The sequence below is a fragment of the Peptostreptococcus faecalis genome, assembly GCF_900240845.1.
In the GTDB taxonomy this organism is placed as follows: domain Bacteria; phylum Bacillota; class Clostridia; order Peptostreptococcales; family Peptostreptococcaceae; genus Peptostreptococcus; species Peptostreptococcus faecalis.
The window spans coordinates 229,233-1,151,978 of the sequence record NZ_OERU01000001.1 but is presented as its reverse complement, the minus strand read 5'-3'; the positions used below and the strand labels follow the sequence as shown (position 1 = coordinate 1,151,978).

820 protein-coding genes, 4 tRNA genes, 6 rRNA genes, 2 other RNA genes, 1 pseudogene, 5 riboswitches and 11 other annotated features are annotated in these 922,746 nt (G+C 30.2%); of the genes and pseudogenes, 435 read left to right on the top strand and 398 right to left on the bottom strand.

All coding sequences use genetic code 11. From position 1 onward, the window contains the following. Positions 1 to 121 precede the first annotated feature (121 nt). The 13 genes from C0982_RS05255 to C0982_RS05195 all read left to right on the top strand — a co-directional run bounded on the left by C0982_RS05255 (position 122) and on the right by C0982_RS05195 (position 15,181). Complete coding sequence (locus C0982_RS05255) at positions 122 to 508, top strand: ArsR/SmtB family transcription factor (RefSeq protein ID WP_101773163.1); 387 nt, start codon at positions 122 to 124, stop codon at positions 506 to 508. Positions 509 to 541: 33 nt separating this feature from the next. After that, positions 542 to 2,746 carry a heavy metal translocating P-type ATPase gene (locus C0982_RS05250; RefSeq protein ID WP_101773162.1) on the top strand — a complete coding sequence of 735 codons (2,205 nt, stop codon included), beginning with the start codon at positions 542 to 544 and terminating at the stop codon, positions 2,744 to 2,746. A 231-nt stretch (positions 2,747 to 2,977) separates the two neighbouring features. Continuing rightward, a complete protein-coding gene (locus tag C0982_RS05245; RefSeq protein WP_101773161.1) occupies positions 2,978 to 3,850 on the top strand; it encodes a sigma-70 family RNA polymerase sigma factor in 873 nt (290 codons plus the stop codon). A 178-nt stretch (positions 3,851 to 4,028) separates the two neighbouring features. Next, positions 4,029 to 4,955 (top strand): AEC family transporter, encoded by a 927-nt coding sequence (locus C0982_RS05240; RefSeq protein WP_101773160.1) that lies wholly within the window; start codon positions 4,029 to 4,031, stop codon positions 4,953 to 4,955. Between the two features lie 96 nt (positions 4,956 to 5,051). Next, positions 5,052 to 5,157: riboswitch (TPP riboswitch) on the top strand. Between the two features lie 67 nt (positions 5,158 to 5,224). After that, positions 5,225 to 6,055, top strand: coding sequence for a bifunctional hydroxymethylpyrimidine kinase/phosphomethylpyrimidine kinase (gene thiD / locus C0982_RS05235; protein ID WP_101773159.1), 831 nt, complete (start codon positions 5,225 to 5,227; stop codon positions 6,053 to 6,055). Beyond that, entirely contained in the window at positions 6,056 to 7,516 is a 1,461-nt protein-coding gene (thiM, locus tag C0982_RS05230; RefSeq protein ID WP_101773158.1) for a hydroxyethylthiazole kinase, read from the top strand. A 26-nt stretch (positions 7,517 to 7,542) separates the two neighbouring features. Next, on the top strand, positions 7,543 to 8,850 hold the full coding sequence (gene thiC, locus C0982_RS05225) for a phosphomethylpyrimidine synthase ThiC (protein ID WP_101773157.1): 1,308 nt from the start codon (positions 7,543 to 7,545) through the stop codon (positions 8,848 to 8,850). A 307-nt stretch (positions 8,851 to 9,157) separates the two neighbouring features. Next, positions 9,158 to 11,146: a C39 family peptidase gene (locus tag C0982_RS05220; protein WP_101773156.1), complete on the top strand. Its 1,989-nt coding sequence runs from the start codon at positions 9,158 to 9,160 to the stop codon at positions 11,144 to 11,146. Positions 11,147 to 11,626: 480 nt separating this feature from the next. Further along, complete coding sequence (gene brnQ, locus C0982_RS05215; RefSeq protein ID WP_101773155.1) at positions 11,627 to 12,925, top strand: branched-chain amino acid transport system II carrier protein; 1,299 nt, start codon at positions 11,627 to 11,629, stop codon at positions 12,923 to 12,925. A 97-nt stretch (positions 12,926 to 13,022) separates the two neighbouring features. Next, positions 13,023 to 13,433, top strand: a complete 411-nt coding sequence (locus tag C0982_RS05210; RefSeq protein ID WP_101773154.1) for a universal stress protein — start codon at positions 13,023 to 13,025, stop codon at positions 13,431 to 13,433. Positions 13,434 to 13,823: 390 nt separating this feature from the next. Further along, the gene (gene rbr / locus C0982_RS05205; RefSeq protein WP_101773153.1) at positions 13,824 to 14,372 is read left to right on the top strand and encodes a rubrerythrin; all 549 of its coding nucleotides are present in this window, start codon (positions 13,824 to 13,826) and stop codon (positions 14,370 to 14,372) included. 32 nt (positions 14,373 to 14,404) lie between these two features. Beyond that, the gene (locus C0982_RS05200) at positions 14,405 to 14,782 is read left to right on the top strand and encodes a Fur family transcriptional regulator (RefSeq protein ID WP_101773152.1); all 378 of its coding nucleotides are present in this window, start codon (positions 14,405 to 14,407) and stop codon (positions 14,780 to 14,782) included. Between the two features lie 18 nt (positions 14,783 to 14,800). Beyond that, entirely contained in the window at positions 14,801 to 15,181 is a 381-nt protein-coding gene (locus tag C0982_RS05195; protein ID WP_101773151.1) for a desulfoferrodoxin family protein, read from the top strand. A gap of 103 nt (positions 15,182 to 15,284) precedes the next feature. Here the strand turns inward: C0982_RS05195 and C0982_RS05190 are convergent, their stop codons facing one another. Continuing rightward, positions 15,285 to 16,376 carry a DEAD/DEAH box helicase gene (locus tag C0982_RS05190; RefSeq protein WP_101773150.1) on the bottom strand — a complete coding sequence of 364 codons (1,092 nt, stop codon included), beginning with the start codon at positions 16,374 to 16,376 and terminating at the stop codon, positions 15,285 to 15,287. Positions 16,377 to 16,832: 456 nt separating this feature from the next. Between C0982_RS05190 and nifV the strand changes: the two genes are divergently transcribed. From nifV to thrS, 6 genes are all read left to right on the top strand, one after another. Continuing rightward, positions 16,833 to 18,008, top strand: a complete 1,176-nt coding sequence (gene nifV, locus C0982_RS05185; protein WP_101773149.1) for a homocitrate synthase — start codon at positions 16,833 to 16,835, stop codon at positions 18,006 to 18,008. A 23-nt stretch (positions 18,009 to 18,031) separates the two neighbouring features. Beyond that, complete coding sequence (locus C0982_RS05180) at positions 18,032 to 20,005, top strand: aconitate hydratase (RefSeq protein WP_101773148.1); 1,974 nt, start codon at positions 18,032 to 18,034, stop codon at positions 20,003 to 20,005. Continuing rightward, on the top strand, positions 19,998 to 21,032 hold the full coding sequence (locus C0982_RS05175) for an isocitrate/isopropylmalate dehydrogenase family protein (RefSeq protein ID WP_101773147.1): 1,035 nt from the start codon (positions 19,998 to 20,000) through the stop codon (positions 21,030 to 21,032). The genes C0982_RS05180 and C0982_RS05175 overlap by 8 nt, the downstream gene beginning before the upstream one ends. A 157-nt stretch (positions 21,033 to 21,189) precedes the next feature. Beyond that, entirely contained in the window at positions 21,190 to 22,410 is a 1,221-nt protein-coding gene (locus tag C0982_RS05170; RefSeq protein ID WP_101773146.1) for a glycosyltransferase family 4 protein, read from the top strand. A 16-nt stretch (positions 22,411 to 22,426) separates the two neighbouring features. Beyond that, a complete protein-coding gene (locus tag C0982_RS05165) occupies positions 22,427 to 23,146 on the top strand; it encodes a DUF6873 family GME fold protein (protein ID WP_330399788.1) in 720 nt (239 codons plus the stop codon). A 101-nt stretch (positions 23,147 to 23,247) separates the two neighbouring features. Beyond that, positions 23,248 to 23,463 (top strand) — a binding site (T-box leader). A gap of 97 nt (positions 23,464 to 23,560) precedes the next feature. Further along, on the top strand, positions 23,561 to 25,486 hold the full coding sequence (gene thrS / locus C0982_RS05160; RefSeq protein WP_101773144.1) for a threonine--tRNA ligase: 1,926 nt from the start codon (positions 23,561 to 23,563) through the stop codon (positions 25,484 to 25,486). Positions 25,487 to 25,589: 103 nt separating this feature from the next. On the opposite strand, the gene C0982_RS05155 is transcribed toward thrS, so the two are convergent. After that, positions 25,590 to 26,210, bottom strand: a complete 621-nt coding sequence (locus C0982_RS05155) for an ECF transporter S component (protein WP_101773143.1) — start codon at positions 26,208 to 26,210, stop codon at positions 25,590 to 25,592. Positions 26,211 to 26,438: 228 nt separating this feature from the next. On the opposite strand from C0982_RS05155, the gene C0982_RS05150 reads away from it, so the two are divergent. From C0982_RS05150 to rplT, 4 genes are all read left to right on the top strand, one after another. Then, positions 26,439 to 27,305, top strand: a complete 867-nt coding sequence (locus C0982_RS05150; protein WP_101773142.1) for a methionyl aminopeptidase — start codon at positions 26,439 to 26,441, stop codon at positions 27,303 to 27,305. Between the two features lie 203 nt (positions 27,306 to 27,508). Continuing rightward, complete coding sequence (infC, locus tag C0982_RS05145; RefSeq protein ID WP_242961497.1) at positions 27,509 to 28,027, top strand: translation initiation factor IF-3; 519 nt, start codon at positions 27,509 to 27,511, stop codon at positions 28,025 to 28,027. A gap of 25 nt (positions 28,028 to 28,052) precedes the next feature. Then, on the top strand, positions 28,053 to 28,250 hold the full coding sequence (rpmI, locus tag C0982_RS05140; RefSeq protein ID WP_101773141.1) for a 50S ribosomal protein L35: 198 nt from the start codon (positions 28,053 to 28,055) through the stop codon (positions 28,248 to 28,250). A 24-nt stretch (positions 28,251 to 28,274) separates the two neighbouring features. Next, on the top strand, positions 28,275 to 28,631 hold the full coding sequence (gene rplT, locus C0982_RS05135; protein ID WP_101773140.1) for a 50S ribosomal protein L20: 357 nt from the start codon (positions 28,275 to 28,277) through the stop codon (positions 28,629 to 28,631). 66 nt (positions 28,632 to 28,697) lie between these two features. Here the strand turns inward: rplT and C0982_RS05130 are convergent, their stop codons facing one another. Then, positions 28,698 to 29,036: a hypothetical protein gene (locus C0982_RS05130; protein ID WP_101773139.1), complete on the bottom strand. Its 339-nt coding sequence runs from the start codon at positions 29,034 to 29,036 to the stop codon at positions 28,698 to 28,700. Positions 29,037 to 29,048: 12 nt separating this feature from the next. Continuing rightward, complete coding sequence (locus C0982_RS05125; RefSeq protein WP_180946862.1) at positions 29,049 to 29,465, bottom strand: YtxH domain-containing protein; 417 nt, start codon at positions 29,463 to 29,465, stop codon at positions 29,049 to 29,051. 431 nt (positions 29,466 to 29,896) lie between these two features. Here C0982_RS05125 and C0982_RS05120 point away from each other — a divergent pair, with 431 nt between their 5' ends. The 30 genes and pseudogenes from C0982_RS05120 (at position 29,897) to nagB (ending at position 62,079) form a co-directional block, all read left to right on the top strand. Beyond that, positions 29,897 to 30,571, top strand: a complete 675-nt coding sequence (locus C0982_RS05120; protein ID WP_242961496.1) for a 3D domain-containing protein — start codon at positions 29,897 to 29,899, stop codon at positions 30,569 to 30,571. Between the two features lie 297 nt (positions 30,572 to 30,868). Further along, positions 30,869 to 31,366 (top strand): crossover junction endodeoxyribonuclease RuvC, encoded by a 498-nt coding sequence (gene ruvC, locus C0982_RS05115; RefSeq protein WP_101773137.1) that lies wholly within the window; start codon positions 30,869 to 30,871, stop codon positions 31,364 to 31,366. Positions 31,367 to 31,398: 32 nt separating this feature from the next. Next, positions 31,399 to 32,019, top strand: a complete 621-nt coding sequence (gene ruvA, locus C0982_RS05110) for a Holliday junction branch migration protein RuvA (RefSeq protein WP_101773136.1) — start codon at positions 31,399 to 31,401, stop codon at positions 32,017 to 32,019. Between the two features lie 14 nt (positions 32,020 to 32,033). Further along, a complete protein-coding gene (gene ruvB / locus C0982_RS05105) occupies positions 32,034 to 33,038 on the top strand; it encodes a Holliday junction branch migration DNA helicase RuvB (protein ID WP_101773135.1) in 1,005 nt (334 codons plus the stop codon). A 12-nt stretch (positions 33,039 to 33,050) separates the two neighbouring features. Beyond that, on the top strand, positions 33,051 to 34,073 hold the full coding sequence (queA, locus tag C0982_RS05100) for a tRNA preQ1(34) S-adenosylmethionine ribosyltransferase-isomerase QueA (protein WP_101773134.1): 1,023 nt from the start codon (positions 33,051 to 33,053) through the stop codon (positions 34,071 to 34,073). A gap of 67 nt (positions 34,074 to 34,140) precedes the next feature. Further along, positions 34,141 to 35,259 (top strand): tRNA guanosine(34) transglycosylase Tgt, encoded by a 1,119-nt coding sequence (gene tgt / locus C0982_RS05095; RefSeq protein WP_101773133.1) that lies wholly within the window; start codon positions 34,141 to 34,143, stop codon positions 35,257 to 35,259. A gap of 63 nt (positions 35,260 to 35,322) precedes the next feature. Beyond that, the gene (gene yajC / locus C0982_RS05090; RefSeq protein WP_101773132.1) at positions 35,323 to 35,643 is read left to right on the top strand and encodes a preprotein translocase subunit YajC; all 321 of its coding nucleotides are present in this window, start codon (positions 35,323 to 35,325) and stop codon (positions 35,641 to 35,643) included. Between the two features lie 89 nt (positions 35,644 to 35,732). Then, entirely contained in the window at positions 35,733 to 35,876 is a 144-nt protein-coding gene (gene scfA, locus C0982_RS05085) for a six-cysteine ranthipeptide SCIFF (protein ID WP_007789995.1), read from the top strand. Positions 35,877 to 35,937: 61 nt separating this feature from the next. After that, positions 35,938 to 36,894 (top strand): cell wall-binding repeat-containing protein, encoded by a 957-nt coding sequence (locus C0982_RS05080; protein WP_101773131.1) that lies wholly within the window; start codon positions 35,938 to 35,940, stop codon positions 36,892 to 36,894. A gap of 6 nt (positions 36,895 to 36,900) precedes the next feature. Continuing rightward, complete coding sequence (locus C0982_RS05075; protein ID WP_101773130.1) at positions 36,901 to 39,021, top strand: LTA synthase family protein; 2,121 nt, start codon at positions 36,901 to 36,903, stop codon at positions 39,019 to 39,021. A 180-nt stretch (positions 39,022 to 39,201) separates the two neighbouring features. Next, on the top strand, positions 39,202 to 40,575 hold the full coding sequence (locus C0982_RS05070; RefSeq protein WP_101773129.1) for a TrkH family potassium uptake protein: 1,374 nt from the start codon (positions 39,202 to 39,204) through the stop codon (positions 40,573 to 40,575). A gap of 22 nt (positions 40,576 to 40,597) precedes the next feature. Beyond that, on the top strand, positions 40,598 to 41,272 hold the full coding sequence (locus tag C0982_RS05065) for a potassium channel family protein (protein WP_101773128.1): 675 nt from the start codon (positions 40,598 to 40,600) through the stop codon (positions 41,270 to 41,272). 19 nt (positions 41,273 to 41,291) lie between these two features. Beyond that, complete coding sequence (locus C0982_RS05060; RefSeq protein WP_101773127.1) at positions 41,292 to 42,074, top strand: TrmH family RNA methyltransferase; 783 nt, start codon at positions 41,292 to 41,294, stop codon at positions 42,072 to 42,074. Between the two features lie 85 nt (positions 42,075 to 42,159). Continuing rightward, positions 42,160 to 42,379, top strand: a binding site (T-box leader). An 86-nt stretch (positions 42,380 to 42,465) separates the two neighbouring features. Continuing rightward, positions 42,466 to 43,497, top strand: a complete 1,032-nt coding sequence (gene pheS, locus C0982_RS05055) for a phenylalanine--tRNA ligase subunit alpha (protein ID WP_101773229.1) — start codon at positions 42,466 to 42,468, stop codon at positions 43,495 to 43,497. Between the two features lie 17 nt (positions 43,498 to 43,514). Further along, positions 43,515 to 45,911, top strand: coding sequence for a phenylalanine--tRNA ligase subunit beta (pheT, locus tag C0982_RS05050; RefSeq protein ID WP_101773126.1), 2,397 nt, complete (start codon positions 43,515 to 43,517; stop codon positions 45,909 to 45,911). Between the two features lie 172 nt (positions 45,912 to 46,083). After that, positions 46,084 to 46,647, top strand: coding sequence for a cell division protein ZapA (gene zapA / locus C0982_RS05045; RefSeq protein WP_101773125.1), 564 nt, complete (start codon positions 46,084 to 46,086; stop codon positions 46,645 to 46,647). Positions 46,648 to 46,726: 79 nt separating this feature from the next. Beyond that, the gene (locus C0982_RS05040) at positions 46,727 to 49,153 is read left to right on the top strand and encodes a DUF3656 domain-containing U32 family peptidase (protein WP_101773124.1); all 2,427 of its coding nucleotides are present in this window, start codon (positions 46,727 to 46,729) and stop codon (positions 49,151 to 49,153) included. A 25-nt stretch (positions 49,154 to 49,178) separates the two neighbouring features. Further along, complete coding sequence (locus C0982_RS05035; RefSeq protein WP_101773123.1) at positions 49,179 to 50,717, top strand: NAD(P)H-hydrate dehydratase; 1,539 nt, start codon at positions 49,179 to 49,181, stop codon at positions 50,715 to 50,717. Between the two features lie 17 nt (positions 50,718 to 50,734). Next, positions 50,735 to 51,193 (top strand): NfeD family protein, encoded by a 459-nt coding sequence (locus C0982_RS05030; RefSeq protein WP_101773122.1) that lies wholly within the window; start codon positions 50,735 to 50,737, stop codon positions 51,191 to 51,193. A 14-nt stretch (positions 51,194 to 51,207) separates the two neighbouring features. Then, complete coding sequence (locus C0982_RS05025; protein WP_101773121.1) at positions 51,208 to 52,200, top strand: SPFH domain-containing protein; 993 nt, start codon at positions 51,208 to 51,210, stop codon at positions 52,198 to 52,200. A 67-nt stretch (positions 52,201 to 52,267) separates the two neighbouring features. Continuing rightward, the gene (locus tag C0982_RS05020) at positions 52,268 to 52,624 is read left to right on the top strand and encodes a DUF6483 family protein (protein WP_101773120.1); all 357 of its coding nucleotides are present in this window, start codon (positions 52,268 to 52,270) and stop codon (positions 52,622 to 52,624) included. Between the two features lie 213 nt (positions 52,625 to 52,837). Beyond that, the gene (locus tag C0982_RS05015) at positions 52,838 to 54,340 is read left to right on the top strand and encodes a DUF1846 domain-containing protein (RefSeq protein ID WP_101773119.1); all 1,503 of its coding nucleotides are present in this window, start codon (positions 52,838 to 52,840) and stop codon (positions 54,338 to 54,340) included. 191 nt (positions 54,341 to 54,531) lie between these two features. Then, positions 54,532 to 55,791 (top strand): annotated as a pseudogene (locus C0982_RS10940) (30S ribosomal protein S1). A gap of 91 nt (positions 55,792 to 55,882) precedes the next feature. After that, positions 55,883 to 57,259: a DUF3329 domain-containing protein gene (locus C0982_RS05005; protein ID WP_101773118.1), complete on the top strand. Its 1,377-nt coding sequence runs from the start codon at positions 55,883 to 55,885 to the stop codon at positions 57,257 to 57,259. A gap of 70 nt (positions 57,260 to 57,329) precedes the next feature. After that, positions 57,330 to 57,827: a Cys-tRNA(Pro) deacylase gene (gene ybaK / locus C0982_RS05000; protein ID WP_101773117.1), complete on the top strand. Its 498-nt coding sequence runs from the start codon at positions 57,330 to 57,332 to the stop codon at positions 57,825 to 57,827. Next, positions 57,828 to 58,667, top strand: coding sequence for a fumarate hydratase (locus C0982_RS04995; RefSeq protein ID WP_101773116.1), 840 nt, complete (start codon positions 57,828 to 57,830; stop codon positions 58,665 to 58,667). Positions 58,668 to 58,676: 9 nt separating this feature from the next. After that, on the top strand, positions 58,677 to 59,213 hold the full coding sequence (locus C0982_RS04990; RefSeq protein WP_101773115.1) for a Fe-S-containing hydro-lyase: 537 nt from the start codon (positions 58,677 to 58,679) through the stop codon (positions 59,211 to 59,213). A gap of 36 nt (positions 59,214 to 59,249) precedes the next feature. Further along, positions 59,250 to 60,434 carry an NAD(P)-dependent malic enzyme gene (locus tag C0982_RS04985; protein WP_101773114.1) on the top strand — a complete coding sequence of 395 codons (1,185 nt, stop codon included), beginning with the start codon at positions 59,250 to 59,252 and terminating at the stop codon, positions 60,432 to 60,434. Positions 60,435 to 60,436: 2 nt separating this feature from the next. Further along, positions 60,437 to 61,282, top strand: coding sequence for a CvfB family protein (locus C0982_RS04980; protein WP_101773113.1), 846 nt, complete (start codon positions 60,437 to 60,439; stop codon positions 61,280 to 61,282). A gap of 47 nt (positions 61,283 to 61,329) precedes the next feature. After that, the gene (nagB, locus tag C0982_RS04975; protein ID WP_101773112.1) at positions 61,330 to 62,079 is read left to right on the top strand and encodes a glucosamine-6-phosphate deaminase; all 750 of its coding nucleotides are present in this window, start codon (positions 61,330 to 61,332) and stop codon (positions 62,077 to 62,079) included. 53 nt (positions 62,080 to 62,132) lie between these two features. Here the strand turns inward: nagB and cdd are convergent, their stop codons facing one another. From cdd to C0982_RS04960, 3 genes are read right to left on the bottom strand one after another with little or no spacing between them, the layout of a single operon-like run. Beyond that, positions 62,133 to 62,537 (bottom strand): cytidine deaminase, encoded by a 405-nt coding sequence (gene cdd / locus C0982_RS04970; RefSeq protein WP_180946861.1) that lies wholly within the window; start codon positions 62,535 to 62,537, stop codon positions 62,133 to 62,135. Position 62,538: 1 nt separating this feature from the next. Continuing rightward, the gene (locus C0982_RS04965) at positions 62,539 to 63,291 is read right to left on the bottom strand and encodes a HEPN domain-containing protein (RefSeq protein WP_101773111.1); all 753 of its coding nucleotides are present in this window, start codon (positions 63,289 to 63,291) and stop codon (positions 62,539 to 62,541) included. Beyond that, positions 63,284 to 64,600, bottom strand: coding sequence for an AAA family ATPase (locus C0982_RS04960; protein ID WP_101773110.1), 1,317 nt, complete (start codon positions 64,598 to 64,600; stop codon positions 63,284 to 63,286). The genes C0982_RS04965 and C0982_RS04960 overlap by 8 nt, the downstream gene beginning before the upstream one ends. Before the next feature lie 371 nt (positions 64,601 to 64,971). On the opposite strand from C0982_RS04960, the gene secA reads away from it, so the two are divergent. The 17 genes from secA (at position 64,972) to C0982_RS04875 (ending at position 88,605) form a co-directional block, all read left to right on the top strand. Next, entirely contained in the window at positions 64,972 to 67,332 is a 2,361-nt protein-coding gene (gene secA, locus C0982_RS04955; protein WP_101773109.1) for a preprotein translocase subunit SecA, read from the top strand. Between the two features lie 119 nt (positions 67,333 to 67,451). Continuing rightward, positions 67,452 to 68,798, top strand: coding sequence for a hypothetical protein (locus C0982_RS04950; protein ID WP_101773108.1), 1,347 nt, complete (start codon positions 67,452 to 67,454; stop codon positions 68,796 to 68,798). Positions 68,799 to 68,840: 42 nt separating this feature from the next. Further along, positions 68,841 to 70,220, top strand: coding sequence for a stalk domain-containing protein (locus tag C0982_RS04945; protein ID WP_101773107.1), 1,380 nt, complete (start codon positions 68,841 to 68,843; stop codon positions 70,218 to 70,220). Positions 70,221 to 70,389: 169 nt separating this feature from the next. Next, a complete protein-coding gene (locus C0982_RS04940) occupies positions 70,390 to 72,240 on the top strand; it encodes an N-acetylmuramoyl-L-alanine amidase (protein ID WP_101773106.1) in 1,851 nt (616 codons plus the stop codon). A 158-nt stretch (positions 72,241 to 72,398) separates the two neighbouring features. After that, entirely contained in the window at positions 72,399 to 73,493 is a 1,095-nt protein-coding gene (locus C0982_RS04935) for a cell wall-binding repeat-containing protein (protein WP_101773105.1), read from the top strand. A 92-nt stretch (positions 73,494 to 73,585) separates the two neighbouring features. Next, positions 73,586 to 74,248: a sugar transferase gene (locus C0982_RS04930; RefSeq protein ID WP_101773104.1), complete on the top strand. Its 663-nt coding sequence runs from the start codon at positions 73,586 to 73,588 to the stop codon at positions 74,246 to 74,248. A 15-nt stretch (positions 74,249 to 74,263) separates the two neighbouring features. Then, positions 74,264 to 75,034, top strand: a complete 771-nt coding sequence (locus C0982_RS04925; protein ID WP_101773103.1) for a glycosyltransferase family 2 protein — start codon at positions 74,264 to 74,266, stop codon at positions 75,032 to 75,034. 12 nt (positions 75,035 to 75,046) lie between these two features. Continuing rightward, entirely contained in the window at positions 75,047 to 75,859 is an 813-nt protein-coding gene (locus C0982_RS04920; protein WP_101773102.1) for a glycosyltransferase family 2 protein, read from the top strand. A gap of 18 nt (positions 75,860 to 75,877) precedes the next feature. Beyond that, positions 75,878 to 77,065 (top strand): CDP-glycerol glycerophosphotransferase family protein, encoded by a 1,188-nt coding sequence (locus C0982_RS04915; protein ID WP_101773101.1) that lies wholly within the window; start codon positions 75,878 to 75,880, stop codon positions 77,063 to 77,065. A gap of 59 nt (positions 77,066 to 77,124) precedes the next feature. After that, complete coding sequence (locus tag C0982_RS04910) at positions 77,125 to 78,219, top strand: hypothetical protein (RefSeq protein WP_101773100.1); 1,095 nt, start codon at positions 77,125 to 77,127, stop codon at positions 78,217 to 78,219. A gap of 14 nt (positions 78,220 to 78,233) precedes the next feature. Beyond that, positions 78,234 to 79,001, top strand: coding sequence for a glycosyltransferase family 2 protein (locus C0982_RS04905; RefSeq protein ID WP_101773099.1), 768 nt, complete (start codon positions 78,234 to 78,236; stop codon positions 78,999 to 79,001). 20 nt (positions 79,002 to 79,021) lie between these two features. Further along, a complete protein-coding gene (locus tag C0982_RS04900; RefSeq protein WP_101773098.1) occupies positions 79,022 to 80,320 on the top strand; it encodes a UDP-glucose dehydrogenase family protein in 1,299 nt (432 codons plus the stop codon). An 8-nt stretch (positions 80,321 to 80,328) separates the two neighbouring features. Further along, the gene (locus C0982_RS04895) at positions 80,329 to 81,441 is read left to right on the top strand and encodes a glycosyltransferase (protein WP_101773097.1); all 1,113 of its coding nucleotides are present in this window, start codon (positions 80,329 to 80,331) and stop codon (positions 81,439 to 81,441) included. A gap of 184 nt (positions 81,442 to 81,625) precedes the next feature. Next, positions 81,626 to 83,077 carry a polysaccharide biosynthesis protein gene (locus C0982_RS04890; RefSeq protein WP_101773096.1) on the top strand — a complete coding sequence of 484 codons (1,452 nt, stop codon included), beginning with the start codon at positions 81,626 to 81,628 and terminating at the stop codon, positions 83,075 to 83,077. 103 nt (positions 83,078 to 83,180) lie between these two features. Further along, positions 83,181 to 84,740, top strand: a complete 1,560-nt coding sequence (gene murJ / locus C0982_RS04885) for a murein biosynthesis integral membrane protein MurJ (protein ID WP_101773095.1) — start codon at positions 83,181 to 83,183, stop codon at positions 84,738 to 84,740. A gap of 120 nt (positions 84,741 to 84,860) precedes the next feature. Next, complete coding sequence (locus C0982_RS04880; RefSeq protein WP_101773094.1) at positions 84,861 to 86,327, top strand: C40 family peptidase; 1,467 nt, start codon at positions 84,861 to 84,863, stop codon at positions 86,325 to 86,327. 145 nt (positions 86,328 to 86,472) lie between these two features. Then, a complete protein-coding gene (locus C0982_RS04875) occupies positions 86,473 to 88,605 on the top strand; it encodes a family 10 glycosylhydrolase (protein WP_101773093.1) in 2,133 nt (710 codons plus the stop codon). A 92-nt stretch (positions 88,606 to 88,697) separates the two neighbouring features. Here the strand turns inward: C0982_RS04875 and C0982_RS04870 are convergent, their stop codons facing one another. Together C0982_RS04870 and C0982_RS04865 are read right to left on the bottom strand one after the other, a co-directional pair. Further along, on the bottom strand, positions 88,698 to 89,270 hold the full coding sequence (locus tag C0982_RS04870) for a YdcF family protein (protein WP_101773092.1): 573 nt from the start codon (positions 89,268 to 89,270) through the stop codon (positions 88,698 to 88,700). Positions 89,271 to 89,272: 2 nt separating this feature from the next. Then, positions 89,273 to 90,244 carry an LCP family protein gene (locus C0982_RS04865; RefSeq protein ID WP_101773091.1) on the bottom strand — a complete coding sequence of 324 codons (972 nt, stop codon included), beginning with the start codon at positions 90,242 to 90,244 and terminating at the stop codon, positions 89,273 to 89,275. Positions 90,245 to 90,541: 297 nt separating this feature from the next. Here C0982_RS04865 and C0982_RS04860 point away from each other — a divergent pair, with 297 nt between their 5' ends. After that, entirely contained in the window at positions 90,542 to 91,309 is a 768-nt protein-coding gene (locus C0982_RS04860; protein WP_330399781.1) for an SDR family NAD(P)-dependent oxidoreductase, read from the top strand. 57 nt (positions 91,310 to 91,366) lie between these two features. Here the strand turns inward: C0982_RS04860 and C0982_RS04855 are convergent, their stop codons facing one another. Then, positions 91,367 to 92,401: an LCP family protein gene (locus C0982_RS04855; RefSeq protein WP_101773089.1), complete on the bottom strand. Its 1,035-nt coding sequence runs from the start codon at positions 92,399 to 92,401 to the stop codon at positions 91,367 to 91,369. A 208-nt stretch (positions 92,402 to 92,609) separates the two neighbouring features. Here C0982_RS04855 and C0982_RS04850 point away from each other — a divergent pair, with 208 nt between their 5' ends. The 5 genes from C0982_RS04850 (at position 92,610) to C0982_RS04830 (ending at position 97,524) form a co-directional block, all read left to right on the top strand. Then, positions 92,610 to 93,398: a Cof-type HAD-IIB family hydrolase gene (locus C0982_RS04850; RefSeq protein WP_101773088.1), complete on the top strand. Its 789-nt coding sequence runs from the start codon at positions 92,610 to 92,612 to the stop codon at positions 93,396 to 93,398. A 15-nt stretch (positions 93,399 to 93,413) separates the two neighbouring features. Then, on the top strand, positions 93,414 to 94,382 hold the full coding sequence (locus C0982_RS04845) for an N-acetylmuramoyl-L-alanine amidase (RefSeq protein ID WP_101773087.1): 969 nt from the start codon (positions 93,414 to 93,416) through the stop codon (positions 94,380 to 94,382). A 270-nt stretch (positions 94,383 to 94,652) separates the two neighbouring features. Next, entirely contained in the window at positions 94,653 to 94,916 is a 264-nt protein-coding gene (locus C0982_RS04840) for an HPr family phosphocarrier protein (protein WP_101773086.1), read from the top strand. 67 nt (positions 94,917 to 94,983) lie between these two features. Continuing rightward, entirely contained in the window at positions 94,984 to 96,702 is a 1,719-nt protein-coding gene (gene ptsP / locus C0982_RS04835; RefSeq protein WP_101773085.1) for a phosphoenolpyruvate--protein phosphotransferase, read from the top strand. Positions 96,703 to 96,867: 165 nt separating this feature from the next. Next, positions 96,868 to 97,524: a hypothetical protein gene (locus C0982_RS04830; RefSeq protein WP_101773084.1), complete on the top strand. Its 657-nt coding sequence runs from the start codon at positions 96,868 to 96,870 to the stop codon at positions 97,522 to 97,524. An 80-nt stretch (positions 97,525 to 97,604) separates the two neighbouring features. Here C0982_RS04830 and C0982_RS04825 read toward each other — a convergent pair whose 3' ends face one another. Then, positions 97,605 to 98,603 (bottom strand): hypothetical protein, encoded by a 999-nt coding sequence (locus C0982_RS04825; RefSeq protein ID WP_408633992.1) that lies wholly within the window; start codon positions 98,601 to 98,603, stop codon positions 97,605 to 97,607. A gap of 175 nt (positions 98,604 to 98,778) precedes the next feature. Between C0982_RS04825 and scfB the strand changes: the two genes are divergently transcribed. The 12 genes from scfB (at position 98,779) to pta (ending at position 114,486) form a co-directional block, all read left to right on the top strand. Then, the gene (gene scfB, locus C0982_RS04820) at positions 98,779 to 100,152 is read left to right on the top strand and encodes a thioether cross-link-forming SCIFF peptide maturase (RefSeq protein ID WP_101773082.1); all 1,374 of its coding nucleotides are present in this window, start codon (positions 98,779 to 98,781) and stop codon (positions 100,150 to 100,152) included. Positions 100,153 to 100,157: 5 nt separating this feature from the next. Beyond that, entirely contained in the window at positions 100,158 to 101,825 is a 1,668-nt protein-coding gene (locus tag C0982_RS04815; RefSeq protein WP_101773081.1) for an ABC1 kinase family protein, read from the top strand. Between the two features lie 13 nt (positions 101,826 to 101,838). Continuing rightward, on the top strand, positions 101,839 to 104,298 hold the full coding sequence (recJ, locus tag C0982_RS04810) for a single-stranded-DNA-specific exonuclease RecJ (protein ID WP_101773080.1): 2,460 nt from the start codon (positions 101,839 to 101,841) through the stop codon (positions 104,296 to 104,298). A gap of 17 nt (positions 104,299 to 104,315) precedes the next feature. Beyond that, the gene (locus C0982_RS04805; protein ID WP_101773079.1) at positions 104,316 to 104,837 is read left to right on the top strand and encodes an adenine phosphoribosyltransferase; all 522 of its coding nucleotides are present in this window, start codon (positions 104,316 to 104,318) and stop codon (positions 104,835 to 104,837) included. A 95-nt stretch (positions 104,838 to 104,932) separates the two neighbouring features. Then, complete coding sequence (locus tag C0982_RS04800; RefSeq protein ID WP_101773078.1) at positions 104,933 to 107,158, top strand: RelA/SpoT family protein; 2,226 nt, start codon at positions 104,933 to 104,935, stop codon at positions 107,156 to 107,158. Between the two features lie 12 nt (positions 107,159 to 107,170). Beyond that, the gene (gene dtd / locus C0982_RS04795) at positions 107,171 to 107,620 is read left to right on the top strand and encodes a D-aminoacyl-tRNA deacylase (protein ID WP_101773077.1); all 450 of its coding nucleotides are present in this window, start codon (positions 107,171 to 107,173) and stop codon (positions 107,618 to 107,620) included. Positions 107,621 to 107,629: 9 nt separating this feature from the next. After that, complete coding sequence (locus C0982_RS04790; RefSeq protein WP_101773076.1) at positions 107,630 to 108,259, top strand: MBL fold metallo-hydrolase; 630 nt, start codon at positions 107,630 to 107,632, stop codon at positions 108,257 to 108,259. 2 nt (positions 108,260 to 108,261) lie between these two features. Then, positions 108,262 to 109,902, top strand: coding sequence for a coproporphyrinogen dehydrogenase HemZ (gene hemZ, locus C0982_RS04785; protein WP_101773075.1), 1,641 nt, complete (start codon positions 108,262 to 108,264; stop codon positions 109,900 to 109,902). Then, positions 109,874 to 111,136 (top strand): histidine--tRNA ligase, encoded by a 1,263-nt coding sequence (gene hisS / locus C0982_RS04780; protein ID WP_101773074.1) that lies wholly within the window; start codon positions 109,874 to 109,876, stop codon positions 111,134 to 111,136. The genes hemZ and hisS overlap by 29 nt, the downstream gene beginning before the upstream one ends. Positions 111,137 to 111,159: 23 nt before the next feature. Further along, a complete protein-coding gene (gene aspS / locus C0982_RS04775) occupies positions 111,160 to 112,956 on the top strand; it encodes an aspartate--tRNA ligase (RefSeq protein ID WP_101773073.1) in 1,797 nt (598 codons plus the stop codon). A gap of 58 nt (positions 112,957 to 113,014) precedes the next feature. Further along, the gene (locus C0982_RS04770) at positions 113,015 to 113,473 is read left to right on the top strand and encodes a SoxR reducing system RseC family protein (RefSeq protein ID WP_101773072.1); all 459 of its coding nucleotides are present in this window, start codon (positions 113,015 to 113,017) and stop codon (positions 113,471 to 113,473) included. Between the two features lie 41 nt (positions 113,474 to 113,514). Next, positions 113,515 to 114,486 (top strand): phosphate acetyltransferase, encoded by a 972-nt coding sequence (gene pta, locus C0982_RS04765; protein ID WP_101773071.1) that lies wholly within the window; start codon positions 113,515 to 113,517, stop codon positions 114,484 to 114,486. A 67-nt stretch (positions 114,487 to 114,553) separates the two neighbouring features. On the opposite strand, the gene C0982_RS04760 is transcribed toward pta, so the two are convergent. Then, positions 114,554 to 115,408 carry a threonine/serine exporter family protein gene (locus C0982_RS04760; protein ID WP_101773070.1) on the bottom strand — a complete coding sequence of 285 codons (855 nt, stop codon included), beginning with the start codon at positions 115,406 to 115,408 and terminating at the stop codon, positions 114,554 to 114,556. A 1-nt stretch (position 115,409) separates the two neighbouring features. Then, on the bottom strand, positions 115,410 to 116,186 hold the full coding sequence (locus C0982_RS04755; RefSeq protein WP_101773069.1) for a threonine/serine exporter family protein: 777 nt from the start codon (positions 116,184 to 116,186) through the stop codon (positions 115,410 to 115,412). Positions 116,187 to 116,435: 249 nt separating this feature from the next. On the opposite strand from C0982_RS04755, the gene C0982_RS04750 reads away from it, so the two are divergent. From C0982_RS04750 to C0982_RS04670, 18 genes are all read left to right on the top strand, one after another. Next, entirely contained in the window at positions 116,436 to 118,067 is a 1,632-nt protein-coding gene (locus tag C0982_RS04750) for a cell wall-binding repeat-containing protein (protein WP_101773068.1), read from the top strand. Positions 118,068 to 118,386: 319 nt separating this feature from the next. Then, the gene (locus tag C0982_RS04745; RefSeq protein WP_101773067.1) at positions 118,387 to 118,926 is read left to right on the top strand and encodes a helix-turn-helix domain-containing protein; all 540 of its coding nucleotides are present in this window, start codon (positions 118,387 to 118,389) and stop codon (positions 118,924 to 118,926) included. Between the two features lie 66 nt (positions 118,927 to 118,992). Beyond that, a complete protein-coding gene (potA, locus tag C0982_RS04740; protein ID WP_101773066.1) occupies positions 118,993 to 120,036 on the top strand; it encodes a spermidine/putrescine ABC transporter ATP-binding protein in 1,044 nt (347 codons plus the stop codon). A gap of 1 nt (position 120,037) precedes the next feature. Then, the gene (locus C0982_RS04735) at positions 120,038 to 120,913 is read left to right on the top strand and encodes an ABC transporter permease (protein ID WP_101773065.1); all 876 of its coding nucleotides are present in this window, start codon (positions 120,038 to 120,040) and stop codon (positions 120,911 to 120,913) included. Between the two features lie 106 nt (positions 120,914 to 121,019). Next, complete coding sequence (locus C0982_RS04730; protein WP_334293464.1) at positions 121,020 to 121,700, top strand: ABC transporter permease; 681 nt, start codon at positions 121,020 to 121,022, stop codon at positions 121,698 to 121,700. A gap of 25 nt (positions 121,701 to 121,725) precedes the next feature. After that, positions 121,726 to 122,793: an ABC transporter substrate-binding protein gene (locus C0982_RS04725; RefSeq protein WP_101773063.1), complete on the top strand. Its 1,068-nt coding sequence runs from the start codon at positions 121,726 to 121,728 to the stop codon at positions 122,791 to 122,793. A 115-nt stretch (positions 122,794 to 122,908) separates the two neighbouring features. Further along, positions 122,909 to 123,595, top strand: coding sequence for a glycoside hydrolase family 73 protein (locus tag C0982_RS04720; protein WP_101773062.1), 687 nt, complete (start codon positions 122,909 to 122,911; stop codon positions 123,593 to 123,595). A 43-nt stretch (positions 123,596 to 123,638) separates the two neighbouring features. Beyond that, positions 123,639 to 123,977: RNase P RNA component class A (rnpB, locus tag C0982_RS04715), an RNA gene on the top strand. Between the two features lie 161 nt (positions 123,978 to 124,138). Beyond that, on the top strand, positions 124,139 to 127,459 hold the full coding sequence (locus tag C0982_RS04710; protein ID WP_101773061.1) for an SPOR domain-containing protein: 3,321 nt from the start codon (positions 124,139 to 124,141) through the stop codon (positions 127,457 to 127,459). 14 nt (positions 127,460 to 127,473) lie between these two features. Then, on the top strand, positions 127,474 to 129,465 hold the full coding sequence (locus C0982_RS04705; protein WP_101773060.1) for a hypothetical protein: 1,992 nt from the start codon (positions 127,474 to 127,476) through the stop codon (positions 129,463 to 129,465). Positions 129,466 to 129,491: 26 nt separating this feature from the next. Further along, positions 129,492 to 129,668 (top strand): hypothetical protein, encoded by a 177-nt coding sequence (locus C0982_RS10510; RefSeq protein ID WP_180946858.1) that lies wholly within the window; start codon positions 129,492 to 129,494, stop codon positions 129,666 to 129,668. Between the two features lie 16 nt (positions 129,669 to 129,684). Continuing rightward, on the top strand, positions 129,685 to 130,707 hold the full coding sequence (gene galE / locus C0982_RS04700; RefSeq protein WP_101773059.1) for a UDP-glucose 4-epimerase GalE: 1,023 nt from the start codon (positions 129,685 to 129,687) through the stop codon (positions 130,705 to 130,707). Between the two features lie 36 nt (positions 130,708 to 130,743). Next, the gene (locus tag C0982_RS04695; RefSeq protein WP_101773058.1) at positions 130,744 to 131,856 is read left to right on the top strand and encodes a DUF3798 domain-containing protein; all 1,113 of its coding nucleotides are present in this window, start codon (positions 130,744 to 130,746) and stop codon (positions 131,854 to 131,856) included. A 13-nt stretch (positions 131,857 to 131,869) separates the two neighbouring features. Next, positions 131,870 to 133,057 (top strand): DUF3798 domain-containing protein, encoded by a 1,188-nt coding sequence (locus C0982_RS04690; protein WP_101773057.1) that lies wholly within the window; start codon positions 131,870 to 131,872, stop codon positions 133,055 to 133,057. 77 nt (positions 133,058 to 133,134) lie between these two features. Next, positions 133,135 to 134,139 (top strand): aspartate--ammonia ligase, encoded by a 1,005-nt coding sequence (gene asnA, locus C0982_RS04685; protein ID WP_101773056.1) that lies wholly within the window; start codon positions 133,135 to 133,137, stop codon positions 134,137 to 134,139. A gap of 34 nt (positions 134,140 to 134,173) precedes the next feature. Continuing rightward, the gene (gene hpt / locus C0982_RS04680; protein WP_101773055.1) at positions 134,174 to 134,698 is read left to right on the top strand and encodes a hypoxanthine phosphoribosyltransferase; all 525 of its coding nucleotides are present in this window, start codon (positions 134,174 to 134,176) and stop codon (positions 134,696 to 134,698) included. A gap of 133 nt (positions 134,699 to 134,831) precedes the next feature. Continuing rightward, positions 134,832 to 135,644 (top strand): HAD-IIB family hydrolase, encoded by an 813-nt coding sequence (locus tag C0982_RS04675; protein WP_242961495.1) that lies wholly within the window; start codon positions 134,832 to 134,834, stop codon positions 135,642 to 135,644. Between the two features lie 21 nt (positions 135,645 to 135,665). After that, positions 135,666 to 136,907, top strand: a complete 1,242-nt coding sequence (locus tag C0982_RS04670) for a BaiN/RdsA family NAD(P)/FAD-dependent oxidoreductase (RefSeq protein WP_101773054.1) — start codon at positions 135,666 to 135,668, stop codon at positions 136,905 to 136,907. Positions 136,908 to 136,950: 43 nt separating this feature from the next. Here C0982_RS04670 and C0982_RS04665 read toward each other — a convergent pair whose 3' ends face one another. After that, a complete protein-coding gene (locus C0982_RS04665; RefSeq protein ID WP_101773053.1) occupies positions 136,951 to 137,418 on the bottom strand; it encodes a hypothetical protein in 468 nt (155 codons plus the stop codon). Between the two features lie 238 nt (positions 137,419 to 137,656). Here C0982_RS04665 and C0982_RS04660 point away from each other — a divergent pair, with 238 nt between their 5' ends. The 3 genes from C0982_RS04660 (at position 137,657) to C0982_RS04645 (ending at position 146,060) form a co-directional block, all read left to right on the top strand. After that, entirely contained in the window at positions 137,657 to 139,417 is a 1,761-nt protein-coding gene (locus tag C0982_RS04660; RefSeq protein ID WP_101773052.1) for a GAF domain-containing SpoIIE family protein phosphatase, read from the top strand. A 468-nt stretch (positions 139,418 to 139,885) separates the two neighbouring features. After that, complete coding sequence (gene nifJ / locus C0982_RS04650; RefSeq protein ID WP_101773050.1) at positions 139,886 to 143,416, top strand: pyruvate:ferredoxin (flavodoxin) oxidoreductase; 3,531 nt, start codon at positions 139,886 to 139,888, stop codon at positions 143,414 to 143,416. A 445-nt stretch (positions 143,417 to 143,861) separates the two neighbouring features. Further along, positions 143,862 to 146,060 carry a PTS transporter subunit IIABC gene (locus tag C0982_RS04645; protein ID WP_101773049.1) on the top strand — a complete coding sequence of 733 codons (2,199 nt, stop codon included), beginning with the start codon at positions 143,862 to 143,864 and terminating at the stop codon, positions 146,058 to 146,060. 50 nt (positions 146,061 to 146,110) lie between these two features. Here C0982_RS04645 and C0982_RS04640 read toward each other — a convergent pair whose 3' ends face one another. Then, the gene (locus tag C0982_RS04640) at positions 146,111 to 146,710 is read right to left on the bottom strand and encodes a Maf family protein (RefSeq protein WP_101773048.1); all 600 of its coding nucleotides are present in this window, start codon (positions 146,708 to 146,710) and stop codon (positions 146,111 to 146,113) included. 218 nt (positions 146,711 to 146,928) lie between these two features. Here C0982_RS04640 and C0982_RS04635 point away from each other — a divergent pair, with 218 nt between their 5' ends. The 4 genes from C0982_RS04635 to C0982_RS04620 all read left to right on the top strand — a co-directional run bounded on the left by C0982_RS04635 (position 146,929) and on the right by C0982_RS04620 (position 151,493). After that, positions 146,929 to 147,909 carry a putative ABC transporter permease gene (locus C0982_RS04635; RefSeq protein WP_101773047.1) on the top strand — a complete coding sequence of 327 codons (981 nt, stop codon included), beginning with the start codon at positions 146,929 to 146,931 and terminating at the stop codon, positions 147,907 to 147,909. Between the two features lie 128 nt (positions 147,910 to 148,037). Further along, positions 148,038 to 149,249: a carboxylate--amine ligase gene (locus tag C0982_RS04630; RefSeq protein WP_101773046.1), complete on the top strand. Its 1,212-nt coding sequence runs from the start codon at positions 148,038 to 148,040 to the stop codon at positions 149,247 to 149,249. A 15-nt stretch (positions 149,250 to 149,264) separates the two neighbouring features. Then, entirely contained in the window at positions 149,265 to 149,975 is a 711-nt protein-coding gene (gene cuyB, locus C0982_RS04625; RefSeq protein WP_101773045.1) for a cysteate racemase, read from the top strand. 30 nt (positions 149,976 to 150,005) lie between these two features. Beyond that, positions 150,006 to 151,493 carry a UDP-N-acetylmuramoyl-L-alanyl-D-glutamate--2,6-diaminopimelate ligase gene (locus tag C0982_RS04620; protein ID WP_101773044.1) on the top strand — a complete coding sequence of 496 codons (1,488 nt, stop codon included), beginning with the start codon at positions 150,006 to 150,008 and terminating at the stop codon, positions 151,491 to 151,493. A gap of 44 nt (positions 151,494 to 151,537) precedes the next feature. Here the strand turns inward: C0982_RS04620 and C0982_RS04615 are convergent, their stop codons facing one another. Further along, on the bottom strand, positions 151,538 to 152,101 hold the full coding sequence (locus C0982_RS04615; protein WP_101773043.1) for an HdeD family acid-resistance protein: 564 nt from the start codon (positions 152,099 to 152,101) through the stop codon (positions 151,538 to 151,540). A 242-nt stretch (positions 152,102 to 152,343) separates the two neighbouring features. Between C0982_RS04615 and C0982_RS04610 the strand changes: the two genes are divergently transcribed. From C0982_RS04610 to C0982_RS04295, 65 genes are all read left to right on the top strand, one after another. Further along, on the top strand, positions 152,344 to 153,744 hold the full coding sequence (locus C0982_RS04610; RefSeq protein WP_101773042.1) for a rhodanese-like domain-containing protein: 1,401 nt from the start codon (positions 152,344 to 152,346) through the stop codon (positions 153,742 to 153,744). A 15-nt stretch (positions 153,745 to 153,759) separates the two neighbouring features. Beyond that, positions 153,760 to 154,170, top strand: coding sequence for a hypothetical protein (locus C0982_RS10410; protein ID WP_145994495.1), 411 nt, complete (start codon positions 153,760 to 153,762; stop codon positions 154,168 to 154,170). A gap of 301 nt (positions 154,171 to 154,471) precedes the next feature. Continuing rightward, positions 154,472 to 155,569 carry a redox-regulated ATPase YchF gene (gene ychF, locus C0982_RS04605; protein ID WP_101773041.1) on the top strand — a complete coding sequence of 366 codons (1,098 nt, stop codon included), beginning with the start codon at positions 154,472 to 154,474 and terminating at the stop codon, positions 155,567 to 155,569. A gap of 168 nt (positions 155,570 to 155,737) precedes the next feature. Continuing rightward, a complete protein-coding gene (locus C0982_RS04600; protein WP_101773040.1) occupies positions 155,738 to 156,193 on the top strand; it encodes a leucine-rich repeat domain-containing protein in 456 nt (151 codons plus the stop codon). A 17-nt stretch (positions 156,194 to 156,210) separates the two neighbouring features. After that, the gene (yfmF, locus tag C0982_RS04595; protein ID WP_101773039.1) at positions 156,211 to 157,473 is read left to right on the top strand and encodes an EF-P 5-aminopentanol modification-associated protein YfmF; all 1,263 of its coding nucleotides are present in this window, start codon (positions 156,211 to 156,213) and stop codon (positions 157,471 to 157,473) included. Between the two features lie 41 nt (positions 157,474 to 157,514). Further along, positions 157,515 to 158,810 carry an EF-P 5-aminopentanol modification-associated protein YfmH gene (yfmH, locus tag C0982_RS04590; protein ID WP_101773038.1) on the top strand — a complete coding sequence of 432 codons (1,296 nt, stop codon included), beginning with the start codon at positions 157,515 to 157,517 and terminating at the stop codon, positions 158,808 to 158,810. 9 nt (positions 158,811 to 158,819) lie between these two features. Then, positions 158,820 to 159,557, top strand: coding sequence for a prolipoprotein diacylglyceryl transferase (gene lgt, locus C0982_RS04585; RefSeq protein ID WP_101773037.1), 738 nt, complete (start codon positions 158,820 to 158,822; stop codon positions 159,555 to 159,557). Continuing rightward, the gene (rsmH, locus tag C0982_RS04580; RefSeq protein ID WP_101773036.1) at positions 159,547 to 160,482 is read left to right on the top strand and encodes a 16S rRNA (cytosine(1402)-N(4))-methyltransferase RsmH; all 936 of its coding nucleotides are present in this window, start codon (positions 159,547 to 159,549) and stop codon (positions 160,480 to 160,482) included. The genes lgt and rsmH overlap by 11 nt, the downstream gene beginning before the upstream one ends. Positions 160,483 to 160,558: 76 nt before the next feature. Further along, positions 160,559 to 161,968, top strand: coding sequence for a UDP-N-acetylmuramoyl-tripeptide--D-alanyl-D-alanine ligase (locus C0982_RS04575; RefSeq protein ID WP_101773035.1), 1,410 nt, complete (start codon positions 160,559 to 160,561; stop codon positions 161,966 to 161,968). Then, positions 161,962 to 162,927: a phospho-N-acetylmuramoyl-pentapeptide-transferase gene (gene mraY / locus C0982_RS04570; RefSeq protein WP_101773034.1), complete on the top strand. Its 966-nt coding sequence runs from the start codon at positions 161,962 to 161,964 to the stop codon at positions 162,925 to 162,927. Before C0982_RS04575 ends, mraY begins: the two co-directional genes overlap by 7 nt. Before the next feature lie 197 nt (positions 162,928 to 163,124). After that, on the top strand, positions 163,125 to 164,504 hold the full coding sequence (gene murD, locus C0982_RS04565; protein WP_306456936.1) for a UDP-N-acetylmuramoyl-L-alanine--D-glutamate ligase: 1,380 nt from the start codon (positions 163,125 to 163,127) through the stop codon (positions 164,502 to 164,504). Positions 164,505 to 164,532: 28 nt separating this feature from the next. Continuing rightward, positions 164,533 to 165,633 carry an undecaprenyldiphospho-muramoylpentapeptide beta-N-acetylglucosaminyltransferase gene (gene murG, locus C0982_RS04560; RefSeq protein WP_101773032.1) on the top strand — a complete coding sequence of 367 codons (1,101 nt, stop codon included), beginning with the start codon at positions 164,533 to 164,535 and terminating at the stop codon, positions 165,631 to 165,633. Between the two features lie 159 nt (positions 165,634 to 165,792). Next, positions 165,793 to 166,956, top strand: coding sequence for a cell division protein FtsZ (gene ftsZ / locus C0982_RS04555; RefSeq protein WP_101773031.1), 1,164 nt, complete (start codon positions 165,793 to 165,795; stop codon positions 166,954 to 166,956). 154 nt (positions 166,957 to 167,110) lie between these two features. Continuing rightward, on the top strand, positions 167,111 to 167,584 hold the full coding sequence (nrdR, locus tag C0982_RS04550; protein WP_101773030.1) for a transcriptional regulator NrdR: 474 nt from the start codon (positions 167,111 to 167,113) through the stop codon (positions 167,582 to 167,584). Then, on the top strand, positions 167,574 to 168,341 hold the full coding sequence (gene pgeF / locus C0982_RS04545; RefSeq protein ID WP_101773029.1) for a peptidoglycan editing factor PgeF: 768 nt from the start codon (positions 167,574 to 167,576) through the stop codon (positions 168,339 to 168,341). Before nrdR ends, pgeF begins: the two co-directional genes overlap by 11 nt. 18 nt (positions 168,342 to 168,359) lie before the next feature. After that, positions 168,360 to 169,043, top strand: coding sequence for a winged helix-turn-helix domain-containing protein (locus C0982_RS04540; RefSeq protein ID WP_101773028.1), 684 nt, complete (start codon positions 168,360 to 168,362; stop codon positions 169,041 to 169,043). 59 nt (positions 169,044 to 169,102) lie between these two features. Continuing rightward, complete coding sequence (locus C0982_RS04535; RefSeq protein ID WP_242961494.1) at positions 169,103 to 170,422, top strand: sensor histidine kinase; 1,320 nt, start codon at positions 169,103 to 169,105, stop codon at positions 170,420 to 170,422. Between the two features lie 59 nt (positions 170,423 to 170,481). Beyond that, positions 170,482 to 171,807 (top strand): ribosome biogenesis GTPase Der, encoded by a 1,326-nt coding sequence (der, locus tag C0982_RS04530; RefSeq protein ID WP_101773027.1) that lies wholly within the window; start codon positions 170,482 to 170,484, stop codon positions 171,805 to 171,807. A gap of 16 nt (positions 171,808 to 171,823) precedes the next feature. Beyond that, complete coding sequence (gene plsY / locus C0982_RS04525; protein WP_101773026.1) at positions 171,824 to 172,441, top strand: glycerol-3-phosphate 1-O-acyltransferase PlsY; 618 nt, start codon at positions 171,824 to 171,826, stop codon at positions 172,439 to 172,441. Positions 172,442 to 172,452: 11 nt separating this feature from the next. Next, a complete protein-coding gene (locus tag C0982_RS04520; RefSeq protein ID WP_101773025.1) occupies positions 172,453 to 173,463 on the top strand; it encodes an NAD(P)H-dependent glycerol-3-phosphate dehydrogenase in 1,011 nt (336 codons plus the stop codon). 147 nt (positions 173,464 to 173,610) lie between these two features. Beyond that, on the top strand, positions 173,611 to 174,318 hold the full coding sequence (locus C0982_RS04515; RefSeq protein ID WP_101773024.1) for a YggS family pyridoxal phosphate-dependent enzyme: 708 nt from the start codon (positions 173,611 to 173,613) through the stop codon (positions 174,316 to 174,318). 23 nt (positions 174,319 to 174,341) lie between these two features. Next, positions 174,342 to 174,839: a cell division protein SepF gene (locus C0982_RS04510; protein ID WP_101773023.1), complete on the top strand. Its 498-nt coding sequence runs from the start codon at positions 174,342 to 174,344 to the stop codon at positions 174,837 to 174,839. 11 nt (positions 174,840 to 174,850) lie between these two features. Next, entirely contained in the window at positions 174,851 to 175,108 is a 258-nt protein-coding gene (locus tag C0982_RS04505) for a YggT family protein (protein ID WP_101773022.1), read from the top strand. Positions 175,109 to 175,114: 6 nt separating this feature from the next. After that, complete coding sequence (locus C0982_RS04500; RefSeq protein ID WP_101773021.1) at positions 175,115 to 175,906, top strand: YlmH family RNA-binding protein; 792 nt, start codon at positions 175,115 to 175,117, stop codon at positions 175,904 to 175,906. A gap of 11 nt (positions 175,907 to 175,917) precedes the next feature. Then, entirely contained in the window at positions 175,918 to 176,565 is a 648-nt protein-coding gene (locus C0982_RS04495) for a DivIVA domain-containing protein (RefSeq protein WP_101773020.1), read from the top strand. 95 nt (positions 176,566 to 176,660) lie between these two features. Next, positions 176,661 to 176,883: a binding site (T-box leader), on the top strand. Between the two features lie 98 nt (positions 176,884 to 176,981). Continuing rightward, positions 176,982 to 180,104, top strand: a complete 3,123-nt coding sequence (ileS, locus tag C0982_RS04490) for an isoleucine--tRNA ligase (protein WP_101773019.1) — start codon at positions 176,982 to 176,984, stop codon at positions 180,102 to 180,104. A gap of 175 nt (positions 180,105 to 180,279) precedes the next feature. Then, positions 180,280 to 181,539 carry an exodeoxyribonuclease VII large subunit gene (gene xseA / locus C0982_RS04485; RefSeq protein ID WP_101773018.1) on the top strand — a complete coding sequence of 420 codons (1,260 nt, stop codon included), beginning with the start codon at positions 180,280 to 180,282 and terminating at the stop codon, positions 181,537 to 181,539. Positions 181,540 to 181,567: 28 nt separating this feature from the next. Then, positions 181,568 to 181,798, top strand: a complete 231-nt coding sequence (gene xseB / locus C0982_RS04480) for an exodeoxyribonuclease VII small subunit (protein WP_101773225.1) — start codon at positions 181,568 to 181,570, stop codon at positions 181,796 to 181,798. Then, a complete protein-coding gene (locus C0982_RS04475; protein ID WP_101773017.1) occupies positions 181,788 to 182,675 on the top strand; it encodes a polyprenyl synthetase family protein in 888 nt (295 codons plus the stop codon). The genes xseB and C0982_RS04475 overlap by 11 nt, the downstream gene beginning before the upstream one ends. Before the next feature lie 29 nt (positions 182,676 to 182,704). After that, the gene (locus tag C0982_RS04470; protein ID WP_101773016.1) at positions 182,705 to 183,136 is read left to right on the top strand and encodes a divergent PAP2 family protein; all 432 of its coding nucleotides are present in this window, start codon (positions 182,705 to 182,707) and stop codon (positions 183,134 to 183,136) included. 20 nt (positions 183,137 to 183,156) lie between these two features. Beyond that, positions 183,157 to 185,082 (top strand): 1-deoxy-D-xylulose-5-phosphate synthase, encoded by a 1,926-nt coding sequence (dxs, locus tag C0982_RS04465; RefSeq protein WP_101773015.1) that lies wholly within the window; start codon positions 183,157 to 183,159, stop codon positions 185,080 to 185,082. Between the two features lie 40 nt (positions 185,083 to 185,122). Beyond that, a complete protein-coding gene (locus C0982_RS04460) occupies positions 185,123 to 186,007 on the top strand; it encodes a TlyA family RNA methyltransferase (protein WP_101773014.1) in 885 nt (294 codons plus the stop codon). An 11-nt stretch (positions 186,008 to 186,018) separates the two neighbouring features. Then, positions 186,019 to 187,704, top strand: coding sequence for a DNA repair protein RecN (gene recN, locus C0982_RS04455; protein WP_101773013.1), 1,686 nt, complete (start codon positions 186,019 to 186,021; stop codon positions 187,702 to 187,704). Between the two features lie 31 nt (positions 187,705 to 187,735). Continuing rightward, on the top strand, positions 187,736 to 188,857 hold the full coding sequence (steA, locus tag C0982_RS04450; protein WP_101773012.1) for a putative cytokinetic ring protein SteA: 1,122 nt from the start codon (positions 187,736 to 187,738) through the stop codon (positions 188,855 to 188,857). A gap of 65 nt (positions 188,858 to 188,922) precedes the next feature. Continuing rightward, a complete protein-coding gene (locus C0982_RS04445) occupies positions 188,923 to 189,786 on the top strand; it encodes a copper transporter (RefSeq protein WP_101773011.1) in 864 nt (287 codons plus the stop codon). Positions 189,787 to 189,797: 11 nt separating this feature from the next. Beyond that, positions 189,798 to 190,484 (top strand): glycosyltransferase family 2 protein, encoded by a 687-nt coding sequence (locus tag C0982_RS04440; protein WP_101773010.1) that lies wholly within the window; start codon positions 189,798 to 189,800, stop codon positions 190,482 to 190,484. Positions 190,485 to 190,488: 4 nt separating this feature from the next. Then, positions 190,489 to 191,316 carry a glycosyl transferase gene (locus C0982_RS04435; protein ID WP_101773009.1) on the top strand — a complete coding sequence of 276 codons (828 nt, stop codon included), beginning with the start codon at positions 190,489 to 190,491 and terminating at the stop codon, positions 191,314 to 191,316. Between the two features lies 1 nt (position 191,317). Continuing rightward, entirely contained in the window at positions 191,318 to 192,388 is a 1,071-nt protein-coding gene (locus C0982_RS04430) for a DUF3866 family protein (protein ID WP_101773008.1), read from the top strand. Positions 192,389 to 192,401: 13 nt separating this feature from the next. Then, positions 192,402 to 193,214 (top strand): purine-nucleoside phosphorylase, encoded by an 813-nt coding sequence (locus C0982_RS04425; protein WP_180946857.1) that lies wholly within the window; start codon positions 192,402 to 192,404, stop codon positions 193,212 to 193,214. Positions 193,215 to 193,256: 42 nt separating this feature from the next. Next, positions 193,257 to 194,426, top strand: coding sequence for an endolytic transglycosylase MltG (gene mltG / locus C0982_RS04420; protein ID WP_242961493.1), 1,170 nt, complete (start codon positions 193,257 to 193,259; stop codon positions 194,424 to 194,426). Between the two features lie 86 nt (positions 194,427 to 194,512). Continuing rightward, complete coding sequence (locus C0982_RS04415; protein WP_101773005.1) at positions 194,513 to 195,166, top strand: O-methyltransferase; 654 nt, start codon at positions 194,513 to 194,515, stop codon at positions 195,164 to 195,166. A 61-nt stretch (positions 195,167 to 195,227) separates the two neighbouring features. After that, complete coding sequence (locus tag C0982_RS04410; protein ID WP_101773004.1) at positions 195,228 to 196,469, top strand: peptidase U32 family protein; 1,242 nt, start codon at positions 195,228 to 195,230, stop codon at positions 196,467 to 196,469. A 185-nt stretch (positions 196,470 to 196,654) separates the two neighbouring features. Next, on the top strand, positions 196,655 to 197,011 hold the full coding sequence (locus C0982_RS04405) for a hypothetical protein (protein WP_101773003.1): 357 nt from the start codon (positions 196,655 to 196,657) through the stop codon (positions 197,009 to 197,011). A gap of 22 nt (positions 197,012 to 197,033) precedes the next feature. Further along, positions 197,034 to 197,576: a hypothetical protein gene (locus C0982_RS04400; protein ID WP_101773002.1), complete on the top strand. Its 543-nt coding sequence runs from the start codon at positions 197,034 to 197,036 to the stop codon at positions 197,574 to 197,576. A gap of 19 nt (positions 197,577 to 197,595) precedes the next feature. Next, positions 197,596 to 198,090, top strand: a complete 495-nt coding sequence (locus C0982_RS04395; RefSeq protein ID WP_101773001.1) for a hypothetical protein — start codon at positions 197,596 to 197,598, stop codon at positions 198,088 to 198,090. Continuing rightward, on the top strand, positions 198,087 to 198,581 hold the full coding sequence (locus C0982_RS04390; protein ID WP_101773000.1) for a hypothetical protein: 495 nt from the start codon (positions 198,087 to 198,089) through the stop codon (positions 198,579 to 198,581). The genes C0982_RS04395 and C0982_RS04390 overlap by 4 nt, the downstream gene beginning before the upstream one ends. 176 nt (positions 198,582 to 198,757) lie before the next feature. Continuing rightward, positions 198,758 to 199,225, top strand: coding sequence for a ribosome maturation factor RimP (locus C0982_RS04385; RefSeq protein WP_101772999.1), 468 nt, complete (start codon positions 198,758 to 198,760; stop codon positions 199,223 to 199,225). A gap of 17 nt (positions 199,226 to 199,242) precedes the next feature. Continuing rightward, positions 199,243 to 200,502 carry a transcription termination factor NusA gene (nusA, locus tag C0982_RS04380; protein WP_101772998.1) on the top strand — a complete coding sequence of 420 codons (1,260 nt, stop codon included), beginning with the start codon at positions 199,243 to 199,245 and terminating at the stop codon, positions 200,500 to 200,502. Positions 200,503 to 200,545: 43 nt separating this feature from the next. Further along, positions 200,546 to 200,836: an RNase P modulator RnpM gene (gene rnpM / locus C0982_RS04375; protein WP_180946856.1), complete on the top strand. Its 291-nt coding sequence runs from the start codon at positions 200,546 to 200,548 to the stop codon at positions 200,834 to 200,836. After that, positions 200,817 to 201,164: a L7Ae/L30e/S12e/Gadd45 family ribosomal protein gene (locus C0982_RS04370; RefSeq protein ID WP_330399778.1), complete on the top strand. Its 348-nt coding sequence runs from the start codon at positions 200,817 to 200,819 to the stop codon at positions 201,162 to 201,164. Before rnpM ends, C0982_RS04370 begins: the two co-directional genes overlap by 20 nt. A 24-nt stretch (positions 201,165 to 201,188) precedes the next feature. Beyond that, complete coding sequence (gene infB / locus C0982_RS04365) at positions 201,189 to 203,129, top strand: translation initiation factor IF-2 (RefSeq protein ID WP_101772997.1); 1,941 nt, start codon at positions 201,189 to 201,191, stop codon at positions 203,127 to 203,129. 38 nt (positions 203,130 to 203,167) lie between these two features. Next, positions 203,168 to 203,512, top strand: a complete 345-nt coding sequence (gene rbfA, locus C0982_RS04360) for a 30S ribosome-binding factor RbfA (RefSeq protein WP_101772996.1) — start codon at positions 203,168 to 203,170, stop codon at positions 203,510 to 203,512. A gap of 292 nt (positions 203,513 to 203,804) precedes the next feature. Continuing rightward, the gene (locus C0982_RS04355; protein WP_101772995.1) at positions 203,805 to 204,788 is read left to right on the top strand and encodes a DHH family phosphoesterase; all 984 of its coding nucleotides are present in this window, start codon (positions 203,805 to 203,807) and stop codon (positions 204,786 to 204,788) included. A gap of 13 nt (positions 204,789 to 204,801) precedes the next feature. Then, positions 204,802 to 205,713: a tRNA pseudouridine(55) synthase TruB gene (gene truB, locus C0982_RS04350; protein ID WP_101772994.1), complete on the top strand. Its 912-nt coding sequence runs from the start codon at positions 204,802 to 204,804 to the stop codon at positions 205,711 to 205,713. Between the two features lie 9 nt (positions 205,714 to 205,722). Beyond that, a complete protein-coding gene (locus C0982_RS04345) occupies positions 205,723 to 206,751 on the top strand; it encodes a bifunctional riboflavin kinase/FAD synthetase (protein WP_101772993.1) in 1,029 nt (342 codons plus the stop codon). Between the two features lie 178 nt (positions 206,752 to 206,929). After that, complete coding sequence (rpsO, locus tag C0982_RS04340; protein ID WP_101772992.1) at positions 206,930 to 207,187, top strand: 30S ribosomal protein S15; 258 nt, start codon at positions 206,930 to 206,932, stop codon at positions 207,185 to 207,187. A gap of 152 nt (positions 207,188 to 207,339) precedes the next feature. Next, a complete protein-coding gene (locus C0982_RS04335) occupies positions 207,340 to 208,185 on the top strand; it encodes a DegV family protein (protein WP_101772991.1) in 846 nt (281 codons plus the stop codon). 27 nt (positions 208,186 to 208,212) lie between these two features. Next, positions 208,213 to 210,309 (top strand): polyribonucleotide nucleotidyltransferase, encoded by a 2,097-nt coding sequence (pnp, locus tag C0982_RS04330; RefSeq protein WP_101772990.1) that lies wholly within the window; start codon positions 208,213 to 208,215, stop codon positions 210,307 to 210,309. Positions 210,310 to 210,416: 107 nt separating this feature from the next. Next, complete coding sequence (locus C0982_RS04325) at positions 210,417 to 212,447, top strand: cell wall-binding repeat-containing protein (protein ID WP_101772989.1); 2,031 nt, start codon at positions 210,417 to 210,419, stop codon at positions 212,445 to 212,447. Between the two features lie 241 nt (positions 212,448 to 212,688). Further along, on the top strand, positions 212,689 to 213,933 hold the full coding sequence (locus C0982_RS04320; RefSeq protein WP_101772988.1) for a M16 family metallopeptidase: 1,245 nt from the start codon (positions 212,689 to 212,691) through the stop codon (positions 213,931 to 213,933). A gap of 4 nt (positions 213,934 to 213,937) precedes the next feature. Further along, positions 213,938 to 216,475 carry a DNA translocase FtsK gene (locus C0982_RS04315; RefSeq protein ID WP_101772987.1) on the top strand — a complete coding sequence of 846 codons (2,538 nt, stop codon included), beginning with the start codon at positions 213,938 to 213,940 and terminating at the stop codon, positions 216,473 to 216,475. 263 nt (positions 216,476 to 216,738) lie between these two features. Then, positions 216,739 to 217,278: a CDP-diacylglycerol--glycerol-3-phosphate 3-phosphatidyltransferase gene (gene pgsA / locus C0982_RS04310; RefSeq protein WP_101772986.1), complete on the top strand. Its 540-nt coding sequence runs from the start codon at positions 216,739 to 216,741 to the stop codon at positions 217,276 to 217,278. Between the two features lie 140 nt (positions 217,279 to 217,418). Then, positions 217,419 to 218,459, top strand: a complete 1,041-nt coding sequence (recA, locus tag C0982_RS04305; protein ID WP_101772985.1) for a recombinase RecA — start codon at positions 217,419 to 217,421, stop codon at positions 218,457 to 218,459. 383 nt (positions 218,460 to 218,842) lie between these two features. Continuing rightward, positions 218,843 to 220,384 carry a ribonuclease Y gene (gene rny, locus C0982_RS04300; protein WP_180946874.1) on the top strand — a complete coding sequence of 514 codons (1,542 nt, stop codon included), beginning with the start codon at positions 218,843 to 218,845 and terminating at the stop codon, positions 220,382 to 220,384. Positions 220,385 to 220,638: 254 nt separating this feature from the next. Further along, positions 220,639 to 222,435, top strand: coding sequence for a UvrD-helicase domain-containing protein (locus tag C0982_RS04295; RefSeq protein ID WP_242961492.1), 1,797 nt, complete (start codon positions 220,639 to 220,641; stop codon positions 222,433 to 222,435). Between the two features lie 135 nt (positions 222,436 to 222,570). Here C0982_RS04295 and C0982_RS04290 read toward each other — a convergent pair whose 3' ends face one another. Together C0982_RS04290 and C0982_RS04285 are read right to left on the bottom strand one after the other, a co-directional pair. Next, positions 222,571 to 223,377, bottom strand: coding sequence for an undecaprenyl-diphosphate phosphatase (locus C0982_RS04290; protein ID WP_408633994.1), 807 nt, complete (start codon positions 223,375 to 223,377; stop codon positions 222,571 to 222,573). 173 nt (positions 223,378 to 223,550) lie between these two features. After that, the gene (locus tag C0982_RS04285; RefSeq protein WP_101772981.1) at positions 223,551 to 224,750 is read right to left on the bottom strand and encodes a pyridoxal phosphate-dependent aminotransferase; all 1,200 of its coding nucleotides are present in this window, start codon (positions 224,748 to 224,750) and stop codon (positions 223,551 to 223,553) included. Between the two features lie 307 nt (positions 224,751 to 225,057). On the opposite strand from C0982_RS04285, the gene C0982_RS04280 reads away from it, so the two are divergent. The 3 genes from C0982_RS04280 to C0982_RS04270 all read left to right on the top strand — a co-directional run bounded on the left by C0982_RS04280 (position 225,058) and on the right by C0982_RS04270 (position 228,934). Then, positions 225,058 to 226,014, top strand: coding sequence for a galactose-1-phosphate uridylyltransferase (locus C0982_RS04280; protein ID WP_101772980.1), 957 nt, complete (start codon positions 225,058 to 225,060; stop codon positions 226,012 to 226,014). 107 nt (positions 226,015 to 226,121) lie between these two features. Then, positions 226,122 to 226,874: an exodeoxyribonuclease III gene (locus C0982_RS04275; protein WP_101772979.1), complete on the top strand. Its 753-nt coding sequence runs from the start codon at positions 226,122 to 226,124 to the stop codon at positions 226,872 to 226,874. 158 nt (positions 226,875 to 227,032) lie between these two features. After that, positions 227,033 to 228,934, top strand: coding sequence for a type I glutamate--ammonia ligase (locus tag C0982_RS04270; RefSeq protein ID WP_101772978.1), 1,902 nt, complete (start codon positions 227,033 to 227,035; stop codon positions 228,932 to 228,934). A 73-nt stretch (positions 228,935 to 229,007) separates the two neighbouring features. Here the strand turns inward: C0982_RS04270 and C0982_RS04265 are convergent, their stop codons facing one another. Next, positions 229,008 to 229,832, bottom strand: coding sequence for a pyridoxamine kinase (locus C0982_RS04265; protein ID WP_101772977.1), 825 nt, complete (start codon positions 229,830 to 229,832; stop codon positions 229,008 to 229,010). Between the two features lie 205 nt (positions 229,833 to 230,037). Between C0982_RS04265 and C0982_RS04260 the strand changes: the two genes are divergently transcribed. Further along, complete coding sequence (locus tag C0982_RS04260) at positions 230,038 to 230,238, top strand: cold-shock protein (RefSeq protein ID WP_101772976.1); 201 nt, start codon at positions 230,038 to 230,040, stop codon at positions 230,236 to 230,238. Between the two features lie 223 nt (positions 230,239 to 230,461). Then, on the top strand, positions 230,462 to 230,905 hold the full coding sequence (locus C0982_RS04255) for a CBS domain-containing protein (protein ID WP_101772975.1): 444 nt from the start codon (positions 230,462 to 230,464) through the stop codon (positions 230,903 to 230,905). Between the two features lie 104 nt (positions 230,906 to 231,009). Here the strand turns inward: C0982_RS04255 and C0982_RS04250 are convergent, their stop codons facing one another. Continuing rightward, complete coding sequence (locus C0982_RS04250; protein ID WP_101772974.1) at positions 231,010 to 231,474, bottom strand: hypothetical protein; 465 nt, start codon at positions 231,472 to 231,474, stop codon at positions 231,010 to 231,012. Positions 231,475 to 231,612: 138 nt separating this feature from the next. Here C0982_RS04250 and C0982_RS04245 point away from each other — a divergent pair, with 138 nt between their 5' ends. From C0982_RS04245 to C0982_RS04230, 4 genes are all read left to right on the top strand, one after another. Then, positions 231,613 to 232,050 carry a hypothetical protein gene (locus C0982_RS04245; RefSeq protein ID WP_242961491.1) on the top strand — a complete coding sequence of 146 codons (438 nt, stop codon included), beginning with the start codon at positions 231,613 to 231,615 and terminating at the stop codon, positions 232,048 to 232,050. A gap of 70 nt (positions 232,051 to 232,120) precedes the next feature. Then, positions 232,121 to 232,882: a peptidylprolyl isomerase gene (locus C0982_RS04240; protein ID WP_101772973.1), complete on the top strand. Its 762-nt coding sequence runs from the start codon at positions 232,121 to 232,123 to the stop codon at positions 232,880 to 232,882. A 187-nt stretch (positions 232,883 to 233,069) separates the two neighbouring features. Next, a complete protein-coding gene (locus tag C0982_RS04235; RefSeq protein ID WP_101772972.1) occupies positions 233,070 to 235,238 on the top strand; it encodes an ABC transporter ATP-binding protein in 2,169 nt (722 codons plus the stop codon). Next, complete coding sequence (locus C0982_RS04230) at positions 235,222 to 237,030, top strand: ABC transporter ATP-binding protein (RefSeq protein ID WP_101772971.1); 1,809 nt, start codon at positions 235,222 to 235,224, stop codon at positions 237,028 to 237,030. The genes C0982_RS04235 and C0982_RS04230 overlap by 17 nt, the downstream gene beginning before the upstream one ends. Before the next feature lie 99 nt (positions 237,031 to 237,129). On the opposite strand, the gene C0982_RS04225 is transcribed toward C0982_RS04230, so the two are convergent. After that, positions 237,130 to 237,834, bottom strand: a complete 705-nt coding sequence (locus tag C0982_RS04225; protein ID WP_242961490.1) for a Crp/Fnr family transcriptional regulator — start codon at positions 237,832 to 237,834, stop codon at positions 237,130 to 237,132. Positions 237,835 to 238,035: 201 nt separating this feature from the next. Between C0982_RS04225 and msrB the strand changes: the two genes are divergently transcribed. From msrB to C0982_RS04210, 3 genes are read left to right on the top strand one after another with little or no spacing between them, the layout of a single operon-like run. Further along, the gene (gene msrB, locus C0982_RS04220; RefSeq protein WP_101772970.1) at positions 238,036 to 238,989 is read left to right on the top strand and encodes a peptide-methionine (R)-S-oxide reductase MsrB; all 954 of its coding nucleotides are present in this window, start codon (positions 238,036 to 238,038) and stop codon (positions 238,987 to 238,989) included. A gap of 11 nt (positions 238,990 to 239,000) precedes the next feature. Further along, positions 239,001 to 240,248: an alanine--tRNA ligase-related protein gene (locus C0982_RS04215; RefSeq protein ID WP_101772969.1), complete on the top strand. Its 1,248-nt coding sequence runs from the start codon at positions 239,001 to 239,003 to the stop codon at positions 240,246 to 240,248. A 21-nt stretch (positions 240,249 to 240,269) separates the two neighbouring features. Further along, positions 240,270 to 240,587 (top strand): hypothetical protein, encoded by a 318-nt coding sequence (locus tag C0982_RS04210; RefSeq protein ID WP_101772968.1) that lies wholly within the window; start codon positions 240,270 to 240,272, stop codon positions 240,585 to 240,587. A 38-nt stretch (positions 240,588 to 240,625) separates the two neighbouring features. Here the strand turns inward: C0982_RS04210 and C0982_RS04205 are convergent, their stop codons facing one another. Next, positions 240,626 to 241,216 carry a hypothetical protein gene (locus C0982_RS04205; protein WP_101772967.1) on the bottom strand — a complete coding sequence of 197 codons (591 nt, stop codon included), beginning with the start codon at positions 241,214 to 241,216 and terminating at the stop codon, positions 240,626 to 240,628. Positions 241,217 to 241,398: 182 nt separating this feature from the next. Here C0982_RS04205 and C0982_RS04200 point away from each other — a divergent pair, with 182 nt between their 5' ends. The 9 genes from C0982_RS04200 to C0982_RS04160 all read left to right on the top strand — a co-directional run bounded on the left by C0982_RS04200 (position 241,399) and on the right by C0982_RS04160 (position 252,827). Then, positions 241,399 to 242,481: a protein kinase domain-containing protein gene (locus tag C0982_RS04200; RefSeq protein WP_101772966.1), complete on the top strand. Its 1,083-nt coding sequence runs from the start codon at positions 241,399 to 241,401 to the stop codon at positions 242,479 to 242,481. A 180-nt stretch (positions 242,482 to 242,661) separates the two neighbouring features. Next, positions 242,662 to 243,411: a 30S ribosomal protein S2 gene (gene rpsB, locus C0982_RS04195; RefSeq protein ID WP_101772965.1), complete on the top strand. Its 750-nt coding sequence runs from the start codon at positions 242,662 to 242,664 to the stop codon at positions 243,409 to 243,411. Between the two features lie 97 nt (positions 243,412 to 243,508). Next, positions 243,509 to 244,423 carry a translation elongation factor Ts gene (gene tsf, locus C0982_RS04190; protein ID WP_101772964.1) on the top strand — a complete coding sequence of 305 codons (915 nt, stop codon included), beginning with the start codon at positions 243,509 to 243,511 and terminating at the stop codon, positions 244,421 to 244,423. A gap of 153 nt (positions 244,424 to 244,576) precedes the next feature. Beyond that, on the top strand, positions 244,577 to 245,281 hold the full coding sequence (pyrH, locus tag C0982_RS04185) for a UMP kinase (RefSeq protein ID WP_101772963.1): 705 nt from the start codon (positions 244,577 to 244,579) through the stop codon (positions 245,279 to 245,281). 39 nt (positions 245,282 to 245,320) lie between these two features. Continuing rightward, entirely contained in the window at positions 245,321 to 245,878 is a 558-nt protein-coding gene (gene frr / locus C0982_RS04180; protein ID WP_101772962.1) for a ribosome recycling factor, read from the top strand. A 197-nt stretch (positions 245,879 to 246,075) separates the two neighbouring features. Then, positions 246,076 to 246,807, top strand: a complete 732-nt coding sequence (locus C0982_RS04175) for an isoprenyl transferase (RefSeq protein WP_101772961.1) — start codon at positions 246,076 to 246,078, stop codon at positions 246,805 to 246,807. Positions 246,808 to 246,823: 16 nt separating this feature from the next. Further along, positions 246,824 to 247,603, top strand: a complete 780-nt coding sequence (locus C0982_RS04170) for a phosphatidate cytidylyltransferase (RefSeq protein ID WP_101772960.1) — start codon at positions 246,824 to 246,826, stop codon at positions 247,601 to 247,603. Between the two features lie 16 nt (positions 247,604 to 247,619). Next, positions 247,620 to 248,504 (top strand): DUF4846 domain-containing protein, encoded by an 885-nt coding sequence (locus C0982_RS04165; protein ID WP_101772959.1) that lies wholly within the window; start codon positions 247,620 to 247,622, stop codon positions 248,502 to 248,504. A 255-nt stretch (positions 248,505 to 248,759) separates the two neighbouring features. Beyond that, positions 248,760 to 252,827 (top strand): leucine-rich repeat protein, encoded by a 4,068-nt coding sequence (locus C0982_RS04160; RefSeq protein WP_101772958.1) that lies wholly within the window; start codon positions 248,760 to 248,762, stop codon positions 252,825 to 252,827. 93 nt (positions 252,828 to 252,920) lie between these two features. Here C0982_RS04160 and ispG read toward each other — a convergent pair whose 3' ends face one another. From ispG to C0982_RS04145, 3 genes are all read right to left on the bottom strand, one after another. Next, the gene (gene ispG, locus C0982_RS04155; protein ID WP_101772957.1) at positions 252,921 to 253,988 is read right to left on the bottom strand and encodes a flavodoxin-dependent (E)-4-hydroxy-3-methylbut-2-enyl-diphosphate synthase; all 1,068 of its coding nucleotides are present in this window, start codon (positions 253,986 to 253,988) and stop codon (positions 252,921 to 252,923) included. A gap of 37 nt (positions 253,989 to 254,025) precedes the next feature. Beyond that, complete coding sequence (rseP, locus tag C0982_RS04150; RefSeq protein ID WP_101772956.1) at positions 254,026 to 255,036, bottom strand: RIP metalloprotease RseP; 1,011 nt, start codon at positions 255,034 to 255,036, stop codon at positions 254,026 to 254,028. Between the two features lie 131 nt (positions 255,037 to 255,167). Continuing rightward, positions 255,168 to 256,358: a 1-deoxy-D-xylulose-5-phosphate reductoisomerase gene (locus tag C0982_RS04145; RefSeq protein ID WP_242961506.1), complete on the bottom strand. Its 1,191-nt coding sequence runs from the start codon at positions 256,356 to 256,358 to the stop codon at positions 255,168 to 255,170. A 291-nt stretch (positions 256,359 to 256,649) separates the two neighbouring features. Here C0982_RS04145 and C0982_RS04140 point away from each other — a divergent pair, with 291 nt between their 5' ends. From C0982_RS04140 to C0982_RS04105, 8 genes are all read left to right on the top strand, one after another. After that, complete coding sequence (locus C0982_RS04140; RefSeq protein ID WP_101772954.1) at positions 256,650 to 257,075, top strand: replication/maintenance protein RepL; 426 nt, start codon at positions 256,650 to 256,652, stop codon at positions 257,073 to 257,075. Continuing rightward, complete coding sequence (locus tag C0982_RS04135; RefSeq protein ID WP_101772953.1) at positions 257,065 to 257,655, top strand: hypothetical protein; 591 nt, start codon at positions 257,065 to 257,067, stop codon at positions 257,653 to 257,655. The genes C0982_RS04140 and C0982_RS04135 overlap by 11 nt, the downstream gene beginning before the upstream one ends. Positions 257,656 to 257,717: 62 nt before the next feature. Beyond that, positions 257,718 to 260,303 carry an ATP-dependent chaperone ClpB gene (clpB, locus tag C0982_RS04130; RefSeq protein WP_101772952.1) on the top strand — a complete coding sequence of 862 codons (2,586 nt, stop codon included), beginning with the start codon at positions 257,718 to 257,720 and terminating at the stop codon, positions 260,301 to 260,303. A gap of 499 nt (positions 260,304 to 260,802) precedes the next feature. Further along, positions 260,803 to 262,110 carry a branched-chain amino acid transport system II carrier protein gene (brnQ, locus tag C0982_RS04125; RefSeq protein ID WP_101772951.1) on the top strand — a complete coding sequence of 436 codons (1,308 nt, stop codon included), beginning with the start codon at positions 260,803 to 260,805 and terminating at the stop codon, positions 262,108 to 262,110. Between the two features lie 123 nt (positions 262,111 to 262,233). After that, positions 262,234 to 262,575, top strand: coding sequence for a hypothetical protein (locus tag C0982_RS04120; RefSeq protein WP_101772950.1), 342 nt, complete (start codon positions 262,234 to 262,236; stop codon positions 262,573 to 262,575). A 78-nt stretch (positions 262,576 to 262,653) separates the two neighbouring features. Beyond that, positions 262,654 to 262,752: riboswitch (SAM riboswitch) on the top strand. An 82-nt stretch (positions 262,753 to 262,834) separates the two neighbouring features. After that, on the top strand, positions 262,835 to 263,803 hold the full coding sequence (locus tag C0982_RS04115) for a methionine ABC transporter ATP-binding protein (RefSeq protein ID WP_101772949.1): 969 nt from the start codon (positions 262,835 to 262,837) through the stop codon (positions 263,801 to 263,803). After that, entirely contained in the window at positions 263,793 to 264,446 is a 654-nt protein-coding gene (locus tag C0982_RS04110) for a methionine ABC transporter permease (protein ID WP_180946855.1), read from the top strand. The genes C0982_RS04115 and C0982_RS04110 overlap by 11 nt, the downstream gene beginning before the upstream one ends. Before the next feature lie 48 nt (positions 264,447 to 264,494). Then, on the top strand, positions 264,495 to 265,319 hold the full coding sequence (locus tag C0982_RS04105; RefSeq protein WP_101772947.1) for a MetQ/NlpA family ABC transporter substrate-binding protein: 825 nt from the start codon (positions 264,495 to 264,497) through the stop codon (positions 265,317 to 265,319). 134 nt (positions 265,320 to 265,453) lie between these two features. Here the strand turns inward: C0982_RS04105 and C0982_RS04100 are convergent, their stop codons facing one another. Further along, on the bottom strand, positions 265,454 to 266,488 hold the full coding sequence (locus tag C0982_RS04100; RefSeq protein WP_101772946.1) for a DUF1002 domain-containing protein: 1,035 nt from the start codon (positions 266,486 to 266,488) through the stop codon (positions 265,454 to 265,456). 168 nt (positions 266,489 to 266,656) lie between these two features. On the opposite strand from C0982_RS04100, the gene C0982_RS04095 reads away from it, so the two are divergent. Next, positions 266,657 to 267,118, top strand: a complete 462-nt coding sequence (locus C0982_RS04095) for a type I restriction enzyme HsdR N-terminal domain-containing protein (protein WP_101772945.1) — start codon at positions 266,657 to 266,659, stop codon at positions 267,116 to 267,118. Positions 267,119 to 267,203: 85 nt separating this feature from the next. Next, positions 267,204 to 267,851 carry an SDR family oxidoreductase gene (locus C0982_RS04090; RefSeq protein WP_101772944.1) on the top strand — a complete coding sequence of 216 codons (648 nt, stop codon included), beginning with the start codon at positions 267,204 to 267,206 and terminating at the stop codon, positions 267,849 to 267,851. Between the two features lie 57 nt (positions 267,852 to 267,908). Here C0982_RS04090 and C0982_RS04085 read toward each other — a convergent pair whose 3' ends face one another. Together C0982_RS04085 and C0982_RS04080 are read right to left on the bottom strand one after the other, a co-directional pair. After that, entirely contained in the window at positions 267,909 to 268,781 is an 873-nt protein-coding gene (locus C0982_RS04085; protein WP_101772943.1) for an NAD(P)-dependent oxidoreductase, read from the bottom strand. 269 nt (positions 268,782 to 269,050) lie between these two features. Next, positions 269,051 to 269,950, bottom strand: coding sequence for a polysaccharide deacetylase family protein (locus C0982_RS04080; RefSeq protein ID WP_101772942.1), 900 nt, complete (start codon positions 269,948 to 269,950; stop codon positions 269,051 to 269,053). Positions 269,951 to 270,257: 307 nt separating this feature from the next. Here C0982_RS04080 and C0982_RS04075 point away from each other — a divergent pair, with 307 nt between their 5' ends. Continuing rightward, entirely contained in the window at positions 270,258 to 270,773 is a 516-nt protein-coding gene (locus tag C0982_RS04075) for a rubredoxin-like domain-containing protein (protein ID WP_101772941.1), read from the top strand. A 101-nt stretch (positions 270,774 to 270,874) separates the two neighbouring features. On the opposite strand, the gene C0982_RS04070 is transcribed toward C0982_RS04075, so the two are convergent. From C0982_RS04070 to C0982_RS04050, 5 genes are all read right to left on the bottom strand, one after another. Continuing rightward, positions 270,875 to 272,149, bottom strand: coding sequence for a dihydroorotase (locus C0982_RS04070; protein ID WP_101772940.1), 1,275 nt, complete (start codon positions 272,147 to 272,149; stop codon positions 270,875 to 270,877). Positions 272,150 to 272,281: 132 nt separating this feature from the next. After that, complete coding sequence (locus C0982_RS04065) at positions 272,282 to 273,532, bottom strand: ABC transporter permease (protein WP_101772939.1); 1,251 nt, start codon at positions 273,530 to 273,532, stop codon at positions 272,282 to 272,284. 3 nt (positions 273,533 to 273,535) lie between these two features. Further along, positions 273,536 to 274,210, bottom strand: a complete 675-nt coding sequence (locus C0982_RS04060; protein WP_101772938.1) for an ABC transporter ATP-binding protein — start codon at positions 274,208 to 274,210, stop codon at positions 273,536 to 273,538. A gap of 27 nt (positions 274,211 to 274,237) precedes the next feature. Then, a complete protein-coding gene (locus tag C0982_RS04055; RefSeq protein WP_101772937.1) occupies positions 274,238 to 275,362 on the bottom strand; it encodes an efflux RND transporter periplasmic adaptor subunit in 1,125 nt (374 codons plus the stop codon). 223 nt (positions 275,363 to 275,585) lie between these two features. Then, complete coding sequence (locus tag C0982_RS04050; RefSeq protein ID WP_101772936.1) at positions 275,586 to 276,440, bottom strand: sulfurtransferase; 855 nt, start codon at positions 276,438 to 276,440, stop codon at positions 275,586 to 275,588. Between the two features lie 388 nt (positions 276,441 to 276,828). On the opposite strand from C0982_RS04050, the gene C0982_RS04045 reads away from it, so the two are divergent. From C0982_RS04045 to C0982_RS03980, 14 genes are all read left to right on the top strand, one after another. After that, on the top strand, positions 276,829 to 277,722 hold the full coding sequence (locus tag C0982_RS04045; protein ID WP_101772935.1) for a sulfide/dihydroorotate dehydrogenase-like FAD/NAD-binding protein: 894 nt from the start codon (positions 276,829 to 276,831) through the stop codon (positions 277,720 to 277,722). Beyond that, entirely contained in the window at positions 277,722 to 279,110 is a 1,389-nt protein-coding gene (gene gltA / locus C0982_RS04040; RefSeq protein ID WP_101772934.1) for an NADPH-dependent glutamate synthase, read from the top strand. Before C0982_RS04045 ends, gltA begins: the two co-directional genes overlap by 1 nt. 202 nt (positions 279,111 to 279,312) lie before the next feature. Further along, positions 279,313 to 280,011 (top strand): tetratricopeptide repeat protein, encoded by a 699-nt coding sequence (locus C0982_RS04035; protein WP_101772933.1) that lies wholly within the window; start codon positions 279,313 to 279,315, stop codon positions 280,009 to 280,011. Between the two features lie 53 nt (positions 280,012 to 280,064). Continuing rightward, a complete protein-coding gene (locus tag C0982_RS04030; RefSeq protein ID WP_101772932.1) occupies positions 280,065 to 280,802 on the top strand; it encodes a pseudouridine synthase in 738 nt (245 codons plus the stop codon). A 1-nt stretch (position 280,803) separates the two neighbouring features. Next, entirely contained in the window at positions 280,804 to 281,391 is a 588-nt protein-coding gene (locus C0982_RS04025) for a tRNA (mnm(5)s(2)U34)-methyltransferase (RefSeq protein WP_101772931.1), read from the top strand. A gap of 130 nt (positions 281,392 to 281,521) precedes the next feature. After that, positions 281,522 to 282,409, top strand: a complete 888-nt coding sequence (locus C0982_RS04020; protein ID WP_101772930.1) for a MurR/RpiR family transcriptional regulator — start codon at positions 281,522 to 281,524, stop codon at positions 282,407 to 282,409. 56 nt (positions 282,410 to 282,465) lie between these two features. Then, the gene (locus tag C0982_RS04015; RefSeq protein ID WP_101772929.1) at positions 282,466 to 283,116 is read left to right on the top strand and encodes a histidine phosphatase family protein; all 651 of its coding nucleotides are present in this window, start codon (positions 282,466 to 282,468) and stop codon (positions 283,114 to 283,116) included. An 8-nt stretch (positions 283,117 to 283,124) separates the two neighbouring features. Beyond that, the gene (locus C0982_RS04010; RefSeq protein ID WP_101772928.1) at positions 283,125 to 284,447 is read left to right on the top strand and encodes a BaiN/RdsA family NAD(P)/FAD-dependent oxidoreductase; all 1,323 of its coding nucleotides are present in this window, start codon (positions 283,125 to 283,127) and stop codon (positions 284,445 to 284,447) included. A 116-nt stretch (positions 284,448 to 284,563) separates the two neighbouring features. Further along, positions 284,564 to 285,232: a (d)CMP kinase gene (gene cmk / locus C0982_RS04005; protein ID WP_101772927.1), complete on the top strand. Its 669-nt coding sequence runs from the start codon at positions 284,564 to 284,566 to the stop codon at positions 285,230 to 285,232. Beyond that, positions 285,233 to 285,844 carry a lysophospholipid acyltransferase family protein gene (locus tag C0982_RS04000; RefSeq protein WP_101772926.1) on the top strand — a complete coding sequence of 204 codons (612 nt, stop codon included), beginning with the start codon at positions 285,233 to 285,235 and terminating at the stop codon, positions 285,842 to 285,844. It abuts the gene before it with no gap. A gap of 6 nt (positions 285,845 to 285,850) precedes the next feature. Beyond that, entirely contained in the window at positions 285,851 to 286,696 is an 846-nt protein-coding gene (ispH, locus tag C0982_RS03995; protein ID WP_101772925.1) for a 4-hydroxy-3-methylbut-2-enyl diphosphate reductase, read from the top strand. Positions 286,697 to 286,708: 12 nt separating this feature from the next. Beyond that, positions 286,709 to 288,613, top strand: coding sequence for an ATP-dependent zinc metalloprotease FtsH (gene ftsH, locus C0982_RS03990; protein WP_101772924.1), 1,905 nt, complete (start codon positions 286,709 to 286,711; stop codon positions 288,611 to 288,613). Then, the gene (locus C0982_RS03985; RefSeq protein WP_101772923.1) at positions 288,591 to 289,070 is read left to right on the top strand and encodes a DUF2628 domain-containing protein; all 480 of its coding nucleotides are present in this window, start codon (positions 288,591 to 288,593) and stop codon (positions 289,068 to 289,070) included. Before ftsH ends, C0982_RS03985 begins: the two co-directional genes overlap by 23 nt. Positions 289,071 to 289,087: 17 nt before the next feature. Beyond that, on the top strand, positions 289,088 to 289,657 hold the full coding sequence (locus C0982_RS03980) for a thymidine kinase (RefSeq protein ID WP_101772922.1): 570 nt from the start codon (positions 289,088 to 289,090) through the stop codon (positions 289,655 to 289,657). Between the two features lie 53 nt (positions 289,658 to 289,710). On the opposite strand, the gene lexA is transcribed toward C0982_RS03980, so the two are convergent. Together lexA and C0982_RS03970 are read right to left on the bottom strand one after the other, a co-directional pair. Further along, positions 289,711 to 290,349 carry a transcriptional repressor LexA gene (gene lexA / locus C0982_RS03975; protein WP_101772921.1) on the bottom strand — a complete coding sequence of 213 codons (639 nt, stop codon included), beginning with the start codon at positions 290,347 to 290,349 and terminating at the stop codon, positions 289,711 to 289,713. A 72-nt stretch (positions 290,350 to 290,421) separates the two neighbouring features. Further along, the gene (locus C0982_RS03970; RefSeq protein ID WP_101772920.1) at positions 290,422 to 291,561 is read right to left on the bottom strand and encodes a tyrosine-type recombinase/integrase; all 1,140 of its coding nucleotides are present in this window, start codon (positions 291,559 to 291,561) and stop codon (positions 290,422 to 290,424) included. Positions 291,562 to 291,729: 168 nt separating this feature from the next. Here C0982_RS03970 and C0982_RS03965 point away from each other — a divergent pair, with 168 nt between their 5' ends. From C0982_RS03965 to C0982_RS03945, 5 genes are all read left to right on the top strand, one after another. Further along, positions 291,730 to 292,782: a threonine aldolase family protein gene (locus tag C0982_RS03965; RefSeq protein ID WP_101772919.1), complete on the top strand. Its 1,053-nt coding sequence runs from the start codon at positions 291,730 to 291,732 to the stop codon at positions 292,780 to 292,782. A gap of 188 nt (positions 292,783 to 292,970) precedes the next feature. After that, positions 292,971 to 295,646, top strand: coding sequence for a DNA mismatch repair protein MutS (mutS, locus tag C0982_RS03960; RefSeq protein ID WP_101772918.1), 2,676 nt, complete (start codon positions 292,971 to 292,973; stop codon positions 295,644 to 295,646). 9 nt (positions 295,647 to 295,655) lie between these two features. Continuing rightward, complete coding sequence (gene mutL / locus C0982_RS03955) at positions 295,656 to 297,668, top strand: DNA mismatch repair endonuclease MutL (RefSeq protein WP_101772917.1); 2,013 nt, start codon at positions 295,656 to 295,658, stop codon at positions 297,666 to 297,668. 18 nt (positions 297,669 to 297,686) lie between these two features. Next, positions 297,687 to 298,622 carry a tRNA (adenosine(37)-N6)-dimethylallyltransferase MiaA gene (gene miaA, locus C0982_RS03950; protein WP_101772916.1) on the top strand — a complete coding sequence of 312 codons (936 nt, stop codon included), beginning with the start codon at positions 297,687 to 297,689 and terminating at the stop codon, positions 298,620 to 298,622. 42 nt (positions 298,623 to 298,664) lie between these two features. Then, positions 298,665 to 299,939, top strand: coding sequence for a methionine gamma-lyase family protein (locus tag C0982_RS03945; protein ID WP_101772915.1), 1,275 nt, complete (start codon positions 298,665 to 298,667; stop codon positions 299,937 to 299,939). Positions 299,940 to 300,013: 74 nt separating this feature from the next. On the opposite strand, the gene C0982_RS03940 is transcribed toward C0982_RS03945, so the two are convergent. Further along, positions 300,014 to 300,511, bottom strand: a complete 498-nt coding sequence (locus C0982_RS03940; RefSeq protein WP_101773220.1) for a prolyl-tRNA synthetase associated domain-containing protein — start codon at positions 300,509 to 300,511, stop codon at positions 300,014 to 300,016. Between the two features lie 657 nt (positions 300,512 to 301,168). Here C0982_RS03940 and nrdD point away from each other — a divergent pair. The 7 genes from nrdD to C0982_RS03905 all read left to right on the top strand — a co-directional run bounded on the left by nrdD (position 301,169) and on the right by C0982_RS03905 (position 308,607). Next, a complete protein-coding gene (gene nrdD, locus C0982_RS03935) occupies positions 301,169 to 303,289 on the top strand; it encodes an anaerobic ribonucleoside-triphosphate reductase (RefSeq protein WP_101772914.1) in 2,121 nt (706 codons plus the stop codon). Positions 303,290 to 303,352: 63 nt separating this feature from the next. Beyond that, positions 303,353 to 303,856 carry an anaerobic ribonucleoside-triphosphate reductase activating protein gene (nrdG, locus tag C0982_RS03930; protein ID WP_101772913.1) on the top strand — a complete coding sequence of 168 codons (504 nt, stop codon included), beginning with the start codon at positions 303,353 to 303,355 and terminating at the stop codon, positions 303,854 to 303,856. Between the two features lie 155 nt (positions 303,857 to 304,011). Beyond that, a complete protein-coding gene (locus C0982_RS03925) occupies positions 304,012 to 304,329 on the top strand; it encodes a Fe-S cluster assembly protein HesB (protein ID WP_101772912.1) in 318 nt (105 codons plus the stop codon). Between the two features lie 128 nt (positions 304,330 to 304,457). Beyond that, on the top strand, positions 304,458 to 305,195 hold the full coding sequence (trmB, locus tag C0982_RS03920) for a tRNA (guanosine(46)-N7)-methyltransferase TrmB (RefSeq protein ID WP_101772911.1): 738 nt from the start codon (positions 304,458 to 304,460) through the stop codon (positions 305,193 to 305,195). Between the two features lie 28 nt (positions 305,196 to 305,223). Then, entirely contained in the window at positions 305,224 to 306,051 is an 828-nt protein-coding gene (locus C0982_RS03915; protein ID WP_101772910.1) for a hypothetical protein, read from the top strand. 238 nt (positions 306,052 to 306,289) lie between these two features. Further along, positions 306,290 to 307,045 carry a MerR family transcriptional regulator gene (locus tag C0982_RS03910; RefSeq protein ID WP_101772909.1) on the top strand — a complete coding sequence of 252 codons (756 nt, stop codon included), beginning with the start codon at positions 306,290 to 306,292 and terminating at the stop codon, positions 307,043 to 307,045. Positions 307,046 to 307,260: 215 nt separating this feature from the next. After that, positions 307,261 to 308,607, top strand: a complete 1,347-nt coding sequence (locus tag C0982_RS03905; RefSeq protein ID WP_101772908.1) for a C1 family peptidase — start codon at positions 307,261 to 307,263, stop codon at positions 308,605 to 308,607. Positions 308,608 to 309,156: 549 nt separating this feature from the next. On the opposite strand, the gene C0982_RS03900 is transcribed toward C0982_RS03905, so the two are convergent. Continuing rightward, a complete protein-coding gene (locus tag C0982_RS03900) occupies positions 309,157 to 309,912 on the bottom strand; it encodes an AAA family ATPase (protein WP_101772907.1) in 756 nt (251 codons plus the stop codon). Positions 309,913 to 310,241: 329 nt separating this feature from the next. Between C0982_RS03900 and C0982_RS03895 the strand changes: the two genes are divergently transcribed. Then, positions 310,242 to 311,645: a cell wall-binding repeat-containing protein gene (locus tag C0982_RS03895; RefSeq protein ID WP_101772906.1), complete on the top strand. Its 1,404-nt coding sequence runs from the start codon at positions 310,242 to 310,244 to the stop codon at positions 311,643 to 311,645. Between the two features lie 150 nt (positions 311,646 to 311,795). On the opposite strand, the gene bioB is transcribed toward C0982_RS03895, so the two are convergent. Then, complete coding sequence (gene bioB, locus C0982_RS03890) at positions 311,796 to 312,743, bottom strand: biotin synthase BioB (RefSeq protein ID WP_330399773.1); 948 nt, start codon at positions 312,741 to 312,743, stop codon at positions 311,796 to 311,798. A gap of 216 nt (positions 312,744 to 312,959) precedes the next feature. Between bioB and C0982_RS03885 the strand changes: the two genes are divergently transcribed. Further along, positions 312,960 to 313,805: a DegV family protein gene (locus tag C0982_RS03885; protein WP_101772904.1), complete on the top strand. Its 846-nt coding sequence runs from the start codon at positions 312,960 to 312,962 to the stop codon at positions 313,803 to 313,805. A 149-nt stretch (positions 313,806 to 313,954) separates the two neighbouring features. Here the strand turns inward: C0982_RS03885 and C0982_RS03880 are convergent, their stop codons facing one another. The 8 genes from C0982_RS03880 to C0982_RS03845 form a co-directional block, all read right to left on the bottom strand. Further along, a complete protein-coding gene (locus tag C0982_RS03880) occupies positions 313,955 to 314,671 on the bottom strand; it encodes an ABC transporter ATP-binding protein (protein WP_101772903.1) in 717 nt (238 codons plus the stop codon). Continuing rightward, positions 314,646 to 315,662, bottom strand: coding sequence for an ABC transporter substrate-binding protein (locus C0982_RS03875; RefSeq protein ID WP_101772902.1), 1,017 nt, complete (start codon positions 315,660 to 315,662; stop codon positions 314,646 to 314,648). Before C0982_RS03875 ends, C0982_RS03880 begins: the two co-directional genes overlap by 26 nt. Before the next feature lie 3 nt (positions 315,663 to 315,665). Beyond that, positions 315,666 to 316,442 (bottom strand): ABC transporter permease, encoded by a 777-nt coding sequence (locus C0982_RS03870; RefSeq protein WP_101772901.1) that lies wholly within the window; start codon positions 316,440 to 316,442, stop codon positions 315,666 to 315,668. Further along, positions 316,417 to 316,707 carry an MTH1187 family thiamine-binding protein gene (locus tag C0982_RS03865; RefSeq protein ID WP_101772900.1) on the bottom strand — a complete coding sequence of 97 codons (291 nt, stop codon included), beginning with the start codon at positions 316,705 to 316,707 and terminating at the stop codon, positions 316,417 to 316,419. Before C0982_RS03865 ends, C0982_RS03870 begins: the two co-directional genes overlap by 26 nt. A 176-nt stretch (positions 316,708 to 316,883) precedes the next feature. Next, a complete protein-coding gene (locus C0982_RS03860; protein ID WP_101772899.1) occupies positions 316,884 to 317,498 on the bottom strand; it encodes an NUDIX hydrolase in 615 nt (204 codons plus the stop codon). A 54-nt stretch (positions 317,499 to 317,552) separates the two neighbouring features. Next, the gene (locus C0982_RS03855) at positions 317,553 to 318,128 is read right to left on the bottom strand and encodes a recombinase family protein (protein ID WP_242961489.1); all 576 of its coding nucleotides are present in this window, start codon (positions 318,126 to 318,128) and stop codon (positions 317,553 to 317,555) included. 265 nt (positions 318,129 to 318,393) lie between these two features. After that, on the bottom strand, positions 318,394 to 320,013 hold the full coding sequence (locus C0982_RS03850; RefSeq protein WP_101772897.1) for an ABC-F family ATP-binding cassette domain-containing protein: 1,620 nt from the start codon (positions 320,011 to 320,013) through the stop codon (positions 318,394 to 318,396). Positions 320,014 to 320,181: 168 nt separating this feature from the next. Beyond that, positions 320,182 to 321,555, bottom strand: a complete 1,374-nt coding sequence (locus C0982_RS03845; RefSeq protein ID WP_101772896.1) for an NCS2 family permease — start codon at positions 321,553 to 321,555, stop codon at positions 320,182 to 320,184. Positions 321,556 to 321,915: 360 nt separating this feature from the next. Here C0982_RS03845 and C0982_RS03840 point away from each other — a divergent pair, with 360 nt between their 5' ends. Next, positions 321,916 to 322,203, top strand: coding sequence for a Dabb family protein (locus C0982_RS03840; protein ID WP_101772895.1), 288 nt, complete (start codon positions 321,916 to 321,918; stop codon positions 322,201 to 322,203). A gap of 71 nt (positions 322,204 to 322,274) precedes the next feature. Here the strand turns inward: C0982_RS03840 and C0982_RS03835 are convergent, their stop codons facing one another. Then, on the bottom strand, positions 322,275 to 324,539 hold the full coding sequence (locus tag C0982_RS03835; RefSeq protein ID WP_101772894.1) for a heavy metal translocating P-type ATPase: 2,265 nt from the start codon (positions 324,537 to 324,539) through the stop codon (positions 322,275 to 322,277). A gap of 186 nt (positions 324,540 to 324,725) precedes the next feature. On the opposite strand from C0982_RS03835, the gene C0982_RS03830 reads away from it, so the two are divergent. Next, positions 324,726 to 324,932 carry a hypothetical protein gene (locus tag C0982_RS03830; RefSeq protein ID WP_101772893.1) on the top strand — a complete coding sequence of 69 codons (207 nt, stop codon included), beginning with the start codon at positions 324,726 to 324,728 and terminating at the stop codon, positions 324,930 to 324,932. 164 nt (positions 324,933 to 325,096) lie between these two features. Further along, entirely contained in the window at positions 325,097 to 326,932 is a 1,836-nt protein-coding gene (gene typA / locus C0982_RS03825; RefSeq protein ID WP_101772892.1) for a translational GTPase TypA, read from the top strand. 28 nt (positions 326,933 to 326,960) lie between these two features. Here the strand turns inward: typA and C0982_RS03820 are convergent, their stop codons facing one another. The 3 genes from C0982_RS03820 to C0982_RS03810 are packed head-to-tail and all read right to left on the bottom strand — an operon-like array spanning position 326,961 to position 330,504. Further along, positions 326,961 to 327,653, bottom strand: a complete 693-nt coding sequence (locus tag C0982_RS03820) for a methyltransferase (protein ID WP_101772891.1) — start codon at positions 327,651 to 327,653, stop codon at positions 326,961 to 326,963. A 42-nt stretch (positions 327,654 to 327,695) separates the two neighbouring features. Then, entirely contained in the window at positions 327,696 to 328,631 is a 936-nt protein-coding gene (locus C0982_RS03815) for a magnesium transporter CorA family protein (protein ID WP_101772890.1), read from the bottom strand. A 22-nt stretch (positions 328,632 to 328,653) separates the two neighbouring features. Beyond that, positions 328,654 to 330,504: a tetratricopeptide repeat protein gene (locus C0982_RS03810; protein ID WP_101772889.1), complete on the bottom strand. Its 1,851-nt coding sequence runs from the start codon at positions 330,502 to 330,504 to the stop codon at positions 328,654 to 328,656. Between the two features lie 247 nt (positions 330,505 to 330,751). Between C0982_RS03810 and C0982_RS03805 the strand changes: the two genes are divergently transcribed. Both C0982_RS03805 and C0982_RS03800 read left to right on the top strand, forming a co-directional pair. Further along, the gene (locus C0982_RS03805) at positions 330,752 to 331,315 is read left to right on the top strand and encodes a chromate transporter (protein WP_101772888.1); all 564 of its coding nucleotides are present in this window, start codon (positions 330,752 to 330,754) and stop codon (positions 331,313 to 331,315) included. Between the two features lie 3 nt (positions 331,316 to 331,318). Beyond that, positions 331,319 to 331,870 (top strand): chromate transporter, encoded by a 552-nt coding sequence (locus C0982_RS03800; protein ID WP_101772887.1) that lies wholly within the window; start codon positions 331,319 to 331,321, stop codon positions 331,868 to 331,870. A 36-nt stretch (positions 331,871 to 331,906) separates the two neighbouring features. Here the strand turns inward: C0982_RS03800 and C0982_RS03795 are convergent, their stop codons facing one another. The 12 genes from C0982_RS03795 to C0982_RS03740 all read right to left on the bottom strand — a co-directional run bounded on the left by C0982_RS03795 (position 331,907) and on the right by C0982_RS03740 (position 342,858). Further along, positions 331,907 to 333,010, bottom strand: a complete 1,104-nt coding sequence (locus C0982_RS03795; RefSeq protein WP_101772886.1) for a DUF3810 family protein — start codon at positions 333,008 to 333,010, stop codon at positions 331,907 to 331,909. A 160-nt stretch (positions 333,011 to 333,170) separates the two neighbouring features. Further along, positions 333,171 to 334,445 (bottom strand): hypothetical protein, encoded by a 1,275-nt coding sequence (locus tag C0982_RS03790; RefSeq protein WP_101772885.1) that lies wholly within the window; start codon positions 334,443 to 334,445, stop codon positions 333,171 to 333,173. A gap of 1 nt (position 334,446) precedes the next feature. After that, a complete protein-coding gene (locus tag C0982_RS03785) occupies positions 334,447 to 335,313 on the bottom strand; it encodes a hypothetical protein (protein WP_101772884.1) in 867 nt (288 codons plus the stop codon). A gap of 24 nt (positions 335,314 to 335,337) precedes the next feature. Next, entirely contained in the window at positions 335,338 to 336,669 is a 1,332-nt protein-coding gene (locus C0982_RS03780) for a hypothetical protein (protein ID WP_101772883.1), read from the bottom strand. Position 336,670: 1 nt separating this feature from the next. Next, complete coding sequence (locus C0982_RS03775; RefSeq protein ID WP_101772882.1) at positions 336,671 to 337,540, bottom strand: hypothetical protein; 870 nt, start codon at positions 337,538 to 337,540, stop codon at positions 336,671 to 336,673. A 26-nt stretch (positions 337,541 to 337,566) separates the two neighbouring features. Continuing rightward, entirely contained in the window at positions 337,567 to 338,877 is a 1,311-nt protein-coding gene (locus C0982_RS03770) for a hypothetical protein (RefSeq protein ID WP_101772881.1), read from the bottom strand. Between the two features lies 1 nt (position 338,878). Then, positions 338,879 to 339,748: a hypothetical protein gene (locus tag C0982_RS03765; protein WP_101772880.1), complete on the bottom strand. Its 870-nt coding sequence runs from the start codon at positions 339,746 to 339,748 to the stop codon at positions 338,879 to 338,881. Positions 339,749 to 339,759: 11 nt separating this feature from the next. Next, entirely contained in the window at positions 339,760 to 340,581 is an 822-nt protein-coding gene (locus C0982_RS03760) for a hypothetical protein (protein ID WP_101772879.1), read from the bottom strand. Beyond that, entirely contained in the window at positions 340,565 to 341,293 is a 729-nt protein-coding gene (locus tag C0982_RS03755; protein ID WP_101772878.1) for an ABC transporter ATP-binding protein, read from the bottom strand. The genes C0982_RS03760 and C0982_RS03755 overlap by 17 nt, the downstream gene beginning before the upstream one ends. Then, positions 341,280 to 341,681 carry a GntR family transcriptional regulator gene (locus C0982_RS03750; protein WP_242961488.1) on the bottom strand — a complete coding sequence of 134 codons (402 nt, stop codon included), beginning with the start codon at positions 341,679 to 341,681 and terminating at the stop codon, positions 341,280 to 341,282. Before C0982_RS03750 ends, C0982_RS03755 begins: the two co-directional genes overlap by 14 nt. Positions 341,682 to 341,939: 258 nt before the next feature. After that, positions 341,940 to 342,236 carry a GIY-YIG nuclease family protein gene (locus tag C0982_RS03745; RefSeq protein ID WP_242961487.1) on the bottom strand — a complete coding sequence of 99 codons (297 nt, stop codon included), beginning with the start codon at positions 342,234 to 342,236 and terminating at the stop codon, positions 341,940 to 341,942. A 16-nt stretch (positions 342,237 to 342,252) separates the two neighbouring features. After that, positions 342,253 to 342,858 (bottom strand): NUDIX hydrolase, encoded by a 606-nt coding sequence (locus C0982_RS03740; protein ID WP_101772876.1) that lies wholly within the window; start codon positions 342,856 to 342,858, stop codon positions 342,253 to 342,255. 150 nt (positions 342,859 to 343,008) lie between these two features. Here C0982_RS03740 and C0982_RS03735 point away from each other — a divergent pair, with 150 nt between their 5' ends. Then, entirely contained in the window at positions 343,009 to 343,245 is a 237-nt protein-coding gene (locus C0982_RS03735; RefSeq protein WP_101772875.1) for a hypothetical protein, read from the top strand. 48 nt (positions 343,246 to 343,293) lie between these two features. On the opposite strand, the gene C0982_RS03730 is transcribed toward C0982_RS03735, so the two are convergent. The 28 genes from C0982_RS03730 to C0982_RS03595 form a co-directional block, all read right to left on the bottom strand. Continuing rightward, complete coding sequence (locus C0982_RS03730) at positions 343,294 to 344,133, bottom strand: Mrp/NBP35 family ATP-binding protein (protein ID WP_101772874.1); 840 nt, start codon at positions 344,131 to 344,133, stop codon at positions 343,294 to 343,296. 32 nt (positions 344,134 to 344,165) lie between these two features. Continuing rightward, complete coding sequence (gene add, locus C0982_RS03725) at positions 344,166 to 345,218, bottom strand: adenosine deaminase (RefSeq protein WP_242961486.1); 1,053 nt, start codon at positions 345,216 to 345,218, stop codon at positions 344,166 to 344,168. 29 nt (positions 345,219 to 345,247) lie between these two features. Further along, positions 345,248 to 346,861, bottom strand: a complete 1,614-nt coding sequence (locus tag C0982_RS03720) for a Na/Pi cotransporter family protein (RefSeq protein WP_101772872.1) — start codon at positions 346,859 to 346,861, stop codon at positions 345,248 to 345,250. A gap of 118 nt (positions 346,862 to 346,979) precedes the next feature. Beyond that, complete coding sequence (locus C0982_RS03715; protein WP_101772871.1) at positions 346,980 to 347,855, bottom strand: radical SAM protein; 876 nt, start codon at positions 347,853 to 347,855, stop codon at positions 346,980 to 346,982. A 14-nt stretch (positions 347,856 to 347,869) separates the two neighbouring features. Then, a complete protein-coding gene (locus C0982_RS03710; protein ID WP_101772870.1) occupies positions 347,870 to 349,231 on the bottom strand; it encodes a GTP pyrophosphokinase in 1,362 nt (453 codons plus the stop codon). A 257-nt stretch (positions 349,232 to 349,488) separates the two neighbouring features. Beyond that, positions 349,489 to 351,153, bottom strand: coding sequence for a glutamine--tRNA ligase/YqeY domain fusion protein (locus C0982_RS03705; RefSeq protein WP_101772869.1), 1,665 nt, complete (start codon positions 351,151 to 351,153; stop codon positions 349,489 to 349,491). 76 nt (positions 351,154 to 351,229) lie between these two features. Continuing rightward, the gene (locus C0982_RS03700; protein WP_101772868.1) at positions 351,230 to 351,790 is read right to left on the bottom strand and encodes a hypothetical protein; all 561 of its coding nucleotides are present in this window, start codon (positions 351,788 to 351,790) and stop codon (positions 351,230 to 351,232) included. A 26-nt stretch (positions 351,791 to 351,816) separates the two neighbouring features. After that, positions 351,817 to 353,265 (bottom strand): tRNA (N6-isopentenyl adenosine(37)-C2)-methylthiotransferase MiaB, encoded by a 1,449-nt coding sequence (gene miaB, locus C0982_RS03695; protein WP_101772867.1) that lies wholly within the window; start codon positions 353,263 to 353,265, stop codon positions 351,817 to 351,819. Between the two features lie 307 nt (positions 353,266 to 353,572). Further along, positions 353,573 to 354,097, bottom strand: a complete 525-nt coding sequence (locus C0982_RS03690; RefSeq protein ID WP_101772866.1) for a phosphatase PAP2 family protein — start codon at positions 354,095 to 354,097, stop codon at positions 353,573 to 353,575. Between the two features lie 7 nt (positions 354,098 to 354,104). Beyond that, positions 354,105 to 355,466, bottom strand: coding sequence for an MATE family efflux transporter (locus C0982_RS03685; protein WP_101772865.1), 1,362 nt, complete (start codon positions 355,464 to 355,466; stop codon positions 354,105 to 354,107). A 45-nt stretch (positions 355,467 to 355,511) separates the two neighbouring features. Beyond that, entirely contained in the window at positions 355,512 to 356,945 is a 1,434-nt protein-coding gene (locus C0982_RS03680) for an ATP-binding protein (protein WP_101772864.1), read from the bottom strand. Next, complete coding sequence (locus C0982_RS03675) at positions 356,945 to 357,640, bottom strand: response regulator transcription factor (protein WP_101772863.1); 696 nt, start codon at positions 357,638 to 357,640, stop codon at positions 356,945 to 356,947. The genes C0982_RS03680 and C0982_RS03675 overlap by 1 nt, the downstream gene beginning before the upstream one ends. 8 nt (positions 357,641 to 357,648) lie before the next feature. Continuing rightward, positions 357,649 to 358,989, bottom strand: coding sequence for an FG-GAP repeat domain-containing protein (locus C0982_RS03670; protein ID WP_101772862.1), 1,341 nt, complete (start codon positions 358,987 to 358,989; stop codon positions 357,649 to 357,651). A gap of 9 nt (positions 358,990 to 358,998) precedes the next feature. Next, positions 358,999 to 360,156, bottom strand: coding sequence for a THUMP domain-containing class I SAM-dependent RNA methyltransferase (locus C0982_RS03665; RefSeq protein WP_101772861.1), 1,158 nt, complete (start codon positions 360,154 to 360,156; stop codon positions 358,999 to 359,001). Positions 360,157 to 360,169: 13 nt separating this feature from the next. Further along, on the bottom strand, positions 360,170 to 361,297 hold the full coding sequence (locus C0982_RS03660) for a toxic anion resistance protein (protein ID WP_101772860.1): 1,128 nt from the start codon (positions 361,295 to 361,297) through the stop codon (positions 360,170 to 360,172). Positions 361,298 to 361,363: 66 nt separating this feature from the next. Continuing rightward, a complete protein-coding gene (locus C0982_RS03655) occupies positions 361,364 to 362,569 on the bottom strand; it encodes a 5-bromo-4-chloroindolyl phosphate hydrolysis family protein (protein ID WP_145994494.1) in 1,206 nt (401 codons plus the stop codon). Positions 362,570 to 362,758: 189 nt separating this feature from the next. Further along, positions 362,759 to 363,427: an amino acid ABC transporter ATP-binding protein gene (locus tag C0982_RS03650; RefSeq protein ID WP_101772858.1), complete on the bottom strand. Its 669-nt coding sequence runs from the start codon at positions 363,425 to 363,427 to the stop codon at positions 362,759 to 362,761. A 9-nt stretch (positions 363,428 to 363,436) separates the two neighbouring features. Then, positions 363,437 to 364,054 carry an amino acid ABC transporter permease gene (locus C0982_RS03645; protein WP_101772857.1) on the bottom strand — a complete coding sequence of 206 codons (618 nt, stop codon included), beginning with the start codon at positions 364,052 to 364,054 and terminating at the stop codon, positions 363,437 to 363,439. Positions 364,055 to 364,073: 19 nt separating this feature from the next. Next, on the bottom strand, positions 364,074 to 364,868 hold the full coding sequence (locus C0982_RS03640) for an amino acid ABC transporter substrate-binding protein (protein WP_101772856.1): 795 nt from the start codon (positions 364,866 to 364,868) through the stop codon (positions 364,074 to 364,076). A gap of 57 nt (positions 364,869 to 364,925) precedes the next feature. Further along, positions 364,926 to 365,168: a binding site (T-box leader), on the bottom strand. Positions 365,169 to 365,211: 43 nt separating this feature from the next. Continuing rightward, the gene (locus C0982_RS03635) at positions 365,212 to 366,546 is read right to left on the bottom strand and encodes a hypothetical protein (RefSeq protein ID WP_101772855.1); all 1,335 of its coding nucleotides are present in this window, start codon (positions 366,544 to 366,546) and stop codon (positions 365,212 to 365,214) included. A 77-nt stretch (positions 366,547 to 366,623) separates the two neighbouring features. Next, on the bottom strand, positions 366,624 to 370,922 hold the full coding sequence (locus tag C0982_RS03630; protein WP_101772854.1) for a 2-hydroxyacyl-CoA dehydratase: 4,299 nt from the start codon (positions 370,920 to 370,922) through the stop codon (positions 366,624 to 366,626). Positions 370,923 to 371,162: 240 nt separating this feature from the next. Further along, positions 371,163 to 372,185, bottom strand: a complete 1,023-nt coding sequence (gene gap, locus C0982_RS03625; RefSeq protein ID WP_101772853.1) for a type I glyceraldehyde-3-phosphate dehydrogenase — start codon at positions 372,183 to 372,185, stop codon at positions 371,163 to 371,165. A gap of 218 nt (positions 372,186 to 372,403) precedes the next feature. Further along, positions 372,404 to 372,874 carry a YbaK/EbsC family protein gene (locus tag C0982_RS03620; RefSeq protein ID WP_101772852.1) on the bottom strand — a complete coding sequence of 157 codons (471 nt, stop codon included), beginning with the start codon at positions 372,872 to 372,874 and terminating at the stop codon, positions 372,404 to 372,406. Between the two features lie 250 nt (positions 372,875 to 373,124). Beyond that, entirely contained in the window at positions 373,125 to 373,847 is a 723-nt protein-coding gene (locus C0982_RS03615; protein WP_101772851.1) for a TIGR04283 family arsenosugar biosynthesis glycosyltransferase, read from the bottom strand. An 11-nt stretch (positions 373,848 to 373,858) separates the two neighbouring features. Then, entirely contained in the window at positions 373,859 to 374,944 is a 1,086-nt protein-coding gene (locus C0982_RS03610) for a phosphotransferase (RefSeq protein ID WP_101772850.1), read from the bottom strand. 11 nt (positions 374,945 to 374,955) lie between these two features. Next, a complete protein-coding gene (locus C0982_RS03605; RefSeq protein WP_180946854.1) occupies positions 374,956 to 375,606 on the bottom strand; it encodes a TIGR04282 family arsenosugar biosynthesis glycosyltransferase in 651 nt (216 codons plus the stop codon). After that, the gene (locus C0982_RS03600) at positions 375,606 to 375,962 is read right to left on the bottom strand and encodes a hypothetical protein (protein WP_101772848.1); all 357 of its coding nucleotides are present in this window, start codon (positions 375,960 to 375,962) and stop codon (positions 375,606 to 375,608) included. The genes C0982_RS03605 and C0982_RS03600 overlap by 1 nt, the downstream gene beginning before the upstream one ends. Positions 375,963 to 375,981: 19 nt before the next feature. Then, positions 375,982 to 376,722 carry an alpha/beta fold hydrolase gene (locus tag C0982_RS03595; protein ID WP_101772847.1) on the bottom strand — a complete coding sequence of 247 codons (741 nt, stop codon included), beginning with the start codon at positions 376,720 to 376,722 and terminating at the stop codon, positions 375,982 to 375,984. Positions 376,723 to 376,931: 209 nt separating this feature from the next. Here C0982_RS03595 and C0982_RS03590 point away from each other — a divergent pair, with 209 nt between their 5' ends. Beyond that, positions 376,932 to 377,780 (top strand): YihY/virulence factor BrkB family protein, encoded by an 849-nt coding sequence (locus tag C0982_RS03590; protein ID WP_180946853.1) that lies wholly within the window; start codon positions 376,932 to 376,934, stop codon positions 377,778 to 377,780. 48 nt (positions 377,781 to 377,828) lie between these two features. Here C0982_RS03590 and C0982_RS03585 read toward each other — a convergent pair whose 3' ends face one another. The 20 genes from C0982_RS03585 to C0982_RS03490 form a co-directional block, all read right to left on the bottom strand. Further along, a complete protein-coding gene (locus C0982_RS03585; protein WP_101772845.1) occupies positions 377,829 to 379,523 on the bottom strand; it encodes a phospho-sugar mutase in 1,695 nt (564 codons plus the stop codon). A gap of 158 nt (positions 379,524 to 379,681) precedes the next feature. Beyond that, a complete protein-coding gene (locus C0982_RS03580; protein WP_101773218.1) occupies positions 379,682 to 381,136 on the bottom strand; it encodes an alanine/glycine:cation symporter family protein in 1,455 nt (484 codons plus the stop codon). Between the two features lie 310 nt (positions 381,137 to 381,446). Further along, on the bottom strand, positions 381,447 to 381,764 hold the full coding sequence (trxA, locus tag C0982_RS03575; protein ID WP_101772844.1) for a thioredoxin: 318 nt from the start codon (positions 381,762 to 381,764) through the stop codon (positions 381,447 to 381,449). Between the two features lie 111 nt (positions 381,765 to 381,875). After that, positions 381,876 to 383,120 (bottom strand): sensor histidine kinase, encoded by a 1,245-nt coding sequence (locus C0982_RS03570; RefSeq protein ID WP_101772843.1) that lies wholly within the window; start codon positions 383,118 to 383,120, stop codon positions 381,876 to 381,878. After that, a complete protein-coding gene (locus C0982_RS03565; RefSeq protein ID WP_101772842.1) occupies positions 383,107 to 383,781 on the bottom strand; it encodes a response regulator transcription factor in 675 nt (224 codons plus the stop codon). The genes C0982_RS03570 and C0982_RS03565 overlap by 14 nt, the downstream gene beginning before the upstream one ends. Before the next feature lie 233 nt (positions 383,782 to 384,014). After that, positions 384,015 to 385,775, bottom strand: a complete 1,761-nt coding sequence (locus C0982_RS03560) for a Na+/H+ antiporter NhaC family protein (protein ID WP_101772841.1) — start codon at positions 385,773 to 385,775, stop codon at positions 384,015 to 384,017. 139 nt (positions 385,776 to 385,914) lie between these two features. Then, positions 385,915 to 386,085, bottom strand: a riboswitch (Lysine riboswitch). 74 nt (positions 386,086 to 386,159) lie between these two features. Continuing rightward, the gene (locus C0982_RS03555; protein ID WP_101772840.1) at positions 386,160 to 386,936 is read right to left on the bottom strand and encodes a hypothetical protein; all 777 of its coding nucleotides are present in this window, start codon (positions 386,934 to 386,936) and stop codon (positions 386,160 to 386,162) included. After that, complete coding sequence (locus tag C0982_RS03550; protein WP_101772839.1) at positions 386,930 to 387,658, bottom strand: ABC transporter ATP-binding protein; 729 nt, start codon at positions 387,656 to 387,658, stop codon at positions 386,930 to 386,932. The genes C0982_RS03555 and C0982_RS03550 overlap by 7 nt, the downstream gene beginning before the upstream one ends. Position 387,659: 1 nt before the next feature. After that, a complete protein-coding gene (locus C0982_RS03545) occupies positions 387,660 to 388,028 on the bottom strand; it encodes a GntR family transcriptional regulator (protein ID WP_101772838.1) in 369 nt (122 codons plus the stop codon). Between the two features lie 148 nt (positions 388,029 to 388,176). Continuing rightward, a complete protein-coding gene (locus C0982_RS03540) occupies positions 388,177 to 389,343 on the bottom strand; it encodes an iron-containing alcohol dehydrogenase (protein WP_101772837.1) in 1,167 nt (388 codons plus the stop codon). Positions 389,344 to 389,449: 106 nt separating this feature from the next. Further along, a complete protein-coding gene (locus C0982_RS03535; RefSeq protein ID WP_101772836.1) occupies positions 389,450 to 391,429 on the bottom strand; it encodes an ABC transporter permease subunit/CPBP intramembrane protease in 1,980 nt (659 codons plus the stop codon). Then, the gene (locus tag C0982_RS03530) at positions 391,419 to 392,222 is read right to left on the bottom strand and encodes an ABC transporter ATP-binding protein (RefSeq protein ID WP_101772835.1); all 804 of its coding nucleotides are present in this window, start codon (positions 392,220 to 392,222) and stop codon (positions 391,419 to 391,421) included. The genes C0982_RS03535 and C0982_RS03530 overlap by 11 nt, the downstream gene beginning before the upstream one ends. A 227-nt stretch (positions 392,223 to 392,449) precedes the next feature. Further along, on the bottom strand, positions 392,450 to 393,001 hold the full coding sequence (locus tag C0982_RS03525; protein ID WP_101772834.1) for a tryptophan transporter: 552 nt from the start codon (positions 392,999 to 393,001) through the stop codon (positions 392,450 to 392,452). A 137-nt stretch (positions 393,002 to 393,138) separates the two neighbouring features. Next, positions 393,139 to 393,382, bottom strand: a binding site (T-box leader). A gap of 56 nt (positions 393,383 to 393,438) precedes the next feature. Then, the gene (locus C0982_RS03520) at positions 393,439 to 394,242 is read right to left on the bottom strand and encodes a Nif3-like dinuclear metal center hexameric protein (protein WP_101772833.1); all 804 of its coding nucleotides are present in this window, start codon (positions 394,240 to 394,242) and stop codon (positions 393,439 to 393,441) included. Between the two features lies 1 nt (position 394,243). Then, a complete protein-coding gene (locus tag C0982_RS03515; protein ID WP_101772832.1) occupies positions 394,244 to 394,951 on the bottom strand; it encodes a tRNA (adenine(22)-N(1))-methyltransferase in 708 nt (235 codons plus the stop codon). Positions 394,952 to 395,012: 61 nt separating this feature from the next. Then, the gene (gene rpoD, locus C0982_RS03510; protein WP_101772831.1) at positions 395,013 to 396,170 is read right to left on the bottom strand and encodes an RNA polymerase sigma factor RpoD; all 1,158 of its coding nucleotides are present in this window, start codon (positions 396,168 to 396,170) and stop codon (positions 395,013 to 395,015) included. Between the two features lie 14 nt (positions 396,171 to 396,184). Continuing rightward, complete coding sequence (gene dnaG, locus C0982_RS03505) at positions 396,185 to 398,011, bottom strand: DNA primase (protein WP_101772830.1); 1,827 nt, start codon at positions 398,009 to 398,011, stop codon at positions 396,185 to 396,187. 136 nt (positions 398,012 to 398,147) lie between these two features. Further along, complete coding sequence (locus tag C0982_RS03500; protein ID WP_101772829.1) at positions 398,148 to 399,107, bottom strand: MORN repeat-containing protein; 960 nt, start codon at positions 399,105 to 399,107, stop codon at positions 398,148 to 398,150. Positions 399,108 to 399,252: 145 nt separating this feature from the next. Next, the gene (locus C0982_RS03495) at positions 399,253 to 400,122 is read right to left on the bottom strand and encodes a YitT family protein (RefSeq protein WP_101772828.1); all 870 of its coding nucleotides are present in this window, start codon (positions 400,120 to 400,122) and stop codon (positions 399,253 to 399,255) included. Positions 400,123 to 400,307: 185 nt separating this feature from the next. Continuing rightward, positions 400,308 to 401,759, bottom strand: a complete 1,452-nt coding sequence (locus C0982_RS03490; protein WP_101772827.1) for a VanW family protein — start codon at positions 401,757 to 401,759, stop codon at positions 400,308 to 400,310. A gap of 294 nt (positions 401,760 to 402,053) precedes the next feature. Here C0982_RS03490 and C0982_RS03485 point away from each other — a divergent pair, with 294 nt between their 5' ends. Beyond that, the gene (locus C0982_RS03485; protein ID WP_101772826.1) at positions 402,054 to 402,728 is read left to right on the top strand and encodes a LexA family transcriptional regulator; all 675 of its coding nucleotides are present in this window, start codon (positions 402,054 to 402,056) and stop codon (positions 402,726 to 402,728) included. Positions 402,729 to 402,805: 77 nt separating this feature from the next. On the opposite strand, the gene C0982_RS03480 is transcribed toward C0982_RS03485, so the two are convergent. The 8 genes from C0982_RS03480 to C0982_RS03445 all read right to left on the bottom strand — a co-directional run bounded on the left by C0982_RS03480 (position 402,806) and on the right by C0982_RS03445 (position 409,345). Further along, positions 402,806 to 403,120: a CobD/CbiB family protein gene (locus tag C0982_RS03480; RefSeq protein ID WP_101772825.1), complete on the bottom strand. Its 315-nt coding sequence runs from the start codon at positions 403,118 to 403,120 to the stop codon at positions 402,806 to 402,808. Positions 403,121 to 403,269: 149 nt separating this feature from the next. Further along, the gene (locus C0982_RS03475) at positions 403,270 to 404,016 is read right to left on the bottom strand and encodes a ribonuclease H1 domain-containing protein (protein ID WP_101772824.1); all 747 of its coding nucleotides are present in this window, start codon (positions 404,014 to 404,016) and stop codon (positions 403,270 to 403,272) included. A 23-nt stretch (positions 404,017 to 404,039) separates the two neighbouring features. Further along, complete coding sequence (locus tag C0982_RS03470) at positions 404,040 to 404,822, bottom strand: TVP38/TMEM64 family protein (protein WP_242961485.1); 783 nt, start codon at positions 404,820 to 404,822, stop codon at positions 404,040 to 404,042. 129 nt (positions 404,823 to 404,951) lie between these two features. Beyond that, positions 404,952 to 405,527 carry a zinc dependent phospholipase C family protein gene (locus C0982_RS03465; protein ID WP_101772823.1) on the bottom strand — a complete coding sequence of 192 codons (576 nt, stop codon included), beginning with the start codon at positions 405,525 to 405,527 and terminating at the stop codon, positions 404,952 to 404,954. Between the two features lie 188 nt (positions 405,528 to 405,715). After that, a complete protein-coding gene (locus tag C0982_RS03460; RefSeq protein WP_101773216.1) occupies positions 405,716 to 406,675 on the bottom strand; it encodes a TIGR01212 family radical SAM protein in 960 nt (319 codons plus the stop codon). Positions 406,676 to 406,677: 2 nt separating this feature from the next. Further along, a complete protein-coding gene (locus tag C0982_RS03455; RefSeq protein WP_101772822.1) occupies positions 406,678 to 407,226 on the bottom strand; it encodes a DUF308 domain-containing protein in 549 nt (182 codons plus the stop codon). A gap of 16 nt (positions 407,227 to 407,242) precedes the next feature. Beyond that, positions 407,243 to 408,055, bottom strand: a complete 813-nt coding sequence (locus tag C0982_RS03450) for an HAD family hydrolase (RefSeq protein ID WP_101772821.1) — start codon at positions 408,053 to 408,055, stop codon at positions 407,243 to 407,245. 21 nt (positions 408,056 to 408,076) lie between these two features. Further along, a complete protein-coding gene (locus C0982_RS03445) occupies positions 408,077 to 409,345 on the bottom strand; it encodes a competence/damage-inducible protein A (RefSeq protein WP_101772820.1) in 1,269 nt (422 codons plus the stop codon). Positions 409,346 to 409,656: 311 nt separating this feature from the next. Between C0982_RS03445 and C0982_RS03440 the strand changes: the two genes are divergently transcribed. After that, positions 409,657 to 410,553 (top strand): D-alanine--D-alanine ligase, encoded by an 897-nt coding sequence (locus C0982_RS03440; protein ID WP_101772819.1) that lies wholly within the window; start codon positions 409,657 to 409,659, stop codon positions 410,551 to 410,553. A 130-nt stretch (positions 410,554 to 410,683) separates the two neighbouring features. Here the strand turns inward: C0982_RS03440 and C0982_RS03435 are convergent, their stop codons facing one another. The 11 genes from C0982_RS03435 to fsa all read right to left on the bottom strand — a co-directional run bounded on the left by C0982_RS03435 (position 410,684) and on the right by fsa (position 425,091). Next, positions 410,684 to 412,894 (bottom strand): amino acid adenylation domain-containing protein, encoded by a 2,211-nt coding sequence (locus tag C0982_RS03435; protein ID WP_101772818.1) that lies wholly within the window; start codon positions 412,892 to 412,894, stop codon positions 410,684 to 410,686. Positions 412,895 to 412,921: 27 nt separating this feature from the next. Further along, positions 412,922 to 414,424, bottom strand: coding sequence for a glycerol kinase GlpK (gene glpK, locus C0982_RS03430; RefSeq protein WP_101772817.1), 1,503 nt, complete (start codon positions 414,422 to 414,424; stop codon positions 412,922 to 412,924). 11 nt (positions 414,425 to 414,435) lie between these two features. Then, on the bottom strand, positions 414,436 to 415,344 hold the full coding sequence (locus C0982_RS03425; RefSeq protein WP_101772816.1) for an alpha/beta hydrolase: 909 nt from the start codon (positions 415,342 to 415,344) through the stop codon (positions 414,436 to 414,438). Between the two features lie 179 nt (positions 415,345 to 415,523). Continuing rightward, a complete protein-coding gene (asnS, locus tag C0982_RS03420; RefSeq protein ID WP_101772815.1) occupies positions 415,524 to 416,924 on the bottom strand; it encodes an asparagine--tRNA ligase in 1,401 nt (466 codons plus the stop codon). 56 nt (positions 416,925 to 416,980) lie between these two features. Next, positions 416,981 to 417,208, bottom strand: a binding site (T-box leader). Between the two features lie 52 nt (positions 417,209 to 417,260). Continuing rightward, positions 417,261 to 418,112, bottom strand: coding sequence for a MurR/RpiR family transcriptional regulator (locus C0982_RS03415; RefSeq protein WP_101772814.1), 852 nt, complete (start codon positions 418,110 to 418,112; stop codon positions 417,261 to 417,263). 15 nt (positions 418,113 to 418,127) lie between these two features. After that, positions 418,128 to 419,699, bottom strand: coding sequence for a fibronectin type III domain-containing protein (locus tag C0982_RS03410; RefSeq protein WP_101772813.1), 1,572 nt, complete (start codon positions 419,697 to 419,699; stop codon positions 418,128 to 418,130). A gap of 104 nt (positions 419,700 to 419,803) precedes the next feature. Then, entirely contained in the window at positions 419,804 to 421,657 is a 1,854-nt protein-coding gene (gene asnB / locus C0982_RS03405; protein WP_101772812.1) for an asparagine synthase (glutamine-hydrolyzing), read from the bottom strand. Between the two features lie 131 nt (positions 421,658 to 421,788). Continuing rightward, on the bottom strand, positions 421,789 to 422,001 hold the full coding sequence (locus C0982_RS03400) for a hypothetical protein (protein WP_101772811.1): 213 nt from the start codon (positions 421,999 to 422,001) through the stop codon (positions 421,789 to 421,791). Between the two features lie 134 nt (positions 422,002 to 422,135). Further along, positions 422,136 to 422,711 carry a hypothetical protein gene (locus C0982_RS03395; protein WP_101772810.1) on the bottom strand — a complete coding sequence of 192 codons (576 nt, stop codon included), beginning with the start codon at positions 422,709 to 422,711 and terminating at the stop codon, positions 422,136 to 422,138. A gap of 211 nt (positions 422,712 to 422,922) precedes the next feature. Continuing rightward, positions 422,923 to 424,422 (bottom strand): phosphohexomutase domain-containing protein, encoded by a 1,500-nt coding sequence (locus C0982_RS03390; RefSeq protein WP_101772809.1) that lies wholly within the window; start codon positions 424,420 to 424,422, stop codon positions 422,923 to 422,925. 18 nt (positions 424,423 to 424,440) lie between these two features. Continuing rightward, on the bottom strand, positions 424,441 to 425,091 hold the full coding sequence (gene fsa, locus C0982_RS03385) for a fructose-6-phosphate aldolase (protein ID WP_101772808.1): 651 nt from the start codon (positions 425,089 to 425,091) through the stop codon (positions 424,441 to 424,443). 373 nt (positions 425,092 to 425,464) lie between these two features. On the opposite strand from fsa, the gene C0982_RS03380 reads away from it, so the two are divergent. Continuing rightward, positions 425,465 to 426,964 carry an IMP dehydrogenase gene (locus tag C0982_RS03380; protein WP_101772807.1) on the top strand — a complete coding sequence of 500 codons (1,500 nt, stop codon included), beginning with the start codon at positions 425,465 to 425,467 and terminating at the stop codon, positions 426,962 to 426,964. A gap of 80 nt (positions 426,965 to 427,044) precedes the next feature. Here C0982_RS03380 and C0982_RS03375 read toward each other — a convergent pair whose 3' ends face one another. Continuing rightward, the gene (locus C0982_RS03375) at positions 427,045 to 428,670 is read right to left on the bottom strand and encodes a M3 family oligoendopeptidase (protein ID WP_101772806.1); all 1,626 of its coding nucleotides are present in this window, start codon (positions 428,668 to 428,670) and stop codon (positions 427,045 to 427,047) included. 43 nt (positions 428,671 to 428,713) lie between these two features. Next, complete coding sequence (locus C0982_RS03370; protein ID WP_180946852.1) at positions 428,714 to 429,487, bottom strand: HAD family hydrolase; 774 nt, start codon at positions 429,485 to 429,487, stop codon at positions 428,714 to 428,716. A gap of 158 nt (positions 429,488 to 429,645) precedes the next feature. Here C0982_RS03370 and C0982_RS03365 point away from each other — a divergent pair, with 158 nt between their 5' ends. Continuing rightward, on the top strand, positions 429,646 to 430,728 hold the full coding sequence (locus C0982_RS03365) for a PTS transporter subunit IIC (protein WP_101772804.1): 1,083 nt from the start codon (positions 429,646 to 429,648) through the stop codon (positions 430,726 to 430,728). 27 nt (positions 430,729 to 430,755) lie between these two features. Here C0982_RS03365 and C0982_RS03360 read toward each other — a convergent pair whose 3' ends face one another. From C0982_RS03360 to C0982_RS03260, 21 genes are all read right to left on the bottom strand, one after another. Then, positions 430,756 to 431,787, bottom strand: a complete 1,032-nt coding sequence (locus C0982_RS03360) for a biosynthetic peptidoglycan transglycosylase (protein ID WP_101772803.1) — start codon at positions 431,785 to 431,787, stop codon at positions 430,756 to 430,758. Between the two features lie 65 nt (positions 431,788 to 431,852). Further along, positions 431,853 to 432,380 (bottom strand): 3'-5' exonuclease, encoded by a 528-nt coding sequence (locus tag C0982_RS03355; protein WP_101772802.1) that lies wholly within the window; start codon positions 432,378 to 432,380, stop codon positions 431,853 to 431,855. Between the two features lie 24 nt (positions 432,381 to 432,404). Further along, entirely contained in the window at positions 432,405 to 433,274 is an 870-nt protein-coding gene (locus C0982_RS03350; RefSeq protein ID WP_101772801.1) for a tRNA 2-thiocytidine biosynthesis TtcA family protein, read from the bottom strand. Between the two features lie 40 nt (positions 433,275 to 433,314). Further along, entirely contained in the window at positions 433,315 to 435,591 is a 2,277-nt protein-coding gene (locus tag C0982_RS03345) for a type IA DNA topoisomerase (RefSeq protein ID WP_101772800.1), read from the bottom strand. Positions 435,592 to 435,832: 241 nt separating this feature from the next. Beyond that, entirely contained in the window at positions 435,833 to 437,278 is a 1,446-nt protein-coding gene (gene purF / locus C0982_RS03340; protein ID WP_101772799.1) for an amidophosphoribosyltransferase, read from the bottom strand. Positions 437,279 to 437,292: 14 nt separating this feature from the next. Further along, positions 437,293 to 437,997: a phosphoribosylaminoimidazolesuccinocarboxamide synthase gene (gene purC, locus C0982_RS03335; protein WP_101772798.1), complete on the bottom strand. Its 705-nt coding sequence runs from the start codon at positions 437,995 to 437,997 to the stop codon at positions 437,293 to 437,295. A gap of 218 nt (positions 437,998 to 438,215) precedes the next feature. Continuing rightward, the gene (gene gltX, locus C0982_RS03330) at positions 438,216 to 439,862 is read right to left on the bottom strand and encodes a glutamate--tRNA ligase (RefSeq protein ID WP_101772797.1); all 1,647 of its coding nucleotides are present in this window, start codon (positions 439,860 to 439,862) and stop codon (positions 438,216 to 438,218) included. Positions 439,863 to 440,039: 177 nt separating this feature from the next. After that, positions 440,040 to 440,471, bottom strand: coding sequence for a 3-hydroxyacyl-ACP dehydratase FabZ (gene fabZ, locus C0982_RS03325; RefSeq protein WP_101772796.1), 432 nt, complete (start codon positions 440,469 to 440,471; stop codon positions 440,040 to 440,042). A 41-nt stretch (positions 440,472 to 440,512) separates the two neighbouring features. Continuing rightward, complete coding sequence (gene fabF, locus C0982_RS03320; RefSeq protein ID WP_101772795.1) at positions 440,513 to 441,745, bottom strand: beta-ketoacyl-ACP synthase II; 1,233 nt, start codon at positions 441,743 to 441,745, stop codon at positions 440,513 to 440,515. 23 nt (positions 441,746 to 441,768) lie between these two features. Beyond that, positions 441,769 to 442,515, bottom strand: coding sequence for a 3-oxoacyl-[acyl-carrier-protein] reductase (fabG, locus tag C0982_RS03315; RefSeq protein ID WP_101772794.1), 747 nt, complete (start codon positions 442,513 to 442,515; stop codon positions 441,769 to 441,771). A 23-nt stretch (positions 442,516 to 442,538) separates the two neighbouring features. Then, positions 442,539 to 443,471: an ACP S-malonyltransferase gene (gene fabD, locus C0982_RS03310; RefSeq protein WP_101772793.1), complete on the bottom strand. Its 933-nt coding sequence runs from the start codon at positions 443,469 to 443,471 to the stop codon at positions 442,539 to 442,541. Then, entirely contained in the window at positions 443,464 to 444,402 is a 939-nt protein-coding gene (fabK, locus tag C0982_RS03305; protein WP_101772792.1) for an enoyl-[acyl-carrier-protein] reductase FabK, read from the bottom strand. Before fabK ends, fabD begins: the two co-directional genes overlap by 8 nt. 41 nt (positions 444,403 to 444,443) lie before the next feature. After that, a complete protein-coding gene (locus C0982_RS03300; protein WP_101772791.1) occupies positions 444,444 to 444,668 on the bottom strand; it encodes an acyl carrier protein in 225 nt (74 codons plus the stop codon). Between the two features lie 65 nt (positions 444,669 to 444,733). Further along, a complete protein-coding gene (locus C0982_RS03295; protein WP_101772790.1) occupies positions 444,734 to 445,735 on the bottom strand; it encodes a beta-ketoacyl-ACP synthase III in 1,002 nt (333 codons plus the stop codon). After that, the gene (locus tag C0982_RS03290) at positions 445,725 to 446,222 is read right to left on the bottom strand and encodes a MarR family winged helix-turn-helix transcriptional regulator (RefSeq protein ID WP_101772789.1); all 498 of its coding nucleotides are present in this window, start codon (positions 446,220 to 446,222) and stop codon (positions 445,725 to 445,727) included. The genes C0982_RS03295 and C0982_RS03290 overlap by 11 nt, the downstream gene beginning before the upstream one ends. 4 nt (positions 446,223 to 446,226) lie before the next feature. Further along, positions 446,227 to 446,958: an acetyl-CoA carboxylase carboxyltransferase subunit alpha gene (locus C0982_RS03285; protein ID WP_101773215.1), complete on the bottom strand. Its 732-nt coding sequence runs from the start codon at positions 446,956 to 446,958 to the stop codon at positions 446,227 to 446,229. A 5-nt stretch (positions 446,959 to 446,963) separates the two neighbouring features. Next, positions 446,964 to 447,818 (bottom strand): acetyl-CoA carboxylase, carboxyltransferase subunit beta, encoded by an 855-nt coding sequence (gene accD / locus C0982_RS03280; RefSeq protein WP_101772788.1) that lies wholly within the window; start codon positions 447,816 to 447,818, stop codon positions 446,964 to 446,966. 11 nt (positions 447,819 to 447,829) lie between these two features. Further along, positions 447,830 to 449,185, bottom strand: coding sequence for an acetyl-CoA carboxylase biotin carboxylase subunit (accC, locus tag C0982_RS03275; RefSeq protein ID WP_101772787.1), 1,356 nt, complete (start codon positions 449,183 to 449,185; stop codon positions 447,830 to 447,832). Between the two features lie 7 nt (positions 449,186 to 449,192). Continuing rightward, the gene (gene accB, locus C0982_RS03270; RefSeq protein WP_101772786.1) at positions 449,193 to 449,681 is read right to left on the bottom strand and encodes an acetyl-CoA carboxylase biotin carboxyl carrier protein; all 489 of its coding nucleotides are present in this window, start codon (positions 449,679 to 449,681) and stop codon (positions 449,193 to 449,195) included. 357 nt (positions 449,682 to 450,038) lie between these two features. Continuing rightward, positions 450,039 to 451,007 carry a sulfurtransferase gene (locus tag C0982_RS03265; protein ID WP_101772785.1) on the bottom strand — a complete coding sequence of 323 codons (969 nt, stop codon included), beginning with the start codon at positions 451,005 to 451,007 and terminating at the stop codon, positions 450,039 to 450,041. Positions 451,008 to 451,535: 528 nt separating this feature from the next. Next, positions 451,536 to 453,029, bottom strand: a complete 1,494-nt coding sequence (locus C0982_RS03260; protein WP_242961505.1) for an SH3 domain-containing protein — start codon at positions 453,027 to 453,029, stop codon at positions 451,536 to 451,538. A 308-nt stretch (positions 453,030 to 453,337) separates the two neighbouring features. On the opposite strand from C0982_RS03260, the gene C0982_RS03255 reads away from it, so the two are divergent. Both C0982_RS03255 and C0982_RS03250 read left to right on the top strand, forming a co-directional pair. Then, entirely contained in the window at positions 453,338 to 453,799 is a 462-nt protein-coding gene (locus tag C0982_RS03255; protein WP_101772783.1) for a QueT transporter family protein, read from the top strand. Positions 453,800 to 453,944: 145 nt separating this feature from the next. Then, positions 453,945 to 454,697 (top strand): NAD-dependent protein deacylase, encoded by a 753-nt coding sequence (locus tag C0982_RS03250; RefSeq protein WP_242961484.1) that lies wholly within the window; start codon positions 453,945 to 453,947, stop codon positions 454,695 to 454,697. A 37-nt stretch (positions 454,698 to 454,734) separates the two neighbouring features. Here the strand turns inward: C0982_RS03250 and C0982_RS03245 are convergent, their stop codons facing one another. The 5 genes from C0982_RS03245 to C0982_RS03225 all read right to left on the bottom strand — a co-directional run bounded on the left by C0982_RS03245 (position 454,735) and on the right by C0982_RS03225 (position 459,139). Then, positions 454,735 to 455,175 carry a MarR family winged helix-turn-helix transcriptional regulator gene (locus tag C0982_RS03245; RefSeq protein ID WP_101772782.1) on the bottom strand — a complete coding sequence of 147 codons (441 nt, stop codon included), beginning with the start codon at positions 455,173 to 455,175 and terminating at the stop codon, positions 454,735 to 454,737. A gap of 238 nt (positions 455,176 to 455,413) precedes the next feature. Next, on the bottom strand, positions 455,414 to 455,926 hold the full coding sequence (gene scpB / locus C0982_RS03240) for an SMC-Scp complex subunit ScpB (protein WP_101772781.1): 513 nt from the start codon (positions 455,924 to 455,926) through the stop codon (positions 455,414 to 455,416). Then, complete coding sequence (locus tag C0982_RS03235) at positions 455,913 to 456,785, bottom strand: segregation and condensation protein A (protein WP_101772780.1); 873 nt, start codon at positions 456,783 to 456,785, stop codon at positions 455,913 to 455,915. The genes scpB and C0982_RS03235 overlap by 14 nt, the downstream gene beginning before the upstream one ends. Before the next feature lie 24 nt (positions 456,786 to 456,809). After that, positions 456,810 to 457,418: a site-2 protease family protein gene (locus tag C0982_RS03230; RefSeq protein ID WP_180946872.1), complete on the bottom strand. Its 609-nt coding sequence runs from the start codon at positions 457,416 to 457,418 to the stop codon at positions 456,810 to 456,812. A 50-nt stretch (positions 457,419 to 457,468) separates the two neighbouring features. Further along, positions 457,469 to 459,139, bottom strand: coding sequence for a ribonuclease J (locus tag C0982_RS03225; protein ID WP_101772778.1), 1,671 nt, complete (start codon positions 459,137 to 459,139; stop codon positions 457,469 to 457,471). A gap of 163 nt (positions 459,140 to 459,302) precedes the next feature. Here C0982_RS03225 and C0982_RS03220 point away from each other — a divergent pair, with 163 nt between their 5' ends. After that, positions 459,303 to 460,058 (top strand): metal-dependent hydrolase, encoded by a 756-nt coding sequence (locus tag C0982_RS03220; RefSeq protein ID WP_101772777.1) that lies wholly within the window; start codon positions 459,303 to 459,305, stop codon positions 460,056 to 460,058. A gap of 63 nt (positions 460,059 to 460,121) precedes the next feature. Here the strand turns inward: C0982_RS03220 and C0982_RS03215 are convergent, their stop codons facing one another. From C0982_RS03215 to rplS, 20 genes are all read right to left on the bottom strand, one after another. Then, positions 460,122 to 460,697 (bottom strand): HDIG domain-containing metalloprotein, encoded by a 576-nt coding sequence (locus tag C0982_RS03215; protein ID WP_101772776.1) that lies wholly within the window; start codon positions 460,695 to 460,697, stop codon positions 460,122 to 460,124. A gap of 290 nt (positions 460,698 to 460,987) precedes the next feature. Then, a complete protein-coding gene (locus C0982_RS03210; RefSeq protein ID WP_101772775.1) occupies positions 460,988 to 461,437 on the bottom strand; it encodes a Fur family transcriptional regulator in 450 nt (149 codons plus the stop codon). A gap of 195 nt (positions 461,438 to 461,632) precedes the next feature. Beyond that, complete coding sequence (ruvX, locus tag C0982_RS03205; protein ID WP_101772774.1) at positions 461,633 to 462,055, bottom strand: Holliday junction resolvase RuvX; 423 nt, start codon at positions 462,053 to 462,055, stop codon at positions 461,633 to 461,635. Then, positions 462,049 to 464,331 (bottom strand): hypothetical protein, encoded by a 2,283-nt coding sequence (locus C0982_RS03200; RefSeq protein ID WP_101772773.1) that lies wholly within the window; start codon positions 464,329 to 464,331, stop codon positions 462,049 to 462,051. The genes ruvX and C0982_RS03200 overlap by 7 nt, the downstream gene beginning before the upstream one ends. Positions 464,332 to 464,337: 6 nt before the next feature. Next, on the bottom strand, positions 464,338 to 464,598 hold the full coding sequence (locus C0982_RS03195) for an IreB family regulatory phosphoprotein (RefSeq protein WP_101772772.1): 261 nt from the start codon (positions 464,596 to 464,598) through the stop codon (positions 464,338 to 464,340). Positions 464,599 to 464,760: 162 nt separating this feature from the next. Then, a complete protein-coding gene (gene alaS, locus C0982_RS03190) occupies positions 464,761 to 467,397 on the bottom strand; it encodes an alanine--tRNA ligase (protein ID WP_101772771.1) in 2,637 nt (878 codons plus the stop codon). A gap of 78 nt (positions 467,398 to 467,475) precedes the next feature. Further along, positions 467,476 to 467,683: a binding site (T-box leader), on the bottom strand. Between the two features lie 84 nt (positions 467,684 to 467,767). Next, entirely contained in the window at positions 467,768 to 468,829 is a 1,062-nt protein-coding gene (mnmA, locus tag C0982_RS03185; protein WP_101773213.1) for a tRNA 2-thiouridine(34) synthase MnmA, read from the bottom strand. Positions 468,830 to 468,973: 144 nt separating this feature from the next. Continuing rightward, positions 468,974 to 469,435 carry an RrF2 family transcriptional regulator gene (locus C0982_RS03180; RefSeq protein ID WP_101772770.1) on the bottom strand — a complete coding sequence of 154 codons (462 nt, stop codon included), beginning with the start codon at positions 469,433 to 469,435 and terminating at the stop codon, positions 468,974 to 468,976. A gap of 114 nt (positions 469,436 to 469,549) precedes the next feature. Beyond that, positions 469,550 to 470,809 carry a replication-associated recombination protein A gene (locus tag C0982_RS03175; RefSeq protein WP_101772769.1) on the bottom strand — a complete coding sequence of 420 codons (1,260 nt, stop codon included), beginning with the start codon at positions 470,807 to 470,809 and terminating at the stop codon, positions 469,550 to 469,552. 87 nt (positions 470,810 to 470,896) lie between these two features. Beyond that, positions 470,897 to 471,670 (bottom strand): GTP-sensing pleiotropic transcriptional regulator CodY, encoded by a 774-nt coding sequence (gene codY / locus C0982_RS03170; protein ID WP_101772768.1) that lies wholly within the window; start codon positions 471,668 to 471,670, stop codon positions 470,897 to 470,899. Positions 471,671 to 471,856: 186 nt separating this feature from the next. Continuing rightward, positions 471,857 to 473,929 (bottom strand): type I DNA topoisomerase, encoded by a 2,073-nt coding sequence (gene topA / locus C0982_RS03165; protein WP_101772767.1) that lies wholly within the window; start codon positions 473,927 to 473,929, stop codon positions 471,857 to 471,859. A 16-nt stretch (positions 473,930 to 473,945) separates the two neighbouring features. Then, positions 473,946 to 475,124: a DNA-processing protein DprA gene (gene dprA / locus C0982_RS03160; protein WP_101772766.1), complete on the bottom strand. Its 1,179-nt coding sequence runs from the start codon at positions 475,122 to 475,124 to the stop codon at positions 473,946 to 473,948. Between the two features lie 4 nt (positions 475,125 to 475,128). After that, a complete protein-coding gene (locus tag C0982_RS03155; protein WP_101772765.1) occupies positions 475,129 to 476,724 on the bottom strand; it encodes a YifB family Mg chelatase-like AAA ATPase in 1,596 nt (531 codons plus the stop codon). Positions 476,725 to 476,740: 16 nt separating this feature from the next. Continuing rightward, positions 476,741 to 477,091 carry a YraN family protein gene (locus tag C0982_RS03150; protein WP_101772764.1) on the bottom strand — a complete coding sequence of 117 codons (351 nt, stop codon included), beginning with the start codon at positions 477,089 to 477,091 and terminating at the stop codon, positions 476,741 to 476,743. A 137-nt stretch (positions 477,092 to 477,228) separates the two neighbouring features. Beyond that, a complete protein-coding gene (locus tag C0982_RS03145) occupies positions 477,229 to 477,597 on the bottom strand; it encodes a VOC family protein (RefSeq protein WP_101772763.1) in 369 nt (122 codons plus the stop codon). A gap of 12 nt (positions 477,598 to 477,609) precedes the next feature. Beyond that, entirely contained in the window at positions 477,610 to 478,629 is a 1,020-nt protein-coding gene (locus C0982_RS03140; RefSeq protein ID WP_101772762.1) for an alpha-hydroxy-acid oxidizing protein, read from the bottom strand. A gap of 19 nt (positions 478,630 to 478,648) precedes the next feature. Further along, positions 478,649 to 479,446, bottom strand: coding sequence for a ribonuclease HII (locus C0982_RS03135; protein WP_242961483.1), 798 nt, complete (start codon positions 479,444 to 479,446; stop codon positions 478,649 to 478,651). A 34-nt stretch (positions 479,447 to 479,480) separates the two neighbouring features. Continuing rightward, positions 479,481 to 480,644 carry an alanine racemase gene (gene alr, locus C0982_RS03130; RefSeq protein ID WP_101772761.1) on the bottom strand — a complete coding sequence of 388 codons (1,164 nt, stop codon included), beginning with the start codon at positions 480,642 to 480,644 and terminating at the stop codon, positions 479,481 to 479,483. A gap of 214 nt (positions 480,645 to 480,858) precedes the next feature. Beyond that, positions 480,859 to 481,797, bottom strand: a complete 939-nt coding sequence (gene ylqF / locus C0982_RS03125; protein ID WP_180946850.1) for a ribosome biogenesis GTPase YlqF — start codon at positions 481,795 to 481,797, stop codon at positions 480,859 to 480,861. A gap of 95 nt (positions 481,798 to 481,892) precedes the next feature. Beyond that, entirely contained in the window at positions 481,893 to 482,246 is a 354-nt protein-coding gene (rplS, locus tag C0982_RS03120; protein ID WP_101772760.1) for a 50S ribosomal protein L19, read from the bottom strand. A 316-nt stretch (positions 482,247 to 482,562) separates the two neighbouring features. On the opposite strand from rplS, the gene tyrS reads away from it, so the two are divergent. Further along, positions 482,563 to 483,786: a tyrosine--tRNA ligase gene (gene tyrS, locus C0982_RS03115; RefSeq protein ID WP_101772759.1), complete on the top strand. Its 1,224-nt coding sequence runs from the start codon at positions 482,563 to 482,565 to the stop codon at positions 483,784 to 483,786. A gap of 54 nt (positions 483,787 to 483,840) precedes the next feature. Here tyrS and trmD read toward each other — a convergent pair whose 3' ends face one another. The 13 genes from trmD to C0982_RS03050 form a co-directional block, all read right to left on the bottom strand. Then, positions 483,841 to 484,539 carry a tRNA (guanosine(37)-N1)-methyltransferase TrmD gene (trmD, locus tag C0982_RS03110; protein WP_101772758.1) on the bottom strand — a complete coding sequence of 233 codons (699 nt, stop codon included), beginning with the start codon at positions 484,537 to 484,539 and terminating at the stop codon, positions 483,841 to 483,843. Continuing rightward, entirely contained in the window at positions 484,539 to 485,057 is a 519-nt protein-coding gene (gene rimM / locus C0982_RS03105; protein ID WP_101773210.1) for a ribosome maturation factor RimM, read from the bottom strand. The genes trmD and rimM overlap by 1 nt, the downstream gene beginning before the upstream one ends. A 114-nt stretch (positions 485,058 to 485,171) precedes the next feature. Beyond that, entirely contained in the window at positions 485,172 to 485,405 is a 234-nt protein-coding gene (locus C0982_RS03100; protein WP_101772757.1) for a KH domain-containing protein, read from the bottom strand. 21 nt (positions 485,406 to 485,426) lie between these two features. Next, a complete protein-coding gene (rpsP, locus tag C0982_RS03095) occupies positions 485,427 to 485,699 on the bottom strand; it encodes a 30S ribosomal protein S16 (RefSeq protein WP_101772756.1) in 273 nt (90 codons plus the stop codon). Positions 485,700 to 485,785: 86 nt separating this feature from the next. Further along, on the bottom strand, positions 485,786 to 487,144 hold the full coding sequence (gene ffh, locus C0982_RS03090) for a signal recognition particle protein (RefSeq protein WP_101772755.1): 1,359 nt from the start codon (positions 487,142 to 487,144) through the stop codon (positions 485,786 to 485,788). After that, complete coding sequence (ylxM, locus tag C0982_RS03085; RefSeq protein ID WP_101772754.1) at positions 487,144 to 487,503, bottom strand: YlxM family DNA-binding protein; 360 nt, start codon at positions 487,501 to 487,503, stop codon at positions 487,144 to 487,146. The genes ffh and ylxM overlap by 1 nt, the downstream gene beginning before the upstream one ends. A gap of 120 nt (positions 487,504 to 487,623) precedes the next feature. Then, positions 487,624 to 488,895 (bottom strand): signal recognition particle-docking protein FtsY, encoded by a 1,272-nt coding sequence (ftsY, locus tag C0982_RS03080; RefSeq protein ID WP_101772753.1) that lies wholly within the window; start codon positions 488,893 to 488,895, stop codon positions 487,624 to 487,626. A 9-nt stretch (positions 488,896 to 488,904) separates the two neighbouring features. Then, positions 488,905 to 492,453: a chromosome segregation protein SMC gene (gene smc / locus C0982_RS03075; RefSeq protein ID WP_101772752.1), complete on the bottom strand. Its 3,549-nt coding sequence runs from the start codon at positions 492,451 to 492,453 to the stop codon at positions 488,905 to 488,907. Positions 492,454 to 492,468: 15 nt separating this feature from the next. After that, positions 492,469 to 493,536: an elongator complex protein 3 gene (locus tag C0982_RS03070; protein ID WP_101772751.1), complete on the bottom strand. Its 1,068-nt coding sequence runs from the start codon at positions 493,534 to 493,536 to the stop codon at positions 492,469 to 492,471. After that, a complete protein-coding gene (rnc, locus tag C0982_RS03065; protein ID WP_101772750.1) occupies positions 493,536 to 494,246 on the bottom strand; it encodes a ribonuclease III in 711 nt (236 codons plus the stop codon). The genes C0982_RS03070 and rnc overlap by 1 nt, the downstream gene beginning before the upstream one ends. A 151-nt stretch (positions 494,247 to 494,397) precedes the next feature. Beyond that, positions 494,398 to 494,961: an elongation factor P gene (gene efp / locus C0982_RS03060; protein ID WP_101772749.1), complete on the bottom strand. Its 564-nt coding sequence runs from the start codon at positions 494,959 to 494,961 to the stop codon at positions 494,398 to 494,400. 123 nt (positions 494,962 to 495,084) lie between these two features. After that, positions 495,085 to 499,383: a PolC-type DNA polymerase III gene (locus C0982_RS03055; RefSeq protein WP_101772748.1), complete on the bottom strand. Its 4,299-nt coding sequence runs from the start codon at positions 499,381 to 499,383 to the stop codon at positions 495,085 to 495,087. A 48-nt stretch (positions 499,384 to 499,431) separates the two neighbouring features. Then, positions 499,432 to 500,127 (bottom strand): MBL fold metallo-hydrolase, encoded by a 696-nt coding sequence (locus C0982_RS03050; protein ID WP_101772747.1) that lies wholly within the window; start codon positions 500,125 to 500,127, stop codon positions 499,432 to 499,434. Positions 500,128 to 500,296: 169 nt separating this feature from the next. On the opposite strand from C0982_RS03050, the gene C0982_RS03045 reads away from it, so the two are divergent. Beyond that, on the top strand, positions 500,297 to 501,517 hold the full coding sequence (locus C0982_RS03045) for a flavodoxin family protein (RefSeq protein ID WP_101772746.1): 1,221 nt from the start codon (positions 500,297 to 500,299) through the stop codon (positions 501,515 to 501,517). A gap of 153 nt (positions 501,518 to 501,670) precedes the next feature. Here C0982_RS03045 and C0982_RS03040 read toward each other — a convergent pair whose 3' ends face one another. The 3 genes from C0982_RS03040 to C0982_RS03030 all read right to left on the bottom strand — a co-directional run bounded on the left by C0982_RS03040 (position 501,671) and on the right by C0982_RS03030 (position 505,812). Continuing rightward, positions 501,671 to 503,047 carry an aldehyde dehydrogenase gene (locus tag C0982_RS03040; RefSeq protein ID WP_330399767.1) on the bottom strand — a complete coding sequence of 459 codons (1,377 nt, stop codon included), beginning with the start codon at positions 503,045 to 503,047 and terminating at the stop codon, positions 501,671 to 501,673. Positions 503,048 to 503,156: 109 nt separating this feature from the next. Further along, a complete protein-coding gene (locus C0982_RS03035) occupies positions 503,157 to 504,119 on the bottom strand; it encodes a hypothetical protein (protein WP_101772744.1) in 963 nt (320 codons plus the stop codon). A gap of 496 nt (positions 504,120 to 504,615) precedes the next feature. Then, positions 504,616 to 505,812, bottom strand: a complete 1,197-nt coding sequence (locus C0982_RS03030; protein WP_101772743.1) for an iron-containing alcohol dehydrogenase — start codon at positions 505,810 to 505,812, stop codon at positions 504,616 to 504,618. Between the two features lie 304 nt (positions 505,813 to 506,116). On the opposite strand from C0982_RS03030, the gene C0982_RS03025 reads away from it, so the two are divergent. Continuing rightward, a complete protein-coding gene (locus tag C0982_RS03025) occupies positions 506,117 to 506,950 on the top strand; it encodes a thymidylate synthase (RefSeq protein ID WP_101772742.1) in 834 nt (277 codons plus the stop codon). A gap of 32 nt (positions 506,951 to 506,982) precedes the next feature. Continuing rightward, positions 506,983 to 507,489, top strand: a complete 507-nt coding sequence (locus C0982_RS03020; protein ID WP_101772741.1) for a dihydrofolate reductase — start codon at positions 506,983 to 506,985, stop codon at positions 507,487 to 507,489. 75 nt (positions 507,490 to 507,564) lie between these two features. Here C0982_RS03020 and ppdK read toward each other — a convergent pair whose 3' ends face one another. From ppdK to lepA, 40 genes are all read right to left on the bottom strand, one after another. Beyond that, positions 507,565 to 510,210 (bottom strand): pyruvate, phosphate dikinase, encoded by a 2,646-nt coding sequence (gene ppdK / locus C0982_RS03015; protein WP_101772740.1) that lies wholly within the window; start codon positions 510,208 to 510,210, stop codon positions 507,565 to 507,567. Positions 510,211 to 510,280: 70 nt separating this feature from the next. Continuing rightward, positions 510,281 to 511,120 (bottom strand): pyruvate, water dikinase regulatory protein, encoded by an 840-nt coding sequence (locus C0982_RS03010; RefSeq protein WP_101772739.1) that lies wholly within the window; start codon positions 511,118 to 511,120, stop codon positions 510,281 to 510,283. Between the two features lie 21 nt (positions 511,121 to 511,141). Then, entirely contained in the window at positions 511,142 to 511,777 is a 636-nt protein-coding gene (locus C0982_RS03005; RefSeq protein WP_101772738.1) for a helix-turn-helix transcriptional regulator, read from the bottom strand. Positions 511,778 to 512,024: 247 nt separating this feature from the next. Beyond that, positions 512,025 to 514,088: a glycine--tRNA ligase subunit beta gene (gene glyS, locus C0982_RS03000; RefSeq protein WP_101772737.1), complete on the bottom strand. Its 2,064-nt coding sequence runs from the start codon at positions 514,086 to 514,088 to the stop codon at positions 512,025 to 512,027. Next, complete coding sequence (gene glyQ, locus C0982_RS02995; RefSeq protein WP_101772736.1) at positions 514,081 to 514,965, bottom strand: glycine--tRNA ligase subunit alpha; 885 nt, start codon at positions 514,963 to 514,965, stop codon at positions 514,081 to 514,083. The genes glyS and glyQ overlap by 8 nt, the downstream gene beginning before the upstream one ends. 54 nt (positions 514,966 to 515,019) lie before the next feature. Continuing rightward, complete coding sequence (locus C0982_RS02990; protein WP_101772735.1) at positions 515,020 to 515,637, bottom strand: DUF4342 domain-containing protein; 618 nt, start codon at positions 515,635 to 515,637, stop codon at positions 515,020 to 515,022. A 17-nt stretch (positions 515,638 to 515,654) separates the two neighbouring features. After that, on the bottom strand, positions 515,655 to 516,401 hold the full coding sequence (gene recO / locus C0982_RS02985; protein WP_101772734.1) for a DNA repair protein RecO: 747 nt from the start codon (positions 516,399 to 516,401) through the stop codon (positions 515,655 to 515,657). Between the two features lie 75 nt (positions 516,402 to 516,476). Then, the gene (mgtE, locus tag C0982_RS02980) at positions 516,477 to 517,856 is read right to left on the bottom strand and encodes a magnesium transporter (RefSeq protein WP_101772733.1); all 1,380 of its coding nucleotides are present in this window, start codon (positions 517,854 to 517,856) and stop codon (positions 516,477 to 516,479) included. A 74-nt stretch (positions 517,857 to 517,930) separates the two neighbouring features. Beyond that, positions 517,931 to 518,833 carry a GTPase Era gene (gene era, locus C0982_RS02975; protein WP_101772732.1) on the bottom strand — a complete coding sequence of 301 codons (903 nt, stop codon included), beginning with the start codon at positions 518,831 to 518,833 and terminating at the stop codon, positions 517,931 to 517,933. Positions 518,834 to 518,898: 65 nt separating this feature from the next. Further along, positions 518,899 to 519,633, bottom strand: a complete 735-nt coding sequence (locus C0982_RS02970; protein ID WP_101772731.1) for a diacylglycerol kinase — start codon at positions 519,631 to 519,633, stop codon at positions 518,899 to 518,901. Positions 519,634 to 519,637: 4 nt separating this feature from the next. Continuing rightward, positions 519,638 to 520,111 carry an rRNA maturation RNase YbeY gene (gene ybeY / locus C0982_RS02965; protein WP_101772730.1) on the bottom strand — a complete coding sequence of 158 codons (474 nt, stop codon included), beginning with the start codon at positions 520,109 to 520,111 and terminating at the stop codon, positions 519,638 to 519,640. 24 nt (positions 520,112 to 520,135) lie between these two features. Then, positions 520,136 to 521,131 (bottom strand): PhoH family protein, encoded by a 996-nt coding sequence (locus C0982_RS02960; RefSeq protein ID WP_101772729.1) that lies wholly within the window; start codon positions 521,129 to 521,131, stop codon positions 520,136 to 520,138. Between the two features lie 238 nt (positions 521,132 to 521,369). Next, the gene (gene hpf, locus C0982_RS02955; RefSeq protein ID WP_101772728.1) at positions 521,370 to 521,927 is read right to left on the bottom strand and encodes a ribosome hibernation-promoting factor, HPF/YfiA family; all 558 of its coding nucleotides are present in this window, start codon (positions 521,925 to 521,927) and stop codon (positions 521,370 to 521,372) included. A gap of 168 nt (positions 521,928 to 522,095) precedes the next feature. After that, positions 522,096 to 523,184, bottom strand: coding sequence for a TDT family transporter (locus tag C0982_RS02950; RefSeq protein WP_101772727.1), 1,089 nt, complete (start codon positions 523,182 to 523,184; stop codon positions 522,096 to 522,098). A 146-nt stretch (positions 523,185 to 523,330) separates the two neighbouring features. Next, positions 523,331 to 523,771, bottom strand: a complete 441-nt coding sequence (locus tag C0982_RS02945; RefSeq protein ID WP_101772726.1) for a GatB/YqeY domain-containing protein — start codon at positions 523,769 to 523,771, stop codon at positions 523,331 to 523,333. A 21-nt stretch (positions 523,772 to 523,792) separates the two neighbouring features. Then, positions 523,793 to 523,972, bottom strand: coding sequence for a 30S ribosomal protein S21 (rpsU, locus tag C0982_RS02940; RefSeq protein ID WP_002844447.1), 180 nt, complete (start codon positions 523,970 to 523,972; stop codon positions 523,793 to 523,795). Between the two features lie 178 nt (positions 523,973 to 524,150). Next, positions 524,151 to 524,495: a histidine triad nucleotide-binding protein gene (locus tag C0982_RS02935; RefSeq protein WP_101772725.1), complete on the bottom strand. Its 345-nt coding sequence runs from the start codon at positions 524,493 to 524,495 to the stop codon at positions 524,151 to 524,153. A gap of 25 nt (positions 524,496 to 524,520) precedes the next feature. Then, on the bottom strand, positions 524,521 to 524,844 hold the full coding sequence (locus tag C0982_RS02930; RefSeq protein WP_101772724.1) for a putative heavy metal-binding protein: 324 nt from the start codon (positions 524,842 to 524,844) through the stop codon (positions 524,521 to 524,523). A 34-nt stretch (positions 524,845 to 524,878) separates the two neighbouring features. Further along, a complete protein-coding gene (gene mtaB, locus C0982_RS02925) occupies positions 524,879 to 526,177 on the bottom strand; it encodes a tRNA (N(6)-L-threonylcarbamoyladenosine(37)-C(2))-methylthiotransferase MtaB (protein ID WP_101772723.1) in 1,299 nt (432 codons plus the stop codon). After that, positions 526,174 to 526,956, bottom strand: a complete 783-nt coding sequence (locus tag C0982_RS02920; RefSeq protein ID WP_101773209.1) for a 16S rRNA (uracil(1498)-N(3))-methyltransferase — start codon at positions 526,954 to 526,956, stop codon at positions 526,174 to 526,176. The genes mtaB and C0982_RS02920 overlap by 4 nt, the downstream gene beginning before the upstream one ends. Before the next feature lie 17 nt (positions 526,957 to 526,973). Then, positions 526,974 to 527,918 carry a 50S ribosomal protein L11 methyltransferase gene (gene prmA, locus C0982_RS02915; RefSeq protein ID WP_101772722.1) on the bottom strand — a complete coding sequence of 315 codons (945 nt, stop codon included), beginning with the start codon at positions 527,916 to 527,918 and terminating at the stop codon, positions 526,974 to 526,976. Between the two features lie 140 nt (positions 527,919 to 528,058). Beyond that, positions 528,059 to 529,225 carry a molecular chaperone DnaJ gene (gene dnaJ, locus C0982_RS02910; protein WP_101772721.1) on the bottom strand — a complete coding sequence of 389 codons (1,167 nt, stop codon included), beginning with the start codon at positions 529,223 to 529,225 and terminating at the stop codon, positions 528,059 to 528,061. A gap of 119 nt (positions 529,226 to 529,344) precedes the next feature. Beyond that, positions 529,345 to 531,189 (bottom strand): molecular chaperone DnaK, encoded by a 1,845-nt coding sequence (gene dnaK / locus C0982_RS02905; protein WP_101772720.1) that lies wholly within the window; start codon positions 531,187 to 531,189, stop codon positions 529,345 to 529,347. 84 nt (positions 531,190 to 531,273) lie between these two features. Continuing rightward, positions 531,274 to 531,894, bottom strand: coding sequence for a nucleotide exchange factor GrpE (gene grpE / locus C0982_RS02900; RefSeq protein WP_101772719.1), 621 nt, complete (start codon positions 531,892 to 531,894; stop codon positions 531,274 to 531,276). Between the two features lie 30 nt (positions 531,895 to 531,924). Further along, positions 531,925 to 532,941 carry a heat-inducible transcriptional repressor HrcA gene (hrcA, locus tag C0982_RS02895; RefSeq protein ID WP_101772718.1) on the bottom strand — a complete coding sequence of 339 codons (1,017 nt, stop codon included), beginning with the start codon at positions 532,939 to 532,941 and terminating at the stop codon, positions 531,925 to 531,927. Between the two features lie 189 nt (positions 532,942 to 533,130). After that, positions 533,131 to 534,468 carry a H2O-forming NADH oxidase gene (gene nox, locus C0982_RS02890; protein ID WP_101772717.1) on the bottom strand — a complete coding sequence of 446 codons (1,338 nt, stop codon included), beginning with the start codon at positions 534,466 to 534,468 and terminating at the stop codon, positions 533,131 to 533,133. Between the two features lie 281 nt (positions 534,469 to 534,749). After that, positions 534,750 to 535,892: a glycine/sarcosine/betaine reductase complex component C subunit alpha gene (grdD, locus tag C0982_RS02885; RefSeq protein WP_101772716.1), complete on the bottom strand. Its 1,143-nt coding sequence runs from the start codon at positions 535,890 to 535,892 to the stop codon at positions 534,750 to 534,752. Between the two features lie 9 nt (positions 535,893 to 535,901). Then, positions 535,902 to 537,431, bottom strand: a complete 1,530-nt coding sequence (gene grdC / locus C0982_RS02880) for a glycine/sarcosine/betaine reductase complex component C subunit beta (RefSeq protein ID WP_101772715.1) — start codon at positions 537,429 to 537,431, stop codon at positions 535,902 to 535,904. A gap of 79 nt (positions 537,432 to 537,510) precedes the next feature. Further along, the gene (gene grdB, locus C0982_RS02875) at positions 537,511 to 538,818 is read right to left on the bottom strand and encodes a glycine reductase complex selenoprotein B (protein ID WP_101772714.1); all 1,308 of its coding nucleotides are present in this window, start codon (positions 538,816 to 538,818) and stop codon (positions 537,511 to 537,513) included. A gap of 25 nt (positions 538,819 to 538,843) precedes the next feature. Then, entirely contained in the window at positions 538,844 to 539,314 is a 471-nt protein-coding gene (gene grdA / locus C0982_RS02870) for a glycine/sarcosine/betaine reductase complex selenoprotein A (RefSeq protein ID WP_101772713.1), read from the bottom strand. A gap of 64 nt (positions 539,315 to 539,378) precedes the next feature. Beyond that, a complete protein-coding gene (locus tag C0982_RS02865) occupies positions 539,379 to 540,665 on the bottom strand; it encodes a glycine/sarcosine/betaine reductase component B subunit (protein ID WP_101772712.1) in 1,287 nt (428 codons plus the stop codon). A gap of 56 nt (positions 540,666 to 540,721) precedes the next feature. After that, a complete protein-coding gene (trxA, locus tag C0982_RS02860) occupies positions 540,722 to 541,042 on the bottom strand; it encodes a thioredoxin TrxA (protein ID WP_101772711.1) in 321 nt (106 codons plus the stop codon). A gap of 85 nt (positions 541,043 to 541,127) precedes the next feature. Next, positions 541,128 to 542,069, bottom strand: coding sequence for a thioredoxin-disulfide reductase (gene trxB / locus C0982_RS02855; RefSeq protein ID WP_101772710.1), 942 nt, complete (start codon positions 542,067 to 542,069; stop codon positions 541,128 to 541,130). An 82-nt stretch (positions 542,070 to 542,151) separates the two neighbouring features. Continuing rightward, positions 542,152 to 542,529 (bottom strand): GrdX family protein, encoded by a 378-nt coding sequence (locus tag C0982_RS02850; RefSeq protein WP_101772709.1) that lies wholly within the window; start codon positions 542,527 to 542,529, stop codon positions 542,152 to 542,154. An 86-nt stretch (positions 542,530 to 542,615) separates the two neighbouring features. Then, positions 542,616 to 542,714, bottom strand: a riboswitch (glycine riboswitch). 291 nt (positions 542,715 to 543,005) lie between these two features. Further along, positions 543,006 to 543,584, bottom strand: coding sequence for a cytidylate kinase-like family protein (locus C0982_RS02845; RefSeq protein WP_101772708.1), 579 nt, complete (start codon positions 543,582 to 543,584; stop codon positions 543,006 to 543,008). Between the two features lie 16 nt (positions 543,585 to 543,600). After that, entirely contained in the window at positions 543,601 to 544,881 is a 1,281-nt protein-coding gene (locus C0982_RS02840; protein WP_242961482.1) for an MATE family efflux transporter, read from the bottom strand. Positions 544,882 to 545,032: 151 nt separating this feature from the next. After that, positions 545,033 to 546,166, bottom strand: coding sequence for a radical SAM family heme chaperone HemW (gene hemW / locus C0982_RS02835; RefSeq protein ID WP_101772706.1), 1,134 nt, complete (start codon positions 546,164 to 546,166; stop codon positions 545,033 to 545,035). A gap of 70 nt (positions 546,167 to 546,236) precedes the next feature. After that, the gene (locus C0982_RS02830; protein WP_101772705.1) at positions 546,237 to 547,097 is read right to left on the bottom strand and encodes a nitroreductase family protein; all 861 of its coding nucleotides are present in this window, start codon (positions 547,095 to 547,097) and stop codon (positions 546,237 to 546,239) included. Between the two features lie 28 nt (positions 547,098 to 547,125). Continuing rightward, a complete protein-coding gene (locus tag C0982_RS02825) occupies positions 547,126 to 548,370 on the bottom strand; it encodes a CCA tRNA nucleotidyltransferase (RefSeq protein ID WP_101772704.1) in 1,245 nt (414 codons plus the stop codon). 89 nt (positions 548,371 to 548,459) lie between these two features. Continuing rightward, the gene (lepA, locus tag C0982_RS02820) at positions 548,460 to 550,265 is read right to left on the bottom strand and encodes a translation elongation factor 4 (protein WP_101772703.1); all 1,806 of its coding nucleotides are present in this window, start codon (positions 550,263 to 550,265) and stop codon (positions 548,460 to 548,462) included. Between the two features lie 201 nt (positions 550,266 to 550,466). On the opposite strand from lepA, the gene rpsT reads away from it, so the two are divergent. Then, positions 550,467 to 550,733 carry a 30S ribosomal protein S20 gene (gene rpsT, locus C0982_RS02815; protein ID WP_101772702.1) on the top strand — a complete coding sequence of 89 codons (267 nt, stop codon included), beginning with the start codon at positions 550,467 to 550,469 and terminating at the stop codon, positions 550,731 to 550,733. A gap of 154 nt (positions 550,734 to 550,887) precedes the next feature. Here the strand turns inward: rpsT and holA are convergent, their stop codons facing one another. From holA to C0982_RS02795, 4 genes are all read right to left on the bottom strand, one after another. Beyond that, a complete protein-coding gene (holA, locus tag C0982_RS02810; RefSeq protein WP_101772701.1) occupies positions 550,888 to 551,919 on the bottom strand; it encodes a DNA polymerase III subunit delta in 1,032 nt (343 codons plus the stop codon). A 52-nt stretch (positions 551,920 to 551,971) separates the two neighbouring features. Beyond that, on the bottom strand, positions 551,972 to 553,222 hold the full coding sequence (locus C0982_RS02805; RefSeq protein WP_180946848.1) for a ComEC/Rec2 family competence protein: 1,251 nt from the start codon (positions 553,220 to 553,222) through the stop codon (positions 551,972 to 551,974). Positions 553,223 to 553,290: 68 nt separating this feature from the next. Further along, on the bottom strand, positions 553,291 to 554,484 hold the full coding sequence (locus C0982_RS02800; protein WP_101772699.1) for a GNAT family N-acetyltransferase: 1,194 nt from the start codon (positions 554,482 to 554,484) through the stop codon (positions 553,291 to 553,293). Positions 554,485 to 554,486: 2 nt separating this feature from the next. Then, positions 554,487 to 555,392, bottom strand: a complete 906-nt coding sequence (locus tag C0982_RS02795) for a DUF2156 domain-containing protein (RefSeq protein ID WP_101772698.1) — start codon at positions 555,390 to 555,392, stop codon at positions 554,487 to 554,489. Positions 555,393 to 555,642: 250 nt separating this feature from the next. On the opposite strand from C0982_RS02795, the gene C0982_RS02790 reads away from it, so the two are divergent. After that, the gene (locus tag C0982_RS02790) at positions 555,643 to 556,488 is read left to right on the top strand and encodes a ComEC/Rec2 family competence protein (protein WP_101772697.1); all 846 of its coding nucleotides are present in this window, start codon (positions 555,643 to 555,645) and stop codon (positions 556,486 to 556,488) included. Between the two features lie 38 nt (positions 556,489 to 556,526). Here C0982_RS02790 and C0982_RS02785 read toward each other — a convergent pair whose 3' ends face one another. Then, positions 556,527 to 557,246 carry a tRNA threonylcarbamoyladenosine dehydratase gene (locus tag C0982_RS02785; protein ID WP_101772696.1) on the bottom strand — a complete coding sequence of 240 codons (720 nt, stop codon included), beginning with the start codon at positions 557,244 to 557,246 and terminating at the stop codon, positions 556,527 to 556,529. A 222-nt stretch (positions 557,247 to 557,468) separates the two neighbouring features. On the opposite strand from C0982_RS02785, the gene C0982_RS02780 reads away from it, so the two are divergent. After that, on the top strand, positions 557,469 to 558,335 hold the full coding sequence (locus C0982_RS02780) for an SH3 domain-containing protein (protein WP_101772695.1): 867 nt from the start codon (positions 557,469 to 557,471) through the stop codon (positions 558,333 to 558,335). A gap of 258 nt (positions 558,336 to 558,593) precedes the next feature. Here C0982_RS02780 and C0982_RS02775 read toward each other — a convergent pair whose 3' ends face one another. From C0982_RS02775 to C0982_RS02750, 7 genes are all read right to left on the bottom strand, one after another. Further along, entirely contained in the window at positions 558,594 to 559,379 is a 786-nt protein-coding gene (locus C0982_RS02775) for an acyl-CoA dehydratase activase (RefSeq protein ID WP_101772694.1), read from the bottom strand. 19 nt (positions 559,380 to 559,398) lie between these two features. After that, positions 559,399 to 559,656, bottom strand: a complete 258-nt coding sequence (locus tag C0982_RS02770) for a DUF3343 domain-containing protein (protein ID WP_101772693.1) — start codon at positions 559,654 to 559,656, stop codon at positions 559,399 to 559,401. Positions 559,657 to 559,668: 12 nt separating this feature from the next. Further along, a complete protein-coding gene (locus C0982_RS02765) occupies positions 559,669 to 560,943 on the bottom strand; it encodes a double-cubane-cluster-containing anaerobic reductase (RefSeq protein ID WP_101772692.1) in 1,275 nt (424 codons plus the stop codon). A gap of 152 nt (positions 560,944 to 561,095) precedes the next feature. Then, complete coding sequence (locus C0982_RS02760) at positions 561,096 to 562,253, bottom strand: aminotransferase class V-fold PLP-dependent enzyme (protein ID WP_101772691.1); 1,158 nt, start codon at positions 562,251 to 562,253, stop codon at positions 561,096 to 561,098. A 76-nt stretch (positions 562,254 to 562,329) separates the two neighbouring features. After that, positions 562,330 to 562,426 (bottom strand) — tRNA-Sec (locus C0982_RS10505). Between the two features lie 102 nt (positions 562,427 to 562,528). Beyond that, positions 562,529 to 563,203, bottom strand: coding sequence for a uracil-DNA glycosylase (locus C0982_RS02755; protein WP_101772690.1), 675 nt, complete (start codon positions 563,201 to 563,203; stop codon positions 562,529 to 562,531). Positions 563,204 to 563,220: 17 nt separating this feature from the next. Next, positions 563,221 to 563,592 (bottom strand): NusG domain II-containing protein, encoded by a 372-nt coding sequence (locus C0982_RS02750; protein WP_101772689.1) that lies wholly within the window; start codon positions 563,590 to 563,592, stop codon positions 563,221 to 563,223. An 88-nt stretch (positions 563,593 to 563,680) separates the two neighbouring features. On the opposite strand from C0982_RS02750, the gene C0982_RS02745 reads away from it, so the two are divergent. Continuing rightward, positions 563,681 to 564,730: an FAD:protein FMN transferase gene (locus C0982_RS02745; protein ID WP_101772688.1), complete on the top strand. Its 1,050-nt coding sequence runs from the start codon at positions 563,681 to 563,683 to the stop codon at positions 564,728 to 564,730. Positions 564,731 to 564,830: 100 nt separating this feature from the next. Here C0982_RS02745 and nusB read toward each other — a convergent pair whose 3' ends face one another. From nusB to C0982_RS02675, 14 genes are all read right to left on the bottom strand, one after another. Further along, positions 564,831 to 565,334: a transcription antitermination factor NusB gene (nusB, locus tag C0982_RS02740; protein ID WP_101772687.1), complete on the bottom strand. Its 504-nt coding sequence runs from the start codon at positions 565,332 to 565,334 to the stop codon at positions 564,831 to 564,833. Beyond that, positions 565,327 to 565,674 carry an Asp23/Gls24 family envelope stress response protein gene (locus tag C0982_RS02735; protein WP_101772686.1) on the bottom strand — a complete coding sequence of 116 codons (348 nt, stop codon included), beginning with the start codon at positions 565,672 to 565,674 and terminating at the stop codon, positions 565,327 to 565,329. Before C0982_RS02735 ends, nusB begins: the two co-directional genes overlap by 8 nt. Before the next feature lie 61 nt (positions 565,675 to 565,735). Further along, the gene (locus tag C0982_RS02730; RefSeq protein ID WP_101772685.1) at positions 565,736 to 567,712 is read right to left on the bottom strand and encodes a fructose-1,6-bisphosphatase; all 1,977 of its coding nucleotides are present in this window, start codon (positions 567,710 to 567,712) and stop codon (positions 565,736 to 565,738) included. A 16-nt stretch (positions 567,713 to 567,728) separates the two neighbouring features. Next, a complete protein-coding gene (gene plsX / locus C0982_RS02725) occupies positions 567,729 to 568,730 on the bottom strand; it encodes a phosphate acyltransferase PlsX (RefSeq protein WP_101772684.1) in 1,002 nt (333 codons plus the stop codon). A gap of 114 nt (positions 568,731 to 568,844) precedes the next feature. Further along, positions 568,845 to 569,024, bottom strand: a complete 180-nt coding sequence (rpmF, locus tag C0982_RS02720) for a 50S ribosomal protein L32 (protein WP_101772683.1) — start codon at positions 569,022 to 569,024, stop codon at positions 568,845 to 568,847. Positions 569,025 to 569,041: 17 nt separating this feature from the next. After that, positions 569,042 to 569,563 carry a YceD family protein gene (locus tag C0982_RS02715; protein ID WP_101772682.1) on the bottom strand — a complete coding sequence of 174 codons (522 nt, stop codon included), beginning with the start codon at positions 569,561 to 569,563 and terminating at the stop codon, positions 569,042 to 569,044. A 122-nt stretch (positions 569,564 to 569,685) separates the two neighbouring features. Further along, positions 569,686 to 570,882 carry an acetate/propionate family kinase gene (locus C0982_RS02710; RefSeq protein WP_101772681.1) on the bottom strand — a complete coding sequence of 399 codons (1,197 nt, stop codon included), beginning with the start codon at positions 570,880 to 570,882 and terminating at the stop codon, positions 569,686 to 569,688. Positions 570,883 to 570,990: 108 nt separating this feature from the next. Continuing rightward, positions 570,991 to 572,307: a nucleotidyltransferase gene (locus C0982_RS02705; RefSeq protein WP_101772680.1), complete on the bottom strand. Its 1,317-nt coding sequence runs from the start codon at positions 572,305 to 572,307 to the stop codon at positions 570,991 to 570,993. 38 nt (positions 572,308 to 572,345) lie between these two features. Next, positions 572,346 to 572,891 (bottom strand): permease, encoded by a 546-nt coding sequence (locus tag C0982_RS02700; protein WP_101772679.1) that lies wholly within the window; start codon positions 572,889 to 572,891, stop codon positions 572,346 to 572,348. 31 nt (positions 572,892 to 572,922) lie between these two features. Beyond that, entirely contained in the window at positions 572,923 to 573,411 is a 489-nt protein-coding gene (coaD, locus tag C0982_RS02695; RefSeq protein ID WP_101772678.1) for a pantetheine-phosphate adenylyltransferase, read from the bottom strand. After that, positions 573,404 to 573,964 (bottom strand): 16S rRNA (guanine(966)-N(2))-methyltransferase RsmD, encoded by a 561-nt coding sequence (rsmD, locus tag C0982_RS02690; RefSeq protein ID WP_101772677.1) that lies wholly within the window; start codon positions 573,962 to 573,964, stop codon positions 573,404 to 573,406. Before rsmD ends, coaD begins: the two co-directional genes overlap by 8 nt. Before the next feature lie 79 nt (positions 573,965 to 574,043). Then, a complete protein-coding gene (recG, locus tag C0982_RS02685) occupies positions 574,044 to 576,101 on the bottom strand; it encodes an ATP-dependent DNA helicase RecG (RefSeq protein ID WP_101773208.1) in 2,058 nt (685 codons plus the stop codon). Between the two features lie 88 nt (positions 576,102 to 576,189). After that, positions 576,190 to 577,854, bottom strand: coding sequence for a DAK2 domain-containing protein (locus tag C0982_RS02680; RefSeq protein WP_101772676.1), 1,665 nt, complete (start codon positions 577,852 to 577,854; stop codon positions 576,190 to 576,192). 14 nt (positions 577,855 to 577,868) lie between these two features. Beyond that, entirely contained in the window at positions 577,869 to 578,219 is a 351-nt protein-coding gene (locus C0982_RS02675) for an Asp23/Gls24 family envelope stress response protein (RefSeq protein ID WP_101772675.1), read from the bottom strand. Positions 578,220 to 578,437: 218 nt separating this feature from the next. Here C0982_RS02675 and rpmB point away from each other — a divergent pair, with 218 nt between their 5' ends. After that, on the top strand, positions 578,438 to 578,626 hold the full coding sequence (gene rpmB, locus C0982_RS02670) for a 50S ribosomal protein L28 (RefSeq protein WP_101772674.1): 189 nt from the start codon (positions 578,438 to 578,440) through the stop codon (positions 578,624 to 578,626). Positions 578,627 to 578,747: 121 nt separating this feature from the next. On the opposite strand, the gene C0982_RS02665 is transcribed toward rpmB, so the two are convergent. The 34 genes from C0982_RS02665 to C0982_RS02500 form a co-directional block, all read right to left on the bottom strand. Continuing rightward, positions 578,748 to 581,126 carry a sensor histidine kinase gene (locus C0982_RS02665; RefSeq protein WP_145994493.1) on the bottom strand — a complete coding sequence of 793 codons (2,379 nt, stop codon included), beginning with the start codon at positions 581,124 to 581,126 and terminating at the stop codon, positions 578,748 to 578,750. Further along, the gene (locus C0982_RS02660) at positions 581,113 to 581,820 is read right to left on the bottom strand and encodes a response regulator transcription factor (protein WP_101772672.1); all 708 of its coding nucleotides are present in this window, start codon (positions 581,818 to 581,820) and stop codon (positions 581,113 to 581,115) included. The genes C0982_RS02665 and C0982_RS02660 overlap by 14 nt, the downstream gene beginning before the upstream one ends. Before the next feature lie 29 nt (positions 581,821 to 581,849). Then, a complete protein-coding gene (locus C0982_RS02655) occupies positions 581,850 to 582,518 on the bottom strand; it encodes a thiamine diphosphokinase (RefSeq protein WP_101772671.1) in 669 nt (222 codons plus the stop codon). Positions 582,519 to 582,528: 10 nt separating this feature from the next. Continuing rightward, positions 582,529 to 583,188 (bottom strand): ribulose-phosphate 3-epimerase, encoded by a 660-nt coding sequence (gene rpe / locus C0982_RS02650; protein ID WP_101772670.1) that lies wholly within the window; start codon positions 583,186 to 583,188, stop codon positions 582,529 to 582,531. Beyond that, positions 583,185 to 584,078, bottom strand: a complete 894-nt coding sequence (gene rsgA, locus C0982_RS02645; RefSeq protein WP_101772669.1) for a ribosome small subunit-dependent GTPase A — start codon at positions 584,076 to 584,078, stop codon at positions 583,185 to 583,187. The genes rpe and rsgA overlap by 4 nt, the downstream gene beginning before the upstream one ends. Positions 584,079 to 584,122: 44 nt before the next feature. Beyond that, entirely contained in the window at positions 584,123 to 584,857 is a 735-nt protein-coding gene (ymfI, locus tag C0982_RS02640; RefSeq protein ID WP_101772668.1) for an elongation factor P 5-aminopentanone reductase, read from the bottom strand. A gap of 82 nt (positions 584,858 to 584,939) precedes the next feature. After that, on the bottom strand, positions 584,940 to 586,823 hold the full coding sequence (gene pknB / locus C0982_RS02635; RefSeq protein ID WP_101772667.1) for a Stk1 family PASTA domain-containing Ser/Thr kinase: 1,884 nt from the start codon (positions 586,821 to 586,823) through the stop codon (positions 584,940 to 584,942). Between the two features lie 12 nt (positions 586,824 to 586,835). Further along, positions 586,836 to 587,588 carry a Stp1/IreP family PP2C-type Ser/Thr phosphatase gene (locus C0982_RS02630; protein WP_101772666.1) on the bottom strand — a complete coding sequence of 251 codons (753 nt, stop codon included), beginning with the start codon at positions 587,586 to 587,588 and terminating at the stop codon, positions 586,836 to 586,838. A gap of 13 nt (positions 587,589 to 587,601) precedes the next feature. After that, positions 587,602 to 588,639 (bottom strand): 23S rRNA (adenine(2503)-C(2))-methyltransferase RlmN, encoded by a 1,038-nt coding sequence (gene rlmN, locus C0982_RS02625; protein ID WP_101772665.1) that lies wholly within the window; start codon positions 588,637 to 588,639, stop codon positions 587,602 to 587,604. Positions 588,640 to 588,661: 22 nt separating this feature from the next. Then, positions 588,662 to 590,005, bottom strand: coding sequence for a 16S rRNA (cytosine(967)-C(5))-methyltransferase RsmB (rsmB, locus tag C0982_RS02620; protein WP_101772664.1), 1,344 nt, complete (start codon positions 590,003 to 590,005; stop codon positions 588,662 to 588,664). A gap of 125 nt (positions 590,006 to 590,130) precedes the next feature. Beyond that, positions 590,131 to 590,805, bottom strand: coding sequence for a zinc metallopeptidase (locus C0982_RS02615; protein ID WP_101772663.1), 675 nt, complete (start codon positions 590,803 to 590,805; stop codon positions 590,131 to 590,133). Between the two features lie 14 nt (positions 590,806 to 590,819). After that, positions 590,820 to 591,749 carry a methionyl-tRNA formyltransferase gene (fmt, locus tag C0982_RS02610; protein ID WP_101772662.1) on the bottom strand — a complete coding sequence of 310 codons (930 nt, stop codon included), beginning with the start codon at positions 591,747 to 591,749 and terminating at the stop codon, positions 590,820 to 590,822. A gap of 1 nt (position 591,750) precedes the next feature. After that, on the bottom strand, positions 591,751 to 592,197 hold the full coding sequence (def, locus tag C0982_RS02605; RefSeq protein ID WP_101772661.1) for a peptide deformylase: 447 nt from the start codon (positions 592,195 to 592,197) through the stop codon (positions 591,751 to 591,753). An 86-nt stretch (positions 592,198 to 592,283) separates the two neighbouring features. After that, positions 592,284 to 594,746 (bottom strand): primosomal protein N', encoded by a 2,463-nt coding sequence (gene priA, locus C0982_RS02600; RefSeq protein ID WP_101772660.1) that lies wholly within the window; start codon positions 594,744 to 594,746, stop codon positions 592,284 to 592,286. 57 nt (positions 594,747 to 594,803) lie between these two features. After that, complete coding sequence (gene coaBC, locus C0982_RS02595; protein WP_101772659.1) at positions 594,804 to 596,024, bottom strand: bifunctional phosphopantothenoylcysteine decarboxylase/phosphopantothenate--cysteine ligase CoaBC; 1,221 nt, start codon at positions 596,022 to 596,024, stop codon at positions 594,804 to 594,806. A 60-nt stretch (positions 596,025 to 596,084) separates the two neighbouring features. Continuing rightward, positions 596,085 to 596,351 carry a DNA-directed RNA polymerase subunit omega gene (rpoZ, locus tag C0982_RS02590; protein WP_101772658.1) on the bottom strand — a complete coding sequence of 89 codons (267 nt, stop codon included), beginning with the start codon at positions 596,349 to 596,351 and terminating at the stop codon, positions 596,085 to 596,087. After that, positions 596,345 to 596,971, bottom strand: a complete 627-nt coding sequence (gene gmk / locus C0982_RS02585) for a guanylate kinase (RefSeq protein ID WP_101772657.1) — start codon at positions 596,969 to 596,971, stop codon at positions 596,345 to 596,347. The genes rpoZ and gmk overlap by 7 nt, the downstream gene beginning before the upstream one ends. 17 nt (positions 596,972 to 596,988) lie before the next feature. Then, a complete protein-coding gene (locus C0982_RS02580) occupies positions 596,989 to 597,870 on the bottom strand; it encodes a YicC/YloC family endoribonuclease (RefSeq protein WP_101772656.1) in 882 nt (293 codons plus the stop codon). Positions 597,871 to 598,004: 134 nt separating this feature from the next. Then, complete coding sequence (locus C0982_RS02575; protein WP_101772655.1) at positions 598,005 to 598,832, bottom strand: alpha/beta fold hydrolase; 828 nt, start codon at positions 598,830 to 598,832, stop codon at positions 598,005 to 598,007. Positions 598,833 to 598,843: 11 nt separating this feature from the next. Continuing rightward, entirely contained in the window at positions 598,844 to 600,607 is a 1,764-nt protein-coding gene (locus tag C0982_RS02570; protein WP_101772654.1) for an Rqc2 family fibronectin-binding protein, read from the bottom strand. Positions 600,608 to 600,642: 35 nt separating this feature from the next. After that, positions 600,643 to 601,170: a bifunctional pyr operon transcriptional regulator/uracil phosphoribosyltransferase PyrR gene (gene pyrR, locus C0982_RS02565; protein ID WP_101772653.1), complete on the bottom strand. Its 528-nt coding sequence runs from the start codon at positions 601,168 to 601,170 to the stop codon at positions 600,643 to 600,645. A 55-nt stretch (positions 601,171 to 601,225) separates the two neighbouring features. Further along, on the bottom strand, positions 601,226 to 602,206 hold the full coding sequence (locus C0982_RS02560) for an RluA family pseudouridine synthase (protein ID WP_101773207.1): 981 nt from the start codon (positions 602,204 to 602,206) through the stop codon (positions 601,226 to 601,228). Positions 602,207 to 602,220: 14 nt separating this feature from the next. Continuing rightward, positions 602,221 to 602,664, bottom strand: a complete 444-nt coding sequence (gene lspA, locus C0982_RS02555; RefSeq protein ID WP_101772652.1) for a signal peptidase II — start codon at positions 602,662 to 602,664, stop codon at positions 602,221 to 602,223. A gap of 98 nt (positions 602,665 to 602,762) precedes the next feature. Continuing rightward, positions 602,763 to 603,770 carry a tryptophan--tRNA ligase gene (trpS, locus tag C0982_RS02550; RefSeq protein WP_101772651.1) on the bottom strand — a complete coding sequence of 336 codons (1,008 nt, stop codon included), beginning with the start codon at positions 603,768 to 603,770 and terminating at the stop codon, positions 602,763 to 602,765. Positions 603,771 to 603,854: 84 nt separating this feature from the next. Continuing rightward, positions 603,855 to 604,553, bottom strand: coding sequence for a 5'-methylthioadenosine/adenosylhomocysteine nucleosidase (locus C0982_RS02545; RefSeq protein ID WP_101773206.1), 699 nt, complete (start codon positions 604,551 to 604,553; stop codon positions 603,855 to 603,857). Positions 604,554 to 604,669: 116 nt separating this feature from the next. Then, entirely contained in the window at positions 604,670 to 605,731 is a 1,062-nt protein-coding gene (locus C0982_RS02540) for a YeiH family protein (RefSeq protein ID WP_101772650.1), read from the bottom strand. Between the two features lie 228 nt (positions 605,732 to 605,959). After that, complete coding sequence (locus tag C0982_RS02535; protein WP_180946846.1) at positions 605,960 to 606,844, bottom strand: TSUP family transporter; 885 nt, start codon at positions 606,842 to 606,844, stop codon at positions 605,960 to 605,962. Between the two features lie 82 nt (positions 606,845 to 606,926). Continuing rightward, positions 606,927 to 607,934, bottom strand: a complete 1,008-nt coding sequence (locus tag C0982_RS02530; protein WP_101772649.1) for a proline racemase — start codon at positions 607,932 to 607,934, stop codon at positions 606,927 to 606,929. A gap of 148 nt (positions 607,935 to 608,082) precedes the next feature. Further along, a complete protein-coding gene (locus C0982_RS02525; protein WP_101772648.1) occupies positions 608,083 to 608,550 on the bottom strand; it encodes a glycine/sarcosine/betaine reductase component B subunit in 468 nt (155 codons plus the stop codon). 12 nt (positions 608,551 to 608,562) lie between these two features. Then, the gene (gene prdD, locus C0982_RS02520) at positions 608,563 to 609,321 is read right to left on the bottom strand and encodes a proline reductase cluster protein PrdD (RefSeq protein WP_101772647.1); all 759 of its coding nucleotides are present in this window, start codon (positions 609,319 to 609,321) and stop codon (positions 608,563 to 608,565) included. Positions 609,322 to 609,448: 127 nt separating this feature from the next. After that, positions 609,449 to 610,180: a D-proline reductase (dithiol) protein PrdB gene (prdB, locus tag C0982_RS02515; RefSeq protein ID WP_101772646.1), complete on the bottom strand. Its 732-nt coding sequence runs from the start codon at positions 610,178 to 610,180 to the stop codon at positions 609,449 to 609,451. A 24-nt stretch (positions 610,181 to 610,204) separates the two neighbouring features. Beyond that, positions 610,205 to 610,570: a CBO2463/CBO2479 domain-containing protein gene (locus C0982_RS02510; RefSeq protein ID WP_101772645.1), complete on the bottom strand. Its 366-nt coding sequence runs from the start codon at positions 610,568 to 610,570 to the stop codon at positions 610,205 to 610,207. A 49-nt stretch (positions 610,571 to 610,619) separates the two neighbouring features. Further along, positions 610,620 to 612,521, bottom strand: a complete 1,902-nt coding sequence (gene prdA / locus C0982_RS02505) for a D-proline reductase (dithiol) proprotein PrdA (protein WP_101772644.1) — start codon at positions 612,519 to 612,521, stop codon at positions 610,620 to 610,622. Between the two features lie 1,032 nt (positions 612,522 to 613,553). Next, positions 613,554 to 615,320, bottom strand: a complete 1,767-nt coding sequence (locus C0982_RS02500) for a sigma 54-interacting transcriptional regulator (RefSeq protein ID WP_101772643.1) — start codon at positions 615,318 to 615,320, stop codon at positions 613,554 to 613,556. A 463-nt stretch (positions 615,321 to 615,783) separates the two neighbouring features. On the opposite strand from C0982_RS02500, the gene prdC reads away from it, so the two are divergent. Next, entirely contained in the window at positions 615,784 to 617,097 is a 1,314-nt protein-coding gene (gene prdC / locus C0982_RS02495) for a proline reductase-associated electron transfer protein PrdC (RefSeq protein ID WP_101772642.1), read from the top strand. A gap of 67 nt (positions 617,098 to 617,164) precedes the next feature. Here the strand turns inward: prdC and selB are convergent, their stop codons facing one another. The 5 genes from selB to C0982_RS02470 all read right to left on the bottom strand — a co-directional run bounded on the left by selB (position 617,165) and on the right by C0982_RS02470 (position 623,415). Next, on the bottom strand, positions 617,165 to 619,054 hold the full coding sequence (selB, locus tag C0982_RS02490) for a selenocysteine-specific translation elongation factor (RefSeq protein ID WP_101772641.1): 1,890 nt from the start codon (positions 619,052 to 619,054) through the stop codon (positions 617,165 to 617,167). 3 nt (positions 619,055 to 619,057) lie between these two features. After that, complete coding sequence (gene selA / locus C0982_RS02485) at positions 619,058 to 620,491, bottom strand: L-seryl-tRNA(Sec) selenium transferase (protein WP_101772640.1); 1,434 nt, start codon at positions 620,489 to 620,491, stop codon at positions 619,058 to 619,060. A 3-nt stretch (positions 620,492 to 620,494) separates the two neighbouring features. Then, positions 620,495 to 621,547, bottom strand: coding sequence for a selenide, water dikinase SelD (gene selD / locus C0982_RS02480; protein WP_101772639.1), 1,053 nt, complete (start codon positions 621,545 to 621,547; stop codon positions 620,495 to 620,497). A gap of 21 nt (positions 621,548 to 621,568) precedes the next feature. Continuing rightward, on the bottom strand, positions 621,569 to 622,549 hold the full coding sequence (locus tag C0982_RS02475; RefSeq protein ID WP_101772638.1) for an ornithine cyclodeaminase family protein: 981 nt from the start codon (positions 622,547 to 622,549) through the stop codon (positions 621,569 to 621,571). 104 nt (positions 622,550 to 622,653) lie between these two features. Next, positions 622,654 to 623,415, bottom strand: coding sequence for a helix-hairpin-helix domain-containing protein (locus C0982_RS02470; RefSeq protein ID WP_101772637.1), 762 nt, complete (start codon positions 623,413 to 623,415; stop codon positions 622,654 to 622,656). 175 nt (positions 623,416 to 623,590) lie between these two features. Between C0982_RS02470 and C0982_RS02465 the strand changes: the two genes are divergently transcribed. Continuing rightward, positions 623,591 to 625,360, top strand: coding sequence for a D-alanyl-D-alanine carboxypeptidase family protein (locus C0982_RS02465; protein WP_101772636.1), 1,770 nt, complete (start codon positions 623,591 to 623,593; stop codon positions 625,358 to 625,360). A 125-nt stretch (positions 625,361 to 625,485) separates the two neighbouring features. Here C0982_RS02465 and C0982_RS02460 read toward each other — a convergent pair whose 3' ends face one another. From C0982_RS02460 to C0982_RS02390, 15 genes are all read right to left on the bottom strand, one after another. Then, positions 625,486 to 625,821 carry a DUF2325 domain-containing protein gene (locus C0982_RS02460; protein ID WP_101772635.1) on the bottom strand — a complete coding sequence of 112 codons (336 nt, stop codon included), beginning with the start codon at positions 625,819 to 625,821 and terminating at the stop codon, positions 625,486 to 625,488. A gap of 168 nt (positions 625,822 to 625,989) precedes the next feature. After that, positions 625,990 to 628,689, bottom strand: a complete 2,700-nt coding sequence (locus tag C0982_RS02455) for a cation-translocating P-type ATPase (RefSeq protein WP_101772634.1) — start codon at positions 628,687 to 628,689, stop codon at positions 625,990 to 625,992. 300 nt (positions 628,690 to 628,989) lie between these two features. Beyond that, the gene (locus C0982_RS02450; protein WP_101772633.1) at positions 628,990 to 629,367 is read right to left on the bottom strand and encodes a RidA family protein; all 378 of its coding nucleotides are present in this window, start codon (positions 629,365 to 629,367) and stop codon (positions 628,990 to 628,992) included. A gap of 162 nt (positions 629,368 to 629,529) precedes the next feature. Continuing rightward, the gene (gene ilvA / locus C0982_RS02445; RefSeq protein ID WP_101772632.1) at positions 629,530 to 630,747 is read right to left on the bottom strand and encodes a threonine ammonia-lyase; all 1,218 of its coding nucleotides are present in this window, start codon (positions 630,745 to 630,747) and stop codon (positions 629,530 to 629,532) included. 186 nt (positions 630,748 to 630,933) lie between these two features. Further along, positions 630,934 to 631,320, bottom strand: coding sequence for a YhbY family RNA-binding protein (locus tag C0982_RS02440; protein ID WP_101772631.1), 387 nt, complete (start codon positions 631,318 to 631,320; stop codon positions 630,934 to 630,936). A 14-nt stretch (positions 631,321 to 631,334) separates the two neighbouring features. After that, positions 631,335 to 632,612 (bottom strand): GTPase ObgE, encoded by a 1,278-nt coding sequence (gene obgE, locus C0982_RS02435; RefSeq protein ID WP_101772630.1) that lies wholly within the window; start codon positions 632,610 to 632,612, stop codon positions 631,335 to 631,337. 137 nt (positions 632,613 to 632,749) lie between these two features. After that, positions 632,750 to 633,040: a 50S ribosomal protein L27 gene (gene rpmA, locus C0982_RS02430; protein WP_101772629.1), complete on the bottom strand. Its 291-nt coding sequence runs from the start codon at positions 633,038 to 633,040 to the stop codon at positions 632,750 to 632,752. A 13-nt stretch (positions 633,041 to 633,053) separates the two neighbouring features. Beyond that, positions 633,054 to 633,371, bottom strand: coding sequence for a ribosomal-processing cysteine protease Prp (locus C0982_RS02425; RefSeq protein ID WP_101772628.1), 318 nt, complete (start codon positions 633,369 to 633,371; stop codon positions 633,054 to 633,056). A gap of 6 nt (positions 633,372 to 633,377) precedes the next feature. Then, on the bottom strand, positions 633,378 to 633,686 hold the full coding sequence (gene rplU / locus C0982_RS02420; protein ID WP_101772627.1) for a 50S ribosomal protein L21: 309 nt from the start codon (positions 633,684 to 633,686) through the stop codon (positions 633,378 to 633,380). A 182-nt stretch (positions 633,687 to 633,868) separates the two neighbouring features. After that, positions 633,869 to 634,801 carry a DMT family transporter gene (locus tag C0982_RS02415; protein WP_101772626.1) on the bottom strand — a complete coding sequence of 311 codons (933 nt, stop codon included), beginning with the start codon at positions 634,799 to 634,801 and terminating at the stop codon, positions 633,869 to 633,871. A 263-nt stretch (positions 634,802 to 635,064) separates the two neighbouring features. Continuing rightward, positions 635,065 to 637,482: a leucine--tRNA ligase gene (leuS, locus tag C0982_RS02410; protein ID WP_101772625.1), complete on the bottom strand. Its 2,418-nt coding sequence runs from the start codon at positions 637,480 to 637,482 to the stop codon at positions 635,065 to 635,067. A gap of 50 nt (positions 637,483 to 637,532) precedes the next feature. After that, positions 637,533 to 637,722: a binding site (T-box leader), on the bottom strand. 79 nt (positions 637,723 to 637,801) lie between these two features. Next, on the bottom strand, positions 637,802 to 638,200 hold the full coding sequence (rsfS, locus tag C0982_RS02405; RefSeq protein ID WP_101773204.1) for a ribosome silencing factor: 399 nt from the start codon (positions 638,198 to 638,200) through the stop codon (positions 637,802 to 637,804). Positions 638,201 to 638,209: 9 nt separating this feature from the next. Then, complete coding sequence (yqeK, locus tag C0982_RS02400) at positions 638,210 to 638,812, bottom strand: bis(5'-nucleosyl)-tetraphosphatase (symmetrical) YqeK (protein WP_101772624.1); 603 nt, start codon at positions 638,810 to 638,812, stop codon at positions 638,210 to 638,212. Next, positions 638,809 to 639,501, bottom strand: coding sequence for a nicotinate-nucleotide adenylyltransferase (gene nadD, locus C0982_RS02395; RefSeq protein WP_101772623.1), 693 nt, complete (start codon positions 639,499 to 639,501; stop codon positions 638,809 to 638,811). Before nadD ends, yqeK begins: the two co-directional genes overlap by 4 nt. Positions 639,502 to 639,675: 174 nt before the next feature. Beyond that, positions 639,676 to 640,302, bottom strand: coding sequence for a regulatory protein RecX (locus C0982_RS02390; protein ID WP_101772622.1), 627 nt, complete (start codon positions 640,300 to 640,302; stop codon positions 639,676 to 639,678). A 367-nt stretch (positions 640,303 to 640,669) separates the two neighbouring features. Between C0982_RS02390 and C0982_RS02385 the strand changes: the two genes are divergently transcribed. After that, a complete protein-coding gene (locus tag C0982_RS02385; protein WP_101772621.1) occupies positions 640,670 to 641,590 on the top strand; it encodes a ribonuclease Z in 921 nt (306 codons plus the stop codon). Positions 641,591 to 641,620: 30 nt separating this feature from the next. Here the strand turns inward: C0982_RS02385 and C0982_RS02380 are convergent, their stop codons facing one another. From C0982_RS02380 to polA, 19 genes are all read right to left on the bottom strand, one after another. Further along, complete coding sequence (locus C0982_RS02380) at positions 641,621 to 643,015, bottom strand: ribonuclease E/G (protein WP_101772620.1); 1,395 nt, start codon at positions 643,013 to 643,015, stop codon at positions 641,621 to 641,623. Between the two features lie 57 nt (positions 643,016 to 643,072). Beyond that, positions 643,073 to 644,194, bottom strand: coding sequence for a rod shape-determining protein RodA (gene rodA / locus C0982_RS02375; RefSeq protein WP_101772619.1), 1,122 nt, complete (start codon positions 644,192 to 644,194; stop codon positions 643,073 to 643,075). Then, positions 644,175 to 645,191 (bottom strand): septum site-determining protein MinC, encoded by a 1,017-nt coding sequence (locus C0982_RS02370; protein ID WP_101772618.1) that lies wholly within the window; start codon positions 645,189 to 645,191, stop codon positions 644,175 to 644,177. Before C0982_RS02370 ends, rodA begins: the two co-directional genes overlap by 20 nt. Positions 645,192 to 645,256: 65 nt before the next feature. After that, a complete protein-coding gene (locus tag C0982_RS02365; protein WP_242961479.1) occupies positions 645,257 to 648,295 on the bottom strand; it encodes a penicillin-binding transpeptidase domain-containing protein in 3,039 nt (1,012 codons plus the stop codon). Between the two features lie 12 nt (positions 648,296 to 648,307). Further along, entirely contained in the window at positions 648,308 to 648,802 is a 495-nt protein-coding gene (gene mreD, locus C0982_RS02360; protein WP_242961478.1) for a rod shape-determining protein MreD, read from the bottom strand. Next, on the bottom strand, positions 648,803 to 649,693 hold the full coding sequence (mreC, locus tag C0982_RS02355) for a rod shape-determining protein MreC (RefSeq protein WP_242961476.1): 891 nt from the start codon (positions 649,691 to 649,693) through the stop codon (positions 648,803 to 648,805). It abuts the gene before it with no gap. Between the two features lie 3 nt (positions 649,694 to 649,696). Then, positions 649,697 to 650,746 carry a rod shape-determining protein gene (mreB, locus tag C0982_RS02350; protein ID WP_101772615.1) on the bottom strand — a complete coding sequence of 350 codons (1,050 nt, stop codon included), beginning with the start codon at positions 650,744 to 650,746 and terminating at the stop codon, positions 649,697 to 649,699. Positions 650,747 to 650,918: 172 nt separating this feature from the next. Further along, the gene (gene radC / locus C0982_RS02345; protein WP_242961474.1) at positions 650,919 to 651,599 is read right to left on the bottom strand and encodes a RadC family protein; all 681 of its coding nucleotides are present in this window, start codon (positions 651,597 to 651,599) and stop codon (positions 650,919 to 650,921) included. 159 nt (positions 651,600 to 651,758) lie between these two features. Beyond that, positions 651,759 to 652,610: an RnfABCDGE type electron transport complex subunit B gene (gene rnfB / locus C0982_RS02340; protein ID WP_101772614.1), complete on the bottom strand. Its 852-nt coding sequence runs from the start codon at positions 652,608 to 652,610 to the stop codon at positions 651,759 to 651,761. Between the two features lie 15 nt (positions 652,611 to 652,625). Beyond that, positions 652,626 to 653,201, bottom strand: a complete 576-nt coding sequence (gene rsxA / locus C0982_RS02335) for an electron transport complex subunit RsxA (RefSeq protein ID WP_101772613.1) — start codon at positions 653,199 to 653,201, stop codon at positions 652,626 to 652,628. A 13-nt stretch (positions 653,202 to 653,214) separates the two neighbouring features. After that, positions 653,215 to 653,808, bottom strand: coding sequence for an electron transport complex subunit RsxE (gene rsxE, locus C0982_RS02330; RefSeq protein WP_101772612.1), 594 nt, complete (start codon positions 653,806 to 653,808; stop codon positions 653,215 to 653,217). An 11-nt stretch (positions 653,809 to 653,819) separates the two neighbouring features. After that, on the bottom strand, positions 653,820 to 654,389 hold the full coding sequence (locus C0982_RS02325; RefSeq protein WP_101772611.1) for an RnfABCDGE type electron transport complex subunit G: 570 nt from the start codon (positions 654,387 to 654,389) through the stop codon (positions 653,820 to 653,822). Further along, entirely contained in the window at positions 654,389 to 655,372 is a 984-nt protein-coding gene (locus tag C0982_RS02320) for an RnfABCDGE type electron transport complex subunit D (protein WP_180946845.1), read from the bottom strand. The genes C0982_RS02325 and C0982_RS02320 overlap by 1 nt, the downstream gene beginning before the upstream one ends. Positions 655,373 to 655,390: 18 nt before the next feature. Further along, on the bottom strand, positions 655,391 to 656,734 hold the full coding sequence (rsxC, locus tag C0982_RS02315) for an electron transport complex subunit RsxC (RefSeq protein WP_101772609.1): 1,344 nt from the start codon (positions 656,732 to 656,734) through the stop codon (positions 655,391 to 655,393). Positions 656,735 to 657,039: 305 nt separating this feature from the next. Next, on the bottom strand, positions 657,040 to 658,581 hold the full coding sequence (locus tag C0982_RS02310; RefSeq protein ID WP_242961472.1) for a C40 family peptidase: 1,542 nt from the start codon (positions 658,579 to 658,581) through the stop codon (positions 657,040 to 657,042). Positions 658,582 to 658,852: 271 nt separating this feature from the next. Then, a complete protein-coding gene (locus C0982_RS02300; protein WP_101772608.1) occupies positions 658,853 to 659,065 on the bottom strand; it encodes a heavy-metal-associated domain-containing protein in 213 nt (70 codons plus the stop codon). A gap of 58 nt (positions 659,066 to 659,123) precedes the next feature. After that, positions 659,124 to 659,675 (bottom strand): lytic transglycosylase domain-containing protein, encoded by a 552-nt coding sequence (locus tag C0982_RS02295; RefSeq protein ID WP_330399758.1) that lies wholly within the window; start codon positions 659,673 to 659,675, stop codon positions 659,124 to 659,126. 1 nt (position 659,676) lies between these two features. Next, the gene (gene coaE, locus C0982_RS02290) at positions 659,677 to 660,294 is read right to left on the bottom strand and encodes a dephospho-CoA kinase (RefSeq protein ID WP_101772606.1); all 618 of its coding nucleotides are present in this window, start codon (positions 660,292 to 660,294) and stop codon (positions 659,677 to 659,679) included. Positions 660,295 to 660,308: 14 nt separating this feature from the next. Beyond that, positions 660,309 to 662,957 carry a DNA polymerase I gene (polA, locus tag C0982_RS02285; protein WP_101772605.1) on the bottom strand — a complete coding sequence of 883 codons (2,649 nt, stop codon included), beginning with the start codon at positions 662,955 to 662,957 and terminating at the stop codon, positions 660,309 to 660,311. Positions 662,958 to 663,336: 379 nt separating this feature from the next. Here polA and C0982_RS02280 point away from each other — a divergent pair. Both C0982_RS02280 and C0982_RS02275 read left to right on the top strand, forming a co-directional pair. Further along, a tRNA-Leu gene (locus tag C0982_RS02280) sits at positions 663,337 to 663,420 on the top strand. A 98-nt stretch (positions 663,421 to 663,518) separates the two neighbouring features. Beyond that, complete coding sequence (locus C0982_RS02275) at positions 663,519 to 664,445, top strand: selenium metabolism-associated LysR family transcriptional regulator (protein WP_101772604.1); 927 nt, start codon at positions 663,519 to 663,521, stop codon at positions 664,443 to 664,445. Between the two features lie 91 nt (positions 664,446 to 664,536). Here the strand turns inward: C0982_RS02275 and C0982_RS02270 are convergent, their stop codons facing one another. From C0982_RS02270 to C0982_RS02255, 4 genes are all read right to left on the bottom strand, one after another. Next, positions 664,537 to 664,740: a DUF896 domain-containing protein gene (locus C0982_RS02270; RefSeq protein ID WP_101772603.1), complete on the bottom strand. Its 204-nt coding sequence runs from the start codon at positions 664,738 to 664,740 to the stop codon at positions 664,537 to 664,539. 107 nt (positions 664,741 to 664,847) lie between these two features. Then, positions 664,848 to 666,245 carry a MocR-like pyridoxine biosynthesis transcription factor PdxR gene (gene pdxR / locus C0982_RS02265; RefSeq protein ID WP_101772602.1) on the bottom strand — a complete coding sequence of 466 codons (1,398 nt, stop codon included), beginning with the start codon at positions 666,243 to 666,245 and terminating at the stop codon, positions 664,848 to 664,850. 71 nt (positions 666,246 to 666,316) lie between these two features. Then, positions 666,317 to 666,505: non-coding RNA, 6S RNA (gene ssrS / locus C0982_RS02260), on the bottom strand. 157 nt (positions 666,506 to 666,662) lie between these two features. Further along, entirely contained in the window at positions 666,663 to 667,685 is a 1,023-nt protein-coding gene (locus C0982_RS02255) for a LacI family DNA-binding transcriptional regulator (RefSeq protein WP_101772601.1), read from the bottom strand. Between the two features lie 267 nt (positions 667,686 to 667,952). Between C0982_RS02255 and acpP the strand changes: the two genes are divergently transcribed. Continuing rightward, positions 667,953 to 668,183: an acyl carrier protein gene (acpP, locus tag C0982_RS02250; RefSeq protein ID WP_101772600.1), complete on the top strand. Its 231-nt coding sequence runs from the start codon at positions 667,953 to 667,955 to the stop codon at positions 668,181 to 668,183. Positions 668,184 to 668,251: 68 nt separating this feature from the next. Here acpP and C0982_RS02245 read toward each other — a convergent pair whose 3' ends face one another. Together C0982_RS02245 and C0982_RS02240 are read right to left on the bottom strand one after the other, a co-directional pair. Continuing rightward, complete coding sequence (locus C0982_RS02245; RefSeq protein WP_101772599.1) at positions 668,252 to 669,262, bottom strand: nucleoid-associated protein; 1,011 nt, start codon at positions 669,260 to 669,262, stop codon at positions 668,252 to 668,254. Next, the gene (locus tag C0982_RS02240; protein ID WP_242961471.1) at positions 669,249 to 670,172 is read right to left on the bottom strand and encodes an RluA family pseudouridine synthase; all 924 of its coding nucleotides are present in this window, start codon (positions 670,170 to 670,172) and stop codon (positions 669,249 to 669,251) included. The genes C0982_RS02245 and C0982_RS02240 overlap by 14 nt, the downstream gene beginning before the upstream one ends. A gap of 188 nt (positions 670,173 to 670,360) precedes the next feature. Between C0982_RS02240 and C0982_RS02235 the strand changes: the two genes are divergently transcribed. Then, on the top strand, positions 670,361 to 671,227 hold the full coding sequence (locus C0982_RS02235; protein WP_101772598.1) for an NAD(+)/NADH kinase: 867 nt from the start codon (positions 670,361 to 670,363) through the stop codon (positions 671,225 to 671,227). 149 nt (positions 671,228 to 671,376) lie between these two features. On the opposite strand, the gene C0982_RS02230 is transcribed toward C0982_RS02235, so the two are convergent. The 19 genes from C0982_RS02230 to pepT (C0982_RS02145) form a co-directional block, all read right to left on the bottom strand. Beyond that, positions 671,377 to 675,030 carry an AAA family ATPase gene (locus tag C0982_RS02230; RefSeq protein ID WP_180946844.1) on the bottom strand — a complete coding sequence of 1,218 codons (3,654 nt, stop codon included), beginning with the start codon at positions 675,028 to 675,030 and terminating at the stop codon, positions 671,377 to 671,379. Further along, positions 675,017 to 676,243: a metallophosphoesterase family protein gene (locus C0982_RS02225; RefSeq protein ID WP_101772596.1), complete on the bottom strand. Its 1,227-nt coding sequence runs from the start codon at positions 676,241 to 676,243 to the stop codon at positions 675,017 to 675,019. The genes C0982_RS02230 and C0982_RS02225 overlap by 14 nt, the downstream gene beginning before the upstream one ends. Before the next feature lie 12 nt (positions 676,244 to 676,255). Beyond that, entirely contained in the window at positions 676,256 to 680,371 is a 4,116-nt protein-coding gene (gene addA / locus C0982_RS02220) for a helicase-exonuclease AddAB subunit AddA (RefSeq protein WP_101772595.1), read from the bottom strand. After that, positions 680,371 to 683,865, bottom strand: a complete 3,495-nt coding sequence (gene addB, locus C0982_RS02215) for a helicase-exonuclease AddAB subunit AddB (protein WP_101772594.1) — start codon at positions 683,863 to 683,865, stop codon at positions 680,371 to 680,373. Before addB ends, addA begins: the two co-directional genes overlap by 1 nt. A gap of 3 nt (positions 683,866 to 683,868) precedes the next feature. After that, a complete protein-coding gene (locus C0982_RS02210) occupies positions 683,869 to 684,648 on the bottom strand; it encodes a PD-(D/E)XK nuclease family protein (protein WP_101772593.1) in 780 nt (259 codons plus the stop codon). Further along, positions 684,638 to 686,926, bottom strand: a complete 2,289-nt coding sequence (locus tag C0982_RS02205) for an ATP-dependent helicase (RefSeq protein ID WP_101772592.1) — start codon at positions 686,924 to 686,926, stop codon at positions 684,638 to 684,640. Before C0982_RS02205 ends, C0982_RS02210 begins: the two co-directional genes overlap by 11 nt. A 1-nt stretch (position 686,927) precedes the next feature. Then, complete coding sequence (locus C0982_RS02200; protein WP_101772591.1) at positions 686,928 to 688,586, bottom strand: hypothetical protein; 1,659 nt, start codon at positions 688,584 to 688,586, stop codon at positions 686,928 to 686,930. A gap of 254 nt (positions 688,587 to 688,840) precedes the next feature. Next, positions 688,841 to 689,734, bottom strand: coding sequence for a 4Fe-4S binding protein (locus C0982_RS02195; protein WP_101773199.1), 894 nt, complete (start codon positions 689,732 to 689,734; stop codon positions 688,841 to 688,843). Between the two features lie 67 nt (positions 689,735 to 689,801). Continuing rightward, positions 689,802 to 689,936 (bottom strand): CD1871A family CXXC motif-containing protein, encoded by a 135-nt coding sequence (locus tag C0982_RS10780; protein WP_278336027.1) that lies wholly within the window; start codon positions 689,934 to 689,936, stop codon positions 689,802 to 689,804. A gap of 20 nt (positions 689,937 to 689,956) precedes the next feature. Further along, complete coding sequence (locus C0982_RS02190) at positions 689,957 to 690,505, bottom strand: TlpA family protein disulfide reductase (RefSeq protein ID WP_101772590.1); 549 nt, start codon at positions 690,503 to 690,505, stop codon at positions 689,957 to 689,959. Positions 690,506 to 690,541: 36 nt separating this feature from the next. Then, the gene (locus tag C0982_RS02185; protein ID WP_180946843.1) at positions 690,542 to 692,452 is read right to left on the bottom strand and encodes an ABC transporter permease; all 1,911 of its coding nucleotides are present in this window, start codon (positions 692,450 to 692,452) and stop codon (positions 690,542 to 690,544) included. Continuing rightward, complete coding sequence (locus C0982_RS02180) at positions 692,439 to 693,203, bottom strand: ABC transporter ATP-binding protein (RefSeq protein ID WP_101772588.1); 765 nt, start codon at positions 693,201 to 693,203, stop codon at positions 692,439 to 692,441. The genes C0982_RS02185 and C0982_RS02180 overlap by 14 nt, the downstream gene beginning before the upstream one ends. 477 nt (positions 693,204 to 693,680) lie before the next feature. Then, positions 693,681 to 695,165, bottom strand: a complete 1,485-nt coding sequence (locus C0982_RS02175) for a hypothetical protein (protein WP_101772587.1) — start codon at positions 695,163 to 695,165, stop codon at positions 693,681 to 693,683. Between the two features lie 50 nt (positions 695,166 to 695,215). Further along, on the bottom strand, positions 695,216 to 695,923 hold the full coding sequence (locus tag C0982_RS02170; protein ID WP_101772586.1) for a DUF1700 domain-containing protein: 708 nt from the start codon (positions 695,921 to 695,923) through the stop codon (positions 695,216 to 695,218). 309 nt (positions 695,924 to 696,232) lie between these two features. Beyond that, entirely contained in the window at positions 696,233 to 696,547 is a 315-nt protein-coding gene (locus tag C0982_RS02165; protein ID WP_456299409.1) for a PadR family transcriptional regulator, read from the bottom strand. Between the two features lie 102 nt (positions 696,548 to 696,649). Continuing rightward, positions 696,650 to 696,766 (bottom strand): 5S ribosomal RNA (rrf, locus tag C0982_RS02160). Positions 696,767 to 696,957: 191 nt separating this feature from the next. Next, positions 696,958 to 699,862, bottom strand: a 23S ribosomal RNA gene (locus C0982_RS02155). 264 nt (positions 699,863 to 700,126) lie between these two features. After that, a 16S ribosomal RNA gene (locus C0982_RS02150) occupies positions 700,127 to 701,639 on the bottom strand. 516 nt (positions 701,640 to 702,155) lie between these two features. Next, on the bottom strand, positions 702,156 to 703,391 hold the full coding sequence (gene pepT / locus C0982_RS02145) for a peptidase T (protein ID WP_101772585.1): 1,236 nt from the start codon (positions 703,389 to 703,391) through the stop codon (positions 702,156 to 702,158). A gap of 170 nt (positions 703,392 to 703,561) precedes the next feature. On the opposite strand from pepT (C0982_RS02145), the gene C0982_RS02140 reads away from it, so the two are divergent. Next, positions 703,562 to 703,634: transfer RNA gene (locus C0982_RS02140), tRNA-Arg, on the top strand. A gap of 24 nt (positions 703,635 to 703,658) precedes the next feature. Continuing rightward, complete coding sequence (locus tag C0982_RS02135) at positions 703,659 to 704,060, top strand: hypothetical protein (RefSeq protein WP_101772565.1); 402 nt, start codon at positions 703,659 to 703,661, stop codon at positions 704,058 to 704,060. Between the two features lie 156 nt (positions 704,061 to 704,216). On the opposite strand, the gene C0982_RS02130 is transcribed toward C0982_RS02135, so the two are convergent. From C0982_RS02130 to C0982_RS02090, 9 genes are all read right to left on the bottom strand, one after another. Beyond that, positions 704,217 to 705,614 (bottom strand): peptide MFS transporter, encoded by a 1,398-nt coding sequence (locus C0982_RS02130; protein ID WP_101772566.1) that lies wholly within the window; start codon positions 705,612 to 705,614, stop codon positions 704,217 to 704,219. Positions 705,615 to 705,944: 330 nt separating this feature from the next. Next, positions 705,945 to 707,069 (bottom strand): ABC transporter ATP-binding protein, encoded by a 1,125-nt coding sequence (locus tag C0982_RS02125; RefSeq protein ID WP_101772567.1) that lies wholly within the window; start codon positions 707,067 to 707,069, stop codon positions 705,945 to 705,947. Between the two features lie 74 nt (positions 707,070 to 707,143). Further along, positions 707,144 to 707,788 (bottom strand): beta-phosphoglucomutase, encoded by a 645-nt coding sequence (gene pgmB / locus C0982_RS02120; protein ID WP_101772568.1) that lies wholly within the window; start codon positions 707,786 to 707,788, stop codon positions 707,144 to 707,146. Between the two features lie 28 nt (positions 707,789 to 707,816). Then, positions 707,817 to 709,481, bottom strand: coding sequence for an alpha-glucosidase (locus tag C0982_RS02115; RefSeq protein ID WP_101772584.1), 1,665 nt, complete (start codon positions 709,479 to 709,481; stop codon positions 707,817 to 707,819). Positions 709,482 to 709,506: 25 nt separating this feature from the next. Beyond that, positions 709,507 to 711,783 carry a glycoside hydrolase family 65 protein gene (locus C0982_RS02110; RefSeq protein ID WP_101772570.1) on the bottom strand — a complete coding sequence of 759 codons (2,277 nt, stop codon included), beginning with the start codon at positions 711,781 to 711,783 and terminating at the stop codon, positions 709,507 to 709,509. Between the two features lie 73 nt (positions 711,784 to 711,856). After that, positions 711,857 to 712,678 carry a carbohydrate ABC transporter permease gene (locus tag C0982_RS02105; protein ID WP_101772571.1) on the bottom strand — a complete coding sequence of 274 codons (822 nt, stop codon included), beginning with the start codon at positions 712,676 to 712,678 and terminating at the stop codon, positions 711,857 to 711,859. Further along, positions 712,678 to 713,550: a carbohydrate ABC transporter permease gene (locus C0982_RS02100; RefSeq protein ID WP_101772572.1), complete on the bottom strand. Its 873-nt coding sequence runs from the start codon at positions 713,548 to 713,550 to the stop codon at positions 712,678 to 712,680. Before C0982_RS02100 ends, C0982_RS02105 begins: the two co-directional genes overlap by 1 nt. 77 nt (positions 713,551 to 713,627) lie before the next feature. Continuing rightward, positions 713,628 to 714,911 (bottom strand): ABC transporter substrate-binding protein, encoded by a 1,284-nt coding sequence (locus C0982_RS02095; RefSeq protein ID WP_101772573.1) that lies wholly within the window; start codon positions 714,909 to 714,911, stop codon positions 713,628 to 713,630. Positions 714,912 to 714,963: 52 nt separating this feature from the next. Next, positions 714,964 to 715,980 (bottom strand): LacI family DNA-binding transcriptional regulator, encoded by a 1,017-nt coding sequence (locus C0982_RS02090; RefSeq protein WP_101772574.1) that lies wholly within the window; start codon positions 715,978 to 715,980, stop codon positions 714,964 to 714,966. A gap of 326 nt (positions 715,981 to 716,306) precedes the next feature. Here C0982_RS02090 and C0982_RS02085 point away from each other — a divergent pair, with 326 nt between their 5' ends. From C0982_RS02085 to C0982_RS10495, 5 genes are all read left to right on the top strand, one after another. Next, positions 716,307 to 717,194, top strand: a complete 888-nt coding sequence (locus C0982_RS02085; RefSeq protein WP_101772583.1) for an ROK family protein — start codon at positions 716,307 to 716,309, stop codon at positions 717,192 to 717,194. A 289-nt stretch (positions 717,195 to 717,483) separates the two neighbouring features. Beyond that, the gene (locus C0982_RS10775) at positions 717,484 to 717,612 is read left to right on the top strand and encodes a hypothetical protein (protein ID WP_278336025.1); all 129 of its coding nucleotides are present in this window, start codon (positions 717,484 to 717,486) and stop codon (positions 717,610 to 717,612) included. A 584-nt stretch (positions 717,613 to 718,196) separates the two neighbouring features. Beyond that, positions 718,197 to 718,325, top strand: a complete 129-nt coding sequence (locus C0982_RS10770) for a hypothetical protein (RefSeq protein WP_278336026.1) — start codon at positions 718,197 to 718,199, stop codon at positions 718,323 to 718,325. A gap of 120 nt (positions 718,326 to 718,445) precedes the next feature. Continuing rightward, positions 718,446 to 718,619 (top strand): hypothetical protein, encoded by a 174-nt coding sequence (locus C0982_RS10500; RefSeq protein ID WP_180946841.1) that lies wholly within the window; start codon positions 718,446 to 718,448, stop codon positions 718,617 to 718,619. Positions 718,620 to 718,748: 129 nt separating this feature from the next. Continuing rightward, the gene (locus tag C0982_RS10495; RefSeq protein ID WP_180946842.1) at positions 718,749 to 718,901 is read left to right on the top strand and encodes a hypothetical protein; all 153 of its coding nucleotides are present in this window, start codon (positions 718,749 to 718,751) and stop codon (positions 718,899 to 718,901) included. Positions 718,902 to 719,251: 350 nt separating this feature from the next. On the opposite strand, the gene C0982_RS02080 is transcribed toward C0982_RS10495, so the two are convergent. The 4 genes from C0982_RS02080 to C0982_RS02065 form a co-directional block, all read right to left on the bottom strand. Beyond that, complete coding sequence (locus C0982_RS02080; protein ID WP_101772576.1) at positions 719,252 to 719,953, bottom strand: IS6 family transposase; 702 nt, start codon at positions 719,951 to 719,953, stop codon at positions 719,252 to 719,254. A gap of 177 nt (positions 719,954 to 720,130) precedes the next feature. Continuing rightward, positions 720,131 to 720,709: a DUF1062 domain-containing protein gene (locus C0982_RS02075; RefSeq protein ID WP_242961469.1), complete on the bottom strand. Its 579-nt coding sequence runs from the start codon at positions 720,707 to 720,709 to the stop codon at positions 720,131 to 720,133. Between the two features lie 92 nt (positions 720,710 to 720,801). Beyond that, positions 720,802 to 721,632, bottom strand: a complete 831-nt coding sequence (locus tag C0982_RS02070) for an AraC family transcriptional regulator (RefSeq protein WP_101772582.1) — start codon at positions 721,630 to 721,632, stop codon at positions 720,802 to 720,804. Positions 721,633 to 721,820: 188 nt separating this feature from the next. Continuing rightward, a complete protein-coding gene (locus C0982_RS02065) occupies positions 721,821 to 722,678 on the bottom strand; it encodes a tyrosine-type recombinase/integrase (protein ID WP_101772581.1) in 858 nt (285 codons plus the stop codon). Positions 722,679 to 723,305: 627 nt separating this feature from the next. On the opposite strand from C0982_RS02065, the gene C0982_RS02060 reads away from it, so the two are divergent. The 3 genes from C0982_RS02060 to C0982_RS02050 all read left to right on the top strand — a co-directional run bounded on the left by C0982_RS02060 (position 723,306) and on the right by C0982_RS02050 (position 726,761). Continuing rightward, complete coding sequence (locus tag C0982_RS02060; RefSeq protein WP_101772580.1) at positions 723,306 to 725,222, top strand: DEAD/DEAH box helicase; 1,917 nt, start codon at positions 723,306 to 723,308, stop codon at positions 725,220 to 725,222. A 73-nt stretch (positions 725,223 to 725,295) separates the two neighbouring features. Next, complete coding sequence (locus C0982_RS02055; RefSeq protein ID WP_101772579.1) at positions 725,296 to 725,925, top strand: hypothetical protein; 630 nt, start codon at positions 725,296 to 725,298, stop codon at positions 725,923 to 725,925. 251 nt (positions 725,926 to 726,176) lie between these two features. After that, positions 726,177 to 726,761: a recombinase family protein gene (locus C0982_RS02050; protein WP_242961467.1), complete on the top strand. Its 585-nt coding sequence runs from the start codon at positions 726,177 to 726,179 to the stop codon at positions 726,759 to 726,761. Positions 726,762 to 727,588: 827 nt separating this feature from the next. Here C0982_RS02050 and C0982_RS02045 read toward each other — a convergent pair. Next, on the bottom strand, positions 727,589 to 728,137 hold the full coding sequence (locus C0982_RS02045; protein WP_101772578.1) for a hypothetical protein: 549 nt from the start codon (positions 728,135 to 728,137) through the stop codon (positions 727,589 to 727,591). A 2-nt stretch (positions 728,138 to 728,139) separates the two neighbouring features. Beyond that, positions 728,140 to 728,790, bottom strand: coding sequence for an ABC transporter ATP-binding protein (locus tag C0982_RS02040; protein WP_242961465.1), 651 nt, complete (start codon positions 728,788 to 728,790; stop codon positions 728,140 to 728,142). A gap of 683 nt (positions 728,791 to 729,473) precedes the next feature. Between C0982_RS02040 and C0982_RS02030 the strand changes: the two genes are divergently transcribed. Continuing rightward, a complete protein-coding gene (locus C0982_RS02030; RefSeq protein ID WP_101772576.1) occupies positions 729,474 to 730,175 on the top strand; it encodes an IS6 family transposase in 702 nt (233 codons plus the stop codon). A 212-nt stretch (positions 730,176 to 730,387) separates the two neighbouring features. On the opposite strand, the gene C0982_RS10490 is transcribed toward C0982_RS02030, so the two are convergent. The 5 genes from C0982_RS10490 to C0982_RS02025 form a co-directional block, all read right to left on the bottom strand. Then, a complete protein-coding gene (locus C0982_RS10490; RefSeq protein ID WP_180946842.1) occupies positions 730,388 to 730,540 on the bottom strand; it encodes a hypothetical protein in 153 nt (50 codons plus the stop codon). Positions 730,541 to 730,669: 129 nt separating this feature from the next. Further along, positions 730,670 to 730,843, bottom strand: a complete 174-nt coding sequence (locus C0982_RS10485) for a hypothetical protein (protein WP_180946841.1) — start codon at positions 730,841 to 730,843, stop codon at positions 730,670 to 730,672. Positions 730,844 to 730,963: 120 nt separating this feature from the next. Next, a complete protein-coding gene (locus tag C0982_RS10765) occupies positions 730,964 to 731,092 on the bottom strand; it encodes a hypothetical protein (RefSeq protein ID WP_278336026.1) in 129 nt (42 codons plus the stop codon). 584 nt (positions 731,093 to 731,676) lie between these two features. Continuing rightward, positions 731,677 to 731,805, bottom strand: a complete 129-nt coding sequence (locus C0982_RS10760) for a hypothetical protein (RefSeq protein ID WP_278336025.1) — start codon at positions 731,803 to 731,805, stop codon at positions 731,677 to 731,679. Between the two features lie 289 nt (positions 731,806 to 732,094). Beyond that, the gene (locus tag C0982_RS02025) at positions 732,095 to 732,982 is read right to left on the bottom strand and encodes an ROK family protein (RefSeq protein ID WP_101772575.1); all 888 of its coding nucleotides are present in this window, start codon (positions 732,980 to 732,982) and stop codon (positions 732,095 to 732,097) included. A gap of 326 nt (positions 732,983 to 733,308) precedes the next feature. On the opposite strand from C0982_RS02025, the gene C0982_RS02020 reads away from it, so the two are divergent. From C0982_RS02020 to C0982_RS01980, 9 genes are all read left to right on the top strand, one after another. Further along, positions 733,309 to 734,325, top strand: a complete 1,017-nt coding sequence (locus C0982_RS02020; protein ID WP_101772574.1) for a LacI family DNA-binding transcriptional regulator — start codon at positions 733,309 to 733,311, stop codon at positions 734,323 to 734,325. A gap of 52 nt (positions 734,326 to 734,377) precedes the next feature. After that, positions 734,378 to 735,661 (top strand): ABC transporter substrate-binding protein, encoded by a 1,284-nt coding sequence (locus tag C0982_RS02015; protein WP_101772573.1) that lies wholly within the window; start codon positions 734,378 to 734,380, stop codon positions 735,659 to 735,661. A gap of 77 nt (positions 735,662 to 735,738) precedes the next feature. Next, positions 735,739 to 736,611 carry a carbohydrate ABC transporter permease gene (locus C0982_RS02010; RefSeq protein WP_101772572.1) on the top strand — a complete coding sequence of 291 codons (873 nt, stop codon included), beginning with the start codon at positions 735,739 to 735,741 and terminating at the stop codon, positions 736,609 to 736,611. Then, positions 736,611 to 737,432, top strand: coding sequence for a carbohydrate ABC transporter permease (locus tag C0982_RS02005; protein WP_101772571.1), 822 nt, complete (start codon positions 736,611 to 736,613; stop codon positions 737,430 to 737,432). Before C0982_RS02010 ends, C0982_RS02005 begins: the two co-directional genes overlap by 1 nt. A 73-nt stretch (positions 737,433 to 737,505) precedes the next feature. Beyond that, positions 737,506 to 739,782 carry a glycoside hydrolase family 65 protein gene (locus tag C0982_RS02000; protein WP_101772570.1) on the top strand — a complete coding sequence of 759 codons (2,277 nt, stop codon included), beginning with the start codon at positions 737,506 to 737,508 and terminating at the stop codon, positions 739,780 to 739,782. Positions 739,783 to 739,807: 25 nt separating this feature from the next. Further along, entirely contained in the window at positions 739,808 to 741,472 is a 1,665-nt protein-coding gene (locus tag C0982_RS01995; protein WP_101772569.1) for an alpha-glucosidase, read from the top strand. Positions 741,473 to 741,500: 28 nt separating this feature from the next. After that, positions 741,501 to 742,145: a beta-phosphoglucomutase gene (gene pgmB / locus C0982_RS01990; protein WP_101772568.1), complete on the top strand. Its 645-nt coding sequence runs from the start codon at positions 741,501 to 741,503 to the stop codon at positions 742,143 to 742,145. A 74-nt stretch (positions 742,146 to 742,219) separates the two neighbouring features. Further along, positions 742,220 to 743,344 (top strand): ABC transporter ATP-binding protein, encoded by a 1,125-nt coding sequence (locus C0982_RS01985; protein WP_101772567.1) that lies wholly within the window; start codon positions 742,220 to 742,222, stop codon positions 743,342 to 743,344. Positions 743,345 to 743,674: 330 nt separating this feature from the next. Further along, a complete protein-coding gene (locus tag C0982_RS01980) occupies positions 743,675 to 745,072 on the top strand; it encodes a peptide MFS transporter (protein WP_101772566.1) in 1,398 nt (465 codons plus the stop codon). A 156-nt stretch (positions 745,073 to 745,228) separates the two neighbouring features. Here the strand turns inward: C0982_RS01980 and C0982_RS01975 are convergent, their stop codons facing one another. Together C0982_RS01975 and C0982_RS01970 are read right to left on the bottom strand one after the other, a co-directional pair. Further along, a complete protein-coding gene (locus C0982_RS01975) occupies positions 745,229 to 745,630 on the bottom strand; it encodes a hypothetical protein (RefSeq protein ID WP_101772565.1) in 402 nt (133 codons plus the stop codon). Positions 745,631 to 745,654: 24 nt separating this feature from the next. Next, positions 745,655 to 745,727 (bottom strand) — tRNA-Arg (locus C0982_RS01970). Positions 745,728 to 745,897: 170 nt separating this feature from the next. Between C0982_RS01970 and pepT (C0982_RS01965) the strand changes: the two genes are divergently transcribed. The 16 genes from pepT (C0982_RS01965) (at position 745,898) to proC (ending at position 765,896) form a co-directional block, all read left to right on the top strand. Beyond that, a complete protein-coding gene (gene pepT, locus C0982_RS01965; protein ID WP_101772564.1) occupies positions 745,898 to 747,133 on the top strand; it encodes a peptidase T in 1,236 nt (411 codons plus the stop codon). A 654-nt stretch (positions 747,134 to 747,787) separates the two neighbouring features. Beyond that, positions 747,788 to 749,300, top strand: a 16S ribosomal RNA gene (locus C0982_RS01960). A gap of 264 nt (positions 749,301 to 749,564) precedes the next feature. After that, positions 749,565 to 752,469: ribosomal RNA gene (locus C0982_RS01955) — 23S ribosomal RNA — on the top strand. A gap of 53 nt (positions 752,470 to 752,522) precedes the next feature. Further along, positions 752,523 to 752,639, top strand: a 5S ribosomal RNA gene (gene rrf, locus C0982_RS01950). Positions 752,640 to 753,030: 391 nt separating this feature from the next. Continuing rightward, a complete protein-coding gene (locus tag C0982_RS01945; RefSeq protein ID WP_101772563.1) occupies positions 753,031 to 754,527 on the top strand; it encodes an aminotransferase class I/II-fold pyridoxal phosphate-dependent enzyme in 1,497 nt (498 codons plus the stop codon). Between the two features lie 271 nt (positions 754,528 to 754,798). After that, on the top strand, positions 754,799 to 755,488 hold the full coding sequence (locus tag C0982_RS01940) for a dTMP kinase (protein WP_101772562.1): 690 nt from the start codon (positions 754,799 to 754,801) through the stop codon (positions 755,486 to 755,488). 7 nt (positions 755,489 to 755,495) lie between these two features. Beyond that, positions 755,496 to 756,437: a DNA polymerase III subunit gene (locus tag C0982_RS01935; protein WP_101772561.1), complete on the top strand. Its 942-nt coding sequence runs from the start codon at positions 755,496 to 755,498 to the stop codon at positions 756,435 to 756,437. Continuing rightward, a complete protein-coding gene (locus tag C0982_RS01930) occupies positions 756,434 to 757,336 on the top strand; it encodes a PSP1 domain-containing protein (protein ID WP_101772560.1) in 903 nt (300 codons plus the stop codon). The genes C0982_RS01935 and C0982_RS01930 overlap by 4 nt, the downstream gene beginning before the upstream one ends. Positions 757,337 to 757,338: 2 nt before the next feature. Beyond that, positions 757,339 to 758,100: a tRNA1(Val) (adenine(37)-N6)-methyltransferase gene (locus C0982_RS01925; RefSeq protein WP_101772559.1), complete on the top strand. Its 762-nt coding sequence runs from the start codon at positions 757,339 to 757,341 to the stop codon at positions 758,098 to 758,100. Then, complete coding sequence (rsmI, locus tag C0982_RS01920; RefSeq protein ID WP_101772558.1) at positions 758,090 to 758,920, top strand: 16S rRNA (cytidine(1402)-2'-O)-methyltransferase; 831 nt, start codon at positions 758,090 to 758,092, stop codon at positions 758,918 to 758,920. Before C0982_RS01925 ends, rsmI begins: the two co-directional genes overlap by 11 nt. Before the next feature lie 370 nt (positions 758,921 to 759,290). Beyond that, a complete protein-coding gene (locus tag C0982_RS01915) occupies positions 759,291 to 760,727 on the top strand; it encodes a nicotinate phosphoribosyltransferase (RefSeq protein ID WP_101772557.1) in 1,437 nt (478 codons plus the stop codon). Positions 760,728 to 760,783: 56 nt separating this feature from the next. Further along, positions 760,784 to 761,212 carry an Lrp/AsnC family transcriptional regulator gene (locus C0982_RS01910; RefSeq protein ID WP_180946870.1) on the top strand — a complete coding sequence of 143 codons (429 nt, stop codon included), beginning with the start codon at positions 760,784 to 760,786 and terminating at the stop codon, positions 761,210 to 761,212. A 56-nt stretch (positions 761,213 to 761,268) separates the two neighbouring features. After that, positions 761,269 to 761,511: a binding site (T-box leader), on the top strand. Between the two features lie 113 nt (positions 761,512 to 761,624). Next, positions 761,625 to 763,595: a methionine--tRNA ligase gene (gene metG, locus C0982_RS01905; protein ID WP_101772555.1), complete on the top strand. Its 1,971-nt coding sequence runs from the start codon at positions 761,625 to 761,627 to the stop codon at positions 763,593 to 763,595. Between the two features lie 2 nt (positions 763,596 to 763,597). After that, positions 763,598 to 764,368: a TatD family hydrolase gene (locus tag C0982_RS01900; protein ID WP_101772554.1), complete on the top strand. Its 771-nt coding sequence runs from the start codon at positions 763,598 to 763,600 to the stop codon at positions 764,366 to 764,368. A 7-nt stretch (positions 764,369 to 764,375) separates the two neighbouring features. Continuing rightward, entirely contained in the window at positions 764,376 to 765,038 is a 663-nt protein-coding gene (locus C0982_RS01895; RefSeq protein WP_101772553.1) for an HAD family hydrolase, read from the top strand. 51 nt (positions 765,039 to 765,089) lie between these two features. Continuing rightward, positions 765,090 to 765,896, top strand: coding sequence for a pyrroline-5-carboxylate reductase (proC, locus tag C0982_RS01890; RefSeq protein WP_101772552.1), 807 nt, complete (start codon positions 765,090 to 765,092; stop codon positions 765,894 to 765,896). 145 nt (positions 765,897 to 766,041) lie between these two features. On the opposite strand, the gene trhA is transcribed toward proC, so the two are convergent. After that, positions 766,042 to 766,686, bottom strand: coding sequence for a PAQR family membrane homeostasis protein TrhA (trhA, locus tag C0982_RS01885; protein ID WP_242961463.1), 645 nt, complete (start codon positions 766,684 to 766,686; stop codon positions 766,042 to 766,044). A gap of 288 nt (positions 766,687 to 766,974) precedes the next feature. Between trhA and C0982_RS01880 the strand changes: the two genes are divergently transcribed. The 4 genes from C0982_RS01880 to C0982_RS01865 are packed head-to-tail and all read left to right on the top strand — an operon-like array spanning position 766,975 to position 769,835. Then, entirely contained in the window at positions 766,975 to 767,520 is a 546-nt protein-coding gene (locus tag C0982_RS01880) for a DUF1836 domain-containing protein (protein WP_207653227.1), read from the top strand. Between the two features lie 2 nt (positions 767,521 to 767,522). Continuing rightward, positions 767,523 to 768,077 carry a ribonuclease M5 gene (gene rnmV, locus C0982_RS01875; RefSeq protein WP_101772549.1) on the top strand — a complete coding sequence of 185 codons (555 nt, stop codon included), beginning with the start codon at positions 767,523 to 767,525 and terminating at the stop codon, positions 768,075 to 768,077. 40 nt (positions 768,078 to 768,117) lie between these two features. Further along, positions 768,118 to 768,990 carry a 16S rRNA (adenine(1518)-N(6)/adenine(1519)-N(6))-dimethyltransferase RsmA gene (gene rsmA / locus C0982_RS01870; RefSeq protein ID WP_101772548.1) on the top strand — a complete coding sequence of 291 codons (873 nt, stop codon included), beginning with the start codon at positions 768,118 to 768,120 and terminating at the stop codon, positions 768,988 to 768,990. Between the two features lie 2 nt (positions 768,991 to 768,992). Beyond that, positions 768,993 to 769,835: a hypothetical protein gene (locus C0982_RS01865; protein ID WP_101772547.1), complete on the top strand. Its 843-nt coding sequence runs from the start codon at positions 768,993 to 768,995 to the stop codon at positions 769,833 to 769,835. Between the two features lie 56 nt (positions 769,836 to 769,891). Here C0982_RS01865 and murC read toward each other — a convergent pair whose 3' ends face one another. Beyond that, a complete protein-coding gene (murC, locus tag C0982_RS01860) occupies positions 769,892 to 771,244 on the bottom strand; it encodes a UDP-N-acetylmuramate--L-alanine ligase (protein WP_101772546.1) in 1,353 nt (450 codons plus the stop codon). A gap of 254 nt (positions 771,245 to 771,498) precedes the next feature. On the opposite strand from murC, the gene purR reads away from it, so the two are divergent. From purR to rpmE, 19 genes are all read left to right on the top strand, one after another. Then, positions 771,499 to 772,326: a pur operon repressor gene (gene purR, locus C0982_RS01855; protein WP_101772545.1), complete on the top strand. Its 828-nt coding sequence runs from the start codon at positions 771,499 to 771,501 to the stop codon at positions 772,324 to 772,326. A 135-nt stretch (positions 772,327 to 772,461) separates the two neighbouring features. Continuing rightward, on the top strand, positions 772,462 to 773,181 hold the full coding sequence (locus tag C0982_RS01850) for a pentapeptide repeat-containing protein (RefSeq protein ID WP_242961462.1): 720 nt from the start codon (positions 772,462 to 772,464) through the stop codon (positions 773,179 to 773,181). A gap of 169 nt (positions 773,182 to 773,350) precedes the next feature. Then, positions 773,351 to 774,001 (top strand): C39 family peptidase, encoded by a 651-nt coding sequence (locus C0982_RS01845; RefSeq protein WP_101772544.1) that lies wholly within the window; start codon positions 773,351 to 773,353, stop codon positions 773,999 to 774,001. Positions 774,002 to 774,104: 103 nt separating this feature from the next. Beyond that, the gene (gene glmU / locus C0982_RS01840; RefSeq protein ID WP_101772543.1) at positions 774,105 to 775,478 is read left to right on the top strand and encodes a bifunctional UDP-N-acetylglucosamine diphosphorylase/glucosamine-1-phosphate N-acetyltransferase GlmU; all 1,374 of its coding nucleotides are present in this window, start codon (positions 774,105 to 774,107) and stop codon (positions 775,476 to 775,478) included. A 70-nt stretch (positions 775,479 to 775,548) separates the two neighbouring features. Next, positions 775,549 to 776,514 (top strand): ribose-phosphate diphosphokinase, encoded by a 966-nt coding sequence (locus C0982_RS01835; RefSeq protein ID WP_101772542.1) that lies wholly within the window; start codon positions 775,549 to 775,551, stop codon positions 776,512 to 776,514. A gap of 147 nt (positions 776,515 to 776,661) precedes the next feature. Further along, complete coding sequence (locus C0982_RS01830; RefSeq protein WP_101772541.1) at positions 776,662 to 777,210, top strand: Mpv17/PMP22 family protein; 549 nt, start codon at positions 776,662 to 776,664, stop codon at positions 777,208 to 777,210. Positions 777,211 to 777,459: 249 nt separating this feature from the next. Continuing rightward, positions 777,460 to 778,536, top strand: coding sequence for a type IV pilus twitching motility protein PilT (locus C0982_RS01825; protein WP_101772540.1), 1,077 nt, complete (start codon positions 777,460 to 777,462; stop codon positions 778,534 to 778,536). Beyond that, positions 778,524 to 779,150, top strand: a complete 627-nt coding sequence (locus C0982_RS01820) for a prepilin peptidase (RefSeq protein WP_101772539.1) — start codon at positions 778,524 to 778,526, stop codon at positions 779,148 to 779,150. The genes C0982_RS01825 and C0982_RS01820 overlap by 13 nt, the downstream gene beginning before the upstream one ends. A gap of 16 nt (positions 779,151 to 779,166) precedes the next feature. After that, complete coding sequence (gene pth, locus C0982_RS01815; protein ID WP_101772538.1) at positions 779,167 to 779,727, top strand: aminoacyl-tRNA hydrolase; 561 nt, start codon at positions 779,167 to 779,169, stop codon at positions 779,725 to 779,727. 15 nt (positions 779,728 to 779,742) lie between these two features. After that, a complete protein-coding gene (gene mfd, locus C0982_RS01810; RefSeq protein ID WP_101772537.1) occupies positions 779,743 to 783,135 on the top strand; it encodes a transcription-repair coupling factor in 3,393 nt (1,130 codons plus the stop codon). Positions 783,136 to 783,148: 13 nt separating this feature from the next. Then, positions 783,149 to 784,267 carry a peptidylprolyl isomerase gene (locus C0982_RS01805; RefSeq protein WP_101772536.1) on the top strand — a complete coding sequence of 373 codons (1,119 nt, stop codon included), beginning with the start codon at positions 783,149 to 783,151 and terminating at the stop codon, positions 784,265 to 784,267. Between the two features lie 190 nt (positions 784,268 to 784,457). After that, positions 784,458 to 786,074, top strand: coding sequence for a putative polysaccharide biosynthesis protein (locus C0982_RS01800; RefSeq protein WP_101772535.1), 1,617 nt, complete (start codon positions 784,458 to 784,460; stop codon positions 786,072 to 786,074). A gap of 282 nt (positions 786,075 to 786,356) precedes the next feature. Next, positions 786,357 to 787,796, top strand: a complete 1,440-nt coding sequence (gene mazG, locus C0982_RS01795; protein WP_101772534.1) for a nucleoside triphosphate pyrophosphohydrolase — start codon at positions 786,357 to 786,359, stop codon at positions 787,794 to 787,796. Between the two features lie 110 nt (positions 787,797 to 787,906). Next, the gene (locus tag C0982_RS01790; RefSeq protein ID WP_101772533.1) at positions 787,907 to 788,185 is read left to right on the top strand and encodes an HU family DNA-binding protein; all 279 of its coding nucleotides are present in this window, start codon (positions 787,907 to 787,909) and stop codon (positions 788,183 to 788,185) included. A gap of 217 nt (positions 788,186 to 788,402) precedes the next feature. Next, on the top strand, positions 788,403 to 788,642 hold the full coding sequence (locus tag C0982_RS01785) for an RNA-binding S4 domain-containing protein (RefSeq protein WP_101772532.1): 240 nt from the start codon (positions 788,403 to 788,405) through the stop codon (positions 788,640 to 788,642). Between the two features lie 8 nt (positions 788,643 to 788,650). Further along, complete coding sequence (locus C0982_RS01780; protein ID WP_101772531.1) at positions 788,651 to 789,574, top strand: Ppx/GppA phosphatase family protein; 924 nt, start codon at positions 788,651 to 788,653, stop codon at positions 789,572 to 789,574. Between the two features lie 63 nt (positions 789,575 to 789,637). Continuing rightward, a complete protein-coding gene (galU, locus tag C0982_RS01775) occupies positions 789,638 to 790,534 on the top strand; it encodes a UTP--glucose-1-phosphate uridylyltransferase GalU (RefSeq protein WP_101772530.1) in 897 nt (298 codons plus the stop codon). 127 nt (positions 790,535 to 790,661) lie between these two features. Next, the gene (gene rho / locus C0982_RS01770) at positions 790,662 to 792,122 is read left to right on the top strand and encodes a transcription termination factor Rho (RefSeq protein ID WP_101772529.1); all 1,461 of its coding nucleotides are present in this window, start codon (positions 790,662 to 790,664) and stop codon (positions 792,120 to 792,122) included. A gap of 108 nt (positions 792,123 to 792,230) precedes the next feature. Beyond that, the gene (gene rpmE / locus C0982_RS01765; RefSeq protein ID WP_101772528.1) at positions 792,231 to 792,431 is read left to right on the top strand and encodes a 50S ribosomal protein L31; all 201 of its coding nucleotides are present in this window, start codon (positions 792,231 to 792,233) and stop codon (positions 792,429 to 792,431) included. Positions 792,432 to 792,611: 180 nt separating this feature from the next. On the opposite strand, the gene C0982_RS01760 is transcribed toward rpmE, so the two are convergent. Then, a complete protein-coding gene (locus C0982_RS01760; protein ID WP_101772527.1) occupies positions 792,612 to 792,935 on the bottom strand; it encodes an AzlD domain-containing protein in 324 nt (107 codons plus the stop codon). Then, a complete protein-coding gene (locus C0982_RS01755) occupies positions 792,928 to 793,641 on the bottom strand; it encodes an AzlC family ABC transporter permease (protein ID WP_101772526.1) in 714 nt (237 codons plus the stop codon). The genes C0982_RS01760 and C0982_RS01755 overlap by 8 nt, the downstream gene beginning before the upstream one ends. 127 nt (positions 793,642 to 793,768) lie before the next feature. Here C0982_RS01755 and prmC point away from each other — a divergent pair, with 127 nt between their 5' ends. The 16 genes from prmC to C0982_RS01675 all read left to right on the top strand — a co-directional run bounded on the left by prmC (position 793,769) and on the right by C0982_RS01675 (position 806,226). Continuing rightward, on the top strand, positions 793,769 to 794,653 hold the full coding sequence (gene prmC, locus C0982_RS01750) for a peptide chain release factor N(5)-glutamine methyltransferase (protein ID WP_101772525.1): 885 nt from the start codon (positions 793,769 to 793,771) through the stop codon (positions 794,651 to 794,653). A 131-nt stretch (positions 794,654 to 794,784) separates the two neighbouring features. Beyond that, positions 794,785 to 795,855 carry a peptide chain release factor 1 gene (prfA, locus tag C0982_RS01745; protein WP_101772524.1) on the top strand — a complete coding sequence of 357 codons (1,071 nt, stop codon included), beginning with the start codon at positions 794,785 to 794,787 and terminating at the stop codon, positions 795,853 to 795,855. 201 nt (positions 795,856 to 796,056) lie between these two features. After that, positions 796,057 to 797,097: an L-threonylcarbamoyladenylate synthase gene (locus C0982_RS01740; protein WP_101772523.1), complete on the top strand. Its 1,041-nt coding sequence runs from the start codon at positions 796,057 to 796,059 to the stop codon at positions 797,095 to 797,097. Positions 797,098 to 797,109: 12 nt separating this feature from the next. Continuing rightward, positions 797,110 to 797,547: a ribose 5-phosphate isomerase B gene (gene rpiB / locus C0982_RS01735; protein ID WP_101772522.1), complete on the top strand. Its 438-nt coding sequence runs from the start codon at positions 797,110 to 797,112 to the stop codon at positions 797,545 to 797,547. Between the two features lie 104 nt (positions 797,548 to 797,651). Beyond that, entirely contained in the window at positions 797,652 to 798,281 is a 630-nt protein-coding gene (gene upp / locus C0982_RS01730; RefSeq protein WP_101772521.1) for a uracil phosphoribosyltransferase, read from the top strand. Between the two features lie 384 nt (positions 798,282 to 798,665). Beyond that, positions 798,666 to 798,896, top strand: a complete 231-nt coding sequence (locus tag C0982_RS01725) for an AtpZ/AtpI family protein (RefSeq protein WP_101772520.1) — start codon at positions 798,666 to 798,668, stop codon at positions 798,894 to 798,896. Positions 798,897 to 798,900: 4 nt separating this feature from the next. Next, positions 798,901 to 799,299, top strand: a complete 399-nt coding sequence (locus tag C0982_RS01720) for an ATP synthase subunit I (RefSeq protein WP_180946840.1) — start codon at positions 798,901 to 798,903, stop codon at positions 799,297 to 799,299. A 3-nt stretch (positions 799,300 to 799,302) separates the two neighbouring features. Then, on the top strand, positions 799,303 to 800,007 hold the full coding sequence (gene atpB, locus C0982_RS01715; protein WP_101772518.1) for a F0F1 ATP synthase subunit A: 705 nt from the start codon (positions 799,303 to 799,305) through the stop codon (positions 800,005 to 800,007). Positions 800,008 to 800,079: 72 nt separating this feature from the next. Beyond that, positions 800,080 to 800,346, top strand: coding sequence for an ATP synthase F0 subunit C (gene atpE / locus C0982_RS01710; protein ID WP_101772517.1), 267 nt, complete (start codon positions 800,080 to 800,082; stop codon positions 800,344 to 800,346). A 50-nt stretch (positions 800,347 to 800,396) separates the two neighbouring features. Then, positions 800,397 to 800,897, top strand: a complete 501-nt coding sequence (gene atpF / locus C0982_RS01705) for a F0F1 ATP synthase subunit B (RefSeq protein ID WP_101772516.1) — start codon at positions 800,397 to 800,399, stop codon at positions 800,895 to 800,897. Continuing rightward, complete coding sequence (locus C0982_RS01700; RefSeq protein WP_101772515.1) at positions 800,897 to 801,439, top strand: F0F1 ATP synthase subunit delta; 543 nt, start codon at positions 800,897 to 800,899, stop codon at positions 801,437 to 801,439. Before atpF ends, C0982_RS01700 begins: the two co-directional genes overlap by 1 nt. Before the next feature lie 16 nt (positions 801,440 to 801,455). Then, a complete protein-coding gene (gene atpA / locus C0982_RS01695) occupies positions 801,456 to 802,958 on the top strand; it encodes a F0F1 ATP synthase subunit alpha (RefSeq protein ID WP_101772514.1) in 1,503 nt (500 codons plus the stop codon). A gap of 19 nt (positions 802,959 to 802,977) precedes the next feature. Next, positions 802,978 to 803,976: an ATP synthase F1 subunit gamma gene (atpG, locus tag C0982_RS01690; RefSeq protein ID WP_101772513.1), complete on the top strand. Its 999-nt coding sequence runs from the start codon at positions 802,978 to 802,980 to the stop codon at positions 803,974 to 803,976. A gap of 10 nt (positions 803,977 to 803,986) precedes the next feature. Further along, complete coding sequence (atpD, locus tag C0982_RS01685; protein ID WP_101772512.1) at positions 803,987 to 805,384, top strand: F0F1 ATP synthase subunit beta; 1,398 nt, start codon at positions 803,987 to 803,989, stop codon at positions 805,382 to 805,384. Beyond that, positions 805,384 to 805,653 carry a FoF1 ATP synthase subunit delta/epsilon gene (locus C0982_RS01680; protein WP_101772511.1) on the top strand — a complete coding sequence of 90 codons (270 nt, stop codon included), beginning with the start codon at positions 805,384 to 805,386 and terminating at the stop codon, positions 805,651 to 805,653. Before atpD ends, C0982_RS01680 begins: the two co-directional genes overlap by 1 nt. After that, positions 805,654 to 806,226: a KH domain-containing protein gene (locus C0982_RS01675; protein WP_101772510.1), complete on the top strand. Its 573-nt coding sequence runs from the start codon at positions 805,654 to 805,656 to the stop codon at positions 806,224 to 806,226. It begins immediately after the preceding gene. A 76-nt stretch (positions 806,227 to 806,302) separates the two neighbouring features. On the opposite strand, the gene acpS is transcribed toward C0982_RS01675, so the two are convergent. Next, a complete protein-coding gene (gene acpS, locus C0982_RS01670) occupies positions 806,303 to 806,692 on the bottom strand; it encodes a holo-ACP synthase (protein ID WP_101772509.1) in 390 nt (129 codons plus the stop codon). Between the two features lie 237 nt (positions 806,693 to 806,929). Here acpS and C0982_RS01665 point away from each other — a divergent pair, with 237 nt between their 5' ends. From C0982_RS01665 to C0982_RS01605, 13 genes are all read left to right on the top strand, one after another. Then, on the top strand, positions 806,930 to 807,742 hold the full coding sequence (locus tag C0982_RS01665; protein WP_101772508.1) for a transketolase: 813 nt from the start codon (positions 806,930 to 806,932) through the stop codon (positions 807,740 to 807,742). A gap of 9 nt (positions 807,743 to 807,751) precedes the next feature. After that, on the top strand, positions 807,752 to 808,693 hold the full coding sequence (locus C0982_RS01660) for a transketolase family protein (RefSeq protein WP_101772507.1): 942 nt from the start codon (positions 807,752 to 807,754) through the stop codon (positions 808,691 to 808,693). A gap of 67 nt (positions 808,694 to 808,760) precedes the next feature. After that, entirely contained in the window at positions 808,761 to 809,912 is a 1,152-nt protein-coding gene (locus C0982_RS01655; RefSeq protein WP_101772506.1) for a S41 family peptidase, read from the top strand. Positions 809,913 to 809,993: 81 nt separating this feature from the next. Further along, complete coding sequence (gene cobT, locus C0982_RS01650; RefSeq protein WP_101772505.1) at positions 809,994 to 811,025, top strand: nicotinate-nucleotide--dimethylbenzimidazole phosphoribosyltransferase; 1,032 nt, start codon at positions 809,994 to 809,996, stop codon at positions 811,023 to 811,025. 61 nt (positions 811,026 to 811,086) lie between these two features. Further along, complete coding sequence (locus C0982_RS01645; RefSeq protein ID WP_101772504.1) at positions 811,087 to 811,725, top strand: histidine phosphatase family protein; 639 nt, start codon at positions 811,087 to 811,089, stop codon at positions 811,723 to 811,725. A gap of 165 nt (positions 811,726 to 811,890) precedes the next feature. After that, positions 811,891 to 812,778 carry a GHMP family kinase ATP-binding protein gene (locus C0982_RS01640; RefSeq protein ID WP_101772503.1) on the top strand — a complete coding sequence of 296 codons (888 nt, stop codon included), beginning with the start codon at positions 811,891 to 811,893 and terminating at the stop codon, positions 812,776 to 812,778. Positions 812,779 to 812,841: 63 nt separating this feature from the next. Next, positions 812,842 to 813,402, top strand: coding sequence for a DJ-1 family glyoxalase III (locus C0982_RS01635; protein ID WP_101772502.1), 561 nt, complete (start codon positions 812,842 to 812,844; stop codon positions 813,400 to 813,402). 102 nt (positions 813,403 to 813,504) lie between these two features. Beyond that, on the top strand, positions 813,505 to 814,269 hold the full coding sequence (gene cobK / locus C0982_RS01630; RefSeq protein WP_101772501.1) for a precorrin-6A reductase: 765 nt from the start codon (positions 813,505 to 813,507) through the stop codon (positions 814,267 to 814,269). A 54-nt stretch (positions 814,270 to 814,323) separates the two neighbouring features. Further along, a complete protein-coding gene (locus C0982_RS01625) occupies positions 814,324 to 814,770 on the top strand; it encodes a flavodoxin domain-containing protein (protein ID WP_101772500.1) in 447 nt (148 codons plus the stop codon). A 240-nt stretch (positions 814,771 to 815,010) separates the two neighbouring features. Then, positions 815,011 to 815,952 (top strand): metal ABC transporter solute-binding protein, Zn/Mn family, encoded by a 942-nt coding sequence (locus tag C0982_RS01620; RefSeq protein WP_101772499.1) that lies wholly within the window; start codon positions 815,011 to 815,013, stop codon positions 815,950 to 815,952. Between the two features lie 77 nt (positions 815,953 to 816,029). Beyond that, positions 816,030 to 816,749: a metal ABC transporter ATP-binding protein gene (locus C0982_RS01615; protein WP_330399752.1), complete on the top strand. Its 720-nt coding sequence runs from the start codon at positions 816,030 to 816,032 to the stop codon at positions 816,747 to 816,749. A 4-nt stretch (positions 816,750 to 816,753) separates the two neighbouring features. Beyond that, positions 816,754 to 817,626, top strand: a complete 873-nt coding sequence (locus C0982_RS01610) for a metal ABC transporter permease (protein WP_101772498.1) — start codon at positions 816,754 to 816,756, stop codon at positions 817,624 to 817,626. After that, positions 817,623 to 818,762, top strand: coding sequence for a metal ABC transporter permease (locus C0982_RS01605; RefSeq protein ID WP_101772497.1), 1,140 nt, complete (start codon positions 817,623 to 817,625; stop codon positions 818,760 to 818,762). Before C0982_RS01610 ends, C0982_RS01605 begins: the two co-directional genes overlap by 4 nt. A gap of 69 nt (positions 818,763 to 818,831) precedes the next feature. Here C0982_RS01605 and C0982_RS01600 read toward each other — a convergent pair whose 3' ends face one another. Both C0982_RS01600 and C0982_RS01595 read right to left on the bottom strand, forming a co-directional pair. Continuing rightward, positions 818,832 to 819,605, bottom strand: coding sequence for a formate/nitrite transporter family protein (locus C0982_RS01600; RefSeq protein ID WP_101772496.1), 774 nt, complete (start codon positions 819,603 to 819,605; stop codon positions 818,832 to 818,834). A gap of 72 nt (positions 819,606 to 819,677) precedes the next feature. Continuing rightward, entirely contained in the window at positions 819,678 to 820,367 is a 690-nt protein-coding gene (locus tag C0982_RS01595) for a TIGR01906 family membrane protein (protein ID WP_242961458.1), read from the bottom strand. Positions 820,368 to 820,662: 295 nt separating this feature from the next. Here C0982_RS01595 and C0982_RS01590 point away from each other — a divergent pair, with 295 nt between their 5' ends. The 3 genes from C0982_RS01590 to C0982_RS01580 all read left to right on the top strand — a co-directional run bounded on the left by C0982_RS01590 (position 820,663) and on the right by C0982_RS01580 (position 824,819). Beyond that, complete coding sequence (locus C0982_RS01590) at positions 820,663 to 823,008, top strand: ATP-dependent helicase (protein WP_101772495.1); 2,346 nt, start codon at positions 820,663 to 820,665, stop codon at positions 823,006 to 823,008. Between the two features lie 43 nt (positions 823,009 to 823,051). Beyond that, positions 823,052 to 824,416, top strand: a complete 1,365-nt coding sequence (locus C0982_RS01585; RefSeq protein ID WP_101772494.1) for a M18 family aminopeptidase — start codon at positions 823,052 to 823,054, stop codon at positions 824,414 to 824,416. Positions 824,417 to 824,531: 115 nt separating this feature from the next. Continuing rightward, positions 824,532 to 824,819: a hypothetical protein gene (locus C0982_RS01580; RefSeq protein WP_101772493.1), complete on the top strand. Its 288-nt coding sequence runs from the start codon at positions 824,532 to 824,534 to the stop codon at positions 824,817 to 824,819. Positions 824,820 to 825,011: 192 nt separating this feature from the next. Here the strand turns inward: C0982_RS01580 and C0982_RS01575 are convergent, their stop codons facing one another. Then, complete coding sequence (locus C0982_RS01575) at positions 825,012 to 825,992, bottom strand: (Fe-S)-binding protein (protein WP_145994492.1); 981 nt, start codon at positions 825,990 to 825,992, stop codon at positions 825,012 to 825,014. A gap of 643 nt (positions 825,993 to 826,635) precedes the next feature. Here C0982_RS01575 and C0982_RS01570 point away from each other — a divergent pair. The 12 genes from C0982_RS01570 to C0982_RS01515 all read left to right on the top strand — a co-directional run bounded on the left by C0982_RS01570 (position 826,636) and on the right by C0982_RS01515 (position 840,960). After that, positions 826,636 to 827,427: a transporter substrate-binding domain-containing protein gene (locus C0982_RS01570; protein ID WP_101772492.1), complete on the top strand. Its 792-nt coding sequence runs from the start codon at positions 826,636 to 826,638 to the stop codon at positions 827,425 to 827,427. A gap of 9 nt (positions 827,428 to 827,436) precedes the next feature. After that, positions 827,437 to 828,123, top strand: a complete 687-nt coding sequence (locus C0982_RS01565) for an amino acid ABC transporter permease (protein WP_101772491.1) — start codon at positions 827,437 to 827,439, stop codon at positions 828,121 to 828,123. Positions 828,124 to 828,559: 436 nt separating this feature from the next. Next, positions 828,560 to 829,366, top strand: coding sequence for an alpha/beta fold hydrolase (locus C0982_RS01560; RefSeq protein WP_101772490.1), 807 nt, complete (start codon positions 828,560 to 828,562; stop codon positions 829,364 to 829,366). A gap of 109 nt (positions 829,367 to 829,475) precedes the next feature. Beyond that, a complete protein-coding gene (locus C0982_RS01555; RefSeq protein WP_101772489.1) occupies positions 829,476 to 830,384 on the top strand; it encodes a methyltransferase domain-containing protein in 909 nt (302 codons plus the stop codon). 639 nt (positions 830,385 to 831,023) lie between these two features. Further along, positions 831,024 to 831,722 (top strand): CPBP family intramembrane glutamic endopeptidase, encoded by a 699-nt coding sequence (locus C0982_RS01550; protein WP_101772488.1) that lies wholly within the window; start codon positions 831,024 to 831,026, stop codon positions 831,720 to 831,722. 315 nt (positions 831,723 to 832,037) lie between these two features. After that, positions 832,038 to 834,809: a type I restriction endonuclease subunit R gene (locus C0982_RS01545; protein WP_101772487.1), complete on the top strand. Its 2,772-nt coding sequence runs from the start codon at positions 832,038 to 832,040 to the stop codon at positions 834,807 to 834,809. 15 nt (positions 834,810 to 834,824) lie between these two features. Continuing rightward, positions 834,825 to 836,372, top strand: coding sequence for a type I restriction-modification system subunit M (locus C0982_RS01540; protein ID WP_101772486.1), 1,548 nt, complete (start codon positions 834,825 to 834,827; stop codon positions 836,370 to 836,372). 116 nt (positions 836,373 to 836,488) lie between these two features. Continuing rightward, the gene (locus tag C0982_RS01535) at positions 836,489 to 837,604 is read left to right on the top strand and encodes a restriction endonuclease subunit S (RefSeq protein ID WP_242961503.1); all 1,116 of its coding nucleotides are present in this window, start codon (positions 836,489 to 836,491) and stop codon (positions 837,602 to 837,604) included. 66 nt (positions 837,605 to 837,670) lie between these two features. Beyond that, complete coding sequence (locus C0982_RS01530) at positions 837,671 to 838,336, top strand: response regulator transcription factor (protein WP_101772485.1); 666 nt, start codon at positions 837,671 to 837,673, stop codon at positions 838,334 to 838,336. Between the two features lie 95 nt (positions 838,337 to 838,431). Further along, positions 838,432 to 839,346, top strand: a complete 915-nt coding sequence (locus C0982_RS01525) for an ATP-binding cassette domain-containing protein (RefSeq protein ID WP_101772484.1) — start codon at positions 838,432 to 838,434, stop codon at positions 839,344 to 839,346. After that, positions 839,339 to 840,067, top strand: a complete 729-nt coding sequence (locus C0982_RS01520; protein ID WP_101772483.1) for an ABC transporter permease subunit — start codon at positions 839,339 to 839,341, stop codon at positions 840,065 to 840,067. Before C0982_RS01525 ends, C0982_RS01520 begins: the two co-directional genes overlap by 8 nt. Positions 840,068 to 840,081: 14 nt before the next feature. Further along, a complete protein-coding gene (locus C0982_RS01515) occupies positions 840,082 to 840,960 on the top strand; it encodes a sensor histidine kinase (protein ID WP_101772482.1) in 879 nt (292 codons plus the stop codon). Positions 840,961 to 841,111: 151 nt separating this feature from the next. On the opposite strand, the gene C0982_RS01510 is transcribed toward C0982_RS01515, so the two are convergent. Then, positions 841,112 to 841,636, bottom strand: coding sequence for a peptidylprolyl isomerase (locus C0982_RS01510; protein ID WP_101772481.1), 525 nt, complete (start codon positions 841,634 to 841,636; stop codon positions 841,112 to 841,114). A gap of 26 nt (positions 841,637 to 841,662) precedes the next feature. Beyond that, positions 841,663 to 842,571 carry a manganese-dependent inorganic pyrophosphatase gene (locus C0982_RS01505; RefSeq protein WP_101772480.1) on the bottom strand — a complete coding sequence of 303 codons (909 nt, stop codon included), beginning with the start codon at positions 842,569 to 842,571 and terminating at the stop codon, positions 841,663 to 841,665. Between the two features lie 295 nt (positions 842,572 to 842,866). Between C0982_RS01505 and C0982_RS10755 the strand changes: the two genes are divergently transcribed. From C0982_RS10755 to C0982_RS01490, 3 genes are read left to right on the top strand one after another with little or no spacing between them, the layout of a single operon-like run. Then, entirely contained in the window at positions 842,867 to 844,042 is a 1,176-nt protein-coding gene (locus C0982_RS10755) for a 5-formyltetrahydrofolate cyclo-ligase (protein WP_101772479.1), read from the top strand. Between the two features lie 12 nt (positions 844,043 to 844,054). Then, on the top strand, positions 844,055 to 844,816 hold the full coding sequence (locus tag C0982_RS01495) for an ABC transporter ATP-binding protein (RefSeq protein WP_101772478.1): 762 nt from the start codon (positions 844,055 to 844,057) through the stop codon (positions 844,814 to 844,816). Between the two features lie 8 nt (positions 844,817 to 844,824). Beyond that, complete coding sequence (locus C0982_RS01490) at positions 844,825 to 846,462, top strand: hypothetical protein (RefSeq protein WP_101772477.1); 1,638 nt, start codon at positions 844,825 to 844,827, stop codon at positions 846,460 to 846,462. Positions 846,463 to 846,613: 151 nt separating this feature from the next. On the opposite strand, the gene tpx is transcribed toward C0982_RS01490, so the two are convergent. Then, entirely contained in the window at positions 846,614 to 847,120 is a 507-nt protein-coding gene (gene tpx, locus C0982_RS01485) for a thiol peroxidase (RefSeq protein WP_101772476.1), read from the bottom strand. A gap of 258 nt (positions 847,121 to 847,378) precedes the next feature. Here tpx and C0982_RS01480 point away from each other — a divergent pair, with 258 nt between their 5' ends. The 10 genes from C0982_RS01480 to ribH all read left to right on the top strand — a co-directional run bounded on the left by C0982_RS01480 (position 847,379) and on the right by ribH (position 856,676). Next, positions 847,379 to 848,203 (top strand): deoxyribonuclease IV, encoded by an 825-nt coding sequence (locus tag C0982_RS01480; protein WP_101772475.1) that lies wholly within the window; start codon positions 847,379 to 847,381, stop codon positions 848,201 to 848,203. 264 nt (positions 848,204 to 848,467) lie between these two features. After that, positions 848,468 to 849,058 (top strand): HMA2 domain-containing protein, encoded by a 591-nt coding sequence (locus C0982_RS01475; RefSeq protein WP_101772474.1) that lies wholly within the window; start codon positions 848,468 to 848,470, stop codon positions 849,056 to 849,058. Positions 849,059 to 849,124: 66 nt separating this feature from the next. Next, positions 849,125 to 849,508, top strand: coding sequence for an HMA2 domain-containing protein (locus C0982_RS01470; RefSeq protein ID WP_101772473.1), 384 nt, complete (start codon positions 849,125 to 849,127; stop codon positions 849,506 to 849,508). Positions 849,509 to 849,538: 30 nt separating this feature from the next. Continuing rightward, positions 849,539 to 851,743: a heavy metal translocating P-type ATPase gene (locus tag C0982_RS01465; protein WP_101772472.1), complete on the top strand. Its 2,205-nt coding sequence runs from the start codon at positions 849,539 to 849,541 to the stop codon at positions 851,741 to 851,743. Next, a complete protein-coding gene (locus tag C0982_RS01460; RefSeq protein ID WP_101772471.1) occupies positions 851,743 to 852,507 on the top strand; it encodes a hypothetical protein in 765 nt (254 codons plus the stop codon). The genes C0982_RS01465 and C0982_RS01460 overlap by 1 nt, the downstream gene beginning before the upstream one ends. A gap of 69 nt (positions 852,508 to 852,576) precedes the next feature. Beyond that, positions 852,577 to 852,843, top strand: a complete 267-nt coding sequence (locus tag C0982_RS01455; RefSeq protein WP_101772470.1) for a hypothetical protein — start codon at positions 852,577 to 852,579, stop codon at positions 852,841 to 852,843. A gap of 68 nt (positions 852,844 to 852,911) precedes the next feature. Then, positions 852,912 to 853,023, top strand: a riboswitch (FMN riboswitch). Positions 853,024 to 853,217: 194 nt separating this feature from the next. Next, entirely contained in the window at positions 853,218 to 854,300 is a 1,083-nt protein-coding gene (ribD, locus tag C0982_RS01450) for a bifunctional diaminohydroxyphosphoribosylaminopyrimidine deaminase/5-amino-6-(5-phosphoribosylamino)uracil reductase RibD (RefSeq protein ID WP_330399751.1), read from the top strand. Further along, on the top strand, positions 854,285 to 854,923 hold the full coding sequence (ribE, locus tag C0982_RS01445) for a riboflavin synthase (protein ID WP_101772468.1): 639 nt from the start codon (positions 854,285 to 854,287) through the stop codon (positions 854,921 to 854,923). The genes ribD and ribE overlap by 16 nt, the downstream gene beginning before the upstream one ends. Before the next feature lie 32 nt (positions 854,924 to 854,955). After that, positions 854,956 to 856,155, top strand: coding sequence for a bifunctional 3,4-dihydroxy-2-butanone-4-phosphate synthase/GTP cyclohydrolase II (locus C0982_RS01440; RefSeq protein ID WP_101772467.1), 1,200 nt, complete (start codon positions 854,956 to 854,958; stop codon positions 856,153 to 856,155). Between the two features lie 59 nt (positions 856,156 to 856,214). After that, positions 856,215 to 856,676, top strand: a complete 462-nt coding sequence (ribH, locus tag C0982_RS01435; RefSeq protein WP_101773190.1) for a 6,7-dimethyl-8-ribityllumazine synthase — start codon at positions 856,215 to 856,217, stop codon at positions 856,674 to 856,676. A 99-nt stretch (positions 856,677 to 856,775) separates the two neighbouring features. Here the strand turns inward: ribH and dcd are convergent, their stop codons facing one another. Then, complete coding sequence (gene dcd, locus C0982_RS01430; protein WP_330399749.1) at positions 856,776 to 857,315, bottom strand: dCTP deaminase; 540 nt, start codon at positions 857,313 to 857,315, stop codon at positions 856,776 to 856,778. Between the two features lie 235 nt (positions 857,316 to 857,550). Here dcd and C0982_RS01425 point away from each other — a divergent pair, with 235 nt between their 5' ends. The 13 genes from C0982_RS01425 to trxB (C0982_RS01365) all read left to right on the top strand — a co-directional run bounded on the left by C0982_RS01425 (position 857,551) and on the right by trxB (C0982_RS01365) (position 871,664). Next, entirely contained in the window at positions 857,551 to 857,949 is a 399-nt protein-coding gene (locus C0982_RS01425; protein ID WP_101772465.1) for a thioesterase family protein, read from the top strand. A gap of 243 nt (positions 857,950 to 858,192) precedes the next feature. After that, positions 858,193 to 859,410: an ABC transporter substrate-binding protein gene (locus tag C0982_RS01420; protein ID WP_101772464.1), complete on the top strand. Its 1,218-nt coding sequence runs from the start codon at positions 858,193 to 858,195 to the stop codon at positions 859,408 to 859,410. Between the two features lie 28 nt (positions 859,411 to 859,438). Next, positions 859,439 to 860,134 carry a GTP-binding protein gene (locus C0982_RS01415; RefSeq protein ID WP_101772463.1) on the top strand — a complete coding sequence of 232 codons (696 nt, stop codon included), beginning with the start codon at positions 859,439 to 859,441 and terminating at the stop codon, positions 860,132 to 860,134. A gap of 2 nt (positions 860,135 to 860,136) precedes the next feature. Next, complete coding sequence (locus C0982_RS01410) at positions 860,137 to 861,132, top strand: ATP-binding cassette domain-containing protein (protein WP_101772462.1); 996 nt, start codon at positions 860,137 to 860,139, stop codon at positions 861,130 to 861,132. A gap of 205 nt (positions 861,133 to 861,337) precedes the next feature. Beyond that, positions 861,338 to 862,540 (top strand): FprA family A-type flavoprotein, encoded by a 1,203-nt coding sequence (locus C0982_RS01405; protein ID WP_101772461.1) that lies wholly within the window; start codon positions 861,338 to 861,340, stop codon positions 862,538 to 862,540. Positions 862,541 to 862,578: 38 nt separating this feature from the next. After that, positions 862,579 to 863,043, top strand: a complete 465-nt coding sequence (locus C0982_RS01400) for a dCTP deaminase/dUTPase family protein (protein ID WP_101772460.1) — start codon at positions 862,579 to 862,581, stop codon at positions 863,041 to 863,043. A 250-nt stretch (positions 863,044 to 863,293) separates the two neighbouring features. After that, positions 863,294 to 864,199 carry a quinolinate synthase NadA gene (nadA, locus tag C0982_RS01395; protein WP_101772459.1) on the top strand — a complete coding sequence of 302 codons (906 nt, stop codon included), beginning with the start codon at positions 863,294 to 863,296 and terminating at the stop codon, positions 864,197 to 864,199. Between the two features lie 2 nt (positions 864,200 to 864,201). Then, positions 864,202 to 865,512 carry an L-aspartate oxidase gene (locus tag C0982_RS01390; RefSeq protein ID WP_101772458.1) on the top strand — a complete coding sequence of 437 codons (1,311 nt, stop codon included), beginning with the start codon at positions 864,202 to 864,204 and terminating at the stop codon, positions 865,510 to 865,512. Further along, positions 865,481 to 866,332, top strand: coding sequence for a carboxylating nicotinate-nucleotide diphosphorylase (nadC, locus tag C0982_RS01385; protein ID WP_101772457.1), 852 nt, complete (start codon positions 865,481 to 865,483; stop codon positions 866,330 to 866,332). Before C0982_RS01390 ends, nadC begins: the two co-directional genes overlap by 32 nt. Before the next feature lie 195 nt (positions 866,333 to 866,527). Continuing rightward, a complete protein-coding gene (locus tag C0982_RS01380; protein ID WP_101773189.1) occupies positions 866,528 to 867,775 on the top strand; it encodes a Y-family DNA polymerase in 1,248 nt (415 codons plus the stop codon). Positions 867,776 to 867,948: 173 nt separating this feature from the next. Further along, positions 867,949 to 869,352, top strand: a complete 1,404-nt coding sequence (gene gndA / locus C0982_RS01375; RefSeq protein WP_101772456.1) for an NADP-dependent phosphogluconate dehydrogenase — start codon at positions 867,949 to 867,951, stop codon at positions 869,350 to 869,352. Further along, positions 869,327 to 870,709 (top strand): glucose-6-phosphate dehydrogenase, encoded by a 1,383-nt coding sequence (gene zwf / locus C0982_RS01370; RefSeq protein WP_330399748.1) that lies wholly within the window; start codon positions 869,327 to 869,329, stop codon positions 870,707 to 870,709. Before gndA ends, zwf begins: the two co-directional genes overlap by 26 nt. Positions 870,710 to 870,737: 28 nt before the next feature. After that, positions 870,738 to 871,664 (top strand): thioredoxin-disulfide reductase, encoded by a 927-nt coding sequence (gene trxB / locus C0982_RS01365; protein ID WP_101772455.1) that lies wholly within the window; start codon positions 870,738 to 870,740, stop codon positions 871,662 to 871,664. A 65-nt stretch (positions 871,665 to 871,729) separates the two neighbouring features. Here the strand turns inward: trxB (C0982_RS01365) and C0982_RS01360 are convergent, their stop codons facing one another. Together C0982_RS01360 and C0982_RS01355 are read right to left on the bottom strand one after the other, a co-directional pair. Further along, positions 871,730 to 872,341, bottom strand: coding sequence for a manganese efflux pump MntP (locus tag C0982_RS01360; RefSeq protein WP_330399747.1), 612 nt, complete (start codon positions 872,339 to 872,341; stop codon positions 871,730 to 871,732). 12 nt (positions 872,342 to 872,353) lie between these two features. Next, positions 872,354 to 873,085: a PepSY domain-containing protein gene (locus C0982_RS01355; protein ID WP_101772454.1), complete on the bottom strand. Its 732-nt coding sequence runs from the start codon at positions 873,083 to 873,085 to the stop codon at positions 872,354 to 872,356. A gap of 331 nt (positions 873,086 to 873,416) precedes the next feature. Here C0982_RS01355 and C0982_RS01350 point away from each other — a divergent pair, with 331 nt between their 5' ends. The 10 genes from C0982_RS01350 to C0982_RS01305 all read left to right on the top strand — a co-directional run bounded on the left by C0982_RS01350 (position 873,417) and on the right by C0982_RS01305 (position 883,757). Beyond that, positions 873,417 to 874,694 (top strand): adenylosuccinate synthase, encoded by a 1,278-nt coding sequence (locus tag C0982_RS01350; protein ID WP_101772453.1) that lies wholly within the window; start codon positions 873,417 to 873,419, stop codon positions 874,692 to 874,694. Positions 874,695 to 874,727: 33 nt separating this feature from the next. Continuing rightward, positions 874,728 to 876,152 carry an adenylosuccinate lyase gene (gene purB, locus C0982_RS01345; protein WP_101772452.1) on the top strand — a complete coding sequence of 475 codons (1,425 nt, stop codon included), beginning with the start codon at positions 874,728 to 874,730 and terminating at the stop codon, positions 876,150 to 876,152. A 118-nt stretch (positions 876,153 to 876,270) separates the two neighbouring features. Continuing rightward, a complete protein-coding gene (locus C0982_RS01340) occupies positions 876,271 to 877,092 on the top strand; it encodes a carbon-nitrogen hydrolase family protein (RefSeq protein WP_101772451.1) in 822 nt (273 codons plus the stop codon). Positions 877,093 to 877,203: 111 nt separating this feature from the next. Beyond that, positions 877,204 to 878,256 (top strand): DUF975 family protein, encoded by a 1,053-nt coding sequence (locus C0982_RS01335; protein WP_180946838.1) that lies wholly within the window; start codon positions 877,204 to 877,206, stop codon positions 878,254 to 878,256. Positions 878,257 to 878,535: 279 nt separating this feature from the next. After that, positions 878,536 to 879,126, top strand: coding sequence for a DUF3867 family protein (locus C0982_RS01330; protein WP_101772449.1), 591 nt, complete (start codon positions 878,536 to 878,538; stop codon positions 879,124 to 879,126). A 118-nt stretch (positions 879,127 to 879,244) separates the two neighbouring features. Then, on the top strand, positions 879,245 to 879,868 hold the full coding sequence (lepB, locus tag C0982_RS01325; RefSeq protein ID WP_278336024.1) for a signal peptidase I: 624 nt from the start codon (positions 879,245 to 879,247) through the stop codon (positions 879,866 to 879,868). Positions 879,869 to 880,050: 182 nt separating this feature from the next. Further along, positions 880,051 to 881,700, top strand: a complete 1,650-nt coding sequence (locus C0982_RS01320; protein ID WP_101772448.1) for a nucleoside kinase — start codon at positions 880,051 to 880,053, stop codon at positions 881,698 to 881,700. A 41-nt stretch (positions 881,701 to 881,741) separates the two neighbouring features. Beyond that, entirely contained in the window at positions 881,742 to 882,398 is a 657-nt protein-coding gene (gene nth / locus C0982_RS01315) for an endonuclease III (protein WP_101772447.1), read from the top strand. A 10-nt stretch (positions 882,399 to 882,408) separates the two neighbouring features. Continuing rightward, positions 882,409 to 882,879 carry a tRNA (uridine(34)/cytosine(34)/5-carboxymethylaminomethyluridine(34)-2'-O)-methyltransferase TrmL gene (gene trmL, locus C0982_RS01310; protein ID WP_101772446.1) on the top strand — a complete coding sequence of 157 codons (471 nt, stop codon included), beginning with the start codon at positions 882,409 to 882,411 and terminating at the stop codon, positions 882,877 to 882,879. Positions 882,880 to 882,908: 29 nt separating this feature from the next. Next, the gene (locus C0982_RS01305) at positions 882,909 to 883,757 is read left to right on the top strand and encodes a DegV family protein (protein ID WP_101772445.1); all 849 of its coding nucleotides are present in this window, start codon (positions 882,909 to 882,911) and stop codon (positions 883,755 to 883,757) included. Between the two features lie 195 nt (positions 883,758 to 883,952). Here C0982_RS01305 and pepD read toward each other — a convergent pair whose 3' ends face one another. Next, entirely contained in the window at positions 883,953 to 885,404 is a 1,452-nt protein-coding gene (pepD, locus tag C0982_RS01300) for a beta-Ala-His dipeptidase (protein ID WP_101772444.1), read from the bottom strand. 162 nt (positions 885,405 to 885,566) lie between these two features. Between pepD and C0982_RS01295 the strand changes: the two genes are divergently transcribed. The 11 genes from C0982_RS01295 (at position 885,567) to C0982_RS01245 (ending at position 899,222) form a co-directional block, all read left to right on the top strand. Then, complete coding sequence (locus C0982_RS01295) at positions 885,567 to 887,990, top strand: endonuclease MutS2 (protein WP_101772443.1); 2,424 nt, start codon at positions 885,567 to 885,569, stop codon at positions 887,988 to 887,990. A gap of 9 nt (positions 887,991 to 887,999) precedes the next feature. After that, positions 888,000 to 888,455 carry a DUF523 domain-containing protein gene (locus C0982_RS01290; protein WP_101772442.1) on the top strand — a complete coding sequence of 152 codons (456 nt, stop codon included), beginning with the start codon at positions 888,000 to 888,002 and terminating at the stop codon, positions 888,453 to 888,455. Positions 888,456 to 888,491: 36 nt separating this feature from the next. Next, positions 888,492 to 889,367 (top strand): diacylglycerol/lipid kinase family protein, encoded by an 876-nt coding sequence (locus tag C0982_RS01285; protein WP_101772441.1) that lies wholly within the window; start codon positions 888,492 to 888,494, stop codon positions 889,365 to 889,367. Positions 889,368 to 889,497: 130 nt separating this feature from the next. Continuing rightward, complete coding sequence (gene argS / locus C0982_RS01280) at positions 889,498 to 891,198, top strand: arginine--tRNA ligase (RefSeq protein ID WP_101772440.1); 1,701 nt, start codon at positions 889,498 to 889,500, stop codon at positions 891,196 to 891,198. Between the two features lie 159 nt (positions 891,199 to 891,357). Continuing rightward, positions 891,358 to 892,323, top strand: a complete 966-nt coding sequence (locus tag C0982_RS01275; RefSeq protein WP_101772439.1) for a hypothetical protein — start codon at positions 891,358 to 891,360, stop codon at positions 892,321 to 892,323. Between the two features lie 140 nt (positions 892,324 to 892,463). After that, the gene (locus C0982_RS01270; protein ID WP_101772438.1) at positions 892,464 to 893,594 is read left to right on the top strand and encodes a tetratricopeptide repeat protein; all 1,131 of its coding nucleotides are present in this window, start codon (positions 892,464 to 892,466) and stop codon (positions 893,592 to 893,594) included. A 72-nt stretch (positions 893,595 to 893,666) separates the two neighbouring features. Beyond that, positions 893,667 to 893,873 (top strand) — a binding site (T-box leader). Positions 893,874 to 894,199: 326 nt separating this feature from the next. After that, positions 894,200 to 895,042 carry a transporter substrate-binding domain-containing protein gene (locus C0982_RS01265; RefSeq protein WP_101772437.1) on the top strand — a complete coding sequence of 281 codons (843 nt, stop codon included), beginning with the start codon at positions 894,200 to 894,202 and terminating at the stop codon, positions 895,040 to 895,042. 117 nt (positions 895,043 to 895,159) lie between these two features. Beyond that, a complete protein-coding gene (locus C0982_RS01260) occupies positions 895,160 to 896,365 on the top strand; it encodes an argininosuccinate synthase (RefSeq protein WP_101772436.1) in 1,206 nt (401 codons plus the stop codon). Between the two features lie 19 nt (positions 896,366 to 896,384). Beyond that, complete coding sequence (gene argH, locus C0982_RS01255) at positions 896,385 to 897,773, top strand: argininosuccinate lyase (protein WP_101772435.1); 1,389 nt, start codon at positions 896,385 to 896,387, stop codon at positions 897,771 to 897,773. 421 nt (positions 897,774 to 898,194) lie between these two features. Continuing rightward, complete coding sequence (locus C0982_RS01250) at positions 898,195 to 898,779, top strand: DUF3793 family protein (protein ID WP_101772434.1); 585 nt, start codon at positions 898,195 to 898,197, stop codon at positions 898,777 to 898,779. A gap of 14 nt (positions 898,780 to 898,793) precedes the next feature. Beyond that, positions 898,794 to 899,222 carry a flavodoxin gene (locus C0982_RS01245; RefSeq protein WP_101772433.1) on the top strand — a complete coding sequence of 143 codons (429 nt, stop codon included), beginning with the start codon at positions 898,794 to 898,796 and terminating at the stop codon, positions 899,220 to 899,222. A gap of 254 nt (positions 899,223 to 899,476) precedes the next feature. On the opposite strand, the gene C0982_RS01240 is transcribed toward C0982_RS01245, so the two are convergent. The 3 genes from C0982_RS01240 to C0982_RS01230 all read right to left on the bottom strand — a co-directional run bounded on the left by C0982_RS01240 (position 899,477) and on the right by C0982_RS01230 (position 900,968). After that, positions 899,477 to 899,704 carry a helix-turn-helix domain-containing protein gene (locus tag C0982_RS01240; protein WP_101772432.1) on the bottom strand — a complete coding sequence of 76 codons (228 nt, stop codon included), beginning with the start codon at positions 899,702 to 899,704 and terminating at the stop codon, positions 899,477 to 899,479. A gap of 10 nt (positions 899,705 to 899,714) precedes the next feature. Continuing rightward, entirely contained in the window at positions 899,715 to 900,251 is a 537-nt protein-coding gene (locus C0982_RS01235) for a hypothetical protein (RefSeq protein ID WP_101772431.1), read from the bottom strand. 201 nt (positions 900,252 to 900,452) lie between these two features. After that, positions 900,453 to 900,968 (bottom strand): DUF2975 domain-containing protein, encoded by a 516-nt coding sequence (locus tag C0982_RS01230; RefSeq protein WP_180946837.1) that lies wholly within the window; start codon positions 900,966 to 900,968, stop codon positions 900,453 to 900,455. A 244-nt stretch (positions 900,969 to 901,212) separates the two neighbouring features. Here C0982_RS01230 and C0982_RS01225 point away from each other — a divergent pair, with 244 nt between their 5' ends. The 12 genes from C0982_RS01225 to C0982_RS01170 all read left to right on the top strand — a co-directional run bounded on the left by C0982_RS01225 (position 901,213) and on the right by C0982_RS01170 (position 915,465). Further along, on the top strand, positions 901,213 to 902,889 hold the full coding sequence (locus C0982_RS01225; RefSeq protein ID WP_101772429.1) for a formate--tetrahydrofolate ligase: 1,677 nt from the start codon (positions 901,213 to 901,215) through the stop codon (positions 902,887 to 902,889). A 266-nt stretch (positions 902,890 to 903,155) separates the two neighbouring features. Beyond that, positions 903,156 to 903,791 carry a cyclodeaminase/cyclohydrolase family protein gene (locus C0982_RS01220; protein ID WP_101772428.1) on the top strand — a complete coding sequence of 212 codons (636 nt, stop codon included), beginning with the start codon at positions 903,156 to 903,158 and terminating at the stop codon, positions 903,789 to 903,791. 62 nt (positions 903,792 to 903,853) lie between these two features. Beyond that, entirely contained in the window at positions 903,854 to 904,717 is an 864-nt protein-coding gene (locus C0982_RS01215; protein WP_101772427.1) for a bifunctional 5,10-methylenetetrahydrofolate dehydrogenase/5,10-methenyltetrahydrofolate cyclohydrolase, read from the top strand. A gap of 145 nt (positions 904,718 to 904,862) precedes the next feature. Further along, a complete protein-coding gene (locus tag C0982_RS01210) occupies positions 904,863 to 906,851 on the top strand; it encodes an ATP-dependent helicase (RefSeq protein WP_101772426.1) in 1,989 nt (662 codons plus the stop codon). Positions 906,852 to 906,908: 57 nt separating this feature from the next. Continuing rightward, positions 906,909 to 907,117, top strand: a binding site (T-box leader). 147 nt (positions 907,118 to 907,264) lie between these two features. Beyond that, complete coding sequence (locus C0982_RS01205) at positions 907,265 to 908,089, top strand: transporter substrate-binding domain-containing protein (protein WP_101772425.1); 825 nt, start codon at positions 907,265 to 907,267, stop codon at positions 908,087 to 908,089. 31 nt (positions 908,090 to 908,120) lie between these two features. Continuing rightward, on the top strand, positions 908,121 to 908,786 hold the full coding sequence (locus C0982_RS01200) for an amino acid ABC transporter permease (RefSeq protein ID WP_101772424.1): 666 nt from the start codon (positions 908,121 to 908,123) through the stop codon (positions 908,784 to 908,786). A 13-nt stretch (positions 908,787 to 908,799) separates the two neighbouring features. Beyond that, the gene (locus C0982_RS01195; protein WP_101772423.1) at positions 908,800 to 909,543 is read left to right on the top strand and encodes an amino acid ABC transporter ATP-binding protein; all 744 of its coding nucleotides are present in this window, start codon (positions 908,800 to 908,802) and stop codon (positions 909,541 to 909,543) included. 818 nt (positions 909,544 to 910,361) lie between these two features. Continuing rightward, positions 910,362 to 911,483, top strand: a complete 1,122-nt coding sequence (locus C0982_RS01190) for an acyl-CoA dehydrogenase family protein (protein WP_101772422.1) — start codon at positions 910,362 to 910,364, stop codon at positions 911,481 to 911,483. Positions 911,484 to 911,571: 88 nt separating this feature from the next. Beyond that, complete coding sequence (locus C0982_RS01185; protein WP_101772421.1) at positions 911,572 to 912,381, top strand: phosphate/phosphite/phosphonate ABC transporter substrate-binding protein; 810 nt, start codon at positions 911,572 to 911,574, stop codon at positions 912,379 to 912,381. An 84-nt stretch (positions 912,382 to 912,465) separates the two neighbouring features. Continuing rightward, positions 912,466 to 913,653 (top strand): cobalamin-independent methionine synthase II family protein, encoded by a 1,188-nt coding sequence (locus tag C0982_RS01180; RefSeq protein ID WP_101772420.1) that lies wholly within the window; start codon positions 912,466 to 912,468, stop codon positions 913,651 to 913,653. Then, a complete protein-coding gene (locus C0982_RS01175) occupies positions 913,653 to 914,114 on the top strand; it encodes a hypothetical protein (protein ID WP_101772419.1) in 462 nt (153 codons plus the stop codon). Before C0982_RS01180 ends, C0982_RS01175 begins: the two co-directional genes overlap by 1 nt. A 7-nt stretch (positions 914,115 to 914,121) precedes the next feature. Continuing rightward, entirely contained in the window at positions 914,122 to 915,465 is a 1,344-nt protein-coding gene (locus C0982_RS01170; RefSeq protein ID WP_101772418.1) for a Na+/H+ antiporter NhaC family protein, read from the top strand. 183 nt (positions 915,466 to 915,648) lie between these two features. On the opposite strand, the gene C0982_RS10750 is transcribed toward C0982_RS01170, so the two are convergent. Further along, positions 915,649 to 915,774: a hypothetical protein gene (locus C0982_RS10750; RefSeq protein ID WP_278336023.1), complete on the bottom strand. Its 126-nt coding sequence runs from the start codon at positions 915,772 to 915,774 to the stop codon at positions 915,649 to 915,651. A 212-nt stretch (positions 915,775 to 915,986) separates the two neighbouring features. On the opposite strand from C0982_RS10750, the gene C0982_RS01165 reads away from it, so the two are divergent. The 5 genes from C0982_RS01165 (at position 915,987) to C0982_RS01145 (ending at position 922,508) form a co-directional block, all read left to right on the top strand. Continuing rightward, a complete protein-coding gene (locus C0982_RS01165; RefSeq protein ID WP_101772417.1) occupies positions 915,987 to 916,742 on the top strand; it encodes an acyl-CoA dehydratase activase in 756 nt (251 codons plus the stop codon). A gap of 51 nt (positions 916,743 to 916,793) precedes the next feature. Beyond that, positions 916,794 to 917,948, top strand: a complete 1,155-nt coding sequence (locus C0982_RS01160) for a double-cubane-cluster-containing anaerobic reductase (protein ID WP_101772416.1) — start codon at positions 916,794 to 916,796, stop codon at positions 917,946 to 917,948. A 20-nt stretch (positions 917,949 to 917,968) separates the two neighbouring features. Then, on the top strand, positions 917,969 to 919,123 hold the full coding sequence (locus C0982_RS01155; RefSeq protein ID WP_101772415.1) for a MalY/PatB family protein: 1,155 nt from the start codon (positions 917,969 to 917,971) through the stop codon (positions 919,121 to 919,123). 359 nt (positions 919,124 to 919,482) lie between these two features. Then, positions 919,483 to 921,867, top strand: a complete 2,385-nt coding sequence (locus C0982_RS01150; protein WP_101772414.1) for a hypothetical protein — start codon at positions 919,483 to 919,485, stop codon at positions 921,865 to 921,867. An 11-nt stretch (positions 921,868 to 921,878) separates the two neighbouring features. Further along, on the top strand, positions 921,879 to 922,508 hold the full coding sequence (locus C0982_RS01145; RefSeq protein WP_101772413.1) for a putative bacteriocin export ABC transporter: 630 nt from the start codon (positions 921,879 to 921,881) through the stop codon (positions 922,506 to 922,508). Positions 922,509 to 922,746 lie beyond the last annotated feature (238 nt).

Here is a 922,746-nt window from a genome sequence, read left to right as displayed (position 1 = left end):
AAAGAGGCTTTTGTATAAAAAGCCTCTTTTTTGTATTTACTTTTATATAATCAAGATGTATAATATGAATATACAAACATATGAGCAAGTATTCATATATATAAAGAATGGAGGTAGTGAAATGCCGATAGAAAAGATGATTATTGATGATGAAATACAGATTTGCCAAGAACATAAAATTAGTATAGATAAAAATAGCTTAGCTAGTGATGAAAATATTTCAGATGAAAAAATAGATGATTTAGCAGAATTTTTCAAAGTGTTTGGAGATGTAACTAGAATAAAAATTATTAAAGTATTGTTTGATAAAGAACTCTGTGTGTGTGAAATAGCAGATTTGATTGGAATGACACAATCTGCAATTTCTCATCAGTTAAGAACTTTAAAAAAAGCTAGGCTAGTAAAATTCAGAAAAGAAGGAAAAACAGTATATTATTCTCTAGATGACTCTCATGTTAGAGATATCTTTGACTGTGGTTTGAGCCATATAAACGAAATGTACTATTAAAGTAAATAAGTCGCTTATACAGGGGAGGTAAACATGAAAAAAGTTGAAATCATTTTGGAAGGCTTGGGATGCGCACATTGCGCTGGAAAAATAGAAGATAAGGTAAAAGAAAAAAAAGAAATTCAAAGTGCTAATTTGAATTTTATAACAAAAAAACTTGCTCTAGGAATTAGAGATGAGTTTGAGAGAGATCAAGTGGTAGAAGAAATTATAAAAATTATTGATGATATAGAACCCGGATTAGATAAAAAAATAAGCTATCAGACTGAAAAAAAATCAATAAAACACACACAATCTTATAATAAGAGTAGTATCAGTGATTGTTGTGACAATAATGATGATATAAAAAATGAAAATTCTCATGAACACAGTCATGAAGTAGATAGTTTGAAAGTACTTATAATATCAATAAGTATTTATATTTTTGGTATAGTTTCAAATTATTTTGGATTACCAAAGTCGGTATATTTAATATCTTTACTAATTGCGTATGTATTGTCTGGATATAAGGTTATAACTAGTGCAGTAAGAAATATTGTAAAAGGAAGGGTAATGGATGAAAATTTCCTTATGACTATTGCTACAATAGGAGCAATAGCAATAGGTGAATATCCAGAGGCCGTAGGTGTAATGCTATTTTACGGTGTAGGAGAATACCTAGAGTCTAAGGCTGTCAATAAATCTAGAAAAAATATAGAGAATTTAATGAATATAAAACCAGAAGTGGCACATTTATTACAAGGAGATGAAATAATTTCTGTATCCCCAGAAAATGTTGATATTGGCGATAAAATAGTTGTTAAAGTTGGAGAAAAGGTTCCTCTAGATGGAATAATAGTAGACGGTGAAAGTAGATTTGATACAGCAGCAATCACTGGAGAATCAGTATTGAGAAGCATATCAAGAGGAGAAGAAGTTATCTCAGGAATAATAAATAAAAACTCAGTTGTAACTATTGAAGTGACAAAGAGATTTGAAGATTCAACCGTATCTAAAATATTAGAAATGGTGGAAAATGCAACAACTAAAAAATCAAAGACAGAAAATTTTATAACAGTATTTGCTAGATACTACACGCCTATTGTTGTGGGATTAGCAGTAATAATATCTGTGCTACCAGCAATATTTTTGAACCAACCTTTTGATAAATGGCTGTACAGAGGATTGATCTTTTTAGTTGTATCTTGTCCATGTGCATTAGTATTGTCAATACCTTTGAGTTATTTCTCTGGTATAGGCGTATCTTCAAAAAATGGAATACTTGTAAAAGGAAGTAATTATCTAGAGGCACTTAAAAATTTAGAAACAGTGGTTTTGGATAAAACAGGGACTTTAACCAAAGGAGTTTTTAAAGTAACAAACATAGTGGTAGAAGATGATATTGATGAGAAAGAGCTGTTAAAATATGCATATATAGCTGAATCAAGATCTACTCATCCAATTGCAACTTCCATTTCTAACTATTTTAAAAACGAACACAATAATTTTGAGATGTCGAATAGTGATATAGAAGAATATGAAGAAATATCTGCTAATGGAGTAAAGGTCATATATTCTGGAAAAGAAATATTAGCTGGTAATGCAAGATTGCTAAATAGATTCAACATTACTTTCAGTGAAATAGAAAATTCTTCAACAAAGGTTTATGTAGCTGTAGACAAAAAGTACTTTGGGTGCTTAGAAATATCTGATGAGATAAAAGAAGATAGTTATAAAGCAATAGATGAATTAAAAAACATTGGTGTGGAAAATATTATAATGCTTACTGGAGATTCAAAGAGTGTTGCATCCGAAATTTCTAATAAACTTGGTATAAAAAAATATTACTCAAATTTATTACCAAATAAAAAAGTTGAAATTTTAGAGGAAATAATTTATGAGAAAGAAGAAAAAACAAAAGTAGCTTTTATAGGAGATGGAATAAACGATGCTCCAGTTATTGCTAGAGCAGATATTGGGATATCTATGGGTGGAGTAGGTTCGGATGCAGCAATAGAGGCATCTGACATAGTAATTATGACTGATGAAGTATCAAAGTTAGCTACTGCTGTAAAAATATCAAGAAAGACAAGTAAGATTGTTTGGCAAAATATTATATTTGCGATAGGAATAAAAGTACTAATTATGATATTAAGTATATTTGGATTAGCTAATATGTGGATTGCAATATTTGCAGATGTTGGAGTTGCAGTTCTTGCCGTTTTAAATTCATTGAGAATTATGAAATTCAGAAGCTAGAAATTCAAAATTATAATACAAAAAAATTAAAAAATTATTAATAATTAAGTAGCTAAATAGAATAGCTGAAAATAGGATAATAAGGGTCTGTCAAACGAATTTATGACAGGCTCTTTTATTAATTTTAAAATTAATGAGTTGAATATTTATTTTATATGACTATATATACAAAATAGATAGTATAATAAAAGATATAAGAGATATATCTTACTAAAAAGAGGGGGGATTTCGATGATTGCTTTTGAGTTAAAAGAAGAAATAACTGAGATAATTAATGCCGTTGAAGTAGATAATCAATATGTACATATTGATAATGTTTCAGAGGATGATAGAATTGATAGACTGTTGATTTGGAAAGCTCAAAAAGGAAGTAAAAGAGCTATGGATTTATTTATATTAAATAGAATTGACTACGTTAAAAAGCTTGTAAGAAGTGATTATGAAATTGCATCATTTAAAAAAAGAGGATTAGATGATGAAGATCTTTTTCAAACTGGAATAATAGGAATGATTGATACAGTTAATAAATTTGATTTTAGGCCTAATATAAAAGTCAAAACATATTTGACTTACAATGTTAAATTTAGCATAAAAAACTCATATAGAAAATATGGGTCTATTTCTGTTTCGAGAGAAGCGGGTTCAATTTATACAAAATGCTCTAAAAAATTAGATATTTTAGAAGATAAAATAGAATTTTCTGTAGTAAAGGAGTTATCAAAAGTAAATCATATAGAAGAAAGAAAAATAGTAGAAAGTTTACTGGCAATTAAAAATAGAAACAATATTTATTCAATAAATAATGATGGAGGAATAGAGGGAGATAGTGTTTTTTTAGATAAATATAAAAACTATAGAGTATTCGAATTTGAAGAGAAGATGGATAGGTTATTTGATTATAGATTGATTTTGGATGCAATGACAAAATTAAATAGCAGAGAAAGATATATTATGCAAAGTATTTATTTAGAAGATCGTACACAAAAAGATTTGTCTCATGAAATGAATTGTTCTATGACTGCAATTGGAAAAATAAAATTTAAGGCAATTAAAAAAATTCGTAATATAATTTGGGACGAGTATAATAATATTAAAAAATACTAATATAATAAATCTAAATGAATGAAATATTTGCAATTTGGTGTATGTAATAAAAATATAAAAGACTGAAAACATTAACATAGCACAGCTAAGAAGTAGTAATAAGTATAAAAATATGTTATCATGTTATGATGGTGAAATTATAAAATATTAAATTTAATTTAGAGGGGAGACATCACAATTGCAGGTAGTATTAGTTAATGTATTTATACTTTTTATGCTATTATTAATAGGTTATTTAATGGGTGTTAGAAAAATAGTGTCACATTCTTCTATTAATGACATTACTAACATACTAATAGATGTTAGTATACCTTGTACAATAGTATTGTCAATGATAAGGCCATACGATGCAAGATTGATGGGAGATGCATTAAAAGTTATAGTGGTAGTTTTGTTATATTATATTGTCATGACTGTGGTATCATTTTTTGTAACCAAACTACTGAAAGTAGATGATAGCAAAAGAGGAAGTTGGATGTTTGCTACCGTTTTTTCAAATAACGGATTTATTGGGTATCCATTGATGTTTGCACTATATGGAAAAGACGGTTTATTTATTATGGCTATAGCTAATATAGTGCAGAATGTTTTGATTTTTTCATTAGGAATAAAATTGATTATAATGAATTATAACATTGATGAAAAAATTAATTTAAAACGTGTAGTATTTACAAAGCAAAACTTAGCTGTATTAATAGGTGGAATTATATTTCTTACAGGATTCCCGGTTGCACAACCAGTGGAAACTCTTCTTACATATGTTGCTAACTTAACGGTTCCTCTATCTATGATGGTAGTAGGATTATCTTTATCTAGATATGATGCTAAGAATATGTTTAAAGATTTTGAAGCGTATAGACTAACTATTTTTAGAATGGTGATAGTACCTGCTTTAATAATAGTATTGTTTAGAGTATTACATATAGATGCTGGAAAATCACTTCCGTATGCTATTTTATTTTATACAGCTGCACTACCTAGTCCAGCATTTACTTCAATTATGGCAGAGCGTTATTCAACAAGCATTGAATTTTCTTCAAAATGTGTATTTCTAACAACAGTTTTGAGCGTTATCACTGTTCCGTTTTTTGCAGGAATTCTTTAATGTATGAAATTCTAAATATAACTTTTTAGTTGTAAAGGATAAGTTCGTATGATACTATTATATTGTAGTATTTACAAAAAATGAATAATAGAGATTTAATAATCTCAAGGGAGCTGATAAATCGGCTGAGAAAAGGATGTGAGCCTTGACCTTCAAACCTGATCTGGATAATGCCAGCGTAGGAAATTTTAATGAGCGCAAGCATATACCTTTTTAGGTATGTGCTTTTTTTGTTTGTACATAATTATATACTATCAAGGGAGGATTTTATGAAAAAAGTAATTACAATAGCTGGATCAGATTCTGGAGGTGGTGCAGGAGTACAAACCGATTTAAAGACTTTTGCAGCTCATGGAGTATATGGAACAAGTGCAATAACCGCCGTCACTGCTCAAAATACAATGGGAGTTATTTCTGTTGAAAATATAATTTCTAAAATGGTAAAAGATCAAATAAAAGCAGTTTTTGATGATATAGGTGTGGATTCTATAAAGATAGGTATGTTATCGGATGTCGATACAATAGATGTTGTCTATGAAATATTAAAAGAATATGATATGAAAAATATTGTTCTTGACCCTGTTATGATATCTACTTCAGGATTTGATTTAATAGGAAATCAAGCAAAAAAAGTATTAATTTCAAAATTACTTCCTCTTGCTGATATTATTACACCAAATTTATTTGAAGCAGAAAGCATTTTAAAAGAAATAAAAGGCGATGTTGATTTAAAAATTGACTCACCTGAGAAGATGTCGGAAGCTGGGAAAATGATTTCTAAATTTTCCAAAAAAAATGTTTTGATAAAGGGGGGGCATTTAGAAAAAAAAGCATGTGATGTATTAGTAATGTCAGATATGAGTGTTTATTATTTTGAAAATGATAGAATAGACACAAAAAATACGCATGGGACTGGATGCACATTATCATCCGCAATAGCTTCAAATTTAGCACTAGGTTATTCAATTGAAGATTCTGTAGAGAAGTCAAAAGAGTTTATATCAAAAGCTATTCAAAGGTCTCTAGATATTGGAAAAGGATGTGGTCCTACTAATCCACTAGGCGAAATGTATGAAAAATTAGGAATGGAGGTAAAATAGATGAATGCAAAAAGAGAGCTTTTAGAAAAAATAATAGATTCGGTAGAAAAAACGAAAAAACGATCTCCTTTAGTTGAGCAAATAACAAACTATGTTACGATAAATGATTGTGCTAATGCTACGCTAGCGGTAGGTGGCTCACCTGTAATGGCTGATGCACCTGTTGATGCAGAACAAATGACAGAAGTGTCGGATTCTTTAGTTTTAAACTTTGGCATAGTTGGGGAAAAATCATTGGAGACTATGATAAATGCTGGTAGAGTAGCTAATAAAAAAAATATTAAAATAGTATTTGACCCTGTTGGAGTTGGAGCTACGGAGTTTAGAAAAGATGCAGTAAAGAAAATATTAGATAAAGTACACATGAGTGTAATAAAAGGAAATGTGTCAGAAATAATTGCATTATCTGGGAAAATATCAAATACTAAGGGTGTTGATTCGAGTGATAACAGCGAAGACGCTATTGAATCTGCTATTTTTATTGCAAATAAATACAGATGTATATGTGCAGTTACTGGAAAAGTGGATATAATTACGGATGGAGACCATGTTGTAAAGGTATACAATGAATCGGAAATGTTATCTTTTATAACAGGAACTGGATGTATGATAGCATCGATTATAGGAAGTTTTTTAGGGGCAACAAAAGATCCTTTAATTAGTTCAGTAACTGGAATTTTGGCGATGAGCGTATCAGGAGAACTTGCAGCTAAAGCTGAGGTAGTAGCTAAAAAAGGAATTGGAAATTATAAGACAGAAATTTTTAATAATTTATATAAATTTAATAAAGATATTATTTTAAAAAATTCTAAAATAGAAATTGAAAAAATAGAATCTCGTTACTCAATGTATTTAGTCACTGATGAAAAAGCCTGCAAAGGTAAAAATTTCTATGATTCAATAGAGAAAAGCATAATAGGTGGAGCGAAAGTAGTGCAGTTAAGAGAAAAAAATATGTCAACTAGGGATTTTTATAATAGAGCTTTGAAGCTTAAAGAAATATGCAAAAAACATAATACTACTTTTTTAATTAACGATAGGATAGATATTGCAATGTCAGTAGATGCGGATGGTGTTCATCTAGGACAGTCAGATATGCCTATAACAATAGCCAAAAAACTAATAGGATACAATAAAATTGTAGGAATTTCTGTAAGCAACTTAGAAGAAGCAATTAGAGCACAAGAAGAAGGTGCGGACTATGTAGGAGTAGGAGCAATTTTTTCAACTGATACAAAAGAGGATTCAGAGGTTGTAGACATACAAGTAGTAAAAAGAATGGTTGAATCTCTGCACATACCTGTTTTAGCTATAGGTGGAATAAAATATGAAAACATTGAATATCTTGAAACAACAGATGTACACGGAATATGTGTAATATCGGATATTTTAAATAGCCAAGAATGCGATAAAAAAACTATGAAGATAATAAAAAAGTTCAGAAAAATAAATAACATATAAAAATATATAATATATAGGAGAATAAAATGTATAAAACACAAATGGAAGCGGCTAAAAAAGGAATAATTACAAAAGAAATGGAAGTTGTGGCAAAAAAAGAATCAATGCGAGTAGAAGAGTTAATGGAAAAAATTGCTAGGGGAGTAGTGGTTATACCAGCAAACATTAATCACAAAAACCTAGTTGCTGAGGGTGTTGGAGAAGGTCTAAGTACCAAAATTAATGTAAACTTAGGTATATCAAGAGATTGTCCAGATATCGATAAAGAACTTGAGAAAGTAAAAAAAGCTATAGATATGAAAGCGGAAGCGATAATGGATTTAAGTTCATTTGGTAAAACAGAAGAATTTAGAAAAAAGCTTATTGATATGTCAACGTCAATGATAGGAACAGTACCAGTATACGATGCGATAGGTTTTTATGATAAAGAGTTGAAAGACATAACTGCAGACGAGTTTTTGGATGTAGTACGCAAGCATGCGAAAGATGGAGTAGATTTTGTAACAATACACGCTGGAATGAATAAAGAAGCGATGGAGCTTTTTAAGAGGAATAAAAGAGTTACTAATATTGTTTCAAGAGGTGGATCTTTGATGTATGCATGGATGGAACTAAATGATGCAGAGAATCCTTTTTTTGAAAAATATGATGAATTATTGGATATTTGCTACGAAAATGATATTACAATAAGTCTAGGTGATGCGCTTAGGCCGGGATGTTTAAGAGATGCAACAGATGCGTGTCAAATTAAAGAACTGATCACATTAGGTGAGTTAACTCTAAGGGCTTGGGAAAAAAATGTTCAAATAATAATAGAAGGGCCAGGTCATATGGCTATAGATGAAATTGAAGCTAATGTTAAGCTTCAAAAAAAGTTGTGTTATGGAGCTCCTTTTTATGTTCTAGGGCCTCTTGTAACAGATATAGCACCAGGGTATGATCATATAACTTCAGCTATAGGAGGAGCAATTGCAGCATCAGCAGGGGTGGATTTTTTATGCTATGTAACTCCAGCGGAACATTTAAGATTGCCCAATATAGATGATATGAAAGAGGGAATAATAGCAACTAAAATTGCAGCTCATGCAGCAGACATAGCTAAAAAAGTTCCAGGAGCAGTTAAATGGGATAACAAAATGGCGAAAGCAAGAGCCGATATTGATTGGGATTGTATGTTTGAATTAGCAATCGATAAAGAAAAACCAATAAAATATAGAGAAGAGTCAAAACCTGAAAACGAAGATACATGCACAATGTGCGGAAAAATGTGTTCAATGAGAACTATGAAAAAAATTATGTCTGGTGAGAATTTGAATATACTTAGGGAAGAGTAAAGGATTAAGTAGTAAAATATATGAAAAAATAGGCAAAGCTAAAATGGTTTACTTGTTAAAACTATTTTGTTTTGCTTATTTTATTTAGACTGTAAGTGGATTTTAGAAATATAGAAAATTACTATATTAGGATTAATTAATTTTTTAATTGAAAAATTGTTATATTTTGTATATTATCTATATAGTGGTTAAAAACATTGATAAGAAAAAGCGATTAAAAAATAAAAAGCTATTTTCATAAATGTACAAAACATAACTTTTATGATATGATGATAATGAAATTACTACTAGAGAAGGGAGGCTGAATATGGATTCAAGTAATAGAAAAAATGGAACTAGGTATACATTTAAAGGTAACAAAAAAAGTGAAAATAAATATGCCGATATCTATGAAGATTTAAATAAAAAAGAAAAAGTTTACAACTCTAATAGTTTAAAGAAAATCCATAAATTGCCTGAAGGTGAGGAAGAACCTCAAAGTGAAATAGGTAAAATAGTAACTAGAGTGTTGTCAGCTGAAGAAGCTGAAGCTAATGCTCAAAAAAGAAGACAGGCAATGAAAAATGAAAAACAAATTGCAACTCAGAAGTCAAGTCCGATAATAACTCAAAAAAGATCAGTTGATTTTGATAGAGAAGAGAGTATTGAAAGATTAAAAAGAGAAAAAAGGGCTTCTAAAACAGGTGATGAAGATCTTTTATATAAAACAAAGAGACTTGATTTGAGGGATATAGATAAAGAAAATGAAGATACATTTTCATTCGAAATAGCTGATAAAACAGCTAGATTTGAATCAGTAGATGAGTCAAATGTTTATGAAAAGAGTCTTAACAACGATCCTTCTTTTATTAGAAAAACAGCAAAAGAAAGAGCTAATATGGACAAGTCAGGAGTTGAAATATACAAGGAATACTCTGATTTTGGGACTAAAAGATTGAATAAGAACAGTACCTTATTGTCATCTAACTCAAACTCTAATGAAGATGAAGAACAAAAATATTCGCTAGAGGATACATTAAGAAATAGCAAAATAAAAAATGAAGAAGATATAAGGCTTCGTGAAAGCGAAATTGAAGAAATAATAAGACGTAGAAGACAAGAATCTCAAGAAAATAGAACTAGTAGAAAAAATAAAAAAACAGGATTTTTTAATTCTAGTGAAAAAAACGAAAATACTTCAAATTCAAGACGAAGTACGAGAGCAGATGTTTACAGAAGAAATAATGAGAAAAAATCCCAAAAGCTTAATGTTAAAAAAGTAGGTACTATGATAGTAATAGTTTTTCTTGTTATTATTTTCGGAGCTACAGCTTTTGATAAGATTTTTTCAAATAAGGGGAAGGATAATACTGCCCCTAAAAAGACGACGACAACTACGACTTCTCAACCTAAACAGGAAGAGAAAAAGGAAAGTGTTGAAGAAAAAATAAAAAAATTAAATGATATTAAATCTAAATTAAACTCTGAAGAATCACAGAAGATGGATTACATAATAGAAAATATTAGTTCATACCCAGAGAAAATGATAGATTTACTTATAAGAAATCATGAAACAATAGACTATGTATATAGTTATAAGGACAAAGATAAATATAATAATAAGGCGCTTGTTAAAAACATAAGCTCTAGTTATTATGTTGATGGTAGCGTACCACTATTCCTTCAATGGGACAGAAGATGGGGATACAGAGATTACGGAAAAGAAATGATAGGGTTATCAGCCTGTGGACCTACATCACTTGCAATGGTTATTAAGCATTTTGATTCAAATGCAGACGTAAATCCATATGATGTGGCAAAATACGCTCAAGATAATGGATATGTATCTGCAGAAAATACAACTAGCTGGAAATTGTTTGAAAAAGGTTTAAATAATTATGGCTTAGAATCAAGAGATATTGTACCAACAGAAGCTAAAATGAAAAGAGCTCTGGATGATGGACAAATTCTAATTGCTAGTTTAAAGCCAGGTATATTTACAGAAGTTGGCCATATTATTGTAATCAAAGGTTATGATAGAAATGGTGACTTTTTAATCAATGATCCTAACAGCATTATTAATACAAATAAATCTTGGTCATATGATGAATTAAAAAATGACTTAAGAAAAATTTGGGGTGTAAGTAGCACAGGATCATCAAACCAAAATAGCTCGTCAAGTAGCACAAGATCTGGAAGCAGCACTACATCAAACGATACAGAAAGCAGCTCAAGTCAAAGTGGTAATTCTCAGAAAAACTATACAAGTTCTTCTGGAGGTTCAGATGATCCAAGTATAATACAAGATATTAATTAAATTGAAGAGGTGTGAATCACCTCTTCTTTTTTATTCATAATGAAATTTAAAAAAAATAGAATAAACGTTAAAATAAAAGCAAAAAAAAAATATAATAAAATTTTTCAGGTGATTAAATTACTTTATATAAAGTTTTGACATTTATTTGAAAGCCTTATAACAAGAGGGAAAGATGAAAAAAAGAAAAAAAGTTTTTAAAAAAAAGTTATATTATTTGAAAATGTTTGCTTCTTTAAAAAAGAAGATATTAGAGAGATAAAAAAGATATCATATATCTGAATAAAAGAAAAAAACAACTAATAATAAAAAAAAAAGAATAAATACTTTAAAAGTAAAAAAATAACAAAGTGCTTGAAAGCTAGATATTTGAATCTTGACAGCTTTATTATATATATCCTATAATTAATACAAGCGAATTTAATTTACAAATTTGCATTAATTATCTTGGATTTCTTTAAGAAATAAGAAGGGAGCAATAATATGAATAAGACAAACAATGTAAAAGATATTTTTACATTTGGATTTGCGCTATTCGCTATGTTTTTCGGCGCGGGGAATCTGATATTCCCACCATATTTAGGTATTTTATCAGGAGAAAAGTGGTTTACAGCATTCGCAGGATTTACGTTCGCTGATGCGGGGTTAGCGTTATTAGCAGTAATAGCAATAGCATTGTGTCATGGACAGATTATGGAATTATTTGGTAGAATAGGTAGAATTCCTGCAATATTATTGAGTTTGGCTGATATTATGTGTGTTGGTCCACTATTAGTAATTCCTAGAACAGGAGCAACTACTTATGAAATGGGAATAGTTCCTTTAGTTGGTGATGTTCCAATTATCATAGTGGTTATTATATTCTTTGCACTGACATTTGCACTTACGGTTAAACCTTCAAAGGTTATAGATATTGTTGGACAATTCTTGACTCCTGTGCTGATCATCGCATTATCAATCATTATTATAAAAGGTGTAGTTTCTCCTATAGGAGATATATCTTCAAACGTACTTATTGATAATGTTTTCCAGAGAGGTATATTAGATGGATATCAGACAATGGACTGTTTTGTTTCAATAGCGGTAGGTGGAGTACTTATGCTTACTCTTATGAACAAGGGTTACAGCGAACCTAAAGAACAGGTAAAAATGCTTGTAAAGGCAGGTGTAATTGCATGTATTGGGCTAGGCTTAATATATGGTGGTCTTACTTACTTAGGTGCTACAGTATCTACTGTATACGGACAGGATGTTCAACAATCAATAGTAATAGTAAAAATTACAGAGGCGCTATTAGGTAATACTGGTAAGATAGTGTTGGCTCTTGCAGTTTCTCTTGCTTGTTTGACTACATCAATAGGTCTTACATCAGCGACTGCAGATTACGTGTCAATGATTACTAAGAATAAGATTAACTACACTTACAGTGTATTATTTACTTGTATATTTGCGGCTGGAGCTGCTACAATGGGAGTAAGTGGATTAGTTAAAATAGCAAACCCTATACTTGCAATAGTTTACCCTCCTACAATAGTATTAATTATATTAGCATTCTTCAAGGAAAAAATTAAAAATGATAATATATATAAGGGAGCAGTGCTTTTCTCAATAATTATAAGTGTTTTAACTTTAGCTTCGACTAAGTATGCAGGATTAGAATTTGTTAATTCTCTACCTCTTGCACCATATGGATTTAACTGGGTTGTCCCAGCTGTTATAGGTGGAATTATAGGTAAATTTATACCAGGAAAGAATTCAAATACTGTAGAAGCTGCTAATTAATGTTGTAAAGTTCTGAATATTATAATTTGACATTAAATTTATATAAGTATATAATATAGTTAAAAGATAAACTTTTTTAGTGAGAGGGGTGTAGATTATGAAGATTAAGAAAATATTAGTGCCAATCGATGGAACTGAAAGAAGCATGCATTCACTTGATTATATAAAAGAAGTGTATGAACCAGAGCAAGTACAAATAAGCATAATTAACGTAAAGGAAGTAGTCTTTGTTGATGGGATTTCAATAAGTGACGAAATAAAGAACTCTGAAAAATTTGGGAGAGAACTACTCGAAAAAGCTAGAAAAGTAATGGATGGCTATGATGTCAATTTATACTTCACATTCGGATATGCGGGTGATGAAATAGTTAGAAGAGCAAAAGACGAAAAGGTTGATATGATAGTTATGACTAAGTCAACTAAAAAAGGTCTAACAAGAATGTTAGGATCTAATACAGCATATGTTTTAAAGCATGCTAATTGTACAGTTACAATAATTCCAGAGTAATTTTAAGTAAATGATTATATTAAGAGATTCCTAGAAATTGTGGAAAACAGTTTTTGGGAATCTTTTTTTCTTGATTTCATTATTTCATATTAAATATTAGTAAAAACAGATGTATTTTCATATTGAAATACCAAATAAAAAGTAAGAATTATTTGAATTTTATTGTTTGAAAATCATATAATAAGTGAATATATATTAGTAGGAGATTAAAATGAAATACATCTATTTGAATAAAATAATTAAATGAAATGCATTATCGATGATAAAAAAACTTAAAAAGAAAAGAAATGAAAAGGCTTGACTTTAATTCTTCAAAGGGATATAATTGAGATAATACAAGTAGTAATAATTACTACTTAAATATAAAAATAAAATGGAGGGATTTATAAAATGACATTAGAATTAAAAGGTACAAAAACAGAAAAGAACTTGAATGAAGGTTTTGCTGGGGAATCTATGGCAAGAAATAAGTATACTTATTATGCTTCTCAGGCAAGAAAGGAAGGATATAATCAAATTTCTGATATATTCTTAGAAACAGCTGAAAATGAAAAAGAACATGCTAAATTATGGTTCAAGGCTCTTCATGGTGGAGAAGTTCCTTCAACTGAAGAAAACTTACTAGATGCTGCAGAAGGCGAAAACTATGAATGGACGGAAATGTATGCTGGATTTGCAAACGATGCTAGAGAAGAAGGATTTACTGAATTAGCTAGATTATTTGAAGGTGTAGCTGCTATTGAAAAGACTCATGAAGAAAGATATAGAACATTACTTCAAAACTTAAAAGATGGTAAAGTATTTGAAAAAGATGAAGTTGTAGTTTGGCACTGTATGAATTGTGGTCATATACACGTATCTAAGAAGGCTCCAAAGCTATGTCCAGTTTGTAAGCATCCACAGGCATTCTTTGAAGTTAAAAACGAAAGCTGGAAATAAAAAATCAGTTTAACAATGAAAGGTGTGCTGGTATGAAGTTTTCAAAACAAAGAGAGTTTATTTTAAACAGAGTTTTGCAGAGTAATGAACACCATACAGCAACTGAAATATACGATAGTTTAAAAAAGGATAATCCTAGTCTAAGTCTAGGAACTGTCTATAGAAATTTGACACAGTTGGCGGATAATGGATATATAAGGAAAATAAATATTCAAGGTGATCCAGCTAGATTTGACGCAAACCTAGAAGAACATAATCACTTTATATGTGAGCAGTGTAATGATATTATTGATGTAGATTTGGATGATGTAAGTTATGTTGATAATACATTGGAAAAAAATGGTATGAAAATTAAATCAGGGTATATACTTTTAAAAGGCCTTTGTAAAAATTGTAATACTAATAAATAATTTTTTAGGAGAAAAAAGATGAATAAAGAATTGATTTTTTTAAAAGATGAAAAAAGCGGAGATATATTCGAAAAAATAGTTAATAATGAAGTGGAAGCTGCTGTATCTGGATTAACAGTACTTAATGCTAACTCTACTGATGCTGCTGGTGAAAAGCATGTTCCTGTAATTGAAGTATCAGGAAATAAGGTTTGTGTTAAGGTAGGAAGTGTTGCACATCCTATGACAGATGCTCACCATATTGCATTTGTAGTATTAGTTACAGAAAAAGGTGTGCAGAGAGTAGATCTTGCTCATGATGCTGAACCTGTTGCTGAATTTGCACTTCAAGATGGAGATAAGGTAGTAGCAGCATATGAATACTGTAACCTACATGGTTTATGGGTAGCAAAAGCTTAATAAAGATTAATAAAAATAGCATATAATAAATAAAAAAGCAAAGTTCAAATTTGAACTTTGCTTTTTTACGTGAATTAATATTTTAAGCTGTATAACGTTGAGATTATAAAAGCTTTTTTTGTATTAGTTCGTAAAGATCCGTATTTTTATCAGTTACAAAAGAACAAGCTTTACCATCTTTTCCGATTCTACCAGTACGTCCTACTCTGTGGATATAATCTTCTAGTCTATCTGGCAAATCATAGTTGTATATATGTGTTATACCCTCTATATCAAGTCCTCTAGAGGACAAATCTGTTGATATTAAAAACTGTGTCTTCAGATTTCTAAAATCTTTTATAATTCTTTCTCGCTTTGATTGACTAATATCGCTGTGGATTTTTGCGCAATTATATTTTTTTTGAGATAGTTTAAGATCTAGATTGTCAACTCTTGCTTTTGTACGACAAAATATAATTGCCATAAAGGGATTATCTCTATCTATAATTTTGCACAAATCATCAAATTTATCTCTATCAGTAGTGAAAATAAATTCTTGTTCGATGAGATCTGCAAGTGTATGATTATCATCAATTCCTATTATCTGTATATTATCTGAATACCTATATGCTAATTTCTTTACTTTAGAATCTACTGTTGCAGAAAAACATAAAAGCTGTGGTGTATTTTTTATATTTTTAATAACTCTATCAATCTCACCCATAAAACCCATTAATAGCATTTGATCAACTTCATCGATTACAAGTATGTCTATTTTTGTCAAATTTATAGTTTTTCTATTTAGATGGTCTAGAAGTCTACCAGGAGTAGCAACTATTATATCAATATCTTTTTTTAGTTTGTTTATTTGTGATTGTATATCACGCCCTCCGTATAGAGCTAGTATATTTATTCCATCGTTTTTTATATCAAGTTTTTGAATGATTCGCTCTGCTTCATTGAATACTTGTATGGCTAGTTCTCTAGTAGGAACTAGGATTAACGATGTTTGTTTATTTTTACTTACCAGATTATTTAAAATTGGAATTAAAAAAGATAAAGTTTTTCCAGTTCCTGTATTAGATTTTGCTATCAAATTTTTTCCGTTTATAATATCAGGGATTGCTTTTTTTTGGATTTCTGTTGGGGAATTTATACCTATATTATTTAGTACACTTACTAATTCGCTATTGATGTTCATATTATTAAAATTCATCGAATTCTCCTTATAACTTAATTATATTCATTATTTGACTATTATAGCATATTAGCACAAATAGATGTGTTAAATTAGCAAACAGTAGCAGTTATATGAAATAATATTAGAAAAGTTTATATAGAAAGAAAATTACAAAAATAAACTGAAAATGAAAAATAATAAAACAAAAATTCAATAAAATAAAAAATAAATACAAATAAATAAAGTTTAAATATAGTGTAATATCAAATAAATGAAATATATATAAAATATATTGCAAAAAAGACTAGAAATAAGCTGGATAAAACGATTGCTAGGGAGATTAATGAATAATATAACAAAAAAAATGCAAAAATGAATAAAATATTCTTGCATTTGTCTTAACAAAGAATTATAATATTTATAAACGATATGAAAGAGATAGAAAAAAACTTGCATAATAAATTAGGTAGAATTAAATAGGAGGTTTTGAGAATGTGTGTTGTTGATAAAAATAGAAATAAAAAAATAAAATTTGTTGATACTACTTTAAGAGATGGAGAGCAAACTGCAGGCATTGTATTTGCTAATGATGAAAAAATCATGATTGCTGAAATGTTATCAGATTTAGGCATTGACCAGCTAGAAGTAGGTATACCTGCGATGGGTGGAGACGAAAAGGAAAGCATTCGAAGAATTGCAAATAAAAATTTGAAAGCAAGTATCATGGGGTGGAATAGAGCTGTAATATCAGATGTAAAGCACAGCATAGATTGTGGTGTTGACGCTGTTGCAATATCAATTTCAGTTTCAGATATACATATAGAACACAAATTACAGACATCAAGAGAATGGGTAATAGAGAAAATGATGGAAACAACTGAATACGCTAAGAAAAATGGATTATACGTTTCAGTAAATGGAGAAGATGCATCAAGAGCTGATGATGATTTCTTAATTGAATTTGTAAAGCGTGCACAAGAAGCCGGAGCTGATAGATTTAGATTTTGTGATACTGTTGGAATAATGGATCCATTCACATTAAAAGAAAAAATTGAAAAAATTTATAATGCAACTAAAATGGATATAGAAATGCATACTCATGATGATTTTGGTATGGCAACTGCTAATGCAGTAGCTGGAGTTTTAGGTGGAGCTAATCATGTTGGTGTAACAGTAAATGGATTAGGAGAAAGGGCTGGTAATGCTGCACTAGAAGAAGTTATTATGACTCTTACTCATGTATTAAAATATGAATCTGATATAGATCCAAGAAAATTTAAGGGAATATCTGAATATGTATCAAGAGCTGCTGGAAGAGAATTGCCAGCATGGAAGTCTATAGTTGGAGACAATATGTTCACGCATGAATCAGGTATACACGCTGATGGTGCTTTGAAAGATCCAAAGAACTACGAAGCATTCGATCCATCTGAAGTTGGAATAGAAAGAAAGATAGTTATTGGAAAACATTCTGGTAAGGCGGCTATTGTAAATAGACTTTCAGATTATGGTATAGAAGTTTCTAATGATGAAGCGTCTTTAATTTTGGAAGAGGTAAGAGCGAAATCAATCAGACTAAAAAGAGCTCTTTTTGACAAAGAAATCGTTTCAATATATGATGATATAAAGAGCGTTGGAAGTGAGTTAGAATCAAAAATAGTAATATAATCTTTATTTAAGAGGTGATTTGGTTGGGAAGAAATATTGTAGAAAAAATACTTTATAACCATGTAGTAGAAGGACAATTAGAAAAGGGAACTACTGTTGGTATAAAAATAGATAGAACATTAACTCAAGATTCTACTGGAACTATGGCATATTTGCAGTTAGAAGCAATGGGGATAGACAAAGTAAAAACTAAGCAGTCTGTTGCATATATTGACCATAATATGTTGCAACAAGGTTTTGAAAATGCAGATGACCATAGATTTATACAAACTGTAGCTAATAAATATGGAATATACTTTTCAAAACCTGGAAATGGTATATGTCATCAGGTTAATTTAGAAAGATTTTCTGTTCCTGGAGAGACTCTATTAGGATCTGATAGCCATACTCCAACTGCAGGAGGCGTGGGAATGTTAGCTATTGGGGCTGGTGGACTGGATGTTGCACTTGCTATGGCTGGCGAACCATATTATATAGAAGTTCCAAAAGTTGTAAAAGTCGAACTGACAGGAAAATTAAATAGCATGGTAAGTTCAAAAGATATAATATTGGAAGTTTTAAAAAGAGAAACCGTAAAGGGTGGAGTAGGAAAAATTTATGAATATGGAGGAGATGGACTAAAAAATCTATCTGTTCCTCAAAGAGCAACAATTACTAATATGGGTGCAGAGTTAGGGGCTACAACTTCAATTTTCCCGAGTGATGAAAAGACAAAAGAATATTTTGAGGCACAGGGCAGATTATCGGATTGGAGTGAACTTATTGCCGATGATGATGCAATATATGATGATATAATAAAAATAGATCTTGGAGAATTGGTTCCAATGGTAGCCGCTCCTCATAGCCCTGATAATATTAAATCATGTTCAGAAGTTGGCGAGATAAAAGTTGACCAGGTCGCGATTGGAAGTTGTACAAATTCATCATATGAAGATTTAATGAAGGTATCAAGAATACTAAAAGGAAGAAAAGTTGCTGATGATGTAAGTTTAGTTATAGCACCTGGGTCAAGACAAGTTATGGAAATGATAGCGAAAAACGGTGCACTGGCAGATATAATTAGTTCAGGTGCAAGAATTTTAGAAAACTCCTGTGGACCTTGCATAGGAATGGGGCAATCACCAGGGACTGATGCGGTAAGTATTAGAACATTTAATAGAAATTTTTATGGAAGAAGTGGAACTAATTCGGCTCAAGTATATTTATCTAGTCCGGAAGTAGCAGCAGTTAGTGCTATATATGGAAAGCTTACTGATCCTAGAAATATTGATTTTGATGTGGATTTTGAAGATATCACTATAGATAAATTTTTGATTGACGACAGCATGATAATATCGCCAAGTGAAAACCCTCAAAATGTAGAGGTGGTAAGGGGTCCGAATATAAAGCCGTTTCCACTAAATACAAAACTTGAAGATGTATTATCTGGGAAAGTTATAATAAAAACAGATGATAACATAACTACAGATCATATTATGCCATCAAATGCTAAATTATTGCCATATAGAAGTAACATACCATATTTATCTAAGTTTAGCTTTAGTACGATAGATGAAAACTTTTCTGATAGAGCTATTGAAAATAATGGAGGTTTTATAGTAGGCGGGGAAAACTACGGACAGGGATCTTCTAGAGAACATGCTGCCTTAGCTCCATTGTACTTAGGGATAAAGGGAGTTATCGCAAAAAGTTTTGCAAGAATTCATAAAGCTAATTTAATTAATAGTGGGATAATTCCTATGGAGTTTGAGAACGATGAAGATTATAATTTAGTTGATCAAGAAGATTATAATTTAGTTGATCAAATGGATGATATCTTAATAGAAAATGTTTTAGAAGGAATCACTAAAGGAAGAATGAAGATAGTAAACAAAACAAAAAATACATCTTTTTATGTGAGCACTAAGTTTAATGATAAAGAGATTGAAATGTTAAAATTTGGTGGAAAGTTAAACAGTATTAAATTAAAAAATACAGCGGAGGGAACAAATGCATAAAATTACGCTTATACCTGGAGATGGAATAGGTACTGAGATTACAGCTGCAATGAAGAAAGTTGTAAAAGAAGCGGGAGTTGATATTATTTGGGAAGAATTTGATGCAGGAGAAAGCGTATTAGAAGAATATGGTACTCCGCTTCCGAAACACATAATAGAAAATATTAGAGAAAATAAACTAGCAATAAAAGGTCCTATTACAACGCCAGTAGGCAAAGGATTTAGAAGTGTTAATGTTGCACTTAGAAAAGAGCTTAATTTGTACGCAAATGTTAGACCGATAAAAACATTTGAAGGTATAAAATCTCGATATGACAATATTGACATTACGATTATTAGAGAAAATACTGAAGATTTGTATTCAGGTGTTGAACATAAGATAGGTGACTACGCTGGTGAAAGTATAAAAATAATTACTAGACCTGCGTGTGAAAAAATAACACAATTTGCCTGTGACTACACAAAAACAAATGGATATAAACGACTTTCTGCAGTTCACAAAGCAAATATTATGAAAATATCAGATGGTCTTTTTCTAGATGTTTTTAATGAAGTATGTGAAAATAATAAAATATACAGAAAAAATGCTAATGAAGATAAAGATATATATTCAGATGATGTGATTGTGGATGCTGCAGCAATGAATTTAGTTTTAAACCCTGAAGATTTTGACGTTTTAGTAATGCCAAATTTATATGGAGATATTCTGTCTGACTTATGCGCAGGTCTAGTGGGTGGACTGGGAATGGTTCCAAGTGCCAATATAGGAGAAGACTGTGCAGTATTCGAAGCTGTGCATGGTAGTGCTCCACAGATAGCTGGTAAGGGTATTGCAAATCCTACTGCGATAATTCAGTCTTCAATTATGATGCTAAGACACATAGGTGAACACGATGCCGCTATGAAAATAGAAAATGCTTTAAGAACAATATTTAAAGAAGGAAAGGTATTGACAGTAGATCTAGGTGGAGACAGTAGTACTGAGGAATTTAGTAATGAGCTTTGCAAGATAATAAGAAACAGTTAAAATAAACAATAATTACCTAAAATAAGAGGATTGTGTAAACTTTGCACAATCCTCTTATTACTATTGCAAAAGATTTAAAATATACTTATAATTATGAAAGATATGTATTGATAAAATTTATAATTAAAAATAATAAAATTAATAGGAGGACTTTTTTATGAATATTCTTCATATAAGCGCCCAAAAACCGGATTCGACAGGAAGTGGGATCTACCTTAGTGGCCTTATAAAAGGATTAGAGCCGATGTGTAGCTCACAAACATTGATTGCAGGTATTGATAAAACAGATAGCATAGAATCTATATACGATAAATTTGGAGAGAATTTCAAACTATTTCCAGTAGTTTATAATGCAGGTGATTTGAACTTTAATGTCCCTGGAATGAGTGATAGTATGCCATATCCAAGCACAAGATATAGAGACATGAACGATGATATGGCTGAAAAAATGAAAAAAAATATAATTTCAGCACTTGAAGAAGCCTTGAAGTACTGTGATCCTGATGTAATCGTATGTCATCATTTATACTATGCGACTTCTATAGTCCGTGAGTTTTTACCAGATAAAAAGATTGTGGCAATATGTCATGGAACATGTATTAGGCAGTTGAAATCACATGATTTTAAGAAAAAATACATTTTAGAAAATATTTCTAAATTAGATATGATTTTTTCGCTGCATCATGATCAAAAGGGTATTATTGAGGATTTATTCAACTTACCAAGCGAAAAAGTAGAAGTGTTGGGAAGTGGATACAATAAGAATGTATTTAACAATAAGTGCTACGAAAAAAATGGACAAATTACTATATCATATGCAGGGAAGATATCATATAGTAAGGGGCTAAAACCATTTATCGAATGTCTTGAAGAGTTGGACTATGGAAAAGACTCAATAAAATTTATTATGGCAGGAGATGGCAGTGACTTGGATGAAGTCGAAGATATCAAGTCATGTGCAAATAACTCTAAGTATGAAATTGAATTTGCAGGTAGAGTCAATCAAGAAAAATTAGCTGAAATCTTAAATAAATCAGATATATTTGTATTGCCATCTTATTATGAAGGGCTTCCACTTGTAATATTAGAAGCTATGGCTTGTGGAAACTATGTTATATCGACAGATGTGCCTGGTGTAAAAAGATGGATGGGAGATAAAATAAATAATTGTGGCATGATTGACTATGTATCTTTACCTAAAATGGAGAAGGTATCAGTCCCTATGGAAGATGAAATTCCAGCTTTTGAAAGTAGGCTAAGAGAGTCTCTAATAAAAGCAATAGAGTATAGAAAAAAAGACAGAACAAGATGTGTTGAAATTGGAGATCTATCTTGGGAAGGTTTATCGAAAAAACTATATAATTTTATCAGTAAATAATAAAAGAAAGGTGTGAATTTATATTAAAAGGGTAATAGTAGATTATAGGATGGAAGATCAGATGAAAAATAACTTAGAAAAACTAGGTTATAAAATATATGATTCATTCAACAATACTAACGTGCATCCCTCTCTATCAGGTCATGTGGATATTTCTCTTTTTTTCGATGGAAAAAACTTTATTTCTTCAAAAGAGTCATATTCATACTATAAAAAAATTATAGAAGATGCTGATTTTAAAAATAAGTATCTCTTAATTGAAGGTGATTCATTTTTAGATAAATCATATCCTTCTGATGTAAAATACAATTTATGCTACACAGGAAAATATGCTATTGGGAATTTTAATTATATAGATGAAAGATTAATTAGCAGATTAAAAGAGATAGATGCTAAATTTATCAATATAAATCAAGGTTATGCTAATTGTTCAATTTGCTGTGTTGATGAAAATTCATTAATTACTTCTGATGAAGGTATATTTAAGACATTAAAAAATACTGATTTAGATATTTTAAAGATTGAAGAGGGAAATATAGAATTGCAAGGCATGAATTACGGATTTATTGGAGGAGCATCAGCTCAACTGGGAAATGACAATATTTGTTTTTTTGGAAATATAAATGAACATCCCAATAGTAACAGTATAAAAAAGTTTATTGATAAAAAAGGCAAAAAAATAATGAATTTAGATTCTAATAAATTAAAAGACTATGGAGGATTAATAGTTTTTTAAATAAGTGGAAGCGAATTATTTAAGATTTAAATTAGTAAATAATAAAAGAATATTGCCAAAATTAAATTTATGTGTTAATATAAGATATCATTAAATATTAATATAATGCTATGAAAAAGGAAGAGTATGGTAAATATCATCTACAGAGAAGTTGAACCTTAGGCTGAAAGTTCACGAGAAAAGAGTTATCAGAAAACTACCTTTGAGCAAGACTCATTAGCTTAGGTGAAAATGTCTGGTTGACTGCCTTAAAGTCATTTCGAGAGGGTGTATTTATACACCAACTTGGGTGGAACCGCGATTTACTCGTCCCAATTTTTAGGGGCGAGTTTTTTTATTTAAAAAATTAATATAATATTATGCATATCATTGCCAAATATTATATTGTGATATTAAAAAATGGAGGTATTAGAAATGATCAATGTTGAATTGAAAGATGGAAATATAATTCAAGTAAAAAAAGGCTCTTCTTTATTAGATGTAGCAAAAGAGATTAGTGATGGATTTGCTAGAAGTGTATTAGTTGCTTCAGTTGATGGAAGAATGGCTAGTTTGAATGAAGAATTAAATGAAGACGTAAAGGTAAGTTTTTACAGATTTGAAGATGAAGAAGGAAAGGATGTTTTTAGACATACTAGTGCACATATATTTGCACAGGCGCTTAAGAGACTTTGGCCTGAAGCGAAGATAGCTATAGGTCCTTCTATAGAAAATGGTTTTTACTATGATTTTGATTTAGATCATAAGTTGGTACCAGAGGATTTAGAAAAAATAGAAAAAGAAATGAAGAAGATTGTCAAAGAAGACTTGAAGATAGAAGGTTTTGAAGTTTCAAGAGATGTGGCAATTGACATGATGAAAAAAATAGGTGAAGATTATAAAGTAGAAATGATAGAAGATCTTCCAGAAGATGAAGTAATATCAATGTATAGACAAGGTGAATTTGTAGACTTATGTAGAGGACCACACCTTCAAAGTACTAAAAAAATTAAGGCATTTAAGCTTCAAAGTATTGCAGGTGCATACTGGAGAGGTGATGAAAAAAATAAAATGCTTCAAAGAGTGTATGGAACTTCTTTTGAAAAGAAAAAAGATCTAGATGAATATTTAAAGATGTTAGAAGAAGCTAAAAAGAGAGACCATAGAAAAATAGGTAAAGAAATGGAATTATTCATGATTCCAGAAGAAGGACCAGGTTTCCCACTATTTTTACCTAGAGGTGTAGAGTTAAAGCATGCTCTTATGAAGTATTGGGAAGAAATACATAGAGAAGATAAGTACGTTGAAATAGAAACTCCTATTATGCTGAATAGAAAATTATGGGAGACTTCAGGTCACTGGTTCCACTATAAGGAAAACATGTATACTTTAGAAATTGATGAAGAAGATTATGCTGTTAAGCCAATGAACTGTCCGGGAGCCATGATTTTCTACAAGTCTAAACTACATTCATATAGAGATTTCCCAATGAGAGTTGCTGAAAGAGGTAGAGTTCATAGACACGAACTTTCTGGAGCACTTCATGGATTGATGAGAGTAAGAGCTTTTACTCAAGATGATGCACATATATTTATGTTACCAGAACAAATAAGAGATGAAATAAAGGGTGTAATTAATCTAATAGATCAAGTTTACACTAAATTTGGATTTACATATCATGTAGAGTTGTCTACTAGACCAGAAGATTCAATGGGAACAGATGAAGAATGGGCAATCGCTGAAGATGGTCTTAAGGGTGCATTAGATGAATTAGGAATGGACTATATAATAAATGAGGGGGATGGAGCTTTTTATGGTCCTAAGATTGACTTCCATCTAAAAGACTGTATAGGAAGAACATGGCAGTGTGGAACTATCCAGTTAGATATGCAGCTTCCTCAAAGATTTGATGCTACATATATTGGTAAAGATGGAGAAAAGCATAGACCAGTTATGATTCACAGAGTTTGCCTTGGATCTATTGAAAGATTTATAGGTATACTTATAGAAAACTATGCTGGTAAATTCCCAGTTTGGCTTGCTCCTTGTCAGGTAAAAGTTATTTCAGTATCAGATAAGTACAATGAATACGCAAATAAAGTAGTTGATAGATTATTCGACGAAGGCTTAAGAGTAGAACTAGATGATAGGGCTGAAAAAGTAGGATTCAAAATAAGAGAAGCACAGCTTGAAAAAATACCATACATGATAGTAGTAGGAGAAAAGGAACAAGAAAACGGAACAATTTCTGTTAGATCAAGAGATGAAGGTGAATTAGATTCTATGGAAATGAATACTTTCTTAGAAAAAATTCAAAAGCAGATTTCTGATAGGGAAAATGTAGATATGGAATTGCTGTAAAACGGAATTGAATAAACGTAAAAGAAATTAATAAAAAATAAAAAAGCGTCCAAGAATTAGTTTTAACTAATTCTTGGACGCTTCTTTATTTTTATTAAAAAAACTATGAGGCACTTATATTGAAATTATTTTTTTTCATATGATAATCTAGTAAAAGATTATTTTTAATAAGAATAGGTCTAAGTGAAGAATAAATTAAAATAGACACGGTAACTGCTGTAATAGCATTGAAAAAAGTTACTCCCGCATTTAATTTTGCAAGTATTGAAGCAACATTAGCAGGCTGACCTAATATGTAAATCTTATAGAAGTAACCAACGAAAGGATCTGCAAACACATTAAAAGCCATTCCGGCTATAGATGCGATTAAAGCCCACTTGAAAATATATTTACTATCTGAACTTTCATTGATTTTTGCATATTTATGTGCTATCAGTCCGACAATTAAACCTATACAAAACTTTAATATAAAAGTTTTAGGAGCAACTAATATGTATACGGGATCCATAATATCGGCAAGTGTCATGCCAATGGCTCCAGCGAGTCCACCGTAGAATCCTCCAAGTAAAAGAGCTGCTAATACTAAAAATACATTACCAAAATGTATCGATGTTGCATCTCCACCAGGTATAGGAATTTTAATTTGTAAAAATGTGAATGTTATAAAGCAAAGGGCAGCTAATATAGCGGTTTGACTAAGCTTCATTAATTTTTGGTTTTTCATTATGACACCCCTTTTAAAAGAATAATTACAATACAATTCTATTATTTAGAGTTAAAAAAGTCAATTGAATATAGGCTAAATGATAATAAAAACAAAAAGTATCGATACAATATAATAATGATAATTTAGAAATAACAAGAATATTTTATTTAAAAGTAATTATAATTATAATATTGTGGTATTATAATATGGTAGGAAGCTTTATTACTATTAATATAGGAGGACGATATGCAAAATAGAAATGATAAGTGCTGGTGTGGAAGTGGCCTTAAATATAAAAAATGCCATATGGAAATGGATGAAAAAATAAGAGAACATGAATTGAAAGGTGAAATTGTGCCTGATAGATTTACAATAAAAACACCGAATGAAATAGAAAAAATAAAAGAAAGCGCTAAGGTAAATACAGGCGTTCTAGACTATATATCAAAATATATAAAAGAAGGTATAACTACTGAAGAAATTGATAAGTTAGTGCATTCATATACAGTAGAACATGGAGCTATACCAGCGCCACTTGATTATGAAGGATTTCCAAAAAGTTGTTGTACATCTATAAACAATGAAGTGTGTCATGGAATACCATCAGATAGCGTAGTGCTAAAAAATGGAGATATAATAAATGTTGATATATCTACGATTAAAGATGGATACTACTCAGATGCATCTAGAATGTTTATGATAGGAGAAGTATCAGAAGAAGCAAGAAAACTAGTGGAAGTTACAAAAGAGTGTCTTGAAATAGGCATTGAGCAAGTAAAACCATGGGGACATATAGGAGATATTGGTGCAGCTATACAGGAATACGCAGAAGAAAGAGGTTATTCTGTTGTGACTATGTTTGGTGGACATGGTATTGGAAATGAATTCCATGAAGAACCGTTTGTTTCTCATGTAGGAAGAAGAGATACTGGCATGTTGATGGTTCCAGGGATGATGTTTACGATTGAACCTATGATAAATATAGGTAAGCCTCAAGTTTATTTAGATAAGAAAAATGGATGGACTTCATATACTAAGGATGGTTCTTTATCGGCTCAGTGGGAGCACCAGTTATTAGTTACAGAAGACGGATATGAAATAATATCTAAATAAATTGTTGACATATTATCGAAAATGGGATATACTAAACAAGTGATAAAAAGAAGTAGAATCCGTTCTCACCTTACGGCACAGCTTAGTAAGGTCGATAAGTCAGCAGAAGTAGGCAAAATTTGCCTTTTTGTATAGAACTTACGACGGATTTTTTAATCCGTCTTTTTATTTTGCAAGTATATTTGTGAAGAAAGAAAGTAGAGGTGTCTGGTATTAGTAAAGAGCTAACAATCAACGAAGAAATTAAAGCAAAAGACGTTAGAGTAATTTCTGAAACTGGGGAACAATTGGGAATCATGAGCTTAAGACAAGCTTTAGATTTAGCAGCTGAAAAGAATTTAGATTTGGCAGCTATTTCTCCAAATGCACAACCGCCTGTTTGTAGGATATTAGACTATGGAAAGTTCAAATATGAACAAGCCAGAAAAGAAAAAGAAGCTAAGAAAAAGCAAAAAATAGTAAGTGTAAAAGAAATAAGACTTAGACCGGGAATTGGGGATAATGATCTTAGAACAAAAGCCAATAATGCTATTAAGTTCCTACAAAAGGGAGACAAGGTAAAAGTTGAACTAAGATTTAGAGGAAGAGAACTTGGACATAAAGATATTGGTAGAGAAGTAATTATGAAGTTTATAGAAATGTTAAGTGAGTTTGGAGAACCAAGTAAACTCCCTAAATTAGAGGGAAATAATATGGTTGCGATTATAGATCCAAAAAAATAGATAATATTGAGAGGAGGATTTTGTTATGCCAAAGATGAAGACACACAGAGGTGCAGCAAAAAGATTAAAAAGAACAGGAAGCGGAAAGCTTAAGAGAGCGAAAGCTTATAAAAGTCATATACTTACAAAGAAATCACCTAAAACTAAGATGAACTTAAGAAAAGGAACATTAGTAAGCGAAGGTGATGCAAAAAGAATAGCACAATTGTTACCATATAAGTAAGATTAGTATTTAGGAGGGGTTATAATGGCAAGAGTAAAAAAGGGTATGAATGCCCATAAGAGACATAAAAAAGTAATTAAACTTTCATCAGGTTACAGAGGGGCTAGAAGTAAATTATTTAAGACTTCAAACCAATTTGTTATGAAAGCTTTAAACAATGCTTACATAGGAAGAAGATTAAAGAAGAGAGATTTCAGAAAGCTTTGGATTCAGAGAATCAATGCAGCTTGTAGAATGAACGATATGTCATACTCAAAATTCATGAATGGATTAAAGAAGGCTGAAATAGAAGTAAACAGAAAGATGCTTGCTGAAATGGCTATAGCTGATCCAGCAGGATTTACAAAGCTAGTAGAAGTTGCTAAGGCACAGTTAGCTTAATAATTATGAGTTTAAAATAAATATCATATAATAAAAAATACCCAGGTTTATAAACCTGGGTATTTTTTATTTTTTGAAACTATTTTTTATAATGCTAGCAATATCTAGAGATGTAGATATTCCAGATTTTATTTTTTCTTTGGCAACTAACACATCTGATGCTACATCAACAGCTACATCAGTGACGTCTTTTGCATTATCTACTACGGCATCTACATTTGTAGCTAATCCAGGTAGTTTTGCAATTGTTAAACTTACATTTGCTGAATTTTGGTTAATTAGAGTTTCTATGCTCAATAGTAAACCGTTTAGCCTCTTTAGGAGTAAAATTAAAAAAATAAGGGCTATACAGCCTAATATGGCCAATATAAACAAAATAGTCTGCGTGTCTATCGTAAATGTCATCTAATATACCTCTTAATTTTCAGCGTTTTCGCTTTTATTTATTTCTTCACTCGAATTTGCTTCATTTGAAACATCAGAATCAGCACTATCTCCAAGTGCAATCACTTCTATTTCTGCTTCTTTTTTATCAAAATAATCTTTTATTTTGTGTTTGGAATCTTTGATTTTACTTTTAGTGTCTTCAATAGACTGGGTAGTCTTATCTGAAATAGATTTTGATGTCTCTGCTATTGCTTTTCCTGTATTTGAAGCGCCTTCTTTTATATCCCCAATAGTCTCTTTTCCTGATTGAGGAGCAATTAAGACACCACTCACTACTCCGACTGTAGCACTAGCAGCAGCAATTTTTGCATATTTTAAAGCTTTTTCTTTTCTTTTCTTTTTTTCAGCTTCTCTTCTTTTTCTCTTAATCACATTGGTTAAACCCATAATTACACCTCCCATATTGTTGAGTACTCTTTAATATAATACTACACTGAACGGAGTTTAAAGTCAATTTATATAGTAGATAAAATATAGTGAAAATTGACTGATGATTAATAAAAATAACTATGCAAATCTGGAGATAGGAAAAATATTTTAAGAATAGGAAAAAGTTTTTTTGTTTCTTTTTACTAAAAGAATGTCATAAAAAAGTTACAAAATGTAATTTATTTATTAGCGGTTTATAACTTGATATTACTGTATTATGGCTATAATGAGGTGTAAAAGATTGAAAAAAAAGTTGCTTTTTTGTAATTTTTATATTAAACTATGTAAGTGAAAGAAATAAAAGTTACAAATTGTTACTTTTTTGAGGCCGAAATTGAGGTCAAATTTAATTACAGGGTGAAATATTCTAAACATAAAGGAGAAATAATATGAAAAAAGCAATATCAACTACATTGGGAGCATTAATTTTAATGTCGACAATAGGAACTAGTTTAATAGGAGTATCTTTTGCAGATACAGTAGAAGCTGCTGAGAATGTATTTACTACAAATATGGGATGGAGTAAATCAGGAAATGATTACATATATTTAAATGCGAATGGAGAAAGAACTTATGGCTGGAATAGAGTCAACGGTTTATGGTATTACTTCAACGGTAATGGAGTAATGGTAACAGGAGTACAGAGTATAGGTGGGAAAAAATATAACTTTAGTGATAGTGGAGTTTTAAGAAATGAAATTAAAGAAGACGCTAACTCTCAAAAGACTTCAACATCTTCTAATACTAATAAAAATGTATTTTATGACAAAAAGGGGAATGTATTAGGAACTGGTAAAAAATATGTTTCAAATGCAAGTGCATATACAGGTCACACAATAACAGCATCAGGTCAAAAGCCTAGATGGGGAACTATAGCAGTAGATCCTAAGGTTATTCCACTAGGATCAAAGGTATACGTACCATACTTTGATAAAGTATTTATCGCCAATGATACAGGTGGTATTATAAAAGGAACAAAGATAGATATATTTATGACTTCATATTCTCAGATGATGAACTTTGGAAGAAGAAACATAGATATAGTAGTTTTAGATAATAAATAATAATTATTAAAATATTAAAAAGATACAAATAAGACTGTCGAATTATTTAATGAATAATTTGCTAATAAATCTATATTTATAAGAAAAATGAAAAAGAGGCTTTTGCCTCTTTTTTTTTGAAAAAAATATTTGTCTAATTTGTTAAAAAAGATCAAGTATGATAAAATGAATGATGGTATAAATTTAAGGAACTGATTAAAATTAAGATTATAATTCGAATATTGTATAAGTATATGATAGAAATATTAGTAATAGTAAAATTATTAGTAACGATAAAACTATTGAAAGTGAGATATTATGATAATATTAGGTATAGATCCAGGGTTGGCAATAATAGGTTATGGAGTAGTAGAATATAAAAATAGTAAGTTTAGGCCTATTGACTATGGAGCTATTACTACGCCTGCAGGCATGGATATTGTAGACAGGTTAGAGCTCATATATAAGGGTATGAATCAATTATTTAAAATGTATAACATAGATGAAGTAGGTATTGAAGAACTTTTCTTCAATAAAAACGTAAAAACAGCTATAACTGTAGCACAAGCAAGGGGAGTAATTCTTCTTTCGTGTACACAAAACAATAAACCTGTATATGAATATACTCCACTTCAGGTAAAACAAGGCGTATGTGGATATGGTAGAGCTCCGAAAGAGCAAGTACAAAAGATGGTTACTTCATTTTTAAATTTGAATGAAATTCCTAAACCAGATGATGTGGCAGATGCGCTAGCAGTGGGAATATGTCATGCACATTCAAATAAATTAGATAAAGAGCTAAGCAAATTTTATTGATATATAAGTAATTAAGAGAAAGGTATCGTATTATGATTGGGTATATAAAAGGTATTGTAGAAGATGTTGGGATAGATTTTATAATAGTAGAAAACAATGGAGTAGGATTTAAACTAAATGTTTCTTCAAATACAATATCACAGCTATCATTAGGAGAAGAAGTAAAGATTTATTCAAAGATGATAGTAAGAGAAGATGATATTAGTCTATGTGGTTTTTATTCGGAACAAGAGCAAGAGATGTTCAATTTATTAACATCAGTGTCAAAGATAGGTACAAAGGTAGGGTTGTCAATATTGTCTTTTGCAACACCAAATCAGCTGTATAAATATATAAGAAATGCAGATACAGCTTCTTTATCGAAAGCTCCTGGTGTAGGTAAAAAAACTGCAGAAAGAATTGTATTAGAACTAAAAGATAAAGTTAATAAAATTGCAATAGATGAAGATGATTTTGAAAATGAACAAAATATTGTGGACTCAAAACAAGTTTCTAATAGCGAAGAAGAAGCGATAGAAGCATTAATGTCTTTAGGATATTCTAAGCAGGAATCACAAGAAGCAGTATACTTTGTAAAACAACCAGGTATGGAGACAGAGGATATAGTAAAAAAATCACTTGAATATATAATGAAAAGCAGTATTAAATTTTAAAGGAGGTAAAATAAATGGATGAAGAACGAATAATTACTTCTACAATGAAAGAAGAAGATTTTGATATAGAAAATACTCTTAGGCCAAAATCTCTTGATGAATATTTAGGTCAAGAAAAATCAAAAGAACAGTTAAGAATATTCATAGAAGCCGCAAAAAATAGAAGTGAAGCTTTGGACCATGTATTATTATACGGACCTCCTGGACTAGGAAAAACGACACTTGCAGGTATTATAGCAAATGAAATGGGAGTTAATTTAAGAATTACATCAGGGCCAGCAATCGAAAGAGCTGGAGACTTAGCTGCTATATTGACAAATTTGCAAGAAAATGATGTATTATTTATCGATGAAATTCATAGAATAAATAGAAATGTAGAAGAAGTTTTGTATCCAGCAATGGAGGATTATTGTCTGGATATTATAATAGGTAAAGGTCCTTCAGCGAGAAGTATAAGGCTAGACTTACCAAAATTCACTCTGATTGGAGCTACGACAAGAGCAGGTATGCTTACAAATCCACTTAGAGATAGATTTGGTGTTATATGTAAACTCGACTACTATAATGAAGAAGAACTAGCCGAAATTGTAAGGAGATCTTCTAATATTCTAGATGCAGGTATACTTGATGAGGGAGCACTACAAATTGCAAAGAGATCAAGGGGTACACCTAGAATTGCAAATAGATTGCTAAAAAGAGTAAGAGATTTTGCTCAAGTGAAGGCAGAAGGGACAATAACGGATGAAGTAGCAAAGAGTGCCTTAGAATTAATAGGAGTTGATCCGTTAGGATTAGATTTTATAGATATAAAATTATTAAATACAATAATAGATAAATTTTCAGGTGGTCCGGTTGGATTGGATACCCTTGCAGCATCTATTGGAGAAGATAGAAATACTATAGAGGATGTGTATGAACCATATCTTCTTCAATTAGGATTTATAAATAGAGCCGCTAGGGGTCGTATAGCTATGCCGAGAGCATACAAACATTTAGGGATACCACTAAAAGAAAAATAGAAAGGCAAAAAAATGAAGACGAGTGACTTTTTTTATGATCTTCCTAACGAACTTATAGCACAAGTTCCAATATCGGATAGATCGAGTTCGAAATTGATGGTAATGGATAAAATTACAGGAGAAATTGAACATAAAGTATTTAGAGATATAATAGAATATTTAGATGAAGGGGATTGTCTTGTAATGAATGATACAAGAGTTATCCCAGCTAGGTTAATTGGTGAAAAATTAGATACTGGTGGAAAAATAGAGTTTTTATTATTAAAAAGAAATGAAGATGATACTTGGGAGACTCTTGTGAAGCCAGGTAAGAAAGCTAAGATTGGATCTAAATTCAGTTTTGGTGAAAATAAATTAGTTGCAGAAGTTGTCGATATTACGGATGAAGGTTCTAGAATAGTAAAATTTAGCTATGAAGGAATATTCGAAGAAGTATTGGATGAATTGGGAAATATGCCTCTTCCTCCATATATAACAGAAGTATTGGAAGATAGAGAAAGATATCAGACAGTATATTCTAAAAATAATGGGTCTGCCGCAGCTCCTACAGCAGGTTTACATTTTACGAATGAGCTATTAGATCAAATTAAAAATAAAGGGATAGATATTGCATTTGTAACGTTACATGTTGGGCTTGGGACTTTTAGACCTGTAAAAGTTGATGATGTGGACAGCCATAAGATGCATTCAGAATATTTTAGAGTAGAAAAAGAAGCTGCAGAAAAAATAAATAAAGCTAAAAAAAATAGAAAGAAAGTTATATGTGTAGGAACAACTAGCTGCAGAACGATAGAATCATCTTGTAAAGATGGCTATGTGATAGAAAAAAGTGGATGGACGGATATATTTATATACCCAGGGTACAAATTTAATGTAGTGGATAACCTTATAACTAATTTTCACTTACCAGAATCTACGTTAATAATGCTAGTAAGTGCACTATCAAGCAAAGTTAACGTGCTAAATGCATATAAAGAAGCAGTAGAAAATAAGTATAGATTTTTTAGTTTTGGAGACGCAATGTATTTAAAATAGATAAATTTAAAAAAGTAATTAAAAAGCAATTAAAAAGCAATTAAAAAGCTATTAGAGAGGAATTTATATGTACGCAGTAAAATATGAACTTATAAAAACATGCAAACAGTCAGGAGCTAGACTGGGGAGATTACATACTCCACATGGAGTTATTGAAACACCTATATTTATGCCGGTAGGAACGCAAGCTACTGTAAAAGCTATGACTCCAGATGAATTAAAAGAAATAGAATCTCAGATTATTCTGAGCAATACATACCATTTATACCTTAGACCAGGTCACGATCTAATTAAAAAGGCTGGTGGACTTCATAAATTTATGAATTGGGACAGACCAATATTGACAGATAGTGGAGGATTTCAGGTATTTAGTTTAGGAGATTTAAGAAAAATAACTGAAGAAGGTGTAGAGTTTAGATCTCATATAGACGGATCAAAACATGTTCTTTCACCTGAAAAGGCAGTAGAAATACAAAATGCACTAGGATCAGATATCATGATGGCATTTGATGAGTGTGCACCTTATCCGGCAGATAGAGAATATGTAAAAAAATCACTAGAAAGAACTACAAGATGGCTTAAAAGATGCAAGGAAGCACATAAAAATTATGAAAATCAAGCACTTTTTGGAATCGTTCAAGGTGGAATGTACAGAGATTTAAGAGAACAGTCAGCTAGAGAAATTACATCAATAGATCTTCCGGGATATGCTATAGGTGGAGTTAGCGTTGGAGAACCTAAAGAATTGATGTATGAAATACTTGATTATACAGTCCCTCTATTACCAGAAGATAAACCAAGATATTTAATGGGGGTTGGATCTCCAGATGATCTTCTTGAAGGTGTAATAAGAGGCGTTGATATGTTTGACTGTGTACTTCCTACAAGAATAGCTAGAAATGGTACTGCAATGACGAGCAACGGAAAAGTTGTCGTTAGAAATGCTGCATATGCTGAAGATTTTACAACATTAGATCCAGAGTGCGACTGTCATACTTGTAAAAATTATACAAAAGCATATATTAGACATCTAATAAAGACTAACGAAATTTTGGGAGCGAGATTGCTGACTATACACAACCTTAGATTTTTATTAAAGATGATGAAAGAGGTAAGAGAGGCAATAATGCAAGATAGATTGCTTGATTATAAAGAAGAGTTTTTTGAAAAATATTATGGCAAATAAACTATATATAGTTTATAATAGATATATACGTAATATTTTAAAAATTACATTAGGAGGAATAATATGCCACAGAATCAAATGATTATGAGCATAGGAGTTTGGATATTAATATTTGCAATATTCTACTTCATACTTATAAGACCGCAGAGAAAAAAAGAACAAAAGCTAAAAGATATGAGAAACTCAATTGAAAAAGGAGATACTGTAATAACTATTGGCGGAATAATTGCAAAAGTTGCTAAGGTTGAAGAAGATAAGATAGTTCTTGATCTTGGACCAAGTAGAACAAAGGTTCCTTTTGAAAAATGGGCTATAGGAAGAGTAGTTGAAAAAGCTTCTAAGGACGAGGAAGTTGAAGAAGTTGAAGATAAGTTAGAAGACTAATTGAAAGAGTAGTATTTTAAAAGTACTACTCTTTTTTTCTATTATATGGTATAATCGATAGAGAAAACTAATTAAATGGGGGGATTACTATGGAAAAGAAGCATGTAAAAACTCTTTCAAAGGCTACTTTAAAGGAAAGCGCAGCAAAGGGTGGATGTGGAGAATGTCAGACTTCATGTCAATCTGCGTGTAAGACATCTTGCACAGTTGCTAACCAAGAGTGCGAAAGATAGTATTCTTAGAAAAACAGCCTTTTGGGCTGTTTTCTTTTTTTAAAAAATAGGAGGGAAATATATGAGTTTAAAAAATAAGATTGTGTCATTTTCTCTGGCTCTTGCTTTACTTTCACAGTTTGGCGTAATGTCAAAGGCCATGACATATGATGAAATAAGACAAATAAAAGGTGCCGATAGATATGCTACAGCAGGATCAATTTCTGGTGATATGGGATCATATGATTCAGTTATACTAGTTAATGCGGATAAAAATTTGGCTGATGGATTGAGTGCGAGTGGTCTATCAGGAGTTATAAAAGCACCTATTTTACTTGTTAAAAAGGATAGCATTCCAAATGAAACACAGTTAAGATTGGATATAGCGAAAAAAATATATATAATCGGTTCAGAAAACTCTATCAGTAAATCCGTAGAGAACCAACTAAAAGATGAAAATATGGGTGGATTTTCAGTAAAGAGAATTGGGGGAAGCGATAGAATTGAAACAAGTAATAACATTGCTAAAGAAATCATTAATATAAAGGGATCTATTGGAAAAGTATTTGTAACAAATGGTAATAAAGGTGAGGCAGATGCTATGAGTATTTCAGCTGTTGCATCTAGAGATGGAGAACCTGTTCTTCTGACAAATGGATCTACTATTAATGATGTAACTGCGTCTATTATTGAAAAAACTAGAAATGTGTATGCAATTGGAGGAAGAAACCTGATGTCAACTGGACTAGTGAGCAGTATTTCTGCTACTAGAATTAGTGGAGACGACAGATATAAAACAAATGCAGCCGTAATAAAGAACTTTTATAAAGATTATCCTACAAAGATCTATTTGAGTGATGGTTATAAGTTGGTTGATGCATTGACAGGTGGTCCTTTGGCTGGTAGAAATGTGAGTCCAATTGCACTTGTGGGTCTTAACAGTGACAAAACAGCACTTAGTGGAGCAAATGAATTAGTGTCACTTGGTGGAATAAGTGAAAGTATATTAAGAAAATGCGCAGCTGCTGTGAATGGATAATACAAGATGAAAAAAGTAAGAAAAAATAAAAAATTGTATTTCAAGGAAAATAATAGTGAAAATAGAGCAAGTAGATTTTCTAATAAAAAAAACAATGGATCTAGTGGTTTAAATATGAGCTCTGGATCTAGGTATACAAGAAAACAATTAAAAAAAGAAAATCCAAATATAGATTTGAGTATACTTTTTATATATTCTTTTCTTGTATATGTATTGATAGAGACAATATCAAGAAGAAGCTTTACTAAAGTATTGGATTTTTTTATTGAATTTCCAATACATTCGGTAGTAAATTATATACTGATTACACTGATTTTTTCTATTACTATATTTGTTAAAAAGAAAAAATTTATGTATTTTATTTTGACTTTTTCTATGATTTTGCTATCAACTACAAGTTCAATTTTACAAGTACTAAGAGGCATGCCTTTATCTCCATATGATATTGCTACTTATAAAGAAGTTATTGAAGTTATGGGACGCTTTTTAAATATAAAGGAGATACTTTTAATAGCAATATCAGTAATTTTTATAATATTTGTTTCTATATACATATTCATTAAGGATAAACGAATAAATAGAATTTCAGGTAAAAGGAATATAATAGTATTTTTTATATTATTAATACCATATATGGTAGTAGTGCCTAGATTAGAAGCAGCAAAAATACTTGATCCTATTGCATGGAATGTTGGATTATCCTATGAAAATAATGGTTTTGTCTATTCATTTGTGGATGCATGTACGTCTGCTATAAGAAAAAAACCAGAAGGATATAACAAAGCAACTATAGAAAAAATAAGAGAAGAAGTTGATGAAAAACAAAAAAATGATAGTAGAAAAATACTTACTGGAAGTCAAAAACCTAATATAGTATTTTTGCAGCTAGAAGCATTTATGGATCCAACTGAACTAGAGGGTGTAAATTTCTCGGAAGATCCTATTCCAAATGTAAGGAAATTGATGAAAACATACACATCTGGAAAAATGAATGTCCCAGTAACAGGTGGTGGTACTGCAAGAACTGAGTACGAAGTATTGAGTGGTAGCAATTTCGACTATTTGAATCAAGGAGAAATACCTTATCAAACTATATTATCAAAAAAAACATCACCATCTATTGCATATTCATTAAATAGCTTAAATTATAGTACAACAGCTATTCATAACTATTATGAGAGATTTTATAATAGAAACGTAGGGCTTAAAAATTTAGGTTTTGATAAATTCATACCTTTAGAAGTTATGACAAAAGTTGACTACACAGAAATGGGATGGCCAAAAGATGATGTATTGTTAAAATATATTATGAATGAATTGAATCAAGAAGATGATAATCAAAAAATGGTATTTACTATCTCTACTCAAGGACATAGCAAGTATCCGACTACATCTTACAAAGGAGATCCTCTAATTGAGCTCCAAAAGACGGATTTACCAAAAGAAGATTTAAATCAAGTTACTTATTATATAAATCAGCTAAAAGAAATGGATAATTTTGTAGGTGAATTGGTCGAAGAAATTAATTCATTAAAAAAACCAACTACTATAGTCTTATATGGAGATCATATGCCTGCATTGGATATATTATCTCAGGATCGAACTAAATTAGATAGATTTTCATCTGTTTTTGCCATAGTAAATAATTATGGTGATGAAAATAAAGAAATTCCAAAAGATTTCCAATCATACCAATTAAGTACTTTGGCAATGGAAGTATCAGGGCAGCCATATGGGCCAATGAACTTAGTGCATGCATACTTAAGTGATGACAAAGATTACCAGAAAAAATTAGAACTTGTCCAATATGATCTTTTATTTGGAGAGAGATATTTTTTAAAGGATGAAGAAAAACCTCAAGCTAAAAGTATGAAGGTCGGAAATGAAGAAATGAAATTGGAATCTGTAGAAGAAAATAAAGACAAGATATATTTAAAAGGTAATGGATTTAATAGGTTTATATATGCTTGTGTAGATGGAGAACAAGTAAAAACAGATTATATTGATGAAAATAATTTATCTATAGATAAAAATAAATATTCTGGTGAGAAAGAAATATCCTTAATCCAACATGACAATGACGAAAATAAGATAGCTGAATCGAAAAAAATTAAACACAAATTTTAGGAACTCATTTTTGAGTTCCTTTTATCTATTTAATTATATAAAAAGAAAAAGTGTCTATAGTTGAATGATAGTAAATAAACAAACAAAAATACTAAAATAGTGTTGAGGTTATGGAACAAATGGAATATAATCATATTTGGACTTAAGTATTAATTATTTTGCTTTTATTGGGGGATAAAAATGAACGATGATAAGAAACGATATCCATCTATTATGCATAGATTTAAACCTGCAGAAATGATGGTAATGGGATTTTTAACTTTAATATTAATAGGGGCTGTTCTTCTTACGTTACCAATCTCTTCCGCGAGTGGACAAGGCACGGATTTTACAGATTGTCTTTTTACGTCTACATCAGCAGTGTGTATAACAGGTCTAGTTGTTGTAGATACTGGTATATATTGGAGTTTTTTTGGTAAGGCGATAATAATAACCTTAGTACAAATTGGTGGGATAGGATTTATGTCTATTGCTACATTAATAGCTATACTTTTAGGAAAAAAAATAAATTTGAGAGAAAGAATACTAATAAAAGAGTCACTGAATCAGAATGATTTATCTGGTGCTGTTAGATTAATAATTTTTGTGGTGAAATACACCTTAGTTGTAGAACTAGTTGGAGCAATATTCCTTTCAACTGTTTTTATACCTAAGTTTGGACTAGAGAAGGGAATATGGTATAGCATATTCCATGCGATTTCAGCATTTTGTAATGCTGGTTTTGACTTAATGGGAAATGTGACTGGAGAATACTCCTCGCTAATTGGGTATTATAATAACTCAACGATTGTCTTCACGGTGTCTTCGCTGATAATACTTGGAGGTATAGGATTTCCAGTAATATTATCAATTAAAAAGAGAAAGAAATTTAAACATTGGAACTTGAATTCCAAATTAGCTGTCATTACTACAGCCATACTTATAGTTACAGGTACTTTGTTTATTTTTTTCGGTGAATTCAGCAATGCAAGTTCAATTGGAGGAATGAGCTTAGGTGAAAAACTTCAAGTTGCATATTTTCAATCAGTAACTATTAGAACTGCTGGGTATGCCACTATAGATTTTACGACGTTTAGAGAGTCTACTTTGTTTATTATGATAATATATATGCTGATAGGAGCATCGCCAGCTTCTACAGGTGGTGGTATTAAAACGACTACTGTTGCAGTTATATTTTTAGCAGTAAAAGCATTTGTGAAAAATGAAAAAGAAATATCTGTTTTTAAGAGGAGAATAGGTAAAATTGCATTTAGAAAAGCATTAGTAGTTCTCACTTTAGGTATAATACTTTCTGTTACTGGAACTTTTTTAATAAGTGCAACCCAGAGTGCTCATTTTAATCTTCTGGAGAGCGCATTTGAAGTTGCGTCTGCAGTTGCTACAGTTGGATCTAGTTTAGGAGGATCTAAGAGCTTAGATGGATTTGGAAAAGTTCTAATAAGCACTTTAATGTTTACAGGTCGTGTTGGTTCAATCACTTTATTAACTTTCTTCATTCATGAAAAGAAAGTTAAAAGTGTGAGATTCCCAGAAGAAAAGATAATAATAGGTTAATTAATAAAATAGGAGTTAAATTATGAAACAATATATCGTTATAGGGGCAGGTAGATTTGGAAGATCTTTAGCAGAATCACTTTTTAATGCAGGAAGAGAAGTAATGTTAGTAGACGCCAATGAAGAAATTATACAACAGATGTCGGAGGTACTGGATAATGTGGCTATCTTAGATGCTGCAGATGAATCAGCATTAAAAAGTATTGGTCTTGGTAATTTTGACGTAGCAATTGTGGCAATAGGTACGGATTTAAGAGCATCTATTATGGCTACCTTGGTAGCAAAAGATTTAGGTGTTCCATATGTAATAAGTAAGGCAAAGGATGAATTACAGGCACATGTTTTGAAAAAAATTGGTGCAGATAAAATAATATTACCAGAGCATGATATGGGTGTAAAACTAGCTAAAGCACTGACATTTGATAATTTAGTGGACTTTATGGAGCTGGATGAAAAACATTCTATCTTTGAAATCAGAGTACCTGCTTCATGGGTAGGAAGCACTTTAAAAGATTTAAGTGTAAGAAATAAGTTTGAATTAAATGTTACGGCTATTAAAAGAGGAGATGCTTTTGAAGTACCTGTAGACCCAGAAACAATCTTCCAAGAGGGTGATGTAATAGTAGTCGCTGGTAATACTAAAATAATAGAAAAAATAGCACTTAAAATAGCTCAGGAAGAGGAAGGTCTTTTCTAAAAATAAGAGGATAATAAATATGAAACATATAAAAAGTAAAGAAAATAATACATATAAATTTACAAAGTCGCTATTAAAATCTAAATGTCGTCAAAAAGAAAAAAAATATCTTGTAGAAGGCATTAGGTCAGCTGAGCTAGCAGTGGAAAATGATATGCAAGTTGATTATATGGTGGTAAGTGAATCACTGAGTAAAGATGAAACAAAAAGAGATATTTTAAATAAACTTGAAGAAAAAAATGATATGTATGTTTTTTCTGATGAATTATTTAAAAATATAGTTGATACAGAAAACTCGCAGGGAATTGTAGCTATTTTAAAGATGAGTGATGTAAGTATTGATGATGCTGATTTTGAAAAATATAAAAGGATAATAATATTAGATAGAGTTCAAGATCCTGGAAATATGGGAACTATAATAAGAACAGCAGATGCAGCGGGATTTGACTTAGTTATTACAACAAAAGGAAGTGTTGATCACTATAATCCTAAAGTAGTAAGATCTGCCATGGGATCTTTATCGCATATTGATATTACTAATGCTCAAGATAGCGAAATATTAGAAGCTTTGAGAAAAAATACATTTAAAATTATTTCAAGTTCATTAAATACAGACAAAGATTATAACTCAATTGATTATGGTGAAAAATGTGCTATTGTTGTTGGTAATGAAGCTAATGGAATAAGTGAATTTTGGGAAAAGAATTCAGAAATACTTGTTAAAATTCCTATGTATGGAAAAGCAGAATCGTTGAATGTTGCTATTTCTGCAGCACTTTTAATGTATAGAGCTAGAAACTAGATATAAAATATATAAATAAAAAAATTACTTTATTGAAAAAAATCAAATTATTTGATACAATATGAGCAATACTAAAAATATAAAAATAAATGCTATGAAAGAGAAAAGTACATTAGATATTGCAATAAAGAGAGTGGCTGGAAGCTGTGAAGCCATTTGCATTCTAGTTGGAAGTTCGCTCTGGAGCAGTTTCGCTGAATTAATAGTAGGTGAAAACGTGATGTGCGTTAAATTTTTGAGTTGGTTTATATAATTAATATAAACTAATAGGGTGGTACCGCGATTTTAGACCTTTCGTCCCTATGGATGGAAGGTCTTTTTATGTACACTAAAATAAGGAAGGGATAATAATATGAGTGGATCAAACAACAAATCAGAAAATTTAGCTAAAATGATTGAATCTCTTAAAAATTTAGGGGTTTTATCCGAAGAAAAAATTAGGCTGGCAAAAACAATCGAAGAACTTGAAAGTATTAGAGTAGAATTTCTTGGTAAAAAGGGAGAGTTGACTAAAATACTAAAGGATATGGGAAAACTTCCTGGAGATGAAAAGCCAGTTATAGGTAAGCTTGGAAATGAAATTAGAGAAAAAATAAATTCGTTTTTAAATGAGAATAGAGAAATAATAAAAAATGAAATAATGCAGAAAAAGCTAGATCTTGAAAAAATAGATGTGACAATTCCTGGTAAAGAAATAGAAATAGGGAAAAAACATATTATATCTAAAATGATAGATGAAGTTTCAGAGATATTTATAGGAATGGGATTCTCTATAATGGAAGGTCCAGAAATAGAAACTGTTAGAAATAACTTTGATTATCTAAACGCACCAAAAGACCATCCATCAAGAGACATGACAGATACTTTTTATATTACAGATGATTTGCTTTTAAGAACACAGACATCTCCAGTTCAAATTAGAACTATGGAAGCTGCAGTAAAAGCAAATAAATTACCTTTGAAAATATTAGCTCCAGGCAGATGTTTTAGAAATGACAGCCCTGATGCTACTCACTCTCCAATGTTCCATCAAATTGAACTTTTGGTTGTAGGAAAAGGAATAACTTTCACAGAATTCAAGGGAACTATGGAAACTTTTGTAAAGAAACTTTTTGGAGAAGATACTAAGACTAAATTTAGACCACATAACTTCCCGTTCACTGAACCTAGTGCAGAAATAGATGTTTCTTGCTTTAAATGCGGTGGAGAAGGTTGTTCAGTATGTAAGGGAGAAGGTTGGATAGAAATACTTGGTGCTGGAATGGTTCATCCTAACGTTCTTAGAAATTGTGGTATAGATCCAGATGAATATACAGGATTTGCTGCCGGAATGGGAGTAGAAAGACTGGGTATGTTAAAATATGGAATAGATGATATAAGACTTATGTTTGAAAATGACGTAAGATTTTTGGATCAATTTTAATTTAGGAGGATAATATTATGTTAGTTTCATTAAAATGGTTAAAAGATTACGTCGATATAGATGTAGATGCAAAAGTGTTTGGCGACATGATGACAATGACAGGCACAAAAATGGAAACTGTAGAATATTTGGGAGAAGAGATATCAAATGTTGTAGTAGGAAAAATACTTAGCATTGAACTTCATCCTGATGCAGATAAATTAGTAGTTACAAAAGTAGAAATTGGAAAAAATAAAGAAGTTCAAATAGTTACAGGCGCAAAAAATATAAATGTAGGAGATTATATACCTCTAGCTTTAGTGGGAGCTAAGTTACCAGGAGGCGTTTCTATAAATGAAGGAGTTCTTAGAGGGGTAGAATCATTTGGAATGATGTGTTCTTCAAGTGAGTTAGGAATTGATGAAAAATTTGTAGAAGACTATAAAAAAGATGGTATTTATATTCTTGACTATAAAGATGAATACGAAACTGGTAGAGATATTAGAGAAGAGTTAGACTTAAAAGATGCAATAATAGATTTTGAATTGACTTCAAATAGACCAGATTGTAGATGTGTACTAGGAATTGCAAGAGAAGCTGCTGTTACATTAGGCAAAAAGATTAAATATCCTGAAATAAACGTAGTTGAAGAATCTGGAAAAAATATAGATGTTGAGGTATCTATTAAAAACAGTGAACTTTGTACAAGATATATGGCAAGAAGAGTAACTGAAGTAAAAATTGAACCTTCTCCATATTGGATGCAAAGAAGATTGATAGAAGCTGGTGTAAGACCTATAAATAATATTGTAGATATAACTAACTATGTAATGCTTGAAATGGGACAGCCAATGCACGCATTTGATATGAGAGAAATTCAAAACAATAAAATTGTAGTAAAAAATGCTGAAGATGAAGACGTATTTGTTACTTTAGATGGAAAAGAAAGAAAGATAAACTCTGATATGTTAATGATAACAAATGGAGAAATTAATCTAGGAATAGCGGGTACTATGGGAGGAAAATCTTCTGGAATTAAAAATGATACTACTGAAATAATGTTTGAATCAGCTGTTTTCAAAAAAGAAAACATAAGAAAAACATCTAAATTATTAGGACTTAGATCAGAATCATCTTCAAGATTCGAAAAAGGAATATCTGAAGAAACTGCAGAAAAGGCTCTTGAAAGAGCGGCACAATTAGTAGAATTACTAAATGCAGGTAAAGTCATGAAGGGTGTGATAGACGAATATCCAAATAAAAAAGAATTAGAAACTTTAACGGTTAATCCAAAGAGAATTAGCTCTAGAATAGGTGTAAATCTTTCACCAAATGAAATAATAGAAATTTTAGAATCTCTTGAGTTTGGTTGTGAATTAATATCTGGAACAGAACTTAAAATAGAAGTTCCTCACTTTAGATTAGATATTGAACAAGAGGCAGATATACTAGAAGAAGTTACAAGAATTTATGGATTTGAAAATATACCTTCAGTACAACTTCAAGGAAATACCACAGCTGGAATAAAGACTGACAAGCAAAAATATGTAGATAAGATTAAAACAACTGCCATGTCTTGTGGACTTTATGAAATACTTACTTATTCTTTTGTAAGCCCTAAAGGTTTAGATAAGATAAGGGTAAAAGAGGGCTCAAAACTAAGAGATGTTGTTAAATTACTTAACCCTCTTGGCGAAGATACTTCTATAATGAGGACAACAATGATTCCAAATATGCTTGATGTTCTTAGCACAAATAACTCAAGAAATATTGAAGAAGCAAAATTGTTTGAACTAGGACATGTATTTACCCCTGAAGAAATGGCAGGAACTGAAGAAACAAGACTTTGTATAGGAATGTATGGAAAACAAGTTGATTTCTTTGAGATTAAAGGAGTTTTAGAAAAAATATTTGAAAGAATTGGATTAAAAGGCCATAATTATATTGTAAACTCTGATAATCCGACTTTCCACTCAGGAAGATGTGCAGATATAAAATCAGGTGAAACACTATTAGCGACAATAGGTGAGATTCATCCATTAGTTAAAGAAAACTATGGATTTTCTAACAGAGTATATGTTGCAGAAATCAACCTGGATGCGATATATGAATTAATTGATACTACAATTGTTTTTACTCAACTTCCAAAATATCCTTCAGTTACTAGAGATATTGCTCTTTTAGTAAAAGATGATATTGAAGTGTATCAGATTGAAAAAATAATTGAAGAAAATGGAGAAGGATTAGTTGAAAAATGCAAGCTATTTGATATCTACAAGGGAAATCAGATAGAAAAAGGATATAAGTCAATTGCATATTCAATTATTTATAGAAATCCAGAAAAAACATTGACAGAAGACGATGTAGTAAAAGTACATGACAATATATTGAATGAATTAGAAAAGCAAATAAACGCAAAACTTAGAGAACAGTAATAAATAGACCCCAGTCAAATTTGATTGGGGTTTCTTATTATAAAAATATTTGATATAATGAAGGGTATAGATATTTATAGGAATTATTAAAAATGAAATTATGCAAGGTTGATAGTAGCTTATAAATTAAGTTAATAGTTAATATAAAAAAGAAAAAAACGAGGTGTGAGTTATGAATAAAGTTAGTGTTACTATTGATGGAATTGAATACCAAATTACAGGTGAAAAAAAAGAGGCGGAAATTGTTAAAGTAGCAAAATATATAGATAGTGAATTAAGAAAAATAAGCAAGGCTGCACCTTCATTGAGCAAGACTAGTGCAGCAATACTTACATCTGTTAATATAGCAGATAAATTATTTGATAATATGTCTGAAAATGAAGAATTAAAAAATAAAATACAAATTTTAGAGGATAGTTACTCTAATAAAAATGATGATATTGAAAAAGAGTTTGATTCTATTTTATTAAAATTGGATGAGTCTGAAACTGAAATAAAAAAACTAAACAATATAATCACTGAACTCGAATCGAATTCAGGAGATTCTGAATCTCAACGTTCAATTGATAAAAGTGAGGTTGAAGAAGAATATAAGAAAAAAATTGAATCTTTGGAAAAGATGGTAGATGAGATGGAAAAGAAAGTTGCTGTTGCAGAAAATATGGCTGATGAATTTCAAAATAAAGCATATAATATACAGCTAAATTACGAAGAATTGAAAAAAAGTATAAAATAGAACTAATAAAGGACTACAGTTTTTATAAAGGTGGTCCTTTTTATGGATATAAAATTTGAGTTATTGTTATGGAGGAAAAATGAAAGAAAATTTAGAATTACTGGCTCCTGTTGGAAGCTTTGAATCTCTTAAAGCAGCTATTCAAAATGGAGCAAATGCAGTATATCTTGGAGGAAAAGATTTCAGCGCTAGAGCGAGTGCTAATAATTTTGATAGAGAAGAATTAAAGGAGGCTGTAATATATAGCCATATTAGAGGGTGTAGAGTATTTGTAACAGCAAATACAGTGATTAAGCAGTCGGAAATACAAGCTTTTTTAGAATATATAGATTACTTATATAATATAGGTGTAGATGCATTAATACTGCAGGATATTGGAATGGCTCAACTGGTGAAAGGGCGAATACCTGATTTCGAATTGCACGCGAGCACTCAAATGTCTGCACACTCGCTTGAGGATACACTGTTTTTAAAAAAAATGGGATTCAAAAGAGTAGTATTAGCAAGAGAACTAAATGTAAAAGAAATTAAAGAAATAGCAGATAAATCTGGGGTAGATATAGAAGTTTTTATACATGGAGCGTTGTGTGTAGGATATTCAGGACAATGTTTAATGAGCTCGACACTAGGAACTAGATCTGGAAATAGAGGTAGATGCGCTCAGCCGTGTAGACAAAAATATAAATTATATGATTCTGTTAAGAATGAATATATGGACTTTGATGGTGAATTTATACTCAGTCCTAAAGATTTAAATACGGTAAGCAATATAGGTTCAGTAATTGATGCAAATGCGGTTTCATTGAAAATAGAAGGAAGAATGAAAAGACCTGAGTATGTTGCAGCAGTTGTAGGGGCATATAGAAAGGCTGTAGATAACTATATTGATACTAAAAAAGAAAATGTAACTGAAGATATGATAGATGATTTGTACACAATATTTAATAGAAAATTCACACAAGGATATATATTAGGAGATAATGCATTTAAACTTATGAATCCAGAAAAGCCAAATAATAGAGGTTTATATATTGGAGAGGTCATTTCATTTAATCCTAAGAGAAAAAGACTTAAGATTAAACTAGAAAAGGATCTAAAAAAAGGAGATGCTCTTAATATAGGCGGAGGAACGATAGGGAGAATAATAAAAGGAAAAGATATTTCTGAATATGCTCTAGCAGGTGAAATTATTGAAATAGATTATGTGGGGAGTCTTAAAAAGGGAACTAAAATTTTTAAGACAAGCGATAAAAACCTAATTGATAGAGTTCAAAAGACATATGAAGAAGGACATGAAAAATTTAAATTACCAATAAAAGCGAATATAACACTTAAAATCGGAGAAAAAGGCGTATTGATGTTTTCTTGCAGAGGGGTAGAAGTTAGTATCAATTCGAATAGCATAGTAGAAAAAGCTATTAAAGTTCCTATGACAGAGCAAAGGGCTGTATCTCAAATTTCAAAATTAGGAAAATCACCTTTTTATATTGCAGATGCTATTAGCGAAATTGATGAAGGAATCAGTATTCCAATTAGCGAACTAAATAATATGAGAAGAGAGGCAATACTTGAATTGTCGGAACAGTTATCAAAAGTAAATGGAAGAAAATATGTAATAAATAAAAATGAATATGAAATAGTTGATGAAAAAAATGATTATGTAGATGACAAGCAATTAAATATATCTTGTAAGAATTTAGAACAATTAAAGGCAATTGTTGATTTTGAAATTGATAATATATACTACAGAGATATAAATACATTGGAAAATGCAATAGAAATAGCATCTAAAAAAGGTAAAAAAATATCATATTATATGCCTAGAATTCTTAGAAATAGCGATAAAAAAGTTTATAAAAAATTGCTAGAAATGGAATCTAAAACAATTGAAAAGCTGGATTCATTTAGAGTTTCAAATTATGGGGAAATTAATTTTATTAAGGAGAATTATCCTCATAAAAACATTAGAATTTCATCATGGATGAATGTATTTAATGACAGTTCTATAGAATTTTACAAAAAACTTGGTGCAGATAAGATATGTTTATCGCAAGAAATGTCAATATATCAAATTGAAAATTTGCAAAGTAGCTTAAATAATGTTGAATATTTGGTGTATGGGCAAACAGATATGATGATAAGTGAGTATTGTCCTGTTAAAGTTAGTGAAAAGGGATGCCGCACAGCATGTAATGACAAAGAATGTAAAAAAGAAGAATATTACTTAGAATCAGGTGATGGTAGCAGATATAGATTATCTAAAGATGGTCAATGTAGAACTATAATACATTCTGAGGAGATTGTAAATCTAGTTGATGAAATTGAAAAACTAGAAAAATCAGGGTTAAACTCTTTTGAAATATCCTTTGAATTTGAAGACTCTACTCAAACATCAAAAGTAGTAGAAATGTTTATAAATAAGATAAATGGAGACTCTACTTTAGATTATGCTTATAATGATAAAGTATCATACTGTACAGGACATTTTTACAAAGAGATAGATTAATATTTTATCAGGAGGTGTTCAAAAAATGTTTATAGGTGGAGGAGATATTACTTCTAAGCTAGATAAAGCTTGCATAGAAAAATATATGATACCAGAAATATTATTGATGGAAAATGCTGCAAATGCAGCAGTTAATAGGATTGATAAAATAAGAAAAAAAATAAAATTGCCAATTTGTACAATTACCATTTTTTGCGCACCTGGTAATAATGGTGGAGATGGATTTGCTATATCTAGAAAATTAGATAATCTTGGATATACAACAAATGTAATCCTGGTAGGTGATGAAAGTAGATTAACTTCATCATCTAATATTAATTTAGATATTGTAAAAAGTATAGGTATTTCCTATAAAAATATAAGTAGCGGCAACTATGAAAACAATAAGGATGATATAAATGGGCATCTGAAAAATAGTGATTTAGTAATTGATTGTTTATTTGGTACAGGACTAAGTAGGAACATAGAGGGTGTATATAAACATATCATAGAAAATATAAACAAAAAAAAAGAAAAGTATAGTTACAGAGTAATATCTATTGATGTTCCCTCAGGATTAGATGCTACAACAGGTGAAGTAAGAGGTGTGGCAATAGAAGCGAATTATACAATTTCTTTTGAGTATTATAAAAAAGGATTTTTGATATACGAAAATAAAAAAAATACTGGTGAAATTTTTGTGGAAAAAATAGGAGTTCCATACAAATTATACAACGAGTTTGGATATCTACCTAAATTTATAGAAGAAAAATTCATACTAGATAATTTAATAATAAGAGATAGTTATGCAAACAAAGGAGATAACGGAAAGGTCTGTGTTTTTGCTGGATCAACTGGTTTTTATGGGGCAGCATATCTTTGTTCAAAATCAGCCGTAAAATCTGGGGCGGGTCTGGTAACTTTAGTTTGTGATAAGGATGTTCAAATAGCTTTGTCATCAAAATTAACAGAAGAGATGACATGCTCATATGAAGAAAGAGAACGGATTGCAACTTTGCTTGAAAAAGCAACTGCAATTTCTTTTGGACCAGGATTAGGAAATACAGAGAAAACAAGAGAGAAGCTTAAATACGTACTAAATAATGTAGATAGCCCTGTTGTAATAGATGCAGATGGAATTAATGTTTTTGATCCAAGTTTTTTAAACGAAAACTCTAGATGTATAATTACCCCACATATGGGAGAGTTTTCAAGAATTACCGGTGTAGAAATAAAGGAATTGCAAAATGATAGAATTGGATACTCTCAGAAATATGCACTGGAAAATAATCTCATAGTGGTCCTAAAAGGTGAAAATACAATTGTAACAGATGGAATTAGAACGGTTGTAAATACTACGGGGAACAGTGCAATGGCAAATGGAGGTATGGGAGATGTTTTGACTGGAATGATTACTTCATTTATTGCACAAGGATATGATTTGTTTATAGCAGCATGTTTAGGTGTCTACTTACACGGACTATGTGGAGATGAAGTTTTTAAAGAAAAACAAGTAGTCAATGCTTCGGATATTATAAAAATAATTCAAAAAACTTTAAAAATGTTATATAATAAGATTAAATAGAAAAGGAGGTAAATTATTTGTTAGGGTTAAGTGTTAAAATAATATGGATTCTTGTTGCAGTCGCTTTTGCAATAGCAGAACTTGCAACGCTGAGCCTAACTCTAATATGGTTTTCAATTGGTGCTGTTTGTGCATTAATAACCTCGTATTTTACTGAGAGTGTATTCATTCAAATACTAGTTTTTGCGATCGTTTCATTTATTTTACTATTCATAGCCACAAAAAAATTAATAAAAATGGATAGAGACAAAAATAATACGCATTGGGCGAGTATAGATACAAACTCAGACGCTTTTATCGGAAAAAAGGGGTATGTAATAAAGCCAATAACTCCTGAAAAAGCTGGTCTCGTAAAAGTGAAAGGTGAGGTTTGGACTGCGATTTCAGTATCTGATGAACAAACTATTGGGGTAGACGAAGAAATTATAGTAAGATCAATCGAAGGTGTAAAACTAGTGGTTGAAAAAAATAAATAAGGAGGAAATAATATATGCTTATAAAAAATATATTATTAGTATTAGTAATACTTATTGTAATTATTATTGCAGTAAGATGTATAAGAATTGTTAAACAAGCGAGAATGGGAGTAATCACAAGATTAGGTAAGTTCCATAAAGAAGCTAAAACAGGTATACACTTCTTACTTCCTTTTGTGGATTCTATGGCTTATATGATAGATTTGAGAGAAATTGTAATTGACTTTCCGCCACAGCCAGTAATTACAAAAGATAACGTAACTATGCAAATAGATACAGTAGTGTATTACAAAGTAACAGATCCTAAGAGCTATGTATTTGAAATAGCAAATCCGATATCTGCTATAGAGAATTTAACAGCTACTACTTTGAGAAACATAATAGGTGATTTAGACTTAGATGAAACTCTTACATCTAGAGATCTTATAAATGCTAAAATGAGAACTATACTTGATGAAGCAACAGATATATGGGGAATCAAAGTAAATAGAGTTGAACTTAAAAATATAATGCCTCCTAGAGATATACAAGCTGCCATGGAAAAGCAGATGAGAGCGGAAAGAGAAAGAAGAGAAGCTATACTTCAGGCAGAAGGAGAAAAGCAATCTGTAATATTAATTGCAGAAGGTGAGAAGCAGTCTGCAATACTAAAGGCCGAAGCTAAGAAAGAAACATTAATCAGAGAGGCTGAAGGGGATAAGCAATCAAAGATTTTACAGGCTGAAGGTGAGGCTGAAGCAATAAGAGATGTATATGCGGCAAAGGCTGAAGGTGAGGCTCAGATAATCAAGCAGACACAAGAAGCTACTGCACTAGGTCTAAAGATGGTATTTGCTGCTATGAAGGAATCTGATATAGATGATAACATGTTGGCACTTAAGTCAATGGAAGCACTAGAAAAATTAGGTGAAAAAGATTCAACTAAACTTGTATTACCATCTGATGCAGTTAATTTCCTAGGTACATTTAAAGGAATAAAAGAAGTACTTACAGATGAAAAGAAATAAAAAGCATTTTTAATGAACAACAAGTCCTCAGGTTAAGTCTGGGGACTTTTTATTTAAGGAGGTATGTATGGGACTCGTTGATAGAATGAAAAATGAAAATAGAGAACTTGTGTTTAAAGAACTTATGGGGAAGAAGTATAGCGATTTAGATGATTTCGATGTGTTATATTCTCCAGAAGAAGAAATTCTCTTGATTACTATTAAGAGATTAGTTTTGGAAGGAAATATAAACGAAGCAGAAGACACACTTTTTTCTAAGTTTGAAAAGGTGAAGAGTATAAATATGATGTTTATAGCAGGGGAGTTTTATTCAATGCTAATGAATTTTAGCGATGAAGAATTAAAGGAAAAAAAATTTTCAAAAGAAGAAATTTATTCAGGAATAAGTGATATTAAAGAAATTTTTGAAAGTGAAGCTAAATAGTATAGCTTTTGATAAAAAAACTAACTTGAAAAAAATATGTATAAATTGTATAATAAATACTTGATTAATTTCAAAAAAAAACACACAGCAAACAGGGCTGTATGTTAATGTAAAAATGAATTTGTAGTGGAATTACATTTTATTACATTATTTAGACTAAGTCAATACATTTTTTGAATTTTTCAAGATAATATAATGAATGGGAGAGAATATATGAAAATTGGTTTTGATCATGAAAAATATTTAGAAGAACAGTCCAAATTTATACTAGAGAGAGTGAATAACTTTGACAAATTGTATATTGAGTTTGGTGGTAAATTAATTTGGGATTTACATGCGAAGAGAGTTTTGCCCGGGTTTGATGAAAATGCTAAAATAAAGGTTTTAAATTGTATAAAAGACCAATTAGAAGTAGTAATATGTGTGTATGCGGGAGATATTGAGAAGAATAAAATAAGAGGTGATTTAGGCATTACTTATGATATTGAAGTCATGAGATTGATTGATGATCTGAGAGGTTATGACCTTGATATTAATTCTGTAGTAATAACAAGATATGAAGATCAACCAGCTGCATCAATTTTTGCAAACAAACTTGAAAGAAGAGGAATTAAAGTATATAAGCACAGAGCGACAAAAGGATACCCAACTGATATAAATACGATAGTCAGTGAAGAAGGTTTTGGTGCAAATGAGTATATAGAAACTACAAAGCCTATAGTGGTAATGACGGCACCGGGACCGAACAGTGGAAAGTTAGGAACTTGCTTAAGTCAGTTGTACCATGAGAGTAAGTCAGGGAAGTCAGTGGGATATTCGAAGTATGAGACATTCCCTGTTTGGAACTTACCTCTTAAACACCCAGTGAATATAGCATATGAAGCTGCTACTGTAGATTTAAAAGATATAAATATGATAGATTCTTTTCATTTAGAACATTATGGAGAAACGACTGTCAACTATAATAGAGATCTAGAGCTATTCCCGGTTTTGAAAAAAATAATAGAGAAAATAACAGGAAAAGCAAGTGTATTTAACTCTCCAACAGATATGGGGGTAAATAGAGTCGGATTTGGAATTATAGATGATGAAGTTGTCAAAGAAGCAGCAACTCAAGAAATTATAAGAAGATATTTCAAGACACTATGTGAATACAAAAAAGGAAATTTAGATAAAGAAGTCGTTTCTAGAATGAGATTAATTATGGAAGAGATGGGTCTTAAAGAAGAAGACAGATCAGTTGTAACTGTTGCTAGAAAATATCTAAAAGATAGTTATGATTTAAATGATAATATATCATCTCATGCAGTGGCATTAAAATTAGAGAATGAAGTAGCAATTACTGGGAAATTTTCAAATTTAATGAATGGTTCGGCAGCAGTTTTATTAAATGCAATAAAATATATGGCAGAGATTCAAGACGATATATTTTTGATTTCGCCTGTTGTATTAGAGCCTATTATTAATTTAAAAAAGAATATATTAAAAAGTAGAAATATAGCGTTAAATGCAGAAGAAGTTTTGATGGCTCTTAGCATAAGTGCAGCAACAAATCCAGTAGCACAATACGCTATGGAAAAACTACCACAGTTATCAGGATGCCAAGCACATTCAACTGTCATATTAAATAAGAGTGATGAACAGGTATTTAGAAACTTAGGGATAGATGTGACTTGCGATTCAGAGTATCAGTCATCAAACCTTTATGAGGGTTAAATATAAATTGTAATAACTAGTAAATAAAAATATGAAATATGCTTTTGATAAATAATTTATATTTTCATAGACAGGAAATGATTTAAAATAAAAAAGAAATTAAAAAATATGCGAATAATACTATTTAATATACCTTTGTATATGCTATAATAGTACATATGGATATTACGCGACGAAAGGATGTTATTATAATGGAAAACAATTTGACTATGCAAGAGCTACTTGAAATGCAAGAGCAAGAGCTAAGCAAGATTAATGTTGGTGAGGAAATTACAGGAAAGGTTGCACAAGTAAACCACGATGGTTTAGTTTTAAAACTAAGCATTGGTTTTGATGGAGTGATTCCTGCTTCTGAACTAAACCTAAAAAAGGGAGAGGACATAGCTGAACTTTATAAGATAGATCAAGATGTAACTGGTATAATTACTAATATTAGCTACAAAGACGCTACTATAAAGATTTCTAGACTGAAACTTGAACAGCAAATTGATTTAAAGGAAATAATTGAAGCTCTAGAAGAGCATAAAATAATAAATGTACATGCATATAAGGCTCTAGAAAGAGGTCTATATGTTAGATATAAGTCTTACACTATGTTCATGCCTATTTCACAAATTGATACAAAATTTGTAAAGGATACTAACGAATATGTAGGTCTTGACTTAGATTGCTATGTTAAGGAAGTTAACCCAAGAAAGAATAGAATAATAGTTTCTCATAGAGAAGTTGCTCAAGAAATACTTGATGAGGAAAGAAAAGAAAAAAGAGAAAAATTCAAAGCTGAAAGAGAAGCTGAAAGAGCAAAAATAAAGGCTGAAAGAGCTAAGATGAAAGCTGAAAAAGAAGCATTATTTGCATCTCTAGAAGCAGGAGAAAAAAGAACAGGAAAAGTTACAAATATTATGCCTTACGGTGCGTTCATCGATTTAGGTGGAATAGAAGGTCTTGCACATATTAACAGCCTTTCATGGACAAGAGTATAATCTGTAGAATCTGTACTAAGTGTTGGTGACGAAGTAGAAGTATTTATACAGAGTGTTGATCCAGAAACAAAAAGAATTGCGTTATCTTTAAAAGACCCAGATAAGGATCCTTGGAAGCTTATAGCAGATGAAGTACGTGTTGGATCTGTAGTTGAAGCAAAGGTATTGAGAATTATTGAAAAAGGAGCTTTTGTTCAGGTTAAAGAAGGTGTGGAAGCTTATTTACCTATTGGTGAATTGAGTGAAAATAGAGTGAACAAAGTTGAAGATGTTGTAAATATAGGCGATGTAGTAAAAGCTGCTATAATTAAATTCAATGCTGAAAATAAGAGAATGATGCTTTCAATAAAAGAACTTACAAGAGAACCAGAAGAAGATATTAGTAAATATATGTCTTTAGGTGATGATACTATTGGTAATATAGGGGATGTATTGAAAGAAAAAATTGAATCTTCAGAAGAAGAGTAATAAATATTTGATAATTTTAGTATAGAAGTTTTATTTAGAGGGTTGCTTATGCAACCCTCTTTTTAACAAAAAATCTAACGAGGGAATTAAAATGAATATAAAAAAAATTAAATTTAATTATCCTTTTATTTTTGTTATGTCAATAATATTTATGTGTATGTTAATTCTAAATGGATATACACCTTATGTAGCCGACGATTTTAGCTATTTGGTAGGTATAAATTTAGAAGAAATTTCAAATTTAATAGATATTATATATAATCAGTGGATACATTATTTTAGTGTGAATGGTAGGTCAGTTTCACATACGATAGGACAAATTCTTCTATTGCTAGATAAGGATTTAGTAAATATATTGAATTCATTTGCTTTTTGTATTTTTATATATTGTATTTATAGCTATACTAGATTTGATGATAAATATAATATTAGTGGACAAATTGTGCCTAAAAAAGGATTATTAGGATCTGATATAAATGGATCTATACTATCAATGCTCATTTTTCTATTGCTATGGTTTTTTACACCCGTTTTTGGGCAAAATTTTTTATGGGTAATAGGTTCGGCAAATTATATGTGGACATCAATAATAGTAATGGCAGTTTTGCTTAATTTTAGAAAAATATCTATATTTGGTGTAAACCCAAATAGAAGAGTATATATTATTATATTACTGGTATTTTCTTTTTTTTCTGGATGGACAAATGAAAATTCTGTACCAGCAATGATTTTTGTTGCAACATATTATATAATAAATATGTACAAGAAAAAAGCAGAAGGATTTATAGTAGCATTAGCTATGTATACTGGAGTAATACTTGGCTTTTTAGTGATGCTATCTGCCCCAGGGAACTTTATAAGATTGCAAATGTACAGCGGAAAATTTCAAGGTATTGAAAAATATATTGAAAGAATATTTGTGGTAGATGATAATTTTTATAGCTCTATAATAGTACTTTTTTTAATAGCTTTAATGATACTATTAGTAACGAGACTTTTATACTTTGACAAAGACTGGGAATCGGAAATATACTTTGCCGCTGGAATTATAGCCTATTTAGTAATGATGGTATCTCCAATTTTTCCTCAAAGAGCAATGATAAGTACAATATATTTATTTATAATATCTATTGTAATTAATTTATCATATATATATCGCTATAATGTTAAATTTGAAATTGTTATATCAATATTGGGAATAATAATACTAGGATATCAGTTTATAAGTACATATCCAGAAGCGATATTAGCTAATAAAGAATATCTTTCGACATATAATGCTAGGGAAATATTGATATTAGATAATAAGATGAGTTCTAATTTAGAGAATATAAAAATTCCAGAATTGCCAGCAAAAAATAAATACATGGCGGCATATGGTCTTGAAGATGCCAAAGACAATAGTGATGACTGGATTAATAAATCTATGTCACGATATTACGGAGTAGAGTCTATATCGTTAAGATAATAAATTTATTGAACTTTAATTTATACTTTATATTGCTTTTATAGGTATTAAAAGAAAGAGGCTGATTATAGTGACAAAATCCAAAATAAAAACTAATGTAATGAGAATTCTAGACAAAGAAAATATAAAATATAATTCGCACTCTTATTCTGTTGAAGGAAATAATGTAGACGGAGTTACAGCTGCGAAAAACATTGGTTTAGATGAAAAGATGGTTTATAAAACCTTAGTTACAAAAGCAAATATAGGTGAATTTTATATATATGTAATACCTGTAGCTCAAAGCTTAGACTTAAAAAAAGGCGCAAGAGCGGCTGGTGTAAAGAGCATTAATATGATTAATTTAAGTGATATAAATAAGGTGACAGGATATATAAGGGGAGGTTGCTCTCCTATAGGGATGAAAAAAAATTATAAAACATATATAGATACTTCCGCGATGAATATGGACTCTATCGTAGTGAGTGCAGGAAAAGTAGGGTTTCAAGTTCAACTTGATCCAAACGATATATTGCGATTATCTAATGGAGAATATGCTGATTTGATATCAGAGACGGTAGGTGATTAAGTGAAAACAATAAATTCAAAATTAATTGAAGATGTAGTGAGAGATATGTGTATTGATGGTTGTATCAACTTAAATGATGATGTGGTAAACAGCTTTAAAAAAAATAGAGATAATGAAGAAAATGAAGTTGCTAAGAATATATTAAATATTCTAATTGACAATGCGCAAATTGCAAAAAATTTAAATAAGCCACTATGTCAAGATACGGGAATGGCTGTATTTTTTGTAAAAATTGGTCAAGATGTTCATGTAAAAGGAGATACCATTACCGAAGCTATAAATAAAGGTGTAAGCAGAGGATACACAGATGGATATCTAAGAAAATCAGTTGTTAGTCCGATTGATAGAATAAACACTAAAGATAATACTCCAGCTGTAATACATTATGAGATGATTAAGGGTGATAATATTGAAATTGAGTATGCAGCGAAGGGATTCGGAAGTGAAAATATGAGTAAAATGAAAATGCTAAAACCTTCTGATGGTCTTGATGGCATCAAAGAATTTATACTGCAAACAGTCAAAGATGCAGGTCCAAATCCATGTCCTCCTATTATTGTAGGAGTAGGTATAGGAGGAACTGTAGACAAGTGTGCTCAAATATCTAAAAAAGCTCTTTTTAGAGAAGTCGGAGAACATAACCATGATGAGTTCATTAAAGAATTAGAGGAAGAGATGCTTACAAAAGTAAATGAATTGGGGATAGGACCACAAGGATTAGGTGGAAAAACAACTGCTCTTGCGGTTAATATCGAAACTTTTCCTACTCATATAGCAGGATTACCAGTAGTGGTAAATATTAACTGCCACTCTTCTAGACATAAAAAAATTATATTATAGGAGGCAAGCATGATTGAAATTAAAATGCCTATAGATGAAAAAACTATAAGAGAGCTTGAAGCTGGAGATATAGTATCTCTAAGTGGTGATTTGTATACGGCTAGAGATGCTGCTCACAAAAGAATTTGTAAAGCGTTAGAAAATGGAGATAAACCTCCATTTGAATTAGATGGACAGGGAATCTATTATGTAGGTCCTTCACCTGCAAAACCAGGGGAAGTAATTGGATCTGCTGGGCCGACAACTAGCTATAGAATGGATGATTTGACAATACCTTTGTTAAAAAAAGGTTTAAAAATAATGATAGGCAAAGGTAAGAGAGATGAAAAGGTAATAAATGCAATGAAAGAGTATGGAGCTGTGTACCTTGTTGCAATTGGTGGTGCAGGAGCATATATTTCAAATTCTATAAAATCAAGTGAAATAGTTGCATATGAAGACTTAGGTGCCGAAGCAGTGAGAAGAATAACTGTTGAGGATATGATACTTACAGTTTGCATTGATTCGAAGGGGAATAATCTATACGAAAAAAGTAATAATATATAAATTGAATTAAATTAAAAAAATTATTGGGAGTGAAATATGAATTACGCAGAAGAAGCATTAAAACTACATGAAGAGAAAAAAGGTAAAATTGAAGTAAATAGTAAGGTTAGTGTAAATAGCAGTGATGATTTAGCTATTGCATACACACCAGGGGTGGCAGAACCTTGTGTCAAAATAAGTGAAAATAAAGAAGATGTATATAAGTACACTTCAAAAGGAAATTTAGTAGCTGTTGTCAGCGACGGATCTGCAGTATTGGGGCTAGGTAATATAGGTGCAGAGGCATCATTACCTGTAATGGAAGGTAAGGCGATACTATTCAAAGAATTTGCAGGAGTGGATTCATTTCCAATATGCGTAGCATCTCAAGATGTTGAAGATATTGTAAATACTGTAAAGATGATTCAACCTGTTTTTGGAGGAATTAACCTAGAGGATATATCAGCTCCAAGATGTTTTGAAATTGAAAACAGATTAAAAAAAGAATTGGATATTCCAGTATTTCATGATGACCAACACGGAACTGCTATTATAGTTGCAGCTGGTATTATAAACGCACTAAAGTTAATTGAAAATAAAAACATTGAAGATTTAGAAATTGTAATAAACGGTGTTGGCTCAGCGGGTATTGCAATTTGTAAAATGTTATTGAATTTGAATGCAAAAAATGTTGTATTGTGTGGAAGAAAGGGAATTCTTCAAGAGGATACACCAAATATTAACTGGGCACAAAAAGAAATGCTAAAATACACAAATAAAAACAATGAAAAAGGATCTCTTGCGGATGCATTAAAGGGCAAGGATGTATTTATAGGTGTATCAGGTCCTAATATGCTTACTGGCGATATGATAAAGAATATGGCAGAAAAACCAGTAGTATTTGCACTAGCAAATCCAACTCCTGAAATAATGCCTTCTGAAGCAAAAGAGGCTGGAGTTTATATAATGGGAACTGGAAGAAGTGATTTTCCTAATCAGGTAAATAATGTTTTGGCGTTTCCAGGGGTATTTAAGGGAGCTCTTGAGTGTAGAGTTAGTGAAATAAATGAAGAAATGAAGGTTGCTGCTGCATATGCAATAGCTGACTTTATTCCAGAAGATAAGTTAAAAGTAGATTACATACTTCCTAGTGCATTTGAAAAAGGAATAGCAGAATCAGTTGCAGAGGCTGTAAAAAAAGCAGCTATAAAAACTGGTGTAAGTAGGATTAATGAGGTATAAAATTGATAGAATTAGGAAAAATAAACAGACTAAAAGTTCTTAGAAAAAAGGACTATGGATATTATTTGGATGGCAAAACATCGGATGCAAAAGATGATATATTGTTACCAAATAAAAATATAATCAATACAGATTTAGTAGAGATTGACAAAGAGATAGAAGTATTTATTTACAGAGATTCACAAAAAAGATTAGTTGCAACACAAAAAAAACCACATGCATACGTAGGCGATGTGGCAGCTTTGAAAGTATGTGATAACACTGAAATAGGAAGTTTCGTAGATATAGGTCTTGAAAGAGATGTATTGATACCTTTTAGAGAAATAAAATATAAATTGTTTGAAGATGAAAAATATCCATTTTATGTATATGTTGATAAAACAGGAAGAATTGCTGCAACTACAGATATTGAACCACATTTGAGTTTAGACAGTGGCTTAAAAGTAGGAGATACTTGCAATGGTTATGTATATGGATTTCAAACTAATGAAACAGCACTAGTTTGTATAGAACCAAACTTCTCTGGGATAATATTAAGAGAAGAAAATTACTCTACTTTAAAAGAAGGCGATTATCTTAAAGATATGAGAGTAATAAGGATATATGAAGATGGAAAAGTAGGTCTTTCCACTAGAGCTGAAAGAAAAGAAGAGTTAGATTCAATTGAAGAACAAATAATAAGTTACATGCAAGGTAATGATGGATATATGAGATTTAATGATAAGTCCGATCCAGAAGATTTAAGAGTAGTATTTAATACCAGTAAGAAAAACTTTAAAAGAGCTCTTGGAGGCTTAATGAAAAAAAATATGGTCACACAAGATGAAAAAGGAACTTGGCTTTTATAAAATATTAAATAATATTTAAAATAAATTTATAAGGAGATGCTGTTCAAATGAAGATATACGTGTGTGAAAATTATGATAGAATGAGTGAAGTTGCAGCAAATTACGTCGCAGCTCAAATAACATTAAAACCAAACTCAATATTAGGATTGGCAACTGGATCTACACCAGAGGGATTATACAGACAACTTGTAGAAAAGTATAATAAAAAAGAAATAGATTTTAACGATATTATAAGTTTTAATCTTGATGAGTATTTAGATTTACCTAAGGAAGATGTGAATAGTTATTACACTTTTATGCATGAAAATTTATTTAATCATGTAAATATAAAAGAAGAAAACATAAATATTCCAGAGGGCAATGTAGATGATATTGAATCATATGCTATGAAATATGATAATAAAATAGACTCTTCGGGTGGTATTGATTTACAAGTACTTGGTATAGGTAACAACGCTCATATTGGGTTTAATGAACCAAGTGATACTTTTTCAAGATATACTGAAGTAGTGAACTTGACACCTGAAACAATTGAAGCTAACGCAAGATTTTTTGATAATGAGGATGACGTTCCTAAAAAAGCGATAAGTATGGGAATAGGAACTATTATGAAGTCAAAAAAAATAGTCTTAATTGCATCTGGAGAAGAAAAAGCACAAGCTGTAAATGACATGATAAATGGAAGAATAGATCCTAAGGTGCCAGCTTCTATTTTACAACTTCATGAAGATGTATTAGTAGTTTTAGATGAAGCAGCAGCTAAAAAAATTGATAAAAAGCTATACAAAAAAATTTAAGTAACAGATGATAATTATTGAAATATATAAAAGCTTGCCTTTAAGGCAAGCTTTTATATATTTTTTGATTTGAAAGAATCGGGTAAAAGTTCATCTATGTATGTTATTTTAGATTCTTTTCCATTTGATAAAATTATAGGTGTATTATGAGGTAAGAGTTCTGATAGAACTTGCCTACAAGCACCACAAGGAGTAGTGATAATATCGTCATTAGTGACTACTGCAATTGCTGAAATATCCTCTTTTTTGTATCCGTTAGAATATGCGGAAAAAATTGCATTTCTTTCGGCACAAACCGTTAAGCCGAAAGAAATATTTTCTATATTTGTACCAAGAAAGTATTTATTGCTTTTTGTTTGTATGCATGCTCCTACTTTAAACTTTGAGTAAGGAGAGTAAGAGTTATTTAGAGCAGTAAAAGCGTTATTAACTAATGGTTTAAATGAAGAAATGTCCATATTAATCTCCTTTCTTAGACTCGGAATCGCCTTTAGGTTCGGTATCTCCTTTATAGTTGAGAAGAGAATCTCTTATTTGATAGTTAATAGATTCAACAAAATATTGAATTACATCAATGACATTCTCAACATATTTATAAGTAATGTCATATTTATCCTGGCTATTTGGCATAAAGTCTAGTTCATGTGCAATAATGTTCCTTCTTTCCACAAGATTATCTATAAACTTTTTGAGCTGTGAGACACTATTCAATTCTTTAAAACGCATCATCATCCTTGGCAATATTGCTTTCCAAATATTGAAATTTATTATATAGTTCATATTTCGCTCTATAGCGTATGATTTTAAAATAGTGAATCCAGATATTATCTCATACAAGCTTTCATTTAGTATTTTTTCTTTTTCTTCAATATCATAGCTAGATTTGTCAAATTTATCAAGTAAGCTAATCGGTATTAAAAACTCATCAAAATTCTTTCCAGGAGAAGTATTTCCTTTAAAAATTTGTAGAATCATGACCTTTACTATATCGTGCATATATTTGTCAAGTGCTCCGCATATTAATACTATAGAGTATCTATAAATATTCTTGTCTTCAGGATTTTGTGATAGCAAAACCCTGATTTTGTGAACGTTGTCATGAAAAGATTTTAAAGGCACATTAAAATTACTGTCTATTAAGTCAAGGCCAGTTTTTTTTGGTTTTATACTTGGAGTAGGCCTTTTAAATGAATTTATATGTTTTTTATTCATTCAGTTCCCTCCTAAAATAGTTTAATCCACCATATTTTCCTGATAAATATGCATTTCTAAAATTTTCATTTCTACTTACGTCGTAAATATCTGAAAGAGAATAAATTTTTGTTTCATTAAATTCTTTATCGGCAACATAGACCTGGTCTTTTCTGAGTGATTTCATTTCTAAAAGATCTGTTGTATGTGTGGAAATTACTAGCTGACCACTTTTATTTTCCTGAGGATTTTGGAATAAATCAAGTATATATCTAGATACTAAAGGATGTATGTATGATGTCATTTCATCTATAATTAGCGTTTTTCCAAAGTATAATGCATCATAAATATAAGCATATAGAGCATATATTTTAATCGTACCCTCAGACTCTTCAAATAGATTGAAAACAACATCTCTCTTATTACCGTAAATATCATAGCCTTGCTTGAAGGTATTTAGAGTGTATTCATCAAATTTTGAATCATCATTGTCATCACCATCACTTACTTGTTTTATATTGGGATTGGTTTGAAGTATTTTTTTTACGCCTTGGTTTATATCTTCATAGTCTAAACAATCTTTAACATTTTCTGCGCGTATTTGATTTATATTTGAATAACTAATGTCATTAAGCATTTTAATTAGCTTTACATGAAAACTAGAGTCTTTATTCAAAAGGTACGAAGTTGTTCTTTTTAGATTTTCTTTTGAATCGAATGCATTTTCTATTATTAAAAAATCCTTTTCCATCCAGTCGACAAACTTTGTAACCCTCTCATCAAAAATGCTTAACGTTCCAATTATAGGCTTGTGTAATAAGCTTTCACCAGCGACTTTTTTTATAATAGAAATATCTATATTATAATCAATATTTATAAGATCGGAAGTCCTTTTAAAAAGTGTAACATAATTATCTTTACGATCAATCATTACTAAACTTTCTGATACAATTTCTTTGTTGTTGTAGCTCAAACAGTATTCAAATATAAGTTCATCTATGAAAATTCTTATTTCTGAAGATGTTGGAACTGAGAGATATGAATCATCTAGTTTGTATGGTTTGTATTCAAAAATATTTTTATCTATTAGTGATAAATCGGACACCTTTGAATAAATAATTTGATTCTTAAGAGAACTCATTGCTTTTATTAAATTGCTTTTACCAGATGCATTAAAACCATATATTGTAACAGCAGGCAGCAATTTAAGGTAGCTTTTTAACTTATGTGTCTTAATCTCATATCCGTTTTCTTCATCTGAGGCAATCATAGAAAAAGTAAGTTTATCTTTTATAGATAAAAAATTTTCTATAGTAAAGTCTATAAGCATTCACATACCCTCCAATCGTTTAGTTTATTATAATTTAATTATACTATACCAGCTACTAATAATAAAAGGATAAAATTGGCTATTTAAGCATAAAAAAGAAGGGTTGAAATATTCAACCCTTCTTTTTTTGTGAGAAATACTTAAAAAAGAAATGTGATTTTTAAGTATTTTTATTATACAACAAGTGGGATAAAAAGTCTAATAAATTTTAATCTAATCTTAATTATTGTGGTATAATATAAAAAGCTTGTCTAAAGTAAATTATCTCAATATGGAAATAGACAAGGTACAAAATAGTAAATAATTTATTAATACAAAAGATAATATAGATTATTAATAAAATTAAATATACAGCAATAAAGGAGAATGTTATGTCAGTATTAGATTCGTTTCTTAATAGACAAGATCATAAAGAAATAAAAAAATTAGATACAATAATTGAAAGTATAGAGAATTTAGAGCCTACTATTTCATCTCTTGCAGATGAAGATTTAGCCAAGAAAACCTTGGAATTTAAGGAAAGATTAAAAAATGGAGAAACACTAGATGACTTGCTTATAGAGGCTTTTGCAGTTGCAAGAGAAGCGAGTAAAAGAGTTCTAGGTATGAGACAATATAAGGTACAGCTTATAGGGGGGATAGTTCTTCACCAAGGTAAAATTGCGGAAATGAAGACAGGAGAAGGTAAGACTTTAGTTGCAGTTGCTCCTTGTTATTTAAATGCACTTTCAGGAGAAGGGGTACACGTAGTAACAGTTAATGATTATTTGGCAGAACGTGATGCTGATATGGTAAGACCTGTTTTTGAATTACTAGGTATGAGTGTTGGAACGATAATTACTGGGCAACCACCTCATATTAGAAGAGAACAGTATTTGTGTGATGTTTCTTATGGTACAAATTCTGAATATGGGTTTGACTACCTTAGAGATAATATGGTAGATAGGTTTGAAGATAAAGTTCAACAAAAGCTAAATTTTTGTATAATTGATGAGGTTGATTCAATTTTAATAGACGAAGCAAGAACTCCGCTTATTATATCTGGAGAAGGTGAAGCAATAAGTGATTTGTATTATAAAGCTGATAACTTTATAAAAACACTTGAAGAAGAAGACTATGATTTAGATGAAAAGGAACATACGGTATCTTTAACGGATTCGGGATTTAGAAAAGCTGAGAAGTACTTTAAAATAAGAACTATTACAAACTTAAATAATATTGCAATATACCATCATATCAACCAAGCATTAACTGCACACAAGCTTATGCACATAGATGACGATTACGTAATAAAAGACGGAGAAGTGTATATAGTTGATGAATTCACTGGAAGAATAATGGATGGAAGAAGATTTTCAGATGGATTACATCAGGCTTTAGAGGCGAAAGAAAATGTAGAAATACAATCTGATAATAAGACTATGGCTACAGTAACTTATCAAAATTTCTTTAGAATGTACGAAAAAATGTCTGGAATGACAGGTACAGCTAAAACAGAAGAAAATGAATTTGAAGAAACTTATCATATGAATGTAGTTCAAATTCCTACAAATAAGCCGGTTATCAGAGCCGATTTAAATGATAAAATATTTGCTACTGAAGATGAAAAATTTAATGCAGTAGTTGAAGAAATTAAAAAGACACACAGTACAGGTCAACCGATTTTAGTAGGTACTTCTACAGTTGAAAAATCAGAGCTGCTTTCCAGTTTGCTTAGTAAAGCGGGTCTAAAACATGATATATTAAATGCTAAAAACAATAAAAAAGAAGCAGAAATTGTCTCAAAATCGGGTATGATTGGTAATATTACAATTGCTACAAATATGGCCGGAAGAGGTACAGACATCAAACTTGGTAATGGAGATCCTAAAATGGAACAAGAGGTGAAAAATCTTGGAGGTCTATACGTAATAGGAACAGAAAGACATGAATCAAGAAGAATAGATAATCAGCTTAAAGGTCGTTCTGGTAGACAGGGAGATCCAGGAACTTCAAGAATGTTTGTCAGTATTGAAGATGAAATTGTGAAATTGTATGGTGGAAAGGAAATAAAGAAGTTATCTTCTAGATTGAAGCCAGATGAAATAGGTGCAATTTCTAGTAAAAGACTTACTAGAGCAGTTGAAAATGCACAAAAGGGTATAGAAGGTAAAAACTTCCAACAGAGAAAAGATGTATTGAAATACGATAATGTAATAGATAAACAGAGAAAAGTTATATATGCTGAAAGAGATAAGGTTATAAAGGGGATTGAACTAAAAAATACGGTAATGCAGATGGCAGAAGATACTGTATCTGAGTTTGTTCATAAATACCTTGAAACAAAGCCAAGAAACTATTACAAATTCTACAAAAGTTTATACAATGCATTTATGCCAGATGGAACTCTTTTGATTCCGAATATTGAACAGATGAGTCCGAAAGAAATAATTGAAGCTACGATGGATATTGTGAAGAGAGTATATGAATTAAAAGTAATGATGATCTCGCGTGCAACATTTGAATATCAACAAAAAGAAATTTTGTTAAAAGTAGTTGATACATATTGGGTTGATCACATTGACTTAATGGATCAAATGAGACAGAGTGTGGGATTGGTGTCAGTAGCACAAAAAGATCCAGTAAAAGAATATACTATAGAAGGGTATAAAATGTTTGAAACGCTAAATAGAAAAATAAGACTTGAAACATTGAAGTTTGTATTTAGTTTTGAAGAAGAAGAGAATGAATAAAATTAAAGTATTGCAAAAACTAAGAAGTTGCCTTCTTAGTTTTTGTGGTATTATTGTGATTATATAATTTTTATAAATTATTGCAATTTAATATAATAGTTTTAATAACGGGTGGTTTTATGGAGACAAATAAAATTAAGTATACTTTAAAAAAATACTTACTTATAGTTAGAAATTTCTATAATAAAAAAAGAGAAAAAGATAAAAAATACGAAAATCTAAGAATTAATTCTATTGATGTTCTCAGAGGAATTGCAGTTATAATGGCATTGTTTCTGATAAATCAGGGTCTTGAAGATTCTATTAATACTAATCATGTGGTATCTACGTGGAATGGTATGAATTTTGCGGACGTAATACTACCTATATTTATCTTAGTCATGGGGATGTCGATACCATTTTATGTGAAGAAAAATTATGAAAATGGAGATAAAGTCCTAGAAATCGTAAAAAAGATTATGATAAGGTCAATACTTATATTTATAATTGGATTAGTATACAGTGCTTTATTCGTAGATGCAAGAGGAATTGTAAGATTAACAGGTGGATATCAGTTAATAGCTGTTGTTTATGTAATATGTGCACTATTATATATTTCATTTTTGAAAATTAGAATAAAAAATAACGCACTAACATACGTATTTCTGGTATTTGGTACAATAATATCTATAATATTTACTGCAATAGCATTTGGTGGTAAGGGGATAGAATCTAATGCATTCGTTGTTTTTGATAATATGGTAATAGGAGACTTTTTGAGTGCTTCCAAAGCCGATCCTGAGGGAATATTAGCAACTCTATCCTCATTATCGCTAGGTATGTATGGATTGTCGCTAGGATGCATAATAAATAAAAAGAAAATAGAAAATAAGAAATACATTAATTATATTCGTATAAGTAAGATTAAGCAAAATGGGTTCAGTAAGGAGAATTTGATTCATGATATAAAAAGTTGGATAAATATCAGATCGATAAAAGCTATACTCAGCAATTACTACAGATTGAATGATGAATTGAAAAAAATTGTAAATATGTTTTTATTAGGAATTTTATTGCATGTATTATCACTGATTATAGGAATATGGATTCCTTTGAATAGAAACGTATTTAGTATCACATTTGTTTTAAGGATATCTTCTTATGTATATTTTATAATGACAGTTTTATACGTTGTATGCGATATTGTAAATATCAAACATGTAGTTAAATTTATTCAAAGAATTGGAGAAAATGCTATATTAATTATTTTTACAGTATCTTTAGTTCATAAGTTAATAGGTCTTATAAAAATAAAGTCGATTTACACAGGTACGTGGCTGAATTTTAATAATTGGTTTACTACTGATTTTATTCTACCTGTTACAGGAATAGATACAGCGTCCGCATTCTATGCGGCAGTTATAACTATTATTTGGATAATTATTTTTAATATTTTAGAAAAATATGATATAAAGATAAATATATAATAGTATAATGCAAGGGTAAATTATAATAGTAGTGGAGGCAAGATGTTTAAAGATATAGGAAAAGAAAGAGTTAAAATAAGAATAAAAAAAATAGCTATACTAATAGTATCTTTATTATTAATAATTGGATTTTTTAATCTTTTTAACTATTATGCAAATCAGAAAAAAATAATTTCTGAATTTAAAAATACTAATATCAAAGAAAATTTAATAACTAATAATAAAAAAGTTAAAATGGATAAGCCTTACAAAATTAGAGATGGTATAGTATATGTTCCAGTACTAGAATTATGTGAAAATTTTAAGACAGAAGCAAGTTATAAATTTTTACCTAAAGGAGAAATAGAGCTGAAATATAGAAAAGCTACATATATATTAAAAAGAAATTCTAATGAAGTTAAGTTTTTGAATAATAATAACGTATTAAAAATGGAAGGTGAAGTAGTCTTTGCAGAAAATACTGTGTATGTACCTTTAGACTTTATATATAAAGTATTGGATGTAAATGTTGTTCAAGCGACTGATGGGACTGTATATATGGACAACTATCCTAAAAAATTTAACTATTCATGGGTGAAAGAAAATAGATATATAGCACATGCTTTAGGTGGTATCGATGGAAATTCATATACCAATTCAAAAGATGCTTTGGAAAAAAATTACGAAAAAGGTATACGTGTATTTGAAGCAGATATATCATTGTCTTCTGATAATAAACTGATACTATTCCATTCTTTTGATAAAAAAAGTCTTTCAAATTTGAATTTGCCTCAATCATGGGCAGAAGAAGTTCCGACTGAAAAAGAATTTTTAAATCAAAAGATATTGAACAAATATGAAACTATGAACTTTGAAGAAATAGTCAAGTATATGCAAAAGCATAAGGATATGTATCTTGTTATTGACTTAAAGAAAAATGATATAAAAGATGTTGAGCAAAATTATAAAGAATTAGTAAAAGTAACTAAAAAAATCGACTCATCAGTACTTCACAGAATTATACCTCAAATATATTACGAAGAAATGTATAAGCCAGTAATGAATATATATGATTTTAAATCAATGATTTTCACTACGTATAGAATTGAAGAGTTTGAAGTAAATAAAATTGTTGATTTTTCATATGAACATGGTATAAAAATTGTTGCAATAAATAGATTTAAATTCTCAAAAGAATTGACAAATAAATTAGTTGATAGAGGAATTGGTCTATATATGTTTACTTACAATGATGAAAAAATGATTAGCTTGTTGAGAAATAGTTACGTTAGTGGTTTTTATACAGATTTTCTTCCTAAAGAAAAAATAGATAGAGATTCTGAAGGAAAAGTTGTGATCAAAAAGAATAATAACCAGGTGGATGCTGATGAATCAAGTACTGGAGAAGACAATCAGACTGAAAATGTAAGCTCTGCTAACTAAAAAATATAAGCGAAATGACTGGATGGAAATATTAATAGTTACAAAAAATATAAAAAAATCCATTTAAATTCTTTAAAATGGTTACAAAATGTAACTTATATGTTATAATAGCCTTGACAATTGAAATGTGGAAAACACAGTATGTATATAATTGAAAGGAAGGTGTATTATGAAAAAAATTGCTAAGAAGTTTTTAGCATTGACTATGGTTTTGGTCATGCTGGCATCTTATTTACCTAATTCGATGGCAGATTATGATTCTACAAATAATGTTGAACAATCTACTGAGGCTGTGGTAAACGATGAAGCGCAAAGTGAAGGTGATTCTGAAAATATAGAGGTAAAACTAGGTGTTGGTAAAATTACAGAGGATGGAAATGTAGTTGAAGATACTAATAAAGACTTATCTGCAGATGAATTAAGTGTAGAAAGCAAGCTTAATGCAAACTATGCAAAATCAGCGGCTAACGTAAGTTCAATTTATGGTGCAGATAGATATCAAACTGCGGTACAGGTAAGCAAGAGTGGTTGGCCTAATGGTTCGGATTCAGTAGTTGTTGTAAATAGCAAAAATGTAATGATAGGTCTAATTGCAACACCATATGCTACTATGCTTAATGCTCCTATTCTGGTAACAAATACTAATTCATTAGATTCAAATGTGTCTAATGAACTTAAAAGATTAAAACCTAAGAAAGTATATATTATTGGGGATAGAGACCTTGTATCAAAAAGTGTAGCAGATAAGATGAAAAGTGTAACTGGAGCTACGATCGAGAGAGTATTTGGTTCACAACCAGGTGAATTATCGGCTTCTGTTGCAGAAAGAATTGCAGCTGCTAGAAATGTTGATACAGCATACGTAGTAAGTGGTTCGAATGGTGCGGCTGATGCTTTGAGTATAGCATCAAAAGCTGGGGAAACAAAAAATCCTGTAATTGTTGTTGATAAAAATTCAATCAACGTAAATGCTTATAGCTTCCTAGGAAGTAAAGTTAACAATGCATATTATATAGGTGGAGCTGATTCAATATCAAATAGCCTAATAAATAAAATATCAGGTGTTGTAAAAAATGGAACTACCTCAAATAGAGTTTCTGGTAACGATAGACATGCCACGAATATTGCGGTAATCAATAAGTTCTATAAAGATACAAACTTATCATCATTAGTAGTTACAAAATCTAGCAACAATGACTTAATAGATACTGTTACTGCAGGACCATTTGCTACAAAGAAAAATGCTCCTATATTAATAACTTCTAAGACATCAGTTGCAAGCGTGACTTCTGAATACTTAAATAAAGTTCAGGCTAATAATGTTTACCAAGTTGGTGGAGGAATAAGTTCAAGTGTTATGAATAAAATCAAATCATTATTAGATTCAAGTTCTAGTACTGTTGATGATACAACAACACCTCCAGTAAGTACAAACCCTAACGTACCTGAAAACTCCAATATAAAGGGGAAGACTATAGTAATAGATCCAGGACATGGAGGAAAAGATAGTGGTTCAGTAGGACTTAATGGAATAAAAGAAAAAGATTGGACTCTAATTACAGCTTTAGCATGTGCAGACTATTTAACAAAAGCCGGTGCCAATGTAATTATGACTAGAAAGACAGACACTTATCCAAGCCTAGAAGACAGAGCAGTGTTGAGTAACAAGAATAAGGCGGTTTTCTTCTGTAGCATTCATTACAACAAAGGCGGAGACGTAGTGAATAGTGCTACAGGAGAACAAAGTGGTACAGGTGTAGAAGTATTTAGAGGAGAGGGTGCTCTTGCCAATAAGGCTTCTAACAATGTTATAAACAGCATATTAGAGAAGTTCAATTTAAGAAACAGAGGGAGCAAAGATGGAACGCATTTATATGTAGTAAGAAATACTGATGCTCCAGCAATTTTAGTAGAGGGTGGATTTATATCTAATTCAAAAGATGTAAATATGCTAAACTCTGAAAGTGCATTAAAAACGATGGGAATTCAGATTGCTAAGGGAATAGTTGCTTCATTTTAATGAAATTAAAAAAATATCTTAAAATATTAAAACAGTAAAAAAGGACACATTATAATGTGTCCTTTTTTACTGTTTTAATATTGATTGGCTTATATTGTTTTAAATTATTACTTTTTATAGTATAATGTAATAATGAAAAAGAGAGTAGGAGACTGGATATGAAGAAATACTTAAAATATATTATTATAGCATTAGCTTTGGTAATAGGATATATAGGTGTAGATAAAGTGTTAGATAAGCTATACCTACAACAATATAAGATTAATAGTTATACTGGAGATAGTAGGTTTACAACGGTTAATAAAGTTGTAAGCAAAAGATTTAAAAAGGCAGATACTGCTATTTTGATAAATACAGAATCAATTGATCAAGTAGTGTCAACTTCTTCTTATGCTTACTCAAAGAATATGCCAGTATTTTATATAGAAAAAGAACGAGTATTAAAAGATGTATATGATCAGATGGAAAAATTAGGAGTTAAGAAAGTTGTATTAGTTGGTGGTCCAAATTCAATTGCTCCGACGGTGGAAAGAAGTTTGAAACGCAATGGGTACAAATTTGAAAAAATAATTGAATCACCAGGAATTAACCTTTCACTTAAGATGGCAGAATTGCAAAATTCAGAGAAAAAAATTGACTCAATTGCTGTGGTTACTGGAAATGAATTCGATTTGCCAAACGCGATATCTTTTTCTCCTTATGCACAGAATAAGAATATACCTATCATTGTCATGAGCAATCGAGAAGAGGATGTAGTAAAGTTAAAAGAGTTTATAAATAAGTATAGAATTAAAAAAACATATTTAATTGGAAATGAAGGATATTTTAATACTAACATAGAAAAAATTCTTCCAGAAATGGAAAAAGTGACTGGAAAAGATAGATATGACGTAAATATAAAAATTATAGATAAGTTTTTCAGTGATGAAAATAATGGGAAAGTATATATATCTAAAGGTGGAGAAATATTACATAAAAGACATATTGCATCAGGTCAGTTGATAAATGCAATGGCAATATCACCTTTGGCCGCAGATAACAATGCTCCACTTATGTTTATAAATAATAATTATTTTAGTTCTGAAGAAAATGAAATGATCAAGTCAAAGAGTTATAAAGAAATAAATGAAGTAGGATTTTTAATTGAGAGAAGGAACTTCTTCAATGTTGAACGATTTAAAGTGGCTACTACCGCGTTTCTAATACTCATTTCAGTTGTTATGGCTACTAGAGTTTTAAGAACACGTCGCTAACAACTTGTAAAATAGCACTTTTTTTAGTATAATATTTCGTGGTGTGTAAAACACCTCTGATTATTAAAGCTAGAAAATGAAGGGAGGAAAGTATGTCTTTTAATGAGTATTTAGGAGATGATAAAATATTAAAAGAATACATTGATAAGATAGATTATAGCATAGTGAATAAAGGTAGAGGATTTGAATTATATCAGAGAATATTTGATATAATATTATCATCAGTAGCCTTGATAATAGGTGTTCCAATAATTTTAATATTTGGACTACTAATAAAAATAGAAGATAATGGGCCAATAACATACAAGCAAGAACGTTTAGGTAGAAATGGAAAAGAATTCTATGTCTATAAATTAAGATCGATGAGGACTGATGCAGAAAAATTTGGAGCTCAATGGGCGGAAAAAGATGATCCTAGAATCACAAAAGTAGGGAAATTTATTAGAAAAACAAGAATTGATGAAATTCCTCAATTATGGAATATATTAAAAGGTGATATGGGCATAATTGGTCCGAGGCCGGAAAGATCTATATTTACAAAAGAGTTCGAAGAAATATATCCATGCTTTGTTAACAGATTAGCTATTAAGCCAGGATTAACTGGTTGGGCTCAAGTAAATGGTGGATATGAAATGGATCCTGGTGAAAAATTAGAATATGATTTATATTATATAAAGAATAGAAGTATTATGTTAGATGTAAAAATAGTATTTATGACTGTGAAGGTAGTCTTTACAGGAGAGGGTGCAAGATAGAAAGGATTTATTTTAATGAGCGAAAAATATATTGATAACTTGGTTTCTGTCATAGTACCTGTATATAATGCGGAAGAGTATCTAGCTGAAACATTAGATAGCATACTAGGTCAAACTTATGAAAATATCGAAATTTTATGTATTGATGATATGTCTACTGATAGATCAAGAGATATGCTTAAAGAGTATGCATCTAAAAGTTCTAAGGTCGTGCCGATTCTTCTTGAAAAAAATGGAGGAGTATCTAACGCAAGAAATATAGGAATTGAGAAATCACGAGGAAGATTTATTGCATTTTTAGATAGTGATGATGTATGGTTACCCGAAAAAATAGAAAAGCAAATTAATTTTATGAGAGAAAATAATTATGAATTTACGTTTACTAGTTATCAATTTATTGACTCTGATAGCAATTTGCTAAATACAGTAGTGAAGGCAAAAAAAGAATTATCTTACAATGACTTACTTAAGCACAATGCAATATCATGTTTAACAGTAGTTATTGATAAAAAATATGTAGACAATATACATATGCCTAATATTCATCATGAAGACTACGCTGCATGGCTTAATATATTGAAAAAAGGCCATAAAGCTTATGGTCTTGATGAAAAGCTTGCTCTTTATAGAAAAAGACAAAATTCGCTTTCAGGTAATAAATTAAAAGCAGCAGGCTGGACTTGGAATATACTTAGACATGAAGAAAAAATTGGATTTTTCAAGTCGGTATTTTGCTTTAGTTATTACGCTGTGATTAATGTTTACAAGCATTTTTTATCTAAATAAATAGGAGGACATATGAAATTTAGTTTACTACTAGGAACATATGGATCTAGACTAAAGGATTTAGATTTTTTATTTGATAGCCTAGATAGACAAACATATAAAAATTTTGAAGTGATTGTAGGATCACAAACAAATTTTGATGAAATAGAGGAAATCTTAAAAAAGCATAGCTTTGAATATAAGCATGTTTTTGCAGGAGGAACGGGGTGTGCCGTTAGTAGAAATGCTACTATGGATTTAGCAAGTGGAGATGTATATACTTTTACCGATGATGATTGTTGGTACAAAGATGATGCATTAGAAATAGTGAAAGGTTACTTTGATGAATGTAATCCTGACGTAGCTATATTTCAGCATTATGATCCTAAGAAAAAGAAATCTACAATAAATTATCCTAAAGAAAAAATAATGGGAATAAAAAGATTTCAAACTTTAAAACAAGCTACATTAGATATGTGGTTTAATTCAAAAAGCATTGACTCGCATACACACAAATTTGATGAAAGATTTGGAATAGGAACAAAATACAATTCCGGAGAAGAAAATATATATATAATGGATGCTTACAATGAAGGAAAAAGAAAAATGTTCTATTTTCCGGAAATTGTTGCATATCACCCATACAAGGAAGTAAATTATATTGATGAAAAATCTATGATTGGGAAAGGTCCATTATTTAAAAGATTATTTGGATCCTTTTTAGGATTTTTTATATTTATAGCATTTGCAATAAAAAAGAAAAAAGAAATAGAAAATAATAATGATGGAAAATTTTGGAGTATATTTTCATCTTCTTTAAAAGAGCAAATAAAATTCAAACTATAAGCAAATAAGAGGTTTAGTATGAGCAAAATTAATAAAGTAGTGCGTTTGTCTAAACAAGCGATTGATATGTTGAAATTCAACGAATTGGCAAAAAAATATAAAGATGATAAAAAATATACTGACATGTGGCTGATATCAGAAAGAGGCGTAGAAGCAAAAGACAATGGATATGTTTTTTTTAAGTATTTAAGAGAATCACATCCAGAGATAAATGCTTGGTATGTAATTGATTCATCGTGTACAAAAGATTACAACAAAGTAAAGGATTTGGGAAATATAATCGAATATAACAGCGATGAACATAAAGTAGCATTTATTAATTGTAAATATGCAATATCTACACATACAGGCTTTTTAGAACCTTGGAGCTATAAGCTATATAAGATGATTTTAGATAGAAAAGACAAGAAATTCTTTGTTTTTTTACAGCATGGAGTAATGATGAATGATGCCAGTAAAGATATTAATCATAAAAATATGTTGGACCTATTTATTACGACTACAAAAAGAGAATGTGAAGATATAAGTGGAGATCATTATGGATTTAAAAAAGGAGTTGTAGTTCAAACCGGACTAGCTCGATATGATAGATTAAATGAGTTTTCAGTAAAAAATCAAATACTTCTTATGCCTACATGGAGAAAAGGTATAATTACACCATCGTATCTTAGAGAAGGTATAGGTGATGAAGAGGTTTTTAGAAACTCTGATTACTTTAAATCTCTAAACAGTCTAATAAATAATAAAAAGTTGATTAATATGTTGGAAGAAAATAAAGCTGACTTGATTTTTTACCCTCACTATGAGATGCAACCTTACAAAAGTGCTTTTGAAATTTCAAGTGATAGAGTAGTTATTGCCGATAAAGGTGAATTTGACGTACAAGAGCTGTTAAAGGAATCTAAGTTAATGATAACAGATTTTTCATCAGTAGCTTTTGATTTTGCATATATGAGAAAACCAATAATATATTATCAAAACATACCAGATGATAGATATTTAGATGGATATTTTAATTATGCTACGGATGGATTTGGAGATATAGTTATTGATGAAGATAAACTGGTTTCCGATTTAGAAAATTATTTTGAAAATAATTTTGTTATGGATGATAAGTATTTAAATAGAGTAAATATGAGTTTTAATATGAGAGATGACAAAAACTCTGAAAGAATTTACAATGAAATTATTAAATTGAAAAAGTAATTTGGATATTAATAATTTCTAGGAATGTTATAGATGGAATAGAAAAGAGGTACATATTGATGAATAAAGATAAATGGAAAAATGGTATAGGGATTTTAATCATTTTTCTAGCAGTATTTAAATATTATGGAACGTATTTTTCACTTCCTAATATGTCAAAGTACATTATGATTGTATCTTTGGTTCTGGCAACATTATTAATTTTTGAAAATAGAAAAAATTACAATATAATCCATTTTGCCTTTCTAGGTTTGGCAGGTATTCAATTTGTTCTCTCTAAAAATATTACAATGGTATATACTTACTATTTATGTTTAGGTCTTTTTGCACTTGAATTTAGAACAGTTATTAAGTGGTTTATAATTATAAGTACCGCTTTATTTTCTATATATTTACTAAGTAATATTCTAGGGATACATCCAACTGAATACCTAGAAGGTAGAAATGACTTTGGATTTGGTAATCCTAATACAGCGTTTATCAGCATGTTTATGATTTGGTCTGCATTTTTCTATTATATATTTTACAGCGAAAAAAAGATTGATTTTATAGTTCTTTTTTTAATGATATTTTTAATGTATACGCAAACAATGACAAGAACAGGGCTTTTGACAGCTATATTGACTGTAGTAGCATTTATTATATTGAAATTAGTTGATGTTAGAAAAAAAATACCAAGTTATTTAATAGCATCATTCCCAGCACTTATGTCACTTTTGAGTGTAGTTATAACTGTTTTTTTGAGCAATAACTACCTTATCAATAAAGTGCTTTCACACAGGCCTATATATTGGAACTCTTATTTAATGCATTCATCAAAAGGTATCAATTTATTCGGATATGCACCTAATATAAGAGATATACTTTTTACACAAAGAATGCCGTTAGATAGTGGATATATTTGGTCTTTATATAGTATGGGTATTGTTGTATTTGTAGCATTGATTGCAATGATGTGTTATACTTTATACCAGCTTTGTTTAGAAAACAAAAAAGATGAAATACTACTGATAGTAAGTATTTTGATATATTGCTTTGCTGAAAGTATAATGGTAGATTTACCTACAAATATTGGATTAATACTGATTGTTTATGGAGTATCAAAAGTTAGAATAAAAAGCATTTTTCCAGTAAAGAAATCGAAAAGAGTTTAACGAGGAGAATTCATATGAAAGAAAGTTTGGTATCAATTATTACACCAGTATATAATGCCGAAGAGTTTATATCTCAAACAATTGAATCAGTTCAGGCACAAACATATGAAAACTGGGAAATGATATTGATAGATGATTGTTCTACTGATTCGTCAGCTGAACTTATTAATAAAAAAGTTGAAGAAGATAGTAGAGTTAAATATATAAAACTAGATAAAAATTCTGGAGCCGCAGTTACCAGAAATACCGGACTTTCTGTCGCAAATGGTAGATATATTGCTTTTTTGGATAGTGATGACATCTGGAAACCAGATAAGCTTAAATTACAGCTTGAGTTACTTAATGATAAAAAAGTTGGATTTTGTTTTACATCATATAGATATGTTTTACAAAATGGAGAACCAATGAATAAAGTTGCTAGAGCTCCAGAAAAAATTGATTACAATGGACTTCTAAAAAATACAATAATAGGATGTTCAACAGTTTTGATTGATAAAAAAATTATTGGTGATTTTAGAATGACTGACGTAAGAAGAGGTCAGGATACTGCAACATGGCTACAGCTTCTTAAAAGAACTAAGTTTGCATATGGTATATATGATGATTTAGTTTGGTATAGAGTTGTAAGTGGATCTCTGTCAGATAATAAGTGGACGGCTATTAAAAGAACATGGAACACTTATAGAAATGTAGAGCATTTGAGTTTACCTAAAGCTATGTATGTATTTGTATTTTATGCGTATAACGCACTTAAAAAGAGAATTAAAAAAGAGAGAGATTAAAATAGATTAAGGAGGAACATATGAAAATAGCAATAGCAGGAGTTGGATACGTAGGGCTAGTCACAGGTGTTTGTCTTGCAGAAAAAGGGCATCATCACATAGTCTGTGTAGACGTAGACAAAGACAAAATCAAAATGTTAAATGATGGAATTCCTCCAATATATGAAAAAGATTTAGAAAAAATGATGAAAGAAGCAAAAAATCGTGGAAATATTGAATATACCACTGATTATGCTTATGCATATAGTGATGCTGATGCAATATTCATTGCAGTTGGCACTCCAGAAAGAAGCGATGGATCTGCAAATTTAGATTATTTAAAAAAAGTAATAAAACAAATTGCTGAATCAGCACAAAAAGATATACTTGTAATAGTAAAATCTACTGTTCCAATAGGTACAAATAATTTTGTAGAAGAATATTTAAAAAAAGAAATAAAAAGAAATATAAGAGCTGAAGTGGCATCAAATCCAGAATTTTTAGCACAAGGAACAGCTGTAAGAGATACATTAGAGGCATCTAGAATTGTTATTGGTGTAGAGAGTGAATGGGCAGAGGAAAGAATGTTAGATATATATAAATCGTTCGATAATCCTTTTGTCATAACAAATAGAAATTCAGCTGAAATGGTTAAATATGCTTCAAATGATTTTTTAGCATTAAAAATTTCTTATATGAATGATATAGCGAACTTGTGTGAAATAGTGGGTGCAGATATTGAAGATGTTGCTTTGGGTATGAGTTATGACGATAGAATAGGGAAAAACTTTTTAAAGCCAGGTATTGGATATGGTGGGTCTTGTTTTCCAAAAGACACCAAAGCTTTACACTGGTTGTCAAATACAAATGGATATGAGTTAAAAACAATAAAAGCGGCAATAGAAGTCAATGAGCTTCAAAAAATGAAATTAGTAAGACAAGCATCAAATATGATTGATTCATTCGAAGGATTAAAAGTTGCAGTCTTAGGTTTGACATATAAACCAGGTACAGATGATTTACGTGAAGCGCCTTCAATTGTAAATATTAAATATTTGTTAGAAAGAGGTGCGAATGTTCATGTCTATGATCCTGTAGGTATGGAAAATGCTAAAGTAATATTTTCAGATAGTATAATATATGAGAATAATATTGACTTGGCAATTGCAGATGCTGACATGTGCTTCATAATGACAGAGTGGGATCAAATAAAAAAATACGATATTAAAAATTATGAGAAATTGATGAAAAGAGCACTAGTCTTTGATGGAAGAAATTGTTATGATTTAGAAGAAATAAAGGAAACTAATATAGAATATTATTCAATAGGAAGGCAGTAATAAATATTATGAAAACAATATGTTATTTAGCAGACGCCTCTAATCCACATGTTAAGAAGTGGTGTAAATTTTTCCTTGAAAAAGGATATGAAATACATGTTATATCATTAAACGGTGGTGAAATTCCAGGGGTTAAGGTTCATAACTTTCAATCAAATGTCAATGAACTGAGAAATAAAAAAATATATAAAAAATTTGGATATTTATTGCATAGAAGAAGTATTTTGAAATTAGTAAATAGCATTAAGCCAGATATTTTTCACGCTCAATATGCGAGTAGTTATGGCTTTTTAGGGAGCTTAGTTGGATATCATCCTTTTGTAGTATCGGTATGGGGAACAGACATTTATGATTTTCCGAGAAATGGAGCTATACAAAAATGGATAATTAAACATAATTTCAAAAAGGCAGACTATATATTTTCAAATAGCGTGGACATGGGAAGAGAGTCTAATCTATATACTGATAAGAAAGTCCATATAACATATTTTGGTGTAGATATGGAAAGATTTAAACCTATGGAAGAATTTAAAGATGATGCATATTTTACTTTTGGGATCGTAAAAAGTCTAGAAAAAAAATATGGTATAAAGTATTTAATTGATGCATATGATAAATTATACGAGAAATATAATGGGGTTTTTAATGGAAAGAAAATGAGGCTTTTAATAGGTGGAGGCGGACAAGAAATGGAAATATTAAAATCTAGAGCAAATGATTGTATTGCACCGGAGACTATTTCCTTTCTAGGTAGAGTTAGTCCAGAAGATGTGGCCAAAACTTATAATATGTGTGATGTGTGTGTATTTCCATCCTTAAGGGAAGGGTTTGGAGTTTCTGCTATTGAATCTCAAGCATGTCAAGTTCCTGTGATAATTACTGAAGTAGGTGGTCACCCTGAATCAGTGGACCCTGAAAAAACAGGAATTATAGTGAAATCTGAATCAGTGGATTCCTTATATATAGCTATGGAAAAACTTATGACAGATGATTATCTAAGAATGAAAATGGGAAAAGATGGTAGAGAATTTGTGAAAAATAATTACAAATTTGAAGATAACTTTGAAGATATATCTAAAATATATGGCGATATACTTGAAAAGTATCCCATAAAAAAGTAAACTATTATAGTAGAGCTTTGTATTGCGTGTTAATTTATTTGAAATTAAGTAGCTTTTACAAAGCTTTTTGTATTATAATAAGTATTTATGAGTTCGTATTTGTTATAATACAAAAATATAATAGACTGATAGTGAAATCTCATGATTCACAGTAAAATTTACTGATCGAGTAAGAGGGGATAATATGGAGAAAAACTACAACGTATCAAATGTTATGATAGTAGGTGCCGGCGAAGCAGGGCAGATGGTTCTTAACGAGATAAATAGAAATAAACAAAAATTAAAACGAGAAGTAATAGTTGTCGTTGATGATAATGAAAAATTACATGGGAGTAAAATCTTTGGTGTAGAAATAATGGGTGGAGTTGATAAAATATCACATCTAGTTGAGAAGTACAGAATTGATGAAATTATATTTTCAATAGCTAATATTTCAAACAGCCGTAAAAGAGAAATACTTGATGTATGTAGGTCAACAGGTTGTTATACTAGAACGATTCCTAGTATGTCACAAATAATAGATGGCAAAGTATCCTTTAAAAAAGTCAGAGATGTAGAAATAGAAGATTTGTTAGGACGAGATCCAGTAAGTCTGGATATTGAAAAAATAAATGGCTATCTAAAGAATAGAGTGATACTAGTGACAGGCGGAGGCGGTACAATTGGTACAGAATTGTGCAGACAAATATCGGAGTATGAACCTAAAAAACTTATAATACTGGATAATTTTGAAAATGGGGCTTATGATATTCAACAAGAGTTAATTATGAAATACTCGGGAAAGCTAAATCTTGATGTTGTTATAGCCAATATTAGAGAAGAGAAAAGGCTAGACTCTATATTTAAAAGATATAATCCAGAGATTGTATTTCATGCAGCTGCACACAAGCATGTGCCTTTGATGGAACATAATAAGACAGAGGCTGTAAAAAATAATATTTTTGGAACATTAAATTTAATTAAAATATCCGATAAATATAACGTAAAAAGATTTGTTTTGATATCTAGTGATAAAGCTGTAAATCCAACTAATATTATGGGAGCGACAAAGAGAATGTCTGAAATGTTGATCCAAACTTATAATAGCCTTAGTTCAACTGAATTTGTAGCAGTTAGATTTGGAAATGTACTAGGTAGCAGTGGGTCGGTAGTACCTTTATTCAAAAAACAAATACTAGAAGGTGGTCCTCTGACAGTTACACATAAGGAAATAATAAGATATTTTATGACTATTCCAGAAGCTGTTAACCTTGTAATGCAAGCAGGCGCAATGGCAAAGGGAGGAGAAATATTTGTTTTAGACATGGGCGAACCTGTAAAAATAGATGACTTAGCCAAAAATATAATTAAATTAAGTGGTTTTATACCAGGTGAAGATATTAAAATTAAATACACTGGATTAAGACCGGGCGAAAAGTTATATGAAGAATTATTGATGTCGGAAGAAGGCTTAAAAAATACTGAGCATGATAAAATATTTATAGGTAAACCTCAATCATTTAATAAAGATGAAATATTTTTCTTGCTCGATAAGTTAAAGGATTCGGCTTTTAATGAAAAAGAAGATGAAATAGATCCACTGATGAGAAAGTTAGTTAAAACGTATATAAAACCAGAGGATGTAAATAACATTTAAATTGATAGAAATAAATAAGTAAGTATATATAAATAAATATAAACGAAATTTAAATACGGGAAATATCTGGAGATTCTCTAGATATTATATAGAGGAGTAAATTATGTCAAAAACAGTTAAGGCTACCTTTTTATTAATGGTAGTAACTATTCTGTCAAAAATATTGGGACTTGCTAGAGATTCTGTTCTAGCATCTGCATATGGAACAGGTACGTATACAGCGGTATATACGACTGCTAATAATATACCAGTAGTTTTATTTGCAGTAATAGGTTCGGCACTAGCTACTAGCTTGATTCCATTATATAATAAATTAGTCAAAGAAGATTCAGAAGAGAGAGCTATGGCATTTCTTAACTCTGTAATTAATACAGTGGTAATAGTATGTCTAGTAATATCTGTAATAGGTATAATAGGAGCAAAACCTTTAGTAAAAGTATTTGCTCCAGGATATACTGGAGAAGTATATGAACTATGCGTGCAATATACAAGGATATTGCTTCCAAGTATAATATTTGTAGGTCTAGCCAATATATTCACTGCTTTTTTACAGATTAAAAAAAGATTTGTAGTGCCAGGGCTGATAGGAATGCCGTATAGCATAATAATAATAGTGTCTATATTGATAAGTTTAAAGACGAGTCCAGTCGTGTTGATAGTAGGTACATTAATTGCTATACTTGCTAAAACTTTATTTCAAGTTCCTTTTGTATACAAAGAAGGATACAAATATTCGAGAAATATTGATCTACATGATCCTATAATGAAGGATATGTTGATATTGATAATTCCAGTAGTAATAGGAGTTGGAGCAAATCAAATTAATGCAGTTGTAGATAAATCTCTGGCATCTTTACTAGGAACTAATGTAGTTGCTTCATTTAATTATGCAATGAGACTGTATGAATTTGTGCAAGCACTTTTTATAACATCAATTTTGTCAGTAGTGTATCCTAAATTTTCGAGTCTAGTTGTTCTTGATAAAATTCAAGTCTTTGTAGATAGTATGGTAAAGACTATGAATGTTATAATTATAGCTCTTGTTCCTGTAATAATAGGATGCATTGTATTAGCAAATCCTATTGTTGAGGTATTATTCCAAAGAAATGCATTTAAGCCAGAAGATACTATTATGACGGCTAATATATTGGTCATTTATATAACAGGAGTGTTACCATTTGCTCTAAGAGATGTAATGTCTAGAGGATTTTACTCAGTAGAAGATAGTAAAACACCTATGACAAATAGTATAATAGCAATAGCTTTAAATATTATTTTGAATTTAGCTTTTATAAAACCCTTTGGATATCAAGGGTTAGCATTAGGAACAGCAATATCTGCCTATATAGGATTATTCTTATTTAATAGAAGTATGAAGAAAAAAATTACAGAATTTAACCCAAAAAGCAATATTATAGTATTCATTAAATGCTTAATATCAGCTTTAATTATGGCGGTTGTAGTAACTTTTGTTTTTGGAGCGGTTACACCTTTATTACAAGGAGGTTTAATTATAAAAGTTATTAAGCTAGGTTTATCAGTGCTTATTGGAGCCTTGGTATATGCTATAGTAATGTATTTTATGAAGGTAGAAGAATACACTCTGTTGCTTAATTTAGCTAAAAATGGAGTTAAAAGTAAGTTTAAAAAAGTTACAAAGTAGAGAAAAAAGAAACAAAATCTGAGTTTAAAAGTTACAAAATGTAATATTTTGCTTGCATATTAGAAAACACTATGCTAAAATAAAACATGTTGGATAACAATTAACTTGGAGGAGGCAGTGATGCAGTTTAAAAAAGGTAAGAATAAAAATGTAATTGCAATAGTTTTGGCAACCTTTATAATTTCGTCTAGCTTCGGTGAGGCAATATCGCTGGCTGATAATGTAGAGCAGACGGAATATATATCAGCCACTCAAACTCAAGACAATAATGAAGTTGTGGATGAAGGTATTGCTAATGACAATATTTCTGATGGTTCTGTGGAAGGAAGCGATTCTAACAATATAAGTGAATCATTGGAATCTAATAATGCACCAAACAATAATGAAGAAAAGAATACTTTTGAAGTATCTGTAGAAGATAAAGCAATAAAAGGTAGTTCTGGAGGCTTTAACGGATTTGTAAAAGAAAATGGAAAATGGTACTTTTACGTTAAAAATGTTCAGACAAAAGGGTGGGTTAATTACAATGGTAACAAGTACTATATAATTAATACATACCAGTTGCCACAGAATATGTGGAGAACAATAAACGGAAAAAGATATTTCTTCAATAAAGATGGAGTAATGGTTAAAGATCAAAAAATAAAGATTGATAATAAAGTATATCAATTCAATAAAGATGGTCATATGATTACCCCAAACAATAGCAAAGAAGTTGGAGTAGTTACAAAGGAACAAGAAAACTTATATAAACTAGGGGAAGAAACTTTATCAAAGGCATCTTCAACTGTTAAAAACGGACTTCTAAAAGAAGGTGGAAAATGGTATAAGTACGAAAATGGTAAAAAGACTAGAGGATGGTTCCAAGAAGGTAAGAATAAATATTACTTCTTAAATACATTCAATAGAGCTGAAAATATGTGGAGAACTATCAATGGAGTTACATACTACTTTGGACAAGGTGGAGTAATGTATGCTAATACTATTAAATATATTGATGGTAAAACATGTAAGTTTAATGCAGATGGATCATTAAATACTTCTGTAAAGACAGATATTGTATTGAATAATGTTGCTGTAAAAAAGAGTGCTGATAATAATTCACAAACAGTTGGTAATATATACAAAGGTAGTGGAGTAGAAATAATTTCTAATAGCGGAAGTTTTGTAAAGGTCAAAAGTGGAGATGGATCTGTCGAAGGATGGGTACCAAATACTACATTTGTAACTCCTGCTCAAGAAAAAATTAATAAAGTAATAGCGGTTGCAAAATCGAAAATAGGAGCTCGTTACGTTTGGGGAGCTACAGGACCAAATACATTTGATTGCTCAGGATTGATGTTGTATTCATTTAAAAATGGAGCTAACGTATCGCTTCCAAGAGTATCAAGAGATCAAGCTACAGTAGGTTCGTATGTAAGTAAAAACGACCTAAAAGCGGGAGACTTAATATTCTGGGGATCGCCAGTACATCATGTAGGTTTATATATAGGTGATGGTAAATATATACATGCACCTCAGCCTGGAACGACTGTTACAATAGCTAAGTTAGGTCAGTATACATCTGCTAGAAGAGTAATAAAATAAATTTTGTAGACGAGGGTTAATCCTCGTCTTTTTTTATAAAAATAAAACAAAAAGGTCTATATATGTTATTATGTATTATGAAAGAAACTAGTCATTAAATAAATATAATGGTAGTTGTATTTAGAATATTTTTTAGGAGGTATGTATGAAGAAAATAATCACTTTAGTCACAGCCACAGTACTAGCTATAGGAACATTGATTTTACCTAACAGTTACAATTCTGTTAAAGCTGATGACAACGAAATGAGGGCGGCTTGGATTTCTACAGTATATAATATTGACTGGCCTTCTAAAGGTTCATATGGAAATCCAGAGGCACAAAAAAGAGAATATGTTGCTCTTTTAGACAAACTTAAAGAAGCTGGTATCAATACAGCAGTTGTGCAAGTAAGACCGGAATCTGATGCAATATATAAATCAGAAATAAATCCATGGTCAAGATTTTTAACTGGAACTCAAGGGAAATCTCCAGGTTATGATCCATTACAGTTCATAATTCAGGAGTCGCATAAAAGAGGAATAAAAGTACACGCATGGTTTAATCCATATAGAGCATCTGTGTATTCTGATAAATCATCAAGCGATAAAAATAACGCATTAAATAAATATTCTGGTTGGGCAAAATTGTACAATAATAAGTGGTATTATGATCCAGGTAATCCAGAGGTTGTAAAATATATTGTAGCAACTGTTTCTGAAGTTGTTAAAAATTATGATATCGATGGTGTACATTTTGATGATTATTTTTATCCAGGTGCAAATTTCCCTGATGATGATACTTTTAAAAAGTATGGTTCTGGGAGCAAGGATAATTGGAGACGTAATAATGTCAACAACATGATTAAGCAAGTAAAAGACAGTATAAAATCAATAAAATCAGATGTGGATTTCGGAGTTAGTCCAGCGGGTATATGGAGAAATGTTTCAAATGATCCTAATGGTTCAAATACTTCTGGTGGAGAGTCTTACGTAAAACAATATGCAGATACAAGATATTGGATAAAAAATAATTTAGTAGACTATGTTGTTCCTCAAGTATATTGGAAAATAGGTCATTCAAAAGCAGATTATGCTACATTAGTAAAATGGTGGGCTGAGCAAGTAAAAGGTACAAATGTAGACTTATATATTGGTCAAGGAATTTACAAACATGGGCAGTCAGAATACAATGGTGAAAATGTAGCAGTAGAGATCAAAAAACAAATTGAACTAAATAGAAAATACCCTGAGATTAAGGGCAGTATGTTCTTCTCAGCAAGGGATATTGTGAATATAAATCAGGTTTTCAATGATTTAAAGAGCTTGTATGAGAATACTGTAAATACTGGGGATAGAATAAAGCCATATCAAAGTGAACTTATGGGACAAGACAGAGCTGAAACGGCTATAAAAATTAGTCAAAGAGGATGGACAAATGGATCGAAAACAGCGATATTAGTAAATGGTAACGAGTTAGTATCTTCAGTTGTTTCTAGCCCTCTTGCAGCAAGTTACGACGCGCCTATTCTATTGAGTTTTGCTGGTAAAGTAAGTGATGCAACAATAAATGAAATGAAAAGACTTGGAGTAGAAAATCTAATAATACTAGGAAATGACAACTCTATTATGAGGTCGGACATCGAGAATATAGAAAAGAAGATACCTAATATATTTATAGATAGAATATATGGAATTAATGCTCAAGAGCAGTCGAAGAAAGTAGCTGATAGGATGGATAGTAAAAATGTTATAGATACTATTTATATAGCCAGTGAAGATGCTATGGTCGATGTTTTATCAATAGCTTCAAAGGCAGGGTATCAAAAGAACCCTATATTAATATCTTCTAAAAATGGTATGAGTGAAGACAATTTAGAATGGTTAAAAAATAAGAATGTAGAAAACATATACTTTATAGGAGGTCCAGATGTACTATCGGATAATGTGATAACACAAGTAGAAAAAGCATTAAATAAAGATTTAAAAAATAAAAGAATTAATGGAAAAGATAGAATTGAAACCAACTCAAAAGTAATTGAAACATTTTATAAGGATACTTTCTCTTGGAAAGCTTTTTTAACTAGGTCCAGTGCACCGATTGATGCAATAACTGTAAGTGCGTTTGCTCAAAGGAGTGACTCTCCTGTGATATTAGCAGGTAACTCAGTCGGAGAGTATCAGTCGAGTGTATTAAATCCTAGAAGTGCAAGTCTTGTATATAAAATAGGTGGAGGTATAAACGAAAATACTTACAAAAAAATATACTCTTTATTAGAGGGCGAAATGAGAGATAATTAAATATATTATACAAATAATATAGAATGATTATTAACTATATTTTTCAATATAAGAAGACTACGGCATATGCCGTAGTCTTTTTATATAAAATCTTATCTATCAAGTAGATAAGATTTTATTAATGCCAGAGATTCGCGCAAATAGGATTGAAGAATCACCGATTTAGGAGTTTTTGCTGGGATAGAGTATGGTTCAAACCCATTCCTACTAGCTAATAATTTAGCTCTAAATAAGTGATATCTATTTGAAACGATATTTACCTTTATATTTCCATTTTGAGAAATTAATTTTCTAGCAAATTTAAGATTTTCAAATGTGTTTGTTGATTTATTTTCCGTTAAAATTCTAGATTTATCAATTCCATTTTTAATAAAATAATCAGATATTGCTTTTGATTCAGGAATTGTTTCATCTGACCCTTGCCCTCCAGTAGCAATTAAAATTGTTTTTGGATGTCTTTTCATGTATTCTAGAGCTGTTTCCATTCTGTACAGTAATGATTTTGAAGGTCTGCTTCCATGTAGCTTAGCACCCAAAACAATTATATATTTTGAATCTTTTGAGTGGTTATCTCTACCTCCAAAAAAAATTACCGATTCTAAAAAAATGAATACTATAAGTGAAAATAGAATAAAAAGTTTTAGTATACGAAAACTATTTAGCATATTTAATTCTCCTTATACTCAATGTCATTAAATATGAAATCTTTTAAGAATTTTACAGAATAAGGATCATATCTAAGAACCCAACCATAGTTACCATAATTTCCTCCAGTTGTATATTTGGTAGAAGATACTATTGGAAATTCCATTTGCTTAATATTGTCAGTTCCAATACTCAATATACTTACACCGTATTTAACCATATCAATTGTTTTCATATTTGTTTTTATGTATGGAGACGCAGATTTTAATATGCTTGGATATTTTAATAAGGATGTATTTTTGACTTCTTTCAATACACTCATTACAATCATTCTCTGTCTATTATCTCTATTAAAGGCACTGTCATTATGTCTTATTCTCGCAAAAGAAAGAGCTTGATAGCCATTGAGCTTTTGTTCGCCAGGAGAGTTGATCAATTGCATTTTACCTTTGTTGTCATTAGTACTCCACTCATAAGTTTCTGGTATAAACTTGTTTAATTCGTTAATCTCGCTTTGCTTAACATCTACTGTAACTCCACCAATAGTATCTATAATAGATATGAAAGATTCGAAGTTGATTAGTACAAAATCATTTATATCTATATCAAAATTTTGCTCTATAGTCTTAATCAATAGATTTTCTTTCCCATATGCATATGCATGTGTCAATTTTGATTTTCCATGACCTGGAATATTTACAAAACTATCCCTAGCAAGTGATGTGATTTTTATGTCATTGTGAACCTTATCTATTGTCAATATCATCATAGAATCAGTTCTAGATGTTTCCTCACCTTTTCTAGCGTCAGAACCCATGATTAATATATTTCGTATTCCATCACTATTTGAATGTGACAAGTCATCAAGGCTTTCAGTATTGATGCTTGAGTCATGCATACCTCCTAAAAAATTTGAAGTAAGAGCGAATGAAGCAATCGGTAAAGATATAACTAGAAATAAAAGAAAAATAATTAACTTTTTTAACTTAGACATACTACACCTGCCTTTCTATATAAAATTTCATTTCACATATCTTCCTATGTAATTCTATAATATAAACATTAAATTATCCATAACTGATATATTAACTGATATAGTGTTGAGAAATAACTTTTTTATTTGAATCATTTAATTATATAATTAACAATACTGACAATTAGAAGACAGATATAAGATATTAAAAAAACAGATTTTACAAAACTGATTTAAGAGGTTATAATTGTATTAAGCAAACGTTTTATATGCTGGCATGTTTAGATAAAAATTTAAGTATTTTTAAAGGAGGACATTATGAATTACTTTGATTTAACAGGAAGAGTGGCAATGGTAACAGGTGCATCTAGTGGACTAGGAGTTCAGTTTGCACACGCATTAGGTAGCCAAGGAGCAAAACTTGCTCTTGTTGCGAGAAGAGAAGGAAAGTTAGAAGAAGTAAAAAAAGACCTTGAATCAAAAGGATATGAGATATTTGTTCAAAAATGCGATGTAACAGATAGTGACAGTATAAAAAATGCAGTGGATAGTATTGAAAAACATTATGGTAAAATTGATATTTTAGTAAATAATGCAGGTCTTGGGATAGGAGAACCTGCTGACACAATGAGTGATGAAGTTTGGGAAAGAATGATGAAGACCAATATAGATGGAGTTTACAAGGTTGTAAGAGAAGTTGGAAAAATAATGAAAAAAAATAAATACGGAAGAGTTATAAACTTAGGTTCTATACACTCTAGAGTAGCAATGGCTCATTCTAATATGATGACTGCCTATGCGACAACAAAAGGAGCTGTATTGATGATGACAAAAGCTCTTGCGAATGAATGGGCAAAAGAAGGTATCACAGTAAACTCTATTGGACCAGCATATTTCGAATCTGAAATGACAGAGGCTGTTATTGAAAACGAAGCTTTTGCAAATGTAGTTGAAGCATATTGCCCAATGGGAAGAATTGGTAAGACAGGGGAGTTAGACACAGCAGTATTGTATTTCGCTTCTGAATATTCTTCTTACACAACTGGACAGTTAATAAATGTTGATGGTGGTTGGACAGCTATTTAGATGACTTGAAAATAATAAAAAAAACGAGATTTTAAAATCTCGTTTTTTTATTATTATTTATCTGTTTGAATACTCAGGATCTGAAATATACTGAGATTTTTGACCAGATTTTTCCCAATCTTTATCAGCGTTTTCTATATCCAACTTAGTAGGTTTCTTGTCATCAAATATGAAATTATGAAGAAGCTTATTTTCATATTTTTCATAAGGTATTACATATCCCGCTTCTTGAAGTCTAACTTCATTCTCAGGATGGAAAGGAAATTGCAATGTTTCCAAACTTAAATCTCCTATTGAAAGTATATCTTTAGCTAGGTAAAGTATATCAGCAGGATCCATGTTGGTTGTCACATATGGAAGAACTGCATTTAAAAGTTTTGAATACTTTGATACAGGCATTGTTTTAGCCTTTTTTAATATTGCTTCTATAACAAGTCTCTGTCTATTATCTCTTTCCATTGTTCCATCATTATGCCTAATTCTTGCAAAAGAAAGAGCTTGATATCCCATGAGAGTTTGTGTTCCCGGTTTTTTAATATATTGAATTGGTTCAGGGTGATTTCTATCAAATTTATAACATTCATAAATAAATTTATTTAATTCTTGTAGTTCGCCACTTAGAATATTTACTTCAATTCCACCAATAGTATCAACAATATCCATAAATGATATAAAGTCGACTTTGGCGTAATTTTGTATATCAAGTTCAAAGTTTTCTTCTATAGTGTCTATAAGAAGTTTTTCTTTACCATAGGAATAAGCATGAGTAAGCTTTTGAAAACCGTGCCCGGGTATATTTACATAAGTATCTCTTCCTAATGAAGTAAGCTTGAGCTTGTTGTTTTTACGATCGACTGTTAAAATCATCATAGCGTCAGATCTTGATTGTTCTTCTCCCGGTCTAGCGTCACTTCCAACAAGTAATATATTTGTTATCTCATCATCAAATTTATACTTATTTGTTTCTAGCATCTCAAATCCATCATCTATTTTCATTTTATGAAGTTTTGTATATACTACTCCTGCGAACGATGCGGGCAGTGCAATTACTAATATAGCTAGAAAAATAACTAACTTTTTAAGCGCTGACAAAAAATCACCTTCCTTATTTCTAAAATTACATTAACTACTCTATTATATAAAAAAATTGCAATTAAGTAAATAGAGTAACAGAAAATAGAATAGGAATTTATTAATTATATATTATAGTATATGATATAATGGTATTGATGTTTTCTTGGATACTTATTATAATACAATAGTGGTTATAATAATATAGAAGCATTATTTGGAGGTGTATATGGTAAAGCTAATAGCAGTAGATATGGACGGAACTTTTTTTGATGATGAAAAAAGAAAAAGTCCAGAATTTGGAAAAGTATTTAATGTTTTAAAAAATAGAGGTATACATTTTTGTGCAGCAAGTGGTAGACAAATGGCAAGTCTAAAAAAAGAATTTGCGGAGTATTCAGATGATATTATTTTTGTTTCTGAAAATGGAACAGTAGTAGAACTAGATGGAAAAATAATATTAGAAGAAAAGCTTGATGAAGATATTACGTCAAGGATACTAGGTAAATTCAATAAGATGAGTGATAAAAAAGCGGTATACTGTACAAAAGATTATTCATATATAAATGATATGGATGATGCATCCAAAAAAAATGCTGAAATCTTTTTGCCAAAACATAAAGTTGTAAAAAGGTTTGAAGATATAGACAGATTACCAGTTAAAATATCTATATACTCTGAAAAAGGATTTGATAGAGATTTCCAGAGTATATTTGATGAATTTTCAGATGTGGCTACAGTTTGTACCTCAGCACATGGATGGCTTGATATAATGTCAAAAAATTCGAGTAAGGGAAATGCAATTAAAAAACTTCAAGGAATCTTAGATATTACAAGCAAGGAAACTATGGCTTTTGGAGATCAAATGAATGATTTTGATATGTTAAATGATGCGTATTATAGCTATGCAATGGAAAATGCAGTAGATGAAATCAAGAAAATTTCTAGATTTATTGCTCCTTCTAATAATGAATATGGAGTAATAAAAGTGTTAAAAGAATTTTTTAATATAAAATAGAAAATAGGTGTAAATATGAAGAAAACAAGAATGAGAAATAGAAAACGAAAAAAAATTGATATAAAAAAATTATTATTTGTTTTATTTGTATTTATTTTAGCTATTTTTTTGGTTATAAAAATAATATCTGGCGTCTTTGGTATTTTTCAAAAAAATATGAATAAAAAATCTACCTCTAATACTCAAGTTCAACAAGAAACCACAGATAAAAAAATTAGAACAATCAATATAGCGATTGATGCAGAGAGAGGTGGTAATGACACTGGACCAAGTACAAAAAATAAAAATATACCTGAAAAAGAAATAAACATGAAAATTGCAGATGAAATTAATGATGTTCTATCAAAACATAAAGATGTTAAAGTAAAAATGATAAGGACTTCTGATGAATATAAAACAGTAAATGATAAAGTGAAAATTATAAAAGATAACAACATAGATATATTCGTGTCAATTAGATTAAATTATCAAAGTAATAGAAGTGATGCAAGTGGTATTGATACATATTACAATATAATAAATACTGAAACAGCAGATGATGAAAAAAGTGTCAAGGATAAAGTTTCAAATTTAGATGAAAATAAATCGAAAAATAGTGAAAATGATGCTACAGATAAAAAAAATGAAAGTGAAGGAAAGAATAATGTTTCTAAAATTGTAAATAAAACGATGTCTGAGACTTCAAGTAAGGCAGGTAGCGAAGAAAAAGATTTATCTGAAACATTAGCTACTTCTATTCAAAATACATCGGTGTCTTTTGTAGAAATGAAAGACAGGGGTATATATCAAAAGGAAATAGGTATTTTAAAAGAAATAGAAATTCCTGCTGCAATAGTACACTGTGGATTTGTTACTAATCAGTCAGATTCTGAGATACTAGAAAGTGATCAGGGAATAAAAAAAATAGCTAATGGAATAGCAGAAGGAATTTTATTATTTATTGACCACAATAAAAATGAATTGATAGGAAATAAAGATTTCTAACTGAAAAAATCATAGTAAGGATAAGGTAAAATAAAAGGTTTATTATATTTTTACGTGGGTATTCAACCACTTAGATAGCAGTACATGATAATAAATTCTAAAATTGGTTAAAAAAAGATTAATTTTTTATAAAAAAAATAAAAATAAGTGGCATTTTTGTTGCAAATAAAGTAAACTATAATATGATATGTCTACACGAGTATGAAACATATTAAATTTTAAAAATTATATATTACAAAAAAATAAAGAAAGTTACTATAGGAGGGTATTATGGAGAAGAAAGTTACAATAATTAATGAAACAGGACTACATGCTAGACCTGCTAGTAAGTTTGTAAAAAAAGCATCTGAATTTAAATCTTCAGTTGAATTAATTTATGATGGAGAAAAAGTAAATGCTAAATCTATAATGGGTGTTATGAAACTAGGTCTGTCTAAGGGAACTGAAGTGACAATTGAAACTCATGGAGAAGATGAAGAATTAGCATTGAATTCAATCGTAGAATTAATAGAAGATGGATTTGGAGAAAACTAAGTTCAAAAAAATGTTAAGAGAAACCTCTTAACATTTTTTGTTTAAAATTTAGTAATAAAGGAGGAATATAATGTTAAAAGGAATTGGAGCTTCCCCTGGGATAGCTATAGGAAAAGCGTTAGTTGTGGAAGCAGATGAAATAGTAATTACAAAAAAAGATGGTATAAATATAGAAAATGAATTAAAGAAACTTAGCGATGCTGTCGAAGTATCTAGAAGTGAAATAACAAAAGTAAAAGAAAAGGTAAGAATTGAACTAGGAGAAGAAGAGTCTGAAATATTTGCTGCACATTTATTAGTTCTTGATGATCCTGAATTTATAGGAGAAGTTGAAAATAAAATAAAGAATGAATCTTTGAATGCTGAATACGCATTAGATGAAGTTACGAATATGTTTGTTTCTATTTTTGAATCTATGGATAATGAGTATATGAAGGAAAGAGCAGCTGATATAAAGGATGTAAGTAGAAGGGTAGTTAGACACGTTCTAGGGATAAAGGTAATAGATCTTTCTGCATTAGAAGATGATGTAATACTTGTGGCTCACGATCTTACTCCATCAGATACTGCCACTATGGATAAGAAAAAGGTATTAGGTTTTTTAACTGATATAGGTGGAAAAACTTCACATACAGCAATAATGTCTAGAACCTTAGAAATTTCTGCAATTGTAGGATTAAGCGATGCGACAAGCAAAATCAAAGATAATGATTTTATAGTATTTGACGGAACAACTGGTGAGGCATTTATAAACCCAGACAATGATAAAATAGAAGAATACAAAATGAAAAAAGAAGCTTATGAAGAAGATAAAAAGTCATTAGAACTTTTAAAAGGAAAGAAATCAATTACTCTAGATGGCAAACAGGTGGAACTTGCTGGGAATATCGGGACTCCAAACGACCTTGAAGGTCTAATAAAGAACGATGCTGAAGGTGTTGGACTATATAGAACTGAATTTCTATATATGAATAGCGATTCATTCCCAGATGAAGATATGCAGTTTGAAGCATACAAGAAGGTTTTAGAGGGAATGAATAATAAACCAGTAGTTATAAGAACGCTTGATATAGGTGGAGATAAAAAATTAGACTACTTTGAATTTGAAGAGGAAATGAATCCATTTTTAGGTTATAGAGCTATAAGAATGTGTTTAGATAGAACTGATATATTTAAAACTCAACTAAGAGCACTATATAGAGCATCTATATATGGAAAGTTAAGAATAATGTTTCCAATGATATCTTCAAATGAAGAACTATTAAGAGCAAAAGAAATTTGTGAAGAAGTGAAGCATGAATTGAAAAATGAGGGAATTTCTTATTCTGATGAAGTGGAAATAGGAATGATGATTGAGGTTCCAGCTGCTGCTATAATTTCAGATATATTGGCTAAAAATGTAGACTTTTTCTCTATTGGAACCAACGACCTTATCCAATATACGTGTGCAGTAGATAGAATGAATCAAAAAATAAGCTATCTTTATAATCAATTTAACCCGTCTGTATTGAGATTGATTAAATTAGTAATAGATAATGCGCATGCAGAAGGTATATGGGTAGGAATGTGTGGAGAATCAGCAGGAGATTTAAATATGATTCCTATACTTCTTGGACTTGGACTTGATGAATTTTCAATGTCTCCAATATCTATTTTAAGAGCAAGAAGACTGATAAATTCAGTAAGAGAATCTGATATGAAGAACTTATCGGAAGAAATATTAAAAATGACTACTGCAAAAGATATTGAAGAATATATGACGAGCTTTACTGAAAACAACAAATAAGTATGTCATAAAAATGAATAGTATACTATAAAAGAGGGTTATATATAATATATCACCTTCTTTTTTGCATAAAAACAATAAAAATACTAGACTATATAGCATTAATATGTTAATATTTAATTGGAAAATGATTTCACAAAATTAGATAAAACGGAGGGATTATATATGTTAGGAAACGTTATAAAATATAATTTTTTTGCTATAACTGATATTATGGAGAGTGCAGAAGTATTAGATTATGCAATAATAGTTGGAGTTGACGAAAAAAGTAACATGGTTGATATAGTGCCAATTACTAGTAAGTACTGTGAAGATTCGATAGAATCCTTTTGCATAGGAACTATCCCAGGTTTTATTGAAGTGAAAAATGAGGGATATGTAACAGAAAAGCAATATGTTGACTTTGATAAGGTGTTAAGCGTTCCTTTAAGTGATATAAAATATATTTCTAGCCAAGACTTATATGGAAATTTATTGAGAACAGAAAGTGGAGAAATTAGTAAGGTGAAAGTAAGTGATGAGCAACTACAAGAATTATTAGAAAAATACAATGTATATGAAAAAGAAGAAGAGTATAGCATTTTTAATCTAATAAAAAAATCACATCCTAAATTTAATCTCAATAAAGAGGAAAACGATATAAAAAATCTATCTAAGGTCCTTGATAACAGAATGGACTCTTATAGAGAGTATAATGTGAGTGATAAAAAAATAATAGTATTCTTTGTAGATGAAAAAAGACATTCTATAATTATGAATGTTTCAGAAGAAGTAGATCTTGATTCTAGAAATACAAATATTAGAAGTATTTTAGCTGTATAATATTAATTAAAATATGATAGAATATAATAAATTTTGAAATATAAAAAAACTCTCAAGATTATCTTGAGAGTTTTTTTATATTAATTTCCGTTAAAAGCGCTTTTAAAAGCACTTATAAATATCTGTCTTGCTTCTGATCTTTGACCGCTTTCTATTGGGTTGTCATTTTCTATATCGCTAAACATTTGAGCTGCAACTTCATCTAGATTTGAGCTGTTTCCACCGCTGTTTTTATAATCTAATCCTGCGCTTGCTCCAGCAGCTTTTATTTCACTTCTTATACTGTTATTAAGACTTGATACCTTAGGAACAGAATTTGAGCTGTATTCATAGTTATCTCCATTTGATGAAGAGTTTGAAGAATTGCTATTGTTTGAGCTGTTATTAGAACTATTGTTGCTTGAGGAATTCTTATTCTTCGATGTAGCTCCATTAGAACTAGAAGAAGAATTTTTACTCTTATTAGAGTCACCTGATTTATTTGAAGTTGTGTTATCTGATCCAGATGAATCTGATTTTTCAGCTACCTTCATTTCATTTTCTTCAGTTGAAGAAGGTGATTTTTCTCTAAGCTTTTCTATATCTTTTCGAATGTCATCCATTTTTGTTTTGAAATCCTTAAAGAGATCTTCATACTCTGTCAAACCGCTTTGGTAAGCAGATGGGCTATTAATTACATTATCAGCTAAATCTAAAGATACATTATACATTTTTAGTAAAGTTTCTTTAGCTTCTGACAAAGGTTTATATTTAATTTTTGTATTTTTTAGAAGAGTAACTCCATTTTTAATAGAATCTCTTGATGTAACAGCATCCCTTTCAAGTTGAGGATTTTTATTAACATCGCTAATAGTTTTTAGATTATTTTTGACATCGTTATAATATGCTAGTATCTCTTTGTATTCTATTACTACCTCTTCTACATTATCTTTTGTAAGTTCAGTTATATACTCGGTTTCTTGTTTAGTATTTTCTGCGCTGCCTTGCTTTTTATCTGTTCCACAACCTACCATGGAAAATGATAATGAAGCAACAGTAAGTGTAACTACCATTTTCTTAAATATACTCAATTTATTCACCTCCGTTTTACACATATCCCATATTATACCACAAATAGTATTTTTGCAACATAAAAATTCGAAAACAATTTTGATATTATAATAGTAAATGATACCTTAAATGTTAAAATAGATGTAATATATGTTATAATAAAATGTGAAATATTTTTAAGAAGTAGAACTAGGAGGGATTGTTTTGAAGATGATACACAAGTATAACATGAATGGATATAATATCGTCATGGATGTAAATGGTGGCGCCGTTCACGTTGTAGATGATGTTACTTATAGAGTGTTAGATTACTATGATGAAAAGGAAATGGATGATATAGTCTGTCTTTTATCAGATGAATTTGATAAAGAAAAGATTATTGAGGCTTACAACGAGATAAAAGAATTGGTAAGTGAAGGTCTTTTATACACAGAAGATGAATACGAATATCATCCAAGTTTTGTGAATAGAGAACCAGTTGTAAAAGCATTATGCTTAAATGTTGCACATGATTGCAACTTGAAATGCAAATATTGTTTTGCAAAACAGGGTGATTTTGGAGGACAGGCAGAGTTAATGCCTTATGAAATAGGAAGAAAAGCAATAGACTTTCTAATAGAAAGAAGTGGTAATAGAAAAAATTTAGAAGTTGACTTTTTCGGAGGAGAACCACTTATGAACTGGGAAGTCGTAAAGAAGTTAGTTAAATATGGTAGATCTGTAGAAAAATTTGCAGGGAAAAATATTCGTTTTACTATTACAACTAATGGAGTTCTTTTAGATGATGAAAAAATAGACTTTATAAATGAACATATGCATAATGTGGTACTTTCTCTTGATGGAAGAAAGGATATAAATGATGGAATGAGACCGACTGTAAACGATAAGGGAAGTTATGATATCATTGTACCAAAATTCCAAAAGTTAATTAGCAAGAGACCAAAGGATAAATATTACTATATCAGAGGTACATTTACACGTGACAATCTTGACTTTTCAAAGGATGTAAATCATTTTTATGACTTAGGTTTTGAACTGACTTCAGTAGAGCCAGTAGTAGATGATGAAACAAACCCTTTTGCCCTAAGAGAAGAAGATCTTCCTAAGATTTTCAGTGAATATGAAAACTATGCAAACGAACTTGCACAAAGACAGCTAAATGGGGAAAAAATTAAATTTTTCCATTTTATGATAGACTTAAATCAAGGACCATGTGTTATAAAGAGAATAACAGGATGTGGAGCTGGTAATGAATATTTATCTGTAGTACCAAATGGAGATATATATCCTTGCCATCAGTTTGTGGGTAAGGATGAGTTTATATTGGGGAATATCAATTCTGAAAAAATAGAGATACCAGAAAATATAAAAAGTACTTTTAGAAATGCACATGTTTATAACAAGGAAAGTTGTAAGTCATGTTGGAATAAATTTTATTGTTCAGGCGGATGTCATGCAAATGCTATAAACTTCAATGGAGACATCAACAAACCATATGATTTAGGTTGTGAAATGCAAAAAAAGAGAACCGAATGTGCAATAATGATTCAAGCTAAATTATTAACTGAAGGTGAGTAATTAACATGAAAATAGGCTATAGGTATATTGGAAGATACACAGAAATTGCTTCTGTGATGATAAAATATGGATTTGGATTTATCATTGAAAAACTAAATAAAGATACAGCTGTAAATAAAGTTCCTAACAGTGTTAATTCTGGTGAATATAAGAATTTAACTACTGGGGAAAGATTGAGACTTGCTTTTGAAGAACTGGGTCCTACATATATAAAAATCGGTCAGATAATAAGTACTAGAAAAGATTTATTTGATGATGACATAATTTTTGAGCTTAGTAAACTTAGAGATCAAGTCGAAGAATTTGATACTGATGAGGCTATGTCTATTTTAGAAAATGAGTTGAACGCCAAAAAAGATACCGTATTTAAAAAAATAAGTGCAACCCCTATAGCCGCTGCATCAATAGGGCAAGTTTATGATGCAGAACTTTTGAACGGAAAAAGAGTAGTTGTTAAAATACAAAGACCTGGAATTGAAAAAATTATAAGAGCAGATATAAGTATATTAAAAAAAGTAGCTGGAAAGTTTACCTTTTTAAAAACAGAATATAATATAGACGCTGTAGAATTTATTTCAGAGTTGGAAGTACAGTTAATAAGAGAATTAGATTATAAATTTGAGGCAGTCAATGGAATAAAGTTGAAAAAGATTTTTAAGTACAATGGTGATGTTTTTATACCTGAAATATATAATGACTATACGACTAAAAAAATTCTTATAATGGAAAAGGTGAATGGAATTGCACTTTCTGACATTGGAAATCATGATTTTACTGAAACTGAAAAGAAAAAAATTGTTGATATAGGGGTAAGGTCATTTTTTAAGCAGGTTATGGAACACGGTTTTTTCCACGCCGATCCTCATCCAGGAAATATATTTATAATGGAAGGCAATAAATTAGCCTATATTGATTTTGGAATGATGGGACTTATTGATGACAAAACACTTGGTTATTTAAACCAGCTTATTATGTTTTCTACAGATAAAAATATTGAAAAAATAATAAGAGTCTTATCTGATATGGAAGCTATTTCAAGTGAAGCGGATAATGCAGGATTGAGAAGAGATTTACTCTATCTAATACACTATTATTATGATATACCATTTGACAAATTGAGTATAGCAGAAGTTCTAAATGAGATATTTAGATTTATGAGGACACATAAAATAAAACTTCCATCACAAATTGTTTTACTAGGGAAAACAGTAATTACACTGGAGGGAACATCTAGAGGTCTTTATCGTGATTTTAATGTTGATATAATAATAAAATCGTACATTAAATTTTATCGAGAAGAGAAATTGAATTTGAAAAAAAATGCAAGAGTTTTGAAATCTAATTTATTTGAAGCGTACTACGACGTATCTACAGTACCTATGCAAATTAAAAATATACTTAAAAAGATGGAAAAAAGCAACCTTAAGATAGATATTGAGAAGTTAAGTGTACCGAGTTTGGAAGAGAGTATTAGAAAATTCAGTGCTCAATTGTCGCTTAGCATTATATTTGCAGCATGTATATTAGGATCATCACTAATGATATCTTCACAAAATGTAAATTCTAATAAAATAATGCAGATTATAAGTCTAGGAGGTTTTGCATTTTCTTTTCTTATAGGAATAATACTGATAATAATGATATTAAAAAATAGTAAATCTAATCGAAAGTAAGGGAGGTGTTCTGATGAAAAAGTGGACAGTTATAAGCAAGCATAAGCCAAAAGGTAATGAATATACTAAAAAGCTTGGAATTTCTGATGAAATTTCCCAAATTATGACAAATAGAAATATATCAGAATGCGATGATATAAATATGTATATAAACCCATCTTTTGAATTGTTGAGAGATCCCTTTCTTTTGAAGGATATGGATAAAGCAGTAGAAAGAATAGAAGCTGCAATTTCAAATAGCGAAAAAATTTGCATTTATGGAGATTATGATGTTGATGGAGTTTCATCAACATCTCTTATGATGATATATTTTGATAGTATAGACTATCCAGTTGAATACTATATACCAAATAGATTAGAAGAAGGGTATGGATTAAATAATGAAGCAATTGATCAAATAAAAAAATTAGATGTGGATTTAATTTTGACAGTAGATTGCGGAATTACATCAGTAAATGAAGTTGAATATGCGAAAGAGTTGGGAATAGATGTAATTATAACAGACCATCACGAATGTCAAAATGAGCTGCCAAATGCGTATGCGGTTGTTGATCACAAACGCCCCGACTGTGAATATCCCTTTAAAGGTTTGTGTGGATGCGGAATTGCATTTAAATTAATACACGCACTTAGCGGAGATAAAGTATTTAAGGAAAACATTGATAACTATTTAGAGATTACTTCGCTAGCGACTATTTGTGATATTATGCCAGTCTTGGATGAAAATAGAATAATTGTCAAAAATGGACTAAAAATTATTGGCAAGGGTAATAATATAGGTATGAAAGCTTTAGTTGAAATTTGTGGTCTAGAAGGAATTACATTAAAAAGTTCGCATTTAGGATTTTCGCTAGGTCCTCGAATTAATGCTTCAGGTAGACTTGGATCTTCAAGTTTGGGAGTGGAGTTATTCACTGCAAAAAGTGCAGAAAAGGCTGAAGAGCTTGCTGCTGAGATGGATATAAAAAATGAGCAGAGACAACTTATTGAAGCGACAATGTACAATGAAGCCGAAAAAATGATAAATGATAATCCGGAATTTGAAAATGATAAAGTGATTGTCTTGGGGAAAGAAGGCTGGCATCATGGTATTATAGGAATTGTTGCCTCAAAAATAACGGAAAAATATTATAAACCTTGTGTACTGCTTTGTATAGAAGATGATTTAGCAGTAGGATCTGGAAGATCGATAAAAGGTTTTAATTTATTTGAGGCTCTTTATGAGTGTAAAGAGTATATGGTTAAATTTGGAGGTCATGAACAGGCAGCTGGGATGACTGTCAAAGCAGAAGATATAGATAAACTAAGGATAGAGATAAATAAAATTGCCCTAGACAAATTACACGAAGAGGATTTAGTTGAAGAAATCAAGATAGAGTATGAAATAGATGAAAGAAGAATAAATCTAGATTTTGTTGATGAACTACATGTGCTAGAGCCGTTTGGAATAAAAAATGCTACACCATATTTCGTGTTGAGAGAATGTTATATAAAAAACACATACCTGCTTGGGAAAGATAAGCGACATCTAAAAATCGTGATTGAAAAAAACGAAGAATTTGAGTGTATAGGATTCGGTATGGGTTATTTATACAATGAGTTTAAAAGTGGTGATATAGTAGACATGGTATTTCAAGTTGGAGAAAATAGATATAATGGAAATGTAAAAGTTCAGCTTTTAATTAAAGATATTCGTATGTTTTCTCCAAGTGATATAACTACTTTTTCAAAAGCTTTAAAAGCAACTGAAAAAATAGTTGATGTAGATTGCAGTTTACATAATGGAATCACGACTGAAAAACTAAAATCACTAGAAAAAGAAGAATATTATGTTGAATACAAAGATATGATAAAAAATAAAAAAAACAAAAGATATCAAGACATCATATCAGAAGCAGACGATGGTGATTTAATAATAGTTAATACATTAAATGGTTTTTTTAGAGCAATGTCGGATATAAACATTGCAAAAAAGGAAAAAATAGATTGCATATTCATATCAAATATTGAAAAAACAGACTTAAAACGCTATAATAAAATTATTATATACGATTATTTAGATAGTTTAACACAATTAGAATTTATTTATAAAAGAAAGAACGAATTTTCAAAAATAATATTTAACTTTAATAATGGAGACTTTCTTTATTTAAAAAATAAGCTTGATGAAATGCAATTTAATAGGGAAAATTTTGTTGTTATATACAAGTATCTCAATTCAATGGATAGTGGTGAAATAAGATATAGTAAACTGATTAAGTTGCTAAAACTGACACCGATTAAATTTTTAATTGGATTGAAAGTGATGGAAAGTGAAAAACTTTTAGAATATAGTATAAATTATAAAGACGATATTTTAGAATTTAATATTTTGCCAAAACCAAGTAAAAAATTAAATTTAGAAAATAATGAAATAGTTAAGAGTATAAAAAGTATTATAAAAGAATTTAAAACGACTTACGGCGTAAGCTAACATTTTTGGAGGATATAATGAATTTAGAACAAAAAATTAGAAATGTACAAGACTTTCCTAAACCAGGGATTGGATTTAAAGATATAACTACATTAATTAGTGATCCAGAAGCATTAAAGTACTCTGTAGATCAGATAGTAGAAGATCTTAAAGATTTAAATGTTGATTTAATAATTGGTCCAGAGGCAAGAGGGTTTATATTAGGAACTCCGGTAGCATATAATCTGGGAATCGGTTTTGTACCAATAAGAAAGCCAGGAAAGCTTCCTTCAGAAGTGGTTTCATATGAATACGAACTGGAGTATGGTACAGATATTTTGGAGATACATAAAGATGCTATAAAGCCTGGGCAAAAAATAGCCATAGTTGATGACTTACTTGCAACAGGTGGAACTGTATCTGCTGCTACTAAACTAATTGAAAAATTAGGAGGAGAAGTTGTTGCTTTAGAATTTTTAGTAGAATTATCTTTCTTAAATGGAAGAGAAAAATTAAATGGTTACAAGGTAAACTCTTTAGTTAAATATGAGAGTGAATAATATATTAAAATAAAAATCTGTAATTCAAATTCAAGTATGTGTAGCTGATGTTACTTTAAGATAGATTAGCTATAAAAAATTTATGAGGTGATATGATGTATGAAGAAAAATTACAAGAACTAATAGATAAAATAAAAACATATGCACCACAAGCTGATTTTGAAAAAGTAGCAAAAGCTTACAATTTATCAAAAGAAGCTCATAAAGATCAATACAGAAAATCTGGTGAACCCTATTTTATACACCCAGTTGCAGTAGCAAATATTCTAGCGGATATGCAACTAGATATAGATACAATATGTGCAGGTCTTCTTCATGACGTTGTAGAAGACACTAACTATAAAGAATCTGAAATAGAAGAAATGTTTGGGAAAGATGTAGCTGTATTAGTTGATGGTGTAACAAAACTTGGTAAAATAAAGTATATGACAAAAGAAGAGTCACAGTCAGAAAATTTAAGAAAAATGTTTTTGGCAATGGCAAAAGATTTAAGAGTTATACTTGTTAAGCTAGCAGATAGATTACATAACATGAGGACTCTTGAGTACATGGATACTGAAAAAGCAAAGTATAAAGCTCAAGAAACTCTTGATATATATGCAGGGGTAGCTCATAGATTAGGTATTTCTAAGATAAAATGGGAACTTGAAGATTTATCACTTAGATATTTGGATGCTGATGGATATTATGCTCTTGTAAAGAAAGTAAATAAAAAAAGAGAGCAAAGAGAAAAATACATTAAAAATATTGTGGATTTACTGATAAAAACTTTTGGTGATATGGATATAAGCTGTGATGTTTACGGAAGACCAAAGCATTTTTATAGTATCTACAAAAAGATGAAAACAAAACATAAAGATTTTGATGAAATTTATGATTTGATAGCAGTTAGAGTATTGGTAGATTCAATAAAAGACTGTTATGCAGTGCTAGGCGTAGTGCATACACTTTGGAAACCAATACCAGGAAGATTCAAAGATTATATAGCAATGCCAAAACCAAATATGTATCAATCACTTCATACTACAGTTGTTGGACCTGATGGAGAACCTGTTGAGATACAGATAAGAACCCATGAAATGCACAACATAGCTGAATACGGTATAGCAGCGCATTGGAAATATAAAGAAGGTATAACAGAAAGTGATACTTCAAAAGTAGATGAAAGACTGCAGTGGTTGAGATTAATGATGGAATGGGAGAAGGATGTTACCGATCCTCATGAATTTTTGGATGCTTTAAAGGATGATGTATTCAATGCACAAGTGTATGTATTTACTCCTCAAGGAGAAGTAATTGAACTTCCTAATGGTTCTACACCAATTGATTTTGCATATAGAATACACTCTAATGTAGGTAATAGATGTGTTGGAGCTAAAATTAACAATAAAATAGTTCCGTTAGAATACCAGTTAGAAAATGGAGAAATAGTGGAAATAATAACTTCTTCTAATTCACCAGGACCTAGTCTGGACTGGTTAGGTATTGTAAAAACACCAAATGCAAGAAATAGAATAAGACAGTTTTTCAAAAAAGAAAGAAGAGAAGAAAATATTGAAAGAGGTCTTGCAATACTTGATAAGGAATTTAAGCGCAATAATCTTAATAAGAATGACCCTATGGTAGCAAAGTGTCTAAAAGAAGTTGGAGAAAAATTTAATCAGCCAGATATGGAAGATCTTCTAGCTACAATTGGATATGGTGGTATTGCAGGTAATCATGTAGCGACTAAAGTAAAAGATTTAGTTTTAAGAGATACAAGAAAGCAAGAAAAAGAACAAAAGGCTGCGATGGAAGAGGATATTGCCACTCATAATATAGGCAAATTCGAAAAAAATAAGACTAAAATAAAAAAATCTGAAAAGAGACATGTCGGCGTTAGGGTTGATGGTCTAGATGGAATCTACGTTAGATTTGCAAAATGTTGTAACCCACTACCAGGAGATGACATAAGTGGATATATAACTCGCGGAAGAGGCGTAACCGTACACAGATCTGACTGTCAAAATCTATTAAGAGACGAATATCAAAATAAGAGCAAAATGGTGAAAGTATCATGGCTAGATGATGTCAATACAAGATTTGAGGCAGAAGTTCAAATAAGTGCCAATGATAGAAGAGGTATTGTAAATGAAATTACACATGTAATTTCAAACGAAAAGGTTGGCTTATCAGGAATTTATGCAAGAAAAGGTCATAGCATAGGGTTGACGATAGATTTGATTTTGGAAGTTAATGGAATTGAACAGCTCAACCAGGTAATTAAGAAAATAAAGAATATACCAGGAGTAGAGGATTCTTACAGAGTTCATGGTAAATAAAAGAGGGTTTATATGAGAGCAGTTATACAAAAAGTAAAATCATCAAGTGTAAGTGTTGACAACAAAATTATAGGAAAAATAAATAAAGGATTTATGATTCTTTTGGGGGTAGAAAATGGAGACTCTGCGAAAGAAGTAGACTATATGCTTGAGAAAATAGTCAATCTAAGAATATTCGAAGATGAAAATGAAAAAATGAATTTATCTTTAAAAGATGTAAGTGGAGAACTTTTGGTAGTTAGTCAGTTTACACTTTTAGGTGATTGTAGAAAAGGAAGAAGACCTAGTTTTACAGATGCAGCAAGACCTGAGATTGCAGAGCAATTATATCTAGATTTTGTGGAAAAATCTAGATTGATGGGAATAACTACAGAAACTGGAAAGTTTGGCGCTCATATGGAAGTTGAGTTGATAAATGATGGTCCAGTTACAATTATGCTAGATTCAAATAAAAAATTCTAGGAGGATTTTATGAAGATAAGAATTTTAAGTGATCGTATGATGCAGGAAAATACATATATATATTATGATGAAAAGACATTGGATGCAATCGTAGTAGACCCTGCTTTAAATATTAAAGAAGAGAAAGACTTTATTTCTCAAAAGAAATTAAATGTGAAATATATAATGCTTACTCATTCTCATGCAGATCATATTGGAGATGTAATAGAACTTAAAGATTTTACAAAAGCTAAAGTTTTGGCTAATATAAATGAAAAAGAGCTTTTAAATGATGCAAATAAGAACCTAAGTAGTCAATTTTTCCCTAGAAAGATTGAATTTGAAGCTGACATTTATGTAAATGAAGGTGATCAGATTGAAATTGGACAGAATATAATTTCATTCATAAACACACCAGGTCATACTAAAGGTGGAATGTGTATACAGTGTGGAAATGATTTGTTCACAGGAGATACTCTTTTTAATGGGTCTATAGGTAGAACAGATTTATATAGTGGTGATTATGAACAAATTCTTAACTCACTAAAAAAATTGAGTAAATTGGATGACAATATAGTTATATATCCTGGACATGGTCCTTCTAGTACAATAGGTGAAGAAAAAAGAAATAATGAATACATGAAGTTGGTGCTAAGATAGCCATGAAAGTAATATTATCGGGACATAACTATAGATATGAAATTTCTGAATTTTTGAGATTATTTTCTTCTGAGTTTTCAATAGTTGAAAGCTCAGAAGATTTTGACGTTATTGACGATGAAAAAATATTAAAAAACTCTTTAATTGTAGAAAAAAATGTAAAAGAAGCAAAAATTTCTACTACAACTAGAGTATATGAAAATGGAGTAAAAGTATACGAAAAAAAAATAGAAGATAGTGTGAGTTTTGAAGGTATAATCGATAAAAATTTTGCAGACAATTTTGCAGACAATAAGAATAATAAAAACTCATCTAGTAAAAGAATAATTTTAACTGATGAAAAAAAATTTGCAAAAAGTAACAAAAAAACAGATAATATTATTAAAGCGATATCTAAGAGAATAATTCAAAGAAGCATGTTTGAATATATGGTCAGTCAATATGATGTAAATATTCCATGGGGTATTCTGACAGGAATAAGACCAGTTAAAATAATTAACTCGCTTTTAGATAGTGGAAAGTCAATAGATGAAATAAGAAAATTTATGAAGGAAGAATATTTAATTAACGATGAAAAGCTCGATTTAATTATAGAAATTGCTAATCGAGAAAGGGTATTTATATACCCTGTATCTGAGAAAAAAATTTCTTTATACATAAGCATACCATTTTGCCCATCTAGATGCGTATATTGCTCGTTTCCATCACATATTCTAGAAAAGTTTGGAGATTTAAGAGGTGAGTATGTACAAGCTTTGCTAAAAGAAGCAAAAGGTGTGTCTAAATTACTAGAAAAGCAAGATAAAAAAATTGAAAGCTTATATATAGGCGGAGGAACGCCTACATCACTTGAAGCAGGTGATATGGATTATTTGATAAGGGAATTATTTAAAATTTTTGATTTAAATGATGTAAAAGAATTTACTGTTGAGGCAGGAAGACCAGATACCATCACAATAGAAAAATTAAAAGTTTTAAAAAAACACAATGTTTCTAGAATAAGTATAAATCCACAGACTATGAATCAAATAACCTTAGATAAGATTGGCAGAAAACATTCAGTTGAGGATATTAAAGATTGTTTTTATATGGCTAGAAATCTAGGTTTTCATAATATAAATATGGATCTTATCTTAGGCCTACCTGGAGAAACAGTAGACATGGTAGAGAATACTATTAAAGAAATAGTAAAGTTGGATCCAGAATGTGTAACAGTGCATACACTTGCGATGAAGAGAACATCAGAGCTTTCTTTAAATAAAAAAGAGTATGAACATGATTTCATAACATATAAAGAGATGGTTGAAATGATTAATATATCAAAAAGGCATCTCACAGAGAATAGCTATAATCCATACTATCTTTATAGACAAAAATACATGATGGGAAATTTAGAGAATATTGGTTATTCAAAAGATGGATATGAATGTATATATAATATGCAGGTAATGGAAGAAAATCAGTCCAATTATGCAATAGGAGCAGGTGCTGTTTCAAAATTTGTATATTTGGATGAAAATAGAATAGAAAGAGTTGATGATGTTAAGAATTTAGAACAATACCTTAGCAGAGTTGATGAAATGATAGAAAAAAAGTGTAGGGAGGTAGAAAAAAATGACAATAAGCGCTCCAAGAGGGACTAAAGATATAACTCCATCGGATTCATATAAATGGAATTATTTAGAGAAGAAATTTAGAAACTTATGTGATCTATATGGATATAAGGAAATTAGAACTCCTATATTTGAGTACACAGAACTTTTTAAAAGAGGTGTTGGTGATACTACAGATATAGTACAAAAAGAAATGTATACTTTTTTTGATAAAGGGAAAAGAGAGCTAACTCTTAAGCCAGAAGGAACTGCAGGTGTAATGAGATCTTTTATTGAAAACAAGATGTATGCAGATGCACAGCCAACTAAGTTATTTTATATAACACCTTGCTTTAGATATGAAAGACCGCAATCAGGTAGACAAAGACAGTTTAATCAGTTTGGTGTCGAGGCAGTTGGAGGCGATTCACCGTCTCTAGATGCAGAAATAATATCATTGGCAGTTCAATACTTAGAGGAAATAGGGTTAAAAGATCTAGTAATAGCAATTAACTCAGTAGGATGCCCAGTATGTAGAGCTGAATACAATAAAAAATTAAGAGAATTTTTAAAGCAAAAAGAAGATGTTCTTTGTGACTTATGCAATGAGCGTAGAGAAAAAAATCCAATGAGAGTTATTGATTGTAAAAATGAAGAGTGTCAGAAAAATTTACAGGATATACCTCTAATGGCAGACAACTTATGTCAAGAATGTAGCGATCATTTTGAAACTTTAAAGGTATATTTAAACGAAATGGATATAAATTATAAAGTTGATAAAAGAATTGTTAGAGGACTAGATTATTATAAAAGAACGGCATTTGAAATAATATCAAATAATTTAGGTGCACAGTCTACTGTATGTGGCGGTGGAAGATATGATGGCTTAGTTGAACAACTTGGAGGACCTGAAGGCAATGCCGGAATTGGTTTTGCTATGGGTGTAGAAAGATTACTTCTAACAATGGAAGCCGAATCTATTGAAATAGAAGATCCACATAAAACAGATATTTTTATAGTTACAATTGGAGATAAGGCAAAGGTAAAGTCATTTAGTATTCTAAAAGAATTGAGAAAAAATCATATATCAGCAGACAAAGATCACATAGATAGAAGTGTAAAGGCTCAATTTAAGTATTCAAATAAAATTAATGCAAAATTTACTATAGTGATTGGCGATGAAGAGTTAGAAAAAGATATTGCAATACTAAAAAATATGGATACTGGAGAACAGATTGAAGTTAGAATTAGCAATCTAGTAGACGAATTTAAAAAATCACTATAAGTATATAATCGGAGGAAAGTATTTTGGACAGTTTAAAAGGTATAAAAAGAACATGTTATGCGGGAGATTTAAGAAAAGAAGATATAGGTAAAGAAGTTGTCTTAATGGGATGGGTTCAAAAAAAGAGAAATCTTGGTGGACTTATTTTTGTAGATTTAAGAGATATTAAAGGAATCGCTCAAGTAGTATTTGATGAAAAAGTAAGCGTAGAAGCATTTAGCAAGGCAGAAGGTTTAGGTAGTGAGTATGTAGTTGCAATTAGAGGGAAGGTTTTTGAGAGAGCTTCAAAGAATGCTAATATGACTACAGGAGATATAGAAATATTCGCAGAAGAGCTAAGAATCTTAAACGAGTCAAGTACACCTCCTATTTATATAAAAGATGATGATGATGTAAGTGAAGCTCTAAGATTAAAATACAGATATTTAGATCTTAGAAAACCTAAAATGCAGAAGAATTTAATGCTAAGACATAAGGTGGCGTCTACAGTAAGAAATTACTTGTCAGAAAATGGATTCCTAGAAATAGAAACTCCATTTCTAGTTAAGCCAACACCTGAAGGTGCTAGAGATTATCTTGTTCCATCAAGAGTAAATGAAGGCAAGTTTTATGCATTGCCTCAATCTCCTCAGCTATATAAGCAGCTTTTAATGGTTAGTGGAATGGATAGATATTTCCAAATAGTAAAATGCTTTAGAGATGAGGACTTAAGAGCCGATAGACAACCAGAATTTACACAGATAGACTGCGAAATGTCTTTTGTCGATGAAGATGATGTAATCAGCATAATGGAAGGTCTAATAAAAAAAGTTTTTAAAGAAACACTTGATAGAGATATAGTGACTCCTTTACCTAGAATGACTTACAAGGAAGCTATGGAAACTTATGGCTCAGATAAACCAGATACAAGATATGGTTTAGAATTTAAAAATATTACAGATGTTGTATCAAATAGCGGATTTAAAGTTTTTTCAGATTGTGCTAAAGAAGGTTATTCTGTAAGAGGGATAAATGTTACTTCCGGTGCAGAAGCTTTCACTAGAAAGGCAATTTCTAAGCTAGAGGACCATGCAAAACTGTATAAAGCAAAAGGTCTTGCTTGGATGAAGTTGACTTCAGAGGGTGTAAGTTCACCAATTGCAAAATTCTTCGATGAAGAAACTTTGAATAAAATAATAGTTGCTATGGATGCAAAAGAAGGAGATCTACTATTATTTGTAGCAGATAAAGACGCTGTTGTGTTTGATGCACTAGGACAAGTAAGAATAGCCGTAGCAGATAAACTGGAATTGGCAGATAGTGACAAATTTAATTTACTTTGGGTTACAGAATTCCCAATATTTGAAGAAGATGAAGACAATGATAGATTTGTGGCAAAACACCATCCATTCACATCTCCTAATGAGGAAGACATAGAAAAACTGGGCGATGAAAATAAGCTTTCACTTAGAGCAAGAGCTTATGACATAGTGTTGAATGGATATGAAATAGGTGGTGGATCGATTAGAATATCAGATGCTAAATTACAAGAAAAAATGTTTGAAGCACTTGGATTTACTGAAGAAGAAGCAAGAAATCAGTTTGGATTTTTAATGGATGCATTTGAATATGGAACACCTCCACATGGTGGAATAGCTTTTGGATTGGATAGATTGGTAATGATTTTAGCTGGAGCTGAAAACATAAGAGAAGTAATCGCTTTTCCAAAGAATCAAAATGCAGTTTGTCCAATGACAAATGCACCTTCAATAACTAGTGAAGAACAATTGAAAGAGTTACATATAAAAGTTTCTATAGAAGATAAGAGTGAATCAAAATAACATATAATAAAATATATGAGTAATAGTTAATTGTTCCAAGTATAAAGGAGGGACAAATATGAATCAAAACGGATATATTGTAGAAGTAACTAGCGAAAACACGGCTATGTTTAAAATGCAAAGACAATCTGCATGCGCTAGTTGTGGTAAATGCTTTGGGTCTAAATCTAGTGAATCTCAAGATATAATAGTAGAAGTAAGTAATGACATCGGAGCACATGTAGGCGATCATGTAGAAGTAAGTATGGATCAAGTAAATGTTATGAAAGCAGTAGGTATTGCATATGGATTTCCTCTTATTGCACTTATTATTGGATCAGTAGGATCATATTATATATTGCAAGCTTTTGGGTTAGAAAAATCATTAGAGGTACTTAGTTTCTTTATAGGGATTATATTTACCGGAGCTGCATACTACGTTATTAAGAGAAAAGATGCTGCTATGAGAGAAAGTAAAAAATATATGCCTACAGTTACAAGGATTTTGATAGATTTAAACTTGGCAAAGGATGTATAATTCTTTGCCATATAAAATAAATATTATAATGGAGGAACAAAATGGAACTAATTGATGGATTAAAAGCGCAAATACAAGGTAAAAATATAAAAATTGTATTGCCAGAAGCAACAGATGTAAGAATTTTAGGAGCTGCTTCAAGATTAAATAAAGAAGGAATATTAATTCCAGTATTAATCGGGAACGAAGAAAAAGTAAATTCTATAGCAGCTGATAATAAAATCGATATAGAAGGTATCGAAATAATTGATTCAAATAACTATGCTGAATTTGATGAAATGGTAGCTTCTTTCGTTGAGAGAAGAAAAGGTAAGGTTACAGAAGAAGATGCTAGAAAAATGCTTCTTGACGAAAACTACTTTGCTACTATGTTGACATATATGGGTAAAGTTGACGGTATGGTGAGTGGAGCAATACATTCTACTGGAGATACTGTTAGACCTGCTCTTCAAATAGTAAAAACTAAGCCAGGGGTATCAAGAACTAGTGGAGCGTTTGTAATGCTTAAAGATGATACTAAATACATATTCTCTGATTGTGCAATAAATATTGAACTTGATGCAGAGGGATTGGCTGGAGTAGCAGTAGAAAGTGCAAAGACTGCAAAAATATTTGGAATTGATCCAAAAGTAGCTATGTTAAGTTTTTCAACTATGGGTTCAGCTAAGCATGATTTAGCCACAAAAGTTGAAGAAGCTACGAAAATGGCAAAGGAATTAGATCCAACACTTCCAATAGATGGAGAACTTCAGTTTGATGCAGCAATAGTTCCTTCAGTAGGAGCACAAAAAGCACCAGAATCAGCTGTAGCAGGTAAAGCTAATGTATTTGTATTCCCTTCACTAGAAGCTGGAAATATTGGATATAAAATAGCTCAAAGATTAGGTGGATTTGAAGCATTAGGACCAATTTTACAGGGATTGAATAAACCAATCACTGACTTATCAAGAGGTTGTAACGAAGAAGATGTATATAAACTAAGCATAATTACAGCTTGTCAAAGCTTAAACTAATATAACAAAAAAAACTTCGTATTATTTAATAATACGAAGTTTTTTTGTTAAAAAGAATGGTGAAAAACTACTCTCCATCTTCCTTTTTTGAGTTATCTAATACACTATCGTCAGATTTTATTTCCTTGGAACTATCCGATTTGGTTTCTATTTCATTATTTAGTATTTCTTCTATTTCATCAGAAGTCTCATCTTTTATTTTTTCTTCTGTATCTAATTCTTCTTCAGATTGAGGGACAAATACGTATTTTTCATCGATATCACTATCAATTTGATCGACGTTATCAACAGCGAAGTCCTCTGTACTGGATCTTTCAAATTTTTCTATAGCATCTCTTTCTCTAAGAGATGTATCAATATTTAGGCTGTTTAGTTGATCGTTCATTTCATTTCTATTTAGAACGAAAATGCTATTTGTCCTATTTTTCCCGAAATTAACCCAATTTTGATATTTTAATGAATCATTTTTCACAAAAGCTTTTCTGAGTTTATACAGGTTGAAGACTCTAGAAAGAGACGATATTACCAAAACACCTAAGGCAATTCCAATACTTACCATAAATGCTCTTGTAGCGGAATTTGCTGCTTCAACGTAATTTTTTTGCATTACAAGATAAATAGCATCATAAAGCCTTAACCCAGGTATCAAAGGTAAAATACCAGGAATAACAATCATAATAGCAGGTTGTTTTAGCTTTCTTGCCATTATTTCAGATACAATTGAAACAAAAGCCGCTGCAATAAAAGAATACAGCGTAGGGTTGTCAATATTATAATATCCGTAGAGATATATTATCCAACCAAGACCTCCAACTATTGAATCTACAAGAAGTAACTTTTTTTGAACGTTAAAAAATATAGCAAATCCGCATGTTGCAACTGCAGCGAATAAAAAATGTTGCCAAAATGGTATATTTTCCATATTATACACCTCCGAATCCGAATACTAATGCCACTCCAGATGCTATTCCAGTTACGATTACAAAAACTTCAAAGAAGCGGGCAGTTCCAGACATTAAGTTTCCTGATATTAAATCTCTCATCGATTTAATAAATGCAACACCCGGAAGTAATGGCATTATGGAACCTACTATTAAAGCAGTTGGCTGCGGTATAATACCAAAATTATGAAGTAAAACTCCAATGGATGTTATGATGAATGAAGAAAGTATAGTAGAAAATACAATAATAGAACTGTATTTTAGAGTTTTATCATATACAAATGTAGCTATTATGGACGTCATTACAGTCAATAAAAAAGTATTAAGTTGGTTACCACCTAATGTAGCAGCAAAACATGCAGAACCTAAACCAGTCCCCAAGAAATAAAAAAATGGAGGATATGTTTTAATTTTGTCTATTTTATGTAGTTCTTGAATTTCTTCATCCATGTCGGGATCAACTTTATTTACAAATTCTCTAGAAAAGGTGTTGAGTAGAGAAATTTTATTTAAGTTCATACCTCTAAAATCTATTGTTTTCATAAAACATAGACCATCAAATTTATCATCGGATATTATTATTACAGTAGGAGTGGTGAAGCAGTTAATATGATTATAACCTCTTGATTTACATATTCTAAGAACACTGTCTTCCACTCTATATGTCTCAGCTCCATTTTTTATTAATAGTTCACCTAAAAATAGAGCGAGTTTGATTGTTTGCATTTTATATTCTTTGTCTTCTAATTTATTAAGCAAAATATCAACCCCCTTTAAGTGCTTACTTGTACATATAGAATACACAATATAAATATACATCATGTAAATCAAAAAGTATATAAGAATTTTAAAAGTTTATTTTTTTGTAAGTAGTATATAGATTTAGCAAAAGGACATGTTATGATAAACAAAGTATTTGACAATATATGTTATAATAGTTTAATGAAATATTTTTAATAATATTTTAAAAAATAGCCGTAATTATAATGTATAAGAAGGAGGTAAAAAATGAATAAAAAATTATCAGTTGTACTTTCCGCAAGTATAGCATTGAATGTATTAGCTTTTTCATCAACAACAAGAGTTAATGCGGAGGATATAGAAAACACGTTAGAAAATCAAAATGCGATAGAAGCAGTGTCTGCGATAGATACTGAAAATGTAAAGAGAGAAGAAAATTCTGAAAGTGTTATAAAACCAAAGGAACCAATAGTAGCACCTATAGATATTCAGACATTTCCAGATGTAAAGGAAATGATAAAGACGGATTTAAATATTAGTGAGGTAGATTTGCCGGTTCTAATAAGCTCTTCACAAACTGCTATTACTGGGAAAATAGCCAAAGGTGTAGGTGTGGCGCTTTATAAGGTAAGTGATGAAGACGTGAAAAATGGAAAGTTTTCACCAAGTGAAGAAACATTACTGACTGATAGCAAGTTCAGCATAGATTCAGAAGACGGAAGCTTTTTATTGCCATTTAAAGATGGAGATATGAAGGCAGGAAGTCACATAGGTTTATGTGTTTCATATCCTACAAAAGATGGAAATAACAATACAAAAACTTTTATATTAGACACAATATATATTGGAGTAAACGTACAAACTATAAAAGTTGGAGATAACGTAGATGTAAAATCTATGCTTGAAGGAGTACCTGAGAGTGCAACTATAGAGATTATTTCTCTTCCAGATACTAGCAGCATAGGAAATAAAGAAGCGAAAGTGAGAATATCATATCTTGGAATAGTAAGAGATTTTGCTATTCCTGTAATGGTGAATACTCCACAAGCTGAAACAAACAGAATAAGTGGTGGAGATAGATTTGAAACTAATATAGCGTCTGTAAAGAGAAGTTTCTCTAATACAAATGCTAAAAATATAGTAATTGCTTCAGGTAATAGTTTTGCAGATCCACTTGCAGCTGGCCCTTTAGCAATGAAATTAAATGCACCAATTATATTTTCTGATAAAGGTGGTTTAAGAGAAGATGCACTAGATTTAATTAAGAAATTAGGTGCACAAAATATTATTATAGTGGGTGGAAAAAGTTCTGTTCCTGATAATGTAGAAAAACAATTAGCTTCATATCAAGTAAAAAGAATCGCAGGTATTGACAGATATGAAACATCTAAAAAACTTGTAAATGAGTTTGGAGCATCTAAGCATATTATATTTACAGACGGAGATGACTTTGCTGACGCGCTTTCTGCAACTCCACTTGCAAAAAAATTAAATTCACCAGTGTTACTTGTCAAAAATTCAAATAACATCCCTAGTAATATAGCATCATATAGCGATGCATATATAGTAGGGGGTAAAAATTCAGTAAGCACAGTTGTAGAAAATAATTTAAAAAACAAATTAAACCCTGAAAAAGTTTATAGAATTTACGGCAAAGATAGAGCAGAAACTTCTACTCAGGTTGCAAGTATATTAAAATATAATGAAAATATTTTAGCTAATGGAAAGAGCTTCCCAGATGCACTTAGCTCAATAAATCTATTGAGTTCAGGAGGAAAGAATCTAATATTAGTTGGTAAGGACAGTGCATCAAGTGATGCCAAGAAATTAATTGATGGAAAAACCAACTATATAATAGGTGGATATAATACAGTATCAAAAAATATTTTAGGATTTTAAAATTTTGTAAAAACGTTGATAAAAAATAATATTATAAGTGCTGAAAATTATATAGCATTTTAAAAAAATAATATTAAATGAAAAAGTGCCAAGTAGATGCTTGGCACTTTTTTTAAATTAATTTTTAGTTTAGAAAAATATATAGATTTAATGTTTTTAATTAATAATAAAATAGCAATAAAAAAAAATAAAATGATGTATTGATTTAATAGAGTCATGGATATATAATAGTACTGTGGTTTAACTATAATAAACAAAATGTTTAGTAATTCAAAACATAAGAAGAGGAGGTAAGTAGCATAAGCTATGTTTTTACAATATGGATATCGGTGATAAAATAAAAAAACTGAGGATTGAAAAACAGTTAACACAAGAAGAGTTAGCAAACAGATGCGAGTTGTCAAAGGGATTTATATCTCAAGTTGAAAATAATCTTACTTCTCCGTCTATTGCGACTTTAATTGATATACTAGAAAATTTAGGTACAGATTTAAAAGAGTTCTTTTCAGAAGCAAAGTATGAAAAGATAGTCTTTGAAAAAGAAGATATGTTTGAAGTAGATGATGATGTATTGGGGTATACCTTTAAATGGTTAGTTCCAAATTCTCAAAAAAACGATATGGAACCTGTGTTGCTTACATTAAAGCCAGGGGGGCGTTATAAGGAAGAAAATCCTTATGAAGGAGAATTTTTTGGATATATTACAAAGGGATCAATTTACCTACACATAGGAGAAAGAAAATTAAAGGTAGAAAAAGGTGAAAGTTTTTATTATAAACCAAGAGAAAAACACTTTATTTCAAATAAAGGAAGAACTTTAGCAGAAATTATATGGGTTAGTTCTCCACCTAGTTTTTAGTGGCATAAGCCTAACGTAGAAATAGTGAGTAGTAAAAAATATTAATGATGTAAAGAGGTGTATATATTGGAAAAAAATTTAATAGAAATGAATAATGTTTCAAAAGCATTTGATGATAATGTAGTGATTGATAAGTTTAATTTGAAGATAAGTGAAAATGAATTTCTTACTTTGCTAGGACCAAGTGGTTGTGGAAAAACGACTTTGCTTAGAATCTTAGCAGGTTTTGAATTTGCAGATGAGGGAGATGTGTATTTTGCTGGTGAAAAGGTAAATAATGTTCCAGCATACAAGAGAAATATAAATACAGTTTTTCAAAAATATGCATTGTTTCCTCATATGAATGTATTTGAAAATATTGCATTCGGATTAAAAATAAAAAAATTAGATGATAAAACTATAAGTGAAAAAGTAAAGTCTATGCTTTCTTTAGTATCTCTATCTGGGTTTGAACAGAGAACAGTAGATTCTTTATCTGGAGGTCAACAGCAGAGAGTTGCGATAGCTAGAGCTCTTGTAAATGAGCCGAAAGTCCTTCTTTTGGACGAACCTTTAGGTGCATTGGATTTAAAGCTTAGACAAGAAATGCAAATAGAACTAAAGAAGATACAAAAAAAATTGGGTATCACTTTTATTTTTGTAACTCATGATCAAGAAGAAGCCTTGGGAATGAGTGATACAATCGTAGTTTTGAATAAGGGGAAAATACAGCAGATAGGAACACCGGTTGATATATACAATGAACCAGAGAATGCTTTTGTAGCAAACTTTATAGGAGAAAGTAATATAATAGATGGAATAATGCATGATGACTTTGACGTTGAATTCTCTGGAAAAAGATTTGTCTGTGTTGATAAAGGTTTTGAAAAAAAAGAAAAAGTAGATGTAGTAGTAAGACCGGAAGATATAGTGATGGCTGATGTAAAAGATGCTATGCTAGTAGGAGTTGTAAAAACATCTACATTTAAAGGTGTGCACTATGAATTAGAAGTGGAAGTTGACGGGAGAATGTGGCTTCTTCAAAACACTAAAAATGCATCTATAGGAAGTGAGTTGGGTATGAATATTAGTCCAGAAGATATTCATATAATGCATAAAGGAGAACAATAATATGAAAAAGTCTATTAGAAAAAGTACAATAGTTGATAAAAAAGAATCTAGACTAGCGTACCCTTATTCAATTTGGGCTATTATAGTAATTGTGATTCCTTTATTATTGATAGTTTTTTATAGTTTTACTAAGACGAATGATAATGGTGAAACAGTTTTTACATTGAGTAATTATGCAGATGTGTTCGATCCTTTATTTTTAAAAATTTTTATTAGGTCTATTTTATTAGCAGGTATTGCAACTATTTTTTGTATAGTGATTGGATATCCAGTGGCATACATTATATCAAAGATGCCGGTAAGTAAAAGAGGAACATTAATATTGCTTTTTATACTGCCAATGTGGATGAATTTCCTACTTAGAACTTATGCGTGGATAGCAATATTAGGAAAAAATGGATTATTAAATAGCTTGTTGGCAGTATTTCATATACATCCGAATTCAATTTTATATACAAATTATGCAATAATACTGGGTATGGTATATAACTTCCTGCCATTTATGGTACTTCCTATTTATACAGCTTTGGAAAAGATGGATTACAATTTAGTAAATGCAGCAAAAGACTTGGGAGCAGATAATGTTACAGTCTTTAAAAAAGTAATACTTCCTTTGAGCATGCCAGGGGTGCTAAGTGGAGTAACTATGGTTTTTATGCCGAGTGTCACTACTTTTGCGATATCTAGGCTTCTTGGTGGAGGTAAGACTATGTTGGTCGGAGATTTAATCGAGCAGCAAATTACAGTAGTAGGAGATTGGAACTTCGGTTCTGCTGTATCAATAGTATTAATGGTTGTAATACTGATTTCCATGGCATTTATGAATAAAGCAGATAAAGGAGACACTGAAGGAGGAGGGTATCACGTAAATGTATAATTCAAAAAAAAGTATATTCTCGAAAATTTATTTAGGAGTTGTTTTTATATTTTTATATGCACCTATAGCTGCATTGATATTATTCTCTTTTAACGATTCAAAATCGATGGGTAAATTAAATGGATTTACCTTAAAATGGTATCAAGCACTTTTTAGCAATGAAGCGATTTTAAACGCTTTGTACTATACTATACTCGTAGCTATAATTGCTTCTATAATTTCTACAATATTTGGAACAATAACAGCTATAGGCATTTACAAGATGAGAGGAAAGTTTAAAAAGGTACTATTGAACATAAATTATCTTCCAGTATTAAATACTGAAATTGTAACAGGTGTTGCAATAATGAGTCTTTTCGTTTTTTTAAGAATGGATTTTGGATTTAATACGATGCTTATATCACATATTATGTTTTGCGTGCCATATGTAATACTTTCTGTGTTACCAAAATTAAGACAACTGCCAGATAATTTAGAAGAGGCAGCTTTGGACTTAGGTTCAACACCAATGTATGCTATTAGGAAAGTAATAATACCACAAATTAAACCAGGAGTAATATCAGGTTTTTTAATGGCATTTACAATGTCTGTTGATGATTTCGTAATTTCATTTTTCAATACTGGAAATGGAGTTACAAATTTATCTATAGAAATATATGGAATGGCAAAGCGCGGTATTAAACCAGAGATAAATGCTTTATCTACAATTATGTTTGGTGTAGTTTTAATAATTCTAATTGTTGCCAATAAGAAGGATTCAATCATAAAGAGCACTGCAAAAAAATAAACAATTAGAAAATGATGGAGGTAAAATGAAAAAAAATAATTTTATTTTAAAAAAACTAATTATCACTTTGTTAGTAGTTGCGAGCATTCCCTTATTTGCTACAGGATGCACAAACAAAGGCGATTCATCATCAAAAGTTCTTAGCGTCTACAATGTTGGTGATTATATAGATGAAAGTTTAATATCTGAATTTGAAGAAAAGACTGGAATAAAAGTACAATATTCTACATATGATACAAACGAAATGATGTATCAGAAAGTTAAAAGTGGAAGCACCAAGTATGATTTGATTTTCCCTTCAGATTATATGGTTCAAAAAATGAAAGAAGAAGGTCTTCTTAAAAAAATAAACTATAAAAATATACCTAATTTTAAATATGTTGATAAACTGTTTTTAAATCCTGAGTATGATAAGGACAATGAATATTCAGTTCCTTACATGTGGGGGACTTTGGGGATTGTGTATAATAAAACACTAGTTGATGATAAAGTTGACAGTTGGGATATAATGTGGGATAAAAAATATAGTAGAGATATTTTAATGTTTGACTCTGTCAGAGATACAATGGGAGTAGCGTTAAAAAAATTAGGATACAGCATGAATACTACAAATCAAAAAGAAATAAATTCTGCCAGAGATATTTTAATAAAGCAAAAGCCATTGGTTTTGGCGTATGTAAATGATGATGGTAAAGATAGAATGATTGGAGATGAAGCTGCTTTAGGTATTTTTTATTCTGGTGATTATCAAGTGATGAAAGATGAAAATGAAAACTTAGAGTATGTAATCCCAAAAGAGGGAAGCAATCTATGGACAGATGCAATATGTATACCTAAATCATCCGATAACCAGGAATGGGCTGAAAAATTTATAGATTTCTTATGCGATCCTGATGTAAATGCTAGAAATACTGAGTATATAGGATATTCAACTCCTATTTCAGAAGGTAGAAAGAAATTACCTGAAGAAATGAGAAATAGCCCAAGTGCCTATCCTAGTGATGAAATATTAAAAAAATGTGAAGCGTTTCTAGATCTTGGAGAAAATATAAAAAAGTATGACAGAGCTTGGATGGAAATGAAAGGAAACTAGGGTAAAGGTTCAGTAAAGGGTATAATACTACAATAATATGCAGTCTAACTATTTACGTAGACTAAAAAGTATGTTTGTAGAAGGTCAGTTGTAAGTACCTTTAAAAGGAGCGCGTATGAAAAATACCCCGAAGAGCGGAACGTCTAATAAAAAAAACAAAATTAGAACAAAATCTTCACCTAAAAAGAAAAAGAAGAATAGACTAAAAAAAATAATAATAGCAGTCGTTATAGTTTTTGTATTAAATTTCCTATACACGGTTAGTAAAGTTTTTTATGAAATAGATAGTAGTTACACTATGAAAAGTAGTTCATCAAAAAGTGATTTTATTGAAAAAATAGAAGAAGTTTCTATAAATGAGTATAGAAGAAGTGGTATATTGCCTTCTATTACCATATCCCAGGCGATACTAGAATCAAACTGGGGAAGATCAAAACTCACTATAGATGCAAATAATCTATTTGGGATAAAAGCAGATGCTAAATGGAGTGGTGAAAAAGTAAAGTTTAAAACAAAAGAAAATTATAACGACTACGAAAAAGCATATTTTAGAAAATATAAATCATGGGAAGAAAGTATACGAGATCACACTGATTTTTTACTGAAAAATAGTAGATACGTAAAGGCTGGAATTTTCAAAAAAGAAGACTATATAAATCAAGCACAGTCGCTTGAGGATGCTGGGTATGCAACTACTATTAATGAAAAAGGTGAAAAAATATATGCAGATAAACTTATCAGCATAATAAAAAGTAATAATCTCCATGAAATTGACAAAAAAGTAAAGGGTACATTAAATTAAACTATTTATTTTATATTTTAAATATGGTAGAATAATATATTGTTAAGTATAGCAGATGATCGCAAGTAATTTATTATTTGAGGAAAGTCGGAGCTCCATAGAGCAGGGTGCTAGGTAACGCCTAGTGAGAGCGATCTTAAGGATAGTGCAACAGAAATATACCGCCGTTTTTTTACGGTAAGGATGGAAAGGTGAGGTAAGAGCTCACCAGCATATAGGTGACTATATGGCTATGTAAACCCCACCTGGTGCAAGGCCAAGTTAGGATTTAGGAATGTTGCTCGCATTCCCCGGTAGGTAGGCCGCTTGAACTTGTTGGTGACAACAAGTCTAGAAAGATGATCATCTAATACAGAACTCCGCTTATAGCTATGCTTAATAAAAAACAATCGCATTGTAATTACAATGCGATTGTTTTTTTTATTAATACAAGACTCTCATAAATTAGGTTATTCGTGGGATAATGCTATAATATGACTAAATTTTATGTTATAATAAAATAGTACATTTATGGAAGAACTTAACTGGTAAGGAGTGAAGGTTTTGAATAATAGCAGAGAATTAATTAAGTTTGCAGTTGAGCAAGTAAATAACAAATATATAGATAATAAACAAAAAATTAATAATGAATTAAATGAGGCTCTTAAGAATAAATATGAAAAAGTAGGTAAGGATGAAGATAAATTTATAGAAATATTAAGATATAACATTATATTTTATAAGTCTATAATTAAAAAACTTGAATCTATAATTGAAATGTGGATACAAAACGACATGATATCAGGAAGTATTTCTATAGATAAAAGTATAGATAATATAACTAATTCATCTAGACAGTACGTAAAAAAAGCTATGAAAAACGGAATTGCGTACCTAAATGAAAAAGACAAAAAAATATTTTATTCATATGATAAAAGCTCAGGAATAAAGAGAATTGAAAAAGTTGAAAACGACTATAGAATACTGAATTTATACAAAGATATTTTAGCTATGGTTATAAATATTATCTCTAGTGATGTTGAGAAATACAGTCCAATACTAGAGATGAGTACAGAGAGTGTTAAAATAGATTTTATGAATGAAATTTTTAAAATAATAAATGAAATTTTGTTCTCTGAAGACAATACAGTAGTCGATTTTAAAGATGAAGCTTTGGTAGATGATGAAGATATTGAAGGATGCGATATAAATGATGAAGAAAAGATACAGAGCTTTAAAAAGTATGTGTCGATGATCAGTACTCCTGAAATATTGGTAAAGATAAATGATATTTTTAGAAAATCAGTGGAGTTAGAAAAAATTGATGAAGAAGATGCATACGGTTTTTCTGGAGATTATAAAGATTACGTATCATGCGTAGTTTTATTAATGGACTATATTTCTCAGGAAAGTAGAATGTGTTTTGCCAATGCATTTAGATTACTTGTAACAGGTAGAGTAAGTCTAGTACAGTTTGAGGAAATAATAGACAAATTAATTAGAGATATGACTTTTATCGATAAGAAAAATTGGTTAACTTGTCAAAAAATAGTTAAATCAGACTTCAATATGGAGAATAATAATTTCTTTGGAATAAAAACACAAACAACAAATAATGATAATTTAGTTTTATCTGAAAGTATAAAACTTTTGGGTCGTGTTGGAGATGATGAAACTATAGTTAGTTATTTGGATGGAACTATTGATCCAGAATTTGACTATGTGGAAGAGGAAGAACATTTTTCTAATAAAATAAAGAGTAAAATTGATTTATTTTTAGGGAAATTCAAAAATGAAAATAGCTTAGACGATGATGAAGAATACTACGATGATGAATATGAAGAAGAGTATGAAGATGAAGAAATATATGAAGAAGATGAAGAATACTACGACTATGAATACTCTGAAGAAGATGAAGATAAAAAAGATTCTTTGAAATCTAGGCTAAAAAATGTATTCTCTAAAAATAAGAATAAAAGTGACAATGAATTTGATGAATACGATAGAGATGATGAATTTGATAACGAGAAAGATACAGAAGTATTTATAGGTGACGAGGAAATTCAAAGCCCAGATGCGCTAGCTATACTTATGATGAGAGAAAAAAGCAAAAGAAAAGAAAATAAGTATATAGAAAAAGAGTTTGATGAGTTAAGGGATGAAAGACATTTAACTGAACAAATAAGCAAGAAGGGGCTTTCAGCATTTAAGTGCGATTCGGATATAGTATTAGATGAAAATGACTCAGATTATGAAAAGAGTAATTATATTAGTAGTAATAAGAATTTATTTGATCAAACTATTGGAGGAGGTTTCTCAATATATGATTCAATGGACGAGTCAAATCCTGATGAAGATGATTCTAGATTAGAAGATAAAGATGAAATTAATAAGTATAATGAGAAAGAAAACAATATATTTAATCCTATATTAGGACATACTCAAAGACTTAATTTAAAAGCTTTACTTGATCAAAATGAGAATGTTTCTGAAGTAAATTATCAAATAGAAGATATAAATAAAGAGGAAAATAAGAATCTATATAAAGAAGTAGATATAGAAGATTCAAAAAAATATATAGAAGAAAAAATTAAAAATAGTAAAAAAAATGATGATCATCATAAGACAGCTGATGAGAAAAAAAATAATATAAATGAAGATATTCATGAAAAAGAAAAGATATCTGAAAAAATAGAAATTGTGAAAGAAGATTTGGATACTAAAAAATCTGAAGCATTGCCTTTTGAAGAATTGGAAACGCTAAAAGCCATGAGAAGGGCAAAAGTAGAAAGCGAAGAAAATTCAAATAAAAGCATAGAAAAGCCAAATAAAAGCATAGAAAAGCCAAATAAAAACGTAGAAAAGCGAGCTAGTTCAAAGCAGATTCCGTCAGAAGATTTATCAAAAAATGATGACACTAAGGTGAACTTAAAAGTAGACTTAGACAAGACAATAATGGTGGATTCAAAAGCAATATCTAATTTAGCAAAAAAACAAAAAGAACAGAAAAAGATAAAAGCTGAATTTAAAAAAGATGAAGATACACCAAAGGTAGAAAAAAAAGAAAGTAGCTTCAAGTTAGGTTTAGAAAAGATAAAAAGCTTAAAAGACTCAAAGAAAATAAAAATTGAGAACACTGATAATGGTCAGTTACATGAGTCTAAAATAGAGGATTTAGTTGTTGATACAGATGAAGCAACTTTATTTCCTAAAAAAGAAGTATTAAGAGATTTGGTAATTGTTGTTGTAGTTGTTGTAACAATTTTTGTATCATATGTATATATAGTAAATAGTTTTAAGGTTCCAACTGTTGAAGAAACTAATAAAAATACAGAAGAAGCACAAGTCGCAACTCAATCTAATAACAACGAAAAAAAGAATAGCACAACTGAAATAACCAAAAAAACTGAAGCTGAAAAAGAAAAAGATGAAATAGAATCAAAAGCTAGTGAAAAAGATAGATTAGCTGAACAATATAAGAGTGGTAAAGGAGAGTATTTTACCATTTATGTAGGGGCTACAAAGAGTAAAAGTGCGGCTGATTCTGTTGCAAATAATTATGCAAATAGAGGCATAACAGCAAAAGTAGTTAGAAATAATGGATATTATATGCTTAGAAAAGGTGAATACACTGATTATAATTCAGCATATAATGAATCTACAAAATTAACTGCTAAGGGTATTCAAAATTATATTTCTTCTCAAAATAAGTACTATGATTTAAAAATTGAGGCATATGAAATGAGGATACCAAATTTATCTAAAGAACAGTTAAAAACTGATTACGATGATTTAAGAAACCAGATTTCTTCGACAGGAAAAAATTCATCATATGTTAAAAATCTTGATGAAATATACGAAGAAGCTATTAAGAACAAGCAATAAAGGGGGAAGGGATTTTGTTGAGGCTTGATGAAAAAGTAATTTTTAAAATGAAATCAGGATATAGCCTAAATGGGTTAAATGATTTTATCCTTGAAGATAAATCCTTACAGTTGACTAACCTTGGAAATATTTATATTTCCAAGGTTGATTGTTTACAGGAAGAAAATACAGATTATTTAGTTTATGATTATTTAGAGCATGGGAGAAACTTATACTCTGAGTTAGATTCTGAAAATATTAATATAGTATCAGAATCAATTCCTTTTACTCGTGTAAAAAATGGAGTAGAAGAAAAAGTATATGCGGATTTAATATTTATTTTGGATTTGGATGAGTTTGCATTTATTAATAATCAAATTAAAAACATGATATTTGATTTTAGAAAGGGAGATATATTATTAACTGCCGATGGTAAGGTTACTATTGGAGGGAAAATAGAAAAAGCTGAAAAGAGATTGATTTTTGACAGTGGGAAAAATAGGTTTGAATATAGATTTGAAGATGTAGAATCCTTTTCAATGTCAGAAAACAGAATTACTCTAAAGGGATATTTCTATATTGATAAAGAATCTATAATAATGCGTGAAGTGTCATTTGTAGGATCGATAGGAAAAAACACACTGCCTGATGACTTTGAGAGTATTGTTAAATCTAATAAAAAAATTGGAAAACTTCCCAAAAAAAATCCAATAGTTTTTTGTAAAGTAAGTGGTAGAGTAAGAGGGAATGATTATTTATTAAAAAACATGTTTTTTATAAAGCATGATGACTTATATGTTTTATACGAAAAAAAGCAAAAAGAAGAAGTGATATGCAGAGAAATCTCTAGTTTTTCAAGTTTTTACTTGGGGAATGAAAATTATGTTGTATATGATGGCATAGATGTTTATAATATGTATATAAATGAATCTAATGCTAAGCTAATTGATTTTGATAAATTAAAAGCTATAGACAACAAGATGGTCGGGTTCACCAAAGAATTAAGACCGTTTTTTTTAGAAATAACAGAAGAAAAAATCAAAATTCACAAATCTAAAGAAAAAGTAGTGCTAGAAATAGACAAATCTCAGATTTCAGATGTATCTATAAATGAGGAAAATAGCATTGACAGTGAATATTTCGTGGAAACAAAAATAAAATTTAAAGATAAATTTGTTATTCTAAATTTGAGAAGAGAAATTATAAACGACTTGTCATCAAATATTTTTTCTGATTATCAGAATTCTCTACTTGAAGAAACTTCAAAAGAAGAAGTTTACTACAATTGGATTAAGTCCGTCTCAGATATGGTAATTTTCAATTTTTTTGGGCAAATATATGAAATAAATTCGAAATTGTTGATCTTAAATGAAGATGAGTTGACGACAGAAGAGTGGGTGAAATTTGTTAATCAAGCATACACTGAACTTCAAGACAAATTAAAAAAACTTGATTTAATTTCGGTATATATGTCTGAAATACTGGAAAATAATGAAATAAGATACTTTAAAAGTATAGGTATTGAATTTGATGATAGAAGAATAGAAAATCTTGAAAGATTATTTTTTGAAATTAGAAATGATCTAAAGTTAGATATTAATGAAATTTTAAGGACTATTGAGTCAGCAAGTTTTATGTTACTACCAGATAATATGCGTAAATATGAAGTTAAGAAATTTAAAGAAACTCAAGTTTATAGGGCAAATTTATTCGGAAAACAAACATATAGTAAAATGAAACATTTGATTTACAATTTACTACCACATTATATTTCTAAAACAGTTAAAGAAGTTTTTGGAGTTTATGTAGGAATGGCTGTTGAATATAATAAAGTCGATGAAAATGAGTTAAAAAAAGAGCTTATGGATAGAATAAGGTCTGCGCACTTATTCAAACAATTTACTATAAGTAAAGAATCTTCTGTTTTAAGGAAGGATATAATCGATGATCTATATTCCTTAACTAAATTTAGTTCGATGAAAATAGATAGTGAATACTATTACACAGGTGGTTACACTCACAGATAAGTGAGTAGAATTAAAAGGAGATTAAGATGCTAATTAGTGAAATATTAAATAAAGAGTATAGACTTTGTGATTTTGAGGAAAGAGAAAAAAGCGTACTCTACAAAGAAATTGATTTAGATGAATTAATATTGGGTGATGCAAAAATTGATAAAGACAATCTAATCGAAATTGTTGATGCCGATATTTCGGGAAAACTCATTTAGAGAGGATGATTATTTTATGTACAATATATTACTAGCAGGTGGAGCAGGTTATATAGGCAGCCACACTGCAGTTGAATTAATAAAAAATGGGTACAACGTAATAATAGTTGACAATTTTTCAAATAGTTACCCAACTTCAATAAAGAGAATTGAACAAATTACTTCAGTTAGTCCAGTGTTTTATGAATTAGATACTAGAGACGATGATTTTGAAAAAGTATTTAAGGAAAATAAAATAGATGCTGTTATTGATTTTGCAGCATATAAATCAGTAGGGGACTCTGTAAAAAAACCTCTTGAATATTATGACAACAACTTGTTCTCATTATTAAACACACTTAAGCTTATGAAAAAATATAATGTGAATAACTTTGTATTTAGTTCAACTGCTTCAGTTTATGGAAATGTAGAAGAAAAAAATCTTCCAGTAAAAGAAGATCATATCAGAAAAACAACAAATCCATATGGAAATACTAAAATAATGGGAGAACATATAATAGAGGATTTATATAATTCCGATAAAAAATTCAATAGTATAATTCTTAGATATTTTAATCCAATCGGAGCCCATAAGTCTGGACTAATTGGAGAAGAAAGTACTGATATACCAGCTAACATTATGCCATATTTGACTAAAGTTGCTATTGGTGAACTACCGTATTTAAACGTTTATGGAAATGATTATGATACTGTAGATGGTACGGGGGTAAGAGACTATATACATGTAGTGGATTTAGCAAAAGGTCATCTTAAAGCAATTGATAGGCTACTAAATAATAAAGTTGGCGTTGAGTATTTTAATTTAGGTACCGGAAGAGGATATAGTGTAATGGAGTTGATAGAATCTTTTTCAAAAGCATGCGGTAAGTCAATTCCTTATAAAATTACAGATAGAAGAGCTGGAGATGCGGCTGTATCTTATGCGGATGTTTCAAAAGCTAATACTATTTTAAATTGGTATGCCGAGCATAGCATTGTTGAAATGTGTTCGGATTCATGGAGATGGCAAGAGATGAATCCGAAAGGGTATGAAAAATAATTGTATGTTAAAAGCAAATAGTGTTAGGAGGATTTTATGATCAAAAAAATAACAGCTACTGCTTTATTATTATCTGTGTTGATGTCGATATCAGCTTGTAGCTCAAGTATGAACAAAAATGCAAACACAGATAATTCAATTCATAAGAAAGCAGAGATAACTGTATATTTACCTGAAGGTCAAAATATTGATAAAAAATATAGGGATGATAAAGATATAGCAATTAATTACTTGGCAAAAAAAGATGGTAAATTTAGTGAAAAGGAAGTAAATGCTATAGCTGATAACATTGATAAAAGTGTAAAAGTGTTGATATTATCATCTGATAGAGAAGGATCAATGCCTGTTTTTTCTAAAGTTAAATCGAAATTACCAGGGATAATAACAATTGCAGGTGACAGTGAAGAATTTGATACTGATTCCATAAACAAAATCATGAAAGATAAATCATTAGATGTTGGATTTATGTCTGAAAAAAAGTATAATGCTTATAATTCAGTAACTATAGCCAAACAGATGAGCGCAAAAACATTTGTATATCTATACACGAATAAAGACAAATCTAATTCTGACTTGTATATGGATATACAAGATGCGAAATTATACTGTGATAAAAAAGGTATAAAATTTGTTGAGGTTGAAGTAGAGGCAGATGATAGTAGTAAAATAAGTGAAGAAGTTAAAAAAATTGCTAGCGTAGAAGGTTCTGAAGGGTTGGCTCTATATCCTTCTGATCAGACTCTTTCAAAGGAAATTTTAAAATTAGCTATAGAAAATAAATATATAATTCCGAATTTAAATTCTGATAATGATGGTGAACTAATCGCAGATGTCATGAACTTAAAAAAAGAATATGAAAAATTGACTAGAGAAGAATTTGATGAACTTGTTTCAAAAAAATTATCTGATAAAGGTATTAGCGATAAAATTGCAGCTATTTCTGAAGGACGAAAAAGTGTGCCAGCAGAGATTTCTATTGAAATAGCTAAGTATATGTATGAAAACAACTATATGATTGAAGAATGTTATAGAGATGTATCTGTTGTTGATAGAGGAAATCAAAAGCTTAATTTGCAAATCAAACCAGAATATATTGATTCTTCATTTGGATACGTACGAAAGCTTAAGCTAAATCCTAGAATATATTAAGGAGGAACTGAATATGAATAAAGTGATTAATAACTTAAAAAAAATCCTTATTTTGTTTTCTTGTATATTACTAGTAGGATGTAGCGGGAGCAATGAAGGCGGAAAAAAAACCGAAATAAATGATGCAAATGAGGATAAAAATACTAAGGTTGCGATTATAACGCAGAGTGAAGATGATAATAAAAAAGCTTATGATTCTGCTAAATCATTAAAGCTATGGAAAGATTATAATAAAGAAAAAAATGATAAATATAAAGCAGAGATCAAACATTTTATATTGCCTTCTAATTATGAAAATAGCAAAAAGGATGTAGAAAAAATATTTAAAGATATTGAAAAAGATAAGAGTATTAATGTAGTCGTAATGTCTTCAAATAAAAAAGGTATACTTCCATACGCAAAGGAATTAAAGGAAAAAAGAAACGATATAATTACTATATCAGCTCAATTAACTGAAGATGATAAAGAGCTAATTAATGAATTTGATCTAAACTTTAAAACAAAAAATAATTCTGACAGAGGTGCAGAAATATCAGAATTGGCAAAATCGCTAGGAGCAGAGAAGTTTTTCTACTTTGTAAGAGAAGATAAGTTAAATGATGAAAAAACAAAAAAAATTATTGAAAACATACAGTCTGAATCAAAAAAATTGGATATGCCAGTAGAAGAAATAAAAATTCCAGAGTCAGATAGCTTGCAGCAAAAAAAGGCTTATGTTTCTAATAAAGTTGATGAATTGGTAGAAAAATACGGAAATAAAATAAATATTTATTCTACTGATAAAGGTACGGATGAAGTATTAATAAATAAATTGGTAGATAAGAAGTTTTATATAGCGGAGCTTTCTGAGCCAAATTCAAGTCAGCTAATTATGAAATTATATGGAATTAACCAAATATCTAGATTAAAAGAAGATTATGATACATTAAACCAACAGGTATCTGCATTTTATAAGTCAAATTATAATATAGAGAGAACAATAGGCTCTGCATCAGCGGATCCAGAGTCATTTCTAATTAAATTTGCAACTGAGTTAGGTATAAACTTAAACGGTAAAAAAATGGAATTGAACACTGCATATAACTCATATTTTCTTGAAAAAGTATCTTTTGTAAGATGCAAAACATATTCTGCATTTGAAAATAAATATGAAGGTGTTGGCAATTTTAAAGTTGTCATGCCAGATCAAATTGTATATTAACTGTATAGAAACAATAAAAATATATTACATTAGTGTATTCAAAAAAGTTCACTAATGATTTACTAGGAGGAAATACCATGGTAATGATAATACCAAAGAACTATAAAAGTGACCTTGATATATTGGAAACTCAAATTGCAATAAAAAATCTTAAAGATTTTTTTCAAACAGAGCTAAGTAAGGAATTAAATTTGCTAAGAGTTTCTTCTCCTTTGTTTGTTTTGCCTGAAACAGGTACAAATGACAATTTAAATGGAATTGAGACACCGGTAACTTTTAATGTTCCGTTTATAAATAAAAAGGCTGAAATAGTACATTCTCTAGCTAAGTGGAAGAGGATGGCTATAAAAAAATATAAAATACCTGTTAATAAAGGTATTTATACCGATATGAATGCGATAAGAAAAGATGAAGAACTAGATAATTTACATTCTCTATATGTAGACCAATGGGATTGGGAATATCATATAGATAAAGAAGATAGAAATTATGAAAAGCTAGAATGGATTGTAAAAAAAATATTTGGTGTTTTTAAAAGAACTGATGAATATATAGTGAATTTATATCCTCAATTTACACCATTGCTTCCAGATGAAATTACCTTTGTATCTTCACAAGAATTGGAAGATGAGTGGCCTCATTTAGAACCAAAGATGAGAGAAAAAGAAATTGTAAAAAGACATAAGGCAGTATTTCTTACTGGAATAGGAAAAACCTTAGAATCTGGAGAAAAGCACGATGGAAGATCTCCTGACTACGATGATTGGAATTTAAATGGAGATTTCCTTTTTTACAACCCTGTGCTAGACGATGTAATTGAATTATCTTCTATGGGAGTGAGAGTTGATGAAGAAACTTTAGATTCGCAATTGAAGATTGCTGGTGCAGAAGATAGAGTTCAGTTTGATTATCATAGGGACTTACTAAATGGAGAATTACCATATACTATTGGAGGAGGAATAGGACAATCTAGAATTTGTTTGTTCTTCTTAAGAAAAGCTCATATAGGTGAGGTTCAAGTAGGTGTTTGGCCTAAGGGTATGATTAAAGAATGTAATGAAGCAGGAATACACCTGTTGTAAAAAATAAAAAACGAAAATATGATTGGAGAAAGAAATGTACAAATTGACAGACGTATTATATAGTGAAAAAGATATAGATGCAAAAGTAGAAGAATTAGCTAAAAAAATTGAGAGTGACTACAAGGGTGAAGAAATACTTCTTGTTGGAATATTAAAGGGAGCTTGTGTATTTGTAGCTGACTTGATGAGAAAGATTGATTTAGATGTAAATATAGATTTCATGAGTGTTTCAAGCTATGGTAGCGGAACAACTTCTTCGGGTACAGTTAAGATTTTGAAGGATTTAGATGTAGATATTGAAGGCAAAAATGTATTAATTGTAGAAGACATAATCGATTCAGGTGCTACTTTGAGAAATCTTTATGATACACTGCTTACAAGAAATCCTAAGAGCTTAAAATTATGTACATTACTTGATAAACCGAGTAGAAGAAAAGTTGAAATAGGAGTAGATTATATAGGATTTGAAATAGAAGACAAATTTATAGTAGGATATGGTGTAGACTACGCTGAAAAATTTAGAAACTTGCCATATATAGGTATAGTTGAAGACGTGTAAAATATTTATTAAATGATAAAAGAGATTGCGAGCAAATACGTATAGTATTTAGTAATAGCAATCTCTTTTTATGATATAATAGAATTATTTAGTAGGGATATTATTAATAATATTAAAATATAAGGAGAAGTAGATGCATTATAGCATTGAAATAATAAATGTGAAGGATAAAAAATATTTTTTCTTTGATATAGATGGTACATTAGCAGTAGGACCGCAAAGACAGATACCGTTATCTACTGAGAGAACTCTCTTTAAATTAAAAGAAAGAGGACATTTCATAAGTATAGCAACAGGTAGAATGCATGTTATGGCAAAAGATTTTTGTGAAAAATTTGGAATATCAAACATGGTTACCGATGGTGGAAATGGGATAGTTATAGACGGTAAAGCTGAAATAAAACCTCTAGATAAGGAAATGATGGTAGATATAATAGATGAATTTAATTATAGAAAAATTCCTTGGAGTGTTAGTCTTGCTGATGAGAGAATTTGGTATACAAAAAATGAAGTTTTTCCAAATGCTATGAGCGGTATAGTGAAAATTAAAAATTATATGCAGACAAAAATAGAACCAAACTTAGATATAAGAAAAATAGAAAAAATATACAAAGGCTTTGCATACTTAAATGTGGATCAAGAAAAGGATATAGAAAAGCTGAAAAATGTTACATATACAAGATATCATAAAAATTATATTATAATAGAACAAGATGATAAATCCATAGGAATAAATAGAATAAAGGAAATAATGGGAATAGAAGACAAGGATATCGTAGTATTTGGCGATAACACAAATGATATAAAAATGTTTAAACCTGAATGGACTTGTATAGCTATGGGAAATGCAGTAAATGAGTTAAAGGATATTGCAGATTTTGTAACTAAAGATGCAGATGATGGTGGAATAGAATATGCATGCAAGCATTTCGGATGGATTGACTAATATTAAAGGGGAACATATAAAATGAAAAAAGTAGTAGTTGTAGGAGCAGGACCGGCAGGTATATTTGCTTCATATTTTGCATCGAAGTCAGGTGCAGATGTAATTTTGATAGAAAAAAATAGCATGATAGGAAAGAAACTAAGAATAACAGGCAAGGGAAGATGTAATATATGCAATGCGTCGGATATAGAAAGTATTATAAAAAATATATACAAAAATGGTAATTTTATGTATAGCTCTATCTATTCTTTTTCCAATGAAGATGTTATGAATGTTCTTAAAGAGCACGGTTTAGAAATTAAAGTTGAAAGAGGGAACAGAGTTTTTCCAAAGTCAGACAAGGCAATTGATGTAGTGAAAACTTTAGATAGAATGTTAAATAAAGAAGGTGTGAAGGTATATCTAAATACGTCCGTTAAGAAGATAGTTTTAGATGAAAATACAAATAGTGCCTGTGGAATTATCACAGAGAATGGGAAACATATTGCGGCAGATTCAGTGATAATAGCAACTGGTGGAGTAAGTTATCCTCTAACAGGCTCTACAGGAGATGGATATAAATTTGCCAAGCAATGTGGTCATACGGTATCAAAACTAAAGGCTTCTCTAGTCGGAATTGAGGTAGATAAAAAAATACCTGGTGAGTTAGTTGGTTTAAATTTGAGAAATATTTCTATTAATTTATATAAAAATAATAAAAAAATATATGAAGATTTTGGTGAATTAGAGTTTAGAAATTATGGTATAGATGGACCTGTTATTAAATCAGCAAGCTGCTATATTGATGATGAAAAAAATGATAAATGTAGTATATCTTTAGACCTTAAACCAGCACTTTCGCATGAAAAGCTAGACATGAGAATCCAGAGGGATTTTGCAAAAAATATGAATAAGACTTTTGAAAAATCATTAGGAGAATTGCTGCCAAAAAAAATAATAGATTTTGTAATAGAAATTTCTGGTATAGATAAAAATAAATTAGTTCATCAAATTACAAAAGTTGAGCGTAAAAATCTAGTAGATTTATTAAAAAATATTAATTTTGATGTAGTGAAATTGAGACCAATAGAAGAAGCTATTGTTACATCTGGAGGAATTGTAGTAAAAGAGATTAATCCAAGCACAATGGAGTCGAAGTTTATAAATGGTCTATATTTTTCAGGTGAAGTTATAGATGTAGATGCTTTTACAGGTGGTTATAATTTGCAGGTAGCATTTTCAACAGGGTATTTAGCAGGAATAAACGCATCTTCAGAAAAGTAATGAAAAATTAATTTTAGCAAAAAAATATAAAGGGTTTCTCCCTTTATATTTTTTTGTTAACATAATTGTAAATTTTTTCATCACCTAAATCAATATTTCCCGTAGTAATGAACTTCACAATAGAATCTATATCAGACTGTGTTAAATACTTAGAAGGAATAGATAAATCATAGCCGTTGTCGTTTAAGAGTTCATTTAGTTTAAAGATACTTGTATAGTCAACTTTTTTTGAGTAGTTTTTTTGAAATTTTCGCTTATTGCTCAATAAATTTTCATTTTGAATAGAAATTAATGTTTCAACATAGTCTCTGTAAGTGTCTTTAAAACTATCAGAAGAAACATTTATACTTTTCAAAATATCTTCAATTAATGTATCTTTTAACATGTTATCGACAAATTTCTCCGGGGTTAACTTTCCAGAAATAATACCTTTTTGATACTTTCTAAGTGTTTTTTTTGTCTGAGTATAGATTTTGTAACGAACGTCTAAATCCAATTGCAAAAATTGCATCTGAATCACCTCTATTTATATTATACAATAAATAATTAAAATAATCCAGTGATTTAAATAAAAATTCTTATTATTCAGACATTTTGGAGAGCAATAACATTAAATAATTAAAATAATTGAGATCTTGGGCTAAATATTAAACCTTAAAAATAAAATGATCTTAAATTGTTTTCTTTGTATGAAAATCTTAAATTACATAGTATAATATTATATAAAGGCTTAAGTTTGGGGGGATATTATGAGTTATGTAGAAAAAATGAAAAACCTAGTTGAGATAACTAAGTTAGTTACTGAATCAGACAATTTTTTTGATATAAAAGATTCAATTATTAACACGATGCTAAATGTTGTAGATCCTACTAAAGCATGTGTTAATTTATTTTATGGAAATGATTATAATTATGCTCATTTGGTGTGTTCTGCAACTTTAGATTACATACCTAAAATATTTCCTAAGAACGAAGAGCATGGATCTAAGATAGACTTTAATGTTTATCCAGAGTATATTCATAAAGCAGTTGATGAAGGTAAAATAATAGTAATAGAAGATGTTTCTAATGACGAAACTGCAAAAGGAGAGTCTCTTCTAGCTATTAATGAAGGTTATAAGGGAAGGGCTGTATTTCCTTTTATTATTAATAATAAAACTGTAGGATTCATGACTTGTTATCTGGATGAAGATGATACATTAGATAATGATGATATAGATTTCATATCACAGGTAGCTTCTTTGATGTCGCTGTCTATTTCGATTACGGAAAAAAATAATGGTATAAAAAATCTGATAAATAAATTAAGAAATTCGTTGACCAATTTAAACAAAGCCTCTAGACGTTTGTATTCAACAGAAGATATGTTTTACTATCTTAAAAAAATGACATCTATTTTAGTTGAAAATACAAATAGTGAGTATGCGCTAATGAATGTGTATAATGTAGGCAAAAAAGGTGAAGTACAGGGGCAAAAAGTTAGTATATCAGAACCATTTCACATGATAAATAATTTAAACTCATTAATGCCAATGGTAATGAATTCTAGTAGAGTATCAGAATTTAATAACGATGCAGATATAGTATTGCCAAATGGAAAAAATGTAAAAAAATATTTATTTTTTAAATATTTAATAGACTCAAAAACTGCCTTAATGATTATGTGTGTTGGCGGAGATGATTTTTCAACAGACGATGAAAGCACAGTATCTGTATTGGCAAGGCAAGTGTCACTTAGCATACAATCGTATGAATATTCAAATGAAGAAAAAAAACAAAAAGATATTGATAATGAACTATCACTATTAAAAGTACAAAGAGAGTTAATAATGAGTGATGATAATATCAAAAAATATCAAAATAGTGAGTTTTTCTTCTATAGGGAATCTGCGAAAGTTGTAGGAGGAGATTTTTATCATGCAATAGATATGGGAGAAAAAATAGTTTTTATTGTGGCAGATGTTATGGGGCATGGGGTTATATCCAATTACATTGTAGCAATAATTAAAGGTGCATTTGATGTTTTGGCTAAATCTTCAAATTCACCGAAGGATATTTTACTAGGAATAAATAATTTTTTATACGACGAATTCGATAAAATGGGAATATACTCAACGGCTATAATAGGTTTTTTATATAAATCAGAAAAAAAGATAGTTCTTTCTAGTGCAGGACATTATTTCCCGATTGTTGTAGATAAAGATAATAACGTGATAAAAATAGACACTAAAAAGAGAGAACTACCAGTAGGCATAATAAAAGACGCTAATTATTCTGATTTAGAATATGATATATCAAATTTCAAACTTATGTGCTTTTTCACAGATGGTATATTAGAAATGAAAAATGCCAATGATGATGAGTATGGAGAAGATAGACTGGAAAACTTTATTGTTGAGAATGTAGATAAAGATAAAATAGATATATTGGATAATCTAAAGCTCTCAATAGAATCTTTTGTATATAAAGAAGAAAAAAAAGATGATATATTAGTCCTATTTATCAAATGATAATTATTTCGATGGAATATAATGAATTTGACGGAAAACATCGAAAAGTTAAGAAAATAACGTACAATGAAATTGTTTTATTAATCATATTCATTTTAATTTTTTTTATAAAAAAATATATGAGTAAAACTTTTTTTATAAAAGAAAAAAATATTATATTTTTATTTAATAAAAAAAACAATGAACTTAATATTTTATAATAAAAAATTGAATGACTATAAATAAACAAAATAAATTCAAGCTTTAAGTTGATTTTTTTATATTTTTTTAGTATAATTTATTTGATGATTAATAGAACGTTTTGTTGTTTAAATATAAAAAGCGTTCTCAATTACAAAAAGTATATTTAAATAAACAATTGTTATCTCGGAAGTAAAGTTAAAAACCAGTTGCATTTGTTTAATATTGTATACAAGAAACACTATAATACTTAACATTTTTATTTCTTAATTAAGGGAGGAATCAAACATGGCTAAATTCATGAAAACAGTTGATGGTAACACAGCTGCTGCGCACGTATCGTATTGCTTTACAGATGTGGCTGCTATTTACCCAATAACACCTTCTTCAACAATGGCTGAAGTTGTTGACGAATGGGCTTCACAAGGAAGAAAAAACATTTTTGGACAGGTTGTTGAAGTCGTAGAAATGCAATCTGAAGGTGGAGCAGCAGGAGCATTCCACGGCTCACTTGCAGGAGGAGCTCTTACTTCTACTTATACAGCATCACAGGGGCTATTATTAATGCTTCCAAATATGTATAAATGTGCTGGTGAATTATTACCAGGAGTTTTCCACGTATCAGCTCGTGCGCTAGCATCACAAGCTCTTTCAATCTTCGGAGACCATCAAGACGTTATGTCAGCTAGAATGACTGGATGTTGTTTACTTGCTTCAGGATCAGTTCAGGAAGTTGCTGATATTGCTCCAGTTGCACACTATGCATCAATAGAAGGTAAATTACCATTTATACATTTCTTTGATGGATTCAGAACATCTCATGAAATTCAGAAAGTTGAATTATTTGAAAATGAAGACTACGCTAAGTTACTTAACTTTGACGCAGTAAAGGAATTTAGAGATAACTCTCTTTCTCCAAATCATCCAGTGACTAGAGGTACTGCTCAGAACCCTGACATTTACTTCCAGACAAGAGAAGCTTCAAACAAGTACTATGACAATATGGTAAACGTAGTTGAAAAATATATGAACAAAATGTCAGAATTGACAGGAAGAAAACATGGACTATTTGATTACTATGGTGCAGAAGATGCTAAATACGTAATGGTAGCTATGGGATCTGTTACAGAAGCAGCTGAAGAATTAATAGACGTTCTAAATGCTAGAGGCGGAAAGTATGGTATCGTTAAAGTTCACCTTTACAGACCTTTCTCTACAAAACATTTCTTAGATACAATGCCAAGCACTGTAGAAAGAATTGTTGTATTAGATAGAACAAAAGAACCAGGTTCAAACGGAGAACCTCTATACCTTGATATTAAGGGTATTTACTACGGAAAAGAAAACGCTCCAATGATTATTGGTGGAAGATACGGATTAGGTTCAAAGGATACTATACCTACTGATCTTAATGCAGCGTTTGAAAACTTAACTTCTGAAAATCCTAAGGATAGATTTGTATTAAGCATCATTGATGATGTAACAAATCACTCTATAGAAGCTAAGGAAGAAATAAAGATTGCACAGCCAGGTACTGTAAGATGTAAATTCTGGGGTCTTGGCTCAGATGGTACTGTTGGTGCTAATAAGCAGGCTATAAAGATCATCGGTGATAACACAGATAAATACGTACAGGCTTACTTTGACTATGATTCAAAGAAATCTGGTGGTATAACAATGTCACACTTAAGATTTGGTGATAGTCCAATTAGATCAACTTATCTTTTAGATGAAGCGGATTACATTGCATGTCATAAGCAGAGCTATGTATATCAGTATGATTTAACAAAGGGTCTTAGAAAGGGTGGTACTTTTGTACTTAACACTATCTGGAATGCAGAAGAACTAGATGCAAATCTTCCAGCTAACCTAAAGAGATACCTTGCTAGAAACGAAATAAACTTCTATACTTTAGATGCTGTAAATATAGCTAAAGAAATAGGATTAGGAAATAGAATAAACATGATCGCTCAGGCTGCTTTCTTTAAGCTAGCTAACATAATACCAGCTGAAGATGCTGTTAAGTATCTTAAGGATTCTATAAAGAAGACTTACGGTAAAAAGGGTGATAAGATCGTAAACATGAACTACGAAGCTGTTGAAAAGGGTATGGATGCTATGGTTAAGATAGATGTTCCAGCTTCTTGGGCAGATGCAGTAGATGAAGCAGTAGAAACTAAGGATGAACCAGCTTTCATCAAGAATATATTAAGACCAATGAATGCAGTAGAAGGAAACTCTCTTCCAGTATCAGCATTCAACGGACATGAAGATGGACATTTCCCTCAGGGAACAGCAGCATACGAAAAGAGAAGTATAGCAGTTGATGTTCCAGAATGGCAAATAGACAACTGTATACAGTGTAACCAGTGTTCTCTAGTATGTCCTCATGCAGCAATAAGACCTTTCTTATTAACTGAAGAAGAAGTAGCAAATGCTCCAGAATCATTTGAAACTAAGAAGGCTGTTGGTAAGGGATTAGAACCATATCAGTACAGAATTCAGGTATCTGCAATGGATTGTACTGGTTGTGGAAACTGTGCTGACATTTGTCCAGCTAAGACAAAAGCTTTAGTTATGAAGCCAATGGAAGAACAAAGAGAAGTTCAGGAAGAAAATTGGTATTTCGCTACTGATTTCAATAAAGTATCAGCTAAGCCAAATGTTATGCCAAAGACTACTGTAAAGGGTTCTCAGTTTGCTCAGCCATTGCTTGAGTTCTCAGGAGCTTGTGCAGGTTGTGGTGAAACAGCTTACATGAAGTTAGTAACTCAGTTATTTGGACCAAGAATGATGGTTGCAAATGCTACAGGTTGTTCTTCAATATGGGGAGCTTCAGCACCAGCAACTCCTTACACAATAAACCACGAAGGTAAGGGTCCATCATGGGCAAACTCATTATTCGAAGATAATGCTGAATACGGATACGGAATGTACTTAGCAGTTAAACAGTTAAGAAATAGAGTTAAGAACTTAGCTACTGAATTAGCTGAAAAAGCTTCAGGAGATGATAAGAACATAGTAAATGAATACATAGAAAATATGCAAAACAGTGACAACACAGTTGCTACAACTGATGCATTCATGTCACTAGTAGATAGATATGTATTAGAAGGAAAAGAATTAGAAATAACTAAGCAACTTGCTGACTTGAAGGATTACTTCGTTAAGAGAAGTAACTGGATACTTGGTGGAGACGGTTGGGCTTATGATATAGGTTACGGTGGATTAGACCACGTACTTGCATCAGGTGAAAATGTAAATGTACTTGTATTTGATACAGAAATTTACTCAAATACTGGTGGACAGTCATCTAAGTCTACTCCAATGGCAGCAATGGCTAAGTTTGCAGCTGCAGGTAAGAGATCTAAGAAGAAAGACTTAGGTATGATGGCAGCTACTTACGGAAATGTTTATGTTGCTCAGGTAGCAATAGGAGCTGACAAGAACCACGTTCTTAAGGTAATGTTAGAAGCTGAAAAGCATGAAGGACCTTCTCTAATAATAGCTTATGCTCCATGTATAAGCCACGGAATTAAGAAGGGAATGGGTAAATCTGTTGAAAACGAAGCTGATGCTGTTAAGGCAGGATACTGGCATCTATACAGATTCAATCCAGAACTTAAGAAAGAAGGAAAGAATCCATTTATCTTAGATTCAAAAGAACCAACTGAATCATTCAGAGAGTTTATAATGGGTCAGAATAGATATGCTTCAATAGCAAAAATGTTCCCAGAAGAAAGCGAAGAGTTATTCGCAATGGCGGAAGAAAATGCTAAGGAAAGATATGAAGGATATAAAAAAAGATCTGAAATGTAATAAGTAAATAAATATTTTAAAATACCCTAGTTTTAAAACTAGGGTATTTTTTTGAATATATATAGAAAATTTGAATATATGCAGAGAATTTGAGTATATATGTAAATATATACATTTAGCACTGTTATTTGAATTTTGAATAACTAAGGTTAAAAAGAATAATTGGTTGGTAATCAATTGATAAAAATAAAAAAACTTGTTTTTTTTTAGATTATCATGTAGAATATAATACGAAAACTTAGATGCAATACAAACGCAAGTTTTATGTAAAAACTACCCAATTTATAATATAAGCACATATAAAACTTAATATTGTCATTTAATGTGAAATACGCATAACAAAATAATTATAGTATAAATTTTGATTGTTGGAAAAATATTTTCCTACTACCATTATATGTACTATGTTTTGAAATGCGATAAAAAAATATTTTAGGAGAGTACTATGAACAAAGACAAAATTTTTGACGTTTTGCAACGTGTTGGTAGATCTTTTATGCTTCCTATAGCAATTCTACCAGTTGCTGGTCTTTTTCTAGGTATTGGTGGGTCATTCACTAATACTACGATGTTAGAGGCCTATAACTTAACAGGTCTTATTGGACCTGGGACATTTGTTAGTTCTATACTAACAGTTATGAAAGGAGCAGGAGATATTGTTTTTGCAAACCTTCCTATCCTTTTCGCAATGGGTGTAGCCATTGGTATGGCGAAGGCTGAAAAAGCGGTAGCAGCTCTTTCAGGAGCGTTAGCGTTTCTTATAATGCATGCATCTATCGGTTCTATGATAACTGTAAATGGCGGCGTAGAAAGCATGATGGAAGGTTCTGTAGCTATGACTGTAGGAATCGAATCACTTCAAATGGGTGTATTTGGTGGTATAATAGTCGGTCTTGGTGTGGCAGCGCTTCATAATAGGTTTTATAAAATTGAGTTACCTCAATCACTTTCGTTCTTTTCTGGAACTAGATTTGTACCTATAATATCTGCTGTAGTTTACCTTTGTGTTGGTATTTTAATGTATTATATTTGGCCTACAGTGCAGCTTGGAATAAATCAAGTAGGATATATAGTTAGAATATCTGGATATTTTGGAACTTGGGTATACGGTTTTATGGAAAGAATATTAATTCCATTTGGACTTCACCATGTATTCTATTTACCTTTCTGGCAGACTTCTGTTGGTGGAACAATGGAAATAGCTGGAAAAATGGTAGAAGGAGCTCAGAATATATTCTTTGCTCAGCTTGCTGACCCAAATACTACTTCATTCAGTGTAGAAGCTACTAGATTTATGTCAGGTAAGTTCCCACTAATGATATTCGGTTTACCAGGTGCGGCTTTAGCTATGATAAGAACTTCTAAATTAAAAAATAGAAAAGTAGTAGAAGGACTTCTTGTTTCCGCTGCTCTTACTTCTATGTTAACTGGTATAACAGAGCCAATTGAATTTACATTCTTATTTGTTGCACCATTTTTATATCTAATCCACTGTGTTCTAGCAGGTTTATCTTACATGTTAATGCATATGTTAGACGTTGGTGTTGGTATGACTTTCTCAGGTGGTCTAATAGATATGACTCTATTTGGTATACTTCAAGGAAATGATAAAACTCACTGGATTAGAATTGTATTTGTAGGAATTGCATATTTTGCAATATATTATTTCTTATTTACATTCTTAATCAAAAAGTTTAACTTAATGACTCCAGGTAGAGAAGATAATGATGCAGAAATAAAACTATATACTAAGTCTGATGTGAATGCTAAGAACAACTCAGAATCTAATTCTGATTCTGCAAAAGATGATATATCTATGGCGATAGTGCATGGACTAGGTGGTAAGTCAAATATTTCAAGCTTAGATGCTTGTGCTACAAGACTTAGAACAACAGTTAAGGACTCTACTATGGTGAAGGATGATATACTTAAGGCAACCGGTGCCGCAGGGGTAGTGAAAAGCGGTGAAGGTGTTCAAGTTATCTACGGACCAAGAGTTTCTGTAATTAAATCAAACCTTGAAGAATATATTGAAAATTCAAAAGTAGACGATGAATACAAAGATTTAATGGAGCTTGAAAAGAGCAGCAATAGTGAAGAATTAAATTCTGAAATAGCTGCTGCTAAAGATGTTACTTCTGAGATTCATGATGAAAACAAAGCGACTGATGTCAAAGAAGATGATGTTAATAATACATTAGAAATAGTATCACCTGTAGAAGGAGAACTTCTTGACTTATCAAAAGTACCAGATCCTGCTTTTGCCGAAAAAATAATGGGTGAAGGTTTTGCTGTTGAATCATCTGATGGTAATATATACTCACCTGTTGATGGTGAGGTAGGAATGATATTCCCTACAAAACACGCTATAATCGTCGTAACAGAAGATGGATTAGAAATTCTTATACATATGGGTATAGATACTGTAAAACTTGATGGTGAAGGTTTTGAAGTATTCTGTGAAGTAGGTAAAAAAGTTAAGGCTGGTGATAAGCTAGCTAAAATGGATAAAGAATTAATCGTTTCAAAGGGATATCCAACAATAACACCAATTATATTTACTAACTTAGAAACAGGTAAAGAAGTTGTAGTTACTGAAGGAAAATCAGTTGTTGGAGAAGAAAAAAGAGTAACAGTAAAATAAGTATTTTAAAAGGGATTCTATATGAATCCCTTTTTTTATTGCAAACAACACTATAAAATTTTTTGTAGCTTTCGATATAAAAGAGAAATAGGAAGTCCCATTACAGTATAATAATCTCCTTTAATTTCTTTTATCAAAAGAGCTCCCATATCTTGAATTCCATATCCACCTGCCTTATCTAAAGGAGAGTTCGTATCTATATAATCCAAAATTATTTTATTTGTTAGATTATCAAAATCATAAAAAGTAACTTCAGTATAACAAGAAAAGGTATCTATATCATTATCAGTAATTATACTAACACCTGTGTAAACTCTATGGGTTTTTCCAGTTAGATTTTTTAACATGATATAAGCCTCATCTTTATCTTTAGGTTTTATGAAAATTTCATTTTCACTCGACACAATAGTATCCGAACCAACGGTTATGTTATTCTTATTTCTTTTATGTGCTGCTATAGCCTTTTCATATGAAAGGGATGAAACTAACTTTTCAGATAGATCATATTTTGAAAGATTAGATGAATCTGATGAAATATAATTAATAATACTGTTTTCATCGATATCTGCGGATTCGCATTCAAAATTAAGCCCACACATACTTAGAAGTTCTTTTCTCCTAGGTGAATTACTTGCCAATATAATATTCAAATTCTTGTCCTCCTAAAAGTACATTTTATATAGTATCTAGATAATACTTTCTTTCATTTAATTTAGTACTTATTAAGAAAATATTATATCATATTTACTTAAATTTTAAAAAGTAAAAGTAAATATGATATAATATTTATGCAATCAATTTCATAAAAAATATGATTGAATTTATTAGAGTATAACAGAGTTTTAGTGTTATCAGATTAGGGGGAGCTATGGAGATACTATTTCAAAGGGAAATCGCAGTATATATAATGTATTTTTTTATATACGCATTTTTAGGATGGGTTTTAGAGGTAGCATATCATGCCCTCAAAAACAAATCATTTGTCAATAGAGGCATGCTTGCAGGTGCTGTATGCCCAATATATGGGTTTGGAGCCGTTGCGCTGATTTATTTGTTAGAACCAATAAGAAATAATACCTTTATTTTATTTTTAGGAGCAACTATACTATGTACCTTACTTGAATTAATTGTAGGCATAGTGTTAGACAAATTATTTTCGAAAAAATGGTGGGACTATTCAGATCAGAACTTTAACTTTAAGGGCTATATATGCTTAGAATTTAGTTTGTACTGGGGTGTTGGAGGAATTATATTAGTAAATAATATTCAGTCTGTAATATATGAATTGGTGAGTTTAGTCAATACTGAAGTTTTAATATTTTTAGATATAGTATTAATTATTCTTATTATAATAGATCTACTTGCGACAGTTCAATCTATAAAGACATTGAATGTAAGATTGGATATATTAAGCGATATACAAAAAGTTATCCATGAAAAAAGTGATTCTATAGGAGAGAATGTAAGTGAAAAAACTATAGAAATAGCTAAACGAACAGAACCTGTTATTGAAGAATTAGCAAATAAAAGAGAAGAAGTAAAAGCAGAGATAAGTGGATTTAAAAATAATAGAGAAATTTTTATTGAAGAAGGATTGGCAAAAAGGATAGACAAGCTTACAAATAGAATTTCAAAAAAATTACGAGAAATAGAGTTTAAAACTATAGACTTAAAAGGTAAATATAGTATAGAGGAATTATCGAAATTGGAAGAGGAGTTGCAAAAGAACTTTATGCCAAGTGAAAGAAGGTTATTAAAAGCCTTTCCAACTTTAAAAGAGAAAAAACAAAAGAAAGAGTTTGAAGAATTGAAAAAAAATTATGAAAATCAAAAAAACAAAGGTAAATAAATTCATTTATTCTAATCTTGCAAATATCTTCATGATAAGATATCATAAATAATGTGTTTAGAATGGATAAGTATTTTTAATTCATTTAAAAATTTAGATAAAATATAAATAAAAAGAGGTGTATTAAAGTGGGAAATATTAAAATTCAACCCATATTATGTGGTGGAGATCTTAACTGCTATAGTGTTGCTAGAGCATTTCATGAGGAATATGGTGTCAAATCTATTGCATTTGGTCGATATCCTTTAGGAGCAACGAAAGATAGTAAGATAATCGACTTTAGAATAGAACCTAACATAACAAACGAAGATATGTTTGTAGACATACTTCTAGATGAAGCTGATAAGCATAATGATGACGAAAAGCTTATTTTAATGGGATGCACTGATGAATATGCAGAGCTGATTATAGACAATAGGGACAAATTAAAAACAAAATTTATAGTTCCTTATATTGACTCAGATCTTAAGAATAAATTAGTAGAAAAAGAATCTTTTTATGAAGTGTGTGAAAAATATGGACTAGATTACCCAAAGACATATATATATAATAATGGAGATGAAACAAGGGACTTTGGATTTAAATATCCTGTGATTGTAAAGGCTTCTGATAGCATATCTTTTTTCCAACATTCGTTCGAAGGTATGAATAAAGCCTATATAGTAAATGATGAAGAAGAATTCAATACTATAATTAAGGAAATATATTCTCATGGATATGAAAAAAGTATGATAATACAAGACTTTATACCTGGAAAAGATGAAAACATGAGAGTATTGACATGTTATTCTGATATAAACGGAAAAGTAAAAATGATGTGTTTAGGTCACGTATTGTTAGAAGAACATACTCCAAAGGGAATAGGAAATCACGCTGCTATTATTACAGAATATGAAGAAGAATTAATGAATAAATATAAAACTTTCTTAGAAGAAATAGGTTTTGTAGGATTTTCAAATTTTGATATAAAGTATGATAGTAGAGATGGTAAGTTTAAGGTATTTGAAATTAACCTAAGACAAGGGAGAAGCAATAATTATGTTACTTCTTCTGGAAATAATATTGCTAGATACGTAGTTGAAGACAGAGTGTATAAAAAAGACTTAGAATTAAAGATACAGAGAGATCCGTTTTATTGGCATGTTATACCAAGTTCAATTGTGTACAAATATGTGGAAAATAAAGATCTTGTGGATCAGTGTAAAAAGCTTGAGAAAGAAGGCAAAAGCGCGAGTGCTTTTTACTATGATTATGATTTAAAGGGAAATTTCAAAAGAAAATTGTATATAGAATTATATAATATAAATCAAAAAAGAAAATTTAAGAAATACTGTAAATAAATAGGAGATAAAAATATGTCAAAAGGAAAAACTGTTGGTGTTTTAGGTGGGTTGGGTCCGATGGCTACTGTATATTTTTATGATTTAGTGGTAGAAATGACTGAGGCCAGTATAGATCAAGAACACGTGGATATGATCATTATAAATAGAGCGACTACTCCAGACAGGACGGCATATATAGTTGGAAAATCTGATGACAGTCCTCTAGATCAAATCGTGGAAGATGCAAAGAGATTAGAAGCAGCAGGTGTTGACTTTATAGTATTGACTTGTAACACGGCTCATTACTTTTATGAAGAAATTTCTAAAAGTGTAAATGTTCCTCTGCTTAATATGGTTGAAGAAACTGTGCAACATGCAATAGATGATGGTCATAAAAAAATTGGTATTTTGGCCACTACAGGCAATATACAGACTAAGCTATATCAAAACATGTGCGAAGCTAAAAAAGTTGATTATTATGTAGTCGACGAGGAGATACAAAATAAGGTTATGAAGATTATATATGAAGATGTAAAAGCTGGTAAAAAGGCTAATATGAATACATTTAACGAAATAATAGATGATTTAAAATCGAATGGTTGTGATTGTGCTATACTAGGTTGCACAGAGCTGTCTATTATTAAAAAAGATAAAAAATTACCGAATGATTTTTACGTAGATTCATCAGAAGTATTGGCAAGACAGGTAATATTGAAATCAGAAAAAAAACTAAAAAATAATTAGATCTTATTTAAAAATTTGAGAGGAGAACAAATGAAACTTAGCAGAATTATTGAAGGGTTAGAATATATTTCCAACGCAAAATTAGATACTCTAGATGAGGTTGAAATCGAGGGAATAGCATATGACTCTAGGCTAGCTAGTGAAAATCAAATTTTTGTTGCTATAGAAGGCGAAACAGTAGATGGGCATGACTATATAGATAAAGCATACGAAAGAGGATGTAGAGTATTCGTAGTCAACAGAAATATTAAGCTTCCTGAAGATAGTGTAAAGCTGTTAGTATCTTGTAGTAGATCTGCTTTATCAAAAATGTCTAACAACTTTTTTGATAGACCATCAGAAAAAATTAAAGTGATTGGGGTTACCGGAACAAAAGGAAAAACAACCATTTCAAATTATCTAAAGTCAGTGTTAGATGAATCCGGAATGAATACTGGAGTTATAGGAACAAATGGTATTTTCTATAATGACTACGAAGGAAAGACTGTAAACACTACACCGGAAAGCTATGAAATTCACAAGACGATCAGAAAAATGGTCGATGCGGGTGTAGAATGCGTAGCAATGGAAGTGTCTTCTGGTGGTTTAATGATGCAAAGGGTAAATGATGTTAATTTTGATATAGGAATATATACAAACTTATCTCCTGACCATATTGGGCCAAAAGAACACCCTACTTTTGAAGATTATAGATACTGTAAGAGTCAGCTATTCAAATTATGCAAATATGGAATAATCAATTTAGATGATGAAAATTCAGATTATATGATAGAAAATGCAGATTGTGAAATAAAAACTTTTTCTATTGAAAAAGAGAGTGACTTAAAAGCGACAAATATTACTCTTACAAGAAGTGAAGATTCATTAGGAGCTGAGTTTGACTACATAGAAAAAGGAGAAACTCCTATCCATACATCTATATCTTCTCCAGGAGAATTTAGTATTTACAATGCTCTAGCTGTGATTTCTACATGCGAGTGTTTGGATTTAGATAAAGAGAAATATCTAGGTGCGCTTTCAAAAGCTAAAGTAGATGGTAGAGTTGAAGTTTTACCTGTTTTACCATATGCAACTGTAGTTGTTGATTATGCACATAATGGAATGAGTTTAGAAAATGTTTTAAAAACATTATTACAATATAAACCAAACAGAATGATCTGTTTATTTGGATCTGTAGGCGGAAGAACAGCTATAAGAAGAAAAGAGTTAGGAGAGGTAGCTGCGGAGCTTTGTGACGTATCAATTTTAACGACAGATAACCCTGATGATGAAGATCCAATGCAGATTATCAATGATATAGCAGAGTGTTTTCATAATTCTAAAAGCGAGGTAATTAAAATAGTTGATAGAGCCGAAGCAATACAAAAGGCCCTTGAAATAGCAACTGATGGAGACATGGTCGTAATAGCAGGCAAGGGACATGAAAAATATCAATATGTGAATGGAGAAAGAGTGTTCTACGACGAAAAAGGCGAAGTTATAAACGCTGCTGCTAGAATACTTAAAAAGAATAATTAATTAATACAACAAAAGCCTTGTAATATACATTACAAGGCTTATTTTTAGTTCAAATTTCTTTTTGTTATTTTATTTGGAATATGTGAGTTTTTTCTTCCTGTAATTGAGAATATAATGTGCTCGACTCCAAGTAATATAAAAGCAATTCCGAATATATTAGACAAAGGAATATATGATATCCAAGGATTTATAAATATTAAAATTGCACACATTACAGTAAGAGCATTTGCAGTTATAAATGTAATAAGTAATTTAAAGTCTATGTCCTTTAAGATAGAAAACGAGAAAAAGTTATTAATCGCATCATATATAAACCAAATGGCTAATACATAAGAAAAAGTCGTGTGCGCAAAAGTCGGTTTTAGTAAGAAGATTATACCTAACACCGAAATTAAAATTCCAACTATCAAAAAGGTAATGTTTTTAGGGTACCATGTGTTTTTTAATCTTAAATATACAAAAATATTATACAAACCTCTTATTAAAAGAATTATAGCAATTAAATAAGACAAATAAGAAAAAGTTTGCTGAGGTGCAATAAAAGAAAGCACAGAAAAAATAATTAGCACAATTCCTATCAATAGATCTATTTTGTTATCCTTATTCATTTTTATCCTCCTGTGTTATTTTATTTAATTATAGCATAATAGAGAAGAAAATAATAAAAATATGTTAAATTAAAACAAATAATAAAAATTATTGTTTTAAGGTATCGATTTTAACTATATCAACAAATTATATATAGAAAAAATCTATATATAATTAAATAAAAATGAAAAAATAAAATAATAATCTTATATATTAATATATATGGTATAATTGACTTGACTAAAAAAAGGAGGGTTAAAATATGAATAAAAAAATTAAATACGGTGTTTTATCTACTTTTTTAGTAGCAGGTCTAGTTCTTACTGGATGCTCTAACAAAAAAGCGGAATCTTCAAATGAAGAGACAAAAAGCAATGTAAAGCTTGAAACAATTTCTACTGCTGATGTAGAGAAAAATGTGGGCAACGATGAGTATATTTTCGTAGACACAAGAAATGATAGTTATTATAATGGATTTAAGCAAAAAGATCAGTCTAGAGGAGGACATATTGAAGGTGCGGTTCAGTATACATCAGACTGGGTAGGAAAGGTAAAAAAAGAAAAACTTTCTAAATTTGTAGAAGACAAAGGTATCAAAAAAGACAAAAAAGTAGTAGTTTATGATACTGATAAGAAAAATGTTGATAAGGTAGGCGGATTACTTAAAGAACTAGGATATAACGTATTAGCATACGATAAATTTGATGAATACGTTAAAAACGATAAAAACAAATTAGTTAAGTTCGAAAGATATTCACAATTAGTAAACTCTGAGTGGTTGAAAGATTTGATGGATGGAAACAAACCAGAATCATATGAATCTAGTGAATATGCTATTTTTGAAGTTTCATGGGGTCCAGTTGACCAAGCTAAAGACTATAATAAATCACATATTAAGGGAGCTTATCACTTTAATACTGATTTAATTGAAAATGGACCGGAGTGGAACCTATCTAAGCCAGAAGTAATACAAAAAAATCTTCAGGATCTAGGAATAACAAAGGACAAAACAATAGTGCTTTATTCAAACGACCAATCTGCAGCATATAGAGTTATGTTTGCTCTTAGATGGGCGGGAGTAGAAGACGTGAAAGTACTTAATGGAGGATTACAGGCATGGGAAAGTGCAAAACTACCTGTAGAAACAAAAGTAAATATTCCTAAAAAGGTAGATTCATTTAAAGCTACTGTTCCAATGAACCCTCAATTCAATATATCCACTGCAAAAGAAGCTGATGCAAAGATGAAATCGGAAGGTTTAAAACTTATAAGTGTTAGATCTTGGGATGAATACATAGGAAAGACTAGTGGATATGATTATATTCCAGAAAAGGGTGAACCTAAGGGTGCTATTTGGGGATTTGCAGGATCTGATGCTGCAAATATGCAAGATTATTATGACCCAGATAATACTTTGAGAAATCCATTGGAATTAGCTCAGTTATGGGAAGCTCAAGGAATAAAGAAAGAAGATAAGGGAGCTTTTTACTGTGGAACAGGATGGAGAGCTGCAATATCTTGGGAAATGACTCAGATGATGGGTTGGGACAATTTTGTAATATATGATGGTGGATGGAACTTATGGCAAATGGATAAGAGTCTTCCAGTTCAAGTAGGTGCGCCTAATAATATGAAAAAGCCTGATTCAAAAAATGATTTTTAATTTAAGGTAATTAATATGAAACCAATAAAAATAATATCTTATATTCTTGAACTACTGGGAATAGTCGCTTTCTTTGTAGTGAATTATTTTGCTAACTCAAGAATGGGTATGATGAGACATGTAACGTATAAAAATGTGTGGTTTTCAGAAGGAATATTCAATAATAATAATATTGTCATTTTGATTGTATTATTATTGATAATGCTTGCGCTGAATATATACTTAAACTACAAAAATAATAGTATAAAAAAATTTGATTTTTTTATTAGTTCGATATTGTTAATAGTATCAATTTTTGTTACGGTTTATTTCAATCAACAAAAGTTATTTACGTACTATTATGCACTAATAAGTATTGTCGTAGTATTAATCTCGGAAACCATAAAGTTGGTAATAAACTTTAAACACTCTAAAATAAAAAAGTAAGTAATAAAATATGTTAGATTAAATATATTTAAGGGCTATAGTATTAAGCTTATTTATACTATGGCCCTTTTGTTTTAGAAAATTAGTTAAATTGAATTAATCAAATGATTGATAATATAGTTTTTTTAGTTTATAATATATTTTGGCTTGTAGTGTATTTTAGAAGATTTTGCAGTTATAAGTTTTTTTGTTTGTGCAATATTTATTTTAAATTTTAAAATAAAATTGCTTCTAATTTAATAAATACGCTAAATATAATAGATTCATAAAATAAATAATTATAAATTGGAGGTTATATACTATGAAATTAGGTATAGTGGGATTGCCAAACGTGGGCAAAAGTACACTTTTTAACGCTATAACACAAGCAGGAGCTGAATCTGCAAATTATCCTTTTTGTACAATAGATTCGAATGTTGGAGTTGTGTCTGTTCCAGATAAAAGATTAGACAAACTTCAGGAACTATATAATTCAAAAAAAATAATTCAAACTGCAATAGAATTTGTAGATATTGCTGGATTGGTAAAAGGAGCATCAAAAGGAGAAGGTTTAGGAAATAAATTCTTATCAAATATAAGAGAAGTTGATGCTATTGTGCATGTAGTAAGATGTTTTGAAGATCCTAATGTAGTTCATGTTGACGGTAAAATAGATTCATTAAGAGATATAGAAACAATTAATCTAGAACTTATATTCTCTGATATAGAAATACTTGATAGAAGAATAGCAAAAACTACAAAGGGTTTAAAAGCTGATAAGAAGTTACAATCTGAGTTAGAAATTTTAAAAAACGTTAAAGAAGTATTAGAGTCTGGTAAAAGTATAAGAACAATGGAAATGAGTGAAGATGACTGGAATTTCGTAAACTCTCTAGACTTGATCAGCTCAAAACCAGTTATATATATGGCAAACGTATCAGAAGATGATCTTGCAAATGATGGTTCTGATAATGAAATGGTAGAAGCAGTAAGAGAATTTGCAGCTACTGAAAATTCAGAAGTAGTAGTTATTTGCGCTCAAATTGAAGCAGAAATATCAGAACTAGAAACTGATGAAGAAAAAATAGAATTCTTGGAAACTCTTGGGCTGAAGGAGTCTGGATTAGATAAACTAATAAAATCATCATATCATTTACTAGGCTTGATTTCTTATTTAACAGCTGGTCCACAGGAAGTAAGGGCTTGGACTATAAAAAATGGAACAAAAGCTCCTCAAGCTGGAGGTAAAATTCACTCAGATATTGAAAGAGGATTTATCAAGGCTGAAACTATAGCATTTGATGATTTAGTTGATCACGGAACTATGTCTGCTGCAAAAGAAAAAGGGCTAGTAAGACTTGAAGGAAAAGAGTACATTGTAAAAGATGGAGATGTTATATTGTTTAAATTTAATGTATAAGGTAAAAAATATTACTCCATAAAACAAAACAATAAATTAAAAAACCCTGAGAATACGATCCTCAGGGTTTTTATAATGCTCAATTTTATCAAAATCTCTTTTTGTGGTATAATACGGTGTATAATATTAAATAAAAATAGACATAAAAATATATTAGGAGGAAAATTTATGCTAGTTAATTTCAAATGTGAGAACTTTAAAAAAGCAATAATAGATAATTACATAGAAAAAATTGATAATGCATTTGCAGGAGAAGAAGTTACGGATGAAATGATGGAGAAATTTCAAATTCTTGATATGAACGGAAAAGGAATAAAAAATATTGAGGGAATTCAAAATGCTAAAAATCTTGTATCTTTATATATCGCAACTAACGAGATAGATGATATATCTCCGCTTAGAGAGTGTTTAAAGTTGGAAAATCTTGATTTCCATGAGAACCAAGTAGAAGATATTTGGCCATTAGAAAAATTAAGAAGGCTTGAATTTTTAAATATATCGCATAATAAAATAACTGATGTAATGGCTTTGAATGATATAGCTAATATAGATAGTATTAATATCAATGGGAATATCATAGAAAATCAACTTCCACTGCGTCATATAAGATTTGTAAAAAAATAAAAACAGGAAGGTATAATATGTCAAATACAAATATAATAACTTTGGATAAAGGAGTTTCTTTGGGGTTAATAGAAAACTCTAAGTTTAAAACTAACTTTATCTCTATCTATTTCGAGAGAAATTTAAAAAGAGATGAAGTCACAGTGCTTTCACTTCTTGCCAGTTTAATGCAGTCAGGGACTACTTTATATCCAAGCATACAAGATGTTTCAAAAAGATTAGATGAACTGTATGGAATGGGGATGGATATAGATATAAGTAAGCACGGGGAAAAATCTATTACTAAGTTCGTTTTTTATAGTATATCGGATAAGTATGTAGATGAGCCCATAATAGAAGATGTACTAGATTTTGTGTGTGAGGTTATATTCAATCCAATTATAGTTGATGGAAATAAGCTAAATCCAGGAATGTTAGATATTGAAAGAGAAAATTTAAGAAGTGAAATAAACTCAAAAATAAATAATAAAATAAGCTATGCTAATTCAAAATGTATACAGAATATGTGTAAGGATGAACTTTTTTCTATTGATACGATTGGATATGTAGAGGACTTAGATAAAATTACAGCTAAGGATGTATACAACATGTATCTAGAGTTTATATCTTCTTCAAATGTATTTATAACAATAGAAGGAGATTTCGATAAGCAGAATGTAAAATCTATTTGTGAGAAAAAATTCAAATTTAGAAGAGGGGATGTAGTAAAAATAGATAGAGAAGACTACAGCATAAAATCTAAAGATGTTGACTATATAACTGAAGATTTGGGAATAAATCAAGGTAAATTAGTAATTGGATATAGATGCGGGATAGATTACATGGATTATCCGAAATATTATAGCCTGTTACTTGGTAATAGTATATTTGGTGGTGGACCTCATTCTAAGTTATTTAATAATGTAAGGGAAAAAGAGAGCCTATGCTATTATGCGTCATCTAGTTTGGATAAAAATAAAAGCATTATGATGGTTAATTCTGGAATAGAAATAGATAATTATGAAAGAGCTCTTGAGCTAATTAGAAAAGAATTACAAGATTTAAAATACGGAGTTATAAGTGATCTTGAAATAGAAAATGCTAAAAAAAGTATGATAAATTCATTTAATGTGTCATATGACTCGGTATCAGGAGAATCTAGCTTTGTGTATAATCAGTTTATAAGTAGGACGAATCTTTCTTTAGAAGAGGTGATAGGTTATATTAATGATGTCGATAAAGCAGGCATAGTTGAAGCTATGAAAAATGTAGTTGAAGACACAGTATATTTTCTAAGATAGAACTATACTTTGCAAAATTAATTAATTTTATCGGAGGAAATATGAAAAAAATATATAATGAAATAATAAATGAAGAACTATACTATGATGTTTTGGACAATGGTTTAAGAGTATATTATATTCCTAAGAAGGGATTTATGAGTAAGTATGCTGTATTAGGTGTTGACTTCGGATCAAACGATCTAGAATTTATACCAATAAATGAAAATAACAAAATAAGAGTTAATGAAGGAATAGCACATTTTTTAGAGCATAAAATGTTTGAACAGCCAGATGGAGGGAATGCATTTGATAAGTTTTCTGAATTAGGTGTTAGTGCAAATGCATATACCGGTTTCAATATGACTTCTTATTTATTTTCTGCTACTGAAAATTTTTATCCAGCACTAGAACATCTAATACAATATGTGCAAACACCTTATTATACTAATGAAAATGTAGATAAGGAAAAAGGTATAATTGCACAGGAAATTAAAATGTATGACGATGATCCAAAGTGGAATGTATATTTTAATTGCCTAAAAGCTATGTATTCGAATCATCACACTAGAATAGATATAGCAGGAAGTGTTGAGAGTATATATAAAATAACACCAGAGGAATTGTATAAATGCTATAACACATTTTATAATCCTTCAAATATGATATTGTTCGTAGTAGGTGATTTAGATGAAAAAGAGCTGATGGAAGTTATTAGAGAAGCTAATGATGACACAATTAGTAGAAATAATGATATAAAAACATTTATGCCTAAAGAACCAGAAGAAGTCTTTAAAAGAAAAATAGTGGAGGAGTATTCAGTTTCAATGCCACTTTTTTATATTGGTTATAAGGACAAAGCAGAAAACCTTGAGGCTAAAGATGCACTAAAAAAAGAAGTGACTACGGATATATTATTTGATATAATTTTTTCTGAAAGCGGGGAATTGTACAAGCAACTATATAATGACTATCTAGTTGTAGGCAGTATATCAGGTGGATATTTACCACAAAAAGATTATGCATATGCAATTGCATCAGGAGCATCAAAAGATCCAGAAAAGCTAAAAGAAATGGTTGATAATTATATAGATGATTTGAGAAAAAAAGGTGTTGATCCAGTTGATTTTGAAACAAATAAGAAAAAGAAAATTGGTGGATTTTTAAAATCATTTGATTCAATCGGATATATAGCTAATAACTTTTTGAGTTATATGTTTAAAGGAATAAACTTTTTGGACTATTTAGAGGTATTAAAAGAAGTGAATATTGATGATGTAAATTCTAGATTGAACACATTTTTCTTAAAGGATAAAAGTGTCATCTCTGTAGTAGTGCCTAAAAAAGAAGAACAATAGGAGGTGATTATGGATAGAGTAGCTTTTAATTTATTTGGAATAGATATTATGTGGTACGGTATATTAATCACTCTAGGAATGATTCTAGCGATAATCATATCTACAAGAGAAGCAAAAAGGGTTGGTTATAGCGAGAATTACATTATAGATTTATCTATGTTTTTGATAACATTTGGAGTAATAGGAGCGAGAGCCTATTATGTATTGTTCAACTGGGATTATTATACTGCTAATATATCTCAGATAATCAATATTCGTGGTGGCGGCTTAGCTATTCACGGAGGTATAATTGCAGGTGCAGTTACTGTCTATATATTTTCAAAAATTAAAAAATTAGATTTTTTTAAACTAACGGATATTGTTTTATTGGGAGTTCCTTTAGCACAATCTATAGGTAGATGGGGTAACTTTATAAACGGAGAAGCTCATGGAGGTCCTACAGATTTACCATGGGGGATTATTGTAGACTCTCAGAAAGTTCATCCTACTTTTTTATATGAATCTATATGGAATCTGTTTATTTTCATAATAATATTTAGAAATAGAAAGAATAAAAAATATGAAGGTGCATTATTGGTGCAGTATTTATTTTTATATTCACTAGGAAGGTTCTTCATAGAGTCAATGAGGACGGATTCGCTTATGATCGGGTCCTTGAGAGCAGCTCAAATAGTGAGCTTAATCGGTATAGTACTGAGTATTATACTTCATATTGTATTACTAAAAAGGAGTAAAGATGGAATTTAATCACGTTTCTGTATTGTTAGAAGAATGTATAGAAAATTTAAATATAAAACCAGATGGTGTATATGTGGATTGTACAATGGGAGGTGCAGGACACAGCAAAGAAATCGCGAAGAATCTTTCGGAAGAAGGAAGATTAATATGCTTTGATCAAGATATTAATGCTATAAACGTGGCAAAAGAAAGATTAAGTAGCTTCGGAGATAGAATAATTTTGATTCACAGCAATTTCAAGAATATAAAAGAAGAGTTAGAATCAAGAGGTATATATAAAGTAGATGGTGTTTTAGCTGACTTGGGAGTATCTTCTCATCAACTTGATGAAGCGTCTAGAGGTTTTTCATACATGAATGATGCACCTCTTGATATGAGAATGGATAATCGAGCGGATAAAACGGCATGGGATATAGTAAACTCATATTCAGAAGATGAGTTAAATAGAATAATAAAAGATTACGGAGAAGAAAATTGGTCTAGAAGAATAGCGAAATTTATCGTTGAAAGTAGACAAGATAAATCAATTGATACGACATACGAATTAGTTGAAATAATAAAAAAGGCTATACCTAAAAAAGCTAGAATAAACGGACCACATCCTGCTAAAAGAACGTTTCAAGCAATAAGAATTGAGGTAAATAATGAGTTGGGCGTTATAAAAGATATGATAGATGATTCTGTTTCAATGTTAAATCCCGGTGGTCGAATATGTATAATAACTTTTCACTCATTGGAAGATAGGATTGTCAAAAATGAATACAAATATTTGAGTTCTAGCTGCATATGTCCTCCTGAACTACCATTTTGTCAATGTGATAAGATTAGTGAAATAAAAATTATCACTAGAAAACCTATTTTACCAACGGATGAAGAAATAGATATTAACCCTAGATCAAGAAGTTCAAAATTAAGGGTAGCAGAAAAAAAGTAAAACTGTTATCATAATATATGTTGAAAATGAAAAAAATATTTCAACTGAATTTAATCAGTTTTTTTAGGGGGCAAATATGAACAGCTTAAAAATTGAAGAGATTATTAAATCAACAGCTGGAAAATTAATGTATGGCAATGTTGATAATGAAATCGATAAAATAGTAATAGACAGTAGAGATGCGGATTCTTCTTCTCTATTTATTTCTATAATAGGTGAGAATCAAGATGGACATAAATTTATAAAGTCAGCATACGATCAAGGGTGTAGAAATTTTATGATTAGTGATGCAAGTTATATATCTAAAGAAATATATGATTCTAATGTAGTTATTGTTGATAATACAGAGATTGCAATGGGTAAAATTGCGAAATATTATATTCAAAGATTTGATATTCCTGTGGTAGCAGTTACAGGGAGTGTCGGAAAAACTACGACTAGAGACATGGTTTACTCCGTTGTTTCAAACAGATTTAATACGCTTAAAAATGAAAAAAATCTAAACAACCAGTTCGGTGTACCGCTGACAGTTTTTAATTTAGATGAACGATACAAATGTGCGATAATTGAAATGGGAATGACAGGTTTAGGAGAGATACAGTATTTAGCTGATATTGTGAGACCTAAAATAGGTGTTATATCTAATATTGGGATGTCGCATATTGAGAGACTTGGAAATCAAGAAAATATATTCAAAGCAAAGATGGAAATAACAACTTTTTTCGATGAAAATTCGACATTAATAGTTAACGGAGATGATGATTTTCTAGGAAAATTAGTTGATAATAAAGATAAATCCTTTGTACAGAAAAAATACAATATAATGTCTTTTGGTTTTTCTGAAAAAAACACATTGTATTGTAGTGAATTTGAAACATATGAAAATAAAAGCACAAAATTTATCGTAACGACTAATGAAGGCGATTTTCAGTTTGAAATACCAACAGTAGGAGTTCACAATATTTATAATGCTATGTCTGCTATACTAGTAGGTTTATCACTAGAAATGGATATTGATGAAATAAGAGCAGGCTTGCTTAATTTCATACCAACAGAAAATAGACAAGATATAATTCAAACAAAAAATATGACGATTATAAACGATGTATATAATGCAAGTCCAGATTCGATGATTGCCAGTTTAAAAGTGCTTTCTTTATACAAAAATAGAAGAAAGGTAGCTATACTGGGAGATTGCTTGGAAATGGGAGAATTTGCAGAAGGATCACATAGACGAATTGGAAAAGAAGCTGCAAAAAAATCAGATGTTATTTTGACTTCTGGAGAAGCGTCAAAGTACATAGGGCTTGAAGCTATCGAGAATGGTTTTGATTCTGAAAATGTATACCACTTTGATAAAAAAGAAGATTTAATAAAAAATATTCAACAAATAATAAAGAATGACGATGTAATATTGGCTAAAGCATCTAGAGGAATGAAATTCGAAGATATAGTTGAGTACTTAGAGGAGGTAAGCCAATGTTAACAATTAGAGACGTAACTTTTACGGCTATAATATCATTTCTATTAGTTATGGTAATGGGGCCTATGCTAATACCAGCTTTACACAAATTCAAATTTGGTCAAACTATAAGAGATGATGGACCTCAGTCGCATCTTAAAAAAAATGGTACACCTACAATGGGTGGCGTTTTAATGATAGTGGCTATATTGGTTGCGACATTATTTAGAACCAAAATTAATAATGACATACTTATAGCTCTGCTTTGTATGTTAGGATTTGGAGCTATTGGTTTTATAGATGATTTTGTAAAAATAAAAATGCAAAGATCTTTAGGATTAACAGCAAAACAAAAATTATTTTTACAAGTTTTATTAGCTCTTATAGTTACACTGTATAAATATAACTCTATAGAAGGCGGCGTGCAATTTATTGTTCCTTTTCTAAATACTGGAATTAACATTGGAATTTTTTATATTCCTGTTATGATTGTTGCTATATTAGGGACTGTAAATGCTGTAAACTTAACAGATGGATTAGATGGACTAGCAAGTGGAATTACAGCAATAGTATCCTTGTTTTTTATGGCATTTGCTCTTTTTGTTGTAAATAACGTTGAAATTTCACAGATGTCAGCAGCAACTTTAGGAGCATGTATAGGATTTTTATGGTTTAATGTAAATCCTGCTAGAGTTTTTATGGGTGATACTGGATCTATGGCGCTTGGCGGTGCTGTAACAGCCTTTGCATTATTTACAAATACTATTTTAATAATTCCTATAGTTGGTGGAATTTATTTTGCTGAGGCTCTATCGGTCATAATACAAGTAATGTATTTCAAAAAAACTAGAAAAAGAATTTTTAAAATGGCACCGCTGCATCATCACTATGAGCAGTGCGGTTGGCCTGAAACAAAGGTTGTTTTTATTTTTTGGTTAGTATCTATTATGCTAGCATGGGTTGGTGTAATAGCAATATTTTAGATAAATTTGTACAAAATAAGCACAAGATATGCCTATATGGGTATGTTCTTGTGCTTATTTAAGTTATATGTGGTTTGCTATAGGAATAAATTGCGTCAAAGTAATGAACAATACTGTCATATATGGTATAATAGGTTTGTGAAATTGACAGATGTTATAAAATTGCAATAAAAACAGTTTACTTAAACTGAATAGAGGTGACAATATTGTTTGAAAAAAACAAAGTATTAGTTATTGGTATGGGGAAGTCTGGACTAGCCTCTGCCAAATACTTATTAAAAAATGGAGCAAGAGTAGTTTTATGTGATTCAAAAAACGTAGATAAAAACTCTGGAATTTTGATAGAATTAAAAAACTTAGGTGATATAGAGTTCATATTAGGGAAAAATCCCACTTCAAGTGAGTTGAAAAACATTGATTTTGCAGTAGTATCTCCAGGAGTACCTCTTGATTTAGACTATATAGTCGAATTAAGGGAAAATAAAAAAGTGATAATGAGTGAAATAGAATTGGCTTATAGAATAGGTCTTGATAAAAATCTGCACTTTATAGGAATTACTGGTACAAATGGTAAAACTACCACTACATCAATTGTTGGTGAAATATTTAAATCTACTGAATGGGAAAGCTATGTGGTAGGAAATATAGGAAATCCTGCCGTTCAAGCAGCAGATGAAGCTAGTGAGAATTCAGTACTAGTAACTGAGTTATCAAGCTTCCAGCTAGAAAGTATAGTAGAATTTAGACCAGAAATATCGGCAGTATTAAATTTAACAGAAGATCATATGAATAGACATCACACAATGCAGAATTATGCTTTGGCAAAGTCTAATATATTTGTAAATCAAAATAAAGATGATAAATGTATACTAAATTACGATGATGACTTGACTCACGATATGGGATTGAACAATCCAGCAGATGTAGTCTATTTTTCACGAAAAGAAAAGTTAGACAGTGGGATATATTTGGATGATGAAGGAAATATAGTTTTTTCAAAAGATGGAAGTATTGAAAAAATAATTAATAAAAAAGAGTTAAGTTTACCGGGTAGTCATAATTTAGAAAACTGTATGGCTGCAATAGGAATTGCTATCTCCTATGGAATAGATAAAGATATTATAGTGAGAGTATTGAAAACATTCAAAGCAGTAGAACACAGATTAGAATATGTAGATACTGTAAACGGGGTGAAATATGTCAATGATTCAAAGGGAACTAACCCTGACTCTACTATTAAGGCAGTTCAATCGTATGAAGAACCAATTGTATTAATAGCAGGAGGATATGATAAGGGAAGTGATTTTTCAGAGTTATTTGACGTCGCTAAGAAAAATGTGAGTTCGGTAATTGCTCTTGGAGAGACAGCGGAGTTAATTGGGAAAACTGCTATTAAATTTGGAATTGTTAACATACATAAGGCGGCTTCTATGAAAGACGCTGTGGAAATTTCAAAAGAAATTTCTAAAGATGGTGATATTGTATTATTATCTCCTGCATGCGCTAGTTGGGGGATGTATAATAATTATGAAGAACGAGGAAATGACTTTAAAAAATGTGTTAGCGAAATAAAATGAGCAAATTCATATAGATAAGGGGAATACGATGAAGGTAATTTTATCAGGCGGAGGAACTGGAGGTCATGTTTACCCCGCAATTGCAATAGCAAATAAGATTAAAGAAAAAAATCCTGATTCAGAGATTTTATTCGTTGGAACAAGGGATGGAATTGAATCCGAAATAGTTCCTAAGTATGGATATGAAATAAAATTTATAGAAGTAAAAGGGTTTAAAAGAAAGATTGATTTTGATAACGTAAAAAGATTAGCTATGTTTTTGAAATCACTTAGACATTCAAAAAAAATAATAAAAGAATTTAATCCAGATCTTGTAATAGGAACTGGTGGATATGTAAGTGGATCTGTTGTTTTAAAAGCTAGTCAAATGGGAATAAAAACGGGAATACATGAACAAAATTCATTCCCTGGGATTACAAATAAGATGTTATCAAAAAATGTTGATTTTGTGATGACGAGTTTTGAGGATTCTCACAAAAGATTTCCGGAAAAGGCTAAAAATAAATTGTCTCTAACGGGCAATCCAGTGAGAGATGATATTCTTAACTCTTCTAGAAATGAGTCGAGAGAGTTTTTAGATATACCTGATGATAAAAAAATGCTTTTAGTTTCTGGCGGAAGCGGTGGCTCAGAAGAGATCAATGATGCACTCGGAATGTCTCTTTTAAAAATGTTAGAAGAAGATATAGCATTTACGATATCAACTGGTAGAGTGTATTATGATGATTTTATAAAAAAACACTCTGACTTAGAGTTTAAAACTTATCAGAAAATAGTTCCGTATTTAGATGATATGGCTAGGAACTTAGCAGCAGCAGACTTGGTACTTGGTAGTGCAGGAGCTATATCTATGGCTGAGACTACAGCCATAGGGGTACCTTCTATAGTAGTTCCTAAGGCGTATACAGCTGAAAATCATCAAGAACATAATGCCATGAGCCTACAAAATTCAGGAGGAGGCATTTGTATAAAAGAAAAAGAACTTACAGAAGAAAAATTATGTGAGACAATTTTTAAATTATTAGATGATGGCGAACAATTAAAGAAAATGTCTGAAGCAAATCTTGAATTTGGTAAAAGAGATTCTATTGATTTGATTTATAACATTATCTCAAAAGAGTTTAAATAAATTACATCTAAGTAGATTTCAAAAAAAATTAAAAAAATGTTGCAATGAAGGTGTTTTTTAAGCTATTATAGAATAGATAGAATATTATTTATTTAAGTGGTAAAATATAGTTATGATAATTAGTCATACATAAAATATGGTGTGAATGGGGGTTTATAAATGTTAAACTTTGTTGAAGAGCAAGCAGGCTCTGCCAATATAAAAGTTATCGGAGTAGGTGGCGGCGGAAACAATGCTATTAACGTCATGATTAGTGCAGGCGTGAAAGGTGTGGAATATGTTGCTCTTAATACTGATAAACAGGCTTTAGAGGCATCTAAAGCAGAACATGTACTACAGATTGGTGAAAAACTTACAAAAGGACTAGGTGCCGGAGCTAACCCTGAAAAAGGAAAAAAAGCTGCCGAAGAGTCTGCAGATGAAATAGCAAAAGTTGTAGAGGGTGCTGATATGGTTTTTGTAACTGCCGGAATGGGTGGTGGAACAGGAACAGGAGCTGCACCTGTAGTAGCGCAGATAGCTAAAAATGCAGGAGCATTGACAGTAGGAGTAGTTACTAAACCTTTCTCTTTTGAAGGAAGAGTAAGAATGAAAAAAGCTGAAGAAGGAATAGTAGAGTTGAGAAAAAATGTTGATACTCTAATTACAATTCCAAATGATAAAATTCTTCAGATCATTGAAAAAAGAACTAGCATAACAGATGCATTATCAAAGGCTGATGATATATTAAAACAAGGTATACAGTCTATATCTGGTCTTATTTCTGAGTCTGCGCTTATAAATCTAGACTTTGCTGACGTTGAAGCAGTTATGAAGGATCAAGGACTAGCACACATGGGAATGGGTACTGCAGCTGGAGAAGACAGAGCAATAATAGCTGCTAAGCAAGCTATAGAATCGCCTTTACTTGAAACAACAATAGATGGAGCTAAGGGTGTATTGATAAATGTAACAGGTGGAAATGATTTAGGATTGCTTGAAGTGAGTGAAGCAACTGAAATAATTAGACAAAAATGTGATCCAGACGCAATGATAATATTTGGAGCTGCAACTAGAGAAGATTTCGGAGATGAAATTGTTATAACAGTAGTTGCTACTGGCTTACAAGATGGGTCTGATGATATTTTTAATACGCCACAGCTGAGAAGACAAACATCTTCACCAGTCACTCCTAAGTACAATGAGATACCTAGAGTAGTGGAACAACAGAAAGTTGAGCAAAATCCAGTTCCTGAAGAAAACTTTGCAAATAGTTTTGATGAAACTGTGACTGCGGGTGACGATGATATGGTTATTCCAACTTTCTTGAGAAGAAAGAAATAAAAATGTCAATATAAAAAAATAAGGCTCAGCTTATGGTTGAGCCTTGTTTCATAAAAAAGATAATATAAATTAACCTTATAATGTATACTATCTTTTGATTAATTTGAAACTGAAAAAATTTTAAATAAGAATAAAAAGAAAAGAGGTGATTAACATGCTTTGTCCATATTGTGAATTTAAAGAGTCTAAAGTACTTGATTCAAGACATATAGATGCTGCTTCGATTAGAAGAAGAAGAGAATGTGAAAGCTGTAAAAAAAGATTTACTACATATGAAAAAATTGAAATGACGCCTGTTATGGTAATAAAAAAAGATGGAAGAAGAGAGTCTTTTGACAGAGATAAAATAAAATACGGATTGATAAGATCATGCGAAAAAAGACCTGTTTCAATATCAAAAATCGATGAAATTGTAGACTCTATTGAATCTGAAGTAAACAAAATGTTTATTGATGAGATAGAAACGACAAGAATTGGTGAGATGGTAATGGATAGACTAAAAGATGTTGATGAAGTCGCATATGTTAGATTTGCCTCTGTATACAGACAGTTTAAAGACTTGAATACTTTTGTTAAGGAATTAGAAAGCATACTTAGTGAAAGAGGCGAGATAAATAATGAAAAATAGTTTAAATAAATCTGTTAATTTTGATAATGCCGAAATCGTGGAAGAAAATGATTATTTTAAAATAGAAAAAAATAATGTTTCGATTCTTTTTACACATAGAAGTGTGGATGCAAAAAATAATGATGATATTGAAAAGATATGTCGAAGAAATGACTATAAAATAGAAAATATAACCTTCAACAAGCAAATTCATTCTTCAAAAGTTAGAGTCATAAATGATATTTCTGTAGGAAAAATTGAAGATGCAGATGCTTTGGTTACAGATCTAAGAGAAGTTCCTTTATTAGCTTTTACAGCTGATTGTGTACCTGTGGTTTTTTTTGACAATGTTAAAAATATTATTGGAATTGCCCATGCAGGATGGAAAGGAACCTACGATAATATAGTTGGAGAAACAATACGTACTATGAAAAAAGAGTATGATGTAAATCCTAAAGATATTGAAGTTTATATTGGACCATCTATTGGAGTTTGTTGTTATAATGTTTCTGAAGATTTAGTTTTGAAATTCAAAAATAAGATGGATGATATTCTGGGAACAAACTGCGATGAAGAATTTTTTTGTAAAAAAAGTAGCGATGAGTATTTTCTTGATTTATGGAAAATTAACGAACTTTTTCTTATAAAATCAGGTGTTGAAAATAAAAACATCAAAAAATTAGAACTATGCACATCTTGCAACAATGATAAGTTCTTCTCATACAGAAAAGATAATAAAACTGAAAAGAGAATAGGAACTATTGTTCAGATCTTTTAAGAACAAGGAGGGTTTGCGATGATAAAGATTTTGCTAATTGATGATGAAGAACATATATTAGAGCTTTTAAAATTTAATTTAGAGTTAGGCGGATATGAAGTTATTACCTCTAGAGATGGTTTTGATGGTTTTATAGCTGCGAAAGAAGAAAATCCAGATCTTATCTTGTTGGATTGGATGCTGCCTAATATTAGCGGCATTGATATATTAAAAAAAATACGTGAAGATAAAAAATTAAGCAGAGTTCCAGTCATTATGTTGACAGCTAAAAATATGGAAGAAGACAAAATTGAAGGGCTAAATGTTGGAGCAGATGACTATATAACAAAACCATTTAGCGTAAAAGAATTAATGGCAAGAATTAAAACAGTTCTTAGGAGATCTGAAACGAGTAGCAAAAAAGAAACTGTGTTGACAGTGGGTAAAATCATGCTTGATTTAGAGAAGCATGAAGTCACACTAAATGGAAGAAAAATTGACCTTACACTAAAAGAGTTTGAATTATTAAAACTACTTATGAAAAACAGAGGAAGAGTTCTTACAAGAGATTTTTTACTGGATAAAGTATGGGGGTATGAATACTATGGAGAAACTAGAACTGTAGATGTACACATAAGATATATCAGAAAAAAATTAGAAGAATATTCCGATGATGAAAAGTATATTGAAACTATAAGAGGTGTTGGCTATAAAATGAAATAACAGTTTTTCCTAGGATAGTGAACGCGTGTTTATTATCCTTATTTTTTTTGGAGGAAAGCATGGATAAAATAACATATATTATAACAGTATTGATGATCCTATCTTGGATAATTTCGATGATGTTGTATAGACATTCAAAAAGTTTAAAACTTTTTTTACAAGAATTAATGGATATGTCTAGCAAAGTGAAAAATATGGATTTGAATGCGAGGATGAAACATTTTCGTCACTCTGAGTTAAATGTTTTTTCGGAAAATTTTAATAATATGGTTGATATGTTAGATACTTCGTTCGATCAAATAGAAAGCAAAAATGTTCAACTAAACTCTATTATAACTTCACTTACCAATGGGATATTAGTTATAGATATTTTCAACAGAGCATTTTTAATCAATAATCCTGCTAAAGAATATATTAATTGTCCAGATGATATAGAAGCAGAAGGACAGTTGATAACAGATATTGTAAAAGAACCAAAAATTTTAAAGTTTATTGAAAACAATATGGATATTAATAGCAGTGTTAGTAAAGAAATAGTATCAACTAAAGGACAAATATTTAAATTGAGGATAGATCCTGTTCGTGAAGAAGGGCAAAAAGAAGTTCAAATTTCTTCAATTGTAAATATAGAGGATATAACAGATAGAAAAAAACTTGAAAATATGAGAACTGAATTTGCAGCCAATGTAAGTCACGAGTTAAAAACTCCTCTTACATCAATACAGGGATTTATAGAAACATTAAAAGTAAATGACAAAAATATAGATCCTGAAAAAAGAAAAAGATTTTTAGATATAATAGAAAATGAGGCAAATAGATTAAGAATACTGATCAATGATATTTTATTGTTATCATCAATAGAGGGAGAAGTAGAACTGATTAGGGATTGGTTTGACATAAGAGAAGTAAATAATCTTGTGTTTAAGCTACTTCAAAGGAAGGCAAAAAAAGTAAATATATCTTTAGAGGTTGATTATGGAAATCTTGAAAACTATATGTTTTTTACTCACCAACAATATTTTAAGGAACTATTGATTAATCTTATAACAAATGGAATAAAGTACAACAGAAGAGGCGGATATGTAAAAGTAATTTATAATGACGACAGTGAAAATTACTATGTGACAGTCGAAGATAATGGAATAGGAATAAGTGAAAATGAAATTGAAAGAATCTTTGAGAGATTTTACAGAGTCAGCAAGTCAAGGAATAAGGATATAGAAGGCACAGGTTTAGGTTTAGCAATAATAAAACATATTGTAATATCTTTAAATGGAAGGATAGATGTTGAATCAACTTTGGGGAAAGGTTCATCTTTTAAAATTATATTACCAAAAAAGGGTGACTTATCTGTATCTTTGCCAAAAAATACTGTATAATAGATTAGATGGTTAGAAAAATGAAACAAACGATATAATTAAGAATAGGATGTGTATATATGAACAATGATAATAGACCGATAGTAGCAGTCGTAGGAAGACCTAATGTAGGTAAATCGACTATTTTCAATAAACTTACAGGTAAAAAAATATCTATTGTCGAAGATACTCCAGGTGTCACTAGAGATAGAATATTTGGAGAAGTCGAATGGCTTAATAATTATTTTACAATAATAGATACAGGAGGAATAGAACCAGCATCAGATGATGTTATTGTCTCACAGATGAGAGATCAAGCGCTGCTTGCAATAGATATGGCTCATGTTATTTTATTTGTTGTAGATGGAAAAGGTGGATTGACTGCAGCGGATAAAGAAGTTGCAGATATTCTAAGAAAAACGAAAAAACCAGTAATATTGGTTGTAAATAAAATAGATTCAAAAAGTCAATACGATTTATTATATGATTTTTATGAATTGGGGCTTGGAACTCCATTTCCTATATCTGGAGCTAATAGCATGGGGCTAGGCGATTTACTGGATGAAGTTTTAGTAAATATCCCAGAAGGATTAAATACTGAATATGATGAAGATATAATTAGAGTAGCTATTACTGGTAAACCAAATGCAGGTAAAAGTTCTATTTTGAATAATATTCTAGGCGAAAACAGAGTTATTGTATCTCCTATTGCAGGTACTACTAGAGATGCGATTGACACGTATTTTGAAAATAACGACAATAAATTTTTATTAATAGATACTGCCGGAATAAGAAGACGTAGTAAAATTTATGAAAGAGTTGAAAAATTCTCTGTACTTAGAGCTATGACTGCTGTAGATAGAGCGAATGTTGTATTGATAGTTATTGATGCAACAGAAGGTGTAACAGAGCAAGATACAAAGATAGCAGGTATTGCACATGATGAAGGAAAGGGATGTATATTTATAGTCAATAAATGGGACTTGATTGAAAAAGATAATAAAACAATGAGTAATTTTAGATTTTCAATACGCGAAAAATTCCCTTTTATGAGTTATGCTCCTATTTTATTTGTATCAGCCGTAACAAATCAAAGAATCAATAAGATATTGGAAACAGTTGTAGAAGTATCAAATGAACAGAATAAACAAATAAGTACGTCAGTTTTAAATGATGTTATCGGTGAAGCGGTGATGATGAATCAACCTCCATCAGATAAAGGTAAAAGGTTGAAGATATATTATGGAACTCAGACGGGGGTAAAGCCGCCTAAATTCACGTTATTTATAAACGATAAGCAATTAACTCACTTCTCTTATACAAGATATTTGGAAAATAAAATAAGAGAAAATTTTGGATTTGAAGGTACTTCTATTAGAGTAGAGTACAGACAAAAGAAAAAATAATAAGGAGGATTGTAAAATGCTTATATATATATGTATAGGAATATTATCTTATTTGATAGGGAATATTTCCAGTTCATTTATAATTAGCAAAATATTTTATGGAGCCGATATAAGAACTAAAGGGTCTAAAAATGCCGGAACAACTAATGTATTAAGAACCTATGGAGTGAAAGCTGGTGCGCTTACTTTGCTTGGAGATTATTTTAAAGGTACCATCGCAGTTTTATTGTCTATTTTTATTGCAAACCAATTTAAAGTAGACTTAGATATAGCAAAATTCATATCAATAGTTTCTGTTGTATGTGGTCACAATTGGCCGGTATTTTTAAACTTCAAAGGTGGGAAAGGTGTTGCAACAACGTATGGAGCTATGTTGGCAATAGCGCCTCTTCCTACTCTAGCTAGTATGTTGTTTTTTATAGTTTTAGTTTTAGTCACTAGATATGTATCGGTAGCATCGATTTGCGGAGTGTGCTTTTTTGTAGTACTGATGTTAATGGAAAAAGATTTTGTTGGAGCTTGGATATGTGTATTGTTATCAATCTCTGTTATTTATAAACATAAAGATAATATTAAGAGATTGTTAAAGGGCGAGGAAAGAAGATTAGAATTAAAAAAAAATAATAGAAATTAGGAGGATACGATATGAGTAAAGTATGTGTTTTAGGAGCTGGTAGCTGGGGAAGTGCCTTGGCGATGGTTCTTGATGATAATGGACATGATGTAATGATGTGGTCAAGAAGAAATGAACAGTGCGAAGAAATAAATTTAAATCATACTAATAACAAATATCTACCTAATATCGATTTAAATAAATCTATTTATGCCACTAATAATATAGAAGAGGCCGTTAGAGAATCTGAAATTATAGTCTTAGCTATTCCTTCACAACAAGTAAGGAATATAAGTATTGAATTATCTAAAATAGTAAAAAAAGAACAGATTTTGGTAAATGTAGCAAAAGGAATAGAAAATGGCAGCGGAAAAAGACTTTCCGTTGTTTGTAAGGAAGAATTGCCAGAAAATAAATACTGTATGCTATCGGGACCTTCTCACGCTGAAGAAGTATCAAAAAATGTACCGACAGCAGTTGTAGCATCTTCTGAGGATATAAATATATCACAAACAGTTCAAGATTTTTTTATGAATCCATCGTTTAGAGTATATACAAATACTGATTTGATAGGAGTTGAACTAGGTGGTGCAACAAAAAATATAATTGCTTTCGGAGCAGGTGTTTTAGACGGACTTGGGTATGGAGATAACTCTAAAGCCGCATTGATGACTAGAGGCTTGACTGAAATTAGTAGATTTGGAGTTGCAATGGGTGCGGAATTATCGACTTTTTCTGGGCTTTCTGGAATAGGAGATCTAATAGTTACTTGCACAAGTGTGCACTCAAGAAACAGAAAAGCAGGTCTTTTAATTGGGCAAGGTTATAGCTTAGAAAATATGCAAAAAGAAGTAAATATGGTAGTAGAAGGAATAACTGCAACAAAAGCAGTCCATAAGATGGCTCAAAATTTGGATATAGAAATGCCAATAACAGAGTACATTTATAAGGTAATTGAAGAAGGTTTAGAACCTGAAAAAGCAGTCGTTGAACTAATGACGAGATCAAAAAAGCATGAAATGGAGCCTATTTTTAAATTATAGTAAATAATTTCAAAATATTACATACAAAATTAAAACTTTTTGGTATAATGATACGTATATATTGTATTTATTCACAATGGATTATTGTGGTTTCATTTAATTTTATTTTAAATTATAATGATAACTTTATATTAATAAGGAGGAATAATGAGTAGTATTTCTGATAATATAAAAAATGTAAGAAAAGAAATAGATGAAATAGCTATTAAAGCTGGGAGAAACCCTGATGACATTACACTCCTTGGAGTCACAAAAACTGTGGATATAGATGTGATTGAAGAAGCTATAGAGCAAGGAATTACTGAAGTTGGAGAAAATAAACCACAAGAGCTAAAACGAAAATATGAAGCAATTGGTGATAAGGTTAAGTGGCATCAAATAGGAACTCTTCAAACTAATAAAGTAAAATATATAATAGATAAAGCATATCTAATACATTCTTTGGATAGAGAATCTTTAGCGGAAGAAATAAACAATAGAGCAGAAAAATTAGATATTTCTGTTAATTGTTTAGTTCAAGTGAACGTGTCAAAAGAAGAATCAAAACATGGGCTAGATTTGAATGAAGTAGAGAACTTTATGAGGACTTGTTCTGAAAAATATGGTAATATAAAGATACTTGGACTTATGACAATGGCACCATTAAATGCAAAAAAAGATGAAATAAGAGATGTATTTAGGAAACTAAAAAAAGTTTCAACAGATATTTCAAATTTAAACATCAAAAATATTGAGATGAGAGAACTATCTATGGGAATGAGTGGCGATTTTGATATAGCCATTGAAGAGGGTGCGACAATAGTCAGAATAGGTACATCTATTTTTGGAAATAGAAATTATGAAAATAAAAAATAATAGACAATGCTAGGAGGTATATTATGGCGAGTATTAAAGATAAGGTAGGGAAATTAAAGAATTGGATGATAATAGATGACGACGATTCTGATGAAGAATACGATACTTATGAAGAGTATGATGATAACTATGAGGATTATGAAGGTGACTTTGTAGATTATGAAGATAAAGAGGCAGAAACTCAATATTCATCTTTTTCATCTGGAAGAGTACCTGAATATCAAAGTCATAATCAAATGAAAGTAGTAATTGTAGAACCAAAAGTATATGACGATGCTGCTACAATAGCAGATCATTTAAGACTTAGAAAAACAGTAATTGTAAATTTAGAAAATATGACACAGCAAAATACTAAAAAATCTGTATTCGATTTTATGAATGGTGCAGTTTATGTGTTAGATGGAAGTATACAAAGAGTTTCAAAATCTATTTTTATTTTAGCACCTAAAAATGTAGACGTAGATGCTAGTATAAAAAAAGAATTAGAAAGCAAGGCTATTTTCCCTTGGCAAAACAGGTAGGGAGATAAAGTATGTATATTTTAAAAATTGCATTAGTATATTTGATAACCATAATAATGTGGGCTATTATAGCTAAATCACTTATGTCTTGGTTTCCTGGAGCTCAGGATAGTAGGGTATACGCTTTTTTAGAGGACTTTACACTGCCAGTAGAAAGGCCTATTAGAAATATTTTTGGTAGGTACATGACGGGACCATTGGATTTTACTCCAATGATATCATTTATTGCTTTGATTATAATAAGAAATTTAATTGAGAGATTTTTGTAATTTATTATGGATAAGATTAAGTTAACGAACCATATAACTGATGAAGATTTGAGACTAAAAATGTACAGAGTAGTAGATATATGCAACTCTGTTTTAAAAAATCATGAAGTTAAAAAAACTGAATTTTTGAATCCATATGAAATTAAAAATGCAGTTGCTATTGTGAATACACAATCAGAATTAAGCTATATAATTGATGGAGGATATGTAGATGCTGAAAGAGCAGTTCTAATAATTTATCCATATTACCTGCAAGAGGAAGAAATAGTTGGTGAAGACTTACTTAGATTTATACAAATTAATGGTAATTTCAAATTTTCTTCTGTGTCACATCGTGACTATTTAGGTTCTATACTTGGTTTGGGTATTAAAAGAGAAAAAATAGGCGATATAATAGTTCATGAAAACTATTGTCAATTTATTCTAGATTCTGAGGTATCTGATTATGTTCTTTATAATTGTGAAAGAGTTGGAAGAAATAAAGTGACGGTTGAATATATTCATAGAAATGAAATTGTAAATATTGAACAAGAATTTGTAGAGAAAAAGGTGACAGTTTCATCTTTAAGAATAGATGCAATTATTAGCAGTGTTTTTAATTTATCAAGGCAAGAATCTTTAAAACTTTGTGAAGGAGAACGTGTTTATATGGATTATGAAAAGATAGCTCAACCATCTAAGCTAGTTCAAGAAAAGGCTTTAATATCAGTTAGAACTAAAGGGAAATTTATATTGAGCGAAATCGGCAATACTACCAAAAAAGGAAAAATTATGGTAATAATAAATAAATATGTATAGGAAGTGATAAAATGATTACACCAGAAATCTTAGAAACAAAAGAGTTTAAAAAAGGATTTAGAGGATACAGTGAAGAAGAAGTCGATGTATTCCTTGACGAAGTGAAGGTATCATATGAGGCACTTTTTAAAGAAAATGAAGCTTTAAAAGAAAAACTTGAAATGTATAAAGATCAAGTTGGAAAGTACTCTAGCATTGAAGAAACCTTAAAAGAAACTTTGATAACTGCACAGAGTGCGGCAGAAGATACTACTAATACTGCAAATAAAAAGGCTAGAATAATAGTTCAAGAATCAGAACTTCAAGCAAAACAAATTATTGATAAAGCAAACAATAAAGTTGTTGATATCAGAAATGAATACGAGTCTCTTTTAAAAGAATTTAAAGTTTTTAGAATAAAATTCAAATCTTTATTGGAAGATGAAATAAAAAATGTAGATGATATTTTTAGTGATATAGAAAGTGACAAGGAAGATTTTAATCAAGTCAACTCTCCTGTAGCTTTTGAAGGAACTGGAACTATGAGAATGGCAGCATTAGAAGATGTACAAGAAGAAGAGGAAAAAACTCTGAATATACAGGCTCTAGAAGATACTGAAATAGAGTCCGATGAAACGATTGATAGTGGATCTCCTGAAGATATATTTAAAATCAAATAGATATTATTATCATAATTTATTTTATTTAAAATAAAAAAGATTACTATTGACTTATCGTGACTTTTCTCATAGAATGTATTTATACAAAAAAAATAATACTAGCTACGATGAAGACAGTAGTGTAAAATAGAACTTTTAGCGAGTCGGGTTTGGTGAGAGCCGATAAGGGAAATTTACATGAAAATCACTTCTGAGCTGAATGCTGAAAGTACTTTAGTGCGATTAAGTTGACCGAGTGGTTTCGATATAAACTGATGAGAGCTTAGATATTTTTATCTAAGAAATAGGGTGGTAACGCGATTTATGCTCGTCCCTTGCATTAGCAAGAGACGGGTTTTTTTTATATAAAAAAAGTTTTTGCAAAAGTTTGACAAATTTCAAGCTTAATATTTTAGTAAAAGAAAGGGAGAATCAGTATGGAAAACAAAGTAGTCTTTCAAAAATTAGTAGATTCGGGAATAGCAGAAGCCGAAGAAAAAACGCTTAAAAGATGGAAAGAAGACAATATTCTCGAAAAAGTTTTAGAAAAAGGAAAAAATGACCCTACGTATATATTTTACGAAGGACCTCCAACAGCTAATGGTAATCCAGGAATACACCATGTTATTTCTCGAACACTAAAGGATTGGGTTTGTAGATATAAAACAATGAGTGGATACAGAGTACCTAGAAAAGCTGGCTGGGATACACACGGATTACCAGTTGAGCTACAAGTTGAAAAAGAGCTTGGCTTGAAGGACAAAAAGGAAATAGAAGAATATGGAATAGAAGAATTTTGCAACAAATGTAGAGAGTCTGTATTCAAATATGAACAGCAGTGGAGACAAATGACAGAAAGAATGGCATATTCTGTTGATTTAGACAATCCATATATAACTTTAGACAATAATTATATAGAATCTGTATGGTGGATTCTTGATAAATTTAATAAAGAAGGGTTAATGTATGAAGGCCACAAAATAATGCCTTATTGCCCTAGATGTGGAACTGGATTAGCATCACATGAAGTTGCACAAGGATACAAGGAAGTTAAGAGCAATACTTTAATTGCAAAATTCAAGAAGAAAGGTACTGAAAATGAATATTTTCTTGCTTGGACTACTACACCTTGGACATTGCCTTCAAATGTGTCTCTTACAGTAAATCCAAATGTAGAATACATAAAAGCTAAAAAAGGTGATGAAATATATTACTTAGCCAAGTCTCTTGGAGACGCTCACTTAGGTGAAGGAGAGTATGAAGTATTAGAAGAAATGAAAGGTAAGGACTTAGAGTACATAGAATACGAACAATTAATGCCTTTTGTTAGTGTAGATGGCAAGGCATTTTTCATAACATGTGCAGACTATGTAACTGTTACTGATGGTACAGGAATAGTTCATTCAGCACCTGCATTTGGTGAAGATGACTATGAAACAGGTAGAAGATATTCTCTTCCTTTTGTTCAGCCGGTAGATGAAGAAGGTAAATTCACTGCGACTCCTTGGGCAAATAGATTTGTTATGGAAGAAGGATTAGATGTAGATATTATAAAATATCTTGCAGGTGAAAATAAATTATTCTCTAAAAAGAAAGTAGAGCATAACTATCCACATTGCTGGAGATGTTCAACACCATTGATATACTATGCTAACCCAGGTTGGTATTTAGAAATGACTAAATTAAAAGATAAGCTAATAGAAAATAACAACGGTGTAAATTGGTATCCAGAATTTGTAGGTGAAGGTAGATTTGGAAATTGGCTTGAGGAATTAAAAGACTGGGCTTTATCTAGAACGAGATATTGGGGAACTCCACTTCCAGTATGGGAATGCGACTGTGGCAATAAATTAAGTGTAGGATCAAGACAAGAATTAGCTGATTTAGCGATTGAAGAAGTAGACCCTAAGACAATAGAACTACACAGACCATATATAGATGAAGTACATCTTAAGTGTCCTGAGTGTTCTGGAAAAATGACAAGAGTTACAGAAGTTATAGATACATGGTTTGATTCAGGTTCTATGCCTTTTGCTCAATGGCATTATCCATTTGAAAACAAAGAAAACTTTGATAATTTATTCCCAGCAAATTATATCTGCGAAGGAATAGATCAAACAAGAGGTTGGTTCTATTCTCTTATAGCGGTTTCAACTTTTGTTACTGGGAAAGCACCTTACAAAAATGTATTGGTTACAGATTTAGTTTTAGATAAAAACGGTAAGAAGATGTCTAAATCGAAAGGAAATACGATAAATCCATTTGAAATGTTTGATAAATATGGAGCAGATGCTCTAAGATGGTATTTGTTATATGTATCTCCACCATGGACACCAATGAGATTTGATGAAGATGGAATAAAAGAAATATTATCTAAGTTTATAGGAACTCTAAAAAACACATATAATTTCTTTACTTTATATGCAAATACTGATGAATTAGATCCAAGAACATTCTTTGTAGAATACGAAAATAGATCTAAGTTAGATAAATGGATTCTTTCTAAGTTTAATAATCTTAAAGCTGAAGTAGAGGAAAATTTAGAAATATTTGAAGTAAATAAAGTTATAAGAAGATTGACAGAGTTCTTAAATGATGATCTTTCAAACTGGTATATAAGAAGATGCAGAAGAAGATTCTGGGGAACTGAATTAACAGAAGATAAAAAGTCTGTATATAATACTACGTATGAAATACTTACAGATTACTGTAAAATGATAGCACCTTTTGCTCCATATCTTTCTGAAGAACTATATAGAAACTTAACAGGAGAATATTCAGTTCATTGTGCATCATACCCAAGAGTCAATGAAAAATTAATAGATACTGACTTAGAAGAAGAAATGGATTTAGCTAGAAACTTAGTAACACTTGGTAGAGCAGCTAGAGAAAACTCTAAAATAAAAGTAAGACAACCTATTGCTGAAGTATTAGTAGATGGTAAATATGAGAACAAGATTTATGATTTGGTTGACTTGATAAAAGAAGAATTAAATGTAAAGCACGTTCAATTTGTAAAAGATTTAAGTGAATTTATGAATTTCTCTATAAAGCCAAATTTCAAAGTTTTAGGGCCAGTACTTGGTAAGAATATAAATGAATTTGCAAAAGTGTTAGCAGGTATGGACGCTAGAGATGTAGTATCTAGGTTAGAAGATGGAGAAAGCATAGAAGTAACAGTATCAGGGGAAAAATTTGAGTTTAACAAAGAGCAAGTTCTTGTAAATATTGAATCAAAACCAGGATTTAAGGTTTCTATGGAAAATAATCTATTTGTAATATTAGATACATCTCTAACTGAAGAATTGATAGACGAAGGAAATGCAAGAGAGTTTATATCAAAGATACAGCAATTTAGAAAAAATGAAGGATTAGAAGTAACAGATAACATAAAAATATATTACAACGGCGATGATGAAATTGAAAAATCACTAAATGCATTTAGTGAATATATTAAATCAGAAACACTAGCTGTTAGTATAGAAAAAACATCTGATACGGAGTTAGAAATATTAAATATAAATGATCATGATACTGGTGTGAAAATTAAAAAAGCTTAGTAGAGTGATTTATTAAAAAAAATATAAATTTAATTTAAAAAGGTACATCTTAGAAGTTAAGACACTATGTTTAGCTAAGAAGATGTACCTTTTTCTATATATATTGTTTGTTTTAATCAAGATATATGTATGATATAATATAAGTTAGGTTATTGTGCGATTTGGTGGTGAATAAATGAAAATTAGAGCACTAGAAATATCTGAACTAAATGAATATATAAAGAGAATCCTTAATGACGATCCAATTCTAAATAATATAAAAGTAAGGGGAGAAATTTCCAATTTCAAAAAGCATTCATCAGGAAATATTTATCTTTCACTTAAAGATGAAAAATCTAAGATTAACTGTATGATATACAAATCACATGTGGATGCAAAATTAGAATTAGAAGATGGAAATACTGTTATTGCTACAGGATATATATCCTCTTATTCAAGAGATGGGATATATCAATTATATATTAAGAATATTGAAAAAGAAGGACTTGGGAATTTATATAAAGAATTTCTTAAAATGAAAAATAAGTTAGCTAGCGAAGGTATTTTTGATGACAGACATAAAAAAAGCATAGTCAAATTTCCTAAAAAAATTGGAGTAATAACTTCAGAGACTGGTTCGGTTATAAAAGATATAATAAATGTTGTTGGAAGAAGATATCCTAAAGTTGAAATAGTATTATATCCTGCTTCTGTTCAGGGAGAAAATTCTACAAAAACTTTAATATCTGGACTAAAATATTTCAATTCAAAGGAAAGTGTAGATACAATAATAATAGGTAGAGGAGGAGGTTCTTTAGAAGAGCTTTGGTCATTTAATGATGAAGAACTAGCAAGAACTATATTTAACTCTAACATACCTGTAATATCAGCTGTTGGACATGAAACAGATTTTACAATATGTGACTTTGTTTCAGACATGAGAGCTCCAACTCCTTCTGCAGCAGCTGAAATAGCAACGCCTAACATTGATGATTTGAAAAATATTCAGAAAGAAATCATTAAAAGAATGAGCAATTCTGTTTCAAAAATATTTGAGATTGAAAAATTTAAGCAGCAGTCATTTATAAAAAGAACAAAAAATTTAGCTGAAAACTCATTGAACTTAGAGAAATATAAGCTAAAGTCTAGTTTTCAAAGATATACTGTATACGTTGAAAAAGATATGCTTAATGACAAATATATAGAAATGGATAGATATTTAGAGAGAATTATGATTTTGATTGATATGCAAATGAAAGATAAAAAAGATCAGTTAAAATCATTTGGCATAAGTATGAATAACCTAAATCCATTCTCTGTTTTGGAGAGAGGGTATTCCGTTGCAGAAAATAATGGAAAAATTATTTCAAAAAAAGAAGATGTTAATATTAATGATGATATAGACCTAAGGGTAATAGATGGAATAATTAAATGTAGGGTCATTGAAAAAAATTGATCATACAAAAAATAAGAGGAGCAATGTAATGAGTGAAAAAAATATAGAACTGTCTTATGAAGAAGCTTTTAATAAAATGGAGAGTATTTTAAAAAAGCTTGAGGAAGGCAATACAAAATTAGATGAGTCATTATCACTTTATGAAGAAGGAATTTCATTATATAGATATTGCAGCAAAATAATAGAAGAATCGGAATTAAAGATAACAAAAATAAATGAAGATTTTGAAAAAGCTGAGGTGAGCAGTAATGATATTTAAATCAGAAATGAAGGATAGACAAAACTTTATAGAAAGCAAGATAGAAGTTTTTAATCCTAAGGAATATGGTTATCAAAAAACAATTTTTGAAGCAATGAATTATAGTATGAAAGCAGGCGGAAAGAGAATACGTCCGATTATTCTGATGGAATCATATAAAATATGTGGAGGAAAGGAAGATATCTATATTCCATTTTCAGCAGCGATTGAAATGATACACACATATTCTTTAATACATGATGATCTTCCAGCTCTTGACAATGATGATCTAAGAAGAGGTATGTTGACTAATCACAAAAAATTTGGAGAAGCAACGGCTATATTGGCTGGTGATGCTTTGCTTACAAATGCATTTGAAGTGATGCTTACAGAAGGATTAAAATATGATTGCCCGGAAAGAGTACTAGCTGCAAGTTGTGAAATAGCTAAGGCGGCAGGTGTGAATGGAATGATAGCAGGTCAAGTTGTAGATGTAGAGAGTGAAGGCCAAAAAATTGATAAAGATAAGTTAGACTTTATACATAAAAATAAAACTGCAGCAATAATTTATGCATGTGCAAAAGTTGGTGCAATACTTTCTGGATGTGATCAAGAAAAAATAGATGCAATGGGAAGATATGGAGAGAAGATAGGTTTGGCATTTCAAATTGTCGATGACATTCTCGATATTGAAGGTGATGAAAAATTATTAGGAAAGCATGTAGGAAGCGATATTGAAAATGATAAGTCTACATATCCTTCGTTAATAGGACTTGATAAATCAAAAGAAGTAGTATCTGATTTAATTAAGGGAGCAAAGAGTGAACTAGAAATATTTAGTGAAGAAAAAGAATTTTTATGTGAATTGGCTGACTATATAATGAATAGAAGTAGCTAATCTGCAAACACGTATATTATGGGGGAAAAATGGAGTATTTAGGTGATTTTTTTACAAATAGAATTTTATGGGTCAGTATTTTAGCCTGTTTTGTAGCACAGTTTTTAAAAATGTTTACTGGCGAAAGAAAAATAGATATAGGAAGGATTCTCATATCTGGAGGTATGCCTAGCTCACACAGTGCATTTGTGACTTGTATGTCTGTGTTAATTGGTAGAAACAATGGATTTGGTTCGGATTTATTTGCGTTATCGGCAGTAATCTCATGCATTATAATGTATGATGCTTCTGGAGTAAGAAGAGCTGTAGGGAAACAGGCTAAAATCGTTAATCAGCTTGTTGAAGATTGGCAAATGAAAAGACCTATAGAGCATGAAAAACTAAAGGAATTAGTTGGACATACACCAAAACAAGTGCTATTTGGTGCATTGTTAGGTGTAGTTATAGGAATGATTTTATAAAAATAAGTAGGGTGATTTATATGTATAAAATATTGGAGAGTATTAGCTCGCCAGAGGATATAAATAAGTTAGAAACAAGTGAATTGCATACTCTGTCAAAAGATATTAGAAAGTTTTTGGTTAAAAAAGTTTCTAATACTGGAGGCCACTTAGCTTCAAACTTAGGTGTTGTTGAGCTTACTTTAGCTCTTCATAGGGTTTTTAATAGTCCAAAAGACAAAATTATTTGGGATGTAGGACACCAATCTTACGTTCACAAAATGATTACTGGAAGAATACAAAATTTTGATACGCTTAGAAAGTATAAAGGATTATCTGGTTTTCCTAAGGAATCTGAGAGCGAACACGATATGTTTGACACTGGCCATAGCTCAACTTCTATATCTGCTGCACTTGGAATGGCATGTGCAAGAGATATAAAAAATGAAGACTATGAAGTGATATCAGTTATTGGAGATGGTGCAATAACTGGTGGAATGGCGTGTGAAGCGTTGAATAATTTAGGATATTTAGGGAAAAATATGATAATAGTATTTAACGACAATGAAATGTCTATTGATAAAAATACAGGGGCATTTTCTTCCTATATGTCAAAAATTATGACTAATAAAGACGCGATTAAGTTAAGGGAAAATATCGATAAAGTGATGAATATTACATATGTCGGAGAAAAATTATCAAAAAGAGTAAATAGGTTGACAGGAGCTATACTTAGCAGTGTATCTCCAGAAAAAAGCGGATTTATGGAAGAGTTGGGGATTAGGTATATAGGACCTATAGATGGACATAATATTGAAGAGTTGATAGCAGTATTTGAGTCAGCTAAAGAAATAAAAGGACCTAAGTTTATTCATGTAAAGACTGTAAAAGGAAAGGGCTATAAATACGCAGAAAAATATCCGGAACTATACCACGGTGTTGGAAGTTTTGACTATAGAGAAGGTGTACAAAAAGGAAATAATAAGAGCATATCTTCTGTAGTAGGGGAAACACTAACTGAAATGGCAGATAATAATGAAAATATTGTAGCTATAACTGCTGCTATGCCAACAGGTACTGGTTTGAATATATATCAAGACAAACATCCAGAGAGGTATTTTGATGTTGGAATAGCAGAACAACATGCTGTTACTTTTGCGGCTGGATTGGCAAAACAAAATATGAAACCATACTTTGCAGTCTACTCAACATTTTTGCAAAGGGGTTATGACCAACTAATACATGACGTATGTATAACTAAAAAGTCAGTTACATTTCTGATAGATAGAGCAGGTTTAGTTGGTAATGATGGAGAAACACACCACGGAACATTCGATTTGTCATATCTAAATCCAATACCTAATATTGTGGTAATGGCGCCTAAGGATACAAAGGAAATGATTTCTATGATTAAGTTTTCAGAACAAATCAATTTACCTGTAGCTATTAGATATCCTAGAGGAAATGAATATTACCTAAGAAAAGAGATGTTTAGTAGCATTGAAAATATTGATTTTGACGGATCTCCTATTGAAAGATGTGAAGTTGGTACACCACAAATAATAAGCAATGGATTTATTGAAGAAACAAAAAAAATAGTAGTTATAGCAATTGGAAATATGCTAGAACCTGCTATGAAAGCTATAAATTCTATTTTGTCTGAAAGAAGTGATTTATCTTTCAGTATAATAAATGCAAGATACTTAAAGCCGATTGATTCAAAAGTCTATGTTGATATTATTAAAGAATCTAATGGTGTAGTTACTATGGAAGATGGTAGTGCTATAGGTGGATTTGGAAGTAATATTGAACGTATTATTGAGTCAAATGATCTATCTGTGCCAGTAGATGTGATAGGTGTACCAGATAGATTTATTGGTCATGGTAACACAGAAAATCTAATGGATGAAATTGGTATGTCACCAGAAAAACTAAAAGAAAGAATTATAAATTTTTCAAAAAAATAAAAAACTGTAAATACTATAAGACGATACTAAGAGGAAAATTATGAAAAAAAGAATTGATGTTTTACTTGTTGAGAAAGGTTTTTTTTCAAGTAGGGAACAAGCTAGAAGAAATCTTATGGCAGGAAATGTATTAGTTGACAATCAAAAAGTTGACAAGGCTGGAACAACTGTTAATGTAGATTCGGAAATAAGAGTTAAAGAAAAATTGATACCATATGTAAGTAGAGGTGGTCTGAAATTAGAAAAGGCACTACAAAACTTTGATCTTAGTGTTGAAGGAAGAGTGTGTATGGATATAGGAGCTTCTACTGGTGGTTTTACTGATTGTATGCTACAAAATGGTGCAAAAAAAGTATATGCAGTGGATGTAGGATATGGGCAATTGGCGTGGAAATTAAGAGAAGATGATAGAGTAGTCTGTATGGAGCGACAAAATATAAGACATTTAGATAAAAATATGTTGGAGGAATTGCCAGAATTTTTATCTATTGATGTTTCTTTTATATCATTGAAACTCGTGCTTCCAAAAGTATGGGAAATTTCAGAAGAAAAATCTAGGGTAGTAGCTCTTATAAAACCACAGTTCGAGGCAGGTAAAGAAAAAGTAGGGAAAAAAGGTGTAGTGAGGGATCCTCAAACACATACTGAAGTAATAGAAAAAGTGACAAAAATTGCAGTTGAATGCGGATTTAAAGTTCTTGATTTAGATTTTTCACCTGTAAGAGGTCCTGAAGGTAATATTGAATATTTAATTTATCTTGAAAAAACATTAAAGAAAGATAATGAAATTAGTATAGATGATGTAGAGTTTGAAAAAACTTTAGGTCATGATGAAATTGAATTACTAGAAAAAGGACAAGATTATGATGTATATCAAGATATAGTTGTAAAACTTGTAGAAAAATCCCATTCTTTGAGTAAATAGCGGAGGCTGTTATGATTTATGAGCTTTGTATAAGAAATTGTGCCTTAATAGAAGAAGCAAAGATTAACTTTGGAGAAAAATTAAATATTTTCACAGGGGAAACAGGTGCTGGGAAATCAATTATAATTGAGGCATTGAATCTGTGTTTAGGCGGAAAATATGATAGGACATTCCTTCGAAAAGGAAGTGAAGTAGGCGAAGTTGAACTAATACTATTTAGTGACAGCAAAAACTTTCTATCAATGCTAAAAGAATATGATTTAGAAATAGAAAACCATGAATCTGTAACGGTATCAAGAAAATTATTCAGTGATGGTAAGAGTATTACTAAAATAAATGGAAAAAGCGTAAGAGTTAGTGACTTAAAAAGAATAATGGCTTCTATAATAGATACACATGGTCAACATCAAAATCAAGCATTGTATGATAAAGAATCTCATATAGAATTTTTAGATTTATATGGTAAATCAGATATTGATAAAGACTTAATGAACTATCGAAAAAGTTTTCAAGAATATAAGGAAATAAAAAATAATATTTTAAAATTGAATGACAATAAATCAGATATAGAAATTCAAAGAGAAATTGATTTGTTGAAATTTCAAATTGAAGAAATATCACTTGCAAACATAAGTGAAAAAGAATATGATGACTTAAAATCAAAAAAAGAAATCTTTGAAAACGGAGAAAAAATATTTAACAGTTTAAATGAAATTTATTACCTAATTCACAAAGGAGAACAAAATGCTGAAGATTTGATAGGAAAATCTACATCACTTTTATCGGCGATTTCAAGTTATGATAGAACTTTGAAAGATATGGAAGATACTTCAGAAAAAATAATGTATGATTTGCAAGATCTTTCTACTAGAATTAGGACTTACATAGAAAGTATAGATTTTGATCCAAATACTTTGATCGAAATACAAGAAAGATTAGATGTTATTAATAATTTAAGAAGAAAGTATGGAGACTCTGTAGAGGATATTTTAAAATATTATGAATCAATAAGCTTAAGGCTTGAAGAAATAGAAAATAGAGAAGAATTAAACAAAAAACTAGAATTAATGCTTGAAAATACAAAAAAAGAACTCAGTGAAAAAGCATCTAAACTATCAGATGCAAGAAAAAAAGTAGCCTTAGATTTTGAATTAGAGTTAATGAAAGAACTAAAGAGCTTGAATATGAAAAATGTTGAATTTAAGGTTAATTTTAATTTATCAGAGTATAATGATATTGGACACGATGATGTAGAATTTTTTATATCATTCAACCTCGGTGAAGAACTAAAACCAATAAACAAGGTTGCCTCAGGAGGTGAAATGTCCAGGTTTATGCTTGCTTTTAAATCCATTATATCAAACATAGATAAGATAGAAACTATGATTTTTGATGAAATAGATACAGGTATAAGTGGAAGAGCAGCTCAAATAGTTGGAGAAAAACTATCTGATATATCTTCGGTAAAACAGGTGCTGTGTATAACTCATTTGCCACAAATAGCAGCATTTGCTGATACGCATTTTTATATTGAAAAAAACACAGACGGAAATAGAACATATACTGTAGTGGAAAAATTAGATAATGATTTGAGAAAAAAAGAAATATCGAGATTAATTTCTGGGAAGAGAATAACAGCAAAAACAATAGAGCATGCAGAAGAGATGCTAGAACTAACAAAAAATATAAAAAGATAGTTTAGTATTGTGATCTAGGGGGAGGTATTTTGTGCGAGTAGAGGCGAAATTAAAAAAAGATAGAAAAACAAAAAAACTCGCAAAGAGAATAGGAAGCGGAGAGATTGCTCTCATAAATCACGTTGATATAGACGAAGTTGCTGCAAAGTCACTTATTGAAGCTAAAATAAGCTTAGTGATTAATGCTGCTGAATCTATAAGCGGGAGGTATCCGAATGTTGGGCCTACGATTTTGTCTAGAAATAAAATAATTATTATAGATAATGTCGGAATGGACGTGTTCGATTCTTTGAACGAGGATGACATAGTTGTTGTAGAAGATGGAAAAATATACAGAAATGAAGTAGAAATAGGCAGTGGAGAAGTTTTAGATGAAGAAGCTGTATCTATAAAAACAAAATTAGCTTATGAAAACATAGAAGCAGAATTGGACAGATTTATAGACAATACGATAGAGTATGCTAAAAAAGAAAAAGGCCTAATATTAGGTGAAACTAAAATACCTGATATGAAGACCAATTATGCGGGCAAACAAGTATTAGTAGTTGTAAGAGGGCATAATTACAAAGCTGACTTAGAGGCAATGCTTCTATATATTGAAGAAATGAAGCCAATTTTAGTTGGTGTAGATGGTGGAGCAGATGCTTTATTAGAATTTGGATATAAACCAGATGTTATTGTGGGGGATATGGATAGTGTTTCTGATGAAGCCCTGCGTTCTGCTAAAGAAATTGTCGTGCATGCATATGTCGATGGAAGAGCACCGGGATTAAAAAGAGTCACTGATTTAGGACTAGAAGCAATTACATTCCCATCATTAGGTACTAGTGAAGATATTGCGATGTTAGCTGCGTATGAACGAGGTGCTAAGCTAATTGTAGCTTTAGGTACGCATTCGAATATGATAGACTTTTTAGAAAAAGGCAGAAAGGGAATGTCATCTACATTTCTTGTTAGACTTAAAATTGGCTCAAAGCTTGTTGATGCTAGAGGTGTAAGTATGCTTTATAATAGTAGATTAAAGTTAAAGTATATAATATCACTGATATTAACAGCCTTGTTCCCTATAATAATTATTGTGGCGCTTTCTCCTAAAGGTCAAACATTTTTGCAGCTGATACAAATAAAATTAAAGCTTTTATTACAGATGTAGGTGTTGGATTTAATCACAGATAAAAAGTTTTTATAAATAATAAGATAAAGGGAAGGTATAAAAAAATGCGCATTAATTTTAAATATTTTATAGTGTCAATTGGGTCCATATTTTTAGCTTTGGGAGTTGGGATATTAATAGGATCTAACATATTCACAAATGAAACAACTGAAAAACAAAATGCTGCTATAGTAAAAGATATTGATAATAAGTTTAAGATTTTAAAAGAAAAAGATGAAAAAATAGTAGCAGAAAATGAACGACTGCAAGAAGATTTAAACTCAACGATAAAATATATTGAATCTAATAAAGAATTGCTTACAGCAGGGAAGTTAAGTGGCAAAACAGTAGGTATTTTATCTTTTAATGAAAAAGAATCAACAGAAGACATTGAATCAATAGTTTCTAATTCAGGTGGAAAAATAGGATTCAATATAGTTGTTAACGAAACTGTTCTTGATAACGACAGTGTTAAAAAAGTAAATGATAAATTACACTTGAAATTAACTAAGAAAAAAGAGTTACTAGATTTAATAACAGATTCGATAAAAAATTCTAATTCAGATGGATATTTGACAACTTTTCAAGATTTAGGTTTGATAAAAATAAATGCTTTTTCAAATAGCTATGAATCAGTTGAAAATGTGATTATTTTTAATAATTCAAATACTAAACTTAGCAAAAAGGTTGATGAATTAGAAATTCCAATTTCTGAATCACTAAAAGAAAATAAAAATATGATAGCAGTACAGACAACTGCATCAGAAGCAGAAAATATCAAAAAATTCTCTAAAATAGCTTCAACACTAAATAATATAGATGAACCTATAGGTCAAGTTTCACTAGTTATGTTGGTTTCAAACAGTGACTTAAAAGGAGATTTTGGAAAAATAGAGGAAGGTGTTAATATTATACCTTTGATTAAATAACGGAGGAATATATGTTTACGAGTGTAATAATACCCGCATTTAATGAATGCGAAAGAATTGAATCAACTCTAGACTCTATTGCGAAAATCGATATAATAAACCAGATAATTGTCGTTGATGATGGGTCTAATGACGATACTGGAAATGTTTTGAAGCAATATAGTTCTGAAAAGTTGACTTATATGTTAAAAAGTAAAAATGAAGGAAAAGGAAAAGCACTAGAAGATGGGCTTAAAATGTTGGATTCACAAGCTGATATCGTTGTTTTTCTAGATGCTGATTTAGGAGAAACTTCATCTGAAGTTGTAAAAATCATAAATCCTGTAATAGAGGATAAATGTGATGTATGCATTGCTAGATTCAGACCCGCAACGAAAAAAGGTGGGATGGGCTTTGTAAAACGACTTGCAAAAAATTCTGTATATGAAATGACAGGAGTAGAATTAAATGCCACAATTTCTGGACAAAGAGCTTTTAAGAGAGAAGTAATTGAAAAATTTGACACAATTCCAGATGGATATGGAGTTGAAGTTGGGATGACGATAGATATTTTAAAATGGGGATATTCAGTCGAAGAAGTGATTGTCGATATGACTCACAATGAAACGGGAAGAGATTTAGCAGGTTTTATGCATAGAGCAAAGCAGTATTTACACATAAAAAAAGTTGTAAATAAAAAGAGGAAAGAATGGAGGTAGCAACATGTATAATTATTTGATGCCAATATTGTTCCTTTGTCTTGGAATAGCAATTACATTACTATCTATGCCTATGATAAATAGCATGCTGGAAAGTAGTGGGCTAGTGAAAGAAAATTATAAAAATCAGTTGATACCAGTTGGTATGGGAATTAGTTTTATACCAGCTGTTGTAGTAAATGCTTTTATTTTTCTATATTTTACGGTTGATCCTTATCAATCAGTAAAAATATATATATTATTATTTGGAATATTTTCTATGTGTTTTGCAGGAATAATAGATGATAGTCTTGGAAACAGAGATATTACAGGTCTAAAAGGTCATTTTACATCTCTATTTAAAGGAAAATTAACTACCGCTGGATTTAAAGCATTGCTAGGTGGATTTATAGGATTGATGATTTCGGCAACTTTAACTAAGTCGATTCCAAATATAATTGTATCAACGCTTGTGATTGCTTTATCAACAAATTTTATGAATTTATTAGATTTAAGACCAGGTAGAGCGTTAAAAGTATACACATTCTTTGCATTTATAATATTTATTTTCGCGTCTGCTTTCGATAAGACAGTAATGATGATAATAATTCCTTCTGTTATTGCATATTTTCACAGAGATATAAAAGCAATGGCAATGATGGGTGATGCAGGATCAAATGTATTAGGTGTAACATTAGGAATATTTATTGTAATGTCATTTAATATTCAAATACAAATAACATGTTTGATGTTGCTTATATTAGTACATATAGTTACTGAAAAATTTTCTTTAACAAAAATAATAGAAAATAATAAAGTGCTAAACTATATCGATGGACTTGGAAGGGATTAATATGATAAGTAAAAAAATTGGAATAGTGGAAAGCATAAAATCTGATAACGGAGAAATACAAGATATAAGAGTAAATATCAATGGAAGCATAGAAAAAGCATATAACTATGTAGCATTGACAGATAAAGTTGAAGTTGGAAATACTGTATCACTAAACACGACAGCTGTAGAGTTGAGTCTAGGAACAGGTGGATTTCATTTTGTGATTTTAAATCTTGATAACCCTAATTCAAAAATTAGCGATGAAGGTCATATAATGAAACTAAGATATACTCCATTTCAAATAAAAGTGAATGCAGCTGAGGAGCAAGAAAATAAATATCATGACGTTTTCAATGAATTCGTGTCACTGGAAAATTTACCAGTCGCAGTAGGCACTTTGCATAGTATGTTATCGCCATTTGCAGCTACTTATAAAAAATTATCACCGAATAAAAGACTAGTCTATATAATGACCGATGGTGCAGCTCTGCCTATAGCTTTTAGTAAGAATGTTGATGATCTAAAGAAAAAAAGGTTAATAGATTCTACAATAACTTATGGTAATGCATTTGGCGGTGATTATGAATGTGTTAATATCTATACAGCACTTATTACTGCAAAAGAAATATGTAAAGCTGATTGCGTGGTTATAGCGATGGGACCAGGTATTGCTGGTACGGGAACAAAATACGGATTTAGTGGTATTGATCAAGGCATGATAATTGATGCAGTAGAGACTTTGGGCGGAGATTCATATATTATTCCAAGAATCAGTTTTTCAGATTTGAGAAAGAGACACAATGGAATATCACATCATACCATTACAATATTAAATGAAATAGTAAATAAAAGAACTAATATTGTGATAAATGATAGTTATGATGATACTAAACTTAAAAGAATCAAAGAACAAATTGATAAATATATGATTGAAGAAAAACATAATCTCTTGTATACTAATTATAGTCAGACAAGAGCTGATTTAGAAAAAAATGGATTAAAAGTAAAGAGTATGGGTAGAAGTTTTGATGATGATCAAGAATTTTTTATTGCTTCTTCTACTGTAGCGAGTTATATTTCGAGTAAATAATAGGAGTATAATAATGTATGACAAAATCAATGAAACTGTAGAATATATACAAAAAATAACTAGATTTAAGCCAAGTATTGCAATGATATTGGGATCAGGAATGGGCAATATTGCAGATGAAATTGAAAATTCTGTGTCTATTTCATATAAAGATTTGCCTCACTTTAGTATTTCTAATGTAGAAGGTCATGCAAATAAATTGATTATAGGAGATCTTTGTGGTAAAAAAGTCATTGTAATGCAAGGTAGATTTCATTATTACGAAGGTTTTTCTCAATCAGAAATCACATATCCAATTAGAGTTTTTAAAAAGCTTGGAGTAGAAGATATATTAATAACCAATGCAGCTGGAGGCTGTAATAAAAGCTTTAAACCAGGTGATTTAATGATTATTAATGATCATATTAATATGAGTGGATCAAATCCATTAATAGGACCAAATGATGAGAGAATAGGGCCTAGATTTCCAGATATGACAAGCGCATATAATAAAGATGGAATTGCATTAATAAAAAAATGTGCTTCTAAATTAGACATAAAAATAAGTGAAGGCATTTATATGTTCTTTTCTGGACCAAGTTATGAAACTCCTGCGGAAATAAAAATGGCATCTATTTTAGGTGCTGATGCTGTTGGAATGTCGAGTGTACCTGAAGTAATAGTAGCAAGGTATTGTGGGATGAGGGTTTATGGAATTTCGTGTATAACAAATATGGCTGCGGGGATTTCAGGTGAAGAACTTAACCACAATGAAGTAATAGAAATTACTAGGTTAACAAATTCTAGATTTTCAAAATTAGTTAAAAAATTAATTGAGGAATTATAAATTATTACATAAAAAATAATACATTAGAAAGGAAAGGTGCAGGTGAATACAAATAATAAAAGAATAAAAAAAGGTAAAGTAAAAAAGAAAAAAAGAATAAGAATTTCAAGGTTGATTCTTGTTTTAGTCGTTTTACTAGTCATCTTTGCAGGCGCTGGGAATCTATATTATAAATCAGCTTCAAAAGCTGTGAATGATAAGTCTACAAAGTCTGTTCTAATAGAGGTTCCTAACGGTTCTAGTGTAAAGAAAGTTGCAAAAATATTAAAAGAGAAAGATTTAATTAAAAATAAATCAGTGTTTATATCTAATGTTAAAGGAAATGAGAAAGCAAAACATTTAAAGGCAGGAAAATATAAACTAGCACAAAATATGGACAATAATGCTATTATTGAAAAACTAATAAAAGGTGAAGTATACCAAGATGGTGTTAAGTTAACTATACCAGAGGGTATGCTTTCTACAGAGATAGTAAATAAATTAGTTTCTCAAAAATTTGGAGATAGAGAAAAATTTGTAAAACTTTATAGAAGCCCTAAAGAGTTTTCTTCAAAGTTTTCGTTTTTAAAAGATAGTAGAATTTCTACTCTAGAAGGATTTTTATTTCCATCAACTTACTATATAAAAAAGGGTGAAACAGAAAAGCAGATATTTGAAAAAATGCTTCTAGAATTCCAAAAGGAATATGATAAAAAAGTCAAATCATTAGTAGAAAAAAATAAATTAAATCTATATGATACTGTTATTATGGCGTCTATCGTTGAAAAAGAAGCTGTTAATGATTCTGATAGAGATATAGTTGCAGGCATATTTTATAATAGATTGGACAAGAAAATGAAGTTACAATCAGATGCTGTTCTACAATATGGGTTACCTGAAAGAAAAAGTAGAGTGTTATATTCTGATTTGAAGGTAGAAACACCTTACAATTTATATCTTCACGAAGGTCTACCACCTACACCTATTGCAAGTCCAGGAATTAAGTCCTTGATTGCAGCTGCAAATCCTAAAAAAACTGATTATTTGTATTTTGTTACTAATGTAGATGGGAAAAACTCCTATAGTACAACATTTGAAGAACATAGTAAAAATGCAAAGAAATATCATCAAGAAAGAAATGATTTACTAAAGGAAAACTCTAGTGAAAAAAATAAAACTGGAAATGATGAAAATGATAATAAAGAAAAGAGCAAAGAAAAGACTACTAATTAGTTATTCAGTAGATTGTCTAATATGTAGTATAAATTAGTTATAATTAAGCGGGGGAAATGATTTCCCTGCTTTTTAGAGGGGAGAATATGGATCATATAGTTAATGAATTAGTTAAAGAATATATAAATAACACTTTGAAGCCTAGCTGCGGAATGTTGAAAGAAATGGAAATATATGCACAAGAAAATGAAGTTCCAATAATACATAAAGAAGTTGCAGAAATGCTTAAAGTTCTATTAAAGCTTAAAAGGCCTAAACGTATATTAGAAGTCGGTTGTGCAATTGGATACTCTTCTATCTTTTTTGCCAGTGTTTTGGATAATGATGTAGAAATTATTACTACTGAAAGAAATGAGAAAATGATAGAAAGAGCCAAAAAAAATATAAAAGAAGCAGGCTTAGAATCTAAAATAAAAATACTTGAGGGTGATGCTGAAGAAACATTAAAAAATGTTAAAGGTGAATTTGATATGATTTTTATTGATGCAGCAAAAGGTCAATACAAGCTTTTCTATGATATGTTAATTGATAAAGTTAGAGTGGGAGGAATCATAATCTCTGATAATGTATTGTACCAAGGTATGATTGCAAGCGATGAGTATGTAATTAGAAGAAAAAAAACAATAGTTAAAAGGATGCGTAATTATTTGAATTACATATGTACAGCTCAATATCTAGACACTTCTATAATACCGATTGGAGATGGAGTTGCGATAAGCTATAAAAACAAAGATAATTAGAATAAAATAAGATTATACTGGGTATAAGATGAAATATTGTTTTATTTGGAAGGAGAATTAAATGAATAAAGTAGAACTTTTGGCTCCAGCTGGAGATCTTGAAAGATTAAAGATTGCAATAGAATACGGAGCTGATGCAGTATATTTGGGTGGAGAAAATTTTGGTATGAGATCTGCTGCCAAAAATTTTTCTATTGAAGATATAAAAGAAGGTGTTGAATATGCACATTCTAGAGGAAAGAAAGTTTTTGTAACAGTGAATATAATTCCACATAATGAAGATTTTGAAGGATTTACAGAATACTTACAAGACTTAAATGGAGCGGGTGTAGATGCGTTAATAGCTTCAGATCCAGGTGTAATTGATGTTATTAAAAATACACTGCCTAATATGGAAATTCATCTGAGTACTCAAGCTAACACTACAAACTATCAGAGTGCAAAATTCTGGTACAATCAAGGTGTTAAGAGAGTTGTAGTAGCTAGAGAATTATCATTTAAAGAAATCAAAGAAATTAGAGAAAGTATTCCTGAAGACATGGACATAGAAGCCTTCATGCATGGGGCAATGTGTATTTCTTATTCAGGAAGATGCTTAATTAGTAATTATATGACAGGAAGAGATGCTAACAGAGGTTCATGTGCACAGTCATGTAGATGGAAATATAGTCTAGTAGAGGAAAAAAGACCAGGAGAGTATTTCCCAATATATGAAGATGACAGAGGAACGTTCTTCTTTAACTCAAAAGATATGTGTATGATTGAATATATACCAGAATTGATTGAATCAGGTATTACAAGTCTAAAAATTGAGGGTAGAATGAAAACTGCATACTATGTTGCTACTGTTGTAAGAGCATATAGAATGGCTATAGATGAGTACTATAAATCACCTGAAAATTGGAAATTTAACCCTATTTGGCTAGATGAATTGAAAAAGGGAAGTCACAGACATTTTACTACAGGTTTTTATACTGACAAGCCAGGAAGTGAAGAACAGAACTACGCATCAGCGTCATATGTTAGAAACTATGACTTTACAGGTATAGTAGTTAGTGAAAAAGATGAAAATGGATTTGTTACAGTTGAGCAAAGAAATAAAATGATTGTAGGTGACTCTATAGAAATAATTGGACCATATACTCATACTATTACAACTGAAATAGTTGAAATGTTTGATGAGGAAGGTAATTCTATACAAGAAGCTCCTCACCCAAGACAACTAATAAAGATGAAATTGCCAGAAGAAATTGGAATGAATTTTATGCTTAGAAAAGAAATTGAAGAAGAAAAGAAAGCATAAATAATATTTGGGTAGAAATATAAATTGAAGATTGAAATATAAATTTAAAAGACACTAGAAATTTAAATGCACCAGTATTTATTTTTTAGTGTCTTTTTAGTGTATTTTAAAAAAATTATGCCTATATATTTATAGATAATAAAAAACAGGAGGGATTTAAAATAAAAAGAAAGGGATATATAGGAATGGATTTTTTGTTTTCAATAATTATATTAGGAATACTTATTTATATTTTTTCTATTTTCATATCGAATGTAAACTTATATAATAAAAATCTTAGAAGAGAAACATTGCTTGTTAATAACATGATTGAAGAGGCAGAAAAGGAAATAAAATATATAAGCAATCAAAAAAAGTGTAGTGATTTTGATTATGCAGATAAGAAAATAAATGTTTATGGTGATACTATAACTATAAATAGAAAATGTCTAGATAAAGAATATGGTCTAATATCATCAGAAATTTTTATCGAGTATGAAAATATTCATGATAGTATAAAGGTATACTCTATTTTAGATTTAGACCTAGATACACAAAAATAATAGTGCCAATATAGGAGGGTTTGTGATAATAAAAAGACGCAAAGGAAATTTATCTATAAATGTTTTTATGTGTATTATATTTTTAACTTCTTCTATTATTTCTTGTACTATGATTATTAAAAAGTTAAATGATTTCAAGACTATAAATATGGAATTGGTTAAAAATGATTATGATGCAGAGTTAGCTGAAAGCGTAGTTAGATTGAACTTCTACTATGCGATAGAAGAAGCTTACAATAATACGAACAGTGAATTAGAGTTTAAAGAAGCTTTTTCTAGGTTTGAGAGTGAATATTTTAATAATATATTCGAAAAAAAATATTTTAATAACGAGAACAGCTTTATATCAAACGTTGAAAAATCAAAAGAGTATAGCAATATCTATATGGAAGAAGATTATATTGATTTTTTTTTGATGATAAAGTATAAAAAAGAAGGTATCACTAGAGATAGCATAAGAAAATGCAGGATAAAAAATCCATACAGAAGTATTGAGGGTTTAAATGAAAATAAAAGAGAATTAGAAGAGGATGAAGTAAAGAATCTTTTTATGATTTTATATTAAAAAATTTGGGAGTGATTTTTTGAAGAATAAAAAAAATGGATACCTTACTATCGAACTAATAGTAGCTATGAGTATAATTGGATTAATTTTTATATTATCTTTTCCTAGATACAATGACAAAGAAATAGTCTTTTCTTCAGAAGTCTACAGATTCAAATCGGATATAAGAAAACTTAATATGTTAGTTTCTGACAGGGAAGATTTTTATGAAGTATTTTTAGAAGATGATAAGTATACTATTTTTAAGAATGATAAAGCAATAACTACAGAGAATCTTCCAGATAATATAAAGATACTTTCTGGAGAAAGTAGTATAGTTTTCAATAATACTGGAAGAAAAGGAGCACCAAATAAAGGCTTGAGTGTGTATTTTTTTCAAAGAGAAACCAAAAGACTTGAAAGAATAACGATTATGTTAGCAAGTGCCAGAGTAGTTTCTTATAGGGAAGACTATGAAAAGAACAAGGCGTTAGTAGACTATTTGTTAAAAGATAAAGGGGAGGAATTGTCTTGAGCAAAAAGAGAGGATATATCACTTTAGAGTTGATTGCATATTTGTCTATTGCTGCTGTAGTATTATTGACGATTGGTTGCTTATTAAAATCTATAACTAGAATAAATAATACCATTCTTGAAAGGTCAGAATTGGAAGAAATTTCAATCGTAGTTGAAGATAGAATTAGAAACGAATTAAAAGAATCTATAGGAATAGTACATATGGAGTATACCGATGAGCCTATAAAAGGAAACTATAAAGAGGTATCATCAATAACATATGATATGTATGATAAGGATCATAAAAAAAAGCTAATTAGAAATGAAATAGTAAAATCTGGTACAAATTTATACATTGTAAATAAAGGAAAGTATCAAATAGGTAACTATGTGCAAAAAATATTTATAGATTTCGATAAAAATAAAAAAATGAAATTTTTAGTCATTTATGAAAAGGGAAAGAATTCTTATAAAAGTCACTTTACAATATACAGAACTAACTCAAAATAAGACTTGCAAATAAATGGCTATAGTGGTACAATATACAGAGATAGATTAGAGAAGTTATTAATTCTTGTGAGGCATTTTTGGCTCACATTTTTTATGCAATTTTTTTAGCTGACTTAATATTTAATGTAGAAATTTAATAGTAGTTTAATTTCTATCTGAATGGAGGTGCAAGTGCTATGAAAAAAAATATAGCTCAAAGAGTAGAAGAAATAGTTGAGCCTATCACAGAAGAACGTGGATTCGAATTAGTTGATGTAGAATATGTAAAAGAAGCGGGAATGTACTATCTAAAAGTTATTATAGATAGCGAAAGAGGCGTAGGTCTTGAAGAGTGTGAGGAAATCAGCAAAGAAATAAGCCCAATACTAGATGAAAAGAACTTTATAGAAGAAAATTATTTCTTAGAAGTAAGTTCGCCAGGTATTGACAGAATTTTAAAAAGAGATAAAGAATTCAAAAAATATTCAGGTAAAGAAGTAGAAGTGAAATTATATAAAAATGATGAAATTTTGAAAACTAAAAAGATAGAAGCAACCTTAATTGGTTTGGATAGTGATGGAAATATTGAACTTATCTATAATGACAATAAAATAAGTATAAATAGAAAAGAAGTAGCACAAATACGTCTATTAGTGCTATTTTAATAAACGGAGGGAATCTAATGAATGCAGAATTTATACAAGCTCTTGATGAACTTGTAAAAGATAGAGGAATTGATAAAGAAGTTTTGCTTGAAACAATAGAGCAAGCACTTACTTCTGCGTATAAGAAGAACTTTGGTTCGGCTCAAAATGTAAGAATAGATTTAAATAGAGACACTGGTGACATTAAGGTATATTCACAGAGAACTGTTGTAGATGAATCTGATCTATACGATAACTTCTTAGAGATAGAGCTTGCAGAAGCCAGAGAAGTAAACAAAAACTATGAATTAGGAGATGTGCTTGAATATGAAGTTACTCCAAGAGACTTTGGAAGAATAGCAGCTCAAACAGCCAAACAAATCGTAGTTCAAAAAATAAGAGAAGCAGAAAGAGAAATGACTTTCAATGAATTTGTAGAAAAACAAGATGAACTTATTACAGGAGAAATTTCTAGAATTTCAATAAAAGATGGAAAACAAATAGTTTTTGTACAGGTAGGAAAAGGCGAAGGTATTCTACTTCAAAGTGAACAAATACCTGGGGAAGAATACAAAATAGGGGAAACTAAAAAGTTTTATGTGGTGGAAGTTAATAAAACTAATAAAAATCCTCAAATATTAGTGTCTAGAAGCAACATGGGATTGGTAAAGAGATTATTTGAAATGGAAGTTCCAGAAATACAGCAAGGGATTGTTCAAATTAAATCTATATCAAGAGAAGCTGGATCAAGAACAAAAATGGCTGTTAAATCAGTTGATCCAAATATTGATCCAATTGGAGCTTGTGTTGGGACTCAGGGATCAAGAGTTAGAAATGTAGTTGCTGAATTAGGAGATGAAAAAATAGATATAGTAAAATACAATGATGATATTGGTATTTTTGTCGAAGCATCTTTAAGTCCTTCAAAGGTAACAAAAGTATTTGTAGATAAAAAAGAAAAATCAGCAGTTGTCATAGTTCCTGATTATCAATTATCTTTGGCAATAGGTAAAGAAGGGCAAAATGCTAGGTTGGCAGCTCGTCTTACAAATTGGAAAATAGATATAAAACCAGAATCTGACTTTTCAGAAGAGGAAGAAAAAGAGTTAATTGAAAAAATTGCTCTTAACGACAAGTCAATTGAAGAAAAAGAAGAAATAATAGATTTAGATCAAGGCAGTGATTTAGAAGAACAGAAACAAGATGATGTAGAAGTTGAAGAAGAATTTGCTGAAATGGATGATCAAGAAAACACTGATGATATAACTGCTGAAGAAGTAGAGACAATAGAGGAATAAAATCAGTAAAGTATATATTTAATAATTTATTGGGGGTGCGTTTATGATAAAAACAAAAAAAATACCTCAAAGGAAATGCATCGCATGTCAGACTAGAGGGGATAAAAAGGGACTGATTAGAATTGTAAAAAATAAAGAAGGTCAAATTTTTCTTGATCCATCTGGCAAGGCAAATGGAAGAGGTGCATACGTATGTGCTACAAAAGAGTGTCTTGAAAAAGCAATAAAAACAAAAGCACTTAATAGAGCATTTAGAGTAGACGTTGAAGATGATGTGTATTCACATTTGATTGAAGAACTAGAGAAGTATGAGAATGAAGATGAAAATGAATAATGAAATGATCGAAAAAAAGGTGTATTCTTGGTTGGGACTTTGTACGAGAGCAGGAAATTTGGTTTCTGGAGATGATACGACACTGAGATCCTTGAAAAAGGGAGCAGTAAAGCTAGTCATAATTGCAGAGGATGCATCTAATAATACAAAAAAACTTTTTTCTGATAAATGCAGCTTTAGAAATATCGTGTTTTTCGAGTTTGGTAATAAAGTCATGCTTGGTAATTCGATAGGAAAAAGCCCAAGAGCTGTAGTTGGTATATTAGATAAAAATATTTCGATTCAATTAATAAATTTATTAGAAGATAAATCTAAAATTGAAAAATAGGGCGAACTTTAGGAGGTGGTATTTATGACTAAAACTAGCATAAAGCATATTGCCGAAGATTATAACATGAGCGAACAAGAAATCGTGAATAAAATTAATGACTTTGGTATTGAACAAACAGACGAAAAATATCTTGAAGGAGAGGATTTAGAACTTTTCATAGAGATGTTAAATCAAGAGATAAAAGAAGAAAGAGGAAATGTTATCGAGGTAGACAACAAGATAACAGTTCAGGACTTAGCCGAAAAAATGGAAAAATCTGCATCAGAAATAATAATGAAGTTGATGAAGATGGGTACTATGGCTACAATAAATCAAGAAATAAGCTTTGATATTGCTTCTTTAGTAAGTAACGAATATGGATTTTCTCTAATAAAAAATGAGTCTTCAGAATTAGAAGAATTAGAAATAGAATCTTTGATGGATATAGAGGAAGATGATGAAAAAGATCTTGTACCAAGACCTCCAGTAGTTACTGTAATGGGACATGTCGACCACGGTAAGACTTCTCTATTAGATGCTATTAGAGATACAGACGTGATATCAGGAGAAGCTGGAGGAATAACACAACACATAGGGGCTTCCGAAGTAAGAATAAAAGATCATAAAATTGTACTATTAGATACACCTGGTCATGAGGCTTTTACTTCAATGAGAGCAAGAGGAGCACAGGTTACTGACATAGCTATATTAGTAGTAGCAGCTGATGACGGCATAATGCCTCAGACTGTTGAAGCAATCAACCATGCAAAGGCGGCTGGAGTTCCTATTATAGTAGCTATAAATAAAATTGATAAACCTGCTGCAAATCCAGACAAAGTAAAGCAAGAGTTAGCTGATCAAGGGCTTCTTGTTGAAGACTGGGGTGGAGATGTAATTTCTGTTGAAGTTTCTGCAAAGCAGAGATTAAATATAGAAAATCTTTTAGAGATGGTTTTATTAGTTGCTGAAGTAGAAGAATTGAAAGCAAATCCTAATAAAAGAGCAGTGGGGACTGTCATAGAAGCTGAGCTTGATAAAGGAAGAGGACCTGTGGCAACTGTACTAGTGCAAGGAGGAACTCTAAGAGTAGGAGATCCTATAGTAGCAGGTGTTGCTAGTGGTAAAGTTAGAGCCATGATTAACTTTAAAGGTAAAAGAGTAAAGCAAGCTGGTCCATCTACTGCAGTTGAAATTTTAGGACTATCTGAAGTTCCTTCAGGTGGAGATCAATTTGTCGAAGTTCCAAATGATAAAACAGCTAGATTGATTGCAGATAAGAGAAAAGCGATTCAGAGAGAAGAATCTCTAAAAGCTTCATCAAAAATATCTCTAGATGCTCTATTTGAACAGATGAGCGAAGGTCAAGTAAAAGATCTTAACATAGTAATTAAAGCCGACGTACAAGGTTCAGTACAGGCAGTAAAGCAGAGTTTAGAAAAATTGTCAACTGATGAAGTTCAAGTTCAAGTTATTCATGGAGGAGTAGGTGCAATTACTGAATCGGATGTAATGTTAGCATCTGCATCTAATGCCATAATAATTGGATTTAATGTAAGACCAGTTTCAGGGTCTGAGCAAGTCGCTGAAAAAGAATCAGTAGATGTTAGAACATATACTGTTATATACAAAGCTATAGAAGATGTAAAAGCAGCTATGAGCGGATTATTAGATCCAGAATACGTAGATGAAGATACAGGAAAAGTAGAAGTAAGAGAAATTTATAAGATTTCAGGAATTGGTACAGTAGCAGGTTGTTATGTACTTTCAGGAAAAATTCTTAGAAATAGTAAGGTCAGAATAGTAAGAGATGGAATCATAATACATGTTGGAGAGCTAGCAGCATTAAAAAGATTTAAGGATGATGTAAAAGAAGTTGCTCACGGATATGAATGTGGATTGAGTTTTGTAAACTATAATGACGTTAAAGAAGGCGATATAGTAGAGGCATATATTGTAAAAGAAGTTGAAAGAACTTTAGACTAACTCTAAATATTGCTAGACAGTTTGGAAAAGAGGTTAATATGGCTTCAAATAGAATTAAAAGAATTAGTGAAGAAGTTAAAAAGGTTGTAGGCACAATGCTTATAAACGGAATAAAAGACCCTAGAATAACATCTATGATAAGTGTTACAGACGTAGAAGTTACAAATGACTTAAGATATGCATTTGTATATGTAAGCACACTTGGAGGAGATGAAAAAGAATCTCTAGAAGGTCTAAATAGCGCAAGAGGATATATAAGAAGAGAAGTTGGGAAATATGTGAAAGTTAGATATGTTCCAGAAATTATGTTCAAAAAAGATGATTCTATCGAAAGAGGAATGCAGATGGATGAACTTATTAAAAGCGTTAATGAAAAAAAATAATAAAAGTATATTGATATAACAAATTTGAGTATTTGTTTAAATCAAATAAATCAATGCCCCTATGAGCTAGTTAAGTTATAGGGGCATATTTATGGGTATATTTTTATAAATAGTTAACAATTTGATGTGATAATCTTCATTTTGTTGTATAATAAATGATGTCAGTACTATTTATTGACATTATTTATCTATTAGTAAAATCATTATATGTGTTTTAAAGTAACTCTTATAGGGATTTTTCTAATAGATAAATGATAATTTTATAAATATAAGTATTTAAGGATGTGAAATAATGATTAATATAAAAGAAATCAATGATATACTAGATTTTATTGAAAAAAATGACAACTATATAGTTACTTCTCATGAAAATCCTGATGGAGATAATATTGGATCTTCGTTAGCTATGTTTCGTTTTCTTGAAAAATTAGGAAAGCGAGTTTCATATGTATTGGATGATGAATATCCTAATAATTTAATGTTTTTGTATGAAAAAGAAATTAAGAAGAAATCATATCAGGTGAATGATAGAAATCAAGTAATAATAGCATTAGATGCAGGAGATTATACGAGATTAAATATAGACATAGATATATTAGAAAAAAGTAGAGGTATTATATGTGTAGATCACCATGTTACAAATGGTGAGTATGGATTTTTAAAATTTATAGACTCTGATATGTCTTCCACTTCAGAGATGGTATATGAAATAATTTCAGAATATGAAAATAGACATGAAGTTAAATTAATCGATGAAAAAATAGCAACTGCTCTATATACAGGATTAATTACTGATACTGGTAATTTTCAATATTCAAATACATGTCCGTCATCATTTTTAATGGCATCAAATTTAATAGAGCGTGGTGCAGATAAAATAACAATTATAGAAAATATTTACCAAAATAATTCTCTAAATTTTTACAAATTGCTAGGAGAAACTCTAGAAAATTTAGAAGTAATCGATGATAAAATATCAATAGCTACAGTGACAAAGGAAATGATTGATAGAAACTCATTAAAATATGATGATATAGATCCAATCACACCATATACTAGAGATATCGAAGGTGTAGAATTAGGTATATTCATTAAAGAAAAGCAAATGGGCGAAATAAAAGTGAGTTTTAGATCAAAGAGATATGTGGATTGTACAAAGCTTGCAAAAGAATTTGGTGGTGGCGGCCACGTTAGAGCTTCTGGTTGTACGATAAAAGATGTAGACACTAAAATAGCTAGAATGATGATTTTAGAAAAAGCTGAAAAATATATATAAGTAAGGTAAGGTTATGGATAGAATATTTAATATAAACAAGCCAAAAGGAATGACATCTCATGATGTTGTATACAAAGTAAGAAAAATTCTTGGTATGAAAAAAGTAGGCCATACAGGAACTTTGGATCCTGATGCAGAAGGAGTATTGCCTATATGTGTGGGAAGAGCTACAAAGGTGAGTGATCTTATACTGAATAAAGACAAGGCATATTCATGTGAAATGACAATAGGAATAGAAACTGATACATATGATTCATCTGGAGAAGTAGTATACAAAAAAGATATAAGTCATATTACAGAAGAAGAAGTTTTAGAAGCAATAAAATCTCAAATGGGATTAATAAATCAACTCCCACCTAAATACTCCGCACTAAAGGTAAACGGAAAAAGAATGTGTGATCTTGTCAGGAGCGGAAGGGAAAGTGAAATTAAAATAAAACCACGACAAATTGAAATAAAGAAAATTGAAGTGAAAAATATTGATTTTCCTACGATTTCTTTCGAAGTTTTATGTAGTAAAGGAACTTATGTAAGGAGTATCTGCCACGATATAGGTGAAATATTGGGTGTGGGTGCACATATGTCTGACTTAAAAAGGATACAAAGTGGAATTTTTAAAATAGATAAAGCGATTACTCTTGAAGAGTTAGAAAACTATAAGAGTAAAGGTTTATTGTGTGAAAATAGTTACTCAATCGAAGAGGTATTAGGAGAATTTCCTTATATAATTTTAAAAAATAATGCTGTGAAGTACTATACTAATGGTGGTATAATACAATCTTATAGATTTGAAGAGTATACTTTTACTGACAGCGATGTTCAAGCAAGAGTATATTCAAATGAAGGTTTTATAGGAATTGGAAAAATTATAAGAAAAGAAAAAGAAATAAGTGTAAAGAGTGAAAAATTATTTAAATTAGAGTAAGGTGGTAAAATGATAGTATTTAATAGTATAGAAGAGATTAATATTCCATTTGATACATGTGTTACAATTGGAAATTTTGATGGAGTACATATAGGACATCAAGTACTAATAAAAAAAGCAGTTGAGTATTCAAAAAAACATAATTTAAAAAGCGTAGTTTTTACATTTTTAAACCACCCAGTTAATTATTTCAAACCAGGATATTTAAAAAATTTAATAACACCGGAAGAAAAGAGAAAAATAATTGAGCAATTAGGTGTAGATGTATATGTATGTATTACGTTTGATGAAAAAATGACAAAAATAAATGCAAAGGAATATGTTGAGAAGATAATTATAGAAAAGCTTAACTCAAAAATGATGATAGTCGGTCATGACTTCAGCTTTGCTAAACAAAAAGAGGGTAATCCGGAATTATTGTGTGAATATGGGGAAAAATTAGGGTTTGGAGTTGAAGTTGTCACACCAGTATTACTAAATGGAGAAAGAATAAGTTCAACAGCTATTAGAAAATATATTTCAGAAGGCGATATGGTGTCTGCTCAACACCTATTAGGAAGGTATCATGCAGTAGAAGGAGTAGTTGTAAAAGCTAGGCAAATAGGACGTACAATTGGATTCCCAACGGCTAATATAGTTCCAGATAAAGATAAAATAATACCGCAAAAAGGCATATATGCGACATTAGCTGTAGTAGATGGAGAAGTTTATTGTGGAGCAACTAGCATTGGAACAAATCCAACAGTAAATGGTAAAAAACTATCTATTGAGACTTACATACTTGATTTTGATAAGACTATATACGGTAAAACATTGAGGATAGAATTTATAGAAAAAATGAGAGATGAAATAAAGTTTGAAAGTAAAGACGAGTTAAAAAAACAGCTTATCAAAGATGAAAATTATGTTAGAACTGAATATGTAAAATATTTAGAAAGTCATATAAAAGTTGATTGCGAATACAATGAAAAGATAAATACAATTAGAGAATTGCATAATGTAAAAATTAAAAATAAATTTGAAAAAGAATCTGTATAAAAGTAGATGAAATATAGTGATATATTCAGCTAAATTAAAAAAGAACTTAATTTTAAAATATATTTGAATAAATAAAAATAATATGATATAATGGTAAAGGTTTTAACCTTAGCGAGGCTTTAGGATTCTCCATTCAAAGCTTGGCTAAAGGCGATTACATAATATTAGGAGGAAGAAAATGATAAACAAAGAACAAATAATGAAAGAATTTGGAAGAAAAGAAGGAGATACTGGTTCTCCAGAAGTACAGATAGCTTTATTAACAGCTAGAATCAATGATTTAAACGGACACTTAAAGATCCACAAGAAAGATCACCACTCAAGAAGAGGTCTATTAAAGATGGTTGGTAGAAGAAGAAATCTATTAGCTTACTTAAAGAAAAATGATCTTGAAGGATACAGAGCTCTAATAGCTAAGTTAGGTTTAAGAAAATAATTCTTTTTTGGCAGATATGAGATTATCATATCTGCCATTTTGTAGTTTTTAAGCAATTTATCTTAAAAACTATTTTTATTCTCCAAATTATGATAAAATAGTAATATTGAGTATATAAAATATTAGTGAAACGCATGCTAGGAGGTATACATTTGGACATAAAAATAATTTGTGATAGCTTATGTGATATTCCTGATGAAATATCAGCCAAGGAGTATCTAGAAGTTATTCCATTGACACTGATTATGGATGGTAAGGAATACAGAGATGGCATAGACATAACTAAAGAAGAATTTTATGATATGGTATCTAAAACCAATGAAATTCCGAAAACATCACAGGCTACTTATATGCAATTTAAAGAAGTATTTGATAAGTATATTAGCGAAGGCAAAAAAATTATATGTATGACAGGATCTTCAACTGCTACAGGTACATTTCAAAGTGCTACTCTAGCAAAGGGAGATACAGAAGGTGAGATATATTTATTTGATACTAAGCAACTATCACTAGGCGCTGGTCAATTAGTTGTAAGAACTAGTCAAATGCTTGAAGAAGGAATGAGTTATGAAGAAATAAAAGAAAATCTTGAAAACATAAAAGATAGTGCACAGATACTATTTGCACCGGCATCTTTTGATTTTCTTAAAAAAAGTGGAAGAGTTCCACTAACAACAGCCGTAATTGGTAACATGTTGAATATTAAGCCTATTTTTAAAATGGCAATGGGTGAAATAAACCTAGATGCAAAGGTAAGAGGGGTAAAAAAGCTAGTTACAAAAATGGTTGATTTAGTAGATGAAAGAATTGGTAGCGATCCAAGTGACGTAACAATTCTAATTGGGCGCGGAAGTAATGAAGAAAACTTCTTGAAGTTAAAAGAAGAAGTTGAAGCAAGGTTAAAAGATAAAGTGAAAAAAATATATTCTGTAAAAGGTGGAGCTTGCGTTTGCTCTCATACGGGTCCAGATATAATTGCAATAAGCTTTTCTAAGTAATATATATAGGTAATTGAGGAGGAAACTATGTTTGAACATAGAATTTTTGAAACAGAGTTAGCTGGAAGAAAGTTAACTGTTGAAATAGGTAAGATATGTGAAATGACAAATGGTAACTGTATAATTAGATACGGGGACACAATGCTAATGGTGAATGCTACAAAGTCATCTAAGCCAAGAGAAGGAATAGACTTTTTCCCATTAAGCGTAGATTTTGAAGAAAAATTATATTCTGTTGGTAAAATACCAGGAGGATTTTTAAAGAGAGAAGGTAAGCCTTCTGAGAAAGCTGTATTAACATCAAGATTAATAGATAGACCAATCAGACCATTATTCCCAGAAGGGTTTAGAAATGATGTACAAGTAGTAGCAACAGTATTATCTGTAGATCAAGACTGTACACCAGATATAGTTGCGATGATAGGTTCTTCTATAGCATTATCTATATCAGATATTCCATTTAATGGACCAACTGGATCTATACTTGTAGGTCTTATAGATGGAGAATTTGTTGTAAACCCTAATCAAGAAGAAAGAGAAAAGAGTGATCTTCATTTAGTTGTTTCTGGTACTAAAGATGCTGTAATGATGGTAGAAGCAGGCGCTGATGAAGTTGAAGATGAAGTAGTGTTAGAAGCTATTTTATTTGCTCACAAAGAAATTGTAAAAATTGTTGAATTTATTGAACATATAGTAGAAGAAGTTGGTCACGAAAAGACTGATGTAAAACTACATCTACCTTCAGAAGAAATAGTTGAGCTTGTTGATGCATTTGCACGAGAAAAAATGAGAGAAGCTGTTAAAACAGTAGAAAAAGTTGAGAGAACAGAAAAAATGGATGCAGTAAGTGAAGAAACACTATCACATTTTGAAGAAACACTAGAAAACTTTGATGAAGTAGCTGGAGATATTGAAGATACTCTTCATGCTATTATAAAAGATGAAGTCAGAAGCTTGATTGTAGATGAAAATGTAAGACCAGATAATAGAGCCCTTGATGAAATTAGACCGATATGGTGTGAAACAGGAATTATACCTAGAACTCATGGATCTGCTATATTCACTAGGGGGCAGACTCAAGTTTTAAATGTAACTACATTGGGTGCTCTAGGTGATGTTCAAAAACTTGACGGATTAGATGAAGAAGAAAACAAGAGATATATGCATCACTACAATTTCCCTTCTTATTCTGTTGGAGAAACTAGACCTTCTAGAGGTCCTGGTAGAAGAGAAATAGGACATGGAGCTCTTGCTGAAAGAGCATTGTTGCCAGTTATTCCATCTCAAGAAGACTTCCCATATGCTATAAGACTAGTATCTGAAGTATTGAGTTCAAATGGTTCTACTTCACAGGCATCAGTTTGTTCTTCAACACTATCTTTATTAGATGCAGGTGTTCCTATTAAAGATATGGTTGCAGGAATAGCGATGGGTCTTATAAAGCACCATGATAAAGTTGCAGTTTTATCTGATATACAGGGAATGGAAGACCATTTGGGCGATATGGACTTTAAGGTTGCAGGTACAGAAAAGGGGATTACAGCAATTCAGATGGATATAAAAATAGCTGGAATTGATGAATCTGTATTGAGACAGGCCCTAAAACAAGCTAAAGAAGGAAGAATACATATTCTTAATGAAATGAAAAAAGAAATAACTGAGCCTAGAGAAGAACTTTCTCCATATGCTCCAAAGATTGTTAAGATGCAAATTAATCCAGACAAGATAAGAGATGTTATTGGACCTGGTGGTAAAATGATAAATAAAATCATTGATGAGACAGGCGTAAAAGTAGATATAGAACAGACAGGAGAAGTATACATAGTTGGAGTAGAATCAGACATGATTAAGAAAGCTATTGATATGGTATCTGAAATAGTAGCAGAAGCAGAAGTTGGCAAAGTATACAATGGAATTGTTACTAGAATAGAAAAATTCGGTGCTTTTGTAGAAATATTACCAGGAAAGCAAGGATTATTACATATATCTCAAATATCAAATTCAAGAATTGATAAGGTAGAAGATGTTTTATCTATTGGTGACAAAGTAGATGTAATGGTTACTGAAATAGATGATAAGGAAAGAATAAACCTTTCAATAAAGGCAATTAAAAATAATAAGTAATTATTAAAAACAATAAATAATTATTAAAAACCAGTGAAAAATTGATTTTCGCTGGTTTTTTTGATATTATAGTCTAATATGTTTTATTGAGTACACAAGGAGGTTGCATGAGTAAATTAAATTTAAATAACAACAAGATATTATCAAAAGTAAGATATATAACTATAATATCTTCTTTTATAGCTGTATTAACTAGCGTAAATGCAGATGCAATAAGCAATAGAGTAGCAGGAGTTGATAGATATGATACCTCAGTCGAAATATCTAAGCAAATTGATATTGAAAATGGGAGCATAGTGATAGCGAATGGAGATTCCTATGTTGATGCTCTTTCAGGAAGTATATTGGCTAATTCAACTGAAGGAAGAATACTACTATCTAAGAAAAATCAACTACCGAAGACAGTTGATAATGAGATAAATAGAGTAAAGCCTAATATAATATACATTCTAGGTGGAGAAAATAGTATATCTCATGATTTAGAAAACGAAATAACTAACAAGGGATACAATGTTGTCAGGATACAGGGTCGAGATAGGTATGAAACATCTGAAAAAATAGCATGGGAAATAATTAGAATCAATCAAGTAGAAAAAATAGCAGTCACAAGCAATGAGGCAGATACTGTCAGTGCATCGCCATATTGCGGAAATGATGTTCCGATAGTATTAGTTGATAAGAAAAATCCGAATTTAGATTTTTTAAATGAAAATTCTGACAAGGATAAAGTAGTATTTGGTGGTGTAAACTCGATTAGTGAAAAAATATATAATTCTTTAGGTGCAAAGCAAAGGATTAGCGGAGAAGATAGATATAAAACCGCTTTGGAAATAGCAAAAACATCTAATAAAAAATCGGTATTTATAGTGAATGGAAGAAATCTTGTAGATGCACTTTCTGCAGGACCTCTTGCATATAAAAAGGATTCTAATATTTTATTAATCGATGAAAAATCGAATAATAATTACATATCTGAATATATAAAAAAACAATATGGTGATTTAGTAACTTTAATAGGTGGTAAAAACAAAGTCCCGGATAATATTGTAGGAAGTGGCAATGAAAATACTTCAGAGGATAAAGTAGAGGTAAAACCAACAGATAGAACTACAATGCAATATTGGGATTTTTATAATAAATATAGTGATGAAATTATTTTAAATGAAAATGAAATAAATGAAATTAATAAATATAATATAAAAGAATCCAATTATCTAAATAATCTTAGAAATATAGGAATTGAAAAGGGTGTAATATCAAAAAGAGTAGTAATGAAAAAATCTCCAGATAAAAATACAAGCAAGGATCCATCAACATTTAACGACTATTCAGCACTCACAGGTCTTTTTCCTTGGGATGAAATATCAATAATAGAATACAACAAGGATAAAACATGGGCTTACGTATATTCAATCGATTATAAGGGGTGGATACCAACCTCTTCAATAATGAAAGTCGAACAGAAAAAAATAGATGAGATCAAAGAAGGAGAGTTTATAACATTTATTGATAAGCAAATTAAATTAGATGATGGATACACCATTGATATGGGAACATACTTGCCTATTATAAAAGAAGAAGGGGAATATTTTATAGCGCAAATACCAGTGTCAGGCTCTAAATATAATACGAAAGAAATAAAAATTCATAAGTCAAAGGCAGTTAGAGGATATATGGAGTTTACCCAGAAAAATATAATTTCTCAAGCTCTTAAATTTCAAGGAGAAAAATATGGATGGGGGCATAGTAATAACACGAGGGATTGTTCTGGATTTATAAGAGATGTATATAGGAGTTTTGGTTTGGTGATGGCCAGGGATACATCTGCCCAGCCTAATGATATAGTAGGAAAGGGAATTGATTTTTCAAAAGCAAGAAGTCAAAAAGAAAAGGAAAATCTTCTTATAAATCAAAGACCGGGTACGGCTTTATATATGGAAGGTCATGTGATGATGTATTTAGGTGTGGATGAAAAAAGTAGACCTATGATGATTCATCAATATGGAACGGCTTATATGGATGGTAAAAAAGTGAATAAATTTAAAACGGAAATAAGTGATGTTAATCTAAAAACAACAAGATATAAGATTTTTTTAGAATGTGTATATTCAGCTAAGGATTTTCAGAAGCTAAAATAATTGATATATTGCTAACTTAAAATATGATAAAATAATTATAATATGATAAAGCTATTATATTTAAACAGTTATGAGTAAAGAGCTAAACATTAACGACTTAGCTCTTTACTTATTTTAAGAAATAGGCATTTTAAATAGAAGGCTTTTTATCAGCTAAAATTAAGATAATTATAGTAAAATATGTTATAATTAGCAAGGTGTGTTAGGAATTAGCACTACATGTGCTAGAGAGGTGAAAATAGTGGTAAAGTATAAAACTTTAAAAAATGGTCTTAGGATAGTTGGAGAGGAACTTCCATATGTGAGGTCAATCTCACTAGGGATTTGGATAGATGTAGGCTCTAGATTTGAATCTGAAGAGCAATCAGGTGTGTCTCATTTTATTGAACATATGTTATTCAAAGGAACAAAAAATAGAAGTGCTATTGAAATAGCAGAATCTATAGAAAATTATGGTGGATGGATAGAAGCGTATACAACGCATGATGACACCTGTTATTATGTGAAAATGCCTTCGAATCATATTGATACAGGTATTGACGTACTGTCTGATATAATGAAGAATTCTTTATTTGATAAAAAAGAAATTGAAAAAGAAAAAACGGTTATTCTTGATGAGTTAAGAATGTATAAAGATTCTTCTGAAGATTACTTATATGAAGAGTTGACAAAAAGAGTATATAATAACAAAGGTGTAGGAAAGAAAATATTAGGGTCAGAAGATAACATTAAGGCAATTACTAGAGAAAAGCTTACCTCTTTCTTTGATACACATTATGTAGCTAATAACGCCGTAATAGTAGTGTGTGGTAATTTTGAATTCGAAGAAATGGTAAAAAAAATAGAAGAAAAATTTTCAAGCTGGAAAAGCAATGATATAAAAACAACGCGTGAAAATCAAGAATTTTTATCCGTTAAATATATTGAAAACAAAAATGATGAACAGTCTAATATAGCTATTTTATTTAAAGCACCTAATGACGAGAATAAGAAAGACTTTTATGCAGTAAAACTTTTGGCAGATATAGTGGGAGGATCTTCAAGCTCTAGATTATTTCAAAATATAAGAGAAAAACAGGGGTTGACATATAATATTTATGCAGATGAAACATATTATTTTGATGATGCAGAATTTGGGATATATTCAACTGTTGCACCGGAAAATTTAAAAGAAGTATATGACTTGATAATGAATGAGATTGATGATTTGAAAAATAACTATGTTTCAAAAGAGGAACTTTCATTTGCAAAAGAAAAATACAAGGGCTCAATATATATGGAGCTTGAAGATACAGAAGATAGATTGCAATTTATAGGCGAAAGTGAAATTAGAAAAGCTAAGTTTATGGAAAATGATGAAATAATAAAAATGATAGATAGTATAGATTTAGACTATATGAAAAACATAATGGATAGTATATTTAAAGGTCCTATGGCAGTAGGGATAACAGGAAAATCTGCTAATGAAATAATGAATACGAGGTGATAAGATGTCTACTAGAAGCCCAAATAGGCAACAGCAAAGCAGACGTCCAGGTGCTAAAAAACCATCTGGAGCAAGAAACAGAAAACCTAAAAATGTAGAAAAAAAGGGAATAAGAATAAATAAAGAGTATCATAACTTAATAATAATATTTTTGGGTATGTTTTTTATATACGGACTTATGTCTAGTTCACCAGCTTTATTACCTAAAATAATAAAAACTATATTTAAAGGAACTCTTGGAGGTTTGGCAATTTTGGCTCCGATTTCAATGATTATAGTTGGATTTTTAGGATTAATTGATGGTAACAAAAAAATAGATAAAATAAGAAAAACTAAATTATTTTACTTTTTAATATTACTTTTGGTTATATATTATGGACTTATTAATTATGCCCAAATACCGACAGAAAGCCCGACAAGTACAATAGTTCTACAAGATACGATAAAAATGGGAGTAACAAGAGAGGGTATGGGATTGATACCTTCAGTAATTACTTATTATTTTACACATGTATTTGGACTTGTAGGAGCATGGTTGATAACAATTTTTGCAACGATAATATCTATGCTTAGCATTTTTGATGTGTCAATTGGAGATTTGATAAATCTGATAAAAAAACCAAAAGAAGGAAAAGCAAATATTCTTTCTAAATTCAAATTTTTTAAGAAGAAAGAAAATGATGATTATACGGATGATACTACAATTATCAATAAAACAGGATTTTTTGAAAAGATAAAAGATAAATTCTCAAAAGATAAAGAAGAAGTTGGATATGAAGAAGATGATGGAGATAAGACCATAAAAATAGTTGGATTCAATAAAGCTGATGATGATTATTTGGAAATATTAGAGGGTACTCAGAGCCTTTCAGATTTAGAAGTACTTCAGAAGCTTCAAAATGAAGAACCGGTTATTAATGGTTTAGTATCAGAAGAAGATGTTAATAATCTAGAAGAAGATATAAATGAAAAACAATCATTTCCAAATTTTGAAGAGTCATATAAGCCAGCAGAAAAATCATTGGATTCTACAAAAGTTAATAAAAAAAATAATATTGGAGTGTCTTCAGAAAATGGGAATTTTATCTCCTTGGATGAGAGTGAGGCATTTAGAGAAAATGAGCATATAAAATTTGCAAATTATAAGAAACCATCTCCAACATTATTAAATAAAATAGTTAATAAAAATGATAAAAGGTCAAAGCAAAAAGTATTAGAAAATGCGAAACAATTAGAGCAAACACTTAGAGATTTTGGAGTAGACGCATCTATAAATCAAGTAACTGTAGGACCTACTATTACACGTTATGAAATTCAACCGAAACCTGGAGTGAAAGTAAGTAAGATAGTAAATCTAACAGATGATATAGCTCTTAGCTTGGCTGCAAAAAGCATAAGAATGGAAGCCCCAATACCTGGGAAAAGTGCAATTGGTATTGAAGTTCCAAACTATGAATCTCAAATGGTAAGTATTAGAGAAATAATAGAAAGCAAAGAGTTTCTTTCGTTTAAATCTCCTTTAGCTATGGGATTAGGAAAAGATGTTTCTGGAAAAATAATTATAGGCGACATATCAAAAATGCCACACTTACTTATTGCAGGTTCTACTGGATCAGGTAAATCAGTTTGTGTTAATACTCTTATAACGAGTATCCTATATAAAGCAAAACCAGATGAAGTTAAATTAATGCTGATAGACCCGAAGGTTGTTGAACTTTCTAATTACAATGGTATACCTCATTTGTTAGTACCAGTTGTAACAGATCCTAAGAAAGCAGCAAATGCACTTGCATGGGCTGTCACTGAAATGAATAGAAGGTACAAACTTTTTGCAGACATGCAAGTAAAAGATGTGACTAGTTATAATGAAAAATCAGATAATCCACTTCCTAAAATTGTAATAATAATTGATGAGTTAGCTGATTTGATGATGGTAAGTGCAAATGAAGTAGAAGACTATATTGGAAGGCTCGCTCAAATGGCTAGAGCAGCTGGTATGCATTTAATAGTAGCTACTCAAAGACCATCTGTAGATGTAATTACCGGTGTAATAAAAGCTAATATACCTTCTAGAATAGCCTTTGCTGTATCATCACAAACAGATTCAAGAACTATTATAGACATGGGTGGAGCTGAAAAACTTCTAGGAAAAGGAGATATGTTATTTTATCCTTTAGGAGCGGCAAAACCAGTAAGATTACAAGGTGCCTTTATTTCTGAAGATGAATCTGAAAAGATCATAGATTACGTAAGAGAAGAAGGTGGTACTAATTTATATGCTAATAATATAGAAGAATCTATAGGTAAAATTAGAACTGAAAAAGATGATGAAACTGATGAAATATTATCGGATGCAATAGAATTTGTAGTTTCTAATGGACAAGCATCTGCTTCAATGCTTCAAAGAAAGTTTAAAATAGGCTTTAATAGAGCCGCTAGACTTATTGACGATATGTATGAAAGAGGTATTGTTGGACCAAGCGAAGGAAGTAAACCAAGAAAAGTTTTGATATCTGAAGAAGAATTAAAAGAACTAGAATAAATATAAAAAGCTCACGGGTAAAACTCGTGAGCTTTTTTATTCATATGTTGAATTGGAATAATTAATTTAATTCTTTTATAAATTATTTATACATATAAAAATGTTAAATTAATCGCTTAAATATATTACAAAAACTCAATATAAAAATAAAAAGATTTGATATTTTAAATTGATTGATATAAAAGAAAACTTATGTAGTATAATATATATATGAAATTATAAAATTAATACTTTTAAATAATGTATTTAGGGAGGAGAAATATATGAATTTACCTAATAAACTTACAGTTTTTAGAATATGTATGGTTCCTTTGCTTGTAATAGCAATGAATTTACCGATAGGAGGTAAGTACTTAATATCTTTGATAATATTTATCTTAGCTTCTGTGACAGATGCTCTAGACGGATATCTAGCTAGAAAATACGATCTTATAACTGATTTTGGGAAATTTATGGATCCATTGGCTGACAAGATATTAGTTATAGCGGCGCTTGTATGCATGGTGCAAGCGAATATAGTAGCTGATTGGGTTGTAATAATAATAGTAGCTAGAGAATTGGGAGTAAGTATTATGAGGGCCATTGCTGCAGCTGATGGGAACGTAATATCAGCCGGGAATAGTGGAAAAATAAAAACTATTGTACAGATGTTTGCGATTATTTTCTTAATGTTAGGATCGCACATAGGAGGAGGCATTGTACTTACAGCAGGTAATGTGCTTATATATATAGCTGTAGTACTGACTATATACTCAGGATATGAATACTTTTCTCAAAATAAAGATTTATTTAAAGATATGTAGTTTAGATATAAGTACTTTAGTCTATAAAATAGAAACATAAGAATTTACAAAAAAAGAACAACTGTTCTTGACGTTTTATACTTTAGGTTGTATAATATCTATATAAAGAACGCATGTTTAATATAGGGAAGGGATAAAAAATGACAATAGATAAGAATAAAATGGCGGCTTTAAATGAAGCCTTAGGAAAAATTGAAAAAGAATACGGAAAAGGTTCTGTAATGAAGCTTGGAGAAAGTACTGCACTAGAGATAGATTCAATATCGACAGGATCTATTGGTCTAGATGTTGCATTAGGTGTAGGTGGATTACCTAGAGGAAGAATAATAGAAGTATATGGTCCGGAATCTTCAGGTAAAACAACTGTTGCTCTTCACTGTATCGCAGAGGCTCAAAAAAGAGATGGAATAGCTGCGTTTATAGATGCGGAACACGCATTGGATCCTGTGTATGCAAGAGCGTTAGGTGTTGATATAGATAACTTAATAATATCTCAGCCAGATACTGGAGAACAAGCTCTAGATATAGCAGAATCACTTATAAGATCAGGTGCAATAGACATATTGGTAGTCGATTCCGTTGCAGCTTTGGTTCCAAAAGCGGAAATTGAAGGTGATATGGGAGATTCACATATAGGTTTACAAGCTAGATTAATGTCGCAAGCTCTTAGAAAACTTACTGGATCAATTAAAAAATCGAATTGCGTAGTTATTTTTATAAATCAGCTGAGAGAAAAAGTAGGAATTGTCTTTGGAAATCCGGAAGTTACTACAGGTGGTAGAGCACTTAAATTCTTCTCTTCTATGAGATTAGAGGTAAGAAAAGTAGATACTATAAAACAAGGTGATAAAATACTAGGTAGTAGAACTAGAGTTAAGGTTGTAAAAAATAAGGTTGCACCTCCTTTTAAACAAATAGAATTTGATATTATGTATGGAACAGGTATTTCGAGAATGGGAGATTTACTTGATACTGCAGCTGGAATTGATGTAGTAAAAAAATCTGGTGCATGGTATAGTTATAATGAAGAAAAGATGGGGCAAGGAAGAGAAAATTCAAAACAATTTTTAGAAGAAAATGAAGATATCTCTAGAGAAATAGAAGCTAAAGTTAGAGAATATTATGGATTAGATTTTGATGAAACTGCAACTGAAAAGGTTGAAACTAAGATAGAAGATTAGATATTTATAAAAAGAGCCTTTGTATATAATAAAAAGGTTCTTTTTTTTATGCTTATAAGTACCGATTAAATTTTAAAAAAATAAATATAAATTAAAACAAAAAATAATAAAAGAAATAGAAATATATTTTCCTGCTATATTTTAAAAATATAAAATAATTTATTTTACTCTAGATATTGATATACAATGCATTTTGTAATATATTGGAAATTAGACAATTGACATAATATATAAAAAATTATAAAATGATAAGTAGGATTACTATCCTAACAAATATTTATGACTTTTTAATAATAGCTTAAATACCATGCTATTTTTTTTTGGAATGGTATTATTAAAAGAGAAATAAGAACTTTGAAAACAAAATAAAAAAGGAGGTGGACATAATTATATTACAAATTATAATTACCGCAGTACTTGCGATATTAATAGGACTACTAATAGGTTATGTTACAAGAAGAAACATCTCTGAGGCAAAGATTGGACAAGCAGAAAACTTGGCTAAGGAAATAGTCGAAAAAGCCAATAGAGACTCAGAAACTGTCAAGAAAGAAAAACTTCTAGAAGCTAAAGAAGAAATTCATAGATTACGTACTGAAGGAGAAAATGAAAACAAGGAAAGAAGAAATGAAGTACTAAAATATGAAAAAAGAGTTCTTCAAAAAGAAGAATCTCTAGATAGAAAAATGCAATCTTTAGAGCAAAAAGAAGTTAACTTACAGAAAAAGACGGAAATAGTAAGCAAAAAAGAAGAAGAGGTTGAAGAGATAAAAACTCAACAACTTCAAAAATTAGAAAATATTTCTGGTTTTACTACTGATGAAGCTAAGGATATAATTTTTTCCAATGCAGAAAGAGACGTAAGAAGAGAAATGTCTTTGATGATTAAGGAAAAGGAACTCCAGGCCAAAGAGGAAGCTGATAAAAGAGCTAGAGAGATTATCGGCTATGCTATTCAGAAGTGTTCAGCTGATCACGTAGCAGAAACTACTGTATCGGTTGTTAGTCTTCCAAACGACGAAATGAAGGGAAGAATAATAGGAAGAGAAGGCCGTAATATTAGGGCTTTAGAAACTCTTACTGGAATTGATTTAATAATTGATGATACTCCAGAAGCTGTAATTTTATCAGGATTTGATCCAATAAGAAGAGAAGTGGCTAGAATAGCTTTAGAGAATCTTATTGTCGATGGAAGAATACATCCAGCTAGAATTGAAGAGATGGTTGAAAAGGCTAAAAAAGAAGTTCAAAACATTATAAAAGAAGCTGGAGAACAAGCTATGTTTGATACTGGTGTTCACGGACTTCATCCAGAATTAGTAAAACTTTTAGGTAGATTAAAGTATAGAACTAGTTATGGCCAAAATGTATTAAATCACTCCGTAGAAGTATCAATATTAGCAGGAATAATGGCTGAAGAAATTGGCGCAGATGTGAAACTTGCTAAGAGAGCTGGTTTAGTTCATGATATAGGTAAAGCAGTAGACCATGAAATTGAGGGTACACATGTAGAAATTGGTATGGATTTACTTAAGAAATACAAAGAATCAAAAGATGTTATTCATGCTATGAGTACTCATCATGGAGACTATGAACCTCAAACAGTTGAAGCTGTACTTGTAACTGCTGCAGATGCAATTTCAGCAGCAAGACCAGGTGCTAGAAGAGAAACTTTAGAAGCTTATATTAAGAGACTTGAAAAGCTAGAAGAAATAACAAATTCATATGACGGTGTAGAAAAGTCATTTGCTATTCAAGCAGGTAGAGAAGTTAGAATAATGGTTAAACCAGAGTCTGTAAATGATGAAGAAATGCATTTATTGGCTAGGGACATGACTAAGAGAATAGAAGATGAACTAGATTATCCAGGTCAGATTAAAGTAAGTATAATCAGAGAAACTAGAGCTACTGACTATGCAAAATAAAAATTTAGGACAAAAAAAGAACCGGAAACGGTTCTTTTTTTATTGAAATAAACGATGTTTTTAATAAAAATAATATAAATTTTAAAAAAATATTGAATTAAAAAAGCTAAAGAAGTGCATAATTAAAAAATATGCAAATAGCAAAAGGATTACAAGTTATAGAATAATTAAACGATGAAATTATAGAATAATTAAAGATTTCAAAATATTGAATGTAATTTAATAAATGTGATATAATTGAGAAGATAGGAGGGGTGATCTTGAAAAAATTTACAGATATTACTTCGAATCTTGATGCTCTAAAATTAAAAAAAATAGAATTTGACATATACAAAGATCTTGATGAAAAAGGGTTTGTATTGCCGAAAGTGATTCCATTTAAAGGTATAAATACAGACATGTTATATATTAAAGATGATTCAATTTTATTTTTAAAGTATATGGATACTACAGAAGAGTTATTTTCTTTTTTAGATGAAGAAATAATTGAAATAATGAAAGAAGAGCATGATGCATTATGCGAAGAAATGAATAAAAGCTTCCCCGAAATAAACTTTAACTATATATTTGTTATGCCATATATAAATCAAATTAGCGAATACTATGAGATGAAAGACTTTATAGAAAATAATATTGTTTGTGGTGAGAATGCTAGAAACTTATTTAAAGATAAAAATATTGTTTTTAAATATCTTAAAGAAAAAAATGATGAGATAAAATTGACCATGTTTTTACTAAAAGCATGTTCAGAATATTTCACGACAACAAAGAGTGTGAATTTGAATGAAAAAATTAGAAAAATTTCATTTCATGATAAGAAAATCTCATATAAACTTGTAATGAAAGACAGGGGACAGATTGTAGATATAGCTTCTGTTAATTATGGAAATCACTTAGTTACAGGTGGATCAGGTACAGGAAAAAGTGCATTATTAGTTGGAAGAGTGGTAAAACTATCAAAGATATATCCTCATCACAAGTTTTTAATACTTACTTTCACAAAACAACAAGCTAATAAAATTAAAGAAAAGATAGATTTATTAAACGTAGATTCAAAAAATATTGAGATACATTCATTTAGCTCGTTTATATTTAAGGTAGCAAAAGCTAATAAATTAGTTATAGATTATAATTTTCTAAAAAAAGATTATGATAAAAGTTTTTTGAATATTATGAAGCAAATAGATAATGCAGTTAAAAATAAAAAAATGTTTAAAGGAATATTTATTGATGAAGGTGAAAACTTCAGTCAAAATGAAATAAAACTTATACATGAATTTTTATATAATACTAAGAATATATTTAATATAAGTATTTGCAAACCTTATAACATAAATAATGACTTAAAAGCAATCAATGAAGAAGACAATATATTAGACTATGAAGATGAATTAATTTTGGAAAAAAATTACAGACAGAGTTCAGAAGTAACCAACTTCATAAATAATTATTGTGAAAATTGCAATAGCTATCTGTATGAAATGAGAAAAGAAATTGGACCTAACTATTTTATGAAAACTAAGCCGATTTGGAGTGCGAACAGAGAAGTTAATTTTATTGATGTAGAAGATTTAGATGAACAAATTAACTCTGTAATATGGGAAGCACAGTACCTTATTAATGATTTGGGATATAACTTGGAAGATATTGCTATAGTTTACCCCTACAATAAAAAGAGGCTAAAAAGTGGTAAGGTAATATATTTCCAATATATGCTGAGAAAATCATTAGAAAGTGCAGGAATAGACTATATTTATGCAGATGAAGACTTAACAAATATTACCCCAAAACAGGGATTAACAATATCGAATATATATTCAATAAAATCCTTATCGTATAAAGCGGTAATAATATGTGAGTTAGAAATGATGTATAATCAAAAAGTTATCGATGAAAAGCAAGATTATCAAGTTAATGATTTTATTGGAGATTTAAACAAAGTTTATACTGCTATGACTAGAGCTGAAGAATACCTAAGCATAATAACATCTTATTCTGAAGAGCATAGTGATATAATTAGAATGATAAAATCTTCAAAAGAAGGTCTATAAAATAACAATTTTTTATAAAAAATATTAAACTGCATAGCTAAGCTATGCAGTTTTTTTAAGTAAGAAAATCCCCAGTATGCAGGGAATTTATTTAAAAAGTATGATAGGCAATTAAATAGTATACATAACGTGCCATTAAGCAATTGCAAAGTATAGAAGTACAATTATACCTAATGCTATTCTATACACACCAAATATTTTAAAGTCATGTTTTTTAATAAAATTCATAAAGAATTTAATTACTATAAATGATACAATAAAGGCGACTAAAGATCCTGCAAAAATTAAAAACCATTCAAATAAGCTAAAGCCGAATCCTGCTTTAAAAAGTTTTAATACACTTGCGCCTAACATTGTAGGGATCGCAAGGAAGAATGAAAACTCAGCTGCAATAAATCTAGATGTCCCTAATATAGTTGCACCTATTATAGTTGAACCTGATCTAGAGGTACCAGGTATTAAGGCAAGTACTTGAAATAAACCTATCATTAGTGCAGTTTTATAAGATAACTGACTAAACTTTTCTATTGAAGGCTTTTTATTCCTGCTTTCTAACCAGATTAAAAGTACACCATATATAATCAAAGTTGAAGCAACAACATACGAATTAAAGAATGTTTCTGTAATTTGCTTTTCAAATAAAATACCAATTATTCCTGAAGGGAATACGGCAATTACAACTTTTAACCATAAATCCCAAGTTGCTTTCTTTGCTTTTGGGCTCTTGTATGTGGAAAAAGGATTTAGTTTACCAAAAAATAGCACTACTACTGCTAATATCGAACCTAGTTGAACGACAACAAGAAATGTATCAATAAATCTATCAGAGCCTGTTAAGTGCAAAAATTCATTGACTAATATCATGTGACCAGTACTACTTACTGGTAGCCATTCAGTTATACCTTGGATTATACCAAGGAATATTACTTTTAATAACTCTATCAAAATGAGACCTCCTAGTTAATTTTATCTTCTTATATTATCACATTATTTTTAATAAATCAATTGAGGCTTTATAATACACCTCATTGAGAAAAAAATAAACTATTGTATATTTAATTAGTACAAAAATAAAAAGCCGGTCATAATTGACCGGCTGAATGTTTATATAAGATTTATTTGTGTCCAGCAGCCTTGTAAGCTTCAAGACCTAACTTCATACACTCTGCAGCAGCCTTAAGGTCTTCAGCGTTTAGAATGTAAGCTAATCTAACTTCATCTCTTCCTAGTCCAGGAGTAGCATAGAAGTTTTCAGCTGGTGTAGCCATTGTTGTAGCACCATTGTGTCTGAATTCGTTTAACATGAAGATTACAAAGTCTTCTGCATTTTCTACAGGAAGCTTAACCATTATGTAGAATGCACCTGTAGGTTTTTCACAAACAACTCCAGGTATCTTCATTATTTCAGAGTAAAGAACATCTCTTCTCTTCTTGTATTCTTCGTTAACATCCTTTAAGTATGAAACAGGAGTCTTGTATAATTCTGTAGCTCCAACCATTTCTAGAGTAGGAACACAAAGTCTTCCTTGGCATAATTTAAGAACTTCAGCGATAAAGTCAGTGTTTTTAGAAGCTAAAGATCCTATTCTAGCTCCACAAGCAGAATATCTCTTAGAAACTGAGTCTACTATTATTACTCTGTCTTCAACATTTTTAAGGTTACCAAAGCTTGTATACTTTAGTCCATCATATACGAATTCTCTGTAAACTTCATCTGATATTATCCATAGATCTTTTTCTATAGCGATCTCAGCTAATACATTCATTTCTTCTTCAGTGTATACAGCACCAGTTGGGTTACCTGGGTTAGAAATAAGTATAGCCTTAGTTTTATCATTTATTTTGCTTAGGATTTCTTCTTTTGATGGAAGGTGGAATCCGTTTTCAGCAAGAGTTGTAATAGGATTAATTTCTACATCTACAGAAGTAGCAAATCCATTGTAGTTTGTGTAGAAAGGTTCTGGAACTAATATGTTGTCACCAGGGTTGCAAAGCGTCATCATAGCGAATAATAATGCTTCTGAACCTCCATTTGTGATAAGGATTTCTCCTGGCTTATATTCAATGTTGTATCCTTTGTAATATTCGATCATTGCATCTACTAATTCTGTAGAACCAACTGAATCTGCATATTCTAAAACATCTTCATTGAAGTTTTTGATTGAGTTTAAGAATCCTTCTGGAGTCTTTATGTCTGGCTGACCTATATTTAAGTGATAAACTTTAACTCCTTCTTTCTTTGCTGCAGTAGCATAAGGAACAAGCTTTCTTACTGGTGAAGCCTGCATTGAACCAACTCTGTTAGAAAATTGCATAGTAAACCTCCTGTATTGTTACTAATATTATATTTATTATTAAAATTAGAAAACATGAAAACATTTTAGTCTATAAAAACGTTTTACATTTTCCTCTTTCAATATTACCATAAATTCAAGAAAAATCAAATATAATAAACAAAAATTATTTATATGTTTATAAAATAACAAGCTTTTCTCATATGAGATTAATTTAATTGCCTAAATAAGAGAAAAACACGTTAAAAAACTTTATTGTTTTACTAATTTCAAACTGTGTAGTAAAATATACTAATATGAAATAATAATAAAAATAGGAGAATATGAAATGAAAGAAGTAAGAAAAGACTTAATGACCGGTGATTTAGTAATATATTCTAGTTTTAGAAATGAAAGACCTCATGATGTAGTTGACATAGATAACATAAATTTGGAAAATACTAATATTAAATACAGTGAAACTTGTCCTTTTTGTAGAGGGAATGAAGTTGGGACTGAGGATTTGATGGACTCAATATATAAAGACGGTAGTTGGATTGCAAAGTCAGTAAAAAATAAATTTCCTATAGTTGATATGTCTACAAAGCATGTTTTTGGAGAACATGAAGTAGTTGTCGAAACACATAGACATGAGGGAAGTTATTTTGACATGAGTATAGATGAGTTTGAAAGTGTGTTTAAGTTATTTAAATCTAGGAGCAAGCAACTTTCAAGTTTAGAAGGAGTAAAATATGTAAATATATTTAAGAACTCAAAGAAAAACGCTGGGGCGTCTCTTTCGCATCCGCATTCTCAAATTATGTCAATAAGCATGATTCCACCAGAAGTAGAGGTAGAAATGAATATTGCTAAAGAGTATAAAAAAGAGAAAGGGAGTAACTTATACGAAGATATAATAAAGGAAGAAATAGATAATGAAAATAGAGTCATTTACAATGGAGAATATTTTTTAGTATTTGTTCCTTACGCTTCTAAATATAATGGAGAGGTTAGAATAATAGCTAAATCAAAAAAACAGATAGATAGTTGGAATAATCCTGAAATCAGCGAAATTTCGTACATATATATAAATTTATTTAAAAAAATAAAAGAAAATCAAGGAGAAATACCTTTTAATACTATTATTCACACTACACCTCTAGTAGATAAAAGTGATGAATTTTATAGAACACATATTCATATAATACCTAGAAAATACAATTTTGGTGGATTTGAATTAAGTACTGATTTTTATGTTAGTGGAACAGACCCACAAAATTTGGCTAGCGAATTAAGATTTAAATAAAGATAAATATATATAAATAATAATTAATAAAAAGAGAAGGGAGTATATCAACGGTGTTTCTTTTAGGCGTATTATAAGTACTATAACGTTGGTATGAAATATTTAGAATGAAGTATATATCATGGAATGTAAATGGAATAAGGGCAGCATTAAAAAAAGGATTTATGGATTTTTTCAATGAAGTTGATGCAGATATCTTTGCAATACAAGAAACAAAGTGTCAAGAAGGTCAAGTAGAGTTAGATCTACCAGGATATCATCAGTATTGGAATTATGCTGAGAAGAAAGGCTATTCTGGAACTGCTATTTTTTCTAAGAAAGAACCTTTAAATGTTACATATGGAATTAATATTGAAGAACATGACAATGAGGGAAGAGTAATTACATGTGAATATGAAGGTTTTTATTTTGTAGTTGTCTACACACCAAATTCTCAGACGGAGTTAAAAAGACTTGAATATAGAATGAAATGGGAGGATGACTTTAGAGAATATCTTCTAGAACTTAATAACAAAAAACCAGTAGTACTATGTGGAGACTTAAATGTGGCACATAAAGAAATAGACTTAAAGAATCCTAAAACAAATAGAAAAAATGCTGGGTTTACAGACGAAGAAAGAGAAAAATTTACCGAACTACTAGAAAGCGGATTCATAGATACATATAGATATTTTTATCCAGATAAAGAGGGGGTATACTCTTGGTGGTCATATAGATTTAATGCAAGAAAGAACAATGCAGGGTGGAGAATTGACTATTTTTGCACAACAAAAGACATGGAAAATATGCTAGAAGGTGCGAAAATACATTCAGATATTATGGGATCAGATCACTGCCCAGTTGAATTGACTACAAATTAAGAGTTATTATTTTAAAAGAAAGTTTATAAAAAATTTGTTTTTTTTATCATAATATATTGAAAATATAAATCATATAGTATATAATTAAAAAACAAAAAAAGACGAATATTTGAAACGGAAAATGATTTATAATTCATGTATTTGAATGAGGAGGAAACATGTCAAACCTATTGTACTATATAAAAAAAGAATTTCATTCAAGAGAAAAGATAACTGAAATACTAAAAGAAAATACAAATATAAAATTTGTATCTCTTATGGGAGTTGATCTAGGAGGAAATGCAACCGATGAAAAAATTCCAGTAAGTTTATTTTTAGAAGATGTAGATTCGTTCTTAGAGTCTTCTATTCAAACTGATGGTTCATCAGTCGAATTACATAATATCGCTACGCTTAATAATGCGAAAGTAGATTTAAAACCTGATGTAGATACAACTTGGTTTGTGGATTATAACTATAATTTTATTTGTGAAGAAACAGGTAAGCCTGTTGGAACTTTAAAAATTCCAGCTTTCTTGTTACACGATGATAAAATGGTATGCTCAAGAGCTACTTTGCTAAGAGCAGATTCATATTTTAAAGAAAAAATAAAAGAAATAATAGAAAAAAATCCACGCGTATTAGAAAACACGAATATTGATAGTGCAGCTGACATTGAAAGTATCGGTCTTACTGTTGCAACTGAATTAGAATTTTGGGTAAATACGCCAGAAGATAAAGCTGACTTAGAAAAGCTATTTGTATCTCAAAGTCTAAAAGAACAGTATTGGAAAAGAACGCATGGTTTGATAAGAACTTGTCTAGAAAAGTGTATGATAGAATTAGAAAAATATGGTGTAGAACCGGAGATGGCGCATAAGGAAGTTGGTGGAATAAGAAGTTCTATTAATATGGAGGGTGATACAAGCCATGTAATGGAACAGCTAGAAATTTCTTGGAAATTCAGTACTCCACTTCAAGCAGCTGACAATGAAATGTTGGTTAGAGACCTTGTTCATGATATATTTGAATCAAATGGTCTAGAGGTAAGTTTTAAAGCAAAGCCTATAAACGGAGTAGCTGGAAGTGGTGCACATACGCATGTCGGTGTAAGTGCAGTATTAAAAAATGGTAAAATAGCTAACTTATTTGCTCCAAAAGATTTAAAGTCTGACTATCTAAGTCCTATAGGATACGCATCTCTTATGGGAATGTTAAAAAATTATGATGTACTTTGCCCAATTGCTGCAAATACTTATGATAGTTTCAACAGACTCGTACCTGGATTTGAAGCTCCTGTGTGTACAGTGACTTCATTAGGGCATACTTACCAAACGCCTTCAAGAAATAGGTCTGTACTAGTTGGTTTAATAAGAGACATAAACAATCCAAAAGCACTTAGATTTGAGTTGAGATCACCAAATCCTAGTACTAATAAATACTTGATTATTGCAGCTTGTTATCAAGCTATGTTAGATGGTATAAAATCTATATCCGAATTAGAAATATATGATACAAAAGTTTTAGAAAAGGAACTTTCAAAAAATCCTGAAGATGAAGGCTTCTATCTTGAAAAAGGAAGAGCTTATAGAGATGAAAATAACATTTTTGATTATTACACATTGGAAGAAAGAAATAATAGATTTGGAGAACCGCCAGAAACAGTTTATGAAGCAATGTTAGGTTTTGAAAAAAATCCTAGCAAGGTGAAGGTATTAACAGAAGGTGGAGTTTTTACAGATGCTATTATAGACTCTTATAGAGAGGGATCTTTAAGCAAGTGGAGAAAAAAACTATCAACTAGAATAATAGATAGAAACATACGACTTTTAAGAACTTTTAAAAAGGCTCATACAAGTGAAAGTATGGATGCAATAGATGAAGTAATGTGGGATTCAATAGAACAGATAAAGTATGAGTTAATGAAAAATACATTAAATGGACTTTCAATATATGGCATGATTAAAAATGCCATAGAGATTGGAAACGATAAAGAAGCTTCCGATTTAGAAAAAGAAGCAAAGAAGAGAATGGAAGAAATACAACAGTTATACATAAATTATAAGAAAAATATATTCTAAATGATTTAATCTGAAAAAAATAGAGACTTTGCCATTTAATGGTAAGGTCTCTATTAATTTTCTTTAAAAACCTTTATAATTTTGTCAATCGATCTAAAAAGTATTCAAAAATAATTCCATCATTTCTATCATAGTCACCTTGATCAACTGTGTACGCTACAGCATCATAAATAAAACTAGTAGCAGTTGTAACACTTTTTTCAATATCAAAGCCTCTAGTCATCATTGCAGTGACTATAGATGTAAAAATATCACCTGTTCCACTAAAACTTACTTTGTTGTAGTCTATTCCTATTTTAGATATACTTTTATCACCCTTTTGATAACATATATTATATATTTTAGAATTGCTTTCAAATCCAGTTACAATAATAGAATTAGGTCCTAAGTCTGTCAAATCTTTGCATAAACTCAATAATTCAGAGTCGGTATAATTTAATTTATTTGGTTGTCTGCCGGTTAGCAGGTTGGCTTCAGTTAAATTTGGTGTAATAAGATCTGCTTTTGAAATTAATTTTATTCTATCAATTATATCATTTTCAGTAAATATTGGGAAAAGAATTCCATGATCAGCCAATACTGGATCTACTACAACAAACGCTGATTTATTTTTATTTATAAGGCTATGAACTAAATTTATTTGCTTTGAAGAACTCAGAAATCCACTATAAATTGTATCGAAAGTTTGTCCAAGCTCTGACCAAGTGTTGATATATTCATCAATGCCATCAGTTAGATCAGTAAAAGTATATTTTGGGTATCCTGTTTGGCTTGACAATACAGATGTAGGTAGTGGACAACATTGACACTTCAATGCTGATATTATAGGTAGAGCCACTGTTAAAGAACATTTTCCTATCCCCGAGATATCATTTATACAAGCTATTTTTTTTTGCATATAATCCTCCAATTATCTATACTAAATATATAACATAATGATAACATAATATTATATATTTAACAATTTTCAAAATTCCTTAATAAAAAAGACTGATTTTTTAAAATGTTTAATATTTTTCTTGACTAATAGATGTGATTATGATATATTAAAGAAGAAGTGAATTGCACTAAAATTAGTAGTTCATAGTTTAGGGAGGATTTTTATGAAAGTCGGAGTAGTAAAGTGGTTTAACAATGAAAAAGGATTTGGATTTATTTCAGTAGAAGGCGAAAATGATATTTTTGTTCATTTTTCAGCAATTCAGACAGATGGATACAAGTCATTAGAAGAAGGTCAGAAGGTAGAATTTGAAATTGTAGATGGTTCAAAGGGTCCTCAGGCTGCTAATGTAACAAGAATATAATTTTAGAATTTAAAGTATTAAATAATAAATTTTTATTAAGATTACAGAGCAAGGAATCAACATATGTTGATTCCTTTTCTTTTTGTGCTTAAAAAAAGAAAAGGATTTAAGAAATTAGCAATGTTAAAGATTTAATGAAATACTTATAATAATATGCTATACTAAAAAGAGATAGTTGTGTACATTAATAATCTATTTTACAAAGATAATAAAGGAGAAAAAAATGAACATAATGTTTTTTATTACGCCTAAAGCGGAAGTTGTAAGCGTATATGATACGGATAGTATGAAGGATGTGCTAGAGATTTTAAAAAAACATAAATACTCTGCAGTTCCTATCATAAATGAAGATGGTAATTATTTGGGTACGATTAAAGAAGGGGATCTGCTTTGGTATCTTTATTCAAAAGGAAGTTTTGAAGAAGAAATGTTAAATAAGATAAATATAATGGATGTTCCTAGAAGAGTCACTAATGAAACTGCTAAAGTAAACTATAATGCTGAAGACTTAATGTCTATATTGATAGGTCAAAATTTTGTTCCAGTTGTTGACGATGCAAATTCATTTATTGGAATTGTAAAAAGAAGAGATGTTATTTCATATGCATATGAATGCATGAAAAATGCTGGAGATTTTCCAGAGGCAGGTTTTAAAAAAATAAAATAAATTATTAAAGAAATACTGAGATAAAGAAAGAAGGCTAAATTTTCATTTACCCTTCTTTCTTTATGCCTATAAATATGTTTTTAAAAGCATATTATAAAGTATTATTATTTCATGTTATTCTTAGTTACTAAAATAGCTATTTTAGCATCTGGATTGTAAGTTATCTGTACCATAGCGTTTTTCTTAATCTTAACAAGATCTTCGCCTCCATGCTTGATTTCAAGTTTCACAGGTTTCTTTCCTTGTTTGATTAACGCAATGTAGTGGTTTTTATCCTTTTTTTCAAGGCTTATCAAATTTCCAACATATGGTACGAAATTTTGATACTTTTTACCTTCCTTTTTCAAATAAAAATAAGTTCCAACGGCTACTAAAATATTTATTAAAAGGACAGCCCACCATGGTATTTTTACAATGATTCCTATTATTATAACCAAAAGCATTGCAACAAGTGGAACAGCAGCTTTTTGCATCATGATCTTTCCGATTATATCATTAGCTTTTTTTTCTGGACCAGTCATAGTTTTCTGTCTAGCAAACTGATCTGCAAATTTATCTCTAATTCCCATCTCTAAACCTCCCTTTCTATTAAAATATACAAAATACCATATCATTTTAACATACATTATAGTAAAATGAAATAGATTGAAGAAAATAAATTAAAGTGCTAATTGAATATGACAATCTAAAAAAGGGGGGTTAAACATTTGAAAAAAAATATTAAATCAATAAATAAACTTTCTTTTATGGAAATTTACTTTAGAATTATTAGCTTATTATTCTGGCCTATATATTGGTACAAATGGATAGTAATTACAATTGAAAATTATAATAACACACTATTTTCAATTTATTTAGCTATTGATGGCGTATTTATTATTCTTCTAGTGGGAAGCTATATAATTAAAAAGCAGACCTCTAAGAGATATTTTTTATTTGCATTATGTACTTCGATTACATATCTTGTATCTCTTTTAAGTTTTATGATATTTCCTATAAATACTCCATTACTTTACTTAAAAATAGGAATGTGTCTATTATTGATGGTAGTATCATGGAAACTAATTAAAGAAGATCTCAATGATATTGGAGTAGTAGGTTTACTCGCTGGTATTTTGTTATTGATACTTACATATTTTTATTGATTCTAGACAACTCATACTAAAAATGATATCATTAGGTTTGTACATAAATGTTTAACAATGGAGGAATAATATGACAGAATTAAGCTTTTTAGCAAAAGTTGGAGACAAAGAAATAACAAGTGCGGATTTAGAATCTGCAATTAATGGACTAGATCAGCGTCAAAGAGCACAGTTTGACAATGAAGAAGGAAGAAAGAGAATATTAGCGGATTTAATAAACCAAGAACTATTTTATTTAGATGCTTTAGACTCTAAGATGGACGAAGATGAAAATTTCGTAAAAGAAATGGAACTAATAAAGGAAAACATGCTAAAGCAGTATGCAATAAATGCATGCCTTTCAAGCGTAAAAGTTGATGAAGATGAAAAAATTAAGTTCTATGAAGAAAATAAGGATCAGTTTATAAATCCTGAAACTGTAACAGCAAAGCACATATTAGTTGATAATGAAGAATTAGCAAACGATATTGAAAAAATGCTTAATAAGAAGGAAATATCTTTTGAAGATGCTGCAGTTAAATATTCAAGCTGTCCTTCAAACATGAGTGGAGGAGATTTAGGAACATTTGGAAGAGGACAAATGGTTCCAGAATTTGAAGATGCTGCATTCGATTTAGCAGTAGGAAAAATATCTTCACCTGTTAAGACTCAGTTTGGTTACCATATAATTACAGTAGAAGATCATTCAGAATCTAAGCAAGCTGAATATGAAGAAGTAAAAAGTGAAGTTGAAAATTCACTAATATACAAGAAACAAAACGAAGCTTTTGTTTCAAAGTTGACAGATTTAACTGAAAAGTATAAAGATATTTTGGTTATAAATAACAAATAATAAATAAGATTATCTATTAAAAATAAGGGATTCAATTATTAATTGAGTCCCTTATTTTATTTAATTATTTAATTTTAATACGATATTTGCTAATCTTTTTTATTTAAAGACTATTTAAGTATACTGATAGATAAATAAAAATAATAGTGATATAATAAGTATAAATATTTTTTAGAAAGGAGCATTTATGAGAGTTATACTTTCTTATTTTAAAAAACATATTCCGGCTGTACTTGCACTGGTGATTGCGCTGTGTCTTCAGGTTAAGTTTGAACTTTTATTACCAGAATATACTTCAAATATAGTAAATATTGGTATACAGCAAGGTGGAATAGAAGATTCAGTTCCTTCGATTGTAGATGAAAATACGTATGCTACACTATTGTCCTTATCGAAAACTGAATATAAAACTAAAATAGCTCAATCATATGAGCTTTGGTCTCCAAGCTCAAACGATAAAAAGAATATAGAAATTCAAAAAAATAACCGTAATTCAGAACTTGTACAAAAGAATAATTATAAAGAAAACTATTACTTATTGAAAGAAGATGCTAATAGAGTTGAGTTAGAGAGATACATGATGGATTCCTTCGTGAGGTTAGCTAGCTATATCAGCAAAAATCCTAAAATAGCCGGTAGTGAAGAGTTCTTAAAATTAAATGTCAGTGAAAATTCTCCTGATTTTATTAAAAAACAAATAGGAATTAAAATGGTGGAAAGCATCTATAAAAAGAATGGAATAGATGTATCTAGCATGCAAAAGGGATATCTATGGAAAACAGGATTTAAAATGCTTGCTATATCCTTAATTGCAGTTTTATTTTCAGTATTTGTAAATTTTATTGCTGCTATTATATCAGCAAGGGTATCTAAAGATGCAAGAGTTGATTCATATAAGAAAGTTCTAAAGTTTTCAAATTTAGAAATGGATAAATTTTCTATTGCATCGCTTATATCTAGAACGACAAATGATATACAGCAAGTGCAACAATCATCAGTTCTAGTTCTAAAGTTTTTATTTTATGGACCAATTATGGCAATAGGCGCGTTTGTAAAAGTTTTAGAGCTAGATATATCTACTGTGTGGATTATAGCTCTTGCAGTAATTATGACAATTATGTCAATTGCAGTAATCATGATGAAAGCACTTCCGAAGTTTAAAATTATTCAGACTGTTGTTGATAAACTAAACTTAGTTACGAGGGAGTTTATATCTGGAATAGAAGTAAACAGAGTGTTTGGAACAAGTGCTTACGAAGAAAAAAGATTTGATAAAGTAAATGATGAGCTAACCTCTATTAACTTATTTATAGGAAGAGTAATGTCTGCATTAGAACCCACAATGATATTCATAATGAATGGTGCAATGCTATTAATTATATGGGTAGGAGCGAAATATATAGAAGCTGGAAGTCTTCAAGTTGGAGATATGATGGCTCTTATGCAATATTCTATGCAGATAATAATGTCATTTTTATTTATTTCGATGATATCAATTTTACTTCCAAGAGCAGTAGTAAGTGCAAATAGAATAGGGGAAGTAATCAAAAGTGATATATCGATTAAGGACGAGGGTAGTGTTTCTAAATTTGAGGAAGAAGGTTCACTTGTTTTTAAAAATGTATATTTTAGATATGATGGAGCTCAAAATAATGTGATAGAAGATATTAACTTCAGTTTAAAAAAGGGTGAAACTTTAGCAATAATAGGATCTACCGGATCTGGAAAAAGTACAATAGTAAATTTGATACCAAGATTTTTGGAAATTAGCAGCGGAAGCATATTATTAGATAACGTAGATATCAGAGAAATTCCAATGAAAATACTTAGGGAAAAAATATCTTTAGTTACTCAAAACGCAGTTATTTTCTCCGGAACTATAGCTTCTAATATAGAATACGGCAAGAGTATTCCTAATATTAATAGAATGAAAAACGCGGCTGATATTTCACAACTTTCTGACTTTATAGAAAGTCAAAAAGACAAATTTGACAGCACTGTTGAACAAGGGGGTGCGAATCTCTCTGGAGGACAAAAGCAAAGAGTATCAATAGCTAGAGCATTATCAAGAAATGCAGAAATAATAATTTTTGACGATAGTTTTTCTGCTCTTGACTCAAAGACAGATAGAAAATTACGATCAGAAATGAAAAAAAAATTACTAGATAAATCCTTAATTATTGTTGCTCAGAGGATAAATACTATTATGGATGCGGATCAAATTATCGTGTTAGATGATGGTAAAATAGTTGGTAAGGGGAGACACAAGGATTTAATAAAAACATGTGATACGTATTATGAAATTGCAAAATCGCAGTTGACAGAGGAGGAACTAGCTAATGAAATCAAAAAATAAAAGAGTAGATTCTTCCAATAAGATATTTATCAGTACGATGATGAGAATACTCAGGTATATGAAAAAAGACTACCTAAATCTTTTGATAGTAGTTATTTTCTCTATAGCATCAACTATTTTTTTAATTGTTGGACCTAAGATTATGGGAAAAGCAACAACAGAAATATTTAATGGTGTAATAAGAAAAATAGGAAATGCACAAGAAGGTATAGATTTTTCGTATATACTCAAGCTTGTGTTGATTCTTTTATTGCTATACACTATTAGTTCAATTTTCTCATTTATACAGTCGTATATAATGACTGGCATTGCTCAGAGAGTATCATACAACTTGAGAAAAGATATTGCGGAAAAACTTAATAATTTGCCTATATCATGTTTTGATAAAAATAGCAAAGGAGATATTATTTCTAGAGTTACAAATGATGTTGATACTCTAGGTCAGACGTTAAATCAGAACTTGATGAGTATGGTAGTTTCTGTAGTTAGAGTAGTCGGAGTTTTTATAATGATGTTATCAATAAACTTTACTATGACATTGTCTGCAATTGTTATTTTACCAATTACCGTAGTTTTACTATCTATAATTATAAAAAAATCGCAGCATTATTTTAGAATGCAACAAGACTATCTTGGTAAAGTGAATGGAAAAGTTGAAGAAAGTTTTTCTGGACAAAATGTTATAAAAGCTTATAACGGTGAAAAATTTGAAGAACTTGAGTTTAAATCAATAAATAACGAATTATATCAATCAGGGTGGAAATCACAATTTTTATCAAGTGTAATGATGCCAATAATGATGTTTGTCGGAAACCTTGGATATGTAATAGTTACTATTTTGGGTGGATATATGGCTATACTTGGAAAAATAACAGTGGGTGATATTCAAGCATTTATACAGTATATGAGATCTTTTACTCAGCCTCTAAATCAGATTGCCCAGATGATAGCATTATTTCAATCTACTGTTGCTGCTGCAGGAAGAGTGTTTGAATTTTTAGATGAACCTGAAATTGATAATACTCAGAATGGATTAATATCAGACGAAGATTTTAAAGGGCATATAGAATTTAAAAATGTTAAATTTGGATATGAAAAAGATAAAATAATAATAAACGATTTTAATTTAGATGTTAAGCCAGGTCAAAAAATTGCAATTGTAGGACCTACAGGAGCTGGTAAAACTACTTTGGTAAAATTGCTGATGAGATTTTATGATACAACTGATGGAACGATATATTTAGACGGTAGAGATATACAAACTCTTGAAGTCACAGAGTATAGAAAAAGATTTGCAATGGTATTGCAGGATACATGGTTGTTTAGTGGCACAATAATGGAAAATTTAAGATATGGTAAGTTAGACGCTACCGATGAAGAAGTTTATCAAGCTGCAAGAATGGCTAGTGCAGATAGATTTATACTTACTCAAAAGGATGGATATGAAACTATATTAACAGAAGATACTAAAAACATATCTCAAGGTCAAAAGCAGCTTCTAACAATAGCAAGAGCGATATTATCAAATCCTAAAATTTTAATTTTAGATGAAGCAACTAGCTCAGTTGATACTCGTACTGAAGAGTTGATACAAAATGCTATGGACAGGCTGATAGAAAATAGGACTAGCTTTATAATAGCTCATAGACTATCAACTATTAGAAATGCGGATTTGATTTTAGTCTTAGAAGATGGAGACATAGTAGAACAAGGTTCACACGATGAATTAATAAAAAAAGATGGTGCTTACAAAAAATTATATAATTCTCAGTATGAGGACGTGGTGGAGTAAGTAAGCAGTTATATAATTTGACTTAATATTAAGAAATAGAAACAAAAATAAAAAAATAGCTGGTATTTATTACCAGCTATTTTTCTATAAATAATACAATTAAAAATTATCACTAAAATAGTCATCACTCAACAGTGTAAACATATTCTTATTGAAGTCTATAATATGTTCTTCTTTTAAATTGCCGAGTTCTCTAGATAACGAGCTTCTATCTACTCCTAGAAAATCAGCCATTTCATTTCTTGAAAATGGAATTTTAAATACTTTTGAATCTGTTTTTAAGGCGAATGTTTTTAAAAAATGTATTATTTTATCACGTGTATTTCTTTTTGAGAGTAAGTTGATTTTAGACAGTAGTATCATATTTTTTTCTGCAAAAATACTAAGCATTCTAGAAATCAAGTTGTATTTTTCTTGAAGTATTTCAATATCAGAATTTTTTCCAATAGAAAGCAGGTTTTTTGTATCAATTGTTAGGATTCTTGTATCGCATGTCACAGTAGCTGTAACGGGGCTAATTTTATTTTCTGTCAAAGAAAAAACTTCAGCAAAAATTTTACCTTTCTGCAAAATATCAATAATATTTCTATTACCAGATTCATCATATTTTGATAAAATGACTTCTCCGTCTAAAATAATACAAATATTATTATAAATATCTCCCTCCATAAAAATTGTCTGCTTTTTTTTAATTAACTGAGTAGTCGCACCGGAGTGCTCCAAAAAACTAGATAAAGATTCTTCAGAAAAATCTTTAAAAATATTAACACTTTTAAGAATTTTTATATATTTACTATCAATCAAATTTACAGCCTCCAGTCATATTTGCTAAATTAAAAATAACACAATTATTTATTTGATATAGTACCATAATATTAGTAAAATATACAGTAGTAATAAAAAAATAGCATTTAAGTTTACACTGAGTAATTTGAGGGAATATACTAACAATAGGAATGATTATGCGAATAATAGAAATAAATATATAGGGAAGGATTGATATTAATGAATAAATTAGCGACTTTTGCAGGTGGATGTTTTTGGTGCATGGTAAAACCATACACAGCGTATAGTGGCGTGAAAAATGTGGTCAGTGGCTACACAGGAGGACAGACAGAAAATCCAACTTATAAAGAGGTCTGTACAGGAAATACTGGTCATTACGAAGCAATTCAAATTGAATATGATGAAAATGAAATAACTTATGAGGAATTATTAGATATTTATTGGAAACAAATTGATCCAACTGATGCATATGGTCAATTTGCTGATAGAGGCGAACAGTATAGAACAGCTATATTTTGTCATGATGAACAGCAAAAGGTACAGGCATTAGAATCTAAAAGAAAAATTGAAAAAGAAAAATTCCAAGGAAAAGAAATAGCAACACAGATACTTGATGCGGGGATATTTTATCCAGCAGAAGAGAATCATCAGAACTACTACAAAAAAATGAGAGACCACTATAATGTGTATTATAAAAATTCAGGCAGATATGGATTTATTAAATCACATTGGGATAGACAAAATGTAAATAGGGAAGAAGTAAAAGAAAAGCTTTCTTCTATACAATTTGAAGTTACTCAAAACGACATGACTGAAGTACCTTTTGAAAATGAATATTATAATAATTTTGAAAAAGGTATATACGTAGATGTTGTTAGTGGAGAACCATTATTTAGTTCGACTGATAAATTTAATTCTGGGTGCGGTTGGCCAGCATTTACAAAGCCAATAAAAGAAACCGCACTTATCTATAGAAGTGACTTTGTATATGGCATGGATAGAACTGAAGTTAGAAGCCATGAGTCAAATAGTCATCTTGGACACGTATTTGATGACGGTCCGGAAGAAACTGGGGGCAATAGATATTGTATAAATTCTGCATCTTTAAAGTTCATCCCATATGATAAAATGGAAGAATGTGGTTATGGACAATATAAAAAATATGTGGAATAGGTGAAATATTTATGGAAGAACTATATTACAGAGAAAGATATAAACAGAGTGCTGAAGTAATAATTGAAAAAATAATCGAAAAAGATGATAAATTGGGTATTGTCCTCAATGAAACCGTTCTCTTTCCTGGAGGTGGGGGTCAAATTTCTGATATAGGTATTATGAAAAGTCTAAAAAATGTCGATTATAAAATTTGCAAAGTAGAGGAAAGCAGTGACGGAGAAATAGTACATTATATAAATGAAAGAGTATGTCCTGTTTCAATTGGAGAATCAGTTTGTATATCATTAGATTGGGATAGACGTAAGGATTCAATGCAGCAACATACAGGTCAACACGTACTATCTGGAGTATTTTTTAAATTATTTGGAAGAAATACTAAATCTATACATATAGGAAAAGACACATCTGAACTAGTGATTGAAGGTGAGTTTACAGAAGATATGGTAAATGAAGTGGAAAGATTTTCGAATGATTCCATTAATAAAGAATTAGTAATTGAAAATTTTGAAATTGATACTAATAACGGTTCTATAACAACAAGACGACCAATTCCCAAGTCTGAAAATCCAATACGAATTCTTAAAATTGGAAATTTAGACACAGCTGCATGTTGTGGAGTACATTTATATAATACAAAAGATTTAGGTCTTATAAAAATAAAAAAATTTTATAAGTTTAAAGGAGATACAAAATTAGAATTTTTAGTTGGAAAAAGAGCGGTAGATTATATTTTATCTAGAGATGTGATATTTTCAAAAGTATTAAATAAGTTTAATTCAGGAGAAAGTAATATTGCGAACTCTATAGAAAACTTAGAAATAAAGAAAGATGAATTTTATTATAAATACAAATACTCACTGGGAAAGGCTTTAAAAGCAGATTCTTATGAACTAGTAGAAAACTGTAATAGAAATATTAAAAATAATTTAGTCATAAAAAAAACATTTTTAAATGAAGAGCAGTGGTATATCGATGAACTAGCAAAGTATATAACAGAAAGATATGACTCAATAGTAATATTTGAGAACAGAGCTAAAGGTGCTGCACACATTAATATACAGGGTTCTAAGGTGGTTGTTGACGAAAACTCATTGAATATAGGAAACGACTTTAAAATCAATAAACATCTTTCTGATTTAAAAGGTGGAGGATCTAGATATATGGCTCAAGGTGTAACTAATAATATAAAAGAAATTGACATTTTTAGCGATTATATTTATTCTATATATTGTGGAAAATTAGATATTATAATATAAAGTGTAATTTGGGGGTTATAAATGTCAATATCAGGAACGATTATTCTAATAGCAATGTCATTATTTGCTATTTATTGTATGGTAGGAAAAAATGGAAGAGGATATAAAAATTATGTGATAAGAAATTCTGTAGGAGTGTATATTCTTATACTAGGATTATTATCTATTTTGAGATCAGGTAATGGACTAATTCAAAGCCTATATTTAGGTTTGTTTTCAGTTTTATTAGCATTCTTATCTTTGATTATTTTTAAAAAAGAGCCGAAAAGATGTCAAATTTTAAATATTATAGGCATAGTAGTATCTACATACGCGACATATCTATCATATATAAATTGATTAAAAAGAGCTACCAAAAGATGGTAGCTCTTATAAGTTTATTTTTTTATTAATTCATGTCCGTTTACAACTAGAGATATTAACTTGTCTGATTCAATTATTGAATCAAAAGCTATCTTTGAAGATTCTTCAGGATATGAAAAATATCCAGACGCATAAATTATTTTTGAATTTTTGTGAATTTCTTCAGTGCTTACACTTAGTTGACCATTATTAGCAACTAGTTCATTTAGTTTTTCATCAATTAGCTGCTCGTATTTTAGTTTAGAATCGGAATCTAAAACAGTACTTTCCTCAACAAACTTTCCAGGAACATCACTAGTACTACTAAAGGTGAAATTATTTGTAAGTTTAGCAGCAATTAATATCACTATTGAACCCACTAGTATAAAATAAATAAGCTTGACCCAAAACTTTTTTTTAAGTTTAGATTCAAAAGCTTTTTTATTTTTGGTTTGTTGATTTATTTGTTCTCTCATTTTATTTATATCGTACTGTATTACAATATTATCATTATAGGTATTTTTTTGAGTATTGTTCTGAGTTTGCTTGTTGTTTATATAAGCTTTTTTCTTTTCTGCAAAATTTATAGTTTTGCCAGAATTAGCTTTTTTATTCTTTTCACCCAATTTTAACACCTCCATGTATCGTAAATAATAATTACATTATTATGATTATATTAAATTTATCTTGATTAGTCAATAATGATACATAATAAGGATAGAAAGTATTTGATTTTTATGATAAAATTGATATTAGAGTACAAAAATGAATTAGTATTAATAACATTCTTTCGTAGGGGGGAATAATTGTGATTTTTATTGGAAATAGATATGAAATAACTGATAGACCAGTTTATATAGAAGAAAATAAATTATACAATGCGTATGATTCTGAAAAAAATATAAATGTAAAGATTAAAATAATTGAAAATAATAGATATATAAGTATTGATTTTATACCGAATATTATAGACGAAAGTATGTTGATAAATGACCTTAAAAATCCTTATATTCTGAGCATCATAGACGTTGGGGTACAAAGGACTGTAGATAATTTATTGTATTATATAGTGTATGAAGATTTTAGAGGAGTATCATTATCAACTCTAATAAAAGGCGCATATTTACATATGGATGCGTTGGTTAGAATTTCTACTCAAATAACCAAAGCTCTTCAGGCATATGAATCTATTGGCAAATACCATGGCTCGTTAAAGCCAGATGATATATTAGTGGACGATAAGCATGCTATAAAAATAGCAGATTTTGGTATAACAGAAGCAAATAGAGGGACTAATATTAGATGCTCTGGAAATCTAAAATATATGTCTCCGTCACAGCTATCAATAGATTTCACTGATATAAAGACAGACTTATATTGTTTAGGTGTAATACTGTATGAAGCAGTATTCAAAAAATTCCCTTTTCACGAGGCTCACACAGAAAAACAATTGATGAAAGAAATTGACAAAGGTGTTATTTGGTCAAAACAAAACTTGAATAATCAAAATAAGGACTTCATTAATATTATAAAAAAATTATTGGAAAGAAACAAAAATTTAGGTTTTAAAGACTATAATGAGCTTCTTCTAAGTTTGAGTCACTTTATGTATAAAACATCGAAAATATATACAGATGACATTGAAGAAGAAGAGACAGACCTAGAAGCAGTATTAGACAAAACAGGGAGAGTAAATCCCGATGATTTTTATAAAACTAATAAAATATCTCTAAAAGAAATTGATGAAGCTTTAGAAAAGGAAAAAGCTTCACGTAAATTGAGCGTCAAAAGAAATAAAGGAAAAAAGCAAAAGAAAAATTTTAAAAAGATTGCAGTAACTTCTCTTATAGCTATTATTGTCGTTGCTATGTTAATATCGTACTTAGCATAAAAACATTTAGTAAATATAGTTTAATATTATTGTTGACATATTTATACTAGGATGATAAACTAATAGAGGTTATTTAATAAAAACAAAAAAATCAAACACAGTACATGATTCTTAAAAGGTGCCGAAAGGTTTTTTAGGAAGAAGATTGTGCTGGAGGTAAAAACCAAGGAGGAAAAATTAATGTCAGTAATTTCAATGAAACAATTACTTGAAGCTGGTGTACATTTCGGACATCAGACAAGAAGATGGAACCCAAAGATGGCTAAGTATATTTTCACAGAAAGAAATGGAATATATATTATAGACCTTCAGAAAACAGTAAAGAAGATAGACGAAGCTTATAAGTTTATGCAGGAAGTAGCAGAAACAGGAAAGCCAATCTTATTCGTAGGAACAAAGAAGCAAGCTCAGGATGCTATTAGAGATGAAGCACAGAGATGTGGAATGTTCTTCGTAAACGAAAGATGGCTAGGTGGAATGCTTACTAACCATAAGACTATAAAGGGAAGAATAGCAAAGCTTAGAGAATTAGAAGCTAAAGAAGAAGATGGAACTTTCGATGCACTACCAAAGAAAGAAGTAATCAAACTAAGAGCTGAAAAAGATAAGCTAGAAAAATTCTTAGGTGGAATTAAAGATATGCCTGAATTACCAGGTGCATTATATGTAGTTGATCCAAAGAAAGAAACTATTGCTATTAAAGAAGCTAAGAGATTAGGAATACCAGTTATTGGTACAGTAGATACTAACTGTGATCCAGATGATGTTGATTTCCCAATCCCAGCTAATGACGATGCAATAAGAGCTATAAAGTTAATAAGTGGAGCTATGGCTAATGCTATTATTGAAGCTAGACAGGGCGCAGATGATATGGCTGAAGAAAATGTTGAAGAAGCTGTTGAAGCTGATGCAACTACAGAAGAAATGTAATCAATTTACATAAATATGTAAAGCTAGTGGTAAGGGCAATGCCCTTACCATTTTATGAATAAAAACAAATTTATATTTATTACAGGAGGAATTTACTATGGCAACAGCTGTAACTGCACAAAGTGTAAAAGAATTAAGAGAAAAAACAGGCGCTGGTATGATGGACTGCAAGAAGGCTCTTATGGAAGCTGATGGAGACATGGAGAGAGCGATTGATATATTAAGAGAAAAGGGACTTTCAAAGGCTGCAAAGAAAGCTGATAGAGTAGCTGCTGAAGGTTTAGTTACAATTAAAACTAACGAGGACAATTCTGTTGCTGCAATAGTTGAAGTTAACTCTGAAACAGACTTTGTTGCAAAGAACCAGGATTTCCAAGTTCTTGTAACTGATGTTGCAGAAATGGCTTTAGACGGAAATCACGGAAGCCTAGAAGAGCTTTTATCTTCAATGCATAAAGAAGGTAAGGCTCTAAAAGATATTTTAAATGATAGAATTGCTACAATCGGTGAAAAACTAGACATAAGAAGATTTGAAAAAATTTCTTCAAATGGAAAAGTTGCAGGATATGTTCACGGTAATGGTAACATAGGTGTAATAGTTGAACTTGACACAGACTCTAACGATGAAAGAGTACTTTCATTAGGTAAAGATGTTGCTATGCAGGTTGCTGCAATGAATCCTAAGTATATATCTAGAGATGATGTAGATCAGGAATACATAGAACATGAAACTGAAATACTTACTCAGCAGGCATTAAATGAAGGAAAGCCAGCTGCAATAGTTGAAAAGATGGTTGTAGGTAGATTAAACAAGGAACTTAAGGAAGTTTCTCTTCTTGATCAGGCGTTTATTAAAGATTCTGACCTATCAGTTGGAGAATTAGTAGCCAAGGTAGCGAAAGAAGTTGGAAGCGACATAAAGATTACTAGAATGGTAAGATTTGAAGTTGGTGAAGGTCTAGAAAAGAGAGAAGAAAATTTCGCAGATGAAGTTGCAAAGCAACTTAAGTAATTTGTAAATTTAAAGAGAACACTATAGTGTTCTCTTTTTTAGAATAAGGTAGAAAAAAATATATTATAATCTATTTATATAACAATATATTTTATGTATTTTAATTTCTAATATAAAAAATTAAAATAATAATTGTAAAAAGGAGAGTAGCTAATGGACAAACCTATATATAAAAGAGTGTTACTTAAAATAAGCGGAGAAGCACTTTCAGGTGAAGCTGGATTTGGAATAAATAACGATATAGTAAATGATATATCATTAGGAATAAAAGAACTTAATGATGTGGGTGTTGAAGTTGCCGTAGTAGTTGGTGGAGGAAATTTTTGGAGAGGTAGAAGCAACCAAGAAATGGACAGAACAACAGCTGATTACGTTGGTATGCTAGCCACTGTCATGAATGCTATGGCTCTCCAAGATTCATTAGAAAATATTGGCGTTCCAACAAGAGTACAGACTGGTATTGAAATGAGACAAATTGCAGAACCTTATATAAGAAGAAGAGCGGTTAGACACCTAGAAAAGGGAAGAGTAGTAATCTTTGGAGCTGGAACTGGAAATCCATACTTTTCTACAGATACTGCTGCTGCATTAAGAGCTGCAGAAATGGAAGCTGAAGTAATATTACTAGCTAAAAATGTAGATGCAGTATATGATAAGGATCCAAAAGTGCATAGTGATGCGAAAAAATTCACTAGACTTTCTTATATGGAAGTTATAAACAAAGAATTAAAAGTAATGGATTCTACTGCTACGTCACTATGTATGGATAATAAAATTACAATAAAAGTATTTGAATTATCTACTGAAAATATAATAAATGTTGTATATGGAAAAAACATTGGAACTATAGTAGAATAATAGTATAATATATAAAAAGGTATTTACAGGAGGTAGTAAATGAAACTTGATATTCATACTGAATTAGAAGAGCAGATGGACAAAACTATAGAAGCTATGAAGTTTGAATTCGGAACTATAAGAGCTGGAAGAGCAAATGCATCTATGCTGGACAAGATAAGGGTAGATTACTATGGAACACCTACACCTATAAATCAGATGGCAGCAGTAGCAGTTTCTGAAGGAAGGATATTAACTATCACTCCTTGGGATAAGTCAAGTGCTCATGATATAGAAAAAGCAATATCTGAATCTGATATAGGTATTTCTCCATCTAATGATGGATCTGTAATTAGAATTGTTGTACCACCATTAACAGAGGAGAGAAGAAAAGAATTGGCTAAAAAAGTTTCTAAAGCATCTGAAACATTTAAGGTGAGAATAAGAAACGAAAGAAGAGATGCCAATGAAAAAATAAAAAAGATGGAAAAATCTGCAGAGCTTACTGAAGATGATGCAAAAAAAGCAACAGAAGAAGTTCAAAACATCACAGATAAATATGTGAAATTGATAGACACTTTGACAGCAGAAAAAGAAAAAGATATTTTAGAAGTTTAAAATATACTGCTATGAAATTATTTATCTTAAAAAATTAATTTGAAAGCAAGGCCACTAACAAAGTTAATTGTTAAAGTGCCTTGCTTTTTTGTATGTTATCGTGCAATACTAATAGATCTTATGGTATAATTATAGTATCTAAATGATGAAAGGAGTATATTGTTTTCAAAAAAAGTCAGAAAACAATATGATAAAAAATGCAAAACTTATATTATGATATAGATACAAAAAAAATACCCAGTCATATTGCTATAATAATGGATGGAAATGGAAGATGGGCAAAATCTAGATTTATGCCGAGAACATTCGGTCACAAGGCCGGAGTTGAAACAATTAGAAAAGTTGTAAAAGAAGCTTCAAGATTGGGAATAAAATATATAACTTTATACGCATTTTCTACTGAAAACTGGAAACGACCAAAAGAAGAAGTAAACACACTTATGGGATTATTAGTTTCTTATTTGAAAAAAGAGTTGCAAGAACTTGATGAAAATAATGTAAGAATTAGGACTATTGGTGATATAGATGGACTTCCAAAAGTATGTATTGATGAACTAGATGAATCAAAGGAAAAAACAAAAAATAATGATGGATTGGTTTTATCATTAGCTTTAAATTATGGTGGACGAGCAGATATTGTTGATGCAGTAAAAAATATATCAAATCAAGTTAAAGATGGAAATATAGAAGTTGAAGATATAGATGAAATTTTGATATCTAAAACACTAAGTACTAAAGATATTGTAGATCCAGATCTAGTTATCAGAACTAGTGGTGAACAGAGATTGAGTAATTTTTTATTATGGGAAGTCGCTTATTCAGAATTTTATTATACTGATGTACATTGGCCAGATTTTGATGAAAAAGAATTACAAAAGGCTATATTTGATTATCAACAAAGAGATAGGCGTTTTGGCGGAGTGAAGTAAAAAGGAGGAACAATATATGAAACAAAGATTAATTTCAGCTTTAACTATGTTACCCCTTTTGATATTAGTTGTTGTTAGGGGAATTCCTCTTTATATTGGTGGAGCTATTCTAATGATAATTGCATTACATGAATTTTATTCGGTTTTTGAAAATATAAAGCGTTATCCAATAAAAGAACTAGGTTATATTTTCTCAATAATAATGTTAGCTGGTAATGTTATAGGTTGGAATATACAAGAATACTCTTTTGTGCTTTTCTTTATATTTGTAATATCAATTGTATACGTACTAATGCAAAAAAGAGACGTGCTGGATTTATGCATTACTTTTTCAGGGATACTATATGTGTGTTTTTGTTTTAATTTTATAATTTGGACTTGTAATAATATATCAAATGGAGCTATCTATGTATGGCTTATATTTATTATATCTTTTGGAACAGATATTTTTGCATATTTAGTTGGTATTAAATTTGGAAAACATAAATTGATACCCAAAGTTAGCCCAAAAAAAACTATAGAAGGTAGTATTGGTGGCATTTTAGGTAGCATAGCATTTAGCGTGATATTTGGAATTATATTTAATTTAAATATTGGTGTAACTTTAATTATAGCTTTTATTGGAAGTATTATTGCGCAAATGGGTGATTTAATAGCATCTTCAGTAAAAAGATATGCGGGAGTGAAAGACTATGGAAAGTTGATTCCAGGTCATGGAGGAATTCTAGATAGATTTGATAGTGTTTTATTAGTATCTCCTTATGTGTATATAGTATTATTCTATCTTGTTGGGTAGAAAATAGGAGAAAAAAATGAAATCATTAAAAAAAATAAGTGTTTTTATACTTGTAGGAGTTATTTCCATTTCTTTATATGGATGTAGCAGTGATAAAAAAGAAAATAAAAATGCGGAAGACTTGATAAAAATAAATAAAAATGCCAGCGATCTAGTGGATAGATATGAAGTTCCGCATGGTTATAAGCGAGTGGATGCGGAAAAGGATAGTTTTGCAGAATATATCAGACATGAAAAGCTTAAAAATTATGGTGAGAAATCTCTATATTATAATGGCAAAGAAAAAGATAGTGAAGGCGTTTATGATTCAGTGTTTGACGTTGATTTGGAAAATAGGGATTTGCTTCATTGTGCCGACATGTGCTTTAAATTTAGAGGAGATTACCTATATTCTACAGGTCAGTATTCAAAAATAAAATTTCATTTTGTATCAAATGGAATTGCAGACTTTAGTAAGTATGCCGAAGGATATAGGGTAAATCCCGATACTGGTGAATATTATATGAGCACGAATCCATCTACTTCAGAGGAAACATATAAAAAATTTATGAATTTAGTATACGCTTACTCTGGGACACTTTCTTTAGAAAAGGATACTCACAAGATAAATGTGGATCAAATGCAGATAGGAGATATGTTTGTCAGGGGCGGAACACCAGGAACAAAAAGAGTGGGGCATGCTATTATGGTTGTTGATATGGCAGTTGATAATAGTGGGCAGAAAGTATTTATGTTAGCCCAATCGTATATGCCAGCTCAACAGCCACAGATTCTAATTAATAAAAACAATAAAAAAATAAGTCCTTGGTACAGTATAGAAGAAGTAAAAAAATATGGAGAGTTAAAGACTCCTCAGTGGACATTTACGCTTGATGAATTTAAGCGATTTAGCGATATATAATAAAGTTTAAAAAACCTGGAGATTAATTTCCCTAGGTTTTTTTATTTTACAAATAAAATAAGTTGTAGAAAATTCATAATATTTAATTATAAAAACATTATAGATAAAAACAATGTATACCATCTTTAGTATTGTTATATTCATTTTCACATGATATTTTGAATAAAAGATGGAGAGACACTGATAAACAATATATAATGTATAAGTGCTGAAAATAAATAATGAGAGCATAAAAATTTATAAGGAGAAGGAATAATGTTTAAAAAAATTTTAACAACATTTTTATCATGTGCTATAGTAACAGCTATAATACCTCTGGAATCGATTGCAATAGTACAAGATAATATAAATGAACAATTGATTGAACAAGAAGTCAAGAGTATTGAATCAGAATTAGAGTTTGATAAGGAAAACGGAGCGATAACAAAATATATTGGGAACTCAAAAAAAGTTATAATACCAGATAAAATTGATAATGTAGAGGTGAAAAAAATTGGACCATCTGCGTTTTCAAAAAATTTAGAAGTTGAGGAAATACATTTAAATGAGGGGTTAGAGATTATTGGAAGACAGGCATTCTCAAGTGCAAAAAATTTAAAAAAAATAGAATTTAGCTCAACAGTAAAATCAATAGAAGAAGGTGCTTTTATATCAACATCTTTAGACGAAGTAATATTAAATGAAGGATTAGAAAGTATAGAAAGGTTGGCATTTTCAAATATTACTACATTGAAATCGATTCGCTTGCCGGATTCACTTAAAAAGATTGAAAACCAGGTTTTTATGAAAGATATTAATTTGAATTCAGAGATGTATTTTGGTAAAAATTTAGAAAAAGTAAATAATAGTTTATTTAAATCTGCAGGGGATATATCTGAATATAAAATTGCTTCTGATGGGGCTGATTTAGTTATTTATGATGAAGTTTTTACTAAAAATATAAACTATCTGAAACTGCCTCAAAATAGACTTTTAAAAATAGCATCTAGAGCTTTTCTAAATACAGATAAAGTAGTGTTAGATGCTGGTGAAATAAAAGTAGAAAATATAAATGAAATTGAAAATGAGTTAAAGAAAAAAGTGAAAGTTTATTCTGGTTTTATAGTTCCAATAAAAGACGACTATTTGAATAAAGAAGATTTATTTGTATCAACAGAAATAGAATGGAATTTAGAAAACCTTGATTTATCAAAAAAATCACTGGAAGTAGAAGGTAAATTTAAAAGTATTCCAGATTCTGAATATGAAAAATATAACCTTTTAGGTAGCAGAGAATCTACTGAAAAAAATTTAGATAGACACACAATAAAAGCGACACTTTTACTAAATAATGAAGCTCACGATAAATGGAATGAAGATGATTTTATCTATGATGAATTTTCATATGGAATTTCTTCTGGCGGAAAATACTTTGGAATAAAAGGATTTTCTGATAAAGGAATGAAAAAAATAAATAACAATAAAAATTTAGTAATTCCAGGTGAAGTTCAAATAGAGGAAGGTGGAGTAGTTAAAACTAAAAAAATAGAAGGAATAGGAAGATCTGCTTTTTCAGATAAGGGAATTGAAACAGTAGCGTTTCCTTCTGCTGAGGGCAGAAAAAAAGAATTCATAATCGATATGTCTGCATTTAATAATAATAAAATAGAAAAAATAAGTATACCTTCCTATGTAAAGGCGATAGACTCTTTTGCATTCAAAAAAAATAGAATAAAAAATATTTACATTCCAGGCTCTGTTTTAAAGATTGGAAATGAAGCTTTTTCTGAAAATGAAATAGATAATCTTGAAATATCTGATGACGTGGATTCGATACAGATTGATAACTATTGCTTTGCAAATAATAAGATAAAAGAAGTGCATCTACCTTATAGTATTTTCAAATTAAAAGAGTATGTATTTATAAATAATCCAGGTGTTGAAAAAATAGAAGGTAAGGATAATGTAGGACAGGTTAACTTATATACTAGAAACCCAAAACACCTTCACACTAGTTCGTATATATATCCTAGTGAATATCAGAAGTTTGTACTAATAGGTGGAGATGTAAATAGAGAAGAACTACATACAGCTATAAAAGAAGCGAATAATTTAGATAGTAGAGAATATAATAAAGAAAGTTGGGATAATTTCAATCTTGAATTAATTGAGATAAAAGAAATATTCAAAAATGAAAATTCATCGCAAGAAGATATTAATAGGGCTAAAATAAGACTTGCCAATTCAATAAATACTCTTGAAGGGATAGCCGTAAATAAAAAAGCTTTACGTGAGAAAATAAATGAGATTGAAAAACTAAATAAAGAATTATACACTGCTTCTTCATGGAAGATTTTAAATAAAGAAATATTGACTGCAAAAGAAATTATTGAAGATCAAAATGCTACTCAAGAAGATGTTAGTATGTCAGTTAAAGGAATTGAAAAAGCAATGAAAAATCTAGAAATTTCCGAAGAAATGAAGTATGATGCAGAAGATTTTTTATTTGAAGGAAGCATAATTTTAGGTTTTTCAGAAAAAGGTGAAAAAAAATCTAAAATAAATAAAGATTTAATATTGCCTGATAGAAATAAAAATGGAGATGAAATTACTGAAATTGGAGCAAAAGCATTCGAAGTTACTGAGGGTGTGATTATGGGAAATGATATAGTTGAGTCTCCTAATGGTCTGAAAAGTGTAAAAATACCAGAAAGTGTAACTAAAATAGGAGACAGTTCATTTAGATATAATTCTTTTGAAACAGTTATTCTACCAGAGAAACTAAAAGAAATTGGAGCGGTTGCCTTTAACGGAAATCAACTTATAGAAGTTTCAATTCCAGATTCAGTAACAGCGATGGGAGATGGTGTTTTTTCATTGAATAAATTGAAAAAAATTAAATTTTCAAAAGGTATGGATAAAATTCCTAATGGTATATGTTCTAGAAATATTTTTCTCGAACATATAGATATTCCTAATGGAATAAAAGTAGTTGGGGAATCAGCATTTGTAGGAGCACCTTTAAAAGAAATAAATATTCCTAAAACAGTTGTTGAAATACAAAAAAAAGCATTTTCAGCACATAGAGCTGAAGAATTAGTAATACCAGGAAATGTCAAAAAAATAGGTAAATTCGCTTTTGAAGAAAATGTAAAATTTAGATACACTACGAGTCTTATACTTGAAGAAGGAATAGAAATTATTGAAAATTCAGCGTTTAAGAGTTTATTACTTAAAGAAGTGAAAATACCTAAAACTTTGAAAGAGTTAGGGAAAGAAGCCTTCAAGAATAATTTAGATGAAAACAAGAATGAAATAGTTGTAAAGCTTATTACCAATAACGATAAACATCTTACTTTATTTGAAGAATCAAAGTATCATAAAATATTTTACGTAGAAGAAAGTATAGATACTACACTTCCTTCATATCCATCAAATCCTTCATATCCATTAGAGAAGGTTATAATGAATGAAAGGATAGCAGGTAAAGATAGATATGAAACAGCAGTAAAAGTTTCTAGTAAATACTTTAAACAGTCAGAAAATGTGATACTAGTTTCAAATGAAAAATTTTCTGATTCCATGGTATCTGCCAACATTTCAAAAAAATTAAACGCTCCAATTTTAATTACTAATAAAAATAGCATTCCAAAGTCAACTGTAGAGGAAATGAGAAGGCTCAAATCTAAGAAAGTTATAATGGTTGGGGGAGTAAATACAATTAGTGAAGATGTAGAAAAAATTATTAAAGAGAACAAATTAGATGTTGAAAGAATATCGGGTAGAGATAGATACGAAACAAGTATCAAAATAGCTCAAAAATATAATAATGATGCAAAAGATATTTATATTGTGAATGGTGAAAATATAGTTGACGGTTTATCTGTATCGAATTTATCAACTAAATTTGGAAGACCAATAATTTTAGCAAAAAACAGTGAGATATCGAAAGAAGTTATAGAGTATATATTTACAAATAAAATACAAAAAGCAGTAATTGCAGGAGGAGAAAATTCAGTAGGAAAAGAAGTAAAAGGATATTTATCAAAATATTGTACTGTAAATAGAATTGCAGGCAAAGACAGATACGAAACTTCATTGAAGGTTGCGATAGAAGCATATGAAAATCCATCTAAGATTTTTGTAGCTAATGGAGACAATATAATTGACTCGCTTGTAATTGGATCAGTAGTATCAAATGAATCAACACCTATGATCTTGGTAAATAGTAAAAATTATAATGATATAAAAACATGGATTGATAAATCCAAAATATCAAAAATTATTTTTATTGGTGGTGAAAATTCAATTTCAAAAGATCTAGAAAAAAAATTATTAAATTAATTTATAGATATAATTTTATATAATATATAAAAAAAGGATGAGCGATACTAATACAGGCTCATCCTTTTTCAAATGAAAGGAGAAATACAATGTCTATATTTCTTCTTTCATTATATTTATTTCACTTAACAAAGTATCAACTATTTCTTCTTGTGGGACTTTTTTATAAATTTCACCTTTTTTAAACAACAATCCCATTTTATCTCCACCTGCTATACCAATATCCGCTTCACGAGCTTCACCAGGACCGTTAACCGCGCATCCCATTATTGCTACAGTCATGTTAGAATCAATAGATTCAACTCTTTTCTCAACTTCTCCGGCTAATTTTATCAAATCTATATTGCATCTTCCACAAGTAGGGCAAGATATAATTTTTATTTTATCGTTAAGAAGACCAATACTTCGCAATATTTCCTTTGCAACGCCTATTTCCTCGATAGGATCTCCTGTTAAAGAAATTCTAATAGTATCGCCAATACCATCAACTAAAAGAGATCCCACACCAATAGAGGATTTTATAGTCCCTTTTTTTATTCCTCCAGATTCTGTTACTCCAAGATGAAGAGGATAGTCAACTTTTTGCGACATAAGTCTGTATGCCTCTACAGTCTTTATAATATCTGTATTTTTTAGAGAAATTACTATATCTTCAAAATCTAAGGATTCTAAAATTTTTATATGGTTAAGTGCTGATTCAACCATTGCCTCAGGAGTAGGAGATCCATATTTAGCAAGCAAGGATTTCTCTAAAGATCCTCCGTTTACACCTATTCTTATAGGTAAATTATTTTTTTTGCAGGCATCAACTACTGATTTAGTTCTTTCTAAATCACCAATATTACCAGGATTTATTCTAATTGCATCAATTCCTTGATTAACTGCTTCAAGAGCCAATCTATAATCAAAATGTATGTCAGCAATCAATGGTATTGAAATATTTCTTTTTATTTCAGATATTTGCTTTGCAGCTTCCATATCTGGCACTGCAATTCTTACAAGATCACAGCCTGAATGTTCAAGCCTATGTATTTGATCTATTGTAGACTTAGAATCTCTCGTGTCGGTGTTTGTCATTGATTGAACTGAAATTGGATTATCTCCTCCAATGAAAACTCCACCTACATTTACTACTTTAGTTTTTTTTCTATTATAACTCATAATTAAAACCTTTCAACATGTTTATATCTTATTATATCTAACCAATTATTCTTAGAATATCTTTATATGTTATGAATATCATAAAGCTAAGTAAAGCAATTAATCCAATTCCATTTATATATCCTTCAACCTTTGCAGGTAATTTTTTACCTCTTCTAAGAGCTTCAATCATTAAGATTAAAATTCGCCAACCATCTAAAGCTGGAATAGGTAATAAATTCATTAGACCAATATTTAGACTTATTATTGCAGTTAGATAGACAAGATTTAATATACCACTAGTTGCAGCGTTTGAAACAATTTGTACTACACCTACAGGTCCAGCCAAAGAGTTGACTATATTTCCAGATAATTGTCCAGTTACTAACTTCCAAATAAATTGCAACATTGATTTAGAAGTATTGTAAGTTGTTGAAAAAGCATAAGGAATAGCTTTTATTGGATTTTTTTCATTTTTTGGTGTAATACCTATTATATATTTTTCATTATTTTTCACAGGTTTAATCGATGTAGTTTCAACGCTAGAGTTTCTATTATATTTTACTTTTAGCTCTTTTCCGTTACTTGAAGAAATTGCAGAACTAAGTTCTTCGAAATTAGAAATAGATTTGTTGTCTACAGATATAATTTTATCTCCTTTTTTTAAACCTGCTTCATATGCTGGAGACGATTCAGCAACTTGTTCTAATATATTAGTAGTTGGAGTTCCTACGATCATGAAAAAGCCTGAAAGTAAAACAAAACACAAGACTATATTTGCAACAGGACCAGCAAATATAGAAGCTAATCTATCTTTTATTGGCTTTTTATCAAAAGAGTTCTCATCATCAGATTCTTCATCTTCACCTGCCATGGCTACATATCCTCCAATAGGAAGAGCCCTTAGGCTATAAAGAGTATTATTTTTTTCTTTTGAAAATATCTTAGGTCCCATACCTATGGAAAATTCATAAATTGTTACACCAGCTTTTTTTGCAAAGTAAAAATGACCCAATTCATGAATAAATATTATAAAACCAAAAATTAATATTGCTACTATTATATTCATTAATTCACCTTCTTATTTTAATATTATTCTTTTCTATAAAGTACATAATTTTACATTTATATCAGTTTATATGATACCCACATAATTATATAACTAGTTAATAATTGTAGTATATAAAGCTTTAAAAACACTTAAACTTTTTGTACATTTAAAACTGTATTGGAAATGAAGTCACGTGTCCATTTATCTATATCTAAAATTTCTTCTAGAGTAGGTTTTTTGATAAAACTATGTTCTTTTATAGCTAGTGAAATATACTTAGGAATATCATAAAATTTAATTTTCTCTTCTAAAAAATATTGAACTAATACCTCATTTGCAGCATTTAATACAGTGCAGTCGGTACCACCATGACTTAAAGCTTCATAGGCAAGTCTCAAACAAGGAAAAACTTCTAAATCAGGTTCCTGAAAAGAAAGATTACTTGCTTCAAATAAATTTAATCTATCGAAATTTGAACTTATTCTTTTTGGATAAGTAAGCGCATACTGTATAGGAACTCTCATATCTGGACACCCTAGTTGAGCCATAACTGTTGAATCTGAAAACTCAACCATAGAGTGAACTATGCTTTGAGGATGTACATGTACCACTATATCTTTTGGATCGACGTCAAAAAGCCATTTTGCTTCTATTACTTCTAGACCTTTATTCATAAGAGTTGAAGAATCTATAGAAATCTTGGCTCCCATAGTCCAGTTAGGATGCTTTAAAGCTTCGTTTTTAGTTACACATTCTAATTCTTCTTTTTTTCTACCCAAAAAAGGTCCGCCTGATGCCGTTAAAAGAATTTTTTCTATTTTATTATTATTTTCACCATTTAAGCATTGGAAAATAGCACTATGCTCACTGTCAACTGGAATAATATTAGAATTGTGTTTCTTAGCCTCAGACATTACTATTTCACCCGCAGTTACAAGAGTTTCTTTGTTAGCAAGAGCAATTGTAGTTGAGTTTTTAATAGCAGCAAGAGTTGGTAATAGGCCGACCATACCTACAACAGCTGTAACTAAAATATCTATATTTTTAGATTTAGATATTTCAACCAGTCCGTCTAGACCTTTTAATATTTCAATACCATTTAGTAGATTTTTGTATTCATTAACTTCTTTTAATTTAAGAAAATTATTAAAAGCAATTTCATCATATATAGCAACTTTCTTTGGATTGAATTCTTTAATTTGATCAATAAGTAATTCGATGTTTTTATTAGTACTTATTCCTTCAATTTTAAAAAGGTCTTTATTTAATCTTACTATATCTAGTGTTTGTGTACCTATAGAACCAGTAGATCCTAGTATAGATATGTTTTTTCTATTTATATTCAAAATAATCACTTCCATTCATTTTTATAATATTACCTATTAGATTATAGCATATATACAATTAAACTGCGTATAAAGAATATAGTTCAATTAAAAATATATAATACAAATAAAAAAATTTGAATTTTTTATAAAAATACTGAAATAGATTGAAAAAATTGAAATTGTTTGAGATATTTTTTATTTAAACGATAAATAAAAGTTTAGCAAAATGATAAACTTTATTTTACGAGCGATTGACATTGATAATTTATAGATGTATATTATGAAGAAAGGATGTGATTTAATATGCTGGAAATAAAAGAAAGTTTGAAAAAAATTGATCAGACTGAGTACACAGAAAGTAGAAATATAAAAGCTAGAAATACCAGAGATCGTTTTTTAAATATATCTCCAAAAAATTACATATCTATAATGAAGGGAACTAGTTCAAAAAAAGCACTAATTCCTATGATTTTAATAAATGAAATGGACAAAGATAATAAAATTTATATGACTTTAGATGAATTGTCAAAACTAATAGATTATCCAAAGACGAGTTTATCAGTAATATTTAGCGAATACAGAAAAAGGGATTTTATGCAAAAAATAAGAAATGGGGTTTATATGATAAATCCTTTAGTTTCTTACAAAGGATCAAAATATGAAAGAGATAAACTGATAAAAGAATATAATAAACTAAAAGAAGAGGGAAGGGATATGAATGAGTTTTAAATTTGATAGAGAAATAATGAAGTGGTTCGACTTATTTTTTGAAGATCAAAAAAATCTTTTTAATATGGAAAATTTTTTATGCTCTATGCAAGAGATAAATAATACTAAAAAAAATGGAAATCTGATAACTCTTGAAAAACAGGATTCAAACTATTGGAAATTGGAATTTTCTCTTCCAGAAAACTATGTAATAAAACTCCAAAAAAATGTACATCCTTTTTTTGGAGAATATATATATGAAGAAATATCGATTTACTGTGATGACAACATGTATGATTTTTTGAATTATTATCTGATGAAAGTACTAGATAATGTGGTTTTATATACTTATGATATAGAAAGTAAGACTCATTATATTAATTATAAAGACTCATTTTTGAGAAAATGTAAATATATGGAAAGTGGTAAAAAGAGGTTTTTAGATGAAGATTTATACATAGTTGCAAATTCTGATAGAAACTTTGATTTTGTTAATTTTTCGGGAACTTTCAAACTTAATCTATGTTTTGATCCAAATAAAGGAGAAAATTTACTAGACAGCATTTTAAATATAAGAAAATCTATAATAATAAGCGAATAAAAAAATACAAAAGGGAAAATAATATTTAAGTATGTTAAACATAATATGAAAGGATGATGATTATGAACGTAGAAAAAATGACATTAAGAGTACAAAATGCTTTAAATGATTCTTTTGCAGAAGCTGTAAAAAATAATAACCAGCAAGTTGACTCAATCCATCTTGTATATTCATTAATAAATCAAGAAGATGGATTGATTCCAAATATATTAGAAAAAATGAATATTAGTATAGACTCGTTAAAAAATTCTTTGGAAAATGAGATGAAAAAATTACCTCAAGTTACAGGATCAGGGGCAAGTTCTCAAGGAGTAACTGCTACAAGAAAAATTAATGAAATACTAGTGAAAGCTGAAAAAATATCTGAGGATTTTAAAGATTCTTATGTGAGTGTAGAACATTTAATGTTAGCAATTTTTGAAGTAGAAAAGAATTCAAATATTTCAAAGATATTTAAACAATACAATTTAAATGAAAATAATTTTTTAGAGGTGCTTCACAGCATAAGAGGCAATCAAAGGGTAGACACACAGGACCCTGAAGGTACATATGATGCTTTAGCAAAGTATGGTGTAAACTTAGTTAAATTAGTTCAGGATAATAAGATAGATCCTGTAATTGGTAGAGATGAAGAAATAAGAAGAACGATAAGAATTCTGTCTAGAAGAACAAAGAATAACCCAATTTTAATAGGTGAGCCAGGCGTTGGTAAAACAGCTATTGTTGAAGGATTGGCACAGCGTATAGTAAAGGGTGATGTTCCAGAAGGACTAAAAGACAAAATAGTATATTCTCTAGACATGGGAGCCTTGATAGCAGGAGCAAAATTTAGAGGTGAATTTGAAGAAAGGCTAAAAGCGGTACTAAAAGAAGTATCTAGTTCAGAAGGAAAAATAATATTATTTATCGACGAAATACATACTATAGTTGGAGCAGGAAAAACTGAAGGTTCAATGGATGCAGGTAATTTAATAAAACCAATGCTTGCCAGAGGTGAATTAAATTGTATAGGTGCTACAACTTTTGATGAATATAGAAAATATATAGAAAAAGATAAAGCACTAGAAAGAAGATTTCAACCTATAATAGTAGATGAACCAACAGTAGATGACACAATATCTATTCTTAGAGGGCTAAAAGAGAGATTTGAAATACATCATGGAGTAAGAATACACGACAATGCAATTGTTGCTGCTGCAAAACTATCTGACAGATATATACAAGATAGATTTTTACCAGACAAGGCCATTGACTTAATTGATGAAGCAGGAGCTATGATTAGGAGTGAAATAGATTCATTGCCAACAGAGCTAGATACTGTGAGAAGAAAGTTATTTACTCTTGAAACAGAAAGAGAAGCTCTATTAAACGAAAAAGACGATAAGTCAAAAATTAGATTGGAAGAAACTGAAAAAGAAATTTCTGAGTTAAAAGAAGAAAATGATAATTTGACTGCAAGATACGAAACTGAAAAAAGTAAAATAATGGACTTGAAATTGCTTAAAGAAAAACTTGACGATGCAAAATCAAGAGCAGAAAAATATGAAAGAGAATATGATTTTAATAAAGCTGCAGAAGTGAAGTTTGGAGAAATTCCGTCATTAGAAGAACAGATAAAAGTTTACGAAGAAAAAATGGAAACTGATTCAACAACGCTTTTAAAAGAAGAAGTTACAGAAGATGAAATATCAGAAATTATTTCAAAATGGACAGGTATTCCGGTTACTAGATTAGTTGAGTCGGAAAAAGAAAGGTTACTAAACTTAGAAGATCATTTACATGAAAGAGTAATAGGTCAAGATGAAGCAGTAACGGCTGTTTCAAATTCTATAATAAGATCTAGAGCAGGGTTAAGTGATCAGAGAAGACCTATTGGATCATTTATTTTCTTAGGACCAACTGGTGTTGGAAAGACAGAACTAGCAAAGACATTGGCTAGGGAATTGTTTGATAGCGAAGATAGTATTATCAGGATTGATATGTCAGAATATATGGAAAAACACAGTGTATCAAGACTGGTAGGACCACCTCCTGGTTATGTTGGATACGAAGAAGGCGGTCAATTAACAGAAGCTGTAAGGAGAAAGCCATACTCTGTAATTTTATTTGATGAAATAGAAAAAGCACATGATGACGTATTTAATATGTTTTTACAAATTCTTGATGAAGGAAGGTTAACTGATAATAAGGGTAAGACTGTAGACTTTAAAAACACGTTAATTATAATGACTTCAAATATTGGAAGTGAATTACTACTAAATTCTGGAGGAGTAATAACAGACGAAGTAAATGAAAGAGTAATGGACGTTATGAGACATAGATTTAAACCAGAGTTTTTAAACAGAGTAGACGATATTATAATGTTTAAACCACTTCAGAAAGAAGAAATTAAAAATATTATAGAAATTTTTATGCAGGAATTAAGGGATAGATTGAATGAAAAGGGAATAGGCTTAAATTTAACAGATGAAGCAAAAGATACTATTTCTGAAACTGCATATGATCCTGTTTACGGAGCGAGACCATTAAAAAGATATATAAACAATACATTAGAAACGCAAATTGCCAAAATGATAATTTCAGGTAATATAAATGAAGGCGATACAGTGAATATATTATCAGAAGATGGTAAAATAACAATAAAATAATAAAATGTTTTATAGTATAAATAGTTAAACAGAGAATGCTACAGATATCACTTATATAAATTATATTATTTAAAGGTGATATATGTAGTATTCTTTTTTTATTTAATTAAAAACATATATTAAATAAAAAAAATGATAAAATTACTGAAAAGGCGTAAAATACAACATTCCTTAACAAATAATTATTAATTTAACAAAAAAATACTAATATTTTTAAAAATAAAATTTACAAGCTAAAAAAAGAAAAATATTTTCAAAAAAAATGAATAATTTTGTATACAATGCTACTTAAAAATAATATATATTTTATTGACTTATTTAAATTAATGTGTAATTATAAAATAGTCAATTAAATGAATTAAATTATGAAAAAAATAAGCAGAAACTTATTGTTATAAAAAAATCGAAAATAAAGAATTGTTTGACAATAAGGGTTACAAATTGTATACTAATGATGAAAGAAATCATATTGTAAAAAATAAATAAAGGAGGGGTTTACATGAGTATTAAATTTAAAGACATACTTGTGGTAGGTTTCGCACTATTTGCCATGTTCTTTGGTGCTGGTAACCTTATTTTTCCACCTTACCTAGGAGTTCTCGCAGGGACTCAATGGTTTAGTGGATTCTTTGCATTCTTATTTGCCGATGGTGGTCTAGCTTTATTGGGGGTTATAGCTATGACTAAAGTCGAGGGCGATATGCCGAAGTTATTTACGCGTGCTGGTAAAAATATAGGAGTAGTAATTGGAACTATAATGGTACTATGTATTGGTCCTTTTGTAGCTATTCCTAGAACATCTGCAACTACATATGAAATTGGTATACTTCCTACAATTGGGGACGGATTTAGTCCTATCATATTCTCAATCATATTCTTTGCAATAGTACTATTTTTATCAATTAAACCATCAAAAGTTGTAGATATAGTTGGAGCTGTTCTTACTCCAGCATTGTTGATTTGTCTTGCAGTACTTATAATTAAGGGATCTGTTTCACCTCTTGGGGAAGTAATGGATAGAACTCTAATTGATAACGTTTTTGTAAGAGGTATATCAGATGGATATCAGACAATGGATGCTATGGCAGCCTGTATATTTGCGGGTATTATAATTACATCTATACAGCAAAAAGGTTATTCAGATAAAAAAGCAATGACAAAAGCTACTATAATGTCAGGGTTAGTTGCTTTTGTAGGATTGGCATTGGTATATGGTGGACTAGCATACTTAGGAGCTACTGTATCAGGTACATATGATGCGTCAGTAAATAGAACTGATCTTATAGTAGATATTACAAGTGGTATTTTAGGAGGACCTGGTAAGGTTATACTTGCAGTAATTGTTGGACTTGCATGTCTTACAACAGCGATAGGCCTAGTGTCTTCTTGTTCAAGTTACTTCAATGAATTGTCAAAAGGTAAATTAAAGTATGAAATAAATGTAGCTATTGTTTGTGTGTTCTCTGCATTTGTATCTAACTTCGGGGTTGAACAAATTATAGCAATAGCTGGTCCGTTACTAGGAATGGTATATCCAGCAGTTGTAGTTTATATTATACTTGGTTTATTTAATAATAAAATTAGCAACAATAATATATTTAGAATATCTATTTGGGTAGCTCTAATATTAGGTATATTATTTTCTCTATCTGGTGTACCAGGACTTACTAATATTGAAGCTCTTCAAAACTTAACTAACTCTATGAATTCTTGGCCAGGCGGTCAGTTTGGATTCTTCTGGATTGTTCCAGTAATAATAGCTGGTATAATTGGTAAATTTATACCTAATAAAGCAAAGGCAATATAATTAAAAATGATAAGTTTATAGTTTAAAAAGATGGGTCATTCGGCTCATCTTTTTTTGTACACCACTAAATGAGTGGTATGTGGTATAATATAGATTATATTAATATATATTATGGAGGATGAGATGTCTACTAAGAAGAAAAAGGAAAAACCATATTACAATAAAAATTTTGACAAGAAAGTTGATAAAAAAGAAAAAGATCTTACAAAAAATACTACTTTCATGCTAGGGATAGGATTCTTATTATTTATATATTCTAATTATATTAAAATGCCGATATATTCTAGAGTTTTAGCAATATTTGGATTATCTGTTATGATGTATGGAATAGTAGTTTCTATAAAGATGAAAATAGAAAAAAATAAGGATGAGGGCACAAAACCAACCCTTGATTATGCAATGGGAGGTTTAGTTGCATGTGTAATAATTTATAATTTAATTTTATTAGTAATGCAATTGGTATAAGAAACATAATTATCAAAATTGTTATTTAATATTGACAAAGATAGAAAAACGTTTTATTATAGTATAATAATATAATATCTCTTATCGAGAGCGGTGGAGGGACTGGCCCAGTGAAACCCGGCAACCTGTAAGTAATCAAGGTGCTAAATCCAGCAGCTAATAGCTGAAAGATGAGTAAAATTTCCTGTGCCTAGGTATTTTTTACTTAGGCGTTTTTTAGTTTAAAAAAACTAATCAAAGTATAAGGAGGCAACAAAAAATGATAGAAATAAAGAATGTCAACAAATTTTTTGGAAAAACCCAAGTGTTGACAAATGTGAACTTGACAATAAATGAAGGTGAAATATTTGGAATAATAGGGCACAGTGGAGCTGGTAAATCCACGTTACTTAGATGCATAAACCAACTTGAAACATTTGACTCAGGAGAACTATATGTGGCTGACAAAAATGTAAAAGAACTCAGTGTTACTGAGCTAAGAGAATTGAGAAAGAATTTAGGTATGATATTTCAGCATTTTTCTCTTCTTGAAAGAAAGACGGTTTTTGAAAATGTAGCTCTTCCAATGGAGTGTTTTGATTATTCAAAAGAGCAGATAAAAAATAGAGTAAATGAATTACTTGAATTAGTAGGCATCGCTGATAAAAAAAACGAGAAGCCTAGAAATTTAAGTGGTGGTCAAAAACAGAGAGTTGCAATAGCACGTGCTCTTACTATGAATCCATCAGTTCTTCTTTGCGATGAAGCAACATCAGCATTGGATCCTAAGACAACAAATTCAATTCTTTCTCTTCTAGAGGATATAAACAAAAAACTAGGTATAACGATTGTAATAGTAACACATCAAATGGAAGTAATAAAGCAAATATGTACTAGAACAGCCCTTATGGATGCAGGTAAAGTATTAGAAGTTGGAGAAACTAAGGAAGTATTTTTAAGCAGCAACAAGACATTAACAAATCTGCTTGGAGAGAGAGATATTGTGTTGCCTAGTGGAAACAATATAAAACTTTTATTTACAAATGATAGATCAAATGATGCAATAATTACGGGAATGGCTAGAGAATTAAATATCGATGTATCAATAATTTATGGAAAATTAGAAAAATTCAAAGATGATATATTAGGATCATTAATAATAAATGTTCCAACTGAATCCGTTAATGACGTTAAATTGTACCTAGATAAGCATGATATGAGATGGGAGGAGATAAATAATGAGCTTTAATGAATATATAACGATTTTATTTCCCGAGGCATTTATACAAACATTATATATGATATTTGTTCCAACGATAATTGCAACTTTTCTTGGTTTTATTATAGCAATTATACTTGTGCTAACAAAGGAAGATGGCTTAAAGCCAAACAAGAATGTAAATAGAATACTAGGTTTGATAGTAAATATTGTAAGAAGTTTCCCTTTTATGATTCTTATTGTTGCAATGATTCCCATAACTAGACTTATAGTGGGAACGAGCATAGGAGATACTGCAGCGATAGTTCCAATAACAATTGGCTCAGCTCCATTTATAGCTAGGCTTATAGAAAGTGCTTTAAATGAGGTTGACAAAGGATTAATTGAAGCTGCTAAATCATTTGGTGCGACAGATAGACAGATAATTTTCAAGGTAATGATAAAAGAAGCTACACCTTCTATAATTACCGGAATAACTTTAGCTATAATTACTATATTAGGTTATACTGCTATGGCGGGAGCTGTAGGGGCAGGTGGACTTGGTAATGTGGCACTGATGTATGGTCACCAGCAATTTGATGCTAATGTAATGATTTTCACAGTAATAGCATTGGTAATACTAGTACAAGTTATACAAGGAATTGGAGACTATCTTTATAAAAAACTTAAATAAAGTTTTTGCTTTATTTAAATATATTTATATTAATTAAGGAGGTACAAAATGAAAGTAAAAAAATTATTAACTCTTACAGCAACAGCTATTTTATCGCTTACTCTTGTAGCGTGTTCAACAGATAACAAATCTGAAGAAGAAAAAACGTCAAGTTCTGACAAAGTAATCACAGTTGGAGCTACAGCAAATCCACATGCTGAAATTTTAAATTCAGCTGTTAAGCCTCTTCTTGAAAAAGAAGGTTACACATTAAATGTAAAGGTATTTAATGACTACGTACTACCTAATAAGGCTCTATCAGAAAAATCACTAGATGCTAACTTTTATCAGCATATACCTTACTTAGAAGAATATAACAAAAAGAATAATGACAATCTAGCATACACAGTTAAGGTTCATTTAGAACCTATGGGCGTTTACTCAGAAAAAGTTAAGAGTATTTCTGAATTAAAAGATGGAGCTATAGTAGCCGTTCCAAATGACCCAACTAACGAATCAAGAGCATTAAAATTACTTGCAAAAGAAGGACTAATAAAAGTTAATGATAAGGAAATTTTAACAGCTAAGGATATAACTGAAAATAAGAAGAACATAGAAGTAAAGGAAATGGGAGCAGAACAACTTCCAACAACTTTGAAAGATGTTGATTTAGCAGTAATAAACTCTAATTACGCTCTTCAAGCAAAATTAAATCCTACTAAAGATTCTATAGCCATCGAGTCAAAGGATTCTCCTTATTCTAATATCATAGCAGTTAGAGAAGATGATAAGGATAGCGAAAAAATAAAAGCTTTAGATAAAGCTATGACATCACCTGAAGTTAAAAAATTTATAGAAGAAAAATATGATGGAGCTATAATACCTTCATTCTAAAACCTATAGCAATAAAATAAAAAACAGACCTTAGTTTTAATAAAACTAAGGTCTGTTTTTCTTAATTCATTATCAGTATTTACTTATTAATAATAAATTAATATATAAGTATGTTGTAGCATTATTGAATAGAACTAATTAAAAAGTGATTTGAAAAAATTAATGATTTTATCAAAAAATCCACTTTGTTCAACTTGTTGACCTACGTCTCCCGCTATTTTTTGAACATTTTCAATTCCAGAAGTTGTTGTACTAACAATAGCATCTTTTGATAACTTTGACTCATCAAATTTATTGAAAAATTCATTTGCATCCTTATTGTTTCTTAAGAAAGAAGATGCTTTTTCAATTATACCGTCAACATTTATGTTTTCTCCAGCATTTTTTAAGCTTGATCTTACATTAGCACTTACATTATTTAAAGTATCTTTCACTTCATTATAGTCATAGTTTTGAGCACTTACATCTTTTAGTAGATTTACTATTATATTTATATTACCTGTGCTCAAATTAACATTATAGTTGTTAGCAATTTCTTCAACCTTTTTTTCTATATCTTTTTCAGAAGTTAGGTTATCCTTAATTACATCTTTTTTTGCATCATTAATTATTCCTGATGCTTTATCATTACCAACTTCTTCAGCGATATTACCTGTTGTTACTAACTCTTGGTTTGCTAATTTTTTCTTTTCTTCAGTTAATTTTTCGCCGGAAGATTTTTCAAAAGCCATTGTAATACCTGTAAGAGCCCCTGTTCCACTTACAGGGAAAGGCGCAGCTGCAACTACATTTGCATTTTCTACACCTGCTGTAGATAAAGTAGAAGCAATCATGGAACTAGTTACCCAAGTAATATTAGATGTTTTAACATTGATTCCACCATCAGTAGTGGGAACTACATAAGATGAAGACATGGTTACATTACCTATTTGTCTATCAGGAGCTATTCCTGATAGATATTTTCTTTCTTGCTGATTATTTACATATATTATATCAGGATTATCTGCACTTACTCCAAAGTAATTCAAAATTTCTTTTTTCTGATTTGCATTTAGATTTGCACCAATTGTAATTACTTCCCCAGTAGAGTCCGCTTTTGCACTACCATACATAGAAAACATAATTAAAAGAGACATCACTGCAGAAAATATTTTATTATATTTTTTCATTTTATATACCTCCAAAAATAATAAATCTTATATTTCCAAGATTACTTATCAGGATATAATATTATGCTTAATTTTACCTTGAATGTTTATTTTTCTATTTTATGGACTTTAAATATATTGGGTGGTATAATAATAATCAAATATATATAAATACGGAAGGGGAATACAATGTCAAAAGAACTAGTTAAAGACAGAGTTATAGAATATTTAGTTGAAGAATTAAAGGTTCCAGAAAATATGATAGAGGTAGATACACCACTATCTGAATACGAAGAAGGTGTTGAAGGTACTATTGATATTACTGTAGTAATTGAAGATGAAACAGAATCAATTTTACCACTTATGGTAGTACAATGCTTGGATGAAGATATTGAGTTGACTGAAAGCGTTGTTGAAGCTCAGATGGACTACTTAGAATTAATAGATGAAACTACTCACGTAGGAAGAATGATATTGACTAATGGAGACCAGATGATGTATGCAGATTGGAATGGTACTGATTTAGATGATGAAGAGCAGCTTCCAACATATGACAGAATGATTGAAGAATATAAATTAGCAGAAAAAGAATACAATGAACACGTTGCAAATCATGGCGATTGTGGAGAAGATTGCGACCACGAACACTAAAAACTTGTTTTTTTAAGTTTTTTATGGGTAATAACATCTCTAAGTAAAAGTTTTTAATTAAAAACAATAATAGGAGGTTTTTATTATGAAGATAGCGGTTATATCTGCCAATGGAAAACAAGGAAGAAAGATTGTCGAGGAAGCGACTAGAAGAAATCTAGACGTTACAGCAGTCGTAAGAGGAGAGAATAAGTCATTAGCAAAGAAATTTATACAGAGAGATCTTTTTGATTTAACTTCTGATGATTTAAAAGACTTTGATGTGGTAATAGATGCCTTCGGAACGTGGGCAGATGATACTCTACATCAACATTCGACTTCACTGATGCACTTATCAGATATATTAAGTGGAACGGATACAAGATTATTAGTAGTTGGTGGAGCAGGTAGCCTTTATATAGATAAAGATCATAAACTGACTCTATCTGATTCTCCAGATTTTATAGAAGCATTCAAACCTTTAGCAAAGGCCATGGGTGACTCACTCGAAAAGCTTAGATCTAGAGATGACGTAAACTGGACTTATATTAGTCCGGCTGCAGATTTTCAGTTTGAAGGAGAAAGAACTGGTGAATATATTTTAGCTGGAGAAGACTTCACAGTTAATTCAAATGGAGAAAGTTTTATCAGTTATGCAGATTATTCTATTGCAATGATTGATGAGGCTGTAAATGGAGAACATATTAAACAAAGAATTTCAGTACTTTCTAAGCAAAATTTTATAAAAATTTGATATAATTAACAAAAGAACTAGGTTTTATTTTAATATAAACCTAGTTCTTTTTATTGTTTAATCTATTTCTTTATCATAGTATTTATAAAGTGCTTGAGTACCTAAATCTCCATATCCTTCATCTAAAATTTTGCGATAAGTGTTTAGAATTTCTTCCAAGATAGGTAAATCTATGTTTATATTTTTTGCCTCTGAATGTACTATATCCATATCCTTTACGAGATGTTTTGCAAAAAAACCAGGTTCGAAATCTTCATCCAAAATTTTGGGTGCTAGTGTATCCATTTGAAAGCTAGATGCGGCACCAGTACTAATTGTAATGAGAACCTTATTAACATCCAGACCTGATTTTTGAGCAAAATACAAAGACTCACAAACTCCTGCAATATTTGCTGCTACAGCAATTTGATTAGCCATTTTAGTTTTTTGACCTGAACCAACTGGGCCTTCATGAATAATTATATTGCCAAGGCATTTAAAAACAGGATAGCATCTTTCAAAATCTACTGATTCAGAACCGACCATAATAGTCAGAGTACCATTTTTTGCAGATTCATCTCCACCGGTAACAGGTGCATCTAGAAAATGTAAATTTCTTTTTTTTGCCTCTTTGCCTATTTCAATTGAAAGGTTTGGATCTGTAGTTGTCATATCAATAAGGTATGCGTGTTCTTTTGCATTTAATATGATTCCACTGTCTCCAAGATATATTTCTTGAACGTCACTAGGGAAACCGACCATGCTTATTATTATGTCATGATTAGTTATACACTCAGCAATCGAGTCGCACCAATTTGCCCCTTCATCTATTATATCTAAAGCATTCTCCTTTGTCCTCGAATAAAAATCTACATGAATTCCTTTTTTCAAAAAATTACGAATCATGTTTTTACCCATTATCCCAGCACCAATAAAAGCTATTCTTTTCATAATAAGAGACCTCCAAATGATTATTTATAGATAATGCAAAAATACTTTCTTGTATTTTTTGACATTTAATATATACTATATAATATTATTTTATCATTTTATCAACTAAATAACCATAATTTAATGAATTTTCAAATATTATTAGTGGGATTTACTAATCAAATAATTAAGCAATATACAGGAATATTTTAAATTAAATAAAATAAAAACTAAAGTAGTGGAATACATATTTACCAAACTTTAGTTTTATTTTTTAAAATATTAAATTGTTATACTAGTGTTTTAAATTCGTATCCTTGCTCTTTGTAATATTTTATAATCTTATCAAGAGAGTTAACTGTATCTTCTTTTCCGTATGTATCATGCATAAGTAGAACGACTAAATTACTGCCAGTAGAAGTTTTTACAGCTTCTTGATATAGTTGCTCAGCATTCTTTTTTGGACCTTCTGCATCGCCATTAAGGCTGTTCCAGTCGATTGAAGCTTTGTTATTTTTAATTAGATAATCACTAAGAGGTTCTGTATTTTTCCATGACAACTGACCTCCTGGGCATCTAATTACTCTAGTAGAGAAGTTATCTACACCGATTGAATCTTTTATTAACTTATCATTTTTATCAAAATCAGATTTAAAGTTATCTATATTTAAAGTTCTTCCAGGATATAAATATTTATAATCATGTGAATAAGAATGGTTGGCTATTGCCATACCTTGATTATAAGTATCTTTCAATACAGCTGCAGCTCCATCCATTTTAAGTGATTTACCCATTACAAAAAAAGTTGCTTTTACATCATTTTCTTTAAGAATTTTTAATATATTTGGCGTATTTGTAAGTGAAGGACCATCATCAAAAGTAAGGAAAACTTCTTTTTTACCACCATTATCATAACTATATGTGTTTAATGCATTCCAGACTTTTTGAGAATCAACTCCATAAAGTTTCTTTTCTTCTGTTCTCTGACCTACAATAGGTTCTTTTTCAATATTTTTACTTTCTGCACTTAAATTATTTGTATTTTTCTTAAGAGATGCTTCTTGTTCTTTTTTATACTCTAAACCTATTACCACACATCCTATTATACTAACTATTATTATTGCAAATAGTATTGCCTTTTTGAAATTATAACTTGATTTTTCTTTGTTTCTTTTATTATTTATACTCATGTCACCCTCCTATCTATTCCATTCTACTATATATTAGTAAATAATTAAATATAAAAACGTAAATATTTATTATAATTTATAAAAAAAGGTATAAATATTTTATAAATTGTTTTTTTCTTATCCTAATGATAGAATAATTATAAAATTAACTTTTTATATAAATAATACTAATCAAATGTATATGAATTCTTGACATTGCATAACTAGAATTGTAAAATGATGTAAATGAAGTATTTCAGCAGAGTAATTTAGGAAGTTACAATGCAGATATGTATTAATATGAAATTTTACAAAAAGGAGTTGTGACATGAAAAAATTCAAATGTAAGGAATGTGGGTATGTGCATATAGGCGAAGACGCTCCTGCAGTATGTCCTGTATGCGGATATGATTCAAGTGTTTTTTTTGAAATGGAAAATGAGGACTCAGATTCAGAAAAAGAGTATTTTGAGATGATATTAGACGCTGATGATAATGACATCAAATTGCTTAGAAATCAATTTGATTTATCTAGCAAACTTGCAGGAATATCATTAGCTATGTCAAAGCAAGCATTGCATGAAGGTAAAGAAGATGAAGGTGAGTATTTTCAGAAAGTAGCTCTTGAATTACTTGATCAGTCTTCAATTTATTCAATGTTGTTGGGAGAATATTTGGAGTTTAATACTGAATCCAATAGCAAAGAACTTGCAAAAAAACTTACAAAGCTCGATGAATATTTAAAGAGCTTAAATGATAGTTTAAATATAGATGACAGAGAAGAGCTGTCAGTTTTAACTAGTAAAAGCAAAGTATTAAATAAATTTATTGATGAATTGAAGTAGATATTTTTAATTGGTATCTCTGAAATTATTGTAATATGTTTACAAATTAATAAAAAGCCCCCCTTGTCTAATTTGATAACAAGGGGACTTTTTATTAAAAATTATTTTTCATCTGAATATACTATTTTTCCTGAACAGATAGTGTATTTAACTTTTCCAAAAAGCTCTCTACCTATAAAAGGTGAGTTAGATGATTTTGAATAGAATTTATCAACAATAAATTTTTCGTCAGGGTTAAATATACAAATATCTGCAATTTTTCCTGAGCTTATATCACCTCTATTTAGATTGTAGTATTTTGAAGGATTGCATGTTAATTTTGACAGCATATGTATCATTTTAAGTTTATCTTTTTTTACTAACTCGGTAATTGAAAGAGGTAGGGCAGTCTCTAGACCAATTATTCCGCTTGGAGCTTTTTTGAACTCTACATTTTTTTCTTCTGAAGTATGTGGGGCATGATCCGTTGCTATAATTTCTATAGTATCATCAATTAGTCCCTTAATTATTTTATCACGATCTTCTTCAGTTCTAAGAGGAGGGTTCATCTTAGCTAAAGTTCCATGTTCTAATACATCTTTTTCAGTTAAAGTAAAATGATGTGGGCTTGCTTCTGCAAAAACATTAGCTCCTAAAGATTTTGCATATCTCACCATATCTACAGCATTTCCAGAACTAATATGTTGAATGTCAATTGTAGCGCCAGTTTCTAATGCCAACATACAATCTCTAGACACCATTACATCTTCAGCAACTCTAGGTGCGCCACCTAATCCCATTTTTTCTGACACAAAACCACTATTTACTCCATGATTTTCAATTAAGGAATTATCCTCTTCGTGTAATGCTATGACAGCACCAATTTCTTTAGCCTTGAACATTGCTTTACGAAGTAGAGAAGTATTCATAACTGGAACACCATCATTTGTAAAACCAACAGCACCGGCATCATAAAGACTTTCCATATCGACTAGATTTTCTTTGAAATCATGAGTTAATGCCGCTTCTTGGTATATATTAATATCTGCTTTTTTTGCCTTTTCTATTACATAGTTTAAATTTTTTATAGAATCAATTTTTGGATTTGTATTGGCCATTAGTATTACAGAAGTAAAACCACCAGCTGCTGCAGACTTAGCTCCTGTAAATAGATCTTCTTTATGAGTGAAACCAGGATCTCTAAAGTGTACATGTATATCAATTAAACCAGGTGAAACAATACAATTTGTTGCATCAATTATATGGTAGCCATCCTTTTCTTCAATATGCTTTTCAATTCTTTTTACTAGTCCATCTTCTATTAAAAGATCAGATACTGAGTCAAATCCATCAATAGGATTAATAATTCGTCCGTTTTTTATAAGTATTTTATTCATATATTCTCCTTTTAAAAAAATAATAATTTTAAATTAGTGATTTATTAAATATATACTATCATAATTAAAAGTAATTTAATAGTGAATATATAAATAAAAAGAGATTAATTCAAAAGAATTAATCTCAAAATATTATTTGTATATTACTTTTATAGGGTCGACCTTAGAAGCTTTATACGCTGGAACTAGACCAAATATAATTCCAGTAAGTACAATGGATAAGAATGCGTAAACAAAACTATTTACACTAGGAATAGGTTTGAAAGGCATGATATTCTTTGAATAAATAGTTACTGCATATCCAACGATTATTCCTAAAATACCTCCACATGAAGTAATGAATACTGATTCTACTAAAAACTGAAAAAGAATAGTATTTGGTTTAGCACCTAAAGCCCTTCTTATTCCAATTTCTTTATTTCTTTCCATTACAGAAACATACATTATATTCATTATTCCGACTCCGCCGATTATCATAGCTGCAACAGTTATAATTCGAACAAATTTATCTATAACATCAGTCATTCCTTCTGTTGATTTTTGCAAAGAGCTTTGGTCTTCAACATCATAATCACCTGGAAGGCCAGGGTGAAGAGTTTTTAATTTAGCTACAACTTTATCTGATACTGAAGAAACGCTAACGCCTTCTTTTGCGGTAACTTTAACTTGGTTTACAGTCTTATTTTCTATATTTTCTCCAGTTAAGTAGTTGTAAGCAAGCTTAGGTACTGCAGAGAAGGGTTGTTCAGCAGTAAATATTCCTCTTTTTTTGAAACCTTTCTCTACGGGATCGTATACAAGATTTTCATCAGATACCCCGACAACTTCATAAGTTAGCCCATTAATTGTAACTGCTTTACCTAATGGGTCGTTTTTCCCAAAAACTTCTTTGCTGACATTACTACTTAACACAATTACTTTTTTTCCCTTATCTGTTTCGTCAATAGCTCTTCCTTTTATCACTTTGTAGTGACTATCTTCAGCTATAGAAATAAAAGAAGAGAAACTCTTGTCATAAAAAGATACTTGTGTATAATACACACCATTTAAATAATTATTAGAGTAAGCCGGCTTTTCATTAGTTGCTTCTATTTTTTCTACACCTTTTATGCTTTCTAGCATTGGAACATCTGATTTACTAAAGGCTTGCAAAAGTTCTTCAGTTTCAGAATCCATAAAAGGATCTTTTGGTATAAATTTAATTATAGAAGTTCTAGGATTTACCGTTTGAAATGATTCTTTAAATACATTGCTCATAGCATTACCAATTGAACTTACAAATACAACTGATGTTATACCTATAATAATCCATATAAAGGCTATCACTAATCTAAGTTTATGACTTTTGAGATTTGCAACTGAGTTTTTTAATAGAGTAATCATATGCTAAACCTCCTTTTCAAAAACACCATCTTTAAGAGTTATAACCCTTGAAGCATATTTAATCATATCTGGATCATGAGTAACCATTATTATCGTTGTTCCAAGATTATTTAGTTCGCTTAGAAGTCTCATGACTTCATTTCCAGTATCTGTATCAAGAGCACCTGTTGGCTCATCCGCAAAAATTATCTTAGGATTATTTACAAGAGCTCTAGCAATAGCAACTCTTTGTTGCTGTCCACCTGAAAGATGGTTAGGGTAGCTAGATGCTTTGTGCAGTAATCCAACGTCATCTAATCGCTTTTCAATTAATTGTTTTCTTAATTTTTTATCTTTAACTCCGGCATATATAAGCGGAATTTCTACATTTTGATAAACGTTCAATGTATCTATTAGGTTAAATTGCTGAAATATAAATCCAACATATGATGCTCTGAATTCAGCTCTTTTGCTTTCGCTTAGATTACTGACATCAGTTCCTTCAAAAAAATATTTACCTTCATCGATTTTATCTAAAAAGCCAAGTGAATTAAGTAGAGTAGTTTTACCGCTTCCAGATTTACCCATTATCATAATGAATTCACCAAAATCTATTTCGAGATCCAAATTTTTTAATATGTGAAGTCTATTTTTTCCTACTTTATAGTACTTCTGTATTTTTTCTAAAACAATTTGCATATTTACACCACCCAAAGAACAATCTTTTTATACATCTTTCGATGAGTTCTTTTCATCTTTAGATTCTTTTGTTGACTTTCCAGGCACTGTGTCCCCGTCTCTCATTGTCTTAGTAGGATTTTTAACGACAATATCTTTTGGATTTAAATCTCCAGAAACTACAGAAATATCTCCACTTTCTGATAATATTTCAACATTTACTTTCTTTAAAACACCATCTACATCTACAAATACGTATATTTCATCTCCACTATTTACAATTGCTTTTGTAGGTACTTTATTTTTATCTGTATTTACATTTATAACAGCTTGAGTATGATATCCGTCTACTATACCTTCTTGAGTATCAAAAAATAATACGACATTATAAAAAGATAATGAAGAATTAGCACTTGTATTTTGAGTAGGAGTAGCTTGAGAAGAAGACACTATAGGTCTTTGAGCAATATAGTTAACTCTAGCTTTTATTGTATCTCCAGTAGGTAAAATAGTAACATCTGCAGTCATATCCGTTTTTATTTTAGATACATCTTGTTCACTAAGCTCTCCGTTCATAACATATTCAGAACTTTGAACAGTCATTAAAGCACTTGATCCACCTGAAGATTGAACATTGCCTTCTTTATCATCATTGATATATACTTTTCCGTCTATCGGCGACTTAACTCTAGTGTAAGCCTTTGAATTTGCTGTAGAAAGAGACGTATTAAGAGTTGCTATCTGATTATTAATAGAAGTTAGAGTAGGGTCGTCTGATTTTAAAGAACGCTTTTCTCTAATAAGATTGCTAATTTGTGTTTTAATAGACGAAGCTTCATTTACAGCCGCTTCATCTTTTATAATGTATAAAACGTCATCTTTTTTTACATTTTGACCGTTGCTCACTCTTATATCAGGCGTTACGCCATTTAAAGGCCCTGCAATATCCTTACTTTGCTTTGGAACTACTGTACCATTTATAAAAACCTTATCATATTCAGGAACAGTATATGTCTGCATAATATACTCAGGTTCATCTTTGGAGTTATTATATATAACAATTCCGCCGACAGCTACAATAGCTATTACAGCTACAACACCGACATAAATTTGTATTTTTCTATTTGATTTGAGCTTTGACAAGCCCTCTTGAAATTTGTTTTTAAAAGACATCATTACCTCCTAATATATGTTTCGGACTGGAAAACATAGTTATGCACCTTAAAACATAATATTATTTTACAATATAATCAGCATTAATGCAATAATTCTTAAACAGTTAGGAGAAAAGTTATTTAACAAAAAAAATAATACTAATTAAATTATATAAAAGAAAAAATTTGAAAAATAAAAAAATACCTCTGGCTTACCTTAATAGTAAGTCAGAGGTAAATAATTATTCTTCGCCAGTTGCTATTTTATTTGAATCATAGCTTATCCAGTCAGAAAAACTACCTGGATAGATTTTATATGGAATCCCTATTTTGTCTAAAGCTAAGGCATTTACCATAAGAGATATTCCAGAGCCACAATATAAAATTATTTCTTTATCAGGATCAAGGGATTTAAAGTGTTCTTTCAAAAAATCATCTGATTTATAAGAGCCTTGTGTCATATCGTCTTGATTTAAAGTATCCATAAAAAAGTATGACTTCGCACTTGGTATATGACCTGCAACCTTATCAACGGGTTCTTCTAATCCCAGATATCTCGGATGTGATCTAGAATCTACTATTATAGTATTTTTATCGTATAATTTAGATTTAACGTATTCCATATCTACCATAAAACTGTTGTCAATTTTTGACGTAAAAACGTTATCTTTGAAGTTGGGAATATTTTCTTTTGTTTCTATTTCACCACCGTGGTGTTTGTAAGAAATTAATCCTCCATCTAATGCAAATGCGTTATAAAAACCTAAATTGTTTAACTGAAAAACTAGTCGTCCAGCACCTTGCATATCTCCATCATCATAAGTTACTACTGTTGTGTCATCAGCAACACCATAATTTTCTAAAATATCTTTTAAAACAGATCTGTCTTTAAATGGATGTCTTCCACCGTGATCACTTACAGGATCAGTCAAATCTTTTTCAATATTTACAAGGTATGCACCTTTTATGTGACCTTCTCTGTATGAATTTATTCCGTATGATTTATCCATTAAATCAAATCTACAGTCCAAAATTACATATTTTTTTCCAGAATTCATTAGATCAAACAACTCTTGCACGCTTATCAATCTCTTCATAAAATCATCTCCCCTTTGGTAAAATAGTAATTACTAATAAGAATTTCAAGCTTAGAAAATGAGAAATATTTCGGCAATAATTCTATATATAGTATAACATAATAAAAAAAATATGTATATAATGCGTTTTTATTGCAGAATTGGATGTAATATAGTATTATTATTTTGTGAATAGCTAAGTTTAGTTAATATAATTTATATTTATTAAATTTATTCATAACAAGTATACCGAATATATATTATAAATAAGCTATAAAATAATAAGGAAATATTGTATAATATTATATATAATAGTAACAATTTTATTAAATTAAAATTTGATTCAAAAAATGTATCATTTATTTTTTTATAATTTAATAAAAAATAAAATAAGAGGGGAGTAGTAAAAATGGGTTATAAAATAGTGGAGAAAAGACGACTTAATGACGTTGTTTATTTGATGAATATTGAGGCTCCTAGAGTAGCGAAATCTGCAAAACCTGGACAGTTTATAATAGTCATCATCGATGAAAAAGGGGAAAGATTACCTCTGACAATTGCGGACTATGATGCAGAAAAGGGAACTGTAACAATTGTATTCCAAGTAGTAGGTTCTTCTAGTAAAAAACTTAGTAAACTTGATGAAGGGGATAGCATAAAAGATTTTGTAGGTCCTTTAGGTCAACCGTGTGAATTTATATATGAAGACGTTGAAGACTTAAAAAAGAGAAATTTCATTTTTATTGCAGGGGGAGTTGGAGCAGCTCCAGTTTATCCTCAAGTTAAATGGATGCATGAAAATGGCGTAGATGTAGATGTAATTATTGGTGCAAGAACAAAAGATATAATAATATTTGAAGAAGAAATGAAAAAAGTTGCTAAGAATGTATACATATGTACTGATGATGGTACTTATGGTTTTCATGGCAATGTAACTATGATGCTTGAAGACCTTGTGAACAACCAAGGAAAACATTATTATGAAGCTAAAGCGGTTGGTCCAATGATAATGATGAAGTTTGCATGTCTTGCTACAAAGAAATTAAATATACCTACAGTAGTAAGTTTAAATACTATAATGGTTGATGGTACTGGTATGTGTGGAGCTTGTAGAGTGAGCATTGGAGATGAAGTTAAATTCGCATGTGTAGATGGACCAGAATTTGACGGATGGAAAGTAAACTTTGACGAAGCTATGAAAAGACAGCAAATGTTTAAGACAGAAGAAGGAAGAAAATCACTTAGAAAATCAGATGGAGATACACATTCAAGCCCAGATTGCAAAATAGGAGGTGGACACTAATGGCATTGAAAACAAGAGTTCCTGTTAGAGAACAGGATCCTAAAATAAGAGCAACAAACTTTGAAGAAGTTTCTTACGGATATAATGCTGAAGAAGCTATGGAAGAGTCTAAAAGATGTTTAAATTGTAAGAAACCTAGATGCGTTGAAGGATGTCCAGTAAGTATTGATATACCTGGATTTATTAAAGAAGTGCAAGAAGGAGACTTTGAAAAGGCTGCAAAAGTTATTGCGGTCAGCAGTTCGTTGCCTGCGGTTTGTGGTAGAGTTTGCCCGCAGGAGTCACAATGTGAAGGAAAGTGTGTTGTTGGAATAAAAGGTGAACCTGTGTCTATAGGTAAGTTGGAGCGTTTTGTTGCGGATTGGTCTAGAGAAAACGATATCGACTTGACAGGTGATATTGAAAAGAATGGAATTAAGGTCGCAGTAATTGGATCAGGACCTGCAGGACTAGCGTGCGCAGGGGATCTTGCAAAAATGGGATACGATGTAACTATATTTGAAGCTTTTCATGAGTCAGGTGGAGTTTTAACTTATGGAATTCCAGAGTTTAGACTTCCAAAGACAAAAGTTGTGAACTATGAAATAAATTCAATTAAAAAATTAGGTGTAAAAATTGAAAATAACGTAGTTGTAGGTAGAACACTGACAATTAACGAAATGTTTGAAGATGAGAATTTTAAAGCGGTATTTGTAGCTTCTGGAGCAGGGTTACCATCTTTTATGGGAATACCAGGAGAAAATGCAAATGGAGTTTTATCTGCAAATGAATTTTTGACTAGAGTAAATTTAATGAAGGCTTATCTAGATGAATACGATACTCCAGTTAGAGTAGGTAAGAGAGTAGCCGTAGTAGGTGGTGGGAATGTTGCTATGGATGCTGCTAGAACTGCACTAAGAATGGGAGCAGACACACATATTGTATACAGAAGAAGTGAAGAAGAATTGCCTGCTAGAGTTGAAGAAGTTCACCATGCAAAAGAAGAAGGTATAATATTTAATTTACTTACTAATCCAAAAGAAATTCTTGTAGATGAAAATGGTAATGTATCAGGAATGACTTGTATAAAAATGGAACTTGGTGAAGCTGATGATTCTGGAAGAAGAAGACCAGTTGAAATTCCAGGATCAGAATTTACAATTGATGTTGATATGGTAATTATGTCACTGGGAACAAGACCGAATCCATTGATAGCATCTACGACTCCAGGTCTTGAAGTAAATAAAAAGAAATGTATAGTTGCAAATGATGAAGGGTTGACTTCACTAGAAGGAATATATGCAGGTGGAGACACAGTTACTGGTGCAGCAACAGTTATCTCTGCTATGGGAGCTGGTAGAAGTGCGGCATCAGCTATAGATGAATACCTTAAGAATAAATATCTGTAAAAAATAGTTATAATTATTCTGATAATAGACAAAATAATAATTTTAAATAAGTAGAGCTAATATAGGCTAAATCTTCTTGAGATGGCACATATTAGCTCTATTATTAGTTTGCGATATTGAAATTGATATGTTATAATATTAATGATTATTAACTGTTTAAAGTTTTTTTGAAACAAATAATACCTTTAATAGGAGGTAACATATGAATAAAAAAATAATTTCAATAGTTGTTCTATCGCTAACTCTCATGCTTACTGGATGTGGATTCACAGAATCAGGAGAGCTAATGAGTGGAGCTAGGAAATTTATAGAAAACGAAGAATATGATAAGGCAATGACTAATTTATCTAAGGTATTAAGCGAAGATGAATCTAACTCAGAGGCCAGAGGTATGTATTATCAGTCAATGAAGCTTCAAAAAGCACAAAAATGTAGAAATAGACAAGATTATGAACAAGAGATAAAAGAGCTTCAAGATTTAATAAACGATAACTCTGGATCTGCAAAAGTTAAGAGTCAAGCTGAAGAATTATTGAAAAAAGCTCAAGATAATTTACAAAGACAAAAAAAGGCTACGATAACTCGTAAGGAAAATGCAAAGAAAACAGCAGAAGAAAATAAAGGTAAATATTCAAGCAGTTCCACATATGGAAGATCTTATAATTATAACAATTATAACAACAAATATAATAATACAAAAGATGATGAAGATGACGAAAAGGAAATTGATAAAAATACTGGTATAAACTCTGGCAATTCAGGAACAAGTACAAACAAAGTTCCAAATGGTACCACAAACCAAAATAACCAGACACAGAATCAAGGTACTTCAAATCAAGGAACAGGAACAGGCACGACTCAAAAGAACGGAGATTCACAAAGTAATCAAAAAAACAACTAAAATATTAAAATAAAAGCTATTTCATTAGGAGATAGCTTTTTGAGGTGGAAAAAATGAGAATAAATAAATACATAGCTACAAGTGGTGTAGCGTCAAGAAGAAAAGCAGAGGAATTAATATTACAAGGAAGAGTATCAGTTAATGGTAAAAAAATCGATTCACTTGGTTATCAGGTTGATGAAAAAAATGATATAGTCTACGTGGATGAAAAACAAATAAAATTGGAAGAAAAAAAAATATATATTGTATTGAATAAACCTGAAGGATACATAACAACATCAAAAGATCAATTCGGAAGAAAGAACGTCATTGATCTAGTTAAAGATATCAAAGAGAGAATATATCCAGTGGGAAGATTAGACTATGAAACAAGTGGTCTACTAATAATGACAAACGATGGAGATATAACATATAAAATAACTCATCCAAAATATGAAGTCAATAAAGTATATATTGCGTCTGTAAAAGGAATACCAACTGACAAAGAAATACATGATTTTGAAAACGGATTAGAGATAGATGATTATATTACTTCAAAAGCGAGTTTGAAAGTAGTAAAAAAAGATACTATAAAAAAATATTCAGTTTGTAGAGTTATTATACACGAAGGTCACAACAGACAGGTAAGAAAAATGTTTGACGCAATTGGTCACCCTGTAATGAATTTAAAAAGAGTTCAAGAAGGAAAAATAAAACTGGGAGATCTAAAACCAGGAGAATACAGGCATCTAACCAAAGAGGAAGAAAATTATTTAAAAAGTTTTTTAAATTTTGAGAAGGACATAATTTAGCATGAATAGAAAAAAAGAAAATTTTAATAATGTAAACAGCATGTTTAAATTTTTAGCGGATTCTAAAATTTTCCCTGGAGCCGTAGTACTAGATGCTACTCTTGGTAAGGGAAATGACTTTATATATATGATGAATATAGCTGGAGACTCAGGATATGGATATGGATTTGATATTCAAGAAAACGCAATAAAAATAACTAAAAGTAATCTAGATAATAATTTAAAAAATAAAAATAAATACAATAATATTGAAATTATAAATGATGGTCACCAAAATTTAGATAAGTATGTAGATAAAAAAATTGATTTTGCATCATTTAATCTAGGATACTTGCCAGGTTCAGATCACAAAATAATAACAAATCCTAATACTACAATTGAGGCAATTTCAAAACTTATACCTCATATAAAACAAAATGGATTAATTTGTATAGCATCATATGTTTCGCATCCAGGTGGTATGGAAGAAAGTATTAAAGTTACAGAATATGTAGAGCAATTAGAACAACAAAAATTTAATGTAATTAAAATCAATTTGATAAATCAAAAGAATAGTCCACCTAATTTAATAATTATAGAAAAAAGATGAATATAGTGTAATAATGATAGGTTCTAAATATTGAAAAGCTATCATTATTACTGTATAATAATTATAATGAAAGCATGTACTTTATTACTTTTGGTTTCATAATATTTAAGAAATTATAGGGGTGTAATAGATGAAGAAAAAAGAAAATGCTGATGAAAAATTGAAAGAAAATAGCAATGCGATGTCTATTATGAGACAGAAGTACAATACTATGAGTAAAGGTCAAAAACTTTTGGCTCAATATACATTTGAGAACTATCCCAAAGTTGCGTTTATGACTGCAGCAAAATTGGGCGAAATTGTAGGAGTAAGTGAGTCTACAGTTGTAAGGTTTGCAACAGCATTAGGATATTCCGGATATCCTAAGTTTCAAGACTCATTACAAGAACTAATTAAAACTAAATTGACAACCGTTGAGAGAGTGGAGCTTTCGAATATAGACTATTCTTCTGATAGTTTGATATTAGAAAATGTTTTAAATAATGATATAGAAAATATAAATGACACCCTTCATTCTTTGGATAGTAAATTATATGAAGAAGCAGTTGATGTGATTATATCCGCTAGAAAACTATATATAATGGGACTTAGAAGTTCAATATATGTTGCAAAATATTTAGGCTATTATTTGAATTACATACTGGATAATGTTGTAATAATAAGAATGGATATGGGTGAACCATTTGAACAAATGATAAAACTTGGAGAGGGAGATGTTTTGATTTCAATTAGTTTTCCTAGATACTCTAAAAAAACTCTTCAGGTAGTGAACTTTGCAAAAGAAAGAGGAGCAAAAGTTATAGCCATTACAGATAGTGTTAATGCCCCTACTGCAAAAACATCAGATATAGTTCTTACTGTAAAGAACAATATGGTTTCATTTGTAGATTCATTAGTACCTGCTTTTAGTGTATCCAATGCAATTGTTATTGGAGTCGCAATGAGGGAAAGAGACGATATTAAACAGTATTTTAATGATTTAGAAAAAATATGGGAAAAATTTGAAGTTTATGAATAAAATTTTCGCAACCTGATATGTTTACATATTAGGTTGTTATTACGAGGGAGAGAAATATGAACACTTTTTATATAGTTAGACATGGACAGACAGAATGGAATACTTTGGGAAAAACCCAAGGGCATGGTGACTCGCCACTAACTGACTTGGGGGAGCTTCAGGCAGAAAATCTTGCTAAGGCTTTAGAAAAGTATCCAATAGATTATATATATTGCAGCGATTTAGGTAGAGCAGTTCAGACTGCGGAAATAGTATCAAAAAAAATGAATAAAGATTTCACGACTACAAATCTATTAAGAGAAATGGGATTCGGTATATGGGAGGGGAGACCCTTAAGTGAAATAGAATACACTTACCCTGAAACATTTAGAACATGGAGAAATGAACCAGAAAAAGTTGAAATACCTGAAGGAGAAAAATTACTTGATATTTACAAAAGACAGAAAAAATTAATAGAAAATATAAACGAGAATTATGATGGAAAACATATTTTACTTATATCTCATTCAGTGACTGTTAGAGTGATGTTGTTAGATTTTTTAGGATCTCCAATTAAAAATCTATATAGAATTAAACAAGATAACACTGCTATTAATATAGTAGAGTGTAGAGAATATGGTCCAGTTGTGATTAAAATTAATGACACTGCTCATTTAAATATAAATGGAAGTTTGAACAAACCTCAAGCAAAAAGCGCTTTAGAGTAGGAGTATTTATGAAACTAAAATATGATATAGCTATTGTTGGTGGTGGTGCAGCAGGCGTAATGGCAGCACTATCTGCAAGATCTGTAAACCCAAAACTAAAGATATGTATATTAGAATCAAAAAAAACTATTGGCAGTAAGATGAGAATTACTGGTGGCGGTAGATTTAACTTTACCAATAACAAAGATATATCAGATTTTTTCTGTAATATAGTAAGAAACGAAAAATTTCTATTTTCATCACTGTACTCATTTACAAATTTAGATTTGATTAACTTTGTAAAGAAAATAGGGCTAGATTATTTAGTAGAAGAAAGCAATGAAGAGAAAATTTATTTAAAAAGCGGAAATGCTATGGAAGCAATTGAAGCATTTAAAAGAAAATTAGATGAAGAGAATATAGAAGTTTTTTTTAATAAAAAGGTAGAAAAAATAGAGATAGATGGTGATTTAAAAAAAATATATAGTAGTGATTTTCTAATTGAATCACATGGAATGATAATATCAACTGGAGGTAGCAGTTATCCTCAAACTGGTTCTGACGGAAAGTTTCAAACTATATTAAAAAATCATTCATATAAAATAATTGATAATAAACCTGCTCTTGTACCAATTCGATTAAGAGAGAGTTGGCCAAAAGAAATTGCAGGAGTATCATTGAAAGATATATCAATAAGTATAAATAAAAATAATGAAAAAATCGATAGCTTAGTAAAGAATGATTTATCAAAAGAATTATATAAATTAGACAAAGTAGTCAGAAGAGGAGGAGTAGTTTTTACCCATCGAGGAATAGGGGGGCCAGCTGCATTAAAAATTTCATCCTATATAAACCGAGTTATAAAATTTGTAACATTGGAAGTTGATTTTATTCCAAATTTCAGCTCAGATGAAATATATAAAATTATAAAAGAAAATCCTAAAAAAAGTGTCTTTGCAAACATTAAAGATCTTTTACCAACAAACTTTGTAAATGTTATATTAAGAGAAGCCAACATGGAAATTGGGAAAGAATATGATTTATTTAAAGATAATTCATCTAATTTATCAAAATCAACTTTTGGAATAGTTATAAAATATTTGAAAAAATGTAAACTGGAGCCAACTTCGCTTGAAGATTTAAGTAAAGCAACTGTAACTTCTGGAGGAGTAGACGTTTCTATGATAAAATCTAGCACATTAGAGTCTAAAATTCACGAAGGTGTATACTTTGCTGGAGAGGTTATAGATATTGATGCTTTAACAGGTGGATATAATCTACAAATTGCATTCTCAACAGGTTTTCTAGCTGGAAAGTCGCTAGCAGAAAAGTTTTCATTTTATAATGATTAACTATTCAAATAAAAGCTAAGTAAAGTAAAAATAAAGGTTATAACGGTATAATTATTGCGATAAGTTATAATATTAAAGGGGGGTTGGTGTGTTTAATCTAAAACACACGCAAAACTATGAGAAATTTAATAATAGCTATAGATGGTCCTGCAGGTGCAGGCAAAAGTACAATTTCTAGATTGATTTCAAAAAAGTTAGGTATTAATTATATAGATACCGGAGCAATGTATCGAGCTTTGACTTTAAAATGTATCAGTGAAGGAGTAGATATATCACAAACTGATAAAGTGATTGAATTGTGTAAAAATGTAGAAATAGATTTTATAGACAATTCGATTTACCTTGATGGTGAAAATGTAGATAACAAAATCAGATCTTCTGAAATCAATTTGAATGTATCAAATGTTGCAAAAATAAAAGAAGTCAGAGAAATGATGGTAAAAAAACAAAGAGAAATTGGAATGAGAAGTGATGTTATCTTGGATGGGAGAGATGTAGGAACACATATTTTCCCAAACACTAAATTTAAATTCTTTCTAAATGCATCACCAGAGGAACGTGGTAGAAGGCGTTATGAAGAAATAAAAGACAAGGAAAAAAATATAACTCTTAAAGAGATAATTTCGGGTATAAAGAGGCGAGATGATATAGATTCTTCTAGAGAAGTTTCACCCCTTGTAAAAGCAGGTGATGCTCATGAAATAGATTCAACAAATATGTCTATAGAAGAAGTTGTAGACTATATTGTCAATGAGGTAAAAATAAATAGTAAGATAGGTGATTAAATGGATAAAGCATATGCAGTAATACGTAAAATTTTATCAATATTTTTTAGCATTATATATAGAATTGAAATATTGGGGAGTGAAAAACTACCAAATGAGGGGAAACAGATAATAATTGCTAACCACAAGCATAACTTTGATCCCTTACTAATGATAATGGCTGTAAAAAATAGAAGAATAATCCCAGTTGCTAAGCAGGAATTATTCAAAATACCAATTATTAAAACAATACTAGTTAAATTCGAGGTCATTCCAATTGACAGAAAAAATCCAGGCTTATCTACAGTTAAAAATATTTTAAAGCAAATTAAAACTGGAAGGGTACTAGGAATTTTTCCAGAAGGTACAAGAAGTGAAATGGATAGTTTTTTACCAGCAAAACCTGGTGTAGCGTTATTCGCTATTAAATCTAAAGCAGATATCGTTCCAATGAGTATTATATCTAGCTACAAACCATTTTCAAAGGTTAAAATTGTAATAGGTGATGTTATCGATATGTCTGAGTATAACACTAGAAAAGTTGATAAAGCAGAGTACGAGAAAATTGCTCAGTCTCTTTTAAATGTAGTTGAGAAAAACTACAATGATAACAAGGAAGGAATTATAAAGTAAAATAACATGAAAAAAATTATTTTAGCTGAGCATGCAGGTTATTGCTTTGGTGTAAAAAGAGCAATGAACATGGCATGGAATGAATTAGAAGAAAAAACACATAATATATATGCCCTAGGCCCATTAATACATAATAAAGAAGCCGTAGAAAAATATGAAAATAATGGACTTATTACAGTAAACAGTATAGATGAAATCGAAGGAGATACTAACGAGATGATTATAAGATCACATGGTGTTTCTAAAGACGTGTATATAGAGGCAGAGAAGAAAAATATTGATATTATAGATGCAACATGTCCTTTTGTCAAAAAAATTCATAATATTGTCAAAAAAAATTATGACACGGGTAAAAAAATTATAATAGTTGGCAATAAAGATCATCCGGAGGTTATCGGTATAAATGGATGGTGTAACAACAGTGCAATTATTGTAAAAAGCAAAAAGGAACTTGAAAGCTATCATTTAAACAATGATGAAAAATATGTTTTAGTTGCACAAACAACAATAAATGAGCAAGATTTTAAAGATATAATGGATCTAATTGAAAAATTACACTTAAATATAGAGATTGAAAACACTATATGCTCTGCTACAAGAGAGAGGCAACTTTCTGCAAGAAGACTATCTAATGAAGTTGAGGCAATGATAGTAGTTGGAGGAAAACATAGTTCAAATACTCAAAAATTAGCAGAAATATGTAGTGAAAAAACTCCAACTTTTGCAGTTGAAACAAGTAAAGAATTAAAAGACATACCATTAAATGAATATGATGTTATCGGAATAGCAGCGGGAGCTTCTACACCAAATTGGATAATTGAAGATGTAATGGAATATTTAAAAAAATTATAGGGAGTGATGTAAATGAATAACGATAAAAAACCAAATTATAATTTTGTTTGGTTTTACGCTGCTTTATTAGGGATAATACTACTCTTTAATGCATTCTTAGTGCCAAATTTCGAAAAGAAAAAAACAACGGAAGTTGGCTATGGAACATTTGTGCAAATGCTTAAAAATAAGGAAGTTAGCAGTGTTGACATAAAAGAAAATAAAATATCTTTTAAAACAAATAAAAAGGATGATAAAAACATGTATATAACTGGTAAAATGGAAGATCCAAATTTAGTTGAAGAACTAGAAAAATCCGGAGCTAAATATGGTAAGGAAATTCCTTCAGAAAATACACCTATCTTTTACTTTATAATGTCTTGGGTTCTGCCATTTTTAATTATATGGATGATTGGAAGATTCCTTATTAAAAATATGAGTAAAAAAATGGGCAGTGGCGGTGGAATGATGTCCTTTGGAAAAAGCAACGCTAAATTGTATGTGAAATCTACAGGTGTGAGTTTTTCTGATGTAGCAGGACAAGATGAAGCAAAGGAAGCTCTTACTGAAATTGTTGACTTTCTACATGCACCAGAAAAATACACATCTATAGGGGCGAAAATGCCTAAGGGAGCGCTATTAGTAGGGCCTCCAGGTACGGGGAAAACTTTACTTGCCCAAGCCGTTGCAGGTGAGGCAAAAGTTCCATTTTTCTCAATATCTGGATCAGAATTTGTTGAAATGTTTGTTGGAATGGGTGCTTCAAGAGTAAGAGATTTATTCAAACAAGCAAAAGAAAAAGCTCCTTGTATAGTGTTTATAGATGAAATAGATGCTATCGGTAAAAAAAGAGATACAAACTTTGGAGGCAACGATGAAAGGGAGCAAACTCTAAACCAATTACTAAGTGAAATGGATGGATTTGAAGACGGTATTGGGATTGTCATTTTAGCCGCTACAAATAGACCAGATTCTCTTGATAATGCACTTTTAAGACCAGGAAGATTTGACAGACGTATACCAGTAGAACTTCCAGACTTAAAGGGTAGAGAATCAATATTAGAAGTTCATAGTAAAAACATAAAAAAATCTGATGATATAGACTTCAATCAGGTTGCAAGAGCTACTTCAGGTGCATCTGGAGCAGAACTAGCCAACATAGTTAATGAGGCAGCACTAAGAGCTGTTAGACTTGGAAGAAGTACGGTAATGCAAGAAGATTTAGAAGAGTCTGTAGAGACTGTAATTGCAGGATATCAGAGAAAAGGCGCTGTCATAAACGAAAAAGAAAAAAGAATAGTAGCCTACCATGAAGTTGGTCATGCATTAGTTGCTGCTGCTGGTAAACATTCTGCACCAGTACATAAAATAACTATTATACCTAGAACTTCAGGTGCTTTAGGATACACACTTCAAGTTGAAAAAGATGAAAAATTCTTGATGACTAAAGACGAAGCACTTGATAATATTACGACATATACAGGTGGTAGAGCAGCAGAAGAATTAATATTCAATACAAAAACGTCTGGTGCATCAAATGATATTGAGATGGCTACTAAGATAGCTAGATCAATGGTAACAAGATTTGGTATGGATGATAATTTTGGAATGGTTGCACTTGAAACAGTAAACAATAGATATCTAGGAGGAGATACTTCTCTAGCTTGTTCCCCAGAAACCTCTTCAATAATAGATAAAACTGTAATAGAAATAGTAAAAAATTGTCATGAAAGAGCAATTAACATATTAAGAGAAAATGAAGAGAAGCTTCATGAAATTTCTGAATATCTGCTTAAAAATGAAACAATAACAGGTGAAGAATTTATGGATATATTAGAAAGTAAATATATAATTACTTCTAATCCAAATTCAGAAACAGAAGCTAAAGAAAATACTGTAGAAGAGGAACAGAATAATGAAGAAGAAAAAAGTATATAATGAATACAAGAATGAAATAGAAATTGATGATTTAGTTGAGACGAATCTAGAATACTATAAACCTCTTTTCGATAAATTCGAAAAGGAGGGAAAAGTAAAATCTTTTAATCTGTATGCACTGCTTTTTGCACCATACTGGTACATATACAGAAAAATGATATTTAAAGGTATTCTTTTAATCGGATTTCAAGCTATATTAGCTACTTTTGCTTATTCTATTAAATCACCTTTATTTATTGGTTTGTTTTTACTATCATTTTTGCTATACGTCAGAGCTGGATATTATGGTAACTATGATTATTACAAAAATGTTCTTAAATTACAGTCAATGGGAAATACAGTAGCAGTAAAATTCAGACATAAATTTATGAATGACAAATCAGGTGTAGATCTATATATGACAACAATATGGATATTCACTTCAATTGCATTATATGCAGCAGTAGTATTTTTATAGTAAGAAAAGGAATTAATATGGCTAAGTTATATTTTTATTATGGAGTGATGGGAAGTTCTAAAACAGCAAATGCTCTAATGGTTCATTACAATTATCATGAACGTGGGAAGAAAGCACTTCTTGTCAAGGCAGATATCGACGTTAGAGATGGAAGTAATATTATAAAATCTAGAATAGGTCTTAATCATGAATGTGAATTACTTTCTAATATACTAAATTATTCAAATTCTCAAATTAAAAAATATGATTGTATTATAGTAGATGAAATTCAATTTGCAACAAAAAAAGAAGTGGATTTTTTATCAGACATAGTAGATGTATGTGAAGTCCCAGTGATGTGTTATGGGCTAAGGGCTGATTTTAAGAATGAACCATTCGAAGGCTCAGAAAGACTTATTATACTAGCTGATGAAATTCATGAAGTAAAGACAGTTTGTTGGTGTGGATCAAAGGCTACATGTAACGCGAGATACAATGAAAATGGAATTGTTAGAGAAGGAGAGCAAATTGAACTTGGAGCAAATGATAAATATATAGCTCTTTGCAGAAAACATTATAAAGAAGGAAATATCGGAAACGAAAAATAAATTAATAAAGACACATAAAAATCAGTGAAAATAAAAATTCACTGATTTTTTTTCTATAAAACTCTAAATACTCCTGTAACTACGCCTATTATTTTGACTTGTTCAGGTGAAAAAATCATAGGATCATAAAGTGAGTTTTCAGGTTTTAATATTATTTGATTATCTGTTTTTTGCAAAGTTTTTACTGTTGATGTGTCTTCATCAATTAATGCCACGACTATTTTTCCGTTAGGAGGGGCGATGTTAGAAGAATCTACAACAATATAGTCACGATGGAATATACCAGCTTCTACCATGCTATCTCCTTCCACTCTCAAAACGAAACAATTATTTCCCTTTACGTGGGATGCTGGAAGTGGAAGATGTTCTTCGATATTCTCTTCAGCAAATATTGGTTGACCTGCGGCTATACGGCCTACCACAGGTATATTAAGTATTTCTGTATCAAATGAATTTGATGGGGAATCTTCAAAATTTTTATCTAGTATTTCTATAGCTCTTGGTTTGGTAGGGTCTTTTCTGATATATTTATTTTTTTCTAAGCTGTTGAGTAGAGAAAATACTGTAGATGTAGATTTGATATCTAAAGCTTTGCATATTTCTCTAACTGAAGGAGGATATCCCTTTTCTCCAGTATGTTCTTTTAAAAATTTTAAAACAGTTATTTCTTTGTTGTTTAAGTCTTCATACATCAAAAATACCTCCACATTTTGATTTTATTATATATTGTGATTATAACATATAATAAACATGTGTTCAAGAAATTATACATCACCTTTTTTTCCAAGAGGATTTTCTTCGTCCAGCCAGTTGAAGTTTTCTATTACATCTCTTTTTAAATTTTTTCTATGAGCTGCATATAGCTGAGTTGTGGTTACATTATCGTGATCCATAAGATTTTGAACATCATATATAGAAAAACCAGTTTCAATCAAAGATGTAGCCGCAGTTGCACGTAGTTTGTGCGGAGAATAGCCCTTTTCTCTAGCGGTATTCATACCGATAGAAGTATATTTTTTTACTAATTCTCTTATAGATCTTGAGGTCATTCTTTTTTTCTGTAGAGATATAAAAAGCGCATCTTGGTCTTCTTCTAGTATTTGATCTTCCTCTGGTCTCTCGAATTCTATGTATTCTTTGATGACGCTTTCGCAAGTTTTGTTGATAGGCATTAAGACTTCTTTCCCTCTTTTTCTATATATCATAAATTCACCTCGGGAAAAATTAAATGAGCTGATATTTAATTCTCTTAGTTCATTTAATCTCAATCCGTATGTTACAAAAAGAACTAGTATAGCCCTATCTCTTAATTTTGTTTTTGTCCAATATTCCTTCTCTTTTTCACTTAGTCCGTTTCCTGTTTCAACAGCATCTAACATTATTGAAACCTCATCTATTTCCATTCTTTTAATAGAGTCTGGTTGGGGCTTTGGCAACTTTATAGGATTAAATCCGCTAGTAATATCGTTAGGAAGTTGTTCATTTCTAAATAAAAATTTAAATAAAGTTGATAGACTAGACTTTTTTCTAGCCAAAGATTTATTATTATTTTCGTAAAGGACTTTATCATTATTCACATTTTTGTAATATCTATTGCAATAATCTCCTAAAAAAAGATTTACATCTCTAGCAGTTATTTCGCTGAATTCATCTAAAGTTATATCTGATATTTTTGAAGCACTCGTAAATAAGTCACTTTCTATTAAGTAATTGCAGAAAAATTTAATATCTATTAAATATGCTCTTCTTGTAGTGACAGCCACAGATCCTCTAAGGTATACGCAATAGTCTTTCATGAATCTCGGTAGTTCTGATTCTAAATTTTTACATTCATCTATAATATCACTCTCTCTAATAACAATGTTATCAGGTTTAGAGGATTTATTGTTTATTTTTTTTGCCAACAGGTACACATCCTCTCTTTATTTTTCTTTATTTTTTTTTAATATACTTATTATTATATCAAAAAAATTGATTGTATGTTAATTTCAGAAAAAAAATAAAATTTAGTCTTTTCTAATCGGATTTATTGTGTTAATCTAATACTAAAAACAATTCGGGGGGATAGGAAAATGTTGAAATTTGAAATTGATTATGCTGAAGGATGTCTTGATGAAATTTTAAATGAGTTGGTAAAGACCAATATGGTTCAAAGTGATGGATATAGACTTGACAACTATTGTAAATCTGCTAGTGAAAAAATTAAAGAGGCTTGCAACTGTGAATATCTAGATGTACATTATTTGGTTGGCGGTACTCAAACTAATAAAGCTGTGTTAGATACAATCTTAAGACCATATGAAGGTGTTGTATCTCCATTGTTAGGACATATAAATGTTCATGAGGCTGGAGCAATTGAAGCAGGGGGGCATAAGGTTCTAGCTTTGTCGAATGAAGATGAAGTTATTGATAGTGAAGGGAAACTATCACCAGTTGTATTAGAAAACTATCTGAGTGCACACAAAGAAAAAGATGACTGGCATATGGTTGAACCAGGTGCTGTATATATATCTCAACCTACTGAAAGAGGAGCGCTTTATACAAAGGACGAGCTGATCCAAATTAGTTCAATTTGTAAAAAATTTAATCTGCCTCTTTTCGTAGATGGAGCAAGATTGTCTTATGCTTTAGCATCTGATAAAAATGACGTAACTTTAGAAGATTTAGCAAAATATTGCGATATATTTTATATAGGTGGTACAAAATGCGGTTCTTTATTTGGAGAAGCAATCTGTTTTACAAACGATAAATACAATAAAGGATTTGACCGTGTTTGTAAACAGAAAGGGTCAATTTTAGCTAAGGGACGTTTATTAGGGCTTCAGTTTGATGTATTATTTACTGATAATTTATATATTGAAGCTAGTAAAAAAGCATGTGAATACGCACTAAGAATAAAAAATGCATTTGAAAAAAAAGGAATTGAATTTATTGCAGACTCATATACCAATCAGCAATTTCCAAAATTATCAAAAAAACAGCAAAAAATATTAAATGACGATGGAATTACATTCTGCACAGAATGCAAGATCGATAATGAAAACGATGTAGTTAGATTTTGTACTAGTTGGGCAACTCAGGAAGAAGCTGTAAAAACATTAGAAAATAGCATAAACAAATTTTAATTTTTTATACTGTATTTTTAAGTCGGAATAATTTATAAATAGTTTATTCATTGATTTTTACATTAACAATTTTATTTATACTTACTTTTCAAACACACCTTATAATATTGATATTTATAAGGTGTGTTTATATTATACATATTTTTATGATATAATAAAGTTTTAGAACGTGAATGTGGAGGTAATGTATGAAAATAGATAAAGATAAACTCTCTCCGATGATGAGAAAATATATAGATACAAAAGAAGAACATTCTGATTGCATACTTTTTTACAGACTAGGTGATTTTTATGAGATGTTTTTTGATGATGCTCTATTGGCCTCTAAGGTTTTGGATATTGCTCTTACAGGAAAGGCATGTGGTCTTGAAGAAAGAGCGCCAATGTGTGGAGTTCCATATCATTCTGCCTCTTCTTATATAAATAAACTAATTGAATCTGGATATAAAGTTGCGATTGCTGAGCAAGTTGAAGACCCAGCTACAACAAAAGGACTGGTAAAAAGAGAAGTCGTAAAAGTAGTAACACCTGGAACGTTGATTGAAGATGATTCATTAGAAAACACTAAAAATAATTATTTAATGTCAATTTTTATTTCTGATGAAGGCTCTGCAGTATCATATGTGGATATAAGCACGGGTGAATTAAGTGTGACTAATATAGATATAAAGAAGATTAAGGATGAAATAGCAAAAATTTCACCATCAGAAATCATAGTTAATAAGACTTCTTTTATTGATGAAATTAAGTCTCTTTCAGAAATGGCAAATATATATATAAATGAAAATATTGATGAAAAGATTTTAGAAAAAGAAGTTCTATATACAGTCTTTAGTAGTGAATATCTATTAGATTTAGGTATTAAAGATGATAAAGCCCTTGAAACATCACTATCTATGGTATTAAACTACATAAAAAGTACACAGATGAAAAACTCTACTAATCTGAGCAGAATTAATGTATATAATTCAAATGATTATATGATTTTGGACCCATTTACTCGGGCTAATCTTGAACTCACAAAAACCCTTAGAAGTTCAAAGAAAAAAGGTTCTTTGTTGCAAGTTTTAGATGCGACTTCAACTCCAATGGGAGCAAGGATGTTGAGAAAATTTATAGAACAACCGCTTACAAATAAAAACAGCATTGAATATAGGTTAAATATTACAAATGATATAAAAGAAAACTTCATTTTACGTGAAGAGTTAAAGGACTCCCTTTCTAAAATATTTGACTTGGAAAGGATATGTGCTAAGATTGCATATGACAGCGTTAGTCCAAAAGATTTAATAAATCTAAAAAATAGCATTAGATCTATTCCTCATATAATTGAAATAATTGATGGCTCCGAATCTATTATCTTGAAAAACTTTATTGAAAACATAGATACTTTGAGTGATATATATTTAAAGATAGAAGAGTCTATTCTCGAAGAACCATCTATGAACATAAAAGAAGGTAATATAATAAAAAGTGAATATTCAGAAGATCTAAAAGATCTAAGAGATATTTCAGAAAATGGATCATCTATAATAAAAGAAATCGAAAAAAAGGAAAGAGAACGAACTGGTGCAAAGACTTTAAAAATCGGATATAATAAAGTCTTTGGATATTATCTAGAAATTACAAAGGCAGCACTTTTACAAGCTAATATATCAGATGAATATATTAGAAAGCAAACTTTAGTTAATGCAGAACGCTTTATTACTCCAGAGTTAAAAGAAATTGAAGATAAAATAATAAATGCTCAAGACAAAATAAAAGAAATAGAGTATGAAATATTTAAAACTATAAGAATCTTTATATATGAGAATTTAGAAAGGATTCAAAGAGTTGCTTCTATTATTGCAGAAATGGATGTATATGTTTCAAATGCTATAATTGCGAATAAATATAATTATGTAAAGCCAAATATAAATACAAATGGAACATTAGATATAAAAGACGGACGACATCCAGTAATTGAGCAAATTATGGGGAATGAAAACTTCATATCAAACGATATATTTATTAATCAAAATAATATTGTAAACATAATTACAGGTCCAAATATGTCAGGAAAATCAACTTACATGAGACAGGTTGCTTTGATATCACTTATGGCTCATATAGGAACTTTTGTTCCTGCAAGCTATGCAGATATACCTGTAATGGATAGAATTTTTACAAGAGTTGGAGCTAGTGACGATTTGTCACAAGGTCAGTCTACATTTATGGTAGAAATGGACGAAGTAAGTCAAATTTTAAGATATGCAACAAAAAATAGCTTAATAATATTAGATGAGATTGGTAGAGGAACAAGCACATATGATGGTATATCACTTGCATGGTCAATTGCAGAATATATTCATGATAGTATAAATGCTAAAACATTATTTGCAACACATTACCATGAACTCACTGAATTGGAAAGTAAGTATGATAATATAAAAAATTATTCCATAGAAGTCAAGGAAGACGGAGATAATATAGTATTTCTAAGAAAAATCATCCCAGTAGCTGCAGATAGAAGTTATGGTATATATGTAGCAAAACTAGCAAAATTGCCTCAAAAGGTTTTAAAACGAGCAGGGGATATACTTTCTGATTTAGAAAAAAATCATATATATAATGCTACTTCTCTATGTAACTTAAATGATGCAAACGAAGTAAAAGAAGATAGTGGAATAGAAGAAGATGTAATCATTAATAATAATGAAGTAATCATTGAAAATAATGAAAAAAATCTCGAAATCAAAGAAAATGAAAAATATAAAACATTGGTAGATGAATTGGTATCAGTTGATATAATGAATTCAACACCTATGGATATGATGAATGCATTGTATAATTTACAAAAAAAGGCAAAAGATATTATTGAATAAGGAGAACAAATGTCTAAGATAAATGTATTGAGTGAAAGCACAATTAACAAAATAGCAGCTGGAGAAGTTATTGAAAGACCTTCTTCAATAATAAAGGAATTAGTAGAAAACTCAATAGATGCTGGCTCTAGCACTATTTCAATCGAGATAGTGAATGGGGGCAAAGACTTAATTAAAATAATTGATAATGGATCAGGAATACATCCAGATGATGTTAACAAGGCTTTTATGAGACACGCTACTAGTAAAATCCAAAGAGTAGAAGATCTTTCTTATTTGAGCTCTCTTGGTTTTAGAGGAGAAGCATTGGCTTCTATTGCTGCTGTTTCAAAATTAGATATGATTACAAAAACTAATGACGAGATGATGGGAACTAAGATAATTATTAACGGTGGTAAAATTGTTTCAAAAGAGCCTGTCGCATGTAATAACGGTACAATCATTAGTGTGAACGAACTTTTTTACAATACACCTGCAAGAAAAAAATTCCTAAAATCTAACCACTCTGAAACTATTGCAATTACAGATTTGCTGAATAAACTATGCCTAGGTAACTCAAATATAAAATTCAAATATATAAACAATGGAAAAACTGTATTTGAGACAATCGGTGACGGAAGCCTTAGCAATGCTATAAGACTTATATACGGTAAGGATGTAAGTGACAACTTAATAAAACTAGACTACGTTTCAGAACATTTTAAAATCGACGGATTTATGGCGAATAATAATATATACAGGTCAAATAGAAATTTGCAACATATTTATATAAATGGAAGATATATAAAGAGTTCTAATATTATGAACATAATAAATGACTCATATAAATCAATTATACCTATTAATAAATTTCCTGTTTACTTTATAAACTTAAGTATTGATCCTTCTACAATAGATGTAAATATACATCCTAACAAGCTAGAGGTTAGATTTGATAAAGAAGAACAAATTTTATCTGACTTGAGTGACTATATAAGAGGATTGTTATTAAAAAATAGTTTAGTTGGTAAATATAAACCATCTTTTACAAAAAAAGATGATTTATATCAAAGTAAAAATGAGTACAAGGTATTTGATAGTTTCTCATATTCAAAAAACGAACAAGAAGCAGACTTAAAAGATAGCAAAGAGTTCGTATCTCATGACAAAGTTAAAGAAGATAATATAAATAGTTATGACTCACATTGTCATGATAGTTCAAAAAATACTCCAAAAGAGTTTAAAGAACTAGAAGTAGTAGAAAAGATAAGAATCAATGAGCAAATAAATAATGAAAATAAAATAAAAAAATTCACTGCAATAGGAGAACTTAAATCCAATAACATTGATAATAGCCTTGAAAATCATTATGATGATAGTAATTTAACCAAAGAAACAATTAATACAAAAAGTACTTATGATGATAAATCTCAAATGACTCTATTTGAAGAGTCTGCTAGGGATAATTCCTTTAAAAATCTTAAGTATGTTGGTATAGTATTTGATACGTATATATTATTTTCAAAAGGTGACAAGATGATAATGATGGATCAACACGCTGCTCATGAGAGAGTTCAATTTGAAATGTATATGAACAAATTCAAATCAGATTCGGTGAGCATCCAAATGTTAATAGACCCTATAGTAATGCAGCTTAATCCAAGTGATATGTTGACTGTTTCTAAGAAAACAGAAGAGTTTAAAAAATTTGGATTTATAATAGAAGAATATGGATATAAGGATATAAGCATAAGAGGCGTACCAAACACATTCGGTTATCCAGAAAGCGAAAGATTTGTGCTAGAATTAATTGATAATTTTAATAAAATAGATAATATATATGAAACTAAATATGATGATATTGCTGAAATTGCTTGTAAGTCGGCAATTAAAGCTAATGATAAGATAAGTTATGAAGAGTCTTTAGAACTTGTAAATCAACTTGAAAAATGTGAAAATCCATATACGTGTCCGCATGGAAGACCAATAATGGTGAGTATGACCAAATATGATATAGAGAAAATGTTTAAAAGAAAAATGTAAAGAGAAGAGGTGATATTAGTGGAGCTAGATCCAGTTATTATACTGACGGGACCCACTGCAGTAGGAAAGACAAAACTATCCATAGAATTAGCAAAAAGATTGAATGCAGAGATAATATCTGCAGATTCTATGCAAATATATAAATATATGGATATTGGTAGTGCAAAAATTACAGAGCAAGAAATGGATGGAGTAAAGCATCACTTAATAGATATAGTAAATCCTGATCAAGAGTTCTCAGTTTCTGACTTTAAAGAAATTGCCGAAAAAAAAATAAAGGATATACAAGATAGAGGTAATGCGGTAATCATAACAGGCGGTACAGGTCTTTACCTAAATTCTATAATTTATGATATGGATTTTGGTGAAACAAAGTCTGATGAAGGCCTTAGAAAAGAGCTGTCTGACATATTAGAAGAAAAGGGGAAGAATCACTTGCACAATATGTTAAAGGATCTCTCTCCAGAGTCGGCTAAAAGAATACACCCAAATAACACAAATAGAGTAATTCGAGCAATTGAAGTTTATAAACTAGGAGGTGAAATGAAAGATTTTTCAAGAGATTTGAAAATGAATAAAAACATTAACTCTAAAATCATTGTTCTTTCAAGGGATAGAGAAGTACTTTATGAAAGAATTAATAAAAGAGTAGAAATTATGTTAGAGCAAGGGCTTATAGATGAAGTTAAATCATTGGTAAATATGGGGTATACTAAAGAACTGACATCTATGAAGGCAATTGGATATAAAGAAATAATAGAGTACATTGAAGGTAATATTTCTTTGGAGGATGCCATAGATAAGGTAAAACAAAATTCTAGGAGATACGCTAAAAGACAAATAACTTGGTTTAAAAAGTACAACACAGCTTTGCAACTTGATTTAGACAATATACAAAGCGTAGAAAAACAAATAGATGAAATTAATGTATTTATCGATCAAAAAAACATATAAAATAATTCAATTATAAATAATTGTTAATATACGGAGGATTTAATGTTAAAAGAAACAGAAGAACTATTATTAAAAAAATATGGCATCAAAAGAGAAATTTTTGAACTGTCAAAAGAGGTCGATAAAGACATAAAAGATCAATTTGAACGACTAATAGAAATAAGGGAATACAATCAATTAAAAGTATTAAATGCCATGCAAGAAGCCAATTTAAGCGACAATCATTTCAACTGGACAACGGGTTATGGTTATAATGATTTAGGTAGAGAAAAAACTGAAGAAATTTATTCTAGAGTATTTAATGCAGATGATGCTTTAGTTAGACCTCAGATAGTAAATGGAACACATGCGCTGTCTCTTACAATACAGGGAATTGTAAGACCGGGAGACGAAATTCTATCAATTACTTCTGCTCCATATGACACTCTTCAAGGAGTAATTGGTATAAGAGAAGAAAAGGGGTCTTTAAAAGAGTTTGGTGTTACATATAAGCAAGTAGAATTTTTAGAAGATGGAAACATAGATATAGAGGGTGCGAAAAAAGCAATAAACGAGAAAACAAAGTTGATAATGATTCAAAGGTCTAAGGGATATGCTTGGAGAAAATCATTAAATATAGATGATATAAAAGAAGCAATAGAGGCGGTAAAATCTGTTAAAGATGATATTATAGTAATGGTAGATAATTGCTATGGAGAATTTTTAGAAACCAAAGAGCCAACAGATGTAGGTGCTGATGTTATGGCTGGTTCTCTTATCAAAAATCCAGGTGGAGGATTAGCTTTAGCAGGAGGATATATTGTCGGTAAAAAAGATATAATAGAAATGATATCTTATAGACTTACTGCACCAGGTATTGGTAAAGAATGTGGTCTAATGTTTGGAACTACTAGAACAATATTGCAAGGACTATTTATTGCTCCATATGTTGTATCACAAGCTGTAATGGGAGCTATATTCTGTTCAAGGTTATATGAGAAGCTAGGATACAAGGTAAATCCTAGATACGATGACGAGAGAAGTGATATAATTCAAATTGTACAGCTTAATAATGCAGAAGAAGTGATAAATTTCTGCGAAGGTGTCCAAAAAGCTGCTCCAGTAGATTCTTTTGTTACTCCAGTTCCTTGGGATATGCCTGGATATAAGGACGATGTAATTATGGCTGCAGGAGCCTTTGTTCAAGGATCTTCTATAGAATTGAGTGCAGATGCACCTATAAGAGAGCCTTTTAATGTTTATTTCCAAGGTGGAATAACATATGATCACTCGAAAATGGGATCGCTAAAAGCATTGGAAAGTATGAATATATTATAATAAATTGTAAAATAAAAATCCAACCTTTGATACGTTAATTTATCTGAGGTTGGATTTTATTATTTAATTAAATTTTATAAGTCTATTGGATTTATAATTACTCCAATGCCGTTTAAGTATTTTTTTATACCATCAAGTGAAATAGTAACTGTTTTAGAATTTGTGTTTGGATGAAAATTCAAGTCGTCACCAGTTAAAACATTTTTGTCAATATAAAAAGTAACTTCTTTTTCTGTATCGTTTAAAAGAGAAAATGGGTTTACAGATCCAGGTGTAAGTCCAAGTACTTTCATAAGTCTTTCTGAAGAAGCAAAAGATAATCTAGTAGAACCTATTTTATCTTTCAATTCTTTGATGTCTATGTCCGCATCATCTTTTGCAGTTACAAGATAATATTTATCTCCCTTAGCATTTCTTAAGAAAAGGTTTTTACAGTGTATACCATGAGCCCTGTCTTTTATTAGTTCTAAATCTGCTGCTGTATATACTGGTTCATGTTCTATGACACTATATTTGATACCTAGTTCATCTAATTTGTCATAAACTTTTTGTTCATTTTCTATTGTGTTCATATTTCCCTCCGCATTCACTATAATATATGTATTTATTATTTCAATATCAAAATTATAACATATATATTTCTTATATTCAATAAAACCAAGATTCATAGAATATATATCCATATATAGTATCCATCTTTTGATTATAATAAGAATAGACTATATATAGTCATAAAATTATATTAAAATACGGAATTTTTTATGTTTAAATTTATTTTGGATTGTATCAATTAGTATTAAAAGGTTTGAGTTAAATGTTATGATTATTATTATTTTTTATAAATAAAGTCAAGACTTTTTTTAATAAAATAGAACTTGTTTTATTTTATAATTTAACGTATACTAAATAGCGTGGACACAATATATTGTGTATACAAGATAAAAAAAGACCACATATTGTATTTTGCTATAATTGAGACTTTTTTGAAAAGATCATCAAAACATCTATAACAAGCATAATTCATGGTTTTATTTTTATAAGTAAGCTCATTAATTTTTAGAATTTATATAGAAAACGTGAGATTTAATAGTTTTATTTTTTTAGAAAATACAAATTTTATCAAAAATATTTAATCCGCATACATAATAAATAGTATTTAAAGATTAAATATTTGTTTTTTTGGTATTTTATAAATATTAGATAATTATAGAAAGAGAGAGTGTATTGTGATGCAAGTAATTAAAAGAGATGGGACGACTGTTCCTTTTGACAGATCAAAAATAAGAATAGCAGTTGAAAAAGCAATGAAAAATGGAAGTGGTCTTTACCATCCAGATATAGCAGAAGCAGTTGCTAGAGATTGTGAGAACAGTTTTTCCAATTCAAACGAAACTCCAACAATTTATAAAATTGAAGGATATGTTTATGACAGATTAATTCATTACAATCACAGTGAAACAGCTAGAGCCTACGAGGGATATAGAGCAGTTCAACAATTTAAGAGACAAGTTAATACTACAGATGACTCTATATTAGAATTGATGAAAAAATCAAACGAAGATGTAATGATGGAAAATTCAAATAAAAATGCTATAATTTGTTCTACTCAAAGAGACTTAATTGCTGGAGAAGTATCTAAAGATATTGCTAGAAGAAAACTTATTCCTCCGCACATAGTGCAAGCTCATGACGAAGGTGCTATTCACTGGCATGATATGGATTATACATTACAGCCGATATTTAACTGTTGTCTAATAAACATAGAAGATATGCTTGACAATGGTACTGTAATTAATGAAAAAATGGTTGAAACTCCAAAGTCATTTTCTACAGCATGTACAGTTACTACTCAAATAATGGCACAGGTTGCTAGTAATCAATATGGTGGTCAGAGTATAACTATCAAGCACCTTGCACCATATTTAAGAAAGACTAAAGAAAAATTCTATAAGATGTACCTAGATAAGTACGGTGATGAAAATCTAGCTGAAGAAATATCAGAAGATATGATGATGAAGGATTTAAAAGATGGTGTTCAAACAGTAAGATATCAGCTTTCTACATTGATGACTACCAATGGTCAGGCACCATTTGCAACAATATACTTAGAAATAGAAGTTGGAAATGAATATGAGAGAGAAATGGCTCTTATATGCGAAGAAATGATTTTACAAAGACTAGAAGGAATGAAAAACTATAAAGGTCAAAATGTTGGTGAAGCATTCCCTAAATTAGTATATTTATTAGATGAACACAATTGTCTAGAAGGTGGAAAGTATGATTATATAACTAAGCTATCAGCAGAATGTACTGCAAAGAGATTAGTTCCTGATTATCAAAGTGCAAAGATTATGAGAAAAAATTATGAAGGATGTACTTTCCCTCCTATGGGATGTAGATCGCATCTTTCACCATGGAAAGATGATTCTGGAGAACATAAATGGTATGGAAGATTTAATCAAGGAGTAGTATCTCTAAATTTACCACAGATTGCGATCCTTTCTAATGGAAAAATGGGTCAATTTTGGAATATACTAGATCAAAGATTAGAACTTTGTAAATATGCCCTTTTATGTAGACACAATATGCTACTTGGAACTCTTTCAGATGTTTCACCTATACACTGGCAACATGGAGCAATAGCTAGACTTGAAAAAGGGGAAAAAATAGATTCTTTATTAAAAGATGGCTATTCAACTCTTTCACTAGGGTATGTTGGAATATATGAAATGGTGTATGCTATGCTAGGAATTAGCCACACAACACCAGAAGGAGAAAGATTTGCCATAGATGTAATGAGACATATGAAGGATGCTTGTGATAGATGGAGAAATGAAACTGGCTTAGGTTTTAGTGTGTATGGGACACCTGCGGAATCTTTAGTATATAGATTCTGTAGAATAGACAAAGCGAGATTTGGAGATATTGAAGGTGTAACTGATAAACTTTACTATACAAACTCATACCATGTAAATGTGTGTGAAGAAATTGATGCATTTAGCAAGCTTTCATTTGAAGCACAGTTCCATGGTATATCTACAGGAGGTTGTATTTCATATATAGAAGTTCCTGATATGTCAAAGAACTTGGAAGCTGTTGAACAGATGATAAACTATATATACCATAATATTCAATATGCAGAAATCAATACAAAGCCGGATGTTTGTTATAAATGCGGATACACAGGTGAAATACAATTAGATGAAAATCTAGAGTGGTATTGTCCATCTTGTGAAAATAGAGATCAAGATGAAATGCAAGTAATGAGACGTACTTGCGGATATATAGGAACAAATTTCTGGAACAAGGGGCGTACACAAGAAATTGGAGACAGAGTTCTTCATTTATAATAGCTTTGCTTTTAAAAATACCAGCTCCAAAGTACATTTTATGTATTTACAAAGGAGATAACAATGAGATATAACAAAATTAGAAAATACGATGTTGCCAATGGTCCAGGAGTAAGAGCTACAATTTTCGTTTCAGGATGTACTCACAAATGTGAAGGATGCTTTAATGAAGAATTACAAGATTTTAATTCGGGAAATGCTTGGACAAAGGAATTGGAAGATGAGTTTATAGATAACTTGAAAAATCCAGTAATTGTTGGTATCAATGTACTAGGTGGAGAACCTCTACAACAAATTTTTGATGATTCGCTGCTAGACTTATTGGCTAGAGTAAAAAAAGAATTTCCTGATAAAACAATTTGGATGTGGACAGGAGATTTATTCGAAGAGGCTATAGAAAACGAAAAGAAGCTAGAGCTTATCAAATTAGTAGATGTTCTAGTAGATGGACTATTTGAACTAGAAAAAAGAAATATAAAACTTAAATACAGAGGTTCAGAAAACCAGAGAATCATTGATATAAAAGAGACCTTTAAGCAAGGAAACCTAGTTACTTTAGAATATTAGGGACTTTCAAAGTTGAGGAAATATCTTTTACATAGATGTTATAGTATGATATAATACTCTTAGTGATTATTATACTCAAAAATGGATATACTATTAATAGGTGTATTAGGTTTGAATATTATATAAAAATTTGTAATAAAAAGGAGATAGATGAAATGAAAGTAGAAGCAGCTCAAACAGCTTTAGATGTTTTAAAAGAAATCGTTGAAGAACAAACAGATCAGCCTTCTTCAATAAGAATGTACTTTGCAGGTGCAGCTTGCTCAGGACCATCTTTTGGATTGGCTTTAGATGAAAAGAAAAATAGTGACTTGTCATATAATTTAGGTGATTTAGAATTCATAATGGATTCTCAGGAATATAAAGAATTCGGAGATATGTTAATAGAAGATATCGGTGGAGGATTCAGAGTTATACCTGAAAAACTTAAAGATATGGAAAGTGGATGCGGAAGCTGTTCTGGTTGTCACTAAAAAATATTAATACTAAAAGGACTGTTTATCAGTCCTTTTTTTGACTAAATATTTATTTTAGGTTATCATTAAGAAAAAATTAAACTTTAATTTATAATATAAGTATAAAAGGTTCGGGAGATTTTGTAATGAGAAGAAGAAAGAGAAAAGGATTTGAAGAAAGACTACTGTCAAACAGCGACTATGTAATAAACGGCATGGTTGAACTATCTATAGAAAACTCTGATAAGGTTGATAATAATTTCAACAAATTTGATTATAGAACACCTATAGAAGATGAAGTATATAATAATATAAAAAAATATAGAGGATCTTGGAATAAAGTCTTTAAAAATGAAAATCCTATATATTTAGAGGTTGGTAGTGGAAGAGGACAATTTATTACCACTTTAGCACAATTAAATCCAGACATCAATTTTATAGCATTAGAGATAAAAGAAGAAGTTCTTCTTAGAGCACTAGAGAAAGCTATAGACAAAAATCTTAATAATATAATATTTTTATGGGGTAGCGTTGAAATGCTAGATCTATATTTTGATGACAGAGAATTATCGAGAATTTATATAAATTTTTGTGATCCATGGCCAAAAAAGAGAAATGCTAAAAAAAGATTAACACATGGTAATTTCTTGGAACTATATAGATTGAAACTTGCAGATGGAGAAATTCATTTCAAGACAGACAGCAAGGAATTATTTGAGTTTAGTTTGAATCAATTCTCAGAAAATGACTGGAAATTAAAAAATATAACGCTAGATTTAGAAAACAGTGATTTTAAAGAAAATGTAGAAACTGAGTACGAAGAAAAGTTCAGAAAGCTAGGTAAGCCTATATATAGACTAGAAGCTAAAGATAATCGCAGGTAAACTTATAAAGGTATAGAAGAGGTTTATTATGAATTTAGAAATTTTATTAAATCAATTTAAGATGTCTTTTATTTATACAACTGAATTTGTATTAATGTTGCTAGTTTTTGGTGTAATATTCAACTATGTAGAAAAGAAAAATTCATCATCAATATACAGGGTTTTTGGATTCAATGGATTGATTATTACTGGTCTTATTGGTACTGTCATTCATGAATTTAGTCATATACTCTTCTGTATTATATTTAGACATAGAATATTAGATTACTCTTTATTTAGACCTTACAAAAGCAGATATGATGGGGTAATGGGATATGTTAATCATAGCTGTAATACTAGGAGTTTGTATCAAATGGTAGGTAACTTTTTTATAGGAATTGCACCCATAATATTTGGAATCACTTTTTTAATATTATCTATGTGGATTCTTCTACCTAATGAATTTCACAATGTATTTCAGACTTTTAATGAAAATATGACTTATATGGCTAATATAAATAGCATCAAAGACTCAATAAATATATATATTACAATTGTATTATCAATAATAAATAATTTGAATCCGTTTAAAAGCCATAATTATCTGTTATATATTATATTTATTTATATAGCTTATTCTGTTACAACTCATATGGATTTAAGTAAAGAAGACATTAATAATAGCAAAGTTGGATTTTTTGTTTTTTTTGCTACAGTTTATTTGGTTAATTTTATTTTTTTACTTTTAGGAATAAAATATCAAATTTTTTTATTAAAAGTAACTGTTAGTATTATATCCTTTTTAACAGTAGGTCTTCTATTCGCGATTATAACAATGCTTATATCAAATATAATAGAAATGTTTTTAACACATTAGCTTTAATATAAATAAAAAACAGTTTTATAATGGTGTAAATAAAACATCCATGGTTATATATAAATATGAATATTTGCTATGTATAAACATGGATACTCTTTAAAATAAAATATATTATAAGGATATAATGAGATTATTTTCTCATTGTATCCTTTTTTTATTAAAATTAATACAAAATATTGACATTAACGTTACGTAATAGTTTATTATTAATAATATGAACAGGAGGTGATAATTTATGGAGTATAGCATAAATGAACTTGCAAAACTATCTGGAATAACGACTCGAACACTAAGATATTACGATGAGATAGGTATTTTATCTCCTAACAGAATCTCAAGTAATGGATACCGTATATACGGACAAATTGAAGTAGACTTATTACAACAAATTCTATTTTACAGAGAACTTGAAATTCCCCTTTCAGATATAAAAAAAATACTTACATCTAAAAATTTCGATAAAAAAGCATCATTGGAAAATCATTTATCTCAACTAGAAAAAAAGAGAGATCAGATTGAACTACTAATAAAAAACTTAGAAAAAACTATATTAACATTAAACGGAGGAATTAAAATGACTGATAAAGAAAAATTTGAAGGCTTTAAGAAAAAAGAAATTGAAAAGAATGAAGAAAAATATGGTAAGGAAATGCGATCACTATACGGGGACGAGACTATAGATAAAAGCAATTCAAAGTTTGAAGGAATGACTCATGATCAATATTTAGACTATGAAAAAACAAAAGAAAAAATGGAAAATTTACTTAAGAGGGCAGTAGAAGAAGGGAATCCTTCAAGTGATGTATCCAAAGAGATGTGTGAGCTGCATAAAAAAAAGATTTGCTTTTTCTGGAGTAAATATTCAAAAGAAGCACACATGGGATTAGCACAGATATATGTAGATGATCCACGCTTTAATGAATATTATGAAAAGATAGTAAAAGGAGGAGCAGTTTTTTTAAGAGATGCAATAAATATATATTGTAAGTAAAGTAGGAAATTATATATATCATAAAAATAATAGATAACATAAAATTATAGTGAAAATATATTAAGTTCTAATGCAGATCACTAACGCATATACATATAAGAGAAGAGTTTTTTGATAGTGATTTAAAATATTAGTTGATAATTGATATGTCATCTCAATTATAGTATAATTATATATGTAAATGTAATACTATAAAATAGTTGTGAGGTGTAAGAATGGAAATAAAAAAATCTTTTTTAGAAAACATGGAATCTGATTTCAAGTCAAATCGTGCTAACAGAGTAGCACAGAGAGCTGCAATGAACAATGGAATAGTAGAAGCATCTGTAAACAGGTTTGAAGGTGATTCGAACAGACATGAATTCAATGTGAATCTTAAAGATACAGAAATAAGAAATCAAAAAAGGTCTGGCAGATGTTGGATGTTTGCAGCACTTAATGTTATGGAGTATAAACTTTGTAATAAGTACAATCTAAAGAATTTCGAACTATCTCAAAACTATACTTTGTTTTATGATAAATTAGAAAGATGTAATTATTTTCTAGAGTCTATATACAAAACAATGGAAGAAGATTTAGATTCCAGATTAGTTTCTCATATTTTAACTGATCCAATGGGAGATGGTGGTCAATGGGATATGCTTAAAAATATCATTAAAAAATATGGCGTAGTACCTAAATACTCAATGCCTGAGACACAAAATTCTTCTGACACGACATCTTTAAATACATATTTGACAAAACTGCTTAGAATGTATGCTAAAAATCTTAGAAAAGCAAATGAAGACAATGCAACTTCAGAAAAAATAGAAGAAATGATCAATTCATATATGAAGGAAATCTATAATGTTTTATCAATAGCACTAGGTACACCTCCTAAATATATTGATTTTGAAGCAAGAGATAAAGATGATAATTTCATATCTTATAAAAATTTAAGCACTACAGAATTTTACAATAAATTCATAGAAATGGATCTTGATGACTATATATCTATAATCAATGCTCCAACAAATGATAAACCTTATTACAAATCATATACAGTTCAATTCTTGGGAAATGTTGTTGAGGGAGACGCTGTGAAATATGTAAATGTTCCAATAGGTGATATGAAAAAATCAATATTAAGACAGCTTCAAGATGATGAACCAGTGTGGTTTGGATGTGATGTAGGCCAATTCTTTAATAAAAAAGGTTCAAGATTAGATCTTGAAACTGTAAGAGTTGACGATTTATTAGGTGTTGAGTTTGATTTTAACAAAGAAGACAGACTAGATTATAAGGAGTCATTAATGACACATGCCATGGTATTTATGGGATGCAATTACGACGAAGAAAACGACAAAATAGATAGATATAGAGTTGAAAATTCATGGGGAAAAGAATCAGGATATAATGGATTTTTAGTTATGAGCGATGAATGGTTTGACGAATATATGTATCAAGCGTTGATAAACAAAAAATTCTTATCGGATAAAATTATAAAAGCATACGAAGAAAAACCAATAGAGCTTAAACCGTGGGATCCTATGGGAGCACTTGCAAAAATTTCCGACTTATAAACATAAAAATATAAATAAAGCGCAAAAAAAGATGACTACATTTATAGCCATCTTTTTTATATTGTAATATTGTAGGTCAAATTACATAGACAATATAAAAGAGGGAAGAAATAAATTCTTTAAAATAAAGATGTAAATAAAAATAAAGATGTAAATATTTTTTTATTATATCTAAAAATTATAGATTTTAGATATAACATCACATGAATGGAGGATATATATATAATGCATAACTATTCCTTAAATGTATATTTTGGGAATAGTTATGTGGCGCTATCATAAAATAGTCAATTATATGGTATTTTAAGCCTATATAGTAAAATATGTATTTTGTACATTTAATAATGCGTATATTTAAATTATGTTTTTATATTTATTATTTTTTTATAAATTTATATCTTCTAAGCATTCTGTTTATCAAGATTATATTCATAACGTATTAAAATAACTTTCGCTATATTAATATTAAATCTAATATGCACCTATGGTTTAATTCATTTTATTTATACAACTAATATTTTGTCACTCTCAATACACGTTTATTAATTGCTATTCACTAAATAAGTTTTTAATCATAACTTCGCTGTTTTCCATAAAAGCCCGTGTTATTATATAATGATCTGTTTCTTTTAGGTTAGTTTTTCTTATTAATCCTTCTTTCAGCTCGTAAATTGTTGAGTTTGGATAACTCATTAATATAGGCGAATGTGTAGATATAATAAATTGAGAATCATTAGTAACAAATTCTTTGATTAAGCATAAAAGTTGCATTAATCCTGTTGGAGATAATGAGGCTTCAGGTTCATCAAGTATATATACTCCATTGCCTAAAAAGCGATTTTTAATTAACTCTAACAGACCTTCACCATGAGATCTATCATGAAGGGATTTACCACCATAATAATCCAAAAGAGGAAATTCATTATCTAAATTATCTATTTCAGTGGAAACATTATAAAAGCTTTCTGCTCTATAAAAAAAGCCATCTTTAGACAGTTTAAAGCTTTTTGACAGCATTAGATGATCAAATAAATTTGAATGCGAATCTTTAGTACTAAAATTAAAATTTTTTGTGCCTCCCTCAGGATTAAAGCCATATGCTATAGCAATCGCTTCCAATAATGTTGATTTTCCTGATCCATTTTCTCCAACAAAAAAGGTTACTTCGTTACTAATTTCTATTTTTTCTTTGTTATTTATCATATTCTTTATTATTGGAATATTTACCTCATATGAATCATATTTGTTTTCGCTTATTTTTTCATTAATTTTATCATCAAAAAATATAGACTTTATAAATATCATCTTATCACCTCTTATCACCTCAATTATACGTACTTAAATAATGATTTATTAATAGTAGATTAAATATATTTTTATAATATATAAATAAAAGTACCGCTCTATAGTTTATTTTATCATACAATTATACTTTTATAGCATAATATTAATACTCTTTTATCAATATAATCATTATTATAATATAAACAATTGGCTATTAAATTTTTTAAAGAACATTAAAATGTTAATGTGAATCAGTTCATTATACTTGACTATTAACTAGATTATGGTATTGTTAATATGTGAAATAAATAAAATAACAAAAAAAATAAGCAATAAATAAGGAGAATTAAATGAATAAAGCAATACCTTTTGGAATAGCTTTTCTTATACTTTTGGCTACTCCACTAAATATTAATGCGACCGATAAAAACAAAGAATTGTATATTAATAAAATAGTTGGATCAGACAGATATGAAACAAACATAAAAACTATTGAAGAATCATTTGAAACTTCAGAATATGTTTCTATAGGAAATAACTTAGATATACAAGAAACTGTAAAAGCCTTAAACTACTCTATTAGTAAAGAGATACCTTTTTTACTGTCTCCAGATGGAAAAATAAATGAATCAATGCAAAGAGAAATTGATCGATTAAATGCTCTACCCATCACTAATGAAGATGATCCTAATATTTCAAAAAATGTGGTAATAATTAATCATACGAGTGATTTAATCAGCTCGATTGGATACGCAGTAAAAAATAAAGCAACAATTATATACAGTGATGGAACTAATCTTCCAAATTTAGCTAATTCAAACGTGCTGATTGTGGGCGGACTTGTAAAAAATGACAGCAATTATAATCAAATTATTGGAAACGATAGATATGAAACAAATAAATTACTAAATGAAAGAGAAACATTTAGCAAAGGCGTACTTGTAAGTGGTGAAAATAGCGCGGACTCGTTAAGTGCAGTAAACTTAGCTATTAAAAAAGGATATGGTATATACTTATCTTCTAAAGATGGATCGAACATCGATATTAATAACTCGAATGTCGATATTATGGTAGGTGGAGATATAAATATAGAAAGAAAGATTTTATACCTGACTCCACACCAAGATGATGAAATTTTGACAATGGGCCTGTCTCTATTAAGAGATATAAAAGATAATCCGAAACATACGTATTTAATGTTACTTACAGATGGTTCAAGCAGTAAAGCTATAAATAAAATAAACAGAGACCTAGTTGATAAAGGTTTACCTTGTATAACTCATAGGGACATGACTATTTCTAGAAATAAGGAAATGTTGGACTGTTTAGGTAGATTAAATATGCTTGAGTCAAATATCATAATAAAGCCATATGGGAATTTATATTTAAGTTCTAAGGATGTGGAATCCGAAATACATAATTTTCATAAAAAATATAAAAATATAGAATTAAAAACTCTATCAGCAAATTCATATGATCTATCAGACGGAATAGATGATCATACTTCTTGTAAAATTGGAGCATCAAAATACGGGTCAAAATACAATATAAATACTTACTTATTATCTGATACGGGAGGTAACTATTTATTAACACCGGATGAAGAAGAGTCGGATTTATTAAAATATGCCGCATTAGCATATGAAGTCTACGATATTGAAGAAAATAGATATGCAGTAGGTTATACAAGCGTTAAGAACTCATTCGATAATTTTAAAAAAGGTTTTTTTAATTTCGGATTAAATATTAATTAATACTTTAAAAGCAATTATAAATTACATAAAAAATAAAAAAGAGCAAATGCTCTTTTTTATTTTTTTTGCTGGTTTTATTTTTAGTTTTAATAATCAATCTTAACAGTAAGTTATTTAGATACGGATATAATCATAAATATATCTAATCAATTATATACAAAAATTCATTTTATTTATCATAGTTATATCTTCTTTAATGTTAATTCCAGAAGTTGTAAGCATATTTCCGGATATCATAGAGTCAATGCCAGCTTCTATTGCAAGTTCTCCTTTATCTCCGTAAATATTCCTTCCTCCTGCCAATCTTATACTAGTTTTAGGCATAATAAATCTAAATATAGCTATTGATCTTAGAACTTCCTCATAAGTCAATTTTGGGTTATTTTCAAAAGGTGTGTTCTTGATAGGATTTAATATATTTATAGGCACGGAATCTACTTCAAGTGATTTAAGCGTAAAGGCTAGATCTATTCTATCGTCCAAACTCTCTCCTAATCCGAATATCCCGCCACTACATACCTCAAGCCCTACTCTCTTTGCATTTTTAATTACCTTAACTTTATCATCAAAGCTATGAGATGTACAAATATTAGAGAAAAAACTACGTGAAGTTTCTAAATTATTATGATATCTTTTTACACCTATCTCCTTTAATTTTTTTAACTGTTCTATCGTTAAGAGTCCATTTGATGAACATAGGTGGATTGGACAGTTTTCTTTTATATAAGAAAATATACGGCATACTTTTTCAAATTCTTTTTTATTTAAGGTTTTACCGGATGTAACTAAAGAAAATCTACTAATTCCACTATTATAGCAGCTAATTGCAGATTTTAATGCAAATTCTCTATCTATAACACCATATTCTTCTATTCCAGTAATATAATAAGATGACTGGGCACAAAATTTACAATTTTCACTGCACTTTCCGCTTTTTGCATTAATTATAGTACAAAAATCAAAATTATTATTGTGATAATAATCTCTAATAATTTTTGCTGCGGAGATTAAATCGCTCAATTTACTTTCTTTCAAAATTTCGATGTCTTCTTTTGTAGCTAAATATCCGTTTAATATAGCCTCTTTTAATTCATTCAATTTACACACCTCTGTCTTTTCCTTTTTTTATATGTTGATAATATCATATATGAATACTATTGTAAACTCATAACATTTAACAGTTTACATCTAGATAGTTAAAATAACTATCTAGAATATACATAGACTATTCATTTGTGTTATAATAATCATATGCGTTGTGTATTTTATAGCAAAAGCTATTGATATATAAGAATAAATTTTAGGGGGATAAGTATGAGTATAAAAATAGTTGTAGATTCTGCTTCTGATATTACTTTTGATGAATCTAAAGAGCTGGGCCTTTCTTTTATGCCATTAACAATTTTTTTTGGAGAAAATGAATATAAAGATAATATAGATATTACAAACAGTCAATTCTATGATTTTTTAGAAGAGTCAGAGATGCTGCCAAAGACAAGCCAAGTTACTCCTTATGCATACGAACAAGAATTTCAAAAAATAGTAGATAACGGTGATATAGCCATAGCCATTACATTATCTTCAGATCTTTCTGGTACGTATTCAAGTGCTAAAATAGCCGCAGAAAGATTTCCTGGAAAAGTGTTCGTAGTAGATAGTAAAAGCGGATGCATTGGTGAAAAAATACTGGTTTTATATGCATTAGAGTTAGTAAAGGCTAATTTAGACCCAGAGGAAATAGTTAAAAAGCTAGAAGAGAAAAAAGAAAAAATCTCTATTTACTTTTTATTAAATACTCTAGAGAATTTATATAAGGGCGGAAGATTATCAAAAATGAGCGCTATTGCAGGCACAATACTTTCTGTAAAGCCAATTATAACAATAGATAATGGATTTGTAGTGTTAGCTGGAAAAGCAAGAGGATTTAAAAAGGGAATTACAATGCTAAATAAGATGGCTGAAAGTTTTGAATTTGATGAAGGTATGCCATATATGTTAGGGTATTCTGGAAATGATACTGCCCTGTTAAATCAGTATATTTCAAAGGATAATACTGTGTTTGGCAAAAAATTGGATGAATTTCCTGTTTCTATGATGGGAAGCACAATAGGAACTCATATTGGTCCTGGATCAATTGGAATTGCTTTTTTCAAAAAATAAATTATATACTTTAAATAGAAAAATAACTTTATTGTTGTTTAATATTCATATAATAAAAATAGTATGCTTAAATTTAAGCATACTATTTTTTTATTATTTTATGTTTTTCAAAAATATATAATTTCAATTTTTTTTGCATGGAATAAAAATTATATGAAGTAATTAATAATTTTTTTCTTTAAATTTGATACTTCTTCAACATTGTTTTTATCAAAAGAACTAAGATTGAATTCCTTTTTTATATTTGCTGGCCTAGATGATATGACATAAATTCTATCAGATAGTTTTATAGCTTCATCTATATCGTGTGTAATCATACAGATAGTGGAATTAAGACTTTTCTTAATATCTATAAACCATTCTTGTATACTCGACTTTGTAATTGAATCAAGAGCTCCAAATGGTTCGTCTAAAAGTATTATATCACTTGAACATATAAACGTCCTAAGAAAGTTTACTCTTTGTCGCATACCACCAGATAAATCACTTGGATAGTTTTTTTCATAGTTTTCAAGACCAAATATTTTGAAATACGGTTTTACAATATCTCTCGCTTCTCTCTTTTTTTGACCTTTGAGTATTAGAGGGAGAGAAACATTATCTAAAATAGTTTTGTATGGCAATAATAAGTCTTTTTGATACATATAACTTATTTCTCCATTTACAAAAATACTTCCAGAATCTTCTTTTGTCAAACCTGTAATTATATTAAAAATTGTACTTTTACCACTTCCACTTGGCCCTACTATTGTGACCAATTCGCCTTCATCAATGTGAATATTTATATCAGATAATATTTTTGAACCTTCATAATATTTATCCATATTAGAAACAGTTATTTTATTTTTTTTCTGGCAAGAATTCATTTGTAAAAGCCTCTTGTTCATTAAGATCTTTAGTTATTAATTTATTTTTTTTCATAAATTCAGCATAATTTTTCCAAACAGATGATTTCATTTCACCCCAAGTACTGGCATCTGATTTATACTCTTTAGATAAAAACTCCTGACTCTTTTCGACTAAATCTTTATTTAGTTCTGGAACTTCTTTTATAAGTATTTTAGCAGAGTCATCTGGGTTTTCAATTGCATAATTATATCCCTTAGAAGTCGCCTTCATAAATTTCTTTACTAATTCTGGATTTTCTTCTATATTCTTATTATTAGAAATCAAAATAGGAGTATAGTAATCTAAAGAAGGATCTATATCTTTAACTGCTATATAATCTAAAGGCTTGTTTTTAATTTTAGCTTCAATACCTGTCCATCCTTCAAAGATCCAAGCAAAATCAATATTCTTTTCTGTGGCTACAAAATAGTCATCTTGACCTATATCGACTCTGTTTAACTTATTGAAGTCTACACCATATTTTTCCATTGCCAATTTTATTATCGCTTCTTCTGAAGGAGAACCCCATCCTCCATATGTTTTTCCAGCAAAATCTTTAGGAGATTTTATTCCTTTTGAAGTAGGTGCTGCGAATCCAGACGTATTATGCTGAACTATTGTAGCAATTGCCTTTACTGGAAGAGGATCTTTTTCTCTAGTAAGAGCATATGTTACATCTTCCTGATAACTAACTCCGAAATCAGCTTTACCTGTTGCCACTAATGTAGTCACATCCCCATCAGATGGCTGAATTATTTCTACATCCAATCCTTCATCTTTGAAGTAGCCTTTAACTTTTGCAACATAAAGACCAGTATGATTAGTATTAGGAGTGTAGTCTAACATTAGCGTAATCTTTTTAAGAGACTTAGCATCACTGTCTTCTTCTTTACTATTAGTACAACCTGCAAGTAAAGTTAAAGATAGAGCTGACGCTAAACTTAAAGATATAATTTTTTTAAAATTCATTTATTATTCTCCTTTATTGTCAAATCTTTTTAATAATATTTTCTTGAGTATTGTTATCGCACCTACAAAAATTAAGCTTAGTATTACAACCAATATAGTGCATGCAAATACTTTGTCAAGAGCATAGGAGCTTTTTGATCTTACCATATAAACTCCTAAACCAGCACTACCACCTAACCATTCTGCAACAGTTGCAGCTACAAAAGCATATGTACTAGATATTTTTAATCCAGTAAAAAATTGATCTAGTGACATTGGAAATTTTAGGTGTAAAAAAGTTTTCCATTTACTTCCTTTCATTACTTTAAATAAGTCAATATACTCCCTATCTATGCTGTCTATCCCATCCATAAAATTAATTAACATTGGGAAAAAACAAGTTAAAATAACGCATAAAATTTTGGATTTTATACCAAACCCAAACCAAATAACTAGCAACGGAGCAATTGTTATTGTTGGTATCATCTGAGTGATATACATAATTGGATAAAAGCATTTCTTTACAAATGGTACAAAATCCATAGTTGTACCTACTGTAAGTGCTACTACAATGGAAATTAAAAACCCTATACTAGTTTCTACCAAAGTAACTTTACTGTGCATGAGTAGAACATGCCAGTCTGATTTAAATTCTCTCACAATATCTAAAGGTGCAGGTAATATATATGACGGTATTTTAGAGTTAGTTGCAAAAAAATGCCACAATAATATTAATACTATAAAGGTTAAAACAGGATAAGCTGAATTTAATACTTTATTTGTGATTTTTGAGTTTTTCATCTATTGTTATTCCACCTTTTTTTTGGTCAACTCTGAATATAGTAATCACTCTTTCACAGTTTAATTCAAAAGGAAGTTGATGCACCGCCTTTGCTAGTTCAAATACTTCATCTAGCTCTCCTTCGACAGTGGTATTATTTGCACTTATTTCATACTTAAGCCCACTATCTTTAATTAAATCAATACAAGCATCTACAATCTTATACATTTCTTCTTCGCTGCCATATGGTCTTAATGGCATTACAGCAATATCTCCAATTACCATGATCTTTTCTCCTTTCAAATAAAAAAAGTCCCAGCTTATGCAGGGACGACAGAAATACTCCTCCACTGGCATTATCCAATGTGTCTTAGGGTCGAAAAAATTCCTCTCAGCCAATAAGCTCCCCTGTAAATTATTTAATTTATATCTACAAAAACTATTATAACACACTTTAGTATTTATAACTTATCTTTTATCTTTTTCGCAAAATTATTTATTATATTTGCAGTAATACCCCATATGATATGGCCGCCATAATTATAAAAAAGTACTGGATAATTTTGTATACCCCAGTTATAAGTTTCCGATATTTTCATTTTTTCATATGGAAAATTTTCATCAGGGAAAACTCTAATACTGTTTGTATACACCTCTGGTTCGGTTTCTATAAAAAATTTTAATGGAACAGTAAAAAGTTCTTCAACTTCACTATTTCTAACATTTAAGTTAATACTTTCATCAACTACACCTAGATAACAAAAAATAAGACCTCTTGATGCTGCAAAATAAATATCTAATTCTGATATAATTTCAATTTTTTCTTGAGCAGCGTCGAGCTCTTCTGAAAATTCTCTTCTAGCTGCATTTAGTGGACTTTCATTTTCATCAACTTTGCCTCCAGGAAAAGATACTTCTCCTGGTTGAGATTTTAGTCTTTTTGACCTAACTTCAAAAATAACATGTTGCTCACCATCAATATTTATGACAGGAACAACTATTGAAGAAAATAAAATTTTTTCTGGTCCAATCACTCCAGGATTATAGTTTTTAAAAATATTTTCTAAATCATACATAACAAACCTCTCCAAATAAATATATCACATCATCAAAATTCAAACTAATCTTTATTATTTTAACGATTCCTTCTTAGCTCTTATCAAAGTACTTTTCGAAATGCCAGTCATTTCTTCTACTTTTTTATAAGAAAGAGAATTAAGCATCTCAAGAGCATCATTTATTTGCTTTTGAGTATATTTTTTAGGTCTACCTTCTTTAAAACCTTCTGTTTTTTTTGCTTTATTTTTACCAGACTGTATTCTTTCTACCAATAGTGCTTTTTCAAACTCATTTACCGCGAATATTGTATTGTAAAGAACTTCCCCTAAAACTGAGAAATCAATTAATCCAATATTGAGTATATGAAATTTAATATTTCTTTTTCTAAGGTCTTCTAAGATATTAAATGCGTCTTCTATTGACGTGGCAAACCTATCTAGCTTAGTAACAACAATAGTATCACCATATGTTGCATTTCTAATTAAATCATTAAATTTAGGTTTAAAGTTCATATCTAGCGAATCTTCTTTTGATATGACACTTTCATAATAACGCTCTCTTATTTGTTCCTCTTGTTCCTCTAGGTATCCATCTTCTATTTGTTTCGATGTAGTAGCTCTACAATATCCGTAAATCAAGTTATGCACCTCCTGACTAAAAATTAATTATTATATAATAGAGATATCATTTCATTATGAAATATTATACCACATATTATAACCAAAAAACAATTTATAATGACCAAAAATAAATTAATATTTTTGGTCATTATAAATGATAAACTATAATTATTAAATTTTAGAAAATCAGTATCATAACTTATGTTTCTTTAAATTGTGTTTTTACTCTAGACTTACATAATATTAATATAATAAAATATGGATTTATAACTAAGTATCAAAACTCATTGCTTTATTCTTGAACGATTTTCTTTAAAAGCTCTTTTATTTCATCGCTTTCTATAAAGTCATCGAAATCCATTTTTCTATCTAATATTTCATTATCACCAATAAATATTATTCTATTTGCAATAGAAGATATAAATTGATGGTCATGAGAAGTAAACAATAAAACTCCAGTAAAATCTTCTAAAGCTTTATTTACAGATGTTATTGATTCTAGGTCCAAGTGGTTTGTAGGATCATCTAAAATTAATACATTTGAATTTGATAACATTAGCTTAGACAACATACATCTAACTTTTTCGCCTCCACTGATAACGCTCGCATTTTTAAGCGCTTCATCTCCTCCAAATAACATTCTTCCTAAAAATCCTCTAATATAACTTTCACTCTTTTCCTCTGAGAATTGTCTCAGCCAATCGACTAATGATAGTTCAGATCCTTCGAAAAATTCATTATTGTTCTTAGGTAGGTAATCTTGAGATGTTGTAACCCCCCATTTGAACTCACCCTCAAAGTCTGTGTCATTTCCAGAAAGTATGTTAAATAATGCAGTAGATGCCATTTCATTCCCCATGAAAACTACTTTATCATCTTTTTCCAGTCTAAAAGAAATATCATTAAGTATCTTTTCTCCGTCTACTATTTTAGTAATATTTTTTACCTCAAGAACTTCATTTCCGATTTCTCTTTCAGGTTTAAATGCAACGTAAGGGTATTTTCTTCTAGAAGGCTGTATTTCTTCTACATTCAGCTTGTCCAATTGTTTTTTTCTAGATGTAGCTTGCTTTGCCTTAGATGCATTTGAACTAAATTTGGCTATAAATTCTTTTAATTGAGCTATTTTTTCTTCTGTTTTCTTATTTTGATCTTTCATTAGCTGTAATGCCAACTGACTTGATTCATACCAGAAATCATAATTACCTGTGTATATCTGAATTTTTCCAAAGTCAACATCTACTATATGTGTACAAATAGTATTTAGGAAGTGTCTATCATGTGATACAACGATTACTATAGTATCGTCTAGACCTATTATAAACTCATTTAACCATTTTATTGAAGCATAATCTAAATGGTTTGTAGGCTCATCTAGGAGCAATATTTCAGGCTTACCAAAAAGCGATTGAGCTAATAACACTTTGACTTTTTCTGCACCTGATAGTTCATTCATTAGAGAATAGTGTCTTTCCTTCTCTATTCCTAGTCCCATTAGTATTTTTTCTGCGTTTGTTTCTGCATCCCATCCATCTAGTTCAGCAAATTCACTTTCTAATTCAGCGGCTTTTATACCGTCTTCATCACTAAAATCTTCTTTCATATAAAGAGCATCTTTTTCTTTTGTTATATTCCAAAGTCTTTCATGCCCCATAATTACAGTATCAATCACTGAGAACTCATCATATTCAAAGTGGTCCTGCTTTAATACTGACATTCTTTCTTTTTCTGTTATGCTTACAGACCCTGTATTAGGTTCTATTTCTCCAGATAATATTTTTAAGAATGTACTTTTTCCAGCTCCATTCGCTCCTATTATTCCGTAGCAATTACCTTTAGTAAATTTTAAGTTTACCTCTTTATAAAGTTCCTTATCTCCAAATCTCAAACCAACATCGGTTACTTGTAACATGATTTACCCCTTTCTATTCTATTTCTATATTATTATATTTCTATATTTACGATAATAAACCTATACTAAATAGTAAGTTTATAAATTTTCATATAATCTCTAAATAATAAAAATTATTATAAAAGACTATTGAATTATATATTAAAACAATAGTCTCTTAATTTATTTTTACAAAAATGCTAATTTTAATATGAATAAAATTGCCAATACTATCATAACTCCAGAAACAGGTTTCTTTTCTTCTTTTTTACATATAAGATTGTAAAAAAGATTAACAAAAACATATGTTAAAATTCCTAGTGTCAACCCATCACCTATACTAAATGTAAGTGCCATAGTAATGATTGTAACAAAAGCAGGTAATCCTTCAGTTATGTTAAACATATCAATTTCTTGTATTGACGTAATCATAAGATAACCAACATATAAAAGCGCTGGTGCAGTTGCACACGCAGGTATAGCGATAAATACAGGAGAGAAAAACATAGCTATTAAAAATAGAACTCCTACTGTTATAGCTGTGAATCCTGTTCTACCTCCAGCTAATACACCTGTTGAAGATTCAACATACGCTGTTACTGTAGACACACCTAAAAGAGATCCTATTGTTGTAGCTATAGCATCTGAAATAAGAGCTCTACCGGCATTTGGGAAATTACCATTTTCATCCAACATATCAGCCTTTGATGCAACTCCTACTAAAGTTCCTATTGTACCGAAGAAATCTACAAATAATATAGTAACTATTACAAGTAAGAAACCTTCAATATGTTCTGGATTAAATAAATAACCAAAATCAATTTTTCCTGCTATAGGTGCAATTGATTCAAATTTAAATAGCCCCTTTGGAAGATGTATTCCAAGATTTGCGGCTGCAGTTGGATCCAATATAGCATATGACCATGCTAGTATAGACGAAGTTGCAATACCTAGTAATATAGATCCTTTTATCTGTTTTTTATCACATGCTGCGATAACTAATAGACCAATAAAAGTAAATACAACAGCTGGTGTGATTTTACCCATACTTATTAGTGTAGCTTCATTAGCTATTATAAGTCCATTTCCTTTAATTCCTGAAAATGCAATAAACACACCTATCCCTGCTGTAACGGCATATTTCATATTCATTGGAATAGAGTTTACTACTAGTTCACGAACTTTAAATAAATTTAATAATATGAAAATAATTCCTTCTACAAATATAGCTGTTAAAGCTACTTCCCAAGGTATTCCGCCCTTAATAACTACTGTGTAAGCAAAGAACGCATTTATTCCCATTCCTGATGCTAAAGCAAATGGTAAATTTGCTATAAATCCCATCAAAAAACATCCTATTGCAGCTGCTAAACAAGTTGCCGTAACTAATGCTCCAGCATCCATTCCTGTTTCAGAAAGAATACTTGGATTTACTGCGATTATGTAGGCCATTGTCAAGAAAGTTGTAAGACCTGCTACAATCTCTTTCTTGAAATCTACATTTTTATTTGCTAATAAAGGAAAAAGTTTTTTAATAGCACTACTTTCCTGATTTGAATTCATTTTAAAACCTCCTCGTTATGAATTACAATAATGAACTCAGCAAAAAAAGCCATATACGTGATGCGAGCTACTTTTAATTTTCTATTTAGTTTTATTTTAAATTGTAGCAAACATCATAATTAATAATAGAATAAAATTTTGACTTCTATTATTAATTACAAACTATTAATTTGCATAGAACATCTCTAAATTATACCATACTTCCAATTCTTCATCAATTATAAAAACATTATTATTTATTATTATTTTGATTTTGGCTCTTACATATTAAATTTATAAATAATAATATTTAATAAAACGCTACCAATTTGTATTTATTTAATATATACTTTAAATAAATACTTGGTGGAGGGATTTGACATGACGCATATTGTTTTATTTAAATTTAAAGAAAAAATTGAAGACTCTATTTTATCAAATACTGTAGTAAAAACCTATGATCTTTTAAAAAATGAACACAAGGTGATAAAAGATTATAAATATAATCTAAACGTTATGGATATTGATGCTAATATGGATTTAATATTATTTGTAGATTTAGGAGATAATTTACCTTTAGAAAATTATATCAATCATCCTGAGCATAAAATCTTCTTAGAAAACATAAAAAAATTAGAGCCTATATCAAAATCAGTTATAGATATATAAAATAGAAAAATAACAGCTGGTACACTCAATGTACGCAGCTGTTGTTTTTAATTATATTAATTTTAATAGTATTAATATGTCTTAAACTTTCTAAGTCTAAGTGAATTTGTAACTACACTTACAGATGAAAAACTCATAGCGGCCGCTGCTATCATTGGATTTAATAATGGACCACCGAAAATATAGATGAGTCCTGCTGCAAATGGTATGCCTATAATATTATATCCAAAAGCCCAACCGAGATTCTGTTTTATATTTTTTATAGTTTCTCTACTTAATTTAATTGAGTTTGGAACATCCATAATATCATTTTTCATTAAAACAATATCTGCAGATTCAATTGCCACATCAGTTCCATTGCCTATTGCTATTCCAACGTCTGCTTGAGCAAGAGCTGGCGCATCATTTATACCATCACCAACCATAGCGACAAACTCACCTTCTGATTGGAACATTTTTATTACGTTAGATTTGTCTGATGGAAGAACGTCAGCTTTAATAATATCAATTCCTACTTGATTTGCTATTGCTTTTGCAGTTCTTTCATTATCTCCTGTTATCATCGCAACTTTTATTCCCATGTTATGAAGTTTCTCTATCGCAGTTTTACTACTTTCTTTAATAGTATCTGCTACACATATTATTCCGACACACTTATTTTCTATTGATATGTACATCGGTGTCTTTCCAAGATTTGCGAGTTCAATAGCTTTTTCATAAAAATCACTATAATTTGATATAGAATGTTTTTCCATTAACTTCTTGTTGCCAATAAGTACTTTTTTTCCAGAAACTGTCGCTTCTAAACCCATTCCCGTAATACTTTCAAAAGAATCTACTTCTAATAGGTTGCTATTTTGATCCTTTGAAAATTCAACTATAGAGTCAGCTAATGGATGTTCTGACTTAGATTCTGCTGAAGCTACAAATGATAATATTTCTATATTAGACAATTCGGTGCTAGACACCTCAAAGTCAGTTACAATTGGTTTTCCATTTGTAATAGTTCCTGTTTTATCAAAAGCTACTGTTGTTATTTTGTGTGCAGATTCAAGAGAGTCTCCACCTTTAATTAAAATACCATTTTCAGCGCCCTTTCCTGTTCCGACCATAATAGCTGTTGGCGTAGCTAATCCCAGAGCACAAGGACAAGCTATTACAAGAACAGAAACAAAAATAGTAAGTGAAAATTCAAACGTAGCGCCTCCTACGAAATACCACAATAATCCAGAAAGAAGGGCAATAGCCATTACTACAGGAACAAAAATACCAGAAACAACATCCGCTAGATTTGCGATCGGCGCTTTCTTGTTTTGTGCATTTTCAACTAAAAGTATTATTTGTGATAAAACAGTATCTCTACCAATTTTTTCTGCTCTAAATTTTAAATATCCATTTTTATTTACACTTGCTCCAGTTACGTTGTCGCCTTCATTTTTTTCTACAGGAATACTTTCTCCAGTAAGCATTGATTCATCCACAGAGCTCAGACCTGAAATGACTATCCCATCAACTGGAATTTTTTGACCTGGCTTTACTACTATTATATCTCCAACGTTTACATCTTCTATAGGAATTTCTTTTTCCTCACCATTGATTTCAATTATTGCGGTTTTAGCTTGCAATTCAATAAGTGATTTAATTGCCTGTGAAGTCTTTGATTTACTTCTAGCTTCAAAATATTTACCTAGCATTATCAATGCAATAATCATTGCAGCACTTTCATAATATAATGGAAGGTGATGATGTGTGCTAGCCAGTTCATTTAAAAAAACAGGATCCATCATCATCCTAAAAGTATTTACAGCACTAAATATAAATGCTGCTGATGTCGATACAGCTACCAATGAATCCATATTAGGACTCAAGTGAAAAAGTGATTTGAATCCATTGACATAAAAATTTGACCCCGCTACCATTACTGGTATTACAAGTATGAATTGTATAAGAGCATAATTAACAGGATTCAATGTAGGAGATATTATGCTTGGCAGTGGTATTCCAACCATTGGCCCCATTGAGATAGTAAATAATATCGCCGCAAAAACAATCGCCACAAGAAATCTCTTAAACATCGATTCATTATTGTCGCTTATTTCTTCGTCCTTTTCAATCATATGAAAACCAACTTTTTCAATAGATGCACGTAAATCATCTACTCCACATACATTAGAATCATATTCTACAATAGCTTTTTCTGTTGCTATATTTACACTTGCAGAAACTACACCTTTAGTTTTCTTCAAAGATCTCTCCGCAGATTTAGCACATGCAGCGCAAGTCATTCCCTCTATTAAGAAATCTTCACTTTGTATCTGTGCTTTTTCTTTAGTCATATTTATTATCTCCTATCTTGATATTATTTGATACAATATATCATTATCATATTATAATTATACCCTTTGCTATATTTAATAATCAAGCCCATCATTTAGATTTAATTGAAATCAATCTGGAATTATCTTATAATATAGATATACTAATTTACAGGGGGATACGTTTTTATAAACGTAATTATTAAAATGGGAAAATCTACTAGAAAAATAATAATGTTTATAGCTTTGTTTTCAATAATATCATCTGCTAGTGCTCTTATTTACAAAGTTATATACAATACAGATTTGTCATGGTTGGCTATTTTAGGAGGTCTGGCATGTGGTTTTATACTTACTTTCCTTATCAAATCATATGATAGTGACGATGATTATATGCCAAAACCTAAAAAATAATAACAAAGGGCTGTGTAGCTAATTGCTATACAGCCCTTTGTTATTTATGTCAGTAGTATAAAAAAATTGTATACAATATTTTTATTTTTTGATATAATAAATAAGTTGGTTAAAAAAAGATAAAGATAATTATAATTTTAAAAGATTTTAAAGGAGCGATTTTAGTGAATATAAAAGACAATATAATTAATATAGCAGTAATTGCCCATGTCGATGCTGGTAAATCTACTCTAGTAGATGCATTACTAAATCAAAGTGGTGTATTTAGAGAAAACGAACATGTAAGAGATCGTGTTATGGATAGCAATGATTTAGAGCAAGAAAGAGGGATAACAATATACTCTAAGAACTGTTCAATCAGACATGGTGATTATAAGATAAATATAGTAGATACTCCAGGACATAGTGACTTTTCTTCTGAAGTTGAACGTGTATTAAAGACAGTTGACACTGTTATACTACTAGTTGATGCTACAGAAGGTCCAATGCCTCAAACTAGATTTGTTCTACAAAAGTCTCTAGAACAAGGCTTGCGTCCTATACTATTTATAAATAAAATAGATAAAAAAGACCAAAGAGCTGAAGAGGTTGTAGATGAGGTTTTCGACTTATTTGTTGAATTAAATGCAACTGATGAACAATGTGATTTCCCTATAGTATACGGAATGGCAAAAGCAGGTATTGCTAAAAAAGAATTAGAAGATGAAAGTGATAGCTTAACTCCTCTATTTGAAACTATAGAAAGCCATGTGGATGCTTACCCTAACTATGATGAAGAACCACTTCAAGTACAGATTTCAGCATTAGCATATGATGACTATATTGGAAGACTTGGAATTGGTAGAGTTTTTAAAGGTAGATTAGATTCTTCTGAACAAATATGTATATGCTCTGAAGGTGAAGAACCTAGAAGAGGTAAAATATCTAAACTATCAGTTTATGAAGGATTAAAACAAGTTGAGGTTGATGAAGCTCTTAGTGGAGACATCGTAGTTGTAGCTGGAATAAATGATATTTCAATAGGTGAAACAATATGTTCTATTGATAATCCTCTTCCAATGGGTGAAATTTTAATAGAAGAGCCTACTCTATCAATGAACTTCATGGTTAATGACTCTCCATTCGTAGGTAAGAGTGGTAAATTTGTTACAACAAGACATATAAGAGATAGATTGGAAAAAGAACTTGAAGTAAATGTAGGTCTTAGAGTTGAACCGTTAGAGACTACAGATGGATTCAAAGTAAGTGGACGTGGTGAGCTTCACCTTTCTATATTAATAGAAAATATGAGACGTGAAGGATATGAATTAGGAGTATCAAAACCTCAAGTATTAATGCATAAAGACGAAAATGACAACGTAATTGAACCTATTGAAAGAGTAACTATTAGTTGTCCTGAAACTTATTCTGGTAGTGTTATAAATGATTTAAATATCAGAAAAGGAATGATGTCTTCTATGGACATAATTGACGGTGGATATGTTAAAATAGAATACCTAGTACCTACAAGAGGTCTATTAGGATATAGAAGTGAATTTATAAATACTACAAGAGGAGAAGGTACTCTTCTATCTTCATTTGAAACTTATGAAGAGTATAAAGGTGAAATACCTTCAAGATTAAATGGTGTTTTAATATCTCAAGAAAATGGAAAAACTATGGGATACGCATTAAATGCTCTTTCTTCAAGAGGAACTCTATTTGTAGATCCTGCTGTAGATGTTTATGAAGGAATGATAATAGGTATGAACTCAAGAAAAGAAGACATGGTAGTTAACCCATGTAAAAATAAGAAGATGAGTAACGTAAGAGCTTCTGGATCAGATGATGCTATCAAGCTTGCTCCTCCAAAAATATTTACACTAGAAGAATCTTTAGAGTTTATCGAAGATGATGAATTGGTTGAAGTTACACCAGATTCAATAAGATTAAGAAAAAAAATATTAAATGAACATGATAGAATCAGATACAATAGATCTATTTCAAATAAAACTGTATAAAACCAAATAAAAAATAGAGGCAATGCCTCTATTTTTTTTGTTTATAAATAATTACTTTTTGATATGTCACGTTAACATTGAAGCTAGCAATATCTTCTTCAGAAAGTACATCAAAGTTTTTGCTAAGCCTATAAATTGAAAATTTCTCTCTAGGATCATCCTCATAGTTTGCAAGAGTAATATCTTTTACATGAGTAAAAAATGTCTTTCTTTCTAAGAAATTGATATAGTCAGAAGATGGATAATATAAAATTATATCTATCGTCCTATTTTTTTCCTCGAAAGACTTAATTATATTATTTACTACTGCTATAAAAATATTTACTGTAAATGGATTAAAAAAATAGAATTTATTTTCAAAAGTACTTACTTCATATTTTTCAGCGTAACCTTTAACAAAAAAAAGTTTTTCTATTGACCTAGGTTTTTTATTTTTATAACTCATCAAATTATGAATAGATTTTTTATAAAAATCGTCTGCTATTTCTACACCTGTACAAGAAGCATTGAAATAAAAGTTTACGAAAAAAGAAAACCTCCCCTTCCCTGAACCAAAATCAACAAAATGATCTTTTGAAGATACTTCGTAATTTTCGAATAGCTTTTCTAATGCGCTATATGGAGTAGGTTCATACCTATTATAATATTTATATTTGTCCATTCGAGTTTCGTGCTTTAAAGTGTCAATATTAAGCAATCTATCATAACAGGACTCTCTCATAGAATCACCTCTTAAATCATAATCTAAAATTCAACCAATATTTTATAACAATTTTTTCTTTATTAAATAAATTGCAGACATCAAACTTATTAGCGCTGTAAGTCCTATTACTACCCAAAAACCTAAAGGAGTTTCTGCAAAAGGAATATCTTTGACATTCATACCAAAAAGTCCTGAAATAATAGTTGGAACAGCCATAACTATAGTAACTATCGTTAAATATGTCATAACATTATTCTGGTTGTTACTTATAATTGCACTAAATGCATCCATGATTCGACTTAATATATCGCCGTAAATTTTAGCCATTTGTTGAGCTTGTTTATTTTCAATTATTACGTCCTCTAGAAGACCTTCATCTTCATCATAGTGTTTAATAGAACTTAGTTTAAGCAATCTATCTAGAGTTGCCTCATTTGCCGTTAAGGATGTTGAAAAATATACTAATGACTTTTCTAATTTCATTAACTGAACGAGTTCTTTATTTTTCATAGACTTATAAATTTCTTTTTCTATCGTATTAGTAGTTCTATCAATTCTTCTAAGATAAAGTAAATAGTATGTCGCATTTCTATAAAGAAGTTGTAATATAAATCTTGTTTTCATAAAAGTGTTAAAACCTTTGACATGCCCTACAATAAAATCATTTAATATCCTGCTCTGTTTTGAGCATATTGTGATAATATGATCCTTTACGAGTATAATACCTAGTGGTAAGGTAATGTAATTGGATGACTTTTGATCTGATGTATCCATAGGTATATCTATTAAAATTAATGTATATCCTTCTCCAGACTCAATTCTAGAGCTCTCTTCATCATCTAAAGCTGCTGCAACTACATCCCTTTCTATATTCATCATTTCACTTACTTCGTCGATTTCATTAGATGTGGGCTCCGTAACATTTATCCAACAACTATCTTCATAATTATTTAGTTTTTCAAGTTTGTTGTTTATAGTTTTGTAGCATCTTATCATATAATCTCCTCACTGTGAAGAATTAAACATCTATATTTTCGACTTCTCCCTGATCTACTGCCATTCCATTTTCTTCGGTTTTTAGCAGCTGAGTGATATCTTCCTCAACATCAAGAATGTATAAAGGTTCTACATCTTCTTTTATTTCTGTATATTTAAGTGGATTTATATTGAAATCTGTCATCAAAAGATGGTCATCTATAAAATCCATATTCTTCATATCATTTACTAACTCAAATGTATTTTCATAATTTAAATTTGCTAATGCTCTAAACATATCCATAGATTTTCTATAATAAAATGCAGCTAAAAAATATTCACATCTCTTATTACCATTATTAGCACCCATCTTTAAATACATTTCTGCTTTATCAAATTCATAATTTCTAAATAGCAATTGTGCTAAGTTGTACATAGCTTCTGTACAATTTAATTCTATTGCTTTTTCATAATATTCTATTGCTTTTTTAGGCTCTTTAAAGAAATTATCGTACATTACTCCCATTGTATTTAGTGCATAAACATTGTTTAGTTGGCTTGGGATTTCTAGATAAATTTTCGCCTCTTCATAATTAGTTTGCATAAAAAACATTTTTCCAGTGTAAAGCTTAGCCAAATCATGACCATTATCTGATGCAATTTGATAATATCGTATTGCTCCTTTTTCGTTGCCTATTTTTTCATATACAGTACCTAATTTAAAACACGATTCAATATCTCCGTTATCGGCAGCTTTTTTATACCAATTAATCATGTTGTCTATATCATTTTTTCTTTCATATATATTTGCAAGCTTTATTTGACATGCAATGCTATCAGGCATTAATTTATAATAATCAATAGCTAAATCATATTCTTTTAATGCTCTACAAAGGTCTCCCATATTTTCCGATGAATTATAACATCCTTCATCAATAGCTTGTTTATAATAAAAACCTGCTTCTTCAAAATTTTTATCTTCAAATAAAATTCCGGCTAAATTATTTTTTGCTTCCTTTATGCCGTCTTCTGCTGCCATTCTATAATATACTCTTGCATTGTCGGTATCGTTATTTCTATTGTATAGGTTGGCAAGCCTATATTTTGCAAGAGTATGATTTTGACTTATTGCCATCTCATAATAATGTATAGCATCAGACTCTCTATTTTTTCTATCAAGCAAATATGCTAATCTATACTGAGCTGAAGAATCTCCCTCATCTGCCGCAACTATATATGCTTTTTCAGCATCAGTTGTATTGTTAGATAGCTCTGATAATACTCCTAAATTTATACACGCATTAACATGTTTCTTTTTTACTAATCTTTTAAACAAATCTATTGCTTTTGTGAAGTTATTTCTATTCATTTCTATAACCGCCATATTATAGATGGCATCTTCATCATTTAATGAAACACCTTTTTCATACATTGCTTCTGATAAAACTTCATTCCCTAATTCGCAATTTAAGAGTCCTAAATTAAAATAGGCTTTTGCAAACCCCTTCTCTGCTGCTTCAGTAAGAACTTTTTCAGACATTTCATAGTCTTCAAGAATATAATATATTACTCCCATATTATTTTTTGCAGATAGAATTCCTTTTTCAGATGCTTTTTCGTACCAGTATAAAGATGTATCGTATATTTCATTATTATAGTACATATTACCTAAATTAAAGGCGGCATAATCAATTCCACTATTAAAGGCTGATTTATACCATATTTCAGCTTTTTCTAACTCGCCTTCACTATCATATAATTGGCCAAGTATAAGTTGGGCTCTGTCATATCCAGCTTCAGCAGCTTCTTTAAATTTTTCAACTGCGAGATCTGATTTTCCAATCTTCTCGTAGAAATTTCCTTTTAAGTAATCCACTTTTGGATTCTGTGACATACAACCACTCCTTTTATACTATCAAGTAAACACAATATCTCACATATAATTATATATTATTTAAAAAATAAAGTAAACACAATAGTTCATATATTTTTTATCAATGAAAAATAACGTAGAGCTATATAATTATATATACTATTTTGTTATTAAACCTAAATTCTTTAAATCATTTTACATCTTACGTTAATTTATGATAGAATTTAAATAAGATGTAAAATTTAAAAAATTTGAAAGGGGTATTTTAATGATCGATATAGATAAGAATATTTCTTGCAAAAGTTTGTTTTTATCATTTTTTAAAATAAATGCAGTAACTTTTGGTGGAGGTTATACTATAGTCCCTGTTATTAGAGATGAATTTGTAAATAAAAGAAAAATAATAAACGACTCAGAAATGCTTGATATAATCGCTGTAGCACAATCAGGACCAGGTCCTATGGCAATTAATACATCAATGTTAGTTGGATATAGAACAAAAGGAATTAAAGGCGCTTTGACATGTATATTTGCCTCTGTTTTGCCATGTATAATTGTAATTTCTATTATGTACTATATATACTCTTCAATTTCAAAAAATCCTTGGATAAAGTCAGCTTTAGAGTGCATGAGCGGAGCAATTTCTGCGATATTATTTATAAATGTTTATCAAATGTCTAAAATTGCATTATCCAAACATAAGCTTTTCGGTTCTATTATTTTTTTATTTTCTTTTCTTGTGGGTTACTTTACTAATATAACTGTTATCTTTATTATAATAGCGAGTGGTCTACTAGGTTTAACTTATTATTCAATATTAAAGGAGGCATAATTCATGATTTTTAATAATCTTTTAACACTGGCTATGACTTTTTTAAAAATAGGAGCTTTCTCTTTTGGTGGTGGATATGCAGTACTTCCACTTATTCAAAAGTATGTAATTAAGGAAAATGCTTGGCTAACTATAAAAGAATTAACTGATTTAGTATCTCTATCTCAAATAACACCCGGGCCGATTGGAGTTAATGCAGCAACTTTTATAGGAATGAAAACTAATGGACTAACTGGAGCTGTAATTGCTAGTTTTGCAGCGGTGATACCAGGATGTATAATAATGTTTATTCTTGCTAAAATTATCTTCAATGGCAAAAAAATAAAAGCAATTGACTATATTTTAAAAGGATTAAAACCTGCTGTTGCGAGTTTGATTTTAATTGCAGCTATAGAGATGTTTAAAACTTCCCTAATTAGTTCAAATTCAATAAAACCTATAGCTTTGATTGGGTTTATAGTAGGATTTTTGCTGTTTTCATATAGAAAATATGGCGTTATAAAAATCATAGGAATCACCTTTGCTATGGGAATTCTAGTCAACATATTTATATAAAAAATACCAAGTTTAGTTAAAAACTTGGTATTTTTTTTATTGATATGTAAATAATGAGTAATATGTAGATACTAAATTGGTTGTTTGAGTTTCCACATCATCTCCTCTTACATCTCCATTAAGTCTTTTGAAGTAATAATCAAAGGAATTTTTAATTTTTCTTCCTTCTCCATACATTTCTTTATATTTTTCAATTTTCATTAAATCATTTTTTACATTTTCATCTAGTGAATTCATAAATACATTGTAATCCATTCGATCATTCGTTCTTAATGATTCAGTTACTACTGCTAGCATTGCAAGATACCCTGAATATTTAAATTGTGGATCGGTATTATTTATGCATGCTAAGTATGCGAAAAACATTGCTTCATCATCTTTTACGATTCCTCTTTGATATGCCATGTATTTTGACACAATAAAAGGCTTATACACTGCCGGTATATTGTCATTTAAAACTGATTCATTAGTAAAAATATGATATTGTCCATCTAATCCAAAATATAGTAAAACTGGACTTAAAAAAGATGTTTTTACAGGTGAAAAATTACCATCTAATTTTGAAAAAGTTTCAGATATAGATCGATATCCCTCTACGGCCTGTGAAGACAGATTTCCGATCTCTAAATTTCGGTTATTATTATTCTGAGCAGCTATTTCTCTAGCTTCTAGAGTTTTCTGCTCTAAGTATTTAAAAACTTCTGTTCTTTTTTCATTATCTACATTAATTTTAACCTGCGTAGAAAACTTTTTATTATATTTATCAATAAAACTAGTTTCCAAAGAAGGAACATGGTAATTCAATCCATATAATAATAAATACACAAAAAGTAAAATTGAGCCAATATTTACAATTCCCCAAAAAAGCCTAGCAATATATTTTAATGTATATCCTTTTTTGAAAATCTTCATAAAAAAATTGACTATAATATATATAAATAACATTAAAAGAATAATATTTAATATCTCACCTACAGGTACATTTGTTTTTGCAAATAAAAAACTTAATTTTTCTCTTAAAAACCTATTTGTTGTATTTGTAAATATAAGTTCAGTTGCCCAGTTATATTTTGAGGATAACCCAATAAAAAACACGGATACAACTAACAATAAAATTGGTCCTACCCTAAACTTAAACATATAATTGCACCTCCATCTACGAAAGAATATTATACCATAAAGAAGGTGTATTTAATACAAAAAAACTTAAGTTAATTTCACTTAAGTTTTTTTGTATATAAAGTCAGTCTCTAAACTATATCAGTATAATTTTGCTTCTGTTTATAGTTATATTAATCTATTAATTTATGGTTAATGCAGTATACATAGTATTTCCAAGTATATTGCTATCTCCATCTATATCTCCTGAAAAGACCAACCTATTCTTTTCAGTATCATAAACATATATTGTTCTAAATCCATTTAAGGATATATGATGTTCATTTTTATGAATAGAGGAATTCGTATTTTGATAAAAAACCATGTAATTTTTTACCTTCATAAAATTTTCAAAGGAATATATATCTATTTCATTTTGTTTGTGATTCAAATCACTATGCTCACTATGTATATTTGAAAATCGTTCCGATTTTTTTTCTGCTATAGTGTATTCTTCACTGACTTTAGATATTCCCATGCTTTTGTAATCTACTAGATTCAGCTTGCCATCTATTAATCTATATTTGAAAATATAGTATTTTTTATCTTTTTCATTTAATCTTATAAATTCATATTTATTTGAATTTGAATCAAAGAATTTATATTCATTTTTGGCTATATTAGCCTTACTTTTAAATCCGTCCTTTTCTTCTTCAGACTTGCTTATTTTTTCCGTAACGATACTTCCAGTATTTACATCAATTGTATTAATAAATGTATTGCTCTGAGAATTACAATAATGCAGTACTTTTTCTGGACCTACTATTGCGCCTTCATTAAATTCTTCTAATGGATAATTCATCTTTATTTTTTTTGTAATACTATAGCTTTTTTCTTTATCGTTTATTTCCACTAAATAGAGAATAGATTCTACTTCTTTATCGGAAATCTGTTTATTTTCGCCTTTTGATTTTATTAGTGTATAAATTTTGCCGTTGTATTTAGCTGCTGCAAGTACTTGGTTATTTTCAATGATTTTATTGCTATATAAAATACTATTCTTAACAATAGGTATTCTTATTTCTGAATTATCTTCTCGAAAGACTATATTTTTTTTATTATTTAATATATCATTTTCTAGCTGAAGCTCCATATCTCTTATATCCGAAATAGGATTGTACTTATTTTCATTGTATTTCAGAGATATTTTTCCATTTTTACTAGATGCTTGCTTTAGTTTTACGAACTCTTTATCTCTAACAAGAAAAGTATTAGTTTCACCACTTTGATTTATACTTCTATCTAGAAAAGCGTCATTAGATATTAATATATTTAAGTTATTTATTACCTTTGCATCTCCTTTAGTATTTACAAATTTTATTTGAGATTCTGAATTCCTAAGCATATAAGATGCTGATATCAATAATGCTATTGTAAGTGTAAAGAAGATGTATCCTATGATGTATTTTTTCTTCATATTATGCAACCTCCCTTAGTCTTTTTTCTGTGAGCTTGCAGTCAACAAGAAATAAAGAGATTGAAACTGATAAAAACACTATGTTAAATACTACTAGTTTAGAATTCATATAGGTTGGATTAATGTCTCCTACCAATAAAAAAAACAGCATAAAAATTATTAAAAAAGCTATCAGTATGAAATAAGTGATTTTTTTAATAATGATATTTTTACCTTTATCTATAAAAATTATACTAGCCAAAGATTGAATAATCATTATACATCCAGATATATATATGGACACAGTTGAAATCGGATACATAAAAGTAAGCTTTACTAAAGAAGGTAAAGTAAATGCATCTAATACATACCTAAGATCCGCTTTATAGACTGTATTAAACATTACACTAAGTACATAATTCACACTCAGTATCATTGTCATTAAAATCAGCGATGCTACAACATATATACTTATACTTACCAATAATCTCGAAAATTTAATTTTATAAATACTAACTGGTAAATTCGTATCAATATAAAAACTGTTGCTTTTTTTCTTATAGTTTCTAGTTACTACATCAAAAGACATAGCTATCGCAGTAATTAAAAATAGTTCCATCAATATTTTCGACTTAAAACCCAAGTAGTTTTCAAATGTCAATTTAGAGGCATCTAAAAATTCATTCAAAAAGGCACTGTTAATGTCTTTAGAATTTTGAGATATTTTAACAATATTTTCAACTTCAGAAAAAATCATATATTTATTTTCCTGTCCGTATGTAAAGACAATAGAGAACAATATAATTGCTAGAGATATACCAACCAATACTATAAACTTGTTTTTATTTTTAATCAACTCATAGTAATATAGCTTAAATAATTCATTCATGTCATACTCCTTTCTAGTAGCACATTATTTTCTAATAGCTACATATATATCTCTTCCTACTCCTCTATTTTCTCCCTCTAATCTACCTGTGTATACAAGTTTGTTTTTTTCTCTATCATATACATATAATTTATGATATCCATTTCTTGTACTCAAAATATCTGATTTCTTGATTTCAGAATATATCCTTTGATAAAATATTACATACTTTCCACTTCTCATTATATTTTCATCAGAATTAAGTAATATAGTCGGATAATTATTCTTTGATGCATAAATATCATTGATTTTCTTATTATGCTCCACTACATTATTTTTCTTACCTATACTATAGGATTCATTTAAAAAAGGAACACCTATCTTTTTATAGTCGGATAAATTTAATTTTCCGTCTTTTAAATCATATTCAAATAGATAGTAGTTATTATCTCCATCGTAGTTCCCTATTAAATTACCATCATTAGGTCTTATTAGCACAAGTTTATTTTCTTTTTTGTCAAAGAATTTGTAAACATTGTACTGAATAAAGCCCTTGCTTTTAAAGCCTTCTTCTCTCGCTTGCGCTCTTCCTATTTTTTCAGCAACCATTTTTCCAGTTTTCAAATCTATTGTATGGATTATTAAATCTTGATTTGTATACCAAAAATATATAAACTTATCAAATCCAATAATCGCATCTTCTCCTGCAACTTCAACATTAGGTACGATTGATTCATTTACAGCAATTTCTTTGCATATTTTATTTTTTTCATCTATTTCTAAAAGAAATAATTTATATATTTTCTCACTAGCTGACTCTTTTTTATTCTCTAAATTTGTTGCATTCTTCTTAGTCTTCATTAAAGCATAAATTTTACCATTGTATCTTTCTGCTCTGATATATTGTGTTTCACTTAAAGATGCCTCTTTATAAAGAGAACTATCTACTCTAATTGGAATCATTACATCTTTTTCTAATTCATCATTTATCACTATATACTTTTCACTCCTATTTTCTTTTTCATAAAGATAAAGGTCTATATGTTTTTTATCAGCAATAGGTATGTATGAATTTTCTTTTGAGCTTAGAGAAATTTTTCCATCTCTAGTTCTTCCTTCTTTTAATTTTTCGAAATTCCCTCTTTTTACTAGCAATGAACGTCCATATTTTTTATAAGCTCTAGTTTTTTTACCAAACTCTCCATAGTATATATTGTCAGAAAGTATCAAATTTAAATCTTCTAATACTTTTTCATCTCCAGATCCTTTGACTAGTTTAACTTTATTACTGGAAATGTTCACGATTCCGTAAAGAGATATTATAAGTACAACACTAATAGCAAAAAACAAAATACCTTTGGTTGAATTTTTTTTCATACTATACACCTTCTCTCAAACTCTTCTTTGTGACTTTACAATCTAGTATAAATAAAGCAATTGCAATTATAACAAAACTTATATTGAATAACCAAGAATTCTCTATATTTCCAAATACATCGGATTCATATCTTTGTATCAAATAAAATATCATTAAACAAGCACTAAAAAACATCATTATAATATATAGGACTTTTCTTATAACAGAATTTTTTTCTGTGCTAACAAATATTAGGCTTGTTACTGATTGTATTCCAACTACAGAAAACATTATATATATTAATATAAATTCAGAAGGATTTATGAAAGTAGCTTTTAAGGGGAAAACATCCGAAAAAGGATCTAATATGTATCTAATTGAAGAGTCATATATTCCTCCATATTTTATAGTTAAAACAAAATTTAATGCAAATAAAGCTAAAAGCATAAGAGATGCAGCAAAAGCATATATACTCATTCCTAACATTATCCTAGATAGTTTCACCTTAAATATATTGACCGGTAAATTAGAATCAATATAAAAACTATTTGTTTTCTTCTTATAATTTCTTGCAACTATATCAATTGACATTAGAACTGATATGACAAGAACTATCCCAATTATGAATTTTGGTACTGAACTTACATAATTTCTTATAGTTACTTTATCTGCATACAAAAGATTTTGCATAAAGTCTTTATCTATTGATTTTGATTCCTTGAATAAATTTAGATATTTTTGCATATCAGAAAATGATATTGTCGAATTTTCTTTGTATTCTGGCAAAGCAACTAATACAATCAATGTTAGAACTGAAAGCGCTGCTAAAATCAAAAACTTAGATTTATTTTTAATTACTTCATAATAGTAAAGTTTAAACAATTCTCTCATATTATACGCCTCCAATCATATACTTACTATTCTTTATTAGACACATATATAGTATCTCCTACCTCTCTGTTTCCACCTTTTAATATACCGGTGTATACTAATTCATTTTTTTCCATATCATAAATATATAATGTGTTATATCCATTTGAATTAAACTCTTGATTGTCACGTTTTACTATAAATGTCTTAATCTGATAGAATATAAGATATTTCTCGCTTCTCATTATATTTTCTGCATTCTGAGAGTCTATTGTATCTCCTGCATTTTTAGTTATATTGGAATCTAAATAACTGTTTTCTTCTTTTTTAACTTCTCCTTTTTTAGAAATATAGAATTTTTCATCCTTTTCAAAAATTCCTGTAGCATTTCTTCTCATGAATTTCAATTTTCCATCTACTAAACCAAACCTATTTAAATAGTATTGATTATCATCAAAGTTGTACTCCACATTAATAAGCTTATTTTCTTTTTCATCGAAAAAACTATATATATCATCTATTGTTGAAATACTTTTATATCCGTCTTTTTTAGCATCTGACTCATTTACCTGTTCTGTTTTAACTTCTCCATTTTTTAAATCTATTATATTTATAAGTGATTTATCTTCAGATTTATAGTAGTGAAGGTATTTTCCAAAGGCAAACATTGCTCTTTCTTGATATATTTTTTTGGGGTAAGTTTGATTTAATTTAGAAATAACTTTATATGATTTATTTTTTTCATTAATTTCAAGTAAATACAAATTATATGTATTTTCAGTTTTAGAAATATTTTTTTTACTATTTAAAAATTTTACTAATGTGTATATTTTATTGTTATCTCTAGTTATATTTAATATTTTTATATTATCTTCTTCAACTTTTTTTTCTGAAGAAGCAGATACTATATCATCATATAAATGAGTATTTTCTTTCACTGAAACGCTCGTATGCTTATTGTCTTCGTATATATTAATTTCTTTTTTATTATTTTTAGGATTTAAACCTATGCTTATTTCAATACTAAAATTTTTTTCATTATCTGGTATGAAAATATTATTACTACGTCTAAAAGAAATTCCATTTGATTCATTTATATTTTCCTTTAATTCCAACAGTTTATCGCTTCTTATTAAGTATGCATTTCTAGTATACTTACTTTCTGTAAAAATATTATTTTCTCCATTATATATATTATTTGTCAAAATTAAATTTAAATTGTTTAATACCTTTGAATCCCCAGATTGTTTAATAAAGTTAATTTTTAAAGCATCTTTATTCATTACAATTGAAAATAAAAAAATGGACGTCAGAATAGTTATAAAAATCGAAAAACCTTTTATAGAGCTTTTTTTCATGTTATATTCCCCTCCCAAATCTTCTTTTAGTAATTGCACAATCAATTGTGATTAATACAATTGAAATAATAATTAACACAGTATTAAGCATCCAAGGAGGAAAAATAACAGTGAATTCCACTGAACCATATCTCAACATTGGATAAAAAACCATTAGAATTCCAGATATAATAATAGTTATAAAATACCCTGCTCTCATTAGTATCATGTTCTTGCTTAAATTCACGAATATGATGCTTGTCAAACTTTGTATACCTACTACACAAGTCATAATATATATAAATATATATTCTAAAGGATTTAAAAAAGTAGCTTTAATTGGAAAATAGTATGGAAACGGATCTAATATATTTCTTAAATTCGAACCATATATATTGCTGAATTTTAGCTTAATAAAAAAATTCATTACAATCAATACCAACATAACTAGTATGGCTGTAAAAGCATACAAGCTGATTCCAAGCATTATTCTTGACAATTTTATTTTTAAAATACCTGAAGGTAATTCTGCATCGATATAGAAAGTATTTGTATTTTTTTTATAGTTTCTTGCAACAATGTCAATAGACAGAATCATTGATATAGATAACACAAAACAAATTAACAGAATTGAATTATAGTCCAAGATATTATAAAATCTTACAAAGTCAAAAAATGAAAAATACTTCATTAATTCTCTTCCTTGCACACTACCGTTCTCAAATTGATTTATTACGCTTTGTAATGTTGTTAAATTCATCGATTCAACGCTATTATATATTGAAAACACACCTATAATCGCTCCAGATAACACTGATATTATAGACATTATTATAAATTTATTCTTATTTTTAATTACTTCGTAATAATATAAACTGAATAATTCTCTCACATAATACCTCCTTAAAAATCTATTTTATTTTTTAATAAATATATATCAAGTAAAAATATAGAAATTAACGCTCCCAATGAAATCAAAATCTCTTTAAAAAACATATCACTTATAAGAATACTTAATATACTTTCAGTAAAAATAAAGCTATTATCAAAAAAATCAATTATTATTATAAATATCATAGCTATAAGAATAGCTTTAAAAATAAAGCTGTCTTTATATTTGTAAATAAGTATAAAAATCAGTGAGCAATAGCTTATTAGAAGCGGCCAAGTAATTAAAAATCTATACAAAATATTTGCATAGGAAAGTTTAAATAATGTGCTTTGATTCATTGAATTATATATAAATTGCATTATGTTAATTTTATTTTCAATAATAGCATTATTCATAAAATTAATTTCGTCTATTGAATGGTTAATGTATTTCAAAAACAGAATAGAAAAAAGAATAAATATAGCATATTGAATGATTATAAATAAATAAGTTTCTATAAAAATAGACACCACGTGAAAATACTTTTGTACAGGAAGTTGTAATATATTGTAAAAGCTTCCATCATCGTTATAAAGCCTTTTATATAGACTCATAAGTAAAAACATTATTGTAACAATAACTATAATATAAATCGGAGGAAGAAGAATGTTATAATCAAAAGTATCGATTCTAATGCCTCCGTTTATAGATCTATATTCCATATCAACTACAGTTCGAAACGATGAGTATAGATAAAATATAAATAGAAAAATAGTATATAAAGCTGTTGCAAAGTAGAATATTTTTCTATTTTCTCTAAAATTATTTTTTACAAGCTTAAGAATCTTTTCCATAACTAGATACCTCTCTCATTTTGTCTGATATAGATTTTCCTTCATTAAATCTCATATCTTCTGCATCAAAATTTGAAATTATTCTTCCATTCCCCATGATATATACATACTCTACCATTGATTCAATTTCATCGATTTCATGAGTAGATAGTATTATAGCTTGGTCTTCATTCATGTATTTTGCCATAACCTTAGAAAATTCTTCTCTTTTGAATATATCAATTCCACTAAAGGGTTCATCAAGTACTATATATTTTGTATTCATAGAAAAAGCGAATACTAATTTTGTCTTTGCTATATTACCTTTGGATAAGTTGTCTATTATTTCATCTTCTTTTAGATTAAAAAATTCTAACATCTCTTTAGCTTTTTCATCGCACCAGTTTTCGTAAAAATCTCTATAAAATTCCATCATTTGTCCTATGCTAAATCCTGCGAAATGTGTTGCCACATCTGGAACAAATATTAAATCTCTATTTACCTTAGAACCTATTTTTTCTCCATCAATAAATATTTCTCCGCTATCCGGATGAACTAATCCTGAAATACTTTTTAGTAGCGTTGTCTTTCCTGACCCATTTATACCGATAATTGCAGTTACACTTCCTGTATGTATTTCTATACTTACATCATCAAGAGCATATTTCACATATTTTTTTCTAGAGATGCTTTTATTTTTATATTTTTTAGTAATATTTTTAACTTTTATCATTTTCTTCTTCCTCCTCAAAGACTTTATCGTAGCTTTCCTCAATTAATTCTATGACTTTTTCTTTTGAAATATTTATGGATTTCATTATTTTTATAAATTCATATAGAGGCTCTTTTAAAAAATCATTTTTTAAAGATTGTATTTTCACCAAATCATCTGTTATAGTGCTTTGTCTATTTTTTTCAGTTTTTATTAAGCCTATATCTTCCATATATACATATGATTTTTGCACAGTATTTAAATTAACGCCCAACTCTGCTCCAAGTTCACGCCGAGATGGTATTTTGTCATCAGGTTTCAATTCTCCTACAAATACTTTTGCTAGAAAATAGTTAGATATCTGTATATATATAGGAGCATTATTATTAAATTTTATTTTTTTACTCAATTTTACAACTCCTCTCATAATCAAAGTGTATTACTCACATAGTACATCTATAAAGTGTATTATACAGGTAATACACTTTATAGTCAACATTTTATTTATATATTCCCTTTTTATAGTATCATTTACTGTTTGCTGTAATAATTTTATAAAATACTCTTGAATAATTACTCTAAATATTTTTATAAAATAATAACCCTAAAAGCTAGTTTTTAACTTTTAGGGTTATTATAAAATTTAAAATATTTATGTAATATTGACTTATAGATTGCTATTATTGTTCACCATTATTATATTTTCGTATTCAATATTGAATTTATTTAGTTCACAAAAGTCACCATTTATAATTTTTTCTTTTTTACTTTTTGTTAATTTTTTTATTGCAAATTCCATTTTCATAGCATCTTTTTTAGTACTTAACTTTATGTATAACTCTAGACTTTTGAAACCTTTCGCCTTAACATACTTGGATCCTATTCCATTTTTATGCTCTGCAATCCTTCTATTTATATCGGTAGTGTAACCACAATAGATACTGTTGTCTTTGCACCTCAACATATATGTATACATATAACTAGTTCTCCGATATGAAATTTTGTAATACTAGCCACAATTTCACATCTATATTTTCATCACTTAGTAGGAGTTTTTTTGATTCTTCCTTACTTAAATACATAGGGTGTATTATTTCACTTGATTCCTGATTTTCTACAGAAAATTCTCCCTTAGCTTTTCCATATATGATAGATATGCTTTCATCTGTCATTCCAACCGATGAAAAAGCTTTTTTACATGATTTTGCTTCATCTATGTCATAGAGAGTTAACCCTGTTTCTTCTTTCATTTCACGTTTAGCCGTTTCATATATGTTTTCTTCTTTATCAACTAGGCCTGCTGGCAGTGAATAAATAAAATCATTAATAGAAATTCTAAATTCTCTGATTACTACGATAGCATTAATATCAGTATTTACGGCAGCTATTAAAACAGCATCTGCAGAGGTTTGTTGTTTTTCAAAAATAAAATTTTCGTATTCAATTTTATTTTTTCTGGAAGCAGAAATCCATTTTTTATTTTTTCCTGTTTTATCTTTGTACTCTGTTTCAAAAATATTTAAATATTTTGAAGAATATACATTTGTTACTTTAATGATTTTGTTTAATTTCCTTAATAATTCCATGTCTTTCTCCTTATGTGTTTACATATTTTAAAAAAGGATATATACTAATTATAAGAAGATGATATTGATGTTACGTATATATCCGAATATATCCGATTGAACTCATTAATTCGCAATTATATTTTTTTATATTAGAAAGGGGTAAGTGTTATGTTAAAGACAAAAAAGAACCTTAGTTTTCAAGAGTTTGTAAAAAATCATTTAAATGATTATGTCGAAATAGAATCATATTTAAGCAGTTCTAAGCTATACGGTACGATATCTGAGTGTGACAATATATCGCTTACTTTAAAGATAACGTATCACGATGAGGAAAATCCAAGATATAATGAAAGAGAAACTTTATATATACCAATGAATTCAATAAAATCTATCAAGAAGCTATAATAAAAAGGTACCTAAGCAGGTACCTTTTTTTAGTAAGAAAATTTTCTTTTACTTTTCACAAAATCCAATTACCTTATTTGTAATATCATCTATAATTGTTTTTAGTTTAGGGCTAATATCACTCGCTGTGTTGTTAGAAAAATTAATAATTTCTGATGACATTGGAAGCTCTCCAAGAAGATCTAGATTATGTTTTGCTAAAAATTCATTAGTATCTTGACCGTTATCATCAGAAAAAATCTTTATTTTTTCATCGCAACATGGACACTCTACATAGCTCATATTTTCTACTACACCTATTATCGGTATATTTAATTTCTGTGACATATTAATAGCTTTTGAAACGATCATAGAAACTAGATTTTGAGGTATAGAAACCATAACTATTCCAGTAAGTGGTATAGATTGCATTACTGTTAATGCTACATCTCCTGTACCTGGTGGCATATCTATCAATAGATAATCCAACTCTTCCCATAAAACATCTGAGTAAAATTGTTTTACCACTCCACCAATCATTGGACCTCGCCATATTACTGGATCGTTTTCATCATCGATCATTAGATTTAGAGAAATTACCTTTATATTATTAGAAGCAGTCACAGGTATAATATTTTCTCCATCAGAAAGGGCCCTTAGGCCATCCATATTCAATAATTTAGGTATACTTGGTCCAGTTATATCTGCATCTAATATTCCAACCTTATATCCTTGAGCAGCAAGCTGATTAGCAAGCAAAACTGTAGAAGTAGATTTGCCTACTCCACCCTTTCCGCTCATAACACCTATTATATTTTTTATTGAATTCCTTTTATTATTAACAACGCCACATTCATCTGCTTTTGTATTGCAGTTATTTTTTGATGGGCATGTACTACAATTGCTCATTAAAGCACCTCCATTTATTCTTATATTACATTTTATATTTTGCGTAAAAGAAATTCTTTTACACTATTATCAGCAAAAGAAGATTTAACAGTATTAGAATACATTTTATTATAATCGTCTTTTCCCATATTTAACAGTTTAGATGCAATCACATACTCTTCCGTTAGAGTAGTATCTGATACAGTTCTATTGTCTGTATTTATGCAAAGATTTAGTTTATCATTATAATAACTCACTACGGGATGAGACTGCAAACTAGATACAGCATTAGTTTGTATATTGCTAGTTGGGCATACTTCAAGCATAATATTTCTATTTTTAATAATTTCGTACGCTTCTATATTATCATATAATCTGACTCCGTGCCCAATTCGATCTGCATCTAACATTTTTATGGAATCTAATATATTTTGACCTGATGCAACTTCACCAGCATGTATAGTTATTTTATAGCCATACTTTTTTGCTAAACTCATTGCGTTTATAAATTTTGTAGAAAATCCTTCTTCTTCTGGACCAGCTAAATCCACTGCAACGACACCGTGATTTAAATAATCCCGCCCCCTTTCAATAGTTTCAATAGCTATTTTTTCCGATAAATTTTTCATACAGCAAAGTATTAAGTTTCCTTCAATATCGTATTTTTTGGTAGCGTTTTTCATACCAGATATAGCTGCTTCTATTACTTCAGATTGATTTAATCCCATCTTTGTATGAAGGGATGGTGCAAATCTAAGTTCAAGGTATTTAACATTTTCTTTGCTAGCATCTTCATACACCTCAAACGTGAATCTTTCAATACTTTTTTTATTTTGCATTACTCTAATAGGTATATCAAAACTTTTTAAGTATGAAACAAGTGATTCGTTTACTTTTGGTGCTTTTAGTAAATTTTCTATATTGTATTTTTCTCTATCAGTTAATTTTACATCATTTGTATGCGACTCTTCTAGTATACTATTAGCCCTTAAAGATCCATCTAAATGACAATGTAACTCTATTTTTGGAAAATCATATATATTTTCTTTACTTAGCATTTTATACCCACATCCTAACTTAAATACAAAGTTATATATTAATTTCATATATTTTTTGTATAGTAATTAAATTTTTTTTACATTCTGTTTAATTCTTGAGCTATACTCTTAGCATTATCCGAAACACTCTTAATGCTATTAACAATGTCTAAAAAATATATACCTTTTTCTACAGAGCAATTACCTTCATACAATCTACTTAAATGTAACTTTTTATACTTTTTTTCCAAAATATCAATTTGTTTTTCTCTTTCTATCACTATATCAGCTAACTCATAATCACTCGTTTTTATTGCAGTTATTGAATCATAGAAATTCTTTGAAGCAAAGCGAAATATTTCATCCAATTCACTCTTGGCTTCTTCAGATAAATCAATTTTTTCTTTTTTTATTTGCATTGATCTCTGTGCTATATCGTTTGCATTTTTTCCGACTCTTTTTATATTAGTAACAATGTGAAATAACACATCTAATTTCAATGTTTCTTGCTCGCTTAACTTTTTTTTCCTAAGCGCAAGCAAAAAATTTATTATGTCTATTTCTAAGATGCTTATTATTGAGTAATATTTAAAGGCTGAATTTATATTCTCATCACTGTCTGATTTTATAGATTCATAGGAAGCATTTAAAGCTCTACTTGCTCTGCTAGCCATTCTAATTACTTCATTTTCTACATTGGACAATGCTATTGACGGAGTTTCAAGTAATCTTTCATCTAAAAACTTTGTCATATATATTTTTTGTTGACTTTGTTCATCATCGGTTATAGGTACTATTTTAGTGGATAATTTTATAAAATAAGCACTTAGTGGTATGAGAATTATAATATTAATCAAATTAAAAATAGTATGTATATTAGCAATTTGCCTAGACAAATTACCTGGATTCAATTTTTCCGATATATATACTATAGGTGAATGTAATACTAGTATAAAGAGAACTGTTCCCATGATGCTAAATATAAGGTTAATAATAGATGCTCTTTTTGCATTTTTAGTCGCTCCAATAGTTGACATAAGCGGAGCTACACATCCTCCTATGTTATCCCCATACATAATAGGAAGAGCTGCATACACTGGTAAAATATTTTGAGATGCAAATGCAATTAATATAGCTAATGTTGCCGTTGAACTTTTAAATATGCTTGTTAATATAAACCCTATTATAATACCTAGCACTGGATAATTAATTAAGTATGATACAAGGTATTTAGCAGTATCAGATTTTGAAATTGGTAAAGCAGCACTTTTCATAAAGTACATTCCAATAAATAAAATTCCTACACCTATAAAAATTTCACACATGTTTTTAATTTTTATTTTTTTTGTAAAAATCCAAACTAACATTGATATACCAATTATTGCGGGAGCAATAGTCTCTATGTTAAATGATATTAGCTGAGCTGTAACAGTGGTACCTATATTAGTACCTAACATTATCCCTACTGCTTGTTGTAAATTTATTATTGCAGTATTTACAAATCCGACAGTCATAATATTTGTGGCTGCAGAACTTTGTGTTATCGTAGTAATTATAGCACCTATTAGTACTCCAATAAATTTATTTGACGATAACTTTTCTATTACAAATTTTAGTTCTTCTCCAGCTATTTTTTGTAATCCATCTCCCATTATGTTTATTCCGTAAAAAAATAAACCTAAACCTGTTATTAAATAAATGGATACTTCCATAATGACACCTCTTAATTTTTTATAATACAATTATATAATAACATGTATAATAATAAAAAATGTTAACTCGATTTTAGATTTAACATCGAGTTAACATTTTTAAATAAAATTATCATGTTTAAATATTTGAAGTAATGTTATAAAATAAGTCCTCTAATTTGTCTTCATTGTCAAGATCGGGCTTTATAAAATATTCATTTTCTTGAAGAGAACCAACATTCATATAACCTCTATTGCTGATATTTATTCTTCTAAGATCTTCTTTATATTCCCTACTATCAGTTGTAATAATACCTACTCTTCCTATTGCGCCATTAATTTTAAAGTATTCTGTTACGCTTAAATTTTCATCTTCTGATCTATAAATGTCTTCAGTATTTTCCATATATTCTTTTAAGTCCATATATCCACGCTCATAAACATGTTTATTTAAGTTATGCGGAAGTAATTCAATCAATCTGACATCCATATTATTATTTATAGTTAATCTCATAAAATCTATTAGTTCATCATCGTTAAAATCTTTAATTGCAACACAATTGATTTTCAAATTAATTCCAGCTGCTTGACACGCATCGATTGATATAAAAACTTCTTTAAGATTAGCACCACCTGTCAACGCTTGATATTTATATTCTTTTAAAGAGTCTAATGAAATATTAACGTGAGTAAGTCCAGCTTTTTTCAAATCTAAAATTCTTGTACCAAGACCTATTCCATTAGTTGTAATTCCTATTTCTTCTATTCCAGATTCTTTTGCGTATAAAACTAATTCATCAAGATGCTTGTATAATAAAGGTTCCCCTCCTACAAATTTTATTTTCTTCAACTCTCTCTTTGAAAAAAAATTAATGATTTTTTTATAGTCTTCTAATTTCATACTTTGTTCTTCTTGTGATAATATTTTCACATCATGTATTGGTTTAGAATACATTACTGGATAATTATTTTCTTCTGTAAGTATAAGACGCAAGTAAGATAAATGTTCGTCCATAAATTCCACTTCCTTTAAAATATTTTTATTAGGCTATCTACAGTAGTTTTTGAAATTAACTTTCTCTGCTCTATGTAGTCATAATATGTGTCAAATTCATAGCACACATAATCCAATCCTTCAGATACAATTTTATTTATTTTAGCAATATTATAGTCGTAGAAAATGTCTATTTTCCCTATTTTTAAAATCATTTTATAAACACAATCATACATGTCATCGATTATTATATTACTATATTCACCAAACCTCTCTACCGCGTTATATAAGCTTTCAATAGAGATTAACGATCCTTTATAAAACTCTACAAAGTTAGAAAAATCATCTGCATTATTTTCAGGTTCTAACTCAAATAATATCTTAAAAAACAGATTCCATGGTACTTCTATATTCATTTTCTCAATAAAAAGTGAGGATATATTATTTAAAAATGAATCTTCAAATTCTACTTTTCTTTCTAATACTAATTCATCATTAAATCCAAAATCTTTATTAATAAAATTAGCAATTTTTTTATATTCTTCAGTCAAAAAGTCACTCAATCCTTCCACTGAATTAGCATACTTATTCATTGAATAGTTTAGTATAATTTCACAAGGTTTCTTAAAGTCAATAACAAATGAGAGTTCCTTTTCCATTTTATATGTAATCGTATCATATAAAAGTTTAGAGAACATCTTCTTTATATCTTCTTTTCCACCTGTAGAATCCCATTTACTAACATGTTTAAAATTGTTATATACATTTAATAGTTGGTCATCTACCATTGTAAGATTATTCTTTATTGAACCCATCATATCTTTTAGAAAATTATCTTGTAATAAGTATGTCGTGTTTTTATAAATTATTTTGTGTTCAATTTCACTCCAAAACACATTTACTAAAGATTTTATTTGCAATTCAAATTTTATTTTTCTATTTAAAAAAGTATACTCACCATCAATTTTATAAATTTCAAAACCATTTTTTTGCCTTAATGGCTGTTTGTCAAACATATACAATCGAATATTCTTATTTAAACTTGAGTAAAAATATTTTCTATCATCTGTTTTATCAAAAAAATTCTTAATTTCCATAAAAATATCTTTTTCTTCTTTGATAAATTTACATTCTATTCTTATTCCAATTAAATCTGGAATATCTGATATTAAGTCTTCTGGGTCTGAATAATGCATAAGGTATCTATTTCTAATAATTTTTTCTTTCAAGCTGCTTTCAGATTTAATTCTTGAACTAACTGCAATTAATTCATTTTCTTTCATTGGCATTGAACCAAAAAACTTAACTAATTCATCTTCAATTGCTTCCAAAGTGGGTCGTTGTTCTTCTAATATATTAGTAGCTTCTTCTATAAATTCAAACTCCTTTAAGCTCATATCATCCTCCATATAACTTTACGTTTACGTAACTATTATACCAAAATAAAACTATATATACAAAACTTTTATGCGTGTGTTAACTATATATTTTTTATATATTTTTCAAATGAATTATATAATTAAATAAAATAAGGTAAAGCACTTTTATATTGTATGTACTTATGAGCTTTATATATTTTTTTATAGCTTAAAGGCGAAGAAAATCAACTGTAATTGTAATAGTTAAATTTCTTCACCTTTTTTATTATTTAGATTTATTTATTAAGTTTAAAAGAACTTTTTAATGGAACTATTCTATTAAACACTAACTTTTCATCATTCGTATATTTAGAATCTACACAATAAAATCCGTTTCTTATAAATTGGAATTTATCTCCTTTTTTTGCATCTTCTATTTGAGCATTTTCAACGAATCCATTTTTGATATCTATTGAATTTTCATTAATTAAATTTAAAAAATGCTGTCCTGAAGATTCTGTTTCTTCATCCAATATTAAAGGTTCGTATAGTCTGAATTCAGCTGGTGTACAATTATTGGCATCTACCCAGTGTATAGTTGCTTTTACTTTACGCCCTGAAAATCCTGATCCACTTTTTGTTTCAGGATCATAAGTACAGTGAATTTCTACTATTTCTCCATCTTCGTTTTTAATAAAATCATTACACTTAACGTAATAACCACCTTTTAATCTAACTTCATTTCCAGGGAATAATCTAAAATATTTTTTAGCTGGAACTTCCATAAAGTCATCTTTTTCTATATACAATTCTCTAGAAAAACTAACTTTTCTACTTCCCATGCTTTCATTTTTTGCATTATTTTCTATTTCTATGTATTCATTTTCACCTTCTGGATAGTTAGTTATAACTAACTTCAAAGGATTAATTACTGCCATAGCAAGTGGAGCTTTTGCCTGCAAGTCTTCTCTTAAGAAGAAATCTAACATTTGACTATCTACTGTAGAATCTGCCTTAGATATTCCAATTTCTGTACAGAAATTTTTTATAGATTCTGGAGTGTATCCTCTTCTTCTAAGTCCTGATATCGTAGGCATTCTAGGATCATCCCACCCATCTGTAACGCCTTCGTCAACTAGCTGCTTTAATTTTCTTTTAGACATTACAGTATTTGTCATATTAAGTCTGGCAAATTCAATCTGTCTAGGAATATATTCCATTTCACATTCTCTAACTACCCAATCATAAAATGGTCTTTGATCTTCAAATTCCAAAGTACAAAGAGAATGAGTAATACCTTCTATTGCATCTTCAAGAGGATGTGCAAATGTATACATAGGGTAAATACACCACTTATCACCAGTATTATGATGAGTTGAATGGGATATTCTATATATTGCTGGATCTCTTAAGTTAATATTAGGAGATGCCATGTCGATTTTTGCTCTTAGAACTTTCTCTCCATCTTTAAAGTCACCTTTTTTCATTTTTTCAAATAGTTCTAAATTTTCTTCAATGGATCTATTTCTGTAAGGGCTGTCCTTTCCTGCTTCTTTTAAAGTACCTCTGTACTCTCTCATTTCTTCTGGCGAAAGATCATCCACATAAGCTAATCCCTTATTAATTAACAATACCGCTCTTTTATACATTTCATCGAAATAATCAGATGCAAAATAAAGTGCGTTCCAGTCAAATCCTAACCACTTAACATCTTCTTTTATTGAATCAACGTATTCAACATCTTCTTTTAGTGGATTCGTGTCATCAAATCTTAAATTCACAGTCCCTTCAAATTCTTCCGCTAATCCAAAGTTAAGGCATATACTTTTTGCATGACCTATATGAAGATATCCATTAGGCTCTGGAGGAAATCTAGTTGCTATGCTTTTATGTTTACCGCTTTCTAAATCTCCTATTACAATATTTCTAATAAAGTTGGAATTTTCTTTTTCAATTGTCATTTTTTACCTCCTGATTTTGAGCTTATTTTTACTAAAGATAATTAATATATTTTTATTCAATTTAATATTATTTATTTTAATGTTCTTTTAATTTTTCATCGTATATCTTTATTATTTGAACTTGCAACTCTTCTAATTTTTTTAAGTCAAATTCATCATATTTGCCATCTTCACCAAGCTTTAAAGCATTCTCTATATCTGATAAAATATTTTTCATAGTATCTATATTATTTTCAATCTTTGATTTTGATTTTTTCATTTCATCTTTATATGTTTTATCTGAACTATCATTTTTAGAAAGATCTTTTTCTGTTTTATCAATTGCTGATTTCACTTTTTGAGGATTTATTTCAGATATTTCTTTGTATTTTCTATTCACTTTTTCAACTTGATCTTCTACAGCAGATTTATCTACAGAATATCCTGAATCTTTAATAGATGATATAAAACTGTTCACATAGTTGCTGTACCAGTTGTATCCACTGTCTATTATACCTTCGTTATAAATATTATATTCTACTTTCATCTCTTTATCTGATGAGCTACTCATTCTTTGATCTTCATATACTTCTTCTTGTTTACATCCTGCAAGTGCTACTGACGACAATAAAACTAACGTAAAAAATATTTTTTTCATACTTATTCTCCTATTTATGGTAGCTTTTATCTAATTATTTCTACTAATTCACCATTTAGCGAAAATGATCTTGTCTCTTTAATCAATATATTTACAATTTTCCCTACTAAATCTTCTCCACCGCCTGTAAAATTAACAGTTTTATTTTGTCTCGTTTTTCCTGTCATAATATCAGAGTATTTTTTACTGCTTCCTTCAACAAGAACTTCGACTATTTTAGAGTCGTACTCTTCATTTTTCTCAGCAGAAATTCTATTTACAACTTCTAATACCCTGTCAAATCTTTGATGTTTTACATCTTCAGGTATTTGATTTTCCATTCTAGCTGCAGGCGTCCCTGTTCTTTTAGAGTAAATAAATGTAAAGGCTGAATCGTATCTAGTTTCTTCGCATACATCTATTGTATCATCTATATCTGCATCTGTTTCACCTGGGAAACCTATCATAATATCTGTAGAAAAAGCTATATTTGGTATTTCTGATTTAGCTTTCTTAATTATATTTAAATAATCTTCTTTTGTATAATGTCTATTCATTTTTTTCAATAAAGCTGTACTTCCTGATTGGAAAGGCAAGTGTAAAAATTCACATACTTTATCACAATCTCTAATTGCATAAATTACTTCATCAGATATATCTTTTGGATGAGATGTCATAAATCTGATTCGCTCTATTCCTTCAATTTCATTTACTTCTCTTAATAGTTGAGCAAATGTTATTTTTTTAGATTCCTCTAGTGTTTTTCCATATGAATTTACATTCTGTCCCAAAAGAGTTACTTCTTTTACTCCATTTGACACTAATTCTTTTATTTCAAATATTATATCTTCTGGGAGTCTGCTTCTTTCTCTACCTCTTGTATAAGGCACGATACAGTATGTACAAAAATTGTTGCAACCATACATAATATTCACAAATGCTTTTACACTAAACTTTCTATCACTTTTTAAGCCTTCTACAACTTCTCCATCAACATCCCATACATCTACAAGCATTTTTTCCCTTCCAAATGTGTCTGACAAAAGTTGAGGGAATTTATATAAGTTATGTGTTCCAAATATTAGGTCTACATGTCTATATTTCTTTTTAATTTCTTCTACAACATGTGGCTGCTGCATCATACATCCGCAAACAGCAATTTTCATATCAGGTCTATTTTTTTTCACACTCTTTAGATGACCTAAATTTCCATATACTTTTAGCTCTGCATTTTCTCTTACTGCACATGTATTATAAATTACTAAATCTGCTTTATCTTCCGAAATTGATCTTGCATATCCCATAGATTCAAGCATAGAAATCAACATTTCAGAATCATGTTCATTCATTTGACATCCATATGTAACAAGCGAGTATGTTTTCCTAGATCCAGATTTATTAAAGTAATCTTCATTTGTTCTATGTAGCAATTCAATGAATTTATCTTGTTCTTCTATCTTTTCTTTTGATATTTCAATTTGTTTTCTTTCTGACACCTTAATTCTCCTAACTTAAATTTATTTCTTATATTTCTACCGTTATAATTTTTATTAAACTAAATAGAAAACGCATAATTTTATATTAAAATATTATATACTTTTTGTGAGAATTTCAATTTTTCATAATAGTTTATTGAAAAAAGCACTGTGTTTATCAGTGCTTTATCTCACATTATTATATAATATCATATTTTACTATAATATTAAATTTCTTTCTATTCTTTTACTAATATTAAATAATTTCTTTTTGCTTTATATTTTTTATACTCACCTATACTTGAAAAGTAACGATAAATATAAAAGATTAAGTCTTTATTTTTTTAGAAATTTCGTTTACCACTTTGTTTGCAATATAGGCTAATAATACACCAAATATTATGCCGAATAAAACATCTGATGGATAATGCACATACAAATATAGTCGTGAAAACGAAATTAAAACTGCCAGTACTAATGTCGGCTTGAATGACTTGCTTTTATTTAAAAATAATACTGTAACCGCTGCAAATGACGAAGCCGTATGACCCGACGGAAAAGAAAAATCAGTAGGTTTTTTAATCAAAAGTTGTATTCCTTCCACATAATAAAAAGGCCTTTCTCTTGCTACCATTGGCTTGACAATAAGAAGACACACTATTCCTACCAACGATAGGGCTACAAACATAGATATACCTAACCTATATTCTTTTTTTAGCAGTATTAAAAACAGTGCTAGTAGTATCCATATAAAACCACCTTCACCTAAATATGTAATAAAAACAAAAAAAGCGTCACCTACATTTGAGTGAAAGTATTCTTTTATAAAATTCAAAATCATTATATCATACATCTTAAGTTTACACCTCACTGCTTTGAATTTTTCTACCGAGCTGTTTTTTTATTTTTCTTATATCTAATATTATTAAAATTAATGCTACAGTTCCTGATATTAGTTCACTTAATGCATTTGATATATACACTCCATTTATACCTGCAAATCTAGGTATGATATATAAAAGAGGTATAAGTATTGCACCATATTTTAATATATACAAGATAGAAGAAATTTTCGGTCTTTTTGTAGTTTGGAAATATGTAGTTCCAACAGAGTGTATCCCAACAAAAGGAATTGCAAATAAAAATATCCGTATATTATTGGATGTAATATTGAGAAGTTGTACATCTTCTGTAAAAAATTTAACTAGAAAATGAGGGAATAACTCGATTAAAAACAAGAAAAACATAGAAAAAACTGTTACGGAAGCGAGAGTTTTCGTTAATGTTTCAAGACATCGTTCTTGCTTTTTTGCTCCATAATTATATCCAATAATAGGTTGCGCTCCTTGGCTAATTCCATAAATTACCATAGTAAAAACCATGCTAACTGACGTAATTATAGTTACTGATGCAAGTTGATAGTCTCCACCATATGCTATTATGAACCTATTTAATATTATATTAAAAACAGTTCCAAATATTTGCATGTAAAAATTAGGTAACCCTATTAAAAAAATTTCTTTAATCGTTTCTAATTTTAATTTTGCTCTATTTAAATTCAATTTAATAGGAACATCTTTATTCCTAATGAAAAAATCTATCACAAATATTGTTACAAATATTTGTGATATAACAGTAGCTATAGCTGCTCCCTTTACTCCCCATCCTAATACAAGAATAAAAAAACCATCTAATATAATATTTAAAATTGAGCTAAAGAGAACAAAAAACATAGAGTGTTTTGAAAATCCCATACTCCTTACTGCGTTGTTAAGACAGTATCCAGTCAGACCAGGAACACCTCCTAAGAGGATTATTATAATATACTGCTTTGCAAGATCATAAACCGACTCTGACACACCTAAAAGAGAAAAAATTGGGTCAATAAAAGCTATGCATATTACCGTTACAATTAATTCAGCAATTACGATTAGTATCAAAGCATTTAATAAGATATCTTCCGCAGATTTTTTTTTATTTTCTCCGTATTTTATTGAAATAAGTGTCGCACTTCCAACTCCTATAAGCAATACAAATGCCATTTGCACTATTTGAAATGGCATAGTAATTCCTATTGCTGTCAATCCTAAAGGGTTTGTGTTTCCAACAAAGATTCTATCAACTATGTTATAAAGTGCTGCTACTAACATACTTAATATTGCTGGAATACTCAGCTCTAATAGTAGTTTAGATATATTATCGTTGCCTAAATCCTTTTTCAAAATTAATCTCCTAATTTATACAATTATTTATAAAAGTCTCGATTATTATCTTCTAATACGACTGTCATTTTTTACTGTAAAAGATATCTCAGTACCTTCATTTTTCTTGCTCTTAATGTCCATTTTTCCGCCATGTAGCTTTATAATTTCATCACTAATCGCTAACCCTAAACCACTTCCAGCCTTATGGAAATCTTCTTGGAAAAACTTTTTAGATACATTGTTAATATTTTTTTCAGATATACCTATACCAGTGTCCCTGACAGTTATTTCAGTATATTGTGAGTGTTGTTCAAGGCTTATAAAAATACTACCTTCTTCCGGTGTAAATTTAATAGCATTTTGTATTAAATTTATTAGAACTTGACGAAGTCTATTTTTATCAGCATATATCAAGTTTATTTCCTTATTTTTAAACTCAAAATTCATCTTAATTTTTTTATTTATAGCCATTGAACTCAGTTGATTTAATACACTAGTTGCTAATGTATTAATATTTACCTTTTCAATATTCAACCTAATTCTATCAGAAGATAACCTTGAGAAATCTAAAAGTTCTTCCACCAATTTAATTAATCTCTGTGTTTCATCTTGAATAATATTAAGCCCTAAACTCAACTCTTCTTTTGAAATTTGATCTAGTTGAAGTGTTTCGCTCCATCCATTAATAGATGTAAGTGGTGTTCTTAATTCATGTGAAATAGAAGATATAAATTCATCTTTAAGTTTTTCACTTTTTTGAATTTCTTGTGCCATGTTTTCAAAAGTTCTGGCCAAGTCCCCAATCTCATCATCTGAAACTCTTTCCTTATTCATTGTAATATTATAGTTACCTTTTGCTAGCATATTTGAAAATATTTTTAACTCGCGTAAAGGTTCTATTATACTATCTGCAAATTTCAAGCTCAATGCAACACTAAAACTTAATATTAAAATACCAATTATCAGCAAATATGTGAAGTTTTTTAATATATCTATATCCATATATTTTAGTGATACGCTATAACGCACCACACCTTGAACAACTCCATCGCTTTTTATAGGAACTGAAACGCTCATTACTTTTTCATTTGTATTTAGCTCGTTATATTTATATGGTTGAATTACCTCCACATTTTGAAGTGCTTTTTTTACATCTATATATTCGCATTTTTCATGAGACTTAAAGCCATATTGATCGATTATTATATTCCCATTTCTATCAATTATATTAATAGCAATTTTTGTATTTTTAGAGTGGCTTTGATTCTCAAAAATATTTTCAGCCTTATTCATAAAACTCAAATTTTCCATACTCGCCGTATTAAACACTGCATTAGTATAACCAACCTGTGACATCAACGTTTGTTTTACTGACGTATGGTAGTAGCTCGTATAAAAAAACATTATTACTACTTCAAAAGACAATACAACTAGCAATATTATAATTATAAAGTTTTTTAAAACTTTTTTTCTTAATCCGCCAAAATGTAATCCCATTATTCTCCTCTCCTAAAGGAATAACCATAACCCCATACAGTTTGTATATATTTAGGTTTTGAAGAATCATCTTCAATTTTATTTCTAATACGTCTGATATTTACATCTACTATTTTGTAATCATATAAAACTACTGATCCCCATACTTCTTCAAGAATTTCATCTCTACTAAGGCTTTGATTATCGTTCATCATAAGATATTTTACTATAGAAAATTCAGTAGGCGTTAAATCGACTTCTTCGCCATTTTTATATAGTTTTCTCTTATTTGGATCTAATAGAAAAGGTGGTGAATCTATCATATTATTTTTCTTAGAATCACTATCTCTATTTACTCTTCTGATAAGAACTGAAACTCTAGCTAACAACTCTTTTATACTAAATGGTTTAATTATGTAGTCATCCGCCCCAGATATAAGCCCCTCTATCTTGTCTTCTTCTTGCGATTTTGCTGTCAACATAATCACACCTACATTATCATTTGTTTGTCTTATATATTTGCAGACTTCTATTCCACTCATATCAGGTAACATAATGTCCAAAAGTGCTAAAGAAATATCTTTTTCTTTTTCAAATAATTCTATAGCTTCTGATCCTGTACCAGCTTCTATTACTTCGTACCCTTCTCTTCTTAAATTGATGCTCACAAAGCTTCTAATACCAATTTCATCTTCTAAAACTAGAATCTTTTCCATGCTGCCTCCTATTTATTTATAAGTTCAAAAGAATCTTTCACCGACATAAAACTAAGGTTGTATTTGTTCATATTTTTTTTGTTCAGACTTTCTAATGCGAAAATATATTCATTATTTTCGTATATTTTATCCGTATTACTAATTCCCTTATTTTTATCATCACTGAATTTTTTTATTACTTTTATTTTAAATAATTTTTCTAACTTTTCATTTTCTCTAGAAAAAAACGTAAAATCGCTATTTTCTTCTGTGAAGTTTTGTTTTATATAAAATTTACTTGTCAGTCTTTTTGGTACTTTAAGTTTAAAGTTATAATTACTGCAATAGAAAATTTGATTAGTTAAAATCAAAGCACTATCTTCTCCAGTAATTCCATTCCACTCATACCATGATATGACACTTGATTTTTTCGATTCCTTATTCAAATATTCATTATCTACCTTAGGAATTTCTAAGATTCCATTTCCATTTATATCTAATGGAACTATCATATTAGAGTTTTTCAAATTGCCATTATCAATAACTCTTTCAAATTTATTATCTTTAAATACTATTATCTGCGGTATTACCCGTCCATCCATTGTATGATATGTCATTATGCTACCATATGTGTTTTTGCTAATTTTGCCATTAGTAACCTCTATTTTATCAATATTGCCAGAAGTTTTAGATGTTCCACTTTCTATAAAATTAATTTTATTATTGATTAATTTCAATTCACACAGTTTTACTTCATAATTTGAAGAATCTTGAACAAGTGCCAAACACCTTATTTTTCCATCTTTGTTGTAATCATAAAAATTCAATCTAACTGGATTTTTCGATACATATTCATCTATTTTTTTCACTGTATCATTAACATATTCATAAATATAGATAGTCTCTAAGCCAGCACTGCTCACTTGAATTACTATTTTCTTCTTACCATCATTGTCCAAATCAACAAAATTTGCATGTATTATGACATCTCCAGGTATTTTGACTATTTTTTCAGATTCTTCGAATAAACGATCATCTTTGTATTTAAAAATATACATAAATACATTACTAAGTCCTGGTGTTTCATTAGATTTCTTTTTAAAAGTAACTATTTCATTTTCACCGTCATTATTTAAGTCCACACGATTAATTCTTCCAACATCCTCTGAATTTAAAGGTAATACAAATTCTGTGTCTAAAGGTGTTAATTTTCTTATTTCATTATAAACATTATAATGGTTTTCAAATGTAATTGGCTTTTCAAGTAATTTCTCAACCGGCTCTATTGTATTTTTCGTACATCCGCTCAAATTTAATATAAGCAAAGGAGCCAATAAAAAGAAAATAATATATTTTTTTAACTTTAACATATTGCCTCCTTATTGTTTAGCATTTATTTTTGGCGGCTTTGGTCCAAGATATTGATAATAATATGTTTTAAGCATACCATTATATAATTTTCTTTTTCTAGTTGACGTTTTTCCAAATTCATATTCAAATTCTTCATAAGAAGTTATAATAAAATATGACCAATTCTTTAATTTATCAAAAGTATATCCCATATCTTTGTATAGTAGCTTTACACTATCTTCGTCTTCTAGTCTCTCACCATATGGCGGATTTGTTATTATAAAACCATATTCTTCATCAGATATGTAATTTTTAACATCTCCAACTTCAAATTTTATATATTCTTCTACACCAGCAATTTCAGCGTTGTTTTTTGCAAGCTCTATTGATTCTGGATCAATATCGTATCCATAAATAGTAAAGTCTTGATTATCTTCCATCAAGTCAAATGCTTCTCTCCTAGTATCCCACCAAATTTTTTTATCGATAGTTCTCCATTTTTCCGATATAAACTCTCTATTTAATCCAGGTGCCATATTCATTCCTATCATAGCCGCTTCGATTAAAATTGTACCTGATCCACACATAGGATCTACTAGAATCTTTCCAGGTCTCCAAGGTGTAAGATATACCATTGCTGCTGCAAGAGTTTCTCTTATAGGAGCTTTGTTAGACTTTTCCCTATAACCCCTTTTATGAAGAGCATCCCCACTTGTATCAATTGATAAGACAACTTTATCTTTGTGTATAAATACATATATTGGATATTTTTCTTTGTCTTCTTTCAACATCCCCTCTTCTAAATATTTGCCCTTCAAGCTATCAACTATAGCTTTTTTCACTATTGACTGAATATCTGGAGTAGAATATAGTTTTGATTTAATTGATGATGCTTTAGACACTGGGAATTGTGCTCCATAAGGTATAAATTTAGACCAGTCAATTCTTTTTGTATTTTCATAAAGCTCGTCAAAAGAAGTCGCTTTAAATTCTGCAATCTTTAAATTCACTCTTTCTGCACATCTTAGCCACATATTTGCTTTTGCAATACCATATTCATCAGTTTTGTATGTAATCCTGCCATCTTCGGTTTTTTCAATTTCAAAGTTTAGTTTCTTTATTTCATTCGCCAACATTTTTTCCATTCCAAAAAAGCATGGCGAAATTAAAGTATATTTATAGTCCATATTGTCTCCTTAATTATTTTGTTGCAATTTCTATCATTTTTTGTTTTAATTCATTTTCTAATTTGCTAATTTCAATTTCAGCTTCTTGTCTTTTTTCTTTTCCTTCATTTTGAATTTTTATGACTTCATCCAAACTAGATATAAGTGTTTGGTTGGTATGTTTCAATGTTTCTATATCAACGATGCCTCTTTGAGACTCTTTTGCTGCTTCAATACTTCCCATTTTTAATGCATCTGCATTTTTCTTTAGTAATTCATTAGTAATATTGCTTACCTCTCTTTGAGTCTGAATTGCAGCATTTGAATTTGCAACTCCTAGAGCTAATACCATTTGGTTTTTCCATAATGGAATAGTATTTACGATTGTAGAGTTTATTTTTTCTACCATTTCTATATTATTATTTTGAACCATTCTAATTTGTGGTGCAGTTTGTATTGATATCATTCTAGAAAGCTCTAAGTCATGCAATTTTTTTTCAAATCTACTTATGTGATTATTTAAATCATTTAGCTCTTGAACATCTTCTTGCTTTCCAGATGTATTTGCTCTATTCGTCAATTCAAGATATTCATTTTCCTTTATAGATTTTATTCTATTCTTTCCAGCAATTATATACATAGAAACTTCTTTGTAGTAGTTCTTGTTCAAATCATACATCTGATCCAACATAGATATGTCTTTCATAAGAGTTATCTGTTGTTTTTCAAGTGATTTAACAATGCTGTCTACATTTGCTTCTGCGCTTTCATAGTTAGTTTTTAATATTTGAGCTTTTTTGGCTCCTCTTTTAAAGAAATTAAATATCCCCTTATCTTCCTTGTCTATTTCAAAATTTTTAAGTTCTACAACTAAATTTGTAATTAAAGATCCTACCTCTCCAATGTCCTTAGATTTAATTGTCTTAAGAGTTTGATCAGAAAAATCAGACATTCTCTTTTGAACTCCAGATCCATATTCTATCACAAGTTTAGAATCATTAATATTAATTCTTTTTGAAAAGTCATCAACCATTTTCATTTCTTCTTCAGTCAATATAGTATCATCTAAACTTGAATTTAATATATTGCTGTTTCCTTTTTTCTCATCTATATGAGAAACCTCATCTATTCCATCTAATTTAAGTGTAATATTATTATCCATATTCTAGAAAATCACAGCTACGGATTTTCTGCACCTCCCTTAATTATTAATGTGGTGTATTCTTTACTATTGACCAAAGTGATCATCTTTTTTTAGTCCATCTTGAGAAAGCATTGTATTTAGTACTGAAATATCAGCATTAATATCCATTGTGTTAATTTTCATTATTTCTTCTAATATTTTTTCATACGCTATTATTATAGTGTCTAAGGCTTTTTCAATTTCAGACTTTGCCTCTATTACTGAATTCGTATCCAAAGAAGTGGATTCTAAGTCTGAATATGTATTTATAAGTTTTATTGTAGTTGGAACATAGTAAGAGGAGAATCTATCCAAAATATTTATTTGGTCTGGCTGTTGTTTAATAGCTTCAACAATCAGATTAATTGAAGATTCTATTCTACTTATTTTGTTCAAAAGAACCTCACTTTTCACACTACTTTTAGCATCTTCTATATCTTTAATCTGTGATTTACATAAATCAAGAAATTCTTCTAATTCTTTGTTTTCCTTACTTTGTATTTCAATCTCTTCTCTTTTTCTTTTTTCTTCAAGTCCCATACAATAGTAATCATACAACTCATCTGTTGCTATAAATATAGTGTCATCTTCAATTAAGTGACCCTGCAAGAAGTTTTCTTTTTTTATCATTGTCTTTAAATCTTTTACTATGTTTTCTTTTTTTCCTCCGGTAGTTCTTGACAGTGTGCTTACATCAACAAAACCATTTCTATCTAGATTTTTTGAATACATATTGAATCTAAGAATGTAACCGAATTTTTTAGAAAACATCACTCCAATAATTAAAGCAGGTATTGCAATTGCAAAAAATATTCCAGATTTAACTAAATTTGTAAATAAAAACACAATTCCAAGTATCCCACATACAAATGTAACGCTATAAGATATTATTTGAAATATTAGACATGGTAAAAAACCTCTTGGTCTATTAATATATTTTTCTTTATCAAACTCATTTTTCTTTTCATAATTACTATAGGAATTAGAAGATTCAAAGAACATTTTTTTTATTTTTGAATTATTTGCTTCCTTTAAAGCAAAGTCTACTGTACTTTGTATATTTTTATTTAAGTTATTAAAATCCATGTTGTTGAACATATCATTAATCGATAACATCATTCCTTCCAAAGAATCTCCCACGTTCTTCCCTATATCATCAAAAGAGAAATCATCTTTATTTTTTTCTTTGTAATTATTATTTTTATATTTCTTATTATTGTTGTGATTGCCTTTATAGTTGTTTTTACTCATTATTTTCACCCAACCTCTCTGAATAATTATATCATATAAAAACTTTTGAGTGTACTAGCGCTACAATAATATTCATAAAATACTAGTATTATTTTTATTATAATAAAATAAAAAATATCCTCACAATATTTCTATTTGTAAGGATATTTTAAAAGTATTAACAATTATTTTGAAAGAGTTTATCTAATACTACTGAGCGTCCGTATCAATTTCTTCAACTAGTAGCCCTTCTTTTATATATATTATTTTGTCTGCTACTTCTTTTGAAAAAGCTCTATCATGAGTTATTATCAACACAGCCATGCCTCTGTTCTTGCATTTTTGTATTACTTCTTCTATTTTTTTTATATTTTCATAATCCAAAGCAGACGTTGGTTCATCAAAACAAAGAACTTTTGGCATAAGAGCGCAACTTCTAGCTATTGCTACTCTTTGCTGTTGTCCTCCTGATAGTTGGAATGGGTACATATCTTTTTTGTCAGATAAATCAACCATATCAAGAAGATCTAATGCTATTTTTGTCGCTTCTTCTTTATTTTTCCCAAATACATTTACAGGTGATTCAATGATATTTTCTAATACAGTTAAGTGTGGGAATAAATTGAAATTTTGAAATACCATTCCAATTTGCCCTCTTAGCTTTTTCATTTCTGATGTATTAGTTATCTCGATATCATCAACTACTATTTTTCCACTGTCAAATGTTTCTAGTCCATTTATACATCTTATTAGAGTTGTTTTACCTGCTCCTGATTTTCCAAGTATTACAGCTGTTTCTCCAGCATCTACTTCAAAAGAAATCCCTTTTAAAACTTCTTCTTTATTAAAACTTTTCTTTAAATCAATTACTTTTAACATTTTACACCTCTAATTATAGTATGAATATTTTTTTTCTACAAAAGCCATTACTTTTGTCAAAACAGCAGTCATAGCTAGATATATTATCGCCACATATAGGAAATGAATCAAACTACCATCTCTGTTTGTAGCTGCAGTCGCCATTCTTAATAAATCATTCATGGCCAAAATACTTACAAGAGAAGTATCCTTTACCAATGTGATCAATTCATTAGAGACTGGAGGAAGCACCCTTTTTATCACTTGAGGAAGTATTATTCTTCTATACATTGTGAATTTATCAAAACCTAATACTTTTGCAGCTTCAAACTGTCCCTTATCAATAGATTGCAAACCTGATCTGAATATCTCTGCGTAGTAAGCTGCATAGTTAATTGTAAACGCTATTATTGCAACTGGCATAGCATCAAATACTAAGTTCTCATTGAATGTAGGAAGCGCGTAATATAAAAACATCATTTGAAGTAAAAGAGGACTCCCTCTCATAATCCATATATAAATTCCTGTAATATTTCTTGCAATTTTATTCTTTGATACCCTAACTAGTGCAACTAATATACCAAGTGGTATAGAAAATAATGTTGTTAAAAAAAACAACTCCAGTAATATTTTTACTCCTTCAACCATCAAATTATCCTCTCTCTATTTATTTGAACCATTTATCCTTAATTTTTTCAAATGTTCCGTCATTTTTTATTTCATCTAGTGCTTTGTCAATCTTATCTTTAAGCTTAGTATCTTCTTTTCTAAATCCAACAGCATATTGCTCTTTTCCTAAATCACCTTCAAGAGTTTTATACTTATCTGCACCTCTTTGTTTCATGTAGTAATTTAATAATACTTCATCTCCTACTACTGCTTTAATTCTACCTATTTCTAAATCTCTTAATACCTTATCAAAAGTATCATATGTAGAAGGTGCGTTCCCTTTTATTAACGCAAGAAATTCTTCGTTATTTTCTATTGTTTCTAAAGAAGATGATGCGGCTTGTGTTCCAACGGGTTGATCCTTCAAGTCATCAATTTTTTTAAATGGTTCTGTAGCCATTGTAACTACTATCTGCTTATTATCTAAATAAGGTTTAGTGAATTCAACCTTTTTCTTTCTTTCTTCAGTTATTGTATATCCATTCCACAAGCAGTCTATATTCTTATTTTTTAGTGATTGTTCTTTCATTGACCAGTCAATATTTTCAAACTGTGGTGTGATTCCAATTCTCTTAAATACTTCATTTGCTAAGTCAATATCAAACCCAACTAACTTATTATTTTCATCGACAAACCCCATTGGCACAAAAGTATTGTCTAATCCTACTATTACAGTTTCATAATCTTTATTTTCGCTAGAGTTAGCGTCTTTTGAAGAACATCCTACCATCGTTGAAACTAGAACTAAGCTTAAACTCGCCATTAATAATTTTTTTATAAATCCTTTTTTCATAACCTAACCTCCATAATCTTAAAATTTAACATAAAAAAACTCGCCCACTGACAACCGTCAGAGGACGAGAGTATAATCAATACTTCGTGTTCCCACCTCTATTCGTCATTACCTCGCAGTAACGACCTCGCTAGGTACTATATAATACCCTGGCACTGTAACGGGCGCACCCGTGATAGCCTACTTAATTCGGTATCAAATTCCAAGATGTGTTCAATATAATTCGTAATGCGCTTCTCACCATACAGCAACTCTCTGATTAACTACCCTATATCTACTATTTCTTTTCGCAATTTTTATTTTATTAATTTTTGATATTGATTTGATTTTAGGATAAAACTAATTAATTGTCAATACTTTTTTGAAAATTATTTTTTTTTGACCATGGAACTATTTCTACATCTCCAAAACTTATTCCTATAAACCTATTAGTATATTCACCTTTATAATTAATTATGTAGAGAATCACAAGTTCAATATAATTAATTCCTAACAAAATTATATTCCACATATCTTCAAAGCTTAAATGCGTTCCTCTTTTAGCCTTGCTTGGATGTACGACCATATTTCTGTAATAAGTAATTAAATCCACTCCATCTTCAAATTTATCCGATATTGCTTCTGATGTTTTCATAGTTCTAGGCATAGTATAATCAATTTCGCATTCATTCAATAGAAGCCTTATATTTTGATTTGCAGGTCGAGTATCAAATTCAGATTTAGTTAGTAAAAAATCCGTCTCTACAAGTAAAACATAAGATAACATCTCTAGTACAGTCTGAATAGATATAATATTATTGCCTAGATTAATTCCATTTAGAGCTTCAATATACCAATCAATTATTCCTATTATAGTCTCATAGTAATATGTATCTTCTAACTTTTTACACATCAAAGAAGCAAATTTTTCTAAATTGTGATAATTAGAAATAGTACTAGTCCAATTAAACACAAATTTGTAATCGGATGAATACATTTTTCGCCATGAGCGATATAAGTTTATTCCTTTTCTATATCCAAATGCATTAGGTATATTAATGTGCCTTCCACAACAAAAACTAAAAGTGGATGATATTCTATATAAAATACTTTCTATATTTTTCGTTTTAAATGGTTCCATAGTATTTTTATATATTCTTCCAGTATGTGTAATTACACTACCTGATTTAGATACCAATTTATTATGTAAGCTTTTATTATATTCATAACTTTTATCTATAATGACTATATAATTATCAATTTTAAATTCTATTCTGCCTGCATACACAACATCATTGTGATTTACAAGTTTTCCAGGGAATTTATCCATATTTATTATATCGAATTGCACATAATCTACGACATTATCCTTAGATTTAATGCTCACATCACTTATATATCCATATATTTCATCATTTTTAATCTGTAAAAGCTCTGCATTCATAAGTTTATATCCTGATATTTCAATTACCATACTACCTAAAGTAGCCTCTTCTATATCATTACATATTTCACTATACTTATATATTCTAGCTTTAAATACTATTGATACAGGGTCAACTATATTGTAATATACACTACCCTCGCATTTGATGTTAATTTGGGAATATATCTGAAATTTACCGTTGTATATTACAAGTTCTTCATTTATTTTATTTTCATTGTAAATAGAAACAATAGATTCATTAGTAATATTCATATATTCTCCCTTCAAATAAAATAGTATGCCCTGCCATTAGGTTAACAGAGCATACTATTACTCTTAAATTCAATATTTTATCTATAAAGATCTAAATCTATGGGTCTAAAAGAGCTTTCTTCAAAAGTTTCTTCTCCATTGATTTCGCTGAAGGCTGTAGACAACATTAGTTTAATTCTGTTTAGTTGGTTTACTGAAGTTGCCGATGCATCATAATCTATTGGTATTATATTTGCTTTTGGATATTTCTTTTTAATTCCTTTTATTGCCCCCTTACCTATTATATGGTTAGGCAAGCATCCAAAAGGTTGCATACATACTATATTATTACATCCACTTTCTATCAGCTCTAACATCTCTCCTGGTAGCAACCATCCTTCTCCAGTTTGATTTCCTAAAGATACAAAATGTTTTGTGTAGTCAGCTAAGTCTGATATCGGCATAGGAGCATCAAATCTTTTACTCTTTTTCAAAGCATAACAGTAGTTTTTCTGGTAGTTTTCTATTAATTTAACTATAGCCTTACCACCAACTTTTGATTTCCAACTTCCTTCCAACTTATCATGCTTATAGTTGTTATTATAGGCTACTGCCAAGAAGAAATTCATCAGTTCTGGAACTACGGCTTCAGCTCCTTCTCTTTCAAGTATTGATATAAGATCATTATTAGCTACTGGGCTAAACTTTACTAATATCTCGCCTACCAATCCAACTTTTGGTTTTACCTCATCAGTTATTTCTATATTGTCAAAGTCTTCAACAATATTTTTAATATTATTTTTAAACTCTCTTATGTTACCTTTAGAAAGTGATTTTTTACAAATATCCGCCCACTTATTGTATAGCTGATTTGCACTTCCTGGAATTCTTTCATAAGGTCTTACCCTAAGAAGCACTTTCATCAATAGATCCCCATATACGACACCCATCATCAACTTGTTTATCAACCCTATACTTGCGTGTTCTTTTATTCCATTATCTTCCACTCCATTAGCACTGATTGAGACTACTGGAACTTTTGGAAAACCGGCAGACTTTAATGCTTTTCTCAAAAATGCAATATAATTAGTAGCTCTGCATCCTCCTCCGGTCTGACTCATTAATACCGAAGTGTTTTCTATGTCGTATTCACCAGACTTTAGCGCGTGTATAATTTGCCCTATTACAATAATCGCAGGATAGCACGCATCATTATTTACGTATCTAAGTCCTTCTTCAATTACTTCAGATGATGAATTGTTCAATACTTTAACATTCAGACCTGAATCTTGTAATGCTTTTTCTATAAAATGGAATTGAATTGGAGCCATTTGAGGGCAAAGTAATGTGTGCTTAGTATTTAATCTAGTATTTTTTTGATATGGAATAACTATATCATCTTGTTCTGATGGTTTTACTCCACTTTTTTCTCTTTCAGTTACCGCAGCTTTTAAAGATCTCAATCTTATTTTTGCTGCACCTAGATTATTTCCCTCATCAATTTTTATCACCGTATGTATCTTAGATTTTTCATTTAATATTTCTTCCACTTGTTCAGTAGTCACCGCATCTAACCCACATCCAAAGGAATTCAATTGAACCATATCTATATTATCATGTTCTTTACAGAAATTAGCTGCTTTATAGAGTCTAGAATGGTATACCCACTGGTCAACTACTCTAAGTTCTCTTTTTTCTGTCATATGACAAACTGAATCTTCAGATAGAACTGTTAGCCCTAACTGATTTATCAATTCTGGAATACCATGATTTATTTCCGGATCCAAATGATATGGACGCCCTGCTAAAACTATACCTCTTCTGTTCTCAGTGTTTAGTTTTTCAACGATTTCTTCTCCCTTTTTCATGATATCCAACTTGAATTTATTATACTCTTCTGTAGCTTTGTCTACTGCTACATTGATCTCTTCTCTTTTTATATCGTTAAAGTGATACTTCATTGCTGAATAAATTCTTTTTTTCAATTTTTCCTTATCATTAAGCGATACAAAAAAGTTAATAAAATCTATTTGATTTTCTTCTAGAGAATCCATATTACTTTTTATAACCTCTGGATACGATGTTACTACCGGGCAGTTGAAATGATTATCTGCGCTTTTATCTTCCATATATTCATGAGTTACAGATGGATAAAATATAGTTTTTATGCCCTTTGAAATCAAATCTTCGATATGACCATGAACTAATTTTGCTGGATAACATACTGTATCTGAAGCTATCGAACTAATTCCTTTTTCAAATATTTGTTTTGAAGATTGGCTAGATATCTTTACAGAAAAACCTAAGCTAGTCAAAAATGTATGCCAAAATGGATAGTTTTCATACATATTTAAAACTCTTGGTATCCCTATTACGCCTCTTCTAGCATCTTTTTCAGATATGGATTTATATGAAAATAGCTTGTCATATTTATACTTATACATATTAAATGTTTCGTTATCCTTTGAAACTTTAGTATTAGTATATATGGCTTCTCCAACTTCACATCTATTTCCTGATACAAAGATTTCGTGTTCTGAAAATTTATTTATAGTCAATAGGCACTTATTAGAGCATCCCTTGCATCTAGTTACACTTGACTCAATACTTATGTCATTTAGCTGTTCAATACTTAATATATTTGACCTTATTCCTTCATACTTTTCCATTGATATTAAAGCACATCCAAATGCACCCATTAGTCCAGCAATATCTGGTCTAATTACTTCTCTATCTGTTGAAATTTCAAAAGCCCTCAAAACTAAGTCATTGTAAAAAGTACCACCTTGAACTACAACATTCTCACCAAGCTCTTCTATATCCCTTAATTTAATTACTTTAAATAGCGCATTTTTAACAACTGAGTACGCTAGTCCCGAAGATATATCTGCTAAAGTTGCTCCTTCCTTTTGAGCTTGTTTGACTCTAGAATTCATAAAAACCGTGCATCTAGAACCTAAGTCAACAGGTTTTTCTGAAAAAAGGCCTTCTTTAGCAAAATCTATTACATCCATATGAAGCGATTTTGCAAATGATTCTAAGAAAGATCCACATCCTGAAGAACAAGCTTCATTTAGGATTATTTGATCAATTACTCCATCTTTTATTTTTAGACACTTCATATCCTGTCCACCAATGTCCAGTATAAAGTTTACATTGGGATTAAAAAACTTTGCCGCCTTATAGTGAGCTATAGTTTCTATTTCTCCTTCGTCCATTCTCAATGCTTTTTTTATCAGTTCCTCTCCATATCCTGTAACAGTTGCTCTTGCAATTGTGCAGTCTTTAGGAAGTATAGAATATATCTCTTTTAAAATTTTAATGCTCATATTTAAAGGGCTACCTTCATTACTACCATAATGGCTGTACAAAATTTTCCCATCATCACTTATTAATACAGCCTTTGTCGTAGTAGATCCCGCATCAATTCCTAAAAAACATTTTCCTTTATAATTATCAATATTTATTTTTTCTACTGAAGCTTTATTATGTCGCTCTTTAAATTCATTGTATTCATTTTCATCATTAAACAAAGGAATTACATCTTCACTTGTTGAGTCTTCCAAAGTTCCAACTTCGTCAATCTTACTTATAAGTTTTTCAATATCTATAGAGTCCTCTTCATTTGATAGAAGTGCTGCTCCTAATGCCACATATAATTGAGCGTCTTCCGGAAAAATAACATCTTCTTCTTGAAGTCTAAGAACATTAATAAATTGACGTCTTAGTTCTGATAAAAAATAGAGTGGACCACCTAGAAAGGCGACTTTTCCTTCAATTTTTCTGCCACAAGACAGTACACTAACAGTTTGAACTACTACTGCATTAAAAATACTCATGGCAATATCTGATTTATTTGCGCCATCATTTATTAATGGTTGTATATCGGTTTTTGCAAATACTCCACATCTAGAAGCAATAGGATAAATCACATTGTAATCTTTTGCCAGTGAATTTAACCCTGCCGCATCCTCCTTTAGTAATGATGCCATTTGATCTATAAATGCCCCTGTTCCTCCGGCGCATATCCCGTTCATTCTCTGGTCAATTCCACCAGATAAGAATGTTACTTTCGCATCTTCCCCCCCAAGTTCAATTACTACATCTGTCTCAGAGTAAAAAAATCGTATTGCTTTCGTACTAGATATTACTTCTTGTTCAAATTTTATATTAATCTTTCTTGATAAGCCAATTCCTCCAGATCCTGTTATCACAGGCTTTACTCTGATATTTCCATACTTTTTATGTATATCTTTTAGCTGAGTACTTACAGCTTTTTTTACATCTGAAAAATGTCGTCTATATTTTTTATATATTATACTATTTTCATCTGAAAGGACAACTGCCTTTACAGTCGTAGAGCCTATATCTATCCCTAATTTATAGATTCCTTCCATACTTATTCCTCCATTCAACAAATTATCTAAAGAATACTATTACTTAATTATATCATAAAATAAGATTAATATTATTGTAATTATTTTATGTTTTTTAAATCACAAATTTATTAATATATTAATTTTATATTAAATTTTTGATAATAGGTACTATAAAGTATTTTTATCAGTTTTTGTTAACTTCTAAAAAAGACAAAAAAGACTATCTATATAATATATAGATAGTCTTTTTTTATTTTATTATTTATTTGTTTTTTTAACTACTAAATTAACTAAATCCGCTGTTCTGTTTGCATATCCCCATTCATTATCATACCATGCAATTACTTTCACAAGACCATCTTCCATTACCATTGTAGATAGTCCATCTACTATTGAAGATCTTTTATCACCTTTGTAATCCACTGATACTAATGGTTTATCTGAATATCCTAATATACCTTTTAAATCCTTTTCACTAGCTTCTTTTAAAACTTCATTTATTTCTTCAGCTGTCACATTTCTTTTCTCTAGATTAACAACTAAGTCAACAACTGAAACTGTTGGAGTTGGAACTCTTAATGAGAATCCATTTAATTTTCCTTTTAACTTAGGAAGAACTAATGAAACAGCTTTTGCGGCACCTGTTGTTGTAGGTATAATTGATTCTCCACAAGCTCTTGCTCTTCTCAAATCTTTGTGAGACTTATCAAGTACATTTTGGTCATTAGTATATGCATGAACTGTTGTCATCATACCGTTTACTATCCCAAATTTTTCATCTAAAACCTTTGCTACAGGAGCTAGACAGTTTGTAGTACAAGATGCATTAGAAATGATGTTATGCAGTTCATTATCATATTTTTCATCATTAACACCAAGAACAAGAGTTATATCTTCACCCTTAGCTGGACTAGTAATTATTACCTTTTTTGCTCCAGCATCTATGTGCCCCATTGCATCTTCTCTTTTATTAAATCTACCAGTATTTTCTACTACTATATCTACACCCAAGTCTTTCCATGGTATGCTTGCTGGGCTACTTTCTCTAGTTATTGCTATATCTCTTCCATTTATAGATATACAATTATCATTTTTAACTTCTACGCTACCATCAAAAATTCCATAACTTGAATCATATTCAAATAGATGAGCTAAAGTTTCTGCACTTGCTCTTGCATTTATAGCAACTATTTCATATTCGAATTCACTTGATGACTCCGCTATTCTTAAAACTGATCTACCTATTCTTCCAAACCCATTTAAACCTACCTTTATTTTCATCATATTCCTCCATGTAGTATATATAATTATTTTTAATAAATTGAAACGATATTTAATAGTATGTCATATATCATTTACTTTCATAAACATTGTACACTATTTAATCGTATAATGCAATCTTTTTTATGTAATAATTCTTATACTTAATATGTTTTAGTATATATAGTGTTTTTTTGTATATTAAGTGTATTATATTAATCAATTTATTTTTCCTTTAATTATATCAATGTACACACATTTACCCACTTAACAAAGTTTTGAGAATACTTTTCTAATTCTTCGCATGTCATTTCTATTGCCGAATTAGAACTTCCTGCTGCTGGAAAAATTGTATTAAATCTCTTCATTGATTCATCTAGGTATACTTTTACATCCTCATTTATTGCAAAGGGACATACTCCTCCTGCTTGATGACCTATTATTAACTCTATTTCATCTCTTGGTATCATTTTGGCTTTTGTGCCAAATTTAGATTTATACTCTCTATTATTTATTTTGGCGTCACCTGATGTAACAATAAGTATTGGACCTTCCTTTGTAATAAAACCCAAAGTCTTTGCTATCCTCGATTCATCTGTTCCTACTGCTTTTGCAGCTAATTCAACAGTAGCGCTACTAGAGTCAAACTCTATTACATTTTCCGCTATATCGAATTTTTTTAAATATTCTTTTACTTTTTCTATACTCATTTCCTACCTCCATTAATATTTTATTTAGCTTACATGCAAACGTATTCTCAAAATATTAAATTTTTCATTAATTTTATATAATATAATCACTGTAAGTTTATTACATGCTTTTCTAAATTTGATACCTTTAAAAACTCAAATGAACTAATTACTCTAAATTATAGCATTCTTATAATTAAATTTACAGATATAAAAATCACCTAACTGCAAAAAAACTTTGTAGTTAGGTGATTTAATCTTTAATATATAATTATTTTTTGTAATATTCTTTAGCAATATTTTGTGGACTGTATCCTTTTCTGAACTGTCTTTGATATTTTTGCATATCTAGCATATTTAATAAAATTCCAATAAAACTCAAACTGCCTTTGTTAAAAATTCCCTTACCTTCATAATATTTCCTAGAAGATGTAATTATTTTTGAACTTATTTGCACGACTGGGTATATTTGTTTAGATCTAATTGATATATCATAATCTTCCATCAGTTGAATTTCTTTGTACATACCTAATTTCTCAAAATATTTTCGTTCAAAAAAAAGTCCTTGATCTCCAAATGCTATTTTTCTAAATATAACTCTTAACCTTGACATAAAACTACATATTTTCATTAGAAGTCTGCCATCATCAAAATACAAAGATAAGCATCCAAATTTAATATTTTTTTTCTTTACTTGAAAAATTATTTCATCAATGCAATCCTCTTCAATAACGCTGTCACTATGAAGAAAAAATACAAGGTCTCCGCTGGATTCTAAAAAACCTCTATTCATTTGCACAGCTCTTCCTTTAGGTGACTTTATATACGTAAATTTATTATATTTAACAATCTCCTCTAAATAGGTATCATTTGATGAGTCCACAAATATTACTTCATACTTATTCTTCACATTCAGTAAATTTTTTAGTATTTTTTCAATGGTTTTCTTTTTTTCTTTATATACGGGAATTATTATAGAAACATTTTCGCACATACAAATCTCCCTTATAGATTCACATAGTTATTGACTACAAATTCGATAAAAGATAAATCTAAGTAATCATTTAATTTGTTATATGTAAATTCATTTACTAAATCTTTTTCTGAATCATTATATTCTACCCAGGCCATTGCACACCAAGTAAGCCCCCTCAAACAGTTACACACTATATACTCATTCACTTTGTTCTCAAAATCAGTGTAACTTTTTTTCATGTATGCAGTTTCACCTGTAGTTGCTAATTCATAATATTTTTTTAAAAAAGCTCTTATTTCTTGCTTATTTAATATTTTATCAGTTTTCCAAAAAGTTGTTGTAGGAGCTAAAAAGTGTCCTATGTCTTGTTCAGATTCACCTATTATTGGTTTTTCCCAATCTATCAAGTAACATTCTTCTAGATTTACAATAAAATTAGAGGAGTTTAATTCAGTATTTATTAATGATAGTTTTTTTTCATTCTTAGCAGTTAAACTATTATCTCTGATTGACTTAACTTTATGAAATAACTGTTGAATATGAATATCTTTTTTTATATCAAAATATTTACTTTCTTCATATTTTTTATACATTGTTCTACATTCTTCAATAATAGAATCAAATGGATTATCTGGCTTTATTAAGCTTAAGTAATTTTCAAACTTTAAACTGTGAATTTTTGACAAACACAAGGCAGCCTTATTCATATCATAGTTGTAAGAAAAAGTCTCCCCTTCTATATAATCCATTACTAAATATTCGCGTGGAAAAAATGTGCAGCTATCATCACAAAATACTGGCTTTGGAGTAACTCCTGTTTTTTCTAGTAACAAAAGAGCATTAAATTCATACTCTATTTGCTTTTGTAAATGCATTTGACTGCCATAATTAATTCTAAATACGCTATATTCTATAATTTTTTCTTTATTATCACAAAATAAGAATTGTATCTCTAACTTGAAATTATAATTATACTCTCCATGCCCTAAATCAAAAACATCTACAAAAAAAGAATCATAATTTTTAAGATTGCTTTTCTTGTAGATATATTTTTTTATAAAGGCTTCGGAGTTTGTGTATTTACGAACATCTTCTAATGTAATTATTCTTGACACGAAACACCTCACTAATATCCAATTTTATTTAAATATTTTATTGTATTCTTAGAATACTTAATATCTTTTGATCTCAATAATTTAAATATATCTTCTTCCTCATCAAGATCTATCATATATTTATTTACATAAACTGTTTTTTGATTATCAACTGCTCTTTGTATTGTCTTCAAATATACAGAATCACCACTCAAAGAGTCAATTTCAAATATTTCTTTTGTAGTTTTACTCATTCCTATAAGACAGTATCCACTATCCTCTGTTGGGGTAATGACTAGATCTGAAGTAGATAAAGCTTCGAAAGATTTATTTATGTGCTCTGAAAACATTTGAGGAATATCACTCCCAATCAAGATAACCTTATCATATCCTTTTTCAATCAAATTATCTATAGATTTGTACATTCTAACCCAGATACTTCCTTCTGATTGTGGAATATAAGAACAGTTTTTACCAAAAATATTTTTTAGTATTTGAACGTTCCCATTACTTGTATGAAAAATATATTTATCAGCATTTACATCTTTAATATTATCAGCCAAGTCTAATAGCATATTATAATGAAGAGTAGCACATTGTTTTTCAGATAATTTTGTTTCTAATCGAGTTTTTGTTTGACCTTCTATTGGCAATCTAGTAAAAACTATTAATCCTTTCTTCACTATTCTTCCTCTTTAATTAAATTTCCATTTGATGATTCAAAATCATTTTCATCGTCATCGTCATGTGACATATTATCTAAGAAAACATAATCTTCATATAGATCATCATTTATATCATCATACATATCATCTTCATAATCTGGTATGTCCATTTCTTTTCTTTCTATAGTTTCATCAATCGAGTTACGCAATTCTTCAAGACCTTCAATATCCATTTCATCTAAATCAAGATTCACATCATCTTGTATGTGTTTGTCTAAAAATTCTTTTACTTCTTCTTCATTATCTTTATACACTTTATAACCTAAAGCTCCAACAGCAGCTCCAATTAAAGTTCCCCAAACAAATTTTTTCATACCTTACCTCCATTATACTTTAATTTAAATTTAAACCACATGCTTTCAAAAAACCATCTGTTTCTTCAAACATATATTGCATATGATCCATACTTTCTATAATTTTTATATCACCTGACTTCAATTTTTTTATCTCTGGAAGATTGTTTTTAGCTCTATCTTTTTCCCCAAATAAGAATATAACCTTTGTATCTTTTCTATAAAGTTGCGAAGGGAGTGTGTAATCATAACACTCAAATGCAATATCTTTTAGGGACTCTTTTTTTATAGATTTGTATACATTTGAACAATATTCTTTATCTTCTTCATTTAAATATTTATATTTTTCATAGTTATCAAACGCTTTTATGCCATTTTTCTTAACATCTTTTATTATTTTCTTTAACTCGAAATACAATAATAGACCTTTAAATTTATTATTCTTGAGCGTAGGAGCATCTAAAGCAGCATTATCAATTTCTAAATGCTGATCCTTCAATATTTCAAATGCTATAGATGTCCCATAAGATGAACCTAATAAAAAACTTATATGTTTTATATTATTCTCTTCTAGCCAATTAATAATTTTCTCTGCTTGACATCTAGTAGATATAAATTTTTCATTTGGGTATGACAACCCATCCAAATTAGGTACTATAACATAGTATTTTTTAGTTAAAATAGGAAGCATGGTTCTATACCCTGTAGCCCCTGGATAAAATATACTGTGTATCAATAGTGCAACTGGATTTTCTTGATCACCATAAGTATCAAACTTCATTTTTTCCTCCAATTTAAGTGTAATCTTTAACTTATTTATTACTATTCTACCCATTAATATACAACTTACAATCTCAAATGTCAACATTGTATACTTTGCATAATTTAAACTATTATATAATTTAATATTATTTTGTAAATAATAAGTATTTTTAAATGTAAAAGCGTTTATAATATGTTAAAATGTGTTTAAGGGAAAGAGGTGAGAAAATGAGTAAACTAAGAAAAATTCTAAAACCTTTAATCAAACAATTTAATGTTCCAGATATGTATTCTAGAACAGCAGAAGTAGCATTTTATCTTATGCTTTCAATTTTCCCATCTTTAATTTTTCTGATATGTGCAATAGCATATATCCCTGATGTCGGACTAATTAAAACACAAGTTTTTGTTCAACAATTTATTCCAGAAGATGCTACAGAAATTATTCATGCAATAATATCTTCTGCAATAGCGAATAGAAGTTTAAGACTTTTAATCATTTCTTTCTTACTAGCAACGTGGACATTTTCCAATGCAGTTAAATCACTAATCAAAGGTCAAAATATGGCATTTGGATTTGAGGAAAAAAGACCTTTTTTAAAATTAAATGCATATTGTCTAATTTACTCAGTAGCATTTTTTATAATGATTCTGCTTTGTGTTATTTTTTTGGTCTATGGAAACAAGTTAGGAGCTTTGTTACTAAGTATTCTGGGCGATAACATAATAATACGTTGGGTCTATAAATTTATACAGTATACTATTCCAATTGTTATTATGACGTATATCTTTTTAAATTTTTTTACTATTGGACCATCTGGAAGTTTAAAATATAGATATACTATACCTGGCGCTGCAGTAACAACGTTTTTATGGCTTTTATTTTCTCTTTTTTATTCTGCTTATACAGAAAATTTTGGTCAATTTAGAGAAATATACGGAAGCATTTCGTCAATAATAATTTTAATGACATGGATATATCTTTGTAGTATGTCAATGATAATAGGATATAAATTAAATGCAATAATCTACCTTCAGGAAAAAGTAGATAAATTTAGATTTAGAAGAGTAAAATAAAAGATACAAGTTTGCTAAGTAGCCTTGTATCTTTTATTTTATTTAATATTATTCAATCGAATTTACAATTTTTAAAAAATATTCATTTATATTATTCAACTTATCAAGTGCTATAGTATCATTTTTATCTTTGGTTCCTATGTATATTTTTAGCTTTGGCTCTGTTCCAGATGGTCTAAGAGCTATCCAAGATCCATCTTCTAATATATATTTCATGACATTTGACTTCGTAAATCCATCTACTCCTCTAAGAAAGTCTTTTGTATCTACTATTTTCAACTCAGCTATTTCTCTTAGATTTAGATTTCTTATCTCCTTCATAATCTTACTAATTTTTTCGCTACCTTTTTTCCCTTCTAGATAAATAGAAGTAGTTTTTTCTCTATAAAAACCATATTTTTTGTACAAATCTATCATTGCTTCATAAAGCGTTTGTCCTATTGATCTATAGTATAGTGCCATTTCAGCAATTAGAAGAGTTGCTGTGACCGCATCTTTATCTCTGCACTGGTTTCCAATCAAGTATCCATAACTTTCTTCATAACCCATTATAAAATTCTTAGTAGAATCTTTTTCATATTGAGTCATCTTTTCTCCCATAAACTTGAAACCTGTAAGAATATCAACTACTTCTACATCTAAATTCTTTGCAATATCTGCTCCAAATTCTGAAGTAACAATAGTCTTTATCATACATGAATTTTCAGGAAGTCTATTTTTTTCTTTTAAGCCATTAATTATATATTCTGTTAATAAGCCTCCAACTTGATTCCCTGTCAAAAGTTCTACTTCACCAGATAGATTCTTTACAGCAATACCCACTCTATCACAATCAGGATCTGTAGCAATCAATATATCCCCATCAATTTTTTTCAAAAGATTAATTCCTCTTGTAAGAGCTATACTTTCTTCCGGATTTGGTTTTTCTATTCCTGCAAAGTTAGGATCTGGCATTTCTTCTTCAGGTACTACATATACTTTTTTGAATCCACTTTCTTCCAAAGTTCTTAGTACCGGAACTCGTCCTGTTCCACATAGTGGTGTGTAAACTATTTTAAAATCATTTGAATATTTTTCTACTATTTCTTTTCGAATCATATTTTTCTCAACAGCATCTATAAATTCATCATCTATTTTATGGTCAAGCAAAATAATATTTTCATTATCTACTCTTTCTAAAGTCGGTATTTTCGATAAATCATCTATATTTTCGATTTCTTGCAACATTTTATCCGCAACATCAGGCATAATTTGTGCACCATTTGATCCATAAACCTTATACCCATTATATTTTGGTGGATTATGACTGGCAGTTATTACAATTCCACCGATACAATTCAGTTTTCTAACTGAATAGGACAACATAGGGGTTGTTCTTAAATCATCAAAATAGTATACTTTTATCCCAGCAGCGGCTATTGTTTTTGATGCTTCTAAACAGAATTCTTTTGACATATGTCTATTATCATGAGCTATTACAATTCCTCTTTCAGATGCATCTGCATAGTTATTTAAAAAGTATTTTGCTAGTCCATAAGAAGTTTTTCTAATAGTGTATATATTCATTCTGTTAGTCCCAGCTTCAACTATTCCGCGCAAGCCTGCTGTTCCAAACTCTAGGTATCTGTAAAATCTATCTTCTATCTCACTGTCGTTACCTTCTAGCGATTTTAATTCTTTTTTAGTTTCTTCATCAAAATATGTTGAGGTCAACCATTCGTTATACAATTCTTTATAAGTCATATCTAATCCTCCCTAAATATATTCTCTTATATACATAATAAGCATATTTTCAATTTTAGTAAATATAAATTTATAATTTACATTTTAGAATTTATATAAAAAAAGACTGTTGAAAGAAATATACCTTACAATGTACATTCCTTTCAACAGTCAGATCATTAATTGTTATCTCTATCAGGCCACATCTCTATTTCATTTTTAATCTCAGGAATAGTGTCATTATAAAAAACTGGATTTTCTACTCCTGCCTTTTTTTGCTTTGTGTAATCGGCTAAAGCAGCATATGCATACTTACCTAACATTAGTATAGTAATTAAGTTAAGTATAGCCATAAGAGCCATGAATAAATCTGCCATATTCCATACACTCTCCATTTGTATAAGAGATCCGTAAAAAACAAACACACATACTAAAACTCTAATTATATTTAAAATTATTTTTTCACTTTTTTCATGTTTTTCACTTATAAACTGGATATTCGATTCTCCATAATAATAGTTTCCTACTATAGAAGAGAACGCAAATAAGAATATACAAACAGATAAAAATATACTTCCAAAAGGTCCAAAATGATATGTCAAAGCTTCTTGTGATAGTATAATTCCATCATTTGCACTGCTTGAATATCCTCCAAATAAAAGTACCATAAATGCTGAACAGCTACATATTATTATAGTATCTGTAAACACACCAAGTGACTGAATTAGCCCTTGTGAAACTGGGTGTGAAACATCTGCAGTAGCAGCTGCGTTAGGAGCAGACCCCATACCAGCTTCATTAGAAAATAGACCTCTCTTTGTTCCAGTTAAAAGAGTAGCCATAATTCCGGCTCCCGTACCACTAACAAACTCTCTTGGATTAAAAGCACCTACAAATATATCTCTTATAACTCCAGGCATATCCTGAATATTAAGTATAATAGCAATAATAGCTGCTAATACATATAAAACTGCAAATATAGGTACGATTATTTCTGATACCTTGGATATTCTGTGAATTCCACCAAATATTACTAAAGCAGTCAATATAGCTATTGTAATTCCCAGCATTTGCCTATCAATACCAAAAGAATTATTAAGTGCAATTGACATCGTATTTGCTTGAACAGCATTAAATACAAATCCATAAGTAACTGTAATTAAAACGGCAAAAATAACTCCTAGCCATCTTGCATTCAACCCTCTTTCCATATAATATGCTGGACCACCCTTTGAAGCAGTCCCATTTTTCACTTTGAAAATCTGGGCTAGCGTTGCTTCAACAAATGCTGATGCTGATCCGATAAGGGCTATTATCCACATCCAAAATACTGCTCCTGGTCCTCCTCCTGCAATTGCTATTGCAATTCCTGCTATATTACCAGTTCCAACTCTTGATGCAGTACTGATACAAAAAGCACCGAAAGATGAAATTCCACCTTTTTCTTTTGCATCTTTAATATTGTTTTTATCAACCAAAAGCCTAAATTGTTCTTTGAAATATCTAAATTGAACAAAACCAGTACGAACAGTAAAAAACACTCCCGTACCAACTAACATAATAATCAATATTTTTGACCATAATAGATCACTTAAATTCATAGCCAATTCATAAACTGTATTAATAATTTCCATAGTTGACTTCATACCTTTCTTCTTTAAAATTAATATAAATGAATAATTTTTTATAAAACTTTCATTGTAGACTATATTATATATTAAAATCATTGTTTTTACAACATATTTTGAATAATGGTATATTATGTGTTTCATTTTTACATAAAATATTTATTTATTATTTCATCATTGATGATTTATTTAAATATTTTCATGAAAATATGAATTAAAAAATGAACCCTTAAAGCTTTTTTACTTAACTTTTAAGAGTTCATTTTTTCTAATTTTTTGCTAATTGTTATTTACACTAATATTTTTATATCAAGAATTACTTAATTGAATTTAAAAGAAAATCTATCTTTTCTTTTGGTATAAAACCAACTTCTCTCTTTACTTCTACTCCGTCTTTAAAGAAAATAACTGTTGGTACAGTGTTTACTGAAAATTCTTGAGCTAACTCCATACTTTGATCAATATCAACCTTTGCAAAATAAGCATCATCTTTCTTTTCTTCTGCAATTTCTGCAAAAACTGGACCTAGCATATTACAAGGGCCACACCATGTTGCGAAAAAGTCTACAACTGCCAATCCCTTTCCTTCTTTAACATTTTTGATAAAATCTTGTCCATTAATTACGTTTGCCATTTTAAAACCTCCATATCATAGTTGTTTAATTATTTATTTATATTAAATTACTACCATAAAAAAAAACTTTTAAACATGTTTATTTTTATAATATAATTTATATAAGCTTTGCTATCTAATATTTTTCACTATTTTCCCCCTTGGAATGTCTATTATAAACTTAGTGCCTTTTCCTAATTTAGAGACCACTCTTATATTACCATTAATAGTGCCTGCAATCATTTTAGCAATTGAAAGCCCTATTCCCGAACCTTCAATTGAAGATGCTCTTGCAGTGTCACTTCTGAAAAATCTTTCAAAAATATGCTTTTGATCGCTTTGTGATATACCTATTCCAGTATCAGATACAGATATTTGAACTCTATTTCTACCTTTTTCTACCGCTTCAATATCTATAGATTCATTTTCCTTTGTATATTTAAATGCATTGTCAACCAATATTCTTATCAAATGTTCTAGCTTACTTTTATCAATATTCACAAATTTATTTTTCATTTTAGTTTTATATGAAAATTTTTTATTTTGGTATTCAGCTATTTCTATATAACTTTCAAATATATCCGAAAACAAGGCTTCTATATCAACATTTTCATTGTTTATTTTTACTATTGATTCCTCTTTGGTTAGAGATAACAGTTCAGATATCATTTTTTTAATTTGTCTGGTTTCTCTCATAGCTACTGCTACTGTTTCTGCCTCGTCTTCTATAGTTGAGTTAGGATTTCTAAGTAGAGACTCTAGCTTTGACTGTATTATTGAAACAGGAGTCCTAAGTTCATGTGAAGCATCTTGTACAAAGTTAACTTGATTATTCCATGATATTTCAATTGGTTTAAGCGCTTTTTTAGAAATATATTTTGCAATTATATAAGCTAATAAAAGAGATAAAAATCCAGTTAATATCAATAGAACTAGCATATGGCTAAGGCTTTCCTTTTCAGAATCAATATTTCTCATTATAGAAACAGTATAATTTCCTTTTTTTATTTTCGCTGTTCGAAAATTGTATCCATTATATATCTCATAATAAAAACCTGTTCTCTTGCTGTTATTTTTTGGCACGTTTTGATCAAAATATCTATTCCTTGTATAATATCTAATCGAATCTCCCTCATAAATATATACAATGTCTTGCGGATTTTGTAGTATTATAGGATTTAAAAAAGAGTCCTTATTAAATTGATTACTGATAAAGTGATATTCTTCATATAATGCTCTGTCCATATTTACTACTATACTAGTTTTAAAGTAACTGTATATAAATACACTCATCAATATCATAAAAAGCTCAACTACTAACGTTATGGTAAAAATAAGTTTTTTTCTTGTCTTTATAAAAACATTATTGTTTATCATCTAAGATATAACCAACCTTTCGTTTTGTTTTTATATATTTGTCATAGCCGTATTTAGACAATTTTTTTCTTAAATTACTTACATATACCTCTACTATTTCTATAGTAGCATCTGAGTCTATTCCCCATATTCTATCATATATCTGTTCTTTTAAAAGTATAGAACCTTTATTTAAAACAAAATATTCTAAAAGCTTAAACTGTTTATTTTGCAACTCTAACTCTTCTCCGTTGATATAAACAGTATTTTTATCTGATTCAATTCTCAAATCTTTAAATTCCAAATATTTATTATCTTTTATTTTTCCCTTTGTTCTAAGTATTGCAAATACTCTTGCGACTAGTTCATCCATGTAAAAGGGTTTTGTTAGATAATCATTTGCTCCTAAAGTAAATGCTTCCACCTTATCATCTAGTGCCTCTTTTGCCGTTAATATTAGTATAGGTGTATCTACACCAGCTTTTCTGGCTTCTTTTAAAATAGTAATTCCATCCATATTAGGCAACATTAAATCCAATATAGTCAAGTCATATATCCCCTGTGATAGCATATATAACCCTTCTTCTCCATCTGTACATGTTTCTATTTCGAAATTTTTCGATAATTCTTTTTTCATATCTTCTTGCAAAGTTTTATTGTCTTCAACTATCAGTATTTTCATAAATTCCCTCCGTATCCAGCCACTCAAAGTTATCTAATCGAGGAATTATCATAACTTCTCATAGTAACAAATCTTTATATATAAATATATCATATTTTTTCATTTATTGCACTTACTTAAATAGTATACTTAAAATGCTAAATTTAAACTTTACTGATATTAGACAAAAAAATATGCCTCAATATAATCCTTATCAATAGATAGAATTTATATTGAGGCATGTTTATATCTATTTAAAAATGAATACCTTCTTTTTCTAATTGTTTTTCAAATTCTAAATCATCTACATCAGTTCTTTTTCCAATAATCCTTATACCTATCGCAATTGACAATAGTGCCAATGGTAGAGCAAAGTAAATTGGCAATCCAAGCCCCACAGGTATATATCCAAACAAAATCGTAATTACTGCGGTAAAAATTGCATAAGGCATCTGTGTCTTAACATGGGCCATCAAGTCACATCCAGACCCCATTGACGAAAGTATTGTTGTATCAGATATAGGTGAACAATGATCGCCAAATACAGCACCTGATAAGACAGCTGAAGTTGAAGCTACAACATATCCAGTATCTGGTGATATTGAGTATGCAAGTGGTATAGCAAGTGGCATTAATATTCCCATAGTTCCATAAGCTGTACCAGTAGAGAAAGAAATTATAGCACCAAGAATAAATATAATACTAGGAAGTAAAAATTTAGGTATTGCACTTGATAAGTACTTAATCAAAAAGCTTGCTGTCCCTACTTCTTTTATTACGGCACTAAGAGACCAAGCTAATATTAGTATTACTCCCGTAATCATTAACGTCTTCATACCATCTATCCAGACTTCAATTGATTCCGATATAGTATATATCTTTCTTATTTTCGCCATTAAAATTGCTACAATAGATGCAAATAATGCTGATTGGAATAAAGCAACTGAGGCATCTGATGCTGAAAAACATTCTCTAATAGCGTCAAAAGAAAATGGCTGAGATTTTAGTAAATTTATAAGTTCTGACTTATCTCCACCCATTATAGTTGAGTATCCACTGTAATAAAATGCAACTAATGCGCTAACTATCAAAACTCCTATAGGAATTATTGCATTCCATACACATAGCTCCACTCCTTCTTTCGGTGCCATATCATCTAATTCTTCAATACCTTGATCTAGCTCACTTGTTATATTTTCTTTCCTTCTTGCTATATATTCAGCTTTTCTCATAGGACCAAACTCTCTCATCATAATTGTACTTATAACAATAAATGCTAATATCAATATATTATAAAATCTAAAAGGAATTGTTTTTAAAAATACCCCAAATGCATCCATTTCAACGCCAATACTATTGAATGCATTATGTATTAAACCAACTTCTAATCCAATCCATGTCGATATAATTGCAAGCCCTGCTATCGGAGCTGCGGTTGCATCTATTACAAACGAAAGCCTCTCTCTAGATATATTCATTTTATCGAATACGGGTCTCATAATAGGACCTACTATAAGAGAGTTAGCATAATCGTCGAAAAATACTATTAATCCCAGCAACCAAGATATTATTTGTGCACCTTTTGATGAACGAGCTCTTTTTGCTAAAGCTTCAGCTATTGCCTTTGCTCCTCCCATTTTACCTACAAGGTTAATTACTCCACCAATGCATAACACTTGTAAAATAATACCAGCGTTCCAAGGATCTGCCAATGAATGCAATGCTCTTGATATAAAATCTAAAAATGAAAGAACGATTCCTGACAAAATATTTTCACCATTTCCTACCTGAAGTATAAAACATCCCGACATAACACCAAAAAACAGTGAAATAACAACATTTTTAGTTATAAATGCCAATAATATTGCCAAAAGTGGTGGAATAATAGTTATAATACCTAATTTCTGAGAATTTACATTTGCAATTTTATCAATATCTTCAGCAAAAACCGAAGCATTGGTAAGTACAAAAAGCATTAAAGTCATTAAAAATAATTTTACTTTTTTTCTGTTCATAACGAACCTCCTTAATTTATATTGTAATAAATAAAATTTGTGTTTTGACAAAATCCGTATATGAAGACAAATTTATTTTATAAATAAAATAAAAATGCCCTGGAAGGGTTCCAGGGCATAAAATATCGTACTCACATTTTATTTTGATAGCCCAACACAAGTAACCCTGTGACAGTGATATGCATATTATACATACCCCCAGCACCACAACCCTAAGGCAAGCGTTGTGTACTTCGGCAAATAATCCTTTCACTGTGAGTGCCTTCTCCATTACTCAGCTACTGATATTATTTGCGCCTCTACCTTTATTTAATTACTTCATTAAGTATAATATAAAATGTGAAATTTCTCAAGCTATTTATAAAAATATTTAATTTTTGTTTGTTAATCTAAGTTTAATTTGTTATTTAATATATATATTGTTCCCCAAATAAATGTACATCCTTGAATAATTTGTAGCGCTGATTGTTTTAATAGTTCTACATTAAATATGTTTATATATTCTGGTATGTTCTTCTCATTAAATTCTGAAGGGAACATATCATATGTACCGATTGTTTTTACCGAAATATATGAGATTATAAATTGAACAGCAAAAAATATAATTATTGCATATAGATTACTGTGTTTTTTTAATCTACCAATTTGTGCAATTGACAATGATAAATATATAGTTGCTATAAATGCAAACAATTCTGTAATTGTAGCAAGTATAGTGTTTAAAATACTAGGGATTAGACTCAAATTATATGTTTCGACCCATGAACTTATCGATACTAGTGTTTTTATTATATTCGATTTATCATCTAAAGTTATGTATATCATTACTGATACAGAAAGTACAAATATAATTATTGTAATTATATAAAATAAAATCATAGTCGTCATTTTTGACATTACTATTTTAAATGAGCTTGCTGGTATAGTAAACATTAAATAACCTTCATCCCCAAGTAGAGATTTTTTAAATCTATTAATAGTCAGTATTAAAAAAGCAATAAATATAGCAATTATAGAAAAAGGAAGAGCTATAGCACCTATTACACTTAAATTATCTATTTTTAATGAAACCAAAAATATTGATAATATCATAATTGCATATATTGGTATAAAAGTTTGTAGTACTGATTTTATTTCATATTTCATCAAATTTTTTAGCATTTGAATTCCTCCCTAAATATAGCATCTATTGACTTTGAATATCTTTGTCTTAATACATCTGTATCTTCATGAATTACAATTTTGCCATCATTAAGAAAAATAACTTCATCGCATATTGTTTCTATATCATTTATCAAATGTGTTACAATCATAAGAGTGCTACTCTCAGGAAGATTCGTTAATATTGACTTCATTATATATGATCTAGCAGCTGGATCAACACCCGCGATTGGTTCATCTAGTATATATAATTCGGCTTCTCTTGACATAACTAACACCAGCTGAACCTTTTCCTTCGTTCCTTTAGATAGAGTCTTTAATTTAGAATTTAAATCGATATTCATATCATAAAACATTTTTATCGCTTTTCCTCTTTTGAAGTCTTCATAAAAATCATCAAAAAAATCTATTATATCTTTTACTTTCATCCAGTCATTCAAGTACGTTCTTTCTGGTAGATAAGATATTATTTTTTTTGAATTTATGCCAATGTCTTCTCCACCTACTATTATTTTTCCATTATCCAGAGTTGTTAGTCCATTTATGATTTTAACTAAAGTTGATTTTCCAGAAGCATTTGGTCCAAAAAAACCAATAATTTTTCCTTTTCTTGCATTGAAATTTACTCCATTTAAAACCTCTTTTGTTCCGTAGCATTTATGTACATTTTCTACACTTAAAACTACATCTTCATCCATATACAGCTTTTCTTTGTCATTCATGTTATTTTTCTCCTCCCATTGCTTCTTCTATTAATGCAGTGATTTCATCACTTGAATACCCTAAATTTTTTAGTGAGTTAATCAAATTTTCTACCTCATTTATTGCTAAATTCTTTTTAATTTTATAAATCAACTCTATATCTTCAGTAACAAACCGCCCTTTTGTTCTCTTGCTATAAACTAAACCTAAGTTTTCCAATTCACTAAGAGCTCTCTGTATAGTATTCGGATTTACTTCAAACTCTTCAGCCAGCGTTCTTACTGGTTTTAACTGCTGACCTGGTTTATATTTATCCGAAATTATATTAATTTTTATTATTTCGATAATTTGAAGATATATTGGTATATTGTTATCAAATATATAATCCATAATTACTCCCTTCTAAAATATTATTATAAAAAACAAACAGTGTATTATTGTATTAATCGATTAATACAATAATACACTGTTTGTTTTTTATTGTCAATACTTTTAACATAAAAAGTGTAGTTGGTAAAAATTACCAACCACACTTTTCTTATATTGCATTTATATATATTTTTTTTACATCATCCTTATCTAACTCTACAAATCCTTTTATTGATTTTCCTCTTACAGCTTTTTCTGCCATTTTATCTATATTTTCTGTTCCTATTCCGAGTTCAGTCAGTGTTTGAGGCATACTTAATTCATCTTTGAAGAAATTTCTAGTCTTTTCTATAGCTGAATTTGCAATTTCGTACTTATCTAATGATGAATCAATATTCCATACATTTATTCCGTATTCAACAAATCTATCAACTGTATCATCATTTAAAACATGTTTCATCCAGTGAGGAGTAAGAACAGCCAAACCTTCTCCATGATAAACATCGTAAAATGCACTCAATTCATGTTCCATTGGATGGACAGACCACTTATTTGCCACACCTAAAGAAATAAGTCCATTAATTGCCCAGCTTGATGCCCACATCAAATTTGACCTTGCATCATAGTTATTTGGATTATTATACGCTATAGGTCCATAATGAAAGCAAGTTTTAAGTATTGATTCTGCCATTCTGGCTTGAAGGTATCCTCCTGAAATATTAGTAAAATAATTTTCAAGAGTATGGCTAATTATATCTGCTGTTCCTGATGCTGTTTGCCTTTTCGAAACAGTGTATGTATATGTAGGATCTAATACAGAAGCTTTTGGTATTAGACACTCGCCATAAGTTCCATATTTTTCATTAGTTACTATATTTGATATAACAGCATTTCCGTTCATTTCAGAACCGGTAGCAGATAGAGTTAGAACAGAAAATACAGGTAAAGATACTTTTATCAAATTCCTATCCAATACTAATTCCCAAGGATCTACATCATATTTAACTCCAGCAGCGATTACTTTAGCACAGTCAATAGAGCTTCCTCCTCCAACAGCTAAGACTCCTCCTAAATTGTTTTCTCTACATATTTTTACACCTTCACGAACTGATTCAATTCTAGGGTTTGGATCTATTCCGCTTAGTTCGAAATATTTTATATTATTTTCTTTTAGCTCATTTACAGTATCATTATAAATTCCGTTTTTCTTTATACTGCCTCCTCCATATACTAAAAGTACTCTATCAGTATATTCTAGTATTTCTTTTCCAATATTTTTAATTTGACCTTCTCCAAATAATACTTTTGTTCCTACATTATATTTAAAATTATGCATATTACCCTCCAAAGTTAATGAATTTTTGTTCTATTTTTATACGATTATTATAACACATAAAAAAACAAAAGTATTAGCTGAATAACTAATACTTTTGTTTTACTAATTATCTAATTATAAGCTGAAAAGCCAACATGGTAGCTAATACAGATACTGCATTGTTAATAAAATGCATAATCATAGAAGAATAAATTGAATCACTCTTTTTCATAACTACAGCGAATGCCATTCCTAAAATAGCTGTCGGTATTATTTTAATTAACGCAATATGCATAATCCCAAATAGTATCCCTGATGCCATTATAGCAATATAATCATTTTTATCTAATTTTATAAATGTTTTAGATTTTTTATTTTCGTTTCGATTTTCTTTTTTCTTACTTTTGCTAAATGCAGATAAGATAAAACCTCTAAACAATATCTCCTCACATATAGCTGGAGTAAGTGCAATGACTAATATATTGACTACCATATTATCGCTCATTGCTATTTCAGTAAATTTTTTGCTATATTCTTGACCTCCTGGAATATACTTCATTGTAGCAACTGATACTATCATTACAACAATAAAAGTAACTACCCACATTCCCAATGCATAAAAAACTTTTTTAGCATTTATTTTCTTGAATTTAAACGCTTTTTTTATGTCAAGTTTTATATACCAAGAATATATTAAAACAACTGAAAGCATTAAAATTTGAGAAAGTACAAGACCAACTTGCTTATATTTCGCTTGTAGATATCCTCCAACAAACAATAACAATATCACCTCTATAATATAAATAAGTACACCATCACTTACTGTTGGTTTATCTTTTTTCTTCATATTAGATCTTCTTTCAAGAATTGAAACATTACTTCCTCCTCCAAATAAAATTTCTTCAGAATTAAATATCTTAGAAAGTAAAAGTAGAGAAATTGCCACAAAAATTGCATTAGATATTAAAACTATGGCCATTAGCCCAATATCTGTCTGCATTGAAAAAACATATTTAATTAAAAGAGTTATATTAACGACAGGAAGAAAGGCTGTCTTAGTTGAAAGTTCTAAGTTAGGTAACATACTAGCATATGAAGGTATCATAGTAGCTAGCATCATAGGCGTAAGGTAATTCTGAGCTTCTTTGTAGCTCTTAGCAAATGAACAAATACACATACTAACAGCTGAAATTACCATTGTAAAAAGTAGTACCGCTATAACTGTAATAATTATAGGTATAGCCATAGCTGAAAAATTAAATTGAATTAAACTGGTTGAACTTACAGCCGTAGCAGATGCAACAAGAAAATATAGAGCAAATCCCATCGATAATATATTCAAAACTGCACTTACTATTGCCGTCATAGAAACTGCAAGATATTTTCCAGCAATCAATTCAATATTAGTAATAGGTATAGTAAACAATGTTTCTAAAGTACCTCTTTCTTTTTCTCCTGCTATCATATCAATCGCCGGATATATTGCTCCTGATAATATCACAGTTATTAAGATAAATGGCATCATTCTCCCTATCAAACTACCTGCTTCTTCATCTTTTTCTGCTACAGATTCAGTAACATATTTAATAGGATTCAATACATTATTTGGATTTAATCCTTTTTCTTGAATTTTATCATGACTTAGCTCTTTCTTATATTCTATAAAAATATTTTCTATTCTATTTTTTACCAAAGTTGCTTTAGTATCCGAAGAGTCATAATAAATTTTATAATCTTTTCCACTATTTGAAGTTTTTATATAAACATCCACATTTTTTTCTTTAATGTTCTTTCTAATATAATCGATATTTTCTTTGTCACCTGTATCAACTTTAACATCTATCTTTCCTTCGCTTTGACTTCCTTTAGAAATTGGAGATTTTTTTATAAATTCGGCTATTTCAGTTGGCTTTTCTCCTATTACTTCTACTTTTATAGAAGATTTGCTCATATCATCCATTGCCATCATCATTACTTTAGACCCACCTATCATCAACGCAGGATATAATATTATAGGAAGTATAACCATCATAAATAATGTTTTTTTATCTCTTATTAGTTCTAATAGCTCTTTTTTAAATATCTGATTGACAATATTAAATCTCATTTGATTCACCACCTATATTTGCAAGCTTTATAAATGCATCTCTCATGTTATTTTTCCCAGTCATATTTCTTAATTCTTCTGGAGATCCTTGAGCAATTATTTTTCCTTTATGTATAAATAGTATTCTATCACATAAAGTTTCCGCTTCTTCCATATAATGAGTAGAATATAGTACAGTTTTTCCTCTTTCTCTCTCTCTTTTCATAAAAGATATAATATCCTTGCTACTAATTACATCTAGTCCTAATGTAGGTTCATCAAAAATATATATTTCAGGAGAGTGAACAAGGCATCTTGCAATAGATGTTCTTTGAGTTTGTCCTGTTGAAAGAGCTCCTATTTTATTGTCGATAAATTCTTCCATTTTTAATATATCTATAATTTCTTCAATCGATTTTGTGATATCTTTTTCTTCCATTTCATATAAACTTGCAAATATCTTTAGAAGTTCTCTAGGAGTTAATCTTGCGTATAATTTTGTATTACCTGATAAGTACCCTATCTTAGATTTTAATTTGTTAATATCCTTCAGCGTATTTTCACCATCTAATAATATTTCACCTGACGTAGGTGTTAGTATCCCTCCTATCATTCTCAGTAAAGAAGTTTTTCCAGCACCATTTGGTCCTAATATACCTAATATTTCACCTTTATCTACTTTAAACGATACGTCATCCACTGCATTAAAATCTATTTTTTTAGTTGAAATCTTATTTTTTTTATTTTTCTTTGTTTCTTTTTCTGATTTAACAGACTTACTAAATGTTTTTTTTAAGTTGCAAACTTCAATCAAAAAGTCACCCTCCTTTTGTATGTTTAATCTATCTATTTAGATTCACTACAATATAATAACATATAAAACAATCTATTTGTATAATATCAATTTTATTAATTTTTTTTTATTATTATGCTAAAAAAATAATCATTACATGCAAAAGACCACTCTATAAGTGGTCTTTTGCATATTCATATAATTACTATTCAGTCTAAGTATATATAATTTAAATATTTTTTCTGATTTTATACTAACTGATAAGAAGTTCTTTTCAAAGATAATGAAATTATATTAAATAGAACTATTGATGCTATTGTATTTATTAACATTGAAGGAATTACTACTGCCATAAATAAAGCAGTCAATTCACCAGGTAACCCTACCATTATTGAAGCTGAAAATAAGAAAGTAAATCCACTTACCATTGTTCCTACAACTGTCATAAGTACAATAGCGATTTGATTAGCTTTATCTCCTAGCTTTTTAACAAAAGGTGCTACATAAATCATTTTCATAAATACAAACATAACATTTACTGTAACTAGTTTATCAATTATGTTTGGTACCTGTCCCATTGGAAACTTAGTGGCCATTGCTGTAAATATACCAGTTATTATTGCTGCAACAAGGCACGTTTTGTAGCTATCTCTATTCATTATCATTATACAGAATAACATTACAAGTGATAAATCCGGTGTTATTCCAGCACCAATCGCTGGAAAAATATAATGTAGTATTAGTCCTACTGCAAGTAATATTGCATTTAAAATCATTTTTTTAGTATTGTTGTTTCTCATTTAATTATCCTCCACTTATGTTTTGTTTTTTAATATTCTCTTTGCTATTATTTTTTATATTTCTATTTTCAATACATTTTTTTTCAGTTCATGTCATTATTATCACCTCTTTTAAAATAAAAAAACTCCGCCCTATATTATAGGGCGAAGTATCAATTCGCGTTGCCACCTAATTTATACAACTAAAAAGTCATATATCTCATTTTCAGGAACCATCATTCCCTATCCGCTATAACGTGCAGCCCACGGTGAAGTCTACTCTTAAAAATTTCGATTCACTCCTCAAGGATCCATTCACTCAATACATCATATCAGATTTCCACCATCACTGACTCTCTATAAATCAACATTTAAGTTACTACTTCCTATCTTCGGATTAAGATTTCATTAACTTGTATTTCATATTACATTATTTTTTTGATTTTGTCAACTAAAAATTATAAACTCTTAAAAGGGTTGTTTAATCTTTCTGTTTTTATAATTTCAACACCATTTAATACCGTAGATATAAAGCTAAATATGGAATCAGAAAAAATCTTTTCAGAGCCAAAATGACCACAATCTATAATTGATATGCCAAGTTCTAGAGCATCCATAGCATTATGGTATTTAACATCTCCAGTAATCAAAAGATCTAAATTTTCATGCTTTGCCTTCTCAAAATATTCTGCTCCTGAACCTGTAACCACAGCAAATTTTTTTATTTTTTGGTCTAAATTGCCAACATATCTTAAATTTTCAATAGATAAGTTATTTTTTATTATTTCAATTATTTCAGTTACTTCAACAAAATCTACTAGTTCTGCAACTCTACCCAATCCATATACTGATCCTCCATGATATTCATCATCGCTTCCTATTTTATCGAACACATTTCCACTTTCAGCACCTATCTTTTCCATAAAGTAATCATTCAATCCATCAAAGGCTATATCGTAATTTGTATGCATGCAATAAACTGATATATTGTTCTTTATTAAATTATATATTAAATTACCTTTTATATCACTTTTTTCTATTCTGTTTATCTTACTAAATAACATAGGGTGATGGGATATAATTAAATCTACTTTTTTCTCTATAGCTTCATTTACTACTTCATTATTTACTTCAAGAGTAACCAATATTTTTTTTATATCTGATTCTTTGTCACCTAGATTTAACCCTGAATTATCCCATTGATATTGTAATTTTTCAGGATATTTTGAATCAATTATTTCTATAATTTCGCTAAGTTTCATCCTATACCTCCAGAGAATCTAAAATTTCTGTAAATCTAGTTTTTTTATTTTTTATATTAATCCTTTTCTCTTCAACGTGTTCTCCTTTTAAATATTCAATTTTTTTTAATATTTTATCACATTCAACTATTTTTCTTTCGATTAATTCAGGCAATAGTTTATCCTTTTTATCTAATAATTTCTTTGGAATTTCATAGTATATTTCATCTATTTGATTATCTTCTTCAGCATCTCTAATATATTGAACTTCTAAAATCTCATATAATCTAAAATCCTCTTTGACTAGATGCTCATCTATAATTTCAAAGTGTGAATCATTGAGATATTCTCTTAATTGTTCGGAACTTTGCATTGGCTGCAAAATCATTTTAGATACAGACTTGCATATATCTATACTATTGTCAATAATCTTAGATATTAAAGCTCCTCCCATACCTGCAATTACTATCTCATCTACCTCACCAACATTTATCACTTCCACGCCATTACCTAATCTAAAATCTACTTTATATTCAAGATTATTTTTTAAAATGACCTTTTTTGCATTTTCAAGAGGACCTTTATTTACATCAGAAATAATAGCCCTCTTAATTATTTCTTTTTCCAATAGGTATACTGGTAAGTAAGCATGATCTGTTCCAATATCTGCAATAATTGCTTCTTTTTCAATAATTGACGCTATTTTTCCTAAACGTTCATCTAATTTCATTTACTATACTCCTATATCTAAAAAGGCATATATTTACTAGTAATAAATATATGCCTTAAAATTAATCTAAATAATCACGTAATTTTTTTGATCTACTAGGATGTCTTAATTTTCTTAAAGCCTTCGCTTCAATCTGTCTTATTCTTTCTCTAGTAACATCAAATTCTTTTCCAACTTCTTCCAAAGTACGAGCTCTTCCGTCTTCAAGTCCAAATCTTAGCTTCAAAACTTTCTGTTCTCTTTCATTTAAAGTTCCAAGTACCTCTTCAATTTGTTCCTTTAATAACGAATAAGCTGCTGCTTCAGCCGGTGCCGGAGCATCTTCATCAGGAATAAAATCTCCTAAATGACTATCCTCTTCCTCTCCAATAGGAGTTTCAAGTGAAACAGGATCCTGTGCTATCTTCATTATTTCTCTTACTTTTTCTTCAGATAGGTTCATTTCTTCGGCAATTTCTTCTGGCTTAGGATCTCTTCCTAGCTGCTGTAATAATTGTCTAGATACTCTAATTAACTTATTTATAGTTTCAACCATATGAACTGGTATTCTTATAGTTCTTGCTTGATCGGCAATAGCTCTAGTGATTGCCTGTCTGATCCACCATGTTGCATACGTAGAAAACTTATAACCCTTTTTATAGTCAAATTTTTCTACTGCCTTTATCAGTCCTAGATTTCCCTCTTGTATCAAATCTAAAAATAACATTCCTCTTCCCACATATCTTTTGGCAATACTTACAACAAGACGCAAATTGGCCTCAACAAGCTTTTGTTTTGAAATCTCGTCGCCCTCATCCATCTTCTTTGCAAGTTCAACTTCCTCATGAGGCTTTAGCAAAGGAATTTTACCAATTTCTTTTAAATACATTTTTACAGGATCATCAATATTTATACCTTTCGGTATTGCAATTTCAGGTGTAGGATTTCCATCAGATGATTCATCTTTTTCTTTTTCCGATTCTTCATCAATTGATTTAATATCTAGGTCATCAGGTTCAGTTAAGTCTATAGTTGCTTTTTTTTCTTTTCCATCAACCACTTCTATTCCAAGATTACCTAAAGTTTCATAAAGGTTTTCTGCTACTTCTTTATTCATTTCACTATCTTGAAAAGCCTCCATGATATCCATAATAGTAACTGTGCCTTCTTTTTTCCCTTTTTCAAACAACTTTTTCTGAGCTAATTTATTCATTGCTGCTTTATCTTGTTTCTCCGCCATAACTAACCTCCTTCCTAGAATAATTTCAATTTTTTGTTTTCTGATACTATTTCTAAAGCTATTTTCATAATCTCCAAATCTACCTCTTCAGCCTCCTGGCTAGCACTTTCAATTGTTTTTCTTCTATCTTCTAATATTTTTTGCCTTTTAGACAATTTATTAATTTTCTCTTTAGTACTTATTTTAGCAAAATGGACTATCATTTTCTCCAACTCTAATATATCATTTAAGTCTATCTCTGATAAATTTATTTTATCTAATTTCTTTAAATAATCAGGTTCAATTGTTACACTACTTTCGCCGTCAATGTTAATAATGCCCTCATTTTGACTATTTGAAACTATCGAGTATATTTTTTTGCTATTTTCATTAATAAATTCTTCAACTCCAATTTTTAATGGAATTATATCTCTTGCTTTCTTGTTAATCAGCATTGCCTTAATTAAATTCATCTCTACAAATACATTCCCATCTTCAATTTCTTTCATTTTTTTTATAGATGGTGTTTTATTCACATGTTGGGTAATATTTTTTTTCTTTTTAAATCCAGTACTACCACTATTACCTCTAAGTTCAGACAATATTATTTCCTTATTTGTTTTTGTTATCCCAGAAAGATAACTAATATAAAATTCAGTTTCAATAGGGCTATTTATACTTTTAAGAATTTTAACTGCTTCTTTAAGAAAAAGCATTTTTTCTTTTCCATCATTTATATTGTATCCCTTTAGCAAAACATCTATTTTAAATTTATTTGAATCCGATGCATTATCTATTGAATTTAAAAAATAACCAACTCCTTTTGAACGTATAAATTCATCTGGATCTTTACTATTTTCTAAATCTATAACCTTAGGTGTTACTAACTGCTTTTCTAATATTCCAATAGCCCTCAAAGTGGCATTTATTCCAGCACTATCAGAATCGTATGATAAAATCACTGTATCGGCAAATTTTTTAATCAATGTTACCTGCGCATCGGTTAAAGCAGTTCCTAAAGTAGCCACTACATTTTTTATCCCAAACTGATAAAGAGATATAAGATCCATATAACCTTCTACCAAAATTAAAGTCTTTTGATTCCCTATATGCTTTCTAGCAAAATTCAAACCATACAGATTATACCTTTTATTAAATAATTCAGTATCCGGAGAATTTAAGTATTTAGGAAGAGAGTCATCTAATACTCTACCTCCAAATCCAATTACATTTCCCTTATAGTTAAATATAGGAAACATAACTCTATTTCTGAATTTATCATAGTAATTAGTCATACTTTTATTTTGACTTATCAAACCACAATCGTACAAATCCTCAATTGAGTAATTTTTAGATATCAAATGACGCTTTAGTAAATCCCAGCTGTCATAAGCATACCCTAATCCAAAAGTTTTTATTGTCTTTTCGTCCAAACCTCTTCTAATTAGATATCTGTAACCATCATTATCTTTTTTCATTAAATTAAAATAAAAAAATCTTGCAGCCTCTACATGTATTTCCAGAAATTTCTTTTCTCTTTCAAGCTTATTTTTTGTATCTTCATCAATGTTATCATTAATTTCTATACCGCTTCTCTTTGCAAGAAATTTGACGGAATCTATAAAGTCAAGATTTTCTATTTTCATTATGAAAGAAATAACATCTCCCCCTTCTCCGCAACCAAAACATTTATATATTTGTTTTGATGCATTTACATGGAAAGAAGGGGTCTTTTCTCTATGAAAAGGGCAGAGTCCTTTGTAGTTTGATCCAGAAGGTTTAAGCTGTATATAATTAGAAATTATATCTTCTATATTATTTCTAATTTTAATTTCTTCTAAAACGTTTTTTAAATCATCCATGGTATCACCTTTAACTATTATTGCTAAAACTACATTATCGCATTATTTTTATATTTTGTCAACAATACACCGTTCTCTAAACTAATTCGACAAAATGTACCAATATCCTTCTTTCATAATAATTTTTATTAAATTTTTAGACTAACTTATCAAAAATATCTTCAAAACTCTTGTTAAAAATAGATGGTTTATCATATTTCCATGTTCCAGTATAAACTGGTTCACCATTTAAATAAAATGTTCCAGTTCCATGTTTTTGACCTTGCTGAAATTCACCTTCATAGCTTTTATTTTTATTCCAAATATACCTTCCATTACCATGGATCTGTCCCTTTTTCCATTCTCCATCGTAAACTAGTTCGCCTTTTGAATTAAAACATGATCCCATTCCGTCCATACGGCTATCTTTAAAGTCTCCTATGTAAATATATCCATCTTCCCAAGTGTACATTCCTATACCTTCTTTTTTACCATCTAACCAGTTACCAAGGTACTCATCACCGTTGTTGTACTTCATTCTTCCTATGCCGTTACTTTTATTGTTTTTAAAATTACCAATATATTCGTTTCCATTTGAAAAAGTAAAGGATCCCTTACCTTCTCTAACTCCATTTACAAAGTTCCCAATATACTCTGTGTTTATTGCACCCTCATCTTCCTCATCTTCAGGCGAAAAAATGTATGACCCAATTCCTATCATTTTACCATCTAGAAGTCTTCCAATATACATGTCACCATTTGTGAATCTATATATTTGAACCATATCATTTTCTCTTGCTTCGTCCACCTTGTCTTCATCGCTATCTTCTAAAAAATTTAGCACATCTGCAAGGTTTTCATTTTTTGAAATTTCTTCTTTTTGTGATTCAATATATTCTTCTTTTTCTTTTGTTATTTCTTTTAGTTTTTCTATTTTCTCAGAAGATTCTCCCTTTAATTGGGTTTCTAATTCTAATACTTCTCTCTCAGATGCAAAAATACCTTTTTTTAGAGCGTTATTTTTTTTTAATTTGAACATTTTCAAGTTTTTCTTTATATCGTCAATTTCATTAAAATAGCTATTGTACAGTTCTACATAGTTTTTTGACAAGCTCAAATTAACTCCCCTCCATTCATTATCAGATTTTATAAATTTATTTTAATTTATAGTTTTAACATAATTATACGCAATACTATTATTATATTATATTTCTCTATTTTTTTAAACCAAAAACTGTATTTAAAATTTTACAGTTTGTTTTTTACAGATCTTTTGACTTAAATCCACGACCTTTTACTTCAGTAATTTCATGAATAGATATAAACGCACCTGGATCTTGATTAAAGGCTATTTCTTTTATTTTTGGAATTTCATTTGAAGAAGCAATGGTGTAAATTATTTTTTTCTCTTCTCCTGTGTATGCTCCTTCAGCATGTATAAAAGTTACTCCTCTTACGAGTTCTTTCATAATATCTTCAGCAATATCTTCTGGTTTATCAGATATTATTATCAAAGATTTTTGATAATTCATTGCATCTTTTATAAATCCAAGAGCTATTGAACCTACATAAAAACCTATTAATGTGTACAGTCCTAAGCTTAAACCAAATAAGGCACTACCCAAAAGAACTACAACTATGTTTGAAGCAAAATTAGTATCTTTAATATCTATATTTTTCTTTATTTTTAATATTGCGGCTATTATATCTGTTCCACCAGTTGAAGCTCTAGCTCTAAATACTATTCCTACTCCTAGTCCATTTAAAAATCCACCTACAATAGTTTGGATAAATATGTCATCTTTTATAGGAATTATCGAACCAACTTCCTGCGTCAAACCTAATATAATAGAATATATTACCATGTTAATCAAACTTACTATACAAAATTCTCTTTTTAAAAACATGAAACCTAGTACAAATATTGGAATATTTAACAAAAATGTCATCAAACCTACGTTCATTCCTGTAATGTAGTTTATTGTTGTTGCAAATCCAGTAATACCACCACTTAAAAGATGTGCCTGTCTTAAAAAACCATTTACACCTATTGCAGATATAACTAGACCTAAAATAATCATACCTATTCTCAAAATTGGATACTCGCCTACTCTATCCTTGACTTGACTCATTGTTACCTCCAAATTAATGTAATTTAAAACTTACTCAATAAATTTTTTTAGTATACTTAATATTATATCAGAATTTCACATTTATTCACTAGATATTAACTCTATAATATAATTTGTTTTATCACAGTAAAATAAAAAACAAAAAAAGCTCAGAAAATCTAAGCTTTTTTAATAATAATTTCAAATTATTGCTTTGCTACAGTCGATGTTCCAGTTTGAACATTTGTTGCTGGAGCTTGTGTTGCAGGTTTTTTTACTCCAGTTGTAGCCGGTTTAGCCACTGGTTTAGCCACTGGTTTTGCCGGAGCGGCCCCCACTCTTACTATTCCTACCTGTGATGGATAACTACTAGTTGCAACTTTTTCAGTTTTAGTAGTTTTTCCTGAACCGTCCTTGTAAATTCTATATGTTATAACACCATATCCCGGTCTAGAATATTTTTCAATAACCTTTTTCCCAGCTGGTAAACTAGCATCTTTTATAACCTTACTTCCACCACCATATGAACTTGTCATTTGAGTCGTTATATCTATATTTTGTTTGTCTTCTTTTGATCCGTATATTTGGGATACTATTTTATTTCCAGTCGAGTAATTCTTTATATATACTGCATTTTTATAAGGATTTTTAAATTTAAAATCCTGTCCAGATTTGCCGTCAGTAATAGTTGCATCTCTTCCCAATTTTACATAATCTGAAGGTATTGAATGATTTCTTCTAGTTGTTATTTCCATTCCTGAAAGCAACGCTGTGTTAAATATTGTAGAAGATGTCTGGCAAACTCCTCCACCTACTCCCATTACAAGCTTTCCACTTTCTATAACAGGCGCATATTTATATCCATTTGCAATTGACTTGTCTCCCGTTAATGCATTGAATGAAAATTCTTCACCTGGCTTTAATATAACACCGCTTGTATCAAGAGCAGATTTCACAATATTATAATCTCTTCCAGGCATTCCACCAAATCCAGTTGAAAAGGAAGCCAACATAGTATCAATTCCTTTTAAATCGTCTTTCTTCAATTTTGCTTCTTTCAAATCAACTACTAAATTAATATTAAATTTGTCTTTTTTTAAATTTTTATCAATATTGTCAAGTGATGATTTTATATTTAGGCTCTTTCCAGCTTCATCTGCTATGATGACTGTTTTTTCGTTTTTGAATTCTAATGTTGCATCTTTAACAGGACTATCAAAATCCTTTTTTATATTCTCTAACTTACTCTTTAATTTTACTTTATCGTAAGTCATAGATAGAGGGACTGTGCTTTTACTACCAAAATCTGCTTTTAATGTAATAATCATATTTGAAAAAAATCCCTTACTTTTGTTGAATTTTAATGCATCCTCAGCAGTTTTATTAAAATCAATATCTAAGTTAATATCATCTCTAGATACATCCCATTTTTTACCTTTATAAGAAAGTATCATATTCTTTAACTTTTCGTTTGATTTCAATTTATTTAAAGCTTCAGATTTTGTCATTTTTCCAACGTCAACACCTGCTACTATAACATTTTTTGCAATTTTATCAGAATTCACCTGATAACCTAAATAAGCAGTACCTACTACTAATACTCCTACAAGTATTCCTACAGAAATAAAAATTTTTTTATTCCCTTTTAACAGTTCCATTCTTTTCTCCTTCTAAAAATAAAAATATCAGAACGGTTCAACAAATTCAAACTCCTTCTGATTACTATAATTATGTAACACAAATACTATAGTTATTAGTCCACTAAACCTTAAAATATTTTTTAAAATCAAATAATAACTCTATTTAACTATTCTTATGTATTATATCACAAGGATGTAATTTTTATCAATATTACGTATAAAAAAATAGAATCAAAATAATTACAAAAATATAGGTTGCGTTTTCTTAACTATATGATATAATAGAATTACAAAGCGAAAAGGAGATCTATTATGAATAAAGATTTATTTATCTCAAGGATGAAGGAATCATTAAAAGACAGTAGTATGAGCCAATATTCTCTATCAATGTTGACTGGTATTAATAAAGGATCAATTAGTTCGTATATGTCCGGTAAATATTTACCAAAACAAGATAAAATAATAAAATTTGCAGAAGTTTTAAACGTGAATCCAGAGTGGCTGATGTGTCATTCTGATAATAAATTTATAGATGTATATGATCCTAACTCCCCAAATCTAAATCAAAATACGTATAGATATATTGATAATTCGGTGTCGGCAGGGGTCCCTGACAATATAGATGGCTATGACTTTGCCGATCAAATAGAAATTCCAAATTTATTTTTGGGTAAATATGCAAACAGAAAAGATATTCTCATAATGAAAGTTAATGGTGATAGTATGAATAAAGTTATTCCTGATAAATCCTTTATAGCTATCATTACAGAAATCAATATGCACTCTATAAGAGATGGAGATATAGTGGTTTTTAGCGATGAATACAATTATAGTGTTAAGAAATTTTTTAATAATAAAAAAGAAAAAAAATACATCTTTGTGCCAGAAAGCTATGATTCTTCTTTCAGAGAAATTACATTCGACTATGATAATACTGATAATCTTAAAATTATAGGAAAAGTTATAATGTTTTGTTCAAAATTTTAATATATCAAAACTTTGAACAAAAATAAAAGAGCACAGTTAACTGTGCTCGAAAATTCAATATATATTTTATTTAAATATTAAGATATTTTTTTATTGTTTTTCCTTCTACTTCTTCTAGCTTTTTCTAGACGCTCTCTTTCTAGCTTCATGATAAGTCTCTTGTTCATTGGAGCAAACAATTTATTACTATTGTATACGCAAATAAGCGTTGTTAAAGCTAAATCGAAGATCGCAAATAACATAAAATAAAAACCTACAGATACCAATACACCTGCAAAAAGGTTTATTATTATCATTGTTAAGCATGCACCAAATGAAAGGATAGAGGAAAATACGAAGTATCTCAATACACGATTCAGAAAACTAATTATTCTTATTTTCAAATCTTTCAATATTTCTCACTCCCCCGTCAAATTTATTTGCAACAACTCATACTCCGACCTCAATTGTCGCTATATGAATATAATAACAAATTATGACACTTTTAGCAAATGTATTTTTGATATTTATGACATTTTTTTAATATTTTTGATACCTTTTTCTATAAAAGAGATTCTTTTGCTAACTTATCTGCAATATCATTATACTTATCACCACTATGAGCTTTGACTTTTACAAAATTAATATTTATTTTTTTCTTAGCTTCATTACAAAACTGATTATATTTTTTTGTTCCATCTTTGTTTCTTTTCCATTCTCCTGTACACCATTTTTCTATACCATTGTAGTCAAAATGAATATTTAAATTTTTATATCCATTTTCAATAGAGTATTTCATAGCCAGCATAGCTGCATCAATTTCTCCAGCTACATTCCTCATAGATACATAATCATCGCTCTCATTAGATCCTTTTTGGGAAATTTCTTTTATGACTTCTCCATTTTTTAGTATCACAACGCCCGAACCATAAGTTTTATTTAAAGAATCAAAACTTCCATCTACATATGCGTCAATAGTGTCAATAGTTGAAGTCTTTTCATCTATATGTTGATTTTTTTCATTATTATCAATTTTCATAAAATCTTTATTGTCCATTTTTTCTAATATTTTTACATCTTCATCTGCTTTTTTTACTATCTTTGTATCTTTATCTATTTTTTCTTCTTCATCTATAAGTTCCTTGGCACTATTTTTACCAATTAAGTAATCAATCGCTAAATATGGATTTTCAAATGATTTGTATTCGGCATTTTTATACCCTATTACCATTTTTTTGCAGTCTTCCCATGTCAAATAAATTCCTTTAACGCTTCCATTTTTAACTGCATAGTACTTTTTTTTGCTCATTATTATCACCTTAATTTTTCTTATTATTTCTTGTTTTTCCAAGTTGTATTATTAAAAAATTCTTTTAAATATTTTTTGAATAACATTATTAAATCTCTGAAAAAATATTGTTTTGCTAAAAAATTTTTATTGTTCACATCTATATGTTTTTTTGTTTCCTTCTCAAATCTTCTAGTGTTTTTTATTCTATTATATTCATATATAGCATCCTCTTCATGAGTTTCAATATCTTTTTTCATTTTATTAGCTATTAAATAAGATGCTAAAGCAATTATAATTACAATTGCAATTTTTATAGGACTTCTTATAAATCCAGATATATCACTTCCCACATAGCTAATTAAAAACATCATAAAAAATTTTCCAAAAATCATAGAAGTTATAAATTCTTTATAATTAACACCACACATAGCAGATGCAATTGTAACTAAAAAACTTGGCATAACAGGTATAGCATAAAAAACAAAAAGAGCTTTAAATTCTGTCTTTTTCATTTTAATCATTACTTCCTCTAGTTTTTCTGTCCTAATTTTTTTAAAAAATCTATGATTCATAAATTTTTTTACAATAAAATAAAGTGAAGCAGTTCCTGCACACGTACCTAGCCAAGAAGCTATAAATCCTACGACAAAACCATTAACAGCAGCGCTAACAGTAGCAATTGCTAGTAAAGGAAGTGCTGGAAAAAAACTTTCTATATATGCGGCAAAAAAACTTAGCACTATCGACAAAATCCAATAGTCTTTTGATAAATATAAAATTTGTTCTATATATTGCATTGCTTGTTGCATTATTTCTTGTACCATCTAATATCATCACCTCATATATGTTGATTCCTTACATAAATATATTAGCATTATACACTTGTTTTCTTATTTTTACCATAACACAACATAAAAAGGCTCTGTTCCCAGAGCCTTTTTATGTTGTGTAATCTACGCCGCACTGTGCGATTTTATTGTATTATTCAATATATTATCCAATATATAATTTGTCACGGTGTTACACATATAAGTAGAATATTTCAAATCATTTTCTTCAAAATTTCCATTTGCCTTGTATTCACCATATAATTTATTAAAAAAATCGTCAACATCATCCAAGTATTGAGTTCTATCATTTATTATTTTAAAGCCTTGAGCAACTTTAGTTAAATCATTTTCATATTTAATATGCTGAACCATACTATGCTTAAATTCCCATCTCTCACTATGAGCTACACAAAAAAAGTCAGCAAGGAAGTGACAAATCACCCCTATTTCTTGAGAAAAAGTCTTTTTTGTATAACACAGTTCAAGTTTATTTAAATCAAATTTTTTCAAGTATTCAATCTTATCTCTTATCATATCATATGATTCATCCATATAATGTTTTTTTAACTTATATTTTGACACAATATCTGGTTTAATATTTCCATATATGAAGTTTTTCTCATCAAGGAAGAAATTCTTGTTGCTTTCTGTAGCATCCAATAACGATTTAGATATAATTATATGTGTTTTCATCATCATATACGCATCACCCACAATTCAAAATAATATTTCATCTATTCTTTTCCTACATACTCTTTAAAACCACTTTAAATATCAAGTAGTTTTTATATAATTCTAGATAAGTTTTTTAATCAAAAATATATCTAGTTATTATAATATTATAACACCATCTTTTAGATATTATACCCTTTTTTTATTATTTCAAATTACTTTATACTGTATTCCTTATCAACTTTATAGTATTTTCCTTGCCAGCTATTCCTTCGTTTTAGTTCATAGTCTATAGCATTTAAAACTTCCCATTTTTTCAAACTCCACATAGGACCTAATAGATCATCTAGCTTTCCATCTCCTGTCAGCCTATGTACTACCATTTCTTGTGGAAGTATTTCTAATTGATCGCATACTATAGTTATGTAATCATCTTTTTCCATTAATTTAAGTTCACCTTTTTTTAATGAATGTGCTAACTGCGTTCCTTCAATAACATGAAGTAGGTGTATTTTTATGCCTTGTACATCCATATCAGAAACTTTCTTTGCCGTTTCCAACATCATATCATGAGTCTCGCCAGGCAATCCATTTATAATGTGAACAACTACATCTATGTCTCTTTTTCTAAGCTCATTAACGCAGTTCTCAAATGAATCAAAACCATGGCCTCTATTAATAATGTCTGAAGTTTTATCATGTATGCTTTGTAGTCCAAGTTCAACCCATAGATTAGTTCGTTCGTTTAATTCAGCCAAATAATCTAATACTTCTTCTTCAATGCAGTCTGGTCTAGTTGAAATAGATAGACCAACTACATCTTCTTGAGATAATATAGTTTCATACTTATCTTTCAAAACTTCAAGTGGTGCATACGTGTTTGTAAATGCCTGAAAATAACCTATGTATTTAGCATTTTGCCATTTTTTTTCCATTGTCGTTTTAATTTCATTAAACTGTTTAACTAAGTCATCACTAGGATTTCCAGCAAAATCTCCAGACCCTTCTTTACTGCAATAACTACATCCTCCATATCCTATAGTTCCATCTATATTAGGACAAGTAAAACCTGCGTTTATTGAAACTTTAAACACCTTACACCCAAATTTTTGTCTTAAATAATAATTCCATGTATGGTATCTCTTATTTTCAATTTTATATTTAAAACCTTCTATCATTAATATCTTCCATTCCTTATATTTATTCCTGTCATCAAGAAAAACATACCAAATATAATAGCTATAACTGATAATATACTTACCAAAAATCTACTTAAAAATAATGGCGATATTATCATTATCACTCCCATAATTAGTTTTATTACAGCCCAAGTATCAAAGTAGCTTCCAAAATAATTTTTCATGGCTAAATACTTTACAGCTTCTTGATATAATATATATATACCCAAGCCTATAGAGAGAATCATATTTACTGTCTTTGGAAAAACAAACAGTAAAATTGCCATAGCAAAAAACATAATTGTATAAGCTCTCGCTCTATTTATTTCTGATTTTGACTCATATCGAGATAATTCATTTAATTGCTTTAAGCTAATCCAACCTCCATATAAAAAGGCTATTGCTATTCCCCAAGAAAATATACTTACTCCTACTGTCTTTTTCGACAAACAATAAACCCCTATTGCCAGAAGAATCACTCCCAAAATAATTAAGTTTCTATACTTTTTTTTGTTATTGATTTCTTGAATAAAAAAATTATAATTCATAAAAATAACCACCCATCTACTTAATCATATTTTCTATTTCATTATTAAAATCTATCACCATATTCACTGCATTTGCAACTGAAGGAGTATTAAATCCTGCAACAGATTTTACACTTTCATCAGAATTAGACATAGAAAAACTCATTTTAATATTTCTTAACATACTTATATCGTTTGGAGAGTCACCTATAGTTACAACTGTATCTAATGAAATATCTTCAATCTTGCAAATATATTTTATTGCCTCAAACTTTGATACTCCCTTTGGCACAATATTAACTGTCGTTTCACTTGATTTATAAACATCAAATTTACTTCCAAAGAGTTCACTATAATCAACAACTAATTTATCTAAAATTTCACTATCAGTTGAAAAGAAACCTATATTTCCAACTAAGTCGTTATATTTTTCTCTCTTAATAATCGTTTCATCAATTGTATATCCTTTAGAAAAATAATCTAAATCACCTATATCTTTTGGTATTACTACATTTCCATCATATTTAAAATATAAAGTATCTCTAGTATTATCTATATATTTTAGTTTATAATAAAAATCAATTATTTTTTTTATTTGTGAATTGTTCATTACTCTTTTGTATATACATTCTCTATCTTGATTATAAATATATGCACCATTCTCGCATATTAGATATCCATCAATTTCTAATTCTTCTATGATTGATATTGTGTGCTCGTAGACCCTCCCAGTCGCAATATTAAATTTTATGCCATTATCTTGTGCAATTTTTATAGACTCAAAATCTTCATTTGAAATATATTCGTTGTATAGAGTCCCGTCCAAATCACAAAATATATGTTTAATCATATTTCCTCCACTATATTTGCTTTATTTTTCGTTGATTAGCAACTTTCTTACTTGATTTAATGCTTCTCTTGTAGATTGATTTCTAATTCTTCTTCTATCTCCTACAAAGTTATTTTTAATTGAAAATACTTTTCCCTTATAATATATCCCTATATACACAAGACCAACTGGCTTTTCCTTTGTTCCTCCATTAGGTCCGGCAATTCCTGTAGTAGATAGACCAATATCTGCACCTAACGTCTTTGCTACCCCTTCTGCCATTTCTTCAGCTGTTTGTGAGCTCACAGCACCATATAAATCTAATGTTTCCTTTTTCACGCCTAGTCTCTTGATTTTTGAATCATTTGTATATGTTACACATCCTTCTAGTAAAACTTCAGAAATCCCCGTATGAGAAATTAAAGATGATGTGACTAAACCACCTGTACATGATTCTGCAATAGAAATTGTTTTTTTCCTATCGATTAATAGCTGTGCAAGAGCTCTATCCATTTCTGTAGCATTTTCTGATACAGACTCATCCCCTGTTAAATAAATATATTTCCCGCACTTTTCTGCAATTTCATCATATTTTCTATTTAACAGTAGCTCACCTTGTTCCTCATTTTCATATTGAACAGTCAACCTTATAAGAACTTCACCCTCTTTTGCATATAACGCAACGGTAGGATTAGTCTGCGAGTTTAGGATGTCAATCAATACAGTCTCCAAAGCAGATTCACCTATGCCATATAAACGTATATATCTAGATTTTATCTTGTAATCATTATCAGATTGTAGATATGGAACTACGCTTTCACGAAACATCTGCTTCATTTCACGAGGAGGCCCTGGCATCACAATAATTCTTTTTTTGCCTTTTTTAAATATTGCTCCTGGAGCTGTTCCGTTGTTATTTGGCAATATTTCGGCTGAACTCGGAAACATCGCTTGCTTCATATTATTAGCTGTAACACTATCCGAGCGTCCAGTTCTCTTTATAATTCTATCCTTTATTAACTCCCATGATTTTTCATCAAGTACCATTTCTTGATCAAAATACTCGGCTGCTGCTTCTTTAGTAATATCGTCAGTAGTTGGGCCTAGTCCACCAGTAGTAATCACAATATCAGATTTTTTAAAGGCGGAATCAAAACTCTCCTTCAATCTTTCCAAATTATCGCCAACAGTCGTTTGATTATAGACATTAACACCTAGTGCTGCCAATTCTCTTGATAGGAATTGTGCATTAGTATTAACTATGTCCCCTAGCAATAATTCCGTACCTACAGATATTATTTCAATATTCATAAAGATTCCCCCTCATCATATGCCAAAGTATAATCTTTCCTATGATAATGATATCAAATAAACAGCAAATAAACAAGCATCTAGTTTTTTTTTATTAAATATAATATTTTAAATTTTTATTTATTTCATCTGTAAACTTTTGTTTTATAATGTGTTTTCTCTTATTTTAATCAAAATAAATAATTATATTAAGTGAGTGTATCTCTAATTTCTTTCTTTTTCTTGCATTGTAATTAATTACAATATATAATAGATGGTGTAATTTTCAAAAGTATTACAACTATATACACACAATTTAAGGAGATGTTTATATGAAAATAGCTGTTGTTTACGGTGGAGTATCTTCCGAAAGAGAAGTTTCATTAAAATCAGGAAAATCGATAATAAAAAATCTAAACAAAGAAAAATATAGCGTTAAGGAATATAAAATAGAGAAAATGACAGATGCTTTCAATATTGATGAGGATGTAGATATTGTTCTAATCGGTCTTCATGGTAAGTTTGGCGAAGATGGAGCTATCCAGTCAATTTTAGAATCTAAGCAAATAAAATATTGTGGATGTGGACCATTAACTAGCGGTATTCTAATGGATAAAAACTTTACAAAAACAATAGCTAGACAAAATTCTGTTCTAACAGCCGATTGGACTACTGTTAAAAAAACCGAAGACATTGACTATAATATGATAGAAAAAATTGGATATCCAGTGTTTATAAAACCAAATTCTGGAGGATCAAGTGTCGCTACATATTTTGTCAAAAATAAAGACGAAGTAGAAAAAGCTGTATCAGAAGGGTTAAAATATGATGATATTGTAATGATTGAAAAATATGTAAAGGGAGTTGAACATACCTCTTTTGTATTAAGTGGAGAAGTATTCCCGACTATAAAAATAACTTCGGACAATGAATTTTTTGATTACGAAGCAAAGTATTCTTCTACTCATGGTGCTAAGGAAGTTGTTACCGATTTACCTAAAGATATTGATGATAAACTAAAAGATATTTCGCTAAAGTGTTGGAATATTTTTAACTGCAAAGGATATGTAAGAATAGATTATATAGTCACAGAATCAAATGACATTTACCTATTGGAATTAAATACACTACCTGGCATGACAGAAACAAGTTTAATTCCTAAGAGTGCTGCTGCAAAAGGTATTGACTACTCTACATTACTTGATAAACTAATTGAATCCAGTCTATAATTTATTTTATAAAAAACAATTAAAATAGCATAGCTTTTAGCTATGCTATTTTAATTGTTTTAAGTAATATTATTCAAGTTTTTAAATATATTTAAAATCAACTTATACTAACTTATATAATTGTTATTAACTAAGATAATATAAGCGCTTTTTTGTCTACTTTTCCAATCGGAGTAACTGGCAATATATCCAGTTTAACTATATTCCTTGGAATCATATGCTCTGGTAGATTTTCTTCTAAAAATTTTCTTACTTTTTCTGGCTCATAAGAATCTTCAAATGCGACATAATATGCATCTATATATTTTTCGCCGTTTTCATATTCTCTTTTAACCGCAACGCTATTTTTTATTTCCGGAATCATATTTATCATATTCTCAATTTCAAAAAGTTCAATTCTTATTCCATTAATTTTTATCTGTGAATCTATCCTACCTAAAATAGAAATTGTACCATCAACATCTATTAATTTAGCAAGATCTCCCGTCCTATACATTTTTTGAGTATATTTATCTCTTGCAAAAGGATTGTCGACGAAAGCCTCTTTATTTTGTTTTTCTCTATTTAAATATCCATTCGATATTTGTATTCCTGACAAACACAACTCTCCAGGAACTCCTACTGCACATATGTTGTTGTTCTTATCTAGTATATAAGCTTCTGTGTTATAAATAGGCTTTCCTACCGGAACTGATTCATAATATTTGTCTACTTCAAATTTAGTGCACAACACCGTAAATTCAGCAGGCCCGTATTCATTATATATAGCATAATCTCGTTGCAAATATCCTTTGAATTTATCGCCGCCTACTTGCAAAACTCTAAGACCCTTACAGTCACAATTTAACATAAACATTTTTCCAAGTATCGCTGGTAATGCCAAAATTGTAATATTTTTTTCTAGGCAATATCTTTCAACTTCAAATTCATCCGTTCTTGCATATTCTGGAATAATGTCAACAGTAGCACCAACGAGTAAATATGGAAATATTTGTTTAATTATTGCATCGAAGCTAAAACTTAAATACACACCGCACCTATCATTTTCATTAGCAGATATATAGTCAATTGAGTAATAACACATATTCATAAAGCTCTCATGCCTTATGCTTATGCACTTTGGCCTGCCTGTAGTACCCGATGTAGATATTCTGTATGCCTCTTGATCTGGACTTATTTTTCCTGTAATTTCGTATTTATTTTTCTTTATAAATTCATCTTCTACATCGATAATTTCTAGTTCTGAAAGAGAATATCTATCACATAACTTATTTATTCTCGGTATAAGAGATTCACATGTTAATACTACTTTTGCTTCGCCATCACTAATCAAATATCTTAATCGCTCATCAGGGTTTACTCTATCGATAGGAAAAAATATTGCACCTGCTTTTAATACAGAAATAGCTGCAATAACAAGGTTTTTATTTCTCATTTGCATTACCGCAACTGTGTCATTATTTCCTATTCCAATGTGATTTAGGTAAGCGGCAATTTTATCGGTGATTCTATCCATTTCTAAATAGGTCATATCTTCCTTATAGTCTGATATAGCAATATTATAAGGTGTTTTTTCCACTTGCTCTTTTAGTTTATCTACGAAGCTAATATTTCTATCAAAATAATATTTGTTATCTTCAAAGCATTTAAAAAATTCTATTTTATGCTCCTCTTTTATATTTAATATTTCATTGAGCCTTATATCAGGATTTTCTATTACTTGCTTTAATACATATTTAAATAGATATATAATACTTCTAGCTGTTCTCTTGTCATAAAAACACGGCTTGTACATAAGCTTAATTTTTATTCCATCAGATAATGTTGCTTTCATATAAAGATCCATTTTTTTTACATTATCTGTTTCTATAAAATCACCTTTTTTCTCATCAAATATAAAAGAAGTATTTATTAATTTATCATTTAATCCATTCTTATATCCTATAGAGTGGACCATAAAATAGTCAAATTTCCTTGACTCTTTTTCTTGCAACATGATATTTTTGCAGAAATCTACAAACTTTTCTTCAGGATCTTTAGTTTGTACTCTTACAGGAAGCAATGCATTATTTTTTCCGAAAACAACATCATCCTCATAGGTAAATCTTTGTAATACAATTCCAAATACAGTATCAAGAACATATTTAACTTTTAATTCATTTTCACTGCAATATTCTACTAGTTTGTTGTACATGGATTTTCTAATAACTTTTTGTATCATGCTAAATTTACCTGTATCATATTTTATATAATCATTAGGAAATCTTGCCAAAGTAATATACCCTCCTAGAAGGTTTGTCCAATACTTCTCGGCAAGTTTAAACTGTTTATTTTCAATCATGTTATCACCTCCTCATCATTTTTTATTTTATGTGTCATTTGACCAGTCTAAAGATCTTTTTACAGCTCTTTTCCATGTTTTATAAAATTTTTCATAATCTAAATTACTTTTACTAGGATTATATATTTTTTCTTTGTCTGTTATTTTTTTTATTTCATTTTTATTTTTATACACTCCACACCCAAGGCCAGCTAAAAATGCTGCTCCTAAAGCAGTGCTTTCAGTAAATCTAGATTTAATGATTCCTATGCCTAGTAAATTAGATTGAAATTGCATTAAAAAGCTGTTATCGCTTGCGGCACCATCAACCTTTAATATATTTATATCTACTCCTGAATCTTCTGACATAGAACTTATTACATCCTTGCTCTGATATGCAATTGCCTCTAAGCAAGCTCTTATAATATGTTCTTTTCTAGAGTTTCTAGTAAGTCCGACTATAGTTCCCCTTGCATACATATCCCAGTATGGTGCACCTAATCCCGTGAATGCAGGTACAATATAAACTCCATTGTTATCTTCTACTTTAGTTGCGTAATATTCACTTTCCTGCGATGAGTCTATCATTCTTAACTCATCTCTTAGCCACTGTATTAGAGATCCACCTATGAATATGCTTCCTTCTAATGCATATTCTACCTTACCATCAACTCCCCAAGCTATAGTAGTAAGAAGTCCGTAATTTGAATTTACAGGCTTATCTCCAGTGTTCATCATTACGAAACATCCTGTTCCATAAGTGTTTTTTACATCACCCTTATTAAAACATAATTGTCCAAACATAGATGCTTGTTGATCTCCTGCGCAACCAGATATTGGAATCTGTGCTCCAGCTAACATTGATTTATCTGTATATCCATAGATGAAGCTTGATGGTTTTACTTCTGGAAGCATATTTTTATTTATGCCAAAAAGCTTGAGAAGCTCAGCATCCCACTTTAAATCTTTTATATTAAAAATCATAGTCCTTGATGCATTTGTATAATCTGTAGCGTGAACACTTCCTCTTGTTAAATTCCATATTAACCAAGTATCTATAGTCCCAAATAATATATCTCCAGCTTCTATGTCTTCTTTTACTCCATCGACGTTATCAATTATCCATTTTATTTTAGAAGCAGAAAAATATGCATCTATTTTTAATCCTGTTTTATCTTTTATTAATTCTGAATATCCATTCTTATCTAATTCATTACAATATTGTGAAGTTCTTCTACATTGCCAAACAATAGCATTATACACAGGTTTTCCTGTTTTTTTATTCCACAACACTGTAGTTTCTCTTTGATTTGTTATTCCAATACAAGATATTTCTTGTGGTAAAATATCAGATATCTCTATAACTTCTCTTACAACGCCCATCATTGTAGCCCAAATTTCAATAGCATCATGTTCTACCCATCCGTCATTTAAATAAATTTGCTTAAATTCCTTTTTCGAAATGTTTATTATACTACCATATTTATCAAAAATTATAGCTCTACAACTTGTCGTTCCAGCATCTAAAGATAATATATATTTTTTATCCATATAACCTCCTACTAGTTATTATTTGCATTTTTCTCTACAAAATTAACTATTTGTTCTGACGATATATTTTTTTGTTCTCCTTGGCTTATAAGAGCTTTATTATCCCCATCTAGCATATTTATATCTGCAAAACCAGTGTTATTACCACCTACAATCTCGTAAAATGATGCAGTTGGTGGCATATTTTTTTTGTATTCATAAAACTTAGTAAAATCTAATATGCCATCTTTCGTTCCCCAAATTGACAAAACAGGCTTATTTATTAACTTCAGATCATCTCCAGAAGGATATGATCCTAAGAATACCACTCCATCTATTTTTTGGTGATTCGCTGCTTCTTTTAGAGCTAGTTCCCCACTCTCAGAATGGGCAATTAAATACCATTTTTTTATATTGCTATTTTCCCCAATTATACTATCCGCTACATTTGATGAAAAAGCAGGAAAATTAAACTTCAATTTTGCAACATAAACATTAAATCCTTTTTTAGATATATCTTGTGCTAAAGTTGCATATGACCTCGGTATTATTTTTTCTCCCGGGTATATTATTAATCCAATTTCTTTATTATTTTTACGCGGTAGAAATGAAATGCTTCCATCATCTTGTGTTTTGACATCTACTAGCGAAGTCGATATCATCGAATGGCTAGAATATTCATTAGTTTTATATGTATCCCTTAGCCAAATAGCAAAAGCTGTAACAGATATTATAATTAATATTATTATAGCTATTCCTATATTGCGAATTGTGCGTTTCTTTTTTTCTTCTTTTAAGCGCTCTTTTTCTTTATCAATCTGCTCACCTATACTTAATGATTTTTCCAATTCTCTTGTAATACTTAAAGTGTCAAAATCTCTTTTTTTATCAGAACTATCTTTTTTCTTAATTCTAATTTTAGAATCCTTTATTTCTTTCATAATCTATCACCGCCTGACATTTACTCTATACATCTATTATATCAACATTAAAGCATATTTGTCTAAAAAATACCTTTACTATTTCTAAATTATATATAAAAAAACTGTTTCTCGATATTTTTTCCAAAAAAAAGAGGCTTACACCTCTTTTTTTAAATTCTATATGTTTTCGTTTTTAATTAAAATTCTGCATTTTTTGGAGTTCTAGGGAATGGGATAACATCTCTTATATTGCTCATTCCAGTTAGATACATTATAATTCTTTCAAATCCAAGACCAAATCCAGAATGTGTAGCCGTACCGTATTTTCTTAGCTCTAGATACCACCAATAGTCCTCTTTGTCTAGTCCCATATTTTCAATCTTATCCAATAAAACATCGTATCTTTCTTCTCTTTGAGAACCACCAATAATTTCTCCCACTCCAGGTACTAGTAAATCCATTGCTCTAACTGTTTTTCCATCTTCATTCATTCTCATATAAAAAGCTTTTATATCCTTTGGATAATCAGTTACAAACACAGGAGCTTTGTATATTTCTTCAGTTAAGTATCTTTCATGTTCTGTCTGTAAGTCACATCCCCATTCAACTGGGTATTCAAATTCATGTCCTGACTCAATTAAAAGCTCTACAGCCTTTGTATAAGTAATTCTTGTGAAGTCTGAGTTTACTAAATTATTTAATCTTTCTAATAAACCTTTGTCAATAATAGAGTTGAAAAATTCCATTTCTTCAGGACAGTTCTCAAGAACATAATTGATAATATATTTTATCATATCTTCAGCTAACTCCATATTGTCTTCTAAGTCAGCAAAAGCAATCTCTGGTTCAATCATCCAAAACTCTGAAGCGTGTCTTCCAGTGTATGAGTTTTCGGCTCTAAATGTTGGTCCGAAAGTATATACATTTCTAAAAGCTAGTGCCATTATTTCAGCATTTAACTGACCTGATACAGTAAGATTTGTTTCTTTTCCAAAAAAGTCTTCAGAGAAATCAATTTTTCCATCATCATCTAATTTTATATCTTTCATATCGAGTGTAGTTATTCTAAACATTTCTCCAGCACCTTCTGCATCACTACCAGTTATAATTGGAGTATGAGAATACACAAAGTTTTTTTCTTGGAAAAATTTATGTATTGCATACGCAACTACAGATCTTACTCTAAATACCGCAGAAAATGTATTGCTTCTTGGTCTTAAATGTGCAATTGTTCTTAGATATTCAAAGCTATGTCTCTTTTTTTGAAGAGGATAAGAAGAATCTGATTCACCTTCTAATTCTATTTTTGTAGCATGAATTTCTATAGGATTTTTTTGATTATCTACTTCTACCAATTTTCCTTCTACTAATATTGCAGATGAAATTGGAAGTTTAGATACTTCTTTAAAGTTTTCTATATTTTTTTCATCAATTACTAACTGTATATTTTTGAAAAAAGAGCCGTCGTTTAATTCAATAAAACCAAAGTTTTTTGATATTCTAGATGTTCTAATCCATCCTGCTACCTTAACTGTTTTTTCTAAATAATCTTCTTTTTTTCTGTAAAGTGTTTTCACTTCTGTAAATTGCTTGTTCATGTTTCCTCCTAAATAAAATGTGTAATAATTTCAAATAAAAAAACACGTCATCCTATAAAAGGGACGACGTGTATACTTATCGCGGTACCACCCTAGTTATCAATATTAAAATTATAATATTGACATCTCGATCGATTTTTAACGGTATCAAACCGTCTGAGCCTACTATTAGTTCGGTCAGAGACTCCGAGGCGTTTTTCACTATTTATATTATATTGGACTCACACCATCACCAACTCGCTTAATAAGTGACAAATAGCTACTCTTCTCATCACAGTCATATTTAATTAATTAAAGCTAGTATAACAATTTGTATCATGTTTGTCAACATAGTTTTTATTTATCAATATTTAATACTTTCTTTGCTTCAATTGTTCTTAAATTATCTCTAGAAGATTCATTCAAACTTTTTTTCAATACTTCAATGTATACTAAATCCACAGTAAAATATTGCGCTAATTTTGAGTTAATACTTCCGGTTTCATAGTAGCTTTCATCAGAGTAATAATTCAAACTCCAATCTGAGTATCTAGAAACTGTTGAACATTCATTGCTGGTTATAGATACTACTTTTACTCCATTTTTTTTTGCAATTTTTATGGTATTTACTATATCTTTTGCTTCTCCTGAATTAGATATAGCTATTAGCATATCTCCTTTTTTCATGATAGGTGCAGCCATCAGCATTGTATGAGGAATAGTATGAGAACATGTATCTAAACCTATTCTCATAAACTTATAACTAGAATCCATAGCTACAGTTCCAGAAAAAGCAATTCCAATAAAATATATTTTGTTAGCACTTAATATTTCCTTTGATACCGCATCTATTTGGTTGCTATCAAAACATTTTAATGTTTCTTCAATAATCATAATATTAGAAGCTGCCAACTTTGCAGCGGTTTCAAATGCTGGCTCATCTTTTTTTATATTCTTACTTAATATGCTATTTTTTTTTCTAACAATTATTTCTTCAGCCAAACGTATTTTAAAGTCTTGAAAATTTTTACTACCTACTTTTTTTACAAATCTAGTAATTGTAGCGTCTCCAATACCAACTTCACATGAAATGTGTGCAATCTGCATATATGGTATTTTCTCAATATTTTCGACTATATATTCAATCAGCATTTTATCTGATTTTGTAACTTTAAAATTAGGATTTTTTAAATTTCCAATTATACTCATAACACACTCCAATATCTATTCCGAAAAATAAGTTTCTATTCTTACAGGTTTACTCATCTTTGAAATTTGACCCTTTTGGTTTACTGCAACTACATAAAAATCATAATTGATATCATGTTCGTCAAACTTTAGAATGGCTCTATTTTTATTTATATTTTTTGCAATTAATCTATAGTTTTCTTCCTTATAATTTCTATTTACGCAGTAGATTCTATATTTATAGTTATCTGAATTTATCGGTTTCCAATTGAATTCGATTGTTGAGTTTTCAATATCTATATTATATTTTAAATCTTTTACTTGCTTATTTTGAAAATCATTCGGTTCTTCGCTATTTAAGTTTATAATATTGCTCTTTAAAGTTTCTCTTTCTCCATTGTAGCCAACGACATATATTTTATAATTATAATTTTTCTTTGAACCAATATCTAGTTTTACAAGTTCTGATATTCTTCTACCAACTGAGATATTTCTTCCCACAGTGCTTACAGAATCGAATAATTTGTAATCATCATCGGTATCTTCATTTTTCACATATATTCTGTAATTATTTACTTCATTATCATAATCCCACCCTAATTCAACATTTAGTACATTATTTTTAATGGATGAATTATATTGTAGGTTTTCTATTACTATATTTTTAAACGATTTTTCTTTTATTATTAAACTAGCTTTTTTTACTTTTTCTCCAGAAGATACTTCCAAAAGATATCTTCCTTCTCTATTTCCTTGCACTATTCCGTTACCGTCTATACTAACTCCGTAACTTGTTTCTAAACCGCTTTCTCCAAAATGAACTAGTTTATTGTTGTCATACTTTCCTGATTTAGAATTCGATAGTATTTTATAATTAACTTTTGACTTTTCATTTTCTGGAAGTGTTTCAATTTTTGGATCAATATGTATTTTTTGTCCTACTTCCAAGTCGTATTCTTTATCAATTTCTAATTTTGTAACCTTAGGATATATTTTTACGCTGGTTTGACTTTCCTCTCTATCATATTTTGATATCAATTTAGCCTCTCCAACCCCGACAGCTTCTACTGTGTTGCCTGTTACCTTTAATACTTTCTTATTATTTGTATAATAATTGAATTTATATCCCTTCTCTAATTTTTTATAATCTTCTATATCTACGGTTCCAAGTATATTAGATTTGTCACCAAAGTATTTTAGCGGTTTTTCTATTTTCACCTGCATATTATTTATTTTTGGATTTACTACCATTATAGTAGCTTTTCTTAAAACTCTATTTTTATTAATAATTCCTATTGAAGAATATCCTTCTTTTTTTGCAATCAGTGTATTTCCTTCTATGCTTATTATGTCATTATTATCTAAAACTGCAAATTTCAATTTTGGTTTTTTTGAAAATTCTGGGACAACTATATAATCTCCAGGTGACACCATCACTCTATCACCCACTTTTATCACATATTTATTTATATTTGTTATAAATGTTCCGCCAATAATATAAATATCTAGCCCTTTAATCATAGGATTTATATATCCAAAACTAAGACCAAAATAAATGAATATTAATATTATAGGAACAGTTATAAACATAACTATTTTTTTCTTCATAATAGCCTCACTTCTCCGTAAATTAACTTATGCTTTAAAACTATATCACTATAATTATAACAAAAAAAGGAGGTGTATACCCCCTTTTTTAATATAATTATTTTTTAAGCAATTTCATCCACAAAGTATCTTTTATACCATACTAAAAATGATAATATAGTATAGATTTTTCTAGCATTATTCGTTGTTCCATTATAATGTTCGTCTAAAAGCTGATTTATTTTTTCTCTATCAAAAAATTCATCCACGAAATCATAGTTGAAATATTCTTTTGTGAAATTATAGAACTGTTCTTCTTTAAACCACATTCTTATAGGTACAGGGAATCCTTTTTTCTTTCTCTTATACCACTCTTCTGGTAGTTTTTTCTCTGCAGTCTTTCTAAGAATATACTTCGTTGTTCCATTAGCAATTTTTTGTTCAGTACCAATTTCTTCTCCAACTTTCATTACTTCTTTGTCTAAGAAAGGAACTCTAAGTTCAAGAGAATGAGCCATACTCATCTTATCTGCTTTTTGAAGTATATCACCTTCCATAAATAACTTTATATCTAAGTATTGTTTCTTTGTAACGTCATCTTTTCCTTTTACCATATCATATACAGGTTGAGTTATTTCTCTCACTGTTCTTGAATTATGATATTTGCTTTTTAATATATCTTTTGCTTCATCTTCTTCAAAAATCAAAGCCTCACCTATAAATGTTTCTTCAACAGGTCTTCCTGCTCGTAACAATGTAGTCTTTCCATGAAAGTTTGGTAGTTTTTTTGCAACAGCTGCCGCTCCCTTAAGAACAAATCCAGGTAGTTTTTTTAGCTTTTTTTGACCTTCATCTACATCATACCATTCGTAACCACCAAATATTTCATCTGCGCCTTCACCTGATAATACAACTGTAACACCATTATCTCTAACTAATTGAGATAAGAAATACAAAGGTATTGTAGAAGGATTAGATTGAGGCTCATCCATGTGGTATTGAATATCAGACATCTTAGCAAAACATTCTTCTCCAGTAATTGTTTTTCTAATATTTTTAATTCCAAGAATATCAGATAGCTCTGCGGCTAAATTTGATTCATCAAATTTTTCTTGAGAAAAACCAACTGAAAAAGTCTTATCTGGCATTAAGCACGCTGTGATATAACTTGAATCAATTCCTCCTGATAAAAATGAACCTAACTCTACTTCAGCATTTTTATGCAATCTAACAGATTCTTCAACGACATCTTCTATCTTCTTTATATTTTCTTCTATTGTGTTGTGTTTATCATTAAAATTGACATCCCAATATTTCTTAATTTCCATTTTGCCATCTTTATATGTGAAAAAATGACCTGCTTTTAATCTCTGAACACCCTTGAAAAATGTTTCATCTGGTTGAGAAGAATATTGGAAAGTAAGGTATGGCTTTAAAGCTTTTTCATTTACTTCTTTTACAAAACTTGGATGCTCTAAGAAACTTTTTATTTCAGATCCTATCATTAAAGAGTTTTTTCCATCCTTTTCGTATTCATAAAAATAATAAGGTTTTATTCCAAAATGGTCTCTAGCTCCAAAGGCTTTTTTCTCAATTTTATCCCATATACAAAAAGCAAACATTCCTCTTAGCTTGTTTACTAATTCTTCACCGTATTCAACATATCCATGAATCAAAACTTCACTATCGGTATTACTTTTGAATTCATATCCTTTTGATATTAAATCTTCTCTTATATCTTTGTAATTATATATTTCACCATTGAATACTAACACTTTACTTCCATCTGAACTATATAGAGGCTGTGCTCCCGCATCAGAAAGATCTAGAATGCTCAATCGTCTAAACCCTAATGCTGCATCATCATCAAAGAATTCTCCAGACATATTAGGACCTCTGTGTATTATTCTTTCTGACATCTTTTTTAGTATTGCTTCTTTATCTTTTGTATTATCAAAAAAACCTACAAATCCGCACATAATTTATCCCTTTCTACTTTAACTTTATTTCAATTCTTTTATTTTACTTATCATATTAAGATTGTCTCTAATCAAAATTGTAGCATTACAATAATAACATAAAAGAAAATTTCATTCAATATAATATGTAACTAGCGTTTTACATTATATTTTTTAATTTTTTCATATACAACATTGCATAATATAAAAAGTACAATAAATAGTAATATATAATAAATCTTTAACTCGTTGTCATTATTCAACATCGGTGATTTCTGTGTACCTTTAATAATATAATCTATTCCACAAACTCCTAGAGAAAATAAAATAGAATTAATGATTTGTTTTTTACCAATTTTTTTCATATACACCTCCCAATAGCACAATTTTAGTGCTTCCCATAAATTATTATATTACTTTTCAAAAATATTCTCAATATTATTAAATCTAAAGAATATAAAAATAAAAGCTCATCATTATTGATGAGCTTTAAAATATCCTATTCATATTTTTCCATATATCCAGATGGATGAAAATAGTATACATCTTTAGTTTCTTTATCAACAAAATATCCCATGTCAGTATTTACATTTGGAAGAAATACTTCACCTTTATAGCCTTTCTTTTTTAGTTCTTCATATGTGCTTTCATCGCCCATATAACTGTATTCCATTTCACTATTCTTACTCTTTAATATCGCTAATGCATTATTTTTGTCTATTTCTTTCTGAGAGTTACTTTCACTATTTTTTTTAAGTTCACTTTTTCTAGTATTATTTATTATAACATCTTTGTTCTTTTTCTTATTTTCGTCTTCGTCAGAATTTAAAGCAGTCCTTGGAGTGTTTGTTTCATCTATAGTATAAGTTGAACTTTTTTTATCTTCATCTTCTTCTGTAGTACTATTATCTTCTTTCTCACTGCTGTCTCTATTTACTTCTATGTCTTCTTCAGACTTATCTATATACATCACATCTTTTTTGTCTTCTTTCATTTCATTAAATGCAAGACTGATCGGCTTTAGTGCAACTAAAGAAGCTATCATTATCGTTGTAATTACCATCCATTTTTTCATTTAAATTCACATCCTTTATATATCATTATCAATTTATCTTAATTTATTTAGTTATCTTATACATCAATGTTACCACATATAGCCATGATATAAAATTACAAGCTCGTTACTTAAATTACAGATTTGTAACCCTTAAAAAAAATTATCTGATATCTCTATTTATATAATAAAAAAGCATATGTAAAAACATATGCTTTTTTATTATATAAGACTATATAGTTATATCGTATTTTTTAATAAAATCTTCAATTTTTGAATAAATTTTTTCGCATCCACCATTTTTATCAGATTCAACATTAAGTACTAAAATAGGTTCATGTAGTGACATTCTTATCAAAAGCCATCCTTGTTCGAAGTTATCTAAACAATCTACTCTTACCCCTTCGTAATTTTTTTGTACTTCCTTCCAATCAACTTGCTCAGATACAAATAATTTAAAATCATTTAGGATTTCTTGACCATAAGATTTAAAATCTTCTCTATTTATTTTAAATCTTTTTTCTTTACTTTCTGCAGCTTCGTCTAAACCTTCTATTATATCTTCAATCTTTTTTCCTTGATTATTTAATACGGCAGCTTTTACAAGTATTTTAGAAATTATATATGCACCATCATCTAAAAAGTAATTTTCCTTCATAGCAGCATGACCAGACGTTTCAATTGCTAGAGGAGAAAATATTCCTTCTTCGTTTAATCTAATTGATTCATTTATTACGTTTTTATATCCTCTTTTAAATCTATGATGCTTTCCACCATTTTTATTTATAAAGTCAGTCAAGCCGTTTGAAGTTACTGAATCTGTTACAATAGTAGCTCCAGGAGTTTCTTCTAAAACAATTTTAGACATTAATGCTATTAATGCATTTTTGTTTATTTCTCTTCCAGAATTTCCAACTACTGCTGCTCTATCTACATCCGTATCAAATATAATTCCTAAATCCGCCTTATTTTTTACAGTTGCTTCTGAAATACTTTTCATAGCCTCTTTGTTTTCAGGATTTGGAATATGATTTGGGAACATTCCGTCTGGATCTAAAAATTGACTTCCGTCAGTATCCGCCCCTAATTCAGCCAGTACTTTTTCAGCAAAAAATCCACCAGCTCCATTACCAGCATCTACAATTATCTTCATATTTTTTAATGGTTTATCAAAGTTAACATCTGAATTAATTTGTGATCTAATAGTTTTAACAAGTGATTTAGAATAATCTTCTATCAGACTTCTACTTGTAATATTTCCTCTAAATTCTGACTCATTTATAAACTTTTTAGATACGGCTATATCCAAAACTTCTTTTAACTCGTTTTTTTCTAAGACACCTTTTTCTGTAAATATTTTAAGCCCATTATATATATAAGGCATGTGACTTGCAGTAAACATTATTGCTCCATCACATTCATATCCTGGCATTACTGTAGACATAAACATAGCTGGGGTTGTAGCTAAAGAGCAATCATAAACATCTACTCCCGCTTTACTTAATGTATCCATAGCTACTTTTTTAAAATGTTCTCCTGTTATTCTGGAGTCCATACCTAGAGCAATTTTTATTTTTTTATCATTTGTTTTATTTAAAATCCAAGTTGCAAACCCAAGAACAATATCGCTAACATCTTGATCTAACAAAGTTTTTTCAAGACCGATATTTTCATCATAATATGCAACCCCTCTTATATCTGTTCCATTTTGGAGAGAATATAGTTTATTCATAATCGACCCTCTTATTTTTTATATATTTAGCTTAGCTTTTTCAGCATCTTTATTGAAAGCTTCAATTCCTTTATCTGTTAAAGGATGAGACAGCATCTGAACTATTACTTTATATGGTACAGTAGCTATGTCTGCTCCCATTTTAGCAGACTCAATAACGTGAAGAGGATTTCTTACGCTCGCTACTATTATCTCTGTTGGAATGTAATGTGCTTCGAATATATCTGTAATTTCTCTAATCAATGCTAACCCATCAAAAGATATATCATCCAATCTTCCTACAAAAGGACTAACATATGTAGCTCCTGCTCTAGCCGCTAAAAGAGCTTGAGAAGCTGAAAAAACAAGTGTAACATTTGTCTTTATTCCTTTTTCAGATAATGCTTTTACAGCCTTTAAACCTTCAGCATTCATCGGAACTTTTATTACTATGTTTTCATGTATAGCTGCAAGCTTTTCACCTTCTGATATCATATCTTCATGGTTCATACTTAATACTTCAGCGCTTATTGGACCATCTACAATTGTAGTTATTTCATTTACTACTTCAGTAAAATCTCTTCCTTCTTTTGCTATTAAAGATGGATTTGTTGTAACCCCACTTATTACCCCTAGTTCACTAGCTTTCTTAATTTCATCAATATTAGCTGTGTCAATAAAAAATCTCATTTTATATTCTACCTCCAAAAATTTATTTTATTTTGTTTCTGTATCTTGTGAAAAGTAGAGAAACTATTAGTATGTTCTAGTTCCCCTCAGAATAACATTATATATCATAGGTCATTATTTTTCCATATAGAGTTCTATTATTTATATTATTAATTTTGATTTATTTAGGGAATATATATTTATACATGAATTAGAATATTTAAATAATGTTTTTTCTTTTTTTCCTAGACTTTTTCCTATTTTAGTGCTAAAATCTTTTTATCTGTATACACAAATTGATACTTAATTGAAAAAAACTAGAATAAACTAGCTTAAAACGTATAAATTGGGTATAATGATTTTAATATATTTTAATAAAAGGAGATGATAGTTAATGGCTTTTTTCTTTGATACTCCATCTAGAACATTTAGTGAGTATTTATTAGTACCAGGATATTCTTCAGCAGATGCAATACCTGCTAACGTTAGTTTAGAAACGCCAATTGTTAAATTTAAAAGAGGTGAAAAACCTTCAATAAAGATGAATATACCTTTGGTGTCAGCAGTTATGCAGTCTGTTTCAGATGATAAAATGGCCGTTGCACTAGCAAAGGAAGGTGGCGTATCTTTCATTTATGGCTCTCAGAGCATAGAAAAACAAGCTGCTATGGTTTTAAGGGTAAAAGAACATAAGGCGGGATTTGTCGTAAGTGATTCAAATCTTACTCCTGATAATACATTGTCAGATATTCTAGATTTAAAGAAAAAGACTGGACATTCTACAGTTGCAATAACGGATGACGGGACTAGTCATGGTAAACTTCTAGGAATAGTGGCTAGCCGTGATTATAGAATTAGTAGAATGGAATTAGATACGAAGGTTCGTGACTTTATGACTCCTTTAGAAAATATTGTATACGCTCCTAAGGATGTAACTCTAAAAGAAGCAAACAATATAATTTGGGATAATAAGCTAAACTCACTTCCAGTTTTAGATGATGATGGTAGACTTATCTATATGGTATTTAGAAAAGATTACGATTCACATAAAGAAAATCCTTTAGAACTTCACGACAGTCTTAAAAGATATGTAGTAGGAGCAGGTATAAATACAAGAGACTATAAAGAAAGAGTCCCAGCTCTAGTTGAAGCCGGAGTTGATATCTTATGTATAGACTCATCTGAAGGACATTCACAGTGGCAAGCAGATACAATTGCTTGGATTAGAGAAGAATACGGCGATACAGTTAAAGTTGGTGCTGGAAATATAGTTGACAGAGAAGGTTTTAGATTCCTAGCTGAAGCTGGTGCGGACTTTATAAAAGTTGGTATCGGTGGAGGATCAATATGTATTACTAGAGAACAAAAGGGTATTGGACGTGGACAAGCTACTTCAGTTATTGATGTTGCAAAAGCTAGAAATGAATACTACAACCAAACAGGAATTTATATTCCAATTTGTTCAGATGGTGGTATAGTTTATGATCATCACATTACTTTAGCTTTAGCAATGGGTGCTGACTTTGTTATGCTAGGTAGATATTTCTCTAGATTCGATGAATCACCTACTAATAAAGTAAACATCAACGGAGTTTACATGAAGGAATACTGGGGAGAAGGATCTGCTAGAGCAAGAAACTGGCAGAGATATGACTTAGGAGGAGATGAAAAACTTTCTTTCGAGGAAGGTGTTGACTCATATGTTCCATATGCTGGTTCATTAAAAGACAACGTGACATTAACCCTTTCTAAAGTTCGTTCAACAATGTGTAACTGTGGTACACTATCTATTCCAGAGCTTCAAAAGAAAGCAAAATTAACGATTGTGTCTTCTACTTCTATAGTTGAAGGTGGAGCTCATGACGTAATGCTAAAAGATAATAGAAATTTATAATTAAAATAAAAAAGACGAGATTATCTCGTCTTTTTTTTATTCAAAAGTATTTTTCCATATATATTTTTTATGAACCCTTTTTATTCAAATGGATTTTCTAATTTCGCTAATTTTACTATTTCTAAAAAGGAGTATTCTCCTCCAACTTTACATATTTCCATATATCTTTTCCATGCACCCTTATAATCATGTTTCATATCTTCATAAAATTCCAGTGCACAAAGTTGAGCTAAAACATAATCTATATAATAAAATGGATCTTTAAAAATATGCCCCTGTCTATACCAGTAACCTCCGCACTCAAGCAAATCTAAATCCTTATAATCTCTGTGAGGTAAGTACTTTCTTTCCAAATCTCTCCAAATTTCTTTTCTTTCATTTGGTGAAAGGTTTGGATGTTCATATATAATATGCTGAAAATGATCGACCAAAGTACCATATGGTAAAAATTTTACTGCCGAGTCGTGATGATATTTTTTATACTTCTCACTCATATCGCCAAAGAATAAATCCATCCAAGGATATGTGAAAAACTCCATGCTCATAGAATGTATTTCACAACTATCTAAAGTAGGAAATATTAATTCTGGCATTTCTATATCTCTAGACATATATACTTGAAAAGCATGGCCAGCTTCATGTGTCAATACATCGATATCGTCAACAGTTCCATTAAAATTACCAAATATAAACGGCTCTTTATACTCAGGTAAAATTGTACAATATCCTCCCATAGCTTTTCCCTCTCTAGGTGAAACATCAAACAATTCATTCGAAATTAGATATTCAAAAAATTCTTTTGTTTCATCTGAAAGTTGTGAATACATTTCTTTCCCTTTTTCGATAATATATTTTTGATCTCCAATTAAAGTCGCATTACCATCTGAAAACTCTATCTTTTCATTATAGTAATCAATTTTATCAACACCTATTCTGGATGCCTGTTCTTTATATAATTTATTAGCTGCAGGTACAAATCTTTCCAATATTTTGGTTCTAAGTTTAGAAACCATTTCTGAGTTATAATCAGTTCTAGACATTCTTTTATACCCTAGTTCTATAAAATTATCATAACCTAGCTTTTTAGCTATATTGTCTCTAAGTTTTACTAATTTATCAAATAATTCATCGAACTTTTCTTCGTTCTTTTTAAAAAATTCTGTATGCTTTACAATAGATTCTTTTCTTATCTTTTCATCTAAGTTCATAGAGTACGCTGATAAATCTGAGAGATTACATACTTTACCATCAAAATCTATTTTCGCTGATGCAAGTAATTCAGTATACTCAGACATCAATTTATTTTCTTCTTGAAGCAGACCTATTACCTCTTTTGAAAATGTATCAATTTTGCATTTTATTAAATTGTAAAATTGATTTCCATATTCTTCTATTATTTCTTCTTTAAATCTACTATTTAAAATACAGTTATAAAACATTATATCTAAATCTAAAATTAAAGGTTCATATTCATTCCAAAACTTGTTTTCATCTATATAAAACTTATCATTTGTATTTATTGAATACCTTATTTCAGCAACTGTTTTCATAGTTTCTACATGATTTCTCACTATATTCAAATCAGATATACTCGTTTTTATATCTTCAAATCTGCTTGCATCATTTATTCTGTCTAAAATACTTCTATATTTTTTCTCAAATTCAAAAAAATCTATTCTATTATAACTAATTTCATTAAAATTCATTAAATCTAATATTCTCCTATTCTAAAATTTATTGATATATTATTTATATCACCTCTAATTTCTTCAATGCTTTATAAATTCCATCTTCATCTATACTATCTGTGACATAATCTGATATTTTTTTCAAATTATCAGAACCATTTCCCATGGATATTCCATAACCTGCCAAATTTAACATATCAATATCATTATCACTATCTCCAAAAGCCATGGTATGTTTCGTATTAATGTTATGGAATTTTAGTGTTTTTAATATTCCTTTTGCCTTTCCTGCATCCTCTGGTAAAATCTCAATATATTTATCATATCTATTTGTAAATGACAGACCAGTAATATTCTTCTTTAAGTCCAACCACGAATCATCATCTATATACATCATTAGTTGATAGATAGCTTCATCGTCGCTTAAAGGATCTATTTCTGGAGGAATATCTATTCCCATTTCTTCTACCGTTTCTATAAGTCTTTCACTAAGCTCATTTACATAATTTCCAGTTTTAGTTATAAATGATGCTTGAATTTTTTTTGTATCTAAAAATTTCTTTAAATTATATGCAGTCTTTTCATCAATTGGTTTATCATAAATTACTGCACCCTCTCTATCTATGCAATATTGTCCATTCAACAAGATATATCCATCAAATTCAAAATAGTCAGTTACATGCTTAAGCATAGAAAAATGTCTTGCAGATGCTACAAAAAGCTTTATACCTTTTTCTCTTAGCTTTTTCAACGAATTTAAAGTGCTCTCAGGCATAATATGCTTACCTAAGGTCAACAAAGTACCGTCTACATCAAAAAAAATTGCTTTTATCAAATAATCACCTCCAATTTATTCATTCATTATATATCAATCTTTAAATAAAATCAATTTGCAATACCTTCTTTAAATATTGATAATAGTGTTAATTGCTTGTATAATATACATATGTCAATATATATAATTTGACACTATTTATAATTTTGGAGGTAAAAATGTCTAATACAAATAAAAGCTTTATATGGAAACTTTTCCATAGATATTTTATAGTAGGACTAAATGGTATGGCACTGGGATTATTTTGCACTCTTATAATTGGTCTTATTATGAAACAAATTGCAGGTTTGTTTACTGGTTCCATATCTTATTTCTTGTTAACATCTGCAACCATAGCTACTTATTTAACAGGACCTGTAATAGGAGTAAGTGTTGCTAATGCACTTGACTCTCCAAAGCTTGTAGTACTAGCATCTGGAGTTACTGGATTTATAGGAGCTTTTGGAGCTGATTTTTTCAATGGAAAACTTTTAAATGAATCTTCACAACTTTTAATCACAGGACCTGGAGATCCACTTGGAACATTCTTTGCAGTAGTAGTAGGATGTGAAATAGGACGCCTAATTTTCGGAAAAACAAAAGTTGATATTATTGTCACACCTTTTGTAACTATTGTAAGTGGTGCACTATTTGCATATTTTATTGGTCCTTATATCGCTATGGCAATGAGCGCACTTGGGGAATTCATATTGGCAACTACTGTTTTGAAGCCTTTTCTTATGGGAATATTTGTTTCTGTCATAATGGGAATAGCTTTGACTCTACCTATTAGTTCCGCAGCCATATCAATGATTCTTGGACTTTCTGGACTTGCTGCAGGTGCAGCTACAATAGGTTGCTGTTCTCAAATGGTTGGATTTGCTGTAATTAGTTTTAAAGCAAATGGATGGAATGGCCTTTTGGCACAAGGAATTGGTACTTCTATGCTACAAGTTTCTAATATAATGAAAAAACCTATTATATGGATTCCACCGATAGTTTCCAGTGCTATTTTAGGACCTATATCCACAATTGTATTCAAAATGGAAAATAACCCTGTAGGAGGAGGAATGGGAACGTCTGGTCTTGTAGGTCAATTGATGACTTGGCAAACAATGTCCCCTTCTATGGATAGTGGTACACTTTTGGTTCAAATTTTATTGTTGCACTTTATTCTACCTGCTGTTATTTCCTTATTTGTTTATAAATTTATGGTAAAAAAAGGTTATATAACTTCATCAGATTACAAATTAGATTTATAAAAAAACAACCCTTACGGGTTGCTTTTTTTATTCTATTTCTGATTTAAAAGGTGTATCTCTAAATAGTTGAGCTTTATAAACATTTTCTTTTATATAACCCAAAGAATACATTTTATATAAAATCACAGCCTGACGCTTCTTTGCCAATTCATAATTCTGATAAAGGTTAGGGTTATTAGTTATTCCAGCTAACATAGTCGATTGTCCAAAATTTAGTTCCCAAACATTTTTTCCAAAATATAGTTCTGCTCCAGCATCGACACCATACGAAGTCTTACCCAAATAAATATTATTTAGATATGCTTCCAATATTTCATCCTTGGTCATAACTTTATTCATCATTATGGCATTATACATATCTTTTATCTTTCTTTTGATACTTTTTTCATTACTTGTCAACAGATTTTTCGATACCTGCATATCAATTGTGCTACCACCTTGCAACTTTCCAGTAGTAATAGTTGCATATACTGCTCTGAATAGTGATCTTATATCTACTCCATCGTGTTCATAAAACCGTTGGTCTTCTATAGCAATTACTGCATTTTGTAAATTTTTAGGTATCTTGGACAACTCAACTGGATCTTTATTTATATAACTTTCTAGTACCATTTTCTTAGTTACTTTAGGCATATCGCTAATAACACTTTTTACGTAAATAAAGCCTATTGAACCAAATACAACTGTAAATATAACGCCTATAATCAATAATTTTTTTAATACTCTTTTTAATAAGCCATGTGACTTTCTTTCAGTGTAGTATTCTTCATCATCGTAATCATCGTATTCTTCATATTCATAACCACCATTTGAATTTAATCTAATAATTTTATTATCTCTATTTTTTTTATCATATGTACGTCTTTTATTTGTATCATAAGTATCATTAAACTCATCAAAATTAGAACCACATCCATCTTGTTTTTTTATTCTAATGCCGTTCTTTTTTGATGCCCTAGTGTTTCTATTTCTATTGTAATTTTCTTTACTTTTATTATCTATTCTATCCGAAGAAACATTTCTCCGCCTTATCTTATTGTTATCTTTTTCTTTGGACATGACATCCACTCCTAATTCTATTATAATTGTATTCAGAGGCTATCTTATTACGAAGCTAACACACATTACCTTCTAATCTCTTCACGTATCTTTAAAAAAAGTTCAGCTGTTGCTAAAGTATCCGAATCAGCTCTATGGGCAGATTTATTATTTATCCCGTAGTACTCACAAGCAGTTGCTAGCTTTTTGTTTTTACCTTTGTATAATTTATTAAGTTTTAACATTTCCAAAGTACAAATATAGTCTGATATTGGCTCTAAACTCATATTTATTAGATAATAATTTAAAAACTTAATATCAAATTTTGCATTATGTGCAATTATTGTTCTATTTCCAATATAATTTCTAAATTTTGGAAGTACAACTTCTATTTCAGGTTCATTTAAAACCATATCTGTAGTTATGTTTGTTATTCTAGTAATTTCATCTGGTATTTCTATTTTTTTAGGTTTTATAAGCCTCGAATAATTCAACTTTATTTCACCAGATTTAATTTCAGTAACACCTATTTCTATTATTTCGCTGCCTTTTTCTGGGCTAAGACCAGTAGTTTCTAAATCTACAACTATGTATTCATCTTTAAAAAAATTCATATTTTAGATGACCTCCTTTAGAAGTTATTCTTCAAATCTTTCCAAAAAATCATGTTTCTCACCATCTATCTGCCATCCTAAAATTGAATCTACATTCACGTTTTCAGCGGACTTAAATATAGACTGCTCGACATTTGTGAAATTTTCCGAAAGATTTTTTATCAGTTCTTTAATCTCATACCTTTTGTTACCTGTCTTTTTTGCTGCTACCATACATGCACAATTAAGAGGCCAAATTCCTGTGTATCTTATCCATTTTATTATATCTTCTTCTCTTATATAATATAAAGGTCTAATCAACTCAATTCCTTCAAAATTTGTTGCTTTTAATTTTGGCAACATAGTTTTAAAATTTCCTGCACACAATAAATTAAGCATAGTAGTCTCAATAACATCATCATAATGATGTCCAAGAGCTAGTTTATTACAGCCTAGTTCTTTCGCTTTACTATAAAGTGCACCTCTTCTCATCCTTGCGCACATATAACACGGATAGTCACTCGCTATTTTATCTGCTACTTCAAAAATATTAGCATCATATATTTCAGCAGGTATCTCTAATTCCTTGCAATTTTCTTCAAGAAGATCACGTATACTATCATGGTATCCCGGATCCATAGCAATAAATTCTAATTCAAAGTTCACCTGTGAATGTCTATGAAGCTCTTGAAACATTTTTGCCATCAATAAACTGTCCTTACCACCAGATATAGCAACAGCTACTTTATCCCCTTCTTGAACCAATTTATAGGTTTTTACAGCCTTTATAAATTTTGACCATAATTTTTTTCTATATCTTTTTGTTATGCTTTTTTCTATTTCTTTTAATGTTTTTTTTTCATCATCTGGTACTATCACTTCACATCCTGTACCAGCTAATTTACTTTCTGACATACTTCCTCCTATTTTACCAAGTAATTATATCATAGTTTACTTATAAGGTCAAAAGCTGTAATTTCAAGCTTTTTCTCCCATCTATTTCATAAGTAATTTCTGAATTAAATTTATTTCCTTTAGAATCCGTAAAGCCCTTCACAAGTACTTTTTTATTTTTAGATAGACCTTTGATTATTGTTTTATTTGGTTTTTTCTTATATTGCATAAGTACTTTGTCATTTTTCCATATTAAAAAACCACAATTTTTATAATTTTTACATGCAAATGCCTTATCTGACTCAAGTATATTATCCCCACATATTGGACATTTCGATATTATTTCTAAATTAGTTTCTTCATCAATTTTTTTTGAACTTCTACTAATTTTTGGTTTTTTATTAGAGTTTTCAATATTTTTATCTTCAATTATATCTTCATTGCTTTCTTTTTTATTTTCATTGCTTTCTTTTTTATTCTTTTTTGACTTTAGCATACTCTCTTTTACAAATTTTTTTGTTTTAGGATTATATATTATTTTTTCGGTATTAATGGGTTTATTAATACCCGTTTTTATAATATTTACATTTTCAAAAACAAATTTACAAATCATATTTAGATATTCTTTTCTACTAAATGTACCTTTTTGAATATCAAATAAATTCTTTTCAAGTTTTCCCGTAAAATCAACATCCATTAAACTTTTAACTGGGAATATTTCAATTAAATTTTTACCTAGCTCTGTTATATAATAACTTTTTGATTTCTTGCTTACATAGCCTACTTGAGATATTTTTTTCAACACATCAGCTCTTGTTGCTGATGTACCAATAGAGTATCCTGTTAGAACTGCAGTATCATCCTCTGATACATTTTTACCACAATTTTTCATAGCCTTAAGCAGTGAGTCTTCGGTATAATGCTTAGGTGGAGTTGTATTTTTCTCGACTTCATTAATACCCAGTACTTCTACTTTTTCACCTTTTTTTACAAATGGTAATAGATTATTTTTAGTATCTTTAGAATATATTTCTAAATAACCCTTTGATTTTAATACCTTTCCTTTTGAAACAAAAATATTATCTTCTACAGAAGTTTTTATCTCCGTATTTTCAAATTCTGCTGGTGGCATAAAATTTGATAAAAATCTATCTCTTATTGCTTCATAAACAATTTTTTCATCATTTGTAAGATTATTTGGTGGAATTATATAAGTAGGTATAATCGCACTGTGGCTTTCTACTTTTGAAGAATCAAAAACTCTTTTAGTTTTTGAAAAATTTATTTTATCCTCTAAAAAATGACCCTTTTTTAATACTTCTAAAGTCTTTTTAGCTTTATCAACGAGACTTTCTTCTAAATACACTGAATCTGTTCTTGGATAAGTAATGTATCCTCCCTTACCTTTCCCTTCATAAAGATTCTGACATATATTTAAAACCTTATCGGATGTGAATGATGCATACTTTGAAGTTATATAACCTTGAAGAGATGTTAGAGAAAAAAGTTTTGGAGCGTATTCTTTCGATCTACTTACCTTTTTTTCTGTTATTATACCTTCTTTGGAATTTATCTTATCTATTACCAGTTTGGCTTCATCTATAGTTTTAAATTTTGTATTGTCATCATCTTGGTATTTACCTACATAATCACCGTCTTCACTTCTAAATTTACCTTCTATTTCATAGTACTTTTCTGACACAAATTTTTCTATCTCCATATCTCTGTCATATACTAATTTTACAGTTGGTAAAATTACTCTTCCTATATTTAAAAGCTTTCCGTTTCCGTATTTCAAAGTTGCTGCACAAGTAAAGTTAATTCCTATTAGCCAATCAGTAATCAATCTAGTATACCCAGCAGCTTGCAAATTACGCATCTCTTCATCATCTTTTAGCTCGTTCATTCCTCTGGTAATATCTTCTGATGTCCATTCATTTACAAGTATTCTTTTAACTGGTTTCTTATTTTTAGCCATCATAAAAATAAGAAAGGATATTAATTCCCCTTCTCTATCATTATCTGTAGCATTTATTATATACTCAACATCGTCTCTATTTATTAAATTTTGAATAATTTTAAATTGTTTTTTCTTACTATTGTCAACTTTAAACTTGAATTTATTCTCAGGAATAAAAGGATAGTTTTCCATTTTCCAAGATCCAGAGTACTTACCTTTATCGTAATCTTTCATATCATAAAGGGAAACTAAGTGACCAACAGCATAAGAAACTACATAGCCACTTCCTTCGTAGTATCCATCCTTCCTAGTATTTGCCTTTAAAAAAGTTGCAATGGTTTTTGCTACAGAAGGTTTCTCGGCTAAAATTAGTACCATCATCATACCTCTTTTCTTTACTTCTCGAACTTATAATAAAATCTTATTATATTAGTATAAACCATACATAATATTGTAGTCAATTTTTAATGACTTTAGCTTAATTTTTTATTATATAATTATAGAATAAAAAAAATATCTATCATCTAAAATACAAGAAATCGGCAAAGCATTAGCTTTGCCGATTTTTATACAAATAATTATTATTTATATATATTTATACTTTTTGATATAATCTTACTTATTTTCTCAGATTTTTAATAGAAGGCTTAGATCCATCCTGACCTTCATCGCTTGGAACTCCACCTTTAAAATTACCAGTAAAGCAAGCATCACAAAAAGTTAATCCTGGACACAGTTCTCCTAAATCTTCAATATCATAATATCCTAAAGAATCTGCTTCGATATCATTTTTTATTTCTTCAACTGAGCGAGTAACTGCTACCAAGTTTTCCCTACTAGGTACATCTGTACCATAATAACATGGGTGTTTAAAAGGAGGCGAACTTACTCTAACATGTACTTCTAATGCTCCTGCATCTTTAAGCATCTTAACTATATTCTTAATCGTAGTTCCTCTAACTATAGAGTCATCTACCATTACTACTCTTTTTCCCTTTACAACTTCTTCTATAACGTTTAATTTAACACGTACGCCTGAAGTTCTTTCATTTTGACTAGGCTTAATAAAAGTTCTTCCAACGTAGCTGTTTTTATAAAAAGCCATTCCATAAGGTATACCTGATTCCTGTGAATATCCCACAGCTGCAGCTAGACCAGATTCTGGAACACCAACTACAATATCAGCCTCTACTGGGTACTTCTTAGCCAAAATTCTTCCTGCTTTTGATCTAGAACCATATACACTTTGACCATCTATATGACTATCTGTTCTAGCAAAATATATATATTCAAATATACATACAGCTTGTTCTTTCTTTTCGGTAATTCTATCTGAATATATTTTTCCATCTTTTATAGTAACTATTTCACCTGGTTCGACATCTCTTATAAATTCTGCACCTACTGTTTCTAAAGCAGCTGACTCCGAACTTAAGAAAAATATATTATCTTTTTTACCAATACATAAAGGTCTGAATCCTAATGGATCTCTAGCTCCTATTAGTTTTGATGGACTTGCAACAACTAGTGAAAAAGCTCCTTGTAACTTCTTTGAAGCACTTTTTACAGCTTCTTCAATAGAAGATGTGTTTAATCTTTCCCTTGCAACTAGATAAGCTATTACCTCAGAATCTGTATTTGTCTGGAATATAGCTCCTGTAGTCCCTAGTTCACGTTTAAGCTCTAAAGTATTCGTAAGGTTCCCATTGTGAGCTAGTGACAATATTCCCTTTAGGTAGTGAATTACAAATGGCTGAGCATTTTCTCTACCGATTCCGCCTGCTGTAGCATATCTTACATGCCCTACTCCAAGGTTACCATTTAAAGCTCCCAAATTTTCTTTATTGAAAACTTCATTTACTAATCCTGTATCTTTGTGATACATAACATTGTTTCCATTTTCCTGTGTTTTTGTTACTGAAATTCCTGAACTTTCCTGTCCTCTATGCTGTAGTGCAAAAAGTCCGTAGTATATGTATGATGATACATCTTCTCCGTCAAAATCATATGCACCAAATACACCACATTCTTCGCCTAAGCCTGTCTTCATTGTTTCATCTATCATAATTATATTTTCTCCTAGAATCCTAAGCGGTTTCTTACTTCAGAATACGCGCCTTCAACATTTCCCATATCTCTTCTAAATCTATCTTTATCCAATTTTTCGTTTGTATCTTTATCCCATAGACGACAAGTATCTGGTGAAATTTCGTCAGCAAGTATTATTTCCCCATGAAAACGTCCAAACTCTAATTTAAAGTCTACCAACTTAATATTTGCTTTTAAGAAATATTCTTTTAAGAAGTCATTAACCTTTAATGCCATTTCCTTTATAGTATCAATTTCTTCTTGAGTCGCAAGATTCAAAGCTAATGCAAATGAATCATTGATTAGCGGATCTCCTAAGTCATCATTCTTGTAAGAAAACTCTACAGTTGGTTGTTCAAAAGGAGTACCTTCTTCAACACCTAATCTCTTTGAAAAGCTACCTGCTGCTATATTTCTAACGATTACTTCAAGTGGAACAATTTCCACAGATTTTACTACAGTTTCCCTTGAGTTTATTGTTTCAACATAGTGAGTCTTTATTCCACTTTCTTCTAATAGTGCAAAGATTTGATTAGACATAAGGTTATTAATTTCACCCTTGCCCACTATTGTACCCTTCTTTTGACCATTAAATGCAGTCGCATCATCTTTGTATGAAACTATAACATAATCATCGTTATCAGTCTTATAAACTTTCTTTGCTTTTCCTTCGTATAGTTGTTCTAATTTTTCCATGTGATCAGCTCCTTATAAAAACTTTATTTACGTAATTGAAATTCGTATATTAATTCTGTATACATATATTTTATTCGTATTTTTGTTTTTTTGCAATAGTAATTACGTATTTTTTTTTCATTTTTATATAAAATTTCTAGAATATAGGATTGTTTGGCGAATTATAACAGGCTTTTTAATGCATGAATGTTCGTGTTCATGAAAAATATTCAGATTTTTTATTCTAATTCCATTATATATTGTTCGACTCTTTTTATTACTCTTTCTCTTCCCATTATTTGCTGTATACTCCATAAATCTGGTGATTGTTGTCTTCCAACTACCGCAACTCTTATAGCAGTAGATACATCTGTTATATTTCCCTTGAAGGCTTCTGGGTTTTGCTTAAATTCTTTATTATTTGATGTAAATCCATTTGAATCTGTAATTTCTTTTACTTTTTCAAACCATGTTTCATTAGTATCCTCTTGATTGTATGTTGAAACATAATCTTTCAATATTTTTAACGCATCCTCTTTTGATACTCTTTCTGGTAATGAATCTATATGTTTAAATCCTTCATCAAAGTAATATCCAATAAAGTCCATTATTTGAGTACAATTAATTAGATCTTTTCTTGGTTTTTTGCCATCTCTTCCTATAGAAAGCAACTGAACTAAATCATCTTTATATTTTAGCAATAATTCATTTGCTTCTTTATCAAATTTTTCAGACCATTTAATCATAAAATCTAAAATATATTCTGAAGACATTTTTACTAATACATCTTTAGATATATCATTTAATTTATTCATATCAAACAATGCACCTGATGAATTCATATTCTTTACCTTAAATGGAAAATCTTTATGAGATGCATCTTTGTTTTTTAATCGCCACTCTTCATAATTAGAGTTCATAAGCGTCATTAAATATTCAGTTACAGACTCTGGGAAATAACCATCCTTCATGTAGTACTCTAGTGATAGTTCTGGATCTTTTCTTTTTGATAGTTTTCTTTTTTTACCGTTATCAACTTTCATAAGATGAGCAGTGTGGTTGTAGTTTGGTCTTCTCCATCCCATTAGGAAAAATAGTTCTAAATGTATAGGTAAAGTCGATAGCCACTCTTCTCCTCTTACTACATCTGTTATTCTCATAAAATGATCATCTACTACATGTGCAAAGTGGTAAGTCGGTATACCATTATTCTTTAAAATAACTACATCTAAATTATTCTGTCTTACAGTAATTTCACCTCTAATACCATCTTTAAATTTCATAGCAACATCTACGTCGCCAGTTGACTTTAATCTTAAAGTCCAAGGCTTACCTTGAGAAATATTTTCTTTAATTTGATCAAGGCTTAAATTTCTATCAGTTGCCCATTTGCCATAATATCCAGTATTTACGCCTTCTTTTTCCTGTTCTTCTCTTAATGTTGCCATTTCTTCTTCAGTTATAAAAGAAGGATATGCATATCCCTTTTCAGTCAAAAATTTAGCTGCTACCTGATATATTTCTTTTCTTTCACTTTGTCTATATGGCCCGTATTCACCTTTTTGACCATCAACAGTTACACCTTCGTCAAATTCAATTCCAAAAAATTTCAAAGAGTTGATTATCAATTCTTCAGAACCTTCAACTTTTCTCTTGTCATCTGTATCTTCTATTCTAAGAAGCATTATACCATCATTTAAATGTGCTATTCTTTCATCAGCTAAAGCGCCATATAAATTCCCCAGATGAATAAATCCAGTAGGGCTAGGACCCAATCTAGTTACTTTCGCCTTCTTATCTAAATTTCTTTCAGGAAATTTTTCTTCATAATATTCTAACGTTTTATCAATTTCTGGAAATAATAATTCCGCTAATTCTTTACTCATATTTTCAACGTGGAAAATCCACTTCCTCCCATCTTATTTTATAATCATTTAACATTATATCATATTTTACTAAACATATTATAAAACAAATTAAAGTTAGTTTTTTATATTAGTTATATCTAAAAAAATATAAATACAAAAGGCCAATACTACTCGTATCAGCCCTTTGTATTTATATTATGCTTCTATAAAAAAACTAATTTCCCCTTCTACGCACAGTTCTCCATCACAGCATATCTTCCCTGATCCTGAACCAAAATTCTTTCTAATCTTAATTATTTCTACGTAAATATCCAGTTTGTCGCCTGGAACAACCTCACGTCTGAATTTAGCATTTTTTATCCCCGAAAAGAAGGCTATTTTACCTTTATTTTCTGGTATTGAAAGTATTGATACCGCTCCAGCTTGTGCCATTGCCTCTATTAGCAAAACGCCCGGCATCACATTATGATCTGGAAAATGGCCCTGAAACCAAGGTTCTGTCGCCGAAATGCACTTTACAGCATGTGTACTTTTTCCAACTTCCATTTCTATAACTTTATCTATAAGTAAGAAGGGATATCTATGCGGTATAATTTCTTTAATTTCTTCTATATTTAACAAATTCATATTTTTTTGCTATACAATCTATAGTTAGCAAATACTCCCTTCTATTTATATTTTTTTAATAATAGAGAAGAGTTGTGCCCCCCAAATCCTAAGGAATTCGACAACGCGTACTCTATTTCTTGAAATCTTGTTCCTTCAACTACATAATCTAAATCACATTTTTCATCCGGAACTTTGTAATTTGCCGTAGCTGGAATAAAACCTTCTTTGAGTGCATATCCACATATTAATGCTTCAACTGCTCCTGCTGCACCTAACATATGACCTGTCATAGATTTTGTTGATGATACAGCTAGCTCATAGCTATGATCACCAAAGACTTTTTTTATAGCTCCAGTTTCAATTTCATCATTCATCTGAGTGCTAGTACCATGAGCATTAATATAGTCGACACTTTTTTTATCTATGCCAGATTCCTCTATCGCACCTAACATTGACATAAATGCACCTTTTCCATCTGGATTTGGAGCAGTAATGTGATAAGCGTCACTTGTCTGACCAAAACCAACCACCTCACATATTATATTTGCATTTCTGCTTAGTGCACTATCTAATGATTCTAGTAAAAGAACTCCTGCACCTTCTCCCATCACAAAGCCATTTCTTTCCTTGTCAAATGGAATAGAAGCTCTATTTATATCATCGCTTGAAGACATCGCAGCCATAGCCTCAAACCCTGATAGACCTAGTTCACAAACTGAGGCTTCACAACCTCCTGCAAATACTGCATCTTGATAACCGTCTTTAATAAGCCTAAATGCATGCCCTATAGAATCAGTACCGGTAGCACATGCACTTACATCTGATATACATACACCTCTTGTGCCTAATTCTATTGAAATATGACCAGCAGCCATGTTGATGATTGCTTTTGGAATGAAGTGGGATGATACTCTTCTAGGACCTTTATCAAGATATTTTGCATAGGCTTCCTGTATAGTCGTAAGTCCTCCTATTCCACTTCCTACAACTATTCCAGTTCTAAATTGATTATCTTCATTAATAACATAACCACTATTTTCACTAGCCTGTTTTGCAGCTGCAATTGCAAACTGAACAAATCTATCTTTTTTCTTATGCCCAGATATTCCAAACTCTACTGGATCAAAATCCTTGACCTCTGCTGCTAATTTAGTTTTATATTCCGAGTTATCAATCGCTTCTATCTCGCTAATTCCGTTAGTACATTTTTTTATGTTATCAACAAATTTTTCAACGGAGTTACCTACTGGGCTTATGACTCCTGCCCCTGTCACAACGACTCTTCTACTCATAAATGTAAACCTCCTATTTTAATTTAAATGGATGATAATCCTCCATCTATGCTTATTACTTGACCAGTTATATATCTTCCATAGTCACCTGCTAAATAAGATACCATATTAGATATGTCTTCTGGTAATCCCACAGATTTCATAGGAACACTTTCTATAATTTTTTCTTGTATTTTATCAGATAATGCGTCTGTCATATCCGTTTTTATAAAACCAGGAGCAATTGCATTGACTGTGATTCCATATGCCCCCAACTCTGCTGCAAGAGTCTTTGTCATACCAACTACACCTGCTTTTGATGCTGAATAATTTACTTGACCAATATTGCCAACTAATCCAGCTAGAGAAGACATATTTATTATTCTGCCATATTTTTGCTTAGTCATTTTTCTAACTACTTGCTTCGTGCAATTGAATACACCTTTTAAATTTATATCAATGACATCATCGAAGTCATTTTCTTTCATCCTAATAAACAGTTTGTCCCTAGTAATTCCAGCATTATTTACTAGCACATCAATATGACCATATTTTTCATATATTTCAGAAAAAGCTTTCTCTGTCTCTTCGTAATTGCTAACATCAAACTTTACAGAAAAAGATTCTATACCTTTAGAAAGTAAATCTTTTTCCAGTTCATTTGCTTGAATATCAGAATTAACATAATTAAAACCTACTATATACCCATCAAGACCTAATTTTTCTACAATAGATTTTCCTATACCTCTCGTACCACCTGTTACAAAAGCTACTTTTTTATTATTTTCCATAAGTTACCTCTTAAAATATTCAACTATAAGCTTAAATTTTTAATATCTTCTAAATTCTGTATATTTATAATTTTTACAGACTTATCTATTTTTTTGACAAAATTAGATAAACTCTTGCCTGGGCCAAGCTCAACAAACACTTCACACCCCGACTCAATCATATTTTCTACGCATTTTTGGAACAATACACCAGTATACATTTGCTTTTGTAATTTACTTACAACATCAGTATCATCGGTGTATTTAAGTGAATCTACATTAGAATAAACGTCTTCGTTAGATTTTTTAAAATTGACCTTCTCTAAATATTTTCCGAATATCTCTGAAGAAGGCTTTAGAATCTCTGTATGGAATGGGCCTTCCACATTGAGCCTTATCACTCTTTTTATTCCTTCTTTTTTACACTCTTGCTCAAATCTTTCTAATGCATCAAATTCTCCACCTACAACAATTTGATCAGGGGAATTGATGTTGCAGATTGAAAGAATGCTTTCACCTCTGCTTTTTTCAATAATGTTTTCTATTGTACTTTTATCTGTTTTTAAAACAGCTGACATAGAGCCTCTATTGGCCGCACCTTCCTGCATTATCTCCCCTCTTTTTTTAATAAGAGATATCGCTTCTTCAAGCTCAATACTGCCTGATGCACAAAGAGCTGAGTATTCTCCTAAACTAAGTCCAGCCATGCAAACAATATCTATATTATCATTATCAAATTCTCTAAATGAATAATACAGGGCTAAACTATTTAAAAAAATAGCCAACTGACTATATTTAGTATGTGACAAATCTTCAATTCTAGCATGTTCTATTATACTATATGTATCACTATCCAGTATTTTTTTTGCTACATCATACACTTCTTTTGATACTGAATTTGAAGATAGTATATCTTTTCCCATACCTTCATACTGTGAACCCTGACCAGGAAATAGTAATCCTACTTTTTTACTCATAAACTTCCCTTATTGTCCTTTCGTATCCTTCTAACAAGTCATTTATAATAGACTCGCAAGATTCTCTTTTTTTGACCATACCAGCAATTTGGCCAGCCATTACAGAGCCATTATCAACATCTCCGTCCACAACGGCAGATCTCAATTTTCCAGCACCTAGTTTTTCTAATTCCTCAGGACTAGTATTTTCATCTTCTAATTTTTTAAATAGCTTTGAAAATTTATTTTTTAATATTCTCACCGGATGACCTGTTGAGCTACCTGTTACAATAGTTGATGTATCTTTTGCTTTAATGACTTTTTCTTTGTATTCTTCGCTAACACTACATTCATCTGCCACAATAAATCTTGTTCCTACTTGGACTGCTTTAGCACCCAAGCAAAATGCAGCTGCTACACCTCTTCCATCAGCTATACCTCCAGCAGCAATCACTGGTACGTCTACAGCATCTACAATTTGAGGTATTAGCGACATAGTATTCGTTACTCCTATATGCCCTCCTGCTTCTGCTCCCTCTGCAACCAATGCTACTACGCCATCATTTCTTACCATTCTAACCGCTTGAGAAACTGTAGGTACTACAGGTATTATTTTTACTCCAGCTTCATTTAATTTTTTAAAATATTTACCTGGATTACCTGCTCCTGTCACTACTATTTTCACTTTTTCCTCAATAACTGCATCAATCACATCATCAATAAATGGACTTAAAAGCATTATATTAAGTGCAAAAGGCTTATTAGTAAGCTCTTTAGTTTTTCTAATTTGATCTACTATCCAATCTTTTGGAGCATTCCCAGCTGCTATAATTCCAAGGCCTCCAGCATTAGAGACTGCAGCAGCTAGGCTCGAGTCAGACACCCAAGCCATACCACCTTGAAATATGGGAACCTCTATATTTAATATCTCACATATTTCGTTATTTTTCATATTATCATCTCTTCTTTATTTAATATTTTATTGCAATTTTATTATTTTATTTTATTTATATAATCGGCAATTTTTTGAGGTGTTCTCAAAGTTTCTATTACTTCATCTTCAACTTCAATATCAAACTCTTCTTCAATTTCAGTCATTATATCCATTACATCTAATGAGTCAGCACCTAAGTTTTCCTGAATATCGCTATCTGCCTTAATATCTGCTAATTCAACATCCAACTGCTCTGCAAGTATTTCTCTAATTTTTTCTATCATTTTTATATTCTCCCTTATTTACCAATTTTATTTTATTATAATTAAACTATCCTTTTAGGTAGTTTTTATTTAACTATTTTTAATAGTACTCCTCCATAGCTTAATCCGCCTCCAAAAGCAAATGTAAGTACATATCTATCTTGATCATTTACATTCTCTTTTTTTTCCAATTCTTCAAGCGCTTCATCTAACGCTAGCGGAACACTTGCTGAAGAAGTATTTCCATATTCATGTAAATTTACAAACCATTTATCTATAGGAATATTGCTTTTGTTAGAAATTGTATCTATTATTCTTTTATTTGCTTGATGAGGAACAATTAATTCAATTTCATCTTTAGTTATTTTAGCTTTATCCAATAGTTCGTCAATTATTTTTACGCCAATATCTGTTGCAAATTTATATATTTGTCTTCCATTCATTTTTATGTAATCAGGCTCATCATCTGTTACTGAATCATTCGACTTTATAGATAGATATTTCTTAGAATCATATTTTCCTCCTAATAATGTATCTACTATATTTAATCTTTTATGAGGCAAAGTTATAGGATTGACTTCATCTGTATTTTCTAAAATTGCACACCCTGCTGCGTCACCGAACAATACGCATGTCGATCTATCTTCCCAATCAACATGTTTCGTTAGTTTTTCAGCTCCTATCACTATTGCATATTTTTTTCTCATTCCTGTCATTACATCTCTTGCTACTGACAAGGAATATATAAATCCACTACATGCCGCATTCAAGTCAAAACAAACTGCATTCTCAATTCCTAGCATTCCTGAAATCGTAAATGAAGAGGACGGAACTGTCGTATCAGATGACACGCTTGCAAATATTATCAGTCCTATATCATTTTTATCGATATCAATTTTATTCAATGCTTTCTTACAGGCCTCATATGCTAATTCTTCTGTCGTCATTTTTTTAGATATGTGTCTTTTTTTTATGCCTGTTCTTTCAACTATCCACTCATCATTCGTATCTACAATTTTTGATAAATCTTCATTTGTAAGAATATCATCTGTTGTGTGACTACCAGTGGAAATTACGTTAATCCTCATCACTACCTCCGTATTCCTTTAAAAAGAAATTATTGATATTTTTCAAGGCATTCATTAAAGTCATATCTTCATGCAAATCTAAATCTATCATAAGATGATCAACCATCTCATCATGGAAGTTCTTGTGGATTTTAAATACAAGCTCGCCTCTCTTAGTCAAGCTCGCGAGTACTACTCTTCCGTCATTTACATGTCTTGTCCTTTTTGTATAGCCCTTTTTCTCAAGTTTTGTCACTGTTGCAGTCAAAGTCCCCATACTTATTCCGAGTTCTTCTGCCACTTGAGACATTTTTTTACCTCCACCTACTCCTATAGCTTCAATCGCATGAATTTCTGTCATAGATAGATTCTTGATACCTCTTTTTTTCAGTGACTTTTCTTCTATTATTAATATATTTTTAAATAATTCTATTATGATATCGTTAATTATTTTTTTCGTTTCTTCGTAGCTATGTTCCTTTAATGTATTTTTATCTGTGTTATCCATATTGCTATCCTCCTAATATTTGTCTATATTTATCATATCTTCTTTTTAGTATTTTTTCTATAGACAATGAATAGCTTTTTTCAAGAAATTTTAGTATTTCATTTTTAAGATTATAGATTTCCCCACCATCTTCTTTAATTATCTTTTCTATAAATTTATCTTCCATTAAATCCTTTGCTGTCATTCTCATTAATTCAGCGGCTTCTTCTTTTCGATTTGTGTTTTTCCATAAAATACTTGAAAAACCTTCTGGTGATAATATTGAATACACACTATTCTCTAGCATCCAAATTTCATCTGTAACACTAAGAGCTAGTGCTCCTCCGCTTCCACCTTCTCCGATTACTACTGATAGAGTAGGAATTTCTAATCCCGAAAAAGTGCTAATACATTCAGCAATTGATGACGCTTGTCCTCTTTCTTCTGCTTCTATACCACACCCAGCACCCGGTGTATCTACAAAGGTAATCACAGGCAATTTGAATTTTTCTGCATGTTTCACCAATCTAAGTACTTTTCTATATCCCTCTGGATTCGGCATTCCAAAGTTTCTATCTTTTTGTTGACCAATTACCATTACAGAGTAATCACCTATACACCCTATTCCTCCTATAATGCTAATATCATCTGAAAAGGCTCTATCTCCATGCATTTCTAAAAAAGGGTCACAAATGTAATTAATGTAATCCATGGCCTTTTTTCTGTGAGGATTTCTGGATTTTCTAACTATGTCCATCGCTCTCAACGCAATATCCCCCTCTTTTTATTTTTTAAATGTATCTTCAAAATATTATCTAATGTATATTTCATATTTTCTCTTGTTACTACCATATCAACTAACCCATGATCCAATAAAAATTCAGCTCTCTGGAATCCTTCTGGCAATACTGTCCCTGTAACCTGTTGTATTACTCTTGGACCTGCAAATCCTATTAAAGCACCTTTTTCTGCTATCATAATATCACCAAGGCTAGCAAAACTTGCACTTACTCCACCAGTTGTCGGATTAGTCATTATCGATATAAACAGCAAATTATTTTTGGATAGCTTACCTATTGCCTGAGATGTCTTTGCCATCTGCATAAGTGAGAACATACCTTCCTGCATTCTCGCTCCTCCAGAAGCCGAAAAAATAATAAGAGGTAATTTTTTCTTAATAGAAAGCTCTATCGTCTTAGTAATCTTCTCTCCAACCGTCGTTCCCATGCTACCCATCATAAAGTTTGTATCCATGGCTGCTATGACGACTTTATTATTATTTATTTTACCTGTTCCACATACTACGGCTTCGTCTTGTTTTAGAGATGTTCTAAGCTTTTCTTGCTTGTCTCTATATTTAGGAAAATTTAGTGGATCTCTAATTTTCTTTTCTTTAAAATATTCAACAAAGCTATCTTTTTCTATAACACTCTCTATTCTTTCTTTTGCACTCATACTGAAATAATTTCCACAGTGAGGGCATACTTTTTTGCTTAAATCTATATCATCTTTAAAAACCATGTTTTCACATTTTGGACACTTTTCTATATAATTAGGTTGTATGTTAATATGTTTAGCTGGTTTATATTTTTTTCTTTTAAAATGCTCTAAAATCATATCCTAGTTGCCTACCTCCTCTCTATCTTAGATTCTAAGTATGAAGTATCATATTGATTTTTTTTGAAATTTTCATCATCAAACAACTCTTTGTTAAAATCAATATTTGTTTCTACTCCTTCTATTATAAATTCGCTTAAAGCTCTTTTCATTATGCTAATAGATTCTTCTCTTGAGTTTCCAAAAGATATCACTTTTGCTAACATAGAATCATAAAAAGGAAGTATCTTATATCCCTGATATATAGAACTATCTACTCTTACTCCATAACCACCTGGCATATTTAAGCCGCTGATTGTACCTATACTAGGTAAAAAAGAATTTTTTGAATCGTAGGCATTTATTCTACATTCTATTGCATGTCCTTTTATATTTACATCTTCTTGCTTAAATGACAATTTTTTTTGAGATGCAATATTTATCTGTTCTCTAACTATGTCTACTCCTGTAATCATCTCAGTGATAGGATGTTCAACCTGTATTCTTGTATTCATTTCCATAAAGTAGACTTCATCGTTTTTTGAAACCAAGTACTCCATTGTTCCTGCATTCGTGTACTTTACGTGCTTTGCTGCATCAATTGAAATTTTATACAAATAATCCAAAAGTTCTTCCTTAATAGCTCTAGGAGGAGCCTCTTCTATAACTTTTTGATGATTCATTTGTATTGAACAGTCTCTTGCACCAAGATGGACTACATTTCCAAATTCATCAGCCATAATCTGTACCTCTATATGCCTAGGTGATTCAATATATTTTTCAACATATACTCCATCATCTCCAAAAGCATTTTCAGCCTCTTTTTTAGCAGAGTTAAAAGCATGTTCTAATTCATTTTCTTTATTTACAATTCTCATGCCTTTGCCTCCGCCGCCGGATCTTGCTTTGATAATTATTGGATAACCTATGTCTTTTGCAATTTTAGATACTTCTGCTAAATTATCTACCACTCCATCAGATCCTGGAACAACAGGTACACCTGCTTCTTTCATAATTTGCTTAGATATATCTTTGTTGCCCATTATGTCAATTACCTTGCTATTTGGACCAATGAATTTAATATTATATATATCGCACATTTTAGCAAAATTGGCATTTTCAGATAAAAAACCGAATCCAGGATGAATTGCATCCGATCCAGTTATTATAGCTGCATTTATTACCTGTATTTTATTCAAATAGCTATCTTTAGAATTTCTTGGTCCTATGCAAATACACTCATCAGCAATCCTAGTATGCAAAGAATCTCTATCAACATCTGAACAGACAGCTACGCTTTTAATTCCCATATCTTTTAAAGTTCTTATTACTCTGACTGCTATTTCTCCTCGATTCGCTACTAACACTTTTTTTATATCTCTAGACATATCACAGTTAAATCTCCTTTACTTCAAACAAAGTTTGACCAAATTCGACTATCTCTTGATCTTGAACTAATATATTTACTACTTCACAGTCGTATGGTGCTTTAATTTCATTCATAAGTTTCATAGATTCTATTATGCACAAAACATCTCCTTTTTTGGCAATATCACCTTTATTTACAAATTTTTGTTCATCTGGAGATGGTTTATCATAGAAAGTTCCTATTATATTTGAATCTATTTTACTTAAATTTTCTTTTTTTTCAGATTCGGAGTCTACGCAAGCCTCCTCATCTATACGAATATCTTCGCCTGTATTTTCTATATTTTCATCGTAATTTATTTCTTTTTTATTTTGACACTTTAAATTATTTCTCTTGAATTTGCTTTTGTTCTTCTTTTTCAACTTTATTTTTCCTGATTCATCATGATAATCTAATTCTTCTAATCCGCTTTCTTCCATTATCAAAGCTAATTGTTTTATAAATTTTATCTCCATTACACTATCCTCAATTCATTTTTTAATTTGGTACTCAAAGTAATATATTAAATATTATATTCCTATACTTTTTTTATGTCAATATTTATTTTGATAGACAAAGTAATTTATTGCTATTTTTTAACGTTTCATTTTATAAAATCCATTCTAATTACTTGTATTTGCTGTAACTATTCATAATTTCATTATGCAGTTAGTATTTTGTGTTAAGAATAATAAGCATCTATAATTTTTAAATTTGCTATTTATTTTTCATAAAAAATAGTGAGATATTTTCTGTATACATGAAAACACCCCACTATTTTTGTTTTATATTTTTTTGTTAAATTTATATTCCCTTATTTTACTTCGATATATCTATTTTACGACTTCGTTTGACTCATCAGCAGCCCATTCATAAAAAGATGAATCGTAATTTCTTACTTTTTCATAACCTGCATTTTTAAGCGCTAAAGCCATATGAGCAGATCTTATTCCACCAGTACAATACGTAACTATATCATCGTCTTTTTTGATTCCAGATTCATCCATTATTTTTATGATTTCATCATTGCTTTTTATTGTTGCATCATCATTGTAGAACTTATTAAATGGTATGTTTATAGATTTTGGTAAATGTCCACCTCTTGCTTCCCCAAATTTAGTCGCACCATCATACTCATCTTTTTCTCTAGTATCAATTATTTTCAAGTTATCGTATTCTTTTTTTAACTCATCTGTAGAAATATTAATATCTGGATCTATCTTATCTATTTTTACTTCTACCTTTTTAATTTCAGGAATATCTTTTGTAACATCCTTTTTTTCTGATGACCAAAGATCTATCCCTCCATTGAGCATTCTAGCATCTATACCAGCTCTTTTTAATGACCATACTACTCTTCCATCTTCTCCCCATGCATCTTTATTTCCATAGACAACTACTTGTTTCTCTTTTGAAATACCTAGATCACCAAGAGTTTTAGATAGCGTTGCAGCATCTTGAAGTGTCCCCCAGTCCTTGTCTCCTGCTTTTCCATCCATTTTAGCGAGCATTTGCCAACTTACATTAATAGCTCCTGGTATATGCCCTTTTCCATACTCTTTGTCGGTTCTTGCATCAATAATTAGCAACTTGTCATTTTCTTTCATATTCTTTTCTAACCAAGAGATACTCGTTAAATAGTCATTATCATCAAACGAATAATCATCTTTTGTAGTTGCCACCTTTTCTTCTTTTGAATTGTTATCTGTTGAAGTATTAGTTTTTGCACATCCTACAACAGATAAGCTAAACAATACCGTAAACAACATTAATAACGTTTTCTTTCCAAACGTAACCTTCATAGTCTCTCCCCCTTTTTATAATTATTACTATTATATCAATTAAAATCATCTATTTTATATTCTCTTCTATTATATTTACCTATTCATACTGTCTGAAATATTGAAAAAAACAATTCTAAGGTATAAACTCATTCAAATAATTTTATTTAAGTAAATTTGAATATACAAATATATATAAACATAAAAAAAGGAGTTCCCAAAGGAACTCCTTTTCAAGATACTCTAGTAAAATACTAATTATCTTGAACGCATTAATCAATTTAATAGGAAATATATTAATTTAATTAAAGGAAATCGATGTAACTAAAAAACATTTAAAAATTACATCCCACATGGTCTGGCACCATTTATATATGATAACATAAATATTATATTTTAACAATATATTTATACATTTTTTTGATAAGGATGTTAAAATCTAACTTTTATAAAAGAATTATACGATTTTTTTACTTATACTAATAGTAAAATTTAGAATAAAAAATCATCACCTTATAATTAAGTGATGATTTTTATTTAAAATATATATTATCTATACTGCGGAACCTTGTAATTCATTGCCCCTAAATTAGAAGAATAACTACCTATTTCGCTTATCTTCTTTCCTATTTTACTTGGCCATGCAACGTCACTAGCATATTGATGCCAAGTGTAGTTTGTAGACCATTTCATGTCATATAATGTATTCTGATTGTATGTTGAATTATGGATATATTTACTTGCTATCCAAGATGCTGCTCCATCAATACCTGCAGCAACACTTGTCCATCCATTTTTATATGCTGTAGCAGACCCTCCAGCCAAAGCATTACCATCTACTGCTCCAATTCCAAAGAAATTGTACACTGTCTTTCCATTGTATACAGTACCTTTAGCAAGAGCTGAGCTTCCGTACCCTGTTTCTATCATAGAATGTGCAACTAAATAAAGTACATTCACATTATTCTTTTTAGCCGCATTAATAAATGCCTGACCTTGATTATAAAAAACATTTCCAGATTTACAATATTTATTTAAATAACTATTAAGCTGAGATGCCGTCAAATCTTCAGTATACTGATTTAATTGTGCAAATTGCATCATACCTTCTGAATCGCTATAGTTGTTTGGATCCATATATTTTGTTAGCACATCTTTAGTTACTTTTTGCCCCCCATTTTGAGTATCCACGTTAAGAGACTTTGCTAATTGCAAGTCAACATGACTAGAAAGTGTCATTCCCATATCAACATAGTTTATTTCTCCACTAGTAGACTGTTTTGGTGGGTTAGATGATTCGTCTGTTCCAGACTCATCAACAGAAGTTTCTTCATCATTAAGTATAGTTTCCCCAGTTTCTTCTACATAATATGAAGAAACATATCCTTCTTTGCCATCAAATTTAATCTTATACCATCCATTGCTAGAAGATATAAATTGAACCTTATCACCTTTTTTTAAGTCAAAAAGTTTTTCACTAGTTGCATTCATACTCTTTCTAACAGTCAGTTTAGTAGATGTTACTTCCATTATTTCTGAAGAATTAGATTCACCGCCACTATTATCATCAGCTAGAAATTTAGTGGAAACATATCCTGTATTTCCATTGAATTCTATCTTTGTCCAGCTTACGCCTTCTTCTAGTATTTTTACTTTATCTCCCTGTTTTAAGACGCTAATAATACCACTACTCGTGCTTGCAGCTTTTCTAAAGTTTAGTACACTGTTGTTTACTATCTTCGTTTTATTAGAAGCAGGGGCTGTCTTTATATTATTTGCCTTTTCAGATTGAGCTTGCATAGATATTGCATCTTCTTTTACCCAACCTACTTTTTTATTGCTTTTTATATTTAACCAACCGTCACTATTAGATAATATTTCAACTTTATCTCCCTTTTTCAGAACAAAACTTACATCTTGATCTGCACCAGGATTTACTCTTATATTCACAAATTCAAACTTTATAGTTCCTGTTTGCCCAGTTGCTGATACAGAAACTCCAAGTAGTGGAAGAACTGCCAGCGTTGATAGAGCTAGTCTCATATTCAAGTTTATCACTCCTTTTCGAACATATAATACGATTATTATAGCAAATAATTACAACTTTGTAAACAAAAAGTATCTTTTGTTTACAAAATAGTTACATATTCACTAGATACTGTAAAAAATCGAAAAACTTCTTTCCTTTTTTTACTTTTAATTATATAATATTCTAGTATTTGTCCTTTTCTTATTGATCAATATAGTATTTTATATATTAAATATTAAACACTATTGCAATAATATTTTTTAGGATATTAAATAATGACAGTTCGAAACCATCCTGTCAATAAATAAAACTAGGAGGTAATATGAAAAAATTAACTTTAAATGAATTGGTTGTAAATGCTCTTATATGTGCATTATATGTAGTACTAACCTTAGTCAACCCTCTAAGCTATGGAGCGGTTCAATTTAGGTTTAGTGAATTTTTATCCGTAATTCCTTTTTTCAACAGAAAATACATTCCTTCAATAACAGTTGGAGTATTTTTAGCGAATATGTATAGCGAATTTGGACTAATTGATGTATTTGTAGGTGTTTTAATTTGTGTAATATCTTATACAATTAGCTACTATCTTAAAAACGTCTATATAAACGCAAGTATTTATGCAATTCTTTGCGGAATATTGGTAGGTGCAGAAATTTCAATACTTTCAAATATACCATTCTTAGCAACTGCTTTAGCTGTTTTTGCTGGCCAAATTGTGGTTAATCTATTTGGAGCTGTTGTATTCAAAAGAATTAAAGAAAAAACAACTTTATTAGACTAATTTTTATTAGATGACACTGCTATATACAAATTTGTAGCAGTGTCTTTTTTTATGATATAATTTAAATTAAGATAATTACTGCTACTATAAAATTATATGAGAAGGAGGATCTAATCTTTTAAGAATTTTATCTTAAAAATTAGTAATGACTATGTGTAGTGAAAAAATAACAAAATTAAAAAATTATATAGAAGAATCAAACAATATTGTTTTTTTTGGAGGAGCTGGTGTATCTACAGAATCGAATATTCCAGATTTCAGAAGTTCAAATGGTATTTTTAATAAAAAGTTGAATAAACACTTTTCTCCGGAACAACTAGTTTCTCACACTTTTTTTAATCACTATCCAGAAGATTTTTTTGCTTTTTATAAAGATAATCTAGTTTATTCTAATGCAAAGCCTAATAAGGCTCATATAGCTTTGAGCAAACTTGAAGAACAAGGAAAATTAAAAGCTATTATTACCCAAAATGTAGACGGGCTTCACCAAGCAGCTGGAAGTAAAAATGTATACGAACTCCATGGTAGTGCTCATGAAAATATTTGTACTGGATGTAATAGAGTTTATTCTCTTGAAGAGTTTATAAAGTTATCTGGACCTATACCAAAATGTGAAAATTGTGGCTCTATTATAAAGCCAAACGTTGTTTTGTATGAAGAGAGTTTGGATGACTACACAATAAATAAATCTATAAATGCTATATCAAATGCTGATATGTTAATTGTAGGAGGGACATCTCTAGTAGTTTATCCTGCAGCTGGATTTCTTAGCTATTTTAAAGGAAAGTATTTAGTATTAATCAATAAGTCATCGACTTCAGTTGATAAAAATGCTGATTTAGTAATAAATGATTCTATTGGATCTGTTCTTTCAAAAGCTATATTGGATGGTAATTAAACAATAAAAAGACCTCTAGTTAGAGGTCTTTTATTTTTTAATTCAATTTTTCTATAGTCTTGTTTAATATGTTCAAACTTTTTTCTAAGTTTTTCTTGAACTTCTCATCAAATCCAGACATATTCTCTACAATTATAGCCGTTATTCTTTCCTCTTCTTCGACCAAGACTGCTCTGCCCTCATCAGTAATTCCATAGAAGGTATTTCTTCTATCTAGAGATCCTTCTTCTCTAAACACGTATTCTAATTCAACCATTTTATTTAATAATATGCATAGACTTGATGTAGAAACATATAGTTCTTTGCTTAAATTTTTCAATTCAATCCTATCATACTTTTTTATCTGTTGTAACGTGAAAAACTGTTTTGGTGTTAACTTCTGTACTTTTTTCATTCCACCGCTGGCAAATCTTTTAATTAGATTGTCATATATGTTGAAATTTTCTAGCAGAAGTAGTGCTAATTCTTTTTCTTCCATTTTTTTCCCTCCAAAAATAAGTATTTCAACCACAATATCATTAATATTCAATGCTTTTAATATCAATGATTTATAATTCAAATTTAAGTTTTACTTATATAATATAACATAGTTTCAAAATAAAAAAAAGTTTTTTTGTTAAAAACACTCTTTTTTTAAAAAAACTTAATAAATTATACTACCTGTATAGTTCATTTCTCCACCTATTTATTTAAAGGAATTTACTCTAATCTCTCTTCTAGACTATGTTTGGAAGATCTTTCAAGGATTCTATTTCTAAGATTTTTAAAAATTCATCCGTAGTCTTATATATTATAGGTTTACCTGTTTTATTAAGCCTACCTGCTTCATAAATCAAACCATTATCCAATAAAGTCTTTAAAACTTTATCACATTTAACACCTCTTAAATCTTCTATATCATTTTTTGTTATCGGCTGTTTATATGCAATTATTACCAAAGTTTCTAGTGTTGCTTGGCTAATAACTCTTTTTTTTGAAGGTTCTATTATTTTTTTTATATAATCAGCATATTTTTCATTTGAACACATCTGAAATTTATCATCTAATTTTATTATTTGAATACCTCTATCATTTTCTTTGTATTCTTTTATTAAAGCCTCTAGCATTATCTCTATTTCTTTTGGTGCCAATTCTTCGTTAATTGCAAGATTTAATTCTTTTATTGTTATCGGTTCCCCATAAGAAAACATTATAGATTCAATAATATTTTTAATATCACTTCTTCTCATTTTCAACACCACTTTCATTATTTACAAGCTTTTTCTTTTTATTTTCTATTTTTCTCAAAGCCTTTTTCTCAAGCTTATCATCACTTTCACTGTCTATATCTATCAATTCGCTTGATTGTTTTTTTATATTTTTATTTTTTTCTATAGTTATATCATCATAAAAAGATTCTTGTTTTATATATATTTCTTTTAATTTTATCATTTCTAGTATGGCTAAAAAAGATGCAACAATATCTTTTTTCTCGCCATTATTCATTATATTCTTGAAATTTATTTTTTCGTTTTCTAAAATTAAGGTTCTTATCATTTCAATCTTAGATTCCACTGTAATAGGCTTATTTCTTACTATTTTTCCGAGCTTTTCATTTTTATTTAATAGATTTTCAGCTTCTTTAATATCTATTTTTTTATCTGAAAATAATTTTTTAATAATTTTTTCTATTTCATCAACTGTTATATCAGAAAGGTCTGCATCTTGATTTATCGATTCTTGAGTATTTCGATAAAATTTATTGTCATATTCTGAAATATTATTTTTCAACTCTTCTGTAATATTTCTAAATATTTTATATTCCTCTATTTTTTGAACTAATTCACTTCTAGGATCTTCTTGCTTTTTATCATCTTGCTTCAGATATAATATATACCTAGATTTAATTTCCGTTAACTTGGCGGCCATAGAAATAAAGTCACTTGCTAATTCTAAATCAATCTTATCCATATTTTCTATATATGCCGTATATTGATCTGTAATATCTATTATAGATATATCGCTTATATCGATTTTATTTTTATTTACCAAGTCAAACAACAAGTCCATTGGGCCTTCATATTTTTTTGTTTGAATACTGTATTGCATTTATAAATCTCCTCTATATATAAGCTACATAAAAAATCCAACTATCTGACTAAAGAAAGCATATATCGGAGTTAAAATATACACATATGCTCTTGTAACAATCAATAATATAAAAAGAATAAATGTATATCTTGAATACTCATACACTTTATAAACTATATTTCTAGGCAAAAAAGTTGAAATAAAACTCCATCCATCAAGTGGAGGGAATGGAAGTATATTAAAACTTGCAAAAGCTATATTATATACTACTAAAGAATATGCAACCGACTTCAGTGAATACATATCTACTCTTGAATATATCATTGCAAAAATTATTGCAGATACCAAGTTAAAAAATATTCCAGCTAGAGAAACAGTTATATTTCCTAGTTTTTGATTTTTATAATTATTTGGGTTTACCGGAACTGGTTTTGCCCATCCAAATCTCACTAAAAACATCATCAACATTCCAAAAGGATCTATATGATGAAATGGGTTAATTGTCATTCTCCCACTATTTTTTGCAGTATCATCTCCATTTAAATGTGCTACATATGCATGTCCAAATTCATGTATTGATATTGCGAATAAGATTGCTAGAAGAGCTGTCAGAAACTCCGATATGCTATTTAAAAAATTTAAATTCAATATTTTTTCCTCCTTTAAATTAAATAAGGCGGGGAGAAATCTCCCCCACCTTTTTATACTTCCATCAATATTGGCAATATCATAGGATTTCTTTTAGTTTTAACATAAAGATATTCCTTCAATTCATCTTTAATTGTATTTTTGATATACGCCCATTCTTTTATTTTTTTATCTTCACAGTTCTTAAAAACATTTAAGACTATTTCTTTTACGCCATCCATAAGTGTCTCAGATTCTCTTACATAAACAAATCCTCTAGATATAACATCTGGACCTGCTAATATACTACCATCTTCTTTTGACAGTGTCATTACTATTGTAATTAGACCATCTTCAGATAGATGCTTTCTGTCTCTAAGAACTATATTTCCTACGTCTCCAACTCCAAGACCATCTACTAAAATTCTTCCTGAAGGTACTCTTCCACATTTTCTTGCTGATTTTCTATCTACCTCCAAAACATCTCCGTTAGATACTATAAATATATCATCTTGATTTGTTCCTAGCTCTTGAGCTAGCTCTGAATGTCTTTTTAGCATTTTATATTCACCATGTACAGGCATAAAGAATTTTGGTTTAGCAAAAGCTTGCATCAACTTTAATTCATCTCTGCTTGCATGACCAGAAACGTGTATTCCTGCACTATCATTAGATACCACATCTGCACCCTTTTCAAGAAGGAAATTGATTACTTTAGATACTGTTTTTTCATTACCTGGTATTGGATGAGCTGAAATTATTACTAAGTCACCTTTTTTGATTTCTACCTTTTTGTGTTCTGAATTAGCCATTCTCGCCAACGCTGACATTGGCTCTCCTTGTGATCCAGTAGTAATTATAACTATCTCATTATCCTTGTATTTGTGTATATCATTTAAATCAATGATATTTTCATCACTGCTTATATAACCTAACTCTTTTGCTACACCTATTATGTTTACCATAGATCTGCCTGATACAGCTACTTTTCTTCCATATTCTCTTGCCACATCACATATTTGTTGTAATCTATGTATATTAGATGCAAAAGTTGCAACGATAATTCTGCTATTATGTGCCTTTTTGAACAAATCGTCCAAACCTTCACCCACTATTCTCTCTGATTTAGAGCTTCCAGGTTTATCAGCATTTGTACTATCTGCTAACATTAACAATATACCTTCTTCATCGCTTATTTCACATATTCTATGAATATCCATTAGTTGACCATCTATTGGAGTTAAGTCAATCTTAAAATCTCCTGTGTGGTATATTACACCTTGATTAGTGTGCACTGCTATTGAATAAGCATCTGGAATACTGTGATTCACTTTGATGAATTCAACACTCATATTATTTAATTTAACTTGCTCTCTAGGTCCAACTATGTTAAGTTTTGCATTATTTATTCTATGCTCTTTCAATTTCACTCTTATTAGCTCTATGCTAAGAGCAGAACCATAAACCGGTACATTTAATTTTTTTAATAAGTAAGGCATCGCTCCTATATGATCCTCATGACCATGAGTGATAAATACCCCCTTTATCTTATCCGCATTCTTTACTAAGTATGTCATGTCAGGTATAACTATATCAATTCCAAGTAATTCGTCCTCTGGAAATGACAGACCTGCATCTATTACTATAATTTCGTCCTTATACTCTATTACAGTCATATTTTTTCCGATTTCATTAAGACCGCCTAGTGGTATAACCTTTATTTTTTCTTTATTATTTTTTGCCAAATTATTTACTCCTTTTTTTTATTTGCTAATCACGAACACAAATCATCATTATTATTATAATACCACAAAATACTAAAAATAAATATATTTTTTTCCTTTAATTGACATGAGGCAATATTATTTGTATGATTAGTCTATCAATAAATTTAAAGTAGGAGGAATCATGAGAGGAAAATCTCATTTAATTATAGGCACACTATCAGCCGTTGAACTGTCAGTGCTAGCAGGTTTTACAATAACCCCACTTGGAATTATTTCTGCTGCTTTTTTCTCAGTTGCTGCCGATATAGATGAAGCAAATTCCAATTCGCTTAACAAGTTAATAAGTAAAAAGTTTACTAATAAAATTCACAAAATTATAATTTACTCGCTGCTTATACTGTCATTTTATCTGTATATCAGCTCATATAAAAATATTTTTCTTGGAGTTTTTTTAGCTATTGCTTTAATTTTCATTATAGAAAAAAAACTGACATCTAATCTAATTAGATCGATATTAATTTCATTTATATTTTTTGTATTTGCATCAATACTTAGCTTATATGAAATAAATACTGGACTAACGATAATGGTTTTAATTTTAGCCTTTTTCCCTCTAATGAAACACAGAAGTCTCACTCATTCATTGCTGATGCTTGCAATCATATATACCGTATTTACAATAGTAGAAAACACTTCAAATATTAGTTCCGTTGCTTTCATTACTACTGCATCATACGCTACACACCTTTTATGCGACATGGTGACAAAAAGAGGCATCCCTCTATTTTATCCATTTTCAAAAAAAAATTATCGTGTATCACAGTTTAAAGTCGGGTCGTTTTTCTGTAATGCTATAGAGTATTCTACAATATTGGTAGTCGCTTTTTTACTTATATGTACTATATCATTTTTGGGTGTAAAAATTAAATTATATTAAAAATGCGGTGCAAAAAGCACCGTATTTTTTTATAATATTTTATTACCTAGTATAATATTATTCTTACAAATTACCTTTCAAGCCTATATCCTCGGCCTTTGCTTTCATACCTTCGATAGTTTCAAAAATAACATCATCTAGATCCATATCAAGCATTACTATTCCATTTTTAATAGTTTCTCTACTTACACCCGCTGCAAAAGATTTATCCTTAAATTTTTTCTTAATAGATTTTACCTCTAAATCCAAAACACTTTTTGATGGTCGCATAAGACATGCAGCATTTATTAGTCCAGTCAATTCATCAATAGTATACAATACTTTTTCCATTTTGCTCTCAGGTTCTACATCAGTACATATACCATATCCATGACTCTTCATTGCTCTAATGTATAATTCATCTATTCCTTGTTCTCTCATAATTTCTTCTGATTTATGACAATGCTCATCTGGAAATTTTTCATAATCTAAATCATGAAGTAAGCCTACAACTCCCCAAACTTCTTCATCTTCACCAAACATTTTAGCAAAATGTTCCATAACTGCTTCAACTGCAAGTGCATGCTTTCTTAAAGCATCTGTTTTTGTATATTCAGTCAGTAAATTCCATGCATCTTCTCTTGTAATTTTATTTTTCATGTTATCCTCCCTCGTAAATCTGTTTATTAATCATTGTAAAATTGTATGAGTAAAAAAATTATTATTTACAATGTACTATTATTTTGTTAATTAGTCAATATTTTTTAAATTTTACAAATATTCTTTTTATTAATATTTATTTCTATTTACTTATATAAGGGATAGTATCTTGATTATAATTGAAAAAATAATAAAAGATACGCTAAAATTAGCGTATCTTTTATTATTTGAATTTTATTAAAAACTAACATATTACTATTACAAATCTAGCTTTTTGCACGTATTGTTGTTTATTTTTCCTTTTCTAAACAATCTACACATGTACCATAAAATTTCAAATCATGATTTTTAATTCTAAAATTATAAGTATTTTCTACTCTCTCTTCGATTGCATCTAACAGGTCTTCCCTTACCTCAATTATGTTTCCACATTCTTTACATATCAAGTGATGATGATGGTGCGAATCATCTCCTTCTACATTTATCTCATATCTTATACAGCCATCATCTAAATTCAACTTAGAAATTCCATTTATCTCATCTAATAACTGCATAGTTCTGTAAACAGTAGCAAGTCCAATTTCAGGGCAACTAACACGCACTTTATCGTATATTTCTTCACTACTCATATGAGAATTTTCATTTTCAAGTAATACTTCTATTATCGCTCTTCTTTGAGGTGTTATCTTAAATCCTGTTGATTTTAACTTTTCCTTAAGAGCCTCCATTGTTTTTTCCATAATATCCACTCCTCTTTTCAATTGAAAATCTATATATATTAATAATAGATTATTTATATGATTATGTCAATATCTTTTATCGATTAAAATTAAGAATTGTCTGAATTTTTGTTCATTAATATATTTCAGCATACTTAATTTCAATTATATATGACTACAGAGTCTTATATACCCAAACAAAGAGCTTTACAAAACTTATATTTTCTTAAAATCAAGATAATTTTGTAAAATTAAAACAGCTGCTAATTTATCTATCACTTTTTTTCTATTTTTTCTTCTTACATCTCCGCTGATTAATATTTTTTCCGCCGATACTGTAGATAACCTTTCATCCCAATATTCAACCTTGATGCCAATTTCACTTTCTATCAACTCACAAAATTTCACTACCTTTTCCGATTGAGGACCTAGAGTTCCATTCATATTTTTAGGTAATCCAGAAACAATAGCATCAACTTTGTGCTCTTTAATTAATTCTTTTAGCGCTTCTATATCCTTTTTTTTACTCTGTCTTTTTATTGTTGTAATACCTTGAGCTGTTAGTCCCATAAGATCACTAACAGCTACTCCTATTGTATTATCTCCAATATCCAGACCCATAATTCTTCCTTTTAGCATATGTTTTTCCCGTCTATTTTATTTTTTTTATTTATCATCATAATAGTTATTGGTATTAAAATATAAATTGAGTCTGTCGCAGCGGCTATTATACCTGAATCATTGACTGCCAAAGTAACTAGACAACCTATAATTGCTGCAATAAAACCACTATATATAATTTTATGATCTTTCTTTAGTTGCAAAAATTCACGAGTTGGTCTAATTATTACAATTGATATCATAAGTATTCCTACCAATAATATGTTGACCCATACAGTCGTTTGAGCTAATTGTATATTCATATCAATTTTTCTAGCAAATACATATATTATCTCCATTGGTCCATTTAGTTGAATCTGTTTAACAAAGTTTCCTAAATGCGATCCAATTCCAAGTAAAATATCTGCCATTGCAAACCCAGCGACCAAAACAGCTGTTGAAAATAGAACTAAAATAATCTTTTTAATATCCAACTTCACGTTATAAATCATAAGTACAAATACAAAGTATGCTATACACTCAGATATTGCCCCACCTACATTTGCCCCCATACCAGGGTATGCTGATGTAAAAAGTATTACTGTTAAGAAAAGAGTTGCAAGCCATTTTGGTATTTTTTTATACTCTAGTAATACAGCCATTCCTAATATAGCACTTCCTACTGTTACTCCTTCATACTCATTTCCTATTCCATAGTATCTTGCTCCCATCATAGGGTCGTAACTCATAATATTTGCTTTCATTAATGGTGTAGATATCACAGAATCAATTACAATTAACAGTATCATTGCAATAGAGAAAAATCCTATCTGCTTAATATCATCACCTTTAAATATTCTTGTTCCTATTAAATAATACGCTATAGAAATAACAACAATGGATAAAGCTAGTTGAACTTCAGAACTTGCTCCTAAAATAGGTGCAGTTAGAAATGCTAATGGCATTATTAATCCAAATTTCATAAGCTCTTTTAAAACATCTAAAGATTTTTTTCTATACTTTGCTGGAATTTTTTCTCGTTTCCATAGCGCTAGTGCTCCAAATATCACTGACAACGAAACAAAAGCTACATATATATTAATTACAGTCATCCTAATAGAAGATATTGCCACTATTTTTTTATATTCTTTTTCTATGAAACTTAAACTTGAAGCCTTATCAACTTCCGTAAGCTTTCTTCCTACCATTTCATCATTTTTAAGTCCAAATCTATTTAATACATCCACTCCTATATCTATATTGGCCATTACACCTTCTCTTCTAGTTGTAGATGATGTAAGAAGACCTTTCCCTTTTTTAGACATATCGAATCTTACTACAGTTCCAAGTCTTCTGTTGTTGCTATAATCTAAGTTACTAGGAAAACTACTCATAACGTAAATAGTATCATTTTCTCCCGCCATTTCAAAGACTTTTTCAATATAGTTGCTTACCTTATTGTATATTGAATATTTCATTGTTTTGTAAGTACTTTCGTTTAACTCCAACTTATATTCATCCAACCTAAATGTATCGCCTAGTTCTACAAAAATAAGATCTGATGTTTTATAAAATTCATTTGTCTCAGATATTAATTTTTCATAGTCTGTAGATATTCCATATGGAAACGATAAGTTTTCTTTATTAATATCATCAACGTTTCCGTTATATAATCTTCCACTTCCATCCATCACTGCTAGTGAAAAATCTCTATTTTTGATGAACTTTCCTTCTGAATTATAGTAGTCACTATTTCCTAAAACTGCTATTTTTTTACCATTTAAATTTAATGTTTCACCTAAATATCCAACATTAGATTTAAATTCACCTTTTGTTTTGTTATAAAGGTCTACTTCATTTATATTATTTAGGTTAATTTTACCAGGATTCTTTCCAGTAGCTGATCTATATAGAGATGCTAATTTTTTATCCGACTCAGTAATATTCAGTTCTATCTCACTTTGAATATTGACTCTACCTGTAGCACCCATGCTTGCAAAGTTTCGTCTATCATCGTATCCTTTATCACCTCTTATATTCATAAGTGCTACATGACCATCATTTTTCATTTTTTCTCTAAGAAATTTTATATTGTTAAAGTTTGATAAACTTGTTCTATTCAAATCAATTAAAATGACTTTACCTTTATTTTTTGATGTATTATTATCAGCACTCAAGTCCTTACTGCCTTTAGTAGAGTCTCTTTGAGTTGCATATTCAAACTCTTGTTTACTGCTCTCAGCTCCAAAAGCGGGCATTACTGCAGTAAATATCAGAAATAGTGCAACCACTAAAGACATACCTTTTTTTAACATTATTTGTTACTCCTCAATATTTAAATATTTTGTAATTACTTCTTCGAGAATTTCATCTCTTTCAAATTGCTTCATCATGGTTCTAGCATTGTTATAACTTGTTATATAGCTTGAATCACCAGATAATAAATAACCAATTATTTGGTTTACAGGATTATATCCCTTTTCCAATAATGAATCATATACATATCTAATAGTTTTCGCTACATCCATTTTATCATCGCTTAAACCTTCAAATTTAACCGTGTAATCATCTTTCTTAACCATTTGCAATACCTCCTAATTTTATATTTGCGAAGTAATTGTGTATCACTTAAGTAAGATTTTACATTAAAAAAGAAATTTTATCAAGTTTTCTGACATATTAGAGACCTTCAATTGGCAATTATACACACTTGAAGGTCTCATAAAAAAATATTTTATTTTAAATTATTTTACTTGTGTTTCTAAAATTTCTTTTGCTGTGGACAATGCTTTATCGACCATATTAATATCACTTGCTCCAGCTTGTGCCATGTTAGGTCTACCTCCACCTTTTCCTCCAGCTATTTTTGCTATTTCTCTAACTAGATTTCCTGCATGAGCTCCCTTTTTGATAGCTTCTGAAGAAACTGTTGCAACAAAATTAATTTTATCATCTGATATGTTTGCAACTACAACTACACTATTTTCCACCTTATCTCTTAAATTATCTGCAACTTCTCTAAGTGAATCCATATCCATTCCTTCATATTTATTTGTAATTAGATTCACGCCATTTACATCCACTTTTTGTTCTATAATATCATCTGCCATTTGCATATTCATTTTAGATTGAATAGAATGAAGTTCTTTTTCCATTTTCTTATTTTCTTCAACAATCTGATTTGCCCTTGCAAATAGGTTATCTTCTTTAGTTTTTAGAGTATCAGTTAAGTCGCTAATTATTTGTTCTTTAGCTAAAAGATGATTGTACACAGCTCTTCCAGTTATCGCTTCAATTCTTCTTACTCCTGCAGCAATACCACTTTCTGAAATTATTTTAAACAATCCAATCTGTGAAGTATTTTCTAAGTGAGTACCTCCACAAAGTTCTGTTGAAAAATCTCCCATCTGAACTACTCTTACTACTTCTCTATATTTTTCACCAAATAAAGCTACAGCTCCCTTTTCTTTTGCTTCTTTTATATTCATTGTTTCTGCATTTATTGTTAGTGATTCAAATATTTTTTCATTTACTAAATTTTCTATAGTCTTTAACTCATCTTTTGTAATTTGTTCAAAATGTGTTATATCAAATCTAAGTCTATATGGGTCAACTAATGATCCTGCCTGATTTACGTGCTCACCTAACACGTCTTTTAAAACCTTATGTAGAATATGTGTAGCAGAGTGGTTTCTAGCTGCATCCATTCTAAGAGATTTATTAACATGAGTTTGTACTATATCTCCTGTATTAAATTTACCTTCTTTCATAAATCCAATGTGCTTTATGCTTCCATTAGTTCCCTTTACAGTATCTTCTACTTCAAATATTCCATTTTCAGAAGTTATTTGCCCCTTGTCACCTACTTGTCCACCACCATTAGCGTAGAAAGTAGTTTCCTCTAAAATTATTTCTCCCTTTTGATTGGATTCAATATTATCGCTTAATTCTGAATCAATTACAATCACCTTTATTGGTGAGTTGATTTCCAGGTTTGAATATCCATCAAATTTAGATTCTACATCATCTAATTCTGAAAGTGGATCTTCTTTCCAAGCTTCTCCTTCTTGATTTCCTCTAGCAGCTCTTGCTCTGTTCTTTTGAGCTTCCATCTCCTTGTCAAATCCTTCAAGATCTACTTTCAATCCTTCTTCCATCAATATTTCTTCAGTTAAATCTATTGGAAATCCATATGTATCATAAAGTTTGAAAGCATGTTCTCCTGATACTATTTTTTCTCCTCTTTCCTGCATTTCTTCAGTATGTTTTTTCAAAATATCTAAACCTTGTTGTAGAGTTTCTGCAAATTTTTCTTCTTCTATTGATATTACTTTCTTTATATATGCTTCTTTTTCAACTAACTCTGGATAAGCTTCTCCAGATGTTTCAATGACAACATCTACCAATTTATTCAAAAAAGCATTTTCTATGCCAAGCAATTTTCCATGTCTTGCAGCTCTTCTTAATAGCCTCCTAAGAACATATCCTCTACCTTCATTTGATGGAAGTATTCCGTCTCCTATCATAAAAGCAACTGATCTAATGTGATCTGTAACAATTCTAATTGATTTGTCACTTACAGGATCTTCTCCATATTTTTTATTTGCATATTCACTTGTCTTTTGTATAATTCTATCTATTGTATCCACTTCAAAGATAGTATCTACTTCTTGCATTATACAACCCATTCTTTCAAGACCCATTCCTGTATCAATATTTTTATTTTTCAATTCAGAATATGATCCATCTTCTTCTTTATTAAATTGAGTAAAAACAAGATTCCAAAACTCAAGATATCTATCACAGTCGCAACCAGGTTTACAATCTTCACATCCACATCCATAAGATTCACCTTTATCAAAGTATATTTCTGAACATGGTCCACAAGGCCCTAGTCCTATTTCCCAGAAGTTATCTTCTTTTCCTAATCTAACTATTCTCTCTTCCGGAAATCCTACTATATTTTTCCAAATATCATATGCTTCATCATCACTTTCATATACAGTCACCCATAATTTTTCTTCCGGCATATTTAAATATTTAGTGATAAATTCCCAAGCATATTGAATTGCTTCTTCTTTAAAATAGTCAGCGAATGAAAAGTTCCCCATCATTTCAAAAAATGTAGCGTGTCTTGCAGTCACACCAACATTTTCTATATCTCCCGTTCTAATACATTTTTGAACCGTTGACATTCTAGCCTTTGGTGGTGTTTCTAGACCAGAAAAATATTTTTTAAGCGGCGCCATACCTGAGTTTATTAATAGAAGAGATTTATCATCACTTGGTATTAAAGAATGCGATTTTGCAATATAGTGATCTTTTTCTCTAAAAAATTCTGTAAACTTACTTCTTATTTCGTTAATTCCCATTTTTTTCATTACCTTTTCCTCCTCAATCATCATATATAATTCATATCTAAAAAATAATTAAATAAAAAACTCGCTCCTGTAAATAATTACAGGGGCGAGTTATATGCGCGGTACCACCCTGATTATCGTAAATTACGACATCTCATTCGCTTAACGCAGCTTCACGTTTCGATATACTTTTATTTTCCACCGAACTACTCCAGGACTGCTTCAAAAACTGTATACGAGATATTTCCACCATCAATCTCTCTCTATAGTACCAACATTTCATACTACTTCCCTTCAAAGTATTTTAATCATTATTTATTTATACATATTATATTACAATAAATAAAACTTTTAATCAATAACTTATTAGTTTTTTACTACAATATATTGATTATTCTATAATTCCTCCGCCTACTAATACATCACCATCATAAAACACTACGCTTTGACCCTTAGTTATGGCTCTCTGAGGAGTTTCAAACTTAACTTCTACTCTATTTTCTCCAATTTTTTTAATTGTAGCAAAAGATACGTTTGATGAATATCTTATTTTTGCTACATATTTCTTTGTTTCATCTAGTTCGTCTATAGAAAACATTAAAAAGTTGACATCTTTAGCAGTTAATGTATCTTTGAATAAATCCTCATTTCCACCTAATGTCACAGAATTGTTTTTTCCATTTATATCAATGACATATGTTGGTTTACCAAAAGTAACTCCTAGCCCTTTTCTTTGCCCTATAGTGTAACTAATAACTCCATTATGTTCTCCCATTTCATTTCCATCTTTGTCAACGAATTTGCCTTTTGGAGCTTTTCTGTCTGCATTTTTTAATAGGAATTCTTCATAATCATGATTTGGTATAAAACAGATATCTTGACTATCAGGTTTATTGTGAACTTCCAATCCTATTTCTTTAGCAATTTCTCTTATTCTGCTCTTGTCAAAATTACCTATAGGAAATAATGTCTTTGAAAGTTTATCTTGATTCATATTATATAATACATAAGTCTGATCTTTTTTGTCATTTGCAGCTCTTTTTAATTCATACTTCCCAGTTTCATCATTGTATTCTATAAGAGCATAGTGACCAGTCGCAACATATTCGCAACCTAGCTCTTCAGCTTTGTTATATAATTCATTAAATTTTATATGTTTATTACAAAAAACACATGGATTTGGTGTGTGCCCTTCAAAGTACTCACTTATAAAATTATTTATTACTTTATTTTTAAAATTTTCTTGGAAATCAAGTACTGTATGTGATATCCCTAGCTTTTCACAAACTTTCTTTGCATCTTTTATAGCTGTATTTTCTACGCCTTCTCCCATATCCCAAAGTTGCATAGTAGCTCCAACTACTTCATAGCCTTGTTCTTTTAGTAGATATGCAGCTACAGAGCTGTCAACTCCTCCACTCATTCCAAGTAAAACTCTTTTTTTATTTGTTATATTCAAAATTATCGCCTTCCTTTATCCACTTATTTTACCTTCAATCCAAAAAAGAGCTTTAAGCTCTTTTTTAGACTCTCTATGTATACCCTTAAAAATCACAAATTCTACACTAAATCAAAATTACCTTAATTTTTTTCTTTATTATTTCATATTTTTCATTATATCTGTAATATCACTGTCTTTATAGTTGAAGTTAGAGTTATAATCATCGACCATATCCTGTAATGATATTGAGTTAGTAACCTCTTCTATACTTTGTTTAATTCTAGCCCAAACATACCTTGTTGAACATGAATCAAAATTCTCACAAGCATCTTCACTAAGAAGACATTCTGTAAATACCATGTTACCTTCCAAAACTTTTAGTATATCAGCGACAGTAATATCGCTTGCATCTTTAGATAAAAAATATCCACCTTGAGCCCCTCTTACACTTTTTACAAGGTTTGCCTTTTTTAAAGCCGAAAAAATTTGCTCTAAATATTGGTCTGATATATTTTGCTGTTTAGCTATATGTTTTAAAGAAACAGGTTTACTACTAGAACAGAGTGCTAGTTCAAACATTGCTTTTAAACCGTACTTCCCCTTTGTAGAAAGCTTCATATTAACTCACCTCTCTTCTAATTAATTCCTAGTAAATAACTATGAATTAATTCTAAAAATATATTATTATATCATACTAAAAAAGTCAAGATTATTTCAAATCTTTCTAGTATTTTATTTTTCTTTTAATTTTTTGAGATATTCATCTAAGCTTTTCTCAAATTTGTTATTTTGCGGGTTATAGTATTTCATATTCGATATATTATCTGGTAAGTATCGCTGTTCAACATAGTGATTTTCATAATTATGCGGATATTTATAAGTGTTGTTTTCACTTTCATCTAATTTTCTGTAGTTCATATCCTTTAGATAGCTTGGGATATCATCTTGAACAACTTTATCAATACTTTCAATCGCAGCATTTATTGCTAAATATGCCGAATTTGATTTTGGTGAAGTTGCTAATAAAATAGTTGCTTGAGCTAAAGGTATCCTTGCCTCGGGAAATCCGAGTTGATTTGCACTATCTACACAAGCCTTAACTATTGTTACTGCATTGGGATATGCTAGCCCTATATCTTCAGATGCAATTACAAGCAATCTTCTGCAAATGCTAATTAAATCTCCTCCTTTTATCAACCTGGCGAGATAATATATTGAAGCATCTGGGTCACTTCCTCTAATTGACTTTTGAAATGCACTCAATAAATTATAGTGAACATCACCATCCATATCAAATAGATATGCTGTAGCTAAATTTAAATTAGATATTACATCTTTATCTACCCTAAGATTTCCATCTCTATCAAATTTAGATTCATTTATAGATAGTTCTAAAATATTTATTGCCGATCTCATATCTCCATTGGAGGCACTTGCTATAGACTCTAGAGACTCCTCTGTTGCCATTAGTTTTGCAAAACTATCTTCATTGTATCGAGTAATTGCATTTTTTAGTCCCTCTATAATTTCTTCCTTGCTAAGTGATTTAAATTCTATCGTTATGCTTCTGCTTAAAATCGCACTGTACACATATCTATATGGATTTTCAGCAGTACTTGCGATTAAAGTGATTTCTCCAGTTTCTATAAATTCAAGTATAGATTGTTGTTGCTTTTTATTAAAACTTTGTATCTCATCTATATATAGTAGTATACCATTTTTTGATTCCAGTTTACCTATTTCTTTTGTAATATTTTTGATATCTTCAAGTGATGAATTTGTAGCATTTATTTTAAATATTTGCTTATCAGCAGCCTTTGAAATTATTTCAGCCACTGATGTTTTTCCCACACCAGGTGGTCCATAAAAAATCATATTAGGAAAATATTTTTTAGAAAGCATATTGTTTATTACTCTGTCTTTTCCAATTATATGACTTTGTCCGACTACATCTTCAATTTTTTTAGGTCTTAATTTATCAGCTAAAGGCATGGCATTCTCCTTTCTATATCAAAATATGGACTGCAATTTAGCAGTCCATATTAAAAAGTTTATAATCGAATTTTATTACGGTAGAATTTACTTTATTTTTAGCTCTTCTAGTAATTTATCATTTAATATCTTTATATGTGTTCCCTTCATTCCTAAAGATCTAGATTCTATTACTCCGGCACTTTCAAACTTTCTTAGAGCATTAACAATTACTGAACGTGTTATACCTACTTTATCAGCTATTTTACTTGCAACTAATAAACCTTCGTCTCCACCAAGTTCATTAAATATATGTTCGATAGCTTCTAGTTCAGAATAAGATAATGTTCCAATAGCCATTTGAATAACAGCTTTCTTTCTCATTTCTTCTTCCATTTCTTCGCTTATCGCTCTCATTATTTCAAGCCCAATTACAGTTGCCGAATATTCTGCCACAACTATATCATCATCAGTGTATGGCTTATCAGGTCTAGTGATTATTAAAGTTCCTAGTCTTTCACCACTACCTAAAATAGGTACAACTGTAGTAAATTTATTAAGTCTTTCCTGTTCGTGAGGGAATATTTTAAGTATTTCTTCACCTGATATGTTTTCTCTTGTTTCATAAATTCTCAATATGTTATCTGTATATTCTTGTGGGAACATAGCTGCATCATTTTCTTCATCCATTAGAAGCGAGCTATCTTCAGGATTTTCTAAGTGATACCCCAATACTTTTCCACGTGTTCTTACAACATAAACATTTGATGCTAGGACACCGCCTAGTACATTTGAAAACTGGGCAAATGAAACAGATGTCCCCGCCGCAGATTGTAGAGTTTTATTTATATGCCTAGTTTTTGATAATAAATTTGAATCCATTTTTTTGCCTCCCTTTTATTAAGTTATTATTCTTTCCTGAAAATTCTGAATTGTAATAAAATATACACTTTTCTAATAATAACATACAAGGAAAGATTACCACAACTATATTTTTTTTTCAAGGTTTTTTTCATAATTTTTTTAATTTTCTAAATTATTTCTATTTCAAAAAAACTATTCTTCTTTTTATTTACCACTTTTTTCATTAGTTACGCAATTTTTTTCAGAACAGACACTTTTTGTTTCTTTTTTTGTGACTTTTTCTACCATATATGAACCACATTCCTTACATGTTTCCCCTGTTGGTTTTTTCCATTCAACAAAATCGCACTCTGGATAATTACTGCATCCATAAAAAATTCTTCCGTTTTTTTGTTTTCTAACTATTACATCCCCATCATGACATTTTGGACATTTTACTCCAATTTTTGTAACTATTGGTTTTGTAGTTTTACATTCTGGATAATTCTTACAAGCCATAAATTTACCAAATCTACCATGCTTTATGACCATATTTTCACCGCAAGTTTCACAGATTTCATCTGTTTCAATATCCATATTAATTTTTTCTATGTTCTCTATAGCCTCTTTTATTGATGACTCCAATGGTTTATATGCTTCTGAAACTGCCTGTTTCCAAGGAAATTTACCTTCTGCTATCAAATCGAGTTTACTTTCCATCAAAGCAGTAAAATCAACATCAGTCAGCATTTCAAAATTCTCTTCTAATATTTCAGTTACAACTTTACCAAGTTCAGTAGGCTTTAAAGATGCACCATCTTTTTCTACATATTCTCTCGCTAAAATTGTTCCAATTGTAGGAGCATAAGTAGACGGTCTACCTATTCCCAATTCTTCAAGAGTCTTTACTAAACTAGCTTCAGTATATCTAGCTGGTGGTTGCGTAAAGTGCTGAACTGGATTTATATTTTCAACTAAGAATGAATCCCCTACTTCTATACTAGGTAGTAGTTTATCTTCTCTATCAGAAAAATTATATACCTTAGTATATCCATCAAATATTCTTTTAGATCCTGTAGCTTTAAAAGTATAATTATCTATGCTAGCTTCTATAGTCAAGTTTTCGTAAATTGCATCTGACATTTGACTTGCTATAAAACGCCTCCAAATCAAGTTATACAATTTATACTGATCTTTTGTAAGTGAATCTTTAATACTATCTGGAGTTCTAGATGATGAAGTGGGTCTAACAGCCTCATGAGCATCTTGTGATCCTTTTGAAGTCTTTTCTTTCTTTTTCACTGAAGATTTTGGATAGTATTCATCACCATACGACTCAAGTATAAAATCTTTTGCTGCAAATTTAGCTTCATCAGATATTCTCTTAGAATCTGTTCTAATATATGAAATCAAACCTTCAGTTCCTTCTCCAGAAATATTGATTCCTTCGTATAATTCTTGTGCTATCTTCATAGTCTTCTTTGTAGTAAATCCCAATCTATTTGCAGCTTCCTGTTGCATATTAGATGTTGTAAAGGGTTTTACCGGGGATCTCTTTCTAGTTTTAACGTCAATTTTATCTGCTTTTATTTTCTTATTTTTTATTTTTTCAACTATTTCATTTACTTGATTTTCATCTTTCAGATCAATCTTCTTACCATTTTCTCCAAAAAAAGAAAAGTCTATATCTCCATCGTTCGTCTTCGAAATTAAATTCAACGTCCAATACTCTTGCGGAACAAATGCTTCAATTTCATCTTCTCTATCACATATTATTTTTGTTGTAACAGATTGAACTCTACCTGCGCTCAGACCTCTTCTTATTTTTTGCCATAATATAGGACTTATTTGATATCCGAGTAATCTATCTAAAACTCGTCTTGCCTGCTGCGCATCTACTAAATCATGATTGATTTTTCTAGGATGTTTAATAGCCTTTTTAATCGTGTCTTTTGTTATTTCATTAAATTCTATTCTACAGTCTGAATCTTCATCTATTCCTAAAATATACGAAAGATGCCAAGAAATTGCCTCTCCTTCTCTGTCGGGGTCAGTTGCTAGGAATACTTTGGTAGCTTTTTTTGCTTCCTTTTTTAAATCCTTTATTACATCGCCCTTACCCCTGATATTGATATATTCAGGTTCAAAGTTATTATCTATATCGACAGCTAGTCTGCTTTTAGGTAAATCTCTTATATGACCTATTGAAGCTTTGACTACGTAGTGACTTTTTCCAAGAAATTTTTCTATTGTTTTAGCTTTTGCTGGAGACTCCACTATTACTAAAGCCTTTGGCACAAAACAACACCTCCAATTACTTTGATGTATTGGGTGCATAGGTATTACTTCCAAGATCTAAAATTAGATCCATCATATTTAACTTACCAATATAGTAGATTACATCTTTAATTTCAAATCCACTTATTAATGATATTTGATCAATATTTAAGGCACCCTTTGACGATAATATCTTTAGAATCATGCCCTCTTCACTTAAAAGATTTATGTCCTTATTATCATCAAGGAATATATTATCACAACTACCTCCACTATTTCCAGTCTTTTTACAAAATTCGTTATTATTATTTTTATATATCTTTTCTTTTTGATAAAAATATTCACTAAATTCTTCTATTATATCATCAATATTTTGTACTGGTTTGGCACCTTGGTTTATTATGTTATTGCATCCTCTACTCATGCTAGAAAAAATACTGCCTGGAACTGAGTACACATTTCTATTCTGCTGTAATGCACAATCCACCGTAATTAGAGCCCCACTTTTTTCTTCTGCTTCAGTTACTATTACTCCCTTGCTAATTCCACTTATTATTCTATTTCTCATTGCAAAATGGTATGGCTGGGTTATCTTATCTATTCCGTGCTCAGATATCACAACGCCACCTTTCTCAACGATTTCATTCACTAACTTTATATTACTTTTTGGATATATCTTATCAATTGCAGTGCCAAGGACGGCAATTGTTGGTGTTCCCTCTTCCATACAGTGTATATGAGCAAGCGAATCTACTCCTTTTGCCATACCACTTATAATTACTACTCCTTTTGAAGCTAAACTCTTTGAAAAAATTCTCGTTGCATGTCTTCCATATTCAGTTACCTTCCTTGAGCCAACTATTGCTATTATCATCTCGCTTTTTAAAGTTTCAATATTGCCTATATAATATAGTATATAAGGAGGATCATATATCATCTTTAACAATTCTGGATACTCTTTATCTTCTATTGTTATGTATTTTATGCATCTATCTTTCATCTCTTTTTTTAAATTATTTATACTTTCTTGGCAAAAAAAATTATTTCTGATTTTGGTAATTGTTCTTTTTTCTAAATCTAAATCTCCCTTTATTTTATTTGCTATATTTACTGATTCTTGTTCTTTATAATTCGAGTATTTATTTCTGATTTTTTTCATTTCAATAGGTGTTATTTCTGCCACTAAGTTTGCCCATATATAAAAATCTTTGTTCATTTTTTTACCTCATAAAATATTTATAATATGCCTTTCTAAAAGAAAAAGCTTCTATTATATTTCTTTCAGAAATTTCTTCATTCCCGTCCATATCAGCTATAGTTCTAGCAACCTTTAATAATCTTGAATAGCTTCTATTGCTGAGCTTATATTTGTCATAAATCAATCTTATTGCTTGCTCTCCTTCTTTAGTCATTTTACAATATTGAAAAATCAAATCTGATTTCATTTGAGAATTTGTATATATATTATTTCCTTTAAATCTAATTTTTTGTATGTTTCTTGCATTTTCGACTTCAGATAAAATATTTTCTGATGCTTCCTCTTCTTTTTTATTTCCTTCAATTTCCGAATATTTGACTTCACCAATCTCACAAAATAAATCTATTCTATCTAATATAGGCCCTGATATTTTCTTTCTATATCTTTCTATATCTGTTTCTCTACACACACATGTTTTGCTGCTGTTATAATACCCACAGGGACATGGATTCATTGTAGCTACCATCATAAATTCAGAAGGATATGTGATATTTCTATTTAATCTTGAAACATTTATAAAACCATCTTCCATAGGTTGCCTTAGACTGTCTAATATATCTTTTTTAAATTCCGCTACTTCATCTAAAAATAAAACTCCTTTATGTGCTAGAGTAATCTCTCCCAATGTAGCCTTTGCTCCTCCTCCAATCATAGATATCTTTGTTGTAGTATGGTGAGGTTGTCTAAATGGTCTTTCTTTTATAAGCCCCTTTTCATAATTCAACTTACCTATAACGCTATATATTTTAGTAATTTGAATGCTTTCTTCATCATTTAACTCTGGTAATATCCCCTTTATTGCCTTTGCTATCATAGTTTTACCCGTTCCTGGAGGCCCTATTAACAGCAAGTTATGACCTCCTGCTGCTGCAATCTTAGCAGATCTTTTAGCATAGTTATTTCCTTTTATATATTTAAAATCATCATCTATAATAGATTTACCTTTTTCAATTCCACTATCATGTTGTTTTTTTATAGATATTTTTAATTTTTTTATATCTTTTAATTTACTTACTCTTTTAAGAATTTCTTCTTTTGCTTTTTCTCGATTTAAATTTAAAATCTTTATACAATCTTTAACAGAAGTTACTGGAATCACTTCTATGTTTTTTATATTAGAGCATTCTAAGTAATTTATTTCAGGAACAAACATCCTCTTAATACCTAGCTCTGATAAAGACATTGCTATAGATAGTATTCCTTTCATATTTTTTATATTACCTTCAAGTGATAATTCTCCTAAAAATGCACTACTAGCTAAATATTCATCGTCTTTTTTTATATGGCTTCTAAGGATCCCTATGCATATGCCTAAATCTAAGTACGATGCATCTTTTTTCAAATCAGCAGGAGATAAATTAACTACTATTCTATTTAGTGGAAATTCAAATCCGCTATTAATAATAGATGAGCGCACTCTTTCTTTTGATTCTCGAACTTCAGCGCCCGCAAGTCCAACTATTGTAAAATATGGCATTCCTTTTGATATGTCTATTTCAATATCTATTAAAATTCCACTTACGCCTTCAATAATCCCAGACATAACTCTACTTACCAAAGCTACACCTCCCTATTTATAATGAATATGCATTTTTAATATGCCTTATCTTTTTTTCATTAAAATATACTTCAAATACATCAAACCTTATTTTTTGACTGCTATAACCTAGAACAGAAAAAAATTGTCTAGCAACGTTTATAATTTTATTCCTTTTTTTTAAATCAACTGATTCACAAGGCATTCCATATGAATTACTTCTTCTCGTTTTTACTTCTCCAAAAACAACTATATCTCCATCTCGAAAAATAACATCTATTTCCCCGTTTCTTGTCCTAAAATTTCTCTTTATTATGCTACAACCAATTTTATCTATATATATAGCAACTGCATCTTCTCCTATTTTTCCTATATCATGAGAATTCATATTTACACCTCCGAATGTTCAACTGATAAAATATAATTATTAACTATATGATAGTAGACATTTATAATTAATAATTAACCAAATAAAAAAGAACCTGTATCAATTTTTGATATAGGTTCTTTTTTATTTGGTTAATTTTATCTCATTTTTTCTGGAAGTATCTCAATCCAATATCCATCTGGATCTGCTATAAAATACACTCCCATTGATTCATTATTGTATACAACTGCATTCATTTCGGTATGTTTCTTAAATGCTTCGTCGTAGTTTTCTGTTGTAAGTGCTAAATGAAACTCACATTCTCCTAGATTGTATGGCTCAGTTCTATCTCTCAACCAAGTCAATTCTAACGTGAAATCACTTTTTCCATCTCCTAAATAAACTAGCTTAAAGCTACCATCATCAGCCAACTTTTCCCTAACAGGGACAAGTCCCAAAGCATCTTTATAAAATTTTAAACTTTTTTCTAAATCCAATACATTAAAATTAAAATGTGCAAATTTCATAGTATATCCTTTCTATTTTTTATATATTATATTTTCTGTTATAGAATCTAAATTTTTACATCCTGTAAGTATCATTGATCCTTCTAATTCAGATTTTAATTTATCTAAATATAATTCTACCCCCTCTATCTCTCCTCCAAACGAAGCAGTTACGAAAGGTCTTCCAATTAAGCAGGCATCTGCACCTAGTGCAAGCATTTTTAAAACATCTACTCCGGTTCTTATTCCACCATCTACAAATACTTTGATTTTTTTATTTACAGCCTTTGCAATATCAGGTAAAACACTCGCTGTTCCTGGAGTATGGTCTTGTACTCTTCCACCATGGTTTGATACTACTATAGCATATACACCTGCTTCTACAGCTAATTTTGCTTCATCAGGTGTCATTATTCCCTTTAGTATGAATGGTAATTTTGTGCTTTTTACCAATTCTTCTATTTCTTTAATACTCTTAGCCTTTACTGGAGTTCCATGTATGTTTAAAGTGATTAGTCCACATGCATCTATATCAACACCTACAGCTTTTGCGCCTGCTTTTTCTGCGAGCTTTATCTTTTCAATTATATTTTTATTTTCCCACGGCTTTATAAATACAATTCCTCTTCCATCGTAATCTTTTATAACTTCTAAATTATCCATTAAAAATTGTGGTATAGCAGTATCTCCAACCATTGCATAAGTATTTTTATTTTTGCAACCTGCAATTACTGGTTGTATGTATTCTTTTTCACTCACCTGTCCGCCCATATTTAACGTAGTTCCTGTAATTGGAGCTGCCATAATTGGAATGTCTAACTTTTCTCCAAATAATTCAACTGAAGTATCTGGAGAATCAACATTATGTATTGTCCTCATATTTATTTTTATTTCATCAAGCGCTTTTACATTTTCAATAAAAGAATTTCCTGTACCTTTTCCACCCATTCCAGGAACTTCTCCACGACAGACATATCCATCACATACCTTGCATACACGGCATGAACCGTTAAATTTTTTTCTAGCAGAAGCTAATACCTCTTCGTAATTCATAGAACTACTCCCCCCTCGGTTATATATTTAAATTTTTCAAAAAACTATCGCGATGTATTGATGTTTTTCCAATCTTATTTAGCCCTTCATAGTGCTCTTTAGTTCCATAGCCTTTATTCGATGAAAACCCATATCCTGGAAATTCTTCTTCGTATTCACACATCATCTTATCTCTAGTTACTTTTGCAATAATACTTGCAGCTGCTATAGATATCGACTTTGAATCCCCTTTTATTATAGGAACCTGATCTATATCAATACCAGGTATTTTTACTGCATCATTTAATAATATTTCTGGCTTTTGTTTAAGATTTTCAATTGCCCTTTTCATAGCAATATATGTTGCATTTAAAATGTTATACTTATCAATTTCTCTATTATCAGCAATTCCTATTCCATAGTCGATTGCATTTTCCAAAATTTCAGAATAAATGCTCTCTCTTTTAGATGCTGACAATTTTTTAGAATCATCAATTCCAATTATTTCGGTACCTCTTTTTAGAATTACTACTGCTGCTACTACAGGACCCGCGAGAGGTCCTCTTCCTACCTCATCAACGCCTCCTATATACATAAATCCATTTTTATAAGCTTCTTCTTCATATAGATTGATTTTTTTCATACGCATTTTTTCGCTTTCTATATAATCCATCTTTTTTTGAAGTCTTTTAACTATATTTAAAATAGATTTTCTTTCATCTTTTTTTAATAATTCAATTAGTTCAGGATATTGACTACTTGGAATCTTTTCTAAAATCTCTTTTATTTTATTAATTTTCATGCTCAATATTTCGCTATCACTATACTTATGTATCATTATCTACTCCATTTTATGCACAGCTAATTTATAACTATCTTAAATAGCTTACTGCATTTATTATCTCACCGTTTTTAATATATATTCTTTCAACTCTTCTACCAATTTTACACATTACCTCATGTGATATTGTATCACATTCTATGGCAACATCATCTACTGATACGTTTTCATCCCCGAATATTGTCACATCATCATCTATATTAACATCTAAATCCATAGGAACTCTAACCATAGTTTGATCCATACATATTCTTCCAACAACAGGGCACTTCACACCTTTAATATAAACATATGGATTTTTTCTTCCTCTCAAGAATCCGTCTGTATATCCAATTGCTATTGTTGCTATTTTTTCTACAACTGTAGTAAAATATGTTCTTCCGTAACTAATAGAAGTCCCAGGCTGAACAATTTTTACATTTGTAACCTTTGCTTTAAATACCATTACTGGTTTTAAATCTATTGTATGCTTTACTTCATCAGAAGGATATACTCCATATTGTATTATTCCAGGTCTTACCATATTATATCGCTCTTCTTCATCCAATATTTCAGCACTATTGGAACAATGTCTATATTTAGGTAAAATATTCAATTTTTCTAGCTCTCCTAAAACATCCGAAAATCTACTCATTTGAAGATTTTCAAATTCCTTATTTTCAGCATCTGCTGTAGCAAAATGTGTATATATACCTTCTACAGTTATATTTTCTAGCTCCCCAATTTTTTTAATTTCTTGAGCTATATCTTCAATATTATCATTTGATACTACATATCCTAGCCTTGACATACCTGTATCTAACTTTATATGAACTTTTGCGTCCATACCTAAAGATTTAGCCTTTTCACTAATTTCTTTTGCGAATTCATAATCAAATATTGTCATTGATACATTTTGTTTTATAGACTCTTCAACTGCTATTGGAGAAGTATATCCTAAATTTAAAATAGGTAATTTTATTCCATTGTTTCTTAATTCCAAAGCCTCTTTGACTCTAGCAACCGCTAAATAATCCGCACCATATTCTTCATATATTCTAGATAATTCTACAGCTCCGTGTCCATAAGCATTAGACTTAACAACCATACATATTTTAGTTCCTTCTGGAAGCCTTTTTTTTATACCCTTGAAATTATATTCAAGATTATCCAAATTTATTTCAATCCAATTTGATGTTTTAATTAATTTTTCCATTTTTTACCTCCAAAAAATTATTTTTTTAAACTAAAATATAGTTCTAATTATAATTATATTTTTTATTATAAATAAAGTCAATTAATTAAATTTTTATTAATTGCTATAAAACACAGTATTCGCTTTATAAATAAAGTCATATTATTAGATTATTCAAAAAAAAAGTCCACTAATTAAAGTGAGCTTTCTTTTAAATATATAATTGATAAACAAATTATTTTTCTAAGTTTTCAGAAATATTGCTTGGTTTTTCCAAAGTTATATTTCCTATTTTGCCTTCTCTAAATTCGTTTAAAACTGTAAGGGCAATTCTTGTATAATCTAATTCATTTTTACCTACTAAAAAACCTCTTTTTTTACCTATTGCTTCCATAGTATCTATTGGCTGAGGTCCTACTTCATCTATTTTATACCTCTTAATTAAATCTTCTGGTGCTAAATCACTTATTCTTTCTATTAATTTTAAACCAAGTGTTTCAATATCCAATATTTCATCTTTTATAGCCCTAGTAAATGCAAGATTTACCGCCACTTCCTGATTATCAAATTTAGGCCACAATATTCCTGGTGTATCTAAAAGTTCCATGTCTCCTTTTATCTTCACCCATTGTTTTCCTTTTGTTATTCCTGGTCTATCTCCAGTTTGAGTGCTTTTTTTACCTGAAAGCTTATTTATTAAAGAAGACTTTCCAACATTAGGAACTCCTACTATCATTATTCTTATTGCTCTAGCCTTTCTTCCCTTTTGTATAAACTTTTCCATAGTTTCTTTACTGACTTCTCTACACTCAGAAATAACTTTATTTATTCCATTTCCATTCATTGCATTTATTGGAATTGCTTTTATACCAAGATTTAGATAATACTGTACCCATTCATCTAAATCTTCTTTTTTACATAAATCTGATTTGTTTAACAATACTATTCTAGGCTTCGAGCCTACTAATTTATCAATATCTGGATTTTTACTACTCAAAGGAATTCGCGCATCTAATAACTCTATTACTACATCAACAAGTTTCAAGTTATTTTGCACTAGTTCTTTTGTTTTTTTCATATGCCCTGGATACCAGTTTATATTTAAATTATCATTACTCAAATAATCGTCATTATAACTCACTTCGTCACTTCCTTTCTTTTTTAATTTATCCATATAAATAACTTCAAAATCAAAAAAATCAATTCTTTTTATAAAAAAGGATGTCCTTGAAGACATCCTTTTTTATAATATGGTGCTTATAGGTATATTTATCTCTTACCCTTAGCTTCTTTAATCTTGGCAGCTTTACCAACTCTATCTCTAAGATAGTTGATCTTAGCTCTTCTAACTTTACCAAATCTCTTAACTTCAATCTTGTCAACTTTTGGTGAATGAACTGGGAAAGTTCTTTCAACACCTACTCCGAAAGATATCTTTCTAACAGTAAATGTTTCTCTTATTCCTCCACCTTGTCTTTTGATTACTACACCTTCGAATACCTGGATTCTTTCTCTCTTACCTTCGATAATCTTAACGTGTACTCTTACTGTGTCCCCTGGTCCAAAATTTGGGACTTCATTCTTTACTTGTTCAGCTTCAATAGCTTTAATTAATTCGTTCATTTCTTCCTCCTAAATCATAGACGTACATAAATACTTGACCTTTGTAAAAGAGGTACGCCCGTACTAAATAACTTCTCTAGTATACACTTATATTGCTGCTATGTCAAGTGTTTTAAATGATTTTAATATGATAATTCTTCTTTAAAAAACCGTTTTTTTTCTTTACAATATAACTCATCTAGTGTATAATAAGGACTAATATAAACATTTGCTTCCGCGCATTAATGTTTTTTTTTTATAATAAATTGTGTTTATTATTTTATATCAATAAGGTAGAAAATGTTTATAATTTTTTTGTATTGAAAGAGGTGTAGAAATGGGAATTTACGAAGAACTTGTCGCACGTGGATTAATCGCACAAGTTACAGACGAAGAAGAAATTAAAGAACTATTAAACGAAGGGAAGGCTACTTTTTATATCGGTTTCGACCCTACTGCTGACTCACTTCATGTAGGTCACTTTATGGCACTTTGCCTTATGAAAAGACTTCAGGAAGCTGGAAATACGCCAGTGGTACTTGTTGGTGGAGGAACTGGTTATGTAGGAGATCCATCAGGTCGTACAGATATGCGTAATATGATGACTCCTGAAACAATACAGCACAACTGTGAAAAGTTTAAAGTTCAAATGTCCAGATTTATCGAATTTGGAGAAGGAAAAGCCATAATGGTAAATAATGCAGATTGGCTACTAGACTTAAATTATGTAGAAATGCTAAGAGAGGTTGGACCTTATTTTTCAGTAAATAATATGCTAAGAGCTGAATGCTACAAACAAAGATATGAAAAAGGCCTATCTTTCCTTGAATTTAACTACATGATAATGCAATCATACGACTTCTATCACCTATACAAAAACTATAATTGTAATATGCAGTTTGGCGGAAATGATCAATGGTCAAATATGTTAGGAGGAACTGAACTAATTAGAAAAAAATTAGGTAAAGATGCCTACGCAATGACTATCACACTACTTCTTAACTCAGAAGGAAATAAAATGGGTAAAACAGCAAATGGTGCAGTTTGGCTAGATCCAAATAAAACTTCTCCTTTTGAATTTTACCAATACTGGAGAAATATAGCAGACGATGATGTTTTAAAGTGTATTAAGATGCTGACTTTTATTCCGTTAGATGAAATAGAAAAAATGAGTACTTGGCAAGGAGCTGAGTTAAATAAAGCTAAAGAAATACTAGCATTAGAGCTGACTACATTAGTTCACGGTTCAGAAAATGCAGAAAAGGCAAGAGAAGCCTCACTAGCATTATTTTCTGACGGAGCAGATGATTCTAATATACCAACAGCTCAGATCGATTCTGATAAATTAGTTGATGGAAAAATTGACGTTATTAGCCTTATGGTTGAATCTGGTTTAACTCCTTCAAGAAGTGAAGCTAGAAGGGTAATACAACAAGGTGGACTATATATTGACAACGAAAACATTAACGACCTTTCACTTGAAATTACTGGCGAATCACTTAAAGATGGAATAGTAATCAGAAAAGGAAAGAAAACATACTTGAAGGTAACTTCAAAATAATAACATTCGAATATAACTTAAAATAAATAGTGCTTGGCTAATATTAGCCAAGCACTATTTATTTTCTTTATATTTTTTCCATAAATCTGGTCTTCTAATTTTCGTAAGTTTTTCTGATTTTTCTATACGCCACTTTTCTACGTTTTTATGATGCCCCGATAAAATAACCTCTGGTACTTCTCTATCTTCAAATACTCTAGGTCTAGTATACTGAGGATATTCCAAAAGATTATTTTCAAAAGTTTCATCTTCAAAGCTTTCTGTTTTATTTAAAACACCGGGAATCAATCTTGATATAGAGTCGATAAGTACAAGTGCAGGCAACTCTCCTCCAGTTAGTACATAGTCACCTATAGATATTTCATCTGTGACTATCATATCAATTATTCTCTCATCTATTCCTTCATAATGGCCACATAACAATATAATATCTTCACTTAAAGACAACTCTTTAGCTTTTGATTGATTAAAAACACTTCCTTTAGGCGATAAATATATAACCCTTGGGTCTTTTATATTATTTTTTTCGATAATATGCTTATATGTTGAGTAGATTGGTTGAGGTGTCATTACCATACCTGCTCCACCTCCATAAGGATAGTCATCTACTTTTTTATGCTTGTTTTCTGTAAAATCTCTTATATTATACACATCTACTTCAAGTATTCCATTTTCAATTGCTCTTTTCATTATACTCTCTCCTAAATATGACTTTATAATATCCGGAAAGAGTGTCATTACACTAACTCTCATTAGTCTAACAACCCTGGAATTGGTTTTACTATTATTAAGTTTTTATCTTTATCAATTACAGGAACAATACTATATGTCGCTGGAATTAAATATTCCTTAGAGCTTTCAGATTTTACAACGTAAACATCATTTGCAGAATACTGCAAAACATCTACCAAAGTTCCTATTTTTTCTCCAGATTCAGTTTCTACACTCATCCCTAACATATCCGATATAAACATTTCATCTTCATCTAATTCATAGCTTTGACCTCTATCAACATATATGAATTTTTGTATAAATCCTTGAACAGACTCTATCGTATCAAATCCTTTCATTTTTATCGTCGCCATATTGCCGCTTATGATATTAGATTTTTCAACATAATACTTTGTATCTCTGTCCTCTCCTATGTAAAAACAATCCAACTCTCTAAATCGATCCATATTATCTGTATGTGAATAGATTTTTAGCTCGCCCTTTAAGCCTCTTGTTTTTACTATTTTTCCAATCCTAAAATATTCCAGTTTTTTTTCCATTTTATTCCTTTCTGTATATGTAAATTCTTTTTTTATATAGATTATAAATTTTTTACTATTATTAATATATTTCTTCACTATAAATTTACCATAAATAAGAGGATTAGGCAAAGCCTAATCCTCAACTATTTCTAAACTTACATTTACTTTATTCTTGTTAGAAACTGATTTTAATACTGTTCTTATAGATTTTGCTATTCTACCTTTTTTACCGATAACTTTTCCCATTTCTGTATCAGCTACTTTGAGTTTAAGCAAAATATCTTTACCATCGACAATCTCTTCTACTTCAACTTTGTCTGGATGGTCAACAAGAGCTTTAGCTATACCCTCTACTAGGTCCTTCATATCATCATCTCCTAAAGAAGATTACTTAGATTCTTTTACAGCTTCAAATTTTTCAATGATTCCGTTTGAAGCGAATAACTTCTTAACTACTTCTGTTGGCTGTGCACCTGTAGCTAACCACTTAAGAGCTTTTTCTTCATCAATCTTTACTTGCTTTGGTTCAGTAAGTGGATTGTAGTATCCGATTTCTTCAATAAATCTACCGTTTCTTGGTGATCTAGCATCTGCTACTATTACTCTGTAAAAAGGTTTCTTGTGTGCACCCATTCTTCTTAATCTTATTTTAACTGCCATTATTTGTTACCTCCAAAAATATTTTTATATTTATTAAATCCCCATTTTATTATTTAGGAAATTGTTAACTAATTTTGATTCAATCGTTAGAAAGGAAGCTTTGGCAATTTTGGAAAACCGCCTTTTTTCATTTTCCCCATCATGTTACCCGATTGAAACATCTTCATCATTTTCTTCATCTCATTAAACTGTTTAATAAGTTTATTTACGTCTTGAACGCTCGTTCCACTTCCTTTTGCGATTCTCTTTTTTCTAGATCCATTTAAAAGTTGCGGATTTCTTCGTTCTTGAAGAGTCATAGATTGTATTATAGCTTTATTACGATTTAACTCTTTTCCACTCTTGTCTATATCTCCTATTTTGGACTTTATATCACCCATACCAGGTACCATATCCATTATTTTATCAAGTGGACCTAAGTTTTGAACTTGCTCTAGCTGAGTTAGAAAATCTTCAAAATCCATTTCATTTTTTCGCATTTTCTTTTCAAGCTCTTTTGCTTTTTCCATATCTATGCTATCTTGAGCTTTTTCTATTAGACTCAATACATCACCCATACCTAAAATTCTAGATGCCATCCTATCTGGATAAAAAGGTTCAATATTATCTAATTTTTCTCCTATACCTATAAATTTTATAGGCTTTTTAGTGACTGCTCTTATAGAAAGTGCTGCTCCGCCTCGTGTATCACCGTCAAGTTTTGTAAGAACTACCCCGTCTATACCTAATGCTTCATTAAAGCTCTCCGATACATTGACAGCATCTTGTCCTGTCATAGAGTCTACAACCAACAAAATTTCTTGAGGTCTAACTTCAGACCTTATATCTTTCAATTCTTGCATCAATATTTCATCTACATGAAGTCTACCAGCTGTATCTATAATCACCAAATCATTAGAATTTTTCTTCGCATGTTCTATAGAAGCTTTCGCTATATTTACTGGAGATTCAGAATCTCCCATTGAAAATACCGGTATATCTAGCTTTTCGCCTACAACTTGCAACTGCTTTATAGCTGCTGGTCTATATACGTCACATGCAACTAATAACGGAGATTTACCTTGTTTTTTTAGATATCCTCCTAATTTACCTGAAGTTGTGGTTTTACCTGCACCTTGAAGCCCTACCATCATTATTACTGTAGGTGGTTGACTAGCATATGTAATATTGCTTTGAACATCACCCATAAGAGATGTAAGCTCTTCATTTACTATTTTTATTACAGTTTGTGCTGGAGTAAGGCTCTTCATTACGTCTTCTCCAACAGAACGTTCTTGAATTTTTTTAACAAAATCTTTTACAACTTTATAGTTAACATCAGCTTCAAGAAGCGCCATTTTTACTTCTCTCATTGCATTTTTAACATCTGCTTCAGTCAATCTGCCCTTAGACTTTAATTTACCAAATGCATCTTGTAATTTATCTGACAATCCTTCAAAAATCATTATATCAACTCCCTGATTTCTTCTATTAATACTTTAAGCTGAGTTGAGTTTTCAGCATCATCTTTATCAAAGTACACAGATAACTCTTCAAGTTTTTCAGCTAGTTTGTCCACAATGTTTTCAATATTTTTAAATTTTTCAACGATTCCAAGCTTTGATTCATATTCTTTTAAAGAGTTTTCAGATCTCTTTAAACTATCATAAACACTCTGTCTTGAAATATTTAATATCTGACTTATTTCACCTAGTGAGTAGTCTTCTTCATAATACATAGACACTATTTCTCTTTGCTTAGGTGTCAGCAATGAGGCATACTGTGAATATAATATTTCTATTTGTACCATCTTTTCTATATCCATAGTTACTCCTCTCTGTAAGGGTGTTTAACTTTACACAAGAATTATATTAACCTATAATATTGAAATTGTCAAGTTTATATAAGAAATTTTAATTAAAATATTATCTTTATATTAACTTTTCTATTCACTAAATATGGCTTCAGTAAATGCTTGTGCATCAAAATCTTGTAAATCCTCGACTCTCTCTCCTACCCCAATTAATTTTACCGGGACATCTACCTCTGATTTAACGGCTAATACTACTCCACCTTTTGCAGTTCCATCTAGCTTTGTAAGCACTATTCCCGTTATATTAGCGACTTCTTTAAATGTCTTTGCTTGACTTACAGCATTTTGACCTGTGGTTGCATCTACTACCAGTAAAACTTCTCTTTTTGCCTCTGGGTATTCTCTATCAATAATTTTAAATATTTTACCTAACTCATTCATTAAATTTGACTTATTATGGAGCCTACCAGCAGTATCACAAATTAATACATCCGCTTTTCTAGCTTTTGAAGCACTGATTGCATCGAAAATAACCGCTCCAGGGTCAGCACCTTCATGATGTTTTATAATATCAACATTTACTCTTTTTGCCCAAATATCTAATTGTTCAGTAGCTGCAGCTCTAAAAGTATCTGCTGCTGCTAGCACGACTTTTTTACCATCATCTTTATATCTCTTTGCAAGCTTTCCTATTGTAGTAGTTTTTCCAACTCCATTTACCCCTACCATCACAATTATAGCTGGACCAGGCTCTATATCAATCTTGCTACTGCTCTCACTCAATATAGATTCTATTACTTCTTTCAAAAGGTTTCTAACTTCTAAAGGATCTTTTATACCTCTTTCCTTTATCAAGTTTTTAAGTTCATCTACAATATACATAGTTGTATTCATTCCTACGTCTGCAGTTATTAATACTTCTTCTAACTCTTCCATTAAATCTTCATCTATTTTTGTATATGATTTAATAATCGAGTCTATTCTTCCTGTTATATTATCTTTTGTTTTTGAAAGCCCCTCTAATAGTCTAGAAAATATATTCTTTTTCTCTATTTCAGGTTTTTCATTTCCGTTGTTCTCAGTGTCAAATTCTTCGGTTTCTTCTAAGTTTTCCATTGAATTTTCATTGCTTAACTCTTCTTCAGTGTCTATATTTTCATTATTTATATCTTCGTCAGCTTTACTTTTTAATTCTAGATCTTCCATTTCTGATTCTAAATCATTCGGAGCAGATTCTCCTGTATCCATTCTAAGATTTGCATCTTCTAAATCAAGATTTTCTTCTTGTTTTATTTTAGAATTTAGCTCTTGTTCTTCTTCAGCCAGTGATTCTTTCTCATCCTCACTAACAAATTCTTCATTTACAGAATCTTCCTTTTCTGTTTTTTTCCAAAACTTAAACATATGCCCTCCTTATTCTTCTGCCATATCCTTGGCTTCATTAAGCTTTAAGCTAATTACTGATGAAATCCCTTTTTCCTGCATAGTTACTCCATATATATAATCCGCAACTTCCATAGTTCCACGTCTATGAGTAACTGCTATAAATTGAGTTTGTGAACTTAATTCTTTTAAAAATTCACCAAATCTATACACATTTACATCATCTAGTGGTGCTTCAATTTCATCAAGTATACAAAACGGAGTTGGTTTAGAAGTCAAAATTGCAAATAATATACATATCGCTGTAAGAGCTTTTTCTCCTCCCGACAATAAAGAAAGATTTTTCATGTTCTTACCAGGTGGCTGAGCTGTTATTACAATATCGCAATTCAATATATTACTTTCGTCTGCTAAACTAAGATTTGCACTTCCTCCTCCAAATAAATTGACATAGATTTTCTTAAAGCTTTCATTGATACTACTGAATTTATGGATAAATTCCTTTTCCATATTTTCTACAAGATCTTCAATAAGATTATTTAATGATATAATCGAATTTTCTAAATCCATTTTTTGGCTTCCATAGTATTCATATCTTTCTTTAATTTCATCATATTCCTTTATTGAATCAAGATTGACATTTCCTATCTCTTTAATTTCCTTTTTTAGAAATTCCATTTTCTTATAGTCAATATTTATTGTTTCATCTCTAAATTCATATGCATCTACTAAAGTTAATTCATATTTGTCAAATAAATTAGACAGAATATTATCTTTAGTGCTTGTATATCTTTCTAACCTAGACTCTAATTTAAAAAGTTCTTCTTTAATTTCAGAATAAGCTCTTTCTCTAAGTCTAAGTTCTTTGCCTTTTTCATCAAGCTTTTCTTTCAATGTATCTTTTTGATTTTTTTTATCAGATACTTCTATAAGATTCTCTTCATGTAGTTTTTCATCATTTTTTATTTCAATTTTTAAATTTTCTATTTCTAAGTCTAAAGAATTTATCTCTGATTCTCGTTGATTTATTTGTGTTTGAATTTCTTTTATCTTAGATTGTAGTTCAGTAATACTTTTTTCTATTCTTTCAATTTCTACTATTGTACTTTCAAAGTTTTGTTTTATTTTTGCTAACTGAATATTTTTTTCGTTATAAATTTTATTAGCTTCATCAAATTGATTTTTAATTTCTTTTTTATTGGATATAAGATTTTCAATAGACTGTGTATTTTCTTGAATTTCAGAATTCAATTCTTCAATATTTTTCTGATTTTGATCTGAATCTGTTTTAAGTCTATTTATTTTTTCGTCTAATTCCTTTTTCTCAAGTTGGTATCTATTTATTTCTTCTTGCTTTCTTATCTTTTCTGTTTTTATTAATTTCTGTTCTGTGCTAATTTCTACAGCTTTCTTTTCAGATTCAGATTTTTCTAAAATAATTTTATCTCTATCATATTTTAAATTCTTTTTCTTATTTTCAATTTCATGAATTTCCAACTCATATCTTTGTATTATATTTATACTATTTCTAAGTTCTAATTCTAATTCGTTTATTATTCTGTTTCTTGAAAGAATATTGGAATTTCCTTTTATACTTCCTCCAGTCATAGAACCTCCTGGATTTAGAACATCTCCTTCTATAGTAACTATTTTATACCTGTGATTTGTTTTGTTTGCAAATTCTACTGCAATATCTATATTTTCTAAAACTATAACCTTACCTAATAAACTTTCAATTAAGTTTTTATATGCATCTTCTATTTGTACAATTTCACTAGCAAATTTTGCATCATATTCTTTTAATATATTTATATTAAAGTCATTTCGTTTTGATTTCATAGATGATAGAGGTAAAAAAGTAACTCTCCCTAGGTTATTCTTTTTTAAGTATGATATTAATTCTTTCGCGATACTTTCATCTTTAACCACCACATTTTGAATAGCCGCCCCTAGCGCTACTTCTACTGCTTTTTCATATTTTTTATCTACTTTTATCAATTCACCTAATGCGCCATACACACCGGCTTTTTTTAATTTTAATACTTCTCTTACACCTCGATTAAATCCATCATGATGATTTTGCATATCTATATATGTAGATTTTTTTGTTTTAATTTCACTTTCTTTATTTGCTAAAGACTGTAATTCATCTTTCTTACTTCTTAAAGTACTATCAATATTTTTAAACTCTTCTGATAAATTATTTAATTTGGATTCATATTCATGAATTTTTTTATTTACATTTAGATATCTTTCTTCATTTTCTCTTATAGTAGCATCCGTATTAACCAGATCTTCATTATAGTTTAGTATAAGCTTATCTAAAGTATTTAATCTCGACTCCATATTCACTATATCAGTTTGAAGAATTGCCAGATTTTTTGAAGTAGAATACTTCTTATCTGCAATTACACCTGATAGACCTTGGCTTTTTTCAATGTCATGTTCTATGTTTTCAAGATTATTTTCTGCTATTTTTTTTTGATTGAATAATTCTCCTAATTCCTTCTCTATGTCTTCTATTTCGTATGAGTTGTCATTAGCTTTGATATTTACTTTTTTAAGCTCTAAATTGTATGATTCGATATTTTGTTCAAAAGATATAATATCATCTTTTTTCATTTCTATTTCTTTTAACTTGCTTTTTACCTTTTCAAGTGATACATCTAAGTTTTTCTTGTTTTCGCTTATATTTTTGTTTATATCAACTATATTTTCAGAAAGATCTTCAATAATTTCTTCTATAGATAACACTTCTTCACTCAATGAAGATAGCTCTTTTTCCAAAATTATTTTTTCATTTTCAGTCAAATTCATTTCTTTTGATATATTTTCAATCTGAGTTTTTATATCTACAATTTTATTTTCACTATCATTATGTTGAATAATAAAATCATTAATCTCTATTTTCTTCAATTCATCTCTTAGTTTAATATATTTTTTAGCCTTTTTCTGCTGTCTTTCCAACGGCTTTATCTGGTTTTCAATTTCAGAATATATATCTATTATTCTATCCAGATTTTCTGAACTTTTTTTAAGATCTTTTTCTGCTTCATTTTTTTTGTATCTAAATTTTGCAATACCACAAGCTACATCAAATATTTTTCTTCTATTGGCAGGATTGCTACTCAAAATATCTTCTACTTTCCCCTGCTCAATAACAGAATATCCATCTCTTCCTATTCCTGTATCCATTAGTATTTCTCTAACATCTTTTAATCTACAACTCTTACCATTTATAAAAAATTCTGATTCGCCTGTTCTATATGCTCTTCTTTTTATCACCAAGGTATTCGAATCACAATCTATTTCGTATAGAGAATTGTCCAGTGTCAGAGATACTTCGCAATAATTCATATGCTTTTTTGTATCGGTACCAGAGAAAATGACATCTTCCATTTTTTCGCCACGCAGACTTTTTACACTCTGCTCTCCTAATACCCATCTTATTGCATCAGATATATTACTCTTTCCACTTCCATTTGGTCCTACTACTGCCGTTACGCCTTCTTCAAATAATATGTCAGTTTTTGTCGGAAAGGATTTAAATCCCTTTAATTCTAACTTTTTTAAATACATCCTATCTCCTTTCAACTAGCATAATTTATATTCATGACCGAGTTTGAAAAATATTTCTGCAAAACTTGACTCACTAATATTTTTTCCATCAACCTCTATTTTTATCTCATCTATCAAAGTGTTATCGGCAACTGTCTTAAATTTTGCCTTATATTTTTCATTTATATATTTTCTATTGCATCTTTTATTCCCAACAATAGAGGATATGTTTTTATTCTCAGAATAAATTATAATATTTTCAAATTTTTTAGGAACTATTATATCAATATAATCTCTAATTATCCTTGATTGTACCAATTCTCTAAATGCAGGGTGGTATGGTCCTGCTACTACATCTATCCCCATTTGGATATCATCAGTTGCTTGTAGACCAACTCTGATAACATCTATATTATTTATATAGAATAGAACCATCAACTTTTTTGCTATATCTACTGCTTTTTCAACACTAAAAGGAATATAACTTCCTTCAATATAATTTTTTTCCAGTAATGTTTCTTTTATTACTAATGTAGGATATATTCTCACAAAGTCTGGTCCAATGTTTACGAAATCTTTCGCAGTTTTAATACATTTTTCTTCACTATCCGATGGCAATCCTATCATCATCTGTAATCCTAGTTTAAAACCTGCTTTTTTTATCAATTCAGAACTGCTCTTAACTACTTCTTTTTTATGCCCTCTAATGCTCTTAATCAAAACGTCTTCATCCATGGACTGGACTCCTAATTCAATTACTGTCACACCATATTCTTTCAGTAAGCTTAGCTCTTCATAATCAATACAATCAGGTCTAGTCGAAAGCCTAATATCATTAACTATCCCTCTATTCTTATATTCTCTAGCAACAGATAAAAGTTCAATTTGCTTGCTTTTCTCTATAGCGGTAAAACTTCCTCCAAAAAAAGCTATTTCAATATTAGTATTATCTTCTATAGTTTCAAGGGCCTCTTCAATAATTTCCCTTGATTTTTCATCTGTCATATCTGTTGATATACCTGTTATTTTTTTTTGATTACAAAATATGCAATCATGAGGACATCCTTGATGTGGAACAAAAATAGGTATAATTTTCTTTTTCATTATATCTTTTCTCCCATATTTATAAGAGCATTTTTTGCTGCCTCTTTTTCTGCTTCCTTTTTGTTTTTTCCTACTCCCGATCCTAGTATTTCCGTGCCTTTTCTTACTTGCATTTCAAATTCCTTATTATGGTCAGGACCTTTCTCGCTTATAAGTTTATAAGTTATTTTACCATTATTTCCCTGTACTATTTCTTGCAAAATAGTCTTATAATCTTTAAAAATATTTCCATCAATCGTTTTTTTCATTGTAGATTCTAAATTATCTAAAATAAATTTTTTAGCTCTTTCGAATCCTCCATCCATATATATAGCTGCTATAACAGCTTCAGTTGCATCTGCCAATATCGAATCTCTATTTCTTCCTCCAGATATTTTTTCTCCTTTTCCAAGAAATAAATATTTCCCAAGATCCATTTTTTTAGCTACTATACTTAACGATTCTTCACATACCAAACTTGCCCTTATTTTTGTCAGTTTTCCCTCTGGCAAATTTTCATTTGTACTAAATAAATAATCACTTACAACCAATCCCAATACTGAATCTCCTAGAAATTCAAGTCTTTCATTGTATTTGAATTCTTTATGCTCATTTGCAAATGAAGAATGTGTAAGTGCAGCTTGTATATATTCTCTATCCTTAAATTTATATTCTATTTTTTTTTCAAAAAGATTTATATTCTGTTCCATTACATCTCTTAGTGATGCCATCTATTTTCACCCCATTATTTTTAATATAAATTGTTTAAATTTCAAATTGTGGTCTTAAAAATTTTTTAATAGCAGAGCATCATAATAATAAAATCCTCTCCTATTAAAAAATAAAAATACCTGTTGTGTTTACAGGTATTTTTAAATATGATTAATTGTTAACTCTTGATAGATATTCGCCCGTTCTAGTGTCTATTTTAACCTTATCTCCAACGTTAATGAATAAAGGTACATGAACTATTGCTCCAGTTTCAACTGTAGCAGATTTTGTAACATTACTTGCAGTATCACCCTTTATTCCCGGCTCAGTTTCTATAATCTCTAACTCAACAAAGTTTGGACCTTCAACTTGGAAAGGTGATCCTTGATAGAATCTTATAGTAGTAACATCATTTTCTTTCAAGAACTTAATTGCATCTTCCACCTGCTCATAATTAAGAGGAATCTGATCAAAAGTTTCCTCATCCATGAAATAATATAATTCTCCATCACTATACAAATACTGCATTTGCTTAGTTTCAATATTTGCCTTAGGGAATTTATCACTTGGATTAAAAGCTTCTTCTCTAATAGCTCCAGTTATTAAATTTTTATACTTTGTTCTTACAAAGGCAGCACCTTTACCTGGTTTAACATGCTGAAAATCTACAACTAAACAAGGCTGTCCATCTTTTTCAAAAGTTACACCTTTTCTAAAATCACTTGCTGTTACCATTTCACATCCTCCAATTTTTCATTAGTTATCTATACTAGATGATTATATCATGTAAAGTATTGATTTGTCTACTTTTCACCATAGTTTATATAGCATTTACTTTACATATTAAATTTATATTTTTTAGAAAAATGATATCTGATTTTTTTCACTCATACCATCTAAACTTCCATGCTCACTCAACTTCTCTACCACAGTTTTAGATATCTTAGTTCTAGAAATCAAATCTTCTTTTGATAAGAACTCTCCATTTTTTCTTTCTTCTATGATATTTATTGCCGCATTTTCGCCCATTCCTTGAAGAGAAACCATCGGAGGAAGAATTTTTCCTTTATCTAATATTTTAAACTCACTTGCATCTGACTTATATAAATCTACATTCATAAATTCTATGCCTCTTGCATACATTTCTACCACTACTTCTAATATTGTCAATTGACTGTTCTCTTTTGTTGTAGCCTGATTTCCAAGTTCTCTTATCTCTTCAATCTTTTTCTTAACTACATCTATCCCTTTTTTTATTAACTCAATATCAAAATCTTCAACTTTTGTTGTAAAATATGTAGCGTAGAAAGCTTCTGGGTAATTCACCTTACAATACGCTATTCTAAACGATGTCATTACATAGGCTACCGCATGTGCTTTGGGGAACATGTATTTGATTTTTTTACAAGAATCTATATACCAGCTCGGTACTTCATTTTCCTTCATAGCTTCTTCAAATTCTGGTTTTAACCCCTTACCTTTTCTTACACTTTCCATAATCGTAAAGGCCATCTTCGGCTTTAGTCCGCTAAAAATTAAATAGTTCATAATATCATCTCTAGTTGATATTACATCCTTCAGACCAACTACATTACCTCTCACCAAATCTTGTGCGTTATTTAGCCAAACGTCAGTACCATGTGATAGTCCTGCGATTCTTACTAGTTCTGCAAATGTAGTTGGTTTTGTATCTACTAGCATTTGCCTAGTAAACTTTGTTCCAAATTCCGGAATGGCTAAACTCCCCACTGGTGACCCAATTTCTTCTTCTGTCACACCAAGTGCTTTTGTCGAAGTAAAAAGAGACATAGTTTCTGGATCATCAAGTGGTATATCCGTTATTTTGATTCCAGTCATATCTTCAAGCATCCTTATAATAGTAGGACCGTCGTGTCCTAGGATATCTAGTTTTAGTATTCTACCACTTATTGAGTGGTAGTCAAAATGTGTTGTGATTACGCCTGATGTTTTGTCGTTTGCAGGATACTGAATTGGAGTAAAGTCATGCACATCCTTATAATCAGGTATTACCATTACACCGCCCGGATGCTGCCCTGATGTTTTTTTAACACCTGTACAACCATGCATCAGCCTATTTTTTTCCGCCATAGTAAAATCTAGGTAATTTTCATCAGAATACTTTTTTACATAACCAAAAGCAGTTTTATCTTTTACAGTACCAATAGTCCCCGCTCTATATGTATATCCCTCTCCGAATAGATCTTCTGTATATTTATGTATTGTAGGCTGATATACTCCTGAGAAGTTCAAATCAATATCTGGTTCTTTGTCTCCTTCAAATCCAAGAAATACTTCAAATGGTATGTCATGGCCATCTTTTATAAGATCAGTACCACACTCTGGACATTTTTTGTTTGGTAAATCTATACCAGAACCCCATTCACCAACTCCAAAAAAGTGACTATATTTACAATTCGGACAAACATAGTGGGCTGGTAATGGATTAACTTCTGTAATATCACTCATAGTTGCTGCAAAAGAAGATCCAACCGAACCTCTCGATCCAACTAAATATCCATCTGACATTGATTTTGCAACCAGCTTGTTAGCTATTATATACATTACTGCATATCCATTACCAATAATTGAATTTAACTCTCTATCCAAACGTGCCTCAACAATCTCTGGGAGAGGATTCCCATATATACTATACGCTTTTTCAAAGCACATTTCTCTCAGTTTTTCATCGGATCCTTCTATAATCGGAGGATAAGTCTCACTTGGAATCGGCTTAATATTTTCAAATTTATCAGCTATTAAATTACTATTTGTAATAACTACTTCATACGCCTTTTCTTCTCCAAGGTAACTAAATTCTTCTAGCATCTCATCAGTCGTTCTAAAATATAATTTTTCAACAGAATTTTTATGCGAAAAACCTTGAGAATAACGAAGCACATCTCTAAAAATACTCTCATATGGTTCTAACATATGAACATCACCAGTAGCTACTACTAACTTTCCAAATTTTTCTCCATACTCGACCAATTTTCTATTTATGTCCCTTAACTCTTCTTCGTCCTTAACCTCTCCATTAGAAACTAAGTACAAATTATTCTCCACAGGCATTATCTCTATAAAATCATAAAATTTCATTATTTCTTCAATTTCTTTTTCACTTTTATTACGTTGGACTGCATTGAATAATTCGCCACTAGAACAAGCCGTTCCAATAAAAAGTCCGTCCCTATTCTCTGATAAAAAGCTCTTTAATATTCTAGGTGATTTATAAAAATGATTTATATGAGAATCAGATATAATTCTATACAAATTTTTCAATCCTACGTTATTAAGAGCATATATTGTCGCATGTGTAGGTCTGATTTTTGTAAAATCAATTTTACCGTATTTTTGATTTACTTCAGATAATTTCTCTAATCCAGCTTTTTTAAATATATCAATAAATTTGATGAAAATTTCTGCAGTAGCAGCAGCATCATTAACAGCTCTATGATGACCTTTTAAACTTATACCTAGCTCTTTTGAAACTTTGTCTAAAGAAAATTTCTTCAAATCAGTTAATAGAATTCTTGCCAACATCAATGTATCTATTTTTTCATGATTGTAATCTATTCCGATTTCTTTACATTTTTGTGATATAAATCCTGTATCAAAATCAGCATTATGAGCTACAAACACAGCTTCTTTTGAAAAATTCATAAAATCAGATAACACTTCTTCAATTGGAGGAGCATCTTCTACCATCTCATTTGTTATTCCTGTAATTTCTTGAACTTTATATGGAATATCCATCTTAGGATTTACAAAACTACTGAATTGATCTTTAATTGAACCATTTTCAATTAAAACTGCTCCAATTTCTGTTATATTATCATTGGTTGGAGAAAATCCAGTAGTTTCTATATCAAAAACAACAAACTTTTGATCAAAATCTAAATTATTAGCATTTTGAATTATATCTTTATCATCATCTACCAAATACGCTTCAACTCCATATATTACTTTTATATCTGATCCTTTTGATGCGTTCATTGCGTCGGGGAAAGCTTGTACAACTCCGTGGTCGGTGATTGCTATAGCCTTGTGTCCCCAACTTTGTGCCTTGTTTATCAATGATTTTACCGACACAATCGAGTCCATAGCTGACATTTGAGTATGCGCATGCAACTCCACTCTTTTTTCTTTTGAGTTGTCCTTTCTTTCTTCTTTCTTTTCTTTTTTTATTGTAGTAATAGTCAACTCAATTTCATCAGTATAATGGTTTTTTATTATATCTCCCATTATTCTAAGGTATGATCCTACTTTAGTTTGAGATGTGACTTTTTCTTTGTTCATGTCATTTAAGTAGACCTTGCAACATATAGCCCCTGTATTATCGGTCAAGTAAATACTGTATATCGTTTTACCGTTTCTTAATTCCTTAATATTAGTTTCAAAAACACTTCCAACTACACATATTGTTCTAGATTTTTCATCTATATCTTTCATCTCTTTTACATATCCAGACATTCTCTCTCCATAAATAATATCTGGATCTATCTCATAGCTCACCGTATATTTTTCTTCAGTATCACTCGTCTCCGGCTTTCCAAATTGAATCTGAGATATTATCTTATTTGTTTCATGTTCTTGCCGTTGTATTATTTTTTCAATATCATCTGATACATTTAGATTTTTCTTCGCTACTTCAATTTTAATATTTATTTCAATACCTAACTCCTCTAGTATCATGTGTTGTATTTTTTTTGCAATTTCTTTTTGTTCAAAACGCTGGTAAATAAATTCATTTGGAACTTTTATCTTCAATGTATTTTCTACAAATAAATGCTCTAAAGTATCACCAAATGCCAATATTGAAGGTGTTTCCCTTTTTATAAGGTAAAATATATTATTCCAATATTTTTTTAAAGTACTCTGAATTGATTTCTTTTTTATACCGTCGACTTTGACTATTAGCCTAACTGAATTCAAAGGAGGACACATTTTCTTTGTTATTTCATTTTTTATTCTTTCTAGCCTATCATTTAGCAATATATTTTTTGACTTTATGTAAATAAAGCACTTACCATCAAATTTATTGTAAACTGTTTTATATATTTCTACATCTTCAAAACCTCTTGTTAAATTTTCATTTTCTATTCCAATTTCTGCTAAAAATGATATAAAATTCTGCAAAATATCACCTCCTACTTTTTATAGCTACTATCAAATTTTTTTAAATTTTTATATATCAATACCGTCATTTACTGTTTCATCTGTCTTTATAATATTGCTTTTTTCAGCTAAATCTTTATGTGCTTTTACAAAATCATCGATAATATTGTATTTATTCCAAAGATGCATAGGCACAATATTTTTAGTGTTTGTCATCTCTAAAAAATAGCTAAGACCCCAGTCATACCTTTCCCCTTGTCTTGGATCAAGAGGTACCATAGCCAAGTCGATATTTTTATTTTTTATTTTCTCAATCTCTCTTTTAAATCTATCTGTCATTATATCAAATTCTTCTTCACTTTCAAATCCTACCCATGTCCACCAGTTAAGGTCTCCAGCATGATATACAACCTTATTTTCTACTTCGATCAGAAAGGCTACTCCTTCATCTGTACTCTCAAAAGTTTCTATATTTATATCTCCAATATTATACTTTTTGTTTGGAGCAACATAATATGCCAATTTAGCATTTTCACTATCAGAAGGTTTAATGTCATCTGAAAGTATAAAAAACACATCATCATAATTTCTGAACATATTAAATATATTCTCATTAAAATGATCTGGATGCGCATGCGAGCAAAAAACATAAAGTCTTTTTTTCTTATCTAATTCCTCTACTTCACCTTTAAAATAATCGAATATTATATTACAGTTATCCATTTTCAATAAAAATCCGCTGTGGTGTATATATTTTAAATTCATAATTTCCTCCTATATTCAAAATACGCTTTTAAATTTATCATTATGTCTAATTATACTACTATACCCAAAAAACTCCAATACTGACACCTTCTAAGTTTTCATGATATAATTCAAATATATAGATTTTATCAAAAAATATGATTTTTTATTTTCTGAAAGGAGAAAATTAATGAAATTAGTTCTAGTTGAAAATACTGATTCAGTTATATTTCCAGAAAATGTAACGGTAGTTGATTCAAAAGATATTAAGCCGTGCATGGGTTGCGTAGGATGTTGGGTAAAAACTCCAGGTACTTGTGTAATACCTGATAAAGCACAAAAATATGGAGCTAAATTGACTGAATTCGACTCTGTTACACTTATCAGCGAAGTCTGTTTTTTAGGTTTTTCGTACCAAATTAAAAGGCTTTTAGACAGAGGTGTACCCTACCTTGATGTGTTTATGATGCAAAGGGGTGATGATATTCGTCATAAAAAAAGATATGAGCACGCCTTTAAAGTAAATTTTGTTTTTTATGGAAATTGTACTCCGAAACAAAAAGAAGAAATCATATCCCTTGCTTCTGATATATGCATAAATTATTTTGTAGAAGATCACACTGTTACCTTTGTTCCAGATCTCGAAACTGCAGTGAAACATTCAGGAGGGGAAATAATTAATTACAATTTCAAAGAAATAAAAATCGATACACAAAATTTCGATCTACTTTCAGATGATGCGTATAAAAATATCGTTGTGATTAATGCTAGCTCAAAAGGTAAAAAAAGCAGTTCGGAATTTTTTTCAAACAAACTAATTGAAATTTTAGAATATCAATCCAATACTGGGCTATATATAGAAAAACAGTACTGGAATGGTTCAAATCAAATAGATGAAGACTCCATTATTGGTTTACTAAAATTTGACCACATAATAATTTCTTTTGGTATTTATGTAGACTCTTCTCCTTCACACATAATAGAAAATTTAAAAATAATTACAGATTACTTAAGTCAATTTAAGCAAAATAATCCTGACTTATGTAATAGATTAAAAAAGATAAAAATTTCCTCACTTTTAAATTGCGGTCTTATACACGGTTCTAATAATAGACATTCAATCAAGGAACTACAAGCATTTTGTAATGAAAATGGTTTATCTTGGTGCCAAGGATTAGGAATAGGTGCTGGACCTTTATATGCTAATCCAAAGATCGATATAAAAAGTGATAAAAATGCTATAGAAGTTTACAATGCTTTAATCGAATTAAGTAAAAATATACTTAATTATGATTATACTGTTGATTATAGAGACATTTTGACAGATGGACATCTACCTGCACCTGAATATAAAAATCTTTTGAATAAAATTTGGTCGAAAGCTCTAGAAAAAAACAATATACACCTATAATTTTATAATAAAAAAGTAGCCGATAATCTATACCTGAAATTTATAATTATCGGCTACTTTATATGAGTTAATTTTTAAAACTTATTATAATCTATATAACTTATAATATTTGCTATTTCGCATCCTTTTAGCGTGTACCTACAGAGATATTTTTTATTTTAAAAACTTTTTTATTAAATCCAACTTCTTTTTATTATATGGATGATATCTCATTTTTAAATCAAGTATATTTGATTTTTTTAGAATACCCTTTTTATGTGTAAATGCATCGAAACTGTTTTCTCCATGATATCTTCCCATTCCTGATTCTCCAACTCCACCGAATCCAATCTTGCTATCAGCAAAATGTACTATAGTGTCATTAACACAACCTCCTCCAAAAGAACAACTTTGAATTATTCTTTTTTCAGTATATTTGTCATTTGTAAATAAATATAGTGCAAGAGGCTTTGATTTAGAGTTTATATAATCAATACATTCTTCTATTTTTTCATAAGTAATAATCGGCAAAATAGGGCCAAATATTTCTTCAGACATGACAGGAGAATTAAGATCATTTTCTTCTACCAAAGTTGGGAAAATACTCATTGTAGAATCTGAATATTCTCCTCCGAAAATCACTTTTTCTTTATCAATCAAACTTTTAATTCTATTAAAATGCTTTTCATTTATTATTTTAGGGAAATCTTTGTAATCATTGTTTGGGAAAAATTCATTAATATTTTTCTTATACTCGTTAATAAATTCTTCTTTCTTATTTTTTTTAACAAAAACATAATCTGGTGCAATACATGTTTGACCAGCATTTACACACTTTCCAAAAGCAACCCTCTTTGCAGATAACGATATATCCGCCGTATCATCAATAATTACAGGACTTTTTCCACCTAATTCCAAAATCAAAGGAGTTAAATTATCCGATGCTTTCTTCATTACTAATTTTCCCACGTTGATAGAACCTGTAAAGAAAATAAAATCAAATTTTTGATTTAAAAGTTCACTGTTTTCTTCTCTGGATCCCAATACTACAGATATATATTCTGGTGGAAATATTTTTTCAATAATATTTTTGATTAATTCACTAGTTTTTCTTGAATAAGCAGAAGGTTTCAGTACAGCGCAATTACCTCCTGAAATAGCACCAATCAGAGGTGCCATAGTCAACTGAAATGGATAGTTCCATGGCGACATAATTAGGCATACTCCAAAGGGCTCGCTATGTATAAAACTTTTTGACGGAAATTGAGAAATTGGTGAGATAACTTTTTTATCTTTCATCCATTTACTCAAATTATTAATATGCGTCCTTATTTCCTCTAAAACTATTCCTATCTCCGTCATATATGATTCAAATTCGCTCTTGTGTAAATCTTGCTCTAGTGCCTCATAAATTTTATATTCATTATTTTTAATAGCTTCATGTAATTTTTTAAGAGAGTTTAATCTAAAAATATAATCTAACGTATTTCCTTCTTTATAAAATTTTCTTTGTTTTTCTACTAAATCTTGAATGTTTACTTTTTCAGTCAATTTCATCATCTCGTTTCAATATTAATTTTTAGATTGTTTCTATTTTTATTAATTTAATCATTTTTCAATACAAATTAATTACATATAATTCAATAAGGTAAATTAAAATTTAATTGTTTCCACATCCACAACCAGATGAAAATTCCTTTAGTTCTTTTTTTTCTTTGTTCTTGTGGCCTTCTCCTCCACAACCGCAGCCGCCTTCACTTTCTTTGTTCTTGTGGCCTTCTCCTCCACAACCGCAGCCGCCTTCACTTTCTTTATTCTTGTGGCCTTCTCCTCCACAACCGCAGCCGCCTTCATTTTCTTTGTTCTTGTGGCCTTCTCCTCCACAACCGCAGCCGCCTTCTTGGTGATGATGATGGTGGTGATGTTCATGAGAGTTCATTATATCTACAATTCTGTCGTATCTTTCAGTCTCAATAGTATATAAATCAGTTTCCTCTATTTCTTTTTCGTCTTCACTAAATACTTCAGATAACATTTCCTCAGATACCTGTAATAATCTATCAAGACCTCTAGCTGTTTGATTTACATAGTCAGAGTCTATTGGATTTTCTTTCTTGTAGTTATATCCAATTATTCCATTTATATTTGATAAAGAGCTTGCAGTTTCTATAGCTCTTCTAAAATTAGCCATTTCTTTAATAGCTTCTTCTCTATCTGTTTTATGAACCTCTGCATCCATTGCAAATGAATCAATCAGTGTGTCTTTCATATATGAAAGGGCTAATGTAAGTACACAACTCACGTCGATTAATGTGTATTTCTTTTCATATTCAATTTCATAAATATTTTGTTTTCCAACATTAAATGTATTTGGCTGATACTGAACAATTTTTAGTTTTATATCTCCTAATGACTCTACTCTATCCACTACTTTTTCTAAATTACCTAGTACCACATCCACTGATTCCATATCATCATTTTCCATTAATATCATATTGTACTCAGTCAACAAAGAAGACACTATGTCTAGTAATAAAATTGGTGACATCTCATGCTTAGGATTTATCTCAAATACATTTTTCCCTACATTTACCTTTAACTCTATTGAATTTGTTTTTTTCATTGAATAACCTCCATTTATTAATATCGAATATATTAATTTTATTATATTTTTAAATTATTAAAGTATAAATTTATTTTTTTATTAATATATAAAAACATTTTATATATTTACCATTCCGACTGTATTATAGCAATAAAATATATTTTATATAATTTCAATAATTTAATGTGTATATATTTACATTTATTAAATATATTCATTTACTTTATACCTAAGTTTCTTGTTTTTAAATATATTTATAGCTTTTATTGATAACTTTTATTGTTTTAAAGTATTTTTCAATAAAACCTCAAATTATTATCAATATTTTAAAATCCTATAGACTTTTTTTATTATTGAAATATATAATTATTTTATCTAATTTGAATTTTCAACTTCTTATTGCTACTAACTCAATATTATACCATATTAGTGCTACTAGTTTTCAAATAAAAAGTAAATAAAAAACACCAAAGAATCTTTTCCTTGGTGTTTTTTCATTTACTTTTTATTTAAATTATAGAGATTCAGCATATATTGTTCTTACATTTTCTCTAGTAGCTTCTATAGGTGCTGCGCCTAATAGACCATCTAATGATGGAGTTGTAAATGCAAGTTCTGTTAATTTGTCTAAATCTGCTTCACTAAATCCTTCGTCCCTTAAAGTCTGAGTAAGCCCTACAGATTTTAACCATTCTCTCATTTTTTCTCCTGCTTCATCTGCTGTCATATTTTCATTGCCTTCTCCATATATAGGAGCAAATATATCTAGTATCGTATCTTTTCTTGCTTCAAATACTTGCTTTATTACAGCTGGCAATAATATCCCTAAACCGTATCCATGAGTCAAATCTGTCTTTACGGCACTTAGTGGATGTTCTAATGCATGAGTAAAATGTAATAGACCATTGTCAAATGAAGTTCCTGCTATCATAGACGCATATGCTAAGTAGTATCTAGCTTCTATATCTTTTGGATCTTTTAACGCCTTTGGTAAGTACTTATGTACTAATCTAACAGTTTCCTTAGCTAGTAAAATACTAAATGGATTGGCAGCAACACTTGTACATGCTTCAAATACGTGATTTACCGCATCTACAGATACTGACATAGTCTGGAATTCTGGTAGAGTAGTCATAAGAGCTGGATCATCAATTGCATATAGCGGATATATACAATCGTAAGCAATTGCAGGTTTGTATTCTTTTTCCGGAATAGATACAACCGCGAATCTATTCACTTCTGTTCCAGTTCCATGAGTTAAGTTAATTGCTATTACAGGTGCCGCCTTTTCTGGTGCAAATTTCAATTCATAAAGTTCGGCTGCTGTCTTGTCACTGTATTCTAATAGTATCGCTACAGATTTAGCAGAGTCAATTGGACTTCCTCCTCCAATACCGATTACAGCCTTCGCACCAAAATTTTTCCCTAATTCTACTGCTTCATCAACATCTTTATGTTCAGGATTTGGAGTTATCTTATCATATAAAACATATTCAATATTATTTTCTTTCAATGCTTTTTCTACAACATCCCAAGCTCCAGTTTTCTTGTATGCAGCTCTTCCTGTTAAAATAACTACTTTATTAAGACCTTTTTGAGAAAGTTCTTTTGAAATATCATAGAATTTCTCAATAGCTCCTGCACCTACATATGCAGTAGTCTTTGTTCTAATTTCCTTTACTTCTTTAACATTGATATCATTTTCCCACATAATAAACTCCCCCACTATTTTGATATAGATAAATAAACTATACTCTTAATATCTATTATACGCTTCTTTTTAAATATTGTAAATAATCTGACAATCTTTTCGTCAAATTATTAATTTATTTAATTTTTTTAAGACTTGTTTTGTTAGTATCTATAATTTTATCGGTAATAATCAATATACTACATTTAATAATTAGCTGTTATATATTATTATTTAATCATACATTTAAAAAAACTTTTTACTATGTGTAATGTGACAATTTATGTGATAAAATATTATGGTATAAGAATTTATGGAGGTAATTATGACAATAGCAGACAATAATTTTAAAGACTTATGTAGTAGTATTCTAAGCAGTGACAATAATACTTTAGGCGAAAAAGTAAGACCTAAATATGCAGATGGAACTGAATCACATACAAAATATTTAAATCAGGTATTTGAAAAATATGATCTTTCAAAAGGAGAACTTCCTATTTTAACACTTAGACAAGTTGCATGGAAGTCAGGAATAAAAGAAATCCTATGGATATACCAAGACCAAAGCAACAACCTTGACTTATTGAAAGAAAAACACAATATAACTTGGTGGGATGAGTGGGATATCGGAGATAGAACAATCGGTCAGAGATATGGTGCCACAGTAAAAAAATATAATCTTATGAATAATCTTTTAGATGGTCTAATAAATCAGCCATACGGAAGAAGACATATAATTAATTTATATCAAGAAGCAGATTTATCATCTTCAAAAGGACTTTATCCTTGCGCCATGGAAACACAATGGAGTGTAAGAAAGGGATATTTAGATATGACCCTTATACAAAGATCTTCTGATGTGCCAGTAGCTAATGCTATAAATAAAATACAATATGTAGCATTACAGATGATGGTTGCTAGACACGTTGGACTTGAGCCAGGTGTATTTTGTCACTATGTAAATAATGCCCATATTTATGACAGACATATTTCTCAAGTTGAGGAACTATTAAAAAGAGAGCCTCAAGGAAAAGATGGAGATATTAAGTTAGTACTAAATCCTGAAAAAACTAATTTTTATGATTTTACAATAGATGATTTTACAATGGAAAATTATAGCCCTGTAAAACCTAACTTAAAATTTGAACTTGCGATTTAATACGAAAAATAAAATTTAGGAGATATATTCTGATGTTTGATAATATTTTTATGATTGTTGCCATGACCGAAAAAACTAACTCAATTGGTCTAAATGGCGACATGTTGTACCATTTAAAAGACGATTTAAAATACTTTAAAGAAACTACTCTTAACGAGACAATCATATGTGGTAGAAAAACTTATTTTAGTTTCCCTAAGAGACCTCTTCCAAATAGAAAAAATATTATTCTAACAAGAGGAAATAACGAATATGAAGGAGCTTATACTCTTCACTCAAAAGAAGATGTATTAGAATATGCAAAAAGCCATCCAGAAGAAAAAATATTTATATGTGGTGGAGACGATGTATATTCTCAATTTATTGATGTTGCTTCAAAATTATATATTACAATTATAGACGAAGAAAAAACAGTCGTAGCAGATAGTTTCTTCCCAGAATTTTCTGACAAAGATTGGGAGTTAACTTCAGAATCTAGATATATAACACCAGAAAGTGCACCAAGATACAAATACTGCGTATTTTCTAGAAAAAAATAGATTTACTATGCTAACAAAAAAACCTATTGTACGTATGTACAATAGGTTTTTTTGTTAGCATTTATTAAAAGATTATTATTTATCTCTGTGAACTGAACCACTTTCTTTTTTGATTCTTGCTTGAGCTGCTGCAAGTCTAGCGATAGGCACTCTAAATGGTGAACAAGAAACATAGTTAAGTCCCTGATTATAACAGAACTCTACTGAAGAAGGCTCCCCACCATGTTCTCCACATATACCAAGCTTCAAACTTTCATTTGTCTGTCTACCAAGCTTTACAGCCATTTCAACAAATTTTCCTATACCCTTCTGATCAAGAACCTGGAATGGATCTTTTTCAAGGATTCCCTTTTCTACATATTCTCCTAGGAATTTACCCGCATCATCTCTTGAGTATCCGAATCCCATCTGTGTAAGGTCATTTGTACCAAAACTAAAGAAATCTGCAACTTCTGCAATTTCATCAGCAGTTATACAAGCTCTAGGAATTTCAATCATTGTACCAACAGTATAAGGTATTTCTACTCCTGCTTTTTCGAATTCTTCATTCATAGTATCTTCTATAATAGGTCTAAGTAATTTTAATTCATTAACAGTTCCAACTAAAGGTACCATTATTTCTGGGATAACTTTTATACCTTCTTTATTCGCTAGTATTGCACCTTGAGCTATCGCTCTCGCCTGCATTACACAAATTTCTGGGTAAGTAACCGCAAGTCTACAACCTCTATGTCCTAACATTGGGTTAAATTCATCTAAATCACTTACTCTCTTTTTCAAATCAGAAGGTCTAATATTCATCTTTTTAGCTAGTTCTTCAATAGCTTCATCTTCATGAGGTAAGAATTCATGTAGTGGAGGATCAAGCAATCTTATATTACAAGGTTTTCCATCCATAGCTTCAAAAATACCATGGAAATCACCTCTCTGGAATGGAAGTAATTTTTCAAGAGCTTTTTCTCTATCTTCTACATTATCTGCAACTATCATTTCTCTTACTGCAGGTATTCTTTCTTCTTCAAAGAACATATGCTCTGTTCTACAAAGTCCGATTCCCTCTGCACCAAATTCAATTGCTTTTTTAGCATCACGAGGATTGTCAGCATTAGTTCTAACTAGCATATCTCTTATTTCATCTACCCAGCCCATAAATACTGAGAAACTTCCGCCTACTTCTGCACTTGTCATTTCTACTGAGCCAAGATACACAGATCCTGTAGATCCATCTATTGATAAGTAGTCACCTTCTTTTATCACAAGGTCTCCTACTCTTATTTCTCTAGCTCTTTCATCTACGTTTAATTCGCCACATCCTGCAACACAGCATTTACCCATACCTCTAGCAACAACTGCTGCGTGAGAAGTCATTCCTCCTCTTGCAGTAAGAATACCTTCAGAACTTACCATACCTTCTATATCTTCTGGAGAAGTTTCTTGTCTAACTAAAAGAGTTTTTTCTCCAGCCTTTGCATGAGCAACTACATCATCTGCATGGAAGTAAACTTTTCCTGTTGCAGCTCCAGGAGATGCCGGTAATCCCTTTGCTAATACTTTTACTTCTTTCAATGCTGCTGGGTTGAATGTTGGATGAAGAAGTTGATCTAGCTGTTCTGGTTCTATTCTCATAATAGCTTCTTCTTTTGTTATCATTCCATTATTTACTAAGTCTACTACAACATTTATAGCAGCTTTTGCTGTTCTTTTTCCACTTCTAGTCTGAAGTATATAAAGATTTCCTTTTTCAATAGTGAACTCAATATCTTGCATATCTCTATAATGTTTTTCAAGAGATTCTGATATATTTAAGAATTCTTCAAATATTTCAGGCATATCTTCTTGTAATGTATTTATATCATTTGGAGTTCTAATTCCTGCAACAACGTCTTCTCCCTGTGCATTGATTAAGTACTCACCAAACAATTTGTTTTCACCAGTTGCTGGGTTTCTAGTGAATGCAACACCTGTTCCACTAGTATCTCCCATATTACCAAATACCATTGACTGTATATTTACAGCAGTTCCCAAGTCATTTGGTATATCGTTTAATCTTCTGTATACGATAGCTCTAGGGTTATTCCAAGATCTGAATACCGCTTCTATTGCCAACATTAATTGTTTCTTTGGTTCTTGTGGGAAATCTTCGCCTATTTCTTTTTTATATATTTCTTTAAACTTAACTACTATTTCTTTTAGATCTTCTGTAGTTAAATCAGTATCTACTTCGTATCCTTTTGCTTCTTTCGCATTGTCAAGTACACTTTCAAACTTGTACTTAGGTATTTCCATTGCTACATCAGAAAACATCTGGATAAATCTTCTGTAACTGTCATATGAAAATCTTTCATTTCCAGTTGCTTCAATTAAACCATTTACACTAGTGTCGTTAAGACCTAAGTTAAGTATAGTATCCATCATACCAGGCATTGAAAATACTGCTCCTGATCTAACTGATACCAATAGTGGGTTAACATCAGAACCTAGTTTTTTACCTTGCTCTTTTTCTAGCTGTTCTAATTTCTGATCTATCTGATCTAAAATTTCTTGCTTTATTTTTAGATCGTTCTCATAATAATCATTACATGCTTCTGTAGTAATTGTGAATCCCTGTGGAACTGGTAAACCAATATTTGTCATTTCTGCTAAGTTTGCACCTTTACCACCTAGTAAAGATTTCATATCTTTGTTGCCTTCATCAAAACTGTAAACAAATTTTGTACTCATAATATCCTCCCAAATTAATTAGTTCTTAACTTTCTTGATTTAATTGTCATACTCTTTGATCTAAATATATTTAAATATCATAATCTTGCATGATTAATACATCGTTTTCTTTTAAAATATCTAATATTATACCTGCTGTTTCTTCGATAGCTTTGTTCGCAACATTTATAATAGGACACTTTAACTTCTTCATAATTTTATCTGAGTAATCAAGCTCTTCTAATATTCTTTCTAACTTTGCGTAACTTGCCGCTCCAGATAATCCCATTGATTTTAATCTTTCAACTCTTATTCTATTTAAGGTCTCTGGTGAATTTGTAAGTCCAATTATTTTTTTTGGATCTACATCAGCAAGTTCCTTTGGAATAGCAACTTCAGGAACTAATGGAACGTTAGCTACTTTTATATGTTTATTAGCTAAATACATGCTAAGTGGTGTTTTTGATGTTCTAGATATACCCACCAACACTAAATCTGCTTTTAAAAGACCTCTCGGATCCTTACCATCATCATATTTTACTGCAAATTCTATTGCATCTACTCTATTAAAATACGATTTATCCATTTTTCTTATTAGTCCGGCTTCTCTTAATGGTTTTACACCAGACTTCTTACTCATTTTATCCATTATAGAAGATAGTAAATCTACATACTCTATATCTTCTTCTCTACAATATTCACATGCATAGTTAGCTAAATCTTCGCTTACAATACTATACATAACTAAAGCATTATTGTTCTTTGCTTCATTTAGAACGTCTTTTAATAATTGTATATTATTTACATAGGGAAATCTCTTTATATCCCAATTTTCATGATTGGGAAATTGATATATAGTTGCTTTTGCGATTGCTCTAGCAGTTTCTCCCAATGAATCTGATACAATGAAAATTTTTAAATTATTTTCCATACTACCTCCAATCGTATTTGCCTACTCAGTGATTTCCACAAAAAGTCTTGTTATTAATGTTTTTGATATCTTACCTACTATTTTCATCTTTTGTTCATCCCCGTCTATATATCTAACAACGGGCATGCTATCTACTTCTCTTTGCATAAGTTTTCGTGCAGCTTGGTTTATATATTCATCTTCTACCACAGTAGCTATATTAGGTACTCTTGTCATTATCATACCAATCGGTAGCTTGTGGATATCAGATCCTCCTACAGTTGCTTTTAGCAAATCTTTTCTAGAAACAACACCACATAGGTAATCTTGATCATCAATGATAAATACTCCTCCTGAGTCCTCCAAAAATATATTCACTATTACATCATATACTGAATCACTTTGTCTTGCTGTTAGAGGAACTCCCATAACATCGGATACTTTCATTTTTTTCATCGCTGTGGTTTCATTGGAAAAATTACCTTCCCCCACATAAAAATAACCTACCTTAGGTCTTGCATCTAGTATTCCTGTCATTGTCAATACTACTAGATCTGAACGAAGTGTAGCTCTTGTAACCTGAAGCCTTTCAGCTATTTTTTTACCAGTTATCGGTTCATTTTTTTTAACAATTTCAATTATCTTCAATTGTCTATCATTTAATTGGATAGTAATCACCACCTTCAGTCTAATATTATTATCAAACTAGTTTCATATTTATGATACACTGTTTTTATATAGTATATTATAATATTATATTTATCATTAATCAATAGCTTTATTTAAAAAAAAATAAAATTTATGATATATTATATTATATTTTTTTAACAAATATTTTTAAGCAATTAAATTAGATCATAAAAAAAGATGTGAGTACTCCTCACATCTTTTTATTCTACCTGTTTAATTATCATTAAATGAGTGTCTACTTATAAACAATCTTAGACAGGTCACTTATTTTTAACATAGAGTTATATATGTTTTTGATAAGAGCCAGTCTGTTGTTTCTAACAGATAAATCTTCATCCATTACCATTACAGAATCAAAGAAATCATCTATAAATGGCTTTAATGATGCAAATCTGTCTAGTGATTTAGTGTATTCTTTTTCTTCAATAAGTCTTTTTATATCTTCATCTACTACCGAAAATTCATCATATAGTCTGTTTTCTACTTTATCAGTAAATAATTTTTCATCAACTTCTGTTGATTCTGCATTTTCAGCAAGAGTAGATACTCTATTAAATGCTACCAACATATCTATTAGAGAATCTCTATCTATCCACTTGTTAATAGCTTCTGCTCTTGAGTATAAGTCTGATATATTTTTTTCGTCTACTGAAAGAACTGAGTCAACAACGTCATATCTAATACCTTTATCTCTGAACATATTTTTAGTTCTATCATCAAAGAAGTCTATGATATCTGATATAACTTTCTCTCTATCCACGTCTAAATTTTTGTATTGATTTAACGATATATTTGCTAAGTCAGAGATATCTATTTCTAAATTATTTGTCATTAGTATATTTAATATTGATAAGCACTGTCTTCTAAGTGCAAATGGATCCGCTGATCCTGTTGGTTGTATTCCAATTGCAAAGAAGCCTACAATAGTATCCATCTTATCAATAATAGATAGAATAGAACCTTCTATTTTAGAAGGAACAATGTCCCCACTATGTCTAGGTAGATAATGTTCATATATAGCCAGAGATACGTTTGGATCTTTGCCCTCTAATTTTGAGTATTCCATTCCCATATATCCCTGCAATTCATCAAATTCAAACACCATACCAGTCACTAGATCTGCCTTACATAAGAAAGCAGCCTCTAATAAAACATCTTTATCTAAATCAATTGTATTTGAAAATTCCTTTGCTGCATTGTATATTCTCTCACTCTTATCAAATAGAGTCCCTAATTTTTCTTGGAAGACTACTGTTTTTAATCTATCTCTATATTGCTCAAGAGTATATCTTCTGTCTTCTTCAAAGAAGAACAATGCATCTGCAAGTCTTGCTTCAAGTACCTTTTCATTTCCTTTTTTAACATTTTCTATTTTATAGTCATTACCATTTCTTACTGCTATAAAATAAGGAAGTAGGTCATTATTAGAATCAACAACTGGGAAATATCTCTGATGAGCTTTCATTGGAGTTTTTACTACTTCTTTTGGAAGCTGAATATATTTCTTATCAAATTCTCCATAAAAAGCTGTTGGATACTCAACTATGTAAGTTACTTCATCTAATAATTCTTCATCCATATCTACTTTCGCATTTATAGATTTGGCAACATCATTTATCTGTTTTAAAATTAATTCTTTTCTTTCTTTCTGGTCATATATAACGTAATTTTCTTTTAATTTACTGAAATAGTCTTCAATACTGTTTACAGTAATACTTTTTGAACCTAAAAATCTATGACCTACAGTAACATTTGAAGATATGATTCCTTCTAGATTTACTGGAACAACCTCATCATTCATCATAGCTACCAACCATCTTATTGGTCTGACAAATCTAAGGTTTTTTCCTCCCCATCTCATTGATTTAGGGAATACAACATTTTTAATAATAGATACTAACACATCTTGAAGTATAATTTCTGTCTTTATTCCATCTTCTTTTTGAATAGCAAATAGATATTCTGTTCCATCTATTTCTTCAAAAAAGATGTCATCATTATCTAATCCTTTGCTCTTCATAAACCCTAATGCTGCTTTTGTAAAGCTTCCATCGTCAGCTAAGGCAATCTTTTTTGAAGGGCCTTTAATTTTTTCTTCTAGATCTTCTTGCTTGTCAGCTATATCATTTACAACTAGTATTAATCTTCTAGGCGTTGCATAGGTATCAATTTCACCAAAATTTATTCTCTTTTCAGCCAACTCCCCTGCTAAATTTTCTTTTAGTTGAGACATTGTAGATTCAACAAATCTAGCAGGCATTTCTTCTACACCAATTTCATATAAAAGATAATTATTCATTTTCTTCACCTGCTTTCAATAATGGGTATCCCATTTCTTCTCTTTGTTTAACAAAACTCTCAGCCACTATTTTTGCAAGTGATCTTATGCGTCCTATATAAGATGCTCTTTGGCTAACACCTATAGATCCTCTTGCTTCAAGAGTATTAAATGTATGTGAACACTTCAATACATAATCATAGCAAGGTATTACAAGGCCAATTTCAGCCATTCTTTTCGCTTCTCCTTCATACATATCAAACAACTTAAATAGCATTTCGTAGTCACATTCATCAAAGGCGTATCTCGAATTTTCATATTCTTGTCTTTTAAACACTTCTCCATACGTTATATCGTCATTCCATTTTAGGTCATAGACACTATCAACGTCCTGAATATACATAGCAATTCGCTCTAAGCCATATGTTATTTCTCCAGTTTCTAATTCACACTCAATATTTCCAACTTGTTGAAAATAAGTAAACTGAGTGATTTCCATTCCATCTAGCCAAACTTCCCAGCCAAGTCCCCATGCACCAACCGTAGCAGCTTCCCAGTTATCTTCTACAAATCTTATGTCATGCTCATCTGGATTTATTCCTATTTCTCTTAAAGATTCTAAATACAAATCTTGTATGTCATCTGGTGATGGTTTTAATATAACCTGTAACTGGTGATGCTGATATAATCTATTTGGATTTTCTCCGTATCTTCCATCTGCAGGTCTTCTTGATGGCTCCACATAACACACGCTCCAAGGTTCTGGTCCCAAAGATCTTAAAAAAGTATTTGGATTCATAGTTCCTGCACCTTTTTCTACGTCATATGGCTGTGTCATAATACATCCTTGCTTTGCCCAATAATTTTGCAAGGTTAAAATCATATTTTGAAAATTCATACTTTCCTCCCGAATATTTCTTACAATTATATATTAATTGTATTTGTAATTTTTTTATTCTGTAGTGCTTTCATCCTTATTATCATTAGATTCTTCTTCACTAGAGTTTTCATTTAGCAAGTCGTCTGTAATGTCAATATCACTGTCATTGCTAGGTTTATTGCTAGCTTTATTATGTAATATATTCATTATATTTTCAAATGAGTTAAGAATTATCCCCTTCAATATCTCTATTTTTTCTGGTGTTAATTCTCCTAAATCCACTTCTTCACCACTGTCTTCATCTATAATCTTTGCAGTATAACTACTTAGAACAACGGCTGATATACCAAGTAATGCTAGTAATGGTGTAGCTGCTACACCTACTACTCCAATAGATAGAGGAATATTTAATACTGTTTTTTCGTTCTTTTCAACCACTATCCTTACTATTGATGCACCTTTTAGCAACTCTATCAGTTGAAGTCTTATTTTTTCTGTTTCTTCTGTGAATTTTGTTTCAAATTCTTCTACCCTATGCTTACTTTTTTCTGCTTTAGATTCTTCTAAAAATATTATAGCATCTAGTACGTTTCCATCATTTTTTTCGAGTACTTCTTTTGCTTCTTTGTAACTAAGATATGGATATCTTTCAATAACTTGTTCAACTTTTTCAATTGTAATTTTTTCCATGATATTCCCTCCAGTTCTCAATTTAATCCTTTTAATATCTCTAACGATCTAAAGTTTACATTGCCAAAATATCTTATAAGATATTCTTTTAATAAATAGAAAAGCTCTTCCACCAGTATTTTTGAAACCTTTGCTTTACTACATACTATTATATCATTTTTTAGTATATATTGCATAAGTGATATAGTAGTTTGGTTAATTTTTACATATTTTTTTTCTTTATCTATACATTTATCGCATACAATACCACCTAATTCTGTTGAGAATAAAGCATATCTATACTCTCCGGTACCACAGGATACGCATCTATTTACTTCAGGGCGATACCCCATGTAATCGATAAATTTCAGAATAAACGAAACTAGAACCAATTTTCTATCTTCAATTTCTTCCGAAAATAAAAAAAGAGTTTGAGTCAATAGATGAAACAACCTATTATTTGGTTGACCTTCAACTATATTATTCTCTATTAATTTTGTAATAAATGAAGCATATGAAAAACTCTCAAAATCTTTTGATATATTATAAAAACTTTTTATACTCTCCGATTGACTAAGAGTAAAAAAATCGTTTTGTTTTTTTAAAATGTAATTATTATACGAAAAAATTTGAGAAGTAGATAAAAATCTGCTTTTTTGTCTTTGCGCGCCTCTTGCCATTACAGATGTTTTACCATATTTTTTTGTGAATACGGTCAGAATTAAGTCATTTTCTTTGTATTTTAAGTTTTTAAGTACTATTCCTTGTGTATTTAAAACTATCATATTTTCACCTAAGATTTCTGTTTTATAGTATTTATTGAATTTTAAAATCCCTCTTCATAAAGAAGAGGGCTTAATTTATATTGCTACATATAAGGATATTAATGCTAAATATACTAATATACCTATTATATCCATTATTACAGCTACTATTGGAGAAGATATAACAGATGGATCTGATTCCATTTTTTTCAATATAATCGGTAACAGCGTACCAATTGTAGCACCGAGTACAATATTAATAAAAGTTGTCAGTGATACAATTATTATTTGAGATAATTCAAATCCGAATATAAATAATGCTGCAACAACAATAAGAGAAATTACTGCACCATTTATAAAACTGCTTATAACTTCTTTCAATATAGTATCAGAATCTATTTCTTTATCTTTATTTATAAGATTTATAATAGTCACGGCCGCGGATTGAGAACCGACATTACCACCCATAGCTATTACTAAAGGTGCAAAAAATATCAATTCAAATGCTTCTGTGTTCGCAAGCTTTTTCAATTTCATAAAAATATAACATGCAATAAAAGATAAAACTGCAGTCAAAATTAACCATAATAATCGGCCTCTAACACATGAACGTATTTGCTCTATAAGGGTAGATTTTTCATTTTCAGCAACATCTCTTTCATGTTCGCTGCTACCAACAAATTTGTACATGTCTTCAGTCGCTTCTTCTTCCATAACGTCCAAAACGTCATCAACTGTAATTATACCTTTTAAGACTCCATTATCATCAACAACTGGGACTGCTATCAAATTGTATTTAGACACTATCTTTACAGCTTCTTCTCTGTCGTCATTGTCATTTACCGCTTTTACATTTTCAAGCATTACATCTTCAATAATATCAGAATCTCTTGACAAAAATAGTTCTCTTAAAGAAAGCACTCCAACTAATTTTTGTTCGTTGTCAATCACATAAATATAGTATATTGAATCCGCATCAATTGCCTCTAATTTTATATGCTTTATTGCTTGTTCAACATTTAAGTTTTTATTAACTGTAACATAGCCCTTTTTCATTTTTGAACCAGATGTTTCATCAAGGTATGCAAGAAGCTCTCTAAGTTCTATCTCATCTTCTTTGTCAACTGTATCAAGAATTTTTTCTCTTTGTTCTTCATCCAATTCACGTAATATATCAGATAGAGCTCCTGATGACATTTCATCAAATATTGCTCTAATATGTTCTGAATCCATTTTAGAAATTACCGTCATAAAAAACTCAACTTCACCTTCTTCTAGAATAGATGCCGCTGTATCTATTGGCAACAATTCAAATAACTTGATCTGGTGAGTCTCATCCAATTCTTGTAACACATCATAAATATCCATAACATGATATTCATCTAGTAATTCTTGAAGCTCTATTAACTTATTATTATCGATTAAATAACTTACTTCATCGTGCAACTCCCGCGAGGAGTCCTGTTTTTTGTCCATTACAACCACCTTTTATTATTTACATTTTATAAACTAGAAATTAAATATAAAAACCAACGCCATTATAATCTATTTTATTCTTCATTATTATTAAAACCAAAATTATCTATGTAATTTTGCATATTTCTCCAATTTTCTTTTACCTTTACCCATAATTGAAGATTTACCTTTGTCCCCATTAAAAACTCGATATCTTCTCTTGCAGACTTTCCAATACCTTTAAGTTTTCTTCCATTTTTACCTATAATTATACCTTTATGTGAATCTCGTTCACAATATATAACAGCTGAAATATCAATTATATCTTTTTGTTTTCTCTGTTTAATCTTTTCTATTTCAACAGCTATACCATGAGGCACTTCTTCATTAGTATAAAATAAAACTTTTTCTCTAATTAATTCTGACACCAATACTCTTTCCGGCTGATCTGTTATCATATCATCTGGGAAATATTTAGGCCCTTCTTTTAGATTCTTTTTGATTACTTCAATTATAGATTTTAAATTAGAACCCTTAAGAGCTGAAACAGGTATTATTTCATCAAAAACTTCTAGCTCATCATACTTCTGTATAAGATGAAACAATTCCTCCTTTTGATCTAATTTATCAATTTTATTTATTACTAAAAAAACGGGAACATCCACTTTTCTTAGATTTTCTATAATCATTGAATCACCCTTGCCTATAGTCTTGGAATCATCCACAACAAATATTATACATTCCACATTTCTGAACGCATCCTTTGCTGATTTCACCATTACTTCTCCAAGTTTATTTTTTGGCTTATGAATACCTGGTGTATCCAAAAATATAATTTGTGATTCTTCATCAGTATATACCGCTTGTATTGTATTTCTTGTCGTCTGAGGTTTATCACTCATTATAGCTATTTTTTCCCCTACCAGATTGTTCATCAAGGTTGATTTACCTACATTAGGTCTTCCTACAATACTTACAAAACCTGATTTAAATGTCATATTTATAAAAACTCTCTTTCTTATTTAAAAATTTTGTCACTCTATATTATATCATACTTTTTTATTTAATAGAATAGTCCTAATTGGAATATTACTATTGCTATTAGTGTCCCTAAAATACCTCCTGCCATGGTTTCCCAGAAAGTATGTATCTTGCCTTCTATTCTACTCTGTGCGACCAGTAATGCCATTATGTATGAAAGAGAGGATGCTTCTACTCTTTCGGTCATCAATGTAATAGACGTAGCAAGTGCAAATGCTAGTGCAGCATGTCCACTCGGCATTCCTCCTTTTAAAGGTGTCCCTGTAAGTGTCAGTGCTTTAACTACAACTACTGCAATCAAAACTACAACTATACAGATTAACGTTATATGTAGTTCAGACTCTCTAATCCTATATACCAATTCTCCAGTAACATCAGTAAGATTTTTATAAAAAAGTATATATGCAACTACAACTGCATACATTGCTGATACAAGAACTGATCCTGCCGCAACGTCTTTGGCTATCTTTGCTAGCTCATGATACTCTGAAGTGACTAAGTCTACAGTTTTTTCTATTGCTGTATTTATCATTTCCGTAATAACTACTAGTGTTATAGCACCGAGTAAAAGTACAAATTCGATTTTGGAAAAATTGAAAAATAGGCTGACGATTAAAACTACAAAAGACGCGAGATAGTGAAGTTTCATATTCCTTTCACTTTTAAAGGTATACATTAATCCTTCAATTGCTGCGTTCACAGATTTTATCATATTTTGTTTTTTTTTCTTTTTTTTCTTCTTCTTATCACTTCTCATATGCTTATTCCCTTGTTATCCCTAACTTAGTAAGAACACCCTCTTCTTTCTTTCTCATTATATCTTTTTCTTCGCTCTCCATGTGATCATACCCAAGGAGATGAAACATACTATGACATACTAAAAAGCATATTTCTCTTTCCAAACTGTGATCATATTCTTTTGCCTGCTCGTAAGCTCTCTCTATAGAAATTACTATATCACCTAAAGAAGTTTCTTCATACTCAATTTCGTATTCTAGCCCTGTTTCATCTTCACTAAGAAGTGGAAATGATAATACATCTGTGACTTTATCAATATTTCTATAATCTCTATTTATTTCTCTTATTTCATCATTTGTTACAAACGATAAGCTAACATCATAATCATCTGAATATCCTTCACTTTTCAAACACTCTACAATTACCACTTTTATTTTATCAATAATGCTCTCATCTATCTTTATATATTCTTGTCTATCGTCAAAAATAATATTCATAATATTTCTCCTATCAAGCCAATCTTATTTATAATTGCGAGACTTTTTTTCTCTAGTCTTTTTCTCCTGACTTTTATCATATTTGTTATAAGCTCTAATTATTCTTTGAACTAACTCATGTCTAACAACGTCTTTTTCAGTAAGCTCTTTGTATCCAATTCCCTTTACACCCTGAAGTATACTTACAGCCTGTGATAGACCACTTTGCTTATTTTTTGGAAGATCTGTTTGAGTGACATCTCCTGTTACTACTGCTTTTGATCCAAATCCCAATCTAGTCAGAAACATTTTCATCTGTTCTGGTGTTGTATTTTGAGCTTCGTCTAAAATAATAAATGCATTATCTAATGTACGACCTCTCATAAATGCTAATGGAGCAACTTCTATAGTTCCTCTTTCAAGAAACTTATTAAATTTGTCTGGACCAAACATGTCAAATAGTGCATCATATAATGGTCTTAAATAAGGATCTACCTTGTCTTTCAAATCTCCAGGTAAAAATCCTAGTGATTCTCCTGCTTCAATAGCCGGTCTTGTCAAAATTATTCTAGAAACATCATCTGCCTTAAATGCCTTTACCGCCATTGCAACTGCTAAATATGTCTTGCCGGTTCCAGCAGGACCTATCCCAAATGTTATATCATTATTTTCAATTAAACTTACATATTCCTTCTGCCCTAACGTTTTTGGCTGTACTGGAGTACCCTTTTTTGTTATTGTAATTACTCCCTCTAATTCTCTCATCTTTTCTTCACTACCTGCCATTAACAGATCTAGTGAATATAAAATAGATTGCCTATCAAGGCTTTTTCCAGATTCAACCATAGTATGTAATTCATTCATTAACTTCATTGCTAAATCAACATTTTTCTCTTCACCAAGAAGCATTAACTTTCCTTCTCTTAAAAGAATATCTATTGTCAAACTCTTTTCTATTAATTTTACATTCTCATCAAAATTACCAAATAATTCTCTCTCAAATTTTGGTTCATAAATCTGAAATTGCTTTTGTATTATCAAATTATTCACTCCTCATATATATTATATGTATTCTACCTGTATCAAAATTTATTTTGTCATAAAATATTTCTTTTATTATATCATGAATAAGAGAAGTTTGCATTTTAAAAGGAAAAGAGGCCACTCAGATAGTTGATAACAACTTCTTCATCGCCTCTTTTCTAACATACAGCGAGTTCAATCTATCAAAGACTAAACTCTATATATATTAACCCTCTTAGGAGTCTCGATTAAAAATCTATTCTTGCTCTATTAAACCGTATCCACCGTCACCTCTTCTGTAAACAAGTGAAACTTCAAATGTGTCTTGATCTTTAAATAAGAAAAAGTCATGACCTAACAGATTCATTTGAAGCACTGCTTCTTCAGGACTCATAGGTCTCAAGTCGAATTTTTTCTTTCTTTCAAATGTGAATTCAGTATCTTCTTCTTCTAAGATTTCAAAATCCTCATCACCAACTAATTCTTCAAAGTTTTCAAGTCTTATAGTATCATTTCCGCTCGCTCTAGTTCTAAACTTATTCTTATACTTCACTATTTGTCTATTCAGCTTATCACAAACTAAATCAATAGCAGCATATAGATCATCTTGAGCTTCTTCTGCTCTTACTACATGACCATTAATATTATCTAGAGTAGCTTCCACTTTTTGTTTTTCTTTTTTATTAGCGCTTACCGTTACTCTTAACTCCGCCTCAGGACCAAGGAATTTTTCCAATCTGCCAAACTTTTTGTCGATGTATCCTTTTATACCATCTGTAAGTTTTATTTTTTTTCCAGATATTATGATTTTCATAAAAACCTCTCCCTTCAGTATCAAAAGTGATACTTCTATTCTTATATATACTATAATACTTTTTTATATAAATTTACAGACTTTTCTTTATTTTTTTTTTATGTTATAATTGAATTGTAGGTTTTTTTTAGAATTTTCACAAAAAAATCATTCCTTTATTATGTGATTTTAGTCTAATAAGTCACTCATATCTTCAACTTTTTTAGGTTCTTCACTACTTTTCTTAGGTTTATATTTTTTATTTATTCTCTCTTCATTACTTTTCAAAGATAACTTTTTTTCACTAATATTTTTAACACTTCTAGAATCTGTCTTTATTGAATTGATACCTTTATCTTTACTTTTCACTTCTGTAAGAATTTTTATAAAATATATAAGTAATATTGCCGCACATATTATGAAAACTAAAAAATACTCCCCATACAACACATAATCTAAGTATTGGTTATATATTTTATTTTCTTTTAAGTAGTTACTAAAAAATTTAGCTGCGTACAGCGTTGCTGCAGAAGATGCTGCATAGCAAGATAAACTAGGATAAAATCCCCTATACATTTGACTCAACATGTTAATAATAACAAGAAGAAGTATAATTTGTGAGATGAAAAACATAACCCACAGTCTATCTAATACTATCGATTCTGATACAACTATATATGATGGTAATATAATACCTATTGGTATACTTATTAGTGAAAATAGTGGTCTGGCTGCATTTGTGGTAGATCTTTTAAACAACCTCACAACAATAAATGGTACTAATATAATTGATACTACTATAGTAAATTTAAAAACCGCTCCACCAAATACTATCATTCCAAATTCTTTACACGTTATACTTGCCATACCTAAGCCTGAATAAACAAGAAACCAACTTGCAAAAACATATTTGATATTAAAATTGATTACATATCTTATCGTAAATAAAATCATTATGATGATATGTAATACAACTCCAGTCGCCCATATATATATATTAGCCTGTCCCAGAACACCCTTCATCCACACTGAAATAAGCATCAGCGAAATGCTGAATGCGGAAAAAAGTGATAATCCGACAGATGACTTAATTGATAAGTAAAAATTCTTTATATCAAATATTATTTTAAGTATCGACAACACAATCAATATAAGTGATATAATTACTGATATATCGCTTATTAATGGAATTACACCCTGAAAAATACTACTAAGTAAAACCCATCCAAGGGCTAAAACTGTAATTGGCAGAGGTATTTTGGACAAGAAATCCTTCAATTAATATCACCTCTTATTTAAAATATATGCTATATTATATCACACATCTATATTATTTACCATTTTTTTGATTTTATAATTTAATGCATAGAAAAAGAGCTACACAACAAGTTGTATAGCTCCATAAATTAGACAATGCTAGTATTTTACAAATTCTTTTTAACAAGTTCATTAATTTTTCTACCATCGGCACGTCCAACTACCTTTGGCTTAATTTCAGACATGATTTTCCCCATATCTTTCATAGAAGTGGCTCCTACTTTGGATATTGTATCAATCACGATTACTTCTAGTTCTTCTTCGCTTAATTGTTGAGGTAAGTATTCCATTAAAACTTGTATTTCAGATTTTGTCTCATCCATCAGATCTTGTCTACCGGCTTTTTCAAATTCAATCAAAGAATCATTTCTCTGCTTTAATTGTTTTGAAATTATGTCGATAATTTGTTCATCATCTAGTTCAACTCTATTGTCAACTTCAAGTTGCTTTATAGCCGATCTAATTAATGTAACTACTGACTTTTTGACTATGTCTTTATTTTTCATAGAAGATTTTAAATCTTCTTGCAATTTCACTTTAAGGGACATCCCCTTCACCTCTTTTAATTACTATCTTTTAGCGTTTTTTCTTCTAGCAGCTTCAGCCTTTTTCTTACGCTTTACGCTTGGCTTATCATAGTGTTCTCTTTTTCTAACTTCTGACATTATGCCAGACATAGCACACTGACGTTTAAATCTTCTAAGTGCACTATCCAATGATTCGTTTTCTCTTACTCTAACTTCTGACATCTGTTTCACCTCCCCCACAATTTAGCGGTTTATTAGGCTAACCTAATAGCTTAATACCATAATATTATAATCTAAATTCACTTGTTTATCAAGTCTTTTAATATCTTTATTTTATCGTTTTTTAATTAAGCGTTTAATTATGTAAGATTAAAGTAATAAAACCTGAAACAAAAGTCCTTTATTCAGAAATCAACTTTTTCATTGGCTTTCCTGCCAATACGTGGTAATGTATATGATCTACTTCTTGACCACCATCTTTTCCACAATTATTAATAACTCTATATCCATCTTTGCTAAATCCATTCATTCGTGAAATCTTTTTGATTGCACTATGAATATCTGCTATTATCCCTATGTCTTCCTCAGGGATATCTTCCAAACTAGCATAGTGCTCTTTTGGTACAACTAGTATATGAATAGGTGCAACTGGATTCATATCATTGAAGGCAACCACTTTATCATCTTCATATACTAATTCAGTTTCAATTTTACCGTTTGCCAATTTACAAAAAATACAATCCATAATAAATCACTCCTCTATATTTTATTTAATATCTTAATTTCACAGCTGTTCCAGAACATGTAACCATTAGCATTCCATTATCTGCGCCCAGCACTTCATAGTCCATTTTCATTCCTATTACTGCATCTGCACCCATAGCTATGGCTCTTTGCTCCATTTCCTTTAATGCATTTTCTCTAGCTTCTAACAATTCGTTTTCATAACCTTCACTTCTTCCACCAAAAAAGTTTCTTAACCCTGCTCCAATATCCTTTAAAAAGTTAACACCGGCTACTACTTCACCAAATACAATACCTACATATTCTTGAACTTCTTTACCTTCAACATGCCCAGTAGTTGTTATAATCATAAAATGCCCCCTTATTTTTAAGTTTATCTTTATATTATAATATCACATCTGCTATACAATAGTCATTTTTTATTTCTTTAATTTTAACTTCAAGTATTTTTCCAGTGATATCGATATTTGATAATGCTTTAATTCTTATATAATTATCCGTCAAACCTTCATACATTCCGTCTTTATCTACTTCTTCGAACAAAACTTTCAATTTTGTATCAGAGAATTTTTCTGCAAATTTTTTAAAATTCTTAGTAGACAATGATAAAAGCGCATCACTTCTCATTTGCTTCAACTGAGGATCTACTTGATCTTTCATCTTTGCAGCAGGAGTTCCTTTTCTAGGAGAATACTTAAATACATGCATATGCATTAAACTTATATCCTTTAAAAATGCCAATGTTTTTGAAAACTCTTCATTTGTTTCTCCAGGGAATCCTACTATCACGTCTGTCGTTATAGAAACATTGGGAATCTTTTCTCTCAAAGTATTTACAATCTCTTCATATTCTGAAACTGTATATCTTCTATTCATTCTTTTTAAAGTTTCATCACATCCACTTTGAAGAGAAAGGTGGTAATGTGGAACTAATTTTTTAATTTTACAAATTTCTTCTACAAATTTTTCACTAAATAATATTGGTTCAACTGAGCTCAATCTTATTCTTTCTATTTTATCTATTTTAGAAACACCTTTTATTACATCTAATAGGCTTATATCCTCGTCAAGATCCTTACCATATGAGGCTACATGAATACCCGTCAATACAACTTCACGATATCCATTATCCGCCAATTTTTTAACTTCTTTTATAATTCCTTCAAGATTTCTTGATCTTATCCTTCCTCTTGCATAAGGTATTATGCAGTAAGTACAGTATCTATCGCATCCATCTTGTATTTTTATAAAAGCTCTTGTTTTTCCATTGGTTTGAGTTATTTCAGTCTCTTCGAATTGTCTGACCTTCATAATGTCATCCACTGTACTGACCTTAGATTCTGTGTTTAACTCTTCTATTTTATCGACAATAGATCTTCTGTCGTTTGTTCCCATGACTAAATTCACTTCTTCTATATCCAAAATTTCCTCTGGTGAAACTTGTGAATAACATCCAACTACTGCTATTAATGCATCTGGATTTTTCTTTTTTACTCTTCTTATGTATTGTCTTGATTTTCTATCTGACATATGCGTAACTGTACACGTATTTATAACATATACATCTGCATATTCTTCGCTTTCTACATTGGTATATCCTCTATTTTCAAACATTTCTAGCATAGCTTCAGTTTCATACTGATTAACTTTGCAACCCAATGTGTAAAATGCTACCTTTTTCAATCTGTTCTTCCTCCTATATCTCCTAGTTCATATAAAACAATTGCACTTGCAACAATAGATGCCGTTTCTGTCCTTAATATTCTAGGCCCTAAACTAACAGAACTAATACCTTCATCTATTATTTGTTTATTTTCTTGCTCTGTAAATCCGCCTTCTGGACCTATGAATATGCCTATTGTGATTTCCTTTTTTTGTTTTATTAAATCAACAACTTTATCTGATCTCAATACTTCTTTAATTCCAGTGACTTGTTCACTTTCATAAGCCGATATATTAAAATCATTATTTTTCATATCTTCAAGAGCTTCTTTAAAATCAAGCACTCCTACTAATTTCGGTATTTGACCTCTTTTACTTTGCTTTGAGGATTCATATATTATTCTTTCCCATCTTTGCAATTTTTTATCAATATTTTTATTATCCAAACTTACAACTGTTCTCTTCGTATTTACTAAGACAATCTCAGAAACACCACATTCAGTCAGTTTTTGCAAAATTATTTCCATTTTTGTACTTTTGGGTAAACCTTGATAAAGCTTTACTCTAATATTGCTTTCTCTATTTATTTCAACCTTGTCAACTATATCTAGATCTATATATTCTTTTTCAATACTGTCGATCTCACATATGTATTCACTGTTATTTGAATCGCATACTTCAACAGTGTCTCCTATACCTAATCTAAGTACTTTAGTTATATGCTTTACATCTTCTCCAGATATTTTAAGTTTTTTATTTTCTAAATCAATATTTTCTGGGTTAACAAAAAATCTATCCATAAATTGATCCTTTCGCTTTATTTTGCAACTATGCAAGACCATTCACCTTTTTTTTGTATATCAACTATAGTAAATCCATTTTTTTCAAGTGCACTTGATACTTCGTCTATTTTATCTAATATTATACCCGATGTAATGAAAACTCCATCTTCCTTTAAAAACGACTTCACGCTATCTGATAGAAATATTACTATATCCGCCATTATATTTGCCACAACAATATCTGCTTTTTTATTTTTATCTATATCATCAGCTAAATTTCCACATACCACACTCATTTTTTCGTCAACATTATTATTCAATATATTTTGTTTTGCCACCTTAACTGCCAATTCATCTATATCAATTCCTATGACTTCTTTTGCACCTAGCTTTGCTGCTATAATACCTAGTATTCCACTTCCAGTTCCTATATCTATCACTAGAGAATCATTATTTATATATTTTTCTATATTTTCTATACACATACTAGTTGTTTCATGGCTACCTGTTCCAAAAGCCATGCCTGGGTCCATTTCAATAACTATTTCATTATCTTTTGATGAATATTCTTCCCACTGAGGTTTTATTACAATTCTATCACCTATTTTAAAAGTTTTGTAATATTGTTTCCAGTTATTCGCCCAATCATCTTCTTTTACAGAGTTTGTAGTAACCTCTCCTTCACCTATATCTAATCCAAAGCTACTTAAATTTTTAATTTTTTCACTAATTATACTGATAAATTCTGATACATTTTTTTCCTCAGGAATATATGTTTTTATAACTACTGCTTCATCGCTTCTTCTGTACATATCTTCTTCAACATAATCCCAATCATATTCATGTGCTTTTTGAAACATAAAGTCTTTAGGGTCATCTATCATTGCTCCTTGAGCTCCATTTTCAAATAATATATTTGTTATGGCTTCGACTGCCTCAGTAGTTGTTTTTATTGATACTTCAATCCAAGATTCGTTCAATTTTATCCCTCCAATTATGTCACTTTTATTTTTATTTATATTTTTGTCTAAAATTATCCTACTATATCATAGTAACATAAAAAAGCGATATTAATCTCATAAAATAAAATTAATATCGCTAAAATTTATGATGTTCTTATTTACTTCGAAAAAAAGTCTTCAATTTTTTGGCCAAGCGACTTTTTATTTTCTTGAACAGTTTCTCCACTTTCGCTTGCAAATTGAATTAATAGTTCTTTTTGCTTGTCAGTAAGCTTTTTAGGAGTTTCTACTACTACCTTGACATACTGATCTCCCCTATTTGAAGAGTTCATCTTTTTAATTCCCTTGCCTTTTAATCTAAATACTGTTCCTGTCTGCGTACCTTCTGGAACAGAGTATTTAACATTTCCATCAATAGTAGGAACTTCAATATCATCTCCAAGGGCTGCCTGAGCAAAAGATATTGGCATATCTATATAAACGTCATACCCTTCTCTCTTAAACTGTTTATGAGGTCTTATATTTATAAGTATATATAAGTCTCCCCTCGGTGCTCCAAGCTCACCAAATTCACCCTGACCTTGTAGCTTTATCATCTGACCATCATCAATTCCCGCTGGAATATCCACTTCAATAGTCTTTGTTGTTCTAACTGAACCACTTCCGCTACATTTTGTACAAGGATCATCTATTTCTTCACCAGTTCCATGGCACTTTGGACACTCGTGTTGAGTTGCAATATTACCAAATGGTGTTTGCTTTACATCTCTTACTACACCTGTCCCCTGACACATTGAACAAGTTTTCTTTGATGTTCCCGGCTTTGCACCTGTACCATGACAAACATCACATTCTTCTCTTTTCTTTACTTTTAAAGATACTTTTTTACCAAAAGCTGCTTCTTCAAAATCAATATTAACAGATTGTCTGATGTCTTCACCTCTCATAGGACCTCTTCTACCTGATCCAAATCCTGAGCCGAATCCGCCTCCAAATCCGCCTGAACCTCCTCCAAACATATCACCAAAAATATCAAATATATCTTCAAATCCGCCAGCTCCACCGAAGCCACCAGCGCCTCCAAAACCACCTTGGTTATTTACAGCATCTGCGCCGTACTGGTCATATATATTTCTCTTTTCAGAGTCAGAAAGAACCTCATAGGCTTCATTAATCTCCTTAAACTTCTCCTCAGCACTTTTATCATCTGGATTTTTATCTGGATGGTACTTCATAGCAAGTTTTCTATAAGCCTTTTTTATCTCTTTTTCATCAGCAGTTTTTGATACACCTAAAATATCATAATAATCTTTATTTGTACCCAAAACTAACACCTTCCTTTTTTTAATAGACAATAGCTTGTGGCAAATACCACAAGCTATTATACCAACTCTTTAAATTATATTCTAAAACAACTTGGATGTCTATATTATTTTATACTATCTTACTTATCGTCTACTTCTGTAAAGTCAGCATCCACTACATTGTCATCTGATTTTCCAGATCCATCAGCCTGACCTTGTTGAGACTGATCTGCACCTTCTGCCTGAGCCTTAGAGTAAATTTCTTGAGAAATCTTCTGGAACTTATTCATCAGTTCATCAACTGCAGCATTAATTTCTTCAACTGTAGCATTTTGGTTATCTTTAACTTCTCTAACCTTTGCTATAGATTCTTCGATATCAGTCTTTTCAGCAGCACTAATCTTATCTCCTAGATCGTTTAGAGTCTGCTCAGTTTGGTAAGCAGCTGATTCAGCGTGGTTTACTGCTTCAATTTTTTCTTTTTTAGCCTTATCTGCATCAGCATTTTCTTCTGCTTCTCTAACCTTAGCCTGAATTTCTTCTTCTGACATATTTGTGTTAGATGTTATAGTAATTTTCTGTTCTTTTCCAGTTCCTAAATCCTTTGCTGTTACATTTACTATACCATTCGCATCTATATCAAAAGTAACTTCTATCTGAGGCACTCCTCTTCTTGCTGGTGGTATATCAGTAAGCTGGAATCTTCCTAGTGTAATATTGTCATATGCCATTGATCTTTCACCTTGAAGTACGTGTATATCAACAGCTGTTTGGTTGTCAGCAGCAGTTGAGAAAACTTGTGACTTCTTAGCAGGGATTGTAGTATTTCTTTCTATTATTTTAGTAAATACGTTACCCATTGTTTCAATACCTAATGATAATGGAGTTACATCTAGAAGAAGTATATCATTTACTTCACCAGTCAATACTCCCGCCTGTATTGCAGCACCTGCAGCAACACATTCATCAGGATTTATTCCCTTGTGAGGATCTTTTCCTATAAACTTTTTAACAGCATCTTGAACTGCTGGTATTCTTGTAGATCCACCTACTAATAAAACATCATCTATTTCAGATACAGATATTCCAGCATCCTTTATAGCTCTTTCTGTAGGTTCCATAGTCTTTGCAACTAATGAAGCTGTTAATTCATTAAATTTAGCTCTAGTTAAATCTATATTTAAGTGCTTTGGACCTTCTGCAGTTGCAGTTATGAAAGGAAGGTTTATATTAGTTGTCATTGTAGAAGAAAGCTCTTTTTTAGCCTTTTCAGCAGCTTCTTTCAATCTCTGTAAAGACATCTTGTCACTTCTTAAGTCTACACCTTCTGACTTCTTGAATTCATCTGCTAAGTAATCTATTATAATTTGGTCGAAATCATCTCCACCTAGCTTGTTGTTACCTGCTGTTGCAAGGACTTCAAATGTACCATCACCTATTTCAAGAATAGATACGTCAAATGTACCTCCACCTAAGTCAAATACAAGTACTTTCTTTTCTTGATCTAATTTATCAAGTCCATAAGCTAGCGCTGCTGCTGTTGGCTCGTTGATAATTCTCTTAACTTCTAATCCAGCTATTTTACCTGCATCTTTTGTAGCCTGTCTCTGAGCATCTGAGAAGTACGCTGGTACTGTGATTACAGCTTCTTTTATATTTTCTCCAAGATAGCTTTCTGCATCTGCCTTTAATTTCTGTAATATAATAGCAGAAATTTCCTGTGGAGTATAATTCTTTCCATCAATATTTACCTTATAATCAGTTCCCATATGAGTCTTTATTGATGATATTGTCTTATCTGAGTTTGTAACTGCTTGTCTCTTAGCAGGCTCTCCTACTAATCTTTCTCCTTCTTTTGTAAAAGCTACAACTGAAGGAGTTGTTCTCATACCTTCATTATTAGCGATTATAACAGGCTCTCCACCTTCTAATACCGCTACACATGAGTTAGTTGTTCCTAAATCTATACCTATAACTTTTGCCATTTTTATACCTCCATATGTTTAATATATTTGTACTTATTATTATATTTAATTTATTTATTATATAACTTAGGCTGTATGATGTGTCTATTGAGATACTTTCACCATAGCTGCTCTAAGAATTTTATTGCCTAATTTATATCCTTTTTGTAATACCATGATTATCTTATTTGATTCAAATTCTTCACTAGCTTCTTGCATTACCGCCATATGAAAATTATGATCAAAATCGTCTCCAATATTGGCCTCAATAGTTTCCATTCCAGCTTTGCTAAGAGCATCTAACATTTGTTTGTGAACCAAATCTATTCCTTTATATAGAGAATCTTCTTTATTATCAGATGAGCTAAGAGCTCTTTCTAAATTATCTATTACTGGAATCAATTCATTCATTACTTTTTCATTTGCATATAAGCTTATGCTCGCTTTTTCATCAGAAGTTCTTCTTCTGAAATTTGCATATTCTGCAGTTAACCTTGCATAAGATTCTTCTTGTTCCTTTATTTTGTTTTCAAGCTGCTTAACCTTGAATTGAGGTTCAGGCTCACCAGAATCTTCAATGTCGGATGTTTCTGATTCTTCAACTAGCAATTCTTCATTTTCAGCAACAGTCTCTGAATTTTCTTCATTATTTATTTGCGTGCCTTCTACCTTTTCTTCTTTAGTTTCCTCTTTAGAGTTTTTTATATCTTTTTCCAAAATACACACCTCTTTTCATTTTTATTGTATAAATTATCATCACTTACCGTCTAAAAGTAGACTCATATAATTTAAAATAGAGTATATTTTAGAATAGTCCATTCTTGTCGGTCCAATAAAACTTATCTTTCCTTTTAGATTGTCCTGTACATTGTAAGTAGCCGTTATAATACTTAAATCTGTACTCAAAGTATCATCATTTTTTCCTATCACTATATTTAGATTATCTTTTTGTATACCTTTTTCATCAATAATTTTTGCCAAGCTTTCTTTTTCTTCTAGCATATTTAAGAAAGACTTTGCTTTTACCATATCATTGAATTCAGGATAGTAAAAAATATTAGTGGCACCATTCATAGATATCTTATAATCTTCCTCCTTTGAAGAAGTGTTTAATAAGCTTACAAGATCATCCACAATTTCTGAATACTCTCCTATTTCATACTTTATGTAAGAGATCATATTTTCATCTAATTCACTTATTTTTTTTCCAGATAGTTTATTTGATAAATTAGATGATATCAAATTTAATTTAGCTTGCGGCAGATCTTCTGTTGTATCAAATTCTCTACTTTTGATATCGCCTTCATCAGAAACTACTATTAAAAGTATTTTATTTTCAGATAAATTCACTAGCTGAATATACTTTATCGTGTGCGTATCTTTGCCACTATCATATACAGCTATCGTAGTATAATTAGTTAGATTCGATAAGGTTTTTGATAATTCTTCTATTAAATTATCTACTCTGTTAAAATTATCCTTGAATAACTTCTGAAGTATTTCTTTTTCGTAATCTTCTAATTCAGTACCTCCCATAAGAGTGTCTACATATAAGATATATCCCTTTTGAGTAGGTATTCTTCCAGCTGAAGTATGTGGCTGAATTAAATAACCCAAATCTTCAAGATCTGACATTTCATTTCTTATTGTGGCTGCAGAAACGCCTAAATCATATTTTTTTGAAATAGTTCTAGATCCGACCGCTTCAGCAGTCTCAATGTAATCTTTTACTATGGCCTTTAAAATATTTAGTTGTCTGTTAGTAAGATCCATAGCTTCACCTTCTCTCATAAATAGATCTTTATGCTATTATCACTCATTGAGTTTGAGTGCTAAAACTATCTAATATTGTTATACCACCAATTTTATTTTATGTCAATACGTTTTTTATTTTTTTTAATTTTTATTTGATAATTATATAAAAAAAGACCCCAGTATTTCACTGGAGCCTTAAAATTCTACTTATTTTGCTGATAATGCAGCCATTGTTATATAGTTGTAAGGTTGGTTAAAGTGAGGTAAGAAGAATATATCTAGAAGAGCTAATCTATCTATTGTCACCTTTTCCTGTATAGCAAGTGAGAACATGTGTATTCCCATAGACATGTCATATTCAGAAGCCATCTGAGCACCTAATACCACTCTAGTTTTTGTATCATAAACAATTCTTAATTTAACATTTGGATTTTCTGTTTCAATAAATCCTGGTTTCTGAGTATCTTCAAAGTCAGTATATGAAACATCAAGACCAAGTTTCTTAGCCTTATTTACTGTAATTCCTGTAGAAACCATCTTAAGGTCATATATACATATACCATTTGATCCCTGAACACCAATAGATTCTATTTCTGTTCCAGCAGCGTTATGAGCAGCTACGATACCACTTCTAACAGCGTTTGTTGCCAATGCTATATAGCTAGTGTTGTCAATTGCATTATCATATACAGTAGCGCAATCTCCTATTGCATATACATCTGCTACACTTGTTTCTTGCTTTTTATTTACTAGGTAAGAACCATTTCTAAATAAGTCTAACTTATCTTTACCTAATGCATTATTTGGTCTGAATCCAACTGATAAGATTACCATGTCAGCTTTTATTTCTTTTTTGTTAGTAACAACTGAAGATACTTTTCCGTCTGTTCCCTTTATTTCTTGAACAGTCTGTCCAAATTCAAGGTTTATTCCATGACTTGAAAGGTTTTCTTTCATTAAATCAGTAAATGGCTGATCATAGTATTCTGGTAAGTTTGTATCAGCTATATCTACTATAGTTACATTTTTATTTTTTCTTTCAAAAGCTTCGGCTAATTCTACACCTATGTATCCTGCACCTACAACTACTATATCCTTAATATCAGGATTTTCTAACTTATCGATTACTTCTTGAGCATTCTGATATAGTTTTACCTGTTGTACGTTTTCTAACTCTTTTCCTTCTATATTAGGTATTATAGGAAGAGAACCTGTAGCTAAAATTATCTTGTCATAACTATCTACTATTTCAGATCCATCTTTCAATTTTACGTATATTTTTTTATTATCAAAATCAACTTTTTGAACATCAGCTTCCATGTTAACTTTTGCTCCCATTGCTTCAAGAGATTCCTTATCAGCATAAAAAAGACCATCCGGTTTAGATATCTGATCTCCTATCCACAATGCCATACCACATCCTAAGAAAGATATATTACTGTTTCTGTCATAAACAACAACTTCATTATTTGGATAATTCCCTAAAATAGTTTTTATTGCTGCTGTACCCGCATGATTTGAACCTACTACTACAATTTTACTCATAACATCCTCCTGGTTAGTTAATTATTTTTTAATTGATTTTTTATCATTTAAATCGAGTTTTTTCTTTCTCTATCTTTTTACCCATGAAATTGTTATCCTAACACTTTTTTAACAATTTTTTATAAAAAATTGTTAAAAAAAATTATGCGATAACCCTGTAGTTCTTGTAATATCACGTTTATACTTTAAAATTTATTTTATATTTTATCACTTTTTATTTTATTATTTACCATATTTCGCTATTTTTATATCATTGAATTCAGCATCTTAAATATATTTTATTATATTATGTATTTATTTTCTTTTAAAACATTCATAGCAATTTCTAACTTTTCTTTTGAAACCATTATCGCTGGACCTGTGCATCCCATACCGCTCTCTGCATATACCTTTTCTTTCCACAGCGATTTCACCGCGTCTTCAATATCAAGTATATCTATTCCAGCAATTGATTCTGTAACTACTTCTTTATCAGGAGCTTCTATCTTCTCTTCTTCTACCTGAACAGACTTTTTAGATTTAATTTCTTCTATTTTTAGAGTTAATCCGCACTTATTAGCATTTTCATACTCTTTTTTAGCTATTTCATTTATATCATTGCTTACTACGTCATTTGCATATTTTAATGCATTCGCAACAACTGGAGTTCCACTAGCTCTTGATAGAATAAATACATTTCTGTTGTAATTTTCACCTATACCTGGCCCGTATCCATATCCTACAGCTTCATAATTTCCACCAGTATTAAAAGATGAAAAAATCTTCATAAGTAAATTTCCTGTAAGAGTATCACTAACCATAACATCTGGTGTCGCAGCTAGTAGATCATTCCCTCTCATAACATGTCCTCCATCTGCTCTCATCGATTCAGCTAAATCAATTTCGTAACCGGAGTTTTTTAAATCTACTAAGATATTTTCAACCTGTCTTGCTCCATCAACATTTAGAATTCCAACTTTTGGTTTTTTTATTCCACAAGACTTAGCTGCAGCAATTCCATTGATTGTATTTCTAACCATGGACTCTATTCTATCTGTTGCAGTAGTACCTGTTGTTGAAGATATAAACATTTCTCTACCATTCGCAGGAACGACTACTCTCCCCACAGTTGAAACTCCTATAGGAAAATTGTAATGCATCGTTACACAAGCCTGTATAACATTTGAATCCAATAATTCTTCCATTTTTTGATACATTTCTTCTTCATCTTTTGTTTCATAGGATTCAAACTCAGAGTCTCCCTTTCCTATCAAAACAATTTCAAAATCACCATTATTTGCTAATTTTGCTCCATTAATAAGATTTTCAGAACCATGTTCGCTTCCTAAAGTAGTCAAACCTATTTTCTTCTTTTTTTCAAACTTTCCGCTTTCTATCGCATCTGCAATTTCAAAAAAAGTATCTGCAATTAATTTTTTAGACATAATTATCACCTACTCCTTTAGAAAATCCAGAGCTATATTCCTCATTGACTCTGCAATTATTTTTTTGATGTCTTCTTTAGAAGCTGACGATTCATCAATGTCTCCTTTATTTCTTTCTACCACAAAAGATACACCATCAAACAAGTTGGTCATTCTACCTAGGAACAAACTTCCCTTTCCTACTATCATAGTTCTGTTTTTATCTCCACTAGTCAAATCATCAATCATAAATCCTACATATGGTACTCCTGATGGAATGTGCCCTTGTGTCGGAGCCCACCCAGGTAATCCATGCTTAGTTATAAAGTTCTTTAATTCACTTTTTTCTAGCTCTTTTCTAGTAACAGCAAGTGCACCTATCATTTTATAGTTTGATTCAGGAACATTACCTGCTCCAGCTGGCTTAGTAATATCAGGGTTCTGCATTTCTACTGAGAAAGTGTCCACATCTGGTATTTTTAACCCGCCTTTATCTAGCCCTTGAGTTATAAGAGCTGTCATTACTGCTTGAGGCGCAGATCCAGTTCCAACGCTGTGCTTTCCAATCATATCTGTTCTTATTATTGGATTTACGCCGTCGTTTTCAGATACTAAAATAGCAAATCCACCTACTACATCTTCTAATATTGGAAGGTTCTTTTTAATATGATCTTTTGCATTCATTCCAAGCTTTGCTGAAGCACCTCCAGCTACTACGACTACATTTTTATAAATTCCAGATTTAACAAGACCTGCTGCATTTATTAATGCATGCACTGGTGCTGCACAAAATCCTCTTGTATCTGAGCCACTGGCATTTTTTAACCCTGCTATTTCAGCAATTGACTTTGCAAAGTTACCTCCACCTCTTTGATTCATATCTCCACATGCTTCTTCAGAGCATTCGATTACATAGTCTATTTCTTCTTTATCTATTTTTGTACTTCTTAAAAGCTCAACTGTAGATGCTATTCCTGAAGCTTTAACAACAAGATTTTCAAACATAGTATGTGCATTTAAATTTACATCCACATCGTGGGCTCTTTTTACATATCCAACTAGCTCATCATTATTATATAAACCTTCAGCTACATGCGCTTTTATAAGCTCATCAGCATCTGAAATATTTTCTCCCTTTATTAAATCAAAAAACTCTCCCAACTCAGGATAATTTTTCTCAAAATTTTCTTTTTCATTTTCAATAAATTCATTCGACAATTTCACTAACTCAAATGCGTCAGAAATTTTCATTAGCATTAAGAATTCATTTTGAGGTATTATTTGCCCAAATTTCCCATTTCTTTCGCCCTTATGTTCAATTTCACACCAAGGCAATTTTTTATCACTTAAAAATTCAGGTCTAACATTACCTATATATACTTGGTTCGGTATATAGTTCACAACTTCTTCATAGCTTCTTATTTTACTTTTAGCTTCTTTTAAAAAATCCGAATCAGGATTTAACTCTTGTTCAACTGTGAAAGTTGTTCCATTTCTAATAATCATATCTGGTGTGTGTGCTAGTATGTACCCTGCACCTTTAAAAACTGGAAAAGACATATATTTTACCTCCAAAATATTATTAAATATGACAAACCTCAATATTTCATCAAGGTTTGTCATCTTATAAATAATTTAATTACTCAAATACTGTTTGGCTTTCAACTTCTGTTTCTAACCCTCTTAAGGCTTTTTCAACTAAATTTTTTCTTAGTTCTTTTTCTTCTTTAGCTTCTAAGTTAGGATTTCCTAGTGGATATGGAATAGCAATTGTCGGAACAATTCTATTCGCACCAACTGTCATAGAAATAGGGACTATTGTACACATATGTACTACTGGTATACCAGCTCTTTCTATTTCTTTAACCATCGTTGCACCGCAACGAGTACAAGTGCCTCACGTAGAAGTCATAATAACTGCATCTACACCATCATCTTTTAGCTTCTGTGCATATTCTGATGCATAAGCTTTTGATGATGCAACTGCTGTACCATTTCCAACTGTTGAATAAAACTTATTATGAAGTTTTCCAATAACACCTTCTTTTTCTAACTCTCTTAGCGCGTCTACAGGAAGTACCCTGTTAGGATTTTCGTTTGCATATGATGGATCATACCCTCCATGTGCAGTTTCCCATCCTTCAGATGTTAAATAATCAAGACCAGTTATATCGTATTCTCCATACTTTGATGCACTAGATGATTCAATTTTATCTGGATTACCCTTTGGAACTATACCACCTGATGTACAAACTGCAACTGTTGCCTTAGATATATCTGCTATAGCTGGGTTTGGATCTACTCTATCAAAATTAGGCATTGGATATTCTGTAGTGAATTTTTCTCCGTTAATTTTAGATATTAACATTTCTACAGCTCTTTTTGATCCTCTTTTATCTGAGAAGAAGTTTTCTCTCACTCCTCTTTCTAAGTAGCCTTCCTCATCAGGAGTTCCTATTTTTTCTCCCTTAGCTAGTTTTGCAGCTAATTTTGCCATTTTTGGTAAAGATTTTCTCATACCAGCAGCAGAATTTGCTGTTTCAACAATGTATATCTCTTTTTTGTACATGTCAGCTCCTGGATTCTCTATGTACATTCCAGTCACACAAGGTATGTTTAATCTATTTTTAACTACACTAGTTATAGTACCGCAAGCAACTCCATATCTTCCAGCATTAAAAGCAGGTCCTGCTATAAATAGCTCTGGGTTATTGCTTTTTATCATATCCAATACTTCTTCGCTTGCACCTTCAATATTTTCATTGAAATATCCATCACCACATATAACTGTAGCAACTATTTCAAAATCTTCTCCAAGCTTACCTTCTAACTGCTTACTTACTGGAGGAATAGATTCGGCTATGCTTGGCTTTACATCAGCTTTTTCTTCTCCACCTATTCCCGCAAAAAATTGATTTATATAGTGAACAACTCTAATTTTTGACATACTTTCCTCCTATAGAGACCTTTTATTAATTGGAAAACTCTTCTCTAATTTCTGACATTTCATCCACAATTTCATCTTTATCAAGAACCATTTCCATCATACTAATCTGTTCATCATAAGTATTTTCGTCAAATTGTTCTTTAATTTCATCTTCTATTACATGGTATGCTTTTAATCCTAATTCTACTCCAGCTAGTGGTCCCGCAAATGTTGGGTCCCCTGCTGTTACTGTCTCAGCTGCAATCCCAGCAGCTTCGGCTTCTGCTGCACCTAGAATAACCACTACGTTTTCAGCTCCGAATTTTTCGGCTGCTTCTTTTACTCTCTTCTGGTTTTCTAGATCCATAGCCCCTGCAGCCGTTCAGACAAAGCATTCTGTAGATGAGAATACAACCTCTGCTCCTTCGACTGTTTTTATACACTCTTCGATAGCTGGTCCTGGTATACCATCTCTATCTCCGATAATCAAAACTTTTTTATCTTTTAAAGTTCCCATATCATTATCCTTTCAATGTTATATAATATTTTTTAATTTCTAAAATTTCTATCTAATATTTATCCTAGTATGTTTTTGCAGACAAATATCCAAACCCTGTTTCATTTGTTGCTCCAGTAATACACTGTATTTCTACTTCTAGTGATCCATCTTCTCTAATTGAGTGATCATTACCACCGGCAATTGTAGTTACATAATTTATATGTCCTATTACTTTATCAAGTTTTGGTAAAACAACATATTGGTTTGCATTTCCACCAGTTACTACCGCATCCGCCTTTGGATCCGCATCAGCTAGTGATTGAGACGCTCCATCTCTACCTGCGTATTCATCTGTAACAATAACAGTCTTTATTCCTTCGCTTTCAATCTTTTTACAGTTCATAATTAAATCTGTATCAGGATTTCCAAAACCTTCTTGTGATATTATTACTGCATCAAGCCCAAGTTGTTTACAAAGCTTAGCAGTCCAGTTTGAAGATCTTTCTTTATCAGCTAAATAAACGTTTTCATTAGTTATTATTACGCCCATAAAATTCAATGATTTTCCATGTTCTGCATATAGTTCTTCAATTACTCCATTATTTTGGTGTACATATGTTGGATTTTTATCACATGCTGAAACACAGTTTCCTGATAAAATAGCTCCATCCATAACTTCAGTAGGATACAAAATTGTAGGAACAATTTGTTTAGCATCTACACCGTATACATATGTATCATGTAATAGCCCTTGAGTTTGAAGCATGTACACATATCCTACTTTTGGTAGCTCAGGATATTGAGAAATTTGTTCCAAAATTGGTTTTGTTTCAAATACAGATACTTCGTCTGCTTCAAGGCTTCTTCCTAACTCTCCTAAGTATGTAGCTGCTTTTAGTCCAATCATTCTAACTGATCTTTCATGCTCATACTGAGTTACACCTTCTTTAGGCTCTGCTGTAATTACAAGGTTTATCATTTTTGAAAAAGGAGTGTATTCTGCTCCTGGTCCTGTCATATCAATAATACCCTCTTGAAAACCTACTATTTTACCAGTAGTAACAACGGCCATTCCTTTTAAGACATGAGTTCTACCTTCTCCTACAGTGTCCACTTTTGACATCACACCTGGAAAAATTCCGCCCCTGCCTTCTACCTTGACTCTAGGTTCGATTACATCTTTAACTGGAGTTATTCTGATGCTTTCTCCTGGTCTTGCCACATCAAAATCTACTGATTCAATGTGTTCATCATCTAAAATAGCTTTTTTCATCTCATCTTTTTCGATGTATAAGACACCTTTTTCAATCTTTGTTTCATTAGAAAACTGGATGTCTTTTATAAATATTTTTCCTATTTCAAGACGCATAAATTTCCTCCTATAAAGTAATTTAAATAACTAGTATTTAATTGTTTTTTTATATATTATTCGTAATACTTCTTTATCATTGACTCAATATTTTCAATAGTTGCGTCATCTTTAGTTATTTCATCAGCCTTTTCACCATCTTTGTACATTGTCAAAGTTGGAAGACCAAGCACCTTTTGTTTTATAGCAAGTCTTCTTGCCTTTGTTGTGTCCATTGAGCAAAATTTAATTTTATCCCCATACTTTTCTGCTAATTCATGAACTTCTGGCATTAGAGCCTTACAAGGTTCGCATCCCTGACTCCAAAAATCAACAAATATATAGCCTTCACCCTTTAGAACTTCTGTTTCAAAACTTTCTTTTGTTAACTCAAGCATGTTAATACCTCCATTTTTTATTTTAAGATTATATTAAAATATAATTCTTTAAAAACTTAATTGAACTTCATAACTAAACTATAAATTAAAAACTTCTTGAAATATATCTTTCTGCCATTACTGCTGCTGTACAACCATCGCCTGTTGCTGTTACAACCTGGCGAACTTCTTTTTTTCTACAATCTCCAGCCACAAAGACACCTTCTACATTTGTTTCAGTGCTTTCACCTGCTGTAAAATATCCTGATTCATCGCACTCTATGACATCTTTAAAAACTTCTGTCTGAGGAACACTACCTATAAACACAAAGCATCCAAATGTTCCATCTTCTTCATCTGCGAAGTATTCAGTTATTTCACCGGTAATTTTATTTTTAAAGACTATTGATTCTAATATTCCATCGCCTTTTACTTCTTCAACTACTGTATCTAGTAAAAATTCTATCTTAGGATTTTCTTTTGCTTTTTCTAATGCAGTCATTGTGCATCTAAATCCTTGTCTTCTGTGAACTATTGTTACTTTTCTTGCAAATTTAGTTAGATAGATTGCTTCTTCTATTGCGCTATCTCCTCCACCTATTACGAAAACTTCAAAGTCTTCAAAGAAATCTGCATCACAAGTTGCACAATATGAAACCCCTTTCCCAATCAACTTTGTTTCACCTGGGCATCCCATTTTTCTAGGATTTTCTCCAGTTGCAATAATTACGGTTCTCGCCTTGTATGTTTTAGAAGCAGTATTTACTACTTTGATCTTGTCAGCAAAATCAAAACTTGTAACTTCACCCTTTTCAATTTCACAACCAAAACTTTTTGCCTGTTGTACCATACGAGCTGTAAGTGATGGCCCACTTGCACTCTCTACAGACCCTGGATAATTGTCAACTTGATGTGTTATTACTATTTGTCCACCATTTTTTTCTTTCTCTAATATAAGAGTTTTCAACTTACCTCTAGAAGCATATAGACCTGCAGATAATCCTGCTGGACCTCCTCCTATAATGAGTACATCATAAATGTTTTCCATTTCTACCTCCAAATTTTTCAAGATATATTAATAAATGTAAATTATTACAATTACTAACTGATAAATACAGTCTGCACTATTTTCAAATTCTACATATGGTTTGGCTTATTATGTCATAATCTATCAATTTAAAATCTTCTTTTATTTCATTAGTCCATTGAGGAGTGCTTTTGTTTTCAATAAATTTAGTTGCAGTATTTATTGAATCTTCAATGATGTTGAGCGACATTACGTCAACTTCTTTTCCTTCTTTTAACACCAAACTTCTGTATAATGTTTCATTTGGCTTTATACTTCCGTATAATGGATGTGTTAATAATTCAAAACCTTGGTGTATTAGTTTTCTTGCTTCTTTTAATACTCCGATATAGTCCTCTTCAAGAAATTCTAAAGTTATTTTTTTAACAAATAAGTTTCTTTCCTCATCCAAAAACTTCGCATTATTAGTTAATAAAATCATATTAAGTCTCCATATCCAATTTTTATAAAAACAAAAAAGGAGATACAAAGTCGTCCTTTGTATCTCCTGTCATAACTTCCAGGAAACGTCAAATCTTGCTCTCTGTACCTGAGAATTTCACAATGCTTTTGACATAACATTGCTTGTCCCTTCGGTGGCTAATGGCACTCTCACAAGATTATCATCCGTTGATTATTGCTTTTTTGAATATCTCTGTTTCTTTCTATAGGTTAATTATATATCACTCTTTATAAAAAAGCAACAATTTTCTAAAAAAAATATTAATTCTTTTTTTTATGAATACTTTTTTTATAAAACAGAATCAGAATATCAAAGCAAAATCCATCAATTTATATGTTGATTTTCCCCTAACAATATTATTTTTTAAAGTTAGTTCTTTATGTTTAACTCTATAACATCATTGAAATCAAACATTTATTCAGTTAAAACTATAAATATTTAATTCGAAAATCTTATTAATACAAGAGCCTAATTACTTCCACGCATTTTTCAATTCCAAGTTCTCCACTATTTAAAACAACGTGATAGTTTTTTGATTCTCCCCACTGCTTATCTGTATAAAAATTGTGATATGCAGCACGTTTTTTATCTTTATCCCTTAATCGTTTTTCTGGAGAGTCATCTCTTTCGCCATATTTTTCTACGATTCGTTTTGATCTATATTCCATATCCGCATGTATAAATACTTTTAAGCAATCTGCTTTTTCTCTCAGTATATGATCTGCACATCTACCCACAATGATACAAGGTCCTTTTTCTGCTAGATCCATAATTACTTTTTGCTGAACTTTCCATAGCAAATCCATATTGCGACTTCCAAAAGAGTAGTTATATAAAGTGAGACCCAAGAATCTTGTCGGTGCATCTTCTCCTGAATTTTTAATATAATTTTCAGCAAATCCACTTTCCTCAGCAATTTTATGTACTAGTGTACTATCGTAGCAAGGTATTCCAAGTCTTTTTGCTACTTCTTTGCCTATTGAACGTCCTCCACTACCAAATTCACGACTTATTGTAATTACTCTATTCTTCATCTATTTTCCCTCCAATCTAACTTAAGTTTTTATTCTTAGCAATTATTTTTTTGTACATACATATCCCTATAACCAATACAATTATTTCCGTTGTTGGAAATGCTATCCATACACCATTTAATCCCAATAACTTTGAAAGAATAATTGCAGATGGAACAATAACAATAATCCCTCTTAGTAAAGTTATTACATGAGCTGGTATTATTTTTTCTATCGATGTACAAAACATTGACATAACTATATTGATGCCTGCAAAAAGAATTCCAATAAAGTATAAACGTAAACCATTTGTAGCTATACCCTGTAAAACTTGGTTATTTTCATTGTTAAATACAGATGCGATAGAATCCGCAAATAAAAATACAACTATATATATACCCAATGCTGCAATTCCTGATATAATAACTGCTTTTTTAAATATATATTTTGATATATGAATCTTACCTTCTCCATATGCTTTACTTGTAATAGGTTGCATACCTTGAGCAATACCTGTAAATACTGCGATTACAACCAATGATAAATTTGCTATAATCCCATAAGCCGCAACTCCAACATTACCGGATATGTTTAGAATTAGAATGTTAAAAATCACTATTACTATACCTGAAGATATTTCAACTACAAATGACGGAAACCCTAGTGTAAACACATTTCTTATCATAGATCTTTGAGGATTTACAACTTCAAACTCAATTTTTTTACTGGATTTTATTGTTTGAGACAACATAAATAATATGCTAATAACTGGAGCTAACCCCGTTGCAAAAATAGCTCCAAACATTCCCATACCAAAAGGAAAAATAAATAACCAATCTAAAAATATATTCGAAAAATTACCTATTAAAGAAGCCGTCATCGCCAACTTTGGATTCCCATCATTTCTTATAAAACACATAAATATATGATTCATAATAAATGCAGGAGCAAATAATAATGCAACCTTTAGGTATATATTTGTCATGTCGAATACCTCAGCATTTGCCCCTAAAAGATATGATATATTATTTGAAAAGAGCAATCCTAACAAAATAAAAACTACTGATACTGTAGCAGCAATATATATTGTATTTGTAAAAATTTTCTTTGAAAGTTCTTTCTCATTTTGAGCGTTATAAATGCTGTATTTTGTTGCGCCCCCCATTCCTAGCATCAATCCACTTGCATTAATAAGGCTAAATATAGGTATAGCTAAATTCAATGCAGCCACACCATCAGCACCTAACCCCTTTGATATAAAAAACGTATCTGCTAGTATACAACACGATATACCTAGCATGGCAATCACGTTTATCATTATATAATTTTTAAACTGTTGGCTATATTCCCTTTTTTCCATTTCTAATTCCCATCCTTTCACCTTATTATAAAATTAGGCAATCAAAATGTACCCTGATTCTCAAACTGTTCTAATATGCATATAGTTTCTAAAGAAAAATTTATACCTATTAGATCATAAGCTCTGTAATAATAGAATTAGATACTTCCCTACCAGTTTGAGTTAGACTTATTCTATTTTCATTATTGAAATTAACATATTGCCTTTCACTTAAATCTTGAATTTTACCAACTATATCTCTATATTGATTCTTATCCAAGTATTCCCTTATCTCATCTAATTGGATTCCTTCATTTTTTCTAAGCCCCAACATTATATACTCATTGAATCTATCAATATCTGTCAGTTTTTCTATAAAATCTATCGGATATTCATCAAAATCTATTTTTTCATAGTACTGACTAAGGTTTTTAATATTTGTATATCTTTCTCCATTTAGATATCCCGAAGAGCTGCATCCAAATCCAAAATATTCGTTACCTTCCCAGTAAAATAAATTATGCTTGCATTCATACCCTTCTTCTGAAAAATTAGATATTTCATATTGATTTAATCCATGTGATTCCAAATACTTTACAGTATATCTATACATATTGAGGTAATTTTCATCAGTAGTTTCTTCTATTTCGCCTCTATTTAACATTTCAAAAAAAGGAGTTTCTTCCTCTATTATTAGAGAATATGTAGAAATGTGTTCCGGATCCAATTTTACAACATATTCAAGAGTTTCCTTCCAATCATCTTCGCTCTGTCCAGAAAAAGCAAATATTAAATCAACATTGATATTTTTAAATCCAACCTCTCTTGCATTTTTGTAACTATCTTCAAAATCTTCTAAACTATGGATTCTCCCCATAAAATCTAGATGATTTTTTTGTTTTGCCTGAAGTCCAATACTTATTCTATTTACTCCATTTTCTTTCATTATTGTCAGCTTTTCTATATCCAAAGTACCAGGATTAGACTCTACCGTATATTCAGACACGTTTTCTAAATTAATATTATTCTTTACAATGTCCATTAATTTTATCAGTTGTTTTTCATTAAGTATTGTAGGAGTTCCTCCTCCGATAAATATGGTTTTAATTTCTTCCTTTTTTATATTATATTTCTCAATTTCTTTTTCTAGGTACACCAAGTATTTGTCAATTTGTTCAATATTAGAAACATAAGACGTAAAATCACAATATTGGCACTTACTTACACAAAAAGGAATGTGTATATATACACCTTTTTCTTTCATTTTATCACCTCATAAAAAATCAAAAGCTATTGTAATTACAACAGCTTTTGATAATAAAATTGCTATACTATTATATATTACAGTATCCTATTACTGTAAAGTTAGATGGTATTCCGTAATCCTTATCAAGATTATCAAATCCCCATTTTGAATCAAACATTGTTACATCAAGTATTACTCCAAAATAAAGCATTGCAATCCCTGCATCTATCTTATTTGTATAAGATCCGCAGTACTCTTCATTATCAAGTACTAGTATAACCTTACCGCCATCTACAATGTATCTCCAAGGTTGCTTGTTTAGTGCTGATGGAGCCATTCTTGCATATGAAAAAGCATCAAGTAAAGCTCTTTCACTTAAAGTATCTGTATCCGCTGAATTTCCCCATTTATCAATAAATACCATTTTTTCTAGCGGTATTCTTTCAGTCGAACTCTTAGTAACTGAAAGATTTGATTTTGAATAGTTATCTCCAGTTTTAGCAGTGTTTTCAATTTGCTTTTCTTTTGATCCATAACCTAATGCTATTATTGCTACTACTTCTCTATCAGTTTCAATTCCTAAAACATTTTTAACCATGTTTCTATCAGAATATGTTACCCAACAGCTTGAAAGACCTAAATCACTTGCTTTTAATCTAGCTCTTTCTCCAAGATATCCTGCGTTTTCAAGATGATGAGGTTTATCTTCTGATATAAGAACTAAATAAGTAGGTGCTTCAATCATTACACCTTGATATCCTGCAACTCCATATAATCTCTTATAGTTATCATCTCCTGCAAAAAATCTTGCTTCAACTTCAATTGATGGAATTAGTTTCTTACATTCTAATAGATATTGTTCAATTTCAGAAAGTATTTTTGCATCAATAGGCGTTTCTTTAAAATGTCTTACAGATTTTCCTTCCATAATTAAAGACTTATAATTCATAATTTACCTCCATAATACCGTATTTATTTTATTTGATTTTTTTAGACAAATTCAGTAATATCTCTTTTTTATTATCTTGTGGATTATATATTATATGTTCCAATAATTTTTCTAGTACATATCCTATTTTTTTGCCACAAGCGATATCGTTTTCTAAGAGATCTCTTCCATTTATTTTTAAATGAGAAACTAAGTAGGCCTCTCCTTTATCTATTATATCATTAAATACATCAAAACATACACTCGGATTTTTATATTTAATAATAAATTTAGAATATATAGCGTATTTAGATAAATCTATGTTTCCTATACTACTAATTATATTTTTTATTTCAATTTTTAAATCAAAATAACTTATTTTTTCATTTAATATATTATCAAAACTTTCATTAATTAATAAGCTATGTACTTTTTGTGTATATAAAATTTCCTTGCTCGAATATCTAAGTGCTTTTAACATCTTAGTCAAAGATTCCGTGTCCATTCTATTAAAAATCATTGCTTTTTTTGCTGATTGTGCATAACTTTCTTGATATTCACATGGTATATAGTCGATTTTTTTTGACAATTCTAATTCATCTTTTCTAAATATATATCCATTAAATAACCACTTTGACACACCTATGTTATCTAAAATGCATAGACGATCTGGAGAATATTTTATAATACCTTCTAGTTCACTGTTAATTCTTTCAAATGAAACTTTTTTTAAATTATTAGCTTTGCTAGCTATAGATTTATATGTATTTTCCTCGATATCAAAATTTAATTTTGCAGAAAACCTTATTGCTCTCAAAATCCTTAGTGCATCTTCATCAAATCTCATATCTGGATTTCCTACACATCTAACCAAACGTTTATTGATATCTTCTACACCATTAAATTTATCGATTAATCCTATTTCTTCATTATATGCCATAGCATTTATTGTAAAATCTCTTCTTGATAAATCATCTATTATGTTTTTACTATATTCCACATGTTCCGGATGCCTCATATCAACATATTCTCCATCGATTCTATATGTTGTCACCTCATAGTGTGAACTTCCAAACAAAACAGTAACCGTTCCATGCTTTAATCCAGTCGGAATTGTTTTTTCAAATATATTTATTATATCTTCCGGTAAAGCACTCGTAGTAATATCCCAGTCATTCGGTGTTTTTGACATGATAATATCCCTTACACATCCACCTACTATAAAGGCTTCATACCCATTTAACTCTATTTTTCTAATTATTTCTTTTGCGCCACTATCTATGACTAATTTCATGGTAACTCCTCCAATGTCTATATCGCTGTCTACAATACAGGCTGAACTATTATTAAGTTCAGCCCATATATTTGCATGTATAGGATAAATTAGTCATCCAATTTAAGTACAGACATAAATGCTTTTTGTGGAACTTCAACATTTCCAATCTGACGCATTCTCTTTTTACCTTCTTTTTGCTTTTCAAGAAGCTTTCTTTTTCTAGAAATATCTCCTCCGTAACATTTTGCAAGTACGTCTTTTCTGTAAGCTGCAATAGTTTCTCTAGCAACTATTTTATTACCAACAGCCGCTTGTATAGGCACTGGGAATTGGTGTCTTGGAATTTCTTCTTTTAGCTTTTCACACATTGCTTTTCCTCTTACATATGCTCTGCTTTCATGTATTATAAAGCTTAAGGCATCGACTTGTTCCTTATTTATTAAAATATCCATTTTAACCAAATCAGAGACTACGTACCCCTTTACTTCATAGTCTATTGAACCATATCCTCTTGTTCTTGACTTCAAAGCATCAAAGAAATCATATATTACTTCATTTAATGGAAGTTCATAATGCAACATTACTCTAATGTCATCTAGATATTCCATATCTTTCATAGTTCCTCGTCTCTCTTGGCAAAGTTCCATTACTACGCCTACATAATCCTTAGGAACTATTATATCACTATTCACGATAGGTTCTTCAATAGTTCTAATTTCTGTAGGTGCTGGTAAATTTGCAGGGTTTTGTATCATCAAAACTTCACCATCATTTTTGGTAACTCTGTATATTACAGATGGTGCAGTTGTTATAATATTTAGGTCAAACTCTCTTTCAAGTCTTTCCTGTATTATTTCCATATGCAAAAGCCCTAAAAATCCACATCTAAAACCGAATCCCAAAGCTGCAGATGATTCTGATTCGAATTCCAATGCTGCATCATTTATTTGTAATTTTTCTAAGGCATCTCTTACGTTTTCATATTTTTCCCCTTCTGCAGGGTATACGCCACAATAAACCATAGGCGTTGCCTTTTTGTACCCTGGAAGAGCTTCTGATGTTTTGTTTTCAGCATCAGTTATTGTATCTCCTACACGGCAGCTTCTTATGTCTTTGATACTTGCCGCTATATACCCAACATCTCCTGCACTAAGATCTTCAAGTTCTGTAGGATTTGGTGCCATAACACCGACTTCAGTAACCTCAAACTTCTTCTTGCTATTCATCAACTCGATAGTCATTCCCTTTTTAACTACTCCATCATACACACGAACATATGCCACTACACCTTTATATGCATCGTAATATGAGTCAAAAACTAGAGCTTTTAAAGGTTTCTCTGTATCTCCCTGAGGCGCAGGTACATTTTTAACTATAGATTCTAATACATCCTCTATATTAATTCCATTTTTTGCAGAGATAAGAGGTGCTTCACTACTATCTATACCTATTAAATCTTCTATTTCTGTCTTTACCTCTTCTGGTCTTGCACTTGGCAAATCTATTTTATTTATTACAGGTACAATTTCTAAATCCTGCTCTAATGCTAAATATACATTTGCTAGAGTTTGCGCTTCTACTCCCTGCGCTGCATCAACTACTAATAAAGCTCCTTCACAAGCTGCCAAACTCCTCGAAACTTCATAGTTAAAGTCTACGTGACCAGGCGTGTCTATCAAATTTAGATAGTATACTTCACCATCATTTGCCTTATACTTTAATCTCACGTTTTGAAGCTTTATTGTAATACCTCTTTCACGTTCTAGGTCCATATTATCTAATAGCTGAGATTTCATTTCTCTTTCTGAAACCAATCCAGTATTTTGAATCAATCTATCAGCTAATGTCGATTTTCCATGATCTATATGTGCAATAATACTAAAATTCCTAGTTTTGCTTTGTCTATTTTCCAATGAAAGTCCTCCTTCTAATCAAAATCTACATAAATATACATACTATATTTTACTTCAAAATACCTTTAACGTAAATATAGTATTGAAAAATTATATTTTTTTTGATAAAAATAATATTTTTATTGATTTTTTTATTTATATCTGTTAAAATAAAGCTTGTTGATTATGAATTGAAAAGTCTTGTATGAGGAGGTGAAATTGATGGCAAATATTAAATCTGCTAAGAAAAGAATCGGTGTTATTGAAAAGAAGACTGCTTTAAACAGAGTTAGAAGATCTCAGATAAAAACTGCTATAAAAAGATTTGATGAAGCTGTAGCTGCTGGAAACAAGGAAGATGCTATGGAAAAATTCCAATCTGCTCAGAAGAAGATATATCAGGTTGCTTCTAAGGGTACTATTCACAAAAACGCCGCTAGTAGAAAAGTTTCTAAATTAGCTAGTAAACTTAACACTATTAACGCTTAATAATGAATAATACGATGTCGACGGACATCGTTTATAATTGTGACATTGCAATTTATAGATAATATCTTGTGTGTCAAACGTTTGAAAATACTAGATAAAAAATCGGCTCCCATTATGGGAGCTATTTTTTTCATTATTTACTCTGTTTAAATGTCTATACACAATACTTTGTGATCAAAATTTCTACTGCCAACCTATCATCTATTAATCCATTTTTTATTTTATAATCAGAATCAGATATATAATTCAAAAGACTTATTATGCTTTTTTCATCGTAGTTTTTAACTTGCCTTACCACCTTGTTAAAAGTGTATGGATGCATTTTTAAAGTGCTTTTAATCAAGTTGTGTGGAAGTTTATCTTCTTGAAGATACTTGACCTGTAAGATCTGATTGAATTGTCTAGAGAGCATAGCAAATATACCTAGTACGGACTCTCCTCCATCTAACATGTCTAGAAGAATTTTCATAGACCTTTTTGAATTTTTACTTCCAATCATGTCAATAAGCTGAAATATATCATTCTCACTTTTTGAATGTAGAAGCGTATTTATATCATTTTTAGTTACAGAATTTCCCTTCCCTACATAAGAAGATATCTTTTCTATATCATTTTCTAGATCAGAAAGAGTTATTTCAGAGGTTCTATCTCTATAGCCAGAAAGTTCTATTAAATATGTTACATCAGAATTCGAAATCTCAGCATTTCTTTTTATAAATTCTTCTTTGCACCATGATAAAAGTGATAAATCATCAAGCTTTTTAAATTCTGACACCACTCCATTTTTTTCAATGCTTTTATATACACTTTTTTTCTTATCAATTTCTCCATATGTCAAAAACACTAAAACAGTAGTCTTAGATATCGATTTAATTATTTCCACAAACTCTTTTTCATCAGATTCAGAAAAGTTTTTTCGCTTTCCTTTAAGTAATTCAAAATCTTTTATTATGACGTATCTCTTTTCATCCATAAAAGGTAATGTCTCTATTGCAGATCTTAGCTCTTCCAAATTAGTTTCTTTTCCATCTACTACAGTCATGTTAAAATCCATTACAGATGGATCTGCCAAAGTTTTAAAGACCTCTTCTATTTCTCTAATTAGCAATGACTCTTTTCCATATACTAAATATATATTTTCCAGTGATTTATTTTCTATTTTGCTAAGCAATTCTTTTCTTTCCATCTATTTCCTCCACTTTAGAACCTGACTCTATATAATACTAATTATAGCATAACTATATATTAAATTTATTTTTATTTATCATATACCTTTCTAATACTAATGCTAGTATAAAGGCAATAGAGTAATATACTACCACAAATTTAAATATATTTCCAGAAAAATATATATTATTTTTACCGTAGTCGCCTATGCGTTCCAATGCAAAGATTATTAATGAAAAAATACTAGAATTAATATCAGCTATAAAGATTGCAAATTTTAAATTTATAAAAAAAATAATTATACTAGCAATATCCAAGAATATTATCACTCCAATAAAAGGTATTGCAACTATATTACCTAATATACCTACAATAGAAAACGTTTTAAAAACATTAGCTACAATAGGAGCAGTCAAGATGTTAGCAGAAAGCGTACTTGCCAGTATATCTGAATATAAAAATATTTTTATATACTTGGTATATACAACTAAAGATAGTACTGCTAGAAAGCTGAGCTGAAAAGATATGTTATACACAATATATTTATTTGAAATAATCATTGTTATAGCTATTATAGATAAAGTTGTTATTTTATCTATTTTTTTATCAATAAAAAATACAAAAAAAGAAAATATAGATAAAGTAACTGCTCTACTAGTTGAAGCTCCTGATCCAACCATAATATTATATAGTATAAGCACCAGAGAGAGTACAATAAAGCTAGAAACACTGTTGACTCTCCCCTTCAGTAAAATCAAAATAGAACATATTATTGTTATGTGTAGACCTGATATAGCAAGTATATGACTTGTTCCCGAGTCAGAAAATAGATCATAAGTTTCTTTTTCAATCCCTGATTTTTCTCCTAGTAAAATAGCATTTAATAGATCGGATTTTTCTTTATACAAGTACTTATTTATCGATATTGCTCTCTCCTTTATTCCACCTAGAGCCGTATAAAATTTGTCTTTTCCCACTATATTAATTTTATCTAGTATTATGTACCTTTCTGTTCCCTTTGAAAGCAATTGTCTACCGTAATTAAAATCTTTAATAAAAAAATTATGCAGATTTTCTTCTTTTCCAAATACTTTCACTCTATCTCCAATTTTAATGTTATTATCTACTTTTTTAAAACTAACGACCATAGTTTTATCAATATAATACTTTATGTATTTTTCTTTTCTTTCATAGTTCTTTACAGTCCCCTCTATCTCTATCTTTTTATAATCTTTTATCGACTTGCTTTTACAATCTAAGTTAATGCTGAAAAAAGCTAATATTATGATAAAAATCAAAAAAAATACAACCGGTCTTCTCATATTCATCACCCTAATAATATAGACAAAATAATATAAAAAATACCACCAAACACTGTTGGTGGTATTTCTTATACATATTCATTTATGTGATTAACTTTTTTACTAATATTAAATAACTTTTTAAAGCTAGCTACCTTTAAATTCTCTTCAGATTTAAGAAACATCAAATCATCTATTGAATAATAAGATAGTAAGATTGCGACCATCTCATTTACGTTAAATTTAAAATCTGCATTTAACTCTTTACTTGAGTTGATTTCTTCTATTTTTCGTACAATTAATTTACCTTCTTTGGAAGTTGCTCTAAAAATTCCTTTATTTTCTTCTATATAATCATCTTCTATTTCAATTAATAAATCATCTTTGTTTTCATAATCTTTATGGACGCTTATAGACATCTCTTCTATAAATTTTTCAAAATCTATAATTCTTGCCATCATAAAAGGTCTTATCTCAAATTTTGCATCCTTTGGATTATCCATCCTAAGTTTAAGCATATCATCAATGCTTGAATTTAACTCAACTTCAGAGCACTGAGTATTATGATTATATATAAACTTCAACATCGAATTATATGAAATAGTATTTTTATAATATATTTCTCTAACAACCATTTTTCCACTCTCTATAGAATATACCAAATATCCTTGAGGTATATTATCTTCATAGTTTATAAAAATATATCCGCCTTCTTCTGAAATTTCAATTAATAATTCTTCAAAGTATTTCTTATTTCTCTTTGCATAACCGTTGTATCTTTTCATACATTCAGCATATATATCCACTAAATCAGATATATTATCTAAATCAGCTCTAAGAAACTCACCTTTTACCCTATATTTTCCTAATGAAAATATATCCATCTTCTGAACTAAAATATCGTAACAGTTCTCAAAACCATACTTAGTATATAGTCTAAAGTCAATTGGCATCAATATCGCAACTGATTGTTTTCTTTTTTTTACTTCGTATAAGCTCTCTTTCATCAGGTCTCTCATTATACCCTTTCCTCTAGCTTGCGGCATAGTGGAAACCCCTACAAAATATGAAGTTTCAAACTCTTTATTATTCACAACAATTTTATGTTGATTTAATTGAATAGATGCAATCAATTCTCTCTTATCTTCTAAAATTACCGTATTTTCTGGTTTGAATTTATATCTGAAATAATAATTTACGTATTCAGCCGTATCATCAAAACAATATTCCCAAATACTTCTAATACTTTCCATATCTTCCTTTTTGCTAAGTCTTATATTCATAATTACACTTCCCTTACAGTGAATTTTTCTACAAACCTTTCTGGATAATATGAAAGCTTAGATTTTCTAAGTCCTTCTACTCCCATATCTTCTTCTCTATTTACCCATTCAACATCTGGAAACTCATCTACTATGAACATTTGATTAATATATGGATAAAGACCTCTTATTTCAGAATTTGCCTTTTCCAAGTGAATCAAAGCCATATTATCATTTATCTTTTCTCCTGCGCTAAATGCTTCTAATTTTCCATCTATGAATATTCCATAAACTTTTAATTTATCTTTAATAATTTCATAGTTGTCAAAAAGTTTTTTCATTCCGACAAACTCATCATCTATACTCTCTTCAAAAGATTTGGAACCATTTTTTGATTCACCCCAGCTCTCTAGAAGTTTATAACATTCATCAAAATCTTTTTCATCTAAAAGTCTTCTCTCAATACGTCCTTCATATTCTCTTTTAAAGTGATTTAAATGATTTCTTTTACCACTTAACTTTCTACCTTTTACCGTTCTAAGTTTTTCTGCATCATATACGTAGTCAAATATATCTCTTTCTTCTATATAGTTAAATTTATCAGGATACATTCTCTTCAATTTTTCAACTACATTTCTATCAATACCTCTAAAGTATATTTTCTTATTATCTGTGTCAAACCAATCTACTACATATCTTATAGCATCTTCAATCTTTTCTTTAGGAGCCAATGGCAGTATTGAAAATACTTCTCCTTCATGCTCCCCTACTAATACTGCAAAACCATCTCCTATATGGTAACAGGTTTTATATGTATGTTGCCACATAAGTAATGTATTAAAACAATACTCACAGGCTTCGTAATCAACCAAATCAAAATACTTATCTAGTACTTCTTTTGCATCGATGTTAATTTCCTTAAAATCCATTAATATCCACCTCTTTAAATATTATAAAAACAATAGAAATAAACATATTTATGTCTATACAATAACAATTAATACATAGTGAAAATTAGTGTAAAAAACTAAAATTGGATTGTATTTACATAAAAAAGAATCTAACCAACCTTGGCGATTATGTTTATTTTATTGTAATGTTGTCTATATGCCTTTACTACAATATTCTATACCCTTTCTCTCAAAAGGTAAACCCTAAAAAAATTGGAGGCCATTATGTATGCATAAAAAACAATTACTAGTTTTATGTTTTATCATTCTACAACTTTTTCTATCTTCGTGTACTTCCAAAGGTTATGATTATCTACAGGTCCATGTAATTGATGTTGGTCAGGGTGATTCCTCTTTAATAATTACCCCCAGTAAAAAAACAATATTAGTTGATTCTGGAGAGGAAGAATACTTCAGAAATGTCATGCAAGTTCTTAAAAAAAATAATGTTAAAAAAATTGATTATCTAATTGCAACACACTTTGATGGCGATCATATTGGATCAATGGATAAAATTATAAAAAATTTTCAAGTAGAAAAAATATATACTACACCCGACAAAAATTTTAATACTGATTTTTTAGAAATTGTTAAGGAAAGTTCATTGAAAAACAAAAAAACTATTCCACTTATATCAGATGATTCGCTTTCAATAGACAAAAATATTTCGATAAATATATTGTCCCCTATTCGTATGACTGATGACACAAATAAAAACTCAATTTGTTTCTTACTATCTTATAAAAAACACAGTCTATTATTTACAGGAGACATTGATTCCGATGTAGAAAAAGAAATTCTAAAGAAATATAATTTACCAAAGTGTTCTTTTTTAAAGGTGTCCCATCACGGTAGTAAAACGGCGTCCAGTGATATATTTATATCAACCATTAAACCTAAAATCGCAAGTATTTCCTGTGAGTACAAAAATAGGTATGGACACCCACATGAAAATACTTTAAACACTTTAAAAAAATATAATTCAAAAATATTAAGAACTGATAAAAATAGCAGCATGACTTTTTTGTTCGATGATAAAGAAATTTATATGCAAAAAAAATATATCTATAATTAATTATAGATATATTTTTTTGTAAATTTAAAATAAAACTCCTATTGAGTATCGATTTCTATTAGATCTCTTACTATTACAGATGTAATAATAAGACCTGCACATGAAGGTACAAATGAAACACTTCCATTTACATTTTTTACTACGCCTTCATCTATTTTTTTACCAGTTTTTCTTGGCTTCTCTAAAGAATATACAACTTTAAGTCTTTTTATTCTTTTCTTCTTCAACTCTCCTCGAATTCTTCTTGCCATAGGACACATTTCAGTTTTATTTATATCTCCAACTCTTATAAGTGTAGGATCTAATTTATTCCCCATTCCCATTGAGCTAATTAACTTCATTCCTTTTTTTGAGCAAGATTCGATAAGATGTAATTTTGACTTCATCATATCTATTGCATCAACTACATAATCATATTCTCCCTCAAGCAGTGAATCTGAAGTATCTTCATCATATAATGAGATTATTTTTTTTACATTTATATCAGGGTTAATATCCTTAGCTCTTTCTTTTACAACATCTGCCTTATATCTTCCTATAGTAGAATGTAGCGCTGGAAGTTGCCTGTTTATATTTGTTTCATCTATCTTGTCGAAGTCTACTATCGTTATATTTCCTATACCTGCTCTTACAAGAGATTCTACAACAAAACTACCTACCCCACCTAACCCAAACACTAATATATTTGAATTTTTTAATTTTTCTACACCCTCTTTACCTATTACTATCTCTGTTCTTTCTTTAAAAAGATTTTCCATAAATAAACCTCACTTTTACATTTTACAATATATTATTATAATTTGCTGTTGATTTTATGTCAATAATTCATAATCAGTTTTATTTAACTTCTTTACTCAATTATTATTTACTAAATTATACATAATTATTTCCAAAGTTTTAGTATTTAAGTATTATTATTCACACAAATAATGTATAATCAAACTAAAGACTATTATTTTTAAATAAGGAGGATATTTTTCATGAGCAATAATCATGATTACTATGACTATAATGATGATCATGGTAAAAAATCAAATATGATTCTGTATATTATTATTGGAGTAATTTCCGCAATAATAATAGTAGGATCCGGTATCTTTTTGTACCAAAAATATAATATTTCTTCATTAAATAAAAAAGCTGAAAATTTAGTAGAAATCGAAGAATACGATGAGGCAATAAAATTATACAACGAACTCTACTCGACTACTGGAGATGTAGAATATAAAACTAAAAAAAATCAGCTAGAATTAAAAAGTGAAGTCAAATCTATCATAGAATCTGCTAAGGAACAAGAAAGCAAAGGCGAATTTGTAAAGGCCATTTCTTTCTATATGCAAATTCCAAGAGAGGATAGTAAAAATTATAAATTGGCAGAAGGACAAATTGAAACATTAAAATCTGATGTTTTAAGAAAGGCAAACGCCCTAATAGATTCAGGAAATAAATCTAGTGCAAGCTCTTATTTATATGATTATGTTTCTTTAATTCCTGATGATAAAAAAGCAGTCGAACTTCTCAAAAATGTATCTGGTAAATCAGAATCAGAAGTTAAACAAGTTATAATTTCTGGAAACACGAAGTCAAACGATTCTTCGTCTTCCTCATCTGCCTTAAATGCTGCACATGCCTCTGCTAGAGGAATATCTGGAACTTATCAGTATATTACTTCTTCTGAAGCAAATGTTAGAAGCTCGCCAAGTAAGTCTGCTTCGGTTGTGACTACACTTCATAGAGGTTCGCAAGTATATGTATCAGATACATATGTAGAATCTGCAAGTAGAATTTGGTGTAGAATAGATAGCGGTTGGATATCTTTTAATACGATGAACAACTCTATAAAATAAAATAATAGAATACAATAAAAGAGCCGTTGATTACTCAACGGCTCTTTTATAAACAATTTATATGTGTTGGTTTGGAAGCTAAATGTTCTTTAAACTATGTTGATAATCAGTATCATAGTTTATCTAATTATATCATAATTATTTTGTAAAGACAATAATTTTTATTAATGTCTTTACAAAAAGAGGCTCTATCAACGTTTAGATAGAGCCTCTTTTTATTATTTTCTTAAAATAACACGGTAATTTTTAGTAAATATACTACATATTATTTGATAATTCTTTATTATATTTTTGTTCTGCAAGTATTGATGCTCCTATTGCTCCAGCAAATCTACCATTTTCAGCTATATTTACTTGTGTCTTAATTTTTTTAGAAAGCACCTCTGCAAAATATATACTGTGACTTAATCCGCCAGTTAATATTACATATTCAGAGTTCATAAATTTTGAAAATAGTTGTGCTACTTTACCTGCTACTGAATCCACGATTCCTGATGCAATATCATTTCTATTTCTACCTTCTCCAATATAATTTATTATTTCAGATTCCGCAAAAACTGTACATAATGAACTTATCGGAAGTACATCTCCTTCTTTTGCAAGATTAAATAGATCATCAATTTCGACACCTAATCTATTTGCCATAATTTCAATAAACTTACCAGTACCAGCTGAACACTTATCATTCATTAAAAAATCTGAAACTATACCGTTTTCTATTTTAATTACCTTTGTGTCCTGCCCACCTACATCTATTATAGTGCAGTCTCTATTACTTGATAGTTCATATCCACCTTTTCCATGACAAGTAATTTCAGTAACAACATAATCAGCAAAATCGACAGCTACTCTTCCGTATCCTGTGGCTCCGACTACAACGTCTTCTGAATTTACATCTATTCCAAGATCTAGCAACTTATTAACTATAGTTGATGCAGTCTCTTTACTGCTCCAACCTGTAGGCATTACCAATTTATGATCAGCATCTCCTCTTACAGCGACCTTTGATGCAGTAGACCCTATATCTATTCCTACAAAAATCATATTATTCATATCCTTCCAACTAACAATATCTGTCTCTATTTGGGTTTATCTCCATTTCAACAGATTCTATTTTAAGTATACTAATATCATTTGCATTAATGACATTATTTACTTCATCTACTTGACTACTGTCAATCATCAATGAAATTCCACAGCATTTTGAAAGAGACCTCGGTGTAGGAGAAATTGTGGACTCCAGATTATTCTCTCTCAAAAGTTTGTGAAGTTTCAATCCATTTTCGTGATTTTCAAATAATACATAAAATATTTTACTCATCAAATTCACCTCTTATTTTTCTAACATTTCTATAAACGCACCTATTCTTGTTCTAAGCTGTTGAACATCTGAATCAGTGTAATCTGTTTCTATTCCTAGAACTGGTATACCAGCTTTTTTCAGTTCTCTTTCCACAAGAAAACCTTCTGTATCATATAGGTTACAGAACTTTAAGTTTACATCTATTACTCCGTCTACATTATATTCTTTACAAAGTCTTTTTATATCATCTATTCTTGCTTCATTAGGAGTAAAACATGCACAGTTTATATTCATATATCTATCAGCTAAAGCGTCTATTTGATCATCAAGATTGTCTTTTGATTCATCTACAAGATTTTCAAAATATCTTGTTCCTGTACACATTTCTTCACATACAACTGCTCCACCTGAAGTTTCAACAACATTGTGTATTTTCCAGTTAGGAATTGCAAGAGGAGTACCTGCTAACAATATTCTCTTTGTCCCTTCTTCGAATACACTTACGCCTTCTTCTACTCTTTTATCTAGCTCATCACAAAGTGTATTTGTCATTTCTGTAAATCTAGTTGGATCATCATAAAATGCTATTTGAGATATCAATAAGCTATCTTTTCCAGAAATCGGTATATTTTTGTTTTTTCTAGTAGCATTTAATCTAGCAAGAGCTCTTCTTTTATCATTTATTAATTTTATTGATTTACTTAGTTTTTCAGAATCAACTTTATTTCCTGTAAACTCTTCTATTGTTCCCTTTAATTCCTTTATTTCTTCTGCCCATGCCTTGTAGTCTTTTCTTCTCTTCATTTGAGGTAAATCCATTACATGCATAGGAACATCTTCCCCTAATATTTCCCAAGCTTTTTTCTTACCATCACATGTAGTTTCACCAATATACATATCAGCTATTCTAAAAAATGGACATGTCTTATCTAATCTAGCTCCTACAGAAGCCTTTATTAATGGACATGTATTTGTTGGAAGTACCTTTTCTCCGCCTGGTACCCAAAACTGAGAACCTCCACATAATCCTGTAGGTATTGCATCCGCTGCAAAAACTACTTCATCTGGAACATATATACAAAACGTACCAAATACCTTAGTTCCTTTTTTTTGAGCCTCTACCAATTCTGCTGGTCTCACTCCATGAATTTCAGACACAACAAAATCATAATATCCCATATTTTCAGGTCTATTTTTTTGAGATAAATACACATCAGTAAAAGCCATAGGCAATACCTCACATAATTGATCATGTGTTTCTAAATCCATTCCTAAATCTTTCCACATATCTCTGTAATCAGCCATTTTAGTTCCCCCTTTAATATGTTGTTGCATAATATTTATGCATCCATTCATATTAATATTACCACAATGACAGGTCTACTTACAGGAAGAGGATTGTATATATCTTTTTTCTATAACATGTAGTTTCAATATTCTTTTTTTCTATCAGCATTCTATATTTTTAACTTAATTACTATCTGTTCAACAGCACTGATCACTTTTCTTATTTCAGATTCAGTATTGAAATACCCAACTGTAAATCTAATTCCTCCATTTGGATAGCTACCTTGATAAATATGAGTACATGGCGAGCATTGTATTCCTACTCTTGTCATTATTTCATACTCAGTATCCAAAAAAAATGAAAGCATTGATTCATCTACGTCTTTCATAGTTAGTGAGCAAAAAGATCCATAGCCTCTTACATCTACTCCTTCTATTTTGGAAAAACCATACCTCAGCAAATTCCCAAGGTGGTGTTTTTTCTTTATAATATTCGATATTCCTACAGAATTTATATATGATATTGAAGCTCCTAAACCAATTATTCCCACAGTATTCATAGTTCCTGGTTCAAACTTATCTGGTAAAGTTTCAGGCATTTTTTCGCTATTTGAAGAACTTCCTGTACCTCCATAAATTAATGGTTTAACATTTTTAGAAACACTTTTTTCTATCAACATAATTCCGACACCTTCTGGCCCCATAAAACCAATATGAGAAGCACATATCATTATATCGGCTCCTAGCTCTTCTATATAGATTTCTCTCTCACATACAGCCTGTACAGCATCTAGTGCGTATATTATATCTTTTTCATTGCATATTTTTGCTATTTTAGCAGAGATTTCATTGCTATCAAATATTATCTCTCCTGAAATATTTTCAACTAGTGTTAAAAATACCATTTTAGTCCTATCACTTACAAGTTTTTCAAAATCTTCAAATCTGTAATCACCTAAATATGATTTCCAATAATTTATTTTGACACCTTGTTCTTCTAAATATGATAGTGTTCTCCATGCTGAATTATGCAATCTCTCATCTACAATAATTTCGTCACCCTTACAAAGACTCCCTCTCAAAGCCAGGTTGATGCTTTCAGTTGCTGAAGAGCTAAAAACGCATTCGTAGCGCTTTGAAGCTTTAAAAAAACTCAACACCTGTTCTCTTATATCTATTATTTCTGAAGACAATCTATATGCACTCATATATGTACCACGGTTTATGCTATATGATCTATTTTCAATAAAATCACTCATAGATTTTGCTACACCTGGAGCTTTTGGAAAACATGTAGATGCATTATCTATATATATTTTTCTTTCCATTCATACCTCCTATAATTTTTAACATTAAAAAAACTACCATTTTATTATCTAATAAAACAGTAGTTAAATTCACAATTGGCGGGAATGTGTGAGAATCGAACTCACCTAAGAAGCTATTAACCCCTCATACTAGTTTTGAAGACTAGAGGGCACACCAGCACCCATTCACCCCCAGACACCATTAAATAATACCATAAAAATAAAAAATAATCAATATCTTTTTATTTTTTATGATATTATTTTTTATACCGCTGTTTATCAATTTAGTATTATTATCAAATATTTTTTATTTGCCAATCTATCTTCTTCTCCCCATTTTTTACTAGATATTCATTTGTTTGAGCAAAATGATTACATCCAAAAAAACCTCTATGCGCAGAAAGTGGACTTGGATGAGGTGCTTCAAGTATAAAATGTCTACTAGAGTCTATTATCTTTTTTTTATTTCTAGCATTAGCTCCCCATAGTATAAATATAACACTTTTATCTCTATCGTTAAGTTTTTTTATTATATTATCTGTCAGTATTTCCCAACCTTTTCCACTGTGTGAATTTGCCTCATGAGCTCTAACTGTCAATGCAGTATTAAGCAGTAAAACACCTTGTTGTGCCCATGAATTTAAGCATCCATTGTTTGGGATATAGCATCCTAGTTCATTGCTTAATTCTTTAAAAATATTGTTTAAAGACGGTGGCGATTTTATTCCTGGTTTTACTGAAAAAGCTAGTCCATGAGCCTGACCATCATTATGGTATGGATCCTGACCTAGTATAACTACCCTTGTGTCTTTATAAGAAGTTATTTTCAAAGCGTTAAATATGTCATTCATCTGCGGAAAAATTTTATGATTTTTATATTCGCTTTTTAGAAATTCTCTTAACTTTAAATAGTATTCTTCTTTGAATTCATTTTTTAGTATATCATCCCAATCATTTCCTATTTCAACCATATTTTACTCCTTGTAAATTATTTTGCAATTATGTCGTGTTCCTTTTCATTTTCATATCCTCCAACAATCTTTACTACTACTTTGTATGGAAGACATACAATTTCTTGACCAGTCTTATTTATAAATCCTGTATTTACACATACTTTATCTGGGCAATTAGCATGTTCTATCTCTACTCCACCATCGTGTATGTGTATATCATTAACATGCCCATCTTTCTCAATTGTAATTTTTTCTGATTTATCTAGAGGATACTTTTTATATAATTGATTATCTACATATATTTCTACTTCTTTGGCATTTCCTGCATTTATATTTTTGTTCACTAAAGTTGCAACCAAAATCAAAGAAATCACTACTACAATTAGAATGATATCTTTCTTTTTCATTTTAACACCTCTTTTTTTATGATATAATAGCTTTGTATGTTTTGCAAACTAACTAGTAATACATTATACCATAAATTGGGAGGAAAAAATGCAAAAAAACAATATAAAAATAGTCGCTTCTTTGGCTACCCTAGTTCTTTTAAGTGCTCTTTTTTTCTATGGAAATGTTAATAAAAAGGGTACCTATTCCACTACTAATTATTATTTAGATACTATTAATCAAGTGTCGTTAATAAATGTTAAAGAAAAAAAAGCAAATAAAATTTTAGAAAAAGTTGATAACATTATCTTAAACATTAACAATGATATGAGTTCACATCTTCCAGGTAGTCTAGTTACGAAAATTAATAAAAATGCTGGAATTTCGCCTGTAAAAGTTAATGATGACACATATGAAGTAATAAAAAAATCTATATCCTATTCTAAAAAAACTAACGGAAACTTTGATGTTAGCATAGGAGCTCTTACTTCATTGTGGAATATTGGAAATAAAAATGCAAAAGTACCTACTAGTGAAGAACTTTCAACTGCAATTAGCTCAGTAGGTTACAAAAACATTATATTAGATGATAAAAAACAAACAGTTTATCTAGAGAAAAAAGGACAAAAAATTGATTTAGGCGGAATAGCAAAAGGATATTGCGCAGATAAAATCGTTAAATATCTAAAATCTGAAGATATAGATAACGCAATAATAGACTTAGGTGGTAATATCTATGTTCTTGGTAAAAATGCACAAAATAAAGATTTTAATGTGGGAATCCAAAATCCTGGTAAAAAATCTGAAGACTCCATGGGAAGTCTATATGTATCCAATAAATCCGTTGTTACTTCTGGTATTTATCAAAGGTTCCTCGAGTCAGATGGAAAGATATACCATCATATGTTAAATCCTTTCACAGGATATCCATTTGATAACAATTTAAGTAGCGTAACAATTGTATCAGAAAAATCACTTGATGGTGATGCCCTATCCACTTCGGCATTTGCTCTTGATATAAAAGACGGCAAAAAAATGATTGAAGGAATAAATGGAGTAGATGCAATATTTATAACGAAAGACAATAAAGTCTATATTACAAATGGTCTTAAAAATAATTTTAAAATTACAAATAAGAAATATACGCTTGCTAATTGATAATTTATTAAATATTACATACTTGCGAATTAATAGTTTATAGCAAAAAAATAAGGTAGGATTTTTCCTGCCTTATTTTTTTGCTATAAACTATGTTTAATTATTTTTCTTCTGATATTATACTTCCAAGTATTCCATTTATATATTTATATGCATCATCATCACAGTAAATTTTAGAAATATTTACCGCTTCATCACATGCTACTTTATCTGGAATGTCTTCCAAAAATTTTATCTCAGCTATTGCTACTCTAAGAATAGATACATCCACTACAGGCATATTTTCTATAGTCCATTTTCTAGCATATTTATTAATATATGAATCTATTTCATCTTTGTTATCTTCAATAGAATCAGATAATTCTTTCATATAATTAAAATCAATTACTAAATCTGTGATATCTTGTTCTACCTCATCGACTAGTTTGCCTCCATGAGATTTGTAGACTTCTGCAATATCATCTTCTAATCCCAAAACAAAGCTTTTTGATTTTACATATAAATCGTCCCAACCTTCGCCGGAAATATCATTTTTATACATAAATTTCATATAAATTTCTCTTGAAACTTTTCTTTTTTTTATTAAATTTTTATCGTTATGCATTTTCTTTCTTTTCTTTCTCTACTACTTCTTTTTTTAAATCTATGTTGAATATATGAACATTTACTTGTGAAACTTTTAATCCAGCCATAGATTCAACTGCATTAATTATGTTTTCTTGCACTTTATAGCACACTTCTGGTATAACTTCTCCATATTTAACTGTCAGATCTATATCAATTACTGCCTTATTATCTTCAATAACAGCTTTTACACCATTATTTCTAAATAGTTTATCCGTCAAAGATACTGACTTATCAATACCATCAATTTCTAAAGCTGCATACCCTGCTATAGTTTGTATTACGTCATTTGCTATCTTTACTTGACCTAAATTTTCCATTTCGCACCTCCATAATAGTACTCACCTAACAATAATAACAAAATACTTAATTTATTGCAAATTATTTTTCTTTTATTAAACCTCTCCTATATGCGGATAGAAGAATTTTTAAATCTTCAACTTTTTCTATTAATTTTTCGCCGTCTTTTGTATCTTTTATCATTTTTCGTCTTGCTTTATGCTCTACTAGCACCGTAGACGATATTATATCTGTTTCATTTATAACTGCATCCTCTTTTGACGTGAATGGTTCGTGGGCTACTAGCTGTAAAGTACGAGAATTATATATTAATGTATACCCAGCCATACCAGTCTTACTTTGATAAGCCCTTGAGAAACCTCCATCAATCACAAATACTTTTCCGTTTGCCTTTACTGGACTCTCGCCCTTTTTAAATTTAACTGGAACATGTCCATTAATTATATGATCTTCTTCAAAGTCCATTTTAAATTCTTCAAATATTTTTTTAAGTATAGATTCATCTTCTCGCAACAAAAAATATGGGTTCATATTTTCTACATGAGTTTCTTTAGCTTCTATAAAATATCTTTCAAATGTAGTCATATCATCTTTTCCAAACAGTGATGAGCATTTACCTGTCCATAAATACCAAAACATATCTAGTCCATAACTTCTCTTTTCGTCATCGGTTTCGAAATATCCTTCTCTTACAAGATATTCCATCCTATCTAACAACTCTTTTCCTTTATACTTTACACCTTTTAACTTCATTTCCATAAAGCTTCCATCTTCATTTAGAGGAATAGCTCCATGTATAAGCAAGTTACCATTATATTTTAAATAAATGCTCCCCTTTGAAAATAGAAAATTAACATGTTTTTGCAGCTTATCACTCATTCTAAATGACTTTACCAACTTATCCATTACATCCTTCTCTTCTTTTGTCAATTCATACGGAGAATCTGGATCAATCGTAGGGAAATTATTGTCTTTTAATGTATAATCTCTTCCTTTAATAGATATTGTTCCGTTTTTATAATCGATTTTATCTAATAGCAATCTATGAGACATTTCATACTCAGGTCTTCTGCTTATAATATCTCCTTCTAGCTTAAATTGTATTATACTTATAGCCTTGTGCATTTTAGATATCATTGAAATTTCTTTTGTGCTAAACTCATCCTCATCAACTTTTGGTTGAAATTCAGCGCATTCATCATCCTCGTATACACTTAGAGCAAATGTAGCAAGTGGTATAAGATTTATTCCATACACGTCTTCTATAACGTCTAAATTTGCATATCTTGAGGAAATTCTAAGTGCATTTGCTATACAAGTTTTTTCACCTGCAGCTGCTCCCATCCATAAAATATCATGATTTCCCCACTGTATGTCGACACTATGATAGTCAGCCAACCTATCTACTATTAGATCTGGTCTAGGGCCTCTGTCATATATATCTCCTACTATATGAAGCCTATCTACTACTAGCCTTTGTATAGCAATCGACAATGACATTATAAAGTCTTCTGCTTGACCTAAACTTATAATTGATTCTATTATAGAAACATAATACTCTTCTTTGTGCTCACTCTTTCTATGCTCATGTAATAGTTCTTCAATCACATAGCTGTAGTCCTGTGGTAAAATTTTTCTTACCTTTGATCTAGTGTATTTACTCGAACAATATTTACAAAGCTCAACAAGTCTATATATATTTATCCTATAAAAATCATCCATATTTTGTTCCGTTCTTTTTACTAACTCTATCTTACTTCTTGGATAATAAACTAAAGTTGCCAAAAATTTCTTTTCTGAATCTCTTAAAGTGTTTGTAAATAGCTCGTCAATTTTTCTTTTAATAACTCCAGAGCCATTTTTTAATACGTGTATAAAAGATTCATGCTCGCCATGTATATCTGATAAAAAATGTTCGGTTCCTTTTGGTAGGTTCAAAATTGCTTCTAGATTTATTATTTCTGTGCTCGCTTTTGATATCGTCGGATATTTGCTTGATAATAAATCAAGGTACTTTTTTTTCGCAGTAACTCCATCAATCATTTTCAGTTCACTCATATTGATTTCCTCCATGCTAGTCTTCTTTTGTATCTACATAATTTTTTATTTCTTCAACTACATTACCTTTATAAAAATTTATACCTTGATTTATAGCATTTTTTATTGATCTCGCATCTGAGCTACCATGTGCCTTAATTACTCCGCCATCAACACCTAAAAACGGAGCTCCTCCGTAAGAAGAATAATCAAGCAGATCTTTAATCTTTTTTAAATCATCTTTTAGAAGTAACGCACCTATTTTAGCCTTTAGGGATGCAGTCATTGTCTTTTTAATAACTTTAAAAAGAGAAAATACACTACCTTCTACAGTTTTTAATATCATATTTCCTACAAATCCGTCACATACTACTATATCGCAAACTCCATTTAAGATTTCTCTAGTTTCCATATTCCCAATAAAATTTATACTTTTATTTTCTTTTAATACATCATAAGCCTTCTTAGCTAAATCATTTCCTTTCCCTTCTTCTGTACCTATATTTGCAACAGCTACAGTAGGATTATTTTTTCCAAGCACTTTCTTTGCATATATATTAGTCATAACAGCAAAATCCTCTAGATTTTGAGGATTACAATCTACGTTGGCTCCAGTATCTGATATCATAGTCATCCCATTATTCACAGTAGGTAGGGCTGCACAAATACAAGGTCTACTTATTCCCTTTATTCTTTTTATAATAAAGACTCCGCCACTAAGCAATGCCCCTGTACTACCTGCTGATATTACAACATCTGCTTCTTTATCCTTTACCATTTTCATAGCTACAACCATAGAGCTGTCTTTTTTGTTTCTTATAGCATTTACAGGCTTCTCTTCATTAGTTATTACCTCAGTTGTATGTACTACTTTAATTTTATCTTTATCATAGTCGTACTTTTCTAGTTCGGCCATTATTATATCTTCATCGCCAGTAATTATAAGGTCTACGCCATATTCATTTACTGCCATGCAAGCACCTTCTACTACAGCATTAGGTGCATTATCTCCACCCATTCCATCTATAACTATTTTCATATTAACCTCCATTAGTATAAGCTAATATTATTATATCATAAAAAAACGCATAAAAAAATGTGAATGAGATTTTCTCATTCACATTATAAGTAGTATCTAGTTTTAAAATTTTAATTAGTCTACTGATACAACTTCTTTTCCATCATAACTTCCACAAGTTAAACAAACTCTATGTGGTAGCTTTGGTTCGTGACACTGTGAGCATTCAACGAAACCAGCTGGAGTCATCTTTGAATTAGACGCTCTTCTCATATCTCTTTTTGACTTTGACGTTTTACGTTTTGGTACTGCCATGAAGACACCTCCTTACTCTATTTTAACAATTCTTTTAGCTTGGCAAATCTAGGGTCAATATCATCATAATCCGCCGAGTCTGAACACTTACAACTTTCGTTGTTTAAGTCGACTCCGCATTCATAACATATCCCCTTACAATCTTCGCTACAAAGAACCTTTTGAGGCATATTATATATCAAGGTGCTATTTACAATATCAAGCAACTCAATTTTAGTACTAGCGACATCAAATACATCAATATCTTCATACTCATCCTCATCATATTCTTCTCTCATTAAATAAGCGTCGATTTTGTAGTCCACTGGGGTTTCTACATCTTTTAAACATCTACCACATTCTGTTAGAAATCTAAAGCTAACATCTGCTTGTAGTAAATAGTTTCTACCTGCCTTTGATATTTTCCCATTAAGACGTAATGGTGATACTAAGATATAATCAATACCAGAAAAATTTATTTTCTCAATATTTTCACTTAAATCAAAATCTATATAACTTAAATCTTTGTTGTTATATAAAGAATCAATATTTAATTCCATAGTCTTATCACCTCTAAAACATTACCAATATATTATACAAACTCTAGCAACCTTTGTCAAGTAATTTCACCTTATACTTTTATGAATAACATATCAGTTTTTAAGGCTTTTAAATACTTTTATTACTTTACTAGATTTAATGTATCTCTAGCTATCATTAACTCTTCATTAGTTGGTATTAAAAGAACTTTAACCTTTGAATCATCTGATGATATTATTCTTTCTTTTCCTCTTACGTTGTTCTTTTCTAAATCTAGGTTTATTCCCATGAAGTCCATATCTTTACAAATCATTTCTCTCATGCTTATACCATTTTCACCTAATCCAGCAGTAAATACTATAGCATCTACTCCATTCATTTCAGCTGCATAAGCTCCTATGTATTTTTTAACTTTCTGAGCATATGCATCTAAAGTCATCTTTGCTCTTTCATTTCCTTCGTTTGCAGCATCTTCTATATCTCTAAAGTCAGATGATATTCCAGTCATACCGTATACACCTGATTCTTTGTTCATTAACTTATCGATACCATCAGCATCTAATCCTTCTTTTTTCATTACTAGTGGAACTATTGCAGGGTCTATATCACCACATCTAGTTCCCATTATTAATCCTTCAAGTGGAGTTAATCCCATACTTGTATCAACAGATTTACCTCCATTTACAGCTGTAACTGATGCTCCGTTTCCTAAGTGACAAGTAATTATTTTTAAATCCTCAGGAGCTTTTCCTAACATTTCTGCAGCCTTTTGAGAAACATACAAATGAGAAACTCCGTGGAATCCATATCTTCTTATTCCATATTTTGTATATAATTCATATGGAAGACCATATAAGAAAGACTCTTGAGGCATGCTCTGATGGAATGCAGTATCGAATACTCCTACCTGTGGAACATCTGGTAATATTGCCTTACAAGCATCTACTCCCATTAAGTTTGCTGGGTTATGAAGAGGTGCCAATTCAACACAATCTTCTATTGCTTTTATTACTTCATCTGTAAGAACAGCTGAAGATGCGAATTTTTCTCCACCATGTACTATTCTGTGTCCAACAGCATCTATTTCAGACATTTCCTTAACAGCACCTACTTTAGGATCTGCTACTGCCTTTAATACATGTCCTATAGCTTCTTTGTGATCATTCATAGCAACTTCTACTACGTATTTTTCATCTAAGCCATCTTTTTCATGCTTTAATATTGAACCATCTATTCCAATTCTTTCTACTAAACCTTTACAAAGTACAGATTCATCATTTAAATTAATTAACTGGTACTTCAGTGATGAACTACCACAGTTTAAAACTAAAACTTTCATTCGTATATCCCTCCGCTATTTAATTATTAATCCTATGTTAATATATCATTTTTTTGATAAAATGTACATAGAATAAAAACAATTTATAATAATTTAAAGTATTATAAGTTATTTACATTTTTCAATTTCAATCAGTTTTTTCATGCTTATATAATCTGGCTCTCCCAAAGACAATTTTTTTCTATTTCTAGAATAAAATTTTTGGAAGTACATACTTGATGACCTCAAGTCAAAATCTAACATTTTTTTGTATATTTTATTTTCTATATATTTTTCTGATAACTTTGACTTTGCAGGACTCATTATTACATCAACATCCGAATTTGCCTTTACTTCTTTTAATATTTCAGTCCCCTTCTTGTTAAAAGCTAGTACTCTTACATACGGAACTTCTTCTACTTTTTTTAACAAGTTCATATCACTTTTTGATATACCTAATAATACATTAAATAATGCCCTTCTAACTTTGGAAGCTGTATATGTTTTTGATGACAGAGATGATATTAAATCTTCAAAATCAAGTGAGGTCACAATATTTTTTCTTATAGGATTTTTAAGGCTCTCGTTTATTTCAAAATAATCGGTTAATCTATCCTCTTCTCTTAATACAGTTAAACATATTTCTTCAAAAAAGTCTTGTTCACTAGAACACTTACCAACTTCAATGATAGATTTCACAATTATATTATAAGAGCTTTCAGGAATATATTTTTTAATATTTTCAAGCTTATTAAAAATATTCTCTTTTAATTTCAAAGAGTCATCATTTTCTTTATTTACTATACTTAAAATTTCTTTTCTTATAGCAGTCGCAGAACTAAACTCATTACCTAAGGTTATTGAATTATATCCTTCACCTTTTCTTTTTATCGTGACAGGTTTTAAATTCGATTTTGTATTTATAAGTGCTTTTAAATACTCTATTCCTAGAATATTATTTGATGATGTAAAAAAATCATCTGAAACATCTTCCATGTAATCGCGCAATGACATTTCTCTTGCTACTGGAAAAGAATATCCGTTTTTTAAGTGCGTAGATAGTGATCCTTCATAGTCGCCCTTCAAACCGACTAATATTTCTGCTGCTTTCCTAAGATTATAGACAGAACCTTCCTCTGATCCAAAACAAAATGAATCAACTGATTTCAATGAATCTAGTGTCAACACAGCACCTTTAGCAAAAAATTCAGCTGTCTGACACGCAAAATGACTTGGTATCTCTAATACCAAGTCAACTCCACTTAAAACGGCCATTTCAGCTCTTGTATACTTATCAAAAATGGAAGGACCACCTCTTTGGACAAAATTACCACTCATTGCTGCAACTATATGAGTACAGCCAAGGTTTTTTTTGTACCAATCTATTTGATACTTGTGTCCATTGTGAAAGGGATTGTATTCAGCTATTATTCCTCCTACTCTCATGTTAACCCTCCAAATTCACATTTTTTATAAAAAACATACTAAAGTTGAGCTTTATTATTTCTTATTTCAGTCAATATGTCGGCTAAATTCGCCTCCACATTGTCTAAAAGCTCTATAGAGTAACTTCTAGCACTAGATTGTAAATCTCTAGAATATTCAGTAGCCTCTCTAATCATTTTTTCTGCTCTTGCTTTTGCATCTTTAGTAATCTTGCTGTCAGAAACTAACTCTTCTGCTCTAATAGTGGCCTCTCTCATCATATTTTCAATTTCTGCGTCCACTTGTTTATTCTTAATTATAACTTCATCATTGCTCTCTTTTATTTTTTGTTCTCTTTCTCTCTTTGCATCTTCAAGTATAAAGTTAGCATCATTTCTTGCAGATTCTAAAATAGTATCTTGCTCTTTTATTATTTTAATCGCTGTATCTAATTCATAAGGAAGAACTTCCTTTAATTCATCGATTAAGCTTAATAACTCGTCTTTATCTACTCCAACTCTCTTTGACAATGGAAATCCAGTTGCATCATTTAATATATTTTCCATATCTGTCAATATTTCCATAATTTTGATATCTTCACTCATAGCTACCTCCATCATTGCATTTATTTTTATATTATTTTATCTTCTTCTTTTTTAACTCTTCCAATACACACTTAGGAACTAAGTTCTCAATGTTAGCACCAAAGTGTAGAACTTCTTTTATTAAAGATGAACTAATAAAAGAGTATTTAGTATTAGTAGGTAGTATTATTGTTTCAATACTATCTTCAAGTTCCTTATTCATATGAGCCATTTGTAGTTCATAGTCAACATCCGCTGAAGATCTAATGCCTCTTACTAATACTGATATATCATTTTTCTTACAAAAATCTATCAAAAGCCCTTCGAAAAAAATAACTTCCACATTGTCGATATGAGAAAGAGTTTTTTTAACTAATTCAACTCTCTCTTCAACAGTAAACATAGTCTGTTTATTGGGATTTATCAAAATTCCTATCTTTAATTTATCAAACATTTTCGCGGCTCTTTCAATAATATCTACATGCCCATTTGTTATAGGATCAAAACTTCCCGCAAAAATTGCTTTTACAGATTTAGCCATTATTTTCCTCCAAGCTATAAAAAGTCAATTTTGTTATTCCATACTTTTTTTCTTTGTATATAAACAGTTCTTCAGTATCTTTTAAAGTGTCCTTAGCATCATGTTCAACTACTACTATAGCATCCTCTTTCAAAATTCCACTTTTACCAACAAGAGATATTACATCTTCAAATATGTTTTTATAGTATGGTGGATCAATAAACACTATATCAAACTTTTTATTTTTATTTACCATGCTTTGTATGATGGATTTATAATCACCATTTAAAACTACACTTTTATCATTAAATTTTGCTTTATCAATATTGCTTTGTATAACTTTTATACTATCTTCACTATTATCGCAAAAATACGCTTGTCTAGCTCCTCTTGAAATGCATTCAATACCTAAAGCTCCGCTGCCTGCAAATAAATCTAAAACACAGCTGTCATATACATTGTGAGATATTATGTTAAACAGTGATTCTTTTACTCTATCTGTAGTAGGCCTTATTTCCTTGTCTGAAGGTGTATTTAATTTTAACCCTCTAGCACTTCCTGAAATAATTCTCATTAAAAGACCTCCATGTTTTTAAAATTTGTATTCTTATATATTTTATCATACAATGCTATTTTAAACTAGTTTTTATACGCTATAAGGACATATTTTCGCCTATGCTTTCAAACATTCTAGAAACGTTCAATTTCATTTGATGGTTTTCTTTTTTCATTAAAGCGGGATCATCCGCATATATCTCTCTAGCCACCTTCTGTGCTACTCTCAATATTTTAATATGTTTAAATAAATTTGCTACTCTTAATTCTGGAAGTCCATGCTGCCTTGTTCCAAAGAAATCACCAGGGCCTCTAATCTCTAAATCCTTTTCAGATATCTTAAATCCATCGTTAGTTTCTTCCATTATTCCCATTCTTTGTTTTGTAACTTCTGTTTTTGAATCATATATAAGTGTACAGTATGATTTGTCACTGCCTCTACCAACTCTACCTCTTAGCTGGTGGAGCTGTGCCAATCCAAATCTTTCAGCATTTTCAACGATCATATATGTAGCATTTGGCACATTTACACCTACTTCTATTACAGTCGTAGAAACCAATATATCTATTTCTTTTTGTTTGAAAAGTTCCATTACCTCATCTTTTTCTGATGCTTTCATTTTTCCATGTAATAGCCCAACTCTATAATCTTTAAAAAATTCATGTTTTAACTGTTCATAAACTTCTTCAACAGATAAAACATCTAATACTTCGCTTTCTTCAACCAAAGGGCAAACCACGTACACTTGGTGACCTTTTGATAATTCTTCTTTTACTTTCTTATTATAAAAATCTTCTCTCTTTCTTTTTTCTATGGCTATAGTCTCTATAGGCTTTCTTCCTGGTGGAAGCTCATCAATAATAGATATATCTAAATCTCCATATAAAATCAGTGCAAGAGTTCTCGGTATAGGTGTAGCTGACATAACAAGTACGTCTGGATTGGATGATTTAACACTTAATTTTCCCCTCTGTTTCACACCAAATCTATGTTGTTCATCAGTTATTACTAGACCTAAATTTTTAAAAACTACTCTTTCTTGTATTAATGCGTGAGTTCCTATTATTATATCAATGTTTCCAGATTCAAGCTCTTCCAAAATACGATCCGCCTGCTTCTTGGTAGTACTGCCAGTTATAATTTTAACTTTTATTTTTGTATCTTTAAAAAATTCTATAAAACTTTCATAGTGCTGTTTTGCCAATATTTCTGTCGGTGCCATATAAGCCCCTTGATATCCATTTAAAGCACAGTTTGCAAGAGCTAGTTGTGCAACTACTGTTTTACCGCTTCCAACATCTCCCTGAACTAACCTGTTCATACTTTTTTTAGAACTCATATCTTCTAATATTTCATTATATGCTTTTTTTTGAGCTCTAGTAAGTTTAAACGGTATGCTCTGTTCGATTAAAGATAGTTCCTCACTTTTTTTAAAGGAGATTCCTTCTACAATTTTTATTCCACCTTTAATCACAAATAAACCTAATTGCATGAATAAAAACTCTTCAAAAATCATTCTGTACATAGCTATTTTTAAATTTTCTTTACTAGTTGGAAAATGCATATTTCTAATAGCAAACTCTATGTCAGTTAAATTATATTGAGTGATTATTTTACTTGGAAGGTATTCCGGTATTTTTATATCCGATGAATCAAATATATTTCTAATTACTCCCATAATATCTTTATTGCTGATACCTTTTGATAAATTGTACACTGGTAATATTATACCTGTATTTTTATCTACCCTGTCATATTCTATTTCACAGTTATGCATTTCAATTGCAGAGTTGTCCATAATCTTAACAGTACCAAATACCTTTACAATATCTCCAACTCTAAAAGTATTTTTTATGTAATTCCTATTGAAAAACACTAATTTTGCACTTCCTGTGTCATCGCTAACGTAGAGAATAGTCATATTTATTTTTTTAAATTTATTCCCAGTTATCCTATCTATCTTTACTCTTACCGTTATTTTTTCCGTATCAACTAATTGAAATATTTTCTTTTCTTTGCTTCTATCTTCAAATTGTCTAGGAAAGTAGTAAATAGCATCCCTAATTGTATATATATTTAGCTTGTTCATCTTTTCAGCTTTTTTTGGACCAACACCCTTGATATATTGTATATTTTCATTTAACAAGCTGTACATTTTTCCACCTACTTTGCTATTTAATATTAATATAATTATATATAAAAAAGCTGTTGCAAAGCAACAGCTAAAATAACAATCAAATTTTCTATTCAACCGATACTAGATAATAGTATAAAGGTTGACCTCCATAGTAAAGTTCAACATCGATATCTGCATAGATATCTTGTACTTTTTCAGCAAAAGCTCTAGCTGAATCCTCTTCTACATCTTCACCATAGTAAATTGTAATGATATCCGAATCATCATCTACCATAGATTCTATAACTGACTCTGTAACACCCGAAACATCCTTGCCAGAAGATATTAGCTTTTTACCTGATATTCCTATTATATCTCCTTCGACAACTTCAATTCCATCCATTATAGTGTCTCTTACAGCATATGTAACTTCGCCTGATTTTATATTCACCAAGATTTCGTCAAAGTTTTCCATATTCTTTTGTGCATCAGCTTCATAATCAAAAGATACTAAACAACTGATACCTTGAGGAATATTTTTTGTAGGCACAACATATACATTTTTATCTGAAAGCTCTTTGGCTTGATTAGCAGCCATAATTACATTTCCGTTGTTTGGTAAAATAAATATATTTTTTGCATTTATCATATTAATAGCATTTACAAAATCTTCAGTAGAAGGATTCATCGTCTGACCACCTTCTATGACTATATCTACTCCCAATTCATCGAATATTTCGGCTAATCCACTCCCCATAGTAGTAGTTATAAATCCATTTTCTTTCTCCTCTTCATTAACAGGAAATTCCTCGTCTGAACTAACTTGCTCTATATAATCTACTTCTTCATCATCAATTAATGTATGTTCATGTTGAAGTCTCATATTTTCAATCTTAGTAGTAACTAGCTGACCGTATTTTAAGGCCTCTTGTAGTACACTGCCTGGGTTATTAGTGTGAACGTGTACTTTTATAACACCATCATATCCAACCACGACAATACTATCACCGTAGTTTAAAACTATATCCCTAATTGTATCTGAATCTACCTCATCTGATTCTAAGATAAATTCCGTACAATATCCATACTTAATATCTTTTTCTGATGCAGCTTTTCCATTTCTGCTTGGAGCTGGACTTTGAACTACTACAGATGATTCATCTATTAATTCAATTGGAGTACCTTTAGCTGCCATCAGCATACCTTCAAGAAGACAAACAAGACCTTTACCTCCTGAATCTACAACACCAGCTTCTTTAAGAGCAGGTAATTTTTCTGGAGTTTTATCTAAAGATTTATTAGCTTCTTTTAAAACTTCTTCTAAAAATATTATGATTTGTGTATTCTTTTTTGCAGATTTAGTTGCAAATTCACTTGTTTCTCTAATTACTGTTAAGATTGTACCTTCAATAGGCTTCATGACAGCTTTATATGCAGTCGCAGAACCCGACTTTAAAGCTTTTGCAAATTCATCTACCTTTAGTTCTTTTTTTCCTTCTACAGATTGTGCTATACCTCTAATAATCTGTGATAAAATTACACCAGAGTTACCCCTAGCACCCATAAGAGATCCCTTAGATAAATTTTTACCTATTTCTGTAATATCATCTACCTTCACTTTTTCCAACTCTTTTACAGCGGAAATAATTGTATGGGACATATTTGTGCCGGTATCACCGTCTGGTACGGGAAATACATTTAATTTATCAATTAAATCTTTATTATTCTGAAGACAATTTGCTCCAGAAATAAACATCTCCCTAAATAATTTTCCATCTATACTTTCCTTCATTCTTCTCCTCCTGTTTACTTGACTCTTATCCCTTGAACACTTACCGTAACAGAATTTACTTTTACGCCTGAATAAGTTTCAACAGTATATTTTATTCTTTCAATTAGATTATTTGCTACAGTAGTAATATTTATTCCATACTGTAAAATAACAAATATTTCTATATCTATTTCAGCATCATCTAATTCTACTATATTTACACCTTTAGTGGCATTTTCTACTTTCAACAATTCTACTATACCCTTAGTTTTTGATGAGAAACCAACTAATCCATAACTTTCTATAGCAGCTTTATAAGTTAATTGAGATAGTACATGTTTGTTTATTTCTATATATCCTAATTCATTATTCAATATTGAGCTCATACTTTACCTCCAATCGTGTATATATTACAATATTAATATATAAATCAAATAACTTCAATCCTTTTAATAAATTTTATACGCTTCTATATTAATACCCATATTTACATTATACAAAAAAAAGTTCTTTAATGCAATTTAGTCTTGATTTTTTTTATTCTCTATGATATTATTAAATATGTTTTTAGGCTTAATATTTTAGTATTAAGGAGGTGTACATAATGTCAAGAGCATGTAGCGTGTGCGGAAAAGGTAAGATTTCTGGAAATCAGGTTTCTCACTCTAATAAGCATAGCAGAAGAACTTGGTCGGCTAACCTAAGAAACGTGAAAGCTGTAGTTGAAGGAACTCCTAAGAGAGTATCTGTTTGTACAAGATGTTTACGTTCAGGGAAAATCGAAAGAGCATAAATAAAATGGTGTCTCTAAGAGGCATCTTTTTTTTATATCTTCTTATAAAACGAAGTAGAATTAAATAAAAATAGTCGTTGATTTTCAACGACTATTTTTATTTAATTCTACTTCGTTTTATTTAGATCAATTTTTCTAGTTTACTTTTTTTATCTATAACCGCTAAATCATATTTCGTCTTTTTAAATATTATAGTAACTTTAAAAAGATCTCCTTCTAGTTCAAAATTAATACTTCCACCTTGAACATTTACATACCCTTTAGCTATCGAGATACCTAAACCAGATCCCTCTGTATTCCTAGATTTATCTCCTCTTTTAAATCTATCCAATATATCTTCTACTTTATAGTCAATCTCTGTAGCAGATATATTCTTAAAAGAAATTTCTACATCATCTTCGCCTATTTCTTTAATTTCAATATAAGCTCTTGTATTTGGCATCGAATACTTTGCCATATTTACTATCAAATTTTCAAAAATTCTATATGTTTTTTCTCCATCGAGCCTTAAAATTATTTTTTCATCTGGGAATTTAGTTCTCAAAATTACCTTTGAATTTTCTAATCTATCACTCAGTTCAAATATGCTTTGCTTCATCAACTCAACTATATCAACATCTGAATACTCAACTTTTATATCACCAGTCTGAGTCTTTGTAATTTCAAACATATCATCAATAAGTATTTTTAATCTCTCAGATTTTCTATAAATAGTATCAATATATGTTTTTGCCTCATCAGATACTTCTGTGTCTTTTAATAAATCGACATATGATATTATAGATGTCAGTGGCGTTTTTAGATCATGGGATACATTAGATATCAATTCAGCCTTCATTCTTTGACTCTTAACCTCTTCCTCTACAGACTTCTTATATGCTACTTGTATACTAGCAAGTTGTCTTTTTATCTCTTCGTATATCCCTACATCTTCATTTATAATATTTTTGTCTAAATTTCCATCAGCAATATCTTTAGTTAACTCTAATAATTTATCATAGTCTTTATTTACTTCCTTTAACTCGTTAATTACCATTTTAATAAAAGAAGCTAATACTATAAAAAATACCACAACAAACAGCCACCAGACTTCGAGATTATATTCTCTAGGAATAGTTATCAGAACAAAACCTGAGACCACTATAACAATTCCTATAAAGCACATCCTATTATACCTTCTTGTAAAATCGGTTGCTATAATACTCAAAAAAATCTTCTTAATTTTACTAAAAATTAATTTAACAAAACCTACAGTCAACGACTGCCTAGATAGATAAGTAAATAAACCTTCTTTTAATGCTAATTTAAGAATAGCAGCAAACACTGTAATCATAGAGAAAAAAGCTACCCAGTATGAAATATTAAATAGATTTATTACTTGTTTAGCAAGACCAAAATTAATGTTATAACTTAGTACGGCTTTTAGCAAATTCCCCGTGACAGTTTCCTTTACCATTACAATTGATGTTACATCATTGAACAGCTCATATCTCAATATTAAAAAGATGCCCATTAATACTTCTGTTGGAAATCTATAAACAAATTTTATCCCTCTAAGCATCTTCAATCTTGAAGCCGGAATTAATAATGTAATGACTAAAATAACATGTGATATTATATCTGATAGCCTTGTTATCGCTCTAAAAGAGTCTTTTTCGGGTTTTATTAGATAGGCACTTATTGTATCTGTACTATCGTAAAAATCCGGCTTTATACCTTTAGGCACCGCATATACATATACCGTATCCTTTATTGATTCTGCCTTATAACTAGAAAAATCAGTACCTACTTCATCATTCATTGAATACATTTCTTGTATATTTTTACTTGATTCTAACTCCATAAAGTAGTTATTTATAACATCATAGTTTAATCCACTGGTGTACAAAAGACTATAGGTACCTTTTGAATCATATTTTACCACCATAAAATTCATAAATTTATTGTTTATTTCTTTTTTTACCTCTTCGACTTTTTTATATGCTTCGTCTTTATCTGTGTAGTTATTATTTTTATAGTCTTGAATTACTTTTAAATACTCTTCAAAATTATAATTTTTCGTAACTACACCTGTTTTAGTATTCTTGCTATAGTACTTTAAGTTTCCTCCAGAATTTACTATAAACTCACTTAATTCGTTGAATTTTTCATTAAATGTTCGGCGCACACTCTCATTGTCTAGTTTGCTTGAATAATAATCCACATTCACATCAGTAATCATAGCATTTATAGTTTCATCTGATAAAAATAAGTCTGCTGGCTTTATAATTTTATCAGATTTTGATTGATAGTTTTTATAGTATAAATAATAATTAGAATAAAAAATATCTGATGTGTATGCCTTTGTTTCGAATGGATTTGTCTTTTCTTCTTCAAGACGTAATTCTACAAAATGATATCTATAAATCATAGACAGCGCCAAAATCAACATTATAGCGAATATTATTCCAGAAAAAATATTTCTTTGTTTATTTTTATTTTCAATTTTACGCTTTGTCAATTTTATATCCAACTCCCCATACAACCTTAAGGTATCTAGGATTCCTTGAGTCCAACTCTATTTTTTCTCTTATATTCCTAACATGAACCATTACTGTATCGGTATTTATCGCGGTTTCATTCCATACTTTTTCGTATATTTCCTCGGAAGAAAACACTCTTCCTGGATTTTTCATAAGCAAATTTAGAATTTTAAATTCTATAGGTGTTATTTTAATATTATTGCCATCAACAGATACTGTTTTTGTGTTTTCATTTAATTCAAGGCCACCTATAACATAAACACCTTTTGTTTCTGATTCTTCTTCATTAGAAATATTCATGTACTTGGTGTATCTTCTAATTTGAGAATTTACCCTTGCAAGTAACTCTAGAGGTTTAAATGGTTTTATTACATAGTCATCTGCACCTACGTTAAGACCCATTATTTTATCTACTTCTTCCGACTTTGCAGATAATATAATTACTGGAAAATTGTATGTTTCCCTCAACTTAACTATCATTGATAATCCATCCATTACGGGCATCATTAAATCTACAATGGCTAAATGTATTTCTTCGTTTTCAAGAATTTTTAAACCTTCTTCGCCATTATATGCCTTTTTAACTCCATATCCCTGATTTAATAGGTATATTTCAATTGCATCTGCTATTTCTTTTTCATCTTCAACTACTAATATATTATATTCTTTCATAGTGAACCTCCATTAACATTCGATTAAAGCTATATTTTATTTTTTATTACTAAGATGCAGCCATCTCTAATATCAATGTGACAGTTCTCTCCTAACATTACATTAGATATCCCTCTTGGTGAACTATACTCCATGTCATACTCATCTAAAGGGTACTCCAAATTGGTTAGTGTTATTCCATTTGCATCACCTTTAATTGGTATCACCGAAACTACATCTCCCGGATTCCCATACAATTCTATCTCATCATTCTCTAGTATATATATTTCTTCATTATCACTTATAATCCTTGGATATATGTCTTTTTTCAAAATATAATACAACAAGTTTATATTTCCAATTTCATGGTCAATTCTACCACCTAGGGCCGCAAATATGTCTATACTTATCGCTCCTAAACTTTCTGCAAGTAATATTGCCAATTCTGAATCTGTTTCATCCTTTTTTTTAGGTGCTTTTCTTAAGTTTACGCCTAAATTCAAAAAGTCTTCTTTTACTTTAGTTTCTATGGAATCCAAATCACCTATAATATAATCTGGTTTTATTCCCATATTATGTAGATGGTTTGCACCTCCATCAACAGCAATGATTGTTCCATAATTATTTGAAGATATTAAATTTCTTATAGCTTTTTCATCACTTATTTCTCCATTTAATACCACGCAAAATCGCTTGGAAGAAATTAAATCACTGTACAACTCAAATCATCTACTTTCCATCCGCAGCGTTTCTTAGGTTTTTCACTGCTTCTTTTATATTTTCGTTCCCAAAGATTGCAGAGCCTGCAACCAGTATATCTGCTCCCGCATCCACTAAATCTTTTATATTTTCTGTATTGACACCTCCATCAACTTGTATTTCAACATTCAAGTTTCTTTCAGTTATCATAGTTTTTAGTTCTTTTACTTTGTTAAGAACTTCTGGAATAAATTTCTGGCCTCCAAAACCTGGGTTAACAGACATTAGAAGAACCATATCAACATCTGGTAGTACATGTTTAATCATATCTACTGGTGTTGCTGGATTTAATACCACCCCTGCTTTTATTCCATATGATTTGATATTTTGTATACTTCTGTGTAAGTGAGTACAAACTTCTTGATGAACTGTAATTACATCGCATCCTGCATCAACAAAGTCCTTGATGTACATATCCGGATTTTCAATCATTAAATGTGCATCAAATACCATATTAATATCTTTTCTAATACTTTTTATTATCGGAGCTCCAAATGTTATGTTTGGAACATAATGTCCGTCCATTACATCTAGATGCAGATATTCGCAACCTGCCTCTTCTACTTTTTTACAACTTTGTAATAGGTTTGCAAAGTCTGCTGATAAAACCGATGGTGCTAATTTCATTATATATTCCTCCTAAATTTACTGTTTGAATTGTTTATTTCATTCATTATATTAATATAACTATCATATCTTCTTTTCGATATGTGATTGTCTTCTACTGCTTGTTTTACTGCGCATTCAGGCTCGTTTCTATGTATACATTTTTTGCCGAATCTGCATTCATCATAATTATTAAACTCAATAAAGTACTCTTTTAATTCTTCAATTTCTATTCCAGATACATCAAAAGAGCTAAATCCTGGAGTATCGGCTACTATAGCATTTTTTGACACTTCGAAAAGTTCAGCATGTCTAGTTGTATGCTTCCCTCTACCTAATTTCTGTGAAATCTCTGCTGTTTTTAGATTAAAATCAGGGTCAATAGCATTTAGTATACTTGATTTTCCAACACCTGACTGACCTGCAAATACAGATGTTGAGTTTTTCAATTCCTCTACAACCATATCTATATTCTCGCCAGTCTCTGAACTGACAGGAATTACTTTGTAACCTATATTTTCATATTCACTTTTAATTTCATTTACATATTCTTCGTCAGCCAAATCAACTTTTGTCATCACTAGTACAACATTTAAATTTTCTTTTTCTGCAAATACTATAAATCTATCTACTAAAGATAAATTTGCATTTGGTTCTTTTATAGAAAAAGTTATCATCACCTTTTCTATATTAGCGATAGGCGGTCTAATTAATTCAGATATTCTTGGTTTTATCTCATCAATTATACCTTTTTTTTCAGACTCATCTAGCACTTCAAATACAACTTTATCTCCAACTAAAGGTGTTATTTTTTTCTTTCTCAATATACCTCTAGCCTTACATTCATATATATTTTCATTTTCTTTTACGTAATAAAATCCACTAATTCCTTTTATTATTATTCCTTCCTTCATCATTCCTCCTTGCCTTCATCTAATTTTAAACTTTAATTATATTTTTAAATTACAAATCCCCCGTTGGCTCCTATTACTTGGCCTGTAATAAAGTTCGATTTTTCTGATCCTAAAAATAAAACCAAAGAGGATATATCTTCTGCGGATCCAACTTTCATCAAAGGAGTTTCTTCTTTTAAATCATTGATTTCCTCTTCTGAAAAAGAGTTCATCATATCAGTCATGATAACACCAGGTGCTATAGCATTTACATTTATCCCAGAAGGTCCAACTTCTTTTGCCAATCCCTTTGTAAAGCCTATAATGCCAGCCTTTGATGCAGAATATGCAACTTCATATGATCCCCCTGTGACACCCCACATTGAAGATATATTGATGATTTTTCCACTATGATTTGATATCATAATTTTTAAAGCTTCTTTAGAGCATAAAAATACAGATCTTAAATTTGTATTCATTATACTATCCCATTCTTCTGCGCTTAAATCAGTTATCAATCCTTCATGGCTTATTCCGGCGTTATTTACTAACAAATCAATGCTTCCATAACATTCTTTACAATACTCAAATAATTTTTTTACGTCGGATTCCTTTGACACATCTGCTTTGAAAATTTCAATATCAAATCCTTTTTCAGTCAAATTCTTTTTTAATTTTTCCGCTTTTGATTTCGATTTATTGTAGTTAACTAACACTTTGTAGTTATTTTTTGCTAAATCTATTGATATTTGCTTACCTATACCCCTAGACCCACCTGTTACAATTGCAATTTTTTTCATAAAATCCTTCCATTTTTATATTATACTTCTAAAAAAGAGTTATCATTAAGATAACTCTTTTTTAATTTTAAATTATGTTCTATTAATCTGTATAACCAGTTCCTGGAGTATCTGTTCCAGTGTTTCCTGTTCCAGAGTTTCCACTTCCTGGAGTATCTGTTCCAGTACCAGTGTTTCCACTTCCAGTTCCATTACCTGTTCCTGAGTTACCTGTTCCAGTACTTCCACTTCCAGTTCCATTACCTGTTCCTGAGTTGCCTACTCCAGTATTTCCATTTCCTGTTCCAGTTCCATTACCTGTTCCTGTACTTGGAGTATCATCTATTATGCTAGGTCTTTGAGTCGTAGGTTTTTGACCTTTACTAACTACTAAAGATACCTTTTGACCTTCATCACTTGATCCACCTACCAAGCTTTGACTCAATACAGTTCCTTCAGCAGCACTATTGTATTCATACTTAACATTACCTAATAACAAATCATTGTCATTTAGTAGTTTCTCAGCTTGGCTCAATTTCATTCCAATTACATTTGGAACAGGGACTTTTGAGTTCCCCTTGCTTACTACAACCTCTATAGAATCACCTTTATTTAAAGATGTATCTGCACTTGGTGTCTGACTTATAATCTTACCTTCAGGCACTTGTGTACTCTCTTCTTGAGATTTAACAACTATTCTTAGTCCTAGATTTTCAGCTTCATTTTGTGCCTGCTCGACTGTCATATTTACAACATTTGGAGCTTTTATGCCCTCATTTGCATCTTTACTTTGGAAAAAGTCAAGCCCAATATATTTAACTGCAACAACTCCATATCCAATAAGTATTAATATTAATATTGCCGCAATAATTTTTAGTCTTCTTTTAGTCTTTGGACTATCTTGCTTTTTAGCTTTCTTTCTTTCCTTTTTTAATTCTTTCTTTGTCTTTTTAGGTTCATCATCATAATAATCTTCATCTTCATAGTATTCATCATCATCGTATTGACCATATTCATCTTCATAGTCATCATAGTACTCATCATCTTCATCTTCATCATGTCTATTAGCATATGGTGAAGGCTTTCTTCCATTAAAAAGACTTGGATCTCTTCTATTTTTATCTGTTATTGCAAAATTATCATAGTCTTTAATATAAGGAAGATCAATGTTTTTTTCTACAAATTCTATGTCTTCTATCAATTCTTCCGCAGTTTGATACCTATTATCTGGCTCCTTTTGAGTCAATTTACTTATTATTGTTCTTACGCTATTTGGAATACTAACCATTTCCTCATCTGTAAATACAATATTTTCATTAATATGCATCAAGGCTATAGAAATAGGGCTATCCCCGCTAAAAGGAACTCTTCCTACTATCATTTCATACAGTACTATACCTAAAGAGTATAAGTCTGCATTACTTGTAAGATGCTTACCCTTTGCTTGTTCAGGTGATATATAATGAACTGAACCTATTACACTCCCCATATTAGTCATCGTAGAACTACTTACAGCTTTTGCTATACCAAAATCTGCAACCTTCACCTGTCTACCATCTTTTGATATTAAAATGTTGTGAGGCTTTATATCACGATGTATAATACCATTTCTATGTGCGGCACCTAAAGCTAGAGCTATCTGCTTTGCTATATCAAGTGCAGTATACTCTTCCATTGCGCCTTCTTTTTGTATTATTTCTTTTAAGTTTTGACCATCAACGTATTCCATTACTATGTAATGTACTTTTCCATCCTCACCTACATCGTAAACATTTACGATATTAGGGTGCGAAAGACTTGCTACCGCCTCTGCTTCTCTTTTAAATTTCACAAGAAATTCTTGATCATCTACAAATTCTGGTCTCAAAACCTTGACAGCAACTATTCTATTTAACAATCTATCTCTTGCCTGGTAAACGAAGGCCATGCCTCCATCTCCTATTTTCCTAAGAATTTCATATCTATTTCCTAATACTGTAGCTCCCATAATAACACCACCTTAAACCATAACTAGTATTACAGTAACATTATCTTTGCCTGATGCATCATTGGCAAGCTCGATTAGGTTCCCAGCTATCTCGTTAGCATCATTACTTTCAGCAAATGTTTGTTGTATGTATTCTTTATCAACTGCCCCTGTCAATCCATCTGTTGCAAGCAAAATCTTATCTCCTTCGTTTACATCTTCGGTAAAGATATCTACTACAACTACTGGTTCAGTTCCTACAGCCCTAGTTATTTTATTTCTTTCAGGATGAACTCTGGCTTCTTTTTCTGTAATTATATTAGCTTTTACATATTCCTCTACAATAGAATGATCTGACGTTATTTTTTCAAATGTTTTAGAATCTCTATATATGTAGCATCTACTATCTCCAACATTGGCTATATATGCCTTATTATTGTAGACAACAGCTATTGTAAGAGTAGTTCCCATCCCATCATAAGAAGAATCTTCTTTTGATTTTTCATATATTGTAGAGTTCACTGTATTATATGCTTGTTTTATCATATCTTCAATATATTCTATTTTTATTGCATTATTTTGTATTAAATTGTTATTGAAAAATTCAATAATATTTTCAACAGCCAGCTGACTGGCAACCTCACCTTTATTATGTCCACCCATTCCGTCAGCTATCGCAAATATACCTACTTCGCTTCCATTTTCAATTTCAATTATTTCTCCCTTGCTGTAGTCCTCATTGTTTTTTCTGACCTTTCCAACATGGGTTGTACATACAAAATCCATATTACTCCTCCTCTTAGCTATTTTGATGCTTTCTTCTCAACTGACCACAAGCACCGCTTATATCTGATCCCATAGAATTTCTTATGGTAACAGGTATATTATTTTTTTCTAAATAGTTTTTAAAATTATTAATATAAACCATGTCAGGTTTTTCAAAATTTCTTTCTTCAATCGGATTAATTGGAATTAAATTCACATGGCACAGCATTCCTCTTAAAAGCTCTACTATTCTTTTGGCTTCCTTATCTGAATCATTTATCCCTTTTATTAGTGAGTATTCAAATGTTATCCGTCTATTTGTTTGTTTTATAAAATATTTACATGCCTCAATAACATCTGATATTGAATATTTATTGGCAACAGGCATTATTTTTTTTCTTTCTTCATCAAATGGTGAATGTAATGATACTGCTATGTTTATAGGTATTTTTAAGTCAGCAAGCTTAATCATATTATCTACAAGTCCACAAGTAGATAAAGTTATGTGTCTATTTCCTATGTTCAGCCCATCTTCTTCATTCACAAGCTTTAAAAATCTTATAGTATTTTCAAAGTTATCTAAAGGTTCACCACTCCCCATCATTACAATATTTGAAACTCTTTTTCCCAAATCTTCCTGAACTTTTATTATTTGATCCAGTATTTCCCAAGCTTCTAAATTTCTACTTAAACCATCTATTGTTGATGCACAAAATCTACACCCCATCCTGCATCCAACTTGACTTGAAACACAGACTGTCAGCCTATCTTTGTACTCCATTGCAACAGTTTCTATTATATTACCATCATTTAATAAAAATAAATATTTGCTGGTATTATCAATTTTTGATTTTAATTTTAAATCTATTTCAATATTTCCTACAATAGAAGAAGTTTCTAATTTTTCCCTTAGTGATTTTGGTATATTATTCATTTCGTCAAAAGATTTTACTCCTTTATATATCCATGAATAAATTTGATTACCTCTAAATTTTTTTTCTCCAATGTCAACTAAAAAATCAGACATTTCACTTTTTGTTAGATTTTTCAGCACAATTCGTTCTTTACACATTATACCACACCTCTATTGATTTTTAAATTTTTTTCATTCTACAAATAAAGAATCCATCCATATTATGTTTATTAGGTAATATCTTTAAATATCCATCTTTTTGAGTTTCTTTGTCTATCATTACATTATCTATAATATCTAACGTGAAATCTTTATTATCATTTAAGAAATTTTCAATAATATCCATATTTTCTTCTTTAAAAAGAGTACATGTTGAATATATAAGAATTCCTCCTTTTTTTACATACTTTGATGAATTTCTCAATATTTTTGACTGTATTTTTGAAAGTTCAACTACATCTTCTTCTTTTTTATACTTTATTTCTGGTTTCCTTCTAACTATTCCCATCCCTGAACAAGGAACATCGCATACGACGTAATCAAACTTTTCTATATAATTTTCATCTAGTACTTCAGCATCAGCTAAATTAGTTTTTAAATTATTAAGACCTAATCTCTTCGCATAAGTGTCTATAAGTTTTATCTTATGTTCATATATATCTTGAGATACTACTTCTCCAGTATTTTCCATATATTCGGCTATATGTGTGCTTTTCCCACCAGGAGCTGCGCACACGTCTAATACCTTAGAATTCTTTTTAGGATTTAGCACTTCGGCTACTAACATAGAACTGACATCTTGTATACTTATATATCCATTCTTAAACAGTTCGTTTTTTTCTATATTTTTAAAGTTTTTAACAAGTAAAGCCTCTTTTACTACATCTACCTTTTTTGCTTCCACACCGTCTTTTCCTAGTGAATCTATAATAAAATTTATATATTCATCAAAAGAATTAAATTCTTTTGATTTTGTTTTATTTACCCTTACATATAGTTTCGATTTTTCAGAAAGAGCCTCTAGTAACTCCTCTGTAAATTCATATCCGTATTCCTTAACAAATCTACCAACTATCCACTTGTTATAAGAATATTTAATGGATAGGTAGTCTATACCTTTTGCATTTACAACTTTTATATTATCTTTGTCTCTTGATATATTTCTTAATACCGCATTTACAAATCCAGAAGATTTTTTATCTAATCTTTTTACAATATTTACAGTTTCATTTATAGCTGCATAATCCTTAACAGAATCCAAAAACATCATCTGATATACACCTATTCTCAGCATGATTTTTACTATGTTAGACATTTTTCTAACTTTGATTTTTGAGACTTTATTAATCATATGATCTATATATTTCTCATTTTCTATTACACCATAAACTATTTCGGTGATTAATCCTTTGTCAATATTACTGATATTTGGATTTTTAAGATGATTGTTAATTGCTAAATTCGAATAATTTTTTCCTACCTCTATATCTATTAGTATTTTATAGGCTATATCTCTGCTCGACATATTTTCTCCTCATATCTCTCTATATTTATATTTTTTCTATATTATTATGAAATTTATAATATACAAATAAATTTCATAATAATATGACTATATGTCAATAGACACATAGTCATACTTAAGTGTATTTAATCTCTACCATTAGCTATAGCAATATATCTAATTAATGTTGCTATAGAAGCCAAGGCTGCTGCAATATACGTAAGAGCTGCTGCACTTAACACCTTATAGCTTTGTTTCTTTTCATCAAGACCAACTATACCAAGAGTTTCAAGCTGAACTAACGCTCTTTTTGATGCATTCAGTTCCACTGGTAATGTCACTACCTGAAATAAAACTGTCGCAGAAAAAAGAATTATTCCTAACCACAATAATTTACTTCCCATAAATAATCCTGCCGCTATTATTAACCACGAAGCAGATGAAGCAAAATTCACAGTCGGTACAAGTGCACTTCTAAACGTCATTGCTGGATAAGCTTCTTTATCTTGAATAGCGTGCCCACATTCATGAGCTGCTACTGATATAGATGTTATCGATCTTCCATAAAACACCTCTTCTGATAAACTAACAGACTTTGACCTAGGATTGTAATGATCTGTCAATTCACCAGCTACTGGTAATACTGGAACATTGCTCAAGCCATTATAGTTCAAAATACGTCTTGCTACCTCTTCTCCCGTCATTCCACTACTAGCATTTACCTTAAAGTATTTTTTAGTAGTCGAGTTGACCTTAAACGACGCATACAAACTAAGCAGTATAGCTGGAACTAATAATATTAACGTACTATCATAATACAATTATAACAACCCCTTTATTTTAATATACTTCCTTTTTCAATTGAATTTCCTTTTATATAATCTGAAACTGACATTCTTCTCTTGTTTGGCATTTGAAGTTCCTCAATCAATAAAGTACCTTTTCCACAACTTACCTCAATACCATCGCTAGAAACTTTTTCGATAGTTCCTGGTGTAGTATTATATTCTTTGTCCTCAACCTTTGTCTTCCAAATTTTAATTTTTCCATATTCAGAATCACACCAAGCCCCAGGCCAAGGTATTGTACCTCTAACTAAATTATGTATTTCTGTAGCACTTTTAGAGAAATCTATATGACCTAAGTTTCTATCCATCATTGGAGCGTAAGAAGATTTTGAATCATCCTGTTTAATTCTTGTATACTCTCCTGTTTCAATTAATTGTATAGTCTCTACTAAAAGTTTTGCTCCTTCATCCTTCATCCAGTCGTGCAGTTCTCCGGCCGTGATATTATTATCTAAATCATATTCTTTTGACATAATAATATCTCCAGTATCCAGACCTTCATCCATAAACATAGTCGTTACACCTGTCTTTTTCTCTCCATTTATTATCACCCAATTTATAGGTGCTGCACCTCTGTATTTTGGAAGTAGAGAGACGTGGACATTCACACAACCATATTTAGGTATTTCCAAAAGTTCTTTTTTAAGAATTTGTCCATAAGCTATTACCACTATCAAATCGGGAGCAATATCTCTAATTGTATCAATGAATTCCTTAGACGAAGCTTTCATTGGTTGAAGAATATCTAAATTATTATCTAATGCAACTTGTTTTACAGGAGAAATTCCTATTTTTTTACCTCGTCCTTTAGGCTTATCAGGTTGAGTAACTACCGCACAAATTTCATGTCCTTGCTCGATTAATATCTCCAAAGATTTCACTGAAATATCAGGTGTTCCCATAAATACAATTCGCATATTATTCACCTTTTTTCACTTTTTCTACAAATAATATTCCATCTAAATGATCAATTTCATGACAAAATGCTCTAGCTAAAAATCCTTCACCTTCTACTTCTATAGGTTTTCCATATCTATCTTGTGCTTTTACCTTTACGTAATTTGGTCTAGTTACTTCACCAACAAATTCTTCTACACTCAAGCATCCTTCTACATCTGTTTGAGTCCCATTAGAATCTACTATTACTGGATTAATAAGTTCAATCAAACCTTCTCCAATATCAACTACTACTGCTCTTCTCAGCATTCCAACCTGTGGAGCAGCCAATCCTACACCCTCAGATTCATACATAGTATCTGCCATATCATCAAGTAACAAGTGTAGTCTTTCGTTAAAATCAACTACTTCTTTTGACTTTTTATTTAGAGTCGAATCTCCCATTTTTAACACGTTTCTTATTGCCATTTTTACCTCCATTATTTATTATCTCTCACGATTGTCGTTTTAATTGTTTTTTATATTTATAATTATTACTCTGATAGAACTAAATCTTAGATAAAACTTCTAGGATTCAATTCTACGTTTATTAATACCCCATTATCAAATATATCATCTCTTTTTGTAACACTTATATATTTTATCATGGCTTTTAAAATTTTTATATCTATATTTCTATTTTTTATAATTACTTGCCATCTGTATTTTTCTTTTATTTTATTTATAGAACACTCATTAGGTCCTAGTATATGTCCACTAATATCAAGGTCCTTGGACTCAAATAAAAATTTTAAAGTTTCATAAAATTTATACGCATTATTTTTTGCTAAATCATAATTTTTATGAGAAAAAACTACTCTAAAGATACTATTAAAAGGTTCATATCCAAATAGTTCTCTTAGTTTTATTTCATCTTTATAGAATCCTTCATAGTCATGATTAGCAGCCCTTTTAATTGCAAAATGTTCTGTATCATAAGTTTGAAGTATAACTTTCCCTTCTTTTTCTGAACGACCAGACCTTCCCGATACTTGTGTTATCAGCTGAAAAGTCGATTCATAAGAACGAAAATCAGGATAATTCAACATCATATCAGCAGATATAATACCCACTAAAGTCACATTATCGAAGTCATGACCTTTACTCAATATTTGTGTACCAATTAGAATATCTACTTCTTGTGAATTAAATTTTCTTAAAATATCCTCTAATTGACCTTTTTTAGATGTAGTATCCTTATCTACTCTCATTACTCTGTATTTAGGAAATTTTTTCTTTATCATTTCCTCTATTTTTTCAGTGCCTATACCTAAGCTCCCTATATTTATTCCATTACATATAGGACAATTATTGGGTATATTTTCCTCAAGTCCACAGTAGTGGCATATACCTTTTTTAATATTTTTGTGATACGTAAGGGATATATCACATCTTTCACAGGTAAAAACATGACCACAGTCCTTACAAGTAACAAAATTCGAATATCCTCTTCTATTTAGAAAAAGAATTACTTGATTGTTCGATTCAACAGTTTTTTCTATGGAGTCCAACAACTTATTACTTAACTCTGAACTATTACCGGAGTGAAGTTCTAATCTCATATCAACAATTTCTATATCCGGTAAACTCTTTTTATTTGCTCTTTTAATTAGTTTATGAAGTATATACTCACCATTTAACGCCTTGTAATAATCTGATACAGAAGGTGTCGCAGAACCTAAAACTACGGTAACATTTTGCTTTAGTGCCATAAATCTAGCCACTTCTATAGTGTCATATTTAGGTGTCATATCTGATTTATAGCTAAGATCGTGTTCTTCGTCAATTATCACTAATCCCAAAGAATCAAACGGCAGATAAAGTGCTGACCTTGTACCGATTACAATTCTAATATTACCATTTTTTACTTCTCTATATACATCATGCTTCTCGCCTTCAGATAACATACTATGAAAAACTCCCACCATATTTCCAAATCTATTTTTAACTCTGGAAATCATTTGAGGTGTTAGAGCTATTTCTGGAACAAGTAATATACTTTCCAAACCTTGCTCAAGTTTATTTTTTATTAACTCCAAATAAATTTCAGTTTTTCCACTTCCTGTTATTCCGTGTATAAGATGTGGCTTTTTATTTAAATCTAAATCCGAGTCTATAATCGACTCGAATATAAATTTTTGTTCATCATTTAAGCTTATTTCTTTTTGTTCAACTTCTATAGAGGAATCCACCCTCCTATAATAATCTATCTCTTCTACCTTAATTAAGCCTTTGGATTCTAGACTTTTTATTGTAGAAGAATATATATTTAATAAAGAAATTGCTGTTTGAAATTCAACTTGTTCGTTTAAATATAAAAATTCTAATAATTTCTTCTGGCTTATCCCTATTCTATATTTATTTTCTAAAATTTTATCTTTTATTATTTCTTCAGTATCATTGAGTTTAATGTATTTAATTTTCTTCTCGTTCTTTCGCTCTTGATACTCCCAAATCACCTTTATACTGTCATTTGACTTCATATCATCTATCGCTTTTTTACCAAAAAGATTTACTACATCTATATAATCTACTTTCCCATTATTTTCAACTACGTAATCTAATATTTTTTTCTCCTTGCTATTATCTGAATAAATTTCTTCATTGTTTCCAAAAGTTATTACCTTTTTAGATTTTAGTGAATATCCCTTTGGATAAAATAAATTTATACAATCATCATATGTGCACATATATCTATTTCTCATCCAGAATATTAACCTTATATTTTCTTCAGATAGCATTGGATTTTCATCTAAAATATCACTTATATATTTAATCTTTTCTGGGCTTATACTATCTTTTTCAAGATTTTCTTTTACGGTAATAGCAAAGGCTTCAATAGGTTTATCTGACCGTCCAAAAGGAACACTGATTCTATGTCCCCTTTTTATCTCCTCTTCAAGCTCCGGTGGAATCCTATATGTAAACAACATATCAGCATATTTACTTTTATTTCGTAGTATAACGTCTACATACATATAATATACCTCCCGACAAAAACAAGGGAAAGTTAATTACCTTCCCTTTTAAAAAAACTACCTTATATTTTTCTCATCAATAAGATTTTTTATTCTATCTAAAATCACATCTGCTACTTCTGTTTTTTTAAGGATTGGATATTCATCAACTTTTCCATCTACATCAATTATCTTGACAATATTAGTATCAGACTTAAATCCAGCACCTTTTTTTGTTAAATCATTTGCCACTATGAAATCTAAATTTTTCTTTTTAATTTTCCTAGTTGCATTTGTTAAAACATCGTTAGTTTCTGCAGCAAACCCTACTAAAATTTTATTTCCTTTTTCTTTTCCAATCTCATATGCCACATCTTTATTTCTTGATAGCTCTATGACTAAATCTTCATCTGATTTTTTTATTTTCTTATCTGAATACTCTTTTGGCTTATAATCTGCTACTGCAGCACTTTGTATTATCACATCATTTGATGAAAATTCATCTGTAACTGTTTCGTATAGATTATCCGCACTTTCAATATCAATATATTTATAAAGCCCTTTTGGTTTTTCTATTTCTACTTTTCCCGATACTAGTGTTACATTAGCACCTCTAGATATTGCCTGTCTAGCTATAGAATATCCCATTTTTCCGCTAGATCTATTTGTAATATATCTAACCGGATCTATAGACTCTATCGTTGGTCCAGCTGTTACAAGTATATTTACACCTACTAAATCCTTCGCTCTATCTATTTCTTCAAAACAAGATTTAACTACTTCTACTATTTTATCTACTTCTTGTAATTTTCCAGCTCCAATATCTCCACAAGCCAATTCACCACTCGCAGGATCGATAACTGTCCAACCAATTCTTTTTAGTTTATCTAGATTTTCTTGAACAATTACATTATTGTACATATTTGTATTCATAGCTGGAGCCATTATTAGCTTAGAAGTTGTTGCCATTACAGTCGTAGTCAACATATCATCGCAAATTCCAGAAGATATTTTCCCTATGAAATTTGCACTTGCCGGTACAATTAAAAATGCATCTGCCTTTTTTGCAAGTTCAATATGTTCAACTTCCCATGTTTTTGGTTCAGCAAACATATCAACAGTCACTAAATTTTTACTTAAGGTTTGAAATGTCAATGGATTTACAAATTCACATGCTGACTTAGTCATTATCACATGTATATTTGCTCCTAATTTTTTCAGCTTACTTACGACATCACATGCTTTATATGCTGCTATTCCACCTGTTACTCCTACTACTATAGTTTTATTATTTAGCATAAACTCTACTTCCTTTACAATCACATTTTTATTATCATACCTGCAAACGCATTTTTTGATTTACTCTTGTTCTAATAATTTTCTTTCTTGCTCTAATTTATGTTCTATTTCTTGTTCTTTTATTTCGTCATCAGTAAGCAATCTGTAACCTACTTTGCCTTGTATAATTTCTTCGCTAGCTATTATTACCGGTTTTAAGTTTTCTTTTACCTCTACTAGTGGCTCTGAATTATCAACAATTTCTCTAGCTCTTTTTGAAACAGTAGCTATTAGGTAATATCTGTTCTCTATTTTTTCTGCAATATCATTCATCGATGGTTTTAACATTCTTTTTCCTCCAATTCAAACTTCTTTATAACTTCTTCTTTGTATCTACTTACCTTACATTTTTCTGCATTTATTATATTATGAATATCTTCAACAGATTGTTCCACAGTATTATTAAAAATAAAATAATCGTAATCCGAAACCAATTTTATTTCATTAAACGCACTGCTAAATCTTTTTTTAATTTGCTCCTCTGTTTCAGTTCCTCTTCCTGTAATTCTATTTTTTAATTCTTCTAAACTAGGAGGTAACATAAATATAAAAACTGCATCTGGATATGCTTTTTTTATTTGCATAGCTCCTTGCATCTCTATTTCTAAAATTATATCTCTTCCTTTTTCTAATTCATCTGATATAGCTTTTAAAGGAGTTCCATAATAATTATCATATATTTTAGCATGCTCTAAAAATTCGCCTTTATTCACCATTTCTTCAAACTCTGATTTAGTTTTGAAAAAATAGTTTACACCTTCTACCTCTCCTTCTCTAGGACTTCTTGTAGTCGCAGAAATAGATAGTTTAATGTTAGACTTTTTACTTACTATTTCAGTACAAACAGTCCCCTTACCTGCACCACTTGGTCCAGATATAACTATTAGTAGTCCTTTTTTTTCTATCATATCATATCTCCTCATAGCTATTCAATATTTTGAACTTGTTCCCTTATTTTTTCTAGCTCCGATTTTATTTCAATTATAGTATTAGTTATGTTAATATCAGATGACTTAGATCCAATTGTATTTGCTTCCCTATTCATTTCCTGTATTATAAAGTCCATCTTTCTACCTATTATATCATTGCCTACAACTGTGTCTCTTAATTGATGTATATGACTTTTGAATCTTACAATTTCTTCTGTAATATTGGACTTATCAGCATAAATTGCGACCTCTTGTGCAATTCTAGCTTCATCAACAAGATTAGAATCTTCAAGTAGCTCGTTTATTCTCGATTTCAATTTTTCTTTATACTCTTCTACTATTGCACCAGAATTTTTTTCAATTTCCTTTATGCTACTTTCAAGTAAATTTGTTCTAAATAAAATATCACTTTCTAGTTTTTTACCTTCGACCAACCTCATCTCAGATAATTTTTCCATACTTGAGTTAGCCGCAATAGAAAGCATATTCCACATTATGTCTTCATCCTCTTCAGATTCAGATACTTTTACTACTTCTGGGAATTTTGATATTTCTGAAATAGATATCTCCTGAGATATATTGAAATCAGACTTAATCCTATCAAGTATACCATAATATTGTCTAGCTAAATCTTCATCATATTCTAGATTTGTACCAGAGGATTTTAGTGTATCAAATTTTACGTATACATCTACACGTCCTCTATTAAGGTATCCTTTTATTAGTGATCTTAGTTGATCTTCTAAATATGAAATTTTTCTAGGCATTCTTATATTAATATCTAGATACTTATGATTAATAGTCCTGCATTCTAAGGATATATTATAATTATCATCCTTAAAATCACCTATTCCAAAACCAGTCATGCTCTTAGCCATATGTACACTCCAATCGAACCTTATTATAGTTTTATTATTAAAATAATCATTTTCCATTATAATTATTCTTTTTCATAAAGTCTATTATAACATAAATTTTATAATTAGATAAAATTATCAAGAAAGCTTTTCTATTATTTAATGATATTTAGGAATTTTTCTAATTCCTTAGTAAAATATTTAGGCTTATTGTTTATAAAGCTATGTGTAGACTTTTCAAACATGTGAATATAAGTATTATCTATATTTTCTTTTAAATACTCAACTGACTTGGGGTTCACAAGAGATCCCGGATCAGCAAAAAATAAAGCAGTCGGTACTTTAATTTTCTTAACAGTTTCTCTGAAGTCTTCACTACATAGAGAAAACCACATTGACGTAATCGAATAATATGAATTTCCACTTAAATCTTTTTCTATAACTCTTTTTAATACAGATGTATTTTTACCTTCTAGAGATGGATTAATTTGTATATATAAATCTAAGTATGCTTTTTTCATATCATCAAATTGACTTGCTATACTCTTTAATAATTCTTCACGCCCAAATCTTCCAAACATTATTCCATATTCCCATCCATCTTCGTTTAAGAGATATGGTGTCATGTCACAAATTACAATTCCTTTTAAATTTTCGTTTCCATAAGTATCTATATATTTATAAATTACACCTGCTCCCATAGAGTATCCAACCAGTATAACATTTTCTAACTCCAAGTACTCAATCAATTCTTTCAGATCTTTTGCTAATCTAGCTAGCGACATATCTCGATTTGGTTTTTCCGAAAGTCCAAATCCTCTGTGATCATATGCTATTTTTCTATAACCTGTTAAATTTTCTATTGTATAATCAAAATCATGGTGGTTAGATCCCCAAGCATGTAAAAAAATGATAGGAGTATCTTTTTTATCTCCGACATCTTTATAATAAATTTTATATTTTTCACTATTTAAAAAGAACATTTATTTCACCACTAATCCTCTATTTTTTTAATCTTAGCTTTTTCTTCGTCACTTGGAGTTACATATACAGTTTTATTTTTTTCATATATTACCATTCCCGGCTTAGCACCTGATGGTTTTTTTACATTTTTCTTTCTAGTGTAATCTATCGGCACATTTGACGACATTTTTGCTTTACTATAATATGCAGCCAATGTTGCAGCTTCTTTAATTTCTTCATCATTCACCTGTTTGCCCGCACATTTCAACAATACGTGTGACCCCGGAATATCTTTTGTATGGAACCAGTAATCATCATTATCAGCCATTTTAAGAGTTAAATAGTCATTTTGTTTATTGTTTCTACCTACCATTATTGTATTTCCATTTGATGATAAGTACTTCATTATTACTGTTTTAGGCTTGTTGTTTTTCTTAGGCATATTTCTAGATTTTAAATATCCTTCTCTAACAAGCTCTTCTCTTATCTCTTTTAATTCTTGACTATTTTCGCTATTGTCTATACTAAGAAGTATATTATCTAGATATTCCGACTCCTCTTTATTTATAATAAGGAGTTTTGTTAATTCTTCATTGGCATTTTTTAATTTATTATATTTTTTGAAATACTTTTGTGCATTTTCAGATGGAGATAAATTAGGATTAAGCTTTATCATAATAGGATTATTTTCATCATAAAAATTCAAAACCTCTACGCTTTCCATCCCTTTTTTTATCATGTAAATGTAAGAGGTTATCAATTCTCCTTTTGTTTTATACACGTGTGCGTTTTCTGACTCTCTAAGCTCTTTTAATTGTTTTTTTATCTTGTTGTTTACTCTATCTAATCTCAAAGAAATACTTTTTTTCATTGAAGAAGATTTTTGATTTAACCTATCCTTTATATCTTTTTTAAGATAGTACTGTTCGATAATCGCCGATATACTATCATCTTTAATATCAGACATATCTTGGTATTGTTTTAGCTCTATTGAACTAAATTCTACTATTTTATCTTTTTTGGTATCTATTATCATATTCGGATAATCTATATCATTTTTTAAATCATCAAATATACCTTCAACAATTGACATAATTTCATTAAATTTCGATAAAGATATTTCATTAATCTTACTATCTACAGATACACCTGACCTAAAGCATACTTCCTTAGCTACTAGTGGAGATATTCCAAGTATGTTTGAATATAGAGATTTAACAATATTGTCATCTTCTTTCAATAATGTTTTAAATTCTTCTACAGATATTTTTTTCAGTGGATTTAATTTATTTTGACTAGGAGGTAACTCGTACTCTGCTCCTGGCAATACTTGTCTTAATCGACTTACGCTTAGTGGAATTCTTTTAATTGAATCAATTATTTTTCCACTATGAGAAACTAAAATAATATTACTATGTTTTCCCATTATCTCAACAAATAAATACTTCAATGTTTTTTCTTTTAGCTCATCATATGATTCTACAGATATTTTTATAATTCTTTCAAAGTCTACTTGCTCTATATCTGTGATTATTCCACCTTGTATGTGCTTTCTCAACGTCATGCAAAATACAGGTGCTTTTTTAGGATTAGTTTTTTCATACATATCAGCCAAGTATGTTCTTGGGTTCGATGCACTTGCACTAATTACAAGCTTGTAAGACTCTTGTCTTGCCCTTATTTTTAAACATATTTCATCTTTTTCAGGCTGGTACACTTTATCTATTTTTGAATTTCCCAAAGTTTTTTTTAATTCCCTTGAAAGGGAGTTCACTACAATTCCGTCAAATGACATACACTACACTTCCTTATAATTAATTTACTCACATTCTATTCGCATATTATTACAGAATCTTCTTCTCCATCTTCATTTAACATAACTTGGATAAACTCATTCTTTGAAGTTGGAACATTTTTACCAACATAATCTGCTCTAATAGGCAATTCTCTATGCCCTCTATCTATCAACACTGCAAGTTGTATTAGTTTTGGTCTTCCGTTATCTATAATATAATCTAATGCCGCCCTAATAGTTCTACCTGTATACAATACATCGTCAACTAATACTACAGTTTTATTTTCTATATCTAAGTTGAAATTTTCATCTACAGTAGACATTATTTTATCGTGAGTAATATCATCTCTATATCTTGTAATATCTATAAAATTACAGTCTACTTCTACCTGTTCTATTTGTTCTATTTTTTTTGAAATCATCTTTGCAAGTGGTATACCTTTAGTTTTTATTCCAACTATGCATACATTATCAATACCTTTGTTTTTTTCTATAATTTCATGACTAATCCTAGTAATAGCTCTAGAAATAGCTTCCTTATCCATTATCTTTGCCTTTTGCATATTACCACCCTCTATAAAATTATACTAATCTAAAAATTACTACTCTCGCTATTTATCATTGTTCTCTCAAAATCTCTAGAGCTCGCTTAAAATATTCTGGTAACTCTGAAGAAAATTCTACGTATTCACCTGTTCTTGGATGTATAAATCCAAGTTTTCTAGCATGTAACATTTGACCTTTCAATTTAGGAAATTTTTTTTCTTTATATCCATATAGATAATCTCCCAATATTGGATGATTTAAAAAGCTACTGTGAACCCTTATTTGATGTGTTCTTCCTGTCTCCAAATTAGCTCTTAGATAACTATATCCACTATATCTTTCTATCAAATGAAAATGTGTAACAGCATTTTTACCACCTGAGTTCACAACTGCCATCTTCAACCTGTTTTTGGAATTTCTTCCTATAGGTTTGTCAACTGTCATCTCATCCCATTTTACATTCCCTAAAGATATCATTTCATATTCTCTTGTGATTGAGTGTACTTTAAACTGCTCAGCTAAGTGTTCATGAGCCATGTTGTTTTTTGCAATCACTAGTATTCCTGATGTATCCTTGTCGATTCTATGCACAATACCTGGTCTAATCAAGCCATTTACTGATGATAGATTTCCATTGCAGTGATACAGTGCTGCATTTACTAATGTGTTGTCTGGATTCCCAGGAGCTGGATGAACTACCATACCTTGTGGCTTATTTACTATCAACACATCTTCATCTTCATATATTATATCTATTTTTATATCTTGTGGTATTGCTACTGTATCTTTAGGCTCTAGCATCGATACATAAATAAGATCATCCATCTCTACTTTATAACTTGGTTTCTCGATTTTAGAATTCACTAATATCCTGCTATTTTTTATCAGTTTTTGTATATAACTTCTCGATATATCTTTATACATTTCGGAGACATATAAGTCTAATCGTTTATTTTCGTCATTTTCTTGAACACTAAAAGCATCCACTTCTTGATTTAGAGAGTCAATTTCTTCTATTTTTAAAGTTTCTTTATTATCGTCATTTTTTTTCATATTCTCTAACTTCATTATTTTTTGTCACTCCCACCAAAAAGCAATTCAATGCACAGTACAATAGTACCTACAACTACTAGTATATCCGCAAAGTTAAAAACATAGCTCCATATAAATCTGAAATCAAAAAAGTCTATCACATATCCTAGTCTAACTCTATCTATCATATTTCCTATTGCACCTGCAATTATCATGCATATAGAAATTTTTGTTATTTTATTTAAATCTACCCTATATAAATAGTAAATACCTACCAAAGTTACTCCTAGAGCAGCTATTATAAAAATAGCTTTGGAATTTTGAAACATTCCAAATGCTGCACCTCTATTTTCTACATAAGTTAGGTAAAAAATTTTATTTATCACCTCGTAGCTGCCTTCACTATTTAAAAATGATTTTATATTTATTTTTGTCACTTGATCTATTAATATAAGTAAAGAAATTAATATTAAATACATAATTACTCCTTATTTTTATTTTACCTTAATTATAACATATTAACAAAATAAAAGTATCGCTAACCTAATAGCTGATACTTTTATTAGTATTAACTGTATTAAAATTTTCTAGGTATAAAACCTATCTTATCATACACGTCTTTTAAAGTTTTTTCTGCTCTAACTTCCGCTTTTTGAGCACCCTTAACGTATATTTGTTCTAAGTAATCTCTGTTTTCAAGTAAGTATTTATATTTTTCTCTTATAGATCTCAGTTTTTCAACGACAACTTCTGCCATATCGCCTTTAAAAGCTCCATATCCCTTACCTTCATACATTTTAACAATATCTTCAACCGTTTTATCGCTAATTGCTGAGTAGATATTGATTAAGTTTTTTAATCCAGGCTGTTCATCAGTATAATTAACTTCACCAATTGAGTCTGTAACAGCTCTTTTTATCTTCTTAATTGTTGTTTTTTCATCTTCTGCTAAAAGTATATATCCATTTTCGTTTGAATCCGACTTACTCATCTTATTTAAAGGTTCTTGCAGACTCATAACTCTTGCTGTTCCCTTTGGAAAATATCCGTCTGGAACTACAAATGTTTCTGAATATTTATTATTAAATCTATTTGCCAACTCTCTAGCAAGTTCTAGATGCTGTTTCTGATCATCACCTACTGGAACTAAATCAGCTTGATAAAGTAATATATCCGCTGCCATAAGTACAGGATATGTAAATAGTCCCGCATTTAAATTAGCTTCACTCTTTTTAGACTTATCTTTAAATTGTGTCATTCTATTTAATTCACCCATATAAGTCATCGTACAAAGTGCCCAGTTAAGTTCTGCATGCTGGTGCACATGCGATTGAATAAATATTGTATTTTGCTCTGGATCAATACCACAAGCAATAAACTGTGCTAGTAATTCTATAGTTTGGTTTCTTAAAACTTCTGGGTCTTGAGGCACTGTAATTGCATGCATATCAACCATGCTGAAAAAGCACTCATATTCATTTTGTAAATTAGTCCAGCTTTTTATCGCTCCTAAATAATTTCCTAAAGTCATCTTACCTGATGGTTGTACTCCACTAAATATAACTTTCTTTCCCTGTTCATTCATAGTCAATTATCTCCTTAAGTTATTGCAAGGCTTTTATCCTATTATTATATCACCTGTGGAAAAAGGTTTCAATACTTTACACTTTTAAAGTCTTTTTAATATATTATCTACCATTTTCTTAGATGTCGTTGCGGCTTTTTCCACAAATTCTTCGTATGATTTATCCGCAGAACTATCTGCATTATCAGATATTGCTCTTATTATTACAAATGGTATATTATTGCAGTGTGCTACATGTGCCATCGCTGCACCTTCCATTTCACAACAATATCCTCCAAATTCTCTTTTTAAGTACTCTTTTTTTTCTTTGTCGGCTACAAACTGATCTCCTGTCACAACTCTTCCCTTATATGCTTTAAACTCAGTTTTTTCTTCAAGAAAAGCATCATATGCAATATCGATCAATCTCTCATCTGCTTTAAAGACTGATGTATCCATTCTAGGTATTGTGCCAACAATTTCCCCCGCTGCCGATGCATCTACATCATACTGTACAGAATCTGTTGATATGACAATATCATTTATTTTTAATTCATCATATAACGCTCCCGCAACACCTGTATTTATCACAGCATCTACTCCGAATTCGCTAATTAAAATTTGCGTGCACATCGCAGCATTTACTTTAGCTATACCACATTCAACAACTACTACATCTTTTCCATGAAGTATACCTTCATTAAAATTCAATCCCGCTATATTACGTGTTTTTTTATTTTCCAGCTCAGAAGTCAGTTCTCTTACTTCTTCGTCCATCGCTCCTATTATTCCTATTTTTTTCATATTGATTTTTTTATACAAAAACTGTATTTCTCCTACTCTTTTTTTTACTAATCATTCTATATTTATTTTTAGTAATCACTCTATATTTATTTTATATTAATTACTTAACTTAACCATTACATAATTCCTGTTAAATTCTGTATCAGCAAACTTACTCCTATAATCCCTATCCAACAACAAAAACCCATAAAAAGTGGTTTTCCACCCGTTTTTATTAATTTTATAATATCTGTATTAAGACCTATTGCTCCCATTGCCATTATTATAAAGAATTTACTCACTTTTTTCATAAATGAGAAAAATAACGGTATAGTACTCGCCAAACTACCTGTAATAGTACCATTAGATATCAGAAGTTCAACTATTGTAGTCAATAGAGAACATAAAATAAAGTAAATTATAAAACTAGGAACTAGTGATTTTAAAGATAATTTATGACTTGAAGATCCTTTGCTTTTTTTCTTAGAGTAATAAAGTGACAAGAAAAATGTTATTGGTATGATTGCTAAAGTTCTAGTAAGCTTTACTATTGTCGCTGAATCTAATACCGCAGTTCCCGTATTATGAATATTATCCCATGAGGATGCTGCTGCTGTAACAGAAGAAGTATCATTTACTGCTGTTCCTGCGAAAATTGCAAATCCTTTATTAGTCAGACCTATTATATCACCTAATGTAGGAAATATTAAAGCTGCTATCACATTGAACAAAAAAATAACAGATATTGCTTGTGCTATCTCATCATTATCTGCATCGATTACAGGTGCGGTTGCAGCTATAGCAGATCCTCCACAGATTGAAGAACCGACTCCTACCAGTACAGAAATCTTTTCTGGTATATGCATCCATTTGCACATAAAGTATGATATTAAAAGTGAGGTTGCTATTGTCGATACAATTATCGGCAGAGATTCCTTACCAACACTTAGAACAACTTGCAAATTCAGTCCAAATCCTAATAGTATTACTGCGTATTGCAATACTTTTTTTGAAACAAAATTAATTCCAATTCTATACTCTTCTTTTTTTTGCTTAAATACAGCACCTACTATAATCCCTATTAAAATAGAAAAAACAGCACCTCCTACTACAGGTGCAATATCTCCCAAAAAAAAGGACGGTACTGCAATTAAAAGACAAAAAATTACTCCTTTGAATATTTCTTTAAAATCTTTCATTTCTACCTCCTCTTTAATTTTGCTAATATAGTTTTATAAACTAATAAAATAACTAGTATTCCACATATTCTATTTTACATTTGATATAAATAAATTTCAACCAATTGATATAATATTATCACTTGTATTATTTCTAATTTAAAACGTCCCCGAATGTTAATTCGAGGACGCTAGATAATATCATCTTAGTTTATTTCTGATTTATTACATTTAACCATACTAAACTAACTATATGCTATTTTCTTCTTTGTTAGTAAATGCTGCTTTAAGCATCATAAATGCTGTAGCTAATACAACAACAATTACTAGTATTTTCAATTTTTCTATATCTAAGCTAGATACGAATGGGAATGCACATCCTACACCTATTATACCTGAAATAGCTATAATAGCTGCATTTTTTTTAGCATATGCATTTTCCTTTATAAACTTAGCTGATGCAACTGGCATCAATAACGCGCATGAACCCATCATAATTGGGAATGCTGCCATAGGATCCATTCCCATTGCATATACAACTACCATAGCTGGAGCATATAGACCTACACCTGCTGTCATTAACATTCCTAGTCCTAGGAAAATAACTATTCCTGCTACAAGTTTAACACCACTAAGTCCAAGAGCAGTTCCTCCTAATGGAATCCACTTCATAACAGATGCTAGGAAAAGAATTGCTGAAATTAATAAAGCAACACCCATTACAATCTGTACAGTTCTTTCTTTAATCTTAGACATAATCCCTGCACCAACATAAGAACCTACTACTGCAGCGCCTATTAAAGAAACTAATGTTACTGAGTCGACATTAGTAGCTCCAATAAATAATATTGCTTCCAACATTACTGGAAGGGCATCTGCAACGTTTAATGTTCCAGGTATTTGTTTGTCTCTAAGGTTGTGTCTAAAAGCTTTAAAGAAGAACATCGATGGTGCAAATGAACCTATACCAAGTGTATCAAAAAAGTTTGTTACAAATCCAGTAACAGCTGGTTTCCAAATTTTTTCATCTTCAAACGTATTTTCTTTTTTAGCTTTCAATAGATCTTTTATAAATACAAATGCAAAACCTATAAAAGCAACATATAGTAATATTTGTAGTATTTTTATAATCATAACTTTTCGTCTCCTAATTTTATATTTTATAAATTGGAAAAGTCATATTAATAATATTATCTAAATATAAAATTTAAATTTCTTATTTCAATATGAATCCATATTTTACTGGATCAGTTTCATCTATAACAAAGTTATTGAAACCTGTTATATATGCAGATCCTGAAATTTGAGGGATTATAGCATCATAATCTCCTACCTTAGTCTTTTCTACTATTTCACCTTCAAATAAAGTTCCAAGTATTGATTCATATACAAACTTTTCACCTTCTTTGAACTCTCCTCTAGCAAAAAGAGTAGCAAGCTTAGCACTTGTACCTGTTCCACAAGGAGATCTATCTACTTGACCCTGACCAAATACAACACAGTTTTTAAGAGTTGCACCTGGAGTGTCTGTTTCTGACCACCATTCAATTAAATCAACAGTGTGAATATGTGGTAATTCAGGATGTTGAACTGGTATTTCTTTATTTACTATTTCAAGAAGTTGCATACCAACAGTATTTAATATTCCTGCATTTTCAGGAACAATTTCAACGCCTATCTGATCTGCTCTTATAATAGCAAAGAAACTACCTCCGAATGATATATCAAATTTAACTTTTCCGTATCCTGGAAGTTCAACTTCTTGATCTTTTTTGTATAAGAAAGAAGGAACGTTTTTGAAAGAAACTTTCTTAGCCTTTCCATCTTCTACTTCAACAGATCCTCTAATTATACCTGCAGGAGCTTCCTGAACTACATTAGTAATTGGTTCTGTAACTGGTACCATTCCTGTTTCAACAGCAGCTGTCATAGCCCCGATTGTTCCGTGGCCACACATATTAAGGTATCCGCCACCGTCCATAAAAATAATTCCATAGTCTGCTTCATCTACAGTAGGCTGAGTTATTATTGAACCGAACATATCATTGTGTCCTCTTGGCTCTAACATAATTGCTGTTCTAATATGATCTAGATTATCTTCTAGCCACTGTTTCTTTTCCGGCATATTCTTCCCTTTAATATTAGGTATTCCACCAACAACTATACGAGTTGCTTCTCCAGCTGTGTGCGAATCGATTGCTTGAATACTTTTACTAAATTTCATAACTAAGTACCTCCAGTCAAATAATTAATTTATATCTAAGTTATAAATATACTTCAACATGAATTATACGCATAACCTAAATTTCTAAGATGTATTTCCGGAATTTTCAATCTATTTTATTTCAAAAACACATTATAAATAATACCATTTACTTCTTTTTTTGCATTTTTAACTTTAAAAAAGCAAGAGATTTTTTTGCATCAATAAGATTGGCATTATTTTCACCAACCACTTCAGTCTCAATTCCCTCTTTACTTTTATTAATATCAACTATCGTATCCATATATTTATTTACAACTACAAATCTAGCTTGCACTCCATTAAATGTTATACCTACAGTTGGTATAGATCTTTTTCCTATTTCTTCAAATGTGTTAGCATAGTCGACATGTGAGTTTCCCCAACCGTCTGAACTTAATATAACACCATCTGCTCTCATAGCTTCACACCAAGCTGCGGCTCTCTGACCTACAAGATTTTTGTATTTGTTATCATCAGGAGTCCCAACAATCATAATTCCTATGAAATCGATATCTTTATCTTCACCCAATACTTCAACTAATGGATCTCTGAACATATGTAATGTAGTTTCTTTAGTCGATGGTCCTATTCCCATGCTCGATACCTCCTATACTAATGCTCTCAAAATTCCATCCCTGTATTCATTCGGGGATAGTATCATAGGCATGTTACACATATCAATTATTGACGTTCCTCCTTCAAATCCACTAGGTTCTTCAGGAAAAACTAAATTGTCATACATGGCACCTTGCCCTGCTATCTGTTTGACAAGCACAACTTTTTTCTTACCTGGTCTAGATTTATCCAAGTATTCATATGATGAATCTGCTTGTCTCCCATCTATAGTTTTTAATGTATTTCTAATTTCTTGAATAAAATCATCACATGCTCTAAAACAAGCATTCGGAAGCGTTCTATCAAATGGTAATCCACCTCTAATAGTAACGTCCATATGTATAATGTAATCAGAAGTAGATGGAGTTCCTCTTCTACCAAATTTAAGTTGCTCACTTAGTATACCTTCTGATGAACCAAACTCATGCATTTGTCTACCATCTTCGTCAACACCTGTAAGCATTACATATACACCTGTAAGAGTATGAGTAATTCCTTCTCCTATTTTTCCGAGTACCTTTGTAGAAATTGGAATTATATCCATTATTGTATTTATTTCTTTATTATAATCTCCTGGTTTTATAATATCCAGTTTTATATCAACTATCAAGTCTTGCGCAGATTTAAGTTCCTCTATTTTTTCAGGAACTAATTCTAGTATATTATCTTTTATTGAAAATCGATTTCCATATCTTACTTCGTTAATAGAAAACGGCTTAATAATAAGCTTTCTCAATATTTTTTCTTCCATACTATTCACCTCTACTTTACTAAAAAAATAAGAAAATTACATCCTCCATAAACTATGGAGGATGTATTTACTTATTTTCTTGTATTATCATCCAAATCCTAATCCAGACTAATAATATATATTTATATTATATAGCTGCGTGGTATTCAAATGGTAAAGGTACTATCTTTCCTGCTGAAGGAATAGCTATTAACTGCTCTAAAGTAGCCTTTAGTATTCCTGTCTGCATTTCAATGTTGTGTGGTTCACCAGCGTTAGCACCCATTGGTACCAATGGAGCAACCGCTCTTGGAGTACCATTCTGTCTAACTACTGGAGGAAGAGCTGCTATTATTATAGTTGGTATACCAGCTTCTTCTATTGCTCTCTGCACGATCACGGCAGTTCTATGACAAGTACCTCAGCCTGCTGTCATAACAACGCCGTCAACACCTTCATCTTTTAATTTCTGTGCAATAGCTGGACCAGTTTCATTTGTAAATGCGTCCTGGTTTCCACCACCGCCCATGAATGTATAATGGAAAGGTGCAACTGCTTTTATAAAGCCTTCTGCAGCAAGTTCATGTAATCTTTCGATTGGGAACATACTGTTTATATCTTTATTTACGTCAGAGTTATCATATCCACCATGTGATACCATCAAATCATCTGGAGTAGCTGTATCTGGTACGGCTCTATATCCTGTATCACCAGCTAGGTTAAATCTTTCATCATTTTTCATATGTACACCGGCAGCTGAAGCCAATGCTATTACCATTTCGTTTAATGGTTTTGTAACAGGAGTCCAAACTGGAGGTGGTGTTATAGGAACAAATATCTCAGATTGAAGTCCTGGAACTGTTGTTAAATTACGACTCATTATATTTCTCTCCCTTCGGAATAGTTATTTTTCTGACTTAAGTTTTTCGATTTCTTCTTTAAGATCCGCTAATTCCTTAGACTTTTCTAAAATTTCTCTCTCTATTCTTGTCAGATTCTCTATTTTTTTACTTTCTTCTACTTTTTGCTGACTTTTTATTTTTCTTACATATTCCTCGTTAGGCTCAGAACTAAATACCTCTGGGTTGCTTAACATAAACCCGACCTCTTGACCTACTTGAGGATTATAGTCAGTAATAAGCATTCTATTTGGTATTTTAAATTGTCCAAGTCTACCTTTTAGATCAATAGTGACTGCGCCGCCCTCTATTTTAGAGATGACACCTTCATAGTATTTTTCTGAGGAAATGTATCTTAAATCTTCCTGCATACTCTACCTTCCTTCCGCTAGGTATTTGAACAAACATACTTTAATAGTATTATTCACCATCAACTGGAGTGTAAGTATCTTCTACTATTCCAGCTTCTATATCTTCTCTTTCGTATAGTGCACTTCTCTTTCTAGTCATGTTAAGAGTAGTTTCATTATCTTCAAGAGGAATAGTTATTCCTAGAGTTTTCTCTATTGCATCAATGTTATTAAGTTTAACGTTGTTATTCCATTTTCTTTCAGGTTCTTTTACTTCTACACCTTCAATAGCATTCTTAAGCATAGATATAATTCTATAAGCTTCTTCTGGTGCTAATGTATTGTTTTCAAGTATTTCGTTTTCTATACCTTGTCTAGATTTGTTGTTATCAACCATGTGAGTCATGTACTTGTTACCAACAACTAGAGCTCCCTGTACAGCACAGAATGAAACCCCTACTACTGGAATTCCTCTCATACCGATCTGTTCGATATGTGATGCGAAGTCGATATGGTTGTTACCAAATCCTTCTGTAGTAACAACAGCTCCATCTACTTCCATAGATTCAACTAACATACCTAATCTCTTAGATACATAGAATTTTTCAGAGTTTGCCTGTGGAGAACCTACAAAAATTACCCCTACTAGGTCGAACTCTTCATCAGCCATTGCCATTTCAACTAGTGGCTCTCTCCAGTAATGTCTAGACATTTCCTTAGAAGCAGGTCCTATGCAAGTCAACGCATGTATACCACCATCTAATACTTCAAGTGGAGATAAAACAACTGGAACGTTACCAAGGTCAACGTTTGGTCTAGCTCCTAAAGTACCAACTGGTTCTACTGGTAGTATTAGGTTATCGTGCATTGCACCCTGTCCCATTATTTCCTTGATTACAACTATTTTCTTTCTTCCAGTTCTTCTGAACTGTTCTATTACTTCAGTATCTACTACTAAAGATTCATCTTCAACAGCCTTTAAAGCTTCTCTTATTTCTTGAGTGATATAATCGAATGCCTTATGAGCAGCTAAAGGTCCTGGTCTTTCCATGTTAGTTCCTTCTTTTATAGTTACCTGTCCTTTTATGAAGATATCTCCATAATCAGCAGCACCTGGTCTACCCCACATCATAGTTGTGTCCATAGCACCTTCAGAAGAACCGAATTCACCAATTTGTACACCGTTTGCATCAGTACCAGTAAGTACCATTACAACACCATCAAGTACTCTTGTTACACCTTCTCCTAAGTCGCCTTCTTCCTTAGTTGCAACTGGCTGAAGGTCAAGAACTGCTTCAGAATATTCATTGTATCTGTCTGGAGTTATGATATCTAATTTTAAATCATAAACCAATTCTTCAGTAGCTATTGCTTCTTTACAAAGTTCTTCTGGAGTTCTGATTGTAAGAGTAGTTCCATCGATTGAAGTCTTTTCACCGAAAACTACCTTATCTATTTTGTAGTGCTTCTTAGTAAGTGATCTTATAAGTTTAGTAGTTTCTTCTTCAGCAACTGGTACAGATACACCTGCTACAGGAGCTCCTGTCTGTCCAGCAGCACCGGCAATACCCATTGGTATTTCAAGGTTTATACCTTTTCCTTCTGCTATACTTATCTTAAGAACACCTCCAGATACGTTTGAAGTTGATGCAGCTGGAGCTACTACTTCATTAGTAGTTACTTCTTCAGCAACTTCTTCCTCTTCTGAATCAACGTTTTCCGCGTAATCAACAATATTATCTGTTGTCATTGGCTGAAGAGCATCTATTGTAGCTGTTGCTTTTGCTCCTAATACCTGACCTATTGTCAATGCGTTTTCTGGAATTTCTAGTAAACCAGAGTCTATTAAGTCTGGGAATATAGCTGGATCTTCAAGATTTGCAGCTTCAACTATTGATCCCGCTTCGAATCTACAGCAACTTACTGCAGGGTCATTAGCATGGGCTTTTGCTGTTTCATTAGTAATTGACATAGCAAAAAATCCTCCTTTTTAAAAAAATAATTAATTTATAACAAATATGTATCTGGTCGACATCTGCACATTATCCACGTATAAAACACTTTATAGTGTTTAGCTATTTTATATTAGCAATTTTCAATGAACAATACTTCTTTGTGAATATGTAGTCAACCGTATGCATATTGGTTTACATATTTATAATACGAAGATAAAATGCTTCTTCGTATTTTCTTGAAACATATAAGATAAAATTATACTTGCCTATCGTTTTAACTGACACTAGATAAAAATCCCAAACTTCTTCGAGCATATATATTCTTAATTCCTCAAATAATTTAGAATGAATAATCATTATACAAAGTCAGTTAATAAATTAAACAACTATTTATTTAACAAAACACAAGATGAGTATAGCAATTTTCATGCCACTTTGTCAAGAATTTAATTAAATTTTATAAATTTTTTTTTAAACATCTTGATTCTGCTAGTGTATAAAAAGTTCTATATTTATTATAAAACATATAATATGACTCCTAGTTTTACTAAAATTCATATTATATGTTTTAAACTATAGGTTTCAATTTACAAACAAACAAATTTCAATACAAGTTATTTTTATCCAATTTTTTAATGTTTAGATATAGTAAATATAGAATAATTTCTACAAGATAAACCATATAATCACATAAGTGTTTAATAGTTCACCTGTGTTATAACTGTCTATTTTTCGACACTTTTTCATGTTCAATTGAACTTATTTGAATATTTTGTAATTTATCAAACAATTAGGTAAAAGAGTCTAATACTTATCTTTTCAGATACTATAATTTAAATAAACTGTAAGTTTTTTGTACATGTGTCAGTTTTTAGACATATCATTTTTACTATCTCTTTAAAGTTATTATACCACTATTTCTGTATTTTTAAAGCGAAATAATTTTTAAATTCCTGTTGAATCGATTTTTAATCACTTTTTTTAGGTTAAATAATAAAAAAAGCACCTATTTTTTTGTTTTGAACTCAATAAAATAAGTGCTCTTTTTATCAATTTTCGTGCTTTTTTATATTATATTTTCTGATTTTATAATACAGTGTTGCCCTAGGAATATTTAATATTTTCGCAGTTTTACTTTTATTCCATTTATTTTTTTCTAAAGTTTCTCTAATCCTCTTAATTTCCAAAAGTTCAGTTGCTTCATTCAAATCTGTCGGATACATCTTAGACTTGCCCGATTTTTCTATAGAATTTATTATATACTCTGGCATATCATCTGATTCTATAGTTTTTTTAAATGACAAGACTACAATGTTTTCTATAATGTTCTTTAGCTCTCTTATATTATCCTTCCATTCATACTTTTCCAATATTCTAAACGCCTCTTTCCCTATCTTTAAAAAGGGTTTATTTACTTTTTTGCACTCTTCTTCTAAAAAGTGATATATTAGTATTCCTATGTCTTCATTTCTATCTCTTAATGCAGGTAATTTTATCTCTATTACATTCAAAAAGTAATACAGATCATCTCTAAATTTACCTTCTTTTAGAAGAGATTTAATATTTTCACTAGTTGATGATATAACTCTAATATCTATACTTATCGAACTTTCTCCGCCAACTCTTGTAACCTCTTTATTTTGTAATACCCTTAGTAGTTGAGCTTGAACATTATAAGGAATCTTATCTACTTCATCTAAAAACAGAGTCCCTCCATTTGCTATTTCTAACAATCCAGCCTTGCTTCTGTCACGATTTCCTTCATAATCATTATCCGAATAACCGAAAAAATCTCTTTCAAAATTGTCTTGATTGATGATATTACAATTCACATGTATAAAACTGCCCTTTTTTAAACTATTTTTATGTATAGCTCTAGCAAATAACTCTTTACCTGTACCAGCTTCTCCGGTGATCATTACAGAAGTATTCGTCTTTGAAACTTGTCTTGCAATGTTTTTAGCTCTTTCAATGCCGTAACAATTCCCAAGTATTTGGTCAAAATCTCCAGTAGATAACGATATTACATCTTCCAGATATTTTATTTTTTCTTGCGTTACTTCTAATTCTTTTGCTAATTTTTTTGCATCTGTTATGTCTACTTCAGTACAAACTACCCCTACAAATTCTTTTTTGTAATATACAGGACTGGCTCTTACTATACCATATAATTCCACACCATTATCCTGTTTTATATAGTATACATCTCTTATTTCTGTTTTTGTTCTAAGAACTCTAATAGAAATGGTATCCTCTAGAAAGTCACTCATTTTCTTTCCAACCATCTCTTCTGCAGTTATATTATACCTATTTTCCATAAAACTATTCCACAAAAGGACTATTCCATCTTTATCTACAGCACATATCCCTTCATCTATTTGACCTACTAGATATTTCAAAGTGCTGTATTTTGACTCAATATCTTCTAGAGATTTTGCTTTTACCTTTTCTTTTGTAATATATCCAATTACTTCTCTGTTTTCATCTATTAATATGAAAATATTTGAATATATATCTTCTTCTACATTTCGTATTGTCAACATACTACTGTCTTCTATAATTTTAAAATCTTTTTTAGCAACTTTTTCTAATTTTACTTTTTTATATTCTTCTCCATATTTGCTTATGATTTCGGGTATATTTTCTATTAGAAAATAACCTATAATATTTTCTGAAACTTTATCTATTATTATAATAATTTTATTTTCAACCGTAATTGCATTAAAAATATCTTTTATATCATTCTGATCTTCAGCTATTATAAACTCAGTTTCTATTATATCTTTTATTGATCCATCTAATGGAACCGTAAACATCTACATCCCCCCTGAAGTTCTACTTTATAAATCTATTATAAAATTATATCATAGCATTGTATTTTTACAATAATAACTAACTTAAATACATTGAATAGTAAACTTGAATAGAGATCTTTAATTTGGAAATAGCTTTATTTTACTAAACTCTTTATTCACATACATATGTATAAATAGTGCTTAATGACAAAAGTCACAGATTTTTATATAGTCAATGAGACTTTATAATTATGTTTTCACATAATTTCAAGACAATATTTTAAGTTAAACTTTTTTTTAGGTGTTAACATTTTTATTTTATGTGGTATAATAACTTTTAGGTAAAAGAAAACTATCTTTTTTGAGCTCTATTTTTTTGTTTTTTTGAACAAAGATATCTCTTTAATAGAATAACTATAATAAATAAAAAATAAACAACTTATATTTAAACAACACACACATTTATTATTAAGGAGGCAGAGTCATGTCAAAAAATATCCATTTATTATTAAAGCAAAATATTGGTGCTAAAAATACTCCTGTAGTTAAAGTTGGAGAAGAAGTAAAAAGAGGTCAATTAGTAGCTACATTTGAAGGATTAGGTGCTTACCTACATTCAAGTGTAGATGGAAAAGTTATAGATGTAACTGAAGATGAAATTGTCATTGAGGCAAACGAAGTTCAAAGTGAAGATTTCGTAAAAATAGAAAAGGGTGCAACAATAGCTGAAACTGTAAAGAACGCTGGTATTGTTGGTTTAGGTGGAGCTGGTTTCCCTGCTCATATCAAGTTAGGAACTGATTTAGGTGGTACTGGATACATACTATGTAACGCTGCAGAATGTGAACCTTTACTATCACACAACATGGATCAACTTCTTGAAGAACCTAAAAAATTAATCAGAGGTATGCAACTTTGTATGGAAGCTTGTAATGCTGCTCACGGAGTATTTGCATTAAAAGAAATACATCCAAAAGAAATCCAAGCATTAGAAAAAATGATTGACGATGAAAGAATCACTGTAAAGGCTATGCCTAATATGTACCCAATGGGTGAAGAAAGAGCTGTAGTAAGAGAATGTCTAGGCATTGTTCTTGAAACAGATAAACTTCCTTCAGAAGCTAATGCTGTAGTTGTAAACTCTGAAACTATGTGTGCAATAGCAGAAGCAGTTGATGAATTAAAACCATTAATCGACAAGAGATTAACTGTTGCTGGTTACTTAAATACTGCACTTTCTACTGAAGTATTCAAGCATGTTCCAGTTGGTACTAAGGTTGGAGATTTAATTGAAGCTGCAGGCGGAATTTATAAGTATGGTGAATACGGTGAAATAATCATGGGTGGACCATTCACTGGTAAACACAGTGATTATGATGCTCCAATAACTAAGACAACTGGAGGAATCCTTGTTACTCAGCCATATCCAAAGGATGAAAGAAAGATGGGTATCCTAGTTTGTGCATGTGGTGGAAATGAAGAAAGATTAAGAGAAATAGCTTCTTTCATGGGTGCTGAAGTAGTTGGCGTTCAAAAGTGTAAACAAGCAATAGAAGGAAAAGGTGGAGTACTTAAGTGTGAAAATCCAGGACACTGCCCTGGTCAAGCTGAAAAACTTCTTAACCTTAAGAAGAGCGGTGCTCAAACTGTTCTTATATCTAACTGTACTGACTGTACAAACACTGTAATGGGCGTTGCTCCTAAGATGAAGATGCCTGTTTACCATCAGACAGATACAATACTTGATACAATGGGTGTTGAAAGAATAAGATTCTTAAAAGACGGACAGAAAAAATAATATATTTTAAATATAAAAACCTCAAGCAATTGCTTGAGGTTTTATTTTTTATATATGAATTTTATAATTAATTCAATACTCTTTTATTTTCTACTCTTTTAGTAATTTTCTTTTTATCAAAACTTTCAAGTATCAGCATACTTATTTTTCTACTAGATCCGACCATATCTCTAAATTCAGCCAGAGTCATTGCTTCATTTTTTTTCAAAAATTCTACTACCATATTTCTAGCCTTTTCATATAATTCAACAGATATTATATAGTCTTCATCAAGTAATTCTATTTCTTCGCCAATCATCGACTCAATAACTTTTTTATTTGTAGTATCGCCTTCACTTAAAGTTTCAATTGTATATAAATCTTTGTATCCTAGCGATTTTATTTTTTTATTCAAGTCATTCTTTATCTTGACTTCTTTATCACTTAATTCAACATGAAAATCTTTTATGGATACCAAATTATTTACGATTTTAATCAAATCATTTTTTTCAACAAGATTTAAAAATGCATCTATATCTTTTGTCTTAAATCTTGGTTCTACCTTCAGACCTGCTTCTTGTTTTGGCATACCAATTTTCAAATTATTCTCTTTGTGATACGAATTAAGTACCTGCATCAAATGATCAACCATTGAATTAAAATAGCCAATATGTACAATATTATTATTAATATTCACAACTCTTTTTTCATCTTCAAGTTTAGATAAAAGTTCAGTTAATTCTTTTTTATCAATCCCAACATATGAAGTCATCTCACTTGTTTTAGGGTAATTTTTTGAATTATTTTTTAAATATATTTCAAGAACTTCTTGGCTATCTCCTTGTTCTTTCACTTTCAGTTCTTCAATTATTTTTTTTGTTTTTTTATTTCTACCATGTTTTTCATCTGCTACATCGACTATTATACCTCCACCAATCGTTACTATTGGTGAATATGTCCTCACAACAAATGGATCTAGTTTTTTACATATTATTTTTTCTTCTAGCCTAAGCTGAACGTATGCTTCTTCTCCAGGATTCATAATTTCAGACTCTAAAGGAACTGCTCTACACAGTATTTCTCTAGTTCCGTGATACAGTTTTAATCTATCCCAATCCTTCAAAACACTATTTTCATGATTCAATAACTTGATTCTGACATCTATCATCATGGATTCTAACATAGAGTCTGGAGCAGCTAGTACATCTCCTCTTGCAACATCACTCATTTTTAAGTTAGAAAAGTTTATTGCGGTTCTTTGTCCTGCATAAGCAGTTTTTTCGTCTTTACTATGAACTTGTATATTTCTAACCACTGCTTTTTTTGCACTTGGATATACTTCTAACTCGTCACCAACATTTATTTTGCCTTCAATTACTGTACCTGTTACTACAGTTCCAAATCCTTTTACAGTAAAGACTCTATCAATATTCATTCTAGCTGGTAAATGTGTATTTCTATCTTCAACATCTTCAGTCATAGTATCGATTTTTTCAATCAATTCTGGTATACCTTTTTTAGAAATAGAATCTACTCTAACTACATCCGACCCTTCTAAAAAAGTTCCTTTAATTTCATCTTTTATATCTTCTTCAGCTAGTTCTAACATATCTTCATCTACCATGTCACATTTTGTCATGACAATAATACCTTTTTTTATATTTAGATAAGAAAGTATGTCAATATGTTCAACAGTCTGTGGCATTACCCCTTCATCAGCTGCTACTACTAGCATTACCATATCTAATCCTAAAGCCCCAGCCAACATGTTTTTAATGAATTTTTCATGGCCAGGAACGTCTACAATTCCTACTCTTTTTTCACTGGGAAGATCAAAGTATGTAAAACCTAAATTAATAGATATACCTCTCTTTTTTTCTTCATCCAAAGTATCGGTTTCTCTACCTGTCAAAGCTTTTATTAAACTAGTTTTACCATGATCGATATGTCCAGCAGTTCCAATAACTAAATGTTTCATTAATTATCTACCTCCTAGAGCCTTCGCTAGTTCTTCAGCTATTTGTTCAAATTGATCTTCAAATATTGTTCTAGCATCAAGTACATACTTATCATCATAAACTCTAGCAATAATATGAGAACTACTAAGTCTTAATTTTTCCTCAAGAGCGTTAACGCTTATATTTTTGGGTTTTATTGATATACCTGCTGATTTTAGTATTTCAGTTGGCATAGATCCACCGCCTACTTGACCATCTGTGTCTTCTATATTTATATCAGCTTCAATTTTATATTCATTTAACTTATTTACAACGTTATTATAAAGATTGTTTGCTTTTTCTTTCACTTCTTCATAAGTGTAAGTCAACATACGTAAAGTTGGAATATTTTTTACAGCATTTTCTTCATCTAAATAAAATCTCAAAGTTGCCTCTAATGCTGCTATCGTTATTTTATCAACTCTAAGAGCTCTTGTTAGTTGATTTTTTTTCATTCTTTCAATATATTTCTTTTTACCAACTATAATTCCCGCCTGAGGACCACCTAACATTTTATCACCACTAAAGCTAACAACGTCGACCCCACTATTTATAGAATCAAACACCGTTGGTTCATATGTAAGTCCATATTTAGAAAGATCCACAAATACTCCGCTTCCCAAATCTTCTATCAGTGGTAAATCATTTTTATCCGCCAAATCTCTCAACTCTGATATAGTTACTTCCTTTGAAAAACCTACTACTCTATAGTTACTAGTATGAACTTTCATCAAAACCTTAGTGTTTTCAGTTATTGCTTCTTCATAGTCTTTATAATGAGTTTTATTTGTAGCTCCTACTTCTATTAAATCTGCTCCACTAAGTGCCATTATACTAGGTATTCTAAAAGCGCCTCCAACTTCTACAAGTTCACCTCTAGATACTATCGCTTCTCCACCCTTAGCTAAAGTACTCAAAACTAAAAGTACAGCAGCCGCATTATTATTTACTACTAATACATCTTCTGCACCTGTAAGTCTTTTAATCATGTCGGTAAGGTGGCTATATCTAGAACCTCTTTCGCCTTTATCTATATCATATTCCAAATTTGAATATCTTGAAGCCGCATCCCATATTTCATTTTTTATCTGCGGACTTAAAAGCGATCTCCCTAAGTTTGTATGAAGTACTATTCCAGTTCCATTTATTACTTTTTTTAATGATAATTCATAGTTTTTTTTAGACTTTTCAATTGACTCCATCAATATATTGTTTTGACTTATTGAAAATCCTGCAACTTCCGATTCTTCTAAAGATATTATCTTTTTTCTATTTTCATCAACTACTTCTCTAATTGATTCTACTACCAATTTTCTTGGTATAGTTTCACATAATTCTTCAATTTTTACATCACATAATAGTTCATCTATAGAAGGCAGCTCTGAAAATAGCGCTGCCTTAATATTTTTTTTACTCATAAATTAATATACCTCTACATATTTTTTTCTTTTCTCTACAACTTCTCCTACAACTTCTGCTGTGATAGATCCGTTGTCTAGCATATCCTTTACTATAGAGTCCGCGTATTCCTTTGGTAAAGATACCAATAATCCCCCAGAAGTTTGAGGATCATATAATATATCAGACATTGCATTAGATACATCTTCTGACATATGTACTTTTTCTTTAACGTATTCTCTATTTCTATATGCACCACCTGGCACCATTCCCATACTTGCAAGCTCCTCAGCTCTATCAAAAGTAGGTACTTTTTTAGAATCTAACACTAATGTAACTTCAGACCCTTTTGCCATTTCTACTGCGTGCCCTATCATCCCAAATCCAGTCACGTCAGTAACAGAATTTATTGGGAATTTAGAAAAACTCATCGCAGCATATTTATTTAAATGTGTCATTACTTCTACTACAAAATCTGATTCTTCTTCATTTAACAAATCAACTTTCATAGCTGTGTTCATTATTCCTGCCCCTAATGGCTTTGTCAAAACTAACGCATCTCCAGGTTTTGCTGATGAGTTTGCCAATACCTTATCTGGATGCACTACACCTAGCACTGATAGTCCATATTTTGGCTCTTGATCATCAACTGTGTGACCACCAACTAATAAACCACCGCTTTCTTTTACCTTATCGAATCCGCCTCTCAAAATATCACTCAATACGTCCATATTTTCGCAAGATGGAAAACATGCTATATTCATAGAAACAATTGGTTCTCCTCCCATTGCATATATATCTGAAAGAGCATTTGCAGCTGCAATTTGCCCAAATGTATATGGATCATCTACCATAGGTGTAAAAAAGTCCAAGCTTTGAATCAAAGCAGTGTCCTCGGAAATTTTATACACAGCCGCATCATCAGAAGTGTCAATTCCAACTAGTAAATTTTCTAATTTATCGCTATTATTTTTAGGAAGTTTAGACAAAACCTTAGCCAGATCCTCTGGTCCAATTTTAGCCGCTCACCCTCCTGCCTTAGTCATATCTGTTAACTTCTTCATTTCTTTATTCATTTTTTATTTCCTTTCTTAATTTTACCAATCGTATCCGACGCTATTTTCTAAAGCTTTATCATATATAGCCTTAGCTGTTACCACGTCTTGAGTGCTAAATCCAACCGTCTTAAATACTATTATTTCATCATCAGACTCTCTAGATTTCACTTTTCCATTTATCACTTCACCTATTTCACCTGTAAAGTTTTTTTCAGTTATTTCTCCATTTGCAAGTGCATTTATAAAACATCCTGCTTCAGCTAATACAGCACTTTTTGAATCAAAATAAATTTTATCAGCCTTCATTAGTGTTTTATTATCAATTTCACACATTGTAGGCATATAGGCACCTACTCCACATATTGTTGCACCTTTTTTGATTTTATCTCCATTTATCACTGGCTTAGTAGATGTAGTTACTAGAGTTATAATATCTGCTCCTTCTACAGCTAAATCTGAACTATCAACTGAAAATACTTTTATATTATTGTACTTAGTACCCATTTTTTCAGCAAATTTATCTCTTTTTTCTTTTGTTGCAGAGAAAACTCTAATTTCTTCTAAATTTTTAGCGGCAGTTACCATTGCATCGAATTGAGACTCTGCTTGACCTCCAGTACCAATTAAAGCACCTACTTTAGATTCTTTTCTAGCCAATATACTAATTGCAGCACCAGCTGCAGCACCAGTTCTAAGTTCAGTGACATAAGTTCCATCCAAAATACAACTTACTACTCCTGTCTTGTCATCTACTAAAAGCACTGTTCCCGGAGTAGAAGGCAATCCTCTTTTTGCGTTTTCAGAAAATACTGACACTATTTTCAATCCTGCTGCACCAATCGCATCTACATATCCAGGCATAAATATTATACTTCCATTTTCGCTTTTTGATTGTATATTTGTTCTAAGTGGAGAAATATCTTTATTATCACTATGAATTGAGAATGCCAGTTTATCTGATTCTATCGCATCCTCCATCGTGAAAATTCTTTTTATATCTTCTCTATTTAAAAGCTTCATTTTTACTCCCCCTTAAAGAAATTTTTTATATTATTTTAGTTAAATTATTACATATATCTTTACTATTATATCATAGTTAAATGCTGAAATCTATCTATTACACTTCACTTAACAACTATATAGTCCTTCATATTTTCATATTTTTTATCTCCTATTCCCGATACATCCTTAATCCCTTCTATATCTTTAAATTTACCGTTATTTTCTCTGTGATTTATAATTTTTTTCGCAGTCGCAGGCCCTACACCAGGTATAGATATTAGTTCTGATTCATCAGCAGTATTTATATTTATTTTTCCTTTATCAGGATTATTTTTTAATGAATTTTTATGTTTTTCATCTGATGCTCCGTTTTCATTTGAATTTGCTATTCCTTCATTTTCATTGCCACTACTTTGATGCGTATCTTCCCCTTTGTAAGGAATTATATAATGCTGTGAATCCTCTAAAATCATCGCTAAATTTATTCTTTCAAGATCTGCCTTTTCATGTAAACCTCCTAATAGTTTTATAGCATCATCTAATCGCTTATTAGATTCTAAGGTTATCACTCCAGGATTTGCAACAGCTCCAGTAATATATATAGTTATCTTTTCATTTTTATCTTCCCTTTTTATACTCTTATCATTTTTTATAGTCTTATCACTATTTTTATTCTCAAAGTCTTCCTTCGTAGCCTCAATTGCATTCTCTTTATCTTCAACCAATACTTTCTTATCAGCAAAGTTCGTATTCCAATTTAAAAAAACTTTGCACAAAACAACTGCTAAAATTACAGATGTAACTATTAGCTTTTTCATATCAATCTTACTCAAAATTTCCTCTTTATTAAATAGGTCTAAAATTTTATCTTTTATATTCTTCATCATGGTCCCTCCTTCATTTTTATATTTGTAGCCAAATATCACAAAAATTGCACTGAGTACAAATAGAACCTTCTATAATCTCTTTTTTTATGATATACTAATTTTGCAATGTTTATGTAATTTATTATAAAGGAGGATTGGTGTATCTTTTATAAGTACATCTTTATTAGCTATTATGAAAAAAAGTATTTCTATTTTTTCAGCATTAATTTTGTCCTTTAATTTGGTAGTTGGAAGCACAGTTCTGTCTAACGCTGATGAAAAAGCAGAATTGGATTCTTTAAAATCAAAATATATAGTATTAATGGATTATAATTCTGGAAAAATTCTATATGAAAAAAATGCTGAAAAAAAAATGTATCCAGCGTCCACAACAAAGATATGGACCGCTTTTTGTGCCTTAAAAAAGGCAAAAAACCTCAATGAGGAAATAGAGATAACAGATATGCCTGAGGTAGAAGGCTCTAGCATGTCTTTAGAAAATGGTGAGAAATTCACGCTATTGCAATTGTTGCAATCACTTCTAGTACATTCTTCCAATGACGTGGGATATGTGCTTGCCAAGCATTATGGGAATGGAGATCCTAAAAAATTCATCGATTTTATGAATGAGGAAGCTTCAAAATATGGAGCAAAAAATACCCATTTTAACAACCCTCACGGACTTCCAGATACTGATCACTATACTACTGCTATGGATATGACAACTTTGTCTAGAGTAGCATATAGTAATGAAACAATAAAAAATATTGTTGCTATGAAAAGTGTTTCTTTTAATGCAAATGAGAACTCAAAATTCGATAGGCTACTTATCAACAGTAATAAATTTTTAACTTCAACGATGACAATGGATTATAAAGGAAAAAATATTCCTATAAAATATGATATTGTAGATGGAATGAAGACTGGATTTACTGATGATGCTGGTAACTGTCTCGTATCAACTGCAGAAAAAAATGGAGTTAGACTTATCGGAGGCATTTTCTTTGCACCAAGTGGTAGTTTATACCACGATTCTAGAACTATTCTAGATTACGGATTTGATAATTATAAAACTGTAAAAGTACTAAAAAAGGAAGATTACAAAGGTGAAAAGAAAGTCAATTTTGCAAAACCAGGTACAATTAAATACACTCTTGCAAATGACTACAGTGTAACGACATCTAAGAACGAATCTTTCTCTAAGAAAGATTACACTAAAAAATATGATTTTGACAAATTGAATATGCCTGTTAAAAAAGGTGATATAATAGGTACTTTAAATGTCTACAACAAAGGAACGTTGGTGTCAAATATCGCCTTAGTTGCAGAAAATGGGTCTCAAACGTATTTTCAATATTTATTAAGCTTTTTACCTTTTGGAAAAGATGACAAATCTAGCGAACAGAAAGAAGACAATACTAGCAATCAAAAAGAAGATAAAAAAGAAAGTAAAAAGGATTCAGATGCAGAGGCTAAAAAAGATGACAAAAAGTCTAAATCAGAGTCCACTGCTTCAAAGCTAAAAAGCCTACCTGAAAAGTTTACTTCAGAAATATCTAACTCATTCAAAGGTATTACAAGCTTCTTTTCAGAGATAAAAGACTTCATTGTTTCAATCTTTAATTCAAATGGACTTGAAGAAATCGAAAAGAATAACTTATATAAATTTTTAGATAAAAAAATAAAATCTAAAATAGATTTTATACCGTCAAAAATAATTATACTTGGAACACCTCTTTTGATTATTTTAATTATACTTATATTAATTGTTTCTATAATTAGAGATAAAATCAAACGTAAATTCAGTTCAAAGAAAAAAAGAAAAAGTGAATTAAGTGTTGAGGATATTACCCCTATTGAAGAGATTTCTCCATCAGAAATTAAGCAAGACGAGTTAAAACAAAAGTACAATGTAAAAGAAATTGACAATGACGATATCGAAAACAAAGACGATAATAATTAATATTTAGATTACTTTCATAATCCTACTACATATATGTAGTAGGATTATTTTTATTAAAAAAACACCTTTATCAAAGTATTATAACTACTCTGCTAAAGGTGTTTTAAATATATTATGTGTAATTATTAGTTAGCTTTTTTACATTTACATAATTTAGTACATTTTGAACAGTTTCCTAAACAAACATCTACTTCTTCTAGACACTCAGAAAAGGCTACTTTACTGCTGTTTTTATGTCTAAAAATAGGTATATTCATTTTTTTAGCCTGTGACTCAACTATTCTAGATAATTTATGTGAAACTGTAGAAGTCATTATTACAATAGCATCTGGTGATCCGATAGAATTTTTCACCTGACTTGACATAGTAGTATATACTTTAGTCTTATATCCTCTACTTTTAGCTATTTTATAATAATCTTTTTCCATCCTCTCATGTCCACCTATTACCAATAAACTCATAAATATGTCCCCCCAAATTTATATATTATTCCTTAAATTTTGAATTAATAAATGAAATTCTACAAGATTTCATTTCTATCTTTTTTATTTATGATAATAATTATCATCCTTATTGATATAATATACAAATTTAGCTGTTTTGTCAATATTTATTAGTAAATTTTTTTACTAATTTTTATTTTTTGTAAATCTAGCAACTCTTATTTTCTTAGTTATTTCCATTGCAACTACTGCTAACAATGATAATAAGAAAGAAATTCCTATTTCTCTATATGAGAATGCCTCTGGTATACCAAATATCGGCTTTACAAATGGAAGCATTACTATTCCTAGCATCACAAAACATATACCTACAGCTATAATAACTGTTCTATTTGAGAAAAATCCTAACTCAAAAGGTGAATGGAAATCTGATCTACAAGCAAATGTCTGTAGAGTTCTAGACAACAATAATGTTGTGAAAGCAAAAGCTACTCCCATTTCAGGCGATCCCATTCTCAAGCCTATAAATTGAGCTATAATTGCTGCTGCTCCAACAAATACACCTCTAGATAAAATAGCTTGAAGCGTTCCTCCACCTAGTAGACCTTCATCTTTATCCCTAGGAGGAACATCCATTATTCCATCTTCAATATTTTCCATTCCTAACGCTATAGCAGGCAATGAGTCGTTTACCATATTTATAAATATCAACTGTAAAGGAGTATACGGATTTGACCAGTCCGCAAATACTGCAAATAATATAGAAATTATAGCTCCTAAGTTTCCAGAGAAAAGATAAGTTATAGATTTCTTTATATTACTAAATACTGTTCTACCAACTTCAACAGCTGATATAATGCTTGCAAAGTTATCATCTAATAAAACCATTGCTGAAGCATCCTTAGCAACCTCAGTTCCACTACCCATGCCTATTCCTATATCTGCTTTCTTAAGGGCAGGAGCATCATTTACACCATCTCCTGTCATAGCTGTAACTTTATTTTTATTTTGCCATGCATTTACAATCCTTATTTTATTTTTTGGAGAAACTCTCGCATACACGCTTATTTTTTCTAAATGAGCATCCAGTTCTTCTTCACTCAAAGCATCTAGCTCTTGACCTGTATATGCTTCTTCACCATCTTCATATAATCCTATTTTCTTAGCAATTGCAACAGCTGTAGTCTTGTGATCTCCTGTTATCATAATAGGCTTTATTCCAGCTTTTTTTGCTTTTTTAATTGCATCTTTTACCTCTTCTCTTGGAGGGTCAATCATTGCAGTTAAACCTATAAATGTAAAATCATTTTCTGAATCAAAATCTATCGTTTCGTTATCACCTATTTCTTTATAAGCAAATGCCAATACTCTAAGTGCATCTTGCGAATATTTTTCATTTTGAGTCTTTATATTTTCAAGCATTTCAGGAGTCATTTCAAGTACTTTGTCACCAACTAAAACTTTTTTAGCTCTTGACAACAATACATCTGGAGCTCCCTTAGTAATCATTATATTTTTACCATCTACACAATGTAGAGTAGACATTAGCTTTCTTTCTGAATCGAAAGGTATCTCTTGAATTCTGTCATATTTTTTTCTTACAGATTCTACATCATAACCTCTCTTATTTGCAAACACTGTAAGAGCTATTTCAGTACTATCACCTATTTCAACGCCCTTTTCTGTTACATGTGAATCATTACATAGAGCAGATGCATAAATCAATGCTGAGTCTGAATTCAGCTTGAAATCACTTATATTTTCATCTGGAGATTCACCTTTAAATACTATAGATTCAGCTCCATTTGAATTGTATTCATAATATTCTACCACTGTCATTTTATTCATTGTAAGTGTACCAGTTTTATCTGTACAAATAATAGAAGTAGATCCCAATGTTTCCACTGCTGGCAACTTTCTTATTATAGAGTTTTTCTTAGACATCATTCTCGTACCCATAGATAGAATAATCGTCACAATTGAAGACAATGCTTCTGGAATAGCTGCAACAGCTATTGCTACTGCAAAAATAAATGAAGTTAATATCACTTCCTTTATATCCCTTCCTTCAGGATGACTCATACTTCTTAACACCTGAATACTAAATATAAAAATACAAATTCCCATTATTGCCAAACCAAGTTTGCCAGAGAATTTTTCTATATTAGCCTGTAACGGAGTTTGTTTATCTTCTGTTTGCTCAAGAAGATCTGCTATTTTACCTATTTCTGTATCCATTCCTGTAGATGTACATACGTACTTTGCTCTACCATTTACTACCATCGATGTAGAATACACCATATTCACTCTGTCACCTAGACTCTGATTCTCTTTTATAATATCTGTATTTTTTTCTACTGGCTCAGATTCTCCCGTAAGCATTCCTTCTACTATCTTCAAAGATTCAGCCTCAAGTAATCTACCATCTGATGGAACATAATCTCCAGCTTCTAGAAGTACTATATCCCCAGGGACTACATCTTTAGACGATATTGTAATCTTTTTACCATCTCTTAGTACTTTAGCATCTGGAACTGACATTTGTTTCAAACTTTTAATTGACGATTCAGCTTTTTTTGTTTGAACTGTGCCCAGTACCGCATTTAATATTAGTACTAAGAATATTATTACTGACTCAATTATCGATCCCATTAAAATCTGTATTACGGCTGCAATAACAAGTATTACAACCATCGGATCTTTAAAGTTTTCTAAAAAGATTTTCCAAATAGGATCGCCTTTCTTTTCTCTTAATTCATTTTTACCATACTTTTCCAAATGTTCATTAGCTTTATCTGTAGATAATCCATCGATAGTAGAGTCCAAAGTTTTTACTACATCTAACTGATCCATTTGATAATATTGGATTTTCTTTTCATCTTGCATACTATAACCTCCTTATATAATTTCAAATTCAATAATACGTATAATTAATTATACATCTAAATAACATTAAAAAAGCCCTGACTTTACGGACCTCAAAATAAACGCACTGTGTGCATTTATCCTGAAGGTCTCGCAGTCAAGGCTACCTTGTCTATTAACCGAGTATAATAAAATACTGTATTGACGACTAACAAATATATATACTATGTATATATAACGCTACTCCCCTTCATATTAAATTATTATATACAATTCTTATAAAAAAGTCAATAAATGCATAAAATACATTTTAATTAACAATTAAAGTACTACTAAAACTTCAACTTCTACCCTTGCTCCCTTTGGAAGCTCTTTAACAGCTACACAAGATCTAGCTGGTCTGTGTTCTGAGAAGTATTCTGCATAAACTTCATTCATCGCTGCAAAATCATTCATATCAGTAAGATATACTGTAGTCTTTACTACCTTTGTAAAATCTGAACCTACTTCTTTTAAAACAGCAGATACGTTTTTCATTGACTGATGAGTTTCTTCTTGTATAGTCCCTTTTACTAATTCTCCAGTTTCTGGTATTAGTGGTATTTGTCCTGAACAATAAACTACATTATCAACCTTAATTGCTTGTGAATATGGTCCTACAGCTGCAGGCGCATTCTTTGTAAAAATAACTTCTGACATTTTTCTACCTCCTGGTCATTTTGCTTTCTATATAATTATATACCTATTGTATATTTCTTTCAACACGTTCTTATATTTATTAAATATTTTCAAAATAAACTTTTGTAATTAAAAGTTTATTTCTTCTAAATTTTAATCTATCTATGTGAAAAATAAATTAAATTAGAAAAATTTTACTTCTAATCCATTTTCAATAAATGCAGATTTTAGATTTTCAATCTGTTCAAAATCTACTGTTTCTATTGTGGCTTCTACTATTTGCTTTTTAAAGTATAGTCCTGAGGAACTCTTTCCTTGGTTAAATGTAAGTATATTTCCTCCAACCTTTGCAATTACATTTACAAATTTAGCAAGGTTTCCAGGTGAATCTTGAAGATCTGCTACGATGTTAACTCTTCTACCTTGTTTCTTTAATGCAACAGCCATTATTCTGTAAAGAGTATTTATATCCACATTACCACCAGATACTACACATACTACTCTTTCATCTTTTTTAGGTTTATACTTACCTGATAAAAGCGCCGCTGTACTTACAGCACCCGCACCTTCTGACATTAATTTTTGATTTTCAAGCATATATAATATAGCTTCTGCTATTTCTTCTTCTGTAACTGTAATAATATCTTCAACATTTTTAGATACTATATCAAACGTCAAATCTCCAGGAGTACGAACTGCTATACCATCGGCAACAGTTATATCATTAAACATAGATTTAACTTCTCCAGCCTCAAAAGAAGCCTTCATTGATGGAATATTACAAGTCTGAACGCCTATTATTTTTATATCAGGGTTAAGAGCCTTTATAGCTGTTGAAATACCAGCAATAATACCTCCACCTCCTATTGGAACAATTACAGTGTCAATATTTCCGTCAAGTTGTTCAAATATTTCAAGACCTATAGTTCCTTGCCCTGCTATTACGTACTTATCATTAAAAGGATCTAAGAAAGTTGCTCCTGTTTCTTTTTGAACTTCTATAGCCTTGTCATGTGCATCATCATAAACATTACCATGAAGAATTACTTCAGCTCCATAGCTTTTAGTTGCTGCAACTTTTGATAAAGGTGCATTTGCTGGCATACAAATAGTCGCTTTTATTCCTGCATTTTTAGCCCCCATTGCTACACCTTGTGCGTGATTTCCAGCACTTGAAGCTATAACTCCTTTAGATTTTTCTTCATCGCTTAAATGAGCGATCTTATTATAAGCACCTCTGATTTTAAATGAACCTGTTCTTTGAAGGTTCTCACACTTATAGTAAACTTTTGCCCCAGTTCTTTCTGAAAGTCTAACGTTTTCTAGCACGTCAGTCTTTAATACGACATCTTTTACAATGTCATAAGCTTCTCTTACATCATCGATAGTAACCTTTTCCATTCTAATTCACTCCTAAATATTAATAATTATTCTAACTTATAACAAAAAACTCCCCATAAATACTATAGTACTACGAGGAGATTTTTTCAAGGATTTAATTCAATTTTTTAAAAGAAATTAGATTTTTTTCGATTTAATTTAAAGATTAAGATATCTTATTCTATAAAAATAAATAACTTATATCTTTTATCTATTTTTATTTTCGTTCTCATTTGCCATTCTTTTTGTAATTCTATTGCTAGAAACTTCATCTCTCTTATTTTTTGCTTTTGCAGGTCCATGCCCTGGAAAAGTAATTTTAGGATTTTCATTGTTTTTTTTGTATATTGTAAATTTATTGCCTATAGCTTGTACAAATTCCGCTCTAATAGCATTACATACTGCATTTGCTGATTCACGGGCGTCTAATCCAGCATTATCCAATATTGTAACTTTTACAATCTCTCTAGCTTTTAATTGCTCATCTAATTGAGTCAAAAATTCCTCACTTATTCCATCTTTACCTATTTGAGTAGTTGGCTTTATACCGTTAGCCATAGATCTAAGATAGCTTCTTTTCTTTCCACTTAACATAATTTCACCTCCTATTAATTATAAAATTCAAATTCAATTTCATATATTTTAACAGTATCTCCGTCTTCAATACCCATATCTCTTAGCTTATCAAAAACACCTTTAGATTCCATTTGTTTTTGGAAGAATTGTATAGATTCCATATCATCAAAATTTACAGAATACATGATACTTCTCAATTCTTTCCCCTTTACAACAAATATACCCTCTTCAATTTCTACTGTTAATCCTTCATCTTCAGTATCGTCTAGCTCCGGTCTATAAATTTCATCTTCTGATACTAATTCTATTTCTTCCGCTTCTCTTAACATTTCGCCGACTCTATTTATAACTGCATCTATTCCATCTCTAGTTGCAGCTGACATTTTGAACACTTCATACCCTTTACTTTCCATTGTTTTCTTAAAGTTTTCGTATATACTCTCGTCCATCAAAATATCAGATTTGTTTGCAACTACTAACTGCGGTCTTTTAGATAATTTTTCATTATAAAGTTTCAACTCTTCATTTATTTTATTGAAATCATCAATAGGATCTCTTCCTTCTATACCAGAAATATCTACTATATGAATCAACACCTTTGTTCTCTCAACATGTCTTAAAAAATCATGTCCTAAACCTACTCCATCAGAAGCACCTTCAATTATTCCAGGAATGTCCGCCATTACAAAGCTATCGTCATGTTTAGTTTTTACTACTCCCAAATTTGGAGTTAAAGTTGTAAAGTGATAATTAGCTATTTTAGGTTTTGCTGAAGTAACAACAGATAAAAAAGTAGATTTTCCTACATTTGGAAATCCTACAAGACCAACATCTGCTATCATTTTTAGTTCAAGTATTACCCAACGTTCTTCGCCTTCTGTTCCTGACTTTGCGAATGCTGGAGCCTGTCTAACTGCATTGGCAAAGTTCTGATTCCCTTTTCCACCATATCCGCCTTTTGCTACAACAACTTTATCTCCTGATTTTTTTAAGTCAGCTATTACAAGTCCTGTCTTTTCATCTCTAACTATAGTTCCTTCTGGAACTTTCAATGTTGTATCTTCTCCATTCTTCCCTGCTCTGTTTCTTTTTGCTCCGTTTTCTCCATTGTCTCCTAAATATTTTTTCTTATATTTAAAATCCATTAAAGTTCTCAATCCAGTATCTGCTTCAATTATTATACTAGATCCTCTTCCGCCATCGCCGCCATCTGGACCACCGGCTGGAACGTATTTTTCTCTTCTAAATGAAACAGCTCCATTTCCACCATTTCCAGCTTTTACAAATATTCTAGCCTTATCTATAAACATTTACATCCCTCCTTTTCTCAATTTTTACAAAGTTTTTAATAATCTATTCTTATTATATATATGTCCATCTATGTCAAAATTAAATTCAATATTTTTATAAAAATAGAGCTATCGATTCGATAGCTCTATAGCCTGTATTATTCAGCAATTTCTACTGGATATATACTAACTTTCTTTCTCTTCTTGTCTAATCTTTCAAACTTTACTTTTCCATCAACAAGTGCGAATAGAGTATCATCTCCACCCTTACCAACATTTGTTCCAGGATGAATTTTTGTTCCTCTTTGTCTTACTATGATAGAACCAGCTGTTACAGCCTGACCATCAAATCTCTTTACACCTAATCTCTTAGATATAGAGTCTCTACCATTCTTAGAAGAACCTACTCCCTTTTTAGAAGCAAGAAGTTGTAAATTCATTTTTATCATCTGGAGTCACCCCCTACTTTTCAAATAATTTTATATTCTTTGGATATTCTTTGCTTATTTCCTCTAGTGCAAGTCTCAAGTGTTGTAGTAAAAGCTGTGATTTTTTAATATCATCTGTAGATACTTCACAACAAATATATCCTTCTTCTGCTTTAACATCTTTAAACTTGACACCTTGAAGCGTATCTAATGAATTGATAACAGCAAGAGAATTGCTCGTAGCAGCAGAACAAACTATATCGTATCCAACATCGTCATAATTTGCATGCCCCTTCAACTCAAAACGCTCAATTTCATAATCACTATTATAATAAAATGTTACTTTAATCATATATGATTACGCGTTGATTTTTTCAATCACTAACTTAGTATACAGCTGACGATGACCATTTTTTCTTCTATAGTCTTTCTTAGCCTTGTACTTAAATACGATTATCTTCTTGTCTTTACCCTGTTCTACGACTTTAGCCTGAACAGACGCACCTTCAACTACAGGAGCTCCTAACTTAAGCTCACCGTCGTTTACTGCTAATACTTCATTTAAAGTAACAACATCACCTTCGTTAGCTTCTAGCTTTTCTACAAAAAGAACATCACCTTCAGAAACCTTATACTGCTTTCCTCCAGTCTTTACTATAGCGTACATATATACACCTCCCCGTTCTCAAACTCGCCGGATCAGGTATCCTTTAAGAATTTTTACAACACAACTAAGTATTGCGACCTTTACCGTGCGGCAATTACTCATTTATTATACTAAATAGATATATCAGTGTCAAGGAATATTATATATATTTCCTTTATTTTATTGATATTTTATATATTTTTTTATTTCGTTTGCCTTAATAGCTTTTCATTAAATTTCTTCGTAGGTAACTGTACTTGCGTAAGAACTATAGCAAATACCATTATTACACACCCTATTACTTCTTTAGATGTCATTACCTCTCCTAATATTACTACTCCTGCAACCATTGATACTATGGATTCAGAACTCATAATCAATGATGTGATTGTAGGCTGAAGATTTTTTTGAGCTATTATCTGAAGAGTAAATCCTACTCCACTCGATAAAAGTCCAGTATATATAATAGCACTTGCTCCACCAACAAGACCAGCAATTGTAACTGTTTCAAATCCAACCATCAATATAAATGACAATATACCTGAAACTATAAACTGTATTAATGATAATTTTATTGCATCTGCCTTTGGAGCAAAAATATCTACAACAACTATTTGTAGAGCAAAAAAGAATGCTGATACTAATACGTATAAATCACCTTTTTCAATAACAAATCCTTTTTTTATTGATAATAGATATAAACCAACTGCTGCTATCCCTATACACAGCCAAATTTTCAAAGAAACTCTTTTTCCATAAAAAATACCTAGTAGCGGAACTATTACTATATACATAGTAGTTATAAATCCGGCTTTTGATGCTGTTGTTCCAAGTATTCCTACCTGTTGAGTCGCCATAGCTAAAAATAAAGAAATACCTGCTAATACTCCTCCAAGAAGCAAAGATTTTTTACTTCTACTAACTTCTTCAATTCCGTCTCTTTTCTTTTTTATAGAAATCACAAAAGTAACAAGAGATAAAAATGCCGTACTTATAATGCATCTAAAAAAATTAAATGTAAAGGGTCCAACGTGCTCCATTCCCGTTTTTTGAAACACAACTGCAAGTCCCCACACTACAGCAGTAATCGTTATCAAAATAATACTTTGTCTTTCTTTTCTTTTTGCTTCTGTCATAAGTCCATCCTCCAATCCTAATTGATAATTATTTACATATGAAAAAGGGCATCGCTTTCGCAATAACCCTTATAATCATATTCTTCATATTCTTTTCGCTGAGATTATATTATCATAAATAAACTATGATTGTCAACATCATTTAAGAATTTTAGAAAACTCCATATGCTATCAACTTAAACACTCTCTATTTTGTAATATACCCCCAAGCTATCTTTATTTAACATATATTTGCTAATTTTTTAATATATTTTTACCAAACTTTATTTAGCAACAATATTAACTAATTTTGTAGGTATAGCAATTACCTTTACAATGTTCTTACCTGACAAAGCTTCCTTTATTTTAGTATCTTCAAGTGCAATTTCTTTCATTTCTTCTTGAGATACATTAGGAGATACATTTATTTTACCTCTTAGTTTGCCATTTACTTGAACAACTACTTCCACTTGGTCTAATTCAAGGGCTTTCTCATCAAATTTTGGCCAGTCTATACTGAATATACTACCTTCTTTACCTATCATTTCCCAAAGTTCTTCACCTATATGTGGAGCAAAAGGAGATATTATTACAACGATAGTCTCTATTGCTTCTCTTATTATGAAGTCTTTTTTACTATCAAGTTCTTTGTATTTATAAAGTTCATTTACCAATTCCATCAACGCTGAAATTGCTGTGTTAAATCCAAATCTAACACTCAAATCATCAGTTACTTTCTTTAGCGTAGAGTGTACCTTGGCTCTCATTTCCTTATCTTCCTTTGATAGATTATCTAAATTTGTATCTCCTTTTACATCTTTTAGTTCGTCTACCAATCTATATACCCTGTTCAAGAATTTAAAGCAACCTTCTACGCCTTGTTCCGACCAATCAAGATCTCTTTCCACAGGAGCAGCAAAAAGTATAAATAATCTAGCAGTATCAGCTCCATATTGTTCAATTATTTCAAGAGGAGAGATAGTATTCCCCTTTGACTTTGACATCTTTGCGCCATCCATCAATACCATTCCTTGCGTCAAAAGATTTTTAAACGGTTCTTTTACTTTTGTTAATCCCATTTTATTGAAAGCTTTTGTAAACCATCTAGCATACAATAAATGTAGTATAGCGTGTTCAACACCGCCTATATATTGGTCTACTGGAAGCCATCTATCAACTAATTCAGAATCAAATGCTTTATCTGTATTTTTATTATCTACGTATCTCATATAATACCAAGATGAGTCAACAAATGTATCCATTGTATCTGCTTCTCTTCTTGCTGGTTTTCCACATTTTGGACAATCACAATTCATAAAAGTATCTGAAGTCAATAGAGGTGATTCCCCTTTACCTGTAAACTCTACATCTGTAGGAAGCAATACTGGTAGTTGATCTTCTTCGACTCCGACTATTCCACAATCATCACAATATACAATAGGAATTGGGCAACCCCAATATCTCTGTCTAGATATTAACCAGTCTCTCAATCTATAGTTTGTAGTCTTTTGACCTCTACCCTGATCTTTTAATTTTTCTACTATTGAATCAAATGCTTCGTCTTTATTCATTCCGTTAAACTCGCCAGAATTTATCATTTTATCGTCTTCATCGATTACAGGTACAATTTCTAATTCATATTTTGATGCAAATTCATTATCTCTATCATCATGAGCGGGAACTCCCATTACTGCACCAGTTCCATAGTCTGCTAATATATAATTCGCAATCCATATTGGCATTTTCTTTCCCGTAAGAGGATTTATTACACTTCTACCAATATATTCTCCTTCTTTTTCTATTTCAGTAGATTCTCTCTCTATTTCTGTCAACGCATTCATTTTAGACAAAAACTTTTCAAGAGTTTCTTCGTATTCAGTCCCCTTGACTAACTCTCTAGCAAGATCTGATTCAGGAGCTAATACCATAAAAGTACTACCAAATATAGTATCCGGTCTTGTTGTATATACGGTAATATCCTTATCCATATCATCTACTTTAAAAGTGACATTTGCTCCATGACTTTTTCCAATCCAGTTTTTTTGCATTGCCTTTACTTTTTCAGGCCACTGATCTAACATATCTAAATCATTTAAAAGATCTTCAGAGAACTCTGTTGTCTTAAAATACCATTGTTCCAATTTTTTCTTTACAACAGTTGTTGAACATCTTTCACATTCCCCTTGAACTACCTGTTCATTGGCAAGTACAGTCTCACATGAAGGACACCAGTTTACAAATGATTTTTTCTTATAAGCAAGTCCTTGATTATAAAAATCTAAAAATATCTTTTGAGTCCACTTATAATATTCAGGTGAAGAAGTTGCTATTTCTTTATTCCAATCATAGCTAAATCCTAACAGTTTAAGTTGTTCTCTCATTTCTTCTATATTAGACATTGTCCATTTTTGTGGATGAACTCCATTTTTTATAGCCGCATTTTCTGCAGGAAGTCCAAATGAATCCCACCCCATTGGATGCAACACATTATATCCTTCCATTTTCTTAAATCTAGCTACTACATCTCCTATAGAATAATTTCTTACATGTCCCATATGTATTTTACCTGAAGGATATGGAAACATCTCCAAACAATAATATGTAGGCTTGCTTTTGTCACTTGTGTCCGTATTATATTGGCCACTTGTATCCCATGCTTTTTGCCATTTTTTTTCTATTTCTTTAAAATTATATATACTCATATTAAACCTCCTAAAAAAATCAATAAAAAAACTCGTCTCTAAACATAATGTTTAGGGACGAGATATTCTCGCGGTACCACCCTAATTAGCCAACTTCGTCAGCTCTCTCGGATCAGTCTTTAAACCAACTACGGTATATGGTTTTTCTCGGCAAGTTCAAAAAAAATGAAATGCTATCTTTCAGCACCGATAACTCTCTGTAATTCCATATATTTCTACTACTCCGACCATATATATTATTGTCTTATACTACCACACAGACTTTTAAATTGTCAATATAAAACACTTAATTATATTATTATTAAGTTACTCTATAAAATTACTGTTGAGCACTCTCCGCTTTTAATTTTATATCCTCATAATCTACTACTTCTAATTCATCAATATCAATATTAGGAGCATCTTTCCATAATTTTTCTAAATTGTAAAAAACTCTGTTTTCTTCGTCAAATACATGCACCATGATATCACCATAATCAAGCAAAATCCAGTTTTGAGTTTCTCTTCCTTCTTTTCCTCTAGGTTCTATCCCAACTTCTGTCATAGCTTCTTCAACGCTATCGGCTATTGCTTTTACCTGTCTTGGTGATGCCGCTGATGTAATTATAAAGTAATCACATATACTAGATACTTCTCCAACATTTAATATTGAAGTATCTCTACCTAGTTTATCCTCAATTGCTTCATATACAACTTTTACCATTTCTTCTACTGTTATCATATTATATTACTTCCTTTCCAAACTAGCTGCTTTTTCCATTTTTTTTACTTTCTCAACATAATAGTTCCTTGCCTCTACTGATCTCAAATGCAAAACTGCCTTCTTCTTCAAGACATTTATTATAGAACTATCCAATAAATTAGCAAGGGCTTCATCTATTTTTCCTGAATATGCTAACTCTCTTAATGAATCCACTCCCGGATAATTTCTTCCTTCTTCTATCAAATCTGATAAATAAATAGTTTCCTCCAAAGGAGTCATATTCGGCTTACCAGTAGTATGATATCTAATTGCGTTTAATATTTCTTCATCATCTACACCAAATTCATATTTTGCAATATATGCTCCTAGTATACTATGAGATAATGCTGTGCTCTTTTTTTCCATATCATCTAATACAATATTATATTTATCACAATAAGATTGTACATCTGCAAGCTTTACATATTTTGCTGCATCATGTAGTATACTTGCTATCTCGGCTTTCTCTTTATCACAACCCGTTTGTTCTGATATTTTTATTGCAGCTTTTGCTACATTTAAAGAATGTTTTATTCTCTTCTCCGGTAGATAATCCTTGAGTTTTTCTATCATAGCAGATTTATTCATCTACCATTAACACCTCCATACAAATTATGCTTGCTAATATATTCTTCCACCCTACTAGGTACTAAATATTTTATACTTCTATCCCTTTTTTTTCTATTTCTAATATATGTCGATGATATTTCAAGCGATGGTACATATACCATATCTATATACGCTCCATATATATCTCTAAAATTTTCAATATTCTCTTGAGTTTCCAGTAAGTTAATTCCTGGTCTTATTGCAGCAATAAACTTTGCCAATTTGAAATTTTCTTCAAAATCTTTCCATGTCTCAATTTGATTAATTGCATCTGATCCAGTTATAAAATACATTTCCTCATTTGGATATTGTTCTGTAAAATATTTCAATGTATCCACCGTAAAAGTTTCCTTTTCGGTTTGACATATTTCATAATCGGAAACAAAAAAATCATCATTTTTAAAAGTAGACAACACAGCCATATTATACCTATGCATTTTGTCCAATAGATTCTTTTTATGAGGTGGATCACCAGTTGGAACAAAAACTACCTTATCTAAAGAATACTTATCTCTTATAAATTCCGCTGTAGCTAAATGAGCGTTATGAATAGGATTAAATGTTCCTCCCATAATTCCTAGCTTCATGCTTTTTTTTGATTTTTTAAATGACTTAATCTTATTTTTATTTTTAACATGAGACAATTTAAGTCTCTCTTCTATCAACATGTTATATATTCCCTTCAAAAGAAATGATATTTTCATTTTATCACAGCTATAAATATAAGTCCATTAATAAAATGCTATATCCTTTCATCCAAATACAGCGATACAATATTGTATATACTTACTACTACGCTTATTACTAGAAGTATTATAGTCTTCATAAATAGCCCCCTTACATCAATATGAATTTTCAAGTACACATCTAATAGCTTTATTGATAGTGCTATAGTCGAACCCTTTATACGCTAGATGCTGAAACAATTTATTTTTCAGTATATTTTTATCTTCTGTTTTTATCCTATTTTTTCTTTTTTCAGCTAGATAAATTGCATTTTCAAGCTCTATGTCATCATCTATACTCTCCATAGCAGATTCTCTATCTTCTTTTCCTATTCCCTTTAAATAAAGATCTTGCTGTATTTTCTTTTTGCCTACTTTTTTGTAATTCATCCCATTGTTTACTAACTGGTGAGCAAAAGTAGAGTCATCTACAAAGGAGTATTTTTTCATAAAATCTATCACTTTATCAACAATTTCTATATCATATTCTTTCAATAGTTTTTCTCTTATTTTTTTTTCAGATTTTTGAGTTCTCGAAATATAATTAAGGGCTTTCATCTTGGCTTTATCATAGTCATCTTGCTTTATCAATTGGGTGATTTTGTCAGTATCTATGTCTTCACCTTTGTTTAAATTATATTTATATACTAATTCAGCATTGAATGAAATTAAATATTCTTCATCAACATATAAATTAACTCTTTTACCATTTTTTTGATACTTAATTGACGTTATCTTTGGCATACAATCACTACCTTTCTGATAAATTATATCACATTTAGAGGTAATTAACATTTAATTCACTTTATTTTTATTTCTAATAATTATATTATAATTATAGTTTTAATAATACCTCCCTTTATATAGAGATAATTTCACATATTTCTTACTAAGTACTAACTTCTCATATTATCAATACCTAGTAGTGACAAAGCCTTTTGTGTATATGGGCATTTATTGTGGTATAATAATATGTATATTTTTTAAAATGTCATTAAAATTTAAGAACCAAAAAATAAGAAGTAGCTAATATTTTCTTGTTATAAAAATAATAAATATATGATGTTTATTAAAGAATTTAAATATTAAATTATAAATGGTAGGTGATAAAATGGTCAATATTACGATGATTGGAACCGGTGGAAATGTTCCCTCCCACAAAAGATTTTGCTCTAGCATGTTTATAAACTATAAGGGCAAAAAGATATTAATTGATTGTGGTGAAGGTACACAAGTATCCATGAAAACACTAGGGTGCGGTTTTAAAGATATCGACTTAATTCTAATTACACATCTTCATGGTGATCATATAAATGGACTTTTAGGGCTTCTATCTACAATGGGAAATGCTGAAAAAAGAAATATACTTACTATAGTTGGACCTGTTGGAATAAAAAAAGCAATTTCAGCTATGATGGTTTTATGGGAAGGATTGCCGTATAGATTGCGTATAATAGAAAATCCTGGTGGTCCTTTTTCAATTGATGAAGAAATATTTAATGAAATAGAAATTTCTACTATAGCTCTAAAACATTCTACAGAATGCTTAGGTTACAGCCTTTATTTTAAAAGAAACAGAAGCTTTGATGTAAACAAAGCCCTTGAAAATAGTGTTCCTAAATATCTATGGAAAAATCTCCAATCTGGAAAAACTTTTTATATAGACGATATAAAATATGACCCAGAAATGGTACTAGGTTCTTCTAGAAAAGGTATTAAAGTGAGTTTTATTACAGATACTAGACCAATTTCTTCAATTCCTGATTTTATCAGAGAAAGTGACTTATTTGTTTGCGAGGCTATGTACGGAGATGAAGCCGATATATCAAAAGCTGTAAAGAACAAACATATGTTATTTAGAGAAGCTGCTACACTTGCTAAGAATGGAAATGTAAAAAAACTTCTACTTACTCACTTTTCTCCTTCAATTGAAAAACCAGAGGATTTTATCGACAATGCAAAAAATATATTTGCAAATACAACTGTAGCTTATGATGGAATAAGAATTTCTATTCCTTATCCTGAAGACTAAGTTATTTATAAAAAAAAGTGTCTATAATAGTTAATAGACACTTTTTTTTATGTATTCAAATTTTATATCATTCTCTTTAATATTCATTTTTAACTCTATATCTATACCATATTTTTCAGAAATATTCACTATTACCTCATTTTTAATTTTTAGTAAATCTTCATATATTTTTTCATCGATAGACACTATAATTTTTTCGTAAAGAGAATTTGATTTAGCAAGCAGAGCATTTTTTTCTATTTTATCCACAATTGAATTAATTGTATCCTGACTTTGATATATATTTTTATTGTAGTACTCTTCAATAGATTTACCACTTCTTCTACGAGTTATTTCAACTATTCCTAATCTAGTGAATCCATGCACTTTTGAATATCTTGAATCACATGATAAATTTTCATTTAAAGTATTTAATAATAGATATTTATCTTCTTTAGAACTCATATCTATAAAATCTATCAAAATCATCCCAGTCAAATCTCTTATAATAATTTGCTTTGCTATTTCTTTTGCCGCAGCAATATTTACTTTTAAAACTGTATTTTCGTAATTACTATGTCCTATGTATCTGCCCGAGTTAACATCAATCACAGTCATTGCCTCAGTTTTTTCAATAACAATATTTGCTCCATCTCCAAACCATACACGTTTGGATAAATATTTTTTCAATTTATTATTCACACCGTAAGCTTCAAAGATATCAACTTCACTTTCTCTTTTCAGCTTATACAAGTATTCTCTGTTAATAGATATTGCCGTATCCCTTAATATTCTATCAAATTTTCCATCGGAATATATTATTTTTTCCACACTATCATCAAAGTTATCCCGAATAAATTTTTCAATTTCACTTTCTGGTTCACTTATTAAAATAGGTTTTGATGAACTTTTATACTTTTTTAATATGTTATTGTATTTAAGTTTAAGATTATATATATCCCTACTTATCTCTTCATTAGTTTTACCTACTGATTCTGTTCTCAATATATATCCACAGTTTGCACTGTCTATATTCGATACTATTTCTTTTAATCTCTTCCTCTCATTTTTATCTTTGATTTTATTTGAGAAAGTAATTTTATTATTTGTTGGAATAAATACTATATAAGGTCCCGAAAGAGATATCTCTGTCGTCAGTTTTACTCTCTTTTCATCTTTTTCTTCTTTAATTACTTGAACAAGTATTTTTTCACCTTCTACATAATCAAATTCATCATCCATTTTAAGATATCCAGGATCTTTTTGACCTATATCCACAAAACATGATTTCATTCCTTTAATAATCTTTTTTATCACTCCAGAATATATATTTTTAACTCTTACATAATTTTCGTTTTCTTCTATTATTAGTTTTTGAATTTCTCCGTTTTCAACTACAGCCAGTTTATTTGAATTAACAAAACTCTCTATAATAAATTCTTTCATATTTTCCTCCTAAGAGTTTTATAATTTTTAAGACTCTTCATTGTCAAAAGCATCAATCTAGGAGTAAAAATTAGATCGCCTTCTTCTTAAACACACATTTAGTACTATTGCTATATTAGCCATCGATGTAATCAATGAACTCCCCCCATAACTCACGAATGGAAGAGTAACTCCTGTTACAGGCATCAATCCAACAGTCATACCTATATTTTGTATGATTTGATATGCAAACATTCCGCTTATCCCAGCTACTATAAATGTTCCGTAAGAATTTCTTGATCTAGATGCTATTGTCAATAATCTGTATATTAGCAATACAAACATGCCCACTACAAATATCATTCCCAATAATCCAAGCTCTTCACCTATTACTGCGAAAATAAAGTCACTATCTCTTACTGGCAAGAAATTTTCTTGATTTTGTGAGCCATTATACAGACCTTTTCCAGTAAGACCACCTGATCCTATTGCTATCATAGACTGCAGTGTCTGATAATTCGTGCTCGCCTCTGGATTAAAAAAGTTTACAATTCTAACCTTTTGATGTGGTGCCATTATAAAGTAAAGTATTGGGCTGATTACAAGTATCGCCAAAAATGTATTTCTTACTATTTTTTTACTTATTCCAGCAGTATAAAGCATGAAAAATATCATACATATAAATACTATTGCCGTTCCCAAATCCGGCTGAGCATATAATAGCGTACCAAAAGGAAGTGCATATAACATTAACTTAACAATTGTTTTAATATCGTTAATGCTAGATTTATACTTATCTAAAATTTTCGCATAACTCAAAACAAATGTTAATTTAACTATTTCTGAAGTTTGAAAGTTGAAGTTCCCTATTTTTATCCAAGATCTTGCACCAAATTGAACATTACCTATACCAGGAATCAATACTATTACTAACAACAGTATACTAAATATATATATTTCCTTATAATATTTTCCTATACTGTTGTAATCAAATAAAAGTATCATTACAGTCAATAATATTCCTATTGCAAATGCCATCATCTGTTTATATAGTTGTTTTAAATCTCCTGTTACATTTGCGTGTGTTGCACTGCTCAAAATAATCAATCCAAATATAAAGATAACAAACACTATAGAAATTAATTTCCAATCTAAATATTTGATTATTTTCATATTTTTCTTATAATCTATTTTCCTCATCTTCCTCTTCTTTCTCTATAAAAATATCCTTTAACTTATTTATAATTTTCCCCTTACTTGGTTCTGATACACCGTCATTATATTCTCTTTCTTCTTCTAATTCTTCTTCGTATAATTCTTTTTCGCCACTATATTCATCACCATAAGGATCTTCGTCATACATATCTTCACCATCTCTTACTAAATAATTAAAGTCCGAAAGAGATTCATTTTTTTCCATCATTACACCCTGCTCTCCAATATCAAAAGAACCGTAACTAGTGTCTTTGATTGTATCTGGAGAGTATTTATACAGGATTTCTTTTTTCTGTGACACAACTATTTTTTTATGTTCGTCAATATATGCCACTTCAGGATTGCTCATAGATGTTTTTCTTTGACTTACAACATCTTCGGTTATGCAGTCAAATATAGCTATTTTTTCGGAATTAAATTGTCTTGCTATTATACATGCACTATCATTACCATATGCTCCTGCATAGACCATCCCTCTAATTTCTCCCATTACTGTAATGTTTCCACCTGCAATTAATACAGATTCTGTTTCTGTACTTGAAAGAACTGTTATGTCACATGATGCCTTGACTATAGCATCTCTTGGTACAGTCGTCAAAACCACAATACTTCCGTTATAGTTTATTTCCTCTTCTTCTGATATGTCCATTACATATAACGTTCTTACAGCTTTAATTAATGCCGTCGCACCCTTGTACTCCTTTTGCTTCATTAACTTATTAAAATTAAATTCATCTGTTCCAAGGTATTTCATGTTATATGTTTCTGTCAAATATTCAATAATTAGTTTTTTCTGATATGGTGATATATAATCACTACTTATCTCTGTCAGTACTCCCCCTAAAAAAAATTTAGGGGATGACATAACCTTGACAGAAATTAAGTCAAATATTAATTCCAAACTTGCTTCTCGATTAATATATAATACCAACCCTCTGCCAGTTCCTTTAAATTCGACTATTTCACTATTACTCAAGCTCATAATAAATCATCCCCTCAATATATTATTATTCATTTTTAAATTACTTTAAATCCATTTAAGCACTTCTATTGGACAGCTTGAACGCCATCATCATATTCTTCCTTTTTTTCGTCAGATTTTTTTGAACTAGAGTCATTTTCTTCACTGTTTTTATCATTATTATTAGATTTATTTTCTTCGTCATTATTAGATTCATCTTTTTCACTATTTTCTGCGTCGTCATCTATTAGCCCAAAATATTGACCAAGAACTTCTCTAATAGGAAGCATCGCATATGAACTTGTTTCTCCCTGAGGGATAACACATGCCACAGCTATCTTAGGATTATCTGCAGGTGCAAATGCAATACCCCATGCAAAAGAACCGTAATCATCCTTAAATCTATCAATATCAGTATCTGAAATATTTGAATTCAACTGTTTAATAGCTTTTCTAAGATAAGAAGAATTTATTTTATCAGTATTTTCTAACTTAACTCTTACTCCAGCATCTAATTCTTTTTGATATTTTTCTCTATCTTCAGAGCTAGTAGCTTTATCTTTGATTTTTTCTTTTAATTCTTTGATTTTTTCATTAGTTAGCTCTAATTCTTTTTTTGATTTAAGCTCTTCATATTTTGCCATTACTTCACTTTCTTTGACAGAATATGAAGCTAAATGAGATTTCAAATAGTCAAATTCCTTGTCAGTAGGAATTTTACCTGATTTTTCAGCCGTACCAGTTTTTGTTGCTACATCAACTGGGAAATTTGCAAAAGCTTGTTTTGCAAGACCAGTCTTTGAAACTCTAAGCATACCCTCTTTTAAAATTTCCAAATTAGAAGGATCATCAAAATCTATCTTTTCTTTTTCTCTTTTAGCTGTTTCTGTAGTTTTTCCATTAGAATCAACTACCTTATCTGCAACATTTAATTTTACTAAATTTCCTCCATTGGCAATGGCAGCTGTAAATCTAACAATTTGAGAAGGGTTATAAGCATTCTCCCCTTGACCTATCGCAAGATTAAATGTGTCACCCACTCCCCATTTAGCAAAATTAAAGTAACTGTATACCATATAATCTGCATCGCTTTGAATGTACTCTTCTTTCACACCTAATTCTTCTAATCTCTTCATTGTTTCTACTCTTCCAGGTGTTTTTGCTTCATCGATCCAGCTTACTATTTCTCCTATTTTTTCCTCAAATTCTTCCTTATTTTTCGAATAATCAATACCAACAAAATGATCCCTCATAGTTCTTTCAAGAGCCATTTTTAATTGTATTTTTGTTTTCTCAATTTTTTGTTTTTCACTTGGAACTTTCCCATCACGTTCTTCTAGTTGATTTTCAAGACCAGTACCATCATTTAGACCAAACTTTTTAGCATATTCTAATATTTTCTTAGCACCCATTCCAGTGTCTAAATTTTCACCTGTCATCCAGTTTTTGTCGCTTCCTATAACATAAAAGTAAATGTTACATGATTCTTGGATCGCCTTGTACAAGTCAACACTTCCATGATTCTTTTTACCTTTATGCCATACATAATCTGCAAAAACTCTATTTCCCATTTTTATATAACCAGGATCATTGATTGTATAATTTGGACTTAATCCAGATTCAAGTGCTGCCATTGCAGTCACAAGTTTAAATGTAGAACCAGGCTGGAATGCACCCTGTGTAGATAAATTCAAAAGTGGATTAGGCGCTAGTAAATCATTTTGATTTTTTGGTAAATAGTTATTATAATCTTCAGCACTTATACCTTCTGCAAATTTGTTTGGATCATAATCAGGAAAACTTGCCATAGATATAACATCTCCACTCTCCACATCTATTGCTACTATAGCACCAGACTTTGCATTAGGTGCACTCTCTCCCACACTTATATTTCCAAATTGACTTACAAAAGTCTTTGAATTTCTAGCTGAATCAATTGCTTTTTCCAAAGAATCTTCCGCTGTCTTTTGAACCTTACTATCAATAGTCAAGTACGCACTACTTCCTGATATAGGTTCAACAGATTTCATTTCGTCAATTACACGACCTACACTGTCAACTTTTACTTCCTTATATCCGTCAGTTCCTTTAAGTTTTTTTTCATAACTTCTTTCTATTCCAGATAAACCTATAATACTTTCCGCTGTATAACCATCTTTCGATACATCACTTACTTTTGTAGAAGGCACTTTTCCTACATATCCTAAAATATGTGAAGCCAATCTTCCCATTGGATATACTCTCTTTGGTTCTACAGCTACGGAAATTCCAGATAATTTAATTGCATTTTCTTCAATCTGAGCAACTGTATTTTCTTTAATGCCCTTAGCTATGGTTACCGGATTGTATTGAGTAAAATACTTTGATTTAATTAAATCTCTCACCAATATAATCTTTCTAGCTTCATAGTCAGAAAGATTCTTATCTATACTATAATATTCATCTCTAATTTTTTTAAATGCATCTTTTGCAGATACTTTTGAACTTAGCGAATAACTTTCTAACCAATCTTTTTTATTTTTTTCTTCTGTAAACATCCAATTTTTAACTAAAACTGGTGGATAGTAACCTAAAGAATTAATTTTAGATTGTAAATCTGCTGGTTCCATTTCCCTATCAGAAATCGCTATTACTCCATTTTTTATTAGAGAATCAACTATATAGTAAAAACATTCTTTCGGAGAATAACTATTAGGAATACTATTCTCTTTTTTGAATTTTTCTATTTTAGTATCAAATGTAAAACTATACTTTCCATTTTCAATTACAATTGGAAATTCATCTACATATTTTTCTTCATTTTTTTCTAAAATATTTATTACTGAGTAAGCTATCTCATTAGCTCCACCCTTTTTTTCTTTATCGGCTTTATTAAGCGTGTCTCCTGAAACTTGTACAGTAAACTGAGGTTCATTCCCTGCCAATAAAACACCATTTCTATCCCTTATTTCTCCTCTTGGAGCCTGCACTTTAATTCGTTTATAAGCTTTTTGATTCGCCAGGTCAGAATAGTATGAATATTTTATTGTGCTCATATATGTTGCCTTTACAAGTACAATACCAAGAATTATCAAAACAGCCTTTTTAATGCTTTTCAGTCTTGACTTCGTAATTTTATTATTCAATTTATTTCACCACTATTCTTCTCTTAATTTAATCAGTTTATCTTCAAAAATAGTATACGCTAAAAATGCTACTACAGTATTTGCTACAGGCAATAATACTAATGCTTTTAGTGCTATGCTCAGCAATGCATTAGGATTGAAAAAGATTGCCGAAACAGCAACTTCCAATATAGAAAAAACTATACTTATTAACAGTACAAAGAAACAAACTATATTTCTTTTATCTTTGAATATAGACTTCTCTATACTTGAAATAAAATATGAAGTAGCTAAAAATAATAGCGGTGTAATACCAACTACACCACCTGATACCATATCACTCATCAGCCCAATTATTCCTCCAAGAATCAATGCACTCTTTTTATCAATGTAAAAAGATATAAAAATAATATATATCAATAGAAAATTCACACTAAAGTATGAGTTAATAAAATTAGTGAAAAAAGTTTCTAAAAATATTATTACCATTCCAATTGCAAAAAGTATTATTTTTTTCAATCTTATCACCTACTCTACACTTCTAGGAGAAATTACACTAACATCATTTATTTTCTTGAAATCTACATACGGCTTTACCGTTATAAGCTTCATAGACTTATTCTTATCTAACGTAACACTAGTTATTTCTCCAATAGGTAAATTTTCTGGATAAATTCCAAGACCAGAGGTAACAATAGTATCACCTTTTTTCGCATCTGAATTAGAATTGAAGAAATATCCGTGTAGGAGTTTTTCATTGTCGTCAAAATTTATGTTTCCAACTGTTGATGACGTTGTTATCACACCTTTACTATCTTCTTTTCCAGATATCTTAAAACTGACAGATGCTCTTGAGTCAACAAGTGAAATTACTTTTGCATACTTATTATTAACGCTATATACTAAACCAACTATTCCGTCTCCGTTTAATACTATACTATCTTTTCTAACACCTCTGTCCGCACCTACGTCAATGATAAACGATTTATACCAATTGCCACTATTTTTGCCTATAACTCTAGATGACACCATATCGTTACGTTGACTGCTATCTACGTAATTCAATGATTTCTTAAGCACCTCTAATGAGTCTAATTTTCCTTCATCACTTTTTAATTTAATAATTTCTTTATTTAATTTTTCATTTTCTTTTTTTAGTTCATCCACCTTATCAGAATTTTTTTTAAAACTAATAAAATCATCAAAAAAATCACCTGTATTTACTACCACGTTATTCAAATGCTTTCCAACTGAATAAAATAATTGTGAAAAACCCTTTTTTTCAACAAAGTTAAACTTATCAATGCCTAAAAGTGATGTAGCTGAGACTGCTATTATCACAACTACAACACCCCCAGCTATAATCGACTTTATAGAAAATTTAGGTCTATTATTTTTACTTAATTTCAAGTATATCACCAACTATCTTTCAGAATTCATCATAACTATACTTTGAAATATATCTTTATTTTCTATTGCTTTTCCAGCACCCATTGCAACGCATTGAAGAGGATTTTCCGCAACTATTACGTCTAAAGAAGTCTCTGATTGTATTAATTTATCTAATCCTCTAAGAAGAGACCCTCCTCCTGTAAGGAATATTCCCTTATCCATTATATCAGAAGCTAGTTCTGGCGGAGTATTCTCTAGTGTAGTTCTAATTCCCTCTACCACTTCGGCAATACTTTCTCTAAGAGCTTCTCTAATTTCTGTAGAACCTATTGTTATAGTTCTAGGTAATCCAGTCAAAATATCTCTTCCGCTTACAGTCATTTCTATTTCTTTGTCACTTGGATATGCAGATCCAATAGCAAGTTTTATGTTTTCAGCAGTTCTTTTTCCGACTACTATATTGTAATTATTTCTGACAAAATTCTCAATTGACAAGTCAAACTCATCTCCACCTATTCTAATTGAGTTCGCAACTACCACTCCACCTAGAGATATAACAGCAATTTCAGAAGTTCCTCCTCCAATATCTACTATCATATTACCTTCAGGATCATTTACATTCAACCCAGCCCCTATAGCAGCAGCCATTGGTTCATCTAATATAAATACCTCTCTTGCTCCCGACTGTATAGCAGCTTCCTCTATAGCTTTTCTTTCTACTTTTGTAATTCCATAAGGAACACAAATCACTATTCTTGGGCTCACTACACCCTTAGATCCCTTCTGTATAAAATAACTCATCATAGCCTGTGTTGCTTCAAAATCAGAAACTACACCTTCTTTTACAGGATGAATCGCAACGATATTTTCAGGTGTTCTACCTATCATATTTCTTGCTTTATCACCTACTGCTAGAATTTCGTTATTGTCCTCTCTTATTGCAACCACAGATGGTTCATCTACTACTATACCTTGCCCTTTTATATAAACAAGAGTACTGGCTGTTCCCAAGTCAATACCCATATCATTTGTAATTATATTATTAACTTTTGATCCAAAAATTTTACTAAAGAATCCCATGTTATCCTCCTATATTCATTTTCATATAATCAAGTTTCATTATTTCTATTAATTGATTTTACCTTTATATAGTATAACATGAAATGCATATGAGTAGATAATTTTATTATATTTTATGTCAAAAAATAGATATGTAAAATGATAAAAATATTGCAATAAAAGTTAGTTGATTTTATTTTTCATGTTCTTCTAAGCTGTAATAAATTCCATCTCCTATAATTATATGGTCTAATACTTTTATCCCTAATATATCTCCACACTCTCTCATTCTATTTGTGACGTCTATATCTTCATCCGACGGACTAGGATTACCTGAAGGATGATTGTGCATTAGAATTATTGAATTTCCATTTCTTTTTATAGCCTCTACAAAAACTTCTCTCGGATGTACAATTGACTGATTGAGTGTCCCTATGAATACATCTTCATCTGTTATAATTTCGTTTTTTGTGTTTAAAACTATTACTTTAAATACTTCTTTTTTTAGATATCTCATTTCTTGAATATAATACTTATATAAATCATGAGGATTTTTTATGCTATATTTTTCTGGTCTATAGCTAGAAACTCTATTGCCAATTTCTAAAGCAGCTTTTATTACAGTTGCTTTTGAAATCCCTATACCTTCTATTTCACATAGTTGTTCAACTGATAGCTCTTCAAGTCCTCTAATTCCATGCCTGCTTTTTGACAATATTTTTGTACTTAAAGTAATAGCATCATCATTTTTATTTCCTGTCCTAATTAAAATCGACAATAACTCTGCATTTGATAAAAATCTTACACCCTTATTAATTAATTTTTCACGTGGTCGTTCTCTATAATCCATTTCTTTTATACTAAAATAACTCATAAATACCTCCTAAATGCTGTTAATATTATTAATTATTAGTAGGCATATTAAGATTTAGTTATTCAAAAATTATTATATAATCTTCTAAAAGCATTCATCAAAAAAATACCGTAGAACTTATTATAAATAAATTCTACGGTATTATATATTAGTTAAGTTTTACTCAGCTGTTACACTTGCTACATTTTCATCTTTAGCTGGTGCTGCTTGAGCAGGTTTTTTTCTTTCTTTTGGTTTAATTACCTTTGTAGGACACTTCATCGCACATTTGTTACATTGTTTACACTTATCGTAATCAATTTGAGCTAACTTATTTTCAAATATGATAGCATCAAATGGACATTCTTTTTCACAAATTCCACATCCTATACAACCAACTGAACAATTATCTTTAACAGCTTTTCCAAAATCATTTGATTTACATAAAACTGTAACTTCTTTATTTGCTGGTTTACGTTCAATTAACCCCTTTGGACAAATATCTACACATTTACCACAGTTTACACATTTTTCTTCATCTACTACTGCAACACCATCTACAACGTGTATTGCATCAAATGCACAAACCTGCACGCATGTACCTAGTCCTAAACAACCATATGAACAACCTTTAGGCCCTCCGATAAGAACTGCTGCAGCTCTACAATCTTCTATCCCACTGTATTCATACTTTGTTTTTGTCGCTTCGCAAGTACCCTTACATCTCACGTTTGCAACTATTTTATCTCCTGATCCAGCTTCAACACCCATAATAGTAGCAACTTTTTCTGCAACTACTGCGCCTCCGACTGGACAAGCATTTACTGGAGCATCTCCTTTTGCTATAGCTGCTGCTAATCCTCCACAACCTGGAAATCCACAGCCACCACAGTTAGCTCCTGGTAATGCCTCAAGTACTGCTGCTTCTTTTTCATCAACTTCAACTGCAAACTTTTTAGAAGCAATATCAAGGACAATACCAAAGATTAGACCAAGTACTCCTAGCACTATTACCGCATAAATAATAAGCATTCTTTAGTACCTCCTTTATAATTTTATTAATCCTGTAAATCCTAAAAACGCTATTGACATCAAGCTAGCTGATATAAGCGTAATTGGAAATCCTTCAAACGCCTCTTGTATATCTGCTAATTCAAGTCTTTCTCTTATACCTGCAAATATTACTATTGCTAGTGTGAAACCTATACCAGCACCAGTACCATTTATAAGAGTTTCAACTATATTATAACCTTGAGTTATATTTACTATCGCAATACCTAAAACTGCACAGTTTGTAGTAATTAGCGGTAAATATACCCCTAATGCCTGATAAAGAGAAGGTGATGACTTTTTAATAACCATCTCAACAAACTGAACAATCGATGCAATAACTAGTATAAAAGCTATTGTCTGTAGATATCCTAGACCAAAAGAATCTAGAATCATCTGTATGAAATATGTCATTACCGATGCCAATGCCAAAACAAATGTAACTGCAACCCCCATACCTATAGCTGTGTCCGTTTTCTTAGAAACCCCTAAGAATGGACATATACCAAGGAACTGAGATGTAATAACATTGTTAACAAGAACTATGTATAAAAATAATAATATTAGTTTCAATCTCTACACCCCTTTACGCCTTTTTCTTTGTAATCTTATTAAATATAGCCATCAGGAATCCTAATGTAAGAAAGGCTCCTGGAGGAAGAATACACAATAATGTGTTGAAAGTTTCTGGTATAAACACGAAACCAAATAAGCTTCCTGCACCAAGTATTTCTCTTACTGCACCTAAAGCAAAAAGCCCTAGAGTGAAACCAACGCCCATACCAAAACCATCTACAAGTGATGGAAGAGGTTTATTTGAAAACGCAAAACTTTCCGCTCTTGCAAGAATTAAGCAGTTTACAACTATTAGAGGTATGTATATACCCAAAGCTGCATCTAAAGCTGGAACATATGCCTTTAATAGCATCTGTACAATTGAAACAAATGTTGCTATAACTACAACGAAACATGGAATTCTTATCTCGTCAGGAACAATTTTTCTTAGCAGCGATATTGCTAAATTCGAACATGCCAACACTACTGCTGTTGATAATCCCATACCAATACCATTGATTGCAGAGCTTGTCACGGCAAGTGTAGGACACATACCTATTACCTGCACAAAGGTAGGGTTCTCATCGATTATACCATTTTTAAATATTTTACCTAAATTACTCATCTCAGCCCCCCCTATTTATTTACAGCGTTGTATATTTCTATAGCCTCATTTACACCATCAGTTACTGCGTTAGATGTAATAGTTGCTCCAGAAATTGCTTTTACTTTATTTCCACTAGCGACTCCACTTTTTTCAACCTCAATTGGAGTGCTTACCTCTTTGCCCTTGTACTGATCTTTAAATGCTGGATCAGCAGCCTTAGCTCCAAGCCCTGGAGTTTCTGTATTATTACCTACATTTACTCCCATTATCTTTCCATCTTTACTAATTCCTATAGTTAACTCGATATCTCCACCATAACCTTTAGGACTTGTCTTAATTGTATATCCAATTTCATTCGAACCATCTATTCCCTGAAAAACTTCCTTTACAGTAGGAGCATTTGCGCTTGAATACTCTGATTTGTCAATTTCTTTAAAATCTTTCGATCCAGGTAAGACTTGAGTTCTAGCTTCATTATTTGCTTGTAAATCTCTCTGTTCTATTATTGGTTTAGTTATTTCATTTGTTCCTGCAAGTAAAAGTGCCGCAACAGCTGAAAATGCAAATAATGTACCACCCATTTTAACTATACTATTCATTATTTACGCACCTCCCCGAATACTCTGTTGTTTACATATTTATCAATTAGTGGAACTAAACAGTTCGCAAATAATATTGAATATGACACACCTTCTGGGTATCCACCAAAAAGTCTAATACAAGTGGCAATTACAGCTGCTATTGCTGCATATATAACTTGTCCCTTTACAGTCATTGGAGATGTAGTATAATCTGTAAGCATAAAGAATCCACCTAGTAGTAGTCCTCCTGCTAATGCTTGATATATTGCAAACTCTACATTAAATCCGCCTAATAAGAAAGTAAGTATAATTACTATTGCTATGTAAGTTACAGGCATTACATAAGATATAATTCCCTTATATATAAGATATACTCCTCCAAGGATAAGTAATACTGCACAAGTTTCACCTACTGTACCACCTATGTTCCCCATAAACATATCACTTATAGATATACCTGCACTTTGAAGACCTTCAATAGCTTTTGTTGCTGTTGATCCTTCTGCTCCTGATAATTTCATAAAGCTTAACGGTGTTGCTACTGTTGTAGCATCTACATTCGATCCTGGTTTTATCCAAGTAGTCATTGCTACTGGAAATGAAGCCAGTAGAAAAGCTCTACCTGCTAAAGCTGGGTTAAGGAAGTTAAATCCTATACCACCAAATAACATTTTAACAACTACGATTGAGAATACAGAACCCGCTACACACATCCAAATTGGTAAACCAGCTGGCACGTTAAAAGCTAGTAGCAACCCAGTTACTACTGCTGAAAGATCTCCAATAGTTGTTTTTTTCTTCGTTATTTTACAATACGCCCATTCAGAAACTACAGCTCCAATTACACAGGCTAATATTGTTATCAATCCTCTTGCTCTAAAAAAGTATACACCTGCTATCGTTGCTGGCAAAAGTGCAATAAGCACCTGTTTCATTATATACGAAGTATCTTCTTTGGTTCTAATATGAGGTGAAGAAGATACTACAAGTTTATTATTCATCATTTTTCCCCCTAACTATTATTTCTTTTTTTCTGCTGCAGCTTTTCTTCTCTTGGCACCTATTTCTCTTTTTGCCTGTCTAATAGAAGGCAATAAAAGTCTTCTCGCTGGACATATAAATGAACATGATCCACATTCAATACAGTCCATAGCCCTATGTTTTTCTGCTTCATCAAAATTATTCTTAAGTGAATAAGCACTTATAAATAATGGTTGAAGGAATGCTGGACATACATCTGTACACCTTCCACACTTGATACAGTTCATTGGTTCAGGATCTTTTGCTTCTTTTTCATCTAATATTAATATACCTGAAGACCCCTTATTAGTAGATATGTCATCAGTGTATTGAGCAAGACCCATCATTGGTCCACCTGCTATTAACTTACCTGCAGTTACTCCTTCTTTTACTCCACCACATTGCTCCACTAATTCACTGAACTTAGTACCAACTTTAGTTATTAAGTTTTTAGGTTCTTTTATACATGGACCTGTTATTGTAGTGATTCTTTCAACCAAAGGCATACCTTCTTTTATAGCTTTAGCTATTGCTGCAGAAGTTGCAACGTTATCCACTACTGCACCTACTGCAATTGGTAATGCTCCTGAAGGAACTTCTCTACCTGTACATGCATATATAAGCTGTTTTTCAGCACCTTCTGGATATTTAACTTGCAAGCTAACCACTTCAATGTCAGCAAAAGATTTTGCTGCTTCAGTAACATTAGCAATTGCCTCAGGTTTATTTACTTCTATTCCTATAAAACCTTTTTTTACATCTAATGCTTTCATTAATGCTCTCAATCCATACACAACATCTTCTGGATTTTCAACCATTAGCCTATCATCAGCAGTAAGATATGGCTCACATTCTGCTCCATTTAGTATTACATACTCTGCTTTTGAATCTGGTGGAGGAGAAATTTTTACATGGTTAGGGAAGGTAGCTCCACCCATACCTACAATTCCTGCCTCTTTTACAATTTCTACAATGTCTTCCTTACTAAGACTTTCTAAGTCACCTTTAGGTTTTACACTTTCGTGAACCTCTTCTTTGAAATCATTTTCAATGACTACGCACATAGAAGTTCCACCTGGAACACCACTTGGTTTAATAGCTTTAACTACCCCAGATACTGATGAGTGAATGTTTGAAGATACAAACCCTTGAGCTTCACCAATTTTTTGACCCAGTTTTACTTCATCCCCAACTTCTACAATACACTTTGCTGGTGCACCAATATGTTGTTGAAGAGGTATATAAACTGTTTCAGGAGCCTTAGCTCTTTCAATTGGTTTTTTGTTTGCATACTCTTTTCCATATGGAGGATGTATCCCCCCTTTGAAAGTTAAGAGTTTCATTCTGTTACCCCCTATTCTTAACTAATATTAAATTTACCTTAATACTAGTATACTACATTTAGCTATAAATCTTAACAATTGTTAATAAAATAACGTTTTTTATTTAGCATATTTTTCCCTTTTTTAACTACAATAGCATTCGTTGTTATTTTTTTATTGATCATTAAAAAAATCGTATTACATTTGAAAAGATATAGCTGTAGTTTATAAATTATTTATTCAATAAAAAAAGAGGTATTGAAATATCAATACCTCTTATAATATTTTCAATATAATGTTTAATACATATATAAGAATTTACATTATTAGAATCTTCTTGCGCCTAAACATTTTACCCACTTTTCAGAAAGGCTTGAAATCTTTACATATTCAGGATTAGCAGCGCTTCCACTTGCATGTATAAACTTACCATCACCCATATATATACCTACGTGACTTGTAGTTCCTGTACCCATAGTATCAAAATATAGTAAATCTCCTGCAGTTATACTCGCCATTGATACAGCTTTACCTGCTGTAGCCTGAGCCTTAGATACTCTTGGTATAGAAACACCAGCAGCATTTTTATAAACATACTGAGTAAACCCTGAACAGTCAAATCCTGATGTAGTAGTTCCTCCCCAAACATATCTTGTTCCAAGCAATGTTTGAGCGAAATCTACAATTGCATTTCCTGTAGCAGTAGTTCCTGTAGTATTATTTTTATCGTTGCTTGTTTCCTTATTGCTTTCAGTGTTAGTTTTACCACTATCAGTACTAGTAGAACCTGAAGTAGTTGATCTGTTTACATAACTAGCTCCAACATAACCAGTCTGACCATTTGATAATTCTATCTTATACCAACCATTTTCTTCACCAAGTATTTTAACTATACTATTGTGAGCAAGAGTTCCAATAACAGAATTATTCATACCAGCCCCAGATCTTACATTAAGACCTACTGAACTGTTGATTGTTCCTTGATTAGAATTTACTGTTTCTTTATTTTCAGTAGTGTCATTCTTGTTCTCATCAGTTTTTATATTATTTTCATTGTACTCTATTATATTTGTCTTATCTTCTTCTGTAGTCAAATCAATATATTTACCACTTGCCCATCCTGTAGTACCATCTTTTAGTAAAACTTGGTACCATCCATCAGATGATTTTGATATAACTTCAAATATTTCTCCTGTAAAAATAGATCCTACTACTCCATTAGAAGTAGATGGTCCTTTTCTAATGCTCAATTTTGGCACTGAAGATATTTTCGCATTTGATCTAATTGAAAAATCTTTAGTTTCAGCACCTTTTGCGTTTTCATCTGAAAGTTTACTTTCTACAACTATATCTTGACTAGCTTCGTCAACAACTTTGTTGTCTTCAACCGCATTTGATGTAGAAGTAGTTGTAGCAGCATTTACATTAGTTGTAGTTTCCTGCTGATTATCAACAGTAGTATCTTCAACTTCTTCTGCACTTCTTTCGATTCCAACAGCTTGTGCTGTGTTTTCAGCTTTATATTCTGTAACTGTATTATTTTCCTGTACGTTACTCTTTATGTTATTATTTTCAACATTACTATCTGCATTTGTCTGAGATTTGCTTTCATTCCCCGAAACATAATGACCATTAACCCAACCGCTTTGTCCATCATCAGTTTGAATGTTTGTCCATCCGCTATGACTTTCTTTTACAGTTATTTTTGCACCTGTTTTAAGTTCGGAGACCTTATTTGAAGTCGCACTTGGCTGTTCTCTTAGATTAATGTCCGCAGTTGTTTCTACTTGTTCCATCGCACTAGCGTTTGATACTGATATAGCTACTGCAGCTGCACCTAACCCTAACACTGTTATTGCTTTTTTCATCTAAATTCTCACCTCTCATATTCTTTCTTTTGTTATATTCATAAATATTCTTATATTCTTTACTGTCAAATTTCAATAATTCATTATCTATATTTGTGTCCATTTTTTATGGTACATACACATAATACATCATTTTGTTACCGTTGTAAAGGTAAATATTAAAATTTTGTAATATTTAATTTCATTTTTGTAACTATTTGAAGAATATTTAGGAGAAATAAGAACTTTGAGCCTTGTTTTTTGTAACTATTTGTAACTATTTGTAACAAAATTATTTAATTTCTAATAACTTAAAACCTAATTCTTCTACAGCTGCTTTTAATTCATTGTCTGATACATCATCATCCACTACTATGTCGGCAAACCCATCTTCTACACTTATATTTTCTACTTTTAATCCTACTATATCTTCTGTTAGTACCGCATTTAATCCTTTTGCACAGTTTTCACAGTGCATACCACTAATTACTAATCTTTTTTTCATAACAGCCTCCTAATTAAATATATATATTTTCAAACACGCAATAGAGACTCAATATAAATTACTTTTCATATATTTCTTTATATTTTTTATAATTTTCTATTACTTTTCTGGTGTAGTTGGAAGTTTCTCTAAATGGTATATCTTTTAATTTCTTTCCATCATCACTGTAATTATGTGATTGAAGCCACTTTCTAACATTACCAGATCCTCCATTGTATGCCGGAATAACTAAATCAAAATCTTCTTTAAACTCTTTTTTCAACCTTCCTAAATACCATGTCCCTATCATTATATTAGTTTTAGGATCATATATGTCAACTTTTTCTAATTTCAATTCCTTCGCAGCCCACTTAGCGGTTATATCAGTGATTTGCATCAAACCTTTTGCCCCTTTGTTGGAAGTCGCTTTTTCTTTGAATTTACTTTCAGTCTTTATAACACTATACACCAGGTACTTATCTATATTATATTTACGTGAATAATATTCAACATATTTTGAGTATTTAATAGGGTAAAAAACTTTCTCTATTTTTTTATAATTTATACATGACACGATAATTATTAGAACAAGAAGAAAAATAACAGCAAATATATTGCGTTTATTTTTCAATTTAATTTCCTCCATTTCCTATTATCCACTCTTCTATTTTTTTTAACAATGCAGATATGCTCTCTTCCAAAGTTTCTCTAGAATAAGAATTATCTACTACATAGTCAGATCTTTCAATCTTTATTTTTTGATCCATTTGACTATTGATTTTTTTAATGGCGTCTTCTTCACTAATATTGTCTCTTTTAACAACTCTTTTCAGTTGTTCTTCTGGAGAACAATATACTACTATTGTTTTATCTACTATATCGGAAAAATTAGCTTCATACAGTAACGCTGCATCTATAACAATTGCTTTTGATTTATAGCGTTCATCTTCTTCAATAGCTTTTATTCTTTTCTCTACAATTAATTTAATCGCTTTATGTGTTATGGAGTTCAACAGCTTTAACTTTTCATTATCTTCAAAAACTATACTTCCCAGCTTTTTCCGACATATCTTTCCATTTTCAAAAGAATCCGGAAAATTTCCCAACATCTCTTTTATGACATTTTCATCTGCATATATTTCTCTTGTTATTAAATCAGCATCTATAATATAATGACCTTTTTTTTCTAGCTGATTTGAAATACTGCTTTTGCCGCAACCTATATTGCCCGTCAAACCAATCTTAAGCATAATTTATCGCCTCACTACTTAGTTTCGTACCATGAATCACCGACATTTAAGTCGACATCCAAATCTACATTTAAGTTGACTGCATTTTCCATCTCAACTCTTAGAAGATCACTTACAATATCTATTTCATCATCAGTTGCCTCTACAATCAACTCATCATGTACCTGAAGTATTAATTTTGATTTTAATCCTTCTTCTTTTATTCGATTGTACACATTTACCATTGCAATCTTTATAATATCTGCTGCACTACCCTGAATAGGAGCATTCATAGCTGCCCTTTTCCCTCTATTTTTTTCTATAAAATTAGAAGATTTTATTTCAGGTATATATCTTCTTCTATTGAATATAGTCGTTGAATATCCCTTTTCCTCTGCAGAATGTACGATATCATCCATAAATCCTTTTATCTTAGGATATTTTTCAAAATAGCTCGATATATATTCCTTTGCTCTTTTTTGTGATATATCTAAGTCTTGTGCTAATCCAAAATCACTCTTGCCATATATTATACCAAAGTTAACTGCTTTTGCCGCACTTCTTAATTCAGTAGTTACATCATCAAACGCAACGTTAAATACTTGTGAAGCAGTTTTTTTATGTATATCTTCTCCACTTCTAAATGCCTCTATCATATTTTCATCGCCACTCATATGAGCTAAAACTCTCAGTTCAACTTGTGAATAATCCGCATCTACAAGCTTTTTTCCCTTTTCAGACACAAAAACTTTTCTAATCTCTCTACCCATTTGAGTTTTTACAGGGATATTTTGCATATTGGGGTCCGTTGAAGATATTCTCCCAGTTGTAGTAATTGTCTGATTAAATGATGAATGAATCCTTCCATCTATATCATTTACAAGGGCATTTATTCCATCTATATATGTAGACTTTAGTTTCACAACAGAACGATACTCGCTTATTAAATCAATAATAGGACTTTTGTCTCTAAGTTTTTCAAGCACTTCAGCATTAGTAGAATAACCCGTCTTCGTCTTCTTAACTACTGGAAGTTCTAGCTTTTCAAACAGTATTACACCAAGTTGCTTTGGAGAATTTATATTGAACTCTTCACCTGAAATTTCAAATATTTTCTTTTCAGTCTCCTTTATTATTCCCTCAAACTCTAAATCTAGCTCTCCTATTATATTTTCATTTACACATATACCTGTATATTCTAAATCGCCTAAAACTTCAACAAGAGGCATTTCCACATCATAGAACAACATTTCCATATTATCTTCTTTTATTATGTCTCTCATTTTTTCTGTAGTAGCAAACACAGTCGATATTATTCCATATGCGTATTCATCTAGTTTTTCAATTTCTACATCTGCATATGTCACAGCTTTCGCACCTTTGCCTAACAATTCTTCTTTAGACATCACATTTTTATATACATACTTATTAGAAATTGTACTGTGCTCATAAGATGTAGCTGTTTTTGAGTCAATTATATACTCAGCTATTGATATATCAAATCCCATGTTTTTAATTTCCACACCATATGGTCTAAGTGCTATGTATTCTGACTTCAATTCATATCCAATTTTTTCAATATCATCATTTTCTATTAAATCAAATACTTTTGAAATATCATCCCCATTTAAATAATATATTTTCTCTCCGTCTACAGATAAGTATGTTCTATAGATTTTTTTATTTAGTATATTTCCTTCGTGTTCAAATATTTTTATGCATAATTGTGATTTATCAATTACTGTCTTTTTAAAATCTTCTATATTATCCAATTCAAAAATTTCTATGTCCTGCTTTTCTTCTACTTCATCTGAAATCTCGGATAATCTAGAAATCAAGCTATTAAACTTCAAAAATTGAAATTCTTTTATTACATTTTCTGTTTTGTAATCTCCAAATTTCATATCATCTATTTTATAATCCAACTCCACGCTTCTGTGTATTGTTGCCAAATCTTTACTCATTATAGCAAGGTCTTTATTCTCTTCAACCTTAACCTTTTGTGCTCCTTTTAACTCTGAAGTATGCTCTAATAAGTTTTCTACACTACCATATTGTGTAAGAAGTTTTATTCCTGTTTTTTCACCAATTCCAGGAATACCAGGTATATTATCAGACTTATCTCCCATCAATCCCTTTAAATCAATAAATTGATCTGGTGTAAGATTATATCTTTCTATTACACCTTCTCTATCATACTCTTCAACTTCTGCAATACCTTTCTTAGTAATCAAAATTGTAGTTTGATCTGATGCCAACTGAATAGCATCTTTATCACCTGTTACTACATACACTTTACAACCTTGATTTTCAGCGTCTAGAGATACAGTTCCTAATATATCATCGGCTTCATATCCTTCTTTTTCTAATCTATTTATATTCATAGAGTCTAATATTTCTTTTAAAGGTTGCATCTGCATAGCCAACTCATCAGGCATTTTTTTTCTTCCTGCCTTATAGTCTTTATATGCCTCGTGTCTAAATGTTGGTGCTTTCAAATCAAAAGCAACGGATATATATGTCGGTTTGTAAGTTTTTATCATCTTAAACATCATCGTCAAAAATCCATAAACTGCATTTGTTTGCAGCCCTTCTCCATTATCCATTGGAGGTAGTGCAAAAAAAGCTCTATTTATAATAGAATTTCCATCTATAAGTAACATTATTTCTTTTTCTTCTGTCATATATTTCCTCGCTTTCACTTTATACACTCTCATAATTGTTGTTTGCTAATTTAATACAATTTAAATATTTTGTAATAAAGCATAAACACACACTATTTTTTTAATGATTATTCTATAATAAACATTAAATTAAAGTCAATAGTATTATTATTTAAAATGTCCTTAAATAATAATACATATAGCTGACTACAATAAATTATACCATAAATAAAACTTATTTATTATTTTTTTTACTTGTTTTTATTAATCCCATATGATACAATAATTTATGTACTTAAACAGTATATTTTTCTAGTATCGATAAATATTAGAAATAAAATCAACATATCTAGTTATTTAATCAAAGTTTCTAATATTTAGTTATTTTGGTTAAGAGTGAGCCGCTGTGGCGGAATTGGCAGACGCACAGGACTCAAAATCCTGCGATAGCAATATCGTGCCGGTTCGACCCCGGCCAGCGGCACTTTCCGAGACCATAAGGAATATATATTCTTTATGGTCTTTATGTATGCTCGTATCTATCTTATAAGATAATGAAAATTAATGATAAAGGAGAAAGCGATGGACATTAAACAATTAGAGGTCTTCATAACAGTATCCAAGCATGGTAGCTTTTCAAAGGCGGCAAGAGAACTCTTTTTAACACAGCCTACAGTGAGTTCACACATTCAAAATCTAGAAAATGAACTACAAACCGTTTTGTTAAATAGAAGTAATAAAACTATTTCTCTTACAGATTCAGGTGAAATTTTATATAAGCACGCTATAACCATTTTAAATGACTGTAAAAAAGCTATGTATGACATAAAAGAATACTCTGGAAAAATAGAAGGCTCTCTAGAAATAGTATGTAGTTCTATTCCCGAAGCCTATATATTTCCAGAATTTATAAAAAAGTTTTGTGACAAATATCCTAACATCACGTTTACACTAAATCACTGTGACTCCGATTTAGTAGTTCCAGAAATACTTAGCGAGAGAGTCGCATTTGGAATTGTCGGATCTAAACCAAAACATCCTAATATTACGGCTCATCCATTTATAAAGGACGAATTGATACTAATATGCCCAAAGGATTGCAATATTGAAAGCGAAGATGGTTTTGTAGATCCAAGCATATTGAAAAAACTTACATTCTTGCTTAGAAAAGAAGGCTCTGGTACTAGAAATGTAATGGCTCATGCACTAGAAAAACAATCAATCAAGGTATCAAATCTTAACGTAAGAGCACATTCTGAGTCTAATGAAGCTATAATAGAAATGGTACAAGCTGGAATAGGCTGTTCATTTGTTTCAAAAAGATCCGTTGAAGGCAAAATCGCTAGAGGAGAAATAAAAGGATATAAAGTCAAAAATATAGATTTATCTAGAAATTTCTACTTATTATTCTCTAAAAAGAAGATTTTCACACCTACTGAAAGTAAATTCTTAGAATATTTTTGTGAAAATTATTCTCTATGCGACACACCATCATACAATAAATTTTAAAGTTTAAAATATAATATTTTCAATAAAAAAATGTAGAAAACACCATTTTGTGCTTTCTACATTTTTTATTGTACTTTTTTATCGCTACTTATTAATTAACTTCAGTTTCCGGTGTTACAACTGTAATACCTTCTAATTGCTGTCTAAATCCTGCTCTAAAATTTTCAAGAAACTCTGTTCTTAATATTTTTCTTTCTTTATGTTCTTCTTCAGTTAATTCTCTACTTTTTGCAATCTTTGCTAATTCATTTATCCTAGCTAATTTTACTTTATCAAACTCATTTGATATATCCATATAATTACCTCCTTATATCAAATATATTACAATCTCAATTAAATTACACATACAATACCAAACTATACTACTTTTTTTTTAGTTTGTCAAATGTATTTAGGTAGTATTTACCCACTAAATTTAGTATAAAACAAATCCAAATTATCAGAGATTATATCTATCGCCTTTTTGATTCTTTCAGTGGATTCTCTTGCTATATTTACTCTAAAAAATCTGTCATCAATTTCATTATCATAGTATATTGATCCAGGCTGTACAGCGACTCCCTTATCTAATATAAAACCCACAAAATCTCTTGAATAATATCCTCTTTTTAATTCTAAAAAGAAGTTTATACCTCCGTCAGTTTTTATAAGTTTTAATTTTTTACAAAGTTTTTTCTCTATATACTCTTGGACCTCATTAAATTTACGAGTATATATTTTTTCCACAGAGCTTATGTGTTTTTTCCAATTAAATCTATCCATATAGTAAAATAAAGATTTTTGAATTAAAGTTGATGTAGATATATCTGAGCTGTATTTAGAAATCGCTACCCTTTCAATCAACTCTGATGGAACATCCATAATACCAACCCTTAATCCTGGCATTAGTATTTTAGAAAAACTCTTTATATAAATTACTCTATTGTAAATATCATAACTTTTTACAGTTCTATTATTCTCAGAATTAAATTTAAAGTCACTTATAAAGTCATCTTCTAAAATATAAAAGTCGTACTCCTCTGCAAGCTCTACTATTTTCTTCTTTTTATATTCTGAATATGATATTCCCGTAGGATTCTGAAAATTAGGCATTATATATACTAATTTAGGCATAATTTTTTCTATTTTAAGCTTTAAAATACCTATGTCTATTCCATCATCTAACATTGGTATAGGAACTATTTTCGCTCCCCTACCCTTTAAAATATTTATCGCACCTGAATATGTAGGTTCTTCAATAAAAACCACATCGGAATAATTAATCAAAGCTTTTGAAATAATATCAATTCCTTGTTGTGCTCCAGAAATTATAAATAAATTATCCACACTAGACTTTATGCAAAAATCATTCAAATATTTTATCATAACTTCCTTGAGTTCTAAAATACCAGTTCCATCATCATAATCAAATACATTGTAAGAATCTTCATTAAGGGCTATATTAATAGCTTTTTTAAAGTCATCTATTGGAAATATATCCGCAGATGGATTCCCTGTATCCAGTCTATATAAATTTTCATTTTCTTTAAGCTCTAATCTAGAATATTTTTCATGTTTACCCGATACAAATGTACCGCTTCCCATCCTTTTATTAACATAACCTTCTGAATCTAATAGTTGGTATGCTTTTACTATGGTCACACTGTTTACATCGAGGTAATCTGCCAATTTTCTAATTGGAGGTAACTTATCTCCTGTTTTCAATTCTCCATCATTTATTATTTCTTTGATTTTATTATAAATTTGAAGGTATTTACTTTCATTCTTGTCAAAAAATATATCATACTTTTGAATATCCATACTAACCTCCATTATTGCTTCCCAAATTTAAAAATCTCTATAAAATAAGAGTGTTGCCAAAGGCAACACTCTTATTCCCCAAAACACCGCAGACCAATTAAATTCAGCCTGAGTTTCACCCAGGTGGGTGATCTGCCCTATATTTTCTGAAATCCCATGTTTCTTGAGATGAGCTTATCTTACTTGTATATGAACCGAATCTCCCGTATAAAATGTGTTGGTTGAATTTATATATGATCCAGCGTATGTTCCAGTTCTTATTTACATTATATAACATACATAGTATTTTATCAATATAAATATTAATACTTAAATAATCTTAAAAAATATATTAGTTTTTATATTTACATTTTTTTCATATTGTATACAAGCATATATCCATAAATATATAGCTCTTTTCATATTATATTTCTATGATTATTTATTTCTGTCAAGAACACTTTCTCTTTCAATAATGCTATATGGAAGTTCTACTCTTTTTTCTTCTATTTCTTCACCATTTATCATTTTTATTACGACTCTAGTCGCAACTGCTCCTAAGTCAAATAGAGGCTGATTTACTGTAGTTAATTTTGGTCTATATACTTTTGAAAGTTTTATGTCGTTAAATCCTGCAACAGATATATCATTCGGAACATTATATCCACTGTCAAAACAAGCGTTTATAGCCGCAATAGCTGCTATGTCGCTAGTAGCAAATATAGCATCTGGAATTATATTCGACTCTAGCATATTTTTCACTGAGTCATATCCATCCGAATAACTTGATCCACAGTGTATTACTAGATTTTCATCAAATTTCATATTGTTTTTTTCAAGTGCAACCTTGTACCCTGCTATCCTTTGGTCTACTTCGTTTTCTTGCATATGGCTTGTTGCTACTAAAGCAATCTTTTTATGAGCTTTGTCAATTAAATATTGAGTCATATCTTTTGCTGCTGGCTCGTTTTGTGTAGAAACACTATATATATCAAAGTCTCTTGCTGTTTTACTTATATATATAGCAGGTATTCCAGTATTTTTCATTACTTCAACTGTATGTTCATCTATATCCCAAGAAACAATAATCATCGCTTCAACTTGTTTTGCTCTAAGTATATTTATGCTTTTTATTTCAAGTTCTCTCTCTGAATATGTATTAGCTAATAATATATCGTAATTATACATCTTAGATACTTCTTCTATTCCGTTTAATACTTCAGCAGAAAAAGTATCTGTTAATTCTGGTACTATTACTCCTAATAGCTGGCTTTTCTTTGTAACCAAGCTTCTAGCTAGCGGATTCGGAACATATCCAGTTTCTTTTATTACATCCAGTACCCTCTGCTTTACTTCACTTGTAACCGGCTTAGAATCATTTATTACTCTAGATACTGTAGAAATAGATACACCTGCTTTTTTTGCTACATCTTTTATTGTAGTTGGTTTTTTTATTGACATTAATTATTTTCCCCTTTCTTAAAAAGCAAAGTTTTTTACATTGTATCTCAAAATACTTAGAGATAAATCATATTATATACTTTACTTTATTTTCACTTTATTCCGTTCTTATGATAAGGATTTCCATCTTATTTTCCATTATATACTATTGACAAAAATAAATATAGTTGTTTTATGTATTTTTTATTGAAAAATACTCCATTATATATTAATATACTCTTATAAAGCTTATGCTTACATTTCTTTTTAAAATAATAGGAGGTTTTTATGTTTGAGAGAATCAAAGAAATCATTGTTGAACAATTAAACGTAGATGATGATAACTTTATTGATCTTGATACAGACCTTCAAGAGGATTTAGATGCAGATTCTCTTGATGCTGTAGAAATTATTATGAATATCGAAGAAGAATTCGATATTAAAATTCCAGATGAGGATATCAATGATATTAAAACAATTGGTGATATCATCAAATATATCGAAGACGAAAAAAAATAGTATTAAAACCTAAAAATGGGACAAATAGTCCCATTTTTTGGATTTTATAATTATTTTTAAGGTTATATTTATTTCTCCTCATAAAATTCTATATTTTTAATGGTAATATCTACTGTTCCGTCTTGATTCTTTCTAATAGAATACTTCATAGGATCTTCAAAATCTTCCAACAATCCTTTTACATCAAATCCAGTACTTGTCTTTATACTTCTTCTTTTTAATTTTTTTTCTACCCAAGTCTTATCTATTGGAAATTCTTCATCTATTTCCTTTTCTTGAACAAGTTCTCTAAAGCTTTCTTTTTTATCTTCGTCCGCTATACCTTCTTCAATAAATTTTTCTACAACTATATCATTGCCTTCTTTTAGCGAATAGTTTAGCATGCTTCTGACACTCTCTGCACCTTTAACATCGCTTCCATAAGCATTTGTTATCCAGTTATCAGTCATTTTTTTAAAAGATTTTGTCAAATATTTTTCATCTCTTACTTTTGTAGCCTTTAAAAATTCTTTTACAAAACTTGAATCCGATTCTTCTTTTTCTGCTAATTTATCTAAAACATCTAAATGCCATTCATCATTTATACCACTCACACCCACTATAGCTGCATGAATAATTTTTTGAGAATCTTGAATTCCTATGTCATTAGTTACCATATCTATAGATACAACTTTGTTCTCATCATCATATCCTATTTCGTGAGTGAATAATTTTTTATAGTCTAGTTTTATTATTGCTACATGTTTTTGATCTTTATGAGTAAATAATACAACAGCTAAATCACAAGAATCCAACTCAGCATTTATTTTTACAGAATCAAATAAAAATCTAGCAATTCCTTGAGAACTAACTACAAAAGTTGACTCATCATGTATAATATGGTCACAGCACACTCTGATTTCATTTTCTTGATAGTTTTCAAACTTAGCTTTTCTAAGATCGTCATCTCTTAATATTCTTCTTATTATTTTCTGATAAAAAGCATCCATTTCCGGTGAAATACTGTTTTCAACATCATTTAATACCGGGAAATCAGAATTTTTATCTAAAACATGTATTATAAATTTATTTATAATCATTTATATTACCTCCCAATTTCTCTATCGCTAATTTCATGTCCTCTGGAATATCGGAATATATTTTTATCACATTCCCAATTCTAGGTTGATTCAATGTCATAGAAAAAGCGTGTAAAGACTGCCTTTCTATTATATCTTTATCTATTTTCCCATATAAATCATCACCTATAATACCGTGTCCTATGCTAGACAGGTGAACTCTAATTTGATGAGTTCGTCCAGTTTGCAATTCTAACTTTACAATAGTAGCATCTTGTAGTCGCTGTACAACCTCAAAATGTGTAATAGATTGTTGACCTCTATCGTCCACAATCCTTTTGATACTATCTTCACTTTCTCTATATATAGGTAAATTAATAGTGCCTTTATCTTCTTTCATTACACCTTCTACTATTGCTATATATTCTTTTTTTATATTATTTTTTGACATATCCAAAGATAATTTATGATGTGCATATGCATTTTTTGCCACCACAACTATCCCTGAAGTATTCATATCCAATCTATTTACAAATCTTATTTTACAGCTCTCACCTTTTTCTGCTATGTGGTGGCTGACCGCATTAGCAAGTGTATTTTCAAAATGACTCTTTGTTGGGTGAACTACCATGTATGGAGTCTTATCCGCTATTATCAAGTCAAAATCCTCATATAAATAGTTAGTATCTAAATTTTGTGGCTCAAAATCTGATGTTCCCTCTTCAATTGGAATTTTTACTACATCACCTTTACTAACCATAGCTGTAACTTTTTTATACTCGCCGTTTACCATAATATTTTGTTTTCTTTTTAATCGACTTATAGATCTTACGGAAAAGTCTAGTTCTTCAATTAGAAGATCTTTAATTTTCATATCTTTTTCGGATAAAATTACAAATTCATCCCATTTTTGTTTACCTTCTATAAACACAGTTTCAAACCTCTTTTAATTTTTTTTGACATACTAAGTAATTATATCATAACAAAGTGATTATATACAAAGGTTTTTAAATACAGCTTAATAAGTATAAACTAACGCATATTATTTTTTATAATATGTTAGTTTATTTTACCAAGTCATTATTTGCTGTGATATAATCATAGAAAAGGAGGGTGTCTATGATTAAAAATATTACTTTAAGAACAAACAACCTAGAAATCTCAAAAAATATAAAAAAAATTCTGATAGACAAATTTATCTCTGCAGGATTTAGCACTAGTGAAAATTTGACTCCCGAAACAGAACTTGTAATATCAGTCGGTGGAGATGGTTCTTTTTTAAAAACTGCCAGAGAATTAAACTTTCCAGATGTTCCTTTTTTTTGTGTAAATACAGGGCACCTAGGATTTTTTGCAGAAATACTTCCAGATGAAAAGGAGATTGACTTCTTTATAGATAGCTATCTAAACTCTGAATATGAAGTCAACGAATTAAATCTGTTAGAATTCTATATATATGGAGAAGATTCTGATGTACAAATCGATTATGCAATTAATGAAGTCGTCGTAAGAGGGAATAAATCTAGAACTGCTCATTTAAATCTTTTCGTAAATGGCAATTATATGGAGACGTTCAGCGGTGACGGATTGATTATTTCTACTTCTACTGGTTCAACTGCATACAATTATTCAGCCGGAGGAAGTATAGTAGACAACAGGCTAAAAATTATGCAGATTACACCTATTTCTCCAATTAGTACAAATGCTTTTAGAAGCTTCACATCTAGTATTATACTTCCAGCAGATGACTGTGAAGTATCAATAAATCCTGAATACAAAAGCGATGAATCTATATTGATAGTCGTCGACGGAGAAGAAACAAAACATAATGGTGTTACAAAAATAATAACAAAACAGACAAATAAAAAAATAAAACTCTTAAGGCTTAGCGACTATGAGTTTTGGGATAGAGTTTACATGAAATTCTTAAAAACATATGATTATAAAGCCAATGAATTAAGATCTAATAGAAATAGAACAAAGTAAATTTATCAATAGAAAATGCCCTCTAGACTATAAGTCTAGTAAGGGCATTTTGTTTTGCTATGGAGCTATAATGTTAAGATAATTATGCTTTCAATACACTATAATAATTATACTCTTGATGCATTGTAATAATTACATACTCCCCTACATTATGATAATTCTATCCTTGATACAGATGTTGAGTTAGCATCATCCATTTCAACAATTAATTTTATTGGTATTCTATTTTTTAATTCTTCAACATGGGATATTATACCTACGCTCATTGTTTTGCTATGTAATTTTTCTAGAGATTCCATTACTGTATCTAACAATTCACTATCAAGTGTCCCAAAACCTTCATCTAAGAAGAAAAATTCTAGTGGTGCACTTCCCTTTAATTGAATCTGAGACGATAGCGCCAGAGCCAATGAAAGAGATGTTAAAAATGTTTCTCCTCCAGATAAGGTGTCTGCCGATCTTCTTAAACCTCCATTAAAGTTATCTCTAATTACAAATAAGTAGTTTGAATCTATCTCCAATGAATACCTTCCGTTTGTAATTTGATCCAGCCTCTGTGATGCATCAAATACAATATTTTTCAAATAAATTTGTGACAAGTACTCTACAAACTTATTTCCTTTTAGTAACTTTTCTAACTGCAAAATACTATCCATCTCTTTTTCTTTGGACAATAACTCTTTATGAATTTCTTTCACAACTTCAAGCCTCTTTTCAATATCACCTAGCTTATAAGTTTCCTTTGTCAGTTCACTTCTTAGATTTTCTAATACTTTTTCTATAGATTTATATACATCTTCTTTTTCACTAAGAGTAAAATCCTCTATTATGTTTCCATCGAGTTTATTTTCAATATCAGATATTTTTAATTTAATTTTTATCATCAAATCATTATAATCTTTTATCTTCACTCTATACTCTTCAGAAATATTTTCACCTAAATATGCGGTTTCGACTTCTTCCACACTATTAATACCTATAGTTTTTATTCTTAAATCTACTACTTCTTTATATTCTTTAGATTGTTTTTCATTAAGGTTCAACTCTACTTTATTTTCACCAATTTTCTTATCTAAAGTTTCTACGTTTTTATTCGCTACTTCTAAATCTGATTTTAAAACACCATATCTTTCGGCTATATTATTGCAATATATATCTATATCACTTAATAATTTTTTATATGAGTTTACTTCAGAATCTATTATGGATATATTGTTGTTTTGAGTATTTATAATTGTAGCGGTATCTTCTTTTTCATCATATACTGTGTTTAATAAGTCATCAAAGTCTGTAATTTCCATTATTTTTTTTAGTGAAATTTCTATTTCATCTATTTTTTTCTTGATAGTGGAATTTTTCTCTGATAAAATTGCACATTGTGTATTCTCAGAGTTTTTTTCTGATTCTAACTTCGTTTTTTCATTTTGTATTTCTTCTAATTCAGATGATTTATTACTTTTATTCAGTTGAGTTTCTTCTAATATTTCCTCTTTTTCTTTTATTAATATTCTTTCTTCTTCAAAGGAAGATATCTTAGATTTGATCTTAATTTTCTCTATCTTATCCAGTATGTCATATCTACGACTTTCTATATCCTCAACCATCTTTAAGAAAGTTTCAAGATTCTCCTCTTTAGCATTAATTGATGATTCTTTTCCGTAAGATTCTTTCTCTAAATCCTTAATCCTGTTTTCTTCTGTCGATATTTTTTCCTTCAGAGCATCTATTTTTGATGATTTATCATCTTTTTTAATCTTTTGCTCTTCATAGTACTTTTCGCAAATATCTTTATCAGTCATTAAGGATTTTACACTTTTTTCACCTTTATTATTTTCGTGATTTTTAAGCTCGCCTTCTAAGTCTATTTTAGCTTTTTTATTGTACTCAATAATTGTTTCTAGTTTAATACATTCTGCATTTAACTCTTCTCTGTCTTTTTCCAAATGTATTATTTGCTCTTTGTACTCGATGTCTTCTCCGATAACTTCTTCACTTTCTACTAAATTATCCACTTTACTACCGCATACAGGACAAGAATCTCCATGTGAAAAGTGTTCCATCCATATATTTCTTATAGATGATGACATTTGTTCTATCGTAAATTTATCGCTGATTTCTTTTAGTTTATTTAGCTCAATGTCTAACATATTTATATTTTCTTGGATATTTTTTTTATTTTCGTCACTATTTTTTATAGTTTTTTCATTTTCTTTTATTTTAGACTTTAGCTTATCTATATTGTCTTCTATGTCTTTTGCAAAAATTATTTCTTTGTCTAAATTTATAATTTTATCAGACAGAGAGTTCATCTCTTCATCACTAAGAACTTCTATATTTTCTATTTCTTTTAATTTAGTTTGAAGATTTGCTACCTCTTCACCAATAGTATTTATTTCTTTGCTAAGATTGTTTTTTTCAATATTTAATTCTTCAATCAATTTTTCTTCTGCACTTATATTATTTTTTTGCTTAGATTTTTCAAGTTCAATATTGGATAATTCTTTTTCTAGAGAAAATCCTTCTTCTACTATAGTCTTATAAGTTTTGTCTACTTTATTTTCTTCTATTTTCTTTTCCAACAATTCTATATCAAGCTTAATAGAATTTATTTTTTCATTGTTTTTTACAATTTTATCGCCTATCTCAGATAAGTTCTTTTTTCTTTTTTCTAATTCCTTAGAAGTTTTATCTTCTTCATTACAATTACTTTTCATTTCAAGCTTTAATTCTATTATTCTCTCTATATCCTTCTTAGAAGAAAGTATATGCACTAATTTATCTTTTTTTAAGCTTATTTCATTGAATCTTTTAGTAAACTGTTTACTTTCATCAATTGACTTAGCATACTTAGTCTCTAAGTCATCTCTATCTCTTTTTAGTCTTTCTACTTCTAAAGTGCTTTTCTTAAATTTTTCAATTTCAGGAATAATATCTTTTACTTTATCGGATAGATTTAACACATTCTCAAGCTTATCTATTTCTGGCTTTTTCTTTATTAAATCATCTAGTACTTTTGAATTTTCACGCTGCTCTTTTAGTAGTGAATTTAGATACTTATATTTATCATATATATCCTTTTCAATCTTTAACTTTTTTTCTTCTTCTTTTTTTAGAGATGTCAATTCTTCAATTTTAGATTTAGTTTCCACCCTCATCTCTTCATTGACGTCAGAGTGTTCTGATATACGTGCTTTTAATACATTTATATTATTATCAACTATCTTTTTTTCTCTATAAAGTTTTTTGCTAAGCTCGCTACCATATTCTTCTAGATTAAATATTCTCTCTAACATATTTCTTCTGTCTTTACCATTAAGAGTTAAAAATTCGCTGAATTTACCTTGAGGTAATACTACAGATTTCAAAAAGTCACTTTCCTCTAGTCCTAAAATCTCTTTTATGCTAGAATTTACACTTTTTGCACCGTCATCTATAACATCGTACTCACCTAATTCATTTTTCTTCATCAACCTTGCATAGTCACTTACAGAGGATACTTTATCACCAGAAGTTTTCTTTTTAAATCTCCTAGATACCTTATATACTTCTCTTTCTTTTCCTAATCCTAGCTCAAATTCATATTCAACTGTAGCTTTTTCACAACTTGAATTTATAAATTCTTTAGTTCCTCTAGCAATATTTCCGTACAGCGATAATGTGATTGCATCTAAAATAGTTGATTTTCCACTTCCAGTCTTACCAAAAATACCAAATATACCCCTTGATATCAATTGACTGAAATCTATAGTTTGCTTTTGTGCATAGCTATTTATGCCTTCTATACTTAGTTTAATCGGCTTCATTAGTATGCACCTCCTCATCATTTATAAGCTTTTTGAATAAATTGAATACATCTTTACTTACTTCTAGCCCTTCATTTTGAGTCTTATAAAAATCCTCAAAATATGTATCGATATTTGACTTATTTATATCTAATATTTCTTCTACTTCATCGTATCCTGCATTTTTGATTATTGGCTTAATTTCCAAAATATTTCTCATCAATTTTTTCATTATCTTTATATCTTCAGCGTTAATAGCTTCATCTGTTTCTATCTCAAAATATGCAAACATATCATCATCTTTTTTAGATTCACATATAGCTATAGCTTCTTCAACACTTGAGCATCTAAACATATTTATTTCTCTATAATTATTCAGACACTCTTGTCTTACATCCGCCTCTTTGCCTGCTTCTAAATCTACTATATATACTGATTTTGCTGTATTTCTCTCGTTTTTACTATACTGAATTGGAGAACCAGAGTAATAAGCGTTGAATTTTTTTGAGATTCTCTGAGGTTTGTGAATATGACCTAACGCAGTGTATTGCGATTTCTTGGGTAAATCTTTTTTTTCTACTAGCAATGATCCACCTAGTTCTATTCGCCTTTCTGAATCTGTAATTTCACTTCCCACTACAAATATGTGAGATACCGCTATATTTATTTCATCCTCTTTGTAGTTTTCCTCTAGTTTAGAAAAAAGCTCCCCTATCTTCTTTGAGTACGATTTTTGCATTTCTGATTCATCTTCAAAATTCTTAATTACGTCATTAAGTCTTTTTTCACTAGGATACGGTAGACTTATTATATTTATTACTTCATCTTTTATTTTTATCTTTGTAAAACCATCTTCTGTATCTACTTTTTCAAAACCTTCGAATATACCAGTATTTGTGCTGCTAAGAGGATATCCTAAAATCGTCACTCCTCTATTATCTACAAGCGGAGTTATAGATTCGAGCCTTTCAGGATTATCATGATTACCAGCTATTATAAATATACTTCTTCTTCCATTGTCGGAGAGTCTATCAATTGTGTTATAGAATAGACTCTCCGCTGCTGCAGGTGGATTGAAGGTATCGTAAATATCTCCGGCAATCAATACCAAATCAACATCATTTTTCTCAACTAATTCTACAAAATCATTGCAAAATTTTTCCTGTTCATCTATTCTAGAGACTCCCTCTAAACTTTTCCCAAGATGCCAGTCCGACGTGTGGAGTATTCTCATTTTATTCCCCCTTTATTCGTATTCAACAAGCTTAGATCTATTGAAAAGATATATGTATTTTTTAGATACTCTCTTTCCAGAAATTTCTTCAAGTGCTTTTTTATATAACTCTAATTGAATATCATATTTTGATACTACTTCATTAAAATTTTCATCATTTACAAAATCTGTCTTATAGTCAAGCAATACTATATCACCTTTATCATCTTCAAAAAACAAATCTACAATCCCGACCAACATCAATCTTTCGCCGTCTCTAATTCCTTCATTCTTATAAATACTATTTATATTGACGCTGTAATTGATTGCTTTTTCTTTGTATAATTTGTTTTTTCGATTTGACTTCAATATCTCTCTAAATATAGGAGACTTTATAAATCTAAAAATCCAATATGTATTTACAGTACTAGCTTCTTCCTCAGATAAGATATTCTTTTTGACTAAATTTTCAATTTGATTTCTTATTTCCTTTTTGATATATGAATCTTCATCGTAAATTTTAGCATTTTCTTTTTTATAAGTATCTGTTTTTTCTTCTTTCTGAGTTTCTACTATACTTTCTTTTTTTGGAGCATCTGTATCTCCCATTTGTAACAAACCTTCAAATTTATCAAACTCAATTAATTGCATAACCAAGTGGAATATACTACCTTTTTCAGCTGAATTAAATTCCATTTTCTCTACTTTAGAATGCATAAATTCAGGAATTTTTAGCTGTGAAGTATTTTTTGAGGAATATAGATTTTCATGCATTTGCTCCTCTTCTTCATCTGAAATCAACTTTTTAACTTCAGATACGGATATGCTAGATGGCTTAAATGCAGTCGATTCGTATTTGTACTTAGAATCAAATTTATCATTTAATAGATTGGATATCTTTTCAAAGTAAATTTTTTCCTTGTTTTCTTGGTTTTCATCTAAGTCAATATCTTCTATATCGCTTGAATCGATATTATCAAGTTCCAATATTTTTTCTTCTAAACTTTCTTCCATTATGCTATTTTTAAAACATGCTTTTTTATAATTTATATATGCACTTTGTTTACTTCTAGTATCTATTATCCACTTGCAATCTTTATAACCTATATATTTTTTCTCTTCTTGGCGAACATCTAAAGTACTTTCTCTAGGGGACATATTTATTATTGTTGGCATTATCCAGTCTAGATAACTTTTTGTTGAAAGTATAGCAACACTATCTAAATTGCCATCTAAATTTCTTCTGACACCCTTCCAGTTTTCCTCACTTTTTTCATAGTCTTTGACAGTTCCTGTAAAAATCAACTTCTCTTTTGCCCTAGTCATTGCAACATATAAAAGTCTCATTTCTTCCGCCAAACTTTCATTTGTTTCTCTATTTTTTATTATCTTTCTAGACAAACTATCATAAGTTACCTTTTTTTCAAAATTCACTACCTTAGGTCCATAACCTAATTTTTGATGGAGTAATAAATCTGATTTATTTGAACTTTTATTAAATCTTTTATTTGAATTTGCAACTATTACTACTGGAAATTCCAGACCTTTACTTTTATGTATGCTCATTACTCTGACTACGTTCGCACTTTCAGAAATTAATTTTGCTTCTCCAAAATCATCTGACCTAGATTTTATTCTATCTACATAATTTATAAAGTTAAATAAACCTTTATATGAAGTTTTTTCATATTTTCTAGCCCTTTCAAATAAAAGCATAAGGTTATTTTGCCTTTGTTCACCTAGTGGCAACATCCCAATATATTTGTAATATCCAGTTTCTTTAAATAGATACCAAATAAATTCATCTATAGGAATAATGGTGGATTTCTTTCTATATTTGTCAATTGAATCAATAAATACATCTATTTTAGATCTCAACTTAATTTCATCTTCATCAATTTCAATAGTATCTGAAACAGTTTCATTTCTATTCACTTCAATCTCACCTACAAGGGATTTACTTTTATCTATACTTTCATCATCTTGGTTTTCTGATTTTATACAGTTTTTACTTTCATTCAAGAGAGCTTCATAAAAAGATACACCTTTATTTCTTACTTTTATTTTAGCTAACTCCACTGTATTAAATCCAAATATAGGGGATCTCATCACTGATATTAATGCAATATCTTGCATAGGATTATCTATGATTTTTAATAAATTCATAAATATTTCTACTTCAAAAGCCGAAAAAAAGTCTCCACCAGATTCTGAATACACAGGTATACCAGCCTCTGTCAGTACTTCTTCCACAATTGTAGCCTTTGATTTTATAGATCTCATCAAAATTACAATATCTTTAAATTCAACTCTTCTATAATCTTCTTTATCCTTGTCATATACCATGTACTTATTTTCACTATCTTCGGCTAATACCATTTTATATATTATATCTGATATATTTACACACTCTGCTCTAAAAGACTTTATATCTTCTAGTTCTTCCTCATCATACAAATCTAAAATTTCGTTATCCTCAGAATCACTTAATTCATCAATTGTATCTTCTTTTGATTCATCAATTAAATGTATTTCAATCGGTCCTCCTGCATAAGCATTATCCAGTTCTATCTCTTTAAAATCAGCACTTGGATTTAATCTTTCGTCTTCTGTGTAATCTAATTCACCAGTTTCTTCTCTCATAATTTCTCTAAAAACATAATTACAACCTTCTAAAACTTCTTTTCTACTTCTAAAATTTTTATACAACATTATTTTTTTATTCAGAATATCTTTATCATCTGTATACTCTTCATAACTTTTATATTTTTGCATAAAAATTTCTGGCTCTGCTTGTCTAAACCTATATATGCTCTGCTTTACATCTCCAACCATGAATCTATTTGGAACTTCTTTTCTTGAGACCATTGATAATATCAACTCTTGCACTGAATTGCTATCCTGATACTCGTCTGTAAATACTTCCTCATATTTTTCTCTATAAGAAATAGCTATTTTTGATGGAACTATATTGCCTTCATCATCTCTGTCCGTCAATATATCCAAGGCATAATGTTCTATATCTGAAAAATCGACTAATCCCATGCTCCTCTTTTTTGCTGCAAAAGCATTTCTAAACTCCTTACATACATTGGAAACTGCTCTCATATAAGGGTATAAAACTTCATTTTCCCTCTTTATATAGTCAATATCGAAATCAATTTTATTAAACTCTTCTCTAATGCCTTTTATTGAAGCATCTTTTTCACTTTTTATTTCATCATATATTCCCTTTGCCTCTGGATCTTTTTTTCTAAAAGAAGTATTTCCTGATTTTATTTTTACTGCCTTATCTACCGAATCTTTGAGTTCTTCCCAGGAACTTATATCTTTATTCTCAAAAAATAATTCAATCTTGGATTTTATATTTTTTAACTCCTCTGCACATTCACTTAATATATTGTACAAGTCTAATAAAAGTTCATTTTGAGCTAATTCTTCAAAACCTTTCTCAAAAAACAGAGCATGTGCATTTATATTCTTTGACATATCTTCTACAGCAGGTATCATGTAGTTTTCAATGTAGTAAGAATCATTTTTTGAACTTGTATTAAATTCTTCTGCTGAATTATCTAGCCAGTCATTTGGATATGGTGAAGAATTGATAAAATTATTCAAAGTAAGAATTAGACCTTCTAGTGCATCATCATTATTTTTTTTAGAATATAAATCTACTATCTTTAAAAAGCCTTCATCTTTTGACTGATATAATTTCTCAAATACTTCCTTCATTACTTCAGATGCAATCAAATTTATCTCAGTAGGATCACCTACTTTAATATTAGGATCTAAATCTGTAACGTGAAAATTATTTTTAAGAACATTTCCACAAAATGAGTCTATTGTAGTAATATCAGCCTTACTCAAAAGTAAAAGCTGTCTTTGAAGATGTGTATCTTCAGGATTTTTTTCTAGCTCTTTTTCTATTGCAACTCCTACTCTCTCTCTCATCTCAGAGGCAGCTGCATTTGTAAATGTAACGACTAGTAGCCTATCTATATCTATTGGATTATCTTTATCAAGTATTAATTGAATTATCCTCTCAATCAATACAGCGGTCTTTCCAGATCCAGCAGCAGCAGATACAAGTAGGTTACTGCCCCTGCTATCAATTGCAAGTTTTTGTTCAACTGTCCATTTTGTACCCACTACTTTTCCTCCTTGTTTGAGTCTATTTTTTGCTTCATTTCTTTTAATATGTCCGGATATTTCTTTTTATCTATTTTCTTTATAAGATTATATGAATTCATTCCTAATGTGGAATCAAATTGGCAAATAGATTTATAGCTACAATAGTCACACGCTGTTCTATCAGCATATTTATATGGCTTTATATCTACTATTCCACCGTATATTTTTTTACAAATTTCTTTAGCTTTAATCAAAACAAACTCACTAACAGTATTAAATTCTTCTTTACTCAATCCATTTGTATGTGTGTCTCCAATACCCGATTTTGTAATTCTAGCCGGAATTACATAAGAATATCCTGGAGTATCTACAACACTGCGATCCATTTTCCCTATTATATCTATATCTTTTAATACAAAACCAGATAATTTATTTTCTCCCATTATTTTTATTTTCAAATCTTCTTCATCTAGTCTTTCTACATCTCCCGAATTTTTCAGTTCATACATTTTGCTGTTGAGAGTACTATATAATACAGCTGCCGGAGAAAGTATCGGTGTTTTTTCAGATTTATTTTCCCTTGAATTCAGCACGGCATTCATATACACGAATAACTGCATTTGAAGCCCTGATACAATATTTGCCATATCTATACTGTGTCTAGAAGACTTATAGTCAATTACCCTAATATACTCTTCTTTGCTCTCATCATCTAAATAAGAGTCCATTCTATCAATTTTACCTACTAAATCTATGTGTATATCTTTGTCTACGTTTATTCTAATTGGATCAATCTTGCTTTTTTTACCAAACTCAATTTCAAATCCTTTTGGCAAAAATTCACCAGCTTTTATTTGGTCTACCATAATTTCTACACTATCAATAAGTGTTTCATTTATTCTTTTAGTCATATATTCATACTTATCAGATGTGTTTAATATATAGCTATCATTTTTATCAACAATATTCTGGCTTATATTTTTTATTTCCTCTTGGATATAATCTCTATTTACTTCATTCCATTCTAGACGATTTTTTACGACACCTTTAGAAAAATCATCCAAAACTTTATGAGCGTATACTCCATAATCTAGGGTAGAAAATTCATACACTTCCCTTTCCTTGGCTTTAAGTCCGTACATCATAAAGTATGAAAAAGGGCATCCTGCGTATTTTTCAAGTTTAGATACACTAGACATTCCACTTCCGTACAACTGTATTGCTAGATCTCTATCTAATACTCCAGCATTATTATCATATTTGATAGCATTATCTATTATCTTCACTTTGTTTTTATACTCTTCATCATTTTTAAAGTATGTATATATTGCATTCCATATATATTGTGGCTTTGCTTGGTTATCTTCCCTTTTACCTTTATTTATATTAGTTAACAAATCTTCAAAAAGCTGTTCTTTTGATGTAATAAAATCTCCTATTAAATCAATGTCGTCAATTTCTTCTTTCTCCAATATTTCCTTTATTTCTATATTAGGAAAAATTCTTTTGATCTTCTTAATAAGCCTTGATTGTCTCATTGACTTCCCTTCAAAATCTGCAATTGGATAAGTTACTACTAATTTAGATTTTGATGAACTCATAGACTTATAAACTAAAAATTCCTCATCATAAATCTTAGTAATTTCATCAGAGTCAAATTTTATTCCTTTTTCAAGTAAAGATCTTTTTTCTACATCGGTCAAAACGGATTCATCCGATATGTTTTTTGGAAATACTCCATCATTTACCCCAATCATAAATAAAACCTTTGTTTCTGGGTTTTTCATTCTGTCTATACTTGTTACGAAGACTTGATCTCTAGCAGGAGGTATAATCCCTAGCTCAAAAGCTTCAAACTCTGCTTCCATCAACTTTATAAATTTTTCAAGCCCAATTTTTTCATCACCAATAAATTCGACCATTTCATCAAGCATATCAGTAAATATATTCCAAACCTGTGAATACTCTTTTGCACGATAAAGATTTTCTTCCTTTTCAAACCTTTCAATCAAATCATCTATTCTTTCAGGAAGCTCTATATCTATTGCAAATTCATACAAATATCTACATATTTCTCTCGCTGTATTTCTTCCCTTTAATTTATTGTGAAGCATCTCTATTGGATACATAACTTTATTTTTAATTTCATTTATCTTGTCATAATATTTTCCGTCTATATCCTCTTCATCTACACCATGCCTTACAGAATAGTTCCATCTATCATCAAACCATCTAATTCCTTTTATTCCATTTGCTAGAACATAGTTTTCCAATATGGATATTTCCTCAGAATCTATACCGCTCAATCCACTCTTTAAATACCTAAACATAGCACCATAAGAATAGTTCTTTTGCTTCATATCCAAAATTGACATTACTAGCATTATTATAGAGTTGTCTTTTGCTGCAATTTTTTCATCCATAAAATAACCTATTTTATAGTCATTAAATATTGCCTTTACCAAATAGGAATATGAATCTAAATTTCTCGTAGCTACTGTTATTTCACGATATCTATATCCTTTATCCCTCACTAGTTTTACTATTTCACCTGCTATATGCTCTACTTCCATATGAGTATTTTTAAACTCATATATTTCAATATTGTCTGGCTTGCTATCAAATTGTTTTGGGTTGAAATCATTGATATGTTTTTCCAAAAATCTTAAATCTTCGCTCTCAAAATAATCACTTTCAATCATCTCTATATCTTTTAATCTTTTGATTTTATTATTGTAGCAAATCTCGTTTATTTTCATAAAAGTTGTATTAGTCTTAGAAAAAACACCTCTTCTAGCATTGAAGTTTTTTAAATCAGTAATCAATGAAAAATACATATTTTTTGACAGTAATATTAATTTTTCAATAACTAAATACTGTATCGGAGTAAATCCGGTATAATCTACAACAAAAATTGTAGCGCCCTTAATATCCTCGTAATCATCTAACTTCTTTGCAAAAAACTCCATATTGTCTTCTGTATCTATGTAATTTTGATGAAGAAAATTATCGTATCTTGCATATATCTTTGCTAAGTCTTTTAATTTTAACTTTAGTGCCTCATCTTCTGTTATATCAGACATCTCTAAAATTTCTTGGACGGACATATCATTTTGTTTGAACTCAATTATCACGTCCATTATTTTACCAACAATACCTATTCCAGCATTTTTAGATTTGAAAACTTCCATCTCTTTAGACACGGATTCTATAGCCTTGTAGATTAACATACTTCTCGCACTTTTAGTTATTTTCTTTTCTTTCAATCCGCCTACATTTGTAAATACTATCTTGCTAAGTGTAGAAAAACTTACTACTCTTATTCTGAAATTCGGATCGCTTTGAGTCAAAAACCTTTCACTCAATTGTCTTTCCATTTCATAGGTGAATTTTTCAGGTACTAGTATATATATTGGTTTTACATCATCTTTTTCAGCTTCTTCAAAACACAAGTCCAATACTTTTCCAATCTTATCACATCCCGCTCGACCAGTAATAAAACCAACGCCCATAGACTACACCTCCCACTTCATATTTTTTATTTCTGATATAGTTGTTTTTATTTCATTTTCAAATTTTGTATGCAGTTGCTCGTTGTATTTTATTACTACGTTATTATCGTGTATCGGCTGATAATAGTGCATTGTAATATCTTCAAAATCTAGATTCTCCCCAAGGCTCATCTTGCACACGTACATATAGACCATGGTCTGCATTCTTTTAATAGCATAGTCTATTTCAGTTTTTCTCTTTTCTACTTTCCAGTCCCAAATATCTATTTTTATTAGTTTTTCAGAATCGTATACTTCTACCAACAAATCCAAATTAACTAGAATATTACTTTTTAGCTCAATTGTACACTCTGGCTTAAATACTACTTTATCTCCATATTTTTTTATATACATTTCTTTTATTGACTTTATTTTTTTTAAACTCTCTTTATCTGTATCTGAGAATTTATTTATACTTTGATTTTCATAAAAAGAGTTTTTGCTTTTATCTTCTTTTTTTGATGTAGATACTTCGTCTTCAAACTCGATTATTTCCGGTATATCTAGGAATATTCTCTGACACATTAAGTGAAACTCTCGACCATAGCTCATATTTTCTTCATAATCTCTATCTTTTTGCGAGTCGTCACTCCAAAAAATATTTCTAATATACTTTTCTATAAACTCTTCTTTATCTCTCTTCCAAGAATTCAGCATATTTTGACTGAATATTAAATTTTCTAATCTATATTCCAATACCTCTTTTGAGATATCATAACTGCTTAAATTTAGACTACTTGTCATTTAGGTTTCTCTCCTTTAATCGCTCTTCGTTTATATACGATTGCATCCTATCGAAAAACACTGAATTTTTTCTATAAATATTTTTTCCAATATACTCAAGATATTTTTCAGATGAATTTAATATCATTAGAGATTTTTTTGCCCTTGTAATCCCTACATACAATAATCTTACTCTTTCGGAAATCAGACTCTTTTTTAAGTCAAGTTCATAGTAAATCATATTTTTCACTTTCGCACCTGATACTATATCTATCTCTCTATTTATAAAAGCTTCAGGATACTTAAACTCATCTCTTAAATACCTTCTATCTACTCTAAAATAGTCAGTGATTTTGGAAGGAAAAGTAGAATTGTTTACTCCGCATATTATCACTGCATCCCATTCCATTCCTTTTGATTTATGAAGAGTCGACAATGTCACGCTTCCCGGTTCTGATTCATGTTCTCCTATTTCATATATAGTGTCTATCGCTGAATCAAATACTCTAGAATATCTACCATCAAGAGATATTGACACCCTTGATAAATCAGCATCTTCATATTTTACCAAATTCTCAATATAAAAAACTAAATAATAAACTAAACTTCGCTCATTAGAATTCAATTCCATTAATTCTGACACACTTTCTACCAGCTTTGCAGGATTAATTTGAGAAAGCTCACATATTTTTACTAATTTATCTCTCGTCTTTTTAATCTTTTTTGAAAAAAAGTCTTTATTATCTTGATTTAAAATATCTTCAATATTATTTATGACCTCTTCAAAATATTCATCATCATAAATAAAGTTCTCTGCACTAACATTTTTTAGCTTTTCATATATATTTATAAATTCTTCATCACTTATTTCAGTATCTGAAAATCTTTTAATAAACGCATTTATAAGCATATCTACAAAAATATTGTTGTCATTAGGTTTCACTAAAAAGTCTATTATCAACTTAATATCAAATAGTACTTTTTTTCTCTCTTTTGAATCCGCGCCTAGCTTATCGTATTCTATTTCAAATGCATCTAATTTTTCAGAGAGGTTGTCTACATCTATATTAGAAAAAGACAATACTCCTATGGAGTATTCTGGGTAATTCTTTTTTATATAATTAATAATCTTAATAACAGCTTCGAATTCTTCTAATTCGCTTTTTAACTTTTTTGCATTTATCATGTATTTATCTATTTTAGGATTTTCTTTATATCCAAGCTCTTTTTCAACCTCTTCTATAAATAAAGGTTCTAAAGACTTACTAAAATCAGATTCTGCCTCACCTGTAGTATATTTTACCAAGTCATTCGCTACGTTAATTACATCTATTGAGCTTCTACTAGCCATGTTCATATTGTATGAAAAATCTGCATTTTTGCAGAAATCTATAAAAGAAGCTGGATCTGACCCTGTAAATGTACCAGTTATACTCTGATTTACATCTCCTACCCTGACAAGATTTGATTTATATTTTATTTTCTTGTCTGTATTTTTTGATATAATATCGATTATTTTTCCTTGAATAGAATTTGAGTCCTGACTCTCATCTTCAAAAATATAATAATATTTTTCTTGATACTCTCTTGCAATATCTTCATTTTCTAATAATATATTGTATGCGTATATCAATATATCGTCATAGTCCATAAGTCCATTTTGTCTTAACATATCTTGATACAAAGAGTAAATCGGAGATATTATGCTCATAATTCCCTTATAATCACCAGAATCTACCACTATACTCTTCAATTTTTCTTCCGATACATTAGCATATTTCAATAGCTTAATACTATTAAGTACTATCGATGTAAATTCCCTACGCCAAATATCTAGTGTCTTTGAGTCGTTTCTTTTTTCTTTTTTTATAAAACTTGGAATCTTTTTATCATTTTCGCCTATTTCTTCAAATCGCTCTATCGCGTCACTTATCAATATATTTTTTTTGTAATCATCAATTATTTCACTCTCATCATTTATAAAAATCAACTCTGAATTTTCCTTTATTATCTTCATTGCAAGAGAATGGATTGTCATTACTTCAAATTTATTTTTTTGGATATCCTCGCCTTCAATAATACTTCTAATCCTAGATTTAAAATTATTTGCCGCACTGTTCATGTATGTAAGGACCAGTATTTTCTTATCGTTATTTTCACTTTGCATCTTCTCTAAAAGCTTTGCAACCAAATTAGTTATTATAAAAGTTTTTCCAGCTCCGGGTACTGCCTGAATCCCCATAGTTCCAGATGTATATTTCATAATATCTTTTTGATCTTTTCTATATACTACTGACATATTACCTCCTTGCAAGCTCTAAAAATCTATTATAAAAGCTATTCTCTTGATCATACCCACCTATAGATGTATCTGATTTTAATATATATATATTTGAAAGCTTCTCATTATTACCACCTATTAGCGTGTTTATCCGTTCATCAATTTTTTCAGATCTCAATTCATTATATATTTCTATTAAATTATTTTTGTCTACATTTCCAAGTAAATCATCATCTAAATATGCAATATCCGTATCTATTTCGCTCTCAATACTCACGTCATAATGCTTAGAAGTCGCGTCAAATAATATAATATTTTTTGTATTTAAGTTCATTGATGCATATTCAGAAATTCCGACAAGCAAAATTCCACCTAAATCAATATTTTCAATTCTTCTCTTAATGTTATTATTTACATTTAAATAATTTTTTATATATTTAATCTTCATGTCCTCTGTTACGTTGAATAAATTATTATATTTAATTGAAGATATCTCTCTAATCAATTCACATACTTTACTAACTATATTTACTCCTAGCTCATCTGTTGGAAAATATCTTTTATAAACCCATTTTATAAATTCTTCATCTCTAAACTCACAATCACCCTTCGCGTATTCTCCATTACCGACCGACAAAGAATTACTGCCATACAAATACTGATTGTATTGTTCGATAATATCGCTTCTTATTTCAGAAATATACTTATTTAAATTAATTCTAATATCTATTATATTTTTATCTTTATATATATATTTCACAAAAGTTGTCTTTTCGTCATCATTTAATATAAATTCAAAGTCACTGTAAATTGCTAATGCAGATAGCACAAATACACCAGAATCTAAATATTTTATAGATTCACTTTCTGATACTGGAGTAATTTTCATATCTATATTTTCAGATACACTTTTAATTATTCTGCTAAAAGACTCTCTTTTTTGAGGTACTACTATGCATATGTCATTCACAGATATATTTAAACTTTTTAGCTCACCTAACAAATTTTCAAGTCCAAACACCATATCAAAATATGAGTTGAATTCTTCTTCTACAATATTTTTAATATTTGCTACCAAGTTAATTTTATTGCTTTCTTTATTTATATATATAAAGTTATATTTACTATATATTTTTTTGTATTTATCATTGTTTAAAAGTTTTTCATTGTATAATTCAGTAATCATTGCATTATCATATAAATTCATTTTCTTTAAAGTTGATCTATACTCTACAATTACATTTTTTAAATCATCAAAAACTTTTACACTATTTCTTCCTCTCTTGAATCTGTATATCCTATGTGCAATTGCGTCTACTGGAATATTCTCTTTAGATGCTTTTTGCATTATGTTATATACTTGTGATGAAAGAAATATATTATTTGAATTAATGCTTTGAAAATATCCATCAAATAATCTTCTTTCCTCTATTATTTTATTTAGGATAAATATGCAAATATCTCTCGAAATTATATTTGGTTTAATTCCATGCCCTATTAATGGCCAAAATAATTCTATTTCTCCTAGCATAAAGGACTCTTGCGTCAAAAAATTCAACTTTCCAAAATATGATACTTTAGAATTTTCCTTATATAGTTTTTTCATAATACTTGCTTCTAAGTTCGTATCAAATATTATATAGTCATTATCTGAAAATAATTCATCAGTAAAGTTCATAATTTTATCCCCTTTATACAGTAATTTTACTTCTTATCCCCCTAAAAAAACATAGGTTCACATCCTTAATTATATCATATTAGATAATAGGTCGCACCTAATGGATATTTCGCATAATGGCAACAAAAAAGCTTGTCAATAGTTGCTGCTTAACAACTTCGACAAGCTTTTTTAGTATTTAAATATCATTATTTTTATTTTGTTTTTTATTTCTAGATTACTAATCATTTTCTCTAGATTATTGTTTATTATTTTTAATTTTCTGCTTCTTGTTTTTTATTTTTCTTAGAATATTCTTTTAGATCTACTTCCTTGTATTTTTCAGATTTCTTATTCAAGTCAATTATATTTTCCTTTTTTATAAAAGTCTTTTCCAAAGCACCTATCGGACATTCATCTACACATTCTCCACATCGAATACATTCTGCACTATTTGGATTTTTATAAGGCTCTACATTCATCTTGCAGACTTTAACACATTTTTTACAGTTTATACATTTATTAGAATCAACATTCAATCTGTAAAAACTTATTTTATTAAATAAACCATATATTGCTCCAAGAGGACATATATATTTACAAAATGGTCTATATGTTATTATAGAAAGCAATATTGTAACTATAAGTATAAACATCTTCCAATTATACAAAAAGCCAATAGATTGTCTTAATCCCTCATTTAATATTACCATAGGAATACCAGCTTCTAGAGTACCCGCCGGACATATATACTTACAAAATGCAGGACCGCCGCTTCCCGCTTCATTTACCCAAAACATTGGAATTATTATTACAAAAACTACCAGTATAAAATATTTAAGATACTTCAAAAAATCAAATTTTTTAAAAATATCCTTTTTTACAAAAGGTATCTTATACAATAATTCTTGTATCAATCCAAATGGACAGAGCCATCCACAGACAAACCTTCCCAATACTACTCCAATAAGTGTCAAAAAACCTACTATATAAAATGAGAATTTATATTTAATATCGGAAATTACAGCCTGCAGAGAACCTATTGGACATCCACCAACAGCACCTGGGCATGAATAACAATTTAACCCCGGCACACAAACTTGCTTGAAATCACCTTTATATATTCTACTCGATGCAAATCCTTTAAAATTCAAATTAGATAGAACCATGGCAACTACTTGAACAAATTTTCTTTTCTTTTTGTTGTAATTTATCTTATCTCTTTTTTTTATATTTTTATCCAATCCCTATACACTCCAGACATATATTAGTTGCTTTTCTCAATACTCTATCCACTTCTCCTCTGTGAAATCCTATTAATATAAAAGCAATACTCAACATCAGAAGAGCAGATTTCAACTTATTTTTCATATCAATCTCCTAATATAAAATTATTTTTTTTCTATCTTAGCTAGTGAATCATCTATTATTTTCTTGTATTCTTCTTTTGTTTTTGAACCGAAAATCATATCTGAAACTGGACTTCCATTTTCATCAACCACTATTGTTACAGGTACAGCATCTATATTAGATAATATTCCCTTATTAAGATTTTCGTCTGGTATTATATTCTTAAATGTAATGTTTAGTTTTTTCAAAATTTTTATGGCTTCTGGTGCAGCACTTTCTCCATCTTGCACTATACCTAATACAGCAATATTTTTATCTTTATATTCATCATTCAATTCTTGTAAATATGGTAATTCTTCCATACATGGGGCACAAAAAGTACCCCAAATATTTACAAGAGTTAATTTACTTCCTTTAAATACTTCATTATTTATTTTTTCTTCTGTTAAAACATCTTTTGTATCAAACTTTGAAATAGTCGTAGTTGCAACCTTTGTTTCTTTTGCATCGCTATCTTTCTTTTCTGAAGAGCATCCTGTTGCTCCTAGTAATATTACTCCTGATAACAAAACTGCCGCTAATTTTCTCATATTAACCTCCAAATTAATTTTATATTCTCCAAAATATTAATTGTTTACTATTTTATTGTATCCTCTTGCAGTAATAAAGTAATAGATCATATATATTACTGTGTATGCAAGTATGATATATACCATTTCCATCGCAACTGCTCCATGTAGCATTATATTAGATACCATTACAAGGGCAATTAATGAATGTAATATTCCCAGAGATAGTGGAATAGCAAATATTGCAAGAACTTGCTTATTTACTGATTTTTTTATTTCCTTTTTACTTACACCTATTCTCTTAAGTATATTGTATCTTTCTATACTTTCGCTTGCATCCGTCAACTGTCTAAAGTATATTATACTTCCTGTTGATATTAAAAATACTAATCCAAGGAAAAATGCAATAAATATCATGAGAGAATTTAATGTCTTAATAGAGTTATTTGTTGATGAAGCTTCAAGTTGTGACTCTACTGGTAAATATCTTAATAAATCTAATGTCAATTCATCTGAAGTCATTTCATTTGCAACATTGTATATCATTACTCGTTTTACATCATTATTTTCTTCTATACTATTATATATATCATCTTTTGCAACAACAGTAGTCATCAGTTTTCCAGCATCAACTATAGGTAATTTAATAGTATTCTCAACTTTATATGTACTTTTTTCTTCATAATTATTGTTTTCTTCTAAGTTTAGTTCAATTTCTTTGTCCTTATATCTTTTAATTCTTTTCTTGTCAAAATCCATTACAGTTACATCTGTATCTTTTGACAGCTTAATTTTAACATCAGATTTTCTCGCTTTCAAAAGCTTATTAGCATTTGATTCAGAAACAACACTTAATTTTTCATTGTTAGATTTTGCCCCTTCTGCTTTTACATCAGATTCAACATATTGAAGTTCATACTTATTTATAACTTTATTATCAGGGTGACCTGCTATAATACGTTCCACTTCTTTATCCATGTCGGCACCTTCGCTTATGTATGTATAGCTAAATGGTTGCATATCTTCAATATTATTATTTAGTAAATTAAATGAAGAATACACACTACCTAATGTGACAATTGTTGTAGCAGTCATTATTACGATTGTCGACAATATTCTAGAGTTACTCTTGATTTTATAGCTAAAGTTTGATATTTCTATCAGTCTAGTACCCTTGAAGTAAAATCTTTCATTTTTCCTTAACATCTTAAATAGCGATGTTAGGAATGTTCCAAAGAATAAATATGTACCTATTACTACAAAGAACAACGTCGTTGGAACATGTGTAGTAAATGATGCTGAACTAGATTCTGTAGTAAGTCCTATTATATAGCCTCCTACAATAAATATTATTGAAAGAATTGCTATAAATTTATTCGACTTAGGAGTCTTTTCAACAACTTTTTCTGCCTTAAATAAGTCAATCAGCTTGTATCTATATATTATGCTGTATCCGTATAAAGATATGAAAAAGAACATTACCCCAAACATTATCACAGTAGATTTAACAGCTTCTAAACTCAAACTAAAAGATATTGCCATGTTTAGCCCCATTAATTTTAGAAGTATAAAAATAAATCCCTTAAATAATAGACTTCCTAAGAATATCCCTATAATAATAGCCAAAATCCCCATTATTACATTCTCATAAAAAAGCATAAAACCTATCTGACTTTTCTTTATACCAAGTAAAGAATATAGTCCTAATTCTTTCTTCCTCTTTTTCATAAAGAAAGAGGTACTATATCCAATAAATATTACAGCAAACATTATTAGTATTATAGAGGCTAATTCAAAACTTGAACTTATAACCTTATTAGTTTTTAGAGCTTCTCCAAACTCTTTGTTATATTTTATTGACATAAATGTAAAATAGATTAATACATTAAATACTATAGATATAAAATAAACACTATAATTTTTAAAGTTTCTTTTTACATTTTTTGTTGATAAATTAAATAGACCCATTTTCTTCATCTCCTATTTTTGCTAAGTGTTCAATAATTCTATCAAAAAACTCTTGTTGAGAAGCTGTTTTTACAATAGAATTTTCTAAATGACCATCTTTTATAAAAATAACCTTCTTACAAAAACTTGCAGCAAATGCATCATGTGTCACCATTACAATAGTTACTCCATCAATTTCATTTAACTCTTTTAACAGTTTCAAGAAATCTTTTGATGTCTTTGAATCCAACGCTCCTGTCGGCTCATCTGCTAATATCAAACTAGGATTCGTCACTATAGCTCTACAAGCTGCAGTTCTTTGTCTTTGTCCTCCAGAAATTTCATGAGGATATTTATTTAATATTGTTTCAATTCCTAACTTCTTACTAACTTTCAATACTTCTCTGTTTATTTCTCTAGAGCTCTTTTTAGACAAAGCTAGAGGTAATGCAATATTTTCCTTAACTGTAAGTGTATCTAACAAATTAAAATCTTGGAAAATAAATCCTAACCTATCTCTTCTAAATAGAGAAAGCCTACCTTCATTCATTTTTAATATGTCCTCATTGTCTATCAGTACATCACCTGATGTTGGCTTATCGATTGTAGACATTATATTCAATAATGTACTCTTTCCTGAACCAGATGGTCCCATTATTCCTATAAAGTCCTTTTCTTTTACATCTAAATTAATATTTTCAAGGGCCTTGTATTTATTCTTTCCAGATTCATATACTTTCCCCAAATTTTTTATTTTTACTATTTCAGTCATTATCTCTATCTCCTTTTCTTATAAATTCATTTTAGTTAATCATAGATACACCTAAATAGTATTGAGTTATTTTTAGTATCTAATTTTCCATTTCTAAATTATAGCAGCTTTATTTTACAATTTCATTAAAAAACTCGTTTTTTAATAGTTTCTTTATTTTTTCTTTAGCTTCTTTCTATTTAGTTAATTATTTTACATGGTTGTTAATATTTTCAAATACTATATAGTATTTGAAAAAAACATAATACTTATACTGTTATTTATAATTGCTTATAGGTATCTCTGCTTATAAGATATATCTATTTGCGGCTATTTATATCATTTATATTTCCTCTTTATATTTCAATATAAAAAGAGATGAGCTTTATATCAGCTCACCTCTAAAGTTTGAATATTTACTTATTCAATTTTTATAAAATTTTCCATTTTCTATAATACTAACTTTCTAGTTCTCTAGTTCTCTAGTTCTCTAGTTCTCTAGTTCTCTAATAATTTTAGCTTATTTGAATTAATTACCAAAGAAGGTTTTGTATTGACTGATTTTTTATACTTGGAATCTTTATCAACAGACAATATATAGTTATATAAATTACCTTTGTATTCTTTTTCCTTACCGTCGTTAGGTATTGAATTTAGCTTTACATTATCAAATAATAAGAATCTAAAGTCAATTCCTTCCTTAGTTTTAATATCCATTTCTGGATTTATGTTATCTAATGTCAAAACTACATTTTTACCAGGTGCATTTATGCTTATTTTATCAGCTATATTTTGATTTACAATCATTCCAAAATCAAGATTTTTAAAATACTCTTCGTTGATATCATAGCTATCACCCGTATTATATCTATTGTATCTGTCTAATTCTGGCTTGAATAATTCTATATATTTTTTGATCTCAACTTTTTTATCTATGCCCTTAAGTATTTCATCATAGTACTCAGAACTATCTCTTTCAGTATCTTCTAAATCATCTACTTTTCCTTCAATTTCATCATGTATTTTTTCTAAAATATCATTTTCTTTTTCCAAAGTAGTATCTATTTCATGATATGTATCTCCACCATATTCATCATTATAACTTGGTTTTTCTCCTTCGACATTTACTATAATTTCATCAGCTATTTTTTTCCTGACTTCGCTGCCTATATTAAATATTCCTGGAGTAGTATTGATTTGAAGAGTAGCTATTTTCAAGCTTTTATCATTTCCCCTTGCCAAATCTCTCAAAAAATCATTTACTGAATCTGCATAATAATTATTTTCTTCCGAGTATTTTGCATTTATTATTAGTTTTTTTATCTTATCATTTGACTCAATTCTATAAAGCGAATTTACATCATTTACTGTGACAAAATCCTTTATTACTCCATCATCTACTGAATATGTTTCAACATGAGAATATCTGCTAGTAGCCTCAAACTCAATATTAACGTTATTAGGAACATATATATCGACAATATTTGTTTCACTCTTATTTTCTCCATTGTTAGCCTTATACCCATCAAATATATTATTTACAACAACATCACCGTAAATCATATTGTTAATTGCAGATTTTATTAATTTTTCCTTATTACCTAAATTAAAAGTTAAATCAGTTGCATTAAATAAGCTGCTGTATCCCGTATTTTTTTTATCTGAATATACCTTCAATATAGAGTCTTTTATCTCTGCTTTAACTATACCTTTTTCATAAAGTGATTTTATCCTTACATGAGAGTTTTCGTCCTCAGATTTATGTATCTTAATATTCACATTCCAAGGTACAGTTCCTATTTTCAAAGTTTCTACTTTATCCTTAGATGTTATTAACTCTTCTTCGCTAGTCATATTTCTTTTTTCTTCATTCATATATATTTTTAGTTTATCAATTCCGGTATTTATGGTATATGCACTTCCAATACATCCCACTAAGAACATTACTGCCCCTGCTATTAACAGTTTTTTAATTTTGCTCATAGTTATTGTTCTTCCTTTCTACATTTATTTTGCCGCTTTGTAATCACGCTCTATCCAAAAGCAATTCCTAGCACTACATTTAATATAAAGCAAAAAGCAACTATTGCCACCATTGCAATTGCTATGAATTTTAAAAACTTTTCTTCCATCGATTGAGATAATGATACACCAAATACTAATCGATTCATTACAAAACCTAATTTAAACATAAGTACTACAGCTACTATTGATAGCAAAAATAACCCTATCATTAAAATCAATGGGAATATAACTAAAAGTCCACTAGCACCTACCACAGATAGCGCCGTATGTCCATAAGGAATTGAAATCATTCCAACTATAAACACAGATAAAATACCCAGACCTATACTAAATAGCATCAGATAGTAGAAAATATCAAAAAATATCATCATTATGTATCCAAATGCTTTCATCATCTTATTCAAATAATATCTAAAATCTTTTACTTCTTCATATTCCTCAACTTTGTTGCCTAGATAAGAATACTCAAAATACTTCTTGAAATCATCTTTCGTATATTTTCCGAGTTCAATATCGTTTTCTATCATTTCATCTACTATTTTTTTAGGATCACCTAGTGACTCTGTTATTTCATCATCGTTCTTTCCTTCTTTAAAACCGTCCATAAAATATTCTTCATAATCCCTTAAAATATCATCAACTTCATCTGGACTGATGTCTGAATACGCAAGTCTTAAAAAATAGCTTAAATCATCCATAAAAAGCCTTTTGTTCATACTTTCTCCCCCTCTTCACATAATGAGAACACTCTATATATAAATATGTAAATCTCAATTAATTTTTAATTTTTTCTTTAAATTCAATCCTCTAGTCATAGTACTAAATTTTAGATAACTTCATAATATTGAATTGTAAATTGCTTTACAGTACCATATTCACAGTACTACATTCTAGGTCATCTAAATTTCTAATTTATAGTTCAAGTTTCAAATAGTACCTAAAAATAACTATCATAATTGAAATTATTGCTGTTAATAATATTATTATTTTAGCTATAAAAAAAACATATCCCATACAAGTACCTCCTACTCGATTAAAGCACCTACTTCCTTTATAAAGCTATACCATTCTTTTTTTTGCAACTCAAAATATTCTTTCCCCAATTCTGTAATTGCATAATACTTTCTAGCAGGACCTCCTCTTGAATCTACCATATACGTTTCAAAATATCCATCTTTTGTCAACCGCCTAAGTATTGGGTATATAGTGCCTTCATTAACTTCTATGCTAGCAGATATATTTTGAACAATTTCATATCCATACATATCCTTTTTATATATCATAGCCATTACGCACAACTCTAATGCACCTTTCCTAAATTGTGTATTCAAATCTTTCACCAACCTCTACTAGGTATTATTATGTATTGAGTATAACACACTATTGTGTATTAAACAATAGCTTTGTATAAAAAAGACTCTAACTAAATGCTAGAGCCTATCACGTGGCTACGTCCTATTCTCCCAGACAGCTTCCCATCAAGTACCTTCGGCGCTAAAGAGCTTAACTTCTGTGTTCGGAATGGGAACAGGTGTATCCTCTTTGCTGTAATAACCACATATTAAATTGAAAGTTTTGTACTCTCAAAACTGAATATATTAGTGTATTTTTATTGGTCAAGTCCTCGATCTATTAGTATCAGTAAGCTACATACATTGCTGCACTTACACCTCTGACCTATCAACCAGGTAGTNACATATTAAATTGAAAGTTTTGTACTCTCAAAACTGAATATATTAGTGTATTTTTATTGGTCAAGTCCTCGATCTATTAGTATCAGTAAGCTACATACATTGCTGCACTTACACCTCTGACCTATCAACCAGGTAGTCTTCCTGGGATCTTAACCTTACGGTGGGAAATCTTATCTTGAAGTGGGCTTCGCGCTTAGATGCTTTCAGCGCTTATCCTTTCCATACATAGCTACCCAGCCATGCCCTTGGCAGAACAACTGGTACACCAGAGGTATGTCCATCCCGGTCCTCTCGTACTAAGGACAGATCTCCTCAAATTTCCTACGCCTGCGACGGATAGGGACCGAACTGTCTCACGACGTTCTGAACCCAGCTCGCGTACCACTTTAATGGGCGAACAGCCCAACCCTTGGGACCAACTACAGCCCCAGGATGTGATGAGCCGACATCGAGGTGCCAAACCTCCCCGTCGATGTGGACTCTTGGGGGAGATAAGCCTGTTATCCCCAGGGTAGCTTTTATCCGTTGAGCGATGGCCCTTCCATTCAGAACCACCGGATCACTAAGTCCGTATTTCTACCTTGCTCGACCTGTATGTCTTGCAATCAAGCTCCCTTTTGCCTTTACACTCTACGTACGATTTCCGACCGTACTGAGGGAACCTTTGAGCGCCTCCGTTACCTTTTGGGAGGCGACCGCCCCAGTCAAACTGCCCACCAGACAGTGTCCCAAGACCAGATTCATGGCCTATGGTTAGAGTCCCAATACTACAAGGGTGGTATCCCAAGGATGACTCCATCAAAACTGACGCCCTGATTTCGTAGTCTCCCACCTATCCTGTACATGTAGTATCGAGACCCAATGTCAAGCTACAGTAAAGCTCCATGGGGTCTTTCCGTCCTGTCGCAGGTACCCGGCATCTTCACCGGGATTACAATTTCACCGAGTCTATTGTTGAGACAGCGTCCAAATCGTTACGCCTTTCGTGCGGGTCGGAACTTACCCGACAAGGAATTTCGCTACCTTAGGACCGTTATAGTTACGGCCGCCGTTTACTGGGGCTTAAGATCACTGCTTCGATTACTCTAACAGATCCCCTTAACCTTCCAGCACCGGGCAGGCGTCAGCTCCTATACATCGTCTTTCGACTTAGCAGAAACCTATGTTTTTGATAAACAGTCGCTTGGACCAATTCTCTGCGGCCCCATTTCTGGGGCACCCCTTATCCCTAAGTTACGGGGTCATTTTGCCGAGTTCCTTAACAATAGTTCTCTCGCGGGCCTTAGGATACTCTCCTCACCCACCTGTGTCGGTTTGCGGTACGGGTACCTTTAATCTCGATAGAGACTTTTCTCGACAGTGTGAAATCAGCTGCTTCGCTACTTAGTTTCGCTCCCCATCGTATCCCAGCCTTAGTAGCTAGACGGATTTGCCTGTCTAGCCAGCCTCAATACTTAGACACACATAACCAACAGTGTGCTCAGCTTATCCTACTGTGTCATCCCATCTCTCAAACGATTATCGGTAGTACAGGAATATCAACCTGTTGTCCATCGCCTACGCCTTTCGGCCTGAGCTTAGGTCCCGACTAACCCAGGGAGGACGAACCTTCCCCTGGAAACCTTGGGTTTACGGCCTGAAGGATTCTCACCTTCATCTCGCTACTCATGCCAACATTCTCTCTCCCATACTGTCCACGACTCCTTACGGTATCGCTTCAACCTGCATGGGAAGCTCCCCTACCCATCACTATGTGATGCCGTAGCTTCGGTAGTATGTTTTAGCCCCGGAAATTTTCGGCGCAAGATCACTCGACCAGTGAGCTATTACGCACTCTTTAAATGAATGGCTGCTTCTAAGCCAACATCCTGGTTGTCTGTGCAATCTCACATCCTTTACCACTTAACATACATTTAGGGACCTTAGCTGACGGTCTGGGCTGTTTCCCTTTCGACTATGAACCTTATCACCCATAGTCTGACTCCTGAATAAAAGATAATGGCATTCGGAGTTTGATAGTCTTCGGTAAGTGCAATACCCCCTAGGACATTCAGTGCTCTACCTCCACATCTCTACATTCAAGGCTAGCCCTAAAGCTATTTCGGGGAGAACCAGCTATCTCCGAGCTCGATTGGAATTTCACCGCTACCCACAAGTCATCCCCGCACTTTTCAACGTACGTGGGTTCGGACCTCCACGAAATTTTACTTTCGCTTCATCCTGCTCATGGGTAGGTCGCCCGGTTTCGGGTCTACGTCATGTGACTAATTCGCCCAGTTAAGACTCGCTTTCGCTTCGGCTACACACCTGAAGTGCTTAACCTTGCCACATAACGTAACTCGTTGGCCCGTTCTACAAAAAGTACGCGGTCACGCGAATAATGCGCTCCCACAGCTTGTAAGTGTAGGGTTTCAGGTTCTATTTCACTCCCCTCCCGGGGTTCTTTTCACCATTCCCTCACGGTACTGTTCGCTATCGGTCACTAGGTAGTATTTAGCCTTGGGAGATGGTCCTCCCTGCTTCCCACAAGGTTTCACGTGTCTCGTGGTACTCTGGATCATATCAAGAGCTTTCTTGGCTTTGTATACGGGACTATTACCCTCTATGGTTGAACTTTCCAGCTCTATTCTACTCGCAATATCTTCTCCTTAAGATATGTCCGCAACCCCGAACCAGTAAACTGATTCGGTTTGGGCTCTTCCGAGTTCGCTCGCCGCTACTATCGGAATCGAATTTCTTTCTCTTCCTTCAGGTACTTAGATGTTTCAGTTCCCTGAGTTCCCCTCCATACACTATGTATTCATGTATGGATACTTGGACATTACTCCAAGTGAGTTTCCTCATTCAGAAATCTCCGGATCAAAGTGTATGTGCCACTCCCCGAAGCTTATCGCAGCTTATCACGTCTTTCATCGGCTCCTAGTGCCAAGGCATCCGCCCTACACCCTTAATAACTTGACCTCGTTATTAATTTGAGTTTTAATAGTGTCTTTCGACAATATTAATAGCTAATTTGTTTTTATGAGTTATCTCTCAGATTTTTATGAGTTTACTCTCGTGTTTTAGTGAGTTGTCTCTCATTCTCGATTGTATTAATCTATATAATTGATTATCCAATGGACAATCAATCGATGTCTTTAATATCACTAATATATTCAGTTTTCAAAGTACAAAGTTGAAAGTTAAATGAACTCTCAAAATTAAACAGCAGGTAATTTTCCTTAGAAAGGAGGTGATCCAGCCGCACCTTCCGATACGGCTACCTTGTTACGACTTCACCCCAGTTATCGACTCCACCTTCGACGACTTCCTCCTTGCGGTTAGACAATCGGCTTCGGGTGTTTCCGACTTCCGTGGTGTGACGGGCGGTGTGTACAAGACCCGGGAACGCATTCACCGCAGCATTCTGATCTGCGATTACTAGTAACTCCAGCTTCATGTAGGCGAGTTTCAGCCTACAATCCGAACTGAGAGTAGCTTTAAGGGATTAGCTCCACCTCACGGTTTGGCAACCCTCTGTACTACCCATTGTAGCACGTGTGTAGCCCTAAGCATAAGGGGCATGATGATTTGACGTCATCCCCACCTTCCTCCAGGTTATCCCTGGCAGTCTCTCTAGAGTGCCCAACTGAATGCTGGCAACTAAAGACAAGGGTTGCGCTCGTTGCGGGACTTAACCCAACATCTCACGACACGAGCTGACGACAACCATGCACCACCTGTCACCTCAGCCCCGAAGGGAAGGTGTGATTAAACACCGGTCCGAGGGATGTCAAGCTTAGGTAAGGTTCTTCGCGTTGCTTCGAATTAAACCACATGCTCCGCTACTTGTGCGGGTCCCCGTCAATTCCTTTGAGTTTCACACTTGCGTGCGTACTCCCCAGGCGGAGTACTTAATGCGTTAGCTGCGGCACCGAGGGGGGTAACCCCCGACACCTAGTACTCATCGTTTACGGCGTGGACTACCAGGGTATCTAATCCTGTTTGCTACCCACGCTTTCGTGCCTCAGTGTCAGTTACAGTCCAGAAAGCCGCCTTCGCTACTGATGTTCCTCCCAATATCTACGCATTTCACCGCTACACTGGGAATTCCACTTTCCTCTCCTGCACTCAAGTTTTCCAGTTTCAGCGGCTAACTACGGTTGAGCCGTAGCCTTTAACCGCTGACTTGAAAAACCACCTACGCACCCTTTACGCCCAGTAAATCCGGATAACGCTAGCCCCCTACGTATTACCGCGGCTGCTGGCACGTAGTTAGCCGGGGCTTCCTCACAGGGTACCGTCATTATCTTCCCCTGCAACAGAACTTTACGACCCGAAGGCCTTCATCGTTCACGCGGCGTTGCTGCATCAGGCTTGCGCCCATTGTGCAATATTCCCCACTGCTGCCTCCCGTAGGAGTTTGGACCGTGTCTCAGTTCCAATGTGGCCGATCACCCTCTCAGGTCGGCTACTGATCGTCGCCTTGGTAAGCCGTTACCTTACCAACTAGCTAATCAGACGCGGGTCCATCCTATACCGCTAACACTTTGATGATTCCTTGATGCCAAGGTATCATGTTATCATGTATTAGTAAACTTTTCAGTATGTTATCCATGTGTATAGGGTAGGTTACCCACGCGTTACTCACCCGTCCGCCGCTTGCGCATAGAAGTAAACTTCTAATTGCTCGCTCGACTTGCATGTGTTAGGCACGCCGCCAGCGTTCATCCTGAGCCAGGATCAAACTCTCTTTAAAAAATTTGTCCGCTCAGATCTATCTAGTATTATCTCGAAATATCTGGCTTGGTTTGTTGTTTGTGGTTTAAACCTTTATGGTTTAAACGATTAATCAATTGTTTTAAAAACAATATGAATTAACCTGCTGTTTAATTTTCAAAGTTCATTTTGTTTACCTGTCGTTTTTGACGACTAGATAATAATAACATCTTTAATTTCTTTTGTCAATAACTTTTTAAAAACTTTTTTAAGTTTGTTTTGAGTTATTTTTGTTTTGCCTCTTGTTGAGGACAAGTAATACTATACTCTCTTTTTTTATTAAAGTCAATACTTTTTTTATATTTTTTTCAAAAAATATATAAGAGACCGTAAACCTTCTAATAATACAGTCTCTTACATTTATTATTTTTATTTATATGTAAATATTACACATACTATTTAATATTTATAAATTAATATATACAGATTAATTTATCCAATAATATGGCACTTAATATTTACAATAACTCGTTATAAAATTATATGATTTATGTAATTACGCTTTTATTCCAAGTTCTGCGTATTTACTTGCTATTCTAACAACAAGCTTTGCACCTGCTTCAAGTGCCTCTACACTTACCATTTCATTTCTACCATGGAAGTTTATTCCACCAGCAAATAAGTTAGGGCAAGGTAATCCCATAAATGATAGTCTGGCTCCGTCAGTGCCTCCTCTAATAGGTATTACTTGAGGATCTACACCAATTTCTTTCATTGAATCCACAGCAATATCCACTATAAACATTTCTTTTTCTACTATTTCTCTCATATTATAGTAGTTATCTTTTATTTCTACTGATATTCTTCCATCATGTTTATCTGAAAGCTCTTTTATTTTCTTTTCAAAAAACTCTTTTCTTTCATTAAATATTTTCATATCATGGTCACGGATTATGTATCTCATCACTGTCTGTTCAGCGTTACCTTCCATTTCATTTAAATGATAAAATCCTTCGTAACCTTCTGTAGTCTCTGGCCTTTCTGATTTTGGAAATGCTTCCATTACATCGGCTGCCATATATATAGAATTTATCATTTTATTCTTTGCAGAACCTGGATGTACGTTTCTTCCTTCTATTGTAACTACAGCTGCTGCTGCGTTAAAGTTTTCATACTGTAATTCACCCATTTCTCCGCCATCTAAAGTATATGCATATTTTGCTCCAAACTTCTCAACATCGAAGAAATCTGCGCCTCTTCCTATTTCTTCATCCGGAGTAAATCCTATCATTATATCTCCGTGTTTTATTTCAGGGTGATTTTTTAAATATTCAATACCTGTCATTATTTCAGCTATCCCTGCTTTGTCATCAGCTCCTAAAAGCGTATTCCCATCTGTTACTATTACAGTTTGACCCTTGAATCTTTCTATTTCAGGATAGTCTTTTAATGTTGTGACAATTCCTTTTTCTTCATTTAGTATTATATCTTTACCATCATAATTTTCAATGATTCTAGGTTTCACATCTTTTCCAGTTATATCAGGGCTAGTATCCATATGCGCTACAAAACCTATAGGTGCTATACCTTCTGTATTAGCCGGCAACTTTGCCATAATATAACATTTTTCATCTAGCGAAATATCTTCTAATCCCATTTCTTTCAACTCTTCTACAATAACTTTTGCTAGGTCGAATTGCTTCTCTGTAGAAGGACAGCTTTCTGAATACGGATCAGATTCCGTATCAATAGAAACATAATTTAAAAATCTTGATAAAACCTTTTCTTTCATAATACCCTCCTGTTTTTGCTATTTAAAGTCAACTTATAAATATATAGTTATACAGCGTTCAATATTATTATATCACTAATATGTTCTACATTTTAGTCATTTTATAAAATATTTTAAGAATTTTGCACTTTCAATTCTTATTTTTATGTTATAATAATTTGTATCGGTATGCGCCTATAGCTCAACGGATAGAGCTGCAGACTTCGGATCTGTGAGTTGTGGGTTCGAATCCTACTAGGCGCGTTTATTATTTTTAGAGGTGAAATTATGTACGTTATTTTTAGAGATGACATGATATCTAGTGATGATATTATTAAAAAAATAAATAGTGAAACACTATTTAAAGTAGAAACTAATCTTACAAAAGCAACTAAAAGAGAAGACGTGATGAGTTTTAAACTGTCTATTCCTGTTGATTCTATAGGAGCTAAAGATGAATTTTATTGGGAAAACAACGATTCTGTGGAAATGTATTTTAAATCTGCAGAAGAATTGACAAAAGATATTCTTAAATTTTTTCCAAAATATACAATTCAAGCTTCTCGTGCATATAAATGGGATGAAATTGAAAATAAAATACTCTTAGTTGTAGTTATATCAAATATAGACTTGAAATTGAAAAAATTAGAACTTGATATTTTAAAAAGAATGATGAAACAGGTAGATTGATTTTTTTAAGTCAATATTACTTTAATCTACAAATAAAAACGGATGATTGCGCCAGTTGGCGTTCTCATCCGTTTTTTTATATCTATTATATTTTATTAATATTTATTACATAAAAATCATCATTTCCTATATTTACTAATGATATTAATATAAATATTAATCCATTTCAATTTGATCAAGAGCCATCATCTTAGTTAATTTATTTCTGATTAACAATAAGATTACACCGAATACTATAACTATTATAGCTATATATTTAAATACTGCTCCATAACCCATGTTTTCTGTAAAACCGGCAACTTTACCAGATATTATACTAGCAAAGAAGAAGCATAAGTACCAAGCTCCCATTGCAAGAGAAGCGTATTTAGCTGGTGCAAGTTTGTTAAACATCGCCATTCCTATAGGTGATAAGAATAGTTCTCCTATAGTTAATATGATATATGCAATAAGAAGGAATCCTAGACCCATTTTTGCACTACCATCTTCAACACCACCAAGACCTGCTATTCCAATTATTAGAATTACGAATGAAGTACCAGTTAGTATCATTCCTAGACCCATTTTCATTGGTATACTCAAATCTCCATACTTTGATCTTTCTAGTCTAACCCATAATCCACCTAAAAGTGGAGCTAATATAACACATAAAATTCCATTAAATGATATCAACCAAGGTACTGGGATTGTAAATCCAAAAACATTTCTATTTACTAACGTATCTGCAAGTAATGTTACTGATGTTTGTGTTTGAAAATATGCTGCGAAGAAAAGTGTTACGAAACCAAACACTATAGCCATTGCCAACATTCTGTTTTTTTCTAACTTTGTAAGCTTAGGTCCTTTTTCAGTTCCTTTTTTCTCTTTTTCTACTTGTAATGCAGGCTTCTTACCAATATCTTTAAGCCACTTTGGAGCTAGGTATAAAAATAAGAAAAATGTTATGAACATTACTATAGAAGACATTAAAAACGCTTGCTTATAACCATAAGATGCTATCGTTCCGTCTGCATTAATCTTTGCAAACCAAGAATCTGTCATAAGTCCAGCAACAATTGGTCCCATTAAGCTTCCTAAATTTACAGCCATATAGAATATACTATAAGCGGCATCTTTTTTTGATAATTCCTTTTTAGAGTATAACTCTCCTACCAAAGCACTTACGTTTCCTTTAAAGAAACCACCACTTATTATCATAACTGCTAGACCAATCCAAAGTCCAGTAAGAGTAGATCCTAATAAGAATATTGTTAAATATCCTACTGCTGCCAAAAATGCACCTAATAAAATGGCCTTTTGAAGTCCCAGATATCTATCTGATAACCAGCCTCCTATTAATGGTGTCATATACCCTAAACCTGAGTAAAGACCCATGATACCTGTTGCTTCTTTTATTCCTAATCCCAACCCATTTTTACTTGCTGATGCAGTTAAGAAAAGTACCATAAAAGATATTACAGCGTATCCAGCATAACTTTGAAGTGCAATTGAAATATTTAGCAATTTTAAGCCATCTGGATGTTTAATTTTTGTAGCTTTTGTACTAGAACTCATTATAACCCTCCCTAAAACCGTTTTTTTCAGTACTTTTATTAAGCACTGCTCAAGGTTATTATATAATTATATATGTTTTTTTGCAATGTCTAATTCTTTTTATTTTTCTTTAAATTCAATAAAAAGTTTATTCAATAAAGCTAGTACCCTTTTTATTGCTTATTTAAACAATATTGTTATTTTTTTGAGAATCTTTATTTTTTAATTTATCATAAAACCTTATTTTTTTCTTTAGTATATTCAAATAAAAAAAGATAGCATGAATTATTTCATGCTATCTTTTAAATAAATGTATTTTTATTCAAAATTATTTTATTTAAATTTTAAAAATTATTCATTATATAATATATTTTCTTCTGTTTCAACGTCAAAGAAGTGTACTCTGTTCATGTCTAATGCAAGAGTCATTTCTTGATTTCTTTCAACATCAGTTTTTCCATCAAACTTTGCTATAATTTCTTTTCCAAAAAAGTCCAGATAAACTATTATTTCAGATCCCATAAGTTCTCTAATAACAACTTTTGACTCAAACTTACTTTCTGGGGACATATCGATAAAGACTCTTTCTCTATGTATATCTTCAGGTCTAACCCCCATAACTATCTTTTTACCAGTATATCCTTTTTCAATCAAGTAAGCAGCCTTACCCTTTGGTATCAAAAATTCTACTTCTTTTCCATCAACTTTTGCGAATGTATCTTCTCCAACTGTTTTTAACTCTACATCTATAAAGTTCATCTGTGGACTCCCAATAAAACTTGCCACAAACTTATTGACTGGATTTTCATAGAAAGCTTTTGGCTTGTCGATTTGTTGAACTTCACCATGGTTCATTACAACTATTCTATCTCCCATTGTCATTGCTTCTACTTGATCATGAGTAACATATATAAATGTAGCATCTAATTTCTTATGAAGTTTTGATATTTCAGCTCTCATCTCTGTTCTTAGCTTTGCATCCAAATTAGATAATGGCTCATCCATTAAAAATACCTTTGGGTTTCTAACAATTGCTCTTCCAAGAGCAACTCTCTGTCTTTGACCTCCTGATAATGCTTTTGGTTTCCTATCTAATAAATTTTCAAGTTGAAGTATTTTGGCAACTTCCCTCACCTTTTTGTCTATCTCACTTTTACTTACTTTTCTAAGCTTTAGTGCAAACGACATATTATCGTATACTGTCATATGAGGATATAATGCATAGTTCTGGAAAACCATAGCTATATCTCTATCCTTTGGTTCTACATCATTTACTACCTTATCACCTATGCTCAGTGTCCCACTAGTAACATCTTCCAATCCTGCTATCATTCTAAGTGTAGTAGATTTACCACATCCAGATGGCCCTACCAAAACTATAAATTCTTTATCTTCTATATCTATATTTACATTTTTAACTGCATTAAATCCATTATCGTATGACTTTGACACGTCTTTTAATTGAACTCTTGCCATTTCTATCACCTCTTCATTATTTTTTACGCTCGTATATTTACACTATACTTTAGTACTCTACATACATTGAGGTACTATTTATTATCTAGTATTGCTATTATATCTAAGCTTAATTCTCTTGTACTCTCTAATCTTAAATCTGCATCTACATTTATACCTATGCTTCTCATGTTACAAGATCTCATAGCTTCTACACCCGCATCTGCATCTTCAATTCCTATTACATCATCAATATTGAGATTTATTCCTCTTGTAGCTTCTATAAAAATATCTGGAGCTGGCTTTCCATTTTTTACAGCATCAGGATCTGCTATATAATCTATCTTTTTACCTAGTCCTAATTTTTCTAAAATCATAGGTGCATTTTTAGATGCAGAAGCCAATCCTATTTTTATGTTTTTTTCTTTCAATTTATTAATAAAATCCTCTATTCCAGGCAAAATATCCTTTTTATCTAGATTTTTTAAAAGTTTTTTATATTCTTCATTTTTTATATCAGCCATCTCATGCATCTCTTCTTCTGAATAAATATGTATGGCATTTCCATATTCTAATATTAACTTTAGAGATTCTATTCTCGGTATACCTTTTAATTTTTCATTAAATTCCTCTGTTAACTCTATTCCCATTTTTGAGGCAAGATTGTTCCATGCAATATAATGAAATTTTGCAGTATCGGTTATTACCCCATCTAAATCAAAGATAACTCCTTTTATCATGCTTTTACTCCCTGTATAACTCTCTATTTTAGTAGTTTTTTAAAATTATAGCCTCATATGGTTTTAATTTTATAGTATTTTCATACTTATTATATTCATCATAGTTTGATAATACTAAAGTATATTGATCTAATTTGAATTCATTTCCTATTTCAAATTCTATCTCTTCTTCATAGAAATTAGCTACAACTAGAAGACTCTTTTCATCTAATCTTCTTTCATAAGCAAATATAGATTTATTATCTTTGTCTATAAGGTTAAAGTCTGCTTCTGTTATCAAGTCATCAGTATGTCTTAGTTCTATCAATTTTTTATAATGATAAAATACAGAGTTCTTATCTTTTAAAGCCTCTTCAACATTAATTTCATCGTATCTAGGATTTACCTTCAACCAAGGTGTACCTTCTGTAAATCCTGCGTGTTCCTTTGAATTCCACTGCATTGGTGTTCTAGCATTATCTCTAGATATCGTATGTACAGCCTTCATAAATTCATCTTTAGTTAGTTTCTTTCTATCTAATACTAAATCTTTATATGCATTTCTTATTTCAATATCTTGATATTCATCTATTTCATAATACGCATTTACCATTCCTATTTCTTCGCCTTGGTATACATATGGAGTTCCTTGCATCATATGAAGTATAGTTCCAAACATCTTTGCACTCTCTACTCTATATTCTCTATCATTACCCCATCTAGATACCACTCTGGCTTGGTCATGGTTTTCAAAGTATAGTGAATTCCACCCTTTTTTGTGTAATCCTTTTTGCCATAGATTTAAAGTTTCTTTCAATTCAACTAAGTCCAATTTTTCTAAGTCCCATTTTCCAATGCTGCTACCTTTTTTTGCATCTAAATCCATATGGTCAAATGTAAATATCATGTTCAATTCATCTCTGTCTTTATCACAGAATAAAAGTGCATTTTCAGGAGTAGATCCAGGTGCTTCCCCCACTGTCATGCAATCGTATTTTGATAATACTTCATTGTTCATTTCTTTTAAATATTCATGTAATCTTGGCCCGTTAGTATGGTAATCTCCAATATAATTTTCATCCGGAGATACTTCTTCATAATTAGGAAAATCTGTGTATTTAGATATAGAGCTAATTACATCCATTCTCCATCCGTCTACACCTTTGTCCATCCAAAATTTCATAATGTCATATATTTCTTTTCTTACCTTTGGATTTTCCCAGTTTAAATCTGGCTGTTTTTTTGAAAATAAGTGTAAATAATATTGTTCTGTTTTTTCATCAAATTCCCAAGCTGTTCCACTAAAATATGATCCCCAGTTGTTCTTTTCATCTTTCCAGAAATAATAGTCTCTATATGGGCTATCCTTTGATTTTTTACTTTCTTTAAACCATATGTGCTCATCGCTTGTATGATTAGGTACTAAATCCATAACTATTTTAATACCTCTATTATGAGCCTCTTCAATCAGCTCATACATATCTTCATTTGTGCCAAATGTATCCCATATCTTTCTGTAATCACTAATATCATAGCCATTATCATCCTGTGGTGACTCATATACAGGACTAAGCCAAATAACATCTATTCCTAGTTCTTTTAAATAATCTAATTTACTTGTAACACCTTTTATATCTCCTATCCCGTCTCTATTTGTATCACAGAAACTTCTAGGATATATCTGATATATTACGGATTTTTTCCACCATTCCATATTATTCCTCTTTCCGCTATATAAGCTATTTCAATTTAATTTTCAGTTCTTTATCTAATTTAAAGCATTTGTCATATATTTTTATTTCAATTGGATTACCAGTTCTCAACTTTATAATAACTTCTTCTGCTGTTGTTTCGAGATTTATCAACCTATCTCTGTAATTAATATTAAAGCTGTATCCTTCCCAACCATCAGGAACTAATGGAGAGAATGACAATTCTTCATTAAACGTCCTCATACCTGCAAAACCTTGAACTATTGACAACCAACTTCCAGACATACTCGTGATATGAAGTCCATCATCTGTATCGTGATTATAGTTATCCAAATCTAATCTAGATGTTCTTTCATACATATCTACTGCCTTTTTATCCAGGCCTATTTCACAAGCTAATATAGAATGTATACACGCTGATAAACTAGATTCATGAACTGTCATAGGTTCATAAAACTCATAGTTCTTCTTTTTTTGCTCTAAAGTATACTTGTCATTAAAAAAATATATACCCTGTAGAACATCTGCTTGTTTTATAAAGCAAGATCTAAGTATCTTATCCCATGACCAATGTTTATTTAGAGGCCTTTCAGACTCATCTAATTTCGATACAGACATCAACTCTTTATCTAAAAAAGTATCGTGCTGCACAAATACATCTAACTCTTCGTCATATGGGTAATACATATTATCTGTAATATCTTTCCACTTGTCTATTTCATTCTTATCTATATCTAACTCCAATAGTTTTTTATCCAAACCTTGTCTCTTTATTTTCTCAATCATTTCAATAGTAAAATCTATTGTCCATGCGGCTACAGTATTCGTATACCAATTATTATTTACATTATTTTCATATTCATTAGGACCTGTAACACCGTGCATCATATAGCATTTTTTCCTTTTATTGTAGTGAACTCTATCAGCCCAAAATCTACTAATCCCTACCAATACATCTATACCATAACTATACACGTACTCATAATCTCCGGTATAATTTGCATAATTGTATATTGCATATGCAATAGCTCCATTTCTATGAATTTCTTCAAATGTTATTTCCCATTCATTATGGCATTCTACTCCTGTAAAGGTAACCATAGGATAAAGAGCACCTTTTAAACCTTGCATTTGAGCATTGTGATAAGCCTCTTTTAGTTGATTATATCTATACATCAAAAGGTTTCTACTTACTTCTTGAGGTGCTACTGAAAGATACATTGGTACCATATATGCTTCTGTATCCCAATAAGTAGCTCCACCGTATTTTTCTCCAGTGAATCCCTTTGGACCAATATTCAGCCTCATATCTTCTCCATAATAAGTCGAAAATAGTTGGAATATATTGTATCTAATTCCCTGCTGAAGCTTCTTATTATTCTTTATTACAACATCTGCAATATCCCATCTTTCAAACCATTTAATCGAATGTTCTTTTGCTAAAGACTCATATCCTTTATAACTCGCTTTTTCAGATAATGTTTTTGCTTTCTCTACAAGTTCTTCTTCCTTATAATCCCTTGATGTAGTAACTGCTATAATTTTTTCTACTCTAGCAGTTTCTCCTTTTTTAATTGATTTTTTTAAATTACAAGCAATGTATGATTCATCTTCTATAGGCATTAATTTTTCACCTTCAAAGTTGATATTCATATAATTACATATTGAAAACTGTTCTACTCCAAAGTCATTTTGAACTGTCTTTGACTGTATATATCCGCTTTTTTCATCTACATTTTTTGATTTTATATCCCAAAATTTTTCATTGTAATTAGAGTCCTCATTTTTAACATTTGCATCTATATATGGTACAAATTCAACTATACAGTCAGTATCTACTGAATGGACCTCATAATTAATTGCACAAATTTCCTTTTGGGCTATACTTACAAATCTACTTACTTTTATTTCAAATCTATTATTGTTTCTCTTTATTGTAAAGTTTCTATGTAAAATACCTTCTCTCATATCTAATTCACGATAAAAAGATTCTATTTCTTCCTTATTTAAATCTATCTCTATTCCGTCTATTTTCACTCTTAATCCTATGAAATTAGGCGAGTTTATCATCTTTCCGAAGTAATTTGGGTATCCATTTTTCCACCATCCTACACGAGTTTTATCTGGAAACCAAACTCCTCCAATATAAGTACCTTGAAGGGAATCACCTGTATATTTTTCTTCAAAATTCCCTCTCATACCCATGTATTCATTACCAATAGACATTAAGCTTTCAGAAAGTCTAAATTCATCTTTATTTAAACTTTTTTCTATAATTTTAAATTCATTGTACTCGAATCCCATACTACCTCCGTATTTTTACTTGGCCGGCAAAGCCGACCAAATATAATTTTAAATTTTGCATTAGGAAATATAATTATTTTACCGATCCTGCTGTTATTCCCTTTATAATTTGCTTTTGAGCTATAAAGTAGAATATTATTACAGGTATTATTGCTATAGTAAGGCCTGCTAAAGCTAGGTTCCACTGCTTTGTATACTCTCCAAAGAAGAAGAACATCTTAAGTGGAATAGTTTCCATTCCAACTTGATTTATTACAAGTGATGGAAGCAGGTAATCATTCCATATCCATATTGTATTTAATATTGCAACGGTTACAGTAATAGGCTTTAGTATAGGAAATATGATATACCAAAATACTTGAAATCTATTACATCCATCTATAATTGCCGCTTCATCTAATGATTTTGGCAAAGTATTAATCGTTCCGTGATATAAAAATATCGAAAGACTTGAACCAAATCCGAGATATAAAAATATTATTCCCGCTCTGTTTAGCATTCCAAATTTACCAAACATAGACACCAAAGGTATCATAACCGACTGGAAAGGTATCAACATCGCTGCAACAAATGCAAAGAATACTATCGTGCTTACTTTGCTCTTGACTCTTGAAAGTGCATACGCAGCCATTGATGAAAAAACTATTATTACTACCACACTCACAACTGTAATTATTAGAGAGTTCATTAGAGTGTGAACAAAATCCAAACTTTCTACAGCTTGACCATAATTTTCTATATTAATATTTCCAGGTAACTTTAGAGGTGATTCAAATATTTCTTTTTTAGTTTTGAATGAATTTGCTACCATCATATAAAATGGGCTAATCCAAATAAGAGCTAAAATTGTTCCTAAAATTCCCAAAAAAACATTTTGCTTTTTTATCTTTTTCATTACATTTCCACCTCTCTCTTTTTGTTGTAATACACTTGAGTCAATGAAATTGCAGCTACTATAATAAAAAATATAACTGCCTTCCCTTGAGCATATGCCATATTATTTTCGGCAAATGCTGTATTATATATATTCATGGCTACCATCTGAGTTGAATTAAATGGAGCTCCTCCAGTAAGAGATAAGTTTTGATCATACAGCTTAAATGAGTTAGAAAGTGTAAGGAACATACTAACCGTGAAAGCTGGTGCAACTAGTGGAAATACAATATGTCTAAATCTTTGAAATACGTTAGAACCATCGATTTGAGCCGCTTCAATTAATTCTTCCGGTATACTTTCAAGATGTGCTATATATATTATCATTACATAACCTGCCATCTGCCAAGCTGTAAGAATTACTAGCCCCCAAAATCCAGTAGACGTAGTAGACAACCACCCTTGAAGAGCTTCTACTCCTATTGCTTTTCCTAAAGTATCAAATCCCTGTATAAAAATAAATTGCCATATAAAGCCTAATATTAGACCACCTATTAAGTTTGGCATAAAAAATACTGTTCTTAAAAGATTGCTGCCCTTTATTTTTTGTGTTACTAAAAGTGCTAACCCTAATCCAAGCGCATTAATAAGTACAATTGAAACTACAGCAAACTTTACTGTAAACCATAGAGAATTTCTAAAACCTTCATCTCCTAAAAGTCTTGCGTAGTTTTCAAGACCTACAAACACAGGTGTATTTATTCCATCCCAATTTGTAAATGAATAATACACTCCATATAAAAGGGGTACTACTACCACCATAAACAAAGCAACTACAACTGGTGCTATAAACAACCAGAAGTATAATCCCTTTTTCTTAACTTTTTTCTGCATAACATCCTCCTAATGCATATTTAATGAAAAACAAAGTGCTGCCGGTTAAAATTAACACGACAGCACCTTTTATTTAACTACTTTCTAGCCTGTTCCCAAGCCTGTTGTGCATTTTTAATTATATCTTCCCAAGAAGATTGTCCACTTACATATTTTTGTATATCTGCTCCTAAAGTATTCTGTCCCCATCCTGATGGATATCCCATGAATATCCAGTCAGAAGTATTTCCAGCTTTAGAGTATTCATATACTACCTTAGAAAGAGGATCTTGTATCTTGCTTGAATCATATCCCTTGTATGCCGGTATAAACTTAAATTCATTTAATACATACTCTTTTCCTTGATCTGAAGTATACATCCACTCTAAGAATTCCTTAGCTGCTTTCTTAGTAGCATCATCTTTGTCTTTGTTTACTCCCCAGTACATTGGAACACCAACTGGTAATTTACCTTCTGATACACCTTCTACTGGAATAGGTATCATTCCAATATTTTTTGCAAGTTCACTATCAACTTGATCAATTGAGTTGAATACCCAGTTACCCTGCTGTATTATTGCTACTTTACCCATAGAGAATAGCTTTTCTACCTGCTGAGAATAATCTAAGCTGGCTGTTGGCTGTACTGAATACTTATTTTGTAAGTCAACAATATCTTTAAACTGCTTTGAGTATTTAAAATCTATTGTTTTAGACTCGTATATTTTATTTATATTCCCTTCAAATTCTGGTGAAATAAATACATTTGAAAGGTGAAGCCCTGTTACCCAAGTTTCTTTAGCTGGAAAGGCTATCGCAGCATCTAATCCTAAGTTAGATTTTTCTGCATCTATTTTTTTCACTGCTTCAGAAAGCTTTGCGTATGTAGTTAGCTCTTCTGCATTTATACCTGCCTTTTTGAATATTTCTTTATTATATATAAATCCGTAACCTTCTTGGCTATATGGCAATCCATAAACTTTACCTTCTTTTGTAACACCGTCCAAAGTCTTTGGAAGAGCTTCATTTACCAATTTACTACTGCTTAAATCTTCAAGCTTATTCTCCCAATCCTTTACATCCTGTGGTCCACCAATGTTGAAAATCGCAGGTTCGTTTCCTGATGAAAACTTAGATTTTAGAGCTGGTCCATATTCAGTACCACCACCTACTGACGTAATATTAATTTTTACGTTAGGGTTTTCCTTCATATATTCCTGAGCCAACTTTGTAAACTGATCCTTAAATTCAACCTTAAATTGGAATATATCTAGTTGAACTTGTTTATCACTGCCTGATTTACTAGAATTTCCACATCCAGCTAGTAAAGACACTGATAATAGTCCTACTGCTGTTAAACTCATTAGCTTTTTGAACTTCATAAAAATACCTCCTATTTTCTTTAGCCCACACATACTTTTGTGGTGATATATATTATTTGATCGTATAATCAATAATATCTATTAGATTAATTTGTTTCATATCATTTTTATCTAGTTTTTTATTTTCTAAAATATCGATTAATTTTTCGCAGCTTTGCTCTCCTATTTTTACACTATTTACATCAGCATAAAAAACTTTTATATTATCTGGATATTTTTGAACTCCAGAACCAAAGGTAGCGATCGCAAGATTGACTCTCGGCTCTTTTCCAAGCTCATATAAATATTCTATAGCCCCATTAAAAATTAGATCATCGGTAATAACAATTCCATCAATATCTGAATCCGACTCTATGATAGCTTTCATTGAAGCATATCCATTTAATTCATTAAATTCGTTTTCCTGAATGATATTCTTGTTTACTTCTAAATTATTTCTCTCTAATTCATTTAAATATCCCCTATATCTATCTATTGTAACTACGGTATTGCTATCTCCGCCTATAAATCCTATTTTCTTACAACCTTCTTGTATTAATAGTCTTGTCAACTTTTCTGAAGCCACAACGTTATCAGTATCCACTGTGTATACATCATCATACTTAAGCGATTTCCCAATGAGTACAAATGGAAAACTTTTGTCTCTTAAGTAATTTACTGCTGAATCATTTATTATAGATCTCATAAGTATTGCACCGTCTATTTTATTTGCATTTACTAGCCTTTCAATAGATTTTGTATCACCTGATTCATCATAACTTATAACTACGTCGTAACCTCTTAAGTTTGCTGTCTTGACTATTGCTCTAAGCCCTTTTTGAAAGAAAGGATTCAAAAAGAAATCTTCATCTGAAGGCAAAACTAGCCCAACATTTTTAGATATTCTATTTGCCAAACTTCTCGCTATTGCACTTGGGTGATAATTTAGCTCTTCCATTACGCAAATTACTTTCTTGCGAGTTTTCTCACTTATTCTAGGGGAGCCACTTATTACTCTGGACACAGTAGATTTGGCAACACCTGCTCTATCTGCGACCATTTGTATTGTAACATTTTTATTTTTTCCCAAAATAGTCAACCCTCCCTTTAATCTTTATTTCCATTCCAGACATTAATCATATTTTAAATATTCTATAAATTCAAAATAAAAAATATTGAAAAGAATCTAATTAAGATATTTAAATAGTATCGAAGAAATATCCATTTGCATATTTATGCAACCGGTTTCTTTCTTTTTACAAATTCAATATATCATATATATTTATAGTTTACAAGCTTTTTATTAAAAATATTGAAATTTATATTCAATTACATTATACTTAATGTGAATCGCAGTTATTGTGATAATATAATAACTCTTTTCAATATTATTCAATGAAAAGGTAAGGTGTAGTAATGAAAAAGTACATTTGTTTTGATATAGGTGGCACCGGAATAAAATATGGAATTCTTGAAGAAAATGGAAATATTCTTCTAAAAAACGACGTAGAAACAGAAGCAAGAATCCATGGTGGAAAAGGAATTATAGAAAAGTTATTAAATCTAATAAACAGTCATTCTAAAGAATACGAATTATCTGGCGTAGCAATATCTTCACACGGAATGATTGATTCTAATAGCGGAATTATAATGCATGCAGATGAGCATCTAATTCCCAATTATACAGGTATGAATATAAAACAAATTATAGAAAATGAAACAGGCCTATTATGCGAGATTGAAAATGACGTAAACTGTGCTGGTCTTGGTGAACTATGGCTAGGTAGTGGCGGTAATTCAAAATATACTGGTATGATTGCCATAGGAACAGGAATAGGTGCTTGTCTTATAGATGACGGTAATATTATAACTGGACATTCAATGTGTGCTGGAGAAATCGGGAAAATAACTATACCAGGCGGTGTTTTTGAGGATGTTGCATCCTCTTATGCTCTAACTTCAAATCTAGAAAAAAAATTAGGTATGGAATCCGGCTCTTTAAACGGAAAATTAATTTTTGAAGGTATAGAAAGCGGAAACAAAATGTATATAGAAGCTGTAGATGATATGATTGAAAAATTATCAATTGGTATTTCTACTTTCTGTTATATATTTAATCCTGGGACTGTTATTCTTGGCGGCGGTATAATGTCTAGAGATGACTACTTCTCCCCTAGAATAAATGAGAATCTAAAAAAATATCTTAAACCCCTAATATATGAGAACACGGAAATAAAATTTGCTAAACTAAAAAATAACGCAGGCATCGTCGGTGCACTTAGAAATTATCTTAATAAACATTAATATAATTAAGTAGCATTTATTTAATATGAGTTAAATAAATGCTACTTTTTTCTATTTTCTTTATTAAAAAGTTTTTATATGATTTCGCTTAATTATTCTAAACGAAAAATATATTTTTAACAATTATGCTTTTGGAATTTAACTAAATATTTTTTTGATTTTACTTTATTAATATTTATATATTCCACTCAATCCCCTTTATAAAATATTTCATAAAAGGTGTTGACCTTTATTATTTAAGTGTTATAAGAAAGATAAAAAAATAACATTCAAGGACGGAGGTATTGAAATGAAAAAGAATTTAAGAGTGGACAACATCAAAAGATCAAACGGGGAAGACATTACTATTGAAAAGGATATTAAAATGGAAAACTTAGAAAAGAATATCTTCTATAGAAGATTAATGCTTTTTAGATAGTTCTCAAGAAAAGTACTAATTATTAATAAAATTATATTTCTAAATGAATAATTTTTTAATCCATATTGCAATTATATTCAAAATTTAATAAGGTCATAAGTCCATAAAAGAATCACAGTTGAGCTAAATCACTGTGATTCCCTTTTTATTTCATAAAAAGACTTTGTTTATTTAAATACAAGTATTACTGCATTATTTATTTAATCTTGCATGATTAACTTCATAATTAAATATTAATACTATAAATCTATGATTTATTCATATAAAATGTATTTTAGAACTAAAAAATCAACTTATATTTATTTTATTAAATTTACACATCACTTTTAATTAAGAAAATGTATTTTTTATATTTTTCTTAATTAAATATAATTGTAGGTATTTTTTTAACAATCTAATTAATTTAACTAAGTCAATTTTAAGATGATTTAATTATATTAATTTAAGTAATTTTATGTTAATCTCCTTATAATTATTTTACCAAAAAGGTATTGACCTTTGTTTTAAAGATGTTATAATGATATTAAAGAAAGAGATAAAAAAATAACAATCAAAAGGTAAATTTCTAACAGGGGGTGCATATTATGAAAAAAGTTTTAAATGAAAATGAAGTTTATACAACAAATACAGATACACATGATTTAGTGGAAGAAAATCAATTAGATAACTTGAAGAAAAATTCCTTTTATAGAAATTTAATGCTTTTTGATTAAGTTAAGTATTACAATATATTTTTTATAATATAGTAAGATAAATCACATTCGCTAAAATTACAAATAACATCTTTTAGATAAATTTGTTAATATTTTATTAATTAGAAAGGAGCAGCTATTATGATGATGTATGGACAATTGACAGTAAATGAAGAGAAAATGTCAGGTAATAACTCTTATATAGATATGAGCTTTTCCGCAGATCTTGATTACACTGACAATGAATTAAAACTTATACGTGAAAAAAACTTAAAAAACAGCCCATTATATAGAAGAATAATGATGATAGGATAGTTTAATAATTTTTTTTAGAACTTAACGGAATTATACTTAATTTATAGGAAACAAATTTTATTTAAAGCAATTATAATCATTTAATAAAAAATTAGTGATATTCACTAATATAAACAGGAGGTAACTACTATGATGATGTATGGACAATTGACAATAAACAGAAAGAAGATCGATTCTGAAAACAGAAACACTACAAACAATGAATTTACTTCTAGAGAATTAAATTTACTACGTGAAATAAACATGAAAAAAAGCTCTTTATACAGAAGAATAATGCTTTAATTTAAATACTATTCAATACAAAAAATATTGAAAATAATTACGAAAGATTGGTGGAATTTTGGATAATTTATCGGATAGTTTTTCGGAGAAATAGGTGAGTTACTTATGAGACGTCATTTGGAACTCACCTATTTTGTTTTTTTGTTATGTATAAAATCAGGTTGTGTTGCAAAGTTTGAAAAAACAGCATACTTCACCAATTTCTTAAATTTCTAGCAAGCAGTTTTAAATAATCTTTCAATTTCGTCCCATGGTGAAAAACCGAAGAGAGTAATTTCTCTTCGGCNTATCCCATCTGGTTGTGTTGCAAAGTTTGAAAAAACAGCATACTTCACCAATTTCTTAAATTTCTAGCAAGCAGTTTTAAATAATCTTTCAATTTCGTCCCATGGTGAAAAACCGAAGAGAGTAATTTCTCTTCGGCTAATTTTATACATAGCAGATACAACTTCAATTCCTTTTATAGTAGACGCTGCAGTATAAGTTGACTGAAAACTATTACTATAGGAGAGCTTAGATTTCACCTTACGGTGATCCTGTTCTAAAATATTATTAAGATATTTAGATTGCCAATGATTGACTGATTCATCTAAGAAACCTTCTGATTTCAACTCATTTATAGCTTTAATTGAGGGGGCATATTTATCTGTTACAATAGAACGAGGCTGCCCATAATCTCTAATAATTCGTTTAATAAAAACCTTTGTAGAGACAGTATCTCTATGGTTTCTTAGCCACATATCTAGAGTTAATCCATTGGAATCAATTGCTCTGTAAAGGTAGCAATACTTCCCTTTGACTTTTATATAGGTTTCATCAATTCTCCAAGATTTAGATAATGCTCCACGTCGATTTTTTCTTTTCCATAAATGATATAAAGTCTTTCCATACTGTTTATTCCAACGATAAATTGTAGTATGATCAACCCCAATGCTAAATTTACGCATAATCTTCTCACAATCACGATAACTTAAAGAAAAATGATAATAAAGTCCTAAGGCTTCAATTATTATTCTAAAATCATATTGCTTTCCTTTAAATAATTTTTTCATGATTGCGTACCCTCCATTTATATGAATTATACAAATATTATATCGTAAAATTAGGATAATTTAAACTTTGCAACACAACCATATTATCTACATCATTTTCATCCTTTAAAATATTTACTTTTAGTTCTTATGCTCTTTTTTCATGATGTTCATCGATTAATTTTTTCACCCCATTAATCAAGTATTTGAAATTAAAATTATAGTTTCTGAAGACAATAATTTTCCCTTTTTTAGATTTTGATCTGTAATACTTTGAATTTTATTGTTTGAAACGAGATTTTCAAATTCACGTCGTGAAAGATTAAGCTTAGTGCGTAAAACAGAAGATATTTTTAGTGGTAATATATATTGACTTTTAATTTTTATGATTACCGAATTTTCTAAGGATGTATCTTCTCCAATAATATTATAAGCAGGCATTTTGATTTCTACTCCATTTTTATGCAAAATGGAAATATTCATTGCATATTGCAAGGCTAGAAATGCATCATTGTTGTGGAATCGTTCAAGCAAATCAACTCCCAGACTCTGTGGAGAAACTCGAGAATAAATGCTGCTATTCCAAGTTGTATTGCATTGAACACATTTATAAATCAACCAAACATCTAGTACTTTTTGCTGTGCATTTATCCGAAACTCCCCAGAACAAACATATTCTCTTTTCTTTCCACATTTTTTACAGTACCGTAATATAGCAGGCGGTGTACAATATTCTACATTCCAAATAATAGTAGTTATTTCTTTGCTATTAATCATAAAAGGTGGCCTCCCTTCCATTAAAAGTATTTTTAAATACTTTTAATTATAGAAAGAAAATCACCTTGTTAACTTCTGAATTCTTGCTTTTATTAAATTGGAATACATAAATCCATATCAACTCTGTGATTGTCTCTGTCAATATGATGGTAAATATTTAATCCATATCGTTTCCCCATTATATAACCACTTTTAGGTAACCAAATATTAAAAACACCTTGTAATGTTTCAAAAATATTTTTTATTTCTCCACTAAAATGATAAACAATCCATTTACCACCACTGATTTTCATTACATTATCTAAATCACAATTTTGGTCTATTGTCATACAAATATCGCAAATACATTGTGATGAATTGGTAATTGCTGGATCATTAAAAAAACGCTCTAATAAGATTGTTTTTTCATTAGTAAAAGATGAGTACTTATCTAAAAATTTATACCAATGCTTTTCGATATCCGAATAACTTCCAATGAAGCGTTCATATATTACAAAAAAGTCATCGAATTCTTGAACTTCTATGTGAGTTGCATATTCTTCTGCTGTTTTAAAATTAATAGTGAGTTCCGGCGTAAATGGAACAGGCATACTATAGGTTGGTATTGATTTTTTAAACTTAGTTGGAGAAATATCAAAATGATTTTTAAATACAGAGCTATAGTTTGAGGAGCTATATCCATAATCTAAACCAATGTCTGAAATTGCTCTAGTAGGATTTAATTTCATATCTATTGCACTTTGATCTATCCTACATCGTTTAATAAAAGAATATACACTTTCACCTGTTTCTTCTTTAAAGATGCGGCTAAAATAGTATTTAGATATATATAATTTTGAAGATATAATATCAAGCGATAGTTCTTCATCTAAATGTTGCATGATATAATCAATACTTTTATTGATTAATTGTTTTCTATCCATAAATCTAAATTCACCTACCTAAATATATATCTTATGATTGTGTATTCTCCATTTATATGGATTATAGTAATATTATATCTCAAAATTAGAGAATTTTAAAATTTGCAACACAACCATTATTCACTTCAAATGTATATTTTTTATTTTCTTTATTGTATTTCATATATAATTCCTCTCAAAAAATTGTATTAAAAACTATTTAGTATTGCTGTTTGTTTATTTTCCAAATCAACATCATCTTTTTTTACGTGATTTTCTATTGTGGTAATTGATTCTAATGCTAATTTACTAATCCCATATACATGATTTCCATTAGAAAGTACTTTAGATATAAATGTATTAGATAATATAGTTGGCGTACTTTTTTTTCCTATTATATTGAGCAATTTTTTTGATACATATTCGCTTATCGAATTTTCATCCATACTTAAAAAATCATTGTATTTATCTTCATTATTTAATGTAGAGCAATATTGACTTATAACTAATTGTAGTTCTGCTTTTAATGGTAAGTCTATCATTTTTTTATTTTTATAAATACTTAATTTATATACACCTTCATCAAACTTGAAATTATTATTTTTTAAATTTGAAATATACTTTCGGCTTAATCCTGTGAAAATAAATAGACCTAATAGTAATCTATCTTTTAAATCATTTTCTTTACTTATTATAAATTTTTTTAATTTCAAATAGTCATTATCATTTAAAGTTTCCTTAGGTTTTCTTATCGTTTTTGGTTTTTTTACTTGACTAATGATTTCACTAGTTATTCGCTTTTCGTAGGTATATTGAAAAAATCGCTTTAATGCATTATATACATTATCTTTTTGTGAATCACTACACTCCAATCTTTCTAAATACATATTTATATCATAATATGTTAATGTATTTAATGGTTTTGATTCATTTTCTTCTAAAGACATATACTCTTCAAAGAAACGTCTAATTCTACTTCTATAAAATTCACTACTAACTTTCTTAACACCAAAACTCTCTATTGCTGTTTCTATAATTTTTTCTGCTTCTGAAAAATATTTATACATAAGAATTCTCCCTCTATATTATTTTTTATTCTATAATATAATTCGTTTAATTTTTATAAAACACTGCTTTTATCTAATAAATCATTAACGTTTTTATCAATTATATAATAGTATATATGTCAATTTTCACTATACATATTAATTACGAGCTTGAAACAAGCTAATCTATGGTACTTTAGATAGTATGTTTTTTTACTTACACGAAAAATTGAAGTTGCATTTCAAAACCCTTTCAAAATTCTTTCAAAACCCTTATTAGTATCTTGATTATGGTTTGAGTTGGTTTTATGGTTTTGATCTTTTCTTTTTTTTACTCTCTAACTATATAATAATAACTCTCGTAAAACCTAACACAAAAAATAAATAAGTATATAATAGGATTATCACGTTAATTAAAAACGTGAGTGATAATCCAAAAAATTATATAGTTATTTGTTTTATTTTAAATATATATATATACTCCTCTTTATTTACTTAGTGTCATTTAATAATATATAGAACTATGATAAACTATTATTAGTCAATTAGTCCTTTTTCATAAACACTATATATATAGTATTTTCGCTAAAGTCCTAATTTTCTGAATTTTAATAGCAATTCAATGGATTTAGGAGGTAAATTGATACCATGAAAAAAGCGTTTATAAGCGATATTATTAATAATGCAATCATATCTAAAAAAGATGGAAGTGAAGAAAATATGTTCGATGCATGGAAGAATTCTGGCTTGAACTTACTAATTAGAGCTGATACTGGAGCAGATAAAACTTACTTCATAACTAATAGTTTGGCGAAGGATGAAAAAGTATTCTATATTTGCAATAGAAGTGTCCTTAAAAATCAGATAAAGAAAGATACATCTGACAAAAATATTATTGTAAAGACATATCAAGAAATAGCTAGTTCAATTAAAGAAAATAATGAGGATTATAATAGCGAAGATATATTAAAATTAACTGATGACATAAAACAAAGTAAATATCTTGTTCTTGATGAAGTTCACTATTTTACTTCTGATTACTCGTTTAACGAATATGTACATCTATCATTTTTTTACTTGTTTAACCATCTTAATAAAAAACAAAAAATTCTCTTATCAGCAACACCTGAAGTGTTTCTTAAATTGCATAGGGAAGGAGATAGTAAGTATGATCTTCGCATATATGAATGGAATCTTGATAAGAAACTTAAAAGAAATTATGATAATTATAATTTTTATGAATGTCAGTCATCTCAAGCAATCGCAGAAGTATTAATAGAAAAAATTATTAATAATGAAAAATCATTAGTTTTTGTTACATCTAAAGAGCAGTATATAAACATAAGAAAATATATATTTAATAGTATTGATAGTGAATTTGTTAATAAAGATATTATTGATATCATAAAGAAAAAAGGTGTAAGCTTAGATGAAATAAATAAAAAAATTGAGAATGAAAGTAATAGATTTAAACTAAAAGAGATTGAGAAAGAAAAAGAAAAAAGCATTTTTAAGTTTATTGATAGCTTATCTATTTTTATTGATAGAAAACAAATAGATAAATATTTTGCAATAAAAAAAGAAATTCGAGATTTATATAGTGAGGTTAAGGATTTAAATTATAAGTATAAATCTAATAACTTAGACTTTTTTGAATGGCAAGAGCTTATAAAAAAAGAAAAATCATTGGATAGATTTGAAAAAAAACACACTGAAAATAAAAATACTATAAATACCTATAATGAAATTATAGAAAATAGTAGATTTGACCAAGAAATCTTATTTTCAACAAAAATACTTGATAATGGTATAAATGTACGGCAATCTAATAAACCTAATGATATTCCTATAAAAAATATTTTTATTTTAGAAAACGATATTATAACATTAAGACAAGAAATAGGTAGAATAAGAATAGATGAAACAGAAAATGTTAATATATACATACTGAAAAAAACAGCTTTCAATTATGAGAATATTATTGAAAAGTTTCAAGAAATAGAGGAAACATATAAATCTTATGATAATAACACTGTAGAAAGACATACTAAAAAATTACACGAACCTTATTTTTATGTGGATGATAAGTATACCATTTTGCCAAATGAATATGTTAAAAATGTGTGTAAGGCAGAGCTAGAGTATCTTAAAGAACATCATGGTTATATTGAAAGTAAAGGTTCTCTAGCAAAACATATTTCTAATTATTTTTATGACAGAGATTTAATAGATAGTATTGGAAAAACAACTAAAATAGAACTTAATAAAGAAAATACTAAGAATATATTAAAAGATATTATTTTTAGTGAAAAAGAAAAAGCTGATATTATAAATCAACTTGAAAAATGGGCAAAAGACTATGAAGAAAAAGGTACAACTGTTTATGCAAAAGGTAAAAAATGTACTTTTCAAGGAACTTTTAAAAAAATGTTAAAACTAAACACTTTAACTTGTAAATATAGTAATGATAATATAAATTTTATTTTAGAGAATAATAATATTAAATACAATATCAAAAAAGATCCTAATGCAAGCTATCGAAGAGAAATTGTTACAAGAATATAGTGATATAAGTATACAAAGAACTGGTTATAATATAGCTTTTTTAAAAAAATAATAACTAAAGAAAGGATTCTATATGGATATAAAAAAACAATTAGAATTTAAAAAATACATATATGATTTATTAAAAGAAGATGAAACTTTAGTTGAATTTTCTGTTGCTGGAAATCAAAAATCTATATATGTAGGCATAACCAATAACCAAAGTGAATACATTTGTTTTAGAATAAGTGATCATAAAACAACTCAATATTATTCTAACAGAACATTTTATAGTGAAAAAAGTAAAAAACATATAAAAAATGAAATAAGAGATTATATTAATAAAACACAATGGTATAAATGTATATACGAGGATATGTATACTTTAAATTGCATTAAATATATGGAATATAGAAATTTAAATTTATTTTTAGATGTAAATAACCCATTATTCATAGGAACGAATAATGGACTCTTATTTTATCAAGAAGTAAAATATTCAGATGGAATAGTTGAAAAAAACAATGTTTCTAAATCAATGGAAAAAAGTTTAAGAAAGCTGTATTCAACTGGAATAATATCAGAACATAATGCTGATAATTCAATATATATTACAGCTGTGGGATATGCTATTTACGATTATTTTTTCAAAAACTTTATGAATGACTTAATTACTGACTTTGATCTAATTAATTGGAGATTTTTAGAAATAGAAAAAAGATAATTTCATACTTCTCAAAAAGTAAACTAAAGTATACTATATTTAACTTTTTAAGATATCGTTTTCTTGTGTGTAAATCAAGGTTGAATACAAGCTATATATACAACGGTTTTATCCGTTATATTACAATGTATATATCTGCTTTTTATTAAAATACTTTTACTTTCAGTAAATCAAACTCTATACTTCATTTTACTTTAATGGTATACTTGTTATATGGTTAAGACTAAATAAATTGTATAAGAGGTGATTACTTGAAAAGTCAGTTTATCGGTTATGCTAGAGTTTCTAGTATAGATCAAAACTTAGATAGGCAGATAGAAGCACTACAAGAAAAATATGATTTAGATAAAATATATACTGAAAAGGTATCTGGTAAGGATAAGAATAGGATAGAGCTAACGAATATGCTAAACTACGTTAGAGATGGCGATACAGTGGTTATATTGGACTTCAGTAGGCTTGCTAGAAGCTTAAAGGACTTATTAGATATAATAGATGTATTAAACTCTAAAAAGGTTAATTTAATTAGTATTAAAGAAAATATAGATACAAGTACTCATACTGGAAAATTAATGCTAACTATGATAGGTGCAATCAATGAATTTGAACGTGCAAATATAAAAGAACGTCAAGCAGAAGGAATTGCAATAGCTAAAGAAAAAGGTAAGTATAAAAAAGAAGGTCGACAAATAAAAGGCAACTTTATAGATTTATATAATCAATACATGAATAGAAAGATTACAAAAAAAGAATTTGCTAATTTATATGAAATATCAAGACCAACACTTGATAAACTAATTAAAAAGTATGAACAAGAACAAAACAAGGAGATGTAGCTACATCTCCTTTGCTTATACCAATATATAGGGGGGTACTTATCTTGATTCATTAATAATTTGAGTTAAAAATATTGGTAGGTTACTTCACGTATACAAGGCAGAAAATTTTTAGTGTAATAAGTTAAAAATAGGTACTAAACACATATAAAATTGAAACTTTTTACGTATTTTATATACTTAATTACAACCATTGAAAACACTAGTGTATGAGCCTCTATTTTTTGCGAGTATTACCCGTTAAAATGAATTTATAAAATTTCAACCAATTATTTTATACATAACATACAATTGAAATAAATTGGTGGAGTATGTCTTTTTTTTAACTTTGCATCACAATCTATTTATCTAGTATTGGGATTCCAATAGGTCTTATTTTAGGAATTAAAAATATACCTATAGGATTATTTATTGGATTCGCTTTTGTTACTATAATGAATATGCTATCGATTAAAAAAGATAAAAAGTAACATGGACGTAAAATAATTCACAGGATACATGCCGTACACATTAAAAACTATGAACTATTTAAATAAAAAGCAATGGAGTTTCAAATTGAAACTAACAACAAAAGAAAAAAGAAATTGAATGAACATAGGCTATAAATAAAAGTTAAAGATATGTGGAACAAGATGATGGAAAGTGCTTATAATCAAATATTGACTGGTAAATATTGACTGGTGCAGGAAATAAGAAAACTATTAAATCTTATATTGAGAATAATAATGTTGTTGAATTTTTTGATGAAGCTATGGGAGAACTTAATTTTGGAGAAGATTAAATAAAGAAAAGACTGAAAAGCACAGTAAATAGTATAATCAGTCTTTTTAAATATTGAATTCAAATATTAATCTTTTTTTAGTCGAATCATCATACAATTTATTTATATGGTTTTCGATATCATCAAATATATCTTTTTTATAATAAGGTGTCGGAGTTGAAATATAAAATTTTTCATTTCTATTATACCAGTTTGTATTATATGCAAAAATAATAGTCATTATTTTTTTTTCATTGTCATATTCAGTTGCTCCTAAACTCGCTTTCGTAGAATAATTACCACTAAATAATTGTAGCTCTTTATCTAGATTAATATCATTCGTACGAAATTTAATTTCTATGATTTTTTTATCATCAAGGGCTGCATCTCGAATTTTATCTAAACTTTCAGATATTTTTTTTATCTTATCTTTATCGTTTATTTCTTTGGAAGATATTAATTCATAGTAGTATTTACCATTTCGAACTTCTGTATATTTTCCCACTATTGAATCTTTACTATAAGTAGGCTTGTTTAAATTTACATGTATAACTCTTACTACGGAAAATGATAAAAGTATTATGATTATTATTTTTGTAATATATTTTTTTTTCATAGCTAATCCTCTACCTTTTCATTTATTTTACCATCTGATATTTTTATTGTTTTATATGAAATATCTTTTATTAAATCTTTGTTATGTGTAGCTATTATAATTGTCTTTCCTTTTTTAGAAAGATTTAACATGGTTTCTTTAAATATTTTTTCAGATTTTTCATCTATACCATTTGTAGGCTCATCCAATAACAATAAATTTTGATCTTCCATAATTGCTTGTATTATCGCTAATTTTTGTTTCATTCCTAAAGAATATTTTTTTACCTTTAAATCTTTTTTATCATAAAGCTCAAATAGTTTTAAATATTCATTTATTTTATCTTGATCTATATTCTTTTTTATATCAGCTAAATATTTTAGATTTTCATATCCCGTATAATTTTGAATCCAATTTGTATTTTCTATTATTATTCCTATTGTTTCTGGTAATTCTTTATTAAAAAACAACCTTTTTCTATTAATAAATATTTTTCCATCTATACTTATTAATCCTCCAAGAGCCCTTAGTAGCATAGTTTTTCCAGATCCATTAATTCCTACTAATCCATATATCTTTCCTTTTTTTAAAGTCAAACTTATATTATTAAGAACTTTTTTATTTTTTATAGTTTTTGAAACATTTTCCAACTCAATATATTTTTTTTCCATCATATAAGTTCCTTCCTTTTTACTAAAGTATATCTGTATTGTTGTATTTCATATATAAAAATACAGATATAACAATTATTAAAAAAACATTACTCAATATATTTTTAATGACTGTATTGAAATATATAAAACTATTATTATATATAATCCAATAATTTTTTAACATAAATATTGGTATTAAAAAAAAATTCATAACATATATATCTAACCCTTCTTTGATATAATACGATATATACATATTTATTAAATTTGAAGTAAATATAATAATAAATAAGCTTATTATTATAAGATAATTATATTTACTTATATAAATATAATTATTCAATTTTGAGAATAATAAAAATATAAAAAAATGCACTAATACATATATAATTGAAAATACAAGCGAAAAAAGCAATACTTTTATATAATTATTTAATATTATTTTTTTTCTAATATATACTTTTTCATCAATATTAAATAACATAGGTTTAATATAACTAGAGGAGATTATAATAGCCAAAATATAAAACAAATATATATGTATATTTCTCACAAATGTATACAGTACGTCATAATTATCTAATATTTCAATACTCATTAATTCTGAGTATATGTTGTTTTTTCGGTTGTGTTGCAAAGTTTAAATTATCCTAATTTTACGATATAATATTTGTATAATTCATATAAATGGAGGGTACGCAATCATGAAAAAATTATTTAAAGGAAAGCAATATGATTTTAGAATAATAATTGAAGCCTTAGGACTTTATTATCATTTTTCTTTAAGTTATCGTGATTGTGAGAAGATTATGCGTAAATTTAGCATTGGGGTTGATCATACTACAATTTATCGTTGGAATAAACAGTATGGAAAGACTTTATATCATTTATGGAAAAGAAAAAATCGACGTGGAGCATTATCTAAATCTTGGAGAATTGATGAAACCTATATAAAAGTCAAAGGGAAGTATTGCTACCTTTACAGAGCAATTGATTCCAATGGATTAACTCTAGATATGTGGCTAAGAAACCATAGAGATACTGTCTCTACAAAGGTTTTTATTAAACGAATTATTAGAGATTATGGGCAGCCTCGTTCTATTGTAACAGATAAATATGCCCCCTCAATTAAAGCTATAAATGAGTTGAAATCAGAAGGTTTCTTAGATGAATCAGTCAATCATTGGCAATCTAAATATCTTAATAATATTTTAGAACAGGATCACCGTAAGGTGAAATCTAAGCTCTCCTATAGTAATAGTTTTCAGTCAACTTATACTGCAGCGTCTACTATAAAAGGAATTGAAGTTGTATCTGCTATGTATAAAATTAGCCGAAGAGAAATTACTCTCTTCGGTTTTTCACCATGGGACGAAATTGAAAGATTATTTAAAACTGCTTGCTAGAAATTTAAGAAATTGGTGAAGTATGCTGTTTTTTCAAACTTTGCAACACAACCTGATTTTATACATAACAAAAAAACAAAATAGGTGAGTTCCAAATGACGTCTCATAAGTAACTCACCTATTTCTCCGAAAAACTATCCGATAAATTATCCAAAATTCCACCAATCTTTCGTAATTATTTTCAATATTTTTTGTATTGAATAGTATTTAAATTAAAGCATTATTCTTCTGTATAAAGAGCTTTTTTTCATGTTTATTTCACGTAGTAAATTTAATTCTCTAGAAGTAAATTCATTGTTTGTAGTGTTTCTGTTTTCAGAATCGATCTTCTTTCTGTTTATTGTCAATTGTCCATACATCATCATAGTAGTTACCTCCTGTTTATATTAGTGAATATCACTAATTTTTTATTAAATGATTATAATTGCTTTAAATAAAATGTGTTTCCTATAAATTAAGTATAATTCCGTTAAGTTCTAAAAAAAATTATTAAACTATCCTATCATCATTATTCTTCTATATAATGGGCTGTTTTTTAAGTTTTTTTCACGTATAAGTTTTAATTCATTGTCAGTGTAATCAAGATCTGCGGAAAAGCTCATATCTATATAAGAGTTATTACCTGACATTTTCTCTTCATTTACTGTCAATTGTCCATACATCATCATAATAGCTGCTCCTTTCTAATTAATAAAATATTAACAAATTTATCTAAAAGATGTTATTTGTAATTTTAGCGAATGTGATTTATCTTACTATATTATAAAAAATATATTGTAATACTTAACTTAATCAAAAAGCATTAAATTTCTATAAAAGGAATTTTTCTTCAAGTTATCTAATTGATTTTCTTCCACTAAATCATGTGTATCTGTATTTGTTGTATAAACTTCATTTTCATTTAAAACTTTTTTCATAATATGCACCCCCTGTTAGAAATTTACCTTTTGATTGTTATTTTTTTATCTCTTTCTTTAATATCATTATAACATCTTTAAAACAAAGGTCAATACCTTTTTGGTAAAATAATTATAAGGAGATTAACATAAAATTACTTAAATTAATATAATTAAATCATCTTAAAATTGACTTAGTTAAATTAATTAGATTGTTAAAAAAATACCTACAATTATATTTAATTAAGAAAAATATAAAAAATACATTTTCTTAATTAAAAGTGATGTGTAAATTTAATAAAATAAATATAAGTTGATTTTTTAGTTCTAAAATACATTTTATATGAATAAATCATAGATTTATAGTATTAATATTTAATTATGAAGTTAATCATGCAAGATTAAATAAATAATGCAGTAATACTTGTATTTAAATAAACAAAGTCTTTTTATGAAATAAAAAGGGAATCACAGTGATTTAGCTCAACTGTGATTCTTTTATGGACTTATGACCTTATTAAATTTTGAATATAATTGCAATATGGATTAAAAAATTATTCATTTAGAAATATAATTTTATTAATAATTAGTACTTTTCTTGAGAACTATCTAAAAAGCATTAATCTTCTATAGAAGATATTCTTTTCTAAGTTTTCCATTTTAATATCCTTTTCAATAGTAATGTCTTCCCCGTTTGATCTTTTGATGTTGTCCACTCTTAAATTCTTTTTCATTTCAATACCTCCGTCCTTGAATGTTATTTTTTTATCTTTCTTATAACACTTAAATAATAAAGGTCAACACCTTTTATGAAATATTTTATAAAGGGGATTGAGTGGAATATATAAATATTAATAAAGTAAAATCAAAAAAATATTTAGTTAAATTCCAAAAGCATAATTGTTAAAAATATATTTTTCGTTTAGAATAATTAAGCGAAATCATATAAAAACTTTTTAATAAAGAAAATAGAAAAAAGTAGCATTTATTTAACTCATATTAAATAAATGCTACTTAATTATATTAATGTTTATTAAGATAATTTCTAAGTGCACCGACGATGCCTGCGTTATTTTTTAGTTTAGCAAATTTTATTTCCGTGTTCTCATATATTAGGGGTTTAAGATATTTTTTTAGATTCTCATTTATTCTAGGGGAGAAGTAGTCATCTCTAGACATTATACCGCCGCCAAGAATAACAGTCCCAGGATTAAATATATAACAGAAAGTAGAAATACCAATTGATAATTTTTCAATCATATCATCTACAGCTTCTATATACATTTTGTTTCCGCTTTCTATACCTTCAAAAATTAATTTTCCGTTTAAAGAGCCGGATTCCATACCTAATTTTTTTTCTAGATTTGAAGTTAGAGCATAAGAGGATGCAACATCCTCAAAAACACCGCCTGGTATAGTTATTTTCCCGATTTCTCCAGCACACATTGAATGTCCAGTTATAATATTACCGTCATCTATAAGACAAGCACCTATTCCTGTTCCTATGGCAATCATACCAGTATATTTTGAATTACCGCCACTACCTAGCCATAGTTCACCAAGACCATCACAGTTTACGTCATTTTCAATCTCGCATAATAGGCCTGTTTCATTTTCTATAATTTGTTTTATATTCATACCTGTATAATTGGGAATTAGATGCTCATCTGCATGCATTATAATTCCGCTATTAGAATCAATCATTCCGTGTGAAGATATTGCTACGCCAGATAATTCGTATTCTTTAGAATGACTGTTTATTAGATTTAATAACTTTTCTATAATTCCTTTTCCACCATGGATTCTTGCTTCTGTTTCTACGTCGTTTTTTAGAAGAATATTTCCATTTTCTTCAAGAATTCCATATTTTATTCCGGTGCCACCTATATCAAAACAAATGTACTTTTTCATTACTACACCTTACCTTTTCATTGAATAATATTGAAAAGAGTTATTATATTATCACAATAACTGCGATTCACATTAAGTATAATGTAATTGAATATAAATTTCAATATTTTTAATAAAAAGCTTGTAAACTATAAATATATATGATATATTGAATTTGTAAAAAGAAAGAAACCGGTTGCATAAATATGCAAATGGATATTTCTTCGATACTATTTAAATATCTTAATTAGATTCTTTTCAATATTTTTTATTTTGAATTTATAGAATATTTAAAATATGATTAATGTCTGGAATGGAAATAAAGATTAAAGGGAGGGTTGACTATTTTGGGAAAAAATAAAAATGTTACAATACAAATGGTCGCAGATAGAGCAGGTGTTGCCAAATCTACTGTGTCCAGAGTAATAAGTGGCTCCCCTAGAATAAGTGAGAAAACTCGCAAGAAAGTAATTTGCGTAATGGAAGAGCTAAATTATCACCCAAGTGCAATAGCGAGAAGTTTGGCAAATAGAATATCTAAAAATGTTGGGCTAGTTTTGCCTTCAGATGAAGATTTCTTTTTGAATCCTTTCTTTCAAAAAGGGCTTAGAGCAATAGTCAAGACAGCAAACTTAAGAGGTTACGACGTAGTTATAAGTTATGATGAATCAGGTGATACAAAATCTATTGAAAGGCTAGTAAATGCAAATAAAATAGACGGTGCAATACTTATGAGATCTATAATAAATGATTCAGCAGTAAATTACTTAAGAGACAAAAGTTTTCCATTTGTACTCATTGGGAAATCGCTTAAGTATGATGATGTATACACAGTGGATACTGATAACGTTGTGGCTTCAGAAAAGTTGACAAGACTATTAATACAAGAAGGTTGTAAGAAAATAGGATTTATAGGCGGAGATAGCAATACCGTAGTTACAATAGATAGATATAGGGGATATTTAAATGAATTAGAGAGAAATAATTTAGAAGTAAACAAGAATATCATTCAGGAAAACGAATTTAATGAATTAAATGGATATGCTTCAATGAAAGCTATCATAGAGTCGGATTCAGATATTGATGGAATTGTTATTACCGATGATCTAATTTTTAATGGGGCTATAGAATATTTATATGAGCTTGGAAAAGAGCCGAGAGTCAATCTTGCGATCGCTACCTTTGGTTCTGGAGTTCAAAAATATCCAGATAATATAAAAGTTTTTTATGCTGATGTAAATAGTGTAAAAATAGGAGAGCAAAGCTGCGAAAAATTAATCGATATTTTAGAAAATAAAAAACTAGATAAAAATGATATGAAACAAATTAATCTAATAGATATTATTGATTATACGATCAAATAATATATATCACCACAAAAGTATGTGTGGGCTAAAGAAAATAGGAGGTATTTTTATGAAGTTCAAAAAGCTAATGAGTTTAACAGCAGTAGGACTATTATCAGTGTCTTTACTAGCTGGATGTGGAAATTCTAGTAAATCAGGCAGTGATAAACAAGTTCAACTAGATATATTCCAATTTAAGGTTGAATTTAAGGATCAGTTTACAAAGTTGGCTCAGGAATATATGAAGGAAAACCCTAACGTAAAAATTAATATTACGTCAGTAGGTGGTGGTACTGAATATGGACCAGCTCTAAAATCTAAGTTTTCATCAGGAAACGAACCTGCGATTTTCAACATTGGTGGACCACAGGATGTAAAGGATTGGGAGAATAAGCTTGAAGATTTAAGCAGTAGTAAATTGGTAAATGAAGCTCTTCCAAAGACTTTGGACGGTGTTACAAAAGAAGGTAAAGTTTATGGATTGCCATATAGCCAAGAAGGTTACGGATTTATATATAATAAAGAAATATTCAAAAAGGCAGGTATAAATGCAGAAGAGCTAACTACATACGCAAAGCTTTCTGAAGCAGTGAAAAAAATAGATGCAGAAAAATCTAACTTAGGATTAGATGCTGCGATAGCCTTTCCAGCTAAAGAAACTTGGGTAACAGGGCTTCACCTTTCAAATGTATTTATTTCACCAGAATTTGAAGGGAATATAAATAAAATATACGAGTCTAAAACAATAGATTTTAAATACTCAAAGCAGTTTAAAGATATTGTTGACTTACAAAATAAGTATTCAGTACAGCCAACAGCCAGCTTAGATTATTCTCAGCAGGTAGAAAAGCTATTCTCTATGGGTAAAGTAGCAATAATACAGCAGGGTAACTGGGTATTCAACTCAATTGATCAAGTTGATAGTGAACTTGCAAAAAATATTGGAATGATACCTATTCCAGTAGAAGGTGTATCAGAAGGTAAATTACCAGTTGGTGTTCCAATGTACTGGGGAGTAAACAAAGACAAAGATGATGCTACTAAGAAAGCAGCTAAGGAATTCTTAGAGTGGATGTATACTTCAGATCAAGGAAAAGAGTATGTATTAAATGAATTTAAGTTTATACCGGCATACAAGGGATATGATTCAAGCAAGATACAAGATCCTCTTTCTAAGGTAGTATATGAATACTCTAAAGCTGGAAATACTTCTGACTGGATATTCATGGGATATCCATCAGGATGGGGACAGAATACTTTAGGAGCAGATATACAAAAATATGTAAGTGGACAATCTTCTTGGGAAGATATAATTAAAAATGCACAACAGGCTTGGGAACAGGCTAGAAAGTAGTTAAATAAAAGGTGCTGTCGTGTTAATTTTAACCGGCAGCACTTTGTTTTTCATTAAATATGCATTAGGAGGATGTTATGCAGAAAAAAGTTAAGAAAAAGGGATTATACTTCTGGTTGTTTATAGCACCAGTTGTAGTTGCTTTGTTTATGGTGGTAGTAGTACCCCTTTTATATGGAGTGTATTATTCATTTACAAATTGGGATGGAATAAATACACCTGTGTTTGTAGGTCTTGAAAACTACGCAAGACTTTTAGGAGATGAAGGTTTTAGAAATTCTCTATGGTTTACAGTAAAGTTTGCTGTAGTTTCAATTGTACTTATTAATGCGCTTGGATTAGGGTTAGCACTTTTAGTAACACAAAAAATAAAGGGCAGCAATCTTTTAAGAACAGTATTTTTTATGCCAAACTTAATAGGTGGTCTAATATTAGGCTTTATATGGCAATTTATTTTTATACAGGGATTTGATACTTTAGGAAAAGCAATAGGAGTAGAAGCTCTTCAAGGGTGGTTGTCTACTACGTCTACTGGATTTTGGGGGCTAGTAATTCTTACAGCTTGGCAGATGGCAGGTTATGTAATGATAATATATATAGCACATCTTGAAAGTATACCGGAAGAATTAATTGAAGCGGCTCAAATCGATGGTTCTAACGTATTTCAAAGATTTAGACATATTGTATTTCCACTAGTTGCACCAGCTTTCACGGTTAGTATGTTCCTTACACTTTCTAACTCATTTAAGCTGTATGATCAAAACTTATCTCTTACTGGAGGAGCTCCATTTAATTCAACTCAGATGGTAGCCATGAATATATATAATACAGCATTTGCCGAAAATAATATGGCATATGCTCAAGGGAAGGCAGTTATATTTTTTATTATAGTAGCTGCAATTTCATTGACTCAAGTGTATTACAACAAAAAGAGAGAGGTGGAAATGTAATGAAAAAGATAAAAAAGCAAAATGTTTTTTTGGGAATTTTAGGAACAATTTTAGCTCTTATTTGGATTAGCCCATTTTATATGATGGTAGCAAATTCATTCAAAACTAAAAAAGAAATATTTGAATCACCTCTAAAGTTACCTGGAAATATTAATATAGAAAATTATGGTCAAGCTGTAGAAAGTTTGGATTTTGTTCACACTCTAATGAACTCTCTAATAATTACAGTTGTGAGTGTGGTAGTAATAATAGTTTTTTCATCAATGGCTGCGTATGCACTTTCAAGAGTCAAGAGCAAAGTAAGCACGATAGTATTCTTTGCATTTGTTGCAGCGATGTTGATACCTTTCCAGTCGGTTATGATACCTTTGGTGTCTATGTTTGGTAAATTTGGAATGCTAAACAGAGCGGGAATAATATTTTTATATCTCGGATTTGGTTCAAGTCTTTCGATATTTTTATATCACGGAACGATTAATACTTTGCCAAAATCATTAGATGAAGCGGCAATTATAGATGGATGTAATAGATTTCAAGTATTTTGGTATATCATATTTCCTATACTAAAGCCTATTACTGTAACCGTTGCAATATTAAATACAATATGGATATGGAATGATTACCTGCTTCCATCACTTGTAATAAATCAAGTTGGAATGGAAACTATTCCACTTAAGATGTTCTTCTTCTTTGGAGAGTATACAAAGCAGTGGAACCTAGCTTTAGCAGGCCTTACTATAGCAATAATACCTGTAATAATATTCTACTTTATAGCTCAAAAGCAAATTATAAAGGGAATAACAGCAGGATCGGTAAAATAATTATATTTCCTAATGCAAAATTTAAAATTATATTTGGTCGGCTTTGCCGGCCAAGTAAAAATACGGAGGTAGTATGGGATTCGAGTACAATGAATTTAAAATTATAGAAAAAAGTTTAAATAAAGATGAATTTAGACTTTCTGAAAGCTTAATGTCTATTGGTAATGAATACATGGGTATGAGAGGGAATTTTGAAGAAAAATATACAGGTGATTCCCTTCAAGGTACTTATATTGGAGGAGTTTGGTTTCCAGATAAAACTCGTGTAGGATGGTGGAAAAATGGATACCCAAATTACTTCGGAAAGATGATAAACTCGCCTAATTTCATAGGATTAAGAGTGAAAATAGACGGAATAGAGATAGATTTAAATAAGGAAGAAATAGAATCTTTTTATCGTGAATTAGATATGAGAGAAGGTATTTTACATAGAAACTTTACAATAAAGAGAAACAATAATAGATTTGAAATAAAAGTAAGTAGATTTGTAAGTATAGCCCAAAAGGAAATTTGTGCAATTAATTATGAGGTCCATTCAGTAGATACTGACTGTATAGTTGAATTTGTACCATATATAGATGCAAATGTTAAAAATGAGGACTCTAATTACAATGAAAAATTTTGGGATATAAAATCAAAAAATGTAGATGAAAAAAGCGGATATATACAGTCAAAGACAGTTCAAAATGACTTTGGAGTAGAACAGTTTTCAATATGTAATTATATGAATATCAACTTTGAAGGTGAAAAATTAATGCCTATAGAAGATGAATCATACATTGCTTGTAATTTAAAAAAATCAATTAAAAAAGGAGAAACTGCTAGAGTAGAAAAAATTATAGCAGTTACTACATCAAGGGATTATAAGGAAGAAGAACTTGTAGAGAAAGCAAAAACATTATCTGAAAAAGCGAGTTATAAAGGATATGAGTCTTTAGCAAAAGAACATTCGATTAAATGGTTTGAAAGATGGGATATTGCAGATGTTGTAATAAAGAATAATAAGAAGCTTCAGCAGGGAATTAGATACAATATATTCCAACTATTTTCGACTTATTATGGAGAAGATATGAGGCTGAATATTGGTCCAAAGGGATTCACTGGAGAAAAATACGGTGGAGCTACTTATTGGGATACAGAAGCATATATGGTACCAATGTATCTTTCAGTAGCACCTCAAGAAGTAAGTAGAAACCTTTTGATGTATAGATATAATCAACTAAAAGAGGCTTATCACAATGCTCAAATGCAAGGTTTAAAAGGTGCTCTTTATCCTATGGTTACCTTTACAGGAGTAGAATGCCATAATGAATGGGAAATAACATTTGAAGAAATTCATAGAAATGGAGCTATTGCATATGCAATATACAATTATGCAAATTATACCGGAGATTATGAGTACGTGTATAGTTATGGTATAGATGTATTGGTAGGGATTAGTAGATTTTGGGCTGATAGAGTTCACTACAATAAAAGGAAAAAATGCTATATGATGCACGGTGTTACAGGTCCTAATGAATATGAAAATAATGTAAATAATAATTGGTATACGAATACTGTAGCCGCATGGACAATAGATTTTACTATTGAAATGATTGAGAAAATAAAGAGACAAGGTTTGGATAAAAAACTATTGGAGTTAGATATAGATAAGAATGAAATAGACAAGTGGAAAGATATTACAGATAATATGTATTACCCATATGACGAAGAGTTAGATGTATTTGTGCAGCACGATACTTTTTTAGATAAAGAGTTGATGTCTGTATCGAAATTAGATGAGTCTGAAAGGCCTCTAAATAAACATTGGTCATGGGATAAGATACTTAGATCTTGCTTTATAAAACAAGCAGATGTTCTACAGGGTATATATTTTTTTAATGACAAGTATACTTTAGAGCAAAAAAAGAAGAACTATGAGTTTTATGAACCTATGACAGTTCATGAATCTAGTTTATCAGCGTGTATACATTCTATATTAGCTTGTGAAATAGGCCTGGATAAAAAGGCAGTAGATATGTATGAAAGAACATCTAGATTAGATTTGGATAACTATAATCACGATACAGATGATGGACTTCATATCACGAGTATGTCTGGAAGTTGGTTGTCAATAGTTCAAGGTTTTGCAGGTATGAGGACGTTTAATGAAGAATTGTCATTCTCTCCATTAGTTCCTGATGGTTGGGAAGGATACAGCTTTAATATTAATTACAGAGATAGGTTGATAAATCTCGAAACAACAGCAGAAGAAGTTATTATAAAGTTGAGAACTGGTAATCCAATTGAAATAAAAATATATGACAAATGCTTTAAATTAGATAAAGAACTGAAAATTAAATTGAAATAGCTTATATAGCGGAAAGAGGAATAATATGGAATGGTGGAAAAAATCCGTAATATATCAGATATATCCTAGAAGTTTCTGTGATACAAATAGCGACGGGATAGGAGATATAAAAGGTGTTACAAGTAAATTAGATTATTTAAAAGAACTAGGAATAGATGTTATTTGGCTTAGTCCTGTATATGAGTCACCACAGGATGATAATGGCTATGATATTAGTGATTACAGAAAGATATGGGATACATTTGGCACAAATGAAGATATGTATGAGCTGATTGAAGAGGCTCATAATAGAGGTATTAAAATAGTTATGGATTTAGTACCTAATCATACAAGCGATGAGCACATATGGTTTAAAGAAAGTAAAAAATCAAAGGATAGCCCATATAGAGACTATTATTTCTGGAAAGATGAAAAGAACAACTGGGGATCATATTTTAGTGGAACAGCTTGGGAATTTGATGAAAAAACAGAACAATATTATTTACACTTATTTTCAAAAAAACAGCCAGATTTAAACTGGGAAAATCCAAAGGTAAGAAAAGAAATATATGACATTATGAAATTTTGGATGGACAAAGGTGTAGACGGATGGAGAATGGATGTAATTAGCTCTATATCTAAATACACAGATTTTCCTAATTATGAAGAAGTATCTCCGGATGAAAATTATATTGGAGATTACCATACTAACGGGCCAAGATTACATGAATATTTAAAAGAAATGAACAATGAAGTATTATCAAAATACGATTGCATGACAGTGGGGGAAGCACCTGGATCTACTCCTGAAAATGCACTTTTATTCTGTGATAAAGACAGAGATGAATTGAACATGATATTTACATTTGACCATATGGATTTAGATGCAAAAAAAGGTAGCAGCATTGGAAAATGGGACTTAGAAAAATTGGACTTAGTTGAATTGAAAGAAACTTTAAATCTATGGCAAAAAGGATTACACAAAAAAGGGTGGAATTCACTATACTTTGAAAACCATGACCAAGCCAGAGTGGTATCTAGATGGGGTAATGATAGAGAATATAGAGTAGAGAGTGCAAAGATGTTTGGAACTATACTTCATATGATGCAAGGAACTCCATATGTATACCAAGGCGAAGAAATAGGAATGGTAAATGCGTATTATGAAATAGATGAATATCAAGATATTGAAATAAGAAATGCATATAAAGATTTAGTATTAGATAGAAAGAAACTAACTAAAGATGAATTTATGAAGGCTGTACATACGATATCTAGAGATAATGCTAGAACACCAATGCAGTGGAATTCAAAGGAACACGCAGGATTTACAGAAGGTACACCTTGGTTGAAGGTAAATCCTAGATACGATGAAATTAATGTTGAAGAGGCTTTAAAAGATAAGAACTCTGTATTTTATCATTATAAAAAATTGATAGAACTAAGACATACTGATGACTTGATAACAGAAGCAGACTTTAACCTTATAGACAAAGATAATAAATCTATATTTGCTTATGAAAGAAGATTAGATGAAAAGAGTCTTCTAGTTGTAGCTAATTTCTATGAAGAAGAGATAGAATTTGAAATAGGAAATGAATTCAAATTAGATCAATATACTTTAGTATTATCAAACTATGATGAATATAATAAGTATGAAAATACTATAAAATTAAAACCATATGAGGCTATAATTTTAAAAAACTACTAAAATAGAGAGTTATACAGGGAGTAAAAGCATGATAAAAGGAGTTATCTTTGATTTAGATGGGGTAATAACCGATACTGCAAAATTTCATTATATTGCATGGAACAATCTTGCCTCAAAAATGGGAATAGAGTTAACAGAGGAATTTAATGAAAAATTAAAAGGTATACCGAGAATAGAATCTCTAAAGTTAATATTAGAATATGGAAATGCCATACATATTTATTCAGAAGAAGAGATGCATGAGATGGCTGATATAAAAAATGAAGAATATAAAAAACTTTTAAAAAATCTAGATAAAAAGGATATTTTGCCTGGAATAGAGGATTTTATTAATAAATTGAAAGAAAAAAACATAAAAATAGGATTGGCTTCTGCATCTAAAAATGCACCTATGATTTTAGAAAAATTAGGACTAGGTAAAAAGATAGATTATATAGCAGATCCTGATGCTGTAAAAAATGGAAAGCCAGCTCCAGATATTTTTATAGAAGCTACAAGAGGAATAAATCTCAATATTGATGATGTAATAGGAATTGAAGATGCAGATGCGGGTGTAGAAGCTATGAGATCTTGTAACATGAGAAGCATAGGTATAAATGTAGATGCAGATTTAAGATTAGAGAGTACAAGAGAATTAAGCTTAGATATAATAGCAATACTAGATAATAAATAGTACCTCAATGTATGTAGAGTACTAAAGTATAGTGTAAATATACGAGCGTAAAAAATAATGAAGAGGTGATAGAAATGGCAAGAGTTCAATTAAAAGACGTGTCAAAGTCATACGATAATGGATTTAATGCAGTTAAAAATGTAAATATAGATATAGAAGATAAAGAATTTATAGTTTTGGTAGGGCCATCTGGATGTGGTAAATCTACTACACTTAGAATGATAGCAGGATTGGAAGATGTTACTAGTGGGACACTGAGCATAGGTGATAAGGTAGTAAATGATGTAGAACCAAAGGATAGAGATATAGCTATGGTTTTCCAGAACTATGCATTATATCCTCATATGACAGTATACGATAATATGTCGTTTGCACTAAAGCTTAGAAAAGTAAGTAAAAGTGAGATAGACAAAAAGGTGAGGGAAGTTGCCAAAATACTTCAACTTGAAAATTTATTAGATAGGAAACCAAAAGCATTATCAGGAGGTCAAAGACAGAGAGTTGCTCTTGGAAGAGCAATTGTTAGAAACCCAAAGGTATTTTTAATGGATGAGCCATTATCTAATTTGGATGCAAAGCTAAGAACAGAGATGAGAGCTGAAATATCAAAACTTCATAAGAAATTAGATGCTACATTTATATATGTTACTCATGATCAAGTAGAAGCAATGACAATGGGAGATAGAATAGTTGTAATGAACCATGGTGAAGTTCAACAAATCGACAAGCCAAAAGCTTTCTATGAAAATCCAGTCAATAAGTTTGTGGCAAGTTTTATTGGGAGTCCACAGATGAACTTTATAGATGTAGAGTTAAAAACAGTTGGAGAAGATACATTCGCAAAAGTTGATGGAAAAGAAGTAGAATTTTTGATACCAAAGGGTAAGGCTGCTTACTTGATTGAAAAAGGATATACTGGTAAAAAGATAGTTATGGGGGTTAGACCTGAAGATATACATAGAGAAAGAGTCTTTATCGATATGTCCCCAGAAAGTAAGTTTGAGTCAAAAGTTGTTATTAGAGAACTTATGGGATCTGAAATAATAGTTTATCTGGACTTTTTTGGAAAAGAAATTATAGCAAAGTTTGATGGAAAAACTGATGTTGAAAGAAATCAAGAAATGACTCTTGCATTAGACATGAACAGAGTACACTTCTTTGACGTTGAAACAGAAGAAAATATATTATATAATGAATAATTTTTAAAATTTAAATAAAATAATTTTGAATAAAAATACATTTATTTAAAAGATAGCATGAAATAATTCATGCTATCTTTTTTTATTTGAATATACTAAAGAAAAAAATAAGGTTTTATGATAAATTAAAAAATAAAGATTCTCAAAAAAATAACAATATTGTTTAAATAAGCAATAAAAAGGGTCCTAGCTTTATTGAATAAACTTTTTATTGAATTTAAAGAAAAATAAAAAGAATTAGACATTGCAAAAAAACATATATAATTATATAATAACCTTGAGCAGTGCTTAATAAAAGTACTGAAAAAAACGGTTTTAGGGAGGGTTATAATGAGTTCTAGTACAAAAGCTACAAAAATTAAACATCCAGATGGCTTAAAATTGCTAAATATTTCAATTGCACTTCAAAGTTATGCTGGATACGCTGTAATATCTTTTATGGTACTTTTCTTAACTGCATCAGCAAGTAAAAATGGGTTGGGATTAGGAATAAAAGAAGCAACAGGTATCATGGGTCTTTACTCAGGTTTAGGGTATATGACACCATTAATAGGAGGCTGGTTATCAGATAGATATCTGGGACTTCAAAAGGCCATTTTATTAGGTGCATTTTTGGCAGCAGTAGGATATTTAACAATATTCTTATTAGGATCTACTCTTACTGGACTTTGGATTGGTCTAGCAGTTATGATAATAAGTGGTGGTTTCTTTAAAGGAAACGTAAGTGCTTTGGTAGGAGAGTTATACTCTAAAAAGGAATTATCAAAAAAAGATGCCGCTTATAGTATATTCTATATGGCTGTAAATTTAGGAAGCTTAATGGGACCAATTGTTGCTGGACTTATGACAGATTCTTGGTTTGCAAAGATTAATGCAGACGGAACGATAGCATCTTATGGTTATAAGCAAGCGTTTTTAATGTCTTCTATAGTAATGTTCATAACATTTTTCTTATTTTTATACCTAGCTCCAAAGTGGCTTAAAGATATTGGTAAGAAGCCTGCATTACAAGTAGAAAAAGAGAAAAAAGGAACTGAAAAAGGACCTAAGCTTACAAAGTTAGAAAAAAACAGAATGTTGGCAATGGCTATAGTGTTTGGTTTCGTAACACTTTTCTTCGCAGCATATTTTCAAACACAAACATCAGTAACATTACTTGCAGATACGTTAGTAAATAGAAATGTTTTTGGATTTACAATCCCAGTACCTTGGTTGATATCATTTAATGGAATTTTATGTGTTATATTAGCTCCACTTTTAGGTGGATTATGGGTTAGACTAGAAAGATCAAAGTATGGAGATTTGAGTATACCAATGAAAATGGGTCTAGGAATGATACTAACTGGTACTTCATTCGTAATTCTAATAATTGGAATAGCAGGTCTTGGTGGTGTTGAAGATGGTAGTGCAAAAATGGGTCTAGGATTCCTTCTTATTGCATATATCATATTAACTATAGGAGAACTATTCTTATCACCTATAGGAATGGCGATGTTTAACAAACTTGCACCAGCTAAATACGCTTCTCTTGCAATGGGAGCTTGGTACTTATGCTTCTTCTTTGCTAGTATAATATCTGGTAAAGTTGCCGGTTTTACAGAAAACATGGGTTATGGAGCAGTATTTAAATATATAGCTATAATAGTTATAGTATTCGGTGTAATCTTATTGTTAATCAGAAATAAATTAACTAAGATGATGGCTCTTGATCAAATTGAAATGGATTAATATTTATATTAATATCATTAGTAAATATAGGAAATGATGATTTTTATGTAATAAATATTAATAAAATATAATAGATATAAAAAAACGGATGAGAACGCCAACTGGCGCAATCATCCGTTTTTATTTGTAGATTAAAGTAATATTGACTTAAAAAAATCAATCTACCTGTTTCATCATTCTTTTTAAAATATCAAGTTCTAATTTTTTCAATTTCAAGTCTATATTTGATATAACTACAACTAAGAGTATTTTATTTTCAATTTCATCCCATTTATATGCACGAGAAGCTTGAATTGTATATTTTGGAAAAAATTTAAGAATATCTTTTGTCAATTCTTCTGCAGATTTAAAATACATTTCCACAGAATCGTTGTTTTCCCAATAAAATTCATCTTTAGCTCCTATAGAATCAACAGGAATAGACAGTTTAAAACTCATCACGTCTTCTCTTTTAGTTGCTTTTGTAAGATTAGTTTCTACTTTAAATAGTGTTTCACTATTTATTTTTTTAATAATATCATCACTAGATATCATGTCATCTCTAAAAATAACGTACATAATTTCACCTCTAAAAATAATAAACGCGCCTAGTAGGATTCGAACCCACAACTCACAGATCCGAAGTCTGCAGCTCTATCCGTTGAGCTATAGGCGCATACCGATACAAATTATTATAACATAAAAATAAGAATTGAAAGTGCAAAATTCTTAAAATATTTTATAAAATGACTAAAATGTAGAACATATTAGTGATATAATAATATTGAACGCTGTATAACTATATATTTATAAGTTGACTTTAAATAGCAAAAACAGGAGGGTATTATGAAAGAAAAGGTTTTATCAAGATTTTTAAATTATGTTTCTATTGATACGGAATCTGATCCGTATTCAGAAAGCTGTCCTTCTACAGAGAAGCAATTCGACCTAGCAAAAGTTATTGTAGAAGAGTTGAAAGAAATGGGATTAGAAGATATTTCGCTAGATGAAAAATGTTATATTATGGCAAAGTTGCCGGCTAATACAGAAGGTATAGCACCTATAGGTTTTGTAGCGCATATGGATACTAGCCCTGATATAACTGGAAAAGATGTGAAACCTAGAATCATTGAAAATTATGATGGTAAAGATATAATACTAAATGAAGAAAAAGGAATTGTCACAACATTAAAAGACTATCCTGAAATAGAAAGATTCAAGGGTCAAACTGTAATAGTAACAGATGGGAATACGCTTTTAGGAGCTGATGACAAAGCAGGGATAGCTGAAATAATGACAGGTATTGAATATTTAAAAAATCACCATGAAATAAAACACGGAGATATAATGATAGGATTTACTCCGGATGAAGAAATAGGAAGAGGCGCAGATTTCTTCGATGTTGAGAAGTTTGGAGCAAAATATGCATATACTTTAGATGGCGGAGAAATGGGTGAATTACAGTATGAAAACTTTAACGCAGCAGCAGCTGTAGTTACAATAGAAGGAAGAAACGTACATCCAGGTTCTGCAAAGAATAAAATGATAAATTCTATATATATGGCAGCCGATGTAATGGAAGCATTTCCAAAATCAGAAAGGCCAGAGACTACAGAAGGTTACGAAGGATTTTATCATTTAAATGAAATGGAAGGTAACGCTGAACAGACAGTGATGAGATACATAATCCGTGACCATGATATGAAAATATTTAATGAAAGAAAAGAGTTTTTTGAAAAGAAAATAAAAGAGCTTTCAGATAAACATGATGGAAGAATATCAGTAGAAATAAAAGATAACTACTATAATATGAGAGAAATAGTAGAAAAAGAAATGTTTATAGTGGATATTGCTGTGGATTCAATGAAAGAAATTGGTGTAGATCCTCAAGTAATACCTATTAGAGGAGGCACTGACGGAGCCAGACTATCATTTATGGGATTACCTTGCCCTAACTTATTTGCTGGTGGAATAAACTTCCATGGTAGAAATGAAATGGTAAGTGTAGAGGCACTTGAAGCAGGTGCAAAGCTTGTTGTTAGAATAGCAAGTAAATACGCAGAACTTGGAATAAAAGCGTAATTACATAAATCATATAATTTTATAACGAGTTATTGTAAATATTAAGTGCCATATTATTGGATAAATTAATCTGTATATATTAATTTATAAATATTAAATAGTATGTGTAATATTTACATATAAATAAAAATAATAAATGTAAGAGACTGTATTATTAGAAGGTTTACGGTCTCTTATATATTTTTTGAAAAAAATATAAAAAAAGTATTGACTTTAATAAAAAAAGAGAGTATAGTATTACTTGTCCTCAACAAGAGGCAAAACAAAAATAACTCAAAACAAACTTAAAAAAGTTTTTAAAAAGTTATTGACAAAAGAAATTAAAGATGTTATTATTATCTAGTCGTCAAAAACGACAGGTAAACAAAATGAACTTTGAAAATTAAACAGCAGGTTAATTCATATTGTTTTCAAAACAATTGATTAATCGTTTAAACCATAAAGGTTTAAACCACAAACAACAAACCAAGCCAGATATTTCGAGATAATACTAGATAGATCTGAGCGGACAAATTTTTTAAAGAGAGTTTGATCCTGGCTNTTGTTTTTATAAACAATTGATTAATCGTTTAAACCATAAAGGTTTAAACCACAAACAACAAACCAAGCCAGATATTTCGAGATAATACTAGATAGATCTGAGCGGACAAATTTTTTAAAGAGAGTTTGATCCTGGCTCAGGATGAACGCTGGCGGCGTGCCTAACACATGCAAGTCGAGCGAGCAATTAGAAGTTTACTTCTATGCGCAAGCGGCGGACGGGTGAGTAACGCGTGGGTAACCTACCCTATACACATGGATAACATACTGAAAAGTTTACTAATACATGATAACATGATACCTTGGCATCAAGGAATCATCAAAGTGTTAGCGGTATAGGATGGATCCGCGTCTGATTAGCTAGTTGGTAAGGTAACGGCTTACCAAGGCGACGATCAGTAGCCGACCTGAGAGGGTGATCGGCCACATTGGAACTGAGACACGGTCCAAACTCCTACGGGAGGCAGCAGTGGGGAATATTGCACAATGGGCGCAAGCCTGATGCAGCAACGCCGCGTGAACGATGAAGGCCTTCGGGTCGTAAAGTTCTGTTGCAGGGGAAGATAATGACGGTACCCTGTGAGGAAGCCCCGGCTAACTACGTGCCAGCAGCCGCGGTAATACGTAGGGGGCTAGCGTTATCCGGATTTACTGGGCGTAAAGGGTGCGTAGGTGGTTTTTCAAGTCAGCGGTTAAAGGCTACGGCTCAACCGTAGTTAGCCGCTGAAACTGGAAAACTTGAGTGCAGGAGAGGAAAGTGGAATTCCCAGTGTAGCGGTGAAATGCGTAGATATTGGGAGGAACATCAGTAGCGAAGGCGGCTTTCTGGACTGTAACTGACACTGAGGCACGAAAGCGTGGGTAGCAAACAGGATTAGATACCCTGGTAGTCCACGCCGTAAACGATGAGTACTAGGTGTCGGGGGTTACCCCCCTCGGTGCCGCAGCTAACGCATTAAGTACTCCGCCTGGGGAGTACGCACGCAAGTGTGAAACTCAAAGGAATTGACGGGGACCCGCACAAGTAGCGGAGCATGTGGTTTAATTCGAAGCAACGCGAAGAACCTTACCTAAGCTTGACATCCCTCGGACCGGTGTTTAATCACACCTTCCCTTCGGGGCTGAGGTGACAGGTGGTGCATGGTTGTCGTCAGCTCGTGTCGTGAGATGTTGGGTTAAGTCCCGCAACGAGCGCAACCCTTGTCTTTAGTTGCCAGCATTCAGTTGGGCACTCTAGAGAGACTGCCAGGGATAACCTGGAGGAAGGTGGGGATGACGTCAAATCATCATGCCCCTTATGCTTAGGGCTACACACGTGCTACAATGGGTAGTACAGAGGGTTGCCAAACCGTGAGGTGGAGCTAATCCCTTAAAGCTACTCTCAGTTCGGATTGTAGGCTGAAACTCGCCTACATGAAGCTGGAGTTACTAGTAATCGCAGATCAGAATGCTGCGGTGAATGCGTTCCCGGGTCTTGTACACACCGCCCGTCACACCACGGAAGTCGGAAACACCCGAAGCCGATTGTCTAACCGCAAGGAGGAAGTCGTCGAAGGTGGAGTCGATAACTGGGGTGAAGTCGTAACAAGGTAGCCGTATCGGAAGGTGCGGCTGGATCACCTCCTTTCTAAGGAAAATTACCTGCTGTTTAATTTTGAGAGTTCATTTAACTTTCAACTTTGTACTTTGAAAACTGAATATATTAGTGATATTAAAGACATCGATTGATTGTCCATTGGATAATCAATTATATAGATTAATACAATCGAGAATGAGAGACAACTCACTAAAACACGAGAGTAAACTCATAAAAATCTGAGAGACAACTCATAAAAACAAATTAGCTATTAATATTGTCGAAAGACACTATTAAAACTCAAATTAATAACGAGGTCAAGTTATTAAGGGTGTAGGGCGGATGCCTTGGCACTAGGAGCCGATGAAAGACGTGATAAGCTGCGATAAGCTTCGGGGAGTGGCACATACACTTTGATCCGGAGATTTCTGAATGAGGAAACTCACTTGGAGTAATGTCCAAGTATCCATACATGAATACATAGTGTATGGAGGGGAACTCAGGGAACTGAAACATCTAAGTACCTGAAGGAAGAGAAAGAAATTCGATTCCGATAGTAGCGGCGAGCGAACTCGGAAGAGCCCAAACCGAATCAGTTTACTGGTTCGGGGTTGCGGACATATCTTAAGGAGAAGATATTGCGAGTAGAATAGAGCTGGAAAGTTCAACCATAGAGGGTAATAGTCCCGTATACAAAGCCAAGAAAGCTCTTGATATGATCCAGAGTACCACGAGACACGTGAAACCTTGTGGGAAGCAGGGAGGACCATCTCCCAAGGCTAAATACTACCTAGTGACCGATAGCGAACAGTACCGTGAGGGAATGGTGAAAAGAACCCCGGGAGGGGAGTGAAATAGAACCTGAAACCCTACACTTACAAGCTGTGGGAGCGCATTATTCGCGTGACCGCGTACTTTTTGTAGAACGGGCCAACGAGTTACGTTATGTGGCAAGGTTAAGCACTTCAGGTGTGTAGCCGAAGCGAAAGCGAGTCTTAACTGGGCGAATTAGTCACATGACGTAGACCCGAAACCGGGCGACCTACCCATGAGCAGGATGAAGCGAAAGTAAAATTTCGTGGAGGTCCGAACCCACGTACGTTGAAAAGTGCGGGGATGACTTGTGGGTAGCGGTGAAATTCCAATCGAGCTCGGAGATAGCTGGTTCTCCCCGAAATAGCTTTAGGGCTAGCCTTGAATGTAGAGATGTGGAGGTAGAGCACTGAATGTCCTAGGGGGTATTGCACTTACCGAAGACTATCAAACTCCGAATGCCATTATCTTTTATTCAGGAGTCAGACTATGGGTGATAAGGTTCATAGTCGAAAGGGAAACAGCCCAGACCGTCAGCTAAGGTCCCTAAATGTATGTTAAGTGGTAAAGGATGTGAGATTGCACAGACAACCAGGATGTTGGCTTAGAAGCAGCCATTCATTTAAAGAGTGCGTAATAGCTCACTGGTCGAGTGATCTTGCGCCGAAAATTTCCGGGGCTAAAACATACTACCGAAGCTACGGCATCACATAGTGATGGGTAGGGGAGCTTCCCATGCAGGTTGAAGCGATACCGTAAGGAGTCGTGGACAGTATGGGAGAGAGAATGTTGGCATGAGTAGCGAGATGAAGGTGAGAATCCTTCAGGCCGTAAACCCAAGGTTTCCAGGGGAAGGTTCGTCCTCCCTGGGTTAGTCGGGACCTAAGCTCAGGCCGAAAGGCGTAGGCGATGGACAACAGGTTGATATTCCTGTACTACCGATAATCGTTTGAGAGATGGGATGACACAGTAGGATAAGCTGAGCACACTGTTGGTTATGTGTGTCTAAGTATTGAGGCTGGCTAGACAGGCAAATCCGTCTAGCTACTAAGGCTGGGATACGATGGGGAGCGAAACTAAGTAGCGAAGCAGCTGATTTCACACTGTCGAGAAAAGTCTCTATCGAGATTAAAGGTACCCGTACCGCAAACCGACACAGGTGGGTGAGGAGAGTATCCTAAGGCCCGCGAGAGAACTATTGTTAAGGAACTCGGCAAAATGACCCCGTAACTTAGGGATAAGGGGTGCCCCAGAAATGGGGCCGCAGAGAATTGGTCCAAGCGACTGTTTATCAAAAACATAGGTTTCTGCTAAGTCGAAAGACGATGTATAGGAGCTGACGCCTGCCCGGTGCTGGAAGGTTAAGGGGATCTGTTAGAGTAATCGAAGCAGTGATCTTAAGCCCCAGTAAACGGCGGCCGTAACTATAACGGTCCTAAGGTAGCGAAATTCCTTGTCGGGTAAGTTCCGACCCGCACGAAAGGCGTAACGATTTGGACGCTGTCTCAACAATAGACTCGGTGAAATTGTAATCCCGGTGAAGATGCCGGGTACCTGCGACAGGACGGAAAGACCCCATGGAGCTTTACTGTAGCTTGACATTGGGTCTCGATACTACATGTACAGGATAGGTGGGAGACTACGAAATCAGGGCGTCAGTTTTGATGGAGTCATCCTTGGGATACCACCCTTGTAGTATTGGGACTCTAACCATAGGCCATGAATCTGGTCTTGGGACACTGTCTGGTGGGCAGTTTGACTGGGGCGGTCGCCTCCCAAAAGGTAACGGAGGCGCTCAAAGGTTCCCTCAGTACGGTCGGAAATCGTACGTAGAGTGTAAAGGCAAAAGGGAGCTTGATTGCAAGACATACAGGTCGAGCAAGGTAGAAATACGGACTTAGTGATCCGGTGGTTCTGAATGGAAGGGCCATCGCTCAACGGATAAAAGCTACCCTGGGGATAACAGGCTTATCTCCCCCAAGAGTCCACATCGACGGGGAGGTTTGGCACCTCGATGTCGGCTCATCACATCCTGGGGCTGTAGTTGGTCCCAAGGGTTGGGCTGTTCGCCCATTAAAGTGGTACGCGAGCTGGGTTCAGAACGTCGTGAGACAGTTCGGTCCCTATCCGTCGCAGGCGTAGGAAATTTGAGGAGATCTGTCCTTAGTACGAGAGGACCGGGATGGACATACCTCTGGTGTACCAGTTGTTCTGCCAAGGGCATGGCTGGGTAGCTATGTATGGAAAGGATAAGCGCTGAAAGCATCTAAGCGCGAAGCCCACTTCAAGATAAGATTTCCCACCGTAAGGTTAAGATCCCAGGAAGACTACCTGGTTGATAGGTCAGAGGTGTAAGTGCAGCAATGTATGTAGCTTACTGATACTAATAGATCGAGGACTTGACCAATAAAAATACACTAATATATTCAGTTTTGAGAGTACAAAACTTTCAATTTAATATGTGGTTATTACAGCAAAGAGGATACACCTGTTCCCATTCCGAACACAGAAGTTAAGCTCTTTAGCGCCGAAGGTACTTGATGGGAAGCTGTCTGGGAGAATAGGACATAGCCACGTGATAGGCTCTAGCATTTAGCTAGAGTCTTTTTTTTGTTTATATAAAAAGTCAAAAATATTCATAAAAATAAATATTATATACAAAATAGAGATCTATTTTAAAAATAAAAAGCTTATAAAAAGACATGGAGAAATATGATATAATTAGACATGTATACTCTCTGATAATATGTAATAAGCAGCGTAGATAAATAATATAAATATATTTTTAAATTTACTAAGAATAACGTAGATAAATAATTACGAAAAATATATAAATACTAAATATATAAATACTATAGAGCTATTTTTAAAATACACTATGAAAAGTATATAAATATATTTATAAATAATGAAGACAAATAATACAGAGGTATTAAAAATATTCATAAACAAATATGTGAGGTAAAAAATGAGTACACCTATATATGATAGATTAAAAGATATATATGATTCTGAGATTGTATCGTTTCATATGCCGGGTCATAAATATGGAAAGATATACGAAGAATTAGGTTACAGTGACAAAATTGAACAATTTTATAAACTAGATACAACTGAAATCATAGGAACAGATAACTTGCATGATCCAAAGGGAGTAATATTAGAGTCAGAAAAAAATGCAAAAAGAATATTACTATCAGAGAAAAATTGTGAAGAGATAGATTTACATTATATAGTCAATGGAAGTACGTGCGGTATTATAGCTTCTATATTGTCGTGTTGCAGACCAAACGATAAACTGATTATAAATAGAGGTTGTCATCAATCCGCATATAATGCATGTGTAATAGGCGATATACATCCGATTTTTGTAAATGAAAGAATTGATTATAAGAATAGTATTTTCATGGGGTCATATGAAGACGAGTACATAGCTAAAATAGAGGAAAATAGAGATGCTAAAGCTGTATTTTTGACAAGACCTACTTACTATGGTATGTGCATGGATATAGAAAAAATCATAGAAAAAGCACATGAACATAATATGCTAGTAATAGTGGATGAAGCGCATGGAGCACACTTTGGATTGAGTGACAAATTTCCTAAATCATCAGTAGAATTAAGAGCTGATTTAGTGATACAAAGCATACACAAAACTCTTCCCTCTTTTACTCAGACATCTATCCTTCTGGCAAAGAAAGAGTCAGTTGATAGAAATAGATTAAAAAGGTTATTGTCAATGCTTGAAACATCCAGCCCTTCATATCTTATGATGATGAGTTTGGAAATAAGCTTTGATATTTATGAAAAATATGGAACATTTTTGATGGAAAGACTGTTAAATAGTATATATGTATTTAGAAGGAACGCAAAAGCATATGATATTTCAATAATGGACGATCCAACTAAGATATTTATTAATACAATAGACAAAGGATTTAATGGGTACGACTTTGCAAAAATTTTGAGATATAACTACAATATACAGGTTGAAATGTCAAATTACAGTGGAGTTTTAATGCTTTGCTCTATAGCAAATGTTAAGTCTGATTTTGATAAAATGGCAGCTGCTTTAAAAGATGTTTTAGAAAAGAAATTGTTTAGCAGAAAAATAGATTTTTTTGATGACTTTGATAATACAAATATGGGTGAAAGAGATATAATATCGTCACACCATAGTAAAAAAATAAAGTTAAAATATCCTACTAGCATTCCGGTTAAGTGTGTTGAACCAAATGAAGCATTTAATTCTGACAAGGAAATGATAGATTTAAAAGATTCTTTGAATAGAGTTTGTGGAGAGTTTGTAATACCTTATCCTCCAGGGATTTGTATCATAGCACCTGGTGAAATAATAAATCAGGAAGTAATTGATTTTGTTAAAAATGCTAAAATGTTTGATGTTGATATAAATGGTATGCAGAGTAGGAATTTTGAAAAAATAAATGTATTAAAATATAAATAAGTGAATTAAAATATAAATAAATCTATTAAAAAAGAAAACTGTATTAAAAAAAATGATTATATTAAAAGAAAAATGATTATATTAAAAGAAAAATGATTATATTAAAAGAAAACAAGATGATTTTAAAAAATGAATGCATTAAAAATGTACATATATTTGAATAAATAAAGCAATTAAATAAAAATAATGTTGCGTGATATAATAAGCAATTATGTTGTGCAGAAGAGTACGCAATTAAAATACATATGTAGGAGAGAGTTGAGGAAAATAGATGATAGGAAAGTTATTTGTTATAGAGAGTGGAACAGATGGATCTGGAAAGGCAACGCAGAGCGAATTACTATATAATAGATTAGAATCTGATGGATACAAAGTAAAGAAAGTAGAGTATCCAAACTATAATTCAGAGTCATCTTCTCTTGTGAAAATGTATTTAAGAGGTGATTTCGGGAAAAAAGCAGACGATGTTGATCCTTATATTGCATCCACTTTTTTTGCAGCAGATAGGTATGCTACTTATAAAACAGAATGGGAAGATTTTTATATGTCTGGTGGAACTATAATAGCAGATAGATATGCTACTTCAAATTTAGTACACCAAGCATCAAAGATGGATGACCTAGAAGAAAGAGAACAATTTTTAAAATGGATGGATGACTATGAATACAATTTATATAAAATTCCTAGAGCAGATAGTGTATTTTTTTTAGACGTGCCAGTTGATGTAAGTAGCGAACTAATAAAAAATAGAAAAAATAAAATAACTCATGAATCTGAAAAAGACATTCATGAAAGTGATTACGAGTATTTGAAAAAAACATATGAAAATTCAAAGTACATAGCTTGTAAATATAAATGGGATATAATAAATTGTGTAGATAAAAATAAATCCATGAGAAATATTGAAGATATACATGACGAAATTTACTCAAAAGTAGTAAATGTGATTAAAGGAAAGTAGGAAAAATATGTTTGAAGGTATACTGGGAAATGAAAGTGCGAAAAATAAACTAGCGACAGCAATTAAGTCAAATAAAATAACAAATGCATATATGTTCACAGGGCCTGAAGGTATAGGTAAAAAAAAGATAGCAGAAAAATTTGCTAGTGAATTAATAAAAATTAATATAGAAAACAGCTCAGATTACAATCTAATAGAAGCTAAAAGTGGCGAAAATAGCATAAAAATTGATCAAATAAGAAATCTAAATACAAGTATAAATTTAAAACCATATAGTGATTATAAAGTATATTTGATAAATGATGCAGAAAAAATGACGGTTCAGGCACAAAATGCATTGCTAAAAACATTAGAAGAACCACCTGCTTATGGTATAATAATACTTGTAACAAAAAATGATCAAGCTTTATTAGAAACTATTAGGTCGAGATGTATTGAGATTAAGTTTGCACCATTGAGCAATCAATATATAAAAAATATATTAATAGACAGAGGTGTAGATGAGAGTCAAGCTACAATGGTTTCAGTTTTTTCTAAGGGAAGTGCAAGCAGGGCCTTAGAAATGAGTGAAAGTCAAGATTTTAATGAGTTGAGGTTAGAGGTAGAAAATTTTTTAGAAATGGTAATTATAGAAAAAAATAGGTTTGAAGTGACGAGGATGTCAGAGTACTTAAAAAAATATAATGATAAAATAAATGAAATTATAGAATTGCTTAAAGTTTATATTAGAGATGCTATTTTGCTAAGAGAAGGAGTGGATGAGTCTTTGCTAGTAAATATTGACAGTATTAAGATTGTTAGAAAACTTGCATACTCTGTGGGTATAGCACAATTAGGCAAGATTATATCTATTCTGGAGTGTAGCGAAAATAAAATTTCGAGTAATTCAAACTTTAATAGTACTGTACAAACTATGGCTTTAAATATATATGAGGTGGTAAATATATGATATTAATTGTTGGAGTAAGGTTTAAACCTGCTGGAAAAATATATTACTTTGATCCTGGAAGTTTTGAACTATCTGTAGGTGATGATGTAATAGTAGAAACTGCTAGAGGGCTGGAATATGGAATGATAGTTACAGGTCCTAAATCAGTAGATGAGGACGATATTGTGAGTCCTTTAAAGCCAATTGTAAGAATGGCAACAAGCGAAGATAGTGAAATCTATGTTGAGAACAAAATTAAAACAAAAGAGGCAATTGAAATTTGCACAGAAAAAATTAAAGAACATGAGCTAGAGATGCATTTGAAAGATTGTGAATATACTTTTGATAGAAATAAGCTTATATTTTACTTTACAGCAGAAGGAAGAATAGATTTTAGAGATTTAGTAAAAGACTTGGCAGCTATATTTAAGACGAGAATAGAGCTAAGACAAATTGGAGTGAGAGATGAAGCTAAGATACTAAATGCTATAGGTCCTTGTGGTAGACCTCTTTGTTGTTCTACATGGATAGGTGAATTTATGCCAGTTTCTATAAAAATGGCAAAAGAACAAGGTTTGTCTCTAAATCCTTCTAAAATTTCTGGTGTATGTGGAAGATTGTTTTGTTGCCTAAAATACGAAGCAAAAGGCTACTCAGAAGCTATTAAAAGGATGCCTGCGACTGGATGGTTAGTTGAGGATTTATTTGACGGTAAAACTGGAAAAATAATAGAAACTAATTACTTGTTAGAAACGATTAAAGTAGAGTGCGAAGGTAAGGAAAAAGAGATAAGAGTGTTAGCAAAAGGCGATTATAAAGTAATAAAATCTTTCAAAAAAGAAAATAATAGAAATTCTGATGGTGATGAAGTTCTAGATAGAGATGCATTAGAGGAACTAAAGAGATTGGAACAGGAATAATAATGAGCATTAAACTGTTAGAAAATGAGAGAATAGATGACCTTCAATTCAAGGATATGAAAATAATACAAAACACAGATGGATTTTGTTTTGGAATAGACGCGGTATTGTTGGCTAATTTTACGAAAGTAAAAAAAGATAATCGCTTAGTCGATCTAGGTACTGGGACAGGCATTATTCCTTTATTGCTTTCAGGAAAGAGTCGAGCCAAGGAATTAATAGGAGTTGAAATACAAAAAGAAGTAGCAGAAATGGCTACAAGGTCTGTAGCGCTCAATCAAGTAGAAGATAGAGTAAAGATAATAAATGAAGACTTAAAAAATATTTGCAACTTATTGGAAAAAAACACATTCGATGTTGTAACATCAAATCCTCCTTATATGAATCCAAATGGTGTGAAGAATAAAAACGATAAAAAGACTATTTCTAGACACTGTATAAAATGTGACCTTGAAGATGTAATAAAAGTTGCATCGGATCTACTAAAGCCAAATGGTAAATTTTTCATGGTGAATAGGCCGGTAAGATTAGTGGATATGATGGTGTTTGGAAGAAAATACAATTTAGAGCCAAAAAAAATCAGGTTCGTGCACTCTAAACATTCAAAGGCTCCAAAATTAGTATTGATAGAGTATGTAAAATGCGCAAAAGCAGAAGTAAAAATATTAGAACCTCTATATATCTATAAAGAAGATGGATCTTATACTGATGAAATTCTAGAAATATATTCAAAAAAAGCGTGGAGGAGTAAAGATGGAATCTAAATTATATATCTGTCCTACGCCAATCGGTAACTTAGAAGATATTACGTTTAGGACGCTAAAAGTGTTAAAAGAAGTAGATTTAATAGCGGCTGAAGATACAAGGCATACAATTAAGCTACTTAATCACTTTGATATCAGCAAGCCTCTAACAAGCTATCATGAGCATAATAAAAAATCAAAAGGTGATATTTTAATAGAAAGATTGCAAAATGGCGAAACTATTGCCCTTGTAAGCGATGCTGGAATGCCTGGAATCTCTGATCCTGGTGAAGACTTAATAAGGCTATGCATTGAAAAAAATATAGAGGTAGAAGTGCTGCCAGGGGCATCTGCATTTGTAGTTGCGCTCGTTGGATCTGGAATGCAAACTGATAAATTTGTGTTCGAAGGATTTCTTGATAGAGATAAAAAGAAAAAGAAAAAAAGACTAGAAGAAATAAAAAATGAACTGCGAACTCTTATTATTTATGAATCTCCTCATAGATTAAAAGAAACCTTAAAATTAATGAATGATATTTTGGGAAATAGAAAAATAGCTATATGCAGAGAACTTACAAAAAAATATGAAAGCTATTTTAGAACAACAGTGCAAGAAGCTATTGAACATTATGAACAAAACTCTCCACGAGGAGAATATATTTTGATAATTGAAGGCGGAACTTTTAGTGAAGAACAAAATACATACGAAGAACTGAATGAAAGAGAATATGTAGAAAATCTAATTGAAGAAGGCTATACAAAAAAAGATGCAGTAAAAGAGGTTGCAAAAAAAAGAGGTCTTAAAAAAGATATAGTCTATAAATTGACTTTAGATCTATAAATCTTAAGTAAAGACGAAATAATAAAAAATATACTGTTAAAGAAGATAACAAAAAACGACACCTAGTAAATAAACTTACTAAAAAGGTGTTGTTTTTTTGTATTATCTTTTGTTAATTCGGATAAAATTACATTTTTAAATAAATAAAAAACATTAAAAAGCGATTCTATTCTAATAAAATAAACATCTATTGTTAAAAAAAGAAAAGTTATATTAATTTTCTAATAAAAAAAATAAATAATTGTAATAAAAATAGTATTTTCTATATAATTATGATAAAATAAGTATATCTAGATAAACTTTATATTTTTAAGTAAAAAAAAAGTTTATACTTGCTAGTAGCCTAGTTATTATTAAGGAGAATGAAAACATGCATAATTTAACAATGTTAACAGATTTATATCAGTTGACAATGATCAATGGATATTATGAAAGTAATGTTCATGAAGACATAGCTGTATTCGATATATTTTTTAGAAAAAATGTATGTGAGGGTGGATACACAATAGTATGTGGAATTGAAGAGATTGTTAAATACATAGAAAATTTAAAATTTAAAGAATCAGACTTAGATTATTTAAGGAGTCTAAATTTATTTGATGAAAAGTTTTTAGAATTTTTAAAGAGATTTAAGTTTACTGGTGATATATGTGCTGTAGAAGATGGAACTATAATGTTTCCTGGTGAGCCGATAATAACAGTGAAGGCTCCGCTGTATCAAGCACAACTAATTGAAACGGCTATGCTTACAATAGTTAACTTTATGACGTTGATAGCAACTAAGTCTTCCAGAGTATGTAATGCAGCGAAAGGAGACCCAGTACTTGAATTTGGGTTGAGAAGAGCTCAAGGACCTGAAGCAGGTTTATATGGAGCTAAAGCTGCAATAATAGGCGGCTGCAATGGAACTTCAAATGTTTTGGCAGGCAAAATGTTTGACGTTAATATTTCTGGTACACATGCGCACAGCTGGGTTCAGAAATTTGATACAGAACTAGATGCATTTAGAGCATATGCAAAGACATATCCAGATACATGTCTTCTTCTGATAGATACATATGATGTATTGAACAGTGGAGTTGAAAATGCAATAACAGTATTTAATGAGTTAAGAGCTTCAGGACATGAGCCACTAGGAGTCAGATTAGACTCTGGTGACTTGACTTACCTATCAAAAGAGGTGAGAAAACGATTGGATGAAGCAGGATTTGAAAATGCAAAAATAACTGCATCAAATGACTTAGATGAATATACGATTACGGCATTGAAGCAAGAAGGTGCTCTAATTGACTCTTGGGGAGTGGGAACGAAGCTGATAACTTCATTTGACTATCCTTCCTTAGGAGGCGTATATAAATTAGCAGGTGTATTTGATTCAAATGGTAATCTAGAACCAAAAATTAAATTGTCAGAAAATCCTGAAAAGATGAATAATCCTGGCTTAAAAAAAGTTATAAGAATTTATAACAACACTACATCAAAGGCAGAAGCAGATTTAATAATGCTTTCTGATGAAAATATAGATACTGAAAATCCTATTGAAATATTCGATCCAGTATACACTTGGAAAAGAAAGACTTATTACAATTACACAATAAGAGAAATGTTAAAACCACTATTTATAGATGGTAAATGTGTAAGAACTCATAAGACTGTAAATGAAATCAAAGAGTATACTAAGAACGAACTTAATAGTATCTGGGATCAGTATAAGAGAATAAAGAACCCTCACGTATACAAGGTTGATTTGTCCGAAAAATTATGGACATTGAAAAATAACATGGTGGCATCTAAAAAGAAAAATTAGTATATTTTATGTAAAGTGGGTGAATTAAAATGACAAAAAAATCATACGAAGAAAGAATGGATTCAACAGATGCAAAAATAATTGAAATTCTTCAGGAAAACGGTAGAATTTCGATGAAGGATTTAGGGATGGCTGTGGGATTAACATCTCCAGCAGTATCAGAAAGAGTTAAAAGACTTGAAGAAGCTGGAATAATTTCTGGATACAAAGCTATAGTAAATCCGGATTCAATGGGAAGAGTAATAAAGGCGTTTATAAACGTTTCATTACCAGGAACAGCATATGATGCATTTTTAGACAAAGTTAAAAATGACCACAGAATAGTGGAGTGTCACCATATCACAGGAGACGATAGTTCTCTATTAAGAGTAATTGTAGAAAACATGGATGATTTGGAAAATGTAATTGATGGTCTTAAGGACTTTGGTAGAACAAAGACTTCTGTAATACTATCGACACCAATTCAGTCAAAGTCTATCTTATGAAAGTTGACTTATTAAAAAATGTAGTATAAAATTATAATGTAATATATAAAACTACATATTAGGCTGTGAAGAGAAGAGTAGGCATATAATAATGTCACAGAGAGTTGGGTTAGCTGGAAACCAATACAGTAAAAATGTTGAACATGGACTTGGAGCCTCATACCAAAGTTGAAAAATGATGGTATGCGTGAAATACGCGTTAAAGTAAAGAGACATTGTTTTTGTAAAATTGTTTGGGTTTACAATTTTATAAATAACGATAATTAGGGTGGTACCGTGAATTTATACTCGCCCCTATGTATTTATAGGGGGCGAGTATTTTTTTGTAGAAATTTTTAAATAAAATGAAAAACATCTCAGCACGGAAATTTTTAAAAATTAAATTATATATAATAAACAGGAGGAAAATTAAATGACAAAAAAACCAACATTTTATGTAACAACACCAATTTACTATCCGAGTGGAAAGCTTCATATTGGTCATGCTTACACTACAATAGCAGCGGATGCAATTGCAAGATTTAAGCGATTTTGTGGATATGATGTAAGATTTTTGACAGGTACAGATGAACATGGTGAAAAAATTCAAAAAAAAGCACAGGAAGCTAATAAAACAGAAATAGAATTTTTAGACGAGCAGATTGCGGATATAAAAGCTCTATGGAAAAAATTAGAAATATCAAATGATGATTTTATTAGAACTACTGAACCTAGACACGAAAAAGCTATACAAAAAATATTTACAAAGCTTTATGAGCAGGGAGATATATATAAGGGCGAATATGAGGGTAACTATTGTGTCCCTTGTGAAAGTTTTTGGACAGAATCTCAGATGATAGATGGAAACAAGTGCCCAGATTGTGGTAGAGAAACAACTCTGGTAAAGGAAGAATCATATTTCTTTAGGCTATCAAAATATGAAGATAGAATTAGAGATTTATTTGAAAATGGAAACTTTGTAGAGCCAGAAAGCAGAAAAAATGAAATGATAAAAAACTTTTTAGATCCAGGTCTAGAGGATTTGTCTGTTACAAGAACTTCTTTTGACTGGGGAGTAAAAGTTCCATTTGATGAAAAGCATGTAATTTATGTTTGGATAGATGCACTTTGCAACTATATTACTGCATTAGGATATATGGGAGAAGACGATACAAAATATAAGACTTATTGGCCTGCAAATGTACAGTTGGTTGCAAAAGAAATTGTAAGATTCCACACAATAATATGGCCAGCAGTATTGATGGCTCTAGATTTACCTCTTCCAGAAAAAGTTTTTGGACACGGGTGGATTTTATTTGCCGATGATAAAATGAGTAAATCTAAGGGAAATATAGTGTATCCTGGACCAATGGTAGAGAGATATGGTGTTGACGCACTTAAATACTTCTTGCTTAGAGAGTTTTCTTTTGGTCAAGATGGTAGCTACACTCATAGAAATTTTGTGAATAGAATAAATTCAGATCTTGTAAATGATCTTGGCAACTTAGTTAGCAGATCTATTTCAATGGTAGAAAAATATAACAACGGAATATTAGAAAAAAATGACTCGACTACTGAATTTGATGAAAGCTTAATTGAAACGTATAAAGAAGCAAGGAAAGATTTTGAAGAACATATGAATACATTGATGTTCCATGAGGCATTAGAAAGCGTATGGAAATTTGTTAGAAGAACAAATAAATATATTGATGAAACTACACCTTGGATACTGGCAAAAGATCCAGAAAATAAAGAAGTGTTAAACAAAGTATTATACAATCTTTGTGAGTCTATTAGACTTATATCTGCATTGATCAGTTCTCTACTACCACATACTTCTGAAGAAATATTTAAAAGACTTTCAATCACAGGCAATGAAGAACTTACTAATTGGGAAAGCAGCAATGAATTTGGGCTATTAGCAAGTGGAACAAAGGTACAAAAGGGAGAATTACTATTCCCAAGACTAGATGTTGAAGAAGAAATAAGTATTTTAGAAAACTTATTTGCTGAAAGAATTGTAGATCAAGAGTCTACAAATGATGAAAAGATAGAAGAGGAAAAAGAATTGGAGCATAAAGAAACAATAACTATAGACGATTTTGATAAAGTAGAACTTAGAGTAGGGAGAGTAATTGAATGTGAAAAACACCCTAAAGCTGATAGATTACTAGTATCAAAAATAAAATTAGGATCTGAAATCAGACAAATAGTATCCGGAATAGCTCAGTGGTATTCTCCAGAAGATATGGTCGGCAAGGATGTAGTAGTAGTATGCAACTTAAAGCCAGTTAAATTAAGAGGCGTTGAGTCGCAAGGGATGATACTAGCTGCTGGAGATGATGGTGACGATTTAGTAATACCGCAGGCAATAGGAGCTAAAAGTGGAGCTGAGGTGAGATAGTAATGCTATTTGATTCACATGCACATTTAAATGATGAAAGATTTGATGAGGATAGAGATGAACTCATTAAATCCCTTAGAGAAAAAGATGTAGACTTGGTTGTAAACCCAGGTGCTGACATGGAAACATCTAGATCTGCAGTAGAACTTTCCAATAAGTATGATTTTATATATTCTGCTGTAGGAGTTCATCCACATGATGTAAGTAATATGACTGAATCCGATTTAGAAGAGCTAAAAATACTTGCAAAATCTAATGATAAAGTTGTAGCCATAGGTGAAATAGGTCTAGATTACTACTATGATTTATCTCCTAGAGATAAACAAAAATACTGGTTTATAAAGCAAATTGAACTTGCAAACGAATTGAATTTACCATTTATAGTGCACGATAGAGATGCTCATGGGGATACTTTTGATATTATTAAAAAATACAAAGCACCACACACTGGATGTGTTCTTCATTCATTTAGTGCATCTGCTGAAATGGCTAAAGAATATATTAAGTTAGGGTGTCATATTTCAATACCTGGTACAGTGACTTTTAAAAATAACAAAAAAACTGTAAACGTAGTAAAGGAAACACCACTTGAGTGGATGTTTATTGAAACAGATTCTCCATATATGACGCCAGTTCCATACAGAGGAAAAAGAAATGATCCTTCTATGGTGAAATATGTAGCTCAGAAAATTGCACTTGAAAAAGGTATTTCGTATGAAGAAGTTTGCAATGCTACAAAAGAAAATGCTAAAAGGTTTTTTGGAATAAGGTAGGTATGCAATGTCTAATATAAAAGGTGTAATATTTGATATGGATGGTGTAATATTTGACACTGAAAGTATGTCATCTGATTTTTGGAGAAAAACTATGGCGAAGTACGGTCATGAAATGAATGATGAGATATACTCAGAGGTCATGGGAAGAAATAAAGAAGGTGTAATCGAAGGTCTTGAGAGTATATACAAAGATCCAAGTATCGATTTTAGAAAAATATCAGAAGAAAAAACTGCAGCAATGGTAGAGCAACTTGATAAGAATCCTATACCTACTTTGCCTGGAATATACGAAATAATTGAATATTTAAAGCTAAAAGGTTATAAAATGGGAGTGGCAACTTCTACTAGAAAATTTAGAGCTGAAAAAAGATTGAAAAAAGAAAATATATATGATCATATGCATGCATTTATGTACGGAGACGAAGTAGAAAAATCTAAGCCTCATCCAGAAATTTTTCTGAAAACAGCTCAAATGCTTAACTTAGAACCAGGTGAATGTTTAGTTTTAGAAGATTCTCCATCAGGCATAGAAGCAGCTTATAATGGCGGATTTAAGTGTATAAATGTAGTAGACATGAAAAAGCCTACAGAGCAAATGAAAAAACGAACAATAGCAATTTGCGATGACTTATTTGAAGTAATTGATTGGTTAGAAGAAAATAACTAAATTATTAAAAAGAAAACTAAAAGCATCGGATTGTATTTTATGGAGGATGTTATGAAAAAAATAAGTGTTATAGGTGCAGGAAATATGGGAAAAGCCATAATTGGTGGCTTAGTAAAGTCAGAAACTGTAAATCCAGACTATATAATCGCTACAAACAGACATCAATCTGTGCTCGACAACTTAAAAAATGAATACGGTGTACAGACAACACTGGATTCAAAAGAAGGCGCAAAAAAAGGTGATATAATAATTTTTGCTGTTAAGCCTAAAGTAATAAAAGAAGTAATAAAAGATGTAAAAGAGTTTATAGATGATAAAAAAATAATTGTATCAATAGCTGCTGGAATATCAATAGAAGATATTGAGTCAGTAGTAGGAAATGATAAAAAAATTATAAAAGTAATGCCAAATACTCCAGCAATGGTGGGAGAGGCTATGTCGGCAGTTTCTATAAATAAAAATATATCTGAAGATGAAAAACAAATCGTAATGGATATTTTTAAGTCATTAGGTAAGGCTGAATTGGTGGACGAATCATTAATGGATGCCGTTACTGGAGTAAGTGGTTCATCTCCTGCATATGTGTACATGATGATAGAATCTATGGCAGATGCAGCTGTATTGTCGGGAATGCCAAGAAAACAAGCATATGTTTTTGCATCACAAGCGGTACTAGGTGCAGCAAAAATGGTTTTAGAAACTGGATTGCACCCAGGTGAATTAAAAGATATGGTTTGTTCACCAAGTGGGACGACAATAGAGGCAGTAGAAGCATTGGAAAAATATGGATTTAGAAATGCTGTGATAAAAGGGCAGATGGCATGCGTAAACAAATCTATAGAAATGTCAAAAAAGTAAAATAAAAAATAATAAAAAAACAAAATAATGAAAAATAAAAAGGTGTACTATATGAATTTTAAACTTCATATAGATACACCTTTTATATTGTTAAGATATTTTTAATTTATATTTTTATAATATATTAAAATGTAAACAATTTATTTTATATTAAAAATAAGAAAACTAAAAGGAAATGGCAAAGTGAACCAAGCATAATAAATATATGGAAAATATCGTGGAAATTCCAATTTTTTATATTTGGTTTTTTAATTGCATAAATCACTCCACCGATTGTATATAATACTCCTCCGAGTGTCAATAGCATAAAAGCTATAGGAACCAAATTTATATATAGGTCTTTTATTACAAATATAGCTGCCCATCCCATTGCTATATATAAAGCCGTAGATAATATCCTAGGCATATTAATCCAAAAAATCTTAAGTATTATACCTATTAATGCTATTACCCATAGAACAACAAATACGGGTACTCCAACTTTTTTTGGTAAAACGTAAAGACAAAATGGTGAATATGAGCCTGCTATCAGTACATATATCATAGAATGATCAACTTTTTTCATAACAGCAATAGCTTTTTTCTTTGATTCATTTATGGCATGGTATATACCGCTCACAAAATATAATGACATCATAGACACTCCAAAAATAATAGTGGAAACAAATAACGCCAAATTAAAATTACTTATCAATAGCTGTTTTCCAATTAATAAAATTAGAGCTATTACAGATAAACCACCTGCGATAAGGTGAGTGACAGAACTTATCGGATCTCTTAAAGCTTTCATTATTACACCTCGTTTTCTAAGACTTAATACATAGTTTACAAAACTACTTATAGTCATATTATAAAACTAATGAAAATATTTATCAAGCTTTTTTTGAAAAAAAAGAATATTTTTTACTCTTAAATTGTCCTTTGATGTAAGCTATATAGGTGGTATAATAAAAAGTGGACTCTATTCACTGAATGTATAGAGATGGAAATTATGTTTTAAATTAAGATGAAATCAAGTGGAAGTAAATTACTTATAACTTGGTTTATAACAATAAATAGTAGAGTTTGGAGAATAATTATGTACGATTTAAAAAGAGTTATTGATGAACTAATGGAAAAAGATGATATTAAAACAGATGATATACCCAATATTGATATTTATATGGATCAAATTCTTAGCTTGTTCGATAAATATTTTCCATACAATGACGATGAGCAAAGACTTACAAAAACTATGGTAAATAATTATGCAAAGGGAAATATAATAAAACCTCCTTCAAAAAAGAAATACAACAAGGAGCATATATTGACTATAGTGATTATTTGCATATTGAAAAGAAATATGAGTCTTTCTGATATAAAAAAAGTATTTGATAAAATATCTGAGATAGATGTAGAAGATAATATCAATGGAAGTGAAGTGGAAGCTGTTTATGATAGTTATCTTATAAAGAAGGCCGAAATGAACAATAAAATAAGTTCAAAGATAGATTTTATACTTTCTGAATTAAAAAATGATGATATATCGATATCTGAAAAAAAACTTTTGGATGTTTTGATTCTATCATACTATTCGAATCTATTAGGAGAAGCGGCTAGAACAATAATTAGAGAAGAGGAATAGATATGATAAAAGAAGTGATTGTAGTCGAAGGAAGAGATGATATAACGGCTGTAAAGAGAGCTTTAGATTGTGAAGTTATTGCTACTGGAGGATTTGGATTTCCTAAAGGGGTAATGGAACGAATACAAACAGCAAGCTCAAAGAGGGGAATAATAATACTTACAGATCCGGACTTTGCAGGTGAAAAAATAAGAAAAAAAATATCAGATTCAGTAAAAGGATGTAAACATGCATTTTTGCCTAGAGAAAAAGCCATTAAAAATGGAGATATAGGCGTGGAAAATGCTAGTCCTGAAAGTATTAGAGATGCAATTTCTAAAGTTAGAACAGAAAGTACTGACAGCAGAATAGAGTTTTCTCATTTTGATTTAATCAACAATGGGCTAGTAGGTGTAGAAGGGTCTTTAAGCAAGAGAGATGAAATAGGAAAAATTCTTGGGATCGGTTATGGAAATGCAAAACAGTTTTTAAATAGACTAAATAACTACGGTGTTACAAGAGAAGAATATGAAGAGGCTCTCAAAAGATATGAAGAAGAATTCGGTAAAAATATTTAATAAATTATTTAGAAAATTATAGAAAGAAAGAGGAAAAAATATGGGAAATAGACTTTCGTCTCATAGTAAGACAATGGAAGTAGTAAGGAAATTTGGATTTAAATTTACGAAGTCTTTAGGGCAAAACTTTCTTATAGACGATAATATAATAGATAAAATAGTTGCAGGGGCAAACCCTGGAAGTGAAGATAATATAATTGAGGTCGGTCCAGGAATTGGGACACTAACAAGAGAACTAGCTAGTAGAGCCAAAAAAGTTGTAGCAATAGAAATAGATAAAAATCTAATACCTATCTTAGATGAAACATTATCCGATTTAGAAAATGTGTCTGTTGTAAATGAAGATATAATGAAAGCGGATATAAAGCAAATAGCTGATAAATATTTTGACGGAGAACCATTTAAATTGGTTGCGAATTTACCGTATTATATAACAACACCAATAATCATGAGATTTTTGGAAGAAGATGTAGATGTAACTGATATAGTTGTAATGGTTCAAAAAGAAGTAGCGGAAAGAATGAATGCAAATCCAGGGAAAAAAGATTATGGGGCACTATCTGTAGCTGTTCAGTATCATTGTGATACGGAAATAGTGGCAAAAGTACCGAGACATTTATTCGTACCTCAGCCAAATGTGGACTCAATAGTAATAGCTCTTAGAGTAAGACCAGAAAAAAAATATAAGACGGACAATGAAGAGCTTTTCTTTAAAATTGTAAAAGCTGCTTTTGGTCAAAGAAGAAAAACACTTTTAAATTCATTGACAAGTATGGGAATATTGGATAAAGTGGAGATTGGAAAAATTTTAAAAGAGTCTCAAGTTGAAGAAAAAAGAAGAGGAGAAACTCTTAGCTTAGATGAGTACGCTATTTTAGCAAATTGTATGAATAAAAAATTAGGGGAGGTATAGCAATGAGTGGCAATAATAAGAAGAAAAAAAACAATAAAATGTTAATAATTATTATGTCTGTAGTTGCTTTTTTTATGATATATTTACTTACCTTTAAACTATTCAGAGCACATTTAGCAAATAATACAAATGCAGATATAATGAGTGTGGATACTGGTAGCGAAAAAAATGTTATACAAGAAGAGATTGAAAGAAAAAAAGCCCTAGAATTAAAAAAAGGTCCTTTTGAAATATTAAAATCGAGTAAAAAAATATATATATCAGATGAACAAGTTGATAGCATAAAGATAGAGGGCGATTCGCTAGAATCGTTCAAAAGAAATTTAGAGATGTTTGTCAAAATAAGAAGCATAGATGATAGATTCAAGCCTTTAAATAAGGGAGTTACAGACAATGAAGTAGAATTTGAAACAGATTTCAATTATTTTAGAGTGAAAAAAAAAAATAAGACTGAATACTACAAAGTTCCTGTGTCCATGAAAAAAAGCTTTGAAACTACTTATAGAAAAATGATGTATACTTCTCTTGATTTTATAACTAGCAAAAAGAATTTAGGAGATATAAAAATATTTCATGGTAATGAAGAAAAGGGAGTATGGCCATGGAAAAAAGATGATTTGATGCATAAGATTCTTTACAAAAGAGAAGTCGGTAAAATACAACCAGAAAAAGAATTTTCAAAGAATAAATCCGATAGCTATACAATAAAAATTGATAAATCTGGAGTGAAAATCACAATACAAACTATGGGGAAAGACTTTATAAAAGTGGTATGTGGAGATAATATAGCTTATTATGAAGTATATCCAGAACTATATGAGTATTTAAAGAAAATTTTTAAGTAAGTACAAGATTAAATTTTAAAATAAAAAGACACCTAAATATTTAGGTGTCTTTTGAATTAAACTGAAAGTAATTTTTCTCCGACTTTATTTACAGGACCTGCACCACATGTAATGACTAAATCACCTTCTCCGACATTATCCTTTAGATAATCTACAATATCGTCAAATGTTTGTATATATTTAGCATCGACATTATTCTGGTACAATCTATCACATAAATCCTTTGAACTAATATCGCCAGGATCTTTTTCTCTTGCAGCGTAAATATCTGTTATAATCACATTATCCGCAGAGTAAAAAGCTTCTGAAAACTCATTTAATAGAGCTTTTGTTCTAGAATAAGTGTGAGGTTGGAATATTACCCAAAGCTTATTTTTCTTTAAGTTTTTAGCGGCTGAAAGAGCGGCTTTTACTTCTGTTGGATGGTGAGCGTAATCGTCTATAACTACGGCTCCATTAAAATTACCCTTCTTTTCGAATCTTCTACCAACACCAGTATATGTTTTTATTGCACTCTTTATTGTATCTACATCTATTCCAGATACAATCGATGCTATAATGGCAGCTGTTGCATTGTAGACATTGTGAACTCCGTATACTGAAAGTCTGAAAGTTCCCAAGTTTACTTTATTATATTTTAAATTAAATACTGCAAATCCATCTTCATCATATTTTATATCAGAAATTACAGCATCATTATCTTCGTTTTGTCCAAATCTAATTATAGTAGCATCTACATCATATACGATGTCTTTTGTATTTTCATTATCTCCGTTTATAATAAAAAAACCGTCCTCCGGTAGCAATTTACCAAACTTATTAAAAGAAGCTTTAATTTCTTCTATTCCAGAAAAATAGTCAAGGTGGTCTTCTTCAATATTTAAGACAATTGAAATAAAAGGATTGAAGTTCAAAAAACTATCTACATATTCACATGCTTCAGTAATAAAGTTTTCTGATGAACCAATTCTTACATTTCCACCTATAGAGCTAAGGTTACCACCAACTAGTATGGTAGGATCTTTCTCAGCATAATTAAAAATTGAAGATAACATGCTAGTAGTAGTAGTTTTTCCATGAGTACCAGAAACTGCTATCGAATTTTTGTATTCTCTCATAATCTGTCCAAGAAAAGCTGCTCTGTTGATCATTAGAATATTGTTATTTTTAGCTTCTAGAAATTCTTCGTTGTCATCAGAGATTGCTGCTGTATATATAACTAAGTTAGTATCCTTTGAAATATTTTCTTTTTTTTGACCTATATATATTGTGGCTCCTAAAGATCTAAGGCGGTCAACTAAATAAGATTCTTGCATATCAGAACCTGTAACCTTATATCCCTTATTTATACATATTTCTGCAAGAGCACTCATATTAATTCCGCCGATTCCGATAAAATGTACATTCATTTTTTTTCCACCTTTCGTAATAAATCAGATTTAAAGACACAATATGAACGTTATATGTGGTATAATAATAAAACGTTCAGTATTAAAGTGCGTAAATTTATTTTAACCAAAGTATATTATATCATAAAGTGCGATGTTTAGCTTGGGTATATTGGTAAAAGATTTTAAAGCAATTATATAATATTAAGTAATAAAATGCTGAAATAAACTAAAAAATAATTAAAAAATAATATGACTATATATTTGGAGGAAGTATGGAAAAGTTCAAAAGAAATGAAAGGATAGGAGCTATTGTAAAGATATTATCTGATAATCCTAACAAAATTTATACACTGAGTTATTTTACAAATCAATTTAATGCAGCAAAGTCTACTATTAGTGAAGATTTAATTGTAGTTAAAAACGTATTTGAAAAATTACAATTGGGAAAAGTTGTGACAATATCAGGTGCAGCTGGAGGAGTAAAATATATTCCTAAAACATCAAAAGAAGAAAATGAAAAATTTTTATTTGAGCTTTGTGATAGAATAAAAGAAGAGGGAAGAATATTATCAGGTGGATTTTTGTACTTGATAGATTTAATATACGACCCAAACGTTGTATATAAAATAGGAGAAATATTTGCATCAAACATTGATTATAGCGAAATAGATTGTGTTGTAACTATGGAGACTAAAGGTATTCCTATGGCGCTGATGACAGCTAAAGCTATGAACCTACCTTTAGTAATAATAAGAAAAAATACAAAAGTATCTGAAGGTCCGACTATTAGCATGACATATGTTACGGGTTCTTCTTCAAAAATTGAAACGATGAGTTTACCGAGTAAAGCTTTAAAACCAGGTAGCAAAGTCATTATAATAGATGACTTTATGAGAGGTGGCGGAACTATTAAAGGTATGACAGAGCTTATGAAGGAGTTCGATACAGAGGTAGTTGCGGCAGGTGTATTTATATCGACTGTAAAGCCGGAAAACAAGTTGGTATCAAACTATATTTCACTTTTAGAGTTAGACACAGATGGAAGCCAGATATCGGTACATCCGAATTTAAAGACTTTCAACTATGAGTATAGAGAATAGAATTACTAATATAATGAATTAATAATTTTTGATTGGTATTTCTAATACCAAAAATGAACCTTTGTATAGGATTTGTAATAACTGAATGTTCAAAACAGATATTTCTTGTAGCAGTATTTTAGAGAGGTATTTTTTATGATTGATTTAAACTTTGATGAGCTGACAGAAAGAATCAAGTATTTAAGAGAAAATAAAAAAAATGATGAAAAAATTATAGATATGCGTGAAATTTCTATTTCTGACATGGATTTAAGCGGAATGGATTTAAGCAAAATAGATTTTTCGTGGAGTGATTTTGTAAATGTGAAATTCATAGAAACAAATTTTGAGGATTCGGTTCTTGGAAATACAATGTGTAAAGGGATTGATTTTAGTGGCAGCAATTTCAGAGGAGCCAACTTAGAAAATGGAGATTTTAGAAATTCTAATCTTTCTAATACCAACTGTGATGAAACAGTTTTTACAGGAGCTTTATTAGAAGGGGCAAATTTAGAAAATTTAATCTATACTGATAAGACTATACATTTTAAAATGTCTTGCCCTGAAACAGGATATTTTTTTGGATACAAAAAATGTTTTAATGATAGGCTTGTAAAGTTATTGATACCAAAAGATGCAAAGAGATGTTCAGGAACTACTAATGCATGTAGATGTGATAAGGCTAAGACTGTATCTATAACCAATCTCGATGGTACAGGATTTTACAGAGAGGCGACTTCATTTGTCGATGGAGAATTTTCCTATAGATTGGGTGAATATTCATACGCAGATGAATTTAATGATGATAGATGGTTAGAGTCAACTCATGGTATTCACTTTTGGATGAGTAAAGAAGAAGCGTTAGCATATATGTAAATGAAATTTTAGAAAGTCGTTGCGATACTATGCAGCGGCTTTTATTGTGCAGTTAAGCTATAATTTATTTTGATATATTATCATATTGTTATTTATTATTAATATTTATATGCAGAATAATGTATATAGAAAAGGAGGAAACACGATAAAAAAATCGTTATAATTTGTTATGAAAAAATTGTGGACTTTAATAAAAATTTTTGTAGTTATAGCAATAGTAGTCATGGGATTTTACTTTATTCCGACAAGATATTTAAATGTTGAGTCTAAAAATCAATTTCCAAATATGCCAAATGGCTGTGAGATTACTTCTCTTTCAATGCTGATGAAATATAGTGGCTACGATGTAAGCAAGGAATATTTAAATGATAACTTTTTGAAAAAAAGTGGATTTTATAATACTGATCCAGAAGAATATTATATAGGAAATCCATACAAAAAAAGTGGTTACTACAGCTACGCAAAGCCTATTGCAGATTGTGCAAACAGATACTTTGAGAATCTAGGTGTATCTCAGCGAGCAGAGGATAAGACTGGGATGAGTGTTTTTGGTGTTTTAAATAATGTTATTTTTGACAAAAAACCTGTAGCAGTATGGTATACAATAGATGATAAGTCACCAGAATATGGGGATAGGTATTATACGAATTTACAAGGAGAAAAGCTACCTTTATATAAAAATCTACACTGTGTAGTTGTTGAAGGTGTCGGAAAAGGCAAAGTTTATATAATTGACCCAATTCAAGGAAAAAGAAGCGTTAACTTTGTACAGTTTATAAAATTATATTATCAAATGGGGCAAAGAGCCGTAATTATATGATATAATATTTTTGAAATGAATTGATGTTTAAAATACATAATAAAATATTAATTATGAAATAAGAATGAAAAAACATTCTATTAGCATTTTGGAGGAACGGAATATGAAAAAAGCAATAATACTTGCTGCCGGTAAAGGAACGAGAATGAAATCTTCCCACCCAAAAGTTGTACATAAAGTATGTGGGAAAGAAATGGTAAATCATGTAGTAGATGCTTCTGCTGAAGCGGGAGTGGATGAAAATATAGTAGTGCTAGGTCATGGTATAGATGAAGTGAAATCAGCACTTAGCGAAGATGTGAAAGTTGTGGTGCAAAACGAACAGCTTGGAACTGCACACGCTGTTATGATGGCAAATGATTATATAGGTGAAGATGATACTGTTGTAGTTTTGTGCGGAGATACACCTCTTATTGAATCTGAAACTTTAAGTTCATTTTTTGATTTCCATAAAAATGGAGATTTTGCAGTGACAGTATTGACTACATCTGTGGAAGATCCTACAGGATATGGAAGAATAATAAGAGATAGTAATAAACATTTAATAAAAATTGTTGAACAAAAAGATGCTAGCGATGAAGAAAAAGCAGTAAAGGAAATTAATTCTGGGATATATTGCTTTAAAGGAAAATATTTAAAAGAAGCATTGGCAAAAGTAGGTAATGATAATGCTCAAGGTGAATACTATCTTCCAGACACAATAGAACTAATCAGACTATCTGGTGGTAAAGCTGGAGCATGCGAAGGAGCAACAATCGAAGAATTAATGGGTGTAAACTCAAGAGTTCAACTTTCAAACGCTGAAAAAATAATGAGAAGAAAAATAAATGAAGCTCATATGGAAAATGGAGTAACAATAATTGATGTAGATTCTACATATATTGATAAAGATGTTGAAATAGGTAATGATACTGTGATAATGCCTGGTTGCATGATTACAAAGAAATCAAAAATAGGATCATCATGTACTATAGGACCAGATACAACTATTGAAAATTCTACTGTAGGTGATGATACAACTATTAAAAAATCTGAAATACTGGATTCTGAAGTAGGAAGTAATACAAAAGTAGGTCCTTTTGCTTATTTAAGACCTCAATCTCAAGTTGGTAATAACTGTAAAATAGGAGACTTTGTTGAAGTCAAAAAAGCTAAAATAGGAGATGGATCAAAAGCTTCTCACTTATCCTACATAGGAGACGCAGAGGTTGGCAAAAATGTTAATATAGGTTGTGGAGTAGTATTTGTAAATTACGACGGAAAAAATAAATTTAAGTCTATAGTAAAAGACAATGCTTTTATTGGGTCAAACTCTAATCTAATAGCTCCAGTAGTAATTGAAGAAGACGCTTATATAGCGACAGGATCGACTATAACGGATGATGTTCCTCAAGGTAATTTAGCTATTGCTAGACAAAGACAGGTTTTAAAACCTGGTTGGGTAGAGAATAAAAGAAAAAGAGATGAACAAAAGTAAAAATTGTGTTATAATGATTAGCGGAATATAAACAGGAAGAGAAAATATTTACATTTTAGGAGGTTTTTTTATGAGTTGTTATAATAACCATAAGATGAAGCTAATAGCTGGTAATGCATCTAAAGAACTAGCTAGCAAAATAGCAGATTGCTTAGATATGAACTTAGTTGATTGCCAGGTAAAAACTTTTAGCGATGGTGAAATAGCAGTTACAATAAACGAAACTGTAAGAGGCTGTGACGTCTTTTTAATTCAGTCCACAAATAGCCCTGTGAATAATAATTTAATGGAATTGCTGATATTAATTGATGCTCTTAAGAGAGCCTCTGTAGGATCAGTTACAGCCGTTATACCATATTATGGGTATGCAAGACAAGATAGAAAAGCTAAGGCTAGAGATCCAATCACTGCAAAATTAGTTGCAAACTTAATCACTGCAGCAGGTGCTGATAGAGTTCTTACAATGGACTTACATGCAGGTCAGATTCAAGGGTATTTTGATATACCAGTAGATCATCTATTGGGAGGAAAGATATTATCAGATTATTTTGCTGATTTAAATTTAGATGACTTGACAGTTGTATCACCTGATTTAGGTAGTGTTACAAGATCTAGAAAGTTTGCAAATGAAATAAGCAGCAAAATAAACAAAGAAGTTCCTATTGCAATAATCGATAAGAGAAGACCAAAGCCAAATGTTAGTGAAGTAATGAATATAATCGGTGAAGTAGAAGGTAAAAATGTTATATTACTTGACGATATGATAGATACTGCAGGTACAATTGTAAATGCGGCTTCAGCACTTAAGAAATTTGGTGCAAAAGATGTTTATGCTTGTTGTACACACGCTGTTTTATCTGGACCAGCAATAGAGAGAATAGAAAATTCAGATATAAAAGAATTAATTGTACTAGATACAATTGAATTATCGGATGAAAAGAAAATCAAAAAAATAAAAACTATGTCCGTAGCCAAGATTTTTGCGGACGCAATAAATAGAATATATACATTTGATTCAGTAAGTAAACTGTTTTAGTATTTCAGTTTATTTTTGAAATAAAGAAATTCATATCAACAACAGAGAAAACCAAGAAATCTTGGTTTTTTTTGTTGTAATGTTTGAAATTTATATATTTCTAATGTATAATGAAAAGGATATCATGAAAATTTTTTGGAGGTAAATATGGCTTTTTTTACAAATCATTATGTACTATCATTCATAAAGTTTGCAATACTTGCCACATTTGGGGAAATTCTAGCACTAAGTATAAAAAACAAGAAATTGACTATACCACATTCTGTAGGATATAGAATGTTGATATGGGGTCTTCTTGGTGTATGGATTGCCTTTATGATGGGTGTGTTTGCAGATGCTATGGGAATGAAACTTGCAAAGGCTAGTTCGACTATAATGAAGTCGACTTTTATGTTTGCATTTTTAACTTCATTAGTTATGAACTTCACATTTGGTCCGGTATTCATGGTGCTGCACAAGCACACAGATACATACTTAGATTTGAAGTATAACTCTAAGGGAGAAAAAATTACGCTTAAAAAGGTATGTGACAACGTAGACTACTATGCTTACGCTAAAAATGTGCTTATAGGAACTATACCAACATTTTGGATTCCGGCACATACAATAACATTCCTATTACCAGGAGAGTTTAGAGTAGTATTTGCGGCATTATTATCAATATGTTTAGGTGTTATATTATCTTTTAAATCTTAGTTTTAGTAGATAAAACATTAAATTTGAAAGATAAAGAGTTAAAACTAAGACAAATTAAAAATGAAAATTATCTAGTCCCCGTACAATCTGATATAGGTTGCACGGGGATTTTCCTTTTGAAAAACCTTATAAACATAACCATATACGACTTAAATAAAATTGATATTGACTATAATATTAAAAGCTTATTATCTTTCAAAAAAAGATAGCTTTTAATATAGATAATATCGTAATTTTTAGGAGAGTAGTATGGATAAAATAACAAGATTGATTAAATTTATCGGGGATATCAATTTTTCAGATATTCATATAAGAGAAAATGAGAATATCTATATAAGAGAGAATGGTTTTATTGAAGAATCAGATGAATTTGTAGATAAAGTTGAAATAGAAAAATTTTTGAATTGCATTGGAAAAAAAGAGCTGTTCAAGAGAGTTTACTCAGATAAAGAGATTGATTTTTCTTTTGAGCAGGAAGAAAGGCGATTTAGAGGAAATATATTTCTCCAAAATGGGAAAATTGGTATGGTCTTTAGAAATATAAAAAGTGAAATACTAAATTTAAAATCTCTTGGCATACCAAAGGTAGTCGAGAGATTTACAGAGCTAAATTCTGGCATAATTATAATCACCGGACCCACAGGATCTGGAAAAACAACGACTCTAGCAGCGTTGGTAGAACATATAAACATGAACCATAAAAAGCATATAATTACTATAGAAGATCCTATTGAATACATATATTCTAATAAACTATCTATAATAACTCAAAGGGAAATAGATAGGGATTCAAAGAATTTTAATGATGCTCTGAAGTTTTCGCTCAGACAGGATCCGGATGTATTGGTAATTGGAGAGTTAAGAGATGAAGAATCAGTGAAAATTGCTATGAGGGCAGCTGAAACTGGGCATTTGTGTTTTTGTACGCTACACACACTGGGGGCAAGCAATGCTATCGAAAGAATTATAGATATGTTTGATTCTTCGGAGTCCTGCAAAGTAAGAATACAACTCTCTTATGTATTAAAAGGTGTACTATCACAACAACTTATTCATACTAATAAAGAAGTCTTTGTTGTGGTTGACATCTTAAATGTAGATAAATCTGTATCAAATATGATAAGAGAAGGCAAGTGTAATCAAATAGACAACTATGTATTGACTAATAAATCTAAGGGAATGGTATCTATGGATGAACAGATTATTTCGCTTTTTAAATCAAAAAAAATAGACATTAATACATTGCAAGGTTCTTGCATTGATAAAGAAAGTGTGATGAGAAAAGTCGGGATAAGAAAAGATGTGAGCAAAGTATGGGAAGTCTAATATATTTTGGAATTACATCAATATTTATAACGATATATGTAATAGGAATTTTAAAAAATAGGGGTATATTTTATTGCTATACTGAAAAAATAGTGCTTTTTTTTATAGTATGTGCAATGATTCAATACAATGAAATATTTCAATACAGTTTTTTAAATAGACTTATGATTATATACTTTATTCCATCGATGCTTATAGTTGTAATAGTTGATATTAAAGAAAGATTTATATTTGATATAGACATTATTAGTGGTATAATGATACAGGTGGGAATAATTTTAATTCAATGCACAGTATTTGTATGTAGCGGGATAGAATGTTGGAGTATTATAGTAAATTTTTCTGCAGGAATGCTATATTTATTTGTAATCTCAATACTTATTTTTATCCTAACGAAATCTATGGGTGCAGGAGATGTTTTATATTTTGCGCTTATAGGATTAGTCAACGGATTACATGGTGTATTAATTATTATTTTAATATCATTTTTATCATCAGCTTTATATTGCGTAGTGATGATAATTAGAAAAGGAAACAAAGACGGTCTGATATCTTTCACACCGTTTATTTCTATTGGTTTTATAGCTTTAAATGAGATAATAATGTTAGTTTAGGAAGGATTAAGAAAAAATGTATATAATAGTGGGGCTGGGAAATCCAGGTAAAAAATACGAAAATACTAGACACAATGCTGGTTTTGACGTAGTGGATAAACTAGCAAGTAAAAATAATATTAAGATAGATAAAATAAAACACAAAGCACTTATCGGAGAGGGAAGAATAGGAAATGAGAAAGTTATCATTGTAAAACCTCAAACCTACATGAATTTAAGTGGGGAGTCGGTAGTATCAGTGTTGAATTTTTATAAGGTTGATTTAGAAAATTTAATCGTAATATACGATGATATAGATCTTGATGTAGGAAAATTGAGAATTAGAAAAAAGGGAAGTGCGGGCTCACATAACGGTATGAAATCTATTATAAAACACATTGGAACAGTAGAATTTCCAAGAGTTAGAGTGGGAGTATCAAAACCGGATAAAGGAAGAGATCTTGCGAATTTTGTGTTGTCAAGAGTCAGCAAAGACGAAGAAATAGATATGATGGAAGGTATTGATAAAGCAGTAAGTACTGTAGAGGAAATAATAAATTCAAATATTGACTCTGCTATGAATAAATATAATGGTTAAAGTAGGTGCAAAAAGATGCTGGATGTATTAATAGATCCTTTAAAAAATAGTTTAGAATATAATTCAATAGAAAAAGCCGTGGACTTAGAGGGGAATATTCAAATAAATGGTCTAACTCCATCTGCTAGAACAAATATTGCATATTCAATTTATAAGTCGACTTCTAGACAGATGCTTTATATAGCCAGCAGCGAGTATGAAGCAAAAAAAGTATATGAAGAACTGAGCGTATACGTTAAAAATAAAGTTGAATTTTTAGATGCAAATGAAATTTTGTTTTATAATCTTGACGCTAGAGATAGAAGGTCTGATGCGAGAAGATTAAAGACATATTTAAAACTTCTTAAAAAAGAAAATATAATTTTAGTTACTTATGTGGATTCAATTGCCAATAAATATATACCTAAAAGAATAATTGAAGAAAATATTTTTAAGTTAAAAGTTGGACAGATACAAGATATTACAGAACTTATAGAAAAATTAGTGGCACTGGGATATCAAAGAGTAAGCAAAGTAGAGGGGTTTGGACAGTTTAGCCTTAGAGGTGGGATTGTAGATATATCAACATTACTATATGATAATCCAATTAGAATAGAATTTTTTGATGATGAAATAGATTCAATCAGATCGTTTGATGTATACTCACAAAAATCTATTGAGAAAATGAAGACAGTTACGATAACTCCTTCAAGGGATTTTATATATCCTGAAGAAGTTGATGATGCTATTGAAAAAATAAAGAGTGAAACAAGTGATTTATCTGATCCAGATGTTTTCAGAAACATTGAAAGAATAAGAGAAAAAGAATACTTTGATGGACTAGAAAATTATATTGATTACTTATACGACGGCGAAGATAAAAGTATTTTTGAGTATCTTCATGAAAATGCAATTGTGTTTATTGATGATATCACTAGATATAAAGAAAGGCTGAAAAACTATAATTCTGAGTTTAGAGAGAATTATCTGTTGAATCTTGAAAGAGGTCTTGCTATAAAGTCTCAAGGAAATTTAATATATTCTTATGAAGAAGTAAAGTATTGGATAAAGGACAAAAAAGTAATATTAAATTCAATGCTTCCAAAAACAAAAGATACTATGAATATTCAATCTACTATAGAACTAAATAGTAGAGATATACCGAGTTACAATGGTAGAATAGATCTATTTGTAGAAGAGGTAAAGAGACTAAGGCATTCAGGATATAAAATTGTAGTTGCAGTTGGAACAAATGATAGGGCAAAAAAATTAAGCTCTATATTAACTGAAAGCAATATTGACAATATATACTCATCTAATAGAGATGTACAAATCGCAGCATCACAAATTGTATTGATAAATGCAAATATAAGTCAAGGTTTTCAGATTCCATCTATAAAATATCAAGTTATAACTGACAAAGAAATGGTCGGTGCTAACAAATCAGGTATAAAAAAGAAAAAGAAAAAAAGAAAACAATCTGCAAAGATAGAAACTTTCATGGATCTAAAGGTAGGCGACTACGTTGTACATGAAAACAGCGGGGTAGGTAAGTACACTGGTATAGAACAAATAAGCGTAAATAATATAAAAAAGGACTACCTAAAGGTTGTATATCAAGGAGATGATGTTTTATATGTTCCTATCGAGCAAATGGACAAGGTTCAAAAGTATATAGGAGCAGATGCAGAAAGAGTTAAATTAAATAAATTAGGAAGTCAAGAGTGGTCAAAAGCTAAGAAAAAAGTAAAAAAAGAAATAGAAGATATGACCAAAGAACTTCTGGAATTATATGCAAGGCGTAAAAATAGAAAAGGATATAAATTTTCAAAGGATAGTGTTTGGCAAAACGAGTTTGAAGATAAATTTCCTTATCAGGAAACAGATGATCAGCTAAAAGCAATAAAAGAAACAAAAAAAGACATGGAATCTTCAAAGGTAATGGACAGACTTGTCTGTGGGGATGTTGGATATGGAAAGACGGAAATAGCAATAAGAGCTATATTTAAAGCTGTAATGGATGGAAAACAGGTAGCGGTATTAGTTCCGACTACTATACTTGCACAGCAGCATTACAATACGTTTGTAGAAAGATTTGAGGACTACCCTATTAGAGTTGAAGTTCTAAGTAGATTTAGAACACCTAAGCAACAAAAAGAAATAATAGAAGATGCAAAAAAAGGAAAAGTAGATGTACTTTTGGGTACACATAGAATAGTATCAAAAGATATAGACATGCCTAAGTTAGGATTAGTTGTAATAGATGAGGAGCAGAGGTTTGGAGTAAAGCATAAAGAAGCACTGAAAAAAATAAGAGCAAATGTTGATGTTTTGACGCTTTCTGCTACACCTATTCCAAGGACTTTACATATGTCTTTAAGTGGAATTAGAGATATGAGTATAATTGAAGAACCTCCACAAGAGAGATATCCTGTTATGACTTATGTAACAGAAGCCAAAGAAAGTATAATTCAAGATGAGATATACAGAGAATTGGGCAGAGGAGGACAAGTATTTTTAGTCTATAATAGGGTCGAAGGTATAGAACAGTTTGCAGCTAAAATTAAAAGCTTAGTACCTGATGCTAATGTAGGAGTTGCTCACGGCAAAATGTCGTCAAAGCAGTTAGAAAATACGATATTATCATTTTTATCAAAAGAGTTCGACGTATTAGTCTGTACAACAATAATAGAAACAGGTATGGATATAGCAAATGCTAATACCATGATAATATATGATGCCGATAAAATGGGATTATCTCAACTATACCAGCTTAGAGGTAGAGTAGGACGTAGTTCTAGACAAGGATATGCATACTTGATGTATGAGAGAAATAAAATATTAAGTGAAGTTGCAGAAAAAAGATTAAAGGCGATTAAAGAGTTTACAGAATTTGGTTCAGGATTTAAAGTGGCTATGAGAGACCTTGAAATTAGAGGTGCTGGTGATGTGCTAGGTGCTCAGCAGCATGGTCATATGGCTGTAATTGGATATGAATTATACGTAAAGATGTTAAATGAAGCAATATCTAAAATCAAGGGTGAGGATTTACTTGAAGATGTTGAAGTAGAGATAGAACTATCTGTAAACGCATATATTCCAAGTAAATATATAGAAGATGAAATCGCAAAATTAGAAATGTATAAAAAGATTGCAACGATAGAAAGCAAAGAAGATATGTATGAAGTGCAGGAAGAATTAGAAGATAGATTCTCTGATATTCCTAAAGAGACTCAAACATTATTAAATATTGCCTATATAAAATCTCTTTGTAAGAGATTGAAAATAGATAAAGTAAAGCGTGTTGGTCAAACTATAGAACTAGAACCGGTGACTAAATATGAAACAAAAGAAGTCAGTGGATATGAAATAGTAATGGAGCTTGAAGACATGCTTGAAGGGTTTTGCAAGAACATAAAAACAAAATAGGAGGATATAAAATTTGAAAAAATTATTAGCAGTTTTAGTTGCGGCAGTAATCGGTTTTTCTACGGTTGCTTGTACAAATAACTCAGTAGCAGTTGTTGATTCAAAATCAATAACTAAAGAAACATTTGAAAATCAGTTGAAATTCAATAAATGGGTAATGGAACTTCAATATGGAGATTCAATATGGACAGAAATGAAAAAACAAGATGCCAACTATCAAGATACTTTAAAGACACAGGTATTGGAATCTCTTGTTCAGACACAAGTATATATGAATTATGCGAAAAAGAATAACATAGAGCCAGATGCAAAACAGTTAAAGCAGTTTAAAGAACAGAATAAGAAGATGTTTGAAAATGCAGATACTAAAAAAAGCTATGAAAAAACTGGACTAAGTAAAGAATTCATGGATGGATATGCAGAACAAGTTGCAACTCTTACAGGGTTCACAAACTATATCAAGAAAAAAAGTGCCCCAACAGAGAAGGAATTAAAAGAATACTATGAAAAAAATAGTGAAAAAGTAGATGCTTCTCACATACTAATCTCAACAGTTGATGAAAATGGTAAGGCTTTATCTGAAGACAAAAAGAAGGAAGCTAAGAAAAAGGCTGATGAATTATATAAAAAGGCTAAAGACGGAGCTGATTTTGCCACTCTAGCTAAGGAAAATTCACAAGATACTGGCTCTGCTGAAAATGGAGGATCTTTAGGAGAATTTGGTAAAGGTTCAATGGTAGAAGCATTTGAAAATACTGCATTTTCTCTAAAAGAAGGAGAAATTTCGCAGCCAGTTGAATCAGAATATGGATATCATATTATCAAGTTAAACAAAAAGACAAAATCAGATTACAAAAAAGTTAAAGATACTTTAAAAACTGAATTGACTGAACAGAAAGCTCAGGAAATGATATCAAAAATAACAGAATCTGCAAGTATAGAAAAGTTTGACGATGTTGTAAAGGAAATTCCTTTTGGATCAACTGGATCTACTGAAAAAAAGACAGAAGATAAAAAGGATACAAAAGAAACGACTGAAAAAAAGACAGAAGATAAAAAAGATTCAAATGAATCTAAAGACACAAAAGATACAAAAGAATCTACTGAAAAAAAGACAGAAGATAAAAAGTAAAGTGAATCCTTATAGCCTACATCAATTGATATCGATGTAGGCTATTTTATTTTAACGCTGCAAAGCATCGAATAATAAAGGGTGTTTTGATTGTAAATATAATTGGGTATAGTTATGTATTAAAGCACTCTGTTGTGTTATAATAATTCTATAAATTATGATTTGAAAGAATCTTGAACTGGAGGAAACAATGAGAACAGGTAGTAAAAAGAACACCTTTTTGATGGGTACGTTAATTTTAGGTGCTGCCGGAGTTATAATAAAGATTTTGGGAGCTGTCTTTAGAATCCCGCTTGGGCATTTTATAGGTGCTGAGGGAATGGGATATTATCAGACTGCTTATCCTGTTTATGCTTTATTTTTGACGTTGGCAACAGCTGGTTTTCCGACTGCTATAGCAAAACTGGTTTCAGAGCAGGCTGCTTTAGGAAATCATAAGGGCGCAAATGAAATATTTAAAATTACTCATATAATGTTATTTCTGACTGGCTTAATTAGCTTTTTAGTCCTATTTTTTGGAGCTGAATACATAGTTACTAATGTACAACATAATCCAAACGCAGTAACAGCCATGAGGGCTATTGCACCGGCGCTTTTAATTGTGCCATCAATGTCTGCATATAGAGGATACTACCAAGGATATCAACAAATGTCTAGAATAGCAATATCTCAAATAGTAGAGCAGATGTTTAGAGTATTTTTGGGATTGACGTTAGCTTATATTCTAATGAAGAGTATGGGAGCAAAATACGGTGCTGCCGGTGGTATATCTGGAGCTACAATAGGTGCTTTATGCTCGTTTTTATTCTTGGCACTGATATATTTTAAAGATACAAAACAAAGAAAAGAACAAATAAAAAACAGTGTAGGATATGTAAAACAAAGTACATCTTCTATAATTAAAAAAATTATTTGGGTAGTTGTTCCAATAAGTATAGGAGCTTGTGTTATGCCACTTGTCAACGTTGTTGATACAGTAATCGTAATATCTAGGCTAGAAGCTGCTGGATATACATGGATGTCTGCAAACTCAATGCTAGGTCAATTGACAGGTATGGCAATGCCTATTATAGTTATGCCTATGATATTCACAACTGCAATAGGTATGAGTTTAGTGCCTGCAATTTCTGAGTCATATACATTGAAAAAATATGATGAAGCTAGACGTAATGCAAAAATTGCATTTAAGATAACACTTCTTCTTGTTTTACCTTGTGCTTTTGGGCTTGCATCACTTGCATCACCTTTGATGGAATTACTTTACCCAAAACAGCCATCTAACGTGGTAGGCTTGATGTTATTTGCTCTAGCACCAGCATGTGTTTTCTTAGGATTATTGTATACATTTAATGGTATACTTCAGGGTATGGGAAAACCGATGGTACCAGTGTATGCACTTTTGTGTGGTATATTTGTAAAAGTCGTAGTGAGTTATACATTGACTGCTATGCCTCAAATAAATATTATAGGTTCAGCTTTGGGTACGGTTCTGTCCTATATGGTGGCCGCTTGCATAGAATTTGTGTATATAAAAAAGGCGCTCGATCTAAAGCTTAATATAATGCAATTCTTTATAAAACCTCTTATTACGGTAATGATTATGTTTGTTTGTGTTAGACTTTCGTATGCAGGTCTAAACATGATTGTAACTGGAAAAATAACAACGTTGATTTCTGTAATGATAGGTGGAATAGTTTATGTAGCAGTTCTTCTTTTAATAGGAGGAATAACAAAAGAAGAAATTCTAGCAATGCCAAAGGGTCCTAAGGTGTATAGTAAGTTACAAAAAATAAAATTAGTAAGATAAACTTAGTTAGGCTATAAAAACATATAGATAAACGATAAAAATATATGCTAGAGAGGCTTTTGCAAATTTAATTATTATTTGTATAAAGCCCTCTTTTTTTATATAATGAATACAGTGTGATGAAATATAAAATCTTAAAAAATTCAAGAATATATTATGCAAACATTAAAGGCAATTGATGTAATATTGAAGTTAGCTTGTGTAAACATCATAGAGAATAAAATAAAAAATATTATTTAAACTGTATAAAAATATATGTAGAGATATTAAGCGAGGTAAGAAATGAGTGTTAAAATAGTTGGTTTGGGAGCAGGAGATATATCTCAAATAAGTTTTGGAGCTAAAGAAGCTTTAATGAATTCAGAGAAAAATTATTTGAGGACAAAGGAACATCCTGTAGTAGAAAAATTAGATATAGAATATGAAAGCTTTGACTCTTATTATGAAGAAGGAAAAACTTTTGAAGACGTGTATGAGCAAATTGCACATAAAATAATAGCAGAAGGAAAAGATAAAGATATAGTATATGCTGTTCCTGGACATCCTAGAGTAGCAGAAATTGCTGTTTCAATTATAGAAAAATTAGCAAATAAGGAAAATATAGAGCTGGAAGTCATACCTTCTATGAGTTTTGTAGATGCGATGTTTAACTTTTTAGGGTTTGACCCATCTGAAGGATTCAGGCTTTTAGATGCATTTAAAATAGTAAAAAAAGACTTAGATTGCGACTCTAATATAATTATTACTCAGGTCTATGATCGATTTATAGCATCAAATATAAAGCTTGCTTTGATGGAGTATTATACAGATGATCAGGATATATGGATAGTTAGTTCTGCGGGAGTGAAAGGTTTAGAATTAAAGAAAAAGGTTAAATTGAGTGATTTGGATAGAGTAGAAAATAAATTTGACCATTTGACAAGTCTTTTTATTGAGAAGTCATCAAATAAGAAATATGAAAATATATATGATCTCGTTGAAGTGGTAAAAGAGTTAAGGGGAGATAATGGATGTCCTTGGGATAAAAAACAAACTCATGAATCTTTGATAAAGTATCTAATTGAAGAATCATATGAAGTAGTGGATAGCATAGAAAATGATGATATTGATTTGTTGATTGAAGAATTAGGAGATGTATTATATCAAATAGTTCTACATTCTCAAATCGGAAGTGAGGAAGGTTATTTTGATTTTGATGAAGTCTGTGACACGGTATCTAAAAAGATGAAATACAGACACCCGAATGTATTTGAAGATAGTTCTCAAGAATTCGAAAATAAAGAACAAAACTGGGAAGAACTCAAGATGAATGAAAAGGATGAGAATACAATTTCTGAAGGTCTAAATAGGATTCCTAAATCCCTACCAGCATTGATGAAAGCTGAAAAAATTCAAAGTAAAATAGAAAAATCAGGTATTTTATTAGAAAAAAATATAATACTTGAAAAAACAATTAAAAAATTTAAGCAGTTTTTAAATGCTATAGAAAATGAGGACAGTTATACAGCAAAAGACAATGTAGGTGAACTTATTTTTTATGTCATAAGCTTAGCAAAAACGCTGAATATTAGCTCAGAACAAGCTTTAAATTCATTTAATGATAAATTCGTAAAAAACTTTGAAGATATTGAAAATAAGCGAATTGAAGAAGATAAAGGCATAAACGATTCGAAAAGTGTAATAATAAATGCATATTTGGAAGCCATTAAAAATAAAAAATAATAAAAAACATTGAAATATAGCCAAAACTTATGTATAATAATGTTGTCAACGAGAAATAAATTCTAAGAAATTTAAGTTGTAAAAATATATCACTACAGGAGGTAATTATTGTGAACAAGGCAGAATTAGTTGCTAAAATGGCAGAAAAGAGTAACCTAACTAAGAAGGAAAGTGAACTGTCTCTTAACGCGTTCATGAAGGTTGTAGAAGAAACTCTAGTTGCAGGAGATAAAGTGCAGTTAGTTGGATTCGGAACTTTCGAAACTAGAGAAAGAGCTGCTAGATCTGGAAGAAACCCAAGAAAGCCAGAAGAAGTTATTCAGATTCCTGCTTCAAAGGCACCTGTGTTCAAAGCTGGAAAAGGTCTTAAAGAGCTAGTGAACAAATAGATAAAACTACTGAGATAGTATTGGCATTTTTAAAAATTGTCGATGCTATCTTTTTTTACAATAATTTATGAGTGAATATATAAAGTTGTCTTTTAATAGCGTACGCGGACTTTACGTCAGATCCTACGCTATTTTAAATATAATCAAAATATGATACAATCAAGAGGTATATATATTAATAGTTAGAAATTTATGAGAAATAAAAAGAGGTTAAAAAATGAGATTAGATAAATATTTAAAAGTATCAAGAATAATAAAAAGAAGAACTGTAGCCAAAGAGGCATGTGAAAAAGGACTTGTGGAAATAAATGGTAAGGTTGCAAAATCATCTTCAGAAGTAAAAATAGGAGATATATTAAAAATAACATTTGGCGAAAAGATAGTGGAATATAAAATTGCAGCTATTAAAGAACACGTTTTAAAAGACGAGGCGAAAGAGCTATACGAGATAATATAGGTGAAGACATGAAATACGGAGCGATTGACATAGGCACAAACTCTATGAGATTATTGCTTTCAGAAATGGAAGGTAGTAATTTTATTGAGCGAAAAAAAATAATTGATACGACTAGATTAGGTCTTGGTGTTGATGAATTTGGTAATATAAGCGAAGAAGCCATACAAAGAAACTTAGAAGCGTTAAGAAAGTTCAAAGAAATTTGCGATACATATGGCTGTGAAAAAATTGTATGTGTCGGGACCGCAGCGCTTAGAAACGCTAAAAATAAGTATAAGTTTATATCCATGGCAAAAGAACTGACAGGAATTGATGTAGATGTAATAGATGGAGATAAAGAAGCTTATTATGGGTATAAAGGAGTTGTAGGCGGAATCACATTAGATGATACGGATACAATTCTAGTAATAGATATAGGCGGAGGGTCAACAGAGTTGATTCTTGGTGATAGTAAGAAAATATATTACGAAAAAAGCATTGATTTAGGCGCATTAGTTATGTCAGAAATATTTGCTTCAGATAAACCTGAGTCAGAAGAACTAATGGGTAAAATGAGAGAATATATTAAAAATAAAATTATGCCTACAATTGACTATATCAAATCAAAGAACTACAATCTAACAACAGTGGGAATAGGTGGAACTATAACCTCTGTTTCAGCTATAAACCAAAAGTTGGAAACATATTCAATGGACAAAATTCATGAGAGCACAATAACAATTTCAAATATTGAATCTCAAATAAAATATATAAACTCAAAAAAAATAGAAGATAGAAGAAAAATTATAGGTCTGCAGCCTAAAAGGGCGGAAATTATATTACCTGGAGAGTTGATATTAGAAGAAATAATGAAAGAACTGGGTATTAATTCCATAAAGATAAGCGAATATGATAACCTAGAAGGTGTATTATACTGCGTTTCAAATAAATAAGGTGAAGTATTTATATATCATAGATTGAATAGAATCAAACAAAGTGAACAGGAGATGATTTTTATGAAAACTACAGTAAAAAAAGCCGTAATACCAGCAGCTGGATTAGGTACTAGATTTTTGCCAGCTACAAAGGCACAACCTAAGGAAATGTTACCTATTGTAGATAAACCTACATTACAATATATTATAGAAGAGGCAGTTGCTTCTGGAGTAGAAGAAATCTTAATAATAACAGGAAGAAATAAAAAATCTATAGAGGATCATTTTGATAAATCTGTAGAGCTAGAACTGGAGCTTGAAAACAAGGGAAAAGAAGAATTATTACAAGTGGTTAGAAATATATCTAACATGGTAAACATACATTATATAAGACAGAAAGAGCCTAAAGGGTTAGGTGATGCAATATATTGTGCCAGATATTTTATAGGTAACGAACCATTCGCAGTTATGCTTGGAGATGACATAGTGGATAATGGCGATGGGAAACCATGTTTAAAACAGCTTGTTGATGCGTATGATAAATACAATACGACTATTCTTGGGGTACAAGAAGTGGAAAGAGAAAATACCGATAAGTATGGAATAGTAGATGGAGAAAAAGTTGCTGGGGACACATATAAAGTGAAATCTCTTGTTGAGAAACCAGATGCTGATAGCGCCCCTTCAAATATGGCAATACTGGGAAGATATATAATTACTCCTGAAATATTTGATATTCTAGGAGATTTACCTCCAGGTAAAAATGGTGAAGTTCAGCTTACTGATGCATTAGAGGAATTGAGTGAAAAAAATGATATGTATGCATATGTATTTGAAGGTCGTAGATATGACTTGGGAGACAAACAAGGATTTTTACAGGCAACAGTTGATTTTGCTCTAAAGAGACCAGAGTTGAGAGATGGATTTTTGGAATATATAACTAGCGTATGTGAAAAAGAAAATGCCAAGGAGAAATAAGATGTCAAAAAATAAAAAGAAATACATGCAAAAAATAGTTGCTATTTCAATCGCACTGATGTTTGCAATATCAAGTGTTGCATTTACAATCAGCATACTGTTTAATAATTAATGCCCGGAGGTTGCTATGGCAGGTATCAATAATAGTGAAGAATTAAAAAAAGAAAGTATAGTTGAACTTAGAATAATATCAAAAGAATTAGGTATTAAATCAGTAACTAAATATAAAAAGGGTGAATTAATAGACTTAATAGTGGAGAAAATGAATTCAGAAAAAATTGACTTAAAGGAAATGAAAGAAAAACGGAATTTAGATGAGTATAGTTCTAAAAATTTTGAAGAAAAAAATTCAAATGAAAAAAGTGAACAACAAGAAGCAAGAAAAATGAATTCTAGACATGAAGGAAGAACCTCTTTAAACTCGAATAGCACTGAAAAAACAGAATCATATGTAGGTAATTTATCCAATGACGAAAAGAATAAAGTTCAAGGAGTGTTGGAAATATTGCCAGATGGATTTGGATTTTTGAGAGGAAGCAACTATTTGTCTACAGAAAATGACATTTACGTATCTCCCAATCAAATTAGAAAATTTGGAATGAAGACCGGCGACCTAGTTGCAGGACTTACAAAGCCGGAAAACTCAAATGAGCGATTTAAAGGACTTATGTACATCAACAAAGTAAATGATGAAGATCCATCAACTGCAAGAAACAGAGTTCCTTTTGAACAATTGACAGCTATTTATCCAAATGAAAAATTGAAATTAGAGACTGGAAATGAACCTCTTTCAACTAGGATTATAGATTTATTCTCACCTATAGGAAAAGGTCAAAGAGGACTTATTGTTGCGCCTCCAAAAGTAGGTAAGACTGTTTTGCTAAAAAAAGTGGCAAATAGCATATCTCAAAATTATCCAGAGATGACTTTAATAGTACTGTTAATAGATGAAAGACCGGAAGAAGTGACTGATATGAAAGAGTCTATTAATGGCGAAGTAATATATTCAACTTTCGATCAAGCTGCGTCTCATCATGTGAAAGTAGCAGAAATGGTGCTGAATAGAGCTCAGAGGTTAGTTGAGCATGGAAAAGATGTAATAATACTTTTAGATAGTATTACAAGACTAGCAAGAGCATACAATCTTACTATTAATCCTACAGGAAGAACCTTGTCTGGTGGGTTGGATCCTGGTGCTCTTCATGGACCTAAAAAGTTTTTTGGAGCTGCAAGAAATATTAGAGGCGGTGGATCATTGACAATTTTGGGGACAGCACTTGTAGATACAGGGTCTAGAATGGATGATGTTATATTTGAGGAATTTAAGGGTACAGGTAATATGGAGCTTCATCTAGACAGAACTCTCGCAGAAAAAAGAATATTCCCAGCTATAGATATATATAAATCGGGTACTAGAAGAGAAGACTTATTGTTGACTAGTGAAGAGATGGAAGTTGTATATAAGTTGAGGCGAGCATTTGGAGATGAAAGTTCTCAAATTTTTGTAGATAGAATAATTGAAGAATTAAAAAAAATAAAAAGCAATAAAGAGTTTATTGATTTAACAAAAAAAATAAATTTTAATTAGAATTTATAAAATCATTGAATTAGAATTTTTCTTATGATATAATAAGGAAGTTGAAATTACAAGGATGGAATAAATTCATTATTTTACGATGAAAGGAGTTATATAGCTATGAAGAAGGATATACAGCCAAACTACAATGAAGTTGAAGTTCGTTGTGCATGTGGAAATACTTTTATGGCAGGTTCGACAAAGGACGAAATTAAAGTTGAAATTTGTTCTGAGTGCCATCCATTCTATACTGGTAAGCAGAAGAATGTTGAAAAGGGTGGAAGAATCGATAAGTTCAAGAAGAGATTCAACATGGAGTAGGACTTTTGTAAATAAACATTTAGAGTTTAATTTACAGGTTAACTGATGATTAAAAGGCAGCTTTGTGCTGCCCTTTTTTGTTTAAGTCAAAAGAACAAATTTATATCGTATTTTTAAAATATTAATAAAGACAATAAAAAAGACTCTTTTAAAGAGTCTTTTTTTGTACAAAATAAAAAATTATATCATCATAAAAATATAGATTATTATTCCTCCGGATATTACAGAGAGACCGATATTTTTAAATTTCAGAGAAATTAAAATTACAGCTAAAAGAGGTAATAGTTTTATATTTTCAGGAGAAAGAAATATTTTTCCATCTTTGAAAAAAACATCTTTTACAATCAGTGCTGTAAATACTCCTGTGGGGATGTATTTAATAAAACGATCAAATTCACGAGATGTACTTTTATTGCCTAAAATAGCAAATGGTAAATATCTCATAAGAAACATAAATATAAAAGATGTAAAAATAATTCCAAATTTTAATATGCTATCACTCATTTTTACTTACCATCCTTTTCTCATTTGATTTATCTAAGAAATATCCTATTGTAGTTACAATTAAAGCTATAATTATTAAATCTAGACCACCTTGGTAGATGCTTAGAATCAAATATGATATAATAGCTGAAATTGCAATCATAAAAACGTCTAATTTATTATTGATTTGCAGTACCAATAGTATTACGAACATACTAGACATCATAAAAAAACCTAAATCAAGCGGAATATCTATTATTTCACCAAAATATCCACCGAGAGCATTTCCAATTAGACCGTATATTCCACCTAAAATATTAATATATAAGGCACAATCAGAGTCCCATTCAGGATCTTTATGCAACATAATTTTATTTAGTGCAAAAGTTTCGTCTGCTACAAATTGAGAAAAAAGAACCCTTTTCCAACCCTTTAGAGGTAAATTTTCGCAAGCTAAGGAAGAACTATATAATATATTTCTTAAGTTCATAATGATTATAGTAGCTGTTAGAGTAATCGCAACTTGCGGATATATACCAGCTTGAAGCACATTAGCAGCTATAAATACAGCACTCCCAGAAAAAACTAGAACGGAAAACAACATTATTTCTATCAAATTAAATCCACTTTTTTGAATCATTGCTCCTCCCATAAAACCCAAAGATATATATCCCAAAGCTATAGGAAGGGAGTTAATTATAATTTTTTTTATTTTCTTTTTACTCATAATAAATTTCTCCATTTATTTATTAATATAAAACATCTTATATTATAGCATTTCAAAAAAAAATTAACAATGTAAGGAGTGCAAGATGTGATATAATAAACTTTAGTAAAAAAGGAGAATTTTAACTATGGCAACCTTAATAAAAGATATAATTATTGCGTATTCAGATAAATTAGAAGGAATAAGTGAAACTCCTAGACTGGATGTAGAAATCCTATTATGCAAGGTTTTGGGGTATGATGATAGAATAAAATTAATGATGAATTATGATTTAGAATTAGATGATAATCAAATAAATAGCTTTTTAGAGCTGTTTGAAAAAAGAAGGCAAAAAATGCCAATTGCATACATTTTAAATAAAAAAGAATTTATGGGATTTGAATTTTATGTTGATGAAAATGTGCTTATACCAAGACCAGATACAGAGCTGATAGTTGAGTATGCAATAGATACATTAAAAAATAAATCGACGGAAAAAAAATCGTTGACAGTAATCGATATGTGTTCTGGATCGGGAGCAATAGCACTTAGCATATCTAAGATGGTAGATGATAAAAAAATAAACACAAATTTCATCGCTGTCGATATATCACCAGGAGCAATAGAGGTAATTGAGAAAAACTCTAAAAATCTAGGCGTAAAAAATATAGAGATTATAGAGTCAGATTTATTTAAATCAGAAAAATTGATTTCGCTCAAGGGAAAGGTGGATATAATTGTTTCAAATCCGCCGTACATAAAAGAGGACGTAATTCCAATGCTTCAAGATGATGTTAAGGAATATGAGCCTCATCTAGCTCTCAGTGGAGGTAAAAGTGGCATGGATATCTACAACAGGATAATAGAGGATTCAAGAGACTTTTTGAGTGAAGATGGAATTATAATACTTGAATCAGGTCATGATCAAGCGGATGAAATAAGCTTGAAATTGAAAGAATGCGGGTATAAAAACATATGTAAAGATAAAGATATTCAAGGAATTGATAGATTGGTAGCAGCTCAAAAAAGCTAGCTATTTAATTTCAATTCTATTGAGAAAATTAGCTAAATATGGTATAATTTATGATTGGCATATATTAAAAATATAGATGGAATTTAATTGAATTGTTAAAGAGTGTATAAAAAACAGAAAGGTGGATTTTAATGCTAAATAAGCTTAGAGTTTTAGAAGATAAATATAAAGAACTTAGTGAAAAAGTAGCAAATCCAGATATTATAAGCGACCAACCTACATGGCAAAAACTAATGAAGGAAACATCAGAATTAGAACCAATTGTCATGAAGTATAGAGAATATAGAATGGCCGATGAAATAATATCTGAATCAAAACAAATATTGGAAGAAGAAAGTGATGAAGATTTAAGAGAATTAGCGAAGATGGAATTATCAGAGGCTGAAAAAAGTATCGCGATAATAGAACAGGACTTAAAGGTATTGCTAGTTCCAAAAGATCCTAATGATGAAAAGAACGTAATAGTTGAAATCAGAGGTGGAGCAGGTGGCGATGAAGCTGCATTGTTTGCAGGTGATTTATTTAGGATGTATTGTAGGTATGCGGAAAGAAATGGATGGAAAACGGCTCTTTTAGGCTCAAATGAGACAGGAGTTGGAGGATACAAAGAAGTTTCTTTTATGATAAAGGGTAAGGGAGCATATTCCAGACTAAAATATGAATCAGGTGTTCATAGAGTTCAAAGAATACCTACTACAGAATCAGGTGGTAGAGTTCATACTTCTACTGCAACCGTAGCGGTACTTCCAGAAGTTGAGGATGTAGAAATAGATGTAAATCCAGATGACATAAGAGTAGACGTGTTTAGATCTTCGGGTAATGGAGGACAGAGTGTTAATACTACAGACTCTGCGGTTAGACTTACACACATACCTACTGGTGAAGTGGTATCTTGTCAGGATGAAAAATCTCAGCTAAAGAATAAAGAAAAAGCTATGAAGATTTTAAAGGCAAGATTATATGACAAGGCTTTAGCAGATCAGCAAAAAGATATTGCTGCAGAAAGAAAAAGCCAAGTAGGAACGGGTGATAGATCTGAGAGAATTAGAACATATAATTTCCCTCAAGGTAGAGTAAGTGATCATAGAATAAACTTGACGCTTTATAAGTTGGATTCATTTATCGATGGAGATTTAGACGAAATGATAGATGCTTTAATAACAGTTGATCAGACTGAAAAGATGTCTTCTGTAGAACAATAAAAAAATAAACATATTTTATTATGTAATTATGTAATAAGGTGTATTTTTGATAGAAGTTAGTTGATCTTATAAATTAGGTGTGTATACAGTAAATCTCAAGATAGTGTGAAATGGATACGCCATAAAGAGGCTTTGGTTGATCCGAAGTCTCTTTATTTTTTGTAAAAACGGAAATTAATAAAAATGGAAGGTCGATAATCAATGGAAACGATTATAATGAATATTGACTCTGAAAATATTGATTACAAAATAATTGATATTTTTGGAAAAATGTTAAAAGAAGGAAAGACAGTTATATTTCCAACTGAAACGGTATACGGTATAGGAGCGAATGCTTTAGATGAATCTGCTGCAAAAAAAATATATGTAGCTAAGGGAAGACCAAGTGATAATCCATTATTGGTACATATTGCAGAAGTAGATGATATACATGACTTGGTAGAGGAAGTAGATGGTAGAGCAAAGCTTCTGATGGAAAAATTTTGGCCAGGGCCACTCACTATTGTATTTAAAAAGAAAAGGTCAATACCTAATGTAACCAGTGGCGGATTGGATACTGTAGCTATTAGGATGCCTTCAGATAAGGTAGCAAGGTCTTTGATAAAAGCTTCTGGAGTACCAATTGCAGCGCCTTCTGCAAATTTGTCCGGAAAACCGTCACCAACTAAGCCAGAACACATATTAAAAGATATGAATGGCAGAGTTGATGGAATACTTCTTGGTGGGGCTTGTAACTTTGGTGTGGAATCTACGATAATAGATTTATCTGGAGGAGAAGTGGTAATTCTTAGACCGGGAAGCATAACACTAGAAATGCTGTCTGAGGTGTTGGGAGAGGTGAAGATTGATCCATCTATTATGAATAAAGATGATAATCAAAAAGCGAAAGCTCCGGGTATGAAATACACTCACTACTCTCCGAAAGCGGAAGTATTTATAGTTGAAGGCGATCAAAAAGAAGTTGCAAAAAAAATTAACGAGCTAAACGATGAAAACAAAGAAAAGGGATTAAAAACAGGAGTGTTGTGTCTAAATAAAAATAAAGCCATGTACAACGCTCAAACATTTACGCTAGGAGAAACTTACGAAGATGTAGCAAAGAACCTTTTTGATTGTTTAATAGAATTGGATAATAAAGGAATTGATATAGCATATGCCGAAAGTTATGAAGAGAAGGACTTAGGTATTACTATAATGAATAGGCTGAAAAAATCAGCTGGGTATAAAATAATAAAATTATAACTGGAGGAAATTATGAAAATAGCATTAGCATGTGACCATGGTGGTCTAAATTTAAAAAATGAAATTAAAAAATACCTTGAAAAAAATAATTACGAAGTAATTGATTTTGGAACAAATTCAAATGAGTCTGTGGATTATCCGGACTACGCTGAAAAAGCTGCAAAAAGCGTGGCTAGTGGAGAAACTGAATGTGGAATATTAGTTTGTGGAACAGGTATTGGAATTGGAATAGCAGCAAATAAAGTTAAGGGTATAAGATGTGCTACTTTGGGAGATACTTTTTCTGCTAGAATGACTAAGGCACACAACGATGCAAATATGATTGCTCTTGGAGAAAGAGTAACGGGTATTGGTCTTGGAATAGATATAGTAGATGCTTATTTGAATTCTTCTTTTGAAGGTGGAAGACATCAGAAAAGAGTAGATAAAATATCTGCATTAGAAAAATAAAAAAAAGTATATTATAGTGAATTACGGGGTATAGTATATAATTATATGCTATACATATGAATACGCTTAAGCAAAAAAATAAAAAATATATAGGGAGAAGATTTATGAGTAATGTGGCAGTTATTAAACATCCTCTAATAGAGCATAAATTAACACTGATGAGAATGAAGGACACTAGTTCGAAAGATTTCAGAGAATTATTGACTGAAATTACGATGTTGATGTGTTATGAGGCTACTAAAGATCTTGATTTATGTGAAATTGAAATCGAAACACCGTTAAAAAAGATGAAAGCAGAAGTTCTATCTGGAAAGAAATTAGCGCTTATTCCAATTCTAAGAGCAGGAGTGGGAATGGTTGAAGCATTTACAAATATTATACCTTCTGCTAGAGTAGGGCATATAGGTCTTTATAGAGACCCGGAAACATCAGAGCCATTTGAATACTACTCTAAGTTGCCTGAAGATTTAGAGAAGAGAACAATATTTGTATTAGATCCAATGCTGGCAACAGGTGGATCGGCAGCTGCTGCTATAGAAATATTGAAAAAAAGAGGTGCGACTGACATTAAAATGGTAAATTTAGTTGCTTCACCTGAAGGAGTTGAGTACATTCAAAAATTACATCCTGATGTTGATATGTATATTGCATCGATTGATGAAGGTTTGGATGATCATAATTATATAGTGCCTGGTCTTGGTGACGCAGGAGATAGATTGTTTGGAACTAAGTAAGCTTTTTGAGATTGATGTAGCATTTATATCAATCTCAATGTTTGTCTTTATTAAAAAAAATAAAAGATTATTTATGCAAACGTTTTAAAGGCAAAAATGTGCTTAGTAAGAAAAAAAATAGTTATAGTGCAAAAAAATAACAAAAAAATAAAATATATATACATTAATAAAAAAAAGAAAAAACATTAAAAAAATAGAAAAAACTGACTAAATAATAAAAAATATAATGAAAATATTTAAAAAAACAGTTTATATTTAGAAATATATACCTTGCTCAAATTTAATTATTTAGTGGAATAAGTTATTTTAAAATGGTAAAATATACCATAGTGGAAGTTTCGAGCAATAACTTTAAAGAAAAAGAATTTAAATAAGGAGTGAACTATGTCAAATAAAAAGGTATGGGTCGATGCAATGAAATCTTTTTCGCTTATAACTCAAATAGGTATGACAGCGGTTATATGTATTTTTGGTTGCGGATTTGTCGGTATATTTATCGATAAAAAAATAGGAACTTCTCCTGTATTTTCTATAATATTTATAGTTTTAGGGATTTTGAGTGCTTTTTTAAGTATATACAAGACCTTAAAATCATATATCGGGAAAAGGAAGTGAGGCTTTGGATAAAGAGCTTTTGAAGGATTTAAAAAAAATATATTTAGGGATAGTGGTGTACGATATTGTAGCACTTGCATTACTGGCATTAGCTGGTAAGGCGAGTTTGTCGACCATAGGAGGTGTCATTGCAGGAAGCTTGATATCAATGTTGGCACTTTTTATGTTGGCTCGAGATATCACATCCATTGTGGGAAAGCAGAAAAATAAAGCTGTTTTTGCTGCCGTATTTGGGTACGGGATTAGATTTGCGATGTATGCAGCTATACTGATATTTGCGGCAGTAAACAAAAGTATAAATATTTATACTGTAGCAGTAGGATTGTTGAGCACTAGTATTGTAATAAGAGTTCAGCAGCTAATACTGAGTAAAGTAACAAAAAAACTTGGAAAGGAGGAGTAGACGTTGTATCAATCTAGATATCTTTTGTATATTGGAGATTTAAAGATAAGTGAAACAATTATTGTTCAGTGGTTGGTGATGTTATTTCTGATTGTTGTATCTTTAATACTTACTAGAAATTTAAAGAAAATACCAACAACAAAAAGACAACTTTTCCTTGAGTACGCCATTGATTTTTTGAGAAAAATGGTTAGGGAAACAATGGGTGATAAGTTTGTAAATAAGGTTCCAGGTATAGTTTCGTATATTGGAACGATATTTTTATTTTTCTTATGTTCAAATTTAATAACAGTGTTTGGTATTAAATCACCAACTACAGACTTGGATACTACTGTAGCATGGGGGTTAACTACATTCTTAATGGTGTATGTAATGGGTGTTAAATTCCAAGGTCTTGGATACTTTAAGACTCTTATTGAGCCAACTCCACTATTAGCACCGCTTAATATAATAGGAGAAATAGCAAGGCCAATATCATTAAGTTTCCGTCCCTTTGGTAATATACTTGGTGGAACTATAATAATGTCACTATTTATGCAGTTATTGGCTTACCTTTCAACACTTATACCAAATATGCAAGTTCCAGTTGGAATGTTTTTAATTCCACTTCCGTTGAACTTGTATTTTGACCTTTTTGCGGGTGCATTGCAAGCATTTATTTTTACAATGTTAACTATGGTATTTGTTGGAAGCGTGGCAGAGGAATAAAGATAGTAATTTAGTAATAAATACTTATTATAAATAAAATTAAATTAAAATGATTTAACTAGGAGGAAAAAAATGTTAGAAGGATTAGGTTTAGGAATAGCGATAGCAGGATCAGCAATAGGAGCAGGTATAGCAGTATTTACAGGTATAGGCGCAGGAGCAGGTCAAGGATATGCTGCTGGTAAGGGTGCGGAAGCTGTAGGAAATCAGCCAGAAGCAAAGAGTGATATAATTTCAACTATGCTACTAGGTCAAGCTGTAACGGAGTCTTCAGCAATATATGGACTAGTAATAGCAATAATCTTAATATTTGTAAATCCTTGGATAAAGCTTGGTTAAGTAGCCTTAAAGGAAAGGTAATTTTAAGCGATTGAAATAGGAGGATAATTATGGAGTTTAAGCCATTAATAGGCTTAAGTTATGAACTCTTTATAACTCTGGCAAACACATTTATATTATTTTTGATTTTAAGAAAAATTTTATTCAAACCTGTAATCAACATAATTGAATCAAGAGAAGAAATAATAAAAAATGATATAAAAGTTGCTGAAGAAGCTAAAGAAGAAGGGTTAAAATTTAAGTCTGAGTATGAAACTAAGGTTGGAACAGCAAGAAGCAAGGGACAAGAAATTGTAGAACTTGCAAAGAGAAGAGCTGAAGAAAAATCTGAAGAAATGATCAATGTTGCTAAAAAAGAAGTTGAAACTATGAAACTTAAAGCAGCAGACGATATTGAAAAAGAAAAGAATCAAGCTTTTGTAGATGTTAAAAATGAAATATCAGATATGGCCGTAATGGTTGCATCTAAAATTATAGAAAAAGATATAGACAAGTCAAAGCACGAAGATTTAATAGATGAATTTATCAAAGAGGTAGGAGATGCTAAATAATGACTAGCCAAATAGGAAGTAGATATGCACAAGCACTATTTGAACTGGCAGATGAGCAGGAAATTACTTCACAAGTATACTCTGAAATATTAGACTTAGAAAATCTTATTGATTCTAATGAAAGTTTGTATGACGCATTAAGATCTCCTTTTGTAACAAGGAATGAAAAGAAAAATGTTATGAAGGAAATAGTTTATGGTAAAGTATCATCGATATCATACAATTTCTTTATGGTCTTGATAGAGAATACTAGAACTTCAGAACTGTCTGATATTGTTGTTGAATATAAAACATTACTTAATGATAAAAACAATATTCTAGAAGGAACTGTTACGAGTGCAATTGCTTTGAGTTCTGAAGATATTTCTAAATTAGAGACAAAGCTTTCTGCTATGTATAATAAAAAAGTAGTATTAACAAATAAAATAGACAAGGATATTCTTGGTGGAGTCCTTGTAAGAATAGGAAACGAAGAAATAGATGGAAGTGTTAAATCTAGATTAGATGATTTAAAACAGAGTTTATTTCAAGTAATATCATAGAAACGGTGGTGACCCCATGAATTTAAAGCCGGAAGAGATAAGTTCCATAATTAAAAGTCAAATTAAAAATTATGAGAATAAAATAAAACTTACGGACACAGGTAGTGTTTTAAATGTTGGAGACGGTATAGCAAGTGTGTACGGACTTGAAAATGCAATGTCTGGAGAGCTGCTTGAGTTTCCTGGAAATGTGTATGGTTTAGCCTTAAACCTTGAGGAAGAAGTTGTTGGAGCAGTTATACTGGGAGAGGACTTCGGAATAAAAGAAGGCGATGTCGTAAAAAGAACAGGTAGAGTAGCAGAAGTTCCTGTAGGGGAACAGATGATAGGTAGAGTTATAAATGCTTTAGGTCAACCAATCGATGGAAAAGGTCCTATTGAAACAGAAAAGACTAGACCCGTAGAGTCTCCTGCTCCTGGTATAATGAGCAGAAGATCAGTGTATCAACCTCTACAAACAGGTATTAAATCTATAGATTCAATGGTTCCTATTGGTAAGGGACAGAGAGAACTAATAATTGGTGATAAGCAAACAGGAAAAACATCTATACTTACAGATACAATAATAAATCAAAAAGGAAAAGATGTAATTTGTATATACGTTGCGATTGGTCAGAAGAGATCTACAGTGGCACAGTTAGTGTCTACTTTGGAAGAATACGGAGCTATGAACTATACATTAGTAGTATCTGCATCAGCTTCTGAATCTGCACCACTTCAGTACTTAGCACCATATACTGGAACTTCTATAGGTGAAGAGTTTATGTATAATGGTAAAGATGTTTTAATTATATATGATGATCTAAGTAAACAAGCGGTAGCTTATAGAGAGATGTCATTACTTCTTAGAAGACCACCAGGTCGTGAAGCTTATCCTGGGGATGTATTCTATCTTCATTCTAGACTACTTGAAAGATCTGCAAAACTTTCTGATGATCTAGGAGGAGGTTCTATGACTGCGCTTCCTGTTATTGAGACTCAGGCAGGAGATGTATCAGCATATATACCAACTAACGTAATATCTATTACAGATGGACAGATTTATTTGCAACCAGAGTTGTTCTATGCAGGTGTTAGACCAGCCGTGGACCCTGGAATATCAGTTTCGAGAGTCGGAGGTTCAGCCCAAATAAAATCTATGAAAAAGATTGCGGGTACATTAAAACTTGCATACTCACAATATAGAGAACTTGCGGCATTTGCACAGTTTGGATCTGACTTGGATGAGGATACTAAAAGAAGATTATCTCAAGGTGAGAGAATTGTTGAAGTATTAAAACAAGATGAAAACAATCCTATACCTGTTGAAAATCAAGTAATTATAATATATGCAGTTATAAATAATCTACTTGCTGACATAAGTCTAGACAAGATAAAGGATTTTGAATTAGAAGTATATGATTATATAGATAGCGTTCATCCCGAAATAACTAAAAAGATATTAAAGGGAGAAGATTTTAACGAGGAACTTACTAAGGCGATAGAAGAATTTAAAGTTAAATTTAAAGACGAGATATAACATAGGAGGGGGTAAGTAAATGGCAGGAGCTGGAATAAAGGCAATAAAAAATCGTATTGCCAGTGTAAACAGTACAAAGCAAATTACCAACGCAATGTATCTTGTTGCATCCTCAAAACTTAGAAAAGCTAAAATTGCAGCTGATCAATCGAGTGAGTACTTCAACACATTATATGAAACCATTGTAGAAATATCTATGAATACAAAAGGTGTGAACAGCGATTTTTTGAAAGAAAGAGAGCTGAAAAAAAGATGTCACATTGTTGTTGCAGGTAATAGAGGTCTTGCTGGTGGATATAATTCTAATGCTTTTAAGGAAGCTGAAAAATATATAAGCCCTGAAAGTGATTGTGTTGTAACAATTGGTAAGAAGGCTTTTGAATACTTTTCGAAGAGGAATATAGAGATAATAGATAAAATTGAATCCGTTGAAAAATATGATTATGAAGATGTAAGAAAAATCACTGAAAAATTAATGAACATGTTTTTAAACGGTGAAATTGATGAAGTTCTATTTACATACACACAATTTTTCTCAGCTCTTTCTCAAGAGGCAAAAACTATTAAGATTCTACCTCTTGTATTCGATGTTCCACTTGAATATGGATCAGAAAGATATAAAGAGGAAATTGATATTGATGATCCAGATGTTTATATTAGTGAAGAAATTTTAAGGGAAAGAGAAGAAGCTAGAAGAAAAGAGCAAGAAAAAGCTGAAGAATTTGCTAATGAAATGAAAGGTAAGATGAGTGCTACGAAATCAAAAGTACAGTACTTACCTTCTGCGCAAAAAGTATTAGAATTTTTAATACCTACATATATATCAGGTACTATAAATGGTGGTATAGTTGAGTCATGTGCATCTGAACACGGTGCTAGAATGACGGCAATGGAATCTGCTACTGATAACGCAAACGAAATGATTAAAAGTTTAGAACTTAGCTACAATAGAGCAAGACAAAGCGATGTAACTCAGGAAATAACTGAGATAAGTGCAGGAGTTGAAGCTCTAAAGTAAGGAGGAAAAGATGGCAAATGTAGGAAAAATTGTACAGGTCGTAGGAGCTGTACTTGATGTTAGGTTTGATAGTGAAAATGATCTACCTAACCTATTAAATGCATTAAAGATAAAAGATAAAGATAGAACAATAATAGCAGAAGTATCTCAGCATATTGGAAATGATACAGTTAGATGTATAGCTATGAGTGCAACTGAAGGATTAGTAAGAGGTATGGAAGCTATTGATACAGGAGCTCCAATATCTGTACCAGTTGGAGAAAATACATTAGGGAGAGTTTTCAATGTCTTGGGCGAGCCTATAGACTTAGAACCAGCTCCTGAAGGTGTAGAATACTATCCTATTCATAGAGATGCTCCAGAATATGACGAGCTTGAAACTAAGGCTGAAATATTAGAAACCGGAATAAAGGTAGTTGACTTACTAGCTCCTTACCTAAAAGGTGGTAAAATAGGACTATTTGGTGGTGCTGGAGTTGGTAAGACTGTGTTAATACAGGAATTAATAAATAATATAGCAAGAGAACATGGTGGAATCTCTGTTTTCTCTGGAGTAGGAGAGAGAACTAGAGAAGGTAATGACCTATATGGTGAAATGGCTGAATCTGGAGTATTAAAAAAGACTGCTATGGTATTTGGTCAGATGAATGAGCCACCAGGTGCTAGAATGAGAGTTGCCCTTACAGGACTTACTATGGCTGAGTACTTTAGAGATAAGGAACATCAAGATGTGTTGTTATTCATTGATAATATATTTAGATTTACTCAAGCTGGTTCAGAAGTATCGGCACTTTTAGGTCGTATGCCTTCTGCTGTTGGATACCAGCCAACACTTGCTACAGAAATGGGTGCACTACAGGAGAGAATCACATCTACAAAGGACGGATCAATAACATCTGTTCAAGCCGTATATGTGCCTGCGGATGACCTTACTGACCCTGCTCCGGCGACTACTTTCGCGCACTTGGATGCAAAAACTGTATTATCAAGACAGATATCTTCGCTTGGTATTTATCCAGCGGTTGATCCATTAGAGTCATCATCCAGAGTACTTGATCCAAGAATAGTTGGAAAAGAACACTATGATATTGCAAGACAAGTACAATCAATTCTTCAAAGATATAAAGAACTTCAGGATATAATAGCGATATTAGGTATGGATGAGTTGTCTGATGAAGATAAAATAATAGTATCACGTGCTAGAAAAATACAGAGATTCTTGTCACAACCATTTACTGTAGCAGAACAGTTTACTGGAATAAAGGGTGCTTACGTACCTGTTAAAGAATCTATAAGAGGATTTAAAGAAATCCTTGAAGGGAAGCATGATGATCTTCCTGAATCTGCATTTTTATTCGTAGGAACGATAGAAGAAGCTATACGAAAGGCGAAAGGAAGTGCTAACTAGTGTTTAAATTAAAAGTGGTTACTCCTGATAAGACTTTCTTTGATAAAGAAGCTGAAATGGTAATATTTAAAACGACAGTAGGGGATAGAGCTGTATTAAAAGGTCATATTCCTATAGTGGCTGGAGTTAAAGAGGGAAAATTAAAAATAAAGATAGACGGAAAATTCAAACTTGCTAGTATAGGTAATGGATTTGTTACAGTCGATGGAAAAACAGACACTGTTTTAGTAACTGAAAAAGCTGTTTGGAATGATCAAGAGGAAAAATAATTGAAATTTAAACATTGGCTTTCTATAGTAGTATTTATTGTACTAGCAATTTTTGCAGGTTTCTATTTGAATTCAAAGCATCATAGAGATACTGTTAAAATCGATGATACGTACCCTGAAAAAGTTTTGGAACAGTATTATGAGTTACTAGAACTAAGAGATGGTAGAAATGTTCCAAATGGAATGATGCCATACGAAGAGTATAAAAGATGGTATCTATATGATGATAAGAATAGAGTAGAGGCGAGATTAACTGCTAAAATGATGAAAAATATGAAAAACATCAAAGTGAATAATATAAAACAAATTGATTATACAGGAAAACAAATAGAATTTCCTAGAAGAGACAATAGTGTTGAGTCTTTCCCTCTAGACGATACTCAGTTATATGAAGTAACATACGATGTGACATATTTTGATACAAAAGATAAATCCGTTATGTACAGCGAATATAATAATAAAAATTATAAAAAAACTGATAATAAAGTATTTAAAAACAAAAAAGAAAAAGTATGGATGGTAAAACTGAACAATGGTTCTTGGAAAATAGCTAAATTTGAACAGATAAATTAAACTATTTACGCATCTATATATAAATAAAAAACGCTTAAGAATAAAGACTATTCTTAAGCGTTTTTTATTTATATTTTTATTCAACATAATTACTAGATAGGATTGCGATGGCATTCGCTACTGCATAATTTTTTGAGTGAGATATAGAAACTAATATTTTTTCTACATTTATTGACTCACAAAAATTTTTGAATTCACCTGAAAAAACTACTATAGGTTTATTCAAATCGTCTCTTAAAATTTGGACATCTTTTATACTAAAGCCGCGTAATCCAGTTCCTACAGACTTTATAACTGCTTCCTTAGCTGAAAAATTTCCAGCGACAGATTCGGCCTTAAAGTTTTTACTGCTTAGAAGATCTAATTCATCTTCAGAAAAAAGTTTTTGTAAGAGTTTAGGGTTTTTATTAATTGAATTTCTAATTCTATCTATTTCGATAATGTCAGTTCCAATTCCGTATATCATATAAACACCTCTATTATTTATAGTTTTATTGCTTTTATATATATTTTTTTAATATTCGTAAATAATATTAATTTTAGCATAATCTAGTGAATATTGTACATAGTATATTTATGTAGTATAATTAGAAAGGTAGTAAATTCAACAATTTGATTTCGGTAAGAGGACAGTATATTAGAAAAAAGGTCTGTATTTATGATTTTTATTTTAAAATATTGAGTAAAAAGGAGAAGTTATAAAATGACTGATTATGAAATATTAGCTGATAAGGCAAAAAAAATAAGAAGAAATATTATAAAGATGATATACAATGCAGGTTCTGGTCATCCAGGGGGAGCTCTATCCTGTGTTGATATTATAACTTCTCTATATTTTGGAAAAATGAATATAGACGTTGAAGAACCAGATAAGGCTGATAGAGATAGATTTGTAATGTCAAAAGGGCATTCATCTCCAGCTCTTTATGCAACGTTGTATGAAAAAGGATACCTTTTAGATGACGAGCTAAACCAATATAGAAAAATAAATGGAAATCTACAGGGAAGCCCAGATATGATAAAGGTAAGTGGAGTAGATATTACAACAGGTTCACTTGGGCAAGGATTATCTGCAGCGTGCGGAATGGCACTGGCGTCTAAAATAGACAATTTGAATTACAATGTATATGCGCTAATAGGAGATGGAGAATTACAAGAAGGTATTATATGGGAAGCAGCTATGCTTGCTAATCAATATAAATTAGATAATTTAATGGCAATAGTAGATATGAATGGGTTGCAGATAGATGGAAAAACTGAGGATGTAATGGATTTAGGATCTATATCAAAGAAATTTTCATCTTTTGGATGGTATGTTGTAGAAGTAGATGGTCATGATTTTGACCAGATTTTCAGCGCATTCAATGTATTTGATATGGTAGAAGAAAAACCAGTGCTAGTTTTAGCAAAAACTGTCAAAGGCAAGGGCGTATCTTTTATGGAAAATAACTATGAATGGCATAGTAAGATACCAAATGAAGAAGAGTATAAAATAGCTCTAGAAGAGCTGAGGTAGGTGGAATACATGCAAAAGAATTCGATGAGAGAAACATTTGGAAAAACTTTGGTTGAAATTGGAAATAATGATGAGAATGTTATTGTTGTAGATGCTGATTTATCAGAATCTACAAAAACTATGTATTTTAAAAAAACATTCCCAAATAGATTTTTTAATGTAGGAATAGCAGAACAAAATCTAATTGGTATATCATCAGGCCTTGCATCTGCAGGAAAAACTGTTTTTGCAAGTTCATTTGCAGTATTTGAAACTGGAAGGGCATATGAGATAATACGAAATATGGTCTGTATGGCAAATTTAAATGTTAAAATATGCTCTACTCATGCAGGTATAATGACAGGAGAAGATGGTGCAACTCATCAAAGTATAGAAGATATCTCGATAATGAGAGTATTACCTAATATGAAAGTTTTTGTTCCAGCGGACTCAAAAGAAGCTAGTGAAATAATAAAATATATATCAAATGATATTGGTCCATCATATGTTAGAATGGTTAGAGAAGATGTATCTGACATATATAATGAAGAGTATAAATTTAATTTTGGCAAGGGCGATATATTAAACGAGGGTGATGATTTGTCAATATTTGCATGTGGTCCATTAGTATATGAAGCATTAGAAGCTTCAAATATATTAAAAGAGCAAGGAATAAATGCAAGAGTTATAAATATGTCTACTATAAAACCAATAGATGAAGAACTAATTATTAATTGCGCAAAAGAAACCGGAAAAATTTTGACGGTAGAAGATCATAGTATTATTGGAGGTCTTGGATCTGCAATTAGTGAAGTTGTTTCAGAGAACTACCCGGTATACGTGAAAAGAATCGGCATAAACGATAAATTTGGAATGTCAGGTAAAGCAGATGAACTTTATAAATACTTTGGCTTGACAAGCGAAAATATTGTAAAAGAGGCTATTGATATTTTAAACAAAGAGTGGGAATAAAATCAAAAGGAAATAGCATTAAGATACATATTTTTGACATTTATATACGTATTAAAGAGGATATAATATGAAATTTAATAAAAAGCAATTTTTAAAAAATATGGGATTAGTAGTTGCTACAGCTATTGTTACAACATTTGTGTTGACTCAATTTAATATAGTAGCATTTTTGCCTAATTCAGAATATGAAAAATATAAAAAGCTAATTGGATTGAATGAAGCTATACATGAGGATTTCTATAAAAAACCAAATGAAGAAAAACTTGAAGAAGGAATTTATAAAGGTCTTTTTTATGGTACAGAGGATGTGTATTCGGCATACTATACAAAAGATGAGATGCGCCAGTTGATGGAGTCTTCTTCAGGCAAGTATGTAGGAATAGGAATGTTATTAAAAGCTGAAGAATCATCAGGATTGATAGTTGTGGAAAGAGTATTTGAGAACAGTCCTGCAAAGACAGCTGGAGTAAAAAAAGGTGATCAAATTCTGAAAATTAATGGGAAAAGCTATGCTAATCAAGATATTGATATAGCTACAAAGAATATCAGAGGCGAAGAAGGTACGCAAGTAGACGTTTCTTTTATGAGAGATAAAAAGATAATCAATAAAAAGCTTACTAGAAAAGAAATAAAAATAGAATCAATAAAAAGCGAAATGAAAGAAGATAATATTGGTTATGTAAAAATTGAAAGTTTTGATGAAGATACAGATAAGGATTTTAGAAGTGCAATTTTAAATTTGAAAAAGAATAATATGAAGGCTTTAATTATTGATGTTAGAGATAATGGTGGTGGTCTTTTAGACTCAGTAGAAAAAATTTCTGATCAGATATTGGGAGAAGGCGTGATAGTATATACTGAAGATAATAAGAAAGATAGAGTATATTTAAAAAGCACTGATAAAGAAAAAATTAACCTTCCTTTGGTAGTATTAACTAATGAACATTCTGCTTCTGCATCTGAAATTTTGACAGGAGCAATTGTTGACAATAAAGCAGGTATTTCTATAGGAACAACTACTTATGGTAAGGGACTTGTTCAAAGCGTTGTAGGACTAAGGGATGGAAGCGGTTATAAACTTACTACATCTCAGTATTTTACACCTAACGGAAATTATATTGATAAAAAAGGAATAAAACCGACTATAGAAGTAAAAAATAGCAATGAACAACTTCAAAAAGCTGTAGAGTATTTGAAAGAGAAGCTAAAAAGTAGTTAGCTATACTTAGTCAATTTGTATGAAACGAAAATTGTCGTGAAGAATTTATTTAGATGGGGATTATAGATATGGAGGAAATATATGAACCTTTTGGTAAGTATATCTAGGAATATATACTCATTAGATGAAAAGAGTATGAAAAAAGCTAGACAAGAATGGGAGAAATTTAAATTTCCATTGAATATGCTAGGAAAAATAGAAAATATTACTGTCATGATGGCTGGAGTATATGGTAATTCTAACTTAGAGAATTCACCAAAAAAATGTATTATTACATTTGCAGCTGACCATGGAGTGTATGCAGAAGGAGTATCTTCTCAACCTCAGGAAATGACAAGAGAATTAATGATAGAAGCTTCAAACAAAAGAGGAATACTTTCTCCTATTTCTACTTTTAATAATACAGATACAATATTTGTAGATATGGGAATGAAAGGTGAAAATCCTATATATGGAGTTCTAGACTATAAAATAAGAGAAGGTACGGATAATATCTCAGAAGGTCCAGCAATGAGTGTTGACGAAGCTGTTAAATCAATTGAAATGGGGATTGAAGTAGCAGAACGCTGCATAATAGATGGATATAAGGTTATAGGTGTTGGAGAAATAGGAATATCAAACACTACATCGGCGACAGCTATATTATCTGTAATGTCTGGAATTGATCCGAATAAAATAACAGATAGTGTCACTGGTTTAAATGATAAAGAGATGAAACATAAAATTGAAGTAATAAGAAAATCTATAGAAGTTAACAACCCAAATCCTACAGATGGAATAGAAGTTCTTTCAAAAGTAGGTGGGTTTGAAATAGGGGGAGTAGTTGGTGTAATCCTTGGATGTGCAGCTAATAGAATCCCTGTAGTGCTTGACGGATATATAACGTATGCAGCAGCATTAATTGCATACAGGATCAACCCTTTAAGTGTAGAATATTTAATACCATCTCATTTGACAAATGAACTAGGTGCTAAAAAATCACTTGAAATGTTAAAATTAGATCCAATTCTTATGATGAATATGACTTTGGGCGAAGGAGTAGGAGCTGCACTTGCTATGAATGTTATTGATGCTGCAACATACGCGTACAACAGTGCAATGGATTTAGAATAAGTAAAATGATAATTATAGATATGCTAGTTAGTAAGTCTATTATATTTTAAGGTAGGAGAAAATGAAAAAATTATATTTAATAAGGCATGGTCACACAGTCGATAATGAAAAAATGTTATATTCTGGATTTAATGACTGTGAACTTAGTGAAGTAGGTAAAAAACAGGCAAAACAACTAAACGAATTTTTAAAAGATATTAAAGTTGAAAAAATATACACTTCTACTTTGAAAAGAACAGTACACACTATAAATGATTTCGCAGAATACAAAAATAAGGATATACATCGAATTGAAGGACTAAGAGAAATGAACTTTGGCCTATTTGATGGTAGAAGTTTTAGAGATATTAGAAACGAATATCCAGAGGAAGCAAAAAAATTACTTAAACATGATGCTACTTATAAATTTCCTAAAGGTGAAAGTTTGACGGAGATGTATGAAAGAAATATAAAATCTCTTGATAATGTGATGAAGGAAAATCAGGAATCTGAAAATATAATGATTTGCTCGCATATGGGTACAATCAGAAATATACTTTCATATTTGATTATTGGAAGTCATAAGTTGCATTGGAATTTCAAAGTGCTAAATGCGACTATTACAGTTGTCGAATTTACTGAGAAAATTCCTGTGTTAGAAACATTAGGATATGTGCCATATGATAAATCTTTATTAATGGCGCCATATAATATAAAGTAAAACTAAAATAACTTTATGTAGGGATAGAATTATTGATGTGAGAAAGTATTAAAAAATAAAGAAAGAGTTGTTTGTAGTTTATAAGAAGTAGCCCAAGTAAAATGAATGTTAAAATGAAACTGAGTTGAAAGATGTTTTAAATTACTGTAAAGGACTGTTTATGATATGAAAAAAGGATATGGAATGTGCCCAGGTACTTGTGGAGAATTAGTACAAGGATACATAGATAAAAATGAATATATAAGCTCGTATTGTGTAGATATGTATTCAAGAGCAACTGTATCCGAGAGTCATAGTTCTTCAAATTACTATAAAACTCATAAGATAAAATCACTCAGAGCGATTGAATACGTTTTTGAAAGATTTGGAATAGATAAATCTAAAATGCAAAATATACGCTTGAGTATTAAATCGGAGATACCTACAAGCAAGGGAATGGCGAGTTCAACGGCAGATATAGGTGCGAGCATAATGGCGGCCCTAGATTTCTTAGGAGAAAATTTAGATGCAGATGAAATATCAAAGATTGTGTCTAAGATTGAACCGACTGATGCTATTTTTCATGAAAACGTGTGTATATTTGACCCTATACATGGTGAGAAAAAAGAAGATTTAGGTAAATTAAACTTTGAAAAAGTGCTAATACTAGAACCATTTTCTAAAATAAGCACAATAAAAACAAGGGATAAAAAAGGATATTATAGATATTTAAATAGTAATAAAACTTTTACCAAAAGAGCTTTTGAACTTTTGAAGTCAGGATTTGAGCAAAATGATGTCTCATTAATAGCAAGAGCATGTGAGAATAGCGCTCTCGCAAATGAAAAAATAAAAAACACTCCGTATTTAAGGGAATTATTGAGTATATCAAAAGAATGTAATTGCGCATTCTTAAATATATCACATACAGGGACTGTAGTTGGGCTAGTAATAGATTCGAGTACAGATAACGATAAATTATTGCATGAAATAAAAAAATCGAATGCTTCTAATATATATACTAGGAAGTATTTCAAAAAAATAATTGAAGGTGGACTATCTAAAGGATATTAATCATTAAAAAACAGCGTAAAATATCTATGATGTATTTTTTTATAATAGGGAGGAGAAACTGTTATGAGTAAAATTATGATACTAATGCCAAACGGATATGAAGAGATCGAAGCACTGACAGTTGTAGATTTTTGTAGAAGAGCTGATATAGAAATAGATATGGTATCTATAACAGGCGAGCTTGAAACTATAGGTGACCATAATATAAAAATAATTACGGATAAAAAAGTAGATAACGTAGATTTGGATAGTTATGATGGAGTTGTTTTACCAGGAGGATATCCAGGAACAATGATGCTTAAAAGCAATAAAGATGTATTAAATATATTAGAAAAATTCTTTTTAGAAAAAAAGTTAGTAGCATCAATATGTGCAAGTCCATTAGTTTTAGAAGAGGCTGAGATAGCTAGCAAAATAGAAGGTACTATATATCCAGGAATGGAGGATATGGTAAAATATAAAAAACATATTCAGGAATCAGTAGTATTATATGAAAATGTTATAACTTCTAGAGGTCCTGCAACAGCAACACTTTTTGCATATAAGATAATAGAGTATTTGAGAGGAAAAGAAGTTGCAGACAAAATAAAACAAGAAACACTATCAAACTATATAGAAAAATAATGACTGGTATTAGATATGATTTTCAAATAGTTATATGATTTGTGCATAAATATGAATTTAAGTTTGATATCAGATGAAATAAAGGTTGGGGGAATAATTTTTATGATATTGGTTTTGGGAGGAACTTCTGATAGCTTAAAAATTTGTGATAGACTTTACGAAATAGGAATAAGTGATTTTGTATTGTCAGTAGCTACAGATTTTGGTAAGGAACTAGCTGAGTCTCATGCAAAATTTATTATAAACGGAAAAATGGATAAAAAAGAAATGAAAAAGTATATAATAGAAAATGAAGTGAGACAAGTTATAGATGCGACGCATCCATATGCCATTGATGTTTCTAGAAATGCAATGGACGCATGTGAAGAAACGGATATAAAGTATATAAGATTTGAAAGAAAATCACTGTTGGAGAATATTACATATCAGGGTGAATACATTGTAGATACAATTGAAGAAGCTTGTGGAATGGTATTAAGTAATGAAGAGTGGGAAAATGTATTTATAGCTACAGGTAATAAAAATTTAGGTACATATGTCAAATTATTAAAATCAAGAAATATAGTAACAAGAGTATTTCCAACAAGTGAAACCCTTAGAAATTGTGAAGCCATTGGGCTGAATGCGGATAATATCATTGCGATAAAAGGACCTTTTAATAAGGAAATAAATGTTGCACTATTGAAGCATGCAAAGGTAGATGTGGTAATAACAAAAGAAAGCGGATTCGCAGGTGGATATTTAGATAAGATTTCTGCTTGTGAAGAATTGGGAATACCTGTAATTGTGATAAAAAGAAAGACTATAGATTATCAAAGAGTAGTACACGATGTTTCTGAAATAGAGGAAAGTATAATCTTTGGATAAAAAGTGGGATTTGTTTTTTATAATTAAATCTGAAAACAAAAAAGGGGATATTGTATGAAAACACTAATAATATATTGTTCGATACATCATAACAACACAGAGAAGATAGTTAATTATATATTAGAAAAAACGGATGTTGAGGCAATAAATATTTTAGATAATAAAGACAACATAGCGTTGTTTGAATATGATAATTTAGTATTTGCATCTGGGATTTATTATGGAAATATGGATAGTAGAATATATAAATTTATCGAAGAAAATAAAGAGCATGTTTCTGGGAAAAAAATATTTACAATGATAACATCAGGTTTGATGAGTGTCAAGTATGAAGATACCATTAATAAGGAGTTAGATGTACGAGATCTAGTTTCTTCAGGGTTTTATCAATGCAGAGGATATGATACTTATGGACCTTGGAAGTTAATAGGTGGTCTTAGCAAAGGACATCCAAATGAAGACGACATGGAAAACGCTCTGAATTTTATAAAAAACATATAATTTATTTTTACCACTGTGAATCTGGGTAAATATATTACATATCCACTAAAGGGCGTTGGTAGACTGAATTACCAACGCCTTTGTAATATAAATTACAATTATATTACGGAAAAAATAAAATAAAATTAGCAATAGAAAATGAAAGTTATTATCGGTAAGATGTTTACATTTTAATTTAATGTGATATTATATATTATAGTTGTATAATTAAATTAACAATAAGAATAGAGGATATAAATTATGAAAAAGAAAATAATTCCAGTCTTAATTTTATGTTTTTTTTTCATATCTATAGCTGGATATGTATTTAAATATGAAAAGAGAGAAGTAATTAGTAAAATTTCGGATAAGAAAAGTGTAGCAGTAACGACTTCTTTTTTAGCAGATATGGTGAGCCAAATATCTGGTGATAAATTTAAAGTGGATTTGATTATACCAGCAGGAGAGGATCCACATTTATATGTTGCTAAACCGAAAGATGTAGATAAAATACTCGATGCGGATTTATTACTTTATCAAGGACTTCACTTTGAAGGAAAGATGATAAGTGCACTAGAAAAAAAAGGTGTGGCAGTAACAAAAAATTTTAGTAAAAATAATTTAGGTACAATGGATAGCGATGGAGATAAAATTGTAGATCCACATTTTTGGTTTAATATAGATTTATATAAGAAAGCTGTAGACGTAGCCTGTGAAGAATTAGTAAAACTTTCACTAAACGATAAAGCTTTATTTGAAAAAAATACTAGAGAATATAAGGTGAAATTAGATAAATTAAATGAAGAAAACAGAAAAAAAATAAATGAGATCCCATCTGATAGAAGATATTTAGTAACTCCGCATGACGCATTTAATTATTTTTCTAAATCGTATAATATAAAAGTGGTTGCTCCTCAAGGTATAGGAACAGACTCAGAAATTTCAAATAAGGATATAGATAAAGCAGCTGACTTTATTATAAAAAATCACATAAAATCTATATTTTCAGAAAGCACGACAAATCCAGAGAGAATGGAAAAAATAAGAGAAATTGTAAGAGCAAAGGGATCTGATGTGAAGGTTGTCTCAGGTAGCGATAATGAGTTGTTTTCAGATTCACTAGCTCCAAAAGGAGAAGTAGGTAGTACATATATACAAATGTACAAACACAATATAGATTTAATATATAATAATCTAAAGTAATTATCATAAGACTAGTTAAATAGTGTTATGATTTAATAAAACACGGTTTAATTAAAATCAGAATAGGAGGATAATATTTGGAGGATAAAAAATCAATAATAAGAGTAGAAGACTTGACTATGGCTTATAATGAAAATCCAGTTATATGGGATGTGGATATAGATTTTATAGAAGGATCTAGAACTGCAATAATTGGACCAAATGGAGCGGGAAAGTCAACACTTCTAAAAGGCATATTAGGTCTTATGAAGCCTATAACGGGATATGTTTTATTTTGGGGGCAACCTCACAAAAATGTTAGAAGAAAAATTGCCTATGTGCCTCAAACAGAAACTGTAAACTGGGATTTTCCAATTACAGTCTTAGATGTCGTAATGATGGGGCAATACAAAAAATCAGGATTATTTCACAGACCGGGTAAAAAAGAAAAGCAAATGGCATATGAAGCCTTAGAACAAATGCAGATGCATGAATTTCATGACAGACATATATCTGATCTATCAGGTGGTCAAAAGCAGCGTGTGTTTATAGCAAGGGCAATAAATCAACATGCAGATTTATATATCATGGACGAGCCGCTTGCAGGTGTAGATAAAGCGACAGAGCTGATAATAATGAACAAGTTTAAAGAATTTCAAAAAGATAATAAAACAGTAATAGCAGTACACCACGATATGAATACTCTTGAGGACTATTTTGACCACGTTGTAATAGTTAACAAAACAATTCAAGCACAGGGTAGATGTTTCGAAGTATTTAAAGATAAGACTCCTATGGAGTATTTATCAAGGAGGTGAAGCAATGGAGATAATTCAAAGTTATACATTTAAAATTATTTCTATGGGCACTGTATTTTTAGCGATATCTTCAGCGATTATTGGTTCACTGAATTTATATAAGGGGCAAAGTTTGATTGGTGATGCAATAGGACATTCTACTTTTCCAGGTATAATACTGGCATTTATGCTTTTTCAGACTAGAGATCCATGGATTTTGTTTGTGGGAGCGATGCTTACTGGATCTCTTAGCTATTTTATAATACAGATTTCATCGAAATACTCCAAAATAAAATTAGACTCTTCATTGGCAGTGTTCTTGTCAGGATTTTTTGGAATTGGTATGGTACTAAAAAGCATTATACAAGGAAATCCAGATTTTCAAGGAGCTTCACAGTCAGGTCTAAATAACTATATTTTTGGACAAGCTGCATACATGATGGAAAGTGATGTAAAATTAATTGTAGTTGTATCCACTATAGTTATATGCATATTTTTTATATTTAGAAAAGAAATTGTTTATTATATATTTGATAGAGAATTTGCGATCAGTCAAGGAATTAGAGCAAGCTTTGTAGAAGGATTACTGTTGGTGATGACAATAGCTTTGGTAAGTATTGGGCTTAAAGCAGTTGGATTTATATTGATAAGTTCCTTTTTGATTTTGCCATGCGTGACAGCAAACCAGTGGTCAAAAAAATTTAAAAAAGTTATTTTGATTGCATCATCAGTTGCAGCTTTCTCAGCGCTTATTGGTACTTACTTTAGTTCTGTATATAGAGGTCTTAGCACAGGTCCGACAATAATTGTAGTGATGGGTATAATTACAATTATATCGATGTTATTTGGTCGATATGGAATTATAAATAAAACTATGAAGTTGAGGAGATTGCTATGATTGGTTCATACTTGGTATTATTAATAACGTCGATAACTTGTAGCATGATAGGTGTGTTTTTAGTATTGAGAAACCTGTCGATGGTAGCAGATGCTATATCACATTCTGTACTACTAGGTATAGTAATTGCATTTTTTATAACACAGGATATAAGTTCGCCATTGCTAATTATTGGAGCAGGTATTTTTGGAGTGATTACCGTCGCATTTATTGAGGCTCTGGGGAAAAGTAAAACAGTTAAAAGATCAGATGCAATAGGTGTTGTATTTCCAATGTTTTTCTCTATTGCAGTTATTTTGATAAGTAGATATGCTAGAAATATTCATATAGACACAGACATGGTGTTGATGGGAGAAGTTATTTTTGCATCATTAGATTCAATCAGCATATTTGGGATTGATTTACCATATAGCTTTGTAAAAATGGGGATTATGTTTATAATAAATTTGATATTTATAATTATTTTTTATAAACAGTTAAAAATTACTAGTTTTGATCAAGAGTACGGATTTTTGATTGGAATTCCTATAGGATTTATTTTTTATAGCTTTATGACACTTACATCGATAACTGCTGTGGTGGCATTTGATGCAGTTGGTAGTATATTGGTATTATCATTTTTTATAGCTCCAGTGGCTAGTGCACATATGATATCAGACGATTTAGAAAGCATGTTTTTATGGAGTGCGATAATAGCGATTATAAATTGTAGCATAGGCTCTTGGATTGCAATTAATTTAAATGCATCTATGACGGGAATGTGTGCAGTAGTCGGTATGGTAGTATTTATAATTATATTATTTTTGCATAAAAAAGGTGTTGTATATAAATTTATACAAAAAAGAAAGACCCTTGAAAATGTAAAAAAAGAGATGTTCATATTCCATATAGGAAATCATATGGGAGATGGTAGAAGCAAAGATGAAAACAAAGTAGACCAGATAAATATACATCTTAATTGGAAGATAAAAGAGGTAGACATAATATCAGAAAAATTAATTTCAGATAGCCTAATTTATAAATTGGGAGAAGAATACTCACTAACGGAAAGTGGATTCACTTATTATGAATATCTATGTAAAAAATATGGATTGAATAAAAAAGACGGTTTAAATAAGTGTATGTGGAAAAATTAAAATATTTTAATAAAAAAGATAGAAAGCTTTACTTTCTATCTTTTTTTATTATTTATTATGTATTTTTATTTATGATAATTGCTTGCTTCTAAGTGCAAATGTACTAAATCCTAAAAAGAAAGCTCCACCGACTATATTACCAAGAGTTGCAACAGCTAAAGCGTATGCAGCACTTGAAAAACTTATTGTAGTGATATTGCTTGACATTAGAGCAACTGCATATACCGTCATATTAGCTATGCTATGTTCGAAACCTGTGATAATAAAAGTAGCTAAACACATTGCTACTAGAATTAGCCTAGCTGTATCATCTTTTAGTTTGTAAGCAAAAAACATTGCGAGACAAACAACAAAGTTACAAAGTACAGCTCTCAAAAATAGAGGAATAAATGGCAAACTGGACTTATCTAAAGCTACTTTTGCGAAAAATTCCATGGTTGAGTTATTTACTAATCCACTTCCTACAAATATCAGTGATAATATTAGTGCTCCTATTAAATTACCAATCCAACTAGTAGCCCAAACAGATAGAAGTTCAGACATTGTAGCTCTTTTATTTAATTTAGCAACAGTCATTACATAGTTATTCCCTGTAAATAAATCTGTACCTGTAAATACTACAAATACAAGGGCAATTGTAAAAGCTATGCCCATAGCTATTTTATAATATGGGCTATTTGCTCCGTAAAGTATACCAGCAGTGGTAAAGGAAAATAAAACACCAAGTCCGACATAGCAGCCTGCTAAAGCAGAAGAAAGTAAATACTTAAATTTGCTTTCTTTACAACGAGAAGCCTTATTTTCGGCTACTTGGGAAAGTTTTTCGATAATTTCATCATACATTATATATTTCTTCCTTTCAAATTTATTTGTTTTTATTTCATATAAAAAAAGCTTTATTAAAAAATTCAAAAGCTATTTTATAGATTTAGTAAAATTAGTTCTTTTTATTTTAGCATAAAATACAAAAAAAAGTGAAGATAAAATAAATAATAAAAAAATTATTAAGGCTCCACTGTGAAAGAAAAATGCCTCAGGTAATATATTTATTACTGGATCCAAACTTGCATCAAAGCTCCAATGGTCATTTCTAAAAAGAATTTTATGAAAAATGACAAAACTACTAGTAAAATCAACTGCAAAAGGCAAAGCTAGTATTGCTGGTAAGAAAATAAGTTGTAGTGCAGCTTCAAGAAAGATTTTATAGTACTTGTGCTTAATACAATAAAAAATACCTATTATTGAAGTAACAGTAAATAAAATAGCAATTTTAATCAATAACTGTACCAAGTTTCTTACATCGGCAAAGTGTATTTTACCATTTGTGGAAGATTTAATATCTGGCAAGTCGAAATTTGAATCCTTAAAATTCAAATTATAATCTAATATGTAATTGTAATTTTTTTTAATAATGTGTTCACTATATCCAGATTCTTGAGGTATATTTAGATAGCGAATATCAAAATAATAGAGTGGCTTAAAAAAAAACACAAAAAGAATCACCAAAGATATTAGCCACAAACCTATTGTACTTTTCATTATTTTAGCGAACAAATTCATTTTAGAAGTTTCCAAATCAACACGTCCTTTATTAAAAAATAGCATCGCATAATTAATACAGAAATACGATATTACTTATTATACCATCATATAGTATATTTTTACTATAGAATAATTGCGTTTTTATTTCAATAGATAATAATTATGAATAAAGGGGAATTTAAATTATTATATTGCTTTCAATACATGGTATAATATAACGGTGAGTGAAGAAATATTATTTTAAGATTAAAAATATAAATTAAAAGACGATGAGAGCTTGAATTAAAGCTCTTGTAAAGATTGATTTTATTATAAAAAAGTTTATATAAGCATAGTTGTTTAGAAGTTGGAGGTTGTTATGAATATAGATGATTTAAATCCAGATCAACGAAAAGCCGTTGAAAAAACAGAAGGACCGGTACTGATACTGGCTGGTGCTGGATCTGGAAAAACAAAAGTGTTGACTACTAGAATAGCATATTTAGTTGAAAATAAAGATGTGAATCCAAGCAATATACTTGCAATTACATTCACAAATAAGGCAGCAAATGAAATGAGGGAAAGAGTAGAAAAACTAATTGGTGAAAACTCAAGGGATATGTGGATATCTACTTTCCATTCAATTTGCGTGAGAATACTTAGAAAAGATATAAATAAAATCGGATATAACAGAAGTTTTGTAATATACGACTCTGCAGATCAGATGACTCTAATTAAAGAGTGTATAAAAGAACTGGATCTAAATGATAAGAAGTTTGAACCTAGAGGTATGATATCTGAAATTTCGTCTGCTAAAGACAAGCTTATGGGTCCTAGAGAATTTGCAAGACAAGCCTCAGGCGATAAGTGGTTGCAAACTGTAGCCGATGTATATTCAATATATCAAGACAGATTAAAGAGAAATAATGCCCTTGACTTTGATGATCTTATCGTTAAGACAGTAGAGTTGTTAAGAGATAATGAAGACGTGTTGAATTTTTATAGAGGTAAATTTAGATATTTGATGGTAGATGAATACCAGGATACATCTAGAGCTCAGTATGAACTTATAAAAATGATTGCAATGGGACACCAAAATATTTGCGTAGTTGGAGATGATGATCAGAGTATATACGGTTGGAGAGGCGCAGATATAAGGAATATTTTGGAATTTGAAAAAGACTATGAAGATGTATTTGTAGTAAAATTAGAACAAAATTATAGATCGACACAAGTGATTTTAGATACGGCAAATCACTTGATATCAAATAATATAGAGAGAAAAAAGAAAAAATTATGGAGTGATAAAAAAGAGGGTGCACCTGTAAAAATAAAACTTTTGCAAAATGAAGTAGAAGAAGCCAATTTTGTTGTAAATGAAATATATGAAAATTCTAGAACCACTGGAAGACCATATAACGAATATGCTGTTTTATACAGAGCAAATGCCCAAGCAAGAGCTGTTGAAGATGCTTTGAATAGGTTCCAAGTACCATATAATATATATGGAGGAACTAAGTTTTATGAGAGAAAAGAAATTAAAGACCTACTGGCGTATCTAAGGGTCATAGTGAATCCACAAGATGATATTTCTGTAAAGAGAGTAATTAACATTCCTAGAAGAGGAATTGGACTTAGAACAATAGAAAAACTTGAGGATAGAGCCGGATTGATGAAAGAAAGCGTGTATTCTGTTCTTTTGGATATTGATAATAACTCTGATATATCAACTAGATCAAAAAAAGGTATAAATGATTTTATAGATTTAGTAGGATTATTTAGAAGTATTTCAGAAACATATTCCCCTAGCAAGATGGTCGAAAAAATACTAGATTTGACAGGATATACAAATGAATTAGAAGAAATTATAGCGAAAAATGAGAAGCTTCAAAACGGAAAAGCAGAAGAGGCTCAGGACAGAATAGATAACTTAAACGAGTTTATATCTATTGCGATTGAATATGAAGAATCTGATCTAGTTGACGAAGAAGAAAAAAACTTAGAAAACTTTTTAGCTAATATATCACTTTCGAGCGATGTAAGCGATGAAGATGAAGAAGATGTGGCAAAAGTATCATTGATGACGATGCATTCAGCAAAGGGACTTGAATTTCCAGTAGTTTTTATAGTTGGAATGGAAGAAAAAATATTCCCTATTGCAAGAGCTATAGCTAATTTGAGCGAGTCGGATATAGAAGAAGAAAGAAGACTGTGCTATGTTGGGATTACACGAGCCATGAAGGAACTTTACCTTACTCATACTGCAAGTAGAACACTTTATGGAAAGACTTCTGTAAATATGAAGTCAAGATTTTTAAAAGAATTACCAGAAGAAACTGTAGAAGTTTTAGACTCTCCTGTAAGAGTAAAAGAATATTCTGATGCAGACTACAGCTTAATAAAAAAATATGCAGAAAAATACAAAAATAACATGAATATATCAGCTGCAAAAAATATGGGTGCAAAGATAGTAAATAAAAAATCAAATACAGAAGATGGAGATGAAACAAAAGAATCAGTGCCAAAAGGAGAAGGTGCTGGATATGATTCTTACGATGCAGATAGTATCCCTAAGGTTAAAATCGGATCAAAAATAGTACATCCAAAATTTGGTGAAGGATCAATAATATCAAAAATGGGTGCAGAAATAACAGTTGCATTTAATAAAAAGGGTGTAAAAAAAATAAATCTAGAATATACTACAATCGAAGTTGAAAAATATTAACTTATAAATTAATTGCAAAATAACTATATTTTGGAGGAAGAGAATGCTAAGAAAAGATTCAGTGGAAATATCTAACAATTTAATTGATTTCATAAATGATAGTCCGACAATGTACAATGCAGTAGAAAATACAAAACAGTGGTTGGAAAATCATGAATTTCAAGAATTAAAAGTAAGCGATAAATGGGATTTAAAAGTAGGTAGAAGATATTTTGTGTCAGAAGGATCATCTTCATTAGTAGCTTTTAATATCAAAGGAAGCAGTGTTGAAGAAGATGGATTCAGAATAATAGGAAGCCATAGTGATTCCCCTACATTTAGAATCAAGTCAAATCCAGAGGTGAAAATTGGAGAACAAATAAAACTAAATGTAGAACCATACGGAGGTATGATAATTAGTAGTTGGTTTGACAGACCTCTTGCTATAGCAGGTAGAGTGTTTCTAAGAAATGAAGATGATGTATTTAATCCAAGAGAAGTTATAATAAAAATAGATAAACCAATTTGTATTATTCCAAATTTGGCAATACACATGAATAGAGATATAAACACAGGATATAATTACAACAAACAAAATGATGTGATGCCTTTAATTTTAAATAATGGTGGAATAAAAGAAAAAAAAGGTTATTTTAAAAACTTTATATCAAACGAAATTGGTAATATATTAAACGAAGAAATAGATACCAAAGATATTTTGGATTATGATTTATTTTTATACGAATATGAAAAAGGGTCTATAATTGGTGAAAAAGATGAATTTATATCTTGTGCAAGACTAGACAACCTAGCGAGTGTACATGCTAGCACACTTGCATTTATAGATTCATTACAGGAAGAAGATGTCAAAAAAGATAATGAAGATATGTCAAATTTCAACGGTGTGAATATGATTGCTATATTTAACAATGAAGAAGTCGGTAGCCAATCTAAAGAAGGTGCTGACTCAGATTTTTTAGCAAATACTATAGAAAGAATATGTCTATCTTTGAATAAAGATAGAGAAGACACAATTAGAAGTCTAAAAAAATCTTTTATGATTTCTGCTGATTTAGCACATACTACTCACCCCAATAAGCCGGAGGAAAGTGATCCAACGAATAAACCAGTATTTGGAGGAGGACCAGCTATAAAAATTCATGCAGGTAAGGCTTATGCGAGTGATTCGTACACCGCATCAATTTACAGAGAACTTTGTAATAAATATGATATAAAATGTCAAGACTTTGCGAATAGATCCGATAAAAGAAGTGGAGGAACTATTGGTTCAATTACTTCATCAAGATTATCTATTCCGATTGTCGATGTCGGGATACCTATACTTGCAATGCATTCTGTGAGGGAGCTTGCAAATGTAGAGGATTATAGAATGTACTATGAAAGCTTTTATAGGTTTTACCAAATATAAAACGCATCTATATAAGAGAAATATCATAATAAGAGAAATATCATATTATAAGCTGAATTTTATAATTAAGTGCACCATCTCAAAATAGCAAAGATACCCGTAAGGAGGTATTCTTATGAAAAATACAAAAAAAATAATATATTTATTAATAGTAGTCGCTAGTATTTTTCTATTTAGCCATATTACTCCAGAGATGGCTATTAGGACAAAACTGCTAACTATATTTTCTGGAGACTCAATCCCTCTTATACTGTCGGATATAGAAGAATTTGAAGATGATTCTAAAAAAACAATGTATATTGTAAAAGATGAGAATTCTAACTCTCCTTTTGCAAATCACTACAAATGGGCAGTTAAGAAAGTTATATTTTTTTACTTAGCAGAACCAATAGGTAAAGCATAAAAACTCGTACAAAAAACAATAACTAATCTGATTTTTAATGTTTATAAAAACAATAAAAAGGAATAAGTAGGATTTATTATCCTACTTATTCCTTTTAAATTAAAAATCTAATGTCAATAAAACATTATTTCTAAGTATACAAAAATGAAAAAACATAATCACATATAAGTATTTTTACTAAAATATAAATTATTAATAAAATTTATATTTTAATCTATTTAATAGTGAGATACCCGGCTTTGATTCATCAACTCCTAGTATTTCAGTCAATATGTGCGTAACATTTATACCCTCAGCTCTAAAAAAGCCCGTGCAAGTTGAACAGTATGTATGTATTTGTTTGTCTTTAGATTGTTTCTTTATATCATCTCTAAATCCTTGCGCAAGTTCAGACTCTTTTACTGAAGCAACTCCACCTGCACCGCAACATTGCTCATTTAGATCCACTAATTTAGAATTTTTGGCAAACAAGTATAGTTTTTCTTTCACTTCTTCGGTCTCTCTATCTGGGCATGGTCTAAATAGGTATATTTTTTCTCTTTCAATTTCATTTCCAATTCCTAATTCGTGAAGTTTTGTATATATATCAACGATTTTAACATCGACTTTTCCATTTAAATAGTAATAGCAGTTTGGACATGCAGTTATAAGTTCTTCAATATTATTTTTTTTGAATTTGTCATTTAGCTTCTCTAAAATTATTTTTTCCTTTTCTTCAAATCCCAATTCTGCAATAGGTTTTCCGCAACAATCAAAAATAACACCTATATCATGCTTATGAAGTTCATCTATCAATTTATTGGCAGTATTTGGCATATAGGATAATAGATTACATCCAGTAAAAAGTGCGCTTTTTCCTTTACCAACTTTTTTATAGTTTTTAAATATATAATTTTGCTTTTCAGCGATTAATCCAGAATATCCCTTGCTATTAATCTTTCCAGAATTATTTTCAATATGATCTTTTCTCATACTTAGGGCAATTTCTCTGCCATCTATGTCCATGGGACAAACAATCTTACATTTTCCGCATAAAAAACAATTATATGCTAACTCTGGTTTGTCCTCAAAAGATTGTAGACACATATCGTATTTTTCTAAAAAATCACAGTTTTGTGTACAGAGACCACAGTGTATACAGTCTTTTGATATTTTATTTTCTATATCAATCATAGGAAAAATCTCCTTTCAATAAAACTTATTTTTAAAGTATATTCACAATGTAAATATATTATTATAATCGTACATTTCGAACGCAGTCATTTTATTTTAAAAATATTTGCATATAATATAAGTATACCATATTTTTAATCATGTAATAGTTCAAAGTAAAGAATATACTTTATTTTAAAACAAATGTATAAATTAATAAATAAAAAATGATATAACTATTTATTAATTAAATAATTAGGGTGAATGATATAGATTTTTTGAATATAGAGTTGAAGCGTGGGTGAGTATATTATTATGGAATAATTGATACTAAAATATATCTATTATAATAAATAGCTTTAGATAACAATATTTTCTATTAACTTTGATATAGATTTCATATATTTTTCACGATTTAGATATATTTATATGTCTATTTAATAAATGCCAATACAACTTGATTATAGAATTGAAAAACTCTATAATCAAGCTATATTGCAAAACTATGATGTTTTTTAATTTTAATATATGATATCATCTGATTGTTAGTGAGCAAGTATTAGATGTGTTATTTGCAACATTATTTTTATAAATCATTATAAATTATACGAATATTCTTTGCCACTACTAATTCAAAATAATAAGAAATCGGAGGTTTTAAAAAGTGAAAAAAATTAAAATTATTATTATGTTTTGCATAATGTCTCTACTTATGGTTGGTTGCCAGACAACCAATACTACAAATGATGCAAAAACAACAAAAGAGGAAGTAATTCGAGTTGGAACATCTTTAAAACATTTTCCTTTTACCTATGAAGAGGATGGTAAAAAGAAAGGATTTGAAATTGATGTTTGGAATGAAATTAGTAAACGCTTAGATAAAAAAGTTGTTTGGGAAGTGACATCATTTGATGGTTTAATGGGGATGTTAGACTCAGAAAAAATTGATGTTATTGCAAACCAAATGTCTATTACTCCAGAAAGAGAAGAAAAATACAAGTTTTCAGAAATATATGCTTATAATCCATATAAAATATATGTTAAATCAGATCGTAACGATATAAATAGTTTGGAAGATCTATATGGAAAGAAATTTGTATGTAATTCAACAGGATATGAGCGAGAGTTTATATCGAATTTTGATAAAGATAAGAAAATTGATATTGTAATTATGGATGGAAATGAGTCTGGAGAAGTTAATTTGGGGAGAGCTGATGCTGGTTTTGAATCTATAGTTACATTCCCAATTAAAAAATCGGAAAGTGGATATGATTTAAAACAGGTTGGAGATGTAGTGTATCAAGAAAAAAATGCTTATCCTTTTTCAAAAAAAGTAGACTCTAAACTTTACGATGAAATTAACAAAGTAATTAAGGAAATGCATGAAGATGGAACGTTAACTAAAATTTCTAAAAATTACTTTGATCAAGATATTACTAAAAGTTCTATAAAGTAGTTATTAATTATGGATTTCAGATTAGATTATTTTATTAATGCATTTACAATTATTTTAACTAAACTACCAATAACATTGCTAATAGCAGTACTATCATTACTGTTGGCAATGTTGCTAGCAACATTTTTTTCAGTTATTCTAGAGCTGAAAATAAAAATATTGTATAATGTAGTTAAAATATTTACATCATTTTTCAGAAGCACGCCTTTTATTGCTCAGTTATTTTTATTCTACTATGGTGCTGCTCAAGTTTCTACTTTTATTAAGGATATGCAACCGCTATACGCCATGGTGTTAATATTGTCTCTTAATAGTTCTGCCTATATGGTAGAAATAATAAGAGGTGCAATTCAATCAGTAGACGCTGGTCAGTATGAAGCTGCTCGTTCATTAGGTATGACTAGATTATTAACCTTTAGGTTAGTTATATTTCCCCAAGCATTGCGTGTTGCTATACCAGGACTATCAAATTGTTTTATTGATTTAATAAAAGGTAGTGCTGTTGGATTTACAATAGGAGTGGTAGAAATGATGAGTCAAGGTCAAATTGAGGCATCTAGATCATATAGATATATTGAAATATATCTAGCTATTGTAATAATATACTGGCTTGTAATCAGCTTTTTCTCAAAGATACAAACCTTACTTGAAAGAAAAATAGAAATTCAATCTTCAAATAATAAATATAATTCATAAATAAAGTAACCCATAAAAAATTTAATTGATACTAAAGGAGACTTATTACGCCAATTTGTGTATAAGTCTCTTTTTTATTATCTTATTTCAAATAAATTACTACAAAATATTAATAGAAAACTGTTTTCCTATATTAATATGATACAATATATTTACAACACAACCCAAATTAATATGTCAGTCAGGTTGATATGAGCGATGAATAAATTATATTGGTGAGCAGTAATCAGAAATGTTGGCAAAGTGAAAAGTTAATTGATGATATTAGGGGCCGTTTAATTATATTATTGAACGCGTAGTGACGAGTGAACGACAGAATTTATTTATTTTGACTCTAAACAAGAGTTAAAATTATACTTAAAGCTCTCAGCCAGATTAACATGGTATATTGGAGAATTGCAAGAGAATTTGTTTGAAAATAAAAGAGGTGAGTATTATGTGGTTTAAATCTAATAAAGGGACAGTAAAAATTGACAATATAGAAATGGATTATGTGTCTTTTGGAAAGGGAAATGAAAATTTAATAATGATACCTGGATTAGGCGAATCATTTTCTTCTGTTAAAAGAAATTCTTTTTTGTTAACAATTAATTATATTGATTTTGCACGAAAATATAGAGTTTATATTTTTAATAAAAAAAAGAATCTTCCATCAAGCTACAACACTAAAGACATGGCAAAAGATCAAGTGAAAGCTATGAGATATTTAGGAATAAATAAAGCAAATATACTGGGAATTTCCCAAGGCGGAATGATTGCACAGTACATAGCAATTGATTATCCAAATTATGTAAATAAATTGATATTATCCGCTACTATATCAAAACCGAATTATGTACTTAAAAAAATCATAAGTAGCTGGATATATATGGCTGAAAAAGGTGATTATAAAAGTATAATAACGGATACAATTGAAAAAACTTATACGGGGAAAAAATTAAAAAGATATAGGAAATGCTATCCGATTATAAGTATAATTGGAAAACCGAATAATTTTAATAGATTTATAACAGAAGCTAATGCATGTGTTAGTCATGATTCATATAATGAAATAGATAAAATTAAATCAAAGACTTTAATAATAGGCGGTAGATTAGATAAAATTGTGGGAATTAATGCATCAAAGGAAATATCAGATAAAATAAATAACAGTAAATTAATAATATATGATAACTTAGGTCATGGTGTAAGTGAAGAGGCCATTGATTTTAATGAAAGAGTATTAGATTTTTTGGAATCGTAGCGAATAATTACATGTTATAAACTTATATACTTAAGATAAGCTCTAAGTCGGATTTAACTGTTTAAATTATGGAATTACAATGGTATTTATTTGAAAAAAGGAGATTAAAATGAATTTAGATAATATAATTATGAAAGAGCTTATAAACATAATAGATTATCAATTGTATAAAAATATGGACATGAATATTTTTTATTCTAAGTCAAAATTTGATTTATTTGATACATACACGATAAATCGAGTTTCAGTTATTAGGAATGAAATTAAAAATCTTAATGAAACAACGAAAATAAATATCTGTAATTATTACTTAAAATCATTTTTAATGCGATTTTATTCTGTTAATCAATATATATATTTTAGTAAAAATTCAAAGAAAATCATTAAATTTATAGCATATAAATTATTAGATTTATTATCAAACCTTTCATTAACGTTAGAGAAAATAGAAGAAAATCATTTTAATAGTATTAAAATGATGATTAAAAATACAAATCCAATTATATATAATATAAATAGAGATAAAGGAATATATGTTCAAAAATTTGCTTGTAGTGAATATTCATCATCATTTATTAAAGAAGTATTAAATCTTAATTATATAAAAATAAATGAACCAGTTCTTGACATAGGCTGTGGTTCTGAAGGAAACTTAGTTAATGATTTTAACAAAAAAGGGATAGAGATTTATGGATTTGATATAAACGCTAAAAACAAGGAAATTTCAAATAAAGATTGGTTTGATTTTAAATATGGTGTAAATAAGTGGGGAACTATAATATCAAATCTATCATTTTGTAGCCATTTTTTACATCATCATTTAAATAATAGCAATTTAATTGAAATATATGCTATTACATATATGAAAATAATAAATTCTCTGAAATTAGGAGGAGCGTTCATATATGCCCCTTCCCTACCATTTATTGAAGATTTATTGCCAAAAGATAAATATTTTACTTCAAAACATGAAGTTTATAATAAAGTCAATTGCACAACAATAATTCGAATTAAATAAATATATGCTGTCGTAAATCAATATCCACAAGTACTTTAACTACTTTTCTAACTAACTTATAACTAGGAGTATTCTCTTAGGTAATGAGTAATATCATTAAAATCTTCATATGCGGAGTTAGGTTTAAGTATAATTATTTCAGTATTTTTTGCGATTTTTTTATAAATTTATATTAATTATGTTTGTTGTTTTCCGTATTATTTGGTCAGAATGTTTATTTGCGTTTATAAATCAAAATTGAATATATTTTACGTACGTTTTTATGATAGCCAAAATAGTTATTATAAAATAAAAAAGAGGATAATTCACTAACTACTGTGTCTTAGCTCTTTTTTATTTTTTTGTAGGTGAAAAAGCACCAGCTAAACCAATAATAAATCTTATTAGCATTCCTAATGACATACTTTCAATTAAAAGCCCTAGAAGAAGTCCTAATGATAAGCCGATACCTATGGATTCTTTATTGTTTTTTTATATTTTTATTGAAACTCAAGGTCTTGGACCTCCATTTTATAATTTTAAATAGATTTGTATATGATTATAACATAAATTACTACAAAACATTAATAGGAAATCATTTTTCCAAATTGATATGATATAATAGAGTAGAAATTATTAATATTAAGGGAGGCGTTAATTTTGTCAAAAGGGAAAAGTTTTTTTAAAGAGATTTTAATTATAATTTTAATGATTATATTATTTTTAATACCATCAATAGTAGAAGCCATCGCGAGGATGAATGTTTTTGGTTTTGAAAATGTTAAAGGTACGAATTATTTAAATGTTTCATTAACAGGTATTGATGCAATTGTACCAATGATAGTATCAATATTGTTTGTATTTATATTTATCTATTTATCTAAAAAACTAAATATACAAAAGATAGATTTATCATTTATAAATAAAAAGAATATAGTTTATATTATAATAGGATTTATTGTTATGCGTATTATAGTTTATTCTGGCATTTCAATTTTAAATTTTCAAGGAATCGATCAGACTGCTAATGATAAACTGATAATAGATGTGTATAAAAATACTAGCTGGTACTTAGTTATAGTTACTTCTGTGATTTTCGCACCGATAGTAGAGGAAATTTTATTCAGAGGATATATAATAGGTCACATATTTAAGAAAAAACCTATATTAGGCATTATAATTAGTTCTCTAATATTTGGTTCAATACATACTGCTACAAATATAACTAGTCTTGTTATGTATTCATTGATGGGGGCTGTTTTTGGAATTGTATATTATAAAACAAAAAGATTGGAAGTCTCAATGAGTGTTCACATACTGAATAACATAGTTGCAATAGTTCCAATGTTATTCATATAAAGTTAATAAAACTTAAATTAATTAAGAAAAATAATGATGCAAAAAACGTAATAATAGTAAGTGAAGCTAATTCTGTGTCAAAGAATGTAGAGAATGAATTAAGAGAAATTATGTAAATAAAAAGACTAAAAAAGCTGATTATATCAATTTAGATGTATATCAGTTTTTTTATTGGTGCATATAATTAACTTTATTGTATAATATATATATAACTGTATATTATACAATAAAAAAACAGTATTGAAAAATTTAGTCTATAACCGTATTTATAGATTTTTAAATAAATATTAAATAAATAAAAAGGAGCTTTATAAAATGCATGAAAGTGAAGCACAGCTAGAGAGTCGCCTTGTAAAGGTACTAGTTAATAATGGATACGAGTCAGTTGAAATTAAAGACGAAGATGACCTTATAAATAATTTTAGAAAACAATTAAACAAGCATAATGAAAATGTATTAAATAAAACACCTTTATCTGATAGAGAATTTAACCACCTTCTTACTAAAATATCTGGATTAGGTGTATTTGATGCGTCTAAAGCTCTAAGGGATATTCATAACTTAGAGAGAGACAATGGTGAAATTGTATATCTACAGCTTTTTAATACAAGAGATTGGTGTCACAATATTTTCCAAGTTACAAATCAAATAACTGTCAAAGGAAAATATGAAAATAGATATGATGTCACACTCCTTATAAATGGATTACCACTAGTTCAAATAGAGCTAAAAAGACGTGGTGGAGATATAGAAGAAGCCTTCCACCAGATTACACGTTATCGTGAGCACTCATATAAGTATTCACAGCTATTTAGATTTTTACAGATATTTGTAATCAGTAACGGAACAGATAGCAAATACTTAGCCAATAGCACATCGAAGAATCTATCTTTAGAATATGCTTTTTACTGGACAGATATAGATAATAAATACTGTAGCCAGCTAGATGAATTTGCCCTGTATTTTCTAGATAGATGTAATATAGGGAAGATGATAGCGAGGTATATGGTACTTCACGAAGCCGATAAACAACTAATGATCATGAGACCATATCAAGTATACGCTGCAGAAGCTATTATAAATCGTGTAAAAGAGACTCAAAATAATGGATATATTTGGCATACAACAGGTTCAGGAAAGACTTTAACGTCTTTTAAATCAGCTCAAATAGTCAGTAACTTAGCTGATGTTGAAAAGGTATTTTTCTTAGTCGATAGAAAAGATCTAGACAACCAAACTATAAAAGAATTTAACGCATTTAGTAAAGACAGTATAGATCAGACAAACTCCACAAATAACCTCGTATCTCAAATAAAGGATAAAAACAGAAAAATAATAGTAACAACAATACAGAAAATGAGTAAGGCAGTAGAAAAATACTCTAAGGTATTTGAAGAGCTAAAAGATCAGCGAGTTGTATTTATAATAGATGAATGTCATAGAAGTCAATTTGGATCAATGCACCAAAGTATACAAAGATTCTTTACTAAAGCTCAGTATATAGGGTTTACTGGAACTCCTATTATGGAAGAAAATCAAAGTGCAGATGGTCGTTCTACTGCAGATATATTTGAAGTGTGTCTTCATAAGTATTTAATAAAAGATGCAATTAAAGATAAAAACGTATTGCCTTTTAGCATAGAATATTATAAGACTCTTGAAGGAAAAGAAACAGGAGCTACAGCGGATAGCAGTGTACCTGGAATTGATAAAGAAGAAATTTTACTCTCTGATGGGAGAATTGATGGTATAGTTAAGGCTATAGCTACTCACCATGATGCAATGACACATGGAAGAAAGATGAATGCATTAATGACTGTAAACTCTGGTGTAAGTGGAGTACCAATGCTTAGTAAGTACTATCAGTCATTTAAAAAATATAATAAAACGCTTAAAAATCCACTTAAGATAGCAGCTATCTTTTCTTTTGGTGCAAATGATCCACTAACAGAAGTTGAGGGAAATACAGCCCACCACAGGGATATACTAGAAGAAGTAATAAAAGACTACAATGAGATGTTTGATGAAAATTATTCAACTGATAATTTTTCAGGATATTTTTTAAATGTCAGTGAACGATTTAAAAAGACTGAAATTGATATATTACTAGTTGTAAATATGTTTTTAACTGGGTTTGATGCAAAACCACTAAATACATTATACGTTGATAGAAATTTAGAATATCATGGACTTGTACAGGCTTTTTCTAGGACAAATAGAATATATAAGTCGTTTAAAACGCAGGGAAATATAGTGTGTTTTCGTAATCTAAAGCCAAATGTAGATAAGGCTTTAAGATTATTTTCAAATGGAGAAGAATCAGATACCCTTCTCATGAAGCCTCTAGAAGATGTGGTAGATGATATGAACTTTGCTATAGCGAAACTAAGAAAAATAGCACCTACGCTAGATCATGTAGACAGTTTAGAAAAAGAAGAAGACATAGCAGAGTTTGCTAAAACATTTAGAACTGTTGCACGTCTTATGATTAGATTAAAAGCATATATGAAGTTTGAGATGGATCTAATTAATATTGACGAGCAAACATATGAAGATTATGCAGGAAAATATGCAGCTATTAGAACTCGTACAGAAAGAGAAAAAATAAGTGTATTAGATGAATTTGATTTCCAAGTAGAACTGCTTCAAAAAGATAAAATAAATGTAAGCTATATATTAAATCTTATATTTGAAATGCCTAATGAAAAAAATGAGCGTCAGGATAAAAGCATACAAGAGATACTAGATGCTATATCTTCTACAACAGATGAACGCTTAAGAAGTAAGTCAGAACTGATTGAAGAATTTTTATTAAAAATAGTTCCAACGCTTGGTGAATCTTCAGATTTACAATATGAGTATGAAAAGTTTGAACAAGCAAAACAATCTCAAAGAGTAGGAGAGTTAGCAGAAGAGTTTAACTTAACTAGAGACCGTATATATACATATATCGAGGATAAAATATTTAGTAACTACATAAGTGATGAGAGACTAAATGAGGATATAACGGGAACACTTTTATCTAAAGTTAAAAAGAAAAAGATTTTTATAGATAAATTAAATAAAATTGTTACAGATTTTGAATAAAAGGATGATTAAAAAATGACTACAGAACAAATTCAAGCAATGCAACAAAAAGAGCTAAATAAACGCCTATGGGATATAGCTAATGATCTTAGGGGCAATATGGAAGCTAGTGAATTTAAAAACTACATACTAGGACTTATATTTTATAGATACCTATCAGCAAAAACTGAAAATTACGCAAATAACTTGCTAAAAGAAGATGGTATTACATATGCTGAAGCTTGGAAAGATAATGAACTTAGAGACGCACTAGAAGAAGAGCTTATAAAAAATATTGGGTATTGTATAGAGCCTGAAAATCTATTCTCTAGCCTACTAGCACTTGATAAAACAGGAGAGTTTTCAGTAGAGGATTTACAAAGGGCAATCAAGGCAATTGAAAGCTCTACTCTAGGTCAAGAGTCAGAAGACGATTTTGATAATTTGTTTGATGATATGGACTTACAAAACTCGAGACTTGGAAGAACTAACGAGGAAAAATCAAAACTTCTTATTAAGGTAATGCACAATATCGCAGCTATAGACTTTCACTTTGAAGATGCTGAAATTGATATTATAGGGGATGCTTATGAGTATTTAATATCTCAATTTGCAGCCACTGCTGGAAAGAAGGCTGGAGAGTTTTATACACCTCAACAGGTATCTGAAATTCTAGCACGCATTACAACACTTGGAAAAGATAAGGTACGTAGTGTATATGACCCAACGTGTGGATCTGGATCTTTACTTCTTCGTGTAGGTAAAAAAGCTAAAGTATTTAACTACGTTGGTCAAGAATTGACTTCAACAACATACAACCTAGCTAGAATGAATATGTTATTACATGGTGTAAAATATGATAGATTTGATATAAAAAACGTTGATACACTAACTGAACCAGACGCTGCAGGGACTTCAAAATATGAAATAATTGTAGCTAATCCTCCATACAGTGCAAAATGGGAGGCAAAACCAGAATGGATAAATGATCCTAGATTTAGTAACTATGGTAAGCTAGCTCCTAAATCAAAAGCAGATTTTGCTTTTATTCAGCACATGGTATATCACTTAGATGATAATGGAGTTATGGCGGTAGTACTGCCTCATGGAGTATTGTTTAGAGGTGCAGCAGAAGGAGTAATCAGAAAAGTATTAATAGAAAAGTATAATTATCTAGATGCTGTAATTGGGTTGCCTGCTAATATATTCTTTGGAACTAGTATTCCAACTTGTATTTTAATATTTAAAAAGTGTAGAGAACAAGAAGATAATATATTATTTATTGATGCGTCAAATGAATTTGAAAAAAACAAAAATCAAAACAGATTAACTGATGCCAACGTTGAAAAAATAGTAAACACGTATAAAAATAGAGAAACAATTGATAAGTATAGCTACGTAGCACCAATGAGTGAGATTGAAGAAAATGATTATAACTTAAATATACCTCGTTATGTAGATACATTTGAAGAAGAGACAGAAATTGATTTAGATGATATAAAAAGACAGCTAGAAGAAATTGACAAAGAAATTGAACTAGCAAATAAGAAACTTCAAGTGTATTTTGATGAATTGGGGGTGTAGTAGTGAAAGAGAAACAAAAGGCTCCTAAACTTCGATTTAAGGGATTTAAAGATGATTGGGAACAATGCAAAGTAAAAGAAATTTTCACTATTACACGTGGGTAAGTTCTTGCTGCAATAGAAACAAATGAAAAACAAACTGAAGAAAATCCATATCCAGTATATTCCTCTCAAACTAAAAATAATGGTCTTATGGGATATTATAAAGATTTCTTATTTGATACGGCAATTACTTGGACAACTGATGGAGCAAATGCAGGTACTGTCAATTATAGAGAAGGAAAATTTTATAGTACAAATGTTAATGGTGTATTGCTTTCAGAAAAAGGATATGCAAATAAGGCAATTGCTGAAGCAATAAATAAAGTTGCATGGAAGTGGGTTTCACATGTTGGAAATCCTAAATTAATGAATAATGTTATGGGAAATATATTAATTTCAATTCCACAAGGAATTGAAGAACAAAAAAAAATAGGTGAATTTTTCAAGCAAATAGATGATACTATATCACTTCATCAGCGAAAGTTAGATTTGCTAAAAGAACAGAAAAAAGGATTATTGCAAAAGATGTTTCCTAAAAAGGGAAAAACTGTACCAGAAATTCGATTTAAAGGATTTACTGATGATTGGAAAAGTGATTATTTTGAAAATATATTTGATTTTCCTGTTTCAACAAATTCATTATCAAGATCACAATTAAATTATGATTATGGAGAAATTAAGAGTGTTCATTATGGAGATATTCTAGTAAATTATGACTCAGTTCTTGATATTACAAAAGATGAAATTCCTTATATAACTGATGGAAAGATAGAAAAGTATGGAACCAATTTACTTAAAAATAAGGATTTGATATTTGCTGATGCTGCGGAAGATAAAACAGTTGGAAAGGCAGTTGAAGTACATGGATTACATGATGAATTTCTTGTTTCGGGACTTCATACTATAGTTGCGAGACCAAAAGAAGAAATAGCCGATTTTTTTTATGGATATTATATAAATTCATATAACTATCGTAGACAACTTTTGCGATTAATACAGGGAACAAAAATTTCATCAATTAGCAAAAGTAATTTACAGAAAACAATTGTGTCTTACCCTAAAAGTATCAACGAACAAAGATGTATAGGAAGTTTTTTTAGGTCTATTGATGATCTTATTTATTTGAATAATATTAAGATTGATTTGCTAAAAGAACAGAAAAAAGGATTCTTACAGAAAATGTTTATATAATAAAAAATTATAATGGATTTGACTGTAAGATTATATTATAGTGAAAATAAAATAGAAGGGTCTAAAATGATTAAGAGAAAAATTTTGATAGTTGATGATGATATATATATATCAAACGTGCTATTTGAAGTTTTGAGCAGAGAAGGATATGAGGTTTTAATTGCATATTCAGGAACGGAAGCTTTATTAGTTTTATCTGAATTCAATCCAGATCTTATCCTGTTGGATTTAATGTTACCAGGATTAAATGGAGAAGATATTTTACCAAAAATTAAAGATATACCTGTAATTATAGTAAGTGCTAAAGTTGATATGGATAATAAAGTAGATTTACTACTGGGAGGTGCTTGTGATTACATTACAAAACCTTTTGATATAAAAGAAATTTTAGCTAGAATTTGCGTCCATCTTAGAAGTTCAACCTCTTTTCAAGCAAATTCAATTTTAATTTTTAAAGATCTAAAACTAAATATCAATACTCAAACTGCATCTGTTGAAGAACGGGAAATAAATCTTACAAGAACAGAAAGCTCTATATTAAAAGTGCTTATGAAAAATCAAACACAAGTAGTAGCCAAATCAGTATTATTAGATAGCATAAGCTATGATACTCCAGACTGCACGGAAAGCTCTCTTAAAATACATGTTAGTAACTTACGAAAAAAACTTCGTAAAATAGATGATAGAGATTATATAGAAGCAGTTTGGGGAATTGGTTACAAGTTAGTATAATTATAAATCTTTACCATTTATTTACAATTTGTTTACCAATTTCTTTACAGTAAGTTAGTAATATATAACTATATATTACAGAGGAGGTAAACTATATGAACTATGTACTTATAACAAATAAACTAAGTAAAAAATATGGGGATTTTAAGGCTTTGAATGGGCTTGACATGCACATACAAAAAGGGGCTATATATGGATTGTTGGGTAAAAATGGATCTGGAAAGACAACACTTATTAGACTAATATGTGGATTGCAAAACCCAACATCAGGTGAATATTTACTATATGGTAAAACTAATACAAATAAAGATATCGTTAAGTCAAGAAAAAGAATAGGTGCAGTCGTAGAAACACCATCAATTTATATGAATATGACAGCAGAAGAAAATTTAAAACAGCAATATATAATATTAGGTCTACCAAATTACAAAAATTCAAAAGAGTTGCTTAAACTAGTAGGGTTAAGTAATACTGGTAAAAGAAAAGTAAAGAACTTCTCTCTAGGTATGAAACAAAGGCTTGGAATTGCAATAGCACTTGTAGGGAATCCTGACTTTTTGGTATTAGATGAACCAATAAATGGACTAGATCCACAAGGCATTATAGAAATAAGAGAATTGATTTTAAGGCTAAATAGAGAGATGCGAATAACTATTTTGATTTCAAGTCATATTCTAGATGAACTTTCAAAACTTGCAACTCACTACGGATTTATAGATAATGGAAAAATAGTAAAAGAAATAAGCTCAAATGACCTTGATAAAATTTGTCGAAAATGTATTTGTATGGAGGTAAGCGATGTAAAATCTCTTTTAAAAATACTTGATGAAAGAAATATTGAATATAAAATACTCACTGATCAAAAAGTAGAAATTTTTGCAGAAATTAATGTTTCAGATATAGTGATTGAGTTAGAAAAATTTAACTGTAATGTAAAAACAATATATAAACAAGATGAAAGCTTAGAGAGTTATTTCATAAACCTTGTAGGGGGTGGTAAATATGCGTAAGTTAATCTATGCAAACCTTGTAAGGATTATGATAAATAAGATATTTTGGATTATGTTTTTTATAATTTCAATTTTCGAAGTGATTGCCTGTTTCAAATTAAGCGCAAATTCTACACCAATAGAATTTACCTTATTTATTACTTTCCAGGTAATTAGTATTGTTATTGCAATTTATTTCAGTTTATTTTTAGGGACAGAATATAGTGATGGTACTGTACGAAATAAAATTATTATTGGTCATAAAAGAGAAAATATTTATTTTGCAAATCTAATAACTGGAATATTAAGTATTACTATTATGTATATACTTATAATTTTAGTGGGATTAATTATGGGACTTTTATTAGGGGGAGAGTTTAACTATAGTATAGAAAAAATACTAGCTGCAGGAATAGTAATCTGGTTTGCATGTATTTCTTATATCTCTATATTTAATCTAGTAGGTATGATTTCGTTGAGTAAAGCAAATTCTTCAATTATATCTTTGTTAATATCATTTTTCACGATTTTTTTTGGAATATATGTAACAAACAAGCTTTCTAGTCCAAAATTAAATAAAATTTATGTATTTTTATATGAATTTAATCCCTGGGGGCAAATATTAGAAGGAATTAAAATAAATATGGAATCTCCTTGGAAATTAATAAGTTACGCCATATTATTATCTATAATAACAACTGTCGTAGGTCTTATTATTTTTAGAAAAAAAGATTTAAAATAAGAGGTGGTGATGGTATGGCTCTTCATTTGTTATTAATTATATTTCTAATAATAATAGTTGTATTTTTACTTAAAATTACTCTTATTAAAAAAGATATTAAAAGCATAGAAAACGAGTTTAAGGAGATTATTATAAATGAAAGCAATACCTTATTATCCACAAACTCAAGAGATAAACAAGTTAGAAGTATAGTAATGAAACTAAATGAGCAACTAATATTATTGCACGAACAAAGACAGCAATATTTGAGTGGAAACCAAGATTTAAGAGACTCTGTTGTTAATATTTCTCATGATTTAAGAACTCCATTGACCGCTATCTGTAGTTATTTAGAACTATTAGAAGACGAAGAAAAAACACCTGCGGTTGAAAAATATATAAATATAATTAATGGAAGAGTAAGAGTGATGAGAAGTCTTTCAGAAGAGCTTTTTTACTATTCAATATCAAAAACACCTAAAATAGATCAAAATACTGAAAAAGTGATTATTAATGACATATTAGAAGAAAGTATTGCAGGATTTTATACAATACTAAATGAGCATCATATTGTACCCAATATAAAAATGCCCGAAAAGAAGGTAGTCAGAAATCTTAATAGGATAGCTTTAATTCGAGTATTTTCAAATGTATTGGAGAATATAATTAAATATACTGATGGAGATTTAGATATAAACTTACTGGAAACAGGTGAATTAATTTTTTCTAATACAACTTCAGAGATGGATGAAATAAAAGTTGGAAAAATATTTAATCGATATTATACAGTTAAATCAGGAGAAAATTCTACTGGAATGGGACTAAGCATTACAAAGGCGCTTATTGAACAGATGGATGGTTTTATATATGCCGAATATAAAAATAATAAATTAAAAATACATATTACATTTTAAAATGAATAAATCTTTCTAATTTTATTTACAATGAAATCCTAAAACCTACATAATTGTATAAATTAAAATAAGAAAACTCTACCTTTTTTACCATTTCAACACAAGCAAAAATAAGTAAAGGAGCATCAAAATTTGATGCTCCTTATTTATACTATACTGTTTCTGGTTCTTCGTAGTCTACACCGAATGTATCTACAGTCATTTTTTTAATTTTTTGATCCTCAAGAGGTCTATCTCCACGTCCTGTCTTAGTTTCTGCTATTGCATCCATTGTCTCTATGCCTTCGATAACTCTACCAAAGCTTGCATATTGACCATCTAAGTGAGGAGAGTTCTTGTGCATTATAAAAAATTGTGATCCAGCTGAGTTTGGACTCATAGATCTTGCCATTGAAAGAACTCCTCTTTCATGTTTTAAATTATTTGTAAATCCGTTTGAAGTAAATTCTCCAGATATTGAATACCCTGGACCACCCATTCCAGAACCGTTTGGGCAACCTCCTTGTATCATAAATCCTTCGATAACTCTGTGGAATATCAATCCATCATAATATCCCTTATTTATAAGAGAGATAAAGTTTTTTACTGTGTTTGGAGCGATATTGGGATAAAGCTCTGCCTTCATTATGTCTCCATTTTCCATTTCTATTGTAACTATTGGATTATTTTGCTGCATTTTTTCACCTCGTAAAATATATTTTATTAAATTTTTTCAACTTCTGGTGTAAGGTTAGGTACTAATTGTTTCTTTCTAGAAACTAGACCGTCTACGTATACACCTTGAGAAGGTTCAACATTAAAAGCATTACCGACAATGTGATCAGGTGATTTGTAAAGTAAGTAAGATCCTTCATTTATAATATCAGTGATTACTAGATATAGCATATCAAATTCAGCACTATTTATATAATCTAAGAAATCTTCTTTCTTATCCATCACAGAATCTATGTCAAGAGTCATTACTTGACCGATTCCTACATTTTTTCCTCCCATATCAAATGCTTTAAAGTCCATATTGACGATTTCTTCAATAGAGTACCCATCAAGAGATGTTCCTGCTTTGAACATTTCCATTCCATATTCTTCAATGTCAACACCTGCAATTTCTGCTAGTTTTTTTGCAGCAGAAATATCGTATTCAGTAGTAGTTGGAGATCTGAATATCAAAGTATCTGATAATATCGCTGACAACATTAATCCAGCAATTTCTCTTGGTATTTCAATTTCATTTTCCTTATACATTGAGTAAAGTATAGTGTTAGTACATCCTACTGGCTTTAAATTCATTGAAAGAGGAGTAGAAGTAGTCATTCCTCCTAGTTTGTGGTGATCCACGATTTCTACTATTGTAGCTTTTTCTAGTCCATCTACACTTTGACCAAATTCATTGTGATCGACAAGACAACACTCGTCACCTTCCTCTACAGAGTTAATTATCTTTGGTGCTTCTACTCCAAAGTAATTTAAAACGAATGCGGCTTCCTTTTTAGGTTCGCCTAGGCAACAAGCAATAGCATCTATTCCAAGTGATTTTTTTAAATAAGTCATTGATAAACATGAACAGATAGAATCTGTGTCAGGATTTTTATGACCGAAAACTAATAGACTCATATTAAATTTCTCCCTTCTATTTTTAAAACTTATACATTAAATATTATACCAAATTATAAAACAAAATGATGTATTTTGTGAAATAAAAGTTTAAATTTATTTAAGCAAGAATATATTATGAAATATGTTATGTGTTATAATTGTTAGATATTAATATTAAATTAGCAATGTAGGCGAAAGATAGTATTCTACAATTGAATTTAACTGGGTGATTGATTCCATTAAATCTGGGCGATTGATTCCACTAGATATAGAAACTAATATAAATTTGATTCAAAAAGGTAGGAAGATAATAGTGAATAAGATTAAAAAAAATTTTCAGAAAGAATTAGAAAAAATAATAGATATCAATCGAGAAATTGGTAAAATACCAAAGCTGTTGTTACATAGTTGTTGTGGACCATGTAGCAGCTACTGTTTAGAGTATTTATCAAATTACTTTGAAATAACAGTTTTTTATTATAATCCTAATATTTATCCTTCTGATGAGTATTGGTATAGAGTAGAAGAACAGCAAAAAATAATAGAATTAACCGACGCAAAAAATCTAATACGAATGATTGAAGGGAAGTATGAAACTGATAAATTCTACAAAATGGCTAAAGGGTTGGAACATGAGCCAGAAGGTGGAAAAAGATGTATCAAGTGCTATGAAATGAGATTGAAAGAAGCAGCAAAAATAGCAAAAGAATTTGATTTTGACTATTTTACAACGACTCTTACAATCAGCCCTCACAAAAATTCACAAAAGTTAAATGAAATAGGCGAATTAGTTGGAGAAATAGTAGGTGTAAATCATTTGCCATCTGATTTTAAGAAGAATAATGGATATAAGAGATCATGTGAAATTGCAAAAAATTATGGCTTATATAGACAGGATTATTGCGGGTGTGTATTTTCAAAAAGGGAATCAGAGATAAGAGAAATAAAACAAGAAAAGAAAAAAATAAGAGAGAGCATGAACGACTTGAATAAAAGTCTTAATAAGAATTATATGATAAGTGCGGAAGATATAATTATAGAAAAACTTTGTAGCAGCGAAGAATACAAAAATGCATCCACTATATTTTCTTACGTAGGTGTATATCCGGAGATAGATACATCAAAATTTATAACAAGAGCATTAGAAGAAGGTAAGAGAATATGCGTGCCTTATTGCATTGACAAAGAAACAATGCTGACATATGAGATTAACTCTATAGATGATTTACGACCTGGTAAATTCGACATACCAGAGCCAGATCCAGAAAAATTGGAAGAGGTAAAAAGAGAAGAAGTTGATTTAATAATCGTTCCATGTTGTACAGTAGATTTACAAGGAAATAGACTGGGATTTGGACGAGGATATTATGATAGATATTTAGAAGTTTCAAACGCAGAAAAAGTAATTTTGATTAGAAAAAAGCAGATGATAGACAAGGTACCAGTCGAAAGTCACGATATAAAAATAGAAAAAATAATTTTTGAATAAGAGGTGAGAAAATTGATATCAATAAAAAATGTAACTAAGAAATACGGAGATAAGTTGGCACTAAATGACATAAGTTTAGACATTAAAGATGGTGAAATTTTTGGTCTTATAGGTCATAATGGAGCAGGAAAATCGACAACTATCAAATCCCTGGTAAGTATTATAGACCCTACTATTGGAGAGATTTGGATAGATGAAAAAGAATTATCTAAAAATAGAAATGAAATTAAAAAAATGATAGGTTATGTATCGGATTCACCAGATATGTTTTTAAAAATGCAAGCTTTGGAATTTTGGAGATTTATAGCTGATATATATGAAGTTCCAGAAAATGAAGTAGATTCTAGGTTAGAATTTCTTTACTCAGAGTTTGATATGAAAAAAAATGCTAATGGTATAATTGAAGATTTTTCTCACGGAATGAGACAAAAAACTTTTCTTATAGCAGCACTTTTACCAAATCCTAGAATTTGGATACTCGATGAACCTATGACTGGATTGGATCCACAGTCCGCATATAATCTAAAAGAGCTTATGAAAAAACATGCACAAGAGGGTAATACTGTACTTTTTTCAACTCACGTTTTAGAAGTAGCTGAGCAATTATGTGACAGAATTGGAATATTGAGCAAAGGGAAATTACTGTTTGTTGGAACAATGGACGAGTTAAGAGGAATACATCCAGGAAGATCTCTAGAAGAAATTTACTTGGGCATGGTAAATTCAGCAGAAAATACTATAGATATTGTCAACGAACCAGAAAATGAAAAGTAGGTGTGCTTATGTTTAAAATTAATAAAGTTTTTAAAAAGATATTTTTTATAAATTTACTATATGCAAATCCTATGGCAACGAGGCAGCTGCAGCAATCTGAAAAATACAAAGGAAATCAATCTGCATTGTATAAGGCTTTATTTTATAAGTCTTATATGTTGGGAATGATACTGGTGTTAGGTTTATATAGTTTATTTTTATTCCCGATACCATTTGATAAGGCGCCATTTATGTTGGATTATATGTTAGCATTTTTTATAGTGATGGCTGTTTTTCAGACTTTTACAATTTATTTTAATATATTTTATGAAAGCAAAGACGCACAGTGGTATATGCCATTGCCAATAAATGAAAAGACTGTATATACTGCAAAGTTAGCAGTGGTGTCCTTTGTTGCAATGCAACTAGTAGTACCAATAGTTCCTCTTATCACTATATTCTTTTTTAAAAATGGATATGGGGCGATATCTCTTCTATATGGAATAGTAGACTTTTTGATATGCACTATTTTAGTAGTTGTTGTGAATATGATACTTTTAAATATTTTATCAAAAGTTGCCGTATTATCCAAATTTAAAACGAGTATAATGACAGTTATCAACACGGTTGTATTAGTGTTAAACATCGGCGTTATCTTATGGCTTCAGAATTTTGCATCAGATTTTGTGGAAAAAATGGTAGGTGGAGGCGATCCAAAATACGGATTATTATCTAGTATTTTTCTATCTAATATAGGTCATATATTACTTATGGTAGGCATACTTTTAGTGTCACTGCTTTTGTATAAGTTAATTACAGGAAGGCTAGAAGGTCATTTCTATAGGTATATCAACTTAATTCAGAAAAGCGGTGGAACTACTAACAATATTAAAAAAGAAGAAGCAAATGATAAAAAACAGGGTAAGGCACCAAAAAATAAGGGGTCAAAGATTAAAAACACATTTTTGAAGTATAATTTTAAGCTGATTTCAGATCATAATGTTATCACTCAATCGATGCTTATGCCTCTTTTATTCCCAGCTATTATGGTATTTTCTGCAAGCAGAGGAAGTGACGGCGGCGAATTTATGGAAATTATAGCACAGAATAATTTGCTTGTAGGTGTAGCTATTGGATTTTTTATCGCGATACTATTAAGTTTTGGTGCAACGGGATTGCCGAGTATAATGATATCTTTGGATGGTAAAAATTATGACTATATAAAGAGTTTACCTATGGATAGGAAAAGTTATTTTTTAAAGAAATTAAAGTTTTCTGTTGTAGTTTCATCTATACTACCCGTGTTACTTTTATTAGGAGCATTAATTTACCTTGGAGTTGATGTTATGAGTATAGTTATAAGTATAGTTATTTATCTGACTACTTATTTCTTCATATCATCACAGTGGTTGATGTATGATTATAACAATGTATTGACAGATTGGCAAAATATTACTGAGATAAATTCTAGAATGAGTAAGACGACTACTTTTCTAATAATTTTACCAGCGATATTTGTTGTTGTTTTTCTACTTACAATGATTATTGTTCTGGCAGAAGCAATAGGTGCAATACCTATGATTGTAGGGATATTAGTTTTATTTTTACTGCTTTGCTTGATATGTTCATTTAGACTTAGAAGATTTTTTAAAAAAATATCAAAATAAAATACAAATTAGTATAATAATATAAATAAATACAACAAATATAAATCAGCATAAAAATCAAAATAAGTACAAAAAAAATGATGGGGCATACCCATCATTTTTTTCTTATTTATTTTGGCTTTTAATTTGGTAATATGTATTTGTCTTAAGATTAAAGTGATTTTACAGCTTCTAATGCTTTATCGTAATCAGGGTGGTTAGTGTTTTCTGATACATATTCAACGTATCTAACAACATTATCCTTGTCGATTACTACAATACCTCTGTTAAGAAGTCTGAATTCTTCCATTAAAAATCCGTAGTTAACTCCGAAAGAAGTATCCTTATAATCAGAAACTACAATTGCATTTTCTATATCTTTTGCACCACAAAATCTTGCCTGAGCAAATGGTAAGTCACAGCTTATAGTTATTATTGCAGTGTCTTTCAGTTCTGCAGCTTCTTTGTTAAATCTGATTGTCTGTAATTCACAAACGCCAGTATCTACTGAAGGTACAACACTTATAAGCTTAACCTTTCCTTCAACATCTGCTAAAGAAAAAGGACTTAAGTCAGCATTAAGACATGTGAAATCAGGAGCCTTATCTCCTACCTTTATTTCTTTTCCTAGTAATGTTACAGGGTTTCCTGCAAAAGTTGTAACCGATCTCTTTTCCATATTATTTCCTCCAAGTTATCATTTATATTTTTGTCTAGCGTTATTGCTAGGCTTATTTAATTTCTTATGATACTAATTATACCCAAGAGAAAAGACAATATTCATTTTTTAAAAAAAATTCTAGAAAATTTGCTTTATTTTAAGTTTATTTTTTTACTTAAATAACATAAATATGGGTATTTAAAACAACTATAGAAAAAAATGTATCAAACAAAAAATACATAAAAAAATAAGCTTAATATATATGGAGGTAAAATTATGATAGATATAGGGGCACACCTTTCAGTAGCGAAAGGATTCTTGCCAATGGCAGAGGAAGCGAAGGCTATGAATGCAACAACATTTTCTTTTTTCACTAGAAATCCTAGGGGTGGAAAAGCAAAGGAAATAGATATGGATGATATAAATGCTTTTAATAAATATTTAGAAGAAAATAATTTTGCAAAACTTGTGGCTCATGCACCGTACACATTAAATGCAGCAAGTGCTACAGAAAAGACTAGAGAATTTGCACTTCAAGCCATGAAAGAAGACTTGGAGAGATTGGAACTTATACCGGGGAATTACTATAATTTTCATCCTGGAAGTCATGTAAAACAAGGAAGTGAAAAAGGAATAGCGTTGATCTCTGATATGTTAAATGAAGTATTGACTGAAGATATGACTACAACTGTTCTTCTTGAAACTATGGCTGGAAAAGGTACGGAAGTAGGAAGAAATTTTGAGGAAATTGCAGAGATAATAAAAAGAGTTAATCTAAAAGAAAAAATAGGAGTATGCTTAGATACTTGTCATGTAAGTGATGGTGGATACGATATAGCAAATGATCTGGATAAAGTAATAGAAGAGTTCGATAATGTAGTAGGTATAGAAAAGTTGAAAGCTCTCCATGTTAATGATAGTAAAAACCCAGTTGGATCGCATAAAGATAGACATGAAAAAATAGGAGAAGGGTATTTAGGGATAGACACTTTTAAAAAAGTTGTGAATCATCCGTATTTAAAAAATCTGCCTATGATTTTAGAAACACCTAATGATTTTGAAGGCTACAAAAAAGAAATCGAGTTGTTGAAAAGTTTATAATCAGTGTTATAATTATTATAATAGAAATGATTTTCGAGTGCATTTAATGATGAATAATATTACACTATTTATTAAATAATATTTCAATATATATCGACTCAATTGAGAATAAGAGATGTTGATTTTTCAAAAGAAAAATAAAAATAATATTTACAATTGATAATAAAAAATGGTATAATTACATGAATATTAAATAAAAAAAGTTATTGGACGGAATTTAAATGAACTTACTAAAGAAGTTTAATAAAATAAGGAGGTACTATTATGACATTGATAAGCAGAAGAGCATCAATTTTTTTGACGCTTTGTTTATTTCTAAATTCTATGAATAGAAATAAAGAGGAGTTAAAAAATACAAAGAATGGAAACACATTAAAGCTACCATCTTTTAAAAATGCACTAGAAGTCAAAAGCTCAATTGAAGGAAGAGTTAGATTTTTTGCTCCTATAGTAAAATCTAATGAAGCTGTTTCAGAAAGCTTAATTTCTCAAATAAAAAAAATACCAGTCATTAAAAAATGTGAAATAAATATAATCACAGGAACTATTTTGATAGAATATGATAGCTCTCAGGTAGATGCTCAAACTATTGAAGGTGCTGTTATAAAGCTATTAGGTATAGATAAGTTTATCGATGAAGGTAGAGTTTCTACTGTAAAAAAAGAGTCGGATTCTTTTATGTCTGCAGTTAATAATGGATTGTATGATTTTACAGGTGGATTATTTGATGTGAAATCTTTAGTAGCAGTACTTTTTATAGTAGGAGCTATTTATGATATAAAAAGATTTGGATTAAATAGAACTCCTGGATATCCAACTTTATTGTGGTGGAGTTCAAGGTTATTTTTAGAATAAATTAGTAATAACAAATTCTATAGATACAAATTCTTAAAATCAATATAAAAGGAGAAATATCAATTAATGTTTAGTTTGAAAGCGGCTATTTTTAACTTATTTTTTAAATTTGAAGTACTATCAGACTTACCTGGAAGACTTAGATTGAAGGTTAATAATTATAAAAAATTGCCCAAAGAGGCGGCAAATTATCAACAATATGCTATAGAAGCAATAGAGAGATTAGACGGAATAGAAGATGTGAAATTTAATTTTGTAATAGGAACTGTTTTGATAACATATGATAATAAAAAGACCAGTTCGCAAAAAATTATAAATTGGATTAAGAGTATAAAAAATTTAGTAGTTACTAATGTGGCTGTTATAAATAGTTTGACTGGTAAATCAGAAGAAGAGGCAAAAGAAATTCTTTTTGGAATACTAGACAAACATATTGAAGGAAAAAATTAAATATAATACTTTAATAAGGAGGATATATATTTGATTCAATCAGGAAACAATGTTTTTACGTTAAATGGTATAAGCATATCTAATACAAAAGGTAGATTGAGATTAAAATACAGTGGTCTTAGATATGGAAAAGCTATATATAAGGAACTAGTAAATCAAATAAAAGAAATATATTATATTAATCATGTAGAAATAAATTCGATTACTGAAACAATTTTAGTTAAATATGATGAAGTAGACGATACGGAAAATATTTCAGATTTAATAGAAGTAATAGACAATGTCGTTGAAGGTTTTTCGCTAGACATTTATAAAAATTATGTGGAAGAAAAAAATAATGAGTTAAAAGGAAAATATGATACAGAAGAGGCTTCCTCAAAAAAGCTGTTAGCAAGATTAGTTTTTAATGGAACTGTAATGCTTGGAACAAAAATATTTGGAAGTGCTCCTGTGATTCCAACAGGTAAAATATATGACAAATTCTTGACTGTGCCTGCATTAGCTAGTTTAGGTCTTACTTCACCATTATTCAAGACGGCATGGGATGGATTGGTCGATACAAAAAGACCTAACGCAGACTTTTTGACAGTAACATCAATTCTTGCAAGCTTAATGCTAGGAAATAGCATATCTGCGCTTACAATAATAGCTTTATCTGATATTGCTGAATTTATGACAGCATATACAGTTGAAAAAACTAGAAGTTCTATAAAAGATCTTTTGAATTTAGAACATGATACTACTTGGAAAATAGAAAAAGATGGAAGTATAAACAAGTGTAGTATTGATAAGGTAAGAAAAGATGACTTGGTAGTAATACATACTGGAGAAAAGATATGTGTTGACGGAGAAGTTGTAGATGGAGAAGCTATTGTAGACTTGAGCTCTGTATCAGGTGAATACTTACCTGTCATAAAAAAGGAAAAAGAAAAAGTTTTTGCAGGTGGACTGATTAAAAATGGAACAATAACTGTAAAGGCTGAAAAGGTAGGAGATGACACAGTTATCTCTAGAATAATAGATTTAGTTGAAAATAGTGCAACACAGCAGGCTCCAATTCAGAAGTATGCCGATAAATTTTCTAATTATTTAGTACCGCTGAATCTTTTGCTTAGTGCAGTGGTATACGGCGTTACTAGAAACACTACAAAAGCTCTTAATATGTTGGTAATAGACTATTCTTGTGGTATAAAACTATCTACTGCAACTGCGTTTTCAGCATCTATTAATAATTCTGTTAAAAATGGAGTTCTTATAAAGGGTGGTGCGTTTATAGAACAGCTTACCCTGACAGATACAATTATATTTGATAAGACAGGAACAATAACAGAGGGAAAACCAAAAATAAAAGACACATATGTAGATGAAAAATATACAGAAAGAGAACTGGTTAGATATGCATGTGCAGCGGAAGAATCTTCTTCACATCCACTTTCTTATTGTGTTTTGGAATATGGAAAATTGTTGGGAATAGAAATACCAAAGCATGGTGTAATAGAAACTGTTGTTGGAAGAGGTACATATACTGATGTAGATGGAGAAATAGTCAGAGTAGGAAATCTAAAGTTCATGAATGAAAATGGAATTTATCCTAGTAAAGAGGCGATAGATTTTGCAAGTGGATCTACACCTATATACGTATCATATGGATCTGATTTTATTGGGGTATTATCTGCTTTTGATAAACCTAGAAAAAATATTAAAAGAGCTATAAATATGATGAGATCTAATGGAATAAATGAAGTTGTAATGCTTACTGGAGATATGAAAAAACAGGCAAAGTTAGTAGCTAGTAAAGTAAATGCAGATTCATATAGAGCAGAGCTTCTGCCAGAAGACAAGGCTGATGAGATACTGAGAATGAAATCAGAGGGAACAGGTGTGATAATGGTTGGAGATGGAATAAATGATGCTCCAGCGCTATCATATTCTAATGTAGGTATATCTCTAGGTAGCAAGTCGACGGATGTAGCTATCGAAACTTCTGATATAGTAATTAATGCTGATGATCCTATGATGATTCCAAGAGTTATGGGACTATCAAACAAGACAATGGAAATTGTAAAACAAAATTTTGCGCTAGTAATAGGTATAAATACAGTTGGTCTAGTATTGGGCGCAACTAGTAATATTTCTGTATTTTGGAGTGCAGTAATGCATAATATGAGTACTATTTTTGTAGTAGGAAACTCTTGTAGAGTGCTTCTTGATAAGTCGTTAAAAGGAGTAATATAATGACAAAAAAAAATAAAAAAAATTATTTAGAAGTTGATGTTGTGTTTTCTATTTCTGGTAGATTAAGGTTGAGAGTACACGAGTATCCTAATGATCCGCTGCTTTTATTGAATTCAATAAAAGAAGAATCACATATTAAAAAGGGTACATACTGTAGTGTTACAAAAACTTTTGTACTAGAATATGATGAAGATGTTATAAATTTAAATAAATTGATTTTGAATTTTTGTGGAGTCTACTCTAAAGATTTGAAAAAGAGTGAGATCAAAGTTAATTATAAATTATCTAAAAAGAATTCCATAGGTTACACAGCATTAGTATCTTTAGGATTTATAATCCTTGATTTAGGAATGAATTTCTTAGATATTGGAACGAATACTTCTCCGTATAAGACATTTATTCGATGGTGTGCTGTAGGTACTACAATAGGAGCAATTTTTCAACATGGATATATGGAACTAAATGAAAATGGAGCGTTTGACCCAGAAGTAATGTCTATAATGTATTTGGTCAACTCAATTAATAAAGCAAATACGGCTCCAGTTGGATCAAAAGAAGGGATGTACGCACCAGCTATTGCATGGGGACTGACTTTTGGTAGACATATACTTAGAAGAAAAAATAGATCTATTGTAATAGGTACTGTTTTAAAAAACGGAGAATTGAAAATTGTTAAAGAAGAAGATAAATCAACTTTCTTTAATCAATTTATGTCTTCATACTTTGATGTATATCAAAGAGCAAGTGTAAAGAGAAGTTTTTAAAATTTAAGAAAGAAGAAAGTATTATTCTTTCAATATAAAAAAGTATTTAATATTAAAGGAGGAAGTATTATGTGGATGCTTAATAAGAGAGCAGAATTAGTTAAAGGTATTGCAATTGGTGTAGGGGTTTGTGCAGTAGGTTATGTAGCTTATAAGAAAAATGAGGATGCTGTAAATTCATTTTTAAATGAACATGGATTTAATATATCTTCTGAAAACAATTCTGATTTTTATAGTATGTCTTTAGAAGAACTAATGGAAGCAAAAGAAACTATAGAAGATATAATTGCCGAAAAAGATTTAACAGGTGTTACAATAGTTTCTACAGAAGAATAATTAAAATTAAATAATTATATTGTTGACAATCTTTTTATTGTATGTTAAATTTAGTTTAGATAATTAAATAATATCTTCAGGGCAGGGTGAAATTCCCTACCGGCGGTATAGCCCGCGAGCGAAAGCTGATTTGGTGAAATTCCAAAGCCGACAGTAAAGTCTGGATGAAAGAAGATGAAAATATATAATAATTTAGATTATATGTTATGTATGTATATTTGCTCTGAAATGAAAAATCATTTCAGAGCTTTTTATTTTAAACATTTACTTGTTAAATAAATGTTAGAGAGCCCTGACTTTTTAGTTTGGACTCTCTATTTTTTTTTTGAAGGAAATATTTCTTGGGAGGTGATAGGTTGTCTGATAAGAATTATATGAGTATGGCAATTGAGCTTGCGAAAAAAGGATGTGGATGGGTAAATCCAAATCCAATGGTAGGAGCTGTAATTGTAAAGGATAATAAGGTCATAGGTAAGGGTTATCATAAAAAGTGTGGTGAAGCTCATGCTGAGAGAGTAGCTCTGGCAGATTGTGAAGAATCACCTTTTGGAGCCACTATATATGTAACTTTAGAACCTTGCTGTCATTACGGAAAGACGCCTCCTTGTACACAAGCTATAATAGAGAGTGGAATAAAAAGAGTAGTAGTCGGTTCATTAGATCCCAATGAACTAGTAGCAGGACAAGGAATAAAAATTTTAGAAGACAATGGAATTGAAGTTGTAACTGGAATTTTAAAAGAAGAATGCGAAAAATTAAATACAGTTTTTTTCCATTATATAAATAAAAAAGTTCCATATATTGTAATGAAATACGCTATGACTATGGATGGAAAAATAGCTACTTATTCAGGTAAATCAAAATGGATTACAGGTGAGACGGCACGAAATAATGTTCAAGATGATAGAAATAGATACTCTGGGATAATGGTAGGTATAGGAACTGTTCTTGAAGACAATCCGATGCTTACTTGCAGAAAAGAAGGAGGGAAAAATCCAACTAGGATAATATGCGATACTAAATTAAAAACTCCTTTGGATTCTAATATAGTAAAAACAGCTAATCAAATTGAAACGATAATTGCAACATGTTGTGATGATAAAGTGAAGTTAGAAAAGTATAAAAATATGGGTTGCAAAATTATTCAACAAGATAAGTACAATGAAAAGATAAACTTAAAAGATTTAGTTGTTGAACTAGGAAAGATAGGAATTGATAGCATATTGCTAGAAGGTGGAAGCTCTCTAAATTGGTCAGCTCTAGAATCTGGAATAGTAAATAAGGTTCAAACATATATTGCTCCGAAATTATTTGGAGGGAAAAATGCAAAATCACCAATCGGTGGTCAAGGTGTTGATGAACCTGGAAAAGGATTTATGCTTTCTAATCCGACAATAGTTTATTTAGGAGAAGATATATTAATAGAGAGTGAGGTAGTAAATTGTTCACAGGAATAGTGGAAGAAGTAGGTGAAATTAAAACAATTAAAAGAGGTTCAAAATCGGCTATTCTATCTATTTCGGCTAATATGATATTAGAGGACGTTCATATTGGAGACAGTATTGCAGTAAATGGTATTTGCCTAACTGTTACAAGTTTTTCAAATAATGAATTTTCCGTAGACGTGATGCATGAAACGATCTCTAGATCATCTTTTAACGGTTTGAGTCAAGGATCAAAAGTCAACCTAGAAAGAGCAATGCATGTGAATGCAAGATTTGGAGGACATATAGTATCAGGTCATATAGACGGAATAGGAAAGATAGTATCAATAAAAAAAGATGATAATGCAATTTGGTATGAGATAAGTACAACTGACAATATACTAAAATATATAATTGAAAAAGGATCGATTGCAATTGACGGAATAAGTCTTACTGTTGCAAAGTTGACTGATAATAGCTTTAGTGTGTCGATTATACCTCATACTGTAGGAAATACTATTTTAGGATTTAAAAAAATAGGTGATGTTGTAAACCTAGAAAACGATTGTATAGGAAAGTACGTAGAAAAATTATTGAGTAACACGACAAAAAAGTCGGGTATTTCAAAAAGTTTTCTTTTGGAAAATGGATTTTAATTATTTTATAAATAGATATTTTAGGAGGAATTATGTTTAAATTTAATACTGTTGAAGAAGTTCTTGAAGATTTACGTCAGGGTAAAATCGTCCTTGTAACGGATGATGAAGATAGAGAAAATGAAGGTGACTTTATATGTGCGGCAGAGTTTGCAACTACAGAAAATGTAAACTTTATGGCTGTACATGGTAGAGGATTAATTTGTATGCCTATGAGTGTAGAATATTGTAAAAAATTAAATCTTACTCAGATGGTTACAAATAATACTGACAACCACGAAACTGCATTTACAGTTTCTATAGATCATGTTGATACTACTACAGGAATATCAGCTGAAGAAAGAGGTTTTACAGCACGTGCTTGTGTAGATGACAATGCTAAAGGAAGTGACTTCCGTAGACCAGGTCATATGTTCCCTCTTACAGCAAAGCCAAATGGAGTACTTGAAAGAAATGGTCACACTGAAGCTACAGTAGATCTATTGAGATTAGCAGGTTTAAAAGAGTGTGGACTTTGTTGCGAGATAATGAAAGATGATGGAATGATGATGAGAACATCTGAATTAATAGAACTTGCTCAAAAATGGGATATAAAATTTACTACTATAAAAGCTTTACAAAGTTATAGAAAAAAACATGATAAGTTAGTAGAAAGATCTGTTGTAACAGAACTTCCAACTAGACATGGAGATTTTAAGGTTTATGGTTACACTAACAAGTTAAACGGTGAACATCACTTGGCTTTAGTAAAAGGTGATATTTCAGATGGAAAGGATATCCTTTGTAGAGTACATTCAGAATGCTTGACTGGAGATGTGTTTGGATCTCTTCGTTGTGATTGTGGTGAACAGCTTGCTGCAGCCATGGAACAGGTAGATAAGGAAGGTAGAGGAGTAATTCTTTATATGCGTCAAGAAGGAAGAGGAATAGGCCTTATAAACAAGCTAAAAACTTATGTACTACAAGATGATGGAATGGATACTTTAGAAGCGAACTTAGCTTTAGGATTTGAAGGAGATATGAGAGAATATTTCATAGGAGCTCAAATTCTAGAAGATCTTGGAGTCAAGACAATGAAATTACTTACTAATAATCCAGATAAAGTATATCAGCTTGAAGATTATGGAATGGAAATAGTAGAAAGAGTTCCAATTCAAATGGATCCTACTGAACACGATTTGTTCTACCTTCAGACAAAGAAGTCTAAAATGGGACACTTATTAAACTACTAGGTTAAAAGTAAATTATAAATACGAAAAAATATTACTAAGGGAGAATAATAATGAATAACATAAATGTATTTGAAGGAAATTTAATAGCAAAAGATGTTAAGATAGGAATAGTAGCGGCTCGTTTTAATGAATTCATAACATCAAAACTACTTTCAGGATCACTAGATGCTTTGACAAGACACAATGTAGATGAAAATAATATAGATGTTGCATGGGTTCCAGGTGCATTTGAAATTCCACTAATCGCTTCTAAAATGGCAAAAAGCGGAAAATATGACGCAGTTATATGTCTAGGTGCTGTAATTCGTGGAAGTACTAGCCACTATGATTATGTTTGCAGCGAAGTTACAAAAGGAGTAGCGCATGTTTCTCTATCAAATGATATTCCTGTAATGTTTGGTGTACTTACTACAGAAAATATCGAGCAAGCAATAGAAAGAGCTGGAACAAAGGCTGGAAATAAGGGATTTGACGTTGCTGTTGGAGCAATAGAAATGATTAATTTAATTAATGCTATTTAATAAAATAATTAATTTATAAAATCATAGGCAATCATATTGACTTAGGTATAAATTTCTATCTAAGTCAAGATGATTGCCTATGATTTTTAATAGGTTTTATTATTTTTCGAAGTCCTTATACATTAAGGACGGTTGAATTCCTGTATTATTTTGGTATTTGCCGCTTGAATAAAGGTCAAAATCACCATGTATATCGTGGTAGTATATCTGGCATATTTCTGTGTTTGGATATATAATTATCGGCTGAACACAGAATATTTCAAGAGTCCAATATCCTGCGAACCCAATATCACCAAATCCTGCTGTAACATGAATAAAAAGACCAAGTCTCCCAGTAGATGATCTACCTTCTAACATAGGTACGAATTTTTCAGTCTTAGTAAATTCATTTGTTCTGCCTAGGTACAGTTTATTAGGTTCAAGCAAAAGACCGTCTTTAGGTATTTTAATTTTTTTTGTTTTGTTTGGAACCTTCATATCTAATACATCAGTTTCATATACTAAAAGTTCATCACTCAACGATAAGTTATAGCTGTTTGGATTTACTTTTTTCTTGTCAAATGGCTCTATAATAATATTATTTAACTCTACATTTTTTAGAATTTCTTTTCCAGATAAAATCATCTTATCACCTTCCATAAAAAGTTTATTTACGAACATATAATTTTATTTTACCACATAGAAGGTATAAAGTCAGTTTATAAATATTGTTTCGTTGCATAAATTTAAAACAAAAAACTAAATGGTATATTGATACAATTAAAAATAAGTATATATATCATATACATATTTACAATGCCTATATTATAATGATATTATTTAAGAGTAAAGATTTTTAATATTTTGTTAATAGTATTATACTAGGAGGTAAAATATGTTAGAAGTAGGAATGAAACATGTAGTGAAAGAAATTGTAGATAAGAGTAAAACTGCAGGTGCTGTTGGAAGCGGAGGATTAGATGTATATGCAACTCCGTGTATGATTGCACTTATGGAAAAAGCTTGTAAAGAAAGCGTTCAACCTCATTTAGAAGAAGGTAAAGGTACTGTAGGAATATCTATATCTACAAACCATAAGGCTGCGACACCTCTAGGAATGGAAGTTAGATGTGACTGTGAACTAGTGGAAATAGATAGATCTAGACTTGTCTTTAAGACAAAGTGCTACGATGAAATCGATGAAATCGGAGAAGGAATGCATGAAAGATTTATTATAGATAATGATAAGTTCTTGGCCAATGTAAATTCAAAGATTGAAAAAGTAAAGAAATAGAAAACAAAAAAGATAAAGCTGAATTTTTAAAAAGCATCTCATGTGTTGACGTAAAACAAAAGTGAGATGCTTTTTTTATGTGTAAAAACTCATTTTGTAAATAAAAATTCAAAAAAATAAATTTTTGTTGCAAATGCAATGGATAATTTAAACTTAAAAGTGTATAAATGTATTTAAGAAGAAATTTATAAAAGCAAAAACAATTTTTAATAATAGATAATAGGTAAACTTAGGAGGTTGACGATGAATAAATATTTTTCAGTAGAAGATAAAATATATGATATGGTGAATAAAAACCCAAAAGCAATAGATTTTTTAATATCAAACGGATTTGAACATTTTTCAGATAAGGATATATTTGAAAAGATGTCTAAGAATATAAGTCTTTCTATGGCACTGAAACTAAAAAAAATTAATGTGGACTTGTATGAAGAAAGATTGGTTTCTTACCTAGAAGAATCAACTAGCAGTGTTGATACAACACTAATAGAAAAGAAGGAAAACAAAAATGCAGATGTAAATATACAAGGAGTGCTTCCTTGCCCAATTAGAATACCTCTGCTAGAAAATTTTGAATCATGGTTAGAAAATAACAAGAATAATTTTGATACGACAATTTCTTACAATTTAAAATCAGCTAATAGGGGGTTAGATTGGATAAAAGAACAAGTAAAGACAGGAAATGTGGATGATGTTCCAGATGTAGTGATATCTGCGGGATTTGATTTGTTTTTTGATAAAGAGTTGATGGGTCAGTATTTAGATAAAGATATATTTGAAGTAAAAAGAAGTGATATAAATAGCGATTTTTGTAATGAAAACATAGATCTTAGAGATCCACAAAATAAGTACTCAATTATCGGCGTTGTTCCAGCTGTTTTCTTAGTGAATAAAAATGAATTAAACGGAAGAAAAATGCCTGAAACTTGGGCGGATATATTAAGTGAAGAGTTTTCAAATTCTGTAGCTATACCTATGGGGGATTTAGATTTGTTCAATGCGATTCTTGTCAATATACACAGGGAATATGGTGATGAGGGAATCAGTAATTTAGCAAGGTCATACATGAAAAACTTGCACCCAGCTCAAATGGTGAAATCACAGTTGCTGAAAAAGAATATGAATCCAGCTGTGAGCATAATACCATATTTCTTTACTCAGATGTCTCAAGGAGAAAACGTAGAGGCAGTTTGGCCAAAAGATGGAGCTATTATGAGTCCTATATTTTTAATGTCAAAGAAGGGGAAAACCTCACAAGTAGTAGATTTCTTTATGTCTACAGAGGTTGGTAAAATTTTCTCTGCGAATGGAAAGTTTCCTTCTACCAATAAAAATGTTGAAAACTATCTATCTAAAGATAAAAAATTCAAGTGGGTTGGATGGGACTTTATACATAATACAGATATAGGAAGTCTATTGAGAACATTAGAGGAAAATTTTAATAAAGAGATAGTAGATTAAAGAGATAGTAGATTAAGGAGATAAAAATATGAAATTAGCAGTTTTTTCTGGTCCTCCGTCTTCAGGAAAGACCAGTGTAATAATTAAAATGATTGATGCGCTTAGAACGCAGGGAATAAAAGTGGGAGTTGTAAAATTTGATTGCCTTTACACAGATGATGATGCATTATATGAAAAAGCAGGTGTTCCAGTGAGAAAAGGACTTTCAGGAGCTCTTTGCCCAGATCACTTCTTTGTATCGAATATAGAAGAAGTGGTACAGTGGGGAGTTAAAAATGAGCTTGATATATTAGTTACGGAGTCTGCAGGGCTTTGCAATAGATGTTCACCTTATATAAAGGAAATAACAGGTATTTGTGTGATAGATAATTTATCGGGAATAAATACACCTAAAAAAATTGGACCTATGTTAAAATCTGCTGATATAGTAATAATAACTAAGGGAGATATAGTTTCTCAAGCTGAAAGAGAAGTATTTGCATCGAAGGTTAGTTCAGTAAATCCTACAGCAGTGACTATGCACGTAAATGGACTTACTGGTCAAGGGGCATATGAATTAAGCACTCTTTTAGTAGATGAAGAAAATGAAATAAATACAGTAAAAGGAATGAAACTTAGATTCCCTATGCCTTCTGCACTTTGCTCTTATTGTTTGGGCGAAACTAGAATAGGAGAAGAGTATCAGATGGGAAATATTAGAAAAATGGATATGGAGGAAAAATAGTTTTGAATGAATTAGAAATTTTAAAAATAAGTGAAGTACTTGAAAAATATCCATTTGTTCAAGTATATTTTGAAGAGAATGGATTAGATATAGATGGCTTTGAAAATATATCTTTTATAGAATATCTGAAGAGTTTTTCAGCAGAGCAAATTGAAGATAAAGCACTGGATTTGAATAAAATAGAATTGGATCTAATAGAGTATATAAAACAGATGAAATCTTTTTTAGGAATACAGGAAAGTTCGTCGGTAGAGATGATGAGTATACTTCCAGGTCACAATAAATCTGGGGAAAAAGAAAATTTTGATAGAATAGATATAAAAAAATCTGAGATGATAGCAATAGTAGGTCCTACTGGATCAGGAAAATCAAGACTACTTGCAGATATTGAATGGACAGCTAAAGAAGATACTCCAACAAGTAGGTCTATAATGATAAACTCAGAGTTTCCTGATAAGAAACAAAGATTTTCTTCTAATAATAAGCTAGTAGCACAGCTATCACAAAATATGAATTTTGTAATGGATCTATCGGTAAAAGAATTTCTAGAACTTCATGCAAAGAGCAGAATGGTAGAAGATATTGATAAAGTAGTAGATACGATATTAGAAAAAGCAAATGAACTAGCTGGAGAAAAATTCCAAATGGATACGCAGATAACAGCTCTTAGTGGTGGTCAATCTAGAGCCTTGATGATAGCGGATACTGCTATACTTTCTTCTTCTCCGATTGTTTTGATAGATGAAATAGAAAATGCAGGTATAGATAGGAAAAAAGCTCTCGATTTATTAGTATCTTCTGACAAAATAGTATTAATGGCAACTCATGATCCTACTCTTGCTCTTTTAGCAGATAGGAGAATAGTAATAGAAAATGGTGGAATATCTAAAGTAATAAATACAACACCAGAAGAAAAAAAGAAATTAATAGAATTAGAAGAAATTGATAAAATAATACAAAAGATGAGATATGATTTAAGAAGAGGGAAAACTTTATAAATATTAAATATTAGAAAGCGTAAGGTGATTTTAAATTTTCTGAACAGCTTTTCAAAATACTATAGATAAATTGTATAAAATTGAGCTAAATTATATCTTTTTTATGGCTATAAATATTTAATTATTGTATAATAGTAATTGATGCTAATTCACACTAATAGATAGATTAGTTAGATTTATTGACATAATAGGAGGATAGATTAATATGAATACAGTTTCTGTAGAAATTTTAGATGGTTTACACTATATAGGAACAAACGATAGAGAAACGTCACTATTTGAAAATATGTGGCCTCTTCCAGAAGGAGTTGCATACAACTCTTACATGATAATTGACGAAAAGACAGCTCTATTGGATACAGTTAAGATAACAAAGGTTGATGGTTTTATAGATGCTCTTAAAGATAAGCTAAATGGAAGAGATTTAGATTATTTAGTAATACATCATATGGAACCAGATCATTCAGGTTGTTATAAGACAGTTATAGACCTGTTCCCAAATGTTACTTTAGTTGGAAATAAGAAGGCTAGAGGAATGGTTAAAGATTTCCTTGATTTAGATGTAGAAAACTTCTTAGAAGTAAAAGATGGAGACGTGTTAGACTTAGGAAGAAGAAAACTTACATTTGTGAATACACCAATGGTTCACTGGCCAGAGTCAATGGTAAGTTATGAAATGACAGATAAAATTCTTTTCTCACAAGATATATTCGGTGGTTTCGGAGCACTAAACGGAACTATTTTTGATGATGAAATGAATTTCGAATTTTTCCAAGATGAAATGCGTAGATACTATTCAAATATAGTTGGAAAATATTCTAAGCAAGCAGCTAAGGCTCTTGAAAAAGTAAAAACACTTGATATAAACATTATTTGTCCTGTACACGGCGTAGTGTGGAGAACTAATCCTGAAAGAATAATAGAAGAATATGTAAAGTATGCAAATCAGATACATGAAGATGGAGTTGTTATTGCATACGGTTCTATGTATGGTAACACTGAAAAAATGGCTGATATTCTAGCTAGATTTTTAGCTGAAGAAGGAGTTAAAAACGTAAAGGTATTTGACGTATCAAAAACTCATGAATCATATATACTTAGTGAAATCTGGAAGTACAAAGGATTTATTCTAGGTAGCTGTACTTATAATAATTCAGTATATCCTAAGATGAATCAGCTACTTTACACATTAAAGATGAATAAGCTAGCAAACCATGCAGTAGGTGTATTTGGATCATATGGATGGAATGGAGGTTCTGTAAGAGAACTTACTGAGTTTATTTCAGATGGTGGATCTTTTGATGTAATACCTACAATAGTTGAAACAAAAGGTACTCCTAAAAAAGAAGACGTTGATAGCTTAAGACAGATGGCTAAGGAAATGGCTGAGTTAATCAAGGAAAAATAGTTTGGAAGGAGTCAGCTATTAATTAGCTGTTTGATAAAGTGAAAAGAGGATTCGAATTAGTTGAAGATAAATATAGAAAATTTCCTGATATGGAAATTGTAATGCCTCAAAGGGGAACTCAAAAATCTGCTGGATACGATATATGTACTCCTGTAGACATAGTTATACCACCTAGAGGTTGTTCTAAGATTATATTTACAGATATAAAGGCGTACATGCTTGAAGATGAAGTATTATGTACTCATGTAAGAAGTTCTATAGGAATGAAAAGAGGTCTTGTATTAGCGAATACAACAGGCATAATAGATTCAGATTACTATTCAAACCCAGATAATGACGGTAATATAGGATTTATGCTTAGAAATCTGACTGATGAAGAAGTTATAATCAAGTCAGGAGAAAGAGTTATTCAAGGAATATTTTCAAAATATCTTGTAGTGGATGATGATGATCCGAAAGATTCACAAAGAGTGGGTGGAGTTGGATCAACTGGTAAAAAATAAATACAAAACTATCTTTAAATAATATCTATAAAATGCTATAATATACTATGTTATTTAAAGCGCGTAATAAAAGTCTAAAAACAAAAAAAGAGAAGCAGTCTAGAGAATACTAGGCTGCTTTTCTTTTTTTGTTTTTGATGAAAGACCTCACATTGTGTAGAAACAGTTTAAAAAAATATTTTTTGTATTGCTAATGATTTCGTAGTATAGTATTATGTATATGCATATGTATATATACAAGGGGGTTCTCATGAATTATATAGAGGAAATAAAGAAATTAAAGAAAGAAAAAGACGTGCTTATTTTAGCACATTACTATGTGAGTGGAGAGATACAAGATGTTGCTGACAGAATAGGAGATTCTTTTCAGCTTGCAAAGGATGCACAAAACGCTGAAAACGATATTATATGTTTTTGTGGTGTTAATTTTATGGGAGAGAGTGCAAAAGTACTAAATTCTAGTAAAAAGGTAATAGTTCTAGATGATAATGCAGGATGTCCTATGGCGGATATGGCAAAAATATCGGATTCAGATATAGATAAGCTAAGAGAAGAATACGATGACTTAGCAGTAGTATCATATGTAAATACTACTGCAGATATAAAATCAAAAAGTGATGTATGTGTAACTTCTTCAAATGCAGTGAAGATAGTTTCATCTTTACCTAATAAAAATATATATTTTTTACCTGATAAAAATCTAGGGTCTTATATAGCATCAAAGCTACCAGAAAAAAACTTTATACTTCATGAAGGGTACTGTAAATATCATAACTTTGTAGATTACGACGAAGTAAAGAAACTTAAAACTGACACAGATTATGATGTATTAGTACACCCGGAATGTCCAGCTGAAATACTTTCTTTAGCAGATTATATAGGTTCGACAAAAGCATTGTTGGAGTATGTAGGAAAAACAAAAAAAGATGGTTATATAGTATGTACAGAATCAGGCATTATACATCAGATGAAGAAGTATTCTAGTGAAAGTGAATTTATAACGCCTAAATCTATGAAGCAGTGTAAGGATATGAAGTTGAATACTTTAGAAAAGCTATATTATGCTTTATTAAATGAAGGTCCAGAAGTAAATATGAGAGAGGATTTAGCGAGCAGAGCATTAGTTCCTCTAAAGAGAATGATGGAGTTGGGATAGATATGAAAAATTATTACGATGTTATTGTTGTTGGAAGTGGTGCAGCTGGATTGAGCTGTGCGTTGAAGCTTAATTCAGGATATGATGTATGCTTGATCTCAAAGAAGACTATAGACGAGGCCAATTCGTATTTAGCACAAGGTGGAATATCAATAAAGAGAAAAGACGAAGACTTACAAGATTATATTGAAGATACTCTAAAAGCTGGACACTACGAAAATGACTTTGAAGTCGTAGAAGAAATTTTAAAAGGATCTCCAAAAGTAATTGAAGAACTTATAAATTACGGCATTTTATTTGATAAAACAGATAAAGGAGAATATAGTCTTCATAAAGAAGGTGGACATAAAGTTCCTAGAGTATACCATGTCGGGGATTATACAGGCAGATCGATATGCGAATCAATGGCTAAAATAGTAGGCAAAAGACCTAATTTAGACATATGTGAGGATACAACCTTTTACGATTTAATAATAGAAAATCAGAGAGCAGTAGGTATAAAAGTATATAATAATGGAGAATATAAAAACATATATTCAAGAGCTGTAGTACTTGCAACAGGAGGTATAGGTGGATTATTTAACTCATCTACAAATTATAAGTCTATTGCGGGTAATGGAATTTCTATAGCTTTAAAGCACGGTATAAAAGTAGAAAATATTGATTGTATACAAATACATCCAACGTCTTTATATACTAAAATTGATGGCAGAAAAATGTTAATTACTGAAGCTCTAAGAGGTGAAGGTGGTATATTATTAGATAATAGAGGCAATCGATTTATAGATGAACTATTGCCAAGAGATATTGTAAGTCAAGCCATAAAGAAAAAGATGGATGAAGATGATATGAAGTTTGTATACTTGTCTCTTGAAAATATAAAGAACAGAAATGAAATTTATAGAGAATTTCCAACGGTTTTTGATGCTTGCAAAGGAGAGGGAATAGATATAAGAGAAGAGATGATTCCAGTATGTCCGAGCCAGCACTACCACATGGGAGGTATAAAGGCAAAGGTAAATGGACGAACTAGTCTTGATGGATTATATGCAATTGGAGAGGTTGCATGCACTGGATTTCATGGGAAAAATAGATTGGCATCTAATTCACTTTTAGAAGCATGTCTATGTGGTATAAAATCAGCGGAAGATATAAATGGCGAACTGATTAAATTTTACGGTAAAATAAAAGAAAATAATGAAAAAAGAAAAATAGAACAAGTAATGCAGGGATATCATAATGCTTTGATAGAAAATATAAGGGAAAGGAATAACACTTTTTATGAATACTGGCTTAAAGCTGAAAATGCATGATAAGATAAAAGAAGCCCTTTTAGAGGATATAACATATAAAGATGCTAGTGTAGAGGGAATATTTGATGAAGAATCTATTGCAACTGCAGATTTGATAGCAAAGGAAGATGGAGTATTGTGTGGAGTTGAAGTATTTGAAGAGGTGTTTAAGATTTTGGATAAAGACTCTGATTTTAAATTCAACAAAAAAGAAGGGGAAATTTTGACTAAGGGAGAGTTGATAGCTACAGTAAAAAGTAAGGCTCAAGAAATGTTGTTGGCAGAAAGAACCGCTTTAAACTTTTTACAGAGAATGAGTGGAATTGCAACTGCTACAAAAAAAATGGTGGAAACTCTTGGTGATAGATCTATACAGTTAGCAGATACGAGAAAAACTGCTCCAGGGCTTAGAATTTTTGATAAGTATTCTGTAATGGTAGGTGGAGGTAGTAACCATAGATTCAACTTATCTGACACAGTAATGTTAAAAGACAATCACATAAGTGGAGCCGGCGGAATAAAAAGCGCGGTTGAAAAGGTTAGACAAAATAATTCCTTTACTACTAAGATAGAAGTAGAAGCGGAAAATATTGAACAAGTAAAAGAAGCCATTGAATCAAAATGTGATATTATAATGCTTGATAATATGAGCGAGAAAGAAATTGATAAGTCAATTGAACTAATTGATTCAAGGGCAATGATAGAGGTATCTGGAAATATATCCATTGACAGTATATCCAAGTATCGAGGTAAAAAAATTGATATTATATCATGTGGAGAGTTAACACATTCTGTAAAAGTGTTAGATATAAGCTTGAAGAATATGAAAATAGAAGGATAAATACAGAAAGAAAGTTAGAAAATAAAATTTAAATAAGTAAAAAGATAGTAAATAAATAGTAAATAAATACACTCACGGAGGTTGTCAAAAAACCTATGTGGGTGTATTTTTGTATATAATTACTTTACTACAGTAAGCATAAAATGCTATAATAAACATATGTTCTTAATGGTTGAATGCATAGGGGGGATAATGTTGAGTAATAAAGTTTTTTTTCATATTGATGTAAATTCTGCTTTTTTGAGTTGGGAAGCGGCAAGAAGAATAAAAGAAAACAGTGATTCCATAGATTTAAGAAATATTGCATCTGCAGTATCAGGAGATCCTAAAAAAAGAAGCGGAATAATTTTAGCAAAGAGCTCTATTGCAAAGAAGTTTGGAGTCAAAACGGGAGAGCCTGTACATTTAGCTAAAAGAAAATGTCCGGAACTATACTTGGTTCCAGCAGATTTTAATTTATATATAGAATCATCAAATGCTATGATTAGATTTTTGAATAAATATTCTCCTCACGTATACCAATATTCAATAGATGAAGCTTTTATAGATATGACAGGTACACAAAGGTTGTTCGGCGACCCAATAACTTGTGCAAACTCAATGAGAGAAAAAATAAAAGAGGAGTTAGGATTTACTATAAATATAGGTATATCAGATAATATGGTGCTGGCTAAAATGGCGGGAGATTTTAGTAAACCAGATAAAACTCACACTTTGTTCAAAAATGAAATAGAGGAAAAAATGTGGCCAATTCCGATAGAAGAGCTATTTTTTGTAGGTAGAAAAACAGCCGGAGAGCTGAGAAAAATGGGAATTGAAACAATAGGTGATTTGGCAAAGATGGATATAAATTATATTAAAAGAAAACTAAAAAAACACGGAGAAGTAATACATAATCATGCAAATGGTTTAGACGGATATAATTTCTTAGGCGAAAAAGCAAAAAATAAATCTGTTGGAAACTCTACTACTACAGCTTTTGATATATCAGACTTAGGCACAGCTAAACATCTTATATTGTCTTTAAGCGAGACAGTATGTGCAAGATTAAGAAAAAAAGATATGATGGCAGGGGTAGTAAGTCTAGAAATTGTAGATATAAATTTTAAAAAAAACAGTGCTCAAAAAAAGCTTAAAAGAAGATCGAATACAGTAAATGCTATATATTCTACAGCATGTGAGATTTTTTTGGATATTTGGGATGGAAAACCAATCAGGCATATAGGTGTAGGAACTAGTAAAGTAGAGTCAAAAGAGGAAGATCAATTGAATTTTTTTGAATACACGTTCTCAAAAGAAGAAAAACTGTATAAAGCCGTAGATGACATAAGAGATAAATATGGAGATGATTCCCTAAAAAGGGCGAGCTTTTTAGAAAGTGAATTTAGACACATGGAAGGTAATAAATCTAAGAAAAAAAAGGACGGAATAGTCTATCTGTAAAATATATAAGCAAAATTATTTTTTTTAGTTATATTATTTAAATATTGTGACCAAGGCCTTGTTTAAATGTTATAATATGATTAAATTTATTGATAATAGTGTATAATTGAAATATAACTTATTAATAAAAAAAGGTGATTTAGTTTATAAAAAAAGAAAATAGGTGGATAAATATGAACAATGATATAGGTGTAATAGGACTATCTGTAATGGGGACTAATTTGGCTCTAAATATGGCAGATAATGGATATAAGGTTTCTGTTTTTAATAGAACTACTTCAGTTGTAGATGAAGTGGCAAGTAAGTATGAAAAATTGACTCCTACGTATAGTATAGAGTCTTTTGTAAATTCGTTAAAAAAACCAAGAGCAGTATTTTTAATGGTAAAATCAGGAAAACCTGTTGATCTTCTTATAGAACAGTTGATAGAAGTTTTAGATGAAGGAGATATAATAATAGATGGAGGAAACTCTTTTTATAAGGATACTATAAGAAGAGATAAGTATTTAAAAGAAAAGGGAATAAACTTTTTAGGAGTAGGAGTTTCAGGCGGAGAAGAAGGAGCTAGATTTGGACCCGCTATAATGCCAGGAGGAGATGAATCTTCATATGGTAGAGTAAAGGATATATTTGAAAATATATCTGCAAAAGCCTACGGAGAACCATGCTGCAAATTCGTATCTAAAGATGGATCGGGACACTACCTAAAAATGATACACAATGGTATAGAATATGCTGATATGCAGATGATAACAGAAATTTATACGCTTTTAAAGCACGTAGGTAAAATGGATAACGACGAAATACAAAAAGTATTTGAAGAGTGGAATAAAGGTGAATTAGAGAGTTATTTAATAGAAATAACAGCGGAGATACTAAAGGTAAAGACAGATGAAGGAGTGTATTTACTAGATAAAATACTTGATACAGCGTCACAGAAGGGTACTGGAAAATGGGTAAATATGGAAGCCTTAGAGTTAGGAATAGACGTATCTGTAATAACAGCTGCCATAAATGCAAGATTTATGTCTAGTATTAAATCTGAAAGAATAAAAGCAAGTAATATAATAGATTCTAATGTAAATAGTGTATCAATCGATAAGGAAGCGTTGGTTGAACTAGCTAAAAATAGTTTGTATGTTGCAAAGATAGTAGCATATGCACAAGGTTTAAAATTGATGGTTGAAGCTTCTAAAAAATATGATTGGAACATAGATTTATCAGAGCTAGTCAAGATATTTAGAGGTGGATGCATAATTAGAGCGAGATTTTTAAACGATATATCAAAAGCATTTAAGGATTCTGGAGAAGTTGACAATTTGATTATGACGGAATTTTTCTATAATGAAATAAATTCAAGATTAAAAGACCTTAGAAAATTGGTTTCTGCTTCTGTCAATGAGGGAATACCTGTAACAGCCATGTCAGCAGCCTTAGGGTATATAGATTCATATAGGACATCTGATTCTGGTGCAAACTTAATACAAGCCCAAAGGGATTATTTTGGAGCACATACCTTTGAGATGACTGACAAGGAGGGACATTTCCACTATGACTGGACAGGAAATAATGAATAATAAGGGAATGCTTATATTTGGGGGAACTGGTGATCTAGCGTATAGAAAATTGTTTCCTGCTTTATATAATTTACATTGCCTAGGTGAACTTCCTAGCAACTATAAAATTATTGGTATTGGAAGAAGAGAATATTCAAATAGCGAATATATTGAAATAGTAAAAAATTGGACAAAAGAAAATTCTAGGTTAAAATATACTGAAGATGATTTTTCTGATTTTCAAAAAAGAATTTCATACTATAAAATGGATATGAAAAATTCAGATGAATACATAGAATTGTCTACATATATGGATTCCCTAGAGCTAGATGGAGGCGTAATTTATTACTATGCAGTATCTCCAGAGTTATTCTCTCCAATTACAAAAGGTCTAAAAAAGACTAATATAAATAGAAAAAGTGCAAAAGTTATAATTGAAAAACCCTTTGGAGAAACTCTAGATTCTGCGAGAGAGATATATATGGATTTAAAGAAATATTTTAAAAAGGATAATATATATCATATAGATCATTATCTTGGTAAAGAAATGATTATAAATATAATGACCTTGAGATTTGAAAACTCTATTTTCAAGGGAGTTTGGAATAAAGATTTTATAGAAAAAGTAGAAATAAATGCGTATGAAACACTTGGTGTAGAAAACAGAGGCGGCTACTATGACAAAAGTGGTGCTCTTGCAGATATGATACAAAACCATTTATTTCAAATTATGTCTATCGTTGCAATGGAAGAGCCTGAAGATTCTTCAAGTGAGGCAATAAAGTCTGCACAGCAAAAAGTATTCAAAAAACTGAAAAAAATTAATTCTAAAAAAATTGATGAAATTTTAATGTTAGCACAGTATAATGGGTATAGAGATGAAGAGAGAGTGTCTAAGGACTCTACTACAGAGACGTATGCACAATTGAAGGTAGAAATAGAAAATGATAGATGGAAGGGTGTTCCATTTTATCTAAGAACTGGAAAAATGTTGAGCCAAAGAGAAAGCGAAGTAATAGTAAGCTTTAAATCAACATCAGAGAATGCACACAGAAATAATTTAATCATAAAAATACAACCTGACGAAGGTGTTAAGTTGAATTTCAATATTAAAAAACCAGGAACAAGTAATGTTATTGAAGAAGTAAACATGGATTTTTGTCAAAGTTGTATACTGGACAATAGAGAAAATACTCCAGAGGCATATGAAAGATTGATTAAATCGTGTATGGAATCTGATAGGAGCTTATTTTCACAATGGAAACAAATTGAATTGAGTTGGCACTATATAAATGACTTAATCGATTCGTATAAAAAGTATTCAAATAAATTATATTTTTATGAACCGGGTTCTAAGGGACCTATTGAAAATAATTAATATTTGTTCTGATGAGGGAGGAAAAAACATGAGTGAAAAAGAAATTTATGATATTGTTATAATCGGAGCAGGTCCTGGAGGAATGACTGCAGCAGTATATGGAGGAAGAGCGGAATTGAATACTCTTCTTTTAGAAAAGAACTTTCATGGTGGTCAGATAGTATATACAAACGAAATTGAAAACTATCCAGCTATACATGAAACAAATGGAATAAAACTAGCAAATGATATGTTAGAGCACGCTAAGAAATACGGAGCCAAAGTAGAATATAAGGGTGTTGATTCTATAGAAGTAATGGAAGATGGCATCAAAAAACTGATTTGTGGCGAAGAAGAAATATTGACTAGAACTGTTATACTTGCAATGGGTGCTACTTCTAGAAAAATAGGTTTGGATAGAGAAGAAGAACTTACTGGTAGAGGTGTAGGATATTGTGCAGTATGTGATGGCGGTTTTTATAAAGGAAAGGTCGTAGCTGTAAATGGTGGTGGAGACACTGCTGTAGAAGATGCATTATATCTTTCTAGAATTGCATCAAAGGTATATTTAATTCACAGAAGAGATGAACTTAGAGCAAGTAAGATATTACAGACTAGACTATTTGAAAGTGGAGTAGAAATAGTTTGGAATAGTACTGTTAAAGAAATCCAAGGAGATGATAAAGTATCTGCAATTGTTACAGTTGATAAAACAGATGGATTTGAAAGAAAAATAGATGTAGATGCACTATTTGTAGCGATTGGTGGAATACCAACTTCTGACCTAGTAAAAGGTTTGGTAGATCAAAATGAAAAGGGTTATATAATAACAAATGAAGATTGTGAAACAAGTGTACCAGGAATTTTTGCTATCGGTGATATTAGAGTTAAGTCTCTTAGACAAATAATAACAGCAGCGGCAGATGGTGCAATAGCAGTTCATGCAGCAGAAAAATATATATTAGAAAATAAGTAAAATAAATATTAAAAAGGGTACTCGAATTTATTGTTCGAATACCCTTTTATTTTTTTTAAAAAAAACTAATTTATAGCGTCAATAAGATATCTAAATGCTATTATGATAAGAATTAATCCACCTAAAATCTCTGATTTTGATTTGAATTTAGAACCAAATTTAAAACCAATATAAACTCCTATCGTAGATAGAGTAAATGCAGTTATTCCAATAGATATAGAAGCTACAGCCATATTTGCATTTAAAAATGCGAAGGATACTCCTACTGCAAATGCATCGATACTTGTCGCTATAGATAAAAAAATCATTTCCTTAAAGTGTAAGGACATTTCTCCGCTGTCCGAACAGAGATTATCTTCATCGTTTTTATTTTTTACAGACCCTATTATCATATTTAGAGCAATAATAAATAAAATAGCAAATGCTATCCAAGAACTGTAAGCATTTACAAATGAAGAAAAAGTAGATCCTAAATAATAACCTAAAAGGGGGAAAATAGCTTGGAAAAATCCGAAGTATAGACCTACTATAGCTGCGTTTTTCCAGTTCATCTTTTTTTGACAGAGCCCCTTAGATATGGAAACAGCAAATGCATCCATACTAAGAGCCACGCTTATACTAATTAACTCGGCTACTCCCAAGCCAATAGAAGCTCCAATTACAGCAATTAAGCTCATAAAATCATCCCCTTAATTTGAGCTAATATTTTCAGAGGCTGAGTTGCCTGAAGTCGAACCATTTGAAGATTCGCTATTTGATGTCGTGCTATTTGATGTAGCATCACCAGATGCTTTATTGCTTGAAGTCGAATCACTTCCTGCTGATTTATCAGTTTGGTTTCCAGTGACAGCATCAATGTAGATATCTTCCGTTTTTGAAGAAGAATTTTCTGGGTTTCCTAGAGTGAATTTATAAATATTTTTACCATTATTCGCATATAGAGTATAAGATAATATATGATTATAGTCTTCTTTTGAAAGAGAAATTGCTTTAGAGCCGGCTTTGTCTACATCTAAAACAGGAACAAAGTCTATAAAGTTCTTTTTCTCTTCAGCGCTTGCTGCACCTTTAATTTCTTTTTTTATAACATCACCTGATTTAGCGTCTACGGTCATTAAAATTTTTTCACCTTTTTTAGTCAATCCGTCTATTGAATAGATGTATTTGCTTTCCACTTCTGATAGTGTAATTGAGTAAACACTACTTGCTTTTTCAGATGTAGTAAGCCTTAGAATAGCCTGCTGTTGTGTGACAAATTTCATATTTCTTATATCAGAAACACTCTCGATAGATTCCTTATTAGATGCATTTTTAGAAGATGAACTATTGCTACATCCTACTGAAGAAAGTCCTAATATTAAACATATAGAAAGAACTGTTCCATTTTTAATGAATTTTTTAAAGTTATTACTAGATATCATTTTAATTTACCCCCATTAATATTTTATATCGGTTTGGTCAATATTACTATTATACAATAAAAGGTAAAATTATTGAAGATTTTTATTTCATTAAGACATGCACTAGCAAAAATACGAATGTTTTTTATAAAATTTTTAAAAAAATATGTTTTTGTTAAATACATTTTCATGGACTTTTGATTTTTTATATGTTATAATCTATAGGTAATAAGCAGTGTTCTTATGGGAAATTTTGTTTGTTGCGATATAAAATTTCATATCCATATTGAGCGCTATTTTTTTTTGGATAATGATTAATTAATTATATTTAGGTTGAGAAAGGAACAGTTTTATGTTAACAGCGATTACTGGAATAAACTGGGGAGATGAAGGAAAAGGTAGGATGGTAGACCTACTGTCAGAAGATTACGATATTGTTATTAGATTCCAAGGTGGAAATAATGCAGGACATACTGTAGTCAATGAAAGAGGTGAATTTATATTAAACCTTTTACCATCTGGAATTTTACGTTCAGATGTTGTCAATGTAATAGGAAACGGTGTAGTTGTAGATATCAAGCACTTAGCTGAAGAAATGAATAAATTAAAGGCTGCGGGAATTGAAATCACTCCTAATAACCTAAAAATAAGTGATAGAGCAATAATAGTGATGCCTTATCATGTTAGACAGGACTGTCTAGAGGAAGAAAGACTTGCAGATGCTAAATACGGTTCTACTAAAAGAGGAATTGGGCCAGTATATGGCGATAAATATATGAAAAAAGGATTAAGAATGGGAGAACTTCTTGATTCTGAAGAAGATCTTAAAAATAGATTAAAAGGAATAATTGAGTGGAAGAACTTAACTATAGAAAAAGGTTATGGGGATAGTCCTGTAGACTTTGATGAAATGTGGGCATATCTAAAAGAATATGGATCAATAGCAAAAGATTTCGTTTGTGATACAGGCGTATATTTGAATGATGCTCATAAAAATGGTAAGAAGATAATGTTTGAAGCACAATTAGGTGCTCTTAGAGATATTGATTATGGTATATATCCTTTCACATCTTCATCTTCAACAATTTCTGCATACGCACCAATAGGAGCAGGTGTACCTAATTTAAAGGTTACTAACTCTATTGGAATAATGAAGGCATATTCTACTTGTGTAGGAGAAGGTCCTTTTACAGCGGAAATGTTTGGAGAAAAAGCTGAAGAACTACGTAAAGCAGGTAATGAATATGGAGCTGCTACAGGTAGACCAAGAAGAGTAGGTGGATTTGATGTCTTAGCATCTAGATACGGTGTAATGGCTCAAGCAGCGGATGAGATAGCACTTACAAAGCTAGATGTACTGTCATACTTAGAAGAAATTCCGGTATGTGTAGGATATACATTTGAAGGAGAACTTCTAAAGGACTTCCCAATAGGAGAAAAACTTTTCAAGGCTAAACCTGTTTATGAATATAAAAAGGGATGGATGAAAGATATTTCTGGTTGCAGAAAAGTTGAAGAATTACCTCAGGAAGCAATTGATTATATTAAATACCTAGAAGAAGCTGTTGATTGTAAAATAAAATACGTTTCTGTAGGTCCAGAAAGAGAACAATATATAGTAATGAAGTAATATGAAAATATAGTTGATTTTAGGAGGAAGTTGATGAAAAATAGATATGAATCACCATTAAGTTCAAGATATGCAAGTGATCAGATGCAGGAGTTGTTTTCTCCAGACGTAAAGTTTAGAACATGGAGAAAATTATGGATAGCTTTGGCAGAAACTGAAATGGAGTTAGGGCTTGATATATCACAAGAACAAATTGATGAATTAATAAAATACAAAGATGATATAAATTATGATGTTGCAGTAGAAAGAGAAAAAATAGTTAGACACGATGTTATGAGTCATGTTTACGCTTATGGTACTCAAGCTACAAAGGCAGCAGGAATAATACATTTAGGTGCTACATCTTGTTTTGTAGGGGATAATACAGATTTAATAATAATGTATGATGCTCTTGAGTTAATCAAAAAAAGATTAGTAAAAGTAATTGCCACTTTATCTAAATTTGCAGATGAGTATAAAAATTTACCTACTTTAGGATTTACACATTTTCAGCCTGCACAGCCTACTACTGTAGGAAAAAGAGCAACTCTTTGGATTCAAGACTTTTTACTAGATTTAGAAGCTATAGAAGACTTTTTAAAGAGAAAGAGATTAAGAGGAGCTAAGGGTACTACAGGAACTCAGGCATCTTTCTTAGAGCTATTTGATGGAGATTATGAAAAAGTAAAACAAGTTGATAAAATGGTAGCTAAGAAAATGGGATACGATGATGTATTTGCAGTGACTGGTCAGACTTACTCTAGAAAAGTAGACAGCCAAGTTATAAATATATTGGCAGGTATTGCACAGTCTGCTACAAAATTTTCAAATGATATAAGACTTTTACAAAATTTAAAAGAAGTAGAGGAACCATTTGAAAAAAATCAAATTGGATCTTCTGCAATGGCATATAAAAGAAATCCAATGAGAAGTGAAAGAATAGCTTCACTTTCAAGATATGTGATAGCAGATATGATAAACCCTGCTATGACAGTTGCAGGACAATGGTTTGAAAGAACTTTAGATGATTCTGCAAACAAGAGAATATCAGTACCAGAGGCATTTTTAGCAACTGATGCGGTATTGAACCTTTGTGCAAATGTAAGTGATGGATTAGTAGTATATCCAAAAGTTATTGAACAAAGATTAATGAAAGAACTTCCTTTTATGGCAACTGAAAACATAATGATGGATGCTGTTAAAAAGGGTGGAAATAGACAAGAACTTCATGAAAAGATCAGAGTACATTCACTAGAAGCCGCAAGAGTGGTAAAAGTTGAAGGTAAAGAAAATGATCTAGTAGACAGAATAGCTGCAGATAGCGACTTTGGAATTAGTAAAGAAGAAATTCTAGAAGTTTTAAAACCAGAACTATATGTTGGTTGTGCTCCTATGCAGGTTGATGAATTCTTAGAAAATGAAGTAAGACCAGTATTGAAAAATGAAGAATCTATAGATACAGCAGATATAAATGTTTAATCGTTTATGCCAGATGTTGTTAGTAAGTAGATAGATATTGTTAATTCAAAGGCATAATAATTTTAATTTATAAAATTATTATGCCTTTTTTGTAAAATTATAAAAAGGAGTTGATCATATGAAAGATTTTAAAGTAGCAGTTTGCCAGATTAAGACTTGTGATAACAAAAAGAAGAATATAGAAAAAGCTATAAAAATGATAGAAGAAGCAGCACAAAACGGTGCGGAGTTGGTTGTATTGCCAGAAATATTCAATAGCCCTTATGACAATAAAAGTTTTCCCGTTTATGCAGAAGTTTATCCAGGAGAAACTTCACTAGCTATGATTGATGTGGCTAAAAAATGCAAAATTCACTTAGTGGCGGGTTCAATTCCAGAGCAAGAAGGAGATAAGATTTACAATACATCTTATTTTTTTGATGATGAAGGAAATTTATTGAAAAAGCACAGAAAGATGCATCTATTTGATATAGATATAGAAGGGGGGCAATATTTTAAAGAAAGTGATGTTTTGACCCCTGGAAATGATTTTAGCGTTGTAGATACGAAATTAGGAAAGATAGGAATGGCTATATGTTATGATGTAAGATTTCCAGAATACTTTAGAATTTTAGCTTTAGAAGGGGCAGAGTTAATTGTACTGCCAGCTGCATTTAATATGACTACAGGTCCTGCTCATTGGGAAATGTCAGTTAGAATGAGGGCAGTAGATAACCAGGTCTATATGATAGGAGCATCACCTGCAAGAGATGAAAAAGCTAACTACGTATCATATGCAAATTCATTAATTGTAGATCCTTGGGGGAAAGTAATATCATCAGCCAGAGAATCAGAAGAAATAATATACGCACAAATAGATTCAAAGCTAGAATCTGATATAAGAGATCAGCTACCTTTATTAAAACATATGAGAAAAGATAAATATGCTATAAAATATTAGAATTTAATAAATGCTTTTAAAAAAATATATATAGTGTTATAATATCGGTAAAAGATATTCATTTAAAAATATAATTTAATATTATATTTTATACATTAAGGAGGAGTTATTTTGTTATCAAATAAAGAGATTAAAAAACTAAGTATAAAACAACTTTCTGGAAAATGGGGAAAGATGGCATTATTGACACTTTGCATATTCTTGATAGTTGTAATTTTGGGTAGAATTCTAGCTAAGATACTAGGTGAAACTTCAATGATAGCACAAATTGTAGTATCTATAGTATCATTTCTTTTAAGCATAGGAGTGCTGAAGGTTAGCTTACGTATAGCAAATGGAGGAGAATTTAGCTTAGAAGAGATGAAAGCAAATTCTAGAGTATATCTAAGAGGAATATTTTTAAGTATAATAAGAACTATAGTACAGTCAATACCTTATATAATATTCTTTACTATAGCGATATTCGCTGTTCTTTCTATGACTTTTACAAATATAAGTGCTGGAGTAAGTAGCCCAGAAGGAGCGATGTTCAATGAGATTATGGGAAATATAGGGTTTCAACTAGTTATAGTAATTCTATTATTAATCATATTGACTACAGCCATTAGTATATTTATAGAAACTCTATTTTTTGCATCAACATATTTAATTGTAAGAGATCACGATGATATAGGTACAATTGATTCAATAAGCTATTCATTTAAGTTGATGAAAGGTCATAAGTTGGATCTATTCAAAATATACTTAACTTTTGTAGGTTGGACTATATTATCAGTAGTAACTGCATTTATAGGATTATTGTGGATTGTTCCATACATGAATATAACATTAGCAAACTTCTTCTTAGAAGTAATAAAAGATAAAGAAGAACTTGCTCGTGAAATGGGAGTTATTGATAGTGAATATGAACAGATATATAGAACGTACAAAGAAGATGTAACAGAAATAGTTGTTGATGAAGATACTATAGAAGTTACTCAAGCTATAGAAGACGAAGCAGATAAAATATCTGAAGAAATAGAAACAGAGATAAAAGAGGAAGTTGAAGAAATAAAAGATGAAGCTGAAGAAATAAAAGATGAAGCTGAAGAAATAAAAGCAGAAATTAAAGAAATAAAAGAAAAAGAAGATATTAAAAATAACGAAGAAGATAAAGAACAATAATTAAATTGATATAAGATACTTGAAAACACAGCTTTAGAGAATATCTAAAGCTGTGTTTTTTTTGTGAAAAATAAATTATATAGGAAAGTTAACTACACTCTTTTCCTTAAACTCATTTCTTATAAGATATAGGAATATATATTTATTTTATAATTTATGATAGAATATACTATAGAGTAATTGTATAAGAAAATAACATATTGTATAGAAAACATATTTTTAGTAGAATATATACAATTTGTATTATAATAAGTATTTATAATTTGGAGGTGCTTTTAAATGTCAGATGAAAAAATTATAGATTTTAAAAACTTACAAGAAAAAATAAAGGATTCTGATTTAGATAAATTTGAAAAATATATCTACAATATGTATGATGAAGTAGTATCAGGAAAAGTAAGTATGTTTGAATTTTCTAGCAAAATAGCAGATTACATGAAAGAAAACAATATTTCAGAAGAAAAATTTGTTAATATGCAAAAAAAATTAATGCAAAGATATGGTCTTGATCCAGATACTATGGAAGAAGAGATGGAGAGAATAAATAAAACCGTTACAGGAGAGAGAGTATTTAAAGGAAGCGAAGAAGCAATCGGACTAGATGCTATAAAAACAGGAAGAAAAATAAATTTTTATGAACGTCATAAAGATGATATAAAAGAAAAAAAAATACTTGAATATACACTGAAAACAGATAAAAACGATGTAAAAATATTATTAGAAAGAAATCAGATAACTCTTATAAGCGAACAAAAAATTGATTTAAGCGATCAAGAAATAAATCTCCTAATAGCAGATTATAGAGAAACTACAAATGAAAAGATTAAAATTTTAATTTGTGAAGCTAGTAATAGCTATTTTTATTATTAAAAATACACCATCGGTTAAAGTTTATTAAAGGTTTCTTTGGTAGAGTAATAGTAGACTTGTAACTTGATTTGTTTACTACTAAAAAGCAAATATTTCGGGGAAAAATAAAAATAACAGCTTGCTGAGAAAGGAGACTGCATTGAGACCTGAGAGTAAAGGAGGATTTCTTTATGAAATCTGGGAAATTATAAAAATCTTTGTAATGGCTATAATACTAGCTGCCGTTTTGGTTCAAGTGATTAGACCTACAAAAGTAGACGGACTTTCTATGTATCCTACATTGGATAATAATGACTATCTTATCATAAATAGAATTAGCAGATACACTGGTGTAAAAAGAGGCGATGTTGTAGTATTTGATAGCTCTATGCCAATTAGCTCAACAGAGAGTGAAAAAAGCGGAGTAAAAAAAGTGATAGATTTCATACTGCAAGATGACAGTAATACTAAAGACTTAGTAAAAAGAGTGATCGCTGTAGGTGGAGATCATATAGAAATAAAAAATGGAATAGTACAGGTTAATGGCAAAAAAATGCACGAGAAATATGTTTCCAGTGACAATTATACTGATGGGGATATAGACACAGTGGTTCCAGAGGGAAGTTTGTTCTGTATGGGCGATAATAGAATGAGGAGCTTAGATAGTAGGTATTCAGAAGTAGGATTTGTACCAGAAGATAAATTGGTAGGAAAGGTATTGATACGTTTGTTGCCATTGGAACATATTGGAAGTATAAAATAGAAAATAGCATCATAATTCCGAGTTGAATCATATCTGTAATTATTTTGATTTTGATATAACTTTGTAAAGTAAGGGTATTTGTTGTAAATTCAAGGGGATGTCTCCTTGAATTTATTTTTATAAGAGGAAAATATCAAGGCTTTGCGGCACATTATTTATAGTGGTTTATGAGGTGATTATATATGAGTGGTTTGAAATTTATTGTAGATGGTAAAAATATAGAAATAGATAAACAGAGTGTGAAATTAAGTGAAATTGCAAAAATTGTAGAGGATAGATATCCAGGGCAGATATGTTCAGGGATAATAAACAATAGATTATATGATTTGAATCATACGTTGTATGACAATGAGACAATAGCATTTGTAGATACAACTAATGAAGATGGTAATAGAGTATATTTCAGAGGATTATCTTTAATGCTAGCAATGGCATGTAAAGAATTATTTAATAGAAAAGTATATGTAAAGCACTCGATAAGCGGTGGATTATATTGCGTATTTAAAGAAACCAGAACTTTGAAAGAAGAAGAGATAAATGCTATAAGAAATAAAATGTTAGAATATGTCAGAAAAGATTATGAAATAGAAACAATATATATGCCTACTGATGAAGCTATAGATATGTTTGAAAAATCAAAAAGGTTAGATAAAGCTAATCTTTTAAAGTATAGAAAAGAAGATGTTATAAAAGTTTATTGTTGCAATGGCTACTATGACTGCTTCTATGGAAATATGTTTCCTTCTACAGGATATATGTCGGACTTAGATGTAGAAAAGATGGCAGATGGTATGGTAATAATGGGTGCTAAAAATGGTTTAAAGGGAAATATTTCTGAATTCAAAGAAATGCAAAAGTTATCAGATGTATACAGAGAGTCTGAACAGTGGTCTAGGACTTTAGGAATAGATTCTGTTGTAGATTTAAATCGTATAATAGAAAAAAATGAATATGGAGAAATGATAAGAACGGTTGAAGCTCTTCACGAAAAGAAAATAGCTGAAATTGCTGATACAATAGTCAAAAGTGGTAGCAAGGTGATTTTAATAGCAGCGCCATCTTCGTCTGGAAAAACAAGTTTTGCACACAGGCTCAGCATTCAGTTAAAAGTTAACGGTCTTAAGCCTCTTCCGATTTCCATTGACAATTATTTTTTAAATAGGGAGTTTACACCAATTGATCAAGATGGAGAACACGATTTTGAGTCTATTGAAGCTGTTGATATAAAACAATTTAATAGAGATATAAACGATTTGATTCAAGGAAAAGAAATAAATAAAATAGAATTTGATTTTTTGACAGGAAAAAGAGTAGTTACAGATGAAAAAATATACCTAGGTAAAAATCAACCTATTATTTTAGAGGGGATTCATGGGCTTAATCCATCTTTGACAGAGTTTATAGATGATGAACTAAAATTTAAAATATATATAAGCGTAATTACGCAAATAAACTTAGATGACCATAATAGAATTCCTACTACAGATTTGAGATTAATCAGAAGAATGGTTCGTGACTATAACTTTAGAGGTTATAGTGCGGAAAAAACAATTGAAAAATGGCCTTCAGTAAGAAGAGGAGAAAATAAAAATATATTTCCGTATCAAGAGCAGGCTGACGTTATGTTTAATTCAGCTAGTGTTTTTGAGCTGTCTGTTTTAAAAACACAGGCAAAGAAAATATTAGGCGAAATAAATGAAAATAGTAACTATCAAATAGAAGCAAACAGGCTTAGAGAACTGTTGCAATATTTTTATGAAATAGAAGATTTAGGTGACATAGGACCTACATCGATAATAAGAGAGTTTATTGGAGGAAGTAGAATTTTATAAAAATAATAAAATTTAATAAAGGTAGGTGTTGAGGAGAAAGTATGCCTAGGAAAAAGACAAAAAAAGAAGTCGTACAGATTTTAGATTTGTTATCTGAAATACATCCCGATGCACACTGTGAGTTGGTACATAGCTCTCCATTTGAGCTTTTGATAGCGACAATTTTATCAGCACAATGTACTGATGTTAGGGTAAATATAGTGACAGAGGCGATGTTTAAAAAATATAATACTCCAGATGATTTTAAAAATTTATCTATAGAAGATATAGAAAATATGATAAAAACATGTGGATTATATAAAAGTAAAGCAAAAAAAATAAAAGAAACATCTATTATTTTATCTAATAAATATGAGGGCGAAGTTCCGGATTCGCTTGAAGAGTTGGTGACACTGCCAGGAGTAGGAAGAAAAACAGCAGGTGTAGTACTTAGCAACGCTTTTGGAGTACCGGCTATAGCAGTTGACACTCATGTTTTTAGAGTTAGTAATAGAATAGGTATAGTAAAAGAATCTACACCTGAAAAAACGGAGTTTGCATTGATGAAAGCTATACCAAAAGATAGATGGACAAATAGTCATCATTTGTTGATTTTTCACGGAAGAAGGATCTGCAAGGCTAGAAAACCAGACTGTGATAGTTGCAATGTAACAGACTACTGTAATTATTACAAAACAGATATTCAAAATAAAAAATAAAGGAGAAACTATGTCAGTAAATATAGTGTTGGTTGAACCAGAAATACCACATAATACAGGGAATATAATTAGAACATGCGCAAATACAGGAGCAACTTTGCATTTGATAAAACCTTTAGGGTTTTCTCTAGATGATAAGCATCTTAAAAGATGTGGCCTAGATTATTGGGATATTGCAGATATAAAGTATTATGATAGTTTTGATGAATTAAGAGAAAAAAATCCAGAAGCAAAATTTTTCTTTTCGACAACTAAAACACAGCAAAAGCACTTTGATGTTAAATATGAAGAAGGTTGCTTTTTAGTATTTGGAAAGGAAACAAAAGGTCTTCCTAAAGATTTGATTGAACAAAATTTAGAGACTTGTATCAGAATACCTATGAAAGATTTGGAGGATGCTAGATGTTTGAATCTTTCTAATGCAGTTGCTATAGTTCTTTATGAAGCGATTCGTCAAATAGGATACGAAGATTTAAAATAATATTAATAAAATTGGTTGGAGGATCTTTTATGAATGATATAAAGATAGTGTGTGATAGCCTATCCGATATTACACAAGAGTATATCGATAAATATGATATTGAATTTATGCCGATAAATATTAGCATAAATGGAAGACAATACAAAGATAGAATAGATTTAAGCGGTGAAGAATTTTACAGAATAATAAAACACGAAAAAATAGTACCAAAAACATCTCAAGTATCATATTCAGATTTTTATAATGTATTTGAGAAATATACTAAAGAAGGTAAGTCGATATTATATATTTCAGCGGCAGTAAGTGCTACGGGTACATATCAGAGTGCAAATCTTGCGAAAAATGATATAGAGGGTGGTAATATTGCTTTAGTAGATTCTAACTCTTTATGTTTTGGAATTTCTTTGCTTGTAATAAGGGCTTGTGAACTAAGAGAGCAAGGTCTATCGTTGGAAGAAATTGTAGAAGAACTTGAGAGAATAAAAGAAAAAGTATTTGTTGCGTTTTCTTGTGACGATCTTGAATACCTAAGAAAAGGTGGAAGAATTTCGAGTACGCAAGCAGTCTTAGGTACTGTACTTGGAATAAAGCCAATTTGTTTAATAAGAGGTGGATTGGTAGAAAATGTTGCAAACGCAAGAGGAAAGAAGAATGTGGCTGGAAAGCTAATTGAAGTTGCAAGAAAAAATAATGTACAGGATTTGAGTGATCAGATTGTGTATATTGGCTATTCAGATAATATAAAAGAAAAAGAAGTATTAGCAAAAAAAATTGAAGAAGAATTTAATCCAAAAGAAATAAAATATTTTATGATTGGAAGTGGAATAGGAACTCATGGAGGTCCTGGAACAACAGGGTTTATCTGTTATAAAGAATAGTAACCTATATAATAAGGAATGATACATATTTATAGATAGAAATAAAATTTTAAATTAATTATAACGCGATCGAAAGACAGATTACTTTATCTATTGTCTTTCAATCGCGTTATTTTTATTTAAATTATGAAAATAAAAATTTTAGAAACTAATTGTAATTGTTTAAGAATAAGTACGTACTAACAATTTTTAAAATTATAAACTTTTAAGAAGTTCTAATAAATAATTCCATATCTTACCGACTGAATCGATTTCAACATATTCGTTTGGTGTATGAACATCAAACATATTAGGGCCTATAGAAATTGCTTCTGCCTCCTGATCTAATTTATTAATCAAAACACCACTTTCGAGTCCGCAATGCATAGCTACTACATGTGGATATACACCGAATAATTCAGCGTATATATCTACTGATAACTTTTCAAGCTTAGATTTCACCTTATGTTCCCAAGGATCATACTCATCGGAAAACTCAATCGGAACGCCTGTTGTTCTAGCTATCGTAGAGAGAATAACCTTTATATGATCTTTCTTTGATTGAACAGAGCTTCTAGTCATACTAATGAATTCCACGTGAGTATTTGTTTCTCTGACAACAGCAAAATTAGTTGATGATTCAACAGTATTTTTTAGTGACTTAGACCATGACATTACACCATCTGGAATAAGTGTTAAGAGTTTTATTATATCTGACTTACAGTTATCAGTAAAAACCTTAAACTCAGTAGGTGCAGATCTTCTAAGTTCGATTTTTAATTTTGGATCCACCGCATAAAATTCTTTTTGAATTTTTGCAGAGGCTTTTTGTATTTGGCGAACAATTTTTTCTAATTCATCATTATTTATAGATATAATTGCTTCACAACTTCTAGGTATAGTGTTTCTTTTAGAACCGCCACTTATATTAAACAAGTCATAAGGGTAAGTAATTGAATTAAGTATTCTACCCATTATTATATTTGCGTTGCCTCTTTGTTTTTCGATATCCATTCCAGAGTGTCCGCCTAATAGACCATTAACATTTATTTCCAAAGCAACATTCTTTGTGTTAGAAGGTTTATATTCTTTTCTAAGCGTGATTGTAGAATTTACAGCACCAGCAGAACCAACTAAAATGGAATCGTCTTCCTCTGAATCTAAATTGATTACATTTGTAGATTTAAGTCCGTATAGACTCATAGCATTTACACCAATAAGGCCATTTTCTTCATTCACGGTAAAAACACATTCTAAATTAGGATGTATGATATCGTCGCTTTCTAATATTGACATCATATATGCGACTCCTATACCATTGTCAGCTCCTAATGTAGTTTTGTCAGCTTTTAAAATGTTATCTTTGACTATTAGCTTTATTGGATCTTTTTGAAAATCATGTTCAGTACTTGGATCTGATTCAGCAACCATATCCATATGAGCCTGTAACATAAGTGTTGAAGGGGTTTCAGAAGAATTAGTCGAGGATTTTTTGACTACTAAATTGTAGCTTTCATCCTGATATGCCTCTAAACCCAATTCCTTTGCAAAGTTAAAAATATAATCACTAACTTCCTTCTCGTGTCCTGAAGACCGAGGTATTTGTGATATATTTTCGAAATTCTTAAAAACAATTTCGGGAAACAATCCCTTGGTAATATTAACCATTATCTAGCACCTCCTCAAGAGATAGTAATAATTGCAGTAAAAAGCCTACTTACAACCATTATAACACGATTACTACTATTAGTATGAAAAATTTTGTTTAAATTAAATTTGTAATAGTATGGTATAATTATTAGAGATACGCAAAAAGAATGGATGGTGAATATGAACGATAAATATTATAAAGCACTCGAATTAGAAAAAATAATAGATATTTTAAAAGAAAAAGTCTCATCTGAATTGGGATTGTCTATGGTTGAAAAAATTAATCCGTTCTCCGATTTTGAACAAGTAAAGACTGCACTTCAAGAAACGACCGAAGCACAGTCTATTTTAATTAAAAGAGGTCATGTTCCTATACAGGAGTTACATGATATTATAGATAAAGTAAAAAGAGCAGATATAGGTGCTACATTAGATACAAAATCACTTATAAAAATTGCAGAGACAATGAGGGTATCAAGAATATTATCAAATTTACTAAGTGGTGAAATTAAAACAGAGACATTTGGAAATGCTGAAAATGCAAAAACTGATGAAACGCAATTGGAGTCATATCCAATAGTTCAGTCGTTAGCAAGATCATTGTATTTGCATAGAGATATTGAAGAGGCTATATTCAATGCAATAATAGGCGAGGAGGAAATTTCTGACAACGCATCTTCAGAATTGAGAAATATTAGAAGAAAAATTGTGCAGAAGAATCAATCTATAAGATCGAAATTAAACTCAATCATTTCTTCGACTACATATCAGAAATATTTACAAGAAGCAATAATTTCAATGAGAGGTGATAGATTTGTTGTTCCTGTAAAAGCAGAATATAGGTCTATGATTTCTGGTATAATACATGATCAATCATCTTCAGGAGCGACTTTATTCATTGAGCCTATGTCTATAGTAGAAATGAATAATGATTTACGCCAGCTTAGGTTAAATGAAGTAGAAGAAATAGAAAAAATTCTATCAGAATTGTCATCTAGAGTTGGAGAAGTTTGCAGGGAATTAATATCAAATCAAGAAATATTGGCAAAGTTAGACTTTATATTTGCAAAGGGAAAATTGTCTATTGATATGAAGGCTATAGAACCTAATTTGAATAGAGAACAAAAATTTAAAATAGTAAATGGTAGACATCCACTTATAGATAAAAAAAGTGTAATTGCTAATACGATATATTTAGGAGAAGATTTTTCCACGCTTTTAATAACAGGACCTAATACAGGGGGAAAAACTGTTACTATTAAAATGGTCGGTATATTTGCATTGATGACTCAATGTGGTCTTCATATTCCAGCAGATTATGGTAGTAATATGTGTGTATATGACAACATATTTGCCGATATAGGAGATGAACAGAGTATAGAGCAAAGTTTGTCTACGTTCTCATCTCACATGACAAGAATAGTTAATATACTCGATAATGTCACTGAAAATTCACTAGTAATATTTGATGAATTAGGTGCGGGAACTGACCCAGAAGAAGGATCAGCTCTAGCGATATCAATATTAGAAAATATTAGACAAGTAGGTGCATCATGTATAGCTACCACACATTATAGTGAGCTTAAAAAATATGCATTGGCTAAAAATGATGTAGAAAATGCTGCTGTTGAATTTGATATGGATACACTTTCTCCAACATACAGGCTTTTAATAGGTGTTCCAGGAAAGTCAAACGCATTTGAAATATCTAAAAAATTAGGTTTAAGTGACAATGTAATCGAGGATGCAAAAAATTATCTTACAGGTGAGAATATAGAGCTTGAAGATGTATTGCAAAATGTTGAAAAAAGCAGACTCAAGACTGAAGAAGAATTAAATAAGGCTGAAATACTAAGAAGAGAAGCAGAATTTTTAAAAGAAAAATACGATAAAATGGTTGAAAAATTTGAAGGATCAAAGTCAAAAATAATGGAAGATGCGAGGAGTGAAGCTTTTTCTATTATTAGGCAGGCAAAAGATACTACAGAAGAGATGATAAAAGAAATTAAAAAGATTGAACAAGAAAAATCATCAAAGGAAAAAGACAGAAGACTTGAAGATATAAGAAGAGAAATTGGTCAGTCTATGGGACATCTTCAACCAAGTATAGAGAGTATGGTAGTCCCTAAATTTTCTCAAAAAGAGATAAAAACACTAAAGCCAGGTCAAGATGTAAATATAATAACATTGAGACAAGACGGTGTAGTGATATCAGCAGATGACAATAAAAAGGAAGCAATAGTTCAAGTTGGTATAGTAAAAATGACTCTTCCTTATAAAGCTCTAAATATTGTAAATAAAAAAGAAAAGCAAACTGTAACAAAATCTACTAGAAAAATAATGAAATCTAAATCTGGAAAGGTAAAGAGAGAAGTAGATTTAAGGGGAATGAATTTAGAAGATGCCATGATGGAAGTTGAGAAGTATTTAGATGATGCTAGCATGGCAGGTCATGAAGAAATAACAGTTATTCATGGAGTAGGAACAGGAGTTTTGAAAAAGGGAATAAATGAATTGCTAAAGAAAAATCCGCACGTTAAATCGGCTAGACCAGGAGAGTATGGAGAAGGCGGTGCAGGTGTTACGATTGTAAAAGTAAAATAGAGGATTATTATGAAAGAGAGCGTAATAGTATCAGCATGTTTGATAGGAATAAATTGCAAGTATAATGGCGAAAATAACCATGATGAAAATACAATGAAATATTTAGATAAGTATAATATCATACCAGTATGCCCAGAACAATTTGGGGGTTTGAGTACGCCTAGAATACCATCAGAAATAGAGTATGGATTTGAAGGAAAAGATATATTAGACAGTAGAGCTAAAGTATATGACAAAAATGGAAAATGCGTGAGCAAAGAATTTATTTTAGGGGCAGAAAAAACATTAAAAATTGCTCTAGAGAACGATGTGAAATTAGCTATACTAAAGGAATCAAGTCCCTCTTGTGGGTCTAAGCAAATATATAATGGAAAATTTGAAAACACAAAAAAGATGGGAATGGGAGTTACATCTGCACTTCTTAAAAAGTACGATATATGTGTAATAAGTGAATCTGATATTTAAAAATGAAATTTTAAGGATTATGTGGGTGATATTGCTATGAAAAAAGCTATGATTATAATAAATCCTACAGCTGGAATGAATCAAGGGGAGCTGTTTATAAATAAAATAGATAAAAAGTTTAAAAAGCATTTTGATGTTGTAGACATAAGAATAACAAAAAAGGAAAAAGATGCTATAAAGTTTTCTCAAGAAGCGGCAAAAGAAAAGTATGAGTGTGTATTTGCTGCAGGAGGAGATGGGACTGTAAATGAAATTATTTCTGGAATAGCAGAGCAAAATTATAGGCCGAAATTCGGGATAATACCCTTGGGAACTGTAAATGCATTAGCTCGTTTAATAGGCATATCAATGGATATAGATGTTTCTATTGAAAATATTGATTTTGAAAAAACGAGGCAAATAGATATCGGCAAAGCAAATGATAAATACTTTGGGAACATATTCAGTATGGGAAGTATATCAAAAGCTATACATGAAGTTGATACAGATAAGAAGGCAAAATTTGGACCACTAGCATACCTTACAATGACTTTAAAAAGAGTACTAAATGATGATGTACACAGAATAAAGGTAGAGACAGAAAATGGCGACTATATTGGGAATGCAAGTCACGTTATAGTTCTTCTTTCTGACTATTTTGGAGATATAAAATTAGTCGGTGGAAATGATAACGGAGGTTATGCCAATATTATGATTTTAGTCGATTCAAAATTAATATCAAAAATCAACTTGATTCCTTATATAATTAAGGGGAGTGTAGAAGAAAGTGACAAGGTAATTAGAATAAGAGCAAAAAATATAAAAATAACTTCTGAAGAAAAAAACATCGAAACGGATTTAGATGGAGACAGGGGAGACTATTTACCAGTTGAAATAGAAATATTACCAAATCATTTAAAAATTTATTGCTAATATTAAAAAATATTATTGAAAAATAGTTTTTTTTGATATACTATTATGTATTGGAAAGAAATAAATATTTTGAAAGTATATAAGTAAGTATTTAAATAAATAATATAACGTATTATAGGAGGAGTAAATAATGACAGATTTTAAAGATGTCATATCGGAAAGCTTGAAAAAAGAAATAGAAGATATGACTGTAGAAGACATAAAATCCCTGATAGAAGTTCCGCCAAATAAAGAAATGGGAGACTATGCATTCCCTTGCTTTAAGTTGGCTAAAATATTCAGAAAGTCTCCAAATTTGATCGCCGAAGAAATGGCGCAAAAAATAGAGACAACAGATAGTATAACTAAAGTTATAAATCTTGGTGGATATGTAAACTTTTTTGTAAACAAGGATGAATTAGCAAAAAAAGTTATTAGACAAGTTTTATCTGAAAAGGAACACTATGGTAAAAGTGATACAGGTAAGGGAAAAAATGTAATTGTAGAATTTTCTTCTCCAAATATTGCAAAGCCATTTCATATTGGACATATAAGAACAACTGTAATAGGAAATGCATTATATAAGATATATGAATCTCAAGGTTATAACACTATCAGAATAAATCACCTAGGAGATTATGGAACGCAGTTTGGAAAGCTAATAGTAGCATACAAACTTTGGGGGGATAGAGAAGTAATTGAAAAAAATCCTATCCAAGAACTATTAAAGCTGTACGTTAGATTCCATGAGGAAGCTGAAGAAAAACCAGAAATGGAAGATGAAGCAAGAGAGTGGTTTTCTAAATTAGAAAATGAAGATGAAGAAGCGAAAGAACTTTGGCAGTGGTTTAGAGATGAAAGCTTAAAAGAATTCCAGAGAGTATATGATTTATTAGATATAGAATTTGATTCTCTTGCTGGAGAAAGTTTTTACTCAGATAAAATGCCTGCAGTAATAGAAGAATTAAAAGAAAAGGGACTGCTTCAGGAATCCAAGGGAGCTATGATTGTAGACTTAGAAGATGAAAATCTTCCACCTGCATTAATACAGAAAAAAGATGGATCTACACTGTATATTACTAGAGATATTACAGCGGGAATATACAGAAAGAAAACATATGATTTTTATAAATGTATATATGTAGTCGGTTCACAGCAAATTCTTCACTTTGATCAGTACTTTGCTGTAATAAAGAAGATGGGTTATCCTTGGTATAAAGATTTAATTCATGTTCCATTTGGAATGGTTGCGCTTGAAGAAGGTACACTGTCTACTAGAAGAGGACGAGTTGTATTTTTAGAAGACGTATTGAATCAGGCTGCAGAAAAAACAAAAGAAATAATTTTAGAAAAAAATCCTAATGCAGGAGATTTAGATGAAATATCAAAAGATGTAGGAGTTGGAGCAGTAGTATTCCAAGAACTATCAAATAGTAGAATAAAAGATTACACTTTCTCTTGGGATAGAACTCTTAGCTTTGAAGGAGAAACTGGACCATATGTTCAGTACACTCATGCAAGATGTTGTGCAGTAGAAAGAAAAGCAAACGAAGAAATCACATCTGATATTGATTACACACTTTTATCAGATGAAGATGCATCAGATGTTTTGAAGGTAATTGAGACATTTAATAAGAGCATATTGCTTGCTATGTCAAAAAATGAGCCACATATAGTTACTAGATTTGTGCTAGATTTAGCTCAAGCATTCAACAAGTTCTATCATAATAGTCCAATTCTAGTAGATGATCCAGAACTTAGAAAAGCAAGACTGGCGTTAGTAGAAGCCACAAGACAAACTTTAGAAAATGGACTTAAGCTACTTGGAATGAAAGCTCCAAAACAGATGTAATAAATTAATAATATTAGCGTTGGAGGTAAATATTGCCATCAACGCTTTATTATTTTTATATAATAAAAATTATAAATTGGGTGTGAATCTTTAAATTGAAACATTTAAGGGTATTATAACGTTTGATAGAATTATAATGTGAAAGGCGATATATAATAAATGAGTCTTACTAAAATTCAGGATAAAGATGGAGAAATAATAAAAAAAGCATATAAAAGTGCATTTATGGGCGTTTCTAATAATATTTCATACTTAATAAACATTTGTACGAAAATTTTATTTAAAGAAAATGAAAGCAGAAAAGTCACGATAGATTCAGATAGAATGTACGATGAATTCGTATACTTAAAGTACTATAGCAATAGCGAATATATATATTTACTTAATTTTTTTCTGCCACTTATTTTGTCAAATAGAAGTTTTGATAGTTATTCAGGTGTTTTTGTGGATTTAGTGGAAAAAATTTGTAGATTTTACAAAAGCGAAGATAAAAAATGTGGATATATTTTAGATATATTTTGTTATGATATTTTGATTAGAAATCTTCTTGTAAATAAAGATTCAAAATTAGAAGATATTATGGTTGATATAAAAAATGAAATAGTTAAGTATAATCCAACGATAAATGAAAAAATAACATATTTAGAGTTTCAAAAATTGAAGATAAAATATATATCAGAGATCCATGAAATAATTAAAAAATATGAAAAAGAAGAGTCAAGTGAACAAGCAGAAGATTATTCTAGTGTAACGATATTTAGAATTATAGAAAGTATTTACGAAAATAATATAACTGCGATACATGATGATGGAGAAAAATCTGTATTCAATACAATACTTACTCTAAGAGGTGAGGACGTAAAAGGAAGTACTTATAGTGACGATTTTGTACAAGCAATGTCTGAATATCTAAATAAAATAAGGTATGGTCAAATATCTACGAATAAATACATTGGAAAATCAAGTCCAAGAATATTTTTAAATATGAATATTGGAGATAAAATAAAAGATCCAATATTAAATAATATTGAGATAATATCAAAAGAAAAACAAGGTGATAAGTTCATTATAAAAATTTCTACTAAAACGGGATTTTACGACTTTAGATATTCTGTACGAAATTAAAATATTTTGTTTTTAGGTAAAAAATATATAAAATAAATATAAAGTATGCTAAAAATAAAATAAGGGTTATAATTATATATGACTGAATAAAAAAGAGTGAAACTATAGGAAGATAGAGTTATTTTTCGAGGGAGGAAAGTATGAATAATATAGATAAATATTTACTAGATAAGGCTGAAGAGCTTGTATTCATTACTATAAATGAGACTGGTGAGTTAAATCTACCAGGATTTATAGTTCCAAAAGAAGGGATAAAAGTACCTGTAAAAAGCGAGGTATTAGTAAAGTCGATAAAAGATAAAAAAGCACAAGAAGAATTGAACACTATATCAATTGTAGATGCTATGATATTTATTCAAGGGATAGATAATAATTTTGTGTACAATGATGAATATGATAGATTTATAGAGGCTTTTTCTAAAAAAGCAGACTTCGATCCACAACAATATTCTGCATATATGTCTAATAAAAAATATACAGAAGGTGAAATAACGGATTCATTAGTTTATATAAGATCGTTTTTAAGAAAAAATTCTGATGATGTAATGGGTCTATATCAATATGCAATTATATGTCAAGAATTAAGCCTAAATTATCAAAAAGACGAAGATATGAAGGCGATGAACGACTTCTTGCTAGAGGCCTTACACAGCCTAGAAAAAATTATAGAAATTGAAGATGATTTTGCACTTGCTTATTATCAATTAGGATTCCACTATTCAAATCAAAAACAATTTGTAAAGTCTAAACTGATATGGGATAGAGCTATTGAATTGGGATTAGACGAGGACTTAGCTGCAGAAGTACAAGAAAATCTAGAAAGAATGGATTATAAAGTTAAATATGAAGAAGGATACAATTTAGTTTTCCAAGGTAAGGCAAAAGAAGGTTTAGAAAAACTACTGCCTCTTGAATCAAATCATCCAGATTGGTGGAATCTTTTATTTATAATAAGTCTAGGATACAAATCACTGGGAGAAGTAGGTGAGGCAAAAAAATATTTAGAAAAGATATTGATATTTAAGCCAACACAAGTAGATACTCTAGTAGAAATGGCACTTCTTGTAGCAGAAGAAGGAAATTTGGGTAGTGCTATTGACTACTTATCCAGAGCTGCAAAGCTTAGAAAAGATAATCCAGAAATACTTTGTAATTTAGGAATGGCGTATCTTCATAATGGAGATTATGATGATGCTAAATATTATATAGAAAGAGCATATGAGCTTGATCCGACTGATGAAATAACATTAGCATGTATGAGACAATTATAAAATAATTAAAAAAAATCAAAAAACTTATTGACAGAAAATTCTTTATGCAATATAATTATCATTAAATAAAAAAACAAGCCGATGATAAAGAGAGTAGCGCAAATGGATTTTCAGCGAGTTGAAGAGTGGTGTGAGTTCAACATTGAAGTTTGATGTGAAGAGAGCTTTTGAGGTTGCTATAGGAAATAATAGTATTATAGCAGGTTTCCCGCCTTAAGGGTTTGAGTGGGTAGAGTCTTTCTATCAATAAGAGTGGTAACGCGGAATTTCGTCTCTTGGATTTTAATCCAAGAGGCTTTTTTTATATAAAAAATTCCAGTACCTAATTATATTTTCATCAATTACAAATTATAGAGTAATGAAGAATTTTATAATTATATTGAATCCTAAATTCCGGAATATTGGATCTAATACTCTTTTTTGATATAAATAACTACCAACAGGAGTGGTAACGCGGTGAATTCGTCTCTTGGATATTAAATCCAGGAGGCTTTTTTTATACAAAAATTTATTACCACTATCTAAAAACAAATAAAAATATTCAAGTGAATTTTAAAAAAAAGAAAACAAAAAATAATAGTATGGAATAATTTAGGAGGTCAAAAATGAAAAGTTTAATAAAAAAAATAATGTCTATAGCACTAATTCTTACAGTTACAGCTACTCTAGCAGCTTGTGGAAACAGTAAAGATACATCAAACGCAGGGGAATCAATGCTCGCAAAGATTAAAGAAAAAGATACTTTGGTAGTTGGAACAGCACCAGGATACCCACCTTACGAATTTGTAGTATCAAAAGATGGAAAGAGTGAAGTAGTAGGGGCAGACATTGATTTAGCAGAAAATATTGCAAAAGATTTAGGCGTAAAATTAGAAATAAAAGCACTTGATTTCGATGCATTAATACCAGCTTTGGAGGCAGAAAAAATAGATGTAATAATAGCAGGTATGACTCCAACTGAAGATCGTAAAAAATCTGTAGACTTCTCAGATGTATATAAGGATGCAACTAATTCTGTTCTTGTTAGAAGCGATTACAATAAAAATTTAAAAACATCAGATGACTTAAAAAATATTAAAGTAGGAGTTCAGAGGGGTACAATTCAAGAAACTTTTATGATTGAAACTTTGAAGTCAGATAAAGTTAAATCATTGGTATCTGTTCCTGATCTTGTAGCAGATCTTAAAAATGGAAATATTGATGCAGTAGTTCTTAGTACAGAAGTTGCATTGATAAATGAAAAAAGCTATGAAGGTATAAAAGTTGATAAAAAAATAGATTTAAAAGATTTTAAAGATGGTGAAGGATCAGCAGTAGCTATTAAAAAGGGTGAAAATAAAGATTTCATCGAATCTCTTAACAAAACTATAAAAGATCTAAAAGACAGCGGTGAGTACGATAAGATAATGGAAAAAAATATAGACTTAGCAAGTAAAAATAAAAACTAAGTTATAAAGGTACTCTAAGTTATAAAGATAGCTAAGTTATAAATAAAACGCAAGTTATAAAAAATATAAAAGTAAAAATTTAAACGAAAATATATGTAAATCAAAGGAGAAATAAAAATGACAAAAATAGTATTAGCGTATTCAGGTGGTCTAGACACTTCAGTAATAATTCCATGGTTGAAAGAAAATTATAAAGATAGCGAAGTAATAGCAGTATGCGGTGACGTTGGTCAAGGAAAAGAAGTGGATGATGTATACGAAAAAGCTATAAAAAGTGGAGCAAGCAAGTGTTATGTTGTGGATTTGAAAAAAGAATTTGTAGAAGATTTTGTATGGCCACTAATTAAATCATCTGCAGTGTACGAAGGTAAATATCTTTTAGGAACTTCTATAGCAAGACCTTTAATATCAAAAGCTCTAGTAGAGGTTGCCGAAAAAGAAAATGCAGATTATATTTGTCATGGAGCAACTGGAAAAGGAAATGATCAGGTTAGATTTGAGCTTACAATAAAAGCTCTTAGCCCTGATACAAAAATTATAGCACCATGGAGAGTGTGGAATATAAAATCACGTGAAGATGCGATTGACTATGCTGTTGAACACGGCATAGAAGTTCCAGTAACGAAGAAGAGACCATATAGTATGGACAAGAACCTATTTCATTTAAGTCATGAAGGGGGAGATCTCGAAAATCCTGAAAATGAGCCAATAGAGGATTTATGTTTAGTATGTACAAGGCCAGAAGATGCTCCTGATGTAGCAGAATATGTGACTATATCATTTGAAAAAGGAATACCTGTAGCAATAAATGGTGAAAAGATGGAAGCTCTTGAATTAATGGAAAAAGCAAATGAAATAGCTGCGAAAAATGGAGTTGGAATTTTAGATATGGTAGAAAATAGACTTGTAGGTATTAAGTCGAGAGGCGTATATGAAACTCCAGGTGGAACGCTTCTTATGGAAGCTCACAAGTGCCTAGAAAGTTTGACTCTAGACAGTGATACTACTTCGTACAAATCACAAATAGCAATTAAATACTCTGAACTGGTTTACAATGGTCTATGGTATACACCTTTGAAAGATGCTTTGGATGCATTTATTGATGTAACTCAAGAAACTTGCACAGGTGAAGTTAAGATGAAACTGTACAAAGGAAACTGTACATGTGTTGGAATGAATTCTCCATACTCACTATATAGCGAAGAGTTAGCAACATTTGGAGAAGATGATATATACGATCAAAAAGATGCGGAAGGTTTTATTAATTTATTTGGACTTTCTTTAAAAGTAAATGCGAAGATGAAAAAGAAAAATAATTTATAATACGATTAGGAGGAATTAAATGCAAAAGTTATGGGGAGGAAGGTTTAAAGATAGCACAAGCGAGATAATGGATGAGTTTAATGCCTCTATACGTTATGATTGGAAGCTATATAAATATGATATAAAAGGAAGTATAGCACACGCAAGAATGCTTGGAAAAACTGGAATAATAAGCGAAGATGAGTCTAAAATAATAATTTCTGCTCTAGAGGAGATTGAGAGTGAAATAGATAAGGGAAATATTGAATTTTCTGTAAAACATGAAGATATTCATATGAATATAGAAAATATACTAACCAATAAAATAGGTGATCTTGGTAAAAAACTACATACTGCTAGAAGTAGAAATGACCAAGTTGCACTAGATGTCAGAATGTACTCTAGAGATAAAGTGGAAGAAATTCAAGGGCTTTTACTGGATTGGATTAAAGCACTAGTAGAGGTAGCAAAAGAAAACATATATACAGTAATTCCAGGATATACACATTTGCAAATAGGACAACCTATTTCTCTTGCACACCTTATAATGGCACATGCAGAAATGGCAAAGAGAGACTATCAAAGATTGTCCTCTTGGATGGAAATTCATAATACGATGCCTCTGGGAAGTGGAGCTTTAGCAGGAACTACATTTCCAATAGATAGATATATGACATCGAACGAACTAGGGTTCGATGGACCTTGTGCAAATTCAATGGATGGTGTAAGCGACAGGGACTATATAATAGATTTACTATCAGCAGCTAGCACAGGAATGATGCATCTTAGTAGATTGTGTGAGGAAATTATAATTTGGTCTACACAAGAGTTTCATTTTGTAGAATTAGATGATGCATATAGCACAGGTAGTTCGATGATGCCACAAAAGAAAAATCCAGATGCTGCAGAATTAATAAGGGGAAAAGTGGGTAGAGTGTATGGTGATTTGAATAATATATTGACTGTAATGAAGGGATTACCACTTGCCTATAACAAAGATATGCAGGAAGACAAAGAATGCTTATTTGATGGAGTAGAAACATGGGAAAAGTGTATAAAAATTATGATTCCAATGTTAAAAACTATGAAAGTTTGCAAGGATACAATGCTTGCAGATGCAAAAAAAGGTTTTAGCAATGCGACTGACTTGGCGGATTATTTGACTAAAAAGGGAGTAGCATTCAGAGACTCACATAAAATTACAGGAGAGATAGTTCTGGATTGTATAGATAAGAATATATCGCTTGATGAATTACCTATAGAGGAATATAAGAAATATAGTGATCTTGTTGAAGAAGATATATATGATACAATAGATGTATTTAACTGCATGGAAAACAGAATATCTATGGGGGCGACTAGTTCTAAACAGGTGAAAGTTAACATAGAGTCAATTGAATCCTTCATAAAATTGAAACAATATAGATAAGGTGAAATTTACTAGACATGGTGCAAAAATATAATAAAGTTAAAAGTAAATATAAGTTAGCCAACATAAAATACCAAATATAAAATACCAAACAAAAAAGTGCTGAAAAAGTTAAATATACTTATCCAGCACTTTTTTGTTTGTAACAGTATAGGAAACTATATTATCAGTAAAAAAACATTTAATATTTAGTTTAGATATTATTACAAAAAAACTTTTTTGCCTAATAAAAGAAAATAAAAAAGAATAAATAAATGAGATAAGAAAAAACAATAATAAAAATGGTAATTAAAATTATATAAAAATGAAAATTTATATCAAATATATTGACATAAAAATTTTAACTTGTTATAATGAAAAAAGATAATTACTGATAATAAAATTCAGTACTTATTAATACTTGAAAGGATTGGTATGTTTTATGACAAGTGAAAAATTTGAGAGTATTCTCGCGTATTTTTGCTCGCCTGCATTGCTAAACAAAAAAGTTTCAAATCTAGTATCAGTTTCTAAAAAAGATATACCAGAAATAGAAAAAAATATTACCCACTATAATAAATTGCTAGAAAAATATTCAATTACTATTGAATCTATATGCGAATGCGGTGAGAGAAATTTGTTACTTGTTTACAAACAAACTCTACTTCAAAAACACCTTAAAGATGAAAACGTACTCAGTGTGCTGGAACGTTGTGGCTACAAAAAGTCACGTAGTCTGGACTATTATGTAAACGTTTTGAAGATGAGAATGAAAAATTCGAAATTTCCACATGAAATAGGTGTTTTTTTAGGCTATCCTATCCAAGATGTAGAAGAGTTCATTAATAAAAAGGGACAAGACTATAAATATTGTGGATATTGGAAGGTTTATAGCGATATAGAAGAGGCAAAATCCTTGTTTGATTTATATGATAAAATGAGAGTTTTTATGATGGATAAGTTAAACAGTGGAGAGTGTTTGGAAAATATACTAAGTCAAAATCAAAAAGAAGTAATTATTGCATAGGGAGGATTAGAGTAATGAAGTCAGTAGGAGTTTTTTATTGGAGTGGAAGTGGAAACACAGAAAAGATGGCAGAAGCTATTGGAGAAGGATTAAAAAAAGCTGGTGTTGAATTTGATTTGTGTAACATCACAAATGGAGCAGGAGATGTTAATGGATATGAGAAATTAATGTTTGGTTGCCCTTCAATGGGAATGGAAGTTCTTGAAGAAGCAGAATTTGAACCGTTCTTTGAAGAAGCTGAAAAGTCAATATCTGGTAAGAAAGTAGCTCTATTCGGTTCTTATGGATGGGGAGACGGTGAATGGATGAGAAACTGGCAGGATAGAGTATCTGATCAAGGTGCTGATTTATTCAACGGAGAAGGTTTAGTAGTAAACGAAACTCCTGATGATGATGCTGTAGAAGAGTGTATAGGATTTGGAGAATCCTTTGCAAAATTCTAAGTAGAAATAAAAAATATAAACAAAAAGAAATGATAATATAAAAAAGATGTTGTATTTTAAATAGTTCTGTGATGACTAGGAGTTTGGTTTATATAGAACTATTATGAATCAACATCTTTTTATTTTTTAATAAAGACTAAAAAGTAGTATATTATAATAGGTAAATTAAACCATATAAAAATTTAATCATACGAAAAGAGACTAGGTGAAATTTTATATTTTACCTAGTCTTTTAATTCTATTAAATATTACGATTATAATATCTCTGTGGTTTCACCATCATCAACATATTCCAAAATATCACCTGGTTGGCAATCAAGGGCCTTGCATATATCATTTAGAGTTGAAAATCTTATTGCCTTTGCTTTACCAGTTTTTAGAACAGATAAATTAGAATTAGTGATTGAAATTTCATTGGCTAAATCCTTTAAAGAGATTCCCTTCTTCAACATCATCATATCTAAATTTACTTTAATTGACATAAATTCACCTCTATATTGTAAGATCTGACTCATCTTTTATACTAATTGATTTTTTAAAAAATTGAGCTACATAAGAAAATATAAGTGAAAGAGTGAAGTAAGTTATTGAAATTACTGTAGGTGAAATCTTAAGATATCCAATATCTATAAGATCAAATCCATTTGTAAGTCTATCACCCATATAAGAATCTACAAACAGCTGAATAAATGCAACGATTAAAAAGGCAATAGAAATTTTATGGAAATATTTTATAAGTGTATTATCAAAAGGGTTGTACCTAATTGTAAAAAGGATTCTTTTAAAGTAAAAAAATATAATAATATATGTTAATGCATAAGTAAGTTGTGTTGCATACAAAAAAGCAGGTTGTTCTAAAGGTGTATTTAGAAATACATGAGAAATAATTTGCCAACTTTTTTGTAGAAAAGAGATGATAAAGAAAATAGAAAAAACAATTAACATGAAATTTAAAAATGAACAAAATGAATCTCTAACATCGTAGATTCTTTCGATTGTAGAAATAGAATTTTCTTTTTTATTAAACATAATGTGACCTCCGTAATTTTTTATATTGTAACATCCATAATTTTTTATATTGTAACATCCATAATTTTTATGGATTAATTTTATAAGTAAAAGATAGATACTAACGCATCTTTTATAAAAGTAAAAATAATTTAAATAAATAACTAGAGTTTTAATATAAATATATTTAGTTTGGTAGCAATCAATTTGGTATTAAAAGTCCTATATTGTAAGATCTGATTCATTTTTTATACTAATTGATTCTTTAAAAAATTGTGCTAGGTATGAAAAAATTATTACTAATGAAAAATACATAACAGACGTTACAGTAAAATTGAGATCTAGAATGTTTAAAAATATTTTTTCACTATTTCTAAAAACAACGCTGAAAATATAAACTTCTGTAGAAGCTAAAATCATAAAACAAAGCGAAATTATACTGAAGTATTTTACAATTTTTTTATTGAAAGGATTATTTTTTAGTAAATAAAATAATCTTATAAAGCAGAAAAAAATTATTGAGCAGGTTGTTAGAAAAACTGCTTCAGTAAAATGAGGGTGAATATATTTTTTTAATGTAGTAGGGCTACCAATATGAGGGAAAAAACTTTCAATATGATAGATTGACGTAAATATAAATACCATGATACATAGAATTAAAACTAAGCTTAAAAATGAATTAACAATACTCATTAAATTGAATTCACTTCTTTTGAGACTGACTTTTCTTTTTAACATAGATATTACCTCCATAGCAATTTGATAAAGATTTGTTTAATCTAATTATAGAAACAAAATTATTGTTTGTCAATATAAAATTATCGTTTATCGATAATTTTATATTTTTACCATATTTTACTCTATTGACTTATTTAGGCAAATTAAATATAATATTAGTAAGAAGATGACGATTAATGTTCGTCATATAGCGAACTATATTATAATTTAACAATGGTATTATATTAAAATGGAGGATGTATTTATGGGATTTAAGTCAGATATTGAAATAGCACAGGAAGCAACACCACAAGATATAAGAGAAATTGCAAAGAAAATTAATCTTTCAGAAGAGTCTATTGAATTGTACGGAAAGTATAAGGCTAAGATTGATTACAACATACTGAATACAACAAAGAGCAAGGGTGGAAAATTGATACTAACTACTGCTATAAATCCTACTCCTGCTGGAGAAGGAAAGACAACTACATCTATTGGAGTTGCAGACGCACTTTCTAAGCTTGGCAAAAATTCAATTGCGGCACTTAGAGAGCCTTCAATGGGACCTGTATTTGGAGTAAAAGGAGGAGCTGCTGGTGGAGGATATGCGCAGGTAGTTCCAATGGAAGATATTAACCTTCATTTTACAGGAGATATGCATGCAATAGGAGCTGCTAATAACTTGCTAGCAGCTATGTTAGATAACCATATATACCAAGGAAATTCTCTAAACATTAATCCAAAAAGAGTTACTTGGAGAAGATGTGTAGATATGAACGATAGACAACTTAGAAATATAGTTGATGGTATGGGTAAGAAGGTAGATGGAGTTACAAGAGAAGATGGATTTGATATTACAGTTGCATCTGAAGTAATGGCTGCTTTTTGTCTTTCAAATAATATTGCAGAATTAAAAGAAAATTTAGGTAATATAGTAGTTGCATATACTTATGATTCTAAACCAGTAACAGCTAGGGATTTAAAGGCTGATGGAGCGATGTCAGCTATATTAAAAGATGCCCTAAAGCCAAACCTTGTACAGACTTTGGAAGGAACACCAGCAATTATTCATGGTGGACCTTTTGCCAATATAGCTCATGGATGTAACTCAATAATAGCTACAAAGATGGCTATGCACATGGGTGATTATGTTGTGACAGAAGCAGGATTTGGAGCTGATTTAGGAGCAGAAAAATTCTTGGATATAAAGTGTAGAAGAGCGGGTATTAGACCTGATGCAGTAATCATAGTAGCTACAGTTAGAGCATTAAAATACAATGGTGGTGTAGCTAAAGCAGACTTAAATAATGAAAATTTAGAAGCTCTAGAAAATGGTCTTCCAAACCTTTTAAAACATATAGAAAATATAACAGGAGTCTATAAACTACCTGCAGTAGTCGCTATTAATAAATTCCCTACAGACACTGAAGCTGAATTAAAATTAGTAGAAGAAAAGTGTAATGAGTTAGGTGTAAATGTTGCCCTTTCAGAAGTATGGGAAAAAGGTGGAGAAGGTGGAATTGACCTTGCCAACGAAGTCTTAAAATTAATAGAAAAAGGCGAAAACAACTTCGAGTATTGCTATGAAGAAAATCTTAGCATTAAAGAAAAATTAAACTCTGTTGCAACTAGAATATACGGTGCTGACGGAGTGGACTATACTAAAGAAGCAGACAAGCAAATAAAGGAATTAGAAGATCTTGGATTTGGAAATCTTCCAGTATGTGTTGCAAAGACACAGTATTCTTTATCGGATGATCAAGCGCTATTAGGAAGACCAACAGGATTTAGAATAAATGTAAGAGAAGTAAATGTATCAGCTGGTGCAGGCTTTATAGTTGTACTTACAGGAGCTATAATGAAGATGCCAGGATTACCAAAAGCTCCAGCAGCAGAAAAAATCGATACAGATGAAAATGGAGTAATATCAGGACTATTCTAAATTGAATAATATTTTGATAAAGAACTATTTTTAAAAGTGACTTACTCTATTTTTAACAAGTTTATAATGTTACAATATGCAAATAAATACTTGTAAAATTTTAAAATAAGTGAGATATAGAATAAAATAGTGATAAAAAACAAATAAGAAAAGTGTTATATATGCTTTTCTTATTTGTTGTATAAATATTTACATCCGTAATTTAATAACATATAATGGTAGAAGCGTGAATATGAAAAAAAATAATATTTACTTTGGGAGGAATTATGTCAGGGAAAAATTATATAGATTGTAGTATGAGTGAATTTTCTAATGATTTAGGTGCAAAGAAAACTATGCCTGGTGGAGGAAGTGCAGCAGCTTATGTAGCAACGCTTGCTAATTCTTTGGCTTCAATGGTTGCTAATTTTACTGTCGGGAAGAAAAAGTATGCACAGTTTGACGATGATATAAAAGAGATACTTGAAAAAGCAGAAAACTTAAACGATAAAGTTATAGACTTAGTAGACGAGGATATTAGACAATTTCTTCCTTTAGCAGATGCGTATAAAATGCCGTCTACTACAGAAAATGAAAAAAAAGAGAAAGAATTAGAACTACAAAGATGTCTTAAAAATGCGGCAAAAGTTCCTATGGATCTATTAAAGATATGCAATGAAATATTATATCTTCATGAAGAATTATTAGAAAAAGGATCAAAAATGCTGATTAGCGATGTAGGTGTAGGCGTTCAATTTTTAAGAGCATCAGCACTAAGTGCAAAGCTTAATATTTTAATCAACTTAAATAGTATAAATGATGAAGACTTTAAGAATAAATATAAAGTTGAAATGGATTCATTGGTAGAATCTGTAGTTAACAAATGTGATTTTATTTATGAAGAAGTATTAAAACAACTTTAAGAAAAAGTATTAATAATTGTAGAATATAGACAAATATAATATAAAATTGATTGGAGCATATAATGAGCGAAAATAAATTAATGAAAGGCAAGGCAGTTGCAGATCACATTACAGAGGATATAATTAAGCAAGTTGAAGAGTTAAACAAAGATGGAATATTTCCAAAGTTGGCTATGGTCAGAGTTGGTAATGATGAAAGTGATTTATCCTATCAAAGAGGAGCTACAAATAGATTCAAAAAATGTGGAATAGAAACTACAGTAGTGGAATTACCCTCTGATATTACACAAGACGAATATATACAGGCAATTGAAAGATTAAACAAAGATGAATCGATACATGGAATACTGTGTTTTAGACCGCTTCCAAAACATATAGATGAAGATGTTGTGAAATACCATATAGATGAGAGAAAAGATGTAGATTGCTTTTCTCCTATGAATTTAGTCAAGGTGGTTTCAAATGATAAGAAGGGTTTTGCACCTTGTACTCCAATGGGTGTAATAGAAATATTAGACTATTATGAAATAGATTTAGTTGGTAAAAATGTAGTGGTTCTTGGAAGATCTCTTGTAGTAGGAAAGCCGCTTTCAATGTTATTGCTAAATAGAAACGCTACGGTAACTATATGCCATTCAAAAACAAGTAACTTAAAAGAGGTGGCAAAAAAAGCTGATATACTAATATCTTGCATGGGTGTCGGTAATATGATAAATAGAGATTATATTGGTGATAATGCAATAGTAGTTGACGTTGGAATAAATTTTGATGAATATGGAAATATGTGTGGAGACGTGGATACGGAAAATGTACTTGATAAAGTGTCTATGATTACCCCTGTACCAGGAGGAGTAGGATCTGTAACTACATCAGTACTTGCAAGACATGTATTGAAAGCTTGTAATCAGATAAATGAATTAAAGTAAATTTTTAAATAACATTCTTATATTTATGTAGAATTGACTACTAAGTATAAGAATATTATTTTATATAAATATAATTTTAAAATATTGAAAAATATAAAAAATGTGAAATATTAAATTGAAGTATTAAAGTGAGGGGGGATTAGATATCGCAGAGCTAAATGAAAATCAGAAAAAAGCAGTACAACATCTAAATGGACCTTGCTTAGTGTTAGCAGGGCCTGGATCTGGAAAAACTAAGGTGATTGCTCATAGAATAGTAAATATGATAAAAAATCAAGGCGTACCTCCTACTAGAATACTTGCTATTAGCTTTACAAAAGCATCGTCAGTTGAAATGAAAAAAAGAACGCTAGAACTTGGGAAAGATGAAAAAATAAAAAAAGTAAACTTCGGTACTTTTCACTCATCCTTTTTTAGAATTCTTAGGAGATATGATGGAGTAGGTCTGGGAGATTTAATAAGCGAAACTGATCGATACAACTTAATAAAGGGAATTCTTAAACATCTAAAAATAACTAACTACAATGATGAAGATGTGTCAGATGTATTGAGTGAAATATCACTTGTAAAAAATGAATTGATGGATTATAGGGAATTTAATTCTGAAACGTTCGATAATGAAGAATTTCAAAATATATTTAAATTATATGAGAGTGAGAAAAAGAAATATTCTAAAATAGATTTTGATGATATGTTAATTAGGACATATAATTTTCTAAGAGCAAATGAAAATGTATTAAATATAGTCCGTCAAGTGTACAGATATATATTAATAGATGAGTTTCAAGATATCAATAGAGTGCAATTTGAAGTGATTAAATTAATTTCTGAACCTAAAAACAATGTATTTGCTGTAGGGGATGAAGATCAAAGTATATACGGATTTAGAGGTGCTAGACCTGATTATATGATGGAATATGAAAAATATTTTGGTAAGTCAGAGTTGATTACGCTGGATACAAATTATAGATCCAGAAAAAATATTGTAGATATATCGCAAGATTTAATAAAAAATAATAAAAAAAGATATCAGAAAGAAATAAAATCTTTTATAAGCACAGATGGAAAAATTAAATATATAACACCAAAAGATTCTGATGATGAAGCGATAATAATAGCTAAAGAAATTAAAAACATAGTAGAAAAAGATGAAAATACTAGAAAAGAAAATAAAACAAATTCTGTAGTTGATGAAAATTTCAAAGAAGGTGCTCAGTACAGTGATTTTGCTGTAATATATAGGACAAATAGACAAGCAAGAGCATTTGTGGATGCTTTTATGGATAATAGAATACCATTTATACTTAAAGATTCTGCAAAAAGTATTTATGATCATTGGGTGAGTCTAGATATAATTGCATATCTAAGGGCGGCTATGGATATTGCTACGAATTCAGAATGGGTGAGAATTATAAACAAGCCATTTAGATACATATCTAAGAATGCTGTAAAAAAAGCAAGTGATAGCAGCGACTTTATAGAATCTTTGCTTTCTAATCCTGATATTAAAGACTTTCAGAAAAAGGATTTAAATGATCTTTACGAAGACTTAAATTATATAAGAGGATTATCACCTCAATATGCAATTTCATATATTAGGAGTACATTAGACTATGATAGATATATACTAGAATATTGTCATGAAAGAAAGATAAAGTCCAATCAAATTGTAGAAATATTAGACGAGCTAGAAACTTCTTCAAAGTCATATAAAACAATATTGGATTTTTTTAAACATATTGATCTAGTAAGAGAAGAGATTAAAAAGCGCAGTATGACTAACTCTAAGGATATAAATAAAAAATCAATAGATTCTATAATGGATAGTGGTGTAGTATTGACGACTATGCACAGTGCAAAAGGCTTGGAGTTTAATAATGTGTATGTTGCAGGAGTAAATGAAGGAGTAATACCTTATAAAAGTCAAGATAATTCAGAAGAAAAAGAAGAGGTATTAGAGAGGGATTGTGAAGAGGAAAGAAGGCTACTTTATGTGGCAATCACTCGTGCAAAGAATAATTTATCAATTAGCTCTCCAATAAGAAGGTTTGGAAAAAAGATAGATAGATCAACTTTTTTAGATGAGATTGAAAGGAATGACTATAAAGAGATTAAAAATAAAAAAACAAAATAATAAATGTATTGACATTTTTTGAGTATAATCGTATAATTAATGAAACAAATAAATAAAGTAAAGCCTTTGATGAAGAGAGTAGATTAGATGAATATTCAGCGAGTTGGGATTTGGTGTGAGCCCAGTATTGAAGTTTAGTGCGAAGAGAACTTTTGAGGTTACTATAGGAAATTTGAGTATGATAGTAGGTTTTTCCGCCTTAAGGATTTGAGTGGACAGTATCTAACTGTCAATAAGAGTGGTAACGCGGTATATTCGTCTCTTGGTTTTTTAAACCAAGGGATTTTTTTATATTAAGTATTTTTATTGGCTGATTGGAGTGTCAACGAGAGTGGTAACGCGGTATATTCGTCTCTTGGTTTTGGCCAAGGGACTTTTTTTTATTAAAATTATTTTAAAAAGGAGTGTATAAAATGAAAAATGTATTTAAAAAATTTGCAGCAATTGCAATTGTAGCAGTTGTAGCAACAACTGGTCTAGTTGGTTGTGGAAAAGAAGAATCTTCTCTTGATAAAATCAAGGAAAGTGGAAAGTTAATAGTTGGGACATCACCAGATTATCCGCCATTTGAATTTGTGATATCTGAAAATGGAAAGAGTAAAATTGTAGGTGCTGATATAGACTTAGCTCAAAAATTAGCAGATAAACTAGGCGTAAAACTTGAAATTAAAGCGATGGATTTTGATGCATTAATACCTGCACTTCAGTCTGGAAATGTTGATGCTGTAATTACAGGAATGACACCGGATGAAGAACGTAAAAAATCTGTAGATTTTTCAGATATATATTTCAAGGGTGAAAATGCAGTACTTGTAAAATCAGAAGACGCTGATAAAATAAAATCTGAAGATGATTTGAAAAAATCTAAGATAGGTGTTCAAAAGGGATCTACTCAAGAAGTATATGTAAGAGATGGTTTGAAATTAACAGACTTTAAGGGGCTTACTTCTGTTCCAGATTTGATTATGGATATGAAAAATGGAAATCTTGATGCAATTGTATTAAATAGTAAGGTTGCAAATATCAACCAAGGAAAATATGATGGGATAAAAGTGCTAGAAAACTTAAAACTTACTAGCGGTGGTGAAGAAGAAGCAATGGCAGTAGCACTTAAAAAGGGAGATAACGAAGCTCTATTAAAGGTTTTAAATGAAGAAATAAAATCACTACAGGATAGTGGAGAATATGATAAGATTTTGGCTAATGCAGTTGACTTAGTTTCAAAAGAAGAAAAATAATTAAAGAATTAAAAGAAAGAAGGAGAAATAAATGGATCTTATTGGTAAATTTTATGAAGCATATCTGTCAGGAACACTCACAACAGTGGGGATATCATTATTTGGATTAGTATTTGGTTTTGTATTAGGGCTATTAGTTTGTATATCTAAAATGTCTAAGATAAAGGTATTAAATGCTATAGCAAGTGTGTATATAGAAGTTATAAGAGGAACACCTTTACTTGTTCAAGTATCAATTTTTGCTTTTGGATTGCCTCAAGTCGGAATTAAATTTCCAGAGCTGTTTGGTATGGAATCTACATTTACAGCAGCAGTAGTAGCTTTGATTTTAAACTCTGGAGCATACATTGCAGAAATATTGCGTTCAGGGATTCAAGCAGTAGATAAGGGTCAAATGGAAGCGAGTAGATCTCTAGGATTTAGTTATATAGAATCTATGAGGTATGTAATTGTACCACAAGCTATTAAGAATATACTTCCAGCACTTGGAAATGAGTTTGTTACACTAGTAAAAGAATCTGCAGTAGTATCTTTCGTAGGTGTTACAGAGCTTATGTTTGTGGCAAATACGGTTAAAAACTCTACATACAGAGGGTTAGCTCCGTACTTAATAGCGGCTGTTATATACTTTATACTTACATTTACTTTATCTAGATTAGTGAAGAAAATGGAAAAAAAATTGACTGTTACAAGGTAGGAGGATTTGATAAATGAGTACAGGTGAAGTATTATTAGAGTTAAAAGATTTAAAAAAATCATTTGGAGATAATGAAGTTTTAAAAGGCATAAATCTTGAAATAGATAAAAAAGAAATAGTAGTAATAATTGGTCCATCAGGTTCTGGAAAAAGTACGGTTTTAAGATGTATGAATCTTTTAGAGGAACCTACTTCAGGAGAAGTAATATTTGAAGGGAATAACATTTTATCCAATAAAGATAAAATAGACCAGACAAGACAAAAAATAGGAATGGTATTTCAAAATTTCAATCTTTTCCCAAATAAAACAGTATTAGAAAATATAACTATGGCACCAATAAAGGTAAAGGGCTTAAAAGAAGAAGATGCAATAAAAAAAGCGGAAGAACTTTTAAATAGAGTTGGATTATCAGAGAAAAGAGACTCGTATCCAGTGCAATTATCGGGTGGCCAGCAGCAACGTATTGCAATAGCAAGAGCTCTTGCAATGGAACCAGATATGATGCTATTTGATGAGCCCACATCTGCCCTTGATCCAGAAATGGTAAAAGAAGTTCTAGATGTAATAAAAGAATTGGCATTTGAAGGTATGACAATGGCCATAGTTACACATGAGATGGGATTTGCAAAAGAGGTTGCAGATAGAGTAATCTTTGTAGATGAAGGTGTAATTGTGGAAGAAGGCTCTCCAAAAGAAGTATTTAATAATCCAAAGAGTGAAAGAGCGAAGAACTTTTTTGATAAAATATTAGTTTAGTGGTGACTTAATACTTTTTAAGTTCATCTAAGTTATAATATGACAGTAAAATATCTAATAAATTCCATTTATAAAAAGACCTATGTTAAATCATAGGTCTTTTTATTTTTAAAATATTTAATACTATACATATTAAATATAAATATAAATATCAAATTGAGTAAGTTTTTTTAAATAAATATAGTTATTTTCTATATGATAGTCACTTAATATAGAAAGTTTATAATTTTATATTTATTTTTTAAAAGAAAATGATGAATTTATCATGAAAAACACCTCCATATCTAGTAATTTTGACTTTAAACAAGAAATATTTGAAAAATAAGTTTAAATTATTAAAAAAAATATTGCAGAATAAGTAATGATTATAAGAATACTGAAATTGCAAAACATAAAGAAAAAGTATGTATAGATTATAACTATATACAATATCATGAATATAGTAAATTTATAATATAATTTATGTGTGATTAGTAAATAAAAATATTTTTTATATTTAAAAATAAAATTTAAAATCAATATATAGTATCTGCATGTATTTTAGCAAAACGTTTTCTCGATATATTGACAAGGTAAAAGAAAGAGCGTATTATGGTTTGTGGATTGAAAAAGTTTAAAAAAATAAGATTTAGATAATTTTAATAAATAAAAACGCTGGTATAAAAAGAAATTGCATTATAAAAAAATAAAGAGTGATTTCTGGATGTGAAAGATAAAGAAACTATATATTGATAAAAAATACTGGTTTTACATATTTGTGAAATAGTATTTTATTATAAATAATAATTAAAGGTAATTTTGGAGGAATAAGAAGAATAATGAGAAAATATTATGAAGACGCAAAAGCGTTTGGTGAGAAACATTTAAAGCCATTTACTAAAGACATCGATGTACAGGGAAGATTCCCAGTAGAAGCATATAATGCTTTAAGAGAAAACGGATATATGGGATTAGTAGTTCCAGAAGAATTTGGTGGACAGGGTAAAGATATTGTAGAACATGCAGAAGTTTGTATAGGTCTTTCAGAAAGCTGTGCTTCTTCAGCATTATGCTATATGATGCACAACGTTGGAGTTAGAACTATTTCTATGTATGCTTCTGAAGAATTAAAGAAGGATTTACTTCCTAAAATTGCTGCTGGAGAAATTACACTAGGACTAGCTTATAGTGAAACTGGAACTGGAACACATTTCTATATACCAGAAATGACAGAAGAAAATAAAGGCGATTATTCAATATTAAGTGGAACTAAGAGTATGGTAACAGCTGCAGGACAGGCTGATTATTACCTAACTTTAGCTAAGAATGTTGAAGAGGATACAGCAAATGTTTGGGTAGTTCCTGCAAACTCTGAAGGACTTTCTTTTAAAGAAGATGTATGGGACGGAGTTGGTATGAGAGGAAATGAATCTAAGCCAATGGTTCTTGACAACATAAAAATAGATAACTACTACAAAATGGTAGGTAATGGAGATGGAGACAGAGAAATATTCGTAGTTGGACTTTCTTCTGTTTGTGCTGGATTAGCAATGCATATGGTAGATGCAAGTGCTGAATATGTTAAGAGCAGAACATATTCTCATGCATCAAATTTAGCTAACATTGAAACTGTACAGACGCATTTAGCTGATATGTACACTAGAGCATATGCTGCAAGAGAAACAATTTATGCTGCCGCTCAATCTGGTATAGATAAAGATTCTGATTCATTCAACCACATAATTGCAGCTAGAGTTAACTCAACAAAAGCAGTATTAGAAAATGCTACAGAAGGAATGAGATTATTCGGTGGTAAGGGATATGTTAGACATAATCTTCCAATGGAAAGACTAATGAGAGATGCATATGCTGGTCAGATAATGGCACCAGGAATTGACGTTTTAAGAATTTGGTTAGGAAGATTACTAGTTGATCTACCATATATAGATATATTTAGATAATATCTAAGATAAAATAAATGAATTTTATAGAAATTATAAAATAACTAAAAAATATTATAAAAAAACATAACTAGAAGGAGAATAGAAAATGAAGAAGATAAACGTAGGAGCAGTTATGTACTCTCCACAAGTAAAAGTAGTATGGGATATAATTGCAGATTATTTCAGAGAAGGTGGAATAGAAATAAATAACATATTCTTTAGTAACTATAAAGATCAAGTAGATTATTTAGTTGAAGGAAAGATAGATATAGCTTGGAACTCACCACTTGCACAGGTAATGGCTGAAATAAAATCAAACGGAGAATGTGGATACAGCTATATGAGAGATACAGATAGAGATAGAAGAACTGTGTTTATAGTTAGAAAAGACAGCAACTTTAAGAGTATAGCTGACCTTAAGGGTAAAAATATTGGATTTGGTGCATTTGACTCTCCACAGTCACGTTTAATTCCAATTGAATATTTAAGAAAAAATGGTCTTGAATTTGGAAAAGACTACATTGAAACTCAGTTCAATATTGGTGTAGGTCTACATGGAGATCATGAAGGTGGAGAAAAGGATGCTTTAATAGCACTTGTAAATGGGGAAGTAGATGCATCTTTAACAATGGATAAGAACTGGGATTCTTGGGTTGCTAGCGGAATTATAGACCCTAATGTAGTTGAAAAATTAGACTTAACAGATCCATATGATCACTGTATATTCACAGTTAGAAAGGGATTTGACCCAGAATTACTAAAAGAATGGGAAGAATTACTATCAAAGATGGATTACAATAACCCAGAACACAAAGAAATGATGGACTTAGAAGGTCTAAAGAAATGGGTAGATGGACGTCTAGAAGGATTTGAACAAGTAAGAAGAGCTATAAAATACGTAGGTTTTGAAGAATAATTGATAGTAATATTTTTTGGTTACAGTAATCTATGATAATAGATTACTGTAATCTTATGTATATTGAAAGTTGAGAGGATAACTATGAGTAAATTAAAAACAAAAAATTTTACTACATCATTAATCGGTAGTTGGCCAAGAAGTAAAAAGGTTTTGAGAGCCTTTAGAGATTTTAGATCAGGAAATATAGATAAATCAGAGCTAGATTCTTTGGTATTTGAAGAAACTAAAAAAGTAGTAGATACACAGGTTGAAGAAGGAATAGATATAATCACATGTGGTGAGATAGGTAGAGATAACTATGTATCTTTTGTATCAGAAAAGTTAAATGGAGTAATTTCTTTGACTATGGGAGACATGCTTGAATACATAGAGGATAAAGCTGCTTTTGAAGAAATATTATCAATTCTAGATGTGCCTTCTATGAGTATTAGGAATGCTATATGTGCTGGAAAAGTAACTTATAAAGATGGAATTGCCCTAGATGAAGCTAGAATGTTGAAAAAATTAACAGATAAACCAGTAAAGATAACCCTACCAGGACCTTATCTACTGACTAGATCTATGTGGCTTCCAAATTTATCAGGAAAATACTATGATAGCAAAGAAGATCTAAGCAAGGATGTTATTGAAGTATTAAAAAAAGAAATAGATAACTTGGTAGAATTAGGAGTTGAAATGGTTCAGTTTGATGAGCCTGTACTTACAGAAGTTGTCTTTTCTGCTGGTAAAACAAGAACATTTATGTGTGCAGCTCTTTCAGATAAGAAAGATCCTACAGAAGAATTAGAATTTGCAAAAAATCTTTTAGAACAAGTATTTGAATATGCAAATGAAAAAAATATATTTGCAGGGCTTCATATATGTCGTGGAAACTGGAGTAAGGACGAGAGTATATTATTATCAGGATCTTATAATCCTCTACTTGGTATATTTGAAAATATTAATGCAGACGCATTATTACTTGAGTTTTCTACACCTAGAGCAGGTTCTGTAGGTGTGGTATTATCTGATGAAGCTGTAAATGACAAAATACTGGGATTAGGTGTACTCAACCCAAGAACAGAGAGTGTTGAAGGAGAAGATTTTGTAATTGAAAAGGCAAAAGAAGCATTAAATTACACTACTCCAAATAAATTATGGTTGAATCCAGATTGTGGTTTTGCAACGTTTGCAAATAGACCAGTAAGTGCAGATGAAATCATAAGAAAAAAATTGAAAGTATTGAATTCTTCTGCAGCTAGTCTGAGAAAAGAGTATGGAGAATATTAATGATTGAAGAAAGCAGACTATACAAATATGATTATAGAATGGTTACAAAAGGGAAGGAAGGAATAAAAATATTTTCTAACTACCTTTCTTTAAATGTAACAAGTGAACTTAGTTTCGACATAAAAAATGAAGAACTTACTAGTTTGGATCATTTTAATATAGCTTTAGGAACATCAATTATTTTTTCTATCTTAAGTTATGATAAAAAGAATGGTAACTATATATATGATATAGAAGGAAAATTTGATTTTATATTATCCAATCCATTATCATATCTTGGAGTAGTAGGTTGTGATGAAGAGGTAAGAATAAATGAAATTGAGGCAACTTTGTATATAGATGACCTTGATGAAATAGAAAATATAGAAGAATATTGTACGAATGGATTAAAGCAGTCAGTTCTATACAATAGTACCAAAAATTCAATTAAATTTAATTTAAAATTCAAATCGTTAGGATAGGTGTCAAATGAAGAAGGAAAAAATGGCGTTAGCGCCCTTTATAATATTTATAATAGGTTTTTTAGGGATAGGTTTATTATTATCTGTAACAGGAAATGATAATCCATTTGGAGCAATTAATCCAGTTGTAATAACAATTGCAGCAATTATTATATCAATAATATTTACAACATTTAAATCAAAAATACCATATAGTGAGCAAGTAAGCCAATACCTAGAAGGTATGGGTAGAAAAAATGTGCTTATAATGTGCGTAATGTTTTTGCTTGCAGGAGCATTTAATGAAGTTTGTAAAAATATAGGTGCTGTAAATTCAATGGTAAATTTAGGTATTTCAGTAATTCCAGTACAATTTTTAGTAGTTGGATGCTTTGTAATAGCAAGTTTTATGTCAGTGGCGATAGGTACATCAATGGGAACAATAATATCTGTTGCTCCAATTGCATCAGGTCTAGCTGTAACATCTGGAATAAATGAATCAATGATAGTAGCAGCTGTAATTGGTGGAGCTATGCTAGGTGATAACTTGTCAGTAATATCAGGTACAAATATTGCAGCAACGGAGTCAATAGGAGTATCAGCTAAGGATAAGTTTAGAGCTAACTTAGTATTCTCTATAATTGCATTTGTAATAACTACAGTAGTATATATAATGATCAGTGGTTCACTTGATATATCAGCAGATGCTATATCTGGAGACAAGTCTTTTAACTTGGTACATATGATACCTTACTTAGTTGTAATTATAGGATCAAGTATTGGATTAGACGTTTTTATTGTATTGTTGATAGGAATACTATGTGGTTCAGCTATTGGATTAATTGAAGGGTCAATTACAATAATGAGTTTAAGTGAACATATATACAATGGTTTTGCAAACATGACAGAAGTATTCTTGCTTACAATGTTTATGGGTGGTATAGCATACTTTGTTGAAGCAAATGGTGGTATAGATTACCTAAAAGAAAAAATAAGCAAGGTAACAAAAAGTGCAACATCTACTTTATTTGCAATATTAGGTATGGGATTAGTGACTGATGCTGCAACAGCTAATAATACAGTATCAGTATTAGCTATTAGTAACTTAGGTAAGTCTTTAGGTGAAAGATTTAATATAAGTAAGGCGTTAATAGCTACTTTATTGAGTGTGTCTACATGTGTAATGCAAGGTGTAATTCCATATGGTGCACAAATATTATTGGCTAAAAAGCTTACTCAAAGTGATGTTTCAACTATGAGTTTAACAGTGAATAACTATTACTGTTGGATATTATTGGCTGTTTCAATCGTTTTAGTTATATTAAAAGGTATGACTGCTAAGAAAGAAAAGGCAGCTGTAAAAAGCAATTAATAGTAAACTATTCTATAAATATAAATAGGTAGTGAATCTATAAATATAAATATCATTAAAGAGCTTTATGAAATTTTATTTCGTAGAGCTCTTTTTATTTGACTAAAAATAAAATAAATCTAAATAAAAAGCCTATGAGAAATCATAGACTTTTTTAAAAAATTATAAATATATAATTACATATTATTCACAACAGCTATCACTGCTTGAACTTGTATTTTGCGTATTTTGTTGTGTCTTATTTGCAGAACATCCACTAAGAGTTACTACTAAAATAAGAGAACAAAGTAATGCTAGTTTTTTCTTCATTTTGAATCTCCTTTAAATTATATTTTAAAAAATGAAATGTACTTTAAAAGTATATCAGAAAAACAAGAAAAATCATACTAAATAAGCATATTATGTATAGTTATTTACTATAGAAACATAAGTATGTATAGAAAAAAATAATAGAATTTGGATAGAAAATTTAAGCAAAAAAATGTGATATAATTTTAAGTAGATGGATAGAGGAGGTTGGTATGTGTAATATTGGTATAGATATAGGTTCGAGCTGTGCAAAAGTATGTATTATGAAAGATGGAATAATACAAAATACAATGATGATAGCTACAGGATATAATTCAAGAAAAACAGCAGATAAAATAAAAGAGATGCTAGAAGGACAATCCATAAACATTGAGAATTCTAAAATAGTTGCTACTGGGTATGGAAGGGTGTCTGTTCCTTATGCTGATGAAGTTTTGACGGAAATTAGTTGCCACGGAAAAGGAGCGTATCATCTTTTTAATGAAAATGCAACGGTAATAGATATCGGAGGTCAAGATACAAAGATTATATCTCTAAAAAGAGGAAGGGTCATGAAATTTATAATGAATGATAAGTGTTCAGCGGGTACTGGAAAATTCATAGAAGTGATGTCGGATAGATTAGGTCTTACTTTAGAAGAGCTTGAGGATTTGGCGAGAAATGGAAAAGAAACTGTAATTAGTTCAATGTGCACTGTTTTTGCCGAGTCAGAGGTAATAAGCCTAATAGGTCAAGGAACACCAAGAGAGGATATAGCGTATGGAGTTATAGATTCCGTAGTCAGCAAGGTATCTCAGCTTGCAGGACAGATTCCTGCAGAGAATTATATACTTACAGGTGGATTTTGTGAAAACGATTATTTTATCAAAAAACTTTCGGAGAGACTTGAAGCTCCAGTGAAAAGTAAACCAGAGGCTAGATATGCAGGTGCAATCGGTGCGGCAATATATTCTGCAGAAATAGAATAATAAGGTGCACACATTAATTTTATAGAAATATATAAAAAAGGAGATTATAAAATGAGTTTAACATTACCAGAGAAATTTGATGAATATATAGATACGAGAAAGCAAGGTTTTATACGAGCTATGGAATTTAAAGAAAACGGTGGTAAAATTGCAGGGTGTCTTTGTACGTACACACCTCAGGAAATACTAGATGCTGGTGGGATAGCCAACGTTGGTCTTTGTGGAACGAGCAATGAAACAATCGGTGATGCAGAAAAAATATTACCTAAAAATCTCTGTCCATTAATTAAATCTACATATGGATTTGCTGTCACAGATAAATGTCCTTACACATATTTTTCAGATATAATTATAGGAGAAACTACTTGTGATGGTAAGAAAAAAATGTACGAACTACTTGGAGAAATAAAAGATGTACACGTAATGCATCTTCCTCAAGGCAAGGACAGACCATATATATATGAAAACTGGAAGGAAGAATGTAATATATTAAAAGAAAAATTAGAGAAAAAATTTGATATTACAATAACAGAAGAAAATCTCAGAACTGCCGCTAAGAAAAGAAACAAGCTTAGAAAATTGACAGTAGAACTATATAAATTGCAAAAGAATGTTCCTCCAGTAATGAAGGGTACGGATATAATGTTGACTATGCAAAAGGGTACATTCGCTTTAGATGTAGATACTCAAATAAAAAATATAGAAGAATTAATGAATTCTGCTAAAGAAGCTTATTTTGAAAGAGGCGAGAGACCTGTATCGAAAAAAGAAAAGAGAATATTGATTACAGGCTGTCCTACTGGAGGTGTAATTCAAAAAGTAGGAATGGTAGTTGAAAGTTGTGGTGGGGTAATAGTTTGTAAGGATGACTGTGCTGGAGAAAGAACTAATACGCAGCTAATTGATGAAAATGCAGATGATATAATGAAAGCTATTTCTGATAGATACTTAGAAATAAATTGCTCTGTATTTACTCCAAACGATGCTAGAATAAAAAACACTTTGCAGATGGTTGAAGAATATAAAGTAGATGGAGTAATAGAACTTGTGCTTCAAGCTTGTCACACATTTAATGTAGAAGCGTATAATATGTCAAGAGCTGTAGAAGATAAGGGCGTGCCATATATGAAACTTGAAACTGACTACTCTACATCAGATAGCGGACAAATTGAGACAAGAATAGCAGCATTTATAGAAATGTTATAAAATACGCCAAGGAGGTAGTCATGAGTCTAGTAAAATTTGTAGATAGAAGAAATAGTAATTCTGACAAATGGAATAATTTTAGGGGTAAATACGAATCAAAAGGATTATTAGGTCTATGGGTTGCTGATATGGATTTTAGATGTCCAGAAGAAGTAATAAGTGCATTAAAAAATTATGTTGAATTTGGAGTAATGGGATATTCTTCTCCAAGTGAAGGCTACAATAGAGAATTTATTAAGTGGCAAAAAAAAGTGCATGGCATTGATGTAGATGAGTCGTGGATTAGATTTTCACCGGGTGTAGTTCCGGCTATAAATTGGGCTATAAAATCTTTTACGAAAAAAGGTGATGGAGTGATAATTAACTCTCCAGTATACTATCCATTTTTTGATGCGATAATAAATAATAACAGGACGTTAGTAGAATCAAGCTTGGTGGAAGACAATATGGTGTATTCTATTGATTTTAACGATTTTGAGGAAAAAATAGTAAGCAACAATGTAAAGCTATATATACTATGTAATCCACACAATCCAGTAAGTCGTGTTTGGAGAAAAGAAGAAATTCAAAAAATAGTAGAAATTTGTGAAAAACATAATGTAATAATTTTCTCAGATGAAATACACCAAGACTTAACTTTTAATGGTCTAAAAAATATTTCTTTGATTAACTATATAAATAAATATAAAAAAATAGTAGTAGCTACATCGGCAAGCAAGAGTTTTAATTTAGCAGCGACTGCAAATTCATTTCTAATGATTCCTGATGAAGACATGAGAAAAATATTTGATAAATTCACTTTGGAAATCAGGATGCAATCAGGAAATCCTATGGGATATATTGCGGTAGAAGCAGCTTATAAATTTGGAGGTGAATGGCTAGAAGAAGTTAAAGAGATAATATACAATAACTATTTATTCGTAAAAGATAAGTTAAAAGATTACAAAGGAATTAGAGTATCAGAGTTAGAAGGTACTTATCTAATGTGGATTGATATGAGAGAAGCTACAGGGAATAGAGATATTCATGAGATATTAGAAAAAAAATGTAAAATATCTGTAGACTATGGAGAATGGTTTGGCGGTGAAAAATACGAAGGCTATATAAGACTTAATTTAGCAACATCTCCTAAAATCTTAGAAGAAGCAGTGGAAAGCATTTTATCAAATTTTTAATATATAAAACAAAATGATAAAATGAAATAACTTATGAAGTAATAATATTTTAAAAAAGATACTGTATAATAGAGCAACTTAATGTATATTATGTTTGCTCTATTTTTGTTTTTAGAATATTAATTTTATTACTATAAATATATATAACATTTATATATTATAGTAATGAAATATATTCTTGACTTAATTTTGACTATCGTGGTAATATAAATTTAATATCGAATTAAAATTTAAAATTTAAAAAAGAAATCATTATAAAATTAAAATATTGCTGATTTTACCTAGTTTTTATTAATTTAATTATGCTAGGATACTTAAAAACAGGATGTGATACTTCTTTTTTAATTGAAGGAGATTTTATGAAAAAAAGAACTTTATATATTATAGTATCAATTATATCCTCTATTGTATTTTCTTTATTTTTGTACTTTTCATATGAAAAAAATGCATTAACTACCTATATTTTTGGAACTGGAAGTAATGTAAAAGTTGAACAATTGACTTTTAAGAAGGATGTAGATAACTCTAAAATAATAAATATTATCAAAAAATCTGCAGAAAAAAATAATATTAATATTGAAGCATTTAATTTTAGTACTTATAATGGAAAAACAATTAAATTAGATTTATACCCGTACTTAACCAGTAATGAATTTGAGTATAAATACAATAAAAATATCGAAATAAATAAAAATATAAATGAAATGAAGTCGAAGGAATACATATCTAATGTTTATTCGAATAAAGAGAGTGCTCTAAAAAGAGTTGGAAAAATAAAGAACATTAATAAAAGTATAGATATAAATATTTTTGCTTTTGATTATCTTAAAGAAAAAAATTTAAGTACGCAATATATAGTTAAATACACTAAAGATGAAGATATAAAAAAATTCTTAAAAGATCTGAATTTTATAGTAACGGATAGGACCGAATACGATTTAAATGATTACAAAGATAGAGTGTTTATGAGTTCCGATAGAACATCATTTTTATTATTTTTTTGCATAGTATTATTATCTCTATTTTTTATAACTCTAAAGTCTTTTTTTAATTCCAATAAGAAAAAGTATAATATTTATACAGTATTTGGATTTTCATTTATGGATAAGATATTGAGTTTTTTTAAAGAAGATCTTATTTTTATCTTTTTAGCAGATATATTTACACTTGCGTGCACATTTGTATTATTGATATTAAATATGGGTGTTTTTATAGAAAATTTAGGTATTATATCTCAAAAAGCAATCTTATTTGTATGCATAAAATATTTAATAAATATATTCATACTGATAAGTGCATTTATTAAAATAGATAGAAAAAAATATTTAAAAAACATAACATTAAATGATTTTTTAATACCTATTTACACGACTATCGTACTTATAACAGTTAGTGTTATGTTTAATAACGTCAATTATTCAATGGAATATCAAAAATTAGCTAAAATTTTTGATAAGTATAAAAGCAGTGTTGAAATAACTATTCCAGATTTAAATGAAGCAAGTACAGTAAATGCTTACGAAAATGAAGGATCTTTCTTTCTAAAGCTAGGAAAGATGTGGAGTATTGCTAATAAAGCTGGCGGCATATTCTTTTATCCATCTGATGTTATGACTGGGTCAAATATGAACCTAGAGATATTTAAACAAAAATACCCCTATGTAAAGAGCCTCCCTAAAGATTCATTCCCCAACAATATACATGTATATGGGAATAAAAATGGCAAGCTTCCCGATTTTTATGGGAAAAAGGCATATGTTAATAATAATTATTTAAAAGAAAATCCAATATTTTCTACAGATGGTAAAAAAATTGTTGATTTAAAAGAAAGCCTTAAATCAATAAACGTTTTAGTTCCCGAGGAATACAAAAAATTTGGACCACTCTTACTCAAATCTATCGAAGAAGATTGTTATTGGTATTCGTATTCAGATGAAATAAACCTTGATGATAGTGATACTGATACGCAAACTCATAATATTATCGTTAGACATAGAGGTGAATTAAATATAAATATAATTTATATAAAAAATAACCAGAAAATTTTTTCTTTTTCAGAAATGTTCCCTAATAATCCAGAAACTTTAGACTATATAGGACCTTACTCTACAAATCAAATACTATACATATTAGATGAAAATACATATAATAATGACTATAGCTTAACTAACCTATATGGACAGGGAATTAATAATAGATATATGCATTACGTATTTAACGATATGGACAATCCTGATGTAGAATTTTTAGAGTGGCTATCTAAAGTTGGCATTTCAAATAGAAATATTTATTATGAATTAGGCAATTCGATTAATAATATAAATCTTAGAAATATACAAGAATTCAAAAAAATATTATTTTTATTTTCAATAATATTTATAATAGGCATTATTTTTGTAGAATTAATCGAACTAAAAAATTATGTTTTAATGAATATAAAATCAATAAGCATAAAGAAATTTTTGGGGTTTGGATTATTCAATATTTACAAAGTGTTTATTATTAAATATCTAATACGGTATATTGCAGTTGCACTGGCTTTATATATGATTCTTAAAAACGAGGAAGTTGTCTCAATTGAAGTATATAAATATACCACTCAATGGCTTCCAATATTTAATGAAATGATTTTTATAAAAATATTTGCTGTATATATTATTTTGAATAGCTTAATTATATGGATGCTTGCAAAATTTACAAAAAGTATAAATGTAAATGATATGGGTGTAAATAAAAGATTATAGGAGAGTATTATATGATTAAAGTGGAAAACTTAGTAAAAAAATATGGTGACAGGAATATATTTGAAAATTTAAATATGTCTATAAAAGAAGGTGAAATGGTATCCATTTCGGGGAAAAGTGGTTCTGGAAAAACAACTTTACTTAATATACTTGGTTTACTTGATGACTTTAATAAAGGGAACGTATATCTTAATAATAAAATAATTCCTAAAATAAATAGTAAGGAGGCAATGTATATAAGACGAAATTTAATAGGATATCTATTCCAAAATTATGCTCTGATGGACGATGATAGTATCTATAAGAATTTAGATCTTGTTTTTAAATATAAAAAAATAAAAAAAACGGATAAGTTAGAAAAAATGAAAGAAGCTCTGAAAAGTGTTGATATAATGCCAGATTTTAAAATTCCCGTAAAAGAACTTTCTGGAGGAGAACAGCAAAGAGTAGCCATTGCAAGACTGCTATTAAAAGAATATGACATTCTTCTTGCAGATGAGCCTACAGGTTCATTAGATAGTGAAAATAGAGATAAGGTTTTAAAATTGCTGAAAGAAGAAAATAAAAAAGGCAAAACAGTGGTAATTGTTACACACGACGATGTTGTAAAAAAATACTGTGATCGAATAATAAGTTTATAGAAATACTAGAAAAATGAGTATATAAAAAAAGTCAATGAATTAAAAAGTCCTTCTATGAGAATTTTATCGCAGAAGGACTTTTTAAATAGAAAAAACGCGAATTATTAACCCAAAGTAAAAAATATTATAAAAAATTTACTTTATATTTAAAACCAAAATTAAATTAAACTATGTAACAAAACCACAAATATTATGTTATAATAATATCAACCATAGATAAATAAAGAAAAAACAATAA

Bases quoted from the DNA above. Each gene is read 5' to 3' on its own strand.
- C0982_RS05255 (WP_101773163.1), top strand. From the start codon at position 122: ATGCCGATAGAAAAGATGATTATTGATGATGAAATACAGATTTGCCAA.
- C0982_RS05250 (WP_101773162.1), top strand. From the start codon at position 542: ATGAAAAAAGTTGAAATCATTTTGGAAGGCTTGGGATGCGCACATTGC.
- C0982_RS05245 (WP_101773161.1), top strand. From the start codon at position 2,978: ATGATTGCTTTTGAGTTAAAAGAAGAAATAACTGAGATAATTAATGCC.
- thiD (WP_101773159.1), top strand. From the start codon at position 5,225: ATGAAAAAAGTAATTACAATAGCTGGATCAGATTCTGGAGGTGGTGCA.
- thiM (WP_101773158.1), top strand. From the start codon at position 6,056: ATGAATGCAAAAAGAGAGCTTTTAGAAAAAATAATAGATTCGGTAGAA.
- thiC (WP_101773157.1), top strand. From the start codon at position 7,543: ATGTATAAAACACAAATGGAAGCGGCTAAAAAAGGAATAATTACAAAA.
- C0982_RS05220 (WP_101773156.1), top strand. From the start codon at position 9,158: ATGGATTCAAGTAATAGAAAAAATGGAACTAGGTATACATTTAAAGGT.
- brnQ (WP_101773155.1), top strand. From the start codon at position 11,627: ATGAATAAGACAAACAATGTAAAAGATATTTTTACATTTGGATTTGCG.
- C0982_RS05210 (WP_101773154.1), top strand. From the start codon at position 13,023: ATGAAGATTAAGAAAATATTAGTGCCAATCGATGGAACTGAAAGAAGC.
- rbr (WP_101773153.1), top strand. From the start codon at position 13,824: ATGACATTAGAATTAAAAGGTACAAAAACAGAAAAGAACTTGAATGAA.
- C0982_RS05200 (WP_101773152.1), top strand. From the start codon at position 14,405: ATGAAGTTTTCAAAACAAAGAGAGTTTATTTTAAACAGAGTTTTGCAG.
- C0982_RS05195 (WP_101773151.1), top strand. From the start codon at position 14,801: ATGAATAAAGAATTGATTTTTTTAAAAGATGAAAAAAGCGGAGATATA.
- C0982_RS05190 (WP_101773150.1), bottom strand. From the start codon at position 16,376: ATGAATTTTAATAATATGAACATCAATAGCGAATTAGTAAGTGTACTA.
- nifV (WP_101773149.1), top strand. From the start codon at position 16,833: ATGTGTGTTGTTGATAAAAATAGAAATAAAAAAATAAAATTTGTTGAT.
- C0982_RS05175 (WP_101773147.1), top strand. From the start codon at position 19,998: ATGCATAAAATTACGCTTATACCTGGAGATGGAATAGGTACTGAGATT.
- C0982_RS05170 (WP_101773146.1), top strand. From the start codon at position 21,190: ATGAATATTCTTCATATAAGCGCCCAAAAACCGGATTCGACAGGAAGT.
- thrS (WP_101773144.1), top strand. From the start codon at position 23,561: ATGATCAATGTTGAATTGAAAGATGGAAATATAATTCAAGTAAAAAAA.
- C0982_RS05155 (WP_101773143.1), bottom strand. From the start codon at position 26,210: ATGAAAAACCAAAAATTAATGAAGCTTAGTCAAACCGCTATATTAGCT.
- C0982_RS05150 (WP_101773142.1), top strand. From the start codon at position 26,439: ATGCAAAATAGAAATGATAAGTGCTGGTGTGGAAGTGGCCTTAAATAT.
- rpmI (WP_101773141.1), top strand. From the start codon at position 28,053: ATGCCAAAGATGAAGACACACAGAGGTGCAGCAAAAAGATTAAAAAGA.
- rplT (WP_101773140.1), top strand. From the start codon at position 28,275: ATGGCAAGAGTAAAAAAGGGTATGAATGCCCATAAGAGACATAAAAAA.
- C0982_RS05130 (WP_101773139.1), bottom strand. From the start codon at position 29,036: ATGACATTTACGATAGACACGCAGACTATTTTGTTTATATTGGCCATA.
- C0982_RS05125 (WP_180946862.1), bottom strand. From the start codon at position 29,465: ATGGGTTTAACCAATGTGATTAAGAGAAAAAGAAGAGAAGCTGAAAAA.
- C0982_RS05120 (WP_242961496.1), top strand. From the start codon at position 29,897: ATGAAAAAAGCAATATCAACTACATTGGGAGCATTAATTTTAATGTCG.
- ruvC (WP_101773137.1), top strand. From the start codon at position 30,869: ATGATAATATTAGGTATAGATCCAGGGTTGGCAATAATAGGTTATGGA.
- ruvA (WP_101773136.1), top strand. From the start codon at position 31,399: ATGATTGGGTATATAAAAGGTATTGTAGAAGATGTTGGGATAGATTTT.
- ruvB (WP_101773135.1), top strand. From the start codon at position 32,034: ATGGATGAAGAACGAATAATTACTTCTACAATGAAAGAAGAAGATTTT.
- queA (WP_101773134.1), top strand. From the start codon at position 33,051: ATGAAGACGAGTGACTTTTTTTATGATCTTCCTAACGAACTTATAGCA.
- tgt (WP_101773133.1), top strand. From the start codon at position 34,141: ATGTACGCAGTAAAATATGAACTTATAAAAACATGCAAACAGTCAGGA.
- yajC (WP_101773132.1), top strand. From the start codon at position 35,323: ATGCCACAGAATCAAATGATTATGAGCATAGGAGTTTGGATATTAATA.
- scfA (WP_007789995.1), top strand. From the start codon at position 35,733: ATGGAAAAGAAGCATGTAAAAACTCTTTCAAAGGCTACTTTAAAGGAA.
- C0982_RS05080 (WP_101773131.1), top strand. From the start codon at position 35,938: ATGAGTTTAAAAAATAAGATTGTGTCATTTTCTCTGGCTCTTGCTTTA.
- C0982_RS05075 (WP_101773130.1), top strand. From the start codon at position 36,901: ATGAAAAAAGTAAGAAAAAATAAAAAATTGTATTTCAAGGAAAATAAT.
- C0982_RS05070 (WP_101773129.1), top strand. From the start codon at position 39,202: ATGAACGATGATAAGAAACGATATCCATCTATTATGCATAGATTTAAA.
- C0982_RS05065 (WP_101773128.1), top strand. From the start codon at position 40,598: ATGAAACAATATATCGTTATAGGGGCAGGTAGATTTGGAAGATCTTTA.
- C0982_RS05060 (WP_101773127.1), top strand. From the start codon at position 41,292: ATGAAACATATAAAAAGTAAAGAAAATAATACATATAAATTTACAAAG.
- pheS (WP_101773229.1), top strand. From the start codon at position 42,466: ATGATTGAATCTCTTAAAAATTTAGGGGTTTTATCCGAAGAAAAAATT.
- pheT (WP_101773126.1), top strand. From the start codon at position 43,515: ATGTTAGTTTCATTAAAATGGTTAAAAGATTACGTCGATATAGATGTA.
- zapA (WP_101773125.1), top strand. From the start codon at position 46,084: ATGAATAAAGTTAGTGTTACTATTGATGGAATTGAATACCAAATTACA.
- C0982_RS05040 (WP_101773124.1), top strand. From the start codon at position 46,727: ATGAAAGAAAATTTAGAATTACTGGCTCCTGTTGGAAGCTTTGAATCT.
- C0982_RS05035 (WP_101773123.1), top strand. From the start codon at position 49,179: ATGTTTATAGGTGGAGGAGATATTACTTCTAAGCTAGATAAAGCTTGC.
- C0982_RS05025 (WP_101773121.1), top strand. From the start codon at position 51,208: ATGCTTATAAAAAATATATTATTAGTATTAGTAATACTTATTGTAATT.
- C0982_RS05020 (WP_101773120.1), top strand. From the start codon at position 52,268: ATGGGACTCGTTGATAGAATGAAAAATGAAAATAGAGAACTTGTGTTT.
- C0982_RS05015 (WP_101773119.1), top strand. From the start codon at position 52,838: ATGAAAATTGGTTTTGATCATGAAAAATATTTAGAAGAACAGTCCAAA.
- C0982_RS05005 (WP_101773118.1), top strand. From the start codon at position 55,883: ATGAATATAAAAAAAATTAAATTTAATTATCCTTTTATTTTTGTTATG.
- C0982_RS04990 (WP_101773115.1), top strand. From the start codon at position 58,677: ATGATTGAAATTAAAATGCCTATAGATGAAAAAACTATAAGAGAGCTT.
- C0982_RS04985 (WP_101773114.1), top strand. From the start codon at position 59,250: ATGAATTACGCAGAAGAAGCATTAAAACTACATGAAGAGAAAAAAGGT.
- nagB (WP_101773112.1), top strand. From the start codon at position 61,330: ATGAAGATATACGTGTGTGAAAATTATGATAGAATGAGTGAAGTTGCA.
- cdd (WP_180946861.1), bottom strand. From the start codon at position 62,537: ATGGACATTTCTTCATTTAAACCATTAGTTAATAACGCTTTTACTGCT.
- C0982_RS04965 (WP_101773111.1), bottom strand. From the start codon at position 63,291: ATGAATAAAAAACATATAAATTCATTTAAAAGGCCTACTCCAAGTATA.
- C0982_RS04960 (WP_101773110.1), bottom strand. From the start codon at position 64,600: ATGCTTATAGACTTTACTATAGAAAATTTTTTATCTATAAAAGATAAA.
- secA (WP_101773109.1), top strand. From the start codon at position 64,972: ATGTCAGTATTAGATTCGTTTCTTAATAGACAAGATCATAAAGAAATA.
- C0982_RS04950 (WP_101773108.1), top strand. From the start codon at position 67,452: ATGGAGACAAATAAAATTAAGTATACTTTAAAAAAATACTTACTTATA.
- C0982_RS04945 (WP_101773107.1), top strand. From the start codon at position 68,841: ATGTTTAAAGATATAGGAAAAGAAAGAGTTAAAATAAGAATAAAAAAA.
- C0982_RS04940 (WP_101773106.1), top strand. From the start codon at position 70,390: ATGAAAAAAATTGCTAAGAAGTTTTTAGCATTGACTATGGTTTTGGTC.
- C0982_RS04935 (WP_101773105.1), top strand. From the start codon at position 72,399: ATGAAGAAATACTTAAAATATATTATTATAGCATTAGCTTTGGTAATA.
- C0982_RS04930 (WP_101773104.1), top strand. From the start codon at position 73,586: ATGTCTTTTAATGAGTATTTAGGAGATGATAAAATATTAAAAGAATAC.
- C0982_RS04925 (WP_101773103.1), top strand. From the start codon at position 74,264: ATGAGCGAAAAATATATTGATAACTTGGTTTCTGTCATAGTACCTGTA.
- C0982_RS04920 (WP_101773102.1), top strand. From the start codon at position 75,047: ATGAAATTTAGTTTACTACTAGGAACATATGGATCTAGACTAAAGGAT.
- C0982_RS04915 (WP_101773101.1), top strand. From the start codon at position 75,878: ATGAGCAAAATTAATAAAGTAGTGCGTTTGTCTAAACAAGCGATTGAT.
- C0982_RS04910 (WP_101773100.1), top strand. From the start codon at position 77,125: ATGAATAAAGATAAATGGAAAAATGGTATAGGGATTTTAATCATTTTT.
- C0982_RS04905 (WP_101773099.1), top strand. From the start codon at position 78,234: ATGAAAGAAAGTTTGGTATCAATTATTACACCAGTATATAATGCCGAA.
- C0982_RS04900 (WP_101773098.1), top strand. From the start codon at position 79,022: ATGAAAATAGCAATAGCAGGAGTTGGATACGTAGGGCTAGTCACAGGT.
- C0982_RS04895 (WP_101773097.1), top strand. From the start codon at position 80,329: ATGAAAACAATATGTTATTTAGCAGACGCCTCTAATCCACATGTTAAG.
- C0982_RS04890 (WP_101773096.1), top strand. From the start codon at position 81,626: ATGGAGAAAAACTACAACGTATCAAATGTTATGATAGTAGGTGCCGGC.
- murJ (WP_101773095.1), top strand. From the start codon at position 83,181: ATGTCAAAAACAGTTAAGGCTACCTTTTTATTAATGGTAGTAACTATT.
- C0982_RS04880 (WP_101773094.1), top strand. From the start codon at position 84,861: ATGCAGTTTAAAAAAGGTAAGAATAAAAATGTAATTGCAATAGTTTTG.
- C0982_RS04875 (WP_101773093.1), top strand. From the start codon at position 86,473: ATGAAGAAAATAATCACTTTAGTCACAGCCACAGTACTAGCTATAGGA.
- C0982_RS04870 (WP_101773092.1), bottom strand. From the start codon at position 89,270: ATGCTAAATAGTTTTCGTATACTAAAACTTTTTATTCTATTTTCACTT.
- C0982_RS04865 (WP_101773091.1), bottom strand. From the start codon at position 90,244: ATGTCTAAGTTAAAAAAGTTAATTATTTTTCTTTTATTTCTAGTTATA.
- C0982_RS04860 (WP_330399781.1), top strand. From the start codon at position 90,542: ATGAATTACTTTGATTTAACAGGAAGAGTGGCAATGGTAACAGGTGCA.
- C0982_RS04850 (WP_101773088.1), top strand. From the start codon at position 92,610: ATGGTAAAGCTAATAGCAGTAGATATGGACGGAACTTTTTTTGATGAT.
- C0982_RS04845 (WP_101773087.1), top strand. From the start codon at position 93,414: ATGAAGAAAACAAGAATGAGAAATAGAAAACGAAAAAAAATTGATATA.
- C0982_RS04840 (WP_101773086.1), top strand. From the start codon at position 94,653: ATGGAGAAGAAAGTTACAATAATTAATGAAACAGGACTACATGCTAGA.
- C0982_RS04830 (WP_101773084.1), top strand. From the start codon at position 96,868: ATGTTAGGAAACGTTATAAAATATAATTTTTTTGCTATAACTGATATT.
- C0982_RS04815 (WP_101773081.1), top strand. From the start codon at position 100,158: ATGAAAATAGGCTATAGGTATATTGGAAGATACACAGAAATTGCTTCT.
- recJ (WP_101773080.1), top strand. From the start codon at position 101,839: ATGAAAAAGTGGACAGTTATAAGCAAGCATAAGCCAAAAGGTAATGAA.
- C0982_RS04805 (WP_101773079.1), top strand. From the start codon at position 104,316: ATGAATTTAGAACAAAAAATTAGAAATGTACAAGACTTTCCTAAACCA.
- C0982_RS04800 (WP_101773078.1), top strand. From the start codon at position 104,933: ATGTATGAAGAAAAATTACAAGAACTAATAGATAAAATAAAAACATAT.
- dtd (WP_101773077.1), top strand. From the start codon at position 107,171: ATGAGAGCAGTTATACAAAAAGTAAAATCATCAAGTGTAAGTGTTGAC.
- C0982_RS04790 (WP_101773076.1), top strand. From the start codon at position 107,630: ATGAAGATAAGAATTTTAAGTGATCGTATGATGCAGGAAAATACATAT.
- hemZ (WP_101773075.1), top strand. From the start codon at position 108,262: ATGAAAGTAATATTATCGGGACATAACTATAGATATGAAATTTCTGAA.
- hisS (WP_101773074.1), top strand. From the start codon at position 109,874: ATGACAATAAGCGCTCCAAGAGGGACTAAAGATATAACTCCATCGGAT.
- C0982_RS04770 (WP_101773072.1), top strand. From the start codon at position 113,015: ATGAATCAAAACGGATATATTGTAGAAGTAACTAGCGAAAACACGGCT.
- pta (WP_101773071.1), top strand. From the start codon at position 113,515: ATGGAACTAATTGATGGATTAAAAGCGCAAATACAAGGTAAAAATATA.
- C0982_RS04760 (WP_101773070.1), bottom strand. From the start codon at position 115,408: ATGGAAAATATACCATTTTGGCAACATTTTTTATTCGCTGCAGTTGCA.
- C0982_RS04750 (WP_101773068.1), top strand. From the start codon at position 116,436: ATGAATAAAAAATTATCAGTTGTACTTTCCGCAAGTATAGCATTGAAT.
- C0982_RS04745 (WP_101773067.1), top strand. From the start codon at position 118,387: ATGGATATCGGTGATAAAATAAAAAAACTGAGGATTGAAAAACAGTTA.
- C0982_RS04735 (WP_101773065.1), top strand. From the start codon at position 120,038: ATGAAAAAGTCTATTAGAAAAAGTACAATAGTTGATAAAAAAGAATCT.
- C0982_RS04730 (WP_334293464.1), top strand. From the start codon at position 121,020: ATGGGTAAATTAAATGGATTTACCTTAAAATGGTATCAAGCACTTTTT.
- C0982_RS04725 (WP_101773063.1), top strand. From the start codon at position 121,726: ATGAAAAAAAATAATTTTATTTTAAAAAAACTAATTATCACTTTGTTA.
- C0982_RS04720 (WP_101773062.1), top strand. From the start codon at position 122,909: ATGAAAAATACCCCGAAGAGCGGAACGTCTAATAAAAAAAACAAAATT.
- C0982_RS10510 (WP_180946858.1), top strand. From the start codon at position 129,492: ATGCTAATTAGTGAAATATTAAATAAAGAGTATAGACTTTGTGATTTT.
- galE (WP_101773059.1), top strand. From the start codon at position 129,685: ATGTACAATATATTACTAGCAGGTGGAGCAGGTTATATAGGCAGCCAC.
- C0982_RS04695 (WP_101773058.1), top strand. From the start codon at position 130,744: ATGATCAAAAAAATAACAGCTACTGCTTTATTATTATCTGTGTTGATG.
- C0982_RS04690 (WP_101773057.1), top strand. From the start codon at position 131,870: ATGAATAAAGTGATTAATAACTTAAAAAAAATCCTTATTTTGTTTTCT.
- asnA (WP_101773056.1), top strand. From the start codon at position 133,135: ATGGTAATGATAATACCAAAGAACTATAAAAGTGACCTTGATATATTG.
- hpt (WP_101773055.1), top strand. From the start codon at position 134,174: ATGTACAAATTGACAGACGTATTATATAGTGAAAAAGATATAGATGCA.
- C0982_RS04675 (WP_242961495.1), top strand. From the start codon at position 134,832: ATGCATTATAGCATTGAAATAATAAATGTGAAGGATAAAAAATATTTT.
- C0982_RS04670 (WP_101773054.1), top strand. From the start codon at position 135,666: ATGAAAAAAGTAGTAGTTGTAGGAGCAGGACCGGCAGGTATATTTGCT.
- C0982_RS04665 (WP_101773053.1), bottom strand. From the start codon at position 137,418: ATGCAATTTTTGCAATTGGATTTAGACGTTCGTTACAAAATCTATACT.
- C0982_RS04660 (WP_101773052.1), top strand. From the start codon at position 137,657: ATGAGTTATGTAGAAAAAATGAAAAACCTAGTTGAGATAACTAAGTTA.
- nifJ (WP_101773050.1), top strand. From the start codon at position 139,886: ATGGCTAAATTCATGAAAACAGTTGATGGTAACACAGCTGCTGCGCAC.
- C0982_RS04645 (WP_101773049.1), top strand. From the start codon at position 143,862: ATGAACAAAGACAAAATTTTTGACGTTTTGCAACGTGTTGGTAGATCT.
- C0982_RS04635 (WP_101773047.1), top strand. From the start codon at position 146,929: ATGGAGATACTATTTCAAAGGGAAATCGCAGTATATATAATGTATTTT.
- cuyB (WP_101773045.1), top strand. From the start codon at position 149,265: ATGTCAAAAGGAAAAACTGTTGGTGTTTTAGGTGGGTTGGGTCCGATG.
- C0982_RS04620 (WP_101773044.1), top strand. From the start codon at position 150,006: ATGAAACTTAGCAGAATTATTGAAGGGTTAGAATATATTTCCAACGCA.
- C0982_RS04615 (WP_101773043.1), bottom strand. From the start codon at position 152,101: ATGAATAAGGATAACAAAATAGATCTATTGATAGGAATTGTGCTAATT.
- C0982_RS04610 (WP_101773042.1), top strand. From the start codon at position 152,344: ATGAATAAAAAAATTAAATACGGTGTTTTATCTACTTTTTTAGTAGCA.
- C0982_RS10410 (WP_145994495.1), top strand. From the start codon at position 153,760: ATGAAACCAATAAAAATAATATCTTATATTCTTGAACTACTGGGAATA.
- ychF (WP_101773041.1), top strand. From the start codon at position 154,472: ATGAAATTAGGTATAGTGGGATTGCCAAACGTGGGCAAAAGTACACTT.
- C0982_RS04600 (WP_101773040.1), top strand. From the start codon at position 155,738: ATGCTAGTTAATTTCAAATGTGAGAACTTTAAAAAAGCAATAATAGAT.
- yfmF (WP_101773039.1), top strand. From the start codon at position 156,211: ATGTCAAATACAAATATAATAACTTTGGATAAAGGAGTTTCTTTGGGG.
- yfmH (WP_101773038.1), top strand. From the start codon at position 157,515: ATGAAAAAAATATATAATGAAATAATAAATGAAGAACTATACTATGAT.
- lgt (WP_101773037.1), top strand. From the start codon at position 158,820: ATGGATAGAGTAGCTTTTAATTTATTTGGAATAGATATTATGTGGTAC.
- rsmH (WP_101773036.1), top strand. From the start codon at position 159,547: ATGGAATTTAATCACGTTTCTGTATTGTTAGAAGAATGTATAGAAAAT.
- C0982_RS04575 (WP_101773035.1), top strand. From the start codon at position 160,559: ATGAACAGCTTAAAAATTGAAGAGATTATTAAATCAACAGCTGGAAAA.
- mraY (WP_101773034.1), top strand. From the start codon at position 161,962: ATGTTAACAATTAGAGACGTAACTTTTACGGCTATAATATCATTTCTA.
- murG (WP_101773032.1), top strand. From the start codon at position 164,533: ATGAAGGTAATTTTATCAGGCGGAGGAACTGGAGGTCATGTTTACCCC.
- ftsZ (WP_101773031.1), top strand. From the start codon at position 165,793: ATGTTAAACTTTGTTGAAGAGCAAGCAGGCTCTGCCAATATAAAAGTT.
- nrdR (WP_101773030.1), top strand. From the start codon at position 167,111: ATGCTTTGTCCATATTGTGAATTTAAAGAGTCTAAAGTACTTGATTCA.
- pgeF (WP_101773029.1), top strand. From the start codon at position 167,574: ATGAAAAATAGTTTAAATAAATCTGTTAATTTTGATAATGCCGAAATC.
- C0982_RS04540 (WP_101773028.1), top strand. From the start codon at position 168,360: ATGATAAAGATTTTGCTAATTGATGATGAAGAACATATATTAGAGCTT.
- C0982_RS04535 (WP_242961494.1), top strand. From the start codon at position 169,103: ATGGATAAAATAACATATATTATAACAGTATTGATGATCCTATCTTGG.
- der (WP_101773027.1), top strand. From the start codon at position 170,482: ATGAACAATGATAATAGACCGATAGTAGCAGTCGTAGGAAGACCTAAT.
- plsY (WP_101773026.1), top strand. From the start codon at position 171,824: ATGCTTATATATATATGTATAGGAATATTATCTTATTTGATAGGGAAT.
- C0982_RS04520 (WP_101773025.1), top strand. From the start codon at position 172,453: ATGAGTAAAGTATGTGTTTTAGGAGCTGGTAGCTGGGGAAGTGCCTTG.
- C0982_RS04515 (WP_101773024.1), top strand. From the start codon at position 173,611: ATGAGTAGTATTTCTGATAATATAAAAAATGTAAGAAAAGAAATAGAT.
- C0982_RS04510 (WP_101773023.1), top strand. From the start codon at position 174,342: ATGGCGAGTATTAAAGATAAGGTAGGGAAATTAAAGAATTGGATGATA.
- C0982_RS04505 (WP_101773022.1), top strand. From the start codon at position 174,851: ATGTATATTTTAAAAATTGCATTAGTATATTTGATAACCATAATAATG.
- C0982_RS04500 (WP_101773021.1), top strand. From the start codon at position 175,115: ATGGATAAGATTAAGTTAACGAACCATATAACTGATGAAGATTTGAGA.
- C0982_RS04495 (WP_101773020.1), top strand. From the start codon at position 175,918: ATGATTACACCAGAAATCTTAGAAACAAAAGAGTTTAAAAAAGGATTT.
- ileS (WP_101773019.1), top strand. From the start codon at position 176,982: ATGGAAAACAAAGTAGTCTTTCAAAAATTAGTAGATTCGGGAATAGCA.
- xseA (WP_101773018.1), top strand. From the start codon at position 180,280: ATGAAAATTAGAGCACTAGAAATATCTGAACTAAATGAATATATAAAG.
- xseB (WP_101773225.1), top strand. From the start codon at position 181,568: ATGAGTGAAAAAAATATAGAACTGTCTTATGAAGAAGCTTTTAATAAA.
- C0982_RS04475 (WP_101773017.1), top strand. From the start codon at position 181,788: ATGATATTTAAATCAGAAATGAAGGATAGACAAAACTTTATAGAAAGC.
- C0982_RS04470 (WP_101773016.1), top strand. From the start codon at position 182,705: ATGGAGTATTTAGGTGATTTTTTTACAAATAGAATTTTATGGGTCAGT.
- dxs (WP_101773015.1), top strand. From the start codon at position 183,157: ATGTATAAAATATTGGAGAGTATTAGCTCGCCAGAGGATATAAATAAG.
- C0982_RS04460 (WP_101773014.1), top strand. From the start codon at position 185,123: ATGAAAAAAAGAATTGATGTTTTACTTGTTGAGAAAGGTTTTTTTTCA.
- recN (WP_101773013.1), top strand. From the start codon at position 186,019: ATGATTTATGAGCTTTGTATAAGAAATTGTGCCTTAATAGAAGAAGCA.
- C0982_RS04445 (WP_101773011.1), top strand. From the start codon at position 188,923: ATGCGCATTAATTTTAAATATTTTATAGTGTCAATTGGGTCCATATTT.
- C0982_RS04440 (WP_101773010.1), top strand. From the start codon at position 189,798: ATGTTTACGAGTGTAATAATACCCGCATTTAATGAATGCGAAAGAATT.
- C0982_RS04435 (WP_101773009.1), top strand. From the start codon at position 190,489: ATGTATAATTATTTGATGCCAATATTGTTCCTTTGTCTTGGAATAGCA.
- C0982_RS04430 (WP_101773008.1), top strand. From the start codon at position 191,318: ATGATAAGTAAAAAAATTGGAATAGTGGAAAGCATAAAATCTGATAAC.
- C0982_RS04425 (WP_180946857.1), top strand. From the start codon at position 192,402: ATGTATGACAAAATCAATGAAACTGTAGAATATATACAAAAAATAACT.
- C0982_RS04415 (WP_101773005.1), top strand. From the start codon at position 194,513: ATGGATCATATAGTTAATGAATTAGTTAAAGAATATATAAATAACACT.
- C0982_RS04410 (WP_101773004.1), top strand. From the start codon at position 195,228: ATGAATAAAGTAGAACTTTTGGCTCCAGCTGGAGATCTTGAAAGATTA.
- C0982_RS04405 (WP_101773003.1), top strand. From the start codon at position 196,655: ATGGATTTTTTGTTTTCAATAATTATATTAGGAATACTTATTTATATT.
- C0982_RS04385 (WP_101772999.1), top strand. From the start codon at position 198,758: ATGAAAAAAAATATAGCTCAAAGAGTAGAAGAAATAGTTGAGCCTATC.
- nusA (WP_101772998.1), top strand. From the start codon at position 199,243: ATGAATGCAGAATTTATACAAGCTCTTGATGAACTTGTAAAAGATAGA.
- rnpM (WP_180946856.1), top strand. From the start codon at position 200,546: ATGATAAAAACAAAAAAAATACCTCAAAGGAAATGCATCGCATGTCAG.
- C0982_RS04370 (WP_330399778.1), top strand. From the start codon at position 200,817: ATGAAGATGAAAATGAATAATGAAATGATCGAAAAAAAGGTGTATTCT.
- infB (WP_101772997.1), top strand. From the start codon at position 201,189: ATGACTAAAACTAGCATAAAGCATATTGCCGAAGATTATAACATGAGC.
- rbfA (WP_101772996.1), top strand. From the start codon at position 203,168: ATGGCTTCAAATAGAATTAAAAGAATTAGTGAAGAAGTTAAAAAGGTT.
- C0982_RS04355 (WP_101772995.1), top strand. From the start codon at position 203,805: ATGATTAATATAAAAGAAATCAATGATATACTAGATTTTATTGAAAAA.
- truB (WP_101772994.1), top strand. From the start codon at position 204,802: ATGGATAGAATATTTAATATAAACAAGCCAAAAGGAATGACATCTCAT.
- C0982_RS04345 (WP_101772993.1), top strand. From the start codon at position 205,723: ATGATAGTATTTAATAGTATAGAAGAGATTAATATTCCATTTGATACA.
- rpsO (WP_101772992.1), top strand. From the start codon at position 206,930: ATGATAAACAAAGAACAAATAATGAAAGAATTTGGAAGAAAAGAAGGA.
- pnp (WP_101772990.1), top strand. From the start codon at position 208,213: ATGTTTGAACATAGAATTTTTGAAACAGAGTTAGCTGGAAGAAAGTTA.
- C0982_RS04325 (WP_101772989.1), top strand. From the start codon at position 210,417: ATGAGTAAATTAAATTTAAATAACAACAAGATATTATCAAAAGTAAGA.
- C0982_RS04315 (WP_101772987.1), top strand. From the start codon at position 213,938: ATGTCTACTAGAAGCCCAAATAGGCAACAGCAAAGCAGACGTCCAGGT.
- pgsA (WP_101772986.1), top strand. From the start codon at position 216,739: ATGAATTTACCTAATAAACTTACAGTTTTTAGAATATGTATGGTTCCT.
- recA (WP_101772985.1), top strand. From the start codon at position 217,419: ATGACAATAGATAAGAATAAAATGGCGGCTTTAAATGAAGCCTTAGGA.
- C0982_RS04285 (WP_101772981.1), bottom strand. From the start codon at position 224,750: ATGCAATTTTCTAACAGAGTTGGTTCAATGCAGGCTTCACCAGTAAGA.
- C0982_RS04280 (WP_101772980.1), top strand. From the start codon at position 225,058: ATGAAAGAAGTAAGAAAAGACTTAATGACCGGTGATTTAGTAATATAT.
- C0982_RS04275 (WP_101772979.1), top strand. From the start codon at position 226,122: ATGAAGTATATATCATGGAATGTAAATGGAATAAGGGCAGCATTAAAA.
- C0982_RS04270 (WP_101772978.1), top strand. From the start codon at position 227,033: ATGTCAAACCTATTGTACTATATAAAAAAAGAATTTCATTCAAGAGAA.
- C0982_RS04265 (WP_101772977.1), bottom strand. From the start codon at position 229,832: ATGCAAAAAAAAATAGCTTGTATAAATGATATCTCGGGGATAGGAAAA.
- C0982_RS04260 (WP_101772976.1), top strand. From the start codon at position 230,038: ATGAAAGTCGGAGTAGTAAAGTGGTTTAACAATGAAAAAGGATTTGGA.
- C0982_RS04255 (WP_101772975.1), top strand. From the start codon at position 230,462: ATGAACATAATGTTTTTTATTACGCCTAAAGCGGAAGTTGTAAGCGTA.
- C0982_RS04250 (WP_101772974.1), bottom strand. From the start codon at position 231,474: ATGGGAATTAGAGATAAATTTGCAGATCAGTTTGCTAGACAGAAAACT.
- C0982_RS04240 (WP_101772973.1), top strand. From the start codon at position 232,121: ATGACAGAATTAAGCTTTTTAGCAAAAGTTGGAGACAAAGAAATAACA.
- C0982_RS04235 (WP_101772972.1), top strand. From the start codon at position 233,070: ATGAGAGTTATACTTTCTTATTTTAAAAAACATATTCCGGCTGTACTT.
- C0982_RS04230 (WP_101772971.1), top strand. From the start codon at position 235,222: ATGAAATCAAAAAATAAAAGAGTAGATTCTTCCAATAAGATATTTATC.
- msrB (WP_101772970.1), top strand. From the start codon at position 238,036: ATGAATAAATTAGCGACTTTTGCAGGTGGATGTTTTTGGTGCATGGTA.
- C0982_RS04215 (WP_101772969.1), top strand. From the start codon at position 239,001: ATGGAAGAACTATATTACAGAGAAAGATATAAACAGAGTGCTGAAGTA.
- C0982_RS04210 (WP_101772968.1), top strand. From the start codon at position 240,270: ATGTCAATATCAGGAACGATTATTCTAATAGCAATGTCATTATTTGCT.
- rpsB (WP_101772965.1), top strand. From the start codon at position 242,662: ATGTCAGTAATTTCAATGAAACAATTACTTGAAGCTGGTGTACATTTC.
- tsf (WP_101772964.1), top strand. From the start codon at position 243,509: ATGGCAACAGCTGTAACTGCACAAAGTGTAAAAGAATTAAGAGAAAAA.
- pyrH (WP_101772963.1), top strand. From the start codon at position 244,577: ATGGACAAACCTATATATAAAAGAGTGTTACTTAAAATAAGCGGAGAA.
- frr (WP_101772962.1), top strand. From the start codon at position 245,321: ATGAAACTTGATATTCATACTGAATTAGAAGAGCAGATGGACAAAACT.
- C0982_RS04175 (WP_101772961.1), top strand. From the start codon at position 246,076: ATGCAAAACTTATATTATGATATAGATACAAAAAAAATACCCAGTCAT.
- C0982_RS04170 (WP_101772960.1), top strand. From the start codon at position 246,824: ATGAAACAAAGATTAATTTCAGCTTTAACTATGTTACCCCTTTTGATA.
- C0982_RS04165 (WP_101772959.1), top strand. From the start codon at position 247,620: ATGAAATCATTAAAAAAAATAAGTGTTTTTATACTTGTAGGAGTTATT.
- C0982_RS04160 (WP_101772958.1), top strand. From the start codon at position 248,760: ATGTTTAAAAAAATTTTAACAACATTTTTATCATGTGCTATAGTAACA.
- ispG (WP_101772957.1), bottom strand. From the start codon at position 253,988: ATGAGTTATAATAGAAAAAAAACTAAAGTAGTAAATGTAGGTGGAGTT.
- rseP (WP_101772956.1), bottom strand. From the start codon at position 255,036: ATGAATATAATAGTAGCAATATTAATTTTTGGTTTTATAATATTTATT.
- C0982_RS04140 (WP_101772954.1), top strand. From the start codon at position 256,650: ATGCTGGAAATAAAAGAAAGTTTGAAAAAAATTGATCAGACTGAGTAC.
- C0982_RS04135 (WP_101772953.1), top strand. From the start codon at position 257,065: ATGAGTTTTAAATTTGATAGAGAAATAATGAAGTGGTTCGACTTATTT.
- clpB (WP_101772952.1), top strand. From the start codon at position 257,718: ATGAACGTAGAAAAAATGACATTAAGAGTACAAAATGCTTTAAATGAT.
- brnQ (WP_101772951.1), top strand. From the start codon at position 260,803: ATGAGTATTAAATTTAAAGACATACTTGTGGTAGGTTTCGCACTATTT.
- C0982_RS04120 (WP_101772950.1), top strand. From the start codon at position 262,234: ATGTCTACTAAGAAGAAAAAGGAAAAACCATATTACAATAAAAATTTT.
- C0982_RS04115 (WP_101772949.1), top strand. From the start codon at position 262,835: ATGATAGAAATAAAGAATGTCAACAAATTTTTTGGAAAAACCCAAGTG.
- C0982_RS04110 (WP_180946855.1), top strand. From the start codon at position 263,793: ATGAGCTTTAATGAATATATAACGATTTTATTTCCCGAGGCATTTATA.
- C0982_RS04105 (WP_101772947.1), top strand. From the start codon at position 264,495: ATGAAAGTAAAAAAATTATTAACTCTTACAGCAACAGCTATTTTATCG.
- C0982_RS04100 (WP_101772946.1), bottom strand. From the start codon at position 266,488: ATGAAAAAATATAATAAAATATTTTCTGCAGTGATGTCTCTTTTAATT.
- C0982_RS04095 (WP_101772945.1), top strand. From the start codon at position 266,657: ATGTCAAAAGAACTAGTTAAAGACAGAGTTATAGAATATTTAGTTGAA.
- C0982_RS04090 (WP_101772944.1), top strand. From the start codon at position 267,204: ATGAAGATAGCGGTTATATCTGCCAATGGAAAACAAGGAAGAAAGATT.
- C0982_RS04085 (WP_101772943.1), bottom strand. From the start codon at position 268,781: ATGAAAAGAATAGCTTTTATTGGTGCTGGGATAATGGGTAAAAACATG.
- C0982_RS04080 (WP_101772942.1), bottom strand. From the start codon at position 269,950: ATGAGTATAAATAATAAAAGAAACAAAGAAAAATCAAGTTATAATTTC.
- C0982_RS04075 (WP_101772941.1), top strand. From the start codon at position 270,258: ATGAAAAAATTCAAATGTAAGGAATGTGGGTATGTGCATATAGGCGAA.
- C0982_RS04070 (WP_101772940.1), bottom strand. From the start codon at position 272,149: ATGAATAAAATACTTATAAAAAACGGACGAATTATTAATCCTATTGAT.
- C0982_RS04065 (WP_101772939.1), bottom strand. From the start codon at position 273,532: ATGATTACTCTATTAAAAAACTCAGTTGCAAATCTCAAAAGTCATAAA.
- C0982_RS04060 (WP_101772938.1), bottom strand. From the start codon at position 274,210: ATGCAAATTGTTTTAGAAAAAATACAGAAGTACTATAAAGTAGGAAAA.
- C0982_RS04055 (WP_101772937.1), bottom strand. From the start codon at position 275,362: ATGTCTTTTAAAAACAAATTTCAAGAGGGCTTGTCAAAGCTCAAATCA.
- C0982_RS04050 (WP_101772936.1), bottom strand. From the start codon at position 276,440: ATGAAGAGATTGATAAGCGTGCAAGAGTTGTTTGATCTAATGAATTCT.
- C0982_RS04045 (WP_101772935.1), top strand. From the start codon at position 276,829: ATGGGTTATAAAATAGTGGAGAAAAGACGACTTAATGACGTTGTTTAT.
- gltA (WP_101772934.1), top strand. From the start codon at position 277,722: ATGGCATTGAAAACAAGAGTTCCTGTTAGAGAACAGGATCCTAAAATA.
- C0982_RS04035 (WP_101772933.1), top strand. From the start codon at position 279,313: ATGAATAAAAAAATAATTTCAATAGTTGTTCTATCGCTAACTCTCATG.
- C0982_RS04030 (WP_101772932.1), top strand. From the start codon at position 280,065: ATGAGAATAAATAAATACATAGCTACAAGTGGTGTAGCGTCAAGAAGA.
- C0982_RS04025 (WP_101772931.1), top strand. From the start codon at position 280,804: ATGAATAGAAAAAAAGAAAATTTTAATAATGTAAACAGCATGTTTAAA.
- C0982_RS04020 (WP_101772930.1), top strand. From the start codon at position 281,522: ATGAAGAAAAAAGAAAATGCTGATGAAAAATTGAAAGAAAATAGCAAT.
- C0982_RS04015 (WP_101772929.1), top strand. From the start codon at position 282,466: ATGAACACTTTTTATATAGTTAGACATGGACAGACAGAATGGAATACT.
- C0982_RS04010 (WP_101772928.1), top strand. From the start codon at position 283,125: ATGAAACTAAAATATGATATAGCTATTGTTGGTGGTGGTGCAGCAGGC.
- cmk (WP_101772927.1), top strand. From the start codon at position 284,564: ATGAGAAATTTAATAATAGCTATAGATGGTCCTGCAGGTGCAGGCAAA.
- C0982_RS04000 (WP_101772926.1), top strand. From the start codon at position 285,233: ATGGATAAAGCATATGCAGTAATACGTAAAATTTTATCAATATTTTTT.
- ispH (WP_101772925.1), top strand. From the start codon at position 285,851: ATGAAAAAAATTATTTTAGCTGAGCATGCAGGTTATTGCTTTGGTGTA.
- ftsH (WP_101772924.1), top strand. From the start codon at position 286,709: ATGAATAACGATAAAAAACCAAATTATAATTTTGTTTGGTTTTACGCT.
- C0982_RS03985 (WP_101772923.1), top strand. From the start codon at position 288,591: ATGAAGAAGAAAAAAGTATATAATGAATACAAGAATGAAATAGAAATT.
- C0982_RS03980 (WP_101772922.1), top strand. From the start codon at position 289,088: ATGGCTAAGTTATATTTTTATTATGGAGTGATGGGAAGTTCTAAAACA.
- lexA (WP_101772921.1), bottom strand. From the start codon at position 290,349: ATGTATGAAGACTTAAACAACAAAGAAATAACTGTTTTAAAATTTTTA.
- C0982_RS03965 (WP_101772919.1), top strand. From the start codon at position 291,730: ATGTTGAAATTTGAAATTGATTATGCTGAAGGATGTCTTGATGAAATT.
- mutS (WP_101772918.1), top strand. From the start codon at position 292,971: ATGAAAATAGATAAAGATAAACTCTCTCCGATGATGAGAAAATATATA.
- mutL (WP_101772917.1), top strand. From the start codon at position 295,656: ATGTCTAAGATAAATGTATTGAGTGAAAGCACAATTAACAAAATAGCA.
- C0982_RS03945 (WP_101772915.1), top strand. From the start codon at position 298,665: ATGTTAAAAGAAACAGAAGAACTATTATTAAAAAAATATGGCATCAAA.
- C0982_RS03940 (WP_101773220.1), bottom strand. From the start codon at position 300,511: ATGAACACAATAGAAAATGAACAAAAAGTTTATGACAAATTAGATGAA.
- nrdD (WP_101772914.1), top strand. From the start codon at position 301,169: ATGCAAGTAATTAAAAGAGATGGGACGACTGTTCCTTTTGACAGATCA.
- nrdG (WP_101772913.1), top strand. From the start codon at position 303,353: ATGAGATATAACAAAATTAGAAAATACGATGTTGCCAATGGTCCAGGA.
- C0982_RS03925 (WP_101772912.1), top strand. From the start codon at position 304,012: ATGAAAGTAGAAGCAGCTCAAACAGCTTTAGATGTTTTAAAAGAAATC.
- trmB (WP_101772911.1), top strand. From the start codon at position 304,458: ATGAGAAGAAGAAAGAGAAAAGGATTTGAAGAAAGACTACTGTCAAAC.
- C0982_RS03915 (WP_101772910.1), top strand. From the start codon at position 305,224: ATGAATTTAGAAATTTTATTAAATCAATTTAAGATGTCTTTTATTTAT.
- C0982_RS03910 (WP_101772909.1), top strand. From the start codon at position 306,290: ATGGAGTATAGCATAAATGAACTTGCAAAACTATCTGGAATAACGACT.
- C0982_RS03905 (WP_101772908.1), top strand. From the start codon at position 307,261: ATGGAAATAAAAAAATCTTTTTTAGAAAACATGGAATCTGATTTCAAG.
- C0982_RS03900 (WP_101772907.1), bottom strand. From the start codon at position 309,912: ATGATATTTATAAAGTCTATATTTTTTGATGATAAAATTAATGAAAAA.
- C0982_RS03895 (WP_101772906.1), top strand. From the start codon at position 310,242: ATGAATAAAGCAATACCTTTTGGAATAGCTTTTCTTATACTTTTGGCT.
- C0982_RS03885 (WP_101772904.1), top strand. From the start codon at position 312,960: ATGAGTATAAAAATAGTTGTAGATTCTGCTTCTGATATTACTTTTGAT.
- C0982_RS03880 (WP_101772903.1), bottom strand. From the start codon at position 314,671: ATGAATTCTTGCCAGAAAAAAAATAAAATAACTGTTTCTAATATGGAT.
- C0982_RS03875 (WP_101772902.1), bottom strand. From the start codon at position 315,662: ATGAATTTTAAAAAAATTATATCTTTAAGTTTAGCGTCAGCTCTATCT.
- C0982_RS03870 (WP_101772901.1), bottom strand. From the start codon at position 316,442: ATGAAAAACTCAAAAATCACAAATAAAGTATTAAATTCAGCTTATCCT.
- C0982_RS03865 (WP_101772900.1), bottom strand. From the start codon at position 316,707: ATGGTAATTGGAGATATTGCTGTAATGCCATTAAGACCATATGGCAGC.
- C0982_RS03860 (WP_101772899.1), bottom strand. From the start codon at position 317,498: ATGTATGATTTAGAAAATATTTTTAAAAACTATAATCCTGGAGTGATT.
- C0982_RS03850 (WP_101772897.1), bottom strand. From the start codon at position 320,013: ATGTTACAAGTAACCGATGTTGGTTTGAGATTTGGAGATAAGGAACTT.
- C0982_RS03845 (WP_101772896.1), bottom strand. From the start codon at position 321,555: ATGAATTCAAATCAGGAAAGTAGTGCTATTAAAAAACTTTTTCCTTTA.
- C0982_RS03840 (WP_101772895.1), top strand. From the start codon at position 321,916: ATGACGCATATTGTTTTATTTAAATTTAAAGAAAAAATTGAAGACTCT.
- C0982_RS03835 (WP_101772894.1), bottom strand. From the start codon at position 324,539: ATGACTAAAGAAAAAGCACAGATACAAAGTGAAGATTTCTTAATAGAG.
- C0982_RS03830 (WP_101772893.1), top strand. From the start codon at position 324,726: ATGGGAAAATCTACTAGAAAAATAATAATGTTTATAGCTTTGTTTTCA.
- C0982_RS03820 (WP_101772891.1), bottom strand. From the start codon at position 327,653: ATGAGAGAGTCCTGTTATGATAGATTGCTTAATATTGACACTTTAAAG.
- C0982_RS03815 (WP_101772890.1), bottom strand. From the start codon at position 328,631: ATGATAAGATGCTACAAAACTATAAACAACAAACTTGAAAAACTAAAT.
- C0982_RS03810 (WP_101772889.1), bottom strand. From the start codon at position 330,504: ATGTCACAGAATCCAAAAGTGGATTACTTAAAAGGAAATTTCTACGAG.
- C0982_RS03805 (WP_101772888.1), top strand. From the start codon at position 330,752: ATGATCGATATAGATAAGAATATTTCTTGCAAAAGTTTGTTTTTATCA.
- C0982_RS03800 (WP_101772887.1), top strand. From the start codon at position 331,319: ATGATTTTTAATAATCTTTTAACACTGGCTATGACTTTTTTAAAAATA.
- C0982_RS03795 (WP_101772886.1), bottom strand. From the start codon at position 333,010: ATGTTTAAGTTTAGGGTAGGACCAATTTTATTGTTAGTTGTATCCGTG.
- C0982_RS03790 (WP_101772885.1), bottom strand. From the start codon at position 334,445: ATGAAGAAAAAATACATCATAGGATACATCTTCTTTACACTTACAATA.
- C0982_RS03785 (WP_101772884.1), bottom strand. From the start codon at position 335,313: ATGAATGAATTATTTAAGCTATATTACTATGAGTTGATTAAAAATAAA.
- C0982_RS03780 (WP_101772883.1), bottom strand. From the start codon at position 336,669: ATGAAAAAAAATTCAACCAAAGGTATTTTGTTTTTTGCTATTAGTGTT.
- C0982_RS03775 (WP_101772882.1), bottom strand. From the start codon at position 337,540: ATGAGAGAATTGTTTAAACTTTACTATTATGAAGTAATTAAAAATAAA.
- C0982_RS03770 (WP_101772881.1), bottom strand. From the start codon at position 338,877: ATGAAAAAAAGCTCTATAAAAGGTTTTTCGATTTTTATAACTATTCTG.
- C0982_RS03760 (WP_101772879.1), bottom strand. From the start codon at position 340,581: ATGGAAAAGATTCTTAAGCTTGTAAAAAATAATTTTAGAGAAAATAGA.
- C0982_RS03755 (WP_101772878.1), bottom strand. From the start codon at position 341,293: ATGATAAAAGTTAAAAATATTACTAAAAAATATAAAAATAAAAGCATC.
- C0982_RS03745 (WP_242961487.1), bottom strand. From the start codon at position 342,236: ATGTTGAGGTGCAAAGACAACAGTATCTATTGTGGTTACACTACCGAT.
- C0982_RS03740 (WP_101772876.1), bottom strand. From the start codon at position 342,858: ATGGAATTATTAAGGAAATTAAACAAAATCATTAAAGTAACAAATGTA.
- C0982_RS03735 (WP_101772875.1), top strand. From the start codon at position 343,009: ATGTTAAAGACAAAAAAGAACCTTAGTTTTCAAGAGTTTGTAAAAAAT.
- C0982_RS03730 (WP_101772874.1), bottom strand. From the start codon at position 344,133: ATGAGCAATTGTAGTACATGCCCATCAAAAAATAACTGCAATACAAAA.
- add (WP_242961486.1), bottom strand. From the start codon at position 345,218: ATGAAATTAATATATAACTTTGTATTTAAGTTAGGATGTGGGTATAAA.
- C0982_RS03720 (WP_101772872.1), bottom strand. From the start codon at position 346,861: ATGGAAGTATCCATTTATTTAATAACAGGTTTAGGTTTATTTTTTTAC.
- C0982_RS03715 (WP_101772871.1), bottom strand. From the start codon at position 347,855: ATGGACGAACATTTATCTTACTTGCGTCTTATACTTACAGAAGAAAAT.
- C0982_RS03710 (WP_101772870.1), bottom strand. From the start codon at position 349,231: ATGAGCTTAAAGGAGTTTGAATTTATAGAAGAAGCTACTAATATATTA.
- C0982_RS03705 (WP_101772869.1), bottom strand. From the start codon at position 351,153: ATGACAATTGAAAAAGAAAATTCCAACTTTATTAGAAATATTGTAATA.
- C0982_RS03700 (WP_101772868.1), bottom strand. From the start codon at position 351,790: ATGAAAAAAATATTTTTTACGTTAGTTTTATTGTCGTCAGTAGCACTT.
- C0982_RS03690 (WP_101772866.1), bottom strand. From the start codon at position 354,097: ATGTATGATATAATGATTTTGAATTTTATAAAAGAATACTTTCACTCA.
- C0982_RS03680 (WP_101772864.1), bottom strand. From the start codon at position 356,945: ATGGGATTACATTTTGGCGGATTAAGAAAAAAAGTTTTAAAAAACTTT.
- C0982_RS03675 (WP_101772863.1), bottom strand. From the start codon at position 357,640: ATGGAAAAGATTCTAGTTTTAGAAGATGAAATTGGTATTAGAAGCTTT.
- C0982_RS03670 (WP_101772862.1), bottom strand. From the start codon at position 358,989: ATGTTAAAGTTAAAAAAATATATTATTTTCTTTTTATTGGCTCCTTTG.
- C0982_RS03665 (WP_101772861.1), bottom strand. From the start codon at position 360,156: ATGGACTATAAATATACTTTAATTTCGCCATGCTTTTTTGGAATGGAA.
- C0982_RS03660 (WP_101772860.1), bottom strand. From the start codon at position 361,297: ATGGATAATAATATTACACTTAAATTAGATGGAATAGATGAGGTTTCT.
- C0982_RS03655 (WP_145994494.1), bottom strand. From the start codon at position 362,569: ATGAGTAAAAACAACTATAAAGGCAATCACAACAATAATAAGAAATAT.
- C0982_RS03650 (WP_101772858.1), bottom strand. From the start codon at position 363,427: ATGTTAAAAGTAATTGATTTAAAGAAAAGTTTTAATAAAGAAGAAGTT.
- C0982_RS03645 (WP_101772857.1), bottom strand. From the start codon at position 364,054: ATGGTTGAAGGAGTAAAAATATTACTGGAGTTGTTTTTTTTAACAACA.
- C0982_RS03640 (WP_101772856.1), bottom strand. From the start codon at position 364,868: ATGAAAAAAGGATTTATAAAAAAATTATTAATGGCGAGTTTAAGCTTA.
- C0982_RS03635 (WP_101772855.1), bottom strand. From the start codon at position 366,546: ATGAATATTACTAATGAATCTATTGTTTCTATTTACAATGAAAATAAA.
- C0982_RS03630 (WP_101772854.1), bottom strand. From the start codon at position 370,922: ATGGAAGGAATCTATAAATTAGGGATAGATATAGGCTCTACGACTGTA.
- gap (WP_101772853.1), bottom strand. From the start codon at position 372,185: ATGAAAATAAAGGTAGGTTTAAATGGGTTTGGAAGAATAGGTAGATCA.
- C0982_RS03620 (WP_101772852.1), bottom strand. From the start codon at position 372,874: ATGAGTATAGAAAAAGTAAAAGAATATTTAAAAAAATTCGATATAGCG.
- C0982_RS03615 (WP_101772851.1), bottom strand. From the start codon at position 373,847: ATGTGCGAAAATGTTTCTATAATAATTCCCGTATATAAAGAAAAAAAG.
- C0982_RS03600 (WP_101772848.1), bottom strand. From the start codon at position 375,962: ATGAAAAAATTTGTTTGGGGAACTTTAATTGGAGCTGCTGTTGGAGCT.
- C0982_RS03595 (WP_101772847.1), bottom strand. From the start codon at position 376,722: ATGAAGTTTGATACTTATGGTGATCAAGAAAATCCAGTTGCACTATTG.
- C0982_RS03590 (WP_180946853.1), top strand. From the start codon at position 376,932: ATGAGTAAACTAAGAAAAATTCTAAAACCTTTAATCAAACAATTTAAT.
- C0982_RS03585 (WP_101772845.1), bottom strand. From the start codon at position 379,523: ATGACTTATAAAGAATTGTATAACGAATGGTTGACCTCAACATATTTT.
- C0982_RS03580 (WP_101773218.1), bottom strand. From the start codon at position 381,136: ATGGAAATTATTAATACAGTTTATGAATTGGCTATGAATTTAAGTGAT.
- trxA (WP_101772844.1), bottom strand. From the start codon at position 381,764: ATGGCAAACGTAATTAATGGACAAGATTTTATCAAAAATGTTAAAGAA.
- C0982_RS03570 (WP_101772843.1), bottom strand. From the start codon at position 383,120: ATGATAAACAATAATGTTTTTATAAAGACAAGAAAAAAACTTATTTTT.
- C0982_RS03565 (WP_101772842.1), bottom strand. From the start codon at position 383,781: ATGAAAATACTGATAGTTGAAGACAATAAAACTTTGCAAGAAGATATG.
- C0982_RS03560 (WP_101772841.1), bottom strand. From the start codon at position 385,775: ATGAACAGAAAAAAAGTAAAATTATTTTTAATGACTTTAATGCTTTTT.
- C0982_RS03555 (WP_101772840.1), bottom strand. From the start codon at position 386,936: ATGCTAAAAAATTTGATGAAATATGAAATAAAATCAGTACTACAAACT.
- C0982_RS03550 (WP_101772839.1), bottom strand. From the start codon at position 387,658: ATGAATGACAAAGAAAAGCTGTATATGGATGAAGATGTAGTTTTAAGT.
- C0982_RS03545 (WP_101772838.1), bottom strand. From the start codon at position 388,028: ATGGATTATATATTTGATAACAATATACCAATATATCTTCAAATTATC.
- C0982_RS03540 (WP_101772837.1), bottom strand. From the start codon at position 389,343: ATGCATAATTTTAAATATAATGTAGGAACAAAAGTATTATTTGGAGAA.
- C0982_RS03535 (WP_101772836.1), bottom strand. From the start codon at position 391,429: ATGAGATTTAATATTGTCAATCAGATATTTAAAAAAGAGCTATTAGAA.
- C0982_RS03525 (WP_101772834.1), bottom strand. From the start codon at position 393,001: ATGAGAAACAACAATACTAAAAAAATGATTTTAAATGCAATATTACTT.
- C0982_RS03520 (WP_101772833.1), bottom strand. From the start codon at position 394,242: ATGAAACTTAGCGAAATTATAGAAATAATTGATTCAAAATATCCTGAA.
- C0982_RS03515 (WP_101772832.1), bottom strand. From the start codon at position 394,951: ATGAAATTAGATGAACGTTTAGGAAAAATAGCGTCAATTATTGAAAAA.
- rpoD (WP_101772831.1), bottom strand. From the start codon at position 396,170: ATGGCGGAGAAACAAGATAAAGCAGCAATGAATAAATTAGCTCAGAAA.
- dnaG (WP_101772830.1), bottom strand. From the start codon at position 398,011: ATGGATGATTTAAAAAACGTTTTAGAAGAAATTAAAATTAGAAATAAT.
- C0982_RS03495 (WP_101772828.1), bottom strand. From the start codon at position 400,122: ATGAGTCAAGTCAAGGATAGAGTAGGCGAGTATCCAATTTTGAGAATA.
- C0982_RS03490 (WP_101772827.1), bottom strand. From the start codon at position 401,759: ATGGAACTGTTAAAAGGGAATAAAAAAATTTTTATTTCTGTAGGAATA.
- C0982_RS03485 (WP_101772826.1), top strand. From the start codon at position 402,054: ATGAATAAAGATTTATTTATCTCAAGGATGAAGGAATCATTAAAAGAC.
- C0982_RS03475 (WP_101772824.1), bottom strand. From the start codon at position 404,016: ATGAGCAAAAAAAAGTACTATGCAGTTAAAAATGGAAGCGTTAAAGGA.
- C0982_RS03470 (WP_242961485.1), bottom strand. From the start codon at position 404,822: ATGGTACAAGAAATAATGCAACAAGCAATGCAATATATAGAACAAATT.
- C0982_RS03465 (WP_101772823.1), bottom strand. From the start codon at position 405,527: ATGATGATGAAAACACATATAATTATATCTAAATCGTTATTGGATGCT.
- C0982_RS03455 (WP_101772822.1), bottom strand. From the start codon at position 407,226: ATGAATTATAATTTTTTTATTCAAGAAATCAATAACAAAAAAAAGTAT.
- C0982_RS03450 (WP_101772821.1), bottom strand. From the start codon at position 408,055: ATGATTAAACATATATTTTGTGATTTGGACGGGACTCTATACAACGAA.
- C0982_RS03445 (WP_101772820.1), bottom strand. From the start codon at position 409,345: ATGAATATTGAAATAATATCTGTAGGTACGGAATTATTGCTAGGGGAC.
- C0982_RS03440 (WP_101772819.1), top strand. From the start codon at position 409,657: ATGAAAATAGCTGTTGTTTACGGTGGAGTATCTTCCGAAAGAGAAGTT.
- C0982_RS03435 (WP_101772818.1), bottom strand. From the start codon at position 412,894: ATGATTGAAAATAAACAGTTTAAACTTGCCGAGAAGTATTGGACAAAC.
- glpK (WP_101772817.1), bottom strand. From the start codon at position 414,424: ATGGATAAAAAATATATATTATCTTTAGATGCTGGAACGACAAGTTGT.
- C0982_RS03425 (WP_101772816.1), bottom strand. From the start codon at position 415,344: ATGAAAGAAATAAAGGATTCTAAAATTAGAATTAAGAAAAAAGATAGT.
- asnS (WP_101772815.1), bottom strand. From the start codon at position 416,924: ATGAACAAGCAATTTACAGAAGTGAAAACACTTTACAGAAAAAAAGAA.
- C0982_RS03415 (WP_101772814.1), bottom strand. From the start codon at position 418,112: ATGAGTATAATTGGAAATTTAAAAAATCCTAATTTTAAAGTTACAAAA.
- C0982_RS03410 (WP_101772813.1), bottom strand. From the start codon at position 419,699: ATGAAGAAAAAAATAGTTATGTTTATAACTGTTCCTATAATATTAATA.
- asnB (WP_101772812.1), bottom strand. From the start codon at position 421,657: ATGTGCGGATTTGTAGGTTTTTTTGATAATACAAAAGATAAAGAAGCA.
- C0982_RS03400 (WP_101772811.1), bottom strand. From the start codon at position 422,001: ATGAAAAAAATTGGTAAAAAACAAATCATTAATTCTATTTTATTTTCT.
- C0982_RS03395 (WP_101772810.1), bottom strand. From the start codon at position 422,711: ATGAAAAAATGGATGGTAATTACAACGATAATGATAGCTTCTTTAGTT.
- C0982_RS03390 (WP_101772809.1), bottom strand. From the start codon at position 424,422: ATGAATAAACTATATTCTCTCCAAAATGGAACAGATATAAGAGGGGTT.
- fsa (WP_101772808.1), bottom strand. From the start codon at position 425,091: ATGAGATTTTTTATTGACACAGCTAATATTGATGAAATTAAGAAAGCT.
- C0982_RS03380 (WP_101772807.1), top strand. From the start codon at position 425,465: ATGGCTTTTTTCTTTGATACTCCATCTAGAACATTTAGTGAGTATTTA.
- C0982_RS03375 (WP_101772806.1), bottom strand. From the start codon at position 428,670: ATGAATTTTAATGAAATTAGTTATAATAGAATAGATTTTTTTGAATTT.
- C0982_RS03365 (WP_101772804.1), top strand. From the start codon at position 429,646: ATGTCTAATACAAATAAAAGCTTTATATGGAAACTTTTCCATAGATAT.
- C0982_RS03360 (WP_101772803.1), bottom strand. From the start codon at position 431,787: ATGTCCAAAGAAAAAGATAACAATAAGATAAGGCGGAGAAATGTTTCT.
- C0982_RS03355 (WP_101772802.1), bottom strand. From the start codon at position 432,380: ATGAATTTTTTTAAAGATGAATACATAGTTGTAGATTTAGAAACTACT.
- C0982_RS03350 (WP_101772801.1), bottom strand. From the start codon at position 433,274: ATGTCAGAAAGTAAATTAGCTGGTACAGGATGTGAAGTGATAGTACCA.
- C0982_RS03345 (WP_101772800.1), bottom strand. From the start codon at position 435,591: ATGGTACTAATTTTAGCCGAGAAACCTTCTGTAGCAAAAACCATTGCA.
- purF (WP_101772799.1), bottom strand. From the start codon at position 437,278: ATGATAGATGAAACAATGAAGACAGGCTTAGGCGAAGAATGTGGTGTA.
- purC (WP_101772798.1), bottom strand. From the start codon at position 437,997: ATGGAAAAATTAGAACAACTATACGAAGGAAAAGCAAAGAAAGTTTAT.
- gltX (WP_101772797.1), bottom strand. From the start codon at position 439,862: ATGAGTAAAGAATTAGCGGAATTATTATTTCCAGAAATTGATAAAACG.
- fabZ (WP_101772796.1), bottom strand. From the start codon at position 440,471: ATGAATTTGTTAAATATAGAAGAAATTAAAGAAATTATACCGCATAGA.
- fabF (WP_101772795.1), bottom strand. From the start codon at position 441,745: ATGAGTAGAAGAGTCGTTGTGACAGGGGCAGGAGTCATAAGCCCAGTA.
- fabG (WP_101772794.1), bottom strand. From the start codon at position 442,515: ATGGAAAATAATAAAAAAGTAGCTTTTGTAACAGGTGGTACGAGAGGT.
- fabD (WP_101772793.1), bottom strand. From the start codon at position 443,471: ATGAGTAAAAAAGTAGGATTACTATTTCCTGGTCAGGGTTCACAGTAT.
- fabK (WP_101772792.1), bottom strand. From the start codon at position 444,402: ATGAAAAATAACGAAATATGTGAGATATTAAATATAGAGGTTCCCATA.
- C0982_RS03300 (WP_101772791.1), bottom strand. From the start codon at position 444,668: ATGATAGAAAAAATTAGAGAAATACTTGCAGAGCAGTTGGATGTTGAA.
- C0982_RS03295 (WP_101772790.1), bottom strand. From the start codon at position 445,735: ATGAGGATTAACGTAATTTCCACTGGTAGTCACACAACAGATGATATT.
- C0982_RS03290 (WP_101772789.1), bottom strand. From the start codon at position 446,222: ATGGATAACACAGATAAAAATACATTAAAGGAACATAGCTACGAAGAA.
- C0982_RS03285 (WP_101773215.1), bottom strand. From the start codon at position 446,958: ATGGACATAGTTAGAAAATCCAGAAATCCTCACAGAAAAAAGGCCATG.
- accD (WP_101772788.1), bottom strand. From the start codon at position 447,818: ATGATTTTAGAGCATTTTAAAAGAAAAAAATATAAACCAGCTAAACAT.
- accC (WP_101772787.1), bottom strand. From the start codon at position 449,185: ATGTCTAGAGATATAAAAAAAGTGTTAGTAGCGAATCGAGGAGAAATA.
- accB (WP_101772786.1), bottom strand. From the start codon at position 449,681: ATGGAGATAAAATTTATAAAACAATTAGCTTTGATAATGGAAGAAAGC.
- C0982_RS03265 (WP_101772785.1), bottom strand. From the start codon at position 451,007: ATGAAGGTTACGTTTGGAAAGAAAACGTTATTAATGTTGTTTACGGTA.
- C0982_RS03260 (WP_242961505.1), bottom strand. From the start codon at position 453,029: ATGAGACTAGCTCTATCAACGCTGGCAGTTCTTCCACTACTTGGAGTT.
- C0982_RS03255 (WP_101772783.1), top strand. From the start codon at position 453,338: ATGAAAAAATTAACTTTAAATGAATTGGTTGTAAATGCTCTTATATGT.
- C0982_RS03250 (WP_242961484.1), top strand. From the start codon at position 453,945: ATGACTATGTGTAGTGAAAAAATAACAAAATTAAAAAATTATATAGAA.
- C0982_RS03245 (WP_101772782.1), bottom strand. From the start codon at position 455,175: ATGGAAGAAAAAGAATTAGCACTACTTCTGCTAGAAAATTTCAACATA.
- scpB (WP_101772781.1), bottom strand. From the start codon at position 455,926: ATGAGAAGAAGTGATATTAAAAATATTATTGAATCTATAATGTTTTCT.
- C0982_RS03235 (WP_101772780.1), bottom strand. From the start codon at position 456,785: ATGCAATACAGTATTCAAACAAAAAAATATGAAGGCCCAATGGACTTG.
- C0982_RS03220 (WP_101772777.1), top strand. From the start codon at position 459,303: ATGAGAGGAAAATCTCATTTAATTATAGGCACACTATCAGCCGTTGAA.
- C0982_RS03215 (WP_101772776.1), bottom strand. From the start codon at position 460,697: ATGAAAAATAAAATTACAAGAGAAGATGCATGGAATTTACTGACTGAA.
- C0982_RS03210 (WP_101772775.1), bottom strand. From the start codon at position 461,437: ATGGAAAAAACAATGGAGGCTCTTAAGGAAAAGTTAAAATCAACAGGA.
- ruvX (WP_101772774.1), bottom strand. From the start codon at position 462,055: ATGCTAAAAGGAAGAATTATGGGTCTGGATATTGGAGATAATACAATA.
- C0982_RS03200 (WP_101772773.1), bottom strand. From the start codon at position 464,331: ATGTTAAAAAAAGGTATGTCTTTAGTGGTTGCACTATTTCTGATATTT.
- C0982_RS03195 (WP_101772772.1), bottom strand. From the start codon at position 464,598: ATGGTTAAGAAAGATGATTACACGGTTAAATTTGAAGGTTTAAGCGAT.
- alaS (WP_101772771.1), bottom strand. From the start codon at position 467,397: ATGAAAAAAATGGGAATTAACGAAATAAGAAGTAAGTTTACAGAATTT.
- C0982_RS03180 (WP_101772770.1), bottom strand. From the start codon at position 469,435: ATGAAGCTTTCTACAAAGGGGAAGTACGGTTTAAAAGCAATGTTTGAA.
- C0982_RS03175 (WP_101772769.1), bottom strand. From the start codon at position 470,809: ATGCCTTTAGCTGATAAATTAAGACCTAAAAAAATTGAAGATGTAGTC.
- codY (WP_101772768.1), bottom strand. From the start codon at position 471,670: ATGGATTCAAATTTATTATCAAAAACTAGGCATATAAATAAAACTCTA.
- dprA (WP_101772766.1), bottom strand. From the start codon at position 475,124: ATGAACAAAGATTTTTATATATGGGCAAACTTAGTGGCAGAAATAACA.
- C0982_RS03150 (WP_101772764.1), bottom strand. From the start codon at position 477,091: ATGAATTCTCATGATATAGGAAAAATAGGAGAAGATGCAGTTGCTATA.
- C0982_RS03145 (WP_101772763.1), bottom strand. From the start codon at position 477,597: ATGAAATTTGCACATTTTAATTTTAATGTATTGGATTTAGAAAAAAGT.
- C0982_RS03140 (WP_101772762.1), bottom strand. From the start codon at position 478,629: ATGAATTACGAAGAGGTATTAGCTTCTGCTAGAAAAAAATTTAACGGT.
- C0982_RS03135 (WP_242961483.1), bottom strand. From the start codon at position 479,446: ATGATACATAAGTATAGTGATAGCGAAATATTGAGCATGAAAATTAAT.
- alr (WP_101772761.1), bottom strand. From the start codon at position 480,644: ATGGAAAAATTAATTAAAACATCAAATTGGATTGAAATAAATTTGGAT.
- ylqF (WP_180946850.1), bottom strand. From the start codon at position 481,797: ATGGATAAATTAAAAAAGAAAGGAAGTGACGAAGTGAGTTATAATGAC.
- rplS (WP_101772760.1), bottom strand. From the start codon at position 482,246: ATGAACGAATTAATTAAAGCTATTGAAGCTGAACAAGTAAAGAATGAA.
- tyrS (WP_101772759.1), top strand. From the start codon at position 482,563: ATGGGAATTTACGAAGAACTTGTCGCACGTGGATTAATCGCACAAGTT.
- trmD (WP_101772758.1), bottom strand. From the start codon at position 484,539: ATGAGAGTTAGTGTAATGACACTCTTTCCGGATATTATAAAGTCATAT.
- rimM (WP_101773210.1), bottom strand. From the start codon at position 485,057: ATGGAAAAAAAACTGGAATATTTTAGGATTGGAAAAATAGTAAAAACA.
- C0982_RS03100 (WP_101772757.1), bottom strand. From the start codon at position 485,405: ATGAAGGACCTAGTAGAGGGTATAGCTAAAGCTCTTGTTGACCATCCA.
- rpsP (WP_101772756.1), bottom strand. From the start codon at position 485,699: ATGGCAGTTAAAATAAGATTAAGAAGAATGGGTGCACACAAGAAACCT.
- ffh (WP_101772755.1), bottom strand. From the start codon at position 487,144: ATGATTTTTGAAGGATTGTCAGATAAATTACAAGATGCATTTGGTAAA.
- ylxM (WP_101772754.1), bottom strand. From the start codon at position 487,503: ATGGATATAGAAAAGATGGTACAAATAGAAATATTATATTCACAGTAT.
- ftsY (WP_101772753.1), bottom strand. From the start codon at position 488,895: ATGTTTAAGTTTTGGAAAAAAACAGAAAAGGAAGATTCTGTAAATGAA.
- smc (WP_101772752.1), bottom strand. From the start codon at position 492,453: ATGTATTTAAAAAAGTTAGAATTAAAGGGATTTAAATCCTTTCCGACA.
- C0982_RS03070 (WP_101772751.1), bottom strand. From the start codon at position 493,536: ATGAAAAAGAAAATTATACCTATTTTTGTTCCACATCAAGGATGTCCT.
- rnc (WP_101772750.1), bottom strand. From the start codon at position 494,246: ATGGCATCACTAAGAGATGTAATGGAACAGAATATAAATCTTTTTGAA.
- efp (WP_101772749.1), bottom strand. From the start codon at position 494,961: ATGGTAACAGCAAGTGATTTTAGAAAAGGTGTAACTTTTGAAAAAGAT.
- C0982_RS03050 (WP_101772747.1), bottom strand. From the start codon at position 500,127: ATGAATTTAAAATATATACACCACAGCGGATTTTTATTGAAAATGGAT.
- C0982_RS03045 (WP_101772746.1), top strand. From the start codon at position 500,297: ATGAAATTAGTTCTAGTTGAAAATACTGATTCAGTTATATTTCCAGAA.
- C0982_RS03035 (WP_101772744.1), bottom strand. From the start codon at position 504,119: ATGAAAAAAACAAATTCAATAGAGTTAAAGGTAAATGTAGGGAAAAAT.
- C0982_RS03030 (WP_101772743.1), bottom strand. From the start codon at position 505,812: ATGTGGGAAAATGATATCAATGTTAAAGAAGTAAAGGAAATTAGAACA.
- C0982_RS03025 (WP_101772742.1), top strand. From the start codon at position 506,117: ATGACAATAGCAGACAATAATTTTAAAGACTTATGTAGTAGTATTCTA.
- C0982_RS03020 (WP_101772741.1), top strand. From the start codon at position 506,983: ATGTTTGATAATATTTTTATGATTGTTGCCATGACCGAAAAAACTAAC.
- ppdK (WP_101772740.1), bottom strand. From the start codon at position 510,210: ATGAGTACAAAATTTGTTTACAGTTTTGATGAAGGCAACAAAGATATG.
- C0982_RS03010 (WP_101772739.1), bottom strand. From the start codon at position 511,120: ATGGAAAATAATTTAAAAATTTTCATTGTATCAGATTCATTGGGAGAA.
- glyS (WP_101772737.1), bottom strand. From the start codon at position 514,088: ATGAATAATTATCTTTTATATGAAATTGGTGTAGAAGAAATGCCTGCT.
- glyQ (WP_101772736.1), bottom strand. From the start codon at position 514,965: ATGAATTTTCAAAATATGATTTTAACCTTGCAAAATTATTGGGCAAAG.
- C0982_RS02990 (WP_101772735.1), bottom strand. From the start codon at position 515,637: ATGGAAAAAATTACAATTGAAAAAGTTGAACAAGTTATTGAAAGATAT.
- recO (WP_101772734.1), bottom strand. From the start codon at position 516,401: ATGATAGTTTTAAATACACAAGGAATAGTACTTAAAAACTTAAAATAC.
- mgtE (WP_101772733.1), bottom strand. From the start codon at position 517,856: ATGGACAAAAAACAGGACTCCTCGCGGGAGTTGCACGATGAAGTAAGT.
- era (WP_101772732.1), bottom strand. From the start codon at position 518,833: ATGACATTTAAATCAGGTTTTGTAAGTATTGTAGGAAGACCTAATGTA.
- C0982_RS02970 (WP_101772731.1), bottom strand. From the start codon at position 519,633: ATGAGAAGTGATAAGAAGAAGAAAAAAAAGAAAAAAAAACAAAATATG.
- ybeY (WP_101772730.1), bottom strand. From the start codon at position 520,111: ATGAATATTATTTTTGACGATAGACAAGAATATATAAAGATAGATGAG.
- hpf (WP_101772728.1), bottom strand. From the start codon at position 521,927: ATGAAAATCATAATATCTGGAAAAAAAATAAAACTTACAGATGGTATA.
- C0982_RS02945 (WP_101772726.1), bottom strand. From the start codon at position 523,771: ATGTCCCTTAAAGTGAAATTGCAAGAAGATTTAAAATCTTCTATGAAA.
- rpsU (WP_002844447.1), bottom strand. From the start codon at position 523,972: ATGTCAGAAGTTAGAGTAAGAGAAAACGAATCATTGGATAGTGCACTT.
- C0982_RS02935 (WP_101772725.1), bottom strand. From the start codon at position 524,495: ATGGATTGTATTTTTTGTAAATTGGCAAACGGTAAAATTGAAACTGAA.
- C0982_RS02930 (WP_101772724.1), bottom strand. From the start codon at position 524,844: ATGATTATAACAACTACTGGGCATGTTGAAGGTAAAGAAGTTCAAGAA.
- C0982_RS02920 (WP_101773209.1), bottom strand. From the start codon at position 526,956: ATGGATAGATTTTTTGTTAACCCAGAAAATATTGATTTAGAAAATAAA.
- dnaK (WP_101772720.1), bottom strand. From the start codon at position 531,189: ATGGCAAAAGTTATAGGTATAGATTTAGGAACAACTAACTCATGTGTA.
- hrcA (WP_101772718.1), bottom strand. From the start codon at position 532,941: ATGGATCTTACTAACAGACAACTAAATATTTTAAAGGCCATAGTAAAA.
- nox (WP_101772717.1), bottom strand. From the start codon at position 534,468: ATGAGTAAAATTGTAGTAGTAGGTTCAAATCATGCGGGTACAGCAGCA.
- grdD (WP_101772716.1), bottom strand. From the start codon at position 535,892: ATGTCTAAAAAATTAATTGCAGATACTTTTTTTGAAATTGCAGATGCG.
- grdC (WP_101772715.1), bottom strand. From the start codon at position 537,431: ATGTCTTTTCCAGTTTTTAAAGGTGCAGGGTACATACTAGCACACACA.
- C0982_RS02865 (WP_101772712.1), bottom strand. From the start codon at position 540,665: ATGCGTCTTGAAATAGGAAAAATATTTATAAAAGACATCCAGTTTTCT.
- trxA (WP_101772711.1), bottom strand. From the start codon at position 541,042: ATGCTTGAGTTAACAAAAGAAAGTTTTGAAACAGAAGTTCTAAAGGGT.
- trxB (WP_101772710.1), bottom strand. From the start codon at position 542,069: ATGGAAAACATTTATGATGTACTCATTATAGGAGGAGGTCCAGCAGGA.
- C0982_RS02850 (WP_101772709.1), bottom strand. From the start codon at position 542,529: ATGATTTTATTAACTAATAATGCGAAGTTTTTGGATGAGGAAAGAAAC.
- C0982_RS02845 (WP_101772708.1), bottom strand. From the start codon at position 543,584: ATGAAGAATAGAGTAATTACAATAAGTCGTGAATTTGGTAGTGGAGGA.
- C0982_RS02840 (WP_242961482.1), bottom strand. From the start codon at position 544,881: ATGATAAACGTGATTGCCATGCTAGGTATATCGTGTTGTATACTAGCA.
- hemW (WP_101772706.1), bottom strand. From the start codon at position 546,166: ATGAAAGAAAAAGGTGTATATATACACATTCCTTTTTGTGTAAGTAAG.
- C0982_RS02830 (WP_101772705.1), bottom strand. From the start codon at position 547,097: ATGAATTATAAGTCTTTAATTATGGAAGGAAAATCTGTAAGACATTTT.
- C0982_RS02825 (WP_101772704.1), bottom strand. From the start codon at position 548,370: ATGAAATTAGTCATAGATAGTGGCGCAAAAGAAATAATTAGAAAAATA.
- rpsT (WP_101772702.1), top strand. From the start codon at position 550,467: ATGGCAAATATTAAATCTGCTAAGAAAAGAATCGGTGTTATTGAAAAG.
- holA (WP_101772701.1), bottom strand. From the start codon at position 551,919: ATGGAAAGAAAAGAATTGCTTAGCAAAATAGAAAATAAATCACTGGAA.
- C0982_RS02805 (WP_180946848.1), bottom strand. From the start codon at position 553,222: ATGAGAAGACCGGTTGTATTTTTTTTGATTTTTATCATAATATTAGCT.
- C0982_RS02800 (WP_101772699.1), bottom strand. From the start codon at position 554,484: ATGAATATAAGACTTAGCAAAAAGGAAGATATGGAAAGTATTAGAAGT.
- C0982_RS02795 (WP_101772698.1), bottom strand. From the start codon at position 555,392: ATGGATTTTAAGGAAATTAACATCGATGCAAAAGAAGTACTAGATAAG.
- C0982_RS02790 (WP_101772697.1), top strand. From the start codon at position 555,643: ATGCATAAAAAACAATTACTAGTTTTATGTTTTATCATTCTACAACTT.
- C0982_RS02785 (WP_101772696.1), bottom strand. From the start codon at position 557,246: ATGGAAAATCTTTTTAAAGAAAGAACAGAGATAGTAATAGGTAAAGAG.
- C0982_RS02780 (WP_101772695.1), top strand. From the start codon at position 557,469: ATGAGCAATAATCATGATTACTATGACTATAATGATGATCATGGTAAA.
- C0982_RS02775 (WP_101772694.1), bottom strand. From the start codon at position 559,379: ATGATTTTTGTAGGAATAGATATAGGGTCTACTGCATCAAAGGTCGCT.
- C0982_RS02770 (WP_101772693.1), bottom strand. From the start codon at position 559,656: ATGAGTAAAATATTTTATGTATTATTTGAAAATCACGAAAATGGATTG.
- C0982_RS02765 (WP_101772692.1), bottom strand. From the start codon at position 560,943: ATGGCTGATTACAGAGATATGTGGAAAGATTTAGGAATGGATTTAGAA.
- C0982_RS02760 (WP_101772691.1), bottom strand. From the start codon at position 562,253: ATGGAAAGAAAAATATATATAGATAATGCATCTACATGTTTTCCAAAA.
- C0982_RS02755 (WP_101772690.1), bottom strand. From the start codon at position 563,203: ATGGTTGAAATAGGAAATGATTGGGATGATATACTAAAAAATGAATTC.
- C0982_RS02750 (WP_101772689.1), bottom strand. From the start codon at position 563,592: ATGAAAAAGAAAGATATCATTCTAATTGTAGTAGTGATTTCTTTGATT.
- C0982_RS02745 (WP_101772688.1), top strand. From the start codon at position 563,681: ATGCAAAAAAACAATATAAAAATAGTCGCTTCTTTGGCTACCCTAGTT.
- nusB (WP_101772687.1), bottom strand. From the start codon at position 565,334: ATGCATAACGATAAAAATTTAATAAAAAAAAGAAAAGTTTCAAGAGAA.
- C0982_RS02735 (WP_101772686.1), bottom strand. From the start codon at position 565,674: ATGGAAAATTTAGGTCAAGTAAAGATAGCAAATGACGTAATACAAACT.
- C0982_RS02730 (WP_101772685.1), bottom strand. From the start codon at position 567,712: ATGAGTGAACTGAAAATGATTGATGGAGTTACTGCGAAAAAAAAGTAC.
- plsX (WP_101772684.1), bottom strand. From the start codon at position 568,730: ATGAAAATAGTTATAGATGGAATGGGTGGAGATAATGCACCTAATGCT.
- rpmF (WP_101772683.1), bottom strand. From the start codon at position 569,024: ATGGCAGTACCAAAACGTAAAACGTCAAAGTCAAAAAGAGATATGAGA.
- C0982_RS02715 (WP_101772682.1), bottom strand. From the start codon at position 569,563: ATGGAATTAAATATTGATTCTTTATATAACAACAAAGATTTAAGTTAT.
- C0982_RS02710 (WP_101772681.1), bottom strand. From the start codon at position 570,882: ATGAAAGTTTTAGTTTTAAACTGTGGTAGTTCATCACTGAAGTACCAG.
- C0982_RS02705 (WP_101772680.1), bottom strand. From the start codon at position 572,307: ATGAGAGTAGGAGGAATAATAGCTGAATACAATCCCTTTCACAATGGA.
- C0982_RS02700 (WP_101772679.1), bottom strand. From the start codon at position 572,891: ATGAGTGAAGATATCAAAATTATGGAAATATTGACAGATATGGAAAAT.
- coaD (WP_101772678.1), bottom strand. From the start codon at position 573,411: ATGGCTAAATCTGTAAAAGCAATTTTTGCGGGAAGTTTTGATCCTATA.
- rsmD (WP_101772677.1), bottom strand. From the start codon at position 573,964: ATGAGAATTATTTCAGGAAGTGCTAGAGGGTTAAAATTAAATACACCT.
- recG (WP_101773208.1), bottom strand. From the start codon at position 576,101: ATGTACAGCTTGTTAAATGAAAATATACAATATATCAAGGGTGTTGGT.
- C0982_RS02680 (WP_101772676.1), bottom strand. From the start codon at position 577,854: ATGAAGGAAAGTATAGATGGAAAATTATTTAGGGAGATGTTTATTTCT.
- C0982_RS02675 (WP_101772675.1), bottom strand. From the start codon at position 578,219: ATGAGCTCAATATTGAATAATGAATTAGGATATATAGAAATAAACAAA.
- rpmB (WP_101772674.1), top strand. From the start codon at position 578,438: ATGTCAAGAGCATGTAGCGTGTGCGGAAAAGGTAAGATTTCTGGAAAT.
- C0982_RS02660 (WP_101772672.1), bottom strand. From the start codon at position 581,820: ATGAAAGAATATAATATATTAGTAGTTGAAGATGAAAAAGAAATAGCA.
- rsgA (WP_101772669.1), bottom strand. From the start codon at position 584,078: ATGAAGGAAGGAATAATAATAAAAGGAATTAGTGGATTTTATTACGTA.
- ymfI (WP_101772668.1), bottom strand. From the start codon at position 584,857: ATGAAAAAAATTGCAATTGTAACAGGTGGGTCTAGGGGTATAGGTAAG.
- pknB (WP_101772667.1), bottom strand. From the start codon at position 586,823: ATGGGAGCTACAGTATTAGGAAATAGATATGAAATTCTTAGGAAAATA.
- C0982_RS02630 (WP_101772666.1), bottom strand. From the start codon at position 587,588: ATGGATTTTGTATGTACAACCCATGTTGGAAAGGTCAGAAAAAACAAT.
- rlmN (WP_101772665.1), bottom strand. From the start codon at position 588,639: ATGTGTAAAGAACGAATTGTGCTGAAAAATCTAACAAAAAGTGAAATG.
- rsmB (WP_101772664.1), bottom strand. From the start codon at position 590,005: ATGTCGAGCAGAGATATAGCCTATAAAATACTAATAGATATAGAGGTA.
- fmt (WP_101772662.1), bottom strand. From the start codon at position 591,749: ATGCGAATTGTATTTATGGGAACACCTGATATTTCAGTGAAATCTTTG.
- def (WP_101772661.1), bottom strand. From the start codon at position 592,197: ATGGCAATAAGAAACGTGTTAAAAATGGGAGATTCGACTCTAAATAAA.
- priA (WP_101772660.1), bottom strand. From the start codon at position 594,746: ATGTATGTAGACGTTATACTACGAAATAAAAGTAAATATGCTGATATG.
- coaBC (WP_101772659.1), bottom strand. From the start codon at position 596,024: ATGCTAAATAATAAAACTATAGTAGTAGGAGTAACAGGTGGAATAGCA.
- rpoZ (WP_101772658.1), bottom strand. From the start codon at position 596,351: ATGTTAAAACCATCGATGAATGATATTGCAGAAAAAATAGAGAACAGA.
- gmk (WP_101772657.1), bottom strand. From the start codon at position 596,971: ATGATAGAAAAAAAAGGACTACTAATAGTTATATCTGGACCAAGTGGT.
- C0982_RS02580 (WP_101772656.1), bottom strand. From the start codon at position 597,870: ATGGCTAAGAGCATGACTGGTTTTGGAATAGGTGATTTTAAGGATGAT.
- C0982_RS02575 (WP_101772655.1), bottom strand. From the start codon at position 598,832: ATGTTCTTTTTAAATAGTGAAAAATATAAAATTTATTATAAAGATGTC.
- C0982_RS02570 (WP_101772654.1), bottom strand. From the start codon at position 600,607: ATGTCATTTGACGGAATTGTAGTGAACTCCCTTTCAAGGGAATTAAAA.
- pyrR (WP_101772653.1), bottom strand. From the start codon at position 601,170: ATGCAAAAGGCAAAGATAATGGATAAGGAAGCTATTTCTAGAGCTATT.
- C0982_RS02560 (WP_101773207.1), bottom strand. From the start codon at position 602,206: ATGAAAAAAAATGACGATAATAAAGAAACTTTAAAAATAGAAGAAATT.
- lspA (WP_101772652.1), bottom strand. From the start codon at position 602,664: ATGTATTTAATATTAATTTCTTTACTTATATTAATAGATCAAGTGACA.
- trpS (WP_101772651.1), bottom strand. From the start codon at position 603,770: ATGAATGAACAGGGAAAGAAAGTTATATTTAGTGGAGTACAACCATCA.
- C0982_RS02545 (WP_101773206.1), bottom strand. From the start codon at position 604,553: ATGAAAAAAATAGGAATAATAGGAGCGATGGACGAAGAAGTAAGAGAA.
- C0982_RS02540 (WP_101772650.1), bottom strand. From the start codon at position 605,731: ATGAAAGATTTTAAAGAAATATTCAAAGGAGTAATTTTTTGTCTTTTA.
- C0982_RS02535 (WP_180946846.1), bottom strand. From the start codon at position 606,844: ATGATTATAAAAATACTACAAATATTACTATATGTTGCTTTTATAGGT.
- C0982_RS02530 (WP_101772649.1), bottom strand. From the start codon at position 607,934: ATGAAATTTAGTAAAAGTATTCAAGCAATCGATTCGCACACAGCTGGA.
- C0982_RS02525 (WP_101772648.1), bottom strand. From the start codon at position 608,550: ATGGGAATAGGACCATCGACTAAAGAAACTACATTACATATGTTCAGA.
- prdD (WP_101772647.1), bottom strand. From the start codon at position 609,321: ATGGAAGAAAAAATATTGAGAAAGCTTATTATTAAGCCGTTTTCTATT.
- C0982_RS02510 (WP_101772645.1), bottom strand. From the start codon at position 610,570: ATGCAGGAAGATTTAAGATACATTTCCTCAGAAAAATACTATGAAGGT.
- prdA (WP_101772644.1), bottom strand. From the start codon at position 612,521: ATGTCAATTACTAATGAAACAGCAAAAGCCCATGCTAATGACCCTGCA.
- C0982_RS02500 (WP_101772643.1), bottom strand. From the start codon at position 615,320: ATGTTTACGGTTCCATTAGATGGATCAATAAAAGATATAATAGAAACT.
- prdC (WP_101772642.1), top strand. From the start codon at position 615,784: ATGTCAAAAAATATCCATTTATTATTAAAGCAAAATATTGGTGCTAAA.
- selB (WP_101772641.1), bottom strand. From the start codon at position 619,054: ATGAAACATTTAGTTATTGGAACTGCTGGACATATCGATCATGGTAAA.
- selA (WP_101772640.1), bottom strand. From the start codon at position 620,491: ATGAGTAAAAAAAATATTAAGGCAGCGCTATTTTCAGAGCTGCCTTCT.
- C0982_RS02475 (WP_101772638.1), bottom strand. From the start codon at position 622,549: ATGAAGCTTTTAAATAGAGAAGATATAAAAAGAATTTTCACGATGGAG.
- C0982_RS02470 (WP_101772637.1), bottom strand. From the start codon at position 623,415: ATGAAGAATATAAAAGATAAAATTTTAGACCTATTTAATAAAGAGGAA.
- C0982_RS02465 (WP_101772636.1), top strand. From the start codon at position 623,591: ATGAAAAAAAGTATTTCTATTTTTTCAGCATTAATTTTGTCCTTTAAT.
- C0982_RS02460 (WP_101772635.1), bottom strand. From the start codon at position 625,821: ATGAGTTTATTGGTAATAGGTGGACATGAGAGGATGGAAAAAGATTAT.
- C0982_RS02455 (WP_101772634.1), bottom strand. From the start codon at position 628,689: ATGCAAGATGAAAAGAAAATCCAATATTATCAAATGGATCAGTTAGAT.
- C0982_RS02450 (WP_101772633.1), bottom strand. From the start codon at position 629,367: ATGTCAGAAGTTATTTTTACAAAGAATGCGCCTGCAGCTGTAGGACCA.
- ilvA (WP_101772632.1), bottom strand. From the start codon at position 630,747: ATGGAAAAGGTTACTATCGATGATGTAAGAGAAGCTTATGACATTGTA.
- C0982_RS02440 (WP_101772631.1), bottom strand. From the start codon at position 631,320: ATGTTAAGTGGAAAGAAAAGAAGCTATCTTAGATCTATGGCTAACGGT.
- obgE (WP_101772630.1), bottom strand. From the start codon at position 632,612: ATGTTTATAGATAAGGCTAGAATATTTGTAAAAGCTGGAAATGGTGGA.
- rpmA (WP_101772629.1), bottom strand. From the start codon at position 633,040: ATGATAAAAATGAATTTACAACTTCTTGCTTCTAAAAAGGGAGTAGGT.
- C0982_RS02425 (WP_101772628.1), bottom strand. From the start codon at position 633,371: ATGATTAAAGTAACATTTTATTATAATAGTGATTATGAAATTGAGCGT.
- rplU (WP_101772627.1), bottom strand. From the start codon at position 633,686: ATGTACGCTATAGTAAAGACTGGAGGAAAGCAGTATAAGGTTTCTGAA.
- C0982_RS02415 (WP_101772626.1), bottom strand. From the start codon at position 634,801: ATGACAGAAGCAAAAAGAAAAGAAAGACAAAGTATTATTTTGATAACG.
- leuS (WP_101772625.1), bottom strand. From the start codon at position 637,482: ATGAGTATATATAATTTTAAAGAAATAGAAAAAAAATGGCAAAAAGCA.
- yqeK (WP_101772624.1), bottom strand. From the start codon at position 638,812: ATGAATAAATCTGCTATGATAGAAAAACTCAAGGATTATCTACCGGAG.
- nadD (WP_101772623.1), bottom strand. From the start codon at position 639,501: ATGTTGATAGAAGAGAGACTTAAATTGTCTCATGTTAAAAATAAAAAT.
- C0982_RS02390 (WP_101772622.1), bottom strand. From the start codon at position 640,302: ATGCCAAAGATAACGTCAATTAAGTATCAAAAAAATGGTAAAAGAGTT.
- C0982_RS02385 (WP_101772621.1), top strand. From the start codon at position 640,670: ATGGTCAATATTACGATGATTGGAACCGGTGGAAATGTTCCCTCCCAC.
- C0982_RS02380 (WP_101772620.1), bottom strand. From the start codon at position 643,015: ATGAAAGAATTTATTATAGAGAGTTTTGTTAATTCAAATAAACTGGCT.
- rodA (WP_101772619.1), bottom strand. From the start codon at position 644,194: ATGAGGAAAATAGATTATAAGAAAAATATGAAAATAATCAAATATTTA.
- C0982_RS02370 (WP_101772618.1), bottom strand. From the start codon at position 645,191: ATGAGCTTGAGTAATAGTGAAATAGTCGAATTTAAAGGAACTGGCAGA.
- mreB (WP_101772615.1), bottom strand. From the start codon at position 650,746: ATGGGATTCTTTAGTAAAATTTTTGGATCAAAAGTTAATAATATAATT.
- radC (WP_242961474.1), bottom strand. From the start codon at position 651,599: ATGAGTTATTTTAGTATAAAAGAAATGGATTATAGAGAACGACCACGT.
- rnfB (WP_101772614.1), bottom strand. From the start codon at position 652,610: ATGCTTATTATTTATGCGGTAATAGTGCTAGGAGTACTTGGTCTAATC.
- rsxE (WP_101772612.1), bottom strand. From the start codon at position 653,808: ATGAGTAATTTAGGTAAAATATTTAAAAATGGTATAATCGATGAGAAC.
- C0982_RS02325 (WP_101772611.1), bottom strand. From the start codon at position 654,389: ATGAATAGTATAGTTAAAATGGGTGGTACATTATTTGCATTTTCAGCT.
- C0982_RS02320 (WP_180946845.1), bottom strand. From the start codon at position 655,372: ATGAATAATAAACTTGTAGTATCTTCTTCACCTCATATTAGAACCAAA.
- rsxC (WP_101772609.1), bottom strand. From the start codon at position 656,734: ATGAAACTCTTAACTTTCAAAGGGGGGATACATCCTCCATATGGAAAA.
- C0982_RS02310 (WP_242961472.1), bottom strand. From the start codon at position 658,581: ATGAAAAAAGCAATAACAGTGTTAGGGTTAGGTGCAGCTGCAGTAGCT.
- C0982_RS02300 (WP_101772608.1), bottom strand. From the start codon at position 659,065: ATGAAAAAAAGATTAGTAATTAGTGGTATGCACTGTGAAAACTGTGCA.
- coaE (WP_101772606.1), bottom strand. From the start codon at position 660,294: ATGCTTAAGATTGGTTTGACGGGCAATATAGGTTGCGGCAAAAGCAGT.
- polA (WP_101772605.1), bottom strand. From the start codon at position 662,957: ATGACAGAAGAAAAAGAAATAATGTTACTTATAGATGGAAATTCTATT.
- C0982_RS02275 (WP_101772604.1), top strand. From the start codon at position 663,519: ATGGACATTAAACAATTAGAGGTCTTCATAACAGTATCCAAGCATGGT.
- C0982_RS02270 (WP_101772603.1), bottom strand. From the start codon at position 664,740: ATGGATATATCAAATGAGTTTGATAAAGTAAAATTAGCTAGGATAAAT.
- pdxR (WP_101772602.1), bottom strand. From the start codon at position 666,245: ATGGATATTCAAAAGTATGATATATTTTTTGACAAGAATGAAAGTAAA.
- C0982_RS02255 (WP_101772601.1), bottom strand. From the start codon at position 667,685: ATGTCAATAAAAAAACCAACTACAATAAAAGATGTAGCAAAAAAAGCA.
- acpP (WP_101772600.1), top strand. From the start codon at position 667,953: ATGTTTGAGAGAATCAAAGAAATCATTGTTGAACAATTAAACGTAGAT.
- C0982_RS02245 (WP_101772599.1), bottom strand. From the start codon at position 669,262: ATGATTATAAATAAATTTATAATACATGTTTTAGATAAAAATTCTGAT.
- C0982_RS02235 (WP_101772598.1), top strand. From the start codon at position 670,361: ATGATTAAAAATATTACTTTAAGAACAAACAACCTAGAAATCTCAAAA.
- C0982_RS02230 (WP_180946844.1), bottom strand. From the start codon at position 675,030: ATGAAGCCGATTAAACTAAGTATAGAAGGCATAAATAGCTATGCACAA.
- C0982_RS02225 (WP_101772596.1), bottom strand. From the start codon at position 676,243: ATGAGAATACTCCACACGTCGGACTGGCATCTTGGGAAAAGTTTAGAG.
- addB (WP_101772594.1), bottom strand. From the start codon at position 683,865: ATGGGCGTTGGTTTTATTACTGGTCGAGCGGGATGTGATAAGATTGGA.
- C0982_RS02210 (WP_101772593.1), bottom strand. From the start codon at position 684,648: ATGACAAGTAGTCTAAATTTAAGCAGTTATGATATCTCAAAAGAGGTA.
- C0982_RS02205 (WP_101772592.1), bottom strand. From the start codon at position 686,926: ATGTCAGTAGTATATAGAAAAGATCAAAAAGATATTATGAAATATACA.
- C0982_RS02200 (WP_101772591.1), bottom strand. From the start codon at position 688,586: ATGAACTTTACTGATGAATTATTTTCAGATAATGACTATATAATATTT.
- C0982_RS02195 (WP_101773199.1), bottom strand. From the start codon at position 689,734: ATGGTTCTATCTAATTTGAATTTTAAAGGATTTGCATCGAGTAGAATA.
- C0982_RS10780 (WP_278336027.1), bottom strand. From the start codon at position 689,936: ATGAAAAATAAGTTGAAATCTGCTCTTCTGATGTTGAGTATTGCTTTT.
- C0982_RS02190 (WP_101772590.1), bottom strand. From the start codon at position 690,505: ATGAGAAAATTAGCGGCAGTTTTGTTATCAGGAGTAATATTACTAGGA.
- C0982_RS02185 (WP_180946843.1), bottom strand. From the start codon at position 692,452: ATGGGTCTATTTAATTTATCAACAAAAAATGTAAAAAGAAACTTTAAA.
- C0982_RS02180 (WP_101772588.1), bottom strand. From the start codon at position 693,203: ATGACTGAAATAGTAAAAATAAAAAATTTGGGGAAAGTATATGAATCT.
- C0982_RS02175 (WP_101772587.1), bottom strand. From the start codon at position 695,165: ATGAGCAAAATTAAAAAACTGTTAATAGCAGGGGCAGTAATGTTCTTA.
- C0982_RS02170 (WP_101772586.1), bottom strand. From the start codon at position 695,923: ATGAACAAAAGGCTTTTTATGGATGATTTAAGCTATTTTTTAAGACTT.
- pepT (WP_101772585.1), bottom strand. From the start codon at position 703,391: ATGAAAGAAAAGGTTTTATCAAGATTTTTAAATTATGTTTCTATTGAT.
- C0982_RS02135 (WP_101772565.1), top strand. From the start codon at position 703,659: ATGTACGTTATTTTTAGAGATGACATGATATCTAGTGATGATATTATT.
- C0982_RS02130 (WP_101772566.1), bottom strand. From the start codon at position 705,614: ATGAGTTCTAGTACAAAAGCTACAAAAATTAAACATCCAGATGGCTTA.
- C0982_RS02125 (WP_101772567.1), bottom strand. From the start codon at position 707,069: ATGGCAAGAGTTCAATTAAAAGACGTGTCAAAGTCATACGATAATGGA.
- pgmB (WP_101772568.1), bottom strand. From the start codon at position 707,788: ATGATAAAAGGAGTTATCTTTGATTTAGATGGGGTAATAACCGATACT.
- C0982_RS02115 (WP_101772584.1), bottom strand. From the start codon at position 709,481: ATGGAATGGTGGAAAAAATCCGTAATATATCAGATATATCCTAGAAGT.
- C0982_RS02110 (WP_101772570.1), bottom strand. From the start codon at position 711,783: ATGGGATTCGAGTACAATGAATTTAAAATTATAGAAAAAAGTTTAAAT.
- C0982_RS02105 (WP_101772571.1), bottom strand. From the start codon at position 712,678: ATGAAAAAGATAAAAAAGCAAAATGTTTTTTTGGGAATTTTAGGAACA.
- C0982_RS02100 (WP_101772572.1), bottom strand. From the start codon at position 713,550: ATGCAGAAAAAAGTTAAGAAAAAGGGATTATACTTCTGGTTGTTTATA.
- C0982_RS02095 (WP_101772573.1), bottom strand. From the start codon at position 714,911: ATGAAGTTCAAAAAGCTAATGAGTTTAACAGCAGTAGGACTATTATCA.
- C0982_RS02085 (WP_101772583.1), top strand. From the start codon at position 716,307: ATGAAAAAGTACATTTGTTTTGATATAGGTGGCACCGGAATAAAATAT.
- C0982_RS10775 (WP_278336025.1), top strand. From the start codon at position 717,484: ATGAAAAAGAATTTAAGAGTGGACAACATCAAAAGATCAAACGGGGAA.
- C0982_RS10770 (WP_278336026.1), top strand. From the start codon at position 718,197: ATGAAAAAAGTTTTAAATGAAAATGAAGTTTATACAACAAATACAGAT.
- C0982_RS10500 (WP_180946841.1), top strand. From the start codon at position 718,446: ATGATGATGTATGGACAATTGACAGTAAATGAAGAGAAAATGTCAGGT.
- C0982_RS10495 (WP_180946842.1), top strand. From the start codon at position 718,749: ATGATGATGTATGGACAATTGACAATAAACAGAAAGAAGATCGATTCT.
- C0982_RS02080 (WP_101772576.1), bottom strand. From the start codon at position 719,953: ATGAAAAAATTATTTAAAGGAAAGCAATATGATTTTAGAATAATAATT.
- C0982_RS02075 (WP_242961469.1), bottom strand. From the start codon at position 720,709: ATGATTAATAGCAAAGAAATAACTACTATTATTTGGAATGTAGAATAT.
- C0982_RS02070 (WP_101772582.1), bottom strand. From the start codon at position 721,632: ATGGATAGAAAACAATTAATCAATAAAAGTATTGATTATATCATGCAA.
- C0982_RS02065 (WP_101772581.1), bottom strand. From the start codon at position 722,678: ATGTATAAATATTTTTCAGAAGCAGAAAAAATTATAGAAACAGCAATA.
- C0982_RS02060 (WP_101772580.1), top strand. From the start codon at position 723,306: ATGAAAAAAGCGTTTATAAGCGATATTATTAATAATGCAATCATATCT.
- C0982_RS02055 (WP_101772579.1), top strand. From the start codon at position 725,296: ATGGATATAAAAAAACAATTAGAATTTAAAAAATACATATATGATTTA.
- C0982_RS02045 (WP_101772578.1), bottom strand. From the start codon at position 728,137: ATGAAAAAAAAATATATTACAAAAATAATAATCATAATACTTTTATCA.
- C0982_RS02040 (WP_242961465.1), bottom strand. From the start codon at position 728,790: ATGATGGAAAAAAAATATATTGAGTTGGAAAATGTTTCAAAAACTATA.
- C0982_RS02030 (WP_101772576.1), top strand. From the start codon at position 729,474: ATGAAAAAATTATTTAAAGGAAAGCAATATGATTTTAGAATAATAATT.
- C0982_RS10490 (WP_180946842.1), bottom strand. From the start codon at position 730,540: ATGATGATGTATGGACAATTGACAATAAACAGAAAGAAGATCGATTCT.
- C0982_RS10485 (WP_180946841.1), bottom strand. From the start codon at position 730,843: ATGATGATGTATGGACAATTGACAGTAAATGAAGAGAAAATGTCAGGT.
- C0982_RS10765 (WP_278336026.1), bottom strand. From the start codon at position 731,092: ATGAAAAAAGTTTTAAATGAAAATGAAGTTTATACAACAAATACAGAT.
- C0982_RS10760 (WP_278336025.1), bottom strand. From the start codon at position 731,805: ATGAAAAAGAATTTAAGAGTGGACAACATCAAAAGATCAAACGGGGAA.
- C0982_RS02025 (WP_101772575.1), bottom strand. From the start codon at position 732,982: ATGAAAAAGTACATTTGTTTTGATATAGGTGGCACCGGAATAAAATAT.
- C0982_RS02015 (WP_101772573.1), top strand. From the start codon at position 734,378: ATGAAGTTCAAAAAGCTAATGAGTTTAACAGCAGTAGGACTATTATCA.
- C0982_RS02010 (WP_101772572.1), top strand. From the start codon at position 735,739: ATGCAGAAAAAAGTTAAGAAAAAGGGATTATACTTCTGGTTGTTTATA.
- C0982_RS02005 (WP_101772571.1), top strand. From the start codon at position 736,611: ATGAAAAAGATAAAAAAGCAAAATGTTTTTTTGGGAATTTTAGGAACA.
- C0982_RS02000 (WP_101772570.1), top strand. From the start codon at position 737,506: ATGGGATTCGAGTACAATGAATTTAAAATTATAGAAAAAAGTTTAAAT.
- C0982_RS01995 (WP_101772569.1), top strand. From the start codon at position 739,808: ATGGAATGGTGGAAAAAATCCGTAATATATCAGATATATCCTAGAAGT.
- pgmB (WP_101772568.1), top strand. From the start codon at position 741,501: ATGATAAAAGGAGTTATCTTTGATTTAGATGGGGTAATAACCGATACT.
- C0982_RS01985 (WP_101772567.1), top strand. From the start codon at position 742,220: ATGGCAAGAGTTCAATTAAAAGACGTGTCAAAGTCATACGATAATGGA.
- C0982_RS01980 (WP_101772566.1), top strand. From the start codon at position 743,675: ATGAGTTCTAGTACAAAAGCTACAAAAATTAAACATCCAGATGGCTTA.
- C0982_RS01975 (WP_101772565.1), bottom strand. From the start codon at position 745,630: ATGTACGTTATTTTTAGAGATGACATGATATCTAGTGATGATATTATT.
- pepT (WP_101772564.1), top strand. From the start codon at position 745,898: ATGAAAGAAAAGGTTTTATCAAGATTTTTAAATTATGTTTCTATTGAT.
- C0982_RS01945 (WP_101772563.1), top strand. From the start codon at position 753,031: ATGAGTACACCTATATATGATAGATTAAAAGATATATATGATTCTGAG.
- C0982_RS01940 (WP_101772562.1), top strand. From the start codon at position 754,799: ATGATAGGAAAGTTATTTGTTATAGAGAGTGGAACAGATGGATCTGGA.
- C0982_RS01935 (WP_101772561.1), top strand. From the start codon at position 755,496: ATGTTTGAAGGTATACTGGGAAATGAAAGTGCGAAAAATAAACTAGCG.
- C0982_RS01930 (WP_101772560.1), top strand. From the start codon at position 756,434: ATGATATTAATTGTTGGAGTAAGGTTTAAACCTGCTGGAAAAATATAT.
- C0982_RS01925 (WP_101772559.1), top strand. From the start codon at position 757,339: ATGAGCATTAAACTGTTAGAAAATGAGAGAATAGATGACCTTCAATTC.
- rsmI (WP_101772558.1), top strand. From the start codon at position 758,090: ATGGAATCTAAATTATATATCTGTCCTACGCCAATCGGTAACTTAGAA.
- C0982_RS01915 (WP_101772557.1), top strand. From the start codon at position 759,291: ATGCATAATTTAACAATGTTAACAGATTTATATCAGTTGACAATGATC.
- C0982_RS01910 (WP_180946870.1), top strand. From the start codon at position 760,784: ATGGATTCAACAGATGCAAAAATAATTGAAATTCTTCAGGAAAACGGT.
- metG (WP_101772555.1), top strand. From the start codon at position 761,625: ATGACAAAAAAACCAACATTTTATGTAACAACACCAATTTACTATCCG.
- C0982_RS01900 (WP_101772554.1), top strand. From the start codon at position 763,598: ATGCTATTTGATTCACATGCACATTTAAATGATGAAAGATTTGATGAG.
- C0982_RS01895 (WP_101772553.1), top strand. From the start codon at position 764,376: ATGTCTAATATAAAAGGTGTAATATTTGATATGGATGGTGTAATATTT.
- proC (WP_101772552.1), top strand. From the start codon at position 765,090: ATGAAAAAAATAAGTGTTATAGGTGCAGGAAATATGGGAAAAGCCATA.
- trhA (WP_242961463.1), bottom strand. From the start codon at position 766,686: ATGAAAGCTTTAAGAGATCCGATAAGTTCTGTCACTCACCTTATCGCA.
- C0982_RS01880 (WP_207653227.1), top strand. From the start codon at position 766,975: ATGTACGATTTAAAAAGAGTTATTGATGAACTAATGGAAAAAGATGAT.
- rnmV (WP_101772549.1), top strand. From the start codon at position 767,523: ATGATAAAAGAAGTGATTGTAGTCGAAGGAAGAGATGATATAACGGCT.
- rsmA (WP_101772548.1), top strand. From the start codon at position 768,118: ATGGGAAATAGACTTTCGTCTCATAGTAAGACAATGGAAGTAGTAAGG.
- C0982_RS01865 (WP_101772547.1), top strand. From the start codon at position 768,993: ATGAGTGGCAATAATAAGAAGAAAAAAAACAATAAAATGTTAATAATT.
- murC (WP_101772546.1), bottom strand. From the start codon at position 771,244: ATGAATGTACATTTTATCGGAATCGGCGGAATTAATATGAGTGCTCTT.
- purR (WP_101772545.1), top strand. From the start codon at position 771,499: ATGGAAAAGTTCAAAAGAAATGAAAGGATAGGAGCTATTGTAAAGATA.
- C0982_RS01850 (WP_242961462.1), top strand. From the start codon at position 772,462: ATGATTGATTTAAACTTTGATGAGCTGACAGAAAGAATCAAGTATTTA.
- C0982_RS01845 (WP_101772544.1), top strand. From the start codon at position 773,351: ATGAAAAAATTGTGGACTTTAATAAAAATTTTTGTAGTTATAGCAATA.
- glmU (WP_101772543.1), top strand. From the start codon at position 774,105: ATGAAAAAAGCAATAATACTTGCTGCCGGTAAAGGAACGAGAATGAAA.
- C0982_RS01835 (WP_101772542.1), top strand. From the start codon at position 775,549: ATGAGTTGTTATAATAACCATAAGATGAAGCTAATAGCTGGTAATGCA.
- C0982_RS01830 (WP_101772541.1), top strand. From the start codon at position 776,662: ATGGCTTTTTTTACAAATCATTATGTACTATCATTCATAAAGTTTGCA.
- C0982_RS01825 (WP_101772540.1), top strand. From the start codon at position 777,460: ATGGATAAAATAACAAGATTGATTAAATTTATCGGGGATATCAATTTT.
- C0982_RS01820 (WP_101772539.1), top strand. From the start codon at position 778,524: ATGGGAAGTCTAATATATTTTGGAATTACATCAATATTTATAACGATA.
- pth (WP_101772538.1), top strand. From the start codon at position 779,167: ATGTATATAATAGTGGGGCTGGGAAATCCAGGTAAAAAATACGAAAAT.
- mfd (WP_101772537.1), top strand. From the start codon at position 779,743: ATGCTGGATGTATTAATAGATCCTTTAAAAAATAGTTTAGAATATAAT.
- C0982_RS01800 (WP_101772535.1), top strand. From the start codon at position 784,458: ATGAGAACAGGTAGTAAAAAGAACACCTTTTTGATGGGTACGTTAATT.
- mazG (WP_101772534.1), top strand. From the start codon at position 786,357: ATGAGTGTTAAAATAGTTGGTTTGGGAGCAGGAGATATATCTCAAATA.
- C0982_RS01785 (WP_101772532.1), top strand. From the start codon at position 788,403: ATGAGATTAGATAAATATTTAAAAGTATCAAGAATAATAAAAAGAAGA.
- C0982_RS01780 (WP_101772531.1), top strand. From the start codon at position 788,651: ATGAAATACGGAGCGATTGACATAGGCACAAACTCTATGAGATTATTG.
- galU (WP_101772530.1), top strand. From the start codon at position 789,638: ATGAAAACTACAGTAAAAAAAGCCGTAATACCAGCAGCTGGATTAGGT.
- rho (WP_101772529.1), top strand. From the start codon at position 790,662: ATGGCAGGTATCAATAATAGTGAAGAATTAAAAAAAGAAAGTATAGTT.
- rpmE (WP_101772528.1), top strand. From the start codon at position 792,231: ATGAAGAAGGATATACAGCCAAACTACAATGAAGTTGAAGTTCGTTGT.
- C0982_RS01760 (WP_101772527.1), bottom strand. From the start codon at position 792,935: ATGAGTGATAGCATATTAAAATTTGGAATTATTTTTACATCTTTTATA.
- C0982_RS01755 (WP_101772526.1), bottom strand. From the start codon at position 793,641: ATGAGTAAAAAGAAAATAAAAAAAATTATAATTAACTCCCTTCCTATA.
- prmC (WP_101772525.1), top strand. From the start codon at position 793,769: ATGGCAACCTTAATAAAAGATATAATTATTGCGTATTCAGATAAATTA.
- prfA (WP_101772524.1), top strand. From the start codon at position 794,785: ATGCTAAATAAGCTTAGAGTTTTAGAAGATAAATATAAAGAACTTAGT.
- C0982_RS01740 (WP_101772523.1), top strand. From the start codon at position 796,057: ATGGAAACGATTATAATGAATATTGACTCTGAAAATATTGATTACAAA.
- rpiB (WP_101772522.1), top strand. From the start codon at position 797,110: ATGAAAATAGCATTAGCATGTGACCATGGTGGTCTAAATTTAAAAAAT.
- upp (WP_101772521.1), top strand. From the start codon at position 797,652: ATGAGTAATGTGGCAGTTATTAAACATCCTCTAATAGAGCATAAATTA.
- C0982_RS01725 (WP_101772520.1), top strand. From the start codon at position 798,666: ATGTCAAATAAAAAGGTATGGGTCGATGCAATGAAATCTTTTTCGCTT.
- atpE (WP_101772517.1), top strand. From the start codon at position 800,080: ATGTTAGAAGGATTAGGTTTAGGAATAGCGATAGCAGGATCAGCAATA.
- atpF (WP_101772516.1), top strand. From the start codon at position 800,397: ATGGAGTTTAAGCCATTAATAGGCTTAAGTTATGAACTCTTTATAACT.
- C0982_RS01700 (WP_101772515.1), top strand. From the start codon at position 800,897: ATGACTAGCCAAATAGGAAGTAGATATGCACAAGCACTATTTGAACTG.
- atpA (WP_101772514.1), top strand. From the start codon at position 801,456: ATGAATTTAAAGCCGGAAGAGATAAGTTCCATAATTAAAAGTCAAATT.
- atpG (WP_101772513.1), top strand. From the start codon at position 802,978: ATGGCAGGAGCTGGAATAAAGGCAATAAAAAATCGTATTGCCAGTGTA.
- atpD (WP_101772512.1), top strand. From the start codon at position 803,987: ATGGCAAATGTAGGAAAAATTGTACAGGTCGTAGGAGCTGTACTTGAT.
- acpS (WP_101772509.1), bottom strand. From the start codon at position 806,692: ATGATATACGGAATTGGAACTGACATTATCGAAATAGATAGAATTAGA.
- C0982_RS01665 (WP_101772508.1), top strand. From the start codon at position 806,930: ATGACTGATTATGAAATATTAGCTGATAAGGCAAAAAAAATAAGAAGA.
- C0982_RS01660 (WP_101772507.1), top strand. From the start codon at position 807,752: ATGCAAAAGAATTCGATGAGAGAAACATTTGGAAAAACTTTGGTTGAA.
- C0982_RS01655 (WP_101772506.1), top strand. From the start codon at position 808,761: ATGAAATTTAATAAAAAGCAATTTTTAAAAAATATGGGATTAGTAGTT.
- cobT (WP_101772505.1), top strand. From the start codon at position 809,994: ATGAACCTTTTGGTAAGTATATCTAGGAATATATACTCATTAGATGAA.
- C0982_RS01645 (WP_101772504.1), top strand. From the start codon at position 811,087: ATGAAAAAATTATATTTAATAAGGCATGGTCACACAGTCGATAATGAA.
- C0982_RS01640 (WP_101772503.1), top strand. From the start codon at position 811,891: ATGAAAAAAGGATATGGAATGTGCCCAGGTACTTGTGGAGAATTAGTA.
- C0982_RS01635 (WP_101772502.1), top strand. From the start codon at position 812,842: ATGAGTAAAATTATGATACTAATGCCAAACGGATATGAAGAGATCGAA.
- cobK (WP_101772501.1), top strand. From the start codon at position 813,505: ATGATATTGGTTTTGGGAGGAACTTCTGATAGCTTAAAAATTTGTGAT.
- C0982_RS01625 (WP_101772500.1), top strand. From the start codon at position 814,324: ATGAAAACACTAATAATATATTGTTCGATACATCATAACAACACAGAG.
- C0982_RS01620 (WP_101772499.1), top strand. From the start codon at position 815,011: ATGAAAAAGAAAATAATTCCAGTCTTAATTTTATGTTTTTTTTTCATA.
- C0982_RS01610 (WP_101772498.1), top strand. From the start codon at position 816,754: ATGGAGATAATTCAAAGTTATACATTTAAAATTATTTCTATGGGCACT.
- C0982_RS01605 (WP_101772497.1), top strand. From the start codon at position 817,623: ATGATTGGTTCATACTTGGTATTATTAATAACGTCGATAACTTGTAGC.
- C0982_RS01600 (WP_101772496.1), bottom strand. From the start codon at position 819,605: ATGTATGATGAAATTATCGAAAAACTTTCCCAAGTAGCCGAAAATAAG.
- C0982_RS01595 (WP_242961458.1), bottom strand. From the start codon at position 820,367: ATGCTATTTTTTAATAAAGGACGTGTTGATTTGGAAACTTCTAAAATG.
- C0982_RS01590 (WP_101772495.1), top strand. From the start codon at position 820,663: ATGAATATAGATGATTTAAATCCAGATCAACGAAAAGCCGTTGAAAAA.
- C0982_RS01585 (WP_101772494.1), top strand. From the start codon at position 823,052: ATGCTAAGAAAAGATTCAGTGGAAATATCTAACAATTTAATTGATTTC.
- C0982_RS01580 (WP_101772493.1), top strand. From the start codon at position 824,532: ATGAAAAATACAAAAAAAATAATATATTTATTAATAGTAGTCGCTAGT.
- C0982_RS01575 (WP_145994492.1), bottom strand. From the start codon at position 825,992: ATGATTGATATAGAAAATAAAATATCAAAAGACTGTATACACTGTGGT.
- C0982_RS01565 (WP_101772491.1), top strand. From the start codon at position 827,437: ATGGATTTCAGATTAGATTATTTTATTAATGCATTTACAATTATTTTA.
- C0982_RS01560 (WP_101772490.1), top strand. From the start codon at position 828,560: ATGTGGTTTAAATCTAATAAAGGGACAGTAAAAATTGACAATATAGAA.
- C0982_RS01555 (WP_101772489.1), top strand. From the start codon at position 829,476: ATGAATTTAGATAATATAATTATGAAAGAGCTTATAAACATAATAGAT.
- C0982_RS01545 (WP_101772487.1), top strand. From the start codon at position 832,038: ATGCATGAAAGTGAAGCACAGCTAGAGAGTCGCCTTGTAAAGGTACTA.
- C0982_RS01540 (WP_101772486.1), top strand. From the start codon at position 834,825: ATGACTACAGAACAAATTCAAGCAATGCAACAAAAAGAGCTAAATAAA.
- C0982_RS01530 (WP_101772485.1), top strand. From the start codon at position 837,671: ATGATTAAGAGAAAAATTTTGATAGTTGATGATGATATATATATATCA.
- C0982_RS01525 (WP_101772484.1), top strand. From the start codon at position 838,432: ATGAACTATGTACTTATAACAAATAAACTAAGTAAAAAATATGGGGAT.
- C0982_RS01520 (WP_101772483.1), top strand. From the start codon at position 839,339: ATGCGTAAGTTAATCTATGCAAACCTTGTAAGGATTATGATAAATAAG.
- C0982_RS01515 (WP_101772482.1), top strand. From the start codon at position 840,082: ATGGCTCTTCATTTGTTATTAATTATATTTCTAATAATAATAGTTGTA.
- C0982_RS01510 (WP_101772481.1), bottom strand. From the start codon at position 841,636: ATGCAGCAAAATAATCCAATAGTTACAATAGAAATGGAAAATGGAGAC.
- C0982_RS01505 (WP_101772480.1), bottom strand. From the start codon at position 842,571: ATGAGTCTATTAGTTTTCGGTCATAAAAATCCTGACACAGATTCTATC.
- C0982_RS01490 (WP_101772477.1), top strand. From the start codon at position 844,825: ATGTTTAAAATTAATAAAGTTTTTAAAAAGATATTTTTTATAAATTTA.
- tpx (WP_101772476.1), bottom strand. From the start codon at position 847,120: ATGGAAAAGAGATCGGTTACAACTTTTGCAGGAAACCCTGTAACATTA.
- C0982_RS01480 (WP_101772475.1), top strand. From the start codon at position 847,379: ATGATAGATATAGGGGCACACCTTTCAGTAGCGAAAGGATTCTTGCCA.
- C0982_RS01475 (WP_101772474.1), top strand. From the start codon at position 848,468: ATGACATTGATAAGCAGAAGAGCATCAATTTTTTTGACGCTTTGTTTA.
- C0982_RS01470 (WP_101772473.1), top strand. From the start codon at position 849,125: ATGTTTAGTTTGAAAGCGGCTATTTTTAACTTATTTTTTAAATTTGAA.
- C0982_RS01460 (WP_101772471.1), top strand. From the start codon at position 851,743: ATGACAAAAAAAAATAAAAAAAATTATTTAGAAGTTGATGTTGTGTTT.
- C0982_RS01455 (WP_101772470.1), top strand. From the start codon at position 852,577: ATGTGGATGCTTAATAAGAGAGCAGAATTAGTTAAAGGTATTGCAATT.
- ribD (WP_330399751.1), top strand. From the start codon at position 853,218: ATGAGTATGGCAATTGAGCTTGCGAAAAAAGGATGTGGATGGGTAAAT.
- C0982_RS01440 (WP_101772467.1), top strand. From the start codon at position 854,956: ATGTTTAAATTTAATACTGTTGAAGAAGTTCTTGAAGATTTACGTCAG.
- dcd (WP_330399749.1), bottom strand. From the start codon at position 857,315: ATGGAAGGTGATAAGATGATTTTATCTGGAAAAGAAATTCTAAAAAAT.
- C0982_RS01425 (WP_101772465.1), top strand. From the start codon at position 857,551: ATGTTAGAAGTAGGAATGAAACATGTAGTGAAAGAAATTGTAGATAAG.
- C0982_RS01420 (WP_101772464.1), top strand. From the start codon at position 858,193: ATGAATAAATATTTTTCAGTAGAAGATAAAATATATGATATGGTGAAT.
- C0982_RS01415 (WP_101772463.1), top strand. From the start codon at position 859,439: ATGAAATTAGCAGTTTTTTCTGGTCCTCCGTCTTCAGGAAAGACCAGT.
- C0982_RS01405 (WP_101772461.1), top strand. From the start codon at position 861,338: ATGAATACAGTTTCTGTAGAAATTTTAGATGGTTTACACTATATAGGA.
- nadA (WP_101772459.1), top strand. From the start codon at position 863,294: ATGAATTATATAGAGGAAATAAAGAAATTAAAGAAAGAAAAAGACGTG.
- C0982_RS01390 (WP_101772458.1), top strand. From the start codon at position 864,202: ATGAAAAATTATTACGATGTTATTGTTGTTGGAAGTGGTGCAGCTGGA.
- nadC (WP_101772457.1), top strand. From the start codon at position 865,481: ATGAATACTGGCTTAAAGCTGAAAATGCATGATAAGATAAAAGAAGCC.
- gndA (WP_101772456.1), top strand. From the start codon at position 867,949: ATGAACAATGATATAGGTGTAATAGGACTATCTGTAATGGGGACTAAT.
- zwf (WP_330399748.1), top strand. From the start codon at position 869,327: ATGACTGGACAGGAAATAATGAATAATAAGGGAATGCTTATATTTGGG.
- trxB (WP_101772455.1), top strand. From the start codon at position 870,738: ATGAGTGAAAAAGAAATTTATGATATTGTTATAATCGGAGCAGGTCCT.
- C0982_RS01360 (WP_330399747.1), bottom strand. From the start codon at position 872,341: ATGAGCTTAATTGCTGTAATTGGAGCTTCTATTGGCTTGGGAGTAGCC.
- C0982_RS01355 (WP_101772454.1), bottom strand. From the start codon at position 873,085: ATGATATCTAGTAATAACTTTAAAAAATTCATTAAAAATGGAACAGTT.
- C0982_RS01350 (WP_101772453.1), top strand. From the start codon at position 873,417: ATGTTAACAGCGATTACTGGAATAAACTGGGGAGATGAAGGAAAAGGT.
- purB (WP_101772452.1), top strand. From the start codon at position 874,728: ATGAAAAATAGATATGAATCACCATTAAGTTCAAGATATGCAAGTGAT.
- C0982_RS01340 (WP_101772451.1), top strand. From the start codon at position 876,271: ATGAAAGATTTTAAAGTAGCAGTTTGCCAGATTAAGACTTGTGATAAC.
- C0982_RS01330 (WP_101772449.1), top strand. From the start codon at position 878,536: ATGTCAGATGAAAAAATTATAGATTTTAAAAACTTACAAGAAAAAATA.
- C0982_RS01320 (WP_101772448.1), top strand. From the start codon at position 880,051: ATGAGTGGTTTGAAATTTATTGTAGATGGTAAAAATATAGAAATAGAT.
- nth (WP_101772447.1), top strand. From the start codon at position 881,742: ATGCCTAGGAAAAAGACAAAAAAAGAAGTCGTACAGATTTTAGATTTG.
- trmL (WP_101772446.1), top strand. From the start codon at position 882,409: ATGTCAGTAAATATAGTGTTGGTTGAACCAGAAATACCACATAATACA.
- C0982_RS01305 (WP_101772445.1), top strand. From the start codon at position 882,909: ATGAATGATATAAAGATAGTGTGTGATAGCCTATCCGATATTACACAA.
- pepD (WP_101772444.1), bottom strand. From the start codon at position 885,404: ATGGTTAATATTACCAAGGGATTGTTTCCCGAAATTGTTTTTAAGAAT.
- C0982_RS01295 (WP_101772443.1), top strand. From the start codon at position 885,567: ATGAACGATAAATATTATAAAGCACTCGAATTAGAAAAAATAATAGAT.
- C0982_RS01290 (WP_101772442.1), top strand. From the start codon at position 888,000: ATGAAAGAGAGCGTAATAGTATCAGCATGTTTGATAGGAATAAATTGC.
- C0982_RS01285 (WP_101772441.1), top strand. From the start codon at position 888,492: ATGAAAAAAGCTATGATTATAATAAATCCTACAGCTGGAATGAATCAA.
- argS (WP_101772440.1), top strand. From the start codon at position 889,498: ATGACAGATTTTAAAGATGTCATATCGGAAAGCTTGAAAAAAGAAATA.
- C0982_RS01275 (WP_101772439.1), top strand. From the start codon at position 891,358: ATGAGTCTTACTAAAATTCAGGATAAAGATGGAGAAATAATAAAAAAA.
- C0982_RS01270 (WP_101772438.1), top strand. From the start codon at position 892,464: ATGAATAATATAGATAAATATTTACTAGATAAGGCTGAAGAGCTTGTA.
- C0982_RS01265 (WP_101772437.1), top strand. From the start codon at position 894,200: ATGAAAAGTTTAATAAAAAAAATAATGTCTATAGCACTAATTCTTACA.
- C0982_RS01260 (WP_101772436.1), top strand. From the start codon at position 895,160: ATGACAAAAATAGTATTAGCGTATTCAGGTGGTCTAGACACTTCAGTA.
- argH (WP_101772435.1), top strand. From the start codon at position 896,385: ATGCAAAAGTTATGGGGAGGAAGGTTTAAAGATAGCACAAGCGAGATA.
- C0982_RS01250 (WP_101772434.1), top strand. From the start codon at position 898,195: ATGACAAGTGAAAAATTTGAGAGTATTCTCGCGTATTTTTGCTCGCCT.
- C0982_RS01245 (WP_101772433.1), top strand. From the start codon at position 898,794: ATGAAGTCAGTAGGAGTTTTTTATTGGAGTGGAAGTGGAAACACAGAA.
- C0982_RS01240 (WP_101772432.1), bottom strand. From the start codon at position 899,704: ATGTCAATTAAAGTAAATTTAGATATGATGATGTTGAAGAAGGGAATC.
- C0982_RS01235 (WP_101772431.1), bottom strand. From the start codon at position 900,251: ATGTTTAATAAAAAAGAAAATTCTATTTCTACAATCGAAAGAATCTAC.
- C0982_RS01230 (WP_180946837.1), bottom strand. From the start codon at position 900,968: ATGTTAAAAAGAAAAGTCAGTCTCAAAAGAAGTGAATTCAATTTAATG.
- C0982_RS01225 (WP_101772429.1), top strand. From the start codon at position 901,213: ATGGGATTTAAGTCAGATATTGAAATAGCACAGGAAGCAACACCACAA.
- C0982_RS01220 (WP_101772428.1), top strand. From the start codon at position 903,156: ATGTCAGGGAAAAATTATATAGATTGTAGTATGAGTGAATTTTCTAAT.
- C0982_RS01215 (WP_101772427.1), top strand. From the start codon at position 903,854: ATGAGCGAAAATAAATTAATGAAAGGCAAGGCAGTTGCAGATCACATT.
- C0982_RS01205 (WP_101772425.1), top strand. From the start codon at position 907,265: ATGAAAAATGTATTTAAAAAATTTGCAGCAATTGCAATTGTAGCAGTT.
- C0982_RS01200 (WP_101772424.1), top strand. From the start codon at position 908,121: ATGGATCTTATTGGTAAATTTTATGAAGCATATCTGTCAGGAACACTC.
- C0982_RS01195 (WP_101772423.1), top strand. From the start codon at position 908,800: ATGAGTACAGGTGAAGTATTATTAGAGTTAAAAGATTTAAAAAAATCA.
- C0982_RS01190 (WP_101772422.1), top strand. From the start codon at position 910,362: ATGAGAAAATATTATGAAGACGCAAAAGCGTTTGGTGAGAAACATTTA.
- C0982_RS01185 (WP_101772421.1), top strand. From the start codon at position 911,572: ATGAAGAAGATAAACGTAGGAGCAGTTATGTACTCTCCACAAGTAAAA.
- C0982_RS01180 (WP_101772420.1), top strand. From the start codon at position 912,466: ATGAGTAAATTAAAAACAAAAAATTTTACTACATCATTAATCGGTAGT.
- C0982_RS01175 (WP_101772419.1), top strand. From the start codon at position 913,653: ATGATTGAAGAAAGCAGACTATACAAATATGATTATAGAATGGTTACA.
- C0982_RS01170 (WP_101772418.1), top strand. From the start codon at position 914,122: ATGAAGAAGGAAAAAATGGCGTTAGCGCCCTTTATAATATTTATAATA.
- C0982_RS10750 (WP_278336023.1), bottom strand. From the start codon at position 915,774: ATGAAGAAAAAACTAGCATTACTTTGTTCTCTTATTTTAGTAGTAACT.
- C0982_RS01165 (WP_101772417.1), top strand. From the start codon at position 915,987: ATGTGTAATATTGGTATAGATATAGGTTCGAGCTGTGCAAAAGTATGT.
- C0982_RS01160 (WP_101772416.1), top strand. From the start codon at position 916,794: ATGAGTTTAACATTACCAGAGAAATTTGATGAATATATAGATACGAGA.
- C0982_RS01155 (WP_101772415.1), top strand. From the start codon at position 917,969: ATGAGTCTAGTAAAATTTGTAGATAGAAGAAATAGTAATTCTGACAAA.
- C0982_RS01150 (WP_101772414.1), top strand. From the start codon at position 919,483: ATGAAAAAAAGAACTTTATATATTATAGTATCAATTATATCCTCTATT.
- C0982_RS01145 (WP_101772413.1), top strand. From the start codon at position 921,879: ATGATTAAAGTGGAAAACTTAGTAAAAAAATATGGTGACAGGAATATA.